Origin of the sequence: Acinetobacter seifertii (assembly GCF_016064815.1) — a bacterium.
Taxonomy (GTDB): Bacteria; Pseudomonadota; Gammaproteobacteria; order Pseudomonadales; family Moraxellaceae; genus Acinetobacter; species Acinetobacter seifertii.
The window spans coordinates 807400-1730145 of sequence record NZ_CP065820.1 but is presented as its reverse complement, the minus strand read 5'-3'; the positions used below and the strand labels follow the sequence as shown (position 1 = coordinate 1730145).

The 922746-nt window shown below is 38.0% G+C and carries 826 protein-coding genes, 14 tRNA genes, 1 other RNA gene, 9 pseudogenes and 1 riboswitch (2 of these 851 cut by a window edge); of the genes and pseudogenes, 378 read left to right on the top strand and 472 right to left on the bottom strand.

The window, feature by feature from the left end; all coding sequences use genetic code 11:
• Nucleotides 1-1206: the 3' portion of a TrkH family potassium uptake protein gene (locus I8T81_RS08155; protein ID WP_198072553.1), read on the top strand. The gene continues 132 nt to the left of window position 1, outside the view; 1206 of the gene's 1338 nt are visible here — the last part of the coding sequence; its start codon lies beyond the left edge, outside the window; its stop codon occupies nt 1204-1206.
• A 43-nt stretch (nt 1207-1249) separates the two neighbouring features.
• Here I8T81_RS08155 and I8T81_RS08150 read toward each other — a convergent pair whose 3' ends face one another.
• The 3 genes from I8T81_RS08150 to I8T81_RS08140 form a co-directional block, all read right to left on the bottom strand.
• Nucleotides 1250-2401, bottom strand: coding sequence for a phospholipase A (locus tag I8T81_RS08150; RefSeq protein WP_151761007.1), 1152 nt, complete (start codon nt 2399-2401; stop codon nt 1250-1252).
• 20 nt (nt 2402-2421) lie between these two features.
• Nucleotides 2422-5361, bottom strand: coding sequence for an insulinase family protein (locus tag I8T81_RS08145; RefSeq protein ID WP_198072552.1), 2940 nt, complete (start codon nt 5359-5361; stop codon nt 2422-2424).
• 252 nt (nt 5362-5613) lie between these two features.
• Nucleotides 5614-7707 carry a TonB-dependent receptor gene (locus I8T81_RS08140; RefSeq protein WP_198072551.1) on the bottom strand — a complete coding sequence of 698 codons (2094 nt, stop codon included), beginning with the start codon at nt 7705-7707 and terminating at the stop codon, nt 5614-5616.
• 238 nt (nt 7708-7945) lie between these two features.
• Here I8T81_RS08140 and I8T81_RS08135 point away from each other — a divergent pair, with 238 nt between their 5' ends.
• The 8 genes from I8T81_RS08135 (at nt 7946) to I8T81_RS08100 (ending at nt 13616) form a co-directional block, all read left to right on the top strand.
• Complete coding sequence (locus tag I8T81_RS08135) at nt 7946-8950, top strand: adenosine kinase (protein ID WP_198072550.1); 1005 nt, start codon at nt 7946-7948, stop codon at nt 8948-8950.
• A gap of 16 nt (nt 8951-8966) precedes the next feature.
• Entirely contained in the window at nt 8967-9275 is a 309-nt protein-coding gene (locus I8T81_RS08130) for a Rieske (2Fe-2S) protein (RefSeq protein WP_004701295.1), read from the top strand.
• A 25-nt stretch (nt 9276-9300) separates the two neighbouring features.
• Nucleotides 9301-9909 (top strand): OB-fold-containig protein, encoded by a 609-nt coding sequence (locus tag I8T81_RS08125; protein WP_198072549.1) that lies wholly within the window; start codon nt 9301-9303, stop codon nt 9907-9909.
• A gap of 369 nt (nt 9910-10278) precedes the next feature.
• Nucleotides 10279-10473 carry a cytochrome oxidase putative small subunit CydP gene (gene cydP / locus I8T81_RS08120; protein WP_004701293.1) on the top strand — a complete coding sequence of 65 codons (195 nt, stop codon included), beginning with the start codon at nt 10279-10281 and terminating at the stop codon, nt 10471-10473.
• On the top strand, nt 10473-12059 hold the full coding sequence (locus I8T81_RS08115) for a cytochrome ubiquinol oxidase subunit I (protein ID WP_151762120.1): 1587 nt from the start codon (nt 10473-10475) through the stop codon (nt 12057-12059). Before cydP ends, I8T81_RS08115 begins: the two co-directional genes overlap by 1 nt.
• Entirely contained in the window at nt 12056-13201 is a 1146-nt protein-coding gene (cydB, locus tag I8T81_RS08110; RefSeq protein WP_198072548.1) for a cytochrome d ubiquinol oxidase subunit II, read from the top strand. The genes I8T81_RS08115 and cydB overlap by 4 nt, the downstream gene beginning before the upstream one ends.
• Nucleotides 13202-13214: 13 nt before the next feature.
• Entirely contained in the window at nt 13215-13316 is a 102-nt protein-coding gene (cydX, locus tag I8T81_RS08105) for a cytochrome bd-I oxidase subunit CydX (RefSeq protein ID WP_002120988.1), read from the top strand.
• Nucleotides 13317-13616, top strand: coding sequence for a cyd operon YbgE family protein (locus tag I8T81_RS08100; RefSeq protein ID WP_198072750.1), 300 nt, complete (start codon nt 13317-13319; stop codon nt 13614-13616).
• A gap of 35 nt (nt 13617-13651) precedes the next feature.
• Here the strand turns inward: I8T81_RS08100 and I8T81_RS08095 are convergent.
• The 6 genes and pseudogenes from I8T81_RS08095 to I8T81_RS08070 form a co-directional block, all read right to left on the bottom strand.
• Nucleotides 13652-13759 (bottom strand): annotated as a pseudogene (locus I8T81_RS08095) (GNAT family N-acetyltransferase); the annotation flags it as partial.
• A 76-nt stretch (nt 13760-13835) separates the two neighbouring features.
• Nucleotides 13836-14507, bottom strand: a complete 672-nt coding sequence (locus I8T81_RS08090) for a YccT family protein (protein WP_039250578.1) — start codon at nt 14505-14507, stop codon at nt 13836-13838.
• A gap of 223 nt (nt 14508-14730) precedes the next feature.
• Complete coding sequence (locus I8T81_RS08085; RefSeq protein WP_004701282.1) at nt 14731-15327, bottom strand: nitroreductase family protein; 597 nt, start codon at nt 15325-15327, stop codon at nt 14731-14733.
• A 186-nt stretch (nt 15328-15513) separates the two neighbouring features.
• Nucleotides 15514-16620, bottom strand: a complete 1107-nt coding sequence (gene ftsY / locus I8T81_RS08080) for a signal recognition particle-docking protein FtsY (protein WP_198072547.1) — start codon at nt 16618-16620, stop codon at nt 15514-15516.
• Between the two features lie 107 nt (nt 16621-16727).
• Nucleotides 16728-17054 carry a hypothetical protein gene (locus I8T81_RS08075; RefSeq protein ID WP_198072546.1) on the bottom strand — a complete coding sequence of 109 codons (327 nt, stop codon included), beginning with the start codon at nt 17052-17054 and terminating at the stop codon, nt 16728-16730.
• A gap of 100 nt (nt 17055-17154) precedes the next feature.
• A complete protein-coding gene (locus tag I8T81_RS08070; protein ID WP_004701275.1) occupies nt 17155-17514 on the bottom strand; it encodes a hypothetical protein in 360 nt (119 codons plus the stop codon).
• 215 nt (nt 17515-17729) lie between these two features.
• Here I8T81_RS08070 and I8T81_RS08065 point away from each other — a divergent pair, with 215 nt between their 5' ends.
• The 3 genes from I8T81_RS08065 to I8T81_RS08055 all read left to right on the top strand — a co-directional run bounded on the left by I8T81_RS08065 (nt 17730) and on the right by I8T81_RS08055 (nt 19224).
• Nucleotides 17730-17963 (top strand): SEL1-like repeat protein, encoded by a 234-nt coding sequence (locus I8T81_RS08065; RefSeq protein WP_002121063.1) that lies wholly within the window; start codon nt 17730-17732, stop codon nt 17961-17963.
• Between the two features lie 317 nt (nt 17964-18280).
• Complete coding sequence (locus I8T81_RS08060; protein ID WP_004701273.1) at nt 18281-18655, top strand: DUF2750 domain-containing protein; 375 nt, start codon at nt 18281-18283, stop codon at nt 18653-18655.
• Between the two features lie 137 nt (nt 18656-18792).
• Nucleotides 18793-19224, top strand: a complete 432-nt coding sequence (locus tag I8T81_RS08055) for a CBS domain-containing protein (protein WP_004701271.1) — start codon at nt 18793-18795, stop codon at nt 19222-19224.
• Nucleotides 19225-19276: 52 nt separating this feature from the next.
• Here I8T81_RS08055 and I8T81_RS08050 read toward each other — a convergent pair whose 3' ends face one another.
• Nucleotides 19277-20485, bottom strand: a complete 1209-nt coding sequence (locus I8T81_RS08050; RefSeq protein ID WP_191109333.1) for an aspartate aminotransferase family protein — start codon at nt 20483-20485, stop codon at nt 19277-19279.
• 227 nt (nt 20486-20712) lie between these two features.
• On the opposite strand from I8T81_RS08050, the gene grxD reads away from it, so the two are divergent.
• A complete protein-coding gene (gene grxD / locus I8T81_RS08045) occupies nt 20713-21054 on the top strand; it encodes a Grx4 family monothiol glutaredoxin (RefSeq protein WP_002120913.1) in 342 nt (113 codons plus the stop codon).
• 49 nt (nt 21055-21103) lie between these two features.
• On the opposite strand, the gene I8T81_RS08040 is transcribed toward grxD, so the two are convergent.
• Complete coding sequence (locus I8T81_RS08040) at nt 21104-21424, bottom strand: hypothetical protein (RefSeq protein WP_191103731.1); 321 nt, start codon at nt 21422-21424, stop codon at nt 21104-21106.
• A gap of 242 nt (nt 21425-21666) precedes the next feature.
• On the opposite strand from I8T81_RS08040, the gene I8T81_RS08035 reads away from it, so the two are divergent.
• Complete coding sequence (locus tag I8T81_RS08035) at nt 21667-22569, top strand: LysR family transcriptional regulator (RefSeq protein WP_039250583.1); 903 nt, start codon at nt 21667-21669, stop codon at nt 22567-22569.
• A gap of 54 nt (nt 22570-22623) precedes the next feature.
• Here the strand turns inward: I8T81_RS08035 and map (I8T81_RS08030) are convergent, their stop codons facing one another.
• Nucleotides 22624-23418 carry a type I methionyl aminopeptidase gene (gene map / locus I8T81_RS08030; protein WP_004701262.1) on the bottom strand — a complete coding sequence of 265 codons (795 nt, stop codon included), beginning with the start codon at nt 23416-23418 and terminating at the stop codon, nt 22624-22626.
• A 352-nt stretch (nt 23419-23770) separates the two neighbouring features.
• Here map (I8T81_RS08030) and brnQ point away from each other — a divergent pair, with 352 nt between their 5' ends.
• From brnQ to I8T81_RS08015, 3 genes are all read left to right on the top strand, one after another.
• Nucleotides 23771-25072: a branched-chain amino acid transport system II carrier protein gene (gene brnQ, locus I8T81_RS08025; RefSeq protein WP_019458757.1), complete on the top strand. Its 1302-nt coding sequence runs from the start codon at nt 23771-23773 to the stop codon at nt 25070-25072.
• A 191-nt stretch (nt 25073-25263) separates the two neighbouring features.
• On the top strand, nt 25264-25683 hold the full coding sequence (locus tag I8T81_RS08020; protein WP_002050687.1) for a GlcG/HbpS family heme-binding protein: 420 nt from the start codon (nt 25264-25266) through the stop codon (nt 25681-25683).
• Nucleotides 25684-25941: 258 nt separating this feature from the next.
• Complete coding sequence (locus I8T81_RS08015) at nt 25942-26187, top strand: hypothetical protein (protein WP_004701257.1); 246 nt, start codon at nt 25942-25944, stop codon at nt 26185-26187.
• 37 nt (nt 26188-26224) lie between these two features.
• Here I8T81_RS08015 and I8T81_RS08010 read toward each other — a convergent pair whose 3' ends face one another.
• On the bottom strand, nt 26225-26680 hold the full coding sequence (locus tag I8T81_RS08010; RefSeq protein ID WP_198072749.1) for a hypothetical protein: 456 nt from the start codon (nt 26678-26680) through the stop codon (nt 26225-26227).
• 137 nt (nt 26681-26817) lie between these two features.
• On the opposite strand from I8T81_RS08010, the gene I8T81_RS08005 reads away from it, so the two are divergent.
• The 4 genes from I8T81_RS08005 (at nt 26818) to I8T81_RS07990 (ending at nt 33430) form a co-directional block, all read left to right on the top strand.
• Nucleotides 26818-27678, top strand: a complete 861-nt coding sequence (locus I8T81_RS08005; RefSeq protein WP_198072545.1) for an alpha/beta hydrolase family protein — start codon at nt 26818-26820, stop codon at nt 27676-27678.
• 223 nt (nt 27679-27901) lie between these two features.
• The gene (ptsP, locus tag I8T81_RS08000) at nt 27902-30763 is read left to right on the top strand and encodes a phosphoenolpyruvate--protein phosphotransferase (RefSeq protein ID WP_198072544.1); all 2862 of its coding nucleotides are present in this window, start codon (nt 27902-27904) and stop codon (nt 30761-30763) included.
• 14 nt (nt 30764-30777) lie between these two features.
• On the top strand, nt 30778-31725 hold the full coding sequence (gene pfkB, locus I8T81_RS07995; RefSeq protein ID WP_198072543.1) for a 1-phosphofructokinase: 948 nt from the start codon (nt 30778-30780) through the stop codon (nt 31723-31725).
• On the top strand, nt 31712-33430 hold the full coding sequence (locus I8T81_RS07990; protein WP_198072542.1) for a fructose-specific PTS transporter subunit EIIC: 1719 nt from the start codon (nt 31712-31714) through the stop codon (nt 33428-33430). Before pfkB ends, I8T81_RS07990 begins: the two co-directional genes overlap by 14 nt.
• Before the next feature lie 51 nt (nt 33431-33481).
• Here I8T81_RS07990 and I8T81_RS07985 read toward each other — a convergent pair whose 3' ends face one another.
• Nucleotides 33482-33988 carry a peptidase associated/transthyretin-like domain-containing protein gene (locus tag I8T81_RS07985; RefSeq protein ID WP_025469124.1) on the bottom strand — a complete coding sequence of 169 codons (507 nt, stop codon included), beginning with the start codon at nt 33986-33988 and terminating at the stop codon, nt 33482-33484.
• Between the two features lie 630 nt (nt 33989-34618).
• On the opposite strand from I8T81_RS07985, the gene I8T81_RS07980 reads away from it, so the two are divergent.
• The 4 genes from I8T81_RS07980 (at nt 34619) to I8T81_RS07965 (ending at nt 38770) form a co-directional block, all read left to right on the top strand.
• The gene (locus I8T81_RS07980) at nt 34619-35083 is read left to right on the top strand and encodes a MarR family winged helix-turn-helix transcriptional regulator (protein ID WP_002050629.1); all 465 of its coding nucleotides are present in this window, start codon (nt 34619-34621) and stop codon (nt 35081-35083) included.
• A gap of 179 nt (nt 35084-35262) precedes the next feature.
• Nucleotides 35263-35478 carry a hypothetical protein gene (locus I8T81_RS07975; RefSeq protein ID WP_198072541.1) on the top strand — a complete coding sequence of 72 codons (216 nt, stop codon included), beginning with the start codon at nt 35263-35265 and terminating at the stop codon, nt 35476-35478.
• 609 nt (nt 35479-36087) lie between these two features.
• A complete protein-coding gene (locus I8T81_RS07970; protein ID WP_198072540.1) occupies nt 36088-38181 on the top strand; it encodes an EAL domain-containing protein in 2094 nt (697 codons plus the stop codon).
• A 145-nt stretch (nt 38182-38326) separates the two neighbouring features.
• A complete protein-coding gene (locus I8T81_RS07965; protein ID WP_002050707.1) occupies nt 38327-38770 on the top strand; it encodes a universal stress protein in 444 nt (147 codons plus the stop codon).
• A 55-nt stretch (nt 38771-38825) separates the two neighbouring features.
• Here I8T81_RS07965 and I8T81_RS07960 read toward each other — a convergent pair whose 3' ends face one another.
• Entirely contained in the window at nt 38826-40268 is a 1443-nt protein-coding gene (locus I8T81_RS07960) for a glucose/sorbosone family PQQ-dependent dehydrogenase (protein WP_198072539.1), read from the bottom strand.
• Between the two features lie 368 nt (nt 40269-40636).
• Between I8T81_RS07960 and I8T81_RS07950 the strand changes: the two are divergent.
• Nucleotides 40637-41202, top strand: a pseudogene (locus I8T81_RS07950) (STAS domain-containing protein); the annotation flags it as partial.
• A gap of 25 nt (nt 41203-41227) precedes the next feature.
• On the opposite strand, the gene I8T81_RS18895 reads toward I8T81_RS07950, so the two are convergent.
• The 4 genes from I8T81_RS18895 to kynU form a co-directional block, all read right to left on the bottom strand.
• Nucleotides 41228-41344 carry a hypothetical protein gene (locus tag I8T81_RS18895; protein WP_077163328.1) on the bottom strand — a complete coding sequence of 39 codons (117 nt, stop codon included), beginning with the start codon at nt 41342-41344 and terminating at the stop codon, nt 41228-41230.
• A gap of 778 nt (nt 41345-42122) precedes the next feature.
• Complete coding sequence (locus I8T81_RS07945) at nt 42123-42866, bottom strand: alpha/beta hydrolase (protein WP_198072538.1); 744 nt, start codon at nt 42864-42866, stop codon at nt 42123-42125.
• 7 nt (nt 42867-42873) lie between these two features.
• On the bottom strand, nt 42874-44280 hold the full coding sequence (locus I8T81_RS07940) for an amino acid permease (protein ID WP_068933709.1): 1407 nt from the start codon (nt 44278-44280) through the stop codon (nt 42874-42876).
• 40 nt (nt 44281-44320) lie between these two features.
• Nucleotides 44321-45571, bottom strand: a complete 1251-nt coding sequence (gene kynU, locus I8T81_RS07935) for a kynureninase (protein ID WP_198072537.1) — start codon at nt 45569-45571, stop codon at nt 44321-44323.
• 146 nt (nt 45572-45717) lie between these two features.
• Here kynU and gigD point away from each other — a divergent pair, with 146 nt between their 5' ends.
• Both gigD and I8T81_RS07925 read left to right on the top strand, forming a co-directional pair.
• Nucleotides 45718-46167, top strand: coding sequence for an Lrp/AsnC family transcriptional regulator GigD (gene gigD / locus I8T81_RS07930; protein ID WP_004701228.1), 450 nt, complete (start codon nt 45718-45720; stop codon nt 46165-46167).
• Between the two features lie 42 nt (nt 46168-46209).
• Nucleotides 46210-46734, top strand: coding sequence for a GNAT family N-acetyltransferase (locus I8T81_RS07925; RefSeq protein WP_019458744.1), 525 nt, complete (start codon nt 46210-46212; stop codon nt 46732-46734).
• Between the two features lie 63 nt (nt 46735-46797).
• On the opposite strand, the gene I8T81_RS07920 is transcribed toward I8T81_RS07925, so the two are convergent.
• Nucleotides 46798-47088: a hypothetical protein gene (locus tag I8T81_RS07920; RefSeq protein ID WP_004701224.1), complete on the bottom strand. Its 291-nt coding sequence runs from the start codon at nt 47086-47088 to the stop codon at nt 46798-46800.
• 416 nt (nt 47089-47504) lie between these two features.
• Between I8T81_RS07920 and I8T81_RS07915 the strand changes: the two genes are divergently transcribed.
• The 4 genes from I8T81_RS07915 (at nt 47505) to I8T81_RS07900 (ending at nt 50349) form a co-directional block, all read left to right on the top strand.
• Nucleotides 47505-48191, top strand: coding sequence for an HAD-IA family hydrolase (locus I8T81_RS07915; protein ID WP_004701221.1), 687 nt, complete (start codon nt 47505-47507; stop codon nt 48189-48191).
• A complete protein-coding gene (locus I8T81_RS07910; RefSeq protein ID WP_004701218.1) occupies nt 48175-48615 on the top strand; it encodes an RNA-binding S4 domain-containing protein in 441 nt (146 codons plus the stop codon). Before I8T81_RS07915 ends, I8T81_RS07910 begins: the two co-directional genes overlap by 17 nt.
• Before the next feature lie 145 nt (nt 48616-48760).
• Nucleotides 48761-49813 (top strand): recombinase RecA, encoded by a 1053-nt coding sequence (gene recA, locus I8T81_RS07905; RefSeq protein ID WP_198072536.1) that lies wholly within the window; start codon nt 48761-48763, stop codon nt 49811-49813.
• Between the two features lie 53 nt (nt 49814-49866).
• On the top strand, nt 49867-50349 hold the full coding sequence (locus I8T81_RS07900; RefSeq protein WP_198072535.1) for a regulatory protein RecX: 483 nt from the start codon (nt 49867-49869) through the stop codon (nt 50347-50349).
• A gap of 14 nt (nt 50350-50363) precedes the next feature.
• Here I8T81_RS07900 and ffs read toward each other — a convergent pair.
• An RNA gene (ffs, locus tag I8T81_RS07895) (signal recognition particle sRNA small type) lies at nt 50364-50460 on the bottom strand.
• Between the two features lie 316 nt (nt 50461-50776).
• Here ffs and I8T81_RS07890 point away from each other — a divergent pair.
• The gene (locus I8T81_RS07890) at nt 50777-51667 is read left to right on the top strand and encodes a YbgF trimerization domain-containing protein (RefSeq protein ID WP_191011751.1); all 891 of its coding nucleotides are present in this window, start codon (nt 50777-50779) and stop codon (nt 51665-51667) included.
• Nucleotides 51668-51721: 54 nt separating this feature from the next.
• Here I8T81_RS07890 and lpxA read toward each other — a convergent pair whose 3' ends face one another.
• From lpxA to rimO, 12 genes are all read right to left on the bottom strand, one after another.
• Nucleotides 51722-52510, bottom strand: a complete 789-nt coding sequence (gene lpxA, locus I8T81_RS07885; protein WP_019458740.1) for an acyl-ACP--UDP-N-acetylglucosamine O-acyltransferase — start codon at nt 52508-52510, stop codon at nt 51722-51724.
• Nucleotides 52507-52992 carry a 3-hydroxyacyl-ACP dehydratase FabZ gene (fabZ, locus tag I8T81_RS07880; RefSeq protein WP_000140523.1) on the bottom strand — a complete coding sequence of 162 codons (486 nt, stop codon included), beginning with the start codon at nt 52990-52992 and terminating at the stop codon, nt 52507-52509. Before fabZ ends, lpxA begins: the two co-directional genes overlap by 4 nt.
• 6 nt (nt 52993-52998) lie before the next feature.
• Nucleotides 52999-54069, bottom strand: a complete 1071-nt coding sequence (gene lpxD / locus I8T81_RS07875; RefSeq protein ID WP_191010019.1) for a UDP-3-O-(3-hydroxymyristoyl)glucosamine N-acyltransferase — start codon at nt 54067-54069, stop codon at nt 52999-53001.
• A 4-nt stretch (nt 54070-54073) separates the two neighbouring features.
• Nucleotides 54074-54577: an OmpH family outer membrane protein gene (locus I8T81_RS07870; protein ID WP_086496798.1), complete on the bottom strand. Its 504-nt coding sequence runs from the start codon at nt 54575-54577 to the stop codon at nt 54074-54076.
• Nucleotides 54578-54618: 41 nt separating this feature from the next.
• The gene (bamA, locus tag I8T81_RS07865) at nt 54619-57129 is read right to left on the bottom strand and encodes an outer membrane protein assembly factor BamA (protein ID WP_406935403.1); all 2511 of its coding nucleotides are present in this window, start codon (nt 57127-57129) and stop codon (nt 54619-54621) included.
• Nucleotides 57130-57166: 37 nt separating this feature from the next.
• A complete protein-coding gene (rseP, locus tag I8T81_RS07860; RefSeq protein ID WP_198072533.1) occupies nt 57167-58522 on the bottom strand; it encodes an RIP metalloprotease RseP in 1356 nt (451 codons plus the stop codon).
• A gap of 1 nt (nt 58523) precedes the next feature.
• Nucleotides 58524-59720, bottom strand: coding sequence for a 1-deoxy-D-xylulose-5-phosphate reductoisomerase (gene ispC, locus I8T81_RS07855; protein WP_151741333.1), 1197 nt, complete (start codon nt 59718-59720; stop codon nt 58524-58526).
• Nucleotides 59721-60545, bottom strand: coding sequence for a phosphatidate cytidylyltransferase (locus I8T81_RS07850; protein ID WP_004701199.1), 825 nt, complete (start codon nt 60543-60545; stop codon nt 59721-59723).
• Nucleotides 60545-61297 (bottom strand): polyprenyl diphosphate synthase, encoded by a 753-nt coding sequence (gene uppS / locus I8T81_RS07845; RefSeq protein WP_198072532.1) that lies wholly within the window; start codon nt 61295-61297, stop codon nt 60545-60547. Before uppS ends, I8T81_RS07850 begins: the two co-directional genes overlap by 1 nt.
• A gap of 4 nt (nt 61298-61301) precedes the next feature.
• On the bottom strand, nt 61302-61856 hold the full coding sequence (frr, locus tag I8T81_RS07840; protein WP_004701195.1) for a ribosome recycling factor: 555 nt from the start codon (nt 61854-61856) through the stop codon (nt 61302-61304).
• Nucleotides 61857-61941: 85 nt separating this feature from the next.
• Entirely contained in the window at nt 61942-62670 is a 729-nt protein-coding gene (gene pyrH / locus I8T81_RS07835; protein WP_000852257.1) for a UMP kinase, read from the bottom strand.
• A gap of 51 nt (nt 62671-62721) precedes the next feature.
• Nucleotides 62722-64065 (bottom strand): 30S ribosomal protein S12 methylthiotransferase RimO, encoded by a 1344-nt coding sequence (rimO, locus tag I8T81_RS07830; protein WP_004701193.1) that lies wholly within the window; start codon nt 64063-64065, stop codon nt 62722-62724.
• A 341-nt stretch (nt 64066-64406) separates the two neighbouring features.
• Here rimO and glnL point away from each other — a divergent pair, with 341 nt between their 5' ends.
• The 5 genes from glnL (at nt 64407) to I8T81_RS07805 (ending at nt 69674) form a co-directional block, all read left to right on the top strand.
• Nucleotides 64407-65516: a nitrogen regulation protein NR(II) gene (glnL, locus tag I8T81_RS07825; protein WP_004701192.1), complete on the top strand. Its 1110-nt coding sequence runs from the start codon at nt 64407-64409 to the stop codon at nt 65514-65516.
• Nucleotides 65503-66996, top strand: a complete 1494-nt coding sequence (gene glnG, locus I8T81_RS07820) for a nitrogen regulation protein NR(I) (protein WP_004701189.1) — start codon at nt 65503-65505, stop codon at nt 66994-66996. The genes glnL and glnG overlap by 14 nt, the downstream gene beginning before the upstream one ends.
• Before the next feature lie 275 nt (nt 66997-67271).
• Entirely contained in the window at nt 67272-67925 is a 654-nt protein-coding gene (locus I8T81_RS07815; protein WP_004701188.1) for a TetR/AcrR family transcriptional regulator, read from the top strand.
• 113 nt (nt 67926-68038) lie between these two features.
• Entirely contained in the window at nt 68039-68959 is a 921-nt protein-coding gene (gene argF, locus I8T81_RS07810; protein WP_004701186.1) for an ornithine carbamoyltransferase, read from the top strand.
• 190 nt (nt 68960-69149) lie between these two features.
• Nucleotides 69150-69674, top strand: a complete 525-nt coding sequence (locus I8T81_RS07805) for a protein tyrosine phosphatase family protein (protein WP_004701184.1) — start codon at nt 69150-69152, stop codon at nt 69672-69674.
• Here the strand turns inward: I8T81_RS07805 and ispF are convergent.
• Nucleotides 69671-70153, bottom strand: coding sequence for a 2-C-methyl-D-erythritol 2,4-cyclodiphosphate synthase (gene ispF / locus I8T81_RS07800; RefSeq protein ID WP_004701182.1), 483 nt, complete (start codon nt 70151-70153; stop codon nt 69671-69673). The genes I8T81_RS07805 and ispF overlap by 4 nt on opposite strands.
• Nucleotides 70154-70253: 100 nt before the next feature.
• On the opposite strand from ispF, the gene I8T81_RS07795 reads away from it, so the two are divergent.
• Nucleotides 70254-70898, top strand: coding sequence for an A1S_1983 family putative colistin resistance protein (locus tag I8T81_RS07795; protein ID WP_198072531.1), 645 nt, complete (start codon nt 70254-70256; stop codon nt 70896-70898).
• Between the two features lie 47 nt (nt 70899-70945).
• On the opposite strand, the gene I8T81_RS07790 is transcribed toward I8T81_RS07795, so the two are convergent.
• Entirely contained in the window at nt 70946-72190 is a 1245-nt protein-coding gene (locus I8T81_RS07790) for a D-amino acid dehydrogenase (RefSeq protein ID WP_198072530.1), read from the bottom strand.
• Between the two features lie 177 nt (nt 72191-72367).
• A riboswitch (glycine riboswitch) is annotated at nt 72368-72455 on the bottom strand.
• A gap of 146 nt (nt 72456-72601) precedes the next feature.
• Nucleotides 72602-73093 carry a hypothetical protein gene (locus I8T81_RS07785; RefSeq protein ID WP_198072529.1) on the bottom strand — a complete coding sequence of 164 codons (492 nt, stop codon included), beginning with the start codon at nt 73091-73093 and terminating at the stop codon, nt 72602-72604.
• 311 nt (nt 73094-73404) lie between these two features.
• On the opposite strand from I8T81_RS07785, the gene I8T81_RS07780 reads away from it, so the two are divergent.
• Nucleotides 73405-73863, top strand: a complete 459-nt coding sequence (locus tag I8T81_RS07780; protein WP_049064214.1) for a hypothetical protein — start codon at nt 73405-73407, stop codon at nt 73861-73863.
• Nucleotides 73864-74047: 184 nt separating this feature from the next.
• A complete protein-coding gene (locus I8T81_RS07775) occupies nt 74048-74344 on the top strand; it encodes a hypothetical protein (protein WP_191106224.1) in 297 nt (98 codons plus the stop codon).
• Between the two features lie 131 nt (nt 74345-74475).
• Here the strand turns inward: I8T81_RS07775 and fumC are convergent, their stop codons facing one another.
• Together fumC and galE are read right to left on the bottom strand one after the other, a co-directional pair.
• Nucleotides 74476-75870 (bottom strand): class II fumarate hydratase, encoded by a 1395-nt coding sequence (gene fumC / locus I8T81_RS07770; protein WP_198072528.1) that lies wholly within the window; start codon nt 75868-75870, stop codon nt 74476-74478.
• Nucleotides 75871-75984: 114 nt separating this feature from the next.
• Nucleotides 75985-76992 (bottom strand): UDP-glucose 4-epimerase GalE, encoded by a 1008-nt coding sequence (galE, locus tag I8T81_RS07765; protein ID WP_019458726.1) that lies wholly within the window; start codon nt 76990-76992, stop codon nt 75985-75987.
• Nucleotides 76993-77057: 65 nt separating this feature from the next.
• Here galE and tusD point away from each other — a divergent pair, with 65 nt between their 5' ends.
• Genes tusD through I8T81_RS07745 form a run of 4 tightly spaced genes read left to right on the top strand, consistent with a single transcriptional unit; the run spans nt 77058 to nt 78454 of the window.
• The gene (tusD, locus tag I8T81_RS07760; protein WP_004701165.1) at nt 77058-77426 is read left to right on the top strand and encodes a sulfurtransferase complex subunit TusD; all 369 of its coding nucleotides are present in this window, start codon (nt 77058-77060) and stop codon (nt 77424-77426) included.
• A 44-nt stretch (nt 77427-77470) separates the two neighbouring features.
• Entirely contained in the window at nt 77471-77821 is a 351-nt protein-coding gene (locus tag I8T81_RS07755; protein ID WP_000859776.1) for a hypothetical protein, read from the top strand.
• 17 nt (nt 77822-77838) lie between these two features.
• Nucleotides 77839-78123 carry a DsrH like protein gene (locus tag I8T81_RS07750; protein ID WP_198072527.1) on the top strand — a complete coding sequence of 95 codons (285 nt, stop codon included), beginning with the start codon at nt 77839-77841 and terminating at the stop codon, nt 78121-78123.
• Nucleotides 78124-78142: 19 nt separating this feature from the next.
• Complete coding sequence (locus I8T81_RS07745; RefSeq protein ID WP_001047539.1) at nt 78143-78454, top strand: TusE/DsrC/DsvC family sulfur relay protein; 312 nt, start codon at nt 78143-78145, stop codon at nt 78452-78454.
• A gap of 5 nt (nt 78455-78459) precedes the next feature.
• Here I8T81_RS07745 and I8T81_RS07740 read toward each other — a convergent pair whose 3' ends face one another.
• Nucleotides 78460-79323, bottom strand: a complete 864-nt coding sequence (locus tag I8T81_RS07740; RefSeq protein ID WP_198072526.1) for a DMT family transporter — start codon at nt 79321-79323, stop codon at nt 78460-78462.
• A 122-nt stretch (nt 79324-79445) separates the two neighbouring features.
• Here I8T81_RS07740 and I8T81_RS07735 point away from each other — a divergent pair, with 122 nt between their 5' ends.
• A complete protein-coding gene (locus I8T81_RS07735; protein WP_198072525.1) occupies nt 79446-80849 on the top strand; it encodes an aminotransferase-like domain-containing protein in 1404 nt (467 codons plus the stop codon).
• Here the strand turns inward: I8T81_RS07735 and I8T81_RS07730 are convergent.
• The 12 genes from I8T81_RS07730 to I8T81_RS07675 form a co-directional block, all read right to left on the bottom strand.
• Nucleotides 80846-81328 (bottom strand): winged helix-turn-helix transcriptional regulator, encoded by a 483-nt coding sequence (locus tag I8T81_RS07730; RefSeq protein ID WP_019458721.1) that lies wholly within the window; start codon nt 81326-81328, stop codon nt 80846-80848. The genes I8T81_RS07735 and I8T81_RS07730 overlap by 4 nt on opposite strands.
• 206 nt (nt 81329-81534) lie before the next feature.
• On the bottom strand, nt 81535-82770 hold the full coding sequence (locus tag I8T81_RS07725) for a molybdopterin molybdotransferase MoeA (protein WP_198072524.1): 1236 nt from the start codon (nt 82768-82770) through the stop codon (nt 81535-81537).
• A complete protein-coding gene (gene moaCB / locus I8T81_RS07720; protein ID WP_198072523.1) occupies nt 82770-83693 on the bottom strand; it encodes a bifunctional molybdenum cofactor biosynthesis protein MoaC/MoaB in 924 nt (307 codons plus the stop codon). The genes I8T81_RS07725 and moaCB overlap by 1 nt, the downstream gene beginning before the upstream one ends.
• 23 nt (nt 83694-83716) lie before the next feature.
• Nucleotides 83717-84202, bottom strand: a complete 486-nt coding sequence (locus tag I8T81_RS07715) for a molybdenum cofactor biosynthesis protein MoaE (RefSeq protein ID WP_198072522.1) — start codon at nt 84200-84202, stop codon at nt 83717-83719.
• A 3-nt stretch (nt 84203-84205) separates the two neighbouring features.
• On the bottom strand, nt 84206-84460 hold the full coding sequence (locus I8T81_RS07710; RefSeq protein WP_039252574.1) for a MoaD/ThiS family protein: 255 nt from the start codon (nt 84458-84460) through the stop codon (nt 84206-84208).
• The gene (gene moaA, locus I8T81_RS07705; protein WP_079393548.1) at nt 84461-85501 is read right to left on the bottom strand and encodes a GTP 3',8-cyclase MoaA; all 1041 of its coding nucleotides are present in this window, start codon (nt 85499-85501) and stop codon (nt 84461-84463) included.
• Between the two features lie 229 nt (nt 85502-85730).
• Nucleotides 85731-88004 (bottom strand): molybdopterin-dependent oxidoreductase, encoded by a 2274-nt coding sequence (locus I8T81_RS07700; protein WP_198072521.1) that lies wholly within the window; start codon nt 88002-88004, stop codon nt 85731-85733.
• Between the two features lie 150 nt (nt 88005-88154).
• On the bottom strand, nt 88155-88784 hold the full coding sequence (gene mobA / locus I8T81_RS07695; RefSeq protein WP_198072520.1) for a molybdenum cofactor guanylyltransferase: 630 nt from the start codon (nt 88782-88784) through the stop codon (nt 88155-88157).
• Nucleotides 88781-91561 (bottom strand): nitrate reductase, encoded by a 2781-nt coding sequence (locus I8T81_RS07690; protein WP_198072519.1) that lies wholly within the window; start codon nt 91559-91561, stop codon nt 88781-88783. Before I8T81_RS07690 ends, mobA begins: the two co-directional genes overlap by 4 nt.
• 19 nt (nt 91562-91580) lie before the next feature.
• On the bottom strand, nt 91581-93203 hold the full coding sequence (gene nirD, locus I8T81_RS07685; protein ID WP_198072518.1) for a nitrite reductase small subunit NirD: 1623 nt from the start codon (nt 93201-93203) through the stop codon (nt 91581-91583).
• Nucleotides 93204-93215: 12 nt separating this feature from the next.
• The gene (nirB, locus tag I8T81_RS07680) at nt 93216-95762 is read right to left on the bottom strand and encodes a nitrite reductase large subunit NirB (protein ID WP_198072517.1); all 2547 of its coding nucleotides are present in this window, start codon (nt 95760-95762) and stop codon (nt 93216-93218) included.
• Between the two features lie 11 nt (nt 95763-95773).
• Entirely contained in the window at nt 95774-96115 is a 342-nt protein-coding gene (locus tag I8T81_RS07675; RefSeq protein WP_198072516.1) for a hypothetical protein, read from the bottom strand.
• 384 nt (nt 96116-96499) lie between these two features.
• On the opposite strand from I8T81_RS07675, the gene I8T81_RS07670 reads away from it, so the two are divergent.
• From I8T81_RS07670 to accC, 6 genes are all read left to right on the top strand, one after another.
• Nucleotides 96500-97090, top strand: coding sequence for an ANTAR domain-containing response regulator (locus tag I8T81_RS07670; RefSeq protein WP_001125253.1), 591 nt, complete (start codon nt 96500-96502; stop codon nt 97088-97090).
• Nucleotides 97091-98113, top strand: coding sequence for an ABC transporter substrate-binding protein (locus I8T81_RS07665; protein WP_198072515.1), 1023 nt, complete (start codon nt 97091-97093; stop codon nt 98111-98113).
• Between the two features lie 337 nt (nt 98114-98450).
• Entirely contained in the window at nt 98451-99779 is a 1329-nt protein-coding gene (locus I8T81_RS07660; protein ID WP_198072748.1) for a Y-family DNA polymerase, read from the top strand.
• Nucleotides 99780-100014: 235 nt separating this feature from the next.
• Nucleotides 100015-100470, top strand: a complete 456-nt coding sequence (gene aroQ, locus I8T81_RS07655) for a type II 3-dehydroquinate dehydratase (protein ID WP_019458705.1) — start codon at nt 100015-100017, stop codon at nt 100468-100470.
• A 17-nt stretch (nt 100471-100487) separates the two neighbouring features.
• Nucleotides 100488-100907, top strand: a complete 420-nt coding sequence (gene accB, locus I8T81_RS07650) for an acetyl-CoA carboxylase biotin carboxyl carrier protein (protein WP_004701124.1) — start codon at nt 100488-100490, stop codon at nt 100905-100907.
• A gap of 16 nt (nt 100908-100923) precedes the next feature.
• Nucleotides 100924-102294 carry an acetyl-CoA carboxylase biotin carboxylase subunit gene (accC, locus tag I8T81_RS07645; RefSeq protein WP_004701123.1) on the top strand — a complete coding sequence of 457 codons (1371 nt, stop codon included), beginning with the start codon at nt 100924-100926 and terminating at the stop codon, nt 102292-102294.
• A 54-nt stretch (nt 102295-102348) separates the two neighbouring features.
• Here accC and I8T81_RS07640 read toward each other — a convergent pair whose 3' ends face one another.
• From I8T81_RS07640 to I8T81_RS07630, 3 genes are all read right to left on the bottom strand, one after another.
• Entirely contained in the window at nt 102349-102852 is a 504-nt protein-coding gene (locus I8T81_RS07640) for a hypothetical protein (RefSeq protein ID WP_004701120.1), read from the bottom strand.
• Nucleotides 102853-102998: 146 nt separating this feature from the next.
• The gene (locus I8T81_RS07635; protein ID WP_198072514.1) at nt 102999-104165 is read right to left on the bottom strand and encodes an MFS transporter; all 1167 of its coding nucleotides are present in this window, start codon (nt 104163-104165) and stop codon (nt 102999-103001) included.
• 268 nt (nt 104166-104433) lie between these two features.
• Nucleotides 104434-105231, bottom strand: a complete 798-nt coding sequence (locus I8T81_RS07630; protein WP_198072513.1) for an MBL fold metallo-hydrolase — start codon at nt 105229-105231, stop codon at nt 104434-104436.
• A gap of 351 nt (nt 105232-105582) precedes the next feature.
• Between I8T81_RS07630 and I8T81_RS07625 the strand changes: the two genes are divergently transcribed.
• Entirely contained in the window at nt 105583-106935 is a 1353-nt protein-coding gene (locus I8T81_RS07625) for a PepSY-associated TM helix domain-containing protein (RefSeq protein ID WP_198072512.1), read from the top strand.
• Nucleotides 106936-107006: 71 nt separating this feature from the next.
• On the opposite strand, the gene I8T81_RS07620 is transcribed toward I8T81_RS07625, so the two are convergent.
• From I8T81_RS07620 to I8T81_RS07600, 5 genes are all read right to left on the bottom strand, one after another.
• The gene (locus I8T81_RS07620; RefSeq protein WP_198072511.1) at nt 107007-108035 is read right to left on the bottom strand and encodes a Csu type fimbrial protein; all 1029 of its coding nucleotides are present in this window, start codon (nt 108033-108035) and stop codon (nt 107007-107009) included.
• Entirely contained in the window at nt 108026-110434 is a 2409-nt protein-coding gene (locus I8T81_RS07615) for a fimbria/pilus outer membrane usher protein (RefSeq protein ID WP_227602165.1), read from the bottom strand. Before I8T81_RS07615 ends, I8T81_RS07620 begins: the two co-directional genes overlap by 10 nt.
• Before the next feature lie 40 nt (nt 110435-110474).
• Nucleotides 110475-111182 carry a fimbrial biogenesis chaperone gene (locus tag I8T81_RS07610; protein WP_198072509.1) on the bottom strand — a complete coding sequence of 236 codons (708 nt, stop codon included), beginning with the start codon at nt 111180-111182 and terminating at the stop codon, nt 110475-110477.
• Nucleotides 111183-111273: 91 nt separating this feature from the next.
• Entirely contained in the window at nt 111274-111804 is a 531-nt protein-coding gene (locus I8T81_RS07605; protein ID WP_198072508.1) for a Csu type fimbrial protein, read from the bottom strand.
• A gap of 529 nt (nt 111805-112333) precedes the next feature.
• Nucleotides 112334-112765: a hypothetical protein gene (locus tag I8T81_RS07600; RefSeq protein WP_198072507.1), complete on the bottom strand. Its 432-nt coding sequence runs from the start codon at nt 112763-112765 to the stop codon at nt 112334-112336.
• Between the two features lie 539 nt (nt 112766-113304).
• Between I8T81_RS07600 and I8T81_RS07595 the strand changes: the two genes are divergently transcribed.
• From I8T81_RS07595 to I8T81_RS07585, 3 genes are all read left to right on the top strand, one after another.
• Nucleotides 113305-114978 (top strand): FMN-binding glutamate synthase family protein, encoded by a 1674-nt coding sequence (locus tag I8T81_RS07595; protein WP_198072506.1) that lies wholly within the window; start codon nt 113305-113307, stop codon nt 114976-114978.
• 209 nt (nt 114979-115187) lie between these two features.
• The gene (locus tag I8T81_RS07590; RefSeq protein ID WP_004701100.1) at nt 115188-116243 is read left to right on the top strand and encodes a linear amide C-N hydrolase; all 1056 of its coding nucleotides are present in this window, start codon (nt 115188-115190) and stop codon (nt 116241-116243) included.
• 61 nt (nt 116244-116304) lie between these two features.
• Complete coding sequence (locus I8T81_RS07585) at nt 116305-116808, top strand: hypothetical protein (RefSeq protein ID WP_077163460.1); 504 nt, start codon at nt 116305-116307, stop codon at nt 116806-116808.
• A gap of 59 nt (nt 116809-116867) precedes the next feature.
• On the opposite strand, the gene I8T81_RS07580 is transcribed toward I8T81_RS07585, so the two are convergent.
• The 5 genes from I8T81_RS07580 to I8T81_RS07560 form a co-directional block, all read right to left on the bottom strand.
• Nucleotides 116868-117896 carry an alpha/beta hydrolase gene (locus I8T81_RS07580; protein ID WP_198072505.1) on the bottom strand — a complete coding sequence of 343 codons (1029 nt, stop codon included), beginning with the start codon at nt 117894-117896 and terminating at the stop codon, nt 116868-116870.
• Nucleotides 117896-119026 (bottom strand): YdcF family protein, encoded by a 1131-nt coding sequence (locus tag I8T81_RS07575; protein WP_198072504.1) that lies wholly within the window; start codon nt 119024-119026, stop codon nt 117896-117898. The genes I8T81_RS07580 and I8T81_RS07575 overlap by 1 nt, the downstream gene beginning before the upstream one ends.
• Before the next feature lie 4 nt (nt 119027-119030).
• Nucleotides 119031-120065, bottom strand: a complete 1035-nt coding sequence (murB, locus tag I8T81_RS07570; protein WP_077163374.1) for a UDP-N-acetylmuramate dehydrogenase — start codon at nt 120063-120065, stop codon at nt 119031-119033.
• A gap of 19 nt (nt 120066-120084) precedes the next feature.
• Nucleotides 120085-120588, bottom strand: coding sequence for a low molecular weight protein-tyrosine-phosphatase (locus tag I8T81_RS07565; protein WP_004701092.1), 504 nt, complete (start codon nt 120586-120588; stop codon nt 120085-120087).
• Nucleotides 120589-120889: 301 nt separating this feature from the next.
• Complete coding sequence (locus I8T81_RS07560; RefSeq protein WP_077163375.1) at nt 120890-121117, bottom strand: tautomerase family protein; 228 nt, start codon at nt 121115-121117, stop codon at nt 120890-120892.
• Between the two features lie 62 nt (nt 121118-121179).
• Here I8T81_RS07560 and I8T81_RS07555 point away from each other — a divergent pair, with 62 nt between their 5' ends.
• On the top strand, nt 121180-121647 hold the full coding sequence (locus I8T81_RS07555) for a winged helix-turn-helix transcriptional regulator (RefSeq protein WP_077166164.1): 468 nt from the start codon (nt 121180-121182) through the stop codon (nt 121645-121647).
• Between the two features lie 260 nt (nt 121648-121907).
• On the opposite strand, the gene I8T81_RS07550 is transcribed toward I8T81_RS07555, so the two are convergent.
• The 3 genes from I8T81_RS07550 to I8T81_RS07545 all read right to left on the bottom strand — a co-directional run bounded on the left by I8T81_RS07550 (nt 121908) and on the right by I8T81_RS07545 (nt 123673).
• The gene (locus I8T81_RS07550) at nt 121908-122450 is read right to left on the bottom strand and encodes a cysteine hydrolase family protein (RefSeq protein WP_151819617.1); all 543 of its coding nucleotides are present in this window, start codon (nt 122448-122450) and stop codon (nt 121908-121910) included.
• 232 nt (nt 122451-122682) lie between these two features.
• Nucleotides 122683-122913, bottom strand: a complete 231-nt coding sequence (locus I8T81_RS18890; RefSeq protein WP_031944961.1) for a hypothetical protein — start codon at nt 122911-122913, stop codon at nt 122683-122685.
• Between the two features lie 400 nt (nt 122914-123313).
• Nucleotides 123314-123673: a YcgJ family protein gene (locus I8T81_RS07545; protein ID WP_191106203.1), complete on the bottom strand. Its 360-nt coding sequence runs from the start codon at nt 123671-123673 to the stop codon at nt 123314-123316.
• 302 nt (nt 123674-123975) lie between these two features.
• On the opposite strand from I8T81_RS07545, the gene I8T81_RS07540 reads away from it, so the two are divergent.
• Together I8T81_RS07540 and I8T81_RS07535 are read left to right on the top strand one after the other, a co-directional pair.
• Nucleotides 123976-125133 (top strand): iron-containing alcohol dehydrogenase, encoded by a 1158-nt coding sequence (locus I8T81_RS07540; protein WP_198072503.1) that lies wholly within the window; start codon nt 123976-123978, stop codon nt 125131-125133.
• Entirely contained in the window at nt 125133-125567 is a 435-nt protein-coding gene (locus I8T81_RS07535; RefSeq protein WP_198072502.1) for an acyl-CoA thioesterase, read from the top strand. Before I8T81_RS07540 ends, I8T81_RS07535 begins: the two co-directional genes overlap by 1 nt.
• Nucleotides 125568-125615: 48 nt before the next feature.
• Here the strand turns inward: I8T81_RS07535 and I8T81_RS07530 are convergent, their stop codons facing one another.
• The 5 genes from I8T81_RS07530 to amvA all read right to left on the bottom strand — a co-directional run bounded on the left by I8T81_RS07530 (nt 125616) and on the right by amvA (nt 134600).
• Nucleotides 125616-127844 carry a phosphocholine-specific phospholipase C gene (locus I8T81_RS07530; protein WP_198072501.1) on the bottom strand — a complete coding sequence of 743 codons (2229 nt, stop codon included), beginning with the start codon at nt 127842-127844 and terminating at the stop codon, nt 125616-125618.
• A 324-nt stretch (nt 127845-128168) separates the two neighbouring features.
• Complete coding sequence (locus I8T81_RS07525) at nt 128169-130304, bottom strand: DNA polymerase III subunit gamma/tau (protein WP_198072500.1); 2136 nt, start codon at nt 130302-130304, stop codon at nt 128169-128171.
• Nucleotides 130305-130428: 124 nt separating this feature from the next.
• Nucleotides 130429-131061 carry a metalloprotease secretion chaperone CpaB gene (gene cpaB, locus I8T81_RS07520; protein ID WP_198072499.1) on the bottom strand — a complete coding sequence of 211 codons (633 nt, stop codon included), beginning with the start codon at nt 131059-131061 and terminating at the stop codon, nt 130429-130431.
• Between the two features lie 21 nt (nt 131062-131082).
• Nucleotides 131083-132864 carry a metalloendopeptidase CpaA gene (cpaA, locus tag I8T81_RS07515; RefSeq protein ID WP_198072498.1) on the bottom strand — a complete coding sequence of 594 codons (1782 nt, stop codon included), beginning with the start codon at nt 132862-132864 and terminating at the stop codon, nt 131083-131085.
• Nucleotides 132865-133121: 257 nt separating this feature from the next.
• Nucleotides 133122-134600: a multidrug efflux MFS transporter AmvA gene (gene amvA, locus I8T81_RS07510; RefSeq protein WP_198072497.1), complete on the bottom strand. Its 1479-nt coding sequence runs from the start codon at nt 134598-134600 to the stop codon at nt 133122-133124.
• A 125-nt stretch (nt 134601-134725) separates the two neighbouring features.
• On the opposite strand from amvA, the gene I8T81_RS07505 reads away from it, so the two are divergent.
• Entirely contained in the window at nt 134726-135304 is a 579-nt protein-coding gene (locus I8T81_RS07505) for a TetR family transcriptional regulator (protein WP_198072496.1), read from the top strand.
• Between the two features lie 47 nt (nt 135305-135351).
• On the opposite strand, the gene I8T81_RS07500 is transcribed toward I8T81_RS07505, so the two are convergent.
• The 3 genes from I8T81_RS07500 to I8T81_RS07490 form a co-directional block, all read right to left on the bottom strand.
• Entirely contained in the window at nt 135352-136611 is a 1260-nt protein-coding gene (locus I8T81_RS07500; protein WP_198072495.1) for a serine hydrolase domain-containing protein, read from the bottom strand.
• A 71-nt stretch (nt 136612-136682) separates the two neighbouring features.
• Nucleotides 136683-137537, bottom strand: a complete 855-nt coding sequence (locus I8T81_RS07495; protein ID WP_198072494.1) for a MaoC family dehydratase — start codon at nt 137535-137537, stop codon at nt 136683-136685.
• A gap of 74 nt (nt 137538-137611) precedes the next feature.
• Entirely contained in the window at nt 137612-139003 is a 1392-nt protein-coding gene (locus I8T81_RS07490; protein WP_198072493.1) for a 3-oxoacyl-ACP reductase, read from the bottom strand.
• A 235-nt stretch (nt 139004-139238) separates the two neighbouring features.
• Between I8T81_RS07490 and I8T81_RS07485 the strand changes: the two genes are divergently transcribed.
• Complete coding sequence (locus tag I8T81_RS07485; RefSeq protein WP_004701062.1) at nt 139239-140807, top strand: acetyl-CoA C-acetyltransferase; 1569 nt, start codon at nt 139239-139241, stop codon at nt 140805-140807.
• Between the two features lie 67 nt (nt 140808-140874).
• On the opposite strand, the gene aceI is transcribed toward I8T81_RS07485, so the two are convergent.
• Nucleotides 140875-141309, bottom strand: coding sequence for a chlorhexidine efflux PACE transporter AceI (gene aceI / locus I8T81_RS07480; RefSeq protein WP_004701059.1), 435 nt, complete (start codon nt 141307-141309; stop codon nt 140875-140877).
• A 90-nt stretch (nt 141310-141399) separates the two neighbouring features.
• On the opposite strand from aceI, the gene aceR reads away from it, so the two are divergent.
• The 3 genes from aceR (at nt 141400) to leuE (ending at nt 144137) form a co-directional block, all read left to right on the top strand.
• The gene (aceR, locus tag I8T81_RS07475; RefSeq protein ID WP_198072492.1) at nt 141400-142293 is read left to right on the top strand and encodes an HTH-type transcriptional regulator AceR; all 894 of its coding nucleotides are present in this window, start codon (nt 141400-141402) and stop codon (nt 142291-142293) included.
• Between the two features lie 130 nt (nt 142294-142423).
• Nucleotides 142424-143413 (top strand): transaldolase, encoded by a 990-nt coding sequence (gene tal, locus I8T81_RS07470; RefSeq protein ID WP_107972086.1) that lies wholly within the window; start codon nt 142424-142426, stop codon nt 143411-143413.
• Between the two features lie 73 nt (nt 143414-143486).
• Nucleotides 143487-144137 carry a leucine efflux protein LeuE gene (gene leuE / locus I8T81_RS07465; protein WP_004701054.1) on the top strand — a complete coding sequence of 217 codons (651 nt, stop codon included), beginning with the start codon at nt 143487-143489 and terminating at the stop codon, nt 144135-144137.
• A gap of 35 nt (nt 144138-144172) precedes the next feature.
• Here the strand turns inward: leuE and I8T81_RS07460 are convergent, their stop codons facing one another.
• A complete protein-coding gene (locus I8T81_RS07460; protein ID WP_004701051.1) occupies nt 144173-144646 on the bottom strand; it encodes an Lrp/AsnC family transcriptional regulator in 474 nt (157 codons plus the stop codon).
• A 187-nt stretch (nt 144647-144833) separates the two neighbouring features.
• Here I8T81_RS07460 and I8T81_RS07455 point away from each other — a divergent pair, with 187 nt between their 5' ends.
• Nucleotides 144834-146006 carry a benzoate/H(+) symporter BenE family transporter gene (locus I8T81_RS07455; protein WP_198072491.1) on the top strand — a complete coding sequence of 391 codons (1173 nt, stop codon included), beginning with the start codon at nt 144834-144836 and terminating at the stop codon, nt 146004-146006.
• Nucleotides 146007-146079: 73 nt separating this feature from the next.
• Here I8T81_RS07455 and I8T81_RS07450 read toward each other — a convergent pair whose 3' ends face one another.
• From I8T81_RS07450 to I8T81_RS07435, 4 genes are all read right to left on the bottom strand, one after another.
• On the bottom strand, nt 146080-146799 hold the full coding sequence (locus I8T81_RS07450) for an MgtC/SapB family protein (protein ID WP_004701047.1): 720 nt from the start codon (nt 146797-146799) through the stop codon (nt 146080-146082).
• Nucleotides 146800-146814: 15 nt separating this feature from the next.
• Nucleotides 146815-149571, bottom strand: coding sequence for a magnesium-translocating P-type ATPase (gene mgtA, locus I8T81_RS07445; RefSeq protein WP_134262971.1), 2757 nt, complete (start codon nt 149569-149571; stop codon nt 146815-146817).
• Nucleotides 149572-150134: 563 nt separating this feature from the next.
• A complete protein-coding gene (locus tag I8T81_RS07440) occupies nt 150135-150578 on the bottom strand; it encodes an RDD family protein (RefSeq protein ID WP_004701040.1) in 444 nt (147 codons plus the stop codon).
• Between the two features lie 431 nt (nt 150579-151009).
• Nucleotides 151010-151237 carry a hypothetical protein gene (locus tag I8T81_RS07435; protein WP_004701036.1) on the bottom strand — a complete coding sequence of 76 codons (228 nt, stop codon included), beginning with the start codon at nt 151235-151237 and terminating at the stop codon, nt 151010-151012.
• Nucleotides 151238-151522: 285 nt separating this feature from the next.
• Between I8T81_RS07435 and I8T81_RS07430 the strand changes: the two genes are divergently transcribed.
• Nucleotides 151523-151966: a universal stress protein gene (locus I8T81_RS07430; protein WP_004701033.1), complete on the top strand. Its 444-nt coding sequence runs from the start codon at nt 151523-151525 to the stop codon at nt 151964-151966.
• 265 nt (nt 151967-152231) lie between these two features.
• Nucleotides 152232-153815 carry an ATP-binding cassette domain-containing protein gene (locus tag I8T81_RS07425; RefSeq protein ID WP_198072490.1) on the top strand — a complete coding sequence of 528 codons (1584 nt, stop codon included), beginning with the start codon at nt 152232-152234 and terminating at the stop codon, nt 153813-153815.
• Between the two features lie 60 nt (nt 153816-153875).
• Here I8T81_RS07425 and I8T81_RS07420 read toward each other — a convergent pair whose 3' ends face one another.
• A complete protein-coding gene (locus tag I8T81_RS07420; protein WP_198072489.1) occupies nt 153876-154307 on the bottom strand; it encodes a DNA breaking-rejoining protein in 432 nt (143 codons plus the stop codon).
• Nucleotides 154308-154688: 381 nt separating this feature from the next.
• On the opposite strand from I8T81_RS07420, the gene I8T81_RS07415 reads away from it, so the two are divergent.
• Nucleotides 154689-155393 carry a hypothetical protein gene (locus I8T81_RS07415; protein ID WP_198072488.1) on the top strand — a complete coding sequence of 235 codons (705 nt, stop codon included), beginning with the start codon at nt 154689-154691 and terminating at the stop codon, nt 155391-155393.
• Between the two features lie 42 nt (nt 155394-155435).
• Here I8T81_RS07415 and I8T81_RS07410 read toward each other — a convergent pair whose 3' ends face one another.
• The 7 genes from I8T81_RS07410 to I8T81_RS07380 all read right to left on the bottom strand — a co-directional run bounded on the left by I8T81_RS07410 (nt 155436) and on the right by I8T81_RS07380 (nt 160014).
• Nucleotides 155436-155567: a hypothetical protein gene (locus I8T81_RS07410; protein ID WP_198072487.1), complete on the bottom strand. Its 132-nt coding sequence runs from the start codon at nt 155565-155567 to the stop codon at nt 155436-155438.
• Nucleotides 155568-155779: 212 nt separating this feature from the next.
• Nucleotides 155780-156163, bottom strand: coding sequence for a hypothetical protein (locus I8T81_RS07405; RefSeq protein ID WP_068935445.1), 384 nt, complete (start codon nt 156161-156163; stop codon nt 155780-155782).
• Nucleotides 156164-156338: 175 nt separating this feature from the next.
• Nucleotides 156339-156620, bottom strand: coding sequence for a hypothetical protein (locus tag I8T81_RS07400; RefSeq protein ID WP_019458664.1), 282 nt, complete (start codon nt 156618-156620; stop codon nt 156339-156341).
• A 182-nt stretch (nt 156621-156802) separates the two neighbouring features.
• Nucleotides 156803-157129 carry a hypothetical protein gene (locus I8T81_RS07395; RefSeq protein ID WP_227602156.1) on the bottom strand — a complete coding sequence of 109 codons (327 nt, stop codon included), beginning with the start codon at nt 157127-157129 and terminating at the stop codon, nt 156803-156805.
• Between the two features lie 209 nt (nt 157130-157338).
• On the bottom strand, nt 157339-157809 hold the full coding sequence (locus tag I8T81_RS07390) for a hypothetical protein (protein WP_198072485.1): 471 nt from the start codon (nt 157807-157809) through the stop codon (nt 157339-157341).
• 410 nt (nt 157810-158219) lie between these two features.
• Nucleotides 158220-158471: a hypothetical protein gene (locus I8T81_RS07385; protein WP_016804989.1), complete on the bottom strand. Its 252-nt coding sequence runs from the start codon at nt 158469-158471 to the stop codon at nt 158220-158222.
• A gap of 307 nt (nt 158472-158778) precedes the next feature.
• Nucleotides 158779-160014 carry a mechanosensitive ion channel family protein gene (locus tag I8T81_RS07380; RefSeq protein ID WP_198072484.1) on the bottom strand — a complete coding sequence of 412 codons (1236 nt, stop codon included), beginning with the start codon at nt 160012-160014 and terminating at the stop codon, nt 158779-158781.
• Nucleotides 160015-160341: 327 nt separating this feature from the next.
• On the opposite strand from I8T81_RS07380, the gene I8T81_RS07375 reads away from it, so the two are divergent.
• The 8 genes from I8T81_RS07375 to I8T81_RS07340 all read left to right on the top strand — a co-directional run bounded on the left by I8T81_RS07375 (nt 160342) and on the right by I8T81_RS07340 (nt 173302).
• Entirely contained in the window at nt 160342-161289 is a 948-nt protein-coding gene (locus I8T81_RS07375; protein ID WP_198072483.1) for a metal-dependent hydrolase, read from the top strand.
• A 375-nt stretch (nt 161290-161664) separates the two neighbouring features.
• Entirely contained in the window at nt 161665-162669 is a 1005-nt protein-coding gene (gene sbnA / locus I8T81_RS07370) for a 2,3-diaminopropionate biosynthesis protein SbnA (RefSeq protein WP_198072482.1), read from the top strand.
• Nucleotides 162670-162690: 21 nt separating this feature from the next.
• Nucleotides 162691-163704: a 2,3-diaminopropionate biosynthesis protein SbnB gene (sbnB, locus tag I8T81_RS07365; protein ID WP_003652251.1), complete on the top strand. Its 1014-nt coding sequence runs from the start codon at nt 162691-162693 to the stop codon at nt 163702-163704.
• A gap of 71 nt (nt 163705-163775) precedes the next feature.
• Complete coding sequence (locus I8T81_RS07360) at nt 163776-165416, top strand: IucA/IucC family protein (protein ID WP_198072747.1); 1641 nt, start codon at nt 163776-163778, stop codon at nt 165414-165416.
• Between the two features lie 3 nt (nt 165417-165419).
• The gene (locus I8T81_RS07355) at nt 165420-166625 is read left to right on the top strand and encodes an MFS transporter (RefSeq protein WP_198072481.1); all 1206 of its coding nucleotides are present in this window, start codon (nt 165420-165422) and stop codon (nt 166623-166625) included.
• Entirely contained in the window at nt 166622-170149 is a 3528-nt protein-coding gene (locus I8T81_RS07350; protein WP_198072480.1) for an IucA/IucC family protein, read from the top strand. The genes I8T81_RS07355 and I8T81_RS07350 overlap by 4 nt, the downstream gene beginning before the upstream one ends.
• Nucleotides 170142-170915, top strand: coding sequence for an HpcH/HpaI aldolase family protein (locus I8T81_RS07345; RefSeq protein WP_198072479.1), 774 nt, complete (start codon nt 170142-170144; stop codon nt 170913-170915). The genes I8T81_RS07350 and I8T81_RS07345 overlap by 8 nt, the downstream gene beginning before the upstream one ends.
• 152 nt (nt 170916-171067) lie before the next feature.
• The gene (locus I8T81_RS07340; protein WP_198072478.1) at nt 171068-173302 is read left to right on the top strand and encodes a TonB-dependent receptor; all 2235 of its coding nucleotides are present in this window, start codon (nt 171068-171070) and stop codon (nt 173300-173302) included.
• Nucleotides 173303-173367: 65 nt separating this feature from the next.
• Here the strand turns inward: I8T81_RS07340 and I8T81_RS07335 are convergent, their stop codons facing one another.
• Together I8T81_RS07335 and I8T81_RS07330 are read right to left on the bottom strand one after the other, a co-directional pair.
• Nucleotides 173368-173922 carry a TetR/AcrR family transcriptional regulator gene (locus I8T81_RS07335; protein ID WP_198072477.1) on the bottom strand — a complete coding sequence of 185 codons (555 nt, stop codon included), beginning with the start codon at nt 173920-173922 and terminating at the stop codon, nt 173368-173370.
• 974 nt (nt 173923-174896) lie between these two features.
• Nucleotides 174897-175235, bottom strand: coding sequence for a hypothetical protein (locus I8T81_RS07330; protein WP_002048670.1), 339 nt, complete (start codon nt 175233-175235; stop codon nt 174897-174899).
• Nucleotides 175236-175887: 652 nt separating this feature from the next.
• Between I8T81_RS07330 and I8T81_RS07325 the strand changes: the two genes are divergently transcribed.
• Nucleotides 175888-176373 (top strand): Lrp/AsnC family transcriptional regulator, encoded by a 486-nt coding sequence (locus tag I8T81_RS07325; RefSeq protein ID WP_031944456.1) that lies wholly within the window; start codon nt 175888-175890, stop codon nt 176371-176373.
• Between the two features lie 28 nt (nt 176374-176401).
• Here I8T81_RS07325 and I8T81_RS07320 read toward each other — a convergent pair whose 3' ends face one another.
• The 10 genes from I8T81_RS07320 to pepN form a co-directional block, all read right to left on the bottom strand.
• On the bottom strand, nt 176402-176959 hold the full coding sequence (locus I8T81_RS07320; RefSeq protein WP_198072476.1) for a chorismate mutase: 558 nt from the start codon (nt 176957-176959) through the stop codon (nt 176402-176404).
• Between the two features lie 78 nt (nt 176960-177037).
• On the bottom strand, nt 177038-177721 hold the full coding sequence (locus I8T81_RS07315; protein WP_198072475.1) for an SDR family NAD(P)-dependent oxidoreductase: 684 nt from the start codon (nt 177719-177721) through the stop codon (nt 177038-177040).
• 9 nt (nt 177722-177730) lie between these two features.
• Nucleotides 177731-178492, bottom strand: a complete 762-nt coding sequence (locus I8T81_RS07310) for an SDR family NAD(P)-dependent oxidoreductase (RefSeq protein WP_198072474.1) — start codon at nt 178490-178492, stop codon at nt 177731-177733.
• Nucleotides 178493-178499: 7 nt separating this feature from the next.
• Nucleotides 178500-179186: a glutathione S-transferase family protein gene (locus I8T81_RS07305; RefSeq protein ID WP_198072473.1), complete on the bottom strand. Its 687-nt coding sequence runs from the start codon at nt 179184-179186 to the stop codon at nt 178500-178502.
• A 250-nt stretch (nt 179187-179436) separates the two neighbouring features.
• Nucleotides 179437-180309 (bottom strand): DUF4882 family protein, encoded by an 873-nt coding sequence (locus tag I8T81_RS07300; RefSeq protein WP_198072472.1) that lies wholly within the window; start codon nt 180307-180309, stop codon nt 179437-179439.
• Nucleotides 180310-180472: 163 nt separating this feature from the next.
• Complete coding sequence (locus tag I8T81_RS07295; RefSeq protein WP_198072471.1) at nt 180473-181492, bottom strand: Csu type fimbrial protein; 1020 nt, start codon at nt 181490-181492, stop codon at nt 180473-180475.
• A complete protein-coding gene (locus tag I8T81_RS07290; RefSeq protein ID WP_198072470.1) occupies nt 181483-183942 on the bottom strand; it encodes a fimbria/pilus outer membrane usher protein in 2460 nt (819 codons plus the stop codon). Before I8T81_RS07290 ends, I8T81_RS07295 begins: the two co-directional genes overlap by 10 nt.
• A gap of 9 nt (nt 183943-183951) precedes the next feature.
• On the bottom strand, nt 183952-184656 hold the full coding sequence (locus tag I8T81_RS07285; RefSeq protein ID WP_198072469.1) for a fimbrial biogenesis chaperone: 705 nt from the start codon (nt 184654-184656) through the stop codon (nt 183952-183954).
• A 74-nt stretch (nt 184657-184730) separates the two neighbouring features.
• Nucleotides 184731-185261, bottom strand: coding sequence for a Csu type fimbrial protein (locus I8T81_RS07280; RefSeq protein ID WP_019458285.1), 531 nt, complete (start codon nt 185259-185261; stop codon nt 184731-184733).
• A 505-nt stretch (nt 185262-185766) separates the two neighbouring features.
• Nucleotides 185767-188373: an aminopeptidase N gene (pepN, locus tag I8T81_RS07275; protein ID WP_198072468.1), complete on the bottom strand. Its 2607-nt coding sequence runs from the start codon at nt 188371-188373 to the stop codon at nt 185767-185769.
• Between the two features lie 319 nt (nt 188374-188692).
• Here pepN and I8T81_RS07270 point away from each other — a divergent pair, with 319 nt between their 5' ends.
• The 3 genes from I8T81_RS07270 to thiM all read left to right on the top strand — a co-directional run bounded on the left by I8T81_RS07270 (nt 188693) and on the right by thiM (nt 191121).
• Entirely contained in the window at nt 188693-188950 is a 258-nt protein-coding gene (locus I8T81_RS07270; protein ID WP_004700972.1) for a hypothetical protein, read from the top strand.
• Between the two features lie 151 nt (nt 188951-189101).
• Complete coding sequence (locus I8T81_RS07265; RefSeq protein ID WP_145994056.1) at nt 189102-190259, top strand: hypothetical protein; 1158 nt, start codon at nt 189102-189104, stop codon at nt 190257-190259.
• 34 nt (nt 190260-190293) lie between these two features.
• Entirely contained in the window at nt 190294-191121 is an 828-nt protein-coding gene (thiM, locus tag I8T81_RS07260) for a hydroxyethylthiazole kinase (protein ID WP_198072467.1), read from the top strand.
• Between the two features lie 28 nt (nt 191122-191149).
• Here the strand turns inward: thiM and I8T81_RS07255 are convergent, their stop codons facing one another.
• The 3 genes from I8T81_RS07255 to I8T81_RS07245 form a co-directional block, all read right to left on the bottom strand.
• The gene (locus I8T81_RS07255) at nt 191150-192001 is read right to left on the bottom strand and encodes an AraC family transcriptional regulator (RefSeq protein ID WP_039251709.1); all 852 of its coding nucleotides are present in this window, start codon (nt 191999-192001) and stop codon (nt 191150-191152) included.
• An 81-nt stretch (nt 192002-192082) separates the two neighbouring features.
• On the bottom strand, nt 192083-192442 hold the full coding sequence (locus tag I8T81_RS07250; protein WP_198072466.1) for a 5-carboxymethyl-2-hydroxymuconate Delta-isomerase: 360 nt from the start codon (nt 192440-192442) through the stop codon (nt 192083-192085).
• Nucleotides 192443-192485: 43 nt separating this feature from the next.
• Nucleotides 192486-194198 carry an AAA family ATPase gene (locus I8T81_RS07245; protein ID WP_198072465.1) on the bottom strand — a complete coding sequence of 571 codons (1713 nt, stop codon included), beginning with the start codon at nt 194196-194198 and terminating at the stop codon, nt 192486-192488.
• Between the two features lie 230 nt (nt 194199-194428).
• Here I8T81_RS07245 and mdh point away from each other — a divergent pair, with 230 nt between their 5' ends.
• Nucleotides 194429-195601, top strand: coding sequence for an iron-dependent methanol dehydrogenase (gene mdh, locus I8T81_RS07240; RefSeq protein ID WP_077163420.1), 1173 nt, complete (start codon nt 194429-194431; stop codon nt 195599-195601).
• A gap of 195 nt (nt 195602-195796) precedes the next feature.
• Entirely contained in the window at nt 195797-196765 is a 969-nt protein-coding gene (locus tag I8T81_RS07235) for an alpha/beta hydrolase (RefSeq protein WP_198072464.1), read from the top strand.
• Here I8T81_RS07235 and I8T81_RS07230 read toward each other — a convergent pair.
• Nucleotides 196762-197952, bottom strand: coding sequence for a helix-turn-helix domain-containing protein (locus tag I8T81_RS07230; RefSeq protein WP_198072463.1), 1191 nt, complete (start codon nt 197950-197952; stop codon nt 196762-196764). The genes I8T81_RS07235 and I8T81_RS07230 overlap by 4 nt on opposite strands.
• 142 nt (nt 197953-198094) lie before the next feature.
• Between I8T81_RS07230 and exaC the strand changes: the two genes are divergently transcribed.
• The 5 genes from exaC (at nt 198095) to I8T81_RS07205 (ending at nt 204377) form a co-directional block, all read left to right on the top strand.
• Nucleotides 198095-199606, top strand: coding sequence for an acetaldehyde dehydrogenase ExaC (gene exaC, locus I8T81_RS07225; RefSeq protein WP_191110550.1), 1512 nt, complete (start codon nt 198095-198097; stop codon nt 199604-199606).
• Between the two features lie 220 nt (nt 199607-199826).
• Nucleotides 199827-201263 carry an ethanolamine permease gene (eat, locus tag I8T81_RS07220; protein ID WP_198072462.1) on the top strand — a complete coding sequence of 479 codons (1437 nt, stop codon included), beginning with the start codon at nt 199827-199829 and terminating at the stop codon, nt 201261-201263.
• A gap of 14 nt (nt 201264-201277) precedes the next feature.
• Entirely contained in the window at nt 201278-202663 is a 1386-nt protein-coding gene (locus tag I8T81_RS07215) for an ethanolamine ammonia-lyase subunit EutB (protein ID WP_198072461.1), read from the top strand.
• Nucleotides 202664-202673: 10 nt separating this feature from the next.
• Entirely contained in the window at nt 202674-203489 is an 816-nt protein-coding gene (gene eutC, locus I8T81_RS07210) for an ethanolamine ammonia-lyase subunit EutC (protein WP_198072460.1), read from the top strand.
• 165 nt (nt 203490-203654) lie between these two features.
• The gene (locus I8T81_RS07205) at nt 203655-204377 is read left to right on the top strand and encodes a glutamine amidotransferase (protein ID WP_198072459.1); all 723 of its coding nucleotides are present in this window, start codon (nt 203655-203657) and stop codon (nt 204375-204377) included.
• A 605-nt stretch (nt 204378-204982) separates the two neighbouring features.
• On the opposite strand, the gene I8T81_RS07200 is transcribed toward I8T81_RS07205, so the two are convergent.
• Nucleotides 204983-206710 carry a glutamine--tRNA ligase/YqeY domain fusion protein gene (locus I8T81_RS07200; protein ID WP_198072458.1) on the bottom strand — a complete coding sequence of 576 codons (1728 nt, stop codon included), beginning with the start codon at nt 206708-206710 and terminating at the stop codon, nt 204983-204985.
• Between the two features lie 168 nt (nt 206711-206878).
• On the opposite strand from I8T81_RS07200, the gene I8T81_RS07195 reads away from it, so the two are divergent.
• Both I8T81_RS07195 and I8T81_RS07190 read left to right on the top strand, forming a co-directional pair.
• Nucleotides 206879-207388, top strand: a complete 510-nt coding sequence (locus tag I8T81_RS07195; protein WP_004700945.1) for a peptidylprolyl isomerase — start codon at nt 206879-206881, stop codon at nt 207386-207388.
• 15 nt (nt 207389-207403) lie between these two features.
• Entirely contained in the window at nt 207404-208123 is a 720-nt protein-coding gene (locus I8T81_RS07190) for a UDP-2,3-diacylglucosamine diphosphatase (protein ID WP_134261788.1), read from the top strand.
• Here the strand turns inward: I8T81_RS07190 and I8T81_RS07185 are convergent, their stop codons facing one another.
• The gene (locus I8T81_RS07185) at nt 208124-208342 is read right to left on the bottom strand and encodes a hypothetical protein (RefSeq protein WP_077169307.1); all 219 of its coding nucleotides are present in this window, start codon (nt 208340-208342) and stop codon (nt 208124-208126) included.
• 139 nt (nt 208343-208481) lie between these two features.
• Between I8T81_RS07185 and nfsB the strand changes: the two genes are divergently transcribed.
• Complete coding sequence (gene nfsB / locus I8T81_RS07180; protein WP_039255256.1) at nt 208482-209135, top strand: oxygen-insensitive NAD(P)H nitroreductase; 654 nt, start codon at nt 208482-208484, stop codon at nt 209133-209135.
• Nucleotides 209136-209172: 37 nt separating this feature from the next.
• On the opposite strand, the gene I8T81_RS07175 is transcribed toward nfsB, so the two are convergent.
• The 5 genes from I8T81_RS07175 to tsaE all read right to left on the bottom strand — a co-directional run bounded on the left by I8T81_RS07175 (nt 209173) and on the right by tsaE (nt 214140).
• Nucleotides 209173-210030, bottom strand: a complete 858-nt coding sequence (locus tag I8T81_RS07175; protein ID WP_198072457.1) for a DMT family transporter — start codon at nt 210028-210030, stop codon at nt 209173-209175.
• A gap of 130 nt (nt 210031-210160) precedes the next feature.
• Nucleotides 210161-210673: an RNA chaperone Hfq gene (gene hfq / locus I8T81_RS07170; protein ID WP_190977680.1), complete on the bottom strand. Its 513-nt coding sequence runs from the start codon at nt 210671-210673 to the stop codon at nt 210161-210163.
• Between the two features lie 94 nt (nt 210674-210767).
• On the bottom strand, nt 210768-211712 hold the full coding sequence (gene miaA / locus I8T81_RS07165; RefSeq protein ID WP_077163431.1) for a tRNA (adenosine(37)-N6)-dimethylallyltransferase MiaA: 945 nt from the start codon (nt 211710-211712) through the stop codon (nt 210768-210770).
• 6 nt (nt 211713-211718) lie between these two features.
• Nucleotides 211719-213674, bottom strand: a complete 1956-nt coding sequence (gene mutL / locus I8T81_RS07160) for a DNA mismatch repair endonuclease MutL (RefSeq protein ID WP_068932986.1) — start codon at nt 213672-213674, stop codon at nt 211719-211721.
• Nucleotides 213667-214140: a tRNA (adenosine(37)-N6)-threonylcarbamoyltransferase complex ATPase subunit type 1 TsaE gene (tsaE, locus tag I8T81_RS07155; RefSeq protein WP_031944951.1), complete on the bottom strand. Its 474-nt coding sequence runs from the start codon at nt 214138-214140 to the stop codon at nt 213667-213669. The genes mutL and tsaE overlap by 8 nt, the downstream gene beginning before the upstream one ends.
• A 119-nt stretch (nt 214141-214259) precedes the next feature.
• Here tsaE and I8T81_RS07150 point away from each other — a divergent pair, with 119 nt between their 5' ends.
• The 3 genes from I8T81_RS07150 (at nt 214260) to I8T81_RS07140 (ending at nt 216129) form a co-directional block, all read left to right on the top strand.
• Nucleotides 214260-215168 carry a pseudouridine synthase gene (locus I8T81_RS07150; RefSeq protein ID WP_198072456.1) on the top strand — a complete coding sequence of 303 codons (909 nt, stop codon included), beginning with the start codon at nt 214260-214262 and terminating at the stop codon, nt 215166-215168.
• 111 nt (nt 215169-215279) lie between these two features.
• On the top strand, nt 215280-215588 hold the full coding sequence (locus I8T81_RS07145; RefSeq protein WP_004700921.1) for a type II toxin-antitoxin system RelB/DinJ family antitoxin: 309 nt from the start codon (nt 215280-215282) through the stop codon (nt 215586-215588).
• Between the two features lie 97 nt (nt 215589-215685).
• Complete coding sequence (locus tag I8T81_RS07140; protein WP_077163434.1) at nt 215686-216129, top strand: GNAT family N-acetyltransferase; 444 nt, start codon at nt 215686-215688, stop codon at nt 216127-216129.
• On the opposite strand, the gene I8T81_RS07135 is transcribed toward I8T81_RS07140, so the two are convergent.
• Both I8T81_RS07135 and I8T81_RS07130 read right to left on the bottom strand, forming a co-directional pair.
• Nucleotides 216122-216826 (bottom strand): pseudouridine synthase, encoded by a 705-nt coding sequence (locus I8T81_RS07135; protein WP_191001433.1) that lies wholly within the window; start codon nt 216824-216826, stop codon nt 216122-216124. The genes I8T81_RS07140 and I8T81_RS07135 overlap by 8 nt on opposite strands.
• A 103-nt stretch (nt 216827-216929) precedes the next feature.
• The gene (locus tag I8T81_RS07130) at nt 216930-217148 is read right to left on the bottom strand and encodes a hypothetical protein (RefSeq protein WP_004700915.1); all 219 of its coding nucleotides are present in this window, start codon (nt 217146-217148) and stop codon (nt 216930-216932) included.
• Nucleotides 217149-217402: 254 nt separating this feature from the next.
• On the opposite strand from I8T81_RS07130, the gene I8T81_RS07125 reads away from it, so the two are divergent.
• Nucleotides 217403-217855 carry a DUF441 domain-containing protein gene (locus tag I8T81_RS07125; RefSeq protein ID WP_004700914.1) on the top strand — a complete coding sequence of 151 codons (453 nt, stop codon included), beginning with the start codon at nt 217403-217405 and terminating at the stop codon, nt 217853-217855.
• Between the two features lie 51 nt (nt 217856-217906).
• On the opposite strand, the gene I8T81_RS07120 is transcribed toward I8T81_RS07125, so the two are convergent.
• A complete protein-coding gene (locus I8T81_RS07120; protein ID WP_004700912.1) occupies nt 217907-218827 on the bottom strand; it encodes a LysR family transcriptional regulator in 921 nt (306 codons plus the stop codon).
• A 261-nt stretch (nt 218828-219088) separates the two neighbouring features.
• The gene (locus tag I8T81_RS07115; protein ID WP_025465208.1) at nt 219089-219517 is read right to left on the bottom strand and encodes a hypothetical protein; all 429 of its coding nucleotides are present in this window, start codon (nt 219515-219517) and stop codon (nt 219089-219091) included.
• A 227-nt stretch (nt 219518-219744) separates the two neighbouring features.
• On the opposite strand from I8T81_RS07115, the gene I8T81_RS07110 reads away from it, so the two are divergent.
• Entirely contained in the window at nt 219745-220944 is a 1200-nt protein-coding gene (locus I8T81_RS07110) for an MFS transporter (RefSeq protein ID WP_039251457.1), read from the top strand.
• A gap of 26 nt (nt 220945-220970) precedes the next feature.
• Here I8T81_RS07110 and I8T81_RS07105 read toward each other — a convergent pair whose 3' ends face one another.
• The 7 genes and pseudogenes from I8T81_RS07105 to I8T81_RS07075 all read right to left on the bottom strand — a co-directional run.
• Nucleotides 220971-221954, bottom strand: coding sequence for an ion transporter (locus I8T81_RS07105; protein WP_198072746.1), 984 nt, complete (start codon nt 221952-221954; stop codon nt 220971-220973).
• Nucleotides 221955-222092: 138 nt separating this feature from the next.
• On the bottom strand, nt 222093-222527 hold the full coding sequence (locus I8T81_RS07100) for a hypothetical protein (protein ID WP_004700904.1): 435 nt from the start codon (nt 222525-222527) through the stop codon (nt 222093-222095).
• A 230-nt stretch (nt 222528-222757) separates the two neighbouring features.
• Complete coding sequence (locus I8T81_RS07095) at nt 222758-225397, bottom strand: bifunctional aconitate hydratase 2/2-methylisocitrate dehydratase (protein ID WP_077163439.1); 2640 nt, start codon at nt 225395-225397, stop codon at nt 222758-222760.
• A gap of 257 nt (nt 225398-225654) precedes the next feature.
• Entirely contained in the window at nt 225655-226017 is a 363-nt protein-coding gene (locus I8T81_RS07090) for a hypothetical protein (protein WP_198072455.1), read from the bottom strand.
• Between the two features lie 133 nt (nt 226018-226150).
• Nucleotides 226151-227392: a lactonase family protein gene (locus tag I8T81_RS07085; RefSeq protein ID WP_406935402.1), complete on the bottom strand. Its 1242-nt coding sequence runs from the start codon at nt 227390-227392 to the stop codon at nt 226151-226153.
• A 247-nt stretch (nt 227393-227639) separates the two neighbouring features.
• Nucleotides 227640-232145, bottom strand: a complete 4506-nt coding sequence (locus I8T81_RS07080; protein WP_198072453.1) for a translocation/assembly module TamB domain-containing protein — start codon at nt 232143-232145, stop codon at nt 227640-227642.
• 26 nt (nt 232146-232171) lie between these two features.
• Nucleotides 232172-234676: pseudogene (locus I8T81_RS07075) on the bottom strand (autotransporter assembly complex protein TamA); the annotation flags it as partial.
• A 384-nt stretch (nt 234677-235060) separates the two neighbouring features.
• Between I8T81_RS07075 and I8T81_RS07070 the strand changes: the two are divergent.
• Together I8T81_RS07070 and coq7 are read left to right on the top strand one after the other, a co-directional pair.
• Nucleotides 235061-236383 carry an MFS transporter gene (locus I8T81_RS07070; RefSeq protein ID WP_004700889.1) on the top strand — a complete coding sequence of 441 codons (1323 nt, stop codon included), beginning with the start codon at nt 235061-235063 and terminating at the stop codon, nt 236381-236383.
• Nucleotides 236384-236386: 3 nt separating this feature from the next.
• Nucleotides 236387-237022: a 2-polyprenyl-3-methyl-6-methoxy-1,4-benzoquinone monooxygenase gene (gene coq7, locus I8T81_RS07065; protein WP_004700887.1), complete on the top strand. Its 636-nt coding sequence runs from the start codon at nt 236387-236389 to the stop codon at nt 237020-237022.
• A 47-nt stretch (nt 237023-237069) separates the two neighbouring features.
• Here the strand turns inward: coq7 and I8T81_RS07060 are convergent, their stop codons facing one another.
• Nucleotides 237070-237618 (bottom strand): DUF2799 domain-containing protein, encoded by a 549-nt coding sequence (locus tag I8T81_RS07060; RefSeq protein ID WP_077162875.1) that lies wholly within the window; start codon nt 237616-237618, stop codon nt 237070-237072.
• Nucleotides 237619-238025: 407 nt separating this feature from the next.
• Here I8T81_RS07060 and I8T81_RS07055 point away from each other — a divergent pair, with 407 nt between their 5' ends.
• Nucleotides 238026-239450: a glutamine synthetase family protein gene (locus I8T81_RS07055; protein ID WP_191017126.1), complete on the top strand. Its 1425-nt coding sequence runs from the start codon at nt 238026-238028 to the stop codon at nt 239448-239450.
• 76 nt (nt 239451-239526) lie between these two features.
• On the opposite strand, the gene I8T81_RS07050 is transcribed toward I8T81_RS07055, so the two are convergent.
• From I8T81_RS07050 to I8T81_RS07010, 9 genes are all read right to left on the bottom strand, one after another.
• Nucleotides 239527-240243, bottom strand: coding sequence for a response regulator (locus I8T81_RS07050; protein ID WP_198072451.1), 717 nt, complete (start codon nt 240241-240243; stop codon nt 239527-239529).
• An 11-nt stretch (nt 240244-240254) separates the two neighbouring features.
• Complete coding sequence (locus I8T81_RS07045; RefSeq protein ID WP_198072450.1) at nt 240255-242909, bottom strand: sensor histidine kinase; 2655 nt, start codon at nt 242907-242909, stop codon at nt 240255-240257.
• Nucleotides 242910-242947: 38 nt separating this feature from the next.
• Nucleotides 242948-243553 carry a potassium-transporting ATPase subunit KdpC gene (kdpC, locus tag I8T81_RS07040; protein WP_198072449.1) on the bottom strand — a complete coding sequence of 202 codons (606 nt, stop codon included), beginning with the start codon at nt 243551-243553 and terminating at the stop codon, nt 242948-242950.
• 13 nt (nt 243554-243566) lie between these two features.
• Nucleotides 243567-245606, bottom strand: a complete 2040-nt coding sequence (gene kdpB, locus I8T81_RS07035; RefSeq protein ID WP_198072448.1) for a potassium-transporting ATPase subunit KdpB — start codon at nt 245604-245606, stop codon at nt 243567-243569.
• 8 nt (nt 245607-245614) lie between these two features.
• The gene (kdpA, locus tag I8T81_RS07030; protein WP_198072447.1) at nt 245615-247324 is read right to left on the bottom strand and encodes a potassium-transporting ATPase subunit KdpA; all 1710 of its coding nucleotides are present in this window, start codon (nt 247322-247324) and stop codon (nt 245615-245617) included.
• A gap of 258 nt (nt 247325-247582) precedes the next feature.
• Nucleotides 247583-248020, bottom strand: a complete 438-nt coding sequence (locus I8T81_RS07025; RefSeq protein ID WP_198072446.1) for a 2-amino-4-hydroxy-6-hydroxymethyldihydropteridine diphosphokinase — start codon at nt 248018-248020, stop codon at nt 247583-247585.
• Entirely contained in the window at nt 247977-248357 is a 381-nt protein-coding gene (folB, locus tag I8T81_RS07020; RefSeq protein ID WP_004700874.1) for a dihydroneopterin aldolase, read from the bottom strand. The genes I8T81_RS07025 and folB overlap by 44 nt, the downstream gene beginning before the upstream one ends.
• Nucleotides 248358-248372: 15 nt before the next feature.
• Nucleotides 248373-249671 (bottom strand): ABC1 kinase family protein, encoded by a 1299-nt coding sequence (locus I8T81_RS07015; RefSeq protein ID WP_198072445.1) that lies wholly within the window; start codon nt 249669-249671, stop codon nt 248373-248375.
• A gap of 58 nt (nt 249672-249729) precedes the next feature.
• Nucleotides 249730-250506 (bottom strand): HesA/MoeB/ThiF family protein, encoded by a 777-nt coding sequence (locus tag I8T81_RS07010; RefSeq protein ID WP_198072444.1) that lies wholly within the window; start codon nt 250504-250506, stop codon nt 249730-249732.
• Between the two features lie 173 nt (nt 250507-250679).
• On the opposite strand from I8T81_RS07010, the gene I8T81_RS07005 reads away from it, so the two are divergent.
• Complete coding sequence (locus I8T81_RS07005) at nt 250680-251258, top strand: flavin reductase family protein (RefSeq protein WP_198072443.1); 579 nt, start codon at nt 250680-250682, stop codon at nt 251256-251258.
• A gap of 45 nt (nt 251259-251303) precedes the next feature.
• Here the strand turns inward: I8T81_RS07005 and I8T81_RS07000 are convergent, their stop codons facing one another.
• The 3 genes from I8T81_RS07000 to I8T81_RS06990 all read right to left on the bottom strand — a co-directional run bounded on the left by I8T81_RS07000 (nt 251304) and on the right by I8T81_RS06990 (nt 255095).
• Nucleotides 251304-252947 (bottom strand): AMP-binding protein, encoded by a 1644-nt coding sequence (locus I8T81_RS07000; RefSeq protein ID WP_198072442.1) that lies wholly within the window; start codon nt 252945-252947, stop codon nt 251304-251306.
• A gap of 221 nt (nt 252948-253168) precedes the next feature.
• Nucleotides 253169-254305: an acyl-CoA dehydrogenase family protein gene (locus tag I8T81_RS06995; RefSeq protein WP_032001313.1), complete on the bottom strand. Its 1137-nt coding sequence runs from the start codon at nt 254303-254305 to the stop codon at nt 253169-253171.
• 19 nt (nt 254306-254324) lie between these two features.
• Complete coding sequence (locus tag I8T81_RS06990; RefSeq protein WP_198072441.1) at nt 254325-255095, bottom strand: 3-hydroxyacyl-CoA dehydrogenase; 771 nt, start codon at nt 255093-255095, stop codon at nt 254325-254327.
• Between the two features lie 165 nt (nt 255096-255260).
• Between I8T81_RS06990 and I8T81_RS06985 the strand changes: the two genes are divergently transcribed.
• From I8T81_RS06985 to I8T81_RS06975, 3 genes are all read left to right on the top strand, one after another.
• Nucleotides 255261-256286: an AraC family transcriptional regulator gene (locus I8T81_RS06985; protein WP_198072440.1), complete on the top strand. Its 1026-nt coding sequence runs from the start codon at nt 255261-255263 to the stop codon at nt 256284-256286.
• Nucleotides 256287-256529: 243 nt separating this feature from the next.
• The gene (locus I8T81_RS06980) at nt 256530-257504 is read left to right on the top strand and encodes an aliphatic sulfonate ABC transporter substrate-binding protein (RefSeq protein ID WP_198072439.1); all 975 of its coding nucleotides are present in this window, start codon (nt 256530-256532) and stop codon (nt 257502-257504) included.
• 3 nt (nt 257505-257507) lie between these two features.
• The gene (locus I8T81_RS06975) at nt 257508-258347 is read left to right on the top strand and encodes an ABC transporter permease (protein WP_106466341.1); all 840 of its coding nucleotides are present in this window, start codon (nt 257508-257510) and stop codon (nt 258345-258347) included.
• A gap of 2 nt (nt 258348-258349) precedes the next feature.
• Here I8T81_RS06975 and prmC read toward each other — a convergent pair whose 3' ends face one another.
• Nucleotides 258350-259165 (bottom strand): peptide chain release factor N(5)-glutamine methyltransferase, encoded by an 816-nt coding sequence (gene prmC, locus I8T81_RS06970; protein WP_198072438.1) that lies wholly within the window; start codon nt 259163-259165, stop codon nt 258350-258352.
• Nucleotides 259165-260253 carry a peptide chain release factor 1 gene (gene prfA, locus I8T81_RS06965; protein ID WP_004700863.1) on the bottom strand — a complete coding sequence of 363 codons (1089 nt, stop codon included), beginning with the start codon at nt 260251-260253 and terminating at the stop codon, nt 259165-259167. The genes prmC and prfA overlap by 1 nt, the downstream gene beginning before the upstream one ends.
• Before the next feature lie 398 nt (nt 260254-260651).
• Between prfA and I8T81_RS06960 the strand changes: the two genes are divergently transcribed.
• The 4 genes from I8T81_RS06960 to I8T81_RS06945 all read left to right on the top strand — a co-directional run bounded on the left by I8T81_RS06960 (nt 260652) and on the right by I8T81_RS06945 (nt 263676).
• Nucleotides 260652-261071, top strand: a complete 420-nt coding sequence (locus I8T81_RS06960; RefSeq protein ID WP_198072437.1) for a glycine zipper domain-containing protein — start codon at nt 260652-260654, stop codon at nt 261069-261071.
• A gap of 235 nt (nt 261072-261306) precedes the next feature.
• Nucleotides 261307-261825: a hypothetical protein gene (locus I8T81_RS06955; protein WP_004700859.1), complete on the top strand. Its 519-nt coding sequence runs from the start codon at nt 261307-261309 to the stop codon at nt 261823-261825.
• 135 nt (nt 261826-261960) lie between these two features.
• Nucleotides 261961-262965, top strand: a complete 1005-nt coding sequence (locus I8T81_RS06950; protein ID WP_198072436.1) for an LLM class flavin-dependent oxidoreductase — start codon at nt 261961-261963, stop codon at nt 262963-262965.
• A gap of 147 nt (nt 262966-263112) precedes the next feature.
• A complete protein-coding gene (locus I8T81_RS06945) occupies nt 263113-263676 on the top strand; it encodes an NAD(P)/FAD-dependent oxidoreductase (RefSeq protein WP_004700855.1) in 564 nt (187 codons plus the stop codon).
• A gap of 41 nt (nt 263677-263717) precedes the next feature.
• On the opposite strand, the gene pgaD is transcribed toward I8T81_RS06945, so the two are convergent.
• The 5 genes from pgaD to ppsR form a co-directional block, all read right to left on the bottom strand.
• Complete coding sequence (gene pgaD, locus I8T81_RS06940) at nt 263718-264182, bottom strand: poly-beta-1,6-N-acetyl-D-glucosamine biosynthesis protein PgaD (protein ID WP_198072435.1); 465 nt, start codon at nt 264180-264182, stop codon at nt 263718-263720.
• Nucleotides 264179-265426, bottom strand: coding sequence for a poly-beta-1,6-N-acetyl-D-glucosamine synthase (pgaC, locus tag I8T81_RS06935; RefSeq protein ID WP_198072434.1), 1248 nt, complete (start codon nt 265424-265426; stop codon nt 264179-264181). The genes pgaD and pgaC overlap by 4 nt, the downstream gene beginning before the upstream one ends.
• Nucleotides 265426-267255 (bottom strand): poly-beta-1,6-N-acetyl-D-glucosamine N-deacetylase PgaB, encoded by a 1830-nt coding sequence (gene pgaB / locus I8T81_RS06930; protein WP_198072433.1) that lies wholly within the window; start codon nt 267253-267255, stop codon nt 265426-265428. Before pgaB ends, pgaC begins: the two co-directional genes overlap by 1 nt.
• The gene (gene pgaA / locus I8T81_RS06925; protein WP_198072432.1) at nt 267255-269693 is read right to left on the bottom strand and encodes a poly-beta-1,6 N-acetyl-D-glucosamine export porin PgaA; all 2439 of its coding nucleotides are present in this window, start codon (nt 269691-269693) and stop codon (nt 267255-267257) included. Before pgaA ends, pgaB begins: the two co-directional genes overlap by 1 nt.
• A 387-nt stretch (nt 269694-270080) precedes the next feature.
• The gene (gene ppsR, locus I8T81_RS06920; protein WP_004700844.1) at nt 270081-270917 is read right to left on the bottom strand and encodes a posphoenolpyruvate synthetase regulatory kinase/phosphorylase PpsR; all 837 of its coding nucleotides are present in this window, start codon (nt 270915-270917) and stop codon (nt 270081-270083) included.
• A gap of 147 nt (nt 270918-271064) precedes the next feature.
• Here ppsR and ppsA point away from each other — a divergent pair, with 147 nt between their 5' ends.
• The 12 genes from ppsA to alr all read left to right on the top strand — a co-directional run bounded on the left by ppsA (nt 271065) and on the right by alr (nt 283493).
• A complete protein-coding gene (ppsA, locus tag I8T81_RS06915) occupies nt 271065-273452 on the top strand; it encodes a phosphoenolpyruvate synthase (protein WP_171057798.1) in 2388 nt (795 codons plus the stop codon).
• 64 nt (nt 273453-273516) lie between these two features.
• Nucleotides 273517-274272, top strand: a complete 756-nt coding sequence (locus I8T81_RS06910) for an RDD family protein (protein ID WP_100291010.1) — start codon at nt 273517-273519, stop codon at nt 274270-274272.
• A 316-nt stretch (nt 274273-274588) separates the two neighbouring features.
• Nucleotides 274589-275641, top strand: coding sequence for a ubiquinol oxidase subunit II (gene cyoA, locus I8T81_RS06905; protein WP_004700839.1), 1053 nt, complete (start codon nt 274589-274591; stop codon nt 275639-275641).
• 3 nt (nt 275642-275644) lie between these two features.
• The gene (cyoB, locus tag I8T81_RS06900; RefSeq protein ID WP_039251505.1) at nt 275645-277636 is read left to right on the top strand and encodes a cytochrome o ubiquinol oxidase subunit I; all 1992 of its coding nucleotides are present in this window, start codon (nt 275645-275647) and stop codon (nt 277634-277636) included.
• A 4-nt stretch (nt 277637-277640) separates the two neighbouring features.
• Nucleotides 277641-278261, top strand: a complete 621-nt coding sequence (cyoC, locus tag I8T81_RS06895) for a cytochrome o ubiquinol oxidase subunit III (protein WP_002049203.1) — start codon at nt 277641-277643, stop codon at nt 278259-278261.
• On the top strand, nt 278261-278590 hold the full coding sequence (locus tag I8T81_RS06890; RefSeq protein WP_000094534.1) for a cytochrome o ubiquinol oxidase subunit IV: 330 nt from the start codon (nt 278261-278263) through the stop codon (nt 278588-278590). The genes cyoC and I8T81_RS06890 overlap by 1 nt, the downstream gene beginning before the upstream one ends.
• A gap of 10 nt (nt 278591-278600) precedes the next feature.
• The gene (gene cyoE, locus I8T81_RS06885; RefSeq protein WP_191001416.1) at nt 278601-279479 is read left to right on the top strand and encodes a heme o synthase; all 879 of its coding nucleotides are present in this window, start codon (nt 278601-278603) and stop codon (nt 279477-279479) included.
• Nucleotides 279480-279665: 186 nt separating this feature from the next.
• Nucleotides 279666-280049, top strand: coding sequence for a 30S ribosomal protein S6 (gene rpsF, locus I8T81_RS06880; RefSeq protein ID WP_004700831.1), 384 nt, complete (start codon nt 279666-279668; stop codon nt 280047-280049).
• An 11-nt stretch (nt 280050-280060) separates the two neighbouring features.
• Nucleotides 280061-280288 carry a 30S ribosomal protein S18 gene (rpsR, locus tag I8T81_RS06875; RefSeq protein ID WP_000090661.1) on the top strand — a complete coding sequence of 76 codons (228 nt, stop codon included), beginning with the start codon at nt 280061-280063 and terminating at the stop codon, nt 280286-280288.
• A gap of 8 nt (nt 280289-280296) precedes the next feature.
• On the top strand, nt 280297-280743 hold the full coding sequence (gene rplI, locus I8T81_RS06870) for a 50S ribosomal protein L9 (protein WP_004700828.1): 447 nt from the start codon (nt 280297-280299) through the stop codon (nt 280741-280743).
• A 201-nt stretch (nt 280744-280944) separates the two neighbouring features.
• The gene (dnaB, locus tag I8T81_RS06865; protein ID WP_004700827.1) at nt 280945-282390 is read left to right on the top strand and encodes a replicative DNA helicase; all 1446 of its coding nucleotides are present in this window, start codon (nt 280945-280947) and stop codon (nt 282388-282390) included.
• A 32-nt stretch (nt 282391-282422) separates the two neighbouring features.
• Nucleotides 282423-283493 carry an alanine racemase gene (gene alr / locus I8T81_RS06860; RefSeq protein ID WP_198072431.1) on the top strand — a complete coding sequence of 357 codons (1071 nt, stop codon included), beginning with the start codon at nt 282423-282425 and terminating at the stop codon, nt 283491-283493.
• A 55-nt stretch (nt 283494-283548) separates the two neighbouring features.
• On the opposite strand, the gene I8T81_RS06855 is transcribed toward alr, so the two are convergent.
• The 4 genes from I8T81_RS06855 to I8T81_RS06840 are packed head-to-tail and all read right to left on the bottom strand — an operon-like array spanning nt 283549 to nt 287257.
• Complete coding sequence (locus I8T81_RS06855) at nt 283549-284283, bottom strand: proteasome-type protease (RefSeq protein WP_004700824.1); 735 nt, start codon at nt 284281-284283, stop codon at nt 283549-283551.
• Between the two features lie 16 nt (nt 284284-284299).
• Complete coding sequence (locus I8T81_RS06850; protein ID WP_134261819.1) at nt 284300-285079, bottom strand: transglutaminase family protein; 780 nt, start codon at nt 285077-285079, stop codon at nt 284300-284302.
• Between the two features lie 2 nt (nt 285080-285081).
• Nucleotides 285082-285678, bottom strand: a complete 597-nt coding sequence (locus I8T81_RS06845; protein ID WP_049066018.1) for an alpha-E domain-containing protein — start codon at nt 285676-285678, stop codon at nt 285082-285084.
• 22 nt (nt 285679-285700) lie between these two features.
• A complete protein-coding gene (locus I8T81_RS06840) occupies nt 285701-287257 on the bottom strand; it encodes a circularly permuted type 2 ATP-grasp protein (RefSeq protein WP_198072430.1) in 1557 nt (518 codons plus the stop codon).
• Between the two features lie 225 nt (nt 287258-287482).
• Between I8T81_RS06840 and I8T81_RS06835 the strand changes: the two genes are divergently transcribed.
• Nucleotides 287483-288490 (top strand): helix-turn-helix transcriptional regulator, encoded by a 1008-nt coding sequence (locus tag I8T81_RS06835; RefSeq protein WP_198072429.1) that lies wholly within the window; start codon nt 287483-287485, stop codon nt 288488-288490.
• A gap of 378 nt (nt 288491-288868) precedes the next feature.
• Here the strand turns inward: I8T81_RS06835 and mnmG are convergent, their stop codons facing one another.
• Nucleotides 288869-290749, bottom strand: a complete 1881-nt coding sequence (gene mnmG / locus I8T81_RS06830) for a tRNA uridine-5-carboxymethylaminomethyl(34) synthesis enzyme MnmG (protein WP_019458350.1) — start codon at nt 290747-290749, stop codon at nt 288869-288871.
• A gap of 232 nt (nt 290750-290981) precedes the next feature.
• On the opposite strand from mnmG, the gene I8T81_RS06825 reads away from it, so the two are divergent.
• From I8T81_RS06825 to I8T81_RS06775, 11 genes are all read left to right on the top strand, one after another.
• Nucleotides 290982-291275 (top strand): hypothetical protein, encoded by a 294-nt coding sequence (locus I8T81_RS06825; RefSeq protein WP_004700812.1) that lies wholly within the window; start codon nt 290982-290984, stop codon nt 291273-291275.
• Between the two features lie 154 nt (nt 291276-291429).
• On the top strand, nt 291430-292335 hold the full coding sequence (gene prmA / locus I8T81_RS06820) for a 50S ribosomal protein L11 methyltransferase (RefSeq protein ID WP_151761549.1): 906 nt from the start codon (nt 291430-291432) through the stop codon (nt 292333-292335).
• A gap of 13 nt (nt 292336-292348) precedes the next feature.
• A complete protein-coding gene (locus tag I8T81_RS06815; protein WP_068933234.1) occupies nt 292349-293191 on the top strand; it encodes a zinc-ribbon and DUF3426 domain-containing protein in 843 nt (280 codons plus the stop codon).
• Between the two features lie 375 nt (nt 293192-293566).
• Complete coding sequence (gene fis / locus I8T81_RS06810) at nt 293567-293836, top strand: DNA-binding transcriptional regulator Fis (protein WP_001086304.1); 270 nt, start codon at nt 293567-293569, stop codon at nt 293834-293836.
• Nucleotides 293837-293924: 88 nt separating this feature from the next.
• Nucleotides 293925-295499, top strand: a complete 1575-nt coding sequence (purH, locus tag I8T81_RS06805) for a bifunctional phosphoribosylaminoimidazolecarboxamide formyltransferase/IMP cyclohydrolase (protein ID WP_198072428.1) — start codon at nt 293925-293927, stop codon at nt 295497-295499.
• A gap of 126 nt (nt 295500-295625) precedes the next feature.
• Entirely contained in the window at nt 295626-296912 is a 1287-nt protein-coding gene (purD, locus tag I8T81_RS06800; protein WP_198072427.1) for a phosphoribosylamine--glycine ligase, read from the top strand.
• Nucleotides 296913-297386: 474 nt separating this feature from the next.
• Entirely contained in the window at nt 297387-298259 is an 873-nt protein-coding gene (locus I8T81_RS06795; RefSeq protein ID WP_004708030.1) for a MetQ/NlpA family ABC transporter substrate-binding protein, read from the top strand.
• Nucleotides 298260-298334: 75 nt separating this feature from the next.
• Nucleotides 298335-299360: a methionine ABC transporter ATP-binding protein gene (locus tag I8T81_RS06790; RefSeq protein ID WP_019458357.1), complete on the top strand. Its 1026-nt coding sequence runs from the start codon at nt 298335-298337 to the stop codon at nt 299358-299360.
• The gene (locus I8T81_RS06785; RefSeq protein WP_004700797.1) at nt 299357-300052 is read left to right on the top strand and encodes a methionine ABC transporter permease; all 696 of its coding nucleotides are present in this window, start codon (nt 299357-299359) and stop codon (nt 300050-300052) included. Before I8T81_RS06790 ends, I8T81_RS06785 begins: the two co-directional genes overlap by 4 nt.
• Before the next feature lie 146 nt (nt 300053-300198).
• Complete coding sequence (gene gloB / locus I8T81_RS06780) at nt 300199-300930, top strand: hydroxyacylglutathione hydrolase (protein WP_019458358.1); 732 nt, start codon at nt 300199-300201, stop codon at nt 300928-300930.
• A 359-nt stretch (nt 300931-301289) separates the two neighbouring features.
• Nucleotides 301290-301493, top strand: a complete 204-nt coding sequence (locus I8T81_RS06775) for a hypothetical protein (protein ID WP_000758190.1) — start codon at nt 301290-301292, stop codon at nt 301491-301493.
• A 241-nt stretch (nt 301494-301734) separates the two neighbouring features.
• On the opposite strand, the gene I8T81_RS06770 is transcribed toward I8T81_RS06775, so the two are convergent.
• Complete coding sequence (locus tag I8T81_RS06770) at nt 301735-303033, bottom strand: dicarboxylate/amino acid:cation symporter (protein ID WP_019458359.1); 1299 nt, start codon at nt 303031-303033, stop codon at nt 301735-301737.
• Between the two features lie 478 nt (nt 303034-303511).
• On the bottom strand, nt 303512-304069 hold the full coding sequence (locus I8T81_RS06765) for a TetR/AcrR family transcriptional regulator (protein ID WP_198072426.1): 558 nt from the start codon (nt 304067-304069) through the stop codon (nt 303512-303514).
• Between the two features lie 137 nt (nt 304070-304206).
• Between I8T81_RS06765 and I8T81_RS06760 the strand changes: the two genes are divergently transcribed.
• Nucleotides 304207-305409 carry an MFS transporter gene (locus I8T81_RS06760; protein WP_198072425.1) on the top strand — a complete coding sequence of 401 codons (1203 nt, stop codon included), beginning with the start codon at nt 304207-304209 and terminating at the stop codon, nt 305407-305409.
• A 55-nt stretch (nt 305410-305464) separates the two neighbouring features.
• Here I8T81_RS06760 and I8T81_RS06755 read toward each other — a convergent pair whose 3' ends face one another.
• The 5 genes from I8T81_RS06755 to I8T81_RS06735 all read right to left on the bottom strand — a co-directional run bounded on the left by I8T81_RS06755 (nt 305465) and on the right by I8T81_RS06735 (nt 310510).
• Complete coding sequence (locus tag I8T81_RS06755; protein ID WP_198072424.1) at nt 305465-305914, bottom strand: GNAT family N-acetyltransferase; 450 nt, start codon at nt 305912-305914, stop codon at nt 305465-305467.
• Between the two features lie 27 nt (nt 305915-305941).
• Nucleotides 305942-307315 carry a PQQ-dependent sugar dehydrogenase gene (locus tag I8T81_RS06750; RefSeq protein ID WP_198072423.1) on the bottom strand — a complete coding sequence of 458 codons (1374 nt, stop codon included), beginning with the start codon at nt 307313-307315 and terminating at the stop codon, nt 305942-305944.
• Between the two features lie 172 nt (nt 307316-307487).
• The gene (locus I8T81_RS06745; protein WP_198072422.1) at nt 307488-307907 is read right to left on the bottom strand and encodes a PH domain-containing protein; all 420 of its coding nucleotides are present in this window, start codon (nt 307905-307907) and stop codon (nt 307488-307490) included.
• Nucleotides 307908-307973: 66 nt separating this feature from the next.
• Nucleotides 307974-309803 (bottom strand): DUF1302 domain-containing protein, encoded by a 1830-nt coding sequence (locus I8T81_RS06740; protein WP_198072745.1) that lies wholly within the window; start codon nt 309801-309803, stop codon nt 307974-307976.
• Nucleotides 309804-309904: 101 nt separating this feature from the next.
• Nucleotides 309905-310510: an RBBP9/YdeN family alpha/beta hydrolase gene (locus I8T81_RS06735; RefSeq protein WP_198072421.1), complete on the bottom strand. Its 606-nt coding sequence runs from the start codon at nt 310508-310510 to the stop codon at nt 309905-309907.
• A 290-nt stretch (nt 310511-310800) separates the two neighbouring features.
• Between I8T81_RS06735 and I8T81_RS06730 the strand changes: the two genes are divergently transcribed.
• Nucleotides 310801-311811, top strand: coding sequence for an AraC family transcriptional regulator (locus I8T81_RS06730; RefSeq protein WP_039247278.1), 1011 nt, complete (start codon nt 310801-310803; stop codon nt 311809-311811).
• A 92-nt stretch (nt 311812-311903) separates the two neighbouring features.
• Here the strand turns inward: I8T81_RS06730 and I8T81_RS06725 are convergent, their stop codons facing one another.
• The 7 genes from I8T81_RS06725 to I8T81_RS06695 all read right to left on the bottom strand — a co-directional run bounded on the left by I8T81_RS06725 (nt 311904) and on the right by I8T81_RS06695 (nt 318306).
• Nucleotides 311904-312914, bottom strand: a complete 1011-nt coding sequence (locus I8T81_RS06725; RefSeq protein ID WP_198072420.1) for a YeiH family protein — start codon at nt 312912-312914, stop codon at nt 311904-311906.
• A complete protein-coding gene (locus tag I8T81_RS06720; RefSeq protein WP_198072744.1) occupies nt 312907-313215 on the bottom strand; it encodes a Rieske (2Fe-2S) protein in 309 nt (102 codons plus the stop codon). The genes I8T81_RS06725 and I8T81_RS06720 overlap by 8 nt, the downstream gene beginning before the upstream one ends.
• Nucleotides 313216-313229: 14 nt before the next feature.
• Nucleotides 313230-313886 carry a DsbA family oxidoreductase gene (locus I8T81_RS06715; protein ID WP_198072419.1) on the bottom strand — a complete coding sequence of 219 codons (657 nt, stop codon included), beginning with the start codon at nt 313884-313886 and terminating at the stop codon, nt 313230-313232.
• Complete coding sequence (locus I8T81_RS06710; protein WP_039247271.1) at nt 313883-315232, bottom strand: MFS transporter; 1350 nt, start codon at nt 315230-315232, stop codon at nt 313883-313885. The genes I8T81_RS06715 and I8T81_RS06710 overlap by 4 nt, the downstream gene beginning before the upstream one ends.
• A 115-nt stretch (nt 315233-315347) precedes the next feature.
• Nucleotides 315348-316400 carry a BKACE family enzyme gene (locus I8T81_RS06705; protein WP_004643365.1) on the bottom strand — a complete coding sequence of 351 codons (1053 nt, stop codon included), beginning with the start codon at nt 316398-316400 and terminating at the stop codon, nt 315348-315350.
• A 59-nt stretch (nt 316401-316459) separates the two neighbouring features.
• Entirely contained in the window at nt 316460-317308 is an 849-nt protein-coding gene (locus I8T81_RS06700; protein ID WP_198072418.1) for a TauD/TfdA dioxygenase family protein, read from the bottom strand.
• An 11-nt stretch (nt 317309-317319) separates the two neighbouring features.
• Entirely contained in the window at nt 317320-318306 is a 987-nt protein-coding gene (locus I8T81_RS06695; protein WP_198072417.1) for a quinone oxidoreductase family protein, read from the bottom strand.
• Nucleotides 318307-318644: 338 nt separating this feature from the next.
• Here I8T81_RS06695 and yddG point away from each other — a divergent pair, with 338 nt between their 5' ends.
• From yddG to I8T81_RS06675, 4 genes are all read left to right on the top strand, one after another.
• Nucleotides 318645-319556 carry an aromatic amino acid DMT transporter YddG gene (yddG, locus tag I8T81_RS06690; RefSeq protein ID WP_198072416.1) on the top strand — a complete coding sequence of 304 codons (912 nt, stop codon included), beginning with the start codon at nt 318645-318647 and terminating at the stop codon, nt 319554-319556.
• A 294-nt stretch (nt 319557-319850) separates the two neighbouring features.
• Entirely contained in the window at nt 319851-320423 is a 573-nt protein-coding gene (locus tag I8T81_RS06685; RefSeq protein WP_198072415.1) for a nuclear transport factor 2 family protein, read from the top strand.
• The gene (locus I8T81_RS06680) at nt 320390-320884 is read left to right on the top strand and encodes a chalcone isomerase family protein (protein ID WP_198072414.1); all 495 of its coding nucleotides are present in this window, start codon (nt 320390-320392) and stop codon (nt 320882-320884) included. Before I8T81_RS06685 ends, I8T81_RS06680 begins: the two co-directional genes overlap by 34 nt.
• A 17-nt stretch (nt 320885-320901) precedes the next feature.
• Nucleotides 320902-321597, top strand: coding sequence for a response regulator transcription factor (locus tag I8T81_RS06675; RefSeq protein ID WP_019458379.1), 696 nt, complete (start codon nt 320902-320904; stop codon nt 321595-321597).
• On the opposite strand, the gene I8T81_RS06670 is transcribed toward I8T81_RS06675, so the two are convergent.
• From I8T81_RS06670 to I8T81_RS06625, 10 genes are all read right to left on the bottom strand, one after another.
• Nucleotides 321594-322922, bottom strand: coding sequence for a sensor histidine kinase (locus I8T81_RS06670; protein ID WP_198072413.1), 1329 nt, complete (start codon nt 322920-322922; stop codon nt 321594-321596). The genes I8T81_RS06675 and I8T81_RS06670 overlap by 4 nt on opposite strands.
• Nucleotides 322923-322951: 29 nt before the next feature.
• Nucleotides 322952-324001 (bottom strand): SAM-dependent methyltransferase, encoded by a 1050-nt coding sequence (locus I8T81_RS06665; protein WP_198072412.1) that lies wholly within the window; start codon nt 323999-324001, stop codon nt 322952-322954.
• Between the two features lie 8 nt (nt 324002-324009).
• Nucleotides 324010-324789, bottom strand: coding sequence for a DUF1295 domain-containing protein (locus I8T81_RS06660; protein WP_198072411.1), 780 nt, complete (start codon nt 324787-324789; stop codon nt 324010-324012).
• Nucleotides 324790-324818: 29 nt separating this feature from the next.
• Entirely contained in the window at nt 324819-326018 is a 1200-nt protein-coding gene (locus I8T81_RS06655; RefSeq protein WP_198072410.1) for an SAM-dependent methyltransferase, read from the bottom strand.
• Complete coding sequence (locus I8T81_RS06650) at nt 326015-326806, bottom strand: DUF1365 domain-containing protein (protein WP_198072409.1); 792 nt, start codon at nt 326804-326806, stop codon at nt 326015-326017. The genes I8T81_RS06655 and I8T81_RS06650 overlap by 4 nt, the downstream gene beginning before the upstream one ends.
• Before the next feature lie 25 nt (nt 326807-326831).
• Entirely contained in the window at nt 326832-328094 is a 1263-nt protein-coding gene (locus tag I8T81_RS06645) for an NAD(P)/FAD-dependent oxidoreductase (RefSeq protein ID WP_198072408.1), read from the bottom strand.
• Nucleotides 328091-329062, bottom strand: coding sequence for an acyl-CoA desaturase (locus I8T81_RS06640; RefSeq protein ID WP_191011855.1), 972 nt, complete (start codon nt 329060-329062; stop codon nt 328091-328093). The genes I8T81_RS06645 and I8T81_RS06640 overlap by 4 nt, the downstream gene beginning before the upstream one ends.
• Nucleotides 329063-329182: 120 nt before the next feature.
• Nucleotides 329183-329746 (bottom strand): lipocalin family protein, encoded by a 564-nt coding sequence (locus tag I8T81_RS06635; RefSeq protein WP_049063239.1) that lies wholly within the window; start codon nt 329744-329746, stop codon nt 329183-329185.
• Nucleotides 329747-329842: 96 nt separating this feature from the next.
• The gene (locus tag I8T81_RS06630) at nt 329843-331246 is read right to left on the bottom strand and encodes a heavy metal sensor histidine kinase (RefSeq protein ID WP_198072407.1); all 1404 of its coding nucleotides are present in this window, start codon (nt 331244-331246) and stop codon (nt 329843-329845) included.
• Nucleotides 331243-331914, bottom strand: a complete 672-nt coding sequence (locus I8T81_RS06625; protein ID WP_198072406.1) for a heavy metal response regulator transcription factor — start codon at nt 331912-331914, stop codon at nt 331243-331245. The genes I8T81_RS06630 and I8T81_RS06625 overlap by 4 nt, the downstream gene beginning before the upstream one ends.
• Nucleotides 331915-332040: 126 nt before the next feature.
• Between I8T81_RS06625 and I8T81_RS06620 the strand changes: the two genes are divergently transcribed.
• Together I8T81_RS06620 and uraH are read left to right on the top strand one after the other, a co-directional pair.
• Nucleotides 332041-332508 carry a GlcG/HbpS family heme-binding protein gene (locus I8T81_RS06620; protein ID WP_081407934.1) on the top strand — a complete coding sequence of 156 codons (468 nt, stop codon included), beginning with the start codon at nt 332041-332043 and terminating at the stop codon, nt 332506-332508.
• A 14-nt stretch (nt 332509-332522) separates the two neighbouring features.
• Nucleotides 332523-332924: a hydroxyisourate hydrolase gene (gene uraH, locus I8T81_RS06615; protein ID WP_198072405.1), complete on the top strand. Its 402-nt coding sequence runs from the start codon at nt 332523-332525 to the stop codon at nt 332922-332924.
• 57 nt (nt 332925-332981) lie between these two features.
• Here uraH and I8T81_RS06610 read toward each other — a convergent pair whose 3' ends face one another.
• The 5 genes from I8T81_RS06610 to I8T81_RS06590 form a co-directional block, all read right to left on the bottom strand.
• Nucleotides 332982-333689, bottom strand: coding sequence for a PqiC family protein (locus I8T81_RS06610; RefSeq protein ID WP_198072404.1), 708 nt, complete (start codon nt 333687-333689; stop codon nt 332982-332984).
• Nucleotides 333679-335346, bottom strand: coding sequence for a PqiB family protein (locus I8T81_RS06605; protein ID WP_029767837.1), 1668 nt, complete (start codon nt 335344-335346; stop codon nt 333679-333681). Before I8T81_RS06605 ends, I8T81_RS06610 begins: the two co-directional genes overlap by 11 nt.
• 7 nt (nt 335347-335353) lie before the next feature.
• On the bottom strand, nt 335354-336163 hold the full coding sequence (locus tag I8T81_RS06600) for a paraquat-inducible protein A (RefSeq protein ID WP_198072403.1): 810 nt from the start codon (nt 336161-336163) through the stop codon (nt 335354-335356).
• Nucleotides 336160-336768, bottom strand: a complete 609-nt coding sequence (locus tag I8T81_RS06595) for a paraquat-inducible protein A (protein WP_019458393.1) — start codon at nt 336766-336768, stop codon at nt 336160-336162. The genes I8T81_RS06600 and I8T81_RS06595 overlap by 4 nt, the downstream gene beginning before the upstream one ends.
• A gap of 120 nt (nt 336769-336888) precedes the next feature.
• Entirely contained in the window at nt 336889-337773 is an 885-nt protein-coding gene (locus I8T81_RS06590; protein WP_049063275.1) for a LysR substrate-binding domain-containing protein, read from the bottom strand.
• 92 nt (nt 337774-337865) lie between these two features.
• Here I8T81_RS06590 and I8T81_RS06585 point away from each other — a divergent pair, with 92 nt between their 5' ends.
• From I8T81_RS06585 to I8T81_RS06570, 4 genes are all read left to right on the top strand, one after another.
• Nucleotides 337866-338183, top strand: a complete 318-nt coding sequence (locus I8T81_RS06585) for a carboxymuconolactone decarboxylase family protein (RefSeq protein WP_004700718.1) — start codon at nt 337866-337868, stop codon at nt 338181-338183.
• Complete coding sequence (locus I8T81_RS06580) at nt 338174-338584, top strand: tautomerase family protein (protein WP_198072402.1); 411 nt, start codon at nt 338174-338176, stop codon at nt 338582-338584. Before I8T81_RS06585 ends, I8T81_RS06580 begins: the two co-directional genes overlap by 10 nt.
• A 598-nt stretch (nt 338585-339182) precedes the next feature.
• Complete coding sequence (gene aspT, locus I8T81_RS06575) at nt 339183-340868, top strand: aspartate-alanine antiporter (RefSeq protein ID WP_198072401.1); 1686 nt, start codon at nt 339183-339185, stop codon at nt 340866-340868.
• 56 nt (nt 340869-340924) lie between these two features.
• A complete protein-coding gene (locus I8T81_RS06570) occupies nt 340925-342523 on the top strand; it encodes a bifunctional aspartate transaminase/aspartate 4-decarboxylase (protein ID WP_068936254.1) in 1599 nt (532 codons plus the stop codon).
• Between the two features lie 60 nt (nt 342524-342583).
• Here I8T81_RS06570 and I8T81_RS06565 read toward each other — a convergent pair whose 3' ends face one another.
• The 3 genes from I8T81_RS06565 to I8T81_RS06555 all read right to left on the bottom strand — a co-directional run bounded on the left by I8T81_RS06565 (nt 342584) and on the right by I8T81_RS06555 (nt 345510).
• Nucleotides 342584-343348, bottom strand: a complete 765-nt coding sequence (locus I8T81_RS06565; protein WP_198072400.1) for an SDR family oxidoreductase — start codon at nt 343346-343348, stop codon at nt 342584-342586.
• 122 nt (nt 343349-343470) lie between these two features.
• Nucleotides 343471-344538, bottom strand: a complete 1068-nt coding sequence (gene ada / locus I8T81_RS06560; RefSeq protein WP_198072399.1) for a bifunctional DNA-binding transcriptional regulator/O6-methylguanine-DNA methyltransferase Ada — start codon at nt 344536-344538, stop codon at nt 343471-343473.
• A 78-nt stretch (nt 344539-344616) separates the two neighbouring features.
• Entirely contained in the window at nt 344617-345510 is an 894-nt protein-coding gene (locus tag I8T81_RS06555; RefSeq protein WP_086495804.1) for a DMT family transporter, read from the bottom strand.
• A 432-nt stretch (nt 345511-345942) separates the two neighbouring features.
• On the opposite strand from I8T81_RS06555, the gene I8T81_RS06550 reads away from it, so the two are divergent.
• Complete coding sequence (locus I8T81_RS06550) at nt 345943-346524, top strand: TetR/AcrR family transcriptional regulator (RefSeq protein ID WP_019458400.1); 582 nt, start codon at nt 345943-345945, stop codon at nt 346522-346524.
• A gap of 135 nt (nt 346525-346659) precedes the next feature.
• Here I8T81_RS06550 and I8T81_RS06545 read toward each other — a convergent pair whose 3' ends face one another.
• Both I8T81_RS06545 and I8T81_RS06540 read right to left on the bottom strand, forming a co-directional pair.
• Nucleotides 346660-347214, bottom strand: coding sequence for a TetR/AcrR family transcriptional regulator (locus tag I8T81_RS06545; protein WP_019458401.1), 555 nt, complete (start codon nt 347212-347214; stop codon nt 346660-346662).
• 787 nt (nt 347215-348001) lie between these two features.
• Nucleotides 348002-348244, bottom strand: a complete 243-nt coding sequence (locus I8T81_RS06540) for a CPCC family cysteine-rich protein (RefSeq protein WP_019458402.1) — start codon at nt 348242-348244, stop codon at nt 348002-348004.
• A 104-nt stretch (nt 348245-348348) separates the two neighbouring features.
• Here I8T81_RS06540 and I8T81_RS06535 point away from each other — a divergent pair, with 104 nt between their 5' ends.
• The gene (locus tag I8T81_RS06535; RefSeq protein WP_198072398.1) at nt 348349-349107 is read left to right on the top strand and encodes an HD domain-containing protein; all 759 of its coding nucleotides are present in this window, start codon (nt 348349-348351) and stop codon (nt 349105-349107) included.
• 363 nt (nt 349108-349470) lie between these two features.
• Here I8T81_RS06535 and I8T81_RS06530 read toward each other — a convergent pair whose 3' ends face one another.
• Complete coding sequence (locus I8T81_RS06530) at nt 349471-349926, bottom strand: hypothetical protein (RefSeq protein ID WP_151819662.1); 456 nt, start codon at nt 349924-349926, stop codon at nt 349471-349473.
• Nucleotides 349927-350376: 450 nt separating this feature from the next.
• Between I8T81_RS06530 and I8T81_RS06525 the strand changes: the two genes are divergently transcribed.
• Nucleotides 350377-350610 (top strand): hypothetical protein, encoded by a 234-nt coding sequence (locus tag I8T81_RS06525; RefSeq protein WP_174741367.1) that lies wholly within the window; start codon nt 350377-350379, stop codon nt 350608-350610.
• Nucleotides 350611-350649: 39 nt separating this feature from the next.
• Here I8T81_RS06525 and I8T81_RS06520 read toward each other — a convergent pair whose 3' ends face one another.
• From I8T81_RS06520 to csuAB, 7 genes are all read right to left on the bottom strand, one after another.
• Nucleotides 350650-351159: an acetyltransferase gene (locus I8T81_RS06520; RefSeq protein ID WP_227602155.1), complete on the bottom strand. Its 510-nt coding sequence runs from the start codon at nt 351157-351159 to the stop codon at nt 350650-350652.
• 122 nt (nt 351160-351281) lie between these two features.
• On the bottom strand, nt 351282-352301 hold the full coding sequence (gene csuE / locus I8T81_RS06515) for a Csu fimbrial tip adhesin CsuE (RefSeq protein WP_198072396.1): 1020 nt from the start codon (nt 352299-352301) through the stop codon (nt 351282-351284).
• On the bottom strand, nt 352298-354796 hold the full coding sequence (gene csuD, locus I8T81_RS06510) for a Csu fimbrial usher CsuD (protein WP_198072395.1): 2499 nt from the start codon (nt 354794-354796) through the stop codon (nt 352298-352300). The genes csuE and csuD overlap by 4 nt, the downstream gene beginning before the upstream one ends.
• A complete protein-coding gene (gene csuC / locus I8T81_RS06505) occupies nt 354793-355626 on the bottom strand; it encodes a Csu fimbrial biogenesis chaperone CsuC (protein ID WP_152682051.1) in 834 nt (277 codons plus the stop codon). The genes csuD and csuC overlap by 4 nt, the downstream gene beginning before the upstream one ends.
• A complete protein-coding gene (locus I8T81_RS06500; protein ID WP_004700666.1) occupies nt 355620-356135 on the bottom strand; it encodes a Csu type fimbrial protein in 516 nt (171 codons plus the stop codon). Before I8T81_RS06500 ends, csuC begins: the two co-directional genes overlap by 7 nt.
• A 4-nt stretch (nt 356136-356139) precedes the next feature.
• Nucleotides 356140-356688, bottom strand: a complete 549-nt coding sequence (locus I8T81_RS06495) for a spore coat protein U domain-containing protein (RefSeq protein ID WP_004700663.1) — start codon at nt 356686-356688, stop codon at nt 356140-356142.
• A gap of 74 nt (nt 356689-356762) precedes the next feature.
• A complete protein-coding gene (csuAB, locus tag I8T81_RS06490) occupies nt 356763-357299 on the bottom strand; it encodes a Csu fimbrial major subunit CsuAB (protein WP_004700661.1) in 537 nt (178 codons plus the stop codon).
• Nucleotides 357300-357883: 584 nt separating this feature from the next.
• On the opposite strand from csuAB, the gene I8T81_RS06485 reads away from it, so the two are divergent.
• The 3 genes from I8T81_RS06485 (at nt 357884) to I8T81_RS06475 (ending at nt 359998) form a co-directional block, all read left to right on the top strand.
• Entirely contained in the window at nt 357884-358522 is a 639-nt protein-coding gene (locus I8T81_RS06485; protein ID WP_198072394.1) for a TetR/AcrR family transcriptional regulator, read from the top strand.
• Between the two features lie 205 nt (nt 358523-358727).
• The gene (locus tag I8T81_RS06480) at nt 358728-359129 is read left to right on the top strand and encodes a DoxX-like family protein (protein ID WP_198072393.1); all 402 of its coding nucleotides are present in this window, start codon (nt 358728-358730) and stop codon (nt 359127-359129) included.
• 35 nt (nt 359130-359164) lie between these two features.
• Nucleotides 359165-359998: an SDR family NAD(P)-dependent oxidoreductase gene (locus I8T81_RS06475; RefSeq protein WP_198072392.1), complete on the top strand. Its 834-nt coding sequence runs from the start codon at nt 359165-359167 to the stop codon at nt 359996-359998.
• A gap of 144 nt (nt 359999-360142) precedes the next feature.
• Here the strand turns inward: I8T81_RS06475 and I8T81_RS06470 are convergent, their stop codons facing one another.
• Nucleotides 360143-361978: a monovalent cation:proton antiporter-2 (CPA2) family protein gene (locus I8T81_RS06470; protein WP_049065650.1), complete on the bottom strand. Its 1836-nt coding sequence runs from the start codon at nt 361976-361978 to the stop codon at nt 360143-360145.
• Between the two features lie 115 nt (nt 361979-362093).
• Nucleotides 362094-363329: a sodium/glutamate symporter gene (gene gltS, locus I8T81_RS06465; RefSeq protein ID WP_107972005.1), complete on the bottom strand. Its 1236-nt coding sequence runs from the start codon at nt 363327-363329 to the stop codon at nt 362094-362096.
• A 360-nt stretch (nt 363330-363689) separates the two neighbouring features.
• On the opposite strand from gltS, the gene I8T81_RS06460 reads away from it, so the two are divergent.
• Complete coding sequence (locus I8T81_RS06460; protein WP_198072391.1) at nt 363690-364841, top strand: alpha/beta fold hydrolase; 1152 nt, start codon at nt 363690-363692, stop codon at nt 364839-364841.
• A gap of 716 nt (nt 364842-365557) precedes the next feature.
• Nucleotides 365558-365884, top strand: coding sequence for a hypothetical protein (locus I8T81_RS06455; RefSeq protein ID WP_004700649.1), 327 nt, complete (start codon nt 365558-365560; stop codon nt 365882-365884).
• Here the strand turns inward: I8T81_RS06455 and I8T81_RS06450 are convergent.
• From I8T81_RS06450 to I8T81_RS06430, 5 genes are all read right to left on the bottom strand, one after another.
• Nucleotides 365881-366351, bottom strand: a complete 471-nt coding sequence (locus I8T81_RS06450) for an AnBLUF65 family BLUF photoreceptors (RefSeq protein WP_004700647.1) — start codon at nt 366349-366351, stop codon at nt 365881-365883. The two genes, I8T81_RS06455 and I8T81_RS06450, sit on opposite strands and share 4 nt — an antisense overlap.
• A 390-nt stretch (nt 366352-366741) precedes the next feature.
• Nucleotides 366742-367386 carry a glycosyltransferase gene (locus tag I8T81_RS06445; RefSeq protein WP_198072390.1) on the bottom strand — a complete coding sequence of 215 codons (645 nt, stop codon included), beginning with the start codon at nt 367384-367386 and terminating at the stop codon, nt 366742-366744.
• On the bottom strand, nt 367383-367982 hold the full coding sequence (locus I8T81_RS06440; RefSeq protein ID WP_086497440.1) for a class I SAM-dependent methyltransferase: 600 nt from the start codon (nt 367980-367982) through the stop codon (nt 367383-367385). Before I8T81_RS06440 ends, I8T81_RS06445 begins: the two co-directional genes overlap by 4 nt.
• Nucleotides 367957-368751, bottom strand: coding sequence for a PIG-L deacetylase family protein (locus I8T81_RS06435; protein ID WP_151762364.1), 795 nt, complete (start codon nt 368749-368751; stop codon nt 367957-367959). The genes I8T81_RS06440 and I8T81_RS06435 overlap by 26 nt, the downstream gene beginning before the upstream one ends.
• Complete coding sequence (locus I8T81_RS06430) at nt 368739-369713, bottom strand: acyl-CoA dehydrogenase family protein (protein WP_198072389.1); 975 nt, start codon at nt 369711-369713, stop codon at nt 368739-368741. Before I8T81_RS06430 ends, I8T81_RS06435 begins: the two co-directional genes overlap by 13 nt.
• A 300-nt stretch (nt 369714-370013) precedes the next feature.
• On the opposite strand from I8T81_RS06430, the gene I8T81_RS06425 reads away from it, so the two are divergent.
• Entirely contained in the window at nt 370014-370247 is a 234-nt protein-coding gene (locus I8T81_RS06425) for a DUF2171 domain-containing protein (protein WP_049066400.1), read from the top strand.
• A 146-nt stretch (nt 370248-370393) separates the two neighbouring features.
• Here the strand turns inward: I8T81_RS06425 and I8T81_RS06420 are convergent, their stop codons facing one another.
• From I8T81_RS06420 to I8T81_RS06410, 3 genes are all read right to left on the bottom strand, one after another.
• Nucleotides 370394-371791 (bottom strand): amino acid permease, encoded by a 1398-nt coding sequence (locus I8T81_RS06420; RefSeq protein ID WP_077162939.1) that lies wholly within the window; start codon nt 371789-371791, stop codon nt 370394-370396.
• Nucleotides 371792-371893: 102 nt separating this feature from the next.
• Complete coding sequence (locus I8T81_RS06415; protein WP_198072388.1) at nt 371894-373462, bottom strand: CoA-acylating methylmalonate-semialdehyde dehydrogenase; 1569 nt, start codon at nt 373460-373462, stop codon at nt 371894-371896.
• Nucleotides 373463-373572: 110 nt separating this feature from the next.
• Nucleotides 373573-374955, bottom strand: coding sequence for an aspartate aminotransferase family protein (locus I8T81_RS06410; protein ID WP_198072387.1), 1383 nt, complete (start codon nt 374953-374955; stop codon nt 373573-373575).
• Between the two features lie 97 nt (nt 374956-375052).
• Here I8T81_RS06410 and I8T81_RS06405 point away from each other — a divergent pair, with 97 nt between their 5' ends.
• Together I8T81_RS06405 and I8T81_RS06400 are read left to right on the top strand one after the other, a co-directional pair.
• On the top strand, nt 375053-375970 hold the full coding sequence (locus tag I8T81_RS06405) for a LysR family transcriptional regulator (RefSeq protein ID WP_198072386.1): 918 nt from the start codon (nt 375053-375055) through the stop codon (nt 375968-375970).
• 94 nt (nt 375971-376064) lie between these two features.
• Nucleotides 376065-376415 carry a hypothetical protein gene (locus I8T81_RS06400; protein WP_198072385.1) on the top strand — a complete coding sequence of 117 codons (351 nt, stop codon included), beginning with the start codon at nt 376065-376067 and terminating at the stop codon, nt 376413-376415.
• Nucleotides 376416-376566: 151 nt separating this feature from the next.
• Here I8T81_RS06400 and I8T81_RS06395 read toward each other — a convergent pair whose 3' ends face one another.
• The 8 genes from I8T81_RS06395 to I8T81_RS06360 form a co-directional block, all read right to left on the bottom strand.
• Nucleotides 376567-377133, bottom strand: a complete 567-nt coding sequence (locus I8T81_RS06395) for a TetR/AcrR family transcriptional regulator (protein WP_198072384.1) — start codon at nt 377131-377133, stop codon at nt 376567-376569.
• Between the two features lie 778 nt (nt 377134-377911).
• Nucleotides 377912-378190 carry a hypothetical protein gene (locus I8T81_RS06390; RefSeq protein ID WP_406935405.1) on the bottom strand — a complete coding sequence of 93 codons (279 nt, stop codon included), beginning with the start codon at nt 378188-378190 and terminating at the stop codon, nt 377912-377914.
• Between the two features lie 308 nt (nt 378191-378498).
• Nucleotides 378499-378572 (bottom strand) — tRNA-Trp (locus tag I8T81_RS06385).
• 67 nt (nt 378573-378639) lie between these two features.
• Nucleotides 378640-378724: transfer RNA gene (locus I8T81_RS06380), tRNA-Leu, on the bottom strand.
• Nucleotides 378725-378751: 27 nt separating this feature from the next.
• Nucleotides 378752-378825: transfer RNA gene (locus tag I8T81_RS06375), tRNA-Trp, on the bottom strand.
• Between the two features lie 53 nt (nt 378826-378878).
• Nucleotides 378879-378963: transfer RNA gene (locus I8T81_RS06370), tRNA-Leu, on the bottom strand.
• Nucleotides 378964-379065: 102 nt separating this feature from the next.
• Entirely contained in the window at nt 379066-379872 is an 807-nt protein-coding gene (locus I8T81_RS06365; protein WP_198072382.1) for a protein kinase domain-containing protein, read from the bottom strand.
• Nucleotides 379859-381367 carry a DUF3336 domain-containing protein gene (locus I8T81_RS06360; RefSeq protein ID WP_004700599.1) on the bottom strand — a complete coding sequence of 503 codons (1509 nt, stop codon included), beginning with the start codon at nt 381365-381367 and terminating at the stop codon, nt 379859-379861. The genes I8T81_RS06365 and I8T81_RS06360 overlap by 14 nt, the downstream gene beginning before the upstream one ends.
• Before the next feature lie 178 nt (nt 381368-381545).
• Between I8T81_RS06360 and I8T81_RS06355 the strand changes: the two genes are divergently transcribed.
• A complete protein-coding gene (locus I8T81_RS06355) occupies nt 381546-382427 on the top strand; it encodes an ATP-binding protein (RefSeq protein ID WP_198072381.1) in 882 nt (293 codons plus the stop codon).
• Nucleotides 382428-382530: 103 nt separating this feature from the next.
• On the top strand, nt 382531-383634 hold the full coding sequence (locus I8T81_RS06350) for a DUF6670 family protein (protein WP_198072380.1): 1104 nt from the start codon (nt 382531-382533) through the stop codon (nt 383632-383634).
• A 2-nt stretch (nt 383635-383636) separates the two neighbouring features.
• Here I8T81_RS06350 and tsaD read toward each other — a convergent pair whose 3' ends face one another.
• Nucleotides 383637-384647 carry a tRNA (adenosine(37)-N6)-threonylcarbamoyltransferase complex transferase subunit TsaD gene (tsaD, locus tag I8T81_RS06345; RefSeq protein ID WP_005068344.1) on the bottom strand — a complete coding sequence of 337 codons (1011 nt, stop codon included), beginning with the start codon at nt 384645-384647 and terminating at the stop codon, nt 383637-383639.
• A 145-nt stretch (nt 384648-384792) separates the two neighbouring features.
• Here tsaD and rpsU point away from each other — a divergent pair, with 145 nt between their 5' ends.
• On the top strand, nt 384793-385008 hold the full coding sequence (gene rpsU / locus I8T81_RS06340; RefSeq protein WP_001136722.1) for a 30S ribosomal protein S21: 216 nt from the start codon (nt 384793-384795) through the stop codon (nt 385006-385008).
• A gap of 26 nt (nt 385009-385034) precedes the next feature.
• Nucleotides 385035-385481 carry a GatB/YqeY domain-containing protein gene (locus tag I8T81_RS06335; RefSeq protein WP_004700591.1) on the top strand — a complete coding sequence of 149 codons (447 nt, stop codon included), beginning with the start codon at nt 385035-385037 and terminating at the stop codon, nt 385479-385481.
• Between the two features lie 101 nt (nt 385482-385582).
• Here I8T81_RS06335 and I8T81_RS06330 read toward each other — a convergent pair whose 3' ends face one another.
• The 12 genes from I8T81_RS06330 to I8T81_RS06275 all read right to left on the bottom strand — a co-directional run bounded on the left by I8T81_RS06330 (nt 385583) and on the right by I8T81_RS06275 (nt 397946).
• Nucleotides 385583-387010, bottom strand: a complete 1428-nt coding sequence (locus I8T81_RS06330; RefSeq protein WP_077163076.1) for a M48 family metalloprotease — start codon at nt 387008-387010, stop codon at nt 385583-385585.
• A 145-nt stretch (nt 387011-387155) separates the two neighbouring features.
• Entirely contained in the window at nt 387156-388121 is a 966-nt protein-coding gene (locus I8T81_RS06325; protein ID WP_198072379.1) for a 2-hydroxyacid dehydrogenase, read from the bottom strand.
• 11 nt (nt 388122-388132) lie between these two features.
• The gene (locus tag I8T81_RS06320) at nt 388133-388786 is read right to left on the bottom strand and encodes a hypothetical protein (protein ID WP_077169400.1); all 654 of its coding nucleotides are present in this window, start codon (nt 388784-388786) and stop codon (nt 388133-388135) included.
• A 100-nt stretch (nt 388787-388886) separates the two neighbouring features.
• Entirely contained in the window at nt 388887-390776 is a 1890-nt protein-coding gene (locus tag I8T81_RS06315; RefSeq protein ID WP_039254776.1) for a M48 family metalloprotease, read from the bottom strand.
• A gap of 78 nt (nt 390777-390854) precedes the next feature.
• Nucleotides 390855-392396: an amidophosphoribosyltransferase gene (gene purF / locus I8T81_RS06310; protein ID WP_019457102.1), complete on the bottom strand. Its 1542-nt coding sequence runs from the start codon at nt 392394-392396 to the stop codon at nt 390855-390857.
• Between the two features lie 25 nt (nt 392397-392421).
• The gene (locus I8T81_RS06305) at nt 392422-393009 is read right to left on the bottom strand and encodes a CvpA family protein (protein ID WP_198072378.1); all 588 of its coding nucleotides are present in this window, start codon (nt 393007-393009) and stop codon (nt 392422-392424) included.
• Nucleotides 393010-393015: 6 nt separating this feature from the next.
• Nucleotides 393016-394020, bottom strand: a complete 1005-nt coding sequence (locus I8T81_RS06300) for a quinone-dependent dihydroorotate dehydrogenase (protein WP_019457103.1) — start codon at nt 394018-394020, stop codon at nt 393016-393018.
• Between the two features lie 89 nt (nt 394021-394109).
• Nucleotides 394110-394589, bottom strand: a complete 480-nt coding sequence (gspM, locus tag I8T81_RS06295; protein WP_004700580.1) for a type II secretion system protein GspM — start codon at nt 394587-394589, stop codon at nt 394110-394112.
• A complete protein-coding gene (gspL, locus tag I8T81_RS06290; protein ID WP_198072377.1) occupies nt 394589-395728 on the bottom strand; it encodes a type II secretion system protein GspL in 1140 nt (379 codons plus the stop codon). Before gspL ends, gspM begins: the two co-directional genes overlap by 1 nt.
• Before the next feature lie 22 nt (nt 395729-395750).
• Complete coding sequence (locus tag I8T81_RS06285; RefSeq protein WP_039254772.1) at nt 395751-396206, bottom strand: SixA phosphatase family protein; 456 nt, start codon at nt 396204-396206, stop codon at nt 395751-395753.
• Nucleotides 396207-396262: 56 nt separating this feature from the next.
• Nucleotides 396263-397336 (bottom strand): NAD(P)H-dependent glycerol-3-phosphate dehydrogenase, encoded by a 1074-nt coding sequence (locus tag I8T81_RS06280; protein WP_019457106.1) that lies wholly within the window; start codon nt 397334-397336, stop codon nt 396263-396265.
• A gap of 34 nt (nt 397337-397370) precedes the next feature.
• Nucleotides 397371-397946 carry a nitroreductase family protein gene (locus I8T81_RS06275; protein ID WP_004700574.1) on the bottom strand — a complete coding sequence of 192 codons (576 nt, stop codon included), beginning with the start codon at nt 397944-397946 and terminating at the stop codon, nt 397371-397373.
• A 203-nt stretch (nt 397947-398149) separates the two neighbouring features.
• On the opposite strand from I8T81_RS06275, the gene I8T81_RS06270 reads away from it, so the two are divergent.
• Nucleotides 398150-398530: a hypothetical protein gene (locus I8T81_RS06270; RefSeq protein WP_198072376.1), complete on the top strand. Its 381-nt coding sequence runs from the start codon at nt 398150-398152 to the stop codon at nt 398528-398530.
• Nucleotides 398531-398568: 38 nt separating this feature from the next.
• On the opposite strand, the gene rhlB is transcribed toward I8T81_RS06270, so the two are convergent.
• Entirely contained in the window at nt 398569-399720 is a 1152-nt protein-coding gene (gene rhlB / locus I8T81_RS06265) for an ATP-dependent RNA helicase RhlB (RefSeq protein ID WP_004700570.1), read from the bottom strand.
• A gap of 110 nt (nt 399721-399830) precedes the next feature.
• Nucleotides 399831-400043: a cold-shock protein gene (locus tag I8T81_RS06260; RefSeq protein ID WP_000126912.1), complete on the bottom strand. Its 213-nt coding sequence runs from the start codon at nt 400041-400043 to the stop codon at nt 399831-399833.
• A 375-nt stretch (nt 400044-400418) separates the two neighbouring features.
• Between I8T81_RS06260 and I8T81_RS06255 the strand changes: the two genes are divergently transcribed.
• The 5 genes from I8T81_RS06255 (at nt 400419) to I8T81_RS06235 (ending at nt 403151) form a co-directional block, all read left to right on the top strand.
• Complete coding sequence (locus tag I8T81_RS06255; RefSeq protein ID WP_019457109.1) at nt 400419-400664, top strand: sulfurtransferase TusA family protein; 246 nt, start codon at nt 400419-400421, stop codon at nt 400662-400664.
• A 133-nt stretch (nt 400665-400797) separates the two neighbouring features.
• Nucleotides 400798-401664: an RNA polymerase sigma factor RpoH gene (gene rpoH, locus I8T81_RS06250; protein WP_002049311.1), complete on the top strand. Its 867-nt coding sequence runs from the start codon at nt 400798-400800 to the stop codon at nt 401662-401664.
• Nucleotides 401665-401775: 111 nt separating this feature from the next.
• Nucleotides 401776-402141: a DUF423 domain-containing protein gene (locus I8T81_RS06245; protein ID WP_019457110.1), complete on the top strand. Its 366-nt coding sequence runs from the start codon at nt 401776-401778 to the stop codon at nt 402139-402141.
• Nucleotides 402142-402154: 13 nt separating this feature from the next.
• The gene (thiS, locus tag I8T81_RS06240) at nt 402155-402352 is read left to right on the top strand and encodes a sulfur carrier protein ThiS (RefSeq protein ID WP_004700562.1); all 198 of its coding nucleotides are present in this window, start codon (nt 402155-402157) and stop codon (nt 402350-402352) included.
• Nucleotides 402353-402365: 13 nt separating this feature from the next.
• Complete coding sequence (locus I8T81_RS06235) at nt 402366-403151, top strand: thiazole synthase (protein WP_001154366.1); 786 nt, start codon at nt 402366-402368, stop codon at nt 403149-403151.
• A 126-nt stretch (nt 403152-403277) separates the two neighbouring features.
• On the opposite strand, the pseudogene I8T81_RS06230 reads toward I8T81_RS06235, so the two are convergent.
• Together I8T81_RS06230 and yaaA are read right to left on the bottom strand one after the other, a co-directional pair.
• A pseudogene (locus tag I8T81_RS06230) lies at nt 403278-403901 on the bottom strand (HD domain-containing protein).
• A 19-nt stretch (nt 403902-403920) separates the two neighbouring features.
• Complete coding sequence (gene yaaA / locus I8T81_RS06225; protein ID WP_198072375.1) at nt 403921-404694, bottom strand: peroxide stress protein YaaA; 774 nt, start codon at nt 404692-404694, stop codon at nt 403921-403923.
• Between the two features lie 125 nt (nt 404695-404819).
• Here yaaA and I8T81_RS06220 point away from each other — a divergent pair, with 125 nt between their 5' ends.
• Nucleotides 404820-405452 carry an alpha/beta hydrolase gene (locus tag I8T81_RS06220; RefSeq protein ID WP_019457113.1) on the top strand — a complete coding sequence of 211 codons (633 nt, stop codon included), beginning with the start codon at nt 404820-404822 and terminating at the stop codon, nt 405450-405452.
• A gap of 55 nt (nt 405453-405507) precedes the next feature.
• Here I8T81_RS06220 and rtcR read toward each other — a convergent pair whose 3' ends face one another.
• Nucleotides 405508-407109, bottom strand: coding sequence for an RNA repair transcriptional activator RtcR (gene rtcR, locus I8T81_RS06215; protein ID WP_198072374.1), 1602 nt, complete (start codon nt 407107-407109; stop codon nt 405508-405510).
• A gap of 67 nt (nt 407110-407176) precedes the next feature.
• Here rtcR and I8T81_RS06210 point away from each other — a divergent pair, with 67 nt between their 5' ends.
• From I8T81_RS06210 to rtcA, 5 genes are all read left to right on the top strand, one after another.
• Entirely contained in the window at nt 407177-408151 is a 975-nt protein-coding gene (locus tag I8T81_RS06210) for a ribonuclease Z (RefSeq protein ID WP_198072373.1), read from the top strand.
• 255 nt (nt 408152-408406) lie between these two features.
• Nucleotides 408407-409675 (top strand): RtcB family protein, encoded by a 1269-nt coding sequence (locus I8T81_RS06205; RefSeq protein WP_198072372.1) that lies wholly within the window; start codon nt 408407-408409, stop codon nt 409673-409675.
• A gap of 2 nt (nt 409676-409677) precedes the next feature.
• Nucleotides 409678-410061: a DUF7684 family protein gene (locus I8T81_RS06200; protein WP_198072371.1), complete on the top strand. Its 384-nt coding sequence runs from the start codon at nt 409678-409680 to the stop codon at nt 410059-410061.
• A 12-nt stretch (nt 410062-410073) separates the two neighbouring features.
• The gene (locus I8T81_RS06195) at nt 410074-410532 is read left to right on the top strand and encodes a DIP1984 family protein (RefSeq protein ID WP_198072370.1); all 459 of its coding nucleotides are present in this window, start codon (nt 410074-410076) and stop codon (nt 410530-410532) included.
• A 259-nt stretch (nt 410533-410791) separates the two neighbouring features.
• Nucleotides 410792-411838 (top strand): RNA 3'-terminal phosphate cyclase, encoded by a 1047-nt coding sequence (gene rtcA / locus I8T81_RS06190; RefSeq protein WP_198072369.1) that lies wholly within the window; start codon nt 410792-410794, stop codon nt 411836-411838.
• Nucleotides 411839-411873: 35 nt separating this feature from the next.
• Here rtcA and I8T81_RS06185 read toward each other — a convergent pair whose 3' ends face one another.
• The 5 genes from I8T81_RS06185 to pheA all read right to left on the bottom strand — a co-directional run bounded on the left by I8T81_RS06185 (nt 411874) and on the right by pheA (nt 419124).
• A complete protein-coding gene (locus I8T81_RS06185; RefSeq protein WP_198072368.1) occupies nt 411874-413334 on the bottom strand; it encodes an aminoacyl-histidine dipeptidase in 1461 nt (486 codons plus the stop codon).
• A 150-nt stretch (nt 413335-413484) separates the two neighbouring features.
• Nucleotides 413485-414915 carry a formylglycine-generating enzyme family protein gene (locus tag I8T81_RS06180; RefSeq protein WP_171257453.1) on the bottom strand — a complete coding sequence of 477 codons (1431 nt, stop codon included), beginning with the start codon at nt 414913-414915 and terminating at the stop codon, nt 413485-413487.
• Between the two features lie 233 nt (nt 414916-415148).
• Entirely contained in the window at nt 415149-415532 is a 384-nt protein-coding gene (locus tag I8T81_RS06175) for a hypothetical protein (protein WP_004700537.1), read from the bottom strand.
• A gap of 127 nt (nt 415533-415659) precedes the next feature.
• Nucleotides 415660-417906: a bifunctional prephenate dehydrogenase/3-phosphoshikimate 1-carboxyvinyltransferase gene (locus tag I8T81_RS06170; RefSeq protein WP_174736617.1), complete on the bottom strand. Its 2247-nt coding sequence runs from the start codon at nt 417904-417906 to the stop codon at nt 415660-415662.
• 108 nt (nt 417907-418014) lie between these two features.
• Nucleotides 418015-419124 carry a prephenate dehydratase gene (gene pheA, locus I8T81_RS06165; protein ID WP_002049199.1) on the bottom strand — a complete coding sequence of 370 codons (1110 nt, stop codon included), beginning with the start codon at nt 419122-419124 and terminating at the stop codon, nt 418015-418017.
• Between the two features lie 184 nt (nt 419125-419308).
• On the opposite strand from pheA, the gene I8T81_RS06160 reads away from it, so the two are divergent.
• Together I8T81_RS06160 and I8T81_RS06155 are read left to right on the top strand one after the other, a co-directional pair.
• Complete coding sequence (locus I8T81_RS06160) at nt 419309-420253, top strand: alpha/beta hydrolase (RefSeq protein ID WP_198072367.1); 945 nt, start codon at nt 419309-419311, stop codon at nt 420251-420253.
• An 89-nt stretch (nt 420254-420342) separates the two neighbouring features.
• Nucleotides 420343-420966, top strand: a complete 624-nt coding sequence (locus tag I8T81_RS06155) for a hypothetical protein (RefSeq protein WP_198072366.1) — start codon at nt 420343-420345, stop codon at nt 420964-420966.
• A gap of 50 nt (nt 420967-421016) precedes the next feature.
• On the opposite strand, the gene I8T81_RS06150 is transcribed toward I8T81_RS06155, so the two are convergent.
• Both I8T81_RS06150 and I8T81_RS06145 read right to left on the bottom strand, forming a co-directional pair.
• Nucleotides 421017-422162 carry an acyl-CoA dehydrogenase family protein gene (locus I8T81_RS06150; RefSeq protein WP_198072365.1) on the bottom strand — a complete coding sequence of 382 codons (1146 nt, stop codon included), beginning with the start codon at nt 422160-422162 and terminating at the stop codon, nt 421017-421019.
• A 159-nt stretch (nt 422163-422321) separates the two neighbouring features.
• Nucleotides 422322-423677, bottom strand: coding sequence for a dicarboxylate/amino acid:cation symporter (locus I8T81_RS06145; RefSeq protein ID WP_049064365.1), 1356 nt, complete (start codon nt 423675-423677; stop codon nt 422322-422324).
• A gap of 499 nt (nt 423678-424176) precedes the next feature.
• Here I8T81_RS06145 and I8T81_RS06140 point away from each other — a divergent pair, with 499 nt between their 5' ends.
• A complete protein-coding gene (locus I8T81_RS06140; protein WP_198072364.1) occupies nt 424177-425190 on the top strand; it encodes a glycosyl transferase family protein in 1014 nt (337 codons plus the stop codon).
• A 202-nt stretch (nt 425191-425392) separates the two neighbouring features.
• Here the strand turns inward: I8T81_RS06140 and I8T81_RS06135 are convergent, their stop codons facing one another.
• Both I8T81_RS06135 and I8T81_RS06130 read right to left on the bottom strand, forming a co-directional pair.
• Nucleotides 425393-425665 (bottom strand): YeaC family protein, encoded by a 273-nt coding sequence (locus I8T81_RS06135; RefSeq protein ID WP_002118245.1) that lies wholly within the window; start codon nt 425663-425665, stop codon nt 425393-425395.
• The gene (locus I8T81_RS06130) at nt 425662-426570 is read right to left on the bottom strand and encodes an NAD(+) kinase (protein ID WP_002049094.1); all 909 of its coding nucleotides are present in this window, start codon (nt 426568-426570) and stop codon (nt 425662-425664) included. Before I8T81_RS06130 ends, I8T81_RS06135 begins: the two co-directional genes overlap by 4 nt.
• Nucleotides 426571-426755: 185 nt before the next feature.
• On the opposite strand from I8T81_RS06130, the gene mrcB reads away from it, so the two are divergent.
• Both mrcB and I8T81_RS06120 read left to right on the top strand, forming a co-directional pair.
• A complete protein-coding gene (gene mrcB / locus I8T81_RS06125) occupies nt 426756-429152 on the top strand; it encodes a penicillin-binding protein 1B (RefSeq protein WP_198072363.1) in 2397 nt (798 codons plus the stop codon).
• Between the two features lie 20 nt (nt 429153-429172).
• Nucleotides 429173-429724 (top strand): tetratricopeptide repeat protein, encoded by a 552-nt coding sequence (locus tag I8T81_RS06120; RefSeq protein WP_198072362.1) that lies wholly within the window; start codon nt 429173-429175, stop codon nt 429722-429724.
• Between the two features lie 22 nt (nt 429725-429746).
• Here the strand turns inward: I8T81_RS06120 and I8T81_RS06115 are convergent, their stop codons facing one another.
• The gene (locus tag I8T81_RS06115) at nt 429747-430649 is read right to left on the bottom strand and encodes an NUDIX domain-containing protein (RefSeq protein WP_198072361.1); all 903 of its coding nucleotides are present in this window, start codon (nt 430647-430649) and stop codon (nt 429747-429749) included.
• A 136-nt stretch (nt 430650-430785) separates the two neighbouring features.
• Here I8T81_RS06115 and hemP point away from each other — a divergent pair, with 136 nt between their 5' ends.
• Entirely contained in the window at nt 430786-430956 is a 171-nt protein-coding gene (gene hemP / locus I8T81_RS06110) for a hemin uptake protein HemP (protein ID WP_000993415.1), read from the top strand.
• A 65-nt stretch (nt 430957-431021) separates the two neighbouring features.
• On the opposite strand, the gene I8T81_RS06105 is transcribed toward hemP, so the two are convergent.
• From I8T81_RS06105 to I8T81_RS06090, 4 genes are all read right to left on the bottom strand, one after another.
• A complete protein-coding gene (locus tag I8T81_RS06105) occupies nt 431022-432380 on the bottom strand; it encodes an ATP-binding protein (protein ID WP_198072360.1) in 1359 nt (452 codons plus the stop codon).
• Nucleotides 432377-433039, bottom strand: coding sequence for a response regulator transcription factor (locus I8T81_RS06100; protein WP_077162987.1), 663 nt, complete (start codon nt 433037-433039; stop codon nt 432377-432379). The genes I8T81_RS06105 and I8T81_RS06100 overlap by 4 nt, the downstream gene beginning before the upstream one ends.
• A 104-nt stretch (nt 433040-433143) precedes the next feature.
• Complete coding sequence (locus tag I8T81_RS06095) at nt 433144-433494, bottom strand: NirD/YgiW/YdeI family stress tolerance protein (RefSeq protein ID WP_004700511.1); 351 nt, start codon at nt 433492-433494, stop codon at nt 433144-433146.
• 75 nt (nt 433495-433569) lie between these two features.
• On the bottom strand, nt 433570-435327 hold the full coding sequence (locus I8T81_RS06090; RefSeq protein ID WP_198072359.1) for a GspE/PulE family protein: 1758 nt from the start codon (nt 435325-435327) through the stop codon (nt 433570-433572).
• Between the two features lie 288 nt (nt 435328-435615).
• Here I8T81_RS06090 and I8T81_RS06085 point away from each other — a divergent pair, with 288 nt between their 5' ends.
• The gene (locus I8T81_RS06085; protein ID WP_198072358.1) at nt 435616-436884 is read left to right on the top strand and encodes an MgtC/SapB family protein; all 1269 of its coding nucleotides are present in this window, start codon (nt 435616-435618) and stop codon (nt 436882-436884) included.
• 10 nt (nt 436885-436894) lie between these two features.
• Here the strand turns inward: I8T81_RS06085 and tsaA are convergent, their stop codons facing one another.
• A complete protein-coding gene (gene tsaA / locus I8T81_RS06080) occupies nt 436895-437623 on the bottom strand; it encodes a tRNA (N6-threonylcarbamoyladenosine(37)-N6)-methyltransferase TrmO (RefSeq protein ID WP_198072743.1) in 729 nt (242 codons plus the stop codon).
• Nucleotides 437624-437727: 104 nt separating this feature from the next.
• On the opposite strand from tsaA, the gene I8T81_RS06075 reads away from it, so the two are divergent.
• Nucleotides 437728-438507, top strand: a complete 780-nt coding sequence (locus I8T81_RS06075; protein ID WP_134261894.1) for a ferredoxin--NADP reductase — start codon at nt 437728-437730, stop codon at nt 438505-438507.
• Nucleotides 438508-438562: 55 nt separating this feature from the next.
• Here the strand turns inward: I8T81_RS06075 and I8T81_RS06070 are convergent, their stop codons facing one another.
• Nucleotides 438563-439432, bottom strand: a complete 870-nt coding sequence (locus I8T81_RS06070) for a PhzF family phenazine biosynthesis protein (protein WP_134261895.1) — start codon at nt 439430-439432, stop codon at nt 438563-438565.
• Nucleotides 439433-439662: 230 nt separating this feature from the next.
• Here I8T81_RS06070 and I8T81_RS06065 point away from each other — a divergent pair, with 230 nt between their 5' ends.
• The 4 genes from I8T81_RS06065 (at nt 439663) to abeS (ending at nt 443388) form a co-directional block, all read left to right on the top strand.
• The gene (locus tag I8T81_RS06065; RefSeq protein ID WP_191013284.1) at nt 439663-441129 is read left to right on the top strand and encodes an aminotransferase-like domain-containing protein; all 1467 of its coding nucleotides are present in this window, start codon (nt 439663-439665) and stop codon (nt 441127-441129) included.
• A 56-nt stretch (nt 441130-441185) separates the two neighbouring features.
• Nucleotides 441186-442556 (top strand): prephenate-dependent tRNA uridine(34) hydroxylase TrhP, encoded by a 1371-nt coding sequence (trhP, locus tag I8T81_RS06060; protein WP_198072357.1) that lies wholly within the window; start codon nt 441186-441188, stop codon nt 442554-442556.
• Between the two features lie 2 nt (nt 442557-442558).
• Nucleotides 442559-442810, top strand: a complete 252-nt coding sequence (locus I8T81_RS06055) for a YfhL family 4Fe-4S dicluster ferredoxin (protein WP_068933474.1) — start codon at nt 442559-442561, stop codon at nt 442808-442810.
• A 248-nt stretch (nt 442811-443058) separates the two neighbouring features.
• A complete protein-coding gene (abeS, locus tag I8T81_RS06050) occupies nt 443059-443388 on the top strand; it encodes a multidrug efflux SMR transporter AbeS (RefSeq protein WP_004700493.1) in 330 nt (109 codons plus the stop codon).
• Nucleotides 443389-443462: 74 nt separating this feature from the next.
• Here abeS and I8T81_RS06045 read toward each other — a convergent pair whose 3' ends face one another.
• From I8T81_RS06045 to I8T81_RS06025, 5 genes are all read right to left on the bottom strand, one after another.
• Complete coding sequence (locus I8T81_RS06045; RefSeq protein ID WP_004700491.1) at nt 443463-444239, bottom strand: ABC transporter ATP-binding protein; 777 nt, start codon at nt 444237-444239, stop codon at nt 443463-443465.
• Nucleotides 444240-444248: 9 nt separating this feature from the next.
• Nucleotides 444249-444962, bottom strand: a complete 714-nt coding sequence (locus I8T81_RS06040; protein WP_151863743.1) for an ABC transporter permease — start codon at nt 444960-444962, stop codon at nt 444249-444251.
• Nucleotides 444959-445648: an ABC transporter permease gene (locus I8T81_RS06035; RefSeq protein WP_134261900.1), complete on the bottom strand. Its 690-nt coding sequence runs from the start codon at nt 445646-445648 to the stop codon at nt 444959-444961. Before I8T81_RS06035 ends, I8T81_RS06040 begins: the two co-directional genes overlap by 4 nt.
• A 91-nt stretch (nt 445649-445739) precedes the next feature.
• Entirely contained in the window at nt 445740-446525 is a 786-nt protein-coding gene (locus I8T81_RS06030; protein ID WP_019457144.1) for an ABC transporter substrate-binding protein, read from the bottom strand.
• A gap of 175 nt (nt 446526-446700) precedes the next feature.
• Entirely contained in the window at nt 446701-447729 is a 1029-nt protein-coding gene (locus I8T81_RS06025) for a LysR family transcriptional regulator (RefSeq protein ID WP_004700483.1), read from the bottom strand.
• 197 nt (nt 447730-447926) lie between these two features.
• Here I8T81_RS06025 and adeF point away from each other — a divergent pair, with 197 nt between their 5' ends.
• The 3 genes from adeF to I8T81_RS06010 are packed head-to-tail and all read left to right on the top strand — an operon-like array spanning nt 447927 to nt 453794.
• The gene (gene adeF, locus I8T81_RS06020) at nt 447927-449147 is read left to right on the top strand and encodes a multidrug efflux RND transporter periplasmic adaptor subunit AdeF (protein ID WP_198072356.1); all 1221 of its coding nucleotides are present in this window, start codon (nt 447927-447929) and stop codon (nt 449145-449147) included.
• 6 nt (nt 449148-449153) lie between these two features.
• Nucleotides 449154-452333 carry a multidrug efflux RND transporter permease subunit AdeG gene (gene adeG, locus I8T81_RS06015; RefSeq protein ID WP_198072355.1) on the top strand — a complete coding sequence of 1060 codons (3180 nt, stop codon included), beginning with the start codon at nt 449154-449156 and terminating at the stop codon, nt 452331-452333.
• A gap of 12 nt (nt 452334-452345) precedes the next feature.
• Nucleotides 452346-453794: an efflux transporter outer membrane subunit gene (locus tag I8T81_RS06010; RefSeq protein WP_198072354.1), complete on the top strand. Its 1449-nt coding sequence runs from the start codon at nt 452346-452348 to the stop codon at nt 453792-453794.
• Nucleotides 453795-453836: 42 nt separating this feature from the next.
• Here I8T81_RS06010 and glyA read toward each other — a convergent pair whose 3' ends face one another.
• Nucleotides 453837-455090, bottom strand: a complete 1254-nt coding sequence (glyA, locus tag I8T81_RS06005) for a serine hydroxymethyltransferase (protein ID WP_019457149.1) — start codon at nt 455088-455090, stop codon at nt 453837-453839.
• A gap of 60 nt (nt 455091-455150) precedes the next feature.
• On the opposite strand from glyA, the pseudogene I8T81_RS18880 reads away from it, so the two are divergent.
• Nucleotides 455151-455228 (top strand): annotated as a pseudogene (locus I8T81_RS18880) (hypothetical protein); the annotation flags it as partial.
• A 107-nt stretch (nt 455229-455335) separates the two neighbouring features.
• Here the strand turns inward: I8T81_RS18880 and I8T81_RS06000 are convergent.
• Nucleotides 455336-456565, bottom strand: coding sequence for an alpha/beta hydrolase (locus I8T81_RS06000; protein ID WP_198072353.1), 1230 nt, complete (start codon nt 456563-456565; stop codon nt 455336-455338).
• A 250-nt stretch (nt 456566-456815) separates the two neighbouring features.
• Here I8T81_RS06000 and I8T81_RS05995 point away from each other — a divergent pair, with 250 nt between their 5' ends.
• The 3 genes from I8T81_RS05995 to I8T81_RS05985 all read left to right on the top strand — a co-directional run bounded on the left by I8T81_RS05995 (nt 456816) and on the right by I8T81_RS05985 (nt 458454).
• Complete coding sequence (locus I8T81_RS05995) at nt 456816-457502, top strand: 3'-5' exonuclease (protein WP_198072352.1); 687 nt, start codon at nt 456816-456818, stop codon at nt 457500-457502.
• Nucleotides 457503-457651: 149 nt separating this feature from the next.
• Nucleotides 457652-458275, top strand: a complete 624-nt coding sequence (locus I8T81_RS05990; RefSeq protein WP_198072351.1) for a hypothetical protein — start codon at nt 457652-457654, stop codon at nt 458273-458275.
• A gap of 102 nt (nt 458276-458377) precedes the next feature.
• Nucleotides 458378-458454, top strand: a tRNA-Arg gene (locus I8T81_RS05985).
• A 92-nt stretch (nt 458455-458546) separates the two neighbouring features.
• On the opposite strand, the gene I8T81_RS05980 is transcribed toward I8T81_RS05985, so the two are convergent.
• From I8T81_RS05980 to I8T81_RS05930, 11 genes are all read right to left on the bottom strand, one after another.
• The gene (locus I8T81_RS05980; RefSeq protein ID WP_198072350.1) at nt 458547-459095 is read right to left on the bottom strand and encodes a glycoside hydrolase family 108 protein; all 549 of its coding nucleotides are present in this window, start codon (nt 459093-459095) and stop codon (nt 458547-458549) included.
• A gap of 57 nt (nt 459096-459152) precedes the next feature.
• The gene (locus I8T81_RS05975; RefSeq protein WP_198072349.1) at nt 459153-459377 is read right to left on the bottom strand and encodes a hypothetical protein; all 225 of its coding nucleotides are present in this window, start codon (nt 459375-459377) and stop codon (nt 459153-459155) included.
• Entirely contained in the window at nt 459358-459651 is a 294-nt protein-coding gene (locus tag I8T81_RS05970) for a holin (RefSeq protein ID WP_198072348.1), read from the bottom strand. The genes I8T81_RS05975 and I8T81_RS05970 overlap by 20 nt, the downstream gene beginning before the upstream one ends.
• 229 nt (nt 459652-459880) lie before the next feature.
• The gene (locus I8T81_RS05965; RefSeq protein ID WP_198072347.1) at nt 459881-460453 is read right to left on the bottom strand and encodes a DUF4376 domain-containing protein; all 573 of its coding nucleotides are present in this window, start codon (nt 460451-460453) and stop codon (nt 459881-459883) included.
• Nucleotides 460450-470355 carry a TipJ family phage tail tip protein gene (gene gpJ / locus I8T81_RS05960; protein ID WP_198072346.1) on the bottom strand — a complete coding sequence of 3302 codons (9906 nt, stop codon included), beginning with the start codon at nt 470353-470355 and terminating at the stop codon, nt 460450-460452. Before gpJ ends, I8T81_RS05965 begins: the two co-directional genes overlap by 4 nt.
• 59 nt (nt 470356-470414) lie before the next feature.
• Nucleotides 470415-471065 (bottom strand): tail assembly protein, encoded by a 651-nt coding sequence (locus I8T81_RS05955; RefSeq protein WP_198072345.1) that lies wholly within the window; start codon nt 471063-471065, stop codon nt 470415-470417.
• A 60-nt stretch (nt 471066-471125) separates the two neighbouring features.
• The gene (locus tag I8T81_RS05950) at nt 471126-471314 is read right to left on the bottom strand and encodes a hypothetical protein (RefSeq protein WP_198072344.1); all 189 of its coding nucleotides are present in this window, start codon (nt 471312-471314) and stop codon (nt 471126-471128) included.
• 69 nt (nt 471315-471383) lie between these two features.
• Nucleotides 471384-472133, bottom strand: a complete 750-nt coding sequence (locus tag I8T81_RS05945) for a C40 family peptidase (RefSeq protein WP_198072343.1) — start codon at nt 472131-472133, stop codon at nt 471384-471386.
• A 12-nt stretch (nt 472134-472145) separates the two neighbouring features.
• The gene (locus I8T81_RS05940) at nt 472146-472865 is read right to left on the bottom strand and encodes a phage minor tail protein L (protein WP_198072342.1); all 720 of its coding nucleotides are present in this window, start codon (nt 472863-472865) and stop codon (nt 472146-472148) included.
• Nucleotides 472866-472918: 53 nt separating this feature from the next.
• The gene (locus I8T81_RS05935; RefSeq protein ID WP_198072341.1) at nt 472919-473260 is read right to left on the bottom strand and encodes a phage tail protein; all 342 of its coding nucleotides are present in this window, start codon (nt 473258-473260) and stop codon (nt 472919-472921) included.
• A gap of 399 nt (nt 473261-473659) precedes the next feature.
• Nucleotides 473660-477532, bottom strand: coding sequence for a replication protein (locus tag I8T81_RS05930; protein WP_198072340.1), 3873 nt, complete (start codon nt 477530-477532; stop codon nt 473660-473662).
• A gap of 125 nt (nt 477533-477657) precedes the next feature.
• Between I8T81_RS05930 and I8T81_RS05925 the strand changes: the two genes are divergently transcribed.
• Nucleotides 477658-478536 (top strand): hypothetical protein, encoded by an 879-nt coding sequence (locus I8T81_RS05925; protein WP_198072339.1) that lies wholly within the window; start codon nt 477658-477660, stop codon nt 478534-478536.
• Nucleotides 478537-478586: 50 nt separating this feature from the next.
• Here I8T81_RS05925 and I8T81_RS05920 read toward each other — a convergent pair whose 3' ends face one another.
• The 12 genes from I8T81_RS05920 to I8T81_RS05865 all read right to left on the bottom strand — a co-directional run bounded on the left by I8T81_RS05920 (nt 478587) and on the right by I8T81_RS05865 (nt 484738).
• Nucleotides 478587-478727 carry a hypothetical protein gene (locus I8T81_RS05920; protein ID WP_165395678.1) on the bottom strand — a complete coding sequence of 47 codons (141 nt, stop codon included), beginning with the start codon at nt 478725-478727 and terminating at the stop codon, nt 478587-478589.
• Between the two features lie 20 nt (nt 478728-478747).
• Nucleotides 478748-479215: a phage tail assembly chaperone family protein, TAC gene (locus I8T81_RS05915; RefSeq protein WP_151763807.1), complete on the bottom strand. Its 468-nt coding sequence runs from the start codon at nt 479213-479215 to the stop codon at nt 478748-478750.
• 62 nt (nt 479216-479277) lie between these two features.
• On the bottom strand, nt 479278-479745 hold the full coding sequence (locus I8T81_RS05910) for a phage tail tube protein (RefSeq protein ID WP_198072338.1): 468 nt from the start codon (nt 479743-479745) through the stop codon (nt 479278-479280).
• Nucleotides 479746-479872: 127 nt separating this feature from the next.
• Complete coding sequence (locus tag I8T81_RS05905) at nt 479873-480046, bottom strand: hypothetical protein (RefSeq protein ID WP_198072337.1); 174 nt, start codon at nt 480044-480046, stop codon at nt 479873-479875.
• A gap of 73 nt (nt 480047-480119) precedes the next feature.
• Nucleotides 480120-480347 carry a hypothetical protein gene (locus I8T81_RS05900; RefSeq protein ID WP_198072336.1) on the bottom strand — a complete coding sequence of 76 codons (228 nt, stop codon included), beginning with the start codon at nt 480345-480347 and terminating at the stop codon, nt 480120-480122.
• Between the two features lie 91 nt (nt 480348-480438).
• Nucleotides 480439-480663: a hypothetical protein gene (locus I8T81_RS05895; RefSeq protein ID WP_198072335.1), complete on the bottom strand. Its 225-nt coding sequence runs from the start codon at nt 480661-480663 to the stop codon at nt 480439-480441.
• A gap of 389 nt (nt 480664-481052) precedes the next feature.
• On the bottom strand, nt 481053-481613 hold the full coding sequence (locus I8T81_RS05890; RefSeq protein WP_198072334.1) for a hypothetical protein: 561 nt from the start codon (nt 481611-481613) through the stop codon (nt 481053-481055).
• The gene (locus I8T81_RS05885) at nt 481603-481818 is read right to left on the bottom strand and encodes a hypothetical protein (protein ID WP_198072333.1); all 216 of its coding nucleotides are present in this window, start codon (nt 481816-481818) and stop codon (nt 481603-481605) included. Before I8T81_RS05885 ends, I8T81_RS05890 begins: the two co-directional genes overlap by 11 nt.
• A gap of 213 nt (nt 481819-482031) precedes the next feature.
• Nucleotides 482032-482520 (bottom strand): hypothetical protein, encoded by a 489-nt coding sequence (locus tag I8T81_RS05880; protein ID WP_198072332.1) that lies wholly within the window; start codon nt 482518-482520, stop codon nt 482032-482034.
• Nucleotides 482510-483292, bottom strand: a complete 783-nt coding sequence (locus I8T81_RS05875) for an ATP-binding protein (RefSeq protein ID WP_198072331.1) — start codon at nt 483290-483292, stop codon at nt 482510-482512. The genes I8T81_RS05880 and I8T81_RS05875 overlap by 11 nt, the downstream gene beginning before the upstream one ends.
• Entirely contained in the window at nt 483289-484182 is an 894-nt protein-coding gene (locus I8T81_RS05870; protein ID WP_198072330.1) for a hypothetical protein, read from the bottom strand. Before I8T81_RS05870 ends, I8T81_RS05875 begins: the two co-directional genes overlap by 4 nt.
• A 322-nt stretch (nt 484183-484504) precedes the next feature.
• Entirely contained in the window at nt 484505-484738 is a 234-nt protein-coding gene (locus tag I8T81_RS05865; RefSeq protein WP_198072329.1) for a transcriptional regulator, read from the bottom strand.
• A gap of 127 nt (nt 484739-484865) precedes the next feature.
• On the opposite strand from I8T81_RS05865, the gene I8T81_RS05860 reads away from it, so the two are divergent.
• From I8T81_RS05860 to I8T81_RS05815, 10 genes are all read left to right on the top strand, one after another.
• Nucleotides 484866-485537 (top strand): XRE family transcriptional regulator, encoded by a 672-nt coding sequence (locus I8T81_RS05860; RefSeq protein ID WP_198072328.1) that lies wholly within the window; start codon nt 484866-484868, stop codon nt 485535-485537.
• Between the two features lie 203 nt (nt 485538-485740).
• The gene (locus I8T81_RS05855) at nt 485741-485923 is read left to right on the top strand and encodes a hypothetical protein (protein WP_198072327.1); all 183 of its coding nucleotides are present in this window, start codon (nt 485741-485743) and stop codon (nt 485921-485923) included.
• Between the two features lie 435 nt (nt 485924-486358).
• A complete protein-coding gene (locus tag I8T81_RS05850) occupies nt 486359-487294 on the top strand; it encodes an ABC transporter ATP-binding protein (RefSeq protein ID WP_198072326.1) in 936 nt (311 codons plus the stop codon).
• Nucleotides 487291-488064, top strand: a complete 774-nt coding sequence (locus I8T81_RS05845) for an ABC transporter permease (protein WP_077165428.1) — start codon at nt 487291-487293, stop codon at nt 488062-488064. Before I8T81_RS05850 ends, I8T81_RS05845 begins: the two co-directional genes overlap by 4 nt.
• Complete coding sequence (queF, locus tag I8T81_RS05840; RefSeq protein WP_198072325.1) at nt 488061-488873, top strand: NADPH-dependent 7-cyano-7-deazaguanine reductase QueF; 813 nt, start codon at nt 488061-488063, stop codon at nt 488871-488873. The genes I8T81_RS05845 and queF overlap by 4 nt, the downstream gene beginning before the upstream one ends.
• Nucleotides 488874-488896: 23 nt before the next feature.
• Complete coding sequence (locus I8T81_RS05835) at nt 488897-489547, top strand: hypothetical protein (RefSeq protein WP_191028963.1); 651 nt, start codon at nt 488897-488899, stop codon at nt 489545-489547.
• Between the two features lie 126 nt (nt 489548-489673).
• On the top strand, nt 489674-490816 hold the full coding sequence (gene rodA / locus I8T81_RS05830) for a rod shape-determining protein RodA (protein ID WP_019457155.1): 1143 nt from the start codon (nt 489674-489676) through the stop codon (nt 490814-490816).
• Between the two features lie 19 nt (nt 490817-490835).
• Entirely contained in the window at nt 490836-491837 is a 1002-nt protein-coding gene (gene mltB / locus I8T81_RS05825) for a lytic murein transglycosylase B (protein WP_198072324.1), read from the top strand.
• Between the two features lie 289 nt (nt 491838-492126).
• Entirely contained in the window at nt 492127-492744 is a 618-nt protein-coding gene (locus I8T81_RS05820; RefSeq protein ID WP_002052473.1) for a septal ring lytic transglycosylase RlpA family protein, read from the top strand.
• A 573-nt stretch (nt 492745-493317) separates the two neighbouring features.
• Nucleotides 493318-493770: an Mpo1 family 2-hydroxy fatty acid dioxygenase gene (locus I8T81_RS05815; protein ID WP_198072323.1), complete on the top strand. Its 453-nt coding sequence runs from the start codon at nt 493318-493320 to the stop codon at nt 493768-493770.
• Between the two features lie 38 nt (nt 493771-493808).
• On the opposite strand, the gene I8T81_RS05810 is transcribed toward I8T81_RS05815, so the two are convergent.
• From I8T81_RS05810 to rpsB, 6 genes are all read right to left on the bottom strand, one after another.
• Complete coding sequence (locus tag I8T81_RS05810; RefSeq protein WP_019457158.1) at nt 493809-494126, bottom strand: AzlD domain-containing protein; 318 nt, start codon at nt 494124-494126, stop codon at nt 493809-493811.
• Nucleotide 494127: 1 nt separating this feature from the next.
• Complete coding sequence (locus tag I8T81_RS05805) at nt 494128-494844, bottom strand: AzlC family ABC transporter permease (protein WP_198072322.1); 717 nt, start codon at nt 494842-494844, stop codon at nt 494128-494130.
• A 94-nt stretch (nt 494845-494938) separates the two neighbouring features.
• Nucleotides 494939-495763, bottom strand: coding sequence for an AraC family transcriptional regulator (locus I8T81_RS05800; RefSeq protein WP_019457160.1), 825 nt, complete (start codon nt 495761-495763; stop codon nt 494939-494941).
• Between the two features lie 96 nt (nt 495764-495859).
• Nucleotides 495860-496342 carry a DUF3465 domain-containing protein gene (locus tag I8T81_RS05795; RefSeq protein ID WP_198072321.1) on the bottom strand — a complete coding sequence of 161 codons (483 nt, stop codon included), beginning with the start codon at nt 496340-496342 and terminating at the stop codon, nt 495860-495862.
• Between the two features lie 66 nt (nt 496343-496408).
• Complete coding sequence (gene tsf / locus I8T81_RS05790) at nt 496409-497284, bottom strand: translation elongation factor Ts (RefSeq protein WP_198072320.1); 876 nt, start codon at nt 497282-497284, stop codon at nt 496409-496411.
• 137 nt (nt 497285-497421) lie between these two features.
• Nucleotides 497422-498174, bottom strand: a complete 753-nt coding sequence (rpsB, locus tag I8T81_RS05785; protein ID WP_001982118.1) for a 30S ribosomal protein S2 — start codon at nt 498172-498174, stop codon at nt 497422-497424.
• A gap of 210 nt (nt 498175-498384) precedes the next feature.
• Here rpsB and map (I8T81_RS05780) point away from each other — a divergent pair, with 210 nt between their 5' ends.
• The 4 genes from map (I8T81_RS05780) to I8T81_RS05765 all read left to right on the top strand — a co-directional run bounded on the left by map (I8T81_RS05780) (nt 498385) and on the right by I8T81_RS05765 (nt 503614).
• The gene (gene map / locus I8T81_RS05780; protein ID WP_004700423.1) at nt 498385-499209 is read left to right on the top strand and encodes a type I methionyl aminopeptidase; all 825 of its coding nucleotides are present in this window, start codon (nt 498385-498387) and stop codon (nt 499207-499209) included.
• 205 nt (nt 499210-499414) lie between these two features.
• Entirely contained in the window at nt 499415-500470 is a 1056-nt protein-coding gene (locus I8T81_RS05775; protein ID WP_198072319.1) for an OmpW/AlkL family protein, read from the top strand.
• A 411-nt stretch (nt 500471-500881) separates the two neighbouring features.
• Nucleotides 500882-502228 (top strand): MFS transporter, encoded by a 1347-nt coding sequence (locus I8T81_RS05770; RefSeq protein ID WP_198072318.1) that lies wholly within the window; start codon nt 500882-500884, stop codon nt 502226-502228.
• Nucleotides 502229-502399: 171 nt separating this feature from the next.
• Nucleotides 502400-503614 carry an MFS transporter gene (locus tag I8T81_RS05765; protein ID WP_198072317.1) on the top strand — a complete coding sequence of 405 codons (1215 nt, stop codon included), beginning with the start codon at nt 502400-502402 and terminating at the stop codon, nt 503612-503614.
• 243 nt (nt 503615-503857) lie between these two features.
• Here I8T81_RS05765 and sthA read toward each other — a convergent pair whose 3' ends face one another.
• Nucleotides 503858-505270 (bottom strand): Si-specific NAD(P)(+) transhydrogenase, encoded by a 1413-nt coding sequence (gene sthA, locus I8T81_RS05760; RefSeq protein WP_004700414.1) that lies wholly within the window; start codon nt 505268-505270, stop codon nt 503858-503860.
• 202 nt (nt 505271-505472) lie between these two features.
• Between sthA and lipA the strand changes: the two genes are divergently transcribed.
• The 3 genes from lipA (at nt 505473) to I8T81_RS05745 (ending at nt 509718) form a co-directional block, all read left to right on the top strand.
• Nucleotides 505473-506486 (top strand): lipoyl synthase, encoded by a 1014-nt coding sequence (lipA, locus tag I8T81_RS05755; RefSeq protein WP_198072316.1) that lies wholly within the window; start codon nt 505473-505475, stop codon nt 506484-506486.
• Between the two features lie 279 nt (nt 506487-506765).
• Nucleotides 506766-509231 (top strand): acyl-CoA dehydrogenase, encoded by a 2466-nt coding sequence (locus I8T81_RS05750; protein WP_198072315.1) that lies wholly within the window; start codon nt 506766-506768, stop codon nt 509229-509231.
• 103 nt (nt 509232-509334) lie between these two features.
• Nucleotides 509335-509718, top strand: a complete 384-nt coding sequence (locus I8T81_RS05745; protein WP_000043121.1) for a carboxymuconolactone decarboxylase family protein — start codon at nt 509335-509337, stop codon at nt 509716-509718.
• Nucleotides 509719-509756: 38 nt separating this feature from the next.
• On the opposite strand, the gene I8T81_RS05740 is transcribed toward I8T81_RS05745, so the two are convergent.
• On the bottom strand, nt 509757-510293 hold the full coding sequence (locus tag I8T81_RS05740) for a cysteine peptidase family C39 domain-containing protein (RefSeq protein WP_198072314.1): 537 nt from the start codon (nt 510291-510293) through the stop codon (nt 509757-509759).
• A gap of 221 nt (nt 510294-510514) precedes the next feature.
• Between I8T81_RS05740 and ahcY the strand changes: the two genes are divergently transcribed.
• The 6 genes from ahcY to I8T81_RS05710 all read left to right on the top strand — a co-directional run bounded on the left by ahcY (nt 510515) and on the right by I8T81_RS05710 (nt 520369).
• Nucleotides 510515-511897, top strand: coding sequence for an adenosylhomocysteinase (gene ahcY / locus I8T81_RS05735; protein WP_198072313.1), 1383 nt, complete (start codon nt 510515-510517; stop codon nt 511895-511897).
• Nucleotides 511898-511967: 70 nt separating this feature from the next.
• Complete coding sequence (metF, locus tag I8T81_RS05730; protein ID WP_049065827.1) at nt 511968-512804, top strand: methylenetetrahydrofolate reductase [NAD(P)H]; 837 nt, start codon at nt 511968-511970, stop codon at nt 512802-512804.
• 18 nt (nt 512805-512822) lie between these two features.
• Nucleotides 512823-513545, top strand: coding sequence for a 16S rRNA (uracil(1498)-N(3))-methyltransferase (locus I8T81_RS05725; protein WP_100191624.1), 723 nt, complete (start codon nt 512823-512825; stop codon nt 513543-513545).
• A gap of 134 nt (nt 513546-513679) precedes the next feature.
• Nucleotides 513680-516532 carry a putative bifunctional diguanylate cyclase/phosphodiesterase gene (locus I8T81_RS05720; protein WP_198072312.1) on the top strand — a complete coding sequence of 951 codons (2853 nt, stop codon included), beginning with the start codon at nt 513680-513682 and terminating at the stop codon, nt 516530-516532.
• Nucleotides 516533-516768: 236 nt separating this feature from the next.
• On the top strand, nt 516769-519039 hold the full coding sequence (locus tag I8T81_RS05715; RefSeq protein WP_151740519.1) for an NADP-dependent malic enzyme: 2271 nt from the start codon (nt 516769-516771) through the stop codon (nt 519037-519039).
• A 91-nt stretch (nt 519040-519130) separates the two neighbouring features.
• On the top strand, nt 519131-520369 hold the full coding sequence (locus I8T81_RS05710) for a multifunctional CCA addition/repair protein (RefSeq protein ID WP_004700397.1): 1239 nt from the start codon (nt 519131-519133) through the stop codon (nt 520367-520369).
• Between the two features lie 50 nt (nt 520370-520419).
• Here I8T81_RS05710 and I8T81_RS05705 read toward each other — a convergent pair whose 3' ends face one another.
• Nucleotides 520420-521595 carry a S1C family serine protease gene (locus tag I8T81_RS05705; RefSeq protein ID WP_019457174.1) on the bottom strand — a complete coding sequence of 392 codons (1176 nt, stop codon included), beginning with the start codon at nt 521593-521595 and terminating at the stop codon, nt 520420-520422.
• A 194-nt stretch (nt 521596-521789) separates the two neighbouring features.
• On the opposite strand from I8T81_RS05705, the gene I8T81_RS05700 reads away from it, so the two are divergent.
• The 6 genes from I8T81_RS05700 to I8T81_RS05675 all read left to right on the top strand — a co-directional run bounded on the left by I8T81_RS05700 (nt 521790) and on the right by I8T81_RS05675 (nt 524383).
• Nucleotides 521790-522548, top strand: a complete 759-nt coding sequence (locus I8T81_RS05700; RefSeq protein WP_086496404.1) for a Nif3-like dinuclear metal center hexameric protein — start codon at nt 521790-521792, stop codon at nt 522546-522548.
• 145 nt (nt 522549-522693) lie between these two features.
• Entirely contained in the window at nt 522694-523320 is a 627-nt protein-coding gene (locus tag I8T81_RS05695; protein WP_004700390.1) for a superoxide dismutase, read from the top strand.
• Nucleotides 523321-523466: 146 nt separating this feature from the next.
• Nucleotides 523467-523542: transfer RNA gene (locus I8T81_RS05690), tRNA-Asn, on the top strand.
• Between the two features lie 8 nt (nt 523543-523550).
• Nucleotides 523551-523626: transfer RNA gene (locus I8T81_RS05685), tRNA-Asn, on the top strand.
• A 181-nt stretch (nt 523627-523807) separates the two neighbouring features.
• A tRNA-Asn gene (locus tag I8T81_RS05680) sits at nt 523808-523883 on the top strand.
• Between the two features lie 56 nt (nt 523884-523939).
• Nucleotides 523940-524383, top strand: coding sequence for a DUF2726 domain-containing protein (locus I8T81_RS05675; RefSeq protein ID WP_004700388.1), 444 nt, complete (start codon nt 523940-523942; stop codon nt 524381-524383).
• Between the two features lie 11 nt (nt 524384-524394).
• Here the strand turns inward: I8T81_RS05675 and I8T81_RS05670 are convergent, their stop codons facing one another.
• From I8T81_RS05670 to glnA, 5 genes are all read right to left on the bottom strand, one after another.
• Complete coding sequence (locus tag I8T81_RS05670; RefSeq protein WP_004700385.1) at nt 524395-524595, bottom strand: hypothetical protein; 201 nt, start codon at nt 524593-524595, stop codon at nt 524395-524397.
• 103 nt (nt 524596-524698) lie between these two features.
• Nucleotides 524699-526006: an alpha/beta hydrolase family protein gene (locus tag I8T81_RS05665; protein WP_198072311.1), complete on the bottom strand. Its 1308-nt coding sequence runs from the start codon at nt 526004-526006 to the stop codon at nt 524699-524701.
• A gap of 110 nt (nt 526007-526116) precedes the next feature.
• Entirely contained in the window at nt 526117-526995 is an 879-nt protein-coding gene (gene ubiA / locus I8T81_RS05660; protein ID WP_198072310.1) for a 4-hydroxybenzoate octaprenyltransferase, read from the bottom strand.
• Nucleotides 526992-527501, bottom strand: a complete 510-nt coding sequence (locus I8T81_RS05655; RefSeq protein WP_198072309.1) for a chorismate--pyruvate lyase family protein — start codon at nt 527499-527501, stop codon at nt 526992-526994. Before I8T81_RS05655 ends, ubiA begins: the two co-directional genes overlap by 4 nt.
• A 125-nt stretch (nt 527502-527626) precedes the next feature.
• Nucleotides 527627-529042 (bottom strand): type I glutamate--ammonia ligase, encoded by a 1416-nt coding sequence (gene glnA / locus I8T81_RS05650; protein WP_171057781.1) that lies wholly within the window; start codon nt 529040-529042, stop codon nt 527627-527629.
• Between the two features lie 722 nt (nt 529043-529764).
• On the opposite strand from glnA, the gene I8T81_RS05645 reads away from it, so the two are divergent.
• The 6 genes from I8T81_RS05645 (at nt 529765) to I8T81_RS05620 (ending at nt 536560) form a co-directional block, all read left to right on the top strand.
• On the top strand, nt 529765-531306 hold the full coding sequence (locus tag I8T81_RS05645; protein WP_191107636.1) for a peptide MFS transporter: 1542 nt from the start codon (nt 529765-529767) through the stop codon (nt 531304-531306).
• Entirely contained in the window at nt 531303-533105 is a 1803-nt protein-coding gene (locus I8T81_RS05640) for an aminopeptidase P family protein (protein ID WP_198072308.1), read from the top strand. Before I8T81_RS05645 ends, I8T81_RS05640 begins: the two co-directional genes overlap by 4 nt.
• A 290-nt stretch (nt 533106-533395) precedes the next feature.
• Nucleotides 533396-533980 carry an anthranilate synthase component II gene (locus I8T81_RS05635; protein ID WP_198072307.1) on the top strand — a complete coding sequence of 195 codons (585 nt, stop codon included), beginning with the start codon at nt 533396-533398 and terminating at the stop codon, nt 533978-533980.
• Nucleotides 533981-533989: 9 nt separating this feature from the next.
• Nucleotides 533990-535039, top strand: a complete 1050-nt coding sequence (trpD, locus tag I8T81_RS05630) for an anthranilate phosphoribosyltransferase (protein ID WP_198072306.1) — start codon at nt 533990-533992, stop codon at nt 535037-535039.
• A 9-nt stretch (nt 535040-535048) separates the two neighbouring features.
• Complete coding sequence (gene trpC / locus I8T81_RS05625; RefSeq protein WP_198072305.1) at nt 535049-535855, top strand: indole-3-glycerol phosphate synthase TrpC; 807 nt, start codon at nt 535049-535051, stop codon at nt 535853-535855.
• Nucleotides 535856-535864: 9 nt separating this feature from the next.
• Nucleotides 535865-536560 (top strand): Smr/MutS family protein, encoded by a 696-nt coding sequence (locus I8T81_RS05620; protein ID WP_198072304.1) that lies wholly within the window; start codon nt 535865-535867, stop codon nt 536558-536560.
• 10 nt (nt 536561-536570) lie between these two features.
• On the opposite strand, the gene xdhC is transcribed toward I8T81_RS05620, so the two are convergent.
• From xdhC to xdhA, 3 genes are read right to left on the bottom strand one after another with little or no spacing between them, the layout of a single operon-like run.
• On the bottom strand, nt 536571-537554 hold the full coding sequence (gene xdhC / locus I8T81_RS05615; RefSeq protein ID WP_198072303.1) for a xanthine dehydrogenase accessory protein XdhC: 984 nt from the start codon (nt 537552-537554) through the stop codon (nt 536571-536573).
• A 6-nt stretch (nt 537555-537560) separates the two neighbouring features.
• Nucleotides 537561-539936, bottom strand: coding sequence for a xanthine dehydrogenase molybdopterin binding subunit (gene xdhB / locus I8T81_RS05610; RefSeq protein WP_198072302.1), 2376 nt, complete (start codon nt 539934-539936; stop codon nt 537561-537563).
• A gap of 1 nt (nt 539937) precedes the next feature.
• A complete protein-coding gene (gene xdhA / locus I8T81_RS05605) occupies nt 539938-541437 on the bottom strand; it encodes a xanthine dehydrogenase small subunit (protein WP_198072301.1) in 1500 nt (499 codons plus the stop codon).
• Between the two features lie 260 nt (nt 541438-541697).
• Here xdhA and folE point away from each other — a divergent pair, with 260 nt between their 5' ends.
• Both folE and blaADC read left to right on the top strand, forming a co-directional pair.
• Nucleotides 541698-542246, top strand: coding sequence for a GTP cyclohydrolase I FolE (gene folE / locus I8T81_RS05600; RefSeq protein ID WP_001187844.1), 549 nt, complete (start codon nt 541698-541700; stop codon nt 542244-542246).
• Nucleotides 542247-542393: 147 nt separating this feature from the next.
• Nucleotides 542394-543545 (top strand): ADC family extended-spectrum class C beta-lactamase, encoded by a 1152-nt coding sequence (gene blaADC, locus I8T81_RS05595; RefSeq protein WP_198072300.1) that lies wholly within the window; start codon nt 542394-542396, stop codon nt 543543-543545.
• A 67-nt stretch (nt 543546-543612) separates the two neighbouring features.
• Here the strand turns inward: blaADC and I8T81_RS05590 are convergent, their stop codons facing one another.
• The 4 genes from I8T81_RS05590 to hemE form a co-directional block, all read right to left on the bottom strand.
• The gene (locus tag I8T81_RS05590) at nt 543613-545496 is read right to left on the bottom strand and encodes an Lnb N-terminal periplasmic domain-containing protein (protein ID WP_443089276.1); all 1884 of its coding nucleotides are present in this window, start codon (nt 545494-545496) and stop codon (nt 543613-543615) included.
• Nucleotides 545497-545566: 70 nt separating this feature from the next.
• Nucleotides 545567-546037: a DUF3015 family protein gene (locus I8T81_RS05585; RefSeq protein ID WP_004700201.1), complete on the bottom strand. Its 471-nt coding sequence runs from the start codon at nt 546035-546037 to the stop codon at nt 545567-545569.
• 145 nt (nt 546038-546182) lie between these two features.
• Nucleotides 546183-546977, bottom strand: a complete 795-nt coding sequence (locus I8T81_RS05580) for a DUF817 domain-containing protein (RefSeq protein ID WP_019457754.1) — start codon at nt 546975-546977, stop codon at nt 546183-546185.
• A gap of 6 nt (nt 546978-546983) precedes the next feature.
• Nucleotides 546984-548057 carry a uroporphyrinogen decarboxylase gene (gene hemE / locus I8T81_RS05575; RefSeq protein WP_004700197.1) on the bottom strand — a complete coding sequence of 358 codons (1074 nt, stop codon included), beginning with the start codon at nt 548055-548057 and terminating at the stop codon, nt 546984-546986.
• 303 nt (nt 548058-548360) lie between these two features.
• Here hemE and I8T81_RS05570 point away from each other — a divergent pair, with 303 nt between their 5' ends.
• Nucleotides 548361-549605: a L,D-transpeptidase family protein gene (locus I8T81_RS05570; RefSeq protein ID WP_039250756.1), complete on the top strand. Its 1245-nt coding sequence runs from the start codon at nt 548361-548363 to the stop codon at nt 549603-549605.
• 186 nt (nt 549606-549791) lie between these two features.
• On the top strand, nt 549792-550478 hold the full coding sequence (locus I8T81_RS05565) for a pirin family protein (RefSeq protein WP_019457751.1): 687 nt from the start codon (nt 549792-549794) through the stop codon (nt 550476-550478).
• Nucleotides 550479-550511: 33 nt separating this feature from the next.
• On the opposite strand, the gene I8T81_RS05560 is transcribed toward I8T81_RS05565, so the two are convergent.
• On the bottom strand, nt 550512-550745 hold the full coding sequence (locus tag I8T81_RS05560) for a hypothetical protein (protein WP_081408095.1): 234 nt from the start codon (nt 550743-550745) through the stop codon (nt 550512-550514).
• Between the two features lie 214 nt (nt 550746-550959).
• Nucleotides 550960-551595: a helix-turn-helix transcriptional regulator gene (locus tag I8T81_RS05555; RefSeq protein WP_039250755.1), complete on the bottom strand. Its 636-nt coding sequence runs from the start codon at nt 551593-551595 to the stop codon at nt 550960-550962.
• 255 nt (nt 551596-551850) lie between these two features.
• Between I8T81_RS05555 and I8T81_RS05550 the strand changes: the two genes are divergently transcribed.
• Both I8T81_RS05550 and I8T81_RS05545 read left to right on the top strand, forming a co-directional pair.
• Complete coding sequence (locus I8T81_RS05550; RefSeq protein ID WP_198072299.1) at nt 551851-552819, top strand: threo-3-hydroxy-L-aspartate ammonia-lyase; 969 nt, start codon at nt 551851-551853, stop codon at nt 552817-552819.
• 112 nt (nt 552820-552931) lie between these two features.
• The gene (locus I8T81_RS05545; protein WP_198072298.1) at nt 552932-553843 is read left to right on the top strand and encodes an ornithine cyclodeaminase family protein; all 912 of its coding nucleotides are present in this window, start codon (nt 552932-552934) and stop codon (nt 553841-553843) included.
• Nucleotides 553844-553940: 97 nt separating this feature from the next.
• Here I8T81_RS05545 and I8T81_RS05540 read toward each other — a convergent pair whose 3' ends face one another.
• From I8T81_RS05540 to I8T81_RS05525, 4 genes are all read right to left on the bottom strand, one after another.
• Nucleotides 553941-554555 (bottom strand): M17 family peptidase N-terminal domain-containing protein, encoded by a 615-nt coding sequence (locus I8T81_RS05540; protein ID WP_198072297.1) that lies wholly within the window; start codon nt 554553-554555, stop codon nt 553941-553943.
• An 18-nt stretch (nt 554556-554573) separates the two neighbouring features.
• The gene (locus I8T81_RS05535; protein ID WP_198072296.1) at nt 554574-556034 is read right to left on the bottom strand and encodes an alginate export family protein; all 1461 of its coding nucleotides are present in this window, start codon (nt 556032-556034) and stop codon (nt 554574-554576) included.
• 111 nt (nt 556035-556145) lie between these two features.
• Nucleotides 556146-557060, bottom strand: a complete 915-nt coding sequence (locus tag I8T81_RS05530) for a glyoxalase (protein WP_151792139.1) — start codon at nt 557058-557060, stop codon at nt 556146-556148.
• Nucleotides 557061-557092: 32 nt separating this feature from the next.
• Complete coding sequence (locus tag I8T81_RS05525) at nt 557093-557524, bottom strand: DoxX family protein (RefSeq protein WP_042075095.1); 432 nt, start codon at nt 557522-557524, stop codon at nt 557093-557095.
• 319 nt (nt 557525-557843) lie between these two features.
• Here I8T81_RS05525 and I8T81_RS05520 point away from each other — a divergent pair, with 319 nt between their 5' ends.
• Entirely contained in the window at nt 557844-558701 is an 858-nt protein-coding gene (locus I8T81_RS05520) for a LysR family transcriptional regulator (protein ID WP_198072295.1), read from the top strand.
• Between the two features lie 133 nt (nt 558702-558834).
• Here I8T81_RS05520 and I8T81_RS05515 read toward each other — a convergent pair whose 3' ends face one another.
• Complete coding sequence (locus I8T81_RS05515) at nt 558835-559398, bottom strand: TetR/AcrR family transcriptional regulator (RefSeq protein WP_198072294.1); 564 nt, start codon at nt 559396-559398, stop codon at nt 558835-558837.
• Between the two features lie 1069 nt (nt 559399-560467).
• Between I8T81_RS05515 and I8T81_RS05510 the strand changes: the two genes are divergently transcribed.
• Genes I8T81_RS05510 through I8T81_RS05495 form a run of 4 tightly spaced genes read left to right on the top strand, consistent with a single transcriptional unit; the run spans nt 560468 to nt 565571 of the window.
• Nucleotides 560468-560845, top strand: coding sequence for a hypothetical protein (locus I8T81_RS05510; protein ID WP_198072293.1), 378 nt, complete (start codon nt 560468-560470; stop codon nt 560843-560845).
• 47 nt (nt 560846-560892) lie between these two features.
• Complete coding sequence (locus I8T81_RS05505) at nt 560893-562920, top strand: ATP-binding protein (protein WP_198072292.1); 2028 nt, start codon at nt 560893-560895, stop codon at nt 562918-562920.
• Entirely contained in the window at nt 562911-564092 is a 1182-nt protein-coding gene (locus I8T81_RS05500) for a DUF3800 domain-containing protein (RefSeq protein WP_198072291.1), read from the top strand. Before I8T81_RS05505 ends, I8T81_RS05500 begins: the two co-directional genes overlap by 10 nt.
• Nucleotides 564093-564149: 57 nt before the next feature.
• The gene (locus I8T81_RS05495; RefSeq protein WP_198072290.1) at nt 564150-565571 is read left to right on the top strand and encodes a hypothetical protein; all 1422 of its coding nucleotides are present in this window, start codon (nt 564150-564152) and stop codon (nt 565569-565571) included.
• Between the two features lie 275 nt (nt 565572-565846).
• Here the strand turns inward: I8T81_RS05495 and I8T81_RS05490 are convergent, their stop codons facing one another.
• The 5 genes from I8T81_RS05490 to efp all read right to left on the bottom strand — a co-directional run bounded on the left by I8T81_RS05490 (nt 565847) and on the right by efp (nt 571396).
• Nucleotides 565847-567727: a potassium transporter Kup gene (locus tag I8T81_RS05490; RefSeq protein WP_198072289.1), complete on the bottom strand. Its 1881-nt coding sequence runs from the start codon at nt 567725-567727 to the stop codon at nt 565847-565849.
• Nucleotides 567728-568016: 289 nt separating this feature from the next.
• Nucleotides 568017-568093: transfer RNA gene (locus I8T81_RS05485), tRNA-Val, on the bottom strand.
• Between the two features lie 167 nt (nt 568094-568260).
• A complete protein-coding gene (locus I8T81_RS05480) occupies nt 568261-568563 on the bottom strand; it encodes a YbdD/YjiX family protein (RefSeq protein ID WP_002052430.1) in 303 nt (100 codons plus the stop codon).
• A gap of 2 nt (nt 568564-568565) precedes the next feature.
• Nucleotides 568566-570662 (bottom strand): carbon starvation CstA family protein, encoded by a 2097-nt coding sequence (locus I8T81_RS05475; protein WP_198072288.1) that lies wholly within the window; start codon nt 570660-570662, stop codon nt 568566-568568.
• A 164-nt stretch (nt 570663-570826) separates the two neighbouring features.
• Entirely contained in the window at nt 570827-571396 is a 570-nt protein-coding gene (gene efp, locus I8T81_RS05470; RefSeq protein WP_004700171.1) for an elongation factor P, read from the bottom strand.
• Between the two features lie 73 nt (nt 571397-571469).
• Between efp and epmB the strand changes: the two genes are divergently transcribed.
• The 3 genes from epmB to I8T81_RS05455 are packed head-to-tail and all read left to right on the top strand — an operon-like array spanning nt 571470 to nt 576352.
• Nucleotides 571470-572486: an EF-P beta-lysylation protein EpmB gene (epmB, locus tag I8T81_RS05465; protein WP_004700170.1), complete on the top strand. Its 1017-nt coding sequence runs from the start codon at nt 571470-571472 to the stop codon at nt 572484-572486.
• A gap of 15 nt (nt 572487-572501) precedes the next feature.
• Nucleotides 572502-574247, top strand: coding sequence for a hypothetical protein (locus tag I8T81_RS05460; protein ID WP_025465158.1), 1746 nt, complete (start codon nt 572502-572504; stop codon nt 574245-574247).
• On the top strand, nt 574244-576352 hold the full coding sequence (locus I8T81_RS05455; RefSeq protein WP_198072287.1) for an EAL domain-containing protein: 2109 nt from the start codon (nt 574244-574246) through the stop codon (nt 576350-576352). Before I8T81_RS05460 ends, I8T81_RS05455 begins: the two co-directional genes overlap by 4 nt.
• A 63-nt stretch (nt 576353-576415) precedes the next feature.
• Here the strand turns inward: I8T81_RS05455 and rpmE are convergent, their stop codons facing one another.
• The 4 genes from rpmE to I8T81_RS05435 all read right to left on the bottom strand — a co-directional run bounded on the left by rpmE (nt 576416) and on the right by I8T81_RS05435 (nt 580532).
• A complete protein-coding gene (rpmE, locus tag I8T81_RS05450; protein WP_004652835.1) occupies nt 576416-576640 on the bottom strand; it encodes a 50S ribosomal protein L31 in 225 nt (74 codons plus the stop codon).
• A 193-nt stretch (nt 576641-576833) separates the two neighbouring features.
• Entirely contained in the window at nt 576834-577805 is a 972-nt protein-coding gene (locus I8T81_RS05445; protein WP_198072286.1) for a bile acid:sodium symporter family protein, read from the bottom strand.
• Nucleotides 577806-577938: 133 nt separating this feature from the next.
• Nucleotides 577939-578340, bottom strand: coding sequence for a lactoylglutathione lyase (gene gloA / locus I8T81_RS05440; RefSeq protein WP_019457730.1), 402 nt, complete (start codon nt 578338-578340; stop codon nt 577939-577941).
• A gap of 2 nt (nt 578341-578342) precedes the next feature.
• Nucleotides 578343-580532: an AmpG family muropeptide MFS transporter gene (locus I8T81_RS05435; RefSeq protein WP_198072285.1), complete on the bottom strand. Its 2190-nt coding sequence runs from the start codon at nt 580530-580532 to the stop codon at nt 578343-578345.
• A gap of 166 nt (nt 580533-580698) precedes the next feature.
• Here I8T81_RS05435 and I8T81_RS05430 point away from each other — a divergent pair, with 166 nt between their 5' ends.
• On the top strand, nt 580699-583317 hold the full coding sequence (locus tag I8T81_RS05430; protein WP_039252848.1) for a Lon protease family protein: 2619 nt from the start codon (nt 580699-580701) through the stop codon (nt 583315-583317).
• 55 nt (nt 583318-583372) lie between these two features.
• On the opposite strand, the gene I8T81_RS05425 is transcribed toward I8T81_RS05430, so the two are convergent.
• The 3 genes from I8T81_RS05425 to surE all read right to left on the bottom strand — a co-directional run bounded on the left by I8T81_RS05425 (nt 583373) and on the right by surE (nt 586116).
• The gene (locus tag I8T81_RS05425; RefSeq protein ID WP_004700160.1) at nt 583373-584302 is read right to left on the bottom strand and encodes a LysR family transcriptional regulator; all 930 of its coding nucleotides are present in this window, start codon (nt 584300-584302) and stop codon (nt 583373-583375) included.
• Between the two features lie 101 nt (nt 584303-584403).
• Nucleotides 584404-585234 (bottom strand): peptidoglycan DD-metalloendopeptidase family protein, encoded by an 831-nt coding sequence (locus tag I8T81_RS05420; protein ID WP_004700158.1) that lies wholly within the window; start codon nt 585232-585234, stop codon nt 584404-584406.
• Between the two features lie 111 nt (nt 585235-585345).
• Nucleotides 585346-586116, bottom strand: coding sequence for a 5'/3'-nucleotidase SurE (gene surE / locus I8T81_RS05415; RefSeq protein ID WP_198072284.1), 771 nt, complete (start codon nt 586114-586116; stop codon nt 585346-585348).
• Between the two features lie 102 nt (nt 586117-586218).
• Here surE and I8T81_RS05410 point away from each other — a divergent pair, with 102 nt between their 5' ends.
• The 9 genes from I8T81_RS05410 to I8T81_RS05370 all read left to right on the top strand — a co-directional run bounded on the left by I8T81_RS05410 (nt 586219) and on the right by I8T81_RS05370 (nt 593712).
• Nucleotides 586219-586590 carry an MCR_0457 family protein gene (locus I8T81_RS05410; RefSeq protein WP_004700154.1) on the top strand — a complete coding sequence of 124 codons (372 nt, stop codon included), beginning with the start codon at nt 586219-586221 and terminating at the stop codon, nt 586588-586590.
• Nucleotides 586591-586737: 147 nt separating this feature from the next.
• The gene (locus tag I8T81_RS05405) at nt 586738-587148 is read left to right on the top strand and encodes an MCR_0457 family protein (protein ID WP_198072283.1); all 411 of its coding nucleotides are present in this window, start codon (nt 586738-586740) and stop codon (nt 587146-587148) included.
• A gap of 126 nt (nt 587149-587274) precedes the next feature.
• Nucleotides 587275-588423 carry a D-alanyl-D-alanine carboxypeptidase PBP5/6 gene (gene dacC / locus I8T81_RS05400; RefSeq protein WP_004700150.1) on the top strand — a complete coding sequence of 383 codons (1149 nt, stop codon included), beginning with the start codon at nt 587275-587277 and terminating at the stop codon, nt 588421-588423.
• An 89-nt stretch (nt 588424-588512) separates the two neighbouring features.
• Nucleotides 588513-589058, top strand: coding sequence for a gamma carbonic anhydrase family protein (locus I8T81_RS05395; protein ID WP_198072282.1), 546 nt, complete (start codon nt 588513-588515; stop codon nt 589056-589058).
• A gap of 120 nt (nt 589059-589178) precedes the next feature.
• Nucleotides 589179-589667 (top strand): NUDIX hydrolase, encoded by a 489-nt coding sequence (locus I8T81_RS05390; protein WP_004700146.1) that lies wholly within the window; start codon nt 589179-589181, stop codon nt 589665-589667.
• 4 nt (nt 589668-589671) lie between these two features.
• Nucleotides 589672-590805: a tRNA 2-thiouridine(34) synthase MnmA gene (mnmA, locus tag I8T81_RS05385; protein WP_004700144.1), complete on the top strand. Its 1134-nt coding sequence runs from the start codon at nt 589672-589674 to the stop codon at nt 590803-590805.
• Between the two features lie 13 nt (nt 590806-590818).
• Nucleotides 590819-591553 (top strand): high frequency lysogenization protein HflD, encoded by a 735-nt coding sequence (hflD, locus tag I8T81_RS05380; RefSeq protein WP_004700142.1) that lies wholly within the window; start codon nt 590819-590821, stop codon nt 591551-591553.
• 54 nt (nt 591554-591607) lie between these two features.
• A complete protein-coding gene (gene purB / locus I8T81_RS05375; protein WP_191001308.1) occupies nt 591608-592996 on the top strand; it encodes an adenylosuccinate lyase in 1389 nt (462 codons plus the stop codon).
• Between the two features lie 80 nt (nt 592997-593076).
• A complete protein-coding gene (locus I8T81_RS05370) occupies nt 593077-593712 on the top strand; it encodes a DUF2238 domain-containing protein (RefSeq protein ID WP_077163096.1) in 636 nt (211 codons plus the stop codon).
• 52 nt (nt 593713-593764) lie between these two features.
• On the opposite strand, the gene blp2 is transcribed toward I8T81_RS05370, so the two are convergent.
• The 9 genes from blp2 to I8T81_RS05325 form a co-directional block, all read right to left on the bottom strand.
• Entirely contained in the window at nt 593765-595948 is a 2184-nt protein-coding gene (blp2, locus tag I8T81_RS05365) for an Ig-like repeat protein Blp2 (RefSeq protein ID WP_198072281.1), read from the bottom strand.
• Nucleotides 595949-596142: 194 nt separating this feature from the next.
• A complete protein-coding gene (locus tag I8T81_RS05360; RefSeq protein ID WP_198072280.1) occupies nt 596143-596760 on the bottom strand; it encodes a cytochrome b/b6 domain-containing protein in 618 nt (205 codons plus the stop codon).
• 133 nt (nt 596761-596893) lie between these two features.
• A complete protein-coding gene (gene sohB, locus I8T81_RS05355) occupies nt 596894-597856 on the bottom strand; it encodes a protease SohB (RefSeq protein WP_019457719.1) in 963 nt (320 codons plus the stop codon).
• A gap of 146 nt (nt 597857-598002) precedes the next feature.
• Entirely contained in the window at nt 598003-598905 is a 903-nt protein-coding gene (pstB, locus tag I8T81_RS05350; RefSeq protein WP_004700130.1) for a phosphate ABC transporter ATP-binding protein PstB, read from the bottom strand.
• Between the two features lie 13 nt (nt 598906-598918).
• The gene (pstA, locus tag I8T81_RS05345) at nt 598919-600316 is read right to left on the bottom strand and encodes a phosphate ABC transporter permease PstA (RefSeq protein ID WP_004700128.1); all 1398 of its coding nucleotides are present in this window, start codon (nt 600314-600316) and stop codon (nt 598919-598921) included.
• Nucleotides 600313-601692: a phosphate ABC transporter permease subunit PstC gene (pstC, locus tag I8T81_RS05340; protein WP_039254447.1), complete on the bottom strand. Its 1380-nt coding sequence runs from the start codon at nt 601690-601692 to the stop codon at nt 600313-600315. Before pstC ends, pstA begins: the two co-directional genes overlap by 4 nt.
• A 100-nt stretch (nt 601693-601792) precedes the next feature.
• Nucleotides 601793-602824 carry a substrate-binding domain-containing protein gene (locus I8T81_RS05335; RefSeq protein ID WP_004707648.1) on the bottom strand — a complete coding sequence of 344 codons (1032 nt, stop codon included), beginning with the start codon at nt 602822-602824 and terminating at the stop codon, nt 601793-601795.
• A gap of 446 nt (nt 602825-603270) precedes the next feature.
• The gene (locus tag I8T81_RS05330; protein ID WP_019457717.1) at nt 603271-604650 is read right to left on the bottom strand and encodes an amino acid permease; all 1380 of its coding nucleotides are present in this window, start codon (nt 604648-604650) and stop codon (nt 603271-603273) included.
• Between the two features lie 139 nt (nt 604651-604789).
• Complete coding sequence (locus tag I8T81_RS05325; RefSeq protein WP_198072279.1) at nt 604790-606511, bottom strand: alpha-keto acid decarboxylase family protein; 1722 nt, start codon at nt 606509-606511, stop codon at nt 604790-604792.
• Between the two features lie 134 nt (nt 606512-606645).
• Here I8T81_RS05325 and I8T81_RS05320 point away from each other — a divergent pair, with 134 nt between their 5' ends.
• The gene (locus I8T81_RS05320; RefSeq protein WP_004700117.1) at nt 606646-607131 is read left to right on the top strand and encodes an Lrp/AsnC family transcriptional regulator; all 486 of its coding nucleotides are present in this window, start codon (nt 606646-606648) and stop codon (nt 607129-607131) included.
• Between the two features lie 70 nt (nt 607132-607201).
• On the opposite strand, the gene I8T81_RS05315 is transcribed toward I8T81_RS05320, so the two are convergent.
• From I8T81_RS05315 to I8T81_RS05305, 3 genes are all read right to left on the bottom strand, one after another.
• The gene (locus tag I8T81_RS05315) at nt 607202-608632 is read right to left on the bottom strand and encodes an aldehyde dehydrogenase family protein (RefSeq protein ID WP_198072278.1); all 1431 of its coding nucleotides are present in this window, start codon (nt 608630-608632) and stop codon (nt 607202-607204) included.
• 286 nt (nt 608633-608918) lie between these two features.
• The gene (locus I8T81_RS05310) at nt 608919-610451 is read right to left on the bottom strand and encodes a pyridoxal phosphate-dependent decarboxylase family protein (protein ID WP_068933598.1); all 1533 of its coding nucleotides are present in this window, start codon (nt 610449-610451) and stop codon (nt 608919-608921) included.
• Between the two features lie 2 nt (nt 610452-610453).
• Nucleotides 610454-611827: a diaminobutyrate--2-oxoglutarate transaminase gene (locus I8T81_RS05305; RefSeq protein WP_198072277.1), complete on the bottom strand. Its 1374-nt coding sequence runs from the start codon at nt 611825-611827 to the stop codon at nt 610454-610456.
• Nucleotides 611828-612293: 466 nt separating this feature from the next.
• On the opposite strand from I8T81_RS05305, the gene I8T81_RS05300 reads away from it, so the two are divergent.
• A complete protein-coding gene (locus I8T81_RS05300; protein ID WP_134261946.1) occupies nt 612294-612995 on the top strand; it encodes an SIMPL domain-containing protein in 702 nt (233 codons plus the stop codon).
• 56 nt (nt 612996-613051) lie between these two features.
• On the opposite strand, the gene I8T81_RS05295 is transcribed toward I8T81_RS05300, so the two are convergent.
• Nucleotides 613052-613684, bottom strand: a complete 633-nt coding sequence (locus I8T81_RS05295; RefSeq protein WP_004700108.1) for a TetR/AcrR family transcriptional regulator — start codon at nt 613682-613684, stop codon at nt 613052-613054.
• Between the two features lie 119 nt (nt 613685-613803).
• Between I8T81_RS05295 and I8T81_RS05290 the strand changes: the two genes are divergently transcribed.
• On the top strand, nt 613804-614268 hold the full coding sequence (locus I8T81_RS05290; protein ID WP_049065389.1) for a hotdog fold domain-containing protein: 465 nt from the start codon (nt 613804-613806) through the stop codon (nt 614266-614268).
• 31 nt (nt 614269-614299) lie between these two features.
• Here the strand turns inward: I8T81_RS05290 and I8T81_RS05285 are convergent, their stop codons facing one another.
• Both I8T81_RS05285 and I8T81_RS05280 read right to left on the bottom strand, forming a co-directional pair.
• Entirely contained in the window at nt 614300-615394 is a 1095-nt protein-coding gene (locus I8T81_RS05285) for a fatty acid desaturase family protein (RefSeq protein ID WP_004700103.1), read from the bottom strand.
• A 12-nt stretch (nt 615395-615406) separates the two neighbouring features.
• Nucleotides 615407-616477 carry a ferredoxin reductase gene (locus I8T81_RS05280; protein WP_198072276.1) on the bottom strand — a complete coding sequence of 357 codons (1071 nt, stop codon included), beginning with the start codon at nt 616475-616477 and terminating at the stop codon, nt 615407-615409.
• Nucleotides 616478-616617: 140 nt separating this feature from the next.
• Between I8T81_RS05280 and fabR the strand changes: the two genes are divergently transcribed.
• Nucleotides 616618-617313, top strand: coding sequence for an HTH-type transcriptional repressor FabR (gene fabR, locus I8T81_RS05275; RefSeq protein WP_004700096.1), 696 nt, complete (start codon nt 616618-616620; stop codon nt 617311-617313).
• Between the two features lie 168 nt (nt 617314-617481).
• Nucleotides 617482-618498: an AI-2E family transporter gene (locus tag I8T81_RS05270; protein ID WP_004700095.1), complete on the top strand. Its 1017-nt coding sequence runs from the start codon at nt 617482-617484 to the stop codon at nt 618496-618498.
• A gap of 55 nt (nt 618499-618553) precedes the next feature.
• Here I8T81_RS05270 and rapA read toward each other — a convergent pair whose 3' ends face one another.
• The 6 genes from rapA to I8T81_RS05240 all read right to left on the bottom strand — a co-directional run bounded on the left by rapA (nt 618554) and on the right by I8T81_RS05240 (nt 625525).
• Nucleotides 618554-621391 (bottom strand): RNA polymerase-associated protein RapA, encoded by a 2838-nt coding sequence (rapA, locus tag I8T81_RS05265; RefSeq protein WP_198072275.1) that lies wholly within the window; start codon nt 621389-621391, stop codon nt 618554-618556.
• A gap of 144 nt (nt 621392-621535) precedes the next feature.
• The gene (locus I8T81_RS05260) at nt 621536-622174 is read right to left on the bottom strand and encodes an RluA family pseudouridine synthase (protein WP_198072274.1); all 639 of its coding nucleotides are present in this window, start codon (nt 622172-622174) and stop codon (nt 621536-621538) included.
• Nucleotides 622175-622306: 132 nt separating this feature from the next.
• Entirely contained in the window at nt 622307-623011 is a 705-nt protein-coding gene (locus tag I8T81_RS05255) for a phosphopantetheine-binding protein (RefSeq protein ID WP_198072273.1), read from the bottom strand.
• A gap of 62 nt (nt 623012-623073) precedes the next feature.
• A complete protein-coding gene (hemL, locus tag I8T81_RS05250) occupies nt 623074-624372 on the bottom strand; it encodes a glutamate-1-semialdehyde 2,1-aminomutase (protein ID WP_151761850.1) in 1299 nt (432 codons plus the stop codon).
• A gap of 42 nt (nt 624373-624414) precedes the next feature.
• On the bottom strand, nt 624415-625026 hold the full coding sequence (thiE, locus tag I8T81_RS05245) for a thiamine phosphate synthase (RefSeq protein ID WP_198072272.1): 612 nt from the start codon (nt 625024-625026) through the stop codon (nt 624415-624417).
• 115 nt (nt 625027-625141) lie between these two features.
• Nucleotides 625142-625525: a DUF962 domain-containing protein gene (locus tag I8T81_RS05240; RefSeq protein WP_077169553.1), complete on the bottom strand. Its 384-nt coding sequence runs from the start codon at nt 625523-625525 to the stop codon at nt 625142-625144.
• Between the two features lie 165 nt (nt 625526-625690).
• Between I8T81_RS05240 and I8T81_RS05235 the strand changes: the two genes are divergently transcribed.
• Entirely contained in the window at nt 625691-627154 is a 1464-nt protein-coding gene (locus I8T81_RS05235) for a CYTH and CHAD domain-containing protein (RefSeq protein ID WP_198072271.1), read from the top strand.
• Nucleotides 627155-627194: 40 nt separating this feature from the next.
• On the opposite strand, the gene I8T81_RS05230 is transcribed toward I8T81_RS05235, so the two are convergent.
• Complete coding sequence (locus I8T81_RS05230) at nt 627195-627827, bottom strand: hypothetical protein (RefSeq protein ID WP_198072270.1); 633 nt, start codon at nt 627825-627827, stop codon at nt 627195-627197.
• A 104-nt stretch (nt 627828-627931) separates the two neighbouring features.
• On the opposite strand from I8T81_RS05230, the gene I8T81_RS05225 reads away from it, so the two are divergent.
• Nucleotides 627932-628315 carry a DUF3144 domain-containing protein gene (locus I8T81_RS05225; protein ID WP_077169555.1) on the top strand — a complete coding sequence of 128 codons (384 nt, stop codon included), beginning with the start codon at nt 627932-627934 and terminating at the stop codon, nt 628313-628315.
• A gap of 59 nt (nt 628316-628374) precedes the next feature.
• Here the strand turns inward: I8T81_RS05225 and I8T81_RS05220 are convergent, their stop codons facing one another.
• The 4 genes from I8T81_RS05220 to I8T81_RS05205 all read right to left on the bottom strand — a co-directional run bounded on the left by I8T81_RS05220 (nt 628375) and on the right by I8T81_RS05205 (nt 634698).
• Complete coding sequence (locus I8T81_RS05220) at nt 628375-631137, bottom strand: M16 family metallopeptidase (protein WP_198072269.1); 2763 nt, start codon at nt 631135-631137, stop codon at nt 628375-628377.
• A 122-nt stretch (nt 631138-631259) separates the two neighbouring features.
• A complete protein-coding gene (locus I8T81_RS05215; RefSeq protein WP_068934387.1) occupies nt 631260-632075 on the bottom strand; it encodes a PhzF family phenazine biosynthesis protein in 816 nt (271 codons plus the stop codon).
• Nucleotides 632076-632224: 149 nt separating this feature from the next.
• Nucleotides 632225-633619, bottom strand: a complete 1395-nt coding sequence (locus I8T81_RS05210; RefSeq protein WP_198072268.1) for an L-cystine transporter — start codon at nt 633617-633619, stop codon at nt 632225-632227.
• 197 nt (nt 633620-633816) lie between these two features.
• Nucleotides 633817-634698 carry a LysR family transcriptional regulator gene (locus I8T81_RS05205; protein WP_198072267.1) on the bottom strand — a complete coding sequence of 294 codons (882 nt, stop codon included), beginning with the start codon at nt 634696-634698 and terminating at the stop codon, nt 633817-633819.
• A gap of 96 nt (nt 634699-634794) precedes the next feature.
• On the opposite strand from I8T81_RS05205, the gene I8T81_RS05200 reads away from it, so the two are divergent.
• The 4 genes from I8T81_RS05200 to I8T81_RS19015 all read left to right on the top strand — a co-directional run bounded on the left by I8T81_RS05200 (nt 634795) and on the right by I8T81_RS19015 (nt 637209).
• Nucleotides 634795-635973, top strand: a complete 1179-nt coding sequence (locus I8T81_RS05200; protein ID WP_198072266.1) for a YbfB/YjiJ family MFS transporter — start codon at nt 634795-634797, stop codon at nt 635971-635973.
• Entirely contained in the window at nt 635970-636095 is a 126-nt protein-coding gene (locus tag I8T81_RS18875; protein ID WP_227602153.1) for a hypothetical protein, read from the top strand. Before I8T81_RS05200 ends, I8T81_RS18875 begins: the two co-directional genes overlap by 4 nt.
• Nucleotides 636096-636308: 213 nt before the next feature.
• Complete coding sequence (locus I8T81_RS05195) at nt 636309-636704, top strand: hypothetical protein (protein ID WP_049064672.1); 396 nt, start codon at nt 636309-636311, stop codon at nt 636702-636704.
• 376 nt (nt 636705-637080) lie between these two features.
• Nucleotides 637081-637209, top strand: a complete 129-nt coding sequence (locus I8T81_RS19015) for a hypothetical protein (RefSeq protein WP_265091524.1) — start codon at nt 637081-637083, stop codon at nt 637207-637209.
• A 95-nt stretch (nt 637210-637304) separates the two neighbouring features.
• Here the strand turns inward: I8T81_RS19015 and icd are convergent, their stop codons facing one another.
• On the bottom strand, nt 637305-638561 hold the full coding sequence (icd, locus tag I8T81_RS05185; RefSeq protein ID WP_198072264.1) for an NADP-dependent isocitrate dehydrogenase: 1257 nt from the start codon (nt 638559-638561) through the stop codon (nt 637305-637307).
• Between the two features lie 200 nt (nt 638562-638761).
• Between icd and I8T81_RS05180 the strand changes: the two genes are divergently transcribed.
• Nucleotides 638762-639550 carry an rRNA large subunit pseudouridine synthase E gene (locus I8T81_RS05180; protein WP_019457698.1) on the top strand — a complete coding sequence of 263 codons (789 nt, stop codon included), beginning with the start codon at nt 638762-638764 and terminating at the stop codon, nt 639548-639550.
• A 120-nt stretch (nt 639551-639670) separates the two neighbouring features.
• Here I8T81_RS05180 and I8T81_RS05175 read toward each other — a convergent pair whose 3' ends face one another.
• On the bottom strand, nt 639671-641908 hold the full coding sequence (locus tag I8T81_RS05175; RefSeq protein ID WP_019457697.1) for an NADP-dependent isocitrate dehydrogenase: 2238 nt from the start codon (nt 641906-641908) through the stop codon (nt 639671-639673).
• A 400-nt stretch (nt 641909-642308) separates the two neighbouring features.
• Nucleotides 642309-644012 carry a M61 family metallopeptidase gene (locus I8T81_RS05170; RefSeq protein ID WP_198072263.1) on the bottom strand — a complete coding sequence of 568 codons (1704 nt, stop codon included), beginning with the start codon at nt 644010-644012 and terminating at the stop codon, nt 642309-642311.
• A gap of 171 nt (nt 644013-644183) precedes the next feature.
• Here I8T81_RS05170 and I8T81_RS05165 point away from each other — a divergent pair, with 171 nt between their 5' ends.
• The 9 genes from I8T81_RS05165 to I8T81_RS05125 all read left to right on the top strand — a co-directional run bounded on the left by I8T81_RS05165 (nt 644184) and on the right by I8T81_RS05125 (nt 654846).
• Nucleotides 644184-645503, top strand: a complete 1320-nt coding sequence (locus I8T81_RS05165) for a D-alanyl-D-alanine carboxypeptidase PBP6B (protein ID WP_049065163.1) — start codon at nt 644184-644186, stop codon at nt 645501-645503.
• 98 nt (nt 645504-645601) lie between these two features.
• A complete protein-coding gene (locus tag I8T81_RS05160) occupies nt 645602-646888 on the top strand; it encodes an NAD(P)/FAD-dependent oxidoreductase (protein ID WP_198072262.1) in 1287 nt (428 codons plus the stop codon).
• Between the two features lie 135 nt (nt 646889-647023).
• Complete coding sequence (locus tag I8T81_RS05155) at nt 647024-647506, top strand: FKBP-type peptidyl-prolyl cis-trans isomerase (RefSeq protein WP_004700040.1); 483 nt, start codon at nt 647024-647026, stop codon at nt 647504-647506.
• Nucleotides 647507-647607: 101 nt separating this feature from the next.
• The gene (locus I8T81_RS05150) at nt 647608-649050 is read left to right on the top strand and encodes a cryptochrome/photolyase family protein (RefSeq protein WP_198072261.1); all 1443 of its coding nucleotides are present in this window, start codon (nt 647608-647610) and stop codon (nt 649048-649050) included.
• Between the two features lie 194 nt (nt 649051-649244).
• The gene (locus I8T81_RS05145) at nt 649245-649985 is read left to right on the top strand and encodes a hypothetical protein (RefSeq protein WP_019457692.1); all 741 of its coding nucleotides are present in this window, start codon (nt 649245-649247) and stop codon (nt 649983-649985) included.
• The gene (locus I8T81_RS05140) at nt 649985-650881 is read left to right on the top strand and encodes a hypothetical protein (protein WP_198072260.1); all 897 of its coding nucleotides are present in this window, start codon (nt 649985-649987) and stop codon (nt 650879-650881) included. Before I8T81_RS05145 ends, I8T81_RS05140 begins: the two co-directional genes overlap by 1 nt.
• Entirely contained in the window at nt 650868-652118 is a 1251-nt protein-coding gene (locus tag I8T81_RS05135; protein WP_004700031.1) for a glycosyltransferase family 2 protein, read from the top strand. Before I8T81_RS05140 ends, I8T81_RS05135 begins: the two co-directional genes overlap by 14 nt.
• Complete coding sequence (locus tag I8T81_RS05130; RefSeq protein ID WP_191106050.1) at nt 652119-653963, top strand: hypothetical protein; 1845 nt, start codon at nt 652119-652121, stop codon at nt 653961-653963. It begins immediately after the preceding gene.
• Entirely contained in the window at nt 653941-654846 is a 906-nt protein-coding gene (locus I8T81_RS05125; RefSeq protein WP_004700023.1) for an alpha-amylase family protein, read from the top strand. The genes I8T81_RS05130 and I8T81_RS05125 overlap by 23 nt, the downstream gene beginning before the upstream one ends.
• A gap of 7 nt (nt 654847-654853) precedes the next feature.
• Here the strand turns inward: I8T81_RS05125 and wecB are convergent, their stop codons facing one another.
• Entirely contained in the window at nt 654854-655990 is a 1137-nt protein-coding gene (gene wecB / locus I8T81_RS05120) for a non-hydrolyzing UDP-N-acetylglucosamine 2-epimerase (RefSeq protein WP_198072259.1), read from the bottom strand.
• Between the two features lie 2 nt (nt 655991-655992).
• Nucleotides 655993-657210, bottom strand: coding sequence for a tetratricopeptide repeat protein (locus I8T81_RS05115; protein WP_198072258.1), 1218 nt, complete (start codon nt 657208-657210; stop codon nt 655993-655995).
• Nucleotides 657211-657460: 250 nt separating this feature from the next.
• Between I8T81_RS05115 and I8T81_RS05110 the strand changes: the two genes are divergently transcribed.
• Both I8T81_RS05110 and I8T81_RS05105 read left to right on the top strand, forming a co-directional pair.
• Entirely contained in the window at nt 657461-658162 is a 702-nt protein-coding gene (locus I8T81_RS05110; protein ID WP_198072257.1) for a VIT1/CCC1 transporter family protein, read from the top strand.
• A gap of 111 nt (nt 658163-658273) precedes the next feature.
• Nucleotides 658274-659320 (top strand): NAD(P)H-dependent flavin oxidoreductase, encoded by a 1047-nt coding sequence (locus I8T81_RS05105; RefSeq protein WP_198072256.1) that lies wholly within the window; start codon nt 658274-658276, stop codon nt 659318-659320.
• A gap of 42 nt (nt 659321-659362) precedes the next feature.
• Here the strand turns inward: I8T81_RS05105 and dusB are convergent, their stop codons facing one another.
• A complete protein-coding gene (dusB, locus tag I8T81_RS05100) occupies nt 659363-660388 on the bottom strand; it encodes a tRNA dihydrouridine synthase DusB (RefSeq protein ID WP_198072255.1) in 1026 nt (341 codons plus the stop codon).
• Between the two features lie 82 nt (nt 660389-660470).
• Between dusB and I8T81_RS05095 the strand changes: the two genes are divergently transcribed.
• Both I8T81_RS05095 and I8T81_RS05090 read left to right on the top strand, forming a co-directional pair.
• Nucleotides 660471-661676, top strand: coding sequence for a DUF1615 domain-containing protein (locus I8T81_RS05095; protein ID WP_198072254.1), 1206 nt, complete (start codon nt 660471-660473; stop codon nt 661674-661676).
• Nucleotides 661646-662302: an HAD-IB family hydrolase gene (locus I8T81_RS05090; protein ID WP_004700012.1), complete on the top strand. Its 657-nt coding sequence runs from the start codon at nt 661646-661648 to the stop codon at nt 662300-662302. The genes I8T81_RS05095 and I8T81_RS05090 overlap by 31 nt, the downstream gene beginning before the upstream one ends.
• A 25-nt stretch (nt 662303-662327) precedes the next feature.
• Here the strand turns inward: I8T81_RS05090 and proB are convergent, their stop codons facing one another.
• The 8 genes from proB to uvrB all read right to left on the bottom strand — a co-directional run bounded on the left by proB (nt 662328) and on the right by uvrB (nt 671866).
• Nucleotides 662328-663461, bottom strand: coding sequence for a glutamate 5-kinase (gene proB / locus I8T81_RS05085; protein ID WP_198072253.1), 1134 nt, complete (start codon nt 663459-663461; stop codon nt 662328-662330).
• A gap of 15 nt (nt 663462-663476) precedes the next feature.
• Nucleotides 663477-664697 carry an Obg family GTPase CgtA gene (gene cgtA / locus I8T81_RS05080; RefSeq protein ID WP_019457680.1) on the bottom strand — a complete coding sequence of 407 codons (1221 nt, stop codon included), beginning with the start codon at nt 664695-664697 and terminating at the stop codon, nt 663477-663479.
• Nucleotides 664698-664861: 164 nt separating this feature from the next.
• Nucleotides 664862-665536, bottom strand: a complete 675-nt coding sequence (locus tag I8T81_RS05075; RefSeq protein ID WP_174739887.1) for a hypothetical protein — start codon at nt 665534-665536, stop codon at nt 664862-664864.
• A gap of 11 nt (nt 665537-665547) precedes the next feature.
• Entirely contained in the window at nt 665548-666282 is a 735-nt protein-coding gene (locus tag I8T81_RS05070; RefSeq protein ID WP_077163209.1) for an MFS transporter, read from the bottom strand.
• A gap of 151 nt (nt 666283-666433) precedes the next feature.
• The gene (locus I8T81_RS05065; RefSeq protein ID WP_019457677.1) at nt 666434-667891 is read right to left on the bottom strand and encodes a glyceraldehyde-3-phosphate dehydrogenase; all 1458 of its coding nucleotides are present in this window, start codon (nt 667889-667891) and stop codon (nt 666434-666436) included.
• A gap of 216 nt (nt 667892-668107) precedes the next feature.
• A complete protein-coding gene (gene rarD / locus I8T81_RS05060) occupies nt 668108-669052 on the bottom strand; it encodes an EamA family transporter RarD (protein ID WP_198072252.1) in 945 nt (314 codons plus the stop codon).
• A 110-nt stretch (nt 669053-669162) separates the two neighbouring features.
• Nucleotides 669163-669750, bottom strand: coding sequence for a lipocalin family protein (locus tag I8T81_RS05055; protein WP_019457675.1), 588 nt, complete (start codon nt 669748-669750; stop codon nt 669163-669165).
• A gap of 94 nt (nt 669751-669844) precedes the next feature.
• Nucleotides 669845-671866, bottom strand: a complete 2022-nt coding sequence (gene uvrB, locus I8T81_RS05050; RefSeq protein WP_077169576.1) for an excinuclease ABC subunit UvrB — start codon at nt 671864-671866, stop codon at nt 669845-669847.
• 233 nt (nt 671867-672099) lie between these two features.
• Between uvrB and I8T81_RS18870 the strand changes: the two genes are divergently transcribed.
• The 6 genes from I8T81_RS18870 to I8T81_RS05025 all read left to right on the top strand — a co-directional run bounded on the left by I8T81_RS18870 (nt 672100) and on the right by I8T81_RS05025 (nt 678396).
• Nucleotides 672100-672825 (top strand): hypothetical protein, encoded by a 726-nt coding sequence (locus I8T81_RS18870; RefSeq protein WP_227602152.1) that lies wholly within the window; start codon nt 672100-672102, stop codon nt 672823-672825.
• A complete protein-coding gene (locus I8T81_RS18865) occupies nt 672822-673235 on the top strand; it encodes a GGDEF domain-containing protein (protein ID WP_227602164.1) in 414 nt (137 codons plus the stop codon). Before I8T81_RS18870 ends, I8T81_RS18865 begins: the two co-directional genes overlap by 4 nt.
• 270 nt (nt 673236-673505) lie before the next feature.
• Complete coding sequence (locus I8T81_RS05040) at nt 673506-674435, top strand: cytochrome P450 family protein (protein ID WP_198072251.1); 930 nt, start codon at nt 673506-673508, stop codon at nt 674433-674435.
• A 288-nt stretch (nt 674436-674723) separates the two neighbouring features.
• Complete coding sequence (locus I8T81_RS05035; protein ID WP_265091523.1) at nt 674724-675899, top strand: acyltransferase family protein; 1176 nt, start codon at nt 674724-674726, stop codon at nt 675897-675899.
• Nucleotides 675900-675993: 94 nt separating this feature from the next.
• Nucleotides 675994-676785 (top strand): A1S_2505 family phage non-structural protein, encoded by a 792-nt coding sequence (locus I8T81_RS05030; RefSeq protein WP_198072249.1) that lies wholly within the window; start codon nt 675994-675996, stop codon nt 676783-676785.
• A 174-nt stretch (nt 676786-676959) separates the two neighbouring features.
• Nucleotides 676960-678396 carry a sensor domain-containing diguanylate cyclase gene (locus I8T81_RS05025; protein ID WP_198072248.1) on the top strand — a complete coding sequence of 479 codons (1437 nt, stop codon included), beginning with the start codon at nt 676960-676962 and terminating at the stop codon, nt 678394-678396.
• Nucleotides 678397-678428: 32 nt separating this feature from the next.
• On the opposite strand, the gene I8T81_RS05020 is transcribed toward I8T81_RS05025, so the two are convergent.
• Nucleotides 678429-678608, bottom strand: coding sequence for a hypothetical protein (locus tag I8T81_RS05020; protein WP_002118942.1), 180 nt, complete (start codon nt 678606-678608; stop codon nt 678429-678431).
• Between the two features lie 207 nt (nt 678609-678815).
• Here I8T81_RS05020 and I8T81_RS05015 point away from each other — a divergent pair, with 207 nt between their 5' ends.
• Entirely contained in the window at nt 678816-680051 is a 1236-nt protein-coding gene (locus I8T81_RS05015) for a pyridoxal phosphate-dependent aminotransferase (RefSeq protein WP_198072247.1), read from the top strand.
• Between the two features lie 53 nt (nt 680052-680104).
• Here the strand turns inward: I8T81_RS05015 and I8T81_RS05010 are convergent, their stop codons facing one another.
• A complete protein-coding gene (locus I8T81_RS05010; protein ID WP_198072246.1) occupies nt 680105-680515 on the bottom strand; it encodes a GFA family protein in 411 nt (136 codons plus the stop codon).
• Nucleotides 680516-680701: 186 nt separating this feature from the next.
• On the opposite strand from I8T81_RS05010, the gene I8T81_RS05005 reads away from it, so the two are divergent.
• Nucleotides 680702-681139 (top strand): PaaI family thioesterase, encoded by a 438-nt coding sequence (locus I8T81_RS05005; protein WP_002119022.1) that lies wholly within the window; start codon nt 680702-680704, stop codon nt 681137-681139.
• 15 nt (nt 681140-681154) lie between these two features.
• On the opposite strand, the gene I8T81_RS05000 is transcribed toward I8T81_RS05005, so the two are convergent.
• On the bottom strand, nt 681155-681583 hold the full coding sequence (locus I8T81_RS05000; protein ID WP_004699984.1) for a hypothetical protein: 429 nt from the start codon (nt 681581-681583) through the stop codon (nt 681155-681157).
• Nucleotides 681584-681684: 101 nt separating this feature from the next.
• A pseudogene (locus I8T81_RS18860) lies at nt 681685-681769 on the bottom strand (hypothetical protein); the annotation flags it as partial.
• A gap of 49 nt (nt 681770-681818) precedes the next feature.
• Here I8T81_RS18860 and I8T81_RS04995 point away from each other — a divergent pair.
• Nucleotides 681819-681894: transfer RNA gene (locus tag I8T81_RS04995), tRNA-Asn, on the top strand.
• 165 nt (nt 681895-682059) lie between these two features.
• On the opposite strand, the gene I8T81_RS04990 is transcribed toward I8T81_RS04995, so the two are convergent.
• From I8T81_RS04990 to I8T81_RS04935, 12 genes are all read right to left on the bottom strand, one after another.
• Nucleotides 682060-682821, bottom strand: coding sequence for an SDR family NAD(P)-dependent oxidoreductase (locus I8T81_RS04990; protein WP_198072245.1), 762 nt, complete (start codon nt 682819-682821; stop codon nt 682060-682062).
• Nucleotides 682822-683093: 272 nt separating this feature from the next.
• On the bottom strand, nt 683094-683738 hold the full coding sequence (miaE, locus tag I8T81_RS04985) for a tRNA-(ms[2]io[6]A)-hydroxylase (RefSeq protein WP_004699979.1): 645 nt from the start codon (nt 683736-683738) through the stop codon (nt 683094-683096).
• A 6-nt stretch (nt 683739-683744) separates the two neighbouring features.
• Entirely contained in the window at nt 683745-684470 is a 726-nt protein-coding gene (gene pdxJ / locus I8T81_RS04980; protein WP_004699978.1) for a pyridoxine 5'-phosphate synthase, read from the bottom strand.
• 13 nt (nt 684471-684483) lie between these two features.
• On the bottom strand, nt 684484-685197 hold the full coding sequence (gene recO / locus I8T81_RS04975) for a DNA repair protein RecO (protein ID WP_019457244.1): 714 nt from the start codon (nt 685195-685197) through the stop codon (nt 684484-684486).
• 9 nt (nt 685198-685206) lie between these two features.
• The gene (locus I8T81_RS04970) at nt 685207-685407 is read right to left on the bottom strand and encodes an NF038104 family lipoprotein (RefSeq protein WP_004699972.1); all 201 of its coding nucleotides are present in this window, start codon (nt 685405-685407) and stop codon (nt 685207-685209) included.
• Between the two features lie 18 nt (nt 685408-685425).
• Nucleotides 685426-686448, bottom strand: coding sequence for a GTPase Era (era, locus tag I8T81_RS04965; RefSeq protein ID WP_077163210.1), 1023 nt, complete (start codon nt 686446-686448; stop codon nt 685426-685428).
• Between the two features lie 11 nt (nt 686449-686459).
• Nucleotides 686460-687152, bottom strand: a complete 693-nt coding sequence (rnc, locus tag I8T81_RS04960) for a ribonuclease III (RefSeq protein ID WP_019457245.1) — start codon at nt 687150-687152, stop codon at nt 686460-686462.
• Nucleotides 687124-687498: a DUF4845 domain-containing protein gene (locus I8T81_RS04955; RefSeq protein ID WP_019457246.1), complete on the bottom strand. Its 375-nt coding sequence runs from the start codon at nt 687496-687498 to the stop codon at nt 687124-687126. The genes rnc and I8T81_RS04955 overlap by 29 nt, the downstream gene beginning before the upstream one ends.
• A gap of 23 nt (nt 687499-687521) precedes the next feature.
• Complete coding sequence (gene lepB / locus I8T81_RS04950; RefSeq protein ID WP_198072244.1) at nt 687522-688349, bottom strand: signal peptidase I; 828 nt, start codon at nt 688347-688349, stop codon at nt 687522-687524.
• Between the two features lie 70 nt (nt 688350-688419).
• Entirely contained in the window at nt 688420-690237 is a 1818-nt protein-coding gene (lepA, locus tag I8T81_RS04945; RefSeq protein WP_198072243.1) for a translation elongation factor 4, read from the bottom strand.
• 176 nt (nt 690238-690413) lie between these two features.
• Entirely contained in the window at nt 690414-690866 is a 453-nt protein-coding gene (locus tag I8T81_RS04940; RefSeq protein WP_198072242.1) for an acyl-CoA thioesterase, read from the bottom strand.
• Nucleotides 690867-690986: 120 nt separating this feature from the next.
• Entirely contained in the window at nt 690987-692363 is a 1377-nt protein-coding gene (locus I8T81_RS04935) for a Do family serine endopeptidase (RefSeq protein WP_004699956.1), read from the bottom strand.
• A 231-nt stretch (nt 692364-692594) separates the two neighbouring features.
• Between I8T81_RS04935 and nadB the strand changes: the two genes are divergently transcribed.
• Nucleotides 692595-694238: an L-aspartate oxidase gene (gene nadB / locus I8T81_RS04930; RefSeq protein ID WP_077163143.1), complete on the top strand. Its 1644-nt coding sequence runs from the start codon at nt 692595-692597 to the stop codon at nt 694236-694238.
• Nucleotides 694239-694294: 56 nt separating this feature from the next.
• Here nadB and I8T81_RS04925 read toward each other — a convergent pair whose 3' ends face one another.
• The 4 genes from I8T81_RS04925 to pabC form a co-directional block, all read right to left on the bottom strand.
• On the bottom strand, nt 694295-694711 hold the full coding sequence (locus I8T81_RS04925; protein ID WP_004699951.1) for a PaaI family thioesterase: 417 nt from the start codon (nt 694709-694711) through the stop codon (nt 694295-694297).
• Between the two features lie 133 nt (nt 694712-694844).
• Complete coding sequence (tmk, locus tag I8T81_RS04920; RefSeq protein WP_019457252.1) at nt 694845-695444, bottom strand: dTMP kinase; 600 nt, start codon at nt 695442-695444, stop codon at nt 694845-694847.
• Between the two features lie 9 nt (nt 695445-695453).
• Nucleotides 695454-696524, bottom strand: coding sequence for an endolytic transglycosylase MltG (gene mltG / locus I8T81_RS04915; protein WP_198072241.1), 1071 nt, complete (start codon nt 696522-696524; stop codon nt 695454-695456).
• A 1-nt stretch (nt 696525) separates the two neighbouring features.
• Nucleotides 696526-697338, bottom strand: a complete 813-nt coding sequence (gene pabC, locus I8T81_RS04910) for an aminodeoxychorismate lyase (protein ID WP_198072240.1) — start codon at nt 697336-697338, stop codon at nt 696526-696528.
• A 263-nt stretch (nt 697339-697601) separates the two neighbouring features.
• On the opposite strand from pabC, the gene I8T81_RS04905 reads away from it, so the two are divergent.
• The 6 genes from I8T81_RS04905 to I8T81_RS04880 all read left to right on the top strand — a co-directional run bounded on the left by I8T81_RS04905 (nt 697602) and on the right by I8T81_RS04880 (nt 703111).
• A complete protein-coding gene (locus tag I8T81_RS04905; protein WP_002052521.1) occupies nt 697602-698609 on the top strand; it encodes a sulfate ABC transporter substrate-binding protein in 1008 nt (335 codons plus the stop codon).
• Nucleotides 698610-698639: 30 nt separating this feature from the next.
• Entirely contained in the window at nt 698640-699248 is a 609-nt protein-coding gene (locus I8T81_RS04900) for an RBBP9/YdeN family alpha/beta hydrolase (RefSeq protein ID WP_198072239.1), read from the top strand.
• An 80-nt stretch (nt 699249-699328) separates the two neighbouring features.
• Complete coding sequence (gene cysT / locus I8T81_RS04895; protein ID WP_004699938.1) at nt 699329-700162, top strand: sulfate ABC transporter permease subunit CysT; 834 nt, start codon at nt 699329-699331, stop codon at nt 700160-700162.
• On the top strand, nt 700159-701043 hold the full coding sequence (gene cysW / locus I8T81_RS04890; protein WP_002052783.1) for a sulfate ABC transporter permease subunit CysW: 885 nt from the start codon (nt 700159-700161) through the stop codon (nt 701041-701043). The genes cysT and cysW overlap by 4 nt, the downstream gene beginning before the upstream one ends.
• 11 nt (nt 701044-701054) lie before the next feature.
• The gene (locus tag I8T81_RS04885) at nt 701055-702116 is read left to right on the top strand and encodes a sulfate/molybdate ABC transporter ATP-binding protein (RefSeq protein WP_198072238.1); all 1062 of its coding nucleotides are present in this window, start codon (nt 701055-701057) and stop codon (nt 702114-702116) included.
• Between the two features lie 71 nt (nt 702117-702187).
• Nucleotides 702188-703111, top strand: a complete 924-nt coding sequence (locus I8T81_RS04880; RefSeq protein ID WP_019457256.1) for a CysB family HTH-type transcriptional regulator — start codon at nt 702188-702190, stop codon at nt 703109-703111.
• 88 nt (nt 703112-703199) lie between these two features.
• Here I8T81_RS04880 and carO read toward each other — a convergent pair whose 3' ends face one another.
• On the bottom strand, nt 703200-703928 hold the full coding sequence (gene carO, locus I8T81_RS04875; protein WP_191011999.1) for an ornithine uptake porin CarO type 4: 729 nt from the start codon (nt 703926-703928) through the stop codon (nt 703200-703202).
• A gap of 284 nt (nt 703929-704212) precedes the next feature.
• Here carO and dapD point away from each other — a divergent pair, with 284 nt between their 5' ends.
• The 8 genes from dapD to I8T81_RS04835 all read left to right on the top strand — a co-directional run bounded on the left by dapD (nt 704213) and on the right by I8T81_RS04835 (nt 709305).
• A complete protein-coding gene (dapD, locus tag I8T81_RS04870) occupies nt 704213-705034 on the top strand; it encodes a 2,3,4,5-tetrahydropyridine-2,6-dicarboxylate N-succinyltransferase (protein ID WP_004699931.1) in 822 nt (273 codons plus the stop codon).
• A gap of 99 nt (nt 705035-705133) precedes the next feature.
• Complete coding sequence (queE, locus tag I8T81_RS04865; RefSeq protein WP_191106039.1) at nt 705134-705844, top strand: 7-carboxy-7-deazaguanine synthase QueE; 711 nt, start codon at nt 705134-705136, stop codon at nt 705842-705844.
• A 40-nt stretch (nt 705845-705884) separates the two neighbouring features.
• Nucleotides 705885-706556, top strand: coding sequence for a 7-cyano-7-deazaguanine synthase QueC (queC, locus tag I8T81_RS04860; protein ID WP_001247780.1), 672 nt, complete (start codon nt 705885-705887; stop codon nt 706554-706556).
• Nucleotides 706557-706569: 13 nt separating this feature from the next.
• On the top strand, nt 706570-706986 hold the full coding sequence (locus I8T81_RS04855; protein ID WP_004699929.1) for a hypothetical protein: 417 nt from the start codon (nt 706570-706572) through the stop codon (nt 706984-706986).
• A gap of 90 nt (nt 706987-707076) precedes the next feature.
• Nucleotides 707077-707763 carry a Dph6-related ATP pyrophosphatase gene (locus I8T81_RS04850; protein ID WP_198072237.1) on the top strand — a complete coding sequence of 229 codons (687 nt, stop codon included), beginning with the start codon at nt 707077-707079 and terminating at the stop codon, nt 707761-707763.
• A 17-nt stretch (nt 707764-707780) separates the two neighbouring features.
• Nucleotides 707781-708242 (top strand): peroxiredoxin, encoded by a 462-nt coding sequence (locus I8T81_RS04845; RefSeq protein WP_191010302.1) that lies wholly within the window; start codon nt 707781-707783, stop codon nt 708240-708242.
• A gap of 119 nt (nt 708243-708361) precedes the next feature.
• Nucleotides 708362-708931, top strand: a complete 570-nt coding sequence (locus I8T81_RS04840; protein ID WP_198072236.1) for a CAP domain-containing protein — start codon at nt 708362-708364, stop codon at nt 708929-708931.
• Nucleotides 708932-708942: 11 nt separating this feature from the next.
• Nucleotides 708943-709305 (top strand): glyoxalase superfamily protein, encoded by a 363-nt coding sequence (locus I8T81_RS04835; protein WP_077169592.1) that lies wholly within the window; start codon nt 708943-708945, stop codon nt 709303-709305.
• Nucleotides 709306-709316: 11 nt separating this feature from the next.
• On the opposite strand, the gene I8T81_RS04830 is transcribed toward I8T81_RS04835, so the two are convergent.
• Entirely contained in the window at nt 709317-709892 is a 576-nt protein-coding gene (locus I8T81_RS04830; protein ID WP_191016828.1) for a nicotinate-nicotinamide nucleotide adenylyltransferase, read from the bottom strand.
• Between the two features lie 109 nt (nt 709893-710001).
• On the opposite strand from I8T81_RS04830, the gene I8T81_RS04825 reads away from it, so the two are divergent.
• The gene (locus tag I8T81_RS04825; protein WP_107972623.1) at nt 710002-710802 is read left to right on the top strand and encodes an enoyl-CoA hydratase-related protein; all 801 of its coding nucleotides are present in this window, start codon (nt 710002-710004) and stop codon (nt 710800-710802) included.
• Here I8T81_RS04825 and I8T81_RS04820 read toward each other — a convergent pair.
• Together I8T81_RS04820 and I8T81_RS19010 are read right to left on the bottom strand one after the other, a co-directional pair.
• On the bottom strand, nt 710795-711109 hold the full coding sequence (locus I8T81_RS04820; protein ID WP_068565524.1) for an NGG1p interacting factor NIF3: 315 nt from the start codon (nt 711107-711109) through the stop codon (nt 710795-710797). The two genes, I8T81_RS04825 and I8T81_RS04820, sit on opposite strands and share 8 nt — an antisense overlap.
• Nucleotides 711110-711177: 68 nt before the next feature.
• Entirely contained in the window at nt 711178-711303 is a 126-nt protein-coding gene (locus tag I8T81_RS19010; protein ID WP_265091522.1) for a KGW motif small protein, read from the bottom strand.
• A gap of 171 nt (nt 711304-711474) precedes the next feature.
• Here I8T81_RS19010 and I8T81_RS04815 point away from each other — a divergent pair, with 171 nt between their 5' ends.
• Nucleotides 711475-712068 carry a DUF3885 domain-containing protein gene (locus tag I8T81_RS04815; RefSeq protein WP_031981976.1) on the top strand — a complete coding sequence of 198 codons (594 nt, stop codon included), beginning with the start codon at nt 711475-711477 and terminating at the stop codon, nt 712066-712068.
• Here I8T81_RS04815 and I8T81_RS04810 read toward each other — a convergent pair.
• The 3 genes from I8T81_RS04810 to purL all read right to left on the bottom strand — a co-directional run bounded on the left by I8T81_RS04810 (nt 712063) and on the right by purL (nt 717791).
• Complete coding sequence (locus I8T81_RS04810) at nt 712063-712521, bottom strand: hypothetical protein (protein ID WP_227602151.1); 459 nt, start codon at nt 712519-712521, stop codon at nt 712063-712065. The genes I8T81_RS04815 and I8T81_RS04810 overlap by 6 nt on opposite strands.
• Before the next feature lie 139 nt (nt 712522-712660).
• Complete coding sequence (locus I8T81_RS04805) at nt 712661-713875, bottom strand: multidrug effflux MFS transporter (protein WP_198072235.1); 1215 nt, start codon at nt 713873-713875, stop codon at nt 712661-712663.
• 82 nt (nt 713876-713957) lie between these two features.
• Nucleotides 713958-717791 carry a phosphoribosylformylglycinamidine synthase gene (gene purL / locus I8T81_RS04800; RefSeq protein WP_198072234.1) on the bottom strand — a complete coding sequence of 1278 codons (3834 nt, stop codon included), beginning with the start codon at nt 717789-717791 and terminating at the stop codon, nt 713958-713960.
• A gap of 309 nt (nt 717792-718100) precedes the next feature.
• On the opposite strand from purL, the gene I8T81_RS04795 reads away from it, so the two are divergent.
• The 11 genes from I8T81_RS04795 (at nt 718101) to pal (ending at nt 728440) form a co-directional block, all read left to right on the top strand.
• Nucleotides 718101-719441, top strand: a complete 1341-nt coding sequence (locus tag I8T81_RS04795) for a deoxyguanosinetriphosphate triphosphohydrolase (RefSeq protein WP_174743547.1) — start codon at nt 718101-718103, stop codon at nt 719439-719441.
• A complete protein-coding gene (locus I8T81_RS04790; RefSeq protein ID WP_198072233.1) occupies nt 719441-720109 on the top strand; it encodes a hypothetical protein in 669 nt (222 codons plus the stop codon). Before I8T81_RS04795 ends, I8T81_RS04790 begins: the two co-directional genes overlap by 1 nt.
• 8 nt (nt 720110-720117) lie before the next feature.
• On the top strand, nt 720118-720717 hold the full coding sequence (gene ruvA / locus I8T81_RS04785) for a Holliday junction branch migration protein RuvA (RefSeq protein ID WP_016146147.1): 600 nt from the start codon (nt 720118-720120) through the stop codon (nt 720715-720717).
• Between the two features lie 8 nt (nt 720718-720725).
• Entirely contained in the window at nt 720726-721730 is a 1005-nt protein-coding gene (gene ruvB / locus I8T81_RS04780; protein ID WP_004707494.1) for a Holliday junction branch migration DNA helicase RuvB, read from the top strand.
• A 204-nt stretch (nt 721731-721934) separates the two neighbouring features.
• Complete coding sequence (locus tag I8T81_RS04775; protein WP_198072232.1) at nt 721935-723269, top strand: M20 family metallopeptidase; 1335 nt, start codon at nt 721935-721937, stop codon at nt 723267-723269.
• Nucleotides 723270-723482: 213 nt separating this feature from the next.
• Nucleotides 723483-723890, top strand: coding sequence for a tol-pal system-associated acyl-CoA thioesterase (ybgC, locus tag I8T81_RS04770; RefSeq protein WP_004699892.1), 408 nt, complete (start codon nt 723483-723485; stop codon nt 723888-723890).
• A 24-nt stretch (nt 723891-723914) separates the two neighbouring features.
• On the top strand, nt 723915-724613 hold the full coding sequence (gene tolQ, locus I8T81_RS04765) for a protein TolQ (protein WP_019457278.1): 699 nt from the start codon (nt 723915-723917) through the stop codon (nt 724611-724613).
• The gene (tolR, locus tag I8T81_RS04760) at nt 724613-725065 is read left to right on the top strand and encodes a protein TolR (protein WP_002052868.1); all 453 of its coding nucleotides are present in this window, start codon (nt 724613-724615) and stop codon (nt 725063-725065) included. The genes tolQ and tolR overlap by 1 nt, the downstream gene beginning before the upstream one ends.
• A gap of 3 nt (nt 725066-725068) precedes the next feature.
• Nucleotides 725069-726478, top strand: coding sequence for a cell envelope integrity protein TolA (tolA, locus tag I8T81_RS04755; protein WP_198072231.1), 1410 nt, complete (start codon nt 725069-725071; stop codon nt 726476-726478).
• Between the two features lie 90 nt (nt 726479-726568).
• Nucleotides 726569-727849, top strand: coding sequence for a Tol-Pal system beta propeller repeat protein TolB (tolB, locus tag I8T81_RS04750; protein ID WP_004699885.1), 1281 nt, complete (start codon nt 726569-726571; stop codon nt 727847-727849).
• Between the two features lie 27 nt (nt 727850-727876).
• Nucleotides 727877-728440, top strand: coding sequence for a peptidoglycan-associated lipoprotein Pal (gene pal / locus I8T81_RS04745; RefSeq protein ID WP_198072230.1), 564 nt, complete (start codon nt 727877-727879; stop codon nt 728438-728440).
• Nucleotides 728441-728497: 57 nt separating this feature from the next.
• On the opposite strand, the gene I8T81_RS04740 is transcribed toward pal, so the two are convergent.
• Nucleotides 728498-728686: an NF038105 family protein gene (locus I8T81_RS04740; RefSeq protein WP_002052586.1), complete on the bottom strand. Its 189-nt coding sequence runs from the start codon at nt 728684-728686 to the stop codon at nt 728498-728500.
• A 182-nt stretch (nt 728687-728868) separates the two neighbouring features.
• On the opposite strand from I8T81_RS04740, the gene I8T81_RS04735 reads away from it, so the two are divergent.
• The 5 genes from I8T81_RS04735 (at nt 728869) to I8T81_RS04715 (ending at nt 732139) form a co-directional block, all read left to right on the top strand.
• Nucleotides 728869-729840 carry a class 1 fructose-bisphosphatase gene (locus tag I8T81_RS04735; protein ID WP_004699879.1) on the top strand — a complete coding sequence of 324 codons (972 nt, stop codon included), beginning with the start codon at nt 728869-728871 and terminating at the stop codon, nt 729838-729840.
• Nucleotides 729841-729899: 59 nt separating this feature from the next.
• Nucleotides 729900-730676 carry a TrmH family RNA methyltransferase gene (locus I8T81_RS04730; RefSeq protein ID WP_004699877.1) on the top strand — a complete coding sequence of 259 codons (777 nt, stop codon included), beginning with the start codon at nt 729900-729902 and terminating at the stop codon, nt 730674-730676.
• A 159-nt stretch (nt 730677-730835) separates the two neighbouring features.
• Nucleotides 730836-731450, top strand: coding sequence for an RNA polymerase sigma factor (locus tag I8T81_RS04725; protein WP_019457282.1), 615 nt, complete (start codon nt 730836-730838; stop codon nt 731448-731450).
• Nucleotides 731440-731760, top strand: coding sequence for a hypothetical protein (locus I8T81_RS04720; RefSeq protein WP_019457283.1), 321 nt, complete (start codon nt 731440-731442; stop codon nt 731758-731760). The genes I8T81_RS04725 and I8T81_RS04720 overlap by 11 nt, the downstream gene beginning before the upstream one ends.
• Entirely contained in the window at nt 731750-732139 is a 390-nt protein-coding gene (locus tag I8T81_RS04715) for a DUF3106 domain-containing protein (protein WP_004699871.1), read from the top strand. The genes I8T81_RS04720 and I8T81_RS04715 overlap by 11 nt, the downstream gene beginning before the upstream one ends.
• An 81-nt stretch (nt 732140-732220) precedes the next feature.
• On the opposite strand, the gene I8T81_RS04710 is transcribed toward I8T81_RS04715, so the two are convergent.
• The 4 genes from I8T81_RS04710 to cxpE form a co-directional block, all read right to left on the bottom strand.
• Complete coding sequence (locus I8T81_RS04710) at nt 732221-734647, bottom strand: CSLREA domain-containing protein (RefSeq protein ID WP_198072229.1); 2427 nt, start codon at nt 734645-734647, stop codon at nt 732221-732223.
• A gap of 15 nt (nt 734648-734662) precedes the next feature.
• On the bottom strand, nt 734663-736516 hold the full coding sequence (gene rbtA, locus I8T81_RS04705; protein ID WP_174735458.1) for a rhombotarget A: 1854 nt from the start codon (nt 736514-736516) through the stop codon (nt 734663-734665).
• 306 nt (nt 736517-736822) lie between these two features.
• Nucleotides 736823-737521, bottom strand: a complete 699-nt coding sequence (hda, locus tag I8T81_RS04700) for a DnaA regulatory inactivator Hda (RefSeq protein WP_004699865.1) — start codon at nt 737519-737521, stop codon at nt 736823-736825.
• Between the two features lie 20 nt (nt 737522-737541).
• Nucleotides 737542-738735: a chloramphenicol efflux transporter CxpE gene (gene cxpE, locus I8T81_RS04695; protein WP_198072228.1), complete on the bottom strand. Its 1194-nt coding sequence runs from the start codon at nt 738733-738735 to the stop codon at nt 737542-737544.
• A gap of 135 nt (nt 738736-738870) precedes the next feature.
• Between cxpE and purM the strand changes: the two genes are divergently transcribed.
• Nucleotides 738871-739941, top strand: coding sequence for a phosphoribosylformylglycinamidine cyclo-ligase (purM, locus tag I8T81_RS04690; protein ID WP_198072227.1), 1071 nt, complete (start codon nt 738871-738873; stop codon nt 739939-739941).
• A complete protein-coding gene (gene purN, locus I8T81_RS04685) occupies nt 739938-740567 on the top strand; it encodes a phosphoribosylglycinamide formyltransferase (RefSeq protein WP_198072226.1) in 630 nt (209 codons plus the stop codon). The genes purM and purN overlap by 4 nt, the downstream gene beginning before the upstream one ends.
• A 62-nt stretch (nt 740568-740629) precedes the next feature.
• Here purN and I8T81_RS04680 read toward each other — a convergent pair whose 3' ends face one another.
• The gene (locus I8T81_RS04680; protein ID WP_198072225.1) at nt 740630-741439 is read right to left on the bottom strand and encodes an alpha/beta fold hydrolase; all 810 of its coding nucleotides are present in this window, start codon (nt 741437-741439) and stop codon (nt 740630-740632) included.
• A 19-nt stretch (nt 741440-741458) separates the two neighbouring features.
• The gene (gene sppA, locus I8T81_RS04675) at nt 741459-742475 is read right to left on the bottom strand and encodes a signal peptide peptidase SppA (RefSeq protein ID WP_019457289.1); all 1017 of its coding nucleotides are present in this window, start codon (nt 742473-742475) and stop codon (nt 741459-741461) included.
• A 132-nt stretch (nt 742476-742607) separates the two neighbouring features.
• Here sppA and I8T81_RS04670 point away from each other — a divergent pair, with 132 nt between their 5' ends.
• A complete protein-coding gene (locus I8T81_RS04670; protein ID WP_198072224.1) occupies nt 742608-743591 on the top strand; it encodes a lysophospholipid acyltransferase family protein in 984 nt (327 codons plus the stop codon).
• Here I8T81_RS04670 and I8T81_RS04665 read toward each other — a convergent pair.
• The 3 genes from I8T81_RS04665 to I8T81_RS04655 all read right to left on the bottom strand — a co-directional run bounded on the left by I8T81_RS04665 (nt 743544) and on the right by I8T81_RS04655 (nt 747974).
• A complete protein-coding gene (locus I8T81_RS04665; RefSeq protein ID WP_198072223.1) occupies nt 743544-745976 on the bottom strand; it encodes a DNA internalization-related competence protein ComEC/Rec2 in 2433 nt (810 codons plus the stop codon). The genes I8T81_RS04670 and I8T81_RS04665 overlap by 48 nt on opposite strands.
• Before the next feature lie 83 nt (nt 745977-746059).
• The gene (lolD, locus tag I8T81_RS04660; RefSeq protein WP_004699850.1) at nt 746060-746746 is read right to left on the bottom strand and encodes a lipoprotein-releasing ABC transporter ATP-binding protein LolD; all 687 of its coding nucleotides are present in this window, start codon (nt 746744-746746) and stop codon (nt 746060-746062) included.
• Nucleotides 746739-747974 (bottom strand): lipoprotein-releasing ABC transporter permease subunit, encoded by a 1236-nt coding sequence (locus tag I8T81_RS04655; protein ID WP_031944926.1) that lies wholly within the window; start codon nt 747972-747974, stop codon nt 746739-746741. Before I8T81_RS04655 ends, lolD begins: the two co-directional genes overlap by 8 nt.
• 137 nt (nt 747975-748111) lie before the next feature.
• On the opposite strand from I8T81_RS04655, the pseudogene I8T81_RS19045 reads away from it, so the two are divergent.
• Nucleotides 748112-748192, top strand: a pseudogene (locus I8T81_RS19045) (PilZ domain-containing protein); the annotation flags it as partial.
• Nucleotides 748193-748221: 29 nt separating this feature from the next.
• Here I8T81_RS19045 and I8T81_RS04650 read toward each other — a convergent pair.
• Entirely contained in the window at nt 748222-749130 is a 909-nt protein-coding gene (locus I8T81_RS04650; RefSeq protein ID WP_198072222.1) for a DMT family transporter, read from the bottom strand.
• A gap of 10 nt (nt 749131-749140) precedes the next feature.
• Nucleotides 749141-749626, bottom strand: a complete 486-nt coding sequence (locus I8T81_RS04645) for a YaiI/YqxD family protein (protein WP_077163168.1) — start codon at nt 749624-749626, stop codon at nt 749141-749143.
• 256 nt (nt 749627-749882) lie between these two features.
• Between I8T81_RS04645 and I8T81_RS04640 the strand changes: the two genes are divergently transcribed.
• On the top strand, nt 749883-750824 hold the full coding sequence (locus tag I8T81_RS04640) for a hypothetical protein (RefSeq protein ID WP_198072221.1): 942 nt from the start codon (nt 749883-749885) through the stop codon (nt 750822-750824).
• Nucleotides 750825-751061: 237 nt separating this feature from the next.
• On the opposite strand, the gene serC is transcribed toward I8T81_RS04640, so the two are convergent.
• A complete protein-coding gene (serC, locus tag I8T81_RS04635; RefSeq protein ID WP_004699837.1) occupies nt 751062-752141 on the bottom strand; it encodes a 3-phosphoserine/phosphohydroxythreonine transaminase in 1080 nt (359 codons plus the stop codon).
• Between the two features lie 376 nt (nt 752142-752517).
• Here serC and I8T81_RS04630 point away from each other — a divergent pair, with 376 nt between their 5' ends.
• From I8T81_RS04630 to I8T81_RS04595, 8 genes are all read left to right on the top strand, one after another.
• A complete protein-coding gene (locus I8T81_RS04630; protein ID WP_198072220.1) occupies nt 752518-754005 on the top strand; it encodes a TolC family protein in 1488 nt (495 codons plus the stop codon).
• Between the two features lie 13 nt (nt 754006-754018).
• On the top strand, nt 754019-755140 hold the full coding sequence (locus I8T81_RS04625) for an HlyD family secretion protein (protein ID WP_151684336.1): 1122 nt from the start codon (nt 754019-754021) through the stop codon (nt 755138-755140).
• A 3-nt stretch (nt 755141-755143) separates the two neighbouring features.
• Nucleotides 755144-756274: an ABC transporter permease gene (locus I8T81_RS04620; protein WP_198072219.1), complete on the top strand. Its 1131-nt coding sequence runs from the start codon at nt 755144-755146 to the stop codon at nt 756272-756274.
• The gene (locus I8T81_RS04615) at nt 756271-757362 is read left to right on the top strand and encodes an A1S_2622 family ABC transporter permease subunit (protein ID WP_198072218.1); all 1092 of its coding nucleotides are present in this window, start codon (nt 756271-756273) and stop codon (nt 757360-757362) included. Before I8T81_RS04620 ends, I8T81_RS04615 begins: the two co-directional genes overlap by 4 nt.
• Before the next feature lie 258 nt (nt 757363-757620).
• Nucleotides 757621-758415, top strand: coding sequence for a ChbG/HpnK family deacetylase (locus I8T81_RS04610; RefSeq protein ID WP_077169617.1), 795 nt, complete (start codon nt 757621-757623; stop codon nt 758413-758415).
• Nucleotides 758412-759392: a glycosyltransferase family 2 protein gene (locus tag I8T81_RS04605; RefSeq protein ID WP_198072217.1), complete on the top strand. Its 981-nt coding sequence runs from the start codon at nt 758412-758414 to the stop codon at nt 759390-759392. Before I8T81_RS04610 ends, I8T81_RS04605 begins: the two co-directional genes overlap by 4 nt.
• A 1-nt stretch (nt 759393) precedes the next feature.
• The gene (locus I8T81_RS04600) at nt 759394-759774 is read left to right on the top strand and encodes a GtrA family protein (protein ID WP_019457304.1); all 381 of its coding nucleotides are present in this window, start codon (nt 759394-759396) and stop codon (nt 759772-759774) included.
• 9 nt (nt 759775-759783) lie between these two features.
• The gene (locus I8T81_RS04595; RefSeq protein ID WP_191104772.1) at nt 759784-761430 is read left to right on the top strand and encodes an ArnT family glycosyltransferase; all 1647 of its coding nucleotides are present in this window, start codon (nt 759784-759786) and stop codon (nt 761428-761430) included.
• Nucleotides 761431-761485: 55 nt separating this feature from the next.
• On the opposite strand, the gene gyrA is transcribed toward I8T81_RS04595, so the two are convergent.
• From gyrA to xerA, 6 genes are all read right to left on the bottom strand, one after another.
• Nucleotides 761486-764200 (bottom strand): DNA gyrase subunit A, encoded by a 2715-nt coding sequence (gyrA, locus tag I8T81_RS04590; RefSeq protein WP_019457306.1) that lies wholly within the window; start codon nt 764198-764200, stop codon nt 761486-761488.
• Nucleotides 764201-764610: 410 nt separating this feature from the next.
• Complete coding sequence (locus I8T81_RS04585; protein WP_198072216.1) at nt 764611-765570, bottom strand: MBL fold metallo-hydrolase; 960 nt, start codon at nt 765568-765570, stop codon at nt 764611-764613.
• Between the two features lie 90 nt (nt 765571-765660).
• Nucleotides 765661-766503, bottom strand: a complete 843-nt coding sequence (locus tag I8T81_RS04580; protein ID WP_198072215.1) for a helix-turn-helix domain-containing protein — start codon at nt 766501-766503, stop codon at nt 765661-765663.
• A gap of 75 nt (nt 766504-766578) precedes the next feature.
• Nucleotides 766579-767511 carry an electron transfer flavoprotein subunit alpha/FixB family protein gene (locus I8T81_RS04575; RefSeq protein WP_198072214.1) on the bottom strand — a complete coding sequence of 311 codons (933 nt, stop codon included), beginning with the start codon at nt 767509-767511 and terminating at the stop codon, nt 766579-766581.
• A gap of 17 nt (nt 767512-767528) precedes the next feature.
• Entirely contained in the window at nt 767529-768278 is a 750-nt protein-coding gene (locus I8T81_RS04570; protein WP_004699812.1) for an electron transfer flavoprotein subunit beta/FixA family protein, read from the bottom strand.
• A gap of 465 nt (nt 768279-768743) precedes the next feature.
• On the bottom strand, nt 768744-769631 hold the full coding sequence (xerA, locus tag I8T81_RS04565) for a site-specific tyrosine recombinase/integron integrase (RefSeq protein WP_198072742.1): 888 nt from the start codon (nt 769629-769631) through the stop codon (nt 768744-768746).
• A gap of 165 nt (nt 769632-769796) precedes the next feature.
• On the opposite strand from xerA, the gene I8T81_RS04560 reads away from it, so the two are divergent.
• A complete protein-coding gene (locus tag I8T81_RS04560; protein WP_198072741.1) occupies nt 769797-770420 on the top strand; it encodes a LysE family translocator in 624 nt (207 codons plus the stop codon).
• Between the two features lie 86 nt (nt 770421-770506).
• Here I8T81_RS04560 and dapF read toward each other — a convergent pair whose 3' ends face one another.
• The 5 genes from dapF to I8T81_RS04535 form a co-directional block, all read right to left on the bottom strand.
• Nucleotides 770507-771352 carry a diaminopimelate epimerase gene (dapF, locus tag I8T81_RS04555; RefSeq protein WP_198072213.1) on the bottom strand — a complete coding sequence of 282 codons (846 nt, stop codon included), beginning with the start codon at nt 771350-771352 and terminating at the stop codon, nt 770507-770509.
• Between the two features lie 5 nt (nt 771353-771357).
• Nucleotides 771358-772608, bottom strand: a complete 1251-nt coding sequence (lysA, locus tag I8T81_RS04550; protein WP_198072212.1) for a diaminopimelate decarboxylase — start codon at nt 772606-772608, stop codon at nt 771358-771360.
• A 22-nt stretch (nt 772609-772630) separates the two neighbouring features.
• Nucleotides 772631-772855: an LPS translocon maturation chaperone LptM gene (gene lptM / locus I8T81_RS04545; RefSeq protein WP_004699798.1), complete on the bottom strand. Its 225-nt coding sequence runs from the start codon at nt 772853-772855 to the stop codon at nt 772631-772633.
• Nucleotides 772856-772995: 140 nt separating this feature from the next.
• Nucleotides 772996-774402, bottom strand: a complete 1407-nt coding sequence (locus tag I8T81_RS04540) for an amino acid permease (RefSeq protein WP_031944927.1) — start codon at nt 774400-774402, stop codon at nt 772996-772998.
• Between the two features lie 301 nt (nt 774403-774703).
• Nucleotides 774704-776227: an alanine/glycine:cation symporter family protein gene (locus tag I8T81_RS04535; RefSeq protein ID WP_198072211.1), complete on the bottom strand. Its 1524-nt coding sequence runs from the start codon at nt 776225-776227 to the stop codon at nt 774704-774706.
• A gap of 339 nt (nt 776228-776566) precedes the next feature.
• On the opposite strand from I8T81_RS04535, the gene radA reads away from it, so the two are divergent.
• Both radA and I8T81_RS04525 read left to right on the top strand, forming a co-directional pair.
• Nucleotides 776567-777955: a DNA repair protein RadA gene (radA, locus tag I8T81_RS04530; protein WP_049063572.1), complete on the top strand. Its 1389-nt coding sequence runs from the start codon at nt 776567-776569 to the stop codon at nt 777953-777955.
• 82 nt (nt 777956-778037) lie between these two features.
• Nucleotides 778038-779018 (top strand): Tim44 domain-containing protein, encoded by a 981-nt coding sequence (locus I8T81_RS04525; RefSeq protein ID WP_198072210.1) that lies wholly within the window; start codon nt 778038-778040, stop codon nt 779016-779018.
• Between the two features lie 57 nt (nt 779019-779075).
• Here I8T81_RS04525 and epmA read toward each other — a convergent pair whose 3' ends face one another.
• The 5 genes from epmA to I8T81_RS04500 form a co-directional block, all read right to left on the bottom strand.
• Nucleotides 779076-780050: an EF-P lysine aminoacylase EpmA gene (epmA, locus tag I8T81_RS04520; RefSeq protein WP_198072209.1), complete on the bottom strand. Its 975-nt coding sequence runs from the start codon at nt 780048-780050 to the stop codon at nt 779076-779078.
• The gene (locus tag I8T81_RS04515) at nt 780047-781114 is read right to left on the bottom strand and encodes a 4-phosphoerythronate dehydrogenase (protein WP_198072208.1); all 1068 of its coding nucleotides are present in this window, start codon (nt 781112-781114) and stop codon (nt 780047-780049) included. The genes epmA and I8T81_RS04515 overlap by 4 nt, the downstream gene beginning before the upstream one ends.
• 104 nt (nt 781115-781218) lie before the next feature.
• Nucleotides 781219-781611, bottom strand: coding sequence for a YkvA family protein (locus I8T81_RS04510; protein ID WP_198072207.1), 393 nt, complete (start codon nt 781609-781611; stop codon nt 781219-781221).
• A gap of 107 nt (nt 781612-781718) precedes the next feature.
• Nucleotides 781719-782510 (bottom strand): formate dehydrogenase accessory sulfurtransferase FdhD, encoded by a 792-nt coding sequence (gene fdhD, locus I8T81_RS04505; protein ID WP_198072206.1) that lies wholly within the window; start codon nt 782508-782510, stop codon nt 781719-781721.
• Nucleotides 782511-782588: 78 nt separating this feature from the next.
• The gene (locus tag I8T81_RS04500) at nt 782589-784997 is read right to left on the bottom strand and encodes an FdhF/YdeP family oxidoreductase (RefSeq protein ID WP_198072205.1); all 2409 of its coding nucleotides are present in this window, start codon (nt 784995-784997) and stop codon (nt 782589-782591) included.
• A gap of 394 nt (nt 784998-785391) precedes the next feature.
• Here I8T81_RS04500 and I8T81_RS04495 point away from each other — a divergent pair, with 394 nt between their 5' ends.
• Nucleotides 785392-786549 carry a glycerate kinase gene (locus I8T81_RS04495; protein WP_151750120.1) on the top strand — a complete coding sequence of 386 codons (1158 nt, stop codon included), beginning with the start codon at nt 785392-785394 and terminating at the stop codon, nt 786547-786549.
• On the opposite strand, the gene I8T81_RS04490 is transcribed toward I8T81_RS04495, so the two are convergent.
• Nucleotides 786546-787112 (bottom strand): TetR/AcrR family transcriptional regulator, encoded by a 567-nt coding sequence (locus I8T81_RS04490; protein WP_151750119.1) that lies wholly within the window; start codon nt 787110-787112, stop codon nt 786546-786548. The two genes, I8T81_RS04495 and I8T81_RS04490, sit on opposite strands and share 4 nt — an antisense overlap.
• Before the next feature lie 122 nt (nt 787113-787234).
• On the opposite strand from I8T81_RS04490, the gene I8T81_RS04485 reads away from it, so the two are divergent.
• On the top strand, nt 787235-788017 hold the full coding sequence (locus I8T81_RS04485; RefSeq protein WP_086497488.1) for an SDR family NAD(P)-dependent oxidoreductase: 783 nt from the start codon (nt 787235-787237) through the stop codon (nt 788015-788017).
• Between the two features lie 37 nt (nt 788018-788054).
• Nucleotides 788055-788660: a nitroreductase family protein gene (locus tag I8T81_RS04480; RefSeq protein WP_049063738.1), complete on the top strand. Its 606-nt coding sequence runs from the start codon at nt 788055-788057 to the stop codon at nt 788658-788660.
• A 76-nt stretch (nt 788661-788736) separates the two neighbouring features.
• Here I8T81_RS04480 and adeE read toward each other — a convergent pair whose 3' ends face one another.
• On the bottom strand, nt 788737-791850 hold the full coding sequence (gene adeE, locus I8T81_RS04475; RefSeq protein ID WP_198072204.1) for a multidrug efflux RND transporter permease subunit AdeE: 3114 nt from the start codon (nt 791848-791850) through the stop codon (nt 788737-788739).
• A 9-nt stretch (nt 791851-791859) separates the two neighbouring features.
• Nucleotides 791860-792984, bottom strand: coding sequence for a multidrug efflux RND transporter periplasmic adaptor subunit AdeD (gene adeD / locus I8T81_RS04470; protein WP_198072203.1), 1125 nt, complete (start codon nt 792982-792984; stop codon nt 791860-791862).
• 78 nt (nt 792985-793062) lie between these two features.
• Here adeD and I8T81_RS04465 point away from each other — a divergent pair, with 78 nt between their 5' ends.
• Entirely contained in the window at nt 793063-793680 is a 618-nt protein-coding gene (locus tag I8T81_RS04465) for a TetR/AcrR family transcriptional regulator (protein ID WP_191012038.1), read from the top strand.
• A 53-nt stretch (nt 793681-793733) separates the two neighbouring features.
• Here I8T81_RS04465 and I8T81_RS04460 read toward each other — a convergent pair whose 3' ends face one another.
• The 4 genes from I8T81_RS04460 to I8T81_RS04445 form a co-directional block, all read right to left on the bottom strand.
• Nucleotides 793734-794741, bottom strand: coding sequence for an alpha/beta fold hydrolase (locus I8T81_RS04460; RefSeq protein ID WP_198072202.1), 1008 nt, complete (start codon nt 794739-794741; stop codon nt 793734-793736).
• 91 nt (nt 794742-794832) lie between these two features.
• Entirely contained in the window at nt 794833-795882 is a 1050-nt protein-coding gene (locus I8T81_RS04455) for an alpha/beta fold hydrolase (protein WP_198072201.1), read from the bottom strand.
• 71 nt (nt 795883-795953) lie between these two features.
• Nucleotides 795954-797003, bottom strand: coding sequence for an alpha/beta fold hydrolase (locus tag I8T81_RS04450; RefSeq protein WP_198072200.1), 1050 nt, complete (start codon nt 797001-797003; stop codon nt 795954-795956).
• A gap of 28 nt (nt 797004-797031) precedes the next feature.
• Entirely contained in the window at nt 797032-798129 is a 1098-nt protein-coding gene (locus I8T81_RS04445) for an alkene reductase (protein ID WP_198072199.1), read from the bottom strand.
• 111 nt (nt 798130-798240) lie between these two features.
• Between I8T81_RS04445 and I8T81_RS04440 the strand changes: the two genes are divergently transcribed.
• The gene (locus I8T81_RS04440) at nt 798241-798843 is read left to right on the top strand and encodes a TetR/AcrR family transcriptional regulator (protein WP_198072198.1); all 603 of its coding nucleotides are present in this window, start codon (nt 798241-798243) and stop codon (nt 798841-798843) included.
• Between the two features lie 144 nt (nt 798844-798987).
• Here the strand turns inward: I8T81_RS04440 and I8T81_RS04435 are convergent, their stop codons facing one another.
• Both I8T81_RS04435 and I8T81_RS04430 read right to left on the bottom strand, forming a co-directional pair.
• The gene (locus I8T81_RS04435) at nt 798988-799560 is read right to left on the bottom strand and encodes a TetR/AcrR family transcriptional regulator (protein ID WP_198072197.1); all 573 of its coding nucleotides are present in this window, start codon (nt 799558-799560) and stop codon (nt 798988-798990) included.
• A gap of 686 nt (nt 799561-800246) precedes the next feature.
• Nucleotides 800247-801521 carry a phospholipase D-like domain-containing protein gene (locus I8T81_RS04430; protein ID WP_198072196.1) on the bottom strand — a complete coding sequence of 425 codons (1275 nt, stop codon included), beginning with the start codon at nt 801519-801521 and terminating at the stop codon, nt 800247-800249.
• Nucleotides 801522-801845: 324 nt separating this feature from the next.
• On the opposite strand from I8T81_RS04430, the gene I8T81_RS04425 reads away from it, so the two are divergent.
• Entirely contained in the window at nt 801846-802154 is a 309-nt protein-coding gene (locus I8T81_RS04425) for a hypothetical protein (RefSeq protein ID WP_198072195.1), read from the top strand.
• Nucleotides 802155-802276: 122 nt separating this feature from the next.
• Here I8T81_RS04425 and I8T81_RS04420 read toward each other — a convergent pair whose 3' ends face one another.
• Both I8T81_RS04420 and I8T81_RS04415 read right to left on the bottom strand, forming a co-directional pair.
• The gene (locus I8T81_RS04420) at nt 802277-802660 is read right to left on the bottom strand and encodes a DUF2750 domain-containing protein (RefSeq protein WP_151789278.1); all 384 of its coding nucleotides are present in this window, start codon (nt 802658-802660) and stop codon (nt 802277-802279) included.
• A gap of 31 nt (nt 802661-802691) precedes the next feature.
• The gene (locus I8T81_RS04415; protein ID WP_198072194.1) at nt 802692-803069 is read right to left on the bottom strand and encodes a ribonuclease E inhibitor RraB; all 378 of its coding nucleotides are present in this window, start codon (nt 803067-803069) and stop codon (nt 802692-802694) included.
• Nucleotides 803070-803337: 268 nt separating this feature from the next.
• Between I8T81_RS04415 and I8T81_RS04410 the strand changes: the two genes are divergently transcribed.
• The gene (locus I8T81_RS04410) at nt 803338-803721 is read left to right on the top strand and encodes an Imm41 family immunity protein (protein WP_198072193.1); all 384 of its coding nucleotides are present in this window, start codon (nt 803338-803340) and stop codon (nt 803719-803721) included.
• A 102-nt stretch (nt 803722-803823) separates the two neighbouring features.
• A complete protein-coding gene (locus tag I8T81_RS04405; RefSeq protein WP_198072192.1) occupies nt 803824-804306 on the top strand; it encodes a hypothetical protein in 483 nt (160 codons plus the stop codon).
• A 203-nt stretch (nt 804307-804509) separates the two neighbouring features.
• Here I8T81_RS04405 and I8T81_RS04400 read toward each other — a convergent pair whose 3' ends face one another.
• Nucleotides 804510-805448, bottom strand: a complete 939-nt coding sequence (locus tag I8T81_RS04400) for a bifunctional helix-turn-helix transcriptional regulator/GNAT family N-acetyltransferase (RefSeq protein ID WP_198072191.1) — start codon at nt 805446-805448, stop codon at nt 804510-804512.
• A gap of 477 nt (nt 805449-805925) precedes the next feature.
• Here I8T81_RS04400 and I8T81_RS04395 point away from each other — a divergent pair, with 477 nt between their 5' ends.
• The 4 genes and pseudogenes from I8T81_RS04395 to I8T81_RS18855 all read left to right on the top strand — a co-directional run.
• Nucleotides 805926-806183 carry a YjhX family toxin gene (locus I8T81_RS04395; RefSeq protein WP_001054060.1) on the top strand — a complete coding sequence of 86 codons (258 nt, stop codon included), beginning with the start codon at nt 805926-805928 and terminating at the stop codon, nt 806181-806183.
• Between the two features lie 32 nt (nt 806184-806215).
• Nucleotides 806216-806722, top strand: a complete 507-nt coding sequence (locus tag I8T81_RS04390) for a GNAT family N-acetyltransferase (protein WP_198072190.1) — start codon at nt 806216-806218, stop codon at nt 806720-806722.
• A 405-nt stretch (nt 806723-807127) separates the two neighbouring features.
• Nucleotides 807128-807949 carry an ROK family protein gene (locus I8T81_RS04385; RefSeq protein ID WP_198072189.1) on the top strand — a complete coding sequence of 274 codons (822 nt, stop codon included), beginning with the start codon at nt 807128-807130 and terminating at the stop codon, nt 807947-807949.
• Nucleotides 807950-807955: 6 nt separating this feature from the next.
• Nucleotides 807956-808043, top strand: a pseudogene (locus I8T81_RS18855) (hypothetical protein); the annotation flags it as partial.
• Between the two features lie 104 nt (nt 808044-808147).
• Here the strand turns inward: I8T81_RS18855 and I8T81_RS04380 are convergent.
• The gene (locus I8T81_RS04380) at nt 808148-808483 is read right to left on the bottom strand and encodes a hypothetical protein (RefSeq protein ID WP_198072188.1); all 336 of its coding nucleotides are present in this window, start codon (nt 808481-808483) and stop codon (nt 808148-808150) included.
• 268 nt (nt 808484-808751) lie between these two features.
• On the opposite strand from I8T81_RS04380, the gene I8T81_RS04375 reads away from it, so the two are divergent.
• Nucleotides 808752-809060, top strand: coding sequence for a hypothetical protein (locus tag I8T81_RS04375; protein ID WP_198072187.1), 309 nt, complete (start codon nt 808752-808754; stop codon nt 809058-809060).
• A 71-nt stretch (nt 809061-809131) separates the two neighbouring features.
• Here the strand turns inward: I8T81_RS04375 and I8T81_RS04370 are convergent, their stop codons facing one another.
• From I8T81_RS04370 to I8T81_RS04355, 4 genes are all read right to left on the bottom strand, one after another.
• Nucleotides 809132-809617, bottom strand: coding sequence for a hypothetical protein (locus I8T81_RS04370; protein ID WP_198072186.1), 486 nt, complete (start codon nt 809615-809617; stop codon nt 809132-809134).
• Between the two features lie 223 nt (nt 809618-809840).
• The gene (locus tag I8T81_RS04365) at nt 809841-810239 is read right to left on the bottom strand and encodes a hypothetical protein (RefSeq protein WP_198072185.1); all 399 of its coding nucleotides are present in this window, start codon (nt 810237-810239) and stop codon (nt 809841-809843) included.
• The gene (locus I8T81_RS04360) at nt 810239-811039 is read right to left on the bottom strand and encodes a hypothetical protein (RefSeq protein WP_049066162.1); all 801 of its coding nucleotides are present in this window, start codon (nt 811037-811039) and stop codon (nt 810239-810241) included. The genes I8T81_RS04365 and I8T81_RS04360 overlap by 1 nt, the downstream gene beginning before the upstream one ends.
• Nucleotides 811040-811052: 13 nt before the next feature.
• A complete protein-coding gene (locus I8T81_RS04355) occupies nt 811053-811691 on the bottom strand; it encodes a hypothetical protein (RefSeq protein WP_049066163.1) in 639 nt (212 codons plus the stop codon).
• A 65-nt stretch (nt 811692-811756) separates the two neighbouring features.
• Between I8T81_RS04355 and I8T81_RS04350 the strand changes: the two genes are divergently transcribed.
• Nucleotides 811757-812452, top strand: a complete 696-nt coding sequence (locus I8T81_RS04350) for a hypothetical protein (RefSeq protein WP_198072184.1) — start codon at nt 811757-811759, stop codon at nt 812450-812452.
• Between the two features lie 72 nt (nt 812453-812524).
• Here I8T81_RS04350 and posA read toward each other — a convergent pair whose 3' ends face one another.
• The 5 genes from posA to I8T81_RS04325 form a co-directional block, all read right to left on the bottom strand.
• Nucleotides 812525-816523, bottom strand: a complete 3999-nt coding sequence (gene posA / locus I8T81_RS04345; RefSeq protein ID WP_198072183.1) for a delta-poly-L-ornithine synthetase PosA — start codon at nt 816521-816523, stop codon at nt 812525-812527.
• Between the two features lie 583 nt (nt 816524-817106).
• A complete protein-coding gene (locus I8T81_RS04340; protein WP_198072182.1) occupies nt 817107-818555 on the bottom strand; it encodes an efflux transporter outer membrane subunit in 1449 nt (482 codons plus the stop codon).
• Nucleotides 818556-818567: 12 nt separating this feature from the next.
• The gene (locus tag I8T81_RS04335) at nt 818568-821741 is read right to left on the bottom strand and encodes an efflux RND transporter permease subunit (RefSeq protein WP_198072181.1); all 3174 of its coding nucleotides are present in this window, start codon (nt 821739-821741) and stop codon (nt 818568-818570) included.
• Nucleotides 821738-824899, bottom strand: coding sequence for an MdtB/MuxB family multidrug efflux RND transporter permease subunit (locus I8T81_RS04330; RefSeq protein ID WP_198072180.1), 3162 nt, complete (start codon nt 824897-824899; stop codon nt 821738-821740). The genes I8T81_RS04335 and I8T81_RS04330 overlap by 4 nt, the downstream gene beginning before the upstream one ends.
• A gap of 9 nt (nt 824900-824908) precedes the next feature.
• Nucleotides 824909-826318: an efflux RND transporter periplasmic adaptor subunit gene (locus I8T81_RS04325; protein WP_198072179.1), complete on the bottom strand. Its 1410-nt coding sequence runs from the start codon at nt 826316-826318 to the stop codon at nt 824909-824911.
• Nucleotides 826319-826617: 299 nt separating this feature from the next.
• Between I8T81_RS04325 and I8T81_RS04320 the strand changes: the two genes are divergently transcribed.
• On the top strand, nt 826618-827046 hold the full coding sequence (locus I8T81_RS04320; protein WP_198072178.1) for an SgcJ/EcaC family oxidoreductase: 429 nt from the start codon (nt 826618-826620) through the stop codon (nt 827044-827046).
• A gap of 78 nt (nt 827047-827124) precedes the next feature.
• Here I8T81_RS04320 and I8T81_RS04315 read toward each other — a convergent pair.
• Nucleotides 827125-827214 (bottom strand) — tRNA-Ser (locus I8T81_RS04315).
• A 350-nt stretch (nt 827215-827564) separates the two neighbouring features.
• Between I8T81_RS04315 and greB the strand changes: the two genes are divergently transcribed.
• The 3 genes from greB (at nt 827565) to I8T81_RS04300 (ending at nt 830853) form a co-directional block, all read left to right on the top strand.
• Nucleotides 827565-828038 carry a transcription elongation factor GreB gene (gene greB / locus I8T81_RS04310; protein WP_004699685.1) on the top strand — a complete coding sequence of 158 codons (474 nt, stop codon included), beginning with the start codon at nt 827565-827567 and terminating at the stop codon, nt 828036-828038.
• 196 nt (nt 828039-828234) lie between these two features.
• Nucleotides 828235-829209 (top strand): 3-oxoacyl-[acyl-carrier-protein] synthase III C-terminal domain-containing protein, encoded by a 975-nt coding sequence (locus I8T81_RS04305; RefSeq protein WP_019456589.1) that lies wholly within the window; start codon nt 828235-828237, stop codon nt 829207-829209.
• 531 nt (nt 829210-829740) lie between these two features.
• Nucleotides 829741-830853, top strand: a complete 1113-nt coding sequence (locus I8T81_RS04300) for an MltF family protein (protein ID WP_004699682.1) — start codon at nt 829741-829743, stop codon at nt 830851-830853.
• Nucleotides 830854-830944: 91 nt separating this feature from the next.
• Here I8T81_RS04300 and I8T81_RS04295 read toward each other — a convergent pair whose 3' ends face one another.
• Both I8T81_RS04295 and ttcA read right to left on the bottom strand, forming a co-directional pair.
• Complete coding sequence (locus I8T81_RS04295; protein WP_004699680.1) at nt 830945-831331, bottom strand: SCP2 sterol-binding domain-containing protein; 387 nt, start codon at nt 831329-831331, stop codon at nt 830945-830947.
• A gap of 208 nt (nt 831332-831539) precedes the next feature.
• Nucleotides 831540-832445, bottom strand: coding sequence for a tRNA 2-thiocytidine(32) synthetase TtcA (gene ttcA / locus I8T81_RS04290; protein WP_004699678.1), 906 nt, complete (start codon nt 832443-832445; stop codon nt 831540-831542).
• Between the two features lie 504 nt (nt 832446-832949).
• On the opposite strand from ttcA, the gene I8T81_RS04285 reads away from it, so the two are divergent.
• Together I8T81_RS04285 and htpX are read left to right on the top strand one after the other, a co-directional pair.
• Complete coding sequence (locus I8T81_RS04285; protein WP_068935456.1) at nt 832950-833816, top strand: lytic transglycosylase domain-containing protein; 867 nt, start codon at nt 832950-832952, stop codon at nt 833814-833816.
• A gap of 257 nt (nt 833817-834073) precedes the next feature.
• A complete protein-coding gene (gene htpX / locus I8T81_RS04280) occupies nt 834074-834979 on the top strand; it encodes a protease HtpX (RefSeq protein WP_004699673.1) in 906 nt (301 codons plus the stop codon).
• A gap of 38 nt (nt 834980-835017) precedes the next feature.
• Here htpX and I8T81_RS04275 read toward each other — a convergent pair whose 3' ends face one another.
• The gene (locus I8T81_RS04275; RefSeq protein ID WP_198072177.1) at nt 835018-835593 is read right to left on the bottom strand and encodes a DUF4112 domain-containing protein; all 576 of its coding nucleotides are present in this window, start codon (nt 835591-835593) and stop codon (nt 835018-835020) included.
• Between the two features lie 72 nt (nt 835594-835665).
• Nucleotides 835666-838761, bottom strand: a complete 3096-nt coding sequence (locus tag I8T81_RS04270; RefSeq protein WP_174741042.1) for a multidrug efflux RND transporter permease subunit — start codon at nt 838759-838761, stop codon at nt 835666-835668.
• 264 nt (nt 838762-839025) lie between these two features.
• On the opposite strand from I8T81_RS04270, the gene I8T81_RS04265 reads away from it, so the two are divergent.
• A complete protein-coding gene (locus tag I8T81_RS04265) occupies nt 839026-840165 on the top strand; it encodes a glycerophosphodiester phosphodiesterase (protein ID WP_198072176.1) in 1140 nt (379 codons plus the stop codon).
• A gap of 43 nt (nt 840166-840208) precedes the next feature.
• Here I8T81_RS04265 and I8T81_RS04260 read toward each other — a convergent pair whose 3' ends face one another.
• A complete protein-coding gene (locus tag I8T81_RS04260; protein WP_198072175.1) occupies nt 840209-841171 on the bottom strand; it encodes an MBL fold metallo-hydrolase in 963 nt (320 codons plus the stop codon).
• Between the two features lie 107 nt (nt 841172-841278).
• On the opposite strand from I8T81_RS04260, the gene I8T81_RS04255 reads away from it, so the two are divergent.
• Nucleotides 841279-841653 (top strand): diacylglycerol kinase, encoded by a 375-nt coding sequence (locus tag I8T81_RS04255; RefSeq protein ID WP_068935466.1) that lies wholly within the window; start codon nt 841279-841281, stop codon nt 841651-841653.
• Nucleotides 841654-841824: 171 nt separating this feature from the next.
• On the opposite strand, the gene groL is transcribed toward I8T81_RS04255, so the two are convergent.
• From groL to I8T81_RS04235, 4 genes are all read right to left on the bottom strand, one after another.
• Nucleotides 841825-843459: a chaperonin GroEL gene (groL, locus tag I8T81_RS04250; RefSeq protein WP_068935468.1), complete on the bottom strand. Its 1635-nt coding sequence runs from the start codon at nt 843457-843459 to the stop codon at nt 841825-841827.
• Nucleotides 843460-843517: 58 nt separating this feature from the next.
• Nucleotides 843518-843808 (bottom strand): co-chaperone GroES, encoded by a 291-nt coding sequence (locus tag I8T81_RS04245; RefSeq protein ID WP_004652030.1) that lies wholly within the window; start codon nt 843806-843808, stop codon nt 843518-843520.
• Nucleotides 843809-843993: 185 nt separating this feature from the next.
• Complete coding sequence (locus tag I8T81_RS04240; RefSeq protein ID WP_198072174.1) at nt 843994-844752, bottom strand: metallophosphoesterase family protein; 759 nt, start codon at nt 844750-844752, stop codon at nt 843994-843996.
• Nucleotides 844733-845671 carry a diacylglycerol/lipid kinase family protein gene (locus I8T81_RS04235; protein ID WP_039252983.1) on the bottom strand — a complete coding sequence of 313 codons (939 nt, stop codon included), beginning with the start codon at nt 845669-845671 and terminating at the stop codon, nt 844733-844735. Before I8T81_RS04235 ends, I8T81_RS04240 begins: the two co-directional genes overlap by 20 nt.
• A 391-nt stretch (nt 845672-846062) precedes the next feature.
• Between I8T81_RS04235 and I8T81_RS04230 the strand changes: the two genes are divergently transcribed.
• A complete protein-coding gene (locus I8T81_RS04230) occupies nt 846063-847895 on the top strand; it encodes a phosphoenolpyruvate carboxykinase (GTP) (protein ID WP_004699652.1) in 1833 nt (610 codons plus the stop codon).
• Nucleotides 847896-847936: 41 nt separating this feature from the next.
• Here I8T81_RS04230 and glpD read toward each other — a convergent pair whose 3' ends face one another.
• Both glpD and glpK read right to left on the bottom strand, forming a co-directional pair.
• Nucleotides 847937-849454 carry a glycerol-3-phosphate dehydrogenase gene (glpD, locus tag I8T81_RS04225; protein WP_198072173.1) on the bottom strand — a complete coding sequence of 506 codons (1518 nt, stop codon included), beginning with the start codon at nt 849452-849454 and terminating at the stop codon, nt 847937-847939.
• A 149-nt stretch (nt 849455-849603) separates the two neighbouring features.
• Complete coding sequence (gene glpK, locus I8T81_RS04220; RefSeq protein ID WP_019456546.1) at nt 849604-851112, bottom strand: glycerol kinase GlpK; 1509 nt, start codon at nt 851110-851112, stop codon at nt 849604-849606.
• 373 nt (nt 851113-851485) lie between these two features.
• On the opposite strand from glpK, the gene I8T81_RS04215 reads away from it, so the two are divergent.
• Both I8T81_RS04215 and I8T81_RS04210 read left to right on the top strand, forming a co-directional pair.
• Complete coding sequence (locus tag I8T81_RS04215; RefSeq protein WP_077165145.1) at nt 851486-852817, top strand: MFS transporter; 1332 nt, start codon at nt 851486-851488, stop codon at nt 852815-852817.
• A 116-nt stretch (nt 852818-852933) separates the two neighbouring features.
• Entirely contained in the window at nt 852934-853356 is a 423-nt protein-coding gene (locus I8T81_RS04210; protein WP_004699645.1) for a hypothetical protein, read from the top strand.
• Nucleotides 853357-853378: 22 nt separating this feature from the next.
• Here I8T81_RS04210 and I8T81_RS04205 read toward each other — a convergent pair whose 3' ends face one another.
• Nucleotides 853379-854047: a class I SAM-dependent methyltransferase gene (locus I8T81_RS04205; protein WP_134263507.1), complete on the bottom strand. Its 669-nt coding sequence runs from the start codon at nt 854045-854047 to the stop codon at nt 853379-853381.
• Between the two features lie 234 nt (nt 854048-854281).
• Nucleotides 854282-855130, bottom strand: coding sequence for a bifunctional methylenetetrahydrofolate dehydrogenase/methenyltetrahydrofolate cyclohydrolase FolD (gene folD, locus I8T81_RS04200; protein WP_016140185.1), 849 nt, complete (start codon nt 855128-855130; stop codon nt 854282-854284).
• A gap of 152 nt (nt 855131-855282) precedes the next feature.
• Here folD and I8T81_RS04195 point away from each other — a divergent pair.
• Both I8T81_RS04195 and I8T81_RS04190 read left to right on the top strand, forming a co-directional pair.
• Nucleotides 855283-855356: transfer RNA gene (locus tag I8T81_RS04195), tRNA-Cys, on the top strand.
• Nucleotides 855357-855367: 11 nt separating this feature from the next.
• Nucleotides 855368-855453, top strand: a tRNA-Leu gene (locus tag I8T81_RS04190).
• Between the two features lie 100 nt (nt 855454-855553).
• On the opposite strand, the gene I8T81_RS04185 is transcribed toward I8T81_RS04190, so the two are convergent.
• On the bottom strand, nt 855554-857317 hold the full coding sequence (locus I8T81_RS04185; protein WP_198072172.1) for an alkaline phosphatase D family protein: 1764 nt from the start codon (nt 857315-857317) through the stop codon (nt 855554-855556).
• Between the two features lie 196 nt (nt 857318-857513).
• On the opposite strand from I8T81_RS04185, the gene I8T81_RS04180 reads away from it, so the two are divergent.
• Together I8T81_RS04180 and I8T81_RS04175 are read left to right on the top strand one after the other, a co-directional pair.
• Nucleotides 857514-857599, top strand: a tRNA-Leu gene (locus I8T81_RS04180).
• A gap of 174 nt (nt 857600-857773) precedes the next feature.
• Nucleotides 857774-858016, top strand: a complete 243-nt coding sequence (locus I8T81_RS04175) for a hypothetical protein (protein WP_227602150.1) — start codon at nt 857774-857776, stop codon at nt 858014-858016.
• Here the strand turns inward: I8T81_RS04175 and I8T81_RS04170 are convergent, their stop codons facing one another.
• The 4 genes from I8T81_RS04170 to rlmE all read right to left on the bottom strand — a co-directional run bounded on the left by I8T81_RS04170 (nt 858017) and on the right by rlmE (nt 862123).
• The gene (locus I8T81_RS04170; protein WP_004699637.1) at nt 858017-858331 is read right to left on the bottom strand and encodes a DUF5713 family protein; all 315 of its coding nucleotides are present in this window, start codon (nt 858329-858331) and stop codon (nt 858017-858019) included.
• Between the two features lie 128 nt (nt 858332-858459).
• The gene (gene folP, locus I8T81_RS04165; protein WP_019456565.1) at nt 858460-859311 is read right to left on the bottom strand and encodes a dihydropteroate synthase; all 852 of its coding nucleotides are present in this window, start codon (nt 859309-859311) and stop codon (nt 858460-858462) included.
• A 131-nt stretch (nt 859312-859442) separates the two neighbouring features.
• On the bottom strand, nt 859443-861338 hold the full coding sequence (ftsH, locus tag I8T81_RS04160; protein ID WP_025469076.1) for an ATP-dependent zinc metalloprotease FtsH: 1896 nt from the start codon (nt 861336-861338) through the stop codon (nt 859443-859445).
• Nucleotides 861339-861472: 134 nt separating this feature from the next.
• Nucleotides 861473-862123 carry a 23S rRNA (uridine(2552)-2'-O)-methyltransferase RlmE gene (gene rlmE / locus I8T81_RS04155; protein ID WP_000235573.1) on the bottom strand — a complete coding sequence of 217 codons (651 nt, stop codon included), beginning with the start codon at nt 862121-862123 and terminating at the stop codon, nt 861473-861475.
• 199 nt (nt 862124-862322) lie between these two features.
• On the opposite strand from rlmE, the gene yhbY reads away from it, so the two are divergent.
• The gene (gene yhbY, locus I8T81_RS04150) at nt 862323-862646 is read left to right on the top strand and encodes a ribosome assembly RNA-binding protein YhbY (RefSeq protein WP_004699631.1); all 324 of its coding nucleotides are present in this window, start codon (nt 862323-862325) and stop codon (nt 862644-862646) included.
• Nucleotides 862647-862661: 15 nt separating this feature from the next.
• Nucleotides 862662-863198 (top strand): DOMON-like domain-containing protein, encoded by a 537-nt coding sequence (locus I8T81_RS04145; protein WP_039253004.1) that lies wholly within the window; start codon nt 862662-862664, stop codon nt 863196-863198.
• Between the two features lie 56 nt (nt 863199-863254).
• Here the strand turns inward: I8T81_RS04145 and I8T81_RS04140 are convergent, their stop codons facing one another.
• A complete protein-coding gene (locus I8T81_RS04140) occupies nt 863255-863839 on the bottom strand; it encodes a hypothetical protein (protein WP_198072171.1) in 585 nt (194 codons plus the stop codon).
• A 312-nt stretch (nt 863840-864151) separates the two neighbouring features.
• On the opposite strand from I8T81_RS04140, the gene carA reads away from it, so the two are divergent.
• The 5 genes from carA to I8T81_RS04115 all read left to right on the top strand — a co-directional run bounded on the left by carA (nt 864152) and on the right by I8T81_RS04115 (nt 870364).
• Nucleotides 864152-865291, top strand: a complete 1140-nt coding sequence (carA, locus tag I8T81_RS04135; RefSeq protein WP_039253009.1) for a glutamine-hydrolyzing carbamoyl-phosphate synthase small subunit — start codon at nt 864152-864154, stop codon at nt 865289-865291.
• A gap of 14 nt (nt 865292-865305) precedes the next feature.
• Nucleotides 865306-868536, top strand: a complete 3231-nt coding sequence (gene carB / locus I8T81_RS04130) for a carbamoyl-phosphate synthase large subunit (RefSeq protein WP_004699623.1) — start codon at nt 865306-865308, stop codon at nt 868534-868536.
• Between the two features lie 87 nt (nt 868537-868623).
• The gene (greA, locus tag I8T81_RS04125) at nt 868624-869100 is read left to right on the top strand and encodes a transcription elongation factor GreA (protein WP_004699621.1); all 477 of its coding nucleotides are present in this window, start codon (nt 868624-868626) and stop codon (nt 869098-869100) included.
• 71 nt (nt 869101-869171) lie between these two features.
• On the top strand, nt 869172-869804 hold the full coding sequence (locus tag I8T81_RS04120) for a CatB-related O-acetyltransferase (protein WP_198072170.1): 633 nt from the start codon (nt 869172-869174) through the stop codon (nt 869802-869804).
• A 122-nt stretch (nt 869805-869926) separates the two neighbouring features.
• On the top strand, nt 869927-870364 hold the full coding sequence (locus I8T81_RS04115) for a universal stress protein (protein WP_004699616.1): 438 nt from the start codon (nt 869927-869929) through the stop codon (nt 870362-870364).
• A gap of 38 nt (nt 870365-870402) precedes the next feature.
• Here I8T81_RS04115 and I8T81_RS04110 read toward each other — a convergent pair whose 3' ends face one another.
• Nucleotides 870403-871149: a hypothetical protein gene (locus I8T81_RS04110; RefSeq protein WP_198072169.1), complete on the bottom strand. Its 747-nt coding sequence runs from the start codon at nt 871147-871149 to the stop codon at nt 870403-870405.
• 23 nt (nt 871150-871172) lie between these two features.
• Entirely contained in the window at nt 871173-871502 is a 330-nt protein-coding gene (locus tag I8T81_RS04105; RefSeq protein WP_077164276.1) for an MGMT family protein, read from the bottom strand.
• A 79-nt stretch (nt 871503-871581) separates the two neighbouring features.
• Here I8T81_RS04105 and I8T81_RS04100 point away from each other — a divergent pair, with 79 nt between their 5' ends.
• Entirely contained in the window at nt 871582-872301 is a 720-nt protein-coding gene (locus I8T81_RS04100; RefSeq protein ID WP_198072168.1) for a zinc metalloprotease, read from the top strand.
• Here the strand turns inward: I8T81_RS04100 and I8T81_RS04095 are convergent.
• From I8T81_RS04095 to I8T81_RS04070, 6 genes are all read right to left on the bottom strand, one after another.
• The gene (locus tag I8T81_RS04095) at nt 872298-874022 is read right to left on the bottom strand and encodes a CapA family protein (protein ID WP_198072167.1); all 1725 of its coding nucleotides are present in this window, start codon (nt 874020-874022) and stop codon (nt 872298-872300) included. The genes I8T81_RS04100 and I8T81_RS04095 overlap by 4 nt on opposite strands.
• Nucleotides 874019-875674: a glycoside hydrolase family protein gene (locus I8T81_RS04090; RefSeq protein WP_198072166.1), complete on the bottom strand. Its 1656-nt coding sequence runs from the start codon at nt 875672-875674 to the stop codon at nt 874019-874021. Before I8T81_RS04090 ends, I8T81_RS04095 begins: the two co-directional genes overlap by 4 nt.
• A 149-nt stretch (nt 875675-875823) precedes the next feature.
• On the bottom strand, nt 875824-892521 hold the full coding sequence (locus I8T81_RS04085) for a BapA/Bap/LapF family large adhesin (protein ID WP_198072165.1): 16698 nt from the start codon (nt 892519-892521) through the stop codon (nt 875824-875826).
• Nucleotides 892522-892965: 444 nt separating this feature from the next.
• Nucleotides 892966-894468 carry a cation:proton antiporter gene (locus I8T81_RS04080; RefSeq protein WP_004705905.1) on the bottom strand — a complete coding sequence of 501 codons (1503 nt, stop codon included), beginning with the start codon at nt 894466-894468 and terminating at the stop codon, nt 892966-892968.
• A gap of 231 nt (nt 894469-894699) precedes the next feature.
• Nucleotides 894700-895599, bottom strand: coding sequence for a KPN_02809 family neutral zinc metallopeptidase (gene ypfJ, locus I8T81_RS04075; protein WP_198072164.1), 900 nt, complete (start codon nt 895597-895599; stop codon nt 894700-894702).
• 26 nt (nt 895600-895625) lie between these two features.
• Entirely contained in the window at nt 895626-896555 is a 930-nt protein-coding gene (locus I8T81_RS04070; RefSeq protein ID WP_019457178.1) for a DUF808 domain-containing protein, read from the bottom strand.
• A 205-nt stretch (nt 896556-896760) separates the two neighbouring features.
• Here I8T81_RS04070 and trpS point away from each other — a divergent pair, with 205 nt between their 5' ends.
• Nucleotides 896761-897774 (top strand): tryptophan--tRNA ligase, encoded by a 1014-nt coding sequence (gene trpS, locus I8T81_RS04065; RefSeq protein ID WP_004705897.1) that lies wholly within the window; start codon nt 896761-896763, stop codon nt 897772-897774.
• Between the two features lie 409 nt (nt 897775-898183).
• Here the strand turns inward: trpS and sucD are convergent, their stop codons facing one another.
• The 10 genes and pseudogenes from sucD to sdhC all read right to left on the bottom strand — a co-directional run bounded on the left by sucD (nt 898184) and on the right by sdhC (nt 909846).
• Nucleotides 898184-899074, bottom strand: coding sequence for a succinate--CoA ligase subunit alpha (gene sucD / locus I8T81_RS04060; protein WP_000114637.1), 891 nt, complete (start codon nt 899072-899074; stop codon nt 898184-898186).
• A gap of 14 nt (nt 899075-899088) precedes the next feature.
• Complete coding sequence (gene sucC / locus I8T81_RS04055; RefSeq protein WP_001048573.1) at nt 899089-900255, bottom strand: ADP-forming succinate--CoA ligase subunit beta; 1167 nt, start codon at nt 900253-900255, stop codon at nt 899089-899091.
• Nucleotides 900256-900403: 148 nt separating this feature from the next.
• On the bottom strand, nt 900404-901837 hold the full coding sequence (gene lpdA / locus I8T81_RS04050; protein WP_002051272.1) for a dihydrolipoyl dehydrogenase: 1434 nt from the start codon (nt 901835-901837) through the stop codon (nt 900404-900406).
• Between the two features lie 62 nt (nt 901838-901899).
• Nucleotides 901900-903096 carry a 2-oxoglutarate dehydrogenase complex dihydrolipoyllysine-residue succinyltransferase gene (gene odhB / locus I8T81_RS04045; RefSeq protein ID WP_004705895.1) on the bottom strand — a complete coding sequence of 399 codons (1197 nt, stop codon included), beginning with the start codon at nt 903094-903096 and terminating at the stop codon, nt 901900-901902.
• Nucleotides 903096-905936 (bottom strand): 2-oxoglutarate dehydrogenase E1 component, encoded by a 2841-nt coding sequence (locus tag I8T81_RS04040; protein ID WP_049064663.1) that lies wholly within the window; start codon nt 905934-905936, stop codon nt 903096-903098. The genes odhB and I8T81_RS04040 overlap by 1 nt, the downstream gene beginning before the upstream one ends.
• 157 nt (nt 905937-906093) lie before the next feature.
• Nucleotides 906094-906223, bottom strand: a pseudogene (locus I8T81_RS04030) (hypothetical protein).
• A 283-nt stretch (nt 906224-906506) separates the two neighbouring features.
• Complete coding sequence (locus I8T81_RS04025; RefSeq protein WP_004705893.1) at nt 906507-907217, bottom strand: succinate dehydrogenase iron-sulfur subunit; 711 nt, start codon at nt 907215-907217, stop codon at nt 906507-906509.
• A 14-nt stretch (nt 907218-907231) separates the two neighbouring features.
• Nucleotides 907232-909067, bottom strand: a complete 1836-nt coding sequence (gene sdhA, locus I8T81_RS04020) for a succinate dehydrogenase flavoprotein subunit (protein ID WP_039250058.1) — start codon at nt 909065-909067, stop codon at nt 907232-907234.
• 12 nt (nt 909068-909079) lie between these two features.
• The gene (gene sdhD, locus I8T81_RS04015) at nt 909080-909445 is read right to left on the bottom strand and encodes a succinate dehydrogenase, hydrophobic membrane anchor protein (protein ID WP_003655454.1); all 366 of its coding nucleotides are present in this window, start codon (nt 909443-909445) and stop codon (nt 909080-909082) included.
• Entirely contained in the window at nt 909445-909846 is a 402-nt protein-coding gene (gene sdhC / locus I8T81_RS04010) for a succinate dehydrogenase, cytochrome b556 subunit (protein ID WP_001984863.1), read from the bottom strand. Before sdhC ends, sdhD begins: the two co-directional genes overlap by 1 nt.
• 951 nt (nt 909847-910797) lie before the next feature.
• On the opposite strand from sdhC, the gene gltA reads away from it, so the two are divergent.
• Complete coding sequence (gene gltA / locus I8T81_RS04005; protein WP_004705890.1) at nt 910798-912072, top strand: citrate synthase; 1275 nt, start codon at nt 910798-910800, stop codon at nt 912070-912072.
• A 70-nt stretch (nt 912073-912142) separates the two neighbouring features.
• Here gltA and I8T81_RS04000 read toward each other — a convergent pair whose 3' ends face one another.
• Complete coding sequence (locus I8T81_RS04000; RefSeq protein WP_004705889.1) at nt 912143-912628, bottom strand: DUF1289 domain-containing protein; 486 nt, start codon at nt 912626-912628, stop codon at nt 912143-912145.
• A 111-nt stretch (nt 912629-912739) separates the two neighbouring features.
• Here I8T81_RS04000 and trhO point away from each other — a divergent pair, with 111 nt between their 5' ends.
• A complete protein-coding gene (trhO, locus tag I8T81_RS03995; protein ID WP_004705888.1) occupies nt 912740-913672 on the top strand; it encodes an oxygen-dependent tRNA uridine(34) hydroxylase TrhO in 933 nt (310 codons plus the stop codon).
• Nucleotides 913673-913973: 301 nt separating this feature from the next.
• On the opposite strand, the gene I8T81_RS03990 is transcribed toward trhO, so the two are convergent.
• The gene (locus tag I8T81_RS03990; RefSeq protein WP_019457182.1) at nt 913974-914498 is read right to left on the bottom strand and encodes a YecA/YgfB family protein; all 525 of its coding nucleotides are present in this window, start codon (nt 914496-914498) and stop codon (nt 913974-913976) included.
• Nucleotides 914499-914570: 72 nt separating this feature from the next.
• A complete protein-coding gene (locus I8T81_RS03985) occupies nt 914571-914777 on the bottom strand; it encodes a PA3496 family putative envelope integrity protein (RefSeq protein WP_198072163.1) in 207 nt (68 codons plus the stop codon).
• A 358-nt stretch (nt 914778-915135) separates the two neighbouring features.
• Between I8T81_RS03985 and rpoD the strand changes: the two genes are divergently transcribed.
• From rpoD to I8T81_RS03955, 6 genes are all read left to right on the top strand, one after another.
• Nucleotides 915136-917022 (top strand): RNA polymerase sigma factor RpoD, encoded by a 1887-nt coding sequence (gene rpoD, locus I8T81_RS03980; RefSeq protein ID WP_004705884.1) that lies wholly within the window; start codon nt 915136-915138, stop codon nt 917020-917022.
• Between the two features lie 97 nt (nt 917023-917119).
• A complete protein-coding gene (locus tag I8T81_RS03975) occupies nt 917120-917407 on the top strand; it encodes a YbeD family protein (protein ID WP_002051390.1) in 288 nt (95 codons plus the stop codon).
• Between the two features lie 181 nt (nt 917408-917588).
• Nucleotides 917589-918242, top strand: a complete 654-nt coding sequence (gene lipB, locus I8T81_RS03970) for a lipoyl(octanoyl) transferase LipB (RefSeq protein WP_004705883.1) — start codon at nt 917589-917591, stop codon at nt 918240-918242.
• An 80-nt stretch (nt 918243-918322) separates the two neighbouring features.
• The gene (locus I8T81_RS03965; protein ID WP_002051257.1) at nt 918323-918856 is read left to right on the top strand and encodes a hypothetical protein; all 534 of its coding nucleotides are present in this window, start codon (nt 918323-918325) and stop codon (nt 918854-918856) included.
• Nucleotide 918857: 1 nt separating this feature from the next.
• On the top strand, nt 918858-920042 hold the full coding sequence (locus tag I8T81_RS03960) for an iron-containing alcohol dehydrogenase (protein WP_198072162.1): 1185 nt from the start codon (nt 918858-918860) through the stop codon (nt 920040-920042).
• Nucleotides 920043-920306: 264 nt separating this feature from the next.
• Nucleotides 920307-921692: an APC family permease gene (locus I8T81_RS03955; protein ID WP_019457184.1), complete on the top strand. Its 1386-nt coding sequence runs from the start codon at nt 920307-920309 to the stop codon at nt 921690-921692.
• A 37-nt stretch (nt 921693-921729) separates the two neighbouring features.
• Here I8T81_RS03955 and I8T81_RS03950 read toward each other — a convergent pair whose 3' ends face one another.
• Complete coding sequence (locus tag I8T81_RS03950; protein WP_019457185.1) at nt 921730-922290, bottom strand: flavodoxin family protein; 561 nt, start codon at nt 922288-922290, stop codon at nt 921730-921732.
• Nucleotides 922291-922405: 115 nt separating this feature from the next.
• Here I8T81_RS03950 and I8T81_RS03945 point away from each other — a divergent pair, with 115 nt between their 5' ends.
• On the top strand, nt 922406-922746 hold the 5' portion of the coding sequence (locus I8T81_RS03945) for a winged helix-turn-helix transcriptional regulator (RefSeq protein WP_019457186.1). It continues 40 nt past the right edge of the window; the window shows 341 of its 381 coding nt (coding positions 1-341); the start codon lies at nt 922406-922408; its stop codon lies beyond the right edge, outside the window.

Below are 922746 nucleotides of genomic sequence, written 5' to 3'. Positions count from 1 at the left end.
AGCTGGATGGATGCATTATTTACAGCAACCTCAGCGGTTACGATTACAGGTTTATCTGTTTTAAATATTCATCAATCTTTTACACTTTTTGGGCAAGTCATTATTTTATTACTGATTCAGTCAGGTGGTTTAGGCTTCATGACTTTTGCAATTTTGGCTGCACTAAGTCTATCGCCGAAAGTTGGTCTTAAGCAGCAAATGATGGCTCAAGACAGTCTTGGTCAAACCAGCCTCTCTAAAGTGACCTTTGTTGCAAAAGGTGTTGTCGCCTATACTTTTCTTTTTGAATTGATCGGAACCATAATTCTTACGACTGCATTTACACCTGCGTTTGGTTTTGCTCGCGGTTTGTATTATGCAATTTTTTATAGTATTTCTTCATTTAACAATGCGGGTTTTTCTTTATTTAATAATAGTTTAATGGGGTTCCAAAACAACTATGTCATCTGCCTAACAGTGAGTTTACTTTATATCTTAGGTGGACTTGGCTTTTTAGTTTTGATGGATATCAAGCAGAATAAAAAGTGGAAAAAACTAAGCCCCAATAGCAAACTAATACTTACAACAATAGCGATTATTAATTTAGTCGCCTTCATATTAATCTGGGCTCTAGAAGCGCAGAACCCACATACATTAGGAATGCTGAGTGTAGGCGATCAAGCTTTACATGCTTGGTTCCAAGCAACTGTTCCACGATCTTCAGGGTTTAATACTATTGATACAGGTGCAATGACTAATAGTAGTTCCTTGGTTATGATGCTGCTTATGTTTATTGGTGGCGGCTCACTGAGTACCGCTGGTGGTATTAAGGTAGGAACCTTTGCGATATTGGTTTTAAGTGTACTTTCATTTCTAAGACGTACCGATGAAATTAGAGTCTTCAATCATTCTGTTTCTCATGAAACTACATATAAGGCCTTAGCAGTTACTGCAATTACCAGCATTCTTATATTTATTGGGTTCTTCATACTTTTGCTTTTAGAACCGAAAGCTGACTTTATGAACTTATTATTTGAAGTGGTATCGGCAGCCTGCACAGTTGGACTTTCTCGTGGTATTACACCAGATTTACATAAAGGTAGCCTGTTTATCTTAAGCCTACTTATGTTTGCAGGAAGACTTGGACCTTTAACTCTGGCATATTTGATCGCCACACCTAAAAAGAGTCGCCTCAAACATCCTCAGGCCAACATTCAAATTGGTTAATAAAAAAAGCCGCTTTTACAGCGGCATTTTTATCAACTTGAACTTAGTACCAGTTCATGAGTGAAACACCCAAACCTGCATAAGTTGCACGGTGGTTATAGTCAATTAAGCTTTCACCATATCCATTAAATAGCTGGAAGTGACCACGTAACTTACCACTAATTGGGAATGCCCAGTCAAACTGAACTGCGCCATGAGAGTTATCACCACCTTTTAAAGAGTGACGTAGCATTAAAGAGAAATCGTTATCTTTCCACTTATAAAAAGCAGTTAAATCCCCACGCCCAACATAATCTTCAATATCAGGGTTGTTATCATCTTTGGCAGCTTCATTAATGCGTACCCAAGGACGAAGCATGACAGCAAAGTTACCACGCTCTAAGCCCACATTAAAAATGACACGGTTCCAGCTACGAGATAAAGGATCTGAACGACCATTTGACTGGTGATTTAAAGTTACACCTAATAAACGACCATCTAAACCGAGCAACTCATAGTTTGTTCTAAACATTAAACTTGCTTCAGGCTCATAGTTCGTTTCACGGAAAGGACGAGATTCTTTAGCATTAAATGTCTGCCAACGTGAAGATTGCGTATATCCCACCCACAAATCACCATTGTTGCCAAAAATATTTTCCCAAGCTTTCGTTTTCAAAGAAATTTGAAATTTAGTTTCCGTAGATTTCAAATCTTGAGCTTCTTTAACAGTGTTATTGGGATTTGGACTACTTGGAAATTCATTTTTATCGCTAGTCCAAAATACAGGTAGTAAATAGACAGGCTGATAAGCACGAATATTCCAAACACCGAGCTTACTCTTTTCAGATAACTCCCACCGTTGGTCTAGTAAAGAAGTAGTAGGCTCAATTTTTGGAGCCTTCCCTATTACTTTAATGTTACTAACCGTATCTACAACCTTCTCTTTAAACGTTTCAGGTTGAACAGCAGGCTGATCAACTTTTTTAACAGGCTCTGGGACTGCTGCAGCTTGCAGAGCGGGCAAAGCCGAGGGTTTAAATACAGAGTCATAACAAGCTAGGCGATCAGCATTTGAAGCAAGGGCAACACATGCATCTACGGTCGCAGGTTTTACAGGGGCTAAGGTGTCAGCATATGCCACCGACGCACATAAACAGCTAAGCAGGGTTCCCATACTTAGCTGTAATGATGTGCGTTCAAATTGTCTGAACGCCATGTTCATCTCCAATTTTTATTTTAATTAACTTGTTTAATTGTAAAGCCCAGTTGCTGCAATTCATCACGTTTTGCAAAAGGTGCAACCACAGCTTTTACAGGTGTTTGTTCAATTAAGTATTGACGCGCAACACGCTGTAAGTCTTCTAGAGTCACATGCAATAGTCTTTCACGTAAGGTACGGCGGAAAGCTGGAGTTCTTGCATGTAACAGTGCATAACATGCTGTAATTGCTTCACCTGCTGGTGAACCAGGTTTGTCCATACTCGCCACCAGACCAAGAATTGCTTCTTCTAGTTGATGAGGTTGTTGCTCTGTATTTAGCAACCATTGCACACTCGCTTCAAAGTCTTTAAACGTCTCAGCTAAACGTGGGTCACGGTAACTAAAGAAACGGAATGAACATGCATTTCCATCATAACTAGCACCACCACCATAAGCACCACCTTTTTCACGAATAGCGCTGTGTAAGAAACCATTACGCAAGTATGCTGCCAACACCATTAAAGGTGCTGCATCTGGATGAGACACTTCAACTGCTTGATATGCAGAAGCACAGAACTGAACATTGGTTTGAATTAACCATGCTTCATGTTCGTTCGTATTTTCTTGAGCAACTTCAGTTAACTTAGTTGCTGCTTTATCAACGTTTAGCTTATCCCAAACATTTTGAATTTCTTCAACTAAACGCTCTGACTGATGCTCTTCACATACCAATAAGAACTGTTTAGGTGCTTGCAATAATTTGGTATGGATATGCTTCAATTCAGTAATAAGTGCATCGTAAGCGGCATCGTCTTGAGTAATTTTAGTAACAAGCTCACCCAACCAGTTCAACGCACCTAAGCCAGTGTTTTGATAGTCGCGTTGAGCTAATGCACTCATATTACGAGATGCAATCTGCATCGCATAACTATGACCCGCACCTGACAAACGAGACTGCCAACGTGTCTTACGTTGCTGTAACAACTCAATAATTCGCTCTTTCTCATCAAAGCGAAGTTGTTCAAATGCTAGTTTTAATAAATGAATCGCATCGAACTTCTGAGTTAAAGATTTAGTCGTTAAAGTTAACCAAGCACTAATTTTGTCTTTATCGTCAACTTTACTGCGTAACGAAGCACCCATTCCCAAACCACCACTTACAGCTGTTTGTAAGTTTTGTAGTTCAAGATAGTCATACTCACCTGCACCAACTTCACCCATTAAGATAGAGAGCAAATTGAAATATGGTGAGCTAACAACATCATCAGGAATCTGAATGAGGACTTGTTGATAGTAAATGCCATTCGTTCCAGCATGATACAAATTCAACGGCGTATCCATTCGATTACAAATAATTTCACGCAATTGACCTTGTACAATATGCAAGTCGGCAGGAACGTCTTCTAGACCAACTTTAGGTAACAGCTCAAGATTGTCTGGTGTATCTTGACGTTCTTGTAATGCTTTGGTTTTAGCAACGATCTCTGCTTTGTCTTCTTCAGTGAGTTTTTCACCAATCGCAGCTAAACGTGCTTTTTCAGCTTCTTGCTCTTTTACAGACTTGGTTGCATCAGGTACTAAAGTCATTTGGACACGATGCGGATTATCTAACAAATGTGTTTGAATTAAATTAGATAACCACATTGGGTCTTGAAGTTCTTCTTTGACCTGAGCAATGGCACTGTCAACATCCCAAATCTGAATTGGGTCATTATGGTGAATAGCGCCACTTAAACCATTTAAAATTAGGCTTAAACCATATGGTGTACCGTCACCATTAATTTCACGTTGATGCAATTCGATTTGATGCAAAATCGCATCAACCAAAGCCGAATCAATTGGTTTTTCAGCCACTTCACGTAAAATGTTTAAAACACCATCTTTAAAGCTTTCTGCAAACTCTGGGTTTGAACCTTGAACGCCACAATAGAATGTCATTTCAAAGTTACTGTCATCTACGCCCATTAATGGACCAGTTGACTGAGCATAACCACAAGTTTCTAAATAATGACGTAGTGGCGACGCGGAGTTTTCAAGTAAAACACCTTCGACCAAACGCATACCTAGACGTAGTTTGATATCACTCGCTTGTGGTAACAACCAAGACAATACATGGTAAGTTTTGTCTTTTAACTCATCGCCATCAACAGCATAAGTTTCAGTGGCTTGAACAGGTGCCGTTAAGCGTTTTTCTGGTTTCGAATATAAAGTTGTACCCGCAGCAAACTTATGTAGAGCTAGTTTTTCAAATTGCTCTTGTAACTCATATGCCGTTTGGTTACCGAAGGTCATAAATACCGCATTACTTGGATGGTAATGAGTTTTATAAAATTCGACTAACTGTTCATACGTTAAGTCAGGAATATCTTTAGGATCACCACCTGAGTTGTAGTGATATGTAGTTTCAGGGAATAGATGATGAGCCAACTGGTGATAAAGCTGATCAGACGGAGCACTCATCGCACCTTTCATTTCATTGAACACTACGCCTTTATATACAGGCTGATCATTTTCAAGTTCAATACGAATACCTTCTTGAGCAAAATCAAGAGGATTTAAATTTGCTGAAAAAGCCGCATCAAGATAAACAGAGAGTAAGTTTTGGAAATCTTTCTTATTTTGAGTTGCAAATGGATAGGCTGTCCAATCTGCTGCTGTAAACGCGTTCATAAATGTATTTAATGAACGGCGAATCATTAAAAAGAATGGGTCACGAACAGGAAACTTTTCAGAACCACATAAAGCTGTATGCTCTAAAATATGTGCAGTTCCTTTAGAATCCATCGGTTGTGTTCTGAACGCAACAAGGAATACATTTTCATCATAATCAGTTGCCAAGTGATAATGCACCGCACCTGTGATTTTATGCTTATATTCAGACACTAAAATATCTAATGCTTCAACATGGTGCTGACGTAGCAACTGAAACGCAGGGTGAACAGTTTGAGAAATGGTTTCAGTGACATCTACAGTCATGTGATCTCCTAACATATCGGACAAGTGAATAAGTCTCATTATAGCCTGAGTCGGCTTGATATTGGCGAACAAAAGCCAAGTAAAATACTATGTTTTTGTTGAGTATTAGTTTTCATGGGCATAGCTTTGATATCAAACACATAGCCCACGTGGTTGTATCCTAGCAGAACAAAACCTTTTAATACTATCTATATGCTATACAACACACAAAAAAGCTCATCATTTCGATGAGCTTTTTTTGATATTTGTTAATTAAAAACGATAGCGAAGTGCGACTTGTGCATTTAGCGGATCACCCATCATGTTTGAATCATTTGCTCCACTATGACCTGAAACAAAGTAATCGCGATCAAACAAGTTATTAAGGTTCAAGTTCACATCATAACGTTCAGTTTGATAACCTAAGGCCGCATTCACAACTGCATAACCAGGTAAAACGTTTTTGTTATCTGGCGCGCTAAAACGTGATGATTCACCACGACCACCTACAGCTGCATACCAATGATCATTAATTTGGTATTTTAACCACAGGTTAGCTGTGTTGTTTGGCGTAAGCGCTGAGTGATTACCCGTAAATCCAATGGTCGATTTTTCAATCTTACCATTCATATAAGAATAGCCAGCTAGCACTGACAACTGATCAGTCAACTGACCTGTTAATGAAAGTTCAACACCTTTGGTTTTTTGTTCGCCTGCTAACAGTGCTTGCGTTGGATTAGCTGGATCTTGATTTTGAATATTGGTTTGGCTCATTTCAAATAAAGCCAATGTCACATTCAATTGATCATTTACATCCCACTTTGCACCCACCTCATAATTTTCGGTTTTTGTTGGCTTTAAATCATCACTGTTTTGATAAAAAACAAATGAATCAGCCAAAGGCTGGAAAGAACGGTTATAAGAAGTATAGAGTGAAAGATTGCTTATTGGCTGATAGACCACTCCAATTCGTGGAGAATAAGTATTGTCAGTACGGTTTAAGTCTAAATTCGCGCTTGTTTTATCATCACGATCTTGAGATAAATTGTCATAACGTAAACCAACTAAAACTTTAAGCCGATCTGTAACAGTCATTAAGTCTTGCAGATACACGCCGTAGTTTTCAAAAGTATTGCTATTGTTATTACGTGCAGCTGTAGTTCCTGTATTAATAGGCGCCCAGTACTCTAATTTAGGATCATATAAATCTGTAGTTGTTTTAGCACCTTGCCAAAGTATCTCATCTTTATGCTGCTTGCTATATTCAGCACCTATTAAGGTATTATGCTTTAAGAAACCTGTATTAAATAAAGCGCTCAACTCTTGTTGAACATACACACCATCTTCATTACGCAAGCGTTTATTTTGAGTCAGAGTAATTTTTGACTTATCAGCAGGATGCGTATCAACACTATACTGACGGTCTAATGAGTAGTTATAGTGGCGAACTGCACCATGATATTTGAGTTGATCATTAAACTCATGGTCTAAGCTGATAGTTTGACTTGAGATTTCAGTGTCAACATCCCCGACTTCTTTACCGTTTAATGCACCATAAAAAGTTTTAGGATCTGTTTTAACAGGTTTACCTGTAATTGGATCTGTCGGAAAACCTTGATCAGCTAAACGGTCATCATGCAAATAGTCAGCCTGAAGTAAAAGTTTAGTTTTATCGCTAATATCCCACTGTACTGATGGAGCCACCGCCTGACGTTTTAAAAAGGCCTGATCACGATAACCATCTGAATCTTCAACTGCACCAGTTAAACGAACCTTAACATTCTCTGCTACTTTTTCATTCACATCGACTTCTGCACGGCGTTGCCCTGTAGTACTACCAATTAGGCTTACTTCACGTAAAGATTCATCCATTGGCTTTTTATTGATCTTATTAACTAACCCACCCGCTGAACCACGACCATAAAGTACAGAAGCAGGCCCTTTTAACACCTCAACTCGTTCAACATTCGACATATCTCGAAAATACAATGCATCATCACGAATACCATCTACATAATTATCTGTGATTGCTGAGAAACCGCGAATCATGACCTGATCACGCTGTCCATCACCGACACTAAAGCTTAAACCAGCAACGTTTTGCAAGGCACCTTGCATAGAAGTCACAGTCTGCTCTCTTAGGATTTGTTTAGGAACAACATTTACAATTTGAGGAACATCTTTTAATTGCATAAGTCCCTTAGTGGCACTTGATGCTTGTCCCACTTCTTGTTTTAAACTGATTTTCTTGTCAGCTTTGACTGAAATTGTTGGAAGATTGGTTACAGCTTGTGAGTCTGCCTCTGCGGCATATACTTGGCCTGTTATAACCCCAAACGATGAAATAAATAAAATAGAACGTTTCATGTAAGTTCGCTATGAATAATTTCAGGCGAAGTTTCAATGAAATACTATACATTTGTAAATATTATCAAGAATCATTATTAATTGATAATATTTATTAAAAGGATTGTTTCAATAGCCTAGTCAAAACATACTTTGTCTGCTAACCGCTGAATTACCTGAATTTTATTCAACAAACTACAGCAAATGTGAGCAATGGTGTAAACTTATAAATCTGATTTTTTACTCTGTGACAACACATATGACAACTGTAGATCTTTTTGCAATTGGTAATGCATTAATCGACCAAGAATTTAAAGTGTCTGATGATTTTCTTAGTCAGCAAGGCTTACAAAAAGGCACAATGCAGTTGTCTGACGGTGAAACACAATCTGCTTTATATGAAAAATTAAAGCAAACTCAAGATTATAAAGGTCAAGCAAGTGGTGGTTCTGCAGCAAATACAACTGTAGCCTTTAGTGCATTAGGCGGTAGCGCTTTTTATGGGTGTCGTGTTGGTCATGATCAATTGGGCGAAATTTATCTACAAGGTCTAAACGATGCAGGCATCCAAACCACTCCTAAGTCAATCAGTGAAGGTGTAACAGGTACCTGTATGGTACTTATTAGCCCAGACTCTGAGCGTACCATGCATACTTATTTAGGTATTACGGCTGAACTTTCTCAAGATCAAATCGATTTTGAGCCGTTAAAAACAGCAAAATGGCTTTATATCGAAGGTTATCTCTCTACAAGTGAAACTGCTCGTAAAGCAGTAAAACAAGCGCGAGAAATTGCAAAAGCTCACGGCGTTAAAATCGCTTTATCTTTATCAGATCCTGCAATGGTTCAATATGCCCGTGAAGGCCTAGAAGAGCTGATGGATGATGGTGTAGATTTATTGTTCTGTAATGAACAAGAAGCTTTAATGTATACCAATACGACTACCGTAGAAGATGCACTTGCTCAATTACGCTTTAAAAACCACACCATTGTGATTACACAAAGTGCAAAAGGTGCTTTAGTTGCAAACCCTACTCAACATTTTCATGTGGCAGGTCGTCACGTAGAAGCTGTAGATACAAATGGCGCTGGTGATGCTTTTGCAGGCGCATTCCTCTATGCATTAAACCATCACGAAGATTTAAATGCTGCTGCACAGTTAGCCATCCTAATTTCTAGTGAAGTTGTGTCTCAATTTGGTCCTCGTTTAGCCATTAATGACTATGCTAAACTTCTTGAAAATTTTCAGAAGGAATGTGCTTGAAATGGAAAGGATCTGTATGACGGAAGAAGTTCCTGAGCGTGAAGCTAGAGCTTTTGACACTTTACAAGGAACGACTATTTTCATTACACAGCGTGATGGCTCATTCTATGCTTATCAGAATTTATGCCCACATTTGCAAACCGAACTTGAATACTTAGAAAATCAATTTCTAGATCAAGACCAAGAATATATTCAATGTTCTACTCACGGTGCTTTATTTAACGTGGAAACGGGTGAATGTATATCAGGTCCTTGTTTAGGTGATTTTTTAAATAAAGTTGAGATTAAAGTCCATTCAGATGGTGGTATTTATATCGTAGACTAAGATCATCAACATTAGAGTTTCTACCATGGCTGATTTCTTTTTTAATTATTATCTTATGCCATTTCATTTAAGTGTTGTGGCTTTGATATTGCTCAGCGTGGTAGAAACCATTGGTATGTATATTGGATTACGTCCAAGCCAACTACTTAAAAAAATTGCACCCGACTGGCTTACTAACTCACCATTACTAAATGTTAAATTTTCTAAAGCTCTAATTTTCGTTTTTTTACTTATTAATTTCAGCTTTGCAGGTTATTTCTTACAACTCTCTTTCTTTGCAATACAGCATTACTTTATTACTCCTTTTTATTTAATTATTCCTGCACTGGTCATCGCAATCTTTTTTACTGTATTCATGATCCACTGTCTTGACCAAGTGATAAAACCAAAGCTCACTCACACCAATTACAATCTGTTAGGACGACTAGCAACTATTTCAAGTGGCAGTGCTAGACCAGGTTTTTCAGCTCAAGCACGCGTAAGAGATGAATTTGGTCAACTACATTATGTCCAAGTTGAACCAGAATATGGTGAATTAGAATTATATTCACAAGTGATTTTAGTGAGAGTTCAAAAAAGCCACTATCTTGCAAAAAAGATTTTGATGTCCAACGACTTATTTGCACCAGACTAATTTTTATACTTTTATACCCTTTTTAAGATTTATCAAAACAATATTTTTTATGGATACTCTTTCTTAACTGAGTCATATCCACTCCCTTCTATTTGTTCAATTTTTATTTTAAACCAACCAAAATACTCAGAATAAAAAATAACCAAGAATTTTAGTTGGATTTATTTTTTATTATTTACAAGTGTTTTAGTTGGATTTAACAATCAATTCAAACCATTTTAGTAAGATATTTTATTTCAAATTATTTAAACATCTAAGTTATTGTTTTAAATAATAAAGATAATTAAGTTTTTATTTAAAATATATTTATTGTTTATTTTTAATATATTTTGATTAATAATAAAATTAATATGTATCGAGGTTTATTTTATGAGCCTTAAAAATCTAGATATTAATGCCAAATTAGTTAGAGAAATCACGATTATTCTAATAATTAAAGTCGTGCTTCTCTTAACAATCAAACATATTTGGTTTGATGCTCCCACCATCCCCAAAAATTTCGACAATCAAGTCGCTGAGCATATTGCTGGCGATAATACTTCCCATATTAAGGAGACACGTTGATGATTTCTGAAAGCGTGGTTGATCTTTCGCGGTTCCAGTTTGCGATGACCGCAATGTATCACTTTCTTTTCGTACCCTTGACCCTAGGCCTTGCATTCATTCTGGCTATTATGGAAACCACTTACGTTATATCGGGTAAAGAAATTTACAAGGATATGACTAAATTTTGGGGAAAACTATTCGGTATTAACTTTGCCTTAGGTGTAACTACTGGCCTCACCATGGAGTTCCAATTCGGAACAAACTGGGCCTATTACTCACACTATGTTGGTGATATTTTCGGTGCCCCATTAGCAATTGAAGGCTTGATGGCATTTTTCCTTGAGTCAACATTTATCGGTTTATTCTTCTTCGGATGGGACCGTCTGAGTAAAGTACAGCATTTAGGGGTTACTTGGTTAGTTGCCCTTGGCTCTAATATGTCAGCTCTCTGGATTTTAGTTGCCAATGGCTGGATGCAAAACCCTGTAGGTGCAGCATTTAACTTTGAAACAATGCGTATGGAGCTTGTAGATTTCGGTGCACTTATTTTTAACCCTGTAGCACAGGTTAAGTTTGTACATACTGTTTCTGCTGGGTACGTAACAGGTGCAATTTTCGTACTCGCAATTTCAAGTTACTACTTACTTAAAAAACGTGATCTGCCTTTTGCCCGCCGTTCATTCGCGATTGCTGCCATTTTTGGTCTTGCCTCTACACTTTCAGTGATTTTGCTTGGTGATGAGTCTGGTTATGAACTAGGCGATGTACAAAAAACTAAACTCGCTGCAATTGAAGCAGAATGGGATACTCACCCTGCTCCTGCTCCATTTACTTTATTTGGTGTGCCAAACCATGAAGAAATGCGAACAGACTATGCAGTTAAAATTCCTTATGCATTAGGTCTAATTGCAACTCGCTCAACAACCAAAGAAGTCACTGGTCTAAAAGACTTAATGCAACAGCACGAAGTCCGTATTCGTAACGGTATGCTTGCTTATGCTGAACTTGAAAAACTACGTGCTGGAGACCGTTCACCAGAGTTATTAGCTTCATTTGAAAAAAATCAAAAAGATTTAGGCTATGGCTTACTTCTTAAGAAATACGCACCAAATGTCGTGGATGCAAGTGAACAAAACATTCAAGCTGCTGTTAAAGACACCATTCCAAATGTAACTGCTCTATTCTTCTCATTCCGTGCAATGGTGGCCTCTGGTTTCTTAATGTTGCTTCTTTTCATTTTAGCCACTTGGGCTGTAGCAAAAAGAAATGCTGAAAATAAACCGTGGTTACTCAAATATGCATTGTTTGCGTTACCACTTCCATGGATTGCAGCTCAAACAGGCTGGTTCGTTGCTGAAGGTGGCCGTCAACCTTGGTCTATTGGTGAAATTCTACCAACTCACTTATCAACTTCGAGTTTAAGTACAGGTGATGTATGGGGCTCTATCCTCGCGTTAGCAGCGTTCTACACTGTCCTGCTTATTATTGAAATGTACTTAATGATTAAATTTGCTCGCTTAGGACCAAGCTCACTTCACACTGGTAAATATCATTTTGAAAAGCAAGAGACAAAAGCATCTGTTAATGGGGAGGCTTTATCATGATTGAATACGAACTCCTAAAAATCATATGGTGGGTGTTAGTTGGAGTATTACTCATCGGGTTTGCCTTAACCGATGGCTTCGATATGGGCTCAATGGCACTTATGCCTTTTGTTGGTAAAACTGATAATGAACGCCGTGCGGCTATTAATACCATTGCACCGCACTGGGATGGAAATCAGGTTTGGTTTATTACTGCAGGTGGTGCCTTATTTGCTGCATGGCCAATGGTTTATGCAGTTGCATTCTCGGGAATGTATTGGGCCTTATTACTTGTGCTATTTGCCCTATTCTTACGCCCCGTAGGTTTTGACTATCGTTCTAAACTTGAGAATACAAAATGGCGTAACTCTTGGGATTGGGGACTATGTATAGGTGGTGCCGTGCCTGCTCTAGTTTTCGGTGTAGCGTTCGGTAATTTATTCTTAGGCATCCCTTTTAGTTTAGATAGCACATTGCGCTCTGAATATTCAGGTAGCTTCTTTGCTCTTCTTAACCCATTTGCCTTAGTTTGCGGTATTGTTAGTTTATCCATGTTGTGTGCGCATGGCGGTGCTTGGCTAATGCTACGTACAGATGGCGCTTTAAAACAACGTTCTGCTAAAGCTACCCAAATTATGGCAGCAGTATTCTTAATTTGTTTCCTTGTCATTGGTGCATGGTTGTACTTCGGTCAAGTACCAGGTTATAGCTATGCAGCCGCAATTGATCCAAATGCTGCCCTTAACCCTTTGGCGAAACAAGTCATCACAAATAATAACCCTGGTTGGATGAACAATTACAGTAACTACCCAATCACTAAAGTTGCTCCAGTTCTCGCAATTTTAGGGGCACTTATCACACTCTTTATGGCATCTAAAGCAAAAGCGGGTTTCAGTTTTGCTGGAACAAGCTTAATGATTGTAGGTGCGATCTTAACTGCTGGGTTTGCTCTCTTCCCATTTTTGTTACCATCGAGTGTTAATCCGAACTCTAGCTTAACAATGTGGGATGCTGTATCAAGCCATCGCACTTTAGGCGTTATGACAGTTGCTGCTTGTATATTTGTTCCAATCATTTTGATATATACCACTTGGTCGTATTACAAAATGTGGGGCGTGATTACCAATAAACATATCGAGTCAAACTCGCACAGCTTGTACTAATAAGGAGAAGCATATGTGGTATTTCGCATGGATTCTTGGAATTTTGATGGCATGTTTTGCGGGTGTACTCAGTGCGCTTTATATCGAACATCATCAAGATTTAGATGAGGAATAGATCATGGCAAATGCAATGACAACATCAAATCAACGAAAAGCTCAAGCATTTGCAATGGCCATTTCATTTCTGTTGGCATTGCCGCTTGCTACAATTTTATTGGTTCATCCTTCACTGATGCTAGATGCAAACGGACACTACAACCATAGTCAGCTTATGCTGGTTATGGTGGGAATTTCCGGAGGGTTTATCTACGGTGTTGGTTTCGTACCCCACTTCTGGTTATGGAAATGGTTATTTAGCCCATGGATAGCTTGGCCTCTTATGCTGTTAGGCTATTACATCTGGTTTTTAACCTAAAAAAAGGACCTCATTTGAGGTCCTTTTTCATTTCAATCAATTGTCCAACTTCTACCTTGTTGTTCTCTATACGATTGATTAATTAAATCGACCAGTGATGTTATGTCACTCAATTCTGCTAGACGGAAATTTAAATTCATCATAAATATACTTAGGCTATTTAAAATATTATAAAAATAAAGCCGATATTAAATCGGCTTTATTTTGAATAGCAATAATTTAATTTGATTGTTCTGCCAACCAAGCCATAAATTTTTGACGCTCAGCTTTAGAAGATTTCTGCCACACTTCAACCAACCGTTGATCATTGCTTTGCGCAGCACCTGTCGAAGGAACCGTTGCAGCAACAGATGTAGTAACTTGAGAAGTAGATGGCTTGGCAGCAGCATAAACAGCTTGAGGCTGAGGTTTAGAAGGTTTTGTTGTAAAGTCAGCGACCTTACCCAACAAGCCAGTTGCAAACCAAGGTTTTGCTTCGTTGTTTGCACCAGTTTGCTGAACAACTAGTTCATTATTTGAATTATATAAAGCCACTGTTGGTTGCTCAGCATATTTCTTTGCTTGTTCATATTTTTTTGGCACATCAACCATCGCCAGCTTATAAGTTTGGCCGTCTTTTAATGTTGGTGTTTGAATTGTAACCACGCCCGATTTAACGATATCGTGCTCACCATTTAAATGTTCAAAATATTCTTGATAACGTACGCTTAAGTTTGTTTCGCCAGCATCGACTTTGTAACTATTTTTAGAAGAACGAAATAATCCAGAGTTGACTTCTTGACCATTCACCGCAAGGATTACAATTTCCTCTGGTGCTGTAATTGTAACTGCTGAAAATACTGAACCGCTGAGTAATAAACCAATCGCAGCAACACTTAATCTTAAAGTCATCTGTTCACGTCTCTATAATATTTAATAGTTTGTAAAAACATGAGCAATATGCAACATGATTATGACCATTTTATGACAAGCTTTATTTATACAAACTTAGCCTTAATTTTTTTAAAATATATTATTGAATTTTAGTCATTATCTATTTTAAAACTAAGTTACAACCCATTTTTCAAGCATAAAAAAAAGAGCACCTACAAGGTGCTCTTTTCATCAACTAAACTTAGTTGAATGTTTTAAAACGATCTTCATCGCTAATAAATGCTTTCTCACCAGCAGGAGCTTCAACAGAACCAAATACTAGCTGAGCACGTAATTTCCAGTTTGCAGGTACATCAAATGCAGCAGCAGCATCTGCGTCAACAATTGGGTTATAGTGCTGCAAAGAAGCACCTAAGCCTAGCTCTGAAAGTGCTGTCCAAGTCGCGAACTGAGCAATTGCAGTTGAATGTTCAGACCAAACTGGGAAGTTGTCTGCATATAATTCAAATTGCTCTTGTAAGCTTTTAATAACAGCTTGATCTTCATAAAATAATACTGTACCAACACCAGCAACAAAACTATCAATTTTTGCATTTGTACCAGCAAAAGAATCTGCAGGAACAATTTTACGTAATGCTTCACGAACTAAATTCCAAAATTTAGCATGTGATTCACCATAAAGTGTCACTACACGTGAAGATTGCGAGTTGAATGATGATGGACTATGTTTAACCGCTTCACGAATTGTTTCTTCAATTTTAGTGCGATCTAATGCAACATTTTTACCAATTGCATAAATAGTACGACGGTTTTTAATTTTATCTAAGAAAGTAGACATTTTGTTATTTCCTACCTATTTGATTGACCATTGGCCGTTGTTTGGGAATGAATATAGTCTATGAAACTCATTTCTTATAATCAGCATTAAAAATATGACAGTTCGTTTTATTTTCGCAACAATAAAAAAGATATTAATATAAAAAAACCTCACTATTTCGTGAGGTCTTATCAACTTAACTAGACATTATTTTTCTGTTTCAAATAATGCTGCTACAAATGATTTCGCCGAGAACGGTCTTAAATCATCAATTTTTTCACCAACACCAATGAAACGAATTGGCACATGAGTACGGCTTGCAATATTGAACAGTACACCACCTTTGGCAGTACCATCTAACTTAGTAATAGTAATACCAGTTAAACCCACTGCTTGGTCAAATTCTTGTACTTGGTTAATTGCATTTTGCCCTGTACCAGCATCCACTACTAACATAATTTCATGCGGTGCGGTCGCATCAATTTTTTGCATAACACGCTTAACTTTCTTAAGCTCTTCCATCAAGTTGCTTTTGTTATGTAAACGACCAGCCGTATCAGCAATTAGTACATCAATACCTTTTGCTCGCGCACTTTCAAAAGCATCAAAAATAACCGAAGCACTGTCCGCACCGTGGCCTTGAGCAACAACAGAAATATCGTTACGCTCACCCCAAATTTGCAATTGTTCAGTAGCAGCTGCTCGGAATGTATCACCTGCAGCTAGCATTACTTTTTTACCTTCGCCTTGTAAACGCTTAGCAAGTTTACCAATTGTCGTTGTTTTACCTACACCATTCACACCAACCATTAAAATCACATATGGCGATTTATTTGGGTCAATATGTAAAGGCTTAACACGAGGCGCAAGCAAAGCAACCAACTCTTCTTGTAAAGCTTTATAAAGTGAATGTGAATAAATCAAATCGCCACGAGCGGTACGTTCAGTCAAGTTGGTAATAATTGTTTTGGTTGCTTCAACACCAATATCAGCAACCAATAACTGCTCTTCAACTTCTTCAAGCAACTCATCATCAATTTCTTTTCCACCAATTAAGATGTTGACCATACCATCAGTGAAATTACGACGGGTTTTAGTCAAACCATCTTTCATTCGTCCAAAGAAACCAGATTTTGGCTTTTCTGACTCTAGAGAAGTTGTAGTTTCAACAGCTTCTTCAACTTTTACTTCTTGCTTAACAGGTGATTCAACGATAGGAACATCGATAGCAGGTAAATTAGGCAATGTGACATCGTCATCCCCGATCTCAGCATCTATCAAGAATTTATTTTGCATATTCGATTGTTGTTGCATGCCGATTCCTTGAAAAGCAGCGTGTTAAAAAACGGAAAGTTTAACATAAATTCAAGTTTTTGCCTGCTCCAATAGCGAGCAAAACCTTGTTGAAATAAAGACAATACTTATTGAGTATCTTCTTGCGTTAATGCTGGATATTCTTTGATATGATTGTGTTCAAATTGATAAGCATGCATTAATTTCAAATACTCTGCTCGATGAATCTCAGATTGAGTCATAATCAACTCAGCCATATCCTGAGTTCTAGGATAAGTCGCCTGTCGAGAAAGTTGTACAATTCTTTGGTATTGCTCTGAATTGACAGGACGAAGTAATGCTAAATAAGAAAGTACAAATATACAGGCAATAATAATAATCACAACTAGATTAAAACATTGCTCTGCCTTTAACTCAGACTTTAATTTAAGAAAATTTTGTTTGAATGTGAGCATGACCTACCTCTAATTTATGTAGTGTAGGGTTCAATGCACTTCAGCACAAGATCAAAATCCAGTAAGGCTAATATTCTTTATCCTTACTGGATCGCAAACTTTAGCTGATGAGAGATCGAATTACAGAGAAGTATAAAATTGCAGCAATAATCACTAAAACAAGGAACATAGCAAAAATGCTCAAACCTTCTTCTGCATCTGCTGGGTGCAATTCATCTTCATCTGCAATTTTTCTAAGCTCACCATCATATATATTATAGAACTGAGCTTTTTGACTAGGATCTAATTGGCTAGCGTAATCAAAAACGCGTTTTCTTTGTGCCAAACAATAATCACCTAAATGTATTTCTTGATGAAAAATTGCTTCGTCTAATAATTTACGATGATAATGAGCAAGCTCTATTATTTGGTCCTCTTTAGGAGGAGTATCAAAAACAAAGCCATCGATTGTATTTGTCATAGTTATTCTCCTTGTCTTTTATTCTCATATTGATTTTACTCAAAATTATTTGCGAATAATGTTTAATCATGTATCCTAATAGTGAAATAAAGAAAGCTGATCAATAGTTGACAAATCAATTAATCTGTAATATTAGTTTAACAATTCTAAGTTAAATTAGATTAAAGGCAGCGACCTTTAGAAAAAGTAATCATAATTACAATAAGGAGTTTTATATGATTCAACGTATCTCTCATCATGATTTAGAACATGTATACGCAACTGCGGTTAACACAATTCACTCTCAAATGAATTTCCAAGATGCAGTTGCACAGTTAGAAGAAGTTGCTCGTGCTGGTCACGGTAAAGCTGCACTATTCTTAGCAGAATTATACTATCAAGGTTTCCGTGTTGAACGTGACTCCCTTAAAGCACAATATTGGCAGAAACTGGCCACCATGCAAGCATAAAGAAACGTCACCTAGGTGGCGTTTTTTTATGCCTATAAAAATTCAATATAGACAAACTAAATTGCTATTTTTCTTGCGCTTCACCAAAGCTTTAGTCGCTTTGTCTTACTCAGGTGGCGTTTTATACCCGTAAAAACTAAATGAATCATAAGCCTAATAAGCTTCTTAATAACTACGAAAACAATATTTTTATTTGATATTTACCATTGATATTTCTAGTCATCAATATTTGTTTACGTTTTGACACCTGTTTAAACTGAAATGTCATGTGATTCTCTTATAATAAGCTAGATAAGTTAAAACCTTTAAATTGAAAAATGAATAATTTAAGTAATCTACAACCGGTTTCTAAAGACTTGATGATCAAGATTTATATTTTAAGAACCATGATGTACTGCGGGGTTCTTTGGGGACTATTTGATGAAGGATGGGCCATTAAATCGGATCAGGAAGATTTCATTTTCCCGTTTTGGCTAAATGGAGTTCAGGCGCATCGATATGCTAAAACTCACTGGCCTAATTACAAACCTAGAAAAATCACTCCAAAAGACTTCCATGAATCTCTACTACCAACCTTAACACGGTTAAAAGTTACCCCTGCTTTGTTTAATTCATCTCACCGCAAGTTAAAGCTATCTACTCAGCAAATGCATCATTTCTTTTTTAATCATCCTAAATGGCAGGTAGCTTAATTTTTTAAGCCACCAAATATAGAGTGCTTTTTGAACGCTTGAGCATAAAACTTGTATTTGAGTGACTATCGAGTCTTTGCAATTTTCTAAAATCAGGCTAATTTAAATCAAAATGATAAAACAACAGGACAGAAGAAATGACTATCGTTGCACAAGTAATTAAGAACAAATCACAACAAGCTATTTTCACAATCTCACCCGAAGCAACTGTCCTTGAAGCAATTACGATTATGGCTGAAAAAGGAATTGGGGCTTTAGTCGTAGCAGAGGGTGAAACAGTAGTTGGAATACTATCTGAGCGTGATTACACTCGAAAAGTAACTCTAATGGAACGCTCGTCTTATAGCACAACAGTTGCTGAAATTATGACAGCAAAAGTAATCACTGTAGGCCTAAACAATACAGTTGAAGAATGTTTACAGCTCATGACCGATCGTCATTTACGTCACTTACCTGTATTAGAAAATGGAAAACTAGTTGGTTTTATTTCAATCGGTGACTTAGTTAAAGCAGCAATGGAAGACCAAAAAGTTTTAATTGAACAATTAAAGCAATATATTTCTGGCTAAACGTACAAAATAAAAATGGGCGTTAATCGCCCATTTTTATTGCTTTTAAAACTTAAAGATAATTGGTAATTAAAGCAACTAAACGTTCTAACAAAATATCAGCTTGAGCTTGAGTCATATTAATTGGAGGTAATAAGCGAACTACAGAACCTGCTGTTACATTAATAATAAGCTTGTATTCATCACGAGCAATTGCAACGAGTTCAGCACAATCTTTAGGTAATTGAATACCAATCATCATACCAAAACCACGCACTTGTACGCCTTTATCTGCTAATTGAGCACGTAATTGATCAACAATATAATTACCTACCAGGGCTGCATTCTCTACTGCATTTTCCTTCTGGATCGTATCAATTACCGTATAAACCACACGAGAACCCAATACCGTACCACCATAAGTCGACCCATGGCTGCCAGGCCCTAATAACCCTACAGCTTTGCCTTGGGTCATTACAGCACCCACAGGAAAACCATTCCCTAACCCCTTAGCAGTGGTTAAAACATCTGGAATAATATTGGTATGTTGATATGCAAAGTATTTACCAGTACGACCATTACCAGTTTGAATTTCATCTAACATCATCAACCAGTTGTGCTGATTACAAAGGTGGCGAACTTCTTCTAAATAGCTAAATCCCTGTGGCGCAGTATTAATACCACCTTCACCTTGGATCGGCTCAATCAAAATAGCAACAATATCTGGATGTTGTAGAGCAGCTTCTTGAATCGCTTCGATATCACCAAATGGCACTCGAATAAAGCCTTCTACTAAAGGAGCAAAACCATCTTGTACTTTCTTGTTACCAGTTGCAGAAAGTGTCGCCAAAGTACGACCGTGAAATGATTGTTCAGCCACAATAATCTTTGGCAGACTTATACCTTGTTGCGTACCAAATTTACGAGCAATTTTGATTGCACCTTCATTTGACTCGGCACCACTATTTGAAAAGAAGATTTCTTCCATACCAGAAACTTCAGCAAGCTTCTGAGCAGCAGCAGTTTGCCAAGGAATTTCAAATAAATTACTGGTATGTACGAGCGTTGCTGCTTGTTCAGCAATAGCTTCAGCAATAGCAGGATGAGCATGTCCTAAACCACAGACAGCTATACCCGTTAATGCATCTAAATATTCTGTACCATCTTGTGTGTATAGATATGCCCCTCGGCCTCGGACAAAACTGATCGCTTGGCGACCATAAGTAGCCATTAAGTGTGTTGGTTGATCAGGTTGTACTGGAGCTAGGGTAATATCAGTCATCACGAACTCTGTCTGTATGAGGTTTTAAGAAGGGTTTATATAAACAAAAACTTGCGCTGATGGAAAGTCTCATCACTCATTTATCTAAAATTTCGTCTGCTTTTTACTATCACTTCGGTTTATACAATAAAATATTGAATATTCTATGCAACTTTAGACAGCAAGGTGGTTTGCAAACCAATGTGAACACCCCCTATAATGCTGCAAGATTAGTTGAGGATCTACATATGACTGAACAAGCACGTGATACTGAAGCGTTAATTCGCGATCAAATTGCGAAGCATCCCGTTTTACTTTACATGAAAGGCACTCCACAGTTTCCACAATGTGGTTTCTCTGCACGTGCAGTAGAGGCGCTCAGTCAAATTGGTCGTCCATTCGCATATGTGAACATCTTAGAAAACCCTGATATTCGTGCAACTTTACCAAAAATTGCAAACTGGCCTACTTTCCCACAGCTATGGGTAAATGGCGAACTTATCGGTGGTAGCGATATCATGCTTGAAATGTTCCAAAATGGCGAATTAAAACCATTAGTTGAACAATATAGCGCAGCTCCAGAAGCTTAATAATAAAAAAGCCAATCGAAAGATTGGCTTTTTTATACTCATCAAATTATCAATCACTTATGCCGACATAACGGAACAAACCATCAACACCAAGATCTGATTTTAAAATAGTCAAATTTTTATATGATGTGCTCGTTATCGCTTCAAAAACATTCATATTTGGATCTTCATGTAACTCATCTACATTTTGAGTCATAGATTCTTCAAAACGGTCAGCCACAAATTCAAAGCCTAAATCCATTGCAATAAACAATGTATGTTCACAAGGTTGAACGTATTGCTCTTGTGACCAATCAATAACTGCAAGCTTACAAATTGGGCAAAGAATATTTGCAGTTGCATCTTTTAATTCAACTAACTGGTAAGACATACTTTAAAAAAATTTGATAAAAATATATTTTATGAAAAATAACGTATAAACACCATATTTGATTTTTAATTCGAAAAACGGCATACAAAACAATTTCAATGTCATTACATTTGCATTTCAAACCATCTAAATTTGCTTTTCGAGTCCTTTTTATATGCTTTTTACAAAAAATTAAAATCAAACTTTATCGTTGCAAAAATAATAATGTAAAATCTTTAGTGTTGCATAAATAGGATATTTTAATGCTCACCGATCTTGATGATTTTTATTGTTTTGCCCTTGTTGTTGAGCATGGTGGATTTAGCGCCGCTGAACGTGTTACTGACATCCCAAAATCAAAATTAAGTCGTCGTGTTTATAATTTAGAAGAAAATTTAGGAGTCCGTTTAATACAACGCAGCTCACGCCATTTCGCCGTTACTGATATTGGTATGGATATCTATAGACATGCTCAAGTCATGATGAATGCTGCTCAAGCTGCTCATGATCTAGTCGACCACTTAAGTATTCAACCTAGAGGTGTGGTCAAAGTAAGTGTTCCTGTAGATATTGCCCAAAACCAACTCCCTAAAATTTTGCCAGCCTTTTTAAAAAAATATCCTGAAATACGCTTACAACTTATCGTAAGTAACCGCCGTGTTGATGTTATTAATGAAGGTATTGATGTTGCTTTACGTGTCAGATCTAAATTAGATGATGATCCAAGCTTAGTGTTAAGACAATTTTCACTTATAGAGCAAAGTCTATTTGCAAGTCAGGCTTATTTAAATGAATTTGGCAATATCAAGACGCCAGAACAACTGAGTGAGCATCGTATTTTAAGCTTATCTGAAGAGCATTTAGATCAACAATTCACTTTACATGGACCAGACAACCAATTGAAAAAAGTCAAAGTCAGTCCAACTGTGATGGGGACCAATCTTTATATGCTTGCCCAACTTGCAAGTCAAAATTGCGGTATTGCCTTATTACCAGAAACAGCTGCTGAAGATTTTGTGAAATCTGGCCAGCTTGTACAAATTTTGCCAGACTGGAAAGCGGCTCATGGCATATTTCATGCAGTTTATCCGTCTCGTAGAGGATTGCTTCCAGCGGTACGCGTATTCATTGACTATTTGGTAGAGCATCTTTCCGAGCATTCATAATATTAAAAAATAAAAAAGTTCGATGAGACATCGAACTTTTTATACTTCTAGCGATTAAATTTTCGGATAGCTTCCCACACCTTCTGGCCATGGCGTCAACAATTCAAAACCTGTATCTGTAACAGCAACCATGTGTTCCCATTGGGCAGATAAAGAAAGATCTTGAGTAATAACCGTCCAACCATCGTTTAATTCTTTAACTTGAGGTTTCCCTGCATTCACCATAGGTTCAATCGTAAAGACCATACCTTTCTTCAAAACTAATCCTTGTCCACGTTGCCCATAATGTAGAATATTAGGCTGCTCATGATAGACTTTACCAATCCCATGCCCACAATATTCACGAACAATGCTATACCCTTCGCGATGAGCAACTGATTGAATAGCGTAACCAATATCGCCTAAAGTCGCCCCAGGTTTAACTGTGTGAATACCAGCAACCATTGCCTCATAAGTTGTTTCAACTAGTTTTTTGGCATGTGGATTGACATTACCCACATAGTACATACGGCTTGTGTCACCAAAGTAGCCATCTTTAATAATCGCTACATCAATATTAATAATGTCACCATCTTTTAAAATTTTATTTGGTGAAGGAATACCATGACAAACCACCTCGTTAACTGAGGTACATATTGTTTTTGTGAAACCGTGGTAACCCACATTGGCAGGAATCACTTTTAAGGTATTTACGATGTAATCATTACAAATATTATCTAAATATTCGGTTGTTACACCGGGTTTAATATACTCACCTATCATTTCTAAAACTTGTGCAGCCAAACGGCCAGAAATCCGCAATTTTTCCAGGTCTTGTTCAGTTTTAATTGTAACAGTAGAAGCTCTCATTCAATTTTATCCTCGTAGACATTGCTTTTACCATGTCTACAAAAATGTAAGTTAATTTCGAATATTTTAGAACGGATGTAGAGTAGGCAGGAAGCTGTAAATGCCCAAATATTCAACATTCATAATAGAAATTGATATTTTTATTTTTACATAATTTTCTTAAAAAGTCAGATATAAAAAATCTTTTCTTTATTTCTTTCAAAGGTTTTTCAACTAGATAACTTAACCACTTGATATTTTTCATATCTCTGAATGATTTATAAGGTCGGAAAAAAAGCTTTTTCACATAAAATAGCGCTTGATCATGCTCTCGTTTGCTCTAAAATTCTTTCTTTTTTGTTAAATTTGATTTATGCAACAACTTCGTACTGGAGATATTATTGCTTTAGGTTTTATGACCTTTGCGCTCTTTATTGGAGCTGGCAATATTATCTTTCCTCCCATTGTCGCTCAACAAGCAGGTGATCATGTATGGTTGGCAGCCATAGGATTTTTGATTACTGCAGTTGGCCTACCTGTCATTACGATTATGGCACTCTCTCGCATGCAGGGTTCCATTGAAATTATTAGTTCTCCTTTAGGCCGAATAGCAAGTCTGATTTTAACTGTTGTTTGTTATTTATCAGTAGGTCCTTTATTTGCGACTCCACGTACTGCAACTGTTTCATATGAAATTGGTTTTTCATCATATTTTGGAACATCAAGTAGTAGCCTTTTAATCTATAGCGCAATCTATTTTTCCTTTGTAACTGTAGTTTCGTTATATCCAAACAAGCTTTTAGATACTGTTGGACATGTACTCGCTCCCCTAAAAATTATTGCTCTCGCAATTTTAGGAATTGCAGCGGTTATGATTCCTTCCGGCTATGTTCCTGCTCCAATCAATCATTACGTGAACTCTCCTGTTTCAGAAGGTTTCGTAAATGGTTATTTGACGATGGATACTTTAGGCGCTTTAGTATTTGGTATTGTAATTATTCAAGCAATTTACTCTCGCGGTGTTACCGATAACAAACTAGTAACAAAATATGCCATTATTGCTAGCCTTATTTCAGGTGTTGGTCTCACTTTAGTTTACTTAAGCTTATTTAAATTAGGTTTGGGTAGCCACGAAGTTGCACCAAATGCAGCAAATGGTGCTGTAATCTTACATGCCTATGTTCAACATGCTTTTGGTAATATGGGTTCATTATTCCTAACTGGCCTCATTTTCTTAGCATGTATGGTGACTGCAATTGGTTTAACTTGTGCATGTGGTGAATATTTTGCCCAATTGACCAAGTTACCTTATAAGCTTTTAGTTTTCATTCTAGTGGGGTTCTCTTTCATTATTTCTAATCTTGGATTGACCAAACTGATTGCCGTATCTGTTCCAGTTTTAAGTGCAATTTATCCACCAGCTATTGTGGTGATTATGCTTAGCTTCTTCTGGAAATTTTGGCATAAGCCGTCTTTTATTGTTGGTTCGGTAACAAGTATTGCTTTCATTTTTGGAATCATCGATGGGCTTAAAGTTGCAGGTTTTGGAGATAATCTTCCTACATTCCTTCAGCATTTACCATTAAATGAACAAAACCTAGCATGGCTGATCCCATCTTTAATTGTTCTTGCAGTAACAACCCTTATCGACAAAGTTAAACATAAAAACATTTAATCTGGTGTTTTTTTGAAATCGAGTTTTACCAAAACATGATTTTATATATCGAATAAAATGCTGCGTTTACCCAACCAGCATTTTATTTCAAACACCAGTATTTGATGACAATTCAACTATAGATATAATTAATTTTTACTGTAATATTACACTAAAATAATTTTTAGCTTACTCAGGAAAGAAGAGCATAAATGAAAAGTAAATATTATCTGACATTAGCAGATGCAGAGTTTTTAATGGAAGAAGCTCAAAAATATGCAATAGAACATAACTTTAAAGTTAGTATCGCTATTGTTGATGAAACAAGTTCTTTATTACTTATGAAACGTCTAGATGGCGCTTCTCCTCTCAGTACACATATCTGTCTAGAAAAAGCTAAATGCTCATCAATGAGCGGCCGCCCTTCAAAATTTTACGAAGAACTTCTTCAAAATGGCCGTCTTGGTTTCTTAAGTCTGCCAAGTGCTAAAGGTATGCTAGAAGGCGGAAAAGCGATTATTTATGAAGGCCAGATTTTAGGCGCAATTGGTGTTTCTGGTGTCCAATCTTTTGAAGATGCTGAAATTGCACAACATGCCATTGATGTGTTTTTAAAGAAACAAAGCAACTAAAGTAAATTGTAAGAAAAGAGAAATTATTATACTTTTCACCTAAAAATTTCTCTTTTCTAAAATATTAAGTATTTTATACAAAAATATTTAATATTTACCTTTCTTATACCTTAACTATTTATAAATATAGAGGTTTTCATAAAACTGTTCAAAAATTTTTCAATTGACTATTGAATTAAGCTAAAAATACAAGTACAACATTAAACTTATTCTTGACTAAAACATTTGGTTTTAGCGCAACCACAAGGAGGGATGGAGATGTTATCATTACATTTCAACAAACAAGTCTTCATTAACACTCTGAACAGTAAAGATTCAGTTGTGTATGGGGTAACCACGCTTGCTCTTATGCTCACTTTACTGTTTCAAGGTATGATTAAAGGGAATCTGAAACCCGAGTACTTTGTATACGCCATGGTTGTTTCTTTTGTATTTTGTGTATGGGCCTTTGTCGATCACAAAATGCGAAAATTAGCTAAAAGACGAATGAGTCGACAGAAATAATAGAATTTAAAAAAATGGATGAGCGATCATCCATTTTTTATTTACCTAAAAATAATAGAATGGTTCCCATTAGCAAAATAGCAGTGGCTAATAACTCAGTAATAATTAAAGCAATCATCATGAAAGTCATCAACCATGTCGGTAAACTAAAATGCCCTAACCTATGTGGTTGTTTAAACTGATTGCTCGTATCCTGCAAAAAACCATGAATGATATAAACTAAAATTGAGAAACTAAAAAATAGTATATTTGCCAATACACACCATAGAGCAATATCTTCACTTAAAACGGTAAAATAGCTTAATGCAGCCAAAGTGAGTGTAGCTGCTGCATAAAGCAAACTACTTCTATGTGCAATGTCTACATAATAATGTGCACGGCTTAATTCAGAACGGCGAATTTGCCAATATTTCCATACTCCTGTTAACATTCCTATCCATGAAAAGACACCACTAAAGACAATAGCCAACTGTACAGCTTTCGATATTTCCATCATTTCCTTTATTCGTTTTATTAAAATTTGAAGAGCTGTATAACATAAATCTTGACTTTATAGTCACATTTTAATCAAGTACCTTTTCAGAACTCATGTACATTAAGATGAATGATTAAATAATTAGCTCTAAATATATGGATAAGACTTTTGAATCTTTTTGGATTACCTGTAAAGATGGCTATCAACTTGCAGCACAATTTTATCCTGCTCAAGAAAAGAAAGCTGACTACCCTATTCTTATTTGTCCAGCAACGGGTATTACTAAAAACTTTTATCACTCCTTTGCGGCATGGTTAAGCCAACAAGGCCACGATGTATTGAGTTTTGACTTCCGAGGAATTGGTGAATCATTACATGGTACTTTAAAGCAAAGTAGCGCAAGCATTACCGATTGGGGCATATTCGATATACCAGCTGCCATTGATACTCTATTAATTAAAACTGGAGCAGATCAGGTTATTCTTATTGGACACAGTGCTGGCGGACAATTACTTGGGGTCGTGCCTAATTATAATAAAGTCGCAAAAGTTATAGCCGTTGCATGTTCAACAGGAAACATTAAAGGTCTTAAAGGAAAAACTAAGTTTCTAGCGCCAGTGATGTTTAATCTTATCTTCCCTATTTCTAGTCTCGTTAAAGGATATGGCGCAACTCAATTCATTGGTATGGGAGAAAACCTACCTAAAAAAGTTGCTCAACAATGGCGAGAGTTTTGTAGCCATCCCGGATATGTCAAAAATGCCATCGGCAAGACTATTTTTCATGATTTTCATTCAGAAATTCAGTGTTCAATTACTGCGATTTGGGCTGATGACGATGAGATTGCAACCAAATGCAATGTAAAAGAATTATTAAGTCTATATCCAAATGCAAATAAAAAAATGATTGAACTTAATCCAAAAGATTTAGGATATAAATCAATTGGCCATATGTTGTTATTCAAAAAATCACATCAAAAACTTTGGTCTATTTTAGAACAAGAAATTAATCATTAATCACTGGTTTTATTTTCGCCTCTAAGTCAGTAATCCTACTTAGAGGTTTTTTTGTATTAAAAACGAACTACTTTTTACTTAAATGCGTCGATATACATTTAAAGTTCTGCTAAGGTAATTCATCTGAAGCTGTTGTCAAAAATAAGTAAATATACTTGTTTAATGCATACAGCTTCTTTTTTTCTGTTTTAGCTAAAGCCAAAGAAATTGTTCAAGGATAATTATGCTAGCACTAGAGCCTCAACATATTCATATGAATCAACGTGCTGTTGATAAAACACATGCATTAAAGTGTCTAGTAGATATATTAGAAAATGATGGGTTAGTTACACCTGAATATATAACAGGACTCATCAATCGTGAACAACAAAGCGCGACTTACTTAGGCCAAGGTATTGCCATTCCCCACGGTACTCCCCAATCACGTGAATATATTTTAAAAACAGGTATTCGCTTAGCCCATTTTCCGGAAGGCGTAATTTGGGATGGAGAAAATAAAATCTATTTAGCTGTCGTTATTGCAGCAAAATCTGATGAACATTTGCAAGTTTTGCAAATTCTTACTCGCGCATTAATGCATGATGTAAGTGAACAAGTAAAAAATGCTTCAAAACCTGAACAAATTATAGAATTACTACAAGCTCAGCCACTATCTTTAGCACTTCATGAAAACCTCATCCAAACTGAAATTGATGCACAAGATATCGAAGATTTATTTTGGACAGCTTCTCAGACACTAAAAAAACATAATTTTGTAAAATGTGGTTTCTTAAGTTCACTCAATCCAGAACAAGCCATCCAATTACAAGATCAAATTTGGTCTATTTCTAGCAATCAATTTGTTCAACAACCTGCTATTAGCATTACTAAACCATCAAACGTTTTAGAACTAAATGGGAAAAAGCTAAATACATTAGTTTGTATAGCAGCGAATGATCAGCTCGATAATGCAAGATTTAATCGTTTAATTGATATTTTATTCAACCCAGAACAAGTTGCAGAGTTAGATAAAACCCAAACTCCAAACGAAATTGCCAAAATTATTGGGGCTGATGTTATTCCAGACTGGTCTCAACGTTCAGTTGTATTAGCAAATGCACATGGCTTACATGCTCGACCAGCTACGCACTTAGTCAATTTGACCAAAACTTTTCAAGGCGACATTCAAGTTGCTGTAGATGATGGCAACTTTGTTTCCGCTAAAAGTTTAACTCGTCTTTTAGCCTTAGGTTGTAAACGTGGTCAAACTCTACGTTTTATTGCAGAACCAGAAACCGATGCAGTAGATGCCTTAGATAAAGTGATTTTTGCAGTAGAGCAAGGCTTAGGCGAAGAAGTCGAAGCAATAGCAATAACCAGTCAAGTATCCGAACAGGTTTCTTTACAACCATCTACATCAAGCGTAAAAATACTAGAAAACAACAACACAGGAATCGCGGCATCGAGCGGTTTGGCTTTTGGACCAGTACATGTGATTAAACCAAAGGTTTATCAATATGAACGTATGGGTTTAAGCGTAAAAGCTGAAAAAGAAAGTTTAGATATTGCATTACATGCCGTAAAAAACAATATTCATCAAGTTATTGCCAAATCCGATGTTTCTGAAATTAAGCAAATCTTTCAAGCTCATTTAGAAATGCTTGATGACCCTGATTTGATTAATGGTGTCTATCAAAAAATTAACCACAATCTATCAGCGCCAGCTGCCTGGCATGAGCACATTGAGGCTGCGGCTAAAGCGCAGGAAGCATTACCAGATCGTTTACTCGCTGAACGCGCAACAGACTTACGTGATATTGGTGACCGTGTTTTAACACAACTATGTGGTGAAGTGGTTATTGAAGAGCCTAAAGAGCCGTATATTTTAATTATGCATGATGTTGGGCCAAGTGATGTCGCTCGTCTTAACAAAGACCGTGTTGCAGGTATTTTGACTGCTATAGGTGGTGCAAGTGCTCATAGTGCAATTGTAGCACGTGCTTTAGGCATTCCAGCTATTGTTGGTGCTGGTGAACAAGTCTTGGAAATTGATCAGAAAAGTACCCTACTCATTAATGGTGACACAGGAACTTTTGTTTTAAATCCAGATACAGTTCAAATCGAACAAGCCAAGCAAGAGCGTGAGCAACAGCGTCAAATTCGTGAAGAAGCCGAACGTCATAGCCAAGAACCTGCTATTACTTTAGATCAACACCAAATCGAAATTGCGGCAAATTTAGGTAAAGTTCAAGCAACAGCACAAGCAGTAGAATGTGGTGCAGAAGCGATTGGATTACTTCGTACAGAGCTGGTTTTCATGTCTCATAGCAGTGCACCGAGTGAAACTGTTCAAGAAGCTGACTACCGAGTGGTATTAGATGCACTTGCTGGCCGCCCACTTGTTGTACGAACATTAGACGTAGGTGGTGACAAACCTTTACCTTACCTACCAATTGCTGACGAAGAAAACCCATTCTTAGGGTTACGGGGAATTCGTTTAACTTTAAGACGCCCTGAGCTTTTAAGACAGCAATTAACTGCTTTATTAAAAGCATCAGATAATCGTCCATTACGAATTATGTTCCCTATGATTGGGCGCGTTGAAGAATGGCGTGCTGCGAAAGCGATTCTTGATGAAGTAAGGACTCAACATCCATGTGACAATTTACAAGTTGGCATTATGATTGAAGTTCCTTCTGCTGCTTTGCTTGCACCAATTCTTGCACAAGAAGTCGACTTTTTCAGTATCGGTACAAATGACCTGACTCAATATACTTTAGCGATTGACAGAGGCCACCCAATACTCTCAGCTGAAGCAGATGGTTTACACCCAAGTATTCTGAACTTGATTGATCAAACTGTTAAAGCTGCCCACAAACACGGCAAATGGGTGGGAATCTGTGGTGAGCTCGCAGCAGACCCGAAAGCTGTACCTATTCTCATGGGATTAGGCGTAGATGAACTGAGTATGTCGCCAAATAGCATTCCTTTAGTAAAAGCCCAAATTCGTACGCTGAGCTATACTCATGCTCAAAAACTTGCGCAACAAGCTTTACTGTGTGATAGCGCCCCTGCTGTACGCCAGCTCTCTGAACAAGACTTATAAAATTGGGAATAGTAATGGCTAAAATTTTAACAGTTACTTTAAACCCTGCAATTGATGTAACCATCCAACTAAATGAGTTACAGGTAGGTGAAGTGAACCGACAAGAGTCGGTAGAAATTCATGCGGCTGGTAAAGGCCTTAATGTTGCACAAGTATTAAAAGACTTAGGTCACGATGTAATCGTAACTGGTTTTTTAGGCGAGCATAATCGACAAATTTTCGATACACATTTTTCCCAAGCTCAATTTCAATCAGAATTTATTTATATTGATGGAGAAACACGTCAAAATATAAAAATTGCTGAGCAGTCTGGGCGGATGACCGATTTAAATGGCAAAGGTTTCTTTGTTTCTGAAACAGACAAACAAAGCCTATTTAATAAGATTGAAGCTCTGTTACCACAAGTTGAAGTGGTTGCAATAGCTGGTAGCCTACCCCAAGGTTTTAGTATTGATGAGTTACAACAACTTATTCAATTAATCAAAAAACAAAATAAAAAAGTTGCATTAGATACTAGTGGTAAAGCTTTGGTTGCCGCAATTGCATGTCAACCTTGGATGATCAAGCCTAATACTGATGAGCTCGTAGAAAGTTATCAACGTCCTGCAACAAGCTATGCTGAACAAAGAAAACTTTTTGACAGCTTAAGCGATATTGAGCATGTGGTTATTTCAATGGGTGAAGGTGGCGTAAATTGGCTGCATGCCTCACGCCCCCTACATGCTCAAGCACCAAAAGTTATTGTAAAAAGTACAGTCGGTGCTGGTGACTCTCTCTTAGCAGGTATGATTCACGGACTTGTAAACCAACTTTCCCCTGAAGAAACTTTAAAAACTGCGACAGCAATTGCAAGCCATGCTGTAACACAAATTGGTTTTCGAATTCCTAATCCAGAAGTTCTAAACCAATTAAAAGCACAAACTACTATCAATTCATTGAGTGAATCTGATGCAAACTGCTAAACATTTATTATTTGTCACGAATAGTCCGCAACAGCAAGTCAATGCTTTGATTTTAGCTCGTAAACTTGCTTTAGTCGCAACACAACATGGCTATAAACACAGTGTTATTTCACTCGATGAATTTGAATCAAGTGATGACTTTAATCATGTGATTATTATTGGGCAAGAGCCTAAAAATTTAAATATTTTTGGTCAAAGTACTTTATCTCTAGTTTCTATTGAAGATATTAAAGAAGATGCAGATAAAGCATTTTTAACAGCACTTGAACACTCGAAACCTGCAAACGAATGGGCTCAAAAACCTAAAAAGGCTTCAAATACAGCAACTCACTTTGTTGCAATTACTGCTTGCCCAACTGGAGTTGCCCATACATTTATGGCGGCCGAAGCATTACAGCAAGGTGCAGAGAGACTTGGATATCAAATCAATGTAGAAACTCAAGGTTCTGTAGGTGCGAAGAATATTTTGTCAGCACAAGCGATTGCGAATGCCGATATTGTTATTCTTGCAACTGACATTGAAGTCAACACAGACCGTTTTGTAGGTAAACGTGTTTATCGATGCAGTACTGGCTTTGCATTAAAACAAACAGACAAGGCTTTTGCCGAAGCTATTGCAAATGCACAAGTTTTAGAACAAGGTAAACAACAAGCTAAAACGGAAAATAAAGAGAAAACTGAAAAAGTTGGAGTATATAAACACTTATTAACTGGTGTTTCTTATATGCTACCTATGGTTGTTGCAGGTGGTCTGTTAATTGCACTTTCTTTATGTTTTGGCCTGAATGCAGCAGAACAAGCTGGTAGCCTACCAGCTATATTAAAACAGATTGGTGCAGCAGCATTTATGCTGATGGTACCGATGCTATCAGGTTACATTGCATATTCCATAGCAGACCGTCCTGGTCTTGCCCCTGGTTTAATTGGTGGATTATTAGCTGCACAGCTACAAGCGGGCTTTTTAGGAGGCATTGTTTCTGGCTTCCTTGCTGGTTATATCGCATTATTTATTGCTAAAAAACTTAAACTACCAACTAGCTTAGAGTCTCTTAAACCTATTTTAATTATTCCATTATTAGGAACGTTATTTGTTGGTCTCATTATGTTCTATGTGGTTGGTCAACCTGTAGCACATATTTTTGAGTTAATGAAAGATTTCCTCAATAACATGGGCACCACAAATGCCATATTAATGGGAATTATTCTGGCAAGTATGATGTGTATTGATTTAGGTGGCCCAATTAACAAAGCAGCTTATGCTTTTACGGTTGGTTTACTTACAACCAATACCTATATGCCAATGGCAGCCACTATGGCAGGTGGTATGGTTCCTGCAATAGGTATGGCAATTGCAACCTTCCTCGCTAGAAATAAATTTAGTACAGGCGAGAAAGATGCTGGCAAAGCTGCTTTCGTGCTTGGCTTATGCTTTATTTCAGAAGGTGCAATTCCATTTGCTGCAAAAGACCCAATGCGTGTTATTCCAACTTGTATTTTAGGTGGCGCAGTAACTGGAGCACTGGTTGCTTTATTTCACTGTGAACTCGTTACCCCACACGGCGGTGTATTTGTACTCCTAATTCCAAATGCAATTAATCATGCTTGGTTATATCTAGCAGCAATTGCAGCCGGAAGCATCGTAACAGGTGTAAGTTATGCCATCCTAAAAAGGAACCAAGAAGAAAAACTATTAACAAACTCATAAGTTAATAAAAAGGGAGAATATTAATTCTCCCTTTTTATTGCGAGCTAATTTTTAATGTTGAATTTGAACTGCTCGCGCCATAATTTCTTCTGGAAGATCTTGGGCTAATACCACTGCAAGAGTTGGTTTTTGGTTAGACTCATCTTTTAAGTTTTGAGCTTCTAAAACTGCATTGACGTCTTTAGGAGCTAGCCTAAACATTGCACCAGTAAATGGGTCGACAATTAAAATTCCAATTAAGCCACCAAAAAGAATGTTACCTAAATACCACCCACTTAATGTTCCAGTTACTTCTACGGTTTTAGTTTGATAACCAGCTTTACTGAATGTTATTTCGTATTTTTCAGGCTTAAAGTATCCAGCTCCCTTTTTCAAACTAACCGTAACAGGTGTTTGACCAGTATGTATTTTCACACCTTTTCTGTTTTTTATCTCTATAGATGCTGATTCAGGCACACTCGTAAACGTAACGATCTGTGAAGGGCCAGTTATGATACTCGCACAGCCATTCAAACCGATAGTGAAAGCTAATATTGAACTGACTAATATTTTTTTCATCATGAATACGCAAAAATTTTCATTGCTAATTTGAACGCGCACTATACCAAAAATAAACAAAAAAACAACAATGAAACAAAACTTAATTGTCAAAAAATTAATCTAATATTCAAGTTAAAATAATTAATCAAAAAAGTTAAAACCATTAAAATATAATAAAAATCAAATTACTTAATAATCAAATATTTATGAAGATATTTTTTTATTTAGTTAAGTTAGTGAATGAATAATGTTAAATGTCTGGTAAATTTTTTAGCTGCAAATATATAATAATTACTTGATTATATTAAATATTTCTTTATTAAATGCATTTATTTTTTATGGTTATGACTTTGTAGACAAAAAATATTTAGAGAAATGTCACGTTCAAAACAATTTTTTTTTTCTAGGATTCTCTGGCAAAGAGATATCGTTCATTTTACGAACAAGCGAGCAGCCAAGTTCAAATCAACGGTAAGAAATAAGTTTTATCAGATTAGTAAAATTTATAGTTTGTCCTTGTTAAATCAAACAATATAAATTTTGCTCACGACCTAAAGTCCTGATATAACTTGCTTAGTGAAACTATATTTTTCAACTATTAAGATTAGTTTCATAAAATGCGATCCACCAAGGTATGGGGAAAAGTCAATGACAAAGAAGTATGCGCGTTTTTTACCTACAACAGAATCTTTCACTCTTGAAGATTTTCCATATTATTGGATTACTCAGGTCCATGCTCAATATGTTCAGAATATTGACAATGCCCTTAAAAAATATGGCTTAGATAACTCACGTCGACGGATTATGCTTGCTCTCAGTAGCAAACCACATGCTAGCGTTTCTGAGCTATCTGACATGATCATTTCAAAGATGTCGACTACAACCAAAATTGTTTATCGCTTAAAAGACGAAGGTTTAGTTGAAACATATTCTTGCCAAACTGATGGACGTATTACACGTGTATATCTTACTGAACGTGGCACTGAAATGATAAATAAAATTAATGACCTAACCAGCGTCGTACTTGAGCAATCTTTTGAAGGCATAACCCCTTTACAGTTAGAAAAAATGATGGAAAGCTTAAAAATGCTTTTAAAGAATTTATCTCGCTAATTACTTTCTATAACCTACTGAATTTTAAAGCCCTCTTATGAGGGCTTTTTTATATTTACTGACCATGACACGAAACTTAAATTTCATAAAGTAGTCAATTAAACACTATGCGTGTTGACTTGTTCTTTCAACTCCAGTAGAAACTCTCTTCTATTATCTACTTCGTAATTTTTGGAAAAATGGCTAAAAGAAAATATAAAAGTGATAAGTTTCAGGTACGTCGTATTAACCATCAATGGTGGGTACTTGAGAAGGATTTAGAAACTAATTGTTATAATAAGCATGAACAGGTAGCTACAAAAACTTTAGCTAACAATTATGCTGATGACTATATAGAGCAGTATTATATGAACCTTTATATTCAACAACAATTGAAAAAACCAGAAACCGTATAAAAAGCCATCATGGCTTTTTTTATATAATTTAAAAGTTAATAAACAGAAACATGATAAAATTATGGCATAAAAAAAACCTACATCTTGGGGAAAATGTAGGCTATAAAATGCACAAAAAGGATGTATATATCCTTTTCGACAAAAAGAATTCTACGATAATATAAGGCCTTATTTTATGTTACTTTTGTAAACTTAATAGTAGTTATTGTATTTGTACTTAATAATTTAAATTAATTATTTATATAAATTTTTCTAAGTAAAATATTGAATCTAACCTAACTTGCGCCTTAAAAAATATTTTATCTCATTTATACACCTCCATAATCTCTTCTTTTTTCTAATATATAAACAACTGTTTATAACAATTTTTTTACAAAAATAAGCATAATTTTTTAAAGTTAAAACTCTATTTTTAGTAACCTAAATAGAATTAAAAATTAATAAATAACATACGCATACATGAGTAATTACAATTATATTTTAGAAAAATATTTATTTGAGCTCAAAAAAACACCAAATGTCGAGTTTTTATAGCTTTTGTGCTGACGACACAACTATTACAATACAGTTTATAAATAGTTTAATTCTTCAGCAATTTTTAGGCATGTTATGACTTCAATGTCGAACACTACCCAAAAGCATTTTATTGTTGAGCAGATTCCTCTACCGACATGGGTTAGTGATGAAAAAGGCTTAATTTTATATTGCAATACGGAGTGTACAAAATACTGGCACGATACTTCTCCCCCATTATCTCAACAATGGCTAGATTTCGTGTACCCTGCCGATTTAGAAGAAGTTAAAAACAAATGGTTAGATGCTATAAGACTCCAATCAAGAATCGAATTTAAATGTCGTCTTTTACATAAAAGCCATGACTATCGATGGTGTAAGCTTTCAATTCAATTGTCAAAATATCATGAATCTTTGCCTGAAAATGAATGGTTTATTAGTTTTTTAGATATTGATCAAGACATTCAAGAACAACAAAACTTACGTAAAGATATTGATATACAAAATCAAATGCTTGATATCAGTGTCGATTGTATTAAAGTTTTAAATACAGATGGCACAGTCTCTCATATGAATAAATCAGGATGCGTTGCTCTAGGCGTGCCTGAAAATGAAAAAAAATTTGGAATGCCATGGTTAGACCTTTTACCACCTCATATACGTAAACGTGGAAGAGTTGCTTTAAAAAAAGCCTTACAAGGTAAAGTAGCTCGATTCGCTGGCATGAGTTCTTTACCCAATCAGGATCCTGAACATTGGGACAATATACTTACTCCAATTCAACATACAAACGGCGAAATTATTCAAATATTGTGTGTTTCTCGGAACGTTACTCAGCAACATCTTACTGAAAACCGATTAAGAGATATTAGTGAGCGTGATGAACTTACCGGATTATTTAACCGACGTTCATTTAAACTACAATTAAAGCGCACATTAACTTACTCAAGAGAAACTCAAACCAGCGTAGGGTTACTTTTAATTGATTTAGATCATTTCAAGCACATTAATGACACCATAGGTCATAGTGCTGGTGACCACTTACTAAAAATTCTATCGAAACGTTTTAATCAGTGCGTAGAACATGAACGATGTATTGTTGCTAGATTAGGTGGAGATGAATTTGCGGTCATTATTAGTCATTTAAAAGATGAAGATGATATTCAAGGTATCGCTGAAGTATTACTCCAACAACTCAATCACCCTATTACATATGCTGGCAATGTGCTCAACGGCGGAATGAGTATCGGCTGTGCCATTTACCCGCAAGATGCTGTTGATCAGTCGAGTTTATTAAGCTGTGCAGACATGGCATTACATGACTTAAAAGCTCGAGGTCGTGGTGGTATACGTATGTATAACCCCAGTATGATGCAATTAACCGAAGCAATCGCATCTCAGCTTAACATTGCTAGGCAGCTTATTCGTCACCATACCATCCAACCTTACTATCAACCCAAAGTTGATTTAAAAACTCATGCTGTCCTAGGATTTGAAGCATTATTACGTTGGCACACAACATCAGCTCAAACAGGTTTGCCTTCACAAATTGCTGAAGCTTTTAAAGACTATGATTTAGCCAGTAAGATCGGTGAAATTATGCAGCATCAAGTTTTGCATGATATGGCTAAATGGATAAAATTAGGTTTTCAGCCACTTCCTGTATCTCTAAATGCAGCGCCAGTTGAATTTTTAAGAGACAATTACGCTGAACGCCTATTAAAAAAGATTTATCAGTTTGAAGTTCCTACACATTTAATTGAAATAGAAGTTACTGAGCATATGCTTGGTGATCGTGGTTCTGAATATGTTATTCGTGCACTCAATAAACTAAAACAACATGGGGTACGCATTGCTTTAGATGATTTCGGAACAGGATCTTCTTCTCTAACACATATACGAGACTATCCAATTGATTGCCTAAAAGTCGATTGTAGCTTTATACAAAAGATGCAAAATGACCCATCAATTTATGCAATCGTCCAAGCAATTGGCTTACTTGCACCCAATCTTTCCCTTAGGCTAATAGCAGAAGGTATTGAAACACCTGAACAACAAGAGTTACTGCTCCAGTTCGGATATAACATTGGACAAGGTTTCTTATTTGAACAAGCTATTGATGCGAATCAGGTTATATCTATTCTTAAACAAGGTCAGGCTTATATAGAAAGCCACTATTCTATGAATTAGTCTGAATATTCAAAAGAAGTCGCTCGCTTTACACACTAAAAACACACAATAAAAACCATAAAATTGGCGATAATATAATCATAACGATAACTAATTTTTAGTTCTTCAACAATAAATATTGTCACAAGGCAATAAGGAGCAATATATGAGTTATCACCATATTTTAGTTCCAGTCGACGGTTCTCCTACTTCACTTATTGCGGTTAATCATGCTGCAAGTCTTGCAAAAGCATTTAACAGTAAAGTTACTTTAGTATATGCGCTCACTATTGATCCTTTTATTTCAGTTGAAATCATCGATAGTACAGAAATCGCGCAAGATTACTTTAATAAAGCGAGAGCTTCGATTCAGGGCATTTTAGATCAAGCTAAAGAGCAATTTAGTCAACACGGAATTTCTGTTGAAACAAAGATTGTTGAAGGTCAAACAATTCACACAGAAATTATCAAAGCAGCAACTGAGCTAAAAGCTGATTTATTAGTGATTGGTTCTCATGGGCGAAAAGGTTTTAAAAAGTTCTTCTTAGGAAGTGTGACTCAAGCACTGTTAGGAGAAATCCATGTACCAGTATTGGTCGTAACTGAATAAATAAATCTAAACTTGTATAAAAAACCCAGCTATAGAGCTGGGTTTTTTACATAAATTACTTTCCGTTATACGTAAATTTAATAAGAGAACCAGGATTCTCTAAAGTATGCGTTACAGAACCATCGTCTTTTTGCACATTCCCTGCTGTATCGGTCAGTACATATAAAACATTGCCCTCTGGACTTGCAATCACGTCACGATAGCGGTTATTGCTTTTAAACATCGGGATAGCATCATCCAAAGTCGCACTATATGTCGGATCTAGCTTAATACGGAAAATTACCCCACGTTTTAAAGATGGTACCAATAATGTATTTTCCCATCCCGGAATCGCCTTTTTGCCTCCCGTATATACATATGCCGATGACGGTGCAACCGTTGGCCAGCAGACATAAGTCATATCACCACAAGTTGGATCATTGTAGTTATAGGTATCTTGTACGGTATATAACGTTTTTAAAGGTGCTACAAAGTTTTTCCCAGTCCATTCAGACTCTTTAGTCACTGGAACGCCTTCGGCTACTTTTACTCCATTTTGACCCAAATCTTTAATTTGTGATTTATTAGTCGCAGCCGAATAGTTGGCATAGGCATAGCCACTATCGTCTTTATAACCAGCTACATTTGGCCAACCATAGTTCCCACCTTTTAAAATGAGATTAATTTCATCATCAGAATTTGGGCCTTGCTCAGACTGTAAAAGCTTTCCGTTTGGAGCAAATGCCAAACCTTGTGGATTACGATGCCCTAAAGTATAGATATGACTAACTACCCCATTAAAGCTTGGGTTATCTTTAGGAATACTTCCATCAAGATTTAAACGTAATACCTTGCCCATATAGGTATGGTAGTCTTTGCTATTCAGCTCTTGCTGAGTTGGGGTATGCTGCGCCTGATTTGGTAAAAACAAATAAGCCAACTGGTTACGACCTTGGTCACCAATTGTATAATAGATTTTTTGGTCGGGGCCAATAACAAGACGACCAGACTGGTGATCTTTCGATGATGGTAAACCTGCAATCAAATCGATAGGTTTTTCAAATGTATCTGTTATTTTATTATAGGTATACCTACGGATAATCGTTTGGTTTGGTAGTTCTTTATCTTTAGATTTTGGATTTTTAAAAGTACCCGAAATATAGATATAAGGGTTATGTTTAAAATCAGGATGAAAGGCAAAGCCTAATAAACCATTTTGTCCATCTGCATCATTCACAATTTCAGGAACCTGAAACACTGTTTTTGCACTACCAGACTCAGGATTGACTCTTATAATCTTTCCCGTTGCTCGTTCAGTTAACCAAATCTGATTGTCTGGCCCCCATAACAAAGCATGCGGTTTATTTAAGTTAGACAAAATAACTTTTTTATCAAAATTTTCTGTTCTTGCTTTAGCAAATTGTGCCGGGGTAAGAGGAATATCAGCAAACGCTGTATTGAATGCAAATATCTGGGCAGCACTCACTAAAGCAATTTTAGTCAATAAATGTTTATTCATATGTCCACCTTATAAATTTTCAAAATTTACGAGAATTTTTAAACTTTTAGCAAAAGTTTGGTACATGCTCTCTATATGATTTGTATTATGATGAATAGCACATTTATTAAAATCCAAATTTATGAAAGGCTCTGTTGCATAAAAGTAGCTATTAAAAAAAGCTCAACATCTTTATAAACTTCTTTTAAGTTAAACAACTTAAATTTATTCTTATCTCTTTTATTAATTTTTAGATCTTATGCTATTCCTCAAACACTTTTAAATGCTTCAAACTCTATATCCATGATGCTTACGCCACCTTAAGTTTACATCCTCTTATTTCTTGTAAATAACTCATCACCGTTTAGTGATGTCGTGTAGTTACGTGTGAAGGGATTGCTAATATTGCCTCAGGTTTTTTGGGTGGTATGGCCGGCTGTGCCATGATTGGTCAATCAATGATTAATGTAAAATCGGGTGGCCGCACACGTTTATCTACTTTCTGCTGTGGAGTTCACTAACACAATTTCAAAACAATCCTAAAAGCAGTAATGTTGTTATGATTGCTACAGTTATCGTGGTAGTTGCCACTCATAACTTAGCGTTAGGCGTATTGACGGGCGTATTACTTTCAGCACTTTTCTGAGCAAATAAACTTGAAAATGATATTCGTATAGAAACCTCCTTAGAAGGTGAAGCTCGTCTGTATAAGTTAAGTGGTCAAATATTTTTTAGTTCATCTGAAAAACTTATGCAAAGCTTTAACTTTAAAGAAGATATTAAAGAAGCCATTATTGACCTTACCCATTCTCATATTTGGGATGTGACTTCAGTTGCTATGCTAGATTCTGTAGTAAATAAATTTCAAAAGAACAATATTAAAGTAACTGTTCGCGGTCTAAATGAAGCGAGCTCAATTATGATAGATAAATATGGTACTCATGCAAAAATTTAAGAAAAGTCCTTCAGGACCTTTCTTTTTACGTTTGAGGAGCAATTATATAAAAATATAAAAGCATACTTATTAAAACAACTAGCATAACAGTCAAATAAGTACCAACTGTATTAAAACTTTTTAGAAACTTCAAAATATCCATAAAATCATAGAAACAATCAAACTTTTAAAAATTATTTAAAAATTCAATCAAATTATCAACCATAAGAATTTTACAATTTATTCAACTACAAATTTTTCGTATCAGAAATGTATAAATATATTAATTATTGATTTAGTTCTTAATAAAAAATACCCCCATATTAAAAAAATATGAGGGTATTAAAAAATAAATAACTTTACAGACGCAGTATATGCTTGAACTACTATAATCGCTTAAAGATGTATTTTCAATACCTCTTTGATAAATTTAGTGACTTATGACTATAAGTATGAGCAAATTTGATGATTTTATGTACTAAAATATTTTTCAAAAGAAAGTTTAAAAATAAAAAAGTCCGTATCTTGGGAAGCTACGGACTATAAAACTCATCTAAGCAACAGCTAAACAATTTGTCGATTAGAGAGAAAACACTATCTTTTTAATCTAATCGAGATATTAGTTTAGGTCAACTCTAAAGCATATATATCAATAAAAAAGTTAATTAAATGTGAAAAAGTTCACAGTTCAATCCACATATAATAAACAATGAATATATATTATTAAAATTTAAATAAATATATATAATCTAGCTCCAGGTTCAAGTAATTGATTTACCACATAAGGTCTAACAATCACTTAAAATCGTCTATACACTTAAATTAACAATTGAGATGGAGGTATTCTCTTTTATAGAGCAAGGATAAGTTTTTGATTTTTAAAATCTATAATTTATCCAATTTAATTCCCGAAGTTTTCTATTTCGCATTTTTCGATTTTATTAAAATATATACTTAAAGTAATAATCTAAAATAGAATAATGATTAACTTCTGAAATAATATCTAATGACATAAGATGCTGATTTTGTTTGCACTTATGATCAAAATAGTTTTGGCTTTGCCATTTCAACTCACTTAGCTCCAACTCTCCACACAAAAGCGTACAAGGAATATCAATATTCTCTTCCCAATAAATAGGGCTATATTTTAAAATATCGTCTTGTGATAACTTTAATGCATGGTTTAAATGAGTCGCTTGTATAGGTGTTAAATCATATATTCCACTTAATAAAGCCACCTCAGATAACAAAGGGTGGCTTAAACATAATGCTCCGAGATGCGCCCCTGCTGAATGGCCCACTAATAAAACCTCATCCGTTTTCCAATTCTGCTGTGCAATAAAATCTAGGGCTTTTTGAGTCTGAGCCACAATTTGCGAAATATGGCTTTGAGGAGCCAAGTCATATTCTACAAGTACACACTGCGCTCCTTTTGCCAAAATATACGGTGCTATAAAGGCAAAGTCCGATTTATCACACCACTGCCAATAACCTCCGTGTATAAAAATCACGGTTTTATTGGCATGTTCTAAAGGGAAAAAATCCATCGTTGATCGGTTCTGTGAACCATACTTAATATCTTTTACGTGATGATAGGCCTGATAACTTAGCAAGCTTCTATATTGAAAGCTTGCTAATATTTCACCTTCATTTGTTACCGTTGTAGCATTGTCATATTGTCTCATATCGCGATTACTTCAATGTCTCTTCAGTAGACTTAAGACTTACTTTTAAGGTTGAACGTTTTAAGTAGAAGCAAAATATCAGAACAAGCACCAAAGGTACGCCAAACTGTAAAGTAGACTTAAACTCATTCGTAAACCAAGTAGTTACTGTAATACTCAAAATCGCAATAAAACCAAATAGTGAGATGAATCGACTAGCAGGAATTTTAAATTTCAGCTCGATGCTTTGTTGAGCCATATGTTTTCTAAAAAACATATGTGTTACAAAGATGCTGCCCCACGTGAACAATGCACCAAACATCGATAGCGCAATCATGATTGGAAACGCAGAAGCCGGATTAATCGTATAAACAATACTAGCAATACCAATCCCCACCGCTGATAACAACAGTGCATTTACCGGTACACCGTTGCTACTGATTCGGCCAAAAACTTTTGGTGCATCACCTGCACGGGATAAGCTAAACAACATACGAGTTGAAATATAAAGCATGCTATTCATTGCAGATAAGGCAGCTACAATTACAATAAAATTTAAAATGCTATCGGCATATGGAATACCAACAATCCTCATGACCATAACAAAAGGACTTGTTGCATCCGCTCCAATCAAAACCGTCCATGGCACCAAAGTAACGATGAGAAATAAGGACAATAAATAGAATAAAATGAGTCGGAGTGCTGTGCTTTTAAATGCCTTTTTTACTGCTTTTTCAGGGTCTTTTGCTTCACCAGCTGCGACGGCGATCATTTCTATACTTAAATAACTAAATATTGAAATAATGACACCAATCCATACCCCACTAAATCCATTGGGGAAAAAGCCTCCATGCCCTGACAAATTAGTCACAACTTGCTTCATTCCCTGATTGCTTTGAGTCAAGATACCAATAGCCAAAAGAATAAACACGATAATGGCAAAAACTTTGATTGTGGAAAACCAGTACTCAACTAGTCCGAAGGCTTTAACACTATAGGCATTTACAACAAGTAAAGTTAGTGAAAAAAATCCAATCCAGACCCAAGAGCCTACATTGGGGAACCAAAGCTTCATATAGTCAGCTACAGCGGTAATCTCGGTACCTACAGCCAGTACAATACAAGCCCAATAACAGTAGCGAACTAAAAAGCCAGCAAGTGGACTCATATAATGTTCTGCATACGCCCCAAATGAGCCCGAAGTAGGATGCTGAACCGTCATTTCAGCCAAGCAAGCCATAAGTGCAAATGCAATTAAACCACCAATCGCATAGCTGACGATGACTGCGGGACCTGCAAAGCTAATTGCAAATTTGCTTCCCATAAATAATCCGGTTCCAATTGCTCCACCAATGGCAATCATACCCATCTGTTTTGCAGATAACTTTTTATGCAGCCCAGCTTCTCTATTTTGTATTTCATCAAAACTACTCATAGGCCCTCCTAGCCATTTGTTTTATTTTGATTCCTTAAAATCAGGTCACTTCACCGCGAACTAAATAGCGCTTGTTTTTCCATTCACTATTCAACATAGTTTCTTTTAAGTGCTGTACTGCATTCCAAATATCTTCAAATCCTAAGTACAAAGGTGTAACGCCAAATCGCAACACCGCAGGTTCCCTATAATCACCAATCACACCACGTGCAATAAGCGCTTGAATAATTTCATAACCGAATTCATGGCGATAACTAACGTGACTACCACGATATTTATGTTCTAAAGGCGTAATTAACTCAAAACCAAATTCAGAGCATTCTTGCTGTACCAATTGAATAAATAAATCAGTTAATTTCAGAGATTTCTCACGGATTTTTTGCATATCGGCATGTAGGAAAATATCTACGCCGCATTCAATAAGACTCATAGAGATAATGGGCTGTGTTCCACATAAATAGCGACGAATGCTATTAGCAGGCTCATAATGCTGTGCCATATCAAATGGTTTCTTGTGACTCCACCAGCCAGATAAAGGTTGCCAAAACTGATCACGGTGCTTTTCATTGACCCACAACATTGCTGGAGAACCAGGACCACCATTTAAATATTTGTAGGTACACCCAATCGCAAAATCACTGCCGCTTTGGTTTAGGTCCATTGGAACAGCACCAACGGAGTGACATAAATCCCAAATCACCAAAGCTTCTTTAGAGTGAATCTGCTCATTAATAGATGCCATATCGTAGAAATACCCAGTACGGTAATTCACGTGAGAAAGTACCACTACAGCAACATCTTTCTCTAACGCTCGAGCTAAGTCTTCTACACCATCAATCAATTCAACTTGATAGCCCTTTTGAATTAAATCAATGAAACCTTCAATAATATAAATATCTGTTGGAAAAGCATCTTTTTCCGCAACGATGATTTTACGTTCAGGATTTTTTTCAGCCTGAATTTTTACCGCTGCTGATAAAACTTTAAATAAGTTCAGTGTAGTTGAATCTGAAATAACAACTTCGCCTTGCTCAGCACCAATCAATGTGGCTACCTTATCTCCCAGTCTAGTAGGTAGCCCCCACCAATCAGCCTTATTCCAGCTATTGATCAAATCTTCTCCCCATTCTTGGGAAATAATGTGCTGGGCGACAGCCAAAGATTTCTTTGGTCTAGCACCTAAAGAGTTACCATCTAAATAAATGACACCTTCTGGCAATGCAAATTCATCTTTAAATTTTTTGAGTTCATCTTCCTGATCCCAATATAAACACTGTTCACGAGTAATCATTTGGTATTGCACCTATTTCAACATTTCCTTTGTATTTGAATTTTATCACGCCAATTCTTGCGATTTATTCGATAATATTTGATAAAAAATGACTAATTTCGTATAAAATTCTAATTAAAATTAAAAAATATGGATGGAATTCGAAAATGAATGTCGATGCAATCGATCTAAAAATTTTGAAGTATTTACAAGATAATGCCCGCTTAAGTAACCAAGAACTTGCTGATCTAGTCAATCTCTCAGCATCTGCTTGTCACCGACGTGTCAAGATTTTAGAAACCAACGGGATCATTGAAAAATATCAAGCGAAAGTTAACTACGAAAAATTAGGTATAAAAATTGAGGCCATAGTTGAAATTAAACTTGCTCAACTCACTGAAAATGATCACCAGTTTTTTTTAAGCCAGATCAAGAATTTTGATGAAGTTATTAATGCTTATATCATTACAGGCGAATCTAATTATGTCCTGCATGTCGCCACTAAAGATCTAGATTCTTTTTCTCACTTTGTTATTAATACACTCAATAAAATTAAAGGAGTGGTAAGCATTAATTCTAAGATTATCTTACAGAAAATTATACAAAAGCCACTGTAGACTATATGGTTAAATTAAAATTATATTTAAACAGCTTTTACTATGATCGAAACCGAACGTTTAATCTTAAGACAATGGAAAGAAACTGATGCTGCCCCCTTTATCGAAATGGGATTGGATAAAGATGTTATGCGTTTTTTTCCAAAGCTTTTATCTGCTACTGAAAGTATAAATTTAATTCAAAGAGCATCGGCGCTTATTGATGAAAAAGATTGGGGATTTTGGGCTGTAGAATTAAAAGAAAGCCACGACTTTATTGGTTTTATTGGCCTACACGACCAACCAGAACAATTTGATTTTTCCCCTTGCATTGAAATTGGCTGGAGGATTGCTACAAAATACTGGAAAAAAGGTTATGCCACAGAAGGAGCAAAAGCAGCATTAGACTATGCTTTCAATGTGCTTAATAAAGATAAAGTGGTTTCTTTTACAGCAACAGTGAATAAGCCTTCTCAAGCTGTAATGGAAAGACTAGGAATGCGTAAAGTTAAACACTTCAATCATCCCAAGCTTCCAGATGGGCACGCACTTCAAGAACACGTTCTTTATGAAATATACAATCCTTAATTTGAGTTATGAGTATATTAAATAGTGATATGATCAAAGATTACTAATAAATTTAAACCAGAGCTATTCATCAAAGTCATAACCTACCGAAGTTGAATGCTCCCAATACTCATTAATTTTATCTGCAATAGCTTCTTTGTCCATTGTAGTTAAAACATAGAAAAGTTTTGCCTCTTTGTTTTTTCTCAAAATTAATAAATTGTAATAGTCATATTCAGGACCATTTAGTCCTAGTGATGGTTCTTGACAGTGCTTTTCAGCCTTGTAATGCCATTCAAGTTTATAAGTATCAATGCCATTTGCGGCATTGATAACTATGCCATCATTGGCTCCTCCAATAAATCCAATTTTCATTGCCTACTCTAAATTATTATTCGGATAATTTTTAATATAACTTTAAACATGCACAGTTCAATTTATAAAATGTTCGTCAATACGTACACTATGTAAATCAAAATAGTGCGATTACTACTTTTATAGACATAAGAGTACTATTGATAGATTCCCATCATTTAAAGTTCCATTTATTATTTTGAATAAATTGATCAGAATTGCGATCACTCAATTTTCATTAGACTCTCCATCTAAAAAATAACAATCAAGTCCTTGGCAGCATTTGAATTTATCACTTTTAACAATCATTATTAATCAGCCTCGATAGACCTCTAAATGATGAAATAATAACAAATCAATCCGTTTTTATAGGCTTTAATGCTTATAATCTTAGCCTAACTTTCTTCCTTGTCTATTCAAATTGGAGTCCTTAAAACATGGCTAAAATAGTGCTTTTCGATATGGACGGAACTTTGTTAGATTTGGCTTTTGACGACTTTATCTGGAACGAATGTCTACCTGTACGGCATTCTCAGACGCATCAACTCTCTTTAACAAAAAGCCAAGAAATATTGACTCAGTTTTATCTTAGTAATAAGCACACTCTTTCATGGTACTCCTCAAATTATTGGACGAAAACTACTGGAGTAGATGTTTTAAATCTTCAGAAAGAATTTCAACACAAAATTAAAACGCGATCAGGATGTATGGAGCTACTTAATGCTCTAAAAGAACAAGGTTATCAATGTTGGTTAGTGACCAATGCAGACTGCGCAAGTTTACAATTAAAACTTGATAACATCCCTATTCAAGATTTTTTTGATGTGATTGTATCTAGTGAACAAATGGGTTATGCGAAGGAAGATCTTCAGTTTTGGCAAGAATTACAACGCTTGCATTATTTTGAACCAAAAACCACTATTTTTTTAGACGATACTCTTCAAGTTTTAAAAACTGCAGAAAAATTTGGTATAAGACACTTGTTTACTATATTACAGCCCTCAACTCTTAAGAGTAAAAGACAGCCACAAGATTTAGAGTATAAAGCTCTAGATCAGCTTACAGAGCTACTGTCTGTTTTGAATCAAACTGATAGAAAGGATAATGATGTCAAAATTGCATGAAAACGATGCTGTAGACACGATGCGTGTCGACAAATGGTTATGGGCAGCACGTTTTTTTAAGACTCGTTCTATTGCTAAAGCTGCAATTGAAGGTGGTAAAGTACATCACAATAATGAGCGTGTAAAAGTTTCTAAAGAAATTCGTGTTGGAATGGAACTTGTTGTTCAACAAGGTTTTGAAAAAAAGACAGTTGTTGTCAAAGCACTTTCCAACACCCGAGGACCAGCTCCAGTTGCGCAGCAACTTTATGAAGAAACTGAAGTAAGTATTGCGAGACGGGAGTTGATTGCGTCCCAACGAAAATTGCATAATCTAGCTCGACCTGACCATAGACCAAGTAAGAAAGATCGGCGACAAATCAATCGGTTTAAACAGGATAACGATCAACATTATGAAGACCATTGGTCTTATGATGATGAATAGAAACGTCGAGTTATGTCGCACTCACATATATAAGATATAGAAGCTAAAGAAAAAATCTGTCACTATTAGCCCTGTGAAACAAGTTGAGATTCAATGCATCCACTTGGGTTAAACGTGATGAACATAGAGTATTGAGGTTTTTGAGATGGATGAGAATAAAAGCAAAGCATTACAAGCCGCTTTGAGTCAAATTGAAAAACAATTTGGCAAAAATACGGTTATGCGTCTCGGTGATAACACTGTTCAAGCAGTTGAAGCCGTATCTACAGGTTCTTTAACTTTAGACATCGCATTGGGGATTGGTGGTTTACCAAAAGGCCGTATTATCGAAATTTATGGTCCTGAATCTTCTGGTAAAACCACAATGACATTGCAAGCAATCGCCCAATGTCAAAAGTCTGGTGGTACATGTGCCTTCATCGATGCCGAGCATGCCCTAGATCCTCAATATGCACGTAAACTTGGTGTAGATATTGACAACCTACTTGTTTCACAACCTGATAATGGTGAACAAGCACTTGAAATCGCCGATATGCTTGTCCGTTCAGGCGCAATTGATTTAATCGTTGTGGACTCGGTAGCTGCCCTTACACCTAAAGCAGAGATCGAAGGTGAGATGGGTGATTCTCACATGGGTCTACAAGCTCGTCTTATGAGCCAAGCGCTTCGTAAAATTACGGGTAACGCTAAACGTTCAAACTGTATGGTTATCTTCATTAACCAAATTCGTATGAAAATTGGTGTTATGTTTGGTAGCCCAGAAACTACAACGGGTGGTAACGCTCTTAAGTTCTATGCGTCAGTTCGTTTAGATATTCGTCGTATCGGTCAAGTAAAAGAAGGCGACGAAATCGTTGGTTCAGAAACTAAAGTTAAAGTCGTTAAAAACAAAATGGCTCCTCCATTTAGAGAAGCTATTTTCCAAATCCTATACGGCAAAGGCACTAACCAACTTGGTGAACTTGTAGATTTGGCAGTTCAACAAGATATCGTTCAAAAAGCTGGTGCATGGTATTCATATCAAGGTAATAAAATTGGCCAAGGTAAGAATAACGTGATTCGTTATTTTGAAGAAAATAAGCAAATCGCTGAAGAGATTGAACGCAATATTCGAGAGCAATTGCTGACCACAGGTACAAATGGCGCAGCACAAGTTGAAGATGACGAAGAAGAGCCAGATCTATTATTAGAATCTTAATTATAGATGAGTCATAAAACGCCCTTCGGGGCGTTTTTTACAAGGAAACCTATATGTTCAAAAGAAACGACGAGCAATCTCAACAGCGTCACCCACTTACTGGCCAGCGTTTACGATCATATGCTTTTGCTTTACTTACTCGCCGAGACTACTCTAAAGCAGAACTGATTGAGAAATTAGCCCGTTATGCACAAAATATAGAAGAAGTGAAACAACTCGTTGAAGAGTTATCTGAGCAAAACTATCAAAGCGACCAACGTGTTGCAGAGCAAATGCTTGCAAGTCAGATTCGTAAAGGTAAAGGTCCAAAACGCATTCAACAAGCTTTAAAAACCAAACAGATTGAGAACGATTTAATCGCTGATGAAATTCACGAAATTGATTGGGTAGAGCAAGCTTATCAGCTTAAAGTTAAGAAATTTGGAGAAGTTGTTGAAAAGGATCCAAAGCTTAAAGCAAAACAAATTAGATTCTTACAGTATAGAGGGTTTGATTTAGATGTAATTTTAAAAGCAATCCAAAGAAAATTGGATTAAAAGAAAGGTGGCAACCCCACTAGCAAAACTTCGGCACATCATAGATCTGCTACCGTTGCTACCTTCCGGTCCTGGCGGGGTTCACAGAGTACAATTGCGAAGCCACCAGCGGGGCTACCATTGCAAAACAAAGTATAGAGATTTTTAAAAGAGATGCAACCCTTCTATCCCATTTTCGGCAAGTTTCTGTTTCGATTGATTAATTCATCAACAATAATCGCTTAAAATTTGAATATGTAATTTTATGAGCTTAAGTTCCTTTTTCATTTTGCATAAAATATGCTTGAAGATTGTAAACTATCCTTGCATTTAAACTGTTAACTGTTTTAATTGCATTGATCAATGAAAAACCTTAGATATTTAGTGAATTGATTTTTATATTCCGGTGTTCAAGGTGGCTTTTATATAAAATTATGGATTTATACACATGCAAATGAAGAAGCATTCTTTATTATTTATTGCCTTAATGAGTACCACTTCTCTATACGCAAATATTCCTATCGAGTCTCGTGGTTTAAGTCAAAATGATGGTAGTGCATCTAATACTTCTTCAAGCAATATTTCAGTTCCCACCAATTTAAACTGGGAGTTGATGCAAAAAAATCAACAATTAGAGAATGATATCCGCACATTAAGAGGTCAATTAGAAGAACAAGCAAATGATATTGAGCAACTAAAGAAAGATCTAGCCAACCGCTATACAGACCTAGATCAACGTTTAGAGCTACTACATCAAAAAGTTGACCCAGACAGTGCGACCCAAGATGATAGCTCAAATACGACTGCCGATAGTAGCGCCACTACAAATACATCAGCACCTTCTTCTCAGCCTACAGATGGCAACAAAGTAGTTGCAGCTCCGCCTACTCCAACCACCTCTGAACAACAACCTAGCGCACCAGTAACAAACGCTCAACCACCCACTGCTGCTCAAAACCAGTCAAATCCACTTGAATTAGAAAAAGCCGCTTATACAGTAGCTTTAGATGCTTACAAACAGGGCGGAGCGAAAAAAGCTATTGCCCCAATGCAAAACTTTATTAAAAACCACCCTAATAGTATTTATACAGGTAATGCTTACTTTTGGTTAGCTGAATTTCATTTAGCCACAGACCCTGTGAACTACAATGAAGCGAAGAAAAACTATAATATTGTTGCGAATCAATATCCAAACTCTAGTAAAGCTCCTCGAGCATTGTATCAACTGTATAGTATTGCAAAGGATGTCGATAAGAATACTGCATCAGCAAACCAATATAAGAACAAATTACTTACGCAATATCCTAAATCTGAAGAAGTTAAATTCTTTAAAAAATAATTTAGAAATAAAAAAAGACACTGTTAAACAGTGTCTTTTTTTATTTCTTATTAATTAGCGTACAATTCCACGCTCTGATTGCTCAATAGAATCAATTAATAATTGAGCTTCTGGAACAGAAGGCAAAATTTCACTTTTAATTTGTTCAACAGCTTGAACAGAGGTTAGTCCAGACTTAAATATCAATTTATAAGCTTCTCTTAAACCCTGAATTGTATTTTTAGACCAACCTTTTCTTCGCATACCTTCAGTATTTATACCAAAAGCATGAGCAGGATTACCAGAAGCCATCACATAGGCAGGTACATCTTTTAAAATTAATGAAGCACCACCAATCATACTGTAAGAATCAATCTTGCAGAATTGATGAATTCCAGAATTCCCGCCCACAATTACGTGATCACCAATATGTACATGCCCAGCGACACCGACATTATTAGCAAAAATATTATGGTCACCTACGATACAGTCATGTGCAATATGCGTGTTTACCATCAATAGATTATGGCTACCTATTTTGGTTAATGCATTATCCTGCACTGTGCCTCTATGTAAGCTGCAATGTTCGCGAATTAAATTATAGTTACCAATTTCAAGCCAAGTTTCTTCACCTTTATATTTGAGGTCTTGGCAAACTTCACCAACACTTGCAAATTGAAAGATTTCATTATTTTGGCCTATTCTGGTAAAACCACCTACTACCACATGAGAATGTAATTTAGTACCAGCACCAATAGTCACTTGAGGACCAATAACACAATAAGGTCCTATTTGAACATCTGCAGCAATTACTGCAGATGGATCAATAATGGCGGTAGAATGGATTAAATCGTGATTGCTCATGCCTGCTCTGTTTTTTGGTGTGAAATCATAATCTCAGCGGTTGCTGCTACAATGCCATCAACGCTAGCTGTACAATTATATTTGTAAATGCCGCGCTTTTGCATTACCAACTCAGATTTTAATACAAGTTGGTCACCTGCAACTACTTGTTTTTTAAATCTAACTCTTTCAGCACCAGCAAACAGGAACAAAGAACCTGGTTTTGGTGTTTCATTGTTCATAATAAAGCCAAGAACACCTGAAACTTGAGCAAGTGCTTCAACAATTAGAACACCAGGCATAATTGGATATTCTGGGAAATGTCCTTGTAAGAACTCTTCATTGATAGAAACATTTTTATAACCAACAATACTATTGTCAGTAACTTCAGTCACACGATCAACCAACAAGAATGGATAACGATGCGGCAAATATTGACGAATCGTTTGAATCTGCATTGGTAATTCAGGGATGGCAAATTTAGGGGTAGTTGACTCGGTCATAATATTCTATTTACGCAAATTAAAAGTTGATTCAAGAGACTCTATTTGAGCTTGTATATGATCAAGTCGTTTAGTGATTTGGGTCAATGGCACATCTGCTAATTGTCGCAAGCGTACAACAGTCTTTTTCCAATGACTATTTTCAAATAATCCAATTCCCGATGAATAAGTTCCTGCAACGGAAATATTTTTTGTGACCATTGACATTGCAGTAAAAGTCACATTATCGGTAATTGAAAGGTGACCTGATACTCCACATGCTCCACCTAGAATACAGTTTTTGCCAATTTTTGTACTTCCAGCAATACCGCACTTGGCTGCAATAGCAGTATTTGAACCAATATGAACGTTATGTGCAATTTGCACAAGGTTATCAATAATTACTCCATCTTCCAAAATTGTATTATCAAGTGCACCTCTATCAATACTACAATTTGATCCAATTCGAACATCATTTCCAATTAAGACCGAACCTAGCTGAGCAATACGATGCCACTTACCTTGATATGGCGCAAAGCCAAAGCCCTCACCTCCAATCACAGTACTCGAGTGTACACGCACACGATCTTGTAATTTAGAGCTACCTGTAATGGTGACATGAGAATCGATAAAACAATCTTTTCCAACTTCTACATAATCATCAAGTTTAGTATGTGACTCAATGATCGTATTATCGCCTACTACACAATTTTCACCGATCACCACATAGTGACCAATATATGCCGTTTCCGAAATAATAGCAGATGGATGAATTTGAGCAGTGCTTTCTATCCCCGTTAGGGAAACCTTTTTATCAAACACATGTGTAAGGATTGCAAATGCAAGGTAAGGATTTTCAACAATAATGAAATTATCTTTTTCTGGAAGAAGTTCTTTTAAAGTAGCTGTAACAATGAAGGCACCAGCATTACTCATTTTGGCTTGCTCAAGATATTTCTCACCATTTATAAAAGTAATATGGTTTGAATTAGCTTTTTCTAAACTTGCCAAATTCGAAAGTTGAAGACTACCTTCACCAATTAGCTCACCTTGAACCAGATGAGCTAATTCATCTAAACGATATTGTTGCACTTTCATTAATTTATTTCATTGAATTAACCTTTTGAATCATTTTATCAGTTAAATCATACTTAGGGTCATAGGCAACAGTTGAATTTTTATTCAAAACAAAGTCAAGATTATTTTCTTTTCGTAACTGTTCAGCAGCTTGCTTAACTCTTGTTTCAAACGTTGTATTCATACTTTGTAAGCTAGTTTGAACTCTAGATTGTAAGCCTTGCTGTGTAGAGTTAAATTCATTTAATTTCGATTGATACTGAGATTGCAATTTCTTAATATCATCTTCTTTCATTTTTTGGCCTTGAGTTTGGGCCTGACGTTGAAGTCCCTCTAACTCTTTACCAAGTTGTTCAAGCTTAGTTGTCGTTGGTTTTACTGACTGGTTTAGGCTGGCATTTTGTTGTTTCAAATAAGTACTACTCTCAACAACTTTAGCAAGATCAATTACACCATAACCAGCTGCATTAGCTGCTACAGAAGCTACCGTTAAACCCAACCCTAACATTAATGTATTTAATTTTTTCATATAAATCACTTTCCTTATTTCGTTGTTCAATGAAGTCGTACTTAGAAAGTACGACCAATTTCAAACTGGATTTCTTTAGTTTCATCACCCGGTTTATCATTTAACGGGAATGCATAGCTAAGTGACAGTGGCCCAATCATAGTAATCCAAGTTACACCCACACCCACGCTATAACGTAGATTACCTAAATCGAAGCCATAGTTATCTTCACAATATTTCTTAACATCTGAAATTGACTGACCATTAATGGTCATGCCTTTACTGCCATAAACAGAGTTATTAATATTACACTTAGTATCAAAGACCTGACCACCTTCAGCAAACAGTACAGGACGTACCTGACGAGTCCAATCTCCTTTAAATGGCATAGGTAATGCTAACTCAGTACCAAATTGAAGTAGAGCATTACCACCTACATTTTCAGGTGAAGAATCATTTTGTTTTGTTTCTTGTAAATTTACACTAGCATATTTAGGACCTAAGGTACTGTTATCATAACCACGAACAGAGCCGTAACCACCAGCATAGAAGTTTTTATAGAACGGCAAATCATTACCATAACCAAGCTTACCATAACCACGAAGTACAAAGCCTGAACTACCAATTGGTAAGAAAGCTTGTGTATCATAAGTTACTTTTTGGTAATCAACATCACTACCTGGTAAACCAATTTCGAGGCCTAAACGGTGAGACATACCAGATGTTGGGAAAATCGGTCTATTTAACGTGTTATATGACCAACCTAAGTTTAAGTTATAGGTAAAAAATTCACCATCAAATGCGCTTCCATAAGGATCAGAAGTTTGACCAGTTGGGCAGTTTCCACTCGTGTCGAGATCTACTAAACAATAAGTGCTAGTTGCAGTAGTTTTACCACCATTTGCTAATAAATAATCACGTACATAGGTAGAGACATAAGGACCAGTAGTGACTTTAGTATTATCAACACCAACTGAAGCACTTAAACTTTGGTTTTCATCAATAGGATAACCAAAACTTAAACTACCACCCACACTATCAGTTACATAGTTATTAACGTTATAGTTATCATTTAGCTTAGTTTTACGATAATAAACGTTATAACCACGGCTTACACCATCAATGGTGAAGTATGGGTCAGTGACACTTAAATTATAATAATCTTGAGTTTCTGAACGAGACAAATCAATTGCAACTCGGTTACCAGTACCCATGAAGTTGGTTTGACTAAGTCCTGCTTGGAACGTGATACCACCATTTTGCGAATAACCTACCGCCAATGTTGTGGTACCTGAATGTTGTTCTTCAACATTTACATTCAAATCGACTTGATCAGGTGAGTTTGGAATTCGGGCAGGTTTAATATCAACAGTTTTAAAGAAACCTGTACGCTCCAATCGAACTTTAGACAAGTCAATTTTTTCATTACTTGCCAAAGCGCCTTCCATCTGACGCATTTCACGACGTAATACTTCATCAGAAGTTTTACTATTACCAGTGAAATTAATACGACGTACGGTAACTTGCTGACCTGGATTAACATAATAATTTAGATCAACAACACCAGTTTCATTATTAATTTGCGGAACAATATTTACATCAGCAAAGTAATAACCTGCATTACCATACTTGCGCAAAAGTAATTGCTTAACAGCATTTACCTTTTCTTGAGAATAAGTATCGCCATCTTTATAAATTTTTAAGGCTTGTAATTCTTCAGGCTTATACAGTGCATCACCCAAAAATTTAGTTTGGCCAAATTTAAACTGATTACCTTCCTCAACTGCAACTTCAATAAAGATATGTTTTTTATCTTCACTAATATTAAGCTGAGAGTTATTAATATTGAAATTAATATAACCCTTGTTAAGGTACATAGCACGTAATGCTTCAAGGCTTGCGGCCATTTTTTCACGCGCATAGCGGTCATTACGTGTAACGATTGAAGCCCAGCCGCTTTCTTTAAGAGCAAATGCTTGCTTGATTTCACTGTCTTTAAAAACAGTATTACCAATTACATTGATATCAAAAACTTTTGCTGCCGTTCCTTCGTTGAAATTGATTTTTAATTCAACGCGATTATTTGGTCGCGCAACGGTATCAACAGTAACGCTAGCATCATAACGACCTTGTTGAGTGTATTGCTGCTCTAATTCTGTTTGAATGGTTTGCAAAGCAGATTTCTTAAAAACCTCACCCTCTGCAACACCCATTTTTTTAAGGCCTTGTTCTAACGCCTCTTTAGGAATAAGTTTATTACCCTTAAATTCAAGTTTTGAAATAATAGGGCGTTCAATAACATTAAAAACCAAAGTATCGTTATCTTTTGACGCTTTAATATCATCAAAAAGACCCGTGGCATACAATGTTCGAATTGCTTCGGCGATCATCGGCTCATTAACGCGATCGCCACTGTTGATTGGCAACATGGTATAAACATTTGCAGGAGTAAGACGGACTAAACCGTTTACACGAATATCTCTAACAACGAAATCATCAGCTGCATATGCTTGTTGTACCGCTGCCATAGCGCTAACAAGTGCCAAAGGCATTAAAAAATGTGTGTGCCGCATGCCAGTTTTTTCCAGTAAGTTATAAATCCATACACGTTTACAAACGCATAAAATCATTAAATAAAGCTAAAAGCATCATACTACCGAGCAGTACCATACCAATTTTCAGACCAAACATTTGTATTTGTTCAGAAACAGGCTTTCCTCGAATAGCTTCAATGATGTAATACACTAGATGACCACCATCTAACATTGGAATTGGTAATAAATTTAAAATTCCAAGACTTACACTCATCAATGCCATGAAAGAGATAAAAGTTTGCCATCCCATTTCTGCACTTTGCCCAGCTACTTTTGCAATAGTGATAGGTCCAGAAAGATTTTCTAATCCAATAAGTCCTTTTACCATTTTCACTATTGAGTTCAAAATCATGCTAGAGATCTGGCCAGTTTTATCAAGAGCCATTTCAAAAGCTTGTATTGGAGTATATTGGATTGTTTGCTTATATTCGTCAGGAATTGTAATTTTTCCAGCGTCACTTTTTACACCAAGAACACCATTTACTTGTCCCATGTTATCGCGTTTTCCTTGTGGCATCACTTGCAAATGAACCAACTGTTGATGACGCAACACATCAATATTAAGTAACTTTTCTGGAGAGCGCTGAACAACCTCAACAACATCAAACCAATCTTTCATAGGCTGACCATCAATCGCAACAATACGATCACCCACTTTCATTCCTTGACGAATTGCAGCACCATCTGCTGTTAAATCTGCTACAACAGCAGGAATTACAGGTCGATAAGGTAAGAAGCCTAATACATCGAGTGCAGATTCATTTTGGTTTTTTAAAAAATCTTTTATCGGTAATACAAAATTTTTCTCGGTGCCTGCACGATTTACATCGATATTTACAGTACCGGTTTCACCTACCCGATCAATCAAAGCAAAATTTAACTTTTCCCAAGTTGCTGTTTCTTTGCCATCAACAGCAATAATTTTATCACCTACATGTAACTGAGCAGCTGCAGCTGGCGAGTTTGGTATAATTTTACCGATTTTAGTATTTAATTGTTGTTGCGCTGGCAAAAATAAGACCCAAAAAAGCAATACGGCAAAAATTAAGTTAATTAATGGTCCTGCCGCAACAATAGCTATACGTTTCCATGGTTTTTGACGGTTAAAAGCATATGGTAAATCTTGTTCTGCCACATTGCCTTCTCGCTCGTCTAACATTTTAACGTAGCCACCTAAAGGTAAAGCAGAAAGCTGATATTTAATGCCGGACTTTTTAGAGGTCCATTTGAGTAAAGTTGGACCAAAACCAATTGAATAAACTAAAACTTTAACACCAAGTTTACGAGCAACCCAGTAATGACCAAACTCATGAATTGCAATTAACGGACCAAGTAAAAGAGCCGCTGCTGCAATCATAAAAAGAGCATTCATTTCAGCCTCCAATACTTGATATATATTGTTGAGCTACTGAGCGAGCCATTTTATCTTTATCTAAAATGCACTCAATGCTCTCAGCGGCTGCATTCTCTAAATCTTGCAAAGTATGCTCTACCACTTGCGGAATATGTGTAAATCCAATCCTTTCCTTTAAGAATGCTTCAACAGCAATTTCATTGGCTGCATTCAAAATGGTAGGCGCCAAACCTCCTGCACGCATTGCTTGTCTTGCAAGATTTAGTGCAGGAAATTTTTGGGTATCCGGAGCTTGAAAATTAAGTTGAGAATACTCAAATAAATCTAAAGCAGGAACACTTGTTTGTAAACGCTCAGGCCATGCTAGTGCATGTGCTATTGGCGTACACATATCAGGATTACCCATTTGTGCTAATGTTGAACCATCAACATACTGCACCATAGAGTGAATAATACTTTGTGGGTGAACAACAACTGTAACAAAATGTTCAGATATTGAAAACAAATGACACGCTTCGATTAACTCTAACCCTTTATTCATAAGAGTGGCTGAGTCAACTGAGATTTTTTGCCCCATAGACCAGTTTGGATGTTTACATGCTTGTTGTGGTGTTACATGTTCCAATTGTTCTAGGGAATGATTTAAAAAGGGACCACCAGATGCTGTCAGTAGTATTTTGGATACACCTAATTGCGGTTGCCCAGTTCTCTCAACTTCTAAATAATTATGAGGTAATGATTGAAAAATAGCATTATGTTCTGAATCTACTGGTAATAACAATGCTTGATGATCCAGAGCAGCTTGCATCATGATTTCACCAGACATCACCAATGCTTCTTTATTTGCAAGCAATACTCGTTTACCTGCTTTAACAGCTGCCAAAGTAGGTAAAAGACCTGCAGCACCTACAATTGCAGCCATTACAATATCAACGTCAGCATGTGATGCAATATCAATCAGACCATCTTGCCCAACTAAAATATCAATATCTTGTATGTTTTGTTGCGCAAATAATGTTTTTAATTCAGCTATCTTCAGTTCAGGAACAACAACAACTTTAGGACGAAACTGTTTGCAGATTTCAACAAGTTCAGAAATTCGACTATGTGCCGAAACTGCAAAGACTGAATACTTATCTGGATGCTGACTTAAAATTTTTAAGGTACTTTGTCCAATAGAACCAGTTACACCCAATATGCAAACAGATTGTGTCATCTATAAATCTACACCAATAAGCTTTAATATATACATTCCCGTTGCAAAAATCGGGGCTGCTGCGAGTAAAGAATCAATACGATCCAACACACCACCATGACCAGGCAACACACGGCCAGAGTCTTTAATACCAGCACGACGTTTGATCATTGATTCAAATAAATCACCTAATACTGAACCAAATACTGTAATTAAAGATAAGATCAGGAATAAAAGTTGTTGAACCCAAGTTAGGTTTAAATATTGATATTGCACTACAAGCATGACAATCACTGTAGTTAAAATACCACCATACAATCCTTCTACCGATTTATTTGGACTTACTGTGGGTGCCAACTTTCTTTTACCAAATTTGCGACCTACAAAGTAAGCTCCACTATCTGCGCCCCATACAAGCAAAAACAAATACATCAACCACCATGGTGAGCTTTGCCATACTACAAAGATTGCAGTCACTGCTGCACAGATAAGAATTAAACCAATAATATAGAGAGTCGCGTTATACCAACCATCAAATTCAGGAAAAGACTTAACCCAATATACACTAACGAGCCAAGTTAAAATTGAAGCAGACCATAGCAACAATGCAATGTCATGAAAGAATAAGGCAACACCAGAAACAAAGGCAACAAGTAGACCATAACCCCATGCTTTAGGCTTTACTACCGCACCAGCTTCATGAGGCATTAACTTATACCATTCATACCCCGCAACCGCTGCTGCCACAATCATAAGTACCAACATTGGATAATGTGATTGCGTAGCAAACATACAGCCCAAAACAACTGCAACAAGTACCAATGCGGTAACAATCCGCTCTAACATTATAATTTCTCGATTTTCTCTTGCTGAATTTGTTCAGATGTTCTACCGAAACGACGTTCACGCCCTGAAAATACATTCAGTGCATGATCGAATTCCTCGACTGTAAATTCCGGCCATAAAGTATCCGTAAAATACAGTTCCGCATAAGCTGCTTGCCACAACAAGAAGTTAGATATACGGAAATCTCCACCTGTACGGATCAACAAGTCCACAGCTGGCAGATCGTTTAGACTGACATATTTTCCGAACAAATCAACATTTATTTGATCAGCGTCAATTTCACCACGAGAAACTGTTTGTGCAACCTCTTTAGCTGCATTTGCAATATCCCACATACCACCATAGCTAATAGCAATGGTTAATGTCATGGCGTCATGATGTACTGTTTGTTGCTCTGCATCTTCCATTAAGGCAACTAAATGTAAAGGTAATCGAGAACGATCCCCTATAAAACGCAAAGCAATATTGAATTTTTTCATGCGAGGTATTTGCTCATGAATCGTTTCTTCAAGAAGCTTCATAAGCAGATCGACTTCATATTGTGGTCGATTCCAATTTTCACTCGAAAATGCAAAAACAGTTAAAGCACGGACGCTAGTTTTTATACAATGCTCAACAATAGGATCAAGAATATTTTTACCTTCTCGATGCCCATCGCCTTTTTGCATTTGATTTTTCTTGGCAAAGCGGTTGTTGCCATCCATGATGATGGCAACATGCTGAGGAAGATGATACTCTTCTGATTCGGTCATAAAATTAGACCTTCATCAATTCTGCTTCTTTCGCTGCAAGACGTTTATCCACTTCTGCAACATATTTATCAGTGATTTTCTGAATATCATCACCTGCACGACGCTCATCATCTTCAGAGATTTCTTTCTCTTTCAATAATGCTTTGATATCACCTAAAACATCACGACGAATGTTACGAATAGCAACTTTTGCATTTTCAGCTTCACTGCGTGCAACTTTCTGCATATCACGGCGTGTTTCTTCAGTTAAAGCTGGTAAAGGTACACGGATTGAATCAGCAGTAATAGGGTTTAAACCTAAATCACTTTCACGAATTGCCTTATCAATTGCAGAAACCATTGTACGTTCAAATGGTTGAACGATAAGCGTACGAGAATCTTCAACACCAACGTTCGCCACTTGGTTTAAAGGCACATCAGAACCATAGTAAGGAACCATTACCCCATTTAAAATTGATGGGTGTGCACGGCCGGTACGAACTTTATTAAACCCTTGTTCCAAAGACTCAAGAGTTTTCATCATACGCTGTTCGCTGTCTTTTTTCAGATCGTTAATCATATGATCTTCCTTACTTATTTATTCAAGGATGTATATAACAAATTTAATTTAGCGCTAGTATAAAGAGCTTTGCAGCACACGTACATTATTTAGTAACGCGCGTACCCTCTTTTTCACCCATCACAACTGATAAAAGCGCACCAGATTTATTCATATCAAATACTTGCAATGGAACATTATGGTCACGGCATAGACAAATTGCTGTTAAATCCATAACGCCTAGCTTCTCATCTAACACTTGATCAAATGTTAAATGATCATATTTGACTGCATCTTCGTATTTGCTAGGGTCTTTATTATAAACACCGTCTACTTTGGTTGCTTTCAAAATTAAATTTGCTTCAATTTCAATACCACGTAGACATGCTGCTGTATCAGTTGTAAAGAATGGATTACCTGTTCCCGCAACGAAAACACAAACTTCGCCCTGACTTAAATGACGGATTGCATCACGACTTGAATATGACTCTACAACAGTACCAATTGGTAATGCAGACATAAGACGAGTTCTGATGTTTCGACGCACTAATGCATCACGCATTGCCAAACCATTCATGACAGTTGCAAGCATACCCATCTGGTCACCTGTTACACGGCCAACCAAGCCATCTTTTTGTAACTGGCTACCACGATATAAGTTACCGCCACCAACAACGATACCTACTTGCACACCCAAGCCCACCAAATGTGCAATAGAAAGTGACATCTGATCTAAAACTTGAGCATCAATACCCATATCTTTATTACCTGATAATGCCTCACCAGATAATTTTAATAAAATTCGTGAATAACGGGGGCTTATTGTTTCCGCCATGATTTTGCTCCAAGACCTCTTAAACTGAATGCTTTTTGAATCGTGATTCGATTAGACCGATTTAATTTTAATTAACTTTGCAAATAAGTCGTATTCATCCGCATCGGTAATTTCGACTTCCAACATATCGCCTGGTTGAATCGTGCTCTTATCGATATCTTCTACGAAGACATTACCGTCAATTTCCGGAGCATCGGCATAAGAACGTGCAACAGCAACAGGATATTCATCTTCCAAACCATCGACTAATACAGTCATCGTTTGACCGATACGTTTTTGTAATTTGGCAGCAGATATTTGCTGCTGCACTTGCATAAAGCGCTCGTAACGCTCTTGCTTAATTTCTTCTGGCACATGATCTGGTAAATCATTGGCCGTAGCGCCTTCTACTGGTGAGTAGGTAAAGCAGCCTACACGATCAAGTTGAGCTTCAACTAACCAATCTAGCAAAATCTGGAAATCTTCTTCAGTTTCGCCTGGAAAACCAACCACAAAAGTAGAACGGATCACAAGATCCGGGCATTTTTCACGCCACAATTTAATTTTTTCTAGAGTATTTTCACTATGCGCTGGACGCTTCATTAATTTAAGAACGCGTGGGCTCGCATGTTGGAATGGAATATCGAGATAAGGCAGGATTTTACCCTGAGCCATCAAATCAATCACTGCATCAACATGTGGATATGGATATACATAATGTAGGCGCACCCAAATTCCAAGCTGACCAAGTGCTTCACACATGTCAAAGAATTTAGTTTTTACTGGCTGTCCGTTCCAAAAATCCAACTTATATTTAGTATCTACACCATAAGCTGAAGTATCTTGTGAAATAACCAATATTTCTTTCACACCTGCGCGTTTTAACGCAGCTGCTTCTTCTAACACGCTACCAACTGGACGTGATACTAAATCACCACGCATGCTCGGGATAATACAGAAGGTACAACGGTGGTTACAGCCTTCGGATATTTTTAAATAAGCATAATGCTTAGGCGTTAAACGGATACCTTGTTCAGGAACAAGATCAATAAAAGGATTATGTTTCGGCGGTGCTGGCACATATTCATGTACAGCTTCCATCACATCTTGATAAGCTGCCGCACCAGTAACCTTTAAAACGTTCGGATGCATTTGACGAATTTTATCTTCGTCTTTACCTAAGCATCCTGTAACGATTACTCGACCATTTTCACTCATGGCCTCGCCAATTGCATCTAGCGACTCTTGTACCGCAGATTCAATAAAACCACAGGTATTAACAACTACTAAATCAGCACCATCATAATCTGATGCAACTTGATAACCTTCAGTCTTTAACTGAGTTAAAATTCGTTCAGAATCTACCAATGCCTTAGGACAACCTAAAGAAACAAAACCGACTTTGGGGGTCTTCATGAATCTGCGCTCCACTTGAATGCGCGTATTGTATGTCTTTTCTCGTCTCACGCATAGGTGGAAACCCCACTCTTTGTGTAATGCACCAAAATACAACCAATATTTGCACCAAAACCCAATATTGCACCAAGTTGGAACATGTTATTATTAGCAAGCTGGCTGCTATTTTTGACCAAAAGATATTAAGAACGATTTTAGCGCGCTTTAATTACGCTTGAAACCTCAAAATAATCCATAAACAAAGTTGGCGTACATTTTGCATCATTCATGTTCTATAACGGTGAATACCGATAACCAATGAAGATGCCATTGCGCCATTTTAAGACAGGAACGATTCGCTAATGGATCAACACGCACCTATCGACTATCGCCTTTTGGTAGACAATTTAACTACTGCGATTTTATTAATCGATAGTAATTTTAATATTTTTTATTTGAATTCAGCTTGCGAAGCACTTTTCGACATTAGTTTGCTACGCGCTTCTGGGCAGCCGGTTTTAAATTTACTTCATGCGCCCGATGATACCTTTAATACACATGAAGCTTTACTCAATACTTTAAAAACAGGACAACCTTATACACGTCGTGAAGCTGTGATTAATGTCAACTTTAAAGACTTACATGTTGATTATACGGTTTCACAATTAAATGCAGGTAAAAGTTACCATCCGCTTTTACTTATTGAGTTAAATCCAATTGACCGTATGTTGAAAATTTCTAAAGAAGAAAACTTAATTCAACAACATCAAGTGGCTAGACAGTTGGTTCGAGGCGTTGCTCACGAAATTAAAAATCCACTGGCTGGGATACGAGGTGCTACTCAATTACTTGCTCGGAGCTTAAATGACGAGAGTTATGCAGAATTTACAGATGTTATTATTAATGAAGTAGATCGTCTTACTAACTTGGCTGACACTATGTTAGGTTCAAGACAACTGCCGAGTTATGAGAACGTGAATGTTCATGAACCTTTGGAACGTGTTCGGTCTTTAATTGCAAACCAAACCAAGAAAAAAATTAAAATTACGCGTGACTATGATTTGTCTTTGCCAGATGTGAATGCTGACCGAGACCAATTAATTCAAGTTATGCTCAATATTAGCGTTAATGCCATTCAAGCGATTACAGAAAATAAGTCATTTTTTATAGATCAAGAACCCGAATTAATTTTACGTACCCGAATTCAACGTCTAGTCACTATTAATGGTGTACTCAACCGCTCTGCTGTACGAGTTGATATTGAAGACAATGGGCCGGGTATTCCTGAAAGCATTTTAGAATCTGTGTTTTACCCGTTGGTTACAGGACGAGCAAAAGGTACAGGGCTTGGCCTGAGTATTGCACAGAACATTATGCATCAACATAACGGAATGATTGAATGCCAATCAGTTCCTGGAAAAACAATGTTTAGCTTATATTTACCTTGGGAGTCAGACCGTGTCGCGAAATAAAATATGGGTTATTGATGACGATCGCGCCATGCGATGGGTACTTGAAAAGACCTTTAAAGAAGAAGGATTTGACGTCACCAATTTTGAAGAAGCTCAAACAGCACTCGAACGTTTACATCATGATGCGCCCGATGTCATCTTAACTGACATCCGTATGCCTGGTATCGATGGGTTGACTTTTTTATCCAAAGTAAAAAACACACACCCCGACTTACCCGTCATTATTATGACAGCTCATTCAGACTTAGAGTCAGCTGTATCAAGCTATCAAACTGGTGCGTTTGAATATTTACCAAAGCCATTTGATATTGATGAAGCTTTAGCTTTAGTCAATCGTGCGATTTTGCATATCAATAAATTGCAGCAGCAAGAAGCTACAAAAACTGCTTCTCCTCTACAATCGACAGAAATTATTGGTGAATCTCCTGCCATGCAAGAGGTTTTCCGAGCAATTGGGCGATTATCGCAATCACACATTACCGTTTTAATTAATGGCGAGTCAGGAACTGGTAAAGAGCTCGTTGCACATGCTTTACACAAGCACTCACCGCGCCGTGCCAAACCATTTATTGCACTAAACATGGCAGCAATTCCGAAAGACTTAATCGAAACGGAATTATTTGGTCATGAAAAAGGTGCTTTTACTGGCGCAAACACTCAACATCAAGGTCGTTTTGAACAAGCCAATGGCGGAACTCTCTTTCTTGATGAAATTGGTGACATGCCATTTGAAACACAGACTCGTTTACTTCGCGTACTTGCAGATGGTGAATTTTATCGAGTTGGTGGGCATATCCCGGTTAAAGTGGATGTTCGAATTGTCGCTGCGACACACCAAGATTTAGAAAAATTGGTGAATGAAGGTCGATTCCGTGAAGACTTATATCACCGTTTAAATGTAATTCGTATTCATATTCCTAAGCTTGCGCATCGTAGCGAAGATATACCAATGCTTGCTCAGCACTTCTTGGCCCGTGCAGGCAAAGAGTTAGGTGTAAGTCCAAAGATTTTACGTACTGAAACAACAGACTATATGCAACAACTGCCATGGCCAGGTAACGTGCGTCAGCTTGAAAATACCTGTCGTTGGTTAACTGTCATGATTACTGGTCGTGAAGTTTATCCAGAAGATTTACCTTCTGAACTAAAGCAAGTGCCACTTCAAAAAACTAGTGAAACTAGTCAGCCAGCCCCGTCTTTTGAGCGTATTTCTTTACATCATTGGGATGAGCTATTAAATCAATGGGCAATTCAAAAGCTAAAAAATGGCGAAATGAAGATTTTGGATATTGCAACACCGATGTTTGAACGCACATTAATTAATGCTGCCCTACAACAAACTCGTGGACGCAAACGTCATGCAGCTGAACTATTAGGTTGGGGACGCAACACCCTAACCCGAAAGTTAAAGGAACTAGGAATGGATTCTGCTGATGACGATGATGAGGACGAACACAAAGCGACTTTGTCTGAAGCTTAATTGTAAAATACATAACAAGAGCGGCTAATTGATTTTAGCCGCTTTTTCTTTATATCTATTTATAAGGAAATTAATCTTTAAATTAAAACGTGAACATATAGTTACATCACTAAAAAACTCCAAAAGATCGTGTAAGTTTTTATATTTTAAAATATTTATTCAGTTTCATACTTATATGACTGTTTAGCAGACAATCTAAGAATATAGCAATGTCCATCGGTAAAGATAGTTTTGATATACTAGCTAAGCAGTATTAATCGTTGTTATTAAATTTTATGCATGATCCAGTCCTTGAGTCACATCATCCTATATGTGACAAACCTCAGACGCGCCGCGGTATCGAACGTCGTTTAGCTTTATTGCTAAGCGCAACCGAGCTGTTTTTGGAAAAAGGATATGATGCTGTATCTCTTGACGATATCGTAAATCATGCAGGTGGTTCAAAGGCCTCTATTTATAAATATTTTGGAAACAAAGAAGGACTTTTTACCGCGATTTGTGACTATAAGCGTGAAATGTTTTTTAAAGATGTGTGTATTCCATTTAATCCTGAAAAAAGTACTTTAAAAGAATATCTAATTCAAACGCTCGAACGTGTTTACGTTCATATCATTCAACCGGAACATATCGCGTTTTTACGACTTATTATCGAACAGACAGAATGTAATACGGTCCTCATACAATACCTTTATGACAAATGGGTACACAACTTACAGAATACTCTTACTCAAGCATTAGAGTTTGCACATAATGCAGGAGAAATCACATGTCCTTCTCCTTATCATTCTTCACTCATGTACTTTGGGATTTTACGCGATATTGAGTGGCGTATGATTATGGGTATGCCTGCTCTACCCAATGAGAAAGAAGCTTTTGATTATATTGAATATTGTGTAGACATTTTCTTAAAAGGCCACCATAAAGTCTAATTCTTTTGCATTTTGAAATGCTTATAGTATAGTAGACTTCTTTTTCTCCACATCCACCCAGCCAACAACAGATAATTGTTGTATTTCAAAGACAATTATTATGGAGTAGCTACATGGCTCTAAGACATTTCCTGACTTTACGTGATCTATCCACATTAGAACTTAACCGCATCTTAGAACGCGCAAGTGAACTAAAAAAAATGCAACAAGGCAATAAGGTTTATCAGCCTTTTGTTGGTAAAGTATTGGGAATGATTTTTGAAAAATCGAGCACACGCACTCGTATTTCTTTTGAGGCTGGTATTAACCAATTTGGTGGCAGTGCCATCTTTTTGTCACCTCGCGATACACAACTAGGTCGTGGTGAGCCTATTGAAGACTCAGCACGTGTTATATCAAGCATGCTTGATATTGTGATGATTCGTACTTTTGGTCACGACATTGTTGAACGCTTTGCATCTTACTCAAAAGTTCCTGTGATTAACGGCCTAACTGATGACCACCACCCTTGTCAATTACTTGCAGATTTGCAAACTTATATTGAACATCGCGGTAGTATTGAAGGTAAAACCGTAGCTTGGATTGGTGATGGCAATAATATGTGTAATTCATATATTGAAGCTGCACATTTAATGGGTTTTAAATTAAAAATTGCTTCGCCAAAGGGTTTTGAACCTAAACCTGAATTTTTAGCAGAGTTTGGTCATTGTGTTGAGCTTTTTGACAATGCTGAAGATGCTGCTGTAAATGCTGACCTTATCGTTACAGACGTATGGGCAAGCATGGGACAAGAAGAAGAACAAAAATTACGTAAGAATGCTTTTTCAGCGTTTCAAGTCAATGAAAAACTGATGAGTCTTGCACATCCAGATTGTTTATTTATGCATTGTTTACCAGCACATCGTGGTGAAGAAATTTCAGAAACCATGCTTGATCATAAAAATTCAGTCGTATGGGATGAAGCAGAAAACCGCCTACATGCTCAGAAAGCTTTAATGGAATTTTTATTGAATGAAAATTTGAAAAAAGCTTAATCTCGATAGAAAAACAGCATCTTTAAGGTGCTGTTTTTTTTATTTCCATAAAACTCTTATTTTTCTTGTTTATTTTTAAAATTTTTCACGATGTTGCTGAATATATAAACAGTCTATATTTCAACTACACTCTAGAATCGTGTATAACATTCTACACAATAAGCCAAGCCTACTCTTGTAGAGTGCGATTATGACAACCCTTGAAGAATCACTATCTCAAATCCCTGCATTTTCAATTATTCACGAACACTTATTTAGTTCAGCACAACCTTCTGTTGAACAGCTCAAACTCATTAAAGAGTATGGCTGTAGTACTGTTATCAATTTAGCTTTGACAAATTCATCGAATTGTATTGAAAATGAAGATCAGGTTTGTCTTGAGCACGGTTTAAATTACATTCATATTCCAATTGACTGGGAAACACCTTCTTCTGACCAATGCTTATTGGTTTTAGATTTAATTGATCATTTGGTTCAAAATGAAATCGTTTGGTTACATTGTGCCAAAAACAAACGTGTAAGTTGTCTCATGTATGTATACAGACAATTTTATATGAATATGGACATGCCAACTTCTCAAGATTTACTACACGAAATTTGGGAACCCAATGAAACCTGGACAGGACTAATCCATAGCATTACCTTACAGCTACAAGGCCGTAAGGCTACCTTAGAACTTCAACAGTCTTTGCAACAAACTGATGATTTAGTTTAATTAGAGATTAATACCGTCGCTGTTGCTAAAATTCCTTCTTGGCGACCCGTAAACCCAAGTTTTTCGGTAGTGGTCGCTTTGATACTAATTTGATTTAAATCCACATTCAAAACATCTGCAATACTTTGGCGCATCTCTAAATTATGTTTCGCTAATTTAGGACGTTCGCAAGCTACAGTAATATCAGCATTATTCAAACGATAACCACGGTCTAATATTAATTGATAAACGTGTTTTAGCAGTACACGGCTATCCGCTCCTTTAAACTCGGGATCGGTATCTGGAAAATGCTGACCAATATCACCAAGTGCCAGTGCACCGAGTAAAGCATCACATAGCGCATGTAACACAACATCGCCATCAGAATGTGCTTTTAAGCCATGCGTATGTGGGATCTGAACGCCAGCCAAAGTTACGAAGTTACCCTCTTCAAAGGCATGTACATCCATTCCTTGTCCAATACGAATTTGAGCGACCATATCAACTCTTCCCTTCTATAAAAACTTAAGAAATCTTGTATTCAGCTGTTGTGTTTCGCTATAGTACACTTAGCAAAGTAGACTGAAAGTATAAGCGATCATGCCGTCGAATACTGATATGAATCAATTGAAAAGATTAAGTTTTGTCGTGACATTGAGTTGTTTATGCTCACCATTTGTTTTTGCGGAATCTATCGACTGCTCAAATTCAAACTCTGAGCTCAAAATCTGCTCAAAAACCTTTAGTGAAGCGCGTAAGCAACTTAACAATCAATATCTTTCTGCATACTTAGTTACAGATGCCCCCTTAAAACTTCTACAAGATACACAGACTTTGTGGTTTAAACATACTCAACAATGCAAAAATACTTCATGTTTTCAACAACAGTTTGATATACGTGGGGATGATTTAAACTTTTATGCATCACTTAAGCAAACCCTAACGCAGCATTATCTTAAATTTGAAAATGGGCATATTGCAGCTCAACCTGTTCATTTACAAATTCATCAACTTGCTAAAGATAAAATCAAAATCGAAGGATTAGCTTACCGTAATCCGAATAACCGAAAAGATACTCAAACTATTTCACTCATGGCTTATAGCTCTCCTGAACAGAAAAGTGAAATTTTAGACAACGAACATAACTGCAAATATAAGTTCGATTTCCAAAAAGCCATACTTGTAGTGAAAACCCAACAAAAAGGCTGTGAACGATTTACTGGTGTTTATCGACTATATGATTAATTGATATAAAATAAAAAAGCCAGTGAATCTACACTGGCTTTTCTTTTTTAAGTTGGATATTTTTGCAGAATATCTTGACTCACCAAAACAGCTGTCGCTGCTGATAAAGTCCAACCTAAATGGCCATGTCCGGTATTATAAAAAACTCGTGGCTGTTTAGACTGTTTTACGACTGGCAACATATTAGGCATCATCGGTCTTAAACCTGCCCATGGAACAACATGCTCAGTTGAAATGTCAAAATTACGATTCACCCAATTCACTAGGGGTTGAATACGATCCGCTCGAATATCTCGATTATAGCCGTTAAATTCAGCTGTACCTGCAATACGTAAACGATCTTGGCCTAAACGAGACGTTACAATTTTGGCGCTTTCATCAAGCAAACTCACCCATGGCGCATTTTTAATACTTTTCTCATCTTTCAATTGGACAGTAATTGAATAGCCTTTAACTGGATAAACATTTACACGCTCACCGACCATATCAGCCAACTGATAACTTCCGACACCACCACAAACAACCAGAACATCACCTTCCAATTGAAAGCTATCTGATTGAGAAAGATGAGGATGTTCAGCACTTGGCTGACAATTCAACACTACTTTATCTGTGTGACACTTAATATCAGTCACTTCAAGTCCAAATTTATACTGAACACCATATTGTTTAGTCTTTTCAGCTAAAGCTGTTGAATATTTATGAATGTCTCCAGTTGCATCACTTGGAGTGTAATACCCCCCAAAGTAATCACCAGTTAAAGATGGCTCAATTGTCTTCATTTCCTCTGGTGAAACTGAATAGCGCTCCAAAGTACCTTTGTTTAAGACGTCATTCACCTGTTTAGCAACATCATAATCAGCCTTACTGTGATACATATGAAGAATACCGCGTTTCTCCAAATCAAATTGAAGCTGCTCTTTTTCAGCGACTTTAAACAAGCGCTTACGAGCGAGCAATGCTAAGCGAACAGTTTCTATGGTGTTAGCCTCATAATTTTTAATATGAGATAGAAACTCAACTAACCAGCTATATTTGTGCAAACTAAAAGAAGGGTTAAGTAATAGAGGAGCATCTTTTTGCCTCATCCATTTAAAACCTTTTATAACGGTCGCTTTCTGGTTCCAGACTTCTGCATTACAAGCAGATAATTGCCCTCCATTTGCAAATGATGTTTCCATAGCTGGATAAAGATGGCGATCAATCACTGTGACTTGGTAACCTAATTGAGATAATTCATAGGCTGAAGTAACCCCTGTGATTCCTGCACCAATCACAATAACATGTGGCATAACAGACTCCTCTGAAATGCAAAAACATTTCATCAGTACAGCCCATCTGTCATTTGTACCTGAGAGTTTCGACCTAAACACTACCTTTTAGCATTTCGATCTTCCCCTTCGGTGAGTTTATGACTTATAAGTTTTTATTCTTCATGCTTATAAATCTTAAGCTGCTCTCCAGATTTTTTAATTATTACAGTCCTTTTGCCTGAGAGTTTCCGGGCCTGTTGCTCCTTCGGCGGGTTCCTAAGAACCTCTCTCCCGCAATAATTTTGTATTTATATAAGCAATGTATCTGCCACTTTTAAAAAAACGCATTCTTTTCTTGTAAACTTTTGTACAGCAATTCAATTAAACAAGAAAGTATTTGATTTAATTATAAAAAAAGGTGAATTATTTAAATTCACCTTTTGCTATTTATTAGAGCTTTCCTTCAAGCACTTGGTCAGAAACTAGACCTTTCCATTGCTCTCGCAAGGTTGGTAAATAAAACTTCTCACCAATTGTGACCAACTCAGCATCAATTAGTGCATGAATTTCGTGCATAAAAATATAATCCAACGAAACTAAAGACAGTTGATGATTTTTTTGTGCTACTTTTTTACGTTTAGCTTGAGCTTGTTTAATGAGCTCATTTGCAAAATTTTTATCTTTATATGTTGTGATTGCATTTAAACGAAGCTCAATAACACCCCAACCTGCCAACAATTTTTTGAAGATTTCATAGTCTTTTGTCGTTGATTCCCAAGTTACGTTTTCCAGATTATTATCTTCGGGTAAAACAGGTAACAGTAAATCACCAGTACTTGGAAAAATCTTTTTAAGATTTAACAGAAATTTAACAGGCTGATCACTTGGGTAATCATTAAACTGCACATGTTGTTCGGTATCTGTTAAATAAATCGAGAGCATTCAAAAATCCTTAGCTAAGCAACTGTTTATTATGTGTTTAATTTCTATATCGCAAAATAAATGCAAATTAAAAACAATACAAAAACAGGATAAGGTGGGCATTTTAACAATTATGACAGCTTATTCAACTCTAAGTTAGTTTGATTAAGCTATATAAGAACAATTAAATTCAATTAACTTTGTAAAGAGCGCTGATATGAATTAATAGCTCAAAAAGTGAGTGCTCATTAAATATACTACAACTCAGCCTCTTATTAAGATTTAATGTTACAATACAGTGATTTACTCAATTTCATCTGGCTCCCAAAGAAATGAATAGATCACAGTTAATTTTATTATTTTTAAGTATTGGTACTTTTTCTTCTTCTGTATTTTCTGAAACGATTACCTTCCCAACTGAACAAGAGTTTTATGACCAAAAATCGAATCGCCATAGAAGTATGCTTGAGATAAACAATTCAAATCATAAGTTTAACGAATCACAACACAATCCTTTTCGTTCCGATTCGAACAAGAAAGCAGTAGATTTTTTTGAAATTGCAAAACAATACCAAGATGAGAAACCACAAAATACATACTCTCACTCTCCAGATCCAACTGTGAATATGAGTGATCATGACCGAAGTCTCTACTACATTAGAAATCATGATGATATAGGTCTCAAAAGAGATATTCGTATTCAACAATATAGATCATTAAAACAGCAATACGATAAAGGGGTCATTTCCAATGACGAATACAAAGAGAAAGTTTACAAAATTTTAAAATAAGCTTTTATATATTCTGAAGCCTTCATTTAATTAATGGAAGGCTTCTATAAGAAATTTTGAGATAGAAGGTTAAAAATTATAAAAAACAAAGATTCATAGTAAATAAACAATAAAAATTAAACAGTTTTAATTGTTAAAAGACACCAAACTATTGAGGTCTTCCCTACAAATAAAGGAGAGATCAATGAAGATTCGAGCTTCACGTACCTATTCAACTTATTCAAATCACTATTTTATTTCAAAAGAATATGAATGCAGCGTTATTCCAGTAAAAGGAATGTGCTTTACCGATCTTGGTTTGACCGAAAATGGTGTGATTGAACCGATAGAAATTACAGAGGTCACTATAGATCCAGCCTCTAATTCTTATCATGTTCTTTTAGCAAAAGATGCTCATGAATACACGAAAGAAGAACTAAAAAGAAAATTTGAAGAAATGAAAGTAAATGGTTGGGAATATATAGAAGATCTACTGATGTAGCTTTTATTCTCAACCTAATAAGTTAGAGCACATATCAAAAGCTATAGATTTAATGCGTACATATAATAGCCATCAGTAGTTTATCTGTACATTCAGTACAAAATGGCACTACTGATGGCTATATAGACTGCTTATTTACTATTTGGCGAAACCATTTTTTCAGGTTTAACGACCTCGTCAAACTGTTCTGCTGTTACTAAGCCAAGCTCAACAGCCACTTGTTTTAAAGTCTTATTCTCTTTATAAGCAGTTTTCGCTACTTTTGCAGAGTTTTCATAACCAATAACTGGATTTAATGCAGTAACTAACATGAGAGAGTTATGCAAGAAGTGGTCAATTTTATCGCGATTAGGTTCAATCCCAACCGCACAGTGATCATTAAAACTATTACATGCATCGCCAAGAAGCTGAATAGATTGCAATAAATTATAAGCAATCACTGGCATAAATACGTTTAATTCGAAGTTACCCGAAGCACCAGCGATATTAATAGTGGTATCGTTACCAAGCACTTGTGCAACCACCATGGTCATTGCTTCACTTTGAGTTGGGTTCACTTTACCTGGCATAATACTTGAGCCTGGTTCATTTTCAGGAATGCGAATTTCCCCAAAACCACAGCGTGGGCCACTTGCTAACCAACGAATATCATTAGCAATCTTATTTAAGCTTACTGCTAAAGTTTTTAATGCGCCTGATGCAAAAACAGCGGCATCACGCCCTGCAAGTGCTTCAAATTTATTAGGAGCAGAAACAAATGGCAAACCCGTTAAAGCTGCAAGCTGAGTTGCTGCCTTAACAGCATAGTCAGGATGAGCATTTAACCCTGTTCCTACTGCTGTGCCGCCCAATGGCAACTCATACAAACCAGTTAAAGCTTGTTGTAGGCGTACTAGACCGTGCTCAAGTTGAGAAACATAACCACTAAATTCTTGGCCTAAGGTTAATGGTGTGGCATCTTGCAGATGAGTACGGCCAATTTTAACAATATCGTGAAACTCATCGGACTTCTTCTGCAAAGTCGCTTTAAGCTGCTCTACAGCTGGAATCAGCAATTCATTAATTTGCAAACTTGCGGCTACGTGAATAGCTGTTGGAAATGAGTCATTGGTAGATTGTGCACGATTGACATGATCATTTGGATGTACTGGTTTTTGTGCGCCCAATGCTTCGCCTAATTTTTGGTTGGCAATATTGGCAATCACTTCATTACAGTTCATGTTGCTTTGTGTACCAGAACCTGTTTGCCAAACTACGAGTGGGAACTGTGAGTCCCATTTTCCTGCAATCACTTCTTCGGCAGCGCCCACAATATATTGACTTAAATCTTGTGGTAACTGTCCTAACTCTGCATTGGTTATTGCTGCTGCTTTTTTTACCAATCCCATCGCTCGAATCATGGCACGGGGTAAACGCTCCTGCCCGATTTTGAAGTTCTGTAAGCTACGTTGGGTTTGTGCTCCCCATAGCGCTTCATTTGGAACTTCAATCTCACCCATAGTGTCATGTTCAATTCGTGTTTGCATAGAAACCTCGGTTATCTGGTTAAAGAACTCACGGGCTGAAGCAATTTTTGCTTTGGCTAGTTAATTTTAGTATCGTACTCAAGCATTCCATTATTGTAAATAAGAATCATTATCTCATCTTCCATTTAATGTGTTTTGATAGAATCTCCATTCATCTTCAATCATTTGCTTTAAAGTTCGTTTCGGATTCCATTGTAATAAAGTTTTTGCTTTTCCTACATTTGCACCAAGTTGAGCCAATTCTTCATGCTTATAAATTGCCGATTGTGTCGGAATTTCAGCTTGGGTCACTTGTGAAATTTCATCTAATAACTGACGAATTGAATGTACTTGGTCATGTGCAATATTAAATGCTTCACAGCAATGGGTTTGATCACGTAGCCATAGTAGAGTTGCACTTACAGCTTCGCATACATCTAAGACATGTAGAAAACTACGCTCTACAGTATGGTCTTCGGTAGACACTTGGTCTTGTAATTCAATTAAATCACGCTGCATGGCTGCTACTTGCAATGCAAGCGGTACAATATTTTTAGGAAGCTGCGCAACATACTCACCTAATACACCATGCTCAAAAGCACCTACAATATTTGATAGGCGTAAGATCGCAATTTTCCATTCATGATCAATTTTATAGGTATCACGGATGATTTCTTCAATCATCTGTTGAGATTTGATATATGGATTTGGATAAGCGTAGTTGAAATCTTGTGTTTCACTCAGTTCTAAATCAGATTTTCCATAGACTGCCAAGCTAGATAAATGGATAAAATGACGGACTCCTGTACGTTGCATCGCACGTAATAGACTCATGATGCAACTGACATTATCGTTATAATATTCGAGCGGTTTTAAGTTAGATTCTTCAATGGATTTAAAACCAGCGGTGTGAATGACTGCATCAATTGAGTATTGTTCAAATACCTTATTCAATGCAGGTGTATTACGTACATCAAGTTTAACAAACGGAACGTACATACCAGAGATGTATTCTAACCGCTCAAGCGTTTGCAAGGTCGAGTTAGCCAAATTATCGACAATAACCACTTCTTGGCCTTGAGCCAACAGACTCAATGCAATATGTGAACCGATAAAGCCTAAACCACCTGTCACTAAAATCATTGTATACTTACCTTTCTCTTAATGTATCTACGCCCATTTAGACGTATGACCATAGTGAATTCTCAATGAGTACATTACTACTAATAACCTCTGCTCCTACTTCAATCCATGCTTGGCATGCACTTGGCCTTGCTCAGGCACTCAAAAGTAAAAATGAAGACTTTCGTGTATTCTTTTACCAAGATGGCGTTCAAGTTGCGAATGATTTTCAGTGGGTTCCTGACGACCAGCGTAATTTAACGCATGAATGGCAAAAGCTCTCGATCCGACTTCCTGTCTGTGTCAGCGCCGCCCTTGCACGTGGTATTACCGATGCAGAAAATGCGAGTCGCCATCAACTTAGTCATCACAACCTAGCAGACAACTTTGAGTTAGTTGGACTAGGTGAACTTGCTGATGCAGTACAGTCAGCCTCTCGTCTTCTTCAATTCTAAGTTACTTTGTTAACTTAGATTGTTGCTTTTAAAAGGTATATTGTGTGAAAACTGTACTCGTTATTTTGACCCAAGCCAATCTAACCAGCCTACAAGTCAATGAAAGCCTCGCCGCTACTATGGTTTTAGCAACCTTTGGCTCGCCAGTCAAAGTATTATTGAAAGATGCAGCTCTTAGCCTCTTACAAAATGAACATAACTTTGACCAGTTGCAGCATGCTTTTAAAATTGCTTCAAACATGGTGGATAGCTTTGAGTTTTATGACTTGAGTCCCATTCTTGTTGAGACCAAAAATAAACAGCATCCTTTTGTTCAAAACAGTGAGCAGGAGCTAGAGTTTGTTCAGTTAGATACTGAACTCATCCAATCTTTCGATCATGTCTTATATTGGTAGATAAAGGTGTAAATTTAATGACGCAATCAACACTTTATCTGGTGCAAGCTTCTTATCACCATACCCCTCGCATTATTGAAGAACTTGAAAAGCTCTTTCATAAAGACGATCAAATTGTTTTTATGGGCGATTCAACCGCACAGCTTTCCATAAGCATTTGTCAGCAGTTTGGCTCAGTTTCTTGTTTGTCTCATGAAAAAGATTTAATTGATGGAGAAACCTTAGCTCAGGTTACTGTATTAAACTATGACCAATTTGCGGAGCTGGTTTTAGAATTTAATCGATGCATTTCTTTGAAGTAATATTGTTAGGCTCATTTTTATGAATTTAGAATTAGATCAAGATGGTCATTTAGTCGACTATACGATTTGGAATCCAGAAGTCGCACAGGAACTTGCCAAATCTCTCGATCTTGAATTAACAGATTGGCATTTTGAAGTTTTAGCTGCGGTTCGCCAATTTTATCAACAATTTGGGCATTCTCCAGCGACTCGTCCCCTCATTAAATTCTTAATGAAAACTGTCAGTCCTGATATCAATAATGCTGTTTTACAGCAAAAATTTAATACTGGTTTAGTTGCGCGCCATCTCAGTCGTTTAGCAGGCATTCCTAAACCAGCAAATTGTTTATAACTTTTTTATGCGAACTTTTTAGCGGCAGCGACACATAGAATTGTTACTGCCGTTACCATTAACATCGACCAACTTACATGTTCATGTAATAACAGTGCGGCAATCGCGAGTCCCATTAAAGGTTGTAAAAGCTGTAGCTGGCTAATTGCAGCAATACCGCCTTGTGCAAGCCCTTTGTACCAGAAAAAGAACCCGATAAGCATACTAAATAACGATACATATACCAGCCCTGCTATCGCCGATGTAGATACATCTTGGAAAGAAACAGGCATGTAAAAAATAGTAGCAAATAACATAATCGGTAAAGCTAAAATAAGTGCCCAACAAATCACCTGCCATCCACCTATTTTTTTCGAAAGTACTCCGCCTTCTGCATAGCCAAATCCACATAGAATAATTGCAATAAGCATGTATAAATCGCCGATGCTAAAAGAAGCTTCACCCGATAAAAAAAACATGTAGGTAAAAACAATCAGGCTGCCTAAAATTGCAAATATCCAAAAAAATAAATTTGGTTTTTCTCCACCTCTCACTACTGCGAATATGGCAGTAGCGAGAGGTAGAAGACTCACAAAAACAATTGAATGTGCTGCATTCATATATTGCAAAGCAAGTGCCGTAAATAAGGGAAAACCCACCACAACACCTAAAGCAACTATAGCAAGTGACCCCCAATATTGTTTAGCCGGTCTTTTTTCTTTAAGCAAAAAGATAAGAATTAAACCTAAAATACCCGCAATGGCTGCTCTTGCCGCCGTGAGAAAACCAGGATCAAAACTGGTAACCGCAACACGGGTGGCTGGTAATGAGCCTGCAAAAATCGCAACCCCAATAAAACCATTTACCCAACCATTCATAAACTTTTGCATATTATTCTCCGCAACTATACGAAGAATTTAAGCTGTGATATGGTATCAAAACCAGATACAAAGCAGTACAATTTCAAAAAACTGTTATGTATAAATAAGCAGTACAGTTAGAGATGGTTAACGTGAATCAGTCAAAAACAAAAATCGAGCTTGTTATTTCACAGATTGAACAGCAAATTAAAAATCGTTCTTTAACGCCAGGCTCCCGTTTACCTTCTGTACGTAAACTATCCAAAGATTTAGGTTTTTCTGTTTCTACTATTGTTGAAGCTTATGAGCGGTTAATTGCCGTAGGTAAAATTGAATCTCGTAGTGGCTCCGGTTTTTATGTCGTAGGACCGCTTGCCCCTTTGGCTTTAAGTGAATTAGGCCCTAAATTAGATCGTTCTATAGATCCGTTATGGATTTCGCGTCAGTCTTTGGAAGCAAAACCCGATGCATTTAAACCTGGTTGTGGCTGGTTACCAAATGACTGGATGCCACTTGAAAGTATTCGTAAAGCTTTAAGATCTGCTACACGTAACGAAGATGATAACTTAATGGGTTATTCGTCACCTTTAGGGCTACCAGCATTAAGAGATTTACTCGCTAGGCGAGCGCAAAGTAAAGGTATAGAAGCAAACTTGAACCAAGTTCTTTTAACTGATTCTGGTACTCAAGCAATTGATCTGGTTTGTCGTTTTTTACTTAAACCAGATGATGTTGTTTTGATTGATGACCCTTGTTACTTTAACTTTCATGCTTTACTTAAAGTTCATCAAGTTAAAGTTATTGGCATTCCTTATACATCAAGCGGACCAGATTTAGAAACATTTAAAGAAGCGATTGAGACCCATAATCCACGGCTCTACATTACAAATTCTGGAATACACAACCCAACTGGTGCAACACTCTCACTTTCGATCGCTCATCAATTATTAAAACTGATTGAGCAGTCTAATTTGATTGTGATTGAAGACGATATATTTTCAGATTTTGAACATACTTCAGCGCCACGACTTGCGGCCCTAGACAACCTTTCACGCGTGATTTTTATTGGAAGTTTCTCTAAAACACTCTCTGCCTCTATTCGCTGCGGCTACATTATTGCTAAACCAGAATGGATTGATCAAATTACCGATTTAAAAATTGCTACCAGCTTTTCTCACAATGGGCTCTCAGCCAAAATATTACATACAGCTTTAACTGATGGTTCATACCGTAAGCATCTAGATGTGTTAAAAGTTCGTTTAGCTCAAGCCATGCAGGAAACAATAGCGAAACTTAAATCGATTGGAATAGAACCATGGATTGAACCAAAGGCTGGAATTTTTGTGTGGTGTCGGTTACCCGAAGGAGTAGATGCAGCGAAGATTGCTCAGTTTTGTCTGAATCGAGAAGTAATTCTTGCTCCGGGTAATGCCTTTAGCCAAGCACAATCGGCAGGCCAATTTATTCGTTTTAATATTACCCAATCAAATCATGATTATATTTATCAGACTCTTACAGAGGCACTTCAGCAAGAGTCTTTAAAGAAAACGCTTTAAGCTTGTTTTTGCTTTTGTTCTATATAAGCAAAATAGCCCGGTCCAGCCGTAACTTGAACTTGTTTTGCATGTAAAGGTTCACGGCAGACCGAACATACCATGATTGGTTCAAATTTATGACCACAAGCTTTATGACGATATTCCAAAGGTTTACCTAAACCTTGATCCATCCATTTATCTGCCCAGTTCGCCATAGATAGTATAATTGGATAAAGCTCAAATCCTTTATCGGTGAGACGATATTCAAAGCGTTCCTGACGATCAAAATAAGGAGCTTTGACTAAAATTTCGTATTCAACCAAACGCTTTAAACGATCCGATAGGACATGACGAGTGACACCTAGCGATTTTTGAAAATCATCAAAACGGCGAATTCCCATAAAAGCATTACGTAATATTAGCATCGTCCATCGATCACCAATTACTGATAGCATACGGGCAACAGAACAAGGTTGATCACCGATGTCATCCCATTTCATCTTTATGCTTACCTCAATATAGAACTGGCCTACTTGCCTTATTATTTATACCCTAAACCACTTAATATGTTATATGCAATATTCAGCTTAAAAATAAGTTTTTAATGTACTTATGACGCTTATTTTTTAAATAACCATGAATAGAAATACTTATAAAATAGATTAACTTATAAGCATAAATTAATCATATTCAGCTTATTTATAGGCTAATTTGAAATAAATATTCCTTTTAATAATGTACCTGACTCTAGTTTTGTACTCGCAGGAATACGGACTAAACAATTGGCTTGCATAAGGTTACTCAGCATATGAGACTGCTGCTTAGCCAAACTTTTTACTCTAAGTTGTCCTGCATCAAAATAAGCATACATTCGCAAAAAACGCTCACGTGCATCTTCTTTTAAATCATGCTCTAAAATTGCAGTAAACCATTCTGGTCCCTGTCTATTACCCTGCAATGCATCAAGCAAAGATTTGCCGTAAACTTGCATTGCTACATATACCGCAGCCGGATTGCCCGGTAAACCTAGCAAATAGCAAGAATGGCTAGCTTGTGAATTATGGTATTCGGCAAAGAATAAAGGTTTACCCGGTTTTTGTTTAACTTTCCAAAATATTTGTTCAAACCCAACTTCGAAAGCGCATGGTCGAACAAAGTCGTAGTCTCCTACCGAAACTCCGCCTGTTGTTATGATGACATCATGACTATCTTTTAACTGGTTAAAGTAATGGGTGACCTGCTCTGCTTCATCTGCCACATGAATGAGTTCGATATCTAGACCATAATCTTCAAACCAAGCTTTTAATAAAGGCCCATTTGCGTCAAAGACTTTTCCATCAATTAAATCATCTGCCGTTTGAGCAACTTCATCACCTGTGACTAGTACTGCAACTTTTGGTCTACGATAAACCGTAAGCTCTTGCACTCCCGCCATACTTAAAGCAGCCAAGCTTCCAATATTTAGAAACTGTCCTACTTGAGCAAGCAACTGCCCCTGCTGGATTTCTTCACCAGTAAAGCGGATATCAGCTTGAGGACGTATATGCTCCCTTAAACAAATTTCTTGAGCCGAAATAACCGATACGATTTCTTGCCGTGCTACATGCGTTGTCCCTTCAGGAATTTTGCCGCCCGTAAATATACGAATTGCCTGACCTTCACCGAGTATGTCGTGACTCTCACTTCCGGCACGAATCTCACCTGTGACTTGGAAGTTTTGATTATTTAAGTCTTCTGCATGGCTACAAAGTGCATAACCGTCTACTGCACTTTGAGAAAAGCTTGGTAGATTAATTTCAGAGTAAATCTCTTTTGCAAGATAACTACTTAGGCTATTTGTTAGAGTCTTTTGAATAGAGTTTAAGTTTTTAGGCTTATTAATAACTAAATCTAGCGCTTCATCTATACTGATTAATCCACGCTCAGCACCACAACCTGACATTATTCATAGCCTCCCGGATGCGGTAAATCACGGCAAACATCAAAAATATGGACTAAGGCAGGTAAAATAGCTGCCATTGATTCGCTTGCTCCACCACGGCTTCCTGGTAACGTCACCACTAGAGAACGGTCAATAAACCCTGCTACTCCGCGCGACATGGCAGCATATGGTGTACGCTTTTGTCCAAATGAACGTGCGGCCTCCATTAAGCCATCTAATTTACGTTCTAAAAGAGGCTCTAGCGTATCAACTGTAATATCACGCTTGCCAATTCCTGTACCACCAACAGTCATAATGCAAGCATATGATTTGCTCAAATCAAGCACTAAGTTTTTTAAAGTATCCGCTTCATCTGGCAAAATCTGGTAGTGAATCGGATCAAATCCTGCTTCAGTTAACGTTTCAACCACAGATTTTCCGGCAGTATCCGGCTTTCTGCCCGCTGCGACGGTATCGGATAACACAATAACCGCAGCCGAAACAGGTTGACGCAATACCCGTTTAAAATGGGATTTTCCGCCTTTTTTCTTCAGTAGTTTACATTGATCCATCCAGAGTTCTTCTGGTTCACAATGAGGCTTTAACATGTCATAGATAGTTAAGCCTGCAAGGCTTGCCGCCGTTAAAGCTTCCATTTCTACGCCAGTTGGACCAATAGTTTCAACAACAGCAATAATTTTTACAAAGTCATGTTCTAATTCATATTCAACATCTGCCCGATAAATCGGTAGCGGATGACATAATGGAATCAGCTCATCAGTTCGTTTGGCTGCCAAAATTCCTGCAACACGCGCTGTTTTTAATGCATCACCTTTTTCCGTGTTTCCTTGTCTTAATAGTTCAATACAGTGCGGTGGTGCATATAAAATCGCTTGTGCTTCGGCAACTCGATAACTTTCCGGCTTCATTCCAACGTTTTTCATTATTTATCCTAGTATTACATATTTCAGTGTGAGTGTTCATGGCCGGCATGATGGTGATGTCTATGTTCGTGTGGTGCATCCTTACGAATACAACAGCCCTCTACATAATAACTTGTACCATCTGTAAAGAACTCTTCTTTAAAGACAGGTACTTCATGTTTTACCCGTTCGACTGCTTCCTCACATGCTTGAAAAGCTTCACGGCGATGGGCTGCATACGCAATCGCAATAATGGCTGTTTCACCGACATCTAGATATCCAATCCGATGAACCACTCGCACATAAGATACCTGATACTTTTTCTCAATTTCTAGTTCAATTTCACGTATCATTTTTTCTGCAAGCGGTTTATACGATGTATATTTCAGCGCCTTTACCGCTTTACCTTCGTGGTGATTACGAACCGTACCCATAAAAATATCGATACCACCGCATTCTGGAAAAGATTGAATCGGATCAAAAGTATCTAAGCTTAAAGCCTGCTCTTGTATTCTTGCGAACTCTTTCATGATTCATCCTCCAGCAACGGGTGATAATAAAACCAAAGTGCATGGCTCACTTAAGACAGTTTGTCTGGTGATGACATTGTCACCAATCGCACATGCACATTTTTCCATGGCTTTTGTAGATTCCGGATGCAATAAAACAATTTCATCTAATACATCTTTAACCAAACTATGGTTAGGACAAACTAGCGAAAGATTTTGAGGTAGCAATTTTTCGATTGCACCAAATGCTTCGACTTTAATTTGAATAGATTGTTGCATTTATCCCCCAAGCATATGCATGCTGATTTTACGGGTTTGTTGGTGTTGTAAGGCATGGAAACCTTTGGCTTTGTGCCAGATATAAGGATGAACCAAATGATTTAAATTTTGGACCGTCATATCATATTCTGGCGTATGTTGTTTACTTACCAATGCTTCAAGCTGAGGCTTAATATTTAAGCCTTGCGGTGCAAACAAACAGTTATATAGTTCGCCTTTTGCTGTAATTCGTATGCGGTCACACTGATGACAAAATGAATGCGTAATTGTGGAAATAATTCCTAAATGGTAGCTACCGTTAATTAGATATTGACGCGCTGGCTCATGTTGCTGCTCGATGACTTGTACCGAATAATACAGTTGCAATACCTGTAAAATTTCAGCCTCACTTACCACATCTTTATTTGACCAAAGTGCATCACCATCAAGCGGCATAAACTCGATAAAACGTAAAGGAATATGATTAGCAATTGACCATTTCACCATAGGTAAGATTTGATCATCATTTTTATCTTTCATTAATACGCAGTTAATTTTAAAAGGTAGTCCTGCATCTTTAGCAGCTTGAATACCCTCAAGAACTGGTTCTAACTTTTTCTTAGTAAGCTCTTTAAATTGAATTGAATCAAGACTATCTAAACTAATGTTTAAATCATCTAATCCAGCGTCTTTTAGTTGTTTAGCATATTTAGCAAGGTAATGACCATTTGTAGTCATCGATATACGTTTTAAACCTAATGCTTTTAAGGCCTGCAAATCACGAACAAAATGAACAATGCCTTGACGCATTAATGGTTCACCACCCGTAATGCGAATACTCTCGATACCTTGCTGCACCATAAAATGACAAAATTGAAAGAGCGCTTCAAAACTAAGCAAGTCCTGTTTATTTAACCATTCTGGATGCTCAGGCATGCAATATACACACTTAAAATTACAGCGATCAGTTACAGAAATTCGCAACTTACGCTTGATACGCCCATATTGATCTTGTAGAAGGCTTGGCACATTTTCAGAGTGATATTGTTTCATCATTTGCACTCATATCGAGAACATTTCAAATCTTGCGAGCACCGATTATGAACAATCAAATACAAAAAATTGCATCTTAATAGTGCTTTGATTTTTAATAGCAAAATTTGTTCCAGCTCTACTTATTTTCCATAATATTTAAATTTTTTATAGACTTTTCACCGCACTACCCTAAGAACAATTAAAAAATAAATCTCAAGTTAGCACGGTAAAATCTATGTTTTACTTGATTCTATTTCTAACACTTTTCTAGACGGATGGGTACATATTTATGGTACGGCGTTTTCGACAATGGATCACAATGTTCAGCAGAAATAAGTAAGTTTAATTGTGGCCCAATCGGTTCTCCATTTTGAAAGCGCATACCGTAGCCATGTGGCAGTGACACAACACCTCTTCTCATCCCATCATCTAACTCAATAGCTACCTGAATTTCTCCATGCTGTGAGATACATTTAAGCTGCTCTCCTGTATCTACATTTAAGTGCCTTGCATCTTCGGGATGAATACGTAGTGCACCTTCTGCATCTACTTTTCGCCAAGCAGGGTCACGATAAATTTGGTTGGCGTTGTAGCTACGGCGTTCACCTGACAAAAGGATGAAAGGAAACTCTTCAATATTAACGTTATGGCTTCTCAAGCTTGCGAGTTCACTTAACATCTCGGGAATTGCAAGACGTATTTTCTTATCTTTATAAGCCATCAGTTTCCAGACTTCGTCATATTCATGTTGCGATAAAACCACACCTGAACGTTGCTTTAAAATTTGTTCAAATAACCGAACGCCTAAAGTTAAAGGATTACCTTTATAACCTGCACGGCGTACCGCTTTGGTATGTAAAACAGCATATTGAATAGATAGCGGCAATAAAAAAGCAACTGAATCTGCAGAATTGCCAAGTCGTTTGCCAAGAGTTCGATAAATGATAGAGGCAGCAAAAGGGATATATTTTTTATGGCGTGCCAAGGTAAGTCCTAGCGCAGACAAGTAGGGTAAGTAGGCTGTTTTTTTCGAGTCGACCGCAGCTATTTTTTCTAGAATTGGAAAGCGTTTTGGAATCACCTGCATTGCTTCAAGTAATCGTGTATAAATTTCGGCTTCCGGTAAAGTATTTGCTTGAGCAGCCAATATGGGATGACGCAGGTGAAAACCATTCTTAGGAAATTCCAAGTTAAAACCGGTAAATTCCCATTTTTCAAACTGAGTATGAGCAGGCAAAATATAGTTGGCGAGTCTCGCGGTTTCTGTCATCGCAACATCGATTACAACCAATAAATCTAAGGCTTTAAATGCTTCCTCATAGGCAGGTGTATCAGGGTAAGTTAATAGTGGATTACAACTATCTACAAACACCGCACGAATTTGTTTTTCCCCTGCTTTTAGGATTTCATCGGGTAAAATATTAGGCGGGAAAAACCCTGAAATCGGGAACATTTTATGATAAACGCTACGTCGATATTTTGGATTTCTTTCATCTGTATCGGTCAAAATTGGAATAAACATGGTATGCAAATTATTGGTACCCTGTTTTCCAAAGTTCCCTGTCAGCAAGTATAAAAGTTTTTCTAAATAACCATTTAATGTTGTATTCAAAGTATGTTGAATACCTAAATCGATACGTACACAGCCTCTTTTTGCCTTGGCAAAATCTCGAACAATCTGATAAATCAAATCGACAGGTACATCAGCTTTAGCAATATAGTCTTCAATCGGAACATGGTTAAATGCAGCTTTTACGTCTTCAAACCCATGTGTGTGCTGCTCAATAAACGCTGCATCATAAAGCTTTTCTTTAATAATGATCGCAATCATGGCCGACATTAAAAAAGCATCTGTTCCCGGTTTTAGCTGTACGTGAATATCTGCTTGTTTTGCTGTTTCGGTAACACGCGGGTCGAACACCACCATAGTTCGGTTCGGATCTTTTTTAATATGTTTTAGTGTGTCTCGTGCGTTAGGAATACCGTGTGCTTGAAACGGATTTGTTCCAATAAAAAGTACGTAATCTGCATGTTCAACATCTTCTGTCGTATGGCAAGCCTGACTACCGAATAAGCGGCCATTGAGCCAGAAATCACCTGTTTTTTCTTGGGCAAGTGAGTTATATGCATAATAACTTTTCATAGCCAATAAAAGTTGTCGACCATAAGCTGCACCGAGGTGATTACCCTGTCCACCGCCCCCAACCGAAGCAAAAGCAGTACCGCCAAATTTATCTCTAATCTGCACTAATCGATCAGCAATTTCTTGTATCGCCACATCCCAACTAATTTCTTTAAATGAACCATCTGGTTGGCGTTTTAAAGGTGCGGTTAAACGGTCTGCATGTTTCTGGTAATGCTGTAATCTTGCCGCTTTTTGGCAAATGTAACCTTGAGAAAATGGGTGCTCAGGATTACCTTTAATTTTGACAAATTGGTTATCTTTAATTTCTACGCTCAAACCGCAGTTTCTTGAACATAAAATACATGCGGTCACATCTGTTTTACTTTGCTGAGCTGCGTCCATCATTTTTCTGGCTCCGTTTATTTTTATACATCTGGCTAGAATGAAAACAACTAGTTCCAAAATAGAACTTAAATTCTAAACAGTCAATAACTCAAAATTTAAAAAATGATTTCAGATTATCAATGTAAATTTTAAATCGATATGATTGAAGTTCTAATTTGTCGAAAAAATCTCTTTAAATGCTTTAATTTGTTTGTATTGTTGAAGTTCATCTAAAGAATTAATGCTATGGAAAAATAAGTTTTGCTTTTGAAAAATAGCGACTTGTGCGTGTAAAAGTTTGAAGCAACTTTTTAAACTCAATTGTTGCTTGCCAATTTGCTGCTCTAAAACCTCTAGACTTTCACGTTTTAACAAACAAAATGGGTATAAAGCATCTCCATTAATTGAAACGTAAGCTGCCTGAGCCTGTTTATTTTTGCGAAGTGCGCTGTGTAATTTCGCAAGGACTTGCGTAGGTATATACGTCACATCACAAGGAATAAACAAAACATAATCTGCTTTTACATGTGACCATGCACTTTTCATTCCCATAAGCGGACCAAAAAAACCGGAAGCATCATCTTGAAAACATTTAATATCGGGCACAATACTTTGATAGATTGAATAATCACGATGACTATTTACCCAAATTTCAGATACCGAAGATTTTAGTTTTTGATGAATTTTGAGTAGTTGCGTATCGCCATCGAATTGTTGCAACAGCTTATTTAAACCATTCATACGGCGGGCTTGTCCACCCGCGAGAATGACCAAATCAGTTACGGGATATCCCTTATTCACACTTCCACCTCTTGTTGGCAAGCTTTAATCAAGCCACGAATTTCAGGTAAACATGAACCACAGTTCCCACCTGCTTTTAAACATGCAGTGACCTGTTTTTCATGGGTAATGTTTTGTGTTTTTATCACATCGATAATTTTATTCTTACCTACTTTAAAACAACTACACACTAAAGGCCCATCATTATTGGTAGCCGACATTGGCATACCTGCTAGTAAAGCTTTACGGTGCAAGGCGCTCAAACGTTCTCGTTTAAACAGACTTGCTACCCAGTCACGGTCTGGCAATAAATCTGGCGGTGCAATATATAGACTTGCAATTACAATGCCATCTTTCATAATAATATTATGGCTCAGTTGTGAAGAAATATCTTCTATGCTTAACCATTCAAAGGTTTCATCGGCAAATGGCAAAAAGCTTTTCAGATTCTTTTGAGTATCATGAAAAGTTTGGCGGTCTGCAAGTTCATAGCGGCTGGTTTTCACCATTTTGACTTTGGTCCACCATGCACAGTGATGCAGCGATTCTTGAATATGCGAATCGTATCCTTCACGAATATAGAGCACACCTTGCCAAGTGGTATAGAACGGTTGAATAGTTACAGGCGTATGTTTGAACTCGGGCTCACCTGAAATTGCATCAACTTCTGGATTAACGACTTTACCAATACGGGCATCGGATGCGACCTGCTCAGTCCAGTGAATCGGTGCAAAAATTTGCCCACGACGGACACCAGATGAGAAGGTCACGCGTAGTACACAACTGCCCCATTTCGACCGAATTTCTACCAAACCTTGATCACGTACACCAAACTTCAATGCATCACTTGGATGAATCTCACAGAATGGTTCAGCACGGTGACTGGTTAAATTTGGCGACAAACCAGTACGGGTCATGGTATGCCATTGATCGCGAATACGCCCAGTGTTCAAAATGAGCGGATAATCTTCTGAAATTGCATGTACCGGATTAATTGCAACAGTCGGAATTAGTTTTGCCTTAGTATTTTTGTGACTAAACTGGCCCTTGCCAAACAGTTGTTGAACAGCTTTAGCGTCTTGATTTTTACTCCAGACTGGCCATTGCACTGGTTGCAGAACATCGTACTCAGCAGCACTTAGGTTCATTAAACCTTTTAAGTTGAAATAACGAAACGTATCAATTTGTTCACGTGTTTTAATGTCCGCATTATCTTGTGCTGACAAAGCCGCATGTTCATTGAAAATATCAACAGCACTCGTAAAGTCAAAACCTTTAAAGCCTAATTTTTTCGCAACTTGGCTCACTGACCACCAATCTGCTTTTGCTTCACCCGGCGCAGGTAAAAAAGCACGTTGACGTGAAATACGACGCTCAGAGTTAGTAACGGTTCCGTCTTTTTCACCCCAACCTAAAGCTGGAAGCAAAATATCGGCGTAAGCCGTAGTATCCGTATCGGCACAGATATCTGACACAACGACCAATTCGCATTTTTCTAAAGCACGTTTCACCTGATCGGCATCTGGTAAACTCACCACTGGATTGGTTGCCATAATCCAGATGGCTTTAATTTTTCCAGCTTCAACAGCACGGAATAAATCAACTGCTTTTAAGCCAGCTTGAGTTGCAATAAATGGGCTGTCCCAAAAGATTTGCACTACTTTTTGGTGCAAGGGATTATCCAAATCCATATGGGCAGCCAGCATATTAGCTAAGCCACCCACTTCTCGGCCACCCATAGCATTGGGCTGGCCTGTCATTGAAAATGGTGCAGCGCCGAGCTTTCCAATTTTGCCTGTTAGTAAGTGACAGTTAATAATGCTGTTGGCTTTATTCACGCCCTGACTTGATTGATTCACACCCATTGAAAATAGCGTGATTACCTTTTCAGTCTGCGCAAATTTCTCAAAGAACTGTTGCATCTTATCGAGTGCAATTCCTGTACGCTTTGTCACATATTCCATATTAGCTTCTGGCTCGCTGCTTGCCAAAACCTCTTGCAAACCTTCGGTATAGGCATCAACAAAAGCCTGATCGGCATGACCATTTTGATATAGATATTGGAATAAGCCATTGAACAATGCGACATCTTGGCCCGGTAAAATCGGTAAATGTAAATCCGCTTGTTCACAAGTACTGGTAAAACGTGGGTCAATCACCACAACAAACATATCCGTATTGTGGCTTTTAGCCTGCATAATCCGTTGATACAGTACAGGATGGCACCATGCGGTATTGGAACCAACCAAAACCACCATGTCGGCATGTTCAAAATCTTCATAACTTGCAGGGACAAGGTCTTCACCAAAGCTACGTTTATGACCTGCCACCGCAGATGACATACAAAGCCGTGAGTTGGTGTCGATATTTGCAGTGCCCAAATAGCCTTTTACAAACTTGTTCACCACATAATAATCTTCAGTCAAAAGCTGACCTGAAACATAAAATGCAATGCTGTCACGACCATATTTGTCGATACAAGACTGGAATTTATCGGCAATTTTATTGATTGCTGCATCCCATGTCGTTACCTCCCGATCAGCTTTTCGTCCCATCATTGGTTGTAAAACACGTGTTTCTAACCCCAAAGTATCCGCAAGTCGGCTACCTTTAATACATAAGCGCCCAAAGTTGGAAGGATGCTCAGCATCCCCCTCAACTTGCACCACAGGTCCTTGAGGTTTTTGTTGAACGTTTACACTAACACCGCAACCCACCCCACAATATGGACATGTTGTTTTGATTGTTTTTGCAACATGATCGGAGCTATCGATTTCAACACTTGGAATACTGTTCATAACTGCTCCTTTCCCCTATTTAGCCTGCATTTTTTAATGCAAAATCTCGACCAAATAGCAGCTTATTTCTGAATGAAGAAACAGGTGTTTGGTCTGCAATTAACTCTGCATACCACATGCCATCTTCAGTATCACCGAACAGTACTGCACCGATTACCCGATCGCTTTGAATGATAATACGCTTATAAATCTGGCGTTTTTCATCGTTCAGGATAATGTCTTCATAATCATCTTTCGGCTCAAAATTGCCCGCAGAGAACACATCGACACCGCTGACTTTTAACTGAGTCGGTACGGTCGGTGCTTTAAAAGTTAAGCTGCCGTGTTCAGCCAAATGGGTCGCGCAAATAAAAGCTTGCCCCCACAGTGGTTCAACCAAACCAAAAGTTTGACCACGGTGTTCGATACACTCACCCACGGCATAAATACTTGGATCAAATGTTTGCATGGTGTCATTCACCAACACACCACGATTACAACGTAGACCAGCACTTTGGGCTAAAACAATATTCGGACGGATACCTACAGCAAATACCACAAGGTCCGCATCCAACACTGTGCCATCTTTCAAACGGATTTGTTTGACATGACCATTTTCATCACCGATTAACGCTTCGGTATTGGCTTCGGTAATGATTTGAATGCCTTTTTGCTCAATACTATGACGAAGTAATTGACTCGCACGCCCATCAAGTTGGCGTTCCATAATACGGTCCATTAAATGCAATACCGTGACATTCATACCACGTTGCTTTAAACCATAGGCAGCTTCTAAACCCAGCAAACCGCCGCCAATCACGACTGCATTAGTTTTTGAACCACAGTATTCAATCATGGTGTTAACGTCATAAATATCGCGGAAAGTTAACACCCCTTTTAGGTCAACACCTTGAACTGGTGGAATAAATGGTGCCGAGCCTGTTGCCAGAATCAAACGGTCATAATCAACTGTCTGGCCTTTTTCGGTGTAAACCACTTTACGCGGACGATCAATTTTTACCGCTTTATCGCCAGCAATAAATTTAATGCCTTTATCGTCGTACCACTTTGGTGGATGCAACATAATATCTTCAATAGTTTTTTCACCCGATAAAACCGGAGACAACATAATACGGTTATAGTTACCCCATGGTTCTTCACCAATCACCGTAACTTCATAACGGTCTGGTGCCATATCAAGTAAATCTTCTAGGCAACGCATTCCTGCTAAACCATTACCAATCAATACCAGTTTAAGTTTGTCTTGAGACACACCTGTATTGGTAATATAAGTTTTTTGCGGCACCGCATTGACCCAAACACGACCATCAACAATTTTGCTCGGGTAAACCGCCAATTTTTGGTCTTTATCTTCTAAACAACGGCCCGTTGCCAAACTAAAATGTTGTTTATAGATTGGTGATGCAATAACACGCTCGCCTTGCAAATCACCAATAATGCCGCGGCTCATCACATTCGCTTGGCTAAATGGATCTTTATTACTCAGCACGTAAACACGTTTTTCATGTCCTACACGGAAGATTGCTACAGCTTGGTCACCCACTAGTGCACCTGCGCCAGTGTTTGGGGTTAAATCATCGAGTGCACACACATCAATCCATTGATCATCAGGAAGCATATTTTTGTCTTGTACAATATTCATATAAGTTCTCCTTTATGCTTCAACCATTGGAATACGGTCTTCTGAACGTTCAGCTTCGGTTAATGGGCGGATTTGACCGCGTTCAGTTGTAAATTGAATGTGCGGATCAGCCTGCTCATTTGCACCTGCGTTGATATACGTTTGGAAGCGTTTACGAACTTCAGGATTTTCTACCGCAGTACGCCATTCGTCTTGATATGTGCCAATAATGTGTTCCATACGGCGCTCAAGCTCGGCAGCCAAACCAAGAGAATCATCAACAATCACAGATTTAAGATAATCTAAGCCGCCTTCCATGTTGTCGCGCCATACACTGGTACGTTGTAAACGGTCTGCTGTTTGGATGTAGAACATATAGAAACGGTCGATATAACGAATGAGTGTTGCTTTATCAAGGTCAGATGCAAGTAACTCGGCATGACGTGGTTTCATACCACCGTTACCACATACATAAAGGTTCCAGCCTTTTTCGGTCGCGATAATACCCACGTCTTTGCCTTGCGCTTCTGCACACTCACGCGTACATCCAGACACTGCCATTTTTAATTTATGTGGTGAACGCAAACCTTTGTAGCGGTTTTCAAGCTCGATCGCTAAACCAACCGAGTTATCTACCCCGTAACGACACCATGTGCTACCCACACAAGATTTCACTGTACGTAAAGATTTGCCGTAAGCATGACCAGACTCGAAGCCCGCAGCATTCAGCTCTTCCCAAATGAATGGAAGCTCGTGAACTTGAGCACCAAACATATCAACACGTTGACCACCAGTAATTTTTGTGTACAAGTTATATTTCTTCGCAATTTGACCAATCGCAATTAAGCCATCCGGAGTGACTTCACCACCAGCCATACGTGGTACAACTGAGTAAGAACCATCTTTTTGGATATTCCCCAAGTAGTAGTCGTTACTGTCTTGTAGCCCTGCATGACTTGGCTCAAGTACGAAATCGTTCCAACAAGAAGCTAAGATATTTGCAGCAGTCGGTTTACAGATGTCACAACCTAAACCATGGCCATGTTGATGAATTAAATCATCAAAAGTTTTGATTTCATTGACACGAACCAAGTGATGCAACTCTTGACGCGAGTACGGAAAGTGTTCGCAAATGTGGTTATTTACCGTCACACCTTGACGTTGTAACTCTGACTTTAAAACTTGAGTCACTAATGGTGCACAACCACCGCATGCAGTTGCTGCTTTGGTGCATTTCTTTAATGCACCTAAAGAGGTCGAACCATCACTAATCGCTTGGCAGATGTCCGCTTTTGATACGTTATTACACGAACAGATTGTTGCACTGTCAGGTAGTAAATCGACTCCGCTACCACCAGATTTTCCTGCCGACTGCTCAAAGCCTGGCATGATTAAACTTTCAGGCACTTCAGGCAAAGCCAGACCATTTAACATCATTTGTAAAAGGTCGTTGTACTCTTTTGCATCGCCCACCAAAACTGCGCCCAGCAATTTGGTTTTATCTGCATTTACAACAATCTTTTTATAAACCAGTGCATGTTCATCTGCATAGAAATAGCTTAATGCACCCGGAGTCATGGCATGTGCATCACCTACAGAAGCAACGTCCACACCCATCAACTTCAACTTGGTGCTCATGTCTGCGCCAGTGAAGCAATTACACTCTTCATCTAAAATGTGTTTTGCTGCAATACGTGCCATGTCATAGCCCGGTGCAACCAAACCATAAATCTTGTTTTGCCAAAGCGCACATTCACCAATGGCATAAATGTTTTGATCTGAAGTTTGGCAATAATCATTAATGACAATACCACCACGCTCACCAATCGCCAGATCACTATTGCGTGCGAGCTCATCACGTGGGCGGATCCCCGCAGAGAATAAAATCACATCAGTTTCGAGTTCACTACCGTCGGCAAACTTCATCACATGAGTGGTATTTACACCAGACTCAATAGACTGAGTCGCTTTTTGTGTATGAACTTTTACACCTAAATCTTCAATTTTACGGCATAAAACCTTGCCCCCTAAGTCATCAATTTGAACTGCCATCAAACGTGGTGCAAACTCAACAACATGTGTTTCTAAATCTAAATCACGTAAAGCTTTTGCAGCTTCAAGTCCAAGCAAACCACCACCAATCACGACACCTGTTTTTGCATTAAGACTCGCTGCACGAATCGCGTCTAAGTCTTCAATCGTACGGTAAACAAAGCAGTTTTCACGGTCATTACCCGGAATTGGTGGAACAAATGCATATGAACCAGTCGCCAGTACCAATTTGTCATAACTAATCACATCACCATGATTGGTTGTTACAGTTTGTGCAGTCGTATCAATTGCAGTTGCTTTTGTATTAAGACGTAAGTCAATGCCATGAGCATCGGCAAAGTCAAAACGTGCTAAAGATAAATCTTTTGCCGATTTCCCAGAGAAATATTCTGTCAAATGCACGCGGTCATAGGCGATACGAGGTTCTTCCGCGAGAATAGTGATTTCCAGTTCATCATCTGCTTTTTCTAAAATGGCTTCGATGAATTTGTGGCCCACCATACCATGACCAATCATTACCAATTTCATAGTGTTTCTCCTCAAATCACGTTGCTTTTAAGCTGCGTTATTCCATTCTCAAATAGACATTGTTCTTTTGCTTTGTGCTCTATCGAGAAACGAATCAAGCTCACATGGCATGTAGCTACTTGAAACCAATTTTTTTCACTCGTTAATGACACCCAATGCACAGCAAAATCAAAAAAAGAAATAAAAAAAGCGAGCCTCCTCTTAGAGAAGGCTCGCATCGCTGAAACTGGAAATTTAGTTAATTCAGATGTAACTTTTTTATGAAATAAAAATAAAGACATGACCTTCACTCCGACTGAACGTAACTTCTTTGTATGTGCGGCTGCACTCACAAACTCGATCAGAACGGACATCGTTGGCCGTCTTTAAAACTTATGGTCGTCTTCGACCTGTAATTAAGTAAGCATTTTGCATGCCAATTCTTTTTTAAATTAATATTAATAAATTTTTATTATTATTTTCAAATATTTAAACTAAAACACCTTTTCATCCATAAAGAATATTTAATTTTCCCTGCCCTATTGGTGCTCCTCTATATGGTTTAAACAAAAATAAGTTTTGCCACAAAATGAATCGTATTTTTGCACCAATATCGGTCAAAGTAATGCTTTAGCATATTAAAGGTCCAATCATGCCTGATTTTTTGTTTAAATTTGGATGGCACTAATCTTGCTTAAAACTTAATAACAAAAAACGCGTCGAATTGGCGCATTTTCTTAGCCTGATTTTCTGAACTTATGCCAAAACTCAAAATAGCTCTTATCGATGATGATCATGCGCGGGCCGACTATATAAAAAACAGTCTGCTTGAAAATGACTTTGAAGTGGTGGCCTGCCTTACTTTGGACCACTTAAATATTTTTCGTCTTGAAGATTTACAAGCCGATGTCATCTTGCTCGATATGGACCATCCTCACCGAGACATTATTGAAAGTTGTGTGAGTAGCTATGACCTACCGACTGTCCTATTCACTAAAAATTCAGATAAAGACACCATCAAACAAGCGATAGATGCAGGCGTAACGGCTTATATTGTAGACGGCATAGACCCTGCCCGCTTACATACCATTTTAGAGATTTCAATTGAGCAATATAAAAAACATAAAAAGCTCGAAGGTGACTTAAAAGAAGCTCAAACCAAACTGGCAGATCGTAAAGATGTTGAAAAGGCCAAAGTACTGCTCATGCAACTGCATGGCTTACCTGAAGATACGGCTTTTCAATTACTCAGAAAAAATGCCATGAGCCACCGTATAACGATTGGAGAAATGGCACGGCGTTTACTTGACGCTCAAAAACTACTAAATGATCAACTAAAGGACGAATAAATGAGCACATTAGAAAAGACTCAATTGCAACTCGGCTATATTCCTTTACTTGATTGCATCGCTTTACTATGGGCAAAACAGCAAGGTTTTTTCGAAGAAGTTGGTTTAGATGTTACCCTAGTCAAAGAAGCATCATGGGCAAGTCTTCGAGACCGTTTAGCTTTTGGGCTATTAGATGCTGCACATTGTTTATCTGCCATGCTACCTGCAGCAGCCGTGGGTGCAGACCAAATTGGTATTGCACTGCAAACCCCTCTTATTTTAAGTAAAAACCGTGCCTTTATTAGCTTAAGCCAAAAATTAACTCATCAACTGGCTATTCAAGAAAACGATAATGCACAAGCTACAGCCCAAAAAGTGACGAGCTATATTGAAGCAGATCATCCTTTATCCTTAGCCCACGTATTTAAACATTCAATTCATCATTATTGTGTAAGAGAATGGCTTGCTTTGGCAGATTCAAAAATAGCTCAAACACTTAAGCTCAAAGCCCTTCCACCACCGTATATGGTCGAAGCTTTAGATAATCATGTCATTGATGGTTTTTGTGTAGGAGAACCGTGGAATACACAGGGCGAACTTTTAGGCTTAAGTAAAATCGTATGTTCAAGTCAAGACATTATTCCAAATGTGGCAGATAAAGTTCTTGCAGTAACTCAAGAATGGGCTGAACAACATCCTCAAACTTTAATTGCACTGACCACAGCAATTATAAAAGCTCAAAAGGAATTGAGTAATTTGAAAGACTTTTCACCTGTCTTAAAGTTGTTGGTCGATTTTGGAATTATCCGCTTTCACTGTTCTGAAGAAGTACATGTAGATAAATACTATATGATTCAAAATATTGTAAAAAACTTAGTTAAAGAAAATGCTGCTCCACAACCTGAAGATTTCCATTGGCTATTTGAACAAATGCAAAAGTGGGATGAACTTCAAATTGATCAAGCACAAATCACAAGCTTGGGTGCTCAATGCATTAATCTTGAGGCTTATGAACAAGCCAAACAGCGATATTCTTCATAAGTAATCTAAGAGTCAAATCAGCATAAAAAAAAGCTGTCTTTTATAAAAAAGACAGCTTGAAAGACCCATAAGACAAATGCGTTATACGCATTACTATATTTAAAGGCCTCAACCCATCCATTAAATATAGCTCTTATGGTTTTGATCATAACCAACTAAAACTTATCATTTTCAGACATTTCCATATCAATAACTGACAATTCATTACTTTTGCATCCTTTTCATAATTTCGACGAACAACCAGAACTCCCCTAGATATCTGTGCATAATTTTGTTAACTTGATTATGTTACAAATTCAAAAATATATTTTGAGTTGATAAATTGGGGGATGAAATGATGAGAGATATCTCACACCGTGAAGTTTATGCACTGGTTGATATTAACAATTGTTATGTCAGCTGTGAGCGACTTTTCAACCCCAAACTCATTGATAAACCTGTAGTTGTTTTATCTAACAACGATGGTTGTGTTGTATCACGTAGTGAAGAAGCAAAACTTTTAGGTATTAAGATGGGAGTACCGTGGTTTCAAATTGAGAAAGATGCCGTACAAGCTGGTGTTCAAGTCTATTCAAGCAACTACACTTTATATGCCGAGATGTCCCGTCGTTTTTTTGCTGTTCTCGGTGAATTTTTCTCTACAGATGATATAGAAGCTTACTCTATAGATGAGTGCTTTATTCATCTCACTCCTTACCTTCAATCTATTGATATATCTAACTACTGCTTTAAGGTGAGAGAAACTCTCCTCCAATGGTTAGGTCTACCTTGTTGTATTGGAATTGGATATTCAAAAACACAAGCAAAACTTGCCAATCATTTTGCTAAGAAAATTAAAAGTTTTAAGGGAATCTGTAATTTCATTACCTTAGATCCATTAATTATGGAAGACCTCATGCAACAGACATCGGTCAAAGAAGTATGGGGAATTGGTTATCAACTGGTCAAACAACTACAAAGTTATGAAGTATATTCATGCCTAGACTTAACTTTTGCCAATGAACACCATATGGCAAAGGCATTTTCTGTGGTCATGGCACGCACTATTCGTGAGCTAAAAGGCCAATCATGTATTGAACTTGACGATCCTAGTATTCCAACTAAACGGATTTTAGCGTCACGAAGTTTTGCTCAAGCTTTATCCAGTATCGAGATTATTAAACAAGCACTTATTTTTCATCTTAATCGAGCGCATCGCCGCTTAATGAAACAAGAACAGCTGTGTGCCTGTATTCAAGTCATGCTTTATGAAAAAACAGATAAACCACCTTATAAAAAAGCCACTTCTCAGGCCATTGGTCTTCACTATGCAACAGATGATTTATGCATAATCACAAAAGCAGCAATGCATCAAATTGATGTTTTATATAAAGAAAATAAAAGTTATATAAAAATTGGAGTATTATTTTGTGGTCTACACGCGCGTCAACAACATATTGATGATTTATGGCAACCTTTGGAACTTATTCATCAAAGACAACAATTAATGGAAACTTTAGGTACAGTTCGTAAGCGTTTTGGTAGTCATTATTTACAAGTCGGATATCACTCGCGTAACCCATCTTGGCAAATGAAACAATGCCATCGCTCAAAAAACTACCTAACTCGCTGGAATGAAATGTTAACAATTGAAGATGCCCATACCGTCGTTACACAAAATACATGAACTGTTTTTGTCAATTCGGTTTAAAATGAGCCTTGTTAAATTACTTGAAATTTTGTCATTTTTTAACATTGCTAATTCGTCGCAAAATTTACAATATATAAGCCGAATTTGGTGTACCCTTTCTGCGACAATTAAAAGAAATTATAAAAAACTTGTAGAAACATATGCCATAATAAGCAAACTTTGCAGACATCTTGCAAAGACTATTTGCAACTTTAGAGCTGGAGCAATCTGAATGAGTTCGACCATTTTGGTAATTCATGGACCGAATTTGAATTTGCTGGGAAAACGCGAACCAGAAGTATATGGTCATCTTACCCTAGACAATATCAACCAACAACTTATTGCTCAAGCTAAACAAGCCTCTATTACACTAGATACTTTTCAAAGCAATTGGGAAGGTGCCATTGTTGATCGCATTCATCAGGCACAAGCAGAAGGCGTAAAACTTATTATTATTAATCCTGCTGCCCTTACTCATACCTCAGTTGCTTTACGTGATGCTCTACTTGGCGTTGCCATTCCATTTATTGAAGTACATTTGTCAAATGTTCACGCACGTGAAGCGTTTAGACACCACTCTTATTTATCAGACAAAGCAATTGGCGTGATTTGTGGTCTAGGTGCAAAAGGTTATAGCTTTGCACTCGATTACGCCATTGAAAAAATTCAACCATCTAACCCAAACTAGTTCAGGAATAGTCGCCCATGGATATCCGCAAAATTAAAAAACTCATCGATTTAATGATTGAGTCTGACTTGCAAGCGATTGAAGTTAAAGAAGGTGATCAATCAATCGCTTTAACTCGTCGTAATCCTGTCGTTGCTGCGGCTGGTGTAGCACTTCCAGCAGCTCCTGTTGCTGAAGCACCTGTTGCAAAAACCCCACGTGGAGCAGTTGAAACTTCTCCTATGGTTGGTGTGTTCTATGCTGCTCCAAGCCCAGGTGAAGCACCATTTGTTAAAGTAGGTCAAACTGTATCTGCTGGTGAGACTTTGGGTATTATCGAAGCAATGAAAATCATGAACCCTATTGAAGCAACTCAAAGCGGCGTGATTGAAGAAATTTTAGTGAAAAATGGTGATGTGATCCAATTCGGTCAACCTTTATTCCGTTATCGCGCGTAATACCCCGGGGACAACTATGTTGCAAAAAGTTTTAATTGCAAACCGTGGTGAAATCGCTTTACGAATTACCCGGGCTTGCAAAACATTAGGAATCAAAACTGTCGGTATCTATTCAGATGCTGATAAAGATTTGATGCATTTACGTTTCGTTGATGAAGCAGTATGTATTGGTCCGGGTGCAAGTAGTGACAGCTATTTAAACATCCCAGCAATTATTACTGCTGCAGAAATTACTGGTGCTGATGCAATTCACCCAGGCTATGGCTTTCTTTCAGAAAATGCCGAGTTTGCTGAAATTGTAGAAAGCTCGGGTTTCACATTTATTGGCCCTCGCCCAGAACATATTCGTTTAATGGGTAACAAGGTTTCTGCAATTGTTGCAATGAAAAAAGCTGGTGTACCTACAGTACCTGGTTGTGACCATGCTGTAACCATCCACAACGCTTTAGCAGAAGCTAAAGAAATCGGTTTCCCGCTCATTGTTAAAGCGGCAGCTGGTGGTGGTGGTCGTGGTATGCGTATTGTTGAACGCGTAGACACATTACTTGAGTCAGTTCAAGCGGCTCAACGTGATGCAGAAATGTGGTTCGGTGATGACACCGTATACATGGAACGCTTCTTACAAAAACCTCGCCATGTCGAAGTTCAAGTTTTAGGTGATGGTAACGGTCATGCAATCCATTTATATGATCGCGACTGTTCATTACAACGTCGTCATCAAAAAGTTTTAGAAGAAGCTCCTGCTCCAAATCTACCAGAAAAAGCACGTGCTGATATTTTAGAAGCTTGTGTTAACGCATGTCAGTTAATGCAATATCGTGGTGCTGGTACATTTGAGTTCTTGTTCGAAGATGGTGAATTCTTCTTTATCGAAATGAACACTCGTGTTCAGGTTGAGCACCCTGTAACTGAAATGGTTACTGGTGTTGATATCATTGAGCAACAATTACGTATTGCAGCTGGTTTGGGTCTAGAGCTTCAACAAAAAGATATTGAAGTTCGTGGTCATGCTATTGAATGTCGTATTAATGCAGAAGATCCAACAACTTTCTTACCTTCACCAGGTAAAATTGAGAGCTTCTATGCGCCAGGCGGTGCAGGTATTCGTTTAGATTCTCATATCTATCCTGGATATAGTATTCCTCCATACTACGACTCAATGATTGCAAAATTAATTTCTCATGGTAAAGATCGCGAAACTTCGCTTGCTCGTATGCGTCAAGCGTTAGACGAAATGATTCTTACTGGAATTAAAACCAACATTCCTTTGCATAAAGATCTTATCTTGCAAGACAAAAGCTTCTGTGAACAGGCAATGGACATCCATTACCTTGAAAAGCACTTGTTGAAGCAATTGGAAGAAAAGAAGAAAGCTGAAACTGCATAACATGCATAATAAAAAAGCCTCTTAAATAAGAGGCTTTTTTATATCTATTTAGATTTATGGCAACATTCGACGTAAAGTTGCAAAACATTGCTCACCTTTAGCAGTTGAGCAGAAATTAATAGTATGGTCATTTTTCCACTGCACAAAATATTGGGAAACATCACCAGTCTGATCTTGCTGCTGACCAGAGCAATCTACTTTATTATTATCAAACTTAATCTGCATAACTAAAGCAGATAACTGCTCTTTAGGGTCATCAGATGGCTGGTATTCATAAATACCATATGACCATTCCTCACCACTTTTGATCACTACATCATTACTACTGCGGAAGTTATAGTACTCTACACATTTCTTATTATTTGGAATCTCCATTCCCCATAATCCCATAATCTCAGGACGCGTAACAATACGTATAGCATTAGGATTACTTGCAGTTCGAACAGGCTGTTCAGCAGGCTTTTGCGTTGCTGTTTCAGCCATAGCAAAACCAGAAAAAGCTAATAATAATCCCATAATATAAATATTTTTCATAGATTTATTAATCATTAAACGCATGAGTTTAAGTTAGCACATTTTTTTAGAAAATCATTGCTTCATAACCATATAAAAACAATATTTTTCAACCGTAACGAATAGATACTTTCCATAAAACAATTTAGCCGCTTAACCATGCAATGTTAACAATGTTAGTGATGTTTCGATTAAGAAGCTGGCTTTTCAATTTGTTTAGGTAACCAAAATACAAAACATAAACCGAATAGCACAACGAGCGCAGCAATCATAAAAATATGCTCACCCGTCAGAGTTTTCCAATAATGACCCGCTAAAATACTTCCAAATGCCACTCCCAATCCCCACATGGTACTGTATAAAGCCTGTCCACGACCTTGTTGTCCTATTGAAAAGTTTTGGAAAATAAGCCGCATTGCAATAAGGTGAAATAGGCCAAAACTAAAAGCATGCAAACATTGTGCAAATAGCTGACCTATAAAATAATGAGAAAAGAGAGCGACTAGCAACCAACGTATGCTGGTTAAAACTAAACATATAGCAACAAGACTACGCCAAGAAAAATATTTGAAGAAAGTAGCCGCACATGCAAACATTACTATTTCAGAGACAACCCCCATTGCCCATAAGAAGCCAATTTCAGTCGTACTATAATTTAAAGATTTTAGAAAGTTACTATAAAAACTATAAAAAGGCGCATGCGAAAAAAGGAGAATAAATTCGATTGTAAAAAAAGCAGCAACTTCAGGACGCTTTAACACAGGTAATAAAGGCTCTAAATGCTTTTGAGAAGTAGGAGCTCCCTCTGGCTCACGAATCGTAAAAGCCCAAATAAATGCAAGTGAAGCAATAACAAGCAATAAAATAGGCAACATAGAAATTGGAATAATTTCTAAAATGGCACCTATAGTAAATACACCTACAATAAATCCAACTGATCCCCATTTTCGAATCTTCCCATAGAGTTTTGCTCTTTGATCACCTAACCAAAATAAGGTTACCCCCTCAAACTGAGCTAAAATTGCATTTTGGAAAAAACTAAAAATAAGCATGAGTAAAGCGACAGATTGAAAGGTATTAGGAACTATAAAAATAGCCAACCATATACAGGCTTCCATCCAAGTTGCGAGTCGCACCAAAAGCATTCTTTTACCAGATTTATCTGCAATCCAACCCCAAACTAAAGGTGCAAAAAATCGTGTCACAATCGCAATAGATGATAAAATCCCGATTTGCTGATAATTAAACCCTTGATCTTGAAGATATAAATTCCAATACGGCATGAATGTACCAACAATGGAATAATAGAAAAAGTAGAATCCACCAAGTCTGGTTTGGATTGTAAGTGATGGGAGCAAGTGATAAACCTTTGTATTTTCAATAGGTTAAAATTTTAGATGGTTGCATATGTATATCTACATTTACCCTCACTTGTAGTTCAACAGTCTACAAATTTAATCTTAAACATTTTGTAGACTGTGCATTAGTTAGACAAAATAGATATCAACTTACCGACCGTCGCAATTCTATCATTTACATAAAAAACTCATAGCGTTATTCGCTATTCATAATAGAAAATATGGAATTACAAGATTTTCATTTAATAAATATTGATTAAATCTTGTTTTAATTTTCATAAATAAGTGTTTGTCCATCATCGGGTACTTGTACTCGGTCAACTACATTCATTTCATGCAGAATTTGCTTTATCTCATGTCGTTTTACAGGACAGTGATTCAATGCTTCAAGATGATTAGCAATAATATATTTAGGCGAAAGCTCAATAAATTCGCGTACTTCATTTTTCGACATAAGAATCGGCTGCCCCACATCCATTTGAGCTTGTCCCGCAGCAACTACCGCAATATCAGGTCGGAATTTAAGTAAGGCATTTTTAACATCATGAGTAAGTACGGTATCACCACTAATATATAAAGAAGGTTCATTTGGCAATTCTAAATAGAAGCCACAACCATTCGCCATCAATTTACTAATCCAGCCATGCCCATGACGCGCTGGTATGGCAACTAATCTTCCACCTAAAAACTCGATTTCTTTCCAGTAATCAATACCTGCCTGAACATTTATCCCATATTTAGATAAATACGACACATCATTTTGAAAGGAATAAACAGGAATTTGCTTTTGAACAAGAAAGTCCTCGCCCTTTTGATCTAGATGATCAGTATGTTGAAATGCTTTTATTCCAAAAGTTTGGCTATGAGTAATTAAACAATGGGTAACTTTGTTTAATAATTCTTGGGCATTCAAAGGTAGATCAACTAAAGGATTCTTTTTAGCCTTAAAGCGGAGGTATGAAAAAGCAGGAAGCGAACCTTTATCACCCAACATCGGATCAATTAAAATAAAATAAGGGCCAGCTTCAATAATAAAAGTAGCACTTCGCAAATGATGAATTTTCATAGCTATATAAATTATTTAATTATATAAAATGCAATTATAAACTATTAGGTTAGTAGAAATTTAATAGCTGATAAGTTATTTCTATTAGTCGTTTGATCAATCTATTGCTTAAGCCATCCATCATAAAGATATCTGAATATCTTTTTGCCTTAACTGACTATAGTCAATCTTATCCAATTTTCATAAAAATCATGATAACAAAACCTTATATCAACCATCTAATCTATTTATTTAAAAAAGCCTTTCTTACAAGTGCTTAGATATACAAAACATCCTCATCCCTTAATTATTTTAAAATTTAAGAATAAAGTAGATATACTTCACACCAAAGTTTGTTTGATACTCCTCAACATGCCTCATACCCCTAGCTTTTGGCGTAGTCTTTTTCGTCTTGTGCATATTTATGCTGGTATTTTTATTGCCCCATTTATATTCATTGCGGCATTTACAGGTCTTCTATATGCAATTACTCCTCAGATAGAACAATCTATCTATAAAGATACATTGTATGTTCAGCCTTTAAATAAAGATCCCTACTCACTAAGCCAACAGGTTGAGACAGCAAAAAAAGTGATGCACGAATCTGCACAAATTACAGAAGTTAGACCAGCTCCAAGCTCCACACAAACAACACGAGTTATTTTTTCTGACAAGGCTCATCATTTAAATAATGAAGCAGTTTTTGTAGACCCTTATACACTCTCTATAAAAGGTCAACTTGCAGTATATGGGACCAGTGGAGTACTTCCATTTCGTACATTCTTAGATCAATTACATAGTAATTTATTATTAGGGAAATGGGGTCGTTTTTATAGTGAGCTTGCAGCAAGCTGGCTGGGCATTTTAACCCTAACGGGCCTATATAATTGGTGGAAGCGTCGTCAAAATTTTAAAATCAGACAAACATCTAAAAATCGTTTATTAAAATGGCATAGTTCTATCGGCTTGACCCTATTACCACTTTTATTGTTCATTTCGATTACTGGTCTTACATGGTCCCAATGGGCTGGCGATAATATTCGTATCGCTCGTCAATGGTTAAATTGGCAAACGCCAACATTAACCACAACTTTAAATAATGCTCCATTACCCCAAATGTCTCATGATGAGCATAAAGAACATCATGGTATGGTCATGGAAACTTCGGATTTAGAAATCATACCAACTGAATTCGACTCTGCATTAGCAATTGCTAGAGCAAATGGAATTCATTCAGCCCAAATACAAATCAAACCACCAGTTGATGTAAATCAGGCTTGGACTGTTACTGAACTACAGCGCAAATGGCCAACTCAAGCGGACAGTGTAGCGATTGATGTACATCAACACAAAGTCATCGACAAACTGGCTTTTAAAGATTACTCGTTATTTGCAAAACTTACACGCTGGGGGGTCGATGCTCATATTGGAGTGTTATTCGGTTGGATTAATCAATTGATACTCGCCTTATATGCTCTTGGGCTATGTATCATGATTATTTATGCATATAAAGCTTGGTTTAAAACTTCTAATTTAAAACTTACGACTAGCCATTTTGTTAGCCAAACTTTATTGGTTTGGAAGCGTGCAACTAATCAACAAAAAATAATCACGGCACTTACACTTATTATTTTAGGAATTAGTTTGCCTATTTTCGGATTTAGCTTATTAATCACACTATTTATATTGCTAATACGAAAACAAAGCTCTCTACAAACTAAATAAGATTCATAAAAACAATATAGGTACCGACTCACTATCTGCTTGCTTTAAGTGAATAGTGAGTTGGTAAATAATTAATAGGTCACTGTAACAACTATGCTATCTGAGTAGTTACCGGGCGTACTTGAAATAGCGGTTCCTTGCGGAATTTTTCCATATACATTTGAAATTTGACTAGTGCCAGATCCTGTCTTTGACACTCCACCAGAACCACCCACCGTTGTTGTACCACCTGTAGCATCCCACACGGTGCTATAAGCAGAATCTTTGTATAACTGATAAGGAATATATTGACTGCTTCCATTCGTCATACGTCTAAATCCACCGCTTATACGATTATTACCGTCCCCCAAATAAATGCTATAAGGTGTTCCATTGTTGCAAGTTGCATTAATCGCACCTTGAGCAGTGTAGTCACGACTTGTTGTACCAATATCACTAATATTGCCAAAATCGACATTTGATGTGGAATCTAGCTGACAGAAACTTGGTACTACATAGTTAGCTGTAATCGTCATATTACCCGAGTCCCAGCCACCGCCACTATCACCCTCACATACACTGCTCGAATTTGCTTGCATGTCCCAAAATACTTGAACGGAGCCAATATAAGTCCCTACCGGATAGGCTGTTAAAGAGCCCGATCTTGCTGGAACTTTAACACTTACTGAGTAACTAATAATATTACTCGGTGCCACCGTAGTAACAGGACCATACCAAACATTTGAAGTTTGATTTGTAGTAGAAGAACCTGCTCCACCTACAGTTGCAATAACCGTATAAGGTAATGAAACATTACTATTTGAAGTAGTTGCACCAGTAAATACTGTTTTCATGCACATATATTTTGATATTTGAGCAGTAGTTCCACCGTTCGTACAGCGAATAGTTCCAGTATAAGTAATGGTAGCGTCACTATTAATCGTTGCTGCTGTATAATTATAAGTACTATTTGTGGTTCCAGTTACCGTACAGGCAGCATGTGCTGAACTAAAAAAAGCATAAAGCACAAATAACAATAAACTAGCTAAAACATACTTTAAAGTAGATGAAAACTTTTTGGCTAGCATGTAGGAACTATGACTTACAATACTTATTGACATACATAAGGCCCCAATTTTTTAGCACTGTATTGCTGACTTTCGTAAGTGAAATTAACTTGACATGAACCATGATCAAGAAGGTCTATTTCAAGTTTATTTTGCTTTAATAGGTTTGGAACGAAGACCTCACCATCATAGCCCACTACGGCATCTTGTTGTCCATTAATTCGGACGCTATAACCCGGTAACAATGGCGAGTTATTTTTATCTACAACTTTGACTAATCCTGAAACAACTCGATGAGCACCAAAGTCAACTAAAGTTCCTTGGCGATAGCCCACAAGTGCTGTTCGATTGGTCGTTGTCACATCCCATTCCAGTGGTAAATAAGATGGGTCTAGATAGATATGATGAGATTGATACGGTCTTAAATTCGCAATTAAGAATCTTCCTGACTTATCTGTCTCTCCTAAATTTACTCCACCATTTATAATTTGGCTTTGCGGTCCGGCATTGGTGACAACAGCATAACCATCTCCAATTTCATTCGCCGCAAATATACGGCCTGCTGCTGCAACTAAAGATCCTGTCGCTGAAAGTGCAACTTGGTCATTATCTCCAATTCGGTTATAACGACCTGTCAGGTACGCAGCTCGTGCTCGATAAGAGCCATAGACCGATGCATTGTTAGCATGTGCATCTTGATCTCGTTCAACATAACCCCCCCATCCAAATGAACCAATTTGCGGATCGGTAAATCCATTGATTTCTTGTCTGTAGGTTGTTTTACCACTGTCATTAGATACACTTGTAATTGCATTGACTCTGGTAGATGGCGTATAGCGCAGCGCAAAGTAAATGCCATAGTCCTTATGGTTTTCATAGTCTTTATAAGCTGAACTATAAAAGCCCCAGTTCTTGTTTAAACTTCCGCTTAAGTTAGCAGACAGTAACTTATACGAGTTATCACTATATTTGATCTGGTTATAACCGACATAAACACCATAGCCTGTATAAAAGTTATAGTTAATCCCTGCCCTAAAAATCTCGTCTGCCAGCGCGCTGTAGTTTAAATAGTTTTGTGATTCAGCATTAAGCTGATTTTCTTTCAAATATCGAATTTGCGACACCCGTGCCAAGTCAAAATAGTTATCAAATACTTTGCGGTAGCTGGTGTTAAATGAAATATTCTTGCTAATTCGCCCTTCTAAACCAACCAGAGCCGAATAGCCATTTTCATCTTTATACTGACTTGCAGCAATGTCGGCATTAATCACCCCAACACCAAACAGGTTCTTGGCAAAGCCCGTTCCCACGTTGGAAAGACCATCTGTGGAAGCTTCTGCACCGCCACTTAAAGTCAGTGAGTTGCTATAACCATAACGAATTGCACCAGAGACAAAGGTGGCATCATCATAATCGTTTGAATACAATCCGTAGTTATAACGCGGAACCCCAACATCGACTGAAAACTCATTGATACCTTTTGCCAAAATCTTCGATGAAAAGTAATAAGGTTTTTTAGTAATGGTTTGCTGACCTGTTGCATCGGTGGTGACCAGTGTAACTTCATTTCCTGAAATAAACGGGAGCTGCTTAACATCAAATGGACCTGAAGGAACAAGGCCTGAATAAATCTTTTGCTGGTTAACGTATAAGTCCAGTGTAGAAGGTAGCGCCGCTGAACCGGAAAACTGCGGTAATGCCGAGGTGACAATATCACCACGCTGAGTATAGGCACTCGACCACTGCAAACCGGCAAGACGCACACTACTGCCCCAGTCAGAACTATTGGAAATAAAGTCACCTAGGGTATATATCCTGACTTTTTCAGGATCTACATATTGCCACTTGCTCTCTAAGCGCACCCACTTCTCATGGCTATAACTATTTTCATTACTACCGTTGTATAAAATGCCTGATGAAAAATTACCAAGGGCGCTGTTAAAAATCCCTTCTGCCGAACCTGAGAAAATACTCTCATCATTAGTAATAGTGTGATACATGCTGTAATTCAGAATTGCAGCATTTAAAGGTTTCATTTTTAGTAAGTTGGTGTTTGTAGTCGGTTGACCAGTTAAGTCAACAGAATAGTCACTCAACATGCTCGCAGGAACTTGTAAGTTTAGAGACTGCTCATTTTCCAGATACTTAAACTGGATTCCTTTCAGTTCATTAATACATACCCATTGGCTGTCAGGGATATGCTCATCCATTTTCAGTCTTAAGGCTTTTAAGTCATGGACGCGTATATATAATTTTCTATCTTGATCTTGATGTACCGATATTAAGTCGGTAGAAGTATTAGAATTGATAGAAATATTTAAAAATAGTTGTATATAGCCTTTATCAGAACCAGAGGTCTGAAAAGCGGAGTTTGTAACTTCCGGAATATTAGGCAAAGCGGCATTAGTGTTGTCTTGTAATGATTCAGCAAAAGCATGAACCGGCAAGTACATAACACACAAAGCACTTACGAGATATTTCATATGTGCCTCGTTAAAGAGATGCTGGCTTACCGTTAATATTCAATGAAATATTATATTTATGATCAGCTTGGAATTTAAAATCCGGGCTAATATTAAAGTTTCTTGACTTTCCGGAAAGAATATAACCATTTACAGTATTTACTTTAATCGGGTAACTTTTATTAGAAGTAGTATCCACAAGCGTTAAATTATTTAAAAGCGCGTGGCGATTGCCAACATTACTAATAGTAAGATAAGCACTACTTTGTTCTTGCTGTATTGACCAACTCAGTTTTGTAATCGCATCTTTATTCACTACAAAGACAGGTAATGATGAGCGAAGTAATACATTTACACCTTGAGATGCTTTACGACTATCAATAGGCTTTGGTAATTCATCAAGAATAATACGATAAGTTTTTTCACCAGAAATTGGTTCTGGCTTAATGCGGACTACACGTAAATTATAAGAATCATTCGGTTTTAATTTTAAGAAAGGTGGACTAATTGCAATATCATCTGTTGGAATTAATTGATCTTGTCCAGCATTCTGAGTCCATTCAAATATACGTATTTGTAGGTCAGCACTTTCGTTCGACTGGTTATATAAACTAATTGAGGACGCAGATTGATCACTCAATATTTCAACACTCACAGGAGAAAGACGTATTGAGGCAGCATTTAACACACTAGGCAAAAATAACAATAAACTTGTAGCAACAAAGATATTTTTTTTCATAACTTGCCCAGAATTACTTTTCTCAAATTAAGCTAGAGCTAGCTCTTACAAAAGAGCTAGCGACAACAATGAACAGAACTTATTTAAAAAATTAATAAGTCACAGTCACAGTTACTGTGTCAACATAGCTACCAGCGCTTGGCAAAGCTGAACCAGCAGGGATACGGCCATATACGTTCACTGTTTGTACTGCACCAGTGCCTGTACCGCTATAAGCTGTTGTTGCAATACCAATCGCTGTTGCACGGTTAGTATCAGAGAAAAGGTTATAAGGAATATATTCGTTACTTGTTGCTCCACCAATCATACGGCGTTGAGTAGTCTGAGCATTTTTACCTGCGTCAAACGCCAAAGTCCATGGCACAGTGTTGTTACAAAGGACTTTAATTGCAGTACCACCTGTAGTAGTCGTGTCTGCATCTACATTGCTCGCAAGAGAACTTAAAGTACCGAAGTCTAAGATTGCATTTGCAGTTGTGCCTGTAGCTGAAGTATTAAGTACACAGCTATTCGTAATCGTGGCTTTAACAGTTAATGTACCAGTAGCCGTTGCAGCATTTGCAGCGGTGATAGACATTAAACCCATAGCAATTGCAGATAAACCGATGAGAGATTTTTTCATGATTGAAAACCTTTTTACATTACGCCAATAAGAATTAATAGATGTAAAAACTAGCCTTCCCCAATCCAATCACTAGCTTCTTTGACTGTTTTTTCAAAGCGTCTTTTTTTTTACTCTACTGTGCGCGCATCATACAAAAAAACAACAAAAATATAGCTATTCATTTCATTTTAAATATCTATTAACAAGTCAAATTTCGATGGATTTCTCAATTATGAGTATTTGTATGGTATGTACCACTTTTTAAAGAAATTTCCGGTAATTTTATTCAATTTTTTATTAGTTTTATTAAAAAATCACAAAAAATTCATTAGTTAAATTTTACCATCATTTTTTATATTTTATTATTTTCAGAACTAATATTAGATTAAAAGATTAAAAAATAGGCATTTTTTTAATTCTATATATTTTAAATGAATAAGAAATTAAAATTTAATGAATAAGAATTCTAAGAGTTTTGAATATGCTTTGATTGATTTCCTTAACTTTAGAACAAGATAATATTATTGATAAAGAAAGACATACTTGCTTAAGTATTCCTAAATACCAAATGAAAAATAAAACCCAACACCCCACCTACCAGCGCAAAGCTAAGTTGAACATAAGCCTTTCCGTACCAAGCCAACTTATTAAATGGATAATTTTCACTATATTCATCAATGATCAAAATATTTTTTATGTCCCAAGTATGAAATCCTTTAGGTCTTACAGCAAAAAAATCAAGAATAGGTGTGAAGCCTAAAATAAATAAAATACCTAATAAGGGATAGACAATACTTCCTGGAAAAATAGGTTTCTTTTTTTGTTCCATAGCATCAAAAATGATAGCAACTGCAACTAGACAAGATTCAACTAAAGCAACTTTCTTAAAAGTTTCAAAATCATAACCTAGATAAAACATTAAAACTAATAAAAATACATCAGTAAAAAAAACAGAAATTGTTAATAATTTCCAGCTCATTCCAATTCCCTACTTAATTTTTAGAGTGCTATATAGTTGTAATAAGATCGGTCTAAAATACTATATCAATCTACAAATATTACCAAAAAACAAATCTAAAAAATATCAGATCAACAAGTCAAAATTTACACTTACGATCAAATTACAAGCAAACAAGGCTCTAAGAGCCTAGCTAAATATTTAAGAAAACAGCAATAAACATAAAAAAATAATTTTTTATAACATTAAAGCTCTGGTTAAAAAATTATTTCTGTAATTATTCACATATTTAAAATCAATAAACGCTCATATTAAAAGTATAATATATAAATATTATTAGACTTATTCCTAATCTAAAACTTAATAATATCTAAAATATCCAAATTTAAAAAAATGAGTAAATAGCGCTCTGGGCATATAAGAATACTAAACTTTTTAATCTTAAGCATCATCGACTACTTTTGACCTCCACCTCATTGAAACTAACAATTCCATACTTGTAGTTTAAGTTGCTTCTTGGCAAGGTATCTACCAGTAAAACATTAGGAATTTGTTCACATATGGCGAGTCCAGCACAAATTATTCGACATAAATTTCTCAATACATTTTTTTCACGCCATTCTATCTGGTTCTTATGTATTTTTACTGTACTTAGTATCACTTGGTTCAGAACTGTATATACCCCACATAGTATCTATTATTTTATTTCTGATACTTTACTCAACGGATTATGGGTGCTTACAGGTGTATTAAGTCTAGTAGGCTTATATGATGTATTACAGAATAGGCACTCTATCTTAAGAAATTACCCGATCATGGGCCATTTTCGTTTTCTATTTGAAGACATACGTCCTGAAATTCGCCAATATTTCATTGAAGCCGATCAAGATGCACTACCCTTCTCGCGCATGCAAAGAAGTTTAGTTTATCAACGTGCTAAAAATGAAAATGCAGATAAACCTTTTGGTTCAATTATTAACGTATATCAAGAAGATTACCGATTTATTGTTCATTCAATTAGCCCATGTCCACCGGCAGACCCAAAGAGCTTTCGGATTCAAATTGGTAATAGCCAATGCCTTCAACCTTATAGCGCTTCTATTATGAATATTTCTGCGATGAGTTTCGGTAGTTTAAGCGCAAATGCAATACGCGCATTAAACAAAGGAGCACAATTAGGCGGGTTTTATCACGATACAGGTGAAGGTAGCCTCAGTCCTTATCATTTAGAAAATGGTGGTGATATTGTTTGGCAAATTGCCAGTGGCTATTTTGGTTGCCGTACTTTAGATGGAAAGTTCGACGAGCAAAAATTTGCTAAACAATCTCAATTACCACAAATCAAGATGATTGAGTTAAAACTTTCACAGGGTGCTAAACCAGGTCATGGCGGCATTTTACCTAAGCATAAAATTACTGCTGAAATTGCCGAAATTCGTGGTGTTTCTCGTGATCATGACTGTATTTCACCAGCAAAACATTCTAGCTTCTCCACACCAATTGAAATGATGCACTTTTTGCAAAAGTTACGCACTTTATCTGGCGGAAAACCTGTTGGTTTTAAACTGTGTATTGGGCAACCTTGGCAATTTATGAGCATTGTGAAAGCAATGCTTGAAACAAAAATTGTTCCTGATTTTATTGTAGTAGATGGTTCTGAAGGTGGAACTGGTGCAGCGCCAATTGAGTTTAGTGATTATATTGGAACACCGTTACGTGAAGGCCTACGTTTTGTACATAATACACTTGTAGGTGCTGGGTTAAGAGACCAAGTTAAAATTGGTGCAAGTGGTAAAATTATTAGTGCATTTGATATTGCTAGCACATTTGCACTAGGTGCAGATTGGGTCAATTCAGCACGAGGATTCATGTTCGCAGTTGGATGTATTCAAGCTCAAAGTTGCCATACGAATCAGTGCCCTGTAGGCGTAGCAACCCAAGATAAAGATCGCCAAAAAGCCTTACATGTACCCACTAAAGCAGAACGTGTATTTAATTTTCATAAAAATACATTACATGCTTTATCTGAAATGATTGCTGCTGCTGGCTTACGCCATCCTTCGGATATTAAAGCCCATCATTTAGCACAACGTGTAAATGACCGTGAAATTAAGAATTATGCTCAATTGCACTTTTTCTTAAAAGATGGAGAGCTTTTGCAATCTGAACTTAATAATGATGGTGATAATTTTTATTACCGAATGTGGAATATGGCTGATGCCAATCATTTTTAATTTATATTAACTTGATAATTTGAGCATCATAGTTAAGTGTGATGCTCTTTTCTATTTTAAACTTATATGTGATTTCTACTTAAATTAGTTTCTTATTTTAGTTTGTATTTAATGTATTTTTCACCTACTATTAAAGTATAAATAATATACATGCTTTAATTTTATTAAATAAATATCCTCAAATTGTTATAACAAGAAGGTGTATTCTCATGTTAAAGAAAACATTCATTTCATCTTTTGTCGCATTGGCTGTAGGGTTAAGTAGCTATGCAGTTGCTTGTACACGCGCAGTTTATTTAGGCAATAATCAACATGTTATTACTGCCCGCTCGATGGACTGGAAGGTTGATACGGGTACGAATTTATGGATTTTGCCAAGTGGTGTTGCCCGCGATGGAAGTGCAGGATCTAAATCAATAAAATGGACTTCTAAATATGGCAGCGTTATTGCAACCGGTTACGAAGTCTCTACAACTGATGGAATGAATGAGGCTGGTTTAGTTGCAAATGTCTTATGGCTAGTTGAATCTCAATATCCTGACGTAAAAAAATCAAATAAACCACTGTTAAGTATTGCCGCTTGGGCACAATATGTTCTTGATAATTTCGCAACCGTAGATGAGGCTGTGAAAGCGCTTGAGAAAGAACCTTATACAATTGTGACAGATAGCGTTCCAGGTGAAACGAGATTAACGACACTACATTTATCTATTTCAGATAAAACGGGTGATAGCGCAATTATTGAATACATTGGTGGTAAGCAAGTTATTCACCACAGCCGAAGTTATCAAATCATGACTAACTCACCTACTTTTGATAAACAATTGGCATTGGCAGAATATTGGAAACAAATTGGTGGTACCGTTATGCTTCCTGGTACAAACCGAGCTTCTGACCGTTTTGCTCGCGCTTCATTCTATATCAATGCAATTCCTAAAAATGATGATATGAAACAAGCGCAGGCTTCTGTATTTAGCGTAATTCGTAATGCATCGGTTCCATACGGTTTAAACACACAAGAAGAGCCTAATATTTCATCGACTCGCTGGAGAACTGTTGCAGACCATAAACAGATGCTTTATTTTTTTGAGTCAGCCTTATCACCAAATGTATTTTGGGTTGACTTAAAGAAAATAAATTTTAAAGATGGTAAAACGCGAAGACTTGATCTTGGACCTGAGCAGAGCCATATCTATGCAGGTGACGCGACATCTGAATTTAAAGTTACGAAACCATTTGCTTTTTTAAGTCCAAAAACTCTTTAATGAGGGGTAAAATTTATCATCTTTAAGATAAATAATATTAAACGTGCTTTCTTGGAATTACATTATGAAAAAAGCCCTATTTTTATTAGGTACTTGTTTACTTACAGCAGCTTGTAGCACAACCTCGTATAAGTCTAATACCACGACAGCAACATCTGAGCTAAAAACAGCTGGTCAGCTTAATTGCTTACCTACAGAACTTTGTCCAAGCTTACTGGTTAAATGGAATGAAAAACAGAAAAATCAAGTTCGTGTAGATGTTCATTTAAGTAGTAGTTATAACTTCTATGATATTAATTCGTTAGTATTTGATATCGATGGAAAGCAGTTTAGTTATAAACCAGCTCAAGCTACTGAGAAAACGAATGTTAGTCGACTTGTTCCTAAGCACTCGACGACATACTTTATTATTCCAAGTCAATTCTTACAGGAATTTAAAAATGCTCAAAACATTAATGTTCTAGTTAAAACTGACAAAGGTATTATTGAGCGCAATATGTATTCTCCGCAGAAACAATCTTCGGTCTATAAAAACTTCGTTGAGCTTTATCAGAGTTTAAAATAATCATCTGATTTAATTAACTGATGCACTCAATCTATTGGCTAGATTGAGTGCATTACTTTTTAATAATAAAAATACTTTGGCTTTGCATGTAAAAAGGCTGGAATCAAACCTGTTAAAGCTGCACGTATATCTGCACGCTCATTAATTAATTGATGAGACCCCTCTTCAAGCATTAATAAGGTTTGAAGCCTAAACTTACGGCGAATAAACTCAATGTTATAACGCCAATCTACTGTTTGATCTAATGCACCTTGCGCTAACCAGACAGGAATACGACAAGCAGGTCGTTCTTCCATTTCCTGCATCCATTTCGACATTGCCAAAATCCAGTCCATCCCCATCATGCGTGGCTGCAATGGGTCTTTTAAACGAATAAAACGTAAAAATTCAGGATTATGATTATTACGTCTAAAGTGTCTTGGTACTTGGCGTTTAATACGACGAATAATGCCAAGTCCCACTGGATTATGCCACCATGCTGTTTTAGCTGGGCGAATTAAAGGTGAAAGTAATAAAACTCTATCAACAATTGGATCTTGGCGTTTTTCTGCATACTCAAGCAAATGATGCATCCAAATTGCACCACCCGTACTTTGACCTATCCCTACCCAAGGCTTAGGTAACTGATCTGCGTGTTTAACATATCGATAAACAGCCATCAGAACTTGTTGGTAATGATCAAAATTTTGAATACTTGCTGGTGAACCATTACTTAAACCATGACCAGGTAAGTCATAGGTAATTACACTAAAACCCTGTTCAAGTATTTCACGAATAATCGGCTGATATATTCCACTATGTTCAAGATAACCATGTAATAAACAGACAGTTCCTTGTACTTTGTCTAATTTAGGCTTAAAAACTTGAACATGTAGACGGAATAAAGGCATTTGGACATAGCCTTGCCAGTGATCACAGTCAAGTAAATGTAAACCGTATAATTTTCGATATGCTAAAAGTTCACGAGAAGGTTCTTCTAATGTATTTAAATTAAGAGGACTTAAAACTTGCGGAGTGAGATCACGGTTAGGCACCGGTAAATCTAATTGTTTTAATACGGCTGGATTGAGAAATGGGATCTCAGACATTAAGGCACCTCTCGACAATCACTTGAACCAAATAGCATGTCACGAATTGTCGCAAGTAATTCATAATTTGCACGACGACTATGATCGTAGTTTTGTACACTCGGTTGCCAACGTGTAAGTGCTGTTGGCATTGGGGCAATAACAGGAATCGTTTCGATACCATTCAAAGCAAATAAGCGACGTGTACGCGGCATATGATATTCATCTGTGACTAACATTACCGTAGGAGCACCACCTTTCTTTTGAAGCAGTAACGAACTAAAACGAGTATTTTCACAAGTATTCATACTTTTTTGTTCTAATAACTTTGCATCGACCCCACGCTTTTTTAGCCATGCCTGCATATAAGGTGCCTCAACACCACTCAACACAATCGGTAGGTCATTTTGTTGCTCAACTTCTAACGTTTTTTCCAGTCTTAAACGTGTATAATTATTAACTACAATGTCTTTGCCATTTTTATCTAAAGTTAAACCACCACCTAACACCACAATTGCGTAAGGTTCTGACAGTTTTTTGGGCTGAGGTTGAAGTGGATTTTTACTGACATCTTCAACTTTCTGCTCAGGCTCGCTTACCGCTTTTTGATGCTCGGGTAATACAGGTTTTCTTGCCAAAAACTCTGTGTATTGTTCTGTAAGCGCTTTATTTTCTGAGCTGTTAATAAAAAGTGCTTCATCAATAGGACCACTTGTTTCATCAGCTGCATCTATTTCTGAGTTTTTAGCAACTACAGGAACACTTACAGCTGAAGTTTCTTGCTCTTCTTCCATTTCTTGTTCTTTTTCTTCTAAAAGAATAATTTGCTGCAAAGCTTTATAGTTTTCTTGTATGTAGCCCAAATCTGCTGCTTTTTTCTCACGTAAAGCATCTTCGGTCAACTTTAAATAAGCTTGACGAGCAATCCATAAATTTGAACCTGGCTCTAAGTTATCATGTTCACTTAAGGCAGCTTTTCTCTGGCTTTCCGCAGCCACTTCATTCACATCTACAGGCACAAAATAGTTAAGCCCAGCTACAATAAGTTTTGAATAAAATGGTGAATATAAAAAAACTACGAAACAGCCTAATAGTACAAATAGCACAGTGACTACTTGTACAAAACGTACCATTAAATGTACTTTTGGCATAAAACTATTCCGTATGATTTTCAATTAAACCTAAACTGTTATAAAGCACAGGTTCTGGTTCTAACATAACATGGAAATGCTGATCAACATCATGCTGTACAGCCTGATAAGTTTTCTTCACATCAGCAAGAGATGCATTGGCATAATTCACCAAAACCAATGCTTGTTTGTGAAACATACCCACCACACCCAACTGCTTACCTTTCCAACCTGCTTGATCAATTAACCAACCAGCTGCAATTTTAACGTTACCGTTAGCTTGAGGATAATGTGGAATTGTTGAAAATTGTGTGATTAAACGTTCAAATTCTTGCTCATTTACTATTGGGTTTTTAAAGAAACTTCCTACATTTGGATATTCTTTAGGATCAGGAAGTTTACTTTGTCGAATGTTAATAACCTGATTTTGTAAATTTTCAGCAGTTAGATTGTCTCCAACTGCCTGCTTTAAATCACCATAATTTAACTTTAAATGAGGCTGCTTAGGTAATTTAAAGGTGACATGCGTAATGATGTAGCGTGTCGGATCATCTTTAAAAATGCTATGTCTATAAGAAAAATGACAGTCTGCTGCTAAAATTGATTTGATCTCTTTAAACTGTCGGTCATAGACTTGCACTGACTCAATGAACTCACCAACTTCAACGCCATAAGCACCAATGTTTTGTACTGGTGAAGCACCAACCAATCCTGGAATAAGTGCTAAATTTTGCAGGCCATACCAGTTCTGCTTAGTACTATATAAAACAAAATCGTGCCAAACCTGCCCTGCACCTACTTTAACTTGAACAAAATCCTGATTTTCAGATAAAACTTCTATACCTTGAATATCAAGATGTATAACTAGCGCATTAATCTGCTGCGGCAACAACATATTACTACCGCCAGACAAAACAAGTACGTTTAACTCATGCTGTTTAGCAAAATCCAAAGCAGCTTTAATATCTTCGATAGAGGTGATTTTAGTGTAATGAGATGCTGTCACATCTAAACTTAAAGTGTTGAATGGCTTAAGCTGTACTTGATTTTGAATTTGCATTGTATTGAAAAACCTATTCCTAAACATTCAACTGTTTTTTTAAGATATTAACCCACGCTAAAGTACTTGATTCACATTGGTCAAGTACACGCTCAAAGCCTTCCTCACCACCATAATAAGGATCAGGCAAAGCTTGTTTTGGATATTGCGGATCATGCTCACTCATTAATGCAATTTTTGCTCGAATTTGATGACTGCCAAATTGAAATATAGCGTTTTGTAGCAAATCATGAATATCTTCAAAATTTTGATGATCCATTGCCAAAATCAAATCAAAATCTAAAAAATCTCGAGTTGAAAGTTGTCTAGCACGTAAAGACGACAAATCATAGCCTCTTTTTTTAGCATGCATTTGGCTACGCTGATCAGGTGCTTTATTTGGATGATAATTACTCGTTCCAGCCGAATCGACGATTACATTGAGTTGATGCTTATCACAATAATGTCTGAAAACCACTTCAGCGGTGGGTGAGCGGCAAATATTTCCTAAACAGACACATAAAACCTTATATTGTGTTTCCATTAGAAATTAGTTCCAAACATTTGAATTACATAAAAATAAATAGATTGCTTGCAAAGTTACTGCAAAATTCCCACAAGCTACAAATCTGGCCAAGTCTTTCTTGACCCTAATTGCCTGTTGCATTTTGTCAAAACTCAGTTGGGTTGAAAAGGAAAATAATGTTTATCAATACATTAAAAGTTGATAAATCAGGCGATAAACTCGCTAAACTTTTATTTTGAATTTAATTAGAGATAGCAATCATATTTTGAATAAAATCATATTCAATTATAAAAGCCCTACTCATAGGGCTTTAGATAAATCATTTTTCTGAACTCATTAACTCGATCATTTCCTTCGTTGGCCTTAAGCTACCTAATTGCCACTGCTCAGGTGGATATTCATCAATACGAATCCAGACATGTTCCCGAAAAGCAGGATTACCTTTACCTTCTATTTCTACAAATAAGTCTGTTATGCGTTTAAAAAGTTCGGCCTTACTGTCTTTATCGAGTAAACCTTCTATAGTTTGTATATTTATAAATGGCATAATGCTACCTGAATTAACTCTATGTCTAAATTAAAGACTCATCCTAATTGGAGCCTCCCCTAATGTCAAATCAATTTATTCCAGAACATAAATTTCCCGTAGACGTCTGTGGGATATTCAAAATTACAGAAATATTGAATGACAGATGGACAATCTTATTATTAAGAGAAGCTTTCTATGGGGTAACGAAATTTAATGATTTTTTAGAAAATACAGGTATATCAAAGCAAGTTTTAACCGATCGCCTCAAACATCTTGTCCAATTAGAAATATTCGAACTATCAATTTATAAAGAAGTTGGCGTACGAGAGCGTAAAGAATATTTACTCACTAAAAAGGGTAAAAGCCTAAATATTGTTCTACTCGCGATGCTTGAGTCAGGTGGTAATTTTATTGAAGAAGGTAAAGATGTAGTCAAAGTTTTTGATAAAAGTACCGATGAAGAACTGAAATTAAAACTTGTTGATTCATCTAATCAAGTTATAGATTTGAATAATTTGGAACTTAAACTTATCCATTCTAAAAAATAAATTTCTACATCTTAAGTTCAGTGATACAAGTTCGAAAGCTATCATATTAAAAATAAAAAAAGCCTACTCTTTCAAGTAGGCTTCCCCTTATGACTTTTGCGCTGATCATTAAGGTTTATTGTTGTTTAAAGCAACCCCATGATCTTACAGAAATACTTAAAAATAAAAAAGACCTTTCGGGTTTACTAAATCATGCCCTTGTAAGACCATTCAACCACCTATCAGAGCACTTATCTTTATAATTTGATTTATAATTAAAACTAAGAGATGAGCTCTTCTGTAGTGTTTACCTTAGCAAAAGCATTCCTAAAAATCTGGTTGTGATGATCAATTATATATTGGGCACTTAAATATATTGAATCAAATGTAGTATGTGCATCAGAGGCTACCATTACTTTATATCCAGCCTCTGAGGCAGCTCTAATAGTCGTATCTATACAATATTCAGTTTTCATTCCAGTTACTATAATTTGTTTAATATCAAGTCTCTCTAACAGTTCTTTTAAGTCCGTATTCTTAAAGCTACTCGGATAAGTTTTCTCAATAACAAAATCTTTATCTGAATTAAAAGATAAGTCTGCTATTAGTTGAGTATTCGGACTATCTGGATCTAAGGGTGTATTTTTGTCGCCTACATGACGTACAAAAATAATGGGTCTGTTATTCAATCGGTGATGTTCTATCAGCTTAAGAATATTTGAAAGTATAAGTTGATGGTTACAAGGTTTCGACTCTGCATTGAATAGGCCATTTTGCATATCAATCACAAGTAAAGCTGATTTTGAGTTATGACTTTTATCCATAATCTTTCTCTCTAAAATACCAATAATGTGCAGAGAAAAATAAACCCAGCCATTATTGGCTGGGTTGGGGTATCTTATTAATTCGCTCTAATAAAAAATCACACGCAGCCTTTTCTGAAGGTCGTAGTGGTTGTATTGATTTTTTTTAGTAAACAGTTCATGAATTAAACTTGCTCATCACTAAAGCGCAAATAAACATAGCATAGTTTTTTTCTCAAAAAACAAAGCTTATTTACTTAATTGAATGTAAGTACTCATAGGCCCCTTTTTCATTACTCTCCAGCTTAATAACTGCATCCGTTTCGTCATTTAGTGTCAAATTAAATATTATCCCATTCTCATAAGAAATTTGATGGCCCATTCGGAACTCAGAATCAAGTGACTCAAAAATAATAAATTTTCCCTCGCTATTTGAAGCGATATAGTAAGTATTGTTCCGATGAACATATCTAATTGTATACATCAACATGTAAATCCCATCTCAAATCAATTATGCTTTTTCTTAAAAATAAAAAGACCCACTTTCACTTTTCATTAAAAAGTCCTAATGGAAAAGACGCTTAAACCTAAAATAAGAAGCAGTTACTTGATCATATTTCCTACTTAGTAACGTCTATACAACCTCAACACGAATTAAGATAAATAATTATTTAATTCAAACTATTAAAAAATGAACTCCTCCCTTTTACTTTCTAAAATCAATTATTTGGCTTTTTCCAACTTATACTATTAAATTGATATTACAGAAATACTTAATAATAAAAAACCCCACCATTAGTCGATAGTTAGCAGGGTACATGGTAAAAAAATTTGCTTTTAGCAGGTTATTTTAATTCAGAATTTTATATAATTTTTTAAAAAATTTATTTATTTTTAAATAACTTATCAGTCGTATTTCTATCAATTTTACTACGATGTCCATTTTCAAAGTATCGATCGACATGACATAGTTTTGTTTTGGTATCACAGAACACGCCATTTGAGAGTGTAAATGCTGAAGTATCAAAATCGCCTTGAGAGAAAGCCTTATTCGCCTTATAAGGACCTAAGTATTTAGTTGTAAGTTTTTTTGAGATACCTTTTTTGTCTGCGCATATGTATTTGTCACAAATTACACCCTTTTGAGGTGAAAATACACCAGAGTTGTTTTTTGCCATCGCTACTGAGCTAAGCATGAAGCAACTACATCCAATGATACTAAGTAAAATTTTAGAAATTTTCATTTTTAGAACCGAATAAAATTATTAATTGTTAAGGCATTATATAAATTAGAAGCTTGCCAGAAAATCTCTACCAGCCTATAAATAACAAAAAGCCCACCATTCAATCCCTTTTTAAATAACTTATGCATCATCTGCACATCCTTCTCGATCCCAACAGATAACAATAGTGTTTATGTCATCTAACACCCAACATAATTGCCCTAGAACTACTTTATTTTAAGGTGTCATGTGCTAAGTTATTTAAAGATTGAATCTTATAGAACCATTCGACAATAATTTTCAAAAATAAGGAAATAACGTATATGAGCCATTTTCAGTTTCAAACCGTTCCAAATATCATCTCTGGCTTAGGTTCTATACAAGAATTACAAAATGTTTTGTCTTCAAAAGCTTATTGTAAGTTATTGCTAGTTACCGATGCTGGCATGATCAAAAATCAATTACATCTACCCATTCTTCAAATTTTAGATACGCTCAATATTGAATATGACATTTATGCAGATGTTCAGGCTGACCCACCAGAACAAGTCGTTTTAGATGCAGCCAATTATGCAAAACAGCAAAATGTAGATGCCATTATTGGCTTTGGTGGTGGTAGTTCTTTAGATGTTGCAAAAGTAATCGCTTTACTCGCCCACCCCGACCAGACTCAAAGTTTGCAAGACATGTATGGCGTAAACCAAGTCACCACAACTCGCCTTCCGCTTATTTTAATTCCAACGACGGCGGGTACAGGTTCAGAAGTAACACCTATTTCAATTGTGACTACTGGAGAGACAACAAAAATGGGGATTGTCTCTCCAGTACTGTACGCCGACACTGCGATTCTTGATGCTATTTTTACTCAAAACCTTCCAGCGCATATTACTGCTGCAACAGGTATCGATGCGATGGTGCATGCCATTGAGGCATATACCTCTAAGCACAAGAAGAATATATACACCGATATTTTAGCTAAGAATGCTTTGAAGCTACTAAACCATAACTTACCGAAAGTTCTTAAAGATGGTAATGATTTAGAAGCACGTCAAAACATGCTTTTTGGTTCAATGCTCGCGGGGCAAGCATTTGCAAACTCGCCCGTTGCTGCGGTACATGCTTTAGCTTATCCACTGGGTGGACATTTTCATTTATCGCATGGACATACCAATGCCTTAGTTCTGGTTGAAGTTTTAAAATTTAATGCGCCGAATGCAAAAAAATACTATGCAGAGCTTATGCAATGGTTAGACCCATATAGCAATGGCAGCACTGATGGCTTGTGTGATCTGTTCATTGACCATATGCAGAACCACTTAGACCGTAGTGGCTTGACCTTAAAACTTAGAGATTTGGGTATTGATGAGTCGAGCTTACCTCGGCTTGCTCAAGATGCCATGTTGCAAACTCGCTTACTACAAAATAACCCACGAGACATGACAGAAGCCGCTGCTTTGGCAATTTATCAGGCAATTCATTAATGACTAAACCAGTTTTTAAAAATCGAGATCAATTTAAGTTCTTTTTAGACATTCAAACGCGTTGGGCAGATAACGACATCTATGGTCATGTGAATAATGTGACTTACTATAGTTACTTTGATACAGCAGCCAATGCTTTACTCATTCAAAAAACAGGTTTTGATATTCATGAAGCAAAATCAATTGGGTTAGTGGTTGATTCAGCTTGTAGCTTTTTACAAGAGTTATCATTTCCAGAAATTATTCAAGTAGGTGTTGCGATTGGTAAAATTGGTACGACTTCTCTACGTTATGAATTAGCGATCTTTAAACAAGGTCAAGATCAAGCCTCAGCTCAAGGACATTTTGTGCATGTGTTTGTAGATCGTGAAACGCGTAAGACTGTACCTATTTCTGAGTCAGTTCGTGAAGCTTTAAAAAGTTATTTATTATAAAAAATGGGGCAAAAAGAAAATGATCTGTTCTTTTTGCCCTCTTCAAACTTACATCATTGCGGGATCACTAAAAGAGTCTTCACCCGTTTCGACCCGACCAGCAAAACGTCGATAATAATATGGATCACTCTGATTAGTTACTTCAAAATCATACCAATGCCCAACATCAGCTAAGGCCCAATGTTGTTTAACCACTTGTCCTGCTTTTACGGTCACTTGTAATGGCGCATCTTGTCGATATGCACAAGGTTTTACTGTCAATATTGCATCCTTGGTTCCTTCATTCATGAGCTCTACGTATACATCACCATTGGCGATGTCATAGCACACTCGAATTTCAGGTTTAACGCCACTATCAACAATACGTTGAGTATCCCCTTTAAAGTGGCGATGGTAGCCATTTGGACCGAGTACCCATAAGTCGTAACGGCCTAAGTTATCTTTTAAAGCATCCCATTCATCATCTAAAGTTTTATTCGGCTCGACAATATAACGCTTTGGAATGCGGTCCAAGTTGAGCTTGTCATAAACATGAAAAACCACTGCTTGCGTACCTGTATTAGAGAATATTAACTGCACCTTACCATCTGCTTTAGCGCGCGCGCTGGTATGCAATTCGTAAGGTAGAGCACGCGACAAACGTATGCCACTTTGCTGAATCGGTAACTTAATATCCGTAGGTACAGGAACAGCTGGCAAAGCTTCTTGATTTTCTCTTAATGCATCTGCCTGCACACGTGTTTGTTTACCATCAAGCTGCGGTAAAGCATCTGCATTTGGTGTTTTAAAGTTAAATGCACTGGTCAAATCACCACACACTGCACGGCGGTACGCACTAATATTCGGCTCTTTTACACCGAAACGTTTTTCTAAAAACATGAGCACGGACGTATGGTCAAACACTTGCGAGTTTACCCAGCCACCACGACTCCATGGGGAAATCACATATAAAGGAACACGCGGGCCTGGACCATAAACACGACCATCAGGTATAGGCTGAGAATGGCTTCCTTCAGGCGCAGCATGATCAAAATATTCATCCTGCATATCGGCACTACTTAATGTTGATTTACCAGCATACTGACCATTTGCAAGTCGTGATGGAGCAGATGGTGATGGCATATGGTCAAAGTAACCATCATTTTCATCGAAGTTAATAAGCAGTGCTGTTTTACTCCAGACTTCTGGCACAGCAGTTAATGCATCAATAATTTCTTGAATAAACCAAGCACCTTGAACTGGGCTTGAAGGATCTGGATGTTCACAGTAAATTGATGGCGCATTAATCCAAGAGACTTGCGGTAATTTACCCTCACGAATGTCTCTTTTAAAAGCGTCAAGGTACTCTTCGGGTTTATTGCCTGGTAGTGTATTTGCAATGCCTTTATAGAGTGGATTTTTGGCATTATCAGTAGCCGCATCATAGGCTTTATACGGTAGTTTTTGGCCCGTATCGGCATACGGTTTATTCGGTTCGCCACCACTTGCAACTGGGTAGCCAGAAGCAATGTTTGCCTTTCTAAAGGAACGAAATGCTCCAAGCATATTATCGCCCCATTCATCTGGCATATTTTGATAACAAATCCAACTTACCCCTGCTTCTTCTAATCTTTCGGCATAGGTCTTCCATGTATAACCACGATCTGCCGTAGCGGGGTTACCATCAATCCAGTCCCATTCATTATTTACAAATGAACGCTTAGTCGGTGTTGCCCCATTGGTACCGGTTAAATGAAAAGATCGGTTCGCATCTGTTCCAGTGTGCATAGAGCAATGATAGGCATCACAAATCGTAAAGGCATTGGCAAGCGCAAACTGATATGGAATTTCTTTTTCTTTAAAGTAGCCCATGGATATATCAGTCTTATGAGTTGGCCAGTTCGCCATACGCCCATTATCCCATGCCAACTGACTATCGTTCCATGTATGCGGTGTGCCATCTGCACGCTGTGCATTGTTGGCTGTACCGTCTAAATGAAAAGGCGTTAGAACTTGCCCATTGCGTCTAAGCTGTTCCCAAACCTTACGACCATTTGGCAAAGGAATTGTAAAGCGGTCAGCAAAACCTCGAACGCCTTTTAACGTACCAAAGTAATGATCAAAAGATCGGTTTTCCTGCATTAAAATAATAACGTGCTCAATATCTTGAATAGTACCCGTTTTATTGTTTGCAGGAATTGCTAAAGCCTTTTGAATACTAGATGGAAAAGCTGCCAATGCCGCAGCACCAAAACCCATATTTAAAGAGTAATTTAAAAATTTACGACGTGTAATCATGATCAGGTTCTTTTTATTATTTAAGTTTAAGGAGCACAGCGCATTACAGGCTTTTTACCTGTCTCTGGTGTATTTGAATTATCATTTGATGAGTCGTTACAACCACTCAGCAGAATGGCGCCGATCAACAAAAAATAAGAATATTTAAAGGAAGGTGTTCCTGTGCATTGCCTTTTCATGACGATATATAGTCCATTTAAAATCTAAAATGGCTAACATAGAAAAGTACAATGACAGTGGCGTGACCTGAATATTTCAATCCAGTGAAAAATATGAAAATTCTATTATTTCCACATTTCTCACCAGATCAAAATTTATGTAAATTTAAGGCTTTAATTGAATATTTTGGAGTTCGCCATCAAAAGTATCAATCAGGCTTTTTATAACGGGTTGTTGCTGTAACAGCTCTGTCGCTCTATGGAAAGCTTTTTCTTTACGAATGCTTTGCATGACATACGGTGTAGATGTATTAACTGCACCATACTCAACCGTAAATTGTGTATTCGGCCATTGCTCGTTTAATGCATCAATGAGGCCTTGTTGTAATTGGGTCAACATATTTTCATATTCTTGAGGAATATGGAAAACCGTATTGCCGCCAATTTCACCAGTCATTACACCATGTTGAGCAAGCTCTTGGACGGCTGGAGAAAGCTGGCTGTTTCTAAACCAGTATTCCCATTTTTCAAGTGTCCACTCACCTTCTAAGACTTGAGCAGAAAGCTTCAAAATATCCTGAGGCATCAACTGCCCGTTATCAGTTCCACTAGACTCTTTTACAACTGGAGCAGTTTCAACAACCACTTCGGGTTGCACCAATGGTTGCTGCTCAATAATAGGTTCAGAAACCAAGTCATGAGTCAAAGGCGCATCCTGACCAAGAGAAAACTCAGTATCAGATGTTTCAAACAAACCTTGCGGCTCAGCCGTAAAAGTTGGCTCAGGTTCAATTTGTTTGGCCTGAGTTTCAGCCTGAACTTGTACTGCCTTTTGTTCTGGCACGGGAATGAAATCTTCTTCCAGAACACTAATTGTTTCTTGAACAACTGCTGACTCAAGCCCAATTAGCTCATGATGATTTGGATCAAATACCATTAAATCCTGATTAGACTGAGGTTCAGGTTCAGGTTCAGGTTCAGGTTCAGGTTCAGGTTCAGGTTCAGGTTCAGGTTCAGGTTCAGGTTCAGGTTCAGGTTCAGGTTCAGGTTCAGGTTCAGGTTCAGGTTCAACCATAACGGGTTGATTAATAACTTCAACCAGCTGAACAGTACTTATAGGAGCAATCTCTTGAGCTGTTTGCTGTGCTTGCGAATTTAAATCTACTTCTGCTTGTCCATTTTGTTGAACAGGCTCTGAAACTAAAATTTCATTAGGAGCTAAAGGACGGAAAGCCAATAAGCGTAAAATACACATTTCAAAACCTTGCTCTTGCGTTACGGCAAGTTGCAAGTCTGAACGACCTTTACATGCGATTTGGTAATAAAGCTGCAAATCTTGAGCAGAAATCAGCTTAGACAGCTGCATGATTTTGCGATTGATTTCATCGCTATATTTCAAACTCAAATCAGGTAGATATTGCAAAATTGCCAATTCATGCAATGTTGAAATGAGCTGGTCAAGCACCAGTGAAACATCTAGCGCTTGATGTCTAAATTGCAATAAAAGCTGACTCACTTTTTCACGTTGGTTTTGATGAACCGCTAAAATCAAATCATAAATAATTGTACGGTCAATCAAACCAAGCATTTCTTTAACATCTTGGTGATGTACCGCACCCTGACCATAAGCAATGGCTTGGTCAGTTAAAGATAATGCATCACGCAGTGAACCTTGGGCAGATTCGGCAATTTGCCAAATTGCATCTTGATCGGCATTAATTTGCTCTTTTTCAAGAATAGCGCCCAGGTGTTTGGTAATTTCATCTACAGCTAAAGGTCGTAGAGTAAATTGCAGACACCGTGAAATAACCGTAATCGGTAGCTTTTGTGGGTCAGTCGTAGCAAACAGAAACTTAACGTGTTCTGGTGGTTCTTCTAGTGTTTTTAATAACGCATTAAAAGAATGCGTAGAAAGCATATGTACTTCGTCAATCAGGTAAACTTTAAAACGACCTTGCGTTGGCGCATAAGGAACATTATCTAAAAGTTCACGCGTATCTTCTACTTTTGTTCTTGAAGCAGCATCAATTTCAATTAAGTCAATAAAACGGCCTTCATTTACCGCCTTGCAGGTTGCACAGACTTCACATGGCGTAGAAGTCACACCTGTTTCACAGTTCAAACACTTGGCTAAAATACGGGCGATTGTAGTTTTACCTACACCACGCGTTCCTGTAAATAAATAAGCATGGTGAAGACGACCGCGTTCCAATGCACTACTTAATGCACGAGAAACATGGTTTTGCCCCACTAACTCATTGAAATTACGTGGACGGTATTTTCTAGCAAGTACTTGATACATGTATGCTCCTTGTTACAGGCATAAGCATACTTTGTTTTTAAAAGAGTGTGAACGCATAAAGCTCATATCCGTACAGATAAACTGCGAACCACACTCTTTTTCAAAGCCAGAACCATTTATTTGTCTAAGGATGATCATGATGAAGCTCTTGATCAGTTACACCTTCATCCATGGTTTGGACCAGCCCTACACCATCCTTAATTTCAGCCGAATAATTTCCTTTCTCGGTAAAAATCTGCATGATCGTATAATGGTCTTTTTGACTTTGAGTAATAGTAAAGAAATTCTGATTTGGATCGCCCTGATCAAATTTTCCAGTCCACCGAACAATATCTTGGTCAACAGGTTCGATCTCTACAATTTTACCCGTGCGATTAATGCCATATTCCAACATTTGGAACTTAACAGTATCGCCCACTTTTTTAAGTTCGATCACATTTGGATCATATTTAATGACCATACCTTTCGCATTTTTAAGTAGCGGAAAATTAACATTAGAAGGAAGCTGATCTTTTTCTATTTCATTAAAAACAATCTGTTGCCTAGACAATTTTTCCTTTTCTGAGGGGCTCAAATTCAGCTTATTTTGACGGGCCACCCGATTTTGATTATCTGCTACTTTTGGCCCAGACTCTTGCCGACCTTCTGAAGACGATGTTAAAGCAGAAGAGCTTTGCTGTGAAAAGGCAAACCAGATTAAAACTGCTAACGCCACACAAGCGATAGCAGTTCCTATTAACAATTTATTTTTCTTCATTATTTACAGCTAAAATAGAGATTAGTTATATAGAGAAATTTTCTGTGCGTTCAGGTTAATGACACTGACAGCATCAATTTTTCCTTCTTCACCTAAACGTACACCATATTTAGGGTTATATAGATACGGGCTAGAATAAAAATTAATATTATTACCTCCCATTGCGGTACTTCCTAACGGATGAGCAAAGCCTGAGCCAATATTGGTTGAACCATTATGGTACAGGCCAAGATTGTGCCCGACTTCATGGCGCATAGCGGCAAAAGAACAACCTGCAATATCATTTGCACCAATCATATTATATGCAGAAGCATTGATCCAAGCCCAACCACAGCCACCATCGCCCGGCTCATTACCTTGATAATAAACACCGTCTGCCAATACACGTTTACGCTCATTCTGTACCGTCGTGTCATCTCGTCCAGTCGAGATCGCTTCTTTTAAAGTGGTAGCAGGGATTTTATAAGTTAAATAGTCCACATCTCTTAAGTAAAAACGCGCATTTGAATTTTCAGCGGTTAAGTTTGTTAGATTTACGCCTTCAATCATTCTAAGTTTTGCAGCGCTCTCTCCTAAAATTGCATTTACTTCTGGACTAGAAACTAACAACATATCAATTGTATAACTATCTACTGTCCAGCCTTGAGCAGTGTAAATAAAACGGCGATTTTCACCATTTTTAATTGCAGTAGACAAGCCATTAGCAGCATTAATATAGGTGTTTGCCGATGCATTCGACACAATAACCACCTTATCCCCGACTTGAGCTTGAGCTGGTAGCTGCAAGGTCGGTTGCCAATTTGATGTAGACAGTTTCACCTTTAAAGTGGGCTGAGTCATATTCGGTAAAGTTGCAGGGATTGTTGCCGTTGAATCAATCACCTTTGTTGGTGAAGAGATCAGCTGCCAATAGCCTTTATCACTTACATACATAAACTCATATTGATCGCCTGTTTTAAGCGTTAAAGTCGCTTGGCTATTAACATTTGTATTATTAATCTTTGCTGACCAAGTCGCTGTAGACTTGATAATAACTCTATCTCGATCACTTGCAGTGGTAGGCAAAGTGAAATTCGAGACCCAGTTCCCATCTCCAAATGAAACTTCCGTTAGCGGGCTACTTACCGCGGCTAAAGATGTTCCGATTTGCTGAACATTTAGCTTCTGAGGTTTTATATATTCTGGAACCCATTTTCCTAAAGCAGAATAATATTTAAACCAATATTCCGAACCATTTTTTAATGTAAAACTGCTCGGGAATAGTAAATTTGTTTTATCAATCTCTGAGCTTGCACTTGCTGTAGAAACAACTTGTACGGTTGTTCCGTCACGTACATCACTCGGTAATGCAATGGTTTGTGCCCATTTGTCATTTTGAATGAGTACTTTTTGCATTGATGCGGTTGTTAAAGGTACGACCTCATAGTTAGTACCATTGGTAGGACTAACCGTCGCTAGCTGAGCAATCCATTTATTTTGACTGCTATTAAAGATGAGTTGATAAACATCTCCACTATTTATCTTCAACACTTCTAACGGAATATTCGTATTAGAAGTATCTAAATAACTACTATAGGCAGCACTAGAACGAATTGTAATTTTGTCCGAATTATTAGCACTTGCTGGTAAAGAGAGATTTTTGACCCAATTCCCATTAGCTAAAGAAAATTCTAAATCTGAATAACCAGATGGTATTGATCCACTATTATTATTCTGATTTGGTGAAAGTACAGTTGCGGCATACACAAGTGAAGACGCAACAATTGCTCCAATAATAAGTGATGTTTTTAATTTAAAATTCACAGCGGCCTCTTTTATTTGTTTTTAGATTTTCGAATAGCAGGTTAACAAACCATTTTTTTACAGTCAATTTTCGATCAATCAATTTTTCATTAAATTTCAATTACATGAATATTGAATCATTTTGAAATAAAAACATGAAATTTATTAAAGAATGGGTTATTTATGAGAATTAAATAACTAAATTTATTATAAAGAAAATATTAAAAAAGACATTTGAAGGTAAAAAGAAAGATAAATCTCTCTTTTTACCCTTTATTTTAGTTTACTTTCTTAGGAAAGCTAAACCAGACAAATACAGTTAAAAGGAAGAAACAAATAGCTGAAATAGTGAGTACCCAACTATGCGCATAGCTAAAAGCTTGCTGAGCAACTTCAATTAATTGCCCTCCCAAAGAGCTTTCAAGGTTAGAAGCTAATTGCATGGTTTCACCAATCGAGATACTCGCTTTTTCAATTAAGTTCGATGGAAGCTCTGCTGGTAAAATAATTGAGCGGCTATAAAACCAAGATAACATTAACCCGAAAATAGCGACGCCTAAACCAGCTCCAAGCTCATAGGCCATACCTTCAATCGCACCTGCTGCACTTGCTTTTTGTGGTGGAACAGATGACATAATGGCAGCAGTTGAAGCCAGTAAGGCAATTTCAATACTGAAGCCTAAAAAGACCATACACGTCCACGCTAAAAAGTGATCGGTCGAAAAGTTAAGCTGGGCAAGCCCCCATAGACTAAATCCACTTATTAAAATACCAACAGTAGATACAAGTCTAAGCCCCCATTTATTTAAACAAATTCCGGCTAATGGACCACCTAAACTAATTGCAATCATGAATGGAATAATAAACATGGCTGCTTGTAATGGAGAAAACCCATGCACAAACTGCAACTCTTGAGACAAGAGTAATTCAAAACCAACCAAAGCAATCATGGAAACAACTGCCATCACAATGCTGGTAGAAATCACTGGATGTCTAAACAATTCTAGATCAATCATTGGCGTGGTCGTTCTTTTTTGGCTTCGAATGAAGTGAATTAAAGTACTTATACCCACCACAAACATCACGACTGTAAGTACCGAGAAGTTGTACATCGCCGATTTAATTGAATAGATGAGGCTTAAAATGGCTACAACCAAAATTAAAGCTTGCCCTAGGTTAATTGGCTGATCAGTTTTCTCTTGTTGTTTTGGAATAATCATTGTGATCATGACTAGAACGGCTAAAATAATCGGAATGTTAATGAGGAATACAGCTCCCCAATGGAAGTGTTCTAGTACAAAACCACCAACCAATGGACCAAAAGCTGCTCCGCCACCACCTACTGTAGACCAAAGACCGAGTGCAAAATTTCTCTGCTTTTCTTCGGTAAAGGCATTACGTATACCTGATAAAGTGGCAGGAATAAGCATCGCTGCCCCTAGACCTAAAACAGCACGGGAAACAATTAACGCGTAAGCTGTTGGAGAAAAAGCCGCAGCCAAGGAACCGACTCCAAAAATTGCAGTTCCAATAAATAATAATTTTTTAAAGCCAATACGATCACCAAGTGCACCCATCGGCAAAATCAAACCCGCCATAATCAGTGAATAAATATCAATGACCCATAAAAGCTGATTGGCAGTTAAATTCAATGCTGCACTTAAAGACGGTGTTGCAACATGCATCACAGTTGCATCAATCGTAACTGGTAAATAAATAAGGACGATAATTGTCAGGATTAACCATTTTTTTTGCATAACGCTCTTCAATATCCAAAACTTGGACACGTGTTCAAATCATGGTTATTATATACACAATTGGACACTTGTCCAACTTTTAGTTTTAATGTAATTTGTGTCGAATTCAGTCAGGTGAAAGAAACATGGCCTATCTTAATCGCGATCAACGCAGAGAAATGATTCTGCAAGCTGCCATGCAAGTTGCTTTGGCTGAAGGTTTTATAGCCATGACGGTACGCCGAATCGCAACAGAAGCACAAACATCAACCGGACAAGTTCACCACCACTTTTCTTCGGCATCTCATTTAAAAGCTGAAGCTTTTTTAAATCTCATGGAACAACTTGATGAAATTGAACAAGCACTAAAAACCACTAGCCAATTTCAAAGACTCTTCATTTTATTAGGTGCAGAAAATATAGATAGACTTCAGCCCTATTTACGCTTATGGAATGAGGCTGAACTCTTGATTGAACAAGATGCGGAAATACGAAAGGCGTATAACCTTGCCATGCAGAGTTGGCATGAATCTATTGTGCAAGCAATTGAATGTGGCAAGAAAGAAGGTGAATTTAAAAATACATCTAATTCAACAGACATAGCTTGGCGGCTCATTGCCTTTGTATGTGGATTAGAAGGTATTTATCAACTTGGTTTACAAGGTTTAGCTGAAGAAGATTTTAAGCGTCATACCGAAGCAATTATTCGTCTAGAATTATTATGAATATAGAAGCTGGCATTAATTAAAATACCAGCCTTAAAACACTAAAATTAGAACCAACCTTTACGGCCTTTTAAAATTTGGTCAGTGCAACGCAAGGCTTCTTGAGTAAGCCCCCACAAACGGTAATCACCCGTGATTGAACCAATTTGAAAGTTATGAGTATAGGCAAAACTCAGGTCACGCTCAGGATCGCACCATGCGCCTGAACCATTGTAACCAATATGTCCAAATCCATTTTTAGCGCGTTTACCCATGGTAATAATGCGATGATATCCTAAGCGCCAATTCATCGGAATTGGCATGACACGATCACGTGCATAACTTTGAATGGTACTGAGTTCTTTAAATACTTCTGGGCGAATGAGTTGTTGTCCATTCCATTCGCCTTGATTTGCTAGCATCGCATAAATTTTAGCAAGACTATTTGCAGTAAATGTACCGTTTGCTGCCGGAATAACTGCTTGTAATCCCTCATCACTAAAGAAACTAAAATTCTTCATTCCTTTTGGAATCATGGCATCCTGAAAATCTTGCGGGTCTTGTCCAGTCCAAGTAATCATTTTTTCAGAAAGTGAACTTTTGCGCGGCTGAGGTTTGTTAGGTTTTTCAGCTTGAGTAGGTGCTGGTTTTTCTGATTTTGGTTGAATAATTAATCGTGCTACTCGATCCAGCTCACTTGCAGGCGTACCAAAATAAGCACCGTCTAACTGCAACGGTTCAACAAGATATTTTTGCATGAGCTGATCTAAAGATTGACCAGTTGCTTTTTCAAGTACTCCACCGACAAGCCAGCCAAATGTTAAAGCTTGATAAGCATTGCTCTCTCCTGCAAGGAATCTTGGCTTGGTGGCTGCCATCACATCTAACATATGTGACCAGTCGAGCATTTCCCTTGCACTTTCGATGACATTTCGAATATCAAACATACCACTTTGATGGCTCAGCACATGGCGTAAAGTCATTTGCTCTTTACCATTTTGAGCAAACTCAGGCCAATAGATCGCAATCGGTTTATCGTATTCTAAAAAACCTTCACTGACTAAAATATGCGCCAAGGTTGCAAGTACACCTTTACCTGTAGAGTAGCAAACTGCCAAAGTATCGGGTTGCCAAGCTTCAGTTTGTGACTTTAGACCTGTGTAAATATCTACAACTTTCTGGCCTCTAAAATAAACCGCTAATGCAGCACCACCTTGTCCTGTTCTAGCATCTTGAAGACGGCTAAATTGGTGAGCTAAATCAATAAAACGTTCATCTAAAATACCGTGATAGTTATGGGTATCGGCCAGTAAAATCTCTTTAATCACATGAAGTTCCTTGCATTTTTTGTTATTTTGCTCAAAAGCAGCCCAAACATCTGTTCAGGCTACTGATATTTTTATAATGCTTTTACTGTTCCTGCAACGTGCGGTTTTTGCGATTTTGCATTACGAATCAAGAAATCAGTCTTTTTATCTGTATTGGCAGTTAAAAACTCAACTTTTGATGGTAAGAACATTGGTAGTTTAAACCACACATCTGCTTCATAAGCATTTGGTAATTCAAGATTCGCTAATGCTTTAGCCTTGCTCCACATACCATGCGCAATGGCTTGTTTAAAGCCAAATGCTTTTGCTGTAATGGCATGAATATGAATTAAGTTAAAATCTCCAGACACTTTCGCATAACGGCGGCCTGTGTTTTCTAAAATATCCCACTCTGCCTTTGGAACATAAGCTGGCGCTTGGTCTTCTTTGGCTTTCTCACCTATTCTTTTCTCGACTTTTTGGCGAGATAAATAAGTCGTTAAGCCTTCCATCACTACTTCATTGCCAACTTTTGCCGTAGTAATAAAGTCAAACTGAACACCTTTATCATGCGGTTTTAGTTCCCCAAATTTACATGACAGAGTGAGTTTTTCAGTTACACCAATTGGTCTGGTTTGTTTAATCTGGTTACGGATATGGACTAAACCTAAAATTGGAAATGGAAAGGCTTCTGCTGTCATCATGTGCATTTGTAAACTTTGAGAAAGCACAGCCAAATAAATTGCCGGTACAAAACCATTATTTTGGAAGCCACATACTTCGTTATAAGCTTTGAGATGGCTCTGATCAATTTCAAGACGGTCTACCACATATTCAACTTGTGGCAAGATTTTTGGCCCCTGAGGCTTTTTAAAAATTAAGCCTTGTACTACTTTTGGATAAGCCAATGCCGCTTTTGGTAGTTGGCTAAAATGACGAGTATTCATACCTAACCTTTTATAATTTATAGATTCTTGAATAAAAAAGGGATGCACAAGCACCCCTATTTAGCTAAAAGTGCTTAAGCGCCCAACAAGCTTTGACCACACACACGTACAACGTTACCGTTTACACCAGTAGACGCAGTTGATGCAAACCATGCAATTGTTTCTGCTACATCAACAGGTAAACCACCTTGTTGCATTGAATTCATACGGCGACCAGCTTCACGAATTGCAAATGGAATTGCCGCAGTCATTTGAGTCTCGATAAAGCCAGGTGCTACTGCGTTAATGGTAATACCATTTTTTAAGATAGGCGCAGTGAATTTCACTAGACCAATCACACCAGCTTTTGACGCAGCATAGTTGGTTTGACCAAGGTTACCAGCAATACCACTAATTGATGATACACAAACAATGCGGCCATTTGCATTTAGACCATCGTTTTCTAACAAGTAGTCATTTACACGTTCAGCAGCAGACAAGTTAATGTTAATTACCAAGTCCCAAAGCTCTGGCTTCATGTTTGCCAAAGTTTTGTCACGAGTAATACCTGCATTATGAACGATAATATCTAAACCGCCTTGTTTTGCCGCAGCAGTTTTAATTTTTTCGCCTGCATCGGCAGCAGTAATGTCAATTGCCAATGTAGAACCACCAATGTCAGCAGCTACACGGTCAAGGTCAGCTTGTTGTTGTGGTACATCTAAACAAATAACATGAGCGCCATCACGCGCCAACACATGTGCAATTGCTTCACCAATACCACGGCTCGCACCAGTTACCAATGCAGTTTTACCAGCAAGTGGTTTTGCCCAATCAACATCAACTACATCTGCTTTAGATACACGAATTACTTGACCAGACACATAAGCTGAACGTGGAGAAAGCAAGAAACGTAAAGTTGATTCAAGGTTTGCAGCAGCACCTTCATCTACATAAACAACTTGTGCAGTAATACCCTTTTTAAACTCTTTACCTACAGATTTGATAAAACCTTCAAGTGCACGCTGAGCAATCGCCTGTTTTACAGTTTTTGCAGTTTCAGGCGTTGTACCAATCACAATTACACGACCAGAAGTTGCAACTTGACGTGCAATCGGATTAAAGAATTTATAAAGTTCGTTTAACTGTTCTGAGTTTTGAATACCAGAAGCATCAAATACTACTGCTTTGAATTTTGATTCTTTGTCGCCTTCATTGAATGGGCGTAAATTTAAACCAACTTTTGCAGCTTCTTGCTGTAATGCAACATTGTTGCCTACATAACTGTCAGCATGAATATTGCTAAGTACTTGTGCAATCGCACCAGACAATACACTTGATGGCGCTGCGCCAACCAATACTGCACCATTCACTACTGGCTGAGCACTTTCAAAACGCTCTAATGCAACTGGCGATGGTAAACCCAAATTTTTAACAACGAATTTACCAATAGGAGATTGTGTAAATGCTTGGTATTGATCAGTCATGATTATTATCTCTCAAAGAAATGAATTTTCTACGACAGGCTTCATTATGTTATGAGATGGACAGAAACAATATGAAATCAGTCGTTCATTAGAGTTACTCCAAATCATACTTGAGTTCATCTTTGGATGTCTTGACCTGAATGCTATCTACAATGTCATTCTAGTCAATACAGGTCTATTTGAATTGTGTTAAGGTAGCTTACAAGAATATCGTTATTATGCTTGGAAAAGCCTTATGAGCAAAACAACTCAAGAAAATCCAGCAGTCGAGAATTCTGCTCAGGAAAAAGTGTCAAATACATCAAAGTCGGCTTCTAACACGGCTAAGCGTAACAGCACTACTCCTAAAGCAGCAACTAATACACAAAAAACGACACGTACTCGTTCAACGACTGCACCTGCACGTAGCCCTCGTAGTAAGAGCGCTGCTTCAGCAACCCCGTCTACATCTTCAAATGTAGCTGCAGCACCAAAAGCAACAAAAACCAAACCTTCTGTTCAACAGGATAAAACCATGAGTCAAAACACTGTTCGCCGCGTTGCAATTATTGGTGGCAACCGTATTCCATTTGCACGTTCAAATACTGCTTATTTCAAAGCGTCTAATTCTGACATGCTGACAGCAGCATTGAATGGTTTGGTTGAACGCTTTAATTTACAAGGTAAGCGTATTGGTGAAGTTGTTGCGGGCGCTGTTTTAAAACACAGCCGTGATTTCAACATGACTCGTGAAGTTGTACTGAGCACAGATCTTGCTCCTGAAACTCCTGCTTATGACATTCAAATTGCATGTGGTACAGGTTTACAAGCAGCTTTTGTCGTTGCCAACAAAATTGCACTTGGTCAAATCGATGTAGGTATCGCAGGTGGTGTAGACACAACTTCTGACGCGCCGATTGCTGTAGGTGATGGTTTACGTAAAGTTTTACTTGAGCTCAATGTTGCTAAAACGGGCAAAGACCGCCTTAAAGCTTTAACAAAAATTGATTTTAAAAAGCTTCTTGATGCACCAAGCAACGGTGAACCACGTACTGGCCTTTCAATGGGTGAGCACCAAGCAATCACTGCTTTAGAATGGGGTATTACTCGTGAAGCACAAGACGAGCTAGCTGCAAGCAGCCATCAAAAACTTGCTGCTGCTTATGAGCGTGGTTTCTTTGATGACTTAATGACTCCATTCTTAGGTCTTAACCGTGACAACAACTTACGTGCAGACAGTACAGTTGAAAAACTTGCTAAGTTAAAACCAGTTTTCGGTAAAGGCGAAACTGCAACAATGACTGCAGGTAACTCAACTCCGTTAACTGACGGTGCTTCTGTGGTATTGCTCGCATCTGAAGAATGGGCAAAAGAAAACGGTCATGAAGTTTTAGCTTACCTTTCTTTCTCTGAAACAGCAGCTGTTGACTTTATTGGTAAGAACGGCCCTAAAGAAGGCTTATTGATGGCTCCTGCTTATGCAGTACCTCGTATGCTTAAGCGCGCTAACCTTAAACTTCAAGATTTCGATTTCTACGAAATCCATGAAGCATTTGCATCTCAAGTGTTATCTACATTGAAAGCTTGGGAAGATGAAAAATTCTGTAAAGAACGTCTTGGCTTAGATGCACCTTTAGGTTCAATTGACCGCTCTAAACTTAACGTAAATGGTTCATCTTTAGGTGCAGGTCACCCATTTGCTGCAACTGGTGGTCGTATCTTGGCTACTGCTGCTAAATTGATTAATCAAAAAGGTTCAGGCCGTGCATTAATCTCGATCTGTACAGCAGGTGGTGAAGGTGTGGTTGCGATTGTAGAAAAATAATTTCTATTTATCGACCTAACAAAATAAGCACCCAGATGGGTGCTTATTTCATTTCAATCTATGTGAATTAATGAAGTGATGCCGCTTTAGCATTTGGGAAAAACTTATCTTCGATATGGTCATAACACCACTGGAAAATAAAGGTATAAACCAAAATACATAAGGTTAAGCCAATATCTAAAATAAATGCATCAATCACTGTCATCTGCATCATATATGCAATCATTGGAACAGTCGCAATCAGCAAACCACCCTCAAAACCAATTGCATGTAAAATCCGCACAGGGATCGTTCTTTCCCAATTATATTTATGCTCTACTTTTTCGAAATAGTGGTTAAAAATCATATTCCAGAAAACTGAAACCACTGCCATAAACACACCAAGTGTTCCGGTCACTTCCATCGGCATGTCAAAAATAAAACTTAATGCAATCGCAATGATGACCAACAAAATTCCTTCATAACTGATTGCATGAATGAGTCTTCTCTTGGAAATCAACATTTTTAAATACTCAATAATTACTTGGATAATGTGCATTTTATTTTTATAATTTTGATTAATCCAATCAGGTTCTTTCAGTTTTTTTGACAGATGAATATTAATCAAGAACAATTGCTCATGTTTCAGGCCGTGATTGAAACTGGCTCCTTTTCAGCAGCAGCACGCAAACTTGGAAAAGTTCCTTCTGCTGTAAGCATGTCTATTGCTAATTTAGAAATCGATTTGAACCTGACATTATTTGAACGTAAAGGCCGTGAACCTACCCCAACAGCTGAAGCACGAGTGCTATATGAAAAAACGGCGCAACTATTAATTGAAATGAATCAATGGAAACAACACGCCCATGCATTAAGTACTGGTCTAGAACCAAACCTCACTATTGTTGTGGTGTCTGAGCTGCTACATACCAATTGGACCGACTATGTTTGCCTATTAGAAAACCGCTTCCCTGACCTACAAATTAATATTGTGTCTGCCCCTCAAGAGGATGCACTTCACATGTTACTAGATGGCTCTGCCCAACTGGCCCTTATGTTTGAACGTGAACATTTAGACAATAGAGAGCAGTTTGTAGAACTCAAACGTGAAGCTTTAATTCCTGTTATTTCAAAAACCCATCCGCTCGCAAGCCAAGAGCATGTTTCTTATGAGCAGATTTTGGGTACGAGACAAATTGTGGTGGCAAGTCGAGATGAGACGTTAAAACCCGAATTATTATTTTCAAAACACTACTGGCGTACAGACAACCACCACTCCGCATGCCTAATGATTTTACGTAATTTGGGTTGGGGGGTACTGCCACAAGAAATGTTTAAAGAAAACCCTGAGTTAAACAACAAGCTAAAAGCATTAGATGTATTTGATTTTACACCGCGTTTTGAATATTACGTCGACTTAGTTTGGAGTCGTGAAAATGAACTTGGTGCTGCTGCCAGGTTTTTGATTGACTATATTCGCGATAAGCGAATGCAGCAGGTCCCTTAAAATAATTTCAATTTAGATGCACAACATAAACGTTTTTCTTTGAAACATAACAATTGATATATCGACAGTATGGATAGAGTTTGTGCTATAAAGAAAACATAAGATTTATTACTGAAGATGTTGAATATCAATGACTCATACAGCACTTGACCAATTAAAAACATTAACGACCGTTGTTGCTGACAGTAGCGACCTTGATGCCATTCGTAAATTTCGTCCCTTAGATGCTACAACGAATCCTTCATTAATTACGGCAGCGGCAGAACAACCAGAAAGTAAAGAGCTCATTGAAGATGCCTATTATCAAGCCAAAGAAGAAGGCTATAAAAGTGATGAGTTGATTGAAAGAACCATTGATATTTTAACCGTAAAATTTGGCGTAGAAATTTTAAAACTCATTGAAGGCCGTGTTTCGACAGAAGTTGATGCTGCCCTTTCATATGACACCGAAGCAACCATTAAAAAAGCGCATGAATTATGTGAACTTTACAAAGGTTATGGTATTGATCAGTCACGTATTCTTATTAAAATCGCGTCGACTTGGGAAGGCATTCAAGCGGCTAAGGTACTTGAAGCTGAAGGTATTGCCTGTAACCTCACGCTGCTTTTCGGTTTACACCAAGCACAAGCATGTGCAGATGCAAAAGTGACTTTAATCTCACCATTTGTCGGCCGTATTTTAGACTGGTACAAAAAGGCTGAAGGTGTAGACGCTTACCCAATCGAAAAAGACCCAGGTGTGGTTTCAGTTAAGAAAATCTACACTTACTACAAGCAGCAAAATATTCCAACTCAAGTGATGGGTGCGAGCTTCCGCAGTATTGATCAAGTGCTTGGCCTTGCAGGATGTGATTTGCTAACGATTTCACCGGGGCTACTTACCCAGCTTGAGCAAGATACACGTACAGTTGATGCAGCTCTTGATGCGACTAAATCAAAACAAGCAGAGGCTATTGTTAGACCTGCTCAAGATGAACAAAGCTTTAAAGACGAACTTAATCATGACTTAATGGCATTCCAACTTTTACAAGGTGGTGTTGATGGCTTTATTAAAGCTCGTGACCAATTAAGTTTTTTATTACGTCAATCTTTTGGAATTGATGCAGAAATTAAACCTTAAAAAACTGCACTTTTCATACAAAATTGCCGATTTTTGTTATTATGACAAAAATCGGTTTTTTATTGGGTTTCTTGTGTTCGGCATAACAGATATAACAACATATATTATTGGTACATTCCTAATTGTGTTATTACCCGGACCCAATTCTCTTTATGTGATGTCAATTGCTTCACGCTACGGGATTAAAACCGGATATATGGGTGCACTTGGTATTTTTACTGGTGATCTTATTTTAATGCTCTGTACCGTACTGGGTGCTGCTTCTTTATTAAAAGCATTTCCTTGGGTTTTTATTATTCTTAAACTCGTTGGTGCACTTTATTTGTCCTATTTAGGGTTTAAGCTTTTACAAGGCAGTATTCAACGCTGGAAACTACGTAATCAACCACAACCAGAAATGGCTGATTTACCTACTTTAGATAAAATTCACCCGTATAAAACTGCCTTAAGTATTAGTTTACTTAACCCTAAAGCGATTTTATTTTTCTTATCTTTCTTTGTTCAGTTTATTAATCCAGATTACGCTTATCCAGCTTTAAGTTTTTTAATTTTAGCGGTTATTTTACAAATTATTAGCTTTAGCTATTTAACAGCGCTTATTTTCTCTGGAATTAAGCTCTCGGCATTTTTTAAACAAAACCATAAAATTGCAGCAAGTAGTATTTTCTTGGTTGGAATTTTATTTTTTGGATTTGGTTTAAAGTTGGCAACTTCAACGATGTAATCTGCCTAGCCTATAAAGATGAACATACTGAACTTTTAAAATGCAAGCATGCCATCTGTTTTAACTTCATTGAGTACAAAGAATGTTCTAACCTGCCTTACTCCTGGTAAGGCAATAATTTTCTCACTATGAAATCGGTTAAAAGCAGCCAAATCTTTAACACGAATTTTTAGAAAATAATCGACTTCTCCAGCAACTAGATAACATTCTAAAACATTCTCCAAACCACCCGATGCCTGTTCAAACGCTTGAAAGCTATCGGGAGTTGAACGGTCTAGTACCACACCCACTAATACAATTGTTTCACGCTGTACTGTAGCTGGATTAATTCGCGCACGAACATCCAAGATTGCCCCTATTTTAAAAAGACGCTGGGTATGATTCCAACAAGATGAGGTGCTTATACCTACAAGTTTTGCCAGTTCGGCGTTACTTAAGCGTCCATTTTCTTGTAAACAACGCATAATTTTCAGATCAAGCGGTGTTAAATTTTCAGCTTGTTCATCCATAAGAACAATATCCAGTATTCATTAATTTTTATGAAATGAATAATAGCATTTATAGCTATTTAAAAAATATTATTTTATTTTTAAGATAAAAATAGAAAGCACCTTCTTAAAAAAAATTGTTAGATTTACCTAGCTGAAAATGTAGGCAGAAACATATTAATTTTTCAGGGATTTAGAACATTTAGCCATGCAAAAGATTCTTCAAGATTTTTCTATTCCAGCTGTATTCGCGGGTTTCATTACCTTTCTTATTGGTATTAGTGTTTCGGCTATTTTAGTGATTCAGGCCGCCCAAGCTTTAGGTGCTTCACCTGAACAAATTACCTCATGGTTTTGGGCTTTAGGTTTGGGTCTTGGTTTATCAGGACTTATTCTTTCTTGGAAATTCAAATACCCTGTAGCAACAGCTTGGTCTACTGCTGGTCTCGCCTTAATTATTGCAACTGGCGGTGGATATAGCATAAATGAAGCAATTGGTGCTTTTTTAGTTGTTGGTGTACTGACTGCAATTTTAGGTTTTTCAGGAATTTTTCAAAAAGCACTTTCATATATTCCTCAAAGCTTGACCAGTGCCATGCTTGCGGGGGTTTTACTCAAATTTGGTATTTCACTTTTCGCAAGTTTACAAAATGATTGGGCATTCGTTTTATCTTTGCTCGTCATTTATATCATTACAAAAAGATTATGGCCGCGTTATAGCATCGTGTTCACAGCACTTGCTGGTGTTGTGCTCTGTCCTGTGTTTTTAGACTTTCATATGCCTACACTTCACTGGTCTTTGGCTAAACCTGTTTGGATTAGTCCTGTCTTTAGCTGGTCGGCTCTTTTGGGCTTAGCGTTACCTCTTTTTGTGATTAGTATGGCTTCGCAGTATTTACCCGGTATTGCCATGATTAAGAGTTATGGCTATCAACCACATGTTAACCAACTCATTGGCTGGACCGGTTTAACCCAAGTTTTGCTTGCACCTTTTGGTTGTTATAGCGTCAATATTGCCGCGATTAGTGCGGCTGTATGCCTTGACGATCAGGTTCATCCTGACCCCAGCAAACGCTATATTGCTGGCATAAGCTCTGGTTTTTTCTATGCATTGATGGGACTATTTGCAGCAACACTGACAAGCTTGCTCATGTCTTTTCCTCATATTTTTATTGTAGCTTTAGCAGGTATTGCATTACTTGGTACCATTAGCCATAACATTGCGCTTGCATTTGGCCCTGTTGAAGACCGTGAGGCCGCATTATTTACCTTTTTATGTAGTGCTTCGGGTATCCAATTTTTCGGTATAGGTTCGGCATTTTGGGGTCTGATTGTCGGTATTATTGTATTTGTAGTTCTTAAGTTTAATGCTAGAAAATAAGGCCTAAAATAAAAACTTTGCGCTTAACCATTTAGAGCATTTCATAAACAGTTAAGTGCAAAGTCTTATTAAATTAATTAATTGCGTTTTTATCCCAAAAAGCTTGGCGTATTTGTGGCATTGCATTTAAGTGGTTAATAATATGCTGTGCTTCTTCTGTCTCAATTGAAGTCGCAATAAGCGTCACCTCTATCTCAACTTCTTTCTCTCCAAAAGGTGTCACATCAATGTCTTTAGCAGGATAATTGTGATGCTTCAACGTTAGGTTTAATTCATCCATAACCACTTTACTCTGACTGCGGTCACATATGATGTAAATGACATGCAAGACTTCTGTGTCATCGTCTAATGGACGGCGGTCAATGATATGAACAATCGGTCTCAATAGCGTATTGGCAGATAAAATAAAAGCTGTTGCCAGTATAGCTTCAATAATTAAATCGGAACCTGCCGCCGCTCCAACCGCAGCAGAACACCACAAAGTCGCTGCGGTATTTAAGCCATGGATATTACCTTCTTGACGCATAATCACACCTGCACCCAAGAAACCAATCCCTGAAACCACATAAGCAATGACCCGAACAGCTCCATCTGCTCCAGTAAGATTTGTTGCAACATCCACAAAAATTGCAGCGCCTACAGCGACCAGTACATTGGTTCGAAGACCAGCAGTCCGTTGCCTATATTGACGTTCAAATCCAATTAATGCTCCTAAAACAAAAGCAACTGAGAGACTAATTAAAGTATCAACAATATTGGATAAATCTGCATGTTGTAGAAATTGCAACTTCATCTTGCACCTATAGTTTTATTGCCAGCCGTAACGGCGGATATAGATTTTTTTTACCCATTGAGTAATACACATATAAGCAATCAAAATGAATGGCAAATATAAGAAATAACTTAATGGTAGAGCTTGTAGTTTTAAATAACTTGCTAAAGGCCCCATTGGTAAGAAAATACCAATGCACATAATCACCACTGTCATGACTAACAATGGGGTTGCAGCACGACTCTGAATAAATGGAATCTTAGCCGTACGGATCATATGAACAATCAATGTTTGGGTGAGTAACCCTACAACGAACCAACCAGACTGAAATAAAGTCTGATGTTCGGGCGTATTTGCCGAAAACACAAACCACATCAAACAAAAAGTGATAATGTCAAAGATTGAGCTAATTGGTCCAAATACCACCATAAAACGACCAACTTCTTCAGGCTGCCAACGCTGTGGTTTTGCTATTAATTCTTCATCAACATTATCAAAAGGAATCACGATTTGTGACACATCATAAAGTAAGTTTTGAATGAGTAAATGAATAGGCAGCATTGGTAAAAATGGAATAAAAGCACTCGCAATTAATACCGAAAAAACATTACCAAAATTTGAACTCGCCGTCATTTTGATGTATTTCAACATATTGGCAAAAGTTCGACGCCCCTCAATTACACCCTTTTCAAGTACCATTAAGCTTTTTTCGAGCAAAATTAAATCTGCTGATTCTTTAGCAATGTCTACAGCAGTATCTACAGAAATACCAATATCGGCAGCACGTATTGCAGCAGCATCATTAATACCGTCTCCCAAGAAGCCAACCACATGACCATTTGCTTTTAACTGATCAACAATACGCTCTTTGTGCACTGGGCTTAACTTGGCAAAAATATGGTATTGCTCCACTGCTCTTTTGAGCTGCTCATCAGTTAAGGTTTCAACTACACCACCTAACAGAACCTGATCATAGTTTAGACCAATTTCACGACACACTTTTTGAGTGACAAACTCATTATCACCAGTAAGTACTTTTACAGTTACACCATGAGCATGCAAACTTTGTACTGCTTCTCGAGCAGACTCTTTAGGTGGATCAAGGAATGCGACATAACCAATTAAAATGAGATCACTTTCATCAACAACCGAATAATTTTCCTGATTATTATCAAACTCACGATACGCTACAGCAACAACACGTAATCCATCACGGTTATAACGTTGAGTTAATGCTTCAATTGCCACTTCACGTTGTTTTGTTAAAGGTTCTACTTTGCCATTTACTTCAACATAACGGCAAACTTTCAACATTTCCTCAACTGCGCCTTTAGTAATCATACGCACTTTTTCTTGAGGCGTTTGTACCACGACTGACATACGGCGGCGATCAAAATCAAAAGGAACTTCATCTAACTTCTTATAACGTAACTTTTGCGTTTTGATCTGATCATCTACAGCTTCTAACACAGCCACATCAAGCAAATTTTTCAAACCAGTTTGATAGTAACTGTTTAAAAATGCCTGCATGAGCACAAAGTCTGATTTTTCACCATTTACATCAATATGTTGAGATAAAAAGATTTTGTCTTGAGTGAGCGTTCCAGTTTTATCGGTACATAAAACATCCATCGCACCAAAGTTTTGGATTGCATCTAGACGTTTAACAATCACTTTCTTTTTAGATAAGAAAACTGCGCCCTTTGCTAAAGTTGAAGTCACAATCATCGGTAGCATTTCTGGAGTAAGACCAACAGCAACTGATAGCGCGAATAAAAATGCCTCAGTCCAATCACCTTTGGTAAAGCCATTAATGAACAGTACAACAGGTGCCATCACCAACATAAAGCGAATGAGTAACCAACTGACTTTGTTAACACCCATTTGAAATGCTGTGTTGCTTCGATCAGTAGCCGTAACTCGGTGAGCAAGTGCACCAAAATATGTTTGAATACCAGTACTTAAAACAACTGCTTGAGCCGAACCAGAAACAATATTGGTTCCCATAAATACAATGTTATCTAGTTCTAAAGCACTCGTTTCTTCGAGATTTTTCTGTAAAGGGAATTTCTCGACAGGCATCGATTCACCAGTCATTGCAGCTTGAGAAACAAACAAATCTTTGGCATTTAAAATTCTGCAATCAGCAGGAATCATATCTCCCGCCGATAGTAAAATCACATCACCTGGCACCAAATATTGAATTGGCATTTCAAATTGATGGTTGGTTTGATTCTTAATATCAATACCATAGCGCTCATGCATAAGCGCTAAATCTTCTGCACTGACTTGATGACGAAGTACTGTAGCAGTATTGCTCACCATTGCCTTTAAAGCGTCTGCAGCTTGATTTGATTTTGCTTCTTGCCAATAACGAAGTAACGTCGAGAGAATAACCATCACACTAATGATGGTTGAGCCAGTTAAATCATCGGTAAAGAAAGCAATCAGTGCCAAAAGGCTAAGCAAAATATTGAACGGATTGCGGTAGCAATACCAAAGATGTTGCCACCAAGTTAATGGTTTCTCATGAGTAATCTCATTAAGCCCCACTGCCATTTGCTGGGTATGTGCTTGCTCTTCTGTAAGCCCTGTGAAGTGAGTATCGAATTGTTTTAATAAGTCACCTGTTTGGGCTCTTGATGCATCGAGCAGACGCATAGATAAGTTTTTGCTAATTTCTTGAGCATAGCTTGATTGATGTAGCTCTTTAAAAGATCGATTACGACCAAAAAAACGCATCAAATGAAATCTTTGTAAAAATGCTGTGAAGAGTCGTTGCCAGAATTTCATCACGAAATCCTCCATTTTTTAGGCGTACAAAGCTCTCGACCTTATTGAGAAATAAAGTCTATAAAAATTTAAAATTTAGAAAGGAATAGGAGATCGTAGACTTACGATGAAGAAGAGAAAATTAACCCAAAGCCAAACCAACGCTGACGAAAAGTCACAGGTTTGAACATAGCTCGGATACTTTGAATCGTATGAGACGAATTATTTACCAACATTGAAGTTTGGTAGGCATAGCTGTGTGTGGAAGCATATAAAAACATTGGCTTCTCCCCATTTCTAGCGAGAAACTAAACAGATAAGCGCTTGAAGTACTTGATTACAAATAAAGTAATTTGTATAGGTTTAATCTAATTTTTTACAAAGCTATCTCATTGCAAGATAGCCCTTCCTAAAGGTGATCTTGCTCAGTATTGGCTTTGGTTTAATCGATAATTAAACTCGAACCTCGAACAACTACCCATTTAGGATCTCCATTAAATAAACTCGCGGCAAGTATATGTTTTACTATCTAGCACACAAGTTTATTTTTGTAATTTTTTATTAATAAAAATTTTAATCAAGCTCTATAGCTCTCTTACAACTACTGTTTTCGCCATTTTGTCATGCCATCCTTGCTTTTTCGGATCAAACGCCACCCAAAAAAGACCGATACAAAACACTAAAATGGATGGAATATATCCAATATAACGAATGATAGATTGCATCAAAGTTAACTTATTGCCTGTTTTTTCATCGAGAACCTTTAAACGCATTAAACGTTTTCCAGGGGTACCCGCAAGATAGATCCAACATAAAACGGTATATAAAAACGGAAAAGCATAATTCACGATCAAATCAAAACCATAATTTTGAGGTTTACTGCTCAAACCAGTAGAAAATATCAAATCATAATCGCCATGATAAAAAATCCATGCTGCAGGTATAATTGCTAAAAACATGATAAGGCTATCTATAATCATTGCCCCAAATCTTAGCCAGAACCCTGCATATTCGTATTTATAACTCATGCATACACCTCACTTTTCTTATGTTTTTACTTTACACCAAACACATAACTTCATTTTAGTTTCATCGTAAAGGAAACGTTTTTATTTTTAAATACTTGAAGTAATTTTTTAATTTTCAATTTTATTAAGAATTGCCCTAATTTTTTTCGAGACCCTACGCCTATCGCATTAAAATAAAATAGATCATTTTTAAGTATTTTATAAACACAAAACTCTAAATAAAGTAGCTTAATTATTTTCATTCGATTAGGCATATATAACAGCTAACTATTTCCAATAGAAAAAAATCGATTTTACGTTCTTTTTTAAATAGTAAAGCAGCACAAACAAGCCCTAAACTGATAATAATTTAAAGAGGCTTGAAGTTAATATGCTATTAAATTTTTCAAAATATTAAATACCACCAAAAAACATGATAAAGATCATATTTCTTATTTAACTTCGAAATAATGCTTTTCAGTAACGAGTTTTATTTTTAGATTTTTATATAATCGATCCTTGGCATTCTCGAGCGAAGGGACTACTTTTTCTGCAAATTTATCATCAGCCATAAGCCTTGCATAAGTTTTGTAGCCGATTACTAACTTTTCTGGCTCTTTACCTGTTTGTTTAAATTCTTCAATAAGCTTACTTACTTTCTTTGCTGTTAAATCTGCCATATGATCACTCCCCCTCAATATACTATTTGGTTATACGAGTTCAGTGTGACAAAAATATGAAAAAGTAATTTATTGTAAAGTTCATCTAAAAAATAAGTTTTCAGTTTAATCTTTACCATCTTAATAGTTATATTTAAAAACCTTATAAAACAATGAAATAATTAAACTTCATTTAATTTGATTGCGACTTAATTGAATTGATTTGTACCTTTAAACAAATGTGTTACTCTTAAAGTAAGAAAAGCTTCATACATATAACAACTTGTAAATAAGAGGAATAACATTATGAATTATCAACATATTATTGTACCTGTAGATGGTTCAGAAATTTCTTTGGCAGCAGCACGTCAAGCTGCCCATATTGCTAAGGCTTTTGGTAGTAAACTTACAGCGATTAGTCTTGTTGCAGTAGACCCATTTAGCGGTGTCGATTTTTATTACATCTCTCCTGTTGTAAAAGATTATTTTGTTGAAGCTCGTGCAAATGCTGAAAAAACACTGGCTAAAGTAAAAGCTTTATGTGCTGAAGAAGGTGTTGATATTGATACAGAAATTATTCAGGGTGAAATTTCATCTGACGGTATTTTAAAAGCTGTAGAAGACTTAAAATCAGACTTAATTGTTATTGGTTCACATGGCCGTAAAGGTTTCCAAAAACTTATTTTAGGTAGCTTTGCGCAAGATGTTCTAAACAGCACCAAAATTCAAGTTTTGGTCGTAAAAGAATAATTTCTTGATGTTAAGGGAAAGCCTAATCTATATCTATGGATTGGGCTTTTCCTTTTTAAACTGCATAAATTTTACACAGACTAAAAATCATTATAGAATACCAACCTCGTTTCCTATTTTTTGTGAGTCACGCCAATGAAGTAAGTCCTTTTTCTCATCAATTTTCCTTTTTTGATGTGCAAAATAGACTATTTCTTAGTGGCTTAACGTCTTTATTTAAAGTTTAACTTTCCTATTTTGTACATCCTGTATTTATGAGGTTTTAATGACTCAGCAGGCATGTGTAATATCACAACTCACTCTAGAATTTCCTTCGAAAGTGATGTTTAAACAATTGAATTTCTCACTAGAGTATCGCCAAGTATCCGCTTTAATTGGTCGTAATGGTCAAGGTAAATCTTTACTTATGCAATTGCTCCAAGAAGTTTGTCCCACTGAGGAAATGCACATCAGCGGTCAAATTACTTGGCAAACGAAGCATGCATATTTATCTCAATTAATGCGTCTTTCTTCATCCACAATTGCAGAAGCTTTAGAGATCGATCATCTCTACAATGCTTTGCAAAGAGTAGAACAAGGTGAAGCTGAATATGATGATTATGATTTATTAGAGGGCAAATGGGATCTTCCTTCAGTTTGGGAGACTTTATTGCGATCGGCACAACTCCCAACCGATTTAAAGTTTCCAGTTCATCAATTAAGTGAAGGACAAAAAACCAAGTTAGCGTTAGCAGCATTATTTTTAAAAACCGACCACTATCTATTGCTTGATGAACCAAGTAACCATCTCGATCAAGATGCTAGACAGTGGTTGATTGCTCACTTAAAAAATCATCCGGCAGGTGCTCTTATTATTAGCCACGATCTGACTTTACTCAATGAAGTAGACCATATTTACTATTTAAATGAACATGGTTTACATCACACTACTGGAAACTATGATTTTTTTTATGAGCAATATCAAGATCAGATTGAGTCTTTAGAGCAGTCGGTGCATCAACATCAACGTGAAGTTAAACACATGAAGCAGAAGCAACATGATGTCTTAATGAAAGCACAAAAACGTGAACGTGCTGGTAATAAACTTCGTGATTCAAATTCACAAGCCAAAATTTTACTCGACTTTAAAAAAGAACAGGCTGGGCAAAGCTTAGGAGCAATACATTCTCAACATCAGCGTCAAATTGATCAAAGCCAGCAAGACTTAAAGAATAAGAAAGTACTTCTGGAAACCGTTAAGCCTCAGCAGTTTGTCTTCCATTCTTTTCAAAAAAGGTCAGGAGAAATTCTCAGGGTTCATAATCTAAAACTCAACTATGGCACCCAACAGCCAATTAATTTCGCACTCAAAGCTTCTCAAAAACTTCACTTAGTTGGTCGCAATGGTATTGGTAAATCAACTTTGTTGAAACAGATTGTTCAAAGTAGTTTATTGCCTACGGACGAAATTAGCCTATTTGTAAATTGTTTTTATCTTGATCAGAACTTTAGCTTTTTGTTAGATCATCTATCAGCAGTTGAAAACCTAAGGAATATTAATTCGAATATTTCCGAATTGGAGTGGAGAAATTTACTAGGTCAACTCAGGCTCCGTGGTGATAAAGGCACCCATCCTTTAACTCAACTGAGCGGCGGTGAAAAGTTAAAAGTCGCATTGTTAGGTTTGAGTCATGCAGAGACTATGCCTGAACTTTTATTACTCGATGAACCCGAAAATCATTTAGACATCGAATCAAGAGAACTTTTCGCGAAAGCAATTTCAAGCTATGAAGGTGCTGTATTACTTGTTTCTCATGATTCAAATTTTGTTGATAAATGCCGAATTGTAGAAAAACTTTATTTAAGCTGATTCTATTTTTAATCTATACATAGGCTCGATAGTTTAGAGCTTATGTATAGATTATCTCTGTCATTTTATATTTTTATTATCTAATATTTGCAAATCTAAATTAAAGGACACTGTTCTATTTTTACGTGCACTATTTCGCATTTGATAAACTTGGATAATATAATCACCATCGACGGGCAATACTATTTCTCCGGAAAAACCTAATGTCGAACCCACTAACAAGGCTTGATCTTTGCCTGGCTTTTTTCCTGGAGCAAAAATATTAACATAAGCTAAATTACTATAACTATTAATATTGAATTTTAAAACTTGCCCACTTTTTGCAAACACTCTATATCTAACATCATCATAACCTTGAAACTTTCCAGTTAATGTCGTTTGATGTGAACCTTTTAAAAAACTTACTTTTGTTTCAACATTCTTAGCAAGAACTGATAATGGTATAGATAAAATTAAACCAGATAATAATATAGTTTTAATGATTTTTTTCATTTTTAATCCTCAACATTATTTTGAATAATTATATGAAATATACTTTTTATTAAGTTTTAATTTATGTATAAATTTGATGTGTACCGTTTGAGTTTGTAAATCATTTTCTTATAGCCTTAAAAAATAGATGTCACTAAACTTTAACTTGCCAGCCCAATAAAACCAATTTAGAATCCGCCCAACGAATTTCTGGGGGCTTCATTGTGAGTACTTGCTCGATTGATAGAATTAAATCATCGACTCATATCTAAGTATCCACTACAGCCCTCTGGCTCTCTTGTGGATCTAAGAGAGTCCCCATCTTATTTTATTCTTATTCATCAGTTTTGTTTACAAACTAGCAAATACTTACATGTGCTCTTTGCTGTATTGGAGTCATCAATGCTATTTCTGAACTTAAAAAAATCTATTGTCTTTGTGAGTACTTGCTTAGCCTTTATTTCAAGTTATGCAGGTCGACCAATGGTTGTCGATGATGCTTCTTTAGTTCCCGTCCACACCTGTCAGCTTGACTCATGGATGCAGAATAACCCTAACGATAAGGAATATTGGGTCATCCCTTCTTGTAATATTGGTGGTAATTTTGAATTTGGTATAGGCATGGGCCGTCATTTTTCTGACGACACTGGCAATGCGACTTATACAACTGTGCAAGGGAAAACACTCTTAAAACCACTTGAGACGAATAACTGGGGGATTGGTTTTTCATTTTCGACTCAAATGAGTAACAACCATACTTCTGAAAAAGATTGGACTGTGAATGTTCCCTTAAGTATTTCTATGTTAGATGACCATTTCTTGGTACATACAAATGTGGGTTGGCTTAAAGAACATACCACTCACCGCGAACAAACTACTTGGGGTGTGGGTACAGAAACATTCATTACGAAACCATTAACATTTACTGCCGAAGTTTATGGAAATGATCGAGACGATTCATTTTATCAAACCGGCATTAAATATATGTTGTACAAAGATAATGTCCAGTTCAATGTAAGTTATGGTAACCGTTTAAATAAAACCAAAGATGACTCATTTTTCTCTGTCGGCCTAATCTTTGTGACTAATCCACTTTTTTCTAAATGAAATGATCATTAAAAAAGCCCATCTCAGGATGGGCTTTTGTTTTTATGAATCTTTATCTAGCGAATGTGGCGTTGTAGTTTTATCTTGCTGCTTCGTATCATTCTCGCCTTGGCAAGCTATAACAGAGATTGATACGATTGCTACTAAGCTTAGAGTAGCTATTATTTTAGTCATATTTTACCTCATACAATTTCCATTGATTAGCTAATAAATACTGGCTATCAATATTACGATCAGCATAGGTTTATAGACTTTTTTGTTTTATCTACATAGAAATGTAAACTGGAACAATGCACTGTAGCCAAAGTAAGACACAATTTTAGAAATTGTATAAAGCCACTACTTATACACTTTTCACTAATCCGAGTAACGCAATTCGTTCTGTTCTAATCATAAGAAACACAAAAATCTAGCTTATCGTGAGGTTGTTTAAAGCATGTCCATGCATCTTTTTCAGGTTTATCAACAATTTTTTTTGTCTTTAAATTACGATAATAAATGTGTGCATCTTTTAAATTAGATAAGTTACTTCCGACAGAAACACATGGGTCCTCGTTTGAACAAATATTTGATTCTTTAATAAATACTTTAGTGTTAGGAAAAATTAATCTTTCAAAGTTAGATGTTGAGTTATTTGTAGAAGAGAGTAAGCAAGTCTCTGTAGTATTTTTACCATTTACGACAAAACAACTTTTACTGACCTCGAAGGGCTCTTGAGCGAATGTCCCCGTTGCATAAGGCAATAGAAATAAAGTAATAAGGCGCTTCATGTTCTTTCTCTCTGTATATTCGATATTTAGCCTAAAACTGCCTATTAATATTTAGACTATATTTAACTGAGTTGCCTATAATACCTCTATTAAGTTTAGTTAAATATTTACTATTTGATAAATTTTACAAAATATTGAAAAAACAGCTAAACAACTGATATATCAAATCAAAAAATTATTGATCTAAAATTTCCCAATCAGTTCCAATTTGTGCCAAAGCAGGTAGTTCATCACTATTAAAAACATTATTTTTACTATCAATAGCGAATCGATAGAGTGGAACTGAATCTGCCTCTGTTTTTTTAAAAAAACTAAAATCTTCGTTGATATGGATTAAGTCCTCTGAACTATTATCTACTGCTATTTTACTTTTACCCACACCTAAAGGTATGTGTATATAACTTTCACAAGTAACATGAACTCTATTGCCATCCAAATCTTGATATGAACATTTCATATTTAAGCCTTTCAATAATTTTTATAGATGTGTAGGAAAACTTAACATGCTATGCACATAAGTTATGGATTTTTTTATGATGTAATTGTTTAAGTATGTATATCATGTTGAAAAGTGAACTGTTTTCTCTAATTAGGATTGATAGAAATTTTCAAAAAAAGCACCGTTATCGGTGCTTATTGTTATTTACACTTTCCATGAGGACTGTTTATTTCTTCTTTTAAAGAATCAATATCCACTTTAATTAATTCTTTATCATTTGCTAGTTCTCGACCAGATTTCTTCATGAAGGTTTTATACTCCTTAAATCTAGCAATAAGAAATTCATTATATTGTAGTTCAGATTGCATATAGGTACATTCTATTGAATCTAGCTTTTTTCTTTGTGCACTAATTAAATTTTTGTTCGCATTCTTTTTGATAAAAGCGTCTCTTTCTGCCTGAACTACATGAATTTTCTCTATAAGATTATAATACTCGTCTTGAAAACTTGTGTTTGAAGCAGCCATACTATTAGTACAAATAAGTAAGCCCAGGATAAAAACTCTTAATTTCATAATATATAATATTCACTTATCATAATTAAAAAGTGCATATTATAAGACAATCATGATCAAATAAAGTAAATAAGTTATATAAAGAAAACCGCCCCAGAAGGCGGTTGCTGAAATTTTACAGCGATTATAAAAGTGCGGTGGATACACACTTTTATAGGACTTTAGACTAGATTTATTGTTTTATTATTTTTCTTATACTCTTCAGAATTAAAATAATTTTCGATCATTCTGACGTTTTCTTCGGATACTGCTTTTTTATTTTCCAGTACCCTCTGGGCTTCTTTTTTTACATCAAAGTCTGCGGCCATAATACTTGAAAGTGGTGGAAGTTTTGGCTGCCCACCTATCGTAATTTTTTCAATAAAGCTTGCTAACCACATAATATATTCACCCTTATTTTTATATTTAGGCATTAAGCTCATGTCGATTTTAATGGTGCATTCATTTAAAGGTTTACTTAAGCACTCTTCAAAATCTATAAAATTATATTTCAGTTTACAGGGAGTGCCCTTGATCTCTTTTCGAATAATGCTGACTAAATTATTCAGTTGTTCAATCAGGTTGTCAGAAAATAATTTATCTTCTTCAAATCTTTTATAGATCTTTTCGGCAATTGTTATAAATTTTGGCATGGTTCCTTCCCTCTTATTCTAACTTTGTTTGTTAGACCGATTTTTAAGGAAGTATGATGGATATATCATTTCAGTATGTAAGTGTTGAAATGGCAAGTGTAATCAATAAGAGTGTTATGAAACCTGTGCCCATAACTCACCACAGCAAATAATTAAAATGCAAAATTCATCACAATTTATATGCGGAAAAATTTTATATTTGGTAATAATTTTCTAAAAAAATTAAGCTCATCAATAATATTATTTGACCTAAGTTTTTTCTGATATGTTAGCTAAAAATAGAATATAGGAATATTTGAATTATTTTCATTTACTGCCTTGCTGAATAACGAGGTGATTTAGTCGAAGAATAAAAGTTAACCCTATATTCAGCAAGGTCTTCTATGGTTTATATTTTAGATTGATGCAGCTTATGCACTACTTAGCGCTGCTTCAAACATTTCAATAATTGCTTTGGCTCCTTCAGCCTTTTGCCTTGCGTCTTGATCATCGAAGATAACCGTTTCATCATTGAGTTCACTCACATATCGCCGGGCTTCGTCTAGAGCTCTCCTTAATTTTTGTACTTTGTGTTTGTTTACGTCTTTGGCAATGGTTGGCGCATATCCTCCACGTTTTGCGTTTTTAAGTTGTCTAGCTCTGTTCTCTATTGCTGTAGCCATTCAAACACTCCAACTCACCTAACAAATTTTAGTAAAGCAACTTTATTGTTTGTTATTCTTAAACATTTAGTATTTTCTTTGTTCAAAGTGTCAAATTCGTTACTTAAGCCTCACTCCTTAAAAATTTTGGATCGAGTTTGCTTAAAAATCAGTCTTTTCTAAGTTATGAAACGCGCATAACTCATATAGTCAATTTATACCGCTATTTAATAATAATTTTCCAAAAATATTTATAAATTAATGTATAAAAATATTAAAAAAATGCTATCTACTTGAAAATTCAAAGAAGATAGCACTCTTGTACCACTTACTCTACTGTAAGTTTTTGAAAATCATGGCCTGATGGTGCCTGATACACTCTTAAACCAAACTCAGGCAAAATCGCGATGAGATGGTCAAAAATGTCGGACTGAATTGCTTCATAAGAAACCCATGCAGTGGTATTAGTAAAGGCATAAATCTCTAGTGGTAGACCTTCACTCGTCGGTTGTAATTGACGAACAATTAAAGTTTGATTTTGTGCGATTCCTTTGTGCTGACGCAAATAGAATTCAACATACGCTCTAAATGTTCCGATATTGGTTAAACGTCTTTTGTTATAACGAGACTGACTACCTAAATGCTTATTGAACTCGTCAATCTCAGATTGTTTAGCATTGAGGTATTGATCTAACAATAGAAAATCTTTTAGCTTTCGCTGCTCTTCTTCAGTCATGAAGTGCACACTACTCTGGTCAATGAAAAGCGAACGCTTCATACGACGGCATCCAGCGTTACTCATACCGCGCCAGTTTTTAAAAGTGTCTGTAACAAGTTTATTGGTTGGAATAGTGGTATAGGTTTTATCAAAGTTTTGTACGGTTACAGTATGTAGTGAAATATCAATCACATCACCATCGGCATTTAACGACGGCATTTCAATCCAGTCCCCTATACGTACCATGTCATAAGAAGCAATTTGTACACTCGCGACCAATGACAAAATCGTATTTTGGAAAACCAACATTAATACGGCTGCCATCGCACCAAAACCAGCAAGCAAGGTAAATACATCCTTTTTAAGGAATGTACCTAAAATCATTAAACCACAGACTACAAACAAGATGAGTTTAACGAGTTGCAAATAGCCCTTAATCGGCTTGTTTCTAGATTTTGGATTACGTTGATAGATTAAATTAAATATATTTAATAATTCACTGATCGTGAGCGCAATAGTCAGGAAAATAAATGCTTGCGCACCCATCTGTACCAAAGCAATTGCTTTTTCAGATAAGTGTGGAACGGTGGTAATACCATTCATAATCACAATAGCAGGAACAATATTGGCAAACCGCTTTATGACACTATGTTGAGCAAAGACAGATTGATTAAGTGACTTGATTTTAGTCACTAAATGACGAATACCCCGAACAATAATTCGCTTAGCAATGAAGTTTGCCAATGCAGCAAATAGAATTAAAATTGTGAGTGAAACTATCATTTCTAGCCAAGGATAATTGCTTAACTCAGCCTGAAGATCTCGATAATAATTAAAAAAATTCAAACCTCTACACCTTAAAACTTTATTTTCAATAATTTTAAAGTGTTCGTGTGCTATAGATTAAGACTTGTTTACATATGTCGTCATAAATACAACACGTCTATAATACTTAATCGCTAAATTAGATTAATTTATGGAAATATGATTCATACAGGCAATAAGCTTAAATTTTTAGAAAGTTCTTAAATAATTTCTAACTCAAAGCCGCTTTTATCTTTGTAGACCATCTAAATCAGATTTTTGTCCTTTAAGCACATGGTGAATAAATTTACCTAATGCTAAAAATTAGCCATTTGCATTAAATCAAAAATTATGAATGGAGTGACATCTATGCTCACAGGGAATCATCAACTTAAAGCAAGAAAAGTATATTTCGACTTTTCAGAGTCATCTGTATGTTGGATGCCAAATGACCCTCTGTGTTCACATGTTGCTAATGGCATAAATATGCTTTTGCCTGCGGGTGAGTTTTGGTTCTGCCGAGTGTTCAATAAAACTCTACCCTACATTAACGATGAAAAATTAAAACAAGAGGTCATTGGTTTTGTACGTCAAGAAGCAGCTCATGCTCGTGCCCATGAAAAAGCGCAAGACTTTTTAAGGGAACATGGCTACGACATTCAAGATCCTCTCAATCGTGCTCATCTGGTTTTTAATATTTTATTAGGTGACAAACCTCTTGGGATTCCTTTTTTAAAAGGTGAGAAAGTTGAGGAGTATTGGTTACTATTCCGAGTCGGTGTAATTGCTGCAATTGAGCACTTTACCGGAACGATTGGTCAATGGACTCTCGATAGTAAGTCGTGGGATAAGGCAGATCCTGCCATGGCAGATTTATTCCGTTGGCACCTTGCGGAAGAAGTTGAGCATCGTTGTGTTGCCTATGACTTATTTGAGCACTTATTAACAAATAAATTTGGTTTTTATATTTCCAGGCAAGCCATCATGATGGCAGTTTTCCCATTATTTATTTATTTTCTTGCCGATTTCGCCCGTAGTCTTGGGCGACAAGATTTGGAACACCAAGATATTCAAAAATTGATGCGTCGGGGTTACATTAATATTATTCGTGAGTTTGAAAAAACTGCTACTCAATCAGACAATCTACCAACAATCAAATATTTATGGAAAGCGACATTAAGATGGGTGTCTCCAAAATTTAATCCGATCCATGAAGGTGACACCCAACAAGCTTTAGCCTATATGGCTCGCTCACCTGCCGTTCAATACTTTGAACAAATGACACGGCATTCTGCTACGGCTCCAACATTAAGCTAAATGGTGACCTATCTTTTATATTATTTTTTGTTTTAATCAGCGCCCCTTTATAGGGGCTTTTTTTATGTAAAAAGCATTATTCACAAAATATATCCGTCATTTTTTCCAAAAAATTACTTTCTGTTAGTGTGATCAATTTTTATAAAATAGTAAGTTCCTGCCTATCTGCTTATATTTAAAAACTTAATTTATTTAGCCTTTTACAAAATATAGATTTTATTATTCAAAGAATTAGATCAAAAAAATTAGTGAAAATTCCTATAACTCATCCTACTTTTGCTTTACAAACCGCAACAATCTTGGAATAAATCGTAATAATAATTTAATTAATAATAATTATCATTTACAACACATAAAAACCTGAGAAGATCTGCCATGATCCATGAAAATATTCTCGAATGCATAGGTAAAACGCCACTATTACAACTATCAAGGCTATTCACGCATCAATCAGTCTCAGTGATTGCGAAAATGGAATTGTTAAACCCAGGAGGAAGTATTAAAGACCGTCCAGCATTATTTATGCTACAGGAAGGTTTAAAATCTGGAGTAATTCATAAAGATAGTCACATTGTTGAAAGTTCGTCAGGGAACTTAGCGATTGCCCTTGCAATGGCTTGCAAAATATATGGATTAAAATTTACTGCCGTTATTGACCCGAAAATTGCCTCAGCAAACCTACAAATGCTGAAGCTTTATAAAGCCAATATCGAAATGGTCTCTGAAAAAGACCAAAACGGCGGTTATTTAAAAACCCGAATTGACACCGTAAAACGGCTCTGCCAACAACTGCCAAATGCGGTTTGGATTAATCAATATGCCAATCCAAACAACTGGAAAAGTCACTATTTTGGTGAAGCAGAAGAAATCCTAAATCAAATTGATCGCAAGATTGATTACCTCGTGATTGGAGCAAGTACCTCCGGAACGATTATGGGCGTGTCTCGTCGCCTTAAAGAAAGATTTCCAGAATTAAAAGTCATCGCTGTCGATATTGTCGGCTCTGTGCTGTTCGGTGGTACATCTGGTCCACGCGAAATTCCCGGTATTGGAGCAAGTACTGTCCCAGCTCTCCTCTCCCCCGATGAAATTGATGATGTCATTTATGTAGATGACTACGAGTCGGCACTTGGTTGTAGAGAACTTCTTGAACACGAAGGAATCTTTGCAGGCGGTTCGAGCGGCTCATCAATTTCAGCCATAAAAAAATTGATTCCAACCATTCCTGAAGGTTCATGCGTCTTAACGCTGTTACCCGATCGAGGCGATCGTTATCTTGATCTGGTTTATGAAGATGAATGGTTCGAAATGATTAAAAAGCGTCACTTCAGTCGAAACGCACGACGTCAAGAAAACCTTACTTTACAAAATGTTGTTTAACTTTCTCCTTAGGAAATATTCATGAGCAATTTGGCTACCCTTCGCTATTTAAGTCAATCAGATTTATTAAATCTTGGCGCAAATCATAGTAATTCATTTATTGAAGCGATTACTGAAGGTTTAACCCTGCATGCAAATAAACAGTTTGTACAACCCTTAAAACCGTACCTTCGCTGGCAAGGTGCAGACCATATTGCTGACCGTATTATCGCTATGCCGTGTTATTTAGGTGGTAATGACCCAATTGCCGGAATTAAGTGGATTGGTTCAAGACAACATAACCCTAAAAAATTCAATATTCCACGTGCCAGCGCGCTGATTGTTTTAAATGACTCAGAAACAAATTATCCAGTTGCAGTAATGGAAGGCAGCCTCATCAGTGCTATGCGAACTGCGGCAATTACGGGTGTTTCAATTAAATATTTAGCGAAAAAAGACTTTTCTGACATTACCGTGATTGGCTGCGGCCCAATTGCCCAAATGCAGATTAAGACTGTACTTGAACAATATGCTCAAGTGAAAAAAATCCATTTATTTGATGTAAACCCTGAAGCGGCTGAAAAACTTAAAGCGTTGTTCTTATCGGAATATCCACATCTAGAAATTGAAATTCATGACAGTGCTAAGTCTGCGATTCAACAAGCCGATGTCCTCATTACCTGCACAGTTTCAGATAAGCCTTACATTCCGTTTGAGTGGCTTAAAAAAGGCTGCTTTGTTTCAAATATTTCAATTATGGATATTGAGCCTGAAGTCTTCTTAAAAGTCGACAAAGTTATTGTGGATGACTGGGACCAATCAAACCGAGAAAAGAAAGTCATTAACGTACTGGTTGAAGATGGCTTATTCAGCCGTGAAAAACTACATGCTGAACTTGGCGACATCATTATTGGTCATAAAAACGGCCGCGAACACGAAGATGAAATCATTTTGCTCAACCCAATGGGCATGGCGATTGATGACATTGTCTGCGCTAAGTGGTTCTTCAATGCCGCACAAGAACAAAACGTTGGCACGGTTCTACCGCTTTTATAAGAAAAGGAATAAATAAAATGTTAGATCGGATTTACACAGCACAACTACAAAAAACGATAGATGCACTCTACATGGAGAATTATGGAGATTTTAAAGATCATATTTCCTATAAAAAGCCTTATTTGGCAATTACTCTCAATGATGAGTTGGAACTCTATTTCAACTGTTTAAAAGTAGATGGTGTAAATCCTTTCTATGTTACCCAACCCGAAATTTTGCTTCATAACCTGTTGAGTAATACGACATCTAAAATTTCTATTTCTGAAGTTTTTAACTATTTAACCAAAGCAACTTGGTGGCCGTCACCACACCATCAAAAAGCGATTGATTACTGGCTAGACAACTTAGTAACGGCTGAAAAAATTCCTCAAATTTTACAGTCAGCCCTTTCATTTTCTTCGCCTTTGATTACTAGTGAATTGCTATCGCTGGTCGCTGATCGTCCATTTCATCCATTCGCGCATTCAAAAGGTGAACTTACACCACTCACAACTCAAAAAGAAATTGAAGTGTACTGGTGGGCTTTTAAGCAAGATGATGTGATCAATAATATGGAGTCGATTCCTCATAAAGAGCTTCTGTTATCAGAAGTTGAGGAAAGTCTGATTGCTGACAAAATGGCTCAGCTTTCAGATAACTACTTAGCCCTGCCTTTGTTAGAGACTCAACATGGCTATTTAAAGTTTGATGAAAATAAGTACGGCGGTATTGACCTTAACCATGTCACCACAATTGGTTTACCGACTTCTTCTTTAAGAACGCTTATTCACAACGCAAACCCTACTCTACATTTAAAACTCTCAACCAATGCCAAAACATTAGGTGCAATCCGCTCTATGCCAGGCCGTTATTTAATGAATGGTCATACGGCGTATGATTTTTTAAATGACGTTATTAATGAAACTTCTTTATTAAAAAATCGCCTCTTTTTGAGTAATGAAACGCACTGGTGGGTGTTGGGTAAACAAGAGCCCATTGTAAAGAATTTAGGTGTAATTGGTTGCCAAGTCCGACATTTACCGGATATTTGCCAAGACAAAAACGTTACACCAATCACCATGTCAGCTTTAAGCTGTACTTATATCGACCCTTGGGAAACTTTAGGCGTTGAAGGTGACAAATGGTCATTACTAAAAGACTTAAGTGTTCATTTTATTCAAACATTTTTAACGCTTTGGACAAAAGGAATCATGCCTGAATGCCACGGGCAAAACACCATGGTGTGTTATGAAAATAACAAGTTGAAATGCTTTATTTTACGTGATCACGATACCTTAAGAATATGTACCACAGCCATTGAGGAAAATGGTTTTACACCTCCGATTTATACCATTGATACCAGTACACCAAACAATCTTATCTTTACTAAAAATGAGGACTTATTTAATTACTTCATTACCCTAGGGATTCAAATTAACCTCTACCCAATTGCTTTAGTTACCTTGAAATATACGGATCGTACAGAAAGCGATTTTTGGGAGATGGTTCAAGACATTATTCAAGATTTTATAAAAACCCAACCCATTTCAGAGCGAACAAAATCGCAAATTCAAACTTATCTTTTCGACAATAAGACTTGGCCATTCAAACAGCTCCTTACGCCTTTACTTACGCAAGAAAGCGACTCAACAGGCATGCCAAGTAAAATCGGAAGTACGCCCAACCCTTATCACAGCTTATCTGTTTCTAGCTATGAGACCATGGATATCTAAATCATGCGCTCATCTCGCCTAGATCATTTCATTATTTTGCTCTGTCAGTTTTTTTCCACTTTTGGGCTCATGGTGCTGATTCCAATCATGCCGCTCTATATGGAAAAACTGACGGCGCATATGAGTGCTCCCACTATCTGGGCAGGTTTGGCACTCGCAGCTCCTGCCATTGGCAGTTTATTTACCGCACCGATTGTGGGTCATCTATCCGACACATTCGGCCATAAAAAAGCCTTGTTACTTTCACTGGCTGGTTTCTGTATTTCAATACTGCTCATGGCGAGTGCCCAGCATTTATACCTGTTTATTTTCGCACGAATTTTACTCGGGTTTTGCGGTCTTTCCGTGATTTTAAATGCATATGTTTCATATCTTTCCAATGAGCAACAACGAGGTGCTGCTTTTGGGCAACTACAAAGTAGTGTCGCGCTCGCTTGCCTATGTGGTCCCGTACTCGGCGGGATATTTATGGATCAATGGCGGGTTGAAGTATTACTCAACGCAACAGCATTTGTTGTGATGACGCTCATTGTGATCGCGTCATTTGTATTAACCAATCCCGTTAAAACTGAGGCGCCAAAAACCAAAGAGAAATCCAAACTTCCCGCTTTCTTTGATAGAACGATTTTTTCATGGTTAAGCGCTGGCATTTTAGTTCAAGCGGGCGGCTTTGGTTTGGTGTCTTGCTTCGTTTTGTACATTAGTGAAATAAGCCAAAGCACTCACTCTTCATTATCTGCAGCAAGCTTAACAGGAACCATTCATGCGCTTTCATGGGGAGCAGCCTTTATTGCTGCAACCTATTGGGGAAAAAGAAATGATGATAAAGGAGATTCTTTTAATAACTTCATTTACGCATCTTTAATTTGCGGCATCACGATTTTCGCATTGATCTGGGTTTCGAATATTTGGCTAGTTCTTGTATTACGACTCATACAAGGCTTTTGCTTTGCAGCCCTGATTCCTTCGATCTTACACACCATTTCTCTAAAAGCTGGCGCTCAAAGCCAAGGAAAAGTGATTGGCATTTCTAACAGTGCCTTTGTCTTAGGACAGCTTATTGGCCCAATCACCATCACACTCACCTACTCATTTTTCAATATTACCGCGGCATTAATTTGCACCTCACTATTTTTTATTGGTGCGGGATTAGTGGTGATTTTGAACAGATTCTTAATGGATACAATTTTAGAAGAGGCACAAGAATGAACTCAATTATTACAACAGATACATGGTCTTATAAACTTTTCGAACAGTACCTGAATACTTTCTTTCGTGAACTCAAAGTGAATCTTGAAGAATGCATTATTCCAGCTCAAGACTCTCCTTTATTCACCCTATATGCAGAGCAACCAGATACCCTGTATTTTGCTTATACATTTAATGCATCTAACACGACTGTTTATGGCGTAGTTCAGCACTTATCAACTACGGGTTATCACAGATATCAACGTGGTTTTATTCTGCAAAACTTAAATGACAATACATTTGACTCGCTCACCGACCCTAAACAGTTAGTGAAGCTGATTACAGATGAACTGAATAGCTTATTTAAAGACAAAAACCAAAATAAGAACCTGTACTCCGATATTGCCAATAGTATCGAGAACACAAAATTCTTTTTAGAAAATAAGCCATCTCAAACAGCAACTAAAGCATTGAGTGGCTTTCAGGCTACTGAACAAGGCATGCTATATGGGCACCCTTTTCATGTGACCTCTAAAGCCAATCTAGGTTTTTCTAAAGAGGACATGAAAAAGTATAGCCCCGAGTTAGGTGCAAGTTTTCAACTCCATTACTTTGCGGTTCATTCTTCTTTAATTCAAAAGTTAGTTAGCGAGACCGAACGTTCTCACCATATTGAAGATGAAGTTTTAGAAGCAGCAAAAGATCGTTTGCAAGAGAAATTCACTAATTATGAACTGATGCCAACGCATCCGTGGCAAGCCAATTTCTTACTTCAACATTCATCGTTAAAGAAACATTTAGACAGCCAAGACGTAATCTATCTGGGCGCTTTAGGTCAAACGGTATGGCCAACCTCATCTGTTCGTACAGTGTGGTTACCTCAATCGAACCTATTCTTAAAACTCTCAATTGATGTACGAATTACCAGTTTCATTCGTAATAACCCAATGGATGAAATGGAACGCGCCATTGATGCGAGCAAAATTATTATTAATCACAAGATTAATGAACAATATCCAGACCTTGTGATTCTGCCAGAGTTAGAGGCGAAAACAGTCAAAATTCCTGAGCTTGAAAGTTCATTTGGCATTATTTATAGAGCAGGACTCACGCCAGATGTATTAGAAAATACCCGAATGCTGGGCGGCTTGGTTGAAGAAAACCAAAACCATGAAATTCCGCTTTTAAGCTTTATTCAACAAGCAGCACCGAATCAAAATCTACAATCGAACGATGCGAAAGACTTCATTACTTTTTGGTGGAAACAGTACGTTAAAGTTTCGCTTATTCCATTAGTTGAGTTGTTTGCAAACAAAGGCATTAGCGTAGAAGCGCACATGCAAAACAGCTTAATGGAATTTAAAAATGGCTATCCACATCGTCTTATTCTTCGAGACATGGAAGGCATTAGCATTGTTCCAGAAATGATAGAAGACGACTCATCTATTTCTGAAGATAGTACTGTTTGGTTCTCTCAAAAAGATGCATGGACGTTTTTAAAATATTATCTCGTGATCAATCACATTGCTCACCTCATCAGTGCAATTGCACGCGTTACAGCAATTGAAGAATCTGAACTTTGGCAAGCCACTCGTCTTACGCTCACACAAGAAAACTTTAGCGCCAAAGGTCAGCAGTACCGCGATTTATTAATTAATTCACTCACATTACCAATCAAGGCAAATATGTTAAATACGCTCTACCACAGTGGTGGCAATCCTATCTGGATTGAAGTTGAAAACCCTATTTATAAATATCGCGGAGCAGAAGCGCTTTGCCCTCTTCAACCAACACAACAAACCAATTATAAAACCCTTGCGGAAAACCGCGTGATGGGCCAATTACTAGAAGCGCTTATTTTTGAAAATACTTTTAAATACGAGTTTTCTAAAGGTCAGATCAAGTTTTATATTTCCGATACCGTTTTTTATACCTGTGCGGCCAAACGACACTTTAGTTTTAAACGAATTAAGTTAGACCCTTCAAGCTTACTTCGTTCTGATATTACTTTAGACACTGAAACTCACCCTAACTTAAAAACGCTACTTGCCGACCTCAAAAATATTATTGAAGCTGACCCAGTTAAATGGCAAAACTTTAATGATGAGCTGAATTTAACTTACGTTAAACATGCGCAGACTTTGAGCCAAGCACCTGCTCAACCTTTAAGAGCCTTGCCTTATTTAGAGCAAGAAGCGCGAATTACCAATGCGCATTTATATCACCCAAGTTTTAAATCTCGTATTGGCTTCGATTTAAAAGAAAATCAAAAATACGCACCCGAACTCTCTGAAGGTTTTACGGTTCAATGGGTAGCGACTCATAACAGTTTATGCAAATTGGTTTTAAGTGGAACAATTAACTTAGAACAGCTTTATAAACAGCATTTTTCAGAAAAAGATCTACAAGCCATTAACGATCAATTGAAAGAACAAAATGTAGATTTTAAAGATTATATCCTTACTCCAATTCATCCGTGGCAGTGGGATAAAATTATTGAATTGTATTATCAAGATGCGATTAGCAACCAACTGATCATTCCGTTAGATATTGAAGGTCCAACTTATTTACCACAGCAGTCGATTCGAACTTTATCAAATATTAGTGATATCTCGGCGCTTTCTCTTAAGTTGGCAATGAACTTGGTCAATACTTCGACCTCTCGCGTATTGGCACCGCATACCGTTCAAAATGCGGCAAGAATGAGTGACTGGCTGTATAACATTGTTGAGCAAGACCATATTTTAGAAAAACAGCGCAAACCTGTTATTTTAAGAGAGATTGGTGGTCTTTCAGTTAACCAGCAAATTGCACTACCTGTTCAATACGGCGCACTCGCCTGCATTTGGCGCGAAAGTATTTACAGCTACTTAAAAGAAGGCGAATCGGCAACGCCAGTAACAGGTTTAATGCAACTCGATATTGACCAAAAACCTCTCATTGATGAGTGGATTCAAGAGTACGGTATCGAGTTCTGGTTAGAAAAGTTACTTACCAATGCTTATCTACCCATCATGCATATTTTATGGTGCCACGGCCTTGCTTTAGAGTCACATGCACAAAACATGGTACTGATTCATAAAAATGGTTTACCCGTTAAAGCTGCCTTGAAAGATTTCCACGATGGAATTCGTTTTAGTCGTCATCTTTTACGTGAGCCAGAGCTTTTACCTAACTTGCAAGATGCGCCAAAAGAACATGCCAAAATTAACCCGAACTCATTCTTAGAAACCCACTCTCCAAATGAGTTAAGAGACTTTACTCAAGATGCGCTTTGGTTTGTAAATCTGGCAGAGTTAGCGATTTTCTTAAATGAACATTATGACTTCGATGAAATCAAATTCTGGACCATGTTAAGAACTATCATCAATCAGCATAAAGAAGCTCACCCAGAGTTTAGCGAACGATATGAATTGTTTAACTTTACAGATGACACCATCGATATTGAACAGCTTGCAAGCCGCCGTTTTCTTCCAGAAATTCGCTTAAGAGTACAAACCACGCCGAACCCACTCAGCCTCATTAAGGAAATCGAATATGAATAAGCATTCGATTTCTTTTAAGAAACGAATAGCAAATGGTGAGACGCTCTACGGAATATTTTGTTCCGTAGCTTCTGCGATTAATGTCGAGCAACTGGCACTTGCGGGCTATAACTTTATTATTATCGACTTGGAACATACTTTATTTAGTACGTCTCAAGTCGAGACTATGATTTTAGTCGCTAGAGCTATGAGTCTTGATATCTTTGTGAGAGTCCCGTTAAACGCCAACCACCTAGTTTTACCTCTGCTCGATGCAGGGGTAACGGGCATTGTGTTTCCACGTATTGAAAATGCTCAGCAAGCTCAAGAGGCTGTGAACTATTGCCACTATATGCCACTTGGGCAAAGAGGTCTGAATTCAACAAGGTTAAATCGATACGGCATGGATGATTTAGCGAGTTTTGTTCAATACGCAGCAAACGAGACTGTTGTCATTGCTATGATTGAAAGCTTAGAAGGACTAGAGCAACTAGATGAAATTTTAAAAGTCGAAGGTATTGATATTATTCTTGAAGGTGCTGCCGACCTTTCTCAATCGATGGGAATGCCGTGGCAAACTAGCCATCCAAAGGTGAAAGAAAAAGTTCAAGAGATGTATATAAAGACTAAAAATAGTCAAAAGCATTTCTGTGCTATTCCCCGACAACCTGAAGATATCGCGGCATGGAAACAGCAATCTGTTCAGCTTTTTGTACTCGGGGATGACCGCAGCATTATTCGCCGTGCTCATCAAAACCATCTAAATACCTTTAAAGACATTTCATAACTGTTCAAATCTTTTAGGGGAATAAATGCCTATTCCCCTAATTCATTGAATAAATTTCAAATATATTATTTTAAAGCAATTAATAATATTGTTAATTACAATGATTCTCATTTATAATTCGGTCAATTTAAAATCACTCTCGGGGCGAGACAATGAGAAATAAGAAAAGTAATAAGCTTTTAACGAGGAAATCTGAAGTTAAAAATATCATTCCACTTCTTTCACTTGGTGGAGCCATTATTCTTTCAAACTCAGCATTTGCAGCTTCAACTTCTGACACCACAGAAACAGAAAAAAAGCCTGAAGCCCTCCCTACTATTACCATTACCGCTTCACGTGCAGATGAACTCTCTACCTCTGCCAAACAAGTCACCAAGCTCGATGAAAAACAAATTGAACTTTTAAAAAATGGTTCGTCTGGAAACATTGCGACTGTTTTAGCCAAAGCCGTACCGGGCCTATCGGACTCAAGCCGAACCATTACCGACTATGGTCAAACTTTACGTGGCCGTAATGCGCTTATTTTGGTGGATGGCGTGCCAATGAACCTCACTCGTGATACAGCGAGAGGACTTTCAGCCATTGACCCTGAAAGTATTGCCAACATTGAAGTGATTCGCGGCAGTAACGCAATTTATGGCGGTGGTGCTGCGGGTGGTATTATTTCAATTACCACAAAAGCTGCGGGTGGTGAACCTACAGCAAAAACCGTTATTGGGCTACAAACGCCTTTAACGAATTTCCGTTCTGATGCTTTGGGTGGAGATATTCACCAATATTTCACAGGCAGCTTTAATGCCTTTGATTATGCGTTTGATTTTGGTTATCAACGTATTGGTAGCCCATACGATGCAAGTGGTGACCGTGTTGCACCTGAACCAAGTCAGGGCGACCTTTATGATTCCGATGGCTATAGCTTAGGCGGTAAACTGGGTTATCATATTGATGACAATCAATATCTACAGTTTGCTGCAAACTACTATAATGCAGAGCAAGACTCAGATTATGCATCTGACCCAAGTGTTAAAAAAGCTCCAGCTGGTACAGTGCCAGCAAAAGCAATTAAAGGCTTAAAGCTTAAAGACCAAAATAAAAATGAAAACCAGATCTACAATTTAACCTATACCAATAAAGACTTATTAGGTAATAAGGTTGATGCTCAAATTTATTACCGTGACTTCTTTACCCGTTTTTCACCGTTTGATGCCCGTGCAAATGCCAACCGTGGTAAACAAGTCGACCAGATTTATCAAGAAAATAACGTACTTGGTAGCCGCTTAACGGTAACCACTCCCCTTGAGTTTTTAGGTGATACATCATTGGTTTGGGGTGGTGACTTTAGCCGCGAAAAAAGCGAAATGCCTTTAGATATTTTCGACCCTAATATTTATGATCAATCTGGCGGTTTAGAGTTTGTAAAAATCGGAAAACTGATTTATCTACCTGAACTGACCACGCAAAGTGTGGGTGGTTTTGTACAGCTAAAACACCGCTTTAATGACCAATGGTCAGCAGAAGCTGGTACACGCTATGAAGACAGCTATGCGCAAATTGATAGCTTTGTTCCCTTATCACAATTAGGCAAAACTAACCCTTACACAGTTCCGGGTGGAAAAGTGAAAGCTGATGCATGGTTGTACAATGCTAATGTGACTTTCTCACCAAACGACCAGCACTCGATCTATGCATCGTTTAACCAAGGTTTCCAGTTACCTGATGTTGGCTTGATTATTCGTAATGCTGGTGAAGGTTTTAACCTTGGATCATCATTCTTAGAGCCTGTAAAAGTTGATAACTACGAACTCGGCTGGAAAGGTAACTTTAATAACTTCTCTTCAAGCTTAGCGGTGTTCCACTCTACTTCTGACTTAGGTGCTGTGCAATCATTCAACAATGGTTTAGTACTGGCTAGAACGAAAGAGAAAGTTACTGGGGTTGAAGCAACACTTGATTATCTTGATGATGCAAATGTGTGGGGAACTGGCGGTAGTGTTACGTGGATGAAAGGCCGTGAAAAACCTCAAAACGGTGCTGAACAAGACATGACGGGTTTCCGTATTCCACCATTAAAACTCACGGGTTATATCTCTTACAGTCCAACTGAAACTTGGACGAACCGATTACAAGCAACTTACTTCGGTTCAGAAGATTACCGTCTAAATGGTGTAAATAGTTTTGGTCGTTACGATGTAAAATCTTATACCACAGCAGATTTGATCAGTAGCTTTGCACTTAACAAGAAAGACACCATGACGATTGGCCTAGAAAACATGTTTAACCGCAAGTACTACCCGCTTTATAGCCAATTACTAAGAACGAACGATAACACCAGCCACTTAGTTGCAAATGGTATAACGCTTAAAGTGACTTATAGTCATAAATGGTAAGAACTTTGGTTAGCACCTAATACAGTAAAAGCCCCAACCTCGGGGCTTTTATTTTTAGAGTATTTCTATAAAAACATCGCTATAAAATATTCGAATTGTTTGTCCCGCTCATCTACATCGTTATGACTCTGCCTTTGAATAATAGCACCTTCAATCATCTGTAAAAATAGTTTAGCTTCATCATACGAAGTATATGCTTTAAGCATTCTTAGCTGACTATAGATTTCATTGGTGAGCCACATTCTATATCTCACTGCAGTTTGATAAGCGTTTGGATAATTATTTTTAGTTTCAAAAATGGTTTTCAATAACAGGTAATACGGCCCTTCTAAGTCTGTATGTAAGTCATACAGTGTTTTGAGTTTGTCTCTCACACTTGAGTCTTGGTCATATTCCACCGTTGCAACGACTTTGTCTTGAAGACGTTGTTTTTGCACAAGTAGACAGATTTCAATAAACCGCGCTTTGGACTGAAAGTAATGATAAAACGTCATTTTTGTAATTTCAGACTCTTTCACTATTCTGTCGACACCAACAAGGTGAAATCCGTGTTGATGGAATAAATGAATTGCATGATTCACAACTTTTAAAGCACGTGTAGAAAGTACTAAAGGTGACATATTTGTACCGTTTAAAATAATTTTTTGTTGTATATAAAAGAGATAAAAATGCCGTCACTCTTAAATTGAGCGGTAAAAACGGGCATGCAAAAGCGGCACAATAAAGGTGTGCTCGCCTATCTCGGGTTTATTGTTGCTATGATTTTTGAGTCGTAACGATTCTTACGGTGCAGAAAACCTAGAGTCGATTAAACCGATTTATAGACTGTTTAAATCGTATGAACAGAGAGACTTTGGCAAAGGCCAATAAATGAGAAGAAATAGTACGCATAGCGAACTCCTAGATGAAATAGAAGTTCTACCCAATCACTGTCAAATGATTATGGTGGTAGAACGAAGGCGGGTTGACAGACCAGTCATCTAGGAACTGGCACGCCCGAAGGCGTCCCTCCTCCGTCCTACCGCTACGAAGGGAGACGAACGAGTTCAACACCAAAAAATTACTTTCTTGATGTTCTAGATGATGGCGACCTGTCAAAGTCGACTGGCAATGTAGGCCAGCAGGCAAAGGATAATCGGAGAGATTTGGGGTGTCAATGTGATATTGGCTAGAAAATGGATAAATAATTTTTTGTTTTTCATTAGATTAGATTCGTTAATCTATTGAATAGAATATATTATATTTGCTTAACACACATTAACTTATAAATATGAATACGATCTCAACTACACTTTTATATAAATGTATGAGTGAATGAAGGCAGGTTGACAGACTGATACACAAGAATCAGCACGCATAAAGCGTCCCACCTCCATTCTACCGCAGAGAATAATAAGAGAAATTTTAAGTGTCAATGTGATATTGGCTAGAAATAAATCATTAAAAGTTTTAGTAAAATGATTTATTAATCCATTACATTATCTTTTATTTTTTGAGATTTAAAATTATCAGTAATATTTAAAGATACACCGATAAAATGAATCATAAAATCCATTTTATCGGCTTGCCTACAGAGGCTTTTTAAGATTCCATTTTATTTTCTAATATAGTTTGGAAACTCTTTTAAAACCGTGCTACATAATTGTCCTTTCATATCTTCACGTTTGCGTGCTTCAAATTGGTCCATACCTAATCTCATAACTTCTTTACCATACTTTTCACCTAGTTCATGTTTGGTACATTTGTCAGATTCATGAACTAATTCTTGTGAAGTATAGTGATAATTACAATCGAGTTGAGCACGGCTTAAAAAACCATGTAGTTGTACTGTTCTCTCGCAAGTTGTTCGCTGTATATAAGTTTTAGGCTCTTGAGCAGCATAAACTGATGAACCTACCAATAAAGTGAAAGCTGTTACTAAAAAATTACGCATTATTTCCCCGATAAAATTATTAAAAGTATAAGTGGCAATGTTGCGGGCGTATTAAATAATAATTGTTTACAAGTGTCTATTAATAATAAGAAAGTTAGATAAATCCTCTTATCTTTTGAATATTTCATCACCTTAATAAAAATGTGGGATTAATTTTTAATGGATAAGTGATATAAGTTTTTATAATTATCTTTATTAGTTAAATTATTATTCTAGTTAATAACATTCTATTAAGCGTTTAATAAAAGAGATTATAAGGCTATATAAGAATAGTTATAAAATAAAAATGAGAATTAACTTCATTGAATCAGTGCATTTAGTCTTTTGAAACAGTATGTGATAGACATGCAAATAGATTTTTTTAAATAAAATTAAGATATATGTGAAAGTTGTTTTTTAAAGCAATTTTCAAAGCAAAAAATACGCATATTTAAATTTTTATAAGATCCGCAAAGAGCACTGTTTAGTCACCCTTACTGAAACAGTGCTCTTTGCTCCATCACAACTCCTATCCAGTAGAGTCCGATGCATAGAAATAGTGTATGGCTGTCGACCTCAAAATGTTTACTGTATTTTCAGTTTTTTTAAATGATCTCAGCATAAAAATCACGTATATTAAAAATTAACAGAAGAATCTTCTTTGGTTTATATTTTGAACAGCACAGAATACACACTAGATCGCATAGATCGGAAAATATTATCTGCCCTTCGTGGAAATGGCCGCTTAACAGTTGCACAGCTCGCCGAAGAAGTTGGGCTTTCATCCTCGCCCTGCTGGACTCGACTCAAACGTTTAGAAACTCTAAAAATTATTGAAGGCTATACGGTAAACGTAAACCCAAAAGCGATTGGCATTCACGAGTTATTCTTTATTGAAATTACGCTAGAACGCCACGATGACGAAATGCTAGAAAACTTTAGTGAAGCTTTGGCAGATATTCCTGAAGTGGTCGAGGCGCATTTAGTTACGGGTGACTATGATTACTTGGTGAAAGTGGCCGTAAAAGATGCCGAACATTACGAACGCTTTTTACGTAAAAAGCTCTATTCGATTAAAGGTATTCGGCATACACGTTCAACCTTTGCTTTACGACCACTTAAATCTGCCAACACTGCCGACTTAATGTTGATTGAATAATTGACTTATATAAGCCGCTTTAGGTGCTTCATTGTTTTAATTTGATTTTATTCAATGTTGCACATAAAGCCTTCTTGTCGGCTTCTTTTAGCTGAGGGTGCTGAACTGGCCACATATAGCTACAGCCATGCGGTGCCTTGTTATTATTTTTCTTGAGTTCATAGGCAATATTTTTTAGAAGTTCGGTGTTTAAAGAACTAATTTTTAAACGCACTTCGCTTAAGTCATGAGGCTTCCAATTGGTTTCAGGACTCGACAACCAATCTGCTCTATAACGGTACTGAATTGCTTTAGCCACATCCATTTGCACCACTATAAATGGCTTTACTGTTTCACTGTTCAGTCCAAAAGATTCGGCTTCAGAAAGTGATTGGTCAAGTACTTTCTTTTCTTGAGCTAAATCTTCAATCGGTAAATGCTGCTCTGCTTTATAGCCTGCGACATCTTTCATATAAGATAAGCGCTCGTTAACTAAACGTGCTGTTTGATCATATTGATATGCTTGTGCCAATGAAGAAAAGCACATCAAAGCTGCCACTGTAGTCGCTACTTTAACCGTTTGTTGAACGTTCTTAATATTTAACATTTAAGTACCTATCGAAATTATTGTTGTGCTGTCATTCCAAAGCAGTACTCTATTTTAAGAACACTCGAAAGTAAAATCTCACGATATGCTAAGTTCTTGGCTCCATGCAGAGTCAGGTTGATGATAGATGTACTGGCACACTTGTTTTACAGATGAAATAAAGTGCGGGTTTTGTCCATCCCATTTTTCTACCATGCAATACGTCACATGTATGCCTTTGGGCTGAAACTCTCTTGCCAATGACTGTGATAACGCACGAATACCCGCAAACATACTTTGGCTTAATACATCGTGGTGAGGTGAATTATGAGATGATGCTCCAAGAAAAATAACTGTACCTCTTTGCTGCTTTAGCATCGGTTTAAGCACTAATTGCGACACGCTCACTGCACTTAAACCTGTAGTCTGCCAACTGTGCTCAATTTCTTCTAAAGATAAAGATTCAATATTTGGTGCAGATGAAAAATTTGGCTGAAAGACGCATAACTCAATGGTATGGCGATGCTCTGTTATATATTTCAGCAGACTTTTTAAGTGCTTAGTATTTACCAAGTTTAAACGAACACTTGTTATGCCATCATTTACAGAGCTAACTTGTATGTTCTGAACAATTGAATCATGTACGACTTGATAAACGTGTAATGGAGATTGGCTGTGTTTATCTAAAATTACAAAACTTTGATCAGGTAGTTCTATATCATGGCCTGCAACCACTACACAGCCCTGCTTTTTTTGAAACTTCTGAAATATTGTTTTTAGCATATAAGTCTCTCAAAATTTTTCTTGGTATGGGCGTAAATCTAACTCATGTGTCCAGAGTTCAGGACTTTGTAGGTAAAGCATCCAATAGTTTTCTGCTATTGCATTAAGATTAAGCCCGCCCGTCCCACGTGTAAGGCGTGCTAAACGGCCTAGACCAAATAAAGCTTTATTCACTCTATCCCCATCAACCATTCCATCAATAATGACATGCGCAATATGAATGCCTTGAGTTTTATATAGTTGAGCTAGATTTAATGCATAAGCTCGTAAGGCAGATTTGCCCATCGTAAAAGCAGCGAAAAAGGGCTTTCCCCGTAATGAAGCACTCGCCCCAGTAAAAATAAGCGTACCGTGTTTTTGTTCTTTAAAAATTCTTAGACTGCTTTGAGAAACCAAATAAGCCGATAAAAATGTGGATTGCCACATTTGATTGAAAAATGAGAGTGGGCTACGTAAAAAAATTGAGGGAATATTTCCTCCGACATTATGAATAACAGCAGTAATACGTTCGTTTTGACTAGTAATGGTGTCAAACAAGGCTTGTACTTGATGTATATCTTCAGCATCTAAACGAAATGCGGTAGCCTCACCACCTTTTATATGAATTTCGGCAGCGACTGCTTCAATTTTCTGGAAAGTTCGCCCAGCAACGTAAACTTTTAATCCTTCTTTTGCAAAACGATGACAAACGGCTGCACCAATCCCCTGTGAAGCTCCGACACCAATAATAACTGCACAATCTCGTGTTTTACTCGGTGGTTCTAATGACATAGTCGTTTCACCCTGTTTGTTTTTTATACCATAAAGCAATAAACGGACGATTCAAAATTTCTTTACCAAACTTTTTGCTTGTTCGAACGACTTCACCAAGTTGAGCAACCACAGCAATGTCTGCAATCGTTTGGTTATCTCCAACCAACCATTCACTTTGTGATAACACCTGCTCAATACGATCTAAGTGTTTAATAAACTCTGCTTCAACATTTTCAGCTTTCATTCGGCCCAAACCTTGAAAGAAAAGCTGTGTTTTTAATTCGGCTAAAATAAAAGCTTTTACCATTGGCTTTTCATACGCTGGGCGCCCAATGCTACTAATACGGATGGCTTCTTCTAAAGCTTCCGAGTCATTTACCCTTAAATACACTTCATAAAAATAAAGAGACTCATCTGCCCAGTCTTCCCACAGTTCGGCAAGTGCCTTCTGATTTGGATCTTCAGGATAAAGTCGCGGTGTATCTGGATAGGCTTCATCTAAATAACGAGCAATACGGGTACTGTCTTGTATACGTTGCCCTTTATCATCTATAACAGGCACTTTACCCACTTTACTCAGCAAAGGAACTTTAGCACCAAGAATACCGTTATAGTTCACTGTATTAAATGAAATTCCCTTAAATTTCAAAGCCCTTGCAACTTTTTGACAAAATGGAGAAATTTCCCACTGGTGCAAAATAATATCCGACATTTATTCACCTTTATTTTTTAATTGCCTGTTTTACTGACTAGTTCTTTTTTGGAACTAACAAATAAATATACAGAATAGCTTTTTAAGTCAAACCATTTTTGATGACGGCCAAGTTCCGAAAACTAAGAATTATTTGATTTTTATTATGATTAAAAAACAGCTTTAAGTATTTACGTTACCTTTTAATTTATAGACTTTTGCAAAGCTATGTATCACAAAAATAAGATACATAGCCTTGAGTGCTGTTTTGTTATAAAGCTAAACCACAAATATCTTTTGCCCCTGTTGGGTAAGTAAACTGCATTTTTGATTTATCTGTAACCAATTGAAGTCCTACCGTTTTTCCAGTTAAGGCAGAGTTGGCGAAATGATCTTGGTTAATTACACCCATAAAACCTATATATTTTAATTTATTTTCCATCGTAAGGCTCAAGTAGCCATAATTATTACCATTAATAATATAGCCAACCTGTTTAGTATTTTGATTCACATAAATACCTACCCTAACCTTTCCATCTGCTGGAACTTCTACTGGATTACTAGTTCTAGCGGCACTTAAGAATGCTAAATTACCATTACCATCTAATTTATACGTAGCCCCAAAAGAAGAGATAGAATCTCCATCCATAATCCCTGAATAATTATTACCTTTTGTAAACATTAAATTTAGTGTAAATTCCAATTTAGAGTCTGAAGATCCACTAATATTAAAACCATACTCATACATCTGAGAATTATTACCAAGGTTAACCCTTAAGTTATTCACATCAAAAATGAATTCCTGTACAAAAATATCTGAACTAGCAATAGGCTTATCTATTAAAGGAGCATTACCTGGCGTATCAAATGGATATTGAGTTTTAAATTGAATATATTTTTTAGAAGCTAAAAATGTATCGACATCTTTATTTGAATAATAATGTATAACATCATAACCTGACTGATTTACATTATTTATATTCGCCACTTGTTCTACATAACGATGATTAGTTGCCTGAGCTGATTTTGCAGCTTCGAAAGCTTTTAAGTCTTGTAAGCTAGCATCAAAGTTATAGGTACATTCAGCAAAAGAGTTACTCATACCCGAAACACCTACTATTGTTGCTAAAATTATCTTTTTCACGTCATTATCCTTTTTTATATTTGAACGTTTAGTATATATAAATACATAAATAATTTAACTAAATCTGATAAATGGCATACTTATCACTTCTTAATAATTAAAAAAACTAAATCTTATAATTAATAAAGCACTATCTCTTTTAAAGAAATAGTGCCTAAAATAATTAATAAGTCACTGTAACCACAACATTATCGGAGTAAGCACCTGGCCTACTTGCAATGGTAGTACCCTGCGGAATTTTCCCATAAACGGTTGTAGTTTGAGCGTTACCTGATCCTGTGCCAGACACTCCACCTGCTCCACCAATACTAGCTACCCCACCTGTAGCATCCCACACCGAACTATAGTTAGAATCTTTATATAACTGATAGGGAATAAACTCATTGTTGCTATTAGCCATACGCCTGAACCCTCCGCTTATGCGGTTATTGCCATCCCCTAAATAAATCGTATATGGCGTTCCAGAGTTACATGTTGTATTTATAGCCCCTTGAGTAGTGTAATCGCGACTAGTCGTACCAATATCGTTAATATTGCCAAAATCGACAGTTGAAGTTGAGTTTAATTGGCAAAGCGTCGGTACCACAAAATTTGCTGTTAAAGTTACATTTCCAGAACTCCAACTGATGACATCCCCTAAACATAACGCCGCTAGAAGATCCATATCCCAAAATAGTTGAACCGTAGCTGTATAGGTTCCTTGAGGGTATGCAATGAGTGACCCCGTTCGCGCGGGTACTTTCACATTTACAGAGTAACTAAGAATATTATTTGAAGCGATTGTTACCACTGGACCATACCAAACATTGGAAGTTTGATTGGTGGTAGAAGAACCTGCTCCGCCTACAGTTGCTGTAACTGTATATGGTAACGATACGCTATTATTTGTAGTAGTTGCCCCTGTAAATACTGTCTTCATACACATAAATGGAGAAATCTGAGGTAGTCCTCCATTCGTGCAAGTAATTGTTCCTGAAAAGTTTACAGTTGCATCGCTATTAATATTTGCTGCAGTGTAAATAAACGTGTTATTTGTGGTTCCAGCTACCGTACAAGCAGCATGTGTTGGACTAAAAAAAGCGTAAACGAGATAAAATAAGCAAATACCTATAAAGTACTTTAAAGATAAGGAATTTTTTTTATAGCTCTCTATTTGAGCCTTATTCATAATATTTAATGACATATATAAGGTCCCAATTTTTTAGTTGAGTACTGATTACTGTTATAAGTGAAGTTAACTTGGCATGAACCATGATCGAGAAGATCTACTTCAAGTTTGTTTTGTTGTAATAGGTTGGGAACAAATACTTCGCCATCGTAGCCCACTACAGCATCTTGTTGCCCATTAATTCGAACGCTATAACCCGGTAATAATGGTGAGTTATTTTTATCAACTACTCTCACCAAACCTGAAATAACCTGATGAGCACCAAAGTCGACTAAAGTCCCTTGGCGATAGCCTACTACTGTTTTTTGATCTGTAGATTTAACATTCCAATTTAAAGGCAGATATGATGGATCTAAATAAATATGGTTCTCTCTATACGGCATAAGGCTTGGTATAAGAAACCTTCCAGACTTGTCCGTTGTTCCTAGATTTATCCCACCATTTAAAATTTGGCTTTGCGGTCCAGCATTGGTGACAACAGCATAACCATCTCCAATTTCATTGGCCGCAAATATACGGCCTGCTGCTGCAACTAAAGATCCTGTCGCTGAAAGTGCAACTTGGTCATTATCTCCAATTCGGTTATAACGACCTGTCAGGTACGCAGCTCGTGCTCGATAAGAGCCATAGACTGATGCATTATTGTCATGCGTATCCTGATTGCGCTCAACATAACCACCCCATCCAAATGAACCAACTTGCGGTTCCGATAAAACAAATACTTCTTGGCGATAACTCAGCCTGCCACTATCACTGGATACACTAGAAATCGCATTGACTCTGGTAGATGGCGTATAGCGCAGCGCAAAGTAAATGCCATAGTCCTTATGGTTCTCATAATCCTTATATGCTGAACTATAAAAACCCCAGTTCTTGTTTAAAGTTCCACTTAAGTTGGCAGACAGTAACTTATACGAGTTATCACTGTATTTGATCTGGTTATAGCCGACATAAACACCATAGCCTGTATAAAAGTTATAGTTAATCCCTGCCCTAATAATCTCATCTGCCAGCGCGCTGTAGTTTAAATAGTTTTGTGATTCAGCATTAACCTGATTTTCTTTCAAATATCGAATTTGCGACACCCGTGCCAAGTCAAAGTAGTTATCAAATACTTTGCGGTAGCTGGTGTTAAATGAAATATTCTTGCTAATTCGCCCTTCTAAGCCGATCAGAGCCGAATAGCCATTTTCATCTTTATACTGACTTGCAGCAATGTCGGCATTAATCACCCCAACACCAAACAGGTTCTTGGCAAAGCCTGTTCCAACATTGGAAAGACCATCTGTTGAAGCTTCTGCACCACCACTCAAAGTCAGTGAGTTGCTATAACCATAACGAATTGCACCAGAGGCAAAGGTGGCATCATCATAATCGTTTGAGTACAGTCCGTAGTTATAACGCGGAACCCCAACATCGACTGAAAACTCATTTATACCTTTTGCCAGAATCTTCGATGAAAAGTAATAAGGTTTTTTAGTAATGGTTTGCTGACCTGTTGCATCGGTGGTGACCAGAGTGACTTCATTTCCTGAAATAAACGGGAGCTGCTTAACATCAAATGGACCTGAAGGAACAAGGCCTGAATAAATCTTTTGCTGGTTAACGTATAAGTCCAGTGTAGAAGGCAGCGCCGCTGAACCGGAAAACTGTGGCAGCGCTGAAGTAACAATATCCCCACGTTGGGTATATGCACTCGACCACTGCAAACCTGCAAGACGCACACTACTGCCCCAATCAGAACTATTAGAAATAAAGTCACCTAGGGTATATATCCTAACTTTTTCAGGGTCTACATATTGCCATTTACTGTCCAGACGTACCCATTTCTCGTGGCTATAACTATTTTCATTACTACCGTTGTATAAAACGCCTGATGAAAAATTACCAAGCGCGCTGTTAAAAATCCCTTCTGCCGAACCTGAGAAAATACTCTCATCATTGGTAATGGTGTGATACATGTTGTAATTCAGAATTGCAGCATTTAAAGGTTTCATTTTTAGTAAGTTGGTGTTTGTAGTCGGTTGACCAGTTAAGTCAACAGAATAGTCACTCAACATACTCGCAGGAACTTGTAAGTTTAGAGACTGCTCATTTTCCAGATACTTAAACTGGATTCCTTTCAGTTCATTAATACATACCCATTGGCTGTCAGGGATATGTTCATCCATTTTCAGTCTTAAGGCTTTTAAGTCACTAGAACGAATATATAGTTTTTCATCTTTAGATTGTTTTACAGAAAACAAGTCTTCAGAGGTATTTGAATTAATAGAAATATTTAAAAATAGCTGAGTAAAATTATTTTCTTGTTCTTGTCCATCCGTCTTTTCGTGCATATATTTATTATTGTTACTTATAGACTTAGGAACACTTGGAACCGCAGTGTTTGTATGATCTAAAAGTTGTTCAGCAAATAAATGTGCTGGAAAATATGCGACACATAAGACACCTATAATATATTTCATATAAGCCTCTTAAAGTGTGGTTTTTTTACCATTAACTGTTAGAGAAATGCTGTATTTGTGATTTGGCTGATATGTAAAATTATTAATTGAATAATTTTTTGATTTTCCGGAAAGAATATAACCATTTACGGTATTTACTTTAATCGGATAACTTTTATTCTCTGTGTTATCTACAAGAATTAAGTCATTTAAAAGTGCATGTCTGTTACCAATATTACTAATATTCAAGGAAGTATCATTTTGCTTCGCATCAATTTTCCAGTTCAGTTGGGTAACTGCATCTTTATTCACTACAAATACAGGTAATGATGAGCGAAGTAATACATTTACACCTTGAGATGCTTTACGACTATCGATGGGTTTTGGTAATTCATCAAGAATAATACGATAAGTTTTTTCACCAGAAATTGGTTCCGGCTTAATGCGGACTACACGTAAATTATAAGAGTCATTCGGTTTTAATTTTAAGAAAGGTGGACTAATTGCAATATCATCTGTTGGAATTAATTGATCTTGCCCATCATTCTGAGTCCATTCAAATATACGTATTTGTAAGTCAGCACTCTCGTTCGACTGATTATATAAACTAATTGAAGAAGCTTTTTGATGACTTAAAATTTCCACAGTAACAGGTGAAAGGCGAATTGTAGCCGCGCTGATAGTGCTAGATAAAGATATTAATAATCCCATAACAATAAAAATATTTTTTTTCATGTTTTACTCAAATATATCTTTTTTAATATATTAGCCCTTTCGAAAGGGCTAACAGTTTTTCTAATTTGTACGACTTAATAAGTTACGGTTATTGTTACAGTGTCTACATAACTACCTGCACTTGGTAAAGCTGAACCAGCAGGAATACGTCCATATACGTTCACTGTTTGTACAATACCAGTACCAGTTCCACTATAAGCTGTTGTAGCAATTCCAATTGCAGTCGCACGGCCTGTATCTGAAAACAGGTTGTAAGGAATATATTCGTTACTCGTTGCCCCACCAATCATACGGCGTTGGGTTGTTTGAGCATTTTTTCCACCGTCAAAAGACAAAGTCCATGGCACAGTGTTGTTACATAAAACTTTGATTGAAGTTCCCCCTGTCGTTGTAGTATCAGCATCTTCATTGGTTGCTAAAGAACTTAGTGTGCCAAAATCTAAAACGGCATTTGTTGTGGTACCGGTTGCAGAGGTATTAAGGACACAACTATTCGTGATTGCAGCTTTAACAGTTAATGTCCCTGTTGCTGTAGCAGCATTTGCTGCATTAACAGAAATTAATGCTATAGCAAGTGCTGATAAATTTAAAAAAGTCTTTTTCATGACTAAAACCTTTTATATTAAGTTGCCAAATTAATAGATATAAAAAAATTAACTCTTATCCTTACAATCATTTTTATTTGACTGCTCTTTTAAAGCTTATTTTTTATCCTATTTTAAATATCATACATAAAAATAATTAAAATGCATGAGTTTGTTATTATTTTTAATTTCCATTTAACAAAATATTGTTAATAAAACTTAATTTCCAATTATAAAAAAAGACATAACACAGTTACAAATAATTGATTTATCTTAATTTAAAATAAATTCAACAATATTTACCTGTAAAAATTTAACCAAATGTTTCAATCTATATTTTTATTGAATTTGATCACACAAATCAATTTTTTAACAAAATAATTCACTTAAAATTAAAGTATTTTATTTTTCAATATATTTAAATAATACATTTAATATTAATTAAAAAAACTTATAGCTTAAAAATACAAAATAATGATCAAAATAAAGGCCTCATACGAGACCTTTATTAAGTATTGTTAAATAATTAAACGCTTAACATACTATTTAAAGTTTCAGAAACGTTTTTAGATTTCACTTTAGGCTGTAATGCCTGCAAAGCTTGTTGCACTTGCGTACGTTGAGGCTCTGCAAGCGTATACCAGCGTGACAATACCTGTAATAAACGTGAACCTAAAATTGGATTTTTCTCGTCAAGATATTGCGCAAGATTAATAAAGTGCGCTACACCAAAGCCCCAAGTATTTTCAGGGTTATTTGACAAGCCACCACTTACAGCACGAATACGGTTTGGCGTCGTTAGGTCATAATCAGGATGTTGAATTAAATACTCGATTGTTTCTGCTGTCGCATTTGGATTGGCTGCCTGAATCATAAACCATTGGTCTAAAGATAATGCTTCTTCTTTAAAGCGGTTATAAAAATCAGTAAGTGCTTGCTTCGCTTGAGGCGCATTTTGCCAAACTAGTACACGTAATGCACCTAAACGTTCAGACATGTTACCTGTGTTTTGATATTGCTCATATGCCAATTCAAATGCAGTTTGATCGCCCTGACGAGCCATCATCATCAGCATGATATTTTTTAATGCACGAACACCCATCGCTAAAGAAAATTCTTTTTGCAGGTCTGGGTCAAGGGTAAGGTAAGTATCTTTCCAGAAAGAACCTAACTCTTGTGCTAATCGATTCAGCAAGGCTTCACGTTTTACATGAACATCGGCTGGTGCATAGTCCTGATCAATACGGCTACCCAAATAACCTTCACTAGGTACATCAAACAAACGAGATGCTAAAAGTGGGTCACGGCCAACTAGTTCAGGTAAAGTGCTTTGAATAGCTTGAATGTAAGCATCGGCAGAATGGTCTTCTAACAAAATACGCTCAAGCAAGGTTTGAGTTGCTTGCCACTGGTTAAAACCATTGGTTTCATGCTGAATTAAGAAAGCTAATTCTGCATCGGTATAGTCAAATACAAGATTTACAGGCGCAGAGAAATTACGAAGTAACGAAACAACTGGTTGTTCAGTCACACCTGTGAATTCAATGGTTGCCTCGTCTTGATCAAACAAGTACACACCATCTTTAACATCATTAACGAATAAGCTGTTGCTGTGCAATGTATATTGCTCGCCTGTTTTAGCATTAAATAGCGCTAAAGCCACAGGAATTGGAACAGCTTTTAAATTTGGATATTTAGGATGAGCTTTCAGACTTTGTTTAAAGCTTAAACGGTAAGTTTGTGCTGCTGCATCGTACTCACCTTTTGCTTCAAGCTTTGGTGTACCCGGTTGGTTATACCAAGTTAAAAATGCAGATAAATCGACACCCGAACCTGCTGATAATGCAGCAACCCAGTCTTCTACAGTTACGGCTTGTCCGTCATGACGGCGGAAGTATTCGTCTGTTCCCTTACGGTATTTTTCTTTACCAAGTAAAGTCGACATCATGCGGTTAATTTCCGCACCTTTTTCATAGACTGTCGCAGTATAGAAGTTATTAATTTCTACAAAGTGGTCTGGACGTGGTGGATGCGATAATGGACCTGCATCTTCAGGGAATTGGTGTGATTTAAGTACAGCAACGTCATCAATACGTTGAACCGCAGCAGATTGTAAGTCTTCCGAGAAAGACTGATCACGGAATACCGTTAAACCTTCTTTTAAGCAGAGCTGGAACCAGTCACGACAAGTAATACGGTTACCTGTCCAGTTGTGGAAATACTCATGGGCAATCACCGACTGCACACGCATAATCGCTGCGTCCGTTGTGTATTCTTCATCAGCAAGTACACATGAAGTATTAAAGATATTTAAACCTTTATTTTCCATTGCACCCATATTGAACTGGCTTACCGCAACAATCATATAGTTGTCTAGGTCATACGCACGGCCGTAATGTTCTTCATCCCAACGCATTGAATGCTTTAAAGCTTCCATTGCGATATGGCATTTTGGAATGTCTTTCTCAATGGCATAGATTTCTAAGGCAACATCACGCCCTTCCGAAGTCGTATAACGATCTTTAAGTACAGCTAAATCACCAATAACGCAGGCGAATAAATAGCTTGGCTTTTTAGTTGGGTCTTGCCAAATTGCAAAGTGACGGTTTTCACCCGCTTCACCTGTTTCAAGCAAGTTACCATTCGCAAGTAATACTGGGTATTTTTTGTCTGCTTCTACACGAGTCGTAAAGACTGAAAGTACGTCTGGACGGTCTGGATAGAAGGTAATTTTGCGGAAGCCTTCAGGCTCGTTTTGCGTAACAAACAAATCGCCAGCTTTATATAAGCCTTCAAGCTGAGTATTGGTTTCAGGATGAATAATCACTTGAGTCTGTAAAATGACTTCATCTGGTGCGTTAGTGATCACCAGTTGCTCACTATCGAGTAAATATTGTGCAGGAGTAAGCGTTTGACCATTGAGCTGAATAGATTGCAACTCAAGGTCACGGCCCAACAGCACCAAGTCTCCAGCAGTTTGACGCTTCATGACTAAAGTTGAATCAACAATTGTTTTATCGTCATAAACTTGAATATCAAGATTAATGGATTCAACCAAGAACGAAGGTTTTTGATAATCTTTTAAATAAACTGTTTGATCTGCCTGAACGGGAGGCTGTGCCGCAATATTCATCTTTATTCCTTATATACTTTTCGAAAACCGTAGTACGAATTTTATGAACTTGATCATACACATTCATACATACTATGTTTGCTTACCTTAATAAAATTAATGGGACTTGATTTATACATTTCAAATTAGAATCTGGTTTTATTAGCACAGATTAGACCAAAATTACGATAATCGTTGTTTATATAATCAATCTATACAATAAAAATAAAACTCCTTTCGCTTTTAACATTTTTTAGGAGCTGCTTACATTTTAGGCATGGTTCTTGCCTTAGCTCATATACCAGTATAAGTATTTCGATCAGAACAAGAGGTAGCTACTATGGAATTAAAAACTTATTTACATCGTTTAGAAAATATTAAAGCTATTCATGATCTAGATGCAGCGGGACTCGACCATCATGTGATTGCCGTGTTTTTAACTGCTGAAGGTATTTCAATGACTGCTCAGGAGGTAACAACTATCGTTAATACTTATGACGCATTAGGTAAAGTGAAATTACCAAGTAAAAAAGTACAGGCGCTTATTAATGCTAAAAAACTTGGACAACATGATGAGAGCTTGCCGTGCCCTGTTTAATCTTAACTTTTAATCTCTTATGAAAACCTAAAGTCAAAATAAAGATTTTAGGTTTTCTATTTTTGCACCAAACAAAAATACAATCTCAGCTATCGGCAATGCGGCTGTGTATAATAGGTCAATCATGATTGATTTAAGTGTTCGGAGCGAAATGGCCTTACAAATTCTACAGAAACAGCTAGATGAAAGTAGCCATTGCCCACTCTGCCAAGCTTCAATGTATTGGGTAGATGCCGAACAATTTGAGCAAGACATTCAGTTTCATGAATGCAGTCATTGCCAGCACCGTGTATTTAAAGACACAAAAATGACGTGTCACTGTGACCAATGCACTAAACAAAGAAAGAAACTTTTACAGCAAACCCGCCTACAAGAACAACGCCAGTTTAAGTCAAAAGATCAACCTCAACGTAGTCTGGAGCAACTTAGTTTTTTAAATAAACTTTTTCTGCTTAGCCTGCTCGATGATTATGCACGTGACGATGTTGCGCATGACGAATACATTCACTGGGACCAAATAAAATATCAGCCTATTACACCCAACTGGATGTTCCAAAATCATCTCATTAAACAGCTTCATAAAGATGGGATTTTAAATGCACAGGATCAATCTGACGAACCACAGTGCTTTTATTTAAACATTCGCCTAGATGGCTATAGTGACCCAAGCTTATTTAGTGTAGCCCAACAACTACGTCATTGGTTCTATGAAAACTTAAGTCTTGGTATTCCATTTCGTAGTGCCGACGAAGTGAAAGACGTCCTTTTTCAAGTGCTCTATCAAGAAATTATTCAGTTTACTCAGTTCTATTGCCGAACATGGGGTATTCAAATTGCTGGTAGCTCTAACTTTCAAACTTTTTGCTATCGTTTAATGGACTCATTGGCCATTGGTCAAATTTATTATTTGATTCAAACTGCACTCGAATATCTTTATAAACAAAAGGCGCTACAGCCACGTAATGAAAAGTTTATTAATACCAATTTATTAAAGAAAACTTTAGAGCAATATCGGGAAAGAGCTTTGGCGGAAAAGTGGGAAACTTCAATGTTGCCACGCCCTTACAATATCCCTTACAGTAAAATGAGCCACATTTTGTTTAACCGCTTTTTAGGTTATGACGAGCAAATTTTTGTACAACCTGTATGGAAAGCATGGCGAAAAATTGAACCTCGGTTAAACTTTTACTCAGTTAAACGTTGTATGCATTGTGGTTCAAATGATTTAAGTGTTGATTATGATGCAGCAGATTATGTTTCTTTGATTTGCGAAAGATGTAAGCATCAAGATCACTATTTTACCCACTAAATCTATATCACTTTAGCTTACTAGGGATAATAATATGACATCGACATCTAGTTTGATTGAACAGGTCATTGAAGCTTGGCAAAACATGCAGGCAAAAGCGCCTCTTGTGCAATGCATCACCAATAGTGTTGCAGCCAACTATACAGCCAATGTGTTACTGGCTTCTGGTGCTTCACCTGCCATGATTGATAATCCTTATGAAGCAGAAAGTTTTACCAAAATTTCATCGGCTTTAAGCATTAATTTGGGGACACCTACTTCAGAGCAAATGCAAGCCATGCAAATCTCTGCCAAAACAGCACAGCTTAATAATGTTCCTTGGGTACTTGATCCAGTCGGTTACGGCCCAATTTTAGCTTGGCGTAGTCAAATGACAGACGAGCTTTTACAGTTCAAACCAAGCGTTATTCGTGGTAATGCCTCAGAAATCAGTACGCTTGCAGGCAATCAGGTTCAATCTAAAGGTGTAGACAGCACTTTAAGTAGTGATCAAGCCTATCAACAAGCTGTTTCTCTCTTAACACATGCAAGCTGTATCGCTATTTCAGGCGAGTCAGACTATATCTTGTCTCATGAAATAGATGCTGTGATTCAAGTGAACGGCGGAAGTCCTTTACAACCTAAAATTACCGCAACAGGCTGTGCTTTAGGTGCGTTAATTGCCGCATATAGCGCTGTGACAACACCAACCATTGCTGCTCTTTCAGCTCATGTTCATTTTGCAATTGCAGGTAAACTTGCAGCAAATCAAGCGCAAACCATGGGAAGCTTTAGTAGCATCTTTATGGATTATATCCATATGCTAGATGACAACCTGATTGAACAATATGCAGATATCAAACTTTTAAACATACAGGCATAACCTAAGCTAGGCCTGTATCAGATTAGACTCACTTTAGAAGTAAGTAAATGTCGGTAACAAGGTCGCACTCGTTCACTTCGTGCACAAAGTTGTGATAGTGAAAGAAAACTGGATAATCCCCTGCTTCTTCTGGTTGCTCAGGTAACCAGTTTCTAAAGATGTAATACACGCTATCTTTAATCTGGTCATGGCTACCCAAATGTCTTACGGTTGCATAACGACCCGCAGGAATTTCACCTGTCTGCACGCCGTAACTATTTTCAGGTACAGCTTTTTCAATTGAACCTGCAATATCAAACCGAAATTCATCAGATGGTGTCTGATCTGGGTCAGCAAAAGGAATACCATAAGTTTTAGACTTGGTTACGGGCGATAAACCTGTTTCTTTACGCCAAGCAATAAAACGCGCAGCTGTTTCCAAGACTTTATCTGGACTTCCTAAATGCGATAGATAGGCAATCTTTTCAGCCGGACGCTCAACAATATTTACATTCATTTTTAGCTCACTTTTTGGAATCGTAAAAACAAACTTCTGGTGCCAAGATTCCCAGTCTGGTTTATCTCTAAAAGCCCGAGGAGTTTGATCAAATGAACGCTTAAATGCACGAGTAAATGCCTCGGGACTGTCAAACCCTGCTTGTAATGCAATCTCAATAATCTTGAGATCGGGTTCAAAAGCTAGTTGAAAAGAGGCCCGCTTTAAACGAGAAAGTTGAATAAACTTCATTACATTTAAGCCAATATGAATGGCAAAAATACGATGAAAATGAAACTTAGATAAGGCCGCAATCTGGCTCAACCGATCAACATCTAAATCTTCGTCTAAATGTCTTTGAATATAGTCGCAAACCAATTGCAACTTTTGTGTATATACAGCCATACATTTATGTCTGTTCATTCGATAGCACTACTTTTACATAGTGCTCATCGCTATTCTTGATCGAAATTGCGCTTTTTATAGTTATACAACTTGCTTAAAATAATCTTCTCTTGGCATGTCAATTAGCTCAACACACAATTGAATTTCTTTATTAAACCCTTGTTGTAAATATTTTTTGTTGCTAAGCACCGCTAATAATTGCTCACCCACAAGCTGTTTTTGTTCAGCCTTTCTTCCCGACAAAATATACGCCTTTACATGAATATAGGCTTGATCAGCTCCTAAGCCAATGAGGAAAACATCATCTTTACGTGCACGGCTTTTAATGTCTTCTGGACTAAATAACTCTGTCTCAATCAGTGTGGTATTAATTTCTTCAAGTAATTGTTTTGCGTTTAATCCAGTTAAGTTTTCTGAATAATCGACTACTACGTGCGGCATAGCCACCTCAAGTTATGTAATAAGTAATTAAGCCAATCAAACTTTATTCAATAAATAATAAAGCTAATCGAACCTGATCATATCCCATTCGAGGACTAGTTGCTTCAACAATTGGTCTTAGTTTGATCGAACCATCATCAGAAAAATGATCTGGATTCTGACGTTTTTTCAATTTCTTATAAATTTTACGGACTTCTTCAACCACTTCTTCACCAGGATGAGCAACCGAAATATCCAGCTTTTGTTCTTTATGAAGTCGAGCCAAGTGATTAATAATCGTCGCTGGTGTCAGGCCACGTTCATGCGCAATGTCTTCAATTTCGTAGCCTTCTTCAAACAATGCACGTGTTTCATCTAGCGTTGCCGTAGCGTAATTTTGCTTGCCACCTTTTGCGAGTTTCTTCTCATTACGAGAAATCTCAGTTTCGTTTAAGGTGCCGCCACAATGACGAATAAAGGCTTTATGCTGAGCCGTTAAATCTACATCTGCAAAGTTATCTTCGGCTTCTTTTGAAAGCTCTTGGAAACGGCGATCCGCTTTGACCGCTAAACTATCTAACTCTAAAGCTTGTTCATTAATACCTAATAACTTTAATCCAGTTAAAGATTTTAAGCGCGAAAGCGCAACATAACCCTGACCTTTTTCAAAGGTGTTCATGAGGTTAATTTCTGCAGCTTCCAAAGTCATGCCTTGGCTTTTATGAATAGTAATCGCCCACGCTAAACGAAGTGGAATTTGCTGAAAACTTGCAATCACTTTGCCTGCTTCATTTTCAACTGACCATGTTTCAGGGGCAACGAGCAATGTCGTGCCATCGGTTAGTTTTACTTTCGGCAGTAAGCCATTTTCGTCATCTTCTTCAAAGCCGATAACTTCACCCAAGCTTCCATTGATATAGCCCATATCAAAGTTGTTTTTGACAAACATAACTTTGGCATGCTTTTTCAGTGTGAGTTCTTCTGGTGCGCGTACCGAGGATTTTAAAGTTTCTACCAGTTTCTCATTACCATCTAAAACGGCATTGAATTGATGCCCTTCATTATCAATTTCATTTAAGTGCTGATAATTGATATTGTCGACATCCATATTATGCGTATAAAGACGAGTAAAGGTCTCACCAATATCATGCGAGCGTGATTGACGTAATGCGTGTAAATGATCTGCTTGAATATTTTGCGCACGGATCGCATTTAAAATCTGATTCAGAATTTCATCGTCTTGACGGTGTTGTTCTGTTAAATAACATACGCGAAATTTGGCTTCGACCCATGCATCTGACATAAAGCAGAACTTGTCACGGTTGGCTTCACCATTACGTCCTACAGGTGGTAACTGGAAGAAATCTCCAGCCACAATGACTTGAATGCCACCAAATGCCTCATCACTTTCTTTAAAATATTTTAGGACTTGATTGACCAGATTGAGCTGCTTTGCATGCAACATTGAGATTTCATCGATAACGAGAACTTGCGCATTTTCAAGGTGTTCCTTGAGATATTTACGCTCTTTCATACGTTTTAAGTCATCGTCAGTTAACTGATCTTTAATACCGATGCCCGCCCACGTATGAATGGTCATGCCGTTCATATGCGTTGCCGCAATACCTGTAGATGCTGTAATAGCCACAGGCACTTTACGTGCTTTTAGATATTGGATGTACTGATTGAGTGTATAGGTTTTCCCTGCACCAGCCGAACCGGTTAAAAAAACATTTTCACCTGCTTTGAGCAGTTTAAGCGCAGTTTCCTGTTTCATAATCTCATATGTACATCTTCAACAGCCCATAGCTTAACGATTTTCCCGAAAAAATTAAATGAATGCGCCAAATTTTATATAAAGTCATTAAAAATCAATAATTAAGTCCTAAGTAATATTTGGTAGGTTTTTGGTAGGTAGGAAAATAATCTTCAGATCACAATACTAAGCCCATGGTGAGGCTCACCTGTAATAACAAACAATGGATTTATGGAAAAAGGAATCACTCCATGGCTTTTAAAAATATTGCAGATCAAACAAACGGTTTTTATATTCCTTGCGTATCACTCTTTGGACCAGGATGTGCTAAAGAAATTGGTACGAAGGCACAAAACCTCGGCGCAAAAAAAGCATTAATTGTGACCGATGAAGGCTTATTTAAATTTGGCGTTGCAGACCTTATCGCAAACTATTTAACTGAAGCAGGCGTTTCGAGCCATATTTTCCCGGGTGCAGAACCTAACCCAACCGATATTAATGTTCACAATGGCGTGAAAGCCTATAACGACAATGGCTGTGACTTTATTGTGTCTTTAGGTGGCGGTTCATCTCACGACTGTGCCAAAGGTATTGGCCTAGTTACTGCAGGCGGTGGTCATATTCGTGACTATGAAGGTATTGATAAAAGCAAAGTGCCAATGACACCACTGATTGCAGTGAACACAACGGCTGGTACTGCATCTGAAATGACTCGTTTCTGTATTATTACCAATACAGACACTCATGTAAAAATGGCAATTGTTGACTGGCGTTGTACCCCACTCATTGCAATTGACGACCCGAAACTCATGATTGCAAAACCAGCTGGTTTAACTGCTGCAACAGGTATGGATGCATTAACCCATGCAGTTGAAGCATATGTTTCTACAGCGGCAAACCCAATTACCGATGCGTGTGCAGAAAAAGCAATTACGATGATTAGCCAGTGGCTACAACCTGCTGTCGCAAACGGCGAAAATATCGAAGCACGTGATGCAATGAGCTACGCACAGTATTTGGCTGGTATGGCATTTAACAACGCGTCATTAGGCTATGTTCATGCCATGGCGCACCAGTTGGGCGGTTTCTATAACCTACCTCACGGCGTATGTAACGCAATCTTATTACCACACGTATGTGAATTTAACTTAATTGCTTGTCCAGATCGTTACGCAAAAATCGCCGAGTTAATGGGTGTAAGAACTCACGGGTTAACAGTGATGGAAGCTGCCTATGCTGCAATTGACGCCATTCGTAAACTGTCTGCATCGATTGGTATTCCATCTGGCTTAACAGAGTTAGGTGTGAAAACCGAAGACCTTGCAGTAATGGCAGATAATGCTCAAAAAGATGCATGTATGCTGACCAACCCTCGTAAAGCTAATCATGCTCAAGTTGTGGAGATTTTCAAAGCAGCACTTTAATCCTGATGTAATGGCATGTCCCTCTAGTAAGTCAAATCCCTCCGACCGTTGACTTACTTTTTTGGGGAATACTTAGCTCCAGCGGTATTCCCTTTTTTTAGAACCTATACTCCAACCTTCTCCAAACCTGATTGACAATTTGCCCATTTCATTGAAGGATACTCTGCATGTCTTAATTACAATAGCCCGATAACAATGAATACATCTTTAGCTACTCAAACTTATGTTCCAGATATTTTAGGTACTGGCTACGAACAGCTTACCCTCAACTTTCCTGATGATTATGAAGGTAAAGTTGTAGCCACCTTAATCCGTAAAAAAGCCGCTCAACCGACTCAAAAAGCCGTACTGTATATTCATGGTTTTTTAGATTATTTCTTTCAAACCGAAATGGCTGAGCAATTTAATGCTCATGGTTATGACTTCTATGCACTTGATTTAAGAAAATATGGGCGTTCAAAATTGCCTCATCAAATTTTCTATAATGTGCATGATTTAAATGAATATGATGCCGAAATTACCCAAGCATTAGAGATTATTGGCGAAGAGAAACATACCCAAGTCTTACTTGCTGGGCATTCGACTGGCGGATTGACAGCAACGCTTTATGCAACACATCACCCGAATCACCCTCTTATTAAAGCACTATGGGCAAATAGTCCGTTTTACGACTTCAATTTAAGTCTAGTCGAAAAGAAATTTGGTATTCCAATGCTCAGTCGAGTAGGAAAATATCTGCCAAAAGTTAAATTTCCAAGCCAACTGAACAAATGGTACGCCACCAGTCTTCATAAAAAATATCAAGGTGAATGGGACTTCAACCTCGACTGGAAACCTGCATCTGTTTCTACAGTTCAACTCAGCTTTATTCATGCCATTCATACGGCTCAAAAAGAGATTCATCGCGGAGTTAAGCTAAACGTTCCTGCACTGATTATGCACTCGCACCAAACTAAAAACCCTAAAAAATGGGGACCAGATGCGACTCAAAGCGATATCATTTTAGATGTTAAAGACATTGCCAAATTTGGTAAAAAAATGAAAGGCGATATCTCTGTAGTTTCTATTCACAATGGATTACATGACTTAGTGCTTTCAGGCCAGCCAGTACGGGAACAAGTCTATCAACAATTGTTCCAGTGGCTAGATCAAAAAATCACCTAACTGAGTCTAGGTGAGTCAAGGTATTTCACCAGCAGTTGATGCGCAGGATGTTCACTCGGTACTAATTCCATAAGGCGTTCTACCGCATCAATTGCTTCAGGAAAATGAGCTAAATGCTTAAGTAATAAATCTATTTCTTGTGTTTTAAAAATTGCATCGCTCAAGCGTGACTCAAGACAGTCACGCCATGCACATAAAAATGGACTTTCTGTTTTTGCCAGAAATACACCTGTGTAAAGCTGCAAAGCTGAAGCTGCATATCCCGCATCTAGTGCTTGTTCAGCTTGTAAAAAATCGGCTTCAACATGTACAAGTAATCGATATGGACGTGAACCAAGCAAACCGCCCAAAATATCGCGTAGTTGAGACATTTCAGCTTTAAGCGTACCCATACTGACTTTACGTTCGCCATAGAGTGCCTGATAAAGATGCTCTAAAGTTAGACCATGTGGACATAATGCCAATATCGTCAATATTTCAATTTGACGCGGCGTTAATAACAGACTTTTGCCATTAAATTTAACTTGTGGTGTCGAAAAAGCACGAATATGTAATTGCTGGCGCTGCTGCTCTAGCAAAGCGGATTGAATAATGGATGCACAACGTTCAGCAGCCAATATTCCTAAACTATTATGATTCTTCCAAGTGGTTGATAAATCAACAACCCCTAGAGTTTGTTTTGAGTATGGATCGATAATCGGCGCAGCATAACACACCCAATCATGAATCGATTCCATGTAATGTTCGTTTGAAAAAACACAGCTTGATTGTTGAGTTTTTAAAGATAAAGCTAAGGCATTGGTGCCCACAAATTCTTCACGCCATTGCCCACCCTGCACAAAATGCACACGTTCAGCAGCACTTTGCATTTGAGCACTTGTTGCCGTCCAGATAATCGTACTGCCGATATCACCGACAGCAATTACCATTGAAGATTGCTCTGCAATATGACGTAAGTCGTCGGCACATTGGCTTAAGGCCATATCTAAAGCGTTTTGTGAAGCAGTTTTTTTCTCGACTAATGGAGCAGCAAAACGTTCTTTAGGAATCGCTGCAGAAGCTGATCGTTCCCACGAGCTTGCAATACTTTGGCCGAGTTTGGCAGCATTCTGAGGAGAGAGACTATTTTGCGTGCGCAGTTGATCAATCAACGTCCTTTGCTGCAATAAATCCTTTTTTGTGAACATTTGTAAATTCCTTATATATCCACATTTCTATTCCAACCTTTCTCCAACCTTCTTCTTTATATCCTAATTATACAAAGTACGAAAGTACCTACTGACAGGGTTCTTGTTAGTCTTTAGTCCTAAAAAGCAAAGGAATATTTATATGCGCTATATCGATCCAAATCAACCAGGCTCAAAAGTTCAATTTAAATCACAATACGAAAATTTTATTGGCGGTGAATGGGTAGCACCTGTAAAGGGTGCGTATTTTGACAACGTATCTCCTGTTGACGGAAAAGCTTTTACACGTATTCCACGCTCTAGTGCCGAAGATATTGAGCTCGCTCTAGATGCAGCGCACAAAGCAAAAGCAACATGGAATAAAGCATCACCAACGGTACGCTCAAATATCCTTTTAAAAATTGCTGATCGTTTAGAAGCAAATCTTGAAATGCTTGCTGTTGCAGAAACTTGGGATAACGGTAAAGCAGTCCGTGAAACTTTAGCAGCTGACCTTCCGCTTGCGATTGACCATTTCCGTTATTTCGCTGGATGTATTCGTGCTCAAGAAGGTGGTATCTCTGAAATTGATGAAGATACTATTGCATATCATTTCCACGAACCACTCGGTGTAGTGGGCCAAATCATTCCGTGGAACTTCCCGATTTTGATGGCAGCATGGAAACTTGCTCCTGCTCTAGCGGCTGGTAACTGTGTGGTGATTAAGCCAGCTGAGCAAACTCCAGTAGGTATTTTGTTAGTGGCTGAACTGATTCAAGACATTTTACCGCCGGGTGTTCTTAATATTGTCAATGGTTTCGGTTCAGAAGTCGGCCGCCCATTAGCGACAAACCCACGTATTGCAAAAATCGCATTCACAGGTTCAACTCAAACTGGACAAATGGTGATGCAATATGCGACCGAAAATATTATTCCAGTTACCTTAGAACTTGGCGGTAAGTCACCAAACCTTTTCTTTGAAGATATCTTGGACAAAGAAGATGACTTCTTAGAAAAAACGCTTGAAGGTTTTGCCATGTTTGCCTTAAACCAAGGTGAAGTATGTACTTGCCCTTCTCGTGCTTTAGTACAAGAAAGCATTGCTGATCAGTTCTTAGAGATGGCAGTCGAGCGCGTAAAACGTATTAAAACCGGTCATCCACTTGATACTGAAACGATGATTGGTGCTCAAGCATCTCTACAACAACAAGAGAAAATCTTACGTTGTATTAACACTGGTCGTGAAGAAGGCGCAGAGCTCTTACTTGGCGGTAGCGGCCGTAAAGAAGTAGGCGATGGTTACTATGTTGATCCGACTATTTTTAAAGGTCACAACAGCATGCAAGTTTTCCAAGAAGAAATTTTTGGACCTGTACTTGCTGTGACAACGTTCAAAGACTTTGACGATGCAATTAAAATTGCCAATGACACTATGTATGGTCTAGGTGCAGGTGTATGGTCACGTTCAGCTCATATTTCTTATCGTGCTGGTCGTGCTATTGAAGCTGGCCGTGTTTGGACAAACTGCTACAACATCTACCCTGCACATGCTGCATTTGGTGGCTACAAGAAGTCTGGTATTGGCCGCGAAAACCATAAGATGATGCTAGATCATTATCAACAAACTAAAAACTTGTTGGTGAGTTATTCAACTAAACCAATGGGCTTCTTCTAAGTTTCGCACCAAGTTGATACCAAACTATCAACACTAGAAAAAAGTAAGGTCATAAATTATATAAGAAGCCAGTAATTTAGATTGCTGGCTTCTTTATTTACGATTGTTAAGCTTGAATTTTTATCTTTTAGAATAAAAAAGCTCCATCTACTCTCTGAAGTGCTTCATTTAGGCATTGCTTTTGCATTGATTCATATAAACCCACTCGCAGGAGTATTGTATGAATCAACCAGAAACAGCTTCCGTCATTTCTTCAAGCACAGAAGTCTCATCAGCAGAATATTTTGCTCAGCGTCAACTCAAACAAGGTACGGTTGGTTGGTTGCTCCTGATTGGTTTAGGTGTAGCTTATGTGATATCGGGTGATTTTGCTGGCTGGAACTTTGGTATTGCTCAAGGTGGTTGGGGTGGCATGTTTATTGCCACTGCACTCGCTGCGCTTATGTACTTATGTCTGTGTCTTTCTATGTCGGAAATGTCTACCATGATGCCGACAGCAGGTGGCGGTTATAGTTTTGCACGTGCTGCCTTTGGCCCTTTTGGAGGCTATTTAACAGGAACAGCCATTTTAATTGAATACGCAATTGCCCCTGCTGCTATTGCCGTATTTATTGGTGGTTATTGCGAATCTTTATTTGGCATAAATGGCTGGATGATTTATCTCGCCTGCTACGCCATTTTTATGGGCATACATTTGAAAGGTGCTGGCGAAGCTTTAAAAATCATGTTCGCAATTACCCTTGTCGCTGCTGTTGCTCTGGTTGTGTTTATTGTGGCAATGATTCCACACTTTAATGCACAAAATTTATTTGATATTCCAGTTGGTACAGGTGTAGGCACAAGCAGTTTTCTACCTCATGGCTATTTAGGCATCTGGGCCGCTGTTCCTTTTGCAATCTGGTTTTTCCTTGCAGTTGAAGGTGTTCCATTAGCAGCCGAAGAAGCGAAAGATCCAGCCAAATCTCTCCCACGCGGTTTAATCGGTGCAATGCTCATCTTAACGGCATTTGCCATGCTCATTTTATTCTTGGGTGCAGGCGCAGCAGGTGCAAGTACTTTGCAAAACTCAGGCGCTCCGCTCGTAGATGCTCTGGTTAAAGTTTATGGTACCAATACTTGGCTTGCGACTTTTGTTAACTTTGTTGGTTTAGCAGGTTTAATCGCGAGTTTCTTTTCAATTATCTATGCATATTCACGTCAAATCTTTGCATTGTCACGAGCTGGCTACTTACCGACGTCACTCTCTTTAACCAATAAAAATAAAGCCCCTTATCTTGCGATTATTATTCCGGGCATTATTGGATTCTTGCTTTCACTTACCAAAGAAGGCGATTCACTGATTTTAATCGCGGTTTTTGGTGCCACTATTTCCTATGTGTTGATTCTTTTATCCCACATCAAACTGCGCCTATCTAAACCCGACATGCCTCGTCCTTATAAAACTCCTGGAGGAATCGTTACTTCAAGTATTGCGTTAGTTCTAGCAGTCGCTGCTGTGGTTGCAGGCTTTGTTGTTAATCCGAAAGTTTGGTTTATTGCTGCCGCTATTTATGTCGTATTTATTGCTTACTTTTTACTCTATAGCCGTTATCATTTAGTTAAAGGTACACCAGAAGAAGAGTTTGCAAATATTAAAGCCGCAGAACAAGAACTATAAAAAAGGATTCAACTATGAGTTATCGCAATATTGTCGCCAATCAACAGTATCACTTTGCTGACTTGAAGACCTTGATGGCAAAAGCTACACCACTACGTTCTGGCGATGAATTAGCAGGTATAGCGGCCAGAGATGCAACCGAACATGTTGCGGCACAAATGACTTTGGCCGATGTACCGCTTAAAACCTTTTTAAATGAAGTTGTGGTCGATTACGAAACTGATGAAATTACACGCCTAATTATTGATGAACATGACCTAGCTGCCTTTGCCCCTATTTCACACTTTACAGTAGGCGATTTTCGAAATTGGTTACTTGGGGAAGAAGCAACTGCCCAAAGCTTAAAAGCATTAGCATCAGGTTTAACTCCAGAAATGGTGGCTGCTGTCAGCAAAATTATGCGCAATCAAGATTTGATTTATGTCGCTAGCAAATGTGAGGTAATAACCCAATTTCGCAATACGATTGGTTTAAAAGGTCATCTTTCTACCCGTTTACAACCGAACCACCCGACCGATGATGTGCTTGGTATTTCTGCAAGTATTTTAGATGGTTTGATGTATGGCAATGGTGATGCCGTGATTGGCATTAACCCTGCAACAGATAACCTACATAATTTGTCAGAGCTACTAAAACTACTTGACCATGTCATTCAGGAATATCAAATTCCGACACAATCTTGTGTACTTACCCATATCAGCTCAGGTATTCAACTTGCTGAAAAAAATGTGCCAATTGATTTAATGTTTCAATCAATCGCTGGGACCCAACTGGCAAACGAAGGATTTGGAATTTCACTCGATTTACTACAAGAAGGATATGAAGCCACACTCGCACTCAAGCGCGGAACCATTGGACAAAATGTTATGTATTTTGAAACGGGTCAAGGCAGTGCCTTATCCAGTAATGCACATCACGGCGTTGATCAGCAAACATTAGAAACGCGTGCTTATGCAGTAGCTCGTAAATACAATCCGCTTTTAGTGAATACAGTCGTTGGCTTTATTGGTCCTGAATATCTTTTTAACGGTAAACAAATTATACGTGCAGGACTAGAAGACCACTTCTGCGGTAAGTTACTCGGAGTACCAATGGGTTGCGACATTTGTTACACCAACCATGCCGATGCAGACCAAAACGATATGGATGTTCTCCTTACTTTATTTGGTGCTGCGGGCATTAACTTTATTATGGGAATTCCCGGTTCGGATGATGTCATGCTCAACTATCAAACGACCTCATTCCATGATGCCCTCTATTTAAGACAACTCCTCGGTTTAAAACCCGCCCCTGAGTTTTCAGCTTGGCTTGAACAGCAAGGTATCTTTAAACAGCAAAACTCTCAAATCTGTTGGGCAGACCATATGCCTGACCAATTCTCTCGTCTGCTCATGGACTAGGGAGAACACCATGAAACTGAATCGTGATATTCAATATCCATCTTCTACTCATCAAGACCAGTGGGAAAAACTTAAACAGTTTACCGATGCCCGTATTGCTTTGGGCCGCGCAGGTTGTAGCATCCCCACACAAGCCTTACTTGAGTTCCAATTGTCTCATGCACAAGCAAAAGATGCAGTTTATCAAGATATGGATGTTTCCTATTTATCTGAGCAATTAGCGCAAAGACAGCTACAAAGCATTCATGTTCAAAGTAATGCCCCTAATAAGGAAATCTATCTTAAACGTCCTGATTTAGGCCGTCAGCTTTCAAACCTATCAAAAGTAGCCTTAATTAAGAAGTATGCAGAAAATCCGCAACAATATGATGTTTGTATTGTGGTCGGTGATGGACTCTCTGCAAGAGCGATTGAAGCGAATGCCATCCCATTCATTACATCGTTAAGTGAGCAAGTTCAGCAAGAAAACTGGACTCTTGCACCCATTGCACTGGCAACAGGCAGTCGGGTTGCTTTAGGTGATGAAGTCGCAGAAATCTTTAAAGCATCCATGCTAGTGATGCTTATTGGAGAACGTCCAGGTTTAAGCTCTCCTGATAGTATGGGAATTTACTACACGTGGAATGCATATTCAGGCTGCCTCGACGCCAAACGTAATTGTATTTCCAATGTCCGCTCAGCAGGCTTAAGTATTCCTGTTGCAGTACAAAGGTTAATCGCACTCATGAAAAAGTCAAAACAACTTGGCTTTTCAGGCGTTAATTTAAAAGATGAACATCAACTTGCAGATATAGGCCTTGAGACAACTCAAAAGCTATTATTTTAAAAGATGGAATATGCAAACAGATTCACTCAAAATAGGTAATCGTTTGCATAACAACATTATCTTAACGAAAAATATCAATTTTCAGGTATTGACGATTTATACAGATATTTTCTTCTTTATATTTATCGCTATACTCCACCTATTGATCTTCTATGAATCATTTGTATGAGCACAACAAACGCCTTCCCAAAAACTATTTATGCCATTCAGCATCTTGCTTTCGAAGACTTAGGTTCATTAGAAGATGTCTTTTATCAACTTGGCTTCCGCGTCCGTTATTTTGAAGCGGGTGTAGATGATTTAACTGCTGCTTTTGCATATGATGGATTAACTATTATTTTAGGTGGTCCAATCGGGGTTTATGAAACTGAAGATTACCCATTTTTAAAAGATGAAATTGCTTTACTAAAACAACGCTTGGCAGCAGATAAACCTACACTTGGGATATGTTTAGGTGCGCAGCTAATTGCTCATGCACTTGGTGCTAAAGTATATGCCGGTCATCAAAAAGAAATTGGTTGGAGCCCACTGAGCTTAAGTTTACGCCCTAATCAGGTATTATCTCCTTTACTTAATAATGTTCATGTCCTACATTGGCATGGTGATACTTTCGATCTTCCTGAAAATGCTGCCCTTTTGGCTAGCTCAGATATTTATACCAATCAGGCATTTGAAGTTGGTAATAATATTCTCGCGTTGCAGTTCCATATTGAAACTACTGAAGAACATTTTGAAAAATGGCTTATTGGCCATACATGTGAACTTCGTAGTGCCAATATTTCAATTCAGACACTTCGTGAAGAAAATAAAAAATATGCTCAAAACCTCGAACATGCTGCTTTTGAAATAATTCAAAAATTCTTAAAAAGAATTGGTTATAGTACCTAAATGAAGTGGTTTCTAATGTTTCATGATCACTATTTTTTAACACTTGGTATTTTACGATTATTTTTTAAACAAAAAAACTTTATATTTTATTTTTAGAAACATTTCAGAAAAATTTCAGTGTATTATTAATTTGTAACATAAAATATACGCTGATTTACTATGGATATCTGGAAGTTTATTAAAAGCTTTAATACGGTTAATACTTATTTAATGCTTTCAACTATACTTCTCCTATTATTAGTTCTTTATTTTTATGTGATTAGTCCTACCTAAGCTTGTTTGCCAAGGAAGCGAAATCATAAAGAAAAAGAATATTATGATGAGAAGACCTCCGAAAAAAAGCCCAACCTTATAGTTGGGCTTTTTTAATATTTTCTATTTACTCACAACATATTTATAGTCTTGTGAAAAAGTAAGAGATAATCAAGCTCGACTATCTACTCACAACATGTTGTTCGACTTGCGAAAAAGTAAGAGATAATTAATCTCTGCTCTCTACTCACAACATGTTGCTCGTCTTGCGAAAAAGTAAGAGATAATCAATCTCTGCTCTCTACTCACAACATGTTGCTCGTCTTGCGAAAAAGTAAGAGATAATCAATCTCTTACTTTTTCTCAGGTTTGAAGCTGTCTTTCAAATCAAGAACGCGGTTAAAGACTGGTTTTTCAGGAGTGTGATCATGTTGATCAGCAACAAAATAACCTTCACGTTCAAATTGGAAACGATCTTCAGGACTCGCTTGAGCTAAAGCAGGCTCAATCACAGCCTGTACCACTTTCAACGATTCTGGATTAAGGTTTGCTAAGAAGTCATCATCTGCATCAGGCGCTGCTTCAGTAAATAAACGATCATAAATACGCACCTCAGCAGGAATACCTTTTGTCGCAGATACCCAGTGAATTACGCCTTTTACTTTACGGCCTTCAGGGTTCTTACCTAAAGTTTCAGGGTCAATTGAACATTTCAACTCAACCACTTCACCATTTGCATCCTTAATAACTTCATTACACTTGATGACGTAAGCATGGCGTAAACGCACTTCACCATCAGGTATTAAGCGCTTAAAGCCTTTAGGAGGAACTTCTTCAAAGTCTTTACGGTCAATATAGATTTCCTTGGTTAAAGGAATTACACGGTCACCCATATCCACGTTAGGATGGCGAGCATGTGTAAGATCCATATCTTCTGGTAAATTGGTCAAAGTCACTTTAAGTGGGCTTAAAACAGCCATGCCGCGCGCAGCAGTATTTTCTAAAGATTGACGAATGCAGAACTCAAGCATTGCAACATCAACAATACCGTCAGTTTTAGACACACCTACACGTTTACAGAAATCACGTAAGCCCTCTGGCGTAAAGCCACGACGGCGCATACCTACAACTGTTGGCATACGTGGGTCATCCCAACCGTTTACATAACCACCTTCAACCAGCTTACGCAATTTACGTTTAGAGGTAATCGTATAGTCTACGTTCAAACGAGAAGATTCATATTGGTGTGGAACAGATTTAGATTTAACCTTTTCAACAATCCAGTCATAAAATGGACGGTGATCTTGGAACTCCAATGTGCAAAGTGAATGAGTGATTCCTTCAATTGCATCAGACAATGGATGAGCATAGTCATACATTGGGTAGATTTTCCATTTATCACCAGTTTGGTGATGCTCTGAATGCAAAACACGATACAAAATCGGGTCACGCATATGCACGTTCGGGCTTGCCATATCAATTTTGGCACGTAGAACTGCTTCACCTTCTTTGAGTTCACCATTGCGCATCTGTTCAAAGCGAGCAAGATTCTCTTCTACAGAAGCATCACGATATGGAGAATTTTTACCTGGCTCGACAAAATTACCGCGATTTAACTTAATTTCTTCCGGAGATTGCAAATCAACATAAGCATCACCTTGCTCAATTAACTGAATTGCCCATGCATAAAGCTGATCAAAATAACCAGAAGCATAGCGTGGTTCACCATTCCAGTTAAAACCAAGCCATTTCACGTCATTGGCAATACCATCAACATATTCTTGTTCTTCTGCATCTGGGTTTGTGTCGTCAAACCGTAAATTACAAAGGCCATTAAACTCTTCAGCAACACCAAAGTTTAGACAGATTGCTTTTACGTGACCAATATGTAAATAACCATTTGGTTCTGGCGGAAAACGCGTTACGATTTGTTTTGCACGTCCGGCAGCCAAATCATCAGTAATGACTTGGCGAACAAAATCTAATCCAGCCTGTTGTTCTTGCTGCGCAGAATCGACAGAGGCATGAGTATTCGGTGTCGGGTTGTTTGGCAGGTTCGAGACAACATCATTAGGCTTCATAGTGTATCAATCACTTCTTTGTAGATAAAATTTCGAAAAAATAAACGCTATCTTCATTTTTCACAAAGATTTTAACGTTTTTTACTTGCCTTGTAGTTTACAGTTTGCTTATGCTTCTCTCAACCAAAAAACCCATGGTCATAAGCCCATGTTTAGGAGATTAATGTAATGAGTTTTCCTCAAGTCGAATTAAACACCAATAAAGGTCGTATTGTTCTTGAACTAAATACTGAAAAAGCACCAAAAACAGTAGCAAACTTTTTAGAATACGTACGTGACGGTTTTTATGACGGCGTTATTTTCCACCGTGTCATTGATGGTTTCATGATCCAAGGCGGCGGGATGGATGAAAACTTCAAAGAAAAAGCAACTCGCGATGCGATTGAAAATGAAGCTGACAACGGCTTGAGCAATGATGTTGGTACAATTGCTATGGCACGTACTCAAGCGCCTCACTCTGCTTCAGCACAATTCTTCATTAACGTAAAAAATAACTCTTTCTTGAACCATACTTCAAAAACTGCTCAAGGTTGGGGTTATGCTGTATTTGGTAAAGTTGTTGAAGGTATGGACGTTGTAGAAGCAATCAAAGGTGTACGTACAGGTAACCGTGGTTATCACGCTGACGTTCCTTTAGAAAACGTTGTTATCGAATCTGCTAAAATTATTTCTGAATAATTTTAGGAATAAGCTGTGACCTATCTGTTTATTTCAGATTTACATTTGTCACCTGAACACCCTCGACTCGTTCGAGGGTTTTTAGATTTGTTGATACATTATCAAAATAAGCAAACACAGCTTTACATTTTAGGTGACTGGTTTAACGCTTGGATTGGGGACGATTATTCAGCCCCTTGGCTCGATGAAATTGTCGAAGCTTTAAAAGCATTTAATCAAAAAGGTAATCGAGTTTACTTTCAAGTGGGTAACCGCGACTTTGCTCTAAATCAGGTTTTCCTGAATAAGTTTAATGGTGTGTTATTACCAGATACGTATTATCTTAATATTTCAGGACAGCAATATCGTTTAGAACATGGTGATGCGTTGTGTACAGATGATATTTCTTACCAAAGATTTAGAAAAATTATTCGAAACCCGCTTTTAGTCGCTTTTTTACGACGAACACCTCTAAGTTTCCGCACGAAACTTGTCAATGGTTTCCGCAAAAGAAGTCATTCAGACAAACAACAAAAAAGTTACGAGATTATGGATGTGAATGAACAGGCCGTAATTGCTGCTTTAGAAAATGTTGATGCACTTATTCATGGTCATACTCACCGTCCCGCAATTCATGAGATACAACAAAAACAAAGAATTGTACTAGGTGACTGGCGTGAAGATCATGCAAAAATTTTAGAAATTGCTCCCTCTTCACATATGAAACAAATTAAACTAACTGATTGGTATTATTAATTATTTATTTTTCAAATGTCTAGCTTGTTTATTTAAATCGAAATCCCAGATCATACATAGGCAGGTAATGAATACAAATTTCCAGTTTATATGTCCGTACTTTTGATATTCGATATATAAAATTAAAATGCACAATACAAATGCAAAAATTAGAAAAGCTTTAACAATTCTAATTTCTCGCAGTTTACTTTTTCGATTAATTGATATTAATTCAAACATTTTCAATAAATTAGTAAAAAATTTATATAAGTATTATATTTATTTATCACAGTAAAACGCAGATGTTTTTCTATAAAATCGCGTATGATGCCAAAGATTAAAGCCCTTCCATTGTAATAAGATTGATATGGAGTAAAGTATGGATATATTAAATACGGTTAAAAGTCGCTACACCACAAAAGCGTATGATCCTGAGAAAAAGATTCCTCAAGAAAAATTCGATAAATTACTAGAAATCTTACGCTTTACACCTTCTTCAGTGAATATACAACCTTGGCATTTCTTAGTTGCTGACAATCCTGCGGCTAAAGAACGTATTGCTAAGGCCTTAACAGGTCGCTATGCGTACAATGCGCCAAAAGTCCTTGAGTCATCACATACACTCGTATTTTGTACAAGAACAGATATTTCACCTGAGTTTTTAAACCAGTTACTTGAACAAGATGATTTAAGTGGCCGATTCAAAGATGAAAAAGCAAAACTCGGCCAAAAAGATACTCGCCATGGCTATGTTGAATTTTATCGTAATGAGCAGAAGAACTTATTTGGTTGGATGGAAAATCAAACCTTTATTGCTTTAGGGCAACTACTTTTTGCAGCAGGATTAGAAGGAATTGACGCAACACCCATGGGTGGTTTTGACGAAGATATTTTAAATGAGGAATTTGGTCTAAAAGAAAAAGGCTTACGAAGTTCAGTCATTGTCTCACTTGGCTATAGAAGCGAAAATGATTTTAATGCCAAGCTCCCAAAATCTCGCCTACCTGACGAAGTGATTTTTACTCACTTATAAAAGTTAGTAGAGTTCAAAAGAACTTTCTTTTGGACTCCTATTTCATAGTAAGTGCTAAACATACTAGACCACTTATTCCTAAAATTGTTCCTAACATGGTTGGTAGTTTTAATTTTTCTTTATATAAAACTACACCACAAACGATGCCAAGCAATACGACCAAAATATTCATGCTTGCAAAGACAATAGCTGGAGAGTCTTTAAGTAAAATATGTGCTTTAACATATAGAGCTATGTTTGAAAAATTCAGAACTCCAAGTAACAATCCAGCCAGTGTGTTTTTAAAACTCCATGCTGACTTTTTTTGGAAAAATAAATAAATAATTGATAAGACAAAAGATGTTATAAAAATTAGATTCAAAGTTAACGTAAACTGTAATCCTAAACTACTCGTATATTTTAATAAGATATCTACTGCTGCATAACCAAACCAAACACTCATTAAAGCAAAAATTGCTTTTTTTGTCTGCTGGCCTGAAGAACCATTGAACTGTCCAAATACAATTAAAAAAACAGCGAAAATTCCTAAACCTATTCCCAATAATTTAAGAGAACTAAACTGTTCATGAAAAAAGAAATAAGCTGCTAACAAAGAAAGTACTACAGATAGCCGCTGAGCGATTTCAGTTTTGACAATACCAGCATATTCTAATGATTTTGCAAGACACAAAAAAATACTTGGTAGAATGATCCCTAATGCAAAAATTAGCCACCAAGGCGTGTTTTGTGTAGATATATGCTGTATATCTGGCTTAAACCACCAATAGCATAACAAGCTTGCACTTGCATAATTCCATGCAATCATCTGCATGGGCTGGTATCCCTTTTTCTTTAAATTTTTTAGCAGCACGGAAACCAAAACACTGCACAGTGCTGCAGCAAATATTAATATCATTCGCAAAGAACCTATTAATTAACCAAAATTTTAAGAAATAAGATGAACTGAGAGCTGGCTAATTTATTTTTATATTTTTAAAGCCATAAAAAAACCAGTCAGTTTATGACTGGTTTTTTATGGTAATCAATTAACGATTATTTTCGTCTTCTTGACCATCTTCAAATTTAGAATCGCCATCAAAACCGCCTTGGTGTCCACCGAAGCCACCTTGACCGCCGAAGCCGCCACCTTGACCACCGAAGCCACCTTGACCGCCGAAGCCACCTTGACCGCCGAAGCCGCCACCTTGACCACCGAAGCCACCTTGACCGCCGAAGCCACCTTGACCGCCGAAGCCGCCACCTTGACCGCCGCCAAAGCCAGTACCTTGACCACCGAAGCCACCTTGACTACCACCCTGAGCTGGGAAACCTGCACCTTGTGCACCTGCTGGACGAGGGTTACGAGCTGGAACAACCGTAGAAATAGCGTGTTTGTAAACCATTTGACTTACAGTATTTTTTAATAAAACAACATATTGGTCAAAAGATTCAATATGACCTTGTAATTTAATACCGTTAACAAGGAAAATAGAAACTGGGATACGTTCTTTACGGAGAGAATTTAAGAACGGATCTTGTAAAGTTTGACCTTTAGACATTTTTAACTCCAAAAAAAAATTTTTAAATCAGCGCAAAAAAACTATCTTTATTTTTCAACTAAAAATTATAAAAAGACAGTGTGCAAATTTTGCTTTATCCATAAGAGTTTCGCAAGTCTTCTTTCGCCTGCTTTATCGTCAAGTAAGTTTTAAAATCGTGTATTTCTTGCAAAGAACGTAACCACGTATATTGACGTTTGGCAAGTTGTCGTGTTGCAAATAGGGCTTTATCCTCCATTTCCTGCTTTTTTTTGAGACTCATATCACTTTTTAATAGAAATTCTAGAGCTTGTCGATAACCAACTGAACGCATAGAGGGTAAATTTTCATCTAAATCGTATTTTTCAATTAGAGACTCAACTTCACTCAAAAAACCGATATCCCACATTTTGCTCAATCTTTGCTCAATGCGTTGATGTAATTCTAACCGATCTGGAAGCAAAGCATAGTTATGAAATATGTATCGATATGGTACATTTTTTGGTTGTTCAGCCTGCAATTTAGTAATTGGTTGACCTGTAATACGATAAACTTCAAGCGCTCGGATAATTCTTTGCTTATCAGAAACTTTAAATTTTCCAGCAGCAATCGGATCTACTAGCAATAAATCATTATAAACGGCTTCCCAACCTTCATTTGCCGCCTTTTCTTCAATTGCTGCACGAACATTTGCATCAGCACTTGGTAAATTACTTGATAAGCCTTCCAAGAGCGCCTTGAAATACAACATGGTTCCTCCTACCAAAATAGGAGTTTTACCGCGCGAATGCATTTCATCAATTAAAGCACATGCATCTTCAACAAACTGAGCAGCCGAATAAACTTCAAGTGGGGTAATAATATCAATCAAATGATGTGGATATAGCTCCTGCTCTTCACGAGTGGGTTTAGCTGTACCTATATCCATATCTTTATAAACAAGTGCAGAATCAACTGAAATTAACTCAAAATTTCCACGCTCATAAAGTTCACATGCCAAAGCGGTTTTTCCGCTTGCAGTCGGTCCCATTAAATTGATGACGGGCAATTGATTTGACATGTAAAACTACTCTCCTCGAGCAAATAATTTATCTAGTTGAGATAATGGAAATGCACGCCAAGTTGGACGGCCATGGTTACACTGACTCGCAAATTCAGTTTGTTCCATTTGGCGCAGCAAAGCATTCATCTCAGAAAGGCTGAGTTGTCTGTGAGCTCTCACTGCCCCATGACACGCCATACCAGCTAACAGTTCATCACGCTTTTGCAATAACCCTTGTGCTTCATCATTTGGATCTAAATCATTTAGAAGTTCTGGAATAAGATTTTCAAAATCCGCTTTTTGCAAAATAGCTGGCACACCACGCACAATCACTTGCTCGTCGCCATATAAATCGATCTCTAATCCTAAGCGTTCAAGCTGAGGTTTTAAATCCTCAACCCGCACAGCTTGCATACGACTAATTGAGATCACTTTAGGTATAAGCAACTGTTGAGACGTCCAAAACTCAGGTTTATCCCAAGCATTTTTCATTTGCTGCAGCAAAATACGTTCATGTGCTGCATGCATATCAACAATAATCAACCCTTCCGTATTTTGCGCCAGAATATAAATTCCATGAAGCTGAGCAATGGCAATACCTAATGGAAATTCATCGACTTTAGCAACAGGCTCAATATTTTCATCAACTGAAAAATTGGCAGCAGGTTGATCACGTAATGGAGCCAAGTAAGTCTTTAAAGCATTATTTAACTGCGCAGAACCATTATATTTTGGGGTTTGTTCTGCATAGTGAACAGCTTGTGGACGACTGTCATTAAAATCAGTTAAAAGTTCAGTAGACGGCTGATAACTACTCGGCTTGTCTAGTGTTGTATCAACAGCTTGCTCTGTACGATGCAATGTGAATTGTTCTTGATATTTAGGCTGAGGTTGTACCCATGAGGCCTGAGTATCGTCCACCTTCATAGCTTGGGCTAAATCAGCACTCGCTGTCTGAAATTGTGCTAGAGTTTCTTTAGCGTAATGTCTTACAAACTCATGTACTTCGCGTTGATTTAGAAAACGAATCTCATGTTTGGTTGGATGAACGTTAACATCAATATTTTCAGGATCAACTTCTAAGAAAAGTAAATAAGATGAATGCTGATGACCATGTAAAATACCGTCATAAGCCATTCTTAAAGCATGTGAAATGGTTTTATCTTTCACAATTCGGCCATTTACATAGACATATTGTAAGTCTGCTTGAGCACGTGCATCTGAAGGATGTCCTAACCAACCTGACAAACGCATGTTGATACTGTCAGCATCTATCCAGTAAGCATTTTGAACAAACTGTTGACCCAATAATTGCTGTACACGCTGAAATCTTAATTCACCACTATCGGCTATTGGTAAATTAATCCGAATATTATCGTTATGCTCGAGTACAAAACGTATATCAAAATGTGTTAAAGCCAGACGACGTACAATTTCTTCAATATGACCAAATTCAGTTGTGGGCTTTTTTAAAAACTTACGGCGAGCAGGAACGTTAAAAAATAAATCCTGAACTCGAATATGAGTGCCCTTTTGTGCAGCCACAGCTTGTACTTGTTGGTGGTCAAAGGCTGTACCATTCACTTCAACCTGATGACCAATTCCGCTTTCATCTTGGCTACTGGTTAAAGTTAATCGTGAAACCGCAGCAATAGAAGCAAGCGCTTCACCACGGAAACCTAAACTGACGATTGCGTGTAAATCTTCTGCTGTTTTAATTTTACTTGTTGCATGACGCATGACTGCCAATGGTAAATCATCAGAATGTATTCCATGCCCATTGTCAATGATCTCGATTAGTGTTGATCCGCCTTGTGCAATCCGCACAATCAGTTCAGTTGCACCCGCATCAATTGAGTTTTCTAATAATTCTTTTACAACCGATGAAGGACGCTCAATTACCTCCCCGGCAGCAATCTGGTTGGCTAACGCGGCGTCTAATGTATGAATACGACGTTGTGCTAGCTTTTCATCAGTCATGAAGCTGTTCCTGCAAAGTCTGGTACAAATGCTCTGTTGGTAAAGTTAAAGTGACGAAACGATTGAGTTCATCATCTGATTTTTGAATATCAATAACAATATCTGCCTGCGGTATTTCGTCTCCACCTTTCGATGGCCACTCAAATAAAAATAGTGCATCCTGAATGTCTAAATAATCACGGATTCCCATTAATTCAAGTTCGTAGGGGTCATTCAAACGATATAAGTCAAAATGAAAAATTTCTTTATTATTGATTTTGTATGGTTCAACAAGTGTATAGGTAGGACTTTTAACCGAGCCTTTATGCCCTAAAGACTGCAAAAAATAACGGGTTAATGTCGTTTTACCGGCACCCAAATCGCCAATCAAATAAATCACACCGGCCTGAACATGCTGCGCCAATGCCTGAGCTAAACGCTGGGTATCTTCTTCATGATTTAAGACAATTTTCAATGAATACGACATAACACACATAACATGATTCAAAATAATCGATATGATAACATTGCCCTGCTTTAAAGCCTACTTAAGTCCTTAACGATGGCTTTTTTTACACCACATTTATTAAATATTGACACAGTTTTATGTCTAGTCCGATTGAATTTTTCCCACCTATGATTGATGGCGTAAGCGCAAGCCAAGTCTATCTTCCGACTCAAACAAATGCTCAGACCATCTATCAATTTCTTTGTGAAAATTTTCCTCATATAAAAACAGTTGAGTGGCAACAACGTTTTCAGGATGGGCTTATTTACGCAGCAAATGGTGAAAAATTAACATTAGATAGCCCATATATAGCAAACACTCATATTTTTTATTATCGCTTTCTTGCTTATGAAGCCCATGTTCCCTTTGAACATCAAATTTTATTTGAAAATGATGACTTGCTTGTTGTAGATAAACCTCATTTTTTAACCATTAGTCCAACCGGGCAATATGTACAAGAAACGCTATTAGTCAGATTAAAAAAACAAACGGGTAATGAGTTTTTAACCCCAATCCATCGATTAGACCGTGAAACTGCGGGAGTCGTTTTATTTTGCAAACGGCCACAGTCACGCGGGGTTTACCAACAGTTATTTGCAGACCGTCAAATTCATAAGATTTATCATGCAATCGCTCAATATAAAGCTGAATTAAAATTTCCTCAGACTTTAAAACTCTATTTAGATAAAGGTACGCCCTTTTATACAATGTGCGTTATTCCCCATACTAAAACCAATACAGAAACAAAAATTGAGTTGCTTGAGCATAACCAATCTTGGGCTAAATACTGTTTAACACCCACTACAGGAAAACAACATCAACTCCGTGTGCATTTAAGCCATTTGGGAATTCCGATTAAAAATGATCCGTTTTACCCAATAGTTCAACATAAAGCTGACGATGATTTTTCTCAACCGTTACAGCTATTAGCTAAGCAAATTTCTTTCATAGACCCTCTCACAAAACAGGAAATGGTTTTCAATTCTTACTTTGAATTGACACTGTAATCATATCGTAATGACAAAAAGATTATTTTTTATGCTGAAAGACATTGAAATTACATTCCGATGGTTTAAAATAAATCCCTAAAAATTAAAAATCATTTGGTTTTGTTATTCATGCGAAAAACAGAAGTTTATCAGGTTCGACTTGACTCCCAAGAGAAAAAACAGGCTTTTGCTGTTTTTAAACAATTGGGGATTACCCCTGCCCAAGCAGTGCGACTGTTCTTTAAACAAGTCGTCTTAACTAAATCTATTCCTTTTGCTATCGAAAATCAGAACATTAATATGGAACAATTATTAAAACTGAGAAAAGCGAAAGCATCTTCCTTAAATCAGAACCCTTCAAGTTTAAATGAAGATGATGACCACGAAGATTTATTTGAAGAGTTAAATGCCTTATTAGGTGAAAGTGACAACACTTAACAGTGTTGCATTTTTAAACAACTTTTAACGTCAATTGGTTGGTTTTTTAGTTATGCTCTCTTTGTAAAAACATAAACATAAATACAAGGAGCGCCTAATGATTGTAAGACGAGCGACCAAAGAAGATTTAACACAGCTTGCTGTCCTATTTGATGAGTACCGTCAATTTTACGGAGCATCTTCTAATCTTGATGAATCACATCATTTTTTAAAACAACGTTTTGAAAATAAAGAAAGTGTATTCTTTATTCATATTAAAGATGAAAAAATCACAGGTTTCGTATTACTGTACTTAGGTTTTTCTTCAGTTGCTTGTTCAACTTATTACATCTTAGATGACGTATATGTTACTCCAATGTTCCGTCGTCAGGGTTCAGCAAAACAGCTTATTGATACAGCGATTTTATTTGCAAAACAAGAAAATGCTTTACGTATTAGCCTAGAGACTCAAACGAACAATCATGAATCTCACCGTCTCTATGAAAAAATGGGATTTATTCGAGACAGTGAATTTCAGACTTTCCACTGTTTTCTTAAATAATATTTTGAGCGAGTTGTTTTTCCTGCTCAGACAAATACACCCAATCCCCTTCCTCAATTTCAGGTAAGACCAGTTGGCCTATTTGATGTCGGTGTAATTTTTCGACTTTATTGCCAACAGCTGCAATCATTCTTTTGACTTGATGATATACACCTTGATGAATAGTCATCGTTAATTGATGGGTTCCAAGTAGTGCTACATCTGTAGCAGCAAATATCCCTTTTTCTTGGTGTAAATTAACGCCTTGAGTAAGCATTTCAATTTGTTCAGGTGTGACTGGGTCGTAAGTCGTCACATGATAAACCTTAGGAACATGTTTACGAGGATGCGTTAAAGCTTGAAGATATTTACCATCATCAGTAAGTAACAATAAGCCAGTTGTATCTTGATCTAAACGACCAATGGCTTGCACACCACGTTGAATCATAGTTTCAGGTAGCAAGCTAAAAACACTTCGATGATGCTGAGGATTGTGCGAACACTCGAAACCTTGCGGCTTTTTCAGAGCAATATAAATTTTTTCTCGATACAGATAATTTTGACCAAAAACAGAAAATTCAAAATTTTCTGGAGAGAATTGCTTTTTAAGATCACTTGCAACCTCTCCATCAATACTTACAGAACCATTTTTTATTAACTGCTGGCAATATTTACGTGAACCGAACCCTTGTGATTGCAAAATTTTTTCCAGCAGCATAAAGCCTTCTCTTTAAAACCAAACCATTATTTTAACGCAGTTTTCGAACTTTATTACCCTTTTTGCTTTATCAACTTTGTACTTAACTCTCATCATTTTGAAGTTATTCTTCAATGACGCGATAAATTTTCTCGTTTTGTTCACTTTCAAATAACAATTCAGTCGTAGGCAAGATAATTTCATTATCCACAATAATATGTTCAATTCGCTGACTTAGCTTTAGAGGCTCATTATCATGTTCAACCAAATTCTTCTTGAGTTGAGCTTTCGCATCATAAATTTTTTCGAATTGATCTTTAATTTTAATATCGACAATGTCCATATGAATCATCCTAAAACTATGACTAATGATTATTTTTATATCACAACATTTCAAAAGAAGAGTTTTTAACTTGTTAATTTATATAACATCGTTTCCAATCGTAACCAGAAAGCAAAACTCTTTATGATTGAATCATATAGACTAAAATTGTGATTACAAATTCATACTCTAATCTTTGCAACTTTTAAATGCTTTCACATTTTGATTCTCAATTATTATACAATTCAAATTATTTGCTTTCCTTGCCACTCTCCATGCTTGCCCAATTCGATGTTAATTTAGTTGTTTTACTGGTTTTGCTGATTTGTGGCTTATTAAGCCAAAATGCTGCTGTAACAATTGCAGCAGGTGTGCTTATTGTGATTAAGATTACCCCGCTAAATGAGTTTTTTCCTTATATCCAAGCGCACGGTCTTAATTTAGGAATTCTTATTTTAACGATTGGCGTACTTACCCCCATTGCGAGTGGCAAGCTTAGTGGAGAAAGTATTTTAAAATCGTTTGTTAGTTTTAAATCTTTGATTGCCATTGCAATCGGTCTACTTGTTGCTTGGTTAGGTGGACGTGGTGTAAAACTTATGTCAAGCCAACCTGATGTAGTTGCAGGCTTACTCATTGGTACAGTTGCAGGCGTTGCACTACTTCGCGGAGTACCAGTTGGCCCACTCATTGCAGCAGGGCTATTATCTTTATTTATAGGCAAATAAAAAAGGCACATCTAAGTACCTTTTATTACTACTTGGGCTAAGTACCTATGTTTAGCCTGAATAATAAGAATTTCGCTTTAAAGAGAACTTTTCTAATTGTTTTAAAAATCCCTCAAAATAGCTCTTCTCTTTTTCTTCAACTCGATAGCCTGCATATAATGTACGTCTTAAACCATTTTGAGAAACACAATCTAAACGGCGGCTAGTGACCCATCCCTTTTGCTCATATTCATTTACTACCCAGTCTGGTAAAGCAGCAATACCTCGCCCACTCGCTACAAGCTGAATAAGCATTTGAGTTAAATCTGTTGTGCGAATTTGTTTAGGTTGAATATTGGCAGGTATAAACAGTTTCGACATGATATCTAAACGATGCTTATCAACGGGATAAGTAATAAGAACTTCTTCTGCAAGGTCTTGGACCGTAATATTTTCAGCACGTACCAATCGATGAGTGTTTGATAGAACTAAACGTGATTCATATTCAAAAATTGGAAAATATTCAATTCCTTTTAATGCAATTGGATCGGCTGTAATGAGTAAATCAAACTCACCATTTTGTAAAAGCTCATGTGGGTTTGACTCAAAGCCTGAAGCAAAATCTAAATCAACATCTGGATATTGATGACGATATTGATTGAGCAAAGGCATTAGCCAGTCAAAGCAGCTATGGCATTCAGAAGAAAAAATAATTCTACCCGTTTGCCCATGCACAATACGAGTAATATCACTTTGAGTAATTTGAATCTGTGGCAATACATCATCAGCCAATTTGAGCAAGCGCTGCCCAACATTCGAAAAACTAACAGGTCTGCTTCGACGATTCACAACCTCTACCCCATACCAATGATCTAATTCTTTTAATTGGTGAGAAATAGCAGAGGGTGTTAAACACAAATCATTAGCTGCCGCAACAAGTGAACCATGTTCACGTAATGCAACCAAAGTTTTAAGATGACGAATTTCTAACATGGGCAAAAGCCTGAATAAATAGATTTATCCATAAATTTTGAAACTTTTCTCTTATTTGAAGAAGATAGAGTGAATTTAGATAAATCATTATTAATGAATAGTATTCATCTTATCACAATATTAATTAATATGCCTCAACTTGCTTTTTACTTGATTATTTTTAAAGTAAATAAGCCAATTAAATTTTAAAACATTGATTTTATTTAATATAATTTTTTTAACATATACAAAGAAAAAGGCCTAACGGCCCTTTTCATTTCATCACTCTGCTTTTGGTTTAGGGAATGCCTGCTCAAAATCGATGAGCTTAAAACTTTTCACCAAATCATCTTGCCCGTACGTTACTTCATAAGAAGTTTCTTTCCCACTAAAATACGCCTCAGTTGGTGTTCCAAATACTTCCCATAGCCCGAATGACGCAACATCCGCTATACCGTGTCCAAATGCACGGCTGACTTTCGCCCATTTTGGATAGCCTTGTTGGAAAGTATAAATCTCGACTCTTGTACCATCACGATATTCAGAAAGTACAGGTGCTCCTAGCTCAGCAATGACATAATTGCGAGAACTACCCGGATTTAACACGTTTAAATTTTTTTTACTTGGTTGATTACCCGCCATAAAGACTGAGCAACCTGACGTAGATAACATAACCAACCCCATAAGGCAGGCAATACTTAATTTTCTCACGATTTAGATTCTCTATTTTTTAAATATTTATACAACTTATTGTAATGCCTAAAGTATTACGAACTTATCATATATAATTTATTAAAAAATTTCGATAAATTATTTAAAATAAATATAAAATGCTTTTGCTTAAAACCTGCAACTGTACGCTCAATGTTTTAGTTTTTTATTATTTTGACCTTTTTTCCCTTATACTTTCATTTTTGAGTCTCCTTTTTTAATTTATTATGGCGTCCCCCCAATCTTCATCCAACACACCTCAACATTATTCACTGTTCTTAGCAATTTTCTCTCTCGCAGTTGGTGGTTTCTGTATTGGCACCACCGAATTTGTGGCAATGGGCCTTATTCAAGAAATTGCACACAACCTAAATATTACAGTACCTGAAGCTGGACATTTTATTAGTGCGTATGCATTAGGTGTTGTTATTGGCGCCCCTATTATTGCTATTTTGGGTGCTAAAGTTCCTAGAAAGACTTTATTGCTTTGTCTCATGCTGTTTTATGGTATTGCTAATGCTTGTACAGCCCTAGCAGATACTCCTGAGACCGTTTTAGTTTCTCGTTTTATTGCAGGTTTACCCCATGGTGCATATTTTGGAGTGGGTGCTCTAGTCGCTGCTGAACTTGCAGGCCCATCACGAAGAGCTTCTGCAGTTGCACAAATGATGATGGGTTTAACCGTTGCTACTGTTATTGGCGTACCTTTAGCGACATGGTTAGGCCAACATTTTGGTTGGAGAGCAGGTTTTGAATTTTCAGCAACGATTGCATTTTTTACTTTAATTGCTGTAGCTTGCTTTGTGCCGAATATTCCGGTTCAAGCTACTGCCAGTATAAAAACAGAATTGGCTGGGCTTAAAAATATAAATATGTGGTTAACCCTTGCGGTCGGTGCAATTGGCTTTGGAGGCATGTTTTCGGTATATAGCTATGTCTCACCTATTTTGACTGAATATACAAAAGTTAATATTCAAATCGTTCCTATTGCGCTAGCACTGTGGGGAATCGGAATGGTGATTGGAGGTTTAGCAGCTGGCTGGCTTGCAGATAAAAACCTCAATAAAACCATTGTAGGCGTACTTATTAGTTCAGCAATCGCCTTTGTTGTTGCAAGTTTTCTAATGAGTAATATATATAGTGCTATTGCTTCTTTATTCTTAATTGGATTGACTGTAATGGGCTTAGGCGGAGCATTACAAACACGCCTGATGGATGTTGCAGGTGATGCACAAACACTAGCAGCTTCGCTTAATCACTCAGCTTTTAATCTTGCGAATGCATTAGGTGCATTTTTAGGTGGTTGGGTACTGAGTCATCAGATGGGCTGGATTGCACCGATCTGGGTAGGATTTGTATTAAGTCTTGGCGGTCTTATTATTTTACTTATTGCATTTGCTGTCGAGAAAGCAACTCAAAAAGCCTGACTAGCGCCAGACTTTTGACCAAAATACTAGTCTGTTAGCTTTCCACCACAATGTGGGCAATAACATTTCTTTTCCCTTTCCACTTCTTTTTCTTCTAATACCTTTTCGCGCATGATTTGAATAATCAGATTATGCGCTTGTTCTTTTGGCAATCCGACTTTTTGCCGAATACGTTCTATTTCAATTTCATCGTGAATGATATCTATACCACGCACTTGAAGTAACTCTCGGAACTCTTGTTCAAGGCGCTGATTACGCTGGTTCAGTTCATTAGCTAAACCAGAGGCTAAAATACCAGCCGGTAAAGCAGCAATCCCTACCCCCAAAATTGTAATCAAAGCACCTAGCAACTTTCCTAAGCTGGTTACGGGTGTGACATCACCGTATCCGACTGTAGTTAAGGTAACGACTGCCCACCACATTGCTTTTGGAATAGAGCTAAAAGCTTCTGGTTGAGCTTTATTTTCAACCACATAAATACCTGAAGCAGTCATAATAATCATAATGATTAAAATGAAAATTACTGCCTGAAACGAGCCCTTTTCCCTTTTAATGACACAAAGCAATATTTGCAAAGAGATAAAATAGCGGGTTAATTTTAAGAGTCGAAGTAAACGTAAAATTCTAAGCATACGAAGATCTATTCGTACAAAGAAATTTAGATATGCAGGCAGAATTGCCATGAGGTCAATCAGTGCCTCTCCACTCTTCATCCAAGCAAAACGCTGTTTCCAAGCAGGTTGTGTCGGATCACGTTCGACTACACTCCAGAGGCGCAAGAGATATTCAATACTGAAAATTGTGATAGAGATATTTTCAAAGTAGTCAAACCATATACAATAGCTGTAATACAGATCATTTACTGTTTCTAGCAATACCGCAATTACATTACCTATAATTAAGAAAACCAAGAAATAGTTAATACATCGACTTACTGTCGTTTCGTAATCATGATCATGAAGGTTGTTATAGAAGAACTTACGTAATGCCTTCCAAGCTAAAACTCGCATACGGATCTGAGCCACATTATCTTGAACATATATTAAGCTCACACACGCAAATTCACCACTATAACTCTTAATAAAATATTTTATTAATTGTATTAGCTAAACAATCATAAAGAATATTTCATATTTTCTAATTATATTTTAATGGGCAGCAACATATCTAAACTCATTTTCTTCCCACCATTGCACATCATAAATACCGCCATGTGATTTCAAAATGACATTAATATAATTTTGAAGCAGCATAATATGATGAGTAATATCCAATTTTCTAAAAAGAAATCTTTTCAAAATTGGTGTATTTGGTGAAATAAATATTGCGAAACCATTGCTATATTCTTCATAAACACTAATACCAATATACATCGTGATCTCTGGTAGAGGTACTTCTATTTCCCACCCCCAACGTTCAGGATTTAATTCGATATTTAAGTGATATCTATTTTTCAAGATACTATAAATATATTGTGCAATATCTTCAGTTTTCTGTACTAATGTATTTCCGTCTTCTGTTGATAATTTTTGATCATATAACTGATAATCATCAAATTTAAATTCAACAATTGTCTTTAGCATTTTTAAGTTCCATATATAAAATACCCGTGTTCTTTTTAATTATTTTTAAGTTCATGAAAACATTTTAAAACAAAAACTTCTTTAATATCTAGCGCTATATTTATTTTTACATTTTAAATATACAAAATATGATCTATTTAATATTTTAATTTGAAAATTGTGTATTAATTCTCTTTTAAATAAAAAAAGGAGCTGAATAATCAGCTCCTTTTTTGTACTAAATTGAGGTATTAAGTCAATTGAGCAGCAGCAATTTTCTTAGTATCTACTTTATCAGCAGCATTTGTATATTCGCCCATTTGGTCGAAATTCAAATATTTGTAGATGTCAGCAGACATACTGTCAATTTGAGCTGCATATTGTTGATATTCTTCTGGAGTTGGTAATTTACCAAGTACAGCAGCAACAGATGCAAGCTCAGCAGATGCTAAGTAAACGTTAGAACCTTGACCTAAACGGTTAGGGAAGTTACGTGTAGAAGTCGATACAACAGTTGTGTTCGGCGCAACACGTGCTTGGTTACCCATACATAATGAACAACCAGGCATTTCAGTACGTGCACCAGCACGGCCATAAGTGTTATAGAAGCCTTCTTCCATTAACTGGTGTTCGTCCATACGTGTTGGTGGAGCCAACCATAAACGAGTTGTTAATGAACCGCTTGGTACTTTCTCAAGTAACTGACCAGCAGCACGGAAGTGACCAATGTTAGTCATACAAGAACCGATGAATACTTCATCAATTTTGTCACCTTGAACGTCAGAAAGAAGTTTTGCATCATCTGGATCGTTCGGGCAGCAAAGAATAGGTTCTTTGATTTCTGACAAATCAATTTCATACACTTTAGTGTATTCAGCATCCGCATCAGCTTTAAGTAGGCTTGGGTTTGCTAACCATTTTTCCATGTTTTCAACACGGCGAGCCATTGTACGAGCATCACCATAGCCTTGTGAAATCATCCACTTAAGCATTGTGATGTTAGAACGTAAGTACTCAGCAACCTTCTCTTCAGAAAGTGTGATTGCACAACCAGCAGCTGAACGTTCAGCAGAAGCATCAGAAAGTTCAAATGCTTGCTCAACTGTTAAGTCAGTTTCCATTTCTGTTAAGTCGATTTCTAAGATACGACCAGAGAAGATGTTTTTCTTACCTTTTTTCTCAACAGTAAGATCGCCTTCTTTGATTGCATAGTAAGGAATCGCATGTACAAGGTCACGTAAAGTGATACCAGGCTGCATTTTACCTTTGAACTTAACAAGAACTGATTCAGGCATATCAAGTGGCATTACACCAGTTGCAGCAGCGAAAGCTACAAGGCCAGAACCTGCTGGGAATGAAATACCAATTGGGAAACGAGTATGCGAGTCACCACCAGTACCTACTGTATCTGGAAGAAGCATACGGTTTAACCAAGAGTGGATAATACCGTCACCTGGACGTAAAGACACACCGCCACGGTTCATGATGAAGTCTGGAAGTGTATGTTGCATTTGTACGTCAACTGGTTTTGGATAAGCAGCAGTGTGACAGAAAGATTGCATAACTAAGTCAGCAGAGAAGCCCAAGCAAGCTAAGTCTTTTAACTCGTCACGAGTCATAGGACCAGTTGTATCTTGAGAACCAACTGTAGTCATCTTAGGTTCGCAGTAAGTACCAGGAATTACACCTTGACCTTCTGGAAGACCACATGCACGACCAACCATCTTCTGAGCTAAAGTGAAGCCTTTGCCAGTTGCAGCAGGTTGTACTGGAGTACGGAATAATGTAGATGGTGCAAGACCTAAAGCTTCACGCGCTTTAGCAGTCAAACCACGGCCAACGATCAAGTTAATACGACCACCAGCACGCACTTCGTCTAAAAGAACTGGAGTTTTAAGTTCAGATTCAGCGATTTGCTCACCGTTTTTGAACGCAGTTACTTTAGCTGCTGAGTGATCAATCTTAAGAACGATTTCGTCGCCCATGTTCATGTTCGCAACGTCAATTTCTACAGGTAACGCACCAGCGTCTTCCATAGTATTGAAGAAAATCGGAGCGATTTTAGAACCTAAGCAGAAACCACCGTCTTTTTTGTTTGGAATGTGGGCGATTTCATCACCGAAGAACCAAAGCACAGAGTTTGTTGCAGATTTACGAGATGAACCTGTACCAACAACGTCACCTACATAAGCAACTTGGTTGCCTTTAGCAATAAGTTCTTTGATTTGATTTAATGGACCAACTTCACCTGGTTTTTCAGGATTGATACCATCACGCTCGTTTTTCAACATTGCGTTTGCGTGTAATGGGATGTCCGGACGGCTCCAAGCGTCTTGAGCTGGAGACAAGTCATCGGTGTTTGTTTCACCCGTTACTTTGAATACAGTAAGTTTGATTTCTTCTGGTACGTCTTTACGGCTAGTGAACCATTCAGCATCAGCCCAAGATTGTAAAACAGCTTTTGCATTCGCATTGCCAGCTTTAGCTTTGTCAGCTACGTCATGGAACGCATCAAATACAAGTAATGTTTTTTTCAATGCTTCAGCAGCTAAACCACCTAATTCAGCATCATCTAGAAGCTCAACTAAAGGCGCTACGTTGTAGCCACCAAGCATCGTACCTAGTAAATAAACTGCACGTTCTTTAGAAACTAGCGGAGATGTCGCTTCGCCTTTTGCAATCGCTGCCAAGAAAGCTGCTTTTACATAAGCTGCTTGGTCAACACCTGCAGGAACACGGTTTTCAAGCAAATCAACCAAGAATGCTTCTTCACCTGCCGGTGGGTTTTTTAATAACTCAACAAGTTGAGCAGTTTGAGCATCATCAAGTGGCTTCGGTGGGACTCCGAGTGCGGCACGTTCAGCAACGTGTTGGCGGTAAGCTTCTAGCACGGTGTTCATTCCTCTTTTTTTAAAAAATTACTTGTAAATTCCAGCTTTCACAAAGCTTCACAAGTAATATGGACTACAAAATTTTACTAGAGTTCAAGCTAAAAGTTAATGCGCGCGGGGTGTTTCTCCGTGATGCCCATTATTTTGTAACTAAATACCCCTGTGTAAATAATGATCTTAATGACTGACTTATCATGCGATATTTTGAATTGAAAGAACACTCCACCTTAGTGGAGTGTTGACGATGTCTTGCACACTTAGAACTTTTTGTAGTTCGGCATTTTGTCATGTGGTGTAACTAAGCATTCATCTGCCATTTGTTTTCTAATTTTTTCTTGTAGGGCTTCTGGGTTAGTTTTTAGCTGATCTTGTGGAATAGCATAAACTTTCTCAATAATATTCAAGATGAATTTTTTGGTGATCTCATCTTCAATTTTATTTGCATGCTCAACCGCTTGAGACTTTTCAATTGCTTGCTGCCGGTCAAACACAATACTTCTAGCCGCATTACCAACACTGGTACAAAAGCCATGCCATTGTTCTTCAGGTGTCAAAGGTTTTTTCTCTGTACAGCCGACTAACAACATTCCTATCAAGACAAATAAAACTTTTTTCATCATTACTCTACACAGACTAAGCTGCCCACATCATACTGAATCTGACAGACTTTGCAAAAACTGCCATAAAAAAACCGAGATACTCGCTCTCGGTCTTTTATATGAAGTGTCAAAAATATAGGTTGCTTTACTCAAATTAATTAAAGAACTTAATATCAGTAGGTGTAGATATTTTTGCAGCATCGCCAGCAGGTTTTAAGCTACCGCTTTTTGCATCAAAGCGGAACAAACTGATGTTATTACTATATACATTCGTCACATATAAATATTTACCTGTTGCATCGAAGGAGAAAGCTCGTGGTTCAATGCCATTAGCCTTATAAATGACTGGTTGACCTAACAACCCATTTTGTTGAATTTTAAATACCAAAAGTTTGTTGTCTGCGCCACGATTGGCAGCAATGACATATTTGCCATCTGGACTCAAGATAATTCCACTCGCACTCTTAAATTCAGGTGTTTTATCTTCGTGTACCAACTTTAGCTCAGCTATTTTTTTCAAATGTCCATCTTGTACATTAAACGCTACAATTTCACTTCGCATTTCTGCGGTAATGTACGCATGTTTTCCATTTGGAGAAAAGACCATATGGCGCGGCCCAGAACCATGAACAAACTTCACATCTCGACTGCTATCTGCTTCAAGTGGTTGGAGTTTGTTAGGGTTATAACGAAAGGCATAGACTTTGTCATTTCCTAGATCGCTCGCATATAAATACTTACCATCTGGGCTGAAAGTTGTCGAATGTGCATGACCACTTTCCTGACGACCTTTGACATGGCCAGAACCTTCCGCGAAAACAATATTCTGTACCATTTCACCTATATGTCCATTTGGTAAAATTGGCAAAACGGCTACACCACCACGACCTTTATCAAATGCAGAATAGTTCGACACGAATAGGAATTTACCATCTAAACTGATTGAGGCGTGTGTTGGATGCCCACCATGGCTATCTACTGTGTTTAGCACCTCTACCTTTCCGTTTTGAACTGATAATGCAGTGACCTCTCCTAAATTTTCTTCATTTGTTGTATATGCAAAACGGCCATCTTTCGATTTCACAATCCAAGAAGGACTTTTCATTTTTAATACTTTAATAGGAGTTAAAGTCCCATCCCTATTAAATTGAAACTGGTACAAACCTTCACTGGCCTGTTTTGGTTTTTGCACAAGTGGTGCATTAGGAATAGATGTCCAAGTTCCCACTAAAGCGATTTGTTGATCTGCGGCATTCACCATGTTGCCCCATCCAAGTGATAAAAACGTCAACGATAAAGTTGCTGTTAATTTCTGAATCAATGTACGATATTTAAGCTTTATATCGTTATCCTTGCTCTCTGTAATTTCAACACAAGTAACTTTTTTCACTGGCATTTCCTTGAGAATTCACCTTATTTGTAATTATCAACAAGGCTTTATCGATCTAATTTCATTTAATGATTTTGAAAATTAATTTATAAAACAGCAATTTTCAAGTGAAGTTTCTTTAACCAGAATCGTGTTTAATATGTGATTACTTCAAATTAAATTAATGATCTATATGAGAATTATTAATTTTTTTAAAATGGTATAACCTTAATAAAATAAGAGCCCACTTAAAGTGAGCTCTTAATTCATACATTTAGAAACGCCAGTTGTAGAATAAGTCGATCGCTCTTTCTAAAGACTGACTTGCTTCTAAATATAAACGTCGATTCATTTGATAACGTAAGGTAAGCTTATTGACTGGCGTAAATACACCAACACCATAACGAATAAATAAGTCAGGTGTGATATATCCAGTTAAGCTTACCTGAGTATCATCCCCTGTACCTTGGGCATCTAAGGCAAGTCCACTTAAGCCAAAAGTACGACCAATTTGATTCGTTAAAGCACGAGTGCCACCTAAGCCCATACTAATACCAGCAGCGGCAATAGTATTGTTTACATCAGATTTAAAACCTTCCGAATTACTTAAACCGCTTGAACCTTCATTAATACGACCCGTTACCAATGCATTCAAGGCTTCTTGTTCAGACAAACCAGCATCATTATAAACTTGAATACTTGGTGATGACGCAGTACCCGTAACACGCACACCAACCATACTGCCCTGAACATTTTTATTCGCATCAATATCTAAAGTCGGGTTTGACAGTGGCCCATTGAAACGAGCAATTGCACGATTTAAATCTAAGCTTTGACCATATGCTTCAATTTTCACTTTTTGACTTACACCAATAGCACCCATCGCGCGCATTGCAGTTTCATAACCACGTTGAGTCAAGTTCAAACGACCAACTAAAGGAATATTACTGTTAAAGCCTTGGAAGATTACTTGGTTACCAATATTCACCGAAATATCAGCACGAATATCCCAAGGTTTAGCTGCGCGTAAAATTGCAAGTGGGTCTTGGCCCTGACGGACGATACGCACATCTGAAGATGTATTAATGACAGGTGCAGTTGTTTCAGGCATTGAAATACGTGCACGAGGAACATCTACAGACCCTTTCAAACTTAAACGTTTATCGAAAGGATACATATCAAGTGTCAAATTCGGATTTGCAATTGCTGTAATTAATGGTGCTTGGCGTACCAGTAAATTATCACCTTTTAAGTTCAACTGTAGACGCGGTGAATCTTTCCAGTCGAAACTGCCTTTAAGTAAACCTACCCCTTGTCCGCTGTTAAATGCACCATCAATTGTTGCCATATCCTGACGAATAGATGAATACACTTGTACGTTGGTTAAGTTCACTGGCAGGGAAATCATACTGATTGCCCCGTTTTTCAAACGCATTTCACCCGTAAACTGCGGTTGGGTTAAAGTACCATTTACTTTACCAGCTAAAGCTAACGTACCACTCATTGAGCGTACATCTTGAATAAATGGTTTCAAAACTTTTAATTGCACATCATTAAAGGCCACCTCACCACGCATTGGCATAGAGGGTTGGTATGGATTAATAATGACATTTGCATAGCCAGTACCAATATCAGGTGTTTTCACGTCAACGCGTAACAATAGACCATCTGAGATACTCTTCGCAATTACACTGAGCTCATCATAATTCAGCGTGGTTGGCGGATCTTGAGGATCTTCCGCAGCTAGGCCTAGTTCACCTTTTCGAGTAACTAAACGTGCATCAAGTTTAGGATGCCCACCATTTACCCAAGAAGCTTTTGCATAACCATTGAGCTGACCTGTCATTGCCAACCCTTCTGGCATAAACGCAGCAAAATCACCTAAATCCAGATTTTGGGTAACAAATGAAATATTACCCTGTGCTTTACTTACACGTACAGGTTGATCAAGACATAACTGACTATTTTTACTCTGCCAACAATGTTGCCCAACAAATAATTCAGAACGTGCTGATGAGAAAATAATAGGTGCATTTTGATTTTGTGCTAAACGAATTCGTCGCGAATCAAAACTTCCTTTTTGAATTTGGCCTAACCAATCATTATTTTGGTTAAAACCACCTGCTAACTGAACATAGAATTTAGAAACATTATTGTTTGCCTGCACTTTTAATAAATGCGCTTTCCGTGTTCCTGTTAAATTAACTTCAGCAGACTGAATTAGACGGCTACCACTACGTAAATTATCTAACTTAGCTGTAAGCTGGGTTGGTGTTGTTTCAGATGTTGGGAGTTCACCCTGTATACGCAGTTTTTTTATGCTCACTAAATTAGTATACGCAAAGTTATCCACTGCAATATTCGCGGTAGCTTTTAGGCGAGGTTGAGATTGGACACTCAAATCTCCATAGGCACGACCACTCAAGCCAGGATACAACTCATAAAGTGCAGGTGCATTGAGCTTAATTTTTAAATTTTGCGCATTACCCGTTGCCTGTAACTGGTTTTGTGCATAAACCAAAAATAGATTATTCGCTTCAAATTGTTGAGGTAAAAAGCCCTTTTGGTTCGAATCCATAAGTACAGATAAGTTACCTCTACCTCTCACTGGCTTGTTATTCAAAAATCCTGCAAGATTCAACTGTTGAATATCAATACGCTTTAACTTATCAGACCAAACACCTTGCGTTTTTACATTTCCTGAAATTTCGCCTTTTACACTTGAAGCAAAATATTGAGGTTTAAAACGTACAAGCGAGCTGTTGATATCCCAAGCAATACGATCTTTTAAGTTTACTGAGCCAGTCGCATAGATTTTTCCAGCAACACCATCATGTTGTAACTGGTTAATTCGAATAAACTCTGGAGTACCCGCAATAGAGAACTTTAATAATCCATTCGCCTGATTAAGTGCTTTCAAAGATCCATCATAATTAACTGCAAAACCTTTAAACCCACCACCTGCTTTAACATCATTAAATAATAAAGCCGCTGTACTTTTCCCTGCTAATGCAACCGTTTCTTGGCCTGCTTGAGCCAATTGACCTTTTAAATCGATTTTTTCAAGTTGAATAATTTGTTGATTTGGCTTTGCAAAACCACTTGCTTTGATTGATCCATTAAGTAGGTTAACAGGTGCTGCTGTATGAATACTTTGCGGATTAAAGTCTTTTGCATTTAATAAGGCATTCCAAGCCAGCTGACGTTTTTCAGTAGGCAATAAAACCTTGGCCTGACCTGTTAGACTGCCTTTTTGAGCAGCAAAACTAAAACTAGGAACATTGAGAATATTATCTTTAACGTTCAACGTTGCGAGATATTGTCCTGCTGGTAATAGAGTCTGTTCATGCTGATATACTTTGGTTGCGACTTTAATATCTTGCTGACCATCTCGCAAAGTCAGATCAACTTGTCCACTATCACTGCTCAACCAACCTATATATGGCATAGGACGATCTATTTTTGACCAAGCCACATTCATAAACATTGGCTGAGGTTTTTTATTCTTTTCAGGTGCTTGGTTTAATTTAAGTTTCCAAGATTCATAACGGTCGAAGTCTACATTCGCTAATACTTCAGTGCCTTTTTCTAAAGAACCAGTGGAAGAAACTGCTGCATCTAAACTTGGTGGCAAGAAGTCCTGAACGACTTGAGGAATCGCTTTATCTTTAGGATTAACATGATCTAAACGACCTTTTATGTCCCAAGTAATATGGTCTTTCCAGCTCACTAACCCTTTAAGGTTAATTGCACCTTTCATGACTTGGCCATTAAAGTCAGTAATATTCAACTGATGTACTAAATCAGTATTCATTAAGGCATTGTATTGGCCTTCAGGTAAGTTTGCACCTTTTAAATCTGTATCAAGTGCTAAGTTAAGCTTTTGAACATTACCCTCAAATTTAATAACACCATTTTTAGCAAATAATTTTTGATCAACTAGTAAAGGCAAGTGATAATTTTTAAGTGACAAAGCCCCTTGCATTGGAACTTCATGACGAACCGGATGTAAAACAACCCAGCCTGTTAAGAGGTCTGGTGTTGTAGTTGCTACGCCAGCTTGTAATGTATCTAAACTTCCTCGGGCTGCAACTTTTATATTTTGAATATTTAAGCTTTTTAAAGAAGGAATTCTTAAATCTGCTGTCGCATTAAGCGGATATTTCCCACTAAAATCCATGTTTCCTGTTGCGTTATGTACAGAAAGATAACCCATATCCATACTTGAGTTTTCAAACTTCAGCTTTGTCTCTGACCACAGCGCATCGTTTAAGTGGACATCATGAAAATTTACAACAGAACCCGAATTTTTAATTTCTAAATGATCAACATCTGCCTTATCTATACGTAAAACAAATGGTAGTTTTATAGGTTTAAATCCAAATGGTTTATCTGACGGCGGCGCTTTATTAATAATGATTAAGTTGCGTACATCTGCGTTGCTTAAATGGACTTCTTTTTCTAATAGTAAAGAACGCCATCCTAAGCGAACATCAGCTCTATCTAAAGTAACATCGACTTCTGCCAACTGAACAATAATATTTTTAAGGATAATTCCCCTAAGTAAATTACCACCTTCATACTCATATTTAATGACTTGTTGAGCTTGTAAAACACGGTCTAATAAAAAACGGCTTCCACGGTCAGTCGACATCATAATAATGATGGAAGCAACAAGTAATAAAAGTATGATTAATATTGTCAGCAAGAAGCTACGCAAAATACGTCGCTTCTTAGGAGAGCTTGGTGCCGAAGTGGGCTGCTGTTCTACTTCCGCCATAAAATAAACCTAATAAAATTTTATTTTTAAAGTTGTGGACCAATAAAGAAATGCAAACGAATTGGATGATTTTCATCAGAAATACCCGAAGCTACATCCAAACGAATTGGGCCAATAGGTGACTTCCAACGAATACCAACACCAACGCTATAAGCTGTCGGGTTACTAAAATTCTTATCGTAAGCATTACCAAAATCAGAAAAAATTGCTGCTCGCCAACCTTCTTTGAATTGATAGTTGTATTCCAGAGAGCCTACCGCTAGAGCCTGTCCACCAATTTTATATCCATCTACTTCCGGAGAAAGACTTTTGTAGTCAAACCCACGAATTGTTTGGTCACCACCTGTAAAGAATCTTAAATTGTATGGAACTTTATCAAACTCATCGGTAAAAATATAACTAAGATCTGATCGGCCCACAAACTGATGGTCATCATGCTCACCTAAAGAATAAATAAATCTCCAACCAGCTGTTGCAATTGCCATATTGGCATCGGAAAGTAAACTGCTACTTCCCAGTTCTAACTTATAACTTTGTTTAAATGCTTTAGTTGGGTTTAAACGTGTATTACTTGAAGTTTTAGAAGTTTCATAACCAAACAATAACGCTTCTTGCTCTGAAGCGGCAGTTTTAAAAGCATCGGGTAACTCTGAAATATCGACATTTCCTTTTTGAGTTAAACGATCCAGACGATAACGAACTCCAATGGTATGTTGCCAATCACCTAACGGTTTTTTAATAACGCGCTCTCCACCAAACACGGCAGATTCCGTTAATAAACTGACATCAGGCCCAATATTATCTCTAGTCTCACGCTCATAACCACCCACAATGTTAAAGTAATCATTTAATGGGTGTTTATAAGGAATACTATAACGGCCATCTATGGACTGACGAATTTGAGAAAGCTCAAAGTTCGCGTCAAATGAATGACCATATTCGTTTACAATTGAGCGACGATATTGACTACGTAAGCGAGCTCCCGTATCGGTACCATAACCTACACCAGTTTCCAGACTATTTAATCTGTCTGCATTTAGAGTCACAATAACTGGAATTCTTTTTTCTTCACGTGCTTTAGCTTGTAAACGGTCTTGTTCCGATTCTTGCTCTTGATGATCTGCTGCAGTTTTTAAAGCAGCTGGAGCTGCAGCTAATTGTGCATTTTCAGTCCCAGCAAATTGTTTTTCGTCTACAACATTTTGACTAACCTCTTTAGTAGGTGAGGCTAATTGACGTGCTTTAGCAAGTTGTTGTTGCTCTGGAGAAAGCAGTTTTGATTCGTCAATCGTGACATTTTGCTGATCGACCAGTGCTTGTAAATCTGGAGGTAATTCAAGCGGCTTTTCAATTGGATCAGGTTTAATTGAATCGACCAAAGTATAGTTAAAATACCGCGAGTTAGTCAGGTTATTAGCTAAAGCATTTACACGCCAAAATGTATAGTCATCGCCCTCTTTCCAAGGCGCCATACTTTCCAAAATATTTAATTTGATAGGTAATGGTTTTGAAGGATCGCTCATACGAAACTCAACCTTACCAAGCTTGTATCGCTCACCCGTTTCATATTTGAGATTAATATCTGCTTTGTTTTCAGGTTGGCTGACTTTTACATCGTGTAACCGCCAGAATGCATCAAAGTATCCATTATTTGATGCAGCATCTACAATTCGGCTTTTAGTTGTTTCATACAGACCATGGTTAAAAATATCACCTACATCTTGGTCTGGAACTAAACGAATAACTTGGAACTGTGGTTGTTTTGCACCTGCTCCACTAAATTCAATATTTTGTTCATTAATTCGAACAGGTTCATTTGGTGTGACTTTTACGCGTACTCGACTTGCACTTAATTTTTCAAAACGAAATTCGGCATTGTAATAACCTACAGCTTGTGCGGCTTGGTTACTTAAACTTCTAAGCTGTGGTAACGCAGAATTAAAATCTTCAAATGATTCTTGGGTAAATGTAGATAACTTACCTTTGATATTTTTAGCAAGATCATCCGGTGCACCACTAACCTCCGCAGTGATACGTGGAATTTGTTCCATCGGAGTCACACGCGGCGGACGAATTTTATTGATAATACGTTTAAAGAAACCTTTCTCTTCAGGTGGTTCTTCTGTAGCGGCTGTAAGTTCTGGTAAAGTTTTTCCCGTTTCATTTGCTTCGACTACAATCTTACTATCCGATTGAATCTCACTCATGAGTTGGTCAATATTTACAGGTGCTTGAGTAATTTCATGTAATTCTGCTTGAGATGCATCATTGACCACCATTTCTGGATGTTTTTGAGTTCCATTTTGGAAGTTTTGCGCCTCAGTTTTTGCCTCTTCTGCAACCCGATAAATTTCATTTGCCATACTCTGATCAACAGGCATAACAGGTAAGTCATCAAGGTTATCAAGCGTAATTGGCTTAAATTCTTCAATCTGATTTGGAAATTGTTCTTGTTGTTGCAATATAGCCAAGCTATCTTGTTGCTGCTGTGCTTGAGTTACAAGCGTCGCAACATCCGTAATTGGAACATCATTTTGGTTATTTGTACTCGTTTGTTGTAGTGATAAATTAGCTACCGTCTGTTGGGCTGCTGGTGTTACTGTTTCTGCCGAACTTTCGGCATAACAAGGAGTAACACATAAACTTAACAATAAGCTGCTACAAATAAGTTTAGGTATACTCTGCATTTTTAAGATTAAATGCATAGAGTGAGAAAGAGTTGACTGTTTAAACTTAATTTTAGAAGGCATGGAAAACTCTAAACTTATTTTTTAATAAACGCACCAATATGAGGATAAAACTCACTCGAAACCATTGATTTTTCATTTAATCAAGCGTTAAAAATATCATACATGGTTTTCGATGCAAATTAACACTCGGTCACATTTTTTAATAAAACTCAATGAAGCTTGCACATGATGAAACAAGATGAATCCCTGATGACATCACGTCGGTTTGTACCGATGTTTTTTACACAGTTTTTTGGCGCATTAAATGACAATGTTTTTAAGCAAGCTTTATTGTTAGTCATTACGTATGGTTGGATTCAACAACAATCTGCCCCAGTAAGTACACTCAATAATTTAGCAGCATTATTGTTTATATTGCCATATTTCTTTTTTTCAGCAACTGCTGGACAAATTGCAGACAAATACGAACGATCACAACTTGTACGCGGCATAAAAATCTTAGAAATTATTATTATGCTCATTGGTTCTGCTGGCTTTTTATTGGGGCATTTATGGTTGCTACTCTTCGCCTTATTTTTAATGGGTACACATTCAACTTTCTTTGGCCCAATTAAATATGCCATTTTGCCTGAAATTTTAAAACCAAACGAACTCATGTCGGGTAATGCCTTATTTCAATCTGGTACATCGATGGCAATCTTGTTCGGTATGATTTTAGGTGGTGCCGTAATTGCATCATCAGAAGGCAATTTGCTGTGGATTAGTCTGACTGTAGTCGCTATTGCTTGCATAGGCTATGTGTTTAGTCGCTTTATTTTGCCACAGAAAGTTGCTGCGCCAGATTTAGATATAGACTGGAACTTTATTCGGACAAGCTTCCAAACCATTACATATGCCAAAAGTTTACCGTTAGTGTTCACAATTTTATTAGGTAACTCGTGGTACTGGTTTTATGGGGCAACTTATTTAACGCAAATTCCGCAGCTGACTCAGCAAAATCTTCATGCATCGGAAAATGTAGTTAGCCTGTTACTCACCTTCTTCTCGGTTGGAATTGGTGTTGGTTCATTACTTTGCCGTAAAATTGGTGGTTCGGAAATTAATATTAAAATGGTGCCAATCGGTGCAATTGGCCTTACTGTTTTTGCACTTTACCTTGCAGCCAGTCTAGCTTTTGTACCTGAAAGAACTGGAGCATTACTGACCTTAAAAGATATTTTCACTCAAGGTTGGGTTTACTACCACGTCATGATTGCTGTTACTTTATTGGGTATTAGTGGTGGTTTTTATATTGTTCCTTTATATGCCATGATGCAGGCTTACTCGCCACGCTCACATCGTGCCCGTGTTGTTGCAGCGAATAATATTTTAAATGCTGTATTCATGGTTTCTTCTGCAATTTTCTCAATCTTAATCTTAAGTGTTTTAAAAATTGATATTAAAATACTATTTATTATTACAGCTGTACTTAGTGCAATCTTTAGTATCTGGCTTCTCGCCCGACTAAAACCGATGCTTGCCACAGCACATCTTTCTTTGGAGGACTAATTTATGCGCCACTACACAGGAATTGATCAACTTATTAACTCCTTTGATCAGGCATTACGTAGTCTTGTTCCGGGTGCAACAGCAGCTCAGCGCCAAAACCCAGCTGAAACGGCTGAAACAAAACTTGGGGTAGAAGATGCTCGTCATGTTGCGGGCTTAATGCGTGTTAACCATAGTGGTGAAGTATGTGCTCAAGCGCTTTATCATGGACAAGCATTAACGGCGAAGTTACCGAATGTGCGCCGCGAAATGCAACAGGCAGCGATTGAAGAACAAGATCATTTAGCTTGGTGCGAAGATCGTCTAAAAGAGTTGAATAGCCATACAAGTTTATTAAACCCTATCTGGTACGGGTTGTCATATGGTATGGGTGCTCTTGCAGGTATTGCTGGTGATAAATATAGCTTAGGCTTTGTTGCTGAAACTGAGCGTCAGGTAAGCATGCATTTGCAAGACCATTTAAACCAATTACCTGCTCAAGATGAACGCTCTCGTAAAATTTTAGAGCAAATGAATGAAGATGAATTACATCATCGTCATACAGCGCTCGAAGCAGGTGGTGTTGAATTACCTTATGCGGTAAAAATCAGTATGACCGCTATTTCAAAGTTAATGACAAAAACCAGTTATTACCTTTAAAAAAAATAAAGGATTGATCTTGACCAGATCAATCCTTTTCTCAAATATTATTTTAATCCGTGATCGTATTTGAAACGTTCAATATCTCGAATTGAGTTCCAATAGTTACGATTAATACGGTCACGATCAATTTGTAGTTCTCTTAAAAGCTTACGATAACGTTCACGCTCTTCTGGCTTCAATTTTTCATTATAAGCACTGTCAGAATACTGCTTAAACTTTTCGTCATAACGGTCATATTCATTTTTTGCATTGTAGTAGTCGGAAGCAGCTCGATAATAAGGTCTTAAACGATTACGCTGCTCGATTGGGCATACATTAATATTGCCGTTCCCCTCTAAAGCGTTATAAAAAATGTTTGATGGCTGGCAATAATACCCTAGACCTTCTTTGTAGCCACGTTCATATGACTTTTGATCTGGAACAATATTAGCTTTTCCACATGCTTTGTAATATTGATCTAAGCGCGGTGAAGAACCTTTTGCTCCATCTTTCTCACCCACTAATGACCAATTCGCAGTTTTACATTCTTCTACGCTCATTGCAGCACAACCTGAAAGGCTGATTGCTAAAATGGCTAAACCGATATTTTTCATATTAAGAGAACTCAAAAATAAAATTAAAAAAACGCAAAAAATAAAATTCCATTACATACCTATATAAGTCCTACTTTATTCGAGACTTATACATAAATGTTTAACTGGATAAGCATTTTAAGTTTAAATCAGTTTCACCATCTGACCAAATGATAGAGTTCAATTTCCAACCACATTTAACTTTAAAAAGTGAAATCCGTAGAAGTTTTATATCTCTCCGACTATTCATATACGCTAATTTTACTTTAAAAATCCATTATCAAAATAAATCCCAATACATTGATTATAAATATAAAAAATTAAATTTTTCATAAAACATTCTTCAACCTTTTTTACTCTTTTTTTACGCGATTTCCTTCAAAGGCTCAGGTAGGATTTGAGTTAAATAACCACCAAGGTTTTTTATAATGAGTACGCTTATTTACCCCAATTTAAACTTAAAAGATTCTCACTTTAAGGCATTTAAAATATCAGATGATTTTATTCCCCAAACGCAAATCCATACGTTTAACTCAGAACTTTTTTTAAAAGAAGTTGATGAATATTTAAGTTTATATCCTCAGACTCAACACATTGATATTTGTCTACACGATCTAAACGGGCATATTCGTGGTAAACGTATTGATGTTAAAAGTCTAAAAAATCTATCGAATGGATGTTATTTTCCACTTTCTGTTTATGCCATGAGTCTTGATGGTAAAGTGATTGAAGAGACAGGCTTAGGAAAATATATTGGTGAACCAGATAGACTTTGTCTACCCATTTTAGGCAGTTTACAACCTAGTGCTTTATCTCCTGAATTAAATGCTCAGCTTTACCTATCCATGCAAGAAGAAGATGGTACAGACTGCCGTTATGAACCACGCAATATATTAAAAAAAATATTAAATCAGTTACATGCTAATAATTACTTTCCTGTCATGGCTGCCGAGCTAGAGTTTTATCTTTTCTCACCTCAGCATCAGGCTGACACATGTATAGAAAACCAATGCTTTGATATAGATGCGCCAAATAATTATCAACAAGTCCTAGATGAAGTTGAAAAAGCCGCTCTACTGCAATCTATTGAAATTACCGCTATTGTTGCAGAGTCATCTCCTGGACAATATGAATTAAATCTGCAACACAGCCATGACATTTTGAAGCTATGCGATCAAATTAATGCTTTAAAAAGAATTGTAAAACAAGTCGCAAGAAAGCATGACTTAACTGCTTGTTTCATGGCGAAACCGAACTTGGCAAAAGCTGGAAGTGGCATGCATTTTCATATGAGTCTGCTTAATCAATACCATGAAAATATATTTAGCTCAGAAGAAGAAAAAGATGAGCTGGCAGCCAAATTACTCAGCGCGATTAGCGGACTCATTGAGTTAATGCCTGCATCTATGGCGATTTTAGCACCTAATATTAATTCTTATAGACGTTTTAAAATTGGTCATCATGTGCCATTAGAAGCCAATTGGGATACCAATAACCGTAATGTCGCAATCCGAATTCCATGCTCAGATGTGCAAAATCAACGCTTAGAATATCGGGTTGCTGGAGCTGACTGTAACCCCTATCTGGTTACAGCCACTATTTTAGCGGGCGTATCTTATGGCTTATCTCATAAGTTACCGCTACCAAAACCTGCACATCTTTTGAAGTTTCAAGATGAGCACATTTTATTAGCCAACAATCAGCCGGAAGCCTTAAAAATATTTAAAGGAAGTCTTATTTTAAAAGGGTATTTAGGGGCAGACTTTGTAGAACATTGGTACACGGTTAAGCAGGCTGAATATCAAAATATTTACAGCCAAATGACTGAAGCAGAACAACATTGGGATATATAAATAAAAAAAGCAAAAAAACTATAAACCACTTTGCAAACCCTTAGGGAGAAATACCCTAAGGTTTTTTTATATCTCATTAATTATTTTTCTGTTTAGCTAAAAAGCGTAATCCCACACCAGGTTCAGTAGCAATATAGCGTGGCTGAATTGCGTTATCTCCCAGTTTACTTCGCAACTTGCCTACTAAAATACGTAAATAATGCGTATCTTCCTGATGGGTTGGCCCCCACAGTTCTTTTAAGAGCTGTGGCTGGGTTAAAAGCTGTCCTTGATAGCGCATTAATAGGGTCAAAAGTTGAAATTCTTTTCGAGTTAACGTAATTGGCTGCTGCTCGACCCAAACCAAACGTTGCGTAACATCAACTTTGAGATAACCATCGTCATAAATATGCGCTTCTTGCTGGATTGGTTGATTTCTTAATATGACACGAATGCGCGCCAAAAGCTCTTGCACACTAAAAGGCTTGGTCATGTAATCATTTGCGCCAGCATCTAACAAAGCAACTTTTTCGTATTCATCAGCGCGTACAGATAACACAATAACCGGCACATTTGACCAGCTGCGTAACTCTTGAAGGACTTCTTTCCCATCTAAATCGGGTAAGCCCAAATCTAGAATAACCAAATCAGCCCCTTGTGTTGCTAAAGTTTCTAGACCTTTATAACCCGTTTCGCAGAGCGTGGTTTTATATTTTTGAGTTCTTAAAGCAATGTCTAAAAATTTACGAATTTGAGGCTCATCATCAATAATCACAATGCGTGTTTCTACAGGTGATGTTTCGGAACTTATCATGAATTTACAACTTATTCTTTTACTGGGTGAATGGGTAATCTGATTTGAATTAAAGTACCTTTATTTTGGCGCCCTGAAAATGCTTCTATTGTACCCATATGAGCACCAATAATCGCTTTTACGATTGTAAGCCCTAAACCAGTACCAAATTTTCCACGGTCTCCTCGTTCCATCGTATAAAACATATCAAAAATACGATGTCTTTCGTCTTCAGGAATTCCCGCACCTCTATCTTCAATTTCAATTTTTACTTCATCTTCTAATGAAAGTTGAGCACGAACCATAACTGATTCATCTGGAGGTGAAAAGTTTGCAGCATTTTCTAAAACATTAAAAATAGCTTGCTCTACCAGCGCTGGGTGAACATACAAACTAATGGGTTTCTCAGGTAACTGAACCATCACTTGAGTATCTGGTTTATAACGCTTTAAACGGCGGGTTGCCGAACCAATTAATTCATCTACCCCAATCCAGTCTCTTTTTAAAGTTAAGCCTTCGTGACCTAAGCGTGTCATATCAAGCAAGTTTTGAATATAACGGTCTAAACGCTCACCTTCTAAATGAATTGTTTCAAGCAGGTCTTGCTGGTCTTGTTCTGACATATCAGCTTTAAAATTGGCAAGCGTGTCTGCTGCCCCAATAATAGAGGCAAGTGGTGAACGTAAATCATGCGATACCGAAGATAATAAAGCTGAACGTAAGCGCTCTGTTTCACTGGTGACTTTTGCTTGTTCAAGTTCATTGACCAATTGGGTTCGAAGTACTGCCTGTGCAATATATTCGATTACACTTTCCGTCAGTTTCTTTTGCTCAAAATTTAGAGAAACTACGTCATCCTTAAAGTAAATTCCCACTATACCTAGGCTATTTTTCTGTTCTAAAAGAGGTAAAAACCACCAATTCGACTGACTAAGAGTATCGGTAAAACGCCCGCACGGTTGTTGATGTTTTAAGCACCATTCTGCGGCTACTTTTTCTTTATCGTTTAGCTCAATATCAGATGAAATGACTCTATCTTGAATAGAAATCCACACTTTAGTTTGAAGCTGGGTTTCCAAAGTCATACGTCCTGTTTGCATGACTTCTTCAAGGTTCACCGCACTAGAAAGCTTACGTGCCAAGTCTTGCATCACTGTGGTGTAGGCATTGGCAGCTTTTAAAGACAAAACCTGCTGACGTAATTGAGAGGCCAAACGTCCAGCGATTAACGCTGCTGCAAAAAAGGCAACAACGGTAACTACACCTTGGTGTGCTGAAATTTGAAATGTAAAACGTGGTGCTATAAAGAAAAAATTATAGGCTAAGAAACAAATAAGAGCGGCTACTACTGCAGCAAGCATTCTAGTTTTGGTTGCTACAATTAAAACTGAAATAATAAAAATGACAGAAAAATCTTCAATACCCAATAGAACTTCGGCAAAGTGAGCTATAAAAATACTGACACATGTAACCGCTAAAACAAAAACACTTTCTTTTAATGATAAAAATGATGGCTTTTCAAGTTGAGTTGTCTTTTTAGTGCCCTGTTCTGGATGCAAAATGGTTAAAGCAATCGAATTTTCTTGATTTAATAATTGCTGAGCTAAATTTTTCTTAAATAACTTTAACCACCACGGCGAAATACTTTTACCAATGACCAGATTGGAAATACCTCGATCAAGTGCAGCATCCATTAACACTGACGCAACTCGATGCCCATATAAGACTTCTGTTCGACCACCGAGTTGGCGAGCCAGCTCAAATGCTCGGTCAATTTCAATATATTCTTTTTTATATGAATTTCCTGAACTCTGCCCAAAGTCCAAATGTTTAGCAACATTCACTACAGTCCATGTTGCTCCGTAGCGTTCAGCTAACCGACAACCTGCCCGCACTAAATATTCAGATGAACCTTGCCCATCTATCGCAATCATCAATTCATTTTGCAACGAGATAGACTTCAAACCCTTAGAGGTGTAACTCTGTTTTAAATCTAAATCGACATGCTCAGCAACGCATTGCATTGCCAGTTCACGCAATGCAGTTAAGTTTGAAATGCTAAAAAAGCCTTGTAATGCCAGATTCGCTTGCTCTGGCACATAAACTTTTCCTTGATGGAGCCTTTCAATGAGTTCACTAACAGGTAAATCAATTAAACGAATGTCTCGAATACGATCAAATACCCGATCTGGTACAGTTTCATTTACTCGAATGCCCGTAATCTGATATACCACATCGTTTAAGCTTTCTAAATGCTGAATATTCATGGTGGTAAATACATCAATACCAGCGTCTAGCAATTCATTGACGTCTTGCCACCGTCGTTCATGGCGACTATTTGGTATATTGCGATGAGCCAACTCATCAACTAAAACAATTTCCGGATGCCTGAGTAAAATAGCATCCAAGTCCATTTCTTCTAAAGTATGCCCCTGATATTGCATTTCCTTTCTAGCAATTTGAGGCAACCCTTCCAAAATTTTTAGAGTTTCTATTCTTCCGTGGGTTTCAACAATACCCACAACAACATCTGTACCCTGTTGATATAACTCTTTAGCGCGGGCAAGCATAGCATAGGTTTTGCCGACACCGGGCGCTGCACCGAGAAAGACCGTTAGTCGACCGGCTTGATATCTGTTGACATGATTTAATAAGGCTTCAGCCTGATTTTCGCGATTGCTTTGCACTTGATATCATCCGGTAAACTAACAATTTTATTTTCAAGTTAATGTGTAGCTTGTAATTGATCTAAAGCGATATTGAGTTCTAATACATTAACACGAGCTTGCCCTAGTACACCAAACTGAACTGGTTCAATATGCTTTTGGAGCAACTCTTCTACAACTTTAGGGTCTAAATGACGCGCTTGAGCCACTCTGGCAACCTGTAACTGAGCAGATTCAGGGCTAATATGCGGATCGATACCGCTCCCCGATTTAGTCACTAAATCACTTGGAATAGGGACATTACCTGTGTGGTCTTGTTGTTTAACCGCAAGAATCTGAGCATCAATTTGTTTTTGAAGCTCTGGATTGGTAAGGGCTAAGTTTGTGGCCCCCATAGACATTGGGTCATAAGCAACCGCTGAAGGACGTGGATGAAAATAAGCCTCTCCAACAAATGGCTGAGCGACTAATTTTGACCCTAGAACTTTATGGTTTATTTCAATCAAACTACCATTTGCTTGATTATTAAATAACACCTGTCCCGCACCTGTAGCGATCGCACTATAAACAGCACCACAACCGACAAGGGTAAAAATTAGAAGTCCGAAAGATGCTCTCAAGGTCTGACCCAAATTTGCTTCTGAATTTTGTGCATAAGTTTTCATTTCAAACTCCAGATTACAAACCAAATAATTGAACAATCACAACATCAATCGCTTTGATGGCAATGAATGGTAGAACCACACCACCCACGCCATAAATCAACATATTTCGGCGTAGTAACTGAGTTGCAGTTGAAGGTTTAAATTTCACGCCTCGGAGTGCGATTGGAATCAATAACGGAATAATAATCGCGTTAAAAATTAATGCCGATAAAATCGCGCTGCTTGGACTTGCTAAGTGCATTACATTCAATACTTGCATTTGTGGAATCGCAGCAGCGAACAATGCAGGCAAGATGGCAAAGTATTTAGAGACGTCGTTTGCTAACGAAAATGTTGTTAAAGCACCACGGGTAATCAACTGCTGTTTCCCAATCTCGACCACAGCGAGTAGTTTGGTTGGGTCGGAGTCTAAATCAATCATATTGCCGGCTTCTTTAGCAGCTTGTGTACCTGAGTTCATAGCCAAACCAATATCGGCTTGTGCCAATGCTGGCGCATCGTTGGTTCCGTCACCAACCATCGCAACTAAACGACCTTGTTGTTGTTCGGTACGAATGCAAGCCAATTTGTCTTCTGGTTTTGCTTCGGCAATATAGTCATCTACACCAGCTTCAGCAGCAATCGCGGCAGCAGTTAATGGGTTATCACCTGTGACCATGACGGTTTTGATGCCCATTTCTCTTAAACGGGCAAAACGTTCTTTAATGCCATGTTTAATCACATCGGAGAGTTCAATCACACCCAATACATGATGTTGATTAGCAACGACCAAAGGTGTAGCTCCTTTTTTGGCAACTTGTTCAACACGCGCTTTTAACTCTAGATCTTGCGAATAATCTTCATCTACAAATTTCAAGATTGCATCTAAAGCGCCTTTACGAATTTGCTCACCATTCGGTAAATTCACACCGGAAATTCGAGTTGAAGCACTAAAAGAGATAAATTCGGCTTGCTCAGGTTCTTGCTGTTTTAAACCTTGTTCTTTTGCTAACTTAACAATCGATTTCCCTTCTGGTGTTGGGTCGGCAAGTGAGCTTACCCAAGCAGCAGCTCTTAATTCAGATTCAGTCACAGAAGTTAAAGGATAAAATGAGGTTGCTTGACGGTCACCATAAGTAATGGTTCCTGTTTTATCGAGTAAAAGCACATCAATGTCACCTGCAACTTCGACAGCTTTACCTGATTTCGCCAAAACATTTGCTTTGAGCGCGCGGTTCATACCTGCAATACCAATCGCAGGTAACAAGCCACCAATGGTTGTTGGAATTAAACAGACTAACAATGCTACGAGTACAACTGGATCAAGTTCAATATGCAAATAATGAGCAATAAATGGTAGGCTAATCACCACAATTAAAAAAGTAAGTGTCATCACCATTAACAAGAAGCCAAGTGCAATCTCATTCGGTGTTTTTTGACGATTTGAACCTTCAACCAAAGCAATCATACGGTCCAAGAAGCTTTGACCAGATTCCGCAGTCACTTGCACAACAATACGATCTGTAAGAACTTTAGTCCCGCCAATAACACCTGAACGGTCAGTTCCAGCTTCACGTAACACGGGTGCTGACTCACCTGTAACCGCCGATTCATTAATGGTGGCAAAGCCTTCTACAATTTCACCGTCGGCTGGAACAAGTTCACCTGCATGAACTTCAATATAATCATTTAAATGAAGTTCAGTAGCTGCAATTTGAGTGCTTTGACGGTCTGTCAAAGAATTAAGTCTTCGGGCAGTCAAGTTTTCCCTTGCTGCACGCAATGAAGATGCCTGTCCACGACCTCTAGCCTCAGCAACCGCTTCAGCATAGTTAGCAAACAAAATCGTAATAAACAAAATTGCTGTGACGACCAAACCAAACACCAGTGTGGCATATCCCATTAAGGTACTTAGCGCAGTAATTACTGTTCCAAGCCATACAATTGCCATAACTGGATTTTTAATTGCATGCTGTGGTAGCAATTTTACAAAAGCATTTTTCCAAACTTCAAAACTTGGTACTGCCACAGTCGTTTTATGGCTATTTACATGAGTTTGTGTATTCATTTTCACTCGCCTCCTTAGCCTTTAACCAACAAAAGTTGATCGGCAATTGGCCCAAGGACAAGAACTGGCATAAATTGTAATAAGGTAAGCAATACAACAATCGTAATCAGTGTTAACGCAAAAGTTGGTGTTTCAACTTGAAGACTACCTGTTGTTTCGGGTGCTTTTCTTTTTGCTGCTAAACGTGTCGCAATCATTAATGGCAAAATTAATGCTGGGAAGCGCCCTAAAATAAGTGCAATGCTACAAGTGACATTCCACCAGACTGTCGTATTTTTAAGGCCTGCAAAGCCTGAACCGTTGTTGGCAAATGCAGAGACATATTCATAGAACACTTGGGTAATACCGTGTGGTCCAGGGTTTGTAATACCTGATAATCCCGGAATACTAAGACTCAAGGCTGTAAAAGCCAGAATAATAAGAGGCTGAATTAAGATAATAATCGCAAGTAACTTGATCTCTGCTGCTTCAATTTTTCGTCCAAACAATTCAGGTGTACGACCTGTCATTAAGCCTGCAATAAATACCGCAAGTAACAGATAAATCATAAACTGTTGCAGACCACAGCCCACACCGCCCCAAATCGCATTAATCAACATGTTAATGAGTTCAACCAGCCCAGTCAGTGGTGCAGAAGAATCATGCATCATATTGACCGAACCATTATTTACTTGTGTGGTAAGCGCAGCCCACACTGCTGATGATGCAGCTCCAAATCGTTGTTCTTTACCTTCCATTACAGCAATTTGCGATGCTGTCGATGACATACTTTCAGACCAGACAGCTGCTGCACCTGAAATAATTGACATCAAAAGCATGCTACCAAACACAAAATAGGCAAATTTTTTGCGTTGAGTGAAATGTCCCACCATAAAAATGACTGTGATTGGAATGAGTAAAATCGCAATCATTTCCAAGAAGTTAGATAGCGGCGTTGGATTTTCTAAAGGTGCAGCACTATTTGGACCATACCAGCCGCCCCCATTACTACCCAATTGCTTAACAGCAACCATGGGTGCAACTGGACCTAATGGAATTTTTTGGATTTGTACGGTATTAGCTTTATCAATAACTTGTACTTCCGGCCCACCTTGGAAAGTTGCTGGCACGCCTTGGCTATTAAGCAATAACGACCAGACAAAACAGAGTGGTAGCAAGAAACGTACTGTAGGGCGGATCACATCTGCCCAATAGTTACCAATTAAAATTTGATCTGGCTGTTCGGCAACATCAGCCGCAATATGGCTAGGACGTTGATAAAAGAAAGCTCTTAAGGTCGCGACAACTAAAGCTAGCCCCATGATTGGTGTGATGACTTGCAAACCGACAATACCTGTCATTTGCGACAAATAAGACAATTGAGCTTGACCAGAATAATGCTGTTGATTAGTGTTGGTTAAAAATGAAATAACCGTGTGTAATGCTAAATCCCAACTCATATTTGGTGCATGATTTGGGTTTAAAGGTAGCCATGCTTGCGTCATAAAAATAGCAAAAACGGCTATAGCTAGAAAAATACAGCTAACAACAAATGCTAAAGAATATTGTTTCCAGTTCATTTGTTGTTGCGGAGATATACCTAACAAGCGATATACAGGATTTTCAATCCAACGAAATAATCCATCGCCCACCATCGGCTGATTTGCCATCACTTTGGATAGATATTTACTGAGGCACCATGCTAAAAAAATAGCAATAAATAAAATAAGAATAAGTTCTAACATGGCTATTCTCCTCTATACCCCTTGGCTTGATTTGCCAAAATGGAAATAAGGAGAGATGAACAGATATCATTTGTTTTTAGTCCGCATAAGGCTATGCCAGACTGATGCAAGATGCGCATTTGAGAATTTATAAGCATCTTTATTGTCCTGAAGTAACACTAATTTAGTGGATTTCAGTATGGATAAAATGCTCGTAAATTCTCTATTGAGGAACTCAAAGGCCGCGTAAATTTTGCGTAAATTTTAGTTTGAAAGACCTTAAAATTTAAAATTGACGACCGGATAAAGCGGACTATCAACCTTTAAACTTTCACAATGCCAAAGTTCATATAAAGGTATTTTTACATCGAGTGCTAAAGGTAATTTTTTAGCATTAAATTGCATATGGTCCAGATCACTTCCCCATGCAATCAAATCTACATCTAAAGAAATATGATGCGATGGGCGAACACGTCCAGAATCTGACTCAAGTTTCTTTAAAAAAGATTCAACTTGTTCAGATGATAAAGTGCTTTTTAATAGACATGCTGAATTCCAATAATCATCTCCAATACCATCTCGACATGGTATTTGATAAACAGATGAAAACTGCACTTTTCCCAAAGTTGCTAATTGCGTATAAGCAAAAGTAAAGTGCTGATCTGCGTCTAAATTACTCGCTAGGGCGAGTGCAAAAATTGTTTCTGGTGCGTTCAAGACGAATTCCTACAGCATTAGCTTCTGCAATGATGGCTGGCTTACGGATGGTTATGGTAATTTTTTCAATTGTTGGAAAGGTTTCAAATAAACATTGCAAAACTAGATGAGCTGCATGCTCGATTAACTCAGGTTTGGCTTGCTGAATGGTTTGAGCCGATAACTCACAAATCTGGGCATAGTTGAGTGTGTCCTCAAGCTTGTCAGACGCTGCAGCTCGGCTCAAATCATTATGGATGGTCAAATCCAACATTAAAGGTTGAATAATTTGTCTTTCCCAGTTGAAACAGCCAATCACTGTCTCAACCTTCAAGCCTTCAATAATAATGGCATCCATAAATTTAAACTGACCTTAGTGCTTTAACAACGAAGCAGGTTCCATATTTTGAACCATTTTCAAACGTTGGTCTGCATAAATATCAGTATATGGTGCGAGTACGCGCATAAAACGATCGAAATAAAGCATTTGCTTAAATAATAAGGCAAAATCTCGAGGGAATTTAATACCGTGGCGCTCACCAACCCCTACCATATCCATCATGATGTCATTTAAATCGGCAGGATTGGTAGACAGAATTTGCTGTGGATCGGCCATTAATACGCCATTAAATAAGCGCTCCAAATCTTGTGCCAATACATCAACATCGACCTTGTTATGGGTCATGCCCATCTTCAGCATATTTTCAGCCATTGCCTGATAATCAGTTTTTTGTAAGGCATCCATAAACGCGATACACGCTGTCCAGACTTCTGGCTTTAACTGACCCACAATACCGAAATCGATAAAACCAATTCGACCATCTTCAAGCAACATTAGGTTTCCAGCATGTAAGTCAGCGTGGAAACTCTTACAGAGCATAAGACTACCAAACCATGTATTCATGGCAGTAATCAGCACTTGTGATGGGTCTTTAGCATATTGTTTTACCACACTAAAATCTGTCAAAGAGACACCATATAAACGCTGCATGGTCAACACACGACGCGTAGAAAACTGATGATAAACTTTAGGGGCTGTCGCAGCGTGGTTTTGAGAAATATTTAAATATTCTATAAAGTCATCTAAGTTTTGGGCTTCTTCAATGAAATCGACTTCACGCACCATACGAGTTTTAATTTCATCGACAATGTCAGAAAGAGCAGCAAACTTGATTTTAGGGACTGCACGTTCAAGTAGTTTGGCTGCCCAATGCACCACATTTAAGTCAGTGTATAAAATAGTTTCTACGCCAGGTTTTTGTACTTTTATAACGACATCTTCACCTGTGGTCAGTTTAGCTGCGTGAACCTGAGCAATTGAAGCAGAAGCTAAAGGTTTTTCATCGATATAACTAAAAATCTGGTTTAAATCACGCCCTTCAAATTCAGAGGCAAGCACGCCTTGAATATAACTAAATGGCAGAGTTGGTGTCTGATCTAAACAACCTTGAAATTCTTCTACATATTCACGCGGAAATAGCGATGGTGTACTCGCGATAAACTGACCAAGCTTAATATATGTTGAGCCAAGCGACTCAAAAGTCTCACGCATGAGTTTGGCATTACTTGGCTTATCAGTTGCGTACTTAATACCAGCTTTAGCAGCAACCACTGCGGTTTCACCGATACGGGCAACTGAGCGCAATCCATCAAATAAAATATTTTTTTTCATATTTCTTTAGAACCAGAATATTCGTCTCAAGTGTAGCAAATTTTGCTTTGTTTGCTGATTAGCTTGCCTGACAAAGTGGACAATTTATATCTTTATCAAAATTAACAATACGTTGTGTCATATTTAATCCATCCCAAAGTAACAATTTTTGTTTCAGAGGAGTGCGATTAAGCCCTAAATATAACAAAGTGTGATGTGCTTGTAATGACGCTATCATCACAGGAGTAGTTGCAAGCACTCCTGACTCTGCACAACGGAGGCCTTCATTATCATGCTGTTCTTTTGGAAATAAACATTCATAACAAGCTGAATCACCTTCGACCATAAACATTTGCGCCTGAAAGCCAATTGCAGAAGCACTAATTAATGCGACCTGATGCTTTTTACAAGCACTATTCACTAAATAGCGAGTTGTAAAGTTATCACAACCATCTAAAACGACGTCTTGGTGTTCAACAAGTCTATCAATGTTATTTTCGTCTAAACGTTCATTAAAGTATTCAACACAGATATAAGGGTTAATTTTCTGTAACCGTTTTGCTAGAACTTCAGCTTTATAACGACCAATATCTTCATGACCAAATGCGATTTGGCGCTGTAAATTACTTATCTCAATGGTATCTGCATCAATGAGGGTAATTTTCCCAACTCCTGCTCGTGCAAGTAGTTCTGTACTGCTACAGCCTATGCCACCAGCACCCACAATCAGCACATTGGCAAGTTTGAGTTTTTCCTGAGCTTCAATATCCCATCCATCAAGTAAAATCTGACGGCTATAGAGATGCATTTCTTCATCACTTAACTCTACAAAATCGATATCTTGAAGCTCAGTCACACGTTAATCCTTTCACTTAGAAGCCAAATGATTTTATGACTAAGTCAATTATTATGAAAGCTATAAAATAGAAACAGTTTTTTTATTCGGTTACTGCTCTATTGTTCACATTACTTCTTTCAAACTTTCTGCAACAATAGAACGAATTAGTTTCTTTGTTACTTAGGCTAAATATGTCCCAATCATATATTGCACCAGTAGAGTTAGAAAAAGCTTATCGTTTATTAAATCATGGTCCAACTGTGCTGGTTTCTGCACAACATGGTGATGACCGCAATGTAATGGCTGCCGCATGGGCATGTGCATTAGAGTTTAAACCTGCCAAAGTGTCTGTAGTTTTAGATAAAAGTACGAAAACCCGACAGCTTGTCGAGCAAAGTGGCTATTTCACACTACAAGTTCCTTGCTATGCACAGCTTAATATGACCAAACAACTTGGCACCATTAGTAAATTAGATGATCCACAAAAACTTGAGCACTGTGGGGTTGAACTCTTCTATCAAGAAGGCCTGAGTAGCCCACTTGTATCAGGTTGTATCGCATGGCTGGTTTGTAAACTTATTCCTGAACTGCACAATCAGTCAGCTCATGATTTATTTATTGGCTCTGTTGTAGGTGCGTGGGCAGATAGTCGCGTTTTTAGAGATGGGCACTGGTATTTTCAGGATGCACCAAAAGAACTTCGTAGCTTGCACTATATTGCTGGTGGAACGTTTTACTTGATTGGTGAAGAAGTGAAAGCCGACCTCTAATATAAAAAATAAAGGGAAATATTTAAATATTTCTCTTTTTTCAATTTAGCTCGCATAAGCTTGCTGCATTTTTGCAATTTCTTGCTGCTTCAATAATCCTCTTTGAATTTTCCCACTTGTGGTTTTCGGTAGACTGTCCACAAACTCAATCTCTTTTGGATAAGCATGACGAGATAAACGGTTACGGACATATTGCTGTAGTTTATCTTTTAATGTTTCACATGCTTGATAAGCAGGTTTAAGCACCACAAAAGCTTTTACTATTTCGGTTCGTTCCGGATCTGGTTTACCAATTACTGCTGACTCTAATACCGCCTCACACTCTAACAAAGTACTTTCAACATCGAATGGTCCAACTCGGTAGCCCGATGTTGTAATGACATCGTCAGCACGACCAACAAAATCAATGCCGCCATGTTCGTTTAAAATGACCGTGTCACCTGTTAAATAATACTTACCAACAAACGATTTTCGATTATTGCCACCATAGCCTTTAAACCACATCAATGGCGATTGCTCCGAGTCCATCGCCAAGATACCAACACCACCAGTTGGTAATTCTTGATAATTTTGGTCTAATACCGCAAAACGATGTCCAGGAATTGCAAAACCAGCTGAACCTACTTTTAATGGGTGCTCAAGCGCATGGTGGTTCGCAATCACCATGCCGAGTTCAGTTTGTCCATATTGATCAAAAATATTGACCTCTAAATCCTGTTTAAACCAGTTCACAACCTCAGGAGTTAATGGCTCACCTGCACTACTCACTACGCGTAAATGTTGTTTAATTGAAGGGTCAAATTTTTCCTTAAACCCAAAGAACATTCGAAATGCTGTTGGCGATCCTGTTAAATTATTTATTTTATATTTTTTGATCAGCTCAATGGCTTGGTCAACATTAAATGAGCGCTCATCCATAATAATGCTATGCCCCAAGCTTAAAGGCCCAGTAATGCCATAATACAAGCCATACGCCCAGCCCGGATCTGCCAAATTCCAGAATATATCCTCTTCACGCAAATCGACAGCATGAGTCATATAACCTTTAAATGCCAAAATTGCTTTTAGTGGAACGGGTACAGACTTCGCAAGTCCAGTCGTACCAGAGGTAAACATCATTAAAAAGTCATCATCAAAGCTACGATTTACTGGCTCACATTGCTCAGAATAGCGTTGTAAAGATTGCCAAAAATCGAAGTCATGTTCAGATAAAGGACCAGTCTGATGAACAGTGACAATAACCGGAATATTTAAAGTATTCAGTTTAGGTCGTTGTTCATCATTAGTCACAATCAATTTCGTTTGAGCAGTCGTAATACGGTGATCAATTGATTTTGCTTCAAAAGCAGTAAATAAAGGCTGATAAACAGCCCCAATGCGCCACGCTGCCAAAATTGTAATTAATAACTCAGGCGTTCTCGGTAGAAGTCCTGCAATACAATCTCCAGCTTGAATTCCTTGTGCTTTAAAGAAGTTAGCAAGTTTTCCAGAAAGCTCAGCAAGTTGTTCGAAGGTATAGTGCTCTGCCTGCCCGTTTTTTCCTTCCCAAATAAGCGCTGTTTTATTTTTTCCTACATAACGCTCACAGCACTCAACATAAGCATTTATTGCTTGGGGATGCCCAACAAGTTGCCCTTCAATAAGTTTTGCAAGATCAAATTGCTGATAAGCTTCTGCCAAAGTTTTCATGATGCTCACCTTCATTCCGTTTGATGATTGATTTTGTGTAAAGCCACAAAATCTGTCCTGACTGTTATTGTTTTAGCTAAAGCTCGAAGAATATTTCTTCAACTTTTCCATCTATTTCAAAACAAAACTAATAGCAAAAATGCATCATTTCAATTGCAAGAAACCGCACATGGTGTGCGGCTTCTTGCAGTTTTAAGTTTAAAAACTCAATGCCTTATGATCTAAACTTGAGCCACTTCACGAGCAATCACCAAGCGCTGAATATCAGAAGCACCTTCATAAATCTGGCTTACACGGACATCACGATAAATTCTCTCAACGGGGAAATCACTGACGTATCCATAACCGCCATGAATCTGGATTGCATCCGAACACACTCGCTCAGCCATAGTTGATGCAAAGAGTTTCGCCATTGAGGCTTCTTTTAAACAAGGTAGCCCAGCATCTTTTAAAGTTGCCGCGTGCAAAACTAGCTGATGTGCCGCTTCAATCTGAGTTGCCATATCAGCTAAGCGAAAACCAACCGCCTGATGCTGGACCAGCTCTACACCGAAGGCCTTACGCTCGTTTGCGTATTGCACGGCTGCATCAAAAGCAGCTCTTGCCATACCAACAGATTGAGCCGCAATACCAATACGACCGGCCGCTAAATTAGATAGCGCAATTTTATAACCTTCACCTTCTTGTCCCACCAAATTTTCTAAAGGAATTCGGCAGTTTTCGAGAGTAATAGTTGCTGTATCTGAAGCATGTTGACCCATTTTGTCTTCAATTCGAGTCACCAAGTAGCCTTGTGTATTGGTCGGTACAAGAAAGCATGAAATGCCTTTTTTGCCAGCTTGTTTATCTGTAACCGCAAATACCAAAGCCACTTGAGCATTTTTACCACTGGTAATGAATTGCTTTACGCCATTGAGTACCCAATGGTCGCCATCTCGCTCGGCTTTACATAAAATCGCGCTTGCATCGGAACCAACATGTGGTTCAGTTAAACAAAAGCACCCTAGCCATTCGCCAGAAGCAAATTTTGGCAAATAGGTTTGTTTTTGCTGCTCTGAACCGTATGCCAGTGTAATACCGCAAATCAAAGAGTTTTGTACGCTGACGATTGTCGAAATAGCACCATCACCTGCAGCAATTTCCTCAATTGCGAGTACTAAAGATACATAATCCATTCCGGCACCGCCCCATTCATCGGGCACAGTCATCCCCATAGCGCCTAGTGCACCTAAATCTTTTAACTCCTGAGCCGGAAATTCATGGGTCTTATCGCGATGTGCAGCTGTTGGTTTTAACTGATTTTGCGCATAGTTACGCATCATCTCCTGAACCATGCTTTGTTCAGCATTTAGAATCATTTCAACATCCTTATTTTTATTATTTTGCTGCCATACGAATTGCACCATCTAAACGAATAACTTCACCATTTAAATAGGAATTTTCAGCAATATGAGCAACCAAACGAGCAAACTCTTCTGGTTTTCCTAAACGAGATGGATACGGCACCATTTGCCCCAGAGCATCTTGTACATTTTGTGGCATACCCTTAAGCATTGGAGTTTCCATAATTCCCGGTGCAATGGTCATAATACGAATAGCATGTCGTGCTAGCTCACGAGCAATTGGCAAAGTCATCGCCACAATAGCGCCTTTTGATGCAGAATAAGCTGCTTGTCCAATTTGACCGTCAAATGCCGCAACAGAAGCGGTGTTAACAATAACGCCACGGTCCTCTTCACCTACTTCAACTGTATTTTTACTCATTGCATCTGCTGCAAAACGCAGCATATTAAATGTACCTGTGACATTAATATTTAAAGTCTTTGCAAATAATCCCAAGTCATGAACACCCTCACGACCAACTACTTTTGCAGAAGGCCCAATACCTGCACAATTCACCAAACCATGTAAATGACCATGTTTAACCAACAAATCTTTAAAGAACTGTTCAGTAGCAACTTCATCGGTTACATCAAGTTTTACAAAGTCAGCTTTTGGCCCTAACTGTTTCGCCTGCTGCTCACCTGCTTCTACATTCATGTCTACTAATGTGACTGAGGCACCTTGTTGCACTAAATATTCAGCCGTTGCAGCTCCTAAACCAGAGCCACCACCTGTAATCACGAAATGTTTTCCTTGAATTTTCATTATGTAATGTCCTATAGAAATGTTCTTTAACCTTAGTAGTGAGAGTAAAAGTTGTTTTTTTCCGATACAATTTCAAAAAACCTCAAAATGCTTGCAGCTTTTGATCAATCCAAATTTTGAATATGAAATATTTCACTTGAAATACGTAAAAAATGAGTCTTTGACATGGTTGTCCAATCTTCTTTAAGTAAAGGAACAATTTCGATTGCACTGGTACATGAAGCATTAAGTGCGGCTTATGCCAAAGGGCTAAATATTCAAATTATTCTGAATAAAACAGGTATTCCTGCTGAATTACTCATGACACCCAAAGCACGTGTTCCAGTAGCAACATATGCACAATTATGGATAGCACTTGCCAACGCCATGAACGATGAGTTTTTTGGTATGGATAGCCACCCTATGCGTCGTGGTAGCTATAAATTACTTACAAAACTCGTCAGTACGGCTGAAACTTTAGAAAAGGCTCTCTACGATATTTTGAAGTTTTTTAACTTCGTTTTAGATGATATGCGTGGAGAGTTAATTCGAGAACAAGCAAAAGCTTATTTGGTCATTCGTGATCGTGACCAACCCAAACGTATGTTTACCTACGCAACCTTTCTAATGTTGGTACATGGGCTTATGTGTTGGTTAGTAGACCAACGAATTGGCTTAAACAATATTGCAGTACGCTGTCCAAAACCGAACGATATTCAAGATTATTTGGTACGCTTTTGTGAAGATATACAATTTAATGCCGAGACAAATCAGGTTGAGTTTGATGCCCACTACTTAGATATTAAAATTAAAAAAGATAAAAAAGCGCTTTATGATTTTTTAGAACAAACTCCGCAAAATCTTTTAGTTCGCTTTAAAAATGAAAATGCCTTGAGCGTTCTTATTCGTCGTCATTTATTAAAGCTTCACCCTGCTCAATGGCCCGAACTCAAAGATGTAGCCCAGCAACTCAATATTTCAGAAGCTACTGTTCAACGTCGCCTCAAACATGAAGGTGTGAGTTATCAACAAATTAAAAATGAAATTCGCTGTGATATTGCGATTGAACGCTTAAGCAAAAGTAATGATTCAATACAAGACATTAGTGAAGACTTAAATTTCCACGACCCAAGTGCTTTTCACCGTGCTTTTAAAAAATGGACAGGTGTTAGCCCCGGTGCTTATCGAGATAATTTAACCCCACACAAGTAATAAAAAATGGACTTAACGAAACTTGAATTCTAGACTTAAACTTATGATATTTATGTATTTTAAATTCAATATTTCAGATAAATGCATCATTTAAAGCTTAATAATATTCATAAAAACAGAGATTTATAATTTTATTTAAACTTTTATCTTTCAAACTGATTTACAAATCAAAATAACTAAGTTTATAGACCACTCAACACGTGAAAGGATGATCCATTATTTTATTTCGGTTCTATTTTTATCATGTCTTTAAAATCAAAATTTTCTATACCAAAGACTTTGTTGGCATCAACATTGGGGTTCGTATTTGCTTCATCTACTTTTGCAGCAATTCCGACTACACTTAAACTTGATTACGCTTACTACGCACCAACTAGTTTAGTGGTCAAAGATCAAAAACTTCTCGAAAAAGCACTACCCAATACCCAAATTAAATGGGTTTTTAGTCAAGGTAGTAATCGTTCATTAGAATATCTCAATAGTAACAGCATCGATTTTGCTTCTACCGCTGGATTAGCTGCTGTATTAAGCCGAGCGAATGGTAGTCCAATTAAAACAGTTTATGTACAAAGCCAACCGGAGTGGACCGCCCTTGTTGTCGCAAAAAACTCACCAATTAAAAGCCTAAAAGATTTAAAAGGTAAGAAAATTGCAGCTACTAAAGGAACAGATCCTTTCTTATTTACACTACAAGCATTAGAAACCATAGGCTTAAGTAAACGCGATGTACAATTGGTTCATTTACAACATCCAGACGGTAAAACTGCATTAGAGCGTGGTCAAGTAGATGCTTGGGCTGGACTTGATCCATTAATGGCTTCAGCTCAAATACAATCGGGCGCGAAATTACTTTATCGTAATGTTGGATTTAATAGCTATAGTGTATTGAGCGTTAAAGAAGACTTTGCAAAGCAAAGTCCTGAAGCGGTAGAAGCTGTGATTAAAGCCTACGAACAAGCTAGAAAATGGGCAAAAGCCAATCCAGATAAAGTAGCAGCACTTTTAGCACAAGAGTCCAAACTCCCTCTACCTGTGGCTAAACTACAACTGAGCCGGACCAACTTTGATCAAAGCATCCCATCAGCAACTCAAGCACAAGCACTAAAACGTTCTGGGAAAATTTTGACTGAAGAAGACTTAGTCAGAAAAGGAACCAATGTCAATCAAGTGGTTGATCAGTTATTAGATCCACGTTTTGCTCAAAAAGTCGTGAAATAGTATATGAGTGATTCACTTAACAAAGCTGAGCTAAATCATTTCCTAGCTCAGCAGGCTTTAAAATCTCAGAAAAACCATCTAAACAACAAATTTACACGGTGGTTTAAAGCGCTACTCATTCCACTCATTTTTTTAGTGGGTTGTGAGTTTTTAGTCAGAAATGGCTATATCAATGCTTATCTGCTCCCTGCACCTTCGAGTTTATGGCAATCTTTTTTAGATTTAGCTCATAGCGACCTATTTGCCCATATTTATATTAGTACATGGCGTGTTCTATTCGGCTTTATCATAGGAAGTGGTTTAGGTTTAATTTTTGCGATTTGGGTTGGATTAAGTAAAGAGGCAGAAGCATATTTAGAACCGACCTTTTCAGCAATTAAATCGATCCCAAGTCTTGCTTGGATTCCACTGTTATTGCTTTGGTTAGGAATTGATGAAGGTTCTAAAATTACGCTTATTGCAATCGGAGCATTTTTTCCAACCTATACCAATACAGTTGCAGCAATTCATAATGTAGATAAAAAGCTCATTGAAGTTGGAAAAGTTTATCGGCTCAATGCTTTTCAACGTGTTTTATCTATTATTTTACCGGCAGCATCTCCGGGCATTTTAACGGGTTTACGTAACAGCTTAAGCTTATCGTGGATGTTTATGATTGCAGCTGAACTGATTGCAGCCACTCAAGGGATTGGTTATTTACTCAGTGATGGCCGAGAAACGTCTCGGCCTGATATTGTTATCATTGCAATTATTTTATTGGCACTATTGGGTAAAATAACCGATAGCTTAATGAAACTTATAGAAAACTGGTTATTACGTTGGCGTGATACGCTACAAAAATAACTTTAAATCCAGCGTGCCAAAGTGACTCGATCATTTTGGCCATAATCTTGAATGGTTTTTATCTCACAAAAACCATGCTCTGCGAAAATGTCTCGAACAGCTTGCCCTTGATTATAACCATGTTCAAGTACAATCCACCCTTGAGGTTTTAACCAGTTTTTCCCTTGAGCAATAATAATTTCAATATCAGCCAATCCCTGATGGTCTGCAACCAATGCACGGCGTGGTTCTGTTGCCAAAGCTTGCATGTGCTCATCTTCTGGATCGATATACGGCGGATTAGAAACAATTAAATCAAATTGTTGTGGCTCTAGTGCTTCAAACCAAGCGCCACAAGCAAATTTCACATGATATAAGCCGTGTGTTTGTGCATTTTCTTTTGCAACGTCTAAAGTAGGTACATAAATATCTGTTGCTGTTACCTGCCAGTTCGGACGTTCACTTGCCAATGCAAGCGCAATTGCACCTGTCCCTGTTCCCAAATCCACAATATTTGCATTCTTTGGCAAATTTAGATTTAAAACAGTTTCGATTAAAACCTCAGTATCAGGTCGTGGTACTAAAGTATCTGACGTTACTTTTAAATCAAGCGTCCAAAATGGCTGCGAACCTGTCACATAGGCTAAAGGTTCACCATTTTGAATACGCTCAAGACCAGCCAAGTAGTCTTGCTCTTGCTGAGCCGTTAACTCTTGCTCAAGTCTGAACTTTAATTCGAGTGAATTGATTTTTAGAAAATGCTCAAGCAACCAAGCATTTTCTTGTCGTTCATAACTGTCAGGCTCACCACGAATTGCAAGCGCTTGAGCAATATTCATTAGCCGCCATTTTCCTGTGCAAGCATCGCAAGCTGATCTGCCTGATATTCACGATGTAAGCTATCGAGCAATTCAGTTAAATCACCTTCCATAATGGCATCTAACTTATATAAAGTTAGGTTAATACGATGGTCAGTCATACGACCTTGCGGGTAGTTATAAGTACGGATACGTTCAGAACGGTCACCAGAACCGACCAAATCACGGCGCATTTCAGAAGTCGCTGCATCAGCCGCTGCACGTTTAGCATTTTCTAAACGTGATACTAACAATGCCATCGCTTTAGCTTTGTTCTTATGCTGTGAACGTTCTTCTTGGCACTCAACGACTGTACCCGTTGGAATGTGAGTAATACGTACTGCCGAATCGGTTTTGTTAATGTGCTGACCACCCGCACCTGACGCACGGTAAGTATCAATACGTAAATCTGCCGGATTAATTTCAACGTTAGTATCAACGTCAATTTCGGGCAGAATTGCCACTGTACAAGCCGATGTATGCACACGACCTTGTGATTCAGTTGCTGGCACACGTTGTACACGATGCGCGCCACTTTCAAACTTTAAGCGGCCATACACGCCATCACCATCTACACGGCAAATGACTTCCTTAAAGCCGCCATGCTCGCCTTCATTTTCAGAAAGGACTTCAATACGCCAACCTTGTGTCTCTGCATACTTGCTATACATGCGGAACAAATCGCCTGAGAAAATTGCAGCTTCGTCACCACCTGTTCCAGCACGAATTTCTAAATAAGCAGCATTAGAGTCATTTGGATCTTTTGGAATCATCAAAATATTGAGCTGGCTTTCTAGTTCTTCAAGCAATGCTTTATTCGCCTGAATTTCTTCTTCTGCCATATCTTTAAAGTCAGGGTCCGACTTCATCATTTCAGCAGTTTCAATGTCTTCTTCTGCTTGACGGTATTTGCCCCAAACTTCGGTAATTTCACTTAAATCACTATGTTCACGAGACAGTTTACGGAAACGTTTGTTATCGGAAATCACTTCTGCATCTGCAAGCAATGCGGTAAGTTCTTCATGACGATCACAGAGTTGATCAAGTCGTAAACGGAGTGACGCTTTCATAAGAGGAAATATCTCAAAAGTCCAAAAAACTTATCTAGATAAATATAAGAAGATAAGCCAAATCATAAAAATAGCGCATAGTTTACAGATTATGCTGATTAAATGACATATGTAATCCTTCAATTCCTGAACTTTAGAATAGTCTTCTCAGCATTCCTAAGTACATTAAATTAGATATTTTCCCTATCAAACGCTCACTACTTATTTTCAAACATTTGTATTGGTCAACTTTTCGGTCAGATTGATGGTTTTACATACGTTTTTAATAGAAAGCATACAAACGAGACACTAAACTCCAATAATCAAATGAGGGTTCTCCACATTTAAAGAGAAGTGTTTTGTTACATTTGCCGTAACCAAAGATATATGGTCCTGCAACTTGGGACATGGAGTAAGTAATGAAATTAAATACTTTATTATGTAGTGCAGTTTTGGCTAGTTCTATGGTGACTGTAGCACATGCTGATAATACAACTCACGTAGCAGCTGCTTCAGCTTTAGGTAGTGTTGCAGGTACTGCAATTGGTAAAAGTATGGGTGGTACATCTGGCGCAACTATTGGTGCTGCTTTAGGTGGTGCTGGTGGTGCGGCAGTTGCTAGTGATCGTCGTCATCGTACAGAGTCTGCAATTGGCGGTGGTTTAGGCGGTGGTGCTGGCTATACTGTTGGTAAAAGCATGGGTGGTACAAACGGTGGATACATCGGTGCTGCTTTAGGTGCAGCAGGTGGTGGTGCTTTAGGTAATAAAATTTCTAAAGACCGTGATTATGATCGATCTTCAAAACACTGGAAGAAAAAACATCGTCATCGTCACTAATTATAGTGAAGAGAATATCTTAAAACACCTTCGGGTGTTTTTTTATGATTAAAATTTTTGTGGTCTTAAAATCTTTTGCTCATGATTTATTCACATCTTAATACAACCAATACAAAGCAGACACAAAACTATTGTATCGGCATTGCCATTCTCCATAATTTTCACGAAATTTTTAATTACATTTAGCTCAAGACATAAAGATTGCTCTTTAGCAAAATGAGCATGGAGTTCCAAAATGAAAATGAATATTTGGTTAGCAAGTGCATTAATCGCAACAACCTCTATGGTGTCAGTTGCCCATGCAGATAATGGTACCCGTGTAGCAGCAACTTCGGCTCTAGGTAGTGTAGTCGGTACAGCAATTGGTAGAAGTATTGGTGGTACATCTGGCGCAACAATTGGTGCTGCTTTAGGTGGTGCTGGTGGTGCAGCCGCAGCAAGTGACCGTCGTAACCGTACAGAAGCGGCTATTGGTGGCGCTTTAGGTGGTGGTGCTGGTTATACCGTTGGTAAAAACATGGGTGGTACAAACGGTGGGTATATCGGTGCAGCAGTAGGTGCCGCTGGTGGTTCTGCTTTAGGTCGTAAAGTTGGTCAAGACCGTAACTATGATGACCGTTATGACCGTCGTTATGATCGAGATGACCGCCGTTACGATCGTCGCTATGATCGTGAAGACCGTCGTTATTACAATGATCGCGCTTATTATCGTCATGATAATGGCTTACACCGTGGATGGTATAAACATCACTAATTGGTATACAGATATTAAAAAGCACCCTAGCGGTGCTTTTTTTATTTGGGAGTGAAATTTATATCGAAAAAAATCGATATACATCACCTCATTTATATCGTATTATTTCGATATAACGTTTTTTGAGAATATCGCATGCGATCACTTCAAGACACCAAATTTTCAATTTTGGAGCTAGCTCCAATACGTGATGATAAAACAATCGAGTTTTCATTACGTCATGCATTAGAACTCGCCCAACATGCAGAAAAATTAGGTTACGACCGTTTTTGGCTTGCAGAACATCATAATATGGATGGAATCGCAAGTTCAGCAACAGCTGTTTTACTTGGCTTTATCGCGGCTCATACCCAGCGCATTCGTTTAGGTTCAGGTGGTATCATGCTACCAAACCATGCACCGTTAGTGGTTGCAGAACAATTCGGTACATTAGCAACTTTATATCCAAATCGTATTGAGCTAGGTTTAGGTCGTGCTCCGGGTACAGATCAGGTTACTATGCGTGCCTTACGTCGCGGGCATCAGGAAACGGAAGATCAGTTTCCTAGAGACGTTGTTGAGATTTTGCAATATTTTAAAGCGCCTCAACCCGGCCAAAGAATTATTGCTACTCCTGGACAAAATACTCATGTGCCTGTCTGGTTATTGGGTTCAAGTTTATTTAGCGCACAATTGGCTGCGAAACTAGGATTACCCTATTCATTTGCATCGCATTTTGCGCCACGCATGCTTGGTCAAGCAATTGAACTTTATCGTGAAAATTTCGAACCTTCTGAATATTTGGACAAGCCTTATGTTTCAATGGGCGTACCTGTTGTAGTTGCCAATACAGATGAAGAAGCTCAATTCCTAGCAACAAGCGCATACCAACGTGTTTTAGGATTAATTCGTGGTGAAAGCTTAAAACTCAAGCCACCAGTTAATTCAATGCAAGGACTATGGAACACAGCAGAACAACTTTCAGTTGAAAATTTCTATCAGATGGCACAAATCGGTTCTGCTGAAACAGTACGTTCAGGTTTAGAAAAGCTTTTGGCTACATATGAAGTCGATGAGTTTATTTTTACTTGTGACGTCTATGATACAAATAAACGTTTAGAAAGCTTTACTCAATTAATGCAATTAAAATCAAGTCATTAATATCTAAACAAAGTCTCATGCTTGGCTCAGTTCCAAGCCTGAGATAACCACCCATCTGAAAATACTTTACCCAGCTACCTTGCTTGGTTATTTATATTAAAACGATAAAAAATCATCATAAATGAAAACCAAAAGGACTTTTGGAAAATGAGTATTGAACTTAAAAATAGTGTTGCAAAATCAGCTACTTTTCAAAATTCAGTTCAGGATTTTGACGCTTTTAATGGTCAAGTTCTTTTATCAAATACAATCAAAGCATATGATTTTTCTAATTTAAATGTAGCGATTATCGGAACGGATCAGGAAACTGTCACACACTTAGACAAAATCTGCCAACAAGCAAAGTTTGTAACTGTATTTCAAATCACACCACACTTTATTTTGCCCCATAGTCAAATTGGTATACATCGTCTCATTACCCATCCACTTATTGCTAAAAACAGGAGGCTATTTAATAACCGTGTAAAAAGTATCTTAGCTCTACGTTTTTTGGAAACCCAAGTAAATGAAACATGGTTGAAGCGTCTTTTGACTCCTAATACTGCAAAAGCCCATAAAACATTTTTTAAATCTGATAACTATTATGCAGCTCTACAGAGACCAAATTGTAAATTACAGACTTGGCCAATTGTGAAAGTTACTCAAACGGCTATATACAGTATGGATGGCACTCAGCAAACCATTGATGTCATTATTAGAACAACTTCTTAAAAATAAAAAAAAGCATGGTTGAAATACCATGCTTTTTTCATTCAGTTCAAATCATATTTTTGCAAATGCCCATGCTCATCATAATGCAGAATGACACGTTGAGCTTTTTGCAATTCTGATAATGACGCTGTACTTACTGTAAATTTAAAAGCCAATAAATCATCAGAACTATTTGGCGCTTTACTACGTCGATCATCACCATGAAATCTAAGCCAGTTATAACTTGCCCATAAAATTAGAACCAAAGCACTTAAGCAAATTAAAAGAAGTAAATGCAGTAAAGTTTTGACTTCCGAAATATGATCTACCCACACATAGTCATAAATAAGATGTCCTTCAAAAAACCACAAAAATAAAGAAACCAGTGGAAAAAACAGCCACATTAAACAAAACCAACCTATTGTTTGCAAGGTATAGTTCGCGGTCTTATTTTTTACATATTCAGGCTGATCAATATATTCAGGTATGTCTAAAACTTCTACGTCAGTATTTTCTTCATTTTTCATGAATTATCTCCTCGAAAGCCTCGGTCAGGACTAACCCAGCGGGCACGTTTTTTTGTGTTAAATATAGTTTTAGGAACCGCAACCACGCTAGTAAATAACGTTAGTAACCAGAAAAACAACGGATACCAAATTACCCAAAAGTAATTTCTAAAAAGACGCCCACGGTCATAACGATGATCGATCCATAAGCTTACAAAAAATTGGATGAGGCATGTTCCCCCTAATATCACGCCATACCACTGTGGCATTAGAGAGTTGATCTGCCACTGCTGAGGCAAGTCAATAAAAAGCCCAATCAAGAAAAGTAAGAAAATAAAGATCATCACATATGACCAAACAATACTGACTAAAGCTTCAAGCATGACTGGCCACATACGGCGCAAGCGAACTTTGAACATTTTAGGAATATATTCTAATAAGACTTCCACCCCACCTTGTGCCCAGCGTAACCGCTGTTTCCAAAGACCTTTAAAAGTTTCAGGCATGTATATATAACAAAGCGCTTGAGGAATATATTGAATATCCCAATGGTCCATTTGAAGCTTCCAAGAGATATCAATATCTTCGGTAATTTTGTCATCAGACCAAAAACCGACACGAGCCAAAGCTGTTTTTCTAAACGCAACAATTACCCCCGATACTGTAAAAATACGTCCATACGTGCGCTGTGCTCGCTTAATTAATCCAATAATTGAAGAAAACTCACCAACCTGTAATTTTCCTAAAATACTTGAGCGATTTAAAATTCTAGGGTTACCAGTGACAGCCCCAATACGTGGAAATTTTAGAAATGGCTGCATGAGCCAAAGTACAGCATGAGGATGTAATAAAGCATCTCCATCAATACAAACTAAATATTCGTATTTGCTTACTAACACTCCCGATCTTAAAGCAACTGCCTTACCTTGGTTTTCTGCTAAGTGCACGACTCTCAGACGAGTATCTTGTGTTGCTAACTCATCAAGAATCTTTGCTGTTCTGTCACTACTACCATCATTTACAGCAATCACTTCAAAATTTGGATATTTTGTTTGCAAGGCATAACGAATGGTTTGCCTCACTTGAGCTTCTTCATTAAAACAAGGAATAATAATGCTGCAACCTTCATTTGAAGGCTCAGGTAATTGCTGTTCATAGTATTCCCGTTTAAAGAAAAACCAGAGACCACCTACCATCCATGTCCACGCCATAAGTAGCGGATATAAAAAGGCAAAAGCAAATAGAATATCGAGTAATACTCTCATTACTTTTTCCCCTCATTCGCTAGACCCACAAAGGGCTGATACATCACAGAACTGGAATTTAAGCTCATTGGGTTATATAAATATTCATGAACACTTTTTGAGTTTTTAGGGCTATAGCCATCAACACCAAATTTCTGAATACCTATACGTTGAATATCAAAAAGACCTTGTTTCACTTCTTGCCAAGCATTTTTCTGGTCATTTTCTGGCAATGTTAATGTCAGCATAATTCGTTGCTTGTATTTCGCATCAAGCGGGTTTAAAAGCTTTAAGGCTTGTTTAAATTGTTTTTGCTTGCCCACCATATTAAATTTTAGGTTCACTAAATCATGTTGGGTTAAGAGTGATTTTAAAAGCGCTGGTAAGTGTTCAATATGCTCTAAGTCAGGTGTAAGCAACAAACTAAACTGTGCCTGATTACTCATATTCAAATAAGGCTTTGCAGCTTTTTGAGTCAGTTGACTCAGTTGTGATAATTGCTTTACCTGTTCAATACAGTTGCTTTCGTTCAGCGTTATGTTTTGCATTGCACAATTTAAAGCAGTTCCGGCATTAAGTTGAATACCACTTAAATTGCTATTAAAACGCGCAATGTCTTTAGCTAAATCTGCCACCAAAAACGGTTTATTTTTTTGAGGATAAATAGGTAGTTCTAAAATAACCGCCTGACCTGCACGAGTTTGTGCCTGCCATAAACTACGGTTCAAAATATCTTGCTTAACTGGCATTTGAGTTGTTGGGAAATAAGCAACGTCATATTGCCCATCCCCATCTTGGTCATCTAAAGGTTTCAATATCAGCGTATTGTTTTTTAAGCTATAAAGTTTGGATAACAATAACCCTAATTTTTCATCTGACTGAGTATTGCTTAAAGCAGCTAATTGCTTTAAATCCATACTCACAAAATGTTTTGGCTGCTTATATAAATCCTTCTCTGCGGAGTTCAAAATATTAAGCAACGTCTCCGATAGCTGCTCAGCTGTAGAGTTATCAACCATAAGACTGCGTTTGAAGGTAACGTCATTAATTTGGTTCACCCCATCACGCCCTAAACTAAAGGAAAAATTAAACCCTGCTTGTTGAGCTATTTTTTCTAACTGCTGATTGACCGCACCATACGGCCATACAATCGCTTTCGGCTCTACACCCAATTCTTTTTTTAAGACATCATGAGATTTTTTTAAATCGTTCAAAATACGTTGTTGATATTCCGCGTCGGTTTCGTAACGCGCCTGTGATTTTAAATACATATAAGAAGTTGCTGCGGGTTGTTCATTCCCTTGAGGGTTAGCAAGCACACCATGATGCAAATCATCACTATGGCTTGCAAACTCAGCTAAGCCAGAAGCCTGCATTTCTCGTACTTGCTTCCAATTGACCAAGTTCCCTTGTCCATAGGCTTCATAGCCAGCTTTTGTATTACCATTTAGCCAACTGGTTGGGAGTGCAAAAACTGCCGGAATCTGATATTGCTTAAGCAGTGGAAATATACGACTGTAGCTACTTAAAGCACCATCATCAAAGGTTAACAAAATGGCATTATGAGGTAGCTCTTTGCCTTGCTTACGAGCCTCTTCAATATCTTTTAAGCGTATTGGCTTCCAGTCAGATTGACTGAGCCAGTCAAAGAACTGCGCTAAATTTTTAGTTTGAATTGCATAAATATCCCGATCGCCCTCTTTTAAAACATCATCTCTGACGTCATGAAAAGTTAAAGAAACCACATGATTTTTTGGTAAATCTTTTTCTATCTGGGCATATGCAAATTGCAGAGGTAACAATGTCGAGGCCAAAGCACAGCCCAACATTTTCGAAAATAAATTATTCATTAAAAACGCCCTTCAAATCCGAAAATACCATAGGTATGCTGTTCACCATGTCCATCGTAAGGATGGTATTGCCAGCCAATTCCATAATTGAGTTGCCATGTCCGTGATAGCTGCCATTGATGTTGATACTGCAAAGAATAGGTTGGTTTAGTGGAATAATCGGCTTGTTTATAAAAGCCCACCCCAGCCTCGAAATGCTGTTTAAATGAACGCTCATATTCACGCCAAGTCACCCAGTCATGACTTAAGTTCAACTCTGCGCTGTAATGCGAACTTGGGCTAAAATAAGCAGTTTGATCTTGGCTATTACTGCCGAAAAAACCACGGAAAGTGCCATAAGTAATGTGATGCGGCGCTGCAAATAGTCTTTCGCGCCAAAAAGTTGAAAATTCTTGTTGTTTATTACCATCACTAATATCTGTCAGACCGTAACTTGCGCCAATTTGACGAGATTCATCCTTTTGCCACGTCAACGCAGCTCGGTAAGATTGACCATCTTCTCCTGCATCAATCGCTTGTAGAGGAATGTCAGCCTGACTGTTATATTGCAATTGATACTGCCAGTGATCATTTAACCACTGTGACCAATCAAGACGAACACCAGCTTGTCCGCCATCTGTACTTTGCGACAAGATCGCAGATAACGCCTTACGATTGGCTTGCCATTCGGCCCCAACACCATAGCGCTGGTTATGCACGTCGCCAAAATTGTATTCGCCATAACGATCTTGATGCCAAGCGAATAAACGATAATTCTCTTTTATCCACGGACTATTAAGGCGAGTTTCCATCTCACGGTCTTTTAAACCGTTTTGTCCACTTACAGAATCGCTGTTATTAGCTTTACTTTGGCCCCAAGTCGTTGAATGTGAAATCGTAGCTCTATTACGATCACCCAACTCTTTACGGCTTTTAATGACGCCACTATCATCAGGATAAAAATGCACTAGGTTTTGCGTTGTTTTACGCCATGTCTGAATATCACCTAAAGCCTGAGCATTTTGCATTTCATTAATGCGAGTATCTTTAGCAATCGGATCTATACCATTTAAACGAGAAATTGTTTTTTTTGCTTCTAGAGGCTTCTCTCTCCAGCGCTCTACGCGGGCAAGGTTATTAATCAAACTTTCATTTGCAGGTGCCTGCTCTACTGTTTTTTGAAAGTGTTTTTCAGCTTGATCTAAATGATTTGCATAAGCTAAATGCATTCCCTTTAAAGCAATATAATCGTCTCGGTCAGGATGACTAGTTTTATCTACACCCTTTGCCTGACTATATTTATAAGTCGGAATAAGATGATCAACTTTTGCCAAAAGCTGTTCCGCTTCCTTATATTTTTCTTGTTCAATATAAGAATAATACAACCCGCTATAGACGATCATATCCGGATAATTTTTTTCGGTTAAAAGTGTCTTATAAACAAGTTCAGCTTGCTTCGGCTTTTGCTTAGCTAAATAACTATCAGCAATTGCATGACGTACATATGCAGGTAATTTCTCAAGCGGAATATTTAATTGAGTAAAATTATCTAAAACCGCTTTTGCTCGCCCTCTAAAATCTAATGCATATAAATAATCGTAGTGAAACCTTAAATAGTTAGGATCTTCTGGTTTTATTTGCTGTTGTAACTTTTGCCCCTTTTCTAACACGCTATCTAATTCAGCAAAACTTTCTGTATCTGATAAGCCTTGGCGATTTAAATATTTATAACGGGTAATTGAATTATTGACCTGCTGAGAAAATTCACTGACTTGTAAAGTTTGCTGTAATTGCGCAGTTTGCTGATTTTTTTCGCTTGTTTGGAGTAATTGCTGAGCTTTTTTATATGCACCAATAGCAATCAAGTCATAGACATACTCTTGTAAAACAGATGAAGACTTAGGTTGTTGCTGATAAGCATGCTCAATTGTAGCTAAAGCATCTACAGGCAAATTAATTAGACGGTAAGCATATGCAATACGTACCAATTGATCAGCATTTAAATTTTTAATATTGATTTTAGATAACAGAGTCTTAGCATTCACTGTGTCTTGCGATTCAGCATATAAAACAGATAATAAAATGTGCCCATCAATCGTTTTTTGAATATTAAGCTTATTTGCCCATTCAAGCGCTATTTTAAAATATTTAAAATCTCGAAAATTTTGAATTAAAGGTAGTTTTGCATATTCCGGAAAATTCACATAATTAATATTTACCAATAAACCTGTAAATTTAGTTAGATCCTTTTTTTCATTAGACATAACAATTAAATAATCAGCCAACAATTTTTGATCATGTGGGTACTGTTTTAACAATTGATCTAGCTGATAAACAGCGTGTTGAGTTTGCCCTGCTCTATAATCTTGAATAGCCTGCTCACGCAAGACATCCACTTGAGCGGCGTACAATTGAATTGGCAAGAGATATACCAATGAAAAAACACATTTTTTTAGCATTTTGATAATCGGATAGTCCCATATCGAGATGGGAAATTATAGTTAAAAATGTGAACTTCATCACAATAATAAAAATGCGCATGATATTTAAAACAAATGTAAAATATGAATAAAAAAAGTATTTGTATTTTTAAAAAATAACTAAAAACAAATATTTATAAAAACATAGATTATTAGTTTATATACATTTCTTTTCAAAAAGCTTATTTTAACTCACAAACTGTAGTGTAAGAGTTTACTTGCTGATAACTAATCAGAAACGATTCATTAACTTGGCGTTTTATATTTAAAACTTTTATTTTTAATATGTATATAAATTTAAAACCATTCAATCTAAGTAACTTTAAATTATTTAAATTGAATGGCCAAAATAAACAGTTGATTTAATTAACCGATACGTCGTTTTAAACCAGTCATTTGTAAAATACGAGTAGAGATTTCTTCAATTGACATTTCAGTGACATTTAAATATTTAATACCTTCTGAAATATAAATACCTTCAATCGCTCTTAATTCCATTTGACACTGACTAAAACTTGCATATCGGCTATTTGCTTTGCGCTCGCTTCGAATAGCAACCAACCGTTCTGCATCAATCATTAAACCAAACAGTTTGCTACGATGCTCTCTTAATACTGCTGGTAGACGGTTATCGTCCAAATCTTCTTCTGTCAAAGGATAGTTAGCTACACGAATACCAAACTGTAGTGAAAGATAAATAGAAGTTGGGGTCTTACCTGAGCGAGACACACCAATTAAAATCAAATCTGCTTTATCGTAATGACGGGTACGCGCCCCATCGTCGTTATCAAGTGCGAAATGCACTGCATCAATACGTGCTTTATAATACTCAGAATCAGTAACTGCATGTGTTTGCCCAACTAATGTTGTTGGCGGCGTTCCAAGCTCCTGCTCAAGTTTACTGATTAGTCCTTCAAATACATCTAAATTAACCGCTTTTGCAGTATTAATAATTTCACGGACATGCGGATCAACTAAAGTATCAAATACTAATGGTAAGCATCCATCACGGGTTTGACATTTATTAATCTCAACCACAATAGCCATTGCTGCCTCTTCAGTTGTGATATAAGGCATGATGTGAATGTCAAAATCTACATTAGGGAATTGTGCTAATAACGAATGTCCAAGAGTCTCGGCAGTAATTGCAGTTCCATCAGAAATAAAAAAAACACTCCGCTTATACTGTTTACTTTCTGACATTAAAATTCTCCTTAAACATTTGTCTTAGTGCTATATAATCTTTATAGTAAACTGATCTTACATGACTGTCGCTTAGTAAAATTCTCAACTAAGCACTTTATTTTTTTAATTTCATGCCAAGATAGACATTAATACTGCAAAAGTGGAGTGAAAACTTTGGAAGCGCGCGTAATCGGTCTAGAAAAATTAGGGAAACACGATGTCGAACTCGTAGGTGGGAAAAACTCATCTTTGGGTGAAATGATCAGCCATTTATCAAATGCTGGTGTATCGGTACCTGGTGGTTTTGCAACAACTGCTGAGGCCTATCGTGAGTTCTTAGACCAAAGCGGTCTTAACGCTCGAATTCAAGCAGAACTTGCACAACTTAACGTCGATGATGTAAATGCACTTGCAGAAACAGGCGCTAAAATTCGTCAATGGATTGTAGAGACTCCACTCACTGCAACCTTAGAACAAGAAATTCGCGCCGCTTTTACAGAACTCTCTAACGGCAACCCTGATATCGCGGTTGCCGTTCGTTCATCTGCAACTGCTGAAGATTTACCAGATGCATCTTTCGCAGGTCAACAAGAAACTTTCTTGAATATTCGTGGTATTGATAACGTACTTATCGCCATCAAAGAAGTATTCGCTTCTTTATATAATGACCGTGCTATTTCTTACCGTGTACACCAAGGCTTCGATCATGATGTTGTCGCATTATCTGCGGGCGTTCAGCGTATGGTTCGTTCTGAAACTGGCGCAGCGGGTGTAATGTTTACACTTGATACTGAGTCTGGTTTCCGTGATGTTGTATTTATTACTGCATCTTATGGCTTAGGTGAAATGGTTGTACAAGGTGCAGTTAACCCTGACGAATTCTACCTATCTAAACCGTTATTAAATGCTGGCAAACATGCGGTATTACGCCGTAACTTAGGCTCTAAGCACCAAAAAATGATTTATGGTGAAGAAGGTTCAGCTGGCAAATCAGTTGTTGTTGTTGATGTTGAAAAACAAGAGCGTCAACAATTCGCATTAAATGATCATGAATTACAAGAATTAGCAAAACAAGCGCTTATTATTGAGCAGCACTACGGTGCACCAATGGATATTGAGTGGGCAAAAGATGGTGACGATGGTCAAATCTATATTGTCCAAGCTCGTCCTGAAACCGTTAAGAGCCGTCAAAATGTCGGCACAATGGAGCGCTACCTACTCAAACAAAGAGGTACTGTTCTTTGTGAAGGTCGTTCAATTGGTCAACGTATCGGTTCTGGTAAAGTTCGTATTGTTAGCTCAATTAAAGAAATGGACAAAGTACAAGACGGTGACGTACTTGTATCTGACATGACTGATCCAGATTGGGAACCAGTAATGAAACGTGCTGCCGCGATTATCACTAACCGTGGTGGTCGTACGTGTCACGCGGCAATTATTGCTCGTGAACTTGGTGTTCCGGCAATTGTAGGTTGTGGTAACGCAACTGAGGTATTGACTGACGGCCAAGAAGTTACTGTTTCTTGCGCTGAGGGTGACACTGGTTTCATCTACGAAGGTGCATTAGATTTTGAAGTTCAACGTAACTCTGTTGAGTCTATGCCTAAACTTTCATTCAAAATCATGATGAACGTAGGTAACCCTGACCGTGCTTTTGACTTTGCTCAAATTCCAAACGAAGGTATTGGTCTTGCTCGTTTAGAATTCATTATTAACCGCATGATCGGTGTTCACCCTAAAGCGCTTCTTAATATTGAAAGCTTACCTCGTGAAACTCGTGCTGCTGTAATGACACGTACAGCTGGCTATGCATCACCTGTAGAATTCTATGTTGAAAAACTAGTTGAAGGTATTGCAACACTTGCTGCAGCGTTTGCTGACAAACCAGTAATCGTTCGTATGTCTGACTTTAAGTCAAATGAGTACGCAAACCTTATTGGTGGTAAGTTATATGAACCGGAAGAAGAAAACCCAATGCTTGGCTTCCGTGGTGCAAGCCGTTATGTTTCAGATAACTTCCGTGACTGTTTTGAACTCGAATGCCGTGCACTTAAAAAAGTTCGTGATGAAATGGGTCTAACCAATATCCAAATCATGATTCCTTTCGTGCGTACAGTATCTGAAGCAAAACGTGTAATTGAGCTACTTGCTCAAAATGGCTTGAAACGTGGTGAGAACGGCTTAAAAGTAATCATGATGTGTGAATTACCAACTAACGCATTGTTAGCTGAACAATTCCTTGAACACTTTGATGGCTTCTCTATCGGCTCTAACGATTTGACTCAATTAACACTTGGTCTAGACCGTGACTCAGGCATTGTTTCTCACTTATTTGACGAACGTGATGCTGCTGTTAAAGCACTTCTTTCTATGGCAATTCATGCTTGTCGTAAAGCGGGCAAATATGTGGGTATCTGTGGTCAAGGACCATCTGATCACCCTGACCTTGCAAAATGGTTAATGGAACAAGGTATTGAGTCAGTGTCTCTTAACCCTGACTCAGTTTTAGATACATGGTTCTTCCTTGCTGAAGAAAAAATCAAGCAAATCTAATTTGTTATAGAAAAAGACCCATCCGTGGGTCTTTTTTCATCTTTAGAATAGAGAATTTTTACTTATGCAAATTTACTTGGCACGTAATAATCAACAAGCTGGGCCTTATACCTTAGAACAACTAAATCAGATGTTGGCAAGCCAACAGGTTTTACTCACTGATTTAGCTTGGCATGAAGGCATGACAGAGTGGAAAGCTTTAGGAGAATTAACCCAAGGTAAACTTGTATATCAACCTACGGGTTATTCTGCTTTTTCAGCAAATACAAATACGACTCATAATGAGACAATTCAGCACATCCGTGTAGAAACTAAAGCACATGAACTTGCTTCAATTTCATCTCGTGCTCTTGCAAAAATTATTGATCTATTACTTTGGTTACCTATTGCAGCCATTCCTTCCTTCTTCTTTAACGAAACTCAATATAAACAACTTTTTGAGTTACAAAAACAGATGCAATCTGCAGAAGTTGCCTCAACTAAAGCAGCGGAACTTCAACAACAGCTTTTTACGCTTATTCCGATTGAAGCATGGCATACAATGTTAGTTTATGTCGTTATCATGCTCGCTATCCAAGCTTTTCTTTTAACCAAATTTGGTCAAAGTATAGGGAAGAAAATTGTCGGAATTAAGATTGTAGATGCTGAAACTAATGGTAAAGTTAATTTAACGCGTGTCTTCTTACTCAGAAGTATCGTTTTCATTATATTGAACTTACTGTTTATGCCTATTAGCACAATTATTGACTATGCTTTTGCATTAGGCCAAAAAAGACAAGCTCTACATGACAAAATTGCAAGAACAAAAGTGATCAAATGAGTGTGAATGACTCATTCATTTAAAGTCTAAAAAAAAGGAGGCACCCCACCTCCTTTTTTCTATAGAGAATTGATATTTAAATAAAAGCTCTATCAAGATTCGATACCCTACAAAAAAAATCGGGTTTTAAAACAATTATTTCAAGCTGCTTTATGTGTAGCTTAGTTTGTCGATATGAGGCATAATGCCCTACAACGTAGCGGTGTCGCATCATTGAGAAGTCTAAATTTTTAAGACTAGCATTCTCAATCATGCGACACTTTAATCGCTATCCCATATTTAATTAGGGAATGGGACTCTTCACCGAGGTTGTAAAATGAGACAAACGATTTTAGCTGTATTGTCTTTATCAACGCTTGCCGCACTTTTGACTGGGTGTGGTGGTGATATGGTACTTCTAAACTCTAAAGGTCCAGTTGGTCAAGGTCAAAGTGACCTTATGATGACTGCGATCTATTTAATGTTACTTGTGGTGATTCCTTCAATCATCATGGCATTATGGTTTGGTTGGAAATATCGTGCGTCAAATAAAGATGCAGACTATAAACCTACATGGGCACACTCAACTGCAATTGAAGTTGTAGTATGGGGTATCCCTGTCATTATTATTGGTATTTTAGCTTGGTTAACTTGGTGGGGTTCCCACAAGTATGACCCATACCGTCCTTTAGAATCAGATAAAGCACCTTTAACTATTCAGGTTATTGCTGAACAGTTCAAGTGGATCTTTATTTATCCTGAACAAAACATTGCGACTGTTAACGAAGTACGTTTCCCAGAAAAAACTCCGTTAAGCTTCAAAATCACTTCTAACTTCACAATGAACTCATTCTTCATTCCACAGTTAGGTGGTCAGATTTACGCAATGGCAGGTATGCAAACTCACCTTCATTTGTTAGCAAATGAAACTGGTGTATATCGTGGTTTCTCTTCTAACTACTCAGGCTATGGTTTCTCTCAAATGCGTTTCAAAGCGCATAGCGTTACAGAGCAACAATTCAATGAATGGGTAGCAGCTGTTAAAGCTGGTAAGGGTTCAACTATTAATCCAGAAGCAGTTCAAAAAGCTACGCTTGACCAAGCTGAATTGGCAACCTTACGTGATGGCGACCGTTCTAAGCACCAAATCGAGCATTTAGTAAATCGTGCTAAAGCTGCTGGTGATCAAGAAGCACTTGCTAAAGCAGAAGCGATGAAACCGTTCCCGACTAAGCCGCACCCTGTGACTTATTACTCTTCAGTTGAACCAAAACTGTTTGAAACAGTTATCAACCATTATATGAGTAACTATCATGGTGTTGACCACTCTGCTGAACATGCAACAGCTGACACTCATGCTGCAGCTGAACACGCTGCTCAAGGGGAATAAGACATGGATATGATTTTTGGTAAACTGGGTTGGGACTCTATCCCGACAGAGCCAATCGTACTTGTCACCATGGTCCTTATGGCAATTGGTGCAATTGCAGTGCTTGGCGGTATCACCTATTTCAAAAAATGGGGATATTTGTGGAATGAGTGGTTTATTACAGTAGACCATAAAAAAATTGGTATCATGTATATCATCGTATCTGTTGTCATGCTTTTGCGTGGTTTCGCCGATGCGATCATGATGCGTTTACAACTTTTCCTCGCTAAAGGCGGCGGCGAAGGTTACTTACATCCTGACCACTACGACCAGATCTTCACCGCACACGGTGTAATCATGATCTTCTTCGTAGCAATGGGTCTCGTTGTAGGTATGATGAACATCTCTGTACCTTTACAGATTGGTGCTCGTGACGTTGCTTTCCCATTATTAAACTCTTTAAGCTTCTGGTTATTCGCTGGTGCTGCTGGTTTAATGATGCTTTCACTTGTATTAGGTGAATTTGCTGCAACTGGTTGGATGGCTTACCCTCCTCTATCTGGCATTCAATATTCTCCTGGTGTAGGTGTTGACTACTATATCTGGGCACTTCAGGTTTCTGGTCTAGGTACGCTTTTATCTGGTGTTAACTTCTTCGTTACCATCATTAAAATGCGTGCACCTGGCATGAAATTGATGGACATGCCTATTTTCACGTGGACTTCACTTTGTACGGCTGTATTAATCATTGCATCATTCCCTGTATTAACAGGCACACTTGCAATGCTTACTCTAGACCGTTACTTCGGCTTCCATTTCTTCACAAATGAGCTTGGCGGTAGCCCAATGCTTTATGTGAACTTGATCTGGACATGGGGTCACCCTGAAGTATATATCTTGGTATTACCAGCATTTGGTCTATACTCAGAAATCGTTGCAACCTTTTCTCGTAAAGCGTTGTTCGGTTACAAGTCTATGGTGTATGCAACTATCGCGATTACAGTTCTTGCGTTCGTTGTATGGCTTCACCACTTCTTCACCATGGGTGCTGGTGCGAACGTTAACGCGTTCTTCGGTATCATGACCATGGTTATTGCGATTCCTACTGGTGTGAAAATCTTCTCTTGGTTATTCACCATGTATAAAGGTCGCATCACCTTTACTACTCCAATGTTATGGACGCTTGGCTTCCTTGTAACATTTGGTATCGGTGGTTTAACTGGTGTACTTATGGCTGTTCCACCTGCGGACTTCTTAGTACACAACTCATTATTCTTGATCGCTCACTTCCATAACGTAATTATCGGTGGTGTGGTGTTTGGTATGTTTGCCGGCATCATTTACTACTGGCCGAAAATGTTTGGTTGGAAGCTCAATGAAGCATGGGGTAAAGCTGCGTTCTGGTTCTGGTTCTTTGGTTTCTATTTTGCATTCATGCCACTTTATATCCTTGGTTTCATGGGTATGACTCGTCGCTTGAATACATATGACAACCCTGAATGGGACCCATACCTTGCGATTGCATTATTTGGTGCTGTTCTTGTTGCTATTGGTATTGCATGTTTCTTAATGCAAATCATCGTTGGTTTCTTACAACGCAAAGACAACATGGACCTTACAGGCGATCCATGGGATGCTCGTACGCTTGAGTGGGCAACTTCTTCCCCTGCTCCATTCTATAACTTTGCGCATGAACCAGATGCAAGCGGTGTTGACCGTTTCTGGACTGACAAAGAAAATGGTGTAGCATACGCACGTAATACTAAATATGAAGACATCCACATGCCGACTGATCGTGCTGCTGGTTTTGTCATTGCAATGTTCATTACACTTCTTGGCTTTGCACTCATCTGGCATATTTGGTGGCTCGTTGTTGTTTCATTCGCTTCAGCTGTTATTAGCTTGATCGTAAGCTCATTCACTAAGAATGTTGATTACTATGTTCCAGCTGCTGAAGTTGAGCGTATTGAAAACGAACGCTATGCTTTACTTGAAAAACACTTGAAGAAGGACTAAGGAAATGGCTGAAGTACTTCATCACGACAACCATGGCCACGATGGTCATCATGAACATGATGATACAGATTTAACGGTCTTTGGTTTCTGGACATACTTGATGAGTGACTTGATTCTTTTCGGATCACTCTTCATTGCGTTCGCTGTATTAAGCAGTCATGTTCCAGCAGGGACTCCAAGTGCATATGACCTGTTCCATAACTCATTAGGCTATGTGTTAACTGAAACATTTGCCTTATTGATTTCATCGGTAACATTTGGTTTTGCTGTACTTGCATCTTATAAAAAGAATGTAAATCAAGTGATCACTTGGTTATTTATTACATTCCTTTTTGGTGCAACCTTCATCGGTATGGAGCTCTATGAATTCCATCACCTTGTTGAAGAAGGTCACGGTCCAACTCATAGTGCATTCTTGTCGTCTTTCTTTACCTTGGTTGGTACGCACGGTATCCACGTAACTTCTGGTTTAGTGTGGATGTTAGTATTGATGTATCAGATCAAAACTAAAGGTTTGACTTTACCGAATACACGTCGTCTTGCTTGTTTAAGCTTGTTCTGGCACTTCCTTGACATCGTTTGGATCTGTGTATTCAGCGTCGTTTACTTACTGGGAGTTCTCTAATGAGTAGTCATGAGCATAATGCTGCTGGTGCGTCACACGGTAACTTTAAGCAATACACTGTAGGTTTTATTCTATCTGTTATTCTTACCATCATCCCATTCGGGATGGTGATGGCAGGTGGTTTTAGCCGCGGTCTTTTAGTTACAGTAATTGCTATTACTGCTGTTGCTCAGGTTCTTGTACAACTTGTGTACTTCTTACACATGAATACATCATCTGAACAACGTTGGAATATGATTGCATTTATCTACACAATTCTATGTATCGCTGTACTTTTAATTGGTTCTGTGTGGATTATGAATTACCTTCACTACAATATGATGATCTAAACTGATTGTCATGTTGAGAAAGTATCTATTCCTGACTAAACCAGGAATTCTCTTCGGTAATTTCATTACCACCTTGGGCGGCTTCTTCTTAGCCGCCCAAGGCTCTATAGACATCTTATTATTATTACTCACCCTTATTGGAACAACGTTAGTTGTTGCTTCTGGCTGTGTTGTTAATAATGTTATAGATCAAGATATTGATACAAAGATGCAGCGCACTCAAAACCGCGCACTTGTTAAAAAAACCATCTCTCCTACTGTTGCGCTTGTATATGCATTTGTACTTGGATTAATTGGTTTTGGCATTTTGTGGTTTGGTGTAAACGGTTACGCATTTTTGTTTGCAGTCATTGGTTTTGTTGTCTATGTCGGTTTTTATAGCTTGTGGACCAAACGTACCTCAATCCATCAAACCGTTATTGGTAGTATCTCCGGAGCGAGTCCTCCTGTTATTGGTTATACAGCAGTAACTCATCAATTTGATGTGGCAGCCCTGCTTTTGTTTTTAGCATATGGTTTATGGCAAATGCCTCACTCTTGGGCAATTGCAATTTATCGTTTTGATGATTACAAAAATGCAGGAATTCCAATTTTGCCTGTAGCGCGTTCAATTTATCGCACGAAAATTGAATGTGTAATATATATCCTGTTATTTGCAGCTGTTTTGAATGGGTTATATTGTTTTGGCTATACCAATATATTCTTTTTAATTACCTTTAATGCTTTGACTGCATACTGGTTCTACTTATCAATTATTGGATTTAAAGCCGAAAACGACCAACTTTGGGCTAAGCGCTTTTTTCTTTACTCAGTAATCTTAATTACTTTGTTAAGTTTAAGTTTTAGCTTTACCTATCAATCCCCCGCTCCAAATCTTCCTCTCTTTTAATTAAGGGAGGATTTCCTCCTCTAAAACAAGTTTTCATATTTCTTATCAAAAGATTTGTTTTTAGTCTAATTTTTACCTATAATTCAGCCTTCGCATTTTATGCGACGTAGCTATTTATATTATATTTTAGCTATGACTCCTTGCTTCTAATTTTTTAGGGGCTGTTTAAACCGTAAGGAGCTGACAATGCGTCATTACGAAATCGTACTTTTGGTACACCCAGACCAAAGCGATCAAGTTGTAGGTATGGTTGAACGCTATATCTCTCAGATCAAAGAAGCTGAAGGTCAAATTCACCGTTTAGAAGATTGGGGTCGTCGCCAATTGGCTTACCCAATTAACAAAATTCACAAAGCGCACTACATTCTTATGAATGTTGAATGTGGTCAAGCTACGCTTGATGAGTTAGAAGAATTATTCCGTTATAACGACGCAATCATTCGTAACCTTATCATCCGTCGTGAACACGCAATCACTGAAGAGTCATTGCTTGCTAAGAGTGCTGAAGAAAAGCGTGCGCGTAAAGCTCAACGTGAAGAAGCACAGCAAGTTGCTCAAGAAGCTGAATAAGGAGAACATCAATGGCACGTTTTTACCGTCGTCGCAAGTTCTGCCGCTTTACAGCTGAGAATGTTGCGTACATCGACTACAAAGATATCGACACTTTAAAACAGTACATCACTGAAAACGGCAAGATTGTTCCTAGCCGTATCACTGGTACTAAAGCTCGTTATCAACGTCAATTAGCACTTGCTATCAAACAAGCTCGCTATTTGTCTTTGATTCCGTACACTGACAACCATAAGTGAGGTGATCTGTGGACGTTATCTTATTACAACGCATTAAGAACCTTGGTAAATTAGGCGATAAAGTATCAGTTAAAGCTGGTTACGGCCGTAACTTCCTTATCCCTCAAGGTAAAGCAGTTGCAGCTACTGAAGCTAACACTGCTGCTTTTGAAGCTCGTCGTGCTGAACTTGAGAAGCAAGAAGCTGAAATTTTAGCTGCTGCTCAAGCACGTGCTGAACAATTGAATGAAGTTAACATCGTTATCACTGCTAAAGCTGGTGACGAAGGTAAACTCTTCGGTTCTATCGGTACTCGTGACATCGCTGACGCATTAACGAACGCTGGTCTTACAGTTGACCGCGCAGAAGTTCGTTTACCTAATGGTGCGCTTCGTCACACTGGTGAATTCAACATCGCAATCCAATTGCATCATGATGTTGTTGCAGAAGTTCTCGTTACTATCGTATCTGAGTAATTTCTCATCAAAAAAAGAGCATGCTCACGCATGCTCTTTTTTTATCTCTTAAATTTATGCAATAAAATTAGATATATTAATTCCTGATCAGTTCTTCAGTTTAATTGGTTTTTTAATTAGGTAGTTTATTTATTTTTGTTTTAAGATAGTTCTCGGCTTAAAACCCTTTTTTGTGTACACATTTTATCATCAGGTCTAATTATGTCTCAGGCGAATGCCACTTCTTTAACGCTTTCATCTCCAACAGAAAATAAGACGAGTGAATCAGGCCAACTTAAAGAGTTTCGCACTCCCCCACACAATTTAGCCATCGAGCAAGCTGTGCTTGCTGCGCTGATGACTGTTGCTGAATCTTTTGAGCAAGTCAGCGATCTACTCAAAGAAAATGATTTTTATGCCACTCGCCATAAATATATTTATCGCGCGATTGAAAAATTGGCACAGGAAAATTCACCGTACGATGCGGTCTTAGTGAATGACTGGCTTTTAAAACAAAATTTACTTAGTGCAATCGGTGGTGAAGAATATTTGATGCAGCTTATGGCTGACTCACCATCAAGTTTCTATAATCTTGAAACTTATGCGACTAAAATTAAAGAATTTTCCACCCTACGTAGCATGATTAAAGTCAGTACTGAAATTTTACAGAATGCTTATGACACAAAAGGTCGAGGTGTGAGTGAAATTTTAGATTTGGCTGAAACCAGTATTTTCTCTTTAGCAGAACAGCATAATAACAATAAGAAAGATTCTGGCCCTAAAGCGATTAGCTCTGTAACTGCTGACGTGATTAGCAAACTTGATGAGCTTTCAAAACTCGATGGCAATATTACAGGCTTAACCACAGGCTTCTTAGAACTTGATAATAAAACTTCTGGTATGCAACCTGGAGATTTAATTATTGTCGCTGCACGTCCATCTATGGGTAAAACTACCTTTGCAATGAACTTGGTTGAAAGTGTTTTACAATATAACCAACTCCCCGCTCTGGTATTTTCTATGGAGATGCCAGCAGACTCAATTGCAATGCGTCTAATTTCGGCAATGGGCAAAGTTCACCAAGGACATTTGCGTTCTGGTAACTTAGATGCCGATGAATGGACTAAAGTTACAGGTACCATCCTGCAACTTCAGCAAATGCATTTGTATATTGATGACTCATCAGCTCTACCCCCAACTGAACTCCGTGCTCGTGCTCGCCGCGTTGCCAAAATGCATGATGGCAAAATCGGCTGCATCATGGTCGACTATTTACAGCTTATGAAAGTTCCAGGTATGGGTGATAACCGTGTAGGCGAGATCTCGGAAATTTCACGTAGCTTAAAAGCGTTAGCGAAAGAGATGCAATGTCCTGTTATCGCACTTTCTCAGCTTAACCGAAGTCTGGAAAACCGACCAAACAAGCGCCCAGTAATGTCTGACTTACGTGAATCGGGTGCGATTGAGCAGGATGCCGACTTAATCATGTTTATTTATCGTGATGAAGTCTATAACAAAGAATCTAAAGAAGCAGGCACCGCAGAAATTATCATTGGTAAACAGCGTAATGGTCCAATTGGTACTGTTCGTCTTGCCTTTGAAGGTCAATATACTCGTTTTAGTAATCTCTCTCCTGAGTATTACAGCCAATATGATGATGAAGAATAAACTCTATCTCTAGCCCAAAGGAGTAAATGAGGGTGCGTCAAGCAACAGTTTATATTGATCACAAAGCGCTTCAATATAATTTAAACCGTGTCAAACAACTCGCAGCAAATTCAAAAATCGTAAGTATGGTCAAAGCCAATGCTTACGGACATGGAGTCAAAGACTGTTTAGCAGCCTTAAATGCCTCGGATGCCTTTGGTGTCGCTTGTCTACAAGAAGGCTTGGAAATTCGACAACTCGGATTTAAGCAACCTGTAACTTTAATTGAAGGAGTGTTTTATGAAGATGAAATGCCTATCGCTATTAAAGAAAAATTTGAATGTATAATTCACCATCAACAACAATTTGAGTGGTTAATTAAATATAAACAATCCTATATCGCCCAAGGTCTAAAAGTATGGGTTAAGCTGAATAGCGGTATGAACCGCTTAGGTTTTAAAAATCCTGAAATTATTGAAGTTATTAAAACTTTAAAATCTGAAGGATTTACTTGTGTACTTGCGATGCATTTTGCCAATGCAGATGTAGACCACCCACTTAACGAGCAGCAAAAACAACAATTTTTGTACGTAAAACAAGCTTGTGATCCAGTTTTAGCATCTTGCTGTAATTCAGCTGCTATTTTTAAATGGCCAGAACTAAATTTCGACTACGTACGGCCTGGTATCATGCTCTACGGTGCTTCACCTTTTGCAGATAAAACAGTACATGAGCTTGATTTAAAACCAGTCATGTCTTTCACAGCAGAAGTTATCGCGTTAAATCATATTCAAGCTGGTGAACATGTTGGTTATGGTTCTACTTTTTGCGCTCAAAAGGCTATGGATATCGCTATAGTTTCTATTGGTTATGGTGATGGTTATCCACGAGCTTATATAAAGAAAAATTTTGTCGCTGTTGATGGCAAACTTTGTCCAGTTGTAGGGCGAGTTAGTATGGATATGATTGCAATTGATGTCACAAATACCCAAGTAAAACTCGGTACTCAAGTTGAACTTTGGGGTAAACATCGTTTAGTTGATGATGTTGCTGATGCAAATGGCACAATTGGTTATGAATTACTTTGTCGCTTAAGTACTCGACCAGTCCGCCAAAGCACTTAATAATTTAATCAATAAAAAATCCAAGCTCTGCTTGGATTTTTATTTAAAGTCATTTTTAACGCCAATAATCATCGGTAGGTTTTGGCATTTCTTGCAGTCCACGGCGTAAAGTATCCGACCACTGATGACTTATTTGTGAAAAATAAGGATCATCTTCACTAATTCGCTTCCCCATAGGGATTACAAAACTATCTTTAGTATAGACTAGCGCATCTAAAGGTAAACCTACAGAAACATTAGAACGCAACGTCGAGTCAAACGAGATTAAACTACAGCGCAGCGCATCATCCAACGGCATAGCATAATATAAAGCACGATCTAAAATAGGCTTACCGTATTTACTTTCACCAATTTGAAAGTAAGGCGTATCTGTCGTTGCACAAATAAAATTACCTTGTGGATAAACATTATAAAGCTGCATATCGCCGCCTTTAATTTGCCCACCCACTAAAATACTACAAGCGTAATTCATTTGTTCTTGAGTATCCGAGCTAATATCCTCTAAAACATTTTTTAAAGTTTTACCAACTAGATCAGCCACTTCAAACATTGTGTTAATGCTATATAGATTAGGCTCTTGTTGCAAAGTAAGGGCATTTTGCAAATGCCCGATAACCGCTTGTGTTGTTGCTAAATTACCTGCTGTTTGCAAAGCAATAAATCGCTCACCCGTCACACCAAAAGTATGAAGTTTACGAAACACAGAAATATGATCGACCCCTGCATTAGTTCGAGTATCACTAATAAATACCAAACCCTGCTCTAATCTCAGTGCACAACAATAGGTCATTTCGCTCTCTTCACATTCAACAGGCCAACACTTGAACCACAGACATCATATTTTCGACTCCACCTTTTTCTCTCACACCTCTAATGGGCGCAACATCAAGATAGTCTCGACCAACCGCAAGATAAATATGATGCATTGGTGTAAACAATTGATTGCTTACATCAAAACAATACCACTGATTATCTAAAAATACCTCCGCCCAAGCGTGACTGGCAAGGTGGGGGGAATTTTGATCAAATAAATAACCAGAGACATAACGTGCTGGTAATTGTAACGCACGGCACATAGCAATTAAAACATGTGCATGATCTTGGCATACCCCCTGTCCTGCATGAAAACCCTCTGTAGCAATCGTATGAACAGAGGTACTATCTGGTTGATAAGGCATCTTTTGCAAAATTTTTTCACTGAGTAAAGCAATATGTTTTCGATCTTTTACCGTTACAATTCTCCGAGCAAAATCCAACATTTCGGAATCATATTTTGTGGCTTCCGTATTTTGAAGAAATAGGCTCATAGGTATAGATACATCTACTCCACCTATTTCTGTATTAAGAAGCTCGACAATCCCTTGCGCCATAAAAGTTAAATGCTGATACTCATAGCGCTGAGTAGCCGTTAACCAAATATTATTAAAGATATCCCTTTTGAGAGTTTTATCTCCAGGTACACTGATTGCCCAATTCAAGACATGCTGATGTAATGATGTTTGAGGCATCATTTTAATATACTGAATACTGTTTTTAGCAGTTTCCGTATAGTGATAATGTGTTTGATGATTGATCATCAGTTTCATAATTATGCCTCGAACATATATTCCAACTGCTGTGTGAAATTATAGTAACCCTCCCAATTTGGATGATCTTTCAACAATGTCCACACTTCATTTAATTTATCCCACCCTAAGTCATTAAGTCGTTTGAGTAATTTTTCCAAATCTTGTAAAAGCACTGTAAGGTCTTGTTGAAAACGTAGTTGTATATCGAATTGTTCTATCTTTTGGCCCAATTGCAGAAAGAGGGCAATATCCTCATGTTCAGCACTAAGTATTTGATTACATTTATCCAAAGCTTGATTTAATGAATCAGGGTTAGCTTGAATAGACTTAATCGCATGATTCAATTCCGCATACGCACTAGAAGATAATATTCCTCTTAATTCATGGATATTATCTTTGGCAATAGCGAACTGGTTCAGTAATGAATATGTTTGTTGAGTATCTAACATATAGCAATTCAGTAATTCCGCTTGCTCAATAACCAACCCAAATGCTGATGCAAATTGACTTGCTTTTTCATCATTTGTAAATGGCAAGTGTGATACAGCAAATTTAATCCGCATTAAATAACGGCCCAACCAATAAATGTGGTGTGCACTCGAATTGAGTAAAACCATAAATTTCCTCTTTAACCAACGATTAGGAATGTAATGTCTCAACAACCCATGTATCTTTAATACCTCCTCCTTGTGAGGAATTTACGACTAAAGATCCTGCCTGCATGGCTACTCGTGTTAAGCCTCCGGGTACAATTTCAGTGCGATAAGGAGAACTCAATACAAACGGTCGTAGGTCAATGTGACGTTCAGCCACCCCTGATGTTGTTAAAGTCGGTGCAACAGATAAAGCTAATGTTGGTTGCGCAATATATTCATGCGGTGTAGCAATCAGTTTTTTTCTAAATTCATCAATTTCACATGAGCTCGCTTTAGGTCCAATTAACATGCCATAACCACCAGAACCTTGAGCTTCTTTAATTACTAATTGGTCAATATGAGTGAGTACATAATCTAAATGTTCTTTTTCTCGACATTGATAAGTAGGTACATTCTTTAAAATTGGTGTTTCTCCCAAATAATATTGAATCATCTGATCAACATATGGATAAATTGATTTATCGTCAGCAACCCCTGTACCTGGTGCGTTGGCAATCACTACATTTTTCTGTAAATAAGCAGACATAAGCCCCGCTACCCCAAGAGCGCTATCAGGTCGAAATGCAAGTGGATCTAAGAAATCGTCATCTAAACGTCGATAAATCACATCAACTTTTTGGCACCCGCGAATGGTTTTAACAAAAACTTGATCATTTTCTACAAATAAATCTCGGTTAGTAACCAGTGGCACATCCATTTCACGCGCTAGAAAAGCATGCTCATAATAAGCACTGTTAAAACGCCCTGGAGTTAAGACCACAATAAAGGGTTGATCAACTTCTGAATTTTCTTGAAGTATTTCTTTTAATAAACTTGGATAATGTTCAATTCCTTGTAAATTATTGGCAGCACAAAGCTCAGGCATAAGTTGTTGACTAATATTTCTACTTTCAATCATATATGACACCCCTGAAGGTGTTCTTAGGTTATCTTCTAGTACAAAGAACTCTCCATCACCATCACGAATAATATCTATTCCACTAATTTGAGAATAAATTTTACCTTTTAATGAATGCTTGAGCATATGTGGCTGAAAAGCCTCATGACAAACAATCTGGTTCTCTGGAATTAATTTCTCCTTCAAAATATGTTGTCCATGATAAATATCATCTAAAAAGTAATTTAAAGCTTTAACTCGCTGCGCACAGCCTGCTGCAATTTTTTCCCATTGTTTTTTTTCAATAACTCTTGGAATTAAATCAAAAGGAATCGTCCGTTCCGCGCCCTCTTTATCACCGTATACATTAAAAGTAATCCCTTGATAGAGAAAATGTTGTTTGGCCTGAGCATTTAATTGCTTAAGTTCATCTAAGGTACGAATACTCAACCATTGCTCAATTTTTTTTGAAGCTGCTCCATTAAACGTTACATCATCTAACATCTCATTGAAAAACTGAGATTTTAGTTGTTCAAATAAATTCGTCTGTACAGAAAGATTTTCTATAAACGATGGACTCTGGTTAAGTAATACTGCATTGGTCGCCTGCTCTTGTAAAAAATATTCAATATCGGCTTGTAGGTCTTTCTCTTGTTCTGACATAGCAACCTCGTCTTATCATTTATCTATATTTCATTTTTAAATAAGCAATTTCAGTGCCACTTATATATCTATAATACTTATTAGCTTTCATTGTTATAACTTTCTTCTAAATTTTAGCATTGATTGTAACGGCAGCCACAGACTGAATCTGACAAACTTGCTAAATGTCTAAAGTTTTTTTATTGTGGTGACACCAAAGCAATTGGATATAAATTTATTACGCTTATGTCTGTAATAGAAAAAGAAACTTCAAATAGTTTATATCGCCAATGGCAGATTTTATCTCGCCTCCCTAGCGGTAAATGGATCGGAACTCGAGAATTACAAGAAATGCTCGAGCGTGAAGGTATTGAAATCAGTTTAAGGACAATTCAGCGTGATTTAAATCAAATTGCTCAGCGTTTTCCGATTGAAAGCAATAAAGCCGTACCTCAAGGCTGGCGTTGGCAATCAGATGCTCCAATTCAAAGCTTACCGCATATGACAAGCTCTCAAGCGGTGACCTTTATGATGGTTGAAGAACATCTCAAACATCTACTTCCGCCTAGCCTACTAGATGAAATGGGGCCTTGGTTTGACTTGGCAAAACGGAGTCTTTCTACACAGAATAATGTAAGGCAATGGATTAATCGTGTACGAATTGTGCCAGCAAGTCAGCCGCTTATTCCACCTGTAGTCGATCGTGCTGCTCAACAAGCAATATACGAAGGCTTGCTACAAGACAAACAAATTGAATGTGTATATCAAGCTCGTGTAAACCAAGGAGAAGACAAAACTTATATTTTAAATCCACTTGCTTTGGTCCAAAAAGGTGCTGTCATTTATTTAATTTGCACCCGACATGACAAAACTGAAGTACAAACATTTGCTTTGCACCGTTTCAGATCAGCAAAAGTTTTAGAAAGTCGTGCGCTTCACCCCGTCAACTTTGATATTGATCACTATATTGACTCAGGTGCTTTAGGTTTTAGAGTAGATTACAACCAACCTACAGAATCTATTCAACTCACATTAACAATGACTGAGCAAACCGCTAAAACTTTTTATGAAAGCCAGTTAAGTAAAGATCAAACAATTACTCCAATTGAGGAAAATATTGTCGAGGTTACTGCGACTGTTCCATTTACATCTCAACTCGTGTGGTGGTTACGAAGTTTTGGAAAAAAACTACTACGTATAGAACCCATTCAAGTAAACAATGCTGTACGAGAAATTGATTCTGAGAATAAATAAATATAAAAAAGAGAACCTCAAGGTTCTCTTTAGATTTTGAATTATCATTTTCTTAATTTTATATTGGCATTTATATTTTTAGTTATGTTCAGATCAATATGTTCTCCCCCACCAAAACTGATCTGCCTCTTGTTTTGCGCTATGTTGAACATGAGCATTGGCATGCCATTTCATCTCTATTGTAACGAATCGATTTCATTGTCATATTTAAAGCCCTCTTGTTTGAACGTGAATTCAATATAACCTTCGTTTTGAAACCTGTGAAATAAGAAAAAAAGGAAGTGAAATCTATTTTCTTCCTTAGGAAGTTTTCATATATTTTTTGATCAGAAAATAAAAAGCTCAGTATAAACTGAGCTTTTTTACATACAAAAATAATTAAGCTGTTTTTCTCATCATGTTATTTTTACGAATCGTGATCATTACAAGCTGAACAGCAGCTGGTGTAACACCAGGAATACGACTCGCTTGAGCTAACGTTTCTGGAAGAACAGTTTTCAATTTCTGAGTAATTTCACGCGATAGACCAGAAACAACATCATAATCGAAATCGGCTGGAATTTTGGTTTCTTCAAGACGCTTTAATTGAGCGACATCTTCATGCTGACGGTTAATATAACCTTCGTATTTAACAGCAATTTCAATTTGATCACCAACTTGTTCAGAAACTTCCGAACCTGTAAGCTCTGCAATTTGAGCAAAACTAATATTAGGACGTTTGAGTAAATCAATCGCACTACATTCCTTACTCAAGTCAGCACCAGTCATTTCGACAAATTTCTTACCCATTGGATTGTTAGGCGCCGCCCACAAATGTTGTAAACGCGATGTTTCGCGCTCAACTGCTTCCATTTTTTCACAATAAGCAGCCCAACGAACATCATCAACCAAACCAAGTTCACGACCAATTGTTGTTAAACGTTGATCGGCATTATCTTCACGTAACATCAAACGATATTCCGCACGTGAAGTGAACATACGGTATGGCTCTTTCGTACCTAAAGTAATCAAGTCATCAACCAATACGCCCATATAAGCTTGGTCACGTTTCGGTGTCCACTCTTCTTGTTCCCAAGCACGGCGTGCAGCATTTAAACCAGCAAGTAAACCTTGGGCACCCGCTTCTTCATAACCGGTAGTACCGTTAATTTGCCCTGCAAAATACAAGCCGTTAATTGCTTTGGTTTCAAGGGTGAATTTCAAAGCTTGCGGATTGAAATAATCATATTCGATTGCATAACCTGGACGCAAAATATGGGCATTTTCCATACCACGAATTGAGCGAACAAGTTCAAACTGAACATCAAATGGTAATGAAGTCGAAATACCATTTGGATAAAGCTCATGTGTATCTAGGCCTTCTGGTTCTAAAAATACCTGATGCGAGTCTTTATCAGAAAAACGATGAATCTTATCTTCAATTGAAGGACAGTAACGCGGACCTACACCTTCAATGACACCGGTATACATTGGTGAACGATCTAAACCACCACGAATAATGTCATGTGTTTTTTCGTTAGTATGCGTAATATAGCAGTTCACTTGTTCAGGATGCATCGAAGCATCACCCATGAATGACATCACTGGAGACGGAAAGTCACCCGGTTGTGGTGTCATAACAGAGAAATCAACTGAGCGCGCATCAATACGTGGTGGTGTCCCAGTTTTTAAACGACCTACTGGTAGTTTTAATTCACGTAAACGTTGAGCAAGTGCAATAGAAGGAGGATCTCCTGCACGACCACCGCTTGATTTTTCTAAACCAACGTGAATAACACCGCCCAAGAATGTACCTGTAGTTAACACAACAGTTTTTGTGTCAAAACGAATACCCATTTGGGTAACAACACCCTTAACGGTATCGCCTTCAACAATCAGGTCATCAGCCGCTTGTTGGAAAATATCAAGATTTGCTTGGTTTTCTAAAGTTTCACGAATTGCAGCTTTATAGCGAACACGGTCAGCCTGAGCACGCGTTGCACGTACTGCCGCACCTTTACGTGAGTTTAAAATACGGAATTGAATACCACCTTTATCGGCAGCCAAAGCCATCGCACCGCCAAGCGCATCAATTTCACGTACTAAATGTGATTTACCAATACCACCAATTGCTGGGTTACAGCTCATCTGACCCAAAGTCTCAATGTTATGGGTCAAAAGCAAAGTCTGTCGTCCCATACGCGCCGCAGCAAGTGCCGCTTCCGTACCTGCGTGACCGCCACCGATAACGATAACATCATAAACTTTAGGATAGTGCATGAGTACAAAAACACCAGAAAAAAAAGACGGAACATTATAGCAAAATTATCTGCTTATTGATGTACATAATTACAAAATTGTCATCACATGATTTACGCTACACCACATGTTTTGACATTTTGTTGCATGAATTCAATACAAAGTGAATGTTTTTTGAAATATTTCATTTTAGAATAAAAATTGTACAGCACTTATATGACTTTAAAACTAACGTAACTAGAAGGAACACAAAATGAAAAGCACCATGTTAAAAATCTTAACTGCATCTCTCCTTTGTTTTTCAGGCGTAACGTTGACCCACGCTGCGACCAATCATACTGCAAAGTCGACTCATACGGCTAAATCCAGCAAAGCAACTCATCATGCTGCCGATTCAAGCAAATCAGAGATGCAAAAACAGCTAAGAGCTTGTGCTAAAAAACGTCAGGGTGAATGGGTATCTTATAGCCATAATGGCGCAACTTTTAACGGTACTTGCCAACCAAATGAAAACGGCAAATTACAGTTTAAAGCCCCTGCTCCTTAATGTAATTTAAATTTAATATGTAGAAGAACATTTTAGTTTTTCTATAACACAGTATGATTTTCAAAAAGCGGTCCATTAAAGATGGGCCGTTTTCTTTTTTAAAATACTCCAGTCGGCTACAATAGACCTTTAAATAAAATTTTAGGTCCTTTTCGTGAAGTGGTTACAAATACACATTACCGTTGATCAAGAACAAGTTGAATTCACAGAAACACTATTAATGTCTCTAGGTGCGGTAAGCGTAACTCTGGATGATGCCGAAGATCAGGCTCTACTTGAACCATTACCAGGTGAAACACCTTTATGGAATAAAGTCATTGTTACAGGTATCTATCAACAAGACGAACAAGACCCAATCGATGTCGATACATTAGAAGCTTTCTTAAAAGCTCAACTTCCAGATGTGCCAATGCGTCATGAAGAACTTGAAGACCAAGTTTGGGAACGCGCATGGATGGATTATTATGAACCTATTCAAATTGGGGAAAAATTCTGGATCGTACCTGAATGGTTAGAGCCACCAGAAGCAGACGCGACCAATATTAAACTTGATCCAGGTCTAGCTTTCGGCACAGGTAACCATGCAAGTACATTCTTATGCTTACAATGGTTAGGCAAAACTGATGTTAAAGATAAAATCGTAATTGATTATGGTTGTGGTTCAGGCATTTTAGGTGTTGCAGCTTTATTATTAGGTGCTAAAAAAGTCTATGCGACAGATATTGACCCACAAGCTGTTTTAGCAACAAAACAAAATGCTGAGCTCAATGGCGTTCTAGATGGTTTATATGTTGGCCTCCCTGAAGAGTTTGATCAAGAATTCAAACCTCAACAAGCAGATGTTTTAGTTGCAAATATTTTAGCAGGACCTTTAATGGCACTTGCGCCAGAGTTTGCAAAATTAGTTAAATCTGATGGTGAGTTCGCACTTGCTGGTGTAATTGAAGAGCAAGTTACTGATGTTTCAGGTGTTTATTCTGAATTTTTTGATATATTAGATATTGAAAAGCGCGAAGAAAATTGGTGTCGCATTTCAGGAAAACGCAAAACAATAAACTGAGACTATTTAACCCATGAATGAAAAACAAACCCGCTGCCCTAAGTGTTTAACAGTTTATAAAGTTTCTCTTACCCAGTTAACTGTTGCTCAGGGTATGGTTTGTTGCCCTAAATGTAATTTAAATTTTAATGCTCTTACCAACTTGGTTAGTGTTGAACTGCCAGAACCAACAAACTCATCTGTTTTAGCCAATGGTTCTATTCAAACACGATATATGACTCACTCTCATGTGTTAGATATCTTTGATCAAAAAGTTGAAAACTCTAATATTGATCTTCTGACATATTTAAATAATTTAAATTACTTTCATAATGAACCAATCAATGCACTACCGAATCTAAACTTAGCAGAGCAAGCAACCTCCCCCGAACAAGATCATGGTAAAAAACATAGTTGGTTATATTATACGCTTTGGAGTTCGGCAAATCTGATTCTGCTTTTGGTTTTCACTTTTCAGATTCTCTGGTTTAACCCAAAACTCATGCAACAGAGTCCTGCTATTAGTCATGCATTTAATTATGTATGCGAAATTTTGCATTGCAGTAAGTCAGCTGAACAATACGAACTTCTTAATATAGAGAAAGTGAAACTACGTAGAATTGATTCAGAACATACTCAAGTTTCAGGTGTTTTGGTCAATCAAAATAATAAAAGTATTGAGCTACCAAGCCTAAAACTCAGTTTTGGTTCACAAACTGATCAAGAACAAATCATTTTCACACCTAATCAGTACTTGGTAGAAAATTTACGTGGAATTCAACGTATTCCAACCAATACACCTTTTAGATTCCAATTTGTCTTAAATAAAAGCAAAAAGAGCTTACTAAATTATCGATTAGAAATTGTCCACCCCTAAATTGTAAAAAAAGTGAAAAAAAAATAAAAAAAAATGCAGTTAATTTGCTCACTTTTTCCTAGACAATGGTATGATACGCGCCACGAAAGCTTTGACTCATATACTCCTCGCTCTCAATTCAAAAAATATACTGTTAAGCATGTGTGCTTTTCTAAATTAAGCGCATAGCCTAACTTTTTTTGTTTTTGAGGGGGCTGTAACAAATATTTAACTATTGTTACGCTTATTTTTTACTCAATACGAAGATTTATGGCAAGCTAATTGTTCTTATGTTTTAGAGTCACTGTTTTAGGATCTAAAACAGGACTCCGTATTTTAGACCACATTTATATACTACTTTACCCAAGCTAGTATTTGATTTTCGGATTAACTCGCATGAATAGCAAATCTCCTATTTTTACTGCACAATCTGATGTTGCTCTTCGCATCCACGTGGATCGCGCAGTTCGTCATTATTTTGCACAATTGCAAGGTGAGCAACCATCTCAGGTATATGACATGGTGCTAGCAGAAATGGAGAAACCTCTTTTATCTGTAGTTCTTGAATATACTCGTGGCAACCAAACACGTGCCGCAGAAATTCTTGGACTAAACCGCGGCACTTTACGCAAAAAGTTAAAAGCTCACGGTTTAATGAGTGAATAAATGATAAAATGCTCACGACGTCGTGGGCATTTTTTTATGCTTCTAATTGGTTTTAATCCGTAGACTTGAAATTGTTGACTTGAACATCATGACTATTAAACGTGCTTTGATTTCTGTATCAGACAAAACAGGAATTGTCGAATTTGCTCAAAACCTTGCAGCTTTAGGGGTAGAATTATTATCTACAGGCGGCACATATAAGTTGCTTAAAGATAATAACATTGCTGTTGTTGAAGTATCTGAACATACTGGTTTCCCAGAAATGATGGATGGCCGTGTAAAAACATTACATCCAAAAATTCATGGCGGCATTTTAGCTCGTCGTGGTCTAGACGAAGCAGTTATGCAAGAACACAACATTGATCCAATCGATCTAGTTGTAGTCAACCTTTATCCATTTGCAGCAACAGTTGCTAAACCAAATTGTTCACTTGCTGACGCTATCGAAAATATCGACATCGGCGGTCCAACAATGGTTCGTGCTGCTGCTAAAAACCACGCTTCTGTGGGTATTGTTGTAAATGCTTTAGATTACGATACAGTGATTAACGAATTAAAAGCTGCTGGTTCACTTTCTTATGAAACACGCTTCGATTTAGCTGTTAAAGCATTTGAACATACTGCTCAATATGACGGCATGATCGCTTCTTACTTAGGCGCTCGCGTTGGTAAGACCGAAGGTGAAGCTGATTTATTCCCTCGTACGTTCAACACTCAATTAAATAAAGCACAAGACTTACGTTACGGTGAAAACCCACACCAATCTGCTGCTTTCTATGTTGAAGCAACAGCAAAAGAAGCATCTGTTTCTACAGCAAAACAATTACAAGGCAAAGAATTGTCTTATAACAACATTGCTGACACAGATGCTGCACTTGAATGTGTTAAATCATTTGCTAAACCAGCTTGCGTAATTGTAAAACATGCTAACCCTTGTGGTGTTGCGGTTTCTTTAGACGGCATTAAAGCAGCTTATGATTTAGCTTATGCAACAGATCCAGAATCAGCTTTTGGTGGTATTATTGCATTTAACCGCGAGTTAGATGTTGCAACTGCTCAAGCAATTGTTGACCGTCAATTCGTTGAAGTTATTATTGCTCCAAGTATTGCTGACGGCGTACTTGAAGTTACTGGTGCCAAGAAAAATGTTCGTGTTTTAGTATGTGGTGAATTACCTGCAATTGATGCACGTGCTCCACAACTTGACTATAAACGCGTTAACGGTGGCTTACTTGTTCAAGACCAAGACTTGGGCATGATCACTAAAGATGATCTTAAAGTTGTTACTAAAATCGCTCCAACTGAACAAGAAATTGATGACCTTATTTTCGCATGGAAAGTTGCGAAATATGTGAAATCAAATGCTATTGTTTATGCAAAAAACCGTCAAACTATTGGTGTAGGCGCGGGTCAAATGAGCCGTGTTAACTCAGCGCGTATTGCTGCAATTAAAGCAGAACATGCTGGTTTGGTTGTTGAAGGCGCTGTTATGGCTTCTGATGCATTCTTCCCGTTCCGTGATGGTATCGATAATGCAGCTAAAGCTGGTATTAAGTGCATTATTCAACCAGGTGGTTCAATGCGTGATGAAGAAGTCATTGCAGCAGCTGATGAAGCTGGCATTGCAATGGTCTTCACTGGTATGCGCCATTTCCGCCACTAATTTAAATTTAGTCCTCCCTAACCCTCCTTTTATTCAGGAGGGTTTTCCACAATAATGGAACTATCTCTCCACTTTGAGAAATAGAGGGGGATGAAAAAGGATTAAAGTTAAGGAACAAATTAAAAAATGAATATTTTAGTTTTAGGTAGTGGTGGCCGTGAACATGCTTTAGCATGGAAAATCGCGCAAGATACCAAAGTTACTCAAGTTTTTGTTGCACCTGGTAATGCTGGTACTGCAACAGAAGAAAAATGCGTTAACGTTCAACTTGATATTTTAGACAACCCAGCAATTATTGCTTTTGCTAAAGAAAATAATGTTGAACTCGTTGTTGTTGGTCCAGAAGCACCTTTAGTAAATGGTGTAGTAGATGCTGCACGTGAAGCTGGTGTAAAAATTTGGGGTCCGACTCAATATGCAGCACAACTTGAAGGCTCAAAAGCATTTGCTAAGCATTTTTTAAAACGCCATAACATTCCAACTGCTTTTTACGATGTATTTACTGAAGTTGATGCAGCGAAAGCTTACGTTGAAAAAAATGGTGCACCAATCGTTATTAAAGCTGACGGCCTTGCTGCTGGTAAGGGTGTAATCGTTGCAATGACCAACGAAGAAGCTTTTGCAGCGATTGATGACATGCTTGCAGGTAACAAATTTGGTGATGCAGGTTCACGCGTTGTAATTGAACAGTTCCTTGCTGGTGAAGAAGCTTCTTTCATTTGTATGATTGATGGTAAAAATATTTTACCAATGGCAACTTCACAAGATCACAAACGTATTTTTGAAGGTGATCAAGGTCCAAATACTGGTGGTATGGGCGCTTACTCTCCTGCTCCAGTTGTAACTCCAGATGTTTTTGAACGTGTAATGACTGAAATTATGCGTCCAACTGTTGATGGTATGGCTGCTGATGGACATGTTTACACTGGATTCTTATATGCGGGTTTAATGATTGATGAACAAGGTCAACCACGCGTAATTGAATTTAACTGCCGTTTTGGTGACCCTGAAACTCAACCAATCATGATGCGCTTAAAGTCATCTCTTGTTGATTTGGTTGAAGCAGGTATTGCAGGTAATTTACCAAAAGAAGCTGAGTGGGATGAGCGCAAGTCAATCGGTGTTGTACTTGCAGCAGAAGGATACCCAGATAGCATACGTAAAGGCGATGTGATTTCTGGTATCGGCCAATCACCTGAAGATACCAAAATCTTCCATGCAGGTACTGCAACTCGTGAAGATGGTCACATTGTGACTTCTGGTGGACGTGTGCTTTGCGTAACTGCTTTAGGTGACAGCGTTCTTGAAGCACAAATTAATGCTTTAGAAGTATGCGGCCAAGTAACTTTCACAGGTATGCAATACCGTAGTGACATCGGTTACCGCGCGATTGCTCGTGAAAAAGCTGAATAAAACTTAGCAAAAAAAAGCTTCCTATTTAGGAAGCTTTTTTTTATTTTGTGCACCAATAGAAGAAAATGATAGAAATTTTTATAAGATTTATTAAGATATCAACAAATAGAAAAAAGCCCTCTATATCAACTACATTTTTATTGCTATCATTAGTACATAGTTGTAACTGTCATCAGACACTGCTGTTTTAATAATTTCCATAAAGACTTGCTCTACAAATTATGCCTGTAGAGAGTTTTTTAATATTCTAAATTTATGAATGCTCGTTTGGCTACTGTTGGGGATGAACTGTTTGGGGAAACAGTTTTTGTTTATTAAACAATTACCCTCTGTTATAGCCAAAATATGCAAGCAAATTATGGAACCCCAGAAAAAGATCACAGAGTTTAGACTAGTTGTAATTCCAACTCCTCTCTTTTCATATTGATATAGATCAATCGTTATTGTTCTATATCTTAATCAGGACTTTTTTAAATGAAAAAGCTGATCAGCCTTTTTTTAAGCATGTCAGTAGTATTATTGACAGCATGTAGCAAACAAGAAAATGCTCAACAAGCCGAACAAAACAATGATAGTTCCAAAGTACAAAAGGTAGTAATTGCCTCTACAGGTTCGGATGCTGACATTTGGCGTTATATCGCATCTTTACCTGAAACCCAAGCTGCTGGACTGAAGTTAGAAGTAAAAAACTTCTCAGACTCCGTTTCAATGAATACAGCAGTTGCAAATAAAGAAGTAGATTTGAACGCATTCCAAGCTTATTCTTATCTTACTGTATTTAATAATTCAAACCCGGATAAGATTGCAGCGGTTTCTACCACTTATATTGAGCCAATGGGGATTTATTCAAGTAAATACAAAAAAATTGAAGAACTTCCTGAAGGTGCAATTATTTCAATCCCGGATGATGCTGCCAGCGAATCTCGTGCGCTACTCTTGTTACAAACTGCTGGCTTAATCAAGCTTAAAGCTGACTATAATCCTGTTCAGGGCAGTCCAATTGATGTTATCGAAAATCCCAAAAAGATCAACATCAAACCAATCAAAATGGAAACTGCATTACGTCTTAAAAATGAATTTGATGCAGTTGTATTAAATAATACCATAGCACTCGAGGGAGGTTTAAACGTACTCAAAGATTCTATGTTCTATGAACCTATTGATCAAATCTCAAAAATTAGTGTAAACGTTCTAGCAACTGCTGAATCACGTAAAAATGATCCTGTCTTGCAAAAAGTTGGTAAGCTTTACCACACTGCAGCTGTTAAAAAATACATTGAAGAACACTTTGGTGGAACAAAAGTTGACGTAGACAAACCAATCAGCTATCTCTCAGAAGCTAAATAGTAATATAATAGCCCAAACGTGAAACAGGCAAATTATCTTTGCCTGTTTTTTCTTTCAAGCATAGTTTCTGACGATATGATTCAATTTAAAAACATTTCAAAGCACTATCAGCTCAAAAGCCAAACCATACGCGCACTCGATCAAATCAATTTAGAGATTCCAGAGGGCAGTATTTTCGGCATTATTGGCTATAGTGGTGCAGGTAAAAGTACTTTAATTCGCCTGATTAATTTACTCGAACGACCAAATGAAGGTCAGATTATTATTAATCAAAAGGACTTCACTGCTTTAGATGCACGTTCATTACGTCAGGAGCGTGCAAATATTGGTATGATTTTTCAGCATTTCAATTTGCTTCAAACCAAAACAGTTGCTGAAAATATCGAAATGCCAATGCGCCTGTTAAATTACAAAAAAGCAGAACGTGAAAAGCGTTTAAATGAATTATTAGAGTTTATTGATCTTAAGCATAAAAAAGATGCCTATCCAGATGAACTGTCTGGCGGTCAAAAGCAACGTGTTGGTATTGCTCGTGCTTTGGCAAATCATCCTAAAATTTTATTATGTGATGAAGCCACATCTGCACTAGATCCGCAAACCACTCAATCAGTTCTAGAGCTTTTAAAGAAAATCAATCAAGAACAGAAAATCACAATTGTTATGGTTACTCATGAAATGGATGTCATTGAATCTATTTGTGACCATGTTGCAGTTATGGAAGCTGGTAAAGTGATTGAGCAAGGCTCAACTATTGATATTTTTAGTAATCCTCAGCATCCAACAACTAAAAACTTTATACAAACTGTCTTACATCAGCAGTTGCCAGTTAACATTCTAAATCAATTAGAAAATCAACATCACCACAGCATCTATTGCCTTCAATTCTTAGGGCGTTCGGCTCAAGAACCTGTGATTCAGTCACTTATTAAACAATATGATATTAGTTTAAATATCTTATTTGCCAATATGACTGAAATTAATGGCACAGTGATTGGTCAAATGTTTGTACAGCTTTTAGGTGACCCGCAGTTGATCGGTCAAGCGATTGAGTTTTTAGAGAAAAATGAAGTGAGCGTAGTTCAATCAGGAGATCAAGTATGAGAGATTTAATCGTACAATGGTTAACTGAACTTACTCAGCCTTTCTGGCAAAGTTCCCTTTCTATGGACCAGTTTGTAACTGCATTACAAGAAACCTTTAATATGGTGTTCTTTGCGCTTATATTTGGTGGTATTTGGGGCTTTATCCAAGGCATTATTCTGCTTGTAACTCGCCCAGAAGGGATCTTACCAAACAGATTCATTTATCATTTGCTTAACCCAATTGTAAATGCATTGCGTTCTCTGCCATTTATTATTTTACTTATTGCAGTTATTCCACTCACCAAGTTCTTGGTAGGCACTTCAATTGGTACATGGGCGGCAATCGTTCCTTTAACAATTTATGTTGGACCATATATGGGCCGACTTATTGAAACTTCCCTACTTGAAGTAAATGAAGGAATTATCGAATCTGCTCAAGCAATGGGTGCAACACCTTGGCAGATTATTTCACGCTTTATTTTACCTGAAGCTCGTAGTTCTCTTATTTTGAACTTGACGACTGCTACGATTAGCCTTATTGGTGCAACCGCTATGGCTGGTGCAGTTGGTGCTGGTGGTATTGGTGACTTGGCCATTTCTTATGGCTATCAACGTTTTGATACAAGCGTTGTGATTTTAACAGTGATTATCCTCTTGCTTTTGGTACAGATTGTACAGACTTTAGGCAACTGGCTCTCTAAGATACGCTAAGTCATTTATATAGAAAGCTCCCTAAACGGGGGCTTTTTGTTTTTATAGTCTCCTGTTATTAAAAAGTTGAGTACATGGCTTAATGCCATTTTCTGTTATCATCAAAATTAGTGGTTACTCTTTGGATTTGGTTTCAGGATAAAACAATGCGTTATAGAATTCATTTTATTGATGTGCAAAATGCCCTACAAAACTATATCTGGATTTTAGAAGATACTGAAACTCATGAAGCTGTTGCTGTGGATCCAACAGAAGGTGGATTAGTCACTCAATTTTGCAATGACCATCATTTAACCTTAAAGCAAATTTGGCTTACTCACTGGCATAAAGATCATATCGGTGGCGTTGCAGATTTAACGGCTAACTCCACTTTGGCTGTATATGGCCCAAGAGATGAGCTAAGCAAAATTCCTGGTATTACTCATCCCCTTCAACATGATGACCATTTAAAATTTAATGATTTAAAGGCAGAGATTATTGCCACACCAGGTCATACCTTAGGGCATATTGTGTATTTTATTGAGGAACTGAATGCCCTCTTTTGTGGTGATACTTTGTTTGCAATGGGGTGTGGCCGACTATTTGAAGGTACGGCAGAGCAAATGTATCACTCTTTAAATCGACTCGCAGCTCTTCCAACCACAACGAAAGTCTATTGTACACATGAATATACACTCTCCAATGCTGAATTTTCCTTAAGTGTTGAACCTGAAAACCACGCATTACAAGAACGTGCAGAACAAGTCCGCATACTTCGCAAAGAAGGTAAAATTACTTTGCCAAGTAGTATTGAACTAGAATTGGCTACTAATCCATTTTTACGTGCTGAAAGTGTGGAAGAGTTCGCTCATTTACGTAGTTTAAAAGATAATTTCTAAGTTAATCGGATTTATAGAAAGATACAGTTCAGTTTTAAAAACTGTATCTTTTTGAATAGCGCGTGTTTCATGAAATTATTTTTTACATTTATTGATTTTAAATTAACTTGTTTTGATTAAATTTTACCCCAAACTTTATATTTTAAAATTTATATAAAAAACAATTATTTAAATTTTAAACAAACATAAATTGATTACATAAAAACCGAATAATTTTATAAAGTGAAAGAGATTACATTATCTATTTTACTTTTTTTACAAGTTGCAAAATAAAACAAAGTTTTCCCCCTTTAAAAAATCTAGGTAAATCCCTATTAATAAATAAGGTGTAAGACACGGATAGAAGAAGGAGTTCTCACGTGAAAAAGGTTGTTAAAGCTAAAAATTTAATTGCGTTCCGTATTTGGTTAGAAAAATTAGGATATTCGGTTAAAAACTTGGCCGATGGAAAAGGTTTCACTTTCAGTTTTAAAAAAGAGTATGGCTTAGTCACGTGTGATTTGGCAGGTAATGCTTTAGCAATGCAATTAGGTGAAGAATTTGAGGATCACTTAAAAGCGTAAGCTTGAGCTGTTTTGCATATACTATTTTCAGTATTGGCAACTTAAAAGTTCTGTTTTCAAAGTAGATCTATATGAGAGTTTGTGAAAATTTTATATTGGCCTCCCATAATTAAGCATTTACATACAAGATAGTTTTTTTAAATTAAATTTTCGACTAGATATAATAAAACCTGTAGCATGGCGCCTCTCCCAAATTGCCAATTGCTACAGGTTTTTTATTTCGAATTAAAATTTTAAATAATTAATTCGTTTTAGATTTACCTAATGCTTTATCTAGAACGTCCTTGTCCAGAGCTTTGTCCCAACGAGCAACAACAATTGTTGCGCATGCATTACCAATTAAGTTAGTTAATGCGCGACACTCAGACATAAAACGGTCGATACCTAAAATGAGCGCCATACCTGCCACAGGTACAGATGGGACAACTGACAAAGTAGCAGCGAGTGTAATAAAGCCTGCACCCGTTACCCCTGCTGCACCTTTTGAACTCACCATTGCCACTAAAAGTAATGCAAGTTGTTCACTAATGGATAAGTCCACATTACATGCTTGTGCAATAAATAAAGCAGCCATGGTCATATAAATGTTAGTACCATCAAGGTTAAATGAATAACCTGTCGGAATGACTAGGCCCACTACAGATTTTTCACAGCCTGCTTTTTGCATTTTATCCATTAAAGACGGTAAAGCTGCTTCAGATGAACTTGTACCTAAGACTAACCAAAGCTCGTCTTTGATATAGCGAATTAAAGCAATAATTGAAAAGCCATTGTAACGTGCCACTGCACCTAAAATGATTAGTACGAACAGTACAGCTGTAATATAGAAAGTCATAATCAATAGTAATAAATTACCGATTGATTCGATTCCATAAGCACCAATAGTAAATGCCATAGCTCCAAAAGCACCAATTGGCGCAAGTTTCATTAACATTCCAACCAAGTAGAAAACTGGTGCCGTTAAGTTATTTAGGAAATCAGTGATTGGACGTGCACGATCGCCTAAAGCAGCTAAAGAAATACCAAATAGTACTGCCACAAATAGAACCTGCAAAATTTCACCACCAGCAAGCGGACTTACCAGTGTTTGCGGGATAATATTCATAAAGAAGTCAGTAATATTGGTGGCATGAGCCTTCTCAACGTAAGTATTTACCTTATCGCTGACTAAGGTTGCTGGGTCAATGTTTAGACCTTTACCCGGTTGAATGATGTTTGCCACAATCATACCAACCACAAGTGCAAGACTTGAGAAAGTAATGAAATACAGCATTGCTTTACCAGTCACACGCCCGACACGACTCATGTTCGTCATGCTGGCAATACCAGTGACCACAGTCAAAAAGATTACGGGAGCAATAATCATTTTAACGATTTTGATGAATGCATCACCAAGCGGTTTTAAGCTCTGTCCAAGTTCAGGGTAAAAATGACCAATTAAAACGCCTAAAATAATTGCAAATATGACCTGTACATACAAAATTTGGTGAAATTTCTGTTTTTTCTGTACCGTTTCTTGGTCAAGGGTATTGAAATCCATTATCTAAATACCTGTTCGATGGGGATAAAAAAATAAAATATAAAGCGGGCACCACAAGCTGCTTTAAGGGAAGTGAAGCCATTGTAAAGAATAAAAAACACCCTGTGTCATAAATTTAAAAAATGTTAAAATCAAAAATCATGTAATTTATTGTATATAAAGTTCATGTTTTTCTGCACTATTTAACAATTAAATTTGATAAAAATTATTGTTAAATCTCATAAGAATATGTTTATTATTAAATTTATTCTGTTAGTGATTTAGCTAAAGACTTTTAAATCTAATTTTGGAACTAAGCGAACATACATTTCAATAATAAATGATTAAAACAACTTCATGTTTATTCTAAATTATGAGAATTTAATTTTTAAATAATAAGAAAAATTGATATATAATTATTTAATAAAAACAAAAACCTATATATTCCGCTATTTAAATTAGCCATTTTCATCTAAAAAAAACGAAGAGGCTTATATGCTTAAACAAATAGGCGTTTTAAAAGACTATGTACGTAATCCAAATTTAGTTCCTGATTGGTAAATAGAATCCGAAATAACATGGGTGCAATTACAGTTTCGATAATTTCTTGGTTCGGTATAGTGAACTCATTTCGTAATTTTGCACGATTTTGAATAATGTCGAGTTGCTGAATAATTAAACTTTCGCACATACGTGCATTAGAATCCGAATTTGATGTATACAGAACATCTCGTAATAAATCTTGTCCCACCTCGGAAGCATATTCTTCAAAATATTGCTCAACCCATGCTGTGATATCTTGTTTAAACGAACCTAAATCTTTGGGTTCCATATCAGGTTTAAGTTCATTTAAAGCTACATCTGAAAATAACTGATTGATGTCTCCCCATCGACGATAAATGGTTGAAGGTGTTACTCCCGCCTGTGAAGCGATCATTGGAATGGTAATCTGGCTTTGCTCGAAATCTTTTTGTAATTCTTTTACAGCATTATGTACCGCGGTTTGTATTCTTTCGCTACGGCCACCCGGGCGTAATCCAGTAACAACTTTTGCCATTTATAAACTCTGTAAAGGTCTCGAAAAATTTATAAATATTTATATCTATATACAAAATACACTAAAGCTAAGGATTTGCTTTAGTGTAAAAATAATGTATAAAAGCTAAATATTCGCTTTTATGTTATTCATGTTCTATGAACAATTCAAGTTCAAAACGGTCAAGAGCTGTTTTTCAATTAGATGCCGCGAGTGCTTTGACACTCAATACAATTACGCTCATGACATTTATGGCTGCATCTAGTGCACCAACCCCACTCTACCGCCTATACCAACAGCTCTGGCAATTTTCACCTGTCACACTGACTTTAATTTTTGCAACCTATGCTTTTACACTGCTGGGATCATTACTCATTATTGGGTCACTGTCTGATTATATTGGACGTCGTCCAGTCATCATTGCCGCTATTTCTCTGCAAATTATTTCGATGAGTTTTTTCTTATTTGCATCAGATGTTTCAATGTTATTTATTGCACGAGGCTTACAAGGTATAGCAACTGGTCTTGCAGTTTCTGCTATAGGGGCAGCAATTTTAGATTTTAGTAAGTTACATGGTTCACTGATTAATAGTATCGCACCCATGATAGGCATGGCTGTTGGGATTTTTCTGACCTGTTCTATTTTACAGTTTTCTACTCAACCCTTACGGGTAGTTTTTGAGTTCTTATGCTTTCTTCTTATTTTGGAACTCATTTTAAGTTTCCTTACTCCTGAAACAGCGCAAAAAAGATCCGGCGCATTTGCCTCTTTAAAACCTGCGATGGCGATTCCTCCACAAACGAAAAGCGCTTTATTGACTATTAGCCCAATTAATATTGCACTATGGATGGTTAGTGGTTTCTTCTTGTCACTCATGCCATCGTTATTGGCAAAAATTTTCCATACTTCATCTGCATGGCTAAATGGTATTACCTTTATGGCGCTCGCCCTGTCAGGTGCGGCAGGTATCTTAACGCTTAGAAAGTCGACAAATTTTCGTATTTTATTAACAGGTACGCTCTCAATTGCTATTGGCGCAGCTGTTTTATTTGTCGCTATTAATCTGACTAATGCTGTAATTCTATTTTTAGGTTCTATTATTACTGGAGTTGGTTTTGGTACAGCGTTTATGGGGGCTATTCGTAGTGTAATGCCATTGGCGCTTCCTGAAGAACGTGCGGGTCTTATGGCTGCTTTTTTTGTTGAAAGTTATTTGGCTTTTAGTATTCCTGCAATTTTAGCTGGGTATTTTGTAGGAAAAATTGGGCTGATGAGTACGGCAAATAGTTATATTGGTTTTATTATCTTATTGTCACTGGTTGCCCTTCTGATGATTATTAAAAATTTAAAAAATAAATAAGCCCTAAAAAAATAGCCTCTAATGAGGCTATTTTTTAATAGAGGCTATTTGAATTCTAGGTATCTGCTATATACATACGTACCATCTCGCCTTCCTCATCCTTTACCAACGTTAAAAACCGCCAACCACATTTTTCATAAAATTCGGTATGGTCCGTTATTAAATAAAGTGTTTGGATACCCTGATTACTCAAGTCTTCACGTACAAAATCTAAAATGTGTTTTGCAACGTTTTGGTTTCGATAGGTCTCTTCTACAAATAAAGCACATAAGTTTGGGGTTAAATCTTTACGCTCATGGAAGTCATTATCAATAACTCCCGTTCCAGCAATTAAATGCTTATTTTCATTTAAAACAATGTACCACTGTGGAATAGCATGCTTTTGATCAATGGAAATCTGGATACTCTCAAGATAGGCTTCCACAGGGATTTGCCACTTTTCAGAGAACCACTGTGCAGCCATTTCTTTGTATTGAGGATAATCAGATAACCGTAATATTTGCATAAAATAGACCTATTCTGTCCAACCTTTTTAAGGTTGAGTCACTGAACTACTAATGGTTTGTTGGGTTGGACTCTCATACGTTGTTTCAGCAACTGGTGAAACACGCCAAATCGTATTACCGACATCATCTGCAACTAACACAGCTCCTGAAAAATCAATTGCCACCCCAACTGGACGCCCATACGCTTTGCCTTTATCACTTAAAAACCCCGTCAAAATATCTTGCGGTGGACCAGAAGGCTGACCATTTCTAAATGGTACAAAAATGACTTTATAACCACTATGAGGCTTGCGGTTCCATGAACCATGCTGACCGATGATCGCCCCACCTCTAAATTGTGGCATCAATTCGGCTGCATAAAATGCGAGACCTAAAGAAGCAGTATGGTTACCTAATGCATAGTCAGGTTTAATTGCACGAGCGACCATTGCTGGATTTTGTGGTTTTACACGTACATCTACATGTTGACCATAGTAGCTATAAGGCCAGCCGTAAAAAGCGCCATCTTGAACTGAGGTCATATAGTCAGGTACTAGGTCACTACCAATTTCATCGCGCTCATTTACAACCGTCCAGAGTTTACCGCTTTGAGGTTGCCAAGCCATACCATTTGGATTACGCAGTCCAGTTGCAAATGGACGTGACTGCCCACTTGCGATGTCAAACTCCATAATTTGTGCGCGGCCTTTTTCTTGATCTAAACCATTTTCAGCTACATTACTATTGGAGCCGACGGTAATGTAGAGCTTTGTCCCTTCACGATTGGCAATGACGTTTTTGGTCCAATGATGATTTAAAGGACCACCCGGTAAATCTAGTACTTTAGTACCACTGGCAGTAATTTTGGTTGCGCCTTCTTGGTAAGGGAAACGCATAAGTGAATCTGTATTGGCAACATACAAATAGTTCCCCACCAGTGCCATACCAAATGGTGAATTTAGATTTTGAAGAAATACGGTTTTCTGGTCAGCTATTCCATCTCCATTGGTATCACGAAGTAAAGTAATACGGTTAGCACTCGGATGAGATGATCCTGCTCGTCTCATCACAAAAGTCATAATTTTACCTTTAATGCCTTTGCTATCTTCCGGTTTAGGCGGAGCATCCGTTTCAGCAACCAATACATCACCATTCGGTAACACATAAAGCCAACGTGGGTGCTCAAGTCCTTTAGCAAAGGCTTTTACCTTTAAGCCTTCTGCCGGAGTTGGCATAACACCACTAGGCCAGCCCCTCGCTGGTGCTATATTTACGGTTGGAATTAAGCTTGTTTTTGGTTCAGGTAACTTTGGTTCTGGACCGTAACTCTCGGCAATTGGATATTGAGAGGATGAAGCACATCCTGCAAGTACACATACAACGGTAGTACCTAAAGTCGGCAGTAAAAAACGTGTAAGCATCTTTTATCTCCATTTCTTATTTTTTCGCAATATGCACAGGGTAATGCTTTAGGAGAGAGACTTATAGTTTATTTATTTAACTGTGCTCGGCATTAACGGCTATATTTTTAAACTTTTAATACATAACTGGGTGTTTTCTAGGCACTTAAATCCCCTTCATCATAACTACAAATTAAAACTTCGCATTAGGATTTTTACGTAAGGTATTTAAAAAGCCCTCTTTATCTTTTGGTGAAATCATTACTTTAGCCACTCTTCCATTTTTCATATAACTAATTTTAAGCCGATCTAGCGATAGTGCTGGAGATGAAAGTGGGTTATACGTCGGTTCTATTTGGATAATATCATCAATATTAATTTTCCAACGGAAAACCAGACTCTTAATGACTAATGTACTATTTTCTACCACATAGTAAGTGCTAAAGATTGGGAACCAAATAACTACAATGACTAAACTATAAATTATGAGATGCGAAAAATTGGTGCCTATAGAAGAATGATGAACTTCTTGATAAATTTTAAAAATAATATTGGCAGTGATCACAACAAATATTAATAAAAGCCACCAATCAATTTTTGATCTAAATTTCAAAAGTTATCCTCTACATCTAAATCTCATTTATAACGAGTCTTTCTATATTTTTATAAAATAATTGAACTAAAAATTAGCTTTAAATGTTAATGATACAAAATCTCGATCATCTACCGTGCTAAATTCATTAGAACCAAAAAAGTTATTATAGGCAATCTCTGTTGTATATTTTTGCTGATAAGTCATAGATAACGCCGCACTTACACTCATTTGCCCTTCTTGAAAGTTTTGGCTATATCCATAAACATCATGTCTAAAACTAAGACTTGGCGTAATCACTGTAGAGGGTAAAATATCTTGGTAATTTAATGCGCCACGTAATCGGTAACCAAATGACCATTCATTAAAAAAACCGTTTTTATTACAAAAGCGTTCATTTAAGCTGTCTATTTCTGCATTGGTAAGATGAGCTGTACCATACGGCGTACATTTAAATTCGCCTGTTTCAGGATTATAAGCCCCTGTTGAAAGTTCACTACGGCCAAATGCGCCTGTCCGGCCAATCCGATGATTAGCAATATCTGCAATATGGTTTAAGCCAAACTCTGTAGACCACGTCAGCGAATTTGCACCCCAAATATTGAATATGCTATCAGTTGCACCAACCGAAAATTGTGTTACAGGTAAGCGTACATATCCTTGAAGATATTGACCTAATTCAACAGTTTTTCCCGGCGGCGCAAATGGTGTTCCTTCCGATAGCACTTGAGCATAGACAATGTCTGTACCGTTTAGTTGTAAAGGTTGATTAGGTTTGTGGGTTAATTCACTAAAAATGGTTGTTGTTCCAACTTTCCCAGTCAGACTTAATCCAAACATTTTGATATTTTCAGGATAGATAGAAAAATAACTTGCGCTATTAAAATGTTCGGGTCCTGCTGCTGTTACAGCGGTTCCATCAAAGTTTGCATTACGGCTATGGTAGTTCGCATAGTAAATACCTAACTCAGCATTATTTAAACTGGGTAATGTCTGTTTTAAAACAATACCATATTGGCCATTATCCTTTGCTTTTCTACTTTCTGCACGTGGAATATAGGTACGTAAACGAATTGCGGTATCCGATAATTTATCTCCACCTCCAGCAATCAGAACTGGACCTGCATTTTCGGGCACAAAGTCTGAAATCTCAAAGAAAGTTCCGTTACCATCAACAACTGAAGGTCTAAATTTAAATTGATAGAACCCTTCTATTTTCAAATTTTTATTAATGCTTGTGTCGAACGAAAACATTTCGGTTGGAATGATTCTTTCTTTTGCATCACCACCCGGTCGATTGATTGCAGCAAAATCAAATGCACTCACCGAATTTAAACCGTTTTGAAAAAACTGAGATTTCCCCCAATTTAAAGTCTGTTTGCCTAATTTTAAATTGATGCTTTTTCCACCGCCCAGTTCAAAATCTTTCCATATATAGGCATTCCATAAATCGATACCTTTGAATTTTGCAAGCCTTGGCCACGCTGAATCATTAAAGGGTTTAAAGTCTCCGTGGCCTGTCTCATAGGCATGGTCATACCAGTATTTAGTGCTAATGACCGCACCCTGCTGTTTTCCATTTATCTTAACTTCAGTTATACCTCTGATGATCTGTGAAATGGCATCATATTTACTAAAATTCATACGCCCATCATCACCATTCACATCAATGCTAGCGCCTTGTTTGCCTATTTTGTTTGCGTCAGGCCGATAAAGTAATGAAACGGATGGATCTTGGGTACTCCAACTGGCTCCTAAGCTTAATATCGTTTTTGTATCGACCTTCCAGTCTTTACCAATATCAAAACTGGCTGCATTTGCTTTAGACATAAATAAAATTAGGCTTAATGAAACACCTATTTTTTGAATATATAAAACGTGATTATTTCTTTGATTTAAATAGACGTAATGACCCATCATATTATCTCCCTATCAATATGATTTTTCTTATTTATTGCTTATTACTCAAAGCCATCCATTGGCTTTTAAATGGTTTACCTAAACAGGTATTTTTTGCACTAGGCTGGTTGTTCGACCTGATCTAACTGTTGAATAAATTGTTCAGCTAAAGGCCAATAGCCAAAGCCAGATGCAGGGTTTAAATGTCCCACTTCCCCCAGATTTACGAGTTGACTACCCCACTTTCCTGCCATTTCACTTACAGCTTCATAACGAGCTAAATGGTCATTGGTGCTTGCAACCAAAATGCTGGGGAAAGGTAGTGTTTGATTAGGTAAAGGACTCCATCCTTCTTGATGAAGTACGGTTGGGCTTGGATAATTTTCTGGCCAGCTTTCGTTTAAGTCAGGTGGCGCCACAAGCAAAGCACCTTGAATTGGTCTTTGATATTTTGCAGCCCAGTGTATTGTCATCAGCACACCTGCGCTGTGTGCAACTAAAATGACAGGCCCTTGTATTTGTTCGAGTTGTGCCTGAATAGCAGTAACTCTATTTTCACAATTGAGTTTATTAGTTTCTACAGGTGGTACAGAGCGAACCTTTACTAGCTTTGTTTCTAAGATCGTTTGCCAATGTTCGGGAACATGATCGCGTAACCCCGGAATAATTAAAATTGTTGCTTTGGTTTGTATTTTTTCCATTTCGACGCCTGTGAATTTTGCCATCTAGGAGGCTTAAGAATTTTTATAAAACTCCATTCACAATAAAGGCTCATTTCAGTTAATGGTGTACATAAGACGTCACGGACTTTTCATTTGACGACACATCTTTTTAAAATTTCGTAAATTAATTAAAATAGTTTTTGTAATTACAAATGAATTAAAAGAACAGGTTTAAAATTGATTTGACATCACGATTAGGCGCTTAAATAAAAGCTTTTGTAATGTGGATATTTTAGTTATAACTAGATATGAGCTGTAAGGAATATGGCTGATTAAGAACAGGAGATAATAAAATGGTGCCTCTTGCGCATACCGCCTCTTTAAAAAATTATTTGGCAGTTGCTCAGCAATTAGATCTAAATCCCTACCATTTATTATCACGTGTTGGGCTTAGCCAAACTCAATTGAATGATCTTAAACAACGTATTCCTGTAGATAAAGCCATTACCTTGCTTGAAGACTCAGCCCAAATGAGTAATTGTGATGTTTTCGGTTTACATATGGCAGAGCAACGTGAAATCGCGGATTTTGGTGAACTAAGCTTATTATTAAGTTACCAATACACTTTGAGAGAAGCGCTGCAAACGATTGTTCGTTATAGGAATTTACTCAATAACTCACTTGAAATATATATAGAAGAAATTGACGATACAGTAGTTATTCGAGAAGAGGTTATAACCACAACTTGCGGGTATAGTCGCCAAGCGACGGAACTTGCTTTAGGAATTACCCATCGTTTTTGTGCAGCACTCATGATGCAAAAATGGCGGCCGTTAAGTGTCCACTTCACTCATAACCCACCCAATGATTTAACTCTGCATCGACGGATTTTTGGCTGTGCGCTAGAGTTTGGTAGTGACTTTAATGGTATTGTTTGTACGGCAGCCGAACTTGATACAACAAACCCTCAAGCAAATTTGGCTATGGCTAACCATGCACAACGTTATTTAGATATTTTGCAAAATAGCAATGAATCGACCATGATTTTTGATATTCGTAAAAGTATTTATCTTCTCTTGCCAATGGGACGCGCTACGATTGATCAAGTCGCTCAAACACATGGTATTCATGTACGGACTTTACAGCGTCGATTAGAAGAAGCTCAGACGAGTTTTAGTGATTTAATGAATGAAGTACGCAAAGATCTCGTATTTCGTTATTTAAAAAATCTAAATTATTCACTTGCTCAAGTGTCTGATATTTTAGGTTACTCAATGCCGAGCTCTTTTACGCGTTGGTTCATTAGCCAGTTTGGTATGTCACCGAATACGTGGCGTAATCACAATAAAGCCCTGCTTAATTAATTCTTTTGTGTTTGATACCAAATGAAGTCATTTAAAATGTAAGGAAGCTGGAGAACCACTCCAGAACTTCCTTAAAAATCTAATTTTTAAAATTAAAACCACAAGCGCATAAGTCCAAGAACCAATACCACTAAAAAGATGCTTTCGCCGATCATTAAAAGGATTGGTTTAATGCCGACAGATGCTAATTCTTTTAACTGAGTTTTCATCCCTAAAGCACTAATTGCGATGACTAAAAACCAGCGTGATAAGTCATTAATTCCATTTTGAACCATCGCTGGTACCCATCCTGTACTGTTAATACAAGCGAGTAGTAGAAAGCCAACAGCAAACCAAGGCAGTAATGGTGGTCGCTCTCCGGTTGAATCTGCTCCTTGCATACGGGTAATCATAGCCGCACAAACAATTACTGGAAGCAGCATTGCTACACGCATAAGTTTAACTACAGTCGCCGTATCACCTGTTTGAGTAGACATGCTATAACCAGCGCCGACCACTTGCGCCACATCGTGAATCGTAGCACCAAGAAACACACCAGCCGCTTGTGGCGATAACTCTAGCCACTTCGCAATCATCGGATAGACAATCATTGCAAAGGTTGAAAGTGCTGACACACCAATCACGGTAAACAAGGTCGCTTTTTCTTTTTGCGGATGATTTGGAAAAGCAGCCGATAGTGCCAATGCGGCTGAAGCACCGCAGATTGCCGTTGATCCACCAGTGAGCATGCCAAATAGTTTTTGGAAGCCTAAAATTTTAGCGGCAATGACAGAAACGGCGATCGTCACAATAACCAAAGTAACGACTAACGCAACAGGCTGCCAACCTAGTGCGGTAATTTGCCCCAAAGTTATACGCATTCCGAGTAACGCGATGCCCATCCGAAGCACACTACGTGCTGTAAACTCGATACCTAGCTTGCATTTACTTTCAGCCGCTAAAAAATTCACGCTCATGCCGAGCAGTAGTGCAAATAGCATGACTGGCGCACCATAGTGCTCTGATAAAAAACAGGCAGCCGCAGCAACGACCGAACTGACCACAAAGCCTGGTGCTAATTCTCTTGTACGCTGGGAAAAATTTTTCAAAACGAAACTACTCATGATTTTCCCCACAACGCATCACAATAAATACCTTGTCCTCGGCCACTTCTACGGGATAAGTCGCAACTTTAAGATGAGCAGAATTAACCAAACAGCCATTTGTTAAATCAAAACGTAGACCATGGGCACAACACTGAATCACTCGTCCTTCTAGACGTCCACTAAATAGCGATGCCCCCTGATGAGGACAGCTGTCATCGATTGCATAAAATTGAGCCGCAACGTTAAATAGTGCGAGATTTTTATCTCCAATTTTTAAAAAAGCCCGCTCACCTGAATTGGGAATTTTTTCAAAAGGCACTTCAAATCGGTTGCTCATATCAACTCTCCCTGCTCCGCTAGCGCCTCTTGCATCGCTTGATAAAGTGCATCTGCTGATTGCGCGCCCACTAAAGTAGAAGCCCGATCAAAAATAAAATAAGGCACGCCATTACCTCCTGTACTTGCAGAGATAAAATCTTGATGATCTTGAATAAGCGCACTTTTTATAAGTTCAGATGAAAAACCACACTGTTTTGCTATTCTGGATAAAGTAATGGTGTTTCCAATATCTAACCCATCATAAAAATATGCAGCAAAGAGTTGTTCTAACAACGCATTGCACTGCTCAGGAGTTCCTATTTTTAAAGCTTTATCAAATAAGCGGTGAGCTTTGGCCGTATTTGGCATCCGTTTAATCTGTTCAAAATCGATCTTGAGCCCAACTTTATGTGCAGCTTTATTGACCTGTTCTTGTCTCATACGAACTGCTGTCAAGCTACCTAACCGTTTCAAATAAAACGTTTGAAACGGTACACCTTCAACAGCTAAATCAGGTATAAGCTGAACACCTCGCCAATGCACAACTACTTTGACTTTGGGATGAAGCTGATAAAATCTATTTATAGCGATCAGTAACTGACGTTTTCCGATCAAACACCAAGGACAAATAAAGTCAAAAAATACATCAATATGTAATTGCCGAATCATCATTTGTTATTCATCCCGCATTTTTGTATTTGGTTACCTGAATGATTTTTAAGCTCAGTTATTCCTTGCTGCTCAAAGCGTGCAATATCTTTGTGATAATGGCGTTTGGCATAAAAAAATACGGCTGCTGCTGCAATACTGACCAATGGCATAAGTTGAAATGCGCTATGTAAACCAATCACATCAGATACTTTGCCAACGACTAAAGGACCAAGCGCTAAACCAAGAAAATTGTTAGCTAAGGTGAGTGTTGCAAATGCAGAGCCATGAACTGAGTTATGTGTGAGATTGGCCACCATGGCACTAGATGGCCCATTTGTTCCTAGGGCAATAAACATTCCAAGGCAGATGAGAAGTAACTGGTTACGTCCCGCAGGCACAGTAAAAGCAATGAATAAAAGAACACAACCGAGCAAGCAGTATGTAATCGCTAAACTGACCTTACGATCTGGACAGTTACGGCCCAAATAATCACACAACATGCCACATAGAATTGTGCCTACTGCACTACATAGCAAAATGACCGCTGCCATCACACCTGCCTTGTCGGTACTCATGCCGTAATAGCGATTGAGATAACTCGGCATCCAGACAATCACTGTCCCACCAACAAATAATTGCAGACCACTACCAATGTAAGTGGCAATGACTGAACGACTTGAATATAAAGTTTTTAAAGGGCTTTTAATGTGCTGGGTTTTACTACGAATTTTATTTTGAGGTGCTGCGTTTATTCTGTTTTCTTTCACTAAAATTGGATATAGAAAAGCCAAAATGAGACCAAATAAAGCAATACCACCAAAAGCCCAACGCCAACCGAAATGCTGTGCCAGTACACCACCTAAAGCCACACCCAAAAACGAGCCAAATACGCCACCCGCCATAAAAGCACTGGCGAGTGTTGCACGCATTTCTCGTGGAAAAACAGCCACAACCACCGCGATTCCAACGCTGCCATAAGCAGCCTCACCTACACCAACCATAAAACGAGCAATAAACATTTGCTCATAATTTTCAGCAAGTGCACATCCTAGAGTCGCCAAACTCCATAACGTCGCCATAATGGCCAAGCTTTTAACTCGCCCAAAACGGTCTGCCATTAAAGACAACGGCAGAGTCAATAAACCCACCATTAACGCCACAATGCCACTGAGCAAACCTAACTGACTATCGCTGAGTAACCACTCATTTTTAAGTAAAGGAAAGACTGCGTTTAAGACTTGTCGTGACATGTAATCTGAAATGAGCAAACCAAATGTCAAAGCAAAAACAAGCCATGCATAACGACGAGGTATACTGATTGACGTATCAACATCGCTCATCTGATCTGAATATTGATGTGCATTCATACGACCTCCTTGTATTTTTTATAATTTCTATTTAGCTAGTGCAGCAACGCTTTTAAAAACAAAGCGAATAAGCTGCACTAGAATTGAGGTCTAAATTCCGTTAGACCTTGTCACATTAGTTACGCTGCGGCACGCCCTTTTGCCCTGCTTTACGATTGGGTGCCATACCATTTGCAATTAAGGTTTCTTCAATACTGTTGTATTGAACCCCAATACGATAAATTTCACGGGCTTCTTTTCCTGAGGCAATTTCACGGCCTAATTCATGGGCAATCCGAACAGTTTGCTTAATTTGCTCTACAGATGAAAAACGGCGTCCGTGATGATCAATGATCGTGTCTTCATTACCCACTCGAGCATGTAAACCCATTGCCATCGACATGGTGTTAAAAGGCAACACATTTTTGAGCAGAGATTCTGATGTCAAAGTACATCCATCGGGTACGCGATGAATAAAATTAAAGAAATTAAATGGGTTTGGACCATCAAAACCGCCACCGATTCCAATCCAAGTTAAATTTAACGGCCCCATGTACAATCCTTTACGCACCATACGCTCTAGTGTCTCAAGACCATGCATACCCGTTAACTGAAAATGCGGTTGAATATTGTTTTTACATAAGCGCTTAATATGTTCGGCAACCCATGCAGGTCCTGCTGGCACGGTCATTTCTGCATATGCTGCTTGAGTCGCTGGATGTGCCAACGAAGTCCCTTCTAAATATTCAGGATAGAGCAATTCCATAATATTCATTTGTGTGGTGTTAATTGCTACCGTAACCTGATCGGGCTTTGGCGTAAGTTCAGCCAACATATGTCGGGTATCATCACTTAGCCATAAAGCCGCTTCACCTTCACTCTCTGGTGCAAATGAAATCGAACCGCCTACCTGAATAATCATGTCAGGCACAGCCTCACGAACACCTGCGATAAGCTCATTAAATTTTGACAAGCGTTTAGAGCCTTTGCCATCAAGCTCACGGACATGTAAATGCAGCACCGTCGCGCCCGCTTCATAGCACTCAACCGCTTTTTGTATTTGCTCATCCATGGTCACTGGAATATCTTCGGGAAAGTCTTCTGGCATCCATTCGGGTCCATACGGCGCAACCGTGATTACTACTTTTTCCATATTTTCTGGGTGCAATGAGTCGTCAAAGAATTGCATGTGCATCTCCTGATATATTTTTAGAATTTTCAATTAGATAAAATTATTAACCCATAGATTTAATAGGTTGCGTCACCAATAATGCCGGCCCGCTCCATTTTTCGGTGGCAAGGTGGGTAATCCATGACTGCATAATGTTGTGTACTGCGGTTATCCCAGATGGCAATGCTGTTAGGCTTCCAACGCCAACGCACTTGAAACTCTGGAATATAAGCTTGAGAAATTAAGTAACGTAGTAGTTCAGCTGCGCCCGGATTGGCATCTTGTCCAAATCTGACTCGGTCTTTGGTGTGATAGTTACTGAAGTGAGTTGTGAACGCATTGACGTATAAAATTTTCTCGCCCGTTTCAGGATGAGTACGTACCACTGGGTGCTCAGCATCGGGAAACTTTGCTTTTAAATCCAAGCGTTTTTCAAGTGGCATGGCTGCACCAAAACTCGCTTCTATGCTGTGATAAGCGCGTAAGTCTGCAATCTTCTCTTTAATATCGTTAGGTAAAGACTGATAGGCCATGACCATATTGGTCCACATGGTGTCACCACCTACAGGTGGGCATTCAACACAGTGCAACACACATCCCATCGGTGGAACCTTGCGCCAGCTTGCATCGCTGTGCCAAGCATTTTCATAACGATCGACGGGACTTTCGGGATGCTTATAAATCTGCACCAAACCCGGATGATCAGCATGGCTGCCTACCGCAGGATGATCTTCGAGCTGTCCAAATTTTTCAGCAAATGCGACATGATCCTGACGAGTTAAGTGCTGATCTCGTAAAAACAACACACGGTGTTTAAGTAGTTGTGTGCGAATTTCAGCAAATAATCCATCATCATAAATCGCATCAGCAAGTTTGACGCCACTGAGCTCTGCACCAATATTGCAAGTTAACTGTTCAATTTGCATAAGAAATCCCTTCAAATTACAAAGATTGATGAACCTATTGTTTTACGTGCTTCCAAATCACGATGAGCTTGTACAGCATCCTTTAGCTCATAGCGCTGATTAATTTCAATTTTGATTCGTCCATGTCGAACATGATCAAATAATTCATTTGCCAGTTCTTTCTTCTCAACAGGATCTGCAATGTAATCTGCCAAAGCTGGACGTGTGACAAACAATGATCCTTTCACGGCAAGTAATACCGGATCAAAAGCAGGGATTGGACCCGATGCTGTTCCTACGCAAACTAACAAACCACGGCGTTTGAGAGAGTCTAATGAACTCATAAAAGTGGCTTGGCCAACACTATCGAAAACGACATTTACACCAACGCCGCCTGTTAACTCACGTACGCGCTCAGCAACATTTTCATGGCTGTAGTTAATGACATGATCACAACCGTGAGCTCGTGCTACGGCAGCTTTTTCTTCAGAAGATGTAGTACCGATAACAGTTAGGCCAAGTAATTTAGCCCATTGAGAAACAATCAGCCCAACACCACCTGCGGCTGCATGTAATAGAATTGAATCGCCCGCTTTAAAGTCATAAATGCGGCGCATTAAATAAGCAGCGGTCAGTCCTCTCATGGTCATGGCTGCCGCTGTTTCACAAGAAATTTCTTCGGGTAATTTAATTAAAGCATTTGCTGGAATTAGACGGTGGGTACTATACGCACCTAACGTATTTAAAAAACCTGTATAAGTAACTCGGTCACCTACTTTAAGCTGAGTGACTCCTTCACCTAAAGCTTCGATAACACCAGATGCTTCGACGCCCATGCCATTAGGCATTGGAATTTGATAGGTTCCATTACGAAAATATGTATCGGCATAATTTAGGCCGACTGCCACATGACGTAGGCGTACTTCCCCTGCTTTGGGATCTCCTACTTCTACATCCTCATAGCGCATTACTTCTGGCGTTCCTGTTCCATAGAAACGTATAGCTTTCGTCAACGTCATGTCCTATTCCATATCTTGGTTTTTTATTGAGTGCCTAAAAAGCAATAACCAAAATTACAACAGTTAGGATATGGGCCACTTTACATTTCACGACACAAGCTTAACGTTTAATGACAGCCGAACTTTACTAAAGTTGGTTTTATATTTATCTAACGAAATAAGGACTATGTTCATACCTATGAAAAATTAAAATAATTCTAAATATTTACGATTTGTTTTTTTAAGTTAGCTTTTTAAATGTACTATTTTTTAATTAAAAATTCCTTTACCCTGACCTACTTTAACTATTTTTAACTTTCACGGTAGCTCAGGCGTTTAATTAAGTTCATTTATTTCTTATGTCAAAAAATTTAGCAACACTGATTGGTTTAAGTGCCATCCTGATGTGGGCCTCTATGGTAGGTTTTGTAAAACATATCACGACCGTCATCGGCCCAGATATTGGAATTACACTGATTTACTCCTTAAGTGCGTTGCTACTCCTTATTATTTTTAGAGTGCCAAATTTTAAGTTAATTTCTAAAAAATATTTAATTTTAGGTGCAATTTTATTTATCGCTTATGAGCTATGTTTTTCGTTTGCACTTGCCTATTCCAAGACAGCACAACAAGCGATTGAAGTAAGCATTGTGAACTACCTTTGGCCAAGCTTGACGGTTTTAGCTTTTGTCATTTTTAAAGAGCTAAAATTTAATGTATTTATTATTTTAGGCTTAATCATTTCAATTTTTGGCATTATTTTTATACAGACCGGAAATGGAGATTTTAGTCTAAGTCGAGTTATCGATAACTTTTATAGCAATCCTCTAAGTTATATTTTGGCATTTATAGGTGCCATTATTTGGGCTTTTTACTGCGTGTTGACTAAGAAAATAGGTAAAGGACAAAATCCTATTTCTATTTTCTTTATTGGCGTTGCTGCAACTTTATGGCTAAAGTTGTTCTTTAGTGGCCAAGCCGTTTTGCCATCACTCGATTTAAATACGACTTTATCTCTAGTCTTTGCGTCCACGTCAATTGGGCTCGGGTATGCAGCATGGAATATTGGCATTATTCATGGCAACACCACCATGCTAGTAGTTGCTTCTTACTTTACGCCCATCATCTCTTCTCTGCTTGCCATGTTGGTTTTACAAACCGAGTTATCAATCAGCTTTTGGCAAGGAACGGCTATGGTTACAGCAGGTTCACTCATCTGCTGGCTTTCAACGAATTGGACAGTTATCCGTTCTTATTTTAAAAAGGATTAAAAACTTAGGTCATACTGATACAGACTTATCTGCAACAGAGTTAGCGTTAGCTTTTTGCTCTAAAGCAAAATTTACAGCTTCTTTTGCATGAATAGAAACAAAGTGCTGTTTATCTTTTCTTAGCCTAGTTATTTTTAATATTAAAAAATATTAGCGCCTCAAAAATATCTTCAAACAAGCGAATAATAATCAATGATTCTCCCTTCAACGTAAAAAACTAAAGACTCAATAATTCACGTAAATTTCACGACAGCCTCTTTAATTTAATCTTATAAAGTTGGCTAGGATTCATTCATGAAAATTATAACTACTGCCTTAGGGCTGATTACCTTAGTAGGGCTAACAGCATGCAAAAGTGTGCCTAGTTACTCAAGTGATTATGGTAAAGCCGAACACCAAATTACTGGTGTTACATTAAATGACGAACAAACACTAGAGATTGGTAATCACTTTGTTGCTGCGTTTAACACTTTGGGCACACCATCCTTTGTAAGTAATGCAAGTAATCTTTATGCAGATCAGCTCTATATCAACGATACACTCTCACAGTTCTCTCAGAAAAAAGATTTGATTAAACACTTTGAGGGTATGAACACACGCGTCAGTAACGTCACAGTCAAACTCATTAGTGCAACCCATCATCAAGATAGCGCTTATATCCATTGGTACATGACCTATGACTTTAAAATGCTAGGACGCTCGAAAACCATGGCTTCTTACGGAATTAGCCAAATCAAAATTAATGATCAACAGAAAATCATTTTCCAACAAGATTTCTGGGATCCAGCAAACGGTCTTTATCGTTCTTTACCTGTATTTGGAGGAGTTTATAAATGGATATTGCCGTTCAAAAAAGCCGAGTCTTAATACTTCTAGGTATTTTAATTGCATCTCACGCAAATGCGGCTGAACTAAAGAAATGTAGTTCAGCACCTTTAATGGTAACGAGTCAAAAAGTAGGAAATGTCCGTTACTTTGCTGAAGATTGCTTAAAAAGCTGGCAAAACCAAAGCATAAAAATGGATTTTAGCTATAACCGAGATATTCCCGAATGGGCATTTAAGCGGGCGGCAGCACACTATTTGAAGAAAAATATTAGTGGATTTGATGCAAAATCTCCACTTAATCATATTAATGAGCTTTATAGACCAATTAAGAGCGGAGATTTATATAGTCTTTATTACCAACATGAAAATCAAAAACTGGAGTTAAAATTAAATCAAAAACTACTAGGTTCTATAAATAATCCAAATGCAAATCAATATTTTAAAATCTGGTTTGGTAGCGAACCATTTAATGCTAAATTAAAACAACAACTATTAAATTAATGGCTTAATAAAATCTTATGGGTAATCACTTTATCCTCATGGTTGAGGACCATTTTGAACTGGCGGCAACAGTCTGTGAATTTCTTGAAGTGCATGGTTATGTCATCGATCATGCACGTAATTTAGATGCAGCCCGTTCTTTTCTAAAATCACAGCACTATCATCTTTTACTTCTTGATATAAATTTACCCGATGGTTCTGGTTATGACCTCTGTAATTGGTTACGTACTGAACAAGGGGTTGATATTCCAGTGCTGATGCTGACAGCCAGAGATACGTTAGACGACAAACTTAAAGGATTTACTGCTGGCACAGATGATTATTTAGTTAAGCCATTTGATTTTAATGAATTAGTGATGCGTATTCGTGCCTTAATTAAGAGAGCTGCGGGTGAAGTCGCGAATCATAAAATTCAGATTCATGATTTAATTCTTGATAGCGCAACTCAAACCGTAGTTCGCGCTGGAAACAATATTGAATTGCCACCTATTCAATTTAAACTGTTAAAAATTTTGATGCGCCAGTCTCCGAAAGTGGTTACCAAGCAAGAGCTTATGATGGAGCTGTGGGGAGACGAAGAACCTGAAAGTGATGCTTTACGCAGTCATATTTATAACTTAAGAAAAATGGTAGATAAACCATTTGACCCTAAACTATTACACACAGTAGCAGGTGTCGGTTTAAAGATTGCTTTGGAAAATTCGGCCGATTAACTTAGATATACCACAACAATTAAACCTGTTGCTTGTTCTAAGTCTAGTTCAGGATGTGTAGCTAAATAGTATTGCCGATCAAACAGTTCGACTCGCCATCCTAATTGTTTGCAAAGCTTCTGTACCAGTTGCAACCCAATGCCATGACCTTTAACTTTTAAAGAAAGCTGTGAATCGCTAAGCTCTTGCACCTTTACATCATTAGGTAAAGAAATTCCGATACCATTATCAGCAATAATCAAACTGTTTTTTTGTTGAATAATATCAATTTGTGAGCCTTGAGAGTAATTGAGGGCATTGCGCAAAATATTACCTAAAACCATTTTGGTCATAGAAGGATATAACCAGCGCGGTTGTTCTGCTGAGTCTGGGTGTATATGAATATGTATACCCTTACTCTCACTCATGACTTGCAAGCTTTCGACTAAGTCTCGCACAATTTGTGATAGGAAATTTTTTTCCGATGGTAGGCTTTTTACTGTATTACGTGCAATTGCGAGTAAAGTGTCGACTAATAATTGCATATCTTCAATCGTATTATGAAGGCGAACTAAGGCTTTATCATCACCGTATCTAGCCTGACAAAGCTGAACATTGCCTTTTAAAATCGTAAGTGGAGTACGAAGTTCGTGACTTACATCTCCAGTGAACTCTCGCTCGCGTCGAATAAACTCACTTAAGACCTGATGATATTTTTCCAAGGCTTGTTTCAGATACTCTGCTTCCATATTGCCATTGGTATTTATATCTTTAAAAGGTGAAGCTTGTGTATCTTGATGTGCCCAATCAATATTTTCTAATGCATTTGCCAAACGCGTAATTGGGGAAAAATAGCGTCTTGCTCTTCGGTTTGACCACCACAAAAAACTATATAAAACAGATAAACTGAACATCAGTGGAGCAAGTCCAAATAACCAAATCAGCTTATTGACGTTACTCTCGCCAAATACCAAAAGTACATGCTGTCCATTACGCTCACCGTATACGGTCATACGTTCTTTACCATCAATAAAGATTCGATGTACCCCACTCTCTAAATGCATATCTTGAAAAGGTTGAGGTGCTATCTGGGTATTCCACCGATATCCATATAAATTTTTAGTATCTGGCAAATCTGCATTCGGGTTACGATCTATACGTAACCAGTAATGTTCCATTTCCTGTTCTAGAGCGGTTTTAAGCAAAGAACCCTTAATTACCCAAGCACTACAAGCCAACCCGACCACAATCGATAATGCGATTAGAGCAATCTGCAACCAATAATATCGATTGAACATTTTGGCTAATGGATGGCTAGATTTACCATCGCGTCGAGTTCTTATCATATCGTTATCGCCGGGATAGGCTGTAGAAATTACAAAGGTCTCTTTTTAAATAAAAAGTGACCAATGACCCATTCTTGTCCTTGCTCAAACCCAAAAAGTTCAGCACAAGCCATGAAAAAAATACGCCAGCGTTGCCACCAAATATTGGCATCTTTTCCATAGATTTTTTTAAATAACGGTTTAAGTTCTTCCTCTTGATTATCCATATTATCAAGCCAAGCATTCGCTGTTCTCATATAATGCTCACCTGACCACTGCCAGTGTTGAGCCAGTTCTAAATGCTCTTGAAAATGTAGAAAAGTGGAAGTTGAAGGCATTAAACCGCCAGTAAAGAAATACTTGGACATCCAATCATAGTCTGATTTTACTTCAAAAGGATAATGCAAAAAGCGATGACAAAAAATATGACACCAGAGTAATCCATCTGGCTTTAACCATCCCTGAATTTTTTCAAATAGACGTTGATAGTTCCGCACATGTTCAAACATTTCGACCGATACAACACGATCAAATTGGCCCTTGTCTAATTCGAGTACATTTACATCACAAGTGAGTATTTCAACATTGGTAAGCCCTCTCAACTTTGCTTGCCCGAGAATATGTTTTTTCTGAGTCGCAGAGTTTGAAACAGCCGTAATCTGTGATCGTGGATAGTTTTCTGCCATCCATAAGGTTAAAGAACCCCAGCCGCAACCTAACTCTAAAATGTGTTGTCCGTTTTTGAGTTGTGCTCTTTCACAATAGAGCTGAAGTGCCAACTCTTCTGCCTGATCTAAAGTTGTTGTTTTAGTTGGAAAGTAACATGCACTGTATTTAAGCCTTTTTCCAAGTACTGTCTGAAAAAACTCGGTCGGTAACTCATAGTGCTGTTCATTTGCTTTATCTGTTTCTACAGCAATTTCACTCTTTTTGAGTAAATTAAGAACGTCCATATAGCGCTGTGCCCCTTGCTCAGGGTCATAACGGCCTTCTTGAATTAAGCGCTTTTTACTTAAAGCACGAATCGCAGCTCTAATTGCATGATCTGGAATCACACCACTTTCAACAATTTTTAGAGACTGATGAACAATAAAATCCATATGAGCACCTATTTTTTTGGTCTTCGCGGAATAAACATTGAAGTTCTTTGTTGATAATCAAGATAATTCTGACCGCGGCTTTTGATTGCTTGTTTTTCACTAAATGGAATACCCGTGACGTAGTATAAAAATAGCCACATCAACACAGGATAAATCCACAATAAATATTCGTCTGCAGCTAAACCAATAATGGGATAGGCAAACCAATGTAACCATTCAAAAAAGTAATTTGGGTGTCGTGAATAACGCCATAATCCTTGATCCATGGTTTTGCCATGGTTTTCCGGATTTAACTTAAATCTGTATAACTGCTGATCGGCAAGCTGCTCACCTATGAAAGCAATCGCCATAACTACAGCTGCAATCACTAAAGCGATTTTATATTCACTACTCCATAGACCTGCCTCTACGTTAAGCAATGTCCACATTGGTAAAAAGAACAGAAACACTAAGAATGTTTGAAATATAAAGAATAATAAAAAGCCAAAATGCTGGAACTTACCCATAGCCTGACGCATATTTGCATATCGACCATCTTCTTTTTGTTCAGACTGATAACGTCTTAACAGGTGCCAAAATAGTCTTAAAAACCATAGACCGCTAAACACGCCAATAAATAGCCTTACTTCAACTGGAGCAACTGAAATGAGTAAAGAAGACACAATAATATTAATTGCCAGACAGAAGCTCCAAGCAGCATCTACTATTCCAGCACGACTATTTAGAGTTGCAAGTAACCAGCTTATCAACATGATAAGTAAGTCCAGAATGAGCAAATTCCATAACATGAGCTGTCTCCTTGCTGAAGGTGTTTGAACTAGTAACTGGTACTTTCAAACAACAAGTGAACATTGCTTATCACGCCTTCTTTAAAACCGCCCTCGCAATAACATAAATAGAAATCCCACATGCGAATGAAGTTTTCATCGAAACCTAGAGCCAATACCTCTTCCCTTGCTGCTAAAAAACGCTCTCGCCAATGATGAAGTGTTTGCGCATAACTTAGACCAATGTCATTTAAATACTTTAGCCTTAAACCACTCTCAGACGCGGTTTGAGTTAATACACTCACACTCGGAATGAAACTACCTGGAAAAATATAGCGTTTAATGTAGTCAACGGTATTGAGTGCTTTTTTATAGCGAAAATCTTCAATGGTGATGGCTTGAATAAGAGCCAAACCTTTAGGTTTTAAAAGTGCTCTACATTGATCAAAATATGTCGATAGATACTGTGCACCAACTGCTTCAACCATTTCAATTGAAACCAGCTTATCGAACTTACCTTCGAGTAAACGGTAGTCTTTTAATTGCACATCAATACGATGTGCTAAACCTGCTTCATTTACGCGGGTAATCGCTTCATCGTATTGGGCTTGCGAAATGGTAATGGTAGTCACTCGGCAGCCATAATGCTGAGCTGCATAAATTGCAAAACCCCCCCAACCACTTCCGATTTCCACCAAGTGATCTAATGGTTTTAAATCCAACTTTTTACAGATAATTTCTTTTTTTAAATCTGATGCTTCTTCGAGTGTCATATTTTCATTTTCAAAAACGGCGCTCGAATACATTAAAGATGGATCTAAAAATAATTTAAAAAAATCATTGCTTAAGTCGTAGTGCTCGGCAATATTTTTACGGCTACCACTTATAGAATTCTTTCTATTTTTATACCAAGCTTTAAGAAAAAACTGGCTCGCTTGGGCAAACATATTTTGATTAAGCTGGTCTAATACATCTCGATTACGCGCCAAGATCTGAATCAACTCGACAAGTTGCTGGCTGCTCCAATCTCCACGGATATAACCTTCTGCTGCACCTAAAACGCCATTTTTTAAAATGAGTTCCATCAATAAAGGATTATGTATTTCAACCACAGCATGCAAGTCTGATACTTCACCCACCGTACCATTCCATGCACCCTGAAAAGTAATCTGCCCATGACGTAATTTGAGAAGGCTTTTGAGTAGTAATGGTAGTGAGTCATCTTCACCATACAGAAATGTTTTTATCATGTCTTATCTACCTTGATCTTTTTAGGGTGACGATAAAATGGCACTTTTTTTCGCCACAACTTAAATGCCTCTAAATATATTGAAAACAGCATTTTAAAAGGCGCCAAGCTGTTATTAACAGCATATCGATATTGTTGTGAAGGAAATGTGATGGGTGTAAGTTCAAAGCGCATAGTGGCGTCAAAGACTTGATTTTGTTCTTCAAAGAGCTGCATATGAATGACATTTTGTTGATCTGAAAAGCTAAACCGCCAACGGTAAGTCAACTGCATAGGCATAAACGGCGAAACATGAAATGATTTTTCAAATTTAAAATCAAAACTTTCATAATCCTTTATGTGACTGTATTGGTTTGTACAATCATGAACATAAACTTTTCGTTCATTCCAAGGGGTGTTGGTAATTTCACTAACAATAAATACAGGTTTTCCAGTTTTAGTTAGAACAAAATAAAATACGACCGAGTTAAAACGAAAACCTAAACATCGAGGTAAAGCCAATACTCTGATTTGCCAGTCTGGTCGGAAATGTGAGTTGTTATTTTGAAGTATTGCTTTCTCTACTCTATCCCTTATAGAACCACGATACATATTTAAAAAATCATTTTCAGATAGTTTTAGTACATTCCAATGATCGGTAGACCAAAGTGAGCAGTCTTTTGAAATTTCATTTAATTGATCTGGATCGAACCACAAATAATTTAAAGTCGAAGTGAATTGGTGCTCTTTAGGGCTATAACGTCTATGACGAATAAGTGCAGGAGCGATAGCAAGTTTATTTAATAACATTTGAGAAGCCTCCTGCTTTTAAAATTTATAACGCTAAGATTTGCTCTACAACACGAGCTGCACTACGGGCCCCATCTTCATGAAAGCCCCATCCCCAATACGCTCCACAAAATGAAGTACGATTTTGTCCATTAATCTCTTTCCAGCGTGATTGGGCTTGAATTGCTTTGGCATCAAATACCGGATGACGATACTGACGTTCCACCAAAATATCCTCGGGTTTAATTTTCATATTTGGATTTAAGGTAGAGAAAATTTGAGTTTTGCAGGATAAGTTCTGCAAATTATTCATCCAATATGTAAACCCGTAATGTATAGCGGACGTATCATTTTCAACTTGTGATGTTGGCGTTACATGTACATGCCAACTTGCCCACTGCAAACGGCTTTTAGGCATAATCGAAAGATCACGGTGAACTACCATTCGATTATCTTGATAACCAAATTGGCTTAATATTTCTTGTTCCAGAGATGACGCATCTTTTAATAAACTTAGGCTATCGTCAGCGTGGCTTGCAAAAATGACCCAGTCATATTGTGATTGTCCTTCAACGGTTTCGATCAACACCTTTTCTTGCGAACGGCTCACAGCTTTTACTTCAGCAAACTTCCATTCAAGAGATGGGCAGTTCTTTTGAATCGCACGAATATAACTTGCCGAACCGTGTTTGACTGTTTGCCATTGCGGACGTTCTTTTAGCTGTAACATGCGATGATGCTGAAAAAAGCTCACCACAAATCGATATGGAATTTGACCTACTTGCTCAACCGGAGCCGACCATAAGGCACCGCACATCGGATAAAGATGCTCATAACGGAACTCATGACTATATTTGTGTTGGTCTAAATATTCTTCAATGGTTAAAGTAGGCTCAATATCTGCCACATCAATATTCTTATTGTCATCATAAAAACGCAGCAAGTCTGACAACATTTGCAGAAACTTTCGCTTTAAAAAGTTCTGTGGACGCGCAAACAGCGACCACTTTTTTGAAGGGTTATATTGAAGCCCACTCACCAAATTATTTACCGAAAAACTCATATCGCTGCTTTGAGTTTCTACGCCTAATTTTTTAAGCATGTCGGTAAATAACGGATAGTTATAATCATTAAACACAATAAAACCACTATCTACCGCGACTTTAGCACCGTCAATATTCAGCTCATGCGTGTCAGTATGACCACCAAAATAGTTATTTTTTTCATATACCGTAACCTGATGTTGTTTTGACAATTTCCAAGCGGTATAAAGCCCCGATATACCTGAACCAATAATGGCAATCTTCATAACACTTCCCCATTTTCAATTTTTTCTATCGGTAGATCTTTAATTTTTTTATATTGGTAAACTTTATTCGGTACGGGTTTTAACCCCCATACCAAACCAAATAAAGACATGATTTTGAGAATATAAAAGGTAATATCAATCTGCCACCAATGAAAACCTTGTCGCACACTGCCCGCGTAAAAGTGATGGTTGTTGTGCCAGCCTTCACCTAGCGTAATTAGAGAAAGTAGAAAGTTATTACGGCTATCATCTGGGGTATTAAACTCACGTGAACCATAGCGATGAGCAAGCGAGTTAATACATAAAGTTGCATGAATTAGAAGAACAGTAGAAATCACAAATCCCCACACTAAAAGTTGTAAGCCATTTGTCCCTAGTTCCGGATGATGTTGTGCTAACCATGAACCTAAACCATAAATTGCCAAAGCCGTCAGAATCACAATAGGCAGACAAAATCGATCAAGCAAAATTAGTTCTGGATACTTCAACCAGTCTTTAATGACTTTTTTTCGAGTGGCAAAATTTTGCTCATTTAAAAACCAACCAACATGTGAATACCAAAAGCCTGCTTTCGCTGAATGAGGATCTTGATCGGTGTCGGTAAAGTGATGGTGATAACGGTGATGCGCTGCCCACCATAATGGTCCGCGCTGCGCGCTCATGGTTCCAATGAGTACAAATATGAATTGAACAATACGTGAGGTTTGAAAAGTTTTATGCGAAAGATAACGGTGAAAAAAAGCGGTAATCGCAAACATGCGTATAAAATAAAAACCGAGCATAAAGATCACAGCGAACCAAGACACGCCGACCCAAAACGCAGCCAAACAAGCGATATGTAATAAAATAAAAGGAATAATTCTTAACCATTGAATTTTCTTCTCAATGACATATTCGCTAGACGTATCCATTTGCGCATTTTCTGAATCTGACCAGCTATCGATCCAGCGTAGAAAAAATTTAGACATTGATTCTTCCTGATCTAAAGCATTTCTTTTCTGTTTTTAATTTAGAAAATGCGCAATGAATTTTATGTGAAGATCTTAAAATTACGAATAAAATTTAAGATCTTCTTCATCAGTTATTTTCTATTTAGATTGTGTAGTTTTAACAAGTTTAGAAACATCATAACCATACTGTTTCGCAGTTTGAAGATAAGACTGGTATGTCGCTTCATCAAGTTGAGGGCTACGAGAAAGAATCCATAAATATTTATGGCTAGGGCCACCCACTAAAGCAACCTTATAGTCCTGATCTACTCTTAGAACCCAATAATCACCCTTGGTAAAAGGAATCCATCTTAGGCCAGAAGGTAAAAAGCTCACCTTTAATTTACTGTTACCTTCATTTTGCGGATAAGCCACACCTTCAGATGAAATCATTTCACCTTTTTTATTGGTACAGCTATTTAATACACCTACGGTTTTGTCCGCGTTAATAGAATAGTTTGCTGTTGTATTGGCTACACAATTACGCTGAAAAAACATAGGTAAATGCGCAATTTCATACCACTTACCTGCGTATTTATTAATATCAATAGACTCAACCGCGACAGGTTTCGTGTTGTTGTCTGCATACGTACTAAAAGGAAGCGCTACACTAACCATAGCAAGGCCAGTGCTCACAACAAGTGATTTAAATGATAATTTCACAATGATCCTCCTATATTTATTTAATATGCTTAACCATACTGCAGAGTGCTGTGAACAAAGTGTGAATTTTAAAAATTAATGAGCGCTATTAAGTATTTAATTTAATATTTTTGAAGTATCTAGAACTGGAAAATCAAGCTCAAAGCACACACCTTCAACCGTGTTATAAACACGGTAAAGACCCTCATGTAAATCCATAATTGAAGCGACAATGGATAAACCTAATCCACCTGTCTGGTTCTCATCACTTCGACTTGAGTGGCATTGGTAGAATCTTTCAAAAAGATGCTCAAGTTGATGTTCAGCAATTGAAATACCACTGGTTATCACACTTAGGCTCACCACTTTCTTGTGATCAAGTGTCTTATATTTACTTTTAATAAAAATAGTTCGCTTATTCCCACCATGAACCAGTGCATTTAAAATCAAGTTATAAACTGCTCTTTGAAATAGCTCAGGATCTGCAAATAACTTTTGGGCTTCTAGATTAAAACTAAAATGACAGTCTTGTTCCTCTGCCTGATATTCAAAAATTTGGCATAGGTTATCTATAACGTCTTGGATATTTATATCTTGTTTGTTTACAAGAACCATTTTCTGATCGGCTCTTGCCAAGAAAAGCATACTATCAATCATGCGTTTTAATCTGTGGTAGTCATCTAAATGAGACACCAGCAAATCTTCATATTGCTCAACCGAACGTTCGCCAGTTAAAGCAATCTCGGTTTGCCCAATCAAATTATTTAAAGGTGTGCGGAACTCATGAGCGATATCTTCAGAAAAACGGTTGAGCTGCGTATAGCCTTTTTCAATACGTTCAAGCATGTGATTTATATCTTTTGAAAGCAGCTCAACTTCTAAGGGAGAATTTGAGAGGTTTAACCGTTTCTGTAGCTGGTTTACGTTAATAGAGTGAGTTTGCTTGCGAAGCTGTTGTAGCGACCGTAAACCTAAATGGCACGCTAAAATGCAAAGCACAAAGATCGCAAACACGCCCCCGACCACATACATCAAGAGACTTTCTTGAAAAGGTAAAAGGATATTGATGCGTTCCGACCACTGTTTACCTGCAATAAGCAAATAAGGCTCTTGATTAATCGTTATGGTTTTCCAAGCAATTCGAGTTGGATATGGGTTATTGGCTAAATCTTGAAATTGAAGAGTGTTTTTCTCTGCAAAATCTGGTAGTTGAATATGAAGCGGATTGATATTAATTAAAGCTTTGTCTTTATGGATGAGTAGAAACAAGTTGTCTTGGTTGCCAAGCATGTTTTGATACAGCTTAGGCCGCGCAATAATTTGCTCTACATTTTCGCTGTCTTGCAGCAAAATTTCCAAACGGTTAATTCGCTCTGCTAAAGCTTTATCTTGCTGCTTCAATAAAATCTGGTTAATGCCCAAATAGGTCATAAAGCCGACGGAACATAAAATTAAGGCAGAACAAAGTGTGACCAGTAATGTAATACGGACTTCAAGTGAACGTAGAAATTTAAAGTTCATAAGCTAACCGATATTTTATAGCCCAAGCCACGTATGGTATGAATGAGTTTTAAGTCATAGCCTTCATCAATTTTGCTTCGTAACCGGCGTACCGCGACGTCAATAAAGTTGGTATCGGTGTCAAAGTTAATATTCCAAACCTCGGAACCAATTTGTCTGCGCGTCACGATTTGCTCTTTGTTGAGCAACAGGTAACGCAATAAATTAAATTCGGTTTTACTCAGTTCGATTAAGTTGCCACTACGCCATACTTTATGACTAACCAAATCCATTTTTAAATCGCTAATAGACAGTTCATTTTCTTGCAGATATTGCTGTCGTCTTAACAAACTTTTAATGCGTGCCAACAGTTCAATATAGGAAAACGGTTTAGCCAGATAATCATCTGCACCCAACTCTAACCCTTTCACTCTATCCATCACCTGATCTTTTGCCGTTAAGAAAATCACCGGAATTTTTGAAAACTGGCGTAGGACCTGTAATACGCTCCAGCCGTCTATATCCGGCAACATCACATCAAGAATAAGCAAATCATATTGATCTCTTTTTAGCATTTCCAAACCTTGAAGCCCTAAGTGAACACACTCTGCTTGATAGCCGGATTCTTTTAATCCTTTGACCAAATAAGTGGCGATCTTGATCTCGTCTTCAATAATAAGGATACGCATTTTTTTAGAGACTCATTTGAAAGATGACAGCTTTGTAATGTGATTGTCATGCTTGAAATTAAGCAATTTGTTTAAGATTTTCAAAGCGACATAGAGGCGATCATTATGAAAAAATTGAACTGGCTGATGTTAACAGCCGTGCTATTCGGTAATAGTACTTTTGCACAGCCCCCTGCTTTGAATCAAGTTTATTCGTTAGATCTAAAAACTGCCCACCTGTTAGCTGACAGTGCTAAAGAGGCATGCAAAAAATTAAATCAAAACATTGCGGTTGTTGTTGTAGATCGCGGCGGTAATCCTTTAACTGCCGAACGGCATGAGCTGGTGGGGCCACATAATTTAATGGCTGCCGAGAAAAAAGCCTATACCGCATTATCTACCAAAACATCGACCTTAGTTTTAAGCCAAAACAGTAACCAAAACCCCGATGCAAAAAATTTAACCACCGTAGCGAATTTACTTTTGTTAGGCGGTGGCGTACCTGTTCGTTTTGAGAACCAAGTAATCGGAGCAATTGGCGTTGCGGGTGCTGGCGGTGCACAAAATGACAACCAATGTGCAAGCAAAGCCATTGAAACCGTTTTTAATTCATAAGGAGTTAGTTCAACATGACTAAATCATTTATTGCTTTATCTTCGTTATTTATAGCTTCGGCTACATTTGCACAAACTAATCCGCTGAGTGTGCATGTGTTAAATTTAGAAACGGGTTTACCCTCTTCTCAGGTTGAAGTCGTTTTAGAAAAAAACACCAATAATCAGTGGGTAAAACTCAACCAGCAAGTGACTGATTCAAATGGCCGTATTACTGCACTCTATCCAGAAAATAGAAAACTAGAGCAAGGCGTTTATAAAGTTACCTTTAAAACTGAAGACTGGTTTAAAAAGAACAAACAGCAAACGTTCTTTAGTGAAGTACCTGTGATTTTTAAAGTGGACGGCAGCGTAAACCACTACCATATTCCGTTACTGCTCAGCCCTTACGGTTACTCAACCTACAGAGGCAACTAAAATAAAAAAGCCTTTATCTGTTTTTAGACAGATAAAGGCTTGTGTTAGAAAATTTTACTACGAACAAACACCATTCGTGATCACTACTTTTTTGTTTGAATCTAATGCCACAATTGAAGAAGAAACCGAATTAATAATCTGGCCCATCGCCTCACTTGAAGCACTTACAATTGCATCCATCTTTTTAGCTTTTTGATCAATCGGCTGCTGAAAAGCAATTCGACAATTGAGCTGAGATCCTGCATTGGTAATGACTTTTGGATTAGATGACTCTAATTGAGTTGGGGGTATTTGACGCTTCACGACCCAAGACACCGCAATATTAATATAACTTTTATCAACAATATCAAAATGAGAAAAGTCTGTAGAAACTCGATATAAAGGCTGATTGTTTCCAGCAAGGCCACTGCTATAACTGTCAATTGCGCCTAATTTTTGCTGTAAACCTGCCGATAGAGTATCGCGTAATTGTGTACTCATAGTCGACGTCCAGCGCTCATTGTTTAACACCGTAGACTTGCCACTACTGTCTTGTAGCACCAAAGGCGCACGGTCTAAACGGTCTGGAAGACCAACCGGTAGAACTTCAATAACTCGAATACTTGAGCTCACTGCCGGAGTTATTTTAGGACTAATCGTATAGTAGTTCGGCGTTGGTGAACTCGAACAGGCCGTCATAGCAACTGCCATAAAAAACAGGCCGCTCCCAAGCAGCCATTTGGCTGCTTTAGGATGTTGAAAAGATAGAGTGTTTTTATTTTTCATCATCGGCCTCTGGTGTCTTACCACGAATAATTGATTCAGGATGTTGCTCAATATAATCTGCCATGAGCTGTAATGAAGCTGCTGCACGTGTCATTTGCTGCAATGCTTTACGTACGTCTTGTTGTAACGGCGCATCACTCGACAAAATAGACTCAGACGATCTTACAGTTTTACGAACATCATCCAAGGTTGCTTGTAAACCAGGTGCAACTTTACCATCTAACTGTTTAACCAGCTTGTCGGTAGACTCAATGGCTGTATTCATATTCTTAAGCGTTTTACGAACATCTTGCCCAATTTCAACTAATGGGAATTTAGTTAACTTATCGGCAATTTGAGAAACCTGTGCCTGTAAGCCACTCAACTCAGTTGGAGTGGTTGGAATCACCACGCGGTTATCACTCAAAATTTGTAAGCTAGCTGGTTTCGCTTTAGGGAATTTATCTAAGGCAATATAGTTTTGGCCTGTTAAGAGGTTGCCCGTTCTCATTTGCGCACGCCATCCATGCTCAACAAAATCTTTGAAAATGTTGCTATTTGGATTGAGTGCCTGTCCATTTTCAACACGTGACGGATAAATGACCGCCTCAACGCGCATACGAATTTGCTTATAGTTATTATAGAACTCCGCATTAATCGATTTAACATTACCAATTTCAATACCCATGAAATCAATTGGCGCACCAGCAGCTAAACCGCGAAGTGAATGATCGAAGTACATAATCACGCCACGTGGCTGACCATCTGGTTCTTTGAGCGCATCGGATTTTGAGTCCCAAAGATTAAAGCTGCTCTTATTGGCCGCTACAGTCGCATTTGAGTTTTCAGGGAAACCAAAAGCAATACCGCCAGCAACAATACTCGCAAGCGACTGAGTATCTAAATTAAAGCCTGAAGCATTCAAACTCACATCAATACCACTTGCTTGCCAAAAGCGTGCATCTGTAGTCACAAACTTATCGTATGGTGCACGAATAAAAGTCTGAAGCTGCACACTTTTACCGTCATCAGCTAGCTTATAAGCAGTAATTTGTCCGACGTTAATTCGACGGTAATAAATCGGCGACCCGATATCTAAAGATCCCAAGTCATCGGCTTTCAAAAAGAATTCTTTACCCGGTACATCGGAAGTAATCACTGGTGGTATTTCTAAACCCGTAAATTCAAGTTTTTTCTCGGGTGACTTACCGCCATCTACTTCAATATATGAACCTGACAATAAGGTGTCTATGCCTGAAACGCCACCTGTCCCAATACGTGGTCGTACTACCCAAAAACGTGAATCTTGCGCGGCAAAGTTGCTGGCATTTTTACGTAAATCAATTCGCGCAATAATATGCGAGCGGTCATCGGCTAGATCAATTTGCCGTACAACACCAATATCAACCTGCTTATAGCGCACAGTTGTTTTACCTGCAACTAAGCCTTCTGCTGTACGAAAAGATACTTCAATTGTTGGCCCATTAGAGAGCAACGCTTTCACTGCGAGTGAAAGTGCAATTAAAAGTGCAACCAATGGAACTATCCAAATTAATAGAGGTTTCCACCGATTTTTCTTTTCTTGCGGTTCTGGTAAATCATTCATGTTTTCCAGTTCAACATCAGTCTCATGATGATCTGATGTACCGCCGTTTGTTTTGTTTTCAGACATACTCATTTTTCTTTTATTGACTGGGATTAATGGAATCATTATTCAACGGCGAGTGTTCGTCTTGAATAACTGTGGTTTTTTCCGAAGAAAAATCATTGGGTTTATTGATATTTTGGGATGCGTAAAAATTATCCCAAATAATACGTGGGTCAAAACTTAAAGATGCAAACATGGTTAAGACTACAACTGCACCAAAAGCAATTGAACCTGGCCCTGCCAAAATAGTCGCAAGCGATTGAATCTGAATAAGTGCAGTTAATAAAGCGACCACAAAGACGTCAATCATAGACCAACGTCCGACAAACTCTACAATTCGGTAAAGTTTGATACATTGCTCTGGTGAAAATTTCCAAGCTGCCGATGACTGTATATATACAACCAATAATAGGAAATACAAAATAAATAGCTTAAGCATCGGAATAAAAATACTGGCCATGAAAATGACCACCGACACTAAATAGTCTCCATTTTGCCAAAAATAAATCACACCACTCATGATGGTGTCTTTCTGGCTGCCTAAAAGTGAATCGGTTATTGTCATCGGCAGTACGTTAGCCGGTATATACAAAATAGTTGCAGCAACGACTAGAGCAAAGGTACGGTTTAAACTTCCCTGTTTGCGCTCATGCAGTACACTACGACATCTAACGCAGCGTAAAACTTTATTCTTTTTAGCAGCGACTACTTTATCTACTTTTGATGAGTTTAATAACCCACAGCAGTGACACAATATCAGCGATAGATCTTTGGCTCGTGGATATTGCTTTAGAACCATTTCGGTATTTTCGGCCTTGAGTGCAGTCACTTTTTTTATCGTTTTCATAGTGGTGACCTATCAATTTCGTTCCATATATCGCTCACCTTTATGGACGTAATATAAACCATCAATAGGCTCAAAACCGCAAATGCCCACAAGGCAATTTCTGGAATAACAAGCACCATACCCATTAACTTTACAAGGGTGACCAAAATTCCAATCAGGAATACCTCAACCATTCCCCACACTCTCATAAAATAAAGCGTTCGTAAGGCAACTACTAAAAACTTTGGTCGTCTTTTAAATATACTGACCGTACCCAGTACATAGGCCATTAATAACAAATATGAAAGTGGCACAATAAAGGTGGTAATTAAAATTAAGACACCGACAAAAGCTCGATCATAATGAAACATGACCCATACGGCACCCAATAAAGTGGTTTCAGATATATTCCCTTGCAGTTCAATCTTTACAATCGGAAAGCTATTGGCAATAACAAATACGATTAAGGCCGTTAAAATGAGGGCCAATAAAGTCGTAAATGGCTTAGTATGCCGATAAAGCTCTGCACCACAGCAAACACAATAAGCTCTTTTTCCATAAGCAAGCGGAACTCTACGATAGACGGTATCGCACTCCTCGCAACCTGCTAATTCTTTAAGCTTCATAGGCATACTCTAAGGGCTATTCTTTAACTGTTTTACACAAACTATTTTATTACTAAGTTAAATTAAAATATAAATCAATCTAAAAACTATACTGGGCAATACAAATTTGAGAATAAAAAATTACCGCAGATGCTGTTCAATATATTGTTGAAACTGCTGAATAATATGTACTGATTGTGTGGTGGAATTGAAATAAAGACCAAAGTTTAAAGTCTCCAGTTCAGGCAGTACATCAGTTTCTATGGTCTGAATATCTAGTGGAATTTGAAAACATGATCTTAGACTAATGCCAATCCCCGCCCGTATAGCAGGCCATAGCCCTTGGACTGAGTTACACTCATAAGCAATATGCCAAGCAATACCCTTTTGCTCAAGTACCTCAATAGCCATTTGTCTTAAAATACAAGGTTGCTGTAATACCACAAGTGGTATGGAGGCTCTATTTTCAATGATTTGCAAGATATGGGGATGAGGACAGAATAACCATTTTGTCTCTACACTTTTAAGCTCATGAAAGTTTTCAATTACTGGTTTTTGCTGCCATATAAGTGCTAAATCAAGCTCTTGCTTTTGTACTTTATCAATCAAGTTAAGGTTGCGGTCAACCCGAATTTGAAACTGTACGTTTGGATGCTGCAACATAAACTGAGCGATAAGTTGCTGTAAGGTTCCTTCAGCAAAATCTTCTTGTAAACCAAAACGAATGACTCCACTCGCTTGAGTCTGATGCAGCTTTAAAAGCACAGTATCGTTCAACGCCAACATGTTTTTTGCATGGCTCAACAATAATTCACCACTTGGGGTTAATTCTAATAGCCGCCCCTGTTTTCTAAGAAGCTGGCAACCTGTTTGTTGCTCTAGCTTTTTTAATTGCGCACTAATTGCGGCCGGTGAACGACATAAGTGTTGTGCTGCTAGCTGATAACTCCCAAGCTCGATTCCTTTAACGAATGCACGTAAGGCATCTAAATCAAGATTGGTTGGGGGTTTAGTATAATCATTCATAAAAACCGAACTATTAGTTAGAAAAGTTTTGATTTTTTTAACTATACCAAACTGCCATATTAGCAACAACAGCATCAATGTTGAGTTCTAAAATGTTCAGAAAAATTGATATTCATAATTTGGAAATGATTTCGCCCAAACTTTATGAGTTCGGCAAAGACTATTTATTTGCGGATATCTGGCAAAGACAGATGCTTGATACTCAAACACGTTGTTTTATTACGATCACTGCGCTTGTTTTACAAGGGCGTTATTCACAGCTTGAATGGCATATAAAAAATGCCTTAACTGAAGGCATCACAAAAGAACAAATTATTGAAGCCATTACCCATATTGCTTTTTATGCAGGCTTACCTACGGCCATTTCAGCACTAGAACATATGCCAGAGGAGATATGGTCATGCCCATGATTCGCTTTACAACCAGTTATGCATATACAGATCATGAAAAAGCTCAGATATCAAAAATTGTGCAGACTTGTATGGAAAGTTATTTTGATACTCCCCCAAATGATTGCTTTCATTTCTTTGAGCACTTAGCTCAAGGCAATATATATGTTGATCCTCACTACTGGGTGGAATATTCCCGCACTGAAAAATTTATGCTGCTATACATCACTTCTGGTAAAGCCAGAACAGCTCAGCAAAAATCAGATTTAATGCATCATGTAACAGCACAGCTCCATCAAAAATTTAAGATTCCAGAGCAAGATATCATGTTTGTCATTGTACAAAATAGCCCAGAAGATTGGTGCTTTGGTCATGCGCAACGAGCAGATATTTACTTAAAAATGTTAGCTTCGAAACAGTAATTTCAAAGTTTTAAATCGCTATAAACCGCTATTTTAAAGGTAATAAATATTTTTAAATATCAAGCTTCAATAACACGAAGCTTTTTATTTAAACATGAAAATCCCTCAAGTTGAGTTTATATTGTTTCTTTAAAATACGTCTTATTATAAAGATTCATTTAAATATATTCCAAATATATTAAACTTTAAATTATGCTATCTAGTTAACAGAAACTCATTTTTAAGTAGATTATTTTTTAATTTGAATAAAAACCATTACTTAAACGACAGTAAAAATATTAAATTACTATATATCAATAAATTACAAAAAACATATGCAAAAAAACTAATTCAAAGACAATTTTATTTCATAAAATATTCTTTATATTATTGTAAAAAATTTTTACCTTGCATTCAAAACCAAAGCTGATTTAATCACTCAGAATTAGTGACATACATACATCACAAGCACTTTAAACGACTTATTTTCTATAACTAAACTTAAGAAAATCATTAGACTTGAAGGTTTGCTTAAGTAATTTTCATATAGTATTTTAAAAATGAAAAATAAATAAATTTATATATTAAAGATAGATCTAATAATAAAAGTGAGATCAAAATGATTGAATGGTTACAAGGTGTTTTAAAACATAGCCCCGAAATATTATTGTTCTTATCACTCGCAATTGGCTTCTGGATTGGACAGTTCCAGTTTGGAAAATTTCAGTTTGGTGGAGTCGCAGGCTCCCTACTTGTAGCAGTCGTTCTAAGTCTTATCGGTGTACCTGTTGATAACGGCGTTAAAGCAATTTTATTTGCGCTCTTCATTTACGCGGTAGGCTTTGAAAGTGGACCCCAGTTTTTTAAATCACTCGGGCCACAGTCTATAAAAGAAATTCTTTTAGCCGTATTTATGGCCGTGTGTGGTTTAGTCACCGTTTTAGTTATGGCTAAAATTTTCCATCTCGATAAAGGTTTGGCGGCCGGACTCGCGGCTGGTGGCATGACTCAATCTGCGATTATTGGTACTGCCGGAGATGCTATTTCCAGACTCGATCTGCCTCTGGCTGAGATTCAAAGACTTCAAGCAAATGTCGCGATTGGCTATGCGGTGACTTACATTTTCGGTTCATTGGGCGCAATCATTGTATGTGTAAATATCTTGCCTAAATTTATGGGTAAAGAAATTCACGACGATGCTTTAAAAGCTCAAAGTGAACGACTTAAAGGTGCTTTTGAACTCGCACCGGGTCAGGAACTGGCAATGCCGGAAATTGTTGGGCGTATTTATAAAGTTAAACAAGCCAATGGACACACTATTTCGGAACTTGAAGCAAAAGAAGCAAGCATTACGATTGAACGGTTAAAACGTAAAGATCAGTTTATTGATGTTGCTCCTGAACTAACCTTACAAACAGACGATGTGGTATTGCTGGTCGGTCGCCGTGCCAGTGTAGTTTCCGTAGCCGAGCAAATCGGACCCGAATTGCAATCATCGCAGGGTATGGAAATGATTATGGATACCAGCGATGTCATCTTAAGAAATTCCAAATACATTAACCGTACCTTAGGTGATATTAAGGCCAATACTCCAGCCTATTTGAAGCACGGTATTTATGTACTTGCGATTAAACGTAACGATGAAACTCAACCTTTAAGTGACGACACCGTTCTAAAGCAAGGTGATGTCGTTACTGTCTATGGTACAAAAAGTGACCTCGATCGTTTAGTAAAAGAAGCTGGTAAAGCCTTACCTGAAAGCCTAAAAACAGACTGGATTTTTCATGGTGCAGGTCTTGTCGTTGGTTTAGTGATTGGTCTTTTTGTGATTCGTTTAGGCGATGTGCCATTAACGCTTGGCGCTGGCGGTGGAGCTTTACTGTCAGGTCTTCTGTTTGGTTGGATTCGTAGTAGAAATCAGGTGCATGGCAATATGCCGTTAGCGGCTTCACAGCTTCTTAAAGACTTAGGTTTGGCAGGCTTTGTTGCAGCGGTTGGCTTACAATCAGGTTTACAGGCCATTCAAACCATTAAAGAAAGTGGTCTTTCACTCTTTATGATTGGAGTAGTTGTAACACTGGTTCCGTTACTGCTTTCCATGCTGTTTGCTCGTTATGTTCTACGTTATAGCAACGTTGCGGTAATGGCTGGAGCGCTATCTGGTTCACGCAGTGCAAACCCTGCTTTTGGTGCCATCTTAGACAAAGCAGGCAACTCAATTCCGACTGTTCCTTTCGCAATCACCTATGCCCTCGCAAATGTGTTCTTGACCTTACTCGGACCACTGATCGTAGGCTTAGCCTGATTTTATACATTGAATTAGAAATTTTATTCATCTCACTATAATTAAGGAGACGTCCCATGGGGAAAGTCGATTATTCTAAATACGCAAAACTCAGTCCATTTGAACTGAAAGATAATTTAATAGAATTAGCTCAAAGCCGAACTGACCGCATGATGTTAAATGCTGGCCGAGGCAATCCGAACTTTCTTGCGACTATCCCACGCCGAGCATTCTTTCAACTAGGTCTGTTTTCGGCAACCGAATCCGAGTTTTCGTTTTCATATATGCCAGAAGGTCTAGGTGGCTTCCCTCGCCCTGTTGGACTCCAGTCACGTTTTGACAACTTCATTTTGGAAAACCGCGATAAACCTGGTGTTGTCTTTTTAGGTAAAGCCGTATCTTATGTACGCGACCAATTAGGCTTAGACCCAGATCTTTTTTTACTTGAAATGGTTGAAGGTATTCTGGGCTGTAACTATCCAGTGCCAGACCGCATGCTTCGAGTAAGTGAAACGATTATTAAAGAGTACGTCTTACGAGAAATGGGCGTACAAGGTATGCAAAAAAGAGACTTAGATTTGTTTGCTGTTGAAGGCGGAACAGCCGCAATGGCCTATATTTTTAACTCATTAAAAGAAAATAAAATTATTAAAAACGGCGACCGCATTGCGATTGGTAGTCCTATTTTTACACCATATCTGGAAATTCCGAAACTTAATGACTACCAACTTGAAGAAGTGCTCATTGAGGCAGACCCTAAACTCGGCTGGCAATATCCAGAGTCAGAACTTCGAAAGTTAGAAGATCCGTCTATTAAAGCATTCTTCCTAGTCAACCCAAGTAACCCGCCATCGGTAAAAATGAGTGATGAAGGTCTTGCGATTTTGGCGGATATTGTCAAAAAACGCCCCGATCTGATTATTTTAACCGATGACGTTTACGGTACTTTTGCCGATAACTTCAAATCACTTTTTGCGATCTGTCCTGATAACACCATTTTGGTTTATTCGTTCTCTAAATACTTTGGTGCGACTGGTTGGCGACTTGGTGTCATTGCACTTTCAAATAACAATGTGCTTGATAAACAAATTGCGAACTTATCGAAAAAAGAGAAGAAAGAGCTTGAAGAGCGCTATTCATCTTTAACTACAGACCCATCAAGTATTAAGTTTATTGACCGTTTAGTTGCAGACAGCCGTAATGTTGCTCTAAACCATACCGCTGGTCTGTCTACTCCTCAACAAGTTCAAATGGTTTTATTTGCATTGTTTAATATGATGGACTCACGCCAAAGCTATAAAAAAGCGGTCAAATCTGTTGTACGTGAACGCGATGCAGCACTCTATCGACAACTTGGTGTCGAGGTTCCAACAGATCCAAATGCTGTGGACTACTATACCCTTGTTAACCTTGAAAACACCTCACGCACTCTCTATGGAGATGAGTTTGCCGACTGGGTGATGAAAAATAAAAATCCGACCGAGCTATTATTTAGAGTAGCAGATGAAACAGGTGTGGTTTTATTGCCGGGTTCTGGTTTTGGTGTGCAGCATCCTTCTGCCCGTGCGTCATTGGCTAACCTTAATGAATACCAATATGCTGCTATTGGTGACTCTTTAAGACGCTTCGCAGATGAAGCTTATGCCGAATATTTAAAAACCAAAAAAGGAAAATAACTACATATAAAAAGTGAGGCTCTAGCAGCCTCACTTTTTTACGACCTATTTATTCTTTATCTAGGTTTTACAAATAGTCACTCCACCATCGGCGAGTACAGCACTGCCTGTAATAAAGCTTGCATCATCACTTACTAAAAAGAGCGCCACTTTTGCAATTTCATCGGGTTCTGCTAAACGTTTCATGGCATGTATGCTTTTTACAAACTCTAGAACTTCTGGAGAAGAAGCGGCCTCTTGACCCATTGAGGTATTTGTTCCACCGGGTAAAAGTGCATTTACTCGAATACCTGACGTTGCATATTCTGCTGCCATCACTTTGGTTAAACCAATGAGTCCCGCTTTGCTTGCAGCATAAGCCGCCATTTGAGGAAACCCGATATGATGCCCAACAAAAGATGATGTAAACAGTATTGAACCATAGCCCTGCTTTAACATGACTTTAAGCTGCTCTCTGGCAGACTGAAACGCACTGGTTAAATTATTCTGAATCACATGATTCCAATTGTCTTCGGTTGTGTCGTGAGTCAGTTGATATTCTCCCAACAGGCCTGCGTTATTAAATGCAATATCTAACCTGCCATAATATTGCGTAGCCATATCAATTGCTCTTTGCATGGTAGTGGGGTCATTAAGATCCCCTGCAATAAAGTGTGCAACGACTCCGTCTCGATTCAAACTATCGCAAAGCTCTTTTAAAACACGCTCACGGCGTGCAACCAGAATAACTTTCGCACCTTCGGCTACAAATAGCGATGCGGCATTTAAACCTATACCTGAACTTGCACCTGTAATAATAGCTACTTTGTCTTTTAATCTGCTCATACTCACAATTCCATCTTGATTAAATTGATGGATATATTTTGAGTACCCCGAAGAAAATAGACTCTCTGATTCTTGCTGTTTTGAAAAAATTAACTCTATAAAAACAGCCTACTAAAACAATTTTAGGTTCGTGCCAGTTCGGCTTCTTTCTCTAATAATGCACGTTTACGCTCCACGCCCCAACGATAACCCGAAATAAAACCATCATTTCGAACAACACGATGACATGGAATAGCAACAGCTAACATGTTTGCTGCACATGCCCCTGCAACGGCCCGAACGGCTTTAGGTGAACCTATTTTTTGGGCTATATCGGAATAACTGGCTGTCTGCCCCGCAGGAATTTCTTTCAAGGCTTGCCATACTCTTTGTTGAAATGCAGTCCCTTGAATATCTAGCGGTAAATCTAATCCGATTTGTGGCGCTTCAATAAACCCGACAATATGCGCAATCAGTTGCTCAAACTCATCATCACAGCCAATCAAATCGGCTTCTGGAAATTTATCTTGTAAATCATTTAAAAGCTTTTCAGGGTCATCGCCTAGCAAAATTGCACAAATGCCTTTCTGGCTTTGGGCAACCAAAATATCTCCTAAAGAGCACGCTCCTATGGCGAAAAAAATGCGTACACCCTTACCGCCAGATTTCCATTCTTTCGCTGTCATACCTAATAGCGAATTTGAATTTTCATAGAACTGACTATTTGAATTAAAACCTGCATTAAATATTGCATCAGTCACACTGATATTTTCGTCTAGGTTTTCTCTTAGCTTTTTACTTTTATGTGCATCGGCATAGCCTTTAGGTGTTAAGCCAGTAATTTGCTTAAAAACTCGGTGAAAATGATATGCACTCATTCCTACATGATCTGCCACATCTGATAAAGACAAGTTTTCTTCATGTAGTTCGATGTATCTACATGCTTTCTCGATTTTCTCTATAAGCTTTGGATCGTGTGCATTTAAGAGTCTGTTTTGTATTTTTTGGCTTGCGCGATAACCATTTTTCTCGGCTTGCGCGACGCTCTCAAAGAAAACTACATTTTCTTTTTTAGGTAGTCTTTTGGTACTTGATGGCAGACAGTACATGCCTGAGGTTTTCACGCCATAAACAAAATATGCATCAGCTTCTGCATTACGATCAACAATTGCTTGCCATCTATCTTCGTCTGTTATCCACTGATTTTTCATTTTGCTCACCTCAATTGCAATTTAATATTTAATGACTTATTTTCGCAACTTTGTTGATAAGCAAAACTCTTGGTATTGCTATTTTAATCTTTTCAACGCAAAAACGTTCCAATGCAACTTTACTCCGAGCACACCCAATAAAATTAAAGCTGCACCTAAAATTTGAGTATGGGTCAGCACATGATCAAAGAAGAAATAATCAATTACTATGGTCGATATAGGATAGATAAAAGATAAGATCGCAATGTTATTTAAAGGTATTTTCTTAATTGCCGAGTACATCAAATAATAAAGAAATGCTGTGTGTAAAACCCCTAACCCAAGTACAAACAACCATTGTTGGCCTATCGGTGGATTTGCAAAAACCGAAATAAACGGAGTCATAACAATCGCTCCACTTAAGGTTTGTATAAGCACAATTAATAAAGGCGGCGTGTTAGTTAGTTTTTTAGTGATTAGAACCGATATTGAATACAGTGTAGTAGCTATAAGAACCAAGCCTAAACCTGCTAACTCACTGGAGTTGACCGAGGCACTACCTAAACCAATAATTACAATTAGCCCAGCAAAAGCAACTAGGGTCCATAGCACATCATTTTTATTTAACTTTTCATGAAAGACCAAAGCCCCTAAAAATAAAATCACAAACGGGTTTACGTGATAAACAATCGTAGCTAAAGAGATAGATGTTTTAGGGAAAGCAGCAAACAGCAGAACCCAGTTAAAAATAATAAGTAAGCCCGAAGTCACCATTAAAAATAGTTCTTTTTTGCCAAAATATACTTTTTTAAAATGACCATAAAACAAACAGATGGGTATTAAGCATAAGGCTGATATAAGGCAGCGGAAAAATACAATGTTTATTGGTGATTGACCTGATTTAATCACAAATAGGCCAATACTCCCTGAAAGTAGCATGGCTACGACCATTTCAAGTGTGCCGACTTTTGTTTTTAACTTGTGTTCATCCACAGCTTTCTCCAATAGTTTTATATCTTTAATTATTCGGCTCATTTATGTTTATCTAATTGAGTAGATTTTTTTAAGGTAAATCTTTTTAGTTTCAGATATATAAAATTTAAATTATTCAGTTATTTAATATAAAAAAATGATATATCTTGCTCATTTAAACTTTAAGAAAAAATAACTATTTAAGAATTTATGTGGAAAATAGAGACATACCGAATGATGTGCCAAATGAAGCAAAAATCTCTAAAATTTGATAAATCTCATTAAATTAAACATTACATTTTTATAGATTAGATCATAATCCAAGATATGAGATTAAATACATACAGTTCTGTCTTCCTTTTGTCTAAATTTCAACCATATCGACTAGTCTAACAGTCCTTCTATCAACTAAAATATCAAGCTTAATTCTTCAACAAAATGCAATAAGCCCTTATGAATGCACAAATAAAATTAAAAAAACCATCAAAACGAGAAATTATTCTAAGAACAGCAACTCAGCTCTTTATTCAGGAAAGTTATATTGCTGTCGGTATAGACCGAATTATTGCTGAATCTGATATTGCCAAAGCGACCTTTTATAAACATTTCCCATCTAAAGAAGAACTGGTGGCCGCTTGCCTACAGGAACTAAAACTTGATATCCAGATTGCGGTAGAAGAGCAAATATCTACACGATCAGTTCCTTTGGAAAAATTAGAACAACTCTATATGTGGTATATCAATTGGGTAAATCAAAATGGTGCCAGAGGGTGTCCATTTCATAAAGCACGAATGGATGTAGGAAGCTTATATCCAACTATTCATGTCGTGCTAGATGAATATCGAAATTGGTTATTTGACACTACCAGTTCTATTTTTAAAGAATTAGAAATAAAGGATCCTATAACGCTCACTCATTTATTCCTCTCTCTCCTCGATGGCTTGATTAATGCGTCTGTTTGCGAAGAAAATCCAATTGAACCAGAGAAAACGTGGAACTATATCAATACATTAATTGAGCTAGAGACAACCTAACTGGAAATCCAACCCTATATTTTCTAACGAATTGGATTTATGTTTTTCCGATAGCTTCTGCTTAAAGCATGAAGAAATTACAATATTAGGCGTATAAAAAAACCCAAGCTCAATAGCTTGGGCGGCAATGAGTTGTTAGATTACCCTCATCAAATAGTAATCTAACAACTTAGTTTGTTCTTCAATTTTATCTGAAATTAAAAGCCTCAAAATTGCTCCATCTATCATAAATACCAACAACTCAGCTTCTGTATATGAGGCCATTTTTTTAGTTTCTGCTATAAGGCAGAAAATCTCATTTTTTAGCCAACGTCTATAACGCACAGCACTTTGGTAAGCATGAGGATAAAGTAATTTAGTTTCAAAAACCGCTTTAAACAGTAGGTAATAAGCGCTATTTAAGTCGGCATGTAAAAGATAAATTTGCCTGAGTTTATTCGTCAAAGTGGAATATTGGGTTGTTTCTAGTACCTCTCTTACTTTTTCCATGAGCGTTTCTTTTTGCAGTAACAAGCATATTTCAATAAGGCCTGCTTTTGAGTGAAAATAGTTGTAAAGCGTACCTTTTGCAATTTTGGTTTCTTTAGCAATCAGGTCTACGCCTACATTATGGAACCCATGTATCGTCATAAGTTGAATGGTAGTTTGAATTACATGTAGTTTTTTGGAAGATGTTTCTAAATTTCGCATAGTTTTACCGCTTAAAATAATTTTTTGTTGTATATAAAAGAGATATAAATACCCTCACTCTTAAAATGAGTGCTAAATACAGGCATAAGAAAGCCGCACAATAATGGTGTGCTTGCCTATCTCAGTTTTATTGTGGCTATGATTTTTGGTCGTAACGATTCTTAAGGTGTAGAAAACCTAGAGTCGATTAAACCGTTTTATAGACTTCTTAAGCGGTATGGGCAAAGAGAATTTGGCAAAGGCCAAGAATGAAAAAGAATTAGTACGCATGTGCGAACTCCTTTGGGTAATAAAGAAGTTTCACCATATTACTGTCAAATAATGGTGGCGAAACGAGAGAAGGTTGACAGACTGATACCCAAAAGATCAGCACACCCGAAGGTGTCCCCCTCCCGTTCCGCCGCAGAGGGGGCACGCAGGGATGCCCACAAAAAAGAAATTCTTTTTCGTGTGCTTTGGGTATCCGACCTGTCAAAGTCGGCTGGCAATGTAGGCCAGCAGGCAAAGGATAGTGCTCTGCCCTATTACAGTCAAGCATACAAAATGACATTTGCTTTAAATTAGATCGTTAAAAAAGTAAAGCTAAATAATGAGTTAGTTATTGTTAAATTGGAGTTTATAAAACACTGACATAAGGCTAAGTAGCTATTATTTCTTCTTTAAGGATTTCAAGTAAATTAATTTAAATTTTATAAAAATCATAAATTCAATTAACTACATAGATATTAATTTCATAAATAATAAATTAATAAAAACTCATCACTGGTGAGGTAAATATGTAAGTTTATCAGGGCATTTCTTTTTCAAGTGGTTTACGGGTATATGGTATAAATTCTTTTTTGATTGCTCCAAATAATTGAAAATTTTGCTTAGCCATATTTAAGCTAATACCATTTGCTCCTCCCATATAATCAGGATCTTCATTCTGAACATTGTCATCTTCCCAAAAACAAACTGCACAGATATCGAACGAACCATACGGCAACTCATCAAATGTAAGATAACCACAGCAAGGGCATGCGTAAGACATTATTTTCTCCTATCTTTATCTATGTAGACTTATTCAAATATGAACTTGCAAAAAAGCAGCTAAGGTAATATTTTAGAGTAATTACTCTAGAATAAGATTTAATAATGAAAAGTATAAAAATTGGTTCATATCAATGGATGCAAGCTACTAATGGTCAACTCAATTTCAAAGAAAAAATTAAATTAATTCAAAAAATTATGATGCCTAGCATCCTGAATTCTATAAAAATAAATTATTATAGATTTCAAACTAGCAATGATTTTGATATGGGAAAAATTGTAATACCAGATACTCAAATGATTAAAATCGCACTTGAAGAACTAGAATCAAAAGCAAGTATATCTATCTACAATCATTCATGGCGAACATACTTTTGGGGAGCCGCTCTAGGCAATTTACAAAAAAGACACTTTGATCATGAATCACTCCTAATAGCTTCACTTTTTCATGATATTGGTCTAACTGAACAACATATTCATGATAAAGGTTGTCAATGTTTTACGTATGAAAGTGCTAAACAATTTGAGAAAAAGGCAAAAGAATATAACTTTGATGAGAAGAAAAGCGTAGTGATTAAAGATGCTATATGTCTTCACATGAATGGATATATAGATGAATCTGATCCAGCGGAGGTTATTCTATTACAGCAAGGAGCATCTTGTGATGTGATCAGTGACAATCAATATAGACTACCCTTATCATTTAGAAATGAAATCTTAGAAAAATACCCTAGAAAGCAATTTAATAAAGAATTTATTGAACTTATTAATCTAGAAAGAAAACATATCCCTAATTCAAGGACTAGTTTATTGTCTAGACTAGGCTTACCAATCATGATTAAGTCAAATTTATATAAAGAATAATTAAAAATTTAAGTCATGAGAAACTTCAATTAATGGCTGTCTTATCTTTCTAGTGCGAATAGATTTTAAATTTATGCCATTCCATAACTACATGTTAAAAATGGCTATCAAAACATGACTTAAACAATTCAAATCACTATATTTTTAAAAGCAAAACTTGCTTAAAACAAAAAAGCCAATTCTTTCGAATTAGCTTAATTACAACAGACCAGCTTTACTTGAAAATTGCTTTTTGATTTTGTTGTTCGCAACAATCTTCATCTTTTCTTTTTATAAGCTTAAATTAGCTGTTCATTATGACAAGATGATTAAAAAAAATCGCCCGAAGGCGATTACTGAAAAATTGTACCTTTTATAACAATTTTACTTTTCCAATTTTTTTGTAAAAGCTTGAGAGTTAAAGTACTCGGTTATTTCTTCACCCTGATTTTCAGTTTTTTCAACTGGCAAAGCCACTGAATCAAACTCTAGTCTTAAACTAATAAACTCAGGAATAAACTTCTTAATTGGAGGTGGAGTTTTAGGTCCGCCTTCAGTAATTTTTTCAATAAACCCCGCCAACCATAAAACATACTCATTTTCGTGATCGTAATGGGGTACTAAACTTATATCAATTTTTACTTTACACTCGTTAAGTGGTTTGCTAAATAATTCATTAAAATCAATATAGTTGTACTTAAGTTTAAATACAGTTCCAACGATTTCTTTACGAATAAATGTCATTAGATGATTAAAATTTTCAATGGTATCTTCTGTGAAGAGCTCACTGTCTTTAACTTTTCTATAGACACTTTCTGCAATCATTAGATATTGAGGCATCAAAGTATCCTTAATTTGTTGGGTGGTATTTGGACCACCTCTAAAGTAAGTATGCTTTAAGTTATGTAACAACATGTAACTATATGAAACATCACGTAAGTATTGTTTGTTTTATGTTAATATATATTTCAAATAAATTATAATTTCTGACATTATATTTATCAAAATTATTTAATACAAATAAAATCAATTAGTTAGATTTTATTTTTTTAATTTAATCATTTAAATGTAAATCTAAATGATTCAAAAAAAATCTAACTTTTAATAGTTTTTTGGTCTTATTAAAGCAAAACTAAGACTCAAACATTCTACCTAAAAATGAAAAAATTCATATATTTTATTTGAAGTGCAAACTATATCACATTTCAAACAAATTAGTATTTTGAGTACATATTCCACTAAGCCTGTAAGTCTATTATGCTTGAATTAACGAATTGTTAAATATGTATGATGGAACAGCAAACTTTATTACAAGAACTGAATTCTCTCATTGAATACTATTCAAAAAGAACCGATTGCCCACCTACGCGAATACGCATCGGCTATAGAGCATATGCAAAACTCATGCAGTGCCCGCCCTTTGCGGATGAAGTAATTAACTCGGCACTAGATCCAAATAAACGTAAATATAAAAAGATAAAGATTAAAATTACCAAAGATGATGACCAATTAGAGCTTGAGTAGTTATATCTTGCAAATATCTCAAATTAGTTTGTATCTACCTTAAAAATTTCGTTTTAAGATTTCTATTTCTTCGGCTGTAATATGAGTTAGTAGTATTGTTGATAGCTCTTTATTAGAGTTAAAACCAAAATACAATTCTTCATTTTTAAAGTAAAATATTGATTTTCCATAATTTAAAAAATTTAATACTAAGTAGTCTAAGCCTATAACCAATTGTAGTTCACAATTAAAATCATCTTTAAATATGCTTGAATAATCCTCAGACATTATATTCCAATCTGAGACATCAAATTTAGGTAAAAAATTTTCCACAGGAAATGTAAATTCAAAATTACTGCTATTTTTCAATATATTACTATTGTTTATTGATACAAGAGTAATATTAATTACTTCGCCAGTGTGACTTAAACCTAGTTCAAATAAACAAGTTTTTCCATTTCCACATCGCCAGTATAGATCAGCTAATCTACTGTCAGTGAATTCAATAGAAAAAGGAATGTATGAATCGATGCTAGTCAAAATATGCTTAGGCAGTTGCTTATCAGACATAACTAACATACATCATCCCTATCGTTCTAAAGTTAAATCCTAAAATAATTATTTGATTGTAGACTAATTTTCAAGAAAAAAAGCCCATGAACTGAGCTTTTATCTTCTATATAAATCAGCTTTTAAAATTCGACTTGTACCGTAACCGTATCTTGATACGTTCCAGCTGGTACTGTGTCTGCATTTTCATCTACAATTTTTGTGGTAAACACATAGCTCTGCTGCGTTACCCCGTTATGTACACCGGGGTTAAGGGTCGCATTTAAACTCGACCAACGCTCGTTACCACTACCCCATCGGTCATTCGATGAGTTTTTGAAAATATCGTATTTTAAATACGTATTTCCCGTTTGTGACTTCATAGCACGCTGGTTACCGTTTTGCGGAGAAAGTCCATTATTTAAACTCACATAATATGGTGTATTTACAGAGCAACGTATTCCCATAGATGACTGCACAGGCTCAAGCTTAGAAGCAAAAGCTGCCGTTCCAAAGTTTACGTCTTGCGTTAAAATTCGGCAGTCTGGAAGCACGGTAATGGAAAGTGAACCAAGCGAGTCCGCTCCACTTCCCCAGTTAAAACCAATTCCTAATGCACCACGTCTAAACCCTGGGCTTTCAAAGAAGACCCCAATTCCAATAATTGCAACTGCCGGTACAGAATAGAACCATTTTACTTTCAATGGTGAGTCAGCCTGATACACACCCGGAGACACACTTTGCCCAGCCGGAAGGCGGATATAAAAAGGCAAATTGCCATCTGGCCCACTAAAAAGATTGACCAGCGTAAAGCTACTCATGTCTTTTTCTTGGCCTAAACTAATGATTTCATTATTACTATCTAAAATAACAGCATTGAGTTTTTCTCCAGTTTGAGCATTGGTAAATGAATTCGACATTTGCTCAACCCGATATTTTAAATAAGTCATGTTCGCCAAAGCCAAGCTAAAACCCGTACATGACAAACCCGAGTTAAACTGTGAAGAGTTTTCACCGTTTTCTGTTAAATAGATTGACGGAACCGAAATAGAGGATGAACCCGAAGCACTCACGCTACAGGCAGCATGAGTCAAATTTCCAGCCAGCATCAGTCCAGAAAACATGCCTAAATGGCGAAGTAATTTTTTTGTTTTTATATTCATGGTAAAGATACCTCATGACACGTAACAGGCTTAACCACCACAATCTGTTGCTTGGCTTGTTCTACATCTACAGAAAAGTCTGCTTTACAAATGCTTTGATCCGAACGTTGAACCGTCACGGTGTTGTTCGGTTTTAAATTTTCTAAATAGACAATGCCATCCATTCCCACATAAGAAGACTCTTGGTCAGCTCTATGCACCACAGAACCAACAGGCATAGGTTTGCCATCTGCTTGAGTTAAATAAACGTTGGCAGCAATAGACTGATGAACTGGGAACTTAATCACAACACCCGAGCCGCGTTTAGCAGCAATGCGTTGTTCAACTTGTGTGATGGTGAAGTTTGAAGGTAAGTCGATTGGGTCGACGCTGTATTTACCCGAATAATAAGGTGTCACCGATGGCACAAAAATATGGCCTTTTTTATTACTACGACCAATTAAACTGTTTTCGTATCTGACCAAAACATCAGGTACTTGGTTGGTATCAATCAAGGCAAACGAATCACCTAAACGGTTTGAAGCAAATACTTCACCCGCCATATAAATAAGTGAACCTGATAGACCAAACCAGTAGTTATAGTCATGGTTTCCAGACATACCAAAGTCGGTATTGATATAACCGTTACGGTAATTGACGCGTGCCTGATTTAAATCTTCACTATTTTCATTATAGCGTCGGGTTAAATCGACACCGAAACCACCTTCAGACGGTACAGAACGGTTGAAATTAACATAGCCCGTATCGCCCTGTTTATTAAATGCATAACCCGAGTTTACAGTCGCGTTTCGTTGGAACAGTGGTATCGAAAGCTGAAATGCAGCACTCCACTCTTTTTCGATAAAATCACGGTTGGCACTTAGTGAAACGGTTACGCCATTCATATAGGTCGGTAAAACAGGTGCCCATGACAAGTTTAAAAAGCGGTTTTTAAAGTCATTTGCTTTGGTGTTGATATAACCCACACCGAAGGTGCCTGAGTTTTTGGTGGCAAAGTAAGTATTGGCCGTTAAGCTTTTATTACTATTGACCGAAATTAAATTGCTATATTGCAGACGTGAAAGATCGGTATATTCATCATCACGCTGGTTATGGTTAATGCTAAAACCAAAGCGATTACGGTTATAGCTGTACCCGACTGTATATTGCTTGCCCTCAAAGTCTTTGGCTCGATCTTCAGACATAGACTTATCGGCTTTACTCTGGCTAAAAGAGGCACTCAGCACACCTAAGTTTGCAAGCTTGAGTACAGACCCAGCACCGAATAACTGTAGGTCTGAAGAAAGCTCAGTACGCCCTTCTAAGGTAAACCAGTCATTTACCCCATAACGGGCATCGGCTGCACTTGCAAACTTTCCATAGGAAAAATTCTTCAGTCCGTAGTCTTCTCGAATTTTTCCTAAAGACAATGAGTAGTCAAATAAGCCCGGTTTTAACAATGTATTGGAAATATAAAAAGGAACGGCTGTTGCGACCTGTCGCCCGACTGCATCGGTTGTGACGACAACGGCTTCACCTTTACCATTAATAAAGGGAACGTTGTTTAATATAAATGGGCCAGACTGTACTTCTGTTGAGCTGGTCTTTTGTCCATTAATAATTAAATCGACTGTGCTTGGTAAAGCAGCTTGTCCAATAAACTGCGGTAAAGGATAGGTAATTAAATCTGGTCGAGTTGAATAGTTTCTTTGTACCTGAAAACCGCCCAGACGAACTGAACTTCCCCAAGTCGTTTTACTACCCGTAATAATGTCACCTAGCACAAAAGACGTGGCGTTATTCTGGTTATCAAATTGCCAAGACGTGTCATAACGACGGTAACCGTCATTGTCTAGAGACTCGGCATTACCTTCATTTTTATATTGGTTTTTGACATACACACCAGAGTTTTTAATCACTCCTAACGGAGAGAAAAAGCGCTGTTCTGTAAATAAACTGCTAGTTGAGCCACCCTGATGCGGTCTATAAGTATAAAAATCATAGTTATTGAGCAGCCCTATACCCGACTGAGCAACGACAGGTTTATACCATGAGTCTTTACCCAAAACTTGAGTCGGCATCCAAGCGGGTGGAAAGTTAAGCTTAAAATATTGGTTTGATGACTGATATTCGTAGCTTACATCTTTCAACTTATCTAAAGATATCCAGTCATTCGCATCGCCACTAAACCCCAAAGTTAAAACATCTTGATTAGTTAAAGTAGTCTCGTTGTTGGTTAATAGTTCTTGAGGAATTTGAATTTCCAAATCATTTATTAGCTTGCTTTTTTGTATAAAGTATTCATCATTTTTAACAATAACGGGCACAACTTGCTGAACTGAATATTGGTTTACCACCAAATCTAGATACAGCTTAAACAGTTGATTAATTTCGTTAATATCTTTTGGTGGTGGAGGTAAATCGCCAGCCAAAGCAATATTTGGAATATTTAAGCATCCACCCGACAACAAAATTAGTAAAATACTTTTGCATAAATTATTATGCCGAAGGATCATGTTGGATCCTCCATTTTAGTGATTTCGATCAACTCTTGTTTTATGCCTGAGCTATCAACACCATAAATTTTAGATGTTTTTAATAACTCATTTGCAGTCGACTTATCGATAGCAAACTTTACGGTACTATTCGATAAAACATAGCCAAAAGCAGCTTTCCCTAAAGAAATATCATTGCCAGTTTTTGAAGTTTTAAGCGCCGAAAGACGTGCAAATTTTTGGCCATTGTTTTTCAAATATAGCTCAGACTGGCCTTGGTCATTATTGCGGACTGACCACTGTAAAACGGGTTTGGCCAAAGGATTTTTTGCATTGGCTTTTTGGCTTTCTTCAGTTAAACCACTACCAATACCCTTTCCATAGGCAAATAATGGAATTGAGTAACGCATTTGGAAACTCACTTTAGAAGCGTCTTGCTCGTTTCCATCAGAAAGACGAATCGGCAATTCATCTACAATCAAACGATATGACTGTTCTTTGCCATCTGGCAAATTAGTGCTTTTAGTTAAACGAAGCATATGCTTCTCGCCTGCTTTAATTTTAGCTACAGGCGGGCTGGGTATAATGTCTGATTGCTCACTATAATTATCTTTTAAGCCATCTTGATTCCATTTGAATACCCGAATTTGCACCATCGCATCGGTCTTGCCTGTGTTTTGAAGCCAAACTGCGGTCGCTTTTTCATTGGCTTCTATTTTTGGATAAATGGGCCAAATTAAAAAAGTCGCTTGCGCCATCACAGGTGTCACAAGTGATAATGTACTTGCAAATAAAAAAGATTTTAAAATGCTATTTTTAATAAATGCAGAGTTGTTCATACAAATCACCATGTAATCATTATTGAAACAGTATCTTTATAAATTCCGGCGGCATGTGATTCATTATTATTTCCTAAATCAACCACACCATATATTTCAAAATTTACAAGACGGTTTGTTGGAGTAGTTGTAGGTAATAAATATTTATTACCTACAATATATTCAGTTGTTAAATTACTTGAGTTATACAACTTATAAGATAAATAATTAGATGATGAGTTTTTCATACGTCTAATATTATTATCAAGATTTTCACCACCATCAATAGAAATACTCACCGGTAAATTTTCAGTACAACGTATATTCCATGAGTCTTTACTATTTATAATATTTGAAACTACTTTATCTTTAGATAAAGCTGAGTATTGACCAAAATTAATACTTTGCTCAATATTATCTATTGAACATCCATTTTCAATTTTAGCTTGAACTTTGAAGCTTGAACTTAATTGAGGATCTGCTGCGTAGATACACTGACTAACCGACAGCAATAATATTGCTTTCAAACAAAAGTATTTCATTTTCTTAAAACTCAATCGTAATCGGCACTATATCTGTATATTCACCCTTAGATATACGACTACCATCATGGGTGGCTTGGCCATAAATATCGATATTTTTCTTAGTATTCAAATCATTAAGAATAAAAACATCGTTTGCTCTAACAACTTGTTTGTTTAAACCATAGAGCAAGTTATAAGCAATAAAATCTCTACCATTACTTAGAGCATGATAATAATTTTGTGAAAAATTAGTGGGAACTTGACTGTCATTATTTCCAGCTCCAAAAGTTATTTTTAAAGTTGAAATACCAGAGCATTCAATCTGTAGACCTGAGTTTCCATTATTAATTAAGCTTGACTCTAATATTCCATTAAAACCGGTCGTAGCATCTCCAAAATCAATAGTTCCTAAGTCTAAGTTTGTAGAATTATTTTCAACAATTTTATTATTAATAGAACAAGAAGGTAAAAGTTCAATTTGCGTTGTTAGTTTTGCTCCAATTTGTCCAGCATTTACTGAAGTAAATAATGAGTATAAAATTATAAATACTGAACTACGATTAAATATCATTTCCCCTCCATCTTAAACAGGTTTACTTATATTGAAGTAAACCTGCTACTCAATTAATTATTTCTTTTTTATTTTTAGAAATTTACTGTGACTAATAGAGTATCTTTATAATCACCTTGCGCTTTTGCTGTGCCAGTATTTGGAGCAATTGCACCGAAAATTGGAACGGCTGTTGCTTGACCGCTCACAGTGCTAAATTGTTGTGGTTGATTCACAACATAAAGGTTAGTACGTGCAGCATCACGGTAAACGTTATATGCAACTACATCAGCAGAAGCTGTATTTTTCAAAGTACGATCAGTACGCTCACCACCATCAATTGCAACTGTAAAATCAACAGGATCTGTGCCATCACAAGTCACAGAAATGTTGCCACCTGTTGCTGCTGAAGCAACCTCAGCTGTTAATACGTTGTTCCAAGTGCCAGAAGTTTTACCAAAATCTAAAGTACCAAACTTGTTCATATTCCCTTCAGTTTGACTACCACCTACAGTACAGCCTGTTGAGATATTTAATTTAACATCAACTTGTCCAGTAACAGCCGCTTGAGTATTTACTGCATAACCAGCAACTATTAATGCTGCAAGAAGTGATTTCTGAATGTTTTTCATATTCATAACCTACATATATAATGATTAGTTTTGTAGAACAAAATGAATCAAACTCGATAAATAAAATGCGAACAATTTGTTTTACATATAAAACAAACTACCCTTTACTATTGTGTGATTCTTTTCACAATTTAATAACAATTATTTAACTTGTATACACATATTACAAAAAGACTATGTTGATTTATTTAAACCACATTTCTTATTGTCTGTAAAAATAGCCAATTAAATACCCACCCCTACTTTATAAAATCAAGGGAAATATCTATAAAATTAATATCAACAATCATATAAAAATTAGTCAATATGTATTCAAATACAATTATTTATAATTTATCCAAATTCCACATTTAGCCCCAACCATTTAAATAGGTCAGTTGACCTATTTAAACCAGAACTAAACAAAATAAAATAAGTCACCTGACCTATTTTTTTGGTTTTAATTAAGTCAATTGACCTATATTAAAAAAACAATAGGTCATATGACCTAATTTTAGTTTAATAGAATTTAAATATTTTATTTATATTTTTCTAATTTCATGGTTTAGAATGCCTTTTTTTAAATAGTACTTACAGGCTGGATAATGATCAAAATTGATACCTTTGATACTATACAAATTAAGAAGTCCTTTACCACACTAAAAGGACAAGAAAGAATAAAGCAAATCTTAAAAAATGCTGAAATAGTTTTTTTAACCAAAGGTTATTCTGGCTTTAGTATGAGAGGAGTTGCTACACAATCAAATATTAGTTTAAGTACCTTGCAACATTATTTTCCCAATAAAGATATTTTATTACAGGCTTTACTTAATAAACTCACTTGTGACTACATACAAAGAATTGAAATTTTAATCAACTTAAATTCGAATGAACCACCTTTACATCGGTTTATGAATATTATTACCAATATAATATATGAAATAGAACAACCGATTATTACCAATACATTTAAGGAGTTTTTTTCAATTTCAGATCATTTACCTTATGTATATGAATCATTGTCAACTATACAAAAGTATAATCTTGAACTTATATATAAGATTATTCTACCCATTCATAATGAAATATCATCAGAAGAATATAAAGAAAGAGCCATTATTATAATTACACAACTCAATGGATATTTAGTTCAGCATTCGAACAAGAATACAGATGAATGCTATAAAGAATTTCTAAGAAATATAGTTTTAAAAAATATATCAAGATTAGTGAGTGAACCATAAGATTAAAAACATAGGAGTCATTTCTCCTATGTTTTTAATATAAAATCAGAATATAATATTTAGACCACTTGCTACGTTACTTAAAAAACAATAAAAATGATTAAAAAAACAGACTAAAATTATTTTTAGTTGAACAATAAATTAAATAGAAAGATAATAACTTTCGTAATGAAAATTTAACTTTTTAAAATTTTAGAGAACTTTAATGAATAATGCTAAAGCATTAAAACTTATAAACTTTGTGTTAGCCTTCCTGTGGATATATCAGGGACTTGTCCCTAAAATAATTTTTATTAATACTGATGAAATTTTTGTGTGGCAATCAATAGGTCTTTCTTTTGAATATGCAAAACTTGCAGGCCGTGCAAGTGGTTTAGGAGAAATTATTTTTGGTTTATTGTTTGTATTTATAAACCAAAAATATATTCACTATTTAAGTATTTTGGGGCTGTTGGGTCTATTGCTTTTAATTGGTTTTCTCATACCTTCAACGCTTATCTCACCTTACAACCCTATCGTCATGAATATTTCGATGATAAGTTTATCCGTCATCTATCTGCTTTTATTAAAAGAGCAAACGACTTATTTGCATAAAACTGCTCAATAACAGCCTAATTTTTTTAAAATTATATAGAGATTTCAATGAGTTTATCAAACCGTGAAGTTGGATGTGTGGTGATTACCGGAGGCACTAAGGGTATTGGTTTAGCACTCGCCCACGCGTTTTTAGAGCTTGGATGTTCGGTTGTGATCGCTGGCCGCAACTTAGAGTCTCTTAACCATGCACTTAGTTATTTAAAAACTCATTTCAATAAAGAAAAGTTCACTGGCCTATGCTGTGATGTCACACAAATATCAGACCTACAAAACCTATGGGATGTTGCCATACAGCATTTTGCTCAAGTAAATGTATGGATTAATAATGCAGGAAGCTGCCACCCTACCAAGGGCTTTGTTGACCTTCAATCCGATGAATTAAACGCAGCCATTTCTACCAATATTTTAGGCACAATGCTTGGTTCTCAAGTCGCTTTAAAAGGCATGCTCAAACAAGGTCATGGTCAAATCTTCAATATGGAAGGTTGGGGAAGCAACGGCGAATGGAGTGCTGGTATGACTGCCTACGCTACAACTAAAAGAGCGGTAAGTTATTTTAGTAAAGCACTTTATAAAGAGACTAAGTCGACCTCTATTTTAACTGGTACTCTCAGCCCAGGCATGGTGGCAACCGACTTGTTAGTTTCGTCTTGGACAAATGGCAACGTACAAAACTGGAAAAAGATGAAACGCTTATTTTTCTTTGTGATTGATCCACCTGAGGTGGTTTGTGCGTATTTAGCAAAACAAATTCTTCAAAACAAAAAAACCAACCGACGCATCGCGTGGATGACGCCTTGGAAACTTTTCCTTAGATTTTTACAGCCGTATTACTGGCGCAGAAACCCGGTTAAAGGCACGGCGTTAGAACATCTATAGGTGGGTTTAATATGATTAACCAACTCACTTCATTAAATGATGGTTTGATTGGTAAACCCAGAGAATTTAGCAGTTAGCTACTCTTTCCTGTAGAAAAGCCTCAGTAAAAGTACTTCTAAGAAGACTTATTACTGAGGCTTATAATTAATCAATACTCTCATTCTCCGAGACATTATCTTTATTTAAAATCTGTCCTTCTCGTTTTGGTCGAATCAATGGTGCAGTTGGTCTAGGGTGATGAGTATGGGTGTATTGCATACCCACTCCCGCATTTACATCATCTGCTGCAATTTCAGTTTCAAAACGCTCATTATCTAAATCTCGAATTTCTTCGGTAATTCTTTCTACTTCGTCTTCATCTACACCAAGCTCTTGCAAAATAACGCCACCAAACTTAATTGCAGACTCGAACGTTTCACGGATCATAAAGTCCACTTTTTGTTTGACTAAATGCAATGAATGCTCACGGTCATATGAGCGTACTAATAATTTCGCCAAAGGAAATTCGTGGGTCACGAGCTCTACGATTCTATTGGTTGTGTCCTTACTATCTACACAAACCACTATCGCTTGTGCAGTTGCAGCGCCAGAAGCATGTAAAATATCGAGGCGGCAACCATCGCCATAATAAATTTTAAAACCAAACTTTTCGGCGTTTCGAATCATGTCAGTATTATTATCAATAATGGTGACATCTACGCCTCTTGCCAACAGTAATTGACTAGTTACCTGCCCAAAGCGCCCGAAACCAATCATTAAAACACTACCGCTTAGTCCATCCGCAATATTAATGTTTTCCAATGAAACTTTTTCTTTAGCTTGAGTAAACCGTTTAAAAATAATACCCACTATTGGAGTCAATACCATTGAAAGTACAACAATAGCAGTAAGGTTAGATTTAACGGTACTATCAATAACTTGAGCACTTAATGCAGCAGAGAAAAGTACAAAAGCAAACTCGCCACCTTGTGCCATAAGTAAAGCGCGATCTAAGGCTTCAGTATGAGGGCTTTTCGTTAATCGAGCCACTATATAAATCATGAGTGCTTTGGCAAACATCAGGGCAATTACACCACTCACAATTAATTGCCAGTTTTGAGCAACTACTGATAAGTCCAGTGACATACCAACCCCAAGGAAAAACAGACCCAGTAGAATTCCTCGGAATGGTTCAATATCGGCTTCAATTTGATGTCTAAATGTAGATTCAGATAGAAGCACACCTGCTAAGAAAGCGCCCATTGCCATTGTCAAACCACTGACTTGCATGAGCAATGCGGCACCCAACACAACCAATAATGCAGCGGCTGTCATGACTTCTCGGGCTTTTGCAGCAGCCAAGAGTCTAAATAATGGATTAAGTAACCAATAGCCTGCCGCAATAAGTCCAGCAATTGCTAATAAACCAATTCCAATGTTTTCTAAACGTGCCGATGTACTTTCGACCACATGATTTGGTGCCATAAAAGCAACAATAGCCAGCAATGGCACAATCAATAAATCTTCAAATAATAATATGGCTACAATTTTTTGACCGCGGGGTTGCGTCAAGTCACCTCGATCGCCTAGTAATTGCATGACTATGGCAGTCGACGTTAATACAAACCCTGCTGCACCAATAAATGCCACTTGCCATGTAAAACCAAATAATAGTCCTACCCCAGTCAAAGCCAGTGCACAAATGATGATCTGTAGCGTACCAAGACCAAAAATTTCGCGCCTTAAGCTCCACAAATGTGATGGCTGCATTTCCAAACCAATCACAAATAGGTACATCACAATTCCTAACTCGGCAATATGAAGAATTGCAGTGGAATCTTGAAAAAAAGCAAAACCAAATGGACCAATAATTAAGCCCGCAATTAAATAACCTAATACCGAACCCAAACCAATACGTTTGAAAATAGGGACTGCGATTACAGCCGCTGCCAATAAAACCACTGGAGCAACCAGACTCATTGAATGTGCTTCTTCGCTCATACATTTCTCATTTTATTTATTTGCAATTCATTCTATGTGAAAAAGAGGCTTAGGGGCGATGCTTAGTGATGAGAAAACGTACCCATAAAAAAAAGCCCTTACGGGCTTTTTCTAATTAAGCAATAAATTTCAACATAAGCTGAATCACTGTTGCATTAATTAAGTCGACAAAGAAAGCACCACATAGTGGAACAATCAAAAATGCCTTATGCGAAGGACCATACATGTTAGTAATAGCTTGCATGTTTGCAACAGCAGTTGGCGTTGCCCCCATACCAAAACCACAATGGCCTGCGGCTAAAACTGCCGCATCATAGTTTTTACCCATTACTCGGAAAGTCACGAAAGCTGCATATAAAGCCATGGTCAGTGTTTGTGCACCTAAAATAACCACAAGCGGACCAGCTAAGTCGGCAAGTTGCCAAAGCTTTAATGAAAGCAATGCCATTGCTAAATAAAGAGATAAAGAAGCATTACCAAAAACATCAATCGCACGGTCGAAAATATCAATTTTCAACACGCTTTCTAAAATGTTTCTTAAAATTACGCCGCCACCGAGCGCCCAAACGAAGGTTGGCAACTCAAACCATGTTCCCTTACTAAAGCCTGTCATAAATTCAGCAAACGCTAAACAGGCTGCAAACATACCCAATGTTGTAATTGCATTATCGGCTGTAATTAAACGAACTTGATGCGGATTTTCAAATGGTGCGAGATCATACGAATTTTGTTCAACATGCGTATCACGATTTTGAATTTCCGCATTGGTTTTTGGTTGAGCTAAGCCATAACGATTAATCAGCAATTTAGCTAATGGACCACCAATCACACCACCAATGATCAAACCAAAAGTAGCACTCGCCATACCTAGCGCTAATGCGCCTTGTATACCATGCTGAGTTTCTAAAATTTCACCCCATGCACCTGCTGTACCATGACCACCCGTTAAAGTAATTGAGCCGGCAATCAAACCAATAAGTGGGTCTAAACCCAACAAGGTGGCGAGGCTCATACCAACCGCATCTTGCACAACAATAAATGAAGCGACACATATTAAGAAGATAACTAAAGCAGTACCGCCCTCTTTAAGCTTCATAAAATTGGCACTTAAACCAATTGAAGCAAAGAACACGAGCATAAAGCTGGTTTGCAACTCACTGCTAAAAACAACACTATATCCCCACAATGTGTGGACAAGTAAAGACACTACAGCAGCAACCAAACCACCAGCTACAGGTTCGGGGATATTGTAACGTTTTAAAAAATCAATCCGATTGACAAGAAAGCGGCCCAAAAGTAGAACGATGACCGCCGAAATTAGTGTATAAAAACCATTAAAAACAAATTCCATATATACTACTTTCTAATTACATTTCTAATCGATTGTAAAATAATTATATTTTATTTTTTCATATGTAAAAAAAACACAAATAAACTTTACAAAATTACCCTAGCAATGTGTTTTTTACTATTCTTAAAAATAGCTTAAAATTTTTAATAATTTATAAAAATTTATCTAAAAATTATTATTAACTTATTAATATCAAAAACTTACATTAAAAAATTCATATTTTTATAGTATTTGTGACTTGATATCTTAAGCAAAAAATACTGTCTTTTAAGTCACTGAACTCCCCTATTTTTATCGTTAATATGCCTCAAAACCAGCTCGTTATTGCTCTGGGCAACATCTTTACAGGTTTTATATTCAATGAGTTTATTGCTTAAAGTTCGTCAAAATGTGCCGCAGGTGCAATCGCTTAAAACATCTCTTAAAAAACATGCTGGTCAGAAACTACCGCACATGCTAGCCAATGCATCAGATCTGTTTTTTAGAGGCCAGCAAATTGCCTTGTCAGGAAAAACGCCTTTTGATGTGATTTATAAGCATGAAATTATGAGCTTACGTCACTATAGAAATGAGGCTGAAGTTCCTAAGCATAAACACCGCGTCCCCTTAGTGATTGTTCCGCCATTGGCAGTCAACATGCTCATTTACGATTTATTCCCTACACGCAGCCTTATTCGTTACTTTTTGGCTCAAGGATTTGATGTTTATTTAATAGACTGGGGCGTACCAACACTACATCAGGCAAAATATAATTTCGGTACTTATGTAAAAATTTTTATGCCTGAACTTTTAAAGCAAGTCCGTGCACATAGTGGACAACAGCAGCTTTCATTACATGGCTGGAGTTTGGGCGGTGCACTTTCACTCTGCTATACCGCGTTATTTAAAGATAAAGATATTAAAAATCTGATTATTCTTGCTTCACCGATCGACACTCACAAAGCAGGCTATATGGGCAAACTCTATGGAAGCCTAACCAAACCTGCCGAATGGGTTCGTAAACACACGCCTTTTCGTATTCGCCAACATGTACCAAGTAAAGTGTTCCATATACATGGCTGGCAAAACACTCTAGGTTTTAAATTAACTGACCCGATTGGCAACTTAAAAACCTATTGGCAACTTTTTAAAAATTTAGATAACCGAGAATTTATAGTAGACCACGCCACCTCTAGTTCATTTATAGATAACATGCTGGCTTATCCAGGCGGCGTTATGCGAGACATTATTCTTCGTTTCTGGATAGATAATGAACTTTCAACGGGCGTAGTTAAATTTGGTGAACTCACTGCCAATCTTAAAGATATTGAATGCTCTGTGTTAGCTGTAGGAGGTAGTACCGATATTATTGTGACCAGTGATGCTGTGAAGCCACTTATGGATTTAATTAGCAGCCAAGATAAAACGTTTAAAGTTGTTTCAGGTGGTCATATGGGTATAGTTTCTGGCAGCCAAGCACCTACTTCTGTTTGGCCAGAAATAAATAGCTGGTTAGCTACACGTTCAAGTTAATTTATCCGTACATCAACACCGGTGTAGTCAATCAAAACTACACTGGTGAATATCAAATTTTGCAAAATTATTCTTTTTAATCACATTTATATTTCAATATATTTTATTCCAAAATTTTAAACCACCTTTATATTTTAAATATATAAATCTACAACAAGATAATATTACTTAGTGTCAAAAAATTATCACAAACACAAAAATCATAAAATTTATTTATAAAAAGTTTATTTTAAAAATAAAATATTTTATCAAACGTTAAAAAATAATTAATAAAAAAACCACACAGCAAGTTAATGCTTTTCTTTCAGAATGATTACCTTCTTAAAGGGGATGTTACTTTTTGTTATTTTTGTAAAGCTTACATCAATAAAATTTTGCAATAAATATTTGAAAAAAAACTATTTTAAAAAATTAAGCTTTGTAAAATTTGATCATTATTTAAACAAATGTAGGCAATGTCTCACAAACATGTAGGCTAAAGCTTACAACACAAGCGTTTGTTTTTCCTATAATTAATTTCAGTACATATAAGCACTCTTTACTATTAAATAGAAAGCTGAATATTAATAAAGAGATCTGGAGAAAATGATAAAGTCATCTTTATTAATATAAAAACTCTCAATAATAGAAAAAGAATCTCAAAAATTAATATGTACTATCTTTCCTCTGGAAACAGAGGAAAGATACCTTTTAATTCTTCAGATAGGATATAGAAAATGTTTATCGCAAAAAATATATTTGTATATTTACTATCAATGTTGGCTTTATGCTTAATGATTATTCTCTTTAACTATCTCGGAATGAATGAAACCTTAAACCTACTCATTTCTTCGGCTCTGTTTGGAATATTTATTACGTGGTATTACAAAGGTAGCGGTCTATGTATTGCTCTATTTAGTTTTTTCTATTGGGCAATGTTTGTGATTAGTCAAAGTTTAGAAGTGATATGGATGCTCGCGACTTCGGTTATTGTTTATCTCGTAATGACGAAACTAGTACCTAAGCTCAAGAACATTCATATCGGTATCGCATCTAATAGTTAAAATGGGTTTACTCCCCGATTGACCATTCCAACTTTCTTATCTGTATTAACCTTAGTTTGCTCTGCAACTAACAATTCATTTAAAAAGTTTTTAAGATTTTGTTGATCTAGCGAAATTGGGTTAAAGGTATTTTCTCCCATCTTAAGGAAGAAAGCCTCAATATTTGTATTACGTTGTACATATTTCATTGACCAACGTTGAAAAGCGTTTTGGTCGATGGAATATGTGCATAACCATTTAACATTGTAGTGTCTTTCATCTTTTTGGATCTTTTCAAATAATTGCTCTACCACCTCTTGTTCGCCTTCTAAACATTGAAAAAATGCATTATCGGCATAATAAAGTACCCCACAAATCTCGTTTAAATCATTGAAATCACGAGCTTCTGTCAGGATATCACGCAAATCTTGTAGCAAATCTTCATTTTTTTCGTTTCGTTGGCTGGCATAACACAGTCGAACGTTCATAAGACTTCCGTGAAATATAAAATTTCATTACTAATTGAATTTTCAAATTAACACACCTTTCTTAGAATTACTTTATATTTTTTCTTATAAAAATCATAATTTTAGGTATTTTTATAAAAAGCCCAAATTTCGCTCAAACTCCCAAGACTAAAAAATGTATTAAATCCCTAGTACTAGATTTTTTGTTTTATCGTGCTAAATATAGAGTACGGTTGTTGAGTTGTTTGAACATTACAAGTCGCAGTTTGGTTATTTTTTAATAAAAAAAACCACATCGGGTGATGTGGCAAAAGATGTAACGCAATGAACACTATAACAATCGGTGTAACAGAGGATATATATTAAGAATAAAAAGCAATTATTAAAATAAACTTAATAAAATTATCATAATTAAAGATTTTCTAAAAAATTTGATAAACCTTGAGGTGCTCTGCCTTCCAAGCGACTGCTGGTCGTTACACGCACTAAATTACTCCAAGTAATATTGCAGCAATGTCTGGTCAGTTTCTCAATCAGTGAAACATCCTCATGACATGGGATGGACTCAAAACCGCCCACTTGCATATAAGCAGCAGCACTAAAACTTAAATTTGCACCATGAATATGATGATGATCCATACAATCTTGATAATGTGATAAATACTTTTTTTGTTTTTGAGCCGATAAATGACTCAAATCATCTAAAGTAACAATACCGCAAATTGCATCGGTAGGTTGATGTCGAATTTGACAACTTAACCAGTCTGAACTAACTATAGTGTCGGCATCTGTACAGGCAATCCAGCTTGCTCCATTTTGAATAAGTTGGCGAATACCCAAATCCCGGGCCTTGCCAACGCATTCATAATCACATTCAATCCAATTTACTCCGTAACGCTGTACAATTAAACGCGACATATCTGTACAGCTATCTAGTACAACCATGACCTCGATTTGTTCATGTGGAACTCTTTCGATGGCAACCTGAATCGAGTGTAAACAGGCAGATAAATATTGCTCTTCGTTATGCGCTGGAACTACCACACCTATTTTCATCGTAATTGTTCTCGCTGAGCTATGGATGATGTGCTAACCGTCCAAACATCAACCATAAAATCTGGATCGTTTAGGCTTAAATAGTGATGAAATGGAAAATATTGCTGAAAGCTTTGGTGAACTTGCTGGGCATTCAATTCAAAATCTTGAATATCGTGTCGCCAATGGCAACAAAGAATTTCGCCTTCTGGCTTTAATGCATGCTTTAATTTTTTAATAAACTCATCTAACTCATCACATGTGAGGTAATACGCCACTTCACTAATCACGATCAGGTCAAATTTTTGTTCGTACAACTCTTCAGGGATTTTCCTATTTTCTACAGTTACATGTTCAAATGATTGTAAGCGCTGAGTCGCTAAATGAACGGCGTGCTCAGATACATCAATACATAAAAGATGTGCCGCACGTTTTGCCAAATGAACACTTAAATGCCCATTTGAACAGCCAATTTCCAAAACATTTTGATAGTGTGGTCGTGTTAATAATGCAAGACAGATTTGTCTTTTACGGGCTTCATACCAGTGATAATCATAGCCCCACGGATCATTATTAGTACGATACAACTCCTCAAAATACATACGAGAATGAGTCACTCAGATATACCTCATAAGGCATTAAAAGCCGGCTAATTGCACTTGAAGATAAAACGGCGGAATTGCCTGTGCTTTCATCGGCTTCAATTTGGGTTTTAAATTGCATAAGCGCTTGATGTTTTTTAATTAACTGATTTTCCGTTAGGGCATAAGCTTTTGCTTTGGACCAATCAATCCGTGGGTCTAAAGGCTCTGCCCAATGCCATGCCCAAATCAATACATGTAGACAGAGTAACTGATGAGCTTTTGCAAAGGCCTGTACCGTTTTTCCGACGGCTTCGTGGTCGGGATGACCATCAAATTCATAGCTACAAACTAAAATATCTTCGGGCTGAACGATTCTGCTGAGCGCTTGATTCAACTGACGAGTCTGCAAATGAATCTGACCATCCATAAGATTTAAAGCTATTCGTTCAGAATGATCTGACACACCTAGACTATCCAAAGCAGCTAAAGTTTCTTGTGGCCGTAAATCGTTTAATTGGTCTGGGCTGTATTTTGTTGAGTGCGGATGGCTTTGCGTGCCATTACTGACCGCCACAATAATAATGTGGCAGTTTTCTTTGACTAGCTGTTGCATTAAACCACCACAACCCAGCACTTCGTCATCAGGATGCGGCGCAACAATCACAACTCGTTTAGATTGAAATAACTGTAAATTCAGCCCATCTAAAGGCTGCTTTTTAAATGCCTCTAGCCATCTGAACTTCGGTGTCCCTTCACCTGAAATCACGCGGTCCTCGACCAAGGGATGCTTTACAGTTCCCATAAGCTTTTCTCCGACAAACAGAGTTCTGCAATAGACTCATAGTCAAAAGCTGCATGGCTCTGTCGAATAAAGACGGGCAAATCAGCAATGAGCTGAGAAAATATAGCTTCTTCACAATAAGGCCTTGCGCCTAAAGCTTTACCAACGATTTGAATAACACTCTGGCAGCATTGTTCTGTTTGGGCACGTAATATACGGATTTCACGCTCATGGCTGAGCATAGGCTCATCATCTATAAGCTTGGCAATATATTGAAAATACTGTTTGGTTACAGAAAGCTGTTGAGCTAGCTCTCCTAAATACATTTTTTTAAATGCGTTTGGATTAAGTTTGCAGCTTTCATGTAGAAAGCTAACTAAACGTACCGCCGCACCATACCAACACGCAGCGACACCAGCGGCACCATGCCAAAATCCGGGGCGTTCCAAATAGCGATTTGGCTGACTTATAACCGTAACGGGAGTATTGTCAAAATGTACTTGGGCTGTTTGAGTTCCCCGCATGCCGACTGCTTGCCAGTGGCTGAGGTCAACCTGAACCGAAGGATGAGCCAATTCAACAATACAAAGCTGTGCTTGACCTTGTTTGTCCCTATAGCTCATTAAGGCTTTTTGAATAAACTCAGCACCTGAACACCAAGTTTTGATACCGCTACAGTGATTGTTCTCTACTTGTATGGGTACAGGCCCACCCTCTGCTGCCCATACTGCCCAAGTCTGGTTGTCTATTTCAGCTTGATAACCCAGTTCATTTAAAATACTTAAAGCATCACAATGCGACTCAAATAATTTAGCAAGACTTAAGTCGTACCCTGCAATTTGAGCAAACATTTGCCACCGCTGATAGGTTTGACCTGATGCGGGATAGGGTAAATTTTTAGCCAAATCTACCAATTTGTAGAGTAAATCTTGGCGTAGCTGACTTTTGTTTTCAGCATGAGTATCTTCAAACTCATTCAACATACTCAAGATTTTCATATTTATAGATATTTTAATATTCATTACAAATAATTATTCAAAAGTATTCACTTAAACATATCGAAATAATTCTGTTTATTTAAAGATAAAAAATGTAATAAAAAGATATTTTATACAATCTTTATTAAATGAATATTTCTTTTTATTTCATTGTTATTTAACTATATCGCTTAAGTGAAAATATAAAATAATCATGTAAGGTTTATTAAAAAACAAAGATTTCTCCGATTTTATCCAGTAATTTAGTTTCTACGGTTTTTCTATTTCCAAAGAAGAGGTCAAAAAATGAATACTTTAAATATTAATGATATTAAAAAACATGCCGACGTTATTGCTTCTTGTGGCACAAAAGTAGGAACTGTCGATCACCTTGAAGGTGAAAACCAGTTAAAACTTACTCGTGATGAAAACGATCAACACCACCTTATTCCAACCTCTTGGATTGGTGAGGTAAAAGATGATCAAGTGATTTTAAATAAAAATTCACAAGAAGTTAAAGAAAACTGGCAAGCGATTTAAGTCTTTGGCAGAGTTATTTTATAACTCTGCCGCCTATTTAAAATATAAATAACAACTAAAATAAAAATATCAGACTTAAAAAATAAAAAGCTCCTTTTTCATTAAGGAGCTTTTTATTTATAGCATTAAAATTTTATTTAATATTTTTATAAATTACTCTGATTTATAGCAACCGAGCTAGTTACTTTACGCTTTCGGGTCACAACCAATCCGCAAACCACCACAGCCAAAGTCACCCCTAAGGATAAAGTTGTTTCATAACTATATGCTGGTGATAAGAACATATAAGCGAGCACACTTAAAATAATGATAATCACAAACCAAGTCAGCCATGGAAATAACCACATTTTAAATGGAACTTCCGCTCCAACTGCCTCTAGCTTATGTCTTAAACGTAACTGTGAAAACGCAATAACCAAGTATACCAGCAACGCAATTGACCCTGTACTTGAGAGCAATAAGCTAAATACTTTTCCTGGAAATACATAGTTAATAACACAGCACACTAAACCAATAAATGTTGAGGAAAACACCGCAATAGCAGGTACACCCGCATAATTCACTTTAGTGACTGCCTGCGGTGCTTCATTGCGTGTTCCTAAGCGGAATAGCATACGAGAAGACGTATAAATTGCGGCATTCATACAGCTTGCTACGGCGATAAACACAACCGTATCAATGATAAGTTTAGTACCCGGTACGTTTAAGCTCATTAAAACGTATTGGAATGTCCCGTACTTTTGTAAGTCTGGTGAACGCCAATCGACAAGTGAAACGGCAATAAACATCGAAACCACAAAGAAAAGAATAATACGGTACAGCACCAAATTGGTGGCACGTCTAATTTTCTGTTTAGGGTTAGATGACTCGGCTGCGGCAATCGAGACAATTTCTACCCCAAAAAATGAAAACGCCGTAATTAAGATGGCAGATAAAATACCTCCCATACCGTGCGGCATAAAACCTGCGTTATTGTATAAATTGGCAACACCGCTAACATTTTTAGCTAAAGGCCAAACACCTGAAATTGCCAAAATACCAATAATAATGAAGCCAATAATGGCAACGACTTTGACTAATGAAAACCAGAACTCAAACTCGCCAAAACTTTTAGTACTAAAAAAGTTGGCTAAGCTTAAGAACACAATAAAGCAAAATGCATAAATAGAAACTGAAACGCCCGGAAACCACGAATGTAAAATTTCAGCACCTGCAATGGCTTCTACCGGAATCGCAAGTACCCAAAACCACCAATATAACCAACCAATCGTAAAGCCTGCCCACGGGCCAATTGCTTTACGGGCATAGGTAGAAAATGAACCAGTGTCTGGCTCTAAAACGGCCATTTCACCTAACATGCGCATCACCAGAAATACCATAATGCTGGTAATCAGGTATGCAAGAATGACCGCAGGGCCTGCTTTGGCAATTGCAGAAGATGAACCGACAAATAAACCTGCGCCAATAACACCGCCAATACTAATCATTGTGATATGGCGATTTGAAAGTCCTTCGCCTAATTTTTTTGTTGTATCATTATTCATATTTCATTCCTTAAAAATATATCCATAAAAACAATCTATTACATGTCAAAATCCTACAGTTATGAAAAAAGGGAAAACTGCTGTTTTCCCTGATAGTAAAAATTAATTTAAAGTTGGCATTGAGAACTGTTTTGCTTCACGGACTTGAGCCGATGGCCAACGTTGAGTAATGGTTTTACGGCGTGTGTAGAAACGGACACCATCTGGACCATACGCATGTAAATCACCAAACAACGAACGTTTCCAGCCACCAAAGCTGTGGTAAGCCACAGGTACTGGTAAAGGTACATTAATACCCACCATACCGACTTGAATATGACTGCTAAAATAGCGTGCTGCTTCACCATCACGGGTATAGATACAAGTACCGTTGCCATATTCGTGGTCATTAATGAGCTGCATCGCTTCTTGCATACTATTCACACGCATAACTTGCAGTACAGGACCAAAAATCTCTTGCTGGTAACTGGTCATGTTTGGAGTGACTTGGTCAATTAAAGTTGGCCCAACAAAGAAACCTTTTTCATAGCCTGCAGGTTTTGCATCACGGCCATCTACCACAATTTTTGCGCCTTGCTGTTCTGCACTTTGAATATAAGCCTGCACTTTGTCTTTATGTGCTTGGGTAATCAGTGGCCCAAAGTCATTGCTTGCATCGGCATAGTTACCGAACTTCAATTTTTTCATTTCCTGAGTCAGCTTATCAATCACAACATCGGCAACTTCATCGCCAATAGCAACCGCAACCGAAAGTGCCATACAACGTTCGCCCGAAGAACCAAAAGCAGCGCCTAATAATGAAGTCACCACGTTATCAATATCGGCATCCGGCATAATAATCGCGTGGTTTTTTGCACCGCCTAATGCTTGGCAACGTTTACCTGTTGAAGTTGCTGTGCGGTAAATATATTCAGCAATTGGTGTTGAACCTACAAAGCTGACTGCCTGAATACGTGGATGATTTAATAAGGCATCTACCGCCTCTTTGTCACCATTTACCACGTTAAATACGCCGTCAGGTAAACCTGCTTGTTTTAATAATTCTGCAAGGTATAAAACCACTGAAGGCGCTTTTTCAGAAGGTTTTAAAATAAAGCAGTTACCGCAAACCAGTGCCATTGGAAACATCCATAAAGCGACCATAGCTGGGAAGTTAAACGGTGTAATACCAGCGACAACACCTAACGGCTGGAACTCGCTCCATGAATCGATATCTGGACCGACATTTTTTGAAAACTCCCCTTTTAAAAGCTCTGGTGCGCCGCAAGCATATTCAACATTTTCAATACCGCGTTGTAATTCACCTTGAGCATCATGAGAAATCTTACCGTGTTCTTGCCCAATCAAAGCGCAAATCTTTTCGGCATTTTGTTCTAATAATTGTTTGAAGTTGAACATAACACGCGCACGTTTAATAACTGGTGTATCTCGCCATGCAGGAAATGCTTGCTCGGCCACCTGAACGGCTTCATTTACCGTTTGAGCATCTGCAATTTCGAGTTCTTTACTAATTTCACCCGTCGCAGGATTGTAAACTGGCTGTTTTCTTGCCGTTTTAGATACAATTCTTCCTTGAATGAAATGCCCTAGCACTTTTTTGGCTTGTTCACTATGCGTACCATTTTCAGTTGAAACTTCGTCATAGCTAAAATCTTCTAGGCCATTTGTCATTGTTGTTACTCCTTACTACAATTAATTTTCAGATCAAACTGTATTTTTCATTTAGTTTTTTTAATAAGCATCTATTACCGTTATAGATACCCATGAAATGTCTCTAAGCCTTATTTCACTTGATAAAGCGCATCGCCCACGGCATTCATTAAGCGGTCAATATCTGCTTCTGTACTGTTAAACATTGGGCCAAACTGAAGTGTGTCGCCTCCAAAGCGAACATAGAATCCTTCTTTCCAGAGTTTCATACCGAGTTCAAAGCCTCGAATGGTGGCATCGCCATCACGCGGAGCTAACTGCAAAGCACCAATCAAACCACAGTTGCGAATATCTAAAATGTGCGGTGCGCCTTTTAAACCATGCAGCATTTTTTCAAAACTTGGTGCCAACGCCGCCGATTGAGCTAACAAGTTTTTCTTCTCTAAAACTTCAAGCGCAGCTAAAGCGGCCGCACAAGCAACCGGATGTGCCGAATAGGTATAGCCGTGAGTAAATTCAATGGCATGTTCGGGTAAGTCTTGCTGCATAAACGCAGAGTAAATTTCATGGCTTGCCACCACACCACCTAAAGGAATCGCACCATTGGTGACTTGCTTCGCAAAGTTCAAAATATCTGGTGTTACACCAAAATATTCGGCCCCCGTCCATGTTCCTAAACGGCCAAAACCTGTAATCACCTCATCAAAAATTAACAAGATGTCATGCTGATCACAGATCTCTCTTAAACGCTGTAAATAACCCGTTGGCGGCACAATACAACCTGCTGAACCAGAAATAGGCTCTACAATGACGGCTGCAATATTTGAAGCATCGTGTAGCTCAATTAACTTAAGCATTTCATTGGCAAGTTCTACCCCGCCTGTTTCTGCACAGCCTTTGGTAAAAGTTAAATTCGGCTGTAAGGTATGCGGTAAATGGTCTACATCCATAAGCTGACCAAACATTTTGCGGTTGCCGCCAATCCCACCTAGACTTGTCCCCGCAACGTTTACCCCATGGTAGCCACGGGCACGACCAATCAATTTGGTTTTGCTTGGTTTACCTTTAATGCGCCAATAAGCACGCGCCATTTTTATAGACGTATCTGCCGACTCTGAACCTGAGTTGGTAAAGAAAACGTGTTGTAGTTTTTCAGGCATGTGCTGAACAATTTTATCTGCCAACTTAAAAGACAATGGATGACCAAACTGGAACGCTGGTGAGTAGTCGAGCTGACCTAACTGAGCGCTCACCGCTTGTTGAATTTCGGGCAAGGTATGGCCTGCACCACACGTCCATAAGCCTGAAAGTGAATCGAATATTTCACGGCCCGAATCATCAATTAGGTATGACCCTTTTGCACCGACGATCATGCGCGGGTCTTTAGCAAAGTTTCGATTTGCAGAGAAAGGCATCCAGTGTGCCTGATAATTTATATGCATATTATTATTAGGTTGAACCGCATCTAAAGTATGCTCAGAGTCGCTAAATTTATCCGTATCAAACATAACCATTCCTGTTTATTTTCAAATTATGGTTTGAGTGTACATAGCGAGATAAGTTTGATAAATTCAAATTATCTTGAGTTTAGATTTAAAAAAACAAAACTAAATGAAACCTAAAAAATTAAATCAAGTTACTGATTTTGATATAAAACTTCTCAAAATTTTTAAAACGGTTTGCGACTGTCACAGCTTTACATCTGCCGAAAGTATTTTAGGTATTAGCCGCTCTGCAATTAGTTTGCATATGAGTGATTTAGAAAATCGTCTGGGGATTCGACTATGTCAGCGAGGCCGTGCTGGGTTTGCCCTCACCGATGAAGGACGGGAAATTTTAGAATATATTGAAGTGCTCACAGCAGCGATTGAAGACTTCCGCTCTAAAGTCAACCAAATGCATAACCGTCTTAAGGGTGAGTTTAATATCGGCATTATTAACAACCTTGTGACTATGCCTAGGGGTTATATCACCAACACCTTGACTCAACTTGCCGAAGAGCACGCCGAAGTTATTATTAATATTAGTATGAGCACTTTGTCAGATATTGAGTGCCGTGTGCTCGATAACCGTTTGCATGCAGGCGTTATTCCCCTTGTAACGGCTTTGTCTGGTTTAGACTATTTCGATTTATATAGTGAAAGTTCATTTTTATATTGCGGCAAAAACCATCCTTTATTTAACCAATGTAGTAGCATCAATTTAAATGAATTAAAAAAATGGCAAGCCATTCTTCCTAATTATGCCATTACCTCGGAAGCCGCAAAGTTACATCAGCTTTTAGACTGTAAAGCCACGGCAAGTGACCGCGAAGGGATTGCTTTTCTGATTTTAACTGGCAAATTTTTAGGTTTTTTACCCGACCATTATGCAAAAAAATGGGTTGAAGATGGTGTGATGCAACCCGTTGCAAAAGACAGTATGCATTACAGTACCCCTATATGCTTAATTACTCATAAAGGTAAAAATCACAATAATATTTTAAAAACCTTTATGGAGATGCTTAAGAAAAGAATCAGCAGTGATTAAAAATATTTATGTATAGGTATAAAAATATATAGACATGACAATTTTATTTAACAATTTGATAAAATCACATAAATAGTTAAAAAAGTAAGTAAATATGCATTTAAATAAAAATTTATTTTACGTTCATCGCTGTGTAACAGGCTTTTATATTTTAATGTTGATCATAGCAATTTTCCTACTGGCAAATTATGGAATAAAAAAAGAAAACTTAATTTTTTCTGTTTTTGTTCTTGCCATTTATGCGGGCTTAGGTGCTTTACACTTTAGAGCTTCAAATGAAGTATCTAAAGGGACTGAATCGGGCAAAAATTTATCACAGGGTGTTGGAGTCTTATTATTGCTTGGATTCCCGATCGGTACAATTTTGGGTATTATCATTTTAGTTCTAACGACTAAAAAACGTTGGCAGTGGGGAGAACTACCAGAATATGAAAATATTGAATAAAGTTTTATTTACAATATTGTTTAAAAAAACCTCTATTATTAATTTTTTGATGACCTGAATTTATATTGATTAGCTTTAGTTTCATAAGAGACTAAAGCTAAAGTAATATCAATTCAAGCCTCACTTTATGCATATAGTTATATTTGTAATCTCAAGGATAAACCTGTCCCACCCTTAGTAAAAAGTAATCCAGTACCTTCTCTGTTTCAGCCACATTGCAGTTATCTAACAGTTGGATAATTGTGCCCTCAATCACATATAAAAAGAGTCTGGCCTCATTAAATGTTGCATCGGTTTTTAACTGTCTGAGCTGACTATAAATTTCATTGGTGAGCCACATTCTATATCTCACTGCGGTCTGAAAAGCGTTTGGATAGCTAATTTTTGTTTCAAAAATGGCCTTAAATAATATGTAATATGGCCCTTCTATATCGCTATGTAAAAAGTACAGCTTCTTAAGTTTATCTAGTGTACTTGTAGCGTGGTCATATTCGACCATTTCAATCACTTGTTCTTGAAGACGTTCTTTTTGCACGATTAAACAGATTTCAATAAAGCGCTGTTTAGAGTGAAAATAATTATAAAACGTCATTTTTGTGACTTCGGTTTCTCTCACAATTTTGTCGACGCCAACAGTGTGGAATCCACCGTGATGGAAAAGATGAATCCCTTTTTTTACAACATTTAAAGCACGTGTTGGGAAAATTAAATTTGGCATAGTTTTACCGTTATAAAATAAATTTTTGTTGTATATAAATGAGATAAAAAAATCTGTGCCCTTTCTGGGAGAAAAAAAGGCACAGCAAAACCCATAAAGACTGTGCATGGCACATCTTGAGTTTTATAGTTGCTAAGTTTTTGGTCGTGACGATTTAAAGCTTGATAAACCTAATGGCGATCAAACTCGTTAATAAACTAAGTTGTGTTGTTATAGCTTTTGGCAAAGGCTGCCAAGAAATAATGGATGTGCAAAGCCAACTCCTTTTTATTGGGAGTTCTGCCAGACATTAAAATATGGTGGCAGAACGAAAGGGGTTCGCAGACTGGCCTCAAAAAACCCAGCACACCCGAAGGTGTCCCCCTCCGTTCCGCCATAGAGGGGGCACGAGGGTATACACACTAAAAGAACAATCTTTTAATGCTTTTGAGGGACGGTCTGCGACAACCGACTGGCAATGTAGGCCAGCACGCAAAGGATAATAGTCACTCTATTTATCGTCAAGCACAAAAAGTGACAACTGTTTTAAAATAAAACAGACAAAGTATTTGATAAATCAGTGGGTTTTAAGATGAACTACAAAATCTACAGGTAAAGTCAGATGTTGTTATTTTTATAGGTTTTAAAAAAATAGTGATTTCAACAATAAAAAGATTGGACTAATTTCTATAGTAGTTAATTAGAATTAATTATAAAACCAAACCCCTTACTCTCAGTAGGCTTGAGGCTTGGTAAATTCATTTCAATAGCACCTGTTTAAAAATGCTACACAAAATAATTAATGGTTCTTTTTAGAGAATTTATGACCTTTAGGAAGTGGAGCATTACATGGTTGATCTGTCTTTACATCGACCATTTTCACCGGCCCATCATTGTAGACCGTTACTTTACAGCCTTTTACAACATATTCCTGTTCAATACCACCGTACATTTCATCCTCAGAAACAGGAGCTACAGAAGTTACAGCATCACAAGCTTCATCAGCACGACATTGACCGTTCATTCCACTAACATCCGCCCCACCCGCTTGTGCCACTTCTGCTCCAGCAGCTTCCATTGCATCAACCTCTTCAACCTGTGTCTTTGCTGCATATGTATTTGAAAGACTCATCATCAGAAAAACTGCAAGAAAGAACTTACTACTGCGATTTATTGAATTCATGTGTTATCCATAGCTTTAATATTCATCAGGATCCGGATCCCAAAAATTAGGATTTAGTTCCGCATATATAGAGTTTTCAATAACTTTACACCAACCAGTACCATTTACAAACTTACTTAAATCTAAAATCTTGAAATGATCTTTATGAATTTTTTCTTCGACTAAAATAAAAAAAGCCCCTGTTATGGGGCTTTTTTGAATCTTGGCAGAGGATCAAGGACTCGAACCTTGACGAACGGTTTTGGAGACCGTCATGCTACCATTACACCAATCCTCTATATGTACAATTAAACCCTTTAGATTTAATCATAAAAAAAGCAAGATCGTCGTCTTGCTTTTTTCAATGGTGGGGGCGAAGAGACTCGAACTCTTACACCTTGCGGCGCTGGAACCTAAATCCAGTGCGTCTACCAATTTCGCCACGCCCCCATCTGGGACATTTATTTAAAATAAATGTGGCAGAGGATCAAGGATTCGAACCTTGACGAACGGTTTTGGAGACCGTCATGCTACCATTACACCAATCCTCTTCCAAGATTTAAATGACTTAACATTCAAATCAACTTTAAGTTTTAACTTAAAGTGGTGGGGGCGAAGAGACTCGAACTCTTACACCTTGCGGCGCTGGAACCTAAATCCAGTGCGTCTACCAATTTCGCCACGCCCCCGATGGCTGTGTATATTAGCGATAAGATCTAACAGTGACAAGTGTTTTTTTTCTAAAAAAAACTGACCGTGTAAATTGTATACAGATACTAGATCAATGATTTTTATAAGTTTGAATGTACTTTTAAACAATTTATCGCTTCAAATGCATTTGAAAACCGATTTTTCTGTTGTTTTTGCAATAATCCCGCCAGTAAAGGATAAAAAACTTGAACTGAATCAGGCAACTGAATGTCTAAATTTTGACAATGCAATACAGCCCAATCATGATAACTATTTGCTTGTAAACGCATTTGGCTTAACCATTCATACAAAACAATTCCAAAAGCATATAAATCGCTTTGTATACTCTTACTTGCTCCATGGAACAGTTCAGGAGCCATATATCTTGGGGTAGCATCAACGATTGAATCAGGACTCGATATAAGCCGTGTTTTTTCAAAATCAATTAAATAGAGTTGCTGTTCAAACTTTCGAAAGTGTTCCCTTTTTATATCTCCATGAATCCAGCCCAGCTCATGAAGCGCTGTTAAAGCCTTAAGTGCGCTAAAGACTGTCTCATAAATATCTTTTAAGTTTTGCTTTGCGATGGAACGATCAAACCAGTCATCTGTATCCGGCAAAATTAATATTTTCCCTTCATGTTGTTGTAGTTGGGAAACAGTGTCGGCATCAACTATTTTAAATGGTAAAAGCCAATTTACGTTTTTATGCTGAATATCTTCATAAAATTGCAATTCATGCAAAAAATCTTGCTCATTTTGAGCATATACGTGTGGCACTTGATATTTTAGCCAGTAGTGATGGGCATCTATAGTACATGTCCATAGATGCCGTCCTAAATCTGCACTTTTAGGTTTTGTCACACTTTTTAGATTTTCTATATGAGAAGCAAAATCATGCTTCAGCATAATAAGACTCTGGTTGTTGTCTCTTTTCTTCAAAACGTAGAACTTCTAAACAATGCTGAATAGTTTTACCAATACGTGCATGAGTTTCTATAGAAGAAATTTTCGGCCAAGTCGCACGCTCACCCTCTCTTTGTAAACGCTTAAACAAATGCGGACGAGGGTTTTGCAATGTATAGGCATAATGTTTTAAGCCATATTTAGCAATAATATTGACATCGCCATAATAGCGCTGCCCTATTACCCCATACCCATGATCAAGCAATCTTCTTACAGGAGAAATAGCACCGAGTCTTTGACGGGTAAAGTCCATTACTCCCATAGACAGGACTTTACCTTGGCGTCTTAAAATTCGTTCTGGCCAACTTAAAAGATCTTTACGGAAACGGTGTGCATCATCTTGCATAAATGGCACAACATGCGGATTCACTTGGCTGGCAATGGTGTAGTTTAAATTATAAAGCCTAGCCATTCTTTCTTGTGGAAAGTCACTGCGCACACTGCCATCGACCCATTTTGTATTTGCCATATAAGGTGTATGTTCACCATCATAGCGCTTACTGGTTAAACGCACAGGGGGAAATAAAACTGGCACAGCACAAGAAGCCAATACAGCACTCCAAACCAAAACGTTGGGTGTCATAATTGCATTCATAATTCGTGGGTTTTCTGTTGCATCGTATGGTGCAACGGCCACATTAATATTTAAACCCGATTTTTTAAATGCCTCTTCAAAAGTCAAATCGCCTAAGTTTTCGATAAGGAATTTTTTCAAATAGTGAACATCCGCAATGCCCCCATTCCCTTTTATAAGTTCACGAAGCTTTCTAAAATGAAACGCATCACTAAAAAATTGCTCGCCATTTAACAAGTTTTGAACATCTTCACTGGCAGAAGTTCCTAGCATGCCTGTCATAATCGCGCCAGCACTTGAGCCGGATAGCACTTTTGGCATTAAGTCTTGTTCAATTAAAGCTTTACATACACCTGTATGAAAAAGACCTAAAGTTGCACCACCCGAAAACATAAGCGCGGGTTGTCCATATGCTTTTTCACAATTTTCAAAAAACTCGATTTTTTCTTTTCTTTGAAAGGTAATACATTCACTAGAAGCAATATAAGCCAAGCTTTGGCTGACTTCTTCAATATAATCTTCAATTAATTTTTTTGTACCTACATGCGTTGCAGCAAACAACATAGGGTGACCAATATTTGCAATATCGTAAGTTAGCCCTTCTTTTAAAAGATAAATCAAATCTAAAGTACGATGTTGCTGACGATATCTTTTCAGTAAAGTGTAACGATAAGAAATGAGCTCAGCATCAAAATAAGGTGAACTATTATCGAATTTCCACTCTTGTGCACCTGTTTCTTCATCCAGTTTTAATGCAAAAGACTTCCACTCTTCATAAGATTCAGCCATGTCTAATTGACGTTGTAATTTTTTGATACGGTAAGCCTGATGCGGATTCATATCACTTCGTATTTTTTCAAACATATTTCGTCCTCATCTTCACAGATGATTTTACTGAATAGACATGACAACACTATGCGCGGTCTGAACATTTCAATCAATTGCAAAACCGATAAACTAGATTGGCAGTATCTTTTTTGTCAGCTTGCAAATTTCGGTGTTAGTATCCTAGTAAATTACTGTTTAACATGATTGATTAACCATGGCTACCATTGATTTACCCGACAATTTAGTTCAAACCTTATCACTTGTATTAAATCAGTTACAGCAGGTTTTACCTGAACCGAAACAAGAAACTGATTTCACTGCACCAGCTTTTAGATGGGAAAACCAGCAACTTAAAGCAATTTATACACCTAAGAATATTTATCTTGATGACTTAAAAGGCATCGAACGTCAAAAAGAAAAAATCATTCAAAATACTTTGCAGTTTTTAAATGGCCTACCTGCAAATGATGTACTGCTAACGGGTTCACGTGGTACAGGCAAATCCTCTATAGTACGTGCTTTACTCACTGAGTATGCAACTCAAGGATTACGTTTAATTGAAATTGAGCGTGATGATTTAGCAGACTTACCTAAAATCCAAAAAATCATTCAAAACCGCCCTGAAAAGTATATCGTTTACTGTGATGACTTAGCTTTTAATGCTGAAGATGAAAATTATCGTAGTCTAAAAAGTGTATTAGATGGTTCATTACAATCGGGTTCAACAAATTTTATTATTTATGCGACCAGTAATCGCCGTCACTTATTACCCGAGTTCATGCATGAAAATACGCCTGTAACCAAGGTGGATGTACCTCAATATACCGAACTACACCCTCAAGAAGCGATTGAGGAAAAGATTTCTCTATCAGACCGTTTTGGCTTATGGTTATCTTTCTATCCAATGGATCAAAATTTATATTTAGAAATCGTAGAACATTATCTTGATAAAGCAAACATGCCTTTTAATGATGAAGTTCGTGCTGAGAGTTTACGTTGGTGCCAAATGCGTGGTCAGCGTTCTGGTCGTGCAGCTTATCAGTTTTCTAAGCATTGGATTGGTTTAAATGCTTTAAAAGAGTTGTCTAACAGTTAAATAAAATGTCCCACAAAGCCTTAGCTTTGGCCTGTAAACCGCTTAGCTTTGGCAGTTGTTTTTCATAACCTAAAACCAAGATCACCCTCTTTTAGGTTTATATATGAAAAAACAATTGCCAAAATTTTCTATCGCAAGCAAAACTATTGCTAAAAGTTTGTTATTCGCACAAGGCTTTTTAGACCAAGCAAAAAAATATTCAACGCTTCCTTTTACTCAATCTCATATCATTCGCCCACGTGTTGACGAAAAATATTATAGCTGGACTCATTACGGCATCTTTTTTCCCCTTTTGCCAGAACCGCATCGCTATTTAAATATTATGATTTTATTAGGCACACCTGGTGCACTTGCTTTTGATCACGATGACATTATTGTTGGCAATCCCAGAAAAACAGCGACTTTCTTTTCAAGTACAGCGGCTTTAGAGAAAGCTTTGCTTAAGGCTTATATCATTCCTAGAGATACAAAAATTAATGAAGATGGAAGCTCAATCGAACTAGGTCAGGAAATTTCAATTCAAGGAAAATTTCCTAAAATTCATATTAATGGACATTATGAAAGTCTAGATTTTGACTTTGATATTGATGTGACCTCACATGTTTCATGGTTTGTAAAAACGCCTGTTTATGATCATTTGAGTTTATTAGCCAAATTTAAAGGTTTTTTAAATTATCAAGATAAATACATTGAAAGCGAAGGACTTTGCACTTACGAATATGCTCGAGCAGTTGGCCCCCACTCATTCACAAATCAACTTATCCCTGAAAACCATAAATTACCGCTGGATTTTTTTACCTATCAAATCATCAATTTGAATGAAAATACTCAACTTCTTCTAACCAAAGCAGATATTGCGGGTCAAACAGTAACTTATACATTGCATATTAGACATCTTGATCAACCAGCTGAGATTTATACAGATGTCAGCTTTGATATTATTTCATATCAAATTGATGACTTCATTTCTCCAACGGGCAAGAAAATGCGACTTCCCAAATACTTTTCTTGGATTGCTAGAAATGATGCAAAGCAAATTATTTTAAATATTCAGGCAGAAATTGACTGCCCATTCCGCTATGGTCATGGGCAAGGTTATGCAAGTAGTTATATATTTACTGGTCATTATTTTGGCAATGAAGTGCAAGGCCGTGGTTATATCGAATATATAGATATTGAAAACCAACAAGCCTTTGCAGATAAATAATTTTATTCAGGAATAGTAAGTTCAGTCATTGGCCAACGTGGTGTAGTCGTAACAGCCAAGCCATCATGTTGGCCGGCTTTTAAACGCTGATAACCTGCAAATGCAATCATTGCACCATTATCAGTACATAAAGCAGGCTCCGCATAGTAAACCTGCGCTTTAATTTTCGCTAAAGAAGTTTCTAACTGTTCACGTAGTCGTAAATTTGCACTTACCCCACCTGCAATTACTAAACGCTTAAGCCCAGTTTGCTTTAAAGCTTTTACTGATTTTTTCACCAAGGTATCTACAATTGCTTCTTGGAATGAAGCTGCAATGTCAGCGTCACGGTTTTCGCCGTTCAATTTTTTCAATTGAACAGAAACTGCAGTTTTTAAGCCACTAAAAGAAAAATCTAGGCCTTGATGAAGCATTGGTCGTGGAAATTCAAATGCTAGCGGATCACCAGATAGCGCCAGTTTTGCGATATTTGGCCCACCCGGATATGGCAAGCTCATCATTTTCGCAACTTTATCGAAAGCTTCACCAGCAGCATCATCAATAGACTCACCTAAGAGTTCATATTGACCAATTGCATGGGCAGCCATCAATTGTGTATGACCACCTGAAACAAGCAATGCTACAAATGGAAATTCGGGTGGCTGACTTGAAAGTAATGGAGCCAACATATGCCCTTCCATATGGTGAACACCAATCGCAGGCTTATTCAAAGAAAAAGCTAAAGTTCTTCCAAACAATGCACCTGTCATTAATGCTCCCATTAAACCTGGGCCACGCGTATAAGCAACTGCATCAATCTCTTGTTTCGTTACACCACTTTGTTCAAGCAATTGATTCATTAAAGGAATAAGCTTACGAACATGGTCACGAGAAGCCAATTCTGGAACCACCCCACCATATTCAGCATGAAGTTTTATCTGGCTATAAAGAACCTGTCCCCGCAAGCCGAGTTCGCTATCATAAAGTGCCAACCCTGTTTCATCACAAGAAGTTTCTAAGCCTAAAACAATCATCAAAACTGCCTTTTATATGAGTCAAAATATTGCAATCGCTATTATAGACTTGTGATATGAGTTGTAAATGAGTAAAATACTGACCTTCACTTGTGATCCGGCGCAATGGTGTGCCTGATCTTATCCATAATCTAGAGGATTTTACATGCCACAAGTTAAGTTGAAAGAAGGCGAACCAGTTGACGTAGCTATCCGTCGTTTCAAACGTTCATGCGAAAAAGCTGGTGTTTTAGCTGACGTTCGTAAGCGCGAATTCTACGAAAAACCAACTCAAGAACGTAAGCGCAAAAAAGCTGCTGCAGTTAAACGCTACCAAAAGAAATTGGCTCGCGAATCTGTACGTACTACTCGCCTTTACTAATTAATTTGTGATTGACTGCTGAAATTATGACTACTTTAAAAGACCAAATTACTGATGCATTAAAAACTTCTATGCGTGCCAAAGATATGGCAACAGTGACGGTTTTGCGTAGTCTACAAGCAGCAATTAAGCAAATCGAAGTTGATGAGCGCATAGAGCTTGGCGACGCTCAGGTTCTTGCGGTCATTGAAAAGCAAATTAAACAACGTAAAGAATCGATCAAAGCCTTTGAAGGTGCTGGTCGTGATGATTTAGCTAGTAAAGAACAAGCCGAAGCTGAGATTATTTCCCAGTTTCTACCAGAAGCTATGACTGAGGAAGAGCTTGATTCTATCATTGAGCAAACGATTGCTGCTCAAGAAGCAACTAGCATGAAAGATATGGGTAAGGTGATGAATTCTCTACGTCCGATCATAGCCGGACGTGCCGATCCTGCTCAAGTTTCAGCAAAAATTAAAGCTAAGTTAGCTTAATTCCCTCCTCTTTCCTTATACATTCTTAGACCAAGCTTTCAGTTACTTGTCAGTTTAAGTAAATTCGTGTCTGCGAAAATTACAAGATTACTCTACACGTCCTAAATTTTCATTCGTCGTTCATCTTGCATTTGCTTTAAGCGGCTATCTATTTTAGCAGACATTGCATGATTGTCTTTTGCAAGTCGCTGTGCATGTAACATCGATTTAATTGCATTTTCTTCACTACCAGACCAAAATTGTGCTTCTGCTCGATAGCGCAACACATTCACCGCCCTTAAAGGCGACTCTTTATCTAAATTAGCGGCTTGCTGTAATAGTTGCCACCCTTGAATATCTCGGGCATTTTTATTAATAAAACGCTGAACAAGTGTCTGTACTTGTGCATATTTCCCCTGACGTAACAAAACCTCAGCCAACTTATAGCTAAACGCTTTATTTTCAGGCATGGTCATTTGCAATGGCGCAATAGAATTATAGGCCTGATCAAGTTTATTTTGCCCCAAATAAATATCTGTTTGAATTAAAGAAACAAGCGGCTTACCACTAGATTTTACTTGATCTAAGGTTGTTTGAGCTTGCGTATAATCACCTTGTTTTAAATAAAATGCAGACAACGCTAATAACCCTGCCAGATTTTTTTGTGAGGCTAAACTTTGAAGCTGATTTTCTGTAGCTTCTCCAGCAACCACCATGGTGTACCATTTTAAAATTTCAAAATCGACATCATATATTCGACTTTTAACACGAGGCATTTGATTAGCTCTTAGGCGAGCCTCACTCATACGCTCAGTCGTTAAAGGATGGGTAAGCCAAAAATCCGGCAGGAAACTTACATGGCTAGTTGCCCTATGCATCGTTTCAAAATAATCTGCCATACTTTGCGGGTTATAACCTGCGGCATACATATATTGCATTCCGATCCGATCGGCTTCACGCTCCTGATTACGGCTATAGGTAAGCTGCTTATCCAAAAGTGCAGCTTGCGTACCCAACATGACTGCCGCCCCTGCATCTCCACCCGCCTGAGCAGCCAAAGCTACGCCTGCCAGCAAACCAGCCAAACTTAAGAGTGCTTGCCCTTTAAAGGCTTCTTCTGAACGACTAAAGTGCCTTTGAGAAACGTGAGCAATTTCGTGTGCCATCACACCAGCAATCTCATCAATATTGCGAGCAGATGAAATAAGGCCAGTATTTAATGCAAATAGCCCACCTGGGACAGCAAATGCGTTAATTTGAGGGTCTTTAATTACAACTAGACCAATAGGTTGCCCAAGCTGTGTTTGACCCAAAATATTAGAGAAGACTTGAAAAAACTGATCTTCCAGCCATACATCCTGTATGACTGGCATTTGCTTATGAACTTCACGAAAAACTTTTTCACCAATAAATTTTTCTTTCTGTTGGTCAAGCAATCCTATTCCACTACCAATATTCGGAATTTCAACTTGCCCAGAAGCTGGTTTGGAATCAAAAGGATCGGCATAAGAGGCATTTGTTATAAAAGCCAAACTTAAAATAACTGGCAAAAATTTCAAAAGTTCTTCTCTATTAAAAATTAGACCAACAAAAAAGCCCATTCATACAATGCTTGAATTATCTTGCATCATATCAATAGGCTTTCACTATAACATTGAAAATAGACTATATTTGCAATGAAGTGTTATTCAATTTTTATGCAAAATTAGGGTTCACCAAATATCTTGGAGTTTTATCTTCCAGTGCTTCCACTAAGTTTTTATAAGCTAAATTTGCCATTTTTTTGCGAGTTTCAGCTGTAGCAGAACCTACATGAGGCAAGGTAACAACATTTGGTAATTTGAAAAGTGCCGAATCTTGCAAAGGCTCTTTTTCATATACATCAAGACCAGCAGCAAAAATAAGTTCATTCTGCAAAGCTTCAATAAGCGCCTGCTCATCGACCACTGAACCACGCGCAATATTGACAAAAATTGCGTGCTTTTGCATAAGTTCAAATTGAGCTTTACCCATTAAAGCTTTAGATTCAGTATTTAAATCAACTGCTGTCACTACAAAATCAGACTGTTGTAACAACTCATCCAAACTTAAATATTGAGCATTCAATGGCTCAGCCAATTCAGGCTTTTCTCGTCGATTATGGTAAACAATATTCATGTTAAAACCATAAAAACCACGACGTGCAATTGCAGCACCAATATTACCAAGCCCAATAATTCCTAGCGTCTTCCCAAAAACATCTAGTCCAAACTGCTGTGGCCCAACTGTTCTTTTCCATTCGCCTTGTTTGGTCCAATAGTCTAGAAATGGTACTTTTCTAGCTGCACTTAATAATAGAGTAAAAGCAAGATCCGCCGTAGTTTCAGTCAAAACATGTGGTGTATTTGATAACCAAATTTTCTTTTGGTTCAAATAAGCAACATCATAATTATCATAACCAACTGTCACAGATGAAATAATTTTTAGTTTTTGTGCTGGAGCAAGATTACTTTCATTGAGCAGGCGCCCCGCGCCAATCATTCCATCAGCATCTACAACTTCTCTTCTTATCTGTTCATTAATATCACCCAGTTTAGGGTTTAATACGACAACATGATAATCCTGCTGTAACCGTGACAAAATTTCTTCATCAATTTGGCTAAAAACCACAACCTTTTTCATGTATATCCCTACTACTCATTGTTATCTTGCATAAGTTGCCACAGCCTTTTTTTAAGGAGAGGCTTATCTAACATTTCTTTTAAACTAGCTAAATGAATAATATTTGTATGTTGAATATAGGCACATTTACCTAAACACAAAATCTTTTTTTCTGCCGCTACAGCATCTAAAAAACCTTGAATATATGAACCGACACCGCGTTGATCTTGATAAGCTGCTAACGGAAAAGGCCACCTTAATTCAGCATAATGTCCAACTTTGGCCTTTTGTATATTTGCCCAAAGTTGCTTTTCCTCTTTCTCTAATGCAGTTACATCAACAAAGATTACACACTTTTCAAGACAATAAGCCTGCAACTCAAATGGAGCAATTGCCTCTCGCTCAACAACTATAGGTTTTTCTACAACCACTTCAGGCTGCGGAACATCCACAATGGCTATTGAAGGCTCCTCAACCACTTTAGCAACTTCAAGCAGTTCAGGATTAGATGGTACCTGTTCAAATGCAGGAATATCTACAGCAATAGGTATATTAATTGGAATATGAGGCTCACCAACCTGATCACGCCATAAAGTATGAGCATTATTTTTTTGGCACACTTGTGTTCTAGGAATCCACACATCGATTCCTAAAGTTGCCAGTATATTTCTTTGCTGCCCAATCATGTTTAAATCAGTACCTCTAATCTACTCACATTCTAACGGGCTTCTGATTTTTTTTCAGCGTTTTCTTTAAATGATCTCTTTTCAAAACCACATATGTTTCTTAAATAATCATAACGCTATTTTTCTTCTGCATTTGCTCTACAATTTCATCTGACTCAAAACCAAATCGCCAATAGAGCAACTCAAGCACATCCAGTTCATCTTGAGTAATAATTCGGTCACTCCATAAGCACATTTCAGCAATTGCCAAAATGCTTAAACGATCACGAAGTAAAAGCCCAGCAATGTCATTTAAAATTTCAGCCAAGTCCAAAGGCTCATCCGAAATTTCATCATAAATATTCATTTCATCTGGGTTTAACAATGAACGTAAAATACGTTCACGAACTTCCAACTGGTTTGGACTATTAATTTGCTGCACATGAAGTAGTGCATCAATTAAACGCACTATTTGAGGCTTTACTTCTTCAAATGCCGTAGGTAAATGAAGTGGCATCAGGTTCAATTCATATTTAACCCGCTCTAACAACAAGGCATCAAGCAGTCCAATTTCGCCATCTTCCTGAATAATAAGTGCCAGTTTTGTCAAAAATTGACGCGCAATACTTGCAGGCATATGGCCAATATTTTTACATGCGTCGTGAAATATCTGAATATGAATACGACCATCCAAATTAAGCAAAGCATCAACAATAGAATGACTTACAGGAGCTTCTTGTGGAATAAATTCTCGATATTGACGAATCATTAAAATTGCAACCATCACCTCACGTGAACCAGTAGCAGTTTGCAATGCGCGCTGAATGAGCTCCGGCCGTTTTTTATTACGTCGAATATCATTGCTTAAAGGTTTAATCGCATCATTTAATGCAAAGCTAATTGGAGAAAGGCGCAACAAAGGCAAAGGTTGTGGTGATGACCACGGAATATAAATTTCTGTTTCAGATTCTTCTAATGAACGAAAAAGACTAAATAACGGTCTATTGCGAAGTTTCTTTAAATTTTCTAATTGTAAATCTTGCAATAGAGTTGGATTTAGTTCGTAAATACGCTCACGAATACTTGGGTGAATATTCATCCAACTTTGAGGGCTAAGTGAGTTTGCAAAACACATATGTGCAATAGATTCAGAGTAAGCACTATGAATTTGCGAACCTGAATGGTGAACATAAATACGCAATAAAGTTTGGGTGTTCGTACTATTTTTTAGCAACCGCATGGTTTTTTGGTCGTTGCGGAACGTACGACCACTTAATGTTAAATATTTAATAAAACGTGTGATTAATACACCCAAGCTTCCTGCCAGCCAGATTACACCACCAACAGCTACAAAGACTGTTTCAAATTTATGCTTATAACCAGGACTGTAACGTTTAAAACCCTGCTTGGCGAGCTTACTGCCCCATTGACTAAAGGTTGTTAAACCACTATATAAAATTTTTAATTTAGTATTTTCTACAGCTTCACCGGATAAAATCTGGTTAAACTCATGACCCAATAGACCATACAACTCTAGTTCATCTAGATTCTGCAAAGCTCCCCAAGTCAAAATAATGACAATATCGTTTGAGTGAAAACCTGCAGTTAATGCATTCACTCCTACTTCGTCAGGCAAAACATAAAGTGTTGGAATATTCAGAGAAAATGTTTGCGCCAAATGTTCTGTAATTTTTAATGCAGCATGTTCTTCCGGTGTACTCTCACCTTTTACCAAACGACGCGCTTTAAGCTGTTTAGCAAGAGAATGTCCTCCCTTACGCAAAATATAAAGCTCGGTCACTACAGACCAAACCATAATAAAAAGCAAAAGAGCAACAAAATATGGACTTAAAGCATGCCACCAAATTGGCTGGCTATAATCAAAGAAATGAACAAGTAAACCCAAAATGAGATTTAAAATAAAAATAGTTAAAAGCACAGCGACCAAACACATAGTGATGGACCATGCCATATTCTTATTTTCGATTAAATAGTGGCTTACTTCTTTCAATGTAAATAATCCCAATTACATTGTTAAGTTTCATCATAAAAGAAAAAAGCGGGAAACACCCGCTTTTTTCGGCTATTTCTATTCTTCTTTAATACCCGTCAAATCTACTGACGCTGCATCAATATTGACATCAATATAACCATCTTTTTTCTTTTTCGCAGAGTCATTACGCTTCTGCTCCAAATTATTCAGATAGTCAGCATCGATACCGCCAGTTACATAAATTCCATCAAAAACAGAGCAATCAAACTCAGTCAATGTAGGAACCTTACTTGTACGTACGGCGTTCTTCAAGTCTTCCAAATCTTGGAATACTAAACGGTCAGCACCAATAATTTCTTGGATTTCTTCTACACTGCGTTCCGAAGCGATAAGCTCAGTCTTAGCAGGCATATCGATACCATAAACGTTTGGATACATCACCTTTGGTGCTGCTGAAGCAAAGTATACTTTTTTCGCACCTGAGTCACGCGCCATTTGAATAATCTCATTACACGTAGTACCACGTACAATAGAGTCATCCACCAATAAGACGTTCTTACCTTTAAACTCTAACTCAACAGGGTTTAATTTTTGACGTACAGATTTTTTACGCTGTTGTTGACCCGGCATAATGAAGGTACGACCGATATAACGGTTTTTCATAAAGCCTTCGCGGAACTTCACACCAAGAATATTTGCAAGTTCTAGTGCAGAAGTACGGCTGGTATCTGGAATTGGGATAACCACATCAATATCATGGTCTTCACCCCAGTCACGCAAAATTTTATGCGCTAATTTTTCACCCATTTTTAAACGGGCTTTATAAACTGAAATACCATCAATAATTGCATCTGGACGAGCAAAATAAACATATTCAAAAATACATGGACGGTATTTTGGTTCTGCCGCACATTGTTTAGTGAATAATTGACCTTCTGAATCAATGAAAATTGCTTCACCTGGTGCAATATCACGCTCGATTTTAAAACCAAGTGCAGTAATCGCTACAGACTCTGATGCAATGATATATTCCATCTCACCTTGTTCAGTCTCACGCGAACCATAAATAAGTGGACGAATACCATTTGGATCACGGAAACCAACCAAACCATGACCAGTGATCATAGCTACCACGCCATAAGCACCTTGACAGCGCTCATGCACACGAGAAACTGTATGGAAAATATCTTCAGCTGTAGGGTTTAACGTTCCTTTCTTTTGCAACTCATGTGCGAAAACGTTTAAAAGAACTTCTGAGTCAGAATCAGTATTCATGTGACGTAAATCTGTTTTAAACAGGTCATCATGAATTTCTTCTGCATTGGTTAAGTTACCATTATGTGCAAGTGTAATCCCATAAGGTGAGTTCACATAAAATGGTTGAGCTTCAGCACTGCTAGCAGATCCAGCAGTTGGATAGCGTACATGGCCAATACCATAATTACCAAGTAATGCTCTCATATGACGAGTATGAAAGACATCACGCACCATACCGTTATCCTTACGAAGGAAAAGACGGCCTTCATGGCAGGTTACTATTCCAGCTGCATCTTGCCCACGATGCTGCAACATCGTTAATGCATCAAACAACATTTGGTTCACTGGCGATTTACCGGCTATACCAACAACTCCACACATAGCAACCTCGCAGACAAGCTAGGAATTAATAAAAAGGATTTTTTGTTGAATGGTCGGATCGGGTTTCTGATTCGTCCGATTCGTCCATTGTTTTTGAAGGGGTGCTTGATGTACCACCTCCAGATGTTATCTGATGATACGCCTCACTTGCTGCATCTTTAGACAATTCTGTTGCTAAAGGCGCATAAGGCAATAAAAACTGTATAAGTATGGACTGTTTCCAGTTTGCTGAACTTTCAACCCAAGGTCCTACGCCTTGCATGGTAACAAGAACAACTAGTAAACCTTTTAAGGAACCAAAAGCACCACCTGCTAAACGATTTAATGGCCCCAATTTCAAACTTTTCAAGAGGCCATTTAAAATTGCAGTGACGATCCAAGTTAAAACAATAATAATGAGTGCAATAAATGCAAAAGCCGCAATCTTTTGAACCACCGGATCCTGACTTAAACCCGACATTGACGGAGCTAGAAGAACAGCATATTTTGCACCCATAATTAATGCAAAAATCCATCCTACCAAGTTCGCAAAGGCTTTTATAAATCCTTGTCGCAAACCGTTTAGCCCCCCAATGAGCAAAAGTATTAGAATGATGATATCAATAGTGTTCATGTTCAATTAGGTCATAGCTTCAACACATTGCTTTACAAGTGTTGGTCCCGTATAGATTAGACCACTATAAATTTGAACAAGTGTTGCTCCAGCTTGTTGTTTCGCTAAAGCCTGCTCACCAGACAAAATACCACCCACACCGATTAAAGGAATTTGTCCTTTTAATGATTGAGCAAATAAACGCAAACATTCTGTACTTTTCTCAAATACAGGAGCGCCTGACAAGCCACCTGACTCATTACCGTAAGGCAGGTTTTCAACCCCTTCTCTCGATAAAGTCGTATTAGTCACAATAAGACCATCAATTTTAAAATCAAGTAATTGTGCAGAGATAAATTCAACATCTTCAGCCGTAAGGTCAGGAGCGACTTTTAAAACCAAAGGAACATAATGATTATATTGCTCAGCCAACTCAAGTTGACGTGCTTTTAGTGTTTGCAACAATTCAGTTAACGCATCACCACTTTGTAAACTACGCAAGTTTTTAGTATTTGGAGATGAAATATTAACTGTAATATATGACGCGTAGTTATAAACTTTCTCAAGACAAATTAAGTAATCATCAACCGCCTTTTCAACAGGCGTATCGGCATTTTTACCAATATTGATTCCTAAAATGCCTCTAAATTTTGAAGCTTTAACATTTTCAATAAGCTTATCAACACCATCATTATTAAAACCCATACGGTTAATAATGGCTTTAGCTTCAGGAATACGGAATAAACGTGGTTTTGGATTGCCTGATTGTGGGCGAGGTGTAATTGTGCCAATTTCAATGAAACCGAAACCCAATCCGGCTAAGGCATCAATATGAGCACCATTTTTATCTAGCCCCGCAGCCAAACCTACAGGATTAGGAAACTCGATTCCCATACATTTGGTCGGCTTTGCTTGTACAGCCTGACGCATCATGCCTAGCTTATGTGCTTTATCAAGCATGGATAATGTTAATTCATGGGCACGCTCTGGTGCTAAACTAAACAACATCGGGCGAGCAAGTGAATATAACATACCAATCACAATCTACTGATTTTAGGTACGCATATTATAGGCACAGGTAGCACAAAACACCATGCTTGACATAAGCATATTTTGATATGTTATTGAACTGTCGCTGTTAATTTAATCTGACCTTCACTGGAAACCATTTCCATCTTCTGAATACTAAGACCCATCTGTGCAAGTTGTGTTAAAAAGTTAGCTAAAATTGCATAATTTTGATGTGTTACAACAATTTGTAACTGCTCTCCATTTTGCTGAGAAGTCACAGTTAAACCTTGCTGTTGAGCGACTCTTTGAATTTTTCCAGACTTGTCAAGTTCAAGCTCATTTGCAGGCTTCATAGTAACAGCATTACTTTGCATCCACACCATCAGATCTTTTAAATCATTTAAGCGCTTTTGCTGTTGTTCTGCCAAAGAATGCATTTTCCAAAGCGAAGAGCCAATGATAGCCACCACCACAAAAATTGTAGTAAAGATAACCATAATACGTTCACGGACCGTTAAACGATCCAAATATTGAACAACTTGTTCAATCCACTGATCAAAACGATTTTGCAATTGAGCTAACATTTTCATTATTGTATTTTCACCACCCCAATTGCACCACTACCATTTGCTTGGACATTACCGAGCTCAGCCTTAAATCCTTGCTGATTCAATTGTTGTGTCAAAGCTTGTAAATCATCTGCCGATTTTGCTTTTAATGCCATTGTTAGGATTGAAGCATCATAATTAAGTTGCTGAGCCAAAATCTGTCTTTGCATTAAAATAGGCCCAACACGACTTAACAAAGAAAGTGCTTGAGTATCACCCTGCTGGCTCATTCTTAAATGGCTTTCAAATTGACCTTTAATATTTTGTTCGGTTACGCGACTAGATGGCCCAAACCAATATTTATATTGTTCAATTGTTTGGTCAGAGGTTTGGTTCGCCACTTTTTTCAATTTAACCCAACGCAATAAATCATAGCTAAATTGCACCACAATAATTGCTAAAACAATAGCCGCACAAGCTTTCCAATAGTTAGAAAAAGTACGCTCTTGGCCTTTTGACTTTGGCAAAACATTAAAAGGATGTTGTTTAGTTTTATCTAAAGGCTGGAATTGATAAATAAACTCAGAACGTTCGTCAGCACTTGAAGCCGCCTCTAAACTTTCGAGCTGCTCTACTGTTAAACCGCTATATTGATAATGCGTTTCAGCTGCCTGAAATTCTAAAAAAAGCCCCAAATCATCAACTGAATTGCCCAACCACTTATTTTCACGTACCAAAAGCTGATGATCAATATTACACAGAATAACTTGCTGAGCTTGTGGTTCGGGTAAAATCAGAAAATCTGGTAGTAAGGCCGCAAGTTTAGTTGGTAACAATGCTAAAGAATGTTGCCATGTCTCGACCATCCCCTGAGCAACACCCAAGATAGTTAACTGATCGCCATGAAAATGATGAACCACTTTCATATGATCAATCGGCAAAGTCACAAACTCTTCAAGTAGATATTTAACCCCATCAGCCCCAAGCTGTTTATAGTAGGACTTTGCCATAGTTTGCTGAAGCATTTGAGCATGACGACTCGGAAAAAAGACTGTAGCTTCTTTTCCTTGGTGTATTTGCAAGTCTTGTATTAATTGATCGAGACTTGTAGCCTGCAACCAGTTCTCTCCGTTAGACCAATGCCATGTTCCATTGGTTTCAGGCATCCTTATATACAGCATGTCGGCTAAATAACCTTTTTAATTATATTGTGGGTATAAAACTATTCTTTTGTGTTGACAAACCATTTGCAATAACAGCTTGATCATAAATTCTAGCTTCGGCAAGGGCAAATGGATTGAAGTTCTCATGAGTAAGTAACTCTGCAATATGACCGACAACATTCATATGGCAAACCACCACAATCGACTCATAAGGAATTTGAGACAACCACTCAACCGCTTCTCTTGCATCATCATCTGGCTTAATTTTATCGCACAACAATACAGGCACATCTTTAAAATATGTCTGGATATGCGCTAATGTTTCTTGAGCACGCAGTAACGGACTAACAACAAAAATATCTGGTTTAACAATATCTTTTAAAAATGTTGCTGTTTGCTCAGCCTGTGCATGTCCACGCGCAGTAAGTGGACGTTTAATATCATTACCATTTACTGGCGGAGCAGCTTCCCCATGACGAACTAATGTCAGTTGCATAAAATTTCCTTGTTAATAATTCCTGCATTATAACCACAATTTATGACATTTATTCGTCAGACTTCATGATGAGGTAAAACAAACTCAACATCACTACGGTGCCCATTTTTCATAAGTGAAAGCGCAATATTTAATGGTGGAGCACCCTCAAAAATTACTTCATATAAGGCATTGGTGATTGGCATATACACATCCAGTTCTTCTGCTTTACCACGCACTTGAACAATTGTATTAATACCTTCTGCAGTTTGACCCAACTCTTTACTTGCCTGATCAAGTGTCTTACCAGAACCTAATGCATAACCGATTTGATAATTACGACTCAATGGACTATTACAAGTCGCAAATAAGTCACCAACACCAGATAAACCTAAGAACGTAAGTGGATTTGCACCCTGCTTTACCGCAAAACGGCTCATTTCAGCCAAAGCACGCGTTAAGATCATACTCTTGGTATTTTCACCAATTTTATATGCCGCACCAATCCCCATTGCCACTGCATAAATATTCTTAAGCGCACCGCCTAATTCAACGCCATGCACATCATCACTACCAAAAACACGGAATAACGCACTATGCAGTGCATGTTGTACAGCATAACGAACAAGTTCCGAATCACTTGCAATCACCGTACCAGATGGCATACCTGCCATAATTTCTTTGGCAAGGTTTGGACCCGATAATACACCGTATGGAACTTCTGGTAATTCTTCACGAATAATATCGCTCATGAAACTAAACGTTTTAGCTTCAACACCTTTGGTTAAAGAAACGACTGCTTGCGCAGTAATATAAGGCGCGATTTGTTTTAAAACATCGCGGAAAGAATGACTAGGAATTGCGACCAAAATAATATCTCGATCACATACAGCTTGTTCCAAATCCGAAACAGCGCGCAATGAAGATTCTAAAGTGAAGTCTGGCAAATAACGCTTATTAATATGGGTTTTATTAATTTCTTCGGCTGTTTCGGCATCACGAATCCAGATCATGGTATCGCAGCCATTACGAGCAGCCAAATTAGCCATGGCCGTACCAAAGCTACCGCCACCTAAAACAGTAATGCGTAATGCCGTTTTTTTATCGACCGCAACAGGTTCCACCAAATCTGTAAACTTAAATTCAGCCATGCTTTATTATCCTATTTCTTACTTTTACAGACGTTTAAGCCTGCCAAACTTTTACGAATTCTTTACTTTCAATATCTGCACGCGGTGCAATTGCTTTAGCTGCTGTGCCAACGTAAATAATACCTGATATTAAATCATGGGGTTGCAAACCTAAATGCTGTTTTAACCAATTTGATTCGACAACAGCACCACTACGCCACATGGTTGAAAACCCTTGAACTTGCAAAGATAACAAAAGATTTTGTACTGCCGCACCTGTACTTAAGATTTGCTCAAAATGTGGCACTTTGGGATGATCTTGCAACTGAGTAAGCGCTAAAATAAGTAGCGGAGCGCGAAAAGGATGTTGCTTAACGCGTTCAAGTTGGGCAGGATCAGTTTCACCTAAATCTGCCAAAGCTTTTGCTAGAACCTCACCAAAAGCTCCACGTTGTTCGCCAGAAACAATTACAAAACGTGTTGGCTTAAGTCTATGATGATCTGGAGCTGTTAAAGCAGCCTGAAAAGCCAACTCTAATTGATCTGAGTTTGGAGCGGGTTCAATTAATTGGCCAATAGACTGACGCTGATGAATATTTTGGTGAATTATTTGTATTGCTGAATCCGTCATTAATATTGATCTAACTCAAAAATTCGAAATAGATTAGCATAATCTACCGTTAATCCACCATGGAATCTAGCTTATAAACTTAGCGAACTCATAGTTTGACATTTTTTAATACAAAACTTCAAAACTCATACAACGTCTTCAAAATCAATTAGAAAACTTATGTTCAAATAACCCTATCTTTTGGCGGTTAACTTAGGTGAATCATGAAAAAAATAATTTTAGCGAGTGCAATGAGTAGCGTTATTTTATTACTAGGTGCTTGTGCAACTACTCCTAAAAACACTTTAGCAATTCAAAAAGAAAATAATCAGTTTGAAGTAACTGGTATTGGTAAAACTAATTTAATTGCAAAAAACAATGCAGTGGCTGCCGCACAAAAAACCTGCTCTAAGAGCACAACCCCAGTTATTGTTGATGAAAAAACTACTTATCACGGTGTATTAAAAGATGTAGTCAGTGAAAAAACTGGTCAAATGGTAGAAGCTGCTGCAGGTGTCATTGGTAGTTTAACTGGTAAAAATGCGTCTTTAGCAAAAGATGATGATTACCAAACCACTCTTACTTTTTACTGTAAAATTAATTAAGTGAAAAAAATCCCAATCAACTGATTGGGATTTTTTTATTAGCAATACCCATCTAATCGTGTGAGCGGTAGTTTTTTACCAATTGCTTTTTCAATTTCTGGTAAATAGAAAGCATCATCTTCAGACAAGAAACTAATACTTACACCTTGCGCCCCTGCACGACCAGTACGGCCAATACGGTGTACATAATCATCAGACTGTTCAGGCAAAGTAAAGTTGATTACATGCGATACGCCATCTACATGAATACCACGACCAGCAACATCGGTTGCAATCATGATGTTGTGTTTACCTTGCTTAAACTGCTCTAACATTTTCATACGTTTGTCTTGAGCAATTTCACCCGAGAGCATTCCCACTTTATATCCATCTTTTTTCAAATGGTCATATAGGCGGCGCACTTGATCACGGCGATTTGCAAAGATCATGACCTTATCAATCGGTTCTTCGCGCAAAATATCTTGTAAAAGACGATATTTATCCTGTTTGGCTACAACATAAACACGTTGTTCAACATCGTTATTGGTCTTTTGTTCAGGTTCAATTTCAACTGTTACAGGTTCAAACAACCACTGTCTTGCCAAATTTAAGACGTCGTAGCTAAATGTCGCTGAAAACATGAGGGTTTGTCGTTGTTCCTTACGTGGTGAATAACGAACAATACGTTTTACCGAAGGAATAAAGCCCATATCTAATAAACGGTCAGCTTCATCAATCACTAAAAATTCAATTTGATCGAGCCAGACTTCTTTTTGTTCTACGAAATCAATTAAACGGCCAGGTGTAGCAACAATGATATCAACAAAATTAGCATCAAGTTGCTTCTTCTGCTTATCAAAATCGACACCACCCAATAGGGTTACGACATGTAAATTAGAGAATTTTGTGAGGAATTTCGCATCACTTTCAATTTGCAATGCCAACTCACGAGTAGGTGCTAAGATTAAAGCACGAGGCTCGCCACGGAAACGTTGCTCTTTAATCGGATTATTGAGTAAATCATTGATTACACTAATCAGAAAGGCAGCGGTCTTACCTGTTCCTGTTTGTGCTCGCCCAATTGCATCATGCCCGGCTAATGTATATTTTAAAACCTTTTGCTGAATTGGGGTCATTTGAGTAAACCCTAAAGCATCAATCGCCTTTTTAAGTTGCGGATGTAAATTCAAGGTTTCAAAACCAGATGTCATAAATACGTGCTCTAACAAACAATCTCTCGAATGAGAAGATCATTATAAACAAAAACGCTCCAATTCAAAAATTGGAGCGTCCATGATTCATCAAAAAGATGAATTTAGTCTTAGTCTAAAGGCTGAACGTTTTCAGCTTGAAAACCTTTTTGACCTTGTACAACGCTAAACTCTACGCGTTGACCGTCACGTAGAGAACGGTGACCGTCACCTACGATTGCACGGAAGTGAACGAATACATCGTCGCCGCCGTTACGTTGAATAAAACCAAAGCCTTTAGTGTCATTAAACCACTTTACTACGCCTTGTTCACGAGCTGTCATAAGTCAATCCTCAGATGATGAAAAAAGGACCTTCCGGTGTTGCAAACAGCAGAGTAAACAAGGATTTAAAATTTTTATAATCTTAAAGCTTGTAATCATTCTGTAAAACTATCAACAATTTCCGGTTACATCCATTTGTTATAGGTTATTAAAACAATTTAACTGTGTGGTAATCCCTAAAACGGTTCGAGCTTAACACGGGTTTATGACAATTAATAGAATTTTTTTCAAATATTTCCCCTATTTTTTAGCTCTTTTTTTAAACACCTTATGACTAGAATTTTTATAAGAATCCGTGACCTCATAATTTTATAAAACAGCTAGAGTTCATAAGAAAATTTGTTAGAATATTTTTTTTAGTTGTTTTTATGATGAATGAGCACTACCTCTTCTGCTATTACCCCCATTGAAATTAATGCGCTTGGCCAACCATGTCCAATGCCTTTATTAATGCTAAAACGTGAGCTTAAAAAAGTATCTGGAAAGCAACTGTTTTTATTAAAGTCATCTGACCCACATAGTGAAATTGATGTAACCCGTTACTGCAATTTACATCATTTTATGTGTCAAACCACGCAGATTTCGGAAAGAGAATTTCACTATTTAATTGAAACTCAATGATTCTTTGATAAAATAAAAGATTAGAAACTGCATAAAATTTTACATTTTTCTACCCAATTTTCCTTAATTATGAAGACAATTCAAATTAAGATGAATTTATTGGTTAATCCATCCTATCCTATAAGGAGAACTCATGAGTGACAGCAGCAATCAATTGATGCCCCTGTCATTGTCTGCGCCCGGTGTAAACCTTGGTGCATATATCAGTACTGTCAATCAGATTCCTATTTTAACGGCCGAGCAAGAAAAAGAACTTGCTGAACGTTATTATTATGACCAAGATCTTGATGCCGCAAAAATGCTGGTAATGTCGCATTTACGTTTTGTCGTTCATATTGCGCGCAGCTATGCAGGTTATGGCCTACCACAAGGCGACCTTATTCAAGAAGGTAACTTAGGCTTAATGAAAGCCGTAAAACGTTTCGACCCAAATATGGGCGTACGTCTTGTCTCTTTTGCCGTCCACTGGATTAAGGCAGAAATTCACGAATACGTTATTCGCAACTGGCGTATTGTCAAAATTGCAACGACAAAAGCTCAACGTAAATTATTTTTCAATTTACGTAGCCTAAAAAAATCGAGTAAAAAATTAACGCTCGAAGAAGCTCAATCGATTGCTAATGACTTAAATGTAACTCCAGAACAAGTTCTGGAAATGGAAGGTCGTTTAACCGCTTATGATGCTGCCTTTGAGGCACAAGGCGATGACGACGATGACACACCACACACAGCGCCTGCGTTGTATCTTGAAGATAACCGCTACGACCCTGCTCGTTTAGTTGAAAATGAAGACTGGGAAGAGCAAAGCACATCTGCTTTACATGATGCCATGGATCAGTTAGATGATCGTTCGCGGAATATTTTGCAGCGTCGTTGGTTAGATGATGATAAATCTACCCTACACGAGCTTGCTGCTGAATATAATGTTTCTGCGGAACGTATTCGTCAGCTTGAAAAAAATGCGATGGAAAAAATTAAAGTCGCAATGTCAGCAAGCTAAATTAAATGAAAAAAATAAAAGGGCGATAAGCCCTTTTGTTTTATCTGGCTATGTTTAGCCAACCTATTCTATGGTAACGTTGCCTTTCATTATTCAGTAGCGTTTTTTGTTATGTGGATTGCCATTTCAGCCCTTAATCTTGCTTTTGCAGTCATGTTGGGTGCTTTTGGAGCACATGGTCTTAAAGCTCACGCGGGTCCTGAGCAACTTGCTTGGTGGCAGACTGCAACCGATTACTTTTTTTATCATGCTTTAGGCCTACTAGCACTTGGTATTTTAAGTAAGGTTCTTCCTCTCTTTCCAATCAAGTTATCTTTCTTGCTTATTCAAATTGGTATTCTATTTTTCTGTGGTTCGCTTTATATCATGGCACTAGGTTTACCACGAATATTAGGCGCAATTACACCAATCGGTGGAGCCTTAATGATTGCTGGATGGCTGATCTTGGCTTGGAATGCTTTCAAATACGCTAAATAGTCGGAATGTGATCATGCAAATTTATTTAAATGGCGAATTAACGGACACGCCTAGCCAAAACCTGTTGCAACTCATTCAGGAACTGGCACTTGAAGGAAAACGTTTTGCTGTTGAACACAATCAGCAAATCGTTTCTAAAAGCAAATTAGAGCAAATTACGATTGCTCAACATGACCGTATCGAAATTATTCACGCTGTTGGCGGCGGCTAAGTCGGAGTTATCCATGCAAGACACCCCTCTCATTATTGGTTCACGTTCTTTTCAATCTCGTTTATTGGTAGGAACTGGCAAATATAAAGACTTAAATGAAACGGATTTAGCTATTCAAGCCAGTGGTGCAGAAATTGTAACTGTCGCAATTCGTCGTGTGAATATTGGACAAAATCCAGATCAACCGAATTTACTTTCAGTCATTCCACCAGAAAAATATACAATTTTGCCAAATACCGCAGGTTGTTTTGATGCTGATAGCGCAGTACGCACATGTATGTTAGCGCGTGAACTTCTAGATGGTCACAACTTGGTAAAACTCGAAGTTTTAGGTGATGAAAAAACCTTATATCCAAATGTAACCGAGACTTTAAAAGCCGCTCGTACTTTGATTGATGACGGTTTTGAGATTATGGTTTATACCTCTGATGACCCGATCATTGCTCAAGAACTTGAAAGTATGGGCTGTGTTGCGATTATGCCATTAGGCAGTCTGATTGGTTCAGGTTTAGGTATTTTAAATCCTCACACCATTTCAATTATCAAAGAAAATGCAAAAGTACCTGTCTTAGTCGATGCAGGCGTTGGTACAGCAAGTGACGCCGCTATTGCTATGGAACTTGGTTGTGACGGCGTACTCATGAATACTGCAATTGCAGCTGCTCAAAATCCTATTTTGATGGCTTCTGCAATGAAAAAAGCTGTTGAAGCAGGACGTGAAGCATTTTTAGCTGGTCGTATGCCGCGTAAGCGTATGGCAAATGCAAGCTCACCAGAAACAGGTTATTTCTTTAAATAATCTCTTTCCAAGGAATCACTGCTTCTTCAGTGGTTCCTCTATCCTCTCGTCTAAGCATTTTTTGTCTTTTTAAATTTGTATCTCTTTATTCAATTCACAAATTTAAATTCTTATAGTTAGCTTAGGCTATTCTAATATCTTTCTTAAATTTTGCTTAGCGTTTAATTCAAAATTCTTTTGGAAATATGCAGTTTGATAAAGTGGCTCAGACTGATAAAAATGCATTAAAACTTCTTTTCTTTTGATTGAATATACTTCTGGTTCAACCCACGCATACTCCTACTGAATTTGCTGTTCATATTGTATGAAACGTTCAGGTGGTGCTGCCAAAATAGCTAAATCGATATCCAACAAAAATTGCAAATCTGTTTCATCGGTTAACGCATGCTTTTGAGTCGCAAGAATCCAGCGCTTTATTTTCGCTAGAGTATCGGGCAATAAATCTTGAGCCATCAATTGTTCAAATAACTCAGCACTTTTAAGCTCATTATCTGGTGCTTGAGGGTTATAGATCGCATCATGAAACCAAAGAGCCAATGCGACAGCAGAAGGATCATTTAATTCGGACTGAATCGATAGGTGCAAACTCAAACATTCATATAAATGCTGCACGCTATGGTAGGCTCGCTGCTTTTCACCATAAGCCGCAATGAGTTCATCCAAGATTTTTTGAGGCTCAGAAAAGTGATAGTGCTGATGCAGCTCAAACCAAACATGTTCTAGTTTTGATAAATAAAGCTGCATCATCATATTTTAACCATACACAGGATTATTGTTCATCACGTTTAAATACCAACTCTTTTGCAGATGAGTTATCAGCATCAAAGTAGTAACCCTCTGTATTAAATGCTTTGATGTCTTCAGCTTTATTTAATTGGTTTTCAACAATAAAACGAGCCATTAAACCGCGTGCTTTTTTCGCATAGAAACTAATAACTTTATATTTGCCATTTTTCTGGTCAAGGAAAACAGGCTTCACAATTTCAGCCTTAATTTTCTTTTCATTGACAGACTTATAATATTCATCCGAAGCTAGATTTACCAGCAATTCAGATTTAATTGCTGCCAAGTCTTCATTAATTTGGTTAGTGATGATATCACCCCAGAATTCATACAAATTATGACCGCGAGTATTTTTTAATTTAGTACCCATCTCTAAACGATAAGGCATCATTAAATCTAAAGGACGCAATAAACCATATAGACCAGAGAGCATACGCAAATGCTGCTGTGCAAAATCAATATCTTTGTCTTTTAAATGATAAGCATCTAAACCAGTGTAAACATCACCTTTAAATGCATAGATTGCTTGGCGAGCATTTGAGAAATTAAATTCGGGATTCCAATCTCTAAAACGGTCTGCATTGAGTGTGGCAATTTTTTCACTAACACTCATTAAAGTCGCAATTTCCGAAGCGGAAAGTTTGCGGCAAACTTCAATTAATTGTGCTGAGTTTTCTAATAAGCGCGGCTGAGTAAACTCATCTGTAGGTAATGCTGTTTCATAATCTAAAGTTTTTGCAGGAGAAATTAAAGCAAGCATAGACAACCTGAAAAAATTATTCTTAATACCAACTATAACAGTAGATATTTTTTAATGCTAACTCGTGTTTTCAATGACGACTATCGGTAAAATAGAAATACGTATTGTTATTTATCGATTCTTATATGTCTGAGCAAATTTTCATTCAGGGTCCAGTAGGTAAAATTGAACTTTTTGTAGACCGCCCTGAAGGTGAAATCAAAGGCTTTGCGGTTGTTTGCCATCCGCACCCATTGCAAGGTGGAACTCCTCAACATAAAGTCCCTGCTCTTTTAACCCAAATCTTTAATGAATATGGTTGTATTGTTTACCGTCCTAGTTTCCGTGGTTTAGGTGGCAGTGAAGGTGTTCATGATGAAGGCCATGGCGAAACCGAAGATATTTTAGCTGTGATTGAACACGTTCGTAAGCTTCATGAAGGCTTACCATTCTATGCAGGCGGTTTTAGCTTCGGTTCACACGTTTTGGCAAAATGTTATGCGCAGCTTAGCCCTGAATTACAGCCAGTACAGCTAATTTTATGTGGTTTACCAACAGCGACTGTAGTGGGATTACGTCACTATAAAACACCTGAAATTCAAGGTGATATTCTACTCATTCATGGTGAGCAAGATGATATTACCTTACTTTCAGATGCTATTGCATGGGCAAAACCGCAGAAGCATCCAATTACGATTTTACCGGGCGCTAATCACTTCTTTACAGGTTATTTAAAACAGCTTCGTCAAATCATTACACGCTTTATTATCATGAAATAAAGTGTACTTGATGGGCATAACTTGAGAGTATGCCCATCATTTTTAAGCCATGTCATTATTGAAAATTATTCCAACTTAACCCAAAACGCGCTAAATATTTTTTCACTCGGTCGCTATCATTTGTTGTATTACGTTGTTGGCGAGATACCGAAAAGAGTTGTCTTCCCGCCTCTGCCATTGATTTTGAATTTTCACAGACTTTGAGCACACCTCGTAATTGAATCTGATCAAATTCATCTATTTGCTCTATTTGTTCAGAATCCAAATAGCTCAACAAAATATCTGTATTTTTATCATTGTAAGATTCACCCTGAATAAGCCAAAGTTGCTTTAGGCGCTGAATTTCTTTTTCTACAGCCTCACGACGAATTAACTCACCTTGAGATAAAGTTGCCAAACGAGTTACGCTCGCTGCTAAATCTCTAAAATTTCCTTGCCATGATGCATCTGCCGATTTAGCAAACTTTAAATATGTTTCTAATGCATCACGTTGAAAACGTAATTGTCTTTGATGAATTGCAGCAAAACGCTGTAGCTCAAAATCAATATTGGGTGCAATATCTTCTACACGGTCTTTTAAATTGGGTAAAAAGAACGTCCAAGTATTCAAACGAGCCCATAAATCTTCACGAAAACGGCCCGCTTGAACTTCATTGCGCAAATCACGATTAGTACCCGCTATTAGCTGAAAATCGGCCTGAATTTCCTTATCACTTCCAACAGGAAAAAAGCTTTTGTCTTCTAGCGCTTTTAGCAGCATAGCTTGTTCATCAAGTCCCAATTCACCAATTTCATCTAAAAACAAAATGCCTTGGTCAGCACTTTTTAATAAACCAGCACGAGAGGCAGCTGCGCCTGTAAATGCACCTTTTATATGACCAAATAAGGTCGACATGGCACTATCACCACGTAAGGTTGCACAGTTAACATCAATAAAACGACCGCTTAATTGAAATTTATCTTTCTTTAACTGAAAAATTTGTTTTGCCAAATGAGACTTACCAACCCCTGTTGCCCCCATAATTAAAATAGGTGCACTAGAGCGAGTTGCAACTAATTCAACTTCCTCAATAAGCTGATTAAACGCTTTATTATGAGTAGAAATATTGGCTTTAAGTTGTTGCCAATTTTGTTTTTGTTCATCATCGAAACGCTGTTTTAAAACATCGTATCGAGACAAGTCCAAGTCAATAATTCTATATTCACCTTCTGATGTCTTGTGTTGGTTAGGTGAACTTTGAATGAGTTGAGCTGGCAAATAATGTGCATCTACCAATAAGTACCAACAAATTTGAGCAACATGCGTTCCTGTAGTGATATGCAATAAATAGTTATTTTTTTCGACATCAAACGGATACGTTTTTACAAAATCATAGAGTGCACCATAAACTTCAGCAAAATCCCAAGGATCTTTAATACTGACCTTATGTCCAGAAACCTCAGTTTGTGGAGAAATCTCTTTAGCATCTGCTGCTATAGATTTAACTAAATTATGATGCTGTCGATCATGTAGAAGTACCAATTCATCTACAAGCAAATCTTCATGCATTAACAGGCTAAGTGTAGGACGCCAACGCTGCCAACGATCTGGCCTTCTTCCCTGGTCAAGTGTAGAACCGACAAAGCCAATAACGACTGTTTTCTTTGCATCCGCCATAATTTCTATAAAATTTTATAAGTGTCTATAATATACAATACGCATTTGACCAAAAAATTCCAAGAATATGCTTCATTTTACTTTTTTAGGCACATCTTCAGGTGTACCGACCCTGACACGTAATGTTTCAGGATTAGCAGTTCGTAACAGCAAAAATAAGGACTGGATTTTAATTGATGCTGGTGAAGGGACACAGCACCGTATTCAACAAGCTAAACTTTCACTACAAAACCTAGTTGCCATTTGTATTACACATGTTCACGGCGACCATTGTTATGGTTTAGTTGGTTTATTGGCAAGTGCAGGCATGAATGCCCGTAGCAAACCCTTAATCGTGATTGCACCGAAAGAAATTCAGCAATGGTTTGAAATCACTGCCGAACTTACAGATTTACATTTACCCTATTCCCTTCAATTTATTGATGTGAATGAAGCAATGCAGCCACAACAAATCACTGACGAATTCATTGTTCAAGCACATCCACTAAGCCATCGTGTTCCAAGTTTTGCTTTTAGCATTTATATCAAATCTATTCAGAAGAAGTTAGATACCCAAGCTCTAACTCAGCTTGGCGTACCTCAAGGCGATATGTGGGGCCATTTGAAACGAGGCTACAATATTGAATTTGAAGGACAAACCTTAAAAGCTCAAGACTTTATCAAAATTCAAAATCAACAAGTTCATGCAATTATAGGTGGTGATAATGACCAACCAGAATTATTAGTTGACGCTTGCAAAGATGCTCAACTCCTTATTCACGAATCAACTTACTTGCAAACGGTTTTAGATAAAGTCGGCAAAGGTCCAATGCATAGCTCAGCAAAAATGGTGGCTGAATTTGCAGAACGGCAATCTTTAAGCAATTTAATTCTGACGCATTTTAGCCCCAGACATCAGGATAAAGTTGGGCAACAAGCTATTACTGAAGAAGTTCGTCAGTTTTATAAAGGTCATTTTTATTTAGCAAATGATTTTGATGAATTTACTTTAAATGAAGCTGGACAGCTTTTAAAAGTCGATAAAAACGGGAAGACCCATTAAATACATATATCCAAAAATATATTTAAATATATTTTTGGATATATTTTTAACATCAGAAACCATCAATAAAATTTACTAGATATAGATTAAAATTATTTTTATTTATTATTTTCAATATCTTGGATTTTAATTTACTAGTTTTAAAAAAAGTTGGCACACTCAGTGCAATAGTACAAAGCACACAACATCATTCGGATATTGTAAATAACACCTGCCTGCAAACGCTTGGCAGGCAGGCTTTGAAAGGAAAAGAAAATGTCTGTCATTGAAGAAATTAAACAACAAGCTCAGTTTGAACAAAAGCAGCAACAACGTTCTTATGAAGTTCTGCAAAATGGAAAAAGTATGCCAGTCAAAATGTGGACTAAAGGCGTGCTTGTTGATGACAACTCAAAACAACAATTATTACAAACAGCTCAAATGCCTTTTATTTATAAATGGATGGCTGTAATGCCAGATGTACACTTCGGTTTAGGAGCAACTATTGGTAGCGTAATTCCAACCAAAGGGGCAATTATTCCTGCTGCTGTGGGTGTAGATATTGGTTGTGGAATGATGGCAACTCGTACAAGCTTAACTGCTTCAGATTTACCAGATAACTTACATGCTCTACGTACTGAACTTGAACGATTAATTCCCCATGGAATGACTAAGCGCGGACGTGATCGTGGTTCATGGGAAACTCCACCAGAAATGGTAGATCAAGCTTGGGCTGATCTGGTTGCAGATTTTGAATACATTTGTGCAAAACATCCACGTTTAAAAAACACCAATAATCGCAAGCACTTGGGAACTTTAGGTACTGGAAACCACTTTGTTGAAATCTGTTTAGATGAGCATGATCATGTCTGGATTATGTTGCATTCAGGTTCTCGTGGTGTAGGAAATGCTATCGGTAACCATTTTATCGAACTTGCACGTAAAGACATGCAGAAGCATTTCATTAACTTACCAAATAAAGATTTAGCATACCTAGTTGAAGGAACTGAACATTTTGATGATTACTGGTTTGCTGTAGGTTGGGCTCAACGCTTTGCGATGAAGAACCGAGAAATCATGATGCAATCTGCGATTAAAGCCTTGGCTACGATTGTACCAAAGCCTTTTCAGGCACGTTTGGAAGCAGTGAATTGTCACCATAACTATGTGGAAAAGGAAGAACACTACGGTGAAGAAGTAATGGTCACTCGTAAGGGTGCAGTCCGTGCGCGTCTAGGTGAATACGGAATTATTCCAGGTTCAATGGGTGCGAAGTCATTTATTGTCCGTGGACTTGGAAATCAGGAATCTTTCTGTTCATGTTCGCATGGTGCAGGCCGTGTTATGAGCCGTACTGAAGCAAAACGACGTTTTACTGTTGAAGATCAGATTGCACAAACTGAAGGTGTGGAATGCCGTAAAGATGCTGCTGTTATTGATGAAATTCCATCGGCATATAAACCGATTGAAGATGTAATGAAAGCACAAAGTGATTTGGTTGAAGTGGTATATACCTTACGACAAGTGGTGTGTGTTAAAGGTTAATCATGGAAAAAGATTGTTTAGACATTCGAAGTTATAGAATCAAAGCAAATGAAGAAAAGCATCTGATTCTGCCTGAGCAGCCCTATTACATCATCTTAGTGGTGGAAAGTACTCAAATTCTGCCTGAATGGCGTAATTGGATTTGTGAACAGATTGTCTATTCCAAACATTGTATTCAAGTGATGGTTACAGGATATGAGTGTTCTATTTGGGATGATGTCCTAGATGAAAACTATCTAGTTCTTTATAACTATCAACCACCAATCGATCATTGTTTTATGACAACTTGGCATGAAGATGAAACGTTAGAAGACATTACTGAATGTGCAAAAATTACTATGCAATTAGAAGATATTTCGAACTTAGTAATTGTACATGTTGAATAAAAGGTAAATAAAATGAAACTCGCAGAAGCACTTTTACTTCGAAGCGATCAACAAAAAAAACTCGCTTCGTTAAAACAACGAATCAATGCCAATGTATTGGTACAAGACGGTGATGAACCTAGTGAAGATCCAAATGAACTCATCAAACAAGTATTTGCTTTAACTCAGGAAAGCAATCAATTGATTTGTCGTATTCATTTGACCAATGCACAAGCAAAACTGGAAGATGGCAAAGTATTATTGTCTCTATTAAGCTTGCGCGATAGTTATGCTGAACAGCATAAGATTTTAATCGATGCGATTGCCAATACGCATCGAGAACCTGATCGTTATAGCTCACGTGAAATTAAGTGGAAGAAAGTCATTCCTGTTTCTAGCTTACAAAAGCAGGCGGATGACATCAGTGCGAAACTCCTTGATTTAAACGTTAAAATTCAGGCTGCTAATTGGCAAATTGATCTAATCGATTAAACAATAGATTTTGTGAAATCATTTTCACAATCAAAGTTTGGACATACTGGGCGAGTACAAGATCCTGCATTACTCCGATCTGAGGGATTGAAAATAATTCAGGCGGCTATGGCAGCATGTGAGCCGTGCATCGATATTCACTTATCAGGCTCAGCACTATGCACCTAGCAAACCTTTGTCAAAAGCAAAGTCACGCGTTACTTCGCATTACCATGTACTGACAGTATGTTCATTAAATTAGAAAATAAGGAAAATAGAAGTGAATACAGTTTTGGCAAATATGCCAAAAGCCATTCAAATTGATGGTTCACAAGGTGAAGGTGGTGGACAAATTTTAAGAACTGCCCTTGCGCTTTCAATGATTACAAGCCAACCGTTTGAATTAATTAATATACGTGCAGGACGTAAAAAACCAGGGCTAATGCGTCAACATTTAGTTTGTGTACAGGCATCTCAACAAATTAGCCAAGCTTATGTGGAAGGCGCTGAACTACATAGCCAGCGTTTATATTTCGCACCTCAGCATGTTCAAAGTGGTAAATATCAATTTCACATTGGTTCAGCGGGTAGTACAACACTGGTTTTACAAACGCTTCTACCTGTTTTGTTATTACAAAATGAAGCTAGCGAACTCACCATTTCAGGCGGTACACATAACCCACTTGCACCAACAGCAGATTTTATTGAACACTGCTTTTTACCTGCTCTAGCGAAGATTGGAATTAACGCAAATTTTAAATTAAATAAAGCTGGCTTCTTTCCAATTGGTGCGGGTGAAATTCAAGTTACCATTCAGCCATGGCAAAATCGAAACAAGCTAAATTTATTAGATCGTGGTGTTTTACAAAGCAATGAGGCTTTTGCAGCAGTATTAAATCTTTCAGAAGAAGCACAAATTGCACAACGTGAATTAACCACATTAAGTAAAAAGCTAAACTTAAGCTCTCAGCAGCAATTTCATTTAAATGGAATTAGCCAAGGCAATACAGTGTATGTGAAAGTTACTCATCAATATCACACTCAACTGTTTACGGCTTTAGGTGAGAAGAGCAAAAGTGCAGAGCAAATAGCTGATCATTTAGCAAAAGATGTAAAGCTATATTTATCTTCGCAGGCTGTTGTAGATGAATATTTGGCAGACCAGTTACTGCTACCTTTGACATTAGGTCAAGGGGGTGAATTCACCGCACAATGTATTAGCGAACACACTCGTACTCAAGCGGCCATGATTGAAAAATTTATTGATTGTGAAATCGAGTTTGTTGAGTTAAATCCAGATCATTTTCATGTAAAGGTTAAAATTTAAGAAGCTCATAACTGAGCTTCTTATTTCTTAAAAAATTACTCTACAGATGCCAAAGCGGTTACCAGTAGCTTCCAGCATTTCTCTACAGTATCTACTTTTACTCGTTCGCCCGGCGCATGCGCCCCTTGAATATCTGGTCCAAACGAAACCATCTGTAAATGTGGGTAATGTTCAGCAATAATCCCACATTCTAAACCCGCATGAATCACTTTAAGATTTGGCTCAATATTAAATGCATTTTGATAGGCTTGTTGTAAGCACTTTAGAGCAGCCGAGTCAGGGTTTGGTGTCCAACCTGAAACTAAGGGTGTGAGTATAGAGGCGATATTAAATTGACTAAAATGTGCCTGAATTTTTTCTGCAAAATCTTGAGCTTCTTGGTTCACCATTGAGCGAACCATTAAAACAGCTTTTCCGCCTTCTCTATTTAGTCTCACCACTCCAATATTATTTGAAGTCTCAACCACATCTGGGAGAGCTTGACTCATACTTGCAACGCCATAAGGACTTGTTGCTAAAGCTTGTAACCACTCGTTTTGCTGTTGTTGAGTAATTACTTCCTTCACTTCAGCACTATTAGGCTGAATAATTAATTGCAGATTGTCATCAATACCTTGTAGCTGTTTTTTCCATGCTGTTTGATATTCATCGAGTAATTTTTCTAGGTTTGATAACTGATTAGGCGAAATTGCAATAGTCGCTACAGCTTCTCTTGGTAAAGCATTACGCGCCGTGCCACCTGTAAACTCAACAAGATGCCCACCAAGTGAGCCTAAATATTGATTTAAAAAGCGAGCCAAAATAACGTTAGCATTGCCACGTCCTAAATGAATATCTACGCCAGAGTGACCACCTTTAAGACCAGCTACCTGAATATTCATAATATTCAAATTTTCAGGGATTGGTTCATAACTAAGCGGCTGCTCTACTTCAACATCAATACTGCCAGCACATCCGAGATATAACTCGCCCCATTCTTCTGTATCAATATTAAATAACCATTTCCCTTTTAGTACACCTGCCTGTAAAAGTCGCGCACCACTCATCCCCGCTTCTTCATCGACTGTTAAGAGAACTTCAATTGGCCCATGAGCAATATCATTTGAATCTAAAACTGCCAAAGCTAAAGCCACACCAATGCCATTATCGGCACCTAAAGTAGTATCTTTAGCAATTAACCAGCCATCTTCAAGGACTGGACAAATCGGGTCTTTAAAGAAATCATGTACTGTGCCAGTGTTAGCTTGTGTGACCATATCTAAGTGGCCTTGAAGAATAACGCCAGACACATGTTCTTTACCCGCGGTCGCATTCTTACAGATAATTAAATTACCAACTTCATCTACGTAAGTTTCTAAATTACGACTTTCAGCCCAGTTTCTTAAAAACTCACGAAGCTGCTGTTCGTGCTTTGAGGGACGTGGAATAGTGCAAAGTGTTTGAAAATGCTGCCAAACCACTTGAGGAGATAAGTTCGAAAAATCAAATGGCACCATATATTTATACTCTCACAAATATTCTTAATAAACGTAGGTTTATTGAAAGATAAGAATTTATCAGCGCAGTTTTAGCTTTTTATTAAAATCGACGCTGATAAATTAAAAAATGACTTTAAATGTAGAATATATTAGGTATAAAAATCAAAGCTAAATTTCACGAACCAAACGGAATCCCCACATAATTGAACGAGCTTGTGAAGTCACATACGCATTACGATAAGCAGTTCGCACGTTATAAGTGTTATATATCCATGCCCCTCCACGTAAAACTGGGAAATTACACTGTCCATTATTTTCTTCACCCCAGCGACGATTCACACTAGGAGCATTTTCATAATTTGAATGCCAGCAGTCATCCACCCATTCTCGTGCGTTGGCACTCATATCATATAAACCAAAATTGTTTGGTAAAAACTTTCCGACTGGTGACGTAAATGCATAACCATCCGTGCATTTAAATAGACTCCAACCACTGGTTTGGGGTAATGCTGCCGCTGTAGATGGATCTAATACATTTGCATATTTACAAGCTTGGTCAAGATTAAGGTCATCTCCCCAATAATATGCTGTTGTCGTTCCAGCACGCGCCGCATATTCCCACTCAACTTCTGTTGGTAAACGGTAGGTCTGACCTGTTTTTTTAGATAACCATTTCGCAAATTCTCTTCCATCTTCACGGCGTACACATACAACAGGATCCTGAGGTGTTTGATTCATACCCGAATTATTCGGATTTAAATCATCTCGATACCACATATTGAAGACCCCATTGCGTGTTTCCCAATTACGACACCCCTCGACTTCCCAGCCAGTTTCTTTTTGGAAAGCCTGAAACTCAGCAATTGTTGTTTCATAAGTTGACATTGCAAATGGTTTTTCGACTTGTACTAAGTGCTGAGGTAATTCGTATGGTCGAGATTGAGCCGGTACATTTTGTTGCTCTTGCTCATTTATATTTCCACCCATTAAAAAGCTACCAGCTGGAATAACCGTCATTTCTGGACAAAAACTATCTGAACAATCTTTGAATTTAGACTTTGCTAGAGTGGATTGATTAATATTCGTGTTGGTTAATGACGCTAATTTAATTTCAGGATTCATATTTGGTGGGTTATTGATTTGACGAATTAATAAATTAATTGTTCCTTGCCATTCACTTAACATTTCCCTTAGCATGGCAGGTCGTTCAATGCTTACGCCTGTTCCATCATAGTCTGGAGCATTACACCTCGCTCTTAATACAGTCGACTCATCGGTAAGCTGAGCTAGTTTCGGGATAATTTGATTATCAAGAAAAACTCCTAAATTATTTGAACTAGTGATATTGGCTCTTAGTTCTGCCGCTGATTTTTGAGCAATTGCTGCCTCACTGATCACTTTAGAATAGACACTATCACACTGATTTTCTTGCCATACTAGATTTTGCTTAAGATTCTCTAAAGAAGTAATTGTTCCTTCTAGCAACTTCTGGTTTGTTGAGTTTATGGTCGTATCTTTATCATCACTATTACACGCTGATAATAAGGAGATAATCAATATACCAAAGCCTTTTGAATAATTACTGGAAATTATGTTCATGTTAATTCTCTGTAAAATAATATAAATAAGAAGAGGAAATTGAGTAGTTCTTTGTTAAAAAGCATTTTTAAATTAATAGAAAATTAGTTCAAAATTCAAACAATATTATTTTTTCGTTTGTTAATTTTTATTAAATAATGTCACTACAAAAATAAATAATTCTTATCAATATTAATAAATAAAAAGGGTGAACAAATATGTTCACCCTTACTTCATAAAATATATTTAATTGATCAAGACTTCCAAACAAATTGGGAAAAACTCTGATCAGCTTTCAAACTATTTTCAACGGCCTGTGCAAGCTGGCGAATAATGCTTTGTGTTTCAATTTTCTCAAACCAGTCTTGTTCTTCATCTGGATTGGCAGAAATTTCACACATCAGGTGTCCATCATGGTCTGTTTTTTGACAAGTAATAGACAAAGGTAAAAGATGATTATCAATACTCACTTCTACCTTTTCATGTTCATGCACAATATGCTGTGCATCGAAACCATAATGCCCCAATTGTTTAAATAATAAAGCCGCTACATATTCTTGAGTGATATGGCATTCATTTGGTGGATGATCAAGCACCCCATGTTGTGGGCAACTGGCAATAAATTGTAATTTTTTCATCCTTTGTCCTAACACTATTATCATTATCTGCACTTAGCATAAGCAATAAACAAACAGCAGCCAAGCTTTTAGCTCGCTGCTGCCGTTGCTATTGTGTTAGCAATTATAAAATGTGTTAGGTAAAAAGTTATTGGCTAACTTCTATAGTTAAACCTGCACGATTCGCCAACTCAGTGAAAGTTGGGAAACTTGTAGCAACGGTTTCAGTACCATGAATTGTAATCGGACCAGAATTACGAAGACCTGCCATACTAAAACTCATAGCAATACGGTGGTCGTGGTGTGATTCAATTTCACCGCCAGCGAAGATTGGTGACCAATCGCCAGATTTGCCTTTACCTTCGATAATGATGCCATCTTCAGTTGGCGTACAGTCAATACCCATGATTTTTAAGCCATCTGCCATCACCTGAATACGGTCAGATTCTTTCACGCGAAGTTCTGCCGCACCAGTTAATACTGTTTGGCCTTCGGCACAAGCCGCTGCAATAAATAAAGCTGGGAATTCATCGATTGCTAAAGGTACTTGGTCTTCAGGCATATGAATGCCTTTAAGCGTGCGTGAGCCTTTAATATGAATATCAGCAATAGGTTCGCCACCAGCAATACGTTCATTTTCAACAGTCAGATCTGCACCCATCTGTTTTAAAATTTCAATTACACCAGTACGTGTTGGGTTAATACCTACAGCTTCCAAAACAACATCAGAACCTTCAGTAATTGCAGCCCCCACCATAAAGAAAGCAGCAGATGAAATATCAGATGGAACTTGAATATCAGTACCTACTAATTTTCCGCCACCAACGAGTGAAATCTTGTTGCCTTCAGTTTTAACTTCATAACCAAATGCACGAAGCATGCGCTCTGTGTGGTCACGAGTTGGTTCTGGTTCAGTTACCGAAGTTTCGCCTTCAGCCCACAAACCAGCAAGTAAAATACCTGATTTCACCTGAGCAGATGCCATAGGTAAATCGTATTGAATACCTTTTAATTGCTGGCTACCTGTAATACTTACAGGTGGTGTACCTTTCTCACCTGTAGTCTGAATTTGCGCACCCATTAAACGTAATGGCTTAGCAATACGCTCCATTGGACGCTTAGAAAGTGATGCATCACCTGTCATCACTGAATCAAATTTTTGCGCTGATAACATACCTGAAAGCAAACGCATGCTTGTACCAGAGTTACCCATATACAATGCACTTGCTGGCGCTTTTAAACCATGCATGCCTACGCCATGGATGGTCACTTCACCATTTTTAGGGCCTTCAATGCTTACCCCCATATCACGGAAAGCTTGCAAAGTTGCCAAAGCATCTTCGCCCTCAAGGAAGCCAGTTACATGAGTAGTGCCTTCGGCAATAGCACCAAACATAATGGAGCGATGTGACACAGATTTGTCACCCGGTACGGTAAATTTACCTTTAAAGGCCTTATTTCCCGGTAAGATACTGAATTGCTGTGTCACCTTATTTTTCTCCATTAAAGGTTTTTTGGCTAACATATGATTGAAATGCTGACGTGCTGCCTGAGCATGGCCGAGTAACCCCATTAATGCATGAGAGTCTTCGTTTTCAATCAATTTTCTAAGTACTGTAAGTTGCTTTTCGAAGCCATCGACAGCATTTAAGATCGCTGTTTTATTGGCAAAGAAAATGTCATGCCACATTTGAGGATCACTGGCTGCAATCCGTGAGAAATCACGAAAGCCACCAGCTGCATAACGGAAAATATCAAGATTATCTTCACGGTTTGCAAGTTGCTCAACCAAATTAAATGCCATTAAGTGCGGTAAATGACTCGTATGTGCCAATACCTCATCGTGCTTGGCAACATCCATACAAATCACTTCAGCTTTAGCAGCCGACCATAGTTGAATCAGTTTATCAACAGCCCATTCTGCACTTGTTGGCAACGGCGTTAAAATCACTTTATGATTTGCAAATAGATCAACCTTACCTGCATGAACACCTGTGTGCTCACTACCAGCAATAGGATGTCCCGGCACAAAACCTACAGGTAAGTCTTCACCAAATACAGCTTTTGCTGCATCAACGACATTACCTTTTGTACTACCCACGTCAGTTACAATCGTAGTTTCTGACAAATACGGTTTAATTTGCTCAAGCACTTTTTGTGTAGCACGCACTGGCAAGGCTAAAACAACTAAATCGGCCCCTTTCACAGCTTCTACAGGATCGGAAAAACCTTCTTGTATTAAGCCAAGTGATTTTGCATCTTCTAAAGTTTTCTGTGAGCGTGTGGATGCAACAACTGTTGTCGCCAATTTTTCTGCAAAAATAACACGCGCCAAACTCGACCCGATGAGTCCTAAACCAATAAATGCAACTTTTTTAAATAGGGGTTGTGACATAACTTCAACTTTGTTTTTGCTCAAAGTGATTTAAACCTCTGAGCAATTTATTTTTAAGCATAATGACATGCTCTATTTGGATACATGCCATTATTCCAACATGAGTGATTAGAGAACAGCAGCAGGATAAGAACCTAGAATACGAAGCTCTTTTACCATTGGACGAATATCATTGATTGCCGCAGCAACGTTCTCTTGATCAATATGACCTTCTAAATCGATAAAGAATACATAGGCCCATTTTTCAGGTAGCGCTGGGCGAGTCTCAATACTCGTTAAGCTGATATTATGTTTTGCAAACGGTGCTAAAATTTCTAATAAAGCACCTGCACGGTCATGTGCTGAGATCAATAACGATGTTTTATCATTACCGCTTTGTGGAATTTTTTCACGACCAATGACTAAGAAACGAGTGGTATTTTCCGGGTTATCTTCAATATTGCTATGTAAGATTTCAAGGTTATACATACCTGCTGCAATATCAGATGCAATTGCTGCTGAATGCCATTCGTTGCGAATACGGCGTGCAGCTTCTGCATTTGAGTTTAAGGCAACACGTTCAACACCCGGATAATGCGCGTCTAACCACTGACGACATTGGGCCAAAGTTTGCTGGTGAGCATAAATCTGTTTAATGCTGTCTTTACGTGTATTTTCAGAGACCAAAAATTGATGATGAATACGCAATTCAACTTCACCAATCACATTTAAGTTAGATGTTTTAAAACAATCTAAAGTATGGTTCACAATACCTTCAGATGAGTTTTCAACTGGGACCACACCGTAATGTGCACTACCCGCTTCCACTTCACGGAACACTTCATCAATAGTTGGTAATGGACGGACAACTGCATCCTTACCAAAATGCTTAAGCACAGCAGATTGAGTAAAAGTACCTTCTGGTCCTAAAAATGCAATACTTTGCGGCGCTTCTAAAGCAAGGCAAGCCGACATAATTTCACGGAACAGACGCGCCATGGTGACATCAGACAAAGGACCTTGGTTACGCTCCATCACTTTACGTAAGACTTGTGCTTCACGTTCAGGACGATAAAACAAAGGATTCTCTTCGGAAGCAAATTTAGCTTTAGCAACAGCTTCAGCAAGGCTTGCGCGGCGATTTAATAATTCTTGAATCTGTTGATCAACACTATCAATATCTTCGCGAATTTGTTCTAAACTAAGAGAAGTCGTTTTGTTTTGATCATCGTTGATCATTGGAATGCAGCCTCAGTAAAATCATCTTTTAAACGAGAGTATAACAATAGTCTGCTTTGATTTGTTAGGCAATATGGCTGTAAGAGCTTTTTTCATTAACCTTTTTGCGGACATTCTTTTGATAGCTTTATTTGATAATGATTTTCATTTATGATTTAAGTAATAAATTTTATTTTCATCTGTTATGCATAAATCATTTTTCTTTTTTTCTTCTAGTTTTATCTTGAGTACTTTAATAAGCAGTAATGTTCTAGCTGAAACGCCTATACAAAATCAATCAAAAATCGTTTTTCAAAATAATCAGGCACAATTCCAAATCAAATCTAAAAATACAGGCCATGATTATCTTATTCAAATTTATAAACCACCTGTTGCCCCACCACAACATGGGTATCCGGTACTATATATACTAGACGGAAATGCAACTTTCCCAAGTGCTGTCAATATTGCTCAGTCGATTGGCGCTGGCTCTACAAAATTAGGACTTGATCCACTTATGATTGTAGCGGTTGGTTATCCTCAGCAAAAAACTTTTGATGTGCAAAAGCGTGCTTACGATTACACACCAAAACCTTCTTCTGAATTTCAGGCTCAAGGTAAATATAAATATGGTGGTGCTGATCAATTTATTGCATTTTTAAATAACGAACTCAAACCTGAAATTGCACAACAGTTTCCAATTAATAGTCAGCAACAAAGTATCTATGGGCACTCTTTTGGAGGCTTGTTTGTGCTTTATCATTTTTTTCAAAAGCCAGATGCATTTCAACGTTACTTCGCTGCAAGCCCTTCTCTGTGGTTTGATCAAGGTATGTTATTTCAGCAGTTAAATCATTGGCAAAGTCAGAAACCAAATCATTCTCCTTTACTCATGACCACAGTCGGTACACATGAGCAAGGTGGGCCTCGTACTCAATCTAATAATAAGTTTAATGAAACAGATTTCTTTAAAGCTTTAGAAAACAAACGTTCAAACCAATTTAGTTATTGGCATTTTTATAACCCTGCCGAGCAACACATTACAAATTTGTATGCAAGTCTACCTAAAGCCCTTATGTTTGCTTCGTGCAAAGATCTAGAAAGCTGCAAATCTTTATTTGATGAACAGAGTGAGAAGGCAGCGGAATAAGAAATTACTCAAATTTCAAAATGCTGAACCCATCTTAAAGCCTAGATTGGCTATACTGCTTAGAGATGTTAAAAGAACAGTAAAATAGAATGAATAAAATTATTGTCTTAAGTCTACTGAGTCTTGCAAGTTATAGTTTAACGGCTTGTAGCGGTTGTCCGATAATCGCAGGATGTAATGGTACTGATAATTCTCCGTACTATATGACAACTACCAGCAATCAAGTTCGTGGTATTCCAATCCCAGCCCAAACAAAACTGACCTATCAGTCGCAAGCTTTCAAGCAAAAATTTGAGCAAAAACATGCTTTAAATGAGAAAAATTTATCAGTCATTGCTTTACCAGAAAATACAGCAATCATTTGGGGCGGTATGCCATTAGACATGTTTATACAATTTTCCAACCCTGAAATAAAAGGCTTCTCGGTCTATCCAGCACGAGGATTTAAAACAGAATTATCAAATGAGTTTTTACATTTATGGAAAAGCTGTGAAAGTGATTTAGACATTAACTTAAAGAATCCAAATGACTGGTCATTTAATCCTGAAAATATGGAAATAACGGGTTGTGGCATCAATCAAAAACGTAGCAAATATACCGAAGACTCTTTTCGTCAAGATGAAGCCGATGCATTTTTAAGAAAGATCAATCAAGCCTTACACAAGTTACCCAAACAACAAGACTATCCTGTCATTTATCGAACTAACAAATAGGTAATATAAAAAAGCCTACTCAAAGGTAGGCTTTTTTTAAAACTATTTAATTAAGCTTTGCCAATTAATCCACGTGCTACGATTTCTTTCATAATTTCATTTGTACCACCGTAAATACGCTGAATACGAGCATCTACAAAGAAACGTGAAATCGGATATTCAGTCATATAACCATAGCCACCAAAGAGTTGCAGCAAGTTGTCTGCGACTTTCATTTGCATATCCGTACTAAAACTTTTGAGTGCGGCTGCTGTTTCCACATCTAGCTTACCTTCTTGATATAGAGCAACGTTTCTCTCGTAAAAAGCAGCCGTAGCAAGCTCATCAATTTTTGCTTGTGCTAAAACAAAACGAGTATTTTGGAACTGAGAAATAGGTTGACCAAATGCATGACGCTCTTTTACATAAGCCGTTGCCAAATCAATTGCACCACGAATAGCGCCAATAGCGGTAGATGCAATGGCTGTACGTTCACGTGGTAACTCTTGCATTAAGTAAGCAAACCCCTGCCCAGCTTGACCGAGTAACTGGTTTTTACGAACCTTAACATTGTCAAAAAATAGCTCAGATGTGTCTTGAGAATGCAGACCGATTTTGTCGAGGTTGGTACCTTTTTTAAAACCTTCTAGATGAGTATCTGCCAATAATAATGACACGCCTTTTGCACGCGCTTGAGGATCAGTTTTTACTGCAAGCACCACAAGGTCAGCATGTTGACCATTTGAAATAAAGGTTTTTGAACCATTTAACAAATAATGGTCATCTTGCAAAATGGCGCTCGTACGCATTGATTGTAAGTCAGAACCAGCACCCGGTTCAGTCATACCAATAGCACCAACCACTTCACCAGTAACCATTTTTGGTAACCAGTATTGTTTTTGCTCTTCTGTCCCGATGTGTAAAATATAAGGTGCAGCAATTTCAGAGTGACAAGAAATAGCAGTTGATAATGCGCAAAAACCGGCTCGAGCAGATTCTTCAACCAACATTAATGAATAGTAAGTTGGAACGCCATACCCCCCGTATTCTTCTGGAACATCTACACATAAAAAGCCATTTTCGCCCAATTTATTCCAAACTGAACGCGGCATAATTCCTTCGTGTTCCCATTGGTCATAATGTGGAGCGATATGCTCATTCATAAAACGTTTAAAATTATCACGAAATAATTCTAAATCTGCATCGTATGCCAACATAATATTTTCCTTCAGCTTTATTGTTTTATCAATTCTCATTGCTGAGCATGCTAATCATTTTTTGAGTTACTGTCATGGCATAGCTGCTCATTAAAACTGTACTTTTCAGTCAGCCAATAAAAAAGGAAGCCGAAGCTCCCTTTTTATCAATCATAATTTTTAGTGAGATGCTTCAGCAACAACACTTTTTGGCTCAAGCATTTTTCTATCCACTTCCTCTGGATTATTTAATGCATCATTTAATTTATCTTTGTCTAAAGCACCTACCCATTTAGCAACCACAATTGTTGCTAGAGAGTTACCAACAAGGTTGGTTAAAGCACGTGCTTCTGACATGAAACGGTCAATACCTAAAATTAATGCCAAACCTGCAACTGGAATATGACCAACAGCAGATAAAGTTGCCGCCATAACAATAAAGCCAGAACCTGTTACACCTGCTGCACCTTTAGATGAAATTAAAAGTACCAAAAGCAAAGTAATTTGATGCTGGATATCAAGCTGTGTATTTGTGGCTTGAGCAATAAAAATTGCAGCCATCGTCAAATAAATTGAAGTGCCGTCAAGGTTAAACGAGTAACCCGTCGGAATAACTAAACCGACGACAGACTTTTCACAACCTGCAATCTCAAGTTTACGCAGCATACGTGGTAAGACTGATTCTGAAGAAGAAGTACCAAGCACAATTAAGAGTTCTTCACGAATTAGACGAATCATCTTAAGGATGCTAAAACCGCTGATACGGCTGATTGTACCCAAAATCAAGAAGATAAAGAGCAGACACGTAATATAGAAGCAAATAATAAGTTGCCCTAATTGTACGAGTGACCCCACACCATATTTACCAATAGTAAATGCCATTGCTCCAAATGCACCCAATGGAGCAAGCTTCATGATCATATTTACAATGTTAAAAAATACATGTGCAATTTGATCAATTAACTTTAAAACTGGACGTCCTGCATCACCTAACTTATGAAGTGCAAAGCCAAATAGAATTGCAAAAAGAAGGACCTGTAAGATTTCACCATTTGCAAATGCACCTACAACCGTGTCAGGAATAATGTGCATTAAGAAATCAACGGTAGATTGTGACTCACCAGAAGTAACGTATTTTTGGATACCTGAAGTGTCTAGGGTTGTAGGATCAATATTCATTCCTACACCTGGCTTTGCAATGTTAATCACCACAAGGCCAATCAAAAGTGCGATTGTTGAAACGATCTCGAAGTATAACAATGCAACACCGCCAGTTTTACCAACTGACTTCATGCTTTCCATACCAGCGATACCACTCACCACTGTACAGAAAATAACAGGTGCGATGATCATTTTAATCAAACGAATAAAAGCATCACCTAATGGCTTGAGTTGCTCACCTAAACCTGGAATATGATGTTCAACACCATTCACTATTTGCGTTGTGCTTGGAGAGAAATGCCCTACCAAAACACCCGCAATAATCGCAATAATCACCTGAAAATAAAGTGATTTATAAATCGGTTTTTTAGCCATAACTTTACTTCAATCTATATTTCCAAGTCCGTTGGAAATATCAAAATGAAACGTCTATTCTTTACGAATACACAGCCCTAACCTTTCACATGAACACCGCAAAAGGGAAACGGTTTTTTAATAACAAAAAACCTTCCTATTACCTCAACGAAAACAAAAAAGCTGTTTTCTAAAACAGGAGAATACCTGAAGTTTCCAACCACTTTGAGTAGCCAGAAATAACCTCTTACTTTTTCAATAAAAAGCTGAAGATATAGGAGAATCACAGAAAATTATGATATGAGTGCTCAAAAAAGCACATGAAAGTTTACTCGAATTAAATCACGATTCGGTTAAATTTTTGGCTAATACGTATAAAAAACACCCATGCGGCCTTAAGACTTTAGTATGACAAACACTTTTGATATTTTTTCAGCAGATTTTTATGTCATATTGATAAGCACTTGCAGACATTTCATTTTGAGCTGCATACCCCTTATTTTTACTGTTTTGAACTGCCATGAATACTAAACGTAATATCTATAAAGATGCTGAACATCCCTTTGCGCAATATGTCCGTATTTTAGGTAAGGGGAAAACCGGATCTCGATCACTGACTTTCGAAGAAGCCTATCAAGCATTTACCATGATTTTAAAAGGCGAAGTTCTTGATGTTCAGTTGGGTGCTTTTTTAATGCTACTACGTGTTAAAGAAGAGTCCATTGATGAGCTTGCGGGCTTTGTACAAGCCACAAAAGACCAACTTAATTTTCAACCTTTAGACGTTGACCTAGACTGGTCATCGTATGCAGGCAAACGTAAACATTATCCTTGGTTTTTACTAGCTGCCCTGACACTTGCGCATCACGGCTATAAAATCGTCATGCATGGCGCTTCTGGGCATACGATTAACCGAGTCTATACCGAACAAGTTTTGGAATATTTAGATTATAAAATTTGCCATTCTGAACAAGAAGTCCGCACACAATTAGCCGAACAGAATTTTGCTTACTTACCATTAGATGTAATTTCACCTGTTTTAAGCGATTTAATTTCTTTGAGAAATGTGATGGGCTTACGCTCACCTATTCATACTTTGGCTCGTCTCATTAACCCATTTAATGCGAAAGCCACCTTACAAGCGATATTCCATCCAGCGTATAGAACCTCTCATCAGCATAGTGCGCTTCGCTTACGCTATCAAAATAGTGCAGTCATTAAAGGTGAAGGCGGTGAATTTGAGCGAAACCCCGATGCTAAAACTCTCATTTGTGGTATTAAAAATGGTGAGCTCTATGAACATGAGTTGCCAAAGCTTACGCCTGAACGTAGCCCAATTGAAGAAGAGTTAGATTTAGCAACGTTTAAAGCGGTCTGGCTTGGTCAGCAGCATCATGAATATGGTGAAATGGCAGTAACAGAAACCATGGGTATTGCGTTATATACGATGGGCGTTGTTGCTAGCTTTGAAGAAGCGATGCAAAAAGCAAAAGTGCTATGGGAAACACGAAATTTAAGCAATCTTAATTCGTAGTTAACAGATGCTATCGTGAAGGTCGACATGGATGTCGACCGTATCACTGCGATACAGGAAGTATCGTCAGTGATACAGAGGATTTTTGGTTACTTTTGATCCTTCAAAAGTAATAAAAGCCTATATGCTATAAGTTATGAAAAACATGCTATATAAGGCTGTATGGAATAACCAAAAATAATTTTTTCTGTCTGATTGAGTTTTAAACAAAACGAATCGGTTTAAATTCAGGCTCATGCTTGTGATGATCATCATCACACTCTTCACCCTCTTCTTTCGTTCCGCGGTCAATATAACCACTACGCTGATCTTCCGGTAAGTTCTTTAACTCCCAAGCAATCACAGCTTGCATACATGTTTCGCGCTGTTCTTTTGTCAAAACAACACCATTTGGCCATTTACCGATCTCTACGGCTGTTTTTAAACGCTCGACAATTTCAGGGTTTAAAACAGATAGCATTTGTTCAATATTCATGATTCATCTCTTTGAAAAGATTCAAAATCTTGGTTCCAACCCAGTTTGGTACGACAAGCCATATAGAAATCATAACCTGGTGGGTGTAATAAACTTAATTTAAATGGATGTTTGCGGATGTGCAAACTATCACCGACATTGAGCGATACACTGTGCTGTCCGTCTGCACTCACCATCGGTAATACCCGGTTTTCGCGAATGACAATTTTAATTTCACTTTGCCCACCAACTACGATTGGGCGTGAAGATAATGTATGGGGGTGCATAGGGACTAATGCAATCGCATCCATACTTGGATGTAAAATTGGGCCACCACCTGATAATGCATAAGCAGTTGATCCTGTTGGTGTCGAAACAATTAAACCATCACTATGCTGACGGTAAACATATTGACCATCAATATTAAGTTCAAAGTCGATCATATGTACCGACTTACCTGAGTGTAGTACGACATCATTTAAAGCAATTGCGTCGTAAATGACTTCACCATTAGTACGTACTTCCATTTCAAGCAAGAAACGGCGATCAAGTTGAAAATGACCTTGTAATACCTGATCAAGTTTAAAAATAGCTTCCGCAGGCTTAATATCAGTTAAAAATCCTAAACGCCCACGGTTAATGCCAATAACAGGTGTATTGTAGCGAACTAAAGCTCTGGCTGCATGAAGCAAAGAACCATCTCCACCTACTACAATGACCAGATCAGCGACTTCACCTAATAAGTGACGACTAACAACTTGCGCATGATCATAGGGCACTAATTCGGCAGTTTCCTGATCAAAAATGGGGTTTAGGCCTAAACTTAGCAAATGGTCATGAATTAAACATAGTGTTTCTACAACTGATGATTTATCCGGTCGACCAATTAACCCGACGTTTCTGAAGGACTTATGTGAAATTTGCACGAATGAGTAAGCTCCGCTGCGATTCTACGCTATCATAACATTATCCTGATTAATTTAAAAAAACATAACAACAAGATGCAGTAAAATTCAATCTAAGTTTTCAATTTATTCACAGTTTTATCATTGCAAATTGATGACAAGCTATCGCATCATTAGCGTATTGTTTAGGGTTTTATCTCATTTATATGAAGTTTGAACGTGGTATCGGTTTCTTCGCGCTAATTTTTTCAATTTTGGTGATTGGTGCTTTTATTGCTCTTAGTATCTATCTGATTCGTTTAGATAATATTATTCGTGAAAAATTTGAAGGACAGCGCTGGGACATTCCGGCCAAAGTGTTTGCTCGGCCTTTGGAAATTTATAATAATGCACCCATTACCCAAGCCAATTTCACTCAAGAATTAAAATTATTAGGTTACAAAACTTCAAGTAATTATGACAAGTCAGGAACCTTTGTTGCTCAAGGTAGCAACATGTATGTGCATACACGTGGTTTCGACTATGGTGATAGCGTAGAACCTGAACAGGTTTTAGAGCTCAGCTTTGCAAACGATCAGGTCGCAGATGTACGTAGTACAAAACCATCATCAACAGGTGTGGCCCGTTTAGAACCTTTACTCATTGGGGGCATTTATACCCAGCATAATGAAGACCGTGTCCTGATTAAACTTAATAGTGTTCCTAAACCACTGATTGAAGCTTTAATTTCTACCGAAGACCGCAACTTCTATCACCACCACGGTATCTCGATTCGTGGTACAGCACGTGCTTTGGTGAGTAATGTCACTGGAGGACGTCGCCAAGGTGGTTCAACACTCACACAACAGTTAGTTAAAAACTTCTATTTAACACCTGAACGCACCTTAAAACGTAAAGTGAATGAAGCATTAATGGCTTTACTTATTGAGTTGCATTACAGCAAAGATGAAATTTTAGAAGCTTATTTAAACGAAGTAAATTTAGGCCAAAATGGTAACTATTCAATCAATGGTTATGGCTTAGCTTCACAATTTTACTTTGGTTTACCACTTCGTGAACTCAATGTCGCACAACAAGCTTATTTAGTCGGTTTAGTTCAGGGGCCATCGTTATATAACCCTTGGAAAAACCCTGAAGGAGCAAAAAATCGTCGCGATACAGTATTAAACAACATGCGTGTAATGGGTTATTTAACTCAAGCAGAATATGAAACTGAAATTGCACGTCCTTTAGGTATTCTAAATAAACCAAGCCTAGGCCCTGCAAAATTCCCTGACTTTTTAGATATTGTACGTCGTCAGTTACGTACCGAATATCAAGAGAGTGATTTAACAAATCAAGGACTACGTATTTTTACGACCTTGGACCCAATTGCTCAAACTCAAGTTCAAGATGCATTTAAAGCATCTGTAGAACGTCTTAGTCAAAGCAACCCTGCTCGTTTGAAAAACTTGCAAGGTGCTGTGCTCATAGCACATCCAGAAAACGGTGAATTGATTGCAGCTGTCGGTTCGACTCAAGACTTTACTGGATTCAACCGTACTCTAGATGCAAAACGTCAAGTCGGTTCCCTATTGAAGCCAGTGATTTATTTAAGTGCAATGGAGTCTGGACGTTATAACTGGGCAAGCAAGATCGAAGATGCACCAATTAGCATTCCTGTAGATGGTGGTAAAAGCTGGACACCGAAAAACTATAGTGGCGGTGGTCATGGCGTTGTAAGTTTAAGTGAAGCCTTAGCGAACTCTTATAACCTTTCTGCTGTGCGTTTAGGTCAAGAATTTGGGTTATCTACATTTACCAACAACTTAAAGAAATTTGGTGTCGAATCACCAATTCCAGCCTACCCTTCTATTTTCCTTGGTGCAGTTAATATGTCACCAATGGAAGTACTCGGTATTTATGAAAACTTTGCTACCGGTGGTTTTAAATATCCAACTCGTGCAATTCGTTCTGTAGTAGATGCCAAGGGTCGTTTACTTGATCGTTATGGTTTAAACGTACAACAAACAATTGATCCATCTGTTGGCTATATCATGAACTATGGTCTACAACAGGTTATGTCTTCAGGTACTGGTCGTGCAGCTTATAACAGCTTATCACCTACTTTAAAATTGGCTGGTAAATCAGGTACAACCAACGATACACGTGATTCATGGTTCGCTGGATATTCAGGTAACCATGTTGCTGTAGTCTGGTTAGGTCTAGATGACAATAAAGTAACTGGCTTAACTGGTTCATCTGGAGCATTACCTGTGTGGATTAATGTGATGAAACAGTTACGTCAAACCCCAGTAAATCTACGTCAACCAGACACTGTACAGTGGCAATGGATTGATCATGCAACAGGTGATTTGTCTGCACAAGCTTGTGCTGGCGCAATGTATATTCCTATGCTGACGCATACAGTTCCACATCGTGCTACGCCATGTGCAGCACCTTATTATCAAGTTGATCCAACATACGCACCACAAAGTGATAACACAGCACCAGCATCTCAACCGGATAATAGCGATAGCTATATTCGTGATAGTGAAAGTCAGATGGAACAAGATCTGTCGAATAACACACGAGTGATTTCTAGTGGTAGTTATAACAACTAAGTGTTAACAGGAAACAGGATATGTTAAAGAAGGGTGTTTTTTATATTGGTGCTGTACTTATGGTCGGCTGTACAACTTTACCAGATCATTCAGTCCCAAAAGAGAAAATACCACCTGTTGCCGAAAAAAAGAGTACTGAGACACCATCTGGTGTAAAAATTACACCTTATGATCATCCAGATATTCAACGTAAAAGTTTACAGGTGATTGTTCCTCAGCAGAAAAAGCCCCAACGCTTTAATGATGATGGAAGCCAATTACCTGCTTTTAAAACGTTAATGCAAAAAACTGAGCAAGCTTACAAAAACCAGCAATGGTCGGAGGCTGAGCGCTACGCCCTTCAAGCGCAGCGTTTAGCACCACAAGCCGCCGAGACTTATTTATTTTTAGCACTTAGTGCAAATCATAAACAGCAATATGCTAATGCTGAGTCTCTTGCAAGACGTGGTTTAAGCTTTGCTCAAAGCCAAGCGATGAAAAAACAGCTTTGGCTAACCATTTTAAAAGCTGGGCAACAACGCAATAACCAAAAAACTATTCAAGAAGCTCAGCAAGCATTAAAAGCGCTCTAGCTTTTAATGCTTTTATGTCTTTTTAAAAATTACGAATACCTGCCAAGCCATACGCACCGTGTTGCTGTGCTGTGGCTAAATCATCAGGACTCATACCTCCCAAAGCAAATACGGGAATCTGGCATTTCTCAATCAAGTCAGCAAAACGATCCCACCCTAGTGCTCTCGCTTCTGGGTGAGTTTCAGTTACTTTGACAGGACTTACAAAAACAGCATCACAGCCGATTTGCTGCGCGTGTTGTAAAGAAACTGCATCGTGGCAAGCTGCAATAAAACGCACTCCCACCTCTAAATCACCTTTATGCAAACTCATTAATTGAGACTGTTTAAGATGAACTGTTTTTATGTGGCTTTTTAACTCAGGTTTTAGTCTGCGCCAAATATCGATATTTATGATTAATTTTGAAAGCTGCTCTGTATTTAACAGCGCTAACTTTTCTATATCTTCTGGATTAAAACTATCTTTTTCACTACGCCAATACACTAAAGTGTCCTCATTTTCGGCTAGTGCGAGCGTAGAATTAATTTTAATGAAATGCGGCCAATACAATCTTTTTATGATGTCTTTATTGGCTTTTGGGAAGTTTAATTTAACTAGCTGATCACGCGTATACCATGTCCAAGGTTGATGAATAAGATTTAATAATTCATCAGGTACATAGCTATGGAACAAATGAAGATTGACAATAATGTCGTCATATTCATGGTGAATATAATCAAATTGATGCCATTCTTTTAAACCAATACCGACTTCTTCATAAATTTCACGGCGGCAGGCTTCTTCTGGTATTTCACCATGCTCGACCTTTCCTCCTGGAAACTCATGCTTACCACCTTGATGCTGCTGCTCCCCACGCCATCCAACTAATATTTTCCCACGATGAATTAAGATAGCTATTGCGACATCGACTATCGGTTTAGGCATTTTTCTACTCACTCAAGTTTTTCACAAGTGTAAGCAAATTTTATCAATTTATAAATTCTTTAAAATCTCATTGACAGATCTATTCGATAATGATTATCATTTAAATCGTTCAAGAATATACCACGGAGCACAACAAATGAACGCACCTTTTAGCTTATTTACTCGTAACACTGACTCAGCTCATGCCTTACCAATGCTGCATTCTAACAACCTATTTGCATTAGGTCGTGAAATTCGAATTATGCATGCTGGCGAGGAATATCGTTTACGCCTTACACGCAATAACCGTCTCATTTTAACTAAATAAGAACCACCCTCGCGTTTCAACAATATTCGTGGGAAAACAAAAAATGGATAGCATGGGCAACCATGCTATTTTTGTATTTCCTGATTAAAAGGCATTATCACTTCAACCTTTAAACCACCTTGGCTTGCATGCATAAATTGTAGTTCTCCACTATGGAGTTGAATAATTTTTTTAGTAATTGAGAGCCCTAGTCCTGACCCTTGCTGCTGCGTACCTAATACCCGAAAAAAACGCTGTCCTAGACGTCTTAAAACTTCATCATCTACCCCATTTCCAGCGTCTTCTATAGAAATTTTCAGTTGTTGCTGGGACTGACTCAGTTCAACATGAATAAATCCTAAAGTAGGACTATAGCGAATCGCGTTATCAAATAGATTTCGAAAAGCAATAAAGAGTAACTCTTCATTCGCAAATACTTTGGTTTGATTTGACAAAATATTGGTCTCAATCATCATTTGTTTGGCTTGCGCATCAATATTTACGGTTTCTATGACTCGAGCCAATATATGGTTTAAATCAATCACACTCTTAAACAGATCTGGCTGTTCTGTTTCATTAGGCTCTAAACGAGCAAGTAGTAGTAAATTTTCAAGAATCTTTGTACTTCTTGAAACGTCTTGTTGGATGCGTTCAAAGTCTTGGTCAAGCTCTGGAACATGCTGGTATTTACGCTGTAAAACTTGAAGCCGCATTTGTATTGCTGATAAAGGTGAACGTAACTCATGTGAGGCATCTGCGGTAAAGCGTTGTTCAGCAATAAGCGCCCGTTGGAGTCTTGCAAGTAACTGATTTAAAGCATCTATGACTGGTTGAATTTCTGTAATGACATCCGGGTCTTGAATTGGTTCTAAATTTGATGCAGTTTTTTGAGCAATACGTTTAGAAAGTAGATTTAAAGCCGCCAATTGTTGTTCTGTACGCCAGCTTACAATCACCCATTGTAATAGCCAGAACATAACCATAAGACCGCTATATCCAGCGAGTGCTTTGAGTACCTCTTCAACACGTGTACTCATGGGCTGAAAGACTTCAACTTGCAGCTCTGAATCTTTTTGCTGTGTGGCTAGACTACGCCATAATTGACCATCAAACCAAAAGTATGAAAACCCTTTGGATAAATTACCCTGCTCAAAAAGCTCATGTTGATAAGTATGAGAATGAGTAAGCAATTGACCAGAGTTTAATAATTCATACTGAATATCAAATTCATCACTAAGCTCATCAAACTGCTTCATAGGATGGTTAGAAAGATCAGAAACCAACAAAGTATCTGAAATTTCATCCATAATTTGATCTTGCACGGACATGTTGTGGTAAATCGAGAATATAGTCAGCAAACCTAAAGCCAACAGCCCTACCACTATACTGCTCCACATGGTGGTCTTAACCAGTTGAGACTGTAAAGATGAACGGTTCAGTTTCATTTTAAATCTCCCATACGGTAGCCTAGTCCCCGTATGGTTTTAATGCTGCTACTGCCGATTTTTTTTCGAAGTTGATAAATAAAAACTTCTATCGCATTACTTTCAATTTCGTCACCCCATGCATAGAGCGCTTCTTCTAACTGATCACGCGTAATAATATGTTCAGGATGAACCATGAGCTTACGTAAGATTTGGAACTCTTTTGCTGTTAAATCAATAGAGATTCCAGCCAATAATACAACTTTCGCTTGAGTATCAAGATGTAAATCTCCCCAAGTTAAAACCGATTGCTGACTCAAAGTTTGTTTACGTAATTGAGCCCGAATACGGGCAGATAACTCTTCTAAGCTAAAAGGTTTAACCAAGTAGTCATTAGCACCTAAATCTAGCCCCTCTACTCGGTCATGAATGCTGTCACGCGCTGTAATAAAAATGACAGGTACATTTTTTTGTTTATAACGTATTGTTGTTAAGACTTTTTCACCCGCCAATTCAGGCAAACCTCGATCAAGTAGAATACAGTCATAGTCATGCTGTTCAATCGCAGTAAGCGCGTAATCACCTCTTTCAACCCAGTCGACTTGATAGCCATCTAACTCTAACCAAGATTGAATACTTTCCGCTTGAGAGCGATCATCTTCTGCAAGCAAAATTCTCATCTATTTATCCTGTTATATTCTGACTTGATCTTGCCAAGCATTTATTAAAAAAGCAAAGCCGCATCATTCGTGCGGCTATAAATGGTATAAGCAAAGTCCAATGCTTAAAATTGGACTTGCTCTACATCAATTTCTACATGTTTTGAGGGTTTAAAGTCTATATCGACTTCACCAACCAGACCAATATTAGTCGTTGGAGAAATAGGATGACCCTGCCAAAGTTCATCATCTACATTAATAATGATAGTGCCTGTTTTATCTCGGAACTGATATTTCTCATCACCTATAGACTTCACCACTTGCCCATGTAATTTTACAGGCGTATTGTCTTTTGCCTTTAACGCTTGCTTAACAGTAGTGACCGTTGCAGGTATAGCTGCTGCCTGACTCGTAGATAGATGTGCTATGGCTATACCAGTAATAGCTGTCATCAAGATCACTTTAAATGTTTTCATAAAATCACCTATTTGATTACATCTTGGAATGACATCAGTAAAACAAGCATAAATGAGGTGAATCTTAAGAAAAATTTAATTTAAAGGCACAACACGTAATACCTCTTCCAAAGTAGTAAGCCCGTCAATCACTTTATGCGCTCCCGCAATTCGCAAAGGCTCCACACTTTCTTTTTTCGTTTGGCTTCTTAGTTCATTTAATGTTACGTGACTACCAATTAGATGCTTAAGCTCAAGACTAACAGGCATAAATTCATAAATACCGACTCGGCCTTTATAGCCTGTATGACGGCATTGTTCACAGCCTACTGCTTGATAGACTTTTTCTGGCATTTCCATAATATAGTCGAATGTTAGGTGCTGCCATTCATCCTCATTAATATGAGTTTGTTGCTTACAGTGCGGGCAAAGCTGTCGCACTAAACGCTGTGCCAATACACCTAAAATAGTCGCTGCTGTTAAAAAGGGTTGCACGCCCAAATCGTGTAAACGAGTCAAACTAGACGGCGCATCATTGGTATGTAAAGTTGACAGTACCAAATGCCCTGTGAGTGCCGCCTGAATAGCCATATTCGCAGTGTCTTGGTCACGAATTTCCCCAATCATAATAATGTCTGGGTCTTGACGCATCAGGGCACGCACACCATCAGCAAAGCCCAGATCAATTGCATTATTGACCTGCATTTGGTTAAAACTAGGCTCTAGCATTTCAATCGGGTCTTCAATGGTACAGACATTGACTTGATCGGTTGCGAGTTGCTTTAAAGAAGAATATAGCGTTGTGGTTTTACCAGAACCTGTTGGACCAGTAACCAAAATAATACCGTGACTATTTTGTGTTATGCGTTGCCACTGTTGTAATAAAGACTGATCAAAACCCAATTGCTGAAAGGAACGTACCAATACATCTGGATCGAAAATACGCATCACCAGTTTTTCACCAAACGCTGTTGGCAACGTCGATAAACGGAGTTCAGTTTCTTGCCCTTTAGGTGTGCGTGTCTTTAAGCGACCATCTTGCGGTTTACGCTTTTCCGCTACATTTAACCGCCCTAAAATTTTAATTCGGGAAATCACGGCGGTCAGTGTATTTGAAGGCATGTTATAAATAGTGTGTAAAACGCCATCAATACGAAACCGAACTTTACCATTGTCTTTGCGTGGTTCCATGTGAATATCACTGGCGCTTTGTTCAAATGCAAACTGTAAAATCCAGTCGACCAATTTCACAATGTGTTGATCATTGGCATCAGGGTTTTGGCTATCACCAAGCTGTAAAAGTGCTTCTACCCCCTTGTTATCACGGTCATGCGCAGCATCTTTTTGAGCTGAATTTACTGCACGGCTAACCTGATAATATTCTCGCAAGTAACGTTGCAACTGCTCAGGATTTAGCAGTACCCGTTCAATTTTTTTCGGTGCCAAACTTCGTTCCAGATTGTTTAACCAATCTATTTTAAAAGGCTGGTCGGTACCAATCACAATTCGGTCCGCGTGGACTTCTACAGCTAAAATGTGGTTTCGAATCGCAAACTCTTGTGACATGACTTGAGTTAAAGCGCTGACATCTGCCTTTAAAGGATCAATCACAAATAATGGCAATTGCGCCCGATCAGCAAACCATTGACACAGGCGATTTAAACTTAAATGTGCCTGTACGTGGTGTTGATCTTTTAAATTAAAATGCGCAATCCACTGTAATGGATGCCATTTCAATTGATCTTTTTGTCTATTTGTCGTTTGTACCAGTAATTTATCACGCTCAGTAATACGGCCTTCTTGTAATAGTTGTTCTAGGCACCAATGTGCGTCTATTTCTACATGTGCATTCATGTGTTATCCCCAATATATTTTTATAATATAGCAGAGATGTTTTAGATTTAACTGGTATGAAAATTTCCAAATTCAGCTTTTAAATACCTTTTAACTTCAATTAATTAAACCAATTCTCAACTTATTATTTTTTTGTGGCATAAATCATATTTACAAAGATATTTATTGTGATAGTTTGATTAAAAAAGAGACTAGGCTCAATACAATAAAAAGCATACACTGCATATGAATACATGATTTAAATATGATTAACACCTGTATATAACAATAAACCAATGAGGAAGTATTATGAATCTTCCAATGACAATGTCATTACAAACTGCATCTTTTGAAGAATTTATCACTATTATTGCAGCGGCAATGGGCTGCGGGTTATTAATCGGTTTGGAACGTGAAAGAAGCAAGCTCAAACACGAATATAAGACTTTTGCAGGTTTTCGATCTTTTGCAATTAGCTCCCTACTTGGTGCAATCTGCTTTTTATTTGGTACTGAAATTGGAATTGTAGGCGCTCTACTTATTGGCGCAATCAGCATAGTCTCCCTTAAAAATCAGCCGAATGACCCCGGTGTTACGACAGAACTCGCTTTTATTATGACTTATTTTATAGGAGCGCTTTGTATCTGGAATATTTCGTTAGCTGCGGGTCTCGCCGTCATCATGACAATTATTTTATTAGCAAAACAATCGATGCATGGTATTGCCAGTCAGTGGATTACCGAGTCCGAATTGCGTGATGGGATTTTTTTACTGGCATTACTTTTAATTGCCTTACCCTTAGTTCCCAATAAACCTTTCTGGGGTCCAGTTCTAAATCCTCATGTGATTTTAAAATTACTCACTTTGATCTTATTTGTACAAGCGCTCGCACATATTGCAAAACGGCTTTTGTCGTCGAAAAATGCTCTATTACTTTCTTCTTTAGCATCTGGTTTTGTATCGAGTACAGCGACTATTGCAACTCTAGGTTTAGAAGTTCGTTCTGGTCGTGCGAACGCCACCACAAATGCAGGTGCTGCATTAATGTCGTGTGTTTCTACACTCATTCAGACCTTAATTATTGTGATTGGAATTAGCTTAGCATGGTTCAAAGTCATTATATTTCCAATGCTGATTGCATTGGTTTTTTTAGCGGTGTGGGCTTTTATTTTATTGCGTAAGGCGGAACCAAGTACGACTTCAGCCGAATTAGACTCCAGAATGTTCAGCTTAAAAGAAGCCGTGATTATTGCGGGAACACTCACACTCATTCAGATTGGTGTTTATGGCCTAAGTCTATATTTAGGAAATGCAGGCTTAATCGCAGGGACCTTACTTGCCTCTTTATTCGAAATACATGCAGCTATTGCAGCAGTAATTGTACAAGGAGAACCGAATAACGCTCACACATCGCTACTAATCGCTTTTATGAGTGGTTTTGCAGTGCATGCAATTGCCAAGAGCATTAATTCGGCTATTTCAGGTGGAATGCGCTATGCCCTTGCTTTTATTCCCGCACAACTCACTCACATGGCGATATTAATTTGCCTGCTCTGGATGAACATACATTGGTTTTGAAATGAGATGTTTAAGCGAGTAAAACATCTTCTACCATATCAACTACTGTAATTACATTATCATTCACTTTAAAATGAATATCAAAATTAGAAAACTTCATTTTATAGACTCGTTCAGGGTCTTCTTGATAGGCAGGCCTTGGATCTAAACCTAGAACTTGCTCTAATTCATCCAGATATTGCCCGTTAATTTTTTTATTTTTTAGAAGATTTTGCTGAGTAGTCAGTGCACTTTCCGACCAGATAACTTGCTTTCGTTCTGGTTCAGCTTGTGCATAGCCACTTTGAGCATCAGCAATGGCATCTGAATATTGAATATAAGGTTTAATATCTAAAATTGGCGTGCCATTTAGTAAATCACTGCCCGTAACATACACTCTTAAAGACTTACCGACTTTTTCAACCTTTTTTAAACGTACTACGGATAAACCTACAGGCGCTGGACGATACATACTGCGTGTTGCAAATACACCAATTTTTTCATTCCCCCCTAAACGTGGTGGGCGAACCTGAGGTCGAAACTTAGTTGCAGTCTCCTGATTTTTATTGTCATGAAACTGCCAGATGAGCCAGAGATGGGTAAATTGCTCAATTCCCTCAAAAGCCAATAAGTCATTATAAGGTTCTACCATTTCGATATAAGACTCGATATTGACCAAGTTGGGCTGACGTGGAATACCAAATTTTTCTCGAAAAGGTGAGCACATGTGCCCGACTATTGGGAGGGTGACAGAGTTCATCATCACTTTTTCTTATAAACACAATTAAATATATTCAGTTTATCGGGAATGAAATTAGATTAGAATAGCAATCTGTTTTCTTTTAATCGTGATCGAGACCTTTAATGGCTGCTTTTAACGTTGAACGCATTACTCATGTGCACCACTGGAATGACACCCTTTTCAGTTTTAAAACTACACGCGACTCTAGCTTACGTTTTAAAAATGGTCAGTTCGTGATGATCGGACTTGAAGTGAATGGCAAACCGTTAATGCGTGCGTATTCGATTGCAAGTGCGAACTACGAAGAAGAGTTAGAATTCTTCTCAATTAAAGTACAAGACGGTCCTTTAACTTCGATTTTGCAAAAAGTACAAGTTGGTGACGAAATTTTAGTTTCTAAAAAACCAACAGGTACATTGGTTCATGATGACCTTTTACCGGGTAAAAACTTGTACCTTTTATCTTCTGGTACTGGTCTTGCTCCATTCTTATCAATTATTCGTGACCCAGAAACTTACGAACGCTTTGAAAAAGTAATCGTTGTTCATGGTACACGCTATATTTCTGAATTAGCGTATCAAGACCTAATCTTGAACGAATTACCAAACCATGAATTCTTTGAAGAATTAGGTATTAAAGACAAACTTGTTTACTACCCTACTGTTACTCGTGAACCTTTCCACACTCAAGGCCGTGTAACAACTGCAATTGAAACTGGCGCTTTATTTGAAAAAATTGGTTTACCACGTTTTAACCGCGAAACTGACCGTGCAATGCTTTGCGGTAGCCCTGCATTCTTAAAAGATGTTGCTGCATTACTTGATCAACATGGTTTAGTTGAATCACCTCGTATGGGTGAAATGGGCGACTATGTGATTGAACGTGCGTTCGTAGAAAAATAAGCTTTTTCTAAATAAAAAAACCGAGGCTAAGTCCTCGGTTTTTTTATATCTCTTTTTATAAGGTGATACTGCCATCAATACAGGTAACAGCGGTTCCACCCACTAAAATTTTATCTTGGTGCAATTCAAGTTGAAGCTGTCCATCTCGGCCTAAAGCCCGACCTTGTGAAGAAAGCACCACATCATTTCGTGCTGGCAAAATTCCGTGGTAACGAATAAATGAAGCTACGCTACCATTCCCACTCCCACAAACTGGGTCCTCATTGATTCCAATTGAAGGGGCAAATGAGCGGACTTCTATATGCTTTTGCTCATCATTATTTTCATAAAAACCATAAACCGTCGCTCCACCAACTTTCATTTCTAAATCATGTTCTTTTAAAGCAGCAAAGTCGGGTTGGCTATCTAAAACAGCCTTAGCGTTTACAGCTTGTAAGACAATCCAGCGCGCACCCACATCAACCAATGCTGCATTCCATTGAGTATCAATCTGACATTTTAAAATTTCAGCCAGTTTTTCAGTGTGCATTGGGTCAAGTGGAGTAATTTTAGGCTTAGGTAGTTCAAATGAAATATGCTTTGAGTCACTTACGGTCAGAGTCACCAAACCCGCAGCACATTGCTGTACCAGTTTACCATCTTTAGGTGTCACGAGGCCTGCTTCAAGCAAAGCATAGGCAGTACCAATTGTAGGATGTCCAGCAAATGGCAACTCACTTTGTGGAGTAAAAATTCGAACCTGATAGTCAGCTTGAGAATCGGTCGCAGGGAGCACAAATGTCGTTTCAGAAAGATTAGTCCAATTCGCAATTTCCTGCATCTGTTCAGATGTTAAGGCACTGGCGTCCATAATGACTGCAACAGGATTACCTTTAAATGCTTGCGAAGTAAAAACATCAACTTGTTTAAATGCAACAACAGACATAGACCACTCCTACTGATTTTGTAATTAAAAATTATGGCTTTTAAATCCTTACCATTTTTTGATCTTACTGATTTATTTTTAATGGTCACAGTATCAGTTCATATGAAAAATAATAGACACAGTTTCTAATTTCAAATTATGAATAAACCGACAAATCAAAAGCAATCACAATATTTGAGTTAAATAAAAGATCACTATAAAGTGTATCCATTGCTTTGACTTTTTAATGAATTGACATGTACAAATATAAAAAAGTGAGTGATGACCTCACCCTGCAAATTCAGAATGGCAGACAGCCTATCGGCTCTCGCTTACCATCAATTCGCGACTGCGCAAATCATTATCAGGTCAGCATTAACACCGTAAAAGAAGCTTATCGTCAGCTTGAAGACCAAGGTTTAATTTCAGTTCGCCCACAGTCTGGCTACTATGTTTGTCATGCGCCTTCAAACTTATTAGAACTCGAAGAGCGTTATGTCAGTGAAGAAAAAGTATCTCTTTCAGGAATTAGCTGTTTTCTCGCACAAATTGTTAAAAAACAGATGGACCCTGACTATATCAATTTAGCCTTAGCTTGCCCTACAGGTGAAAACTTCTATCCAATTGAACGCTTAAAACGCTTAACTGCTCAAGTTTTACGAACGCAGCCAGACATTTTTAAAAACTATACTTTGCCACCCGGCTCTATGCGTTTACGTACACAAATTGCGAGGCGAAGTTTACAACTTGGTATGTTTCTTTCAGCAGATGATATTGTGCTGACTCACGGCACAATGGAGGCTTTGAGTCTTGCGATTATGGCAACCACACAAGCAGGTGACAGCATTGCTCTTGAGATTCCTACTTTTCATAACCTGTACCCGCTTCTTCATAATTTAGGCCGAAAAATTGTAGAAGTTCCCACTTCGCCACATACAGGCATGTGTCTAGATACACTTGAAGAACTCTTAAAATCTCAAAGTGTACAAGCCATATTAACGATTCCAACAGGACACAATCCCCTCGGTTTCAGCATGCCTGAAAGCAACCGCCGTCGCTTGGCAGAGCTAGCTAATCAGTTTCAGGTTCCCGTCATTGAAGATGCCATGTATGCCGAATTGCAACTAGCCGAACCTCTCTTACCCAACATTAAGGCATTTGATCAAAATGGATGGGTGTTGGTATGTAGTAGCTACACCAAGACTGTAGCACCCGACTATCGAATCGGTTGGTTAGAAGCTGGGCGCTTCCGTAATATTGTGCAGCAGCTAAAATTTACAACAACAGTAGCCGAGCCTGCTTTGCTCACCGAAACCTTAGGACTTTTCTTAGAAAATGGTGGTTATGACCTGCATTTACGTCAGCTCAAAAAACGCTATCAACAACAAATTGATACCATCAAATCTTATATTTGTCGTTATTTCCCACTCGGTACTCGAGTCAGTCGCCCACAAGCTGGATTTATTTTATGGTTAGAACTCCCCGAATCTATTGATACGCTGGAACTCTTTCATCAAGCTATGGATGAAAAAATCTTATGTATGCCGGGAATTTTATGTTCGGCTGATAAACGTTTTAGTCATTGTTTACGTATTGCAGCTTGTTTTGAGTTAAATCCCAAAATGTTAAATGCTTTGATGCGCTTAGGAGAGCTAGCAAAAAATATGCTACCCATACAAAAAGATATAGGCCAAATTCCTACTAATTCAGTAGGTTGAATCAAAAATGCAGAGTTAATAAAATAAAACCATATATTTTTTATGCCTTTTATTTTATGAATACTGAACTTCTCTCTCCCGCAGGTTCACTTAAAAACATGCGCTATGCATTTGCCTATGGTGCAGATGCCGTATATGCAGGCCAACCACGTTACAGTTTACGTGTGCGTAATAATGCTTTTGATCATGACAACTTAAAAATCGGAATTGATGAAGCTCATGCTTTAGGTAAAAAGTTTTATGTTGTGGTGAATATTCAGCCACATAACAGCAAATTAAAAAACTTTATTCGTGATCTTGAACCAATTGTGGCTATGCAACCAGACGCACTCATTATGTCTGATCCGGGCTTAATTATGCTGGTGAGAGGGCATTTTCCTGATGTGCAAATTCATCTATCGGTTCAAGCCAACGCCATTAACTGGGCCACTGTTAAATTCTGGAAAGATTACGGTTTAAGCCGAGTCATTTTGTCACGTGAGTTATCTTTAGAAGAGATAGAAGAAATCCAGCAACATGTGCCAGATATTGAACTTGAAGTTTTTGTGCATGGCGCACTATGCATGGCCTACTCAGGTCGCTGCTTACTTTCTGGATACATGAACAAACGTGATGCCAACCAAGGTGCTTGTACAAATGCTTGCCGTTGGGACTATAAGCTGCATGAAGCCCAAGAGGATTTGAATGGTGATGTGATTCCAGTCACTCAGCTCAATGAGTCAGAAAAGGCTTGCTGCTCATCAGCGCAATCAGAAACAGCCTCGGCTCAAACCCTATTAGTACAACGTAATGATGAAGAAATGTTTGCTGCCGAAGAAGATGAACACGGTACCTATTTTATGAACTCCAAAGATTTACGTGCCGTACAGCATGTAGATCGTTTAACCAAAATGGGCATCGCCTCTCTGAAAATTGAAGGTCGTACTAAATCCTATTTTTACTGTGCGCGTACTGCTCAAATTTATCGAAAAGCCATTGATGATGCATTAGCAGGTAAACCATTTGACCCAAGCTTAATGACTCAGCTCGAAGGGTTGGCAAATCGCGGTTATACCGAAGGTTTTTTAAGACGACATGTGCATAGCGAATATCAAAACTATGCCGATGGTTCATCACACTTTGACTATCAACAATTTTGTGGTGAAGTTTTAGAACGTCACGGTGATTATATTCGCATTGAAGTTAAAAACCGTTTTATGGTTGGCGACTCACTTGAACTCATGACACCTCAAGGCAATATCACATTTACCTTAACCGAAATGCGCGATTTAAAAGGTAACCCAATTACAGATGCTAAAGGTTCGGGGCATTTTGTTGAAATTCCACTCTTACAAAATGTTGATATCAGTTATGCCCTACTCGTACGCAATTTGCCGCATGCGAAAGAAAGTATTACTGCATCTACATTGGCTTATTCAGCGAGTTAAACATGGCACTTTTGATTACGAGTGACTGCATTAACTGTGATATGTGCTTACCGGAATGTCCCAATACAGCTATTTTTGAAGGGAGCAAAGTTTATGAAATTGATCCACTTCGTTGTACCGAGTGTGTAGGCTTTTACGATGCGCCTACGTGTAAGGCGGTTTGCCCTATCGATTGCATAAAACCAGACCCTGCGCATATTGAAAATAAAGAGCAACTTTTAGAGAAATTTAAGGGTCTAAATATACTCAACTAATTTATCTCATTAAAAAGTCTATGGAGGATCAGGCTAAAATTGTTGATCCTCTTGAGGGACTATACAAATCAATAATTAAATGAAGGAATAAATAGCTGAGAACAATTGGCTAGTGATAAAATCACTTTATCAGTTCAGTTTGGTTTACTGGTAATTTTGTACCCCAAAAATTGCACAATCGTTAAAACTGGTAAACCATTTCAACATTTCATATAGATTGATTAAAACTCATTCTGGCGCACTTCCCCATGTCTTATCTTTATTTAGCAATTGCGATTGCTTGTGAAGTCATTGCAACTTCAGCTTTAAAAGCATCTCAAGGTTTTACTGTTCCCATTCCATCCATCGTTACAGTTGTGGGCTATGCGATTGCTTTTTATTTATTGTCCCTGACGCTAAAAACAATCCCAATTGGAATTGCATACGCCATTTGGTCGGGCGCGGGTATTATTTTAATTTCTGCAATTGGCTGGATATTTTACAAACAGCATTTAGACTTGGCGGCCTGTATTGGTCTTACTTTAATGATTGCAGGTATTATCATTATTAATGTGTTTTCTAAAAATACTCATCTATAAAATATAATTAAAAAGCAACCGAGTAAGATGCGAATTCTTTTTAAAAAAATTTCACCTTACTCGGTATGAACAGCTTATTTTAAACTGCCCGTCAAAAATTGTTTTAAACGCTCACTTTTCGGATTATTGAGTACTTCATCAGGATGGCCCTGTTCCTCAATTTTTCCTTGATGCAAAAAAATCACTTGATTAGACACATGACGTGCAAAGCCCATTTCATGTGTCACCACAATCATGGTACGACCTTCTTCAGCCAAACTCTGCATAACCTTGAGCACTTCACCCACCAACTCCGGATCAAGTGCACTGGTTGGTTCATCAAATAGCATCACTTCCGGTTCCATTGCCAAAGCACGAGCAATCGCTACACGTTGTTGTTGCCCCCCAGATAAAAATGCTGGATATTTGCTTTCAACACTTTCAGGCAATCCAACTTTACGCAGATATTTTCTTGCACGCTCTTCGGCTTCAGCACGCTTCACCCCAAGCACATGAATTGGCCCTTCAATGACATTTTCAAGCACTGTCATATGTGACCATAAATTAAAGTGTTGAAACACCATCATGAGCTGAGTACGCATTTTTTGTAGTTGCTTTGGATCAACCACTTTTAAATTGCCTTTTTTATCAAAGACTGTGCGTAGTTTTTCACCATTGAGTTTAATGGTGCCATTGCTCGGTTGTTCTAAAAAATTGATACAACGCAGCAAGGTACTTTTACCCGAACCAGATGAACCAATAATACTAATTACATCACCAGCATTTGCATCAAGCGATATCCCTTTCAGTACTTCATGATCGCCAAATGTTTTGTGTAAATCACGAATCACTAGTTTTGCAACGTGTTCCATTTATGTCTCCTAATGATTCGATGGCTTTAAAAATGCCAACCAACGTTTTTCCAACTTACGAAATATCCAAATCAAAATAAATGCCAACATCGCATATAGCACCGCGGCAATTCCAAAAGCATTGAAAGTGTCATAAGTTGCGGCATTCACATCACGCGCAATTTTTAAAATGTCGGGAACTGTTGCAGTAAATGCAATGGTTGTCGCGTGCAACATTAAAATGACTTCATTGCCATAAAATGGCAGAGCGCGGCGTAACATCGACGGAATGATAATCCGTGTGTAGAGTTTCCATTTTGACATACCGAAAGCTTGAGCAGCTTCAATCTCACCATGTGGAATAGAACGGATCGCTCCAGCGAAGATTTCAGTCGTATATGCACCAGTATTGAGCGCGAATGCCAAAATGGTGCAATTTATGCCCTCTCGAAAGAATGCATCGAGCGCTTGATGTTCATGAACATAATCAAAGCTATAAATGCCCGAGTAAATAATTAACAATTGGATGTACAGTGGTGTTCCACGAAACACATAAGTAAACAGCCAAACTGGGCCACGCAACCAGATATTTTCTGATACTCGTGCAAGTGATAAAGGCACAGCAAGCACAAACCCAATACCGATTGAAAGCACCAATAACCAAGCAGTCATCGCGACACCGGTCATTTGTAGGCCATCGGTCCAAAGGTATGCCTTCCAATATTGTTGAAGGATTTCAATCATAATTGCCCCTTCCTTACACCAGCAGAATAACGACGTTCAAGCCATATTAAAATCAGGTTTGACACGGTGGTAATTGCCAAATAAATCGCAGCAGCGACGATGCTGAAAAAGAACAATTGCATGGTACTTCTACCAGCATCTTGCGTAATTTTTACAATGTCAGTTAGGCCAATAATGGAAACCAGTGCGGTCGCTTTAATCAAAACTTGCCAGTTGTTACCAATACCAGGCAATGCAAAACGCATCATTTGAGGGAATAAAACACGTCGAAAAACCTGCCACGGCGTCATCCCATAGGCCATTGCTGCTTCAATTTGTCCCGTTGGAACCGATTGAAATGCACCACGAAAGGTCTCGGTAAAATATGCACCATAAATGAACGCTAAGGTAATCACACCAGCCACAAATGGGTTGATATCAATCTGATCCATTTGCAGTGCTTCAGTAATTTGGTTTAGACCCAACTGCAAGCTATAAAATAAAAGCAGCATAATCACTAAGTCAGGCACACTACGAATGAGCGTGGTATAGCCGGTCGCAATATAACGTAAGGCTTTAATATTAGAGAGTTTTGAACTCGCACCAATTAAGCCAATAATGACAGAAAGCAAGAGTGACAACAGCGCAAGCTGTATGGTCATCCATGTTCCGCTGAGAAGGAGTGGCCCATAGCCAGAAAAAGACATGACTCATCTTCTCCTTAAAAACAATATCTAATATTGATGAGATGAGAATAGATTTAAAAATGTCGGCACTTAGCCGACATTTTTCACATCATTAGTAAATGCTAAAAGAGAAGTATTTTTTCTCGAGTTTCTTGTATGTTCCATCAGCAATGATTGCAGCCAAAGCTTTGTCAATATTTGCTTTCAAATCTGCATCTTCTTTGCGTAAACCAATAGCCGCACCTACGCCCAATGTTTTCACATCAACCACATTGCCACCAGCAAAAGCGAAGTTTTTGCCTTTCGGTTGTTTTAAGAAAGCGCCATCAACCATGATTGCATCTTGTAACGTTGCATCCAAACGACCAGACATCATATCTTGGTAAATCAAGTCTTGAGTTGGATAAGGAACGACACTCACACCTTTTGGAGCCCAATAGGTTTTAGCGTATGTTTCTTGAATTGTGCCCTGTTGTACCCCTACACGCTTACCTTTCAATGAAGTAGGCGTTGGCAATAACGGTGAGCCTTTTTTTGCAACCATACGCGTTGGCGTATTGTAGATTTTGCTACTAAATAAAATTTGTTTCGCACGTTCATCAGTAACGGTCATTGATGAAAGAATGCCATCAAATTTTTTCGCTTTAAGTGCGGGAATCATACCGTCAAAAGAGTTTTCAACCCAAACACATTTGGCTTTAAGCTTTGCACAAATGGCATTACCTAAATCAACATCAAAACCAGTTAACTTGCCATCTGGTGTTTTATATTCAAATGGAGCATAAGACGACTCAGTACCAAAACGAATCACCTTCCAATCCTTTGCTTGAACATTCGTTGCAACAGCAGCCAAAACTAAGGTTGTTGAAACGAACATTTTTTTCATAAAGCTTGCCATCTTGAAGCTTCTCCTTAAAATCCAAATAAGGTGATAAAAACTTGAGCAATTTCTAAATTACTCTTCTGTCGAAATAATTGCAATTTCTATACCAGTAAATTAAGGATTTATGAATATGTCTAAACAATGGATTGGATTAACTATCTAAATGTTGAAAAATCACTCAAATTTTAAATTAGTTTTTGAGTGTATAGGCTTCTGCCATATTTTCATTTTCAACCAATGTCCGAATAGTATATTCATGGTTATTTTCTTTAGCGCTGGCAAATTCACATTTCGAATCCCATGCCATTGAACAACCACTCAACAATGGACAACTTGCAAATAATTCAGCTACCCAGTCTACAAATACACGAACTTTAGGTGATAAATGACGGTTTTGTAGATAAACGACTGATATTGGCATCGGTGCAGGTAACCATTCAGTCAATACCTCTCTAAGTGCACCAGATTCTAAATGTTTTGCCGCCATGTAATATGGACATTGAATTAAGCCGAAACCTTGCACTGCCAAATCAATATATGAATCACTATCATTGACAGAAACACGCCCTTTCACACCGACGCTATGAATCTCGCCATCCACCATAAAATCCCAGTCAATATTGCGTCCGGTACGGCTATTAAAATAATGCACGACTTGATGTTTTTGTAAATCTTCAATGGTTTTTGGTTCGCCATGTTCCATCAAATAACGAGGCGCAGCAACAGTGACACACTGAATTGTTCCGATACGACGTGCAACTAAACTTGAATCTTTCAATTGACCAATACGAATAACACAGTCCACTGCATCTTGAACCAAATCGACTGGACGATCACTCATTCCAATCACCAAATCAATATCGGGGTACTTGGCATGAAAATCACAAAGCATTGGAATAAGGATGAGTCGTCCAATTGACGCTTTAACATCAATGCGCAGTCGACCTCGTGGGCCACGTTCAGAATCGTGGAAATTCGATTCTACATCTTCTACGTCGGCTAAAATTCGTGCAGTCCTTTCATAATAAACTGCGCCATCTGGTGTCAAACTCAGTTTACGAGTGGTTCGGTTCAATAAACGAACTTGTAAATGTTTTTCTAAACCTTGAATGGTTGTCGTCACAGAAGCACGCGGTAGTCCTAAACTGTCAGCCGCTAAACTGAAACTATTTGTTTCGACAACTTTGTTAAATACTTTCATCGCATGAAATAGATCCACACGCACACTCCTATCAATGCATTTATTTAATCAAACACATCAATTGTTATAAAAATACGAATAGTGTTATCAAATTTAATATATTTATTCGTGATTGACAAACTTTTATGCTCCGTCCATCCCATAAACCCTGTTTCTCCCATACGGACCACAACTAAAAGTCTGAAAACAGGTATCCAAATAACTAGGAGCACCTCATGTCATTTTCCCGCAAACAGTTCGCACTGTCTGCCATCTTTGTCGCCATTTTGGCTACAGGGGGTAGTTTTATGTTTTTACATGAAAATGCCGATGCAAAAGCTGCACCGACCAGTGCCCAACAAGCTGCAACAGTTGATATTTCTAATGTCATTAGCAAAACGATTACCGATTGGCAAGAATATTCCGGTCGCTTAGAAGCAATTGATCAAGTTGATATTCGGCCACAGGTTTCAGGTAAACTCATTTCCGTACACTTCAAAGATGGCAGTCTTGTTAAAAAAGGCGATTTACTTTTTACAATCGACCCACGTCCTTTCCAAGCAGAACTGAATCGTGCTCAAGCTCAACTTGCTTCGGCTGAGGCACAAGTCACTTATACAGGATCTAACCTTTCTCGTATTCAACGTTTAATTCAGAGTAATGCTGTATCACGCCAAGAGCTGGATCTAGCTGAAAATGATGCACGTTCAGCGAATGCCAACCTACAAGCTGCTAGAGCCGCTGTTCAGTCTGCACGTTTAAATCTTGAGTACACTCGTATTACTGCACCAGTCAGCGGCCGAATTTCCCGTGCCGAAGTAACCGTTGGTAATGTGGTTTCGGCAGGTAACGGCGCACAGGTCTTAACAAGCTTGGTGTCTGTATCTCGCCTTTACGCCTCTTTCGACGTTGATGAACAAACTTATCTAAAATACATCAGTAATCAGCGTAATTCAGCACAAGTTCCCGTCTATATGGGGCTTGCCAATGAGACAGGTTTCTCTCGTGAAGGAACCATCAACTCAATTGACAATAACTTAAATACCACCTCAGGTACGATTCGCGTTCGCGCAACTTTTGATAATCCTAACGGCGTTTTATTACCGGGCTTATATGCACGAATCCGTTTAGGTGGAGGTCAACCTCGTTCAGCAATTTTGATTAGCCCAACTGCAATTAGTGTCGATCAAGATAAACGTTTTGTTGTGGTAGTCGACGCTAAAAATCAAACTGCTTACCGTGAGGTAAAACTCGGTGCACAACAAGATGGCTTGCAAATCGTAAATAGCGGATTACAAGCGGGTGATCGTATTGTGGTGAATGGTTTACAGCGGATTCGTCCGGGTGACCCTGTTACACCACACCTTGTTCCTATGCCAAATGCGCAAATCACTGCGAACAGCACTACTCCTCAACCTCAGCCAATAGAAAAAACTTCAACTCCGGCAAAAGGTTAATCACATATGAATATCTCTAAATTTTTTATTGATCGGCCGATCTTTGCTGGCGTGTTATCAGTACTGATTTTACTTGCCGGTCTTCTTTCGGTATTTAAATTACCGATTTCAGAATACCCCGAAGTTGTTCCACCCTCTGTGGTGGTACGTGCTCAATATCCGGGTGCAAACCCAAAAGTGATTGCTGAAACTGTTGCTTCTCCGCTTGAAGAATCAATTAACGGCGTAGAAGACATGCTGTATATGCAATCTCAGGCAAACAGCGACGGTAATTTAACAATTACGGTGAACTTTAAGCTCGGTATCGACCCAGATAAAGCACAGCAATTGGTTCAAAACCGTGTATCTCAAGCCCTGCCTCGTTTACCTGAAGACGTACAGCGTTTAGGCGTTACTACTTTAAAAAGCTCACCGACTTTAACCATGGTTGTGCATCTGACCTCACCAGATAATCGCTATGACATGACTTACTTACGTAACTACGCGGTGCTCAACGTAAAAGACCGTTTGGCACGCTTACAAGGTGTAGGTGAAGTCGGTTTATTTGGTTCTGGTGACTATGCGATGCGTGTGTGGCTCGACCCACAGAAAGTAGCGCAACGTAATCTCACAGCCACAGAAATTGTCAGTGCAATCCGCGAACAAAACATTCAAGTTGCAGCAGGAACCATTGGTGCATCACCAAGTAATTCCCCTTTACAACTTTCGGTAAACGCTCAAGGTCGTTTAACCACTGAGCAAGAATTCGCAGATATCATTTTAAAAACGGCTCCTTATGGCGCGGTTACTCGATTGGGTGATGTTGCACGCGTTGAACTTGCAGCTTCACAATATGGCTTGCGTTCATTACTTGATAACAAACAAGCGGTCGCCATTCCAATTTTCCAAGCACCGGGTGCGAATGCTTTGCAAGTTTCGGATCAAGTGCGTAGCACGATGAAAGAACTTTCAAAAGATTTCCCATCTTCAATTAAATACGACATTGTGTACGATCCGACTCAATTCGTACGTGCCAGTATTAAAGCAGTCGTTCATACCTTACTTGAAGCAATTGCACTGGTTGTTGTGGTCGTTATTTTATTTTTACAAACATGGCGTGCCTCAATCATTCCATTACTTGCTGTACCAGTTTCAATTATTGGTACATTCGCTCTCATGCTTGCTTTTGGTTACTCGATCAATGCGCTTTCGCTATTCGGGATGGTGCTTGCCATCGGGATTGTGGTCGATGACGCGATTGTAGTCGTCGAAAACGTCGAGAGGAATATTGAAGCTGGTTTAAATCCAAGGGAAGCGACTTACCGTGCCATGCGAGAAGTAAGCGGACCGATTATTGCTATTGCTTTAACGCTCGTTGCAGTATTCGTACCTCTTGCCTTTATGACAGGCTTAACAGGGCAATTTTATAAACAATTTGCCATGACTATTGCCATTTCAACTGTTATTTCGGCATTTAACTCCCTTACGCTATCTCCTGCTTTAGCAGCCATGCTACTAAAAGGACATGATGCGAAACCTGATGCATTAACACGCCTTATGAATCGTGTATTTGGACGTTTCTTTGCCCTGTTTAACCGCGTATTTACCCGTGCATCAGACAACTATGGTAAAGGCGTAAGTCGTGTTATCTCCCATAAAGCATCGGCAATGGGTGTCTATGCAGCACTTTTAGGTTTAACCGTTGGTATTTCTTATATTGTTCCGGGTGGCTTTGTTCCCGCTCAAGACAAACAATATTTGATTAGTTTTGCGCAGCTACCAAACGGCGCATCATTAGATCGTACCGAAGCTGTCATTCGTAAAATGAGTGATACGGCACTTAAACAACCTGGTGTAGAAAGCGCGGTTGCCTTCCCTGGTCTCTCAATTAACGGTTTCACCAATAGCTCAAGTGCCGGTATTGTCTTTGTGACCTTAAAGCCATTCGATGAACGTAAGGCCAAAGACTTATCTGCAAATGCTATTGCAGGTGCCTTAAACCAGAAATACTCAGCTATTCAAGATGCTTATATTGCGGTTTTCCCACCACCACCTGTGATGGGCTTAGGGACTATGGGTGGCTTTAAACTTCAACTTGAAGACCGAGGTGCCTTAGGCTATTCAGCCTTGAATGATGCTGCACAAAACTTTATGAAAGCAGCTCAATCAGCTCCTGAGCTTGGTCCAATGTTCTCAAGTTATCAAATTAACGTACCTCAACTCAACGTAGATTTGGATCGTGTAAAAGCCAAACAGCAAGGTGTTGCTGTGACAGATGTTTTCAATACTATGCAGATTTATTTAGGTTCTCAGTACGTTAACGACTTTAACCGCTTTGGACGTGTTTATCAGGTTCGTGCACAAGCCGATGCGCCTTTCCGTGCAAATCCTGAAGATATTTTGCAGCTTAAAACCCGTAATAGTGCCGGACAAATGGTGCCATTATCTTCATTGGTGAATGTAACTCAAACCTACGGTCCAGAAATGGTGGTGCGTTATAACGGCTACACTTCAGCCGATATTAACGGCGGCCCTGCACCAGGTTATTCATCTAGCCAAGCAGAAGCTGCTGTTGAACGTATTGCTGCACAAACTTTGCCGCGTGGTATCAAGTTTGAGTGGACAGATTTAACTTACCAAAAAATCTTGGCTGGTAATGCAGGACTCTGGGTATTCCCAATTAGCGTATTACTGGTGTTCTTAGTTTTAGCTGCTCAATATGAAAGTCTAACCTTACCATTAGCAGTCATCTTAATTGTACCGATGGGAATTTTGGCGGCTCTGACTGGTGTTTGGCTCACCAGTGGAGATAACAACATCTTTACCCAAATCGGTCTGATGGTACTGGTTGGGCTGGCCTGTAAAAATGCCATTTTGATTGTTGAATTTGCGAGGGAACTCGAAATGCAAGGAGCAACTGCTTTTAAAGCAGCAGTTGAAGCAAGTCGTCTTCGTTTACGTCCAATTTTAATGACATCTATTGCATTCATTATGGGTGTAGTCCCACTGGTTACTTCAACTGGCGCAGGTTCTGAAATGCGTCATGCCATGGGTGTTGCAGTGTTCTTCGGAATGATCGGGGTAACTTTCTTTGGTTTATTCCTGACCCCTGCCTTTTATGTCCTGATTCGTACATTGAATAGCAAACATAAATTGCATTCAGCAGCAGTTCATGAAGCACCATTAGCCAACCCACACGATCATTAAGGAGGACATTTAATGACTACAGCAAAACAAAGCTTGTTATTGTCCTCACTCATGGGGAGCCTGCTTCTTGCAGGCTGCTCTTTGGCTCCGGAATATCAACCTGCAAAAGTCATAGTTCCTGTCAAATTTAAAGAGTCAGACTCTAAACTTGAAGACAATAATTGGAAAATTGCCCAGCCTGCCGATCAGCAAGTTCGAGGTGAATGGTGGCGTGTTTTTAATGATGCTCAATTGAATGAGGTAGAACAACAAGCGATTGCCGGCAACCAAAATCTTAAAGCGGTGGCAGCTAATATTCAGGCTTCACGCGCAATACGTTCGGCAGCACAAGCTGAACGTTTGCCAAGTATTGGTGCTGGCTTTGGCCCAACTCGTCAAAAACCCTCTCCTGCTTCATTGGGGTTAGATGACAATGCTCATACATCTGCACAAACCTTATGGCGCGCTCAAGCAAATGTTTCATATGAGCTCGATTTATTTGGTCGTATCGCTAGTAGTGTCAATGCAGCAACAGCGGATCTACAACAGCAAGAAGCGTTATATCAGTCGGCACTTTTAGCGTTACAGGCCGATGTTGCACAAGGTTATTTTCTCATTCGCCAGCTTGATGCTGAACAAGCAATTTATACTCGTACTATTAAATTACTTGGTGAGACACGAGATCTCGTTCAAACCCGATTTAAAAATGGTTTAGTCAGTGAATTAGATGTTTCTCGTGCACAAACTGAACTTGCTACAGCTCAAACCAATGCACTGAGCATTGCTCGTAACAGAGCCAATGCTGAACATGCACTTGCAGTATTGTTAGGCAAAACACCAGCTGACTTTAGCTTAGCTGTCCAACCTTTAACTACAAATAGTCTTCGTCTTCCAGCAGGATTACCATCGAGTTTACTTGAAAGGCGACCTGACATTGCTGCTGCTGAACGTGCTATGGCAGCAGATAATGCACGTATTGGAATTGCCCGTGCAGCTTTTTTCCCGAAAGTTAATCTAACGGGTGCCTTAGGTTATGAATCTTCAAGTTTAAGCGAGTTAGGTAAATGGTCGAGCCGTACCTTCTTGCTTGGTCCAGTCGCAGGTACTATTTTATCTTTACCATTATTTGATGGCGGACAACATAAAGCAGGTGTTGCTCAAGCACGAGCAGCTTATGAAGAAAGTGTTGCCAACTATAGACAAACTGTACTAAACGCCTTTCGTGAAGTTGAAAATGGTTTGTCCGATCAACGTATTCTTGATCAGCAAATTCAAGCTCAAAACCAAGCACTCTCATCGTCTCGCCATGCAAATCAACTGTCTCATCTACGCTATCGAGAAGGTGCGATTAGCTATCTTGATGTGATTGACTCCGACCGGACTATTTTGCAGCAAGAACAATTGGCAGCTCAGCTTAAAGGTGGCCAAATCATTGCTAGTGTAAACTTAATCCGTGCTTTAGGTGGGGGTTGGAATAACTGATATAAAAAAAGCGCCTTACGGCGCTTTTTTTATACACACAAATTATTTTGCATATACAGGGAATTTTGCACAAACAGCTTCAACTTTCGCTTTTACATCAGCAATAACTTTTTCGTCACCTTTGCTGTCAATCACGTCAGCGATCCAACCAGCAAGTTCACGAACTTCAACTTCACCAAAACCACGAGTTGTTACTGCTGGAGTACCAATACGGATACCAGAAGTTACAAATGGAGAACGTGGGTCATTTGGAACTGAGTTTTTGTTCACAGTAATGTGAGCAGCACCTAACCAAGCGTCAGCATCTTTACCAGTTACGTCTTGTTTGATTAAAGATAACAAGAATAAGTGGTTGTCTGTACCGCCAGAAACAACATCATAACCACGTGCGATTAATACTTCAGCCATTGCTTGAGCATTTTTCACAACTTGTTGTTGGTAAGCTTTAAAGTCATCAGACATTGCTTCTTTGAAGCAGATTGCTTTAGCAGCAATCGCATGCATTAATGGACCACCTTGGTTACCAGGGAATACAGCTGATTGAAGTTTTTTCTCGATTTCTTCATTCGCTTTCGCAAGGATTAAACCAGAACGTGGACCACGAAGTGTTTTGTGAGTCGTCGTTGTAGTTACGTCAGCAATTTGAACTGGGTTTGGATATACGCCAGCAGCAACAAGACCTGCAACGTGAGCCATATCAACAAAAAGGTAAGCGCCAACTTTGTCCGCGATGTCACGGAAACGTTGCCAATCTACAACACGGCTATAAGCAGAGAAACCAGCAACGATCATTCGTGGCTTGTGCTCTAACGCTAAACGTTCAACTTCTTCGTAATCGATCTCGCCAGTTTCAGAGTTTAAACCATACTGAACAGCGTTATAAGTTTTACCAGAGAAGCTTACTTTTGCACCGTGAGTCAAGTGACCACCGTGAGCCAAGCTCATACCCAAAACTGTGTCGCCTGGGTTAAGAAGTGCTAAATAAACAGCAGAGTTAGCTTGTGAACCAGCATGTGGTTGAACGTTTGCGTAATCAGCACCAAAAAGTTCTTTAGCACGGTCGATCGCCATTTGCTCAATAACATCTACATACTCGCAACCGCCATAATAGCGTTTGCCTGGATAACCTTCTGCGTATTTGTTCGTAAGTTTTGATCCTTGCGCTTCCATCACAGCAGGAGAGCAATAGTTTTCAGATGCAATTAACTCGATATGTGCTTCTTGACGCTCATCTTCAGAAGCAATAGCTTGAGCTAATTCTGGATCAAATTCAGAAATGGAAATATTGGCAAACATTAGCGGGGGTCCTATAAATTAGGGCTTTTAAGCCGTGCTAAGATTGCGGCATATTGTAGCATGAACTTTATAATTAAACAGAATCAAGTTAGCTCAGTTTTAAATAAAAATGGCTCAATTTTTATAAAAAATGAGCCATCAAATCTAAAATAATTTATAAACACTTAAAAAGCATTTATTTAATAACTTTCTAAAGTTAAATTTAGCTTTTTATAGCAACAAAAAAACTTTAAATATCATTACCCTTATTGAGCTGACAATAGGTTTTGTACATTTCCAACAATGTTATCTACATTACTACTCATTGCTGAATCGTGATCCCAGTTACCCGTCACATAGCTATTAATTTTTGTACCTACCACAGTGGCATTAGATATCAAAATATCAGTCGCTACTTTCGGAACTGTTGTATCTGCTAAGCCCTGATAAATAATAATCGGGGTAGTGACTTTTGCCTGTAAAGGTTGAGAATCTTTATCTAAGAATGTTTTAACTAAAGGTACTGCCATAAAATTAGGTTGAGTACGCGTATATCCATCCAGTGTTCCATTATGCTCTGTAGCATACTTAGTCATACCTGCACCAAAGGCTTGACCCAATGGCCCTGCACAAATTGTTTCCGCCTGCTGTGCAGTACTTGCGGTTTGTGAAGTAAATACCTGCGAATAATCAAAGCTTGGTTGTGTATTTCGAATGCCACCTGTAACTAAAGCAGTATATGTATCAAGCTGTGCATACATTGGGATCTTTTTATCCAAAGTTGCATTGGCAACGGCTTGTTCACCTGCAATTAAAATAAATCCTAGATTTGAAGCTGGTGCTACCGCTACTGTACCTTTATAGTTTAGCTGTGCACGACTTGCATATTGTGCAGCACCCAATGCAGCATGCCCACCCTGAGAGTGACCTACAGTGACCCATTTATTCGAAGTCAATAAATTACGCTGAGATAAATAATTGCGTGTTGCAACCACGGCGTCAGTAATTGAATAAGCTTCACTTTTAACATTTAAGAATGGATGTATACCTGGGGTTCCTAAACCCTCATAATCAGGTGCGACAACGACATAACCCGCCGCAAGAAGTTTACTAATTAAATCTTTAGTACTATCTGTTAATGCCGATTTACTTGGTGCGCATGCATCTGCAACCCCTGTCGTACCATGAGCCCAAACCACAATTGGCCAACCGCCTGCTGGTGGTGGTGTCGTCGGTGTAAATACTAAACTTGTTGCCTGAACCTCTTGTCCACTTTGGCCTAACATTTTATAAGTCAAAATACTACTTTCAGCAGCAACCGCCCCTAAGTTAGTACTTGTGTAAGCATCGACTTTAACCACTGGATTTTGAATATTATTGGCTGGTGTACCAGATGGATCAGTAGTTGCTGGACTGTCATCACTACTTCCACCACCACATGCCGTCAACAATAAACTTGTGCTAAGAACACTGGTCATGAACAGTTTCATTTTCATTGGTATATCTTCCCTTAAATTCGATTTTTGTTGTGCTTTAGTTTTTAATGAACATTTTAAATGTCTTACAAACAATTACGCCTAATCTTCACTTTTCGCAAGTGATATTTAATCAAAATAAGTAGCGAGATTTTCTACTTTTCAACATAAATTAAATTTCATAGCTATATCTAACTTTATTCTATGTTTTAAAGTCGCTAGTCAACTGTTAACATTGACGGTTACTTGTAATTGTTTAAAGGTTCAAAAGATGCAAGCCATTATTTTAGATACAGAAACTCATACACTAAATGGTTTGCCTATTGAAATTGCATACGCTCCCATTGAACTTAATGCAGGTAAACTGACTTTAGATAAAAGCAAATTATTTGATCAGCTCTATCAGGTTGGAACGCCGATCTCTTATGCTGCGATGGCGGTGCATCACATCTTGGAGACGGACCTAGAAAACCAGCCTCACTATAAAACATTTAAATTACCTGATAGCACAACTTATATTATTGGCCACAACATTGATTATGATATTGCAGCTATTGCTCGTTGTGACGTTGATGTATCTCATATAAAACCAATTTGTACTTTAGCTTTAGCACGCAAAGCTTGGCCAGATGCTGAAGCTCATAACATTTCTGCACTCATTTATATGATTTCTCAAGGCAGCAGTAAAGCACGAGAATTACTCAAAGGTGCACACCGTGCCGATGCCGATATTATTTTAACTGCCAATATTTTGATGCATATTATCTATCATTTAAATATTCAAGATATTGAAGAGCTTTACCAAGTTTCTGAAGAAGCCCGTATCCCCACGACTATTAACTTTGGTAAGCATAAAGGTACAGCAATTGCTGGACTGCCAAAAGATTATATTCGATGGCTTCTACGTCAAGACGAACTTGATGTCTATTTACGTAAGGCATTAGAAAGTGCATTTTAAAGACTTAACTTAAATAGATGATATTCATAAATTCTTCATCATATTGTCATTTTTGAGTTTTATCTTAAACCCCATTTATATTTTATTAAGAACAGTACTGTTTGATAAAAATTAAACAGTCTGCTTCATTTTTATATTGGGGAAATACAATGTCTGGTTTTTATCGAACCAATTTGGGAAGAGTTGCGCTTCAACAACGTAATATTACGTTAAATGCAAAACAAAGACGTTTACTTCTACTCATTGATCATGAAGATTTTCAAAGCCTTAATAGTGAGTTTAAAAAGCGTATTGCTCCTCCAGAGCTGATTCAACAACTGATTGATTTAAAACTCATTGCTACTTCTAACGAAAGTTACTCAGAGTTGACCGAGCAAATATCTATGCAAGAGTCATCTATAACATCAAATGAAGTGCAACAGAAAAATATTGATGAGAATAAAAGTAACGATTTAGTTGGAGAGATTCAGGTCCCTCAATCAACGTCTGTAACTTCTTCAAATATAGAAAATGACCAGCCATTTATTCCAGTTCAGCAATTGTCTTTTGAAGAAATACAATTATTAATGAAACAAAGCTTAGGTCAGTTCTGTGGCCTTATGGCAAAACCCCTTATTCAAAAAATAGAGCAAATCAAAACACTTCAAGAACTTAAAATGTGTCAAATGCAATGGATTACTCACTTACAAGAGTCACGTATTCCACCTCAGGAGCTAGCAAAGACACTTCAATCTATTAACTATTCAATTCAGCTTATTCAACAACGCATCTAAAAATAGAACAAGCTGCTGTTTAAATAAGCATTAAACTCACTTGGTATGTATTTCGTGCTTTACCTACCGGTGTTTTTTTCCTATGATGTGCCCCACACATGTGCGCTCGTAGCTCAGTTGGATAGAGTACAGGTTTCCGAAGCCTGGGGTCGTGGGTTCGATCCCCGCCGAGCGCACCAATTATTTATTAAATTTCAATATCTTAAACAAGTAAAACCAACTTTTAATGATACCATTTTTTTATTTTTATCATGTTTAGTTAAATTATTAGTTAGTTAAATGAGATTCTATTAGCAATCCAGCCATAAAAAAATTGCTCTTGGCTAGGATTACGTTCTGCAATTTCAATATATCGCTGACCTTGCATGATATTTAGTACTCTAGATAGAACTTTCTCTCCCTCTTTACCACGTTTAGCAACATAAACTTTAAGCGCATTCAAAGTAGCTGGTCCATAAATACTATCTACAGATAAATCGGACCAATCACTTTTTCCTTGGTTATTAAGTAAGTTTAAAGCTCGCTGTAAAAGTGGTTTTGCAAAACTGATACCGCAGTTAACACCAGTATCTAAAAGTTCTTCAGCTACTACAGGTGAAATTAAATTTATTTGGTCAAACCGTGGAGCTATCCAATATTGCTTTTTATAAATAGCCTTTGCAGTTTCAAGCGGCAAATCTCTCATATTACCTTTGAATCCGTTTGTTCGAGCAACGGCTTCAGTAATTCCGTACTTTGTTGCACCTCCTCGATCTGCAGGATTGTTTACATAACCACCTTCACGTTTAATGAGCTCATCAAGATATTGTTCAATGTTCATTTCACTTTTCCTTCGACATAAAAAAACCGCCCGAAGGCGGCATATAAAGATTGTTAATTACGATTGATTTGAATCTTTAGCTTTGTTTTTCTTTTCCTGGTCAGAACTACCAAAATAGAAACCACATGCAGTTGTCATTGCTCCAGCAATAAAGCCTAGTGCTGTGTTAATCAAGTTACTATTCTCACGCGGCATATTCACAAAAAATAAGGCAATAACCAATACAAACATTAGCGCCACAAGTGCAAAAGCCAGATATGCTCTAGTCTGTTCGCTTGTCATTTTTATCCCCTTCCAATCGTTTCTTAGTTTGCTCATATTGCTCAACACGCAATTTATGAATCTCATTAGCACGCTTTTCATCACGCTTTTTGAAATAGAGATTCGTAAGGAAGGTTGCTAAGCCAATCAAGATTGAAAAGATGATGGCCCAATCAATTTTACCAATAACACCGATCAAGCTCCCCCCTACTACATAACCATAAGTGAATTTTGTTGCAGTCGCCGCAGCCGTACTCGCAGCTGCTTCAACCACACTATTTGTTTGGTCATTCATTCATGCCTTCCTCCAATCTTTGGTATAAAAAGCACCCTAGTTGGTGCCTGTGATCTTCAGTTTATTAAATGTTATTTTGCTTCAAATGAGCTTCACACTCTTTGTGATGAAGCTAATTTTAATTGGTTTAATCATGGCCATAACAATCATGATAAATACTACAACCGATATGAATACGGTAATTATTTTTATGCTCATTTGCTCTTAAAAATATTAAATTACTCGCTCTTTAAACGAGAGCCACCGTATCTACCTCCTCTTTTGTTGAGGCTTCTGCAATTTTTGCGCGAGCAATTCTTCCTAGTTCATGAGTATTGTTTATGTGATTTGCCAATGCTGTTCGCAGCTCTATAAGTTGGTCGGGGTTAAGATTGATTGTTGAATTATCTTTCAATGTCCACTCTACATTCACGCCTAACATTGCAGCTGTCGCAATTCGACTTTGCGACTTAATGTCTGAATCAAACCAATTGCCACCATACTCAAATCCACCAAATTCTCGAATGTCCCGCATTTGTTTAATTTCATTCCACTTCTGAGCTTTAACTTCTTCTAGCGATCGTGAATCTATCCATCTTTTTGAAATAAAATCAAAGTTAGAATATGCATCAGGTCGCTGCGGAGCCAGTAACCAATCTTCTAATTTGAAATCCCAATAACTAAGAGCATCAGGTTTCGGTTTGGTGGTTAGGAATTGCCCCTCGCTGAGGTGCGCAGAGATAAACTCTGCACCTCCGCTAAGTTGGGTTATTAACTGCCCATGCCCATTAACAATAAAATTTGCATTTTCAGTTGAAATCATTTTTTTACTCCTAATGTGATGAACGAAACTCCGCCTCCGTTTTTAAAAGCTTTAGCACTTCGGTCATAAGAAAAAATGCGTAAACTTAAAGTTGGATTTGAAGCAGGTGCTGTAATCATCAAAGGCACAGCTTGTTGAGGTAGAGTTAGCCGAGGAGGGTCTAGAACGTACTGAGTTGAATAACCGCCTGCACTTTCGCCAGTATTCAAAACCTGTTCATAATGACCGCCGGGGTAAGCTGTGCTAATTGTTCTGACCTTGGTGTCATTAAGAAAAACAGCTAATTCAAGCGAGCCCCAGTTATCAGCGTTGCCCTTTGCTCCAATAGAAACCTCTCGACTTCCCTCTGACGGAACTGCGTTGATAAAAACTACGACTTTTTGCCCTTTATCAATTCCCGTGAGTTGAACTTGAGAGATTAAAACGGATGAATTTGTACCAATGTCTGATTGGCTTAATGCCGCATAGTCGACCAAATAAGATGGAACAGTCACCGCGTTATCTTTGATCTTTAACGTATCAACTTGAAGATTTCCAATTTTCGCAGTAGTAATTGCCGCGTCCTGAATCTTCGCAGTAGTAATTGTAGCATCTTGGATTTTGGTACTGGTAATTGCGGCATCTTGGATATGCACACTCGTGATTGAGGCCGATGCGATATAAGCAGTATCAATCCACGTACCAGGAGGGTAAGTCACTCCGTTAATTGTGGTATTGGTTGTTGTAACAATAAATGGCTTTTTACCGCCACTTGGTGGGCCAATGTAAAAACTGTCAGCATTAATACCGAAAGAAGAAGTCACTCGACCGTTAATGATTTCAGAAATTAAGCCATAGCCAGACATGACACCATTGTTGTCGATGGTGATTGTCTTTATCGCTTGGATGCCGTTAATCGTTTTAGATTGCTCATTGATAGCACTTGTGTTTCCTCCAACGGCGGTTTGCAGATTTAAGATACTACTTGCTTGGGTTGAAACTTTGCCATCAATAAGTGAAACTTTGGAATCTAGCGTCGATAAAGCAGAAGCGTCCGCTTTGTTTGCAAGACCAGCATTTAAGCTCTTAATATCTTGCGACCATGGATACCAAGAGTTGTAATCGGCACTTCTTCGTTCGGCAGTTAACTGAGATGATGACCCTCGTGCAATTTGAATGATTGGACCACCTGACGGGTCAGTCCATGATACTTGTGTCTCAAGTGTCACAAACGTATCAGGAATGAGGCCGCTTAGCCCAAGTACAGATGCAAACTTAAATTCTCGAACGATTTTTAAGCCGTGGTTTTGCCAATACCAAGCAGGTGGTTGGTTATCATTACGAGTATCTGAAAGCTTAATGTCTTTGTAAATTCCACTAATGGAATTATTTAAGGATGTAAGACTTTGGCTTTGCGAGGTAATTGAATTACCTTGTTGTGTAACTGTATTAGTCAGTGAAGAGATCGCCGCCGCGTTAGCATCAAGCTGAGTTGTAACAATACGCGAATCCCCCATACCTTGAGGCGCACCATTTACAAAAGTTAGCGGGTAATCAATCCATTGGTTAGCAACCGATGAATCGAACATGCCCAAAATACCGTTGCCAGCATCTAAATCTTTGCGACCAACAAAGATTGGCAAGGCATTCCAGTTCCATGATCGGAAGTATTTATCTCCCGCTCCACAAGCGAGCAAAAGGGCGCGCAATGAAGTGTTTGGATTCAATTCACCCACATTGCGAATATTATCTGTACCAACAATCGCAAAATAAGTGCCTGACACAAGCGCATTAATTGCCGCATAGATTGCGTTACATCCAGCAACCACATCACCGTAAGTGTCGTATGGAGTACAGCTAACCACATCACCATTGTTAAAGACGATGAGGTTTAATCCACGTCCGAAGCTGCTGATTTTTCCTTTATAGGAATGAATACCGCCATCTTTGGGAATTCCAACTGCCGAACCATTTCTAAAGGTGACAATTGAATATGATTTTGTATTGCCAACTTGATTGCTCAAAGAAGTAATCGAACTTGCCTGAGAATTGATGTTCCCCTCGGCAGTAGTAACTTTACTAGAAAGAGCATTTAGGGCCGATGCTTCAGCTTTATTCAAAAGGGAGCTGTTGATTGCGGAAACGCTGTTATTGAGTGAAGTAATAGCGTTACTGCTCGATGCAATCGAATTACCCTGTTGTGTAACTTTGCTATCCAAAGAATTGATTGCTGAAGCATTTGCGTCAAGATCAGCCTTTACGTCTTCAGGAGCTGGACTCCAACCAGTTTCTTTAGAACCCTTCTCGACTTTAACGTTTTTCAATCGAACTTTACTATTGAAGTAAATCCCAAAATTTTGAAACCCTGTACTGTCGATATTTATCGTAATAGTTTTATGACCAGTTGAAGAATCAGGCAACCAGAAGTATTTATAATTGCCGTCGTTATTTCTAAAACCGACACCACTACCTGTAAGGGTTCCGTCTAAGTTTTCAATATCAAAACTAATTGTGTACTGCCCAACTAACGGCTCAACAAGTGGCTCAACAAATAGCCAATTCCAACCTTCACGTACAGTTTGAGTATTACGAACTAAATTCCGCCCGCCAATTACCAACGAGCTGTTAAAGCTATTAATTTGCCCTGCAGTTGCTTCATTTGCTTGTGCTTTAGTGTATGTGTTCGCAATGGCGTTAGCATTAGATGCAATGTTTCCTTCGGCACTTGCAATGCGGGAGTTTAAGGAAGTGATTGCGCTACTGTTTGAGGTCACACGACCATCAATGTTTGTAACTTTGCTATCTAAAGAATTAAGCGCCGTAGAGTTGGCTTTTGTATCTGGGAGATAATCGTAAGCACTAGGAACCCAAGTGTCCGTTGTAATTAAATCGCCTTTTACTAGAACCGCCCAATAAACCGTACCGATAGAGTTTTTATCAGCAGTTGGACGATTGATCATGTAGAAGTTGATGTATTTGCCAACGCCGACCCCATCTTTTGTAAATGTTACTTTGTTAACAACTTTGCCACCGTTAATAGGGGCGGGTTGTACAGATTGCATGCCACCGCCGACGTATGCATAGAGAATAGAAGTTGTATCGCCTGTTCCCCGTTTATGCTCTGCACACCAAAGCAAGGTATATTTCGCGCCTACTTCCCAATCTTCACCCATTTCATAAAGAACATGAGGATAAGCAACGCCGTTATAAGTCCCTACTACGTTTGACTTGATTAGTAAGTTGGCACCAGCTTTTCCACTCACAGCCAAGCTATTATTTAAAGAAGTAATAGCATTACTTTGGGTTGTAATATCACTTCCTTGCTGAGTAACTTTATTAGACAAGCTTGAGATTGCAGAGGCGTTAGCGTCAAGTTGGGCTGTAATAGCTCTTGAGTCACCCATACCTTGAGGTGCGCCATTTACAAAAGTTAATGGGTACTCAATCCATTGATTGTTTACGCTCGAATCGAACATGGCAAGCATGCCATTGCCTGCATCTAAATCTTTACGTCCGATAAAGATTGGTAAAGAGTTTCCTACCCAAGTATTTAAATAACTACGACTTGCGCCACATGCCAAAAGAGTAGTTCGCAAAGTATCGGCAGCGGCGTGGATTGAAACACTTCCAATGTTATCCGCACCTACAATCGCAAAATAAGTGCCCGAAGCTAAAGCTTGAATAGCATTATTTAAATTGGTACATGCAGTGGCCATATCTCCGTAAGTGTCAAATGCCTGAACGGAACTTACATCGCCATTTTTAAAGACGATAAGGTTTAAACTGCGTCCGAAGCCATTAATTTTGCCCTTATAGGAATGAATACCTCCATCACGCGGGATTCCAACTGCCGAGCCGTTTCTGAACGTGACAATTGAATACGATTTAGAGTTACCAACTTGATCATTTAACTGAGTCAAAGAGCTACTTTGGCTTGTAAGTTTGCCTTCGGCATCTGAAATGCGTGTAGATAACGAGTTAATCGCACTATTAGCGCCTGTAATGCCATTTTCCGCAGTGGTAACGCGAGAATTTAAAGAAGTGATCGAGTTGGTATTAGTGGCAACTTTGCCATCAATATTCGAAACATTTGTATTCAGTGTATTAATGGCATTGGCATTCGTAAGATTGCCTACGATTGCTTCGGCATCTTCTAGAATTAAGTAATCAAGCTCAACAATGCCTGCAACGCCATTATAGTTCCCAATGAATACAGGTGAGATAAAATAAGCTTGTTTTGCAAAACTACGAGGATCGTTAATTGTTGCTGTGCCTGATGCTGCGCCAACTGATCTTCCTTTTAAATAGCACGCCACTTCTTGCCATTCACCAAGTGCGGGTGCCTGACCAGCGATTGTGTAGTTGGACGAACTCATCGAAGTTGTGACCGCATTGGTGTCAGTAACGTATGAGCTTTTATCAACTGTTAGCTGCGCTACACCAAGGTAAATTACGCCAGCGCCAGTTTTACGGCGATAACGCGCTCTTAAACGATAAGTTTTATTTTCATCGATTTGGATTAAATTGTTCGCACGCCCCCAAAACTGATCATTACCCGCATTATCACCAAGTTGTAAAACTTTGCCTGATAACGCTGTAGCTTCAGAAACGACTTTGTATTCCGCTACTGTGCCAGGCACTAAAATCCAATCGGCAAGTACATTTGCGCCACCCATATTGATGCTTGAAGTGGCTGAATTTAAAGCAGAACTCAATGATGTAATTGAGCTTGTATTGAGATCGGTTTTGCCGCCAATGTTGGTAACTTTTGAATCGAGTGACTGTAAAGCACCGTTGTCGGCTTTAGTTGTAAGAACTCCATTAATGGATGTAATGCTATTGTTTAGAGCTGTGATTTGTCCGCTTTGACTTGTTTGACTCTTTTCGGTGGCATCAACTCTGCTTGTTAGATTATTAAGGGCGCTTGAATCAGCTTTGTTGCTTAGCGTCCCATTAATCGATGTAACACTATTTTGAAGATTGGTAATCGAATCACTTTGGTTTGTGATCTTACCCTCAGCGGTATTCAAGCGAGTCGAAAGACCGCCAACAGCAGTATTAGTGCTATTGATATTGCCTTCCGCATTCGACATGCGGGAGTTTAAAGAAGTGATTGAGTCATTTGCTGCACTTAAACGCCCATCGATATTGTCTACTTTCGTTTGGGTCGTTTGAATGGCAGAGGCATTAACATCGATTAAAGCTTTGGTATCACGAGGACTTGGACTCCAAGCTGTTGCCTTGTTGCCAGATTCAATCTGCAATTTACGGATTGTTGGAATGCGACCCGTACCATAAGTGCCGTAAAATTCAATAGTCGAAACAGTCGTGCTTGTAGTATGGTTTTTTGGATATACCGTTACGGTATATTTAACAAACTGATTAGGAATGATTACATTTACAGATATGGCAAATGTATGTGCAGATAAGTTGGAAGAATAAACTTGAACTATTCCAACAACAGGTGTACTCATTTCGAATGAGATGGTGATTGGTTTTTCAAGATTGTCATCGTAGAAGGCTTTTAATTCCGCACTACGTTCGTACATCAAGTATTCTTTATTAGTGGCTGCCGTGGAGGTGCGTGGTGCCTCTGAATTAGCAACCACATTTACGCCACCAATACTTAATTGACTGTTGTAAGTATTGATTGCGCCAGAAGTGGCCGAATCTGCTTCTGTCTTAGTGTAATAGTTATTTAATGCAGTAGCTTCAGCCTTTGTTGCAAGTCCATTTTCAACCGTATTAACGCGACTTTGTAGTGATGTAACGGCGCTAGTATTAGACGTTACACGCCCGTCAATACTCGTTACTTTTGAATCCAACGAATTAAGAGCAGACGAGTCTGCTTTCGTAGAAACTTTATCGTTGGTTGTATTTAGGTCATTTCGCAGTGAGGTGATCGAATTGCCCTGACTTGTAATATTGCCTTCTGCTGTTGTGACTCTATTGGTCAACGCATTTAAAGCTGATGCATCCGCTTTAGATGAAAGAGAGTTGTTAATTGTAGTAACGCTATTGTTTAACTGGGCAATTGACTGGCCTTGGCTAGTAATAGTCCCTTCATCGTTACCAACGCGAGTTGTCAGATTGGTAATTGCCGTTGCGTTAGCGTCAAGTGATGATTTAATTGCTCCTAGATCTGCTGGCCCTGCAACCCACATGGAAGCAGATTTGTCATCTCCCAATGTCTCTTCGAGCATAAGCATGTCAACTAGGAAGCGTGAATTTACAGTGTTGAATACTGCGTTAGCGCTGAGCGCGATGGACGCAGCAAATGCATCAACTGGCGCTACTAACGACTTAAATGTTACTACTTCACCAGCCGCTGACGGAGTTACACGTAAATTGTTCGTAAGCTGACTATAGCAAGTAGCTGACGACATCACTACTGAGTTGTCTGCCAAACGTCTGAACCAAAGTATACCTACATAAAAATCAGCAACTTTACTGGTATCCAGTAACTTAGTGTACATGCTAAGTAAATACTTTTTACCACCGCTTACTGTGGCGGCTGCTTGAGTTGTGGTAAATGCCGTTGAATTGCTACCGATATACAACGTACCGCCGTTACTTGTAAACGTAACGTCATAAGCTTTGCCTTTTAATCTAAGCAAAGACGACACAAGTGCTACATTTCGCCCACCTCCTAAAATATAAGGAGAGATTTCTTGCGGGTCAGAAAACGGTGCAATGATGCTGTTAATCCCTTTACCACCACTAAGATCCGATCTAAGTGCTGTTACAGCAGATGCGGCAGAGGCAGCATTGGTTACAGCGGTGTTTGCTGTCTGTTGGGCAGTTGCGGCTGCATTGATTGCATCTACTGTTTTGCTTTCATTTGTTGTTAATCGAGAGTCCAGCGAAGTAATCTTAGATGCGTTTGCGCCTGTATTAGTGGCATTAGTATTAATTTGTGTTTGTAAACTAGATAAAGAGCCATTAGTACTCGCTTTAAATGTCTCAATATTACTTAACAGCGAAGCGTCTTCCGACTTTCGTTGAGTTGTTTCTGCCGTTAAGCCATCTTTCATTTGAGAAATTGCACTTGTACGAGCACTTGTTTCATCTGCAATTTTTTGATTCAACTGATTTGTAGAAGTAGTTAAATCGGAAGCCACTTTCGATGCAGCCGTTGCGGCATCATTAGCCGTATTTTTAGCATTCGTTGCTGTTGTATTTGCTGATAATGCAGTGCTTGATGCCTGATCTGCTGTGCTTTTTGCATTAGCTGCAATGACATTGGCCTCATTTGCTGCTTGTTGTGCTGTTGAAGCCGCAGTTTGTGCTGTTATCAAGGCTGTTTTGGCATATGTGGCTGCCGTCTGAGCATTTGAAGCCGCAGTTTGTGCGTTATTAGCGGCTTGCTCCGCCGCTTCTGCAACATTAATCGTATTTTCAATTTTGCCTTGAAGCTCTTTAGCAAGATCACTTTCAGCAATATGTCCAGAGATAAGATCTAATACAGCCTCAGGGTCAGCAATAGTCGTTCCGCTAACCCAATCTGACCAAGGGCCAACATTACCAATTTTATCTACGATTCGACCACTATAATATTGAATTAGATTTGGCTGTAAGCCTTGAACTTTATGAGTATTAGTTGGATAAGCGAACTGACCTAACGGTACAATATTACTTGCACCATCCGGAGAAACCCTAATTTCTACATAGGCTGCGTCTTGGGCTCCTGTATTAGGAAAACTCCAATCCAGCTGCATACCAAATAAAATACCAGTAGCACGGATAAATTCTAGTTTAGGAGGTAAACCCTTTTTACCTACTAATTCAGTAATTGATGAGTAAATCGGTAATGAAGAAACTTCAAAGGCTGAAATCGCAGTAACACGTGCCTGATAATTTCCCGAATAAACCCCTTGTACTTCTACAGAGTTATTCCCTGTGAGTGGTAAACGAAGCCAAGAACCGTTGTCTTTGCGCCATTCAACAAGATATTTAACTGCGCCTCTTGCTTGTTTCCAAGACAAAATCATTGTTGTGATATTAATACCTTGATTAACTTTGTCTTCACTTGTAATTGAAATATCACTTACAGGGTCTTGAAGGGACGGATTAATAATTGAAATAGGTACTTCTTCAAAATGGGCACCGTTGTCTATTTCATCAAATTTCTTAGGGTTGTACTGAATAGCATTAATCGTAAATTTATTTTTCTCTTCCTGACGAATTGAAATAACACGGAATTTCATTGTTGCTAAATCTTGGGCATCAATTACCCAAATATTTTCCGCAGCAATCGAACCTAGGTCGAATGGTAAAGTGACTGTGATTACACGATCACTTATAGACTGAATAATTCTAGTTTGTGCTTTTCCATTTTCACCATTAACAACTAAACGATCACCTGGCTTGGCGACAAGATCATCACGGTCAATTGTTAGATTAAATCTATCCTCAGAAATTGCAGATACACGTCCGCCATTAGCACGTCCTGCAAAAAGCTCATCCGCAATCTCAATAACTCGACCAGGCTGAGGAATCCATCCATCTAGACCAACTTTAAAAGTTACAGTTCTCGTTTCAGACTGTTCAGACTTTAAAGCCCATAAACCAGCACGTTGTGCTTGTCCTCTTGAAGTGCATCCCCATGCGTTTAAATCTAAAATGCGTATTTGACCAGAGTCTGAAATAGCCTGCTCATCTCGAACGTATTCATATTCAGTTTTGTAATGATTCGCTGGATTATCAAATGCAACTTTTACAACATTATGGCGATCACGAGCACGTGTACCGGAATATTCAAATTCTCCAATCACGTTAGCGCGTGTATACGTAAAATATGTATCTTGTGGAATATCTGCATCACAGATAATACTGTTTCCATCCCAATAAGAAATTGCTCGAAAAACTCCAGCTAATTTTTTTAGGATTTCATAAGCTTCCTCTGCCCTTTGCAAATATACATTACATGTAAACCGTGGCTCTTGCTCCCCTTGACCATCATTTACAAATTCATCGCAATATTGACCAAGACGGTACAAAGACCATTTATCAATCATAAATGGAGTAAGTCGATCACCTAAACCATATCGATCAGAGGTACAAATATCGTAATAAATCCATGCTGGATTATTTGAATATGCACTAATGAATGTACCGTCCCACATTCCAGTATATTTTCGAGAAACTGGATTATAGTTAGAAGGTAGCTTAATTTTTGTACCTTTACATTCAACGGCAATTTTAGCAACGTTATTAAAGGTTTCTGCATCATATTGCAGACCTAATAGTGCAGTGTTCGGATAGCGCAGTTTTGCGTCAATAACTTCAGTGACAGCTTCAATATACATTTTGTCACTGATATATTCAGAAGTTGAGTTTGGTGTAAGGCGACGAACTCGAACAAGCCAATCCGAATCAGCTTTTGGTAAGTTAATGCGATGAGCACGCTCATAATTTGCAGAAGTTTTATCAGAGATTTTTGTTTTTAAAACTTCAGTCCAAGGACCACCATCAGTTTGCACGTCCACCGCATACTCAATGGTTACTCCTGACACATCCCCACTTTTGGCATCTTGACTTCGTAAGGGTCCCCATTTAAATCGAATACGCAAAGCATCTAAATCTAAATTTTTAAAAGACTTAACCCAAGGAGTATCTGCCTTTAATTCAACATCAATTGCAGTTTCATTCTCAACAGCAGGAAAGCCTTCTATATAATCTTGGTCATTTGTTCCTGAACGAAAATCGACTTTTACATTTTCAAAATTTAATTTGCCATTGTTATCTTCAAGTGGAGTATTTTCGAGCAAGATAGATTTATTGCCGTTTGCTAATCCTTCAATCTCACCCTCTGCCAGACCATATAGAATATTTATGCGAGTTTTTGACTGTGCAGAATCAGGAGCAATATTGGGTTGTCTCGCTTGTCCGCTTGCTTTTTTTGAACCTTTTACAATTGACATAACAAATCTCACGCATAAAAAAGGCGCTTATAAGCGCCTGAACAAAATATATTTTCTAGTTAAAGTTGGTCTTCGGGATATTGCCCTGCACTGATGACAAAACCACCAATTTCACGCTGACCATAAAGGACAGGTACAGGGTTCCCCTGCGCTACTGTAGTTACTGCACTACCAAATCCTTTATTTGCTCGGTTACCATCTTGGTTTTGGTCTTGAGTAGTTGAGACTGGGGGCATTAACATACTTGAAATACCACCTATTGCCATGCCAGAGCCAGCACCAATTAAAGCAACTCCATATGCAGAAGTTGTACCGCCAGTCATTACACCTGCAACGATTAGAACTGCTCCAAGAACCAACTGCAAGACTCCACTATTTCCACCCGCGCCTACTACACGGGGTACAATATGAATGGTGTCGGCTTGGGTATTCATATCTAACTGATCTTCAGAGATATTATCTCCTGTAATCTGCTGTTTCGAAGCAGCATCATAAATTGAAGAATGATTTTTTTTATATTTAGCATTCTTATTATTTAAAAATACGGCAAATTTAAGTCCAGACTCATGAGCACGTAACATAAAACTTTCAAAACCCGGAACTTGAACTGATAATGCACGCATAGCTTCACGAGTATTTACAACATCTAATTGAAATTGCTTTCCAAATTTTTCAGCTAATACACCATATAGTTTGATTGTTTTTAACATGAGATTATCCTGGATTTAATAAAGGAGATATTCAATTGAATATCTCCTTATATTTTAAAATTAGAGAGCTTCGGTTTGAGTTTGAGCTTCTTCAATCAAAATCGAAAATCCTGTTTCTCGATTATAAGTCAGGATCAAGTTTTCAAGCTTAATACCTTTATTATATTGAACAGTATTCACTTGATTACTGAATTGAGTTACAAGCTCTGCTTCAAGTACTGAAACTTGTTTTGCTACTTTAGTCGCCATTGAAATTACCTCTTTTGAAAATAAAAAAACCTGCATTTGCAGGTTTCTGGGATTATGCCTTACGGCGGTTTAATTCATTTTTTTGTGTCTTAAAATCTTCACGGTTCGATCCAACCATTGTGGTCCGTAAATCTCCCTTACAGATTTACGTCCATAAGGATGGTGAAGAATTAACGACGAGCCAACACAGGATTCTGTTTGTTCCGATTTAAATTTCCCTTGGTCACCCAACCAAATGATTGCATGATTAGGATGCTCCGTCCGCCCGACTCTACAAATGAGCATGTCACCATATTTAGGTTCTGATACTTCATAAAAACCAGCTCGTTCATAATTTTCTAAATAGAGTGAAGGATGTTCTTTTTGTTCCCACCAAGCATCTTCGCGCTCAAAATCAATTAATGAAATATTGAGTTCACGACTATAAAAATCACGAATTAACGAATAACAATCTTGCCAACCATGATAATAATTACGCCCTACCAATGGTGCTTTATAACCAGATGGTTCATATATTTGAAAATCAATATTTGGATAAGAACAGATCACCCAAGGTTTTTTATGTAACTCAATTTGCGTTAAGTCTAATTCGGAAGCCCGTGTAGTCCCATCTGGATGACTATGAACATATGCCTGAATTTCACCTTGATCTTCAATCATAGATAAGTCTTCAGGATGAATTTCAAATTGATCATTTTGAGCAGAGATATTACGACAAGGAATATATTGGCGATCTACAATCACACCACAGCATTCAAGCGGATAACATTCATCAGCATGCACCATAATCGCTTTTTTAATTTTTGTTGAAAGTTTCATAATCGACCTGCTTTACATCAAGTTTGAAGCCGGAAAGCCACCATAAGATAAAGGCTGATTTTCACCAAAATGTAAGCGGCAATCTCTTAAACGACCTCCACACTTATCTTGAGCAGGGTCATCAGTGAGTTCGCCTTTTTCTGTATACATGGCAGTACCTGTGTAGCCACACTCTTCACCTCGATAACGACCTTTACATGCCCATTCGCACAGTGAAGTAATCTGCCTAACAGGAATTTCTCGTCCTTCATTATCTATAGGATTAGAAAGTTCAAATGTGACTTGCTGAGCATTTTCAGAAGTTTTCTGTTCTATGTACCAAATCTGTTCTTTTGATTCATTTGCTGCGTTTGGATTACCAGTTGAAAAGTTTAATGGATCCAAATATTTAGCCATTGTAATAATGACTTTTAATTTAGCATCCGCAAAATCTTTAAATTGCAAACAGTAAGCAGAAACAGCTCCTTGAATACCATTAATATTATTTGCAATTGCTAAGGATGGAGTCGATGCTTTTCCATCTGAACGTAACTCTAGTTCTGATACTTTAATTGCAAGAGGTTCATAAGTTTCACCTTGCCAAATAATATTTGGCTTCCATTCACCATTATCTTTAAAACTAGCATGGCCATGAAACCTTAAAATACCCGCACCAAGATTCCTTGCATCTAACTCATAAAGAGTAATTAGTCCATCTAGTTCAAGTTTCTGAAAATCACTGACGAGAGACATATTTATTTCCATAAAAAAAGCCCCTTTTAAGGGGCTCATAAGTGAATAAGTATTTAAGGATAATAAACTTGGGTAAATGTTGTACTAATACGCCACCAACCACCACCTAAATGAACAGGTTGATATTCACCCACTTTTACACGTACTTCACCATCTAAAGGTGAGTTCCAAAAAAATGATTTTGAACCTTTATGTAAATCAAAAAAGTTTTTAATCTCTAAAATATTTTTTTCGGTGTCAGTCTTAGTATATTGCCACTGACGAGAACAATTATTAATACCGACACTTACGTTTTGTTCATAACCATCTCCAAAATTTGCATTTAAGACATTAAATGTATTTTTTTGGGAGTTACCATCTAAATCTTGTGTCCAAGTAAACTTAAGGGTACTCATAAAAATATTCCTAAAATATACAGAGCAATTATATAAATATTTATTCAAACAACATTTAAATGATAAATAATTTATCATTTACCCTATTAAAATATAAATTAAAAATAAAAAACCAAACAAAATCTATTAAAAAATATTTAAACCCAAAAATAAGATATATTTCAAAAATCTGAAAATTTTAAATAATAGTATTAAAAATAAAAAAGCTAACTTCAAAATTAAAGTTAGCTTTTAATGTATATCGAATTCATATTTCGACCATCTTAGTTACACTATACTTTAGTTTTCAGAAAAAAGAAACTATAAATTAATAAAGGTTATTCAAAATATTTAGAAAATTTTTTTCGCATTAAATAATCTCTTGAATCTATTATTTTTAGAATAACAAGTTAGTATCTTTTACCCACGAATCGCATTATATAAAATCCGACCTTGACGTAATTCTTGAAGTAATACTTGTCGAATTGTATTCCCAAGCACTTCTCCAACTAATTTATATTGACCAGATGAGTCGACTTGACTACTACCATCGGAGTTTACTGTTACATTCACTGATACAGGAGCATTAACCGTGCTTCCAGTTGGAGGTAGTTCAGCAAGTTGAGGCACAATGATCTGACTTGACTCTGTTTGAGGCAATTCACCTGTTTGGTTCATATAATTAAGATTATCCAAGCCAATCTTCTTAGCAGAAGATTGTTTAATCATGAACTCTTCATTAGAAGCCCAAATAGGAATACTGTCACTTAAACCATTGCCCAAACCTCTAATCTGTCCACCAGTTGCAAAGCCTTGAATTGTTTGTGCTGCCATAATTCCTACAGACGCATAACCTGTAGCTCTTACAAAAGTAGCTAAGATTGAGCCATATGCACCACCTTGAGCCAAGGCTTTAGTTGCACCTTCTTCAGTATTTACAATTGCTTGAGCAATTGACGCTGCTTTTGAAGCTAAAAACATCGTTTTATATAAAGCATTCGATTTACCTGCTGACTCAGCGACCATATTGGCCATCTGATCAAATACTTGTCCAGTCATACCCGCAATCTGTGAGTAGACTTGCATTTTTGTTTCAAATTGTTGTTGAGTTAAATCAGTTTCACGTTGCGCATATTCTTCATCTAAAGCTGATTTCGCTAGTAGATATTCCTGATGTGCAGCTAATAATTGAGCACTACGTTCACTTTCATCATCAGTTGCTAAAAATATACCTGCTCGCTGATCACGGTAATCTTGATCAATAGAACCATTTGCAGCATTATATTGATTTTGCAAGGAATCCCACGCAGCTTTATTCGGATCACTTTTTGTAGATACGACATCAAGACTTTTTATAGTGTGGTCTTCCATTTTCTGATTATTCTTAGTGAGTACATCAGCTATTGCCATGTCCTTCGCTTGTAATAACTTCTCTCGTGTTTCTTCTGTAAGTTGTGAGTTTTTTTGAATTTCCTCCCGTTCAAGTTTATAACGGTTTAATACAATTTCTGTTTCACTCAGATAAGCTGCGATGGCTGCCTGGACTTGCTGCTGCTCTTCTCTTTTAACTGCTTCGATCTCAAGGCCTTTTTTACGGTCTAATGCCTCTTTTATTTTCAAAGCATCTTTAGATTTTCCATACTCATACTCGGCATTAGAGTTAATTAACTCCTTTTGGCGATCATAATTTTGTTCAATTTGTTTAATTCGATCTGTTTCAAAAGCGAAGTATTGGTTGTACTCTTCCTTTTTATCAGACTCAAATTTTGCAAGTTGTGCAGCATACAAAGCATTTTCTTGGTCAATTAGCTTTTGAAACTCAGGGGTACCTCCATGGGTTTCAGTAATTTGATCAATATGATCTTGATGCTCTTTTGAGAACTTTTCCTGTGGTGTTGCATAAATAGCAGCAACATTAGCTTTTTTAATCGCTTTTTCTTTATTTAAAGCAATAAGATTTTCTTCAGTTTTAAGCTGATCAGCTTGAGAAGGATTAACCATCGAATCATCAACGGTAGAACTATTGTTAGCTCCAGCTGTATATTTTAATGCAGTTTTCGGATAGTTCTGCATTTCTCTTGCTTTAGCAGGCGACAAATACAATTTTCCATTTATAATTTTATGACCGCTTTTAGTTTTAACTTGGCTTGAAATTCTACCTTCTTTAAATGCTCTTGTTCCGGCAACTCCTCCATTATAAGCCATTAATGCATCAGACCAATTACCAAACTCTTCATATGCTGTTAACAATTCTTGAGAAACGGCTTCAGTATAAGCAGCATCGGAATACCCACCAGCTTTTAAAATTTTAGCATGTTGTCTACGAAAAACTGAGGTTGTTTGAAACGGTCCTGTTGCACCTGTCGGACTTGTAAGATTCTTACCACCAGATTCGGTAGCAATTAAGCCTGTTAAAAGACCAGCAGGAAGCCCTTCCTTTTTTGCAATTTCTTCTAAATTATTTTTAGAAACAAACAGCCTTGCCCCATTAATTTTTTTCTTATCGTTAGTATTAAAAGTATAGTTTTTACGTTCAAAATCGCCCTTGAGAATTCTTAACTGATTGCCATCAAGAGTTTTACCTGTATATCCCAATCCAGCTTGTTCACGATAATTTGCAGCGTGTTCTGCCTGTTCTTTTGACCAACCTGCTGCCATATTGGCTTCAATATACTTCTGACGTTGCTGACTAGTCAGAATATTTGTTAAAGCATCGCGTTGTTTTTGTGAATACGCATTCCATTTATCAGGCATAATACCCAGTAAACGAGCCTGATTTTCTAAAGCTACATTTAGGTCTCCCTGAGCTTTGCTATTTTGCTCAGTTGATCCCGATAAGGCATCAACTCTCATTTTTTGCTCATCTACTGCTTTTTTCGCATTATCAACTTTATCAGCAAATAGTACTGCTGTGGATATTTGTTCTTTTGTATAAATACCTAAAGTAGCCATACCATCAGCAAAATCAGAAGCAGAGATGTTTCCATTTTTAAATCTTTGAACTAGATCATCGATTACTTTAACAGCTTGTTGGCTATTTGCAGACTCATAAGCAATCCCAACAGCGCTATCATAAAAGGCCTCTTTCGCATCTTGATAAACTTCATTTTTATCTTTAAGTTTATTTTGAGCTTCATAGACGAAAGCTTGTTTTTTCGCAACACTAAGACTATTGTAGTGATTAATTAATTCTTTGAGTGATACCTTTTGTTCATCAAAGGATTCCGTTGCCTCCTCGGTTTTTCGGGTCATTAGGTAATAAGCACCTCCAGCAACTACTGCTTGAAGAGCAAGCATTGCAATACCAGCAGGCCCTCCAAGAAATGCCATAGCTCCTCTTAATACCCCCATAGCACCTGCGGTTTGTAAAGAAACCCCTGCCATACGTGCAAGAGCTATTTCATAGCGAATACTTTCAACTACTCCCACAGCAAACTCTTTAGCTACCATAGCACCCTGTACTGCAAGTTTAACGCTTAGAGCAGCACCCAAACCAACCGCTGCTGCAGTAATGGTGTCCATATGAGAAGTTACAGCAATAAACACAGGCATGATTCCATTGACCATCGTGGCCTGAAGTCCCTGCCATTGCAAATCCATGATTTGTAAGTTTTCTTTAGCTTGCGATAATTTTTTTATCATCGCATCATCCATGATAGCCCCAGCTCTTTGTGCTGCATCACCCCATTTTTTAAATCCCGCGCCACCATTTTCCAGTAAAGGAATTAACGCAGTCGAGTCTGAAATAAGGGCTTCCATATAAAACTGCATACTTTCCTGACTAACATTCGCTTTAACAAGAGAATCATAATAAAGCTGTAATGCATCTGGGCCTGAAAGTTTCTGGAATTGAGAAATAGTTACCCCAACTTGAGGTGCAATATTTTTAAAGAAATCAGCTAATGGACCACCTCCAGTCTGTTGGAAATTGCCGATATTTTGTTGCATACCTTTTAACTGGTTTGCAAACTTATCCATGCTAATTCCTACAGTTTCTGCACCCTTTGCGTAATATTGGAAGGATGAAGTACTTGTATTGGTGAGCTGAGCCAACTTTTTGATTTCACTACCTGTATCAATTACACGTGTTACGGTTGACGTGAGGCCAGCAACAATCTGATTATTCATGAAATCACTGACAGATTTCATGGTAGAGCCAATTGTTTTAAAACTTTGGCCAATCGTCTCACTGGCTGATTTCGCTTTGCGTTCCGCCTGGTTAATAGGCTCAATAAAATTAACAATATTAACAACTAAGTCTATGTTCAGAATTCCTAAATTAGTTGCAGCCATACTTATCTCCAGGCAAAAAAAACGACCTAGCGGTCGTCAATGATTAAATTATGATTTAACTAGATTTCAAGTTACTGCTTTGCTAAATTGGGCATACTTTACAAATACTAGAGTTAATCAAGGTAATGAAACAAAAATTATTACTGCTATCTTCTTTTTTTTTAATTAACCATTCTTTTGCAGTAACAGTAGATGATTTAGAAACAAAATCGATATTCCGTTCATTTTATCCATCTATGTTTCATGCTACGTTTGAAAGTAAAGATGAAGACGAAATTAAACTTCCTCATATTGGAATCGAAGAAAATGGTGAAGAATATTTAGCCATACTCCATCCCGCAGAAGTCTTTAAAAATAACTCTGGTGAAGATAGATATTTAATTTTTGTTGAAAAACGTGAAATTGGTAAAGCAGTAAGTGAAATTGAAAACGGAAAACTTGTAGAAAAAAGTTCGAACTTCTATGAGTTTAGTGAAGGTTGTCATGCCTGTGAAGGTAATGCTGACCTCATGATTTTTAAGAAAAATAATCAAGGTAATTTTGATTTAGTCTCTAAAAATATCAATTCATACACTCCACCAAGTCAATATGGAGTTATTAATTTAAATGTTGAAAATCTAGCTTCAAGAATTGTCAAAATAGGTAAAAATGATGTTGGCTTCTTCGATGACTCATATACCTATTCAAATGATGGCGGATCAGATACTTTACTACATCTTATTAAATTAGGAGATGATGCTATTCAAGGATACAATATTGATATTGTTGAAGGAAGTAATGAAGGCACTTACGACCAAAACTCGCCTTTAAATTATAGCTTTAAGGGTGAATATAAAGTTAAAACTGATCAACCTGATTTAAAAAGTTACCCTATTGAAATTAAATTCAAAGGAGATATTTATGATGAAAAAACAGATAAATTTACTAAATATAATAAAATAAAAACATATCAATTTAATAGTTCAAACAATATATATAATATTACATCAGAAAAAAGTTATTAATTTATTTTAAAAAAGCACTTTTTTAAAAGTGCTTTTTTAATTCGTTATAATTAGCGTGACGTTTTCATTTTTTGCATACGTTCTTGCTCAAAAGTAAGCGCTGGTGGTTTATCAAAGTGTGGTAAATAATCATAAATTTGAAGCCCTTTTACACCTTTAGATGACGCAAACATGAGCTTCATTTCTGCCATCACTTCTTCTAAACGCAAACCTATGTTGAGGCTACCTCTTTTTTGTCGGTAAGCGGCCCAGGTTCTAATTTCTTTGTGGGTGAAGGTTGTTTTGACTTCTTCAATTGATCTTGAGGTTGCGATTGCGATTTCGATGAGGAGTTCTTCTCTGTCGTCGATTTCAATGTCTGCTTTCCCATGACATTAATTTCAACAATTTTGACCCAAATGATATCAACTAATGCTTGGCTAAAGTGTAATCGTACTTCATCCTCAGTGAAAGTAGGAACACCATGCTCATCTGTAATACAACTCGCTAGAATACCTGCCAGAGCCTCTTTATTTTCTCCGTATGCTTTCATATTTGCTACAGCAGATTGGTAGTTAAAAGGCTTGATATAGGTTGTAAACTCTGATTCTTCACCATTTACCAAAACTTGGACTGTTACTTGTTCTGGCTTACCAAGCAAAATACCTGACTTGATTTGATCCGCACTTAGTTTCTTCATTTTTTAATTTTCCAAAAGAAAATAAGCCTGCTAAGCAGGCTTATTAATGATGCTAAAAAACCTTAAACGGTTTTCAATGTATCGAATGCTGGGGTTTGGCGTTTCATTGGAATAGTATGGTTTACCAATGAATCTTTATCGAAAATCGGTGGACCTTTTCGTAATTGAGCTTGGAATTGTGTCCAAGAACGACCTTGCGGTACTGTAACAACATCGCCTTGTAAAGTTGGTGCAACAGTGCCATCAGCCCAGCCAACAAAAACTTCAACTTTTTCTTTATTTTGTGCCAAATTTAAAATCGTAACATGAGTCTCATTTTCAGGATCAGTATTGATTTTCAAACTACCTTCACCTGGTTTAACTAAACCATATTCTGAAGTTGAAGATTCGCGCTCTTCCATACATGTTGTTTCAATTTCAGTAACACTATCATCGCCTACCGACAATTCAGTAATACATTCAATTTTAGTTAATACAGCAGGTGAACCATGTTTCACCCATGTTTCAGTACCTTGTGTTAATACGCCCATGATTGGACTCCTTTTTTAACGACGAAAAAAACCTCGCGTTTTGCGAGGTGATAAAAATTTAAGAAACAATAATATTTTTAAGAAATATCACGTAGAAATAAAAATTATTTTATTTAAGGATATGAAATTACAGTTTATTAATTAAATCATTTTGAAGTGCTTTAATCATAAGTTCTTTAGCATCTTTAGATGAAACCGCCTTTTTTTCAACATCACTTATAACTTTATTAATTTTCTTATCATCTGATAACTTCTTAAGCTTGTTTTGTAGATTAATCAAACCCTTAATATTTTCAGACATAAATCCACCTAAATAAGAAATCTATTTATTATATTAATCTAGTGATAATAAACATACCCATCAAAAAATACCTTTACTTTAAACTATTCTGTAGATGAGATTTTCTTTGTATACTTCTTGACCTGCTTTGATTAGTTAATTTATTAGATTTCTCTGATACACCTGAATCAATAACTTTCACTAAATTTAGCTTTAACAACTCATCTGCATCCTTTTCTTCGACCTCAATCACCTCATTGTCTATATAAACAATTCGATTATGCATACATGTAGTTAAAAACTGGACTTTTACATTTGACATATTTTTTCCAATAAAAAAAGAGCTAGACTTAAAATCTAACCCTTCCAATAATTAAGATAATATAAAATACTCAGATAAGTTAATTTTAATATTATTTTTCTTTTGGCTTTGAATCCAAGTAAGCAATAACATTTTCATCAACTTTATTATTTTCAATATACTGTTGAAGTAGTTTATTATTCTGCTCAATAGCAGCATAAATAAGAGTATCTTTCTTTTCAGACTTTTGAATCAGTGTGTTGTTCTGCTTTATCAATTCGTCCATTACTTCGAGTAACTTTGAGCAGCAGAAATTTTGTTCTTCGTTCGAGTTCATTATACTTACTCTCTAACCATTTACGCCTTTTAGCACAACCAGTACAACTCATAATAAATACCTTTCCATACTTATTACTAATAAAAAAATAAAGCCGTATCAATCTATTTTGATACGGCTTTATGTGCTGCAATTTGTACAGCAAAACTTCAATAATGATTTAAATAAAATATTTAAAAATTAGAACTTGTATAAAATATAGATTTTTAGACTTTCTACAAACAGCTAATCTTTCTGTAAAGCTGTTATCTGTGTAGAAATTTAATAGATGAATTATTCCGATAGATACGGTAACAAATAATTTAAACAAAAAAGTCGTATTACAGATTAAATCCGTAATACGACCATCTTATATATACTATACTCTTTTTTTCAGAATAATGAAAACCCTATAATTGTAACTCTTTGTAAGTTTCTTTGCGATATTCACGTATAGTATCTTCTGCTTCTGCAATAGCAGATTCTAGTGCAAGCTGCATTAACTTTTCATATGGCTTCCATGTCATTCTATAAACATCTGCCGACATTTTATAAGCTGTAATCCCTGCATAATAAAGTCGACCTTGAGCAGTAAAATTTTTTTCAAGGTCGGGATTTAAAGAGAAATCAATAACCATGCGAGCAATCAGCCACGCCAAGTGATGAATTGTTATATACTCAGGTTCTCTTTTTTTATCTTTTGCAGCTTCTTTTAACATAATTAAAGCTAAATGATTTCTTATAAACTTATAGTCCTCTTCTGATTTTCCCTCATAAATAATTAATGAGGTCACTGATTTAGCTAATTGGGTCTCCATTTTAGCAATTGCCCCTAATCTATCTTGATAATTAATCGTATCTTTACTAGGGGTATGTCCAACTCTTGAAAAATCTAATGATTGTGCTGTTAAGCCTCGGGATAACCATTGAAATTGGGTAAACTGATTCATAATGCTAATATCAATATTCATTCATTAACGCTCTCAAAATATGGACAATCACGATCATTACTAACATCGAAAAAATAAAACCTAATCCAAAGGCAAAACCTCTACGCATCCATTCAACCACTGCTCCATGGTTATATTCTCCAACCAACCATTGCATTAAAAACTTAACAGCAAAATAGAAGGCAAAAGAAGCAACTATTACTAAAATAATTTGATCAGTTTTCATTACATTAAGCCCTCATCAATACACTTAGTTATTAATAAATACCCATAAGACTCTGTACAAAATAAGCATTTAAAGCTTTTTTTCTGTATTTTCAGTTCATGAGCAAAATTTTTAGTATTCTGGATAGACAATCCTTCTCTCTTCACGTCTTTAATATTATTTAGATTTTTTTTCTGAATATTTCTAATATTCCACTTTTGACGATTACTGCGCTTAATAAGGTGATTCATTATTTACTCCTAAAGCGTCAAGTGACTGTTTTAAAATATTCCAATCCAGTAAAGAGGCTTCTGATCGTCCACGATAAATTCGGCTAAGTTGGTAAGCTGTTAATGCATAACCTGAATTGGCTGCCAAGAAATCCCAAGCTTGTCCAAACTTCATAGCAAATATTTTTAATAAAGCTTGTTGATGATTTGGATATGCTGTTGTTTCTTTAATTAATGAATGACTCAATAAATTTGTTGTTGTAGCTCGGTCTACATAACTTTTGTCTTTGTGCCCATCTTTAGTAGACCTTTCCCACATTTGTTTAGAATAGATTTGATTCTCACTCTTATTTTCAACCAACTTAATCTGATTACCCTGCGCCACCCATTCCGCTACTTGAATAGCTAATTCATTACGCTGTTTAGACTTAAGAAAAACATTTGAGTAACTTATTGAACAATCATGTTTACCAAGTTCTAATTTAACATTCATATTTTGCCCCTAAACGGGTATCTGCCCATACGCATTCGATTTGAGTTAATCCACCATGTTGAAACCGTGACCATAAGCGATCGCCTAAATCAGAGATCAAGCCATGGATAATTGCTCCCATCCGATCCTTAGTATCATTCAGTGCAAAATTTGAAATAAGCATAGTTGCTTTATCGGCGTCATAACGTGCATACAAGACTTTGTGAACAACTTCTTTCCGTTTTTCACGATCATGCAAGCCATACTCATCAATAATGAGCAGATCATATTCTGTGTAACGATAAATAGTATTTTTCTCGCTATCTCCTTGACGGTACCATGCTGCCATAATGTCATTTGCAAGTTCTTCGCTGGTGATATAACGAGCAGTTTTACCATTTTTAAGCAATGTTCTAGCCGTCGCACATGCCAGATGTGTTTTACCTGTTCCAGTTTTTCCCACCATAACCAGATTAGTTACTTGCCCTTTCATAATTTGCTCGGCATAAGCTGCACAACTATTAAATGCAATAACTTGTCCTGGTAATTCACAGCGATAATTATGAAAACCAGAGTTTTTATGGCGTATAGGTAGCATTCCACCGGCTAAGTGATTTTCATAAATCATCTTCCTAACAGCTTTACCATGTTTAAGATTAGACTCAGTAACTTTATTAACGGCACATGTTGGACAAATTTCTAAACCTGCAATCTTGACCTTTTTTTCAAAATGAATAGAGCAAGTGTTTAATCCAGATTGGAAGGAGTGATTAATTTTTGTTATTACAGTCATACAAATTTACCTCCTAGTTCCACTGGTTTAATACTTTCATCATATTCAGGTGGTTGATATTCAAATGCTTGATTAACATTTCCAAGTGGTTTTGAATTTAAGTAAATTGGCTTTGCAGACTTCATTTTTGAAGCTTTTAGCTTTTCAAATTTTTCAAATATCCATTGAGCAAACTTACTGTGGCGTTGACTATCTGTTAGATATCGTGAAGTTTCATGGTGAGCATTGAAATTACTCAAATGAAATTCAAAGTCATCCATAGATAAGATTTCTTGTACTTGCTGAGAGTATTTAGTCTTTTTCAAGTAAGTAGCGAGATGGTTTAAATCTGGTCTCCAATCTTCTGATTTCATAACATTTGTTAAAATTACTTGAGAGAGAGTTTTTTCCTGCTCCTGTTCTTGTTTCTGTTCTTGGCTTAAAAGAACCTTCTTAGGGACTTCTTTTTCTACATAACTATTACTCTTTCCTTCACGTCGATGCGTCATACAAAAAGCTTCAACGTATTTATTATAAAAGTTTTCTAAAAATGGATTTGAAGGTAATGAGTCATAGTCTTTTTGAATACCTTTACAACGATTGTCACTTTCCTTTAAGGACTCAGCAACTTGAAAACGAGCCATTTCGTGTACCCAGACCATCTCTGAAACATCGTCATAGCTGCAAAAACCTACTTTACATGCCCATTGAAGCCCCTTCTCTGCTCCTTCTAAACCTAAACCAGTTTCATGAGCAATATATAAAAGAGGCATATAGTAAAGACCAAGCATATTTGCATGGGGACTAGTGATTAAATACATAGCCACGATAATAGACTCTGGACATTCTCGTAATTGCTTACCAGTCTTACCCGTCCAGAAATGCGGAGAAACCTTGCCATAATCACGCATTGATATTTAGCTCCCCTAAAAGAGCTTTAAAGGAATTTAAATAGGAAAAAAATTTATTTTCCTTACCTTTACAATTAGCCGATTTGTTTTTGCCACAACATTGTGATAAATTTATTTTAAAATTCATTGTGATTTCCTAATTAAATGAATTAACTAAAAAGTCTGATTTGCCGATCAGGCTTTTTGCTTTATAAATCAAGTATCCAAATTTTCTTTTCACATTTTTAATAAAACCTATTTAAAAAATCTCTCCTTAAAACTAATCTCAACCATTTATAAATCCTTAAAAAATTAGTCTCTATCTACATCTTTACTTTGATAATTAGCTCGCAATTTTCTTTTCAAACTCTTTTAGCGTTGGACAAAGTTGATACGCTTTAAATCTCCCATTAGTTACATACTCAGCCCGTAAAGCAATTTTTTCAGACATTTTGCTTTTCCCCGTTAACCACGCATTAACAGATGGTTGCTTGATAGAAAGTGCTTGCGCCGTTTTTGTTTGATTCCCGAAAAAGCTTACTAGTTGTAGGTAGATTACAATGATATCTATATTCATAACTATCAAACCTCTATCTTGATAGTTAATTTATAGTTTTAACTATCAAAAGTCAATAGTTCAAGTTATTTTGATTATTAATAGTTTTAACTATAAACTTAGGCCCAACGATTTTAAGGTTAATATCATGTCTGATTTAGCAACTCGTCTAAAAGCGGCTCGCTTAAAAGCAGGAAAGAGCCAGTATGAAGTGGCTGAAGCGGTTGGTATTAAACAACCGACATATCAAGCCTTGGAAACAGGAAAAAGTTTAAAGTCTGCCTTTCTTCCTTTGATTGCGAAATACTTAGGAGTAGATGCCTATTGGCTAACAACTGGTGAAAGTGAAGACTCATTTAGTGAAGATGATCTGGTTAAACCAATTGTAGTAAGTAAAGAAAATAATGAATATGTATGGATAGAAGTTGTGGAAGCTAATTTTTCATGTGGGACAGGTGAGTCAATTGAATTTCATTTTGATGCTATTAATGGAAAAATTCCTTTCCCCCCCTCATTCTTTAAAGAAAAACATGTCGCTCAAGATTGCATGCGTATTATTAAAGCCAAAGGCGATAGTATGATGGATTATATAAAAGATGGCGATCTTGTTGGCATAGATATTTCTCAAACACAAATTATTGATGGTGAAATATATGCTGTATATTTTGCTGGCGAAGGTATGCTAAAACAAATCTTTAAAGAAGAAGATGGATCTTTAATTCTTCATAGCCTTAATGAAAAGTTTAGAGATCGCCGAGTAACGGAAGAAAATGGCAAAAACTTTAGAGTTATGGGCCGTCAATTCTGGAGAGCAGGATAATCAATCCATAACCAGAACCTTAATAAAAAGCCGCATAACGTGGCTTTTTTATTATCAAAAGGAAAATAAAAGTTAAAATTATTATTTTTAATAGTTAAAACTATTGAATCAATTAATAGATAAAACTATATTTAATTATATTAGCTGAACCATATTGAAAGCTAAGTCTAAATATAAGTTCTATTTCTATAAGTGAGAAAATTATGAAAGAAAAAATAACAGACAACCAGAACTCATCTCAATCTAATTTTGAACAAACTTTATGGATGCCTAACTTTAAATCTAATATTCTGATGATAATTAAAATGTTAGCTTTCTTATCAACAGGTTTTGTTATTTGGCTGATTGCAGCTGTTCTTGCAGTAAAATTTTTTATCGCAACATAATAATAGATATCCTATATCCCATCCCCACAATAGCAAGTCAACCTACAATAGATAGCTATTAATAAAGTTTTCTCTCTTCATAATCAATAAAGCACAAACACGAATATATAGGAATCATCCTCTTTTTTACGCTATATCAATGTATAATTCCCAATTATTAAAAAGGTACTGAAGTTCTGCTCAGTCCTTTTTATTTCTGATTTGATCAAAACCCGTAGAAATTCTAGGCATTTTAAGTTTTATGGCATGTATAGGTTTGAAAAGATTTTAATATTATAAATCAATATTTTAAAATTAATCTCAAACATAGAGTGACTATCAACTACTCAGTTGTCTCATACATATATCCCAATTTCATAAAATTCCGACTATTTTACTTGGTTTATTAATCATTATCGCTCAAAATATACCCCTCTTTCATAATGTGAGAATTTCATGACTGATGCTTTGGTATTAAAAGATTTGTCCAAAACATATCGTAATGGTTTTCAGGCGTTAAAAGGTATTAACCTCACTGTGCCTGAAAGTGAATTTTATGCGTTGTTAGGCCCAAATGGTGCCGGCAAATCAACAACCATTGGTATTATCAGCTCCCTCACAAAAAAGACCTCAGGAACAGTTGAGATTTTTGGGCATAATCTCGACACACATCCATCCTTAGCAAAACAACAGCTTGGCGTCGTTCCTCAAGAATTTAATTTTGGCCAGTTCGAAAAAGCATTTGATATTTTAGTCACTCAAGCTGGCTATTACGGTATTCACAAAAAGATTGCCGAAAAACGTGCCGAACATTATTTAGAAAAACTTGGCTTGTGGGAAAAACGCAATATACAAGCACGTATGCTGTCTGGTGGTATGAAGCGCCGTCTAATGATTGCCCGCGCCATGATGCATGAGCCTAAACTTCTTATTTTAGATGAACCTACTGCTGGTGTAGATATTGAATTACGCCGTTCTATGTGGGATTTTCTGACCGAAATGAACGAAAGTGGCACTTCTATTATTTTAACGACACACTATTTAGAAGAAGCGGAAATGCTCTGTCGTCAAATTGCCATCATTGACCGTGGTGTTATCAAAGAAGATACCAGCATGAAAAGTTTCTTAAACCAGTTGAGTGAAGAATCTTTTATTTTCGATTTGGCAGAACCGATTGCCCCACTCCAGCTCAATATTATTGGTGTGAAGTTCAACTTAATTGATAGCAGCACTTTAGAAGTAACAATGGATAAGGCACATACATTAAATGACTTATTCCAACTTTTAGAGTCACAAGGCATTCGTGTTCGTAGTATGCGTAACAAATCAAATCGCCTTGAAGAGTTATTTGTCAAAATGGTTGAGAAAAATCTTGAAGGAGAGGCAAAATGAACTTTAATCAACTGCAAATTGCCCTCTGGACTTTAGTTCGTAAAGAAGTACGCCGATTTCTTCGCATTTGGCCCCAAACCTTATTGCCACCTGCAATTACCATGAGCTTGTATTTTGTCATTTTTGGTAATTTGGTTGGGTCACGTATTGGACAAATGGGCGGCGTAAGCTACATGCAGTTTATTGTGCCAGGCCTGATCATGATGGCTGTTATTACCAACAGTTATGCGAACGTTTCTTCCAGTTTCTTTAGTGTGAAATTCCAAAAAAGTATTGAAGAACTTATTATGAGCCCTGTGCCATTACATATTATTTTATGGGGCTATGTCATTGGTGGTATCTGTCGTGGTGTATTAGTGGGTGCCATTGTTACTGCGATGAGTATGTTCTTTACTGACCTTTTTATACATAACTGGTTCGTAACTATATATACAGTCTTAATTACATCTGTTTTATTTTCCTTAGGCGGCTTTATTAATGCAGTCTATGCGAAATCATTTGATGATATTTCTATTATTCCAACATTTGTACTTACTCCACTCACCTACTTAGGTGGTGTGTTTTATGCCATTAGTGCACTTGGTCCTTTTTGGCAAAAACTTTCTTTAATTAATCCTATTGTGTATATGGTTAATGCTTTCCGTTTCGGCATTTTAGGTCATAGCGACGTGAACGTTACGTTCTCTTTAATCGTTGTGACATTATGTTGTGTTGTACTTTACGGAGTTGCTTACTATTTACTTGCTCGTGGTTCAGGAATGCGTGAATGAGTGTCGAACAGTCTTTATTGGGTAAAGAAACCCAGTATCCAACCAGCTATCAACCCGATGTGTTATTTCCAATCGCACGTGCTCAATCTCGTGAAAACTATTCACATATTGAAGGCATTACCCAAGGTAAAGATTGGTGGCATGTTTTTGAAATATCTTGGTTAAACTCGGACGGTATTCCGCAGGTTGCTATTGGTAGAATTACCCTGCCAGCTTCTTCACCAAATTTGATTGAATCAAAGTCATTAAAACTTTACTTCAATAGTCTTAACTTCACTCAGTTTGACTCTAAAGCGTTACTCATTGAAACAGTTGAAAAAGATTTATCGGCTGCGGCAGGCGCAAAAGTTGAGCTAACGCTATTTCAAGTAGATGATCTCGATATTTCCAAGCCACAAGGTATTTGTATTGATGATCTAACACCTGAACGGTTAGAACAACATCCCGATGCATCGCTTTTAAAACTGGATGAGTCTGGCGAAGAAGTTGAAATTGAACTGTATTCTCATCTTTTGAGAAGTAACTGCCCAGTCACGGGACAACCAGATTGGGGTACAGTTTTTATCCGTTTTAAGGGCAAAAAACCTTGTTATCGTAGTCTTTTAGCTTATATTATCTCGTACCGTCAGCATAACGGTTTCCACGAACAGTGTGTTGAGCAAATCTTTGCAGATGTTTGGCAAAATTTGCAGCCTGAAAAGCTGATGGTTTATGCAACTTATACTCGCCGCGGTGGACTTGATATCAATCCTTGCCGAGTATCGGATCTATCATGGATGCCAAAACCGATTCGATTGGCACGACAATAAAACGAATAATTTGAGGATACACCATGCCGTTTTTTGGTTTTACCCCTTCTGAAGGCTTATTGAACGATATGCAGACTGGAATTGCGAATAAAAATTCTAGTGAACCGCTATATCCACTTCGAGACAAAATTGCTTTACAACTCAATGAAGAAATTATTGATAATGTACTGATTCAGTTAGTACAACATTTCCCAGCGAGTGAAAAAAGAGATACTGCCGAGAAACTTGCTGGTTATGTCAAATCTACAGTTGCCGTACTTTTAAAGCAATTACTCAGTAAAGCACCAAATGACGTTGTTAAACAGTCAGTTGAGTTTTCAGAGAAAAGCTTATTTAAAGATCCACAAGGTCAATATAAAGTTGGCGTAGCTTTAGATGCTGGCTTAGTGACTAATTTGAAGCATAATTTTACTGAGCTTCAAGCAGGTAATGACATTAATAAAGCAGCATTAGCGGAACTATATAAACAGTTTGGCGATGCTATGGTTAGACACTTTATGTCTGATTTTAACAAGACACTAGATTTAGGCATGATTAAGCGTAAAGCAGCCGATATTGGTGCTGCTGCTGTTACTAAAGCGGTTCATATCGCGATTGATAAACTCATTCCAAGTTTAAATCGCACTGAACTAAAAGCGATGGCTGAATATCATGACGGTCTATTCTTTAACTAATAAAAAGTAGACTATCGGAAACCTGGCGAGAGCCAGGTTTTTTTATTGCAAAATATTGATATACATTGCCATAAATCAGGTTTATGTTAGCATGCGCCAAGCACTGATTGACCTAGTTAAAGCCGCATGTCTCCTAGTCCACAATATAAATTTTTACGCCAAGCTCCTCGAGATGGTCTTAGTACTGCCATGCAACCATCACGCTGGCAGCAACTTCATATTGACCCTTGGTTATGCCTATTTTTATTCCTAAATGCTCTGTTAGGTTTAACGGTACTATATAGTGCATCTGCGCAAGATGTAGGCTTAGTCAGTAAACAGGCTATGAGCTTTGGTATTGGCTTTTTAGTCATGATTGGTCTGGCTCAAATTCCCCCTAAGGTTTATCAAGCTTTTTCACCCTACTTTTATTTATTTGCACTATTTTCCTTAATTGGAGTTATGGTCTTTGGTGAAGTTCGTATGGGGGCTAAACGCTGGATCGATATCCCGGGTTTCGGAAGTGTACAACCCAGTGAGTTCATGAAAATTGGCATGCCAATGATGATTTCATGGTTTTTAGCCCGCAAACCACTTCCACCTAGCTTTTCTCAAGTTGTTTTATCATTAATGTTAATTGGTGTTCCATTTCTACTGATTGCAGAACAACCTGACTTAGGAACATCCCTACTCGTATTAGCGAGTGGTATTTTCGTATTATTTTTAAGTGGACTATCTTGGCGCATGATCGGTGCAGCAGCAGCCTGTGCCGCTATTGTTATTCCAATTGCGTGGGAATTTCTTTTACACGACTATCAACGTCAACGGGTTCTAACACTACTTGACCCAGAAGCAGATGCCTTAGGAACAGGCTGGAACATTATTCAATCTAAAACAGCTATCGGTTCTGGCGGTTTCTCAGGTAAAGGCTTTCTTGAAGGGACACAGTCACATTTACACTTTTTACCAGAAGGTCATACTGACTTTATTATTGCGGCTTATTCCGAAGAATTTGGCCTGATTGGCGTACTTATATTAGTTATTCTTTATTCAGCTATTATTTTTAGAACATTCCAAATTGGTTTACAAAGCTTTCATAATTATGGCCGTTTGGTTGCTGGCGCCTTTGGTTTGTCTTTTTTTGTTTATGTATTTGTAAACGCAGGAATGGTCAGTGGTATTTTACCTGTAGTGGGTGTTCCTTTGCCTTTTATGAGTTATGGCGGTACAGCTATTATTACTTTAATGGCCACTTTTGGTTTAGTCATGTCTATTCATACACATCGATAATTTGGAATTTTAAAAAGATATGTTGTCTCAATTTGTTAATAAAACTTTAAAAGTACTCGCTTTGTGTACTGGTGTAATGAGCACAAGTCATTTTGCTCAGGCCAATGATTTTGTAAATGATCCTAATTATTTAAATTTTAAACAAAAAGCCATGAACACTTATGGTCTAAGTAGTGTACAAGTCGATGCCGCAATGAGCGGTGCAAAAAATTTACCAAACATTATAAATATTATGACTCGCCCAGGTGAAAGTAAGCCTTGGTACGACTATCGCTCTATGTTTTTAGTTGAAGGCACTATTCAGCGTGGTGTCCGTTTTAAAAACCAATATGCAGATGCACTTAACCGAGCTGAACAGCAATTTGGTGTCTCTCAAGCTGTCATTTTGGGTATTTTAGGTGTTGAAACAGGATATGGAGCCAATAAAGGTTCTTTCATCACTCGTGACGCGCTTGCGACATTAGCATTTGGTTACCCGCGCCGTGCTGATTATTTCAGTGATGAGTTAGCTGCTCTGATTGCATGGACCTATAAAGAAGGCTATCCAACCAATAGTATTGTTGGCTCTTATGCTGGAGCAATTGGCTACCCACAGTTTATGCCAAGCAATATCAGTAAGTATGGAGTCGATTTTGACGGTAATGGGCACATTGATCTTCGTAACTCTGCGGAAGATGCTATTGGGTCAATCGCAAACTACTTAGCAAAACAAGGATGGCAACGCGATCAACCGATTGGCTTCATGGCTCGTTATGTCGGCTCAAATCCAGAAAATATCATTGCCAAAGACCTAACTCAGCCTTCTCCATATGGCGTACTCAAAACTCAAGGGATTTCACCATTAAATCCTTTAGTTAAAATTGATGATCTAGATATGGTAAATGTTATTCAATTACAAGATTATAACGGTCCAATTTACTATTTAACTTATCCAAATTTTCAAGTGATTACTACTTATAATAAAAGCCGAATGTATGCGACTGCTGTATGGTTGTTAGGCACAGAAGTAGCTAGCCGATAGGCTAGCTTTTTGATGAGCTTATGTAAAAGTCAATAAATATTTTTGTTAAATCGATCACAATACACACATTTTAAATACCTTGTTACATATTTGGTTATTTTTTAATCTAAAACTGTAAGTTTTTGCCCTTTTTGTAACTATTTCTCGTTAAAGACTAGACACTCTCCGTAAGCGATGAATATTATCCACCCCAATCAAGCAATTGCAAAAGTGAATAATTAGGCATGTTCACTTCAATTTTTAGCGTTTTGCTAAAAGAAAAAGAGCATGTTCTCAGGAGTTTATATAAATGCAGTTATCGCTGAAATACATTCTTGCACTGACGGCTAGTTTAAGTATGGCCCCACTGCACGCTGAAATGATGCAGTCATCATCATTAAACAGTGATGTAGATGGTCCAAATGCAAATTTAGCAGCACGTGTATTGAGTAAAGATACTCAAAGCTTTAATTCTCGTTTTTCCAACATTAACAGTCTTTCAATCACTGAACGTTCTGGCGATCAAATTCGTCGTCAAGCTATCGCAGCTAAAATTGAAATCCCTGAAGATGAGCCTTCAGTGATTGAAAAACTTAACACAGTAGCTTCAAATACTGTTCGTAAGTTTAGCCAAACTGGTATGGCATCTTGGTATGGTCGTCAATTTCATGGCCGTAAAACTGCAAGTGGTGAAACATTCGACATGAATGCACTTACTGCTGCTCATCGCAGTCTGCCATTGAACTGTTATATCCGTGTGACAAACAAAGATAATGGCAAAAGTGTGGTAGTAAAAGTAAACGACCGTGGTCCATTCCATGCAAATCGTGTACTTGATTTATCATACGGTGCAGCAAAACGCCTTGGTATTACCAATGCAGGCACTGCTAAAGTAAGTATTGAACGTGTAGACGGTCCTACTTCATAAGCGATTACTCCTAGAGTTCATGAAAAAAGCCACAATTTAATTTGTGGCTTTTTAATTTTTGGAGTTCATCATAAGAAATTATGTTCAAAAATTTTATGTTTCTACTCATTTTACAATTACAAAATTGATTAATTTTTAACCCAAAAACACATCTTTTTAATACCTCTCATTTTTTTCTTCTATTTTTCGATTAGAGCCATTTTAAAAAAATTACGCTACCATAGTACCACTTTAGTCTAAAAAGGGCTATTTATCGCGTTTTAAGAGCAGTTGAGTTGAGTATTTTTCTGTTATTTTCCGGCTTTTCATAAAAAAGTGCTTTTTTGGGTCATTTCCTGACTTCAAAATCCAAAAATAAATAGCCAGATTTTTCTAAAATAGAATTCGCTATTTTTAAGTTCGGCTTTTAACTTTTCCAACCCGCTTTTTCCAGATGATGAATCCTTAAATTTTAAGATCACATAAATGAACGATAAGGAAGATTTGCAACTTTTCTTGTCTACCCACATAACGACAGGCTAAAATATAGGCATAAAAAGAATGATTCAAAATTAGACATGGAGAAAAAGGTCTATGAAATCTATTGGTGAATGGTTTGATGAATACAGTGAAAGCCATCAAAATCCAACGAACAAGAAAATCCACTGGGTATGCGTCCCAGCTATTTTATTTTCTATTATCGGAATCATTGCCCACTTTAGCGTCTTACTCACTGCTTTACTCATTGTACTGACTCTAATTTTCTATGCTCGACTCGATCTTGTACTTGCAGTAGCAATGGCTGCACTTCTCGTTGTGATGGCTTGGCTTATTTATGTCTTACCTGTAGGGGTAGGATTTTATATTGCTCTTTTTGTCATTGCTTGGATTGGACAATTTTACGGACATAAAGTTGAAGGTAAAAAACCTTCTTTCTTTAAAGATTTACAATTTCTATTGATTGGTCCAGTTTGGTGTATGGATGCCTATCTTGCAAAAATATTACCTAAGTGGAAAAGTCGGCAGAACAAACTGATTACTCAATAATTTATTAAAAAGCTGAATCTTTTAGATTCAGCTTAAATTTACTGATTTATTAGAAAATTTATAAAATAGAAAAATGCTAAGCTGAGTAGCACACTGGGCAAAACTTTTTTTAAATAGAAAGCTATTACAATACAAAATATTGTCGCGTATAAGTAAGGATTATCAAAAATACCTCTTAGTTCATTTCCCTCAAAAAAGATTACTGGTATACAAATAGCAGTTAATAAGCAAGGCGCTGAATAATTCAGCATTTTATTCATTAATACGGGTAATTTTACTTTTACATTGGGTTCCAAAAAATAATAACGATTAAAAAACACAATAGCAGCCAATCCTAAAATCATGAGCCATGACATATTATTTTTCTCCTGTTCTATTTTCTGCAAAAACCGCAATAAGCATTCCCAATAAGCCAGAAATTAGAATACCTCCTTCCAAGTTTAAAAATTTGAGAAAAGAGCCAGTAATGCAAGTTGTTAAAACTCCAGCTATGACAGGCTTTTCCTTACACATAGGAATAATCATGGCCACAAAAATAGCAATAATCGAAAAATCTAAATGGTAGGACAATAAATCTGGAATCGTCGTAGCCAATAAAATTCCAGCTAAACTAAAAACCACCCAGAATAAATAAAAACATATACCCGCCCCTAACAAATAATGAGGATGCCTTTTTTCGTTCGGAGCACTTAAAGCAAACAATTCATCTGTTAGCAAAAAACCTAAACTTAATCGCTTTGGCAAAGACAAAATAGAAATGTTATTTCTTAAAGTTAATGCATAAATAAAATGCTGTGCAGTAAGAAAGAAAATCGTGATATAGATTGTTAATAATGATGCACCTTCCATCACCATACTCAAACTGACCAATTGTGCAGCACCAGCAAACACAATTCCTGACATTGCTAATGCTTTATAAAATGATAAACCTGTATGAATTGCCATTGAACCAGCCAAAATAGCCCACGGAATAACCGAAATAGACAATGGCAATATATCTACCGCCCCTCGTAAAAAAAGATACGGAGGTTGGCCTTTAGAAAATCTTACAGATTGATTTAAGTGAGCATTCATCTCTAGACATCTATAACATTAAATATTTATAGAGCTTCTTGTATTTCGCCCAAACTCTCTTGAACAAAATTGCGGTTAGAAATGAAAATAAATTTTAGAGATTAAGACTTGCTACATACTGGGTAGGTGTAACGCCCATTGCCTTTTTAAAGTGACGGTTAAAATGACTTTGATCAGAAAACCCACATTGCTGTGCAACCATCACAATTTGATCACCTTGCTTTAATAACTGTCTCGCTTTTTGCAAACGTGCCTGTACCAACCACGCATGAGGTGGCAAACCCACATGTTTTTTAAATTGTCTTAAAAAATGCCAAGCGCTTAATCCAACCATATCAGCCAACTCCTGCAAAGAAAAATTCTTTTCAGGCATATCTGCCAACAAATCTTTAACTTTTAAGATTTTCGAATAAGCCTCTGGTAACTCACAAAAGGTATGTCTCGACTTCCCATGACGCATCATTAAACACGCCAATGTTGACAGATACATGGTTTCTTTCAGCAAAAAATTATCTTTTTGTTCTAATAAATCAAATAACAAGCAAAGTTGTTGAGACAAACCTAAGTCCTGAATAACTGCTTGAGGAAACCAAGGTGCGCCACGACCATTCTCAAAAAAATCCTGACTCACTTCAGCAAGCATTTCTGGTGTAGGATAAATTGCTCGATAACGCCAACCCGATTCGACAGCAGATGAACCTGTATGAATTTCGTCTGCATTCACCAAAATAATGTCGCCTTTAGGGGCTACATGTAGTTGTCCCGTCCTAAAAAAAGACTGTGCACCTTCTTCAATCACACCAATACAATATCCTTCATGGGTATGCTTTGAAAATTGCGTTTGGTGGTAATGTGCTTTTAATAGTTCTAAACCGCCCAACTCTCGCAAATGCAAGTAGTCAGCCTGTTCGCGGTACATATATACATCTCATCTATTTATCTAGAAAAAACATAGCATGTTTTAAAAAGATGCATAGAACAAAATTGCTGTTAGATAGAAATGTATACCCGTTTTCTATTGGTAAATACGCCCATTATGTTTTAGCCAACCATTTTCATGTCGATTTTGTGGATCATGATGCGTCCAATGCAATACACCACCTTTTTCGTTATATTCATATTCACCATTAAATTCGACAATATCCCCTTTGTGTAAATCTTCAATTTTTGGTGCTAAATCAATATTATGTGCGACCAAAATTGAAAGACCATTTTTTAATACAAGAATAAATTTCTGATGTCTTGTCCCATCATTATCTTCTCTTAAAATTGCTTTTACTCGACCACTTCCCTGCACTTGAACATTACTTTGTTTACGATCATAAGCAGTTTTTATGGTATCCGCACCATCATTTGAAAGCGCCGTTTCAGTATGCTGAGTGACGGGAGTGGGTGATGATGTTTGATTCTTCTTATGTCCAGATGAATCTAGACCGAAATATGCAGCAATCAATAAGACAATAATGCCGCCAATACTTAGATTTTTTTTATTTGTCATCTTTATATTCCGATTTCAATAGGGATAAAAAAAGCCCCAATGGGGCTTTTTTTATTGTGATACGAATTACTTCGCAGCAGCTTGAGCAGCAGCAACTTCTTCAGCGAAGCTCATTTCTGCTTTTTTCTCGATACCTTCACCAACTTCAAAACGTACGAAGTTAGCAACAGTTGTAGCAGTCGCTTTTAATACGTCAGCAACTTTTTTGTCGTTGTCGATAACGTACATTTGACGGTCAAGAGCAACTTCGTTTAAGTATTTCTCAACAGAACCAGTTACCATTTTCTCAACGATGTTTGCTGGCTTACCAGATTCTAACGCTTTCGCTTCAGCAATTTCTTTCTCTTTAGCGATAAGGTCAGCTGGAACAGCTTCAGCGCTTACTGCTACTGGGTTGAATGCAGCAACGTGCATTGCAATACCTTTACCAGTGTCAGCATCACCTGTGTAAGAAACTACAACACCGATTTTTAAACCGTGTTTGTAGATAGCCAAGTTTTCGCCTTCAACGATTTTCGCGCGACGAACTTGGATGTTTTCACCGATTTTTTGAACAAGCGCAATACGAGCTTCTTCAACTGATTGGCCATCAGCCAATTTTAATTCAGCGATTTTAGCAGCATCAGTTTCGCCAGCAGCTAAAGCAGCAGCAGCAACTGCGTGTGCAAAGTTAGAGAAGTTTTCGTCTTTAGCAACGAAGTCAGTTTGACAGTTTACTTCAACTAAGATCGCTTTCTTACCGTCTTGAACGATAGTGATTGCACCGTCAGCAGCAATGTTGCCAGCTTTTTTAGCAGCTTTAGCTTGACCAGATTTACGAAGGTTATCAATAGCAAGTTCGATGTCACCGTTCGCTTCTGTTAATGCTTTTTTGCATTCCATCATTGCAAGACCAGTACGGTCACGTAATTCTTTTACCATGCTTGCAGTAATTGCAGTCATGTTGATCTCCTAAAATCGGTAGAAAATAAATCTTTTCAACAAAAACGGCCCAAAGAAACTCTGGGCCGTTTGCACTCTCGACGCTTAATTTGCCACCATTACATGTCGCAAAAATGACAAGCCTGCGTCAAAACGCATTAAGCCTCAGAAGCGTCTTTCGCAGCGTCATCGCCTTTTGCTTGAGCGTTCGCTTGAGATTGAGCGTATTCTTTACCAGCAAGAATTGCGTCAGCCATAGCTGAAGCATATAAAGTTACTGCACGGATCGCATCGTCGTTACCAGGAATAACGTAATCAACGTTGTCTGGGTTAGAGTTTGTATCAACGATACCGATAACAGGAATACCTAAGTTCTTAGCTTCTTTAATTGCAATCGCTTCGTGATCAACGTCGATTACAAATAATGCGTCAGGTAAACCACCCATGTTTTTAACGCCGCCTAAAGAACGCTCAAGTTTTTCCATCTCACGAGTACGTTCTAAAGCTTCACGTTTAGTAAGCTTAGCAAAAGTACCGTCTTGAGATTGAGTTTGAAGATCTTTTAAACGGTTGATAGATTGGCGAAGTGTTTTCCAGTTCGTCAACATACCACCTAACCAACGGTGGTCTACATATGGTTGACCAGCGCGTTGAGCTTGTTCACGGATGATGTTAGAAGCAGCACGTTTTGTACCAACGAACAAAACTTTATTCTTTTTGCTTGCTAATTGGTTAGCGAAGTTCAAAGCATCATTTAACGCAGGAACAGTGTGCTCAAGGTTGATGATGTGAATTTTGTTGCGCGCGCCAAAAATGTATTGACGCATTTTTGGGTTCCAGAAACGAGTTTGGTGACCAAAGTGCGCACCTGCTTGAAGAAGGTCGCGCATGCTTACGTTGTAATCTGCCATTTTCTTTACCTTAAAAGTTGGGTTAGGCCTCCATATATCCGCATTCTCCACCTTTTTACGGGCACCCAGAGTAATGTGACGATATATGTGCGGATTTTTTACTCCACCTATCAAAAATCTTCGTAAAAGATATTCACGAAAAGCATTTGATAAAATGGGCGGCTATTTATACCATAGACGCTTGTAAATTACCAAAAGTTTTTAGAGATCATGAACAGTACTTATACAGCTCCACGTCGATTAATCAAAACTCCAGATGAAATTGAAAAAATGCGCATTGCAGGACGACTGGCGGCTGAAGTTCTAGAGATGATCAAGCCGTATATTAAGGCCGGTGTAAGCACCCTCGAACTTGATACCATTTGCCGTAATCATATTGAAAATGTACAACATGCCATTCCAGCTTGTGTGGGTTATGGTGGTGCTCCAGGACGCCCTGCTTTTCAACATTCTATTTGTACTTCGGTTAACCATGTCGTGTGTCATGGTATTCCTTCTGAAAATAAAATCTTAAAAAACGGCGATATCCTTAACATTGATGTGACCGTAATTAAAGATGGTTATCACGGCGACACCAACATGATGTATGTCGTAGGAGGTGAAACTTCTATTTTGGCAAACCGTTTATGTAAAGTTGCTCAAGAAGCAATGTACCGTGGAATGGCAACAGTTAAAGACGGTTCATACCTAGGTGACATTGGCCATGCTATCCAGAAATATGTTGAGTCAGAACGTTTTAGCGTAGTACGTGAATATTGTGGTCATGGTATTGGTACCGTTTTCCACGACGAACCTCAAGTGTTGCATTATGGCCAAGCTGGTACTGGTATGCGCTTAGAAGCAGGTATGACCTTTACGATTGAGCCAATGGTCAATGCTGGTGTTTGGCAAACTAAATTGCTTGGTGACAAATGGACTGTTGTAACTAAAGACCATAAACTTTCTGCTCAATATGAACACACTATTTTAGTGACTCAAACAGGTATCGAAGTATTGACAGCTCGTCCTGAAGAAGACCTTTCTCGCTTCAACTAATAATTTAATAAACATTAACAAAAGGCTACTTTGAGTAGCCTTTTGTTTTTTATTTTGTATTTTTTATTAATAATTCTTTCCAAATATAAACAAATATTTCAAAAAAATTACAATTATTAATTTTTATTAAACAATCGATTTAATAAAACGCGCTAAGGTGGGCTCAATAAAAATCAGTAAACAAATGTCGGACATGGAGTCCTTTATGATGAAAAAGTCATTATTTTGTATGACAGCTGCCTTTTTTGCTCTGCCAACAGTCACTTTCGCCGCTTCTCCATATTTTAGCTTAAAAGATGGTGATGGTTTTAAACGCTTTTCAGTCTCTGCCGGCTGGTTACATGCAATGCCACAAGGAAGCGCAAATCCAGTCAACATTAATACCAGTGTCGCTGAAGGAACCAGCTCTAAAGTAGGTTCTGTATCAAAACAATCTGTCTTAAATGCGGCGGATCGAAGTTCCAATCCCCTCTTATACGATGCAATTAAAATTCTACCTACAGATACATTACCATCCATTCTTACAGGTACTGCAACAGTAAATGGGTTATCGAATTGGCAAAGTGAAGGTACGGGCTTAGAAGCTCAAAGTGTTGATACTCTGGGTATCATGGCAAATTATAATTTTACAGATAATTTATCTCTGGAAATTAAAGCTGGCGTTCCTCCAAAGGTAGATATAAAAGGTAAAGGAAATATTTATGCACCATTATCTGGTTCAGCAAACACAGCTCTTGGTTCAATCGGTCTAAAAGAAGATATTCATATCACCGATCTTACGCAAGGTGATAAAGCAGCTACAGCACGTGCTTGGTTACCTGCTGTAGAACTGCACTATCAGTTTGGTAAATCAGGAGTGAATAAATTCCGCCCATATGTAGGTGCGGGCGTCATGTATGCCTATTTCAATGACTTAAAAATGAATTCAGGGATTGAGTCAGATTTAATTAAAGCTGGTCATATGATTCAAAATATTCATGATGGTAAAGCTGGCGCAGCATTAGACGGTAAAACATCTTCAGCAAATCCTATTGTGAAGTTAGAAGCGACCGATACTTTTGCACCTATTGTTACTGTCGGTGCAACGTATGACTTCAACCCGAACTGGTTTGCCGTTGGTTCCGTTTCTTATTCGAAAATGAATAATGAAGCAAAGATTTATGTTACTGACCAAAATACAGGTAAAGAGCTCATTAAAGCGAATACCAAAATTGATATTGATCCACTCATTACCTATGTAGGTGTAGGTTATCGCTTCTAATTTTTAAAACACTCAAGCTATAAAAGCTTTACTGAAGCTTTTATAGCTTTTTTATTAGGCAGATTAATCCTGCTTCTTTTTAAATCAATATGCTAAAAAAATGAGCACTTTTTATGAATGCTATAGCAAAATTTAGCTTCTATCATTCTTATTAGCTTTTTTCATTTCATGCTTATTTTATGATTCATTTTCTTAGCCTCTAACTAATTTAATAAAATTAAAAACTAAGATTTTCCTTTTAGTAAAAATTATTTTTTGGCACGTCCTTTGCTTTATTTATATCATGATGAATCAATGGCGATTCAATGGATAAACCAAGACGGCCAATGACGTCCGCTCTGATCGGTATGCAGATAGACAATTCATTTTGTCATGCAAATTAAAATTTCGTTCAGTTCAGGGGGACGGCGTATGTCTTCAAATATCAATCTAGATGCAAAAAAAGCAACTGAGATTAAATTATTTAGTTTCTCAACTCCAGCCATGCGTGCCTTTCACATGTCTTGGCTCGCGTTCTTTGTCTGCTTCTTCGCATGGTTTGCCTGCGCTCCATTAATGCCTGTTATTAAAGGCGAATTTGGCTTAACAAAAGATCAAATTGCCAATATTAATATTGCCGCCGTTGCGATTACGATTTTAGTACGACTCGCTGTTGGACCACTTTGTGATAAATATGGTCCACGAATTACCTATACAGCCCTACTCTTACTCGGCAGTATTCCGGTATTTGGTGTCGCTGCTGCTAACAGTTATGAATCTTTTCTATTCTTCCGCTTGCTGATTGGTGCAATTGGCGCGAGCTTTGTCATTACGCAATATCATACAAGTATTATGTTTGCACCTAACGTTGTAGGTACAGCAAATGCAGCAGCGGCTGGTTGGGGTAATGCTGGTGGGGGTGCAACTCAAGCTTTAATGCCTTTATTACTCGGTGCAATTGTCATGTTTGGTGTTGAACAGACTATGGGTTGGCGTATTGCTCTTATCGTACCGGGTGTGATGATGGTGATTGTGGGAGTCCTTTACTGGAAGTTAACTCAAGATTGTCCTCAAGGTGATTTTAAAGAAGTTCGTGCACAAGGCATTGATGTTGGCAGCGGCAAAAAAGGCGGTATGGCAATTTTAATGCAAGCTGCGCGTAACTACCGTGTCTGGATTTTATTTCTGGCTTATGGTGCATGCTTTGGTATCGAAATTTTTATTCATAACGTAGCAGCCATGTACTATGTTGATCAATTCAAAATGGATTTAAAAACTGCAGGTTTAACGGCAGGAATATTTGGTCTTCTTGCATTATTTGCACGTGCACTAGGGGGCATTATTTCCGATAAAGTCGCACTTACTAAAGGACTAGATGGACGCACGAAAGTACTTGTAATCATGATTTTAGGCGAAGGTTTATTCTTAATTCTCTTCTCTCAAATGAATGGTGTCGCTCTCGCTATTCTTTCAATGACTATTTTTGCACTATTTACACACATGGCCTGCGGCGCAACATATGCTCTTGTACCATTTATTGACCGTAATGCATTAGGCGGTGTAGCAGGAATTATTGGTGCGGGTGGTAATGCAGGTGCAGTTGCAGCTGGCTTTTTATTAAAAGGTGTACTTGATATTCAAACTTGCTTATTTATTTTAGGTGGACTGGTTATGGTTGCGGGTTGTAGCGTGATTTTGATTCGCTTCACAACCGAACACAAAGAAAAAGAACAAGTCCTTTTTGAACAAGCGCTACTTGAGCGTAATTCTGCAACTTAATTTTTTTATAACCAGCAGAAATCAAAATGATTTCTGCTGGTTTGCTTTTGTTATAAAGAGAGTAGCGTTGTTACCTTTTAATTTTTCTTAAATATTCCCACCATCTATATCGATATCTTTCGATACATCTTCTACAATAACTCATCACTTTCCTATAATTTTCCAATCACAATGACTAAAACAGGCAATCAGTTCTCACAGCCACTTATATACATGTTAATTGGTAGCGCTCTTATCTTGGCTCTTTCATTAGGTGTTCGTCACGGTTTCGGCCTTTATTTAGTTCCAATGAGTCATGATTTTGGTTGGGGGCAACATGTTTTTAGTCTTGCAATCGCGATGCAAAATTTAATATGGGGAGCTGTGCAGCCTTTTACCGGTGCGATCGCAGATAAATATGGCAGTAAAATTGTGGTTGCTGTTGGCGGATTACTTTATGCCCTTGGCTTACTCTTAATGGCTTTTAGTTCCAGTGTACTCATTTTAAATTTAAGCTTAGGTCTTATTATTGGTTTAGCTTTATCAGCAACCTCTTTTACGGTTTTACTGAGTGCCGTAGGCCGAGCTGCTCCACCAGAAAAAAGAAGTATGGCAATGGGTATTGCCAGTGCGGCAGGTTCTTTTGGTCAGTTTATTATGCTGCCTTCCACCCTTCTCTTACTTAAAACAGTAGGATGGTCCGCAGCTTTAATGGTGAGTGCTCTCCTTATTGCTCTAATTATTCCTCTGGCATTGATGCTTAAAGCTCCAGCTTATCAACCACCTAAGGCACTCATTCAAACTCAACTCACATTTAAACAAGTACTGAATATTGCCAGAAAACACAAACCTTTTTGGTGGTTAGCTTTAGGGTTTTTAGTATGCGGGTTCCAAGTTGTATTTTTAGGGGTACATTTGCCAGGCTATTTAATCGACCACGGCTTTGATGCGGCGACAGGTACAATGTTTCTAGCTTTAATCGGCTTATTTAATATTGTGGGAACTTATGGGGCGGGTTGGCTGGGAGATCGTTTCTCAAAACCTAAATTATTAATGGCACTTTATGGTAGCCGCGGCATCGCAATCATTGCCTTTCTACTATTACCTTTAAGCACTTATACAGTATATGCTTTTGGCGTCGTTATGGGGCTTCTATGGCTCTCTACTGTTCCACTCACCAATGGCATTGTCGCGAATATGTTTGGTGTTAAATATCTTTCAATGCTGAGCGGTATTGTATTTTTCACTCATCAAGTTGGTTCTTTCTTTGGCGGTTGGCTTGGCGGTGTTAACCATGACTTAACAGGTAATTACAATGCAATTTGGCTATGTTCAATAGCTTTGAGTATATTAGGGGTAATTGTACATTTCTTTGTAAATGAGGAGGCTGTTATTCATGACGTATAATGCCTTACTTTTGAAAACAATTATGAGTTTCTTCATTGTAGCTCTTCTAGTTCTTTCCATCATTTTATGGAAACAGACACCTGATTTATTTGAATATTTTAATCAAGCATTTTGTGCACACTAGAAAGATGAGGCGCTGAAATCACTCTGTACATTGTCATAAAAATATAAAAATCGTATGGTCTAATGAAAATAAAAAAGCCCGCAAATTTGCGGGCTTTTTTATTGAGAAATTATTTAAAATCAAAACAAGCGATTCATACCGTTAAGTGCAGCTACACGGTAGGCTTCAGCCATGGTTGGATAGTTAAACGTTGTTTCGACAAAATATTTCAAAGTATTGTTTGGGCTGTGCATAACTGCTTGCCCAATGTGGATAATTTCGGCAGCGTTATTACCAAAACAATGAATACCTAAAATTTCTAAAGTGTCACGATGGAAAAGAATCTTCAATTCACCCACTGTATCACCCGTAATTTGTGCACGAGCCAAATGACGGAAAGAAGCTTGACCTACTTCATACGGAATTTTCTCTTCCGTTAATTCTTGCTCATTTTTACCAATAGATGAAATTTCCGGAATGGTGTAAATACCCGTTGGGATATCACGTACTGGCTTCGCATCTTCACCACTCATGTTTGCACCAGCACAGCGCCCTTGGTCATAAGCAGCAGAAGCAAGTGATGGCCAACCGATTACGTCACCAGCAGCATAGATATTTTCAACTTCAGTTTGGTATTGATCATTTACAGAAAGCTGTCCACGGTTGTTTGGTACTAACCCAACATTCTCAAGACCTAAGCCTTCTGTATTACCTGAGCGGCCATTACACCAAAGGATTGCATCAGCTTTGATTTTTTTACCACTTTGTAAATGTAATACAACGTGGTCATCAAATGTTTCAAGATGATCCATTTGTTCGTTGTGACGAATTAACACACCTTGTTCACGTAAGTGATAAGACAAAGCATCAGCAATTTCATCATCTAAATAGCTTAAGAGTTTTTGCTGAGTATTAATCAAGTCAACTTTATGATCTAAACCAATAAAGATCGAAGCATATTCACAGCCAATAACGCCTGCACCGTAAATAATGATTTTTTGAATTGAGTAATCAAGATCAAGAATTTTATCTGAATCAAATACACGAGGATGGTCAAAGTCGAGACCTTGTGGATGATAAGGACGACTACCTGTCGCAATCACGATTTGCTTACAGATGATTGTTTCTTTAATGCCTTCATGGCTAAAAACTAAAACTGTATTTTTATCTTGAATATATGCACGGCCATGAAATACACCGATTTTGTTGCGGTCATAAAAACGTGTATGTGTATCAACCTGTTGTTGAATCACTTTGTGAGCATTACGCAACACCTGTTTCATGGTGAACTGTTTCCATTCACCTACTTTTTGAAACATCGGGTCACGTTGATAGCGAATAATACTAGAAACTGTTTGACGTAATGCTTTACTTGGAATAGTCCCTACGTGAGCACAGTTACCACCCAGTTGATCACGCACATCTACTATTGCAACACGCTTACCCGCTTTTGCAAGCTTCATTGCCGCGCCTTCACCTGCAGGTCCAGAACCGAGAACTACCGCATCGTACTTAACGAAATTCCCACTAACGACCTCTTTTTTACGTGGCATTGAAAGCTCCTTCCTCTCTTGAATGACCATATTTTATAATAGATTATGACTAATATGCGGTGAATTTATGTATTTCTCAACCCTATATTTCTGAATAACCACATTTATTATATGAATAGTTATTTTCCGCTATTAACCAAAGAACTCGGCTATAATACAATGTCAATGTCAATGTCTCTATAAACGAGTGGAAAAGTTAAATATGTCAGAACACCGTAAACCTGAACAGGGTGTAAAACTTCGTGGCGCAGAAAAAGTCGCAAGAATTCCTGTAAAAGTTGTACCTACGGTTGAAGTGCCGCGTAAACCTGACTGGATTCGTGTCAAGATGACGGCACCAGAAGAAGTTCAGCGTATTAAAACCACTTTACGTGCTCAAAAACTCCATACCGTTTGTGAAGAAGCAGCTTGTCCTAACCTACCAGAATGCTTTGGTGGTGGTACAGCAACATTCATGATTATGGGTGATATTTGTACACGTCGTTGCCCGTTCTGTGATGTCGCACATGGTCGTCCAAATGCATTAGACCCTGATGAACCTCGTCACATGGCAGAGACTATTGCCAATCTTAAACTCAAATATGCAGTAATTACTTCGGTTGACCGTGATGACTTACTTGACGGCGGTGCACAACATTTTGTGGACTGTATTAAGGAAGCTCGTACGCTTAGTCCAAGCACATTACTTGAAATTTTAGTTCCAGACTTCCGTGGACGTATGGATATTGCTTTACGCATTATGACTGAATGTCCGCCAGATGTTTTCAACCATAATATTGAGACTGTACCTCGTCTCTATAAAGCGATGCGTCCAGGTTCAGATTACCAACATTCTTTAAACTTATTGAAAATGTTTAAAGAATACTGCCCTGACATCCCAACCAAATGTGGTTTGATGGTAGGTATTGGTGAAACTGAAGAAGAAGTCATTGCATTACTTGATGACTTACGTGCTCACGATGTCGACTATGTGACTATTGGTCAATACTTACAACCTTCAAAACAACACGCACCAATTGACCGCTTTGTAACACCAGAAGAGTTTGAGCGTTATGCAGAGCATGGCCGTAAACTTGGTTTTAGAAATATCTGGTCTGCGCCAATGGTTCGTTCGAGTTACTTTGCTGACCGTCAATACCACGGTGAGCCAGTACCAGAAGTTCGTCGTAAAGTAGATCCAGCTAAAAAAATCGCTGTTCAAGTCGTCGAAGCTTAAAAATTAAATTTCTATAAAAAGCCCTCTAATACTGAGGGCTTTTTATTTGTATAAGAAAATCAATAACATTTCTTGACAAATAGATAAAACAAGCTATTACACTTTCACTCAAAAATATCTTATACCTAAAAGTACGATATATCCCTGCTCTAGCATATAGATCAATTGCGACATAAAAAATCAAATTTAAACAGCATTAAAAATGAGCTAGTTAAGCCTTAAATCTCTCCTCGCCTTTTGTAACGTCTAACTTGAGGGCTTATCTAGCAAGGAGCAAGTATGATTTTCCTACTCTTTGTTTTAAGTATTGTCATTCAGCTTATTGCAATATGGGCAATTTTCTTTTTTAACCTAAATAGAGTCATTGGTAGTGTTATTACGATTGCTGTAGCCATCCTTACTGCACTCATTTTAACGCCATGGTCACTGCTTTTAGGGATTCCTCTTATTGCTCTTAGCATTATTATTTTGTTTAAGCCTTTACGGTTTAGTTTAATTACAAAACCTGCTTATAAAACTCTGGCAAACTCAATGCCGAGCATCAGTACCACTGAACAAGAGGCTTTAGAAGCAGGAACAAGTTGGTGGGAAAAAGAATTATTTATGGGTGCTCCAGATTGGTCGCAATTTGAGAAGTATCCTTACCCTACACTTTCATCAGAAGAACAAAGTTTTATTGATAATGAAGTTGAAGTGCTATGCAGCATGCTAAATGAATGGGAAATTCATCACCAATTAAAAGACCTTCCACCTGAAGTTTGGCAGTTCATTAAAGATAAAGGTTTTTTAGGCCTGATTACTCCAAAATCATTTGGTGGTAAAGAGTTTAGCTCATTTGCTCAAAGCCGTATTATGAGCAAAATTGCATCACGCTCTTTAACTGCAGCAGTGAGCTGTATGGTTCCTAACTCACTGGGACCCGGTGAGCTACTCATGCACTACGGTACGGATGCACAAAAGCAGCAATATCTACCGGGTCTTGCCAAAGGTGAAGAAATTCCATGCTTTGGTTTAACAAGTCCTGAAGCTGGTTCAGATGCTGGTGCCATTCCAGATTCGGGTGTGGTGTGCTACGGCGAATATGAAGGCGCTCAAGTCCTTGGTCTGCGTATGAATTTCTCTAAACGCTGGATTACACTTGCTCCGATTGCCACAGTAGTTGGCTTAGCATTTAAGCTTTATGATCCTGAAGGTCTACTCGGCGATAAAAATAAAACCGAATACGGTATTACCTGTGCACTTATTCCTGCAAGCCATGCTGGTGTAAAAATAGGAGCGCGCCATTATCCTGGCTCTCCATTTATGAATGGAACAGTTGAGGGTGAAGATGTTTTCATTCCTATCGACTGGATTATCGGTGGACAAGAAAATGCGGGTAAAGGCTGGCGCATGCTGATGGAGTGTTTAGGTGTTGGGCGTGGTATTTCCCTTCCAGCATTAGCTACAGCCGCAGGTGAAATGAGCTATTTAACCGTAGGTGCTTTTGCGAGAATTCGTCAACAGTTCAATATTTCTGTTGGTAAATTTGAAGGTGTGCAAGAAGCAAGCAGTGAAATTGCCAGTGATGCCTATATGCTTGAAGCATTCCGTTATTTAGTAACATGTGGCCTAAATCAAGGCGGAACTCCTGCCGTGATGACTGCCATGGCAAAATACTATGCAACAGAAACTATGCGTAAAGTCATTAATCACGGTATGGATATTGCCGGTGGACGTGGTATTCAGCTTGGGCCTCGTAACTTCCTTGCCCTTACCTATCAAGCCATCCCGATTGCAATTACAGTCGAAGGTGCAAACATTTTAACCCGCTCACTCATGATTTTTGGTCAGGGTTCAATGCGCTGTCACCCTTATCTTTTTGAAGAATTGCAATTACTTCAGTCTGAAGACAAAGCCAATGCAGTTCAAAAATTCGATGACCTATTATTTAAACACTTAGCGTATACCTTTAATCGCGGCGCAAAATCATTTGCTTATGGTTGGACAGGTGGTTCAAGTGATGCACCTCAATCATCAGATCAATTCACGGCAAGTTACTATAAAACCATTAACCGTTTTAGTGCCAACTTCGCCCTTGTTTCTGATATGTCACTAGGTTTACTTGCAGGGGATTTAAAACGCAAAGAAATGCTCTCAGGACGTTTAGCTGATATTCATGCATACTTGTTTATTGCCACTGCAATTTTAAAATTTTATGAAGCTGGACAAAAAACTGAAGCTGAACAACTACATGCAAAACTAGCATTACAAAAAGCGTTCTTAAATATTCAGGAAGCATTTTGGGGATTATTTGACAACTTCCCAGCCAAGCTTCCAGCAGCCTTAGTGAAATGGATTTGTTTCCCGCTAGGTCGTGTGATTGCAAAACCTGATGATGAGTTAAAACAGCAAGTTGCTGAACTCATGATGGAAGAACATCCGTTTAGAGAGCAACTCAAACGCCATGTGTACTATTCAACTGAACCTAACGATGTTACTGGCCGTCTAGAGCACACGTTCCAGATTTTAAGAACCCTTGAACCGCTTTGGGATAAGTTTAAGAAAGCTGAATCCAAAGGCAAGTTTACTGGTCTTACTTTTGAAGAGAATATTGCACAAGCGATAAAAGAAGGCTTTATTTCTGAAAACGAAGCTCAACAATTATTGCAATACAACGCAATTCGATTTGACAGCATGCTTACCGATGTTTTTGATGAAAAACTCGATAAGGATCTACCTTTGTCAAACCCTCATCAAATAGTGTGACTAATGCCTCCACCAATTCACTATTGCAATCATTTTTGATTCGCATTAATTAATAAATAGCCATAAAAGCGTCACACGACGCTTTTATTTTTAGGAGAAATTAATGTCTAAGCAAGATTACGAAAATGGATTAAAAGTACGCACAGAAGTGATGGGAGAAGCTTTTGTAAAACGTGCCCAAGAAAATACCGTACCCTTTACTCAACCTTTACAAGACTGGATTAATGAACATGCATGGGGATCAACTTGGCAACGTGAAGGTGTGCTTCCACGTAAATATCGCTCATTAATTACTTTAGCAATGCTCACAGCACTTAAATCGCCAACTGAACTTAAAGGCCATGTTCGTGGCGCACTCAACAATGGTTGTACAGTTGAAGAGATTCAAGAAACTTTATTGCATAGTCTACCATATTGCGGCGCGCCTGCTACTCAAGAAGCTTTTCGTGCTGCTTTAGAAGTCATTCAAGAATATCAACAACAGTAACTTCAATCTGAGCCAGCACTCTACTGGCTCACTTTGACCTAATTTAATGTAGTCGAATAAATATTTAAATTACGATCACCAATTACAATAGCCTGACGACAAATCCCTTCTGCTTTACGCTGGTTCTCAAAAACTGTTGCTGACATCGGCTCAAAACTATCGAAAAAGCAAATTTCGTTTGAATCTACAGAATAAACGAGCGACTGATTTCCAACACCTTCTAAAGTGTCGTAGTACACGATTACCATTTGCCCATTTTGAATTGCGCCTTGAATGTCTTGATAGCTTAAAGCAGGCCCTGTCGGTATTTTCAACACCTTTGCCTCTTTATAACTCATACGTTCGCTGGGGCTAATGTTAGGGTCTTTATCTGAATAAAATGAAACATCAAAGCCAAACTTTTTTAAAGCAACAACTAAAGCAATGGTATAGGTACCATCTTGCTCATATCGGCAAACTTTAATTAACTCAGCAACATCAACTTGAACCCCATAATGCTTTAGCACCATCCAAACTGCAAAAACACCACTATTTGCCTCGAGGTTTGCCAAAGATTCGGGAATATTTAAGGCCATAATTTAAATCTAAAGTCGTAATTAAGCAGATAATAAACAAAACTGGATTGGCACTAAAAGCTTTTCCAAGTACAATGTTTCGCTAGTCGAGGGATGCTGCGACAAATGATCGGCACTAAAGATCAATTTGCCAGGCTCGACGATCGGTTAAACACTCGTTTTAACCAACAACGGCATCCGCGAACAGAATGATCAATACTATTTTTTCCTAGGAGATCCTGATGAACGCGGTTAATGCTTCATTTACAGATTACAAAGTTGCTGACATTTCACTTGCTGATTACGGTCGTAAAGAAATCAAACTTGCTGAAGCAGAAATGCCAGCTTTGATTGGCTTACGTAAACGCTATGCAGCATCTAAACCACTTGCTGGCGCAAAAATTCTTGGTTGTATTCACATGACCATTCAAACAGCGGTTCTTATTGAAACGCTTGTTGAATTAGGTGCTGAAGTTCGCTGGACATCATGTAACATTTTCTCTACTCAAGACCACGCTGCTGCTGCAATTGCTGCTCGCGGTATTCCAGTTTTTGCTTGGAAAGGTGAAACTGAAGAAGAATATGTATGGTGCTTAGAACAACAAATCAATGTAAATGGTCAACCTTGGGATGCCAACATGATTTTGGACGATGGCGGTGACTTAACTGCTCTTGTTCATGAAAAATACCCTGCTCTTTTAGAACGTATTCACGGTATTACCGAAGAAACAACCACAGGTGTTCAACGTCTTATCGAAATGTGGAAAGACGGTTCTTTGAAAGTACCTGCAATTAACGTAAATGACTCAGTTACTAAGTCTAAAAACGACAACAAATATGGCTGCCGTCACTCATTAAATGATGCAATCAAACGTGCTACAGATATGTTGTTATCTGGCCGCCGTGCGCTTGTGATCGGTTACGGTGACGTAGGTAAAGGTTCTGCTCAATCTTTACGTCAAGAAGGCATGATTGTTCGTGTAACAGAAGTTGACCCGATTTGTGCAATGCAAGCATGTATGGATGGCTATGAAGTTGTATCTCCATACAAAAATGGCGTACAAACAGGTAAAACAGAAGATGTTAACCAAGACCTCCTTGGCAACACTGACCTTGTTGTAACGACTACTGGTAACTACCACGTATGTGATGCTGCAATGTTAGATAGCTTAAAAGCTGGTGCAGTTGTATGTAACATCGGTCACTTCGATACAGAAATCGACACAGCTTATTTACGTGGTTACAAGTGGGTTGAAGTTAAGCCACAAGTTCACCAAGTTTATCGTTCAGAAGACGAAAATAACTATCTTATCCTTCTCTCTGAAGGTCGCCTTGTAAACCTAGGTAATGCAACTGGTCACCCATCACGCGTGATGGACGGTTCTTTTGCTAACCAAGTTTTAGGTCAAATTCACTTATTCCAAGAGAAATTTGCTGACCTTCCTGCAAACGAAAAAGCTGCAAAAATCCGTGTAGAAGTTCTTCCTAAGAAACTTGACGAAGAAGTTGCTGCGGCAATGGTTACCGGTTTCGGTGGTGTACTTACTCAGTTAACTCAAAAGCAAGCCGATTACTTAGGCGTTGCTGTTGAGGGACCATTCAAGTCTGACGCTTACAAATACTAAGAACTTAAGGGCAGACGGTGAACCGACTGCCCTTTTTTCTAAAATGTTTCGCTGTTTACAAGGATTTGACATGACTAAACGTACACCTATTTCTTTTGAGTTTTTCCCGCCAAAAACTGATGCCGGTGCTGAAAAACTTCGTATTGTTCACCAAGAACTACAGCTATTAAACCCTGAGTTTTTCTCGATTACTTATGGAGCTGGTGGCTCTACTCGCGAACGCACGCTTGCTGCTATTGATGATTTCAATGGCAAAGGTACACCTGTTGCCCCTCACCTTTCTTGTATTGGTGATGATAAAGCGCGTATTGCTGAACTACTCGATTTATACAAGACACAAGGTATTGACCGTATTGTCGCTTTACGTGGCGACTTACCATCTGGTCAGGTTGGACTTGGCGAGCTTCCTTATGCTCAAGATTTAGTACGTTTTATTCGTGAGCACTCAGGTGATCATTTCCATATTGAAGTTGCAGCTTATCCAGAAATGCATCCTCAAGCTGAAAATCTTGATTCAGATATTCAACGTTTTATTGAAAAAGTACAAGCTGGTGCTAATGCAGGAATTACCCAATTCTTTTTTAATCCAGATTCGTACTTTTACTTTATAGAGCGCTTGGAGAGTGCAGGAATTAACATTCCAGTGGCTCCTGGTATTATGCCAATTACCAATGCAAGCAACTTAATTCGCTTTGCAGATGGTACTGGTGCTGAAATTCCTCGTTGGATCCGTAAGCAGTTACAAGCCTATGGCGATGACAGTGAAAGTATTAAAGCTTTCGGTCATGAAGTTGTTGTTAAGCTATGCGAGCGCCTGATTGCAGGTGGCGCACCAAGCTTACACTTCTATTCAATGAATCAAGTTGAACCAACCCGTCAACTTGTTGTTGATCTTGGTTTAAATTAATTTTGTAAGGCGTACCCAATGAATCGTTTTTTTATCGAAACTGAACTTACAGTTGGCTCAACAATTCAACTGACTGAATCGGTATTTCATCATTGGGTGCGTGTTTTACGCGCACAACTACAAGAACAAGCGACTCTATTTAATGGACAAGGTGGTGAATATCTTGCGACACTCACCGAAATTAATAAAAAAAATGCATTTGTCGCCATTGAGAATTTTAATCCTGCCAACCGTAATGCCCCTTTTAAAGCTATTCTTGGTCAGGTCATGAGTAAAGGCGACCGAATGGATTATGCCATTCAGAAAGCTACCGAACTTGGTGTAAGCAAAATTCAGCTTTTAACCAGTGAACGCTGTGAAATGCGTTTAAAATACGACCGCGACCAAAAAAAATTAGATCATTGGCAAGCTGTTGCAATTGCAGCCTGTGAACAATGCGGGCTTAACTTTGTCCCAGAAGTTTTAGCACCCGTCCCTCTTCATGAATGGCTAAAATCTTCTGATCTTCCTGCATCCAAATTTGTTTTGGCTCCTGAAAAAGAACAAAAAGATGTATTAGCAGGGATCCAACCAGAACTCGCTCTCTTAATTGGTCCGGAAGGTGGTTTAAGCGAAAATGAAATTACGCAGGCCAATCAAGCAGGATTTATGAACTGGTGTATCGGAGACCGTGTATTACGCACCGAAACTGCGCCTGTTGTTGCATTATCTATTTTAAATTATCGGTTTTTATCCATATAAGCTAATTGAACATTGATTAAATCAACAATTAAAGTTAACTTACTTTTAATGTATGAATATTAATTTAAATTCTTTTCCACTGATAAATCAGATTCTTTCTGTATAAATGTAAAAAAATAGGATAGAAAAATCTTATGTCTGGCCTTCAGGAAGAATATTTACAGCATCAAACAAGGATTGAGCAGCTCCGACTCTCAATTCAATATATTCGCTTGTATCTGATTAGCTTAATATTACTTTGTCTAATTTCGGCCATTATTTTCACTTGTTACTTTACTTCTTACATCACAAATTTTATTTGGTCAATTGGTTTCACTATTTTATGTCTTGGTTGCCTATTATTCATCCCAAAGTTTTTAACACGTTATCGTGACATTAATTTCATTAGAAAAACTGATTTAACACTACAAGCTATTTGTTTGGTATCAGGGATATTAATGGGAGTGAATATAATCGTTCTGCATTTCTCCCTTCCTTCTACAATTATATCTATCTCTGATGTTCATATTCTAATTGGACTATTTATTAGTTCATCTCATATTATCGGTCTTACCTTTCTAACTCAGCAACCCCGATATTTTTATTTACTTTTTATTCCAAGTACTGTTCCGCTTATTATTAGCCAGTTTACACATGTACAGACATCGCAACTCCCCTTTTACTTTGCGTATAATTTAGCCTTCTTAGCTACCCTACTTTGTGCTTACGCAACTCAACGCAACTACCAAAAAATTTCTCAGCTCCTATTTAAAAATAAACAACTCGTACAAGTTGCGGAACAACATACGCAATGGGCTGAAGAATTATGTATACAACTTCAACAAGAAGTAAATAAATCAAAAGATATTGAAGCACAGCTTCAATTTAATAATCATTTGCTCGAACAGAAAGTACGTGAAAGAACCTATGATTTAACCAAAATGAATGAGAAGCTTGAAAGCCATCATCATAATTTGGCATTTGCTCATGAAACTGCTGGTATTCGTCCGTGGGATTGGGACATTGAAAAACAAAAATTAGAAATTACTTTTTTTGATCGACAAAAGCAGACTCAAAGTACATCTTTACACCTCAATACAATTTTAGAACGTATCCATCCTAATGATCGAAAGTTATTTGATGAGCGTTTAAAAGAGCATTTAGATGGAAAATCTGATCACTTCAATATTACCTTTCGTATTCTACGGCGTAATGGTTCTTGGCGCTGGATTCACGATGTAGGTCGTGTCATTAGCCGTGACCCTAAAACTAATAAAGCTTTACGTATGGTGGGAATGACCAGAGATATTCATCAAGAAAAAAAAGATCAAGAACATTTGAGACTTTGCGCTATTGTGCTTGAACAAGCAGCAGAAGGAATTTTTATTTTAGATGATAAACTGAATTATATTGATGTTAATCCCTATTATGAAAAATTAACTGGTTTCTCTAAGTCTGAATTGTTAAATCAACAACTATTCAATATCACAATAAATCAGAAATTACAGCAACAAGAATTTCATGACTCCATTACCCAGCAACTACTTAAAACTGGCGAATATATGGGTCAATTTGATGAAAAGTTTGTATCAGGTAAAAGTGTTCACTTATGGCTCCATATTAATGCTGTGAAAGATGAACATAATCAAGTTATTAATTATATTGGTTTTGCACGTGATTTAACCGAACAAAAGCGACAAGAGCAACATTTATCTTATTTAAAAAATTATGACAGCTTAACTCATCTCCCTAATCGTTTTTATTATTACAATCAATTACACCAGTATTTAATTAATCCATCTTATAGCTTTAAAAATCTTGCATTAATACGCATTAATATTGATAGGTTTAGAGCATTTAATGAGTTTTTAAATAATGATAGTGGTGATGAATTACTAAAACAGTTTGCACAGCGTCTACGCCTCACCAACATTAATGCCATTTTAGTGGCTTACTTAAATGGTGATGATTTTGCAATTATTTATGAAATATCACCAATTCATCCTAATATTGAGCAATATTGCCAAAATATTTTACAAGCATTAAATGCTCCATTTTATATTGATCAACAAGAGTATTTTATTACCGCCTCTATTGGAGTTGCCTGCTTTCCAGAGCATGGTAGACAAATTGACCATCTCAATAACCATGCCGAACAAGCACTATCTGAAGCAAAACGTTTAGGTGGTAACACCATTTGCTACTATTTCAATAAAGCAAGCAATCCGTATAAAACCGCAGATTTAGAGCAAGAATTACGCAAAGCTATCCAAAATGATGAATTTATTGTTTATTACCAACCAAAAATTAATTTAAATGACAAATCTGTTAAAGGTTTTGAAGCCTTAATTCGCTGGCAACATCCTGACAAGGAATTAGTCATGCCGAATATGTTCATTCCTTTTGCCGAACGTAGTAGCCTTATTTCCGATATTGGTAAAGTGGTTTTAGATAAGGTTGGCAAACAATTACAAGAGTGGAAAAACTCAGGTTATTCAGATATTCAAGTCTCTGTAAATATTGTTGCCCAACAAATTCATCGTGGACTTTTACTGAATGATTTAGATGAAGTTTTAGAGAAATATCAACTCGATGGATCAAATCTAGAACTCGAAATTACTGAATCGGCTTTATTAGACAATACTGATAATGTGAAAAAATTATTGCATTCAATTAAAGAACGCAATATTTCGATTGCACTCGATGACTTTGGTACAGGCTATTCATCTTTAGCTTACCTGACAGAATATCCAATCGATGTTTTAAAAATTGATCGGGCCTTTATTTCAAAAATCGGCGATCAAAAACAAGAAGCTATTGTCAATGCCATGATTGCGATGGGCAAAAGTATGGGGTTAAAACTGGTGGCTGAAGGTGTTGAAACCGAAGAGCAAGTTATTTATCTACAAAAACAACAATGTGATTTTTTACAAGGCTATTTCTTTAGTCGCCCACTTCATCCAAATCAGATTAAGCAATATCTTCAATCAAATACACATATTTCATAATTGTTTTAACAGTCTATTTTACATGCACTGGTTTTTCCAAAAATGAGCGTTTTTGACTGTGAGAAATAGAGAAGTAGTGTTATATTCTTTAGCATTTAGCTCACTATGGGGCTATTGGCAATTCGTCTACTATTCTCTTAATTGGTAAAAATTAAAGCATAGTAAGAGCATCACATTGCCTCCCCCTAAATGAGTGATTTGACTAGTTTGCTTTTTTGTATCAAATAGAGACTCAGATGGACGATCAATCTTTAAAACAGGCCGCTTTAAATTACCACGAATATCCAAATCCAGGGAAAATCAGCGTCACGCCTAGTAAGCAACTCGTCAACCAACGAGATTTAGCTCTAGCTTATTCACCAGGGGTTGCTGCTCCATGTTTAGAGATTGAACGTGATCCTTCAGCTGCTGCAAAATACACTGCACGTGGCAACTTAGTTGCTGTTGTAAGTAACGGTACTGCGGTTCTTGGTTTAGGTAATATTGGTCCATTAGCTTCTAAACCAGTAATGGAAGGTAAAGGCGTTCTTTTCAAAAAGTTCGCTGGTGTTGACGTATTTGATATTGAAATTGCTGAGAACGATCCAGATAAAATCGTTGATATTGTTGCTTCATTAGAACCAACTTTCGGCGGTATTAACCTTGAAGATATCAAAGCGCCAGAATGTTTCTATATCGAGAAGAAACTTCGTGAACGCATGAAAATTCCTGTGTTCCATGATGACCAACACGGTACAAGTATTATTGTAGGTTCAGCATTATTAAATGCTCTACAACTGGTTAACAAGAAAATTGAAGAAATCAAAATTGTTGCTTCAGGTGCAGGTGCTGCTGCCCTTTCTTGTTTAGATTTACTTTGCGCTTTGGGCGTAAATAAAAAAAATATCATTGTAGCCGACTCTCGTGGTCTTCTTACGACTTCACGTGAAGGCTTAGATGAATCTAAAAAACGTTATGTACAAGACATTAAAGCGACTCAATTACATGAAGTAATGGCTGGCGCAGATATGTTCTTGGGCCTTTCAGCTGCGGGTATTCTCACCAAAGACATGGTGAAACTAATGGCTGAAAATCCAATTATCTTTGCTTTGGCAAACCCAGATCCAGAAATTTTACCTGAACACGCGCATGAAGTACGTCCTGATGTCATTATGGCAACTGGTCGTTCGGACTACCCGAACCAAGTAAACAACGCTTTATGTTTCCCTTATATCTTCCGTGGTGCACTTGACGTAGGTGCTACAACAATTAATGAAGATATGAAAATTGCTTGTGTACATGCAATTGCACGTATGGCTCACGTAGAAGCTGATGCTGCTACTTATGGCGAAAAATCTGCTTCATTTGGTCGTGACTACTTAATTCCACGTCCACTTGATCAACGCTTAATTTTAGAAATCGCACCTGCTGTTGCTAAAGCTGCAATGGATTCAGGTGTGGCAACTCGTCCTATCGAAGACTTTGCTGCATATCGTCAAAAACTGTCTGAGTTTGTTTATAACTCTGCATTCTTGATGAAACCAATCTTTGCTCAAGCAAAAACAGATCCTAAACGTATTGCGTACGCTGAAGGTGAAGATGAACGCGTATTACGTGCTGTTCAAATTGCAGTTGATGAAGATTTAGCTAAACCAATTTTAGTTGGTCGTACTGCAGTCATTGAAGCAAATATCAAAAAATTAGGCCTACGTTTACAACATGGCGTGAACATTGAGATTGTAGATCAAGAACAAAACCCGATGTACGAAGAGTTTTGGAAAGACTACTACCAAACAATGCAACGTAAAGGCATTACTGTTGAATATGCTCAACGTGAAGCTCGCCGTCGTTCAACTTTAATCGCATCACTTCTGGTTAAATTTGGTAAAGCTGATGGTATGTTATGTGGTACTTACAGTAGCTATAACATTCACTTAGACTTCGTACGCAACGTTATTGGCCTTAAAGAAGGTATGAACAACTTCTTCACGCTAAATGCATTAATGCTTGAAGACCGTAACTTGTTTATTGCTGATACCTATGTAAACACTAACCCGACTGCTGAACAACTTGCTGAAATGACAATTTTAGCAGCTGAAGAAGTACGTCGCTTTGGTATTACACCACGTGTAGCTTTACTTTCTCACTCAAGTTTCGGTAGCGACCAGACTGATTCAAGCGCTCAAAAAATGCGTGAAGTTTATCGTATTTTATCTGAGCAAGCTCCAGAGCTTGAAGTTGAAGGTGAAATGCATGGTGATGCAGCATTAGACGAAAGCATTCGTCAATTTGCATTCCCAGGTTCACGCTTCAAAGGCTCAGCAAACTTGCTCATTATGCCGAACCTAGATGCAGCAAACATTTCATTTAACTTGCTAAAAGCAACTTCTGGTAACAACGTTACTATTGGTCCAATTTTGCTAGGTGCTGCTAAACCAGTTCATATTTTGACACCTACAGCGACGACTCGCCGCCTTATCAATATGACTGCTTTAACTGTTGCTGAAATTCAACAACAAGAAAAGTAATTTAGAAACTGCTTTTTACGAAAAGCGTTTCTAATGACTTGAGAAAACCTCTATTCTGTAGCATGATTGCTTGAAGAATAGAGGTTTTTTCATGCAAGTGTATTTAGTAGGCGGTGCTGTTCGAGATTATTTACTTGGGCATCCCTATCAAGAAAAGGACTATGTTGTGGTCGGTGCAACGCCGGAACACATGCTCGCCCAAGGTTTCCAACCTGTAGGCAAAGATTTCCCTGTGTTTCTTCATCCCCAAACCAAAGAAGAATATGCACTTGCACGAACCGAACGAAAGTCAGGTCAGGGATATCACGGATTTCAATTCTTTACTGATACCACTGTAAGCTTAGAAGATGACTTAATTCGTCGTGATTTAACCATTAATGCAATAGCCATGGATCAAGATGGCAAAATATACGATCCATATGGTGGGCAAAGCGACTTAGAGAATAAAACTCTACGTCATGTTTCAGAAGCTTTTGCTGAAGACCCTTTAAGAGTTTTACGTGTAGCTCGTTTTGCAGCACGATATTTCCCATATGGTTTTCAAATTGCTCCTGAGACTTTGCAACTTATGCAAACTATGGCGGAGTCAGGTGAACTAGATGCATTAACGCCAGAACGTGTTTGGAAGGAAACTTCTCGTGCTTTAATGGAAACTCATGCAGACATTTACTTCCAAACTCTGCGTGATTGTGGGGCGTTAAAACATCTTTTCCCTGAAATTGATGCTTTATTTGGTGTACCTCAGCGTCCTGAATATCATCCAGAAGTAGATTGTGGTATTCATACTCTTATGTCATTACAACAAGCTTGTAAATCCAATTATTCACTCGACGTGCGTTTTGCTGTTTTAGTGCATGATCTTGGTAAAGCATTGACTCCTGCTGATGAGCTTCCTCGCCATATCATGCATGAAGAGCGTGGCATTAAACCAGTTACTGAGTTGTGTGAACGCTTACGAGTTCCAACTCAGACCAAACAGCTGGCATTATCAGTGTGCAAAGAACATTTAAAATGCCACCAGATTATGTCCTTAAAACCAGGCACTTTATGGCGTCTATTACAACGCCTAGATGTTTTACGTCGTCCTGAAAGAGTGGAAGCTTTTGTACAAGCGTGTGAATGTGATGCAAAAGGAAGATTAGGATTAGAAGATCGTCCTTATCCTCAAGCTCAGTATATGCTTGAAGCCATGCAAATCGTTCGCTCAATCAAAGTTCAGAATTTACCTGAAAATATTAAAGGTGCTGAAATTGGTGAAATGCTCATTCAATATCGAATTGAAGCTTTAACTGAATTTAAAAATCAACATCAAAGTGTTAGTCATTCCTAATGAGGAATCATAAAAAAAGCCTCTTTTACGAGGCTTTTTTTATTTAGATTTTAACGCTTTGGAAGCGGAATATACTGAGATTGGGTATTTTGCGCTTTACGCTCCCCTACAGTCACAACAAAATTTTGTTGTTTACCATCTCGTTCAACCAGTACATTAATTTCGCTATTTGGTGCTTGTAAAGCCACATAGTTAATTAAGTGAGAAGCTGAAGTGATCTGCTCATTATTTACTTGAACAATCTTATCGCCAACTTTAATACCAGCTGAAGCTGCTGGACCATTTTTCAACACGTCAGCAACTACAACTCCAACCTGTTGTTTTGGTGCCAATACATCATCTTGCGTAGGTGGAAGTAAACTAATACCTAACCAACCACGGACTACACGACCATCTTTTAAAATAGAGTTGAGTACTTGTTGGCAAACTTTAGCAGGAATCGCAAAACCAATACCTAATGAACCACCAGATTGCGAGAAAATAGCAGTATTTACACCAATCAAGTTACCTGCGACATCAATTAACGCACCACCCGAGTTACCTGGGTTAATTGCAGCATCTGTTTGAATAAAGTCTTCGTAAGTATTGATACCTAAATCTGAGCGACCAGTTGCGGAAACAATTCCCTGAGTTACTGTTTGACCCACACCAAATGGATTACCAATTGCTAAGACAACGTCACCAACCTCATTACCACTCAATTTAAATGGCAATACTGGTAACTTATCTAAATCAATTTTAATCACTGCCAAATCTGTATCAGGATCTGTCCCGACAATTGTAGCTACGGCACGACGTCCGTCATGTAAAGCAACTACAATCTGGTCGGCTTGAGCAATCACATGATTGTTCGTCAAGATATAACCATCGGCACGAACAATAACACCAGATCCTAAGCTATTTTCATTTTGCTGTTGTTGTTCAGGAACCTGATTTCCAAAAAATTCACGGAAGACAGGATCACTCAATAAAGGATGATTTTGTTTAACTTTCTGGGTCGTAAAAATATTCACAACTGCCGGCGCTGCAACTTTTACAGCAGCGCTATAGGACACCACCCCGCCCGTTCGAGAAGTATCCACCAGTGGTTCAACTTTCTCAGCAGGCATTTGCACACCATCAACTGCAACAGTTGGTTTCGGCCGATGGTATTTTTGCCATGCGATAAAACTGGCAATTACAATAATAAGTAACACCCAAGGTAACCATGTAAAGGTGCGGCGCACGTTCATATCCTCTACGAAAAGAAGTTTTTAATTAAATTAATATATTGAACAAAAAGAGTTTTCAATTACGCATTTTAAATTAAATATGTCGATATACATAAAAAAGTCAAAAAAGATTTGTCTAGCTTTAGTTACACAACAAAATATGTTTCTATAGCTTTAGCAATTATTTACTACTCAATTCAGGAAATATCATGGCGAATTTGCATGAAATTATTCAGTGGTGTGATCAAACCTTAAAAGCGGCAGAATTTAAAGATTACGCACCAAATGGCCTGCAAATTGAAGGTTCAACTGAAGTAAATCGTATCGTTTGTGCTGTTACTGCTTCCGCAGATGCTATTGATGCAGCAATTGCTCAAAACGCAGACTTATTACTCGTGCACCACGGTTATTTTTGGAAAGGCGAACCGTACCCAATTACAGGAATGCGCGGTAACCGCATTAAAAAACTCATTCAAAATAATATTTCATTAGTCGCTTACCATCTGCCGTTAGATGCGCACCCAACTTTGGGCAACAATGTAGCGATTGCAGAGAAATTAAATTTACAGAATTTAGAACCTCTTGATTTAACCGAAAAACATCCGATTGGTAATATCGGTTATTTAGAACAAGCGCTTTCTGTAGAAGAATTTAAAACAAAACTACAAAATAACTTTGATTTTAAAGTCATTCACTTACCAGCAGAAAAACAAACTATTCAAAAAATAGGCTTTTGTACAGGTGGTGCTCAAGATTATATTTCTAAAGCGGCTTTACAAAACTGTGATGCTTATATTTCTGGTGAAGTGAGTGAACGAACTTTTTACGAAGCTAAAGAATTAGGTGTTCATTATTTTGCCTGTGGTCACCATGCAACCGAACGTTATGGTGTTCAACGTTTGGCCCAAGCCATTTCAAAACAATTTGCAATTGAAGCTGAATATTTTGAATTGAATAATCCGATTTAATTAAGTCTTTTTTTCAATCTGTGTTATGCGTATTAATTAGATCTTTATTGTGTATAGTTCTTTAAAACGATGCCCTATTGTTACCAGAATCATTTACAATAGAGCCACTTAATTGTATAACCCAGCAAATGCAAGGAATAGGAACATGACAACCATTACTTTACCTGCACTTCCATATGGCTATGATGATTTAGCGCCACATATCAGTAAAGAAACTTTAGAATACCATCACGACAAACACCACAATACCTATGTTGTTAACTTAAACAACTTAATTAAAGGCACTGACCTTGAAGGTAAAACTTTAGAAGAAATCATTAAAGCAACTGCTGGTGATGCTTCTAAAGCTGGTATTTTCAACAATGCTGCTCAAGTTTGGAACCACACTTTCTACTGGAACAGCATGAAACCAAATGGTGGTGGTAAGCCTACTGGCGCAATCGCTGCTAAAATTGACGAAGCTTTCGGTAGCTACGAAAAATTTGCAGAAGAATTCGCTGCTGCTGCAACAACTCAGTTCGGTTCAGGTTGGGCTTGGTTAGTTGCTGATGAAGTAAACGGTAAACTTTCTATTACTAAAACTTCTAATGCAGACACTCCACTTGCACACGGCCAAATTGCTGTATTAACAATTGACGTATGGGAACATGCTTACTACATCGATTTCCGTAACTTACGTCCTAAATACATTTCAACTTTCTTAGAAAGCCTTGTGAACTGGGACTATGCAAATGCAAAACTTGCAGGTCAACCAGCTGGTGTAGAGAAATAATTTTATTTCTTTATAAAAAACCACCCTTTTTAGGGTGGTTTTTTTGTTTTTAGTGCAGTAAAAGCATATTAATCAAGCAAACGATTCATTTTCTTTAATATTCTTATTGACGCATTTAGATTTCATCCATAAAATGCGCATCAGATTCTCCAATAGCTCAGTCGGTAGAGCGACGGACTGTTAATCCGCAGGTCCCTGGTTCGAGCCCAGGTTGGAGAGCCATCTACTAATCTCCCATAGCTCAGTCGGTAGAGCGACGGACTGTTAATCCGCAGGTCCCTGGTTCGAGCCCAGGTGGGAGAGCCAAGATTCTAAAAGCCCACATTTATTGTGGGCTTTTTCTTTTCTAATGATTTAATAATTTTCCATTATTTTGAATAAAATCAATGTTTCGTGTATTTTTAAGCCAAACGATTAGATATTCTCTTTAATTCTCTTATTAGCCCTTGACCTAGCCTCCTTTCCTCCCTAAAATCCTTTTCCAGATTCTCCCATAGCTCAGTCGGTAGAGCGACGGACTGTTAATCCGCAGGTCCCTGGTTCGAGCCCAGGTGGGAGAGCCAAGATTCTTAAAAACCCACTCATTACGAGTGGGTTTTTATTTGTATGATGTTGTCACATGTTCGAATCGAGTCATTTATTTTTTATTATTTTAGGCTGCTTAAGCACCTGTATTTTTCTTGTCGTTTGTTTACGTCCCTATTTATTTCAAAAACAAAAATTCTTTGCCCGCCCTGTCATTACTAATTTTGAAACTCAGATGTTTATCCGTTTGAAACAGAGTTTCCCTAGTTACCATGTTTTAGCTCAAGTGGCCTTTAGCGCATTAATTACCAGTAATGATTATAAAGTTCGTAGTCAGTTCAACCGTAAAGTTACCGACTTTGTTGTGCTAAACGACAAAATGGAAGTCATCGCAATTATTGAATTAGATGACCCTACCCATCTTGAAAAAGTAGAAGAAGACCGTATGCGTGATCAAATGCTTACAGAAGCAGGATATATTGTAAAACGTTATACAAGCATCCCTAGCGTACGCCAGCTACAAAAGGATATTCATTAACAGCACTGCTATTATTTCTTTTCAGAACTTGCAGCTTCTTTCTCCGCTATTCTTTTTTCCATTTCTAGACGTTGCTGCTCATACTGCTTTTTATTCTTAGCATCACTCTTTGCAGCAAAGAAAAGTATCCCAATAATCAAAAAAGGAATAAGCAAACCTAATCCCATTAATAACCAAGGAACAGACTTTTTTTCAACAGGTTGCTGGCTCATAAGTGTTTTAAACTCGAACGGTATCAATTTTCAGAATGCGTAACAATATAACAAAAAGGGCCCACTTTTGGACCCTTTTAATTTGAATATTTTAAATACACACTTATTGTGCTAATCCTGTACATTCAACATTTTTACTAGCATCTATCACCGATGGATCAAGCACTATATTTGTTTTAGCTGGCATCTTAGATTGAACAAATTGATAAATTTCAGCATTTCTACATACAATCGCTTGAGTGTGAGCAGCCCCTAGAACAGGTACAAACGTCACATCAGTTCCCATTTTTTTAAGACCATTTTGCAAGGCATCTGTAACTGGATATGGTACAGCCATATCAGCAGTACCTTGAACGATCATGACAGGTGAATTAATTTTTTTAGTCGCAGGCTGGTTATCAGCCAAGAATTTTTTCACAGTTGGGTTTTCTTGGAAATTACCCGCTAAACCTGGATAATCTGTAACTATTTTACCAGCATTAGTCGCAAGATAATCACGAATATCAGCCGCAAATTTATTATGTAAATCGGTTAAGCACATACCATTTTCGCCTGTGGTACCCTCTGCGAACTCAGCTATACTTTGTGACCTTTGTTGGAAAATCTCACGATAATTAAATTTAGGCTCATAAGCCGTAATACCTACTGTGGTATATGCAGCATATGCAAGTAGCTCAGCATAAACTTCGACAGCCGTACCAATAGGTGCTGTACCAGCTTGCTCTTTTTTAAGAATATCTTGAATTGCTTGTGGTGCAACTACAGAAATAATATAGCCAAGACTAGAAGCTGGTGCCGTTGCAACTGCACCTTTATAGTTGGTGTCGTTATTTGCAAATTCCGCAGTACCTAGAGAAGCATGCCCACCTTGAGACTGCCCAATCGACATCCATGCACCGTTTAGCTGATTACCATAATGATCTTTTGCCGCTTTAACAGCTGCAATTGCAGATTTAGCTTCACTTCCCAAATTAAGGTATGGATGCATTCCACGCGTACCTAAACCTTCATAATCTGGGGCAATCACAACATAGCCTGCAGCCAGTAATGTATCCGCTAAAATTTTGAAACGTGGATTAATTGTATTATTGCTTGGTGCGCAGCCATCTCCTACACCTACTGTTCCATGCTCCCATACCACCACCCGATAGCCATCTTTAGGTTGTGCAATTTTAGGGAACATAACAAGAGCTGTTGCTTGAGCAGTTTTGCCTTGTACATTCTCCATGTTATAAGTCATAACTTTAATAGATGCGGCACCGCTTAAACTATCTTGAGAATAAGTTTTCTCAGAAATATACGTTTGATCAGGATTTACACCAATATAGTCATCATTATTGTCATTACACGCTGTAAGAAATGATGCTGAAACTGATAATGTTATAGCTAAAGCAATGTTTGACCGTTTCATAAAATATCCTTTTTATGTGTTATTTATTCCGCATATTTTTTATGCACAAATATTAAGACATAAAAAAAGTGCTCTGCATAGAACACTTTTCAACCTTACGGTCATTTTTACTATATGAAATTTAAAAATATTCCTAGAAAAATGATTAATCCAACCCAGCGATTGTGACGGAATGCCCAGAAACAAACCTGAGGATTGCGGTCTTTGGTTTTAATTGTTTGATATACAAAATCGAATGCCACTAAAACCAAAGCAATGATAGCCCATGGAAATAAAATATTTTCTAAATATAATGCGCTTCCAATCAAAACAAGGCTGGTTACTTGTAAAAGTGCAATAATTTGGATGTCATAACGCCCAAAAAGAATAGCGGTAGATTTCACGCCAATTTTTAAATCATATTCACGATCTGTAATTGCATATTGAGTGTCATAAGCCACTGTCCAAGCCAAATTACCAAAATAGAGCAACCAACAGGTTAAATCTGGAGTTTTACCTACCGCAGTAAAAGCCATAGGAATAGACCATGAAAATGCCGCTCCTAAAAATACTTGAGGTAAGTTGGTATAGCGTTTCATAAATGGATAAATAAACGCTAAAAATAATGCTCCAAATGACCAGTAGAAAGTTTCTATAGGTAAAAAAAACAAAAGACATGCGCTTGCTAAAACGAGTACCAAGAACACATACACCGCTTCTCTTGCACGAATAATTCCGGTTGCAAGTGGACGCGTTTTAGTACGCTCAACATGACCATCTACTTTACGGTCTGCAAAATCATTAATCGCACATCCCGCAGCGCGCATAAAAATGACGCCTAAAATCATGACGAATAGAATATCTAAATGAGGTATTCCTTTTGATGCAACCCAAAGCGCCCACATGGTTGGCCAAAACACCAGTTCAGTACCAATTGGCTTATCAAATCGACATAGATAATAATAAGCTTCTAAACGCTGACGCCATGTTGTGCCTGTTGCAGTCGTCATAGTAATTCCTTGTCGTGCTGCTGATATAAAAAAGCTTCAAAAGCCGGTAAGAATGTTTCTTGAACAATAAATTTACATCCATGCCAAGTATAGCAACTTTGTCGCGTCCAGCCTTCTGGTAAGCGAATAACACGACGGTCACACAGAGGTGTTGTTCTTTGAAATAAAAAACGGCCTATCGGTTTAGAACCAATATGCTGAAATATACGGGCTTTTTTTTGTAAACTTTGAATTGGAAAAATACTTTTTGCTTTAACCCATGGCTCAACTTCACAGCCATATAAATAGGTTTCCCTCACCCATGAAGTGTGGGTATGAGGCATACTCATCCATTGACTGTCTGCAAAAGTTAAACGTTGAAAGTGTTCTTTAAAAGGCTTTACGCTGAACTGTCCGCCGCCAAGTTCAGTCAATTGTTGGGTCAGAGAACCAGACGCATACAACCATGTTTTCAATGCAGGATTTAAAACTTGTTCCTGTTTAAGTACTGGTTGTCGTTTACGCATAATCTGCTCACATGAAAACTCGCACCTAGTTTACCCCAATTTTTTGATAAAAAACGTAGAGAATTCAATCAACATTCCAAGCAATAAAAAAGCCTGCATAAGCAGGCTTTTTTATGAAATACGTATTACAAGCTGTAGTACATATCGAATTCAACTGGGTGAGTAGTCGTGTTAAGACGACGCACATCTTCAGTTTTAAGTTCGATGTATGCATCAAGCATTTCTTTAGTGAACACGCCACCTTTTAACAAGAATTCGTGATCTGCTTGAAGTGCTTCAAGAGCCATATCTAAGCTATGAGCAACTGTTGGGATTTTTGCTTCTTCTTCTGGAGGAAGATCATACAAGTTCTTGTCAGCAGCTTCGCCCGGATGGATCTTGTTTTGGATACCGTCGATACCAGCCATTAACAATGCAGCGAAACCTAAGTATGGGTTCATCATTGGGTCTGGGAAACGAGCTTCGATACGCTTACCTTTAGGGCTAGAAACGTATGGAATACGGATAGACGCAGAACGGTTACGCGCTGAGTAAGCAAGCATAATTGGTGCTTCGAAGTGAGGAACCAAACGCTTGTATGAGTTTGTAGATGGGTTTGTGATTGCATTCAATGCACGAGCGTGCTTGATGATACCACCGATGAAGTATAACGCCATTTCTGAAAGGCCTGCATATTCATCACCAGCAAACAAGTTCTTGCCATCTTTAGAGATAGACATGTGAACGTGCATACCAGAACCGTTATCACCTACCATTGGTTTAGGCATAAACGTAGCTGTTTTTGCATATTGATGTGCAACGTTCCAAACAGCATATTTGAACTGTTGAACTTCGTCAGCTTTACGAACAAGAGTATTGAAGCTCACACCAATTTCTAACTGGCAAGAAGCAACTTCGTGGTGATGTACTTCTACACGACCTGGACCCATGATATCTTCGATTTTTGCACACATTTCTGCACGCATATCTTGTGAAGAATCAACTGGAGGAACTGGGAAGTAACCGCCTTTCACACGTGGACGGTGACCAGAGTTACCAGACTCATAGCTGTTACCAGTAGACCAAGCAGCTTCTTCAGCGATTAATGTATGACGAGCGCCAGACATATCGATGTCCCACTTCACTTCGTCAAATACAAAGAATTCTGGTTCTGGACCGAAGAATGCAGTATCACCGATACCTGTAGATTTTAAGTATTCTTCTGCACGGCGAGCAATCGAACGTGGGTCACGCTCATAACCTTGACCAGTTGAAGGTTCAATAACGTCACAAGTCACAACTACAGTTGGTTCAGCAAAGAACGGGTCGATGAAACCAGTTTCTGCATCTGGACGTAAGATCATGTCAGACGCTTCAATGCCTTTCCAACCAGCGATTGAAGAACCATCAAACATTTTACCGTCTTCAAAAGTATCTTCATCAATAGAATCAGCTGGGTAAGTTACGTGCTGTTCTTTACCCTTAGTATCAGTAAAGCGAAAATCGACCCATTTTGCGCCACTTTCTTGTATGAGTTGAAGGACCTTGTTCGCCATGCTCATTTTGCTCCAATGAAATTTTGTTGCACTTGTTGAGTGCGTGTTAGTTGCTGGTATTTATAAAGCAATTCTCATACCAACTTTATAAGACTTACCTAAAACATTGAATTACTTATATCTATTCATGATTTAGGCCCCTTGTCTTGAACCCATTATACTGTTTGAATGTGCAAATGCACCATATTCACACATTTTCAAATTATGGCATATTTAAACAGCTCATTATTGCCCTAATTTAGTGCAAAATTGTTGCACTGATATAACCCACTGCATCAATTTCTAACAGTCATTCCTGATCATAATACTTTCTTATATATAATGTTGAAATTGTCATCAGATTACACAAAAAATTTTACGGGTCTTAAAGTCACAGATCTCACTCATTTTTACGATGCTTAAATGACCCAAACTCTCTCGTTAAGCGACCCAAATAAGCTTTTTGCTGTTTACTTACAATCTAATAAATAGTTTTCATTTTTATGAATTCTTATCTTTTATTTCAATACTATGCAATTCTTTGATTCAGCAAATGAACACTGATCATAATCAACACCTAATAACTAACTCCACTATTCATGTTCTTTTTCATTCACTTTTTTTATACAAGGTAAATTTGCTTTTATTATTAAAAATAACTAAAAAATAAAATATAAATTTTGGTTATAAATAATCAAACTAAAAGTTATGTTTATAAAAAAACAGAAAAACATTCAAGGATTTGAATAATGAAACATGAACTTAAACAGCCAGATAAAGCATTTTTTGGTCATCCTAAACCGCTACAAGGCTTATTTTTTACAGAGCTTTGGGAAAGGTTTTCTTATTATGGTATCCAGCCTTTACTTATTCTCTACATGATTGCTATGGTCAATGAGGGTGGCCTAGCACTCGACCGACCAACGGCTGCCGCTATTGTTGGGTTATTTGCAGGTTCAATGTATTTAATGACCGTCTTTGGCGGATGGGTTGCAGATAACTGGTTAGGGCAAGCACGTGCTGTCTGGTATGGATCAATTATTATTGCCTTAGGTCATTTATCAATTGCCCTTAGCTCTCTGTTTAATCAGTCTTTCTTTTACTTAGGTTTAGTACTGATTGTTTTAGGTACCGGACTATTTAAAACCTGTATTTCGGTGATTGTAGGAACACTATATAAAACTCATGACGCAAGGCGTGATGCAGGTTTTTCTATTTTTTATATGGGAATTAACATGGGGTCTTTTATTGCCCCACTCATAACGGGACTGTTGGTACAAAATCATGGCTGGCATTTAGGCTTTGGTATTGGTGGGATCGGAATGTTAATTGCTTTATTAATTTTCCGCTTTTTTGCACTCCCGCAACTTCAAACTTTTAATGAGTTACGTCAGGAAACCAACACCTGTAATAAACCTGTTGTAGATAATAAAAATGCACCCAAAATTGTATTTAGTTTTTTATTCGTAGTTGCGATGATTATTGCGTTAACTTTATTTGGGATTATCCACATTAACCCAGTCGTGGTAGCAACCTACTTAACGGTAGGAATTGGCCTAGGAATTATTGCTTATTTTGCTTATTTATTGCTTTTCCTTAATTTAGATCAAAACGACAAATTTAAAATTATTATTTGTTTTGTGCTATTGATCACTTCCGCTCTTTTTTGGTCTGCTTTTGAACAAAAGCCAACATCTTTTAATTTATTTGCTCAGGACTATACAAACCGCAATGTTTTAGGCTTTGAAATTCCAACCGTATGGTTCCAGTCTATTAATGCCTTTTTTATCATTATTTTTGCTCCGATTGCCGCATGGCTGTGGGCAAAACTAGGCAAATCGAATAAAGACCCCAATTACATTTCAAAATTTATTATTGCGCTTTTACTTGCGGCAGGCGGATTTTTAGTAATGTCGTTTGCTAGCCGTTTTGCGATTAGTGATGGTTTGGTTTCGCCATTTTGGATTGTAGGCAGTTTATTTTTACTTACGCTAGGAGAACTCTGCCTAAGTCCAATTGGTTTATCGACCATGACCAAACTTGCACCAAATGTAATTCGTGGGCAAATTATGGGACTATGGTTTACAGGTACTGCTTTAGGTAATCTCATGGCAGGTCTAATTGGCGGACAAGTTTCAGCAGATGCGATCGAACATTTACCTAGTTTATTTATGCGCTGCGTATTGGCGTTGGTTATTGGCGCAATCGTGTTATTTTTATTAAAGAAACCCCTGAATAAATTAATGAATAAAACTAGCAACAAAGTTCAACCTAATTTGGAAACGATATGACCGACTTAACTGTTCCAGAAAAACTAGCAAAACTTCGTGAACTCATGACCACTCAACACGTTGATGCTTTGGTTGTTATGAGTGCAGATCCTCATATGTCAGAGTATTTACCTGACTACTGGAAAGCAAGGCAGTGGTTAAGCGGTTTTAGTGGCTCTGTTGGCACCTTAGTTGTGACCCAAAACTTTGCTGGACTGTGGGCGGACGGCCGCTATTGGGTGCAAGCCGAACAACAACTCGCTGGAACTGGCTTTCAATTACAAAAGCTGACCAGTGATGAGTCTTCAACACATCTCGCGTGGATTGAGAAAAACTTATCCGCTGGTTCAGTTATTTCAGTAAACGGTCAAACGCTTTCAATCCAGCAATTTAAGGCTTTAGAAGCTACAGCAAAACAACGCGGTTTTAAACTTGAAACACAACAAGATTTAATCGGTTCAATCTGGTCCAACCGCCCTGAACTTCCTTCAGAGCAGATTCATTTAATGTCCGAAGGCTTAAATGCACTATCTCGTAAAGAAAAAATTCAGGCGCTTCGTGAAACTTTACATAGCAAGCATATTACGGGTCATTTTATTTCATCTTTAGATGATATTGCATGGGTCTTAAATGCACGTGGGCAAGATGTAGAATATAACCCAGTATTTCTTTCGCATTTATATATCAGTGCTCAACAAGCTATTTTATTCATTGAAAGCAACAAAGTCGATTCAACCACTCAACAGGCTTTCAAAGCAGATGGCATTAAGATTCGTAACTACCAAGATACAGCTCAATTTTTAGCAAATATTTCTGATGCCTCAGTGCTTTTAGATCCAGCCAAAGTATCGATTTTTCATGAACAAGCCATCGCAAAAGATATTCGGATTGTCTACGACATCAACCCAAGTACACTTTTTAAATCGCGTAAACATGAAAGTGAGATAGCTCATATCCGTCACGCCATGGTGAAAGATGGGGTTGCACTATGTCACTTTTTTCACTGGTTGGAAAAAGCACTTCATCACGGTGAAAGCATTTCCGAACTGACCATTGATGAAAAGATTACAGCTTTCCGTGCTCAACAAGAGGGTTTTATAGGGCCAAGTTTTTCAACGATTGCTGGCTTTAATGCCAATGGCGCTCTACCCCATTACCGTGCAACTGAAGAGCACTATTCATTTATTGAAGGTGATGGCCTATTACTGATTGACTCTGGCGGGCAATATATTGATGGAACAACGGATATCACTCGTGTTGTTCCCGTCGGGACACCAACAGAGCAACAAAAACGTGACTATACTCTGGTTTTAAAATGTCATATTGCCTTGGCAAAAACCATTTATCCAGAAGGTTTAGCTGCTCCTCTACTCGATTCAATTTGTCGTCATACTTTATGGCAACATGGTTTAGATTATCGCCATGGAACAGGCCACGGCGTAGGCTTTGCGCTTAACGTACACGAAGGACCACAAGTTCTTTCTTATTACGCACCAATACATGCCCATAGCAAACTACGCGCGGGAATGATTATTTCTAACGAGCCAGGTCTTTACCATGAGGGACAATACGGTATCCGTATTGAAAATCTCGTTGCAAACCGTCTCCACTCTGGATTTGAAAAAACTTACGGTGAATTTTTAGAGTTTGAAACGCTAACCCTTTGCCCGATTCATTTAGATTGTATCGTTATTGATCTGCTAACGAATGAAGAGAAAGATTGGTTAAATGGTTACCATCAAATTGTTCAAGAAAGACTAGCTGAACACGTGTCTGGCGATGTTTTAGATTGGCTAATTTATAACACACGTAAGATTTAATCTTCTTTTATGAACAAGGCAGAATAATTTTTATTTCCAATAGAAGTTTATTCTGCCTGATTTGTACTTACTATAATTTTAAAAAGCACCCATTCCCAAAGCTTTTTTCTGCAAATTTCTAACGAATGAAATAGTTAAACTGGTTACTTCTTTTTTTGTTATATTAGCCGTTTAGAAAGCGGCTTTTTATTTGAGCAAATAAAAGTACTTTTTAAAAAGTGAGTAACATTGTGAGTAATACTCTAGTCACTTATTAAATATATATTAATTATCATGAGGTTAAGTTCATCATGCTTCTAATGATCGACAATTACGACTCTTTTACCTACAACATCCTCCAGTATTTTGGCGAGTTGAATCAGGAAGTAAAAGTAGTTCGCAATGATCAAGTCACATTAGAGGATATTGAACGATGGCAACCTAAATATCTGGTTATTGGTCCTGGTCCTTGCTCCCCAAGTGAAGCTGGTATTTCAATTCCTGCAATTAACCACTTTGCCGGAAAAATTCCTTTGCTTGGCGTGTGTTTAGGACATCAAAGTATTGGGCAAGCTTTTGGCGGAAACATTGTAAGAGCCAAAACAGTGATGCACGGACGTTTATCTGATATGTACCATAGCAATAAAGGTATTTTCAGTAATCTTCCTAGCCCATTCTCGGCAACTCGTTATCATTCGTTGGTGATCGATCAGCAAACTCTGCCTGACTGCCTTGAAGTAACGTGCTGGACTAATGAAGCAGATGGCTCAATGGAAGAAATCATGGGTGTTAAACATAAGACATTGCCTGTTGAGGGCGTGCAGTTCCATCCTGAATCAATCTTGAGTCAACATGGCCATCAAATCTTTAAAAACTTTTTAGATATTTATGCATAAGTGATCCCTATGAATATTCAACAAGCACTTAACCATATAACAAAAAATATTCACCTGACTCAGCCGCAAATGGAAGACATTATGCGTAGCATCATGCAAGGTGAGGCAACCGAAGCACAAATTGGTGCTTTAATGATGGGCCTTCGCATGAAAGGTGAAAGTATTGACGAAATTACTGCTGCTGCACGTGTCATGCGTGAATTTGCCATCAAAATTGATGTCAGTGATATCAAATATTTAGTTGATATTGTCGGCACGGGTGGCGATGGTCAAAACTTATTTAATGTCTCTACCGCTTCAAGCTTTGTAATTGCGGCGGCAGGTGCAACCATTGCCAAACATGGTAACCGTGGCGTTTCAAGCAAATCAGGTTCATCTGACCTACTTGAGCAAGCAGGTATTAATCTTGATTTAGACATGCAACAAACTGAACGCTGCATCCGTGAGATGGGTGTAGGTTTTTTATTTGCTCCAAACCACCACAAAGCAATGAAATATGCTGTTGGACCACGTCGAGAACTTGGTGTTCGCAGTATCTTTAATTTACTTGGCCCGCTTACGAATCCGGCTGGTGTAAAACGTTTTGTGATTGGGGTATTTTCAGATGAACTTTGTCGTCCAATTGCCGAAGTGATGAAGCAACTTGGTGCTGAACATGTGATGGTGGTTCATTCAAGAGATGGGCTTGATGAAATTAGCCTTGCAGCGCCTACAACTGTTGCTGAACTCAAAGACGATGAAATTACTGAATGGACACTTACCCCTGAAGATGTCGGGATTGAGTCACAAACTTTAAACGGTTTAGTGGTTGCGGACGCTGCTTCCAGCTTAAAGCTGATTAAAGATGCATTAGGTAAAAATAAAACTGATATTGGTGAAAAAGCAGCAAACATGATTGCGCTTAATGCAGGCGCAGGAATTTATGTGGCGGGTATTACCAAAACTTATGCTCAGGCTGTTACCTTCGCTCAAGATATTATTTACGGCGGACAAGCTTTAGAAAAAATGAGCGTTTTGGCTGAATTTACCAAAACATTAAAACAATGTCAGGCAGATTAAGGATTTCTCATGATTAATATTCAAAATACCATTTTAGGTAAAATTGTTGACCGTAAACATGAGGAACTTGCTGAGCGATTAAAACAACGTAATTTGCAAGACGTTGAAGAATTAGCAAAAGCTGCGACTCCAGTACGTGGCTTTGCAAATGCTTTACAACATAAACGTCCGGGTGTGATTGCTGAAATTAAAAAAGCGTCTCCATCAAAAGGAGTTATTCGCGCAGACTTTAATCCTGCTGAAATTGCCCAGCAATATGAACAAGCTGGAGCTGCCTGTTTATCGGTACTGACTGATGTTGATTTCTTTCAGGGTGCAGATGAAAATATTGCGATTGCTCGCAATCATTGTGCTTTGCCTGCTTTACGTAAAGACTTCTTGGTTGACCCATACAATGTAGTTGAAGCACGTGCTTTGCATGCTGACTGTATTTTATTAATTGTTGCTTGTTTATCTGACCAGCAACTCGAAGAAATGTCAAAAACTGCGTTTGAACATCAACTAGATGTATTGGTTGAAGTTCATGACGAAGAAGAAATGGAACGCGCGTTAAAGCTTTCTGAACAATGTTTATTAGGTGTGAATAACCGTAATTTAAAAACGTTTGATGTAGATTTAAATACGTCTATCCGATTGAAAAAATTACTTCCGTCATCACGTTTATTAATTACTGAAAGCGGTATTGCGACGCCAGACGATGTGCATATGATGCAAGAGCATGATATTCACAGCTTCTTGGTCGGCGAAAGTTTTATGAAACAACCACGTCCAGATCAAGCTTTTACTGCTCTTTTTGGACAACCTCAAACGGTTTAATGAAGATATATGAGTAATAAAGATTCATCGCTTTCTAAAGAGCAACAAAAATTATTGAAGCAATTTAAAAAGCAAATCTCCAATCCTCATTCAAGCAAAATCGCAAATCAGCCTGAGACTAAAAAATCTCAGGCTGAGCCTGAAGAATTGGAAGATACACATTTGTTTCAACAAGCTGTTGCAGGTGTTAAACGCATCAACAATAGTAATGTGGCTAATGTCAAACCACCTCGTGCCAAAAAAGTCGATGCACAAACACTAGCTAAACGTGCAGCTGCCGAAGGTAGCCGTGATACCGAACATGCTGAATTGTCAGACACTCAAGCGGCTTTAAATCCAGTCGCAAGCCAAGCTTCATTAAGCTATCGCATCGCAACACTTCAACATAAGGTGTTTGAAGACTTAAAAGCAGGCAAGATGCGTTGGTTTGAAGCTGTAGATCTACACGGCTGTACCATTGAACAAGCGCGTGACGCAGTTTTACAAATTATCCAGATGGCAAAAGATGAAAATCAAAATGTCATTAAAATTGTACATGGTAAAGGCCCAGAAGCGGTCTTAAAAACCTATGTCAACGGATGGTTACGCCAGCATCGTGATGTTTTAGCCTTTGTAAGTGCTCCAGAAAATCAAGGTGGCACAGGTGCCGTTCTCGTGCTGCTTAAACGTGCAGAAAAAAATCCAAAATTCGAACAAAAAAAATGATCCTTTGGGATCATTTTTTTACATCAAACACCTGCAATAATTGAGCAACTACTGCAACGGCAATCATTGCAGGTTGTTTCGATGAAATTCCTTCTACCCCGATCGGGCAAACCAAACGTTGTAATGTTTCTGGGGTATAACCACGTACTTGTATACGCTTTTCAAAAATAGCTCTTTTACTTTTTGAACCAATCATTCCTACATAAGCAAATGGTTTCGCCGTAGGTTTTAAGGCTGTAAAACACAATTGCAAATCTAGTTGATGATCGTGCGTTAAAATTAAAATTGCCCCCGAACGATCAAATTGCTCGATCTCGGCGTCTAAGGTATCAGTCGTTATACATTGCACCTGTTGCAGTAAATCGGATGGAAAAATATCATCACGCGGATCAATCCATTTCACCCGAACTCCAATAGGCAATAAACAACGAACAATTGCTTCACCCACATGCCCGGCGCCACAAATCAGCACTTGCATGGCATAAGGTTTTATCTGCTGGCTAAATTGCCATTCTTCACTGCTGCCAGAATGAAACTTGAAACTTGGTTGTTGTTCTATATCCATACTCTGCCAAGTGGACGTATATTGATGTGAGACGGTACGCCATATATGCTTTCCAGCTCGCCATGCTTGCAAACTCGCAGATAAATCCGATGTGATCGCACTGGGTAATATTTTTTCAAACAATAACCACATTACTCCGCCACAACACTGTCCTAGCCGAGCACTGAGGTTAAAGCGTTCAATACGCCTCACACAAGTTTCCATTTCACTTAACATTGCTTTAGCAATATCAATGGCCTGAAACTCTAGATGCCCGCCACCAATCGTATCTGACTGCTGCCATTGCTGTTGAAAATTAAACCGCAATAACATGGTTGCACCCACTTCTCGTGGTGTTGAACCATCAGCGCGAACTACTGTGACCAATACCATAGGCAGAGCATCGACTTGCCACGCTACAAAATCAGTCCACCATTGTAAATGTTGCATAATCTTCTACATTTTAGCTTGTGGGCGGTCAGCCAAAGCTTGTCCGCGCCCAATCGCAATTGCGCGTAAAATTTCTTCGGCAGTTGCTGGAGCATTGAGTACGAGCGGTGCATTTTCTGGAATAGCCGCCTGTACCGCCTGACGAATTGCAGAAAAAACAGATAATGCCAACATAAATGGCGGTTCACCTACCGCTTTAGAGCGATAGATGGTGTCTGCCTGATTTTGGTTATCAAACAATTTGACATTAAAAATATGAGGAATGTCCACACTGGTCGGGATTTTGTAAGTTGAAGGTGCATGGGTAAACAAACGGCCTGCGTGTGGCTCCTGCGGCTGCCAATACAACTCTTCTGTCGTGAGCCATCCCATCCCTTGTACAAAACCACCTTCAATTTGCCCTATATCAATTGCAGGGTTAATTGACCGTCCGACATCATGCAAAATATCGGCACGTAAGACTTTCATTTCCCCTGTTAAGGTATCTATTACGACCTCGCTGACCGCTGCGCCATAAGCATAATAGAAAAATGGACGCCCTAAATGGTTGACCTGATCGTAGTGAATTTCTGGTGTTTTATAAAAACCGCTGTCCCATAGTTGTACACGTGCCATGTATGCCCGTTGAACCAAGTCAGGAAATGTCCATGAGTGACCATTCGCTGTTGTGACCATACTATCTTCGAACTGGACTTGGTCAGCTTCACTTTGACTTATTTCTGCTGCAAGTTTTGCCAGACGCTCACGAATTTTAATACAGGCATTTTGAACCGCTTTACCGTTTAGATCTGCGCCACTCGATGCTGCGGTTGCTGATGTATTTGGCACCCGAGAAGTATCAGTTGCAATTAAACGAATGCTATCGATTGGTAAACCCAACTCATGAGCGGCAACCTGCCGTACTTTGGTATATAGCCCCTGTCCCATTTCTGTACCGCCATGGGTGATAGAAACAGTACCATCCATATACACGTAGACCAGTGCACCCGCCTGATTGTAATGCACGGCGTTAAACGAAATACCAAACATTAAGGGTGTTAACGCAATACCACGCTTAATGATGTCATTGTTCTCGTTAAAGATATGAATGCTTTGTTTGCGTTTCAAATAATCGCTACTTTGCAATAATTCGGCTACCAATTTTGGCGCAACATTATCACGGACTTCTGCCCCATAGTGCATACGGTCACGTCCAGCACCGGGCTGTTCGGCAAAGAAATTACGCTGACGAATTTCAACTGGGTCACAACCTAAATAACGAGCAATATCATCAATAATATTTTCAATGACAAACATACCTTGCGGTCCACCAAAACCACGATATGCCGTATTAGAAACAGTATTGGTTTTACAACGTAAGTTACGTAGCTCAACTGCATTTAAATAATAAGCGTTGCCAATATGGCAAATTGCTCGTTCATTTACTGGCCCAGATAAATCAGCCGAAAAACCACAGTTTGAAGCCAGTTGCACCTTTAAGCCTTGCAGAACACCACTGTCATCAAAGGCCACAGACCACTCATAAGCAAAACCGTGACGTTTACCTGTAGCGCTCATATCATCATCACGATCTAAGCGTAATTTACACGGACGGCCTGTTTTTTGTGCTGCCAAAGATGCAATGCATGCCCACTGCGCCGACTGCGACTCTTTACCACCAAAACCACCACCCATACGGCGGCTTTCCACACTCACCTGATGCATATTCATGCCTAATGCATGACAAATCAGTAGCTGCATTTCGGTTGGATGTTGCGTTGAGCAATAGACTTTTAAGCTATGATTTTCTTGGGGAATGGCATAGGAAATTTGTCCTTCGAGATAAAAATGCTCTTGCCCACCCAGCTCAATAGCACCTGAAAGTTGATGGGCTGCATTTTGAAATGCCTGTTCAACTTCACCATGACTAAATTCAACAGGTGGTAACACCCACGATTCTTTTTCAATCGCATCTTGAATGGTTAAAATCGGAGTTTCGGGCACATATTCAATTTTTGCCAAGCGAACTGCCTGACGGGCTTGCTGATAACTGTTAGCAACAACTACAAACAAGGCTTGTCCATAAAATTCGACCTGCTCTTCAGCAAAAATCGGGTCATCTTTTACAATGGGTCCCCAATTGTTTTCAACATCAATATCCTTTGCCGAAAAAACTGCATGGACACCATCGGCCTGACGTACGGCATTCAAGTCAAACTTACTGATTTTACCTTTTGCACAACTTGAAAATCCGACAGCTAGGTGCATGGTATTTTCAAGCTCAGGTAAATCATCAATATATGTTGCCTGCCCCGTTACATGTAAATGGGCACTCTCGTGTGGAATCGAGTCGCCAGCTTTAGCTGATTTTTTAGAAATGCTTAAGTTAATGGTTTGATTCATGTCAGATCTCCACCATAGCAATCAAGTCATTCACACGAGTTAGTGTTTGAGACAGGACTTTTTCTACATAAAAACGCTGTAAACAGTTTTTCGCGACGTGTAAACGATATGCTGAGCTAGCACGTCCATCATCTAAAGGCTGATAGTCTTGCGACAATACTTCTTGTGCCTGAACGATCAATTCTGATGTAAGTTGTTGGCCTTCCAATATGGCTTCTGCATACTTTGCACGTTTGGGAATAGCAGCCATGCCACCAAAAGCAATTTTCACATTGTGAGCGACACAATGATTATCTAGCTCACATGAAATAGCCGCACATACCGCAGAAATATCTTGCTCAAAACGTTTAGCAATTTTATAGCTGGCAAATTTAAAACGTGGCTGCCCTTCACGAAGTGGAATAACAATCGACTCTACAAACTCACCAAGTTGTAATGCTGTTTTTTGATAATCTAAATAAAAGTCTTCCAAGGCAATTTCACGAGCCTGTTCACCTAAGCGCAAAATTAAGCGTGTACCTAGCGTAATTAATGCTGGCATTGAGTCGCCAATAGGCGAACCATTGGCAATATTTCCACCTAAAGTTCCAGCATTTTTAATAGGCATGGAAGCAAAACGGCGCTGTAATTCCTGAAAGTCAGGATAAAACTCTGAAATTTTGATGAGTGCATCACTCAAACTGACATTCGCCCCAATCGTTAAAGTATGGACTGTGACTACTATCTTTTTAAGCTCTTCAACCTGACCGATATATAGCATATCTCCTAAATTACGGCCTTGTTTTGTGACCCACAAACCAACATCTGTACTACCTGCAACAATACGGGCTTGTGGCAACTGTAAACGTAGAGCGGTAAAATCCCGCAAAGTTTTGGGTGCAAAAAATTGCTGAACATGATGATTTAAATGTAATGCAGGTAATGCTTGAATGTCTTGTAATACATGAATTACTTTTTGACGTTCTAATTGAACACGCGGATAGTCATATGCTTTTTTTGCTGCATCTAAAATAGGTCGATAGCCCGTACAGCGGCACAAGTTTCCAGAAAGATAATCACTGATTTTATCTTTGCTTGGTGGCTGTTGTTCATTTTCATACATTGCCCATAACGACATGATAAAACCAGGCGTGCAAAAACCACATTGTGAGCCATGCATATCCACCATTGCCTGTTGTACAGGATGCAATGTCCCAGCTTGTGTAGGTAATAAATTATGAAGATCTTCTACTGTAAATAAAGCTTTACCATCTAAAGTCGCTAAAAACTGAATACAGGCATTTACGCTCCGTAATTGCAGGTTGTCATTGACTAACTCACCAATCACTACTGTACATGCACCACAATCGCCCTCAGCACAGCCCTCTTTTGTACCAGTCTGCCGAGTCTTACCAGTTTGGGTATATTCTCGGAGAAATTGTAAGACCGTCATGGTGGGTAATACATTTTCTACTTGTTGCTGACTGCCACGAAAAAAAAAGGTAATTGGACGTTCTGACATTTTTTATCCTTATGCTTTATAGTACGGCATATTTGCAAATATGATGCCATGAAGCGATCATTTATAACTTAACTGTATTAGTCGCACATTTCATGTTCAAATACTTGACTATTAACGATAAAAAACATGAAATTTATTCACCATTTATCCAACGCATACCGAACAGGATAAATATAGTGCGACGAGTTATGAACATCAGGTCATGTTTCTGATACAATGCCGAGCTTGTCTAATAGAGTAAATTTATACGCCTTATGTCAATGCAGCAATCGTACGCAAACATTCTGACTGCCGTCGGTGAAGACCTTAATCGTCCCGGCCTTAAAGATACGCCTGTGCGTGCGGCTAAAGCTTTTTCATATTTAACTTCTGGCTATAGTAAAACTTTAGAAGAAGTCACCAATAATGCGGTTTTCCCATCAGATAACCATGAAATGGTATTGGTGAAAAATATTGAATTTTATTCGCTTTGCGAACATCACCTCCTTCCTTTCTATGGCCGTGTTCATGTTGCCTATTTACCAGAAGGCAAAGTTCTTGGCTTATCTAAATTTGCACGTATTACCGAGATGTTTGCTCGTCGTTTGCAAATTCAGGAAAATCTAACTCAGCAAATTGCTGAAGCTGTGGCTGAAGTGACTGGTGCTCGCGGTGTTGCTGTCGTAATTGACTCTGCACATATGTGTATGATGATGCGTGGTGTAGGTAAACAAGAGTCTACAACTCGTACAGTTTCTTTTGTCGGAGATTTTAAAACTGACAAAGAAGCACGCCGTGAATTTTTAAGTGCAGTACCAGAAAGCTACTAATCTGGTAGCTACTGCAAAAAAGCCCGACTCAGTTGGGCTTTTTTATATTTAGATAAAGCACTTACTCTATAAAACATAACAATCAAATTATGTGATTTTTGTTATAAAAGCTCGCATCTTTCTTTTTAGATAATTTATGAGTTAATCATGCGACTTAAAAAAATTTCTTACTTACTTTTACCTTCTCTTGTTATTTTGAATACTTCAATTTATGCAGGTAATACTGCTAAAGACCAACAAATTAAACAACTTGTAGATCAAAATTTTAAACCGTTATTAGAAAAATATAATGTGCCGGGTATGGCGGTAGGTATTATTCAAAACAATAAAAAATATGAAATGTATTATGGCCTTCAATCTGTTCAAGATAAAAAAGCTGTAAATAGCAGTACCATTTTTGAGCTAGGTTCTGTCAGTAAACTTTTTACTGCTACAGCAGGTGCTTATGCTAAGAATAAGGGAAAAATCTCTTTTGAAGATAAACCAAGTAAATACTGGAAAGAGCTAAAAAACACCCCGATTGATCAGGTCAATTTACTTCAACTTGCTACTTATACCAGTGGTAATCTTGCGCTACAGTTTCCAGATGAAGTACAAACAGACCAACAAGTTTTAACTTTTTTCAAAGACTGGAAGCCTAAAAATCCAATTGGTGAATATAGACAATATTCCAACCCAAGTATTGGCCTATTTGGAAAAGTTGTAAGCTTGTCAATGAATCAACCTTTTAGTCAGGTTTTAGAAAAAACCATTTTTCCAGACCTTGGCTTAAAACATAGTTATGTCAATGTACCTAAAACTCAGATGCAAAACTATGCATTTGGCTACAACCAACAAAATCAGCCGATTCGAGTTAACCCTGGTCCCTTAGATGGTCCAGCTTACGGCGTTAAATCGACTCTTCCAGACATGTTGGGGTTTGTTCATGCCAACCTCAACCCGCAGCAATATCCTGCTGATATTCAACGTGCAATTAATGAGACACATCAAGGTTTCTATCAAGTAGGTACCATGTATCAGGCGCTTGGTTGGGAAGAGTTTTCTTACCCTGCAACCTTACAAACTTTATTAGACAGCAATTCTGACCAGATTGTGATGAAGCCTAATAAAGTCACTGCTATTTCTAAAGAACCTTCAGTTAAAATGTTTCACAAAACTGGTTCAACCAATGGCTTTGGAACATACGTCGTATTTATTCCTAAAGAAAATATTGGTTTAGTCATGTTAACCAATAAACGTATTCCAAACGAAGAACGCATTAAGGCGGCTTATGCTGTGCTAAATGCGATAAAGAAATAATCATCTTTAGCTAAAACAAAAAAGAGAAATAGATGAAATCTATTTCTCTTTTTTATGAATATACGATTTAAAAGAACCAAACATATCCAAGACTTGATTTCATCCAGTCCAGATGATTTTGTTTTTCATAATCCCAATTCAGGCGAATAGCATTATTGCTATTAATGGCATATTGCCACTGGGTATTTAAGCGTAAGTTCCATTGGTTTTGGTCTTCCCAATAGGGCAATTCAACTTGTATCACTGAGTTAAACTTTTCAAACCACTGATTCATACAGCCTAGAGTTGGCCCCATTCCTACACGCCAACCTTTATCTAAATTTGAACCTGCTTGAACATAAGCTTGGACTTGTCCATAGCACACATGTTTACGCTCATAGTCCGCAACACTATAGCCAACTTGGGTATTAAAACTCGCTACCCCATGCTGTTTTTCATCACTATAAACGCCGTCATGAACTGCTTCTTGACGCCAACCTAAGTTAAATCCCCAAGTGAGAGGTGTTTTGAATGGTTGGATCGGGTTGTAGGAGTTCACTTCTAGTAGATCAAGACGTTCTAGCTTTAAATGATCATCTCTCCACTGGGCATTACCATTTAAAAAAAGCAATTGAGTACCAGCACGATACCCTCCTTGAGGATCAATCAAGTCATGGTAAGCTTGTCTATGCCCAATCTCGATAAACTTATCACCTTGTACTTCGCCCAGTTTTAGCGAAACATTGCGTGCATTATGGCCTTGTGTTGGCTCGGTAGAAGGTCGTTTAGGTTCTTGGCGTTGTTTATCTAAATCAATCTGACTTCTTAAAGCCAAAAGTTGCCTTAGCTGTGGTTGAGCAAAACTTTCTTCAACTTTTCGACTAATGAATTGTAGATATAAATCATCGTAAGCCATCTCAAGAATTTTGGCCTGATCTGGCTGACTATACGACTTAAGTATTTCGGAGGACTCTTTAGTTGGCATCATGGCTACCTGATGAGCAACTTTTGCCAAAGACGCGCCATGCTGATGAGCTTGAGCTAATAATTGAGTCTCTAAAGCTGATCGATACACAGGAGGATTCGTAAGCCCTTGCTGCTGCATCGCTTTAATCGTTTCCATTGGAATAGAAGCGTAATTAAACTTTTCTTGTAAGTTAGACTCAGGTTTAACTAAATCAACCAATCCCAATAAACGATAGGCGCAGTTGTCACTCACAAAGTAATAAGGGAAGCTCACATGTTGCATTTCCCAAATATGAGACACTAAAAAGCGTGTTTCCTCAGGAGATAGATTTAACTCATATTCCCATAAATCACGGCTTTCAAAATCACCATACTCTTTTACCTTACGATAATAAGGCATCAGTGAATATTCACCCGGATACTGCCCTGTTAAGCCTTTCCAAGCATATGACCAGTTGTCATTGCCTGCGACAGTGGCTGCATAATTTACAGCGTAAGAAACGAGGTTTAACTGTTTTTGATCTTTAGGGTCTAAGCGTAATAAGGTATGTCCAAACATTGAGCTTGGATTGCCCATAAAGTCTGTAGCGTAAATTAGCGTCGCTTTATAAGGTTTAATCTGGCCAATCCAGTTTTCAAACTCTGAACATTTTACTTGCGGTAATTCATTTTCTTGAATGCCTAATTGCTTTATAAGCCATTGACTGCGTGCAGGAAACTTACAACGAATTGATTGATTGTCTGGAGCTGGTGCAAATAATGCTGTGATATCTGCTTTCTGTTCTTCTTTTAAATTATTTTTCCCATTTGGCGCCATAAAGTAACCAGCGTAACTTACTTCACTCTTCTGGTTTTTATTGGCATACATCAGACGTTGCCATGTGATGTCTTGATCTAACTTTTTTTGTTCTGCAATAGACCAGTAGTTTTGAATAGATGGATTTATTTCTGCTGAATACGCAATATTAACTGCCAATGAGGCAAAAATTAAAACAACCGATTTCATTAAGCTCATCAATTTTTATCATTAAATATAAGAAAAACCCTGCCAAATGACAGGGTTTTCAATTTCAAACTTATACGTAAGCTTTTAAAACGTCGTCTTTAGCCATTACGTTTTGTAATGATGCTAATACTTGAAGTGTGTTTTGGTTGTCTGCTGAATAGATTTCACCAAAGTTTGCTTTTGAAACTTTGAAGAAACGATCTTTGTCTTGTGGTTTAATTTGCATTAACTCAGCAAGTACATTCAGGCTTTCACCTTGGCCTACAGCCATATCACGCGCTAAAGTTTCTGCATTTTCATTTGTGAAAGTAACAACTTGAGCTGTTACTGTTCCGCCTTGACGGCAGCCTAAAGTACCAAAAGTAATACCTAATAATTGGTTAGTAAAAATACCGTTTGTTGTTGCAGCAAGAATTTTAGGCACCACTCCTTTTTGGCCAGCCCATACTTGCGTACCCACACCACAACCTACATCGTTATCAGCCATAGCAACACTTGAACCAGCTGCTAACAAAGCAGCTAAAGCTAATTTTTTTAACATAGATGTATATCTCCAAAAATCATTATTGATTTGTTTCTTATGTATTGTTATGTGTAACTATTATTACACCCTTCAAAGATAACGATAAGCCAGTCATTTAGCAATTAAAAATTAAATAATATGATAAAAAGTGAAAATGAAATTTTTACTTTAAATTCCAATTACCTTGATTATCTCGATGACCTAATATTTTAAGAACTAATACTAAACTTAGCAGTAATAATAAATACCACGAACCCAGTTTACCCCATCCCACCATATGCCAAGCATTAATCTGACTTGGGTAAACCCAAATTTTATAAAATGTACTAATATTTTCAGCAACCCAGATAACAAATGCGAGTGTCACCAACACAGGGAGCATTGGCGTTTTAAACTTACGTTCATTTATTTGAAAATAAAGTGTAGTTTTCCAGAAAATATAAACACTAAATGCAAATAAAATATAGCGAATATCAGGAATAAAGAATTTACTCATAAAGTTAATATATGAGAAAAATGCGAGAAAAAGCATGCTTCTAAAGCTTGGCAGTTTCTCAAAGGAAACTTGAAACAGTCGTATTGAGCGAGCAAAGAAACTACCTACAGCAGAGTACATAAAGCCTGCAAATAAAGGCACAGTAATAATTTTAAATACCGCAGGCTGCGGATATTGCCATGAAGCAATGCCGGGATGTGTCAAAAAGATTTCCATGACCATTGCCATGATATGAAATAAAGCAATGACTTTGGCTTCTTGCCATGACTCCAGCTTTAGATATAACAAGCAAATTTGAATAATGAGTGCATAGATGAGTAAATAATCATAACGATAAAAACCCATATATTCATGGCTACCCATCGGTGCTGTCAGGGCAAAAGCTATTAAAAGCAAAATACCAAACAAGGCTGCCGAAACAGCCTTGCCGATAAAATGAATTGGTAAAGTTAGGTGGCGCACAAAGAACTATCCTAGATATTTAGCACTATACTCATGCACTGTATCTACAAAGATTTTTGGTTGCGCAGGATCTACCCACTGGGTAATGCCATGACCCAAGTTTGCAACATAACCAGTCTTCTCACCATTTGCGTAAGCGTCATCTAACATCGCTTTTACGGCTTTTTCAATCGTAGCTGCTGAACCATATAAAACAGCCGGATCAAGGTTCCCTTGTAGAGCAACACGACCTGCTACAGTTGTACGGGCTGTATTTAATGGTGTAGTCCAGTCTAAACCTAATGCATCTGCACCTGTTGTGATCATTGGTTCTAACCACTGACCGCCACCTTTGGTGAATACAATGACAGGAATACGGCGCCCATCTTTTTCACGTTGCAGACCCGCAATAATCTTTTTCATATAGTTCAAAGAGAACTCTACATATTCACGGTGTGCTAAAGCACCGCCCCAACTGTCAAAGATTTGAATTGCTTGAGCGCCCGCATCAATCTGAGCATTTAGATAGTCAATCACTGAATCTGCTAAATGGTCGAGTAGCGCATGCAAAACTTCCGGCTGTGCATACATCATTTGCTTGGTAAAACGGAACTCCTTACTTGAACCACCTTCAACCATGTAAGTTGCTAGCGTCCAAGGACTACCCGAAAAACCAATGAGTGGAACCTGACCACCCAAAGCAGAACGAATTGTACTTACTGCGTTCATGACATAATCAAGATCAGATTTAGCATTTAACTTTGGTAAATTTGCTACATCTTGTTCAGTACGAACCGTTTTATGAAACTTAGGGCCTTCGCCTGTTTCAAAGTAAAGACCTAAACCGAGTGCATCTGGAATAGTTAAAATATCTGAAAATAAAATTGCTGCGTCTAAATCATAACGACGTAAAGGCTGTAAAGTTACTTCACAAGCAAACTCTGTATTTTTGCATAAAGATAGAAAGTCACCCGCTTTTGAGCGTGTTTCGCGATATTCAGGCAAATAACGTCCTGCTTGGCGCATCATCCATATCGGTGTGGTGTCTACAGGCTCACGTAATAAAGCACGTAAGAAACGATCATTTTTAAGTGTCGTCATTGCCGATCTCTATCTTTTTCATGTGGCAGCATCATATCAAAACGTAGATGTTTTTATAATTTCAATTTCATACAAAAAACTTGTCAATCCACTAAAAAATGCATATTTACACAAAAGTCTACTGCAAGAAGCTCGGTTTTCTGCAATACTTGCAACATGTTACATCGGGTTTATTGATATTCCTTTAATGATTAAATTCACCAATATTGAATGCGCAAAAATTGCGTTGTTGGTGATTTTATAAACGTTAGGATCAGTCTCCTTGCCCTATTGCTTATATGAAAATTCTTAAGGTTGAATTACATGTTTGTTCGCTCATTACTCGCTATGAGTTTAAGTTGTATTATTGCTAATGTTGCTTTGGCTGCGTCAACAACTGAGCAACCACTGAACCCTAAAAAAGTATCTGCTCCTGTAGAAGATCCAATTGATCCGCTTGCTGTAGATGCTGCTTCAACTGCAAAAGCCCAAGCGCAGACACAGATTACTGCTCAAGAACAAAATGATTTAAATCGAGCGTCTACAACATTACAAAATTTGCAAAAAGCTGAAGATCCAAATGCTGATTCAGGCATTGCTGCTTCAGAACCAACTGCACCAGCTAAAACAGCGACAGCTACTAAGACTTCTGCTCCTGCTCCAGCTGTTTCATGGACATTAGATAGCTTAAACAATGCTGACTGGTACGAAAACATTGGCAAAGGCCAACTTCCAGTTTATGCACGTGCTCACGTTATGTTGAACAATGCACATGCTTCGCCGGGTGCGATTGATGGCATGAGCGGTAAAAATACCCTAAAAGCAATTGCATCTTTCCAGCAAATGAATGGTTTATCTCCTACTGGCGAGTTAACTAAAGAAACTTGGGATGCACTTGTTGCAAAACAAACAAAACCTGCATTTATTGAATACACGATTACTGATGCAGACTTAAAAGGTCCATATGCTGAGTCAATTCCTTCTGACTACGCATTACAAGCCAAAATGAAAGGTTTGTACTACACGCGTGTGACTGAAATGTTGGGCGAGAAGTTCCATATTGATGAAGGTTTCTTAAAGAAATTAAACCCGAAAGCAACCTTCAAAAAAGTTGGTGAGAAAGTTATTGTTCCAAACGTACGCAATGACTTACCAGAAGATATTCATTTAATTATTGCGCATAAAGGTGCAAAACAGTTGTATCTGTTTAACAGCCGCAATCAAATGGTAGGTTCCTTTCCTGCAACAATTGGCAGTACTGATACGCCTTCTCCGACCGGTACTTATAAGGTAGTTGGTGTTGCGCGTAACCCTTGGTATAGCTATTCACCTTCGAACTTCGTACAAGGTAAAAACTTAAAACCACTTTCTTTACCACCAGGCCCTAACGCTCCTGTAGGTAATATCTGGATTGGTTTAAGTAAAAAATCATTCGGTATTCACGGTACACCAAACCCGTCTTTAATTTCTAAAACTGCATCACACGGTTGTATCCGTTTAACCAACTGGGATGCTAACGATTTAGGTAATAAAGTACGTGCAGGTGTAACTGTTAAATTCTTAGAATAATCCTTTAAAGAAGAAAGCCTGCTTTATGCAGGCTTTTTTTATACTTAAAATTTAAAACGAATATTTATTGATATATCGATCATATTAAAAACGCAACAATATGTTGCATCTACTCTATTTTTAGCTTCATTCTACAGGTTTAACATAGTCCTCAAGAGATCAATAATAATTTGAGGAGATCGAGTCATGAATGCTTTTTTGCATCGTAGTGAAGATCGTGGTCATGTTAAAGCGGGTTGGTTAGAGTCTTATCATAGCTTTTCATTTGGTAACTGGTATAACCCGAAATATATGGGTGTAAGCGCATTACGCGTGATTAATGACGACAGAATTGATGCCCATAACGGTTTCGGCACGCACTCTCATGACAACATGGAAATTTTAACCTGTGTGCTCGATGGTGCAATTTCACACCGTGATACGATGGGAAATGAAGGCCAAATTAAGGCTGGTGAATGGCAACTCATGAGTGCTGGTACAGGCGTGGCGCACAGTGAAATCAATAACACTGATACACCCGTACATCTATTACAAATCTGGATTATTCCAGACGTAAAAGAAGCTGAGCCAAACTACCAACAAATTAATTTGGATCCACGTAAAGATCCAAATAAATGGCATTTAATTGCAGGCCCAGATGCAAATGCACCTATGCACATTCGCCAAAACGCAGAAGTAAAATCTGCAGTATTGGAAAAAGGAAATGAACTTCCTGTTGAAACATCAAAACGGGTAAATTACGTTCATGTGATTTCAGGTGTAATTCGTATTGGTGATCAAGAAGTTAAAGCTGGTGATGCTTTAGTGTTTGAAGATAACGCCGTGATTCATGCACTTGAAGACAGTCAATTTATTTGGTTTGATTTACCTTAAACAGCTAAAAGCCCTTTTATATAAAAGGGCTTTTTAGTCACTACTACCGCCACTATCGCAGCTGCTTGAGTCCGAAGATGACGAACAATCATTTGAATAGCTTGAGCTATGATGATGGCTATTGTCATGAACATGATGGTTTGCTGAAGATGAATAATCATGCTCACCCGATGATGAATAATTCTTACGATAGCGAAGAGCTGCAATTAACAGAAACAGTCCAATGCTGGAAAAAATGGTAATAAATACAATAAAAAATACCTTCAAATAACGACCTCCTAAATAAACCTATATAGATGATTGCTGTATCACCTACTTCTTTATTTAAATGAGGTATGTTGATTAAACAAGTTATTTTTTGATAAATACCACAAAACTTTCAATGTAAAAACTAGATGAGTAACCTTTCAAAATAACTCAAAAGTTACGCACGACCACTCTCAACATAGCTTAAATAAAACCACCCTCATTTTATAAATGATTAAAAATCGTTTTGAGTTTCCTTTACATATAAATAGGCACTTGCTCTAGATATACCTAAATGCTGAGCAACCGTTTCCACAGCCTTTTTAATGTCTAATAAGCCATTATTCTTAAGTTCATGTATTAATTGTTTTCGCTCATTGAGTTTTAGCATACGCGGTGTCGTAGCCTGTTTTGAAGCAAATTGATCGATATATCTTCGAATTGCTTCTGTACCATTCGGTTCCAGATTTTCAATAATGTTGTCAGTTTCAATTTTAGTGAACTGGTCTAGAGCACTTTGCATTCCCCTAAATAGGGTTAAATCTATATTCATACATAAAGCGGCCACATATTGCCCTTCTTCATCTTTAATCCCTATAGATGTACTTTTGGCGGGCCGACCATCTGCAAATTGGTTTGCGTAGTTTGAAATGAGGTTTGGAAACTCTGGAGACATGATTCTAGCCAGTCCTAACTCGGTTGCTGGATCTCCAATTTTTCGACCAGATAAATTGTTATGTATAGAGAGTATGGCATGCTCAGGATTTGTTAAGTCATGGACAACAACTTCGCAAAAAGGAAATAGCGTTTCACTTAACCCCTTCGCGATAGTATCTAGTTGAGTGAGTAAATGTTTATCACGATTGCCCAATGTATTTCCTCCAAATAACTTAGTTACTATTTCAAACCCTAACGTAAAGCATGCAATAGTAATTTAGACTTTTTATCTAATTTTAAACTTAATGTAAATCAAAATCTTATATCTCATTGTTATCACATTAGAAAATAAAATTAGACATTTTATCTAAAAATATATATTTTATCTAAACAAGGTCAGTATATTGTGTGTTGCTTGAGCAATAGTAAATCTTGCATCCGAAAACATTGAATAGAATTAGGTTTAATTATGAAAAATTTAACCCTTCCCACTTATGAAGATGTCGCAGCCGCTGCTGAACGCATAAAAGGTTTTGCAAATAAGACTCCTGTTTTAACTTCGCGTACTGTGAACAATGAGTTTGAAGCAGAAGTATTTTTTAAATGTGAGAATTTTCAGCGTGTTGGTGCTTTCAAATTTCGTGGTGCAATGAATGCGCTTTTGCAATTTAGTGAAGCTCAAAAAAAAGCGGGTGTAGTTGCTTTCTCTTCGGGAAACCACGCACAAGCAATTGCACTGTCAGCAAAAACTCTTGGTATTCCAGCCATAATCGTTATGCCGCAAGATGCTCCTGCGGCAAAAATGGCAGCAACACGAGAATACGGCGCCGATATTGTTGAATTTGACCGCTATACGGAAGATCGAGAAAAAATTGGAAAAGAAATAGCCGAAAAAAATGGCCTGACACTCATTCCATCTTATGACCACCCACATGTAATTGCAGGTCAAGGAACGGCTGCAAAAGAGTTATTTGAAGAAGTGGGTGAATTAGATTACCTGTTTGTATGTTTAGGTGGCGGTGGTTTATTGGCTGGTTCTGCCCTGTCTGCTCGCCAGCTCTCGCCTAATTGTAAAATATATGGCGTTGAACCTGCTCTAGGAAATGATGGGCAAATGTCTTTAAGAAAAGGAGAAATTGTTCATATTGATACGCCACAAACCATTGCCGATGGCGCTCAAACTCAATATTTAGGCAAATTAACATTCCCTATTATTCAAAAGAATGTGGATGATATTTTGACAGTCACAGATGAAGACCTCATTAGCTGTATGAAGTTTTTTGCTGAAAGAATGAAAATGGTCGTTGAACCGACAGGATGCCTCGGTTTTGCTGCTGCGCGTAATTTAAAGCATGAGTTAAAAGGCAAACGTATAGGCATCATTATTAGTGGTGGCAACGTTGATATTTCTAAATATGTAGAGTTTTTATCTGCTTAATAAAAGTCGGTGTCTATCTATGATGTTAGGTAAAGCGTCATAGATAGGCATTACATGTTACTCGCCTCTCGACGTGTTCGTGTCTTAATTTAAATAAACTTTTGGAGATATGATGAGATTTATTTCTGAGTCTGAATCTTCTGCTCTCATCAATCATGAACTGGCTTATGACGCCATTTACCAAGCTTTAATTGCTGCAACTAAACCTGACACTAAAAGTTTTGCTGTGGTTCACGGTCAAGGTTCGAATAGTAAAAATACCTTTAGTGTTAAGTCATCGGCGACCCAGCACTTGGCTGGCCTTAAAGTTGGTTCTTTTTGGGAAGATAACCCTAAACATGGTTTACCTCGCCATAACGCGCTCATTTTATTATTTAATCAAGCCAATGGAAAAATGGCCGCAGCCATCGAAGCAGGCAAAGTTAATGCGTTTCGGACAGCAGCGTCTAATGCTGTTGCGACCCACGTACTTGCAAGAAAAGATTCAAAAGTCTTGGCGATATTTGGTACAGGAAATCAGGCCAAATATGAATGCGAGGCTTTAGCGAGAATTAGAAATTTCGAGCAGATTTTGATAGTAGGACGTGACCAAAGTAAAGCTGAAAAAATGGCAGATGCCCTCAAACACTTAGGTATTCAGCTTCAAATTACGAGTGCAAAAGAAGCCTGTGAACAAGCCGATATTATTGTGACTGCAACTTCCTCGCACACTCCTCTTTTTAAAGCTGAATGGGCCAAAGCTGGTACTCATATTTCATCGATGGGTTCAGATAAACAAGGCAAACAAGAGCTTCCACCAGAGCTATTTTCACATAGTGGTTTATTTTGCGACCTTAATGTCCAGTCTAAACTCATTGGTGAATTTCAACATGCGCCTGAGACTGCAACCTTAATCAATATAGGTGATGTGCTTTTAGCAAATGCGCAAGGTAGGCAGTCACCAGAACAAATCACAATTTATGACAGTTCAGGCTTATCTATACAAGATTTATATATCGCCCAGAAAATTTTAGAAATTTCTTAATTTTTACATTTAACTGCATCATTCAGACTGATGCAGTTAAATTAAAAGTATGTTCATTTTTATAGCGTTTTACCCAGTTCTGTTTTTACAATCAGAATTAATCTTGAGTAAAAAGTTTGGCAAAAGACGCGATATATTGCTCAGCCTTAGCCTCATAATTTTGAAAACCCGCATCAAATACCCATCTTTCAATTTCAGATTTTTTAACTAATTTTTGCAAATAAAGCTGATGATGGCGGTCTAATTCTTCTTTTAAACTTCTTAGCATGAGTTCATTTAAACCAGTAGGAGGATTCAGACCTGTATCTAAAAGACTCGGCGCAAATGCCACACTTTTGAGTTCCAATTGATGCGCTGTTTTTATAGCAGTTTTTATCGCAGTCTCGATTCGCTCTATCGTGAAATCTTCTGGTGACCCCATGCCTATAAGCAAAACTTTAGTTGCCTGTATGGTTGAAGGCGTTTGATTTATTAAAAGAACATCATTCAGTTTTGCATTAAACCAGTTATTTTTCCGTATTTCATATAGTCTTCCGTTTAGAGCTTCATCTAAATGTGCCAAACCACCCGAAAAAGAACGGTTATTCATTTCATGTTCAAAAACACAAGCACAGGAAAGCTCAACCTCGGCCGTAGTACAGTCCCAAGTCACGAGTTCAATGTTTAAATTTTGGTAACACCCAATTTTAGTTTGCTTTATATCTGTGCTCATATTTTTACTCATTTAGTTTTACCAACCATATTTAAGCTCAAGGCCTAAATAGTTTGCGTCTTTACCACCCGCTTTCTTAATGGTATCTCCAACCTTAAAGTGCACGCCTTCGGCAGCCAGAGAGAGATTAGAGTTAATTTTTCGATCTGCTCTGAGTTGAATATATGCCCCAGTCCAACTCGAACCTTGCCCCGCGGTATTTGCCATGCTGTTATTGCCTTGGAAATAAACTGCATCATTGGTGGTTTCACGCCACTGAAAACCTAAGGCACTTAACAGAGTAAGTTTCTCGGAAGGCTTGAGCGTCAGAGACGGTTTTAGGTGAATAATATTGCTATAACCACTATAACCCGCCAAAGTAAAATATGAGCCATTTGCAAAAAGCTGGTTAAAGGTATTAAGTTGATTATCGTTGGTACTTTTGTCGCCTGTGGCAATATCAAACTGAAGCCCTAAACGCGGTGACCACGCTTGGTCAGCAAAAGTGTATCCCGTAATACTACTGAGCGCCCAAGCTTGAATTGTTTGCCCACCGATTTTTCCATGCTGAAGCATGCCTTCAACATCCCAATCGACATTATTCTTTTTACCCATATGACGAAGGTCATATAAGTCTCGAACCTCATTGCCCTTGATACTTGGAAAAGAGGCATTATCTCGTTCATAACGCGAGTAATAACCTGATAACTCGCCATCCCCTACATTTTGTTTATCTACGCGAAAGCCGCTAAAACTTAAATTGCTTTTTGAGTGGTCATTAAACGTGGAATCTTTTTCTATCTGAACAGGTCTGGTGAGATAACCTAAAATTCTCCAGTCGCCATATTCATACCCCGACCATACCCCATCAAAGGCTTGCCGAACGTTTGGGCCTTCTCTATTTGAAATAAAGCGCTGTAAGTCAAAAGCCATTTCTTGACGGCCGACTCTAAATTTAAAAGTTCCATTATTTAAAGGACTCACCCATGCAATAAAGGCTTGTTCTATATCGAGTCTATTTTGATCAGTACTGGTAATATTCTTTTTATCAAACGCACGGGCATCGCTTAGCTGCGTAAATAATTGTAAATGATCACCTATTCGTACATCTGCATGCGCTTGTAATCTTTGAATTAAATAGCTGTCGGCCTGATTATTTCCAGTACCAAACTTGGCATTATTATTGACTTCAAAACGTTCACGAATATTTGCCCCAAGTGATAAATAATTATTATCGCCAAAAGGTATATATTTGAAGTCGTCTCCTATTTTCTTTGGCACACACGGATTTTTTAAAACGTCCCAATTTTCTTGCCAACGATTCGTTGAGATTTTTGGACGAGTTGGACATGCATTTGTATTTGAAACTTCATTTTCTGCATAAGCAGATTCGTAGAAAAATAAACTGCTGGTTAATAACAGACTCATTTTTATTATTTTCAGGTAAGTCTCTGAGTGCTTAGTTCGATATGCTCTATCTTTAAAAACATGCGAGGCCATCAAGTGTTATCCATAGTAATAAATAGGTCGTTGCAGAGACTTGGTGTTTTGCACTCATACTGCTCTTAGGCAGCATGAGTGCAAATTTCAATCCATCATTTAGGCTATAAATTATTTGATAGACGCATGAATTTCAGCGATATAACCGCCCGGGAACTGTACCATTGCTGACTCACGACCATCCGACTTATAAGCATTAACCAAAACAGATGCACCTGCTTTTGTGGCTTTATCTAAAGTTTCAGATAAGTTTTTAACTTCATAACCCGTCATATCACGCCCATACGGATAAGGAAGATGACCATTGGTCACGAACACTGTCATTTTACCAAAGTCAGACTCAACGCGAATACGTCTATACGTTTCATTTGGGCGACCAATTTCTATACCTGCGGCTTTAGAGTTGTCAGAAACGACTTTACCGTGCGAGAAACTCACGAACTTCTTAACAAACGAGTCAGCACTTTGTTTTGAAACATAAATACGATTTTCTGGAACAGTCTCTAACTGGTTATAGTTAGGCTTAGTCGTGTGCCAGTAGAGCTGCATATTTACACCGCCCGGCCATTGGACAATCGCATCACGCCCAATTGGGTCTGGAAAAGCGTCTACAATGACATCTGCTCCATTTGCTTTGGCAGCCTGCACTGCTGCATCCATGTCTTTGACTAAATAGCCAGTTCTTTCCAAACCAAACGGATATGGAATTGGGGTTTTAAAACCAAATACAGACAATGTACCTACTGGGGTCAATACAAGCTGAGACATCGTCTGGCTCGGGGTTGGTGTAACTTGGAAAACACCTTGTTTCGACTTGGTGCCACCGAATGTTGCGACCAAGCTATCGGTAAATTTGTCAAAGTCTTCAGGGTTTACATAAACATGCGTTGTATCGTATTGGGGGGCTACACCGGGCGCCTCACTTTTTATACTTGTTGTTGTTTTGGCAAAAACTTGAGGCACTAGGGCAACATTTGTGCCCACTAACATGGTGCTTAAAAGCAATGCTGATAATGATTTACGCATAAAATGCTCCTGTTTAAATGAGATGCTTAAACTTATTGTGATTTTGAAGATTGATTAGAAAGAATGGTGACCATCACCAAAGCAGCGATGAGCCCAAGATGTTCGAAGAAACTATTAAACGTACTAAAAAATGCTGGGCCTGTATGATTCCAAAAGTCGTTTGCAACGAGCATTGCGACTGCGGTTAGACAGCCTAAAGCCCCTGCTCCTAACCAGACAAAACGATTAAAAATAACTAAGAGCGAACCAACAATTTCAATAAAAATCGCTGTAGCTGCCCAGAGCCAAGCAGGCTGTAACCCAAAACTCGCCTGCTCTTCAATAGCCGCATGAAATCCGATGAATTTATTAATTCCCCCCACTAAATACGCTGAAACGAGTGCAAGTCGAAGTAGCGGAAGCAATCCATGAATTGATAAGATCTTTTTTACCCATACTGGGTTATTATTAATCAAGTCACTCATCTATTTACCTTTTTGAAATCTCATAGTTTTAATATTTAAAAAATATAAGTTTCATGCATTAATAAAAGTTTATAAAATATGCAATATTCATGATCTAATTTATAAAATTATCTTTATAAAATAAGATAATTTAAATAGTTTTAAATATTTTATTAACTTTTAAAAAAACCAAATAACTCACGGTATATAAAATCAAAAATCCGTGTAAACTACTAGATATTTATTTAAATACAAACTGTATTCTAAAAAGATACAATGATTGATATACAGATATTCCTCATATAATTTAGCGGCAAGATCATTTAGCCTTTAAAATTTGATGGATAAAATAGACTGTATTAATACTTTTATAAGTGTGGTAGAGAATGGAAATTTTAGTCATGCTTCTAGAAATCTAGGCATTACGAGAGATCAAGTTTCAAAAAGAATTTTTTATTTAGAAAGTCTATTTAATACATCATTATTTATACGCAACACCCGAAAGATGGACCTGACTCGCTCTGGAGAAAAGTTCTATGAGCGATGCAAAGTGATTGTGAAAGAGTTAGATTTAGCAGCCCATGACTTTGTATACGACCAGAAGTACCCTGAAGGATTACTCAAAATTAGTGCTCCACATGCCTTTATCCAAACGTGCTTTTCAGATGTCATTTCTAATTTTCTAATCAAATATCCTCATATTGAAATTGATCTTATGTTTTCAGAACACTCCACTCATATCAATCCTCATAAGTTTGATGTGATTTTAAAAGTTGAGGAAAATATTGAAGAGCAAAATACTTTTATTTTAAACACATATAAAAGAAGCTTTTATGCAACAGATGCATATTTAAATAAATATGGAAAACCGAAAAATATAGAAGAGCTTAGAGAGCATAGCATTTTACTATATTCTAAAGATGACTTAAAAAATAATATTATTAACTCAATACCAAAATTGACATGTAATAATATAGAAATTCTTTTAGAACTTTGTAAGAGAAATCAGGGTATTTTATTTGCACCAGACTTTTTAGCAAAAAAATATGAAGATGAGGGAGTTATTATTAATTATTCAAAAACTCTTTTAAACTCTGATCTTTATTTTTATGCAACCACACCTTATGGATCGAGAGTTCCAAAGAAGGTTGAACTTTTTTTAAATTCTTTAAAGCAGCATTTTTCAAATTATCATTAAATTAATAAAACTTTAGCCGCTAAATTACTCTTTTTCTTTATCTACATTTCTCAAAAAATCTATATACCTCTGCCCTAAAAAGCCTTAAATTACTTTAATTTAGGGCTTTTTCAGTCATACAAAGCTATCAAGTTTATTTGTTATAAGTTAGAGCCCGCAAAAAATACTCCAGCACCGTCTCACTTTCATCTGATCCATCCGAACCTAAAAGTTGAATAATTCCGCCTTCAATCATATATAAAAAGAGTTTGGCATCGGTAAATGAAACATCGGTTTTAACTAATCTAAGCTGGCTATAAATTTCATTGGTGAGCCATGTTCTGTACCTCACGGCGGTTAGGTACGCGTTTGGGTAGCTATTTTTAGTTTCGAAAATGGCCTTAAATAATAGGTAATACGGCCCTTCTACATCACTATGTAGATAATATAGTTTCTTAAGTTTATCTAACGCGCTTGTGGCATGGTCATATTCGACCATTTCAATGACTTGGTCTTGGAGCCGTTCTTTTTGTACAACTAAACAAATGTCAATAAACCGCTCTTTAGAGTGAAAGTAGTTATAAAACGTCATTCTCGTTATTTCAGCTTCTCTCACGATTTTGTCGACACCGACTGTGTGAAACCCACCGTGATGAAATACCTGAATCCCGTTATTTATAACTTTTACAGCACGTGCTGGGAGAGTTAAATTTGACATAGTTTTACCGTTATAAATTAAATTTTTGTTGTATATAAATGAGATATAAAAAGCCTTTCACTTTTTTAAAGCTGAAAAAAGGCATAGCAAAGCCATAAAGACTGTGCTTGGCACATATCAAGTTTTATAGTGAATGCAAGTTTTTGAGCCGTAATGACTGAAAGCCTGAAAACCCTAAAGGTCATCAAACTGCTTTAAATTTTTAAGTTGTGTCGTTATAGCTTTTGGCAACGGCGGCCAAGAAATAATGGATGTGCAAAGCCAACTCCTTTTTATTGGGAGTTCTGCCAGACATTTATAGAGAATTATGGTGGCAGAACGGAAGAAGGTTGACAGACTAGTAATAACTCAAACTAGCACACCCGAAGGTGTCCCTCTCCCGTCCTACCGCTACGGGAAAGAGACGAGTGGCACACCACACAAGAGTAGTCCTCAGAAGAAAAGCTCTGATGCGGGAGTTATTATTCAGCCTGTCAAAGCCGGCTGGCAATGTGGCCAGCAGGCAAAGGATAAGCTTCGGATTTGTTGCAGTCAAGCACACAAAATGACATTTGTTTTAAATTAGATCATTAAAAAGTAAGGGTAAATAATGGATAAGTGATTGTTTAACTGGGGTTTATAAAGGGGGGATTTTTAGGGGTATATGATTTTTTGAAGTAGGAATGTGATTATCTAGTTTTCATCAGCCTCTATTTATACTAAGCCTATAAAGCTATTTGAGTTTAATGGCTTGATAGATGTATCAAACATCAAGAATTATTAAATTAAAAGCTTTTAGTTACAATAAATTTAAGTAGTACTAACTCCTAATATCTTGTAAATTAAAACATAACATCTAATTGATATAAATTTTTCAGATAAGACTCATCATAAAAGCGCTCAACTTAGAATTTATTTTCTTATAGATCAGGACGGCATCGATGCAATTCTTTCAAAAAAAGAAGAAGCTTAGTGAACGAAAAATTAATTTATTATCAAGAATCAAAAGATGTAGTAGCAGTATGGGCTAAGTAAATAGTTTTAGATTAGGATAATGAAACTTAATTAATATAATTTTAGGGGATTATTAATGAAAGACAATGAGTTAAGAAAATTATATACTATTGAAGCTTTCCTTAACTATGGAGATCTACCCAATACTTTTAGAGAAGGTTGGTCGCCAAGTTATGGTCTTCACTTCGAAGAAAAAAATATTAGTTTTAATGAAAAAGCCCAAGTCTATATCAGCTTAAATGGCAGATTAAAAAAAACAAAATGTGAATTTATTCAAGATAGGATTTTGGCTGAAAAGCTTTTAAATTACGTTGAAGTAAAACTTAAAAAGCTTTATCCAAGTATTATATTGAATATTAGAAATGTTGAATCAAGGGAATTAGACTATAGGAGAAAAAAAGCACTAGAAGAAGCAAAATTGAATAGTGTTAAGCTTATAGAATTATTAGAATAGAAATTATTAAAACTCGTTTTATAAAGTATAGAATTTAGGATACGCTAATGGCAATTAATACATCACTTGAAGGGAGACTAAGAAATACTACTCTGCCATATAACCAATGTTTAATGCCATTATTTGAAGCCGTAGTTAATTCAATCCACTCTATAGATGAATGTACAAATAATCCCGATCCTTCTATAAAAATCTATATTGATCGTAATATTCAAAGTACACTAGCACAAGATATAGCAGTTGAAAACAATTCACCTATTTATGGGTTTACAATCATTGATAACGGTATTGGATTCAATGAGGCTAATATGAACTCATTTGAAACCTTAGATAGTGAGTATAAAGCAAAGAAAGGATGTCGAGGTGTAGGTCGTTTGATGTGGCTAAAAGCCTTTACGAATGTATCAGTCGAAAGTAATTTTATAGATTCAAAAAATGAAGTACAAAAGAGGAAGTTTAACTTTAATAAAAAAAACGGTATTTATCTTTCATCAACAAATCCAATAGAGAAAACAGAAGTTCTGTCAACAACTATTAAACTTGAAGATTTTATTGATAAATATGAAAAAAGATCACCTAAGTCTTGCAGTACAATAGCTAACAATATCTTAGAACATTGTTTGTGGTATTTTGTTAGAGAAGGTGGTGCTCCCCAAATAACCATATATGATCAAAATGAAATCATTAATTTAAATGAATTATTTGATGCTCAAATGTTTGAATCTGCCCTACCAGAAAGCTTTGAAGTTTCGGGCATTAAATTTGAACTTCTACACATTAAATTGAAATCAAAAACTCGCCCTCCTTGTATTGCTTGGTGTGCTGCAGGGCGAGTTGTGAAAGAAGAAAATCTGATAGGTAAAATTGCAGGTTTACATGGAAAAATTCAACACACCAAAGGTGACTTTACATACTGTTGCTATCTAACATCTACATATCTTGATGAAATTGTCAGACCTGAACGCATAGACTTCAATATTGATCAAGACGAAACCGATTTATACTCGAATGCTATAAATGAAGTTCAAATTCGTGAAATTGTTTACTCTAAAATCACGACTCATCTCAATGAGTTTTTAATTCAATATAAAGAATTAGGGCGTCAAAGAGTGCATGACTATGTTGCAACTAAAGCCCCTCGTTATAAATCAATTTTAAAATACATTCCGAACGAAGTATTTTTTGTTAATCCAGAAATTTCTGACAAAGAATTAGAACTGCTTTTACATAAATATTTGACTGATATTGAAAGTCAAATTCTTTCTCAAGGACATGATCTTATAAAAGATGTAGACAAAGAAGAAGAAGATATTCAGTCTCGAATTGTTGATTATATGCAAAAGGTCGATGATGTTAAGAAATCTGACTTAGCTGGCTATGTTTGTAACCGGAAAGTTGTGTTAGACATTCTTGAAAAAGCAATACAACGAGGAGCTGATGGGAAGTATTCAAGAGAGGATTTAATCCACCAACTTATAATGCCTATGCGTCAAAGCTCTGAAGATATTGGTTTAAATAAGTGTAACTTATGGCTTATAGACGAAAGATTAGCTTTCCATGATTATTTAGCTTCCGATAAAACATTATCCTCAATGCCTATTACAGACTCGACAGATAATAAAGAACCTGATCTTTGTGCATTGAATGTATATGATGAACCCCTTCTTATATCAGAAGGTAAAAAACTACCTTTAGCATCATTAACAATTGTCGAAATTAAACGCCCTATGCGTAATGATATTAAAAGTGGTGAAGATAAAGATCCAGTAGAGCAAGTATTTGGTTATTTACGTCGTATAAGAAATGGAAAAGCTACTACTGCTACAGGAAGACCTATTCCTGACTCTAAAGATGTGCCAGGTTTTTGTTATGTTATCTGTGATTTGACACCGAGTATGAATGACAGATGTAAAGAAATCCATGACCTTACCGAAACCTCTGACAAGATGGGATTTTTTGGGTATAAGAAAAACTTGAACTGTTATATTGAAGTTATTTCTTTTGATAGGTTAGTTAATTCTGCAAAAGAACGAAATAGAGCCTTTTTTGATAAGTTAGGTTTACCATGCAATTAAACAAAGATTTAAAAAATCTGCAAATCTACTGCGATGAATCAGGTTTTACAGGAAATAAACTTTTAGATGTAGACCAACCAATATTTACATTTGCATCTGTAGCCTCAAATGAGGAAGAAGCCAAATTTATCGTAGAAAAAATAATCAAAAATTACGGGATTCAAAATGGTGAAATTAAGTCTGGAAATTTAGTAAAAAGTCAAAAAGGTCTGCGAGCACTTGATGAAGTTTTAGAAATCCTAGATGGAAGATATAAGATATGTATTTGTGACAAAAAATACGCTATCGCTGGGAAATTCTTTGAATATATTTTTGAGCCTGCTTTAGCAAAGAAAAACTCTATTTTTTATGGAATAAATTTTCATAGATTTATTACTGATAATCTTCATTTAAAATTAGTTAATCAAGACAAATCAGCTGAAATTATTTTTGAAGAATTTTATAAGGTTATGAAACAAGGAGTAGATACTCCTACAGAAGCTTTGTTTCAAATAGTTAGTAACCAATCAGATCTAGTTTTAGATCAAATTCAAAAATTTGCTTATTACAATAAAGATTCTTTTTTAGAAGAAATGGATGGTTATTTAGGAGACGGAGCAGGAAAATGGATCCTAGATATCACAACTACTTGCTTATTCAGTAGTCTAGGTCAGTGGGGACAGAAAATTGATATTTTAGATGTATATTGTGACTCATCAAAACCACTAAATGCTAATCAAGAAATTTTTAATAGTATGGTTGGAAGAACTGAAAAAAAATCTCAAATACATGAACAGATGAATCTAGAGCAGCCTCTTACATTCAATTTAAAACAACCTGTACAAATGGTAGATTCAAAAAGTTTTTATGGCATTCAATTAGCCGATGCTATTGCAGGTAGCTTTAACTATGCATATAAAAATATTAAAGATAAGGAAAATCAATTTGCCCAAAAATGGATGAACAAAATTTCTCAAGATGAAAGTATTTTAGTAACTTTTTTAGGTACCAATTATGAATATGCAAATCTTGAGAAAGCAAGTGTCATGTTAAATTGGTTAATTTTGAACCACATAGTCCAAAAGTGTGATAAAGGATTACCTATTTTAGATAATATTAGTAATGAGATTCTTTATTTAAGACATCAGATTTTATTAAACCCTCCACCAAATGTAAAGGTATGGAATATATAGAGTAAAAAAAATTATTTTTATAAAAATTTTCAAAGCACTTTAATTTGAGTTACGTACATGAAAATCAGTAACACACTTCTTAAGAATAATTTATTACGGCGAATAGACCGTATTAAGTATCTTTCAGACAGCTATAAAATAGCTGCTGAATATAGACTAAAAGATATTTCTCATGAAAAACCTGTCGGAATAGAAATTACAGGCCATAAACTAACCATTAAACTTCAATATACGTTTGAAAAATTTGAAATTATCAATAAAGTACTCATAAAAAAATTTAGTAGACTAGACTCTTTTTCTCACTTCGAAAGGTTAGTTGAAAGTGAAAATATACTAGATCATCGTGGTTGGCATAACCTTGGTCATATATTTGATGAAAAATCTACTGACTGGCGAGCTAAATTTAATGGAATAAAGATAAAGAACTTTCCAAAGTATACAGATTATATTTCTTGCACTATTCACAGAATCGTTCCATCTACATCTTTTTTATGTTTTGATTTTTTTTTAGATAATTCATTTTACAGGGATATATATAAAAATTTTTACTCTGAAAATGATATCATAGTAAGCTCTAAAGACTTTCTCTTAAAAAGAACATCTATCCAAGCTGAATCATCAGCAAATAAGTTTAATGAAGCTTTAAATAAAAAAATTGAATACTTCGAAGATTGGATACTCAGTTTTCTAAAAATAGATAAAAACACCGTTCTATCAATGAATAATACATACGAAACTTCAATCAAAAAAATATGTTCTAAACGCTCTAATGATGAACTTATAAGAAGAAACTTTAGCTTCCTACACTCACAATCTTTTTCTATCAATAGCTCTAGTTGTTTTACTAATGAAAATGAGTACTACTACATTGAAAATATAAAAGATATAAGAGTATTTAAGTTTGAGAAAGATGATGAGGGTTATGAAAACCATCACAACTATTTCATTAAAAGTTTAATGATCTTAATTGCTATCAACACCTATAAAAAAGAATTAGAAATAATCAGAGAAAGTAATCTAAAAGGAAAAAAATCTAATTTATTAAAAATAAAAAATAATATTTTGAAAGCGAATACATTAGATTTTCAAATTAATAGATTATTTCAAGAGTTAAATTTTGAATCTGAAAATAGCTACATATTTCTTGCCATTAAACAATATAATTTTAAATCAGCAAGTAAACTCTCCAATACAGAATACGATGTTGAGTTTCAACATAGAGTTAAGTTCTATTCTGAACTTTTAATAAAAAACTCTGAATCATTAAAAAAACTTTTAGAACTAGAATTCAATTCAATAACTACAGAAACCAATTACCTACTACAAAATAGAATGAAATGGCTAACTATAGCTACGCTACTTCTAGCATTAGCATCTCTAGTAGTAACAATCATAAGCGCTGATAAAAACAAAATTGAAGAAGCATGGGAAAATATAAAAACTTATCCCAACAGCATAAGCAGAATCATTCATAAATAACTCAATATGCCATGTATACTAATCTAAAGAGTATGCCTATCAAAGTACTATTCATAGAACGTTATACAAAGCAATAAAAAAGCCCTAAACCATTATAGTTTAGGGCTTTTTAAGTCATGTAAAGCTATTTGAGTTTATATAAAAATAGACAAATATGTATATTTTTATTTATTATCATTCGCCCAATTCATAAAAATAAAAGGCTTAAATCTTCTAAATTTAAGCCTTTAATAAAGTCTCTTATTTTCACACATATAAAATCAATCAAGGCATCCCTAAATTTCTACTTGGCTTCCCATTTCTACCACTCGGTTAGCTGGTATCTGGAAGAAATCACTAGCAGGACTCGTATTAAGTTGCATAGAAATGAATAGTTTTTCACGCCATGAAACAATACCATCACCTACGTTATGAATTACACGTTCACGTGATACAAAAAAGCTTGTGTCCATAATGTTATATGGTTGATTCAACTTAGTTAAAGCTTGTTCTAATGCTTGAGGTACATTGGGCTGCTCTTTAAATCCATAATAAGCACTAACACGTAAAAAATGCTTATCTAATACTTCGACATCAATACGTTCTGATTCATCTACATATGGAATGTCACGAGTATTGATAGTGATCAAAATATTACGTTCATGAAGTATTTTGTTATGTTTTAAATTATGTAATAAAGCATGAGGAACAACTTTTGGACTACTTGTCATAAATACAGCCGTTCCACTCACCATATAAGCACTAGACTCCAAGCTCTTAATAAATAAATCTAATGGCATAGTGTCATTTTGCAACTTGTTCAGTAGTAATTCACGTCCACGGCGCCATGTTGTCATAATTATAAAAGTGATTGCACCCATCAATAATGGGAACCAGCCGCCATCTACAATTTTTAGTGAAGTTGAAGCAATAAAGAGGAGATCTGGAATTAGCAAAGGTATCGCAATTAACAACATAACCCACGAAGGCCATTTCCATAAGTGATACATGATGAAAGCAACTAAAATCGTATCGCAAAACATAGTCAAAGTTACTGCAATTCCATAAGCCGAAGCTAGATTAGCGCTAGATTGAAACATAAGTACTAAACTAATAATCATACCAAGCAACATCCAGTTCAATGCTGGTATATAAATCTGACCAATTTCAGATTCAGAGGTATGGTCAATCGCAAAACGTGGTAAATAACCTAATTGCATAGCTTGACGTGCCATAGAAAACACACCTGAAATAACTGCCTGAGAGGCAATTACTGTCGCAGCAGTTGCTAAAGCAATCATAGGATATAATGCTATTTTAGGTACCATCATGAAAAAAGTATTATCGATGGCCTGTGGGTTTTGCAGAATCAATGCACCTTGTCCTGCATAGTTTAATACCAAGCATGGTAGCGCAACCAAAAACCAAGCCAATTGAATTGGTTTACGACCAAAATGGCCCATATCCGCATATAGCGCCTCTCCTCCTGTAATGGTCAATACAACTGCTCCCATAACTACAAATGCAGTCACGGGATTATTTTCAATGAAAGGAAGAGCCCAATATGGATTAAGCATATTCAAGATATAAGGGTTCTTGATAATGTGAGATAGGCCAATAAAACCTATTGAGAAAAACCACAGTAGCATGATAGGTCCAAAAAAACGGCCTACGGATCCAGTTCCCTTTTTCTGGATCATAAATAATCCAATTAGAATCACAATCGTAATTGGTATCACATACGGTGTAAAAATAGGGGTTGCTACCGACAATCCCTCTACTGCTGACAATACTGAAATAGCGGGAGTAATAATGCCATCGCCAAAAAATAATGAAGCACCAAATAAACCAATTGTAATTAACCCAAAGCGCACTTTAGGCCCAATTTGCTTATTGTGCATGTTAAGAGCTAATAAAGCTAAAATGCCGCCCTCACCATGATTATCAGCACGCATAATTAACATACTAAATTTCAAGGACACCACGATCATCAGTGCCCAAAAAATCAAGGATAAAATACCTAGAACATTCGCTTCATTTATAGGAACATTATGTGAGGTATGAAAACATTGGGTAAAAGCGTAAAGTGGGCTAGTACCTATATCACCAAAAACTACCCCTAAAGCACCCAATGTCATTGCTGACATTTTTTGACGTCCAATCTCATGTGAACTCATCCATATCTCCTTGATATGAAATTATTATTCTTATTTAAAAAGCACTAACACCTATAGCCCACTATCATTGATCAAAATATAAAAATCAAGAGCATTAATAATCAATAAGATATTACTTCCTATAATAAGGAGGACTATAAACACAAAAATTAGTCTACCCTCATAGTATTTGAATTCTAAACTTGATTAATTTTCGTACTTATCCACATTAAGGCGTGAATTAATTCCCCGAAAATAAAAAACCGCCATTTAAGGCGGTTTTTTAAATTGCTGATTTAACAGCGAATCTTGGTAGGTATATCCAGACTCGAACTGGAGACCTCTACGATGTCAACGTAGCGCTCTAACCAACTGAGCTATACACCTAGAATGGAAAGCATAATATTCATTTTTCAAAAGCAAAACAAGAGATTTGCCATTGAAAAAAATACAAATGAGCAGACTTTAAGCAAACTTTTTTCATTTTCCAAAAAAATAAAACGGCACATGGTTCAACCACATACCGTTTTGTTTAGCTGAATTTAACTCTCAATTTAACAAGGGCATTTCTTTAAAGTACCGCCTGCCGATGGATAACGCACATCAACACAATGACGGTAGAAAGTCTTTGCATCCATAGGTGTTAAATCTGGATGATGGGCTTTCATGTGCTCCAAATACGTTTGATAATCTGGAACCCCAACCATCAGTCGGAAGCTTTGCTGCAAACGCTGCCACAAGGTTGCTATACGCGACCAATTCTTTGGAGAAAGTAATAGCTCTTTTTGCGAGAGCACTGTCATTTTGATGATTTTCGCAATAATGACAGTTCCATTTTTTGCAAATTTAAAATTCATCTTTACTCTCCACGAGTGGTAACCACTTCAGGATCGGCATATACCGCAGGTGCTTCATTTACAGTCGGAGTACGACTCGCTAAAGCACGGCGAACAATACCAATTGAGGCAATAATCATGACAATCGAAACGATCATAAAAAAGCCACAAAGCGCAGCATTAATCTGATTCGACATCACAATGTTTTGCATCTCAGCAATAGTTTTGGCTGGTTTAATAATTTCACCGCGAGCAATCGCATCAGAGAACTTATGCGCTTGCGCCAAGAAACCAATTTTTGGGTTTTCGTGGAAAATCTTTTGCCAACCGGCAGTCATACAGGTCACGAACAAGAAAATAGTTGGGATAATCGTTACCCATACATATTTTTCTTTTTTCATTTTAAACAGAATGACTGTACCTAAAATGAGTGCCATTGAAGCCAGCATTTGGTTACCAACACCAAACAGAGGCCATAATGAATTAACACCACCAAGTGGGTCAATCACACCTTGATAGACGAAGAAGCCCCATCCACCAACTGCAACGGCTGTACCAACCAAATTACCAAAGAATGAACCTGATGCTTTAACCGCAGGAATAACAATACCTACCGTGTCTTGCACCATAAAACGACAAGCACGAGTACCGGCATCGACAGCAGTTAAAATAAACAATGCTTCAAATAAAATGGCAAAGTGATACCAAAATGCCATCATTTGGCGGCTATTAAAAATTTCAGAAATGATATGAGCCATACCAATAGCAAAGGTAGGCGCACCACCTGTACGTGAAAGAATAGAGCTTTCACCTACTTCTTGAGCCAACACTGTCAACATTTCTGGAGTAACGACAAAACCTATGTTACGTACAGCTTCTGCCGCAGACTCTACAGTTGTGCCGAGTACCGCCGCTGGTGCATTAATCGCAAAATACACACCCGGATCTAAAACTGTCGCACAGATCATTGCCATGATCCCGACAAAAGACTCCATAAGCATACCGCCGTAGCCAATCACACGAATATCAGCTTCGTTATCGACGAGTTTTGGTGTTGTACCACTTGATACAAGCGCATGGAAACCAGAAATAGCACCACAGGCAATGGTAATAAATAGGAATGGGAATAAACTACCTGAGAAAACTGGACCTGTACCATCAATGAAGTGAGTTACAGCAGGCATTTTTAGTTCAGGTAATGCAATGATAATGCCCACCGCCAAACCAAGAATCACCCCAATTTTAAGGAAGGTAGATAAATAATCACGCGGTGCTAACAACAACCAAACTGGTAATACCGATGCGATAAAACCATAAATGATGAGACACCAAGTGAGTTGTGTACCAGTTAAAGTGAAGAACTCACCCCAGTACGGGTCTGCTGCAACATGTCCACCATAGACAATTGCCAGCATCATTAAAACAAAACCAATAATTGAAACTTCTGCAATACGTCCCGGACGGATAAAGCGCATATAAACGCCCATGAACAATGCAATTGGAATGGTTGCTGCAATACTAAAGACACCCCACGGACTGTGTGCAAGTGCTTTAACAACCACCAACGCCAGTACTGCAAGGATAATAATCATTACCCCGAGCGCACCGAGCATTACCACAATACCAGCAAAAGAACCAAGCTCCTGCTTTGCCATTTCACCAAGTGAACGACCATCACGGCGTGTCGATATAAATAAAACTAAAAAGTCTTGTACCGCACCTGCCAGAACCACACCAACCAGTAGCCAAATGGTTCCCGGTAAAAAGCCCATTTGTGCAGCCAAAATTGGTCCAACTAGCGGCCCTGCTCCAGCAATTGCAGCAAAGTGGTGACCAAAAAGCACATATTTATTGGTGGGAACATAATCCAGACCATCGGCCAAGCGATGTGCTGGGGTTAAACGTCTTGGGTTTAATTCAAATACTTTAGTTGCAATAAATAGACTATAAAATCGATATGCGATGCTATATACACATGCTGCAGCTAGTACAAGCCAAACCGCGTTAACATGTTCACCACGACTAAGTGCCAGCATCCCAAAAGAAATTGCACCTATAATTGCCACTAGGCTCCAGACCAGCTTGGAGGGAAGCGTAGATTTCGCTTGCATTGTGTCCATTCTTAACCTCTCAATAAATAACTACAGCATTTTTATATTGTTATGTACTGTTTCTCTTAATCCCTGTGACTCTACTCCTCCTTTTTCTTTTTTCCTCTTATACTTTCGCATAAAAAAAGGGATGATTTACATCATCCCTTCGATAATAGTGTATTTTTTAACTATTATGCACGCTCTAAATAATCGCCAGTACGAGTATCTACACGAACGCTTTCTTCTTGCTGAACAAATAACGGAACACGAACAACCGCACCTGTTTCAAGCTTAGCTGGTTTACCGCCACCGCCAGATGTATCACCACGTACGCCCGGATCAGTTTCAACGATTTTTAATACAACGAAGTTCGGTGGGCTTACTGTTAAAGGTACGCCGTTGAACAACATAATTGTACATTTTTCATTTGAATCGTCTTTTAACCATTTAGCAGCATCGCCCATTGCAACTTTGTCTGCAGCGATTTGCTCAAAAGATACAGGATCCATGAAGTTCCACATTTCACCATCGTTGTATAGGTATTCCATTTCAACTTCAACGATGTCAGCTGCTTCTAAAGAGTCACCTGATTTGAAAGTTTTTTCTAATACTTTACCGGTTTTAAGGTTACGTAATTTTACACGGTTGAACGCTTGACCTTTACCTGGTTTTACATATTCGTTTTCCATGATAGAACATGGGTTACCATCAAGCATAACCTTAAGGCCAGCTTTGAAATCATTTGTAGAATAATAGGCCATGAAAGGCACACTCCAAACTTAACAAGTCAACTATGCGATATAATGCGTTGTTGCATTATCTTAATCGTGTCAAATGATAAACTATTTATACCAAGAGCAAAACTGGCAATCACAACTCAGTGACCTTATTACTGATCCTTCTGAACTGCTAAGCCTACTCGAGTTATCCTCAGATCAGCTATTATCGGGTGCGATTCTAGCTTCTGAAAAGTTTAAATTACGTGTGCCTCGCGCGTTCGTCGGAAAAATGAACGCTAAAAACCCACTTGACCCGCTTTTACTACAGGTATTGCCTCATCATTTAGAACTTGAAGAACATCCTGAGTTTGTAACCGACCCTTTAGGTGAAGAAGCAGCTAACCAGTTACCGGGTGTATTACACAAATATAAATCACGTTTTTTACTGACTTTGACAGGTGCCTGTGCAGTCCATTGTCGTTACTGTTTCCGTCGTCACTTTCCCTATCAGGAAAATTTGCCAAAAAATGACGATTGGCTAAACATTAAAAATTATATTGAAGCGAATCCTGACATTAATGAAGTGATTTTAAGTGGCGGTGACCCACTTACTTTGTCTAACCGAAAATTAGCACTTTGGTTGGAACGTTTATCATCTCTCAAACAAGTGAAGATTCTGAGAATTCATTCACGCGTTCCAATTGTTATTCCAAACCGTATCGACGAACAGCTTATTTCTTTATTAAAAAACAGTAGGCTGCGTATTGTTCTGGTGGTACACTCGAACCATGCTTCTGAACTCGATGACTTTACTTGTTCAAAATTGTTGCAGTTATCTGACGAGCACATTACTGTACTTAATCAGGCGGTGTTGCTTAAAGGTGTTAATGATTCTGCCGAGACACTCGTTGATTTAAGTTATCGTTTATTTGAAGCTCGCGTTATGCCTTATTACTTACATGTTTTAGATAAAGTAAAAGGTGCACAACATTTTGATTTAATACCATCTGAAATAGATGCAATATATCAAGACGTGTTAGCGAGCCTACCGGGGTATTTGGTTCCTAAACTCGTCAGGGAAATTGCGGGCGAAAAGAATAAAACACCGCTTTTTGGGGCTACAACTTTTTGAGTTATATAATAAGTGATGATGAATAATGCACTTTCGGACATTTTTCACAATCAAACCGCACTTACTCGTGAACGGTTAAGCTTTTGTGAAGCCAATATTAAAGACCTTAATGAATGGGTTACTACCCTTTCTATTATGCAATTGGGTGATACCTCAAAGGCGTTATTTACAGCACTTTTGGAATTGAATGAATTAAATTGCAGTGAAACGCTTCGCTTCGATTTAATTCAAACACTTCACCCAACCATTAATAATGTTTTGGCGAGTCTAGAAAAAAACTTTTTTAACCAAGGTGTGATTAGTACAGACCGTAACGAGCACATTATTGAACTGGCAATGCTTCTACGTTGTTATTTTGCGAGTATTTATTTGAATATCGCAAGGACAAGCCACGGACAACTACAAAGACAGAAGTTTTCTCTATTTTCATTTAAACAAAAGAAAAATTTGCAAACTGCGCGTATTTTGGCGACTTTCCATGCATTGCAGCAACTCACCAACCTTTTATATCAGCAGCACATGCTCTATAGCGAACCTGTCAAAGGTCAATGGTTAATTGCTCATGAACTTTATGAAACCGCAGTCCAATATAAATATCATTTAACCAATATTAATCATATTCAAGGCGTACAGCATCCTTTAGCCAATATTACGCAGGCATACGCTCAGCTTATTTTATTAGATATTTTTAATACCAATCAGATTCGTCAATCGGAAATTCAAGCGCTATTCCAGTGTAGTTTTGACTGGGCACGTATGATTCAAATTTTACCTAAAGATAGTGCTTTAACTAAGTATGTGGTCGACCCGACTAAAGACCATCCACCGGTATATAACAAAAAACAAAGCTCAAATTTCAATCCAAGCATTTTTATTAGCACTCAAGCGTTGCTTGAGCATGTTACTGCCACCATGCATAAAAATGCTCAGTACATGTCTAAAAACGAAAAAATTTATTTAAGCCCTGCGTTAAAGTTTCACGTTCAAACCATTTTAGGCACGACCGCACAGCGCCGTCATGAACGTTATGAATATAATGCTGCTCTCCAAATTTGCTTCGGATTAACTACCGCACATTTTTATCTATCTAAAGCAAAGAACTTTGAAGAAACGCTCCAACTCAACAATAACTATAATTTACAAAGTGAATCGAAGGTTTTATCAAACCTAGAGAAAAAAGAGCAACAAACCAGCTCTTACCAACGCTTAAGCCGTGAAAGTAAAACCATTTATCAAACCACAGTGCTTGATATCAGTGTTAATGGCTATCGTATTAAATGGTCTGGTGAAGCTCCGAAAAACTTACGAACTGGCGAATATATTTTAGTTAAAGAAACATTACATGGTCAGTGGCGTGGCGGTGTGATTCGCTGGATTAAACAATCAACAGAAAAAAGTTTGGAACTGGGTTTAGAAATTCTTTCACAAGCCATGTTCCCTTGTGCTGTACATATTCAGGCTGAGCGCCATACTCGTAATTATCACCCTGCACTATTACTACAAACTCAAAACTTAGAAGAAATACAAAACACGCTTATTTTACCGGGGTCTCAAATTTTTAGAGAGCAACAAACAATTCATTTACGATTGGGGACAGAAGAAATCAAAGTGTATCTACTCAAAGCACAACTCATTACTCAGAGTTTTATTCAATTTCAATTTGAACTTTTAAATGATCAGCAACAACATTTGCTTGATCAGTTCATGTTGAAAAAGAATAGTAACGCGAATAGTCAAGATTTATGGGAAGCATTAAAGTGAGAAACTCTTTACTATCTAAAAAGTTAAGACGTACTGAAATACGTTTACTCATTATTGATGATAACCAGTTACGTTATAACCAAATTTTAAATCTTTTATCGGGGAATCAATATCAAGTTAATGCTTTATTACTTGATGATTTAAAAAGTTTTGAAAAGCAGCTCAATACATCATGGGATGTGATTATTTTTGGCCGCGCGTATGATTTGAAAATTGAACAAACTCTCTCCCTCGTTCAAGCGTCAGAACAGCCGCAGCTTCCAATTTTACTTTTGCAACCAGATGATTATCAAACACAGCAATACCAAAGCTATATTCAAAAAGGTATTTACGATGTAGTTCCATTAGAACCACTGGACTATTTCTACATCACACTTGTTCGAACCTTATCGTATAGCCGCCTTTTACAAACGGAACAACGTTTGTTAGCAGAGCTTGATACCATTCATAGTCATACGCAAACTCTAGTCGACAACAGCCATAAAGCAGTCGCTATTTTTCAAGAAGGCATACATATTAAGGCAAATCCTGAATACCTTAATCTTTTTGGCTTTAAGCAAGAAGAAGATATTATTGGTTTGCCAATCTTGGATGTCTTACAACCGAACGATTTAAATATTTTCAAACAACGATTTAAGAAAATTTCTTTAGGTCAGTTTGATCAAGCTCGTTTTGAAATTCAAAGTCAGCATCAAGCTATTTCTGGTAATAACGCTTTGAAACTGGAATTTATTCCAAGCCAAGAAGAAGACGCTGTACAACTGACCATCGATTATCAAGTTGATTTAAGCATTCCAGCAAACACGTCTCCATCTGAAAAAAGTGTCGGATTAAGTACGGCTTGGCAACAAATCAATCGACATTTATCAACCCATCCTGCGCAAGCCAATGCTGTAGTGTTATTTAAGCTCGCGCAATGCCCAGAACGCCTCTTTCAACAAGGTTGGCAGACGTTGGGACTATATTTCAATCAGCTTCATGGTTTTTTAAAAGATCATGCTCAAATGCCAATTTTCCAAGTCGATTTGGGAACTTATGCTGGGATTTTACAAGCTGAAAATAGTTCAGTTTTAAATTCGCAGTTAACAAGTCTACAAACTTTGCAAAAAGAACACTTGTTAAAAGTGAATGAACAAAACTTCTCGGTACAGTTAAAGCTTGGCTATGCTCCGCTTAACCAACCACTCACTGAGATTTCTTTTAGCTCATTACTCAATGAAGCTGAAAAGCAGAATCTACCTCAAGTTACACCTCAACTTGAAATAGCACCAATTGAAGAAAAAATCGTTTCACCGACTGTTGAAACTGTTCCTCTAGATTTAACGATTGAACATTTCGAGGTGAGTTCTCAGTCATCTTTGCTACAGCAGTTAAAACAAAAACTCGCTAAAGGTGAGATACATTTGAAGTATCAGCAAGTGTATGACAAACATGATGAAGAAACTCATAACTATGAAGTGACGAGTGGCTTTATTGCTGATGAACAATGGCATGATTTAAACGACTTAGCTGACTTAAAAGAAGATGCCGAGCTTTCAATTCAAGTAGATCGCTGGATATTGGTTGAAGCATGTAAACAGCTTCATAATTTTATTGCTCAGTATCCTAAAGCAAGACTCATTATTAACCTGAATATTGATATTTTGCTGAAAGATAAATCATTCCCAGAGCTGATTTCAAAGCTGCTAACCATTATTGGTAGCAAACTTGAAAGTCCGTTGATTTTGCAGTTTTCAGAACAAGCACTTCAGCACTATCTTCCAACCGTTCAGCCGCTGATTGGTCGTTTACGCCAACATGGTGCAGAAGTTTCAATTCGAGATTTTGCTTCTTCTATGCATAGTGATTCAATTTTACAGCAGCTTGATATTCAGCTTGTAAAATTACAGTCTAGCAAAACGGATTTGTTAAGTTCAGATCAGGGTCTGAATAACTTGCAAGAAAAGGTATTGAACTATCTGACTGTAAAACCAATTGGAATTTTATTGGCTAACTTAAATGATATGAACCTATTTGCAAATGCATGGAATGTGGAAGCACGTTTCTTACAAGGTGATTATTTCCAGAAAAAACTTGATCGCTTAACTGATGTACAAGACCAGTAATGGTCTTGTTATTTAAAAAATAAAAAACGGGCATAAGCCCGTTTTTTATTTCGTTCTGAAGTATTAACGCTTGATAGAGCGAGACATACCAGAGAAACGTTGTTTGAATTTGTCGATACGACCACCAGTATCTACATTCTTTTGTTTACCAGTGTAGAATGGGTGGCAAGCTGAACATACGTCAAGGTAAATAGTTTCTTTACCTAAAGCAGAACGAGTTTCGATTACGTTACCGCATGAGCAAGTTGCAACTAATTTTTCATATTTTGGGTGAATATCGGCGCGCATCGTCGATTACTCCTAATTGAAGAAAGGCTTAAGCTGTCATCGCAATTGATCACTCTCAATTAAATTGAGGAAAGCTTTTTCAAGCAGATCAACACCACAACAGACCATTCTTTTGGCCCACCGAAACCTCTAGGGTTAGAGCTAAGCACAACAAGTGGACAGTATTATACGCCATATAAATCTTTTTTGCGAATTAATCTTGGGATTTAGCCCAGTAATTTGCGATTACTCCACACACCATTAGCTGTATTTGGTGAAATATCATAATTGGCAAAACAATCATTCCTAACGGCTGACCAATAAATAAGATTTGTGCCATAGGTACACCGCTTGCCAAGGTCTTTTTTGAACCACAAAAGAAAACAGTGATCTGATCGGCACGGCTAAAACCAAAAACACGCGGTAAATACAGCGCAAGCAACATAACAATGGTGAGTAACACAGAACAAGCGAGCGCCAAAAGCAGTAAAGTTTTCCAATTTACCTGATGCCAAAGTCCAGCAACTACTGCTCCGCTAAACGCGCCGTAAACCACCATCAAAATTGAGCCTTGATCAAATGCTTTTACAATGCTTGGTACTTTTGCCATATATGGGAAAACGTAGGGACGAAGCAATTGTCCTAAAACAAATGGCACTAATAGCAACAGCGTAATTTCAATAATAGACGACGTAGGATCAAACCCGTGCTGACTTTGCCCTAAAATAAAGAAGCTGACTAAAACTGGCGTGATAAACATACCCACCAAGTTTGAGAAAGATGCACTACATACCGCCCCTGCCACATTTCCTTTTGCAACTGAAGTAAATGCAATAGAAGACTGAACAGTAGATGGCAAGAAGCACATAAATAGAAAGCCCCAATAGAGCTGCTGTCCTAATAAGGGTAAAAGAATAGGTTTAGCCAATAACCCCAGGGCCGGAAAAATAAAGAACGTAATTGCAAATACCAGTAAATGCATTTTCCAATGCAAAATACCTTCAATTACAGCCTCACGAGACAATTTAGCACCGTGTAGAAAAAATAAAATTGCAATCGCGACTGTAGTTAATGTATTGAAATACTGCGCAGCTTGACCACTGATTGGAAAAAACGTTGCTAGTAGTACCATGCCAACCAACAAAACTGTAAATCGATCAAGTGCCAAGAACTTCAGCATATTCACATCCTATGATTATTTTAGACAAATAAAAGCCCAGTTGATAAATTGACCATTTGGTCAGGTCTTCATCATACTGAGCTGTAAAAATAAAGCTAGACTTTTAAGAGCTAAATCTTAAAACACTTAAGTCATTTACTTAATTATTTCTGGCATCTGCATCTTGCTGAATGAGCTCGATTTTGTAGCCATCTGGATCTTCAACAAAGGCAATAACCGTAACACCACCCTTCATTGGGCCAGCTTCACGCACAACTTTACCGCCGCGTGCTTTAATTTCTTCACATGCTTTGTAAGCGTCTTCGACACCAATTGCAATGTGACCATAAGCATTCCCTAAATCATAACTTGATGTATCCCAGTTATGCGTAAGTTCAAGCACGGTATTATTTTCCTCATCGCCATAACCAACAAATGCCAGTGTAAAACGACCTTCTTCATAATCACGCTTACGAAGTAACTTCATTCCTAATACTTCGGTATAGAACTTTAAAGATTGTTCTAAATTGCCTACTCGCAACATTGTATGAAGCATTCGCATGTTTATTCACCTGCCTTTTCTGATTCATGTGTTTGATGATCTTTGAGTAGTTTTCCAACCCAAACCACTAAAATTAAGATTGGAATCCCGATCAGTGTGGTCATCAAAAAGAAGTTTGGGTACCCAATATTACTCACTATGGTACCCGAATATCCACCTAAAAGTTTTGGTGTAAGGGTCATGAGTGAACTAAAGATCGCATATTGAACAGCAGTAAATGACACACTGGTTAGGCTCGAAAGGAATGCAATGAATGCTGCACCAGCAAGGCCCGAAGCCATATTGTCTACAACAATTGCGAAGTAGAGCCATAGCGAACTGTAAGGCTTGATGACTTTACCGCTAATCTCAACTTCTTTACCTGACTGAGTGTCAATGTATGGTAGAGGCTCAATGTTTACATCTAATTCAGCTTTTGGTGCAGATTTTGAAGCGACTTCATATTGATGCGAAACTGATAATAATTTTTGGTTTCCTTCAACCACCGCAGCAGTTAATTGCTTGGTTGGTGATGACAATAATTTTTGCATATCAATTGCAGCGTTAAACACGCCTTTTTGATCTGTCATTTTTGCATCAAAGTTTTGCCCATCCAAACTCACTACAATCTTTTGGTTAGGTGACAAAGCCTTGCCAAAGTACTGACCACGAACAACAACACTTCCCTCAGAAGATTTAGCAGTAATTTGGTCACTTCCCATTAAAGGTAAAATCTGTATAGGTGAATGTTCAGCATGCGTTGTTACTAATGGTTGAACTCGAACTATGGTCTCTGCTTGTTGACCTTGTAAAGCATAGCCAGCTTTAACATCAATTTGTTTTGTCCCATCAAAAGTAGAACTTGGGACTTTAACCTTCCAATACCCTACTTCATCAGGCTGAGCTTTATAATGTTTGTCTCCCACTTGAACATCAACCATATCAAGCGGTTTGCCAGATTTTACTAAACCAATGAAAATGAGGTTAGTAGAGCTTGCCAATACAGCACCAATAAACATCAGTTTCATGATGTTCATGCGCTGCGCTAGTAGGCCACCTAGGAAGCCACCAACCAAGCTAAAGATAACGCCATAAACTTTTACTGCTTCGGCAATTTGCTCTTTGCTGAAGTTCAGATCTTGATAAAAGACGTTTGAAATTACACCCGCAATAATGTCTGAAATACGGAAGAAACCGATCAAGAATAAAAGCACTAACGCAAGTTTGACACCATAACGTTTAAAGAAATCAAGAATTGGAGCAATCCAAGTTTCTTTTGCCATTTGCTGGTTTACAACACCCATTTTAACCAGTATGTAACCGACTAAAATGGCAGTACCTGTTGCGGTTAAAAATCTTAAAGCTTCTAAGCCAAATAAACTTGCACTATCTTGAATATTGCCAGCTTTTGAAATTGCCTCAGTAATTTGACCTGAATAAATATAAGTTAAAACAAACGAAATGACCGCTATAAAGAAGACTAAAACTAAACGGTAATAATCAGTAGTCTTATAGTTTTTATATACTCGACTAACTTGAGGTTCACGAACAAGTAAGGTTGTAATAATACCGACCGACATGACTGCTGCCATGGTTAAGTAGGTGGTTTTCCAAGCCTCGTAAATATAGTTACCTTTCGCTGTTCCTAAATGTGCAGCTAAAAACAATGCACCAGCACCAGCCACAATCATACCTATACGGTAACCTGCATTATAAGTAGATGCTAACACCGTCTGCATTTCAGTTTCAGCTAACTCAATACGATAGGCATCAATGACGATATCTTGTGTTGCCGCCGAGAAGCCAAGTAAAACTGCACCTGCTGCCATTTGAACGAGATAACTATGACCTAAAGCTGGGTCGGCAAATGCCATCGTACAAATCGCAAGCACAATCAAACACTGGGCAATTAATAGCCAAGCACGTCTTCGGCCTAAAGCCTTGGTCAAGAACGGTACTGGCAACTCATCAATTAAGGGTGCCCAAACAAACTTAAAGGAATATCCCAAAGCTGCCCAACTGAAAAAAGTGACTGCACTTTTATCGATACCCGCTTCGCCTAGCCATAATGAAAGGCTAGAGAAAATCAATAAAATAGGTATTCCGGCAGAAAAACCCAGAAATAGCATAATTAATGCACGACGGTCTAAAAATGCTTTAAACGCCGAGACCCAACCAGAGGTTTGTGTGGTCATTCGTTTTTTATTTTCCATAAATTATAAATGTGCCTATTCAATCGCTTCTTACCATTCCTTTCAAGATTCTTTATGCAATCAAGTTTGGTTTTGATGATAAAAACGGCAAGTTTGCTTGATATTTTATGCTAAACCTGTATACCTTTAACCCTCAACCTTCGTTTTCTTTTGCTGGATACCAACAGTGACACAAAAACTTGATCAAGTGACAACTTCAACTTTATCACTCGCTAAAACAAACACCACAAACGTCACAATAAATGCATTTCCTTCAGCTCTTGAGCAACCTGATATAAAAATGACTTTAGATAAAACAGCCTTAAAACCGGAACAACTTACCCATATTCCAGATTTTGAAAATATTCCAGCTTCAACAAAACGTATCAAACCACTCAATAATTTTTTAGGTCAAGACCGCGCTAAAGCGTCGGTAGAAGCGGGTATTTCTTTACCCTACTCAGGTTATAACATTTTTGCAGTAGGAACGGCAGGTTTAGGCAAACGCACCATGATTAAGCGTTTACTACAGCAACATGCCAAAACAATGCCAACCCCTGACGACTGGGTATATGTCTATAATTTTAAACACGCGCGTCAACCAATTGCCTTACGGTTCCCTGCTGGTCAAGGCACCAAGTTCCAACAGGCTCTTCATCAAGCTTGGCAAATTATTTTAAAACAGCTTGAACGCCGTTTTAGTGCCGAAACTTATCATAACCGTATTGAACGGATCCGTGAGGAAACCGGAGATGAACAACAACAAGCGCTGGTTGAGTTAACCAAAGAAGGCGAAGAGCTCGACTTAAAATTGATTTCTCGAAATGAGAAACATGGTTTTGTACCTGTACAAGTAAAAGACGATCAGGTGCAAGAGCTCACTCAAACAGAAATTGATGCTTTAAATACGAAACAACGCGCTGAAATCGCGGCTAATGTTCGCTACATGGATAAAAAACTTGAGCGTCTTGGTTTGCATTTAGGCGATTTAGAAGATGATGCGCGCGACAAAGTTTCTGTATTAAATCGAGATATTGCGACTCAAGTGGTTATGCCACGAATAGATTTAATTTTAAATAAATATGGCCAAGTGAAAGGCCTTGAAGATTATTTAAAGCAATATGCTCAAGATGTAATTGAGAATGTTGAACTCATTTTAGAGCAAGAAGAAGACGACTTTGCTCCTGCTATGTTCAATCGCGTACCAGCACGTTATCAAGCAAATGTGATTGTCTCAAATAAACCAAACAGCGGTGCTCCGGTTATTTTTGAAGATTTCCCAACGCACTACAACTTACTTGGTCACGTTGAGCAACTTACTCATAACGGCACAATTACCACAGATTTTACTCTCATTCGTCCTGGTGCTCTTCATCAAGCGAATGGTGGTTTTCTAATGCTTGAGGCAGAGCAATTACTTGAGCAACCTTATGCATGGCAAGGTTTAAAACGTGCCTTAAAATCAGGACAACTCAAGCTCTCTTCTCTTGAACACATGTTGACGTTAACGGGTTCTATCTCGATTGAGCCTGCTGCGGTTCCACTGGATATTAAAGTGGTACTTATGGCAGAGCCTGAAATTTATTATGAAATTTTAGAAGTAGAACCAGAGCTTGGCAGCGTATTTAAAATACGCGCAGATTTTACCGATACATTACAACGTAATGACGAAAATGAACAAGCTTACATGCAGCTCATTGCTGACTATGTTCAAGCCGACAAACTACTTCCATTTGACCGTAGTGCTTTAGCTGCTTTACTTACCGACTCAAGCCGTCAAGCAGAAGATCAAAGCTCGCTGTCGTTACATGCTTCAACTTTGGGTGACCTGATTCGTGAAGCACATCATCATGCGTTTAAAGCCAATGAAAAGCTTGTAACTGATCAGCACATTAACCTTGCGCTACAACATAGACAGTATCGCTTAGGCTATTTAAGAGAGCTTTACTGGCAGGATTTATCACGCGGAACTCAGCTAATCGAGACTTCTGGTCATCGTTTAGGTCAAATTAATGCCCTCTCCGTTATTCACTATGCAGATGTCGAGTTTGGTTTACCTTCACGTTTGACTGCATCAGTCTATCAAGGTGGCGGCGATATTCTTGATATTGAGCGTAGTGTAGAGCTTGGTGGTTCACTGCATGCTAAAGGCGTCTTACTTATGTCGAGCTTCTTAAAAGCTCACTTTGGTCGTGAACAGATTTTGCATTTCTCTGCTGCGCTTGCATTTGAACAAAGCTATGGCCAAGTAGATGGCGACAGCGCCACGGTTGCCGAACTTTCTGCGTTAATTTCTGCAATTAGCCAAATTCCAATTGATCAATCATGGGCGATTACAGGTTCTATGAACCAGTTAGGTCAAGTTCAACCCATTGGCGGTGTAAATGCAAAAATTGAAGGCTTCTATGATGCTTGTAAATTACAAGGTTTAACGGGTAAACAAGGTGTCATTATTCCACGTCAAAACATGCAGCATTTAATGCTACGCCAAGATGTAATTGATGCGGTACAAAGTGGTCAATTCCATATCCATGCGATTGATACCATTGATCAAGCACTTGAAATTTTAATGGCTCGCCCTGTTGGTACATTGGATAAGAAAGGTCGATACAGCAAACATTCAATTTACGCTGCCGTAATGGAACAGCTTGAATATTGGCAAGCGATTGAAGATGGCGAAGAAATTGAAGAGGAGCCAAAGAAGAAAAAGAAAAATAAGAAAAAAATTAAGAAGCACGAAGAGCTCACAGCAAATGATCTTCCACAGGAAACTCAGGAAGAAGTTGCGACTCTCAAGCAAAAATAATACTCATATAAAAAGGGCTTGTAATCACAAGCCCTTTTTATGCATCAATTGAAAGTTAGCGAACGATCTGCATCGCTCGTCCACCAGCCAACTGACTAAAATATTGTTTAAGTGCTTCAACACAGCGTTGAATTTTCATTGGCTGTTGATCGTGTTTGGCAATCTCTGCATACAAAGTAAAAGCCGGCAGTTTCCAATCTGGTAAGATTTCAATTAAAGAACCCGCTTTCAATTCTTTTTGAGCATCTAAATATAAAATTCTAGCAATACCATGTCCTTGCTGACATAAGGCTTTAGCAACTTGCAAATTATTGCTTTGCAAACGGCTTGCCATTTCAATATGCAATTTTTCACCAGTTTTGGCATGTTGAAAATGAAAACTGCGTGATTCATTCATTGCATTGATTGAAAGCAACTCATGGTTGTTTAAATCGTTTGGATGCAAAATCGGGCTCGATTGATTGAGATAGCTGGGAGAGGCTACCAAAATCTGATCTACAAAAGCCATAGGAACGACAGAACTACTCTCTTCTACTGGTGTAGAACTCATACGCACTGCAACATCAATTCGTTCTTCAATGAGGTCGATATAACGATGACCTACTTCAAAATGAACAGATAAACCGCGATGAGCTGACATCCAATGAGATAGAGCAGGAATGATGTGCTGAACCGCTAAGTCGGGTGTGCTTGCAATCCGCAAATCTCCAATCAAATCATCTCGCAATTCATTGATTCTGATTTTGCCTCTTTCTGCAGCTGCCAACATTTCTTGACAACTTGAAAAAAAAGCCTGTCCGGCCTCTGTCAAACTAAGTTTCCGAGTAGAACGGTGTAATAAAATTACATCCATTTCATGCTCAAGAGAACGTATTTGCTGACTTACAGCACTTGTTGTAATGCCTAATTCACGTGCCGCACCACTAAATGAACTTTTTTCAACCACACAAGCAAAAACACCCATCGCACGAAGCTGATCTAACATAGGTTTCCTCAAATCTAATTTTAAATTTATAAAAAATGCTTATTGTTGTAATGAAAGCAACCAATTACATTATACGAGGAAACCTATATTTATTGCATTAGCTAATTAGGTAAAAGATTTGCTGGGTTGATTGGTTTACCATCAAGGCGAATTTGGAACTCAAGCATAACTCTCGACGCACCTGAAGAACCCATTTCTGCAATCTTTTGACCTGCGGTTACATTGTCTCCACTCTTCACCATCATCTTGCTATTGTGGGCATACGCACTGATATAGCCATCAATATGTTTAATTAAAACTAAATTACCATATTCTTTTAAGCCATCGGCTGCGTATACGACTTGACCATCTGCTGCCGCATAAATTGGATCACCTTGATTACCACCATAACGAATTCCTTTGACATTATTCGCCAAATTAAACCCTTGAATCACTGGTCCGTTATTTGGTTTGATCCAACGTAAGCTTGAACTTGGAATAGCAGTTCCCACTGTTGTATTGGTGGTTGGTGCAACTGTTCGTGGCGGGGTTGTTGTTGGTGCCGTTGTTGTCGTAGTCGGTAATGCTATTGTTTGGCGCTTAATTGGTTCAGGTTGCGCCATGACTTGTGTCGACACGGTTCTTGGTGAAGAAGATTTCTTTAATCGTAATGATTGATTAACATAAATACGATACGGTGGAGCAATGCCATTCATTTCAGCAATACTGACATAGTCCAGACCGTAACGCATTGCAATACCACTTAAAGTATCGCCCGAACGAACTGTATAATAGTTAGGAGCCGTCGCATAGCGAGAACTATTATTAATTTGTGGTCTAGAAGCACATCCTGCCATTGCAACAGTAAAACCTACAGCTAAAGACAACATCATAATTTTCATTATTTTGTCTCTTTGAATATGCAATCTGCTTTGTTGCTCAGTTAAATGCATCGATCTCCCTCACTAAATGCTACAAATCATTTCGGCTAAGAGTACCAAAAAAGTAAGAGGAAACATGTTCCTCTTTTTCTTTATTCACAAAGTTATAACATTCGACCTAGATTATTCGCCCAAACTGGCCTGTAAATCCTCTAAAACCGCATAGTTTGTTGCATCCATCTGAATTGGAGTTACACTCACAAAACCATTTGCAACTGCAAAAAAATCAGATTGAATCTGGCTAGCAATACGCTGTGGGTCAGTAACAGCTTCACCTGCCAGACCAATCCAATAAACCTGTCTTCCTCTTGGGTCGACATGACTGGTGATTGGTTTAGATTGAGCACGGCGGCCTTGATAGGTAATTTGAGTCCCTTTAAGCTGTGGCACATCCGGAATATTAATATTAAAAATATGTCGCGGCGGTAGCGCAGGTAAACCTTTGGCAATAAAATCATGCATCCACTTGGCTGCTTGCGCATAATCATCTTTATGGTTGTATGAACGTACATCCGACCCGGCTAAAGAAACCGCAATTGCAGGTTGTTTCATTAAGCGACCTTCAAACGCAGCACCAACTGTTCCCGAGTACAGAACATCGTCACCTAGGTTTGCACCACTATTGATTCCACTCACGACCAAGTCAAATTCGAAATCGAATAGACCATTCATAGATAAATAAACGCAATCCGCTGGTGTTCCATTCACAGCCCACACATCTTCGGCAATTTGAATAGGACGTAAAGGACGATCAAGTGTTAATGCACTTGAAAAACCACTTCTCTCACTTTCTGGAGCAACCACGACAACACGGCCTAATGGTTTTAACGCTTCAGCTAAAGCTTGTATACCTGGTGCAAAGACACCGTCATCATTCGCAATTAAAATATTCACTAAAAATCTTTCTCGACAAATAAACCCGAAGGTTTTCTCAATTGAATTATTTGTTGAATTATATATATTTATGCCTCCATAGCATTATAAAATTGTGAAAAAATGAAAACTTTCGCTCCTTTTTTTCAAGTATTGGGGATCAGTATCACATTGTGTACACAGACGGTTTTTGCTGATGAGGGTATCTCGACACAAGAAGCTGATAGCTTAATTAAAGATGACATTGCATCTACTCAAGTTTTACAAGAAATTTGCCCGACTTTTGTTGGTGCAAATAAAAATCTTGAAACCAATACTAAAAAGATTATTGCAATGTATCTTGGCGGTTATTCCAATAAATCAATCACCTTCTCTGCACTGCAAAATGATTCAGAATATAAAACCCTGCTAAATGAAGCTCGTCAGGCGGCAAAAGAAATGGACCATCATGAACAACATGAGCTTTGTGAAGAAGTGGTAAACTACAAAGACTAAGCCTATTTCACTCGATATGCTTTTCTTTAAAAGGTTTTCTGTTGATGTAAAGCAGAAAACCTACATAACAATACATTTTTTCCATTTTTTTAGCTCTTAAATTGTTTAAGCTATCGGCATATTTCAAATTTTTGTTTCAGGTTATACATGTTTATGAAAAAAAGCTTAGTTCAATCTCTTTCTGTTGTTTTACTTATGACAATGACAACAGTGGGTTATGCTGCTGACAAGAAAAAACCAACTGAAAATGAAAATGTTGTTGAAGTTACCCCAAATAAAGGCACTACACCGGAAGAGTTAGCAGCAATTCAGGTACTTTCTGAAATTTGCCCAAGTTTGATTGGCAAAAAAGATGCAGAATTTGCTCAAGGTTATGAACGTCTTGTAAAAGACTATTTGCCAAATGAAGCAGATCCAGTTGCAGCTTTAGAAAAACGTACAAAAGACAAAAGTTTCAAGAAAGTCTTAAAAGAAGCGCGTAATGATGCAAAAGCTGCTGGTAACGAGCAAAATACGTTAGTTTGTCAAGACGTAAAAGCTTATCAATCGCAAAACTAAATTAGTTAAAAACTCTCTAGTTACAATACTGTTCGAAAAAGCCGACTTCCCCCATAGAAGTCGGCTTTGCTTTGTCCTAAAATGCTAGGTTCTTCTGCTTCATACAAGATATTGGAATTACCTAGAATGACTCGAAAAAGCGCTATTGCTGCACTCCTCCTCTTACCAAGTTTTTCTTATGCAGCAACTGTCTTATCAGCTCCGCCAGAATTAAATAATAAGTCTTATGTATTAATGGATTACGAGACAGGACAAATTCTTGCTTCTAAAAATGAAAATGAAAAGCTTGCTCCTGCTTCTATGACTAAAATGATGACAAGCTACATCATTGAACAAAAACTATTAAAAGGTGAACTTACCGAGAATGAAAAGGTTCGTATGAACGAATCTGCTTGGTGTAAAGGCAGTAGTTCCGAATCATGTATGTATGTTCCATTAAATGGTACAGCAACTGTTTTAGAGATGCTTCGAGGTATTATCATCCAGTCTGGTAATGACGCATCAAAAGCAATGGCTGAACATATTGCTGGAAATGAAGGTACTTTTGCTCACCTGATGAATCAGGAAGCAAAACGTATTGGTATGACGAATACTCAATTTATGAACTCTACGGGTTTACCTGCAGAAGGTCATTATTCAACTGCAAAAGATATGGCAGTTTTAGCTCAACATATTATTAAAGATAGCTCAAGATACTATCCAATTTACTCTGAGAAAGAGTTTACATTTAACGGTATCAAACAAGGTAACCGTAATGCTTTACTTTACACAGACCCAAGTGTTGATGGCCTAAAAACAGGTCATACCGATGAAGCTGGTTACTGCTTAACAACTTCGAGTAAGCGCGGTCCAATGCGTTTAATCTCAGTTATCTTTGGTACCAATAGCGTTAATGAACGTGCAAACCAAACACGTGCATTGTTGTCTTGGGGTTTTGCAAACTTTGAAACTGCAAATGTTCAACCTGCAAATCAAGTTCTTGCGAAAGCTAAAGTATGGTTTGGTAAAGAAAATGAAGTTCAAATTGGTTTAGCAGAGAACTTTAACGTTACTATGCCTAAAGGCAAAGCAGGCGGTATAAAAACTCAATTGGTTGTTCAACCAAATTTAAATGCGCCTCTTCAAAAAGGCCAAGTGGTTGGTAAACTTGTTGCAAGTTTAGATGGTAAGGTCATTGCTGAAAAACCTTTAGTTGCATTAAAACCTGTTGAAGAAGCAGGCTTCTTTGCACGTATGATCGACCATATTAAACAATTCTTTAGCAACTTATTCTAATTTTAGAGTAGTTGGATTAAGCACTCATGCTATTAGCTTGAGTGCTTTTTTATTTTATAATTTGATTAAATTTTATTTTGATACTTCTTATGACAAAAAACATCCGTCCCTATTTAGATCATCATCCACAAATTGATCCAAGCTGTTACATTGATGATATGTCAGTGGTTGTTGGTGATGTTAAATTGGCCGAAAATGTTTCAGTTTGGCCTTTTGCAGTCATTCGCGGAGATGTAAATAGCATTCAAATTGGTAAAAACAGTAATGTACAAGATCATTGTATGTTACATGTCAGCCATAAAAATGATGCAAAACCCAATGGTTCCCCGCTTATTATTGGTGAAGATGTGACGGTGGGTCATCATGTGACTTTACATGGCTGTACCATTGGTAACCGCGTACTAGTTGGTATCAATACCGTTATTTTAGATGATGTTGTTATTGAAGATGACGTGATGATTGGTGCAGGCAGTTTAGTTCCACCTCGTAAAGTCTTAAAAAGTGGTTATTTATATGTTGGAAGCCCTGTACAGCAATTACGTCCTCTAACTGAAAAAGAATTGGCATTTTTACCTTATTCAGCAAGACATTATGTAAAAGTGCAAAACAACCATAAAGATACCCAAACAAATTAAAATGTACTGAGTTTTTTCAAACGATAGCGTTTTTACAATCCTCTATCGTTTGTAAGATCACCGTAGCCAAAAACCCCTAAATTTCGTATCATACGACTTTTAAATTCATGGTGCTTTTTTATGGCCGCATGGACTCCTCATGTCACTGTCGCTACAGTTGTAGAAAAAGATGGACGCTATCTTTTTGTTGAAGAACATAGCGAAGGTTTTGTACACACAGTGTTTAATCAACCTGCTGGTCATGTGGAATGTGGTGAAACGCTAATAGAAGCTGCCATTCGTGAGACTCTTGAAGAAACGGGTCATCATGTTGAGATAGATGCTTTACTTGGCATTTATACATATACCCCACCCATGTTTCCGGATCGGACTTACTATCGCTTCTGCTTTTTAGCGCACGTCACTCATGTCGAAAGCGACCCTAAACTTGATACAGGTATTGTTTCTGCTGTCTGGATGACTCTAGATGAGCTTCAAGAATCTGCCCGTGCTCGTAGCCCCTTGGTGATTAAAGCCCTTGAAGATGCTATAAAAGGCCACCATTATCCTTTAGCTCTTATTTATGAGCACCCTTTCTCTCCCTCATTAACTTCACATTTGGATGCCTAGTCCTATGCAACAACGTGTCATCGTCGGTATGTCTGGTGGCGTAGATTCATCTGTTTCTGCGGCGCTTTTACTTCAACAGGGTTATCAAGTTGAAGGTCTTTTCATGAAAAACTGGGAGGAAGATGACGGCACGGAATACTGTACAGCAATGGAAGATTTAGCCGATGCTCAAGCAGTAGCTGACAAAATAGGTATTAAACTCCATACCGCAAACTTTGCTATGGAATATTGGGATCGCGTGTTTGAACTTTTCTTAGCTGAATATGCCGCGGGCCGCACCCCAAACCCAGATATCTTATGTAATAAAGAAATTAAGTTCCGTGCATTTTTAGACCATGCCATGACTTTAGGGGCAGATTTTATTGCAACAGGTCATTATGCTCGTCGTGCTGAAACTGCTTATAACTCTAAAGGTGAAGCATATGCACCTTTATTACGTGGTTTAGATAACAACAAAGACCAAACTTATTTCTTGCATGCAGTGCATGGCCGTGAAATTAATAAAACCCTATTCCCCGTTGGTGAAATTGAAAAGCCAGAAGTGCGTAGAATTGCCGAAGAACTGGACTTAGCAACGGCGAAGAAAAAAGATTCAACTGGTATATGCTTTATCGGCGAACGCCGCTTTAATGACTTCCTTAAACAATATTTACCCGCTCAACCAGGTAAAATCGTGCTGGATAACGGTAAAGAAGTTGGTGAACATCACGGTCTGATGTACTATACGCTCGGTCAGCGTGGCGGTATTGGTCTTGGTGGACTAAAAGGTGCAGCAGAAGGTGCATGGTTTGTACTTCATAAAGACCTTGCCAACAACCGTTTAGTTGTAGGTCAAGGACATGAACACCCACTTATGCAAAGTACACAGCTTTGGAGTGAGTCAATTGACTGGGTAGCTGGAGAACAACATATTCCGACTGAAGGACTACGTTGTACTGCCAAAACACGCTATCGCCAACCTGATCAGGCTTGCACAGTGTTTATTGATGAAAATAGTGAACACGGTATTCGTGTTGAGTTTGATGAACCTCAACGCGCAGTCACACCTGGCCAAAGTGTTGTATTTTATTCGGATGAAGTTTGCTTAGGCGGGGGTGTGATTCACCATACAAATGCCCCTACACCAGATTTTATTTAAGGGAATGGATGGCATGGTGGAGTTACCCTTTCAACAATCACAAGCCTTGAATGTTCGCCAAAACCGTGCCCTTGCTTTGGCTGGGGTATTCCAAGCGACCCAGCTTACGCATATGACTGCCATGACTGGGCAACAAAGTATTGGTGAAAGTGGTAACTTCTATTTTGAGTTATTAATAAAGGCGAGTTTAAATATTCGCCCTACAATAAATAATAATAATGTTCAGACTTTAGATTTTTTTAATCAACTGGCTGATATTTCATTAGGTCTTAAGACACTCGAAAATTGTATTACTCAGCCTTTTACCAATGCGCCTAAATCTCGTTTGCCTAAAATGCGTAGTGCAAAACTTCCCATGTCCTATGCAATGTCGCTTTTGCAATTAGAAAAAAAGGTCTATAGCAATCCTGAATATGTAGCGATTATTGAAAAAGCACAGCAGAAAATTTTAAAACAGCTTTCTTTTTTCGATAATAACTATTTACACCCAAGTATTTTAGCCAATTTAGCGCAAACCTATGTAGATACCGCTGGGCAAATTAATCCACGTATTCTTGTTCGTGGTAATGCTGAGGCATTTAAAGATACCAACCATACCAACCGTATTCGTGCTTGTCTGTTTACAGGGCTTCAAATGGCTCATTTATGGCGACAACTCGGCGGTAGCTCATGGAACATGATTTTTAGCAAACGTAAATTGCTACAGGATATTCAAGCACTTGCTCGTTTACAGTACCAAGTTATCTAACGCTGTAACGAGATTATTTTTGTTTTATGTTTATTCCAGCATTAAGGAATCGTTATGAACGCTTTAACCGCACTATCACCATTAGATGGACGTTATGCCAGCAAATGTGATGCGCTACGCCCTTTTCTTTCTGAGTTTGGTTTAATTCATGCTCGTGTCACTGTAGAAGTGCGTTGGTTACAAGCGCTTTCTAACCGTCCAGAAATTATTGAAGTTGCTCCTTTCTCAGCTGAAACAAATGCGGCTTTAGATGCAATCGTAAGCAACTTCTCTGAAGAAGATGCGAATCGCATTAAAGAAATTGAGCGTACAACTAACCATGACGTAAAAGCAGTTGAATATTTCTTGAAAGAGAAAATTGCTGGTATTTCTGAATTACAAAATGCTGGTGAGTTTATTCACTTCGCTTGTACATCAGAAGACATCAACAACTTGTCTCATGCGCTTATGCTTAAAAACGGTCGTGAAGTTTTAGTATCAAGCATGAAGCAAATTTTAAATGCAATTTCTGCTTTAGCAACAACTCATGCTGAACAACCTATGTTGTCTCGTACACATGGTCAAACTGCTAGCCCAACAACTTTGGGTAAAGAAATGGCAAACGTTGCATATCGTTTAGCTCGTCAAATCAAACAGTTTGAAAATGTTGAGTTACTAGGCAAAATCAATGGTGCGGTAGGTAACTACAATGCTCACCTTTCTGCTTACCCAGATGTTGACTGGGCTGCTCACGCACAAGCTTTTGTTGAATCTTTGGGTTTAACATTTAACCCATACACAACTCAAATCGAGCCACACGACTACATGGCTGAGTTGTTTGATGCATTACGTCGTTACAATACAATTTTGATCGACTTTAACCGCGACGTATGGGGTTATATCTCTTTAGGTTACTTCAAGCAAAAACTTAAAGAAGGCGAAGTTGGTTCTTCAACTATGCCACACAAAGTTAACCCAATTGACTTTGAAAACTCTGAAGGTAACTTAGGCATTGCAAATGCAGTGTTGGCTCACTTAGGCGAAAAATTACCAATTTCTCGCTGGCAGCGTGACTTAACTGACTCAACTGTACTTCGTAACATGGGTGTTGGTTTTGCTCAAAGCTTAATTGCTTTTGATGCTTGCTTAAAAGGTGTTGGTAAACTTGAGCTTAACGCAAATCGTTTAAATGAAGATCTTGACCAAGCTCAAGAAGTTCTTGCAGAGCCAATTCAAACAGTTATGCGTCGTTACAACATTGAAAAACCATATGAGAAGTTAAAAGCTTTAACTCGTGGTCAAGCAATGACTCGCGACATGATGGTTGATTTCGTAAATGGTAACGAACTTGCTCAAGTACCAAGCGAAGAGCGTGCTCGTTTAGCTGAGCTTACTCCTGCAACTTATACGGGTAACGCAGCTGAACAAGCAAAACAAATTAATGAATTAATTAGTAAAATCTAATTAAAAAGTTAATCAAAAGCGAAGCCTAGGCTTCGCTTTTTTATTACACTTATACTCATCAAAATAAAGTTTTCCATAAAATGATCGAAAAAAATTTTCAACTTAAACACTATATTGCAATCAGCCTGCTTTTGATTGCCATTATTGTTTCAGGTATCAACCCTCTGGAGTTTGAAGCTTACTTACTTCATCAATCCGGCACTGTTTTAATGCTGATTTTACTTTTTATTATTTTCAAAAAAATTGGTCTCGATTTTTTAAGTTTTTGTTTTTATTTACTGTTTCTTTTAATACACGTAATTGGTGCTCATTATCTATATTCATACGTTCCGTATAACGACTGGATTCAGCACATCTTTCATTTTAATTTAGATGAATACATGGGTTGGTCTCGCAATATGTATGATCGACTTGTGCACTTTTCATATGGTGCTTTGCTCTACCCTCTTATTTATCGCGTTTTTCAAGTTTGGTTGCCGACTGCACGTCCGTTTTCCCTATTTTTACTTGTAGTTCAATTCGTGATGGCATCGAGTGTTTTTTATGAACTGATCGAATGGCTCATTGCTATTGGCTTATCACCTGAACAAGCTGAAAATTATAATGGGCAACAAGGCGATATGTGGGATGCTCATAAAGACATGTTACTCGCCACAATTGGATCAATTGTTTATGGAGTTATTACTCTTATAACAACACCGAAAATCAAAAATTAGCCATAAATAAAAAAGCGCTCATTGAGCGCTTTTTTATTTTACATAGAGTCTTTTAAACAACTGGATAAGTCTGTTCTAAAATATTTTGCAAAGGTGAAGAAGTCGTATTTGGTAAAATTTGATCAAGATTTGTTGTCTGGTCAACTGAAGTATTTACATCAGTTTGTTCAGGTGCTTGTGTAGGCTTTAATGCTGTCGATGCTAAAAGCTTTGCCACTGGATCTGAGCCACTCGCAGAAGAACTTTTCAATAAATCATCTATAGAAACAGTTTTCTGCTGGGTATTGGTCTCAGGTGTTGTATTTTGTGCGACTTTTAAAGTACTCAGTCCAACACTATCTGCCAAAGCTGGTTCATGTGTACCTAACGTATTTACTGAGGCATCAGCTAAACTTGCAGCTTTCGGTGCAACTACATAAAAGATAAATGGAGAGCTTGCTTCACTCGTAAGCCCTGCCGCATCAGTTTGAGTCAAAGTAATGCTATGCTTACCCAAAGCTAAGTCTTTATCAAATGTAAATGTCCATGATTTACCAGTTGATACTGTCACTACTCCAATTGCAATACCATTATCATAAATCGTAAGCGTCGCATTTGCCTCACCTGAACCTGTAAGTTTTGGTCTAGCATCATCCGTTTCTGAGCCAGATCCAATAGTGCCTTTTACATCACCGACATCATCTTCTGCGCTATTTAATATAGGTTTTGTTGGAGGAATAGTATCTTTCGTACCCACAATATCGAAGCTTTCAGATCGGTTTCCAGCGTTATCGATGGCTGAAACAGAACCATGATTGTTATCAGTTAATGCTGGTGAAATGCTAATAGTAAATTTTCCATTTGCATCTGCTGTTCCACTACCAATAACCTTACCTGTCACATCTTTTATTTCAATTTTGGCATTTGCTTCGGCTGTACCAGTTACCGAATTACCATCTGCATTAATTTGAGCAGTTGGTTTATCAGGAGCAATCGAATCAAAACCTGGTTTAATTTCGATAGGCTTGGACGTATTACCAGCTGCATCTTCAACAACTACTGTACCTTTTTGAGACTCTTTTAAAGCAGGCGACAGCGTAATTTGAAACTCACCTTGGACATCCGCCATGCCAGTTCCAATGACTTTGCCATCTGCATCTTTAATTTGAACTTTTGCATTTGCTTCAGTTTTACCATGTATTACCGACCCTTCTTTGTTAACTTCAACAAAAGGTGAAGCTGGTGGTACAGTGTCTTTACCCGCAATAATTTTAACTTCTTCAGATTTATTACCAGCAGCATCTTCGGCAACTACTTTGCCTCCGGCTTCACTAGTTAATGGTGGAGTAATTTTTAAAGAATAAATACCATCTTTATTTGCAAATACAGTTCCTAATACTTTACCAGTGGCATCATAAACTGTGATTTTTGCATTTGCTTCAGCCTTACCAGTTACCAATGATCCATCATCGTTCAATTGAGCCTGTGGAGCATCTGGGGCAATTGTATCTTTTGTTCCTGTTACAACAGTCGCTTTTGAATTATTTCCAGCTCCATCCTGAGCAATAACATTTAATTTATCACCATTCACAAGTGGCTTATCTAATTTAATCGTGTAGTTACCACTTGCATCTGCAACACCTGATGCAACGGTATTGCCTGCGGCATCTTTAAGATAGATTTTTGCATTCGCTTCAGTTTTACCAGTCACTGTCACATTATCATCAGCAAGCGTAGCTGTAGGAGCAGCAGGTGCGATTAAATCAGGCGCACTTGATGAATCCTCCTTATCATCTTTCTTAAAAGCCCAAAGATATAGTCCTTCCGCAGCTAAAACTGCTAGACCTGCTTTAAGTACGCTTCCCATTGAAAAACTTGGATCACTATCAACCGCGATGTTTGCAGAGGCTGGACTAGTACTGCCGTAACCTAAATCTGTAACGTGATTTAAGCCTTTATAGTCGATTACTTTACCTTGGGCATCGAATTGTGCTTCAACAAATTTTCCATGTTCAGTCGGAAAAACAAGGGAATGCTCTGTTGTATTTGTTGCTTCATTAAAGAAATTTTCCAAGACAATTGTCTCACCATTCTTTAAGTGGATGACTAGGCGTCCACCCTGTTTTTCCATCGATGCAATATCTTTTTGACTGATACCAATTTGAATGATCGTAGGTTGATTCAAAATTACTTTATTGAGCTGACCATCTTGCAGAACGTCCAAACCCTTTTTGGATGCTACAATTATTCTTGTCATTATTTCCTATCCTGAATCTCAGTTATATTTTTAAATGTTTAACTTTTTAAATGAGTCATCTAAAAGCTATTTTATTGTTGCCTAAAATATCAAAATCACTTACCCATCACAATTCAATAAGTATATTTATCAATAATATTTTTTTACTTTCTATTCAAAATACAACTAAACAGGACAGACATAAAACGTATATATTACATTCCTAAGTAAAAGTAGCTAAATGCACCTATAAGGACTAAAACAAATAAAGTCATATAATTCGTTATTTTCTTATCAGCAAGTGTCATCTTAAGCATAGTCCAACCCTGAAAGTGTTTCGCAAGTATGCTATTTAAAACAAGTGTCGAAAGATGCACGATAACTAAGGCTAAAAATAAGTTTGCGAAAAATGAATGTAAGTCTCTCAAAGAATAAGTAAAGTGCTCTGTTCCGTATCCAAGTGCTACAACAACAGGAATGAGTATGAAAATAAATACAATCGAAGCTTGAAATAGTCCAATGCTGAACAGTTGAATTGAATTTTTCGAAAAAATACTTGCTGAATTTGCATGACTAAATGATTTTTTAATTGCATTGAATGCCATACTGCTGCGCTTTTTTATGCCAAATGGTGCGCTATTTGAAACACGCGGACTTAAAAAATGCCAAATAACTCGTATGGTAATACTGATGAGAAGTATATAACCAAACATCATATGCACTTGATGTAGGTCTTCATTATCGCCTGTAAAGTAAGCTCCAGTAAAAGCAATCATAATAATGATGTGTAAAATTCTTATGAGAATATCAATATGCGACAAAGTCTTTGACATCACAAAACTCAAAACTTAGGAATTAACTCCTACTTTGGCAATTGAAACTTAAACAAATATTAAGCAGATTCTTTTAATCATCGATATAAAAAGAGCACCCATTAAGGTGCTCTTTCTTTTATAAATATCTTAATTAAAATTTTGTATCACGCATTTGAACTAGCGTTGAATTCGCTTTTGCCAAAGTGTCTGCAACTTTATTCATTACCGCCGGAATCAGGCTATCCGCCATTTGAGCAGCTTGTAAACCCAACTTTTCACCCAAAGTTGCCTTTTTACGTGTGTTGATCACATAGACATCATGCTGAGGTAATAAAGCTAATAAATACTCATCAGATGTTTCTAGTTTATCTACAAGGTTTAAATCAAGCGCATCTTGTCCATACCAATGCTCGCCTGTAGCAACTTTATCTACATTCAGCTGTGGACGATATTTCTCTACAAAGTGCTTAAATAAGACATGCGTTTGTTGTAGCTCTTCTTCAAACTTAGCTTTCCCTTCAGGCGTATTTTCACCAAACATGGTCACAGTACGCTTATATTGCCCTGCTGTATAAAGTTCGAAGTCAACGTTATGCTGTTTTAAAAGACGATTGAAATTTGGAACCTGAGCAACTACACCAATAGAGCCAACAACAGCAAATGGTGCAGAAATAATTTCATTGGCAATACAAGCCATCATATAGCCGCCACTTGCAGCAACCTTGTCGACACAAATTGTTAAATGAAAACCTGCGTCACGCAAACGAACCAACTGAGCTGCTGCCAGTCCATAACCATGAACCATACCACCAGGACTTTCAAGGCGTACCACAACACGGTCGCGTCCGGCTTTAGCCGTTGCTAAAATAAGTGTGATTTCTTCACGAAGATTTTCAACCGCAGATGCCTGAATATCACCTTTAAAATCTAAAACAAAAATTTTCTGATTGTTCTTACGGCGGATTTTAGCTTCTTTCGCAAGTTGTTGAGCTAATTGTAAAAGCTCTAAACGACTTGCTGTAGTTTGTGCAATTTTTTTTCTCTGTTCATTTACACGTGCATTTAAATGGCTGACACGTATTTCCGCAGGGAGTTTAGGCAAATGGAATAACATAAAATTCTATGCTCATAAGTTTGTCTTTATAGCCTTAAGATGTGGTTCTTTTGATTAAAATTCAATAGCGATTTTGCAAAATAGATTCATTTTCATTTATTAAATAAAAAAAGAGCACAAGGCTCTTTTTCTTTCACAGCTATAAATTAACCGAAACGTCCAGTAATGTACGCTTCTGTCAATTGATGGTCAGGTTGCGTGAATACTTTTTCTGTAGAGTTTACTTCGATCAGATCACCTAAATGGAAGTAAGCTGTACGGTCTGAAACACGTGCTGCTTGTTGCATTGAGTGCGTTACAATCACAATCGTATATTGATCAGAAAGTTCTGAAATAAGCTCTTCCACTTTTGCTGTTGCAATTGGATCAAGTGCAGAACATGGTTCATCCATCAGAATAACTTCAGGACTTACTGCAATCGTACGTGCAATACATAAACGTTGCTGCTGACCACCAGATAAACCTGTACCCGGCTGATTCAAACGGTCTTTCACTTCTTCCCATAAGCCCGCTTTACGCAAGCTATTTTCAACGATTTCTTCTAGGTCGTATTTATCACGTGCTAGACCGTGTAGCTTTGGTCCATATGCAACGTTATCAAAAATAGATTTAGGAAATGGGTTTGGCTTTTGGAATACCATGCCCACCTGAGCACGTAGCAATACAACGTCCAGATTTGGATCATAGATATTTTTGTTATCTAAAGTGATCTTACCTGTTACACGGCAACCATCAATCGTGTCATTCATACGGTTTAGAGTGCGTAGGAAAGTCGATTTACCACAACCTGATGGTCCAATGAATGCAATCACTTCATTTTGATAGATATCTAAATCAATGCCTTTAATTGCTTCAAAGTCGCCATAGTAAACATGGGCATCTTGTGCACTAATTTTGATTTCAGTTGAGTTCTGCTTTTTTGAAGTTTGTGGTTCAAAATGCGAAACATATGAAGTGCCATGGTTCAGCGGCTTATCTGTAAATTGAGACTGTTCAGTATTCACTAACTTATCCTTTTCTAAGGAATTCGTAATATCAATAGTATTCATTATTTATCCTCTATTACCAACGCACTTCGAACTTTTTACGTAACCAAATTGCAAGGCTGTTTAAACCAATCATTAATGCAAGAAGTACGATAATCGCAGCAGCAGTACGGCCTTCGAAGAAGTTACGCAACTCATTACCCTGCCATAAGTAAACTTGAACAGGTAAAGCAGTTGCTTGATCAAATGGAGTTGTTGGAATACTTGCAACGAATGCACTCATTCCGATTAAAAGTAACGGCGCAGTTTCACCAAGGGCGTGTGCAACACCAATAATTGAACCTGTCATGATCCCTGGCATCGCCAAAGGTAAAACATGATGGAAAACGGTTTGTACTTTTGAAGCCCCCAAACCAAGTGCAGCTTGACGAATTGATGGTGGCACAGCTTTTAAAGAAGCACGTGTTGTAATAATGACTGTTGGTAATGTCATTAAACTTAGTACCAAACCACCAACAAACGGAGCCGATAATGGCAAGTGCATCCAGCCAATGAAAATGGCTGCACCAAGCAAACCGAACACAATTGAAGGAACAGCTGCAAGGTTATTAATGTTGACTTCAATAATGTCTGTAAGAAAGTTCTTTGGTGCAAACTCTTCCAGATAAATAGCACTCGCTACACCAATTGGGATCGAAATAATGATCACAATTAGCATCATAAATAACGAGCCCATGAATGCACCTGCAAGACCACTAATTGCTGGTGAACTACGAGAGTCCGGATTTGTAAATAAGTTGGTATTAAATGTATTTTCGAGAATACCTTTTGCTTTCAAATCATCTGCAAGCTTACGAGTTTCCGGGTCAAGCTGTTGCTGGTCATCTGGTAATGAGCGGTCAATGTTGCCTTTTAACCATACGTCTACGTTAGCATCACCCAAGAAAGTAAGGTTCTCTTTTTTACCAATCAGCGATGGGTCAGCAAATACCATGTCACGTAAACGATAAGCTTCAGAACTTGCATATAGACTACGTAAGGAATCGCGCTGTGACTCAAGTGAAGGGTCTTTAGCAACCATACCATTTACGATCAGGCTATCCCAATCCACCATACCCATTTTTGTTTGCCAATCGACATAACGTTCTTGGTAATGCGCCGGTGTTTCACCCTGAGTACGAACAGGCACAGGACCCGCATCAATCACTTTAGGGTCAAAGTAAACTGGAACATTCATACTGGTTTGCCAAAATGCTGGTAAACCTTTTGCCAAAATACTACCGAACAATAGCGCAACGAATGCAAGACCAATAACAACTGCCGATAAACCAGCAATACGGAAAGCTTTTTCTTTACGGTGACGCTTCGCCAATGATTTTTCAATCACTTTTTTACGGCGATCACGTGCCTGAGCAGCAGCTTGTGGATCAAATACGTTCTGATCCATAGGAGACGATGTATTTGATGTACTCATTCATATTGCTCACGGTATTTACGCACAATGTACAGTGCAACAATGTTTAATCCCAAGGTAATCACAAAGAGTGTTAAACCCAGTGCAAATGCCACCAAGGCTTGCGGGCTTGCAAAATCGGTATCGCCAGTTAACTGTTTTACGATAGTTACTGTAACTGTCGAAACAGCTTCAAACGGATTTGCATGTAGAAGTGGACTGTTTCCCGCTGCCAAAACCACAATCATGGTTTCCCCTACGGCACGCGATACAGCCAATAAAAATGCCCCAGTAATACCCGGTAGAGCTGCCGGTAAAACCACTTGGCGGATTGTTTCTGATTTTGTTGCCCCAAGCCCGAGTGAACCATCACGAAGTGCGCGAGGTACTTGTGTAATAATGTCATCTGACAAAGATGAAACAAATGGGATAATCATGATTCCCATTACGAAACCTGCAGTCAAAGCACTGGTTGCGTTAATTTCGATACCAATATGAGCTCCAACAGCTTTAAAGAATGGACCAATAACCATCATGGCAAAAACACCATAAACAATCGTTGGAATACCCGCTAAAACTTCAATGGTTGGTTTTGCCCATGAGCGTAACCATGGAGATGCGTATTCAGCTAAATAAATAGCAATCATTAAGCCAACTGGTACAGCAACCAATAAGGCAATACCACTGACCATGAGCGTACCCCATAGTAATGGTAATAAACCATAGCTACCTTCTGCATTACCTGAAGTACTAAAACCTGGGTTCCATTCAGTTCCAAAGAAAAAGTCAATTGGACTTACAAAATGGAAGAAGTGCATTGCTTCACCAAACATCGACATTACAATGCCGATAGTGGTTAAAATTGCAACACCAGAACACAGGATTAAAGCAACATTAATGGCACGTTCAACTTGGTTACGAGCGCGATATTCTTGATTGATTTTTTTCTTTGCCCAGACCAAGCCTAGTAAGGCAGCACAAACAACAACAGCAAATTTGGCAAAAGAGCCAATAGTTTGAAATTTTGCATATTGCTGAGCCGCAGCCAACTCATAAGCTTCCGGATGATCACTTACCCCAAAACCTGAAGCAATCGATTGAACTCGATCAACAAGAACACTTCTTGCTGCTTCATCTAGAGATGCAGCGACAGAAGCAGGAACATTATTAAAGATAATATGATTTAAAATACTTGGCTCAACCAAGTTCCAAATGATCAAAATTAAAAAAGCAGGGATACCGCACCAAAGCCCAACCAGTGCGCCATAATAACCAGGACGAGAATGTAGTGTCGCCGAGTTGCTTCCCTTACCTGCTAGGTGGCGGCTCTTTCTTAGCCCAAGTTGATATGCAATTGCCACAAGGGCTAACAACACACCGATAAGTAGCAGATTCATGTATTCTCCACTGTTTTCTCAATTGTCATAATTTGGGAAAAACGTGTTAGACAAAAAGGCTGATGATCACTTGGGATCACCAGCCCCTATTCAAAACAAATTATTTAACAGTTTTACCTGCTTTAAAGTCAGCCAAGACTTTAGCGCGTTCTGCATCAGACATTGCGATTAAACCGTCACGCTCAGCTTTAGAACCTTTACCAGTCGCTTTTTTGCTTAGGAAGTATTCTACATACTGTGGTAAACCTTTAACTGATTTTAAGTGTTCGCCTTTCACATAGAAGAACAATGGGCGAGATACAGGGTATGTACCGTTTAACACAGTTTTCTCAGAAGGAAGTACGTTATTTACTGATGCTACACGTAACTTGTCACGGTTCATGTCATAGAAGCTTAAACCGAACACACCTACCGCACTTGGAGAAGTTTTTAAGCGAGCTAAAGTTTCTGTATAGTCGCCAGCAATTTCAATTACACGACCGTCTTTACGGAAAGTCGAACATGCTTTCTTCTGAGCGTCTTTATCTAAGTTTTTGAAGTATTCGTATGATTCACAACCAGCATCAACCATTTTCTCTTGGAAAACTTCACGCGTACCGTGGTTAGACGCAGGAATTACAAGCGTAATAGGTTCGTTAGGAAGTGATTTGTCGATTTGGTTCCAGTTTGTATATGGGTTTGGAACCAATTTACCTTTTGAAGGTAACTGCGCAGCTAAAGCAGCAAACACATGGTAAGGCTTTAATTTATAAGCTGCTTTGTGTGAGCTAGACGCGAATACGATACCGTCATAACCAATTTTGATTTCTTGAATTTGTTTTACACCAGCTTTGTTACAAGCTTCAATTTCAGTGCTTTTAATTTTACGAGAAGCGTTTGCAACGTCGATTGTATTGTCACCAACGCCTTGACAGAACTGCTTTAAACCAGCAGAAGAACCACCAGAACCCACAACAGGAGTTTTAAATTGAGGGAATGTATTACCAAACTCTTCAGCTACAACGCTGGCAAACGGTAATACAGTTGAAGAACCAGCAATTTGAATCGTATCACGAGCTGCATTTGCAGTCGTAGTTACAGCGGCCCCAGTTACTGCTAACGCAATTGCGATTTGACGTGGATTTAAGCGCATTCTGTTCTCTCTCATTAATGCAATAGGTTGTACGTCACTTTTTGTTTAGTGCTTGTACGCTCTTCGATAGCTGCATTGTGAATAGAAAATATGACAAATAAGTTACAGTATTATGACGCTTTAATGATTTTTAAAATCGGGACTGTCATATTTCTAATTCTATTTTATATCAATTATTTAATCTTATTTTACAAGGTAGCTCGCACTCAAGTTTAATCTTAAATATGACAAACACTCAAATCAACAAATTGATAATTATGCTTAAATTATAAAAACTTAATGAATTGAGATTACAAAATTATTTTACTAACCCATTTTTTATTTTTTTACATGTCATATTTATTTTGAAAAATTATTTCGCTCAAACATGAAAATATTATGACAAAAAGATAAACGGTTATCTGCTCTTTGTCAGATAACCGCAATATCACTGTAAATTTAGCTTATTAGTTTGATTGCACTTCTGGCATTGCGACCATTTTTTTACGGTACTTCAAGAAATACATGATAGCTAAAGCCGCCAACCAAATAGGCCCTAAAATAACAGCCAATCTCATATCTGGCGTCATCGCCATAATAATAAGAATAAAGCATACAAAGCTAATGGTTAAATAATTACTCCATGGACTCATAATGCTTTGGAACTTAGTTTGGCGACGTTGCAATTTCATTGCTTTGGTAAATTTCAAATGTGTGACTGAAATCATAAGCCAGTTAATGACAAGTGCTGCCACAACCAACATCATAAAGATCTGAAACGCTTGGCCAGGAATTAAGTAGTTCACTACCACACATACAGCTGTGATTGATGCAGACACAACTGCTGCCGGAACTGGAATACCACGACTGTTTACTTTCTTCAAAATTGCAGGAGCATTACCCTGCTCTGCTAAACCATGCAACATGCGGCTATTACAATAGATACAGCTGTTATAAACCGAAATAGCAGCAATTAAGACCACAAAGTTAAGAACATTTGCCACGCCATTACTGTTGAGTGACTGGAAAATTAAAACAAACGGGCTACCACCTTCTGCAACCATATTCCAAGGGTAAAGACATAAAAGAATACCAATTGCACCGATATAAAAAATCAGGATGCGATATACAATTTGATTTACTGCTTTTGGAATTGTTGTTTCTGGTTTCTTCGTTTCTGCCGCCGCAATACCAATAAGCTCTAAGCCACCAAATGCGAACATAATGACAGCCAAGGCCATAATAAAGCCATGAATACCATGCGGAAAGAAACCACCGTGTTGCCATAAATTTGCAACACCTGCTTGCGGACCTGCTGAACCTGAAAATAATAGATAAGCACCAAAGCCAATCATGCTTAAAATGGCAACAATTTTAATGCAGGAAAATAAGAACTCGGATTCCCCAAAAAAGCGGACATTTACCAAGTTAATGCCGTTAATTAAAATAAAGAAAAATAATGCAGTCATCCATGTCGGAATTTCGGGCCACCAAAATTGGATAAACGTACCAATAGCACTCAGTTCGGCCATACTCACTAGTACATACAACACCCAATAGTTCCAACCAGACATAAAACCAGCCATTTTGCCCCAATACTTGTTCGCAAAATAACTAAAAGAACCACTCACTGGTTCTTCAACAACCATTTCACCTAAATGGCGCATAATTAAAAAGGCAATAATTCCTGCAATTGCATATCCCAATAAAATTGAAGGACCAGCCAATTTAATTGTTTGTGAAAGACCTAAGAATAACCCTGTTCCGATCGCTCCTCCGAGTGCGATGAGTTGAATATGCCGATTGGATAAGCCTTGTTTTAACTCGTGCTTATTGTTTGCATCCATAACATTATCTCCAATGTTGGTGTCACTTCCTGTACACCTTTATTCAGCACTACATCCGAAGATCAGAAACCGACCTTCGGACATAAGTTGCTTTAATATGAGTCCATTTAATTTTGAGAAGACTTGTCCTATCTTCTATTTAAAACGAGCTTGCATCCTTACATTTAACTGGTTGGGAACGCTCCTTTAAAATTTCGTAGCCACGATCGCCGTAGTCAAAACGCGCAATCACAGAAGCAAATTTTTTCAAACTTACTGGTGCATCCATTGCTGGTAGTTTTAATTCAATAAAAGTTAACTGGTCATTTTGCTGAACGTTGTCTAAAACACTCTTTAACTGCCCTGCGGTTTCAACCACATAAGTGGTATGACCTTTCTTACCGTTAAATACCGCAGGAATTTCAGTGTATTTCCAGTTTTGCACGTCGTTATAGGCAGCATTTTCACCCATAATTAATCGTTCAATGGTGTAACCGCCATTGTTCAACAAGAAAATAATTGGTTTTAAACCGTGACGAATAATGGTAGAGAGTTCTTGTACGGTAAGCTGGAAAGAACCATCGCCAATAAATAAAATTTGACGGCGTTCTGGAGCAGCCAACAAACTACCAAGCAAAGCTGGTAAGGTGTAACCAATAGAACCCCAAAGCGGCTGTGCAATATATTTAGCTGTAGCAGGCAGCTTTATACCCGACAAAGCAGAGTTTGATGTCCCGACTTCACCAATAATCACGTCATCTTCTTTTAAGAATCCTGAAATGTAATTCCAAAGCACATCTTGGCTTAGTTTTTGTTGAGCTGGAGCTTCAACTACTTTCTGAGGTTGTTTTTCGAGAAGAGGTGTTGACGATTTACGTGGCGCAACTTTTTTATTTAGCTCAACAAGTAATTGTCCAATCTCAATACCTGGAAAATCCTGACCAAAAATATTTAGGCCATAAGATTTAATTTCGATGTAGTTCTTGGTTTCAATTTGATGAGTAAATACAGCTGAACCCACATCGGTAAAACGTGCACCAATACCAATTAGACAGTCGGATTGTTCAATGATATTTTTCACATGCGGCTGGCTTGCCCCACCTACATAAGTTCCAATATAACGAGGTGAGCCTTCATCCATAATATTTTTTGCAGTATTCATACCTGCAAATGGAATCGAGCATTTTTGAGATAAATCATTTAAAAGCGACGTTACACCAAAAACTGAAGCTTCATTATCAATAAGAAGTGCTGGGCTTTGAGCATTCTCAATAATGTCACAAAGTTTTTTTACCACAGTTTGTAATAATTCAGGTTCAACAGCTGGGTAGCTTAAGTCCAGGGGACGCTCAGATACTTCAATTTTAACGTGGGTAATATCGCCTGGTAGTTGAATGTGTACAGGACGGCGTTCAAGGAAACACTGACGTAATACACGGTCAATTTCAAAGGCTGCATTTGCTGGAGTTAAACGAGTTTGGGCAACTGTAAACTCTTTCATACAGTTCATAATATTGTCATAGTTACCATCGACAAGCGTATGGTGTATGAGAGTACCCCTTTGAACTGCATGTAACGGTGGAATTCCTGAGATATGAATAAGAGGTACATTTTCTGCGTAGGCACCTGCAATACCATTAATCGCACTTAAGTCACCTACACCATAAGTGGTTGCCAAGGCAGAAAAACCGTTAATTCGTGCATAACCGTCTGCTGCATAGGCAGCATTTAATTCATTACAATTTCCAATAAATTCGAGTTGTGGGTCTGCTTCAACTTGTTCTAGATATGAGAGGTTAAAATCACCAGGTACACCAAAGAGATGTTGGATACCCATTTGTTTTAAACGAAGATTTAAAAAGTCACCGATTTCTATGAACATTGCTCTATATCCTTTGAGACCAATTTTTATTCCATAGAAAAATAATATTTCATCTACCTTTTAGATTTCGTGCATAATGAAAACGCATTTTAATAAAAATACATGATTTGTGTATCATAAAAGGATTTTATGCAATGGATAAGTTCGACTGGCAAATCATTCAAGCACTACAAAAGAATGGACGGCTCACCAATCAGGAAATAGGAGATTTAATCGGTTTATCTGCTTCGCAATGTTCTAGAAGAAGACAGTTACTTGAGCAAAAAGGCATAATCTTAGGTTATACCGCGCGCATCCAGCAGCAGGCGCTAGGACTGGAAGTGACAGCAATGATTCACATTAATTTAAGAACACACGAGGCAAAGTCACAGCAAGCTTTTCAAGAATTGATTGAAGCCGAAGATAATATTCAAGATGCGTTTTCAATTAGTGGTGATGCAGATTTTATTTTAAAAGTTGTTGCTGAAAACTTAGAACAGCTTTCTCAATTTGTGACTGAAAGGTTACTTTCTTATAATTTTATAGGTCACATAAAGTCTTACATTGTTCTAAAAAAAATCAAAGAACAGAATCATTTTTTAATCAAACCTAAGAGTATGAGCTATCATCACTCCCAATAAGCAAGCCAAGCTTTTCTACCTTATGAATGAAAATAAAAGGCGGATATTAGATCCGCCTTAAAATTAATATTTAGACTTTACTGATATGAACCGTTTGCCCAATCGTATTTTCAAGCAAACCTTCCAAACCAAACTCAGCACCTATACCAGACATTTTCCAGCCACCAAAAGGTGCATGAGGCAGGACTTCTGCATGGGTATTAATCCAAACAGTACCGCATTGAAGTTGAGTAGCATAATTTTGAGCAGCTTTAATATCAGAAGACCAAATTGAGCCACCTAAACCAAACTCGCTGTCATTGGCACGAGCAATTGCATCACTGATATCTGTATATTTTAAAACAGGCAACACTGGACCAAATTGCTCTTCTTGTACCACGCGGCAAGAGTCAGAAACTTCAGTCAAAATAGTTGGCGCAATAAAGTAGCCTTGCTCTGGTAGCTGTTGTTGTCCAGAAAGTGCTTTTGCACCTTGTTCAATCGCTTCTGCAATAAGAGCTTTTACCTTGTTATATTGCATTTGGTTTTGTACTGGGCCAAATGTGGTAGAAGACGCCATACCATCACCCACAACTTGAGCATTGGCAATATCAGCTAACTTTTGCGATAAAGCTTCATATTGGCTTTCATGCACGTATAGACGCTTTAAGGCTGCACATGTTTGACCAGCGTTTAAGAACGCCATGTTAAAAATCTTGGCTGCAATTTCATCGATATTTGCATCTGGCAATACAATACCAGCATCATTACCACCCAACTCTAGAGTTAAGTGTTTTAACTGCTGAGCTGCACCAGCCATAATGTGCTGACCTGTTCGAGTTGAACCCGTAAACACGACTTTTTGTACATCTGGATGAGAAGATAGCGCTTCGCCAATCTCACTAGCACCAACCACAATTGAAATAACACCAGCAGGAACTTCTTGCTGAATGATTTCACATAAACGTAAAGTTGATAGTGGTGTGTATTCAGAAGGTTTGCTAATAACAACGTTACCCGCGCGTAAAGCAGGCATGATATGCCAAACCGCAATCATGAGTGGCCAGTTCCATGGCGTAATTGAAGCCACTACACCTAATGGTTGGCGGTGGCGCTCAATACGCTTAGTTTCACTGTCTTCAATGACTTCTACAGGTAAATCCATAGCAGCCGCATAACGCGTCCAACCAATTGCACCCTGCACTTCCATTTGCGCAAGTGCGAGTGGCTTACCTTGTTCAAGCACAACCAACTCTGCAAGCATTTCAGCGTGCTTTTCAATGCCATCTGCAATCTTGTTCAAGATTGACTTACGTTCATCATGAGAAACTTGCTGCCAAGCTTTAGATGCCTGTTTAGCTGCACTCACTGCCTGATTGACCTGTGCAACTGATGCTTTTGCACAACGTGCAGCAGTTAAGCCAGTAGCAGGGTTTAGAATTTCTAGTTCACCTTGCTCACCTGAACAAAGTTGACCGCCAATAATGAGTTTAAATTCATTGAGCATATTCGCTTGTTGCATTTCTTCTTCCTTGTCTTAATTGTAATTACAGCCACTTACTTTTTTCAGTTAAAGCGGGATTATTTAAAGTAAGTACGATATTGATATATCAATCCGACCCAAAATATCGTGAACATACCAATACAATAAGAAATTTGCTCCCCATAAATCATGCATAATTATTTTTGTTTTTTGAAAATATGCATGTTTTGTGCATTTCCTTCTGTTGTGATGCACACTTTTAATAAAAATAATATGCAATAAAAAAGCCCGGCAATAAACCGAGCTTTTTTTGTTATCAACTTAATTAGTCGATTGGTGGTACATAGTTACCAGAAGCAATCGCATCTTTGATGCGGTCAGCTTCAGCCAATACTTGACCTAAAAGGTTTTTAACGTTTTCGAAAGTCACAACAGGGCTTAATGTTGTCATTTTCAATGACTGTACATCACCCACTTTTGTTACACCGATATTTGCTTCACCACGTGCAAACAATTCGTCTGCTACGTTTTGGTTCAAGCTATCGATAAACTCAACTGGGTAGCCTTTTGGAACAACGCGGAACAATACTGAAGCAAATTGTGGTTCAACTAAAAGCTCTAAACCTTCAGTTGCCTTGATGTAATCTGCAACTTCACGAGTCAGTTTTACACCATGGTCAATCATTGAACCGTAAAGGTCTTCACCTAGTGATTCAATTGTCATCCACAATTTCAATGCATCAAAACGACGAGTCGTTTGTAATGACTTAGATACAAGGTTTGGTACACCATGTTCTTCGTCATAAGCAGAGTTCAAGTATTCAGCTTCGTAATGCATGAAACGGTAGTTCGCTTCGTCTTTCAACAAGAACGCGCCACAGCTAATGCTTTGGAAGTAATGCTTATGGAAGTCGAGGGTAATCGAGTCAGACAACTCAATACCATCAAGCATTGCACGATAGTCATTTGACAAAATCAGTGCACCGCCCCACGCAGCATCGATGTGCATCCATGAACCATATTTCGTTGTGATTTCACGAATTTTCTTCAATGGATCAATTGCACCAGCATCGGTTGTACCTGCTGTCGCAACAACACAAGCAACAACTTTGCCTTCAGCTTGAAGATGTGCCATCGTTTTTTCGAGAGCATCAACATCCATCTGAGCATTTTCATTCACAGGAACAGTCACAACTGACTGGAAGCCCATGCCCATCATTGCCATGTTCTTTTGCACAGAGAAATGCGCATTTTCAGAACAAATGACTTTGACGTTTTTCATTGCTTCAGCTGGAATACCATCACGCTGTACAGACCATGGATTACCATTTTCGTCTTTCCAGTTTTTCGAGATGCACCAGTCACGAGCAAGCAACACACCCATCAAGTTAGATTGAGTACCGCCAGAAGTAAATACACCTGCCTGACCAGAACCATAACCTACTTTTTGACGCAACCAATCAATTAACTGAACTTCCATTAATGAACCTGCCGGGCTTTGATCCCATGAGTCCATAGACTGGTTAGTTGCATTGATTAACACTTCCGCAATCTGGCTCATCACCATAGTTGGGCAGTGTAAATGCGCTAATGAATGTGGATGGTGTACTTTCAAGCTTTTATTTAAGAAAAGCTCAATCATACGTTGAAGTGATTCTTGTACACCCATACCTTCTTTTGAAGGTTGGAAAGAAATTGCTGAACGCAATTCTTTAATGCTACCGCCTGTGTACATTTTTTCATTTTGCAACCATGCTGAAACGGCTTTTACCGCTTCGCCCATTGCTGACTCATAGTCAGCAATGGATTGTGCATCATTGCAGAGTAACGCTTTACGATGTTCTGCAAAATCCACCATTCTTACGCGCCTCGTACTGCAACCAATGCTTCTGCAATTGCTTTCTTAAAGCGGGCAATTACTTCCACACACTCTTCTTGAGTAATGATAAGTGGGCAAAGTAAACGAATTACTGTACCGTTACGACCACCTTTTTCAAGCAATAACTTGTTGTTAAAGCAAGCAGTCTGGATCGCAGCCGCTAACTGAGAGTCAGCAGGATGAGAACCGATACGGTCAGCAGGTTTACGCTCGTCAACGATTTCAACACCAATCATTAAACCGCGGCCACGTACGTTACCGATACATGGGAATTCAGTAGCTAATTTTTTCAATTCAGCTTGTAAGAAATCACCACGTTCTTGCGCATTTTGAGCAAGATTTTGTTCGCTAATCGTTTTTAATACGACAAGGCCTGTACCCATAGCAAGTTGGTTACCACGGAAAGTACCGGTGTGACCAGCAGGTTGCCAAGCATCAAATTTACGTTTAATACCTAATACTGCAAGCGGTAAACCACCACCTACTGCTTTAGACATTACAACAACATCAGGTTCAATACCTGCATGTTCAAACGCAAACATTTTGCCTGAACGTGCAAAGCCAGCTTGAACTTCGTCTAAAATTAAAACGATGTTGTGCTTTTCAGTCACTTCACGGATTTTTTGCAACCATTTTACTGGAGCAGTAACAACACCGCCTTCACCTTGAATTGCTTCAAGAATTACAGCAGCAGGTTTTGTTACACCGCTTTCAACATCTTCAATAAAGTTTTCAAAATAGTAAGTTAAAGCATCAACACCAGCTTCACCACCCAAACCAAGTGGGCAGCGATATTCATGCGGATATGGCATGAATTGTACGCCTGGCATTAAACCGTTAACCGAGTTTTTCGCACTTAAGTTACCAGTCATTGCCAGTGAACCATGGGTCATACCATGATAACCACCAGAAAAACTGATTACTGAAGTACGACCAGTGTAAGTCTTAGCAAGTTTAACCGCTGCTTCAGTCGCGTCTGCACCAGCAGGACCACAGAACTGTAAGCAGTACTCTTCTTTACCGCCTGGTAAATATGCTAACAACGCTTCAGTAAACGCATCTTTTAAAGGTGTGGTTAAGTCTAAAGTATGCAATGGCAAACCACTTGCCAATGTGTCTTGAATACTTTGAATCACCGCAGGATGATTATGACCTAAAGCCAATGTACCTGCCCCAGCTAAACAATCAAGGTACTGTGTACCTTCAACATCAGTAACCCAGCAGCCTTGTGCTTTCGCTATCGCTAACGGTAATTTACGTGGATAGCTACGAACATTCGATTCCATCTGACTTTGGCGAGTCAAATAATATTCGTTGGTAGCATTATCGGCAGGGTTGACAGAAGTAACGCTCATATCGGATTACCATCTCTGATAAGGGTAGAAAGAAATAAGTCTGGTGACTTTTGGTCCTTTGACTCGGTGCTTTATAGAACTAGCGAAGACACATATTTTATATCTTGTAACTAGGAGCGCGATGATACCTAATTTTGCAAGAAAAAAAACGTCTTTTGTGTACTTTACTCATCTAATCTTATTGAAAATATGTATTATCCCAATAGTTATGATGAATTATCATCATACTATGTGACAACCTAAAGAAAATATTCTTTTTTTATATTAGTTTGATTCTTTAAGTTACATTGAAACACTTTAATTTTAAGCTTTTATTTTTTATAGTTTTTATTCTTACCAAAAATTAAAAAAAATGATTTAAATATTACAAATACCCCACAAAATCTGCCAAAGTTATGCATAACTTATGTTTAACATTTCTTAATGAAAAAAATTAAATTTATATTAATTTTTAAAGGATAAATTTATGCGTACTTTAGCAATATCTACTCTTCTACTTGGTACGGTACTCAGCCCTATGGTTTTTGCCCAAGATGATAATACCCTTCACTACAATATTGTAAATGTACAAGCTGAAGCTTCTCGTCAGGTATCTAATGATGAAATGCATGCCACTTTGTATATTGAAAAAAGTAACAAGCAGCCTGCTGAACTTTCAAATCAAATTAACCAGTTAATGAATCAAGCGCTTGCAACTTCTCGTAAATACCCGCAAGTAAAAGTGGAAACTGGTGCTCAAAGCACTTATCCAATTTACGATAACGATAGCAATAAGTTAAAAGAATGGCGTGGTCGTGCAGAAATTCGTCTTGAAAGTAAAGATTTTAAAGCCGCTAGCCAGTTAGTGAACGAATTACAGCAAAACTTCCAAACTCAATCGATTAATTTTACGGTTTCTGACGAACAACGTAAAAAAGTTGAAAATGAGTTGATGGTAGAAGCATCTAAAAACTTCCAACAACGTGCTCAAATGTTGACTCAAGCATGGAATAAAAACCAATATACGTTGGTCAATTTAAACTTGAACACTAACAATTATTTCCCTCAACCCGTAATGCGTGCCAGCATGGCTAAATTTGCTATGGCAGAAGCTGCACCGGCTCAAGATATGGCAGCTGGTGAATCTAAAATTACTGTTAATGCAAACGGTTCAATCCAGTTTAAATAATTTATCTTTCAAACTAAAAAACCGCATAAAGAATGCGGTTTTTTTATTGCTAAATATTAAGGTTTTAAACGCAAATCCTGCAATGAACTCCACGCTGCTTTAGCTAACACATCTTTGTAAACTTTAGGGTTGGATTTTACACGTTGTGATAACCACGCACGACAATAGCTCTCTGTAGAACCAATCACCAATGAAAGTAAAAGCTCATTTGGAATTAAACTTAATGCTTTAAATTCTTCAAAATTTGCAATCTGGCTAAATATATTTTGGTTTCTGTTCTTATTTCTTTGGACGAGCTGCTGGTGTTCTTCACCTTTCATCATGTTAAAACGTGCTGAATTTAAAAATCTTGCAAATTCAGGCTGCTCACTTACCCAGTCCACATAACTATGAATTAAAGAAAATACCACGTCTTGTAGCGTTTTGGCCTGTTTTAAGTATTCATCTCTTAGAACCGTTTGGTCATCTAAAGCTGAAAAAAATAATGCCGCGACGATACCCTCTTTATTTTTAAAATGATGATAAATCGCTCCAACACTCGTTTCTGATTTGGCACGAATCATTTCGATACTGGTCGTTTCTATGCCATGCTCTAAAAAACATATTAAAGCATCTAACAATATTTGTCGTTTTAAAGCAGCCCTTCTTCCGGGATACAAACGTTCTAATAAGTTTTGAGCAGATACCATTTTGTATTCTCTAACCAGTCATCGGAGATATTTTGAATGACTTGACGTCTATTTGTAAACAGAACCATATTCTTTAACAGAATAATATTCTGTATTTAAAATTATAGGAAGTGAAAATCATGGCAACCACCTTAGAACTTTGGAAAAAAGTGACTGCTTTTCCTAAAGGAAAGTGGACATTCTCTCGTATGCTATGTCTAAAAGCGCCTTATTTCGGTAGCATTTCCCCTCTTTTTATTGAGTTAAAACCGAACTATTGCGAAATTTCTATTAAGAAAAAGCGCTCTGTCCTTAACCACATTGGGACAGTCCACGCAATTGCCATGTGCAATATGGCAGAACTCGCAGGTGGGACTATGACAGAAGTTACCGTCCCTTCTACACACCGCTGGATTCCCAAAGGTATGACTGTTGAATATTTAAAAAAGGCAGAAACAGATCTCATCGCTATTGCGACGCCTGTACAAACTGATTATGACTGGGAAAAAGCAGGAGAATATTTAGTAAGTGTAGATGTTTACGATACTCATAAAGACAAAGTATTTCATGCGGTCATTACAATGTGGATTTCTAAGAAGAAATAAAAAAAGCCCTGAAATTTCAGGGCTTTTTGACTTATTTTTTAAAAGGTAAAGCATATTTAAAGATACGACCTACAACCTGTCCAAACTGTTTCACCAGACTCGCATTGTTATAATTAATACCATATTTTTCACATACAGCCTCAACTTTTGGAGCCATTTGACGATAACGGCGTGCTGGAACATCAGGAAATAAATGATGTTCAATCTGATGGCTCAAATGTCCACTTAAAATATGTAATGCTTCTGAACCTTTTAGGTTTGAAGAACCACGAATTTGGCGCATATACCAGTGTCCACGGCTTTCTTCTTGTAAAACAGACTTTGGAAATACCTCTGCATCTTTTGTAAAGTGACCACAGAAAATAATCGTAAATGTCCACATATTACGCAGACCATTTGCAACTAGGTTTCCAGTAAATACAGGCAACGCTGCGGGCCCTGCAATTAATGGGAAGAACACATAGTCTTTAAAAAGTTGTTTACCAATTTTTTTATTAACTGGTTTTAACTCTTCTAAAAATTTGGCTTTAGTCTTACGTTTGTAAAGAACACGACCAATTTCAAGATTCTGAATTGCTACGCCCCACTGGAACAATAAACAAAACGGAATGCTATAAACAGGTTGGAGTAAAAAACCTGGTTTCCAACGTTGCTCTGGGAATAAACGGAGCAAGCCATACCCAATGTCATCATCAACACCTTTAATATTGGTATAGGTATGATGCTTATAGTTATGCGTTTGGCGCCAGTTATCAGATGTACCTACTGTGTCCCACTCATAAGTTTGACCATTAAACTTAGGGTCGTTCATCCAGTCATATTGACCGTGCATCACGTTATGACCAAGTTCCATGTTCTCCATAATTTTAGAGAAACCTAATAGACCTGTACCTAAAACCCATGCTGGCGGAAACCATCCAGCAAATAGACAAGCACGACCTAAAAGACCACTGTAACGAACTGCGGCATAGACACGGCGAATATATTTAGCGTCTTTTTCACCCAAATCATCCAATACTTCTTGTTTGATCTGATCAAGCTCTTTTGCAAATGCTTCAAGCTCTGCTGGAGTCAAATCGCGATTTTTAGGATTTTTAAAATATTCGACTTTCACTGGCATATTCATCAGAGTTCTCTCTTAAAGATCAATAACTAGATCGGATTGTGCTGAGTTGACACAAATCTTAAGTAACTGGCTTGGTTCAGTATTTTGACTACCGTTTAGTAAATTACGGGTAGAACCTTCCGCTTTACTACAAACACATTTATTGCAAATTCCCATACGGCAACCATGTGTTGGCTTAAGCCCTTCATGCTCAAGGCTGACTAAAATAGATTGGCCTTTAGGAATTGCAATCACTTTATTAGACTGGGTTAATGTGACATTTACATAACCAACATCATCTGCAGAACTTTCATTAGTTAAACTAAAAGCTTCAGTCAGTACGGCTGGTGCTTGTTCAAAAAGCTCTTCGACAGTTGAAACAAAGCCAGATGGACCACATGCGTAGACCGTGCTGTTTTCAATATCATCAACTAACGCAAGATGTTCAGCATTTAAACGCTCATCATTAGGTGTTTCTTGCGTATAGAACACCTGATAGCTAAAGTTTGGATTTTGTTCAGCCACTTGCTCAAAATATTCTGTAAAAGCAGCATCAGAGCGCTGTTTTACCCAATATAAAAGCTGAACTTGTACTTTTTCTAACTGCTGGCTTTGCTTAATTGCTGTAATTAAACTCAACATTGGTGTAATGCCACTGCCTGCAGCCAACATAATTAATTTCGGTGTCTGAATATTTTGTTGCATGTCACCATAAGGTTGACCAAGCTCAAAAATATCGCCAATTTTACTTTCAGCGATAAACCAGTTACTGACAATACCATCAGCAACTTTTTTAACTGTTAAACGTAAGTGCTCAGCATCGATTTGCGTCAAGCTATAAGTACGTTCGTAACGGCGGCCGGCAATTTCAACAATAACAGGATGATGCTGACCTGCTGCGCCCGTTTTGACCAAACGGTTGCATTTGAGAGTAAGGCTCACAGTGTCATGAGCCACGAATTCTTTTTTTACAATTTGAACTAGTCCGTGCTGTACAGACCATAAAGGATTTATTTTTTGTAGCCAGAAACTCGCTATATTTTTGTCAAATACAGCTTGTGTTAATGAATTGAATAGAGAATTTCTCTTTTCGATTGCTTGCATAACTGAGGGCTCTGTCGCTCTTTTTTAATTATTATACACATGTATATATATTTGTATATACACCCGTACTTTTAATTACAATTTCACAAGTTACCTGTCTAACGCTATAATCCAGACAGTTTAAGAATATATTGAAAAGCATGACCCAAACCTCACTTTCTCAGAGCCAAAATGACACAGCCTCTTCACAAGATGTCATTGAAATAAAAACAGCAACGCGTTCTGTTGGAAGAAAAGCGACGATTACGAAAGACGAACTTTTTCAGGCCGCTCTTAACCTGATCGGTCCTCAAAAAAGTATCGCCTCATTAAGTTTACGCGAAGTCGCACGGGAAGCTGGTATTGCACCTAATAGCTTTTATCGTCACTTTAAAGATATTGATGAGTTAGCCATTTCACTGATTGACCGCGCAGGTATCGTTTTACGTAAGATTATTCGTCAGGCTCGTTTACGTGCCTCTTTCCAAGACAGCATTATTCGTAGTTCTGTAGAAATTTTTCTTCAACAGCTTGATGCAGACGAAGGTAATTTAAGTCTGTTGTTACGCGAAGGCTTTACAGGTTCAGCTTCTTATAAAGCTGCGGTAGACCGTCAGCTCAACTTTTTCCAGCAAGAATTACAAGAAGATTTAATCCGCCTAGAGCGTTTAAATAACAATCACCTATACCATCCAGAACTTGTTGCAAAAGCAATTACGCAACTTGTATTTCATATGGGTGCTAAGGTGATTGATCTTCCAGTTCATCAACGTGCGGAAGTCGCTGAACAAACTATGATCATGATAAGAATGATTTTAGAAGGTGCTCGTCATCTAGACGAAGCAAAGATACGATAAGATCAACATAAAATGGTTTGTAATTGTACAAGCCATTTTTTATACAGACATAGTTATTTCTTGATAAAAATATAATTCACAGATTGAAGCAACCAACATGCAAGAGTATAAGTAATTATTATTCTAGCAATATATACCCATATTTCCCCACGATATTTAGGGATTCACATGCAAAGTTTGAGTAATCGTCAAAGCCTGATTGCAAGCTATATTCTGATGGGCATTTTTTTGCTTTCGGTTATCCCCTTGCATCTCTTAGCAAGCTTTTTTGCTGGCTTTCTCATTTATGAAATTATTATTAGTTTAAGCTCTATTGTTGAACGTTATATTGATGGTCAAAGAGCCCGCATTTTTATTAGTATTTTATTGAGTATTATCACGGTTTCACTCATCGCCTTTTTCATTACAAGTTTAATTAGCTTTGTCGTTTATGACTTAAAAGGTGTAGGTATCCATAATATCAACAATAAAGTCGATCAAACGCTATTACACTTACAAACTGAAATTGGCAAATATCTTCCAGGTTATATTCCAGATAGTGTTACAGAACTAAAAGATGAAATTTTTGCATTTATGAAAGATAACGTGACCACATTAAAAAATGCCAGTTCCGATATCTTACATAACTTTGTAACGATGATTATGGGCCTTATTATTGGTATTTTGGTGGCGATTCATGGCTTTCACCGTCGTACACCACAGCCTGTATTTAAGTCTTTACTCATCCAACGTATTCAAAAGTTATCAATTTCTTTTAGAAATGTCGTTTTTGCCCAAATTAAAATTTCGGCAATTAATACACTGCTCTTTATCTTATTTGCTTTTGTAATATTGCCGATTTGGGGTGTTCATCTCCCTTTCGCTAAAACATTAACCATTCTTACTTTCTTGTTTGGTTTAATTCCGATTTTAGGCAACTTAATTTCAAATACGCTCACATTTATTGCTGCGCTTACGGTTTCATTGGGTTTAGCAGGTGTTGCGCTGCTCTATCTCGTATTAGTACATAAGTTAGAATATTTTATTAATGCGAAAATTATTGGACATAAAATTAATGCCAATGCATGGGAAATTTTATTGGCAATGTTAATTTTTGAGTCAATTTTTGGTTTAGGTGGCCTGATTGCAGCACCAATCTTTTATGCCTATTTAAAATTAGAATTGAAAGATGCCAGAATGATTTAATTAAAATTTATTCAATAAAAAAGCGCCTTAAAGGCGCTTTTTTATGACTCATTATTTATGGTTTAACAACAACAAGTACCTGAATTGCTTCAGGAGTTACTGTTAAGCCATCGAGTAAGCTCAAGCCTTCTTTTTGCAACTTCTGTAAGCGCTCAATTTCGTCTTGACGAATACTTGGGTTGAACTGTTTCAAATACGTTAAACGGTCAATCTCGTATTGCCATTTATTACCATAATGCTCTTTTGCCTGCTGTTGAAGCTGTGGCAAGCCGACTTTAGCAATATCAAGCGCTTGTCTATAGCGCTCTTCAATCACTTCACGGCGAGCTTTAACCACTTGGCGACAGCTATTACCATCTAAATGATGCAAATATGGTTTTAAAATGGTTGGATCAATCTTTTCAGATAAGTCCTGACCATTTTCACTTAACAACACGCGAATGAGCTGTTTCGGTAAGCTTGATGGCAAGTTCAAAGATTTTGGTGCAACTACATCAACTTTAAACCAAACTTCAAGTAATACAGAACCTTGCTTTAATGCGTTTGACTTAAGAACAGCAACATTAGTACTACCAAATGATTGTGTACGGATCATTTCCATGACACTTTCAATGAACGGATGTTCTAAAGTCAGATATTGAGCATCTTCACGCATTTGCGCCTGATCACGATAGAACGTCGCAGTCATGCCCTCTTCGTCTAATGCCAAACCTTGCACTTGCATTTGGTCTGTCGGACGAATAATCACAGTACCGTTACTTTGCTCATCAAAATCAATATTAGTTGAAGACATAAAGCGCTTCACAAACATAGGTAATGTTGTGTTGTCATCGTAGTCTTCTAAAGCTTGAACAATTTCTTGTGCAACGATAGGACGACATGAGTTGTATTCAAGCAAGCGATCTCGACCAGCTTGTAACTCTGTTTCTAAAGCTTGACGTTGAACATTGACTTCTTCGAGTAAATCTTCAAAGGTTTGACCTTGGTCTGAAAGTAAGCAGTCTTTTAATTCAACAATAAAATTCTCTTGCAGCGTTTGAGCTGTCGGAGAAATATTGCTGAAAATATTCAACGCTTCGTTGTACCAACGGAACATACGCTCTTGAGCAGTGCCCATTAAGTAAGGTACATGAATTTGAATACGGTTTTCTTGACCAATACGGTCTAAACGACCAATACGTTGTTCTAAAACGTCTGGGTTTGCAGGCAAATCAAATAAAATCAGATCACTTGCAAACTGGAAGTTACGACCTTCTGAGCCAATTTCAGAACATAGTAGAATTTGAGCACCATAGCTTTCTTCTGCAAAGTAAGCAGCCGCTTGGTCACGCTCAAGTAGACTCATGCCTTCATGGAACATTGCAGTACGAATACCAGCATGCAAACGAAGTACACTTTCTAAAGATTCAACAACAGGACCACTACGTGCAATTAAAAGAACTTTTTTGTGCTTAAGTTCTTTACGCAAGATTTCCATTAACCATGGCACACGTGGATCATCTTGCATCCATGAACCATCAAGTTGTGCTTCTTCTGGCCACATTTGCTCACGTAATTTACCGTCTTTTGACCAGTCTTCTGGCGCTGGCAAAGGTGCTGGTTGGCAATCACGCCCTGGGAAGCCTTGAATCGCTTCACGCGTATTACGGAATAAAATACGACCTGTACCATGACGGTCTAACAACTCATGAATCGCTCTGAAACGTTGTTCAGGCTGATCTTCAATTGAATGACCCAATAAACCTTCTAAAGCAGTTAAATGCTCTTGAGTTAAAGGTTCATCCGACATAAGTACTTCTGCAACTTGAGCAGTTTGCTGATACTGCGCTTCTTCATCTAAGAAACGTTCTAAACTGCTAAAGCGCTGTGGATCTAACAAGCGTAAACGTGCAAAGTGACTTTCTACACCAAGCTGTTCAGGTGTTGCTGTAAGCAACAATACACCCGCTGTATTTTCAGCAAGTTCTTCAACTAAATCGTAACGATCATTGCCGCCTTCTTCTTCGCTCCACATTAAATGATGCGCTTCATCGACAACGAGTAAATCGAAACCAGCTTCTAATGCTTGCTCACGCAAATCGTCATGGTCCACCATCAAATCTACGCTGGCAATAATGCATTGCTCAGTCAAGAACGGGTTAAGCTCTGGATCATGTTCTTTAATAGATGCAGTACGGGTCAAGTCGAACAGAGAAAATTGCAAGTTGAAACGGCGACGCATTTCAATCATCCACTGATATTGCAGTGAATCAGGGACTAAAATGAGGATACGTTCTGAACGACCAGTTTTAAGCTGTTGGTGGATAATTAAACCAGCTTCAATTGTTTTACCTAAACCAACTTCATCGGCTAGTAAAACACGCGGTGCGAAACGCTTACCAACCTCATGTGCGATATAAAGTTGGTGAGGAATTAAACCTACACGTGCACCAACCAAGCCACGCAAAGGACTGGTTTGCATTTGCGATTGTATCAGCATTGCTTCAATGCGTAGGTCATACCATTCTTTATAATCGATCTGGCTTGCCAGTAAACGATCTAAAGGTTTTGATAACTGAATTTGTGCACCAATACGAGTTTCATTGAGCGCTTTACGTTCTTGTTCGCCATTTTCTAAAGTACGAACAACGTTATAACGCAAAACACCATGGCGGTCTTCAACAGTCTCAACAATCCACTTCTGGCCTTCTTGATCTTGAACTTCATCATTTTTGTTGAAGATGATGCGAGACAACGGTGCGTTGTTACGTGCATAGACACGCGTTTCATCACTTTTGGGGAATAAAATGCTGACAGATCTTTCATCTACATCAATAAGAACGCCTAAACCGAGCTCAGTCTCTGTATCTGATAGCCAACGTTGACCAATAGCATACTGCTGCAATTTTTCCACCTTTTTCTCAAGTTCGCACTACATATTGTACGATGCAAATTAGCTTATTTTTGCATCTTTTTATGTAGTCTTTAAAGCAAAATTTTGCAGCAGAAACCAATTAAATTGTTTCGCTACAAAAATTACTCATTGAAAGTTTTTACATTAAAACGGTACAGGACAGTTAAACGTTAATGATTCCCCTGTAACAGGGTGATTAAAGCTTAACTGTTTAGCATGCAAGCACAGACGAGGAACAAGTAATTGTTCCAGTGTTGCATACAATGTATCACCTACAATCGGATGTCCCAGATATTGCATGTGTACACGGAGTTGATGAGAACGCCCGGTAATCGGTGTTAATTTGACACGCGTAACTGGTTGCCCCTGAATCTGGAAATGTTCAATCGCCTGCCAATGTGTTAAAGCAGGTTTGTTATGAGAAGCATCGACAATATGTAAAGGTGGTCGACTTGGGTCATAGACTACAGGAATATCAACTGTCCCTTCGCCGTCTAGGTGGCCTGCGACTAACGCTTCATATATTTTCGAGGTTTGACGGTCTTGAAATTGGCGTGCAATCGCACTTTGTCCACGCTTAGATAACCCAAAAACCAAAATACCCGAGGTATCACGGTCAAGGCGGTGAATGAGCAAAGTTCGTGGTTCAATTGCCACCAGTCTTGTCAAAACGCTGTCATGTAAATCACCTTTCCCTGGCACACTCAAAATGTCCGAAGGTTTATGAATCACCATAAAATCATCATCACGATAGATCAGATGTTCACTTAGAAAATCACTCAAAGTTGTATTCCCAAGGCAAGATGAAAAACAAGCGGGCAATAATAAAAAGCTTACGTCCGAATTACAATGCCGTTCGGGTAAATTAACGACAGAATTTGCAAATATTATGATTCACTTTATGGCTAAAGCCGATTAGTGCTTCAATAACTGCATAATATGTTGCAAGGTAGGTGTTTGCATCAGCTCTTCAGCGCTTAGACTCGCACCGTTCGCACGCCATAACTCCACCAGATAATTGACTCCTACAGCATCTAAACCATAGTTTCTTAAATCTATTTCAGGATGAATTTCCATTGGATGCCGCCCCACCTGCTCAGCAACTGCCAATAAAATTCCTTTATCGGACAACACCTGTGACGATGGTGCACTTAAAGACCATAAGCGCATTAAAGCCTGTGTATTTATATGTTGAATGGAGTCAAAACTGATTTTTTCAATCCATTGTATATGCTGCTCTAAACTACCTGCCAAGATCGCATCATTTACAACAGCTACATAATCTGTAATGGATAAAACAAGCTGCATCACTTGCTTAAACAACGGGGATAAATTTCCAGCTATTATCACTTGTGCTTGAGTGTTTGATGACAATTGTTGCCCAAGCTGTAACATGACCGGTTGAAGTTGAGATGACTGAATCATCATGACTGGAATTTCGAGTGCCTGTGCTCTTTTGCTTAGCATTTCTAAATGATCAGCTAATGGCTGGTTCATCCAGTCAGTGTCATTTTCAAGTTCATTTAATCCAACCATGAGCAAGATGCTATGCTTAGATTCAATAGGCCAATTTGAAGTACTTGCGGCTAACTGGATTTTTCGAGGTAAGGGATAAAACATTGTTCTCTACAAATATAAAAATAGCTCAAATTAAAAAGCCCGTTTAAAACGGGCCTTTTTGCTTACTTCATTTCGGCGAATGTTTCTTTTGCAGCCTGAATCGTATATTCGATATCTTCATCAGAATGAGCAGATGAAATAAAGCCTGCTTCAAATGCCGATGGCGCTAAGTTTACTCCACGCTTTAACATGCCATGGAAGAACTTTTTGAAAGCTTCAATGTCACATGCCAACATAGAGTCAAAGCTTGTAATATCTTCTTGATCGGTAAAGTAAAGACCAAACATTGCGCCCGCTTGCTGAGTTTTAAATGGAATACCTGCTTCATCAGCCGCGGCTTGTAAACCCGCAAGTAACTTTTCAAGTTGAGCAGATAACTTGCTGTAAAAGTCAGGTTGACGTAAATGTTTAAACATCTCGATACCCGCACGCATAGCAAGTGGGTTACCAGATAAAGTTCCCGCTTGGTATACACCACCTAAAGGTGCGATGCATTCCATGATTTCACGCTTACCGCCAAACGCACCTACAGGTAAGCCCGCACCAATAATTTTACCCAAAGTCGTTAAGTCAGGTTTAACGTTATAAACTGACTGAGCACCACCTAAAGCAACGCGGAAACCTGTCATTACTTCATCAATAATAAATACAGATTTATATTCATCACAAATATCACGAATGGCTTGTAAGAAACCGTCAATTGGTTTCACCATATTCATGTTGCCCGCTACAGGTTCAATAATAACACCCGCAATTTCATGACCGAATTTGGCAAAACACTCTTTTAATGCAGCAATATCATTATAAGGCAGCGTTAAAGTATGTTTAGCAAAATCGACTGGAACACCTTTTGAAGTTGGCTCACCCTCGCCTAAAGTCAGTAAACCCGAACCCGCTTTTACTAAAAGTGAGTCAGAGTGTCCATGGTAACAACCTTCAAACTTCACGATTTTGTCACGTCCAGTATAACCACGCGCTAAACGAATAGCGGTCATGGTCGCCTCTGTACCAGAGTTGGTCATACGTACTAATTCAATTGATGGCATGATTTCACATATAATATCTGCCAAAGTCGTTTCGTGTACGGTTGGTGCACCAAAACTTAAACCATCTTCTGCTGCTGTTTGTACCGCTTTAATAATTTCTGGATGAGCATGGCCCAAAATCATCGGTCCCCAAGAGCCAACATAATCTACATAGCGCTTGCCATCCACATCCCACAAATAGGCACCTTTAGCTTTCTCGATGAAAACTGGTGTTCCTCCAACGCCATTAAAGGCACGTACTGGAGAGTTCACACCACCAGGAATGTGTTTGCTGGCTTGTTTAAATAACTGTTCTTGCTTTGGAGATAAACTCATGGAAATGCTCGTCTTAAATATCTAAAAAATAATTTTGAAAGCTTAAGAAAATAATTTTGCCCACGCTTGTACACGGGCAGGAATTTCAGCAGTTGATCGACCTAATATATCACTAATGACTGCGCAGAGGTCAGCTCCAGCCTCAATCACAGGTTTTGAGTTTTCAACAGTTAAACCACCAATCGCACAAATTGGTAAATCATATTGAGCTGCTGCTTGTTTAATGACTTCAATACCGACATTGCCTGCTTCTGGTTTTGTGGCAGTTGCATACACAGCACCAAAGGCAACATAAGTTGCGCCATCGGCAATTGCTTTTTGAGCAAGGTCTAAAGAGTTGAGGCAAGTACGGCCAATAATGACACCTTCAGGAAGTTTCGATTTTGCATCTGTGATTTCACCGTCACTTTGTCCTAAATGCACACCTAAACCAAACTGAGCGGCCAGTTTTAGGTCATCATTAATGACAAAAGGAACCTGATATTTTTCACACAATATCTTGATCTGTTCAACTTCAGCAGGCTGGTCAGTTTTTTCTATTTTTTTACGGCGGTACTGTAAAATTGCGACCTGACGGGTTGCGAGCGCGACATCTAGTTTTTCTAATAATAATTGGATTGGGTCATCATTGGTAATGAGATATAAACCGCGCATACTCTACTCTCGCTTTTAAAAACTAAGCTAGTATAACGGATTTATAGGACATCATAAGTACCGATTGATATAGGCTTAACAGTACCAATCGGTATATTAAAATAGGAATAAAAAATTAACTCGGAATTTTATCGTGCTTACGATCAATCAAACTTAATTGACCAGTCGCCACATCAGATAGCATTCGCCAATCAGAAATAAAGCTATAAAGAGGCTGTTTAAAACTGGCAGGTTTATTTTTTTCAAATACAAAATGTCCAACCCATGCACATGCATAGCCAGACACTAAACCATACAGTGCATATTTAGCTTGTTTCTTACGAATTGCTTTTGAAAAAAAGTATATACCAATGCTGCTACCCACCACATGTAAGCGCCTGCTCATAATGTTACGGTGTTCAGTTAAATAAAAACGATAAAATTCCTGATAGTTTTTAATCGGTAATTCAAACTCTGGCTGAGCTTCATGGTTGAAGTTTACTGGTGCATTCACGATCATCTTCCTGATTTTTATTTGATCAAAACGTCACCTGATTGTACACCTAAAACAAAGTGTAGCGTCATAGGTTTGATTGTAACTTTCTCTATCAAAAACATTATTTTTAGCACTAAGCTATTATACTTATTCAAGATAGTTTAAATACCTGATTCAGGGAGATCCGTTATGGTTGAAGTTGAGCTTAAGTTTCAGTTACCTGAATCGAAGAAAAAAACTGTTCAGCAGTATTTGAAAAAGCATAAAGCACAGCATATTCACTTGCAGGCCAAATATTACGATACACCAGACCGTCTACTCGCAAAAAATGGTATGGCCCTACGTTTACGTAAAGAAAATGATTTGTGGGTACAAACCTTTAAAGCCGCTGGTCAAAGTCATTTACACCGTGTTGAAGAAGAAGTTTTTCTAGGTAAATGCGAGCAAGAACCCGAACTAAACCTTAATCTATATAAAGATAATAAAGCAGTCACAGATTTAATTACTGAAGCTTTAGGCACTGAAGTCGAAAAGCTAAGCTTACAGTTTGAGACAGATGTACAACGTACTTATCATGTATTTGAAGCCGATGACACTGCTATTGAAGTCTGTCTTGATGACGGTGTAGTAAAAACGGCAACAACCCAAAGTAAAATTTGTGAAGTTGAGTTTGAGCTTAAACAAGGTGCTGTTAAAACACTAATTCAATTTGCACAGCAATGGATTAATCGTTATGAGTTATGGCTCGATGTTAGAAGTAAAGCCGAACGCGGTAATTTACTCGCATTAGGAAAAGCCGTTTCACCTGCCGTTCACGCAAAAAGCTTGAGTTTAGATAAGAATATTTCAGCAGAACAAGCCCTCAAAAAAATTGTTGAAAACTGTTTAGCACAATTCTTACCGAATATGGCTGCAATTGCCGATAACGTCGCCGAAGCTGAGCATATCCATCAGGCACGTGTGAGCTTACGTCGTTTACGCAGTGCACTTCATCATTTTTCAGGATGGTCAGACGATTTAAACCCTGCTTGGGAAGAGCAAATTGCAGCACTTTTCCGCAAGCTTGGAGACACGCGCGATGAAGATGCTATCCGTACTGAAATTTTACCGATGATTGTGCAACATGGTTCACCTGAGCTTTTACTTCCAATCTCAGAGGAGCCATTAAAAGATCTTGCCACACTGTTCAAATCGGCAGAAACTGTCAAGCTTGTACTCGCATTACTGGCATTTGCTTATTCAGAAGAAGATAGCCAAAGCACCAAAGGAAAATTTAAAAACCAGATAGAAAAAAGCTTAAATAAGTTACATCACCAAGTTGTGAGTCATGCTAAAGATTTCAATGAACTCGAAGTAACTGAACAGCACAAGATACGTAAAAAAGCTAAACAGCTACGTTACTGCATCGAATTTATATCAAGCTTATATCCATCTAAAAATGTTCAACAGTTTTTAAAGAAATTGCAACCCGTGCAAAATACGTTAGGACTATATAACGATTTGTTTATAGCTGAAGATCTATTTAATAAAGCAATTGAACACGACCCGCACTTTTGGTTTGCTCTAGGATGGATTAAGGCCAAACAACCTTATTTACAAAATCAGTCTGCCGAAGCTTTGCAAAAATTTAATCAAGTAAAAACTTTTTGGTAAGTATCTTATAGTCGCGACATAGATGTCGCGACTTTTTATCTTATCGGTATTTACCAAATACTTTCCATACACCGTTATCTGCTAAGGGGTCATTATAGCTATCGCTACGCTGCTTTCTTGGTTTATCTCGGGCATCGACAAGTTCAAAGTGAGGCTCTACCCCTAGCACAATACCATTGGTATAAAAACGTGAACGTGTATATTCACTTTGACCATGCTGGAACACATAAGTTCTCAAGTCGATAAATTCACGGTGAGCAACGAGTGCTGCCGTATCATCACTCTGCAACCATTCTTGCATAGTAAAAATCTGATCTGTTTCGAACTGACCGCATTTTTCAATAAGACTTGCCACACCACGAAAAGTTTTCGACTCTTTAGCACGTGTTTTATTAATACGAATCCGATCTACATGAAAAAAGAATAATGGTAAGTTCAGATGGCTTGGTAAATGAATTGCATGTGGTAACTCATCTTCCATAAAAGGCTGGAAAAGCTCTTGTGCCCTTTCGATTAAGTCTTTCCATTGTTGGTAATAGGCTAAAACTTCTTCTTGCAAACCATAATAAATTGGTAGCCCTTCGACATGCTCTAAATATTGGGGTGGAAAAATATGCTGACGTAATAGAGCAATGTCTGTTTTTAAACTTTGAACGGCTATCGCATCTTGCATAATTAGAACTTCCAACACTTAGGCTATTTACAGACTAAGGCAAAGGTTTTGTTTCCGCAAGGCTTTGCCTATAATAAGCAGCTCTATTTTTGCGGGAATATGTCATGTCTCAAAAGATTAATGCAACAGATATTACTGAAGAAGAAGCGTTAAATGCTGTTTTCTTTGAGCGTGCGGATGAATTCATTAAACAAGCCAATGATTTTTGTCGCCCGCCTAAAGGCCAAAAGCCTGACCCTGCTGAGCTTCGCGGCCAAGTGAGTGCAGCCATGTTATTTGCCACTGCCCGTTTTAATACGTGGGTGGCTGCAAACAATTTTAAAGATGGCAATGAAATGCGCGATGCAAAAGAGCAAGTGATGTCTTATTTGCTTCAGCAATTTCAAATGATGCTCGAAGATAACTTTGATGAGTATTGTGAACAGTTCGAAAACTACTTACGTTTCCGTAAGAATGAAGATTTCCATGCTCACAAACATGATCATTAATAAGTTTTAAATACTCAAATAAAAAGCCACTTCATGTGGCTTTTTATTTGATAAGTTAGTTATTGCTTTTGCGCTTGGCCATATTGGTCAGCCATCACTTCCACAAGGTTTGAAGGTTTAATATATTTTTTAATGACTGCATTCACATCGGCAACGGTCAGCTTTGTTAAATCTTGATCATGCTTAACACGGTCAAGTAATGTTTTACCTGACTCAAGCTCAAGATTCAGCATACCGTGAATATTGCGTTCGTCTTCTAATGCAGTAACACGTTTTTTCATGAGATCTGCTTTCGCTGCTGCAAGCTCTTGCTCGGTAATTCCCTTCGTTAATAAGTCATTTAATACCTTATGAACTGAATCAGAAACTTGTGCTGAACGCCCAGCCGTATAGTTTGCACTAATACTTAACGCACCAACATTCGTGTCCTGATCAAGTTGTAGACCTGTTCCAAAACCATATACTAATGCATTTTTTTCACGAAGCTCTTGAGCCAAACGTGATGAGATTTGAGAATCACCTAAAATATAATTCATTAAAATTAATGCAGGTGCGTCAGGATGATTTTTCCCAACTGGTAGTGTGATTATACTTTGATAACTACCAAACTCGCGTTGTTCAGATAAAGCATGTACCTTCTGAGCAGGAAAATCGACATGTTTAATTAAGATTTTTTCGTATGGTTGCTTACTGTTCCAGCTTCCAAACTCTTGATTCAAGAGATTTTTCATTTTCTTTGCATCAAATGCACCAGTAATCGCAATTTGCGCATGGTTCATTGCAAAAAAATGCTGGTACAGCTCTTTCACTTGTTCTTGAGTCACATTCTTCAATTGTTTTTTAGCCAGCTCAGGTTCGAAGTGATAACGCAAATCACCCGGTTGGTATTCTTCAATTAAACGCGATAATGTGAGTCCGGCTACAACATCTGGTTCTGTGTAAGGACGATCAAGGCTCGATAAGCTTTGAGACTTAATTAAATCGAATTGAGATTGTTCAAATTTAGGATTTTTCATGACCTCTAAAACAAATTTGAAGAACTCATCAAATTTTTCAGTTTTAGATTGAATGTTAATAGTCATGCCATTGCCGTCAGCACTTGCATAAGCTGCACCGCCTGCATCAATCGATTTATCTGCAAAGTCTTGCAAGCTATATTTGTCAGAGCCACGCAGTAACAAATATGAAGTTAAATCAACAACTGTGCCTTTATCAAATAAAGATTTTTCTGTACCAAAATCCATAGTAATAGTGGCATAGGTACGATCATCACGAGTTTCTACAGGGAACAAAGCATACTTCATTCCGTTTTTAAGTTTCCCGCGGCTAATCTTTTTCTCATTAGTTTCGGCATATTGCTTTGAGGTTTTTAAAAACTCGTTAACTTCTTGTTGATAAACTTTCGGGTCTTTTAAAGGCTCTGGTTTAACATCGGTTTGATCTAAAGTTTTAGGCTTATCTTTAGGGTCAAGTTGCAATGCTTTCTTTTGATCTTCAGGTGTCGGCAAAATATCGCCATCAATACGATGCCCAGCAACAAGGAACTGTTTCAAGGTTTGATTGACTTCATTGAGTTTCACTTTCTCAACTGCATCTAAATCTTTAAAATATTGGTCCCATTGCCCACCAGCTACACTGTAATCACTTAAACGAGAACCCAAAGCAACGGCATCTTTATTGACTAACTCACCTTGCGTTTTCATTAAGCTTTTTACGCGATTTAGCTCAGTCTCTGTAAAAGGCTTACCCTTTTCTATTCCCGAGAGTAAAGCACTTTCAACTTTATTAGGGTCATTTTTTGGTGAGTAAACCGCACCTAAAAATACGACATTAAAATCTTGATCTAACCATGTTGATGCCTGAACGTCTGTAGAAATACCCGTTTCAACCATGTTTTGATATAAATGACCGCTTGGCTGCATGGTATACAACATTGGTGCTAAAGCGAGTGTTGGTTGAATTTTCGTGTTTTTTCCATTCATATAGATATGGAATTTGGCCAAATCACTGCCCTTTTTCACTACAAACTCACGATCCTTCATTTTTGTAGAATCTAAGACAGGTACCTGAACAGGCTTCGGCACAGCTCGCGCAGGAATCGGACTAAAATATTGGTCAATTGTTTTTAAAACATCAGTTTTATCAAACTTACCTGAAACAACCATAACCGCATTGTTAGGTGCGTACCAACTGCGGTAGAACTGGTTCAATTCAGGCATTTTAATAGACTTAAGCTCAGGTAAATCACCAATTGGTAATCGCCCTAAATACTTGTTTCCATAAGCCGATTTCCACATTTGATCCATTAAGACAGCAAAAGGCTGATCCATACGGACTTCACGTTCACGCTTTACGATTTCAATTTCAGAAGGTACAAATTTTTCTTGTAGAACTAATTTATCCATACGTTCAGATTCAAGGTACAACACTTGATCTAGCGCATTTTTTTCTGGACGAACAATATTGGTATATTTGGTTGAATAGTAATCCGTGCTCGCATTTGTCATTAATGTATATTGATCTAAACGGCGCTGAAATTCTTCACCCTTTACGTTTTGCGTGCCTTTAAATGCCAAATGCTCAAGTAAATGTGCTAAGCCACTTTTACCTTGTGGGTCATTTAAAGAACCTGTCAAATAGATAGTATTAATAAAGATTTTATTTTCTTTGTCATTCGGTGCAAGCACTACCCGAAAGCCATTATCTAATTTATATTCCTCAATATTTTGCTTACTTTTTACTAATGTCGTTTGTGCAAAAGACGCAGCACTTAAACCAAGAATACATAGGGAGAGAGTCAGTTGTTTAAACTGCATGAACATAGAAATACCAATTAATTTGAATAATAAAAAATCAATAGTTGTAAGAGTATAGTAGGTAATTTAAGTTGAGATTAATAGTAAAGATTTGAAAAGAAAGCCGTTTATTTAAACGGCTTTTTATTTTAAAGAAAAATTTCTGCTTGCATATAGAGTTTGCCATATCCTGCAATTTCAATACGTTCCTGATTCAGGATATTGCAATATAAAATGCCTCCACGGCTAGAAGCTTGATAAGCCACAATATTATTTTTGCTCAGCTTTTCTGCCCATAACGGCGCTATTGCAGTATGAATTGAACCTGTAACAGGGTCTTCTTCAATGCCTGCAACAGGTGCAAAATAACGAGATACACAGTCATAGTGCTCGTCTGCTTTTGTAGTGATTACGACATCCATATCTGTAGCCGTAATAGCTGTCCGTTTACCTAAGGCTTTAAGTAAGTTCATGTCAGGCTGCTCATCTAACACGTCTTGCACTGATTCATACTCAATAATATAAGCTTGAACATTTTGATAAACAGCCTTAAATGGTTTGCTTAAAGCTTGTCGTAAAATAGCTGGATAATCTTCCACTTGTTCAGCCTTACGAATTGGAAAATTCATTCTGATTTTGCCATCTTCATCTTGGTGAACAATAAAAAGTCCTAAGTTTCGGACATGAAAATTAATGGTCTTTTTATCCGTAAAATCTTTAAAGAGTACAAAAGCACTCGCAAGAGTCGCATGACCACAAAAATCTACTTCAACCATTGGTGTAAACCAACGAATTTCATAGTTTTCAGAATCTATAATTTTTACAAAAGCAGTTTCAGATAAGTTATTTTCAAGCGCTATCTTTTGCATTAAATCGGCATCTAGCCACTCTTTTTCAACAATCACAGCAGCTGGATTTCCACGAAATAACTCTTTTGTAAAAGCATCGACTTGATACATTTTCATGATAGTGCTCTCTTTTGTACTAAGCTCATTTTCTAAAACTATTTAAAATAAAAACAGATACAGTTTTTTTAAAATTAACATCACAGTGGCAATTTAAGCATATAAAAAACGGCTCATTCAGATATGAATGAGCCGTTTTATACTAACTATTAATGATGTTGAGTTAACTCAATTTCATCTTCACTATTTAATATGTCTTTATCTGTTTGGCCCATCAGTTGACTCGTCACTACACCTGCAGTCATTGAACCATTTACATTTAATGCAGTACGGCCCATATCAATTAACGGTTCGATTGAAATAAGCAGCGCAACCAAAGTTACAGGTAAACCCATTGCAGGAAGCACAATCAGTGCAGCAAAAGTTGCACCACCACCAACACCAGCCACACCAATTGAACTTAAAGTCACAATACCCACTAAAGAAGCAATCCACATTGGGTCGAGTGTATTAATCCCCATAGTGGGAGCAACCATGACTGCCAACATTGCTGGGTATAAACCCGCACAACCATTTTGACCAATGGTTGCACCAAACGAAGCAGAAAAACTCGCAATAGATTCGGGAATACCCAAACGACGAGTTTGCGCTTCAATACTCAGTGGAATACTTGCTGCACTTGAACGGCTTGTAAATGCGAATGTTAAAACAGGCGCAACTTTCTTAAAGAACTTAAGCGGAGAAACACCGGTCAGGGTCAAAATAATGGCATGAACGCCAAACATAATCGCCAAACCTAAATATGACGCAACCAAAAAACCGCCTAGGTTTAAAATGTCAGCCACATTTGAACTTGCCACAACCTTAGTCATAAGCGCAAAAACGCCATACGGTGTAAGCGTCATAACTAAACGTACAAGCTTCATGACCCAAGACTGTAACGTCTGAATAGCAGTCAAAATACGCTGACCTTTTTCTGCATCATCTTTCATTAAATTAAGCGCAGCTATCCCTAAAAAGACAGCAAAAATAACTACACTAATAATTGAAGTCGGATTTGCACCCGTTAACTCAGCAAAAGGGTTACTTGGAATAAAGGAAAGAATAAATTGCGGTACGCTTAAGTCTGTTACTTTACTTACATAATCAGTATTAATTGCAGTTAAACGCGCAGTTTCAGCAGCACCTTGCACCAAACCTTTGGCAGTTAAGCCAAATAAATTCGTCACAAATACACCAACCAGCGCAGCAATTAACGTTGTGAATAGTAGAGTTACAATGGTATAGACGCTGATTTTTCCTAAAGAGGAAGCCTGATGCAACTTGGCTACTGCGCCTAAAATCGATACAAATACCAAAGGCATCACGACCATTTGTAAAAGTTTTACGTAGCCGTTACCAACAATATTAAACCAGCTAATAGATTCAGCAAGAATCGGATGGCCACCGCCATAAATCAAATGTAGTCCTAAACCAAACACTACACCTAAAACTAAGCCAGCAAGAACTTTTTTAGATAAGCTCCAGTCCGTTTTACGTGTTTGGGCGAGTAAAAATATTAACCCGACAAAAACCACAATATTGATGATTAAGGGTATATTCATTCCCAAACTCCAAATTATTGCTTGTGTCATCTTTTAAGGGGGCATATTTGACCATAGCCGGCCTATATAAACTACCCTTTTCCACAATTTTCTAGCATGCAGATCATTGCCGATCTGGATGAGAATATAAAATGACATTTAAATACATATATATCACTTTTAGGGCATAAGCTAAGTAGGACATTTATGTATTAAAATTAAGCACATTTCTGTATAAACTGTTGCTCAATAAAACCAATAAATTGCTTTAAATTGCTCCCCCATGTCTCAGGAGGCTGAGCAACGACATAAGTGGTAAAGTGTGCAGATTCAGTATTAATTTCAAAACAGCTTAACGACAATTTATCAGCCACTTTGGTTAAGTATGACTTTGGCAATAGCGCAAAGCCGACACCTAACTCCACACAACTGACAATACCGTCCAGACTGCCCATTTCCATGATTTGCGAAGGCGGCACACTATGGTCATTTAAAAACAGCTCAATTGCATGGCGATAGGAACACCCTTGTCGAAATGCAATAAATCTGGTCTTTGCAAGCGTGGCAATATCAGGAAACTCGGTTTGCTGTTTCCGACAAACCAAAACCAATTGTTCCTGCCATATTGGATAGCTATATAACTCAGGAATCACATATTTCGAGGCAACAAAAGCACAATCAAGCTCACCTTGCTGCACAGCGTTAATCAAATATCCTGTTGGGTGAGTTTGAAGCTCAATCGGCAAATTGGGATATTGCTGCATACATTCATTCAGCAATTGAGGAAGTCGTATGGCCGCTGTGGTTTCCATACTGCCTAAACGGATGGCTTCGTTCGGGTCAATATCACTGTCTTGAAAGATTTTTTTCGCTTTATTGTGCAGCGCGATCATTTGAACAGCATAGCTATGCAACTGCTGCCCTGCATTGGTTAGTGTCACGGGATTATGGCGATTTAATAAAACCACTCCTAACTCTTCTTCAAGCTTTTTCACATGACTGGTGATATTTGATTGAACCGTATACATTTTTTGTGCTGCCAGTGAAAAACTTCCACTTTCTGCAACCGCTAAAAAAAACTCTAGAGACTTAAGCAACATACCACTATCTCAAAATAAGATAATTAGTATCATATTAAATCATTTTTAAAGATTATAAAACTCGCTTTTAATAATAAAAAAATTGAGTGATTTCTCATGACTACGCTTTATCGAATGAGTCTGCTTGTATTTTTAGCAACTTGCTTGGGTATTGGTGTTTTTAGATTTTCATACACTGCCCTCATGCCAATTATGATTGTGCAATACGGATGGACACATGACTTCGCAAGCTTCTTAGGCAGTGCAAATTTGCTGGGCTATTTGCTAGGTGCCTTGTTGGCGTTATTTAGTATTAAAGAAAAATCTATTCCCATACTCATTGTAAGTTCGGCAGTTGTGGGCAGTTTAAGTCTACTCTGCTGTGCCTTCATACACATGCTATTGGTTTGGTTCGTGTTCTGGCGCACCATTTCAGGAATTGCAGGCGGCCTACTCATGATTTTGGCACCGAGCTTTGCCATGAAAAATATTGCAATGAGTCAAAGACTCAAAGTCAATTTTTTAGGGTTTAACGGCATTGGTGTAGGCGTGTTATCTGCGACTATTATTATTCCCTTACTTAAAAATATGCCCGTTCAATATGTCTGGAGCATTTTTGCAGCGCTCTCTATTTTTGGCAGTTTGGTACTTTTCCAATTACTCAACCATCAACCACAGCAGTCTGTTCAAACAACCAGCCAAGTTCCTCAAAGCATCAAACATTCACGCTTGGGACTGGTCATTATTATTGCCTATATGTGCAGTGCTTTTGCCTATATTCCGCACTCTTTGTTTTGGATGGATTACTTATCGGGAACCTTGCATTTTCCATTGCAACAGCGAAATTTTTTTTGGGTGCTGTATGGCATCGGAAGCTGTATAGGCGCTTTCGTGGCGTACTGTTTAAGCCGCCTCACCGGATATTTACAAGCAATTAAATGGCTTTATGGCATTTACTCCATAACCGTTGCATTACCGTTCTTTTCGCATGCTATCTGTTTGCTTGCGCTGTCTTCATTTCTTACAGGTTTGCTCACGCCTGCCACCGTGTTTATTAGCTCTTATAGCCTTTTACAAATTTATGAGCAGCGTTATCAAAAACTCTGGAGCCTTGCCACGATTGGCTTTGCCAGTACCCAGCTTTTAGGTGGCGTGGTTATAAGCACCTTACATCACTTGCACTGGTCGTATGCCCACCTCTTTTTAATGAGTGGCATTGTTTTGCTATTCGCTTTAATCCTTTTAGTTCGCACCCGTCCTTCCCTACCAACCACTCTCAGAGAAACCGAAACGTGAAAACTATATTTTTCCCTGTATTTTTAATTGCATTTGTACTGGTGATACAGGTCTTAGACCAAAGCTACCAAAAGAAAATCGGTGCACCCAAAATGGCAAAACACCCTGAGTTTATGCAATAAAAAAAGCCCCGACTAATAAGGGGCTTGTCAATTTTTTCAAAGTGAACATTAACGATTAAATCTGTGTCGTAAAAAGGTATCGTTTGCATTTCTTGATTATTTACAAAGCAGCTTTATTGACAAAAAATGTCATATTTTGTCAATGTAGAGTGTTTTCCTCTCATCTATATTTATTCAAAATTTATAATTTTAATACTTAAAATAGAGTAAGACATGAGCAATAACAATTATATTGATGAGCTTTTGAAGCTTTTAGCGATGTTCGCTTTTATCTGCGTTTCATTATTAGCATTTAAATGTCGAACTATATTTGCACTGGACATCACAACATCCTATGAAGTCTCTGTAAAGATTATTATTTATATTGCCACAGCGGCTACTCTTGGCTTTTTAACACGCGATCATATTGAGTTTACAACACAATTTTTAATTGCTATTCCATTTGCATACTTTTGGCTATCGCCTGTTCTTGACTATAAAGCCATTCAAACCATCCCAGAGGTTCCATTTTACCTCTCTGGTCATGGTCAAATTTTAGGATTACTCCTCGTCATTATCTTCTGCTTTGCGCTATGGGTATTTAAAGAAACAAGCTCAAATTCGCATTAGTCTTAAAAAGTCTGAATAACGATTTTTCGTGATTTTTATAAAGTTAAAAATGGTCACTGAAATATATGTTTTTATAATATATATTTTAAATAAATTACTTTATATCAATTAAAACTTAAAAATGTTAAATGTATCAAGCCCAGCAAATGCTGTTGTAGTAACTATTATTTCAATAATTGCTACATTTAGCCTTCTTATATGGAAGTTTAATGTTTATGTTGGTATAGATGTCTATACCAGCGGAGAAGTACTTTTCAAAACTCTGTTATATGTAATGGTAATAGGGCTATTTAGTTACTATTTCCGCTATACCATTAAAATTAGTAACACGGTAATCTTTTCATTACCGCTGTTTTTCTTTTGCATTAGACCTATTTTGAACTATAAACTTACGCACAGTATTGGACAAGTTCCCCTCTATGCAACTCATTATGGTCAGGGTGGAATATTGTTAAGTTTAACTGTACTGACTTGTATGCTTTGGGCTTATACCGCTCACTCATAGCTTATTATTTGTATTAACTTCAATACTATAAAAAACTATAAATAATACTCACAGAGTAATAAAAAAGCCCTCATTAAGGGCTTCTTTATGACAGTCTAATCTTCCATATGACGAATAATCGCATCACCAAATTCAGAACAACGCAACAAAGTTGCCCCCGGCATTAAACGTTCAAAATCGTAAGTCACCGTTTTGGCTGCAATCGCTCCTGAAATACCTTTAATAATAAGGTCTGCCGCTTCCGTCCATCCCATATCTCGAAGCATCATTTCAGCAGAAAGAATAATTGAACCAGGGTTTACTTTATCTTGCCCAGCATATTTAGGTGCTGTGCCATGTGTTGCCTCATATACGGCAATTGCACCCCCGATATTTGCTCCCGGAGCAATTCCTATACCTCCTACTTCTGCTGCTAATGCATCAGAAATATAGTCACCATTTAAATTAAGGGTTGCAATTACTGAGTAGTCGGCAGGACGCATCAAAATTTGCTGTAAGAAGGCATCCGCAATCACATCTTTAATTATGATGTCTTTACCATTTTTAGGATTTTTAATTTTAACCCATGGACCACCATCTATGAGTTCACCACCAAAACGATCTAGCGCTAACTCATATCCCCATTCTTTAAATGCACCTTCGGTATATTTCATAATATTGCCTTTATGAACAAGGGTTACCGATGGTTTGTCATTATCTATCGCAAATTGAATGGCTTTACGAACTAAACGTTGCGATCCTTCTTTAGATACTGGCTTGATTCCAATGCCGCATCCTTCTGGAAAGCGAATTTTTGTGACGCCCATTTCTTCTTGAAGGAACTTAATCACCTTCTTCGCTTCTTCAGAATCAGCTTTCCATTCAATACCAGCATAAATATCTTCCGAGTTTTCACGGAAAATCACCATGTCGGTTAGTTCAGGATGCTGAACAGGTGATGGAACACCCTCAAACCAACGTACAGGGCGTACACACACGTACAAGTCTAATTCTTGGCGTAATGCCACATTAAGTGAGCGAATACCGCCACCAACTGGAGTAGTTAAGGGACCTTTAATTGAAACGACAAATTCACGCAGAGCTTCAAAAGTTTCTTCTGGCATATAGCTGCCATAAATTTTATTAGCTTTTTCACCACAATATACTTCCATCCACTCAATGGAACGTTTACCGCCATAGGCTTTTAAGACAGCCGCATCAACAACTGTTTTCATGGTCGGTGTAATATCTACACCAATACCATCACCCTCAATGAAAGGAATAATTGGATGATTTGGTACATTCAGTGATAGGTCTGCTTTTACTTTAATTTTATCACCATCGGCAGGAACCACGATCTTCTGATAACCCATTGTGTAGATTCTCCCTTTTATAATATTTAACTAACCAAACAAAAATAATTATCGATAAACAATACTTTCAACTTTTATTAACGCATAATAGCTTAATCGAATTTAATCCTTTTTGAGATTTATGTGGGAAATAAGCAAATTTCACACTTAAATATAGCTCAATGTTTTTACCGCTTATTTGAAAGAAGAAGTCATTTTTTATGAAAATCGTCATTCTTAACAAACCTTATGACGTACTCTCCCAGTTTCGTAAAGACGAAGCGCATATGACGGTCTCTGACTTTATAGATGACCCGACTTTACGCATAGCAGGTCGTCTTGATATGGACTCTGAGGGTTTAGTTTTTTTAACCGATCATGGTGGTTTGAATCAGTTCATTACCAACCCTGCGAATAAAAAATACAAAACGTATTTAGTTCAAGTTGATGGCGATGTAACCGAAGAAGCGCTTGAGCAACTTCGTAAAGGTGTAGAGCTTAATGATGGTATGACTTTACCAGCTAAAGCGATTAAGGTAAGTGAACCTGAATGGTTATGGGACCGTGACCCTCCTGTACGTTACCGTGCCAACATTCCAACCTCTTGGATTGAAATCTCTATTTGTGAAGGTCGTAACCGCCAAGTTCGCCGCATGACCTCTGCGGTAGGTTTCCCAACTTTACGTCTCATTCGTACTAAAATTGGTTCAATTGATTTAGTTCAATTAGGACTAGAACCGGGTGAGACCAAAGAAATCGAACCTCTACTCTACCCTGACTTTAAAGATGTGCCAGCAGAACAACCTTATCGTTCACGTTCATATGTGAAAAAACCGGGTGGTACAGGTGGTAAACCAATGGTTCGTAAGAACAAAGATGGTTCTGTTAAAAAGTCTGGTACAAAACGTATTTGGCAAATGGATGAAAGTGAAAAACCACGTCGTAAGACCAATGGTACAACTCGTCCAAATACCAAAGCTCCACGTGGTCGTGGCCGTAGTGGTCGATAAAACATTTACGTTTTAAAGCTCACTTAGGTGGGCTTTTTTTAATGCCATTTATTTTTATAAAAAAATAAAAAAAGCCGATGTATAAACACCGGCTTTTAAGCTATTCACACGAGTTAGTAATTAAGCACCAACACTTGCAAGAGCAGCATTAAATGTAGCGCTTGGACGCATTACAGCGTTTACTTTCGCTGGATCAATTGCGTAATAACCACCGATATCGGCTGCTTTACCTTGTACTTGAGCAAGTTCAGCAACAATCTTCGGTTCTTCTTCAGCTAAAGTTTTTGCAAGTGAAGTAAACTTCGCTTTTAACTCAGCATCTTCGTTCTGTGCAGCAAGTGCTTCTGCCCAGTAAAGTGATAAGTAGAAATGGCTACCACGGTTGTCAAGCTCGCCTGTACGACGTGATGGAGACTTGTCGTTGTCAAGCAATTTACCAGTCGCTTCATCAAGTGTCTTAGCAAGCAACTTCGCACGAGCATTATTCTCTTTAACACCCATCTCTTCTAAAGAAGCTGCTAAAGCAAGGAACTCACCAAGCGAATCCCAACGTAAGTGGTTTTCTTCAACAAGTTGTTGTACGTGTTTAGGTGCTGAACCGCCTGCACCAGTTTCGTACATGCCACCGCCCGCCATAAGCGGAACGATAGACAACATCTTCGCAGAAGTACCAAGTTCCATAATTGGGAACAAATCTGTTAAGTAGTCACGTAAAATGTTACCAGTCACAGAAATTGTATCTAAGCCACGAACTACGCGCTCAAGTGTGTAACGCATTGCACGTACTTGAGACATGATTTGGATATCAAGACCAGTCGTATCATGATCTTTTAAGTACTTTTGTACTTTCTTGATCAATTCGTTTTCGTGTGGACGGTATGGGTCAAGCCAGAAGATCGCAGGCATGCCTGAGTTACGTGCACGAGTTACTGCAAGTTTTACCCAGTCACGAATCGGAGCGTCTTTCACCTGACACATACGCCAGATATCGCCTTCTTCAACATTTTGAGTCAATAACACTTCACCAGTGTCAAGATCGGTAATGTTTGCGATACCAGCTTCAGCAATTTCAAAAGTCTTGTCGTGAGAACCGTATTCTTCAGCTTTTTGAGCCATCAAACCAACGTTTGGTACTGTACCCATAGTCTTCGGATCGAAGTTACCATGCCATTTACAGAAATTGATCATTTCTTGGTAAATACGCGCAAATGTTGATTCAGGCATTACTGCTTTAGCATCGTATTGCTTACCATCAGCACCCCACATTTTACCACCAGCACGGATCATTGCAGGCATAGAAGCATCTACAATAATGTCGTTAGGTGAATGGAAGTTTGTGATGCCTTTTGCTGAGTCAACCATTGCAAGTGCAGGACGGTGTTCTTGGCAAGCATGTAAGTCTTCGATGATTTCTTCACGTAATGACGTTGGAAGCGTTTCGATTTTCTCGTATAACCCAGCCATACCGTTATTAACGTTAATACCTAATTCGTCAAATAACTTACCGTGTTTTTCAAAAGCTTCTTTGTAGTAGATTTTCACACAGTGACCGAACACGATCGGGTGTGAAACTTTCATCATTGTCGCTTTTACGTGTAAAGAGAATAAAATTCCTGCTTCTTTACAATCATCAAGTTCTTTTTCATAGAAATCACAAAGTGCTTTCTTGCTCATGAACATTGAGTCGATGATTTCGCCTTCTTGAAGCGCAACTTTTGGCTTAAGAACAATGCTCTTACCACTGTTTGTGATAAGTTCCATTTTTACATTACGTGCACGGTCAAGTGTCATTGACTTTTCACCGTGGTAGAAGTCACCTTCTTCCATGTGTGAAACGTGAGTTTGTGACCACTGTTTCCACTCGCTCATTGAGTGAGGGTGTTTCTTAGCGTAATTTTTAACGGCAGCAGGAGCACGACGGTCAGAGTTACCCTCACGAAGAACTGGGTTTACTGCTGAACCTAGGCATTTGCCATAACGAGCTTTAATAGTTTTTTCTTCTTCAGTCGCTGGGTTTTCCGGATAGTCAGGAATTGCAAAACCTTTAGATTGAAGTTCTTTAATACATGCTGTCAATTGCGCAACAGAGGCACTAATATTTGGGAGTTTAATAATGTTAGTATCTGGATCTTGTGTAAGACGACCTAGCTCAGCAAGGTTGTCGGATACCTTTTGCTCTTCACTTAGGTAGTCAGCGAATTCTGCGAGCACACGTGCAGCTACAGAGATGTCACTTTTAACAATCTCGATACCTGCTGGCTTAGTAAAGGTCTCAATGATCGGCAGTAGCGAATAAGTCGCCAATAATGGCGCCTCGTCAGTCAGTGTGTAAATGATAGTTGACTTTTCACCAGCCATATATAGCCCCTTCCGTTGAATTGAGTTTTGAGGACCGAGCTTTTGGCCCAGTGCCTACGAACCGATATGCTTAAATAAAACCCTGAGAGTATCGACTCTCATTGGCTTCCAGTCAACGAAATATCCAGTGATAACGACATTTCGCAGCGAAATAATACATAATTTAAATCTATTGATAATAATCTTATACCTACCTTATGGTAATACATCTAGGTTTACCAACTTTTAAGGTATAGATCAGTCTTAAATTACATGAGATATCTTTCAGAGTTCTGACAAATATTATACTTTTCATTCAAAATAAACTCAAAGATAACACCTATTTCAATTTTTAAAATCTACTAAAAAGTAAAAACCGATGTACGAAGCATCGGTTTTTTATAAACTATTTAACTGTTATTCAGGCTTTTAACCATTTATAAGCTTTTGTTTGATCTTCAATAATAAGTTCAACTTCAGTTAAGTTTATGCTTTCACCTGTAACTTCAAACGACAACAGCTCATCACGGCGGAAAGCTAAGACTTGATAATTACCCTTTTGCTTAGCATATTTCTCAATAAGTTTTGTGGTCGCTTTTAATCCATCAATTGCGATAATGACATCATTGGCAGAAATACCTGCTTTTGCCCCAGCTCCTTCACGTTGAGCATTTTGTACCAATACACCTTCAGGTTTATCGGTTAGTTTTAAACCATAAGCTAATGTCTTATCGTTTTTAAGCGTATAACTTAAACCAAACTCAGGGAATAACTGATCCAGCGGCAACTCATCCGTTGTGTTAATCAAATGATTAATTTGCTCAACCCAACTATCACCCGTTAACTCTTCACATAAATCGAAAACGGTACGTTCATTAACCTGAATACCATTTTGTGTATTTTCATACAATCGACGCATTAAGGCATCAAGACTAGAACCACGTAAACGTAAGCCTAAATCTAAACATAAGGCAACTAATGCGCCTTTATTGTAATAACTAGTTCCAGCATTATTAGTGTTTTCATCTGGACGATAAAACTTAATCCATGCATCAAAGCTTGACTCTGCGACTGTCTGAACAAAACGACCCGGATTTTGTAAATAACGATCAAGCTGTGACTTCAACAAATCTAGATAAGACTTCTGAGAGATCACACCGCTACGTAATAAAATGAGATCATCATAATATGAGGTAAACCCTTCAAAGATCCACAGTAGCGAGGTATAACCTTCTTGATGAAGATTATAGTTTGCAAAGTTTTCTGGGCGGATGAACTTCACTAACCACGAGTGGAAATACTCATGGCTACATAAACCTAAGAAACGTTGATAGTCTTTCGAAGGTTCCGTTGGTTCATTCGATTTTGGTAAATCATCACGTGGTGTAATCAGACTTGTACTGTTGCAATGCTCTAAGCCACCATAACTATTGCCTGTTGCCATCGTCATAAAGGTATAGTTTTTAAATGGCGCTGAACCAAACATTTCAATTTCAGCTGCACAGATCTTTTCAATATCCGCTTTTAAACGTTCTATATTGGTATTGTGCTGTCCAGAAATTGCAAATTCATGTTCGATTCCATGAGCTTCGAAGCTAAAACGTGTTTGCTCCGCAAGTTCAAATGGACTATCAATCAGTTGATCATAATGATCAGCTTTTAAGGTAAAACGTCCCTTAACTAAGCTTTTTGAAGCTAAGCTAGTTGCTAATTGAAAGTGTTTTAACTCATCAGGCAAAAAGATTTCTAACTCACAAGCAGATTGCTCTTGTCCATCTAAACCTAAGCATACACAGGCTGGGTTAATATATAGACGAGTTTGATCTACATAAGCACCACGTACCGACAAATCATAAGCATAGACATCATATTCAACAGTAATTAACTCATGATCGGTGTTAAATAAACGCCAGCGATTTTTTTCAATTTTTTTAATATTGAGCATGCGCCCAGCTTCATCGTAAGCTTTTACAGCTTCAATATGCTTAGAAAACTCACGAATTAAATAACTACCTGGAATCCACGTTGGTAACCATAGTTCCTGATTTGGATTCGCTAAAAAACGAATTGTGACGTGAACAAGATGCTGTTTGTAATCATCGAACTCTATTTGATAATGCAACATAAATTCTTCAATTTAAAATAAGAACGGTTTCACCTTAGATTATCACTTTTTTGTATCGACTTGCGTAGATGTATTTTTTGGCAACAATTCAGACTAGCCTTCTACAAAAAAAAGGCATAGCATGCTGTGCATCTGTGTTCCGTATTTGCCAGTAAACGTCAAGGTCACCTAGTGAAATTCTTCCTATCTCTTTTTACACTGTTTAGTATTTTCTGTACTACTCTTACCAATGCTGCCCTTCTTAATATTGCTCCTGAGAGCGTCGAGGCCGCTGCCTGGACAATAGTAGATACTCAATCTGGTCAAGTCATTGCTGAACATAATAGTCATGTGCAACGTGCACCAGCATCTTTAACCAAAATGATGGTTGCTTATATTGCATTAAAAGAGATTAAGGCTGGAAAATTAAAGCTAGATCAAGTTATTACTGCAACACCAGTAGTTAGCGTGGTTCAGTGGGATGAATCACAAATGTACCTTAAAGCAGGTGAGCAAATTTCAGTTGATCAGCTTTTGGCAGGTTTAATTGTGATGTCGGCAAATGATGCCGCGGTGACTTTGGCTGAAAAAATTTCTGGTGATGTGCCTCATTTTGTACAACGCATGAACCAAGAAGCTCAAGCTTTAGGCATGAAAGACACGCATTTTAGTAACCCTGCCGGGATTACAATGCCTGATCATTACACGACAGCGCATGATTTAAGCTTATTAAGTCAGGCAGTGATTCACCAAACACCTGAATATTTACATTATTCAAAAATGCCAAGCTTTAGCTACAATCAACGTTTTCATCATGCAACTAACTTTGCTTTGAAATATGATCCATCTGTAGATGGTTTAAAAACTGGCTATACCAAAGCAGCAGGTTATAACTTAGCGCTTACAGCTTCACGTCCTTCGTTTTCACCGAACCTACCACAAAGACGTTTACTGGTTATTGTTCTAGGTACAGCAAGTGCAGTGAAACGCGCTGAAATTGCCGATAAGTTAATGAATCTTGCTTATGCGTATACACGTGATGAAGTGGTTATTCCAGAGCAAAAACTTATTGCTGAGTTACCAGTTATTAAATCAACTTTAAAAATGTTTAAGGTTGAAACTAAGCAACCAACTATTGTCACGACTTCTTTATATGCCGAACCAGCAGCAATTGATTTAAATACCTTTGATTACGCAACACAACGCATTCAAGTCCTTGATAGCAATAAACAACTAAAAACTATTGCTCCACTAGAAACGACTCAAACTCGTGTAAATATTGCATTAAACGAGCAAAAATTAACAGCACCGTTAATGAAAGCCATGAACTTGGCAACAGTTTCAATTTATCAAAACAATCAGCTCATTCGCAGTCTGCAAATTGAAAATGATGTGCATATTGAAGAAGCCAATATTTTCCAAAAAATTATGATGTGGTTCTCAAATTTGTTCTCTATTTTTTCATCGAGTAATCATAGTGCAGCAAAACTATATCCAGTAGATTCGCACTAAAAACATCAAATTGTGCACAGAGGCACAATAAATTTTATAAATAAAAGATGGCATAATTTAGCCATCTTTTTTTATAGAAAAATAATTAGGTGATAAAAATGACCCAAAGTTTACATCATATTGTCATTGTCGGTGGTGGCGCAGGTGGTTTAGAACTTGCCACACAACTCGGTGAAACCTTTGGGAAAAGTGGTAAAGCCAAAATTACATTAGTCGACCAAAATTTGACTCATATCTGGAAGCCTCTACTTCATGAAATTGCGGCGGGTTCCTTAAACCCTCACGAAGAACAAACCAATTATTTTGCGCATGCAGAAAAACATCATTACGAATTTATATTGGGAACACTTGTTGCAATTGATAAAGAGAAAAAAATAATAGATTTAGTCCCTCCTCAAGTATCTAAAGAGCAGAACACCCAAGTTCAAAAACTCAGTTATGACACGCTTATTTTAGCGCTTGGTTCAATATCCAATGACTTTAATACAACGGGTGTACGTGAAAATTGTCATTTTCTAGACAGTAGAAATCAAGCTGATATTTTCCAACAAGATCTTTTGCATTTGTACATTGAAGCACAAAATCAACCTAGCCAACGTACACTCAATATTGGAATTGTTGGTGCAGGTGCAACGGGTGTAGAACTTGCTGCCGAGCTTATAGAAACCACTAAAAACTTTTACCGATATGGTTTGAAAAAAATCCACCCTAATCAAGTCAAAATCACACTGATTGAAGCTTCCGAACGTATTTTACCTGCTTTAAGTGAGAAAACAGCTGAGCATAGTGCAAAACAGCTCCAAAAAATGGGTATCCAAATTTTAACTCGACATCGCGTTGAAAAAATTGATAAGCATTGCATCTATTTCAGTAACGGTAATGAACTCAAAAGTGATATTACGGTATGGGCAGCTGGCGTAAAAGCACCGAAAGTTCTTGAAAGTTTTACCGATTTTGAACGTGACAACATTAACCGTTTAATGGTCTATGCTACGCTGCAAACTTATTCTGACCCAAATGTATTCGCTTTTGGTGATTGTGCACACTGCCAACTTGATGCACGAAACCCTCCTCTTGGACCACGCGCTCAAGTTGCCAGTCAACAAGCAAGCTTTTTAGTTAATGCTATGGCTGCCAGACTTAATGGCCGTTCACAGCCGATGTTCACTTTTAATGACAAAGGTTCACTTGTGTCTTTAAGTCGTAATAAAGCCGTTGGAGAATTACTTGGGGATGTCAGTGTACAAGGATATATTGCTAAAACAATGTACGTATCTTTATACCGTTTACATCAAGCAACAATTCACGGATACACTCAAGCTGGACTACTCACAGTGAAAGATTTACTTACAAGACGAGTACGACCAAAAATTAAGCTGTATTGAGTTGAATTTTTTGAGTTCATCCCTATATACGTAAAAACGCATTAGAAAAAGTGTTAAAGATTGAGATTTTGTAGTCTACAAAATTTATTTTTCACTTTATGATGTACGCTTTAATTGATTGAATGGATCAAAAACATGACTGCAATTGCAAATAACCACGTGGTTTCATTCCACTATAAATTAACAAACGCTGAGGGTGAAACACTTGATCAATCTCAAGGTGAACCACTTGCCTATTTGCACGGTGCAGGCAATATCATTCCTGGTTTAGAAAATGCATTAACTGGTAAGACTGTTGGTGATAAATTCACTGTAAACGTACCAGCTGCTGAAGGTTATGGCGAATACAACCCAGACCTAGTACAAGAAGTTCCAGCTCAAATGTTCCAAGGTGTTGATAACATTCAACCTGGTATGCAATTCCAAGCTCAAACTGATGACGGCGTTCAAATCGTTACAGTTAAAGCGGTTGAAGGCGACAACGTTGTTGTTGATGCTAACTTCCCACTTGCTGGCCAAGACTTAACTTTTGAAGTTGAAATCGTAGAAATCCGTGAAGCATCTGCTGAAGAGCTTGATCACGGTCATGTACACGGTGCTGGTGGTCACCACCACTAATTCATCTTTAACAAGATGATAAAAGCAAAGCTTCGGCTTTGCTTTTTTTATGTATTTATTTTATATAATATTCAGTGAGTTAATTTATTATTGGACTATGCATGTCAAATGCTTATCAATTGATTTGGTTCCGACAAGATTTACGAGTGCGCGATCATGCAGCTTTATGGCATGCTTGCCAACAAGGTAATTCAATTGCATTAGTCATTTTATCGCCAGACCAGTGGAAACAGCACGACGATGCTCCAATAAAAATTAGTTTTTATTTAAGACAACTCAAAAAACTTCAAGAAGAATTGGCAGCTCTTCACATCCCTCTGGTTATTCAGGTCATCCCTTATTGGAAAGATATTGCCAAATCTATTTCTGACTTTAGTAAGAAATATAATATTGAAAATGTTTATGCCAATATTGAGGTAGGAGTAAATGAACTAAAAAGAGATAAAACTGTACAAGACATTTTAAATAAAGACAGTAAAGAACTTTTTTTATTTCATGACCGCACGATTTTTCCTCTGCGTTCAATTCGCAACAAATCAGAACAACCTTATCAAGTTTTTAGTGCCTTTAAAAAAGTGTGCTACTCAAAATTAGATACTAGTGGTTTACCTCAATGTTATCCTTTACCCAATAAACAAACTAAAGTTCCAACCGATTTATTTGAAGAGAAAAATACAAACTTAGCTGAAATTGAAAAGCTATTCTGTTCATCCATTACAACAGAACAGCAAGATTTATGGCCTGTTGGCGAGTCATATGCATTAGAACAACTAGATCATTTTATTGAAGACTCGGTATCTCAATATAAAGTCGAGCGAGATTTCCCCCACATAACAGGTACAAGTAAACTTTCGCCTTATTTAAATATTGGAATTTTATCTATACGCCAGTGTTTACAAGCATTATTCCTCAATCAACATGGTAACTTTCATTTAACCAATGAAGGTCAGCAAATATGGTTAGATGAACTTATTTGGCGAGAGTTTTACCAACATATTTTATTTGACTTTCCTTATGTGTCTAAACATATTCCATTTAAAAAGGACACTCAAAAAATTCAATGGAATCATAACCCAGAACACCTAACTGCATGGCAAACTGGTCAAACGGGTATTCCTATTGTTGATGCCGGAATGCGCCAGCTTTTACAAACCGGCTGGATGCATAATCGAGTACGTATGATTACTGCTATGTTCTTATGTAAAAACTTACTGATCGATTGGCGTATTGGTGAGCAATGGTTTATGCAACATTTAATTGATGGAGACCTAGCTGCAAACAATGGTGGATGGCAATGGTGTGCTTCAACTGGAACAGATGCTGTACCCTATTTCCGAATTTTTAACCCGATTAGCCAATCACAAAAATTTGATCCGAATGGTGTCTATATTCGCACATGGGTAAAAGAATTAGCTCATCTGGACAACAAATCTATTCATGATCCTTATTCAGCAAATAAGTCTCTTCGGTTGAATTATCCAAAACCGATTGTAGATTTAAAAGAAACACGCCTCAAAGCAATTGAAATATTCAAGCGTATTTAGTTAACAATTACGTCTTATATGTTTGCTTTTGATTAAAAAATAATAACGGGATTTGACTATAAAGGGACTTTCAACTACAAATAAACAGAATAGATACTTAAAAAGGACATAAACAACAACAACTTCCCAAATCACGACCTTTCATTATAAAAGTATAAAAAAATTAACATTACAAAAAAGGTAGCATAAACCATATGCAACAAAAGAACCCAGGTAGAACACTCGTCTTATGGATTATTGCAGCTCATCTATTTATGGGAATGATTGCATATGAGTGGCTACCTGTAAGTTTTAGAGGAAGCTGGATTTTTATTCTAATTCTTTTAGTTTCCGGTGCTTTTTTAGAAGTTGGTTTATCACTAATTGTGGGTTTACTCGCTTTTATTGGCGTATCTGTTTATTTTCTCCTTGATCTTGGAGCACAAACGCATATTGAACGTCAGCTTCTTTTACTTTTTATTATTCCTCTTATTCCAGTTTTTTTAAGTGCCGTACGCCATAATATTGAAATTAACGTTCAGAAATATCGCGATATTCAAAGTTATGACCGAAATTATCGACGAGATATTTTCCCTTTAAGCGCTTTAAAATATTTTCAGCGTAGTTTTTTTAAGCTACTCGATCATCATAATGTTCAAGATTATGAAGTCTTCGTCATTAGTATTCTTAATCGTAGTCTAATCAAAGAAATGTTAGGAGATGATGTCTGGAAAACCACTCAAAATGAAATGATTACGATTTTGAGCCAACATCAGCCGAATGAAATTGTTTTCCAATTTGCTGATGATGATTTAGAGAACATATACAGCATTGTCATTCGTCAGCAAAAAACTGACGAAGAGCCTGACTTTATTAAAAAGTTAAGAGAAATTATGACACTGCGTCTTGAGGTTGAATATAAAGTTATTGTTATTCCACCTGAGGAGATGAACTAATGTCTACTCTTCTTAATATTTGTGGAATTGTGATCGCATCGAGCCAATATCCAGACGCCACTTTACAACAGTTCTATCGGCAATATTACCATTGTGAAATTAAAGCCGAGCAAATAAAGACTGAAGTACAAACTCCAGAAGATCTTTCGATGTTCTTCCCTTATCAAGATACTTGGTGGCCTGTATTTACTCTTGACCAGATCAGTTCTGAAAGTTTTCAAAAGTTTGTTCATAATGGAATTCGACCCGGCATTATATTGCCAGATGAGGTTTTTGGTTTCCCCCACTATTTCTTGTTAAAAGAAGCAGTAAGCCAAGGTGCTATTCCAATCGTACTATTTAAAACTGAACAACCTCAGTATTTTGCTGCGAAGGCAACATTTTCAACAGCAATTGGTTTACGGCCAATGGCTGCGTTTGTAAGTACAGGATGGGATGAAAATTTAATTTCACAGCCTGCGGGTAGTTATATTATTCCATTAAATTCAGAAAATTTACCGATACCATCCAGAGAAATTAAACAAGGTAAACATTTATTTTATTCGGCCAAGAACTTTAACGGCCATGTTTCAGGTTACGAAATTATCATTAATCCTCCAGCCGACTTACCTCTTTCCAATATTCGTTATCCACAACTCGGTATTTCGTGGAAATTTAATAATATTGATTATGTAAGTACACCTGAACATGTCAGTACAAATCTTATCGGTTATATATTTATTGGTTTAAGTGTAGTTGTTGTTCCTCTAGATCTAATTTTAACAACAACTTATCCAGATCTTCTCGGTACATTTGGTAGTTATATTTCATGGATCTCCTTAGTAGTAGGATTAATTCTATTATTGCTACTCATCTCTTCTATTATTAGGAGGGTCCGTACAAATGGCTCCAATTGATATTCTATTTTTATTTGGCTTTTTAGGTATTTGGATTCCACAAGCATTTTGGGCGTGGCTAAGCTATCAAGCGTGGAAATATTCAAAAACAGCTGAAAAAGAACTACAAAATCTACCTATCCCCGAGAGATGGCCAGTCTTAAGCGTTTTAATTCCAGCCTATAACGAAGGCGTGGTGATTGAAGATACTTTACATGCAATTGCTCAACAAGATTATCCAGCCGAAGCTTATGAAGTTCTACTGATTAATGATGGATCTAAAGATAACACGCTTGAAATCGCAGAAAGCCTCGCAAAAATTTATCCATGCATAAAAATTGTTAATGTTCCAAAAGGTATGGGGGGCAAAGGGAAATCAAGAACCCTCAATAACGGGCTTCCTCATGCTAAAGGTGAATTAATTGTTGTTTATGATGCCGATAGTACTCCTGAACCCGATTGCGTTCGATTACTCGCACAAACTCTACTTGCAGACAAAAAACTAGTCGCTGTAAATGGAAAAGTAAGAACCCGTAACTGGCAAGATAGTATTTTGACACGCTTTATTGCGATTGAGTTCATCTTTTTCCAATGGATCTTTCAAGGTGGACGCTGGCAACGTTTTGAGTTATCAACATTGATGGGCACTAACTATGTCATCTGGCGCGATGCCTTAGAAACCTTAGGCGGTTTTGACGAAAAGTCGCTAGTGGATGATACAGAAATGAGTTTCCGAATTTTTATCGGACAAAAACGAATTAAATGGGTTCCTTATGCAATTGGTTGGCAGCAAGACCCACCTTCGTTAAGTGTATTCGTTAAACAGCGTTCACGTTGGACTCAAGGTAATTTTTATGTGACACGTAAATATTTACCAGTAGCGCTCAGAACACCATTCCCCATCGGAATTGAAATTCTGAATAACATCATGTGCTATATCCTTTTCGTACCAGCTCTATTCTGGAGTCATATTACGTTAACACTTGGCTTACTTGATATTGCAGGTATTTCAGTTCCAGGGCCATTTACGCTCTTGTGGGGCCTTTCATTTTGCCTATATGTAGCGCAAATGTGGTTTACGCTTTCTTTAGAAAAAGTTAAACCAGAGCTCTATTTTTACTCAGTTTTATCTTATGTAAGTTATTCACAGATATTCTTATTTATTGTATTTAAAGCCGCATTCGACATGCTAAAAAATAAAATACAAGGTAATTCACTTCAGTGGTACAAAACAGAAAGAAGCAAGGAGAAAAAATAAATGAAAAAGACTTTTAAACTTTATCCACTCATACAAGCACTCCTTGCTAGCAGTTGCCTTATGTTAGCCGTGCCAGCCCATACCACCACATGGACTTTAGATGATATTAGTACATCAACTAAATATACTGTTGAGCCTCACTTTTTCTATATTGGAAAGGGTGCAGCGTGGCAAAACATTCAGTTTTCCAGTGACTATTCCACTGAAAGTGATACCAATATTTTAGTGAAATATGATGATAAGCTCATCTATAACACGACTTTAAATGGAAGTGGGCAATTTAAATTTGATATTCCCGCCAGCCCGAGTGGTTTCCATCGTTTAGATTTTATTATTCAACAATATGATAAACCTACAATGCTGAGCCAAACGAGAGATTCCTTCTGTACAGAAGATATCGATCATTTGACATATTTAAGCAATTCTCAGCTCGACTTTACACCTATTCGAAATGTTTATCGCTTAAAAGATTTACCTGATGCTTTGTTTAACCCCCAAGCGAAGAGACCCACTCCTTTTGTCGGTATCTTGAAATACAACCGCAAGGAGATTACCGAAGCCTCTATGCTTGCTCGACTTGCAACTTCTTGGAGCTCTGTCACTCCTATTGAATGGATCGATTCTGGACAAACCAATTTAAACCCTGAAACCAAGTTTGTTATTGAAATAATAAAATCGACACCTCCACTTAAAAATGGAGCTTTTGTACAAATTTCAAAACCGACAGATGGTGCTCCTACCCTCTCTATCACTTATCACACACCACAAGAACTTACTGCTGCTATTAATGGATTAATTAATCCAGCTTATGTACAGCAGCTTGATACAGGCAGTGCAATTTTCCCAACTACAATTTCTGCACCGGCTTGGGCTCAATTCAAGAAAATTGATACGCTTGCAGACTTAGGTATTGAAGATTTCCGCTTAAATCACGCTGAGAAAAACTTGTTTCTCGATTTTCCAGCAGTATGGCAACCTACTGACATCCTACAAGGACAAATTGCCCTTCGTATTCAAAGCGGCCTATTACAGGGTTCAAACATTACAGCATGGCTCGATGGTGGTCTTGCAGGTAGTATGAAAACGGCGGATCTTGCCTCTGACCCAGTTAATCGACAATTCAACATTTTTGCAAAGTCTATTTCTAATACAACCAACTTTAGCTTGAAGCTTGAAAACTCGGTTATTGCCAACTCTCAATGTCTGCCAACTGCTCATGGTTCACTTTGGGTCGATACAGCCAAATCGACTGTCAAGCTTCCACACAAACTTAAAAATGGGGTGGCAGCCCTTTCCATGACATTGGCAACTAAACCAACAATTGCAATTGATGATCAATCTGGTGCATTAAATATTGCGATCACATTAGGGCAAGTCGCCAAAAAAATGCTACTTACTGATGCTCCAATGCCACTGAATTTAGTACGTTTTTCTCCAAATGCTCCACAAGCAGTTAATGTGATTGTGAATAAACAGATTTATCAACAACAAGTCTCAATGCATCAAAACATTATTTATGCGCCAGCAGCAGCAAACGGTTTTATTGTGAGTTATAACAATAATCGCTTTGATGTCATTACTGACTCTGAAAAAGGTACACAAACGTTCATGCATCTATGGGGAACCATTCAACATAAAATTCCAAATAATGTGACCAAAATGTTGGTTTCAGAAAACGGCAATATCTATGTTCTCCAAAAATTAATTGTAGGTAATCAAAAAGCTCCATTAGTTCAGCAGTCTTCATTCTTTTTACTGGTTGTGATTATCTCTGCAATTATGATAATAGTGATCTTCTTGTGGTATTGGTTACGACGTAATAATGAGAAAACAGATACCAATTAAAATAACTGCTTTTATTATTTTAATTATATGTAGTGTAGTGGCTTATGCGGGGTTGTTCAAAAATCATGGACACCCCCCAGTGATCGAAGGAATTTTTTGGCAACCAGATAACAATACCACTCCTCCAAAAGGAAACTGGCATTATTTAGGAGTCAACACTTTTGTTCCCCAGTGGTCAGTCGTTGAATCTAAATCGTGGTGGACAAACTCCAACCTCCCACAGTGGGAAAAAGCCATTGATATACAGAAAATTAAGCAACAACCTTGGGCTAAGAATCTCATATTAGGTTTAGCTGGTGAATATAATGAACCAGCAGCACGTGCAAATGTTGTTGCTTTAGGAGAAAAATCTGCACAAATTATTCAAGAACAAAATGATGCATCTTTAAAAGGTTACTATTTTCCAGTTGAAGCTGATCCAACTTGGTTAAGGGTAAGCACACTAGGTCATGTTCTAGAAAAACTGCCAGCACCTATTTGGGTGAGCATTTATAGTGGTGAAAGAGAGCCTGAAAATTATAATTTATGGGTTAAAAGTTGGCTACCTAGCCAAGCTGGTGTCTTTTTCCAAGATGGTGTAGGTGTCGGCGTAAGAACCCCTCAACAAGCAAGACGTATTTTAGACCAACTTGAACAAACTCTTGGAAAAGATAAAACTGTTATTGTGCTAGAAGCATTTCGTACCAAAAAAAATGGACAATTTCGAGCAGCCTATCCTTGGGAAATTATTTCTCAGATTAAAGCATATGAAGGCAAAACAATTTATATTTTTGATGGTCCCCACTATATGGGACGCTGGTCGGTTTATATCGTCGGTTTATGGTATCGCCTGACTTATGGCAGCATTCCTGCCACCATAAGTGAATCAGAAAATTCAAAATAAATACTTTTTATTCAGAAGTTCTGACAATTTCATCTAATATTCGCTGGGCAGCACGCCCATCACCAAACGGATTTTCAACATTTGCCATTTTTTGGTAATGCTGCGAATCTGTTAAAAGTTTTTCAGCCTCATCAATAATTTTTTGCTGATTTGTTCCAACAAGTACTCCTGCCCCGACTTCCACGACTTCAGGTCGTTCAGTGGTGTCTCGTAAAATTAATACAGGCTTATTAAACGAAGGGCTTTCCTCTTGTAAACCACCAGAGTCCGTTAAAATGAAGATAGAACGGTTTATGACGGCTAATAAACTTGGATAATCAAGTGGTTTAACCAAGTGAATTTGAGCATGATTTTTAAACTTATCATGCACTACATCATGTACAGCTGGGTTTAAATGCACAGGCCAAATAAAATGTAAATCAGGATGATGATTAGCTAAATATTCAACTGCATTACAAATATTTTGAATTCCCTCACCAAAATTTTCACGGCGGTGAGCGGTAATAAGTACGACTTTATCGTTTTGTTTTAACTCAATTCCGTAAGGTTCGAGCTGATTTTTTAAACCAGCTTTTTCAGAAATTAACTTTCTGCCTAAATATACAGCATCGACTACTGTATTGCCTGTCACTGTAATTAACGAAGGCTTGATTTGCTCATTAAGTAGATTTCTTTTTGATTGTTCAGTCGGAGCAAAATGCCATTTAGTAATACGTGAAACTAACTGACGGTTACCTTCCTCAGGGAAAGGATGGTCTAAATCATAAGAACGTAAACCTGCTTCGACATGGGCAACAGGGATTTTCATTGAAAATGCGACTAATCCAGCAGCTAATACAGTGGTAGTATCACCCTGAATGACTATCGCATCTCTTTTTTGACCATCGGTGTAAACATGCTCTAGTTGAACCAAACCATGAATTAATAGCTGATTTAGGCTTTGCCCTGCATTCATAATTTTAAGTCGGTGGTCAATTTCAACACCAAAGAAATCTATAGCATCTCGCACTAATTCATCATGCTGACCCGTGAAAATAACTTCAACCTGAAATCGCGAGTCTTGTTTTGCTAATAAAATTACCGGAGCTAGCTTTATTAGCTCTGGACGAGTACCAAATACAATTGAAATAAAAATTTTTTTCATTATTAGAAGTCCTTATAAAAAACAAGTTCTACACGAGTATTGTTGTAATGATCTTTTGTATTAACAGGCACGTCTTTAAAATAGTTGCCATATAAACGTTCAACACGAAGTTTTATCGGTTGATAATTAAAAGGTTGCCATGAAATCCCTGGCCCATATTCAAATAAATTATTGTAATACTCATTTTTACTGTCTGCTAAGCCATGCAATTTCACATAAGCCTGCACAGTTCCATTATCTCCTTTATATAAATTTAAACCTGTGCGTAAGCGCAAATCTCCAATAACGTTATAGTCTTCTCTTGAATAAGTCGCGACATTGCCATAGAGGTCAGTAAAGTAATTATCTAAACAAAGTGTATGATTACAGTTAGATTGCGAATACCACTCTTGATAACCTGCTACCCCTCCAACTACACTTTCACGAAATTTTTTTCGATTTCGATCAATCAAGTCATAACTTCCGCCAACTTCGACATAAGCTCGAACAGGAATAGAAGTCCATGGTTGATAATTTGCACCTACCCCAAGAGTAACTGCATTTTCATCAATAATTTCAGGTCGTACTCCACCTTGAGATTTAGTGTCACGGTTTAAATTAAGAAAACCGTAGACTTGAGCACGACCATTGTCGATGTTTTTACCGTACCGAACTTTTAAAGGAAAAATAACATCGTCATAACGTGACTCATAAGAGGGTGCAAAATAGATATCCCCAAAATATGGCTTAACCTCACCTCCACTTAAATTTTTAACAGCTTGAGTTGCCTTCGCAGCAATTGCTGGATCTGAAGATGAAGTTAGTTCTTTAAATAAAACCAGTGCATCACGATTTTTTTTCTGTTGATTCAGCAAATATGCTTCTTGTAATTTTAAAGTGTCGTCTTGAGGAGCTAAAGCTCTTGCTTGTCTTAAACTTTGTAAAGCCTCATCTCTTTTTTCGAGCCGAATCTGTAAATAAGTCAGGCTTTTCCAGACTTTAATATCTGTAGGGGTCAGCTTACTCAGCTCAACTAATATTTTTTCTGCTTCTTGAGGTTGAGACTGCTCTATTTTATAGAATCTGTCCCATTTATCATAAATGAGGTTTCCAGGTTTATATTCAGAGGTAACTGGGTCTTGTGCATAAACAGAACACACACTTACTACCGTTGAAGAAATGACTACTCCCATAAGTAATATCGAATGCGTTATAGAGTTTATTGTTTTGCTATTTCTCATTATCACCTCTACAGTAAATTAGAGTTATTAAGGGTAATTTGTTAGAATGATCAATAAATATCATAATTTAAAATAATGAGTTACATCGTTAAGTTAGGTTAAGGATGATTTAATATAAATAGTTTAGTCTCCATTTTTATTATTGATCTATTCTTTAGTATCCCTAAATTCCCTATAATGATGACATATTTTTTGATCAATAATTTGTAAAGTTTCATAGCATCTATAAAACATTTATAAGGCAAAACACATGGCTTTTCCACATCATACAGAGCATCATGCAATTCACCGTTCAGGTTGGTTAAGAGCTTCAGTATTAGGAGCCAATGATGGAATTATTTCTGTCACTAGTTTAATTATGGGTATGGCAGCAAGTGGAGCCAACTCACATACACTAGTAATTACATGCATTGCTGGACTAATTTCTGGGGCTACATCAATGGCTGCCGGAGAATATATTTCCGTAAAATCTCAAGAAGATATTGAAAAAGCAGATTTAGCGATTGAAGCAAAAGAACTCTCTAAGCACCCTCAAAAAGAGTTAGATGAGCTAACTCAAATTTATATTTCTAGAGGCTTATCTAAAGAACTAGCTCAAGAAGTTGCTTTACAGCTAACCAGTCATGATGCATTGGGTGCACATGCCCGTGATGAAATCGGCATTCATGAAAATACCGCAGCCAATCCTGTACAGGCCGCACTATCATCTGCCGCATCATTTTCTTTTGGGGCTTTTTTCCCCATGCTGGCTATATTACTCAGCCCGAATCAATGGATTATGCCTGCTGTCCTAGCCACAGGAATTCTTTCATTAGCGATTTTAGGTGCACTTTCAAGTTACTTTGCTGGTACATCTAAACTTAAAGGCAGTTTACGTATTACCTTATGGGGAATTTTAGCAATGGCTTTTTCAAGCTGGATTGGTTCTTTATTTAATGTCACGCCATTATAAAAAGATCTTTTAAATAGTGTTCTAGAATATTTAAAAATTAAATAGCCAATATTATTTGCTCTTCATTCTATTTTCACGTTATGGTGAAGTGAAAGAAATGAGGTGAATAAAATGAGCCTATTACAACAACTTGCAATTAAACATCCAATTTTTTTGGCTCCCATGGCAGGCGTTTCTACACCAGAACTAGCAGCCGAGGTTTCAAATCAAGGAGGCCTTGGATCATTAGGTTTGGGAGCAAACACTCCACAAAGTGCACGTGAACAAATTTTAAAAACTCAAGCACTCACTGAAAACTCATTTCAGGTTAATTTTTTCTGTCATCAATCTACAGAGCTTAACCTAGAAAAAGCAAAACAATGGATTGAATATTTACGTCCTGATTTTGAAAAATTTGGTGTTCAACCTCCTCAAGAGTTGCACTGTATTTATCCAAGTTTTTTAGACAATGATGACTTTTTAAATGTTGTTTTAGAAACTAAGCCTAAAGCAGTGAGCTTCCATTTTGGTATTCCACATCTGCATCAAATTAAAGCTTTGAAAGAAGCTGGTATTTTGACTATGGTTTCGGCCACCAACCTGATTGAAGCACAAGCGATTGAAGCAGCAGGTATCGATATTATTATTGCTCAAGGTATTGAAGCAGGTGGACATCGAGGAATTTTCAACCAGACTTTTGATGCAGCGATTAAAACCAGTGATTTGGTCCAATTGATTGTGAAGCATTGTAAGCTTCCAGTAGTAGCTGCGGGTGGCATCATGACTGGCTTGCAGGCCAAACATATGTTGGGTTTAGGAGCAACCGCAGTCCAGTTAGGTACAGCATTCGTTCAATGCCAAACTTCAAATGCTTCTGCTGAATATCGCAAAGCATTATTTACTGAACCTGTAACGCAAATTAGTGCTAGCCTTTCTGGGCGTCCAGCTCGCGGTTTACTGAACCATTGGCATACTAAAATTGATTCACCTACTCGACCTCTCCAACCTGAATACCCTTATGCTTATGATTTAGCAAAACAACTCAATGCTCTTGCGAGCAAACACCATGACTATGGTTTTGGTGCTTTTTGGGCAGGAAGTAATGTTGCACAAATACGTGAATTAGGCGCTTCTGATCTGGTCAATCAACTGGTTGTTGAAATGTTAGATAATGAATAAATGAAGATTTTAAGCAACCAGTCGTGTACTGGTTGCTTTATTTTAGTGAGTAGCTAATAAATTAACTTGTTCAACCTGAACATCACTCATCAAATTACCTTCTGCAAGCAATTGATTAAAATAACTTTCGACTACTAATGCTTGTTCAGCAGTAGTTTCAACTTTATACATATTTTGACGGAACTCGTTACTCGAACGTAAGCCTTTGGTGTACCAAGCAATATGCTTACGAGCAATACGACATCCTGAATATTCACCATAAAATTGATATAACTCAGACAAATGTCCTAAAAGTACATCTTTGACTTCTTCAATATTTGGAGCAGCCAAATGCTCACCAGTTTTTAAATAATGAGCAATTTCACGGAAAATCCACGGACGACCTTGTGCAGCCCGCCCAATCATAATTGCATCGGCGCCAGTATAGTCCAGTACATATTTTGCTTTCTCAGGACTATCAATGTCACCATTGGCAATAACAGGAATATTAATTAATTCTTTAACATGTTTAATTAATTCATAACGTGCTGTATTTAAATACATGTCTTCACGTGTACGGCCATGCAATGTTAACGCAGCAATCCCCGCCTCTTCAGCACGTTTAGCCACGCGTAAAATATTTTCTTGGCCATTTAAAAATCCCAAACGGGTTTTTAACGTCACAGGAACATCAACTGCTTCAACAACAGCATCTAGTATTCGAGCTACCAAGTCCTCATCTTGCAATAATGCTGAACCTGCTAATTTATTACATACTTTTTTTGCAGGACATCCCATATTGATATCAACAATTTGTGCCCCATTTGCAACTTGATAACGAGCAGCCTCAGCTAACTGTTCTGGGTCAGAACCCGCGATTTGTGCAGAGATAGGAGCCAACTCTCCATCAAAATTCGCACGATAAAGACTTTTTTTAGTCATTCGCAAAGTTTTGTCGGCAGTCATCATTTCACTCACAGCATGACCCGCACCAAAATACTTGCACAGTGTTCTAAATGGACGGTCAGTTACACCAGCCATAGGAGCAACAATTAAATTATTTGACAGTTGATAGGGACCAATATACATATATATTCATACAATTCATGATCAACATAGTATACTTCATCCGCTTGATCAGCTCATCTTTTTTGCAGGTGCTTTCCTCGCCATGAACAAACCGTTGTCTTCCCGTTTTTTATTAAAATCATTCGGTGTAGTCACCGTATGCATGAGTTTAACTGCTTGTGGAGATAAAGCCTGGTGGTCAAAAAATGATGAGCCCGATTTAGAAAGCCAGCAAATTAAAAAGTTAATTCCATCGCGCGTGCATGATCGTGAGTCATGGGCCAAAGATATTGACGATATTATGCAGGACTTAAAAATTCCTAAAACCAAGCAAAATGTTTGTAGTATTGTCGCGATTGTAGATCAGGAATCTAACTTTGTTGCCAATCCAGTAGTACCCGGTCTTGGTAAAAAAGCGGTCGATGAAGTCAGTACCCGTTTAAATGAAAAGTTTGAAGACAAACTTGGTGAGAAAGTTGGTGGTACGGTCGCAGGCTACTTCGAAGAAGTATTAAAAACCCAGCCCTCTCCTGACAATAACTACATGAGTCAGATGCGTAAAGTCAAAACTGAAAAAGATCTCGACTTACTTTATCGTCAAATTTTTGATTTTATGACTCAACATTATCATGTTAGTGCTTTAACGGGTGCAGCCAAACTGGTTGGACAAGATATTGGCGAGAAAATGAATCCAATCACTACATTGGGTTCAATGCAAGTTCATATTAATTATGCCAAAGCTCATAAGCGTTCTAGTATGAATATTAATGATCTTAGAAATGATCTTTATACGCAATATGGTGGTTTATATTATGGCATTCATCGCTTGATGGTATATCCAGCAGACTATGATAAGGCGATTTACCGTTTTGCTGATTATAACTCAGGTATGTACTCTAGCCGTAATGCTGCTTTTCAAAGTATGTTGGATGATCTCACTGAGGCTAAACTTACTTTAGATGGTGATTTACTACTTTACGATAAATCTGGTAGTCCACTCGCAGTACAGAGTCAGTCAGAAAAAGAATTAATGAATGTATTTAATACAAATAATGTTTTAATTACTCCAAGACAACTGCGCGATGACCTGAAGTTGGAAAAAGAGAAAAAGTTTGAGAGCACACAAACTTATATTGCCTTAACTAAACTCTATAAGGCTAAAACTGGCAAAGAACCGATCTATGCAATGATGCCTCAGGTGGTCATTTCTGGGCCTAAATTAAGTCGTGACTATAATACTAACTGGTATGCAACCCGCGTAAACGGACGATATGAATCATGTATGCAACGAGCGAAACGAATAAGATAATAAAAAACCTCGCCCTGTTCGATTTTGATGGAACCTTGTGCACTAAAGACAGTTTTACAGGGTTCATCTTTTATGCATTATCTAAGCGCCACATTGTGAAGCAAGGCTTAAAAATCCTGCCATGGATTCAAGCCTATTATCTTAATTTTTATCCAGCTCATGCGATGCGAGCTAAACTTTTTCGCAGTATGTTTAGCAATACTCCAGCCATTGAACTGCAAAGGTTAGGCGAAGAATATGCACAAGAGCTCGTCTCAACGCTTTCACCTGAAATCTTCGCACAGCTACAACAACATCAGTTACTTGGTGATCAAGTAGTATTGGTTTCAGCTTCAATTGATATCTATCTTGCTCCACTTTGCAAATTACTTGATATCGAATTAATTTGCACTGAAACTCAAATTAAAAATGGCATGATGACGGGCTACTATTCAACGCCAGATTGTAGTAATGAACAAAAGAAGTTAAGAATACATGAACAATATTCTTTGCAGGATTATTATCAAATTTATGCTTATGGGAATACTTCAGAAGATTTAGACATGCTAAGCCTTGCCACCCACCCTTTTATGGTTGGTGAAGATCGAATCTTGCCATCATTAACACCACAAAAAAAGCTCGCATAAAGCGAGCTTTTTAATTGATCACAACTTAATAAATTGCCATATGATCACGATGAATCATTTCAAGTGAACGAGCTTCACCAAGTACTTGGTAAACCTTGTCTGAAGAAAGGCCTTTAATAATTTCAGCTGAACGAGAACTAAAGTTTACTCGTCCAACCGCAATACGTTTGCCTTGTTTATCCACACATTCAACCACATCACCACGATCAAAATGTCCTTCAACAGTTTCGACCCCAACAGGGAGTAAACTGCGATGTTTTGATTTAATCGCGTCAACCGCGCCATCATCAATCACCAGACGACCTGCTGTTTGTAAATGTGCAGCAAGCCACTGTTGATGTGCTGTCATACGGTCTTTATCTGTTGTGAATAATGTACCTAACATTTCACCACCCATTACTCGTGACAACACATTGTCACTTTCACCACTAGCAATCAGTGTTGGACAGCCTGATTTGGCAGCTAAACGTGCGGCACGAACTTTAGTGACCATGCCACCTCGTCCAAGAAGCCCACCACCGCCAGCCATTTCAAATAAGACATCGTCCATAGCACGCACAGTTGATAACAACTTTGCGTCTGGGTTATGGCGTGGGTCTGAGTCAAACATGCCTTGCTGATCTGTTAAAATGATCAGTAAATCAGCATGTACTTGACCAGCAACCATTGCTGCTAAGGTATCGTTATCACCAAAACGAATCTCGTCAGTAGAGACTGTATCGTTTTCATTGATAACCGGAATAACACGCCAGTCAATCAAGTTCTGCAACGCATCGCATGAGTTCAAATAACGACGGCGATCTGCCAAATCATCATGTGTTAATAAGACTTGCGCTGTTCGGATACTATGATTTTCAAGCACGCTAGACCATGTATGAATTAGGCCCATCTGCCCAATTGCGGCGCATGCTTGTAGACTGGGTAGATCGGTGGGTCGACTCGCAAGCTTCATACGAACCATACCTTCTGCTACAGCTCCTGAAGACACTAAAATAATTTCGTGTCCAGCATTGTGTAAATCTGCAATTTGTTTCGCCCAATGCGAAATAGCTTCCAGATCTAGCCCCTGCCCATTTGCTGTGAGTAAAGATGATCCGATTTTAACAACGATTCGTTTACACTCACTGAGCTTACGTTGCCCATCGACCACTTCTATCATGTTTTCCTCGATTTTTTAGTCACGAACGTAGATGCTTTCTACATCATTGTCGTCTTCATCATCGTCAAAATCATCATCATCGTCCATCATACTTTCGAGACGTTGTGCTCGACGCATCGCACGATATGCTTCTTTTGCCGCAATGGTTTGTTCACGTGTTTCAACTTCTAGTTGTTCACGGAAAGCTCTTACTTCTGCTGCGTATTCAGGATCTTCAACTTCGCGTTCGCGTTGTTGTTCAATCTGATCCATCAAGTAATACACAACGTCTTTTGTTCCTTCGCTTAATAAGCCTGAGGTCTTAAAGACAGGACCAGTCCATTTCAACTCGTCTAGAATGTGCTGACACCACTCTTCACGACTTTCTTCAGCAATTTGATCCAATTTATTGAGTACTAAAACAACTGGTAGTTTGGCTAAAGTAGGAGAAAACTTAGCCAACTCATTCATAATTGCCTTTGCATTATGCGCTGGATCTGAACCATCAATTGGTTGCACATCAATAATGTGTAGAAGAATACGAGTACGTGCCAAGTGTTTAAGGAAACGAATTCCTAGACCTGCACCTTCTGCCGCACCTTCAATAAGCCCTGGAATATCGGCCATTACAAATGAACGATGACGGTCAGCATCTACAACACCTAAGTTTGGAACCATAGTGGTAAATGGATAGTCCGCTACTTTCGGTTTTGCAGCACTTACAGCACGAATGAAAGTAGATTTACCAGCGTTTGGCATACCTAATAAGCCAACATCCGCCAATACTTTCAATTCAAGACGAATTTCACGAAATTCACCTTTTATACCAGTCGTACATTTACGTGGAGCACGGTTAGTTGATGATTTGAAGTGAGTATTACCTAAACCACCTTCACCACCACCTGCAACCAGAATTCTTTGGCCGTCTTCAACCAAGTCGCCAATAATATCGCCAGAATCTGTATCAACAATTGTTGTACCTACAGGTACTTTTAAAACCACATCTTCACCACCACGTCCGGTACAGTTAGCACCTGCACCGTTTTTACCACGCTCAGCGCGGAATTTACGGGTGTAACGGTAATCGACTAAGGTACTTGTATCATCATCAGCTTGAATATAGATACTTCCACCACGTCCGCCATCACCACCATCTGGGCCACCAAATGGTACAAATTTTTCACGGCGAAAACTGGCTACGCCATTGCCACCGTCGCCAGCCTCTACGGTAATGACTGCTTCATCAACAAAGCGCATTTGCCAATCCTCTAAAAACTCTAAAACCGCCTATTCTGCCATATTTTCATAAAATTCTCGAATAGAAAATCGAGAGAATTCAACTTTCCTAGGTCTTATTCTATATCTTTTGATATTGATAAAAGTTTAAAGCTGATCAGAGTCGCTTTTTATGCATTGATCCCTTATGGATGAACATTGCGTAAAGGCAAATCCATCTTCATATCTAAATTCGCTTTTGTGTGCTGTACAGAGTTATACATAATGGCATTAAAGCTTGAGATATTGCCCATTTCCATTGCATCATTAATTTTCAAACTTGGATTAAACTGATGTTTAACTGGTAAATTTACCGACTCATCGAACTCAAAATAAACTGGACCATTAAAAGCAATTTTAACGGGAATGGTATAACTACGTTTTAACTGAAATGGAATATCAAGATTAATAGGAATATTTAATTTTAATGGAAATCTAGGTAATAACTTATTTTGGTAAATTAAATCGGTAGTTGTTTCCAAAGGCATAACCTGATCAACTTTCAGAGTTGTCGCATAATCAACACTTACTGTAATTGGCGTCTCGACTTCAAACTGCAAATCAGCCAAATACCTTCCCTTTAATGGTACCGAAATCTGACGATCAATCTTAATTGAGGTATCAAGTTTACCTATAGACTGTACCTGTAAATTATTACCAACATGAATTTTTGTCTCTAATGACTCCGGTAAACGAATATCCGACTCATGTGCAGACACTACAACTGAAGCTTGTATATTTAAATAAAGCCAAAATAAAATTGCCGTGAGTACCATAATCAGAAAAAAACTGATCAGCATACTTTTTATTGAACCAAGCATCAGTCATCTTCCTACTTATTCTGGTTCTGATCAGGTACAGATGTAGCATTATCGGCTTTAACGCGATTAAGGCTCATACTTGATAAAGGTATTTTTAACTCACCATGCTCAATTTTAACTGGCAACGTATTTTTCACATCTACTGAAGCATTTAAAGCAGTTTTTACAGGTACATTCAAACTACCTTGAATCGGAATATTGGTCTTTAATTGAGCATTTAGAGGAATATGAAGATCTTCTTTTAAAACTGTTTTAACTGGAGCATCAAACTTCAAATGAACTTTTTGATCGAGTGGTACTTGAATATCAATAGGTACATCAAGCTTTAATGGAATATTACCTTTTAATGGCAAAGTTATATCCTTACCTAATACTCTGACTTGAACTTTAGTATCTATTGGGAGGCTTTGATCAACTTTTAATGTTTCTTTAACTGGAATAACAGTGCTAATTGGCACCATATTATCGAAATAGACCCGTGGGGTTAACGTCTGTGTGAGAGGGATAGTTAACTTTTCATTAATAGGAATATTCGCATTTACTCTACCCTTTACATCGACATTTAAGGCATCTTTGACTTTAACCTGTACCTGCAAAGGCTCTTGTAAATCAATCGCTACAGCTTGGTTTTTCAGCGGGATATAAATATTAAAATGCTTGAAAACCCAAATGGCGATGAGTACACCACATATATTCGCGATGATGATGAAAAAGAAGACGATTAATAATCTTTTAAACTGCTGCAATTCCAATCCCTTTTACTATTTCTTTTTGTTCCTTAAATCCTATTCTCATTGATTTTTAAAAAATAATCAGCATATATTTTGTACAGTTGTAAAAAAACCCAGTCTAAACTGGGTCTTTTTGTCACAATATTTTATCTAACGTTAAATAGAATTAAGCGTTAGTTTCTGCAGGAATTTTTGTATAGCTTACGCCACACATTTGTTCAGCAATACGTAATACTTGGCAGCTATAACCTACTTCGTTATCGTACCAAACATATGCAGTTAAGCGGTTACCAGAAGTAATCGTTGCTTGAGCATCATATACACCAGCTGTACGAGAACCGATAAAGTCGCTTGATACCACTTCTGTAGAGTTGGTATAACCGATTTGACCTTGAAGGCTAGAGTTAATCGAGATTTGACGAATGTATTCGTTCACTTCTTCACGATCAACTTCTTTATCAAGTGTTAAGTTTAAAATAGCAAGAGATACGTTTGGCGTTGGAACACGTACAGAGTTACCAGTTAACTTACCTTTTAATGCAGGTAATGCTTTAGCAACAGCTTTAGCAGCACCAGTTTCAGTAATAACCATGTTCAATGTAGCGGCACGACCACGACGATCAGCTTTGTGGTAGTTATCAATTAAGTTCTGGTCATTTGTAAATGAGTGAACTGTTTCAACGTGACCATTAAGAACTTTATATTTATCATCCAATACTTTAAGAATTGGAGTGATTGCATTTGTTGTACAACTTGCAGCAGAAATGATTTTATCTTCATCTAAGATGTCAGTGTTATTTACACCAAATACAACGTTTTTCATTTCGCCTTTACTTGGTGCAGTTAATACTACACGTGCAACGCCTGGGCATTTCAAGTGTTGGCTTAAGCCTTCAGCATCACGCCATTTACCAGTGTTGTCGATTAAAAGCGCGTTTTCGATACCGTATTCAGTGTAATCAACTTCACTTGGGCTAGATGCATAGATGACTTTAATGAAGTTACCATTCGCAATGATTGCTTCGTTTTCTTCATCAACAGAGATTGTACCAGCGAAAGTACCGTGAATAGAGTCACGGCGAAGTAAAGAAGCACGTTTCGCCAAGTCACCATCAGAAGACTTACGAACAACAATCGCTTTAAGGCTTAAACCACGACCTAAGCCTGATTGGCTAATGATTAAACGAGCTAAGATACGACCAATACGACCAAAACCGTAAAGAACTACGTCTTTTGGTTGTTCAGAAGTTGCGCTACCTTTAATTGACTCAACTGCTTGAGCAACAAATGCGTCAACATCACCGCCTTTTTCTTTATATTCAACTGCAAGTTTACCGATATCAACTTCTGCAGAACCAATGTTTTCAACTTTTGCTAAAGCTTCTAAAATTGGGAATGTATTTACAACAGAAAGCTCAACATCTACAACACGTGTACGACGGTGAGTTTTCAAAATTTGAATAACAGAACGGTTAATTAAAGAGCGACCGTAAACAGATACGACAATATTTTTTTCACGGTATAATTGACCGATTAATGCAATCATACGTTCCGCGATTTCTTCACGGTTTTTCCAACGACCTTGGTGTTCAGCATGCAGGGCGATGATAGTGTCTTTGCTCACAGATACGTCCTCTAATTAATTATATCTAGGCGTGATTTTTAAAACCCCGTAATTGTAATGGAATTATTGGCAAGAATGAATCAAAAGCTGACGTTAGTAGCTAGATTTTCCTAAAATTCATCATAAATTCATAAAATACCTATAATTATTTTTTATTATCTTATTGTTTAAAGCAGCTAAATTTTTGCTTTTTCTTACTTTTTGAATTCTGATGCTCTAATGATGAGCATCATTTTTTAATCTTTTTTGATATTTTTCGATATTCAACTGCAAATTTTTGGCTTTTTGCTGCTGTTGATAAAGATGAAAAGCACCTTCTAAAACAAGTACAAAAACAGCAAACCAGATTGGAATATAAGTAAACCACTCTTCTCGACCAACACTTTCACCTAAAACCAACGACGCTAAAGCAAGCAATACAGGTTCTAGATATCCGAGCAACCCAAATACCACTAAGGGTAAAAAACGGCTAGCCAATATATAACTTCCTAAACCTATAGCACTAAGTACCCCTAGCCCCACAATGACCAAAGCAAGGGTTGGTTGATCTATAAATTTAGCATATGGCAATACACCTGTATGTGTCAGATAAATCGCTACGGGCATAATAATCACAAGATCCCACCAAAAACCGCCCAAATTATCGGTTTTAATTTTCTTGCGTAACAAGAAATAAGCTGAATAACCAATGGCAACTAAAGCAGTTTCCCAAGCAATACTTCCTAAGCGAAAAATTTCATGGCCTACCCCAACTATGGCCAGAATAATAGCGACCCACTGAAATTTTGATATTTTTTCGCCATATAGCACACTACCAGCTAACACCAATACAAGCGGTAGCAGGAAATATCCCAAAGACACTTGTAAACCACGGCCATGCATTGGCCCCCATAAAAAGAGCCATAGCTGTACCGAAGTCAACACGGAGGTGGTGATGAGCAATAAAAGAAAAGAGGGGTTTGCCAAAATACGCTGATAGATATTTTTAATATGACTTAAATCACCACTCCACCACATAAACACACTTAAAAATGGCAAAGTTGCAATAATACGCCATCCAAAAGTCTGCTCACTATCAAGTTGGCCGAGTAATTGGGTATAGAAATAAAGTATACCGAAAGTTAATGATGCCATGACAGAGAAAATCACGCCTTTTAACATCGCCAACCTCTTTATACTTCAATAAAAATGAAGCGATACAATACTTGATTTATCAACTATACAAAAGAAAAAACCATGTGAAGACATGGTTTTTTCTTAAGCAAAATTTTTTACTCTTTGTGCTCAGAGTGAATAATATCTCGAATATCAAATCCTAATGTTTTTGCATAATTCAGATATTCATCAACTACCTCTTTTTTAGGGTGCGGCGTTCGAGATAATACCCAAAGATATTTACGAGAAGGCTCTCCAACTAAAACAGTCTGATAGTCTTCATCTAGTTTTAAAATCCAATAATCACCACGAATTACGGGTATCCATCTTACAGCCTCAGGTAAAAAACTAACCTTTAGTTTAGTGTTATATGGTGGATTCACTACAAATGCTTCACCAATAGATTGCTGTAATTGTTTTTGATTATCATAACAACGGTTATCTACAACAATATTTCCATTTTCATTTAATGTATATGTTGCAGATACGTTATAAGCACATTTTTTTTGAAAAAAAGCTGGTTTACGTGCGACTTCATACCACACACCTAAATAACGGTCTAATTCAACTTTATCGACAGTTGGTAACGGTTTTTGCTGGGCGTAGGCATATGTTCCAACGGCTAAGCCAGTCAGAACAATCCCGCCCAATGCAATTTTTGCCAAGCGCCAACTGGCTTGCGGAACATTTTTTCGAAATGCCATTGTTGCCCTCAACTTTTAGTTGTGAATACAAAAATAACTTAAACATCTACAGTAGCTTGTTTTTTAAACAAATCATGTAGTGTTATGTATCCATTTATTGCAACATTTGCGCTTTTAAACGAACAATTTCATCACGAATGCGAGCAGCTTGCTCGAATTGTAAGTCTTTCGATGCCTTTAACATTTCTTTCTCAAGCTTAGTAATATGCTTACTAAACAGTTTAGGATCAGAAAGAATATGTCGATCGTCAGCACTCAGGGCTTTTGCCTGCTCTAATACCTTCTCATCAATTTGATCATCTGAAAGTACTTCACCTGCATCAATTTCTTTGATCACCTGACGAACAGCGCTACGAGGTGTAATACCATGTAGCTCGTTGAACTCAATTTGTTTGGCTCTACGGCGCTCGGTTTCATCAATTGCTTTTTGCATAGAATCGGTAATTCTATCCGCATATAAAATTGCTTTACCTTTCACATTTCGGGCAGCTCGACCAATGGTCTGAATAAGCGAACGTTCTGAACGTAAGAAGCCCTCTTTATCTGCATCTAAAATAGCAACTAAAGAAACCTCTGGCATATCCAAGCCTTCACGAAGCAAGTTAATACCGACTAAAACGTCGAATACACCTGTACGTAACTCATGAATAATTTTGACACGCTCAACCGTATCGATATCTGAGTGCAAATAAGCAACCTTAACGCCATATTCTTTTAAATAAGACGTTAAATCTTCTGCCATACGTTTAGTTAAAGTGGTCACCAACACACGTTCATTTAAATTCTTACGAATATTAATTTCAGAAAGCACATCATCGACTTGAGTAAGTACTGGGCGAACTTCAATTTCAGGATCAATCAAACCTGTAGGACGAACGACCTGCTCAACCACTTGTTCTGACTTTTCCAATTCGTATTTAGCTGGCGTTGCACTGACAAAAATAGTGGTTGGTACAATACGTTCCCACTCTTCAAATTTCATTGGGCGGTTATCAAGTGCACTAGGTAAACGGAAACCATAATTCACTAAGTTTTCTTTACGTGAACGGTCACCTTTATACATTGCGCCAATCTGAGGAACCGTTACATGCGATTCATCAATAATAAGTAAGGCATCGTCTGGCACATAATCAAACAATGTCGGTGGTGCTTCACCTGCTGGACGGCCCGATAAATGACGAGAGTAGTTTTCAATACCATTGGTATAGCCTAGCTGCTGCATCATTTCCAAATCATAACGAGTACGTTGTTCAATACGCTGAGCTTCAAGTAACTTGTCATGTTCACGGAAGAACTTAAGCTGGTCTTGAAGTTCATCCTTAATGGTATCAATCGCACGTGTTAAGTTATCTTTTGGTGTCACATAATGGCTTTTTGGATAAATCGTGACACGTGGTACTTTGCGCACCATTTTACCAGTGAGTGGGTCAAACCAACGAATTGAGTCTACTTCATCATCAAAAAGCTCAATACGAATTGCATGTTGGTCCGATTCAGCTGGGAAAATGTCAATAATTTCGCCACGAATTCGATAAGTACCACGTAAGAATTCAAGTTCATTACGGGTATATTGCATTTCAACCAACCGGCGAATAATTTCGTCTCGACTCACTCGGTCACCCTGCACCACATGCAATAACATTTGCATATAGGCATTTGGGTCACCCAAACCGTAAATTGCAGATACAGAAGCAACAATAATTGCATCACGACGCTCTAACAAAGCACGTGTTGCCGATAAACGCATTTGATCAATATGGTCATTAATTGCTGCGTCTTTTTCAATGAAGGTATCTGAAGACGGAACGTAAGCTTCTGGTTGATAGTAGTCATAATAACTTACGAAGTATTCAACTGCATTATTTGGGAAAAAGGCTTTAAATTCGCCATAGAGCTGCGCTGCTAAGGTCTTATTGTGCGCCATTACAATGGTTGGCCGTTGTGTTTGGGCAATGACATTTGCCATGGTATAGGTCTTACCGGAACCAGTCACACCCAACAGTAACTGATTACGAAAACCTTTTTCGACGCCATTTACCAGCTTTTCAATTGCCTGTGGCTGATCACCCGCTGGCTGGTAATGAGTGACCAAATCGAAAGGTTGATTTTCGTTCACAGTTCTCTCTCTTTTATAAATATGCGTAATTTGCTATTAATGGAGTCAATAAGCCAAATTTACAATCATTTTTCTGTACTTTAATCAGATTTTTGATTACATATAAGTGAATATCTTCAAATTTTATATTTTCATAATTTAAAGACTCAATCTTGAATTTACACATGAATACACTTTATTCTATGCATTTCAAAAATATGAAAATTTAAAAAATTGCTGTGAATCCCATCAATATGCAATATTTTATATTAATTGTTCCAAGTTGCCTGTTTTTGATTGGACTCGCTTTTACATTTTGCCGCTTAATTTTTAAAGCTGATCTTTTTTTATTATGGATTGGCTTAGCTTATGTTATTCCCTCAATTGCATTATTTGCTCAATGTTTAATGAACAATGCACAACTTACTTTAGCAGCTCCTTTCACAGCAATTTTATATTTATTAGGCAGTTGGTTCGGTGCCTATGCTATTAGTCTGAAGTTAAAGGTTTCTTTTAGGCACAAATTAGCATTAGCGATTAGTTTATGTACGATTGCTATGTTGACCTATTTTTCATATATACAGCCCCAAATATGGGTAAGATTAATTATTTTAAATATTTCTTTGGGTTTAGTAGGTTTTATTACAATTCCACATGTACTAAAAAAATTACCGTCCTCTAAATCATTTGATAAATGGATCTTAATTTTTTATTTGATCAGTGTTTCATATTCTTTTTTTCGAGCTGGGATTAACTTCATATTTTTAGAGCCTATAGATCAAAGTCAATTTACCTTAACCTCATCAGTATGGTGGCTGCTATGTATGTCAGCCAACATCCTCTTAAATATTTTATTTGCTCTAGTCATTAGTGGATGCGCCGTCAAAGATGTTATTCATCATCTTAATAATGAACGTTTTCAAGATCCGCTCACTCATTTATTAAATCGTCGTGGTTTTTTTGAAAAAATAAAGTTATAGATTTTGGTAATAGTTTTTATTTTTTAATATACTTCGAGCTTGATCATTTCAAAACAATTAATGATACATGGGGTCATTATACAGGTGATCTAATTTTAAAAGGTGTTAGTGAAATAATATTAAATAATAAAAAGGCTAATGACTTAGTAGCACGCTTTGGAGGTGAAGAATTTATTTGCTTGATCTCGGCTAAAAATGAAAGAGATGCTTTACACCAGACACAATTGCTTAAAGCTTTGATAGAACAAACTGTATTTACGAATAATAAAATTAAAATTACAGCAAGTTATGGACTCACCTCTATAAAAAACTTACAGGACATTGAACAGGCTTTGCATCGTGCAGATCATCTCCTCTATAGAGCTAAAGCAAATGGTAGAAATCAAATTTCATATGATTTATCCGTTTAAATAAAAATAAATATACTTATATGAATCAAGCAAGAAAAATTTCATAGACTTAAAAAAATGCAGTTCAGATATTTTTATTGAATGAATTGGATCATGCTTCTGAAAAAGCATATTCGATTCAAACTAAAATTTAATTTTTATCAAAATATTATCTCTTATTTGAGAATAATTGAGTCTTATCATATATAAAATATTGAATGTTTTAGTGAATAGTATATATTCAGACCACTTCACTATCGAAAAATAATTTGAACCACTACTGGCATGCTTATGAGTAAATTAAATAAAATTATTGTGCTACTTTCTCTCACCATAACATTGCAGGCTTGCGGTAATGAAAGCTCAACTACTGATCCTGTTATCATTCCGCAACCACATGCTAAAAAAGATGTATATGTACTGGGCAGTAGTACATTTGAGTATATGAACAATGCACTGACTGCTACAGCATCTCGGAATAATTATAATCTCATAAATTATGCTAAAGCGAGTGAGTATTTATATAGTATGTGCTTGAGAGTTGGTGCTTTTCCTGGTACCGTTAGATTCAAAAACACACAACTATTATTAAATACAAAAAATTATTTCGATGCTGATTGGCCAATGGATCATGCATTAAAAACTTTTGATGTAAAAATTAATGATAATCAAGGACAAATTGGCGTTGATGAAAATGGATATTATTTTATATCTCAACAACTTATAAAAAAAGATATAGATAAAAACACATATTACCCTATATATAGTTTATTTCCCAAGGTTAAAAGCGACTCTATTTTTATCGTTAACCTAGGTAAAAATAACTTACTAAGTGGAGACCAAACTCAAGGAAGTTCTCAATATGTTATTGAAAAATCTAATCAATGTATAAACTGGATTGATGAAAATCTTACACACAATGTTTTAGTCGTGGGTTTCTTTACTACTACACAACCCTCTCAAGGGCTTATAGACAAAGTAAATTTTGTAAACAATTCTCTATCAAAAACATACTCAAATCATTATTTTGATTTAAAAAAATATATAGAAAGTGATGAAATTTGGAATGACACTTCAATCCCCCCCACAACAGATGACATAAAATATCAAAAAAATCAATATGTTCCTTTAAGTTTATCTAGAGATGCCTACCATGTAAATGAAAAAACAAATGTTGCGATCAGTAATAAGCTAATAAATTTAATATCTAATGGATTTTAAAGATTAACTTTGAAGTACTGTACTGACACAGACCTCATGTCAGTACTTCAAAAGAAGTAACAATTCTAGAACATGCAAGATTAAATTTAAGAAAACCTTAATAAAAAGAACAAAAAACAAACAATTAAATTAAAAAATAACCAAATTAAGGTTGAAAAACATACAAACAATAACAAAAACAAAACATTTGTGTTCATTATGTGTAAGAATTAAATATTACATTTTTATTACAAGCAAGTTATGATTTTATCAAAAAAAGTCATTGGGTTAGATTTAATTAGGTTTTGTATGGCTTTAGTTATGGTGCTATACCATATTCAATCTTTGTTAAAAGATTCTATATTAAACCTCCTTAGTTTCAATGGTTTTTTTGGTACAAGTACTTTTTTTATACTTTCTGGATTTATTTTAACACATGTATATTTCAAAAAAATTAAAGATAATAAATTTTCTAATTCAACCTTTTTAATTAAAAGATTTTCTGCATTGTATCCAATTCATATTATGACAATGTGTTTATCCCTTTTTACCTTTTTCTTGTTGCAGCTAATTGCTAGAAGAGGTTTTCCAATTGAGCAGGCATATCAAACTATTCCGGGTAATGATAGTTCTGCTGGAACATTCGAATTCTTTTTTTCTTATCTTTTACAATATATTATTGAAAGTTTGAGTTTAGTTCAAGCTTGGGATTATAGATTTTTATTTTTAAATATAGCAGCTTGGTCTATCTCAGCTTTATTCTTTTTTTATTTAACTTTTCAATTTTTTGTTAAAAAAATTCAAGATCACAAACATCTAAAAACTCTTTTGATTTGCTGTTGGATAAGTTCTATGTTTCCAGCATTGTATTTTACTATTACACAAAATTTTAGCTCTGATGTTGTAGGAATAATACATAGAAATCCTTTATTAAGACTCCCTGATTTTATTGCTGGAATTATTTTTTATTTTATATGCTTAAAAGCAAATTCAACAACTAAAAAATTTCAATTATTGTTTTTTTTAATTGGGATACTAGGTTTTATTTTAATGAATATATTAGTTAAAATGAATCCAAAACAATGGTTTTACTTATCCCATAACGGTCTATTTTTATTTACTCAACTTGCATTAATTTATAGTTTTCTACAAATAAATTTTAAAAATCAGAATTTATGCTTGATGATACAAAAATTAGGAAAGGCTTCTCTTTCTATTTATATGTTACATTTGCCACTTATATCAATATATTTTATAATTTATAAATTGATTATTGCTACTATCAACTCACCAAATTTTCATGAACTTATGATTAATGCAAAGAAGATTGATCATTTAAGTACAATTTCAGTTTTTATATTTCTCATTTTACTTGTACCACTTAGTATATATCTTCAAGAAAAAATATTTACGCCTATCCAAATTAAACTTTCAAACTCACTCATTAGGCGTAAAGAGAAATTTAAAGAAAGAATATTAGGCTAAGTTGCTAAACAGGGATTAATTTCCCTGTTACTCCTCTTGACCTCTAGTCTTTTCCCCTTCAACATGAGCTTATACTCTATTTAATGATAAGAATATGTCATACCAATACCATGATGAAAGCATTGTAACGGAACTTCCTGAAGATACAGTTTTCGTATTTGGAAGCAATCTTGCCGGGCAACACAGTAGTGGAGCTGCCCGAGTTGCTAGTCAGCACTTTGGTGCAGTTGAAGGTGTAGGTCGTGGCTGGGCTGGACAAAGCTTTGCAATTCCAACTCTAAATGAACATATTCAACAAATGCCACTCTCCCAAATCGAGCATTATGTTGAAGACTTTAAAATTTATGCAAAAAATCATCCTAAAATAAAGTACTTTGTGACTGCTTTAGGATGTGGAATCGCAGGTTATAAAGTTTCTGAAATTGCTCCACTTTTTAAGGGCATATATCACAATGTAATTTTCCCTGAATCATTTAAACCATATGTCGAAGAAAACGCTGTTTCACAGTTCCCGACACTTACTCAAAAAATGGTTCAAAGTTTCATTAATGATGAAGTCATCTTTTACTTTAATCATGGTAGCGAGTCTTTTGAAGAAGCTTTAGATAAAACAGATTTATCGAATGCTGAAAAAGCAGTAGCACTTATCGTACTTAATGAAGAATTGTATCCTCGTGACCGTTATGGCAGAGGCCGTGATCATGAATTAAGTGATATTTTGGGTAAGCTCAATGGTAAGATTTTCAATATTCATGGTAATTCAGAAGGCGCGATGATTTTCGTAAGTGTTATTGTTGCACTTATGGAACTATATGATTTCGATGAGCAAGACTTTATTAAATTATGGCGTGGTGAAAAACACATTGAACACCCAATTAACCGCTAATTTATTTTGTCATTTTATGAGTTAAGCAGATAACCTCTGCTTTCTCATTATATTATTTCACTTACATTAAATATTCTTTATTTTAATTATTCTAATAGATTTAATCTATTTATCTTTCCAAATCTTAATTTTTCTCACTATACTTTGAGACAAACTGAATACTTAAAGAAACATATGGAAACTTTAGATTCTTCAATTTTTGACCTAACCCCAATTCCAATGTGGATTGAGGATTTCAGTGAAGTTAAACAGTTATTTGACTTATGGAAAAGCCAAGGGATTGAAAACCTATATGATTTTCTAAGCCAAAATAAAAATCTGATTATTGAATGTGCCCATAAAATTAAAGTGATCAAAGTCAACCAAAAAGCTTTAGAACTTTTTGAAGCAAAAAACCAAGAAGAACTGTGCGCGAACTTAGATCTTATTTTTAAAAAAGAGATGTTTGAAGCCCATATTCACGAACTCGAAGCGTTATGGAATGGCAAAACCCACTTCTCAAGTACTACTATAAATTACACGCTCTCTGGTAAACCTATTGATGTACAACTACGGGGGGCAATTTTACCAGGCTCTGAAGCCACCTTTAGCCGTATTTTAATTACGACTGAAGATATTACTCCTTACAAAAACGCACTCCGTCAAGAAGAGAAAAATAGACGTTTAGCAGAGTCAATGTTTATTTACTCACCCACTTCTCTTTGGGTCGAAGATTTTAGTCGTATTAAAAACAGAATTGATCAGCTTAGATTATTAGGTATAGAAGATTTTAGAACTTTTTTAGATGTACATCCTGAATTTGTTCGTCAATGTATCGAAGATATTTTGATTTTAGATGTTAATCAGTCGACCATCGATTTATTTAAAGCACCCGATAAAAACACTTTGCTAAAAAATACCCATAAAATTTTTGCCGATGAGATGGTGGAAACCTTCAGAGAGCAACTGATTGAGCTATGGCAAGGAAATATTCACCACAAGCGTGAAGCCATTAATTATGCATTAGATGGACAAATTAGAAATGTTCTACTGCAATTTACTGTATTCCCAGGCTATGAAGAGACATGGGGACTGGTACAGGTTGCACTCACAGATATTACAGCTCGAAAGAAAGCTGAAAATTATCTCGAATATTTAGGGCAACATGATGTACTGACTAAACTCTATAACCGCGCATTCTTTACAGAAGAACTTAATCGTTTAAATCGCAGTATTATCCGCCCTGTTTCATCAATTTTTTTAGATATGAATGGTTTAAAAGAAACCAATGATCAACTGGGTCATGATATTGGCGATGGGTTGTTACGCCGTGTAGGTAACATTCTAAATCAGGCAATCACAAATACTGCTTATACCGCTTCTCGAATTGGTGGAGATGAGTTCGTTGTTTTAATGCCCGGAGCAGACGAAGCGAATGTTTTAATGATGCTTCAAACAATTCAGGAACTTTTCAATATAGATAATCAATATTACTCAAGTCACCCAATTAGTATTGCTATTGGGCATGCAACAACAAAAGACAATGAACAGGTGGAGGATATGCTAAAACGCGCAGATCACCATATGTATCAAAAGAAAAAAATCTATTATCAAGGAATATTACAGCAATAAAAAACAGGCATATTGCCTGTTTTTTATTTAAATTAGCGTTTACCCATTGAGCGACGAGTACCACGAGGAGGCATCCAAGTTCTATCAGCATATTGCTCTGGCTTCGGACGCACTTGGTTGTGTACAGCATCATCCGCTTGATTACTTTCATTCGGCATTGGGAATGGCAATTTCACCAAAGCCTTTTTCTGTTTTGGCTGTTGCTCAGTCATAATTCAGTCTCGAAATTTCGATTGCCGCCTATTATAAAGTATTTTTCTCCTTTCTTTCCAAAAAAGCTTTAATTGAATAAAAGCGCAACAAGATCCTTCTTAAATTAAACTTTTTTACATCTAAAAATACCTGCATCCGCAAATTACCTAATTTTTGCGATAAGATAGTATGCTTTTTATTTTTAATCCCATAAGAGGAATATTGCCGTGGACGTACGTCTTTCTGATCGTGTCAATGCTATCAAACCGTCCCCTACACTTGCTGTAACTAACAAAGCTGCTGAGCTTAAAGCTGCTGGCAAGAATGTGATTGGTTTGGGTGCTGGCGAGCCAGATTTTGATACCCCTCAACACATTAAAGATGCTGCAATTGAAGCAATTAATAATGGTTTCACCAAATATACGGCTGTAGATGGTACTCCTGGGTTAAAAAAAGCAATTATTGCTAAATTGAAGCGTGATAATAATCTTGATTATCAAGCGAACCAGATTTTGGTGTCATGTGGTGGTAAGCAAAGCTTCTTTAACTTGGCACTTGCATTATTAAATAAAGGTGATGAAGTGATCATCCCTGCACCGTTCTGGGTAAGCTATCCAGATATGGTGATTATTGCTGAAGGTACACCAGTTATTGTGAAATGTGGTGAAGAGCAACGCTTCAAAATCACTCCTGAACAATTAGAAGCTGCGATTACACCAAACACTCGTTTAGTGGTATTAAACAGCCCATCTAACCCAACAGGTATGATTTATAGTAAAGCTGAATTAGAAGCTTTAGCTGAAGTTTTACGTCGTCATCCACAAGTATTTGTTGCTTCTGATGACATGTATGAACCAATTCGTTGGGAAGATGAGTTCTACAACATTGCAACTGTTGCTCCAGATTTATATGACCGCACAATTGTTTTAAATGGTGTTTCTAAGGCATATGCAATGACTGGTTGGCGTATTGGCTATGCAGCCGGCCCAGCAAAAATCATTGGTGCAATGAAAAAAATCCAGTCTCAATCAACTTCTAACCCAACTTCAATTTCACAAGTTGCTGCTGAAGCTGCATTAAATGGACCACAAGATGTTTTAGAACCAATGATTAAAGCGTTTAAACGCCGTCATGACTTAGTTGTAAACGGCTTAAACGACATCAAAGGTATCTCTTGTTTACCTGCTGATGGTGCATTCTATGCATATGCAAACATTCGCCCTCTTATTCGTGCAAAAGGCTTAAAGTCTTGCACAGAATTCTCTGAATGGTTACTTGAAGAAACTGGCGTAGCAGTTGTCCCTGGTGATGCATTTGGTTTAGGCGGCTTCATGCGTATTTCATATGCAACAGCTGATGAAGTACTTGTTGATGCGTTAGCACGTATCAAAAAAGCTGCTGAATCGATTGAAGGTGTTGATGCTGCGATCGCTTCAATTGAAGCAGAAAAAGCTGCTAAATAATTTGTAAAATTAAAAAAAGGCCTCAAAATTGAGGCCTTTTTTTATAATTAAAATTATTCTGGGTTAAACAAGGCGACTACCTCAGCCTCAGTTAGTTTTTTTGTTTGATTTTGGAAAGTATAAAAATCGGGTTTTGAATCAATAAAAATTTCCATATCTAAATTCAAGTCTTCTATTGGCTCATTTAAAGAAAATACATTGATATTACAGTAGTTTTGATCTTTCGTTCTCCAAAAAATTGTTGTTCCACAAGTATTACAAAAGCCTCTTTCGCCCCATTCAGAAGAGTTAAATACGCTAAGATGCTTTTGCTGAATAAACTTTAAACTACCTTTGACCACATCAACTGTCATAATGACACCACTAGTTTGTCTACGACACATCGAACAATGGCAAGCATGTACATCATGATTTTTTAATTCAACTTTAAAAATTGTTTCACCGCATAAACACTGACCGTTCATTATTATTTTCCACAAGAAGTTTATATTTTTAGGGTTATAAAATATTCTACTCAACTACATTTTACAAGTTTATAAACTATAAAACAGCCATATTTCTTATGCTTGCCAACTTGACAATATGCATTTTAGCGCCTAATTTAACATCAAGTTCCATTTTAGAACTTTAATTACTGAAGGACTCAAAAAATGAAAAATCCTATGGAAATGACAGGCCTCGAATTTTTACAAGCTATGATTGAAGGTCACATTCCACCTGCCAGTATAAGCAAAACTATTCCAATGCAACCTACTGAAATTTCTGAAGGATCTGTGACTTTCAAAGCACAAGCAGATCACAACCATTTAAACCCATTAGGTGGTGTACATGGTGGCTTTGCTGCAACAGTCCTAGACTCCGTAACAGGCTGTGCTGTTCATACAATGTTACCCGCAGGTGTGGGTTATGGCACCATCGACCTTAATGTAAAAATGTGCCGCCCTATTCCCCAAAATCAGGCTTTAATTGCCACAGGAAAAGTTATTAATTTAAGTAAAAACTTGGGTATTTCCGAAGGTAAAATTATTGATGAAGAAGGTAAACTGTATGCTTATGCGACAGCAACCTGCATGATTATTCGCCCATAAAGAATAAAGGCAGCTTTAAACGGCTGCCTTTTTTATGACGTAAGGAATAATTGGACGTTCACAAGTTTGAGCAATCACATATGGCGCCCAAATATTTTTAAGTTGAAGCTCGACCACTTCACGATGCTGAGTAGACCAAGCCAAAACTTTATTTTTACCTAATAATAATTCGCCATCGAGCTGGAAAATATAAAGAGGTTGCGATTGATCTAGCAATTTGGAACACTTTAAGACTTTAAATGAAGTACGCACATTCCACTTTGAACTAAACCAGAGTTGTAGCAAATCACCTAAGTACAATCTCTGCTTTTTAAATGGAAAAGCATCAATCCACGCATCTTCTACACATGTGTAATAGGATTCAGGTTGATTTAATATATTAAGATAATTACGTTGATAAAAATCAAAATTAGAAAAAATAGAAGCAATAGTAAGTGTTTTCATACTTATCTCCGATTTAGCCATTTTAGTGCTGGCAAGTTGGTTTAAATCCACACTGTTTGGATTTCTCCAAACGCTTGTTCTTTTTTGAATCTAGCAATTCAGTTTTTAAAGTGCAAGTAATTTATGAATTTGCCACCCAACCTGATCAAATAAAAAGCATACAACACAAAAATGAAGGAAACATGACGATTTTCACTTGACCCTTGTCAAAATCTCCTTATAATCGCATGCAGATTCTCCCATAGCTCAGTCGGTAGAGCGACGGACTGTTAATCCGCAGGTCCCTGGTTCGAGCCCAGGTGGGAGAGCCAAATACTAAAAAGCCCGCAGCATTAAAGCGGGCTTTTTTTTGCCATAAATTTATCAATAACTACAAAAAATCCCCTATCTATTGATAGAGGATTTAATTTTTTCTTAGAGCATGTGTTAGGTTTAACGATACAACTTAACTCTAAACAACATATTTTCTTCTTAAATCATTCTTCTACTTCAACCACTTTTAAAGGATTAAAAGACTGCGTTGTTGGCATCATTTCTATACGGTTAATATTAATATGTGGTGGTTGAGATGCAATCCAAGCTACCGTATTTGCAATGTCTTCAGGCAAAATTGGGTTTTTCTTATCATAGAGACTACTCACTTTATCTTGATTCCCTTTAAAACGTACAAGTGAAAATTCAGTCCCCCCACACAGCCCTGGTTCAACGTTAGTCACGCGCACACCTGTACCAGCCAAATCCGCACGAAGATTTAGACTAAACTGCTCTACAAAAGCCTTTGTTGCACCGTAAACATTACCACCCGGATATGGGTATGTACCTGCAATTGAACCCATATTAATAATTAAACCAGATTTCTTGTTTACCATACTTGGTAAAATTAATCGGGTAACTGTCACAAGGCCTTTAACATTGGTATCAATCATCGTGTACCAATCATCTAATTCCGCTTTATCTGCCGACTCTAAACCCAATGCCAAACCTGCATTATTTACAAGCAAGTCAATTTGATCAATTTGAAATTCATTGGGTAACTCTTTAAATATCTTATTTATATTTTCTGCTGTATCCGTCATATCAAATACTAATGGATAGAATTTTTCACCCAGTTGTTGTTTTAGTTCTTCTAGTTTTTCTGCCCGTCTTCCGCATCCAATAACGTTATAGCCTAACTCGATCAGCTTTTTTGAAATACTATAACCAAAACCTGCCGATGCGCCTGTAACTAATGCTAACATTCTTATATCCTTGGAAATAATCAACTATTTTAGTTGAACTCATGATGAACATATCAGCCTTTATATTTACACAATATTTATTATTAGGCTAAAAAAATAAAAGTTTTTTTAAAAATTTTAAGAGAAATTAAAATCTATAAAAAATATATTTATTAAATAATTATATGCATTAAATAACTAAAAGCAGAGTTATTTGATCCCACTAGATAAATTATACCCAATAAAAAAGTTTACCTTGGAAGGTAAACTTTTTTAACAAAAGCCGTCAAAAACTAAGCAGGAACACCACTGTGAAAACGGAAAGTATCATCTGGTGTTAATATAAGATTTTTTTCAACCTCACGAATATGTTCAATACGCTGCTGAATATCCTCTTTAGGATTTTTCATTTTTGCTGTTTTGGCCACATCGAGTGCGAGAGCTAAATAGTCTTCGAAATGACGTGATTCTGATTTAAGCAGATAACGATAATAGCGTCCTAACTCATCATCTACACGTGGAGCAAGTGCATGAAAGCGTTCGCATGAACGCGCTTCAACAAAAGCACCTACCACAAGTACATCGATTAAAGCTTCAGGTTCATAGGTACGAATCTCTTTACGGAGACCGCCAGCATAACGTCCAGCACTTAAACCAGTCCACTCTTGACCACGCTTAGCCATAAGCTCAAGCACTTGTTCGTAGTGAAGCATTTCTTCTCGTACAAGTTGAGCAAGTTTTACTTGTAAGTCAGGAAAGAAGCTATAGCGGAACATTAAGTTCATTGCTGTACTAGCAGCTTTCTTTTCACAATTAGCATGATCTTGCATCAAGATATCTAAATTATTGATTGCCTCATCCAACCATTCATTTGGGGTTTGACACCCCAAGAAGTCTAATACAGGCTGCATTAACTCATCATAATTGATACTCGACATTACTAATTATCCTGCTGCCTGAATTGCTGTTTTCATATCTTTAACAGCCTGTACCAGACCTACAAAAACACTCTCAGCAATAATTGAGTGACCAATATTTAACTCATGAATTTGTGGAATCGCTGCAATTGGAGCAATATTCTTTAGATTGAGGCCATGACCCGCATTTACAACTAAACCTTTTGCTGCCGCGTATTCGACACCTTTTACGATACGTGCTAGTTCTTCTTGTTGGTCTTGCTCTGTTTCCGCATCTGCATACGCACCTGTATGTAACTCAATCGTAGGTGCTCCACATGCAATTGCCGCATCAATTTGAGCAAAATCTGCATCAATAAATAAAGATACATCACAACCCAATGCAGCTAAAGCTTGAGTTGCAGCCTTAACTTTTTCAAAATTAGCTACGACATCCAAACCACCTTCCGTTGTCACTTCTTGGCGTTTTTCAGGAACGAAGCACACATGCTGTGGCTGAATTTCTTTTGCAAACTCGACCATTTCATCAGTAACAGCCAACTCTAGATTCATACGCGTTTTTAACAATGGACGCATACGACGCACGTCATCATCTTGAATATGGCGACGGTCTTCGCGCAAATGCAAAGTAATACCCTCTGCGCCAGCTTGTTCACAAATGAGAGCAGCTTCTACAGGATCTGGGTAAGTAGTACCGCGCGCCTGTCTTAAAGTAGCAACATGGTCTATGTTTACACCAAGCAATGCAGCCATAAATAAATCCTAATTACGATTGAGTTTGAGTGTTTTGAATCCACAATTGTCGGCTTTTTAGGGGACGATCTCCTAAAAGCGATGTAATCATTTGACGGTATAGTTTACCTAATAATTGCAATTGTTCGTGAGAAAAATCCTGACCTTGCTCATAGTCCAACATAGATAAAATTGCTTTTCCAGACAAAGATGAACGGCCTGCCTGAACGACTGGAGCAAAGCCTTCAGTCACTTGAAATTGATAAAATTGATGCGGCAAAATTTCTTTTTGGGAGCTATCAACTGAAAAATCAATCGCGTAACCTAACTCAGGAAGCAAGGCATGTTCAAACTGTCTTAATATCTGTCTAAGAAAGAGATCTGGGTTTTCGTGCGAAGACAATTCTTGTAGTTGAAGTAGTGTTAATTGATATTGTTCAAATGTTTGTGGCATTGCTTCTTCTAAAGGGCAAAGTCTTAAAACAATTTCATTTAAATAAAAACCAGCGAAAAAAGCATCACCAAAAAAGAAAACTGGCTGATTTAGTATTTCCAGTTTCGTAAAATTTTTCAGTTCACTTTTACCCGTAGCTTGTAATCGGATAGGCTGATATTGAGGGGGTGGAGTTTGTCTTAAAATACCATCGACTCGCCCATACTCTTGAGTGAAGAGATGCACAATATGGCTTTTTTCACGATATTTACGATGATGAATCATATATCCATGCAGGATTTCATTGCGCATCATAAAAAGAAACTATTCCTTAGATTCTTTTTCTTTCTTATCGTCGTCATCACCATCAGGAATTACAGCTCCTACAACAGCAGCTGTACCCTTCACTACACCTTTAGTTGTTTTATAAGCAATACCTACTGGTACGGTTACAAGCTTGTACACACAACCTTGCAACATCAATGCACATCCAACAATAGCTAATATTGATGTAATTGCTTTCATACCAGTATTCCCTGCTTCTTAGATATCACTATATCCTAAACTTTTTAAAGCACGCTCATCATCAGACCAACCGCCTTTAACCTTAACCCATAAGGTAAGCATGATCTTTTGTTCGAACATTTTTTCCATATCTTTACGGGCATCCATACCAATCGTTTTAAGCTTGGCACCTTTCTCACCAATTACGATTGCTTTTTGACCAGCACGATCCACAAAAATAGTTGCATCGATATAAGTACAAGCTGGTTTTAATCGTCCCGTTTTCTCATTAACAGTTTCTTCTTCCGTTTTGAAAGATTCAATTTGTACTGTTAAATCGTATGGAAGTTCTTCACCCAACTGACGCATGATTTTTTCACGGATGATCTCACTTGCCAAGAAGCGCTCAGAACGGTCCGTAATTTGATCAAATGAATACAGTGGTGGCTGATAAGGAAGATATTTTTCAATCGTTTCACTTAAATGTTCCAAGTTAGCTCCACGTAGAGCAGAAACAGGAACAATCTCAGCAAAATTCATAAGCTTAGTACGCTCTTGAATTAGAGGAAGAATCTCTCTTTTATCTTCAAAAGTATCAGCTTTGTTAATCACCAAAATAACTGGCATTTCAGCATTCTTGAGTTTCTCAAGCACTAAATCGTCATTTTGAGTCCACTTATAGGCATCAATAACAAATAAAACTAAGTTAACGTCACGTAGTGCAGAATGCGCAGCACGGTTCATCATTTTATTGATTGCACGTACTTCTTTCTTATGCATCCCCGGTGTATCTACATAGACCGCTTGCATTTTTTCACGTGAATCAATACCAATAATTTTATGGCGTGTCGTTTGAGGTTTACGCGAAGTAATCGAGAGTTTTTGACCCAACAAATGGTTCATGAGGGTAGATTTACCCACATTTGGACGTCCCACAATCGCCACAAATCCGCTCTTAAAATCCGAAGGAATTGTAACGCCTTTGGAACTAAAAAATTGATCAATCAGATTGTTTGGATCTTGGTTTTCATTTGAATCTGGATTGATTTGATCAGAATGCATCGACATGCAGGTTATTGCTCCAATAACTTTAAAATTTCCGCCGCTGCTGCCTGCTCGGCAAAACGACGACTTGACCCCTCACCATAAATCTTTGGTAAACCATCTACCAAACATTCGACTTTAAAGTGCTGATGAGGCGCATCACCCTGAATATCTACAACCTCGTAAACAGGGAGAGGTTTTTTACGTGCTTGTAGATACTCTTGTAAACGTGATTTTGGATCCTTGAGTTGATCTGTTGGCTCAATATGATCTAAATAAGGTACATACCATTTTAACACAATATCGTTGAGTAGGTTCAGGTCACTACAATCAAGATATATTGCACCAATAATCGCTTCTACAGTATCTGCCAATATTGACTCACGATGATGACCACCAGATTTCAATTCGCCCGTGCTTAATATTAAACACCGACTAAGTTGCAAATCGGTTGCAATTTTACCTAAAGCTTCTTGGCGAACCAGAGTCGCACGCATACGCGTTAAACGCCCCTCATTTTCATGTGGGTAGGCATGATATAAATAATTGGCGATGATCATCCCCAACAGCGAATCGCCTAAAAACTCCAAACGTTCATAGTTATACCTATGACTCACCGAACGATGAGTCAAAGCTAACTGTAGCAATTCGGGCTGCTTAAATTGATAACCGATCCGACTGAGTAAGCGAGGATCACTTAGTTTGAACTGATGTTTTGTCAAAACTCTTCTCAAATGTTAAAACTAAATCAATATTCAGTAAGAAAGGTTTTCTTACTTCATATTTCTTTTTGACAATCAGACCCGATTGGTTAAACACTTCAGCAATCTCTTTAAAATGGAGATCACGAATATTGTTCATTTCCAATCGTTGATCCATTTGTGTCATAAACTTTTGGGGTGTGGTATCAGCTGAGCTTTGTTGCATAAGCTCAGTAATCTGATTATTAATCACACGATCATCCCAATATGCTGGCCAAACTGCAAGTACGGCTTTCGCCGCAATTGCAAATATGACCACCCCAAATAAAATTGCTAAATACGAAGTACCCTGTTGTGCCTTACGCATTTTTGTTTTCCTAATGGTTGTTTTTAATCTATTTTTCCATTTCGGTTAAAGCTTGGCAGGTGGAAACCAGGTTCTTTATGCATCCAGACATAGAAAGCTCGGCCTGTTAAGTTTTCTTCAGGAACAAAGCCCCAGAAACGACTGTCAGCACTTTGATCGCGGTTGTCACCCATTGCAAAGTAATGTCCTTTTGGAACTATCACTTCCCAATATAAACCGTCTTGGTTCGAATATTTGCCATTATCAACATAGTTGATAAAAGGTGCCTGACGCGCAACGTTTACGCCTTCAAGCTCACGCATTGTAAATGTATGATCACCAATCGTTTCTTTATGATAAATCGACGTAGGTGTATCTAAAGCATCTTTTTCACGACTAAACTGAGTTGCTACTTTAGGAATTTTTTGATCATTAATAATCAATTGCCCATGATCATAAACAATATGATCACCCGGTAAACCAATTACACGTTTAATGTAGCTAATAGTCGGCTGAGGTGGATAACGGAATACGATGACATCACCACGTTTAGGCTCACCAACATCAATCACTTTTTTATTGACGATAGGTAAACGAACACCATAGTCAAACTTGTTAACCAAAATAAAATCGCCAGTCTCTAAAGTTGGAACCATAGAGTCTGATGGAATGTTAAATGGTTCATAAAGGAATGAACGTAATACAAGTACAACAGCTAAAACTGGCCAAAAGTCATAGGCCCATGTAATAACAAAATTTTCGTTCTCTCGCCCTTTATTCGCACGCTGTTTAAAAACGAGCTTATCTAGCAACCACACTGCAAATAAAATCAGCGTAACTGGAACAAGAATTAAATTAAAATCAAAATCCACATGACCTCACTCGCAGCCTAGCTGCTTGCTTTATGGCTGGGAGAATATAAGTTCATCCCAGCCCTTTCTTTTATCTTTCTACTTTCAAAACAGCTAAGAACGCTTCTTGTGGAATTTCTACACTACCCACTTGTTTCATACGTTTCTTACCTTCTTTTTGTTTAGAAAGTAATTTCTTCTTACGAGACACGTCACCGCCATAACATTTTGCTAGGACGTTTTTACGCATCGCCTTAACGGTCGAACGAGCAATAATTTGTGCACCAATGGCAGCCTGAATTGCCACATCAAACATTTGACGTGGAATCAAGTCTTTCATTTTTTCAACTAGAGCAATACCACGATGACGAGCATCATTACGGTGACAAATCATAGCCAAGGCATCAACCTTTTCACTATTAATTAGCACATCAACCTTAACTAAAGATGAACTTTCAAAACGTACGAAGTTATAGTCTAGCGATGCAAAACCACGTGAACATGATTTAAGCTTGTCAAAGAAATCCATCACGACTTCAGCCATTGGAATTTCAAAAGTAATCGAAACTTGATTACCTAAGAATTTCATGTCTTTTTGTACACCACGACGCTCAATACATAAGGTCATGACATTACCTAAGTATTCTTGCGGCACAAGAATATGACATTCAGCAATTGGCTCACGTAAATCTTCAACAACTGAACCATCTGGCATCTTAGACGGACTGTCGATATAGATCGTCTCACCTTTTTTGGTAACAGCTTCATAAACTACTGTTGGTGCAGAGCTAATTAAATCGAGATCGTACTCACGCTCTAAACGCTCTTGTACGATTTCCATATGCAACATGCCCAAGAAACCACAGCGGAAACCGAAACCAAGTGCATCTGAACTTTCAGGTTCAAAGAACAAGGCAGAGTCGTTAATTTGTAATTTCTGTAATGCTTCGCGGAATGGTTCAAAGTCACTTGAATCGATTGGGAAAAGACCCGCATAAACCTGCGGTTTAACCTTTTTGAAACCCGGTAACGTTGCAACGTCTGGTGTAGTTGCAAGTGTAATGGTATCACCTACTGGCGCACCAAAAATGTCTTTAATACCTGCAATAACAAAACCTACTTCACCAGCTTCAAGAATATCTGTTTCAGTATGCTTAGGATTAAATACACCAACAGAAGTTACTGGATGAGTTTGTCCTGTCGACTTAACCAACATTTTGTCGCCCTTACGGATACGACCTTGTTTAATACGGACAAGAGAAACTACACCTAAGTAGTTATCAAACCATGAATCGATAATTAACGCTTGAAGTGGAGCTTCACGGTCACCTTCAGGCGCCGGAATAACATCAACTAAACGCTCTAATACACCTTCAACGCCTAAACCTGTTTTTGCTGAACAAGTCGGTGCATCTGTCGCTTCAATCCCGATAATTTCTTCAACTTCATGAATTACACGTTCAGGTTCAGCCTGCGGTAAATCAATTTTATTCAAGATAGGAAGAACTTCGAGACCTTGTTCAATAGCTGTATAACAGTTTGCAACTGATTGTGCTTCTACGCCTTGCGCAGCATCAACAACCAATAATGCACCTTCACATGCAGCTAACGAACGAGAAACTTCATACGAGAAGTCAACGTGCCCAGGTGTATCAATAAAATTAAGCTGATATTCCTGCCCATTTGGATGGGTGTAATACAATGTCACAGACGCTGCTTTAATGGTAATCCCACGTTCGCGCTCAAGCTCCATTGAGTCCAAGACCTGAGCTTGCATCTCACGATCTTGTAGGCCACCACACATCTGAATGAAACGGTCAGCTAAAGTAGACTTACCATGATCAATATGAGCGATAATCGAGAAGTTTCGGATATTTTTGATATCAACGGATTTTTTAGCTTGCGCCATGGGCTACCTTGAGAAAATATAAAGTGCTATGTAGCTTGTTTTAATACATAGCCAAAGCGGTTTAACAAATTGCGAGAGATTATAGCAGATGGATATTTTAAAGTATCCAAAATAATCATGAGCTTTGTACTTATGTTCTAAAAAATGACAATTCAAAGCACATGTAATACTTCCGACTAACGGGCATATGAAATAGTAAAGTCTAAAGGATTTATGCTTGTATCAAGGGGCTTATAAGCTTGTGTAAAAGTTGGTGACATTCGTTTTGGTCGGCCTGATGCAATTTCAATACATGCCCACTTGGTATTCCCAACAAATAAGACTGCCTGATCAGAGGGACGATAAAAAACATACTGGCGAAATGAATAAAGTGCATTGATATCATCTAGCCATGTTCGCAGCACAATTTCTTCGCCTTCAAACGCTGCTTTACGATATTGAACATGATGCTCAACAGCAACCATTGCATGTTTAAGCTCAAGGTATTTGGTTACGCCTACACCTAATGTTTCAACATGAGCAGCAGCAACATCTTGCATCCATTGGACATACATTACATTGTTAACATGACCCAAAGCATCAATATGCTGTAGCTGAACCTGAATATGCAAATCGAAAATACTGCTCACAAAACACCCATTTTAATCATTAAACCCAAAGCTACAATTAAACTAGCTAGATCGAACATTATGCCGAATACAAATAATAAAAAACCACCCATTTTCAGGGTGGTTCATTTTTAAATCATTTTACTGGATGCGCAAACCAAGCATTGCACGTTGGCCTTGACGAATAATTCCAACACGCGCAACCGTATTTTTTTGTAAGTTAGAAACAACTTTTGCAAAATCTTGGCTATTCAAAATTTGAGTATTATTAACCTGAATAATCACATCACCCGGAATGATATTTGACAATGATGCCAGCCCACCACGGCGAACATCTTGAACATAAATACCACCTTTTACGCTCAATGCATTTTTCTCTGGCTCAGCTAAATCACGAATACTCATGCCTAAAACCGGACCTTTAGAGGCAGAAGTCTGAGCACCTGTAGCTGGTGTTTCATCTGGTGCGGTTGCCAAAGTTGCAGAAATATTACGAGTTTTATCATCACGTAATACTTCAAACTGAACAGTTTGATTTGGCTGTACTTTGTTTAAAGCATAGAGCAAATCACTTGTGCGTAGTACAGAAGTTCCATTAAGTTTTAAAATCACATCACCAGCTCTAAGCCCTGCTTTTTGAGCAGGTGAATTTGGAGTAACTTGTGTGATAAGAGCACCTTCTGGTTTAGGTAATTTGTAGGCATCAGCAAGGTTACGATCAATATCTTGCATCATAACGCCTAAGTATGAACGAGTAACCTTCCCTTTGGTTTTAAGCTGTTCAGCTACATCCATCGCAACATCGATTGGAATAGAGAAAGACAAGCCCATATAACCACCAGTACCACTAAAGATACGTGAGTTTACTCCGACTACTTCACCGTTTTGATTAAACAATGGGCCACCTGAGTTACCCGGGTTTAAAGCCACATCTGTTTGAATAAACGGTACAGAGGTTTCACCACTCATATTTCGTGATTTAGCACTGACAATACCTGCTGAAGCTGAGTAATCAAAACCAAATGGTGAACCAATCGCTAAAACAGGCTCACCGACTCGTAAGCGGTCAACATTACCCACTTTTAAAGCTGGATAGTTATTCCCATTGACTTTTAATAAGGCAACATCAGTACGTTCATCACTACCAACCACAGTTGCATCAATCTCACGACGGTCATTTAAAGTAATACTAATGCGGGAAGCATTTTCAATCACATGATGGTTTGTGAGTAAGTAACCATCTTTACTAATAAAGAATGCACTACCGTATGCGGTTTTTTCTTGAGGACCTTGTTGCTGTGGAATGATGACCTGATTACCAAAGAAACGTTTTAAAATTTCAGGAACTTGCTGTTGTAACAATTCATCCTGAGTCATTTTTTTTACGACATTTACACTCACCACAGCTGGACTAACTTGTTCAACGAGGTTTGAAAAATCAACAGCAGCGTTTGCTTGAACAGCGGCAACTGTAAATACCGCTGCATACATTCCTTGTTGTAAATAGCGAGATTTCATTCGGTGCTCACCCACAATTGGTCTACGAGAAATAAGAATAAAACTTTTGTATCACAATGCTTTGGAATTGTGCGTAACAATATGTTTACTTATAAGACATCATGATCACGTTTATTTTACACATTGCAATTTTTTAAGGTAATTGCAATTTTTCTGTGACTTAGAGCGCTTAAGCTCTTGCCTTTTTAGGTAAAAAGGGGTGTCATTAGCGGACGTTTTAAATTGATGCGAATGGACATGCCTAATCAACAGACAATTCACCACTTTGACGTGATTATTGTGGGCAGTGGCGGTGCTGGTTTAAGTCTGGCTTTATCGTTACCAAGTCATTTTAATATTGCAGTTTTAGCCAAAGCTGCTTTGACTGAAGCAAGTACCTTCTATGCACAAGGCGGTGTTGCTGCTGTTCTTGATGAAACTGACTCTATTCAACAACACATTAATGACACGATGATTGCAGGTGCTCATTTATGTGAAATAGATGCAGTTCAACATACTGTAGAAGGCGGTCGCCCTTCTGTTGATTTCCTTTTAGAGCAAGGTGTTCAGTTCACCTTAGATGAAGATGAGCAACTTCACTTAACTCGTGAAGGTGGTCACTCACAGCGCCGCATTATCCATTCTGCTGATGCTACAGGCAAAGCCATTTCAACTACATTGGTTGAACGCGCCAAAGAACGCGAAAATATTACTATTTTTGAAAACTACATTGCGATTGATTTAATCACGTCGCATAAATTGGGACATACAGATCAAGCAAATCGCGCTATTGGTTTGTATGCCTTAGATGAAAACACTGAAAAAGTTCATACTTTCCTTGCACCATTTACCGCACTTGCTTGCGGCGGTGCGATGAAAGCTTACCTTTATACGTCTAACCCTGATATTGCTACAGGCGATGGCATTGCCATGGCTTACCGCGCAGGTTGCCGTGTAGCCAATATGGAATTTAACCAGTTCCACCCAACTTGCCTATACCATCCACAAGCGCGTTCGTTCTTAATTACCGAAGCCATGCGTGGTGAAGGTGCTTATTTACGCTTGCCAGATGGCGAACGTTTTATGCTTCGTTTTGATGATCGTGCAGAGTTGGCTCCTCGCGATATTGTGGCACGTACCATTGACCACGAAATCAAGCGTCTCGGTATTCGTCATGTATGGTTAGATATTACCCACAAATCACCTGAATTTATTAAAGAGCACTTCCCTACACTTTATGCACGATTACTTGAATTAGGTATCGACATTACCAAAGACATGATTCCAGTAGTGCCAGCAGCTCACTATACATGTGGTGGTGTTGTAGTTGACTCAAATAGTCAGACCGATATTGAAGGTCTATATGCAATTGGTGAAACCTCTTATACAGGCTTACATGGCGCAAACCGTATGGCAAGTAACTCATTACTTGAGTGCTTTGTTTACGGCATGAGTGCAGCAAAAGACATCGAAAATAAGTTTGATGAAAACTTCAAATTACCAGAAGTACCAACTTGGGATGACTCTCAAGTAACCAACCCAGATGAGGATGTGGTGATTTTACAAAACTGGGATGAGTTACGTTCAACCATGTGGAACTATGTTGGTATTGTAAGAACTACAAAACGTTTAGAACGTGCTTTACACCGTATAGAGATGTTAAAGCGTGAAATCACTGAATATTATCAAGATTACCGTGTTAGCAAAAACCTGATTGAACTGCGTAATCTTGTGCTCGTTTCGGAAATGATTGTGCGCTGTGCCATGCACCGCAAAGAATCACGTGGGCTACACTACACGCTCGATTATCCAGAAACTTCAAAAGAGATTCGTAAAACTGTTTTAACTCCTCCAACTTTTACAGTAGAACAACCATTGGTTAATACCGAAATTTAAACTGTTCTTCTTATAAAAAAAGCACAGCTCTTGCTGTGCTTTTTTGAATTTAATATTCATGGTCTAGGTGGAATTGAATAAGTTGCGGTTACATGCGCTACTGGTTCATCTAATCCTACTGAATAAATCCATACCTCACCCACGACAAGACTCTTCCCTACTTTCATGAGCTTACATTCGCTGCGTAGATCTTTATCACCTGCGGGTTTTCTAAGAAAGTTAATATTAAAATTCGTCGTTACCGCCAAACCAACAATTCCAATTTCACCGAGTATTGCGATATACAAAGCAAAGTCTGCCAAAGTCATCATGGTAGGTCCAGATATGGTACCACCCGGGCGTTGATGTCTTTGATCGACGTGATAATAAACGACAGCAGCTTTAGGCGTAACTGATTCAATCGTACAATGTTCAAGACTAGGGGGAAACTCCTTTTCAAGAAACGCTATAATTTCTTCTTTTGAACTTTTCATCCTTGTTTTTCTTCGATTTAAGAACAGTATTCAAAATAGCACAAAATATTGTTCAATATGTTCTATGTTCTTTTTAAGCAGATTTGTCATTATTTTTAACCACTCCCACAAATATGAGAGTGGCTTTTATTATTTATCTTAAATATTGTAAGGCTTGCTCAAAAACCTGATCAGGACTTTGCGTAGCATCTAAACGTTTAATACGTTCAGGTTCAGCTTTCCATAAGGTCTCATAACCTTCGCGAACTTTAGTAAAGAAACTTAACTTTTCTTGTTCAAAACGGTCTAAAGCTCCACGCTCACGTGCACGGTTCATACCGAGTTCAATCGGTGCATCTAACCAGAAAGTCACGTTTGGCATACGTGAAACAAAGTTCTGATTTAAAAGCTGTAATTTATCTTGGCTTAAACCACGACCCGAACATTGGTAAGCAAAACTAGCATCTGTAAAGCGATCACTTAAAACAATTTTGCTAGACTCTAGAGCCGGCAAAATCACTTGTTGTAAGTGTTGCGCACGTGCCGCATAAATTAAGAGTAGTTCAGTATCGTGACTCATATTTTCATCATGATTCACCGCCAAAAGCATTGAACGTATTTGTTCTGCTAAAGGCGTACCACCTGGTTCACGGGTTAAAACAACTTGTTTACCTTGCTCTTCAAAATGCTGATGAATTTTTCGAATGAGTGTAGTTTTACCTACCCCTTCCGTGCCTTCAAAGCTAATAAACATCTCTTTTCCTTATTTCTTCGATCTCAACACGGATAAGTACTCTTGCACCGCTTGATTATGAGCCTGTAAATCTGCTGTAAATTTATGGCCACCATTACCAGTTGCCACAAAATAAATATTATTTGAGTCATCTGGATGTAGTGCTGCTTCAATTGCTTTTTGACTTGGCAAAGCAATTGGTGTTGGCGGTAGGCCATTAATTGTATAGGTATTATATGCGGTTGGTGTACGTAAGTCTTCGCGACTGATCTTACCCTTATAGTTATCACCCATTCCATAAATCACGGTTGGGTCAGTTTGTAAACGCATACCAATTTTCAAACGGCGTACAAATACACCAGATACTTGCTCAAGCTCACTATCTATACTTGTTTCTTTTTCAACAATCGAAGCCATAATTAAAGCTTCATACTTATCTTTATAAGGTAGGTTTGGTGCGCGATTTGCCCAAGCAGTATCTAAAGCTTTCATTTGACGATGATATAAATCGGTGAGGATTTTTTTGTCAGTCTCACCCTTTGCGAAGAAATAAGTGTTAGGCGCAAATAAACCTTCCGGATGATGATATGGAATTCCTAGCGCCTTCATGAGCTGATCATCAGGTAGATCGAGTATTGTATTTTTTACATTTTTATCATTTTTTAAAGCAGTAATAAGCTGTTTAAAGGTCGTACCTTCAATCACCAAAACACGGTTCATCTGAGCATTATCAGCATTAGACAACATCTCTAATACTTGTCTTACGCTCATTCCCTGCTCAACTTCATATACACCAGCTTTCATGCTGTCATGAATCATAAATCTTTGATAAAGCTTAAGTACAATAGGGAAATGGATTTTGTTTTCTTTTGCTAAGTGATCGATAAAACCAGAGTAGGTCTCACCTGAAGTGATCGATAGCATCTGCTTTTTCCCTTCAATAGGATAAGCTTTAAATAAACTTGACCATAAAATAGCAAAAATAGAAATTAAAACGATACAACAGCCAGTGAGCACCAACTTTTTAGGAAAATGAGATGCTGTTTTCTTGCCCTTTTTTTTAGCATTTTTTGCTTTCGCGTTCACAGGTGGCTTCGGCATATTAATGAATCTGATTCAAGTTAAGAGTATGAAATAAATTTAGGCACGCCTGTGAATCTAGAGTTTGTTCACCGATTTGAGTAACTACTCGCATTGGATGTAAAGCATTACAAAAGAATAGACTCTGTATTTGTGGTACTTCATCTAGCTCAATTATTCTGACTTCGCAGGCAATTCCATGGTGCTGCATACGTGCCAAAATTTCTGCACGCATCACACCGTGGACGCCATTATAGCGAAGTTCCGGTGTAATCCATCTATCATTTAAACGAATAAAACAATTACTGCTTACCCCTTCAACAATATAACCTTGTACATCAGATACTAATGCTTCTGACCACCCTTGTTGATCTGCTTCTTTTTTTAGCAGTACCTGTTCCAGACGGTTTAAAGATTTAAGTCCAACTAGACTCGGCATGGTTAAACCCAAGGCCTGATTTAAAACCCCGCACTGTATAAAGTCGGGTTGGAATTGCTCCAGTGCTTTTGGATAAAACCAGACATAAATATCTGCTTCATGCTTTGGCAAACTATAACCACGGTCACCTTCACCGCGGCTAATCACAATTTTTAAAGTACCGTTGAGTACAAGGTTTTGTTGGTATAAATGCTGCAAACTCTGTTCAATTAATTCAAAATTTGCAATTAAAGCTAGTTTTTGACAAGCAAGGTTTAGACGTTCCCAGTGACGAGCTTTAAGCTCTATCTCATTCTGAAAAACACGAATTGTGCTAAAGCAACCATCTCCATAATGAAATGCTCGGTCTAGTAACGGAATGGTTTCAACAGGTTGTCCATTTTTAAAACACCACATGTTTAATCCGTCCTTTATTTAAAAACCGCTCAACAATACAACACCATTCATTTAATTAATAAATGACTGATTTTAAAAAATTATACCGATTTAATCAGCACTTTTGAAACTTGTTATATATCAAGATTTAAGAATAGCTTATCCATTTTTTATATTTCTATATTTTTCATATTAAATTCGTTTTTTATTATTTTTTTAGAATAAAGACTAGCGCTATTCTGCGTTCATGTTTTGAACATTTCGTATTTTTGAGGGGTTATCTCATGCGTTTTTCTCAATTAAAAGTTGGGGTTATTGCTGCGCTTCTTTCTGTTTCATCATTTGCAGCACAAGAATTTTTAAACGTTTCTTACGATCCTACTCGTGAGTTATATACAGACTTTAATAAGCAGTTTGGTACTTACTGGAAACAGCGTACTGGTCAAGATATTCAATTTAAGCAATCACACGGCGGTTCTGGTAAACAGGCTCGTGCAGTGATTGATGGCTTAAATGCTGACGTTGTGACATTAGCGCTTGCAGCTGATATTGATGAAATTGCTGAAAAAGCAAAATTGCTTCCAACTGATTGGCAGAAGAAGTTGCCACAAAACTCTACACCATACACATCAACAATCGTATTTTTGGTACGTAAGGGTAATCCTAAACAAATTAAAGACTGGGGTGACTTAATCAAACCAGGTGTAGAAATTATTACACCAAACCCGAAAACTTCTGGCGGTGCTCGCTGGAACTACCTTGCAGCTTGGGCTTGGGCAAAACATCAACCAGGTGGTAACGATGCTAAAGCACAAGAATATGTCCGCCAAATTTATAAGCACACTAAAGTTCTAGATTCGGGTGCACGCGGTGCAACCACGACTTTTGCTGAACGTGGCATTGGTGATGTATTGCTTGCTTGGGAAAATGAAGCTCATTTAGCTGTTCGCGAACAACCAGGCAAATTTGAAATTATTACCCCGTCTCTTTCGATTTTAGCTGAACCACCAGTTGCTGTTGTTGAGAAAAATGCTGCCAAAAAAGGCAATCTCACCATCGCGAAAGGTTACCTTAACTACTTGTACTCACCTGCTGGCCAAGAAATTGCAGCACGTAACTTCTACCGCCCTCGTAATGCAGCTGTACTCAAAAAATACAGCAATGTATTTAAGCCATTGAAACTCGTGACGATTGATAAAGAGTTTGGCGGTTGGACAAAAGTGCAAAAACAACACTTTGATAATGGTGGTGTTTTCGATCAAATCGTGAAAATCAATAGTGCAGAGAAGTAATTCTTTCTACTAACGATAAGGAGAACAGACATGACTCACTCTGTAATTGTCCCAGGTGTAGGTGGAAGTGAACATCAACATTGGCAATCTTGGTTGCAGCGTCAACTCGTGTCTAGTTCTCGTGTTGAGCAAAAAAACTGGGATAGACCCGTATTAAGTGAATGGATTGAGCAATTCGTTAAAACAGTTCAAACGGTACAAGCACCTGTGCAAATTGTTGCACATAGTTTCGGTTGCTTAACAAGTGTTGCTGCTTTAGCTGAGCATCCTGAGTTACAAGCTCAAGTTAAAAAACTAATTTTGGTTGCTCCTGCAAATCCGGCACGTTTTGGTGAAGCAGGCTTTGCTCGCCATAGCTTGACTGACTACAAAGATTATTTTCATCAGTTAAAAATTAATGTGCCTACAACACTACTGATTAGTGAAAATGATCCTTGGTTAGATTTTTTTGATGCTTTACAACTTGCTAAAGCTTGGCAATTAAATCCTATTAATCTTGGAGAAGTCGGTCATATTAATGTTGCTTCTGGTTTTGGCCCATTCCCTGACTTACTGAATTATCTACTTCCTGAAGACTCGATGTGTAGCCACTCATCTATTGATCCGGTAAAGACACATTTCTCTTTGAAATTTGCTTAATACCCAGCTTTATACCGCGCCGTTTATCTTTATTTATTCGCTTACTGGTTTCAGCAGGCTTTTCTCTTTGAGGAAATATCATGTCGCAGCGATCCCGAGTGCTGCCTGGGTTTGGTCTATCATTGGGCTTCACCCTCGCCTACGTTTCTTTTATTGTGCTTATTCCATTAGCCGCAGTCTTTATCAAATCATTTGGAATCGGATGGGACGGACTATGGGAAATTTTAACTTCTGAACGTATTTTAAAATCGCTTCAATTGAGCTTTAGTTCAGCTTTAATTGCGGCGTTTATTAATGTTGTTTTCGGACTACTTTTAGCTTGGTGCCTTGTTCGTTATAACTTTCCCGGAAAGCGTCTAGTTGATGCCTTAGTAGACTTACCTTTTGCACTTCCAACAGCAGTTGCAGGTATTGCGCTTACTTCGCTTTATGCCCCTACTGGCTGGATTGGTCAATATTTAGAACCACTCGGTATTCAGGTTGCTTATACACCGATCGGGATTACGCTCGCTTTAGTATTTATTGGTATTCCTTTTATTGTTCGAACTGTTCAACCCGTACTAAGCGATATCGAAACCGAGCTTGAAGAAGCTGCTTCTGCACTTGGAGCAAATCGCTGGCAGACGATTACTAAAATTATTTTGCCAATATTACTACCTGCTCTATTTACAGGCTTTGCTTTAGCATTTGCTCGTGGCGTGGGTGAGTATGGTTCTGTAATTTTCATCGCAGGTAACCAGCCGTTTAAAACAGAAATTGCCCCGCTCATGATTATTTCTCGCCTTGAAGAATATGATTATGCAGGTGCAACTACCATTGCAGCGGTCATGTTAGTTCTCTCTTTCATTATTTTATTTGCTATTAATTTACTGCAAGCCTGGGCAAACCGTCGTACAGGGAGAAATATCACATGAACTTACATACCGACAGTAATGCACTTGCTTTAAAGCTACAGTCTCGTGATGCGACTCGTGAACCGACTTGGGTACGTTATACGCTCATTACTGTTGCACTGATTTTCTTTCTTAGTTGCTTAATGCTGCCACTTATTTTGGTTTTTGTTGAAGCATTTAAACAAGGCCTTGAAGTTTATGTTCAGGCTTTAATTGATCCAGATACTTTGTCAGCGGTGAAATTAACATTACTCACCGCAGCGATTGCCGTTCCAATTAATGTGATATTTGGTGTTGCCGCTGCATGGGCTGTTTCCAAGTTCCAGTTTAAAGGCAAAGCGATTTTAACCACCATTATTGATATGCCTTTTTCAGTTTCACCAGTTATTGCAGGTTTAATGATTGTACTGATTTTTGGTGCTCAAGGTTGGTTAGGCGGTTGGTTAATGGACCATGACATCAAGATTTTATATGCGGTGCCCGGAATTGTTTTAGCGACCATCTTTATTACCGTTCCTTTTGTTGCACGTGAATTAATTCCACTCATGGAAGCTCAAGGAACAGAAGAAGAAGAAGCCGCGATTGTACTTGGTGCCTCAGGCTGGCAAACCTTTTGGAAAGTCACTCTGCCTAACATTAAGTGGGGTTTAATTTACGGCGTGATTTTGTGTAATGCCCGTGCAATGGGTGAGTTCGGTGCAGTATCGGTAGTTTCGGGACACATCCGTGGTGAAACCAATACCCTGCCACTTCATGTTGAAATTTTATATAACGAGTACACCTTTAGTGCAGCCTTTGCCGTGTCCTCATTACTTGCTTTCTTAGCCTTATTAACACTGGTATTGAAAACTTGGTTAGAACTGCATCAAGACAAACCAGAACCGCATTCAACTGATTCGTAAGGAATGAAATCATGAGTATTCAAGTTAAGAATATTGAAAAACACTTTGGTGCATTCCATGCGCTTAAAAATATTTCCCTAGATTTTCCAGAGGGCGAACTGGTTGCGCTACTCGGACCATCTGGCTGCGGTAAAACGACACTACTTCGTATTATTGCTGGCTTAGAGTCAGCCGATGGCGGTCAAGTGTTACTTGAAGGCGAAGATGCAACTAATGTCCATGTTCGCGAACGTCAAGTCGGCTTTGTATTTCAGCACTATGCTTTATTCCGTCATATGACTGTATTTGACAATATTGCCTTTGGTTTACGTGTTCGTCCTCGTGCTACACGCCCCTCTGAAGCTGAGATTAAAAAACGTGTTACTCGTTTGCTTGACCTAGTTCAACTGGGCTTTTTAGCAGACCGCTACCCTGCTCAGCTTTCTGGTGGTCAACGTCAACGTATTGCTTTAGCTCGAGCACTCGCTGTAGAGCCTCGTGTGCTATTGCTTGATGAACCATTTGGCGCACTTGATGCCAAAGTCCGTAAAGAATTACGTCGCTGGTTACGCAACTTGCATGACGAATTGCATATCACTTCAATTTTTGTAACCCATGACCAAGAAGAAGCTCTTGAAGTGGCTGACCAGATTATTGTGATGAATAAAGGTAACGTTGAACAAATTGGTTCACCACGTGAAGTCTACGAAAAACCTGCAACGCCATTTGTATTTGATTTCTTGGGTCAAGCAAATCGTTTTGAAGGTGAACATGCTGGCGGTATTATCCGTATTGGCAATGATCGTATCGAATTACCGACTACAGTTCAGGCACCGCAAGGAAAAGTGATTGCTTTTGCCCGCCCGGATGAGTTACATATTCATTCGCAACCACAGGCAAATACAATTGAAGCAACTTTTGTACGTGAAGTCTGGATTGCTGGAAAAGTAGTGGCGGAATTACAAGATCGTAATGGACGTTTAATTGAGATTGCTTTGAGCAGTGAAGCTGCAAAACAAAATGCATTTAAACCAAATCAAACTGTTTGGGTCAGTGCATCTCAACTTCATCTATTTGCAGATCAAGTTGCTTAAGGAATTATTTGGTGAGGAATCATGTCGCGGAATTTAAAGCCACTCCTCACCTCTTTCGAGGAAAAGTGTAAATGAACTTTCAACAATTAAGAATTATCCGAGAAACAGTACGCCAAAACTTTAATTTAACGGAAGCATCTGCCGCGTTATACACCTCTCAATCAGGTGTAAGTAAACATATTAAAGATTTAGAAGATGAATTAGGTGTACAACTTTTCGTTCGTAAAGGTAAACGTTTACTTGGTTTAACTGAACCGGGCCAATCGCTACTTAGCATTGTGGAGCGTATGCTTGTAGATGCGGAAAATATTAAACGTCTTGCCGATGACTTTAATAAAGTGGATGAAGGTACGTTAACAATTGCGACAACGCATACTCAAGCACGTTATGTACTACCACCAATTGTTAATCAATTTAAAAAGCTATTCCCTAAAGTACATTTGATTTTGCAACAAGCCAGCCCTGTTGAAATCTCAGAAATGCTATTACAAGGTGAAGCAGATATTGGTATTGCGACAGAGTCTTTAACAACTGAAGAAAACTTAGCAAGTATTCCATACTATCAATGGCAACACAGTATTATTACTCCGCAAGATCACCCGCTTGCAAAGCTCAATAAGATTGATCTTGATGCTCTATCTGAATATCCGCTAATTACTTATCACGGTGGTTTTACAGGCCGTTCAAAAATTGATAAAGCATTTGAAGACGCTCAAATTGATGCAGATATCGTAATGTCTGCTCTTGATGCCGATGTTATCAAGACTTATGTAGAACTTGGCATGGGCGTCGGAATTGTCAACGATGTTGCTTACGATGCAGAACGCGATTATCGATTAAAGCAAATTAAAACTGATATCTTTGGTGTTAACACCACATGGATTGCTGTTCGTAAAGGTCATTTATTACGTGGTTACGGTTATGAGTTTATTTCTTTATGCTCACCTGATGCTGATATTAAAGCCCTCAAGAAAATTGCTTATCCAGATGAATAAAAATTAAGAATAAAATAAAAGAGCTTTTTAGCTCTTTTATTTTACTAAGTACAAAAAAAACGAGCCGAAGCTCGTTTTTTTATATTTATTACCAGAAGAAGTTCACACCAACTTTACCCACTGGTAACCATTTGTATTTGTCATCGTTACGGATTTTGTTTTCTTCAGCGCGTAAATCTTTATCAAAGTCAGCACCGTTAACATTAACAAAAGTACCATTTGATTTAAGATTTACTGTTGGGTTACCAGTATAGTAAGCACCTACTTCACCAAATACGCCCCAGTTTTTATTAATCTTAGGTGAGAAACCTACACCTACATAAGGAGCAATATCATTTTTATAACTTAATTTACCATCCACAGATCCATTAAAGTTATAGTTATTACCATTTACTTTAATAGTACCGTCCTGCGAACGTTTAGTTAAGTCATAATCATTGTCTAGATAAGCAGCACCTGCAGCTACATATACGGCTTGAGCCCAACGGTTAGGACTTGCGCCCCATGGACGAATCTCAGCGTTTAAATAAACGTTGTTATTGTCCATATCTAAGTCGTACTTAGTGCCATTTACTGACACATCATCACGCCAAGAAACGTCACCACCATTATAACCTAATGCTAAACCAACGTATGGGTTTGCTTGCCATAATAAAGCACCACCGTAACCTGTGGTACCAGCCTCAGCACGTACGCCTACTGGAATTAATTGGTTCTTATCGAATGCATAACTGTCATGAACAACAGCTTCATCTGCCATTGCAGCACCAGCAGCAAGTAAAGCTGTAGTTGTCACTAAAACACGTAATACTTTCATCGTTTTCTCCTCAAGAAAAGGCTCTGTTTTTAATTTTTCAGCTTGTGACAAAAATTATATTCAAGAGCATAGAGTCTTTTTTATACAAAAACTGCTAGATTTCTGTTATTTTTTGATACAAATTGAGTTAAATTTTTATTTTCAAATCATTTTTGTGTAAAAAACACTTGATTATCTAATAAGCTTTTTCACTTTAACTCTCTCTCAAAACGTAACACGTTTTTTCAAAGATTCTTGTCACAAATTAGTGTAAAATCTTTAAAATTTTTTATGGAAGGAAGATCATGTCTCAGCTTTCTACGATCATTGAGCAAGCATTCGAAGACCGCGCAAACTTTACTGCAGCAGATTGCTCAAGCGAAATTCGCCAAGCTGTTGAAGAAGCCATTGCTGGATTAGATAACGGTACACTTCGTGTTGCAGAGAAAATCAATGGTGAATGGGTTGTTCATCAATGGTTAAAAAAAGCTGTTTTATTATCATTTAAACTTAATGACAATAAACCAATCGAGTCATGTGATCTTCGTTTCTACGACAAAGTTGAAACTAAATTCTCTGGTTGGACTGAAGAGCAATTTAAAGCTGCTGGTGTGCGTGTTGTGCCTCCTGCTGTTGCTCGTCGTGGTAGCTTCCAAGCTAAAAATGTGGTTTTAATGCCATCTTATGTCAACATTGGTGCTTATGTAGATGAAGGCACAATGGTTGATACATGGGCAACTGTAGGTTCATGTGCTCAAATTGGTAAAAATGTTCACTTGTCTGGTGGTGTAGGTATTGGCGGTGTTTTAGAGCCTTTGCAAGCTAACCCGACAATTATTGAAGATAACTGTTTTATTGGTGCGCGTTCTGAAATCGTTGAAGGCGTTATTGTCGAAGAAGGTTCAGTTATCTCAATGGGTGTTTTCATCGGTCAATCAACTAAAATTTATGACCGCGAAACTGGCGAAATCCATTACGGTCGTGTACCAGCAGGTTCAGTTGTAGTTTCAGGCAGCTTGCCATCTAAATGTGGTACTTACAGCTTATATGCTGCAATCATCGTGAAAAAAGTTGATGCAAAAACACGTGCAAAAACTAGCTTGAACGATTTGTTACGCGCTGACTAATTTGTTATAACTCTCTTGCGGAGCCTTAATCGCTCCTCATCTCTACGATCAACACTGATCGTAGAGATTTTATTTTTTATATAATGTGGTATTTCTAGAATGGCTTCCTTACGTTCCTCTGCAATTCCTGTCTCTGACCCTGCGTCTGGTTTACGCATTACCGAGATTTTTTACTCGTTGCAGGGTGAAGCAAATGCCTCTGGTCTACCGACTGTATTTATTCGTCTCACAGGCTGTCCTTTACGTTGTACATATTGCGATACCACTTATTCTTTTGAAGGTGGCGAGCGTTTATCACTTGAGTACATTATTGAAACGGCTGAAAAATATAAAACGCCTTATATTTGTGTGACTGGTGGTGAACCTTTAGCTCAGCCAAATTGCTTAATTTTATTACAACGTTTATGTGATGCAGGTTTTGACGTTTCTTTAGAGACCAGTGGTGCACTCGATGTGTCAAAAGTAGACCCTCGCGTTTCTAAAGTCCTCGATTTAAAAACTCCAACTTCTGGTGAAGAACATCGTAATCTCATCAGCAATCTTGACTATCTAACTTCACATGACCAAATCAAATTTGTGATTTGTAACCGTGAAGATTATGAATGGTCAAAGCAACAAGTTGAACAATATCAACTGCAAACTAAAGTCAGTACCGTTTGGTTCTCCCCTGCTTTTGCAGTTGAAAAAGGTGCTGTTGGCCTACCACGTTTAGCACGTGATCTGGCACAGTGGATACTGGACGATAAAATGCCTGTTCGTTTCCAACTACAGTTACATAAACTGCTTTGGAATGATGAATCAGGTCGTTAATCGCTCAATAAAATAAATTATTCCGAATATGGAGAAAAATATGCGCCCTCGTGCCATTGTTTTACTTTCAGGCGGCTTAGACTCAACCACTTGCCTAGCTTGGGCACAAGCGCGCTATGAATGTATTGCTATTAGTTTTATGTATGGTCAACGCTCAACCACTGAACTCGATGCAGCAAAAGCATTAGCTCAACGTGCTGGTGTTGAACATCGTGTTATTAATATCGATTTAGCGAATTTAGGTGGATCTGCACTTACAGACCATAACATTGCTGTACCAGAACAATTACAAGAAGGCATTCCTGTAACTTATGTACCAGCACGTAACACAATTTTCCTTTCATATGCCTTAGCAGCAGCCGAAGTATTCAATGCTGAAGCAATTGTGATTGGTATCAATGCTGTTGATTATTCAGGATATCCTGATTGTCGCCCAGAATTTATTGATGCTTTTGCCAATATGGCTCGTTTAGCAACAAAAGCTGGCGTTGAAGGAAAACCACTTAAATTTGAAACACCCCTGTTACATTTATCCAAAGCGAATATTATACGTTTAGGGATTGAACATGGCGTAGACTATAGCCAAACGGTATCTTGCTACCAAGCAGATGCTCAAGGACGTGCGTGTGGCAAGTGTGACAGTTGCCGTTTACGTAAAGAAGGCTTTATCGATGCTGGTGTTACCGATCCAACACGCTATATACCGCAATAAGTAGGTAAAATTTATGAAGTTGTTAAAATCAAATCTTATTCTTTCATCTTTATTCTCAGCAGTTGCACTTATGGCTGGTTCAGCTCATGCAGCTGAAAACCCAGTTCAAGCGGCATATAAAAGCACTAACGTTAAAGGTGCATTAATCAACGTTTGTAAAGACCAAACTGCAAAAGGCGGTAAATTAAGTTCAGCTGAAGTTAGCAAATTCTGTAGCTGCCAAGTTGATGCTCAAGGTAAAGTAACTGAAGCTCAAAAATGGGAAATTCAAAGCGCAATCAATGCGAAGAAAAGCCCAAGCTCTTTAGCTTTTGTACAACAACAAAACCGTGATCTTAAAGCATGTTTTGGTCCTCAGTTAACAACTAAACTTGAAAAGTTAACTGAAGATGCGATGAAAGCAGCTCAACAACAAGCTCCTAAAAAATAAGCTTTTATTGAGTCAAATTAAGCCTGCATTTTTGCAGGCTTTTTTATAGCTCTGTTAAAATAACACTCATTTAGTCATTCGAAATAAACCATGCAAGAACAATGGAAAACCAACGCAACTGATAAAAAGTCTATTGTCTCATTTAGTGGAGGTAAAGACAGCTCTCTTGCTCTCTACCACGCTATGAAAACTGGCAAGGTAATCGGTTTAATTGTTATGCTGGAAGAGCATGGCCAACGTTCTCGTTCGCATGCAATGCCACTTGATATTATTCAGGCGCAAGCGCAAGCAATTGGCTTACCCGTATTTATGGCTTCATCTAGCTGGAATGACTATGAAAGTAAATTCATTAGCTTACTGAATGAAGCCAAACAAAAAGGTGCAGAGGTGTTGGTTACAGGTGATCTAGATATGCCAGAACATGGTTGTTGGCATGACCGTGTCACTCAAACGGTGGGGCTTAAATTAGGCATGCCACTTTGGCTACGCCCCCACCGTGAAGTGGTTGAAGAGTTCATTCAATTTGGATTTAAAAGTGTATTAGTTACTGTTAATCTTAAACTAGGAATGAAAGTAGAAGATTTAGGTAAAACTTTAACTTTAGAATATATACAAGAGCTTGAAAACCGTGGCATTGATCCATGTGGTGAGGGCGGCGAATTCCATACCACTGTCATTGACGGTCCAATTTTTAACAAAGCTATTCCTGTAAAAAAACTCGATATTGTTTATCATGAAGAATATGCTTTTCTACCACTTGAATTAGATCAAATTTAACTTTTAAAGGATAAGAAATGTCTGAGAATATTCAACTGCCAAATCAAGTATTTCCTACTACACACGGCGAAGTTAATTTGGCTGAAGTCGATAATGAATGGCTGATTATTTACTTCTATCCTAAAGATTCAACACCAGGCTGTACCACACAAGCTGTCGGTTTTTCTTGTTTAAAAGACCAGTTTGATGCTTTGGGCGCTCGTATTTACGGTGTCTCTCGCGACTCGGTAAAAGCTCATCAGAACTTTACAGAAAAGCAGGCACTGACTATTGATCTGATTAGTGATAAAGAAGAAGTGCTCTGTAATCACTTTGATGTCATTAAAGAAAAGAATATGTATGGTAAAAAAGTAATGGGTATTGAACGCTCTACTTTTATTTTCCATAACAAAACTTTAGTTAAAAGTTACCGCAAAGTAAAAGCTGCTGGGCATGCTGAACAAGTTCTAGAAAACTTAAAAACATTACAATCAGCTTAATAAACTTAAGTAGAGAAAAGGGAGTCTAATACTCGCTTTTCTCTTGTATAAAAATCACTCAATCAGTTCAATTTGGAGTATGATAAAAATATTAAAATAATTCAAATGAAGGCATGACTATGAGTCTACTAAACTTTTCTATTTTATCGGTTTGTAGTCTTATTTTAACTGCATGTTCTGTGAACTCTTCGAGTATGCCTCCGACTCTTAGCTCTTCTACTCCACAAATTCAGAAATCCCCTATAGAAATAAGCTGCCAAGATTTACAAAACCCTGCCTTTCAACAAGCTATTGTTAATACTGTTAATCAAATTCGCCAGCAATCACGCCAGTGTGGTCAGCAGTATTTTTCTGCAACTACGCCGCTGAGTTGGAATAATAATTTATACCAAGGTGCACTCTCTCATAGTCAAGATATGGCAACACATAACTTTCTTGGACATGTTGGATCAACAGGACTAGATTTAAAGTCACGTTTAAAACTTTATAATTCACTTGGTAAAGCCAATGGTGAAAATGTTGCGAGTGGACAGAAAACTTTAAATGAAGTAATGACAAAATGGCTAGCAAGCCCTTTACATTGTAGTAACCTAATGAACCCTAAGTTTACAACTTATGCAATCGCTTGTGCTTCGGATCAGTCCGCTAAACAAAAGAGTTACTGGACACAACAATTTGGTACACGTTGAAAGGAAAAATGATGCAATCTGGTTCGATTACCCCTATTTTAAGAATTTTTGATGTCGCGTTAGCTCAATCATTTTATTTTGATTTCTTAGGCTTTCAGCTTGATTGGCAACACCAATTTGAAGATAACTTTCCGTTGTATTTACAAATCTCCAAAGATGATTGCATCATTCATCTCTCTGAGCATTTTGGAGATGCGAGTCCTCATAGTGCAATCCGTATTTATTGGGAACATATTTATGAGTTACATAGTGAACTCAGTCAAAAAGATTATAAATTTTCTAAACCTCAGGTTGAAAAAACAGATTGGGAAACACTTGAACTCAGCATCACTGATCCTTTTTCCAACCGAATTATCTTTTGGGCAGATGCTTAATCCACATACAGTTATTCAATTTCATCCAAGTTAGAGCGGTCATCGTCTTCAAAACGTTGTTGCAATTGTTGATAAGTACGTGTTTTTTTAAATTCATCCAAAAATTGAATAGTTCCTACAGGAAAAAATTCCGTTTGGATTTCACCACGATAATAAGCTTCACGCATTGGAGTGGCTGAAATAGAATCCTTTAAGCTATCCAGTTCCACCATAATCCACTCAGGAAATAGTCTCAAATAATAAGAAGACTCATCCTTAAAATGCCCAATCAAACCAACTTTTGAGTTCGGTTCTATTACACCATTTACCAATGATTTGACTTGTTTTACCCACTTTTCATCATTATAAACATCAACAACATGTACAAACCGAATACGCTTTTGCTCATCCGGTGAAAAATTTGACAAGATCATTTGCTCGCGCTCTACTGCTAAGAACGGATTCTTGATATTGCGCTCCATTTGAGCAGAGCCTAATGCTAAAACGACATAATGGCTTTGCTGCAAAGCAATTTCAATTGTCTGCATATGAGCCAAATGAAATGGTTGAAAACGCCCTATAAAAACGAGATAGTCAAATGTATACATAATGAGTTTTTCACTTTTTATGAACTCACCAGTTAACCGCATTACTAAAAATATGCGCCATAATGAGAACCTAAAAATCAACAACGTGGTTTAAAGCAAGGATAGTACGATGACACTTAGCTGTATTCAACAACCTCATGAACATTTACAAGCAAATTTACAAGGTGGCGTACTCACCTTAGCCATAAATCGCCCAGAAGCAAAAAATGCATTATATGGCGAACTTTACTTATGGATTGCTCAAGCACTTGATGAAGCTGACCAAAATAAAGATGTACGAGTAGTCGTTTTACGTGGTGTTGAACAAGATTTTACCGCTGGTAATGATATGAAAGACTTTATGGGTTTTGTACAAAATCCTAATGCAGGTCCAGCAGGTCAAGTTCCTCCATTTGTACTCCTTAAATCTGCTGCTAAATTATCGAAACCCTTGATTATTGCAGTAAAAGGTGTAGCAATTGGTATTGGTGTTACGATTTTATTACATGCGGACTTAGTGTTTGCTGACAACACTGCCCTATTCCAAATTCCATTTGTAAGTCTTGGCCTTTCTCCAGAAGGTGGTGCTAGCCAACTATTGGTTAAGCAAGCAGGTTATCACAAGGCAGCCGAACTTTTGTTTACTGCAAAAAAATTCAATGCAGAAACGGCAACACAAGCAGGCCTAGTGAATGAAGTCGTTGAAGATTCTTACGCATCTGCTCAGGCAACTGCTCAACACTTAGCAGCATTACCACTTGCTTCACTAAAACAAACAAAAGCATTGATGAAGCATGATCTGGATAAGATCATTGCATGTATTGATCATGAAGCTGAAATCTTTATGCAACGCGTTCAATCGCCTGAAATGCTAGAAGCTGTACAGGCATTTATGCAGAAACGTAAACCAGATTTCTCACAATTTAACTAATATCCAAAATTTGGATAAATTCAAAGGCAGGCTCTTCGTAAGGGTGGCTTGCCTTTAATGCTTTCGCAACCTCACTTGCCTTTTCTTCAAGGACAATTGTTTCAACGCGCCATTCTTCAATTTGTTCGAGTTCACCGAGCTGTCCAATATAAGGATCAGCGCCCTTCACTGGTTTAAACTGCCCTATCCCTTTGACTTGCCATGCGCAGTGTTCATAGTTACCGATTCCACCTGCTCCGGCCGCAAATATGGACTGTTTAGTCGACTCAAGATGTGACTCAGGTACGTAATAGATTAACTTTAACATCTGTAAAATGACCCAAAAATATTGAACTTATGTTAAAGCATACCTTTTAATAATACGCTAAATCAAAGTCAGCTCATCAGTGTCAAATAATTTGCTCCAATAAAAAGAATTTGAATAGCAAGTGCTAAGCCAAATAAGCGCCAGCCTCTGTCCTTTGTAGACATTGTTCCCATATGATTTTTGTTTTTCATCATTTTGATCTCCGATTTTTATCGTTGTTACAGAGAAAGCAAAAATTGAACCAACTTCCTTAAAATATAATTTAATATAAATTTACCTTACCCATCGAAATATTTTTCTTATTAAATTGTTTTTTGTGTAACTTATCAAATAACATGTTAAAAAATATTTAGGCCAAAAGAAAAATGACTAATTCATTCATAAATCAGTGGAAGTTTTTTTATCCTAATAAACTTCCAATTTCACATTGTTTTCGACAATATTTTTCACAATTTTGGTTCCGAATTCATAGCCTTCCAGAGTCAAAAAGATATGCAGATACACCTGCAGAATATGAATTATTATTAAATCGTCATAATCAAATTATTGATGACTGTTTCGATTCTAATGCTTCTATTTTTATTGTTACCGGTCATTATTTCAGTCAAAGCGATAATAATAAAATATATGATCCAACTTTAAGGCTCAAATACGAATTTCATCCAGAAAAAGAAATAAATCTAACACAAGCTAATCCCGAATATTATGATGATGACGAAGAAGATCATTTCTATAGACCATACTCCATCAATGAAATTTGGAAAAAAAATGAACACAATGATTTATTAAAAAAGATTGCCGACGATGAGGTTCGAGCTTTTATGATTTCTTTTGAGCAAAATATAATTATTGCTCCATATGATGGTGGTATTGATTTTATTATCTTTAATGACGCCAAAAGGAATGAGTTAATAAATAAGTATAAAGATTGGCTGTCACCACGAGCTGATGGATTATAGAACTTTAGGAATATTAAATAATACATCAGTAATCTCTAAAGATTTTGAAGATAAATTTAATGAGAAATTATAATTCCCTATGAGTGGACGATCTTCTATTGGTAATGAATCTATATAATTTCTTTGCTTTATCCAATGAGTATGAGCCACACAATACCCATCATTGTATCTAGAAAAAGTTCTTATATATGAATCAACAAGAATTACTCTAACTTGGAAATAATCACCATATAGAGTATCTGCTGATATTTTATGATCTTTATCAAATGCAATTTTTATGACGGCTTCAATCAAATCCTCTCTTTTTTTCTTATGAATTGCTAAATAATCATCTAGATGGCTCGAGAATTTATTATTTACTTTCTTTAAAAATTCATCATTTATAAAAGAGTTACGATTTAATAGATCAAATGTTAAGGAAAACTCACCTAGTGAAAAACAATGTGTATACAAAACACTGATTGCCTAAAATCCCTCACAATCATGATAATGATTAACAAACTTATCTAGTAATATAGTTGCAGTATCTAATAATCTTTTCTTCATTTATTTAAAGACAATAATATATAAATAAAACTTTTATCATAATTAATCAAAGATTTGCATTATCTACAATCTTTAACTGTCTCTTCTCATATACGGTCATCATAAATGCTAAACCACATAAAATGGCAAAGCCGCCAGTCATTGGTATTAAGGTCCCATCATATAATTGCCCAATAATAGAGGCAAGAATAAGTGACAAAACGGAGGACGCTGCACCAATAATGGCCGAAGCCATACCAGCAACATGCCCCATTGGCTCCATTGCAATCGCATTTAAGTTACCAAATAAAGTTCCAAATAATAAAAACAAAATGCAGGCATAAAGCATAAACATCCAAAATGATACAGTCACACCTATAAGTTGAATCCCTAAGAAAATGAGTGAAATTAAGCACAGACCGAGAAAGCCATAAATACAGATTGGACGCATACCAAACTTCATCACAATTTTAGAGTTGGTAAATGAAGCAATTCCCATCACACCCGCAAGCACAGCAAAGTAAGCACTAAACTCTTGCCCAGTTTTACCAAACTGCTGCATAAAAATTTGTTGAGAAGTTCCTAAATAGCCAATAAATCCACCAAAGCAAAAGCCTGCACATAACAAATAGCTCATGGTGGTTTTGTTACTCACTACTTCTTTAAAGCCCTCTTGAAATGCTTGTAAACGCATAGGTAAACGGTTTTCATGAAGTAGCGTCTCTTCTAATCGTAAAGCGACCCATGCGCCAACCACTGTGGCGTAGACCATATATAAAACAAAAATATCACGCCAACCAAAGAAATGAATAATAAGCTGTCCCAGACTTGGTGCAATCGCTGGCGCAACCATAAATACCATCATAATTAAGGACATGATACGGGCCATTTGAGCACCGCTGTATTTATCTCTAACAATTGAAATAGAAGCAACATAAGGCCCAGAAACCCCAATACCTTGAATGAAACGGCCCACTAAAAACCATTCAAAACTTTGTGTGGTAAAGCACAATAAACTTCCCAAAAAGTAAATGATGATCCCAGCAAATAAAATGCGCTTACGGCCGATCGCATCAGATAGTGGTCCAGCAATAAGTTGCCCTATCGTCATACCAGAAAAAATACCAATAATGACCCACTGCGACTGGTTATTATTTTTTAAGTCAAATACTCGTCCAATCTCACCTAAAGCAGGTAAAACAGCATCTATCGAAAAAGAAACAATAGACATGAGTAATGCCATCAGAAGTGCAAACTCACGGAAATGGATTTTTGATTTCATTTTTCTTCTCTACTATTTATTCTATTTGCATTGTACTACATACAAATAAGCCACCTTTCGGTGGCTTATTTCAATTTTTATATTAACCGATAAACTTACGTGCGTTACGGAACATACGTAACCATGCACCATCTTCAGTCCACTCTTCTGGACTCCAAGAGTGTTGAATTGCGCGGAAAGTACGCTCTGGATGCGGCATCATAATCGTTGCACGACCATCTTTAGACGTTACACCAGTAATCGCTTCTGGTGAACCGTTCGGGTTCAATGGATAATGTTGAGTCGGGTTACCGTGGCTGTCAACATAACGTAATGCAACCTGATTCGCTGCATTCAAGCTTGCTATGTTAGCTTCGCTTGCAACTGCACGACCTTCACCATGTGCAACAGCAATTGGTAAAATCGAACCTTCCATACCATCAAGTAATACAGAAACAGATTTTTCAACACGAACGTTTACGCTACGTGCTTCAAAAACTTCTGACATATTGCGGTGGAAACGTGGCCAGTGTTCAGCACCCGGAATAAGCGGTGCTAATTGTGACAACATTTGGCAACCATTACAGATACCTAAGCTAAACGTACCTTCACGGTGGAAGAATTGTTCAAACTGATCACGTAACTTCGCATTGAACAGAACTGATTTTGCCCAGCCACCGCCTGCACCCATTACGTCACCGTAAGAGAAACCACCACAAGTCACTAAACCTTCGAAATCACTTAGGCTCACACGACCAGCAAGCAAATCGCTCATATGTACGTCAATCGTATTAAAGCCAACTTTGTCGAAAGCTGCAGCCATTTCAATATGACCATTTACACCTTGCTCACGCAAGATTGCCATATTAGGACGACGGCTATTAATAAACGGTGCTTCAATAGGTTCATTTAAATCAAATGTAGGTTTTGCAATTAAACCTTGATGTGATTTATCAGTAATTAAAGCAAATTCTTGATCAGCAGTTTCAACATTATCACGTAAACGTTGGATCTGATGAGAGACTTCAGACCAAGCCTGTTGTAACTCTGCACGCTCTAGTGTTAAGCCATTTACAGATAATTGATCTGTATTATTTACGCGACCAACTACAGCAATTGCATCTTTCAAGCTAGAAGCAGCAACTTCTGCTTGTAAAGCATCCCAATCAGTTGCTTTGATTTGAACTACTGCACCAATTTCTTCTGCAAATAAGCCCGCAGTAGATTGGTTTTCTAATGCCACACCTAGACGTGAAGCAAACATCATTTCAGCTACAGTTGCGAGTAAACCACCATCACCGATGTCATGGTAAGCTTGAATCAATCCACGGTTATTCCAGTCTTGAATTAAAGCAAAGAACGCTTTGAAATCATCAAAACTATCAACATCTGGAGTGACTGAACCAATTGCTTTATATACTTGAGCAAGAATCGAACCACCTAAACGGAACTGACCTTTAGATAAATCAATACGTACAAGTACTGAATCTTCTAAATTTTTAAGTTCAGGTGTTAAAGTTTTACGAACATCAGCTACTGGAGCAAATGCAGTAATTACACCGGTCATTGGAGAGGTTACAGCTTTATCTTCACCGTTGTCGTTCCAAGTGGTACGCATTGAAAGTGAGTCTTTACCTACAGGAATCGCAATTCCTAAAGCAGGACACATTTCCATACCAATCGCTTTCACACCTTCAAACAGTGCTTGGTCTTCACCTTTTTGACCAGCAGCAGCCATCCAGTTTGCAGAAAGTTTGATATCGCTAATTTGTTCAATGTTTGCACATGCAATATTGCTAATTGCTTCAGCAACTGCCAAACGAGCAGACGCTGCTGGATTTAACAATGCAACTGGTGGACGTTCACCCATTGCCATTGCTTCACCAGTGAAGCCTTGTAGGCTTGTAGTTGTTACTGCTGCATCCGCAACAGGAATTTGCCAACGACCAACCATTTGATCACGTGCAACCATACCAGTAATTGAACGGTCACCAATAGTAATCAAGAATGATTTAGACGCAACTGTAGGATTTTTCAATACGCGGAAAATCGCATCTTTCAAATCAACTTTTGAAGCGTCAAATTCGTTACCTTTACGCTCAATTGTTTCATAAGAACGTTGCATACGCGGTGTACCACCAAGCATCACTTGCATTGGGATATCAACTGCATTGTTCTCGAACAATGGATCTTCAACAGTTAAATGACGTGCTTCAGTTGCTTCACCTAACACGGCAAATGGACAACGTTCACGTGCACAGATTGCTTCGAACTGTTCTAAAGACTCTGGACGAATTGCAAGAACATAACGCTCTTGTGCTTCGTTTGACCAGATTTCCATTGGGCTCATGCCCGGTTCTAATGAAGGAATCTTACGAAGGTTAAGAACTGCACCCAACTCGTGGTCATTTACAAGTTCAGGCATAGCATTTGATAAACCACCAGCACCAACGTCGTGTACAGAAACGATTGGGTTGAAGTCTTCTAAGCGCCAGCATGTATCGATCACTTCTTGACAACGGCGCTCCATTTCTGGGTTTTCACGTTGTACAGAAGCAAAGTCAAGGCTTTCACCCATTGTACCGCTGTCTACAGAAGATGCTGCACCGCCACCAAGACCAATTAACATTGCAGGGCCACCCAATACAATGAGTAAGTCACCTGGTTGAATCGCATCTTTTTCTACATGGTCAGGACGAATGTTACCGTAACCACCAGCAATCATGATTGGCTTATGGAAGCCCTTCACTTCACCATTTACATTTTGTTCGAAAGTACGGAAATAACCATTTAATGCAGGACGACCGAATTCGTTGTTAAATGCCGCGCCACCTAATGGACCTTCAATCATAATTTGTAATGGCGATGCCATACGTGAAGGTTTACCGTAGTTTTCTTCCCAAGGTTGTTCAAAACCAGGAATATTTAAGTTAGAAACTGTAAAGCCTGTTAAACCAGCTTTTGGTTTACCACCACGACCAGTTGCACCTTCATCACGGATTTCACCGCCTGAACCAGTAGCAGCACCAGCAAATGGAGAAATTGCTGTTGGATGGTTGTGAGTTTCAACCTTCATTAAAATATGAGCAGCCTGACTCTTATATTTATAAACAAAATGACCATTTTCATCTGCTTTTGGATAAAAACGCATAGTGTCATAACCAACAATTACAGAAGCGTTATCTTTATATGCTGATAACACATCAGTTGGTGATTCTTTATAAGTATTTTTAATCATTTGGAACAATGATAATGGTTGTTTTTCACCATCAATTGTCCATTCAGAACCAAAGATTTTATGACGACAGTGTTCAGAGTTTGCTTGTGCAAACATCATTAACTCGATGTCATTTGGGTTACGGCCAAGTCGAGTGAACGCTTCAGTTAAATAATCAATTTCTTGTTCAGATAACGCAAAACCAAATTCATTGTTGGCTTTTACTAATGCTTCTTTACCTTCACCCAAGATATCAATTGAGTTTAAAGGTTTTGGAGCTGTTTCTGAAAAGAGCGCTTTTGCATCATCAATTTGAGCAAAAACAGTTTCTGTCATACGGTCATGAAGTACTTGTTTTACTTCATTAGAAATTTCAGAAACACCTTTTAACGTAAATAAAAGACCACGTTCTAAACGGTGAACTGGCGTATTACAGTTCTTGAAAATATCAGTTGCTTTAGAAGACCAAGGTGAAATAGTACCCACACGTGGTGTTACTAAAATCTGAATCTCATCACTTGCAGGTTGACGAAGTTCAAAAGACTCACCGTCATTTAATAATTGCAAAGCAGATTGATGTTGCTGCTCGTTGAGCGCTTGATCAAACAAATAGACCCATTGGCTGTCAAAAGATTGAACAGAACTAATTGACGATAAACGTGTTAATAGTTGAGCTTTCTTAAAAGAAGAATGTGCTGCTGCACCGGCCACGATAAACATGTTGATTTTGGCTCCACGGGCAGGTCTTGTGAACCTTACCGCAATGTGACTTTAGAGAGAGCGCATATTCTACTGTGTCTTGCTAAAATCAGCTAGATGTAGAATCAGTATTCTGTAACCTAATTCTGCAAGAAGTGATGTGTTTTTTGTTCAAAATCATTTTTTTAAGCATTATAGGTAAAAATAAATTGTTTCATGTTTATTCAATAACATAATAAAACCTGAACTAAGACAAACTATGTCGCACCACGCTAGTGCTTTTAAGTTTTTTTTGGCATGATCAGGCTTTATAGTTTTGAATAATGATAAATGGAACAAATGCGTTGGTTAGAACTGCTTTCTGCAGTTCGTTTAGGTAGTAAAAAAAGCAGTACAGAATTGGCTCGAAGCCCATTTCATAAAGATTATGACCGCATTATATTTTCACAAAGTTTTCGTCAGTTAAACCGTAAAACTCAAGTTCACCCTCTAGCACAGCATGACGGGATCCATACCCGTTTAACTCACTCCCTTGAGGTTTCCTGTATTGGCCGTTCCATGGGTATGCTGGCAGCCGAAAAAATAAAGGATGAATTGCCCGTTTGGATTTCTCCTGCCGATGTTGGCGCAATCATTCAAGCAGCTTGCCTTGCTCACGATATTGGCAACCCACCCTTCGGACACGCAGGTGAATATGCAATTCGTGAATGGTTTGACGATGCATCACATAATGATTTTCTAAAAAAATTAACGCCCGAAGAAGAGGCCGATGTTCGTCAGTTTGAAGGTAATGCTCAAGGTTTACGCCTCTTAACCCGTATTGACTATCATCCAGACGATGGTGGTATGCGTTTAACTTACGCGACCCTAGGCGCGTATTTAAAATATCCTTGGCTTTCAAAAACAATAGCTTCTCAAGGTGATCGTCCATCACACCAACGAGCCAAATTTGGTTGCTATCAGTCTGAAAAAGAAATTTTAAAGCAAATTGCTGAACAGCTTGGTCTCATTCAATTAGGTGAATATCATTACTGCCGCCACCCGCTTACTTATTTATTAGAAGCTGCAGACGATATTTGCTATGCCCTCATTGATTTAGAAGATGGCATTATTTTAAATATGCTGAATTACCAAGAAGTTGAACCCATTTTTCTGAATTTAATTGCAGATTATGGCCAACCTGAAGAATTATCAATACCAAGTAGTACATGGCAACAAAAAATTTCGGCATTACGTGGTCGTGTCATGAAACGTTTAGTTGATGAAGTCACTACCGCTTTTGCCAAACATCAGTATGAAATTATTACAGGTCAGCTCCAAGGTAGCCTTTTACAATACTGCTCACCAGATATTGCTAAAGGGATTGAAACAGCCAAAAATCTGGCGCGTGAAAAAATCTTTGAACACCCACAGAAGTCTGGTTTAGAAATTATTGCACATCAAAGTTTGCAAACTATTCTTGACGCGTTTGTACCATTAACCATGCCGCATAAATCTTTAAGCTTTAAAGAACAACGTTTAATGTCGATCCTTCATTTGTACGGTGCCCGCTTTAGCAATAACCACTACAGTAATATTATGCAGGTACTCGATATTATTAGTAAGTTTTCAGATCATCAGGCTTATAGCTTGGCGCAAGAACTACAAGGTAATAAAATAGGTCTGTTTTAATGATAAGTAGACATGTTGATAGAGGGCTTTATCCATCATCTTTTATGTATTCAGATCAGTGGGTAAAATGTCCTAAATGTTCTCATCTGAGTATCCTAAAATATGACAGTCCTTTGTCACCAGTAAATGCGCCTTATCAAGGAACTTTTTCTTTTAGTTGTTTAAATTGTTGTTATCAAATTAAAGCTGAAGAGAGCTCAATATCGAGTCGTCACAATGGTCATTTTTACGCCACAGCTTACCAGCGTTGCCAAAGTTGTGGTGGGTCATGGCTCAAAGCAAATCAAAAGATGAATAATTCAGGAGCTTACCCTCCGTATATTCAAGCTAAATGTCATCTATGCCAAAAATTTTCAAAATTTGAAAAATATAATGTAGCTTTTGTTTTAGACCAAAAATTTGGTTTTACACACTATGGTCTTGAACTTTATCTAAAAACTTCAAGTAGGCATGGAGACATATACGTTTATAGCCCTGCACATTTAAAAGAATTAAAAATATTCGTTGAAGCTAATTTAAGAGAAAGAACTAAACAGACTGGTAATAACAGTTATTTTTCACGTCTACCTACATGGATAAAATCCACACGAAATCGAAAAGAAATTTTAAAAGCCATTTTGCGTTTAGAACAAATGGCATCTACTATTCAACCATTAACAAATAAGTGAAAGATTCAATGATCGGATGTTTAATTGGCGAAGTGTTTGCCTTAGAAGCCCCTACTGTTTTACTGAATGTAAATGGTGTGGGCTATGAAATTGATACGCCACTTTCAACATTTTGCCAATTACAAAAAGGACAGAAAGTTACGCTATGGACGCATTTAGTTGTGCGTGAAGATGCACAGCAGCTCTACGGTTTTAGCGATGCCCAAGAAAAAACTATTTTCCGCACCTTATTAAAAGTAAATGGTGTTGGTCCAAAAATGGCATTAGGTATTTTATCGACGTTAAGCGTTGAGCTATTGGTTCACACAATTGAACATGACGACATTAACACGTTGGTCAAAGTTCCAGGCGTTGGTAAAAAAACAGCTGAGCGTTTAATGATTGAACTACGTGACCGTTTTAAAACCTTGGCTCAAGGCACTTCAACTGCAGCGACTATGCCTCAAATTCAATTTGCTGCAAACTCTCCTGTTGCAGAAGCAGAAGCTGCGCTGCAATCTTTAGGTTATAAGCCACTTGAAGCACAAAAAGCTGTAGCTGCGGTTAAAGCCGACTACACTGAATCAGCCGATATTATTCGTGCTGCTCTTAAATCAATGATGAAGTAAATACACTTATGCAAGACCGTCTAATCAGTGGAACAGAAAAACCTGAAGATCATTTTGATCGGGCTATTCGACCGACTTCACTTGCCGACTATATTGGACAGCCAGTTGTACGCGAGCAAATGGAAATCTTCATTGGCGCGGCTCGTGGTCGTGGTGAAGCACTCGATCACACACTGATTTTCGGTCCACCGGGCTTAGGAAAAACCACACTTGCTAACATTATTGCACGTGAAATGGGTGGCAACCTCAAATCCACTTCAGGGCCTGTTTTAGAGCGTGCGGGTGATTTAGCAGCGATGCTCACCAACCTTGAAGAAGGTGATGTTTTATTTATTGATGAAATCCATCGTCTTTCACCAGTAATTGAAGAAATTCTGTATCCAGCTATGGAAGATTACCAATTAGACATCATGATTGGTGAAGGCCCTGCTGCTCGTTCAATTAAACTTGATTTACCGCCTTTTACTCTAGTTGCTGCAACTACACGTGCGGGCTTACTCACCTCACCACTACGTGACCGTTTTGGTATTGTGCAGCGTCTTGAGTTCTACTCTGTAGAAGATTTAACTCACATTGTGTCGCGCTCTGCAAACCTTATGGATGTACCGATTACAGTTGAAGGTGCAGAAGAAGTAGCTCGTCGCTCACGCGGAACGCCTCGTATTGCCAATCGTTTATTAAGACGTGTGCGTGACTATGCGCAAGTGAAAGGTACAGGTGAAGTGACCCATGAAATGGCACAGCGTGCGCTCGATATGCTTAATGTCGATAAAGCTGGCTTAGATACGCTAGACCGTCGTTATTTGAGCATGTTACTCGAACGTTTTGATGGCGGTCCTGCTGGAGTTGAAGCGCTTGCAGCTGCTATGGCTGAAGACAGCGGTACACTTGAAGATGTGATTGAGCCTTATTTAATTCAACAAGGTTATGTCATGCGTACTGCGCGAGGCCGCATTGCAACTAATCAGTCTTATTTACAGTTTGGCATAACGCCACCTGAGCCTAAAAACTAATCAAAGGAAGAGAATTTTCTCTTCCTTTTTTAATTTAACTGTTCTTCTTAACTCAAATAAAAATTGCTTTATCAATAATTTAGCCACTCTATACCTTTTAAGTCTTTCTTTATACCTTATTGATTTTTTAATATTTTTAAAAACTGAATTATAAGAAATCTAGATATAAAATCTTATGAACAATAATATTTTTAGGATAAGGACATGTACAAAAAAGCCGCTTTAATTTTTCCATTTGCCCTCATGAGTCAACTGAGCCTAGCAGATTGGGTCAAAGATGCCGCACAACAAAATGAAAATCAGGTCATTCAGTTAAGACAACATATTCATCAAAATCCTGAACTTGGCAATATGGAATTTAAAACATCTGCACTTGTTCAAAAAGAATTAAAGTCTTATGGCATTCAAGTCAAAACAGGTTATGCAAAAACAGGTGTTGTAGGTATTTTAAAAGGTAATAAACCCGGCCCTATTATTGCGCTTAGAGCCGATATGGATGCACTACCTATGGAAGAAAAAAGTGGTGTTCCATTTGCGAGTAAACAAAAAGCAATTTATCAAGGTAAAGAAACTTATGTGATGCATGCTTGTGGACATGATGCACATACCGCAATGCTATTAGGTGCAGCAAAAATTCTAGCTGCCAATAAAGATAAAATATCTGGTACAGTTGTCTTTGTTTTTCAACCTGCTGAAGAAGGTGGAGCAGATATAGATAATTTCACACAAGGTGATCAAATCGGCTCCAGAAAGATGATCGCAGATGGAGCATTTAAAGACTATAAACCTGAAGCCATTTTTGGCATACATGTCATATCAGGTATGCAAAGTGGCCACCTTTATTATAAAGATGGCGCTATTTTAAATAGTGCAGACCATTTACGTATTCAGGTCAACGGCAAGCAGGTACATGGCTCTACCCCTTGGTTAGGTAGAGATCCAATTTATGCATCTGCACAAATGATTAATAATTTACAAAGCCTTATTAGCCGAAGGACTGACCTCACTCAAGGTATGGGTGTAGTGAGTATTGGGAATATTCAAGGTGGTACAGCAGGAAATGTAATTCCCGAACAGGTCAATATGGTCGGGACTATCCGCTCTAATAACGAACAAATACGAGCAAATATCTTAAAAAGTTTACCAGTCATGATAGAGCATAATGCTCAAGCCAATGATGTGACTGCCAAAGTTGAAATTGCGCCTTATGCGCCAGTGACCATGAATGACAAAACACTGACTCAGTTTATTCAGCCAACTTTAGTCAAGGTTGTTGGATACTCAAAACTTCATGTTTTGGATCATAATGCAAGCGCAAGTGAAGATTTTGCCTATTATGGCAAATTAATGCCATCATTCTTTGTTTTCTTAGGTGCAACACCAGAAAATCAGGACTTAACTCAAGCTGCACCAAATCATAGCCCCTATTTTATTGTAGATAATAAGGCCTTAAAAACTGGAACAGAACTACACGTCAGATTCGTACTAGATTATCCGAATATATCAAAACAAGTTAAAACTTCATGGAAGCCCTCTTAACTTAAAAAGCTTGCTAGCCATAAGATGTAGCGTTTTTAGATTAGAAATTCAGCAATCGCAATTGAAAGGTTGTGCCATAGGACTTAGTATGCAATCTGCTAAACTGCCCCGTATTTAAAAGCAGATGTATGGCTTTTGATATAGAACGAATGTTTTATTCAAAGTCATATTTTAAATATAAAGCTCTATAGTGAACTAAAACGGAATACTCTCATGGCGAATCATTTTGAATTCAATATTCGTGTTTATATCGAAGATACGGACGCAGGCGGTATCGTTTACCATGCCAACCACATTCGCTACATGGAACGTACCCGTACAGAATGGCTTCGTGCTTCTGGTGTTGATCATTACTGGCATCAAAAAGACTACAACTTTGTTGTTCACAAAATTGACGTAAAATACATGCGTCCTATCCTAATGGATGACCTAATTACTGTTACAGCACGTGTAGTTTCATGTAAAGCTGCGTCATTTGTGTTGCAACAAAATATTTATCGTGGTGAAATCTTGCTTGCTTCTGGCGAGGTTGAATTGGCATGTTTAAGTAAAGAACTTGTAGCTCGTCGTCTTCCAGAAGAAATACGTGATCTTATTCGTAAAGAATTGGAACAAGACTAAAAAAAGCAACCGGCATATGTAACTATGGCAACAAACATCGAATCAACCCTGCATATTTCTGACCTTATCTTACAAGCAAGTCCAGTCGTCCAATTGGTCATGCTAATTTTATTGTTAGCATCAATCTTTAGTTGGTATTTGATTGCCAAGTTACATATGGGTTATAAAAAGGCACGTCAAGGTGATGAACATTTTCAAAAAATGTTCTGGTCTGGTGCTGAACTTAATACGCTCTATAACAACGCACAACTCAACTCAAAACGTTCAGGTCTTGAGGATATTTTTTATCAAGGGCTGAGTGAATTTTTCAAACTTAAAAAGCGCCACGCTTCTACCTCCCAAACGATCGAAGGTACCGAACGTATTTTACGTGTTGGTTTAAGTCGTGATCAAAGTACTCTTGAATATGGCCTTGGCACTTTGGCAAGTATCGGTTCTGTTGCACCATATATCGGCTTATTTGGCACAGTGTGGGGAATCATGAATGCTTTTATTGGTTTAGCTGCCGTTGACCAAGTGACTTTAGCAACGGTTGCACCGGGTATTGCCGAGGCACTTATTGCAACTGCAATTGGCTTATTTGCTGCCATTCCTGCAGTACTCGCTTTTAACCACTTTACGGCTAAAGGTGAAAGCGTCTACTCTGACCGCGCATTATTTGCCGAAGAAATGATTGCTTTATTGCAACGTCAATCTGTGGGTCCATCACAGGAAGATGCATAATGGCTATTCAACGTTCAGGGCGCTTTGAGCGCATAAAAAAACCATTAAAAAGTGACATGAACGTCGTACCCTATATCGATGTAATGCTCGTACTCTTAGTTATTTTCATGGTTACTGCTCCCATGATTACTAGCGGTATTAAAGTCGACTTACCTCAGGCAAATAATCGTCCAATTGAATCCAAAGATATGCCAGCCATGGTAACGATTGGTAAAGATGGCAATATTTATCTTCAATACCAAGACTATAAAGATAACGAGCCACTTTCTCGTGAAAAGCTCGAATCTGTATTAAGTGAAGCGCAAAAGCAAGCTGAGCAGGAAAACAAACAGCTTACGGTTTTAGTGAATGGTGATAAGTCACGCCCTTACGGCGAGGTCGTATCATTGATGGCAAGTTTACAAGAAGCAGGTTTAACTCAAGTTGGCCTTCTGACAGAGCCTTTAAAATAAGCTATGAACAAAAATCAAAAGCCTCCTTTTAAACAGAATGCGATTGCATTGGGCTTCACACTTGGAGTTCATGCAATTGCTATTGTCGGCTTGCTTTTTTTAGGCTTGAGTAAACCACCTGAACAGCCCAAAAAGCTAACTACTATTTTAGTTAAGCCAGAAGATTTACCACCGCCTTTAGCAAAAGAAGTTGAGCCACAAACTACAGCAGAAAATCAGGCAGAAGAAGTTCTAAGCCCAATTGTGGATGAAAATCTTCCTCAAAATCTTCCAGCAGTACCATCACCTCCTCCTCCGCCCACAGCACAACATCTGGTTGCCCAAAAGCAAAAAGCTGAGCAGGCACAGCAAGCAAAATTAGCTGAGGAAAAACGTAAAGCCGAAGAAGCTGCTAAAGCGAAGCAAGCTGCGGAACAACAACGTTTAGAGGAAGCTCAAAAGCAGCAAGCTGAAGCTAAGCGTCAAGCTGAGGCAAAAGCTGCAAAAGTTGAAGCCGAACAAAAGCGTAAAGCTGAAGCTGAGGCAAAAACCAAACATGAACAAAGTGAGGCTCGCAAAGCTGAAGAAGCTGCTAAACGAAAAGCTGAGGCCGAGGCAAAACTGAAACGTGAAGCAGAAAATGCAAAACTTCAGGCACAGCAAGAAGCAAAACGTAAAGCTGATGCTGAGGCAAAAGCGAAACATGAAGCTCGTAAAGGAACTGAAGATGCTAAACGCAAAGCGGCTGAAGAGGCGAAAGTTAAACAGCAGAAAGTAGCTGAGGATGCCAAGCGTAAAGCTGAAGCTGATGCAAAAGCCCAAAAGCAGAAAGCGGCTGAGGATGCTAAGCGTAAAGCTGAAGCCGATGCAAAAGCTCAAAAGCAAAAAGCGGCTGAGGATGCCAAGCGTAAAGCTGATGCTGACGCAAAAGCTAAACACCAAAAAGCTGCCGAAGATGCTAAGCGTAAAGCTGAAGCCGATGCAAAGGCTCAAAAGCAGAAAGCGGCTGAGGATGCCAAGCATAAGGCTGATGCTGACGCAAAAGCGAAACAGCAAAAAGCGGCTGAAGATGCAAGACGTAAAGCTGAAGCTGAGGCCGAAGCAAAAGCTGCATCTGTTAAAAAAGCACAGGAAGAAGCCGCTCAGAAAAAGGGTGAAGCCAAAAAAATTGCATCTTCAGCGAAGCGTGATTTTGAGCAGAAAATTAGAAATGCTTGGGATATTCCAGCAGGAACATCAGGTCAAAAAGCTACTGCGCGTGTAACGTTAAGTGATAGTGGAGCTGTATTATCAGTTATTGTTAGCTCTAGCAACCCAGATGTTAAAGCTAGTGTTGAAGCAGCGATTCGTTCTGCTGCGCCTTATCCTATGCCATCTGATCCTGATGCTCGACGCGAAGCAAGATCATTCAGTTCAACATTTACTGCAAAATAAGTATCTTGTTACATGCTTTAAATAGTTTAAGGCATGTAACTATGTTACAAAATCCACAGTCACAAAAATGCCTTCAATGACTTTAAACCTATGAAAACGAGCCGCAAACACCTTTTAGCCTTAACGCTGCTTACAGCATTAAGTCCTCTTGCACCAACAGCTGCATTTGCTCAACTACATTTAGAAATTGCAAAAGCACCTGATCAGGCGCCTAAAATCGCTATTGTTCCGTTTAACAATGACAATGGACTTTATCCAATTGTTGAAACGGACTTAAACCGTTCAGGACGTTTCACAAGTTCATCGAAAAACTTACCTGCAAATGCTGCTATTAACCAGATTCAAGCATCTGATTGGCAAGCTGCAGGTATTCCATACGTTGTTACAGGGCAAATTAAGCAAACAGCTGATGGGTTTGAAGTCCATTACCAACTTTATGATGTGCAAAAACAGCAATATCTTCTAAATGAGTTGTTAAATGTACCTGCTTCGCGCATCCGCCAAGCTGGACATATGGTTAGTGATGCTATTTATCAAGCTTTGACTGGTATTGCAGGCGACTTTAGTGGTCGTATCGCTTATGTATTACGTAATCCAGCTACTCCTGCTGAACGTTACACTTTACAAATTGCGGATACAGATGGTGAACAACCAAAAACTGTTCTCTCTTCACGCGATCCGATTCTATCTCCGACATGGACTCCTGATGCCAAAAAAATTGCTTATGTTTCCTTTGAAACTAAACGTCCAGCAATTTACCTACAAGATCTTTCTACTGGAACACGCGAAGTACTGACTAGCTTTAAAGGTTTGAATGGTGCGCCGAGCTTTTCACCAGATGGTAAATCAATGCTATTTACAGGGTCAATGAATGGTAACCCTGAAATTTATCAAATGGATTTATCAACTCGCCAAATCAAACGTATGACAAATGACACGGCAATTGATACAGAAGCTCGTTACACCCCAGATGGAAAAGCTTTTATTTTTACATCTGACCGTGGAGGCTCTCCTCAAATTTATCGCTATGATTTTGGAGATGGCTCAGTAAAACGTTTAACATTTAAAGGGTCATTTAATGCACGTGGCACTCTAAGTGCAGATGGTAAAAAAATTGCACTGGTGCATCGACCAAGTGGTAGCAACTATAAGGTTGCTATCCAAGATATTAATACAGGGATTGTTAATATTCTTACCCCTACGAGTTTAGATGAATCACCAAGTTTCTCACCAAATGGACAAATGGTGGTTTACGCAACTCGTGAAGGGAACCGTGGTTTACTGTCTGTCATGTCCACTGATGGTCGTTTCCGTATGAATTTACCAAGTGAACAAGGTGAGGTACGTGAACCAGCCTGGGCACCTAAATAACTTTTTCTTCCATTGATGGAGATGATGATGAAATCAATCAAATATTTGGCTTTTCCTCTACTTAGTGTAGCGCTTGTCATGACAGGTTGTGCGAGCCGTAAACCAGCAACGACTGCAAATGCTGGTACTACAAACCCAAGCACCGTAAACACGACAGGTTTAAGTGAAGATGCTGCATTAAATGCCCAAAATTTGGCAGGTGCTTCATCAAAAGGTGTAACTAAAGCAAATAAAGCTGCTTTAGCTAAACGTGTTGTTCACTTCGATTACGACAGTAGTGATTTATCTGCTGAAGATTATCAAACACTTCAAGCCCATGCTCAGTTCCTTATGGCAAATGCAAACTCAAAAGTTGCATTGACAGGTCATACAGATGAACGTGGTACACGTGAATACAACATGGCTTTAGGTGAGCGTCGTGCAAAAGCTGTTCAAAGTTACCTCATTACAAATGGTGTAAATCCACAGCAACTTGAAGCTGTAAGTTATGGTAAAGAAGCTCCTGTTAACCCAGGCCATGACGAATCAGCTTGGAAAGAAAATCGCCGTGTTGAAATTAACTATGAGGCAGTTCCTCCTCTATTAAAATAAAATATCCCTTTAAAAAATAAACGCCCATCTATGGGCGTTTATTTTTGCTTTCTTAATTTAAGAAGATTTATTTTCCTCTTCTTCTGAATGTTGCATCGACTCAATCAAATCATGCTTATTAAAAGCTTTATATTCAGGTTTAGCTTCATAGTCTTTCCAAGCTTCCTGAACACTTTCTTTCGAAATTTCTTCTAAATTGATTGGTTCACCTGCCGTTGGGGTCGCATCAAACTTCTTAGTTGTCATTTCGATTCTCCTAAATATACATTCCTTTGCTATGCAAACAACATACCATGTAAAATGGAGCTTGTAAGCATAAATGCAACACAAATAAAGTAAGATAATTTTTATTTTCCGGCATTCTCATCTAGAATATGCCACGTATTTATTTGACTCATTTTGATGCTTGCGCACAGGAGCGTTTTTTTATGTCCAACCTCACATTGTCCCAATTTTTACAACAACAAAAAGGGAACCTAACACCTGAGTTGGCCCAAGTCATCGACACTATTGCTACGACTTGTAAAACCATTGACCAAGCCCTACAAAAAGGTGCATTGGCTGGAATTTTAGGTAGTGCTGGTAATGAAAATGTTCAAGGTGAAACACAGAAAAAACTTGATGTGATTTCTAATGACTATTTAATTGATGCTTTAAAAGTTCACCCTCATGTTGGTGGTCTTGCATCTGAAGAGCTTGATGAATTTACACCTGCGCAAGAAAACGGCGAATACTTAGTTTTATTCGACCCATTAGATGGCTCAAGTAATATTGATATCAACATGTGCGTAGGAACAATCTTCTCGATTCTTCCTGCAAAAAATGCAGTGACACAGTCACAAGATTTCATGCAAGCAGGAACTCAACAGGTTGCTGCTGGTTATGTGTTATATGGCCCATCAACAATGATGGCTTTAACCGTTGGAAACGGTGTAGCTTTCTTTACTTTAGACCCAGAAACTCAAACATTCTTACTTACGACAGAGAATGTTCAAGTATCAGCAGACACTCAAGAGTTTGCAATTAACGCATCTAATCAGCGTCATTGGGAACAACCAGTAAAGCAATATATTGAAGAGTTACTTGCAGGTAAAACATCTGTACGTGAAAAAGATTTCAATATGCGTTGGGTAGCGTGTATGGTAGGCGATATTCATCGTATTTTATGCCGTGGCGGTATTTTCCTTTATCCATATGACTTAAAAGATCCTAAGAAAGCTGGTCGTTTACGTTTAATGTATGAAGCTAACCCAATGAGTATGCTTATTGAACAAGCAGGTGGTTCATCAACTACTGGCCGTGTTCGTATTTTAGATATTGAACCTACAGAGCTTCACCAACGTGTTCCGGTAATTATTGGTTCTAAAAATGAAGTGGAACGCGTAACAAGCTATCATTAATAATTTAAATTATAGAAGGGCGTCATATAGTATGATGACGCCCTTTTGGATATATCCTTATGGCGGTTATTTTTTTAGAATCAAAAGACAATGCAAAAATTAAACATTTGCGTGGTTTAATTGAACTCAATAGCGCCCGAAAAAAGCATCAGCAAACAGTTCTTGAAGGTACTCACCTTTGCCTAGCTTGGTTACAACAACAGAAAAAGCTCTTTTCGTTGTTTACGACTGAACAGGCGTTGGAACATGACGATTTAAAGAAAATTATCGAACTTCATCAGGGTCATGTTTTTATTATTAGTGAAGTTCTATACAAAGACTTAAGTACCTTAGGTAATACTCTTCCTTGTTTGGCTATTATTGATTTACCTAAAACAGCATCAACGATTGATTATAGTTTAGACACTCTAATTCTCGAAAATGTACAAGACCCAGGCAACGTAGGTACATTATTACGTTCAGCAGCAGCAGCAAATATTAAACAAATCATTTGTACCCAAGGCTCTGCCTCCCTTTGGTCTCCTCGCGTTTTAAGAGCAGGTATGGGAGCTCATTTTAGCTTACATTGCTTTGAAAACTTTCAATTGACCGATATTCTTCCTAAATTCGATATTCCTGTTTTCGTTACAAGTTCTCATCGCTCAACCAGTCTTTATTCAAAAGATCTTTCAAAGCCATGCGTTTGGATTTTAGGCAACGAAGGACAAGGCGTAAGTGATTATGCTTTAGAGCATGCGCAGTCGGTGACAATACCGCAGCCCGGTGGTCAAGAGTCATTAAATGTAGCAATTGCAGGATCTATTTGTTTTTTTGAAATGGTTCGCCAACGCCAATAAAACGTTAATTTATTTTACATCGCTCATATTTGTGAAAAAAATCATTTACACTACTAAAAAATAGCCGATTGTTGTCAACCTCCCACCTCTTTTCAACGTTATATAAGAGATATATTGAAGATAAGGTGGGTACGTCCAATGACAGGATTTTCCATCTCCATGGATTTAGCACCGAAAAAGTCTCGATCGGAAGCATCTAGTGTTCATGCCAGCACGGCTGAGCAACGCCTAAAGGTTTTTATGCAAGATGTTACGGGTCGTGCTTTGGTGATGATGGAGAGTGCTACCCAAGGTCAACAAGGCATTGCGATGGACTTGGTTCAAGAAGCATTTATTGCTTTACACAAGTCTTACGCCGATCGAAGTACTGAAGAATGGTATCCGCTGTTTTATACTATTCTAAATAACAAGCTTCAGGATTGGCGTCGTAAAGAAGCACGTCGGGCAAATCCATTTTCATTCTTCAAAAAAGTTAGTCTAGACAATGATGATGAAGAAATCATTGATGTTGTCGATGAAAAAGCAATCAATCCAGCAGATTTTCTAGATCAAGCAGTGACGATAGAAGAGATACGAGAAGCGATTGCAAAACTACCTGTTCGTCAACAGCAGGCTTTCATGTTACGTGCTTGGGAAGGGTTTGACACTCATACTACAGCACAAATCATGAACTGTACTGAAGGTAGTGTCAAAACCCATTATCATCGAGCAATTCAGGGACTTAGAGAGTACTTAGCACATTTAAATCCCATGGGAGGTTCTAATGAATCATGATGATTTCACTAAAAAGGTGACGTCTAAACTCGATAGTTTGGCTGATCACCATAAAAATAAAACAGTGGTAATGAATCATGTGCTTGACCATATCCAACAGAAGCCAGCATCTTACTATAGTGTCTGGAAAATGACGGGTTTCGCACTTGCCGCAGCAATTACTGGTTTTGTCATTTTACCAAATTCAGCGGAGTTGATCGAAAAGCCACAAAATCAAGTTATTGTAAATCCTAAATTATCGCCACAGATGGTTGAAGATTTAGAAATGCTGATGGTGTTGGGTGAGGATAAAGTTCAACATGGTAGCTAAAAAGTTAGCACTTATCCTTTGTTCATTAAGTTTCCTGCAAACAAGTTTTGCGGGTTTTGAACGTTTCTGGATTTTTTCTAAAGATGCCAATACACAAGTAGATGATACTTGGAATGCTATGTCTGAAGAAGAACAACGAGCTGTAATTAAGCGCTATCAAAGCTTAAAAGAATTACCAGCGAACCAAAGCGCTAATCTGCAACAACGCATGGATTGGTTCAACCAACTCCCAGATGCAGAAAAGCAGAAAATGCGTGAAGCTTGGCAAAAAATGAGTACACAAGAGCGTAATGATTTACGTCAGCGTATGCTTAAAGCAAGTGCAGATGAAAGAACAGCTATACGCGAAGAATATATCAATAAATATTTAGAACACTAACCTAAATTTCTAATAAAAATGCTTGTTTTGAAATCCGACTAGCAATAAAAAAGCCTCCTATGGAGGCTTTTTTATTTTTTCTTATTTACGATAACGTCTATAAGCAATCAAACCTAACAGTGATGCAATAGAGAGAATGCCTATACCTCCCCCACCACTTCTTGAATCATCAGTTGTAGTTGCTGTACTTACTAAATTAATCGTTCCTGCGCTAGCTGAAATAGTTCCATCTGCATCGTATACATAGTAGGTCAATGTGTCATTGAAAGTATTAAACACGTTGCTCGCTTGAATATAGATGTTACCACCATAGCAAGTATTACCACTATCATCTTTAGGACACGGACCTTCCCGATCTGCTTTCACTACCTTGAAAATACCGTCTTTTGAGGTTTTGCTTGGTATATAAATTGGTAACTCCACACCTTGATCATTTACCCAAAATTTAGGTTTATTTGGTTTAGTCTTAAGTGTGTTTACAGGACCATCCCCATCATCATTAGCATACTGCAATAAATTTAAGGGAATGATTTCATTTGCTAAATACTTAAACGTTACCGTACCATTACCGGCAACGGGTGGAATATTATCAAAGCGAGCTTCCAATAGCCCAGATGATTGTGTGGTTCCATCTTTACTGCTAATCGTATATTTACAATAGTTATAATCACCAGCTTGGGTAATAATATCATCTGATCGATAGAATACAATTTGCTGCAAAGCAGCATTCCATTCACAAAAGAGTCCATCATCTTTTTTAATGCTGGTAACTTTATCGTCGATTAATCCGGTTCCAACAGTTTCAAGATTAATATTATAATCCGTTGTATTAAAGAACTTTAAAACATGATTACTATCTTCATTTGGCAAAGGCAAGCCATTTGCTTTCAAATCAATATAGATTGCTCGATATTTTGCATTTGCTTTGGTTTGATCAAGAAGGTTTTTATAATTTGCTGAATCAATTTTTAATACATTCAACAAATACGCATAATCTGGATTCAATATATTCTTCTGAACCGTATCATATTGAGATTGATACTTAGCCAGCAAATCCGTAAGAGAGGTATTACCTAAACCTTTTATATCACCAGCAGTAAGTTTCATTAACTCGACTGAGCCAATATCACAACTATTACGACTATTTGGTTGATAATATAATTTACTGTCCGCAAGTCGTGATAAACCTCGTTGGTCTATAGACGTACAGGTATCTTTACCTTCAGGATCTACATCTACTAGATTTTTTCCACCAATATTATTTTTTGGATAATAAATGGGCAAAAAACCAGTTTCTGGAGCAGATGCATGTAAAGGTTCAAGTAATGCATTAAAAGACTGACCAGCTATATCAACAGTTCGGTGTGTAGCCGTGAGTGCTTCTGTTGGTAGGTCACATTTTGCTGAATCATTTGTCAGATTCAGAGCATTAAATGATAGTGCGAAACCAGCATTTTTTAAATCAGCCGCAGGTCCTATAAAGTAATGACAAGCATAGGTTCCCAAATTATAACCAATTACATTAAACCTTAACTCTTTACTTCCCATAGTGTCATATAAGAAGGTGCTATAAGCGTTATTTTCAACAATAGTATTATTTTTTAAAGATAAACTACTGTTAGCGCTAAGTATGGTTGAAGGATTAGGAGTACCGTTTGGAGTAGCATCACCGGTAAATTTCAAAATACTGCCATTTACTGTATTTGCAATATTTTGAGCAATAGTATTAATTGTAAAAGTTGCTTTTGGCTCCCCGCAAAACTCAAAAGTATTATTAGAGCTATTTGAACCATTATTGATAATACTAGATGAGGTAAATGTTACTTCTCGTTTTGCATAGGCTGTACCATTCCAACAGCTCATCGAAAGTACACTTCCAGATGTTGCTGTATTACCTTGAATTAAAGAATGTGTTGTAGACAAATTAACATTATCACCACCCAGAAAAATTGCTCCTCCTTTTGGAGCTTGAGAGTTTAATATCTGAGTATTGAGCAATGTGACATTGCCACCAGCATAAATCGCACCGCCAAAATCTGGTGCTACACCATTTTCCAAAATAACGTTTTGAATAAATAGAGGCTGTTTATTTACGGCTGTGTTGAAAATACGCGATTTTCCAGCAGCATTTATTATTGTCTGTAACGGTTGTAGTGCTGGATAGTCATTGGTTAACACACTTTTTTCTGACCAATTTTTATCTTGATCTTTTTCACCGAACCCATAAATTGCTATATCTGCATTGGGAACCAGCTCTTTATTTAATGTATAAGTCCCTGCTTTTAGTTGAATCACCTGACTTTTAGAGGTGTTATAGACGGTACATCCATAATCAGATCTTCGTGTTTCAGCAACTTTTATTGCTTCTCTTAACGAGCAAGCATTAGGATTCTCACCATCCTCATCTGCAAAAGTTGTAACTTCAATTCTTTGATTTGTTGTATCAGCAAAAAGAGGCATAGCCGCCAGCACGGCTAGTGCTAATACTGCTTTTTTATAATTTTTCATAGTCCTCATCCCTGATTATGACTTGAAACGGCGTAGCGCGATTAAACCAAATAACCCTAAAATTAAACCGCCACCTACACTTCCCCCACCACCAGTACTTACAGATTTATCTTCGATACCAGATAAAGGTTCTTGGACTACAGTTGCCGGAATCGAGACATATTGGAAATCTGAACCATCATTAAATCTTGATACACTCGTAACAACTTGAATACTAAAAATGTCTGCACCATGCCAGTTTCCATTTGGTGTGTAAACGACATTTCCGTTCTGGTCTATTGTTATGCTGCCTTTAGAAACTGGAGTATCAGTACTCTGTTTTATTTTTAAACAGCCTGGTTGCCAGTCTTTACCATCAGGTCGATCACCAAATAAACGTTTACAAGTAGCAGGTGTGACCAAATCAGCTTCACTTAAAGAATCTAAAATATTAAATTTTGCAACTTGTCCATATTTAATATCCTGCCCAACAGTCGCAATTTCATTATTTAAAATATATTCAATTGCTCCTAAGTCGCACAGCTCATCATAGCCACTACGGTTTTTTCCACGTTGGTCAAGTCTTTCACAACTAGCCAATCCAACTGATGAACCATCACTATATAACCGTCCTTTATTGATAATTAAAGAATCAGCTAGGCTATTATAACTCTCAAGTAGGCGAGGCTTAAAAAACCCAAGAAAGCTATCTTTCGGCGTGCTAAATGGGCATAACAAACCATCTTTCGCTGTTACATCACAGACACCTTCATCGATATCTCCAGCGATTAACTTTTCACTAGCAGGAAAAAGGATATTAGGTAACTTTGCAGTAGCATTACGATTACAATCAGAAATAACTAAATTACTTTGAATAACGGTCTTGTCATCTGTATTTGCAGTACAGTTTGCAGTGTTACCCACTAATATGCTGTTCGAAACAGAAGCATTTCCCTGTGGAGCATCGAGAAATAACCCAGATGCATTTTTGATCATTGTAATGTTATTAACAAACATTCCATCTTTAATGTTTGCAATAAATCCAACCTTATTATGGAAGAATGTACTGTTACTAAAGCCTATAGCACGTACATTTAAGTATCCTCCTGTACTTTCATCATCAAATTTTGTTGCACCATAAAATAATGCGCCATCTGACGAAGAAACTTCATTATCACGTATTACAGATTGAGTAACGAGATATAAAGGCTGTTCACTATAAATAACACCACCTTGAGTCGCTTTATTATTTTGAATCAAGCTATTTATAATATTTACAAAACCAGCAGTTTGGCCTGTTTTAGATAACAATCCTTGATTGTAAATTGCTCCACCCTGATTTGCATATCCACCAATCAATCGTGAATTTTGGATAGTCAATTTTTCATGGTTTAAAATTAAACCACCTGTTAATACATTAGAGTTTGAACCTGCGCCTTGTAAGTTAAGATCACTCAAGGTCACAGCAAAGGATGCTTTTTCTACACTACCATCATCAATTTTAAATAGCTGATCTGTACCCACCATCTTTATTGTTGCGTTATGGGAACCAGGCTGATCAGTATCAACTATCGTAGAATCATTTTTTGCGGTACTGATCGTAAGAGGGGCTGTAATCGTTATTTTTGAATTTAACGTATATTCGTTATCACGCTGCAAAATAATATTTGATGAGGAATCTTTATTCCCACAGCCATGATAGCCATTTGCATACTTTTCAACATCAGCAGCGTTTGATGAACCACGATAATTCAGAAATTGTACCGCTTCTCGTAAGGTACATACCGTATCATCTTTATCTTCATCAACTAAACTTGTGACTTGAATATCAGCAGAATAAGCGTGCCCAGCAGCAGCCAATAATGCAAAAGCAATGCTCCGTTTGAGCATACCCTTCTCCTTACCTATTTTTTTCATTTTTCTTTGTCAATATTGCAAAGTTTTAACTTTTGCAAACGCATCCTTTGTGCGTACTTTGTCACAGGAGTCAGAATTTCTCAAGATGTTTTGATCGGTCTATAGCGTCATTTTAGATAAGCAGCTTCATAAATATTTGCTTAATTAAACATCTATTAATATATGTAGATTTTACTTATCTAAAAATTTAGTAGTGCACTTTAGAATTTAAATTATAACTAGTTAATAGATGAATATTTTTTATAGTAAAGCACAGGCTTAAGCTAAAATTAAATTTTTTTATTGTTGATACTCATCAATTAAAGCATAGATTTGTCTTAAAGTTGCATTTGACAGCTTCGTCTTCTCACCTTTAAGAAGTTTCTCTAATTGAGCTACCGTTTGCAATAATACAGAAGCCTGATGAGGTCCATGCAAAAGCAAATAATCTACAATCTGCTGATCGAAATGGATCCCACGTCTAGACATTACAGAGGTTACTAAAGCATAGCGATCAGCATATAAGCTTCCACTTGGCACTTTTACACTCACTGCTTGAGTAAGTCTTGATTGCAAATCTGGTAACTCTAATTTCAATTCAATCGGCGCAACACGCGAAGAAAACACGAGTTGCCCTTCATGATTATTCATTAAGTGAAAAACCGCTTTTTGCCAATGAGGTACACCACTAATTGACTCAATATCATCTAAAGCAACTAGGTCATAGTGCTCTAAACAAGTAATTGCCTCAATTGGAGCGTCAAGTAGTTCAAGCAGAGAAACTTTTATTGCAGACTTGCCTACTTCTAAATAAGAATCACAAATTGCTGATAGCAAATGACTCTTTCCCGTTCCTGCTCCACCATAGATATAAAATCTATTCACTAGACCTGCATGTAATTGACGCACTGCATCAACTACATGCCCCCAACCCGGTCCCGAAAAATCACTGATTCGAGCATCAAGTTGAGGTTCTATATCCAGTTGGAGTTGACGCATATAATGAATTGGCCTTGAAATTATTTCTGATCTGAAAGATTCGGTGTATCTGTATCTTGCTGTTTTTTAACTTCAAGATCAAGTTTAGTATCTTCAGTTTCTATATGAATTTGCTCAATATTGCCTTCTTGGATCACTAATGTAGAAGATGGTGCATATAATGAACTCTTTTCATAGTTTTCTCTTAAATGTTTCAAGAGCACTACAATCACAGCAGCTACAGGTAATGCGATCAACATGCCTAAGAAGCCAGCAAGTTGTGCACCTGCCAAAACGGCAAATACGACAGCAACAGGCGAAAGACCAATTTTATCACCGAGTAAGAATGGTTGCAGAATGTAGCCTTCTACTGCCTGACCAATCATAAAAACCACACCAACCAGTAATAAATGCATCCAGTCCATTCCAAACTGGAATAAACTTGCAATAACAGCCGCAATAATACCGACCGCAAAACCTAGATATGGAATAATACTGGCAAGGCCTGCCACCATACCAATAATAAGCCCGACCTCTAACCCAATGACTTGAAGACCTACCGCATAGACGATACCGAGTAAGAGCATTACGAGGAATTGTCCCTTAACAAATGCTCCTAAAACACTATGACACTCACGAACAATTTGCAAAGTCGTTTCTTCATACGGACGCGGAATGAGACGACGTAAGTTTTGTAGCATACGGTCCCAATCAAGCAAGAAATAGAAAGCAATAATTGGAATTAAAACAATTGTTCCGCCAATCTGAATAAAATTCAGACCTGATTGTGCAAGCTTTAATAAAACAGCCTGAATACTGTCTGCACTGTAATTGGTCTGGACATAATCCATGACCGCTTTCGACATTTGATCGGTGTCAATTTCCATTTGCTGGACGTGAAATGTTGAAGAAATCCATGGTAATAGCTCTGCATTAATCCAATGAATCCCAGCAGGAATACTATCTCGTGCATAAACAAGCTGTTTCCAGATGAGTGGAACTAAATACCACAAAGCTACGGTTAAAGTTACACCAATACCGATAAAAACAATGCTAATTGCCAACCAACGAGGGAGCTTAATTTTTACTAGAACATCGACCAGTGGACTAAATAAATAAGCCAGGAAAAAAGCACCAAGAAATGGAATGACCACAGGCTTGAGCAAGTATAATACCCATACCAGCAATACAATACCTGCGAGTAAGAAAATACGGCGCAGCATACGATCTTGCATAAAATCTAGCCTTTTTTGATTTAATCGTTATAAATAGAAAAATATTTTTATTAAAGATAGCATTTTCGAGCATAAATAACATAAGAGTTTCGTATATTCAGGTTATAATCTGCCGCCAATGCGGAGACTTCATTTATGAGCAACTCAACTTCTACCCCAAATACCGGCTTAAGCTATAAAGATGCGGGTGTTGACATTGAAGCGGGCGACGCACTGGTCGATCGTATCAAGTCAGTCGCTAAACGTACAACTCGTCCAGAAGTAATGGGCGGACTTGGTGGCTTTGGTGCACTATGCAAAATCCCTAAAGGTTACGAAGAACCAGTTTTGGTTTCTGGAACCGATGGTGTAGGTACTAAATTACGTTTAGCACTTAACCTTAATCGTCATGACACAATCGGCCAAGATCTTGTGGCTATGTGTGTAAACGATCTTTTAGTTTGTGGCGCAGAACCATTATTCTTCCTCGACTATTATGCTACTGGTCACTTAAATGTAGATGTAGCTGCAAACGTAGTTACTGGTATCGGTAAAGGTTGTGAACTTGCAGGTTGCGCACTTGTAGGTGGTGAAACAGCTGAAATGCCAGGTATGTATGAAGACGAAGATTACGATCTTGCTGGTTTTGCCGTAGGTGTTGTTGAGCAAAGTAAAATTATTGATGGCTCTAAAGTAAAATCAGGTGATGTACTTATTGGTGTTGCATCAAGCGGTGCTCATTCAAATGGTTATTCATTACTACGTAAAATTTTAGATGTTAAGAATGTAGACTTAACTCAAGTGATTGATGGTCGCCCACTTGCTGATGTAGCAATGGAACCAACACGCATTTATGTAAAACCAGTTCTTGAGCTTTGCAAACAAGTTGATGTACATGCTATGGCACACATCACTGGTGGCGGTTTACCGGGTAACTTACCACGTGTATTACCAAATGGTGCTCAAGCAGTAATTAATGAAGCTTCTTGGGAATGGCCAGAATTATTCAAACTTTTACAACGCGAAGGCAATGTAGAACGCTTTGAAATGTACCGTACCTTTAACTGTGGTGTAGGTATGGTGATTGCAGTTGACGCAAATGATGCAGAAAAAGCAATTGAAGTGCTTAATGCTCAAGGTGAAAAAGCTTGGAAAATCGGACATATCCAAGAAAATGCTGAATCAGTGGAAGGTGCAGACGAAAAAATTCGTGTGATCTTTGAATGATGAAAATTGCTGTTCTAGTCTCTGGGAACGGCAGTAACTTACAAGCCTTGATAGATGCACGTCTATCAGGGCAAATTGTAGGTGTATTGTCTAATAAAGCCGATGCTTATGCCCTAGAGCGTGCTCAAAATGCCAATATCGCGACAGCGGTAATTTCGCATAAAGACTTTCCTAGTCGTGCCGATTTTGATGAAGCGATGCATCAGCAACTTATGGCTTGGCAAGCTGACGTTGTTATTTTAGCTGGCTTCATGCGTATTTTAACTGCTAACTTTGTCGATAAATGGCAAGGTAAAATGCTCAATATCCATCCTTCGCTATTACCCGCTTATAAAGGTGTTAATACACATCAACGTGTATTAAATACAGGTGATCGATTGCATGGTTGTACAGTTCACTTTGTAACTTCTGAACTTGATTCTGGTCAAGCAATTGCTCAATCTGCAATTGAAGTCAAAGAACATGACAATGTTGCCTCTTTGGCAGAACGTGTACATAAACTTGAGCATTTTATTTATCCTCAAGTTGCAGAATGGTTATGTAATGGCCAACTGACATGGAAAAATGGACACGCCTATTTCCGTAATCAAATTCTTGAACACCCTATTCGTTTTGCATCTTGGTAAAAGGTTTGCTCAACGAAAATTAAAAAGGACATGCATGCATGTCCTTTTTTATAGAAATCTTATTAGCGTGAATTGCTATGAATAAGCTTCTTAATATAATTCACTGTGTCAATCGGATGCTCTAGTGGGAACATATGCCCTCCTTCAACAACACTAAATGGAATTCCCATTTTACGCTTTGCCATTTGAGGGAAACCTCTTTTTAAGAAGGCACTTTCTTTTCCTACAACTAAATGTACAGGCATTTTTAGTTTTGGCATAGGTAGCCACCACCAAGAAGGATTTTTACGGAATATCGCAACTTCATCTTCACGAGAAATAGTAAGAGTTACTCCGCCACGTACCGAATCTTCTTTCAAAGCATAATCAATGTAAGCTTGAAAGCAGTCCTCATCAAAGTCTTTATAAAAACCTTTTGGACGCAATAAAGAAGCTGCTTGCTCACGTGACTCCCAATGTTCACGACGACGTGCAGATAAACCCGCAGGTGTCATGTCATCGACTATTTTAGGTTTAAACAGTTTTGCCATATGAAAAGCAAAAGAGTATCGACCCAAAATAAGAGGCGGATCTAACATAATCACTTGTGAGAAAAGCTCAGGGCGTTTAAAGGATGCCATTAAGGTCAAAACTGAACCCAGCGAATGACCAAGTCCGATCACCTTTCGCCCTTTAGCTTGACGAACAATACTATCAATCACCTGATCAACCAAAAAAGGCCAATGATCGGTAATTGGATAACGTTTGTCAGGACCAATAAGAGGAACATAAATGACGTCATACTCATCTTTTAATTGATCAAACAATTTTTGATACACCATAGATGGCACACCATTAGCATGCGCAAAGTGTATAACCGGTTTTACTGACATACCGTTATCCTGATTTAAATTATTGTAGCTTGGCGTTTTGACTCGTCTCTAAACGTTGAGCAACCGACTCACTTAAGCCTTTACCCATTTCTGCCCCCATTCGACCAAGGATAGATTGTAATGGGTTACGTTCAATCGTGTAGTCAACTTTATTATCAAGCTTCAGTTCACGCATCAAGCTCGTAATGTTACCTGAACGGTCAGCAACACCTAACTGGATTGCTTGTTCACCAGTCCAGAAAAGACCAGAGAAAATAGCAGGATCATTAGATTTTAAGCGTTTCCCACGTCCTTCTTTCACTGCATTAATAAAATGAGTGTGGACGTTATCGAGTACAGATTGAATATGCTCTCTTTGTACAGGATTGATCGGTTTTGTCATACTTAAAATGTCTTTATTGGTACCCGCGGTTAAAGTACGGTCTTCAATTCCGAGTTTTTGAGCTAAGCCAGTAATGCCATAATTTGGCATAATGACACCAATTGAACCGACTAAACTTGATGGATTCACAATAATTTCATCAGCAGCAGAAGCAATATAGTAAGCACCTGAAGCACCCATATCACCAATTACTGCATAGACTTTCTTATCAGGATGTTCTTTTTTCAAATAGCGAATTTCTTGCCAAATTTCGTCTGACTGAACAGGAGAACCGCCAGGAGAATTAATATTAAGTGCAATTGCTTTGCTATTTGAAGCTTCAAAAGCACGTTTAAGGGCTTTATTTGTATCTTCACTATTTACCGCTTGATTGCTTGAAGCATCAATGGTTCCAACAATATCAACCACAGCCAGATGAGCACTACTGCTGCTTGCTGCAGAGCTTTCCTTGCTGGTTGAGCAACCTTTACCCATTAATACAACAATGAACAATAGATAAATAAAAGTAAGTGTTTTAAAGAATATACCCCAGCGACGACTACGGCGTTGTTCTTCCACAGAAGCGAGTACAGCTTTCTCAAGGATTTGCCATTCTGGTCCGTTCTGTTTAGGGGTTATAGGTTCATTTTGTGGTTTTGGTGGCCAATCGGACATAAAATTCCAATCCAAATCAATCGAAATGATGTCATTATATACATTGATTTGATAAAAACTGTCTAAATAATATGATTTCATTTATAATATTTTTGTCTTTTTTTACTTGTTGTTTCCTCCCTACTGCTATAGATGACTAGACCAGATTCAAAAAGCATGAACTATCAATTACTCAAAACATTTAGCCGACTACCTATTCAATTTGGGCGTTCTATTGCTCGTATATTGGCTGGCCTAGTAAATACTCTAAAAATTACCAGAACATCAAAAAGTATAGAACTTAATTTAAGAATTGCTCTGCCCCATTTAACACCGGAACAGCGTATAGCGATTACAGAAAAAGCTGTCAGAAATGAGCTGACCTCATATTTTGAGTTTTTAAGTATTTGGGGTTCATCCAACCAAGAAAACATTGCTCGTATCCATCGTATAGAAGGTGAACAATATTTTCATGATGCACTAGCTGAAAAAAAAGGGGTTGTATTAGTCGTCCCACATTTTGGTACATGGGAAGTCATGAATGCATGGTGCGCCCAGTTCACATCAATGACCATTTTATATAAACCAGTCAAAAATGATGATGCTGATCGTTTTGTACGAGAAGCTCGCAGTCGTGAACAAGCAAATTTAGTTCCGACCGATGAAAGTGGTGTAAGACAAATTTTTAAAGCACTCAAAAAGGGGGAAACTACAGTCATTTTGCCAGATCACACTCCAAACATTGGGGGAGATATGGTGAAGTATTTTGGTGTTCCACTTGCTTCAAGTAATTTAAGTGCAAAACTCATCCAAAAAACAAAAGCGAAAGCTTTATTTCTCTATGCAATCCGTAATAAAAATGACGGCTTTACCATGCATATTGAACCTATGGATGAGAAAATTTATGAAGGCTCTGCGGATGATGGTACTTATGTCATCCACCAAGCAATTGAGCAGCTCATTCATAAATATCCAGAACACTATCACTGGAGCTATAAACGCTTTAAAGCAAACCCAGCTTTAGATAATGTTTATAATATTGACCCTTTAGAAGCGATAAAAACTGTGAATAGACTCAAAGCTGAAGCTTTAGAAAGCTCTACGCAACCAGAGCCGCTCAAAACGTCGGTCGTGTAAAACCATCTTGTGATTCTCCAGAACAAAACTTAACTCCCCTTGCTCTACTGTACTTTTAAGTGGGATATGAAGGGCTTTTAAACGATTGATAGCCTCTTGGCTAGGATGGCCATACCGGTTATCAAACCCTGCTGATGCAATTGCCAGTTTTGGTTTTAAAGTTGCCAGGAAATCATAAGCAGAGCTGTGCTTGCTTCCATGATGACCCAATATCAAAACATCTACTTTTAAGCGTGGATAGTCTTTTAACAACTCGTATTCTGCTTCCCATCCTGCATCTCCCATAATCAGAAAATTTTGGTAATCACTGACTCCTTTAAAGTGGATATATACAACGCAAGAATATTGGTTCTGTTGAGAATGTACAAAAACTAAATCTTTTTCTTTAGGCCATAAAACTTTAATATCTAACTCAGGATATTGCCATTGTTGTCCTTGATGACAATATTGAAATGACTGCTTGAAAGTATTTGAAGATTGCTCATTTGAAATAACTTGCTTGACTGGAATTACTTGCTGAATGGCAGGAAAAGCGCCACTATGATCTTGGTCAAGATGAGAGAGCACGACACGATCTAATTGTTTTACACCTTGTTGGCGTAAAAATGGGACTACAACATTTTGACCGATACTGAATTTTTTTTCATCGTAAGAACCACCTGTATCAATTAGCCAGTTTTGTTCAGGCTGCTGCAACAAAATAGCTTGCCCCTGCCCAACATCTAAAATATGAAGCTGAATTTGCTGGTTCGTTTTGTTCATTACAATTAGGGGTAAACAACAGAGTACTCCCCATGTTTTTGGCAAAACACCTTTAGGTAAAAATAAAATAAGAATACCTAAACTCACTGCGAATAAAGCCAGTGGCGTCAAGCTTATACCTTGTAGTGGTAAAGAGAGTTTTTCTAATAAGCTTAAGCAACTTAGTAAGATACTGAGTAAAATATCATTAAACTGAAATAGCATATTCCCGAATGGTTTGAGGATAAACCATGCACAAGTAGCCATGATATTTAAAGGGACTATAACACCACCAACAATAGGCACAGCAATAATATTGGTTAATGGAGCAACCCAAGAAATTTGTTGAAAGAAAAGTAAGGTTAAAGGACTCAATGCAATAAATATTTTGCCTTGAGACTCAATTAACACCTTACTCATAAAAATCAGTTTTGAGCTTAAGCTAAAAAAATGTTGCTCAGGTAACAGTACTATAGTTTGATAAATTCTTAATAAAATAAAGCATGCCCCATAAGACAGCCAAAAACCTGCAGAAAGGACACTAAACGGGTCCATTAGCAACAATAGACTTGCGCTATATACCAGTAATGCAAATGGTTTAAGGGGTTGTTTTAATATTAGGAAGGAAATAAATATAGAGACTGACAACAATGTCCGTAGTGCAGGAATTTCAAACCCAACAAAAGCTGTATAAATTAAAACCCCGAAACTAAATGGTACAGCCAATAAAATTTGTTTGGGTTTCCATAAATAAATTTGAGGGTAATAACGACAAATGAGTTGATGACACACCCAAGACAACATGATGGCAAAAATAAGTACATGTGGACCCGAAATCGCCAATAAGTGAGCAATTCCTAATTGTTTAAACTGTAGTTGAGTTTCATCTGATAAAAGACTTTCATCACCCGTCAGCAAAGCTAAAAGTAGGCCCTTTTGTTGTAGCGTAGAATTTTTCAATAAATGCCTAAAATTCAAACGAAGCTTTTCTATATGTAAATGTAATCTATTAAAAAAGGACTGCTGTCCTCTTAAATGCTGTTGATATCCCAATCGATAGATCTCATCCAGGCTTAAAGGCTCAATATGCTGAACAATAAAACCAGACATGATATTTCGCTGAATAAACCACTTTTCCTGATCAAAAGCTCCTGTTGTGGCATAACTATGAGCAGGTTTTGTTTTTCCAGATAATCGATAGTAATGGCCTAATTCAAGTTCTTGACTGCCCTTCAAAACACCCTGATTATTATTTTTCAAATACAATAGCCAATTTACTGGTTCTTTTGATAAGTTTAATACTTGTGCAGTTTGTTGAACTTTATTGTCTTTTTCTTCACTGAGTTGCTTTATATGAACAATAATATCGAGATTCTTTGAATCTGTTTCTCTTTGTTGTAAGCGTTCGATCAGTGCATTCTCGGCATATTGATACCCCACAATAAACAGACTTGTTGTACATAACAGGCAATAAATAACCTTTAAAAGTGGTCGACCAACAAATACTGATCGTTTAAAAAGATAAAAAATAAAGGTAAGTAAAAGTAGAACTTTAGCTACTTCTCCATATTGCATGATTAAAGGTAAATGAATACCCATTAATGCAATACCGCCAATCCACCCCAATAGAATAATTTTAAACATTCAAAATCTTGTCATTATCATTTTAGGGGCAAAATTAAAGCCCAACTGAGTGGGCTTTAACAATGTGATTTAATGACAATTTTTTAAGAACCGCTTACCCACAAACCATCTTCCATATGTAAGATAGAATCTGCCGCCTGAGCCAATTGCTCATCATGGGTCACAATGAGCATTGCCATGTTTAGTTCTTTCTTAAGATCAGTAAGTAACTCAAAAATACCCACAGCTGTTTTACGGTCCAAATTACCCGTTGGTTCATCAGCAAGAACGACCGCAGGCTTAGTCACCAATGCTCGAGCAAGAGCCACACGTTGACGCTCACCACCAGAAAGTTCACCTGGTTTATGGTCCATACGATGAGATAGCCCAACTCGATCTAGCAAATACTCAGCTTGTGCCTTTACAGACTTAAATTGACTGTCTGCTCGAAGCATTAAAGGCATTGCTACATTTTCAAGTGCAGAAAACTCAGGTAACAAGTGGTGAAATTGATACACAAAACCTAGGTATTTATTGCGTTGGAAACCACGCTCTGCTTCACCCAAGTTATCAAAGCGCTGTCCATTTAGAAATACTTGCCCTTGAGTTGGTTGCTCTAAGCCACCAAGTGCATGCAACAAAGTACTTTTACCCGAACCACTTGCACCGACAATAGATACAAACTGCCCTGCTTCAACCTGTAAAGAAAGACCTTTAATGACTTCAACCTTAGATTTACCGTCATCAAAATGCTTATAAATCTCTTTTGCTTCTAAAACGATTTTACTCATAACGCAATGCCTCGGCAGGTTGAACTTTGGCTGCACGAAGTGCCGGATAAATAGTTGCCAAGAAACTTAAGAGTAAAGAAACAATTACGATAATTGTCACATCTTGCCATCTTAAGTAAGAAGGTAAGTAATGTACAAAATAGGCATCGAACAAATTAAGTCCGAGCACATTATTAAACCAAGAAATAATATCGCTAATTGTAAGTGCCAAAATTACACCTAAAACCGTACCAGCAACTGTACCAATCACCCCAATCACTGTACCTTGCACCATAAAGATTTTAGTAATCATAGATGGTGACGCACCTAAAGTACGTAAAATTGCAATGTCCGATTTTTTGTCGGTAACCACCATGACCAAAGAAGAGACAATATTAAATGCCGCAACTACAATAATCAGTACAAGTAATAAACCAACTAATGTTTTTTCCATTTGAATGGCGTTAAACAAATTACCGTGTGTATAGGTCCAGTTCGTTGCATAGAAATTGCTTGGTAAATTTTTCACAATATCATCGGCAACTTGAGGAGCAGCAAAGATATCATCCATTTTTAAACGGACGCCTTGAGCACCATCAGGTAAACGCAATAAAGTCGATGCATCATATAAAGCAATGTACCCGACCATTGAGTCCACTTCAGCACCTACGCTGAAAATACCAACCACTTTAAAGCGCTTAAAACGAGGCACAACACCTGCTGGAGATGGCGTTGCTTCAGGTAAAACCAGTGTCACGCTGTCATTTAGACGTAAACCAAGTGAATCAGCCATGTCTTTACCAAGCACAATACCGAACTCACCTTTTTTCAGTGAGTCAAGGCTACCAGCAACAATATGATCCTGAATAATAGATACATTCTTCTCATATTTTGGGTCAATACCCGTCACCATAATACCAGCCACTTGCCCTTGAGCAGTTAACATACCTTGCAATTGGGTAAAAGGTGCAACTCCAGTGACATGGGGATGTTTTTCAACTCGTTTAACCAGCTCAGGCCAATCCGTAAGAATTTGCGTCGATGAAACTGTCGCTTGCGGAACCATTCCCAAAACACGATTTTTCAATTCGCGGTCGAAACCGTTCATTACAGAAAGTACCGTGATCAGTACAGCAACACCAAGTGTCAAACCGATCATCGAAACCAATGCAATAAAAGAAATAAAATGATTACTGCGTCGTGCGCGAGTATATCTCAACCCTATATACAGTGAGATTGGTTTAAACATACCTTCTAAATCCAAGGTCATTGATGGAAAATAGAGAAATGCAAGTTACACTTCCTATTTGGCCATATCGTTAGATGCAGTATTAAGGTTTAAAAATCAGTAAGTTCTGACCTATCCTTAACAATCCTAATATTATATTGCTGCGCTATTTTCTACTACTTAAGATATGAGATCAATTTGATCATGCATTTAGCTACGAATTAGAACAATTTAATGAATAAGCTCAACAAATTACCCTCATCTTCTGCTATTTAGATTTAATATGTTGAGCAAAATTACGGTTTGCCTGAATGTCTTTATAGAAATAAAGGAATAGACCAAACAAGATAATAAATGCCCCCACAAAAACCATCATCGAAAGATGCTCATGATTTAAAACAGCACCAATCACCATAGCTAACATAGGTGTAATAACGGTGGTAAGCGATAAAGTGGTTGCCTTTATATTTTGTACAAGTTTGAAATAACAGAACATAGCCACAAGCGAGGCCATAAGCACTGTATAAATTAAAGCAAATAGAGATTTAGCTTGCGGTAAATGGGTCGGTGCATATTGCCAAATAAATGGAATTAGGCAGCTCGCCAAAAGTGAAGATACCAAAATTGAGCCTGTTGCCTGAGCCATAGGTTGAATTTTGGCATTTACTTTTTTTACCCAAAAAATAGAAAATGAATAAACGAAAACACTAATCAACATTAAAACAATGCCAAATGGATGCACGTGCTGACCAGACCCATTTAAGCAAATGATTGCTAGGCCACAAACAGCAATCGCCATACCAAGCCACTGTAGTTTATAAAGATGCTGACCAAACCCGAAACGACCAATTAAACCAGCCATAATAGGTGCCAGACCGAACATAAGGGCGATCATGCCTGAACTTAAATATTGGGTCGCAGCATAAGTAAAAATTTGAGAGCCAATTAAACTAAAAGAACCTGCAAAATAACTATGGAGAGCTTGTTTATGAATCGGAAAAGCTGTTTTTAAGACCAATAACACGATAACCGAAAGAGGTAATGCTATATAAAAACGTAACAGCACAGCCCACATAACATGTAAGTCAGACACGCTCCATACAATGGCTAAAGGCGTCGTTGCCCAAATAAATACAAGCAACACATACGTTGAAGCCAAGTTGGTTTGGGATGGCATAAGAGGCTCACTAAGCAGTTTTACGTTTTTGCTTTAAAATCGTTTGGTCGAGTGAACTCGAGAACTCACGCTTATCACGTTCTGAAATTGGAGGTGGGCCACCTGTCTGTACACCAGCGCCGCGCAGCGTGTCCATAAAATCACGTAAGTGCAAACGTGCTTTTACGTTCGCAGTGGTATAAATTTCACCCCGTGGATGAATCGCAATACCGCCCTTTTCAATGACTTGAGCAGCAAGCGGAATATCCTGCGTAATGACAATGTCATTTTCAGACATACGGTCTACAATTTCCTGATCAGCCTGATCGGCTCCACTTAAAACCTGTATTGATTTAATACGTACCGATGGGGTAATTCCGACATTTTGATTGGCTACAAAAATCACTTCTAACTGATAACGATCTGAAGCTCGTAAAATGACTTCACGCAAAATTTTAGGTAATGCATCTGCGTCTACCCACAGCTTAAATGGCAGCACGTTATTCTCTATTTCCACTAAAAATATAAGTCTAACAGATGCATTTCACTCGAGAATAGCGCTAAATATAAAACTTATTTTCTAAATTTAATTTTAACAATACCTTAACAATCGAGCATATTCACTCTTAAAAGCGAGTGATTTATCGATTGGAAGGATTTTTGATAACTAAATATGTGCTTTTACAAGAGAATTTACACATGTTGACTTGAAAAATAGCAATTACCCTCGATTTAATATAACAAGTGAGATAAACCCAACATCAATCGTACTTATGAAAAATCAAAACAGTCCAGAAGTTATTACGGTAAACGACCAAAATTTTGGTAGTCATGGCGAGCATTGGAATCTATTAACCTCCCATCCAGAGACAGATGTACCAAAATGGCTTGGACTGGCGCTTGATGCACCTGTAATGCCAATGGGCTTATGTCAGCATGAAGATGAGATGGATCAATCTTTCTGGTTAATTCAAGGTCCTCAAGGACAGAATGTCAGCATTAACCAAATTATTGCGGTTGAAAATCAAAAACCGCGCGCACTAAAAACAGCATTTCCTAGTTTTGAAAGTCCTTATCAATATAATGCAAAAATTGAGCGCATCATTACTTGTGACTCAGCAACTCAGGCAGTATTAAGTTTAAGATTAAATAAAAATACGACTGTTTATGCATTTGATAATTTATTTAGTGTTAATCGTTGTCAATATGACAAAACCCAAACTTATCAAGTTCAATTTAATGCATGGGCCTATGAGTTAGAACCAGTACCTGCTGGTGAAACCATTGTTGTAGATGACCCAGCATCTATTAAACACCACCGTGCGTTAAATGCAATTTTGACTGAACATAATGGAATTGCACCTGAAAATCTACAAGAGCTCATTAATGAATGGCAACCAAAAACTGAGGAAGATCATGAACCTGTAACGGTCGATTTTTCTAAAATGGTTGCATATTTATATGGAGAAAATCTTGGTCAGGAAGATGAAGCTTGGTTCCAAGGTAATATTGTCGGTAAAACTTCAATGTCATTTATGGGAGCAGAATATACTCTTTATGATGTCACTTTAGTTTTAGAAGATGATCTTCCTGCCATATTAGTGCGCATTGCGACCCAAAATGATTTGTACAAAAACTTTAATATTGGTGAATATATTCGCGGTAATATCTGGATTCAGGCGAATATTTATGCTAAAAATAGTGAAACTAATTGAATTTCACTAATATTTTAAAAATTAGGCTATTGAATGAAGATTATACCTGAACAAACCACCAGCCTCATTCAAACTAGTAACCCACGTATAAGGGTCGATACTGGTGCGTTTTGCTTTTTTGTTTTAGGTATGTTCTTAGCCGCAATGATAATCCATCAATTTGGTTTTGTCCCTTTTTAATGAATAAATTGCACAATAAAAAAGCCCTCTTTCGAGGGCTTTATTTATTTGATTTACTTAACCATTACGTTTAGCAAAATCATCCATAAAGCGAATAAGCGCTTGAACGCCTTCTAATGGAACTGCGTTATAAATACTTGCACGCATACCACCAACTGAGCGATGACCTGCTAAGTTCAATAAATGATTTTCTTCAGCTTCTTTCAAGAATTGCTTTTCTAAAGCTTCATCTGCCAAAGTAAATGGTACATTCATAATTGAACGGTTTGGAATAGCAATCGGGTTATTATAAAAATCGCTTGAATCGATATAACCATAAAGTAACTGAGCTTTTTCAAGGTTAACTTTATGAATAGCGTCTACCCCACCCTGCTCTAGTAACCATTCGAATACTAAACCAGACAAGTACCAAGCATAAGTCGATGGTGTATTTACCATAGAACCATTTTTCGCTTGATCACCATATTTTAAAATGCTTGGAATTTCTGGTTTAGCTTGGTCAAGTAAATCATCACGAACAATAACGATTGTTAAACCAGCAGGACCAATATTTTTTTGTGCACCAGCATAGATTAAACCGAACTTGGTCACATCTAATGGAGCAGATAAAATACTTGATGAATAGTCACAAACAAGTGGTGCTTTAACGTCAGGAATACCTGCAAACTGTAAACCACCAATTGTTTCATTATCTGCATAGTGAACATAAGCAGCATTATCAGATAAGTTCCATTCGCTTTGATCAGAAATTGCGAACTTACCATCTACTTTAATGCCTGCTTCGACAGCATTAATATCGCCATAGCGTTTTGCTTCTTTTAACGCTTTTTCAGACCAAATTCCTGTATGGATATAATCTGCTTTGTTATTTTTACCAAGCAGATTTAAAGGAATTGCTGAAAATTGTAATGACGCGCCACCTTGTAAAAATAGCACTTTATAGTTTTCAGGAATATTCATAAGCTTACGCAAGTCAGCTTCAGCTTTTTCAGCCACAGCAACATAGTCAGCACTACGGTGACTCATTTCCATGATGGATAGACCTTTACCTTGCCAATCCAACAATTCTTGTTGAGCTTTTTCTAAAACGGCAGTAGGTAATGCAGCAGGACCAGCACAGAAATTGTACGCGCGCATGATTTTTCCCTTGTAAAGTGAAACACAATAAAAAAAGGCATTTAACCACAGATTGCTTAAGGTTGCAGCAGCTTCTCTAGTAAATATTTCAATGCTAGGGCGTATTTAGGTTTATTTTTTCAATAACTATTTTATTTATTTCTTTGCTTTCACTTATTTTTTTATAAGTTTTATTAAATAAAGTTCAACTTGACTTGTGAATGGAGTTTCCCATACTGTGATGAATATATAAAGTTTGCTGTATGATTTTCCATCAAGAAAAGTAAACTCAAAATCATTTTGTGCTTTTATACAATTGTATAATAAACAATATGATAATTGAATTTAATAACAAGAAATTTAAACTATAAGGGATGATCAAAAATTGTTATATAAAATGCCAACACATCAGTATCGACAGTCAATACGCCCTTTTCTCTTTAAACCCAATTATCTTGCTTTGGTATTGGGAATATTTATTGCAACGCCTATTTATGCACAAAGCTTAAGTTATGCCGAAGCTGAACAACAAGCTTTAAAAAGCTCATATAGCACCCAAGCCAACCAAGCATTGCAACAAGCTTCTCAATTAGAAGCTGAAGCAGTCAAAGGCCTAGGGTTACCTAGAGTTGATTTAAACGTAAGAGCATACGCATTTCACAGTGAAACAGACGTACCACTTGGTGGTTTCAAACAAAAGCTTGAGAATGATTTAAGCCAAGGGCTAAATGACAAATTGTCCCAGTGGAACAATGTCATTCCATCCGATGTTTTGGGACAAATTCAGGAAGGTTCAAACCAAATCATCCATGATGGCATAAATCGCTTTCCTAACTACGCTAATTTGACTTTAGAAGATCAGGTCGTACGCCCGTCTATTTCAGTTGTGATGCCACTTTATACAGGGGGCTTAACCAGCAGTGCAAAAAAGATAGCCAACATTCAAGCTCAGCGCTCAGAGCTTTCAAGCCAACAACAACAAGATATCCAGCGGTTTGAAGTCGTACAAAGTTATTTTAATGTGCAATTACAACAGCAACTGGTCGCGAGTAGCTTATTTAACTTTAATGCAATGCAGAAACATTATAGCAATGCGTTAAAGCTCGAACAGCAAGGTTTTATTAGTAAAGGTCAACGCATGCAATTTGAAGTTGCTCGTAACAATGCAGAGCGAGCTTTACAAAACGCACAAGCAAACCTAAATGCTAGTCAATTCAGTTTAAACAATCTTCTTCATCAGCAAAGTAATGCTGATTTAAGTACTCCTCTTTTTGTAAATACAGTTCGTAGCCAATCTTTAGAAACACTGCTAAGTAGTTACACTCAAAAATCAAGTCTTGTGCAAAAAATGCAGTTAGATACCCAATTGGCTAATGCAAATATTCAAGCTCAACAAGCAGCAAAGAAACCAAGTCTATTTGCTTTTGGCGAATATGCACTAGATAAAAAGGAAAACTGGATTGTAGGTGTGATGGCAAAGTACAACTTGTTTTCAGGTGTAGATAAAAATAAGAATATTCATGCGGCCGAGTTAAAACGTTATGCCTCAGAACTATTAACTGAGCGAACTAAACAAGAAATTGAAGGATTATTAAATAAGTCATATAACGAGCTCAATTCAGCACAGCAAAGTCACACGTTATTGCAAAGAAATATTAGTGCAGCTCAAGAAAACTTGCGTATTCAGGAACTTTCATTCCGTGAAGGTATGGGAACAGCCACACAAGTTATTGATGCACAAAATGCATTAAGTGCTCTAAAAACAGAAATGGCTTTAAATGCATATAAATATGTCATGTCACTTGCAACCTTATTGCAAAGCCATGGTTCTATGGACCAGTTTAAAGCTTATGTGACTCAACCACATACTGACTATATCCGCTAATAGGGGGCATAAAATGAATCAAGAATCATCTTCTTCTCAGCAAGATTCACCTGTTACGGATACAGAGCATACAGGTCAAGATCAACAAAATATTCAAACTGACAATACTCAAGAAGTAAAATCGAATAAAAGTAATCCTCAACCACCTAAAAATTCAAAAATTAAACTAATAATTGGTGTGGTCATTATTGCTTTGTTAGGTTTGATCATTTTCGGTTTGTGGAAAAGTTATCAACCAAAGCCTATTGAATTACAAGGCAGAGTTGAGGCTGAAACGATTCACGTGAGCACTAAAGTTCCAAGTCGTATTGAAGAAATTTATGTACAAGAAGGTCAAAAAGTTTCTAAAGGACAACCTCTAGTTCGTTTAGTCAGTCCAGAAATAGAAGCTAAAAAGCAACAAGCCTTAGCAACCTTACAATCAGCTTTAGCACTTCAGTCGACTGTGGATCGAGGTTCGCAACAAGAAAATATTGATACTCTGTATGCCAACTGGCAGAGTATGAAAGCTCAAGCAAATCTTGCAAAAACCACTTATCAGCGTGGAGAAAATTTATATAGACAAGGTGTCATTTCCCGTCAAAGACGAGATGAGATGCTTGCAGCCCAAACCTCTGCTCAAGAGTTAAGTGAGGCAGCTTATCAACAATATGCGCGAGCAAAGCGCGGAAGTACCAGTCAGCAGAAATCTACAGCAGATGCTCAAGTGGATATTGCAAAAGCAGCTGTCAGTGAAGCCCAAGCACTTGAAGCAGAAACCCGCTTACTCGCTCCTATTTCAGGTACAGTTTCAAAAACTTATGGTAAACCTTCTGAACTAGTTGCAATAGGTGTGCCGGTTGTCAGCATTTTAGAAGATGATGATTTGTGGGTGAGTTTAAATGTCGGTGAAAATCAGTACGCTTCTGTTTATAAAAACAAAACGCTAGAAGGATTCATTCCTGCGCTGAATCAAACCGTAATGTTTAAAGTAAAAAATATTGATGCTGAAGGTGAATTTGCCACGATTAAAACCACTCGTCAGACTGGTGGTTATGATATTCGTAGCTTTAAATTGCATTTAGTGCCTGAGCGTCCTGTCAAAGACTTAAAGGTTGGCATGAGTGTTCTATTTAAAATTAAAGAAGAAAAATAAAACATGTTTGCCAGTATATTACGTGAACTAAACTATCTAAGAAGCAATAAATGGGATTTGTGTATAGTGACACTCATCCCTGCTTTTATCATTTTTTTGTTTAGCAGCATGTTTTATGCAGGTAAGGCTGAACATTTACCTATCGCAATTATTGATCAGGACCAAAGTGAGCTGAGCCGCAATATTGAAAAGTATCTTTCGTTAAATCATACGGTAGATGTTAAAACAATTACTGCAAGCTCGACCGAAGCTGAAAAACTACTCAATGAAACCAAAATTTGGGGCTATATTTTTATTCCTGACGGCGCTGAAAAACGTTTTGTAAAAGCTCAAGACGCTCAAATTAGCATTGCATTTAACCAATCTTTTTTTAGCGTAGGAAATACGATTTCCTCTGCCATGTTAGTCAGTACACTCAATGCTTTAGCAGACTACGCAGGCCAGAGTTATTTAGCAAATAATATCCCCTATTTAGATGTTCCTACAGCGCACGTCAAAATTTCAACACTCTATAACCCAAGTATGAGCTATGAATTTTATTTAGAACCTTTCATGGTTCCTGCTGTTTTGCATCTATTACTCTGTTGTTGTGTGGCTTTTGCCATTGGACAAGAACTTAAACGCGGCACCTTAACCCAGTGGGTTAACCGTGAAAATTTTATCCGCGGCTTACTGGCTAAAAATTTACTTTATAGCTTTATTTTTTGTCTATGGACTTGGTTATGGATGTTTTGGTTGGTTGAGATTCGCGGTTGGTTTGTCGCTGGCTCTCTCAGCTTTTTATTAGTTGCCCAGTTTTTGCTTTATTTTTCTTATGCACTCATTAGTAGTACTGTCATTCTTACCACCAAGAATTTAAGTAAAACTTTTGGTTTTATTGCGGTATACGGTGGTTCTTCTTTAAGTTTTGCTGGTGTGACCCTGCCTTTAAATAATGCACCAATTTTCACTAAATTTTGGTCTTTAATTATTCCTTATACACCTTATGCAAAGCTCCAGACCGAACAGTGGGTCATTGGAAGTCCACTTTTTATTTCAGTGATGCCCTTTTTAATACTGATTGGCTACTGCCTTATTTATTTCATTTTGAGTTCCTTGCTACTTAAAAAACTAGTTGGGGGAGCTGCGCAATGAAAGAATTCTTAAAGGCTTATGCCCAGACATTTAAAGATATTGTCAGTAATAGTTCGGTTTTCACGACACTGATTTTATCAGTCATTCTTTATAGCTTTTTTTATCCAACTGCCTATAAAGCTGAACGTGCCGAATCAATTCCAATCGTCATTGTTGACGAAGAACAAAGTCTTTTAAGCTCTCAAATTATTGGACAAACAAGCAATAGTCCGAACGTAAAAATTGTTGAAGTCACTGCGAATTTTCTCGAAGCCGAACAAATGGTACGTGAACAAAAAGCAGATGGTATTTTGCTTTTACCCAACAACTTAACACAGAGCCTACGCCGCGGAGAAACTGGTGGTATTGGCTTATACTTAAGTACAACCAACTTTTTAAAAACTAAAGAAATTGGGTTAGGTCTTGCTACTTCCATTGAGGCCACATTAAAAGAATATGTTGAAAAATTTGGAGAGCGTACTCATTTTCAACCAGCCCTTTCTATTCATCAGGTTCCTTTATTTAACCCTCTTTCAGGTTATGGAAGCTATATTTTTCCAGCAGTTGCAACGCTCATTATTCATCAAACGATTGTATTAGGCTTAGCCATGCTAACTGCAAGCTACCGCGAAAAGCATGAAAAAATTACCTCCATTCGCTTTGCTGGAATTTTTGCTAGCCTGTTTACGATTGGTTGCTTAGGCAGTTTTTATCTTTTTGGTTTTACCTTGTGGTTCAACGACTATCCACACGGTGGAAATTTTATTGGTTTACTCGTCGCGGTTCCAATTTTTATTAGTTGTGTGATTGGATTAGGCATGTTGATTGGCTCACTTTTAGACATGCCAGAACGTGCTGGACATATTATTGTATTTAGTTCAGTTCCGCTTTTTTTATTAACTGGTACCGCGTGGCCCCACCATGCCATGCCTGAATGGTTACAATGGTTTGCTTGGTGCTTACCTTCTACACACGGTGTACAAATGTTTGTACAGCTTAATCAAATGGGTGTTCCTTTAAATGTTGTGATACCTAAATTAATTTTTCTTGCAACAATTGGAATCATTTTTTTAATTACAGCGTATTCACGCTTAAAAGAAAATAAGTGAGAATATGAATAGACATTACATACAAATTATAATTTTATTTACTATAAAATCTTATAGTTAAAAATATTTCTTTAAGAAATTGACCAAAAATTTCTAAAAAAACAAACAAATTCAAAGTATTAATTTGTATCAATTGTCATGAAACCTTAAGAAAACTTTAAGTTGAAATTAAGGATATTTGTTCATAGTAAAGCTGTTTAGTTTTTCAGCAGCTTTTCAGGGTATCTCTGCTACTCTGACCCATTATGGAACTTGAATATGGCAAAGGTGTGTTATTGCGCAGATGACTTTGCAATGAATGCGGAAATATCTGACGCAATTATTCAATTAATTGAACAAGGTACACTTCAAGCGACCTCATGTATGACTCAGTCTGATTTATGGGAAACTGCTGCTGCCAAATTAAAACCTTTTAGTGACCAAGTTGATGTTGGTTTACATTTAAATCTTACCCATGCTTTCGCTTCAGGTAATACTGTTTTTTCCTTACCCATGCTTATTTTACGTGCATGGTCTTCAAGTCTGAATCGTGAATTAATTACCCAATGTATTGAAGAGCAATGGGACTTATTTGTTTCAGTCATGGGAAAGCACCCAGATTTTATTGATGGACATCAGCATATTCATCAATTTCCATTCATACGCGATATTTTGCTGCAATTGTTAAAAGAGAAAAAATTTACGGGTTGGATTCGAAATTTACAGCACCCGATAGATTTACCTCACTATCGTTTTAAGACTCGCGTGCTGTCTGCACTCGGCTCTAATTCTTTAGCAAAAGCATGTCAAACATATCATTTTAATCAAAATGACCAATTTGCTGGCATTTATGATTTTAAGCAAACTGACTATGGCGAACTGAACCAGTATTGGCTTGCGCATGCAAAAGACCACTTACTGATTATGTGCCATCCAGCGCTTGCAGAATCAAATGATCAAGATCCGATTCAACATGCCCGAATACAAGAATATGAATATTTCAGTTCGGATCAGTTCCAACTTGATTGTCAGCAATATGGTATACAGCTCACTAGACTAGGGGCAATGCAATGAACACAAAACCATTTTTATCCTGCGTTGTTCCAGCCTATAACGAAGCAGAAAATTTAAAAACTTTTATTCCTGCTTTAGCAAATAGTCTAAAACAGCAAAATCTTAGCTATGAAATTATTGTTGTAGATGATGGGAGTAAAGACGACACTATTCCTATTCTACAAACAATGATTGATGATTACCCATTGGTTGTGCTTGAACTTTCACGCAACTTTGGTAAAGAGGCAGCGCTAAGTGCTGGCTTAGATCACGTAACAGGTGAAGTGACGCTACTCATTGATGCTGATTTTCAACATCCATTTGAAGCAATTCCAACCATGATTAACCTTTGGAAAAATGGTTATGACATGGTGTATGGTATTCGCAATCGTACTACTGAATCTTGGCTTAAACGTGTTTTAACCCAAGGTTACTATCGTATATTAAACTTAAGCTCTCCGATCGATATTCCTGAAAGCGCTGGCGACTTCCGTCTATTAGATGCAAAAGTTGTTGAAGCAATTAAACAATTGCCTGAAAAAAACCGCTACATGAAAGGACTTTATGCTTGGGTTGGATTCAAAAGTATAGGTGTTAATTTTTCTGAACAAGAACGTCAGCACGGCCGTTCTAGCTTCAACGTAAAATCTCTATTTAACTTGGCTATGTCAGGTTTAACTGGGTTTTCAGATTTACCTTTACGCATCTGTATTTATTTAGGTGCAATCCTAGCTTTAGGTGCTATGGGTTACGGAACATGGATTATCCTTAAAACCTTGATTGAGGGTGTTTCTGTTCCAGGTTGGGCAACACTTGTAGCAGGCATGACATTACTAGGTGGTATACAATTGCTATTTCTAGGTATTGTTGGTGAATATGTAGGTCGAATTTATGCTGAAGTAAAAAACAGACCAAAATACATTGTTGCATCCGAACATTCTCATATTAAACAAGAAAAATCCATCACAAAGCCTGAAAATACATTCTCAAGTTTCTAACATGTTTGCTCATATTTTTCAGCTCACGCGGTTTGCCACTACTGGTGCCGCAGCAGCACTCACCCACTATAGTGTAGCCATGCTTCTGTTTAAGAAGCATGTCGAGCTGCAATATGCCAATTTACTTGCATTTTTAGTTGCCTATTGGGTGAGCTATTTCGGGCATCGCATTTTTACTTTTAAAGCACAGCATCTTGCTCATCGTCAGACTTTACCAAAATTCACATTAGTTGCAGGCTTAGGTTTTTTATTTAATGAAAGTTTTCTTTTACTTTCAAATCTTTATTTTGACATTCCTGTTTCAACCTTAGTGTGTATTGCAATTGTTCTGACTTCTGTCGTGACTTTTTTGCTTAACCGTTTTTTTGCATTTCAACATTAAGGATTGTGTATGCAGCAATGGCTTCGTAATTCGAAATTTTTATTATTTTTTTTACCATGCTGGTTACTTGTTCTTTCTTGGATAAGACCTTTGTCAGTACCGGATGAAGGCCGCTACGGAGATATTAGCCGAGCGATGGTCGAATCTGGAGATTGGTTAACTCCACGAATCGATAGTTTACCATTTATGCATAAACCTCCATTGCTCCATTGGTTAAGTTCTATTTTTATGGAAATTTTTGGGGTGCATGTATGGGTGTTACGCTTAGTACCTGTTTTGGCTGCTACACTCACCTTAGTTGGTCTATTCTGGTTTGTAAAAAAACATATTTCAGAGCGTGTAGCGCAACTCACGGTTATTATTTTAGCGACTAACCTACTTTTTTTTGGTAGTAGTCAATACATTAACCATGACTTATTAGTAGCATCCGGGATTACATTAAGCGTTTTATGCTTTGCTGATTTCACTATTTCTGCACGTAAACCTATCTTATTTTTAGGTTATGTTGCAGGCGCAGCAGCCTTTCTCAGTAAAGGACTTATTGGTGTTCTCATTCCAGGCATGATTTTATTACCTTGGTTACTCTACACCAAACAGTGGAAGAAAATACCTTCGCTTCTTAATCCATTAGGGATATTGCTATTCTTACTTATCGTTAGTCCATGGTTATACGCAGTACAAAGTAAATATCCTCAATTTTTACATTATTTCTTTATTGACCAACAATTTAGTCGATTTAGTTCAAAAGAATTTAATAATAAGCAACCGTGGTGTTTCTATCTGCTTATTTTATTTGTTGGTTCTTTACCTTGGTTTTTTGCGAGTAGATTTGAGTCTATTAAGACCGTCTTTAAAGATCATAAGCAATCTGGTGTATTTGCTTTGCTTGTATGGTGGTTTATTTCTGTCACGGTTTTCTTCTCCATTCCACCTTCTAAACTAGCGGGCTATATTTTACCTGCAGTACCGCCCCTTACTATTTTCTTGGCACTTGTGATGAATAAGGTTCTTGAAAGCAGTTATAAAACCAAATTACAGGTATGGGGTACTCCTGTATTTATTATGATTCTTGGAATAGGCATTGTGGCTACCCCACATTTTCTGCGTGCGAATCAGCCTTTTTTCCAACACGAAGCAGTATTCATTTACACGATTGGCACACTGTTAATTGTGCTTCCATTAGTTTTAGTATGGTTATATAAAAAGCAAAAAGTGAGCTATTTAAACTATATTTTTATGAGTTTGATTGTTCTATGTAGTGCGGTTCCTTTTGCTGTTCGTATTTTAGATACTAAAAATAATGTGGGCCAAACAGATTTTGCTGAGTACCTCACCCCATCTACAAAAATAGTTTTCTATAACTACTATTTCTATGATGTGCCTTTCCTTTTACAGCTTAAACAGCCTGTTTATATTGTAAATGAATGGGATAGTGTTCATTCTGATAGCGCCTCTTTAGAAATTAAGGATGGACTGTTATTTGAGCCTGAACGTAAGAAGTATTTATGGAGCGAGCAGCAACTTAAAGATGCCTTAGCCCAAAAGCAAGATTTGATTGTGGTCAGTCAGCCAAATAATTTTGCAACTAAAGATCCTTCTGTGAAAACTCTACACTACCGAAACTATGATGTATTTATTTTCCATCCAGCAAAATAAATAGATTAGACATAAAAAAAGGAAGCCGAAGCTTCCTTTTTTATTTTAAAACATCTTATTCTTCAGAAGTATCTTCATTATTAGATACTGCTTCTTCACTATCGGTTTCAGTCGTATCTACTTCGCCTTCAAGAAGTTCTTCTTCGTCTTCTACAGCTTCAATTGAAACTACACCAACTAAAGTTTCTTCTTCGCTTAAACGAATGAGACGAACACCTTGAGCATTACGGCCTGTCATTGCAACTTCTGCGGCACGTGTACGAACAAGCGTACCACCATCAGAAATCAACAATAACTCTTTAGTTTCATCAATAGAAACTGCACCAACTAGCTCACCGTTACGTTCAGTTGTTTTAATTGCAATAACACCCTTACCACCACGTTTCTTGGTTGGGAAGTCATTTACAGGAGTACGTTTACCATAACCGTTGGCACTCGCACATAGCACTTCACCTGTCTCTGGCACAACTACAAGGGATACAATACGACTTACTAGATTTGAATCTGCTGAATCATCATTATCATCCGATTCATCGTTTTCAACGTCTGCATCTTCTTCACTTAAGGTACTGCTTGCGAAGCTCACGCGCATACCACGTACACCTTTCGCTGTACGACCCATTGCACGTACGTCAGTTTCAGCAAAACGAATTGCTTTACCTTCGTTAGAGAACAACATGATTTGCTGATTACCATCAGTAATCGCAACACCAATTAAGGTATCTTCTTCATTGAGCTCAATAGCACGTAAACCATTTGAACGAATGTTTGCAAACTGTTCTAACTCAACACGCTTAACCGTACCAGAAGCAGTCGCCATAAACACATAGTGGTTTTCTGGGAACTCTGTTAACGGCAAGATAGCAGTGACGGTTTCATTTGCATCTAAAGGTAACAAGTTCACGATTGGACGGCCTTTTGCCCCACGTGATGCTTGAGGAACTTCAAATACTTTCAGGCGATACACTTTACCTACGTTGGTAAAGCAAAGTACTGTCGCGTGGTTCGATGCCACAATCAGATGTTGAATAAAGTCATCATCTTTCATTGAGGTTGCAGACTTACCACGTCCACCACGGCGCTGTGCCTGATAGTCTGAAAGTGGTTGAGTTTTTGCATAGCCCGTTTGAGAAACAGTTAATACAACTTGTTCTTCTGGAATTAAATCTTCACGACAGAAATCAACACGAGATTCAACAATTTCGGTACGACGTGCATCACCATATTGTTGTAACACTTGTGCTAGCTCTTCACGAATAACAGCCATCAACAAGTTGAAGTCGTTTAGAATTGCCGTCAGTTCAGCAATTTGACCTAAAATTTCGGTATATTCAGCGTGTAACTTGTCTTGTTCTAGACCTGTTAAACGGTGTAAACGTAATTCTAAAATTGCGCCTACTTGCGTCGGAGATAGACGGTAAATTGAATCACTTAGTCCAAATGGACGATTTGGATCTTCACCTTCAATCTCATCTGGACGAACCGAAATAGCCCCTGCTTTTTCAAGTAATGAAATAACACCACCACCTGCCCACTCACCAGCAAGTAAACGCTCACGCGCTTCAGCAGGGTTAGCAGAAGTTTTGATGGTTTCAATAATTTCATCAATATTTGCTAAGGCAACTGTCAAACCTTCCAAGATATGACCACGTTCACGTGCTTTACGTAATTCGAACATGGTACGGCGTGTCACAACTTCTTGGCGGTGACGAATAAATGCCGCAATAATATCTTTCAGATTCATCAATTTTGGCTGTCCGTTGTCTAGACAAACCATGTTGATGCTGAATGAGTTTTCAAGCTGGGTATTTAAGAATAAGTTATTTACAACGACTTCTGCATTTTCACCGCGTTTTAAGTCAATTGCAATACGCATACCGTCTTTGTCAGACTCATCACGAAGCTCTGAAATACCTTCAAGTTTTTTCTCTTTTACCAACTCGGCAATACGTTCTATTACTCTTGCTTTGTTGACTTGATATGGAATTTCAGTAAAGACGATGGTTGTACGACCTGTCTTTTCATCTTCTTCGAAATGGTATTTACCACGGATGTGTAAACGACCTTTACCGGTACGGTAGGCATCAACAATACCTGATTTACCGTAAATAATACCGCCTGTAGGGAAGTCAGGACCAGTAATGTATTCCATCAATCCTTCAATCGAGATATTCGGATTATCAGCATAAGCCAAACATGCATTCACAACTTCTGTCATGTTGTGTGGTGCCATGTTGGTTGCCATACCTACAGCAATACCAGCAGCACCATTAATTAACAAGTTTGGAACGCGTGTCGGAAGTACCTGAGGAATACGTTCTGAACCGTCGTAGTTATCTTCCCAGTCAACTGTGTCTTTTTCTAAATCTGCAAGAAGCTCATGTGCCAGCTTAGTCATACGGACTTCGGTATAACGCATTGCCGCGGCACTATCACCATCGATCGAACCGAAGTTACCCTGACCATCAACCAATAAATAACGTAAGCTAAAGTCTTGAGCCATACGAACAATGGTTTCATAAACAGCTGAGTCACCATGCGGGTGATATTTACCGATTACGTCCCCAACGACACGAGCAGATTTCTTGTAGGCTTTGTTATAGTCATTGCCCAATTCGTGCATGGCATAAAGCACACGACGGTGAACAGGTTTAAGACCGTCTCTCACATCCGGCAATGCACGAGATACGATTACACTCATTGCGTAATCTAAATATGAATGCTTGAGTTCGTCCTCAATGGCAATCGGTCGGATTTCCGATACGCTCATGCATACTCCTTCTTACAGATAGATATTTCTATCCGTTTATATGTCTTGATCTTGCAAAAAATTTAGTTCCGGAAAGTGAACTAAAATCGAAAAAAATATAGCTGTATACTATAGCATAAATTGCTCGCTAACTGGGAGTTTAGCGATCTTAAAATAGCATTTTTTTACAATAAAAATTCTATTAGAATTAATAAGTTAAAATTATAGATTTCTACTTTTAAATGTATTCCTTAAAACTCAATTATTCGACCAAAATATAAACAGCATGAAAGTGCTCTTTTTAGAACACATTTCATCTATTTAAAGAATCAAACTTTTCGTCTTAACCCAACTTAGCAATATTTGAGCTAAAGATTCCGAGTCCATTTTTCAAATTCATTGCTCTTTTTTGAATAATCAATTTGAACTTATCATTTTACAGGACGGTATTGAGCCGGTATCCATTGATATCCTGTTGAGCTTTTACCAATGTGTCCAATGCCGGGAAAAGCGATATGTGCTGCCCCTACCCACCATTGGTTTTTATAGGCTTGTTCAAAGATATTCTTACGAACAGCTATAGCCTGATTCGAGTGAGTATCGGGTTTGTAGCTTGCTTCAGGATAAGGAAATTGGACTGCACCGTAATGTACCACATCACCTAGACCTAAGAACTTTTGACCGTTTTGTCCATCTACTAAGTATGAAGAATGACCTTCCGTATGACCATGAGTCACGATCAGTTGAACATTCGGTACGTTAAAAGTGGCTTTGGTAAAAGCAACTAGTTGCCCTGCCTTTTGGTATGGCTGCAAGGCATCACGCGTCATTTTAAATATTGGTTTAAAAAAATCGGTGGCTTTTGCTTCATTTGCAGATGATGTCCAAAAGTCGACATCTTCTTTAGCCAGATAAACTTTCGCATTTGGATAAACCATTTTGCCGTCTAGTGTAATCCCGCATAAATGATCAGGATGGGCATGTGTAATTAAGATGGTATCTATTTGTTCAGGCTGTACACCTGCTTTCTTTAAATTTTCACGTACATGACCCAAAGTAGGCCCAAAACATTTTGCAGTTCCTGCATCAATTAAAATATTCTGTGTCGGTGTTTGCACAAGATAGGCAGAGAAATCCGTGACAATCTGATTATGCTCATCTACAGGAACAAAATTTTCTTCAAACAGTCGATTGGCTTTTTCAGCTGAAATACCCAGTAAATCACTACGAGGTAGTCCCAGTTCGCCATCAAACAATGCCGTTACTTTAAGGTTTCCTATTGGTTGTAAAAAATAACCATCAACCTGATGCACGGTTGGCTTTTGTTCTGCATGTATAACTGTACTGGCACTCAGCAGTAATAATATCGCAAGTGATTTTAATGATTTCATCATAGAGTCCTTGGTATTTTCATACTTTAACTCTATTGGTTTTTATCTATTTAAATCGCTCAATAAACTACAAGAAACGCTCAAATTGACTTATTCGGCAGCTAGAACAGCTGGATCTATCCCATAACGCTCTACAAAGCGATCACGAAAAATAGCAACCGATTGATATCCCGATTTGGCTGCAATGGTTTTCATGGGTAGTTTTTTCGAATACAACATCTCAAGTGCATAAGTAAGACGTGCATGTGTAATCGTTTCTCTTAAGGTTGTATCTTCATAGCTGAGCTTGCGGCGAAGTGTTGCACTGCTCAAACCTAGTCGCATTTCAAATTCACTAGACTGCCAATGGTGCTGTGGATTCTCTATTACCCAATCGTGAATGATTTTTGTCAATTTAGGTGGCGGTACAATTAGCACATCTGAACAATGCTGTTGGCATAACTGTACAAGCATAGCGGTAATACATAAACGTGCTTTCACCACATCATAATTAAACAAAGCTGTTTGCCACTCGGTTAAAGAGGTAGCGAAATCATCAATTGAAAACTTTAATATTGCTTCGGTTCTGTCGACTACGGGCTTAGCCCAAATCATTTGTGCAGCTTGAATGACTTCGTCACACATAGGCACAAGAATAGTGAGATATTCACCCGTTATAGGATCAGGCAGATTAACTGCATCGATAACCGTATCGGGTTTTATAATATAGAGATCGCCGGCACTAAAATTGATTTGTTTTGTTTGAAGATTTAATTGTTGTTGCCCATATAGAATAAATCCCATGTGCAACTGGTTAACTTTAATATTAGAAAGCCCATGCTGATTTTTAGATCGAATACATAAATAATCTCGTGCCATATCTGCCCGTGCCAATCTCACCAATGACTGATGCAATTGATGAGCTTCTATGGAAGCGGAATAATTAATATTCATAATAATGATCTAAAAAAAACGCCCTTGGCTAGTTATAGCACAAGGGCGTTTTTCGAATAAGTGACAAGCTGTAAATTACAACTTGCTTACTAACTCTGGTACTACAGCATTTAAATCGCCAACTAACCAGTAGTCAGCAACGCTGTTGATTGGTGCTTCTTCGTCTTTGTTGATTGCAACAATAACTTTAGAATCTTTCATACCAGCTAAGTGCTGGATCGCACCAGAAATACCTACAGCAATGTAAAGCTCAGGTGCAACGATTTTACCAGTTTGACCAACTTGGAAATCGTTAGGTACGAAGCCTGCATCAACTGCTGCACGTGAAGCACCTTGTGCTGCACCAAGCTTGTCAGCTAATGGATCAAGTACTTTGTGGTAGTTCTCACCAGAACCTACACCACGACCACCAGATACAACAATACGAGCAGCTGTTAATTCTGGACGATCAAGTTTAACGATTTCTTCAGATATAAACTTAGAAATGCCTGCATCTTTTACTTCGCCAACTGTTTCAATCGCAGCAGAACCACCTTCCGCAGCAACTGGATCAAATGCTGTACCACGAACAGTACCAACAATGATTGCTTCGTCAGATTGAACAGTTGCAATTGCGTTACCAGCGTAGATTGGACGCTTGAATGTGTTAGCAGATTCAACAGAAATAATGTCTGTGATCATACTTACATCAAGAAGTGCAGCAACACGTGGAAGAATGTTCTTACCAGTAGTGGTAGAAGCAGCTAAAACGTATTTGTAACCTTTAGCCAAATCAGCAACTAAGCCAGCTACGTTTTCAGCTAATTGGTTTGCATAAGCCGCGTTATCAGCAAGCAATACTTTGCTTACGCCAGCAACTTTAGCAGCAGCGTCAGCAACTGCTTGAGCGCCTGAACCAGCAACTAATACAGTAATATCACCACCGATTTTTTGTGCTGCAGCAACAACGTTTAAAGTAGCACCGTTAAGTGTTTGGTTGTTGTGATCAGCGATAACTAAAATACTCATGATTTTATCCTTCCGTATTAGATCACTTTCGCTTCATTTTTCAATTTTTCTACAAGCTCATCTACAGATTTCACTTGTACGCCAGCTTTACGTTCTGCTGGAGCTTCAACTTTAACAGTTTTAAGCTTAGTACCAGCTGTAACACCGTAATCAGCAGGAGATTTAGTATCAAGCGGTTTTTTACGAGCTTTCATAATGTTAGGCAATGCTGCATAACGTGGCTCGTTTAAACGCAAGTCAGTTGTAATGATTGCAGGAAGTGCAAGCTCAACAGTTTGTAAACCACCGTCGATTTCACGAGTCACTTGTACTTTACCGCCATCTACTTTCACTTCAGAAGCGAACGTACCTTGACCAGCACCTAATAATGCACCAAGCATTTGACCTACTTGGTTAGAGTCATCATCAATTGCTTGTTTACCAAGAAGGATAAGTTCTGGTTTTTCAGCATCAACAACACCTTTTAAGATTTTAGCAACTTCTAAAGCGCCAATTTCGTCAGTGGTTTCAACTAAAATACCGCGGTCTGCACCCAAAGCCATTGCAGAACGGATTTGTTCTTGAGCTTCTTTAGGGCCAACAGAAACAACAACGATTTCTGATACTGTTCCTTTTTCTTTTAAGCGAACCGCTTCTTCCACTGCGATTTCACAAAATGGGTTGATTGACATTTTAACGTTGGTAAGGTCAACCCCACTATTGTCCGGCTTAACACGAACTTTAACGTTGGCATCAACCACGCGTTTTACAGCAACAAGAGCCTTCATGTAATCCTCGGCTGTTCTAGCAAAAGTAAATGTTGAGAAAAGTATATTAACTCTTCGATTAAAATTTTTTAGGTACCCTATCTTGCAATGTGTTTGGCATTTCGGTCAAGTCACAATTTTCTGGAACAGTACAAAAAAAATGAAATCATCAGTTCATAAAAAAAATTTTATACATGATTACCCTCTATTTTATTCTTTTTAAAGTCTATTTTATACATTGATTTTTATTATCTTTTTATTTTATTTACCTTATTAGTAAGAAGCATAAGTACGGTGTAAAAGACTCAAAATTTGTCGTTTTCAGGCTATATATGCTGACAAATTGTGCAAAGATCAAAATGGTCAATTGGGTAATTTCACCCTTTTTCTTTATACAAATTTGTAAATAAATACAAATGATCTCTACATTCACCTTATTTAGTGCAATCAAAGTCGCGTATTGATAAATAATTTAACTTAAATGAATTAATGCTTGGTCGCTCGCGGATGAGCTTGATCATACACTTGAGCCAAATGATCAAAATCGATATGCGTATAAATTTGCGTAGTCGATAAGTTGCTATGGCCTAACATTTCCTGGACTGAACGCAAATCACCGCTACTCGATAACATATGGCTGGCGAAACAATGTCGAAGTAAATGCGGATGTAAATCGACATTTACACCGGCTCTTTGCGCCTGAAGTTTTACACGTTTCTCGATTTGCCGTGGAGTGAGTACACCACCACGCTGCGAAATAAATACAGAAGCATCTTGATCAAAATGCCCTTTCCAGATTTTATAAATTTTGAGCCAGTTCAATAGACTTTCTTTTGCCTTTTTCCCAAACGGGACAATACGGGTTTTATTTCCTTTACCCGTAATACGAACAAGATGACGATTAAAATCGATATCTTTAATTGTGAGGCCTTGTAGTTCTGCGAGTCGCAAACCACTTGAATACAGTAGTTCCAACATGGCTTTGTCTCTTAACCAAAGCTGCTGATCAATTGGTTTTTCCGGCATGGGTTGATCTAAAATTTGATTAACCGTTTCTATGTCGATCATGCCCGGCAGGGGTCTAGGCTGGCGTTTTAACTTAAAATCGTCAGTGGGATTAATTTCTAGATATTTGCCCTGTTCCGCCCATTTCATAAACTGACGAATAGAAGTGAGGTGACGCTGCATACTACTTGAGCTTAACTGGTCTTGCTCAACACGCTGAGCCAGATATTCACGTAAATCTGAAGCTTCAACATTTTTTAAATCAATTTTTTTTGAGTCACAGAACTCAAGAAAGCTTTTCACATCTCGCTCATAAGCCGTGATTGTATGCTCAGACTGGTTCTGAATTTTTCTTTCTTTCAACCACATCGAGAGCAGTTGTAATGCAAAATCCAAATTGCTCTCCATTTATTTGCCCATTTTTTTTGAGTGTACCAAAAACTAATTGATCATGAAAATTTCATATCGCACAGCATAATGAATCTAACTTATATATTACACTTCACTTTAAGTATTCGTCGGAACCTTGCTGCCATGACCACCGTACTCATTCCTTATTTAATTGCCATTACTTTACTTACGCTTACTCCTGGCTTAGATACGACTTTAATTATTCGTACCGCTACACTTGAGGGTAAATCTAAAGCGTTCCAAGCATCTCTAGGAATTAGTCTTGGCTGTATTGCTTGGGGAGTTGTCGTGGCCTGCGGTTTAGGCGCTCTACTTATGGCATCTGATTTAGCTTTTAATATTCTAAAATGGATGGGAGCTGCTTATCTCGCATGGCTTGGTTTAAATATGATTTTAAAACCACGTAGCCGACTCGCAGATATGCAAGAAAATAATTCCAATCGCTCTACTTCAGAGAATTGGTTTATCAAAGGTTTCTTTGGCAATTTACTCAATCCTAAAGTTGGCATTTTCTATATTTCATTTCTTCCGCAATTCATTCCAGCGCAAGCATCGGCTGTTACTTGGGTAATGGGACTTGTGATGATTCATGTGGTGATTGGAATAATATGGTCAACTTTATTAATTTTAGCTATGCAACCACTTTCACGTTATTTAAAACAACCTAAATTTGTAAAATATATGGACCGAATTACAGGCAGTATTTTTGTTCTGTTTGCATTGAAGTTGGCGTTGAGTAAAAGGTAATAAAATCAAAAATTATTGTACATATAAAAGAAAGCCTCTTTTATCACTTTAACTGATGAAAAGAGGCTTCTATTTAGGCTAAGCGATTAACCTTGGAAATAACGTAAATCCAAACGCCCATCATATACATAAGTTGTTGGACCAGTCATCCAAACAACATCACCTTCTTGCCATTCAATTTGTAGCTTACCGCCAGCAAGTTCAACTTCAACTGAGTTAGCAAGTAAACCACGGCGCATACCACTTACCGCAGCAGCACATGCCCCTGTACCACAAGCGAGTGTTTCACCAACACCACGTTCAAATACACGTAAGCGAACATGTTTTTCATCAATTACTTGCATAAAACCAGCATTCACACGTTCAGGGAATCGTTGATGTGATTCAACTTGTGGGCCAATACCTGCCACATCAGCAGTGAGTACGTCTGGAACAATAGTGACCGCGTGTGGGTTACCCATGTTGACCACATCAATACTAATGTTTTGGTCATTTGCTAACTCAAGGGTATATAAAGCTTCTGGTTGCTCAGCAATGAATGGAATTTCATTTGGTAGAAACTTTGGGTAGCCCATATTTACGCGCACCCAACCATTTTGCCCAAGCTCTGGCTTTACAATACCTGCTTTGGTTTGTACGGTAATGTTGGTTTTATTGGTTAAATGACGTTCATGTACAAAACGAGCGAAACAACGTACGCCATTACCACACTGTTCAACCTCAGAACCATCTGCATTGAAAATGCGATATTTAAAGTCAGCTTCTGGTAAATCTGGTGGCTCAACAATTAAAAGCTGGTCAAAACCAACACCAAAGTGTCGATCTGCCAAACGTTGAATGGTTGCCGTATCTAAGTAAGCTCTTTGGCTAATCAGGTCAACCACCATAAAGTCATTGCCTAGGCCATGCATTTTGGTAAATTCTAACAACATCTCATTTACTCCTCAGGCAATAAACGTTCTTTTTCCCAAAGCGACTCAACCGTTTCACGCTCACGAATTAAATAGCTCTTTTCACCTGATACCATGACTTCTGCAGCACGGCCACGTGTGTTGTAATTTGAACTCATGACAAAGCCATAAGCCCCTGCACCGAGTACAGCCAACAAATCATTTTCTTGTAATGCGAGTGAGCGATCTTTACCAATAAAGTCACCTGTCTCACAAATCGCACCAACGAGGTCCCATACTTTTTCTTCTGTATCGGTACGTGGTACAACAGGCTGAATATCCATCCATGCTTCATATAAAGCAGGACGAATCAAATCATTCATTGCTGCATCAATAATGGCGAAGTTACGATGTGTCGTTGGTTTAAGCAAATCAACTTTAGTTAAAAGTACACCCGCATTTGCACTAATGCTACGGCCCGGCTCCATATAAACCTTAAGACCTAACTTTTCTAAAGTTGGTTTCATAGAGTTTGCATATTCTTCAACACTTGGTGGTGTTTCATCTTTATAGCAAACACCTAAACCACCACCGATATCAATATGTTTAAGATTGATACCAAGTTTTTTCAACTCATCAATCATCAGCATGACACGGTCTAAAGCATCAACAAACGGTTTAGTTTCAGTGAGCTGTGAACCAATGTGACAATCAATACCTACAATTTCAAGATTAGGTAAAGAAGCCGCGTATTGATAAGTTTCATAAACTGTATCACTTGGAATACCAAATTTATTTTCTTTTAAACCAGTTGAAATATAAGGATGCGTTTTTGCATCAACGTCTGGATTTACACGTAATGAAATCGGCGCTTTCTTGCCTAAACGAGCTGCCACTTTTTGAAGGCGGTCTAATTCGGCATAAGACTCTACGTTAAAGCAAGCAATACCTACATTGAGTGATGTTTCAATATCTGCTTCGGTTTTACCTAAACCTGAAAAAACAACTTTAGATGCATCTCCACCCGCTTTTAAAACGCGAGCCAGCTCACCACCAGATACAATATCAAAACCCGCACCAAGTTTTGCCAAGACACTAAGAACAGCTAAATTTGAGTTAGATTTCACCGCAAAACAGATTTGATGATCAATAAAGTCAAAAGCACGGTCCATATCCAAGTAATGTTTTTCAAAAGCTGCTTTTGAATAAACATACAAAGGTGTGCCAAATTGCTGCGCAAGCTGCTCCATAGAACATTGCTCTGCATGCAATACTCCATTAATGCGAGTGAAACTCATGAATGTGTCCTTATTTCAAAGCTTAAGGTGATGTAGTTTGGTTTTGGGCTGATGATGACTCGACTGGCTGTTCAGACTTTTCATCCTTTTGCACAGCTGGTTTTGATTCTTTATTACGATAAAGCAAGTATTTTGCACGGTTGTCATAATTTGGATCAGAAGGTAGCTGCAATGCTCCTGACTGACCGCAAGCTGTAAGCAAAATACTGCTGCTCAATAAACTGATGAGGCAAATGACACGAAGCATCTGAGCACCTGATTTAAACAATTCGATGCAGTATACCGTGATCATGCAAGCGGCTAAAGAGTAAACTTAAAGAGAAAAACAATATGCATAAAAAACGCCAGCTTTTCAGCCAGCGTTTAGTCATAAGCAAATAAATTTAATTACTTTTTATGACGTGGTTTATAAAAGAAGAAATAACCAATGATCAAGATAACAAACCAAATTGGGCTAACTTTAAGCGCTTTAAACGTGTCTGGCTCTAAAGACAACACGTAAATCATGCCCACAAAGAAAATAATCGTGATCCAACAGGTAAATAAACCACCCGGCAATTTAAATGTTGATTTGGCATGCAGTTCAGGACGCGTCGTGTAATAACGAATGTAGCTCCAGATAATCAGTAACCACACGCAAATGAACAGAATGGTTGAAAGCGTTGTTGCAAGTGTGAAAGCTTCAACTGTATTTGGTACAAAATACTGTAATGCCGCACCTAACAATAAACACGCAGCAGAGAAATACAATGCATTTGCAGGTACTGCACGTCTGTTCAATTTACCAAAAGCTTTCGGTCCTTGATCTTCACGAGATAAACCAAACAGCATACGACTTGTTGAGAATACACCGCTATTCATTGATGACATAACCGATGATAACACCACCAAGTTCATCAAGATTGCTGCTGCTGCAACACCTGCTTGGCTAAACAAGTTTACAAACGGGCTAATCGCTGGATCAATTCTGTTCCACGGCGTTACAGACATCACAATAAGCAATGCCAACACATAGAAAATAATGATACGAATTGGAATGGAGTTAATTGCTTTTGGCAAGTTACGTGCTGGATCTTTTGTTTCCGCAGCCGTTGTTCCCACAAGTTCGACACCAACGAAAGCAAAGATTGCAATCTGGAAACCAGCCAAGAAGCCATGCACACCTGTTGGGAAGAAACCACCATTCGCCCACAAATGAGTAAATGAAGCAACCTCACCCGTACTAGACGTAAAGCCAGTAAAGATCATCCATAGACCTACAGCAATTAAAATGATAATTGCTAAAATCTTAATGAGTGCAAACCAGAACTCTAACTCACCAAATAAACGTACTGTCAGTAGGTTTAAGCCCATAATAAATACAATCGCGGCAACACTAATCATTGCACCTTCGACAGGCGAGAAAGGTAGACCATTATTGAAGAATTGTAAGTAGTAGATAATTGCAGAAAGGTCAGCGATACCAATCGTGATCCAACATAACCAGTATGTCCATCCCACAAAGTAACCCGCCCATGGACCGATTAAATCAGTGGTGAAGTCAATAAATGATTTATAGGCAAGATTTGAAAGAAGTAATTCACCAAGCGCACGCATGACAAAAAACACCATCACACCAATAATCAAATAAATGAATAAGATCGATGGACCAGCAAGACTAATTGTTTTGCCTGATCCCATAAATAATCCAGTACCAATTGCACCGCCAATCGCGATCAGCTGTAAATGCCGATTAGAGAGGCTTCGATGGAGTTCACCTTGTTCATGAGGCTCACTCAGATTTTGATTCGACATTTTATGAATACACTCCAGTAATTTTTTTAGTCCGTTAGCTAAATCCAAATCAAAAAGACGATATCGCACCATTTGCAGGTATCTTTTAAATGTATATTTTTTGACAACTTTTCAGCTAACCAATTTTGTCTGTATGGCTGATAATTTAAAGATACATGCCATTAAATCTGATAATACGCACAAGAACCAAGCAATACAACGCACATCTTTGGAACATGCAGTTTCTCATTTAATGATCAATCTCATATAAAAAAAGGTGGTCAATATGACCACCTTTTGTGAGTTATGTTATCTCTAAAATTTAACTACCTGTTTTTTTCAACTGTGTATCTATTTCTTGTTTTTTCTTCAAGCGTTCCTCCCAGAATGTTGCATTTTTAATTCCTAATTTAATAGGATCAAAAGTGTATTCTTTTACTCCAGCTTTTTGTTGTTCTTCGTAATCCTTGAGTGCTTTAATCGTTGGTTTATAAATAAAGTAGGTGACTACAATACCAATAATATTAATCCATGCCATTAAACCTACACCAATATCACCAATACCCCAGATATAACCTGTCGCACTAAGCAAACCATAGCCTACAGCGAGAATGATTGAACATTTCACAATAAACAATAATGATGGTGATTTTGTAATGTAGCTCAAATAAGCAAGATTTGTTTCTGCTATATAGTAATAAGCTACGATGGTGGTGAAGGCAAAAAAGAATACGGCTAAAGCGACAAAGATCTGACCAAAATTACCAAAAATAGTGCTCACTGCTAATTGTGTAAATGCTGGTGAACCAATTTCAGTCGATGCGGGAACATTTTGAACAAGGAATTGACCTGCTTCCAAAGCCCCCTGAACATTATATTGGCTTGTCATTAAAATCATAAATGCAGTAGCAGAACAAACAATTATACTGTCAAAGTGAATTGAAAAAGATTGTACTAAACCTTGTTGAGCTGGATGTTGAACTTCTGCTGCCGCTGCTGCGTGTGGACCTGTTCCTTGCCCTGCCTCATTGGCATAAACACCACGTTTTACCCCCCAACCAATTGCAGCACCAAGACCCGCCATTGGAGTAAATGCATCAGTGAAAATTAGACTTAATACTTTTGGAAGATCTGAAATGTTAACCACAACAATGATTACAGCCATGAGGAAATAACCAATTGCCATGAAAGGTACAACCAGTTCAGCAAATTGAGCAATTCGTTTAATACCACCAAAAATGAGGATAGCAAGCAAACCAATTACGACAACTAAAGCAACCAGTTTATAAACACCTACATCACCAAAAACAGTTGCACCTTCACCAGTAATCTGGGTAAAAGCTTTTCCTACTGCATTTGCTTGAATCCCCGGTAAAAACAAACCACAAGCAACAATTGCAGCAATAGCAAATACAATTCCCAACCAACGCTGACCTAATCCTCTATCAAAATAAAATGCTGGGCCACCACGATATTGTCCCTGATACTCAACTTTATAAAGTTGACCAAGTGTTGACTCTACATAAGCTGTACCAGCACCAAAGAATGCAACCATCCACATCCAAAAAACTGCACCAGGTCCACCAAAGCCAATTGCTGCTGCAACACCCGCAATATTACCTACACCAATACGACCAGCTAGAGATACGGATAAAGCTTGAAATGATGAAACTCCCTGTTCTGAAGAAGTCCCTTTTATTAATAGTCTGGCCATTTCTTTAATTTGGCGGACTTGAACAAATCGTGTCAAAATAGAAAAGAATAAACCGACGCCTAAGCATAAGTAAATCAGCGCCTTACTCCATATAATACTATTAACCCAATCAACAATTTCTGCTGCACTCATAGATATCAACCTTTGTATTTTTAAAATACAATACTCATATTATTTTGTTCATTTTCAATTGAGCAATATCCATGCCATACCTATGATAAACCGTGATATAGACTTGAGTAAAAATACATTCCTTGGGGATAGCTTAGATTTTGTATAGGCACTTAAAACAAACCCTATCTGACTTGTAAAAATCTTATATCGTGTTATTTTTGGTGTCCTTCCTTTGTTAGTTCTTAAAAATATCCCTTCAAATTTCCTAATACTCTTTTATGAAAAATTAAGGAGAAATGTATGAAGAATTTCCAAAGAACTATATTTCTATAATATCGAGCAAAATTTCAATTTTTTATGAGTAAAGTCAAAACTGTTTACCGTTGCGAGCAATGTGGTGCCGATCATCTTAAATGGGCTGGTCAATGTTCAGAGTGTGGTGAATGGAATTCTCTGACTGAAGTCAAACTCGAGCCGACTACAGCCCATCGCGCACGTCCTAAAATTGGGGGCTACGCAGGCCAAGTTGCCAATATCACAACACTAAATAAAGTTTCCGTTTCTCATGAAACCCGCTTACCTACAGGTATTAGCGAGTTTGACCGTGTACTTGGTGGTGGTTTGGTCACAGGCTCAGTGGTACTAATTGGTGGTGACCCGGGTATTGGTAAATCGACTATTCTTTTGCAAACAGCAACCCACATGGCAAGTGCAAAAAGCTCTGCGCTTTATATTACAGGTGAAGAGTCATTGTCTCAGGTGGCTTTACGTGCGCAGCGTCTTGACTTGCCGACAGATCAGTTAAAAGTCATGGCTGAAACCTGTGTAGAACGCATTTGTGAAGTTTTAGAGCAAGAAAAACCTGTAGTCGCTATTCTAGATTCGATTCAAACGCTTTATACAGAAACCCTCCAATCTGCTCCGGGTGGTGTTTCACAAATTCGTGAATCTGCTGCTTTGTTAACCCGCTATGCAAAAAATAGTGGCACGGCGCTATTTATTGTTGGCCACGTGACCAAAGAAGGTGCACTGGCAGGTCCGCGCGTTTTAGAGCATATGGTGGACTGCGTACTGTATTTTGAAGGCCAATCCGACTCACGTTATCGTATGATTCGTGCTGTTAAAAACCGTTTTGGTGCAGTTAACGAACTGGGTGTGTTTGGCATGACTGATAAAGGGTTACGCGAAGTAGCCAACCCTTCTGCTATTTTCCTAAGCCGCTACGACGAAGCCATTCCCGGTTCAATTGTTATGATTAGTCGTGAAGGAACTCGCCCACTTTTAGTTGAAGTTCAAGCTTTAGTCGATGATGCTCAAGGACAACCTAGACGTGTCGCTCTTGGTCTTGAACAAAACCGCTTAAACATGTTGCTTGCTGTAATGCACCGTCATGGCGGTGTGCAAACCACAGGACAAGATGTCTATGTCAATATTGTCGGTGGTTTAAAAATTACTGAAACAGGTTCTGACTTAGCTGTTTTACTTGCCTGTGCTTCGAGTTTACGTACCAAAGCATTACCACAGCAACTTGCAGTTTTTGGTGAAGTTGGACTTTCAGGTGAAATTCGCCCAGTACCAAATGGACAAGAGCGCTTGAAAGAAGCTGCAAAACATGGCTTTAAATATGTCATTTTACCAAGAGGAAACGCCCCACAAAAAGAGATTCCGGGCGTTCAAGTGATTGCTGTGGCACGCTTACATGAAGCACTCACTGAAGCAATGCAACTCAGTGATGAATTGACATAAAAAAACATATTTTTATAGTTGAAATTTAGTGTAAATGGCTGCATAAATACAATTACAAATTAATTTTAAACAGGAATTTCCTATGGAAGTACACCAGCGCGGCTTGATAACGGGTATTTTAATGGCTGCTTTGGCAATTTCTCCGCTTGCTGAAGCAAAACGTGCAGGTGGTGGTAAAAGCCACGGCATGGCACGCTCTACCACTTCAAGCCAGTCATATCAACAACCTCGTCAAGTGGCTCCAGTTCAACAACCTGCAACAGCACCTCAAAGATCTGGTCCGGGTGTGGGTTCAATGGTTGCGGCTGGTGTAGCTGGTGCTGCCGTAGGTGCTGTTGCAGCACATGCTTTAGCTGATGATAAACCAACATCAACTGAACAACGTGTAACCCAGCCAGACAATCAGCAACAAGCTGCTCAACAACAAGAGAAGAAAGGTGGTATCCCAGGTTGGTTATGGGTATTACTTGCTGCTGCTGTTGCCTTTTTTGTATTTCGCAAATTTGGCGGGAAAAAAAAATTAGCAGCAAATAATCCGTATGCTCCAAACAGCAACGGTCAAAACACTTTTGGACGTTCGGCTACGCCAACTAACTCAAACGACAACACCAATATTTTTGGTCAGTCTGTTGCTGGCGGTACAGCTGCAACTCAGGCTCCGTTTGGTGGTGCAACAACAAGTAACGGCAATCAGTTACCAGATGGTAGCGAACCTGCTTCTTTCTTACGTGTTGCTCGTCAGCGTTTTAACCACATTCAGTCAATTAACAGTGCAAGTAACGTTGAAGAAATTCGTCGCTACTTAACACCTGAGCTTTATAACTCTATGTATAACGACATCATGGAGAACCAAGATCAGGACGTTGCTGAATTTAGTAACTTAAACGCAATGGTTGTAGATAGTGCAACTGAAAATGGTCAATACGTAGTAAGCGTACGCTTCACAGGTACAGTAAGTGAAGATTTAAATAGCTTGCCACAGCCATTTACTGAAATCTGGCACTTTGTAAAACCTGTTGGCTCTCAGCAAGACTGGGTTGTTGCAGGTATTCAACAAGCTTAATTTAACTAAGCTCTAAATAAAAAAGCCACACTATGTGGCTTTTTTATTTCATTGTTTTTAAGCAATTTCGGCTGGAAATGCGATGACTTTTTCAATTTTAAGTTGATCGGTTGCAACCATGAGTAAACGGTCTATGCCTAAAGCAATTCCTGAACATTCAGGCATATGAGGTAACGCAGCCAACAAGTGCTCATCTAATGGCATGACATGAATCCCCTGCTTGGCGCGCTCTGCATTATCTACTTCAAAGCGTGAACGTAACACGTCTGCATCGAGCAATTCATCGTAGGCATTGGCAAGCTCTAAGCCTTCAATATAAACCTCAAAACGCGCTGCGACCTCTTCCCCATCTTCATCTACTTTCACTTTCGCCAAAGACGCCATTTCTGGTGGAAAGTCAGTTAAAAATACAGGTGCATCAAAACCTAAACTTGGCTCAACAAAATGAGAAAACAACAAATCCATATAAGCTAAACGATCATCACCTAAATCTAGATTTAACCCAACACGATTTGCCGTATCTTTGAGTTGCTTCAAAGTGGCCTGCAAAGGGTTAATGTCTAAACGATCCTGAAAAGCATGCTTATAACTTAAAATAAATGGACGAACTTCACCAAAGCGATGCTGTAAACAGGTTTGCAATAAATCGGCTGTTTCATGCATTAACGCTTTTAAGTCTAAACCCGGGCGGTACCATTCAAGCATGGTAAATTCACTATTGTGTTTACGACCATGCTCATCGTCTCGGAAAACTTTACAGATTTGATAAATCGGTCCGCTACCACTTGCTAGCAAACGTTTCATGGCAAACTCAGGAGAAGTCTGTAAATACTGAGTCTGCAATTTGCCATGAATATGACGTAAAGTCTGAACCGAAGCCAAATGCACATCGGTAACGCCTGCTTGTGAAACGATTGGTGTTTCAACTTCCATGACTTCACGTTCTGCAAAGAACTGGCGAATTTGGTTATAAAGCTTAGCACGAGCCTTTAAAGCATCAATTGAACAAGTAGGTTGATAACTTAAACTCATGCCTGTGGCCCCCCATGTGCTGCCCATTCACGGCGCAGCGGATAATTTTTACGTAATAAATCAAATGCTTTTTGCTCTACTTTATCGTCTTTAACGCAGGCACGGATGTTGGCATCATCTTGAGCAATATCATAAATTTGAGCTAATTTTTGCTTTAAAACCGCTTTTAAATCATGTCCTGAAAAATAGTCTTCGCATGCAGGCAACTGAGTTTCAAAACGTTTATTGATGTCATATCCAAATTTTTGGCAAAACGCTTCATAAATCATTTGTGTACCGCGAGCCTTACCTTCGAGGCTATAACCTGCAATATGCGGTGTTGCCAACGCTAACATATTTAAAAGCTCATCTGATATCACTGGCTCATGTTCAAATACATCGAGCACGACTTTACGCTGGGTACGTTGAATGTCTTGCATTAAAGCGGCTTCTTTCACGACTGGACCACGAGCGCTATTAATTAAAATGGTGTCAGGTTGAAGCGCTGCAAAAGCATTTTCGTCAAACAAATGATATGTCGCGTGTTCACCGTTTTTGGTGAGCGGCACATGAATGGAAATGGCATTGGCTTGTTGCAATAGGGTTTTAAAGCTTACATTTTCAATTGAATCTAACTGCACATAGGGGTCAAAACCAATGACGTTCCAGCCAAGCAACCGAGCCATATAGGCCAAGCGCTTACCGACATTGCCAAGACCAACAATGCCTAGCGTAAATTTTTCTTGTTGTTCTAAAAGGTTCACATCTAAATGAAGTAAAGCAGTAATCACATATTCAGCAACCGCTTGTGCATTACAACCTGCTGCATTGGCCCATGTAATATCATATTTTTCTAGGGCTTGAATATCTAAATGATCGGTTCCGATTGTGGCACTACCCACATATTTTAAAGCGGTATTTTGAATTAAACTTTCGTTCACTGCGGTGACTGAACGAACCAATAAAGCTTCAGCATCTTTTACATCTGCGTGCGTTAAGGTACGTCCTGCATGGTGTTGAATATCGCCAAATTCTGAAAAAAAGTAATCGGTAAATGCCAAGTTTTCATCTGCGACGATTTTCATTGTCTGCAACTCATAGCTTATAAAAACGTTATTATCCTTTGAGTTGCAATAAAGCACAATGTTCAAGGCGCTAAATTCACACAGGGTTTCTAAGTTTGGCTTATCTACAAACCACCGCCTAAATAAAAATAGGCCATGACCGCAAGTGTTATCCAAATTAGAATAATGAGTACAGCAACTAAATAATTTCGTGGCGCTTTTTCATGTTCCTCTAGCCATTCATTCGCTTGCTGTTCTGCATCAAAAATGACTTGTTCTGGCGTAAAGCGAAGCGCTAACCAAATCAGTATAGGCAAAATAATCGCGTCATCTACAAAACCAAAAATAGGAATAAAATCTGGAATTAGGTCGATGGGGCTAAAAGCATAAGCTACAGCCACTACAGCAATAACTTTTGGCAACCACGGCATTTGAGGATGTCTTGATGCAAACCAAAGCATAACAATCTGTTTTCTTAGACGTTTTGCCCATTCTTTTAGTGATTGTACCCAAGACATTTGGACTGTCTCTGAACCTGTAGAGTTTTATCATAATCTATAAAATCTACCAATAGCTTAAAAGCAACAGAAATGTCAGATGAGCTTTGTTTTAAGACAAATATATTTTAAATGTCAGTATATAAAACAAACCTATCTCCCCTACAGAAACTTGCCAATGTCAGACCGGATTGTTTAGCTAATTGAATAGCCATACTGGTCGGTGCTGAAATTGAAGCCAGTAAACTAATATTCAACTGGGCACATTTTCGTATTAGTTCATAACTTGCCCGACTGGTCATCACCACAAAACCTAAACTGGTGTCGTAGTTTTCTTGCGCTAAATAACCAATTAATTTGTCCAAGGCATTATGGCGGCCAACATCTTCAAATAAAGCCACGATTTGACCATCAACCACCCACGCTGCGGCATGTGCCCCACCTGTTAAAGCGGTAATTTCTTGCTGGGCTTTTAAATGGGAAATGGCACTCGGAATTTGCTCAAGCCATATTTTTGATGCATGTGTTGTAATTTTGGGAACATCTAACTGAAACTGCTCTAAGCTCTCAATTCCACATAAACCACAGCCTGTACGACCTACCATCATACGGCGATGTTGTTTTAAAGCAGCAAATGCTCTCGATGAAATGGTCATTTCCACCGTAATGCCCAATTCATTTTGATGTACATCAAGCGCATATAGCTCTTTTAAACTGGTCAAAATACCTTCTGAGAGACTAAAACCTTTGGCAAATAATTCGACATCGGTTGGTGTTGCCATCATCACCGCATGTGAAATACCGTTATACACCAAGGCAATCGGGTACTCTTGCACAATATGATCTAAAACATTTTCAGATTCGGTTTTGTTAAACCGCTGTACTTGTAATGTTTCAACCCCATAAGCATGTGGTGTCAAAATTATTTCCTTTATTTCAAAATGGCGCTTGTTTAGAGCGCCATTTGTTTGAGTTACATTTTAAATGTCGTGTTTGATTTAAAGACTAATGACTTTTCTATCTGCATCTTCAGGGTCAACGGCTGTTGCCAAGTTAAAGTGCTCAGGTGCATTTCCGGCATGCAAGATGACAGGAACACTTTTCGAAGCCGGAATCTTGGCATACTTGTCGTGACTGCTTAATGCCACTAAAGGATTGGTTTCCGGATAGTAAGCGGCCAAGCTGCCACGCGGAATGTTATACGGCACAATACGGAAACTATGCACAATACGCTTCACACCGTCCGAGAAAACACTTTCAATGTCGACCCACTGGTTGGCTTCGAAGCCTGCTTCATCAATATCGGCTTGGTTCATAAACAATACGCGGCGCTGACCAAAGACCCCACGGTAACGGTCATCTAGCCCATATAAAGTGGTGTTGTATTGGTCATGAGAACGAGTAGTCATTAAGGTATAGACCTTACTTTCTGTATATGCCGCAGCGTACTGATTTTCCTTATCGGCATAAACCTCACTCAGAGGTGTAATCATAAACTGCGCTTTACCACTTTTTGTATTCCAGATGTGTTGATTAGCAGGATGCTCTAAGTGAAAACCGCCCGGTTTATAAACACGTAAATTAAAGTCATGGAATTCATCAAATACATCGGCAATTGAGTCACGAATGCGGTCATAGCTCTCGATATACCATTTCCATTTAATCTGACTGTCTGGCAGTACCGCTTCAGCCATTCTTGCCACAATATCCGGTTCAGACAAAATATTTTTAGAAATTGGCGTGTTGCGCCCTGCTGACAAGTGAACATTACTCATTGAGTCTTCAACTGAAATAGCTTGTGGGCCATGAAGCTGCTCATCAATTTCGGTACGACCTAAACACGGCAAAATGAGTGCATCTTTACCACACACCAAATGACTACGATTTAATTTTGTTGCGACATGAACAGTTAAATCACATTTTCTAAGTGATTCTTGGGTATATGGGGTATCGGGGGTTGCAACTGCAAAGTTTCCGCCTAAACCAATAAAGACTTTAACCTCACCTTCAGCCATAGCTTTAATGGTTTCGACTACACCATGCCCATTTTTTCTTGGTGATTTAATACCGAATACACGGTCAATGCTATCGAGCAGCTTAGGACTAGGCAACTCATTAATACCCATAGTTCGGTCGCCTTGCACGTTACTATGTCCACGAACCGGACACAGCCCTGCACCCGGTCTGCCAATTTGACCACGTGCCAACAATAAATTTGCCAGCATATGTACGTTAGCAGTTCCGTGACGGTGCTGGGTAATGCCCATACCCCAACAGAAAATTGAACGCTCAGAGTCTAAAAAGAGTTTAGCGAGTTTTTCTAAATGTTCAGGTGACAGACCTGAGTGCTTATAAATATCTGCCCACTCAGTTCTTTCCACCTCAGTAATCATTTCATCGAAACCAACGGTATTGACTGCAATAAAGTTTCGGTCAAAAACGCTTGGTTTACCTGAGGCAATTGCCTTTTTATCCCACTCATTTAAGTGCTTTAACATCCCTAACATGAGCGCATAGTCACCGCCAATTTTTGGCTGGAAATAATAACGACTAATTGGTGTACTACCGTTAGTCATCATTTCAAGCGGTGCTTGTGGGTCTTGGAAACGCTCTAGGCCTCGTTCTTTAATTGGGTTAATCGCAATAATATTGCCACCGCGTTTAGACACTTCACGTAAAGTACCTAACATACGCGGATGGTTGGTTCCGGGGTTATGACCAAAACTAAAAATAGCATCGGCTAGGTCAAAGTCGTCTAGGGTGACCGTGCCCTTTCCTAAACCAATCGAGTCGAGCAAACCGACACTTGTGGTTTCATGACACATGTTCGAACAGTCTGGAAAGTTATTTGTACCAAAGCTTCTCACAAATAATTGATATAAAAATGCTGCTTCGTTACTGGCACGGCCAGACGTATAAAACGCCGCTTGGTCTGGGTTGTCTAGTGCATGTAAATGTTGAGCAATCAACTTAAATGCATCGTCCCACGAAATAGGCACATATTTATCGGTTGCAGCATCATAACGAACTGGGTCGGTTAAACGGCCTAAGTCTTCTAGGAAAAAGTCACTTTGCTCTGACAGCCAACTGACAGTATGCCCTGCAAAATATTCAGGAGTAACGGTTTTACTGGTTGCTTCAAAGGCAACCGCTTTGGCACCATTTTCACAGAAGTTAAATGCGTGAGCGTCTTTCTTTTCTGGCCATGCACAGCCAGGACAGTCAAAGCCTGTCGGCTGATTAATGTTGAGTAAGGTAATTGAGCCTTTGCCTAAAATATCTTGTCGCTTTAGGTTTCGAGCAACACTGAGCAGTGCGCCCCACCCACCAGCAGGATGAGTATATGGCTCAATTCGCGCAAAACTATTATTTTCCTGTATGTGCTTTTGTTCTTCTGAATTATCCACTTTTTCATCCTCTTATTTCTTTTACACTCAACAGGCTCAATGAAATCACAATTTAATTATGGTTTGATCAAAGCTACCCGCTATTTACCGATGAGTAGAGTCTGCTTTTGATGTTATTGCTCATATTTTAAAAGCTGGCTCAAGGCTTCTTATAATATGTGCCATATTGTTTACAATTACAATCATTCACCCCAAGTACACCATTTAAATAATACTAATTAAAACAAATATTTAAAAAAATAATAACTGTGGTTTTTACAGATCAAAACATTATTAGCCTTCACACTTAACACAGTGAAAGTGTTTTTAAATTGACACTTACATGTGTTTATCTATGGTTTTTTGGCATTAAGCAGTATAAAACAATGAGAAATCTATTCGTATTAGAGCATTTATGAAGGTTGTGATTGCCCCTGACTCATTTAAAGACAGCTTATCTGCTTTGAAGGTAGCTCAGGCCATTGCCAAAGGATGGCAAGCAGTTTTTCCTCATGCAGAAACGTTGATTTGCCCAATGGCAGATGGAGGCGAAGGAACCATTGAAGCAGTGTTAGAAGTCTGCAAAGGTGAATGGCGTGAAAAAACTGTGGTTGGCCCCTTAGGTCAGCCTGTTCAAGCCAAATGGGGATGGCTAGAGCATCAAAAAATCGCCATCATTGAAATGGCTCAAGCGAGCGGCATACAGTTAGTCCCACCGTCAGAGCGTGATGCTTGCCACAGCACAACGTTTGGAACAGGCCAACTCATTTTGGATGCTTTAGACGCAGGTGCAAAAGACATAATTTTAACTGTGGGCGGTAGTGCCACTAATGATGGCGGCACAGGGTTACTTAGTGCTTTAGGTGCTGTTTTGCTCGATACCAATCAAAAGGTTTTACCCGCAGGTGGCCTCGCTCTAAGCAACCTATCCAAAATTGATTTAACACATTTCGACTCACGCATTGAACATACACGGTTTTTACTGGCTGCCGATGTGACCAATCCGCTTTGCGGTCCAAATGGCGCATCTCATATTTTTGGTCCACAAAAAGGTGCTTCTCCGACTCAAGTAAAGTTACTTGATGCAGCGCTTGCGCATTTTGCCTATGTGTCAGCGGAGCTTTTAGGTTTTGACAAACGAGATGAAGCAGGCTCAGGTGCTGCGGGTGGTTTGGGCTTTGCTGCCAAAAGTTATTTAAATGCACACTTTAAAGCTGGTGTTAAAGTGGTGGCTGAACTGAATCAGCTTGAGCATAAAATTGCTGATGCAGATTGGATGATTACGGGTGAAGGTAAATTTGACCAGCAAACTTTAAGTGGTAAAACAGTTTTTGGGGTGAGCCAAATAGCAAAGGCGCACAATGTACCTGTGATTGTGATTGCTGGGACATTAGGCGAAGGCTACCAAGCACTTTATGAACATGGGGTTACGGCTGCTTTTTCGCTAGCCAATGGCCCCATTACATTAGAACAGGCCTGTGAACATGCGGCGGAACTCATTTATGAACGAACAATCGATATTTCGAGATTACTTCAATTTAGCCAAACCAGCTTGAAGGATAAAAAAGCTTAATCAGCTAATTTTAAAAGGCTCTCTTTACAGCTTTCTAAGATTTCATCGCTAAGGTTTGATTGGTCTGGGCATGCGCGAGATAAGGCAATTGCCCCTACAGACTGGGCAAGAATATTAATGGCTTGCTTTCTCAACTCTTCTGTTTCTAAAGAAACTTGTTTGGCTCGTTCGTTCATAATGAACTGAATAAGTTGCTCAATGCCCTCTTCAAATTCGACTTTTACTTCGTCTGGCTGTCGTGCAGCATCACAAGATAGCGCTGTTAAGGTACAGCCCAAATCTCGATTATCTCGATGAGTACGAGACACATAAAGCTGAATAAATTGAGTTAAGTTTAAACCTTCTATTCTTTTTAAAACCTGCTCAAGTCCATGTTTAACAGTAATTGAGACCAAGTCTGTTTTCGAGCTGAAATGTTTATAAAAGCCACCGTGGGTAAAACCTGCGCTAGACATTAACTCGGCAATGCCGACCCCATCGTAGCCTTTGCTACGAAACAGTTGAGTCGCCTTTTCAACAATTTTATCTCGGTTTTCTTTTACCTGAGTTTTACTGACTTTCATGCTGGCGCACCCACTTTTATTCACCCTACTGGTCATAATTATACATTGATTATGATTGACATCAAAAATTAGTTATTTTAGATTATAGTCATCATCTAAAAATTAAAGCGTGGAGACATCACATGTCAGCTCAATCAAAAGTACTTATTACAGGAGCTTCGTCAGGGATTGGTTCTGTCTATGCAGACCGATTTGCTCAACGTGGCCATAACTTAATTCTGGTGGCACGAGACACCAACCGCTTAGATAAAATCTCGAAGGACCTTCAAGAAAAATACGGTGTACAGGTCGAGTTCATTCAAGCCGATCTATCAAAAGATCAAGACATCAGTAAAATTGAAGATGTACTCAAAAACGATGCTGATATTGAAATTTTGGTAAATAACGCTGGCATTGCACTAAACGGAAACTTTTTAACTCAAGATCGTAATGAGATTGAAAAACTTCTGACTTTAAATATGACTGCGGTGGTTCGATTATCTCATGCAGCTTCCGAGCAACTTGTGCGTAAAGGTAAAGGTGCCATTATTAATTTAGGCTCTGTACTTGGCTTAGCGCCTGAATTTGGTTCGACCATTTATGGCGCAAGTAAATCCTTCATCCAATTTTTTAGCCAAGGTTTACATTTAGAGTTAAAAGATCATGGCGTGTATGTACAAGCCGTATTGCCATCTGCAACTAAAACCGAAATTTGGGAACGCTCAGGTATGGATTTAAGCCAAGTACCACCATTAATGGATGTGAATGATTTGGTAGATGCTGCTCTTATTGGTTTTGATCGCAAAGAAACAATTACAATTCCTGTGCTGAAAGACGAAAATCAATGGAATAATTTTGAAAAATCACGTATCACTTTACTACCAAACTTTTCTTCGGCTGAAGTAGCTCAACGTTATAAAAACTAACAAGTACCGCTACCCAACTCTTAAGTAGGAAAATCTTATGAATGTTATTGATGCTCTCCGTAAGCGCCGTGCGATTAAACGCTTCGACCCTTCTTTTCAGTTATCTGAAGATAACAAGAAAGAGTTATTACAAGAAGTTTTAGCAAATGCACCAAGTGCTTTTAACTTGCAACATTGGCGTCCAGTGATTATTGAAGACACTGAGTTAAGACAAAAAATTCGTGCCATTGCTTGGGACCAACCACAAGTTACAGAAGCATCTTTACTGATTGTGTTATGTGCAAAAGTAAATACATGGGAAGCCGATGCTAAACGTGTATGGGATGGCGCGACTCCAGAAGTGCAAAATATTATGGCTGGTGCAATTGACCAATATTACCGTGACCGTCCACAAACCCAACGTGACGAAGTGATGCGTAGTGCGGGCATTTTTGCTCAAACCCTCATGTTACTTGCTCAAGAACATGGTTTAGATAGCTGCCCTATGGACGGTTTTGACTTTGATGCAATGGCGAAGCTTGTTAACTTGCCTGAAGACCATGTGGTGTGTTTAATGATTGCCGTTGGTAAGTCGGCTTCTGAACCTTACCCACGTGTGGGTAAACTTCCTTACGACGATGTGATTATTCAAAATACATTCTAAGCACTAAAATTTTAGCCCCTCATACTATAAATAGCATGAGGGGCTAACTTTTAACTGGAATGTTATTTTTGCGACATTATTTTGCCTTTTTAGCGTTTAATTTATTGGTTAAACGACGAACTAAAAGAAAAAATAAAGGCACAAAGAAAATAGAAAGTAAGGTACCAGAAATCATACCGCCCGTTACGGCTATACCAATTTCTTTACGGCTTACAGCCCCTGCCCCTGTAGATACAGCCAATGGAAGGACACCTGCAACAAATGCCAGAGATGTCATAATAATAGGGCGTAATCGCTGACCTGCACCTTCAATAATCGCTTCCATCAATGCTTGACCTGCTTCTAACTTAGCTGCCGCAAATTCAACAATTAAGATAGCATTTTTGGCAGAAAGTCCAATGGTAGTAAGCATAGCCACCTGAAAGTAAATATCATTCACAAAACCAGCTAGACTTGCAGCCACTACAGCTCCAATCAGGCCTAAAGGAATCACTAGCATGACAGAAACAGGAATAGACCAACTTTCATAAAGTGCTGCCAAACATAAAAAGATAAAGATAATTGAGGCTAAATATAACCAAATGGTTTGACCACCAGCTAACTTCTCTTGATAAGACAACCCGCTCCACTGAAGGTTAAAGCCTTGTTGCTGATCAACTAACTGCTGCATCTTATCCATAGCTCCACCAGAACTTTCACCAGTTGCCGCAGAACCTTGTATTTGTACAGCTGAAAGGCCATTAAAGCGTTGCAGCATTTGGGGTCCCATTTGCCATTTTACAGAAGAGAAACTAGAAAATGGCGTCATCTGACCTGTCGCACCGCGAACATACCATTGCCCAATATCTTGAGGTAAGGAACGATAAATCGCGTCTCCTTGCATATAAACTCGCTTAACACGTCCCTGATCGATGAAATCATTAATATAAGATCCACCCCATGCTGACGACAGCGTATTACTGATATCGGCTTGAGCCAAACCAAGTGCACTGGCTTTTCTTTGATCGATGTCAACTTGCAGCTGAGCTTTATCTTCTAAACTATTTAGACGGACCGCTGCTAAGCCAGAATCAGCACTTGCTGCTTTTAACACAGTGTTTTGTGCCGCCAGTAAAGCATCACGTCCTTTATTTTCAGCATCTTGTAACCAAAGTTCAAAACCACTTGATTGCCCAAGCCCCCTCACTGCGGCTGGTGAAAGTACCTGAACACGTGCGTTACGCAGTGACTTGAAATATGAATTTGCCCGAGCAATCACTGCTTCTGCTGTGTTTTCACTCCCTTCTCGGTCATCCCAATGTTTGAGTCCAGCAAATGCCATTCCCACATTTTGCCCGCTGCCTGCGTTATTTCTACCCATCACCATGAAAATCACATTGAGATTATCCTTTTCTTTCGTCAGGAAATAATCTGCTATCTGATTACCTACCCGTTCTGTTTCAGCGAGTGTCGTGCCTACAGGTGTACTAAACTGGACCATAACCGAGCCTTGGTCTTCTTGTGGTAAAAACCCAGTATTCATACGCGTATATTGCCAGCCTAACAAAGCTGTAATACCTAAGAATATGATCATAAATATTTTGGGTTTACCTAAAACCGCAAGCAACTTGGTACGATAGCCTGACTGCCCTTGTTCGACTTTACGATTGAACCAAGTAAAGAATTTTCTCTGCTTATGTTTTTCATTTGCAGGTTTGAGTAAGGTTGCACATAACGCAGGTGAAAGGGTTAAAGCAACAATGGCTGAAAGCACCATAGCCGATACGAGTGTTACCGAAAATTGGCGATAAATAATGCCGACAGAACCACCAAAAAAAGCCATAGGTAAAAATACCGCAGCAAGTACCATCGCAATACCGACCAACGCACCCGATATTTCTTTCATTGAAATTAGGGTAGCTTGCCGGGCATCAAGATGTTGCTCATGCATAACCCGCTCTACATTTTCTACAACGACAATTGCATCATCTACAAGCAAACCAATTGCCAAAACCATCGCAAATAAAGTCAGCGTATTAATGCTATAACCCAATATACTGAGTACACCAAAGGTTCCTAACAATACGACCGGAACCGCAATAGCTGGAATTAAAGTCGCGCGCCAGCTCTGTAAAAATAAGAACATGACAATAATGACTAGAACAATTGCCTCAGCTAAAGTTTTAATCACTCCTTTTACAGATGCTTCAACAAATGGAGTACTGTCACGTGGATATGCAACTTTTAACCCTGATGGCATAGAACCGGTTAAACGCGTGACCTCAGCTTTTACTCTTTCAGCAGTTTCTAAAGCATTGGCGCCCGAAGCAAGTTGAATAGACATACCCGAAGCTGGCTTTCCATTCAAACGTGTAGAGGTTTGATAATTTTCTGCACCGCGCTCTACACGAGCTACATCTTTAAGTAAAACTACAGCTCCGTTTGTTTGAGTCCGTAAAATAATATTTTCAAATTGATTTACGGTCTGTAGACGGGATAATGCTGTTACGGTTGCATTTAAAGCCTGTCCGTCACGAGTTGGTAATGCCCCCAACTCACCTGCTGTAATTTGTGCATTTTGAGCTTCAATCGCAGTTCTGACATCTGAAGGCATAAGACCATAGCTATTTAGTTTATGTGGATCGAGCCATATGCGCATTGCATATTGAGCACCAAATACTGTGATTTCACCTACGCCATCGACGCGACTTAGCGGGTCTTGAAGTGTGCTCACCATGTAGTCGGATATATCGACAGAAGTTCTTGTATTACTTTCATCGTAAAGTGCAAAAACCAATAGACTATCGCCTTGTGACTTTGTCACGGTTATACCTTGCTGCTGCACTTCTTGCGGTAGTCGGCTAAGCGCCTGATTGACTGCATTTTGGACCTGAACTTGAGCGGTATCCGGATTTGTTTTTTGATTAAAACTTAAGCTTATACGTGCCTGGCCAGCGGAGCTGCTACTCGATGAAAAATAAAGTAACCCATCAATGCCCTTAATTTGCTGTTCCAAAATCTGGGTTACACTATCTTCAACAGTTTTGGCAGATGCCCCGGGATAATTTGCAGTGACGTTTACACCTGGTGGTGCAATATCTGGATATTGTTCAATGGGTAAGGTCAAAATAGAAATGGTACCCAAGGCCATAATACAAATAGAAAGAACCCAAGCAAAAATAGGCCGTGCAATAAAAAAACTCGACAACATAGCGCATCCTCAGCTCATTGGTGTGGGTTCAATCGCCATACCGGCACTTAAACCTTGCAAGCCATCAACAATGACTTGATCTCCTTCGTTCAAGCCAGATATCACTAACCAACGGTTATCCATTGCATTTCCTAGCTTAATTTTTCGTTGTTCAGCTTTATTATCTTTTCCAACCACCCATACAAGCGCGTTTCCATCTGCATCTCTGAAAAGTGCGCCTTGGGGAATTAAAATGCTGTTAGATCGCGTACCCGTTCCAAGCTCTGCACGTACATACATTCCCGGCAATAAACCATGATTTGGATTTGAAAATGCTGCACGCAACGTGATACTTCCAGTTGCTTCATCTACTGCAATATCACTGAACTTAAAAGTTCCTTGTTGCGAATAAGTGGTGCCATTTTCGAGCTGTAAACGTACTGAAAGTTCAGTTGGTTTTATTCCATTTTCAGTGAGCTGTTTACGTAGCGCCATATATTCATCACTCGACTGAGTTAAATCGACATACATCGGGTCAAGTTTTTGAATGGTTGCTAAAGGATCTGTTTGTGCAGAAGTCACTAAAGCTCCGCGTGTAATCGAAGAGCGCCCTATCCGCCCTGAAATAGGCGCAGTAACTTGTGTATAACGCAAATTAGTTCGCGCTGTTTTTAATACTGCTTCATTTACAGCAACGGTGGCTTTTGCCTGTTCATAGGCACTTAACGCATTATCAAGTTCTTGCTGACTAATGCCATTTACCTTAATTAATTCTTTATAACGCTCAGCTTGCAGACGAGTTGAATTCACTGTCGCTTTAGCAAGTGCAAGGTTACCCGCAGCCTCATCAACGCTATCGCGATAGAGTGATGAATCAATTTTATAAAGCGGTTGTCCTTTATTCACCTGAGAGCCTTCTTTAAACAACTGCTCAACAACTACTCCGTTTACTTGTGGACGCACTTGCGAAATTTCAGAAGCCACTGTTCTTCCAGCTAACTGATAAGAAGATTCAATCGTCTCTTTTTTTATGGTGATAACACCAACCTTTTGGTTATTTTTAACAATAGGTTTTTCAGAATCACATCCACTTAGAAACAAGAGCACAGGCAATAAATACAAGGTTTTACGACTAAAAAAATGAATATCAGGCATATCGGGAACCCGAGAAATATGGACAATTTATTTACTTTACTGTAAAGTAAATAAATAAGATGTGCAAGAAAACACCATATGTTAAAAAAATCTCCAGGACGTCCCTCTCGAATCCGCCCAACTCTTATAGCAGCAGCACGTGAACTCTTTCTTGAACAAGGTTTAGAAGTCCGTTTAGAGGCTATTGCCACTAAAGCTGGTACAAATCGACAAACTTTATATAACCATTTTCCAACCAAAACAGCGCTGCTGATTGAAGTCTTCGATCATTTAAAAGCAGAAATGGAAGCTCCTTTTATTGAGCAGCACGATGCTAGCAACAAACGATTAGATCAACGTTTATTTGATATTGGGTATGCTGTGCAAACTCATTTTTATAATGTTGATGCAATTCGTCTGCAACGATTATTGATTATTGCTTTAGTTGAAATGAAAGAGATTCTTCCTAAAATTCAGAATCGTACTCAAGGCAATATTAAGAGGTCTTTAAGTCATATTCTTGAAACTGCACACAATGCAGGCTTAATTCAAGTTGAACATCCTGATGAAGCTGCTAAAGCCTTTTTGGGTGCTGTGATGGGATATTCTTATCCTGCAACAATGTTAGGAGGTGCACTACCCACTCCTCAGGAATTAAAAAAACTCAATCAAGAAGTTTGTTCAATGTTTTTAAAGGCATGGCAGTATAAAGAATAATTGTATAAGCAATAAAAGCTCCGTATTTAGAAGGGCTTTTATTGCCTAAATCATTAATCGTATTTCTTTAACGTTTTGATCAAAGCCTCATGAAATAGTTTAGGGTTTTGCATTTGTGGTGAATGACCCATACCTGCAAATTCAATTAATTCAGCGTTTGGAATTAATTTTGCAGCCTCCTTACCTAGAACACTGTATTGACCAATTTTTTGCTTAACTTCAGGTGGAGCTATATCACTACCAATTGCAGTTGTGTCACCTGTACCGATGTACAGTACAGTAGGCACTTTAAGATGAGAAAATTCATAATAGACAGGTTGAGTAAAAATCATGTCGTAAATAAGTGCTGAGTTCCAAGCGACTTTTTCATGTCCCTTCCCTGCATTTAATCCAGCTAACATATCTACCCATTTATCATATTCAGGCTTCCATTGCCCCTGATAATAAGTTTTTAATTCATAAGCTTTAATAGACTCAGCACTCACTTTCAGTTCACGCTGATACCATTGATCAATACTGCGATATGGAACTCCTTTTGCTTTCCAGTCCTCTAAACCAATTGGATTGACCATTCCTAATAATTTTGTTTCTTGTGGATACATCAAAGCATAGCGGGTTGCCAACATACCACCTGTTGAATGCGCCAATAAAATAGGTTGTTTAACCCCTAATTTATCGAGTAAAGCATGTGTGTTCTCTGCAAGCTGTTGGAAACTATATTGATAATGATCTGGTTTGCTAGAAGTACAAAAACCGATTTGATCGGGAGCAATCACCCGATAGCCATTTTGCGTTAGAAAACTAATGGTTTCTTCCCAAGTTGCACCACAAAAGTTTTTGCCATGCAAAACCACCACTGTTTGTCCATTAGGTTTTTTGGGTTGAACATCCATATATCCCATTTTTAAATTTTGCTGTTGGGATGAGAAGTTAAAATATTGGAGCGGATAAGGATATTTAAATCCTTCTAAATGCTCTCCATACACATTATTTGCAGAACTGACTGTTGTTGCAGTAAGACAAGCAAAAAATAAAGACAAGAATGGCAGTTTATTTTTCATCTTTCATTTCTCTCGAACAAATAGGAATAAGGATGTTTTAGCTGAGTTACATCCGAGTTCAAGATCGATTCGAATGTAAAAGTTTTACGGATTATTTAAATAGAAATTTGGATAAACTTTTCTCGACGCCTTCAGGGTTTTCTTCAATTAGCCAATGACCTGTGTTAGGTAAAATTACCGCTTCTAACTTAGCTGGATCTTCCACAAACTTCGCTCTCATTTCTTTAATCAATACGTCATTCACTCCCTTTTCACCACTAAGTGCCATTGCAGGAATAAGTAACTTTTTGTTATTTGCTAAAAGTGCTTCATTTTGTAGGGCTGAGTCTTTCTTTGAACGGTAATAGCCAAAGGCTGCTTTTAATTTATCTCGAGTCGAATATGGCTCAATCAACTCAGCAAGGAGTTCAGGCGTAAAAATGTCTTTTTTACCTGCATAAGTTTTAATAAAGTACGAGAGAAATAAATTTGGGTCATTCGCAATTTGCTTTTCAGCAATATCACCAAAACTAAAATAGCCAAAATGCCAGCCTAAACCCGGCCCTTTTGGTGAATAACCCGGGTGATTGAATGTCTCCATATCTGGAATTGGAGAATCCATAAAGACAACTTTTTTAACGTAATCTTGATTATTTGCAACTAGAGGATAAGAAGCCGTATTTCCAATGTCATGACTCACATAATAAATAGGCTCATTCTTGGTAATTTTTTTAATCGCACCAATCAAAATTTTTGAGGTATTTTCTGCGGAGTAATCATCGTTAAGTATGGGAGATGATTGACCCAAACCCGGTAAATCTATTGCAATCACTTTATGATCTTTCATATAAGAAAGCATGACTGGTTCCCACATTTTCCATGTCGAACCAAAACCATGAATAAATACAATTGGTGTGCCTTTAGATCCGCCTTCGACGTAATGAAGTTTTACTCCTTCAGACTCGATAAACTTACTAGATAAACCTTTTGCATAAGCATATTGGCCTAACCCCTCAGATTTCACTTTATTAAACATTTGCTGTGAAATGGCTGGCGGTGTATCTATCGACTTTAAGTTTGGGTCATATTCTGCATTTGCATATGAAGAACTAACCAAAATAAAAGCTGTAGAAATGGATATATTTTTAAAATATCTATTCATATTAATGACTCATTTAAAATAAATAATTCATTGCACCCAAGCCTTAAGCCTGAGTGCGATGAATTTCATATTTATTTAAATAGAAAATTGGATAAACTTTTCTCGACACCTTCAGCGTTTTCTTCCACCATCCAGTGTCCTGTATCTGGCAAAATAATGGCTGAGTATTGGGCTGGATCAGCTACAAATCGTGCTCGCATCTCTTTAACCAAAACATCATTTACCCCTTTCTGGCCGGTAAGCGCCATAGAAGGTATGGTTAACTTTTTGCCACTAGCAAGTAATGCTTCATTTTGACGAACTGAGTCTGCATGCGAACGGTAATAACCAAAAGCTGCTTTTAATTTATCTCGAGTCGAATATGGTTCAATCAACTCAGCAAGTAGCTCAGGTGTAAAAATTTCTTTTTTCCCTGCATAGGTTTTAATAAAGTATGAGAAAAATAAATTTGGGTCATTTGCAATTTGCTTTTCAGCAATATCACCAAAGCTGAAATAACCAAAGTGCCAACCTAAACCCGGGCCATCCGGGGTATAGCCGGGATATTCGAACATGGCACGGTCAGGAATTGGCGAGTCCATAAATACAGCTTTTTTGATATAGCCTTGGTTATTTGCAACCAGTGGATAAGAAGCCGAATTACCTAAATCGTGACTGACATAATAGATTGGTCCTTTACCAGCAATTTTTTTAATCGCACCAATTAAGATTTTTGAGGTATTTTCTGCCGAATAATCATTGTTAAGTATGGGAGATGATTGACCCAAACCCGGTAAATCAATTGCAATCACTTTATGGTCTTTCATATAAGAAAGCATGACTGGTTCCCACATTTTCCATGTCGAACCAAAACCATGAATAAATACAATCGGTGTGCCTTTAGATCCACCTTCAACGTAATGAAGTTTTACACCTTCAGACTCGATAAACTTACTAGATAAACCTTTTGCATAAGCATATTGTCCTAACCCCTCAGATTTCACTTTATTAAACATTTGCTGTGAAACGGCTGGTGGCGTATCTATCGACTTTAAGTTTGGGTCATATTCTGCATTTGCTTGACTTAATCCCAATACACCAATTGCTGCAGACAGAGTCATTACTTTAAAAAATTTATTCATTTTCTTAGCCTTGATTTATAGAGTGAGCTTATTGAGCAGTTGGATAGTCGGTATAGCCAGTTGCATCGCCGCCGTAGAAATATTCAGATTTTGCTGGTGCTAAAGAATGACCTGACTGTAAACGCTCTACTAAATCTGGGTTGGAAATAAAAGGACGACCAAATGCCACCGCATCTACTAACCCTTTATCAAGAATAGTTTCGGCTCTTTCGAGTGAGTAATTTCCACAAACAATTAATGTGTTTGTGAATAATGAACGGAGTTTTTCTCTGAAACCCACAGGATAAGTATCACCATGTGGAAGCATGTCCCACTCAGCCAAATGGATATAGGCAATATTTCTTCTTTGTAATTGTTCAGCTAAATAAAGCGTAATTTCTTCGGGTTGTTGGTCTGTCATGCCATTAATGGTTCCCCAAGGTGATAAACGCACACCTACTCGGCCAGCACCAATCGCCTCAATCAATGCATCGACTGTTTCTAATAAGAAACGTGCACGATTTTCGACAGAACCACCATAGTTATCAGTACGCTGGTTCGCATCTGTAGATAAGAACTGGTCAAACAAATAACCATTTGCAGCATGAACTTCAACTAGGTCAAAGTTGGCTTTCACAGCATTTTGAGCAGCTTGAATAAATTCCTGTTTAACGTTTTGAATATCTTCTAAGTCCATTGCTCTTGGCATCTCGGCAGGTACCATTGCCCCTTCACCTTTTTCATTGGCAATAAATACAGATGCTTTGGCCTGAATTGCAGATGGTGCAATCGGTTGCTCGTGATTAATATGCAATGAAGAGTGCGACATACGCCCTACATGCCATAACTGAGCAGCAATTTTTCCGCCTTTTTCATGTACAGCTTGAGTCGCTAATGCCCACCCTTGGATTTGTTCATCTGAATAAATACCAGGTGTAAAAGAATAGCCTTTACCTACGTCAGAAACTTGTGTGCCTTCAGTAATGATTAAACCTGCACTTGCGCGTTGACCATAATAAAGTGCATTGAGTTCGGTCGGCACATCGTTAGGCTCTGCTGCTCTTGATCTGGTCATTGGTGCCATAACAATACGATTATTGAGCTCAACATCGCCCACAATCACTGGATTAAATAATTTGTGATTCATTTTTTAGCCCTTAAAATATGCATAAGATTATTTATGTAGTGATCACTATATAATCATGCTAAAATACAGTCAACGATTTTTTGTAGTGATTGATACAAAATGGAGAGCAAAATGAACAAAACCGCAGGTCGTGGCCGTCCTCGTAATTTCGATCGAGATGCTGCATTAGACAAAGCGATGAATCTATTTTGGCGAAATGGTTATGAAGCAACATCGATTAATGACCTGACAAAAGCGATGGAAATCAATCCGCCAAGTCTCTATGCTTCTTTTGGAAATAAAGAAAAGTTGTTTATTGAAGCTGTTGATTATTATGTTAAAAGCTTTGGTAATTATCGAATTGAAGCACTTCAAGAGTCTTTAACAGCTCAAGAAGGCATTAAAAATTTGTTAATCAGAACGATTGACCAATTTTATAGCAAGCCAGATAAAACCGGTTGTTTAGTCGTATCTGCAGCATTATCAGGTTCATCTGAAAGTAAAAATGTGCAAGAGATCTTAAGTAATGAGCGCAGAAAGACTGTTGCTCTCATCAGAGCGAGACTTGAGCAAGGTCAAAAAGATGGTGATGTAGCTGAAAGCTTAAACTTAGATGTATTAGCAGATTACTTTGGCATGATACTGTTTGGCATTACGATTCAAGCAAAAGATAACGTGCCCGTTCAAAACCTATACGAAAGTGTAGAAGTAGCTTTAAAAGCTCTAAAAAACTAATTTTTAATGATTTTAGAGTTGAAGTCATTAGGTTTGGTTTCAACTTCTTTCATTAAAATGATAGTGCTTTAAAACTGCCAACTAAACTTATAGGCCAGTGACAATAATCACTCGCCTTGAAGGTTTGTATTGTTTTCTATTCACTCATCTCAACATTTTCATCTTGGTTAAACTATTTAGAAAATAGTTTAGTAAGTTCTCCTTTTCCTCGGTTTGCTGTGCGCTTAAAAGCTGAATAATTGCTCCTTCAATCATATATAGCAGTATTTTGGCATCGTTAAATGATGCCCCTATTTTTAGTAATCTGAGCTGGCTATAAAGTTCATTGATGAGCCATTTTCTGTATCTCACCGCAGTTTGATAAGCGTTTGGATAGCTATTTTTAGTTTCGAAAATGGCCTTAAATAATAAGTAATACGGCCCTTCTATATCGGCATGTAACCAATAGAGTTTCTTAATTTTATCCAATACAGTTGTTTCCAAATCATATTCCATCATAGCCATCACTTGGTCTTGCAGTCGTTCTTTTTGCACAATGAGACAGATATCAACGAAGCGTTGTTTAGAGTGAAAATAACTATAGAACGTCATTTTTGTTATTTCTGTTTCTCTCACAATTTTGTCGACACCGACGGTGTGAAAACCATTGTGATGAAACAGATTAATTCCATTTTCTACAGCTTTTAAAGCGCGTGTTGAGAGAATTAAATTTGGCATAATTTTACCGTTATAAGATAAATTGTTGTTGTATATAAATGAGATATAAAAGCCTTTGCTTTTTAAAAGCTGAAAAAAAGGCATAGCAAAGCCATAAAGACTGTGCTTGGCACATCTCAAGTTTTATTGTTGCTGCAAGTTTTTAGTCGTGACGATTTAAAGCCTGATTTGCCGCATGGTGATCAGACTCATAAATAACTAAGTTGTGTTGTTATAGCTTTTGGCAAAGGCTGCCAAGAAATTAAGAATGTGCAAAGCCAACTCCTTTTATTGGGAGTTCTGCCAGACATTTATAGAATTATGGTGGCAGAACGAGAAAGGGTTCGCAGACTAGTAATAACTCAAACTAGCACACCCGTAGGTGTCCCTCTCCCGTCCTACCGCTACGGGAAAGGGACGAGTAGCTACCACACAAGAGTATTCCTCAGAAGGAATGGCTCTGATGCGGGAGTTATTATGCGGTCTGCGACGACCGACTGGCAATGTGGCCAGCAGGCAAAGAATAGTGCTCAACCCTTTTGCAGTCAAGCACACAAAATGACATTTGTTTTAATTTAGATCATTAAAAAGTAAGGATAAATAATGAGATAGTTATTGTTAAATGGGGGTTTATAAAGGGGAAATAAAAACAGCCGTGGAAGGCTGTTTTGGATTTAATTCTATGTAAATACTTAACATAAAAATTATTAATTAACTTGCCTTACATCAAAGCCGAAATAACGTAGCACCTTTGTAGTTCGACCATTTATAACAGGCATCTCTTCATTATTTATCCAACCGATCAATTCTTGTACATTTGATTGACCAAATTCATTTAATTTATAGTTAGGATTATAAATACAATCTGCTATACGCTTTCCTATTAAATTTTTATCATTATGTAGTAAATAAATTAATGTATTTTTAATTTTTTTTAATTCATTTCTATCAAGAAATTCCTTTTTTAATGTAGTTAAACCACCTTTGAAAAATCTTAGGCGATCGTGAAAAGAATGTGCTACACAGAGAGCTTCAACAATTTCATCAGCTGTTGAATTATTAATAGATTCTACACTTCCAAGAATTTTATTTATAAAAGGATAGTTTTCATTAACTATTCGCTTTTCAAAGTGAGACCATTCGATACTCATCCACTCATTAATTAAAGTATTTAATTTCAATCTATTATTATCATTCCAACCTAGTTCTTGATCTTTCCATGTTTCATGAATAGCATGACAATCTCGAACGAAACTAAAAAATGAATCAATTTCTAAACGTAATGGAATGAGTTCACCATTAACTTTTCGAGATTTTTTACTATACTCTTCCGCAATCAATTTATATGCATGAACTGATTCTTGATAAGTTTTTAAAAAACTATCAAGGAACAGATCTGAATTAGTCTGTTTAGGTTCATTCCTATCGATATTAGGAAAGTTCCAATTCCCTAAGGTTTTTTGAACATCATCATCAAAGTCATTTACCGTATCTAATTGATCCTTATATTTTTTATAAATATTTTCATATTTAATAACATCTTCAATAGTTAATACTTTTGCTTCACTCCAATATTCTAAAAATAAGTATGTCAATTCTTCGAACCTTGCATCTTCAGGCAAGACCCCTAACATAATTTCTTGATTTGTAATCAATGCAGCTTTTGTTAAGTTGGCAGAACCTACAAAAATTTTCTTATTACCCAAAATATATAATTTCGGATGAAACTCATGACTCGTATAAAATCTTGCTTCAATATTTTTCTGTTTTAAAAGATGTTTTAATGCCAAAGGAGAGGTCGGAAAACCCAGTCTTACAATAATTCGAATACGGCAGTTACTTTTAATCAACTCATCAACTACATCTATTTCAGTAAAAAAAGCTGATGCAATATAAATATCCATATCTTTCTGTACTTCTTTCATAAATCCATCTAGAAAAAAATCTTTTCTTAAATGATTATTAGTAAATAAATTCAACACTCCAACAACTCCCCTTTCTAAAGATTATATTTTATACGGAATATTATTTAAATTTACTTATAAAATCTATACTTATTTTATATAAGAGCTTTCATATAAAATTAAAAATGATAATAAATTTCTAAAATAAATTAGTAATAATTTAAGATAAGAATTAATTAAAATACAATATTCCTAATAAAAACCAAGCCTAATAACCGTGATTTAGTTTTAGAAAATGAATAAAATAGTCAATTATGTGACAAAATATTCAATAGATAGGATTCAAGAAAATGTACTACTTTGCAGAGGATCCCTTCTAGGTAATGTTACCTAGGAGGAACAATGAAAAAACTGAAATATCAATATCAACAATCTGTAAAAAAACCACGCTCAAATGGCTTATTTTGGGAATACTTTCCTAATATGAAAAGTGTTCATTATAAAAAGTTCAGTACGCAGCAAGAGAAAAGCTTTTATTCAATTCATTGTATTGAATATAAAGATTATCCTCTTAAGCTTCGTGTAGCCCGTGGCCCTAGTTTAGCTGATGCATGGGATGATCTTCCAACATATGTCACAAAAGTTGCTAAAAGTTGGAAGCATAATTCTAAAAGATCACACCAGTACTACAGAGAACATGAACAAAAATAAAAAATGGGAGCTATTTGCTCCCATTTTTTTATCCGTATAAGGTGCATCTTATTCATTCTAGAATATCTTTTAGATATAGGTATTTGAATGTATCAAGGATAAAGAGGCTAGATCGTATCTTTCTAATAATTTTCCAATTCAAGCTCTAAATCATTTAGTACCTGTTCTATCTCTGGAGTTACACCATTGTTTAAAGGAGTATAAAAAATGCCTATTAATACCTCATCATCTTTTAATGTAGGTAACAATTCATTCATGAAGTCATCTAAAGAAATCAGCTCGGCTTCATATCCTTCCCACTCATGCTCAGCACATAACTCGGCATACTCTTTGGCGGGCCATACAGGGAATACTTTTTGATTATCCTCTGTTCCAGCCAATGCCCATCCATCCTTGTATAAGCCCCAAACTTCTTGCGTATCGGCAATAACTTTTATGAAATGCTTATATCTTTTAGCACCTTCTAATGCAATTACAGCATCTATTTGCTTTTGACTAATTTTCATAATTTTGAACCTGTAATTTATTAAAAATTAATCAAAGATTACCAAACGAACCAAAACCATCAGTATAACCACCATATTGACTAGCAATATTATTTAGATCTTCTTCGAATTTTATAATGTCATCATAAAATGGAATCATTGTATTCGTACAATAACAAGTCCATTCTTTAGTAACATCATCTTGCTCAACGCTGGCTTTACAGCCTAATCTTTTAACCTCTGTAGAAATCTTTTCTCCAATCTCTTCTGAAGGTATTGCAATAAAGAAATCTATTTCCATCGGCTTTGTTAAATCAAACCCATTTTTCTTAAATCTGTTTAAAGCATCCCCTGTTGCATCATTAGGAAATTGGCTCATTTGATTCTCTATTTTTACTAATTTTGGTTCTTTGAGATTATCATCTTTCATGACCAAGGTTAATGGTCTAACACGATATGATTGCTCACATTGGTGTTATACAAAACAATACTGTGTGTGTATTTAGCCATAGAAGTTTTACAAATTTTGATAATGTAAATACGGTTATCTAAACCAATTTCAAAAGAACTGATGCAATAATTTAGAAATAACTTGGTTTATTAGAAGATTAAAAATACTGTATTTTTTATTTATTGAGCTGATAAATTTCATATAAACTGTAATATATATTTCAGAGAAAATTTAAAGAACAAAATTTATGGATGCAAAAGAAATTATCCTGCGTAATTTTCCGCATAATAACTTATATGATGACTTATCATTCTTAGGGAAACTAAATGAAGAACAATCATGGGATATCGAAGAATATTGGCGTTTAGAATGGGGAATTTATAATCTTAAAAAAAACTCATCTGAAAACTTAGATTGGGCAGTTTTTAGGATTTTTAGCCTGATTATGCTGTTTATTTGTTCTCATTTAGATCAAAATGACTACTTTAAAATAAAGAATTTAAAACCTTCTGAACTTTATGAGATGAGAGAAAGAGTACAATTAGTATTTGAAGGTTATTTCTCTAGCTTAATGCCTGAACAAAACACTTTTGAAAAAGCGAACCCCTTATTAATGCTACCCATTATTTAATGTAGTTAGCTAATAAACTACTTCACTAAGATAGTAAGGCAGCACTTAAACTATATTGTGTATATTAGGAAATTTTTAAATTATAAAAACAAGGTAAAATAGATGAAAATAATCTTATTTGTGTTAATTAGTCTACTTATAACACTTACAGCTATTTATTTTTTTAATCAAAATGAATCTGATATATCTCCAACAGAATTTGTTCTCAATTGGGGAGAAAGAATGAAAAACTCACCGAATGGCGGGCCAGGTAGAAGTTGCTTCCCTACCACTTACTCCTCAGTTCGTTACCCTGAATTAAAAGAAGAATTATTAGAAGCTAAAAAACTTAATATGTTTCATCCCGATCAATCAGGAAATGGACTTTTACAAATTCCTTTAAAAAACTGTTTTAGTGAAGCAAAGCTTGTTGAATTAAAATTTGATAAATCTAGGAATATGGCTTGGGCTATATATCGCTGTGAGAAAGATGGAATGGGGCTAGAAGTAAAATTATCTAGTTATGAGGAATGGTGCAGCTATACCACATATCTTAAAAAATGGAACTTTCCTATAGGAAAATATACTCCTATTTCTATGCCTTAGACTTTTCCTTTTATTTAGATAAGAAAAAATTATAAACAAAAAAGCTCCTGTTCTACAGCGGATTTTTTCAATTCAACACTTAATTATTTATGGATCCAAGGCACAGCCGGTGAACCAATCCAAGCAGATTTAGCCAGAATATTTTTGCCTTTCATGACCAATATTTATTTGTCCGATTTTTATAGTACGGTCTTAACAAGAATTTATCGGGTAAATTGCTGCTCAAGCATGGTTTTCCCCCATTGGTTTCCTTCCCATTCTTTCGTCAGTTTAAATCCAAACGACTCATAAAGTTTACGAGCTGCATCAAGACCGCTAAATGTCCATAATTGCACAGCAGAGAATCCTTTTTGATCGCAAAAAGCTATAGCTTCTGCTAATAATCTTTTTCCAATACCACTACCTTGATATCCATTCTCAAGAATAAACCAACGTAAATGAGCTTCATTATTTCCTAAATCTTGACCATCTATAGCTACAGATCCAATAATCTGATCATTATGTATAGCAAGCCAAATGTTATTATTTTGATCAAGTAGTCGTTCCGAAAACTCAACAAGCCCAGATGCAACTTTAGCTTCAAAAAAATGTCCAAATCCATAGTTTTTTGCATAATAGGTTCCATGCATTTCGGTGATACGACCAATCATTCCAGCACGGTATCCAGAAACTATTTCAATTTTTTTATTTACCTCAACAATTGGATGAGATCTGCAAGCAACTAAAGCTTCTGCGTAAGATGTAAGACCTTGAGCAATTTGTTTCTGTTGAGTTAGTTTTAAATTTCCTATAGCCTGAATTACCCTCATTTCACCATATTCATTTATTTTTTTAACCGTATTACGTCCTTTGTCAGTGAGTTGAAGCGATTTAGATCTTCCATCATTTATTGCTTGTACTTCTTTGATTTCATCCGCTTCAATTAGTTTACCTAGCATACGACTTACGCTGGATTTTTCTAAACCTAAGATTTGTGCTAACTGGATAGCAGTTATAGCGCCATAATTTTCAATCTCTAACAATGTATGAACTGCGGAAGGTGAATAGTCTGTAGCAGCAAGAGTAGCCTTCATAAATCCAAGTTCCCGAACCATAGTTCGTGAAGATCTACGAATTTCCTCAATTAATTTACTATCGATCATAGGAACACCTCCAAATATAGTTGTATTGTACAACTATATTTGGAGGTGTTCGTAAATTAATAGTTACGAGTTAATTCAAGTGTCATATCTTACAAATAAAACAAAGCCAAACTATAAGTAGCAGAACAAAAGCAATTAATCGTAGGTATGCATATCGGAAAATCAGGATTTGTATATATTCATTTTATAGAACGAAGAGATAGATATGAGATTTCATATTTAAATTAAGCTCATTAACATCATTATGAATATTCTATGCACATAAAAAACATTTGTAATTAAGTGATATATACAGTTAATATATTCGTTGAATAAAAGTATCCCCCTTCTAAAAGAGGTTTATATGTTGGAGATAGTAATCATCTGATAATCACTCTCAATTTTTATTATTGAGTTGATTATCAATGTCGCAATTTTTCTGTGGTCATATTTCTGATCACCTCTATTTGCACGTTTGATTATTATCAAGGCTCCAACATGAATCTTTCAAAGTTCGAACAACGAACTCTCCATGTCCTTGCCAAAGGCGGACATATTAAATACCAACGTGATGCATCAGGCACAGTTTATTTCGTTGAGTGCTATACACGAGAAGGTTTCGTGTTATCTGATTGTTCCTTAGATGTATTTAAAAAGCTAAAAGCAAAACGTTTAATCAAATCTAAAAATAGCCAACCCTATCAAATTACATTGTTAGGGCTTCAGACGGTCCGCCCTCAACTAGACAATCGTTGATATAAGTTGCTATTTATTAAGAGAAAGAAAATATGAATATTATAATTCGAGATGAACAACCCGAAGATATTACAAATATCGAAGAGTTGACGAAAGCCGCGTTCTTGAATGAAGAGCATTCTAGCCATACTGAACAATTTATTGTGAACAGCCTTCGGAAACATAAGCAACTCACGGTCTCTTTGGTTGCTACAGAAGATGGCTTAATTGTAGGTCACGTTGCTATTTCACCAGTTACGATTACGTCAGGTGAAACAGGTTGGTATGGCCTAGGCCCTATTTCTGTATGTCCAAATAAACAGGGAATTGGAATTGGTTCTCTCTTAATGAATGCAGCTCTGCAAAAGTTAAAAGAATTGGGCGGAAAAGGTTGCGTTCTATTAGGTGATCCAAATTATTACAGTCGATTTGGTTTTAAATCTTACCCATATCTAAATTTACCTGATGTCCCAAATGAATACTTTCTAGCTATAAGTTTCAGCAACCATATTCCTTCAGGAGAAGTTACTTATCATGATGCTTTTACAGCAACTGAATAAATAAGTTCGCTTACAACACCTAATATAAAGCCTCTATTTATAGAGGCTTTATATTAATTTAAAACATTGAAAATTATATCATTATTAAATCTATTAAATTCTACAAATAAAATTGAGAGTGGTTCCCTTTTTAGTACAACACGCAAGATGACATTTGTTTTAGATTAGATCATGAAAAAGTAAGGATAAATAATCAGGTAGTTACTGGTAAAAGTGGGTTATGAATGGAGTAAGTAAACAGAAAATTAGGGCTGTCCGTTATATATAAGATTGAAATATATGGAAAATAATTGATCTCCATTTGGAAGCAATTTAAAAATTTATTACACAAATACTGATAATTATAAAATCTTGATCATATAGACACGTTAAAATTTATAAAATAATTTTTAGATAAGGTTTTTGATGAAAACTCAGAAAATTGGTGTAGATCTTGGAGGCACTAAGTTATTGATATTATGTGATGAAATTGAAGAAATATTTAGTACAGGAATTTCATTCACTCCAGAAGAATTAATATCACATCTGCAATCTTTTATTTTAAAACATGGAATTAAATCCGAAAGCATAAGCCTAGCAGTGCCGGGTCTAGTTAACGAATCGGGATACGTTGTTAATTGTGATGTCCTGCCAGCATTCATAGGTTGGCAAGGAAATGACGGATTAAAATTATTATGTAGTAAAACAATGATCTTAAATGATGTAAAAGCTGCTATGTATGCAGAACTCAATGATTTTTCATCTCATGCTGCAAGCGGCATTATTATGATTGGTACAGGTATTGGGGCTGCATTCATAACAAATGGAAAACCCTTAATGGGAGCTAGTGGTTGGGCTGGTGAACTAGGTTACTTACCAGTACAAAGTAATGAAGGAATTAAGCGTCTAGATGAACTTGCCAGTGGAGCTGCAATTACCAAACTATGCGAACTAAGCCCATCTAATTTAGCGTTAATGGCTAACAATGGAGATCAATCTACTTTAGCTGTTATAAAAGACGCTGGACAAGCTTTAGGTCTTGGAATAGCCACAGTCATTAATCTTTTAAATCCTTCACAACTAGTAATAGGAGGAGGAACAATAGAGTTACCCGGTTATTTAGAGGCGGCTTTAGAAGCTGCTAAAGAAAACTGCCTTCCCGAGCTTTGGCAAAATTGCGATATATCAAAAGTAAAGTCGGGGAAAAAAGTAGCTGCTTTAGGTGCTATACGTGCAATTGAACAATAAAATAATATAAGTATTTTTCTGATTCAGCATGCTGAAAGTTCAGCCAATATTAATGGAAAAAACCCTTTCGCATGCTTTGATTGCTTTAAGTGAACATGAATGGCTATAAAACTTGGCTAAGGGCATATTGGGAATAGCTTAGGTTTTTACTTATTGAGCTGAAAAACTTGATATAAGCTTTAGTATTTTAGAGAAAATTTAAATATTTAAACCCAAGATGGATTCCCTAAAAGGGTCAAAAAGAATTTTTTCTTTACGCTCGATAGCTTTTTCTAAAAAGCTTATTATTTTAGAAATTTCATCTTTAAAATCCGTATAAATTTTGAAGAGTTTTTTAAATTCATTAATTAATTGATTAAGCTGTTTATCACTGTATAAATCATAATCTACATATGAAAGATCTGAAATAAGTGGAAGTGACTCCTCATCAAAAATTGAAACTAAAATATCTGCAAATTCTTTTTGTATTTGATAGGCGGATATAGACTCGCCTTCTTCCATAGAATTAACTGTCCAAATATGAACTAAATACATCCCTAAAATTCTTCCTATACCTTTTAATTTTGATATTTTACAATGTACTTAACACATGAACATTATATAAAATTGACTCATGTATAATATATACGAATTTAAGCATACTGTTTTAAATAGATTTAAGCTAAGCAGGATAAACATAGTTTAGCTTTTTAAAAATCAACAATGCAGCCCGTATGTGACAAAATATTCAACATGGTAGGGTTTAAGAAAATGTACTACTTTGCAGAGGATCCCTTCTAGGTAATGTTACCTAGGAGGAACAATGAAAAAACTGAAATATCAGTATCAACAATCTGTTAAAACCCCACAATCTAATGGCTCTTTTTGGGGACGCTTTCCTAATATGAAAAGTGTTCATTATAAAAAGTTCAGTACTAAGCAAGAGAAAAGCTTTTATTCAATGCATTTTATTGAATATAAAGATTACCCCCTTAAGCTTCGTGTAGCCCGTGGCCCTAGTTTAGTTGATGCATGGGATGATCTTTCAACATATTTCCACAAAGCGGCTAAAAGTTGGAAGCATAATTCTAAGAGAGCGCATCAATACTATAAAGAATATGAACAAAAATGAAAAATGGGAGCTGATTGCTCCCATTTTTTTATCCGTATAAGGTGTATTATTTTAATTTCATGAAATTAAAACTATATATTATTTTTCTTCTTTGTATCTAAAAGATATTGTGCACCATACGCATAAACGAAAAAGGTTAATCCAAAAAATGTGCCTAATATAAAAATTTGAAAAGCTGTTTTGTCTAATGAAACATCATAAGTAAATACATAGTACGAAAAAGCGTACATTGCTCCTGTAAGTATGCCTCCAAAAAGATACGTGTTCTTAGGGATTTCATATAAAATTAAATCTATAAGGTAATCTAACTTGCCCCACCCAGAAAGCTTTTGGATAATTAATAAGATACCAAGTAAAAGTGTTATAGCCCCTAACGTTGAGAAAAATTCCCTCCATAACAAATTATGTATTTTTGAACCAACATATGTCTCAAAAAGTTCTTTAGTTGCAAATAAATTAGAAAAAATACAAGCAGTTAAAAAAGTCAAAACAATAGGAATAAAAAACTTAATAATTTCTAATCCCAAATATTTAAAACTATTTGATGTTGAAGACATTTATGAATCCCATAATTAAAAAAGAAATAAAGTTGATTTATCCAAAAATGATAATTTACTTAGTAATATTTTCATAAAATTATACTACTTCTACACTAACCCTTAGATCTAATTGTATATCTCACGTTAGCAATCATCAGATCAAATGATTATTTTTAATAAAAAATTCATCATTATCCCAGTAAATTTAAAATCAACTATAATTTCTAAATGTAACAATAATTTAGTCTTCACACTCAGCTTTTTTATGCATCAATAAAAAAGCTAAACTTTTATTAACTAAATTACCCGATGGAAATTCTTTTCTAGTATCTATAGTTAAATTTATAGATGTTTTCATAAAGAAGTTCCCAAGTGAAATGCATAGCAGAACTAAGGCTATATAAATAAAACTATTCTTAATTTTTATAAAATATACAATTAGAGAAATAATTAAGAAAACAATTAAAAAATTAATTATAAAATTATTAATAAAAATTGAATAATTATTAATTCCGTTAAATTCTACTAACCAAACTTTAAATAATTTAAAAGATGTATGCGTGCAATACAAATCTACAAATGAAATTGAGAGCAATACTACAACTGAAATGATTAGGCTAAATAAAGCTTTTTTTAACATTAGGTTTCTGCTCTTATTCCAATACCAAAAGTTTGTGTTTCATCTTTATTTTCTGCTGACATAAACTTAAATCCTCCGTCATACCATAAAAACACTGAATCGCTACCATCTACAGCGCAGGCATTTGTACAACCATGTTTAATAAAGGTATCTCTAAAGGTATCAAAAGAAACCGATCCTACACCGTGCTCTTGAGCAATCACCACAATATCAGCAGTAGGTGTAAATCCTATTCCTCCTCGCCCTGTTCTATTGTCTAACCGTGAAAGCGCAGCATATCTATTATTATTTCTTTGAGTCAAAAAAGGTCTATGGGCAGGCACTGGCTCACCAGTTAACTTCGCATTTGGTAATTCTTTACTATACAAATTACCATCGCCATATTTTAACCCTTTGAAAACCAGAGGGCATAAACCACCAATACCCGTATAATAACCCCGATTTTTTGTTAAATCTCCTTGTCCCATAAACCATGTATAATCTAGTTTTTGAGCAATATAAAACATATTAGGCGCGCTATGCCCATGTAAAGCTCCAGTACCTAATAATGCAAAACCTTCATTTAATGTATCAGCACTTGGAACTGGGTCATGTCCAACAAATGCATCAGCCTTTCCTGAATCGGTTAAACCATACCAGCATCCATTTATACACACCGTTAATTTCGCTTTTGATTGCGCTCTTTGCACAGTAGCACTAAAAAGTTCTTCACCATCGCGGACAATAGGAGTTAAGCGAGATTTTCCTGTAATTTTAATAATATGAAGATCATTTTCCTTCGTATATTCTACTGGAGGCATCGTTATTCCTTATTTAAAAATCTACTTTCAAATTTAACCTTTTACTCAACAAATACTTCTGACTTTCATAATCCCAATCCAATTGATCAATATAATCCAAGATAAGGCTATATCTAAAAACACCTTGCATAACAATAACATCAGATTTATTTTTACTTGAAAATTGTTTCTTATGCTCAGTTAAAGCTTCATTCAGTATTTCAACTTGTTCAGAAATTGAATCAATTCCTTCTTTATTTGTATGAAATTGTCTTAAATTTTTTTCTAAATTCAATGATTCCCCATTAATTTCAATACTTTTGACCTGAGGTATATTTTTAGGAGGAATAAAGTAAGCCACTCCGTTTTTACTAATCCATACTTCCTTTAATGGAGTTCCATTAATCTCCAATTTATCTGTTGAATTTATTTTTTTCCCATCTAATCTCTCTATCCGAGCAAGAACCCCTGTTATAGGAAAGTGTATATTTGGTGTGATTTTAGCTTTAGGAGTTAACTGATCTGATGGTAGTAAATGCTGTATATGAGTACTCTTTAAACTAGCCACAGATGGCCCAGAAAAAATATGTTGTCCTGCAAATACTTTAAATTCTTTTGGTGTTTTTATAGTAATACCATCAGAGGAAATTATAATTTGTGAACCACCCGCCATGACTACGCCATTTATATTATTATAGATAAAATCAATCTTAGCATAACTTAATTATCTTTATAAATATGACTTTTCTTATTGCTGTTCAACTAAAAGATAGTATTGTTGTTGCAATAGACAATAAATATTTAATTTTAAAATATAAAAGTTTAGATCAATATAAGGAATATTTGGACTCTAAACTATATACATGGCACAGTGGATTTATTACTGGTGTAGGTGAGCATTATGTCATTGATAAAGCAGCTCATCTTTTCATTAATAATTTTAACTCTGAAATCGAAAAGCTTCCCATATGTTTAAATATTTCAAAAAAAGTTAGAGAAATAGAAATAGGATGCCATGAACAGATTCAATTATCTAAAATTCTGTATTCTAGTTATAGTAAAAATGGAGCAAAACTTTTTTCTGTAGAACCAACTGAAGAATCAGGTATCTATCAAACATCAGAATTTAAAGAAAATGATCTCATTATTTGGCTCTTTAATCCTAATATTCAAAATATTTCTGAAAATTTAAGAAATCTTTATACTAATCCACTTCCCCGTGCTTCATTTAAACGTATAGAAGATTGGATTGATTACTATATTTCAGCTATTTCAGAAATTTACACAAAACAAAGTCGTGTAGATTCATTAATGAGCCGTAGTTTTGATATCTTTTTCCAGACAAAAGATCAATATTTTTATAAACATATTGAAAATAACCAAAGCACAATAACCGAATTAAATGAACTTTCTAATAATATTGACTCAATTTAGTATAATAAAATTTATATCCCATACAAAAAAAGCCCCTGTTCTACAGAGGCTTTTTTTCAATTCAACACTGAATTATTTATGAACCCAAGGCACGGCTGGTGAACCAATCCAAGCAGATTTAGCCGGAATATTTTCACCCTTCATCACCAATGTTAATGGACCTAACACAGCATGGTTGCTCACGTTTGCGTTATACAAAATAATACTGCGTGTATTTACCACAACATCATTACCAACATTTACTTGTCCGATTTTCATAATACGGTCTTCAAACAAGTGAGTTTGTGGCCCAGAGAAGCTATTAAACTCAGCACGGTCACCAATGCTTACACAGTCGAACTCTGTAATATCGGCAGTGTCCATATAGACGTCTTTACCAATGCGGACACCTAAAATACGCAAGAAGAATGGCAACATTGGCGTTCCTCTTAAGTAGTTTAAGAAGTTAGGAATCGCAACTGACTCATATAAGCTCGTGATCCCTTCACTCAACCATACAAACATTGTCCACATTGGAGCTGAACGTGGTTGATAACGACCAATTAGAGTCCACTTCAATAATGCAACTATAACGAAGCAACCTACACCATAGAGCAAACCAGCAAGCGTTAAAGCCAACAAACCAGTTGGAATGTTGTATTTGTTAATAACATCAATAATCTCAAGCACGATCATATAACCCACACCAATCGCAAGAGCGGCAGGTAATACAACACGAAGGCCTTCAATAAAACCACGCATTAAACGGCGTTTGATACTTGGCAAGAATGTTAAATGATCTGGATATTTCTCAGCAGCTTCACGTGCAGGCAGCAATAACGGTGGTGAACCAAACCAAGTTTGACCATCGTACATTTCAACGTTATCAGGTGTTTTAGATTGCACACCAATCAAGACATTGTCTGGTAACACAGTACCATCAGCAATATACGCACTGTTTCCGACAAAACTACGGTTACCAATGGTGGTCGATTTTAATGTCATCCAGCCGCCTTTAATTTCTTCATCACCTAGCATTACAGCATCGGCAATAAAGCTTTCTTCACCCAAAGTCAACATTTCTGGAATAACACCGTTTGCGGTAGAAATTTCAGTATTTTTACCTACTTTTGCACCGAGCATACGGAACCACGTTGGCGCATAAATGGTCGCAAACAAGCCATGTAAGGTTTGTAAGCTCGTTTCCAAGATTTGAGAAGCAAACCATTTACGGTAATACGTACCACCATGAACTGCATAGGTTCCTGTTTCTAGACGTGGCAATGCAACTTTACGAATGACTGAAGAAATCACAGCAGTAATCATCATCATCATTGCACTAGCTGGAATCGCTAAAATGAAGTAGTACAGTGCGATTTGTAAATGGTCGTTTGTACTAATATTAAATACGTTTGCATCTAACCAGTCGACCAAAAGGAAGCTTGGGAAAATTGGAATAAAGAACAAACACGCAATAATTAACGCACTAATTCCATAATATGCATATTCTGCAATTTTACGAATAAACGATAATTTCGGACGCTCTGGCAATTTATCGTGATCATCCACATGTCCGATCTTTTTCGCAGGCGTACCATCCCAGATTTCTCCGGCTGGTATAACAGTGTCATATTCAATTGAAGTTAAAGCATTTACATGAGCTTGTTTTTCTAACACTGTATTTTCTTCTAATACAGCATAAGAGCCCACATAACTGTCTTCTTTTAAGTGAATTGAACCTAATACCAAGTGACCATGTTCAACTTTAGCATTTTCCAAGTTCACTTGAGAGCCAATGCTCACCCCATCTTCAACAGTAAGTAAAGATGGCATACGAATATGTACTGAACTAATCGTAACGTCATGGCCGATTTTGGCGCCAAGCGCTTTCAAATATAAGTTAAGTAAAGTTGAACCTGACAAAAGATAGACAGGTGAAATACTACCTATACGGTCTGCTAACCACCAACGGAAATAGGTTAATCCCCATAATGGATATTGCCCTGCACCAACGCCCATCATTAATAGTCGTTTTACAGAAATTGAAACAACAAAACTGGCAATGATTACGCTGATATAAACCAATAAAGACATCGCGATTGCATTCGGAATACTGTCTCGTGATCCACCAGTAAAATAATGATAGGTAAAGAATGGCGCTAACCACTGCAAGATATTAATCGAAATTAAAACAGGAATAGTAATTAGCTGTGCAATACCACATAACCACTTATAAGTCTGGTTACGAGGGTTATCTTGTCCAATCTGGCTATCAAATATAGTCGGCGTTGGTTGCTCTAGCATGAGCGCAGCAATAGCCCCAACTCGTCTTGCTTGATATAAGTTTTGAATAGTTAAGTGGCTATATTCCGGATGTTCACGTAAATTTGAAATCAAAACAGCCGCTAAAAGTGAATGACCACCTAAGTCATCAAAGAAATCTGAATCGAGTTTAATCGGCATGTTTGGGAACAAGCGGTTCAAAATACCAAATAAAATTTCTTCTGCTGGGTTTTGTGGTTGGTCCGATTCACTACGGTCAATCACACTAGTAAGTGGTCGTGCTTTTAAAGCTTTACGGTCAATTTTTCCTGACAATAGACGCGGAACTTCTTCAATAATCTCAAAACGGTTTGGCACCATATAAGGTGGTAAGCGTTGGCTTAAATTTTGACGAAGTGCTTTAATTTCGATTGCTTGTTTCGCATCAATTTCTGGCGCAATAAACGCAATAAGCTGATCAATACCATCTTCGGGACGAAGAATAACTGCCGCTGTACCAATACCTTCAATATCGCAAAGCGCAGCTTCGATCTCACCAAGTTCAACACGGAAACCACGAATTTTTACCTGATCGTCCGCACGCCCCAAACAGTGTACTTGGCCAAACTCATCAATTTTGGCCAAATCACCAGTACGATAGAGCGATTGTTCGTCTGGACCTTCTGCCCACGGGTTTTCAATAAACTTATCAGCCGTTAAATCAGGTCTGCCTAAATATCCTTCTGCCACACTTGGGCCAAAAATACAGAGCTCACCTGTTTCACCTTGCGGCAGTAATTCTCTTTCAGCGTTAATGACCAGCATGCCATAGTTTGGTAAAGGCTTACCAATGGTAACGAGTTTGCCACGCTCTAAAGACTCAAGGCTTGCTGTAACTGTAGTCTCGGTTGGACCATAAGTGTTAAACATTTGATGGTGAGGTAATGCCCAACGGTCAACTAGTGAATCCGGACACATTTCCCCACCTAAGTTAATAATTCTTAAGTTAGGTACATCTTCAGGGAATAAAGCAAGTAATGTCGGTACAGCATGCAATACGGTAATGTTTTCTTGCTTTAATGTTTGGCATAAACGTTCAGGGTCACTCACAAGCGACTTAGGTGCAATCCACAATGTTGCACCAACCAAGTACGACAGCCAAATTTCTTCAAACGACATGTCAAAAGCGACAGAAAAGCCTTGATAGACTTTGTCTTGTTCTTGAATACCTAAAACATTATTTTCACTGCGTAAAAAGTGACAAATATTTCTTTGGGTAATCACAATCCCTTTTGGCTTACCCGTTGAGCCTGATGTATAAATAATATACGCAGGTTGTTCTGGGGTTGTTTTAGCTAAAGGAATATTTTCACTGAGTGGCTTTTGTAGTTCAGTGTTTGTCCATTTTGCTTGCGGCACTTCTTCTAAATGTGCATACCATTCATCTGTAGTAATCATTCCCACAGACTCAGCATCTTCAAGACATACTGCTATACGGTCAGCTGGCGTATCCATATCAAAAGGAAGCCATGCTGCACCACTTAAACAAATCGCCAATTGAGCTTTTAAAAGCTCGATACCACGAGGCAACCATAACCCAACAATATGACCAGGTTTCACCCCTCTGATCGTCAAGTGCTGAGCCATGACTAAGGCTTGTTGGTACAACTCACCATAGGTCAACGTTTTATCTGCTTCAATTAAAGCCGTTTTATCAGGAAGAGTTTGTGCAGTATGGACAAAAATATCGGCCAAGACTTCATACTGCAAAAATTCCGGATGATACTTTCCACGAATAATATTATTCGTGTTTGTTACAAACTGGTTCATTTTTATACTCTCTTTAATTTTCTGATTTGGCTCAAATGAAGTCATAATTTGTTTTTCTGACTCATTAAAGAAATCTAGATGTGTCATAAATTAAATAATTGAACTTAAATCAAGATTAAAGTTTTAGTTTCAAAGTCTATTTAATAATATATAATTCTTGATTCTTTAGTATCATCTTTTCTAAAAAAATTAAGCCTTTAGCTTCAATGTTTTAATTTTTTCATCGTCTTCAGGATGGAAAACGTACAAAAATAGCCAAGTAAAAACCTATAATTCACAAGATTTATATAACTCTAATTTTAATTAAACTAATAAATGGCATCCTGTATACAACATCTCCATATTTTAAACTTAATTGTATTGCTCTGAACAATTAAATAGTGCCTAAAAAAAGATTTTTATTTAAATTTTTAGACGATGTTTGATTATTCATCATATTAAACTCGTTATGAGTCAATTTTGTTTATCTTATATTTTTATCTTTATTTTATAAAAACTGCTTAATGAATATTTTATAGCCACATAGCTGCTTGTCCGCCAAAGGTAGCGCGACAAAGCAACTATTATTTTATGTGTCTCTTAGCTATTCAAAGCTTCCCCCCATCGAGCTAATCAAGCTAACAGTTGTCTGATATTGCTTACTCATGAGTGACCATACACTGTTTTGTGCTGACAAACGGGTATTTTGGGCAGTCAAAACGTTTAAGTATCCGACCATTCCTGCTTTGTATTGATTCATCGTCGTATTTTCAGCACGCGTAGCTGCATGTAGCCCTTGCTTTTGCTCATTTACTTCTTTTGAAAGTAAAGCTTGAGAAGCAATATTGTCTTCAACTTCTTGGATGGCTGAAAGTACAGTTTGTTTATAAGAAGCTGCACTCGCGTCATAAGCAGCTAGAGCTTGTTTGGTTTGAGCATGTCGAAGCCCACCATCAAACAGTGTCGCTGCGAGCGTAGGCCCAACCGACCAAATAAAATTAGGCGCATTAAACAAGTCACTTAACTTACTGCTTTTATAACCTAAACTTCCTCCCAAGCTAAAATCTGGGAAAATGGCGAGTTTAGCTACCCCTACTTGAGCATTTGCTGCTGCCATGTTTCTTTCTGCTACAGCTACATCAGGACGGCGCTCTAATATACTTGATGGGAGTTCAACTGGTATTTGTGGCAATGAAGGCAAAGTTTTCGGCATTGTTAGCTGAAATTGGTCTTGTGGCTGACCAATTAAAGTAGCAATGGCGTGCTGTAATTTTACTTGCGACAATTGCATGTCAGTATAATTCGCTTGCGCACTTTGATATTGGCTTTGTGCCTGATCGACCGTAGTCGATGCTACTATGCCGGCTTTATATTGATTTTGGGTGAGCTGTAAAGACTTTTTAAGATTATTCAGACTTTCTTGCTGTGACTGGAGCTGAAAACCTTGTACCACCCACTGTAAGTAAGTGGTGGCAAGTTGAGCCTGCATACTTAAACGAATTGAGTTAAGTTCTGCTTCACTTGCTTGGGCTTTATTTTGGTTCACTAAAATATTCTGGTGAACTTTACCCCAAAAATCTGGTTCCCAGCTCGCATTTACACCTAAGCCATAACTCGTTGTCGCTGATGCTTCACCAGATTTTGAGCGAGTGGCTGACGTATTTCCAGTGACTGTCGGTCTAGTCCCAGCTTTCGCTTCACTCAGCAGTGCTGTAGCTTGACGGTACTGTGCTTCGTATTGTGCAATCGAGGCATTCTCTCGATTCAACTGATCAACGAGTTTATTTAATTGCTCATCCTGAAAAATTTGCCACCATTCACCTTTGGGTAAATGATCACTTGGCAGCGCAATTTTCCAGCCATCGGTTTGCCACTTTTTAATATCTAAACCATATTGTGATGGCTGAGAAAAATTAGCACCAATATTCACATGAGGTGTAGGTTCAGGTTTGACTAACTGGCAACCTGACAATGTACCAGACAATATGACTACCAAGCTTCCCAAGGCATTAAACGAGAGCTGTTTAAACCGTACATGATTTTTTTGATGCATTAACATACCCTCTTATTTCTTTAAGCCCATTTGTTTCATAGACCATATGTTTTTGAACTTACGTTTTCCCCATTCGCTCAATTGGTCAATATATAAGTACATTACAGGCGTACTATACAAAGTTAATATCTGACTAATGATCAAACCACCCACAATCGATACACCCAAAGGCACATGTAACTCCGCACCGTCACCTCGGCCCAAAGCCAAAGGTAGAGCACCAAATAAAGCTGCAAATGTTGTCATCATAATTGGTCTAAAACGTAGCACTGATGCATCTAAAATCGCTGTTTCAGGTTTTAAACTTTGCTTTCGCTGCAAAGTTAATGCGACGTCAATCATCATGATGGCATTCTTTTTCACAATACCAATCAGCAATAAAATTCCAATGAGAGCAATTACGGTAAATTCCATTTTAAAAAGTATAAGAGCAATAAGTGCCCCTAATCCCGCAGATGGCAATGTAGAAAGAATAGTCAATGGATGAGCAAAGCTTTCATATAAAATGCCAAGCACAATATAAATCACGACAATTGCCGCCAAAATAAGTAATGGCTCTGAACTTAAGGAAGATTGAAACGCTTTTGCCGAACCTTGGAATGACCCACGTATAGAAGTTGGGACTTTTAATTCATTCATTGCATTATTAATTTTAAGAGTGGCATCTGAAAGTGAATATCCATCATTTAAATTGAATGTAATGGTACTGGCAGCAAATAACCCTTGATGATTGACCGACAAAGAAGTATTCGCAGCTTTCCATGAACTAAATGTAGATAAAGGGATGGACTGCCCTTGAGCATCTTGTATATAAATACTGTTAAGCGCTTCCACACTTTTTGCATACTCAGGTGCAACTTCCATGACCACATGATATTGATTCATCGGGTTATAAATGGTCGAGACTTGTCGCTGACCGAAAGCATCATTTAACGTACTATCGACTTGAGCTTGCGTTATACCCATCATTTTCATTTTGTCATGATCAAAACTAAGCTTGGTTTCTAACCCTTTTACATCCTGATCACTAGATACATCGGTTAAAGCTGGCAGTTTAGATAAAGCAGCTTGAATTTTTGGGGTCCAGCTTCTTAGTGCAGTTAAGTCATCGCCTTGTAAGGTGTATTGGTAACTGGCATCACTTGAGCGGCCTCCAATATTGATATCTTGTACAGGTCTGAGACTAAAACGTATTCCTGCTTCATGCCCAAGAACTTTACGTAATCGAGCCATGATCTGGTCTGGGGTATCTGTTCTTTCACCCAAAGGTTTTAAAGCTAAAAATAAATTTGCCCGATTAAGTTGGGAACCTCCAAGTGTACCCATCACATGGTCAACGGCTGGGTCTTTTCCAATCACGGCAATGTATTTTTTAAGCTTGGTATTCATTGCATCAAAGGAAATATTTTGGTCTGCAACTAAAGATCCCATCATGACCCCTGTATCTTGTTGGGGAAAGAAACCTTTAGGCACAGCAATATATAAGTAAACATTCAGTCCAATCGTAAAAATGAAAATAATCATCGTCATAGCTTTATGTCGCAATGCGACTGCCAAACTACGCTTATATAGCAGGGTAATTCGTCCAAATAAGCCCTGTTTTTTCAAATATTCATCGTCAGATGCAACTAAAAGAGCTTCACTATAATCGTCAGTTTTTGAAGTCTGTTCAGCTATTAAGTTTTCAGTGTTTGGCTGATTTTTCTTATTTCTTTTCAACCACCATGCACACAGCATAGGTGTGGTGGTGAGTGAAACTACCATTGAAATTAAAATGGCATAGCTTAAGGTCATGGCAAACTCATGGAACAAACGCCCCACAATGCCACCCATAAGTAAAATAGGTACAAATACCGCAATCAATGAAATGCTCATTGAGATTACTGTAAAACTAACCTCTCTTGCCCCCGTAATTGCTGCCTGCATGGGAGCAAGCCCCTCTTCCATTCGCCTTGAAATGGTTTCAAGCACAACAATGGTATCGTCTACCACAAACCCTGTCGCAATCGTCAAAGCCATTAAACTAATGTTGTTTAATGAAAAGCCTGAGGCATACATCAAAGCAAAAGTACCCACCAGAGAAATTGGTACAGTAATCGCAGGAATTAAAGTGGCTCGACCATTTTTCAAAAATACGAAAACAACAATAATGACCAATATGATCGCAATAATTAAAGTCCGTTCAATCTCTCTTAAAGAAGCTTGAATGGTCTTACTACGATCAACCGCTGTATGAATTTCTATTTGTGATGGAAGTGCCTGTTGTAAGGTCGGCAACATTTGGTTAATGCGTTGAATGGTTTCAATTACATTGGCATTAGGCTGTTTAAATACCATAATCAAAACAGATGGTTGATCTGCATAATAACCCGCATTACGACTATCTAATACAGAGTCGTTTACTTCTCCAACATCAGAAATTCTAACCGCTCCTCCATTTTTATAGCTCACAATTAAGGGAATATAGTCAGCAGCTTGTTTGGCTTGGTCATTTGCTTTAACTTCCCACAGCTCTTGTTTCTTTTCTATAAAGCCTTTCGGTCGGTTTGCATTTGTTGAAGTAATGGCAGAGCGTACAGTATCAAGACCTATACCATAATGCGCCAACTGACTAGGATTAAGTTCGACCCGTACCGCGGGCTGTGCTGCACCCCCAATACTGACATCACCAACTCCCTCAATCTGGAGGAGTTTTTGTCCCAAAATCGTATCAGCTGCATCATACATCTGGCCTCTAGATAAAGTTTTAGAGGTCAGCGCCAAAATCATGACAGGCGCATCAGCAGGATTGGCTTTTCGATAAGTTGGATTATTTTGAAGTCCCGATGGTAACGAAGAAAGCGATGCATTAATTGCACCCTGCACGTCACGAGCAGCACCATTAATATCACGATTTAAATCAAATTGAAGCGTAATACGAGTAGAGCCTAATGTACTTGAAGAGGTAATTTCATTTACCCCAGCAATACGTCCCAAATTTCGCTCTAGCGGCGTAGCCACTGTGGCGGCCATCACCTCTGGACTTGCCCCTGCCTGTTTTGCCGTTACAGAAATAGTAGGGAAATCAACTCGCGGTAATGACGCGACGGGTAAAATATTAAAAGCTAAGAAACCCAGCAATACCAACCCAATACTCAGTAAAGTCGTTGCTACAGGACGGCGTATAAAAGGCGTTGAAATACTCATACCTCATCCACCCCAGACTTAAAATGTTCATAAGGTGGCAACTCGCTGGCATCTTTATCTGGACGGCGATTTCCTTTTATGCGCTGCGCCAAATGATCAAAAGCAAGATAAACAACTGGTGTGGTAAATAAAGTAAGAAGCTGACTCAGAATTAAACCACCAATCATGGTAATACCAAGTGGGTGGCGTAGCTCCGATCCCATTCCACTCCCAATGACTAAAGGCACGGCACCTAATAATGCCGCCATTGTTGTCATTAAAATTGGTCTAAATCTTAGTAAACAAGCTTGATAAATTGATTCCATTGGAGTCAGACCCTGATGCCGTTCTGCATCTAGGGCGAAATCAATCATCATGATTGCATTTTTCTTAACAATACCAATCAGCAGCACAATGCCAATAATCGCAATAATATTTAAATCATTATGAGTTAAGGACAACGCTAAAAGTGCGCCAATCCCTGCCGATGGTAAAGTCGATAAAATGGTGAGCGGATGTATGAAGCTTTCATAAAGTACACCCAAAATAATATACATCACCACAATTGCAGCAATAATGAGCCATACCGTATTACTTAAAGAAGCTTGAAACGCAAGAGCAGCCCCCTGAAATTGAGTCATCAAACTATTTGGTAGCTTTAACTGTTGCTCGGTTTCTTTTACCGCTTGAACTGCTTGTTCTAATGACACACCTTGAGCAGTATCAAACGAAATTGTTGCCGTTGGGAATTGGCCTAGATGGTTAATCTCAAGCAAAGTATTTCTAGGTTGAATCGTGGCGATTGAACTTAAACGAACTGGCTTTCCGCTGCTTGAAGGGATATATAAATTTTCTAAGGCTTGCAGACTATTTTGATCTTGATCGGATAACCCAAGCACTACATGATATTGATTGGTTTGAGTGAAAATAGTACTGATGAGCCTTTGCCCAAATGCGTTGTAAAGAATGTTATCAATACTCGCTGTCGTCACCCCATATTGAGCGGCGGCGTCACGGTTAATATCAACATAGACCTGTAAGCCTTTATCTTGCCAGTCACTTGCTAAATTTGTAATTTCAGGACGCAAAGACAACGCTTGAACAAGTTTTGGAATCCATGTCGCCAAGTCCTCAGAACGCGTAGATTGCACAGTAAACTGATATTGGGTTCTACTTTGTCTTGCATCGATTGTTAAATCTTGAGCAGGTTGCAAATATGTAGTCACACCTTGAGCTTTACTCAGGCGTTGTTGCAAATCACTAATAACCGTCTGCACATCGGGACGAGCCGATTTATCCTTTAAATTAATTAAAATACGGCCAGTATTGAGTGAGCTATTTGTCCCATCCACACCAATAAACGATGAAATACTTTGTACAGCAGGATCTTGCAAAATAATTTTTGCAGTTTCTTGCTGTTTAACGCTCATTGCCTGAAATGAAATCGTCTGATCAGCTTCGGTTGTAGCAATAATTTGTCCTGTATCCTGAACAGGGAAAAAACCTTTCGGGATAAAAACATACAACATAACCGTAAAGACAAACGTCGCAATCGTAACGACTAAAAATAGCCCTTGTCGTGCCAGTACCCAACGTAATGCTTTGGAGTAAACACCAATCGTTTTATCAAAAAAGCTCCCCATGGCATGATAAAAACGTCCCTGCTCTGCCTCAGGGATATGCTTAAGCAGCCTCGAAGACAGCATCGGGGTCAGGGTCAAAGAAATAAAAGCTGAAATTAAAATAGAAACAGCAAGGGTTACCGCAAACTCACGAAATAATCGTCCAACTACATCGCCCATAAATAACAGAGGAATGAGTACAGCAATTAGCGAAATAGTCAGGGAAATAATGGTAAAACCGATTTGCTCCGAACCTTTTAAGGCAGCCTGCATCGGCGGTTCGCCTTGCTCAATATAACGGGAAATGTTTTCGATCATGACAATGGCATCGTCAATCACAAAACCCGTTGCAATCGTAAGCGCCATCAAACTTAAGTTATCGACCGAAAAACCGATCAGATACATCACAGCAAAAGTGCCAACCAAAGAAAGTGGTAACGCCACTGCGGGAATAAAGGTTGCCCGTACACTACGTAAGAATAAAAACACGACAATGATGACCAGCACCATTGCCAAAACCAGCTCAAACTCTACATCTTTTAGTGAAGCCTGAATGGTCGCAGTACTATCATTTAAAATTTCCACATTCACAGATTGTGGAAAACTACTTTGTAATTTAGGCAATATTTGCTTAATTTGATCCGCAACCTGAATGACATTTGCATTGGGTTGACGTTGCACATTAATAATAATGGCTGGCGTTTGGGTTGCAGCATTATTGCTAGTATGTCCAACCCATGCTGCTAAACGCACGTTTTCTGCGGAATCAATGGTCGCAGCAATATCGGACACTCGTATTGGTGCACCATTTTTATAGGCAATAATTAAATTTTTATAATCATCCGCCGTATGCAACTGATCATTGCCATCAATGGTAGAGGACTGTACGGCGCCACTAATGGTACCTTTCGCTTGATTCACGTTAGCTGCCGTGACCGCTGTACGCACATCTTCTAAAGTCAGCCCCATATTGGCCAAAGCTGCCGAGTTTACTTGTAAACGCACTGCGGGGCGCTGTCCACCACTTACACTAATTAAGCCAACTCCACTCACTTGAGAAAGTTGCTGTGCTAAACGGGTATCGACCAGATCTTCCAGTTTAGTAATCGGCATTTCTTTAGAGCTGATTGCAATCGTCATAATTGGCTTATCAGCTGGATTTACTTTGCTATAGGTCGGTGGAGTGAGCAAATCGTTAGGTAACAAATTATTGGATGCATTAATTGCAGCCTGTACCTCTTGTTCAGCAACGTCCAATCCCAAATTTAAATTAAATTGCAAAGTAATGACTGATGCCCCATTAGAGCTAGTCGATGACATTTGGCTTAGACCCGGCATCTGCCCAAACTGACGTTCAAGCGGAGCGGTAATCGTTGAGGCAATAACCTCAGGACTAGCCCCCGGATATAGGGTCGTGACCTGCATAGTTGGATAATCGACCTCTGGCAATGATGCCACAGGCAAAAATTTCCAAGACACCAACCCACATAAAAAAATGGCAATCATGACCAGTGTAGTCGCCACTGGACGCTGGATAAATAAACGGGAAGGATTCATCGGAACTCCTTACTGCGCGTTTTGAGCAGAAGGTTGACTGGCTACAACACTTGATGCGTTAGCCTGTTCACGTCGATGTTGCCATTTATGCTGTCCAGTATCTGAAGTGCTATTTGCCTCTGGTGTACCACTTTGAGCATTTTGATGCTGCCAGTGCCGACTACCACCATTTGTATCAGTAGCTTGCCCTGCACCTTGGTGGCGCCCTGTACCAGCTACACTAATTTTTGCGCCATCTTTAAGTTTATCTACGCCATCTGTGACTACGCTATCATGGACTGTCAATGCTCCACTGGTAATCACGGTGTTGTCACCTACAACAGCCCCAGTTTGAACATTCACAGCACTCACTGTCTGATCAGAATTCACTTTATAAATAAAAGAACCATTGGCACCGAGTTGTAAAGCAACTGTTGGAACAATCATCGCATTCGCAATATTGCCTAAACTCATCCGAACATTAACGAACTGATTTGGAAATAAATGCTGGTTTTGATTATCAAAACTGGCTTTGATATTAATAGTTCCAGTATTGATATTGACCTGATTATCTAAAGCCACCAATTTACCATCGGCCAGTTTTTGAGTGTTTTGACGATCCCAAGCTTCAACCTTAACGTTTTGGTTAGGGTTATCCATAATCTGCATCAATTGCGTTAAATATTGCTCAGGTACAGCGAATACCACTGAAATATTCTTAAACTGAGTAATATTAGCGATGCCGTTTGCATCGGATGTCGTCACCATATTTCCGACATCTACCTGACGTAAACCTATACGCCCATCTACTGGAGATACAACACGCGTATAACTTAATTGCAGTTTTGCATTTTCAACAGCAGCCTGATCTGTCTTTAAGACACCTTCATACTGTTTGACCAACGATGCTTGAGTATCATACTGTTGCTTAGCAATTGAATCTTGCTTCCAAAGCTGAGCATAGCGTTGTAAATCAAGCTTAGCATTCGTTAACAACGCTTGATCTTTGAGTAATTGGCCTTGAGCTTGCAATAAAGTTGCTTTAGGAGCACGGTCATCAATAAGCGCTAAAAGCTGCCCCTTGTGAACATAACTCCCTTCTTTAAAATTAATTTGCATCAACGTGCCATTAATTAACGGATGCACAATAATTGTATTGGTGGAGGTGACGGTACCTAAAGCTTGAATGGTTTGTTGTACATCTTGTTGCACCACCTTACTCGTTCCAACCACAATAGAAGAGTTGCCCCCTCCAAAATGACCACCTTTTCCTCTTTTATCCGAAGATGCACTTTGTGAAGACTTTAGCGGCTGATGTGTTAAATGCCAGATTCCAAACCCTACAAGGAATAGTATTAAAAACAATACTATATAGCTTAAAAATGACTTAGTTTTTGAAGGTTTTTTTATGACCTTGTTTGGTTCAGATGTGTCATTCATAGAATCATCGTACGCTTATTTTTTCATACAATATAAATATGCTTTTATGTTTAATTTAGACTTAAATGTTAACAAATCACTACACAATTGTTTGATTAAAGTAAATTATTCAGCTTTCTTTAAATAATGATTTTAATAGTTTAATTAAACTTATTTTAAATTTTTCATATATAAACTATTTATAAGCTATCAATATATATGCTGAAATAACAGTCTCAGTATAATTATTATAAAAAAAGATTGCTTCATCATTTTTCTAAAATAAATTTAAGTAAATAGATACAAATGGTAGGAATGGTATGAATCAAAAAATAATAAAACCAGAAGACATTTCCTTAGCATTTCAAATTGCTTGGAATAATCATGATATGAAGGCCTTTGCTGCTCTTTTTCATCAAGATGCGACTTTCGTTAATCGTTTCGGTCATTACGTTAAAGGTACTAAGGAAATTATTGCACTTCACCAACCTATTCATGAAACGATCTATAGTGATTCAAAACTAGAAAATGAACTCATAGACATCACTCACATAAGTGACGATATTTGTATTTCTCATTTTTGGAGTCGCTTAAGTGCAGGTATAGCTCATCCTCAAGGTCCTCATCAAATTGACACCCTTATTCTTACTGTACTTATTAAAGAAAATAATTCTTGGTCGATTCAGGCGCTTGAAAATGTGACTTTGACAAACCCACGAACGGGAGAGACCATACTTAGAGATTTATGAAATCGAGCAATATAGTTTTTTTAATAATTTATAAGCAAAAAAAAACCCTTGTCATTAACAAGGGCTTTTTAAGAATTTTGGCGGAAGCGGTGAGATTCGAACTCACGGAGGACTCACACCCTCGTCGGTTTTCAAGACCGGTGCATTAAACCGCTCTGCCACGCTTCCAACGAGCGCTATAATATAAATAAAAAGCCAACTTGGCAAACCTTTTTATTTAAGTTTTTATCCGAACGCTCAAAATAAAGACAAAAACCCTTTAATTTTGAGTTTTTATCTACCTTTTACTACTTTTATGCCTAAACTTATTTTTATTTGGGAAGTGTTAATTGTCTTTAACTATCCTTCATGCTTCACATAACTATATGATACTGGTCTATCTTTTTGATAACATAGTCACAAAGACAAAAATGCTTTACTCTTTACTCAGGGTATTCTCCCCTTTTCAATTACAGATAAGTTTTAATTCCTGTTGTGGTTTCTAACGAAACTATCTATATGAAGAAAGTTTGAGCTATATGACGAACCGCAAACTATTAACGGCTGAAGGCTATCAACGATTACAAGATGAGTTAAACGATCTTGTAAGGAAAGAACGCCCAGAAATTACCAAAATTGTGTCTTGGGCAGCTAGTCTTGGCGATCGCTCAGAAAATGCAGATTATCACTACAACAAAAGAAAGCTACGTGAAATTGATCGTAGGATCAGATACCTCACCAAACTTTTTGAAGTTGCCCAAAAAGTAGAATATCGGCCGGAACAAGATGGTAAAGCTTATTTTGGAGCTTGGGTTGAATTAGAAAATGATGAAGGCGAAACTACTAAATTCCGTATTGTCGGCGATGAAGAAATTTATGGTCGCAAAGACTATATTTCTTTGCAGTCACCTATGGCAAAAGCTTGTTTAGGTAAAGCCGTAGATGATGAAATACAAGTTCAAACACCTAAAGGTAAAATGATTTGGTACATAACAAAAATAAGTTATCAGTAATTAATTCAGAGTATTCATTTTATTTTTTATTACAACCCAAATTATAATATTAAAAATATATTAATATCCAAATTTATACATATTATTTTATATAAAATTAGAAATCATTAAATTTAAAAAAGTAGATAAAATGCCATCGATAATTGATCAAAATTAAAACACAATTATATTTTTATATAAAAAGAGATTATTAATCATGAAAGGTATAAAAATTTCTGCAATATCTACTTATCATCCAAGAACAATTAGAAATAATGAATATTTTTTAAATAAATTTGAAGACAAAGACAGTTTAAATAGAATTTTTGAAAAAGTAGGAAGAAATAAAAGACATGTCATTATTAATGATGAAGAAAATGCGCTCACAATGGCAGTTAATGCATCAAAACAATTATTAAAAGATTATAACATTTCACATGACAGCATTGATATTATTATATTTTCTTCTACAACATTAGAATATCTATCTCCAACTAATGCTTTGCTGATTCATTCAGAATTAAATATTAAAACTGACTGTATATGCTTTGATATAAATGCTAATTGTTTAGGAATGTTCGTTGCTCTTGAACAAGCATCCGTTTTGCTCGCATCAAAAGAAAGTTATAAACGCGCACTGGTGATTGGGTCTGATCATCTAACAATGCTTGGAGATGAAAAACAGGTGATTCCTTCAACAATTGTCGGAGATGCAGCAGCAGCAATAATACTAGAAAAAAATACCGATGATTCGGGCATTATTGACAGGATGTACCAAACAGATAGTAGTTTTTGTAAAACTATTGTTTTTCCTCCTCATGGCCTAACGAATTATCACAGTAAGGAACAAAAAATTCATTGGGCACCATTTACTGGTTTGGAAAGTGTGGAATTCGCGGCAGATGCACTAGATAAATTATTGAAGAAAAATAATTTAAACATTGAAGATATATCTTGTTTTTTACTATCCCAATTTACGAAATCAAATATTGATATTCTTCAAGATAAAATCAATATTCCCTCTGAAAAAATTGAATATATTGGAGATCAATATGGATATACAGGAGTAAGTAGTTTTTTTATTGCCTACAAAAAACGGTTAGAAAAATCACTTATAAATAAAGGTGATATTATTGTTTTTTGGTCTTTAGGAGCAGGTTATCAGACCGGTGTAATGTTATGGAAGATTTAATAAGATATAACTGATAAAGTTATTACTTTAGCTAAAAGATACTTTTTCTAATGGTATCTTTTAGCTTTAATTTAAATGTAAACAAATTAAATAGAACTAAAAATCACTAAATTATTTTATTTTTTCAGTTATTTAAGCTATAGCAGTTACCTAGTATATAAATCAAATTTCACGTTGTAATAACATGATGGCTACAAAACGTAGCATTTCATACCCGATTTTCTCACACCATAAGTGTATAAATTTTCTTCCTTAATAAATTCATGGTGTTATGTTGATATATCCGATATTTAATTGTTCAAAATTTGACAAAATTTTTTTTGAATATTATGATGCGCGCATCTTAAATGTTGAGTATTTTTTAACCCAACCTAAAACTATGTAGATTTTCTACACAGTCTATTTTTTCATTTCATGTCATTTTGAATGACGTCATGACTGCCCACCCCTTATTGAATTTATCAACTTTTAGAAGTTATGGCAGCTTTTTGTCTGGCTTTTAGGGCATAAATTATCTGTAGCGGAGACAACATGCACAGTAATTCAAGTTCTGGGTCGAGGCTTTGCCTTAACTCTTTATTTTCTTCTCTCCCATTGAAAGTTCTTGCACTCAGCACTATGTTTTTTCCCTTTCATAGTATTAATGCAGGAAAAACCCTACAGTACAATACTGTAGTTAACACAAACACATTAACGGTAGTTGCTGTAGAAAGCCCGACTACTGTTTTTAAAGAAGATCAATTTTTGCATGGCTTTGGTTATGACCTCGCTCGTAACTATGCGCAAAGCTTAAATGTAAAACTAGACTTCAAAATCGTGGCAGATAATGCCACTGCACTCAAATGGGTCCAGCAAGGTAAAGCAAATCTTGCCATGACGACCGCAGGCTTAAGCTCAATCGAGAGCAAAGGTTTAATGTCTTTTTCTGCAAGTTGTGGTGATATCGTAAATTTGCAAAAAAATGGATTAAATCCTGATTTAAGCTGGGTGTTTAAACAAGCAGATGATCCTCTTACACAAACTGCCAGTGGTTTTGTTTGTCAAAGCAAGCAAAATGGTCTGACTCAACAACTGGCTTCATTTTATAACCGTAACGTTGTAAAACCTGAGTCTTGGTCTACGATTCAACGTGATTTAAGTACACGTCTGCCCATTTACAAAGCTAGCTTCAAACAAAGCGCAGCGAAGTATGATTTAGATTGGCATTTGCTTGCAGCAATGAGCTATCAAGAGTCATACCTCAAGCCAGAGTCTGTTTCACCAACAGGCGTACGTGGATTAATGATGTTAACCAACAGTACAGCTCGGGCAATGGGTGTAAGTAACCGTAGCGATCCAGCGCAAAGCATTCAGGGCGGTGCGAAATATTATGATCTCATGCTAAGTGAGTATGATGATATTCCTTTCCCAGATCGTAACTGGTATGCCCTTGTGGCTTACAATATGGGTCCGGGTGCAGTCAACCAGATCCAGAAACGCTTACAGACTCAAGGAAAAGATCCGAACCAGTGGGTTAACCTTTATGAGTACTTACAGCGTAATCAAATGCGAAATGGTCGGTACAAACAAGCGGTACAGTATGTGACCCGTATTCGTGCTTATCTTGAGCACATTAAAACGGCACAACCTCGAATCAATATCTAATTTTTATTATTTAAAAGTTGATAAATTCAGTGTTTGTACAAATAAAAAGCTTACCTCTTGGGGTAAGCTTTTTATATGAATTCTTTTTAACTTAAGCTGTTGTTTGTTCTAATACTTTCTTGAACAAATCTTTTTGTTCTTGGCTTGGTTTAGCTGTTTGCAAAGCCATTAACTGAGACATATCGCCTTGAACTTTAATTTTACCAGTCATAAATGCTTGCATAGCTGCAGCCATATCAAACTCTAAGAATACTTTACGTAAAGTTTCAGCATCCATATTTAAAGTTGTTTTGGCATTTGAAGACAAACCTTTTTGGATTTTACCCCCATCTAAAGCTAATTCGGTATTTCCAGAAGCATCTGTAACTACTAAATTAATTGCCAAATTCGCAAGAGCTGGTGGCAAATTAAGATCACCTGCTTCAGCAGTTAATTTTTCGACAGTCGCAAACCAATCATCAGTTAAAAATGCAGGCATGATTCTTCCTCAAATTTATTTGTTCAATTTCTCTAGTTAGTTGTCTATCCAGACAACATCATATGAAGCACTTCTGCTTGTGCGTTGTTATAGCATGTAATTTTAAGGTTGGGCTATGACTTTTTGTACGGAACATTCATTTTTTAGTGTTTTGATACATTAAAGGCACTTGTTTATAAAGTGCCTTTAATTGACTTGTTCAAATATTTTATTCAGCAGCGAAACTTAAATTCACTACATCTAAACGATTTTTAAGTTCTTCAGGGTCTTTAAAGTCGATCTCACGCTGAGAATCTAGCGCTTCAAAATCAAACAACTCACGGTCAGCTAACTGAGACGGAGAAACGTTTTGTAAAGCACCAAAAATACTGTGTAAGCGTTTCGGATATTGCTTATCCCACTCACGTAGCATTTCATTAAGCATGGCACGTTGTAAGTTCTCTTGTGAACCACAAAGGTTACACGGAATAATTGGGAACTTACGTAATTCGGCATATTTGATAATGTCTTTTTCTTCAACATAGGCCAAAGGACGAATCAAAATATTTTTCTTATCTGACGATAAAAGCTTAGGTGGCATTGCCTTTAAGCTGCCACCATGGAATAAGTTCAAGAAGAAAGTTGCAATGATGTCATCACGGTGATGGCCTAGCGCAACTTTGGTGGCACCAATTTCTTGAGCGAAGCCGTATAGCGAACCACGGCGCAAACGTGAACACACTGCGCAGTATGTTTTACCTTCAGGTGTTAAACGCTTGGTAATGGTATAAGTGTCTTTTTCCAAAATGTAATATGGAATGTTATTTTCTTCCATATAACGTGGTAAGACATCTTCTGGAAAACCCGGCTGCTTTTGGTCAAGGTTAACCGCAACAATGTCAAAATTGATCGGTGCAACACGTTTGAACTGCAACAAAATGTCGAGCAAGGTATAACTGTCTTTACCACCAGACACACACACCATGACCTTGTCACCATCTTCAATCATATTGAAGTCACGAATGGCATGTCCAACTTGACGGCGAAGCTTCTTAAGCAAACGATAATAAACCGAGCTTGTTGGAAGTTCAGGCTTAAAATTAAATCCTTCGTTGGACTCAACTGGCGCGTACATAGACGAGATATACCCATAAATAAAAATACCGCGCAATTTTATATGATTCGGACGGGAATCGCATCAAAAGAATAGTTTCAATTCTTGAAGTCGTCATAATGCTCAGGCATGATGCAAAAGCCGTGCTCCATTTTGACCGATGAGTTCATTTTTTGCGCAAAATGCTTACTTTTTGGACTTTTCCACAGTTTTCCACAAAACCTGTGGATAAAATTGTGGATTTCTTCGTGCTTGACAAACTGTTTTCACCTTCTGTTAAGGGTTTTATTTAAATTGATCATTTTTTAACCAATCATTTTTACCTTTAATTTTCAAATAGTTATTCAAGTCAATAGAATCATTTTAAAAATTTTTTTTAATTTTTTTTGATGATCATTCGAACAAAACAGCTTGATTTTTTAAAACAGCGAAAATAAAAAAAATTACACAAAACTTCTTTCTTTAATATTTTTTGATAAACTCTTTGACAAGTCTCGAATACCTTAAAATTGTGAATAACATAAAATGAAAAATTCGGTTCAATATCTTTTTTCTTGTTTGCTGGGGATGACCACTTTTTCGGTCGGTGTAACGTCGACTTTTGCGGGTCAGATGTACGTTTACCAAGACAAAAATGGCAGTACTTTACTGACTAACCGTAAAAGCTATGACAATTCACTCAAGAAAGTAAAAGTGACTTACTATCCTGATAGTAATATTCATAGTTATACAAACTGGGGCGCTTCAGAAGCTTCTGTTCTACCGAGCTATAGCAAAAATAAAAATGCGTTTGACCATATTATTAAGCAGGCAGCACAACAGCACGGTGTATCTGAAGGTTTAATTAAAGCAGTCATGCATACCGAATCGGGTTTCAATGTAAATGCCCACTCTCCAGTCGGTGCCCAAGGCCTAATGCAACTCATGCCAGCCACTGCCCGTCGCTTTAACGTTTCTAACGCTTATGATCCTCAGCAAAATATCTTTGCTGGTGCGAAATATCTAGGCTGGTTGCTCAAGCGTTTTAATGGCAATACGCAAATGGCACTCGCAGCCTATAATGCTGGTGAAGGCAACGTTGATAAATACGGCGGCATTCCCCCATTTCGTGAAACCCAAGATTATGTTCGCCGAGTAACCAGTCGATATCAAAACTTATATTCTTCTGGGGTAAGCCTTTCATCTTTTACGAACTCAAATATTTCTACCCAGACTGTAAGTCGCCCAGAGCTACCTCAAGCCGCCACAACACAACAAGTATCGGCTAAACCTGTTAAATATTCTTCTGCACGCCAAATTGTGACTTTGGCTGATGGTACCTATACCGACGCACCTACAGGAACTTATGTCACCAATAACGCAACAGCAATTGCGCATATTAGAATCGAGTAGATTTAAACAACTCATGCATTGCAGTTAATCTTTTAACGAGGCTGATTGTCTAAAAATTGTAATGATCTATTACCCATACCTCTGTGTTTAGATGGGCTGTATAAATAACTTGTTTAATTTAAATACATTCTTATCCACTAAAGAATGTATTGATTCCTTATTTTTTTCTTGAATTTTTCCCCTAAGCGCCGCATATTAGCTGAGTGATTTATAATTTATAAATCAGATAATATTTTATTTATAAGAGGATTTTCTCAATGATGCGGATTGGTTTGTTTTTGCTTACCAACCTCGCGGTACTGGTTGTAGCTGGCATTATTTTGTCACTCTTCGGTGTCGGTAGTTACCATGGCGCGGGTGGCTTGAATCTAGGCAACCTTTTAGTCATCTGTTTTGTGTTTGGTATGGTGGGCTCGTTAGTCTCTCTATTTATGTCCAAATGGATGGCTAAAAAAACTACTGGTACAGAACTGATTGACCCAAATGCTCCTCGTAACCAAGCTGAAAGCTGGTTATTGCAAACAGTCGCTGAACTTTCTCAACGTGCTGGTATTAATATGCCAGAGGTTGGTATCTTTCCTTCATATCAGTCTAATGCCTTCGCAACAGGCTGGAATAAAAATGATGCCTTAGTTGCCGTTTCAAGCGGTCTACTTGAGCGTATGAACAAAGATGAGCTACGTGCAGTGCTTGCGCACGAGATTGGTCACGTTGCAAATGGTGACATGGTCACATTGGCACTCATCCAAGGTGTTGTAAACGCCTTTGTTATGTTCTTTGCTCGCGTAGTAGGTGACTTTATCGACCGTAATGTTTTTGGTCGTCAAGACAATGAAGCACCTGGTATGGGTTATTTCCTCATTACAATGGTTTTAGATATCGTGTTCGGTATCCTAGCTTCTGCTATTGTGATGTGGTTCTCTCGCTACCGTGAATACCGTGCTGATGAAGCAGGTGCACGTTTAGCTGGTAAACAAGCAATGATTTCTGCTTTATTACGTTTACAGGCAGAAACAGAGTTACCTGACCAAATGCCAAAAGAAATGAAAGCGTTCGCTATTGCGGAAGGTAAAGAACAAGGCTTTAGCTTGGCCGCATTGTTCCAAACTCACCCTTCGATCGAACAGCGTGTTGCAGCTCTACATCAGTTAGATTGCCCATAACACAGTGAATGAAAAGCCTCCAGTTGGAGGCTTTTTTATTAGGCTGAATGGGCAAGTCCCCAAAGAAAACTGATTCCCCACCACATTGCAAAACCAATCAAAATAAGCACAAACACCCCCAATAAATCGGGTATATGTAGCCATAGCCAACTCACAATAGGGTTACGCCAGAAGGCTGACTGTTGCTGCTTCTTTTCAAGCTTTTCATGTAAATACGGATGAACAACATGCATATCACTTTGAATCGCATATTCTTCACGAATGTGGGTATGGACGACGTCTAACGCTTTTCTGCTAGGACGTATAAAAATATCGAAAATAGTGCCAGCAACTGGCACACAACCCACCACAGCATCGACTACAGCCAATTTTATAACGGGAGTGAGCTTATGCTGCGGTACACCAATTTGCTTGGCTTTATATATGGCATAGCAAGTCAGGACAAAACCCGCTACATCACCCGCAATAGGAATGGTACTTAGGGCCGCATCGGCCCCAATACCCTGCTTTGTAAAAGGAATACGGACTGCGCTGTCCATCATGGTTGCGAATTTAGCCAGATCTCGTTCTAATGCGATGACCTGTTGCTGTGTTAGTTTTTTTTCTTGAGGCATCTAAATCAAATATATGAAGAGAAGTTAAACTTAATATACTTGATTTAATGCCTGATTTTAAATTGTTTGCTTTTAACTCGAAGCTTTCGATTTAAACAGTGAGCGTAATAACACGTACATCACTGGAATAAAGAATAAAACCAGCACAGTACCAAACATCACACCACCTAAAATACTAATACCAATTTCTTGACGGCTAACCGCACCAGCACCCTGTGCAAACACAAGTGGAATCACCCCAGCACCAAAGGCTAAAGAAGTCATTAAAATCGGTCTTAAACGCAAGCTCGCGCCTTCTAGAGCAGCCTGAATAGCATTCTTTCCTTTCTCTTGAGCTAATGCAGCGAACTCAACAATTAAAATTGCGTTTTTACATGACAACCCAATCGTAGTTAAAAGTGCAATTTGGAAATACACGTCATTTGGTAAACCAAAGATATAAGAGAAAATGACACTTCCTCCTACACCTAGCGGAATAGAAGTCATTACAGCAGCAGGAATACTTAAGCTTTCATACAAAGCAGCTAAACATAAGAAAATAAAACCAGCCGAAATCAGATATAACCATACAGCCTGATTCGTCGACTTTTGTTCTTCAAAAGACAAGCCAGTCCATGCTAAGCCGATGTCTTTTTGCTGGTTGACGAGTTGTTCAACATCCTTCATGGCTTGACCAGAACTGCTACCACTCGCAACATCTGCCTGTAGCTGTAAAGCACTATATCCCATATAGCGTTTCACAATTTCCGGTGCCCCGCCCCAGCTGAAGTTTGCAAATGAGCTAAAAGGCACCATTTCATTTTGGCTATTACGCACAGACCAATTATATAAATCTTCAGGTTTAGATCTAAACTGGGCATCACCTTGAATCATGACGCGTTTAATACGGCCCCGATCAATAAAGTCATTTACGTAAGTTCCACCCCATGCACTCGATAACGTATTGTTAATTGCTGAGAGTTCCAAACTATTTGCCAAAGCCTGTTTCTGATCAATCTTGATATTCAGATTCGCTTTACTATTGGTAGACTGCTTATCAAAATTTTCGAAAGTTGAATAGTTTTTACTTTGAGTTTGTAACTGTCGGAACATCCCATCTAAGAAGTTTTGACCTTGACCATTTAAGTCCTGAATCCAAAAATCTAGACCATCCGTTTGGCCTAAACCATTTACTGAAGGTGGTAAGGTCACATTAATTTGAGCATTATTTAAATGACTAAAATATTTCATTGCACGCTTTTGTATAGCGTCAGCGGAGTTTTCTTTTGCAGTACGGACATCCCAAGGTTTTAAAGCAACAAAGCCTTGTGCTAAATTTTGTCCAGTACCGGCATTATTTCGACCGTAACGAATTAAAACCAAATCAACATTTTTATCTTCTTGTTTCAGAAAGTATTGGCGTACTTGCTCACCGATTTTCTGACTTTCAGAAATTGGAGCACTATCTACCAATTTAATTTGAACGCTTAAAATACCTTGGTCTTCTTTAGGAATAAATCCACTTTTTAAACCACTATAGAACAGCGTAAAAACTGCTATGAGCGCAACAAAAATCACAATAACTGATTTACTGTAATCAATACTCGTCTGAACAAGCTTGATATATTTATTCTTAAGTTGATCAATTTTTTGGTTAAACCAAATTGCCCAACGCTTAGGTTCAGAGTTCGGTTTTAAAATTAATGCACATAAGGCGGGGGTTAATACAAGTGCAACAACCAGCGATAGTGCCATAGCGGCAACTAAAGTAATGGAAAACTGGCGGTAAATGACCCCAATTGAGCCACCTAAAAAAGACATTGGAATAAAAACTGCGGTTAAAACCAAAGTAATCCCAACTAAGGCCCCACTAATTTCACCCATTGACTCAATCGCAGCTTCTTTAGGGCTTAAATGCTGTTCATGCATAAGCCGTTCAACGTTTTCAACCACCACAATTGCATCATCAACCAACAAACCTATGGCGAGTACCAATGCAAATAATGTCAATGTGTTAATACTAAACCCGAGCACATATAAGACAGCAAAAGTCCCTAGAATAACAACTGGCACGGTAATACTCGGAATAAGAGTGGCGCGCCAGCTTTGTAAAAATAGGAACATGACCAAAATAACCAGAATAATCGCTTCTACGAGGGTCTTAACAACTTCCTTAATTGACTCTTGAACAAACGGCGTATTATCTCGTGGATAAACGATCTTATATCCGGCTGGTAATTTAGTTGCGAGCTGATCTAAGGTTTGATGAATGAGCTTAGAGGTCTGAATTGCATTTGCACCAGAAGATAACGAAATACCTAAACCTGCCGCGGGATAACCATTAATCGTATTAAAGGACTGGTAGTTCTCTGCACCAAGCTCAACTCTAGCAATATCTTTTAAGTAAACATAACTCGCCGTTTTATTCGACTTTACAACAATATTTTTAAAATCATCGACTGTTTTTAATCGAGATCCAGCCGTCACTTTTGTATTTAAATATTGTCCATCAATGACTGGTAAATCACCGATTGCACCAGCCGCAACTTGGGTGTTTTGGGCAGTAATTGCGTTAGCCACATCACTTGGCATTAAATTATATTGTTTTAACTTGTCCGGATTTAACCAAATACGCATCGCATATTGCGAACCAAATACATCAGTTTCACCTACCCCTTCAATACGGTTCAGGTTATCTACCACGTGCGTAGTTAAATAGTCTGATAGCTCAATATTTCCCGTTTTACCTGTCGAGTCATATAAGCCAATTACCATAAAAGTATCACCTAGTGACTTACTGACTGTCACACCTTGGCGCTGAACTTCATCGGGTAAACGACGTATGACACCGCTAATACTGTTTTGGACTTGGACCTGAGCAGTGTCTGGATTGGTTCCATTATCAAAACTAATGGTAATTCGGCTACGTCCCGATGAATCACTTGATGAACTAAAATAGAGTAAGTGGTCAATACCTTGTATTTGCTGTTCTAAAATTTGAGTCACACTTTGCTCAACCGTTTGCGCATCTGCGCCACTATAGTTGGCTGACACTGTAATCTTCGGCGGCGCGATATCTGGATATCGTTCTACAGGTAAATTCATGACCGAAAAAATACCGAAAGCCATAACAATGATCGCCAGGACATTGGCAAAAATAGGACGTTCAATAAAAAATTTAGATAGCATGGCTGCCCGGTATAATGTCGTTAATTAACAGAAATAAATGCCGCTTTGAGACCATGTGATCATCAACGAGCAATGTAAAAAAGACAAGTAGAAATAAAACAATAAATGTAATTAAGACAAAAACAAAGCGCGTTTTAATATTTCCAACAAAGCAATAAACAACCAGTTAACTAGTGTCACTTAAAATTCATGAATTCTTCATGATCATGTCAAACTAAATCTTAATACTTGAGTCGTTTCAACTAAAACAATATGAGTAGAATTATGTTTAGAAAAGCACTTTTATGCTTAAGTTTAGTTAGCTTGGTCGGTTGTAATGACGATGATAAAACTGAAACAACACCAACTACACCAGAATATCAACTTCCTAAAATTTTAGTTATCGGACACCGCGGCGCTAGCGCTTTACGTCCTGAACATACTTTGGCTTCATATCAAAAAGCGATTGATGATGGTGCTGACTTTATCGAACCCGATCTGGTGTCAACAAAAGATGGTGTATTGGTTACGCGTCATGAAAACGAAATTGGTGGGACTACCAATATCAGTACCCTTACCCAATTTGCGGACCGCAAAACCACTAAAAATATTGATGGTGTTAATTTAACGGGTTGGTTTACTGAAGACCTCACCTTAAATGAATTACAACAAGTTAAAGCACGTGAGCGTATTCCTGAGTTCCGACCAGCAAATACAGCTTACAATGACCTCTATTCAATTCCGACGCTCGAACAAGTCATTGAACTTGCCGAAGCAAATTATAAAAAAACTGGCAAGATTATTGGTTTATATATCGAAACTAAACATCCGACTTATTTTAAAAATAAAAATTTGGCTATGGAGGACACACTTCTTAAAACTCTAGCCAAGTATCAATATACACGTGATATCGCACCTATCTATTTGCAGTCTTTTGAAGTCAGCAATTTAAAATATTTAAAAGATCAACTTGACCTTCATAAGACACTTAAACATGCACAAATCATTCAGTTATATGATGCAAAAACATCTCGACCAGCCGACTTTGTTGAATCTGGTGTATCTAAGACGTATGGTGATTTGGCCACAGCACAAAGCTTAAAAGATGTTGCTAAATATGCAAATGGCGTTGGCCCAAGCAAAAACTATATTCTTAATTTCAATACTGATGGTTCAGTACAAACCACTTCATTTATTAGCGATGCACATGCCGTTGGCTTAAAAGTACATCCATATACTTTCCGCCCAGAAAACAACTTTTTACCACAACCTTTAAAATGTAGCGATAAACCTGCTGAACGTTGTCCAACAGGTGCTTTAAAAGAGTTCGAAGCATATTTTAAAGCAGGTGTGGATGGTGTCTTTACCGATGATCCTGCACTTGGCCGTCAAGCTGTGACTAATTTTGAGAAAACAACAAAATAATTAAATACTTAATAAAAAATGGGGCATTGAATGCCCCATTTTTTTACTTCTCAAGACTGTTATTAAAATATAAAGGAATCCACTGATATTGCTCTGCATTCACTTTATATACATGGCCAATCCCCGGGAACGGCAAATGTGGAGCAGCTACCCATTGCTGTTTATTTGAAATTTCAGCGAACATTTTTAAACGGGTATTAATTGCCTGCTCAGAATTTACATCAAAATCTACGCCAGTTTTTGGAGCATCAAACTGTAAAGAATGTGAGTGGACAATGTCCCCTACAAAGACAATTTGTTGACCCTTGATCTTTAAACGGAAACTATGATGACCTGGTGTGTGCCCTTGTGTATTGATTACTTCAAAACCTTGAATGACATCGCCATCTTTAAAGGTTTTGAATGCTTTTTTCGCTTCATAAGGTGCAAGTGCAGCTTTTACATTTTTAACAGTACCTAAATAATTTTCTTTTTGATTTGCTGGTACTGTTTTTTCAGAAGCTGGATTTAACCAGTAATCTGCTTCACGTTCATGCGCATAAATCGTTGCATTAGGAAATACTGCTTTTCCATCTTTAGTAATTCCACAAACATGGTCTGGGTGCAAATGTGTCAATAAAACCGTTTTCACGTTAGCAAGCTGATAGCCTGCCAGTTCAAGATTTTTAGCAATCGAACCCAACTGCGGGCCAAAACAGCTTGAAGCACCGCTATCAACAAGCGTCAAACTTTTACCGTCATCTACTAAAAATGCATTTACCGAAGTTTGAATGCCCTTCTCATTAACAGCTGCATACTTGGTTAAAATTTTAGTCTTCTCAGCCTGACTCAAATTTTTGAATAATTTAGGGTCTAAATAAATGGTGCCATCAAGTAAAGAGGTGATGCGGTAATTACCAAATTGATGCTTATAATATCCCGGTACTTGCTGAGCTGAAGCAGGCTCTGCATAGCTTACATGTAAGCCACCCATGACAAGTCCTAATGCTACAAATAGTTTTTTCATCTCTTCTTCTCTATCAAGTTATAAAGTCAAAATCTTTAAAAAAGATTTAATATTTTTTTTGAGGGCCGCGATATATAATGCATGAAAAGTGTTAAAAATATAAGTGAATGAATAGTTATTCTCCCTACAAAGGCAAAAGCGGACTCAAGCGCATCTTGAATGCCACAGGTTATTCAATTTCAGGATTTAAGGCAGCTTATAAAAATGAAGCCGCTTTCCGACAAATTGTTTTAATTAATGTCGTGCTTATCCCTATTAGCTTTTTCCTAGATGTGACTCGTGGTGAACATGCACTTATGGTCGTTGTATGTTTATTTGCAATTATTGTAGAACTATTCAATTCTGCGATTGAGGCAGTAGTTGACCGCGTATCACTTGAAAAACATCAACTCTCTAAAAATGCCAAAGATATGGGAAGTGCTGCACAGTTTGTTGCACTGTCTATTATTGCAGTGACGTGGCTTATCATTTTATTAGGCTAAAAAAAACCATGCTTATAAAAGGATAAGCATGGTGTAACAAAAAAGAGGAACTACAGCTACTGTTCCTGACTATAAGTTTAAGAATATCAACTTAACTTTTTCTTAATTTATATATGAAATAAAAAAAATCCCTGCAAATGCAGGGATTTTTTATTTAGACGTTGATGTTTATTACATCATGCCGCCCATTCCACCCATACCGCCCATGTCTGGAGCAGCTGGTTTGTCTTCTGGAATGTCAGTAATCATACATTCTGTAGTCAACATTAATCCAGCAACAGAAGCAGCGTGCTCAAGTGCAGAACGAGTTACTTTAGCTGGGTCAAGAATACCCATTTCTAACATATCGCCATATTCGCCAGTTGCAGCGTTATAACCGAAGTTACCTTCACCACCCTTAACAGCGTTGATCACTACAGATGGCTCATCACCAGCGTTCGCAACGATTTGACGAAGTGGAGCTTCGATCGCACGGCGTAAAATGTTGATACCTGCAGTTTGGTCTTCGTTAGCACCTTTCAAGCCATCAAGAACGTTTACAGCACGTACAAGCGCAACACCACCACCTGCAACAACACCTTCTTCAACTGCTGCACGAGTTGCGTGAAGAGCGTCGTCTACACGGTCTTTCTTCTCTTTCATTTCAACTTCAGTTGCTGCACCGATTTTAATTACAGCAACACCGCCTGCCAATTTAGCAACGCGTTCTTGTAATTTTTCACGGTCATATTCTGAAGTAGATTCTTCGATTTGAGCACGGATTTGTTGAACACGCTCAGCGATAGCAGCAGCATCACCAGCACCATCAACAATAACTGTGTTTTCTTTAGAAACAGTGATTTTGTGCGCTGTACCTAAATCTTGAAGAGTCGCTTGTTCTAAAGACATACCAACTTCTTCAGAAATAACAGTTGCGCCAGTCAAGATTGCGATGTCTTGAAGCATAGCTTTACGACGGTCACCAAAACCAGGAGCTTTAACAGCACATACTTTGATAATGCCGCGCATGTTGTTTACAACAAGAGTTGCAAGCGCTTCACCTTCAACATCTTCAGCGATGATAAGAAGTGGTTTACCAGTTTTAGCAACTGCTTCTAAAACAGAAATCAATTCACGAATGTTGCCGATTTTTTTGTCAACAAGAAGGATGAATGGGTTTTCAAGTTCAGCAGTCAAAGTATCTTGCTTGTTAGCAAAGTACGGAGAGATATAACCACGGTCAAACTGCATACCTTCTACAACGTCTAATGCGTCTTCAAAGCCAGAACCTTCTTCTACAGTGATTACGCCTTCTTTACCTACTTTTTCCATTGCTTGAGCAATAAGTTTACCAACAGTAGTATCAGAGTTAGCAGAGATAGAACCAACTTGTTCAATTGCTTTGAAGTCATCAGCTGGTTTAGCAATAGAACGGATATTTTCAACTACAGTTTTTACTGCAATGTCGATACCGCGTTTTAAATCCATTGGGTTCATACCAGCAGTTACTGATTTGATACCTTCGTTTAAAATTGCTTGAGCAAGTACAGTCGCAGTTGTTGTACCATCACCAGCGATATCATTAGTTTTGCTTGAAACTTCACGAACAAGTTGAGCACCCATGTTTTCAAACTTGTCTTTTAATGAAATTTCTTTAGCAACAGTCACACCGTCTTTAGTGATGTGCGGCGCACCGAAAGAACGGTCGATCACAACATTACGGCCTTTAGGACCTAAAGTCACTTTAACCGCATCTGCAAGTACGTTTACGCCTGCAATCATTTTTGAGCGAGCTGAATCACCAAATTTTACGTCTTTAGCTGACATATTAAACTCCGAATCTTTTTAAATACTGAATCTGATAATGAATTGAGTTATGAATCGATTAGCCTTCTAATACAGCTAAGATGTCTGACTCTTTCATGATTAAGAGTTCTTCACCGCTTACTTTAACTGTTGTACCTGCATAAGTACCGAATAACACTTTGTCACCAACTTTAACATCCAAAGCACGTACGCCGTTATCAGTGATTTGACCATTACCTACTGCAATTACTTCACCTTGAGATGGTTTTTCAGCAGCAGAACCTGGCAATAAAATACCACCAGCAGTTTTGGTTTCTTCTTCTACACGACGAATCACAACGCGATCATGTAATGGACGAATGTTGCTCATAGTTAACTCCATCAGACTTAGTCTTTTTGATTAATCGTTATTGCCTTAATCCAGAGCAATAACAAAATATTTAGATGTCACTTTTGTGGGGATGAAAAAAAAGGCTTCAAGGGGAAATAAGAAAAAATTTCCTCTTTTTTGAATATTTTTTAAACAATCAAATATTTAATCTCATCTAACCCAGATCAATCTGAAGTGAATTCAGCCAACTGTTCATTGAACCAGTAATGCTGAATCTTTCCTGTATTTGAAACTGTATTAAAGCTATTCGGATTGTGATGATATAAACGAGTAGAAGTTGCTGTACCCGCATGAATATCATAAATAGGATGATCTATTTCTAAATCATAAATTTGCGTTAAATCATATACAGCAGTTTTATGGAGATGGCCATGCAACATTCCAAATAATCCTGTTGTACTCCACTTTTCTAAGGCAATTTTTCCCAAAACAGGGCAATCCTTTATTCCATGCTTATTGTCAGGTGGTGTATAAAAAGGTTGATGGAAAACCACCAGCTTTATTTTATCTTTAGGTCCTTTTTCTAAACGCTCATAAGTATCTTGAATTTGTTCAATCGAAATATGCCCACGTGTGTGATAACGACGACGTATGCTGTTTACCCCAACAATATAGAAATGTTCGGTTTCTAAAGTCGGCTCTAGTTCACCAAAAAAATATCGATATCGGGTAAATGGAGAAAAAAAACGGTTCCAGACATGATACAAAGGAATATCATGATTTCCAGGCACCACAAGATAAGGAATATTGAGACTATCTAAAAACTGTCGGCATTTAAAAAATTGTTCATATCTGGCACGTTGGGTAATATCCCCACTCACAACAATCACTTCAGGCTGTTGCTGAATACAAAAGTATCTTATCGCCTCTAAACACTCTTTTTTTTCTGTGCCAAAGTGTAAATCAGACAGATGTAATAACATTCGGCACCATAATATTTAAAGCATTCTTTTCTACAGTGAAATTTAAAGGTGGTTTCATTTCTATAATTTCACCATCTAAAGCAACTGTAAGTTTCGATTTCTTTGCACATTCCACCACAACATGATCTGCACAAAAACTATATACATCTTCTGCATCTTCAACTTTACCTTGAACCCATTGCCAAAGCATATTCAGTAAACTCAGCTTATCACTTTTTGTAATTACAACTCCAGCCACTCTTCCCTGTGCTGCACATTCTGCAATCCTGAGTTTCATATCACACAACTGTAATTGGTTATTTCCAAAAAAAATTAGAGGTGCTTTAACTGGATATTTTTTCCCATCTACCGTTATCGACAACTTCATGGATTTATTTTCTCTTAATAAAACATCTAAAGCTGAGGTATAAGCATGTAAAGGAAGCCTTCCTAAATATTTATTGTAAAGTTCGCGCTTTTTAATAAAGAGTGGATATAGACCTAAACTGGCATTATTCAAATAAATATGATCATTGATTGCTGCTATATGAACCGATCGAGGTGTACCTGTGGCAATAACTTCTACTGCGTCCAAAAGGTCTAATGGAATATCTAAAACTTTAGCAACGTAGTTAAAAGTCCCTAAAGGCAAAATTCCCATTGGAATAGATGTATTTTTAAGTTTAGATGCAACAGCATTTAAAGTGCCATCCCCACCAGCGGCAACAACTACCCCTCTATTTTCGTTTTGTGAATGCCGATGGATCACATTATTCATCAAATCATCAAATGATGTATCTTCATTTAATTCAAAAACTTGTATCTCAAAATCATGTTCTGTTAACGCGGTCATCAGTTGCTCATAAACATCTTCATGCTTTGAAGCATGAAATCCTGATTTTTCATTGTAGATGATTGAAAGAGGTTTTAAGGGCCGCATTTTATTATCGTAAATAGGGATGTTTATTCTATTTTGTATATAAAATCACCTATTAAAAGTCTCTTTATGTAAATTTTGAATGATCTTCATTTGTTTAATCAATAATAATTCTCAAGAAATATTTAAGAGTTAATTTATTGATTTTAAATAAAATAATTTTAATAAATAACACACATACAACATAAAAATATGAAAGTATAAACCGTATAAAAAACTCTAACCAAATGATTTTCATTAAAAAACACTCAAAAACCCAAATATCTAATTGTTAGTCTTTAGTCTTATTTTTTTTATGATTTTATGCTTTAATACAGCCACTTTTTTATTTGATCTTTCATTGTACCCCAATGAATAGACTTGTACGTTGTACATATTTTGAATAGGCCTCACCATGACCACAGTGAACGCACCAGAATTCGTTCGTCATCCTAAGCTTATAGCATGGGTTGAAGAAATTGCAAACTTAACCAAACCAGCAAAAATCGAATGGTGTGACGGAAGCGAAGAAGAATCTCAACGTCTAATCGACTTGATGATCGCTAACGGCACCATGCAGAAATTAAACCAAGAAAAACATCCTGGTTCTTATCTTGCAAATTCTGACCCATCTGACGTTGCGCGTGTTGAAGATCGTACTTACATCTGCTCTCAAAATAAAGAAGATGCTGGTGCGACAAACAACTGGGAAGATCCAGCTGTTATGCGTGAAAAATTAAATGGTTTATTTGAAGGTTCAATGGAAGGTCGTACGATGTACGTTGTTCCTTTCTCTATGGGTCCTTTAGGTAGCCATATTGCTCATATCGGTATCGAGTTAACTGACTCTCCTTATGTTGCTGTTAGCATGCGCAAAATGGCACGTATGGGTAAAGCAGTTTATGACGTATTAGGTACAGACGGCGAATTTGTTCCTTGTGTACACACAGTAGGTGCACCACTTGCTGAAGGTCAAAAAGACGTTGCATGGCCATGTAACCCAGAGAAATATATCGTTCATTACCCAGAGACTCGTGAAATCTGGTCTTTCGGTTCTGGGTACGGCGGTAACGCATTACTTGGTAAAAAATGTTTAGCTCTTCGTATCGCTTCTGTCATGGGACGCGAACAAGGTTGGTTAGCTGAACATATGCTTATTCTTGGTGTAACTAACCCTCAAGGTGAAAAACACTACATCGCTGCTGCATTCCCATCTGCTTGTGGTAAAACAAACTTTGCGATGTTAATTCCACCAGCAGGTTATGAAGGTTGGAAAATCGAAACTGTAGGTGACGATATTGCTTGGATCAAACCAGGTGAAGACGGCCGTTTATATGCGATTAACCCTGAAGCTGGTTTCTTCGGTGTAGCTCCTGGTACAAATACCAAGACTAACCCAAACTGTATGGCAACTCTTCATAAAGATGTTATCTACACAAACGTAGCAGTAACTGAAGATGGTCAAGTATGGTGGGAAGGTCTTTCTAAAGAAGTTCCAACAAACTTAACGAACTGGAAAGGTCAACCTCACGTAAACGGTGAAAAAGCAGCACATCCAAATGCTCGTTTCACTGTTGCAGCAGGTCAATGTCCATCTATCGATGCTGATTGGGAAAACCCAGCAGGTGTTCCAATTTCTGCATTCATCTTCGGTGGTCGCCGTGCAGATACAGTTCCTTTAGTTTCTGAAGCTTTTGACTGGGTTGACGGCGTTTATAAAGCTGCAACTATGGGTTCTGAAACTACAGCTGCTGCTGTTGGTCAACAAGGTATCGTTCGTCGTGACCCATTCGCGATGCTTCCATTTGCTGGCTATAACATGGCTGACTACTTCGATCACTGGTTAAGTCTTGGTCAAGAAGTAAGTACAAAAGCTGAAGCTGCTGGTAATAAATTACCAAAAATCTTCAATGTAAACTGGTTCCGTCGTGATGCTGAAGGCAACTTCGTATGGCCTGGTTTCGGTCAAAACATGCGTGTTCTTGAGTGGATCATTGACCGTTGTGAAGGTCGTGCAAACGCTGTTGAAACACCAATTGGCCTTGTTCCAACTTACGATGACTTGAACTGGGAAGGTACTGAATTCTCTAAAGAAGAATTTGACCTTATCACAGCTCAAGATAAAGATCAGTGGGTTACTGAAATTGAAAGCCACACTGAGTTATTCAATAAACTTGGTGAGCGCTTACCAAAAGCATTAAAAGAACGTCAAGCAGCTTTACTTGAAGCTGTGAAAACTGGCTTCTAATTGCTGAATATAAAAAAGGCCGCTTTATGCGGCCTTTTTTATTATGCGGCATCATCTTTTAGTCGACGTTCAGATAAATAAGCTTCTAACACTTTTATCTGTTTATCATCAAATGCCAAACCTAATTTAGATCTTCGCCAGAGTATGTCTTCTGCAGTATTTGCCCACTCATATTCACATAAATATTTAACTTCACATTCAAATAAATCGTGACCAAAATTTTGCCCCAATTTTTCCATAGCATTTCGTTCATGGAGCATGTTCCAAACTCTTGTGCCATATGCATGAGCCCAACGTTTGGCAAGGGATTCAGAAACTCCACTTACATGTAATTGAATCTGGTTGATTAAATCATCTAGTGTGGTCCAGTTCTCAGCACCTGGTAATGGCTTATTGGCAGTCCACTCCTCTGCCATTTCACTAAAGAACGGAGACAGATGTTCTAAAGCAGACTCAGCCAGTTTTCGATAAGTCGTAATCTTGCCGCCAAATACCGATAACAATGGTGCGTTAGTATTTTCTGCTTGTAGTGCCAAAGTATAGTCACGGGTAATTGCCGAAGGGTTATCAGACTCATCATCACATAAAGCGCGTACACCTGAGTACTGACTTACAATATGTGCTCGCGTTAACTGCTTTTTAAAATGTGAATTTGTGACCGTCAAAAGATAATCTATTTCTACATCGGTAATCTCTACCTTTTGTGGATCACCTGTATATTCCTGATCTGTTGTACCAATGAGGGTATATTTTTCTAAATATGGAATTGCAAAAACGATGCGTCGGTCTTCATTTTGCATAATAAAGGCTTTATGACAGTCATATAGCTTTGGCACAACAATATGACTTCCTTGGATCAATCGGACTTGATAAGGTGATCTTAAGTTTAGGTTTTCACTAATAATTTCTTCAACCCAAGGACCAGCTGCATTTACTAAAGCTCTTGCACGTATCTGATAAACCTCAGCTCCACTTTGTAGTTCCAAGTACCACAGTTCTTGTTCTTTATAAGCCTTCACACATCGAGTTCGTGTCACGACTTTAGCACCCTGCTCTTTAGCTTGTAGCGCATTTAATACAACAAGACGTGCGTCATCTACAGTACAGTCAGAATATTCAAACCCACGCGTTATAGCTGGTTTCAAGGGACTATCTTCTTTGAAATAAATCAGATTTGAACCTAATAATTTTTCTCGTTTTCCCAAATGATCATAAAAAAATAGACCTGCTCGAATTAACCATGCAGGACGTAAGTGTGGTCGATGAGGCATAATAAAACGCATTGGTGCAATAATATGTGGCGCTTTAGCCAACAACACTTCTCGTTCTGCTAATGCTTCTCTGACCAACCTGAACTCTTTATGTTCTAAATAACGTAGACCACCATGAATTAATTTACTGCTAGCAGATGAGGTGTGACTGGCTAAATCATCCTTTTCACATAAAAATACGGATAATCCACGGCCTACCGCATCATTAGCAATACCGACGCCATTAATACCGCCACCAATTACGGCAATATCATATACTTTTGAATAATCATTAGATTGTATTGTCATTTCTCATATTCTTTTTATTGTTGATCTTATAAAAATTAAAACATCAAATTGATGAAACAACAATCTAAAAAGTAGAATAATCAAATTTGAATTAGCAAACCTTTAGGCATTAATTGATTACTCTACAATTTAATTAATTTAAGAAAAAATCAATCCTCGGCCCAATTTTGACTACGCTTAACCGCCTTAAGCCAACCTTTATAAATCAGCTCAGATTGTTCAGCAGACATTTTTGGCTCAAATACCTTTTCTATGGCAGATTTATTTCTTAACTCATGAAGATCCTGCCAAAAACCCGTCGCCAAACCTGCAAGGAAAGCTGCACCCAAAGCAGTTGTTTCTTTCATTATTGGGCGTTCTACTGGTGTCGCTAAAATATCAGCTTGGAATTGCATCAAGAAATTATTTTCCGTTACTCCCCCATCAACACGGAGAGTACGAAGCTCTTCTTCGGCATCTTGCTGCATGGCATCAAGTACATCTCTTGTCTGGTAAGCAATGGACTCTAAAGTTGCACGAATAATATGTTCAATGCTGGCTCCACGTGTTAGACCAAAAATTGCCCCACGCGCTGTTGGGTCCCAATACGGTGCACCTAATCCAGTAAAAGCAGGAACTACATATACTCCATTACTGTCTTTTACCCGTGTTGCATAAAGCTCAGAGTCTTTAGCGTTCTTAATGACTTTTAACTCATCACGTAACCACTGTACACAAGAGCCACCATTAAATACGGCACCTTCTAAAGCATAGTTCACCTCACCGCTCGCACCACATGCAATAGTTGTGAGTAATCCATGCTCTGAACGGACAATTTTTTTACCTGTGTTCATGAGTAAAAAACAGCCAGTACCGTAAGTATTTTTAGCCTGCCCTGCCTCAACACACATTTGACCAAAAAGCGCAGCTTGTTGATCACCTGCAATTCCCGCAATTGGAATACCGACTTCTTGCCCACTAATGGTATGTGTATATCCATAAACCTCAGATGAACTTCGTACCTCAGGTAACATTGCTTTAGGGATATCTAAGGCCTGTAAAAGCTTTTCATCCCATTCAAGCTTTTCAATATCAAACAGCATAGTTCGTGAAGCATTGGTAAAATCAGTGACGTGAACACCGCCATTGGTTAACTTCCAGATTAACCATGTATCCACCGTACCAAACAACAACTCTCCTCGCTTAGCACGTTCACGGCTTCCTTCAACGTGGTCTAAAATCCATTTAATTTTTGTGGCCGAAAAATAAGGATCAATGACTAAACCCGTTGTTTTACGGATATATTCTTGCCAACCAGCTTTATGCAATTGATTACAAATTTCAGTCGTCTGTCGGCTTTGCCAAACAATTGCATTGTAAATCGGCTTGCCTGTTTTTTTATCCCAAACAACTGTAGTTTCGCGCTGGTTTGTAATGCCAATTGCCGCAACTTGTTCACTCTTAATGCCAGCTTGAGCCAATGCCTCTACCCATACCGCACTTTGTGTTGCCCAAATTTCCATAGGGTCATGCTCAACCCAACCCGGCTGAGGATATATTTGAGTAAATTCTTTTTGAGCAATACTGACAACGTTTGCATCATGGTCTAAAACAATTGCTCTTGAGCTTGTTGTTCCCTGATCAAAAGCAACAATATATTTTTTTGGGCAATTTGACATCTGAATGTCCCTTTCATTATCTACACACATCTAGTTCACAATGCTAAGACATTATGTCCAACTGTATTTATTTAAAATTTTCTTTGGAATATATCATTATTTTTAAGGGATATAGGTTTTCTTCTTCCAAACATTGCTCATTCTTTATCAGTTTTTACTAATTGGGAAAAAATAACAGCCCAAAGATTCGGATAAGGTCACAAAAACCAGTTGGTCGACTGATTTGAAATTACATAAATATTCAACTTATTCCTTCGCTTAAATAATAAACATTGTTTTACAGACATAAAAAAAATAAAGTGAAATACTCTTCTAGATAATATGAAAAATCAGAATAAATCTTCTCTTTTTTAGCATTCAACCCAAGCAAAACATGGAGCGAATCATGGTTGATCAACCTTCTACCGCAACACCTCCACATTCTAATTTAGATACAAAAACTCGTCTAAAATCAATTTTGGGCGGTTCTGCCGGTAACCTTGTCGAATGGTACGACTGGTATGTATATGCCGCATTTACGCTCTATTTTGCTCATGCCTTTTTCCCAAAAGGAAGTCAAACAGCTCAACTCCTACAAGCAGCTGCAATTTTTGCAGTAGGTTTCCTTATGCGTCCTATCGGCGCATGGATTATGGGGATTTATTCAGACCGTAAAGGACGTAAGGCGGGTCTTACACTTTCCGTTACTTTAATGTGTGTTGGCTCTCTACTTATTGCAGTTACACCATCTTATGAAAGCATTGGTGTATTTGCCCCATTACTTCTGGTTGTTGCACGTTTAATACAAGGTCTAAGTGTAGGCGGTGAATATGGTGCAAGTGCTACTTATTTAAGTGAGATGGCAGAAAAAGATCGACGTGGTTTTTTCTCAAGCTTTCAATATGTTACTTTAATTGCCGGACAGCTCACTGCCTTGTGTGTACTTCTCATTTTACAAATGGTACTTACAGAGCAGCAATTACATGACTGGGGATGGCGTATTCCATTCTTTATTGGCGCTTTACTTGCGATTGTTGTGTTCCGTATTCGTCGTGGCTTACTAGAAACTCAATCTTTTAAAAATGCTCAAGCTGAAAAAGACCAACCACAATCGGGCATGTTTGCTTTATTTAAACACTACCCTAAAGAAGCGTTCACCGTATTATTCTTAACTGCTGGTGGTACTTTAGCTTTCTATACTTACACGACCTATTTACAGAAATATTTAGTGAATACTTCTGGTTTTTCTAAACCTGAAGCTACTCAAATTACCACTTTAGCGTTATTTATTTTCATGTGTCTACAACCTGTAGCAGGTGCTTTATCAGACCGAATTGGTCGAAAACCTCTTATGATTTTCTTCGGAATAACAGGTGTTTTATTCACATACATTTTATTTGATGCACTGGCAAACACGCATAACTACTGGACAGCATTTTGGTTATGTTTTGGAGGTCTAGTAATGGTGACTGGCTACACTTCAATTAATGCTGTAGTGAAGGCCGAACTTTTCCCTGCTCATATTCGCGCTTTAGGAGTAGCTTTACCCTATGCGATTGCCAATACTTTGTTTGGTGGCACAGCAGAGTTTTTCGCATTAAGTTTCAAAGAGGCTGGACATGAATCTTGGTACTTTATTTATGTCAGTGTCATGATTTTTATTTCATTACTCATTTATATTTTTATGAAAGACACTAAGCATCATTCAAAAATTAAAGAGCATTAATATTTTACAATTAGAGTCAATATCGTCAGTTAATATTGGCTCTAACCAAGTGAATAAGCACAAACAACCCTTCTATTTTATGAGATACTTCATATAAGAAAATAAGGACGATACTGATGAACAAAAGTATTTTATGTTTGGCATTAAGTAGTATGTTTATTTTAACTGCTTGTCAGACTACACCTCGACAATATAATGGTTCAACTGGCTATCAGATTGAAAACCAAACTAAAACTTCAGCGACTTTAGCTTATACTTTAGCTGGTCGTAGTAACCAGCAACTTGATGAGCGTAAATTACAACGTGCTTGCCAAAATGTGTTAGGTGCTCAGAAAGTTTATAAATTATCAATTTTAAGTGTCAATGAAATTCCAAACCCAGCTAAAGATGAGCAGTATGGAATTAAATTGGGTGAAACTCGTGCTTCTTTCGGTTTATCAAACACACCAAGTTTAAATAATGGTGAAGATTATGCGACTCGCCAAGCACTTGAAGCTCGCCCAAGCACATTAAAAGTGGTTCGTTATACTTGTTCATAAAATAAAAAAAGACGCTGTTCTTTTACAGCGTCTTATAAAAACTTACATTTCTAAATTCTCTTGCTTCATCCAGATCTGGCCATGTAGTAGCGCTTCTTTCTTCAATTTTTTCATATTTTGGATGACTAAAATTTTTAACTCGGCTATCTGCTACCCAAACTTCTGGTGCAAACTTTAAAAACTCATCTAAAAAGAAACGATTACATTGGTCATATAAAACATCGGCAGCCAAGAGAACATCAACTTGTTCAGCTTTATATAAATCGTCCAAATATTCGAGCTCTACGCCATTAAGCAATGCATTTTCACGGCAAGCATTTAGACTAACTTGATCAATGTCACAGCAGATTACTCGTTTTGCTCCTGCCATTTTTGCAGCAATAGCGACTACACCAGAACCCGCGCCAAAATCTAATACCACTTTATCTTTAACATGGTGCGGCTCTGCAAGTATCCACTGAGCCATCGCCAAACCTGATGCCCAACAGAAAATCCAATACGGCGTGTCATTCCAAATACGACGAATAACTTCATCATCTAAACGATCAGTCGGGAAAACTGGCGGAATTAACCATAAAGAGATTGGAGTTTCAGGCAACTGTTGTGCCATTAATTCACATTGAGGAATGACTTCATGTAAGGCTTGAAGTAAATGTTCAGGTGCGTTGGTCAGTTGAAAGGTACAGCTCATAAATAAGCTCAACAATTTATAATTTCTATTTGATCAACTACATCACGAGCAAGACTAAAACTACGGCTTATAACATGATAGCCTTTAGTTACTAAAAATACGTTAGTTCAATTCCACTGTATTAATTAAAGCAACCGTTTTGGTCTTGCGTAGCTTCGCTACTCATCCCGAAAGAAAAGTAGCATACGAAGTCCTAACATTTGAATTAAATGCTAGGACGCTATCATGAATAAATTAACCTAAAGCTTTTTCAGCAGCTTCTACAGTTTGACGAATCAAAGTTGTAATGGTCATTGGACCAACACCACCTGGTACTGGTGTATAAGCAGAAGCAATTTCTTCAATACCTTGTAATTGAATATCGCCAACGCCGCCACCGTCGCGTGGATGGAAACCTGCGTCTACAACAACTGCACCTTGTTTAATCCAGTCTTTTTGAATAAGTTCAGCTTTACCTACAGCACCAACAATAATGTCAGCTTGTTTTACAAGCTCAGGTAAATTTTGTGTACGTGAATGACAAATCGTTACTGTTGCATTTGCTTGTAACAACATCATTGCCATTGGTTTACCTAAAATTGCTGAACGGCCAACTACAACTGCATGTTTGCCCGCAATTTCAATATTGTTTTCTTTGAGAATCGTCATAATGCCAGCTGGAGTTGCTGAACCGTACGCAGCTTCACCCATTGCCATACGACCAAAACCAAGGCAAGTTACGCCATCAACATCTTTTGCTAATGAGATTGCATCAAAACATGCACGCTCATCAATTTGTGCAGGAACTGGATGTTGTAAAAGAATACCGTGAACATCTGGATTGGCATTTAGCTTTTCAATTTCAGCTAACAATTGTTCTGTTGTCGTTTCTTGTGGTAATTCGATTTTTAATGAATCCATACCTACGCGGCGGCAGGCATTACCTTTCATACGTACATAAGTTGCAGATGCACCGTCATCCCCAACCAAAATAGTCGCCAAAATCGGGGTACGACCTGTTTTTGCTTTTAAAGCTTCAACACGTACCGACAAATTTTCTTCAATTTGCTTTGCTAATGCACGACCGTCTAAAACCAATGCCACAGCACATCTCCAAGGTAGACATGAATTTAATGTGCCAATAATACATGATAATTTCGCTAATTTTATTCTAGATGTTGTTTTTATGTGCATCTTCGCTCAAAACGGTATTGTTTTTTTCGTAAAGGTTGCTAATATGTGCATCACCAAATGTAGGCGGGGTGGCAGAGTGGTCATGCAGCGGACTGCAACTCCGTGGACGCCGGTTCGATTCCGACCTCCGCCTCCAAATTTGGTAAAGCCCGGGTGGTGAAATAGGTAGACACAGGGGATTTAAAATCCCCCGCCCACAAAGCGTGCCGGTTCGAGTCCGGCCCCGGGCACCATCTTCAAGTACTGAATATGGTGTCATAAAGAATCCAGCGTAAGCTGGTTTTTTTATATCTAAAAAAAGGGCTACATATGTAACCCCTATTCTTTTATGCTTTAAGCAGTTTTCTGATCTTGCTTTAAAGGCGTCAAATTCAGATCCAATATAATCTCGTTTTGCCTGCTTGAATCCACTTGATATTCAGCATTCTTAATTGAATCTAAAAATACCCACTCCGAATGAACTTGTGCCTGATCGAGAGTAACGAGCAAGTATCCGCGTTGATTTAAATTACAATAGACCAATTCATCAATCAATGTAGTAAACGCAAACTCAAACTGCTGTAACTGTGCCAACGGAATACTTAAATATTTTTCTAAGCCAGGAGATGATACAGAGCTTGTTGCCAGTTCAACACCTACATATTTTCCTTTTTGGCTATATAAATAAGATGCCCAAGCATTGTGTGTATCTCCCGCAAGCACAATCATCTTTTTATTAAACTCTGCCAATTTATCGTATACAAGCTCTCGCTCAGCATAGTAACCATCCCAAGCATCTAAATTGTATGGTGCCACCGTCATAATCCTTGCTTTTTCTTGGGCTGTTAATGTCGGATCATTTTGTTGTAAACGAAGTTTTAAAGTGACCAACTCGGTAATTTGTGCGTTCATCTTAGCAAGTGCTTCAGATGAAGTTCCTCCTGAAGTAATCTGCCCTAAAGATGCCAGCAATTCGGCTGGAATCCACATTTTACTCATTAAGACTTGCTGCCCCACCACATTCCATGTTGCTGTAGATTGCTTTAATTTATCTACTAACCAATCTCTTTGCGTATACCCCATTAAAGTACGCGCCGGATTTGTTAAATCTGCTTGAAATTTTACAATATCTAAGCCAGAGGCAGTCATATAGTCCGCATATTCAAGTTGCTTGTCACGCGCAATAATGCGTGTATCTAGCATAGTGAGTTGGACAAGAGAGCCAAAGTTAAACTGGCGATAAATATTTAAATGGTCAGAACTAGAAACTGGACGAATCGGCATCCATTCAAAATAAGCTTGCAGAGCAGCTAATTTACGATCTGAGAAAGACCCTTCGTTACTTTGATGGTTTTCCGCACCATCACGCCAAGCATCGTTCGCTAACTCGTGATCATCCCAAATTACAATAAAAGAATGGCGTTGATGAGCTGCTTGTAAATCTTTATCCTGACGATAAAGTGCATAGCGTTTGCGATAATCATCTAATTTAATAATTTCTTTATTATTGTCAGCAGGTAGCGTACGACCTAGCTTTGCAGCATCCTCTGTCGCATAACCATCTGCCCCATACTCATAAATATAGTCACCTAAATGAATAATGACATCGACGTTTTGTTTTGCCATTTCACGATAAACATAAAAGTAACCCGCAGGATAGTTTGAGCAAGAACATACTGCAAAGCTTACTTTATTGGTCGATGTTGGTAATGTTTTCGTCTGCCCTACTGGTGAAACCTTACTACCAAACTTAAAACGGTAGTAGTACACCGTATCTGCTTGTAAACCAGCTGCATCAACTTTCACTGTAAAGTCATCAGTTTTGCTTGTTTCAACCATCCCCGTCTTTAAATTTTGTTTAAACTGATTATCGGTTGAAATTTCCCACACAACTTTTAAGCGTACCCCGGAGTCTGCAGGTGTCAGCCGTGTCCATAAGATGACTTTATCCTGCAAGGGGTCTCCACTTGCGACACCATGAAGAAAATCTGCTTGTATTTGCGGACTTTCATCATCAGAACCATCATTACAACCAGTGAAAGCAACAGGCATAGATAAAGCCCCAAAACCGAGTAGACTTTTTTGAATTAATTCTCGGCGTGAAATTTTCTCTGACATAAAATTCTCTAAGTTTTAAGCAATGAGTGCTTTAAACTTAAGTACATAAGATGAACGTCTGATCTCAGTTTGATGAACAAATCATGACACAAACTGGTTAATTTATATAAATACCGACAAGAACTGATTGAAAATAAAGCAAACTCTCTGTTTTTCTCTTGCCAATCGCGCACTTGTCCTCTATTATTGCGCACATGCCCGGGTGGTGAAATAGGTAGACACAGGGGATTTAAAATCCCCCGCCCACAAAGCGTGCCGGTTCGAGTCCGGCCCCGGGCACCATTTTCAACTATTGAATTTGGTGCTACAAAGAATCCAGCGTAAGCTGGTTTTTTTATGTCTAATGAAAATAAAAATTATGATAAAAACAATCATATTTATTTCCACCCGACTTTTTATATCGATTGCAGATGCCGAAGATATATTTAACGGCACAATCTTATTTAAAAATAATGATTGGCACTTTATACGTTTCTCTCTACTCAGGATGACTACCTAATCAAAACATCTCAAGATGTAATTACTCAATTAAAAGCATTACAACATAAAAAGACAACCTATTGGATAAGCGTATTAGCAGATGTAAATGAGCAGCAAAATGGAAATTTAATTTTAAAAATTAAAAAAATAGATCAGGTACATTTAGGAGCATCATGTCATTTATTAGATGCGATTGAAAATTTTGAGAATCGAGAGTAATTACCACTCTCGATTCATAACCAGCTCTTCCATTTCAAGATCTAAAAATCCTGCATCTTGAACTACCATCATCATTGCCTCAGCAATGTAATCGGCAGCACTATCATCAAGCGACGAATCCAGATCTTCAAACTGTGGTTTCATTTCATTAATTTCATTTACAGTCTGATGAGCATATCGATAAACATCTTGATCAGCTAAAGCAGGCTTCTGAACTTTTTTAGCAAATTGTTCAATAAGCTGCTTAAGTTCAGCGACCAAAATATCTGGATAATATTCATCATCAAACATTGGGAGAAGTAGGTCTTCGAACATACAAAAGATTACACAACAGCAAAAACTTGCCGCTTATAACATATTTTCGCAAAAATCACGAGATTTTTACCTGACTCCTCATCCACCTTTATGTGATACACAGACATCTAATTCAATAAGAATACAATTTATGCCTGCTGCATGGCTTGCCAAACTAAAACAGCCTCATGCATCGCTTTCACATCATGTGCTCTTACAATCGACGCTCCTTGCTGAATACTTAACAAATGCCCAGTAACGCTTCCTACAGCACGCTGATCAGCAGCAGCTCCTTTTAAAGCCTCACCTATAAAGCGTTTACGAGAAAGACCTGATAAAATTGGATAACCTAGCTCATTAAGTTTCCAAAATTCTTTTAATAATTTTAAATTCTGCTGTGCATTTTTTGCAAAACCAAATCCAGGATCAATAATAATATTATGCTGTTGAATTCCAGCAGCTAGAGCATCATCAATGCGCTGTTGCAGCTCCTGCATCACATCTAACGTTACATCACTATATTGATCTAACTGATTCATTGTGGTTGGCTCACCACGCATATGCATAATGACTACAGGTATATCTAACTCTGCTGCGGTCTTCAATGCATTAGGACGTGTTAGAGCGCGTACATCATTCCAAATATGCGCCCCTGCTGCTTTTGCTGCACGAATAACTTCTGGCTGGCTCGTGTCGATCGATAAAATAACATTATGCCGAGATAAAACTTCAACTACAGGTACCACACGGCGTATTTCTTCTTCAATCGCCACTTCTGAAGCACCAGGTCGAGTAGACTCCCCCCCAATATCAATAATAGTCGCGCCTTGTTCAATCATACTAAGCGCATGCTCAACCGCTTGGTCTAATTGATTATGTTTACCACCATCGCTAAAAGAATCCGGGGTAACATTTAAAATACCCATAACATGTGGCTGAGATAAATCTAATTGAAGCTGTCCACACTGTAAAATCTGCTTGGGTAAAGATATTAACTGCATAAAAAGCTCCGTTTCAAAATCAGCGGCTATTTTAGCAAGTAAGCTTTACATGCTGTCGATTTCTTTTCAGCTTTATCCAAAGTTAAGACAAATAAAAAAGCCACATAACTGTGGCTTTTTTATTAATTAACTTAATTCATCGCTGGTAATGGCGGTGGAGTAGATGGACCATCTTTCGGTGGTTCAAATGCCGATACCGGATTTTCAGCAATATAAACTTTAGGTGGTTGAGGCTCGCGACCTTCCATGATGTCACGGATTTGCTCACGATCAATAGTTTCCCATTCCATCAACGCTTTAACCATAGCATGTGCGATATCTTTATTATTTTCCAAGATATCACGAGCAACTTTATATTGTTCATCTAAAATACGGCGTACTTCCTGATCAACCTGTTGTTGAGTTGCTTCAGAAATTGTGCGGCTACCTACGTTACCGAAGAATCCATTTTGATTTTCATCTTCGTAAACCATAACACCCATTTTGTCAGACATACCATACTTCGTAACCATCGCACGAGCCATTTTCGTAGCACGCTCAAAGTCATTTGAAGCACCAGTCGATTGCTGCTGAATAAAGACTTCTTCAGCAATACGACCACCAAACAAAATTGCAATTTCATTTAACATTTTGTCTTTATAGTGGCTAATCTGATCTTGTTCAGGTAACTGCCAAGTTACACCTAAAGCCCAACCACGCGGCATAATTGTTACTTTATGCACAGGGTCAGTACCTGGTAAAATCTCAGCAACAATTGCATGACCAGCTTCATGATAAGCAGTTGCACGACGCTCTTCTTCACGTAGAACCATCGACTTACGCTCTGGACCCATGTAGATCTTGTCTTTTGCATCTTCAAAGTCATGCATATCGACAGTATTCTTATTACGGCGAGCAGCAAACAAAGCAGCTTCGTTTACAAGGTTTGCCAACTGAGCACCAGAGAAACCAGGTGTACCACGTGATAAGACTTTAACATCTACACCAGTCACTGAAGGTAACTTTTTCAAATGTACATTCAGGATTTGCTCACGACCACGGATGTCCGGTAGACCTACCATAACTTGACGGTCGAAACGGCCTGGACGTAACAAAGCTTTATCCAACACATCAACACGGTTAGTTGCAGCAATAACGATTACGCCTTCATTACCTTCAAAACCATCCATCTCTACGAGCATTTGGTTTAAGGTTTGCTCGCGTTCGTCATGTCCACCGCCAGTACCTGAACCACGGTGACGACCTACTGCATCAATCTCATCAATAAAGATGATACATGGTGCATGACGTTTTGCTTGTTCAAACATATCACGGACACGGGACGCACCCACACCCACAAACATCTCAACAAAATCAGAACCAGAAATGCTGAAGAATGGAACTTTTGCTTCACCAGCAATTGCTTTAGCTAATAACGTTTTACCAGTACCTGGAGGACCAACCATAAGTACGCCACGTGGAATTGTAGCGCCCAAGCGTTTGAACTTTGCAGGATCTTTTAAGAAATCTACAATTTCTACAACTTCTTGTTTAGCTTCATCACAACCGGCAACGTCAGCAAAAGTCACTTTGATTTGGTCTTCAGAAAGCATTTTTGCTTTTGACTTACCAAAACTCATCGGACCATTTTTACCGCCTGCACCACCACCCATGTTACGCATAAAGAACATGAATAACAGAATGATTAACAGTACAGGGAAACTAGCAATGAGAAGTTGCATCAAAATGCCTTGACGTTGTGGTGCTGTGCCCTCTACAACAACATTTTGCTTGTTTAAGCTTGGCATAAGTTCAGTGTCTTCAACTTGCGGACGAACAGTTTCAAACTGAGATCCGTTAGTTTTTTCACCACTAATATTTAAACCGTCAATCGTGACTTGCTTAATTTGGCCAGCATTCACCGCTGCAACAAAATCTGAATATTTCATTGCAGAAGGCTTATTGCGGTCACTGATATTACTGAAAATTAAAATCAGAACACCCAGTATTATTAGCCACAATACGGCATTCTTGAAGTAATCGCTCAAAGCTTTATTCCCATATCGATCTAATTTGATCATGCCTAATCTTGGCCGATCTTCTTAAAAACAGCAATTGTCTTGCTTGCGGATAACCTAAAAGATACAAAATGCACAATTTTTAGGAGCTTGGCAAGTAAACTTTATTGCAATGCTTTCTTACGCCCTTGTCCAACCAAAAAAACTTCTTTAGATCGTGCCCGAGAAGCTGCCGGTTTTGCTGTTTTTAACACATCAAAACTATCAACGACTTGTTTACGAAACTCATCAAATCCTGCGCCTTGGAACACTTTAACAACAAATTGTCCATTTGGACCCAAGACTTTTTGAGCAAAGTCTAAAGCAAGTTCACATAAGTAAATCTGTCGAGGTTGATCAACAGCCCTATTACCTGATGTATTGGGGGCCATATCAGAAATTACAATGTCTACTTGTCTTCCATTTAAAATATTTAACAATTTTTCAAATACTGCTTCTTCTCTGAAGTCGCCTTGTAAGAAAGTGACATCCGGCAAAGCATCCATAGGTAAAATATCGGAAGCAATAACCAACCCCTTGCTACCAACAAGTTTCCCAGCAATTTGCGACCAACTCCCAGGAGCCGCTCCCAAATCAACCACTGTCATGCCTGGCTTGATCAACTTATATTTTTCTTGAATTTCAAGAAGTTTATATGCTGCTCGTGCACGATATCCTTCCTTTTGTGCTTTTTTTACAAAAGGATCGTCTAGATGTTCCCTCATCCACGCACGACTACTTTTAGACAATTTTTGGTTTGTAATGCGTGTTGCCATAACTCACTAAATATCAAAAAAACTTCTGATTGCTCATTGTACGTGAAAATTACTCTCATTACAGTACGGATGTAACGTAATCTCAATAACTTTTACAGTTTTTTTCCAATAATGTTGATCGATTATTTATACAGTTTTTCGTACATTTGATTTTAAGTTTTTTGCTATACTAAGTCGTTTTTAAAATCAGGTATTTTTAATGGCCGCTTTATCTATTCATGAACGTAAACGTTTACGTCAAATTGGTCATGTGCTTAATCCAGTTGTCATGATTGGTGGACAAGGTTTAACAGATGCTGTAATCGAAGAAACTCTTCGTGCTTTGAATGATCATGAACTCATCAAAGTAAAAGTTGCTGGCGAAGATCGTGAAGCTCGTGCTGCTGTAATCGATGCCATTGTTGAAGCAACTGGTGCTGAAGCTGTGCAAAAAATTGGTAAAATTGTTTTACTTTACAAAAAAGCAGCTAAACAGAACCAACACTTATCTAACCTTGTTCGTCACGCTCACTTAGCAAACTAATTTATTGACTACTTTATGGCAAGTTACGAACTTTCAGCTTTTGATCGTTTTCATGCTGTTTCTGTTGTTGGCGCAATTGAACAGCAAACCCCACATACATTAAATGTGGGTTTTTGGATTCGTGATCCAAACCAACTTATTATCTGGCCTCAAGAAGTTGCAGCTCATCCCCGTCAAGATTTTTTGTGGGAAGAGACTTGTTTTGAGATTTTTATTGGCGTGCATGGTGAAGATTTTTATCGGGAAATTAATCTTTCTCCTTCTCAAGCATGGCAAACTTACCAGTTTGAAGAATATCGCTATCCGGAAAGCATGCCTCCCCTCGTTGCTTACGATATCGAGCTCAATCATCTCAAGCGTACTCACTACGGCTTAAATGTAAGTCTTGATTTAGGTCAGTTTATGCAGCAGCATCATTTAAAATGGGCAAACCTTTATTTAGGTTTAACCGCTGTTTTAAAGACTAAAGATGGTATGCAGTACTATGCAATGCAGCATAGTGGACAAAATGCTGATTTTCACAATAAACGTGATTGGCTACATCAGTTTTAAAAGTAAAAAAGCGAGAAATTGATTCTCGCTTTTTTATCAATTTTATGAAGCTAAACTTAGTTATCTCTTGCTTTGTTCCAAGCTTCAACCGCATTATTTTTAGTGCGTTTCAAACTCTCACTTAAAGAATCTTTATGCTTCAAAGAGATTTGGCTAATGTCACCTTTAAGTTCTTTGGTTACTTTTGTTAAATCTTCAATTAATGCATTAATTTCAGCTTTTAATGTATTTTTTAGTTCATTTAATCCTTCTTGAGACGTATTGAACTGAGCTTTAATCACATCAAGACGTTGTAAAATATCTTGTTTAATCTGAGCAAACTGATTTTGAATGTTTTGGTTCAACTCTTGAGTCTCAGTCTCAATTTTTTCTTCAGTTTCACTCAATACAACTTTTACTTGTTCTTGAGTTTCATTTATAGCTTCTTTAACTTGCGAAGTTGCTTCTTGAGCGACTTCTTTTACCTGTTCTGTTTTTTCAGCTACAACTTCTTTTACCTGCGTCGCTTTAGCACCCACTGCTTTTTTAGCACGGGTCGTTGTTTTAGCAACAACTTCTTTCACTTCTGTTACTTCAGCTTTAACAACATCCGCAACTTTAGAAGCGTTTTCAGCTATATCTTTTGAAACTTGATTGCTCATACTATTTCCTCATATTGTTTATTTTTTTCTAACATTACAATAAGTGGAATTAGCATAATTTAACTGCCAGATTGTTAGACAATTTGCCAAAAGTATCAATTTCAGACAAGCGGATGAATATTTTTGCAAAAAGCAAGCAAGGAATTATATTTTTTAATAGAAAACAAATAGACTTTTTAGGGTTCCATGCGTATAATGCGCTGTTAAGTTACAAGCGGGCAGACCGATGAGGAGGGGCATGTTTTTTTAGAACATCGCCTATCTTTTTTAGGTCTACTCGCTTTTTTACAGCCGAAATTCAGGAGCTTTGGTTTGAGCATCCCCGCCATTTTAGCCCTCGCAGATGGAACGATCTTTAAAGGAACGTCAATCGGCGCAACGGGAAGTACGACTGGTGAAGTCGTTTTTAACACAGCCATGACAGGCTATCAAGAAATTTTGACTGACCCAAGTTATGCACAACAAATTGTGACATTAACTTACCCTCATATTGGTAACACTGGTTGCAACGAAGAAGACGTTGAATCTGGTCGTATCCATAAAGTATGGGCGAATGGTTTAATTATTCGTGACCTTCCACTACTACACAGTAACTTCCGTTCTGAGCAGTCGTTAGGTGAATATTTACAAGCGCACAATGTTGTTGCAATTGCTGATATTGATACACGTAAACTTACTCGTATTTTACGTGACAAAGGTGCACAAAATGGTTGCATCCTTGCTGGCGAAAATATTACTGAAGAAGAAGCTATTGCTAAAGCTCGCGCTTTTGGTGGTCTAAATGGTTTAGACCTTGCTAAAGAGTGCTGTGATCCAACAGGTTTTGAATGGTCTGAAGGTTCATGGGTATTAGGTAAGGGCTTTACACAACCTGAGTTAAAATATCATGTGGTTGCATACGATTATGGTGTCAAAACCAACATCTTGCGTATGCTTGCAGACCGCGGTTGCAAACTTACTGTTGTCCCTGCTGAAACTCCGGCTGAAAAAGTATTAGCACTTAATCCAGATGGCGTATTCCTTTCAAACGGTCCTGGTGACCCAGCTGCTTGTGACTATGCAATCGAAGCTGTAAACACTATTGTTGAAACCACAACATTACCTGTATTTGGTATCTGTTTAGGACACCAAATCTTGGCACTCGCTTCTGGTGCAAAAACTGTAAAAATGAATCATGGTCACCACGGTGCAAACCACCCTGTACAAAATCTTGAAGATGGTACAGTGATGATTACATCTCAAAACCATGGTTTTGCTGTAGATGCAGAAACATTACCGGCTAACTTAAAAGCAACGCATAAATCATTGTTCGATGGCACCTTACAAGGTATCCACCGTACTGACAAACCAGCTTTCAGCTTCCAAGGTCACCCTGAAGCAAGCCCAGGTCCACATGATTGTGCACCATTGTTCGATCATTTCATCGAACTTATCGAAGCATCTAAACAGTAATTACGGAGCGAATAATGCCTAAACGTACGGATATTAAAAGCATCTTAATTATTGGTGCTGGTCCAATTGTTATTGGTCAGGCTTGTGAGTTTGACTACTCTGGTGCTCAAGCATGTAAAGCGCTTCGTGAAGAAGGCTACCGTGTTATTTTGGTTAACTCTAACCCAGCGACCATTATGACTGACCCTTCAATGGCTGATGCAACATATATTGAGCCAATTACTTGGCAAACTGTTGCTCAAATCATTGAAAAAGAGCGTCCAGATGCAGTCCTACCTACGATGGGTGGACAAACCGCATTGAACTGCGCACTTGCACTTGATGAAAATGGCGTATTAGCGAAGTACAATGTAGAACTTATTGGTGCAACTAAAGAAGCGATTGAAAAAGCCGAAGACCGTAAACTCTTCGACATCGCTATGCGCAAAATCGGTTTGGAATGTCCAAAAGCTGCTATTGCTGAAACCATGGAAGAAGCATTGGAAATCCAATCTCGCTTTGGTTTCCCAGTAATTATCCGTCCTTCATTCACAATGGGTGGTTCAGGCGGTGGTATTGCATATAACCGTGAAGAATTCCTTGAAATCTGTGAACGTGGTTTCGACCTCTCTCCTACTCACCAATTATTGATTGATGAATCATTAATCGGCTGGAAAGAGTACGAAATGGAAGTTGTTCGTGACAAAAACGACAACTGTATTATCGTATGTGCGATCGAAAACTTTGACCCAATGGGTGTTCACACTGGTGACTCAATCACTGTAGCACCAGCTCAAACATTGACTGACAAAGAATATCAATTGATGCGTAATGCTTCAGTTGCAGTTCTTCGTGAAATTGGTGTTGAGACCGGTGGTTCTAACGTTCAGTTCGGTATTAATCCGAAAGACGGCCGTATGGTTGTGATCGAGATGAACCCTCGTGTATCTCGTTCATCTGCTCTTGCTTCTAAAGCAACTGGTTTCCCAATTGCAAAAATCGCTGCGAAACTAGCTGTTGGTTATACTCTTGATGAATTGAAAAATGACATCACTGGTGGTGTAACTCCTGCGAGCTTTGAACCAGCAATTGACTATGTTGTAACGAAGATTCCTCGTTTTAACTTTGAGAAGTTCCCACAAGCAGAACCTGTTCTTACCACTCAGATGAAGTCTGTTGGTGAAGTCATGGCAATTGGCCGTAACTTCCAAGAATCTGTACAAAAAGCATTACGTGGTCTTGAGGTTGGTGTAAGCGGTTTTGATGAAAAAATCGAAGCTGGTGCAACAAACGTAAAAGAAACGATTTTAAAAGAGCTTAAAGTTCCGGGTCCTGAGCGTATTTGGTACGTAGCAGATGCATTCCGTCATGGTTTCTCTTTAGATGACGTATTTGAAGCTACTAAAATTGACCGTTGGTTCTTGATTCAAATTCAAGATATCGTCAACACAGAAGCTCAAGTAAAAACTTTAGGTTTTGGTGACTTAAACGCGGATAACATCCGTTCGTTCAAGCGTAAAGGTTTATCGGACCTTCGTATTGCTCACCTCATGGGCATTTCACAAAAGCAATTCCGTAAACAACGTTGGAACTTGGGTGTTTATCCAGTTTACAAACGTGTTGATACATGTGCTGCCGAGTTTGAATCTGGCACAGCATATATGTATTCAACTTACGATGAAGAATGTGAAGCAAATCCATCAAATCGTGACAAGATCATGGTAATTGGTGGTGGTCCAAACCGTATTGGTCAAGGTATCGAATTTGACTACTGCTGTGTACACGCTGCTCTAGCTATGCGTGAAGACGGTTATGAAACAATCATGGTGAATTGTAACCCTGAGACTGTTTCTACCGACTACGACACATCAGATCGTTTGTACTTCGAACCTGTAACACTTGAAGATGTTCTTGAAATCGTTCGTACTGAGAAGCCAAAAGGCGTAATCGTACAATACGGTGGTCAGACTCCACTTAAGTTAGCACGTGCTTTAGAAGAAGCTGGTACTCCTATTATCGGTACTTCTCCAGATGCAATTGACCGTGCAGAAGACCGTGAACGTTTCCAACAAATGATTCAACGTTTACAGCTTCGCCAACCAAACAACAGCATTGTAAAATCTGCTGAAGAAGGTATCTCTGAAGCTGCGAAAGTTGGTTATCCGTTAGTTGTTCGCCCATCTTATGTATTGGGTGGTCGCGCAATGGAAATCGTGTATAACGAAGATGAACTTAAACGTTATCTTCGCGAAGCAGTACAAGCTTCTAACGAAGCCCCTGTTCTTCTTGACCGTTTCCTTGACGATGCAACTGAAGTTGACGTTGACTGCGTATCTGACGGTAAAGATGTTGTGATTGGCGGTATCATGCAGCACATCGAACAAGCAGGTATTCACTCAGGTGACTCTGCGTGTTCTATTCCTCCTTACTCTCTGTCTCAAGAGATTCAGGACGAAATGCGTCGTCAAACAGTGGCTATGGCAAAAGAACTTGGTGTTGTTGGCTTGATGAACGTTCAATTCGCAGTAAAAGGCGATGACGTTTATGTTCTTGAAGTAAACCCACGTGCTTCACGTACTGTTCCGTTCGTATCGAAATGTATTGGTGAATCTTTAGCAAAAGTAGCTGCTCGTTGTATGGCGGGTCAATCACTTGAATCTCAAGGCTTTACTAAAGAAATCATTCCAACACACTTTTCTGTGAAGGAAGCAGTTTTCCCATTTGCTAAATTCCAAGGCGTAGACCCAATGCTTGGGCCTGAGATGAAATCTACAGGTGAAGTAATGGGTGTTGGTAAGACATTCGGTGAAGCATTCTATAAAGCTGTTTTAGGTTCTAATGACCGCTTACCGGGCTTGCCAACTGAAGGCGAAGAAAAGATTGCTTTCTTATCTGTCCGTGAATCTGATAAGAAATATATCGCTGATATCGCTAAAAAGTTTGTAGCATACGGCTTCAAACTGGTAGCAACAGGTGGAACTTATAAAGTGCTTAAAGAAGCAGGTTTGGAATGTGAACCTGTAAATAAAGTAACTGAAGGTCGTCCACACATTGTTGACCGCTTGAAAAATGGCGAAATACACCTTATTGTCAACACTACTGAAGGCAAACAAGCTCAATATGACTCTGCAATGATTCGTCGTGCTGCCCTACAAGGCAAAGTGTATTACACAACGACTATCAATGGCGCAGAAGCAGTTTGCCAAGCCTTTGCTGTGAAATTGCCAATGGATGTATACCGCTTGCAAGATTTAACTGTAGGTTAATTTTTTTCCGATAAGTCCCGCCACCTTATCGGTGGCGGGATTTTTTCATTTTTTTAACTGTGTTTTCTCAACTTAAGAGGGACCGAAATGCAACGTTATCCAATGACCCCTGAAGGTAAAAGTGCCTTAGAGAAAGAATTACAACATCTGAAATCTGTTGAACGTCCGCGTATTACTCAAGCGATTGCTGAGGCACGTGAACATGGGGACTTAAAAGAAAATGCAGAATATCATGCTGCTCGTGAGCAACAAGGTTTCTGCGAAGGCCGTATCCAAGATATCGAAGGAAAATTGGGTGCTGCACAAGTCATCGATGTTAAAGACTTAGAACAAAACGGTCGTGTTGTATTCGGTGTTACGGTAACGATTGAAAACCTTGATACTGAAGAACGCAAGACTTATAAAATTGTTGGCGATGATGAAGCTGATTTTAAAATTAATAAAATCTCAGTGAACTCACCAATTGCTCGTGGCCTTTTAGGCAAAAATGAAGGTGATGAAGCAAAAATTATCACTCCTCAAGGTGAAGTTGAATACGAAGTTGTAAGCGTAGAATATCTTTAAGATACTACTCTTAAGCCCCTCTTTATGAGGGGTTTTTAATTGCTTTAAATCATTTGTTTGGATAGTAAATTATGGATACACCTCTGATTAACTCACCAGTCCGTCATTGGTGTGAATTTGAGTTTATTTCCAAAACTGTCAAAAATCCGAATATCCATATCAAGGGTAATTACTCTTACTACTCAGCCTATTGGGATCAAGGTTTTGAGCGTTGTGTAGTACGCTATTTACACGACAAACCCTCTACTCCAGAAAAACCTATTGATCAGCTTTATATTGGTAATTTTGTATGTTTTGGTGCTGAATGCGTGATTATGATGGGTGGCAATCAGCTTCATAGACCAGATTGGATTTCGACTTTCCCCTTCGATACTCGTAGTTTTCTAGCAGCTGGCCACACCATCATTGCAGATGGTTGTTGGATTGGAAGCCGTGCAATGATTATGCAAGGCGTAAAAATTGGTGAAGGCGCAGTTATTGCAACTGGAGCCGTTGTAACAAAAGACGTTCCACCCTATGCAACTGTTGGTGGAGTTCCGGCAAAAGTTATTAAATACCGTTTTCCGCCAGAGCAAATAGAGAAACTACTCACTTTAAAACTTTATGATTTAGATGAAAAACAAGTTTTAAAAATGCGTGAATATTTGCAAACTGATGATATCAATGCTTTAACAACACATATTGAAAATTTAAGAGATAAATAAAAAATAGTGCCAAGATTTTCTTGTTTCAATAACACAAATCATTACGAGCTAGAATTTAAATCGTAAGAAAAGAAGTATAAAGTATTGAATAAATAAGCATCATTACAATAAGGAACAATCTCATGTCATATCAGCATATTCTTGTACCAATTGATGGTTCTGAAACTTCTACGGTCGCTATGAAAGAAGCCATCAAGCTCGGAAAAGCATTAAATAGTAAAATTACTATCGTACAAGTGATGGCGCTTGATCCAATTATTGCGGATCTTTATGTAAAGACTGGTCAAACAAATGAATTGATTGAACGCACTAGAACTTATTTACTCGATATTTTAGAACAAGCCAAACAACAATTTGTACAAGAAGGGCTTACCGTAGAAACCAAATTACTTGAAGGCTTTGTGGTTCATGAAGAAATTATTCAAGCTGCACAAGACATCAATGCAGATCTCATCGTTATGGGTTCGCATGGCCGTACAGGTGTCCGAAAACTTGTATTAGGAAGTGTTGCACAAAAAGTTTTAGGTGAAAGCCATATTCCTGTTTTGATTGTTCGCTAAAAAAATACCTATCTGGCTCAATTTAGTCAGGTAGGTATCTATTTTTTAAATGGAATAACATCTTCACTCGATTGTTCAACTGTTATTGTTTTTTTACTTTTAAAAGCATCCCAAGAATAATTTTTATAATTTAATTGCCATAAATAGTAAGATTGACCGATATCTTTAAACCTAATATTTAATGTCATCCATTTTTCATCATGACAATGCGGTGACTTCTTATACTCTTGTTCTGAAAAGCATGCACGAATCATTTCACTTGTAGAAAAATTAATATCTTTTAATGCAACTTGATACCGCCCTTTAGGCTTAAGCTCAATAAAATCAGCATTTTCTTCAAAACGCCCCCCTCCAGAGTAACCAGTAAACCAAGTATTTAGTACTGCTATGGCATATTCATTTTTATTGAGTGGATATAGTGCTGGAAAGATTTTGAGTCCATCAGGACCTAAATCATCAGAATGTGGCTCTTTATTAGTATGTTCATAATTTTTAAAGTTCCACTCATTTATTACTGTGTATTGGTTATTCTGCTTTTTAACTTGAGCAATTTGCGGAGTCTCATCTATTAAATAATAAGTCTGATCTTGTGTATTTTTGGGTTTCCACAGCTTAACTTCATCGCTACATTTCTGACTCAACTGCTGACAAATTGAGTGTATTTCTTGTGATGAAGCTTTCACATTTATAAAAGGTTGGGCTGAAATAGTCTGCTCTGCGAAACTCGATTGCACTGTTAAACTTATTAATAATATGCCTACAGTCCGCCATTTATAATTCTGCATTTGTATTTTTCTCTTTAATAATATTAAGGTTGCCAAGCAAATTGCTTTAAGTTCACTTTACCATTCAATAAGTAGACTCCTTCAGCTTCAAGCTTTAACTGCTGAACATTTTCACCTTTTTCATTAAATTTACTTAGGCTAATTTTACCTTGTGAGTTAATAACGCGGTACCAAGGCACCTGATGATCTGCTTCAAGATGTTTAAGAACATAACCCACTAATCTGGCATGTTTAGGTAACCCAGCCATACGTGCTATTTGTCCGTAAGTTGCTACTTTTCCATATGGAATTAGAGCGATGACTTCTAAAATTTGTCGATGTAGTTCATACTGAGTTGTCAAAATGGAATCCATAAAAATTGACATCGTTCATATCATATAAAAATTTACTTTAAATCACTTTAGAATAATATGCAGAGACAATGCGATGAATATGAAAAAAACCTTATTGATGATTACAGGAACACTTCTTTGTGCCTCTTGTACAACCACTTCTCCTCAACTAAAGCCAGAGCCATTGATAGAAGAACCTGCTAATAATAGGCCTGTAGTTCCAGTCACTTTCGTTTTTACAACCAACAATCCTTCTGCTGCACGTTTCGACAACCTTGCACAAATGCGAAAAGAAGTTGGTATTTTGAATAAATATTATTTAGATGACCAAGGAAACAAAATATTTAATTTTAAGTTAAATCGTTATATCTCTTATCAAGATTTTTCAAAATTGCACTGCCAACTTGGTAATGAAATAAATCAACCTCGCCCTATTTCTATAGGATCTATGCCTGCAAGCGTCAATGCATGCTTTCCTAAACGTACAACAAGTAAAGAAGTGATTGTCTTTATATACGATGCTTATTCAAAAAAGTTAGAGTTTAATGATATTACGAGCCGAACATTCCGTAATAATGGAAAGCCTTTTATTTTATTAGACTGGAATAGATTAAATTATAATATACAAGCAGGTAGTATTCATGAAATGGGCCACGCTTTCGGCTTGAAACATGTTTGTGCTCCTAATGCTACAAAAACCACACCAACCAATATTATGGCTAGTGCTGAATGTAAATTGGGTAGTGGTGGTCTAAGAAACTTAGGTTTTACCCCATCACAGCTTCAAACAATTTTATCGAGTTATCAGCAATATCCTTAAAATTTGATCTCAACATACCATCCTAAGTTATCTTGGGTAGTAATGTAGCGTTCAGAGGTCAGTAAAGATGTCATGTAAGTACTGGCCTTTGAGAAGTCATTAATATCTACCGGATATGGCTGCCAGAATGTTTGTAAGTTATTGGTATAAATTGGATAAAGTCGAAGCAAATCCTTTGTTAAATCTATTCTGGCAATACAGCCAAATGGCAAAGAATGATGCTGCTCATATTCTCCATCACTATTAAATACAGCATTGCCGATACCCAACACCACTGGCTTTTGGTTGATAAGCTGAATTGGCTGAATAGTATGAGCACCATGACCAATAATTAGGTCAGCCCCAGCCTGTGTAAGAATACCAGCAAGTTTAATTTGCTCTTTTGTAGGAGGTTTAAAGTCGACTCCCCAATGACAAATAACAATAATTTTATTTTTAGGATGAGCCTGTTTATAAAAAACTATTTGCTCAAGTAAGACACCGTTTAAACAAGCGACTCCACTTCTTGACCCTAGCGCATAAAAGTCATAATCCAAATAAGCAGTGTCTCTATGCCAATAACCATTAAAAATCGCATAGTGCTTATTTTCAAAAACTATTTCAAAGTAATTGTGAGCGTCTTTTTGGTTGTGCCCAGCACCAATATAGGAAACATTAGTCTCGTCCAATTGTTGTAATGTATAGGTAAGCCCTTCATCACCATAATCTTTGAGATGATTATTTGCTAACACCAAATAATTTAGATGAATGCTTTTAAATTCTTCTAATGTTTTTTTAGCATCAGCTTTTAGAATGAATGGCTTTTTATCTTTTAATAGTGATTGGTTTTCTAGAGAAAAGACAGCTTCAAAGTTAGCTATATTTATGTCATTTTTACCTAAAAATGGCTGTATTTTTTTAAATGAAAAGTGATATCCATATTGTTGTAGAGCATCTGTTTGCCCTCTTGACTTACGCTTTTCGGTATACATTTCACCGAAATAAGTATCTCCAAGAATATTAATAATCCCAGTCTGTGAAGTACAATTCTTCGCCTTTACGTGCTCTTCTTGGAAACAGTGATAATAAGGAACCAAATGCTCGAGACGGTGAATGTCATCTAAAAAAGAGAAAAAGCCAATGCTCTGGTTATCTTCAAGATAAGTGATATAAATTTTTCTAAATTGATGGGAGATATATAAAACCGAGGTTAGCACTGGATGAGCAATTAAAGGTGTAATCGGTTGATATACTTTATTTTTAAAAGAAAGGTTTTTAATAAAGAAAAAATTTTTTAGCTCGGCTGGATAGTTATAAATATTTTTTGCCAACAAAAATAGATTTTTTAATTGATTAGAGGAATTTAAAGATAAGTGATAGTTCTCTGCTCTTTGAGACAAAATCAATTGGGCTTGCTCAACGGAATCAAACAGTATATTGCTTAAGGCATCTTTAACATCATTTGCATGAGTAAAAATTAAAAATTGTAAGAGCTCGACAAATGTATAAGATTCATTTTTTTCTAAACCTAAATTTTGTTCACCAAGTTGCTTAGGCTTTTGCTCAGATACAACATAGGTTTTATTTGCTTCGATGTTTTTTTGTTGAAATTGCTCCAATGCATAATCAATAAGCAATAAAGTTGAAACATCTTCATCAACTTCAAATTTCCAAACCGCATTATCGAAGTTAGTATGATCTAGAGGCGCCAATAACTTAATTTCAAAAAGAGAGTAAGTCATACCTCATCTCCTTCGAAATCTTTTACGTAGGCTATATAGCCTGATAAGTTATGTTCTTGGTCATCTATTCTTACTCTAAAGCGATCATGTCGCACATAAAAAGCATGTAATATTTTATCTGGACGATCCATATACATCGCCATTTCTGGATAGAAAAAACCCGTAGTTTGGAATTCAGCCCGAAATTTAATGAGTTTTTTTAGCTCTGACATATAAGCTTGTTCAAGAAGCTCTTGATGGCCTTGCTCTTTTAATCGATTTACCATTTTATAAGCAGCCATGAGCATTTCTAATAAAGTGGCATAAGTTGTCTTTCTATTTCTTATAAAAATAAAATGTTTTAAATAATTATTTAAACCAAAAATAAAATATTTTTCTTCAGGACATATTTTTGTAAGTTCATTGGTACAATAACTTAACCAATGATCATGATATTTTTCATATCTTTTATGAATAAAATTTTCAAACATTAATTTAACTGTTTCTAATAATCTTTTATCCTGATTTATTTGATATAACCTTAATAAAGCTAATGCTGCTTCGCCATCGTAATAAATAATTCTAAACTTTTCTTTTAAATTATAGTCTGGATAATTTAACACATGGGTAGTTAATCCATCTGAATCAACTAATTTTAAAATACCATTTGCAAGTTTTTCTGCATATTTTAAATATTCAGACTTTTGGGTAATTTCCTGATATTTCGTTAACATTAAAATAGCTGCTGCGTTTGCACCTAGTTTAATTTCAAACTCCCCTTCTTTACCATCAATCATAAAAGCAGTTGTAGAGTCTTTTTCTTTATAAAAGCTAGTAAGTGCATATTGCATGGCACTTATTATTTTAGGCAAATATTCAGGTTTATCTTGTATTTCGAACGTTTCTAATAGTGCATAAAGTGATGTGCAATGACGTACCGTATTATAGCTACGGATATCACGATCAAAAGCAGGAAAATAACCATAAATGAATTTGCCATTTTCTTGAATCTGACTGTGCAAAAACGCTGCATTTTTCTCAATGAGCTCTCTAAAATGCTGCTTCTTGTTGGTCGCAATAGCTCTAATACCATTTGCATCATAACGGCTTGCTAAATTAATGAATTGTCCATTTTCATAAAAAGTTGCATAGGTATCGAAAGTCCAAACATCTTGTAGCTCTTGTAGTCTAATTTGTGGCTTAGTAGCGTTATATTTTTGCTTAATCGCATAGTTCAAATTGATTTCATCAAAAAAATTAGGTTTGTCATAACTCAAACCTCGAATAATTGCTTTTCCATAGATCTCTTGCTCCAGAAAAACCACTGAACATGCTTCATCAAGTGCAATTCCTCTGCGGTAATGATTATTATGAAATTGATGATGAACAAGTTGTTCTATTTGACTCCAACTTTGTTTTTCTAGGTTGTACGCAACATCAATTTTTATATAGTCTGGAAGTTGATCTGGAGAAAACTGTCTATCAATAAAATCGAGTAATTCTATAGTAGCTTGTGAAAAAGCTGTCTTTTCGGTATGCCAGACACTACATCTTTGATCTTTAGGACCAAATGATATAAACAAAATTGTTTCTTCTGGAAGGTCTGAAACATGCTGAACGAAATGTTCCAACCAAAGCTTAAGTTGTCTTTTAAAGTCTAGAAATACCGACACTCGAATTAAATCCCTATTCGTTATTTGTTGTTCTATAAAATTTTCAATACATCATAGCATGAACTCTCTAAAAGCTAAGTTAACGTATTGTTTAAACATAAAAAAAAAGAGAACCCTAGGGTTCTCTTTTTTATTTGGTTAATTATCTATTAGTAGATAATTTGACCATTATTAAGTAACTCAGTTTCACTGGTCGTAACGCCTTGTAAAACTAATAGATTAGTAAAGTTATTTGTAGGGAATAACACACCAGTTAACCCATCACGGTCAATTTGAATAGTGGTATTACCATTACTTACAGTAACATTCAAATATTCACCAATATTAGCAGACGTTTGTGCTCCATCTAATAAGCCTCTGATATCAATCAAATCAGCTTGAGAATCTGTAGCAACATTACCCACATGGAAATTAGTCCAAGTATCTACACCATTACCACCTGTACTTGCACCATTGTTAGCAGTAGCAGTACTTCCGTCTAACACATGGTAAATCAATGTATCTGAACCAAAGCCGATCGTGCCATTATCAGTATTAAACGTGTCATTTGCTGATGTACTGAGTACATGGGTATTGTAATCGGTAGTCGTCAGATTAACCGTCAATGTTGAGAACGACTCAGCACCATTTGCTGCTACTAACTTATAGTTAATCGTATCGGTTGGATGAGCCAATGTTAATGATGAAGTATTAGCACGGTATTCATAATCACCATTCGAATTGATCACAAGTGTGCCATTTGTCGTAGTGACGGCTTGTCCGGTAGCTTCAACATAAGTGCCAACACTATTTTGAACATAAAGTTTGACACCATCAGCAGTAAATGTACCACTGTCCGCAACTCCACCAATTGTGTCGCCATGCAGAATATTGCCATGAACCCAGTCAGATGAGTAATTGTTCAAGTGCGTTGTAGTAGTCGTTACTTGGGTATCCAAAGTGGTTGTACCAAGTGTTACTGCAGTCAACGTATATTGAACACGGTATGTACCAGCACCTAAATGCTCAACAGCATCTTGGAATGCTACCGTTCCGAGACTAATACCACCTACACTCGCAAGTGCTGTCGCCGAACCAGTATAGGTTGTGTTAACCCATGTTGCTCCAACCAACTGCTGAACAACATAACTTACCGTTGGTAATGCACTTAGTAATGGCTGGTTAGCATAAGTCGCAGCAACCTGTACATCGACTAAGTCTCCTGCTGCAACGGTGAAAGTATTAGAAAGTACAGAAGTCGAACCAATCAAGTTGATTGATATATTCGGACTTGGAACATCTACAGGTGTATCTGTTGAGTTACTAAAGTCAACATTTGCAATAGCCTGATCTGCATTTGCAATAACTTGGGTAATACCATCCGTTCCAGGACTTGCAGTATTCCAAGTAATACTTACATCAGGTGATCCAATCTGTATGTGTAATACAGCTGTACTTGTAGCACCCGTTGCTGGGTCTTTAATTGTGTAAGTAAAGCTATCTACTTTGCCAATGTTTGCAGGGTTGGCAGTCGGTGTGTAGCTATACGAACCATTCGCAGAAATCGTGAGTGTTCCGTAAGCGCCAGTTACTGGAGTAGAAGAACCAATAGTTGTGGTTACCGCACCTACTTGTTCACCCACTACTGTAGATACTACAGTCGTTCCAGTGATGGTATCTGGAGTATACGAAGGACCATATATAGCAGAATCATCATCTGTAAGCACATTACCGCTTACTGTTGCTGCAGTATATGTAGGTACTACTGTGTGGTTATAATCATCGCGAACCACACTCATTGTACCTAACAATCCTACACCTACACCGGTATAGACCATAAATGCTCTATAAGAACCACTTGCTAAGTCTGTGATAGTCGCACCAAATCCATTACCGCCGAGTATTCCGACGTTAATTAATCCAGTACTCGCGTCACCTGCAACATTCTGCCACGAACCATCCGGTGCTTGTTTTTGCAAGACTATTTTATAGTCGTTAAGCAAAGATAAACTGAGTAAAGCTCCATAGCTAATCGTTGCATCTGAAGTATGTCCAGCGGCAATATTGAAACTCACACTCGGAGTACCTAAAAGCGATACGTTGAGATTCTCAGTTACACCTATCAATGCTAGATAAGTTGCAGAACCAGCATTAATACCCGTTGTCGTTAATGGAACAATGTCTATAGCTACACTATCCACATTATCATGTGCAGTAATTGTTGGTACCAGAACAAGGCCAGCCAGATTAGCACCTGAACCCGGGTTACCTGCAAGGTCGGTATAAGTACCGTTTGCAACACTCAAGCTCGGTAGTGTCGAAGTACCATCTTGAGTAAAGGTTGCTGTCCAAGTCTTACCACCATCGGTACTTGCTAAACCAGCCAAAGTACCACCCGTCAAGCTTACATCACTGGCATCAAAGCCAGTCACCGGTTCACTGAAGGTGAAGGTCACTGTGGTGCTTTCACCTACGGATAGATTCAAGTCACTTGCACTAATCGCAAGGGTCGGTGGCGTAATGTCCGCAGTTAAGCCTGCAAGACTCGCACCTGAACCCGGATTACCTGCAAGGTCAGTATAAGTACCGTTTGCTACACTCAAGCTCGGTGGTGTTGCTGTGCCGTCTTGGGTAAAGGTCGCTGTCCAGGTCTTACCACCATCGGTACTTGCTAAACCAGCCAAAGTACCACCCGCCACTGCCACATCAGTTGCATCAAAGCCAGTCACCGGTTCACTGAAGGTGAAGGTCACTGTAGTGGTTTCACCCGCTGCAAGGTTCAGGTCACTTGCACTAATCGCCAAGGTCGGTGGCGTAATGTCGGCTGTTAAGCCTGCAAGACTCGCACCTGAACCCGGATTACCTGCAAGGTCAGTATAAGTACCGTTTGCTACACTCAAGCTCGGTGGTGTTGCTGTACCGTCTTGAGTAAAGGTCGCTGTCCAAGTCACACCATCAGTGGTCGTCAAGCCAGTCAGCGTACCGCCCGCCACTGCCACATCAGTTGCATCAAAGCCAGTCACCGGTTCACTGAAGGTGAAGGTCACTGTGGTGCTTTCGCCCGCTGCAAGGTTCAAGTCAGTCGCACTGATCGCAAGGGTCGGTGGCGTAATGTCGGCCGTTAAGCCTGCAAGACTCGCACCTGAACCCGGGTTACCTGCAAGGTCAGTATAAGTACCATTTGCTACACTCAAGCTTGGTGGTGTTGCTGTACCGTCTTGAGTAAAGGTCGCTGTCCAGGTCTTACCACCATCGGTACTTGCTAAACCAGCCAAAGTACCACCCGCCAAGGTTACGTCACTTGCATCAAAGCCAGTTACTGCTTCACTGAAGGTGAAGGTCACTGTGGTGCTTTCACCTGCCGCTAAGTTCAAGTCACTTGCGCTAATCGCAAGCGTCGGTAATGTATTATCCACAGTCACCGTCACATCGGTCGGGCTGCTGATGTTCCCTTGCGCATCCACCGCTTGAGCATGGATGGTAATTGCACCATCTGCTGTTACAGGAATCGCTGCGGTGATATAGCCATTCGTCAAGTCAGTTGCACTCACGGTGTAGTCAGTGCCGTTAACGTTTACGACAGTACCCACCGCTGCATCTGGACCCAATACTACACGGGCATTGAAGCTACCGTCTGCGCCAAGTTCTGATGCATTGATGATGCCGTCACCGTTCAGGTCGTCCGGTACGGTAATCGCACCCAGCAAGTTCGCTGGAGTTGTATCTACAGTTACAGTGACATCGGTCGGGCTGCTGATGTTCCCTTGCGCATCCACCGCTTGAGCATGGATGGTAATTGCACCATCTGCTGTTACAGGAATCGCTGCGGTGATATAGCCATTCGTCAAGTCAGTTGCACTCACGGTGTAGTCAGTGCCGTTAACGTTTACGACAGTACCCACCGCTGCATCTGGACCCAATACTACACGGGCATTGAAGCTACCGTCTGCGCCAAGTTCTGATGCATTGATGATGCCGTCACCGTTCAGGTCGTCCGGTACGGTAATCGCACCCAGCAAGTTCGCTGGAGTTGTATCTACAGTTACAGTGACATCGGTCGGGCTGCTGATGTTCCCTTGCGCATCCACCGCTTGAGCATGGATGGTAATTGCACCATCTGCTGTTACAGGAATCGCTGCGGTGATATAGCCATTCGTCAAGTCAGTTGCACTCACGGTGTAGTCAGTGCCGTTAACGTTTACGACAGTACCCACCGCTGCATCTGGACCCAATACTACACGGGCATTGAAGCTACCGTCTGCGCCAAGTTCTGATGCATTGATGATGCCGTCACCGTTCAGGTCGTCCGGTACGGTAATCGCACCCAGCAAGTTCGCTGGAGTTGTATCTACAGTTACAGTGACATCGGTCGGGCTGCTGATGTTCCCTTGCGCATCCACCGCTTGAGCATGGATGGTAATTGCACCATCTGCTGTTACAGGAATCGCTGCGGTGATATAGCCATTCGTCAAGTCAGTTGCACTCACGGTGTAGTCAGTGCCGTTAACGTTTACGACAGTACCCACCGCTGCATCTGGACCCAATACTACACGGGCATTGAAGCTACCGTCTGCGCCAAGTTCTGATGCATTGATGATGCCGTCACCGTTCAGGTCGTCCGGTACGGTAATCGCACCCAGCAAGTTCGCTGGAGTTGTATCTACAGTTACAGTGACATCGGTCGGGCTGCTGATGTTCCCTTGCGCATCCACCGCTTGAGCATGGATGGTAATTGCACCATCTGCTGTTACAGGAATCGCTGCGGTGATATAGCCATTCGTCAAGTCAGTTGCACTCACGGTGTAGTCAGTGCCGTTAACGTTTACGACAGTACCCACCGCTGCATCTGGACCCAATACTACACGGGCATTGAAGCTACCGTCTGCGCCAAGTTCTGATGCATTGATGATGCCGTCACCGTTCAGGTCGTCCGGTACGGTAATCGCACCCAGCAAGTTCGCTGGAGTTGTATCTACAGTTACAGTGACATCGGTCGGGCTGCTGATGTTCCCTTGCGCATCCACCGCTTGAGCATGGATGGTAATTGCACCATCTGCTGTTACAGGAATCGCTGCGGTGATATAGCCATTCGTCAAGTCAGTTGCACTCACGGTGTAGTCAGTGCCGTTAACGTTTACGACAGTACCCACCGCTGCATCTGGACCCAATACTACACGGGCATTGAAGCTACCGTCTGCGCCAAGTTCTGATGCATTGATGATGCCGTCACCGTTCAGGTCGTCCGGTACGGTAATCGCACCCAGCAAGTTCGCTGGAGTTGTATCTACAGTTACAGTGACATCGGTCGGGCTGCTGATGTTCCCTTGCGCATCCACCGCTTGAGCATGGATGGTAATTGCACCATCTGCTGTTACAGGAATCGCTGCGGTGATATAGCCATTCGTCAAGTCAGTTGCACTCACGGTGTAGTCAGTGCCGTTAACGTTTACGACAGTACCCACCGCTGCATCTGGACCCAATGCTACACGGGCATTGAAGCTACCGTCTGCGCCAAGTTCTGATGCATTGATGATGCCGTCACCGTTCAGGTCGTCCGGTACGGTAATCGCACCCAGCAAGTTCGCTGGAGTTGTATCTACAGTTACAGTGACATCGGTCGGGCTGCTGATGTTCCCTTGCGCATCCACCGCTTGAGCATGGATGGTAATTGCACCATCTGCTGTTACAGGAATCGCTGCGGTGATATAGCCATTCGTCAAGTCAGTTGCACTCACGGTGTAGTCAGTGCCGTTAACGTTTACGACAGTACCCACCGCTGCATCTGGACCCAATGCTACACGGGCATTGAAGCTACCGTCTGCGCCAAGTTCTGATGCATTGATGATGCCGTCACCGTTCAGGTCGTCCGGTACGGTAATCGCACCCAGCAAGTTCGCTGGAGTTGTATCTACAGTTACAGTGACATCGGTCGGGCTGCTGATGTTCCCTTGCGCATCCACCGCTTGAGCATGGATGGTAATTGCACCATCTGCTGTTACAGGAATCGCTGCGGTGATATAGCCATTCGTCAAGTCAGTTGCACTCACGGTGTAGTCAGTGCCGTTAACGTTTACGACAGTACCCACCGCTGCATCTGGACCCAATGCTACACGGGCATTGAAGCTACCGTCTGCGCCAAGTTCTGATGCATTGATGATGCCGTCACCGTTCAGGTCGTCCGGTACGGTAATCGCACCCAGCAAGTTCGCTGGAGTTGTATCTACAGTTACAGTGACATCGGTCGGGCTGCTGATGTTCCCTTGCGCATCCACCGCTTGAGCATGGATGGTAATTGCACCATCTGCTGTTACAGGAATCGCTGCGGTGATATAGCCATTCGTCAAGTCAGTTGCACTCACGGTGTAGTCAGTGCCGTTAACGTTTACGACAGTACCCACCGCTGCATCTGGACCCAATGCTACACGGGCATTGAAGCTACCGTCTGCGCCAAGTTCTGATGCATTGATGATGCCGTCACCGTTCAGGTCGTCCGGTACGGTAATCGCACCCAGCAAGTTCGCTGGAGTTGTATCTACAGTTACAGTGACATCGGTCGGGCTGCTGATGTTCCCTTGCGCATCCACCGCTTGAGCATGGATGGTAATTGCACCATCTGCTGTTACAGGAATCGCTGCGGTGATATAGCCATTCGTCAAGTCAGTTGCACTCACGGTGTAGTCAGTGCCGTTAACGTTTACGACAGTACCCACCGCTGCATCTGGACCCAATGCTACACGGGCATTGAAGCTACCGTCTGCGCCAAGTTCTGATGCATTGATGATGCCGTCACCGTTCAGGTCGTCCGGTACGGTAATCGCACCCAGCAAGTTCGCTGGAGTTGTATCTACAGTTACAGTGACATCGGTCGGGCTGCTGATGTTCCCTTGCGCATCCACCGCTTGAGCATGGATGGTAATTGCACCATCTGCTGTTACAGGAATCGCTGCGGTGATATAGCCATTCGTCAAGTCAGTTGCACTCACGGTGTAGTCAGTGCCGTTAACGTTTACGACAGTACCCACCGCTGCATCTGGACCCAATACTACACGGGCATTGAAGCTACCGTCTGCGCCAAGTTCTGATGCATTGATGATGCCGTCACCGTTCAGGTCGTCCGGTACGGTAATCGCACCCAGCAAGTTCGCTGGAGTTGTATCTACAGTTACAGTGACATCGGTCGGGCTGCTGATGTTCCCTTGCGCATCCACCGCTTGAGCATGGATGGTAATTGCACCATCTGCTGTTACAGGAATCGCTGCGGTGATATAGCCATTCGTCAAGTCAGTTGCACTCACGGTGTAGTCAGTGCCGTTAACGTTTACGACAGTACCCACCGCTGCATCTGGACCCAATGCTACACGGGCATTGAAGCTACCGTCTGCGCCAAGTTCTGATGCATTGATGATGCCGTCACCGTTCAGGTCGTCCGGTACGGTAATCGCACCCAGCAAGTTCGCTGGAGTTGTATCTACAGTTACAGTGACATCGGTCGGGCTGCTGATGTTCCCTTGCGCATCCACCGCTTGAGCATGGATGGTAATTGCACCATCTGCTGTTACAGGAATCGCTGCGGTGATATAGCCATTCGTCAAGTCAGTTGCACTCACGGTGTAGTCAGTGCCGTTAACGTTTACGACAGTACCCACCGCTGCATCTGGACCCAATACTACACGGGCATTGAAGCTACCGTCTGCGCCAAGTTCTGATGCATTGATGATGCCGTCACCGTTCAGGTCGTCCGGTACGGTAATCGCACCCAGCAAGTTCGCTGGAGTTGTATCTACAGTTACAGTGACATCGGTCGGGCTGCTGATGTTCCCTTGCGCATCCACCGCTTGAGCATGGATGGTAATTGCACCATCTGCTGTTACAGGAATCGCTGCGGTGATATAGCCATTCGTCAAGTCAGTTGCACTCACGGTGTAGTCAGTGCCGTTAACGTTTACGACAGTACCCACCGCTGCATCTGGACCCAATACTACACGGGCATTGAAGCTACCGTCTGCGCCAAGTTCTGATGCATTGATGATGCCGTCACCGTTCAGGTCGTCCGGTACGGTAATCGCACCCAGCAAGTTCGCTGGAGTTGTATCTACAGTTACAGTGACATCGGTCGGGCTGCTGATGTTCCCTTGCGCATCCACCGCTTGAGCATGGATGGTAATTGCACCATCTGCTGTTACAGGAATCGCTGCGGTGATATAGCCATTCGTCAAGTCAGTTGCACTCACGGTGTAGTCAGTGCCGTTAACGTTTACGACAGTACCCACCGCTGCATCTGGACCCAATGCTACACGGGCATTGAAGCTACCGTCTGCGCCAAGTTCTGATGCATTGATGATGCCGTCACCGTTCAGGTCGTCCGGTACGGTAATCGCACCCAGCAAGTTCGCTGGAGTTGTATCTACAGTTACAGTGACATCGGTCGGGCTGCTGATGTTCCCTTGCGCATCCACCGCTTGAGCATGGATGGTAATTGCACCATCTGCTGTTACAGGAATCGCTGCGGTGATATAGCCATTCGTCAAGTCAGTTGCACTCACGGTGTAGTCAGTGCCGTTAACGTTTACGACAGTACCCACCGCTGCATCTGGACCCAATGCTACACGGGCATTGAAGCTACCGTCTGCGCCAAGTTCTGATGCATTGATGATGCCGTCACCGTTCAGGTCGTCCGGTACGGTAATCGCACCCAGCAAGTTCGCTGGAGTTGTATCTACAGTTACAGTGACATCGGTCGGGCTGCTGATATTACCTTGCGCATCCACCGCTTGAGCATGGATGGTAATTGCACCATCTGCTGTTACAGGAATCGCTGCGGTGATATAGCCATTCGTCAAGTCAGTTGCACTCACGGTGTAGTCAGTGCCGTTAACGTTTACGACAGTACCCACCGCTGCATCTGGACCCAATGCTACACGGGCATCGAAGCTACCGTCTGCGCCAAGTTCTGATGCATTGATGATGCCGTCACCGTTCAGGTCGTCCGGTACGGTAATCGCACCCAGCAAGTTCGCTGGTATGGTATCAATCGTCAACACTGCACTATCCGTACCCACATTACCTGCAGGATCTGTTGCAGTCACAGTAACCGTATGAGGGCCATCCGCCAATACCGGAAGCGTATTGTCTGCAAGCGTCCAGGTACCATCACCATTGTTCGTCGCTGGATAGTTCACACCATCGACAGTTACCACCACCGTCGCGGTCGGGTCAGTTACTGTACCGGTTAATGTAGGTGTACTGTCATTGGTTAACACATCATTCAAGGCAACGACTGGTGCTGTCGTATCTACCGTCAACACTGCACTACCTGTACCTACATTACCTGCAGGATCGGTTGCAGTCACAGTAACCGTATGAGGGCCATCCGCCAATACCGGAAGCGTATTGTCTGCAAGTGTCCAGGTACCATCACCATTGTTCGTCGCTGGATAGTTCACACCATCAACAGTTACCACCACCGTCGCGGTCGGGTCAGTTACTGTACCGGTTAATGCAGGTGTACTGTCATTACTTAACACATCATTCAAGGCAACGACTGGTGCTGTCGTATCTACTGTCACCACCGCATTTGTTGTTCCCACATTACCTGCAGGATCGGTTGCAGTCACAGTGACCGTATGAGGACCATCCACTAATACCGGAAGCGTATTGTCTGCAAGTGTCCAAGTACCATCACCATTATTTGTTGCTGGATAGTTCACACCATCGACAGTTACCACCACCGTCGCGGTCGGGTCAGTTACTGTACCGGTTAATGCAGGTGTACTGTCATTGCTTAACACATCATTCAAGGCAACAACTGGTGCTGTCGTATCTACCGTCAACACTGCACTACCTGTACCTACATTACCTGCAGGATCGGTTGCAGTCACAGTGATCGTATGTGGACCATCTGTCAATGTAGGAAGCGTATTGTCTGCAAGCGTCCAGGTACCATCACCATTATTTGTTGCTGGATAGTTCACACCATCGACAGTTACCACCACCGTCGCGGTCGGGTCAGTTACTGTACCGGTTAATGCAGGTGTGCTGTCATTGCTTAACACATCATTCAAGGCAACAACTGGTGCTGTCGTATCTACCGTCACCACCGCATTTGTTGTTCCCACATTACCTGCAGGATCGGTTGCAGTCACAGTAACCGTATGAGGGCCATCCGCCAATACAGGAAGCGTATTGTCTGCAAGTGTCCAAGTACCATCACCATTATTTGTTGCTGGATAGTTCACACCATCGACAGTTACCACCACCGTCGCGGTCGGGTCAGTTACTGTACCGGTTAATGCAGGTGTACTGTCATTGCTTAACACATCATTCAAGGCAACGACTGGTGCTGTGGTATCTACTGTCACCACCGCATTTGTTGTTCCCACATTACCTGCAGGATCGGTTGCAGTCACAGTGATCGTATGTGGACCATCTGTCAATGTAGGAAGCGTATTGTCTGCAAGCGTCCAGGTACCATTACCATTGTTCGTCGCTGGATAGTTCACACCATCGACAGTCACTACAACTTTCGCAGTCGGGTCATTCACTGTACCTGTTAATGCAGGTGTACTGTCATTGGTCAATGCTGTCGTTACAGTTACTGTTGGTGCAACTGCATCTACTACTGCTGAACCAGGTAATGACGGATTGCCTGCTGGATCAGTCGCTGTTGCAGTCACTGTTTGACCATCAGTCAAGTCACCTGGATTTGGTACTGTCCATTTACCATCAGGGCCTGCAACAACTGTTGCTGTACTGCCATCCGGGAAAGTCACCTTCACTGTTGAACCTGGCTCAGCCGTACCTGTGACAGGATTGCTTGCATTGATTGGATCAATCACTGGTGCATTTGGTGCTGTGGTATCTACCGTCACCACCGCATTTGTTGTTCCCACATTACCTGCAGGATCGGTTGCAGTCACAGTGATCGTATGTGGACCATCTGTCAATGTAGGAAGCGTATTGTCCGCAAGTGTCCAGGTACCATCACCATTGTTCGTCGCTGGATAGTTCACACCATCGACAGTCACCACAACTTTCGCAGTCGGGTCATTCACTGTACCTGTTAATGCTGGTGTACTGTCATTAGTCAATGCTGTCGTTACAGCGACTGTTGGTGCAATTGCATCTACTACTGCTGAACCAGGTAATGACGGATTGCCTGCTGGATCAGTCGCTGTTGCAGTCACTGTTTGACCATCAGTCAAGTCACCTGGATTTGGTACTGTCCATTTACCATCAGGGCCTGCAACAACTGTTGCTGTACTGCCATCCGGGAAAGTTACCTTCACTGTTGAACCTGGTTCTGCCGTACCTGTGACAGGATTGCTTGCATTGATTGGATCAATCACTGGTGCATTTGGTGCTGTCGTATCTACCGTCAACACTGCACTACCTGTACCTACATTACCTGCAGGATCGGTTGCAGTCACAGTGATCGTATGTGGACCATCTGTCAATGCAGGAAGCGTATTGTCTGCAAGCGTCCAGGTACCATCACCATTATTTGTTGCTGGATAGTTCACACCATCGACAGTTACCACCACCGTCGCGGTCGGGTCAGTTACTGTACCGGTTAATGCAGGTGTGCTGTCATTGCTTAACACATCATTCAAGGCAACAACTGGTGCTGTCGTATCTACCGTCACCACCGCATTTGTTGTTCCCACATTACCTGCAGGATCGGTTGCAGTCACAGTAACCGTATGAGGGCCATCCGCCAATACAGGAAGCGTATTGTCTGCAAGTGTCCAAGTACCATCACCATTATTTGTTGCTGGATAGTTCACACCATCGACAGTTACCACCACCGTCGCGGTCGGGTCAGTTACTGTACCGGTTAATGCAGGTGTACTGTCATTGCTTAACACATCATTCAAGGCAACGACTGGTGCTGTGGTATCTACTGTCACCACCGCATTTGTTGTTCCCACATTACCTGCAGGATCGGTTGCAGTCACAGTGATCGTATGTGGACCATCTGTCAATGTAGGAAGCGTATTGTCTGCAAGCGTCCAGGTACCATTACCATTGTTCGTCGCTGGATAGTTCACACCATCGACAGTCACTACAACTTTCGCAGTCGGGTCATTCACTGTACCTGTTAATGCAGGTGTACTGTCATTGGTCAATGCTGTCGTTACAGTTACTGTTGGTGCAACTGCATCTACTACTGCTGAACCAGGTAATGACGGATTGCCTGCTGGATCAGTCGCTGTTGCAGTCACTGTTTGACCATCAGTCAAGTCACCTGGATTTGGTACTGTCCATTTACCATCAGGGCCTGCAACAACTGTTGCTGTACTGCCATCCGGGAAAGTCACCTTCACTGTTGAACCTGGCTCAGCCGTACCTGTGACAGGATTGCTTGCATTGATTGGATCAATCACTGGTGCATTTGGTGCTGTGGTATCTACCGTCACCACCGCATTTGTTGTTCCCACATTACCTGCAGGATCGGTTGCAGTCACAGTGATCGTATGTGGACCATCTGTCAATGTAGGAAGCGTATTGTCCGCAAGTGTCCAGGTACCATCACCATTGTTCGTCGCTGGATAGTTCACACCATCGACAGTCACCACAACTTTCGCAGTCGGGTCATTCACTGTACCTGTTAATGCTGGTGTACTGTCATTAGTCAATGCTGTCGTTACAGCGACTGTTGGTGCAATTGTATCTACTACTGCTGAACCAGGTAATGACGGATTGCCTGCTGGATCAGTCGCTGTTGCAGTCACTGTTTGACCATCAGTCAAGTCACCTGGATTTGCTACTGTCCATTTACCATCAGGGCCTGCAACAACTGTTGCTGTACTGCCATCCGGGAAAGTTACCTTCACTGTTGAACCTGGCTCAGCTGTACCTGTGACAGGATTACTTGCATTGATCGGATCAATCACTGGTGCATTTGGTGCTGTGGTATCTACCGTCACCACCGCATTTGTTGTTCCCACATTACCTGCAGGATCGGTTGCAGTCACAGTGATCGTATGTGGACCATCTGTCAATGCAGGAAGCGTATTGTCTGCAAGTGTCCAGGTACCATCACCATTGTTCGTCGCTGGATAGTTGACACCATCGACAGTCACCACAACTTTCGCAGTTGGATCGTTTACTGTGCCTGTTAATGCAGGTGTACTGTCATTGGTCAATGCTATCGTTACAGTTACTGTTGGTGCAACTGCATCTACTACTGCTGAACCAGGTAATGACGGATTGCCTGCTGGATCAGTCGCTGTTGCAGTCACTGTTTGACCATCAGTCAAGTCACCTGGATTTGGTACTGTCCATTTACCATCAGGGCCTGCAACAACTGTTGCTGTACTGCCATCCGGGAAAGTCACCTTCACTGTTGAACCTGGCTCAGCCGTACCTGTGACAGGATTGCTTGCATTGATTGGATCAATCACTGGTGCATTTGGTGCTGTGGTATCTACCGTCACCACCGCATTTGTTGTTCCCACATTACCTGCAGGATCAGTTGCAGTCACAGTGATCGTATGTGGACCATCTGTCAATGTAGGAAGCGTATTGTCTGCAAGCGTCCAGGTGCCATTACCATTGTTCGTCGCTGGATAGTTCACACCATCGACAGTCACCACAACTTTCGCAGTTGGATCGTTTACCGTACCTGTTAATGCAGGTGTACTGTCATTGGTTAATGCTGTCGTTACAGTTACTGTTGGTGCAACTGCATCTACAGTACCAGTTGAAGGATTTGATGGGTTGCCTGCAGGGTCAGTTGCCACTGCTGTAATTTTATCACCATCTTTGAGATCACCTGGATTTGGTACTGTCCATTTACCATCAGGGCCTGCAACAACTGTTGCTGTACTGCCATCCGGGAAAGTCACCTTCACTGTTGAACCTGGTTCTGCCGTACCTGTGACAGGATTACTTGCATTGATCGGATCAATCACTGGTGCATTTGGTGCTGTCGTATCTACTGTCACCACCGCATTTGTTGTTCCCACATTACCTGCAGGATCGGTTGCAGTCACAGTGATCGTATGTGGACCATCTGTCAATGTAGGGAGCGTATTGTCCGCAAGTGTCCAGGTACCATCACCATTGTTCGTCGCTGGATAGTTCACACCATCGACAGTCACCACAACTTTCGCAGTTGGATCGTTTACTGTGCCTGTTAATGCAGGTGTACTGTCATTGGTCAATGCTGTCGTTACAGCGACTGTTGGTGCAACTGCATCTACTACTGCTGAACCAGGTAATGACGGGTTGCCTGCTGGATCAGTGGCTGTTGCAGTCACTGTTTGACCATCAGTCAAGTCACCTGGATTTGGTACTGTCCATTTACCATCAGGGCCTGCAACAACTGTTGCTGTACTGCCATCCGGGAAAGTCACCTTCACTGTTGAACCTGGTTCAGCCGTACCTGTGACAGGATTGCTTGCATTGATTGGATCAATCACTGGTGCATTTGGTGCTGTCGTATCTACTGTCACCACCGCATTTGTTGTTCCCACATTACCTGCAGGATCAGTTGCAGTCACAGTGATCGTATGTGGACCATCTGTCAATGTAGGGAGCGTATTGTCCGCAAGTGTCCAGGTACCATTACCATTGTTCGTCGCTGGATAGTTCACACCATCGACAGTCACCACAACTTTCGCAGTTGGATCGTTTACTGTACCTGTTAATGCAGGTGTACTGTCATTGGTTAGTGCTGTCGTTACAGTTACTGTTGGTGCAACTGCATCTACAGTACCAGTTGAAGGATTTGATGGGTTGCCTGCAGGGTCAGTTGCCACTGCTGTAATTTTATCACCATCTTTGAGATCACCTGGATTTGGTACTGTCCATTTACCATCAGGGCCTGCAACAACTGTTGCTGTACTGCCATCCGGGAAAGTCACCTTCACTGTTGAACCTGGTTCTGCCGTACCTGTGACAGGATTACTTGCATTGATCGGATCAATCACTGGTGCATTTGGTGCTGTGGTATCTACTGTCACCACCGCATTTGTTGTTCCCACATTACCTGCAGGATCGGTTGCAGTCACAGTGATCGTATGTGGACCATCTGTCAATGCAGGAAGCGTATTGTCTGCAAGCGTCCAGGTACCATTACCATTGTTCGTCGCTGGATAGTTCACACCATCGACCGTCACCACAACTTTCGCAGTTGGATCGTTTACCGTACCTGTTAATGCAGGTGTACTGTCATTGGTTAGTGCTGTCGTTACAGTTACTGTTGGTGCAACTGCATCTACAGTACCAGTTGAAGGATTTGATGGGTTGCCTGCAGGGTCAGTTGCCACTGCTGTAATTTTATCACCATCTTTGAGATCACCTGGATTTGGTACTGTCCATTTACCATCAGGGCCTGCAACAACTGTTGCTGTACTGCCATCCGGGAAAGTCACCTTCACTGTTGAACCTGGTTCTGCCGTACCTGTGACAGGATTACTTGCATTGATCGGATCAATCACTGGTGCATTTGGTGCTGTGGTATCTACTGTCACCACCGCATTTGTTGTTCCCACATTACCTGCAGGATCGGTTGCAGTCACAGTGATCGTATGTGGACCATCTGTCAATGCAGGAAGCGTATTGTCTGCAAGCGTCCAGGTACCATTACCATTGTTCGTCGCTGGATAGTTCACACCATCGACCGTCACCACAACTTTCGCAGTTGGATCGTTTACCGTACCTGTTAATGCAGGTGTACTGTCATTGGTTAGTGCTGTCGTTACAGTTACTGTTGGTGCAACTGCATCTACAGTACCAGTTGAAGGATTTGATGGGTTGCCTGCAGGGTCAGTTGCCACTGCTGTAATTTTATCACCATCTTTGAGATCACCTGGATTTGGTACTGTCCATTTACCATCAGGGCCTGCAACAACTGTTGCTGTACTGCCATCCGGGAAAGTTACCTTCACTGTTGAACCTGGTTCAGCCGTACCTGTGACAGGATTACTTGCATTGATCGGATCAATCACTGGTGCATCTGGTGCTGTAGTATCTACTGTATAAGATTTTGACTCATTGATATTGCTACTATTACCCGCTGCATCAGTAAATGTAACTTTTGCATCAATCGTTTTGTCGCTATCTGCAATTAATCCACTGCCTGGTACAACTGCACTCCATGTACCTGCTACTTTATCGATAATTGCAGTATATGTTACCCCGTTAACAACTACTGTAACGACTGTATTTACTGCATCTGCTGGGATATTCTTTAAGCTGCCTGTAATTGTAATATTACCAGCAGCCTCTGTTCCATTAATAACATTATCAGAAGTAATAGGATCAACTGAGAAAGTAACACCATTTGTGTTTGGAGGCGTAGTATCTGAAGGTGTTGAAGAGTCATTGCTACTATTTGATGCAGCAGCAATAATACCACCAGCAACCAAAGGTATCGCTGCTAACAACCATGGGTTCAAGCCAGCATCGTGATAAAGTAATGGTTGAATTGAAGAAATAGGCTGATAAATAACATCAGATACTAATCCTTGTGGAGCTTCTGCTGGCAATGCTGCTGGTAAATCTTCACCTAAAAGTGCTTGCGGTGCCACATCACTGTCAGCATCCGCATCTGCATCACTATCAGCATCTGCATCATTTTCAGCATCTTTAAATTTTGCCCAAATTAATTGTCCATTTTGGTCTTGAAAAACAAGACTATTGTCCGCAGGTTCAGCTGTACCACTGAAGAAACCTTCAATAACAATAGTTTCGCCATTTTTAAGACGAATTACTGCATTGGTACCCTCCCTATTCACTACTAATACATCACTAGCAGCTACCTTTACCACTACAACCGAAGCTTCTGAGAGTTTGGCTGAAGTCCCTTTTATTGTTGACAAGGTATCATGACTTTCCTTGGCAATAATTTGTATTTCAGGCATATCTATATTCCTTTTATATTATTGATTTGAATGATTTTATGTATAATTTTTTACTTAATGCTTTTGAGTTTTTGACCTACAACTTAAAAACATTAAGTAATGTGATCATTTTTACATTAACCACTTTAAAATAAAAAAAACAAATACTAAAGTCCTCAAAGAAAAAAAAGTAATTAATACAAATTTTATATAAATAAAATTCTCGTTCTTATTCTTATAATTTTAAATAAACATAAATTAAATGTTTTATATATAAAACAAATTTAGCTTTTAATTATTGAAAATTATCTTAATTCTAATCTTTATTTAATAACTTTTAATATCTCAATGAAATAAAATATATTATTAATGATACATATAGAAAAAAAATGGCCCTAGTGAATATTTTACTATTACACTAAAGCCATACTTTTTAAATCTAATTAAATATACTTTTAAGTTGTTCTAAAAATTATCAGGGCTTTCAAAGCGTTTTACTTCTTGTAACTTATTTGGATCATGCATAGTTGCAATACCATCTTCAGTTTTTTGATCAACAATAACGTCTGGATTAAAGATTGTAATTGTTTCTCTTCCCAAGGCATCTTCTCCAACTACATATTGAAAACCACGGCGGTTCATTTTATGACATAGTTTTTGGTAAAAACCTTTAAGCCCTTCCTTTTCTTCATTTGGATTGTAATAAAAGGCATTCATTACCGCTGGTAAGCCCAGACCACACACTACACCAGATAACAATACACTAATAAAGGTGTATCCAATGAGAATACTACTATAAGGGCTAAGCGCGGGAATATTTGCAACTGCTAAAATTAAAGCAAGTGAAATGCCTCCCCTAACCCCTCCCCAAGATAAAATGGTTAAACTACCATTGTAACTTTTGGTCTTTCGCATTGTTGGGAAGAAGGCAAAAGACATAAAGTTTGCCGCAAAACGCGAAATATGCAGAATAAGGAAAGCAACAATTCCACCCAAAATCAGACTAAAGTTTAAATCTAGAATAAATAATTCAAGACCAATTAAAGTAAATAAGAATGAATTGATAATTCCTTCTACTGTATGCCAAAAATGGTTAACTTCTCTAATCTCACGTTCTTCACGAATTTCTTTCCATTTATTTCCAACAATTAACCCCCCAATCACACAAGCAATTGGTGCAGATGCATGGGCGAATAAAGCTACCAGATATGCGCCACTGGCCAGCAATGCCGTCGTTAAAATCAAGGATTCCATTTCGTGCTTACCACGTAATAGACGTAATGTTCCTATACCAAATGCCCATCCAATACCAATGGCGACCACAATTTCATAAAGTAAAGCTTCCAACGTTGCAACTAATGAAAAATGTTCACCCTGTAAAACATTAAGCAGTGTCATAAATAATGCAATACACATCGCATCATTAAATAAAGACTCGCCTTCTAATTTCACAATAAGATGATGAGGTGCCCGTATCGAACTTAAAACGCCCTTAATACCAATGGGGTCTGTTGCACCCAAGGCAGCACCTAACAATAGAAGAACCAATATTGGTACATGATGGCCAATCAACAATTGGAAACCATAAAGTAAACCACCAAACAATACTGCACAGATAACGAGTGCAATCGTTGCTAAAATACTAATCTGTTTCCAATAACTTCTTAAATCTGAAATTTTAAATTTAAGTGCAGAAGATGTCAGAATAAAACAAATAACGCCATTAATTAAAAAGTCATAGAAATCAATATTTCGAACTGCATTTTCAATATTATGAATATTAATGCTAATGAACTGATTACCATTTAACAGACTGGCGCCCCATTGCAAAATGAAGACAAAAATTGCAGAAACAAGAGGTACGCCAATCGCTTGAGGAAAGCCTAAAATACGCTTATTGAATATTGTGGTTGCAATTGATAAGGCAAATACAACCGTAAATGCTTGTAATAAGAAAAAATTACCCATGAACACCCTTCTTCTGGGTCAATGACCAAATAAAAACCTAGACAGCTAAACTGAACAGAGCGAAAAAATGGGCACTTCATGTGTGCCCAAGCAGTTAAAAGTTAGAATATAAGTTTAACGAATTACGCTAAGCACTATAGCAATCAGTTAAATTTCTTAACATTAATTATGAATCAGAGAGATTATAAAAAATGAGTTCACCTGAACCTATGGCAAACTCCTCTTTGTAGTTCAAATAGAGTTATTAAAAGTATCGCATTGATTAATATTACCTGACTTTAACCCCACCTGAAACCAATGCATCCTTTGCTCACTGGTGCCATGGGTAAAACTATCAGGCACAACTTGACCTGTTGCACGTTTTTGTAAATAGTCATCACCAATTTTTTGAGCAGCATCCATTGCTTCTTCAACATCGCCCGCCTCTAAAAACTGAGTACGCTGTTGATTATGATTTGCCCATATACCTGCTAAACAGTCAGCTTGTAACTCTTGACGAACAGATAACTGATTACCTTCTTTCTGACTGACTTGCGAACGAGCTTGTTGCACTTGGGAAGAAATACCAAGCAAGGTTTGAACATGATGACCTACTTCATGCGCAACAACATAGGCTTGTGCAAAATCACCTGCCTGATCTTGGCGAGAGAGCTCTGATTTATTTTGCTCACCCGAGATACCCATTTGCTCACGCATATCTTTAAAAAATTCAGTATCAATATAAACTTTCTGGTCAGCCGGACAATAAAAGGGTCCCATTGCAGATTGAGCAGTGCCACAACCTGAACGAGTCATTCCACTAAATAAAACCAACTTTGGTGGCGTATAAGTTTTACCTAACTGTTTAAATATAGGTGTCCAGGTATCTTCTGTATCAGCTAATACTGTTCCAACAAAATCTGAAGCTTCTTTTTGCTCAGGTGTCAAAGTTTGCGGTGCAGTTTCATTTGATTGTTGTGAAGCAGTAACCTGCTGCGTTGCCTGATAGGCCATTTGTGGATCAACGCCAAAAAATTTCCATGCAACAAATGCTACGACCAAACCAATAATACTTATACCACCTGCTTTAACACCGCCCCCACCTCGACGGTCCTCAACATTGGTACTGACTCTACGATCTCTCCAACGCATAATTTCCCTCTTATTTTAGAATGGCATCAAGAGTTCGATGCTTTTTTAGGCCAAATTTTTTGTATTAAACTTACGATAAGTAATACAACTGCACCGGCAATCATTCCTATCACAAAGTTCATCAATGTTGGTGTTAAAGCACCAATAATATTTCCGACCGCAGGTATAGTTTCTAAATGATCGACCGTATCTTCAGTAATATGATGAAGTAAAGGAATCGTATGGTTAATAATCCCTCCACCTACTAAAAACATTGCAATAGTTCCAACAATAGAAAGTAACTTCATCAAAAGAGGAGCAAAAGCAAGTAATCCACGCCCTAATGTTTGTTTGAAAGAAGCAGCTTGTTTTGTTAAATATAATCCTAAATCATCAATTTTAACAATCACACCAACCAAGCCATAAACACCTAGCGTCATCACAACAGCAATAATGCTAAGCACACTTATTTTTGTCATTAAAGCAGCAGTAGCAACCGTACCTAAAGAAATAACAACAATTTCAGCAGATAAAATAAAGTCAGTTCGAATAGCTCCTTTTACTTTCTCTTTTTCAAAGGCTTCTAAATCTAACTCTTCGTTATTAAACTCTTTTTCTGCTTCTTCAGAGGTCGAAGCTTTTTTATGCATGATGGTATGAAGAACCTTTTCAACACCTTCATAACATAAAAATAAGCCACCTAGCATCAATAGCGGGTTAATCAGCCAAGGAGCAATCACACTAATTAATAAAGCCAAAGGTACTAAAATAAGCTTATTAACCAATGAACCTTTAGCGACTTTCCACACAATAGGTAGTTCACGATCAGCGCGCACACCAGTTACCTGTTGTGCATTTAAGGCCAAATCATCTCCTAAAACACCAGCAGTTTTCTTTGCTGCCATTTTGCTCATTAAAGCGACATCATCTAAAATTGTTGCAATATCATCTAGTAATAAAAGTAAGCCACTTGCCATTTCTTATCCAAGTTTGTATTTATCTGGCTATTGTAAGATGAAATATTCTAATTTCTGTAATTTTACTGAATAAATTCACAATATTATTTTAAGAAAGTTTAACCAATCGCTGACGAAAAAATTTTATTTCCCGTACAATAATGCCAATCTTTATATTACAGGGCTTACTATCCCTGATTAAGCCAATACGATAGTGGAATAAATAATGAGTAATGTTGATCAGCGTCCAATTATTTTGACAGGCGACCGCCCAACCGGACAACTTCATCTTGGGCATTTTGTCGGTTCTTTGCGTTCACGTGTAGGTTTACAGGATAGCCATCATCAACATCTCTTATTAGCAGATGCACAAGCCCTAACTGACAATGCAGATAACCCAGATAAAGTACGTCGCAATATTTTGGAAGTTGCTCTAGATTATTTAGCAGTTGGTATTGATCCAACTAAGACCACGATTTGCGTACAGTCATGTTTACCAGCATTGAATGAGCTTACAATGTTATATCTTAACTTTGTAACTGTAGCTCGTTTAGAACGTAACCCAACCATCAAATCTGAAATTCAAATGCGTGGTTTTGAACGTGACATTCCTGCTGGTTTCCTTTGCTACCCTGTTGCACAGGCTGCTGATATTACGGCTTTTAAAGCAACTGTAGTACCAGTGGGTGAAGATCAGATTCCAATGATTGAACAAACCAATGAAGTGGTCCGTCGTGTGAATCGCCAAATTGGTCAAGACCTTTTACCTGAATGTAAAGCCTTACTTTCTAATATGGCTCGTTTACCAGGTTTTGATGGTAAAGCGAAAATGTCTAAGTCATTAGGCAATACCATTGTTTTAAATGCTTCTGACAAAGACATTAAGAAAGCTGTAAATGCAATGTACACAGACCCAAATCACCTTCGTATTGAAGATCCAGGTCAAGTTGAAGGAAACATTGTATTTACTTATTTAGATGCATTTGATCCAAATAAAGAAGAAGTTGAAGAATTAAAAGCGCATTATCGCCGCGGTGGTCTTGGTGACGGTACTGTTAAAAAACGTCTTGAAGGTGTGTTAAAAGAATTAATTACACCTATTCGTGAACGCCGTGAAGAACTTGCTAAAGATCCTGATTACATTATGGATGTTTTACGTCAAGGTACTGACAAATGCAGAATCATTACTCAACAAACTTTAGATGAAGTTAAAGATGGCTTAGGCTTATTTAAGTTTTGACTCTAGAGTAAACATATAAATGAAAAAGCCCTACGGGGCTTTTTTTATAATTATATTAAGATTCAATAGTTTAAAATTTTACATTGTTAATATATTCATAATGATTCACATGCACTTACCCTTTTAACGTGAAGTAACACTAATTAACGCGAACCTTAATGAAGAAATATTAAACCTTAACTAATATAGCTCAAGTAGGTTGATATGAACCTCACGACATTTCTCCTTAAGCCGAAACTGTTTTTAACAGATTCGTTGTTCTACGCAGTGATCACCCCAATCATTGCGTATTTTTTTGTCTTTTTTTAGCCCTATTATTTCTTATTTCATTTTATGCTACTTTTCAATGATGCAAAAAATACCGCATCATTTTTCAGATGCGGTATTTTTTAAAGATTTAAGGAAGCTATTAAGCTAAACCTTTCTCTTTTAATACTTGCAACATAGTTGAACCAAGCTCAGCTGGGCTACGAGTGTAAGCCATACCCGCTTTTTCAAATGCAGCAAATTTCTCTTCAGCGGTACCTTGACCACCAGAAATGATCGCACCAGCGTGACCCATACGCTTACCTTTAGGAGCAGTTACACCAGCGATGTAACCTACTACAGGCTTAGTCACGTTAGATTTGATGAATTCAGCAGCTTCTTCTTCCGCTGTACCACCGATCTCACCGATCATGATGATTGCATCAGTATCTGGATCGTCTTGGAACAATTGAAGAGCTTCAATTTGGTTCATACCTGGGATTGGGTCACCACCAATACCGATACAAGTAGACTGACCTAAACCAAGCTTAGTTGTTTGAGCAACCGCTTCATAAGTCAATGTACCTGAACGTGAGATAATACCAATACGACCTGGTTGGTGGATGTGACCAGGCATAATACCGATCTTACATTCACCCGGAGTGATCACGCCTGGGCAGTTAGGACCAACTAAACGAGTACCGTTACCGTTAGTTTCTAAATAACGTTTTGCTTTAAGCATGTCGATTGTTGGAACACCTTCAGTGATCACAACGATTAGCCCAACACCTGAATCAACCGCTTCAACAATTGAGTCTAAAACGAATGGAGCTGGTACATAGATTACAGATGCATCTGCATTTGTTTCACGTACAGCTTCTTTCATTGTGTTGAATACTGGTAAGTCAAGGTGAGTTGTACCACCTTTACCTGGAGTAACACCACCAACAACTTTTGTACCGTAGTCTAAAGCTTGTGCAGAGTGGAAAGTACCGTTTTTACCAGTAAAACCTTGTACCAATACTTTAGTGTCTTTATTAATTAATACGCTCATGATTGATACTCCCCTTACGCTTTAACTGCAGCTACAACTTTTTCTGCGGCATCAGACAAACCGTTCGCAGAAATTAATTTCAAACCAGATTCATCAAGTAATTTAGCACCTAACTCAGCGTTGTTACCTTCTAAACGAACAACAACTGGAACAGTTACGTTTACTTCTTGAACCGCTGCAATAATTGCTTCAGCAATCATGTCACAACGTACGATACCACCGAAGATGTTGATTAAAACACCTTGTACAGATGTATCAGCAAGGATGATTTTGAACGCTTCGATTACGCGCTCTTTAGTTGCACCGCCACCAACGTCAAGGAAGTTTGCAGGCTGACCACCATAAAGTTTAATGATGTCCATAGTTGCCATTGCAAGACCAGCACCGTTAACCATACAACCGATGTTACCTTCTAAAGCAACATAGTTAAGATCAAATTCAGATGCTTTTAATTCACGCTCATTCTCTTGAGATTTGTCACGTAAAGCAGCAACTTTAGGTAAACGGTAAAGCGCGTTAGAGTCGATACCTACTTTCGCGTCTACACATAAAATTTCGCCATTTTCACGAACTGAAAGTGGGTTAATTTCAAATAAAGCAAAATCGTTTTCAACAAATGCTTGGTAAGCAGCTGTCATGATTTTTACGAATTGACCGATTTGTTTGTCTTTCAAACCTAAAGCAAACGCAACTTCACGTGCTTGGAATGGTTGTAAGCCAACTAATGGATCAACTTCAACTTTGATAATTTTTTCTGGAGTTTCTTCAGCAACTTTCTCGATTTCTACACCACCTTCTGTAGAAGCCATGAAAGTAATACGACGGCTAGAACGGTCTACAACCGCGCCCAAGTAAAGCTCACGCTCAACTGGATATACGTCTTCAGCAACAATGATGCTGTTTACTGGTTGACCATTTGCATCAGTTTGATACGTTACAAGACGAGTACCAATGATATTGTTTGCAAATTCGATAACATCTTCTTTAGATTTTGCAACTTTAACGCCACCAGCCTTACCACGACCACCAGCATGAACTTGCGCCTTCATTACAGCGAATTTACCACCAAGCTGTTCAAATGCAGCAACTGCTTCGTCTGCATTGGTTGCCAAGATACCTTCTTGTACCGGCATACCATATTCTTTCAATAACGCTTTAGCTTGATACTCATGTAAGTTCATTTAGTTACCTACTTAACTTTGTTTGTTGTCTTCAATTTGCGCAACATTCTCATGTTGTATATGCAAATTGCTGTCTACGTCTATCAACTTGATGATTTTTTAATCACACCATCGAATGTGAAAAAGAGCGGAGAACCGCTCTTTAATTTTATTTACGCTTACGTTGAATCGCGTGAATTGCACGACCATCTACAGCAAGTGCAGCTTCATGAACAACTTCAGAGAATGTTGGGTGACCAAAAGTCATCAACTGAAGATCTTCAACTGAAGATACAAATTCAAGAGCGATCATACCTTGGTGAACGATATCAGATGCTGCAGGTCCAATGACATGCATACCTAATAAGCGGTCAGTTTTTGCGTCAGCAACGAACTTAACAAAACCTGCGCCTTCACCAGCCGCTAAAGCACGACCATTTACAGCAAAACCGAACTGACCAGTTTTTACTTCATGACCTTTTTCTTTAGCTTGCTCTTCAGTTAAACCTACCCACGCCGCTTCAGGGTGTGTATAGATAACAGAAATGATTGTGTCATAGTTCACTTGAGCCGCATGACCGTGAATACGCTCAACAGCCATTACGCCTTCTTCCATTGCTTTATGAGCAAGCATTGGACCGCGAACCAAGTCACCAATTGCGTATACACCTTCTACAGAAGTTGCACAGTGATCATTTACTTCAACTAAACCACGTTCAGTTAATTTAATGCCTGAATCTTCAGCCAATAAACCTTCTGCATATGCTTTACGGCCAACACAAACGATTAATTTGTCAAAAGTTTGAGTTTTTTCTTCGCCACCTTGAGTGTATTTAACAGTCACTTCACGACCATTAACTTCAGTGCCAGAAACTTTAGCACCAACGCGAATATCAAGACCTTGCTTAGTTAAAAGCTTTTGGTATTCTTTTGCCAAAGCTTTATCAGCCATTGGCAAGAATGCATCCATTGCTTCAAATACAACAACTTCAGCACCAAGACGACGCCATACTGAACCAAGCTCTAAACCGATTACACCAGCACCGATCACACCTAAACGCTTAGGTACTTCTGGGAAGTTTAATGCGCCAGTTGAATCAACAATAATGTCTTGATCTACAGGAGCTACAGGAATATTTACAGGCACAGAACCAGACGCAAGAATTACGTATTTAGGTTCTAAAACTTGAGTTTCACCTTCATGAGAAACGAACTCAACTTTTTTACCAGCAAGTAATTTACCTGTACCTTTTAACCACTCAATACCGTTGCCTTTAAGCAATTGATCGATACCGCCAGTTAATTGGTCAACAATTTTGTCTTTACGAGCAAGAAGTTTTGCAAGATCGAAATTCACTTCACCAGTTGTAATACCGTGATCAGCTAAGTGATGCACTGTATCTTCATAACGATGAGAAGAATCAAGCAAAGCTTTAGAAGGGATACAACCTACGTTTAAGCAAGTACCACCTAAAGAAGGCTTACCATTGTGAATACGTTTTTCAATACAAGCGACTTTGAAGCCTAGTTGAGCAGCGCGAATCGCAGCTTCATAACCACCAGGACCACCGCCGATGACAACAAGATCAAATTGTTGAGACATTTTTATCTCCATAAACCAGGATAGAGGATCGCTCTACCCTGGTAGGTATTTATTCGAAGAAATTAAAGATCAAGGATGAGTTTAGCTGGCTCTTCTAACAATTCTTTGATTGCTACTAAGAAACCTACAGCTTCTTTACCATCGATCATACGGTGGTCATAAGAAAGCGCTAAGTACATCATTGGCAAGATTTCAACTTGACCATTTACCGCCATAGGACGCTCTTGGATTTTGTGCATACCCAAGATACCAGTTTGCGGTTGGTTCAAAATAGGAGTTGAAAGCAATGAACCGAAAGTACCACCGTTAGTGATTGTGAAAGTACCACCAGTCATTTCTTCGATAGATAATTTACCGTCACGTGCTTTACCAGCATAAGCAGCAATACCTGCTTCAACTTCTGCATAGCTCATACGGTCAGTATCACGTAATACTGGAACAACAAGACCACGATCAGAAGATACTGCAACACCGATGTCATAGTAACCGTGATAAACGATATCGTCGCCATCAATTGAAGCATTTACAGCTGGGTAGCGTTTAAGCGCTTCAGTTGCTGCTTTAACGAAGAATGACATGAAGCCTAAACGAGCGCCATGACGCTTTTCGAAAGCATCTTTATATTGCTTACGCAATTCCATGATTGGCTTCATGTTAACTTCGTTAAATGTAGTTAACATTGCAGTTTCTTGAGTTGCAGCAAGAAGACGCTCAGCAACACGCTTACGTAAACGAGTCATTGGAACACGTTTTTCGATACGCTCACCAACAGCAACACTTAACGGAGTAACGTTAGCAGCTGGTTTAGTTTGATGGTTTGCAACATCTTCTTTAGTGATACGACCACCACGGCCAGTACCTTGTACGTCAGCAGCAGCAATACCAGATTCAGTTAAAGCTTTACGAACCGCAGGAGCTTGATCAGATACAGTTTCTGTACGTTCAACAACAGGAGCTGCACCAGCTTGAGTTTGAGCAACTGCTTGTTCTACTGCCGCAGGAGCAGCAGCCGCTGCACCAGCACCAGCTTCGAATTGAGCAATAACTTCGTCAGAAAGAACTGTATCGCCTTCACCTTTAATGATTGCAACCAAGCTACCATCTGCAGGAGCAACCACTTCTAAAACAACTTTGTCGGTTTCAATATCACAGATTACTTCATCACGTGATACAGGTTCACCCACCTTTTTATGCCAAGTTGCGATGGTGCCATCTGCAACAGACTCTGGGAATACCGGTGCTTTAATTTCGGTTGCCATTATTGAGAATCTCCTGATTGTTCAGCTTCGATTGCCAATGCATCATTAATTAGCTGAGCTTGTTGTTTTGCATGCAAGTACGGTGAGCCACAAGCTGGTGCAGCAGAAGCTTCACGACCTGCAAAACTGATACGGATTTGTTTGCCAGATTTTAAGATATCGTCATATAAACGCGGTGCAATAAATAACCATGCGCCTTGGTTCTTCGGCTCTTCTTGTGCCCAAACGAGTTCTTTAACATTTGGATAAGCAGCCAAGATTTCCGCAAGACGTTGCTCTGGGTATGGATACAACTGTTCAATACGTACGATTGCAACATTAGTTAAGTTTTGTTCACGACGTTTTTCGAGTAAGTCGTAATAAACTTTACCGCCACAAAGTACAAGACGAGTTACATCTGACTTGTTAATTTGATCGATTTCGTCAATTACAGTTTGGAATGAACCATTTGCAAGTTCTTCTAAAGTAGAAGTTGCAAGTTTATGACGAAGTAAAGATTTTGGTGACATTACGATCAATGGCTTACGAATTGGGCGTACAGCTTGACGACGTAATGCATGGAAAATCTGTGCAGGTGTCGTTGGAGTGATCACTTGCATGTTATCTTCAGCACATAACTGTAAGAAACGTTCTAAACGAGCTGAAGAATGCTCTGGACCTTGACCTTCGAAACCGTGTGGTAACAACATTGTTAAACCACAAACACGCTCCCACTTAGTCTCACCAGAAGCAATAAACTGGTCAATCACAACTTGAGCACAGTTTACGAAGTCACCAAATTGTGCTTCCCAAATAATCAAGCTCTTAGGAATTGTAGTTGCGTAACCATATTCGAATGCAAGAACTGCTTCTTCAGATAATAAAGAATCGTAAATCGCAAAACGTGGTTGATTCTCTTTAACATGACAAAGTGGAATGTAAGTTGAACCATCAGCTTGGTTATGCAATTTCGCATGACGGTGTGAGAAGGTACCACGCCCCACGTCTTCACCAGTAATACGAACTAAATAGTCTTCATCTAATAAAGTTGCATAAGCTAAAGTTTCTGCTGCACCCCAGTTCAAAGGAGTTTCACCAGTTTGCATTTTCACACGATCTTCAATTACTTTTTGAACTTGACGCTGCATTACAAACCCTTCAGGAAGTTTGCTCATGCCCTCGCCCAATTCTTTAAGGCGGTTCAAGTCAAATGAAGTATCCCAATCGTCTGTGTAGTCATGGCCCAAATATGGAGTCCAATCAACAAACATTTTGGTATTTGGTTCAAGAATCAATGCGTTTGCTACATGATTACCCGCTTCTAAATCAGAACGGTAATCTTCAACCATTTGATCAGCTTCAGCACGATCAAGTACTTTCTCTTGTACAAGTTGATCAGCATAAAGTGTACGAGTAGTTGCTTTCTTCGCAATTACTTGATACATCAATGGTTGTGTACCAGATGGCTCATCTGCTTCGTTATGGCCGCGACGGCGATAACAGAACAAATCGATAACAACATCTTTACGGAATTCGTGACGGAAATCATGTGCTAATTGAGTAGCAAAGATAACTGCTTCAGGATCATCGCCATTTACATGGAAAATTGGTGCCTGAATCATTTTAGCAACGTCTGTACAGTACTCTGTAGAACGCGCATCACGCGGATCAGAAGTTGTGAAACCAACTTGGTTGTTCACAATGATATGAACCGTACCACCAACCGTATAGCCACGAGTTTGTGACATTTGGAAGGTTTCCATGTTCACGCCTTGACCTGCAAATGCAGCATCACCATGAACAATAACCGGTAATACGTCATCACCGCCGATATCTCTACGACGTACTTGACGTGCGCGTACAGAACCTTCAACTACAGGACCAACAATTTCCAAGTGAGATGGGTTAAATGCCAATGCCAAGTGAACTTCGCCACCTGGAGTCATTACATTACTTGAGAAACCTTGGTGGTATTTAACGTCACCAGAACCTTTTTTATGAATTGATTTACCTTCGAACTCACCAAATAAGTCCGCAGGGTTTTTACCCATAATGTTAACAAGAAGGTTCAAACGGCCACGGTGTGGCATACCGATAACAACTTCTTTACAACCTACAGCACCAGCACGCTGGATAATCTCATTTACCATAGGAATAAAAGATTCGCCGCCTTCCACACCAAAGCGTTTAGCGCCGACGTATTTATTACCAAGATATTTTTCTAGACCCTCAGCAGCAGTTAAACGCTCTAAGAAGCCTTTCTTTTGATCATTTGAGTAATTGAACTTACCACGGGCACTTTCAAGACGTTGTTGAATCCAACGCTTTTCTTTTGTGTCCACGATATGCATGTATTCAACACCGATTGAACCACAATAGATCGCTTCCATTGCTTCAATCATTTCAGCAAGAGTTGCTTCACTCTTACCAATTTCAAGATTGCCTGTGTTGAATACTGTGTCTAAATCTGATTTGGTTAAACCATGTGCTGAAAGATCTAAATCAGGAATATCTTCACGCTTAGCAAGACCTAATGGATCTAATTTAGCTTTTTGATGTCCGCGATTGCGATAAGCAGCAATAAGTTGTAAAACGCCAATTTGACGACGCTCATGCTCAGTACTTACAGTACTTTGTACAACAGGTTGAACACGGTTAGCATTACGTCCTAGTAATAGGAATTGCTCACGCACAGCGCTGTGTGGTTGGTCACCTTTTGGATATTTATCGAAATATTGGCGCCAGTCCTCAGCTACAGAGGTTGGGGAAGTCAGGTACTGCTCGTAAAGTTCTTCAATATACGCTGCACTATCAGCGGAAAGTTCAGTGTCAAGACGCAATGCGTCAGCAACTTCTTGCATTTGTGGACCCATTTCCTATTGCAAAAAATATTACAGGCTGCCTTTTAAGCACACCCATGATGCATAATGTCAAATCGGTAAAAATGACACTACTTACCCAACAGGTCTTTACGACCATGGGGCGTCATACTACCTAGAGAGAAAACTCCATAGGTAATTAATGAATCACAACGCCCTCAATGGCATCATCACTCACCTTATACTCGATAAAAAACCGAGCAATTTTTTGCAAATCTTTTTAGAAAAATTAACTATACAATTAACTTTTCTAAAATGACTTTGACCATAAAAATTAAGCACTGATCTAAGATCGTGCCACTTAATTTAATTTCACTAGTATACGCTTTTTTCACCTATAACTTTGTGGCAAATCGTATCATGTTCTTAACGAACGATTGATTTTTTTGACACATACCATCTATAAATTGGCGAAATACATATCCAATTTTATCTATTAATATATGGTGCTTTATATAAAAACCCCTATTTTACCGACTAAAGTATAAGGTGCGTATTATAAAGTTAAAAAAAAACGCACATCAAGGATGTGCGTTTCCTATTTGCGCAGAATTAACCCGCTTGATCTAACAACATGTTACGGATATGACCGATTGCTTTTGTTGGATTCAAACCTTTAGGACATACTGACACACAGTTCATAATACCTTTACAGCGGAATAAGCTGAATGGATCGTCAAGACGAGCCAAACGATCTGCTGTTGCAGTATCACGAGAGTCGATAATAAAACGGTATGCATTCAACAATGCTGAAGGACCTAAGAATTTATCAGGGTTCCACCAGAATGATGGACATGAAGTTGAACAGCATGCACAAAGAATACATTCATACAAACCATTCAAGTGTTCACGCTCTTCAGGAGACTGTAAACGCTCTTTAGGTGGAGCTGGTTGGTTATTGATCAAGAATGGCTGAATTTTGTCATATTGATCATAGAATTGGTTCATATCAACAACCAAATCTTTAATAACCGGCAAACCTGGCAATGGGCGAATTACAATTTTCTCAGGTAGGTCGTTTAAATTCCATAAACAAGCCAAACCATTTTTACCATTGATGTTCACACCATCCGAACCACAAATACCTTCACGGCATGAACGACGGAATGTTAACGTTTCGTCTTGAACTTTCAAAGCAAGCAATGCATCAAGCAACATACGGTGCTTATCAGTCAATTCAAGTTTGAAAGTTTGCATGTACGGCGCTTTATCCTTATCAGGATCATAGCGGTAGATTTCGAATGTACGAGTACCTCTACTCATCTTTATACTCCCGATTAGAATGTACGTGGTGCTGGTGGAATTGCATCAACAGTTAACGGCTTGAAGCGCACTGGCTTATATTCCAAACGGTTATCCGATGAATACCATAAAGTATGTTTCATCCACTCATCATCACGGCGACCGTATGAATAAGTTGGGTGATCAGCTGGTAATTCATAATCAACTACCGTATGCGCACCACGACATTCTTTACGCGCAGCAGCTGAAATTAATGTAGCTTTTGCAACTTCATATAAGTTTTCAACTTCAAGCGCTTCAACACGCGCAGTGTTAAATACTTTAGATTTATCTTTCAAGTGGATGTTACGTACACGTGGCTCAAGAGCAAGAATCTCTTTAACACCTTTATCAAGTAAAGCTTGAGTACGGAATACACCCGCGTGATCTTGAACGATATCACGAATTGCATCAGCAACTTCTTGAGCGTTTTCACCAGTAGTTGAGTCATCCAATTTACGCACGCGCTCTAAAGTTTGCTCTAATACGTTTGTTGGAAGCGGTGCATATTCATCACCATGGTGCTTAGTTACGTAGTCGATAATGTGCTCACCAGCAGCTTTACCAAATACAACCAAGTCAAGAAGTGAGTTAGTACCTAAACGGTTTGCACCATGTACTGATACGCAAGAACATTCACCAATTGCATAGAAACCTTTTACAGGTTTAGTGTAGTTATCTGTACCAGGTTCTGGTAAGCACACTTGACCATGCATATTCGTAGGAATACCACCCATTTGATAATGGATTGTTGGTACTACTGGAATTGGTTCTTTAGTAATGTCTACGTTTGCGAATTTTTTACCAATCTCAAATACAGATGGTAAACGCTTCATGATTGTGTCAGCACCCAAGTGAGTCATATCAAGCAAGATATAATCACCTTTTGGACCACAACCACGACCTTCTTTAATTTCTTGGTCCATAGAGCGTGATACGAAGTCACGTGGAGCCAAGTCTTTTAAAGTCGGTGCATAACGTTCCATGAACGGTTCGCCGTCTTTGTTACGAAGGATTGCACCTTCACCACGACAACCTTCAGTTAACAATACGCCTGCGCCCGCAACACCTGTAGGGTGGAACTGCCAGAATTCCATATCTTGTAATGGAATACCAGCACGAGCAGCCATACCAAGACCGTCACCAGTGTTGATATAAGCGTTTGTTGATGCACGGTAAACACGACCAGCACCACCAGTTGCAAACAATGTTGCTTTTGCTTGGAATACTGCAATGTTGCCAGTTTCTTGGTCAATTGCAGTTACACCGAGTACATCACCTGCTTCGTTACGGATCAAATCAAGAGCGATCCATTCAACGAAGAATTGAGTACCCATTTTCACGTTGCTTTGATAAAGCGTGTGTAATAATGCGTGACCAGTACGGTCAGCAGCAGCACAAGCACGTGGAACTGGTTTATCACCATAGTTCGCAGAGTGACCACCGAACGGACGTTGGTAAATTGTACCATCGGCGTTACGGTCAAACGGCATACCCATGTGTTCTAGTTCATATACAACTTTTGGCGCTTCACGACACATAAACTCAATTGCGTCTTGGTCACCTAACCAGTCAGAACCTTTTACTGTGTCGTAAAAGTGGAAATGCCAGTTATCTTCTTGCATGTTACCTAACGACGCACCGATACCGCCTTGAGCAGCAACTGTATGTGAACGTGTTGGGAAAACTTTAGTAAGTACTGCAACTTTCAAACCTGCTTGAGCAAGTTGGTAAGATGCACGCATACCAGAACCACCACCACCAACGATAACAGCATCGAAAGTGAGGTTTTGAATATTTGAATAATCTTCTTTAGGGGTTATCGCGCCCATGATATCTTCCTATCAATTCGCCCAGAAAATCTGGATACCCCAGATTGCGTACACAAACACTGCAATAATGACAGCCGTAGTCAGTACAAGGCGTAAACCTTTCGCTGAAGGACCCATTTGACGAGTAGTGACGTAGTCAGTGAAAACCTGCCACATACCAATCCATGCGTGTGCGATAAGCGACAAAATTGCCAATAAAGAAAAAATCTTCATTGGTAATGTCATCATGAAGCCAGCCCATTGTTGATAGTCAAATCCGCCTTTGCAGAGAATCCAACCCAAAAGAACAACAGTATAAGCTGCCAATACTACAGCACTTACACGCTGGATAAACCAATCACGAGAACCTGAACCTGTTAAACCTGTAGCACTTTTCATTAGAACATAATCCATACAAAGGCTGCGATAATGGCTACCACAGATAAGATCAATGAAATTGTCGCTGCAATACGACCGCTTTGCAGTTCTTCAGCAAAACCTAGATCTGCAAGCAAATGCTTAACCCCAGCAATAAAGTGGAAAATTAAGCCGGCTACAAATACCCACACGACAAAACGTACAAGGATATTTCCGAAAACGACATTTTTAACGTAGTCAAATCCTTCTGGCGAAGATAATGATTTATCTAAAATCCATAATAGAACTGGTACTAATAAGAAAACGATGACACCTGATAAACGGTGTAAAATTGATGCAATAGCCACGGGTGAGCGTAAATTTACCGCTAACACCTGACCCATGGACAAATTGACAGGTCTGTTGCTTTTCACAGCGGGCATCCTGTAGGTAGAAACTCCGACCGGAGTTTGTTGAATTAATTCCAAGGAAAGCTGGCATTGTTAGGCAAGCACAGCTCATGCCTAACCTATAAACGACACTGAATTATAAAACGCGAAATATCAAAATACAAACAATCCACTTTGCCTTTTCCGCAAAAACTCACTAAATAAGAATCATTCACACAGCTAAACAGCAATCCTCCCTGTACAAAAGTTAAAATTAAACAAAACATGTGCTTGTTTAATCTCATCTTTTATAAAAAAAATCTTTTCTACTGCTTTATTTAAAATAAGTGCGTTTTAGACTAAAGATAAAGTTAATAATTCATCAAGTCTAATCAAAAGGATAAACCAAAATTGCGCTTAAACCCTAATTTTAATGACTTTATTTTAAAAATAATTAATACCCTTTTTATATTAAAAGCAATAAAGAGCCACTTGACTCTTAACAATGAGCACTATTTTTACAAAAAGTGAGTTTTAATTTGTCCAACATGATCAACAAGCTATTTTTTAAACAATTAAACTTAAAAAAAGTACAACTTTTGGAATTATCAAATGGTGATAATTAGGTTGTTTTTGAATCACAATTTAAAATTACAGACTGAGTTTTATGATTTTTTTAAGCGAATTGGCATTTTATAACCAGTTCTGATTCTAATTTTTTATTTATAAATTTGCTTACAATTGTACTCACCCTTCATTTTTTTTCTGCACGTTCTTATTGAATTGACTTATGATACCATCCCGATGCAGTGATTTTACTGACTTTTTTGCTCGGGACTTAATGACTAACTCTATGTGGGAACGTCATTTTTTATCCATAAGTATAATTGACAAAATTTCAGTACTCACTAATCTTATAGCAAATTTTGACACCGTCTGATTCGCACATGAGAAAATTAGGATTTCGAGTCAGATAATCATTCACCAGGACAGGAGATCTATTGAATGTCTGAAGCAAATGGCAAAAAAGCCGTATTACATCTTGATGGCAAAGAAATTGGATTACCAATCTACAGTGGCACTTTAGGTCCAGATGTAATTGATGTGAGCAGCATACTGAAAGAAGGTCATTTTACTTTCGATCCTGGTTTTATGGCGACAGCCGCATGCGAATCTAAAATTACTTTCATTGATGGTGACAAAGGTATTTTATTACACCGTGGTTACCCGATTGACCAACTAGCAACTCAAGCAGACTATCTTGAAACTTGTTATTTATTATTAAATGGTGAGCTACCAACTGCTGAACAAAAAGTTGAGTTTGATACGAAAGTTCGTGCTCACACTATGGTTCACGATCAAGTTAGCCGTTTCTTCAATGGTTTCCGTCGTGATGCTCACCCTATGGCAATCATGGTTGGTGTTGTTGGTGCATTATCTGCGTTCTATCACAACAATCTTGACATCGAAGACATTAACCACCGTGAAATCACTGCAATTCGTTTAATTGCAAAAATTCCAACACTTGCTGCTTGGAGTTATAAATACACAGTAGGTCAACCATTCATCTATCCACGTAACGATTTAAGTTATGCGGAAAACTTCTTACACATGATGTTTGCTACTCCTGCTGACCGTGATTACAAAGTTAATCCTGTTCTTGCTCGCGCAATGGATCGTATTTTCACGCTTCATGCTGACCATGAACAAAACGCGTCTACTTCTACAGTTCGTCTTGCTGGTTCTACTGGTGCAAACCCGTATGCATGTATCTCTGCTGGTATCTCTGCTCTTTGGGGACCTGCTCACGGTGGTGCAAACGAAGCAGTTCTTAAGATGCTTGATGAAATCGGTAGCGTTGAAAACGTTGCAGAATTCATGGAAAAAGTTAAGCGCAAAGAAGTTAAACTTATGGGCTTCGGTCACCGCGTTTACAAAAACTTCGACCCACGTGCTAAAGTCATGAAACAAACTTGTGACGAAGTACTTGAAGCTTTAGGTATCAATGATCCTCAATTAGCACTTGCTATGGAACTTGAGCGCATTGCACTAAACGACCCGTACTTTGTTGAGCGTAAACTTTACCCTAACGTAGACTTCTACTCTGGTATCATCCTTAAAGCGATTGGTATTCCAACAGAAATGTTTACTGTAATCTTCGCTCTTGCACGTACAGTTGGTTGGATCAGCCACTGGTTAGAAATGCACAGCGGCCCTTACAAAATTGGTCGTCCACGTCAGCTTTACACTGGTGAAGTTCAACGTGACATCAAGCGTTAATATTCGAGAGAACATTAATGCAAAAAAGCTGCCTCTCGGCAGCTTTTTTTATAAATAAGTTTTTTAAAAATTATTCTTCTTCAAACATATTTAACAAGTGATGACTAATACCATCAGCTCTTAACCAAGCCAATTCATAACTTGCTTTAGCCAAAGCCAAGACACGTCTTTCAAATTCATCCCAAATTGTCTTAACTTGAGAATCTAAAATACCCAAACCACTTTCTGAGGCAAGATGTTTATTTTTCTCACAGATTTTTAAGGCATGATAAAGCTTACGACCTTTACTCGCCCCCTCCATCAAACGAACACGTTTACTTAGAATAAAACCCTCGACATGCTGGAGATTTGCATGAGGCAGCATAGGTACCAAGATTTGGTTCAATTGATCATCTAAGCGTTTCCAGACAGCCAAACGCTGCTCTGCTGTATAAGTATTCCATTGAATGACTTCATGGTTAAAACGGCGACAACCACGACATACCTGATCACCAAAAACTGTTGAACAACGCCCTGCACATGGGGTGAGAGAGAGCGTTCGATGATCATTACTCAAAACAAACTCCTTAAATAAACCATATACTTTTTATGGTTTTCTCGCTTATTACTCATTTTCGCGCTAAAATATGCGCCTTAAATTTCTATCTTAATACATTTGGAGTTTTCCATGAACGCTACTGTAGAACAGCTTGCACCTGTAGAACAGCAAGCGACCGCGGGTTGGGTTGTTGCAGCACTATATCAATTTAAAGAAGTTCAAGATCCTGCCGATCTTCAACAACGTCTTTTAGACTTAGTGAAAACAATCAACCTTTGTGGAACTCTAATTGTAGCAGGCGAAGGAATTAATGGTACCGTGGCTGGGGACCGTGAGGCAATTGATAAAATTCATCAATTTTTGTTAAACGAAGGTTTTAAAGCTATGGAATATAAAGAGTCCCATAGCTCCGACAAACCTTTCCGCAAAATGAAAATTAAACTTAAAAAAGAAATTGTAACTTTAGGCGTGGAAGTAAAACCTCGCGATTTAGTTGGTCACTATCTTGATCCTAAAGAATGGAACGATTTAATCGCACGTGATGATGTTATTCTAATCGATACACGTAATGATTATGAATATAAGGCGGGTACCTTTAAAGGTGCGATTGACCCTAAAACAGAAACATTCCGTGAGTTTCCAGAATACGTTAAAAAAGAGCTAGAACAACACAAAGACAAAAAAATTGCGATGTTCTGTACTGGTGGTATTCGTTGTGAGAAATCAACATCTTTACTTCTTCAAGAAGGATTTACAGAGGTTTACCACTTAAAAGGCGGTATTCTTAAATACTTAGAAGAAACTCCAGCAGATGAAAGCCTTTGGGAAGGTGAATGTTTCGTATTTGATGGACGTACCGCTGTAACTCATGGTGTTGAAGAAGGTGCAAACATTAAATGTCATGCTTGTGGTTGGCCTTTAACTCCAGAAGAGTCTGCTCTACCAAGCTATGAACATGGTGTTTCATGCGTGTATTGCATCGACAAAACAACTGAAAAACAAAAAGCTGGTTTCCGTATGCGCCAATCACAAATTGCCGCAGCTAAACGCAAACGCTTATAATCTTTAATTAAAAGGCATTTGGTTTTCTAAATGCCTTTTCTATAAATTATATAAAAATACTAAATAATAAAAATATTTTTATTACCACCCTTTCTAAAAAATCATTCACTCAAAGATTCTTCTAAAAGCTTCAATATCAATCTCTATAAAATGATAAAATCATATTATTCAATAGCTTAGTTCAGACTATGAAATAAAGACCAAAACCCTTAGATAGACGAATTCATTCCTAAAGAATTAAAAAGGCCTAAACATAAAAAACGCCCTAGAAAGGACGTTATTTATTATTTCTTCTAATAAATTAATTTGGAGTGTGATACATCAAATATAATTCATTCAAATTATCTGGAATTTCTTCTGCCAGTTCATCCATTAACTGTCCATTGCGACGGAAAGATTCCATCTGTGGATCTTCTTCATCAATTCCGCTAAAAACCATGATCGGTAAAGTTAAATCAACCAATTGTTCTTCATACTCAGGAGCAAACCATGCTTCTTCGTTTAAGAACATTGCGTCAACAAAACCAACACTCCAATCGCCTAGACTTGACTCAACATCCGCTTCCTCAACTTCAAATGGAAATTCAATTCCATTTTCATTTGCTAAATCTTGACGAATCGACTCTAACCAAAGTTTGATTTGCTGAATGATCTCTGCAGGAACCTTTTTATGGTTACTATCAAATAATTCATCTAACCAACGGTCAAATTGAGGACCTACTGCAATTGCACACAAAAAACCATGAGTTGCAGCAAAGTCTAGACCATACTCATTGTGGTCTCCATCTAGATATTCACTTAACTGGTCTAAATCTAATGCACTCATTGTGTTACCTGACTTTAAAAGAAATTGACGATAGCATAGCACTTAAGCCGACGATGCCCTATTTAGTTTTGATCAGTCTTCATCATCAAGACCATCATCGTCTAAATCATAATCGAAATCTTTTAACTCACGCTCTAAACGACGCTGTGCCAATAGATCATCAATTAATCTACGTTTTTCCAACGATTCTTTTGCACTGATTTTGCCTGATGACTCATCAAAACCGACATCATCATCATCGCCGTAGTTATCATCTAGTTCAAAATCTGTAGAAGACACTAAAACTACCTCATAATGAAAAAATGTGAATGGGTCTAGCCGCTATTTATCTTTCTTACTTTTCCTTGTCAAGTTTTATTTATATTTTTTTCATTTAATTGCTCATTTGTACTGTTTTTCACCCAAAAAATTGTGTATTTATAAAACACCATAATCTTTCGATAAGCGAAGATTTATACAAATTTTTCCATGATTTAAACTTGAAAAAAATGATTTTAGCCCAATATTCAAAAAATAGTCGTGAATTCAAAGATATTTTTTATTTAACGGTCATCGATCAAAGCCAAAACATTTCAAGCAAATTGTGCTATCATGCACGGTTTTTCACTGCCACAGATTCAACAAAGAGTAAGCAAAGATGAGCGATATGCATTCCCCTACTTCTCAAGTAGCGGCTCTGATTAGCCGAGGCAAAGAACAAGGTTACTTAACTTACGCTGAGGTTAACGATCATCTGCCGGACTCGATTACTGAAAGCGAACAGATTGAAGACATTATTCAGATGCTTCAAGACGTTGGTATTCCTGTACACGAGCGTGCACCTGAATCTGACGATACTATGTTCGGTGAGTCAACTGACACAGCAGATGAAGTTGCTGAAGAAGAAGCTGCTGCCGTACTTGCATCGGTTGAAAATGAGCCTGGACGTACGACAGACCCTGTACGTATGTACATGCGTGAAATGGGTACAGTAGAACTATTAACCCGTGAAGGTGAAATCAGCATTGCCAAACGTATTGAAGAAGGGATTCGTGATGTCCTGAATTCAATTGCTTACTGGCCAAATGCGGTTGAAGTTGTATTAAAAGAATATAATGATTTTTTAACTGGCGAACGTCGTCTTGCAGATATTTTATCTGGTTACCTTGATCCTGAAACTGATGAAGATATTCCTGAAGTTTTGGAAGACGTTGAGGAACTTGAGGAAGAAGACGAATCATCTTCAAAATCAACAAAAGAAGTTAAGCTTGATGATGATGATGAGGAAGAAGAATCTGAAGGTGATGATGACTCTGAAGGTGATTCAGGTCCTGACCCAGAAGTTGCAAAAGTTCGTTTTACTGAATTAGAAGCAGCATGGACTCAAACAAAAGCTATTATTGAAAAACATGGCCGTAATAGCCGTGAAGCAAATGAAGCACTTGAGTCTTTGGCAACTGTATTCATGATGTTTAAATTTACTCCACGTTTATTTGACATCATTTCAGAAATGATTCGTGGAACTCACGAACAAATCCGTGCTAATGAACGTGAAATTATGCGTTATGCAGTACGTCGTGGTCGTATGGATCGTACTCAATTCCGTACATCTTTCCCAAAACAAGAATCTAATCCGGCTTGGTTAGATGAACAAATTGCTAAAGCTCCTGCTGAAATTAAGGCGCATTTAGAAAAAGTTCGTCCGGATGTTCTAGCATTCCAGCAAAAGATTGCAGATATTGAGAAAGAACTTAATTTAAGTGTTGCTGAAATTAAAGATATTTCTAAACGTATGGCGATTGGTGAAGCCAAAGCTCGTCGTGCTAAAAAAGAAATGGTAGAAGCTAACCTTCGTTTGGTAATTTCGATTGCGAAGAAATACACCAACCGTGGTTTACAGTTCCTTGACTTGATTCAAGAAGGGAACATTGGCTTGATGAAAGCTGTAGACAAGTTTGAATACCGTCGCGGTTATAAATTCTCGACTTATGCAACTTGGTGGATTCGTCAGGCAATTACCCGTTCTATCGCAGACCAAGCACGTACAATTCGTATTCCTGTACATATGATTGAAACGATTAACAAGATCAACCGTGTTTCTCGTCAGTTATTGCAGGAAATGGGCCGTGAACCTACTCCAGAAGAGTTAGGTGAACGTTTGGAAATGGATGAAGTTAAAGTTCGTAAAGTTCTTAAAATTGCCAAAGAACCAATTTCAATGGAAACTCCAATCGGTGATGATGAAGATTCGCATCTTGGGGACTTTATTGAAGACCAGAACATCACCTCTCCAATTGATGCTGCGACTTCAGAAGGCTTAAAAGAAGCAACTCGTGAAGTTCTAGAAAACTTAACTGAACGTGAAGCTAAAGTATTGAAAATGCGTTTTGGTATCGATATGCCAACTGACCATACTTTAGAAGAAGTTGGTAAACAGTTTGATGTAACGCGTGAACGTATTCGTCAAATCGAGGCGAAAGCATTACGTAAATTACGTCACCCTTCTCGTTCTGAACACTTGCGTTCTTTCTTAGAGAATGACTAAGTTCTGAAATCTTGAAATTTCGGCACTAGTCCCCATTTAATAGAAAGAGCTACAAACGCCTGCGATGATGCAGGCGTTTCACATGATGAGGTTACTTATGTTAGACCGCACTCCATCTCGCGAACTCCGTGAAGACCTTTGGGTATTTCCAATGGACTATCCAATTAAACTGATTGGCGATGCGGGTGAAGAATTACGTATAGCTGTAGTTGATATTCTAGTGAAACATTTTCCTGACTTTGACCAATCAACGTTAAAAGTACAAGAATCTCGTACAGGCAAATACCATTCATTAACCGCACAATTACGTTTTGATGAATTGGAACAAGTTCATGCTTTGTATGCAGACTTGGCTGCTTGCCCGCAGATCAGAACTGCACTTTAATTTTAAGATGCCATGACAAATTTCGTGTCATGGCATTTTTATTTCTATCAAGCTTATTATAAATAATTACAAATATTTAGAATCGTTTAAGCAAAATACTTTAAACTCATCAAGAGCATATTTTCATAATTTAAAAGTGAAGTTGCTCTTCTGTTAAGTACATCGCACAGGAAAATGTTTAATGAGCCTTGATAAACCCACTTTGATTATTCGTCAGTGGAACGATTTACAAGATTATCAAAGCAAATTCGAATTGATGAAAAACCTGACCAATCAACGTGATGAAAATACACCAGACGAGCTATGGTTACTCCAGCATCACGAAGTTCTAACTCAAGGTCAGGCAGGAAAACCTGAGCATATTCTAATTCCATCTAATATTCCTGTGGTTCAAACTGACCGTGGTGGGCAAGTGACATGGCATGGACCTGGTCAACTCGTTGCTTACTTCATGTTTGATCTTAATCGTCTGAAGTGGAATGTGCGTACATTAGTCAGTTTTGCTGAACAATTTATGATAGATGTTTTAAAGAAATATAATATTGAAGCATATGCAAAACCTGATGCTCCAGGTGTATACGTAAATGACAGAAAAATAGGTTCCTTAGGTTTCAAAATTCGTCGTGGTCGTAGTTATCATGGTCTAGCCTTAAACCTAGACTGCGCATTAACTGGTTTTCAAACCATTAACCCATGTGGTTATGCAGGTTTAGAAATGGTTCGCATACAAGATTTGGTGACTCCATATCCATCATTTGAACAACTTTGTCAGGACTTTATTGAGTATATTAAGACATCTGGTCACTTTAATGACCCTGAAGTCAAAATTGAATAAATGATTTTGAGATGGAATAAAAATAGATTAGAGTAATTACTCTAAATTTGCTTTTGCATAATTTTAAGAAGGGATAGCAAGTGATTTCGACAAAAGCTGTAAAGCCCACTCTGCAACTTGCCTACGTTAAGCTCATGATGGACGTTGTTGGTCGAGGCTTAGTCATGGCAAGTCAGGTTGATAGTGAAATACAAGAGGAAGTGTCTAAATTTCCTGTTCACTTTGTACTTTCAATGAATGTTTTCCCAAATGGACCAGCATTTTTTGCCCGAGTGACAGAAAATAAACAATTAGAACTGCTGAAAAGAGCGGAAAAAAAGCCTGATTTAACCATTACGTTTAAGCATGTGACACATGCATTTTTGGTTTTTTCATTTCAGGAAAGTACTGCTCAAGCATTTGCAAATGACCGCATGATTGCTGATGGTGATGTATCAGCAGCAATTCGTTTAGTGCGCTGCCTAAATAAAATGGAATCTCTCATTTTACCAAAATTGGTAGCGTCACTTGCAGTTAAAGAATATCCAACCGAACTCACCCTAAAAGAAAAATTCAACGAAGCTGCAAATATTTACTTAAAAGTAGCTAAGTCTTACTTCAAGCGGAGCGCATAACATGGCTAAACCATATTACGAATTCTTTTGTCCTGTAAAAGTCATTGCCGGTAATGCTGCTTTAGAACATATTCCGTTTGAACTTGCAACTTTAGGTGCAAAGCGTCCACTTATCATTACAGATAAAGGTGTCCGTGCAAATGGCTTACTCAACCCTATTGAAGCTGCATTTAGCACGACTGATGCGGTGATTGGTCATGTTTTTGATGATGTCCCACCAGACTCAAGTCTTGAAGTAGTTCGTCTTGCTGCTGAAGCTTATCGCACAAATAAATGTGATGCGATTATTGCTGTTGGTGGTGGCTCTGTTATTGACACCTCTAAAGCAACCAATATTTTAGTCTCAGAAGGTGGAAATGACCTTCTTCAATATTCTGGCGCTCATAACCTACCAAAACCGTTAAAGCCATTTTTTGTGATTCCGACCACTTCAGGTACAGGTTCAGAAGTGACTATGGTTGCGGTGGTTTCCGACACACAAAAGAATGTTAAATTGGCATTTGCTTCATACTATTTAATGCCACATGCTGCAATCTTAGATCCACGCATGACATTAACATTGCCACCTCACTTGACGGCAATGACTGGTATGGATGCGTTAACACACTGTGTTGAAGCATATACTTGCATGGCAGCTAATCCACTCAGTGATGCCTATGCAAGTGCGGGTATCAAAAAGATTAGTGAAAATTTATTTAATGTTTTAGAAAATCCAAATGACTCGCAAGGCCGTTTAGAACTTGCACAAGCTTCTACAATGGCAGGTATCGCATTTTCTAACTCGATGGTAGGCCTTGTGCACTCGTTAGGACATGCATTAGGTGCAGTTGCTCACCTACCCCACGGTTTATGTATGAACCTATTCTTACCTTATGTACTTGAATACAACAAACAAGTAAATGGTCAGAAAATTGGTGAGTTACTATTACCTTTAGCTGGTGCAGATATTTATGCCCAAACTCCAGCAACCCAACGTGCAGATAGAGCAATTACGACTATTTTAGCAATGCGTGATCGCTTGTTTAGCCTAACCAAGTTACCACGCACCTTGCGCGAAACTGGTAAGGTTACTGAAGCTCAGCTTGATGAAATTGCTGAAAAAGCACTAAATGATGGCTCTATTATTTATAATCCTAAGGAAGCAAGCTTAAAAGACATACGCGAGATCTTACAAAAAGCTTGGTAACTTAAGTTTTAGATATTTAAAGTAAAACTTAAAGGTCTGATTTTTATGATAAATCAGACCTTTTTTATATCTATGAATTTTTATTCATCATTTTCTTTGGAAATATGGCAAAAAATTTGCTAAAAATTCCACGAAAGTACTGACAATTTGCATCAATTTAGGATAGATTGGCGCACTTTATCTTTTATGTAGGGGGGATCGTTCGTCTCAAACGATCCTTAACACCAAGCTGATCCTTGATCAACGATTATGAGGATAACGCCGTTGACAAACTTATCTGGGACTAAACCAACAGCTAAGCTCCAAAAGAATCTTGTGCTATGGCACATCATTATTATTGGTTTAGCTTATATTCAACCATTAACTTTATTTGATACTTTTGGTTTAGTATCAGAACGAAGTGGTGGTCATGTACCTACTTCTTATATTTTTGCGTTAGTTGCGATTTTATTGACGTCAATCAGTTATGGACACATGATCAAACGCTATCCTTCTTCAGGATCAGCATATACCTACGCCCAAAAGTCAATTCATCCTAATGTTGGTTTTATGGTGGGTTGGTCATCTTGGCTAGACTATTTACTTTCACCACTCGTCAATATCATTTTGGCCGATATTTATTTAAGAGCATTGTTTCCAGAAGTAAATAATTGGTTATGGGTTATTGGCTTAACTGCACTAATGACTGTTATTAACTTATTCGGCGCACGTTTTGTTGCTCGCTTTAACAGCACAATTGTAGTTATTCAACTTGGTGTAATCTTTTACTTTGTTTATCAAGTGTATACCTTGCTGACCCAAGGTGTATATGCTGACGGTACGTTAAATCCGGATAAAGCTGAATTATGGTCACTCACTCCTTTTTGGAATGATATGACCTCTATTAGTGCTTTGATTGGTGGTGCAACAGTACTGTGCTTTTCTTTTACAGGTTTTGATGCTTTATCTTCACTTGCTGAAGAAACAAAAGATGCAGAAAAAACCCTTCCAAAAGCGATTTTTTCAACAGCACTTCTTGCTGGTGTCATTTTTATCATAAGCACTTACTTTATCCAGCTGTATTTCCCGAGCAACCCTAATACGTACTTTAAGCCTTTAGATGAATCACAACCTGTGATGGTTGCAGCAATTGGTAGCATTGCATTTAAAACATTAGTTTTATACTTTGCCGTGGTTGCAGTAATGGCATCGGGTATTTCAGCACATGCTGGTGTATCCCGCTTAATGTATGTTATGGGACGTGATGGCGTTATCAATAAAAAGTTGTTTGGTCATATTAGCCCAAGACTACATACTCCAACTTACAACATTCTTATTGTTGGTGTAGTTGCGCTGTCTGCTGGCTTTTTAGACCTTGAACATATTGTTAACTTAATTAGTTTCGGGGCCTTAACTGCTTTTAGTTTTGTGAACTTCTCTGTAATTTCGCGCTATGCGCTTAGAGATGGTAAAAACAAATCTGTTAAAGATATTATTAATTACATTATTGTACCGACGCTTGGCTTTGCCAGTGTGTTCCTAATGTGGTTAGAAATTGACAAGCTTGCTTTACAAATTGGCTTGGCTTGGGCAGTGGTTGGTGTAGGTTATCTTGCTTACAAGACCAAAGGCTTTAAATACAATGCTCCTCAACACAACGAGCATGAATAATAAAAAAGGCGCTTAAAGCGCCTTTTTTATGGACTTATTATCCAAATATTTTATTTACAATACCTTGTACGCGTTTTGCATAAAGTTTTGCTGTTTCCAAGTCCCCTGTTGGAATCTCATCAACGCTTGCGTCTGATGGCGACTGAACAAGTAGACCTACTGAACCGCCTAGGTTATTTACATCTTCACGTGTTGCACTTTTTGTATTTGATGGCGGCAATCCAAGACTCACCCAAATACCACCATGTTGTGATGCTAAAGTTTGTAATTGAATAAGCGTAACTTGCTTATCACCATTTAGACTTGCACTGTTGGTAAAGCCTGCAAATACTTTATCTTCCCAACCACGTGTAAACCAAACTTTTGAAGTTGCATCAGCAAATTTTTTAAACTGCCATGGTGCCGTACCCATATAAGTCGGAGCACCAAAAACAATACCTTTTGCATTGTTTAATGTTTCCCAATCTTGCTCAGTAATATTACCTTCCTGATCAATCTGGATAAGTTGAGCATTAATTTCATTAGCAAAAGTTTCAGCAACTACTTTCGTGTGGCCATAACCAGAGAAATATACAACCGCAATATTAGAATTAGACATGGGAGAAACCTGTGTTTTATTAAATTCCATTTAATGATATATTTTAGAAACTAGGTGTCAATTAGTTACCATTTGGTAACTAGTATATTTTTTTAGAAATAAGTAGGTAAATGGTATGAATGAATGTCTAAAATACAATATTTTTCAACAACATTGCCCTGCTCGTTTATTTTTTGAAAAAATTGCAGATAAGTGGGTTTTACTCATCTTAAATATTCTTGAGGAAGAAACGCAGCACTTCAATTTACTCAAAAAGAATATTCAGGGTATTTCACCTAAAGTCTTGTCACAAAAGTTAAAAATGCTAGAAAGAGATGGCTTTATCGAACGTAAAATTCAAGACACCTCACCTATCCGTGTTGATTACTCACTTACTGCTTTAGGGCAAAATGTAGCTTCAATGGCATTCCAATTAAAGGAATGGGCTGAAACAAACATTGAGCAAGTTTTAGCAGC

Coding starts and splice junctions, on each gene's coding strand:
- I8T81_RS08150 (WP_151761007.1), bottom strand. CDS start 2,401: ATGGCGTTCAGACAATTTGAACGCACATCATTACAGCTAAGTATGGGA.
- I8T81_RS08145 (WP_198072552.1), bottom strand. CDS start 5,361: ATGACTGTAGATGTCACTGAAACCATTTCTCAAACTGTTCACCCTGCG.
- I8T81_RS08140 (WP_198072551.1), bottom strand. CDS start 7,707: ATGAAACGTTCTATTTTATTTATTTCATCGTTTGGGGTTATAACAGGC.
- I8T81_RS08135 (WP_198072550.1), top strand. CDS start 7,946: ATGACAACTGTAGATCTTTTTGCAATTGGTAATGCATTAATCGACCAA.
- I8T81_RS08130 (WP_004701295.1), top strand. CDS start 8,967: ATGACGGAAGAAGTTCCTGAGCGTGAAGCTAGAGCTTTTGACACTTTA.
- I8T81_RS08125 (WP_198072549.1), top strand. CDS start 9,301: ATGGCTGATTTCTTTTTTAATTATTATCTTATGCCATTTCATTTAAGT.
- cydP (WP_004701293.1), top strand. CDS start 10,279: ATGAGCCTTAAAAATCTAGATATTAATGCCAAATTAGTTAGAGAAATC.
- I8T81_RS08115 (WP_151762120.1), top strand. CDS start 10,473: ATGATTTCTGAAAGCGTGGTTGATCTTTCGCGGTTCCAGTTTGCGATG.
- cydB (WP_198072548.1), top strand. CDS start 12,056: ATGATTGAATACGAACTCCTAAAAATCATATGGTGGGTGTTAGTTGGA.
- cydX (WP_002120988.1), top strand. CDS start 13,215: ATGTGGTATTTCGCATGGATTCTTGGAATTTTGATGGCATGTTTTGCG.
- I8T81_RS08090 (WP_039250578.1), bottom strand. CDS start 14,507: ATGACTTTAAGATTAAGTGTTGCTGCGATTGGTTTATTACTCAGCGGT.
- I8T81_RS08085 (WP_004701282.1), bottom strand. CDS start 15,327: ATGTCTACTTTCTTAGATAAAATTAAAAACCGTCGTACTATTTATGCA.
- ftsY (WP_198072547.1), bottom strand. CDS start 16,620: ATGCAACAACAATCGAATATGCAAAATAAATTCTTGATAGATGCTGAG.
- I8T81_RS08075 (WP_198072546.1), bottom strand. CDS start 17,054: ATGCTCACATTCAAACAAAATTTTCTTAAATTAAAGTCTGAGTTAAAG.
- I8T81_RS08070 (WP_004701275.1), bottom strand. CDS start 17,514: ATGACAAATACAATCGATGGCTTTGTTTTTGATACTCCTCCTAAAGAG.
- I8T81_RS08065 (WP_002121063.1), top strand. CDS start 17,730: ATGATTCAACGTATCTCTCATCATGATTTAGAACATGTATACGCAACT.
- I8T81_RS08060 (WP_004701273.1), top strand. CDS start 18,281: ATGAATAATTTAAGTAATCTACAACCGGTTTCTAAAGACTTGATGATC.
- I8T81_RS08055 (WP_004701271.1), top strand. CDS start 18,793: ATGACTATCGTTGCACAAGTAATTAAGAACAAATCACAACAAGCTATT.
- I8T81_RS08050 (WP_191109333.1), bottom strand. CDS start 20,485: ATGACTGATATTACCCTAGCTCCAGTACAACCTGATCAACCAACACAC.
- grxD (WP_002120913.1), top strand. CDS start 20,713: ATGACTGAACAAGCACGTGATACTGAAGCGTTAATTCGCGATCAAATT.
- I8T81_RS08040 (WP_191103731.1), bottom strand. CDS start 21,424: ATGTCTTACCAGTTAGTTGAATTAAAAGATGCAACTGCAAATATTCTT.
- I8T81_RS08035 (WP_039250583.1), top strand. CDS start 21,667: ATGCTCACCGATCTTGATGATTTTTATTGTTTTGCCCTTGTTGTTGAG.
- map (WP_004701262.1), bottom strand. CDS start 23,418: ATGAGAGCTTCTACTGTTACAATTAAAACTGAACAAGACCTGGAAAAA.
- brnQ (WP_019458757.1), top strand. CDS start 23,771: ATGCAACAACTTCGTACTGGAGATATTATTGCTTTAGGTTTTATGACC.
- I8T81_RS08020 (WP_002050687.1), top strand. CDS start 25,264: ATGAAAAGTAAATATTATCTGACATTAGCAGATGCAGAGTTTTTAATG.
- I8T81_RS08015 (WP_004701257.1), top strand. CDS start 25,942: ATGTTATCATTACATTTCAACAAACAAGTCTTCATTAACACTCTGAAC.
- I8T81_RS08010 (WP_198072749.1), bottom strand. CDS start 26,680: ATGGAAATATCGAAAGCTGTACAGTTGGCTATTGTCTTTAGTGGTGTC.
- I8T81_RS08005 (WP_198072545.1), top strand. CDS start 26,818: ATGGATAAGACTTTTGAATCTTTTTGGATTACCTGTAAAGATGGCTAT.
- ptsP (WP_198072544.1), top strand. CDS start 27,902: ATGCTAGCACTAGAGCCTCAACATATTCATATGAATCAACGTGCTGTT.
- pfkB (WP_198072543.1), top strand. CDS start 30,778: ATGGCTAAAATTTTAACAGTTACTTTAAACCCTGCAATTGATGTAACC.
- I8T81_RS07990 (WP_198072542.1), top strand. CDS start 31,712: ATGCAAACTGCTAAACATTTATTATTTGTCACGAATAGTCCGCAACAG.
- I8T81_RS07985 (WP_025469124.1), bottom strand. CDS start 33,988: ATGAAAAAAATATTAGTCAGTTCAATATTAGCTTTCACTATCGGTTTG.
- I8T81_RS07980 (WP_002050629.1), top strand. CDS start 34,619: ATGACAAAGAAGTATGCGCGTTTTTTACCTACAACAGAATCTTTCACT.
- I8T81_RS07975 (WP_198072541.1), top strand. CDS start 35,263: ATGGCTAAAAGAAAATATAAAAGTGATAAGTTTCAGGTACGTCGTATT.
- I8T81_RS07970 (WP_198072540.1), top strand. CDS start 36,088: ATGACTTCAATGTCGAACACTACCCAAAAGCATTTTATTGTTGAGCAG.
- I8T81_RS07965 (WP_002050707.1), top strand. CDS start 38,327: ATGAGTTATCACCATATTTTAGTTCCAGTCGACGGTTCTCCTACTTCA.
- I8T81_RS07960 (WP_198072539.1), bottom strand. CDS start 40,268: ATGAATAAACATTTATTGACTAAAATTGCTTTAGTGAGTGCTGCCCAG.
- I8T81_RS18895 (WP_077163328.1), bottom strand. CDS start 41,344: ATGGATATTTTGAAGTTTCTAAAAAGTTTTAATACAGTTGGTACTTAT.
- I8T81_RS07945 (WP_198072538.1), bottom strand. CDS start 42,866: ATGAGACAATATGACAATGCTACAACGGTAACAAATGAAGGTGAAATA.
- I8T81_RS07940 (WP_068933709.1), bottom strand. CDS start 44,280: ATGAGTAGTTTTGATGAAATACAAAATAGAGAAGCTGGGCTGCATAAA.
- kynU (WP_198072537.1), bottom strand. CDS start 45,571: ATGATTACTCGTGAACAGTGTTTATATTGGGATCAGGAAGATGAACTC.
- gigD (WP_004701228.1), top strand. CDS start 45,718: ATGAATGTCGATGCAATCGATCTAAAAATTTTGAAGTATTTACAAGAT.
- I8T81_RS07925 (WP_019458744.1), top strand. CDS start 46,210: ATGATCGAAACCGAACGTTTAATCTTAAGACAATGGAAAGAAACTGAT.
- I8T81_RS07920 (WP_004701224.1), bottom strand. CDS start 47,088: ATGAAAATTGGATTTATTGGAGGAGCCAATGATGGCATAGTTATCAAT.
- I8T81_RS07915 (WP_004701221.1), top strand. CDS start 47,505: ATGGCTAAAATAGTGCTTTTCGATATGGACGGAACTTTGTTAGATTTG.
- I8T81_RS07910 (WP_004701218.1), top strand. CDS start 48,175: ATGTCAAAATTGCATGAAAACGATGCTGTAGACACGATGCGTGTCGAC.
- recA (WP_198072536.1), top strand. CDS start 48,761: ATGGATGAGAATAAAAGCAAAGCATTACAAGCCGCTTTGAGTCAAATT.
- I8T81_RS07900 (WP_198072535.1), top strand. CDS start 49,867: ATGTTCAAAAGAAACGACGAGCAATCTCAACAGCGTCACCCACTTACT.
- I8T81_RS07890 (WP_191011751.1), top strand. CDS start 50,777: ATGCAAATGAAGAAGCATTCTTTATTATTTATTGCCTTAATGAGTACC.
- lpxA (WP_019458740.1), bottom strand. CDS start 52,510: ATGAGCAATCACGATTTAATCCATTCTACCGCCATTATTGATCCATCT.
- fabZ (WP_000140523.1), bottom strand. CDS start 52,992: ATGACCGAGTCAACTACCCCTAAATTTGCCATCCCTGAATTACCAATG.
- lpxD (WP_191010019.1), bottom strand. CDS start 54,069: ATGAAAGTGCAACAATATCGTTTAGATGAATTAGCTCATCTGGTTCAA.
- I8T81_RS07870 (WP_086496798.1), bottom strand. CDS start 54,577: ATGAAAAAATTAAATACATTAATGTTAGGGTTGGGTTTAACGGTAGCT.
- bamA (WP_406935403.1), bottom strand. CDS start 57,129: ATGCGGCACACACATTTTTTAATGCCTTTGGCACTTGTTAGCGCTATG.
- rseP (WP_198072533.1), bottom strand. CDS start 58,522: ATGAATGCTCTTTTTATGATTGCAGCAGCGGCTCTTTTACTTGGTCCG.
- ispC (WP_151741333.1), bottom strand. CDS start 59,720: ATGACACAATCTGTTTGCATATTGGGTGTAACTGGTTCTATTGGACAA.
- I8T81_RS07850 (WP_004701199.1), bottom strand. CDS start 60,545: ATGTTAGAGCGGATTGTTACCGCATTGGTACTTGTTGCAGTTGTTTTG.
- uppS (WP_198072532.1), bottom strand. CDS start 61,297: ATGACCGAATCAGAAGAGTATCATCTTCCTCAGCATGTTGCCATCATC.
- frr (WP_004701195.1), bottom strand. CDS start 61,856: ATGATTAACGATCTGAAAAAAGACAGCGAACAGCGTATGATGAAAACT.
- pyrH (WP_000852257.1), bottom strand. CDS start 62,670: ATGGCGGAAACAATAAGCCCCCGTTATTCACGAATTTTATTAAAATTA.
- rimO (WP_004701193.1), bottom strand. CDS start 64,065: ATGAAGACCCCCAAAGTCGGTTTTGTTTCTTTAGGTTGTCCTAAGGCA.
- glnL (WP_004701192.1), top strand. CDS start 64,407: ATGGATCAACACGCACCTATCGACTATCGCCTTTTGGTAGACAATTTA.
- I8T81_RS07815 (WP_004701188.1), top strand. CDS start 67,272: ATGCATGATCCAGTCCTTGAGTCACATCATCCTATATGTGACAAACCT.
- argF (WP_004701186.1), top strand. CDS start 68,039: ATGGCTCTAAGACATTTCCTGACTTTACGTGATCTATCCACATTAGAA.
- I8T81_RS07805 (WP_004701184.1), top strand. CDS start 69,150: ATGACAACCCTTGAAGAATCACTATCTCAAATCCCTGCATTTTCAATT.
- ispF (WP_004701182.1), bottom strand. CDS start 70,153: ATGGTCGCTCAAATTCGTATTGGACAAGGAATGGATGTACATGCCTTT.
- I8T81_RS07795 (WP_198072531.1), top strand. CDS start 70,254: ATGCCGTCGAATACTGATATGAATCAATTGAAAAGATTAAGTTTTGTC.
- I8T81_RS07790 (WP_198072530.1), bottom strand. CDS start 72,190: ATGCCACATGTTATTGTGATTGGTGCAGGAATCACAGGGGTTACTTCA.
- I8T81_RS07785 (WP_198072529.1), bottom strand. CDS start 73,093: ATGCTCTCGATTTATTTAACAGATACCGAACAACATGTGCAGTTTAAT.
- I8T81_RS07780 (WP_049064214.1), top strand. CDS start 73,405: ATGAATAGATCACAGTTAATTTTATTATTTTTAAGTATTGGTACTTTT.
- I8T81_RS07775 (WP_191106224.1), top strand. CDS start 74,048: ATGAAGATTCGAGCTTCACGTACCTATTCAACTTATTCAAATCACTAT.
- fumC (WP_198072528.1), bottom strand. CDS start 75,870: ATGCAAACACGAATTGAACATGACACTATGGGTGAGATTGAAGTTCCA.
- galE (WP_019458726.1), bottom strand. CDS start 76,992: ATGATTTTAGTGACAGGTGGTTTAGGCTTTATCGGTTCACATATTGCA.
- tusD (WP_004701165.1), top strand. CDS start 77,058: ATGAGTACATTACTACTAATAACCTCTGCTCCTACTTCAATCCATGCT.
- I8T81_RS07750 (WP_198072527.1), top strand. CDS start 77,839: ATGACGCAATCAACACTTTATCTGGTGCAAGCTTCTTATCACCATACC.
- I8T81_RS07745 (WP_001047539.1), top strand. CDS start 78,143: ATGAATTTAGAATTAGATCAAGATGGTCATTTAGTCGACTATACGATT.
- I8T81_RS07740 (WP_198072526.1), bottom strand. CDS start 79,323: ATGCAAAAGTTTATGAATGGTTGGGTAAATGGTTTTATTGGGGTTGCG.
- I8T81_RS07730 (WP_019458721.1), bottom strand. CDS start 81,328: ATGAAATGGGATGACATCGGTGATCAACCTTGTTCTGTTGCCCGTATG.
- I8T81_RS07725 (WP_198072524.1), bottom strand. CDS start 82,770: ATGTCAGGTTGTGGTGCTGAGCGTGGATTAATCAGTATAGATGAAGCG.
- moaCB (WP_198072523.1), bottom strand. CDS start 83,693: ATGAAAAACGTTGGAATGAAGCCGGAAAGTTATCGAGTTGCCGAAGCA.
- I8T81_RS07715 (WP_198072522.1), bottom strand. CDS start 84,202: ATGAAAGAGTTCGCAAGAATACAAGAGCAGGCTTTAAGCTTAGATACT.
- I8T81_RS07710 (WP_039252574.1), bottom strand. CDS start 84,460: ATGCAACAATCTATTCAAATTAAAGTCGAAGCATTTGGTGCAATCGAA.
- I8T81_RS07700 (WP_198072521.1), bottom strand. CDS start 88,004: ATGATGGACGCAGCTCAGCAAAGTAAAACAGATGTGACCGCATGTATT.
- I8T81_RS07690 (WP_198072519.1), bottom strand. CDS start 91,561: ATGAACAGTATTCCAAGTGTTGAAATCGATAGCTCCGATCATGTTGCA.
- nirD (WP_198072518.1), bottom strand. CDS start 93,203: ATGAATATTGTACAAGACAAAAATATGCTTCCTGATGATCAATGGATT.
- nirB (WP_198072517.1), bottom strand. CDS start 95,762: ATGAAATTGGTAATGATTGGTCATGGTATGGTGGGCCACAAATTCATC.
- I8T81_RS07675 (WP_198072516.1), bottom strand. CDS start 96,115: ATGTCCGTTCTGATCGAGTTTGTGAGTGCAGCCGCACATACAAAGAAG.
- I8T81_RS07670 (WP_001125253.1), top strand. CDS start 96,500: ATGCCAAAACTCAAAATAGCTCTTATCGATGATGATCATGCGCGGGCC.
- I8T81_RS07665 (WP_198072515.1), top strand. CDS start 97,091: ATGAGCACATTAGAAAAGACTCAATTGCAACTCGGCTATATTCCTTTA.
- I8T81_RS07660 (WP_198072748.1), top strand. CDS start 98,451: ATGAGAGATATCTCACACCGTGAAGTTTATGCACTGGTTGATATTAAC.
- aroQ (WP_019458705.1), top strand. CDS start 100,015: ATGAGTTCGACCATTTTGGTAATTCATGGACCGAATTTGAATTTGCTG.
- accB (WP_004701124.1), top strand. CDS start 100,488: ATGGATATCCGCAAAATTAAAAAACTCATCGATTTAATGATTGAGTCT.
- accC (WP_004701123.1), top strand. CDS start 100,924: ATGTTGCAAAAAGTTTTAATTGCAAACCGTGGTGAAATCGCTTTACGA.
- I8T81_RS07640 (WP_004701120.1), bottom strand. CDS start 102,852: ATGCGTTTAATGATTAATAAATCTATGAAAAATATTTATATTATGGGA.
- I8T81_RS07630 (WP_198072513.1), bottom strand. CDS start 105,231: ATGAAAATTCATCATTTGCGAAGTGCTACTTTTATTATTGAAGCTGGC.
- I8T81_RS07625 (WP_198072512.1), top strand. CDS start 105,583: ATGCCTCATACCCCTAGCTTTTGGCGTAGTCTTTTTCGTCTTGTGCAT.
- I8T81_RS07620 (WP_198072511.1), bottom strand. CDS start 108,035: ATGTCAATAAGTATTGTAAGTCATAGTTCCTACATGCTAGCCAAAAAG.
- I8T81_RS07615 (WP_227602165.1), bottom strand. CDS start 110,434: ATGTACTTGCCGGTTCATGCTTTTGCTGAATCATTACAAGACAACACT.
- I8T81_RS07610 (WP_198072509.1), bottom strand. CDS start 111,182: ATGAAAAAAAATATCTTTGTTGCTACAAGTTTATTGTTATTTTTGCCT.
- I8T81_RS07605 (WP_198072508.1), bottom strand. CDS start 111,804: ATGAAAAAATCTCTCATCGGTTTATCTGCAATTGCTATGGGTTTAATG.
- I8T81_RS07600 (WP_198072507.1), bottom strand. CDS start 112,765: ATGAGCTGGAAATTATTAACAATTTCTGTTTTTTTTACTGATGTATTT.
- I8T81_RS07595 (WP_198072506.1), top strand. CDS start 113,305: ATGGCGAGTCCAGCACAAATTATTCGACATAAATTTCTCAATACATTT.
- I8T81_RS07590 (WP_004701100.1), top strand. CDS start 115,188: ATGTTAAAGAAAACATTCATTTCATCTTTTGTCGCATTGGCTGTAGGG.
- I8T81_RS07580 (WP_198072505.1), bottom strand. CDS start 117,896: ATGTCTGAGATCCCATTTCTCAATCCAGCCGTATTAAAACAATTAGAT.
- I8T81_RS07575 (WP_198072504.1), bottom strand. CDS start 119,026: ATGCCAAAAGTACATTTAATGGTACGTTTTGTACAAGTAGTCACTGTG.
- murB (WP_077163374.1), bottom strand. CDS start 120,065: ATGCAAATTCAAAATCAAGTACAGCTTAAGCCATTCAACACTTTAAGT.
- I8T81_RS07565 (WP_004701092.1), bottom strand. CDS start 120,588: ATGGAAACACAATATAAGGTTTTATGTGTCTGTTTAGGAAATATTTGC.
- I8T81_RS07560 (WP_077163375.1), bottom strand. CDS start 121,117: ATGCCATTTATAAATATACAAACTATAGAAGGTTTACTCGATAAAGAC.
- I8T81_RS07555 (WP_077166164.1), top strand. CDS start 121,180: ATGTCAAATCAATTTATTCCAGAACATAAATTTCCCGTAGACGTCTGT.
- I8T81_RS07550 (WP_151819617.1), bottom strand. CDS start 122,450: ATGGATAAAAGTCATAACTCAAAATCAGCTTTACTTGTGATTGATATG.
- I8T81_RS18890 (WP_031944961.1), bottom strand. CDS start 122,913: ATGTATACAATTAGATATGTTCATCGGAACAATACTTACTATATCGCT.
- I8T81_RS07545 (WP_191106203.1), bottom strand. CDS start 123,673: ATGAAAATTTCTAAAATTTTACTTAGTATCATTGGATGTAGTTGCTTC.
- I8T81_RS07540 (WP_198072503.1), top strand. CDS start 123,976: ATGAGCCATTTTCAGTTTCAAACCGTTCCAAATATCATCTCTGGCTTA.
- I8T81_RS07535 (WP_198072502.1), top strand. CDS start 125,133: ATGACTAAACCAGTTTTTAAAAATCGAGATCAATTTAAGTTCTTTTTA.
- I8T81_RS07530 (WP_198072501.1), bottom strand. CDS start 127,844: ATGATTACACGTCGTAAATTTTTAAATTACTCTTTAAATATGGGTTTT.
- I8T81_RS07525 (WP_198072500.1), bottom strand. CDS start 130,304: ATGTATCAAGTACTTGCTAGAAAATACCGTCCACGTAATTTCAATGAG.
- cpaB (WP_198072499.1), bottom strand. CDS start 131,061: ATGAAGAAAAATAAATTGTTAATAGGAACTGCTATCGCTTGTGTGGCG.
- amvA (WP_198072497.1), bottom strand. CDS start 134,600: ATGCAAAAAAAATGGTTAATCCTGACAATTATCGTCCTTATTTATTTA.
- I8T81_RS07505 (WP_198072496.1), top strand. CDS start 134,726: ATGGCCTATCTTAATCGCGATCAACGCAGAGAAATGATTCTGCAAGCT.
- I8T81_RS07495 (WP_198072494.1), bottom strand. CDS start 137,537: ATGAATACTCGTCATTTTAGCCAACTACCAAAAGCGGCATTGGCTTAT.
- I8T81_RS07490 (WP_198072493.1), bottom strand. CDS start 139,003: ATGACTGATCAATACCAAGCATTTACACAATCTCCTATTGGTAAATTC.
- I8T81_RS07485 (WP_004701062.1), top strand. CDS start 139,239: ATGAGCAAAACAACTCAAGAAAATCCAGCAGTCGAGAATTCTGCTCAG.
- aceI (WP_004701059.1), bottom strand. CDS start 141,309: ATGTTGATTTCCAAGAGAAGACTCATTCATGCAATCAGTTATGAAGGA.
- aceR (WP_198072492.1), top strand. CDS start 141,400: ATGAATATTAATCAAGAACAATTGCTCATGTTTCAGGCCGTGATTGAA.
- tal (WP_107972086.1), top strand. CDS start 142,424: ATGACTCATACAGCACTTGACCAATTAAAAACATTAACGACCGTTGTT.
- I8T81_RS07460 (WP_004701051.1), bottom strand. CDS start 144,646: ATGGATGAACAAGCTGAAAATTTAACACCGCTTGATCTGAAAATTATG.
- I8T81_RS07455 (WP_198072491.1), top strand. CDS start 144,834: ATGCAAAAGATTCTTCAAGATTTTTCTATTCCAGCTGTATTCGCGGGT.
- I8T81_RS07450 (WP_004701047.1), bottom strand. CDS start 146,799: ATGAAGTTGCAATTTCTACAACATGCAGATTTATCCAATATTGTTGAT.
- mgtA (WP_134262971.1), bottom strand. CDS start 149,571: ATGAAATTCTGGCAACGACTCTTCACAGCATTTTTACAAAGATTTCAT.
- I8T81_RS07440 (WP_004701040.1), bottom strand. CDS start 150,578: ATGAGTTATAAATACGAATATGCAGGGTTCTGGCTAAGATTTGGGGCA.
- I8T81_RS07435 (WP_004701036.1), bottom strand. CDS start 151,237: ATGGCAGATTTAACAGCAAAGAAAGTAAGTAAGCTTATTGAAGAATTT.
- I8T81_RS07430 (WP_004701033.1), top strand. CDS start 151,523: ATGAATTATCAACATATTATTGTACCTGTAGATGGTTCAGAAATTTCT.
- I8T81_RS07425 (WP_198072490.1), top strand. CDS start 152,232: ATGACTCAGCAGGCATGTGTAATATCACAACTCACTCTAGAATTTCCT.
- I8T81_RS07420 (WP_198072489.1), bottom strand. CDS start 154,307: ATGAAAAAAATCATTAAAACTATATTATTATCTGGTTTAATTTTATCT.
- I8T81_RS07415 (WP_198072488.1), top strand. CDS start 154,689: ATGCTATTTCTGAACTTAAAAAAATCTATTGTCTTTGTGAGTACTTGC.
- I8T81_RS07410 (WP_198072487.1), bottom strand. CDS start 155,567: ATGACTAAAATAATAGCTACTCTAAGCTTAGTAGCAATCGTATCAATC.
- I8T81_RS07405 (WP_068935445.1), bottom strand. CDS start 156,163: ATGAAGCGCCTTATTACTTTATTTCTATTGCCTTATGCAACGGGGACA.
- I8T81_RS07400 (WP_019458664.1), bottom strand. CDS start 156,620: ATGAAATGTTCATATCAAGATTTGGATGGCAATAGAGTTCATGTTACT.
- I8T81_RS07395 (WP_227602156.1), bottom strand. CDS start 157,129: ATGGCTGCTTCAAACACAAGTTTTCAAGACGAGTATTATAATCTTATA.
- I8T81_RS07390 (WP_198072485.1), bottom strand. CDS start 157,809: ATGCCAAAATTTATAACAATTGCCGAAAAGATCTATAAAAGATTTGAA.
- I8T81_RS07385 (WP_016804989.1), bottom strand. CDS start 158,471: ATGGCTACAGCAATAGAGAACAGAGCTAGACAACTTAAAAACGCAAAA.
- I8T81_RS07375 (WP_198072483.1), top strand. CDS start 160,342: ATGCTCACAGGGAATCATCAACTTAAAGCAAGAAAAGTATATTTCGAC.
- sbnA (WP_198072482.1), top strand. CDS start 161,665: ATGATCCATGAAAATATTCTCGAATGCATAGGTAAAACGCCACTATTA.
- sbnB (WP_003652251.1), top strand. CDS start 162,691: ATGAGCAATTTGGCTACCCTTCGCTATTTAAGTCAATCAGATTTATTA.
- I8T81_RS07360 (WP_198072747.1), top strand. CDS start 163,776: ATGGAGAATTATGGAGATTTTAAAGATCATATTTCCTATAAAAAGCCT.
- I8T81_RS07355 (WP_198072481.1), top strand. CDS start 165,420: ATGCGCTCATCTCGCCTAGATCATTTCATTATTTTGCTCTGTCAGTTT.
- I8T81_RS07350 (WP_198072480.1), top strand. CDS start 166,622: ATGAACTCAATTATTACAACAGATACATGGTCTTATAAACTTTTCGAA.
- I8T81_RS07345 (WP_198072479.1), top strand. CDS start 170,142: ATGAATAAGCATTCGATTTCTTTTAAGAAACGAATAGCAAATGGTGAG.
- I8T81_RS07340 (WP_198072478.1), top strand. CDS start 171,068: ATGAGAAATAAGAAAAGTAATAAGCTTTTAACGAGGAAATCTGAAGTT.
- I8T81_RS07335 (WP_198072477.1), bottom strand. CDS start 173,922: ATGTCACCTTTAGTACTTTCTACACGTGCTTTAAAAGTTGTGAATCAT.
- I8T81_RS07330 (WP_002048670.1), bottom strand. CDS start 175,235: ATGCGTAATTTTTTAGTAACAGCTTTCACTTTATTGGTAGGTTCATCA.
- I8T81_RS07320 (WP_198072476.1), bottom strand. CDS start 176,959: ATGTTAAATATTAAGAACGTTCAACAAACGGTTAAAGTAGCGACTACA.
- I8T81_RS07315 (WP_198072475.1), bottom strand. CDS start 177,721: ATGCTAAAAACAATATTTCAGAAGTTTCAAAAAAAGCAGGGCTGTGTA.
- I8T81_RS07310 (WP_198072474.1), bottom strand. CDS start 178,492: ATGTCATTAGAACCACCGAGTAAAACACGAGATTGTGCAGTTATTATT.
- I8T81_RS07305 (WP_198072473.1), bottom strand. CDS start 179,186: ATGTCGGATATTATTTTGCACCAGTGGGAAATTTCTCCATTTTGTCAA.
- I8T81_RS07295 (WP_198072471.1), bottom strand. CDS start 181,492: ATGTCATTAAATATTATGAATAAGGCTCAAATAGAGAGCTATAAAAAA.
- I8T81_RS07290 (WP_198072470.1), bottom strand. CDS start 183,942: ATGAAATATATTATAGGTGTCTTATGTGTCGCATATTTTCCAGCACAT.
- I8T81_RS07285 (WP_198072469.1), bottom strand. CDS start 184,656: ATGAAAAAAAATATTTTTATTGTTATGGGATTATTAATATCTTTATCT.
- I8T81_RS07280 (WP_019458285.1), bottom strand. CDS start 185,261: ATGAAAAAGACTTTTTTAAATTTATCAGCACTTGCTATAGCATTAATT.
- pepN (WP_198072468.1), bottom strand. CDS start 188,373: ATGAATATTGCGGCACAGCCTCCCGTTCAGGCAGATCAAACAGTTTAT.
- I8T81_RS07270 (WP_004700972.1), top strand. CDS start 188,693: ATGGAATTAAAAACTTATTTACATCGTTTAGAAAATATTAAAGCTATT.
- I8T81_RS07265 (WP_145994056.1), top strand. CDS start 189,102: ATGGCCTTACAAATTCTACAGAAACAGCTAGATGAAAGTAGCCATTGC.
- thiM (WP_198072467.1), top strand. CDS start 190,294: ATGACATCGACATCTAGTTTGATTGAACAGGTCATTGAAGCTTGGCAA.
- I8T81_RS07255 (WP_039251709.1), bottom strand. CDS start 192,001: ATGGCTGTATATACACAAAAGTTGCAATTGGTTTGCGACTATATTCAA.
- I8T81_RS07250 (WP_198072466.1), bottom strand. CDS start 192,442: ATGCCGCACGTAGTAGTCGATTATTCAGAAAACTTAACTGGATTAAAC.
- I8T81_RS07245 (WP_198072465.1), bottom strand. CDS start 194,198: ATGAAACAGGAAACTGCGCTTAAACTGCTCAAAGCAGGTGAAAATGTT.
- mdh (WP_077163420.1), top strand. CDS start 194,429: ATGGCTTTTAAAAATATTGCAGATCAAACAAACGGTTTTTATATTCCT.
- I8T81_RS07235 (WP_198072464.1), top strand. CDS start 195,797: ATGAATACATCTTTAGCTACTCAAACTTATGTTCCAGATATTTTAGGT.
- I8T81_RS07230 (WP_198072463.1), bottom strand. CDS start 197,952: ATGTTCACAAAAAAGGATTTATTGCAGCAAAGGACGTTGATTGATCAA.
- exaC (WP_191110550.1), top strand. CDS start 198,095: ATGCGCTATATCGATCCAAATCAACCAGGCTCAAAAGTTCAATTTAAA.
- eat (WP_198072462.1), top strand. CDS start 199,827: ATGAATCAACCAGAAACAGCTTCCGTCATTTCTTCAAGCACAGAAGTC.
- I8T81_RS07215 (WP_198072461.1), top strand. CDS start 201,278: ATGAGTTATCGCAATATTGTCGCCAATCAACAGTATCACTTTGCTGAC.
- eutC (WP_198072460.1), top strand. CDS start 202,674: ATGAAACTGAATCGTGATATTCAATATCCATCTTCTACTCATCAAGAC.
- I8T81_RS07205 (WP_198072459.1), top strand. CDS start 203,655: ATGAGCACAACAAACGCCTTCCCAAAAACTATTTATGCCATTCAGCAT.
- I8T81_RS07200 (WP_198072458.1), bottom strand. CDS start 206,710: ATGAAGCCTAATGATGTTGTCTCGAACCTGCCAAACAACCCGACACCG.
- I8T81_RS07195 (WP_004700945.1), top strand. CDS start 206,879: ATGAGTTTTCCTCAAGTCGAATTAAACACCAATAAAGGTCGTATTGTT.
- I8T81_RS07185 (WP_077169307.1), bottom strand. CDS start 208,342: ATGTTTGAATTAATATCAATTAATCGAAAAAGTAAACTGCGAGAAATT.
- nfsB (WP_039255256.1), top strand. CDS start 208,482: ATGGATATATTAAATACGGTTAAAAGTCGCTACACCACAAAAGCGTAT.
- I8T81_RS07175 (WP_198072457.1), bottom strand. CDS start 210,030: ATGATATTAATATTTGCTGCAGCACTGTGCAGTGTTTTGGTTTCCGTG.
- hfq (WP_190977680.1), bottom strand. CDS start 210,673: ATGTCTAAAGGTCAAACTTTACAAGATCCGTTCTTAAATTCTCTCCGT.
- miaA (WP_077163431.1), bottom strand. CDS start 211,712: ATGTCAAATCAATTGCCCGTCATCAATTTAATGGGACCGACTGCAAGC.
- mutL (WP_068932986.1), bottom strand. CDS start 213,674: ATGACTGATGAAAAGCTAGCACAACGTCGTATTCATACATTAGACGCC.
- tsaE (WP_031944951.1), bottom strand. CDS start 214,140: ATGTCGTATTCATTGAAAATTGTCTTAAATCATGAAGAAGATACCCAG.
- I8T81_RS07150 (WP_198072456.1), top strand. CDS start 214,260: ATGTCTAGTCCGATTGAATTTTTCCCACCTATGATTGATGGCGTAAGC.
- I8T81_RS07145 (WP_004700921.1), top strand. CDS start 215,280: ATGCGAAAAACAGAAGTTTATCAGGTTCGACTTGACTCCCAAGAGAAA.
- I8T81_RS07140 (WP_077163434.1), top strand. CDS start 215,686: ATGATTGTAAGACGAGCGACCAAAGAAGATTTAACACAGCTTGCTGTC.
- I8T81_RS07135 (WP_191001433.1), bottom strand. CDS start 216,826: ATGCTGCTGGAAAAAATTTTGCAATCACAAGGGTTCGGTTCACGTAAA.
- I8T81_RS07130 (WP_004700915.1), bottom strand. CDS start 217,148: ATGGACATTGTCGATATTAAAATTAAAGATCAATTCGAAAAAATTTAT.
- I8T81_RS07125 (WP_004700914.1), top strand. CDS start 217,403: ATGCTTGCCCAATTCGATGTTAATTTAGTTGTTTTACTGGTTTTGCTG.
- I8T81_RS07120 (WP_004700912.1), bottom strand. CDS start 218,827: ATGTTAGAAATTCGTCATCTTAAAACTTTGGTTGCATTACGTGAACAT.
- I8T81_RS07110 (WP_039251457.1), top strand. CDS start 219,745: ATGGCGTCCCCCCAATCTTCATCCAACACACCTCAACATTATTCACTG.
- I8T81_RS07105 (WP_198072746.1), bottom strand. CDS start 221,954: ATGCGAGTTTTAGCTTGGAAGGCATTACGTAAGTTCTTCTATAACAAC.
- I8T81_RS07100 (WP_004700904.1), bottom strand. CDS start 222,527: ATGCTAAAGACAATTGTTGAATTTAAATTTGATGATTATCAGTTATAT.
- I8T81_RS07090 (WP_198072455.1), bottom strand. CDS start 226,017: ATGATGAAAAAAGTTTTATTTGTCTTGATAGGAATGTTGTTAGTCGGC.
- I8T81_RS07085 (WP_406935402.1), bottom strand. CDS start 227,392: ATGCCAGTGAAAAAAGTTACTTGTGTTGAAATTACAGAGAGCAAGGAT.
- I8T81_RS07080 (WP_198072453.1), bottom strand. CDS start 232,145: ATGGCGGAAGTAGAACAGCAGCCCACTTCGGCACCAAGCTCTCCTAAG.
- I8T81_RS07070 (WP_004700889.1), top strand. CDS start 235,061: ATGATGAAACAAGATGAATCCCTGATGACATCACGTCGGTTTGTACCG.
- coq7 (WP_004700887.1), top strand. CDS start 236,387: ATGCGCCACTACACAGGAATTGATCAACTTATTAACTCCTTTGATCAG.
- I8T81_RS07060 (WP_077162875.1), bottom strand. CDS start 237,618: ATGAAAAATATCGGTTTAGCCATTTTAGCAATCAGCCTTTCAGGTTGT.
- I8T81_RS07055 (WP_191017126.1), top strand. CDS start 238,026: ATGAGTACGCTTATTTACCCCAATTTAAACTTAAAAGATTCTCACTTT.
- I8T81_RS07050 (WP_198072451.1), bottom strand. CDS start 240,243: ATGATAAGTTCCGAAACATCACCTGTAGAAACACGCATTGTGATTATT.
- kdpC (WP_198072449.1), bottom strand. CDS start 243,553: ATGAAAACTTATGCACAAAATTCAGAAGCAAATTTGGGTCAGACCTTG.
- kdpA (WP_198072447.1), bottom strand. CDS start 247,324: ATGTTAGAACTTATTCTTATTTTATTTATTGCTATTTTTTTAGCATGG.
- folB (WP_004700874.1), bottom strand. CDS start 248,357: ATGGATGCCATTATTATTGAAGGCTTGAAGGTTGAGACAGTGATTGGC.
- I8T81_RS07015 (WP_198072445.1), bottom strand. CDS start 249,671: ATGAAAAAAAATATTTTATTTGATGGATTGCGCTCAGTTGCCCGTATC.
- I8T81_RS07005 (WP_198072443.1), top strand. CDS start 250,680: ATGTCCCAATCATATATTGCACCAGTAGAGTTAGAAAAAGCTTATCGT.
- I8T81_RS07000 (WP_198072442.1), bottom strand. CDS start 252,947: ATGAAAACTTTGGCAGAAGCTTATCAGCAATTTGATCTTGCAAAACTT.
- I8T81_RS06995 (WP_032001313.1), bottom strand. CDS start 254,305: ATGATTCTAAATGCTGAACAAAGCATGGTTCAGGAGATGATGCGTAAC.
- I8T81_RS06990 (WP_198072441.1), bottom strand. CDS start 255,095: ATGAAAATTCAAGGAAAACATTTCGTGATTACAGGTGGTGGCTCTGGT.
- I8T81_RS06985 (WP_198072440.1), top strand. CDS start 255,261: ATGGTTGTCCAATCTTCTTTAAGTAAAGGAACAATTTCGATTGCACTG.
- I8T81_RS06980 (WP_198072439.1), top strand. CDS start 256,530: ATGTCTTTAAAATCAAAATTTTCTATACCAAAGACTTTGTTGGCATCA.
- I8T81_RS06975 (WP_106466341.1), top strand. CDS start 257,508: ATGAGTGATTCACTTAACAAAGCTGAGCTAAATCATTTCCTAGCTCAG.
- prmC (WP_198072438.1), bottom strand. CDS start 259,165: ATGAATATTGCTCAAGCGCTTGCAATTCGTGGTGAGCCTGACAGTTAT.
- prfA (WP_004700863.1), bottom strand. CDS start 260,253: ATGAAAGCGTCACTCCGTTTACGACTTGATCAACTCTGTGATCGTCAT.
- I8T81_RS06960 (WP_198072437.1), top strand. CDS start 260,652: ATGAAATTAAATACTTTATTATGTAGTGCAGTTTTGGCTAGTTCTATG.
- I8T81_RS06955 (WP_004700859.1), top strand. CDS start 261,307: ATGAAAATGAATATTTGGTTAGCAAGTGCATTAATCGCAACAACCTCT.
- I8T81_RS06950 (WP_198072436.1), top strand. CDS start 261,961: ATGCGATCACTTCAAGACACCAAATTTTCAATTTTGGAGCTAGCTCCA.
- I8T81_RS06945 (WP_004700855.1), top strand. CDS start 263,113: ATGAGTATTGAACTTAAAAATAGTGTTGCAAAATCAGCTACTTTTCAA.
- pgaD (WP_198072435.1), bottom strand. CDS start 264,182: ATGAAAAATGAAGAAAATACTGACGTAGAAGTTTTAGACATACCTGAA.
- pgaC (WP_198072434.1), bottom strand. CDS start 265,426: ATGAGAGTATTACTCGATATTCTATTTGCTTTTGCCTTTTTATATCCG.
- pgaB (WP_198072433.1), bottom strand. CDS start 267,255: ATGAATAATTTATTTTCGAAAATGTTGGGCTGTGCTTTGGCCTCGACA.
- pgaA (WP_198072432.1), bottom strand. CDS start 269,693: ATGCTAAAAAAATGTGTTTTTTCATTGGTATATCTCTTGCCAATTCAA.
- ppsR (WP_004700844.1), bottom strand. CDS start 270,917: ATGTCAGAAAGTAAACAGTATAAGCGGAGTGTTTTTTTTATTTCTGAT.
- I8T81_RS06910 (WP_100291010.1), top strand. CDS start 273,517: ATGCAAATTTACTTGGCACGTAATAATCAACAAGCTGGGCCTTATACC.
- cyoA (WP_004700839.1), top strand. CDS start 274,589: ATGAGACAAACGATTTTAGCTGTATTGTCTTTATCAACGCTTGCCGCA.
- cyoB (WP_039251505.1), top strand. CDS start 275,645: ATGGATATGATTTTTGGTAAACTGGGTTGGGACTCTATCCCGACAGAG.
- cyoC (WP_002049203.1), top strand. CDS start 277,641: ATGGCTGAAGTACTTCATCACGACAACCATGGCCACGATGGTCATCAT.
- I8T81_RS06890 (WP_000094534.1), top strand. CDS start 278,261: ATGAGTAGTCATGAGCATAATGCTGCTGGTGCGTCACACGGTAACTTT.
- cyoE (WP_191001416.1), top strand. CDS start 278,601: ATGTTGAGAAAGTATCTATTCCTGACTAAACCAGGAATTCTCTTCGGT.
- rpsF (WP_004700831.1), top strand. CDS start 279,666: ATGCGTCATTACGAAATCGTACTTTTGGTACACCCAGACCAAAGCGAT.
- rpsR (WP_000090661.1), top strand. CDS start 280,061: ATGGCACGTTTTTACCGTCGTCGCAAGTTCTGCCGCTTTACAGCTGAG.
- dnaB (WP_004700827.1), top strand. CDS start 280,945: ATGTCTCAGGCGAATGCCACTTCTTTAACGCTTTCATCTCCAACAGAA.
- I8T81_RS06855 (WP_004700824.1), bottom strand. CDS start 284,283: ATGACCTATTGTTGTGCACTGAGATTAGAGCAGGGTTTGGTATTTATT.
- I8T81_RS06850 (WP_134261819.1), bottom strand. CDS start 285,079: ATGAAACTGATGATCAATCATCAAACACATTATCACTATACGGAAACT.
- I8T81_RS06845 (WP_049066018.1), bottom strand. CDS start 285,678: ATGGTTTTACTCAATTCGAGTGCACACCACATTTATTGGTTGGGCCGT.
- I8T81_RS06840 (WP_198072430.1), bottom strand. CDS start 287,257: ATGTCAGAACAAGAGAAAGACCTACAAGCCGATATTGAATATTTTTTA.
- I8T81_RS06835 (WP_198072429.1), top strand. CDS start 287,483: ATGTCTGTAATAGAAAAAGAAACTTCAAATAGTTTATATCGCCAATGG.
- mnmG (WP_019458350.1), bottom strand. CDS start 290,749: ATGCACTATCCTAAAGTTTATGATGTTATCGTTATCGGTGGCGGTCAC.
- I8T81_RS06825 (WP_004700812.1), top strand. CDS start 290,982: ATGAAAAGCACCATGTTAAAAATCTTAACTGCATCTCTCCTTTGTTTT.
- I8T81_RS06815 (WP_068933234.1), top strand. CDS start 292,349: ATGAATGAAAAACAAACCCGCTGCCCTAAGTGTTTAACAGTTTATAAA.
- fis (WP_001086304.1), top strand. CDS start 293,567: ATGAATAGCAAATCTCCTATTTTTACTGCACAATCTGATGTTGCTCTT.
- purH (WP_198072428.1), top strand. CDS start 293,925: ATGACTATTAAACGTGCTTTGATTTCTGTATCAGACAAAACAGGAATT.
- purD (WP_198072427.1), top strand. CDS start 295,626: ATGAATATTTTAGTTTTAGGTAGTGGTGGCCGTGAACATGCTTTAGCA.
- I8T81_RS06795 (WP_004708030.1), top strand. CDS start 297,387: ATGAAAAAGCTGATCAGCCTTTTTTTAAGCATGTCAGTAGTATTATTG.
- I8T81_RS06790 (WP_019458357.1), top strand. CDS start 298,335: ATGATTCAATTTAAAAACATTTCAAAGCACTATCAGCTCAAAAGCCAA.
- I8T81_RS06785 (WP_004700797.1), top strand. CDS start 299,357: ATGAGAGATTTAATCGTACAATGGTTAACTGAACTTACTCAGCCTTTC.
- gloB (WP_019458358.1), top strand. CDS start 300,199: ATGCGTTATAGAATTCATTTTATTGATGTGCAAAATGCCCTACAAAAC.
- I8T81_RS06770 (WP_019458359.1), bottom strand. CDS start 303,033: ATGGATTTCAATACCCTTGACCAAGAAACGGTACAGAAAAAACAGAAA.
- I8T81_RS06765 (WP_198072426.1), bottom strand. CDS start 304,069: ATGGCAAAAGTTGTTACTGGATTACGCCCGGGTGGCCGTAGCGAAAGA.
- I8T81_RS06760 (WP_198072425.1), top strand. CDS start 304,207: ATGAACAATTCAAGTTCAAAACGGTCAAGAGCTGTTTTTCAATTAGAT.
- I8T81_RS06755 (WP_198072424.1), bottom strand. CDS start 305,914: ATGCAAATATTACGGTTATCTGATTATCCTCAATACAAAGAAATGGCT.
- I8T81_RS06750 (WP_198072423.1), bottom strand. CDS start 307,315: ATGCTTACACGTTTTTTACTGCCGACTTTAGGTACTACCGTTGTATGT.
- I8T81_RS06740 (WP_198072745.1), bottom strand. CDS start 309,803: ATGGGTCATTACGTCTATTTAAATCAAAGAAATAATCACGTTTTATAT.
- I8T81_RS06735 (WP_198072421.1), bottom strand. CDS start 310,510: ATGGCAAAATTCACAGGCGTCGAAATGGAAAAAATACAAACCAAAGCA.
- I8T81_RS06730 (WP_039247278.1), top strand. CDS start 310,801: ATGGTGCCTCTTGCGCATACCGCCTCTTTAAAAAATTATTTGGCAGTT.
- I8T81_RS06725 (WP_198072420.1), bottom strand. CDS start 312,914: ATGAGTAGTTTCGTTTTGAAAAATTTTTCCCAGCGTACAAGAGAATTA.
- I8T81_RS06715 (WP_198072419.1), bottom strand. CDS start 313,886: ATGATGATTCGGCAATTACATATTGATGTATTTTTTGACTTTATTTGT.
- I8T81_RS06710 (WP_039247271.1), bottom strand. CDS start 315,232: ATGAATGCACATCAATATTCAGATCAGATGAGCGATGTTGATACGTCA.
- I8T81_RS06705 (WP_004643365.1), bottom strand. CDS start 316,400: ATGCAATTCTTTGACGACTCATTGCACCCAGAAAATATGGAAAAAGTA.
- I8T81_RS06700 (WP_198072418.1), bottom strand. CDS start 317,308: ATGCAAATTGAACAGTTAACTTGCAATATTGGTGCAGAGCTCAGTGGC.
- I8T81_RS06695 (WP_198072417.1), bottom strand. CDS start 318,306: ATGACGTTGACGAAAGCTATACGTTTCTATGGAACAGGAACGCCAGAA.
- yddG (WP_198072416.1), top strand. CDS start 318,645: ATGTCAAAAAATTTAGCAACACTGATTGGTTTAAGTGCCATCCTGATG.
- I8T81_RS06685 (WP_198072415.1), top strand. CDS start 319,851: ATGAAAATTATAACTACTGCCTTAGGGCTGATTACCTTAGTAGGGCTA.
- I8T81_RS06680 (WP_198072414.1), top strand. CDS start 320,390: ATGGATATTGCCGTTCAAAAAAGCCGAGTCTTAATACTTCTAGGTATT.
- I8T81_RS06675 (WP_019458379.1), top strand. CDS start 320,902: ATGGGTAATCACTTTATCCTCATGGTTGAGGACCATTTTGAACTGGCG.
- I8T81_RS06670 (WP_198072413.1), bottom strand. CDS start 322,922: ATGATAAGAACTCGACGCGATGGTAAATCTAGCCATCCATTAGCCAAA.
- I8T81_RS06665 (WP_198072412.1), bottom strand. CDS start 324,001: ATGGATTTTATTGTTCATCAGTCTCTAAAAATTGTTGAAAGTGGTGTG.
- I8T81_RS06660 (WP_198072411.1), bottom strand. CDS start 324,789: ATGTTATGGAATTTGCTCATTCTGGACTTACTTATCATGTTGATAAGC.
- I8T81_RS06655 (WP_198072410.1), bottom strand. CDS start 326,018: ATGATAAAAACATTTCTGTATGGTGAAGATGACTCACTACCATTACTA.
- I8T81_RS06650 (WP_198072409.1), bottom strand. CDS start 326,806: ATGTTATTAAATAAACTTGCTATCGCTCCTGCACTTATTCGTCATAGA.
- I8T81_RS06645 (WP_198072408.1), bottom strand. CDS start 328,094: ATGAAGATTGCCATTATTGGTTCAGGTATATCGGGGCTTTATACCGCT.
- I8T81_RS06640 (WP_191011855.1), bottom strand. CDS start 329,062: ATGTCTAAATTTTTTCTACGCTGGATCGATAGCTGGTCAGATTCAGAA.
- I8T81_RS06630 (WP_198072407.1), bottom strand. CDS start 331,246: ATGAACTTTAAATTTCTACGTTCACTTGAAGTCCGTATTACATTACTG.
- I8T81_RS06625 (WP_198072406.1), bottom strand. CDS start 331,914: ATGCGTATCCTTATTATTGAAGACGAGATCAAGATCGCCACTTATTTG.
- I8T81_RS06620 (WP_081407934.1), top strand. CDS start 332,041: ATGTTAACAGCCGTGCTATTCGGTAATAGTACTTTTGCACAGCCCCCT.
- uraH (WP_198072405.1), top strand. CDS start 332,523: ATGACTAAATCATTTATTGCTTTATCTTCGTTATTTATAGCTTCGGCT.
- I8T81_RS06610 (WP_198072404.1), bottom strand. CDS start 333,689: ATGAAAAATAAAAACACTCTATCTTTTCAACATCCTAAAGCAGCCAAA.
- I8T81_RS06605 (WP_029767837.1), bottom strand. CDS start 335,346: ATGAGTATGTCTGAAAACAAAACAAACGGCGGTACATCAGATCATCAT.
- I8T81_RS06600 (WP_198072403.1), bottom strand. CDS start 336,163: ATGAAAACGATAAAAAAAGTGACTGCACTCAAGGCCGAAAATACCGAA.
- I8T81_RS06595 (WP_019458393.1), bottom strand. CDS start 336,768: ATGAAGCTTAAAGAATTAGCAGGTTGCGAGGAGTGCGATACCGTCTAT.
- I8T81_RS06590 (WP_049063275.1), bottom strand. CDS start 337,773: ATGAATGATTATACTAAACCCCCAACCAATCTTGATTTAGATGCCTTA.
- I8T81_RS06585 (WP_004700718.1), top strand. CDS start 337,866: ATGTTCAGAAAAATTGATATTCATAATTTGGAAATGATTTCGCCCAAA.
- I8T81_RS06580 (WP_198072402.1), top strand. CDS start 338,174: ATGCCCATGATTCGCTTTACAACCAGTTATGCATATACAGATCATGAA.
- aspT (WP_198072401.1), top strand. CDS start 339,183: ATGATTGAATGGTTACAAGGTGTTTTAAAACATAGCCCCGAAATATTA.
- I8T81_RS06570 (WP_068936254.1), top strand. CDS start 340,925: ATGGGGAAAGTCGATTATTCTAAATACGCAAAACTCAGTCCATTTGAA.
- I8T81_RS06565 (WP_198072400.1), bottom strand. CDS start 343,348: ATGAGCAGATTAAAAGACAAAGTAGCTATTATTACAGGTGCAAGTTCA.
- ada (WP_198072399.1), bottom strand. CDS start 344,538: ATGAAAAATCAGTGGATAACAGACGAAGATAGATGGCAAGCAATTGTT.
- I8T81_RS06550 (WP_019458400.1), top strand. CDS start 345,943: ATGAATGCACAAATAAAATTAAAAAAACCATCAAAACGAGAAATTATT.
- I8T81_RS06545 (WP_019458401.1), bottom strand. CDS start 347,214: ATGCGAAATTTAGAAACATCTTCCAAAAAACTACATGTAATTCAAACT.
- I8T81_RS06540 (WP_019458402.1), bottom strand. CDS start 348,244: ATGTCTTACGCATGCCCTTGCTGTGGTTATCTTACATTTGATGAGTTG.
- I8T81_RS06535 (WP_198072398.1), top strand. CDS start 348,349: ATGAAAAGTATAAAAATTGGTTCATATCAATGGATGCAAGCTACTAAT.
- I8T81_RS06530 (WP_151819662.1), bottom strand. CDS start 349,926: ATGCCTCAATATCTAATGATTGCAGAAAGTGTCTATAGAAAAGTTAAA.
- I8T81_RS06525 (WP_174741367.1), top strand. CDS start 350,377: ATGGAACAGCAAACTTTATTACAAGAACTGAATTCTCTCATTGAATAC.
- I8T81_RS06520 (WP_227602155.1), bottom strand. CDS start 351,159: ATGTCTGATAAGCAACTGCCTAAGCATATTTTGACTAGCATCGATTCA.
- csuE (WP_198072396.1), bottom strand. CDS start 352,301: ATGAATATAAAAACAAAAAAATTACTTCGCCATTTAGGCATGTTTTCT.
- csuD (WP_198072395.1), bottom strand. CDS start 354,796: ATGATCCTTCGGCATAATAATTTATGCAAAAGTATTTTACTAATTTTG.
- csuC (WP_152682051.1), bottom strand. CDS start 355,626: ATGGTGATTTGTATGAACAACTCTGCATTTATTAAAAATAGCATTTTA.
- I8T81_RS06500 (WP_004700666.1), bottom strand. CDS start 356,135: ATGAAATACTTTTGTTTGAAAGCAATATTATTGCTGTCGGTTAGTCAG.
- I8T81_RS06495 (WP_004700663.1), bottom strand. CDS start 356,688: ATGATATTTAATCGTAGTTCAGTATTTATAATTTTATACTCATTATTT.
- csuAB (WP_004700661.1), bottom strand. CDS start 357,299: ATGAAAAACATTCAGAAATCACTTCTTGCAGCATTAATAGTTGCTGGT.
- I8T81_RS06485 (WP_198072394.1), top strand. CDS start 357,884: ATGATCAAAATTGATACCTTTGATACTATACAAATTAAGAAGTCCTTT.
- I8T81_RS06480 (WP_198072393.1), top strand. CDS start 358,728: ATGAATAATGCTAAAGCATTAAAACTTATAAACTTTGTGTTAGCCTTC.
- I8T81_RS06475 (WP_198072392.1), top strand. CDS start 359,165: ATGAGTTTATCAAACCGTGAAGTTGGATGTGTGGTGATTACCGGAGGC.
- I8T81_RS06470 (WP_049065650.1), bottom strand. CDS start 361,978: ATGAGCGAAGAAGCACATTCAATGAGTCTGGTTGCTCCAGTGGTTTTA.
- gltS (WP_107972005.1), bottom strand. CDS start 363,329: ATGGAATTTGTTTTTAATGGTTTTTATACACTAATTTCGGCGGTCATC.
- I8T81_RS06460 (WP_198072391.1), top strand. CDS start 363,690: ATGAGTTTATTGCTTAAAGTTCGTCAAAATGTGCCGCAGGTGCAATCG.
- I8T81_RS06455 (WP_004700649.1), top strand. CDS start 365,558: ATGTTTATCGCAAAAAATATATTTGTATATTTACTATCAATGTTGGCT.
- I8T81_RS06450 (WP_004700647.1), bottom strand. CDS start 366,351: ATGAACGTTCGACTGTGTTATGCCAGCCAACGAAACGAAAAAAATGAA.
- I8T81_RS06445 (WP_198072390.1), bottom strand. CDS start 367,386: ATGAAAATAGGTGTGGTAGTTCCAGCGCATAACGAAGAGCAATATTTA.
- I8T81_RS06435 (WP_151762364.1), bottom strand. CDS start 368,751: ATGGGAACTGTAAAGCATCCCTTGGTCGAGGACCGCGTGATTTCAGGT.
- I8T81_RS06430 (WP_198072389.1), bottom strand. CDS start 369,713: ATGTTGAATGAGTTTGAAGATACTCATGCTGAAAACAAAAGTCAGCTA.
- I8T81_RS06425 (WP_049066400.1), top strand. CDS start 370,014: ATGAATACTTTAAATATTAATGATATTAAAAAACATGCCGACGTTATT.
- I8T81_RS06420 (WP_077162939.1), bottom strand. CDS start 371,791: ATGAATAATGATACAACAAAAAAATTAGGCGAAGGACTTTCAAATCGC.
- I8T81_RS06415 (WP_198072388.1), bottom strand. CDS start 373,462: ATGACAAATGGCCTAGAAGATTTTAGCTATGACGAAGTTTCAACTGAA.
- I8T81_RS06410 (WP_198072387.1), bottom strand. CDS start 374,955: ATGGTTATGTTTGATACGGATAAATTTAGCGACTCTGAGCATACTTTA.
- I8T81_RS06405 (WP_198072386.1), top strand. CDS start 375,053: ATGAAACCTAAAAAATTAAATCAAGTTACTGATTTTGATATAAAACTT.
- I8T81_RS06400 (WP_198072385.1), top strand. CDS start 376,065: ATGCATTTAAATAAAAATTTATTTTACGTTCATCGCTGTGTAACAGGC.
- I8T81_RS06395 (WP_198072384.1), bottom strand. CDS start 377,133: ATGCCAAATTTAATTTTCCCAACACGTGCTTTAAATGTTGTAAAAAAA.
- I8T81_RS06390 (WP_406935405.1), bottom strand. CDS start 378,190: ATGGAAGCTGCTGGAGCAGAAGTGGCACAAGCGGGTGGGGCGGATGTT.
- I8T81_RS06365 (WP_198072382.1), bottom strand. CDS start 379,872: ATGCTGAAGCATGATTTTGCTTCTCATATAGAAAATCTAAAAAGTGTG.
- I8T81_RS06360 (WP_004700599.1), bottom strand. CDS start 381,367: ATGTTTGAAAAAATACGAAGTGATATGAATCCGCATCAGGCTTACCGT.
- I8T81_RS06355 (WP_198072381.1), top strand. CDS start 381,546: ATGGCTACCATTGATTTACCCGACAATTTAGTTCAAACCTTATCACTT.
- I8T81_RS06350 (WP_198072380.1), top strand. CDS start 382,531: ATGAAAAAACAATTGCCAAAATTTTCTATCGCAAGCAAAACTATTGCT.
- tsaD (WP_005068344.1), bottom strand. CDS start 384,647: ATGATTGTTTTAGGCTTAGAAACTTCTTGTGATGAAACAGGGTTGGCA.
- rpsU (WP_001136722.1), top strand. CDS start 384,793: ATGCCACAAGTTAAGTTGAAAGAAGGCGAACCAGTTGACGTAGCTATC.
- I8T81_RS06335 (WP_004700591.1), top strand. CDS start 385,035: ATGACTACTTTAAAAGACCAAATTACTGATGCATTAAAAACTTCTATG.
- I8T81_RS06325 (WP_198072379.1), bottom strand. CDS start 388,121: ATGAAAAAGGTTGTGGTTTTTAGCCAAATTGATGAAGAAATTTTGTCA.
- I8T81_RS06320 (WP_077169400.1), bottom strand. CDS start 388,786: ATGATTGGGCAGCAAAGAAATATACTGGCAACTTTAGGAATCGATGTG.
- purF (WP_019457102.1), bottom strand. CDS start 392,396: ATGTGTGGAGTTGTTGGTATAGCCGGTAAATCGCCAGTGAACCAAATG.
- I8T81_RS06305 (WP_198072378.1), bottom strand. CDS start 393,009: ATGAACACTATTGATATCATCATTCTAATACTTTTGCTCATTGGGGGG.
- I8T81_RS06300 (WP_019457103.1), bottom strand. CDS start 394,020: ATGTTATATTCACTTGCTCGCCCGATGTTGTTTAGTTTAGCACCAGAG.
- gspM (WP_004700580.1), bottom strand. CDS start 394,589: ATGAAAATGTTAGCTCAATTGCAAAATCGTTTTGATCAGTGGATTGAA.
- gspL (WP_198072377.1), bottom strand. CDS start 395,728: ATGCTGTATATAAGGATGCCTGAAACCAATGGAACATGGCATTGGTCT.
- I8T81_RS06285 (WP_039254772.1), bottom strand. CDS start 396,206: ATGCAACTGACATTAGTTCGTCATGGGGAAGCTGCTCCGCCAGTAAAT.
- I8T81_RS06280 (WP_019457106.1), bottom strand. CDS start 397,336: ATGGCTGAATTTAAGTTTACAGATTTGGTGGAACCTGTTGCGGTCGAT.
- I8T81_RS06275 (WP_004700574.1), bottom strand. CDS start 397,946: ATGACGGATTCAGCAATACAAATAATTCACCAAAATATTCATCAGCGT.
- I8T81_RS06270 (WP_198072376.1), top strand. CDS start 398,150: ATGAAAAAAATAATTTTAGCGAGTGCAATGAGTAGCGTTATTTTATTA.
- rhlB (WP_004700570.1), bottom strand. CDS start 399,720: ATGACATCTGGTTTTGAAACCTTGAATTTACATCCGCAACTTAAAAAG.
- I8T81_RS06260 (WP_000126912.1), bottom strand. CDS start 400,043: ATGACAGCTCGTGAACAAGGCGTAGTAAAGTGGTTTAATGACACTAAA.
- I8T81_RS06255 (WP_019457109.1), top strand. CDS start 400,419: ATGAGCACTACCTCTTCTGCTATTACCCCCATTGAAATTAATGCGCTT.
- rpoH (WP_002049311.1), top strand. CDS start 400,798: ATGAGTGACAGCAGCAATCAATTGATGCCCCTGTCATTGTCTGCGCCC.
- I8T81_RS06245 (WP_019457110.1), top strand. CDS start 401,776: ATGTGGATTGCCATTTCAGCCCTTAATCTTGCTTTTGCAGTCATGTTG.
- thiS (WP_004700562.1), top strand. CDS start 402,155: ATGCAAATTTATTTAAATGGCGAATTAACGGACACGCCTAGCCAAAAC.
- I8T81_RS06235 (WP_001154366.1), top strand. CDS start 402,366: ATGCAAGACACCCCTCTCATTATTGGTTCACGTTCTTTTCAATCTCGT.
- yaaA (WP_198072375.1), bottom strand. CDS start 404,694: ATGCTTGCTTTAATTTCTCCTGCAAAAACTTTAGATTATGAAACAGCA.
- I8T81_RS06220 (WP_019457113.1), top strand. CDS start 404,820: ATGTCTGAGCAAATTTTCATTCAGGGTCCAGTAGGTAAAATTGAACTT.
- rtcR (WP_198072374.1), bottom strand. CDS start 407,109: ATGGCGGATGCAAAGAAAACAGTCGTTATTGGCTTTGTCGGTTCTACA.
- I8T81_RS06210 (WP_198072373.1), top strand. CDS start 407,177: ATGCTTCATTTTACTTTTTTAGGCACATCTTCAGGTGTACCGACCCTG.
- I8T81_RS06205 (WP_198072372.1), top strand. CDS start 408,407: ATGTCTGTCATTGAAGAAATTAAACAACAAGCTCAGTTTGAACAAAAG.
- I8T81_RS06200 (WP_198072371.1), top strand. CDS start 409,678: ATGGAAAAAGATTGTTTAGACATTCGAAGTTATAGAATCAAAGCAAAT.
- I8T81_RS06195 (WP_198072370.1), top strand. CDS start 410,074: ATGAAACTCGCAGAAGCACTTTTACTTCGAAGCGATCAACAAAAAAAA.
- I8T81_RS06185 (WP_198072368.1), bottom strand. CDS start 413,334: ATGGTGCCATTTGATTTTTCGAACTTATCTCCTCAAGTGGTTTGGCAG.
- I8T81_RS06180 (WP_171257453.1), bottom strand. CDS start 414,915: ATGAACATAATTTCCAGTAATTATTCAAAAGGCTTTGGTATATTGATT.
- I8T81_RS06175 (WP_004700537.1), bottom strand. CDS start 415,532: ATGAAAAAATTACAATTTATTGCCAGTTGCCCACAACATGGGGTGCTT.
- I8T81_RS06170 (WP_174736617.1), bottom strand. CDS start 417,906: ATGTCACAACCCCTATTTAAAAAAGTTGCATTTATTGGTTTAGGACTC.
- pheA (WP_002049199.1), bottom strand. CDS start 419,124: ATGATCAACGATGATCAAAACAAAACGACTTCTCTTAGTTTAGAACAA.
- I8T81_RS06160 (WP_198072367.1), top strand. CDS start 419,309: ATGCATAAATCATTTTTCTTTTTTTCTTCTAGTTTTATCTTGAGTACT.
- I8T81_RS06155 (WP_198072366.1), top strand. CDS start 420,343: ATGAATAAAATTATTGTCTTAAGTCTACTGAGTCTTGCAAGTTATAGT.
- I8T81_RS06150 (WP_198072365.1), bottom strand. CDS start 422,162: ATGTTGGCATACGATGCAGATTTAGAATTATTTCGTGATAATTTTAAA.
- I8T81_RS06145 (WP_049064365.1), bottom strand. CDS start 423,677: ATGGCTAAAAAACCGATTTATAAATCACTTTATTTTCAGGTGATTATT.
- I8T81_RS06140 (WP_198072364.1), top strand. CDS start 424,177: ATGAATACTAAACGTAATATCTATAAAGATGCTGAACATCCCTTTGCG.
- I8T81_RS06135 (WP_002118245.1), bottom strand. CDS start 425,665: ATGAATATTGAACAAATGCTATCTGTTTTAAACCCTGAAATTGTCGAG.
- mrcB (WP_198072363.1), top strand. CDS start 426,756: ATGAAGTTTGAACGTGGTATCGGTTTCTTCGCGCTAATTTTTTCAATT.
- I8T81_RS06120 (WP_198072362.1), top strand. CDS start 429,173: ATGTTAAAGAAGGGTGTTTTTTATATTGGTGCTGTACTTATGGTCGGC.
- I8T81_RS06115 (WP_198072361.1), bottom strand. CDS start 430,649: ATGCCTAAACCGATAGTCGATGTCGCAATAGCTATCTTAATTCATCGT.
- hemP (WP_000993415.1), top strand. CDS start 430,786: ATGAACGCACCTTTTAGCTTATTTACTCGTAACACTGACTCAGCTCAT.
- I8T81_RS06105 (WP_198072360.1), bottom strand. CDS start 432,380: ATGAAACTGAACCGTTCATCTTTACAGTCTCAACTGGTTAAGACCACC.
- I8T81_RS06100 (WP_077162987.1), bottom strand. CDS start 433,039: ATGAGAATTTTGCTTGCAGAAGATGATCGCTCTCAAGCGGAAAGTATT.
- I8T81_RS06095 (WP_004700511.1), bottom strand. CDS start 433,494: ATGAAAACATTTAAAGTGATCTTGATGACAGCTATTACTGGTATAGCC.
- I8T81_RS06090 (WP_198072359.1), bottom strand. CDS start 435,327: ATGAATGCACATGTAGAAATAGACGCACATTGGTGCCTAGAACAACTA.
- I8T81_RS06085 (WP_198072358.1), top strand. CDS start 435,616: ATGAATCTTCCAATGACAATGTCATTACAAACTGCATCTTTTGAAGAA.
- tsaA (WP_198072743.1), bottom strand. CDS start 437,623: ATGAACTCTGTCACCCTCCCAATAGTCGGGCACATGTGCTCACCTTTT.
- I8T81_RS06075 (WP_134261894.1), top strand. CDS start 437,728: ATGGCTGCTTTTAACGTTGAACGCATTACTCATGTGCACCACTGGAAT.
- I8T81_RS06070 (WP_134261895.1), bottom strand. CDS start 439,432: ATGTCTGTTGTTGCATTTAAACAAGTTGATGTTTTTACTTCGCAAGCA.
- trhP (WP_198072357.1), top strand. CDS start 441,186: ATGAATACTGAACTTCTCTCTCCCGCAGGTTCACTTAAAAACATGCGC.
- I8T81_RS06055 (WP_068933474.1), top strand. CDS start 442,559: ATGGCACTTTTGATTACGAGTGACTGCATTAACTGTGATATGTGCTTA.
- abeS (WP_004700493.1), top strand. CDS start 443,059: ATGTCTTATCTTTATTTAGCAATTGCGATTGCTTGTGAAGTCATTGCA.
- I8T81_RS06045 (WP_004700491.1), bottom strand. CDS start 444,239: ATGGAACACGTTGCAAAACTAGTGATTCGTGATTTACACAAAACATTT.
- I8T81_RS06040 (WP_151863743.1), bottom strand. CDS start 444,962: ATGATTGAAATCCTTCAACAATATTGGAAGGCATACCTTTGGACCGAT.
- I8T81_RS06035 (WP_134261900.1), bottom strand. CDS start 445,648: ATGTCTTTTTCTGGCTATGGGCCACTCCTTCTCAGCGGAACATGGATG.
- I8T81_RS06030 (WP_019457144.1), bottom strand. CDS start 446,525: ATGGCAAGCTTTATGAAAAAAATGTTCGTTTCAACAACCTTAGTTTTG.
- adeF (WP_198072356.1), top strand. CDS start 447,927: ATGTCATTTTCCCGCAAACAGTTCGCACTGTCTGCCATCTTTGTCGCC.
- adeG (WP_198072355.1), top strand. CDS start 449,154: ATGAATATCTCTAAATTTTTTATTGATCGGCCGATCTTTGCTGGCGTG.
- I8T81_RS06010 (WP_198072354.1), top strand. CDS start 452,346: ATGACTACAGCAAAACAAAGCTTGTTATTGTCCTCACTCATGGGGAGC.
- glyA (WP_019457149.1), bottom strand. CDS start 455,090: ATGTTTGCCAATATTTCCATTTCTGAATTTGATCCAGAATTAGCTCAA.
- I8T81_RS06000 (WP_198072353.1), bottom strand. CDS start 456,565: ATGAAAATGAAACTGTTCATGACCAGTGTTCTTAGCACAAGTTTATTG.
- I8T81_RS05995 (WP_198072352.1), top strand. CDS start 456,816: ATGCAAGCCATTATTTTAGATACAGAAACTCATACACTAAATGGTTTG.
- I8T81_RS05990 (WP_198072351.1), top strand. CDS start 457,652: ATGTCTGGTTTTTATCGAACCAATTTGGGAAGAGTTGCGCTTCAACAA.
- I8T81_RS05980 (WP_198072350.1), bottom strand. CDS start 459,095: ATGAACATTGAACAATATCTTGATGAGCTCATTAAACGTGAAGGTGGT.
- I8T81_RS05975 (WP_198072349.1), bottom strand. CDS start 459,377: ATGACAAGCGAACAGACTAGAGCATATCTGGCTTTTGCACTTGTGGCG.
- I8T81_RS05970 (WP_198072348.1), bottom strand. CDS start 459,651: ATGAATGACCAAACAAATAGTGTGGTTGAAGCAGCTGCGAGTACGGCT.
- I8T81_RS05965 (WP_198072347.1), bottom strand. CDS start 460,453: ATGATTTCAACTGAAAATGCAAATTTTATTGTTAATGGGCATGGGCAG.
- gpJ (WP_198072346.1), bottom strand. CDS start 470,355: ATGTCAATTGTAAAAGGTTCAAAAAAAGCAAGCGGACAAGCGAGACAA.
- I8T81_RS05955 (WP_198072345.1), bottom strand. CDS start 471,065: ATGTTAAAAACAATCAAACTATATGGTGTATTAGCTGAAAAATTTGGA.
- I8T81_RS05950 (WP_198072344.1), bottom strand. CDS start 471,314: ATGGCGACTAAAGTAGCAAAACAAGTTTCAGTACTTGAAGCAGAGCTT.
- I8T81_RS05945 (WP_198072343.1), bottom strand. CDS start 472,133: ATGAAACTTTCAACAAAAATTAAAAAAGCGATTATGGTGCATGCTGAT.
- I8T81_RS05940 (WP_198072342.1), bottom strand. CDS start 472,865: ATGTCTCTCGTCAGTGATTTTCAGAAACTTGAACTAGATGGACTAATT.
- I8T81_RS05935 (WP_198072341.1), bottom strand. CDS start 473,260: ATGAGTACCCTTAAGTTTACTTGGACACAAGATTTAGATGGTAACTCC.
- I8T81_RS05930 (WP_198072340.1), bottom strand. CDS start 477,532: ATGGCTGCAACTAATTTAGGAATTCTGAACATAGACTTAGTTGTTAAT.
- I8T81_RS05925 (WP_198072339.1), top strand. CDS start 477,658: ATGAAACAAAAATTATTACTGCTATCTTCTTTTTTTTTAATTAACCAT.
- I8T81_RS05920 (WP_165395678.1), bottom strand. CDS start 478,727: ATGGCAGAAATGAAGCTCATGTTTGCGTCATCTAAAGGTGTAAAAGGG.
- I8T81_RS05915 (WP_151763807.1), bottom strand. CDS start 479,215: ATGAAGAAACTAAGTGCGGATCAAATCAAGTCAGGTATTTTGCTTGGT.
- I8T81_RS05910 (WP_198072338.1), bottom strand. CDS start 479,745: ATGGGCGTATTAACACAAGGTACTGAAACATGGGTGAAACATGGTTCA.
- I8T81_RS05905 (WP_198072337.1), bottom strand. CDS start 480,046: ATGTCTGAAAATATTAAGGGTTTGATTAATCTACAAAACAAGCTTAAG.
- I8T81_RS05900 (WP_198072336.1), bottom strand. CDS start 480,347: ATGTCAAATGTAAAAGTCCAGTTTTTAACTACATGTATGCATAATCGA.
- I8T81_RS05895 (WP_198072335.1), bottom strand. CDS start 480,663: ATGAACTCGAACGAAGAACAAAATTTCTGCTGCTCAAAGTTACTCGAA.
- I8T81_RS05890 (WP_198072334.1), bottom strand. CDS start 481,613: ATGAATATTGATATTAGCATTATGAATCAGTTTACCCAATTTCAATGG.
- I8T81_RS05885 (WP_198072333.1), bottom strand. CDS start 481,818: ATGAAAACTGATCAAATTATTTTAGTAATAGTTGCTTCTTTTGCCTTC.
- I8T81_RS05880 (WP_198072332.1), bottom strand. CDS start 482,520: ATGAATGTTAAATTAGAACTTGGTAAACATGATTGTTCAATAAGTTAC.
- I8T81_RS05875 (WP_198072331.1), bottom strand. CDS start 483,292: ATGACTGTAATAACAAAAATTAATCACTCCTTCCAATCTGGATTAAAC.
- I8T81_RS05870 (WP_198072330.1), bottom strand. CDS start 484,182: ATGCGTGATTATGGCAAGGTTTCTCCGCATTTCTGGACGGGTAAGACT.
- I8T81_RS05865 (WP_198072329.1), bottom strand. CDS start 484,738: ATGAATATAGATATCATTGTAATCTACCTACAACTAGTAAGCTTTTTC.
- I8T81_RS05860 (WP_198072328.1), top strand. CDS start 484,866: ATGTCTGATTTAGCAACTCGTCTAAAAGCGGCTCGCTTAAAAGCAGGA.
- I8T81_RS05855 (WP_198072327.1), top strand. CDS start 485,741: ATGAAAGAAAAAATAACAGACAACCAGAACTCATCTCAATCTAATTTT.
- I8T81_RS05850 (WP_198072326.1), top strand. CDS start 486,359: ATGACTGATGCTTTGGTATTAAAAGATTTGTCCAAAACATATCGTAAT.
- I8T81_RS05845 (WP_077165428.1), top strand. CDS start 487,291: ATGAACTTTAATCAACTGCAAATTGCCCTCTGGACTTTAGTTCGTAAA.
- queF (WP_198072325.1), top strand. CDS start 488,061: ATGAGTGTCGAACAGTCTTTATTGGGTAAAGAAACCCAGTATCCAACC.
- I8T81_RS05835 (WP_191028963.1), top strand. CDS start 488,897: ATGCCGTTTTTTGGTTTTACCCCTTCTGAAGGCTTATTGAACGATATG.
- rodA (WP_019457155.1), top strand. CDS start 489,674: ATGTCTCCTAGTCCACAATATAAATTTTTACGCCAAGCTCCTCGAGAT.
- mltB (WP_198072324.1), top strand. CDS start 490,836: ATGTTGTCTCAATTTGTTAATAAAACTTTAAAAGTACTCGCTTTGTGT.
- I8T81_RS05820 (WP_002052473.1), top strand. CDS start 492,127: ATGCAGTTATCGCTGAAATACATTCTTGCACTGACGGCTAGTTTAAGT.
- I8T81_RS05815 (WP_198072323.1), top strand. CDS start 493,318: ATGAAATCTATTGGTGAATGGTTTGATGAATACAGTGAAAGCCATCAA.
- I8T81_RS05810 (WP_019457158.1), bottom strand. CDS start 494,126: ATGTCATGGCTCATGATTTTAGGATTGGCTGCTATTGTGTTTTTTAAT.
- I8T81_RS05805 (WP_198072322.1), bottom strand. CDS start 494,844: ATGAATGCTCACTTAAATCAATCTGTAAGATTTTCTAAAGGCCAACCT.
- I8T81_RS05800 (WP_019457160.1), bottom strand. CDS start 495,763: ATGTACCGCGAACAGGCTGACTACTTGCATTTGCGAGAGTTGGGCGGT.
- I8T81_RS05795 (WP_198072321.1), bottom strand. CDS start 496,342: ATGACAAATAAAAAAAATCTAAGTATTGGCGGCATTATTGTCTTATTG.
- tsf (WP_198072320.1), bottom strand. CDS start 497,284: ATGACTGCAATTACTGCAAGCATGGTAAAAGAATTACGTGACCGTACT.
- rpsB (WP_001982118.1), bottom strand. CDS start 498,174: ATGGCAGATTACAACGTAAGCATGCGCGACCTTCTTCAAGCAGGTGCG.
- map (WP_004700423.1), top strand. CDS start 498,385: ATGAACAGTACTTATACAGCTCCACGTCGATTAATCAAAACTCCAGAT.
- I8T81_RS05775 (WP_198072319.1), top strand. CDS start 499,415: ATGATGAAAAAGTCATTATTTTGTATGACAGCTGCCTTTTTTGCTCTG.
- I8T81_RS05770 (WP_198072318.1), top strand. CDS start 500,882: ATGTCTTCAAATATCAATCTAGATGCAAAAAAAGCAACTGAGATTAAA.
- I8T81_RS05765 (WP_198072317.1), top strand. CDS start 502,400: ATGACTAAAACAGGCAATCAGTTCTCACAGCCACTTATATACATGTTA.
- sthA (WP_004700414.1), bottom strand. CDS start 505,270: ATGCCACGTAAAAAAGAGGTCGTTAGTGGGAATTTCGTTAAGTACGAT.
- lipA (WP_198072316.1), top strand. CDS start 505,473: ATGTCAGAACACCGTAAACCTGAACAGGGTGTAAAACTTCGTGGCGCA.
- I8T81_RS05750 (WP_198072315.1), top strand. CDS start 506,766: ATGATTTTCCTACTCTTTGTTTTAAGTATTGTCATTCAGCTTATTGCA.
- I8T81_RS05745 (WP_000043121.1), top strand. CDS start 509,335: ATGTCTAAGCAAGATTACGAAAATGGATTAAAAGTACGCACAGAAGTG.
- I8T81_RS05740 (WP_198072314.1), bottom strand. CDS start 510,293: ATGGCCTTAAATATTCCCGAATCTTTGGCAAACCTCGAGGCAAATAGT.
- ahcY (WP_198072313.1), top strand. CDS start 510,515: ATGAACGCGGTTAATGCTTCATTTACAGATTACAAAGTTGCTGACATT.
- metF (WP_049065827.1), top strand. CDS start 511,968: ATGACTAAACGTACACCTATTTCTTTTGAGTTTTTCCCGCCAAAAACT.
- I8T81_RS05725 (WP_100191624.1), top strand. CDS start 512,823: ATGAATCGTTTTTTTATCGAAACTGAACTTACAGTTGGCTCAACAATT.
- I8T81_RS05720 (WP_198072312.1), top strand. CDS start 513,680: ATGTCTGGCCTTCAGGAAGAATATTTACAGCATCAAACAAGGATTGAG.
- I8T81_RS05715 (WP_151740519.1), top strand. CDS start 516,769: ATGGACGATCAATCTTTAAAACAGGCCGCTTTAAATTACCACGAATAT.
- I8T81_RS05710 (WP_004700397.1), top strand. CDS start 519,131: ATGCAAGTGTATTTAGTAGGCGGTGCTGTTCGAGATTATTTACTTGGG.
- I8T81_RS05700 (WP_086496404.1), top strand. CDS start 521,790: ATGGCGAATTTGCATGAAATTATTCAGTGGTGTGATCAAACCTTAAAA.
- I8T81_RS05695 (WP_004700390.1), top strand. CDS start 522,694: ATGACAACCATTACTTTACCTGCACTTCCATATGGCTATGATGATTTA.
- I8T81_RS05675 (WP_004700388.1), top strand. CDS start 523,940: ATGTTCGAATCGAGTCATTTATTTTTTATTATTTTAGGCTGCTTAAGC.
- I8T81_RS05670 (WP_004700385.1), bottom strand. CDS start 524,595: ATGAGCCAGCAACCTGTTGAAAAAAAGTCTGTTCCTTGGTTATTAATG.
- I8T81_RS05665 (WP_198072311.1), bottom strand. CDS start 526,006: ATGAAACGGTCAAACATTGCTTTAGCTATAACATTATCAGTTTCAGCA.
- ubiA (WP_198072310.1), bottom strand. CDS start 526,995: ATGACGACTGCAACAGGCACAACATGGCGTCAGCGTTTAGAAGCTTAT.
- I8T81_RS05655 (WP_198072309.1), bottom strand. CDS start 527,501: ATGCGTAAACGACAACCAGTACTTAAACAGGAACAAGTTTTAAATCCT.
- glnA (WP_171057781.1), bottom strand. CDS start 529,042: ATGAGCATGGCGAACAAGGTCCTTCAACTCATACAAGAAAGTGGCGCA.
- I8T81_RS05645 (WP_191107636.1), top strand. CDS start 529,765: ATGAAACATGAACTTAAACAGCCAGATAAAGCATTTTTTGGTCATCCT.
- I8T81_RS05640 (WP_198072308.1), top strand. CDS start 531,303: ATGACCGACTTAACTGTTCCAGAAAAACTAGCAAAACTTCGTGAACTC.
- I8T81_RS05635 (WP_198072307.1), top strand. CDS start 533,396: ATGCTTCTAATGATCGACAATTACGACTCTTTTACCTACAACATCCTC.
- trpD (WP_198072306.1), top strand. CDS start 533,990: ATGAATATTCAACAAGCACTTAACCATATAACAAAAAATATTCACCTG.
- trpC (WP_198072305.1), top strand. CDS start 535,049: ATGATTAATATTCAAAATACCATTTTAGGTAAAATTGTTGACCGTAAA.
- I8T81_RS05620 (WP_198072304.1), top strand. CDS start 535,865: ATGAGTAATAAAGATTCATCGCTTTCTAAAGAGCAACAAAAATTATTG.
- xdhC (WP_198072303.1), bottom strand. CDS start 537,554: ATGCAACATTTACAATGGTGGACTGATTTTGTAGCGTGGCAAGTCGAT.
- xdhB (WP_198072302.1), bottom strand. CDS start 539,936: ATGAATCAAACCATTAACTTAAGCATTTCTAAAAAATCAGCTAAAGCT.
- xdhA (WP_198072301.1), bottom strand. CDS start 541,437: ATGTCAGAACGTCCAATTACCTTTTTTTTTCGTGGCAGTCAGCAACAA.
- folE (WP_001187844.1), top strand. CDS start 541,698: ATGCAGCAATCGTACGCAAACATTCTGACTGCCGTCGGTGAAGACCTT.
- blaADC (WP_198072300.1), top strand. CDS start 542,394: ATGCGACTTAAAAAAATTTCTTACTTACTTTTACCTTCTCTTGTTATT.
- I8T81_RS05590 (WP_443089276.1), bottom strand. CDS start 545,496: ATGAAATCGGTTGTTTTAATTTTTGCCTCATTGGCAGTTAATATTGCG.
- I8T81_RS05585 (WP_004700201.1), bottom strand. CDS start 546,037: ATGTTAAAAAAATTAGCTTTAGCTGCTTTGTTAGCAGCTGGTTCAAGT.
- hemE (WP_004700197.1), bottom strand. CDS start 548,057: ATGACGACACTTAAAAATGATCGTTTCTTACGTGCTTTATTACGTGAG.
- I8T81_RS05570 (WP_039250756.1), top strand. CDS start 548,361: ATGTTTGTTCGCTCATTACTCGCTATGAGTTTAAGTTGTATTATTGCT.
- I8T81_RS05565 (WP_019457751.1), top strand. CDS start 549,792: ATGAATGCTTTTTTGCATCGTAGTGAAGATCGTGGTCATGTTAAAGCG.
- I8T81_RS05550 (WP_198072299.1), top strand. CDS start 551,851: ATGAAAAATTTAACCCTTCCCACTTATGAAGATGTCGCAGCCGCTGCT.
- I8T81_RS05545 (WP_198072298.1), top strand. CDS start 552,932: ATGAGATTTATTTCTGAGTCTGAATCTTCTGCTCTCATCAATCATGAA.
- I8T81_RS05540 (WP_198072297.1), bottom strand. CDS start 554,555: ATGAGCACAGATATAAAGCAAACTAAAATTGGGTGTTACCAAAATTTA.
- I8T81_RS05535 (WP_198072296.1), bottom strand. CDS start 556,034: ATGGCCTCGCATGTTTTTAAAGATAGAGCATATCGAACTAAGCACTCA.
- I8T81_RS05530 (WP_151792139.1), bottom strand. CDS start 557,060: ATGCGTAAATCATTATCAGCATTGCTTTTAAGCACCATGTTAGTGGGC.
- I8T81_RS05525 (WP_042075095.1), bottom strand. CDS start 557,524: ATGAGTGACTTGATTAATAATAACCCAGTATGGGTAAAAAAGATCTTA.
- I8T81_RS05520 (WP_198072295.1), top strand. CDS start 557,844: ATGGATAAAATAGACTGTATTAATACTTTTATAAGTGTGGTAGAGAAT.
- I8T81_RS05515 (WP_198072294.1), bottom strand. CDS start 559,398: ATGTCAAATTTAACTCTCCCAGCACGTGCTGTAAAAGTTATAAATAAC.
- I8T81_RS05510 (WP_198072293.1), top strand. CDS start 560,468: ATGAAAGACAATGAGTTAAGAAAATTATATACTATTGAAGCTTTCCTT.
- I8T81_RS05505 (WP_198072292.1), top strand. CDS start 560,893: ATGGCAATTAATACATCACTTGAAGGGAGACTAAGAAATACTACTCTG.
- I8T81_RS05500 (WP_198072291.1), top strand. CDS start 562,911: ATGCAATTAAACAAAGATTTAAAAAATCTGCAAATCTACTGCGATGAA.
- I8T81_RS05495 (WP_198072290.1), top strand. CDS start 564,150: ATGAAAATCAGTAACACACTTCTTAAGAATAATTTATTACGGCGAATA.
- I8T81_RS05490 (WP_198072289.1), bottom strand. CDS start 567,727: ATGAGTTCACATGAGATTGGACGTCAAAAAATGTCAGCAATGACATTG.
- I8T81_RS05480 (WP_002052430.1), bottom strand. CDS start 568,563: ATGAATTTTAAATTTGCAAAAAATGGAACTGTCATTATTGCGAAAATC.
- I8T81_RS05475 (WP_198072288.1), bottom strand. CDS start 570,662: ATGGACACAATGCAAGCGAAATCTACGCTTCCCTCCAAGCTGGTCTGG.
- efp (WP_004700171.1), bottom strand. CDS start 571,396: ATGGCCTATTATTCTACAAATGATTTCAAAGCTGGCCTTAAGGTTATG.
- epmB (WP_004700170.1), top strand. CDS start 571,470: ATGATAAACTATTTATACCAAGAGCAAAACTGGCAATCACAACTCAGT.
- I8T81_RS05460 (WP_025465158.1), top strand. CDS start 572,502: ATGATGAATAATGCACTTTCGGACATTTTTCACAATCAAACCGCACTT.
- rpmE (WP_004652835.1), bottom strand. CDS start 576,640: ATGCGCGCCGATATTCACCCAAAATATGAAAAATTAGTTGCAACTTGC.
- gloA (WP_019457730.1), bottom strand. CDS start 578,340: ATGCGAATGCTTCATACAATGTTGCGAGTAGGCAATTTAGAACAATCT.
- I8T81_RS05435 (WP_198072285.1), bottom strand. CDS start 580,532: ATGGAAAATAAAAAACGAATGACCACACAAACCTCTGGTTGGGTCTCG.
- I8T81_RS05425 (WP_004700160.1), bottom strand. CDS start 584,302: ATGTTAGATCAGCTTCGTGCGATGGGTGTTTTTGCTTGTGTGGTTGAA.
- I8T81_RS05420 (WP_004700158.1), bottom strand. CDS start 585,234: ATGCATTTAACTGAGCAACAAAGCAGATTGCATATTCAAAGAGACAAA.
- I8T81_RS05410 (WP_004700154.1), top strand. CDS start 586,219: ATGAAAACTTTCGCTCCTTTTTTTCAAGTATTGGGGATCAGTATCACA.
- I8T81_RS05405 (WP_198072283.1), top strand. CDS start 586,738: ATGTTTATGAAAAAAAGCTTAGTTCAATCTCTTTCTGTTGTTTTACTT.
- dacC (WP_004700150.1), top strand. CDS start 587,275: ATGACTCGAAAAAGCGCTATTGCTGCACTCCTCCTCTTACCAAGTTTT.
- I8T81_RS05395 (WP_198072282.1), top strand. CDS start 588,513: ATGACAAAAAACATCCGTCCCTATTTAGATCATCATCCACAAATTGAT.
- I8T81_RS05390 (WP_004700146.1), top strand. CDS start 589,179: ATGGCCGCATGGACTCCTCATGTCACTGTCGCTACAGTTGTAGAAAAA.
- mnmA (WP_004700144.1), top strand. CDS start 589,672: ATGCAACAACGTGTCATCGTCGGTATGTCTGGTGGCGTAGATTCATCT.
- hflD (WP_004700142.1), top strand. CDS start 590,819: ATGGTGGAGTTACCCTTTCAACAATCACAAGCCTTGAATGTTCGCCAA.
- purB (WP_191001308.1), top strand. CDS start 591,608: ATGAACGCTTTAACCGCACTATCACCATTAGATGGACGTTATGCCAGC.
- I8T81_RS05370 (WP_077163096.1), top strand. CDS start 593,077: ATGATCGAAAAAAATTTTCAACTTAAACACTATATTGCAATCAGCCTG.
- blp2 (WP_198072281.1), bottom strand. CDS start 595,948: ATGACAAGAATAATTGTAGCATCCAAAAAGGGTTTGGACGTTCTGCAA.
- I8T81_RS05360 (WP_198072280.1), bottom strand. CDS start 596,760: ATGTCAAAGACTTTGTCGCATATTGATATTCTCATAAGAATTTTACAC.
- sohB (WP_019457719.1), bottom strand. CDS start 597,856: ATGTTATTCCATTTGCCTAAACTCCCTGCGGAAATACGTGTCAGCCAT.
- pstB (WP_004700130.1), bottom strand. CDS start 598,905: ATGAATACTATTGATATTACGAATTCCTTAGAAAAGGATAAGTTAGTG.
- pstA (WP_004700128.1), bottom strand. CDS start 600,316: ATGAGTACATCAAATACATCGTCTCCTATGGATCAGAACGTATTTGAT.
- pstC (WP_039254447.1), bottom strand. CDS start 601,692: ATGAATCTGCTACTTATCGGTGTGTTGTTAGCCCTTGTGGCAATTGCA.
- I8T81_RS05335 (WP_004707648.1), bottom strand. CDS start 602,824: ATGCGCTTAAATCCACGTCAAATCGCAATTGCGTTAGCAGTAACTGGG.
- I8T81_RS05330 (WP_019457717.1), bottom strand. CDS start 604,650: ATGGATGCAAACAATAAGCACGAGTTAAAACAAGGCTTATCCAATCGG.
- I8T81_RS05325 (WP_198072279.1), bottom strand. CDS start 606,511: ATGTTCATAGAAATCGGTGACTTTTTAAATCTTCGTTTAAAACAAATG.
- I8T81_RS05320 (WP_004700117.1), top strand. CDS start 606,646: ATGGATAAGTTCGACTGGCAAATCATTCAAGCACTACAAAAGAATGGA.
- I8T81_RS05315 (WP_198072278.1), bottom strand. CDS start 608,632: ATGCAACAAGCGAATATGCTCAATGAATTTAAACTCATTATTGGCGGT.
- I8T81_RS05310 (WP_068933598.1), bottom strand. CDS start 610,451: ATGGTGGATTTTGCAGAACATCGTAAAGCGTTACTCTGCAATGATGCA.
- I8T81_RS05305 (WP_198072277.1), bottom strand. CDS start 611,827: ATGAGCGTTACTTCTGTCAACCCTGCCGATAATGCTACCAACGAATAT.
- I8T81_RS05300 (WP_134261946.1), top strand. CDS start 612,294: ATGCGTACTTTAGCAATATCTACTCTTCTACTTGGTACGGTACTCAGC.
- I8T81_RS05295 (WP_004700108.1), bottom strand. CDS start 613,684: ATGGTATCTGCTCAAAACTTATTAGAACGTTTGTATCCCGGAAGAAGG.
- I8T81_RS05290 (WP_049065389.1), top strand. CDS start 613,804: ATGGCAACCACCTTAGAACTTTGGAAAAAAGTGACTGCTTTTCCTAAA.
- I8T81_RS05285 (WP_004700103.1), bottom strand. CDS start 615,394: ATGAATATGCCAGTGAAAGTCGAATATTTTAAAAATCCTAAAAATCGC.
- I8T81_RS05280 (WP_198072276.1), bottom strand. CDS start 616,477: ATGCAAGCAATCGAAAAGAGAAATTCTCTATTCAATTCATTAACACAA.
- fabR (WP_004700096.1), top strand. CDS start 616,618: ATGACCCAAACCTCACTTTCTCAGAGCCAAAATGACACAGCCTCTTCA.
- I8T81_RS05270 (WP_004700095.1), top strand. CDS start 617,482: ATGCAAAGTTTGAGTAATCGTCAAAGCCTGATTGCAAGCTATATTCTG.
- I8T81_RS05255 (WP_198072273.1), bottom strand. CDS start 623,011: ATGTTTTATCCCTTACCTCGAAAAATCCAGTTAGCCGCAAGTACTTCA.
- hemL (WP_151761850.1), bottom strand. CDS start 624,372: ATGAGTTTATCTCCAAAGCAAGAACAGTTATTTAAACAAGCCAGCAAA.
- thiE (WP_198072272.1), bottom strand. CDS start 625,026: ATGCGCGGTTTATATCTCATTACCAATGATGACCCAATCCAATTATTA.
- I8T81_RS05240 (WP_077169553.1), bottom strand. CDS start 625,525: ATGATCGTGAATGCACCAGTAAACTTCAACCATGAAGCTCAGCCAGAG.
- I8T81_RS05235 (WP_198072271.1), top strand. CDS start 625,691: ATGGTTGAAGTTGAGCTTAAGTTTCAGTTACCTGAATCGAAGAAAAAA.
- I8T81_RS05230 (WP_198072270.1), bottom strand. CDS start 627,827: ATGCAAGATGCGATAGCCGTTCAAAGTTTAAAAACAGACATTGCTCTA.
- I8T81_RS05225 (WP_077169555.1), top strand. CDS start 627,932: ATGTCTCAAAAGATTAATGCAACAGATATTACTGAAGAAGAAGCGTTA.
- I8T81_RS05220 (WP_198072269.1), bottom strand. CDS start 631,137: ATGTTCATGCAGTTTAAACAACTGACTCTCTCCCTATGTATTCTTGGT.
- I8T81_RS05215 (WP_068934387.1), bottom strand. CDS start 632,075: ATGAAAATGTATCAAGTCGATGCTTTTACAAAAGAGTTATTTCGTGGA.
- I8T81_RS05210 (WP_198072268.1), bottom strand. CDS start 633,619: ATGAATATACCCTTAATCATCAATATTGTGGTTTTTGTCGGGTTAATA.
- I8T81_RS05205 (WP_198072267.1), bottom strand. CDS start 634,698: ATGTTGCTTAAGTCTCTAGAGTTTTTTTTAGCGGTTGCAGAAAGTGGA.
- I8T81_RS05200 (WP_198072266.1), top strand. CDS start 634,795: ATGACTACGCTTTATCGAATGAGTCTGCTTGTATTTTTAGCAACTTGC.
- I8T81_RS05195 (WP_049064672.1), top strand. CDS start 636,309: ATGAGCAATAACAATTATATTGATGAGCTTTTGAAGCTTTTAGCGATG.
- icd (WP_198072264.1), bottom strand. CDS start 638,561: ATGGGTTATCAGAAGATCGTGGTTCCTGCCGATGGTGATAAAATTAAA.
- I8T81_RS05180 (WP_019457698.1), top strand. CDS start 638,762: ATGAAAATCGTCATTCTTAACAAACCTTATGACGTACTCTCCCAGTTT.
- I8T81_RS05175 (WP_019457697.1), bottom strand. CDS start 641,908: ATGGCTGGTGAAAAGTCAACTATCATTTACACACTGACTGACGAGGCG.
- I8T81_RS05170 (WP_198072263.1), bottom strand. CDS start 644,012: ATGTTGCATTATCAAATAGAGTTCGATGATTACAAACAGCATCTTGTT.
- I8T81_RS05160 (WP_198072262.1), top strand. CDS start 645,602: ATGACCCAAAGTTTACATCATATTGTCATTGTCGGTGGTGGCGCAGGT.
- I8T81_RS05155 (WP_004700040.1), top strand. CDS start 647,024: ATGACTGCAATTGCAAATAACCACGTGGTTTCATTCCACTATAAATTA.
- I8T81_RS05150 (WP_198072261.1), top strand. CDS start 647,608: ATGTCAAATGCTTATCAATTGATTTGGTTCCGACAAGATTTACGAGTG.
- I8T81_RS05145 (WP_019457692.1), top strand. CDS start 649,245: ATGCAACAAAAGAACCCAGGTAGAACACTCGTCTTATGGATTATTGCA.
- I8T81_RS05140 (WP_198072260.1), top strand. CDS start 649,985: ATGTCTACTCTTCTTAATATTTGTGGAATTGTGATCGCATCGAGCCAA.
- I8T81_RS05135 (WP_004700031.1), top strand. CDS start 650,868: ATGGCTCCAATTGATATTCTATTTTTATTTGGCTTTTTAGGTATTTGG.
- I8T81_RS05130 (WP_191106050.1), top strand. CDS start 652,119: ATGAAAAAGACTTTTAAACTTTATCCACTCATACAAGCACTCCTTGCT.
- I8T81_RS05125 (WP_004700023.1), top strand. CDS start 653,941: ATGAGAAAACAGATACCAATTAAAATAACTGCTTTTATTATTTTAATT.
- wecB (WP_198072259.1), bottom strand. CDS start 655,990: ATGAAAAAAATTTTTATTTCAATTGTATTTGGTACTCGTCCAGAGCTA.
- I8T81_RS05115 (WP_198072258.1), bottom strand. CDS start 657,210: ATGAGAAATAGCAAAACAATAAACTCTATAACGCATTCGATATTACTT.
- I8T81_RS05110 (WP_198072257.1), top strand. CDS start 657,461: ATGGCTTTTCCACATCATACAGAGCATCATGCAATTCACCGTTCAGGT.
- I8T81_RS05105 (WP_198072256.1), top strand. CDS start 658,274: ATGAGCCTATTACAACAACTTGCAATTAAACATCCAATTTTTTTGGCT.
- dusB (WP_198072255.1), bottom strand. CDS start 660,388: ATGTATATTGGTCCCTATCAACTGTCAAATAATTTAATTGTTGCTCCT.
- I8T81_RS05095 (WP_198072254.1), top strand. CDS start 660,471: ATGAACAAACCGTTGTCTTCCCGTTTTTTATTAAAATCATTCGGTGTA.
- I8T81_RS05090 (WP_004700012.1), top strand. CDS start 661,646: ATGTATGCAACGAGCGAAACGAATAAGATAATAAAAAACCTCGCCCTG.
- proB (WP_198072253.1), bottom strand. CDS start 663,461: ATGATAGAAGTGGTCGATGGGCAACGTAAGCTCAGTGAGTGTAAACGA.
- cgtA (WP_019457680.1), bottom strand. CDS start 664,697: ATGCGCTTTGTTGATGAAGCAGTCATTACCGTAGAGGCTGGCGACGGT.
- I8T81_RS05075 (WP_174739887.1), bottom strand. CDS start 665,536: ATGCTTGGTTCAATAAAAAGTATGCTGATCAGTTTTTTTCTGATTATG.
- rarD (WP_198072252.1), bottom strand. CDS start 669,052: ATGTTAAAAGGCGTGATTTTCTCTGTCATGGCATCATTAACTTTCGGT.
- I8T81_RS05055 (WP_019457675.1), bottom strand. CDS start 669,750: ATGGCATTTCGAAAAAATGTTCCGCAAGCCAGTTGGCGCTTGGCAAAA.
- I8T81_RS18870 (WP_227602152.1), top strand. CDS start 672,100: ATGCAATATTTTATATTAATTGTTCCAAGTTGCCTGTTTTTGATTGGA.
- I8T81_RS05040 (WP_198072251.1), top strand. CDS start 673,506: ATGAGTAAATTAAATAAAATTATTGTGCTACTTTCTCTCACCATAACA.
- I8T81_RS05035 (WP_265091523.1), top strand. CDS start 674,724: ATGGCTTTAGTTATGGTGCTATACCATATTCAATCTTTGTTAAAAGAT.
- I8T81_RS05030 (WP_198072249.1), top strand. CDS start 675,994: ATGTCATACCAATACCATGATGAAAGCATTGTAACGGAACTTCCTGAA.
- I8T81_RS05025 (WP_198072248.1), top strand. CDS start 676,960: ATGGAAACTTTAGATTCTTCAATTTTTGACCTAACCCCAATTCCAATG.
- I8T81_RS05020 (WP_002118942.1), bottom strand. CDS start 678,608: ATGACTGAGCAACAGCCAAAACAGAAAAAGGCTTTGGTGAAATTGCCA.
- I8T81_RS05010 (WP_198072246.1), bottom strand. CDS start 680,515: ATGAACGGTCAGTGTTTATGCGGTGAAACAATTTTTAAAGTTGAATTA.
- I8T81_RS05005 (WP_002119022.1), top strand. CDS start 680,702: ATGAAAAATCCTATGGAAATGACAGGCCTCGAATTTTTACAAGCTATG.
- I8T81_RS05000 (WP_004699984.1), bottom strand. CDS start 681,583: ATGAAAACACTTACTATTGCTTCTATTTTTTCTAATTTTGATTTTTAT.
- I8T81_RS04990 (WP_198072245.1), bottom strand. CDS start 682,821: ATGTTAGCATTAGTTACAGGCGCATCGGCAGGTTTTGGTTATAGTATT.
- miaE (WP_004699979.1), bottom strand. CDS start 683,738: ATGTCGAGTATCAATTATGATGAGTTAATGCAGCCTGTATTAGACTTC.
- pdxJ (WP_004699978.1), bottom strand. CDS start 684,470: ATGGCTGCATTGCTTGGTGTAAACATAGACCATGTTGCTACTTTAAGA.
- recO (WP_019457244.1), bottom strand. CDS start 685,197: ATGATGCGCAATGAAATCCTGCATGGATATATGATTCATCATCGTAAA.
- I8T81_RS04970 (WP_004699972.1), bottom strand. CDS start 685,407: ATGAAAGCAATTACATCAATATTAGCTATTGTTGGATGTGCATTGATG.
- era (WP_077163210.1), bottom strand. CDS start 686,448: ATGCATTCTGATCAAATCAATCCAGATTCAAATGAAAACCAAGATCCA.
- I8T81_RS04955 (WP_019457246.1), bottom strand. CDS start 687,498: ATGCGTAAGGCACAACAGGGTACTTCGTATTTAGCAATTTTATTTGGG.
- lepA (WP_198072243.1), bottom strand. CDS start 690,237: ATGGCGCAAGCTAAAAAATCCGTTGATATCAAAAATATCCGAAACTTC.
- I8T81_RS04935 (WP_004699956.1), bottom strand. CDS start 692,363: ATGAAATCTCGCTATTTACAACAAGGAATGTATGCAGCGGTATTTACA.
- nadB (WP_077163143.1), top strand. CDS start 692,595: ATGGACATGCCTAATCAACAGACAATTCACCACTTTGACGTGATTATT.
- I8T81_RS04925 (WP_004699951.1), bottom strand. CDS start 694,711: ATGAAAAGTTCAAAAGAAGAAATTATAGCGTTTCTTGAAAAGGAGTTT.
- tmk (WP_019457252.1), bottom strand. CDS start 695,444: ATGTTTATTAGCTTTGAAGGCACGGAAGGGGTAGGTAAAACTACACTC.
- mltG (WP_198072241.1), bottom strand. CDS start 696,524: ATGCCGAAGCCACCTGTGAACGCGAAAGCAAAAAATGCTAAAAAAAAG.
- pabC (WP_198072240.1), bottom strand. CDS start 697,338: ATGTGGTGTTTTAAAAATGGACAACCTGTTGAAACCATTCCGTTACTA.
- I8T81_RS04905 (WP_002052521.1), top strand. CDS start 697,602: ATGCGTTTTTCTCAATTAAAAGTTGGGGTTATTGCTGCGCTTCTTTCT.
- I8T81_RS04900 (WP_198072239.1), top strand. CDS start 698,640: ATGACTCACTCTGTAATTGTCCCAGGTGTAGGTGGAAGTGAACATCAA.
- cysT (WP_004699938.1), top strand. CDS start 699,329: ATGTCGCAGCGATCCCGAGTGCTGCCTGGGTTTGGTCTATCATTGGGC.
- cysW (WP_002052783.1), top strand. CDS start 700,159: ATGAACTTACATACCGACAGTAATGCACTTGCTTTAAAGCTACAGTCT.
- I8T81_RS04885 (WP_198072238.1), top strand. CDS start 701,055: ATGAGTATTCAAGTTAAGAATATTGAAAAACACTTTGGTGCATTCCAT.
- I8T81_RS04880 (WP_019457256.1), top strand. CDS start 702,188: ATGAACTTTCAACAATTAAGAATTATCCGAGAAACAGTACGCCAAAAC.
- carO (WP_191011999.1), bottom strand. CDS start 703,928: ATGAAAGTATTACGTGTTTTAGTGACAACTACAGCTTTACTTGCTGCT.
- dapD (WP_004699931.1), top strand. CDS start 704,213: ATGTCTCAGCTTTCTACGATCATTGAGCAAGCATTCGAAGACCGCGCA.
- queE (WP_191106039.1), top strand. CDS start 705,134: ATGGCTTCCTTACGTTCCTCTGCAATTCCTGTCTCTGACCCTGCGTCT.
- queC (WP_001247780.1), top strand. CDS start 705,885: ATGCGCCCTCGTGCCATTGTTTTACTTTCAGGCGGCTTAGACTCAACC.
- I8T81_RS04855 (WP_004699929.1), top strand. CDS start 706,570: ATGAAGTTGTTAAAATCAAATCTTATTCTTTCATCTTTATTCTCAGCA.
- I8T81_RS04850 (WP_198072237.1), top strand. CDS start 707,077: ATGCAAGAACAATGGAAAACCAACGCAACTGATAAAAAGTCTATTGTC.
- I8T81_RS04845 (WP_191010302.1), top strand. CDS start 707,781: ATGTCTGAGAATATTCAACTGCCAAATCAAGTATTTCCTACTACACAC.
- I8T81_RS04840 (WP_198072236.1), top strand. CDS start 708,362: ATGAGTCTACTAAACTTTTCTATTTTATCGGTTTGTAGTCTTATTTTA.
- I8T81_RS04835 (WP_077169592.1), top strand. CDS start 708,943: ATGCAATCTGGTTCGATTACCCCTATTTTAAGAATTTTTGATGTCGCG.
- I8T81_RS04830 (WP_191016828.1), bottom strand. CDS start 709,892: ATGTATACATTTGACTATCTCGTTTTTATAGGGCGTTTTCAACCATTT.
- I8T81_RS04825 (WP_107972623.1), top strand. CDS start 710,002: ATGACACTTAGCTGTATTCAACAACCTCATGAACATTTACAAGCAAAT.
- I8T81_RS04820 (WP_068565524.1), bottom strand. CDS start 711,109: ATGTTAAAGTTAATCTATTACGTACCTGAGTCACATCTTGAGTCGACT.
- I8T81_RS19010 (WP_265091522.1), bottom strand. CDS start 711,303: ATGATGAAAAACAAAAATCATATGGGAACAATGTCTACAAAGGACAGA.
- I8T81_RS04815 (WP_031981976.1), top strand. CDS start 711,475: ATGACTAATTCATTCATAAATCAGTGGAAGTTTTTTTATCCTAATAAA.
- I8T81_RS04805 (WP_198072235.1), bottom strand. CDS start 713,875: ATGAAATCAAAAATCCATTTCCGTGAGTTTGCACTTCTGATGGCATTA.
- purL (WP_198072234.1), bottom strand. CDS start 717,791: ATGTTTATCGTGGCCGGTGCAGCAGCACATTCTTCTTTTAAGAAAGCT.
- I8T81_RS04795 (WP_174743547.1), top strand. CDS start 718,101: ATGGAACAAATGCGTTGGTTAGAACTGCTTTCTGCAGTTCGTTTAGGT.
- I8T81_RS04790 (WP_198072233.1), top strand. CDS start 719,441: ATGATAAGTAGACATGTTGATAGAGGGCTTTATCCATCATCTTTTATG.
- ruvA (WP_016146147.1), top strand. CDS start 720,118: ATGATCGGATGTTTAATTGGCGAAGTGTTTGCCTTAGAAGCCCCTACT.
- ruvB (WP_004707494.1), top strand. CDS start 720,726: ATGCAAGACCGTCTAATCAGTGGAACAGAAAAACCTGAAGATCATTTT.
- I8T81_RS04775 (WP_198072232.1), top strand. CDS start 721,935: ATGTACAAAAAAGCCGCTTTAATTTTTCCATTTGCCCTCATGAGTCAA.
- ybgC (WP_004699892.1), top strand. CDS start 723,483: ATGGCGAATCATTTTGAATTCAATATTCGTGTTTATATCGAAGATACG.
- tolQ (WP_019457278.1), top strand. CDS start 723,915: ATGGCAACAAACATCGAATCAACCCTGCATATTTCTGACCTTATCTTA.
- tolR (WP_002052868.1), top strand. CDS start 724,613: ATGGCTATTCAACGTTCAGGGCGCTTTGAGCGCATAAAAAAACCATTA.
- tolA (WP_198072231.1), top strand. CDS start 725,069: ATGAACAAAAATCAAAAGCCTCCTTTTAAACAGAATGCGATTGCATTG.
- tolB (WP_004699885.1), top strand. CDS start 726,569: ATGAAAACGAGCCGCAAACACCTTTTAGCCTTAACGCTGCTTACAGCA.
- pal (WP_198072230.1), top strand. CDS start 727,877: ATGAAATCAATCAAATATTTGGCTTTTCCTCTACTTAGTGTAGCGCTT.
- I8T81_RS04740 (WP_002052586.1), bottom strand. CDS start 728,686: ATGACAACTAAGAAGTTTGATGCGACCCCAACGGCAGGTGAACCAATC.
- I8T81_RS04735 (WP_004699879.1), top strand. CDS start 728,869: ATGTCCAACCTCACATTGTCCCAATTTTTACAACAACAAAAAGGGAAC.
- I8T81_RS04730 (WP_004699877.1), top strand. CDS start 729,900: ATGGCGGTTATTTTTTTAGAATCAAAAGACAATGCAAAAATTAAACAT.
- I8T81_RS04725 (WP_019457282.1), top strand. CDS start 730,836: ATGGATTTAGCACCGAAAAAGTCTCGATCGGAAGCATCTAGTGTTCAT.
- I8T81_RS04720 (WP_019457283.1), top strand. CDS start 731,440: ATGAATCATGATGATTTCACTAAAAAGGTGACGTCTAAACTCGATAGT.
- I8T81_RS04715 (WP_004699871.1), top strand. CDS start 731,750: ATGGTAGCTAAAAAGTTAGCACTTATCCTTTGTTCATTAAGTTTCCTG.
- I8T81_RS04710 (WP_198072229.1), bottom strand. CDS start 734,647: ATGAAAAATTATAAAAAAGCAGTATTAGCACTAGCCGTGCTGGCGGCT.
- rbtA (WP_174735458.1), bottom strand. CDS start 736,516: ATGCTCAAACGGAGCATTGCTTTTGCATTATTGGCTGCTGCTGGGCAC.
- hda (WP_004699865.1), bottom strand. CDS start 737,521: ATGCGTCAACTCCAACTGGATATAGAACCTCAACTTGATGCTCGAATC.
- cxpE (WP_198072228.1), bottom strand. CDS start 738,735: ATGCAAGATCGTATGCTGCGCCGTATTTTCTTACTCGCAGGTATTGTA.
- purM (WP_198072227.1), top strand. CDS start 738,871: ATGAGCAACTCAACTTCTACCCCAAATACCGGCTTAAGCTATAAAGAT.
- purN (WP_198072226.1), top strand. CDS start 739,938: ATGATGAAAATTGCTGTTCTAGTCTCTGGGAACGGCAGTAACTTACAA.
- I8T81_RS04680 (WP_198072225.1), bottom strand. CDS start 741,439: ATGTCAGTAAAACCGGTTATACACTTTGCGCATGCTAATGGTGTGCCA.
- sppA (WP_019457289.1), bottom strand. CDS start 742,475: ATGTCCGATTGGCCACCAAAACCACAAAATGAACCTATAACCCCTAAA.
- I8T81_RS04670 (WP_198072224.1), top strand. CDS start 742,608: ATGACTAGACCAGATTCAAAAAGCATGAACTATCAATTACTCAAAACA.
- I8T81_RS04665 (WP_198072223.1), bottom strand. CDS start 745,976: ATGTTTAAAATTATTCTATTGGGGTGGATTGGCGGTATTGCATTAATG.
- lolD (WP_004699850.1), bottom strand. CDS start 746,746: ATGAGTAAAATCGTTTTAGAAGCAAAAGAGATTTATAAGCATTTTGAT.
- I8T81_RS04655 (WP_031944926.1), bottom strand. CDS start 747,974: ATGTTTAAACCAATCTCACTGTATATAGGGTTGAGATATACTCGCGCA.
- I8T81_RS04650 (WP_198072222.1), bottom strand. CDS start 749,130: ATGCCATCCCAAACCAACTTGGCTTCAACGTATGTGTTGCTTGTATTT.
- I8T81_RS04640 (WP_198072221.1), top strand. CDS start 749,883: ATGAAAAATCAAAACAGTCCAGAAGTTATTACGGTAAACGACCAAAAT.
- serC (WP_004699837.1), bottom strand. CDS start 752,141: ATGCGCGCGTACAATTTCTGTGCTGGTCCTGCTGCATTACCTACTGCC.
- I8T81_RS04630 (WP_198072220.1), top strand. CDS start 752,518: ATGCCAACACATCAGTATCGACAGTCAATACGCCCTTTTCTCTTTAAA.
- I8T81_RS04625 (WP_151684336.1), top strand. CDS start 754,019: ATGAATCAAGAATCATCTTCTTCTCAGCAAGATTCACCTGTTACGGAT.
- I8T81_RS04620 (WP_198072219.1), top strand. CDS start 755,144: ATGTTTGCCAGTATATTACGTGAACTAAACTATCTAAGAAGCAATAAA.
- I8T81_RS04615 (WP_198072218.1), top strand. CDS start 756,271: ATGAAAGAATTCTTAAAGGCTTATGCCCAGACATTTAAAGATATTGTC.
- I8T81_RS04610 (WP_077169617.1), top strand. CDS start 757,621: ATGGCAAAGGTGTGTTATTGCGCAGATGACTTTGCAATGAATGCGGAA.
- I8T81_RS04605 (WP_198072217.1), top strand. CDS start 758,412: ATGAACACAAAACCATTTTTATCCTGCGTTGTTCCAGCCTATAACGAA.
- I8T81_RS04600 (WP_019457304.1), top strand. CDS start 759,394: ATGTTTGCTCATATTTTTCAGCTCACGCGGTTTGCCACTACTGGTGCC.
- I8T81_RS04595 (WP_191104772.1), top strand. CDS start 759,784: ATGCAGCAATGGCTTCGTAATTCGAAATTTTTATTATTTTTTTTACCA.
- gyrA (WP_019457306.1), bottom strand. CDS start 764,200: ATGAGCGTATCGGAAATCCGACCGATTGCCATTGAGGACGAACTCAAG.
- I8T81_RS04585 (WP_198072216.1), bottom strand. CDS start 765,570: ATGAAATCATTAAAATCACTTGCGATATTATTACTGCTGAGTGCCAGT.
- I8T81_RS04580 (WP_198072215.1), bottom strand. CDS start 766,503: ATGAATATTAATTATTCCGCTTCCATAGAAGCTCATCAATTGCATCAG.
- I8T81_RS04575 (WP_198072214.1), bottom strand. CDS start 767,511: ATGAGTATTTTAGTTATCGCTGATCACAACAACCAAACACTTAACGGT.
- I8T81_RS04570 (WP_004699812.1), bottom strand. CDS start 768,278: ATGAAGGCTCTTGTTGCTGTAAAACGCGTGGTTGATGCCAACGTTAAA.
- xerA (WP_198072742.1), bottom strand. CDS start 769,631: ATGTGGTTGAAAGAAAGAAAAATTCAGAACCAGTCTGAGCATACAATC.
- I8T81_RS04560 (WP_198072741.1), top strand. CDS start 769,797: ATGACCACCGTACTCATTCCTTATTTAATTGCCATTACTTTACTTACG.
- dapF (WP_198072213.1), bottom strand. CDS start 771,352: ATGTTGTTAGAATTTACCAAAATGCATGGCCTAGGCAATGACTTTATG.
- lysA (WP_198072212.1), bottom strand. CDS start 772,608: ATGAGTTTCACTCGCATTAATGGAGTATTGCATGCAGAGCAATGTTCT.
- lptM (WP_004699798.1), bottom strand. CDS start 772,855: ATGCTTCGTGTCATTTGCCTCATCAGTTTATTGAGCAGCAGTATTTTG.
- I8T81_RS04540 (WP_031944927.1), bottom strand. CDS start 774,402: ATGTCGAATCAAAATCTGAGTGAGCCTCATGAACAAGGTGAACTCCAT.
- I8T81_RS04535 (WP_198072211.1), bottom strand. CDS start 776,227: ATGAGTGCAGCAGAAATTGTTGATTGGGTTAATAGTATTATATGGAGT.
- radA (WP_049063572.1), top strand. CDS start 776,567: ATGAGTAAAGTCAAAACTGTTTACCGTTGCGAGCAATGTGGTGCCGAT.
- I8T81_RS04525 (WP_198072210.1), top strand. CDS start 778,038: ATGGAAGTACACCAGCGCGGCTTGATAACGGGTATTTTAATGGCTGCT.
- epmA (WP_198072209.1), bottom strand. CDS start 780,050: ATGAGTTTAAGTTATCAACCTACTTGTTCAATTGATGCTTTAAAGGCT.
- I8T81_RS04515 (WP_198072208.1), bottom strand. CDS start 781,114: ATGAAAATCGTCGCAGATGAAAACTTGGCATTTACCGATTACTTTTTT.
- I8T81_RS04510 (WP_198072207.1), bottom strand. CDS start 781,611: ATGTCTTGGGTACAATCACTAAAAGAATGGGCAAAACGTCTAAGAAAA.
- I8T81_RS04495 (WP_151750120.1), top strand. CDS start 785,392: ATGAAGGTTGTGATTGCCCCTGACTCATTTAAAGACAGCTTATCTGCT.
- I8T81_RS04490 (WP_151750119.1), bottom strand. CDS start 787,112: ATGAAAGTCAGTAAAACTCAGGTAAAAGAAAACCGAGATAAAATTGTT.
- I8T81_RS04485 (WP_086497488.1), top strand. CDS start 787,235: ATGTCAGCTCAATCAAAAGTACTTATTACAGGAGCTTCGTCAGGGATT.
- I8T81_RS04480 (WP_049063738.1), top strand. CDS start 788,055: ATGAATGTTATTGATGCTCTCCGTAAGCGCCGTGCGATTAAACGCTTC.
- adeE (WP_198072204.1), bottom strand. CDS start 791,850: ATGTTGTCGAGTTTTTTTATTGCACGGCCTATTTTTGCTTGGGTTCTT.
- adeD (WP_198072203.1), bottom strand. CDS start 792,984: ATGCCTGATATTCATTTTTTTAGTCGTAAAACCTTGTATTTATTGCCT.
- I8T81_RS04465 (WP_191012038.1), top strand. CDS start 793,063: ATGTTAAAAAAATCTCCAGGACGTCCCTCTCGAATCCGCCCAACTCTT.
- I8T81_RS04460 (WP_198072202.1), bottom strand. CDS start 794,741: ATGAAAAATAAACTGCCATTCTTGTCTTTATTTTTTGCTTGTCTTACT.
- I8T81_RS04455 (WP_198072201.1), bottom strand. CDS start 795,882: ATGAATAGATATTTTAAAAATATATCCATTTCTACAGCTTTTATTTTG.
- I8T81_RS04450 (WP_198072200.1), bottom strand. CDS start 797,003: ATGAATAAATTTTTTAAAGTAATGACTCTGTCTGCAGCAATTGGTGTA.
- I8T81_RS04445 (WP_198072199.1), bottom strand. CDS start 798,129: ATGAATCACAAATTATTTAATCCAGTGATTGTGGGCGATGTTGAGCTC.
- I8T81_RS04440 (WP_198072198.1), top strand. CDS start 798,241: ATGAACAAAACCGCAGGTCGTGGCCGTCCTCGTAATTTCGATCGAGAT.
- I8T81_RS04435 (WP_198072197.1), bottom strand. CDS start 799,560: ATGCCAAATTTAATTCTCTCAACACGCGCTTTAAAAGCTGTAGAAAAT.
- I8T81_RS04425 (WP_198072195.1), top strand. CDS start 801,846: ATGAAAAAACTGAAATATCAATATCAACAATCTGTAAAAAAACCACGC.
- I8T81_RS04420 (WP_151789278.1), bottom strand. CDS start 802,660: ATGAAAATTAGTCAAAAGCAAATAGATGCTGTAATTGCATTAGAAGGT.
- I8T81_RS04415 (WP_198072194.1), bottom strand. CDS start 803,069: ATGAAAGATGATAATCTCAAAGAACCAAAATTAGTAAAAATAGAGAAT.
- I8T81_RS04410 (WP_198072193.1), top strand. CDS start 803,338: ATGGATGCAAAAGAAATTATCCTGCGTAATTTTCCGCATAATAACTTA.
- I8T81_RS04405 (WP_198072192.1), top strand. CDS start 803,824: ATGAAAATAATCTTATTTGTGTTAATTAGTCTACTTATAACACTTACA.
- I8T81_RS04400 (WP_198072191.1), bottom strand. CDS start 805,448: ATGATCGATAGTAAATTAATTGAGGAAATTCGTAGATCTTCACGAACT.
- I8T81_RS04395 (WP_001054060.1), top strand. CDS start 805,926: ATGAATCTTTCAAAGTTCGAACAACGAACTCTCCATGTCCTTGCCAAA.
- I8T81_RS04390 (WP_198072190.1), top strand. CDS start 806,216: ATGAATATTATAATTCGAGATGAACAACCCGAAGATATTACAAATATC.
- I8T81_RS04385 (WP_198072189.1), top strand. CDS start 807,128: ATGAAAACTCAGAAAATTGGTGTAGATCTTGGAGGCACTAAGTTATTG.
- I8T81_RS04380 (WP_198072188.1), bottom strand. CDS start 808,483: ATGTATTTAGTTCATATTTGGACAGTTAATTCTATGGAAGAAGGCGAG.
- I8T81_RS04375 (WP_198072187.1), top strand. CDS start 808,752: ATGAAAAAACTGAAATATCAGTATCAACAATCTGTTAAAACCCCACAA.
- I8T81_RS04370 (WP_198072186.1), bottom strand. CDS start 809,617: ATGTCTTCAACATCAAATAGTTTTAAATATTTGGGATTAGAAATTATT.
- I8T81_RS04365 (WP_198072185.1), bottom strand. CDS start 810,239: ATGTTAAAAAAAGCTTTATTTAGCCTAATCATTTCAGTTGTAGTATTG.
- I8T81_RS04360 (WP_049066162.1), bottom strand. CDS start 811,039: ATGCCTCCAGTAGAATATACGAAGGAAAATGATCTTCATATTATTAAA.
- I8T81_RS04355 (WP_049066163.1), bottom strand. CDS start 811,691: ATGGCGGGTGGTTCACAAATTATAATTTCCTCTGATGGTATTACTATA.
- I8T81_RS04350 (WP_198072184.1), top strand. CDS start 811,757: ATGACTTTTCTTATTGCTGTTCAACTAAAAGATAGTATTGTTGTTGCA.
- posA (WP_198072183.1), bottom strand. CDS start 816,523: ATGAACCAGTTTGTAACAAACACGAATAATATTATTCGTGGAAAGTAT.
- I8T81_RS04340 (WP_198072182.1), bottom strand. CDS start 818,555: ATGCATCAAAAAAATCATGTACGGTTTAAACAGCTCTCGTTTAATGCC.
- I8T81_RS04335 (WP_198072181.1), bottom strand. CDS start 821,741: ATGAGTATTTCAACGCCTTTTATACGCCGTCCTGTAGCAACGACTTTA.
- I8T81_RS04330 (WP_198072180.1), bottom strand. CDS start 824,899: ATGAATCCTTCCCGTTTATTTATCCAGCGTCCAGTGGCGACTACACTG.
- I8T81_RS04325 (WP_198072179.1), bottom strand. CDS start 826,318: ATGAATGACACATCTGAACCAAACAAGGTCATAAAAAAACCTTCAAAA.
- I8T81_RS04320 (WP_198072178.1), top strand. CDS start 826,618: ATGAATCAAAAAATAATAAAACCAGAAGACATTTCCTTAGCATTTCAA.
- greB (WP_004699685.1), top strand. CDS start 827,565: ATGACGAACCGCAAACTATTAACGGCTGAAGGCTATCAACGATTACAA.
- I8T81_RS04305 (WP_019456589.1), top strand. CDS start 828,235: ATGAAAGGTATAAAAATTTCTGCAATATCTACTTATCATCCAAGAACA.
- I8T81_RS04300 (WP_004699682.1), top strand. CDS start 829,741: ATGCACAGTAATTCAAGTTCTGGGTCGAGGCTTTGCCTTAACTCTTTA.
- I8T81_RS04295 (WP_004699680.1), bottom strand. CDS start 831,331: ATGCCTGCATTTTTAACTGATGATTGGTTTGCGACTGTCGAAAAATTA.
- ttcA (WP_004699678.1), bottom strand. CDS start 832,445: ATGTACGCGCCAGTTGAGTCCAACGAAGGATTTAATTTTAAGCCTGAA.
- I8T81_RS04285 (WP_068935456.1), top strand. CDS start 832,950: ATGAAAAATTCGGTTCAATATCTTTTTTCTTGTTTGCTGGGGATGACC.
- htpX (WP_004699673.1), top strand. CDS start 834,074: ATGATGCGGATTGGTTTGTTTTTGCTTACCAACCTCGCGGTACTGGTT.
- I8T81_RS04275 (WP_198072177.1), bottom strand. CDS start 835,593: ATGCCTCAAGAAAAAAAACTAACACAGCAACAGGTCATCGCATTAGAA.
- I8T81_RS04270 (WP_174741042.1), bottom strand. CDS start 838,761: ATGCTATCTAAATTTTTTATTGAACGTCCTATTTTTGCCAATGTCCTG.
- I8T81_RS04265 (WP_198072176.1), top strand. CDS start 839,026: ATGTTTAGAAAAGCACTTTTATGCTTAAGTTTAGTTAGCTTGGTCGGT.
- I8T81_RS04260 (WP_198072175.1), bottom strand. CDS start 841,171: ATGAAAAAACTATTTGTAGCATTAGGACTTGTCATGGGTGGCTTACAT.
- I8T81_RS04255 (WP_068935466.1), top strand. CDS start 841,279: ATGAATAGTTATTCTCCCTACAAAGGCAAAAGCGGACTCAAGCGCATC.
- groL (WP_068935468.1), bottom strand. CDS start 843,459: ATGTCAGCTAAAGACGTAAAATTTGGTGATTCAGCTCGCTCAAAAATG.
- I8T81_RS04245 (WP_004652030.1), bottom strand. CDS start 843,808: ATGAGCAACATTCGTCCATTACATGATCGCGTTGTGATTCGTCGTGTA.
- I8T81_RS04240 (WP_198072174.1), bottom strand. CDS start 844,752: ATGTTATTACATCTGTCTGATTTACACTTTGGCACAGAAAAAAAAGAG.
- I8T81_RS04235 (WP_039252983.1), bottom strand. CDS start 845,671: ATGCGGCCCTTAAAACCTCTTTCAATCATCTACAATGAAAAATCAGGA.
- I8T81_RS04230 (WP_004699652.1), top strand. CDS start 846,063: ATGACCACAGTGAACGCACCAGAATTCGTTCGTCATCCTAAGCTTATA.
- glpD (WP_198072173.1), bottom strand. CDS start 849,454: ATGACAATACAATCTAATGATTATTCAAAAGTATATGATATTGCCGTA.
- glpK (WP_019456546.1), bottom strand. CDS start 851,112: ATGTCAAATTGCCCAAAAAAATATATTGTTGCTTTTGATCAGGGAACA.
- I8T81_RS04215 (WP_077165145.1), top strand. CDS start 851,486: ATGGAGCGAATCATGGTTGATCAACCTTCTACCGCAACACCTCCACAT.
- I8T81_RS04210 (WP_004699645.1), top strand. CDS start 852,934: ATGAACAAAAGTATTTTATGTTTGGCATTAAGTAGTATGTTTATTTTA.
- I8T81_RS04205 (WP_134263507.1), bottom strand. CDS start 854,047: ATGAGCTGTACCTTTCAACTGACCAACGCACCTGAACATTTACTTCAA.
- I8T81_RS04185 (WP_198072172.1), bottom strand. CDS start 857,317: ATGTCAGAGAAAATTTCACGCCGAGAATTAATTCAAAAAAGTCTACTC.
- I8T81_RS04170 (WP_004699637.1), bottom strand. CDS start 858,331: ATGTTCGAAGACCTACTTCTCCCAATGTTTGATGATGAATATTATCCA.
- folP (WP_019456565.1), bottom strand. CDS start 859,311: ATGCAGTTAATATCTTTACCCAAGCAGATTTTACAGTGTGGACAGCTT.
- rlmE (WP_000235573.1), bottom strand. CDS start 862,123: ATGGCAACACGCATTACAAACCAAAAATTGTCTAAAAGTAGTCGTGCG.
- yhbY (WP_004699631.1), top strand. CDS start 862,323: ATGGCCGCTTTATCTATTCATGAACGTAAACGTTTACGTCAAATTGGT.
- I8T81_RS04145 (WP_039253004.1), top strand. CDS start 862,662: ATGGCAAGTTACGAACTTTCAGCTTTTGATCGTTTTCATGCTGTTTCT.
- I8T81_RS04140 (WP_198072171.1), bottom strand. CDS start 863,839: ATGAGCAATCAAGTTTCAAAAGATATAGCTGAAAACGCTTCTAAAGTT.
- carB (WP_004699623.1), top strand. CDS start 865,306: ATGCCTAAACGTACGGATATTAAAAGCATCTTAATTATTGGTGCTGGT.
- greA (WP_004699621.1), top strand. CDS start 868,624: ATGCAACGTTATCCAATGACCCCTGAAGGTAAAAGTGCCTTAGAGAAA.
- I8T81_RS04120 (WP_198072170.1), top strand. CDS start 869,172: ATGGATACACCTCTGATTAACTCACCAGTCCGTCATTGGTGTGAATTT.
- I8T81_RS04115 (WP_004699616.1), top strand. CDS start 869,927: ATGTCATATCAGCATATTCTTGTACCAATTGATGGTTCTGAAACTTCT.
- I8T81_RS04110 (WP_198072169.1), bottom strand. CDS start 871,149: ATGCAGAATTATAAATGGCGGACTGTAGGCATATTATTAATAAGTTTA.
- I8T81_RS04105 (WP_077164276.1), bottom strand. CDS start 871,502: ATGGATTCCATTTTGACAACTCAGTATGAACTACATCGACAAATTTTA.
- I8T81_RS04100 (WP_198072168.1), top strand. CDS start 871,582: ATGAAAAAAACCTTATTGATGATTACAGGAACACTTCTTTGTGCCTCT.
- I8T81_RS04095 (WP_198072167.1), bottom strand. CDS start 874,022: ATGACTTACTCTCTTTTTGAAATTAAGTTATTGGCGCCTCTAGATCAT.
- I8T81_RS04085 (WP_198072165.1), bottom strand. CDS start 892,521: ATGCCTGAAATACAAATTATTGCCAAGGAAAGTCATGATACCTTGTCA.
- I8T81_RS04080 (WP_004705905.1), bottom strand. CDS start 894,468: ATGGGTAATTTTTTCTTATTACAAGCATTTACGGTTGTATTTGCCTTA.
- ypfJ (WP_198072164.1), bottom strand. CDS start 895,599: ATGCGTTGGAGAGATCGTAGAGTCAGTACCAATGTTGAGGACCGTCGA.
- I8T81_RS04070 (WP_019457178.1), bottom strand. CDS start 896,555: ATGGCAAGTGGCTTACTTTTATTACTAGATGATATTGCAACAATTTTA.
- trpS (WP_004705897.1), top strand. CDS start 896,761: ATGAGTAATGTTGATCAGCGTCCAATTATTTTGACAGGCGACCGCCCA.
- sucD (WP_000114637.1), bottom strand. CDS start 899,074: ATGAGCGTATTAATTAATAAAGACACTAAAGTATTGGTACAAGGTTTT.
- sucC (WP_001048573.1), bottom strand. CDS start 900,255: ATGAACTTACATGAGTATCAAGCTAAAGCGTTATTGAAAGAATATGGT.
- lpdA (WP_002051272.1), bottom strand. CDS start 901,837: ATGTCTCAACAATTTGATCTTGTTGTCATCGGCGGTGGTCCTGGTGGT.
- odhB (WP_004705895.1), bottom strand. CDS start 903,096: ATGGCAACCGAAATTAAAGCACCGGTATTCCCAGAGTCTGTTGCAGAT.
- I8T81_RS04040 (WP_049064663.1), bottom strand. CDS start 905,936: ATGCAAGAAGTTGCTGACGCATTGCGTCTTGACACTGAACTTTCCGCT.
- I8T81_RS04025 (WP_004705893.1), bottom strand. CDS start 907,217: ATGAGTAGAGGTACTCGTACATTCGAAATCTACCGCTATGATCCTGAT.
- sdhA (WP_039250058.1), bottom strand. CDS start 909,067: ATGGGCGCGATAACCCCTAAAGAAGATTATTCAAATATTCAAAACCTC.
- sdhD (WP_003655454.1), bottom strand. CDS start 909,445: ATGAAAAGTGCTACAGGTTTAACAGGTTCAGGTTCTCGTGATTGGTTT.
- sdhC (WP_001984863.1), bottom strand. CDS start 909,846: ATGCCCGCTGTGAAAAGCAACAGACCTGTCAATTTGTCCATGGGTCAG.
- gltA (WP_004705890.1), top strand. CDS start 910,798: ATGTCTGAAGCAAATGGCAAAAAAGCCGTATTACATCTTGATGGCAAA.
- trhO (WP_004705888.1), top strand. CDS start 912,740: ATGAACGCTACTGTAGAACAGCTTGCACCTGTAGAACAGCAAGCGACC.
- I8T81_RS03990 (WP_019457182.1), bottom strand. CDS start 914,498: ATGAGTGCATTAGATTTAGACCAGTTAAGTGAATATCTAGATGGAGAC.
- rpoD (WP_004705884.1), top strand. CDS start 915,136: ATGAGCGATATGCATTCCCCTACTTCTCAAGTAGCGGCTCTGATTAGC.
- I8T81_RS03975 (WP_002051390.1), top strand. CDS start 917,120: ATGTTAGACCGCACTCCATCTCGCGAACTCCGTGAAGACCTTTGGGTA.
- lipB (WP_004705883.1), top strand. CDS start 917,589: ATGAGCCTTGATAAACCCACTTTGATTATTCGTCAGTGGAACGATTTA.
- I8T81_RS03960 (WP_198072162.1), top strand. CDS start 918,858: ATGGCTAAACCATATTACGAATTCTTTTGTCCTGTAAAAGTCATTGCC.
- I8T81_RS03950 (WP_019457185.1), bottom strand. CDS start 922,290: ATGTCTAATTCTAATATTGCGGTTGTATATTTCTCTGGTTATGGCCAC.